The sequence below is a fragment of the Polaromonas sp. CG_23.6 genome (assembly GCF_029892315.1).
Classification (GTDB): Bacteria; Pseudomonadota; Gammaproteobacteria; order Burkholderiales; family Burkholderiaceae_C; genus Polaromonas.
The window spans coordinates 3,304,823-4,099,181 of sequence record NZ_JARXUY010000001.1 but is presented as its reverse complement, the minus strand read 5'-3'; the positions used below and the strand labels follow the sequence as shown (position 1 = coordinate 4,099,181).

731 protein-coding genes, 10 tRNA genes, 2 other RNA genes, 15 pseudogenes and 1 other annotated feature (1 of these 759 only partly in view) are annotated in these 794,359 nt (G+C 60.2%); of the genes and pseudogenes, 414 read left to right on the top strand and 344 right to left on the bottom strand.

Annotated features, from left to right (window positions below):
• Window positions 1-216: 216 nt before the first annotated feature.
• From H4V98_RS19410 to H4V98_RS19400, 3 pseudogenes are all read right to left on the bottom strand, one after another.
• Window positions 217-524: pseudogene (locus tag H4V98_RS19410) on the bottom strand (integrase core domain-containing protein); the annotation flags it as partial.
• Window positions 525-543: 19 nt separating this feature from the next.
• Window positions 544-1,443 (bottom strand): annotated as a pseudogene (locus H4V98_RS19405) (IS110 family transposase); the annotation flags it as partial.
• Window positions 1,441-2,129, bottom strand: a pseudogene (locus H4V98_RS19400) (IS3 family transposase); the annotation flags it as partial. The pseudogenes H4V98_RS19405 and H4V98_RS19400, both read right to left, overlap by 3 nt.
• Window positions 1,735-1,851, bottom strand: a sequence feature (AL1L pseudoknot). (Overlaps the previous pseudogene by 117 nt.)
• A gap of 168 nt (window positions 2,130-2,297) precedes the next feature.
• Between H4V98_RS19400 and umuD the strand changes: the two are divergent.
• The gene (gene umuD / locus H4V98_RS19395) at window positions 2,298-2,738 is read left to right on the top strand and encodes a translesion error-prone DNA polymerase V autoproteolytic subunit (RefSeq protein WP_196861847.1); all 441 of its coding nucleotides are present in this window, start codon (window positions 2,298-2,300) and stop codon (window positions 2,736-2,738) included.
• 24 nt (window positions 2,739-2,762) lie between these two features.
• The gene (locus tag H4V98_RS19390; RefSeq protein ID WP_196861848.1) at window positions 2,763-4,070 is read left to right on the top strand and encodes a Y-family DNA polymerase; all 1,308 of its coding nucleotides are present in this window, start codon (window positions 2,763-2,765) and stop codon (window positions 4,068-4,070) included.
• A gap of 116 nt (window positions 4,071-4,186) precedes the next feature.
• Here H4V98_RS19390 and H4V98_RS19385 read toward each other — a convergent pair whose 3' ends face one another.
• Window positions 4,187-4,807 carry an RcnB family protein gene (locus tag H4V98_RS19385; RefSeq protein WP_196861849.1) on the bottom strand — a complete coding sequence of 207 codons (621 nt, stop codon included), beginning with the start codon at window positions 4,805-4,807 and terminating at the stop codon, window positions 4,187-4,189.
• A 151-nt stretch (window positions 4,808-4,958) separates the two neighbouring features.
• Entirely contained in the window at window positions 4,959-6,092 is a 1,134-nt protein-coding gene (locus H4V98_RS19380) for a HAMP domain-containing sensor histidine kinase (RefSeq protein WP_348535229.1), read from the bottom strand.
• 453 nt (window positions 6,093-6,545) lie between these two features.
• Here H4V98_RS19380 and H4V98_RS19375 point away from each other — a divergent pair, with 453 nt between their 5' ends.
• Window positions 6,546-6,932 carry a response regulator gene (locus H4V98_RS19375; RefSeq protein ID WP_196861850.1) on the top strand — a complete coding sequence of 129 codons (387 nt, stop codon included), beginning with the start codon at window positions 6,546-6,548 and terminating at the stop codon, window positions 6,930-6,932.
• Window positions 6,933-7,084: 152 nt separating this feature from the next.
• Here the strand turns inward: H4V98_RS19375 and H4V98_RS19370 are convergent, their stop codons facing one another.
• From H4V98_RS19370 to H4V98_RS19330, 9 genes are all read right to left on the bottom strand, one after another.
• Complete coding sequence (locus H4V98_RS19370; protein ID WP_196861851.1) at window positions 7,085-8,101, bottom strand: hypothetical protein; 1,017 nt, start codon at window positions 8,099-8,101, stop codon at window positions 7,085-7,087.
• Window positions 8,102-8,840: 739 nt separating this feature from the next.
• Window positions 8,841-9,236, bottom strand: a complete 396-nt coding sequence (locus tag H4V98_RS19365; protein WP_196861852.1) for a RidA family protein — start codon at window positions 9,234-9,236, stop codon at window positions 8,841-8,843.
• On the bottom strand, window positions 9,233-9,676 hold the full coding sequence (locus tag H4V98_RS19360) for a thioesterase family protein (protein ID WP_196861853.1): 444 nt from the start codon (window positions 9,674-9,676) through the stop codon (window positions 9,233-9,235). Before H4V98_RS19360 ends, H4V98_RS19365 begins: the two co-directional genes overlap by 4 nt.
• Complete coding sequence (locus H4V98_RS19355; RefSeq protein WP_196861854.1) at window positions 9,673-11,325, bottom strand: AMP-binding protein; 1,653 nt, start codon at window positions 11,323-11,325, stop codon at window positions 9,673-9,675. Before H4V98_RS19355 ends, H4V98_RS19360 begins: the two co-directional genes overlap by 4 nt.
• A complete protein-coding gene (locus H4V98_RS19350) occupies window positions 11,322-12,503 on the bottom strand; it encodes an acyl-CoA dehydrogenase family protein (protein ID WP_280757836.1) in 1,182 nt (393 codons plus the stop codon). Before H4V98_RS19350 ends, H4V98_RS19355 begins: the two co-directional genes overlap by 4 nt.
• 38 nt (window positions 12,504-12,541) lie before the next feature.
• On the bottom strand, window positions 12,542-13,396 hold the full coding sequence (locus H4V98_RS19345) for an enoyl-CoA hydratase family protein (RefSeq protein ID WP_196861856.1): 855 nt from the start codon (window positions 13,394-13,396) through the stop codon (window positions 12,542-12,544).
• Window positions 13,393-13,884: a MarR family transcriptional regulator gene (locus H4V98_RS19340; RefSeq protein ID WP_196861857.1), complete on the bottom strand. Its 492-nt coding sequence runs from the start codon at window positions 13,882-13,884 to the stop codon at window positions 13,393-13,395. The genes H4V98_RS19345 and H4V98_RS19340 overlap by 4 nt, the downstream gene beginning before the upstream one ends.
• A 298-nt stretch (window positions 13,885-14,182) precedes the next feature.
• On the bottom strand, window positions 14,183-16,678 hold the full coding sequence (locus H4V98_RS19335) for a bifunctional salicylyl-CoA 5-hydroxylase/oxidoreductase (RefSeq protein WP_196861858.1): 2,496 nt from the start codon (window positions 16,676-16,678) through the stop codon (window positions 14,183-14,185).
• Between the two features lie 168 nt (window positions 16,679-16,846).
• The gene (locus H4V98_RS19330) at window positions 16,847-17,599 is read right to left on the bottom strand and encodes a 2OG-Fe dioxygenase family protein (protein ID WP_196861859.1); all 753 of its coding nucleotides are present in this window, start codon (window positions 17,597-17,599) and stop codon (window positions 16,847-16,849) included.
• Between the two features lie 150 nt (window positions 17,600-17,749).
• On the opposite strand from H4V98_RS19330, the gene H4V98_RS19325 reads away from it, so the two are divergent.
• Window positions 17,750-18,046, top strand: a complete 297-nt coding sequence (locus H4V98_RS19325; protein ID WP_196861860.1) for a DUF1840 domain-containing protein — start codon at window positions 17,750-17,752, stop codon at window positions 18,044-18,046.
• Between the two features lie 80 nt (window positions 18,047-18,126).
• On the opposite strand, the gene H4V98_RS19320 is transcribed toward H4V98_RS19325, so the two are convergent.
• The 9 genes from H4V98_RS19320 to H4V98_RS19280 all read right to left on the bottom strand — a co-directional run bounded on the left by H4V98_RS19320 (window position 18,127) and on the right by H4V98_RS19280 (window position 29,224).
• Window positions 18,127-19,080, bottom strand: coding sequence for a tripartite tricarboxylate transporter substrate binding protein (locus H4V98_RS19320; RefSeq protein WP_280757869.1), 954 nt, complete (start codon window positions 19,078-19,080; stop codon window positions 18,127-18,129).
• 198 nt (window positions 19,081-19,278) lie between these two features.
• Window positions 19,279-20,268, bottom strand: coding sequence for a tripartite tricarboxylate transporter substrate-binding protein (locus H4V98_RS19315; RefSeq protein WP_196861862.1), 990 nt, complete (start codon window positions 20,266-20,268; stop codon window positions 19,279-19,281).
• A gap of 114 nt (window positions 20,269-20,382) precedes the next feature.
• Window positions 20,383-21,633, bottom strand: a complete 1,251-nt coding sequence (locus tag H4V98_RS19310) for an AMP-binding protein (protein WP_196861863.1) — start codon at window positions 21,631-21,633, stop codon at window positions 20,383-20,385.
• A gap of 312 nt (window positions 21,634-21,945) precedes the next feature.
• On the bottom strand, window positions 21,946-22,755 hold the full coding sequence (locus H4V98_RS19305; RefSeq protein ID WP_196861864.1) for an ABC transporter ATP-binding protein: 810 nt from the start codon (window positions 22,753-22,755) through the stop codon (window positions 21,946-21,948).
• Window positions 22,756-22,878: 123 nt separating this feature from the next.
• Window positions 22,879-24,207 carry an ABC transporter substrate-binding protein gene (locus tag H4V98_RS19300; RefSeq protein ID WP_196861865.1) on the bottom strand — a complete coding sequence of 443 codons (1,329 nt, stop codon included), beginning with the start codon at window positions 24,205-24,207 and terminating at the stop codon, window positions 22,879-22,881.
• A 66-nt stretch (window positions 24,208-24,273) separates the two neighbouring features.
• The gene (locus H4V98_RS19295; RefSeq protein WP_196861866.1) at window positions 24,274-25,350 is read right to left on the bottom strand and encodes a branched-chain amino acid ABC transporter permease; all 1,077 of its coding nucleotides are present in this window, start codon (window positions 25,348-25,350) and stop codon (window positions 24,274-24,276) included.
• 26 nt (window positions 25,351-25,376) lie between these two features.
• Entirely contained in the window at window positions 25,377-26,306 is a 930-nt protein-coding gene (locus tag H4V98_RS19290; protein ID WP_196861867.1) for a branched-chain amino acid ABC transporter permease, read from the bottom strand.
• 173 nt (window positions 26,307-26,479) lie between these two features.
• Window positions 26,480-27,265, bottom strand: a complete 786-nt coding sequence (locus H4V98_RS19285; RefSeq protein ID WP_196861868.1) for an ABC transporter ATP-binding protein — start codon at window positions 27,263-27,265, stop codon at window positions 26,480-26,482.
• A 12-nt stretch (window positions 27,266-27,277) separates the two neighbouring features.
• Window positions 27,278-29,224 (bottom strand): AMP-binding protein, encoded by a 1,947-nt coding sequence (locus tag H4V98_RS19280; protein WP_196861869.1) that lies wholly within the window; start codon window positions 29,222-29,224, stop codon window positions 27,278-27,280.
• A gap of 318 nt (window positions 29,225-29,542) precedes the next feature.
• On the opposite strand from H4V98_RS19280, the gene H4V98_RS19275 reads away from it, so the two are divergent.
• The 4 genes and pseudogenes from H4V98_RS19275 to H4V98_RS19260 form a co-directional block, all read left to right on the top strand.
• Window positions 29,543-30,268 (top strand): Crp/Fnr family transcriptional regulator, encoded by a 726-nt coding sequence (locus tag H4V98_RS19275; RefSeq protein ID WP_196861870.1) that lies wholly within the window; start codon window positions 29,543-29,545, stop codon window positions 30,266-30,268.
• 367 nt (window positions 30,269-30,635) lie between these two features.
• Window positions 30,636-31,838 (top strand): PQQ-dependent sugar dehydrogenase, encoded by a 1,203-nt coding sequence (locus H4V98_RS19270; protein ID WP_196861871.1) that lies wholly within the window; start codon window positions 30,636-30,638, stop codon window positions 31,836-31,838.
• Window positions 31,828-32,418, top strand: coding sequence for a c-type cytochrome (locus tag H4V98_RS19265; RefSeq protein ID WP_231374558.1), 591 nt, complete (start codon window positions 31,828-31,830; stop codon window positions 32,416-32,418). Before H4V98_RS19270 ends, H4V98_RS19265 begins: the two co-directional genes overlap by 11 nt.
• A gap of 140 nt (window positions 32,419-32,558) precedes the next feature.
• Window positions 32,559-32,657 (top strand): annotated as a pseudogene (locus H4V98_RS19260) (DNA-binding response regulator); the annotation flags it as partial.
• A 98-nt stretch (window positions 32,658-32,755) separates the two neighbouring features.
• Here H4V98_RS19260 and H4V98_RS19255 read toward each other — a convergent pair.
• The 6 genes from H4V98_RS19255 to H4V98_RS19230 all read right to left on the bottom strand — a co-directional run bounded on the left by H4V98_RS19255 (window position 32,756) and on the right by H4V98_RS19230 (window position 38,619).
• Complete coding sequence (locus H4V98_RS19255; protein ID WP_196861873.1) at window positions 32,756-35,128, bottom strand: heavy metal translocating P-type ATPase; 2,373 nt, start codon at window positions 35,126-35,128, stop codon at window positions 32,756-32,758.
• An 83-nt stretch (window positions 35,129-35,211) separates the two neighbouring features.
• A complete protein-coding gene (locus H4V98_RS19250; protein WP_255532109.1) occupies window positions 35,212-35,658 on the bottom strand; it encodes a DUF302 domain-containing protein in 447 nt (148 codons plus the stop codon).
• An 11-nt stretch (window positions 35,659-35,669) separates the two neighbouring features.
• Window positions 35,670-36,134, bottom strand: a complete 465-nt coding sequence (locus H4V98_RS19245; RefSeq protein ID WP_231374557.1) for a hypothetical protein — start codon at window positions 36,132-36,134, stop codon at window positions 35,670-35,672.
• A 179-nt stretch (window positions 36,135-36,313) separates the two neighbouring features.
• A complete protein-coding gene (locus H4V98_RS19240) occupies window positions 36,314-36,577 on the bottom strand; it encodes a heavy-metal-associated domain-containing protein (protein ID WP_280757835.1) in 264 nt (87 codons plus the stop codon).
• Between the two features lie 271 nt (window positions 36,578-36,848).
• On the bottom strand, window positions 36,849-37,106 hold the full coding sequence (locus tag H4V98_RS19235; protein WP_196861875.1) for a hypothetical protein: 258 nt from the start codon (window positions 37,104-37,106) through the stop codon (window positions 36,849-36,851).
• A gap of 10 nt (window positions 37,107-37,116) precedes the next feature.
• On the bottom strand, window positions 37,117-38,619 hold the full coding sequence (locus tag H4V98_RS19230; RefSeq protein WP_196861876.1) for a DUF4331 domain-containing protein: 1,503 nt from the start codon (window positions 38,617-38,619) through the stop codon (window positions 37,117-37,119).
• Window positions 38,620-38,932: 313 nt separating this feature from the next.
• On the opposite strand from H4V98_RS19230, the gene H4V98_RS19225 reads away from it, so the two are divergent.
• Window positions 38,933-39,385 carry a DUF305 domain-containing protein gene (locus H4V98_RS19225; RefSeq protein ID WP_196861877.1) on the top strand — a complete coding sequence of 151 codons (453 nt, stop codon included), beginning with the start codon at window positions 38,933-38,935 and terminating at the stop codon, window positions 39,383-39,385.
• A gap of 282 nt (window positions 39,386-39,667) precedes the next feature.
• On the opposite strand, the gene H4V98_RS19220 is transcribed toward H4V98_RS19225, so the two are convergent.
• Window positions 39,668-40,228 carry a DUF2244 domain-containing protein gene (locus H4V98_RS19220; protein WP_196861878.1) on the bottom strand — a complete coding sequence of 187 codons (561 nt, stop codon included), beginning with the start codon at window positions 40,226-40,228 and terminating at the stop codon, window positions 39,668-39,670.
• A 255-nt stretch (window positions 40,229-40,483) separates the two neighbouring features.
• Here H4V98_RS19220 and H4V98_RS19215 point away from each other — a divergent pair, with 255 nt between their 5' ends.
• The gene (locus H4V98_RS19215; protein ID WP_196861879.1) at window positions 40,484-41,320 is read left to right on the top strand and encodes a pseudouridine synthase; all 837 of its coding nucleotides are present in this window, start codon (window positions 40,484-40,486) and stop codon (window positions 41,318-41,320) included.
• 56 nt (window positions 41,321-41,376) lie between these two features.
• On the opposite strand, the gene H4V98_RS19210 is transcribed toward H4V98_RS19215, so the two are convergent.
• Entirely contained in the window at window positions 41,377-41,697 is a 321-nt protein-coding gene (locus H4V98_RS19210) for a cytochrome c (protein WP_231374556.1), read from the bottom strand.
• An 87-nt stretch (window positions 41,698-41,784) separates the two neighbouring features.
• Window positions 41,785-43,062: a PQQ-dependent sugar dehydrogenase gene (locus tag H4V98_RS19205; protein ID WP_196861881.1), complete on the bottom strand. Its 1,278-nt coding sequence runs from the start codon at window positions 43,060-43,062 to the stop codon at window positions 41,785-41,787.
• Between the two features lie 28 nt (window positions 43,063-43,090).
• On the opposite strand from H4V98_RS19205, the gene H4V98_RS19200 reads away from it, so the two are divergent.
• A complete protein-coding gene (locus tag H4V98_RS19200) occupies window positions 43,091-43,477 on the top strand; it encodes a hypothetical protein (protein ID WP_196861882.1) in 387 nt (128 codons plus the stop codon).
• A 13-nt stretch (window positions 43,478-43,490) separates the two neighbouring features.
• Window positions 43,491-45,380: a molecular chaperone HtpG gene (gene htpG, locus H4V98_RS19195; RefSeq protein ID WP_196861883.1), complete on the top strand. Its 1,890-nt coding sequence runs from the start codon at window positions 43,491-43,493 to the stop codon at window positions 45,378-45,380.
• A 344-nt stretch (window positions 45,381-45,724) separates the two neighbouring features.
• Here the strand turns inward: htpG and H4V98_RS19190 are convergent, their stop codons facing one another.
• From H4V98_RS19190 to H4V98_RS19175, 4 genes are all read right to left on the bottom strand, one after another.
• Complete coding sequence (locus H4V98_RS19190; RefSeq protein WP_280757834.1) at window positions 45,725-46,240, bottom strand: hypothetical protein; 516 nt, start codon at window positions 46,238-46,240, stop codon at window positions 45,725-45,727.
• 218 nt (window positions 46,241-46,458) lie between these two features.
• On the bottom strand, window positions 46,459-47,508 hold the full coding sequence (locus H4V98_RS19185) for a serine/threonine protein kinase (RefSeq protein WP_196862192.1): 1,050 nt from the start codon (window positions 47,506-47,508) through the stop codon (window positions 46,459-46,461).
• Window positions 47,509-47,618: 110 nt separating this feature from the next.
• Window positions 47,619-48,038 (bottom strand): organic hydroperoxide resistance protein, encoded by a 420-nt coding sequence (locus tag H4V98_RS19180; protein WP_196861886.1) that lies wholly within the window; start codon window positions 48,036-48,038, stop codon window positions 47,619-47,621.
• Window positions 48,039-48,109: 71 nt separating this feature from the next.
• On the bottom strand, window positions 48,110-48,574 hold the full coding sequence (locus H4V98_RS19175) for a MarR family transcriptional regulator (protein WP_196861887.1): 465 nt from the start codon (window positions 48,572-48,574) through the stop codon (window positions 48,110-48,112).
• A gap of 119 nt (window positions 48,575-48,693) precedes the next feature.
• On the opposite strand from H4V98_RS19175, the gene H4V98_RS19170 reads away from it, so the two are divergent.
• The 4 genes from H4V98_RS19170 to H4V98_RS19155 all read left to right on the top strand — a co-directional run bounded on the left by H4V98_RS19170 (window position 48,694) and on the right by H4V98_RS19155 (window position 54,483).
• Complete coding sequence (locus H4V98_RS19170; RefSeq protein ID WP_196861888.1) at window positions 48,694-49,674, top strand: SAM-dependent methyltransferase; 981 nt, start codon at window positions 48,694-48,696, stop codon at window positions 49,672-49,674.
• A 472-nt stretch (window positions 49,675-50,146) separates the two neighbouring features.
• Window positions 50,147-51,667 carry an aldehyde dehydrogenase family protein gene (locus tag H4V98_RS19165; RefSeq protein WP_196861889.1) on the top strand — a complete coding sequence of 507 codons (1,521 nt, stop codon included), beginning with the start codon at window positions 50,147-50,149 and terminating at the stop codon, window positions 51,665-51,667.
• A 105-nt stretch (window positions 51,668-51,772) separates the two neighbouring features.
• Complete coding sequence (locus H4V98_RS19160; RefSeq protein ID WP_196861890.1) at window positions 51,773-52,162, top strand: DUF779 domain-containing protein; 390 nt, start codon at window positions 51,773-51,775, stop codon at window positions 52,160-52,162.
• Between the two features lie 284 nt (window positions 52,163-52,446).
• The gene (locus H4V98_RS19155; RefSeq protein WP_196861891.1) at window positions 52,447-54,483 is read left to right on the top strand and encodes a sigma-54-dependent Fis family transcriptional regulator; all 2,037 of its coding nucleotides are present in this window, start codon (window positions 52,447-52,449) and stop codon (window positions 54,481-54,483) included.
• A 210-nt stretch (window positions 54,484-54,693) separates the two neighbouring features.
• Here the strand turns inward: H4V98_RS19155 and H4V98_RS19150 are convergent, their stop codons facing one another.
• A complete protein-coding gene (locus H4V98_RS19150) occupies window positions 54,694-55,818 on the bottom strand; it encodes an alpha/beta fold hydrolase (protein WP_196861892.1) in 1,125 nt (374 codons plus the stop codon).
• A 90-nt stretch (window positions 55,819-55,908) separates the two neighbouring features.
• On the opposite strand from H4V98_RS19150, the gene pqqA reads away from it, so the two are divergent.
• The 5 genes from pqqA to pqqE all read left to right on the top strand — a co-directional run bounded on the left by pqqA (window position 55,909) and on the right by pqqE (window position 59,227).
• Window positions 55,909-55,983: a pyrroloquinoline quinone precursor peptide PqqA gene (gene pqqA / locus H4V98_RS19145; RefSeq protein WP_084181563.1), complete on the top strand. Its 75-nt coding sequence runs from the start codon at window positions 55,909-55,911 to the stop codon at window positions 55,981-55,983.
• A gap of 83 nt (window positions 55,984-56,066) precedes the next feature.
• A complete protein-coding gene (pqqB, locus tag H4V98_RS19140) occupies window positions 56,067-56,984 on the top strand; it encodes a pyrroloquinoline quinone biosynthesis protein PqqB (protein WP_196861893.1) in 918 nt (305 codons plus the stop codon).
• A gap of 15 nt (window positions 56,985-56,999) precedes the next feature.
• Window positions 57,000-57,776 (top strand): pyrroloquinoline-quinone synthase PqqC, encoded by a 777-nt coding sequence (gene pqqC, locus H4V98_RS19135; protein ID WP_196861894.1) that lies wholly within the window; start codon window positions 57,000-57,002, stop codon window positions 57,774-57,776.
• Between the two features lie 100 nt (window positions 57,777-57,876).
• Entirely contained in the window at window positions 57,877-58,095 is a 219-nt protein-coding gene (gene pqqD / locus H4V98_RS19130) for a pyrroloquinoline quinone biosynthesis peptide chaperone PqqD (protein WP_231374574.1), read from the top strand.
• 16 nt (window positions 58,096-58,111) lie between these two features.
• Window positions 58,112-59,227 (top strand): pyrroloquinoline quinone biosynthesis protein PqqE, encoded by a 1,116-nt coding sequence (gene pqqE / locus H4V98_RS19125; protein ID WP_196862193.1) that lies wholly within the window; start codon window positions 58,112-58,114, stop codon window positions 59,225-59,227.
• A gap of 186 nt (window positions 59,228-59,413) precedes the next feature.
• On the opposite strand, the gene H4V98_RS19120 is transcribed toward pqqE, so the two are convergent.
• From H4V98_RS19120 to H4V98_RS19110, 3 genes are read right to left on the bottom strand one after another with little or no spacing between them, the layout of a single operon-like run.
• The gene (locus H4V98_RS19120; protein WP_196861896.1) at window positions 59,414-60,289 is read right to left on the bottom strand and encodes an ABC transporter permease; all 876 of its coding nucleotides are present in this window, start codon (window positions 60,287-60,289) and stop codon (window positions 59,414-59,416) included.
• Window positions 60,271-61,491, bottom strand: a complete 1,221-nt coding sequence (locus tag H4V98_RS19115) for a branched-chain amino acid ABC transporter substrate-binding protein (RefSeq protein ID WP_196861897.1) — start codon at window positions 61,489-61,491, stop codon at window positions 60,271-60,273. The genes H4V98_RS19120 and H4V98_RS19115 overlap by 19 nt, the downstream gene beginning before the upstream one ends.
• The gene (locus H4V98_RS19110) at window positions 61,491-62,528 is read right to left on the bottom strand and encodes a PQQ-dependent catabolism-associated beta-propeller protein (protein ID WP_196861898.1); all 1,038 of its coding nucleotides are present in this window, start codon (window positions 62,526-62,528) and stop codon (window positions 61,491-61,493) included. Before H4V98_RS19110 ends, H4V98_RS19115 begins: the two co-directional genes overlap by 1 nt.
• Window positions 62,529-62,951: 423 nt before the next feature.
• Here H4V98_RS19110 and H4V98_RS19105 point away from each other — a divergent pair, with 423 nt between their 5' ends.
• From H4V98_RS19105 to H4V98_RS19070, 8 genes are all read left to right on the top strand, one after another.
• On the top strand, window positions 62,952-63,680 hold the full coding sequence (locus H4V98_RS19105) for an ATP-binding cassette domain-containing protein (RefSeq protein WP_196861899.1): 729 nt from the start codon (window positions 62,952-62,954) through the stop codon (window positions 63,678-63,680).
• Window positions 63,681-63,851: 171 nt separating this feature from the next.
• On the top strand, window positions 63,852-64,517 hold the full coding sequence (locus H4V98_RS19100) for a hypothetical protein (protein ID WP_196861900.1): 666 nt from the start codon (window positions 63,852-63,854) through the stop codon (window positions 64,515-64,517).
• Between the two features lie 646 nt (window positions 64,518-65,163).
• A complete protein-coding gene (locus H4V98_RS19095; RefSeq protein ID WP_196861901.1) occupies window positions 65,164-65,922 on the top strand; it encodes an IclR family transcriptional regulator in 759 nt (252 codons plus the stop codon).
• A gap of 51 nt (window positions 65,923-65,973) precedes the next feature.
• Window positions 65,974-66,933 (top strand): tripartite tricarboxylate transporter substrate binding protein, encoded by a 960-nt coding sequence (locus H4V98_RS19090; RefSeq protein ID WP_196861902.1) that lies wholly within the window; start codon window positions 65,974-65,976, stop codon window positions 66,931-66,933.
• A complete protein-coding gene (locus tag H4V98_RS19085; protein WP_196861903.1) occupies window positions 66,930-67,487 on the top strand; it encodes a tripartite tricarboxylate transporter TctB family protein in 558 nt (185 codons plus the stop codon). Before H4V98_RS19090 ends, H4V98_RS19085 begins: the two co-directional genes overlap by 4 nt.
• A gap of 13 nt (window positions 67,488-67,500) precedes the next feature.
• The gene (locus H4V98_RS19080) at window positions 67,501-69,018 is read left to right on the top strand and encodes a tripartite tricarboxylate transporter permease (protein WP_196861904.1); all 1,518 of its coding nucleotides are present in this window, start codon (window positions 67,501-67,503) and stop codon (window positions 69,016-69,018) included.
• 59 nt (window positions 69,019-69,077) lie between these two features.
• Window positions 69,078-70,502 (top strand): aldehyde dehydrogenase family protein, encoded by a 1,425-nt coding sequence (locus H4V98_RS19075; RefSeq protein WP_196861905.1) that lies wholly within the window; start codon window positions 69,078-69,080, stop codon window positions 70,500-70,502.
• Entirely contained in the window at window positions 70,499-72,082 is a 1,584-nt protein-coding gene (locus H4V98_RS19070; protein ID WP_196861906.1) for an AMP-binding protein, read from the top strand. The genes H4V98_RS19075 and H4V98_RS19070 overlap by 4 nt, the downstream gene beginning before the upstream one ends.
• Before the next feature lie 175 nt (window positions 72,083-72,257).
• Here the strand turns inward: H4V98_RS19070 and H4V98_RS19065 are convergent, their stop codons facing one another.
• From H4V98_RS19065 to H4V98_RS19050, 4 genes are all read right to left on the bottom strand, one after another.
• The gene (locus tag H4V98_RS19065; protein WP_196861907.1) at window positions 72,258-73,283 is read right to left on the bottom strand and encodes a chemotaxis protein CheB; all 1,026 of its coding nucleotides are present in this window, start codon (window positions 73,281-73,283) and stop codon (window positions 72,258-72,260) included.
• Window positions 73,284-73,519: 236 nt separating this feature from the next.
• Window positions 73,520-74,368, bottom strand: a complete 849-nt coding sequence (locus tag H4V98_RS19060) for an ABC transporter permease (RefSeq protein WP_196861908.1) — start codon at window positions 74,366-74,368, stop codon at window positions 73,520-73,522.
• The gene (locus H4V98_RS19055) at window positions 74,365-75,318 is read right to left on the bottom strand and encodes an ATP-binding cassette domain-containing protein (protein WP_196861909.1); all 954 of its coding nucleotides are present in this window, start codon (window positions 75,316-75,318) and stop codon (window positions 74,365-74,367) included. Before H4V98_RS19055 ends, H4V98_RS19060 begins: the two co-directional genes overlap by 4 nt.
• Window positions 75,319-75,357: 39 nt before the next feature.
• Window positions 75,358-75,963, bottom strand: coding sequence for a molybdopterin-dependent oxidoreductase (locus tag H4V98_RS19050; protein WP_196861910.1), 606 nt, complete (start codon window positions 75,961-75,963; stop codon window positions 75,358-75,360).
• 188 nt (window positions 75,964-76,151) lie between these two features.
• Between H4V98_RS19050 and purT the strand changes: the two genes are divergently transcribed.
• From purT to H4V98_RS19010, 8 genes are all read left to right on the top strand, one after another.
• Window positions 76,152-77,378 carry a formate-dependent phosphoribosylglycinamide formyltransferase gene (purT, locus tag H4V98_RS19045; RefSeq protein ID WP_196861911.1) on the top strand — a complete coding sequence of 409 codons (1,227 nt, stop codon included), beginning with the start codon at window positions 76,152-76,154 and terminating at the stop codon, window positions 77,376-77,378.
• A 47-nt stretch (window positions 77,379-77,425) separates the two neighbouring features.
• Window positions 77,426-78,508 (top strand): mechanosensitive ion channel domain-containing protein, encoded by a 1,083-nt coding sequence (locus H4V98_RS19040; RefSeq protein WP_196862194.1) that lies wholly within the window; start codon window positions 77,426-77,428, stop codon window positions 78,506-78,508.
• Window positions 78,509-78,587: 79 nt separating this feature from the next.
• Window positions 78,588-78,821 (top strand): hypothetical protein, encoded by a 234-nt coding sequence (locus tag H4V98_RS19035; RefSeq protein WP_196861912.1) that lies wholly within the window; start codon window positions 78,588-78,590, stop codon window positions 78,819-78,821.
• A gap of 441 nt (window positions 78,822-79,262) precedes the next feature.
• Window positions 79,263-79,976, top strand: coding sequence for a YebC/PmpR family DNA-binding transcriptional regulator (locus tag H4V98_RS19030; RefSeq protein ID WP_196861913.1), 714 nt, complete (start codon window positions 79,263-79,265; stop codon window positions 79,974-79,976).
• An 18-nt stretch (window positions 79,977-79,994) separates the two neighbouring features.
• Window positions 79,995-80,579, top strand: coding sequence for a D-alanyl-D-alanine dipeptidase (gene ddpX / locus H4V98_RS19025; RefSeq protein ID WP_196861914.1), 585 nt, complete (start codon window positions 79,995-79,997; stop codon window positions 80,577-80,579).
• A gap of 162 nt (window positions 80,580-80,741) precedes the next feature.
• Window positions 80,742-80,975, top strand: a complete 234-nt coding sequence (locus H4V98_RS19020; protein WP_196861915.1) for a DUF2789 domain-containing protein — start codon at window positions 80,742-80,744, stop codon at window positions 80,973-80,975.
• A 154-nt stretch (window positions 80,976-81,129) separates the two neighbouring features.
• On the top strand, window positions 81,130-81,312 hold the full coding sequence (locus H4V98_RS19015) for a hypothetical protein (RefSeq protein ID WP_196861916.1): 183 nt from the start codon (window positions 81,130-81,132) through the stop codon (window positions 81,310-81,312).
• 6 nt (window positions 81,313-81,318) lie between these two features.
• Entirely contained in the window at window positions 81,319-81,471 is a 153-nt protein-coding gene (locus H4V98_RS19010) for a hypothetical protein (protein WP_196861917.1), read from the top strand.
• On the opposite strand, the gene H4V98_RS19005 is transcribed toward H4V98_RS19010, so the two are convergent.
• Window positions 81,465-82,964 (bottom strand): AMP nucleosidase, encoded by a 1,500-nt coding sequence (locus H4V98_RS19005; protein ID WP_196861918.1) that lies wholly within the window; start codon window positions 82,962-82,964, stop codon window positions 81,465-81,467. The two genes, H4V98_RS19010 and H4V98_RS19005, sit on opposite strands and share 7 nt — an antisense overlap.
• Before the next feature lie 139 nt (window positions 82,965-83,103).
• Between H4V98_RS19005 and phnC the strand changes: the two genes are divergently transcribed.
• The 4 genes from phnC to H4V98_RS18985 are packed head-to-tail and all read left to right on the top strand — an operon-like array spanning window position 83,104 to window position 86,421.
• Window positions 83,104-83,976 (top strand): phosphonate ABC transporter ATP-binding protein, encoded by an 873-nt coding sequence (gene phnC / locus H4V98_RS19000; protein WP_196861919.1) that lies wholly within the window; start codon window positions 83,104-83,106, stop codon window positions 83,974-83,976.
• Between the two features lie 51 nt (window positions 83,977-84,027).
• On the top strand, window positions 84,028-84,999 hold the full coding sequence (gene phnD, locus H4V98_RS18995) for a phosphonate ABC transporter substrate-binding protein (protein ID WP_196861920.1): 972 nt from the start codon (window positions 84,028-84,030) through the stop codon (window positions 84,997-84,999).
• A 43-nt stretch (window positions 85,000-85,042) separates the two neighbouring features.
• Window positions 85,043-85,849 carry a phosphonate ABC transporter, permease protein PhnE gene (phnE, locus tag H4V98_RS18990; RefSeq protein WP_196861921.1) on the top strand — a complete coding sequence of 269 codons (807 nt, stop codon included), beginning with the start codon at window positions 85,043-85,045 and terminating at the stop codon, window positions 85,847-85,849.
• Between the two features lie 8 nt (window positions 85,850-85,857).
• Window positions 85,858-86,421 carry a phosphonate degradation HD-domain oxygenase gene (locus tag H4V98_RS18985; RefSeq protein ID WP_196861922.1) on the top strand — a complete coding sequence of 188 codons (564 nt, stop codon included), beginning with the start codon at window positions 85,858-85,860 and terminating at the stop codon, window positions 86,419-86,421.
• Between the two features lie 18 nt (window positions 86,422-86,439).
• On the opposite strand, the gene H4V98_RS18980 is transcribed toward H4V98_RS18985, so the two are convergent.
• The 3 genes from H4V98_RS18980 to phnF are packed head-to-tail and all read right to left on the bottom strand — an operon-like array spanning window position 86,440 to window position 88,438.
• Window positions 86,440-86,988: an AAA family ATPase gene (locus H4V98_RS18980; RefSeq protein WP_196861923.1), complete on the bottom strand. Its 549-nt coding sequence runs from the start codon at window positions 86,986-86,988 to the stop codon at window positions 86,440-86,442.
• A complete protein-coding gene (locus H4V98_RS18975) occupies window positions 86,985-87,680 on the bottom strand; it encodes a DUF1045 domain-containing protein (protein ID WP_196861924.1) in 696 nt (231 codons plus the stop codon). Before H4V98_RS18975 ends, H4V98_RS18980 begins: the two co-directional genes overlap by 4 nt.
• Complete coding sequence (phnF, locus tag H4V98_RS18970; RefSeq protein WP_280757833.1) at window positions 87,677-88,438, bottom strand: phosphonate metabolism transcriptional regulator PhnF; 762 nt, start codon at window positions 88,436-88,438, stop codon at window positions 87,677-87,679. The genes H4V98_RS18975 and phnF overlap by 4 nt, the downstream gene beginning before the upstream one ends.
• A gap of 94 nt (window positions 88,439-88,532) precedes the next feature.
• Between phnF and phnG the strand changes: the two genes are divergently transcribed.
• Genes phnG through H4V98_RS18935 form a run of 7 tightly spaced genes read left to right on the top strand, consistent with a single transcriptional unit; the run spans window position 88,533 to window position 94,459 of the window.
• Window positions 88,533-88,997 (top strand): phosphonate C-P lyase system protein PhnG, encoded by a 465-nt coding sequence (gene phnG / locus H4V98_RS18965; protein ID WP_196861925.1) that lies wholly within the window; start codon window positions 88,533-88,535, stop codon window positions 88,995-88,997.
• Window positions 88,994-89,593, top strand: coding sequence for a phosphonate C-P lyase system protein PhnH (gene phnH, locus H4V98_RS18960; protein ID WP_196861926.1), 600 nt, complete (start codon window positions 88,994-88,996; stop codon window positions 89,591-89,593). Before phnG ends, phnH begins: the two co-directional genes overlap by 4 nt.
• Before the next feature lies 1 nt (window position 89,594).
• On the top strand, window positions 89,595-90,809 hold the full coding sequence (locus H4V98_RS18955; protein ID WP_196861927.1) for a carbon-phosphorus lyase complex subunit PhnI: 1,215 nt from the start codon (window positions 89,595-89,597) through the stop codon (window positions 90,807-90,809).
• Complete coding sequence (locus tag H4V98_RS18950) at window positions 90,806-91,741, top strand: alpha-D-ribose 1-methylphosphonate 5-phosphate C-P-lyase PhnJ (RefSeq protein WP_196861928.1); 936 nt, start codon at window positions 90,806-90,808, stop codon at window positions 91,739-91,741. The genes H4V98_RS18955 and H4V98_RS18950 overlap by 4 nt, the downstream gene beginning before the upstream one ends.
• Window positions 91,738-92,577 (top strand): phosphonate C-P lyase system protein PhnK, encoded by an 840-nt coding sequence (gene phnK, locus H4V98_RS18945; RefSeq protein WP_196861929.1) that lies wholly within the window; start codon window positions 91,738-91,740, stop codon window positions 92,575-92,577. The genes H4V98_RS18950 and phnK overlap by 4 nt, the downstream gene beginning before the upstream one ends.
• Before the next feature lie 32 nt (window positions 92,578-92,609).
• Window positions 92,610-93,308, top strand: coding sequence for a phosphonate C-P lyase system protein PhnL (gene phnL / locus H4V98_RS18940; protein ID WP_196861930.1), 699 nt, complete (start codon window positions 92,610-92,612; stop codon window positions 93,306-93,308).
• Between the two features lie 17 nt (window positions 93,309-93,325).
• Entirely contained in the window at window positions 93,326-94,459 is a 1,134-nt protein-coding gene (locus H4V98_RS18935) for an alpha-D-ribose 1-methylphosphonate 5-triphosphate diphosphatase (RefSeq protein ID WP_196861931.1), read from the top strand.
• A gap of 122 nt (window positions 94,460-94,581) precedes the next feature.
• Here H4V98_RS18935 and gorA read toward each other — a convergent pair whose 3' ends face one another.
• Window positions 94,582-95,949 (bottom strand): glutathione-disulfide reductase, encoded by a 1,368-nt coding sequence (gorA, locus tag H4V98_RS18930; RefSeq protein ID WP_196861932.1) that lies wholly within the window; start codon window positions 95,947-95,949, stop codon window positions 94,582-94,584.
• Window positions 95,950-96,397: 448 nt separating this feature from the next.
• On the opposite strand from gorA, the gene H4V98_RS18925 reads away from it, so the two are divergent.
• Window positions 96,398-98,575 (top strand): TonB-dependent siderophore receptor, encoded by a 2,178-nt coding sequence (locus H4V98_RS18925; RefSeq protein WP_231376511.1) that lies wholly within the window; start codon window positions 96,398-96,400, stop codon window positions 98,573-98,575.
• Between the two features lie 8 nt (window positions 98,576-98,583).
• On the top strand, window positions 98,584-99,264 hold the full coding sequence (locus H4V98_RS18920; RefSeq protein ID WP_196861934.1) for a Fe2+-dependent dioxygenase: 681 nt from the start codon (window positions 98,584-98,586) through the stop codon (window positions 99,262-99,264).
• Window positions 99,265-99,484: 220 nt separating this feature from the next.
• Here H4V98_RS18920 and H4V98_RS18915 read toward each other — a convergent pair whose 3' ends face one another.
• Complete coding sequence (locus tag H4V98_RS18915; RefSeq protein ID WP_196861935.1) at window positions 99,485-100,333, bottom strand: phosphatase PAP2 family protein; 849 nt, start codon at window positions 100,331-100,333, stop codon at window positions 99,485-99,487.
• A 103-nt stretch (window positions 100,334-100,436) separates the two neighbouring features.
• Here H4V98_RS18915 and dbpA point away from each other — a divergent pair, with 103 nt between their 5' ends.
• Window positions 100,437-101,858, top strand: a complete 1,422-nt coding sequence (gene dbpA, locus H4V98_RS18910) for an ATP-dependent RNA helicase DbpA (protein WP_196861936.1) — start codon at window positions 100,437-100,439, stop codon at window positions 101,856-101,858.
• Between the two features lie 83 nt (window positions 101,859-101,941).
• Window positions 101,942-102,715 carry an SDR family NAD(P)-dependent oxidoreductase gene (locus H4V98_RS18905; RefSeq protein ID WP_196861937.1) on the top strand — a complete coding sequence of 258 codons (774 nt, stop codon included), beginning with the start codon at window positions 101,942-101,944 and terminating at the stop codon, window positions 102,713-102,715.
• 125 nt (window positions 102,716-102,840) lie between these two features.
• Here H4V98_RS18905 and H4V98_RS18900 read toward each other — a convergent pair whose 3' ends face one another.
• From H4V98_RS18900 to H4V98_RS18880, 5 genes are all read right to left on the bottom strand, one after another.
• Window positions 102,841-103,809 carry a branched-chain amino acid ABC transporter permease gene (locus H4V98_RS18900; RefSeq protein WP_196861938.1) on the bottom strand — a complete coding sequence of 323 codons (969 nt, stop codon included), beginning with the start codon at window positions 103,807-103,809 and terminating at the stop codon, window positions 102,841-102,843.
• Between the two features lie 145 nt (window positions 103,810-103,954).
• The gene (locus tag H4V98_RS18895; RefSeq protein ID WP_196861939.1) at window positions 103,955-104,839 is read right to left on the bottom strand and encodes a branched-chain amino acid ABC transporter permease; all 885 of its coding nucleotides are present in this window, start codon (window positions 104,837-104,839) and stop codon (window positions 103,955-103,957) included.
• A gap of 81 nt (window positions 104,840-104,920) precedes the next feature.
• On the bottom strand, window positions 104,921-106,114 hold the full coding sequence (locus tag H4V98_RS18890; RefSeq protein ID WP_196861940.1) for an ABC transporter substrate-binding protein: 1,194 nt from the start codon (window positions 106,112-106,114) through the stop codon (window positions 104,921-104,923).
• Between the two features lie 68 nt (window positions 106,115-106,182).
• Window positions 106,183-106,887: an ABC transporter ATP-binding protein gene (locus H4V98_RS18885; protein ID WP_196861941.1), complete on the bottom strand. Its 705-nt coding sequence runs from the start codon at window positions 106,885-106,887 to the stop codon at window positions 106,183-106,185.
• A 2-nt stretch (window positions 106,888-106,889) separates the two neighbouring features.
• Window positions 106,890-107,663 (bottom strand): ABC transporter ATP-binding protein, encoded by a 774-nt coding sequence (locus tag H4V98_RS18880; RefSeq protein WP_196861942.1) that lies wholly within the window; start codon window positions 107,661-107,663, stop codon window positions 106,890-106,892.
• Between the two features lie 414 nt (window positions 107,664-108,077).
• On the opposite strand from H4V98_RS18880, the gene H4V98_RS18875 reads away from it, so the two are divergent.
• Window positions 108,078-109,160 (top strand): DUF6352 family protein, encoded by a 1,083-nt coding sequence (locus H4V98_RS18875; protein ID WP_348535228.1) that lies wholly within the window; start codon window positions 108,078-108,080, stop codon window positions 109,158-109,160.
• Window positions 109,161-109,242: 82 nt separating this feature from the next.
• On the opposite strand, the gene H4V98_RS18870 is transcribed toward H4V98_RS18875, so the two are convergent.
• Window positions 109,243-110,508 carry a glycosyltransferase family 4 protein gene (locus H4V98_RS18870; RefSeq protein ID WP_196861944.1) on the bottom strand — a complete coding sequence of 422 codons (1,266 nt, stop codon included), beginning with the start codon at window positions 110,506-110,508 and terminating at the stop codon, window positions 109,243-109,245.
• A gap of 184 nt (window positions 110,509-110,692) precedes the next feature.
• On the opposite strand from H4V98_RS18870, the gene H4V98_RS18865 reads away from it, so the two are divergent.
• Both H4V98_RS18865 and H4V98_RS18860 read left to right on the top strand, forming a co-directional pair.
• A complete protein-coding gene (locus tag H4V98_RS18865) occupies window positions 110,693-111,628 on the top strand; it encodes a polysaccharide deacetylase family protein (RefSeq protein WP_280757832.1) in 936 nt (311 codons plus the stop codon).
• A gap of 139 nt (window positions 111,629-111,767) precedes the next feature.
• Window positions 111,768-111,929: a hypothetical protein gene (locus H4V98_RS18860; RefSeq protein WP_196861946.1), complete on the top strand. Its 162-nt coding sequence runs from the start codon at window positions 111,768-111,770 to the stop codon at window positions 111,927-111,929.
• Between the two features lie 126 nt (window positions 111,930-112,055).
• Here the strand turns inward: H4V98_RS18860 and icmF are convergent, their stop codons facing one another.
• The 3 genes from icmF to H4V98_RS18845 all read right to left on the bottom strand — a co-directional run bounded on the left by icmF (window position 112,056) and on the right by H4V98_RS18845 (window position 117,605).
• Entirely contained in the window at window positions 112,056-115,349 is a 3,294-nt protein-coding gene (gene icmF / locus H4V98_RS18855) for a fused isobutyryl-CoA mutase/GTPase IcmF (protein ID WP_196861947.1), read from the bottom strand.
• A gap of 119 nt (window positions 115,350-115,468) precedes the next feature.
• Window positions 115,469-116,152, bottom strand: coding sequence for a response regulator transcription factor (locus H4V98_RS18850; protein ID WP_196861948.1), 684 nt, complete (start codon window positions 116,150-116,152; stop codon window positions 115,469-115,471).
• A 13-nt stretch (window positions 116,153-116,165) separates the two neighbouring features.
• A complete protein-coding gene (locus tag H4V98_RS18845; RefSeq protein ID WP_196861949.1) occupies window positions 116,166-117,605 on the bottom strand; it encodes a cache domain-containing protein in 1,440 nt (479 codons plus the stop codon).
• On the opposite strand from H4V98_RS18845, the gene H4V98_RS18840 reads away from it, so the two are divergent.
• The 5 genes from H4V98_RS18840 to H4V98_RS18820 all read left to right on the top strand — a co-directional run bounded on the left by H4V98_RS18840 (window position 117,604) and on the right by H4V98_RS18820 (window position 122,831).
• Window positions 117,604-117,744, top strand: a complete 141-nt coding sequence (locus tag H4V98_RS18840; RefSeq protein WP_196861950.1) for a hypothetical protein — start codon at window positions 117,604-117,606, stop codon at window positions 117,742-117,744. The two genes, H4V98_RS18845 and H4V98_RS18840, sit on opposite strands and share 2 nt — an antisense overlap.
• Window positions 117,745-118,027: 283 nt before the next feature.
• Window positions 118,028-119,173: an ABC transporter substrate-binding protein gene (locus tag H4V98_RS18835; protein WP_231374571.1), complete on the top strand. Its 1,146-nt coding sequence runs from the start codon at window positions 118,028-118,030 to the stop codon at window positions 119,171-119,173.
• Between the two features lie 113 nt (window positions 119,174-119,286).
• Window positions 119,287-120,162, top strand: a complete 876-nt coding sequence (locus H4V98_RS18830; protein ID WP_196861952.1) for a branched-chain amino acid ABC transporter permease — start codon at window positions 119,287-119,289, stop codon at window positions 120,160-120,162.
• 2 nt (window positions 120,163-120,164) lie between these two features.
• Window positions 120,165-122,096, top strand: a complete 1,932-nt coding sequence (locus H4V98_RS18825) for a branched-chain amino acid ABC transporter ATP-binding protein/permease (RefSeq protein ID WP_196861953.1) — start codon at window positions 120,165-120,167, stop codon at window positions 122,094-122,096.
• A gap of 12 nt (window positions 122,097-122,108) precedes the next feature.
• Entirely contained in the window at window positions 122,109-122,831 is a 723-nt protein-coding gene (locus tag H4V98_RS18820; protein ID WP_196861954.1) for an ABC transporter ATP-binding protein, read from the top strand.
• Window positions 122,832-122,956: 125 nt separating this feature from the next.
• Here H4V98_RS18820 and H4V98_RS18815 read toward each other — a convergent pair whose 3' ends face one another.
• On the bottom strand, window positions 122,957-123,883 hold the full coding sequence (locus H4V98_RS18815) for a PPK2 family polyphosphate kinase (protein ID WP_280757831.1): 927 nt from the start codon (window positions 123,881-123,883) through the stop codon (window positions 122,957-122,959).
• 151 nt (window positions 123,884-124,034) lie between these two features.
• Between H4V98_RS18815 and H4V98_RS18810 the strand changes: the two genes are divergently transcribed.
• Entirely contained in the window at window positions 124,035-124,475 is a 441-nt protein-coding gene (locus H4V98_RS18810) for a rhodanese-like domain-containing protein (protein ID WP_196861956.1), read from the top strand.
• A 148-nt stretch (window positions 124,476-124,623) separates the two neighbouring features.
• Window positions 124,624-125,862 (top strand): alpha-hydroxyketone-type quorum-sensing autoinducer synthase, encoded by a 1,239-nt coding sequence (gene cqsA / locus H4V98_RS18805; RefSeq protein WP_196861957.1) that lies wholly within the window; start codon window positions 124,624-124,626, stop codon window positions 125,860-125,862.
• A gap of 2 nt (window positions 125,863-125,864) precedes the next feature.
• On the opposite strand, the gene H4V98_RS18800 is transcribed toward cqsA, so the two are convergent.
• Complete coding sequence (locus H4V98_RS18800; RefSeq protein ID WP_196861958.1) at window positions 125,865-126,854, bottom strand: response regulator; 990 nt, start codon at window positions 126,852-126,854, stop codon at window positions 125,865-125,867.
• Between the two features lie 47 nt (window positions 126,855-126,901).
• On the bottom strand, window positions 126,902-128,188 hold the full coding sequence (locus H4V98_RS18795; RefSeq protein WP_196861959.1) for a HAMP domain-containing sensor histidine kinase: 1,287 nt from the start codon (window positions 128,186-128,188) through the stop codon (window positions 126,902-126,904).
• An 86-nt stretch (window positions 128,189-128,274) separates the two neighbouring features.
• On the opposite strand from H4V98_RS18795, the gene H4V98_RS18790 reads away from it, so the two are divergent.
• From H4V98_RS18790 to H4V98_RS18780, 3 genes are all read left to right on the top strand, one after another.
• Window positions 128,275-128,943 carry a helix-turn-helix transcriptional regulator gene (locus H4V98_RS18790; protein WP_196861960.1) on the top strand — a complete coding sequence of 223 codons (669 nt, stop codon included), beginning with the start codon at window positions 128,275-128,277 and terminating at the stop codon, window positions 128,941-128,943.
• A gap of 85 nt (window positions 128,944-129,028) precedes the next feature.
• Window positions 129,029-129,796, top strand: a complete 768-nt coding sequence (locus tag H4V98_RS18785; protein ID WP_196861961.1) for a type III pantothenate kinase — start codon at window positions 129,029-129,031, stop codon at window positions 129,794-129,796.
• A 232-nt stretch (window positions 129,797-130,028) separates the two neighbouring features.
• Window positions 130,029-130,283, top strand: a complete 255-nt coding sequence (locus H4V98_RS18780) for an acyl-CoA-binding protein (protein WP_196861962.1) — start codon at window positions 130,029-130,031, stop codon at window positions 130,281-130,283.
• Window positions 130,284-130,384: 101 nt separating this feature from the next.
• Here the strand turns inward: H4V98_RS18780 and H4V98_RS18775 are convergent, their stop codons facing one another.
• From H4V98_RS18775 to H4V98_RS18750, 6 genes are read right to left on the bottom strand one after another with little or no spacing between them, the layout of a single operon-like run.
• Entirely contained in the window at window positions 130,385-131,359 is a 975-nt protein-coding gene (locus tag H4V98_RS18775; RefSeq protein ID WP_196861963.1) for a tripartite tricarboxylate transporter substrate binding protein, read from the bottom strand.
• Between the two features lie 30 nt (window positions 131,360-131,389).
• Window positions 131,390-131,782: a VOC family protein gene (locus H4V98_RS18770; RefSeq protein WP_196861964.1), complete on the bottom strand. Its 393-nt coding sequence runs from the start codon at window positions 131,780-131,782 to the stop codon at window positions 131,390-131,392.
• Entirely contained in the window at window positions 131,779-132,726 is a 948-nt protein-coding gene (locus H4V98_RS18765) for a hydroxymethylglutaryl-CoA lyase (RefSeq protein WP_196861965.1), read from the bottom strand. Before H4V98_RS18765 ends, H4V98_RS18770 begins: the two co-directional genes overlap by 4 nt.
• 5 nt (window positions 132,727-132,731) lie before the next feature.
• Window positions 132,732-133,967 (bottom strand): CaiB/BaiF CoA-transferase family protein, encoded by a 1,236-nt coding sequence (locus H4V98_RS18760; RefSeq protein ID WP_196861966.1) that lies wholly within the window; start codon window positions 133,965-133,967, stop codon window positions 132,732-132,734.
• A gap of 33 nt (window positions 133,968-134,000) precedes the next feature.
• Complete coding sequence (locus H4V98_RS18755; protein ID WP_196861967.1) at window positions 134,001-134,936, bottom strand: LysR family transcriptional regulator; 936 nt, start codon at window positions 134,934-134,936, stop codon at window positions 134,001-134,003.
• Window positions 134,937-134,951: 15 nt separating this feature from the next.
• Window positions 134,952-135,269 carry a polyhydroxyalkanoic acid system family protein gene (locus tag H4V98_RS18750; protein ID WP_196861968.1) on the bottom strand — a complete coding sequence of 106 codons (318 nt, stop codon included), beginning with the start codon at window positions 135,267-135,269 and terminating at the stop codon, window positions 134,952-134,954.
• A 385-nt stretch (window positions 135,270-135,654) separates the two neighbouring features.
• Between H4V98_RS18750 and H4V98_RS18745 the strand changes: the two genes are divergently transcribed.
• From H4V98_RS18745 to H4V98_RS18735, 3 genes are read left to right on the top strand one after another with little or no spacing between them, the layout of a single operon-like run.
• Window positions 135,655-135,891 (top strand): hypothetical protein, encoded by a 237-nt coding sequence (locus H4V98_RS18745; protein ID WP_196861969.1) that lies wholly within the window; start codon window positions 135,655-135,657, stop codon window positions 135,889-135,891.
• Between the two features lie 6 nt (window positions 135,892-135,897).
• Window positions 135,898-136,038: a hypothetical protein gene (locus H4V98_RS18740; RefSeq protein ID WP_231376512.1), complete on the top strand. Its 141-nt coding sequence runs from the start codon at window positions 135,898-135,900 to the stop codon at window positions 136,036-136,038.
• The gene (locus H4V98_RS18735; RefSeq protein ID WP_231376514.1) at window positions 136,035-138,857 is read left to right on the top strand and encodes a PAS domain S-box protein; all 2,823 of its coding nucleotides are present in this window, start codon (window positions 136,035-136,037) and stop codon (window positions 138,855-138,857) included. Before H4V98_RS18740 ends, H4V98_RS18735 begins: the two co-directional genes overlap by 4 nt.
• Here H4V98_RS18735 and H4V98_RS18730 read toward each other — a convergent pair.
• Together H4V98_RS18730 and H4V98_RS18725 are read right to left on the bottom strand one after the other, a co-directional pair.
• The gene (locus H4V98_RS18730; protein WP_196861971.1) at window positions 138,847-139,980 is read right to left on the bottom strand and encodes an aminopeptidase; all 1,134 of its coding nucleotides are present in this window, start codon (window positions 139,978-139,980) and stop codon (window positions 138,847-138,849) included. The two genes, H4V98_RS18735 and H4V98_RS18730, sit on opposite strands and share 11 nt — an antisense overlap.
• 14 nt (window positions 139,981-139,994) lie before the next feature.
• Window positions 139,995-142,079: a molybdopterin oxidoreductase family protein gene (locus H4V98_RS18725; protein WP_196862196.1), complete on the bottom strand. Its 2,085-nt coding sequence runs from the start codon at window positions 142,077-142,079 to the stop codon at window positions 139,995-139,997.
• Between the two features lie 169 nt (window positions 142,080-142,248).
• Here H4V98_RS18725 and H4V98_RS18720 point away from each other — a divergent pair, with 169 nt between their 5' ends.
• The 4 genes from H4V98_RS18720 (at window position 142,249) to H4V98_RS18705 (ending at window position 147,025) form a co-directional block, all read left to right on the top strand.
• Window positions 142,249-143,382 carry an ABC transporter substrate-binding protein gene (locus H4V98_RS18720; RefSeq protein WP_196861972.1) on the top strand — a complete coding sequence of 378 codons (1,134 nt, stop codon included), beginning with the start codon at window positions 142,249-142,251 and terminating at the stop codon, window positions 143,380-143,382.
• A gap of 136 nt (window positions 143,383-143,518) precedes the next feature.
• The gene (locus tag H4V98_RS18715) at window positions 143,519-144,385 is read left to right on the top strand and encodes a decaprenyl-phosphate phosphoribosyltransferase (protein WP_196861973.1); all 867 of its coding nucleotides are present in this window, start codon (window positions 143,519-143,521) and stop codon (window positions 144,383-144,385) included.
• Window positions 144,382-145,353: a lysylphosphatidylglycerol synthase transmembrane domain-containing protein gene (locus tag H4V98_RS18710; RefSeq protein WP_196861974.1), complete on the top strand. Its 972-nt coding sequence runs from the start codon at window positions 144,382-144,384 to the stop codon at window positions 145,351-145,353. Before H4V98_RS18715 ends, H4V98_RS18710 begins: the two co-directional genes overlap by 4 nt.
• A 121-nt stretch (window positions 145,354-145,474) precedes the next feature.
• The gene (locus H4V98_RS18705; protein ID WP_196861975.1) at window positions 145,475-147,025 is read left to right on the top strand and encodes a glycosyltransferase family 39 protein; all 1,551 of its coding nucleotides are present in this window, start codon (window positions 145,475-145,477) and stop codon (window positions 147,023-147,025) included.
• Between the two features lie 140 nt (window positions 147,026-147,165).
• On the opposite strand, the gene H4V98_RS18700 is transcribed toward H4V98_RS18705, so the two are convergent.
• The gene (locus tag H4V98_RS18700; RefSeq protein WP_196861976.1) at window positions 147,166-147,939 is read right to left on the bottom strand and encodes a hypothetical protein; all 774 of its coding nucleotides are present in this window, start codon (window positions 147,937-147,939) and stop codon (window positions 147,166-147,168) included.
• Between the two features lie 55 nt (window positions 147,940-147,994).
• Window positions 147,995-148,485 (bottom strand): annotated as a pseudogene (locus tag H4V98_RS18695) (TetR/AcrR family transcriptional regulator).
• Between the two features lie 102 nt (window positions 148,486-148,587).
• Here H4V98_RS18695 and H4V98_RS18690 point away from each other — a divergent pair.
• Window positions 148,588-148,761, top strand: coding sequence for a hypothetical protein (locus tag H4V98_RS18690; protein ID WP_196861977.1), 174 nt, complete (start codon window positions 148,588-148,590; stop codon window positions 148,759-148,761).
• Between the two features lie 481 nt (window positions 148,762-149,242).
• Here H4V98_RS18690 and H4V98_RS18685 read toward each other — a convergent pair whose 3' ends face one another.
• On the bottom strand, window positions 149,243-149,584 hold the full coding sequence (locus tag H4V98_RS18685; protein ID WP_196861978.1) for an H-NS histone family protein: 342 nt from the start codon (window positions 149,582-149,584) through the stop codon (window positions 149,243-149,245).
• A 494-nt stretch (window positions 149,585-150,078) separates the two neighbouring features.
• Between H4V98_RS18685 and H4V98_RS18680 the strand changes: the two genes are divergently transcribed.
• The 15 genes from H4V98_RS18680 (at window position 150,079) to argB (ending at window position 165,449) form a co-directional block, all read left to right on the top strand.
• The gene (locus H4V98_RS18680; RefSeq protein WP_280757830.1) at window positions 150,079-150,930 is read left to right on the top strand and encodes a Wzz/FepE/Etk N-terminal domain-containing protein; all 852 of its coding nucleotides are present in this window, start codon (window positions 150,079-150,081) and stop codon (window positions 150,928-150,930) included.
• Between the two features lie 97 nt (window positions 150,931-151,027).
• Window positions 151,028-152,092: a dTDP-glucose 4,6-dehydratase gene (gene rfbB, locus H4V98_RS18675; RefSeq protein WP_280757829.1), complete on the top strand. Its 1,065-nt coding sequence runs from the start codon at window positions 151,028-151,030 to the stop codon at window positions 152,090-152,092.
• Window positions 152,089-152,979 (top strand): dTDP-4-dehydrorhamnose reductase, encoded by an 891-nt coding sequence (gene rfbD, locus H4V98_RS18670; protein ID WP_280757828.1) that lies wholly within the window; start codon window positions 152,089-152,091, stop codon window positions 152,977-152,979. Before rfbB ends, rfbD begins: the two co-directional genes overlap by 4 nt.
• Before the next feature lie 25 nt (window positions 152,980-153,004).
• The gene (rfbA, locus tag H4V98_RS18665; RefSeq protein ID WP_280757827.1) at window positions 153,005-153,892 is read left to right on the top strand and encodes a glucose-1-phosphate thymidylyltransferase RfbA; all 888 of its coding nucleotides are present in this window, start codon (window positions 153,005-153,007) and stop codon (window positions 153,890-153,892) included.
• Window positions 153,893-153,990: 98 nt separating this feature from the next.
• Window positions 153,991-154,536 carry a dTDP-4-dehydrorhamnose 3,5-epimerase gene (gene rfbC / locus H4V98_RS18660; protein WP_280757826.1) on the top strand — a complete coding sequence of 182 codons (546 nt, stop codon included), beginning with the start codon at window positions 153,991-153,993 and terminating at the stop codon, window positions 154,534-154,536.
• Window positions 154,537-154,545: 9 nt separating this feature from the next.
• Window positions 154,546-155,823 carry a flippase gene (locus H4V98_RS18655; protein ID WP_280757825.1) on the top strand — a complete coding sequence of 426 codons (1,278 nt, stop codon included), beginning with the start codon at window positions 154,546-154,548 and terminating at the stop codon, window positions 155,821-155,823.
• 230 nt (window positions 155,824-156,053) lie between these two features.
• A complete protein-coding gene (locus H4V98_RS18650; RefSeq protein ID WP_280757824.1) occupies window positions 156,054-156,890 on the top strand; it encodes a hypothetical protein in 837 nt (278 codons plus the stop codon).
• Window positions 156,887-158,080: a hypothetical protein gene (locus tag H4V98_RS18645; RefSeq protein ID WP_280757823.1), complete on the top strand. Its 1,194-nt coding sequence runs from the start codon at window positions 156,887-156,889 to the stop codon at window positions 158,078-158,080. Before H4V98_RS18650 ends, H4V98_RS18645 begins: the two co-directional genes overlap by 4 nt.
• 21 nt (window positions 158,081-158,101) lie before the next feature.
• Complete coding sequence (locus H4V98_RS18640) at window positions 158,102-158,701, top strand: DapH/DapD/GlmU-related protein (RefSeq protein WP_280757822.1); 600 nt, start codon at window positions 158,102-158,104, stop codon at window positions 158,699-158,701.
• Complete coding sequence (locus H4V98_RS18635; RefSeq protein WP_280757821.1) at window positions 158,686-159,843, top strand: glycosyltransferase; 1,158 nt, start codon at window positions 158,686-158,688, stop codon at window positions 159,841-159,843. The genes H4V98_RS18640 and H4V98_RS18635 overlap by 16 nt, the downstream gene beginning before the upstream one ends.
• Window positions 159,843-160,772, top strand: a complete 930-nt coding sequence (locus H4V98_RS18630) for a glycosyltransferase (RefSeq protein ID WP_280757820.1) — start codon at window positions 159,843-159,845, stop codon at window positions 160,770-160,772. The genes H4V98_RS18635 and H4V98_RS18630 overlap by 1 nt, the downstream gene beginning before the upstream one ends.
• A gap of 5 nt (window positions 160,773-160,777) precedes the next feature.
• Window positions 160,778-161,722, top strand: a complete 945-nt coding sequence (locus H4V98_RS18625; RefSeq protein WP_280757868.1) for an SDR family oxidoreductase — start codon at window positions 160,778-160,780, stop codon at window positions 161,720-161,722.
• Window positions 161,719-162,279, top strand: a complete 561-nt coding sequence (locus tag H4V98_RS18620) for a sugar transferase (RefSeq protein WP_280757819.1) — start codon at window positions 161,719-161,721, stop codon at window positions 162,277-162,279. Before H4V98_RS18625 ends, H4V98_RS18620 begins: the two co-directional genes overlap by 4 nt.
• 134 nt (window positions 162,280-162,413) lie before the next feature.
• A complete protein-coding gene (locus tag H4V98_RS18615) occupies window positions 162,414-164,396 on the top strand; it encodes a nucleoside-diphosphate sugar epimerase/dehydratase (RefSeq protein ID WP_280757818.1) in 1,983 nt (660 codons plus the stop codon).
• A 126-nt stretch (window positions 164,397-164,522) separates the two neighbouring features.
• On the top strand, window positions 164,523-165,449 hold the full coding sequence (argB, locus tag H4V98_RS18610; protein ID WP_196861994.1) for an acetylglutamate kinase: 927 nt from the start codon (window positions 164,523-164,525) through the stop codon (window positions 165,447-165,449).
• A 149-nt stretch (window positions 165,450-165,598) separates the two neighbouring features.
• On the opposite strand, the gene H4V98_RS18605 is transcribed toward argB, so the two are convergent.
• From H4V98_RS18605 to H4V98_RS18595, 3 genes are read right to left on the bottom strand one after another with little or no spacing between them, the layout of a single operon-like run.
• Window positions 165,599-166,594: a tripartite tricarboxylate transporter substrate binding protein gene (locus tag H4V98_RS18605; RefSeq protein WP_196861995.1), complete on the bottom strand. Its 996-nt coding sequence runs from the start codon at window positions 166,592-166,594 to the stop codon at window positions 165,599-165,601.
• 44 nt (window positions 166,595-166,638) lie between these two features.
• Complete coding sequence (locus H4V98_RS18600; RefSeq protein WP_196861996.1) at window positions 166,639-167,460, bottom strand: 3-keto-5-aminohexanoate cleavage protein; 822 nt, start codon at window positions 167,458-167,460, stop codon at window positions 166,639-166,641.
• Between the two features lie 11 nt (window positions 167,461-167,471).
• On the bottom strand, window positions 167,472-168,425 hold the full coding sequence (locus H4V98_RS18595) for a 3-hydroxyacyl-CoA dehydrogenase NAD-binding domain-containing protein (RefSeq protein ID WP_280757867.1): 954 nt from the start codon (window positions 168,423-168,425) through the stop codon (window positions 167,472-167,474).
• A gap of 105 nt (window positions 168,426-168,530) precedes the next feature.
• Here H4V98_RS18595 and H4V98_RS18590 point away from each other — a divergent pair, with 105 nt between their 5' ends.
• The gene (locus H4V98_RS18590; protein ID WP_280757817.1) at window positions 168,531-169,457 is read left to right on the top strand and encodes a LysR family transcriptional regulator; all 927 of its coding nucleotides are present in this window, start codon (window positions 168,531-168,533) and stop codon (window positions 169,455-169,457) included.
• Between the two features lie 210 nt (window positions 169,458-169,667).
• Complete coding sequence (locus H4V98_RS18585; protein WP_196861998.1) at window positions 169,668-170,561, top strand: transporter substrate-binding domain-containing protein; 894 nt, start codon at window positions 169,668-169,670, stop codon at window positions 170,559-170,561.
• A gap of 88 nt (window positions 170,562-170,649) precedes the next feature.
• Here H4V98_RS18585 and H4V98_RS18580 read toward each other — a convergent pair whose 3' ends face one another.
• Entirely contained in the window at window positions 170,650-171,549 is a 900-nt protein-coding gene (locus H4V98_RS18580; protein WP_196861999.1) for a LysR family transcriptional regulator, read from the bottom strand.
• A 155-nt stretch (window positions 171,550-171,704) separates the two neighbouring features.
• Here H4V98_RS18580 and H4V98_RS18575 point away from each other — a divergent pair, with 155 nt between their 5' ends.
• The 11 genes from H4V98_RS18575 to H4V98_RS18525 all read left to right on the top strand — a co-directional run bounded on the left by H4V98_RS18575 (window position 171,705) and on the right by H4V98_RS18525 (window position 183,038).
• Window positions 171,705-173,105 (top strand): VOC family protein, encoded by a 1,401-nt coding sequence (locus H4V98_RS18575; RefSeq protein ID WP_196862000.1) that lies wholly within the window; start codon window positions 171,705-171,707, stop codon window positions 173,103-173,105.
• A gap of 26 nt (window positions 173,106-173,131) precedes the next feature.
• The gene (locus H4V98_RS18570; protein ID WP_280757816.1) at window positions 173,132-173,314 is read left to right on the top strand and encodes a hypothetical protein; all 183 of its coding nucleotides are present in this window, start codon (window positions 173,132-173,134) and stop codon (window positions 173,312-173,314) included.
• 11 nt (window positions 173,315-173,325) lie between these two features.
• Entirely contained in the window at window positions 173,326-174,528 is a 1,203-nt protein-coding gene (locus H4V98_RS18565; RefSeq protein ID WP_196862002.1) for a PLP-dependent aminotransferase family protein, read from the top strand.
• Window positions 174,529-174,751: 223 nt separating this feature from the next.
• Entirely contained in the window at window positions 174,752-175,456 is a 705-nt protein-coding gene (locus tag H4V98_RS18560; RefSeq protein ID WP_196862003.1) for a TetR/AcrR family transcriptional regulator, read from the top strand.
• 24 nt (window positions 175,457-175,480) lie between these two features.
• Window positions 175,481-177,277 (top strand): acyl-CoA dehydrogenase C-terminal domain-containing protein, encoded by a 1,797-nt coding sequence (locus tag H4V98_RS18555; RefSeq protein WP_196862004.1) that lies wholly within the window; start codon window positions 175,481-175,483, stop codon window positions 177,275-177,277.
• Between the two features lie 29 nt (window positions 177,278-177,306).
• Window positions 177,307-177,741: a DUF2147 domain-containing protein gene (locus H4V98_RS18550; RefSeq protein WP_196862005.1), complete on the top strand. Its 435-nt coding sequence runs from the start codon at window positions 177,307-177,309 to the stop codon at window positions 177,739-177,741.
• A gap of 134 nt (window positions 177,742-177,875) precedes the next feature.
• Window positions 177,876-180,290, top strand: coding sequence for a 3-hydroxyacyl-CoA dehydrogenase NAD-binding domain-containing protein (locus tag H4V98_RS18545; RefSeq protein WP_196862006.1), 2,415 nt, complete (start codon window positions 177,876-177,878; stop codon window positions 180,288-180,290).
• Window positions 180,290-180,811: a DUF4442 domain-containing protein gene (locus H4V98_RS18540; protein WP_196862007.1), complete on the top strand. Its 522-nt coding sequence runs from the start codon at window positions 180,290-180,292 to the stop codon at window positions 180,809-180,811. Before H4V98_RS18545 ends, H4V98_RS18540 begins: the two co-directional genes overlap by 1 nt.
• A 21-nt stretch (window positions 180,812-180,832) precedes the next feature.
• Window positions 180,833-182,032, top strand: a complete 1,200-nt coding sequence (locus H4V98_RS18535) for an acetyl-CoA C-acyltransferase (RefSeq protein ID WP_196862008.1) — start codon at window positions 180,833-180,835, stop codon at window positions 182,030-182,032.
• Between the two features lie 18 nt (window positions 182,033-182,050).
• Window positions 182,051-182,209, top strand: a complete 159-nt coding sequence (locus H4V98_RS18530; RefSeq protein WP_196862009.1) for a hypothetical protein — start codon at window positions 182,051-182,053, stop codon at window positions 182,207-182,209.
• Between the two features lie 52 nt (window positions 182,210-182,261).
• Window positions 182,262-183,038: an enoyl-CoA hydratase gene (locus H4V98_RS18525; RefSeq protein WP_196862010.1), complete on the top strand. Its 777-nt coding sequence runs from the start codon at window positions 182,262-182,264 to the stop codon at window positions 183,036-183,038.
• A 180-nt stretch (window positions 183,039-183,218) separates the two neighbouring features.
• On the opposite strand, the gene H4V98_RS18520 is transcribed toward H4V98_RS18525, so the two are convergent.
• Window positions 183,219-184,913, bottom strand: a complete 1,695-nt coding sequence (locus H4V98_RS18520) for an L-lactate permease (RefSeq protein WP_196862011.1) — start codon at window positions 184,911-184,913, stop codon at window positions 183,219-183,221.
• Window positions 184,914-185,453: 540 nt separating this feature from the next.
• Between H4V98_RS18520 and kdsA the strand changes: the two genes are divergently transcribed.
• The gene (kdsA, locus tag H4V98_RS18515; RefSeq protein WP_280757815.1) at window positions 185,454-186,296 is read left to right on the top strand and encodes a 3-deoxy-8-phosphooctulonate synthase; all 843 of its coding nucleotides are present in this window, start codon (window positions 185,454-185,456) and stop codon (window positions 186,294-186,296) included.
• Window positions 186,297-186,336: 40 nt separating this feature from the next.
• Here the strand turns inward: kdsA and H4V98_RS18510 are convergent, their stop codons facing one another.
• Window positions 186,337-187,767, bottom strand: a complete 1,431-nt coding sequence (locus H4V98_RS18510) for a phospholipase D-like domain-containing protein (protein WP_231374554.1) — start codon at window positions 187,765-187,767, stop codon at window positions 186,337-186,339.
• Window positions 187,768-188,006: 239 nt separating this feature from the next.
• On the opposite strand from H4V98_RS18510, the gene H4V98_RS18505 reads away from it, so the two are divergent.
• Entirely contained in the window at window positions 188,007-188,531 is a 525-nt protein-coding gene (locus H4V98_RS18505; protein ID WP_196862013.1) for a phasin family protein, read from the top strand.
• A gap of 150 nt (window positions 188,532-188,681) precedes the next feature.
• A complete protein-coding gene (locus H4V98_RS18500; protein WP_196862014.1) occupies window positions 188,682-189,173 on the top strand; it encodes a thioesterase family protein in 492 nt (163 codons plus the stop codon).
• A gap of 4 nt (window positions 189,174-189,177) precedes the next feature.
• Here the strand turns inward: H4V98_RS18500 and H4V98_RS18495 are convergent, their stop codons facing one another.
• Window positions 189,178-190,464: a multifunctional CCA addition/repair protein gene (locus tag H4V98_RS18495; protein ID WP_280757814.1), complete on the bottom strand. Its 1,287-nt coding sequence runs from the start codon at window positions 190,462-190,464 to the stop codon at window positions 189,178-189,180.
• Between the two features lie 285 nt (window positions 190,465-190,749).
• Here H4V98_RS18495 and H4V98_RS18490 point away from each other — a divergent pair, with 285 nt between their 5' ends.
• Window positions 190,750-190,980, top strand: coding sequence for a hypothetical protein (locus H4V98_RS18490; RefSeq protein WP_196862016.1), 231 nt, complete (start codon window positions 190,750-190,752; stop codon window positions 190,978-190,980).
• An 18-nt stretch (window positions 190,981-190,998) separates the two neighbouring features.
• Here H4V98_RS18490 and H4V98_RS18485 read toward each other — a convergent pair whose 3' ends face one another.
• From H4V98_RS18485 to H4V98_RS18470, 4 genes are all read right to left on the bottom strand, one after another.
• The gene (locus H4V98_RS18485) at window positions 190,999-191,682 is read right to left on the bottom strand and encodes a glutathione S-transferase family protein (RefSeq protein WP_280757813.1); all 684 of its coding nucleotides are present in this window, start codon (window positions 191,680-191,682) and stop codon (window positions 190,999-191,001) included.
• 43 nt (window positions 191,683-191,725) lie between these two features.
• Entirely contained in the window at window positions 191,726-192,682 is a 957-nt protein-coding gene (locus H4V98_RS18480) for a complex I NDUFA9 subunit family protein (protein WP_196862018.1), read from the bottom strand.
• Window positions 192,683-192,835: 153 nt separating this feature from the next.
• Entirely contained in the window at window positions 192,836-193,366 is a 531-nt protein-coding gene (locus H4V98_RS18475) for an MgtC/SapB family protein (RefSeq protein ID WP_280757812.1), read from the bottom strand.
• 87 nt (window positions 193,367-193,453) lie between these two features.
• The gene (locus H4V98_RS18470) at window positions 193,454-193,909 is read right to left on the bottom strand and encodes an acyl-CoA thioesterase (protein ID WP_280757811.1); all 456 of its coding nucleotides are present in this window, start codon (window positions 193,907-193,909) and stop codon (window positions 193,454-193,456) included.
• Window positions 193,910-193,956: 47 nt separating this feature from the next.
• Between H4V98_RS18470 and H4V98_RS18465 the strand changes: the two genes are divergently transcribed.
• The 7 genes from H4V98_RS18465 (at window position 193,957) to rnk (ending at window position 201,217) form a co-directional block, all read left to right on the top strand.
• Window positions 193,957-195,822 carry an ABC transporter ATP-binding protein/permease gene (locus tag H4V98_RS18465; protein WP_280757810.1) on the top strand — a complete coding sequence of 622 codons (1,866 nt, stop codon included), beginning with the start codon at window positions 193,957-193,959 and terminating at the stop codon, window positions 195,820-195,822.
• Window positions 195,823-195,940: 118 nt separating this feature from the next.
• Window positions 195,941-196,921 carry a LysR substrate-binding domain-containing protein gene (locus H4V98_RS18460; RefSeq protein WP_196862020.1) on the top strand — a complete coding sequence of 327 codons (981 nt, stop codon included), beginning with the start codon at window positions 195,941-195,943 and terminating at the stop codon, window positions 196,919-196,921.
• Between the two features lie 401 nt (window positions 196,922-197,322).
• The gene (locus tag H4V98_RS18455; RefSeq protein ID WP_280757809.1) at window positions 197,323-198,222 is read left to right on the top strand and encodes a transporter substrate-binding domain-containing protein; all 900 of its coding nucleotides are present in this window, start codon (window positions 197,323-197,325) and stop codon (window positions 198,220-198,222) included.
• Window positions 198,223-198,329: 107 nt separating this feature from the next.
• Window positions 198,330-199,052 (top strand): amino acid ABC transporter permease, encoded by a 723-nt coding sequence (locus tag H4V98_RS18450; protein WP_196862022.1) that lies wholly within the window; start codon window positions 198,330-198,332, stop codon window positions 199,050-199,052.
• Between the two features lies 1 nt (window position 199,053).
• Window positions 199,054-199,722 (top strand): amino acid ABC transporter permease, encoded by a 669-nt coding sequence (locus H4V98_RS18445; RefSeq protein ID WP_280757808.1) that lies wholly within the window; start codon window positions 199,054-199,056, stop codon window positions 199,720-199,722.
• Window positions 199,723-199,767: 45 nt separating this feature from the next.
• Window positions 199,768-200,505: an amino acid ABC transporter ATP-binding protein gene (locus tag H4V98_RS18440; protein ID WP_196862024.1), complete on the top strand. Its 738-nt coding sequence runs from the start codon at window positions 199,768-199,770 to the stop codon at window positions 200,503-200,505.
• A 301-nt stretch (window positions 200,506-200,806) separates the two neighbouring features.
• Window positions 200,807-201,217: a nucleoside diphosphate kinase regulator gene (gene rnk / locus H4V98_RS18435; RefSeq protein ID WP_280757807.1), complete on the top strand. Its 411-nt coding sequence runs from the start codon at window positions 200,807-200,809 to the stop codon at window positions 201,215-201,217.
• A 212-nt stretch (window positions 201,218-201,429) separates the two neighbouring features.
• On the opposite strand, the gene H4V98_RS18430 is transcribed toward rnk, so the two are convergent.
• Genes H4V98_RS18430 through H4V98_RS18420 form a run of 3 tightly spaced genes read right to left on the bottom strand, consistent with a single transcriptional unit; the run spans window position 201,430 to window position 204,319 of the window.
• The gene (locus tag H4V98_RS18430; RefSeq protein ID WP_280757806.1) at window positions 201,430-202,461 is read right to left on the bottom strand and encodes a DctP family TRAP transporter solute-binding subunit; all 1,032 of its coding nucleotides are present in this window, start codon (window positions 202,459-202,461) and stop codon (window positions 201,430-201,432) included.
• Window positions 202,462-202,496: 35 nt separating this feature from the next.
• Window positions 202,497-203,795: a TRAP transporter large permease gene (locus H4V98_RS18425; protein ID WP_280757805.1), complete on the bottom strand. Its 1,299-nt coding sequence runs from the start codon at window positions 203,793-203,795 to the stop codon at window positions 202,497-202,499.
• Window positions 203,792-204,319, bottom strand: coding sequence for a TRAP transporter small permease (locus tag H4V98_RS18420; protein WP_280757804.1), 528 nt, complete (start codon window positions 204,317-204,319; stop codon window positions 203,792-203,794). Before H4V98_RS18420 ends, H4V98_RS18425 begins: the two co-directional genes overlap by 4 nt.
• 126 nt (window positions 204,320-204,445) lie before the next feature.
• Here H4V98_RS18420 and pyrC point away from each other — a divergent pair, with 126 nt between their 5' ends.
• From pyrC to htpX, 3 genes are all read left to right on the top strand, one after another.
• Window positions 204,446-205,504, top strand: coding sequence for a dihydroorotase (gene pyrC, locus H4V98_RS18415; protein ID WP_280757803.1), 1,059 nt, complete (start codon window positions 204,446-204,448; stop codon window positions 205,502-205,504).
• A complete protein-coding gene (locus tag H4V98_RS18410; protein ID WP_196862030.1) occupies window positions 205,501-206,304 on the top strand; it encodes a DUF3025 domain-containing protein in 804 nt (267 codons plus the stop codon). Before pyrC ends, H4V98_RS18410 begins: the two co-directional genes overlap by 4 nt.
• Window positions 206,305-206,457: 153 nt before the next feature.
• The gene (gene htpX, locus H4V98_RS18405) at window positions 206,458-207,342 is read left to right on the top strand and encodes a protease HtpX (RefSeq protein ID WP_280757802.1); all 885 of its coding nucleotides are present in this window, start codon (window positions 206,458-206,460) and stop codon (window positions 207,340-207,342) included.
• 48 nt (window positions 207,343-207,390) lie between these two features.
• Here htpX and H4V98_RS18400 read toward each other — a convergent pair whose 3' ends face one another.
• On the bottom strand, window positions 207,391-208,248 hold the full coding sequence (locus tag H4V98_RS18400) for a ProQ/FINO family protein (protein ID WP_280757801.1): 858 nt from the start codon (window positions 208,246-208,248) through the stop codon (window positions 207,391-207,393).
• Between the two features lie 133 nt (window positions 208,249-208,381).
• Window positions 208,382-210,043 carry an NAD(P)/FAD-dependent oxidoreductase gene (locus H4V98_RS18395; RefSeq protein WP_196862033.1) on the bottom strand — a complete coding sequence of 554 codons (1,662 nt, stop codon included), beginning with the start codon at window positions 210,041-210,043 and terminating at the stop codon, window positions 208,382-208,384.
• Between the two features lie 45 nt (window positions 210,044-210,088).
• Between H4V98_RS18395 and H4V98_RS18390 the strand changes: the two genes are divergently transcribed.
• Entirely contained in the window at window positions 210,089-210,247 is a 159-nt protein-coding gene (locus H4V98_RS18390; RefSeq protein WP_196862034.1) for a hypothetical protein, read from the top strand.
• A 41-nt stretch (window positions 210,248-210,288) separates the two neighbouring features.
• On the opposite strand, the gene cysK is transcribed toward H4V98_RS18390, so the two are convergent.
• On the bottom strand, window positions 210,289-211,206 hold the full coding sequence (cysK, locus tag H4V98_RS18385; RefSeq protein WP_196862035.1) for a cysteine synthase A: 918 nt from the start codon (window positions 211,204-211,206) through the stop codon (window positions 210,289-210,291).
• A gap of 64 nt (window positions 211,207-211,270) precedes the next feature.
• Between cysK and rnpB the strand changes: the two genes are divergently transcribed.
• An RNA gene (gene rnpB / locus H4V98_RS18380) (RNase P RNA component class A) lies at window positions 211,271-211,598 on the top strand.
• Window positions 211,599-211,629: 31 nt separating this feature from the next.
• Here rnpB and H4V98_RS18375 read toward each other — a convergent pair.
• Window positions 211,630-212,169 carry an Rrf2 family transcriptional regulator gene (locus H4V98_RS18375; RefSeq protein ID WP_196862036.1) on the bottom strand — a complete coding sequence of 180 codons (540 nt, stop codon included), beginning with the start codon at window positions 212,167-212,169 and terminating at the stop codon, window positions 211,630-211,632.
• Window positions 212,170-212,329: 160 nt separating this feature from the next.
• On the opposite strand from H4V98_RS18375, the gene nhaR reads away from it, so the two are divergent.
• A complete protein-coding gene (gene nhaR, locus H4V98_RS18370; RefSeq protein ID WP_196862037.1) occupies window positions 212,330-213,247 on the top strand; it encodes a transcriptional activator NhaR in 918 nt (305 codons plus the stop codon).
• A 57-nt stretch (window positions 213,248-213,304) separates the two neighbouring features.
• Here nhaR and H4V98_RS18365 read toward each other — a convergent pair whose 3' ends face one another.
• The 3 genes from H4V98_RS18365 to H4V98_RS18355 form a co-directional block, all read right to left on the bottom strand.
• Window positions 213,305-214,171 (bottom strand): basic amino acid ABC transporter substrate-binding protein, encoded by an 867-nt coding sequence (locus H4V98_RS18365; RefSeq protein WP_280757800.1) that lies wholly within the window; start codon window positions 214,169-214,171, stop codon window positions 213,305-213,307.
• 123 nt (window positions 214,172-214,294) lie between these two features.
• A complete protein-coding gene (locus tag H4V98_RS18360) occupies window positions 214,295-215,929 on the bottom strand; it encodes an MBL fold metallo-hydrolase (RefSeq protein WP_280757799.1) in 1,635 nt (544 codons plus the stop codon).
• A gap of 105 nt (window positions 215,930-216,034) precedes the next feature.
• Window positions 216,035-217,201, bottom strand: a complete 1,167-nt coding sequence (locus H4V98_RS18355) for a mandelate racemase/muconate lactonizing enzyme family protein (RefSeq protein ID WP_196862040.1) — start codon at window positions 217,199-217,201, stop codon at window positions 216,035-216,037.
• 254 nt (window positions 217,202-217,455) lie between these two features.
• Here H4V98_RS18355 and H4V98_RS18350 point away from each other — a divergent pair, with 254 nt between their 5' ends.
• From H4V98_RS18350 to H4V98_RS18225, 26 genes are all read left to right on the top strand, one after another.
• Window positions 217,456-218,406, top strand: a complete 951-nt coding sequence (locus tag H4V98_RS18350; RefSeq protein ID WP_196862041.1) for a LysR substrate-binding domain-containing protein — start codon at window positions 217,456-217,458, stop codon at window positions 218,404-218,406.
• Window positions 218,407-218,506: 100 nt separating this feature from the next.
• Window positions 218,507-219,385 (top strand): diaminopimelate epimerase, encoded by an 879-nt coding sequence (gene dapF, locus H4V98_RS18345; RefSeq protein WP_196862042.1) that lies wholly within the window; start codon window positions 218,507-218,509, stop codon window positions 219,383-219,385.
• 60 nt (window positions 219,386-219,445) lie between these two features.
• Window positions 219,446-220,177, top strand: a complete 732-nt coding sequence (locus tag H4V98_RS18340; RefSeq protein ID WP_196862043.1) for a DUF484 family protein — start codon at window positions 219,446-219,448, stop codon at window positions 220,175-220,177.
• Window positions 220,174-221,202 (top strand): tyrosine recombinase XerC, encoded by a 1,029-nt coding sequence (locus H4V98_RS18335; protein ID WP_196862044.1) that lies wholly within the window; start codon window positions 220,174-220,176, stop codon window positions 221,200-221,202. Before H4V98_RS18340 ends, H4V98_RS18335 begins: the two co-directional genes overlap by 4 nt.
• A 40-nt stretch (window positions 221,203-221,242) precedes the next feature.
• Window positions 221,243-222,433 (top strand): class I SAM-dependent methyltransferase, encoded by a 1,191-nt coding sequence (locus H4V98_RS18330; RefSeq protein WP_196862045.1) that lies wholly within the window; start codon window positions 221,243-221,245, stop codon window positions 222,431-222,433.
• Window positions 222,434-222,664: 231 nt separating this feature from the next.
• Window positions 222,665-223,729, top strand: a complete 1,065-nt coding sequence (locus H4V98_RS18325; RefSeq protein ID WP_196862046.1) for a GTP-binding protein — start codon at window positions 222,665-222,667, stop codon at window positions 223,727-223,729.
• Window positions 223,730-224,074: 345 nt separating this feature from the next.
• Window positions 224,075-224,788, top strand: coding sequence for an RNA polymerase-binding protein DksA (dksA, locus tag H4V98_RS18320; protein ID WP_280757798.1), 714 nt, complete (start codon window positions 224,075-224,077; stop codon window positions 224,786-224,788).
• Window positions 224,789-224,823: 35 nt separating this feature from the next.
• Window positions 224,824-226,587 carry an STAS domain-containing protein gene (locus H4V98_RS18315; RefSeq protein ID WP_280757797.1) on the top strand — a complete coding sequence of 588 codons (1,764 nt, stop codon included), beginning with the start codon at window positions 224,824-224,826 and terminating at the stop codon, window positions 226,585-226,587.
• Window positions 226,588-226,834: 247 nt separating this feature from the next.
• Entirely contained in the window at window positions 226,835-226,978 is a 144-nt protein-coding gene (locus tag H4V98_RS18310) for a hypothetical protein (RefSeq protein WP_196862048.1), read from the top strand.
• 392 nt (window positions 226,979-227,370) lie between these two features.
• Complete coding sequence (mraZ, locus tag H4V98_RS18305; protein WP_196862049.1) at window positions 227,371-227,799, top strand: division/cell wall cluster transcriptional repressor MraZ; 429 nt, start codon at window positions 227,371-227,373, stop codon at window positions 227,797-227,799.
• Window positions 227,800-227,805: 6 nt separating this feature from the next.
• The gene (gene rsmH, locus H4V98_RS18300; RefSeq protein ID WP_196862050.1) at window positions 227,806-228,726 is read left to right on the top strand and encodes a 16S rRNA (cytosine(1402)-N(4))-methyltransferase RsmH; all 921 of its coding nucleotides are present in this window, start codon (window positions 227,806-227,808) and stop codon (window positions 228,724-228,726) included.
• A 34-nt stretch (window positions 228,727-228,760) separates the two neighbouring features.
• Window positions 228,761-229,072: a cell division protein FtsL gene (gene ftsL / locus H4V98_RS18295; protein ID WP_196862051.1), complete on the top strand. Its 312-nt coding sequence runs from the start codon at window positions 228,761-228,763 to the stop codon at window positions 229,070-229,072.
• On the top strand, window positions 229,065-230,801 hold the full coding sequence (locus H4V98_RS18290; RefSeq protein ID WP_196862052.1) for a penicillin-binding protein 2: 1,737 nt from the start codon (window positions 229,065-229,067) through the stop codon (window positions 230,799-230,801). Before ftsL ends, H4V98_RS18290 begins: the two co-directional genes overlap by 8 nt.
• Window positions 230,798-232,297, top strand: coding sequence for a UDP-N-acetylmuramoyl-L-alanyl-D-glutamate--2,6-diaminopimelate ligase (locus tag H4V98_RS18285; RefSeq protein WP_196862053.1), 1,500 nt, complete (start codon window positions 230,798-230,800; stop codon window positions 232,295-232,297). The genes H4V98_RS18290 and H4V98_RS18285 overlap by 4 nt, the downstream gene beginning before the upstream one ends.
• A complete protein-coding gene (gene murF / locus H4V98_RS18280) occupies window positions 232,294-233,694 on the top strand; it encodes a UDP-N-acetylmuramoyl-tripeptide--D-alanyl-D-alanine ligase (RefSeq protein ID WP_196862054.1) in 1,401 nt (466 codons plus the stop codon). The genes H4V98_RS18285 and murF overlap by 4 nt, the downstream gene beginning before the upstream one ends.
• Window positions 233,684-234,862, top strand: a complete 1,179-nt coding sequence (gene mraY, locus H4V98_RS18275; RefSeq protein WP_196862055.1) for a phospho-N-acetylmuramoyl-pentapeptide-transferase — start codon at window positions 233,684-233,686, stop codon at window positions 234,860-234,862. The genes murF and mraY overlap by 11 nt, the downstream gene beginning before the upstream one ends.
• Entirely contained in the window at window positions 234,859-236,370 is a 1,512-nt protein-coding gene (murD, locus tag H4V98_RS18270) for a UDP-N-acetylmuramoyl-L-alanine--D-glutamate ligase (protein WP_196862056.1), read from the top strand. The genes mraY and murD overlap by 4 nt, the downstream gene beginning before the upstream one ends.
• A gap of 8 nt (window positions 236,371-236,378) precedes the next feature.
• A complete protein-coding gene (gene ftsW, locus H4V98_RS18265; protein ID WP_231374568.1) occupies window positions 236,379-237,620 on the top strand; it encodes a putative lipid II flippase FtsW in 1,242 nt (413 codons plus the stop codon).
• Entirely contained in the window at window positions 237,617-238,699 is a 1,083-nt protein-coding gene (murG, locus tag H4V98_RS18260; RefSeq protein WP_196862058.1) for an undecaprenyldiphospho-muramoylpentapeptide beta-N-acetylglucosaminyltransferase, read from the top strand. The genes ftsW and murG overlap by 4 nt, the downstream gene beginning before the upstream one ends.
• On the top strand, window positions 238,696-240,132 hold the full coding sequence (gene murC / locus H4V98_RS18255) for a UDP-N-acetylmuramate--L-alanine ligase (RefSeq protein ID WP_196862059.1): 1,437 nt from the start codon (window positions 238,696-238,698) through the stop codon (window positions 240,130-240,132). The genes murG and murC overlap by 4 nt, the downstream gene beginning before the upstream one ends.
• On the top strand, window positions 240,129-241,106 hold the full coding sequence (locus H4V98_RS18250) for a D-alanine--D-alanine ligase (RefSeq protein ID WP_196862060.1): 978 nt from the start codon (window positions 240,129-240,131) through the stop codon (window positions 241,104-241,106). The genes murC and H4V98_RS18250 overlap by 4 nt, the downstream gene beginning before the upstream one ends.
• Window positions 241,107-241,114: 8 nt before the next feature.
• Window positions 241,115-241,906, top strand: coding sequence for a cell division protein FtsQ/DivIB (locus tag H4V98_RS18245; RefSeq protein ID WP_196862061.1), 792 nt, complete (start codon window positions 241,115-241,117; stop codon window positions 241,904-241,906).
• A gap of 4 nt (window positions 241,907-241,910) precedes the next feature.
• Window positions 241,911-243,140 (top strand): cell division protein FtsA, encoded by a 1,230-nt coding sequence (gene ftsA, locus H4V98_RS18240; RefSeq protein WP_196862062.1) that lies wholly within the window; start codon window positions 241,911-241,913, stop codon window positions 243,138-243,140.
• 142 nt (window positions 243,141-243,282) lie between these two features.
• Window positions 243,283-244,461: a cell division protein FtsZ gene (ftsZ, locus tag H4V98_RS18235; protein WP_196862063.1), complete on the top strand. Its 1,179-nt coding sequence runs from the start codon at window positions 243,283-243,285 to the stop codon at window positions 244,459-244,461.
• A gap of 151 nt (window positions 244,462-244,612) precedes the next feature.
• The gene (lpxC, locus tag H4V98_RS18230) at window positions 244,613-245,536 is read left to right on the top strand and encodes a UDP-3-O-acyl-N-acetylglucosamine deacetylase (protein WP_196862064.1); all 924 of its coding nucleotides are present in this window, start codon (window positions 244,613-244,615) and stop codon (window positions 245,534-245,536) included.
• A gap of 33 nt (window positions 245,537-245,569) precedes the next feature.
• Window positions 245,570-245,746, top strand: coding sequence for a hypothetical protein (locus H4V98_RS18225; protein WP_196862065.1), 177 nt, complete (start codon window positions 245,570-245,572; stop codon window positions 245,744-245,746).
• A gap of 4 nt (window positions 245,747-245,750) precedes the next feature.
• Here the strand turns inward: H4V98_RS18225 and ruvC are convergent, their stop codons facing one another.
• From ruvC to H4V98_RS18200, 5 genes are all read right to left on the bottom strand, one after another.
• Window positions 245,751-246,299, bottom strand: coding sequence for a crossover junction endodeoxyribonuclease RuvC (gene ruvC, locus H4V98_RS18220; RefSeq protein WP_196862066.1), 549 nt, complete (start codon window positions 246,297-246,299; stop codon window positions 245,751-245,753).
• An 82-nt stretch (window positions 246,300-246,381) separates the two neighbouring features.
• Window positions 246,382-247,131 carry a transglycosylase domain-containing protein gene (locus tag H4V98_RS18215; RefSeq protein ID WP_196862067.1) on the bottom strand — a complete coding sequence of 250 codons (750 nt, stop codon included), beginning with the start codon at window positions 247,129-247,131 and terminating at the stop codon, window positions 246,382-246,384.
• A gap of 156 nt (window positions 247,132-247,287) precedes the next feature.
• Window positions 247,288-248,175, bottom strand: coding sequence for a TonB family protein (locus tag H4V98_RS18210; protein ID WP_196862203.1), 888 nt, complete (start codon window positions 248,173-248,175; stop codon window positions 247,288-247,290).
• Window positions 248,176-248,230: 55 nt separating this feature from the next.
• Complete coding sequence (locus H4V98_RS18205; RefSeq protein WP_196862068.1) at window positions 248,231-250,312, bottom strand: RNB domain-containing ribonuclease; 2,082 nt, start codon at window positions 250,310-250,312, stop codon at window positions 248,231-248,233.
• 101 nt (window positions 250,313-250,413) lie between these two features.
• A complete protein-coding gene (locus tag H4V98_RS18200; RefSeq protein WP_196862069.1) occupies window positions 250,414-250,998 on the bottom strand; it encodes a YqiA/YcfP family alpha/beta fold hydrolase in 585 nt (194 codons plus the stop codon).
• A 189-nt stretch (window positions 250,999-251,187) separates the two neighbouring features.
• Between H4V98_RS18200 and rodA the strand changes: the two genes are divergently transcribed.
• From rodA to H4V98_RS18175, 5 genes are all read left to right on the top strand, one after another.
• A complete protein-coding gene (gene rodA / locus H4V98_RS18195) occupies window positions 251,188-252,342 on the top strand; it encodes a rod shape-determining protein RodA (protein WP_196862070.1) in 1,155 nt (384 codons plus the stop codon).
• Between the two features lie 293 nt (window positions 252,343-252,635).
• Window positions 252,636-254,162, top strand: a complete 1,527-nt coding sequence (gene tldD, locus H4V98_RS18190; RefSeq protein ID WP_231374551.1) for a metalloprotease TldD — start codon at window positions 252,636-252,638, stop codon at window positions 254,160-254,162.
• A 239-nt stretch (window positions 254,163-254,401) separates the two neighbouring features.
• Window positions 254,402-255,523, top strand: coding sequence for a 3-deoxy-7-phosphoheptulonate synthase (locus H4V98_RS18185; protein ID WP_196862071.1), 1,122 nt, complete (start codon window positions 254,402-254,404; stop codon window positions 255,521-255,523).
• 132 nt (window positions 255,524-255,655) lie between these two features.
• Window positions 255,656-255,970, top strand: a complete 315-nt coding sequence (locus H4V98_RS18180; RefSeq protein ID WP_280757796.1) for a hypothetical protein — start codon at window positions 255,656-255,658, stop codon at window positions 255,968-255,970.
• 249 nt (window positions 255,971-256,219) lie between these two features.
• Window positions 256,220-257,380 (top strand): hypothetical protein, encoded by a 1,161-nt coding sequence (locus tag H4V98_RS18175; RefSeq protein WP_280757795.1) that lies wholly within the window; start codon window positions 256,220-256,222, stop codon window positions 257,378-257,380.
• A 99-nt stretch (window positions 257,381-257,479) separates the two neighbouring features.
• Here H4V98_RS18175 and mpl read toward each other — a convergent pair whose 3' ends face one another.
• Window positions 257,480-258,904: a UDP-N-acetylmuramate:L-alanyl-gamma-D-glutamyl-meso-diaminopimelate ligase gene (gene mpl, locus H4V98_RS18170; protein WP_280757794.1), complete on the bottom strand. Its 1,425-nt coding sequence runs from the start codon at window positions 258,902-258,904 to the stop codon at window positions 257,480-257,482.
• A 232-nt stretch (window positions 258,905-259,136) separates the two neighbouring features.
• Between mpl and H4V98_RS18165 the strand changes: the two genes are divergently transcribed.
• From H4V98_RS18165 to H4V98_RS18135, 7 genes are all read left to right on the top strand, one after another.
• Window positions 259,137-259,733 (top strand): hypothetical protein, encoded by a 597-nt coding sequence (locus H4V98_RS18165; RefSeq protein ID WP_280757793.1) that lies wholly within the window; start codon window positions 259,137-259,139, stop codon window positions 259,731-259,733.
• Window positions 259,734-259,736: 3 nt separating this feature from the next.
• On the top strand, window positions 259,737-260,270 hold the full coding sequence (locus tag H4V98_RS18160; protein WP_280757792.1) for a TlpA disulfide reductase family protein: 534 nt from the start codon (window positions 259,737-259,739) through the stop codon (window positions 260,268-260,270).
• A 339-nt stretch (window positions 260,271-260,609) separates the two neighbouring features.
• On the top strand, window positions 260,610-261,065 hold the full coding sequence (gene accB, locus H4V98_RS18155; RefSeq protein ID WP_196862076.1) for an acetyl-CoA carboxylase biotin carboxyl carrier protein: 456 nt from the start codon (window positions 260,610-260,612) through the stop codon (window positions 261,063-261,065).
• A 73-nt stretch (window positions 261,066-261,138) separates the two neighbouring features.
• Window positions 261,139-262,488 carry an acetyl-CoA carboxylase biotin carboxylase subunit gene (gene accC / locus H4V98_RS18150; RefSeq protein ID WP_196862077.1) on the top strand — a complete coding sequence of 450 codons (1,350 nt, stop codon included), beginning with the start codon at window positions 261,139-261,141 and terminating at the stop codon, window positions 262,486-262,488.
• Between the two features lie 419 nt (window positions 262,489-262,907).
• Window positions 262,908-263,798, top strand: a complete 891-nt coding sequence (prmA, locus tag H4V98_RS18145) for a 50S ribosomal protein L11 methyltransferase (protein ID WP_280757866.1) — start codon at window positions 262,908-262,910, stop codon at window positions 263,796-263,798.
• Between the two features lie 66 nt (window positions 263,799-263,864).
• Window positions 263,865-265,022, top strand: a complete 1,158-nt coding sequence (locus tag H4V98_RS18140) for a zinc-ribbon and DUF3426 domain-containing protein (protein WP_280757791.1) — start codon at window positions 263,865-263,867, stop codon at window positions 265,020-265,022.
• Between the two features lie 17 nt (window positions 265,023-265,039).
• On the top strand, window positions 265,040-265,942 hold the full coding sequence (locus tag H4V98_RS18135; protein ID WP_196862080.1) for a carbohydrate kinase family protein: 903 nt from the start codon (window positions 265,040-265,042) through the stop codon (window positions 265,940-265,942).
• A 236-nt stretch (window positions 265,943-266,178) separates the two neighbouring features.
• Here H4V98_RS18135 and H4V98_RS18130 read toward each other — a convergent pair whose 3' ends face one another.
• From H4V98_RS18130 to ccsA, 8 genes are all read right to left on the bottom strand, one after another.
• Window positions 266,179-266,802, bottom strand: a complete 624-nt coding sequence (locus H4V98_RS18130) for a histone (protein WP_280757790.1) — start codon at window positions 266,800-266,802, stop codon at window positions 266,179-266,181.
• Window positions 266,803-267,008: 206 nt separating this feature from the next.
• On the bottom strand, window positions 267,009-268,175 hold the full coding sequence (locus H4V98_RS18125; RefSeq protein ID WP_196862082.1) for a ribonucleotide-diphosphate reductase subunit beta: 1,167 nt from the start codon (window positions 268,173-268,175) through the stop codon (window positions 267,009-267,011).
• 154 nt (window positions 268,176-268,329) lie between these two features.
• Window positions 268,330-271,239, bottom strand: coding sequence for a ribonucleoside-diphosphate reductase subunit alpha (locus H4V98_RS18120; RefSeq protein WP_196862083.1), 2,910 nt, complete (start codon window positions 271,237-271,239; stop codon window positions 268,330-268,332).
• 441 nt (window positions 271,240-271,680) lie between these two features.
• A complete protein-coding gene (ampD, locus tag H4V98_RS18115) occupies window positions 271,681-272,280 on the bottom strand; it encodes a 1,6-anhydro-N-acetylmuramyl-L-alanine amidase AmpD (protein WP_280757789.1) in 600 nt (199 codons plus the stop codon).
• Window positions 272,267-273,709, bottom strand: coding sequence for a sigma-54 dependent transcriptional regulator (locus H4V98_RS18110; RefSeq protein WP_280757788.1), 1,443 nt, complete (start codon window positions 273,707-273,709; stop codon window positions 272,267-272,269). The genes ampD and H4V98_RS18110 overlap by 14 nt, the downstream gene beginning before the upstream one ends.
• Window positions 273,710-273,715: 6 nt before the next feature.
• Complete coding sequence (locus H4V98_RS18105) at window positions 273,716-275,329, bottom strand: ATP-binding protein (RefSeq protein WP_280757787.1); 1,614 nt, start codon at window positions 275,327-275,329, stop codon at window positions 273,716-273,718.
• 105 nt (window positions 275,330-275,434) lie between these two features.
• Window positions 275,435-275,677: a PP0621 family protein gene (locus H4V98_RS18100; protein ID WP_280757786.1), complete on the bottom strand. Its 243-nt coding sequence runs from the start codon at window positions 275,675-275,677 to the stop codon at window positions 275,435-275,437.
• Window positions 275,674-276,474, bottom strand: coding sequence for a cytochrome c biogenesis protein CcsA (ccsA, locus tag H4V98_RS18095; RefSeq protein WP_196862087.1), 801 nt, complete (start codon window positions 276,472-276,474; stop codon window positions 275,674-275,676). The genes H4V98_RS18100 and ccsA overlap by 4 nt, the downstream gene beginning before the upstream one ends.
• A 76-nt stretch (window positions 276,475-276,550) precedes the next feature.
• On the opposite strand from ccsA, the gene ffh reads away from it, so the two are divergent.
• The 5 genes from ffh (at window position 276,551) to H4V98_RS18070 (ending at window position 281,550) form a co-directional block, all read left to right on the top strand.
• Entirely contained in the window at window positions 276,551-277,909 is a 1,359-nt protein-coding gene (ffh, locus tag H4V98_RS18090; RefSeq protein WP_280757785.1) for a signal recognition particle protein, read from the top strand.
• Window position 277,910: 1 nt separating this feature from the next.
• On the top strand, window positions 277,911-278,234 hold the full coding sequence (locus tag H4V98_RS18085; RefSeq protein WP_196862089.1) for a hypothetical protein: 324 nt from the start codon (window positions 277,911-277,913) through the stop codon (window positions 278,232-278,234).
• A gap of 224 nt (window positions 278,235-278,458) precedes the next feature.
• Entirely contained in the window at window positions 278,459-279,652 is a 1,194-nt protein-coding gene (locus H4V98_RS18080; protein ID WP_196862090.1) for a hybrid sensor histidine kinase/response regulator, read from the top strand.
• A 3-nt stretch (window positions 279,653-279,655) separates the two neighbouring features.
• Window positions 279,656-280,075, top strand: a complete 420-nt coding sequence (locus H4V98_RS18075) for a hypothetical protein (protein WP_280757784.1) — start codon at window positions 279,656-279,658, stop codon at window positions 280,073-280,075.
• Window positions 280,072-281,550, top strand: coding sequence for an ATPase domain-containing protein (locus tag H4V98_RS18070; protein WP_280757783.1), 1,479 nt, complete (start codon window positions 280,072-280,074; stop codon window positions 281,548-281,550). The genes H4V98_RS18075 and H4V98_RS18070 overlap by 4 nt, the downstream gene beginning before the upstream one ends.
• Before the next feature lie 48 nt (window positions 281,551-281,598).
• On the opposite strand, the gene H4V98_RS18065 is transcribed toward H4V98_RS18070, so the two are convergent.
• The 10 genes from H4V98_RS18065 to H4V98_RS18020 form a co-directional block, all read right to left on the bottom strand.
• A complete protein-coding gene (locus tag H4V98_RS18065; protein WP_280757782.1) occupies window positions 281,599-282,753 on the bottom strand; it encodes a HAMP domain-containing sensor histidine kinase in 1,155 nt (384 codons plus the stop codon).
• 246 nt (window positions 282,754-282,999) lie between these two features.
• Window positions 283,000-284,985 carry a glucans biosynthesis glucosyltransferase MdoH gene (gene mdoH / locus H4V98_RS18060; protein WP_280757781.1) on the bottom strand — a complete coding sequence of 662 codons (1,986 nt, stop codon included), beginning with the start codon at window positions 284,983-284,985 and terminating at the stop codon, window positions 283,000-283,002.
• Window positions 284,961-286,562, bottom strand: a complete 1,602-nt coding sequence (locus tag H4V98_RS18055; protein ID WP_280757780.1) for a glucan biosynthesis protein G — start codon at window positions 286,560-286,562, stop codon at window positions 284,961-284,963. The genes mdoH and H4V98_RS18055 overlap by 25 nt, the downstream gene beginning before the upstream one ends.
• Before the next feature lie 202 nt (window positions 286,563-286,764).
• Window positions 286,765-288,162, bottom strand: coding sequence for a sigma 54-interacting transcriptional regulator (locus H4V98_RS18050; protein ID WP_196862096.1), 1,398 nt, complete (start codon window positions 288,160-288,162; stop codon window positions 286,765-286,767).
• Window positions 288,159-288,836 (bottom strand): YlbF family regulator, encoded by a 678-nt coding sequence (locus H4V98_RS18045; RefSeq protein WP_196862097.1) that lies wholly within the window; start codon window positions 288,834-288,836, stop codon window positions 288,159-288,161. The genes H4V98_RS18050 and H4V98_RS18045 overlap by 4 nt, the downstream gene beginning before the upstream one ends.
• Window positions 288,820-290,241, bottom strand: a complete 1,422-nt coding sequence (locus tag H4V98_RS18040; protein ID WP_280757779.1) for an ATP-binding protein — start codon at window positions 290,239-290,241, stop codon at window positions 288,820-288,822. Before H4V98_RS18040 ends, H4V98_RS18045 begins: the two co-directional genes overlap by 17 nt.
• Window positions 290,242-290,271: 30 nt before the next feature.
• Entirely contained in the window at window positions 290,272-291,642 is a 1,371-nt protein-coding gene (gene miaB / locus H4V98_RS18035) for a tRNA (N6-isopentenyl adenosine(37)-C2)-methylthiotransferase MiaB (RefSeq protein WP_280757778.1), read from the bottom strand.
• A gap of 110 nt (window positions 291,643-291,752) precedes the next feature.
• A complete protein-coding gene (locus H4V98_RS18030; RefSeq protein ID WP_280757777.1) occupies window positions 291,753-292,178 on the bottom strand; it encodes a hypothetical protein in 426 nt (141 codons plus the stop codon).
• Between the two features lie 148 nt (window positions 292,179-292,326).
• Complete coding sequence (locus H4V98_RS18025) at window positions 292,327-292,962, bottom strand: UbiX family flavin prenyltransferase (protein WP_280757776.1); 636 nt, start codon at window positions 292,960-292,962, stop codon at window positions 292,327-292,329.
• A 163-nt stretch (window positions 292,963-293,125) separates the two neighbouring features.
• Entirely contained in the window at window positions 293,126-293,743 is a 618-nt protein-coding gene (locus H4V98_RS18020; RefSeq protein ID WP_196862101.1) for a hemolysin III family protein, read from the bottom strand.
• Between the two features lie 549 nt (window positions 293,744-294,292).
• Between H4V98_RS18020 and H4V98_RS18015 the strand changes: the two genes are divergently transcribed.
• The 6 genes from H4V98_RS18015 (at window position 294,293) to H4V98_RS17990 (ending at window position 298,997) form a co-directional block, all read left to right on the top strand.
• Window positions 294,293-294,922: a twin-arginine translocation signal domain-containing protein gene (locus H4V98_RS18015; RefSeq protein ID WP_196862102.1), complete on the top strand. Its 630-nt coding sequence runs from the start codon at window positions 294,293-294,295 to the stop codon at window positions 294,920-294,922.
• Window positions 294,923-294,960: 38 nt separating this feature from the next.
• Window positions 294,961-296,529, top strand: coding sequence for a GMC family oxidoreductase (locus tag H4V98_RS18010; RefSeq protein WP_196862103.1), 1,569 nt, complete (start codon window positions 294,961-294,963; stop codon window positions 296,527-296,529).
• Window positions 296,530-296,559: 30 nt separating this feature from the next.
• Window positions 296,560-296,937 carry a ribbon-helix-helix domain-containing protein gene (locus H4V98_RS18005; protein ID WP_196862104.1) on the top strand — a complete coding sequence of 126 codons (378 nt, stop codon included), beginning with the start codon at window positions 296,560-296,562 and terminating at the stop codon, window positions 296,935-296,937.
• Between the two features lie 92 nt (window positions 296,938-297,029).
• Complete coding sequence (gene gloA / locus H4V98_RS18000; RefSeq protein ID WP_196862105.1) at window positions 297,030-297,566, top strand: lactoylglutathione lyase; 537 nt, start codon at window positions 297,030-297,032, stop codon at window positions 297,564-297,566.
• A 5-nt stretch (window positions 297,567-297,571) separates the two neighbouring features.
• Window positions 297,572-297,910 (top strand): c-type cytochrome, encoded by a 339-nt coding sequence (locus H4V98_RS17995; protein ID WP_231374548.1) that lies wholly within the window; start codon window positions 297,572-297,574, stop codon window positions 297,908-297,910.
• Window positions 297,911-298,205: 295 nt separating this feature from the next.
• Entirely contained in the window at window positions 298,206-298,997 is a 792-nt protein-coding gene (locus H4V98_RS17990; RefSeq protein ID WP_196862106.1) for a hydroxyacylglutathione hydrolase, read from the top strand.
• A gap of 256 nt (window positions 298,998-299,253) precedes the next feature.
• On the opposite strand, the gene H4V98_RS17985 is transcribed toward H4V98_RS17990, so the two are convergent.
• Window positions 299,254-299,330 (bottom strand) — tRNA-Met (locus tag H4V98_RS17985).
• A gap of 38 nt (window positions 299,331-299,368) precedes the next feature.
• On the bottom strand, window positions 299,369-300,157 hold the full coding sequence (locus tag H4V98_RS17980; RefSeq protein ID WP_196862107.1) for an enoyl-CoA hydratase: 789 nt from the start codon (window positions 300,155-300,157) through the stop codon (window positions 299,369-299,371).
• 105 nt (window positions 300,158-300,262) lie between these two features.
• Between H4V98_RS17980 and H4V98_RS17975 the strand changes: the two genes are divergently transcribed.
• Window positions 300,263-301,081: an enoyl-CoA hydratase-related protein gene (locus H4V98_RS17975; protein WP_280757775.1), complete on the top strand. Its 819-nt coding sequence runs from the start codon at window positions 300,263-300,265 to the stop codon at window positions 301,079-301,081.
• Window positions 301,082-301,228: 147 nt separating this feature from the next.
• Here H4V98_RS17975 and H4V98_RS17970 read toward each other — a convergent pair whose 3' ends face one another.
• From H4V98_RS17970 to H4V98_RS17955, 4 genes are all read right to left on the bottom strand, one after another.
• Window positions 301,229-303,073: a peptidase M61 gene (locus H4V98_RS17970; RefSeq protein ID WP_280757865.1), complete on the bottom strand. Its 1,845-nt coding sequence runs from the start codon at window positions 303,071-303,073 to the stop codon at window positions 301,229-301,231.
• A gap of 94 nt (window positions 303,074-303,167) precedes the next feature.
• Window positions 303,168-303,860, bottom strand: coding sequence for a MarC family protein (locus H4V98_RS17965; protein ID WP_196862110.1), 693 nt, complete (start codon window positions 303,858-303,860; stop codon window positions 303,168-303,170).
• Between the two features lie 156 nt (window positions 303,861-304,016).
• Window positions 304,017-304,754 (bottom strand): DsbC family protein, encoded by a 738-nt coding sequence (locus H4V98_RS17960; protein ID WP_196862111.1) that lies wholly within the window; start codon window positions 304,752-304,754, stop codon window positions 304,017-304,019.
• 35 nt (window positions 304,755-304,789) lie between these two features.
• Complete coding sequence (locus H4V98_RS17955) at window positions 304,790-305,899, bottom strand: FAD-dependent monooxygenase (protein ID WP_196862112.1); 1,110 nt, start codon at window positions 305,897-305,899, stop codon at window positions 304,790-304,792.
• A gap of 124 nt (window positions 305,900-306,023) precedes the next feature.
• Here H4V98_RS17955 and H4V98_RS17950 point away from each other — a divergent pair, with 124 nt between their 5' ends.
• The 3 genes from H4V98_RS17950 to H4V98_RS17940 all read left to right on the top strand — a co-directional run bounded on the left by H4V98_RS17950 (window position 306,024) and on the right by H4V98_RS17940 (window position 309,329).
• Window positions 306,024-306,944, top strand: coding sequence for an MOSC N-terminal beta barrel domain-containing protein (locus tag H4V98_RS17950; protein WP_280757864.1), 921 nt, complete (start codon window positions 306,024-306,026; stop codon window positions 306,942-306,944).
• Window positions 306,945-307,175: 231 nt separating this feature from the next.
• The gene (gene ychF / locus H4V98_RS17945) at window positions 307,176-308,267 is read left to right on the top strand and encodes a redox-regulated ATPase YchF (RefSeq protein ID WP_196862113.1); all 1,092 of its coding nucleotides are present in this window, start codon (window positions 307,176-307,178) and stop codon (window positions 308,265-308,267) included.
• A 306-nt stretch (window positions 308,268-308,573) separates the two neighbouring features.
• A complete protein-coding gene (locus tag H4V98_RS17940; RefSeq protein WP_196862114.1) occupies window positions 308,574-309,329 on the top strand; it encodes an rRNA pseudouridine synthase in 756 nt (251 codons plus the stop codon).
• A 7-nt stretch (window positions 309,330-309,336) separates the two neighbouring features.
• Here H4V98_RS17940 and H4V98_RS17935 read toward each other — a convergent pair whose 3' ends face one another.
• Window positions 309,337-309,819 carry a YqaA family protein gene (locus H4V98_RS17935; RefSeq protein ID WP_196862115.1) on the bottom strand — a complete coding sequence of 161 codons (483 nt, stop codon included), beginning with the start codon at window positions 309,817-309,819 and terminating at the stop codon, window positions 309,337-309,339.
• 141 nt (window positions 309,820-309,960) lie between these two features.
• Here H4V98_RS17935 and dusB point away from each other — a divergent pair, with 141 nt between their 5' ends.
• From dusB to H4V98_RS17915, 4 genes are all read left to right on the top strand, one after another.
• Window positions 309,961-311,031: a tRNA dihydrouridine synthase DusB gene (dusB, locus tag H4V98_RS17930; RefSeq protein WP_196862116.1), complete on the top strand. Its 1,071-nt coding sequence runs from the start codon at window positions 309,961-309,963 to the stop codon at window positions 311,029-311,031.
• Window positions 311,028-311,264: a helix-turn-helix domain-containing protein gene (locus H4V98_RS17925; RefSeq protein WP_196862117.1), complete on the top strand. Its 237-nt coding sequence runs from the start codon at window positions 311,028-311,030 to the stop codon at window positions 311,262-311,264. The genes dusB and H4V98_RS17925 overlap by 4 nt, the downstream gene beginning before the upstream one ends.
• Window positions 311,265-311,334: 70 nt before the next feature.
• Window positions 311,335-312,933 carry a bifunctional phosphoribosylaminoimidazolecarboxamide formyltransferase/IMP cyclohydrolase gene (gene purH, locus H4V98_RS17920; RefSeq protein WP_280757774.1) on the top strand — a complete coding sequence of 533 codons (1,599 nt, stop codon included), beginning with the start codon at window positions 311,335-311,337 and terminating at the stop codon, window positions 312,931-312,933.
• 88 nt (window positions 312,934-313,021) lie between these two features.
• Window positions 313,022-313,336: a c-type cytochrome gene (locus tag H4V98_RS17915; protein ID WP_231374547.1), complete on the top strand. Its 315-nt coding sequence runs from the start codon at window positions 313,022-313,024 to the stop codon at window positions 313,334-313,336.
• Between the two features lie 22 nt (window positions 313,337-313,358).
• On the opposite strand, the gene hemL is transcribed toward H4V98_RS17915, so the two are convergent.
• Both hemL and H4V98_RS17905 read right to left on the bottom strand, forming a co-directional pair.
• On the bottom strand, window positions 313,359-314,669 hold the full coding sequence (hemL, locus tag H4V98_RS17910) for a glutamate-1-semialdehyde 2,1-aminomutase (RefSeq protein ID WP_231374546.1): 1,311 nt from the start codon (window positions 314,667-314,669) through the stop codon (window positions 313,359-313,361).
• A 7-nt stretch (window positions 314,670-314,676) separates the two neighbouring features.
• Entirely contained in the window at window positions 314,677-315,645 is a 969-nt protein-coding gene (locus tag H4V98_RS17905) for a bifunctional hydroxymethylpyrimidine kinase/phosphomethylpyrimidine kinase (RefSeq protein WP_196862121.1), read from the bottom strand.
• An 82-nt stretch (window positions 315,646-315,727) separates the two neighbouring features.
• Here H4V98_RS17905 and H4V98_RS17900 point away from each other — a divergent pair, with 82 nt between their 5' ends.
• The 6 genes from H4V98_RS17900 (at window position 315,728) to H4V98_RS17875 (ending at window position 325,451) form a co-directional block, all read left to right on the top strand.
• A complete protein-coding gene (locus H4V98_RS17900; protein ID WP_280757773.1) occupies window positions 315,728-315,901 on the top strand; it encodes a rubredoxin in 174 nt (57 codons plus the stop codon).
• Window positions 315,902-315,978: 77 nt separating this feature from the next.
• Window positions 315,979-316,377, top strand: a complete 399-nt coding sequence (locus tag H4V98_RS17895) for a response regulator (protein WP_196862122.1) — start codon at window positions 315,979-315,981, stop codon at window positions 316,375-316,377.
• A complete protein-coding gene (locus H4V98_RS17890) occupies window positions 316,377-316,742 on the top strand; it encodes a response regulator (RefSeq protein WP_196862123.1) in 366 nt (121 codons plus the stop codon). The genes H4V98_RS17895 and H4V98_RS17890 overlap by 1 nt, the downstream gene beginning before the upstream one ends.
• A 21-nt stretch (window positions 316,743-316,763) precedes the next feature.
• Entirely contained in the window at window positions 316,764-317,294 is a 531-nt protein-coding gene (locus H4V98_RS17885) for a chemotaxis protein CheW (protein WP_196862124.1), read from the top strand.
• 44 nt (window positions 317,295-317,338) lie between these two features.
• Window positions 317,339-319,609, top strand: a complete 2,271-nt coding sequence (locus H4V98_RS17880; protein ID WP_196862210.1) for a methyl-accepting chemotaxis protein — start codon at window positions 317,339-317,341, stop codon at window positions 319,607-319,609.
• A 55-nt stretch (window positions 319,610-319,664) separates the two neighbouring features.
• Window positions 319,665-325,451, top strand: a complete 5,787-nt coding sequence (locus tag H4V98_RS17875; protein ID WP_280757772.1) for an Hpt domain-containing protein — start codon at window positions 319,665-319,667, stop codon at window positions 325,449-325,451.
• A 59-nt stretch (window positions 325,452-325,510) separates the two neighbouring features.
• Here the strand turns inward: H4V98_RS17875 and H4V98_RS17870 are convergent, their stop codons facing one another.
• Window positions 325,511-326,983 carry a deoxyribodipyrimidine photo-lyase gene (locus H4V98_RS17870; protein WP_196862126.1) on the bottom strand — a complete coding sequence of 491 codons (1,473 nt, stop codon included), beginning with the start codon at window positions 326,981-326,983 and terminating at the stop codon, window positions 325,511-325,513.
• Window positions 326,984-327,112: 129 nt separating this feature from the next.
• Here H4V98_RS17870 and H4V98_RS17865 point away from each other — a divergent pair, with 129 nt between their 5' ends.
• The 6 genes from H4V98_RS17865 (at window position 327,113) to H4V98_RS17840 (ending at window position 331,951) form a co-directional block, all read left to right on the top strand.
• Window positions 327,113-327,703: a YqgE/AlgH family protein gene (locus H4V98_RS17865; RefSeq protein ID WP_196862127.1), complete on the top strand. Its 591-nt coding sequence runs from the start codon at window positions 327,113-327,115 to the stop codon at window positions 327,701-327,703.
• Window positions 327,696-328,163, top strand: coding sequence for a Holliday junction resolvase RuvX (gene ruvX / locus H4V98_RS17860; protein WP_196862128.1), 468 nt, complete (start codon window positions 327,696-327,698; stop codon window positions 328,161-328,163). The genes H4V98_RS17865 and ruvX overlap by 8 nt, the downstream gene beginning before the upstream one ends.
• Window positions 328,160-328,678, top strand: a complete 519-nt coding sequence (pyrR, locus tag H4V98_RS17855) for a bifunctional pyr operon transcriptional regulator/uracil phosphoribosyltransferase PyrR (protein ID WP_196862129.1) — start codon at window positions 328,160-328,162, stop codon at window positions 328,676-328,678. Before ruvX ends, pyrR begins: the two co-directional genes overlap by 4 nt.
• 27 nt (window positions 328,679-328,705) lie before the next feature.
• A complete protein-coding gene (locus H4V98_RS17850) occupies window positions 328,706-329,668 on the top strand; it encodes an aspartate carbamoyltransferase catalytic subunit (protein WP_196862130.1) in 963 nt (320 codons plus the stop codon).
• A 196-nt stretch (window positions 329,669-329,864) separates the two neighbouring features.
• The gene (locus H4V98_RS17845) at window positions 329,865-331,160 is read left to right on the top strand and encodes a dihydroorotase (protein ID WP_196862131.1); all 1,296 of its coding nucleotides are present in this window, start codon (window positions 329,865-329,867) and stop codon (window positions 331,158-331,160) included.
• Between the two features lie 53 nt (window positions 331,161-331,213).
• The gene (locus H4V98_RS17840) at window positions 331,214-331,951 is read left to right on the top strand and encodes a lysophospholipid acyltransferase family protein (RefSeq protein WP_196862132.1); all 738 of its coding nucleotides are present in this window, start codon (window positions 331,214-331,216) and stop codon (window positions 331,949-331,951) included.
• 50 nt (window positions 331,952-332,001) lie between these two features.
• On the opposite strand, the gene H4V98_RS17835 is transcribed toward H4V98_RS17840, so the two are convergent.
• The gene (locus tag H4V98_RS17835; RefSeq protein WP_196862133.1) at window positions 332,002-333,141 is read right to left on the bottom strand and encodes an ABC transporter ATP-binding protein; all 1,140 of its coding nucleotides are present in this window, start codon (window positions 333,139-333,141) and stop codon (window positions 332,002-332,004) included.
• Window positions 333,142-333,251: 110 nt separating this feature from the next.
• On the opposite strand from H4V98_RS17835, the gene H4V98_RS17830 reads away from it, so the two are divergent.
• The 3 genes from H4V98_RS17830 to H4V98_RS17820 all read left to right on the top strand — a co-directional run bounded on the left by H4V98_RS17830 (window position 333,252) and on the right by H4V98_RS17820 (window position 335,910).
• Window positions 333,252-334,877, top strand: coding sequence for an iron ABC transporter permease (locus H4V98_RS17830; RefSeq protein ID WP_196862134.1), 1,626 nt, complete (start codon window positions 333,252-333,254; stop codon window positions 334,875-334,877).
• A 172-nt stretch (window positions 334,878-335,049) separates the two neighbouring features.
• The gene (locus H4V98_RS17825; RefSeq protein WP_196862135.1) at window positions 335,050-335,271 is read left to right on the top strand and encodes a CsbD family protein; all 222 of its coding nucleotides are present in this window, start codon (window positions 335,050-335,052) and stop codon (window positions 335,269-335,271) included.
• 69 nt (window positions 335,272-335,340) lie between these two features.
• Window positions 335,341-335,910, top strand: a complete 570-nt coding sequence (locus H4V98_RS17820) for a hypothetical protein (protein ID WP_196862136.1) — start codon at window positions 335,341-335,343, stop codon at window positions 335,908-335,910.
• Between the two features lie 175 nt (window positions 335,911-336,085).
• On the opposite strand, the gene H4V98_RS17815 is transcribed toward H4V98_RS17820, so the two are convergent.
• Window positions 336,086-337,096 carry a Stealth CR1 domain-containing protein gene (locus H4V98_RS17815; RefSeq protein ID WP_196862137.1) on the bottom strand — a complete coding sequence of 337 codons (1,011 nt, stop codon included), beginning with the start codon at window positions 337,094-337,096 and terminating at the stop codon, window positions 336,086-336,088.
• A gap of 529 nt (window positions 337,097-337,625) precedes the next feature.
• Here H4V98_RS17815 and H4V98_RS17810 point away from each other — a divergent pair.
• On the top strand, window positions 337,626-337,904 hold the full coding sequence (locus H4V98_RS17810) for a hypothetical protein (RefSeq protein ID WP_196862138.1): 279 nt from the start codon (window positions 337,626-337,628) through the stop codon (window positions 337,902-337,904).
• A 13-nt stretch (window positions 337,905-337,917) separates the two neighbouring features.
• On the top strand, window positions 337,918-338,184 hold the full coding sequence (locus H4V98_RS17805; protein ID WP_196862139.1) for a cupin: 267 nt from the start codon (window positions 337,918-337,920) through the stop codon (window positions 338,182-338,184).
• A 45-nt stretch (window positions 338,185-338,229) separates the two neighbouring features.
• Here H4V98_RS17805 and gspF read toward each other — a convergent pair whose 3' ends face one another.
• The 11 genes from gspF to gspG form a co-directional block, all read right to left on the bottom strand.
• Window positions 338,230-339,468: a type II secretion system inner membrane protein GspF gene (gspF, locus tag H4V98_RS17800; RefSeq protein WP_196862140.1), complete on the bottom strand. Its 1,239-nt coding sequence runs from the start codon at window positions 339,466-339,468 to the stop codon at window positions 338,230-338,232.
• Between the two features lie 146 nt (window positions 339,469-339,614).
• Window positions 339,615-341,024 carry an ATPase, T2SS/T4P/T4SS family gene (locus H4V98_RS17795; protein WP_196862141.1) on the bottom strand — a complete coding sequence of 470 codons (1,410 nt, stop codon included), beginning with the start codon at window positions 341,022-341,024 and terminating at the stop codon, window positions 339,615-339,617.
• Between the two features lie 2 nt (window positions 341,025-341,026).
• Window positions 341,027-343,231, bottom strand: coding sequence for a type II secretion system secretin GspD (gene gspD / locus H4V98_RS17790; RefSeq protein ID WP_196862142.1), 2,205 nt, complete (start codon window positions 343,229-343,231; stop codon window positions 341,027-341,029).
• A gap of 6 nt (window positions 343,232-343,237) precedes the next feature.
• A complete protein-coding gene (locus H4V98_RS17785) occupies window positions 343,238-344,047 on the bottom strand; it encodes a type II secretion system protein N (RefSeq protein ID WP_196862143.1) in 810 nt (269 codons plus the stop codon).
• 7 nt (window positions 344,048-344,054) lie between these two features.
• Entirely contained in the window at window positions 344,055-344,555 is a 501-nt protein-coding gene (gene gspM / locus H4V98_RS17780; RefSeq protein WP_196862144.1) for a type II secretion system protein GspM, read from the bottom strand.
• Window positions 344,552-345,781: a type II secretion system protein GspL gene (gene gspL, locus H4V98_RS17775; RefSeq protein WP_196862145.1), complete on the bottom strand. Its 1,230-nt coding sequence runs from the start codon at window positions 345,779-345,781 to the stop codon at window positions 344,552-344,554. The genes gspM and gspL overlap by 4 nt, the downstream gene beginning before the upstream one ends.
• 38 nt (window positions 345,782-345,819) lie before the next feature.
• A complete protein-coding gene (gene gspK / locus H4V98_RS17770) occupies window positions 345,820-346,809 on the bottom strand; it encodes a type II secretion system minor pseudopilin GspK (protein ID WP_231374544.1) in 990 nt (329 codons plus the stop codon).
• Window positions 346,806-347,531 carry a prepilin-type N-terminal cleavage/methylation domain-containing protein gene (locus tag H4V98_RS17765; RefSeq protein ID WP_196862146.1) on the bottom strand — a complete coding sequence of 242 codons (726 nt, stop codon included), beginning with the start codon at window positions 347,529-347,531 and terminating at the stop codon, window positions 346,806-346,808. The genes gspK and H4V98_RS17765 overlap by 4 nt, the downstream gene beginning before the upstream one ends.
• Window positions 347,532-347,533: 2 nt before the next feature.
• Window positions 347,534-347,914, bottom strand: a complete 381-nt coding sequence (gspI, locus tag H4V98_RS17760; RefSeq protein ID WP_196862147.1) for a type II secretion system minor pseudopilin GspI — start codon at window positions 347,912-347,914, stop codon at window positions 347,534-347,536.
• Window positions 347,911-348,366, bottom strand: coding sequence for a prepilin-type N-terminal cleavage/methylation domain-containing protein (locus H4V98_RS17755; protein ID WP_196862212.1), 456 nt, complete (start codon window positions 348,364-348,366; stop codon window positions 347,911-347,913). The genes gspI and H4V98_RS17755 overlap by 4 nt, the downstream gene beginning before the upstream one ends.
• Window positions 348,367-348,523: 157 nt before the next feature.
• Window positions 348,524-348,973, bottom strand: a complete 450-nt coding sequence (gspG, locus tag H4V98_RS17750; RefSeq protein WP_196862148.1) for a type II secretion system major pseudopilin GspG — start codon at window positions 348,971-348,973, stop codon at window positions 348,524-348,526.
• A 26-nt stretch (window positions 348,974-348,999) separates the two neighbouring features.
• Between gspG and H4V98_RS17745 the strand changes: the two genes are divergently transcribed.
• The 8 genes from H4V98_RS17745 (at window position 349,000) to H4V98_RS17710 (ending at window position 355,568) form a co-directional block, all read left to right on the top strand.
• Window positions 349,000-349,452, top strand: coding sequence for a general secretion pathway protein C (locus H4V98_RS17745; RefSeq protein ID WP_196862149.1), 453 nt, complete (start codon window positions 349,000-349,002; stop codon window positions 349,450-349,452).
• Between the two features lie 211 nt (window positions 349,453-349,663).
• Window positions 349,664-351,397: a type IV-A pilus assembly ATPase PilB gene (gene pilB, locus H4V98_RS17740; RefSeq protein ID WP_196862150.1), complete on the top strand. Its 1,734-nt coding sequence runs from the start codon at window positions 349,664-349,666 to the stop codon at window positions 351,395-351,397.
• 85 nt (window positions 351,398-351,482) lie between these two features.
• Window positions 351,483-352,700 carry a type II secretion system F family protein gene (locus H4V98_RS17735; protein ID WP_196862151.1) on the top strand — a complete coding sequence of 406 codons (1,218 nt, stop codon included), beginning with the start codon at window positions 351,483-351,485 and terminating at the stop codon, window positions 352,698-352,700.
• Entirely contained in the window at window positions 352,700-353,557 is an 858-nt protein-coding gene (locus H4V98_RS17730) for an A24 family peptidase (protein ID WP_196862152.1), read from the top strand. The genes H4V98_RS17735 and H4V98_RS17730 overlap by 1 nt, the downstream gene beginning before the upstream one ends.
• A 3-nt stretch (window positions 353,558-353,560) precedes the next feature.
• Window positions 353,561-354,172, top strand: a complete 612-nt coding sequence (gene coaE, locus H4V98_RS17725) for a dephospho-CoA kinase (protein WP_196862153.1) — start codon at window positions 353,561-353,563, stop codon at window positions 354,170-354,172.
• 37 nt (window positions 354,173-354,209) lie between these two features.
• Window positions 354,210-354,965, top strand: coding sequence for a cell division protein ZapD (zapD, locus tag H4V98_RS17720; protein WP_196862154.1), 756 nt, complete (start codon window positions 354,210-354,212; stop codon window positions 354,963-354,965).
• Between the two features lie 59 nt (window positions 354,966-355,024).
• Window positions 355,025-355,231, top strand: a complete 207-nt coding sequence (locus tag H4V98_RS17715) for a DNA gyrase inhibitor YacG (protein WP_196862155.1) — start codon at window positions 355,025-355,027, stop codon at window positions 355,229-355,231.
• Between the two features lie 73 nt (window positions 355,232-355,304).
• Window positions 355,305-355,568, top strand: a complete 264-nt coding sequence (locus H4V98_RS17710; protein ID WP_196862156.1) for a hypothetical protein — start codon at window positions 355,305-355,307, stop codon at window positions 355,566-355,568.
• Between the two features lie 55 nt (window positions 355,569-355,623).
• Here H4V98_RS17710 and grxD read toward each other — a convergent pair whose 3' ends face one another.
• The 4 genes from grxD to hemA form a co-directional block, all read right to left on the bottom strand.
• Entirely contained in the window at window positions 355,624-355,953 is a 330-nt protein-coding gene (grxD, locus tag H4V98_RS17705) for a Grx4 family monothiol glutaredoxin (protein ID WP_196862157.1), read from the bottom strand.
• A gap of 155 nt (window positions 355,954-356,108) precedes the next feature.
• Window positions 356,109-356,960: a peptide chain release factor N(5)-glutamine methyltransferase gene (prmC, locus tag H4V98_RS17700; protein WP_196862158.1), complete on the bottom strand. Its 852-nt coding sequence runs from the start codon at window positions 356,958-356,960 to the stop codon at window positions 356,109-356,111.
• A gap of 103 nt (window positions 356,961-357,063) precedes the next feature.
• Window positions 357,064-358,185, bottom strand: coding sequence for a peptide chain release factor 1 (prfA, locus tag H4V98_RS17695; protein WP_196862159.1), 1,122 nt, complete (start codon window positions 358,183-358,185; stop codon window positions 357,064-357,066).
• 110 nt (window positions 358,186-358,295) lie between these two features.
• Window positions 358,296-359,579: a glutamyl-tRNA reductase gene (hemA, locus tag H4V98_RS17690; protein ID WP_196862160.1), complete on the bottom strand. Its 1,284-nt coding sequence runs from the start codon at window positions 359,577-359,579 to the stop codon at window positions 358,296-358,298.
• Window positions 359,580-359,690: 111 nt separating this feature from the next.
• Here hemA and H4V98_RS17685 point away from each other — a divergent pair, with 111 nt between their 5' ends.
• Window positions 359,691-359,981, top strand: a complete 291-nt coding sequence (locus H4V98_RS17685) for a hypothetical protein (protein WP_196862161.1) — start codon at window positions 359,691-359,693, stop codon at window positions 359,979-359,981.
• A gap of 67 nt (window positions 359,982-360,048) precedes the next feature.
• On the opposite strand, the gene ugpQ is transcribed toward H4V98_RS17685, so the two are convergent.
• The 5 genes from ugpQ to ugpB form a co-directional block, all read right to left on the bottom strand.
• Window positions 360,049-360,813, bottom strand: coding sequence for a glycerophosphodiester phosphodiesterase (gene ugpQ / locus H4V98_RS17680; protein WP_196862162.1), 765 nt, complete (start codon window positions 360,811-360,813; stop codon window positions 360,049-360,051).
• A gap of 224 nt (window positions 360,814-361,037) precedes the next feature.
• The gene (locus H4V98_RS17675; protein WP_196862163.1) at window positions 361,038-362,057 is read right to left on the bottom strand and encodes a sn-glycerol-3-phosphate import ATP-binding protein UgpC; all 1,020 of its coding nucleotides are present in this window, start codon (window positions 362,055-362,057) and stop codon (window positions 361,038-361,040) included.
• A 25-nt stretch (window positions 362,058-362,082) separates the two neighbouring features.
• Window positions 362,083-362,934, bottom strand: a complete 852-nt coding sequence (ugpE, locus tag H4V98_RS17670) for a sn-glycerol-3-phosphate ABC transporter permease UgpE (RefSeq protein WP_196862213.1) — start codon at window positions 362,932-362,934, stop codon at window positions 362,083-362,085.
• Window positions 362,935-363,120: 186 nt separating this feature from the next.
• Window positions 363,121-364,002: a sn-glycerol-3-phosphate ABC transporter permease UgpA gene (gene ugpA, locus H4V98_RS17665; RefSeq protein ID WP_196862164.1), complete on the bottom strand. Its 882-nt coding sequence runs from the start codon at window positions 364,000-364,002 to the stop codon at window positions 363,121-363,123.
• A gap of 98 nt (window positions 364,003-364,100) precedes the next feature.
• Window positions 364,101-365,414, bottom strand: coding sequence for a sn-glycerol-3-phosphate ABC transporter substrate-binding protein UgpB (ugpB, locus tag H4V98_RS17660; protein WP_196862165.1), 1,314 nt, complete (start codon window positions 365,412-365,414; stop codon window positions 364,101-364,103).
• Between the two features lie 206 nt (window positions 365,415-365,620).
• On the opposite strand from ugpB, the gene H4V98_RS17655 reads away from it, so the two are divergent.
• The 10 genes from H4V98_RS17655 (at window position 365,621) to aspS (ending at window position 377,705) form a co-directional block, all read left to right on the top strand.
• Complete coding sequence (locus H4V98_RS17655; protein ID WP_196862166.1) at window positions 365,621-369,538, top strand: FAD/FMN-binding oxidoreductase; 3,918 nt, start codon at window positions 365,621-365,623, stop codon at window positions 369,536-369,538.
• Window positions 369,535-369,963, top strand: coding sequence for an HIT family protein (locus H4V98_RS17650; protein WP_196862167.1), 429 nt, complete (start codon window positions 369,535-369,537; stop codon window positions 369,961-369,963). Before H4V98_RS17655 ends, H4V98_RS17650 begins: the two co-directional genes overlap by 4 nt.
• A 38-nt stretch (window positions 369,964-370,001) precedes the next feature.
• On the top strand, window positions 370,002-370,415 hold the full coding sequence (locus H4V98_RS17645) for a DUF971 domain-containing protein (protein ID WP_196862168.1): 414 nt from the start codon (window positions 370,002-370,004) through the stop codon (window positions 370,413-370,415).
• 115 nt (window positions 370,416-370,530) lie between these two features.
• Window positions 370,531-371,262: a bifunctional demethylmenaquinone methyltransferase/2-methoxy-6-polyprenyl-1,4-benzoquinol methylase UbiE gene (gene ubiE, locus H4V98_RS17640; RefSeq protein ID WP_196862169.1), complete on the top strand. Its 732-nt coding sequence runs from the start codon at window positions 370,531-370,533 to the stop codon at window positions 371,260-371,262.
• Window positions 371,263-371,320: 58 nt separating this feature from the next.
• Complete coding sequence (locus H4V98_RS17635; protein WP_196862170.1) at window positions 371,321-372,307, top strand: TIM44-like domain-containing protein; 987 nt, start codon at window positions 371,321-371,323, stop codon at window positions 372,305-372,307.
• Between the two features lie 88 nt (window positions 372,308-372,395).
• Complete coding sequence (locus tag H4V98_RS17630; RefSeq protein ID WP_231374543.1) at window positions 372,396-373,163, top strand: hypothetical protein; 768 nt, start codon at window positions 372,396-372,398, stop codon at window positions 373,161-373,163.
• Complete coding sequence (gene ubiB / locus H4V98_RS17625; protein ID WP_196862171.1) at window positions 373,160-374,713, top strand: ubiquinone biosynthesis regulatory protein kinase UbiB; 1,554 nt, start codon at window positions 373,160-373,162, stop codon at window positions 374,711-374,713. The genes H4V98_RS17630 and ubiB overlap by 4 nt, the downstream gene beginning before the upstream one ends.
• A 128-nt stretch (window positions 374,714-374,841) precedes the next feature.
• Complete coding sequence (locus tag H4V98_RS17620) at window positions 374,842-375,222, top strand: FmdB family zinc ribbon protein (RefSeq protein ID WP_196862172.1); 381 nt, start codon at window positions 374,842-374,844, stop codon at window positions 375,220-375,222.
• Complete coding sequence (locus tag H4V98_RS17615) at window positions 375,222-375,851, top strand: DUF502 domain-containing protein (RefSeq protein WP_196862173.1); 630 nt, start codon at window positions 375,222-375,224, stop codon at window positions 375,849-375,851. Before H4V98_RS17620 ends, H4V98_RS17615 begins: the two co-directional genes overlap by 1 nt.
• 36 nt (window positions 375,852-375,887) lie before the next feature.
• Complete coding sequence (gene aspS / locus H4V98_RS17610) at window positions 375,888-377,705, top strand: aspartate--tRNA ligase (RefSeq protein ID WP_196862174.1); 1,818 nt, start codon at window positions 375,888-375,890, stop codon at window positions 377,703-377,705.
• Window positions 377,706-377,849: 144 nt separating this feature from the next.
• On the opposite strand, the gene H4V98_RS17605 is transcribed toward aspS, so the two are convergent.
• The gene (locus H4V98_RS17605) at window positions 377,850-378,293 is read right to left on the bottom strand and encodes a universal stress protein (protein ID WP_196862175.1); all 444 of its coding nucleotides are present in this window, start codon (window positions 378,291-378,293) and stop codon (window positions 377,850-377,852) included.
• A gap of 522 nt (window positions 378,294-378,815) precedes the next feature.
• Between H4V98_RS17605 and H4V98_RS17600 the strand changes: the two genes are divergently transcribed.
• The 5 genes from H4V98_RS17600 (at window position 378,816) to greB (ending at window position 382,320) form a co-directional block, all read left to right on the top strand.
• Complete coding sequence (locus H4V98_RS17600) at window positions 378,816-379,652, top strand: sensor histidine kinase (RefSeq protein ID WP_231374542.1); 837 nt, start codon at window positions 378,816-378,818, stop codon at window positions 379,650-379,652.
• Window positions 379,649-380,293, top strand: coding sequence for a response regulator transcription factor (locus H4V98_RS17595; protein ID WP_196862177.1), 645 nt, complete (start codon window positions 379,649-379,651; stop codon window positions 380,291-380,293). Before H4V98_RS17600 ends, H4V98_RS17595 begins: the two co-directional genes overlap by 4 nt.
• A 146-nt stretch (window positions 380,294-380,439) precedes the next feature.
• Window positions 380,440-380,865 carry a response regulator gene (locus H4V98_RS17590; protein ID WP_231374541.1) on the top strand — a complete coding sequence of 142 codons (426 nt, stop codon included), beginning with the start codon at window positions 380,440-380,442 and terminating at the stop codon, window positions 380,863-380,865.
• Between the two features lie 83 nt (window positions 380,866-380,948).
• A tRNA-Arg gene (locus H4V98_RS17585) sits at window positions 380,949-381,025 on the top strand.
• Between the two features lie 722 nt (window positions 381,026-381,747).
• Window positions 381,748-382,320, top strand: a complete 573-nt coding sequence (gene greB, locus H4V98_RS17580; RefSeq protein ID WP_196862178.1) for a transcription elongation factor GreB — start codon at window positions 381,748-381,750, stop codon at window positions 382,318-382,320.
• Between the two features lie 33 nt (window positions 382,321-382,353).
• On the opposite strand, the gene H4V98_RS17575 is transcribed toward greB, so the two are convergent.
• The 4 genes from H4V98_RS17575 to H4V98_RS17560 form a co-directional block, all read right to left on the bottom strand.
• Window positions 382,354-384,591 (bottom strand): bifunctional (p)ppGpp synthetase/guanosine-3',5'-bis(diphosphate) 3'-pyrophosphohydrolase, encoded by a 2,238-nt coding sequence (locus H4V98_RS17575; RefSeq protein ID WP_196862179.1) that lies wholly within the window; start codon window positions 384,589-384,591, stop codon window positions 382,354-382,356.
• 119 nt (window positions 384,592-384,710) lie between these two features.
• Entirely contained in the window at window positions 384,711-384,914 is a 204-nt protein-coding gene (gene rpoZ, locus H4V98_RS17570) for a DNA-directed RNA polymerase subunit omega (RefSeq protein ID WP_029523754.1), read from the bottom strand.
• A 39-nt stretch (window positions 384,915-384,953) separates the two neighbouring features.
• Window positions 384,954-385,574, bottom strand: a complete 621-nt coding sequence (gmk, locus tag H4V98_RS17565; RefSeq protein ID WP_196862180.1) for a guanylate kinase — start codon at window positions 385,572-385,574, stop codon at window positions 384,954-384,956.
• Between the two features lie 53 nt (window positions 385,575-385,627).
• Window positions 385,628-386,545 carry a YicC/YloC family endoribonuclease gene (locus tag H4V98_RS17560; protein ID WP_196862181.1) on the bottom strand — a complete coding sequence of 306 codons (918 nt, stop codon included), beginning with the start codon at window positions 386,543-386,545 and terminating at the stop codon, window positions 385,628-385,630.
• A gap of 68 nt (window positions 386,546-386,613) precedes the next feature.
• Here H4V98_RS17560 and H4V98_RS17555 point away from each other — a divergent pair, with 68 nt between their 5' ends.
• The 6 genes from H4V98_RS17555 (at window position 386,614) to H4V98_RS17530 (ending at window position 391,428) form a co-directional block, all read left to right on the top strand.
• Window positions 386,614-387,621, top strand: a complete 1,008-nt coding sequence (locus H4V98_RS17555; RefSeq protein ID WP_280757771.1) for a serine/threonine-protein kinase — start codon at window positions 386,614-386,616, stop codon at window positions 387,619-387,621.
• On the top strand, window positions 387,618-388,520 hold the full coding sequence (locus H4V98_RS17550) for a protein phosphatase 2C domain-containing protein (RefSeq protein ID WP_196862183.1): 903 nt from the start codon (window positions 387,618-387,620) through the stop codon (window positions 388,518-388,520). Before H4V98_RS17555 ends, H4V98_RS17550 begins: the two co-directional genes overlap by 4 nt.
• A 235-nt stretch (window positions 388,521-388,755) precedes the next feature.
• The gene (gene rdgB / locus H4V98_RS17545) at window positions 388,756-389,364 is read left to right on the top strand and encodes an RdgB/HAM1 family non-canonical purine NTP pyrophosphatase (RefSeq protein WP_196862184.1); all 609 of its coding nucleotides are present in this window, start codon (window positions 388,756-388,758) and stop codon (window positions 389,362-389,364) included.
• An 18-nt stretch (window positions 389,365-389,382) separates the two neighbouring features.
• Window positions 389,383-390,573, top strand: a complete 1,191-nt coding sequence (hemW, locus tag H4V98_RS17540) for a radical SAM family heme chaperone HemW (protein ID WP_196862185.1) — start codon at window positions 389,383-389,385, stop codon at window positions 390,571-390,573.
• 17 nt (window positions 390,574-390,590) lie between these two features.
• Window positions 390,591-390,821, top strand: a complete 231-nt coding sequence (locus H4V98_RS17535) for a hypothetical protein (RefSeq protein WP_231374540.1) — start codon at window positions 390,591-390,593, stop codon at window positions 390,819-390,821.
• Between the two features lie 112 nt (window positions 390,822-390,933).
• Window positions 390,934-391,428 carry a hypothetical protein gene (locus H4V98_RS17530; RefSeq protein WP_196862186.1) on the top strand — a complete coding sequence of 165 codons (495 nt, stop codon included), beginning with the start codon at window positions 390,934-390,936 and terminating at the stop codon, window positions 391,426-391,428.
• A 155-nt stretch (window positions 391,429-391,583) separates the two neighbouring features.
• On the opposite strand, the gene H4V98_RS17525 is transcribed toward H4V98_RS17530, so the two are convergent.
• The 9 genes from H4V98_RS17525 to H4V98_RS17485 form a co-directional block, all read right to left on the bottom strand.
• Window positions 391,584-391,673: transfer RNA gene (locus tag H4V98_RS17525), tRNA-Ser, on the bottom strand.
• A 60-nt stretch (window positions 391,674-391,733) separates the two neighbouring features.
• Complete coding sequence (gene ureG, locus H4V98_RS17520) at window positions 391,734-392,390, bottom strand: urease accessory protein UreG (protein ID WP_196864454.1); 657 nt, start codon at window positions 392,388-392,390, stop codon at window positions 391,734-391,736.
• Between the two features lie 46 nt (window positions 392,391-392,436).
• Complete coding sequence (locus tag H4V98_RS17515) at window positions 392,437-393,087, bottom strand: urease accessory UreF family protein (RefSeq protein ID WP_196864485.1); 651 nt, start codon at window positions 393,085-393,087, stop codon at window positions 392,437-392,439.
• 64 nt (window positions 393,088-393,151) lie between these two features.
• On the bottom strand, window positions 393,152-393,781 hold the full coding sequence (gene ureE / locus H4V98_RS17510) for an urease accessory protein UreE (protein WP_196864484.1): 630 nt from the start codon (window positions 393,779-393,781) through the stop codon (window positions 393,152-393,154).
• A 59-nt stretch (window positions 393,782-393,840) separates the two neighbouring features.
• The gene (locus tag H4V98_RS17505) at window positions 393,841-394,224 is read right to left on the bottom strand and encodes a NirD/YgiW/YdeI family stress tolerance protein (RefSeq protein WP_231374842.1); all 384 of its coding nucleotides are present in this window, start codon (window positions 394,222-394,224) and stop codon (window positions 393,841-393,843) included.
• Window positions 394,225-394,337: 113 nt separating this feature from the next.
• Window positions 394,338-396,056 carry an urease subunit alpha gene (gene ureC / locus H4V98_RS17500; protein ID WP_196864453.1) on the bottom strand — a complete coding sequence of 573 codons (1,719 nt, stop codon included), beginning with the start codon at window positions 396,054-396,056 and terminating at the stop codon, window positions 394,338-394,340.
• Window positions 396,056-396,361 carry an urease subunit beta gene (locus H4V98_RS17495; RefSeq protein ID WP_196864452.1) on the bottom strand — a complete coding sequence of 102 codons (306 nt, stop codon included), beginning with the start codon at window positions 396,359-396,361 and terminating at the stop codon, window positions 396,056-396,058. Before H4V98_RS17495 ends, ureC begins: the two co-directional genes overlap by 1 nt.
• Before the next feature lie 12 nt (window positions 396,362-396,373).
• Complete coding sequence (locus H4V98_RS17490; RefSeq protein ID WP_196864451.1) at window positions 396,374-396,967, bottom strand: HupE/UreJ family protein; 594 nt, start codon at window positions 396,965-396,967, stop codon at window positions 396,374-396,376.
• Between the two features lie 115 nt (window positions 396,968-397,082).
• On the bottom strand, window positions 397,083-397,385 hold the full coding sequence (locus H4V98_RS17485; protein WP_029523770.1) for an urease subunit gamma: 303 nt from the start codon (window positions 397,383-397,385) through the stop codon (window positions 397,083-397,085).
• 301 nt (window positions 397,386-397,686) lie between these two features.
• On the opposite strand from H4V98_RS17485, the gene H4V98_RS17480 reads away from it, so the two are divergent.
• From H4V98_RS17480 to infA, 4 genes are all read left to right on the top strand, one after another.
• Window positions 397,687-401,055 carry an ATP-binding protein gene (locus H4V98_RS17480; protein WP_231374848.1) on the top strand — a complete coding sequence of 1,123 codons (3,369 nt, stop codon included), beginning with the start codon at window positions 397,687-397,689 and terminating at the stop codon, window positions 401,053-401,055.
• 5 nt (window positions 401,056-401,060) lie between these two features.
• Window positions 401,061-402,086 carry a response regulator transcription factor gene (locus H4V98_RS17475; RefSeq protein ID WP_196864481.1) on the top strand — a complete coding sequence of 342 codons (1,026 nt, stop codon included), beginning with the start codon at window positions 401,061-401,063 and terminating at the stop codon, window positions 402,084-402,086.
• A 347-nt stretch (window positions 402,087-402,433) separates the two neighbouring features.
• Window positions 402,434-402,673: a hypothetical protein gene (locus H4V98_RS17470; protein ID WP_196864450.1), complete on the top strand. Its 240-nt coding sequence runs from the start codon at window positions 402,434-402,436 to the stop codon at window positions 402,671-402,673.
• Between the two features lie 63 nt (window positions 402,674-402,736).
• Window positions 402,737-402,994 (top strand): translation initiation factor IF-1, encoded by a 258-nt coding sequence (gene infA, locus H4V98_RS17465; protein WP_026780839.1) that lies wholly within the window; start codon window positions 402,737-402,739, stop codon window positions 402,992-402,994.
• 101 nt (window positions 402,995-403,095) lie between these two features.
• Here the strand turns inward: infA and H4V98_RS17460 are convergent, their stop codons facing one another.
• Window positions 403,096-404,439 carry a dicarboxylate/amino acid:cation symporter gene (locus H4V98_RS17460; protein WP_196864449.1) on the bottom strand — a complete coding sequence of 448 codons (1,344 nt, stop codon included), beginning with the start codon at window positions 404,437-404,439 and terminating at the stop codon, window positions 403,096-403,098.
• Between the two features lie 293 nt (window positions 404,440-404,732).
• Here H4V98_RS17460 and H4V98_RS17455 point away from each other — a divergent pair, with 293 nt between their 5' ends.
• Entirely contained in the window at window positions 404,733-404,960 is a 228-nt protein-coding gene (locus H4V98_RS17455) for a hypothetical protein (RefSeq protein ID WP_196864448.1), read from the top strand.
• A 428-nt stretch (window positions 404,961-405,388) separates the two neighbouring features.
• Here the strand turns inward: H4V98_RS17455 and H4V98_RS17450 are convergent, their stop codons facing one another.
• Both H4V98_RS17450 and H4V98_RS17445 read right to left on the bottom strand, forming a co-directional pair.
• Complete coding sequence (locus H4V98_RS17450; protein ID WP_196864447.1) at window positions 405,389-407,776, bottom strand: ATP-dependent DNA helicase; 2,388 nt, start codon at window positions 407,774-407,776, stop codon at window positions 405,389-405,391.
• Window positions 407,777-407,839: 63 nt separating this feature from the next.
• Window positions 407,840-408,130 carry a hypothetical protein gene (locus H4V98_RS17445; protein WP_196864446.1) on the bottom strand — a complete coding sequence of 97 codons (291 nt, stop codon included), beginning with the start codon at window positions 408,128-408,130 and terminating at the stop codon, window positions 407,840-407,842.
• 401 nt (window positions 408,131-408,531) lie between these two features.
• Here H4V98_RS17445 and H4V98_RS17440 point away from each other — a divergent pair, with 401 nt between their 5' ends.
• Both H4V98_RS17440 and H4V98_RS17435 read left to right on the top strand, forming a co-directional pair.
• Window positions 408,532-408,924 (top strand): hypothetical protein, encoded by a 393-nt coding sequence (locus tag H4V98_RS17440; RefSeq protein WP_196864445.1) that lies wholly within the window; start codon window positions 408,532-408,534, stop codon window positions 408,922-408,924.
• Window positions 408,925-409,185: 261 nt separating this feature from the next.
• Window positions 409,186-410,277 carry an AI-2E family transporter gene (locus H4V98_RS17435; protein ID WP_231374843.1) on the top strand — a complete coding sequence of 364 codons (1,092 nt, stop codon included), beginning with the start codon at window positions 409,186-409,188 and terminating at the stop codon, window positions 410,275-410,277.
• Between the two features lie 72 nt (window positions 410,278-410,349).
• Here H4V98_RS17435 and H4V98_RS17430 read toward each other — a convergent pair whose 3' ends face one another.
• Together H4V98_RS17430 and H4V98_RS17425 are read right to left on the bottom strand one after the other, a co-directional pair.
• Window positions 410,350-411,438, bottom strand: coding sequence for an NAD(P)-dependent alcohol dehydrogenase (locus tag H4V98_RS17430; protein WP_196864444.1), 1,089 nt, complete (start codon window positions 411,436-411,438; stop codon window positions 410,350-410,352).
• A gap of 71 nt (window positions 411,439-411,509) precedes the next feature.
• Window positions 411,510-412,547, bottom strand: a complete 1,038-nt coding sequence (locus H4V98_RS17425) for an IS630 family transposase (RefSeq protein ID WP_036804692.1) — start codon at window positions 412,545-412,547, stop codon at window positions 411,510-411,512.
• Between the two features lie 346 nt (window positions 412,548-412,893).
• Here H4V98_RS17425 and H4V98_RS17420 point away from each other — a divergent pair, with 346 nt between their 5' ends.
• Window positions 412,894-413,430: a hypothetical protein gene (locus tag H4V98_RS17420; RefSeq protein ID WP_196864443.1), complete on the top strand. Its 537-nt coding sequence runs from the start codon at window positions 412,894-412,896 to the stop codon at window positions 413,428-413,430.
• A gap of 57 nt (window positions 413,431-413,487) precedes the next feature.
• Here H4V98_RS17420 and H4V98_RS17415 read toward each other — a convergent pair whose 3' ends face one another.
• A complete protein-coding gene (locus tag H4V98_RS17415) occupies window positions 413,488-413,796 on the bottom strand; it encodes an EthD family reductase (RefSeq protein WP_196864442.1) in 309 nt (102 codons plus the stop codon).
• A 310-nt stretch (window positions 413,797-414,106) separates the two neighbouring features.
• Here H4V98_RS17415 and H4V98_RS17410 point away from each other — a divergent pair, with 310 nt between their 5' ends.
• From H4V98_RS17410 to H4V98_RS17375, 8 genes are all read left to right on the top strand, one after another.
• Entirely contained in the window at window positions 414,107-414,535 is a 429-nt protein-coding gene (locus H4V98_RS17410) for an HI0074 family nucleotidyltransferase substrate-binding subunit (protein WP_196864441.1), read from the top strand.
• The gene (locus tag H4V98_RS17405) at window positions 414,532-414,861 is read left to right on the top strand and encodes a nucleotidyltransferase domain-containing protein (RefSeq protein WP_280757770.1); all 330 of its coding nucleotides are present in this window, start codon (window positions 414,532-414,534) and stop codon (window positions 414,859-414,861) included. Before H4V98_RS17410 ends, H4V98_RS17405 begins: the two co-directional genes overlap by 4 nt.
• A 222-nt stretch (window positions 414,862-415,083) precedes the next feature.
• Entirely contained in the window at window positions 415,084-416,364 is a 1,281-nt protein-coding gene (gene urtA / locus H4V98_RS17400; protein ID WP_196864439.1) for an urea ABC transporter substrate-binding protein, read from the top strand.
• A gap of 289 nt (window positions 416,365-416,653) precedes the next feature.
• Window positions 416,654-418,228: an urea ABC transporter permease subunit UrtB gene (gene urtB, locus H4V98_RS17395; RefSeq protein ID WP_196864438.1), complete on the top strand. Its 1,575-nt coding sequence runs from the start codon at window positions 416,654-416,656 to the stop codon at window positions 418,226-418,228.
• A 3-nt stretch (window positions 418,229-418,231) separates the two neighbouring features.
• Complete coding sequence (gene urtC, locus H4V98_RS17390) at window positions 418,232-419,443, top strand: urea ABC transporter permease subunit UrtC (protein ID WP_231374845.1); 1,212 nt, start codon at window positions 418,232-418,234, stop codon at window positions 419,441-419,443.
• Entirely contained in the window at window positions 419,440-420,330 is an 891-nt protein-coding gene (gene urtD, locus H4V98_RS17385; RefSeq protein ID WP_196864437.1) for an urea ABC transporter ATP-binding protein UrtD, read from the top strand. Before urtC ends, urtD begins: the two co-directional genes overlap by 4 nt.
• A gap of 711 nt (window positions 420,331-421,041) precedes the next feature.
• Window positions 421,042-421,737 carry an urea ABC transporter ATP-binding subunit UrtE gene (urtE, locus tag H4V98_RS17380; protein WP_196864436.1) on the top strand — a complete coding sequence of 232 codons (696 nt, stop codon included), beginning with the start codon at window positions 421,042-421,044 and terminating at the stop codon, window positions 421,735-421,737.
• 236 nt (window positions 421,738-421,973) lie between these two features.
• Window positions 421,974-424,544 carry a CHASE domain-containing protein gene (locus H4V98_RS17375; protein ID WP_196864435.1) on the top strand — a complete coding sequence of 857 codons (2,571 nt, stop codon included), beginning with the start codon at window positions 421,974-421,976 and terminating at the stop codon, window positions 424,542-424,544.
• Between the two features lies 1 nt (window position 424,545).
• Here H4V98_RS17375 and H4V98_RS17370 read toward each other — a convergent pair whose 3' ends face one another.
• The 4 genes from H4V98_RS17370 to cphA (H4V98_RS17355) all read right to left on the bottom strand — a co-directional run bounded on the left by H4V98_RS17370 (window position 424,546) and on the right by cphA (H4V98_RS17355) (window position 430,997).
• Window positions 424,546-424,989 (bottom strand): hypothetical protein, encoded by a 444-nt coding sequence (locus H4V98_RS17370; RefSeq protein WP_196864434.1) that lies wholly within the window; start codon window positions 424,987-424,989, stop codon window positions 424,546-424,548.
• Window positions 424,990-425,160: 171 nt separating this feature from the next.
• The gene (locus H4V98_RS17365) at window positions 425,161-425,991 is read right to left on the bottom strand and encodes an urease accessory protein UreD (protein WP_196864433.1); all 831 of its coding nucleotides are present in this window, start codon (window positions 425,989-425,991) and stop codon (window positions 425,161-425,163) included.
• Between the two features lie 180 nt (window positions 425,992-426,171).
• Window positions 426,172-428,763, bottom strand: a complete 2,592-nt coding sequence (gene cphA / locus H4V98_RS17360) for a cyanophycin synthetase (protein WP_196864432.1) — start codon at window positions 428,761-428,763, stop codon at window positions 426,172-426,174.
• A complete protein-coding gene (cphA, locus tag H4V98_RS17355; protein WP_196864431.1) occupies window positions 428,763-430,997 on the bottom strand; it encodes a cyanophycin synthetase in 2,235 nt (744 codons plus the stop codon). The genes cphA (H4V98_RS17360) and cphA (H4V98_RS17355) overlap by 1 nt, the downstream gene beginning before the upstream one ends.
• A gap of 311 nt (window positions 430,998-431,308) precedes the next feature.
• On the opposite strand from cphA (H4V98_RS17355), the gene H4V98_RS17350 reads away from it, so the two are divergent.
• Complete coding sequence (locus H4V98_RS17350) at window positions 431,309-433,705, top strand: ABC transporter ATP-binding protein (RefSeq protein ID WP_196864430.1); 2,397 nt, start codon at window positions 431,309-431,311, stop codon at window positions 433,703-433,705.
• Between the two features lie 14 nt (window positions 433,706-433,719).
• Window positions 433,720-434,202, top strand: coding sequence for a DUF1854 domain-containing protein (locus H4V98_RS17345; RefSeq protein ID WP_196864429.1), 483 nt, complete (start codon window positions 433,720-433,722; stop codon window positions 434,200-434,202).
• A gap of 92 nt (window positions 434,203-434,294) precedes the next feature.
• Here H4V98_RS17345 and H4V98_RS17340 read toward each other — a convergent pair whose 3' ends face one another.
• The 7 genes from H4V98_RS17340 to H4V98_RS17310 all read right to left on the bottom strand — a co-directional run bounded on the left by H4V98_RS17340 (window position 434,295) and on the right by H4V98_RS17310 (window position 442,884).
• A complete protein-coding gene (locus H4V98_RS17340; protein WP_196864428.1) occupies window positions 434,295-434,798 on the bottom strand; it encodes a hypothetical protein in 504 nt (167 codons plus the stop codon).
• Between the two features lie 239 nt (window positions 434,799-435,037).
• Window positions 435,038-436,714 (bottom strand): cation acetate symporter, encoded by a 1,677-nt coding sequence (locus H4V98_RS17335; RefSeq protein ID WP_196864427.1) that lies wholly within the window; start codon window positions 436,712-436,714, stop codon window positions 435,038-435,040.
• On the bottom strand, window positions 436,711-437,028 hold the full coding sequence (locus tag H4V98_RS17330; RefSeq protein ID WP_196864426.1) for a DUF485 domain-containing protein: 318 nt from the start codon (window positions 437,026-437,028) through the stop codon (window positions 436,711-436,713). Before H4V98_RS17330 ends, H4V98_RS17335 begins: the two co-directional genes overlap by 4 nt.
• 57 nt (window positions 437,029-437,085) lie before the next feature.
• The gene (locus H4V98_RS17325; protein ID WP_280757768.1) at window positions 437,086-438,867 is read right to left on the bottom strand and encodes an acyl-CoA dehydrogenase; all 1,782 of its coding nucleotides are present in this window, start codon (window positions 438,865-438,867) and stop codon (window positions 437,086-437,088) included.
• Window positions 438,868-438,904: 37 nt separating this feature from the next.
• A complete protein-coding gene (locus H4V98_RS17320) occupies window positions 438,905-439,390 on the bottom strand; it encodes a MaoC family dehydratase (protein WP_196864424.1) in 486 nt (161 codons plus the stop codon).
• Window positions 439,391-439,439: 49 nt separating this feature from the next.
• Window positions 439,440-441,125 carry an electron transfer flavoprotein-ubiquinone oxidoreductase gene (locus tag H4V98_RS17315; RefSeq protein WP_280757767.1) on the bottom strand — a complete coding sequence of 562 codons (1,686 nt, stop codon included), beginning with the start codon at window positions 441,123-441,125 and terminating at the stop codon, window positions 439,440-439,442.
• 118 nt (window positions 441,126-441,243) lie between these two features.
• Window positions 441,244-442,884 (bottom strand): acyl-CoA synthetase, encoded by a 1,641-nt coding sequence (locus tag H4V98_RS17310; RefSeq protein ID WP_196864050.1) that lies wholly within the window; start codon window positions 442,882-442,884, stop codon window positions 441,244-441,246.
• A gap of 181 nt (window positions 442,885-443,065) precedes the next feature.
• On the opposite strand from H4V98_RS17310, the gene H4V98_RS17305 reads away from it, so the two are divergent.
• Window positions 443,066-445,111 (top strand): PAS-domain containing protein, encoded by a 2,046-nt coding sequence (locus tag H4V98_RS17305; protein WP_196864051.1) that lies wholly within the window; start codon window positions 443,066-443,068, stop codon window positions 445,109-445,111.
• Window positions 445,108-445,848: a response regulator transcription factor gene (locus tag H4V98_RS17300; RefSeq protein WP_196864052.1), complete on the top strand. Its 741-nt coding sequence runs from the start codon at window positions 445,108-445,110 to the stop codon at window positions 445,846-445,848. Before H4V98_RS17305 ends, H4V98_RS17300 begins: the two co-directional genes overlap by 4 nt.
• A gap of 216 nt (window positions 445,849-446,064) precedes the next feature.
• On the opposite strand, the gene H4V98_RS17295 is transcribed toward H4V98_RS17300, so the two are convergent.
• The 4 genes from H4V98_RS17295 to H4V98_RS17280 all read right to left on the bottom strand — a co-directional run bounded on the left by H4V98_RS17295 (window position 446,065) and on the right by H4V98_RS17280 (window position 450,372).
• Window positions 446,065-447,087 (bottom strand): D-2-hydroxyacid dehydrogenase family protein, encoded by a 1,023-nt coding sequence (locus H4V98_RS17295; protein ID WP_196864053.1) that lies wholly within the window; start codon window positions 447,085-447,087, stop codon window positions 446,065-446,067.
• Window positions 447,084-448,469 carry an MmgE/PrpD family protein gene (locus H4V98_RS17290; RefSeq protein ID WP_196864054.1) on the bottom strand — a complete coding sequence of 462 codons (1,386 nt, stop codon included), beginning with the start codon at window positions 448,467-448,469 and terminating at the stop codon, window positions 447,084-447,086. The genes H4V98_RS17295 and H4V98_RS17290 overlap by 4 nt, the downstream gene beginning before the upstream one ends.
• A gap of 113 nt (window positions 448,470-448,582) precedes the next feature.
• On the bottom strand, window positions 448,583-449,554 hold the full coding sequence (locus H4V98_RS17285; RefSeq protein WP_196864055.1) for a tripartite tricarboxylate transporter substrate binding protein: 972 nt from the start codon (window positions 449,552-449,554) through the stop codon (window positions 448,583-448,585).
• Window positions 449,555-449,628: 74 nt separating this feature from the next.
• Window positions 449,629-450,372 (bottom strand): GntR family transcriptional regulator, encoded by a 744-nt coding sequence (locus H4V98_RS17280; protein WP_348535227.1) that lies wholly within the window; start codon window positions 450,370-450,372, stop codon window positions 449,629-449,631.
• A 221-nt stretch (window positions 450,373-450,593) separates the two neighbouring features.
• Between H4V98_RS17280 and H4V98_RS17275 the strand changes: the two genes are divergently transcribed.
• On the top strand, window positions 450,594-450,779 hold the full coding sequence (locus H4V98_RS17275) for a CsbD family protein (protein WP_196864057.1): 186 nt from the start codon (window positions 450,594-450,596) through the stop codon (window positions 450,777-450,779).
• A gap of 220 nt (window positions 450,780-450,999) precedes the next feature.
• Here H4V98_RS17275 and H4V98_RS17270 read toward each other — a convergent pair whose 3' ends face one another.
• From H4V98_RS17270 to H4V98_RS17235, 8 genes are all read right to left on the bottom strand, one after another.
• Window positions 451,000-452,319 carry a tryptophan--tRNA ligase gene (locus H4V98_RS17270; RefSeq protein WP_196864058.1) on the bottom strand — a complete coding sequence of 440 codons (1,320 nt, stop codon included), beginning with the start codon at window positions 452,317-452,319 and terminating at the stop codon, window positions 451,000-451,002.
• Between the two features lie 21 nt (window positions 452,320-452,340).
• On the bottom strand, window positions 452,341-453,009 hold the full coding sequence (locus H4V98_RS17265) for a site-2 protease family protein (protein ID WP_196864059.1): 669 nt from the start codon (window positions 453,007-453,009) through the stop codon (window positions 452,341-452,343).
• A 34-nt stretch (window positions 453,010-453,043) separates the two neighbouring features.
• Window positions 453,044-453,679 carry an L-threonylcarbamoyladenylate synthase gene (locus H4V98_RS17260; RefSeq protein WP_196864060.1) on the bottom strand — a complete coding sequence of 212 codons (636 nt, stop codon included), beginning with the start codon at window positions 453,677-453,679 and terminating at the stop codon, window positions 453,044-453,046.
• A gap of 10 nt (window positions 453,680-453,689) precedes the next feature.
• Window positions 453,690-454,595 (bottom strand): DMT family transporter, encoded by a 906-nt coding sequence (locus H4V98_RS17255; protein ID WP_196864061.1) that lies wholly within the window; start codon window positions 454,593-454,595, stop codon window positions 453,690-453,692.
• The gene (locus tag H4V98_RS17250) at window positions 454,592-455,455 is read right to left on the bottom strand and encodes a 3',5'-nucleoside bisphosphate phosphatase (protein ID WP_196864062.1); all 864 of its coding nucleotides are present in this window, start codon (window positions 455,453-455,455) and stop codon (window positions 454,592-454,594) included. The genes H4V98_RS17255 and H4V98_RS17250 overlap by 4 nt, the downstream gene beginning before the upstream one ends.
• A 277-nt stretch (window positions 455,456-455,732) precedes the next feature.
• Window positions 455,733-455,873, bottom strand: coding sequence for a hypothetical protein (locus H4V98_RS17245; protein WP_280757766.1), 141 nt, complete (start codon window positions 455,871-455,873; stop codon window positions 455,733-455,735).
• 51 nt (window positions 455,874-455,924) lie between these two features.
• Window positions 455,925-457,667 carry a single-stranded-DNA-specific exonuclease RecJ gene (gene recJ, locus H4V98_RS17240; RefSeq protein ID WP_196864063.1) on the bottom strand — a complete coding sequence of 581 codons (1,743 nt, stop codon included), beginning with the start codon at window positions 457,665-457,667 and terminating at the stop codon, window positions 455,925-455,927.
• Between the two features lie 40 nt (window positions 457,668-457,707).
• A complete protein-coding gene (locus H4V98_RS17235; protein ID WP_280757765.1) occupies window positions 457,708-458,721 on the bottom strand; it encodes a hypothetical protein in 1,014 nt (337 codons plus the stop codon).
• A gap of 33 nt (window positions 458,722-458,754) precedes the next feature.
• Between H4V98_RS17235 and H4V98_RS17230 the strand changes: the two genes are divergently transcribed.
• Window positions 458,755-460,011, top strand: coding sequence for a lipoprotein-releasing ABC transporter permease subunit (locus tag H4V98_RS17230; RefSeq protein WP_280757764.1), 1,257 nt, complete (start codon window positions 458,755-458,757; stop codon window positions 460,009-460,011).
• A 220-nt stretch (window positions 460,012-460,231) separates the two neighbouring features.
• Window positions 460,232-460,918, top strand: a complete 687-nt coding sequence (gene lolD, locus H4V98_RS17225) for a lipoprotein-releasing ABC transporter ATP-binding protein LolD (protein ID WP_348535236.1) — start codon at window positions 460,232-460,234, stop codon at window positions 460,916-460,918.
• Between the two features lie 92 nt (window positions 460,919-461,010).
• Here lolD and H4V98_RS17220 read toward each other — a convergent pair whose 3' ends face one another.
• Window positions 461,011-461,505: a hypothetical protein gene (locus H4V98_RS17220; protein ID WP_196864066.1), complete on the bottom strand. Its 495-nt coding sequence runs from the start codon at window positions 461,503-461,505 to the stop codon at window positions 461,011-461,013.
• 318 nt (window positions 461,506-461,823) lie between these two features.
• On the opposite strand from H4V98_RS17220, the gene H4V98_RS17215 reads away from it, so the two are divergent.
• The 6 genes from H4V98_RS17215 to H4V98_RS17190 all read left to right on the top strand — a co-directional run bounded on the left by H4V98_RS17215 (window position 461,824) and on the right by H4V98_RS17190 (window position 466,288).
• Window positions 461,824-462,099, top strand: coding sequence for a DnaJ domain-containing protein (locus H4V98_RS17215; protein ID WP_196864146.1), 276 nt, complete (start codon window positions 461,824-461,826; stop codon window positions 462,097-462,099).
• 14 nt (window positions 462,100-462,113) lie between these two features.
• Window positions 462,114-462,689 (top strand): hypothetical protein, encoded by a 576-nt coding sequence (locus tag H4V98_RS17210; protein ID WP_280757763.1) that lies wholly within the window; start codon window positions 462,114-462,116, stop codon window positions 462,687-462,689.
• A 60-nt stretch (window positions 462,690-462,749) separates the two neighbouring features.
• Complete coding sequence (locus H4V98_RS17205; RefSeq protein ID WP_196864068.1) at window positions 462,750-463,499, top strand: hypothetical protein; 750 nt, start codon at window positions 462,750-462,752, stop codon at window positions 463,497-463,499.
• A gap of 32 nt (window positions 463,500-463,531) precedes the next feature.
• Window positions 463,532-464,854: a hypothetical protein gene (locus H4V98_RS17200; RefSeq protein WP_280757762.1), complete on the top strand. Its 1,323-nt coding sequence runs from the start codon at window positions 463,532-463,534 to the stop codon at window positions 464,852-464,854.
• Between the two features lie 159 nt (window positions 464,855-465,013).
• Window positions 465,014-466,039: a patatin-like phospholipase family protein gene (locus tag H4V98_RS17195; protein WP_280757761.1), complete on the top strand. Its 1,026-nt coding sequence runs from the start codon at window positions 465,014-465,016 to the stop codon at window positions 466,037-466,039.
• Between the two features lie 60 nt (window positions 466,040-466,099).
• Window positions 466,100-466,288: a hypothetical protein gene (locus tag H4V98_RS17190; RefSeq protein ID WP_280757760.1), complete on the top strand. Its 189-nt coding sequence runs from the start codon at window positions 466,100-466,102 to the stop codon at window positions 466,286-466,288.
• Between the two features lie 94 nt (window positions 466,289-466,382).
• On the opposite strand, the gene H4V98_RS17185 is transcribed toward H4V98_RS17190, so the two are convergent.
• The 4 genes from H4V98_RS17185 to H4V98_RS17170 form a co-directional block, all read right to left on the bottom strand.
• Window positions 466,383-467,435 carry a VWA domain-containing protein gene (locus H4V98_RS17185; protein WP_280757862.1) on the bottom strand — a complete coding sequence of 351 codons (1,053 nt, stop codon included), beginning with the start codon at window positions 467,433-467,435 and terminating at the stop codon, window positions 466,383-466,385.
• Window positions 467,436-467,466: 31 nt separating this feature from the next.
• Complete coding sequence (locus H4V98_RS17180) at window positions 467,467-468,453, bottom strand: DUF58 domain-containing protein (protein ID WP_196864071.1); 987 nt, start codon at window positions 468,451-468,453, stop codon at window positions 467,467-467,469.
• A gap of 119 nt (window positions 468,454-468,572) precedes the next feature.
• Window positions 468,573-469,595, bottom strand: coding sequence for a MoxR family ATPase (locus H4V98_RS17175; RefSeq protein ID WP_280757759.1), 1,023 nt, complete (start codon window positions 469,593-469,595; stop codon window positions 468,573-468,575).
• A gap of 22 nt (window positions 469,596-469,617) precedes the next feature.
• A complete protein-coding gene (locus tag H4V98_RS17170) occupies window positions 469,618-470,577 on the bottom strand; it encodes a trypsin-like peptidase domain-containing protein (RefSeq protein WP_280757758.1) in 960 nt (319 codons plus the stop codon).
• Between the two features lie 278 nt (window positions 470,578-470,855).
• On the opposite strand from H4V98_RS17170, the gene H4V98_RS17165 reads away from it, so the two are divergent.
• The 12 genes from H4V98_RS17165 (at window position 470,856) to H4V98_RS17110 (ending at window position 483,202) form a co-directional block, all read left to right on the top strand.
• Window positions 470,856-471,704 (top strand): TatD family hydrolase, encoded by an 849-nt coding sequence (locus H4V98_RS17165; RefSeq protein ID WP_196864074.1) that lies wholly within the window; start codon window positions 470,856-470,858, stop codon window positions 471,702-471,704.
• 5 nt (window positions 471,705-471,709) lie between these two features.
• Window positions 471,710-472,318 carry a DNA-deoxyinosine glycosylase gene (locus H4V98_RS17160; RefSeq protein ID WP_196864149.1) on the top strand — a complete coding sequence of 203 codons (609 nt, stop codon included), beginning with the start codon at window positions 471,710-471,712 and terminating at the stop codon, window positions 472,316-472,318.
• Complete coding sequence (locus H4V98_RS17155; RefSeq protein WP_196864075.1) at window positions 472,315-473,376, top strand: site-specific integrase; 1,062 nt, start codon at window positions 472,315-472,317, stop codon at window positions 473,374-473,376. The genes H4V98_RS17160 and H4V98_RS17155 overlap by 4 nt, the downstream gene beginning before the upstream one ends.
• A gap of 58 nt (window positions 473,377-473,434) precedes the next feature.
• Window positions 473,435-474,199, top strand: coding sequence for a spermidine synthase (locus H4V98_RS17150; RefSeq protein WP_196864076.1), 765 nt, complete (start codon window positions 473,435-473,437; stop codon window positions 474,197-474,199).
• A gap of 42 nt (window positions 474,200-474,241) precedes the next feature.
• Complete coding sequence (locus H4V98_RS17145) at window positions 474,242-476,044, top strand: GspE/PulE family protein (RefSeq protein ID WP_196864077.1); 1,803 nt, start codon at window positions 474,242-474,244, stop codon at window positions 476,042-476,044.
• A gap of 135 nt (window positions 476,045-476,179) precedes the next feature.
• Window positions 476,180-476,668 (top strand): tripartite tricarboxylate transporter TctB family protein, encoded by a 489-nt coding sequence (locus tag H4V98_RS17140; RefSeq protein WP_196864078.1) that lies wholly within the window; start codon window positions 476,180-476,182, stop codon window positions 476,666-476,668.
• A gap of 8 nt (window positions 476,669-476,676) precedes the next feature.
• Window positions 476,677-478,188: a tripartite tricarboxylate transporter permease gene (locus H4V98_RS17135; RefSeq protein ID WP_196864079.1), complete on the top strand. Its 1,512-nt coding sequence runs from the start codon at window positions 476,677-476,679 to the stop codon at window positions 478,186-478,188.
• Window positions 478,189-478,430: 242 nt separating this feature from the next.
• Window positions 478,431-478,919, top strand: coding sequence for a tripartite tricarboxylate transporter TctB family protein (locus tag H4V98_RS17130; protein ID WP_196864080.1), 489 nt, complete (start codon window positions 478,431-478,433; stop codon window positions 478,917-478,919).
• A 12-nt stretch (window positions 478,920-478,931) separates the two neighbouring features.
• A complete protein-coding gene (locus H4V98_RS17125) occupies window positions 478,932-480,443 on the top strand; it encodes a tripartite tricarboxylate transporter permease (protein WP_196864081.1) in 1,512 nt (503 codons plus the stop codon).
• 235 nt (window positions 480,444-480,678) lie between these two features.
• On the top strand, window positions 480,679-481,611 hold the full coding sequence (locus tag H4V98_RS17120) for a DMT family transporter (protein WP_280757861.1): 933 nt from the start codon (window positions 480,679-480,681) through the stop codon (window positions 481,609-481,611).
• 77 nt (window positions 481,612-481,688) lie between these two features.
• The gene (locus H4V98_RS17115) at window positions 481,689-482,483 is read left to right on the top strand and encodes an SDR family oxidoreductase (protein ID WP_196864083.1); all 795 of its coding nucleotides are present in this window, start codon (window positions 481,689-481,691) and stop codon (window positions 482,481-482,483) included.
• A complete protein-coding gene (locus tag H4V98_RS17110) occupies window positions 482,480-483,202 on the top strand; it encodes a rhomboid family intramembrane serine protease (protein ID WP_280757757.1) in 723 nt (240 codons plus the stop codon). Before H4V98_RS17115 ends, H4V98_RS17110 begins: the two co-directional genes overlap by 4 nt.
• On the opposite strand, the gene H4V98_RS17105 is transcribed toward H4V98_RS17110, so the two are convergent.
• The 3 genes from H4V98_RS17105 to H4V98_RS17095 all read right to left on the bottom strand — a co-directional run bounded on the left by H4V98_RS17105 (window position 483,140) and on the right by H4V98_RS17095 (window position 486,903).
• Window positions 483,140-485,341, bottom strand: a complete 2,202-nt coding sequence (locus H4V98_RS17105) for a S8 family peptidase (RefSeq protein ID WP_196864085.1) — start codon at window positions 485,339-485,341, stop codon at window positions 483,140-483,142. The two genes, H4V98_RS17110 and H4V98_RS17105, sit on opposite strands and share 63 nt — an antisense overlap.
• Window positions 485,342-485,449: 108 nt before the next feature.
• Complete coding sequence (locus H4V98_RS17100; RefSeq protein ID WP_196864086.1) at window positions 485,450-485,893, bottom strand: hypothetical protein; 444 nt, start codon at window positions 485,891-485,893, stop codon at window positions 485,450-485,452.
• A 110-nt stretch (window positions 485,894-486,003) separates the two neighbouring features.
• A complete protein-coding gene (locus H4V98_RS17095; RefSeq protein ID WP_196864087.1) occupies window positions 486,004-486,903 on the bottom strand; it encodes a DMT family transporter in 900 nt (299 codons plus the stop codon).
• 139 nt (window positions 486,904-487,042) lie between these two features.
• On the opposite strand from H4V98_RS17095, the gene H4V98_RS17090 reads away from it, so the two are divergent.
• The 3 genes from H4V98_RS17090 to H4V98_RS17080 all read left to right on the top strand — a co-directional run bounded on the left by H4V98_RS17090 (window position 487,043) and on the right by H4V98_RS17080 (window position 491,051).
• A complete protein-coding gene (locus tag H4V98_RS17090; RefSeq protein ID WP_196864088.1) occupies window positions 487,043-488,038 on the top strand; it encodes a quinone oxidoreductase in 996 nt (331 codons plus the stop codon).
• Window positions 488,039-488,165: 127 nt separating this feature from the next.
• A complete protein-coding gene (locus tag H4V98_RS17085; RefSeq protein WP_280757756.1) occupies window positions 488,166-489,617 on the top strand; it encodes a DUF1800 domain-containing protein in 1,452 nt (483 codons plus the stop codon).
• An 18-nt stretch (window positions 489,618-489,635) separates the two neighbouring features.
• Complete coding sequence (locus tag H4V98_RS17080; RefSeq protein ID WP_196864090.1) at window positions 489,636-491,051, top strand: DUF1501 domain-containing protein; 1,416 nt, start codon at window positions 489,636-489,638, stop codon at window positions 491,049-491,051.
• Between the two features lie 149 nt (window positions 491,052-491,200).
• Here the strand turns inward: H4V98_RS17080 and H4V98_RS17075 are convergent, their stop codons facing one another.
• A complete protein-coding gene (locus H4V98_RS17075; RefSeq protein WP_196864091.1) occupies window positions 491,201-492,859 on the bottom strand; it encodes a Na/Pi cotransporter family protein in 1,659 nt (552 codons plus the stop codon).
• A 528-nt stretch (window positions 492,860-493,387) separates the two neighbouring features.
• On the opposite strand from H4V98_RS17075, the gene H4V98_RS17070 reads away from it, so the two are divergent.
• On the top strand, window positions 493,388-493,792 hold the full coding sequence (locus H4V98_RS17070) for an RNA-binding protein (RefSeq protein WP_196864092.1): 405 nt from the start codon (window positions 493,388-493,390) through the stop codon (window positions 493,790-493,792).
• Between the two features lie 489 nt (window positions 493,793-494,281).
• Here H4V98_RS17070 and lspA read toward each other — a convergent pair whose 3' ends face one another.
• The 3 genes from lspA to H4V98_RS17055 form a co-directional block, all read right to left on the bottom strand.
• Complete coding sequence (lspA, locus tag H4V98_RS17065; RefSeq protein WP_196864150.1) at window positions 494,282-494,746, bottom strand: signal peptidase II; 465 nt, start codon at window positions 494,744-494,746, stop codon at window positions 494,282-494,284.
• A 74-nt stretch (window positions 494,747-494,820) separates the two neighbouring features.
• The gene (gene ileS / locus H4V98_RS17060; protein ID WP_196864093.1) at window positions 494,821-497,670 is read right to left on the bottom strand and encodes an isoleucine--tRNA ligase; all 2,850 of its coding nucleotides are present in this window, start codon (window positions 497,668-497,670) and stop codon (window positions 494,821-494,823) included.
• 123 nt (window positions 497,671-497,793) lie between these two features.
• On the bottom strand, window positions 497,794-498,804 hold the full coding sequence (locus H4V98_RS17055; protein ID WP_196864094.1) for a bifunctional riboflavin kinase/FAD synthetase: 1,011 nt from the start codon (window positions 498,802-498,804) through the stop codon (window positions 497,794-497,796).
• 158 nt (window positions 498,805-498,962) lie between these two features.
• On the opposite strand from H4V98_RS17055, the gene H4V98_RS17050 reads away from it, so the two are divergent.
• The gene (locus H4V98_RS17050; protein WP_196864095.1) at window positions 498,963-499,520 is read left to right on the top strand and encodes an HNH endonuclease; all 558 of its coding nucleotides are present in this window, start codon (window positions 498,963-498,965) and stop codon (window positions 499,518-499,520) included.
• A gap of 79 nt (window positions 499,521-499,599) precedes the next feature.
• Window positions 499,600-500,544 (top strand): bestrophin family protein, encoded by a 945-nt coding sequence (locus tag H4V98_RS17045; protein WP_196864096.1) that lies wholly within the window; start codon window positions 499,600-499,602, stop codon window positions 500,542-500,544.
• Between the two features lie 66 nt (window positions 500,545-500,610).
• Here the strand turns inward: H4V98_RS17045 and H4V98_RS17040 are convergent, their stop codons facing one another.
• The 3 genes from H4V98_RS17040 to H4V98_RS17030 are packed head-to-tail and all read right to left on the bottom strand — an operon-like array spanning window position 500,611 to window position 503,650.
• Window positions 500,611-501,726, bottom strand: coding sequence for an acyl-CoA dehydrogenase family protein (locus H4V98_RS17040; protein WP_196864097.1), 1,116 nt, complete (start codon window positions 501,724-501,726; stop codon window positions 500,611-500,613).
• Between the two features lie 27 nt (window positions 501,727-501,753).
• A complete protein-coding gene (locus H4V98_RS17035; RefSeq protein ID WP_196864098.1) occupies window positions 501,754-502,935 on the bottom strand; it encodes an acyl-CoA dehydrogenase family protein in 1,182 nt (393 codons plus the stop codon).
• A 52-nt stretch (window positions 502,936-502,987) separates the two neighbouring features.
• Window positions 502,988-503,650, bottom strand: a complete 663-nt coding sequence (locus H4V98_RS17030) for a YceH family protein (RefSeq protein WP_196864099.1) — start codon at window positions 503,648-503,650, stop codon at window positions 502,988-502,990.
• An 18-nt stretch (window positions 503,651-503,668) separates the two neighbouring features.
• On the opposite strand from H4V98_RS17030, the gene purN reads away from it, so the two are divergent.
• Both purN and H4V98_RS17020 read left to right on the top strand, forming a co-directional pair.
• Window positions 503,669-504,256: a phosphoribosylglycinamide formyltransferase gene (gene purN / locus H4V98_RS17025; RefSeq protein WP_196864100.1), complete on the top strand. Its 588-nt coding sequence runs from the start codon at window positions 503,669-503,671 to the stop codon at window positions 504,254-504,256.
• Window positions 504,257-504,412: 156 nt separating this feature from the next.
• Window positions 504,413-504,967, top strand: a complete 555-nt coding sequence (locus H4V98_RS17020) for a fasciclin domain-containing protein (RefSeq protein WP_196864101.1) — start codon at window positions 504,413-504,415, stop codon at window positions 504,965-504,967.
• Between the two features lie 3 nt (window positions 504,968-504,970).
• Here H4V98_RS17020 and H4V98_RS17015 read toward each other — a convergent pair whose 3' ends face one another.
• Window positions 504,971-505,168 carry a hypothetical protein gene (locus H4V98_RS17015; protein WP_196868288.1) on the bottom strand — a complete coding sequence of 66 codons (198 nt, stop codon included), beginning with the start codon at window positions 505,166-505,168 and terminating at the stop codon, window positions 504,971-504,973.
• 20 nt (window positions 505,169-505,188) lie between these two features.
• Here H4V98_RS17015 and H4V98_RS17010 point away from each other — a divergent pair, with 20 nt between their 5' ends.
• Complete coding sequence (locus H4V98_RS17010; RefSeq protein ID WP_196864151.1) at window positions 505,189-506,553, top strand: esterase-like activity of phytase family protein; 1,365 nt, start codon at window positions 505,189-505,191, stop codon at window positions 506,551-506,553.
• 112 nt (window positions 506,554-506,665) lie between these two features.
• Here the strand turns inward: H4V98_RS17010 and H4V98_RS17005 are convergent, their stop codons facing one another.
• The 4 genes from H4V98_RS17005 to H4V98_RS16990 all read right to left on the bottom strand — a co-directional run bounded on the left by H4V98_RS17005 (window position 506,666) and on the right by H4V98_RS16990 (window position 511,491).
• A complete protein-coding gene (locus H4V98_RS17005; RefSeq protein ID WP_196864102.1) occupies window positions 506,666-507,055 on the bottom strand; it encodes a cupin domain-containing protein in 390 nt (129 codons plus the stop codon).
• A 203-nt stretch (window positions 507,056-507,258) separates the two neighbouring features.
• Complete coding sequence (locus H4V98_RS17000; protein WP_196864103.1) at window positions 507,259-508,875, bottom strand: peptide chain release factor 3; 1,617 nt, start codon at window positions 508,873-508,875, stop codon at window positions 507,259-507,261.
• Between the two features lie 142 nt (window positions 508,876-509,017).
• A complete protein-coding gene (locus H4V98_RS16995; RefSeq protein ID WP_280757755.1) occupies window positions 509,018-510,937 on the bottom strand; it encodes a hypothetical protein in 1,920 nt (639 codons plus the stop codon).
• Between the two features lie 317 nt (window positions 510,938-511,254).
• Window positions 511,255-511,491, bottom strand: a complete 237-nt coding sequence (locus H4V98_RS16990) for a DUF1653 domain-containing protein (RefSeq protein ID WP_196864105.1) — start codon at window positions 511,489-511,491, stop codon at window positions 511,255-511,257.
• A 39-nt stretch (window positions 511,492-511,530) separates the two neighbouring features.
• On the opposite strand from H4V98_RS16990, the gene H4V98_RS16985 reads away from it, so the two are divergent.
• Both H4V98_RS16985 and H4V98_RS16980 read left to right on the top strand, forming a co-directional pair.
• A complete protein-coding gene (locus H4V98_RS16985; protein ID WP_196864106.1) occupies window positions 511,531-512,784 on the top strand; it encodes an RsmB/NOP family class I SAM-dependent RNA methyltransferase in 1,254 nt (417 codons plus the stop codon).
• Between the two features lie 204 nt (window positions 512,785-512,988).
• Window positions 512,989-514,188, top strand: a complete 1,200-nt coding sequence (locus H4V98_RS16980) for a fatty acid desaturase (RefSeq protein WP_196864107.1) — start codon at window positions 512,989-512,991, stop codon at window positions 514,186-514,188.
• 316 nt (window positions 514,189-514,504) lie between these two features.
• Here H4V98_RS16980 and rpmG read toward each other — a convergent pair whose 3' ends face one another.
• The 3 genes from rpmG to trxB all read right to left on the bottom strand — a co-directional run bounded on the left by rpmG (window position 514,505) and on the right by trxB (window position 516,044).
• Window positions 514,505-514,672 (bottom strand): 50S ribosomal protein L33, encoded by a 168-nt coding sequence (gene rpmG, locus H4V98_RS16975; RefSeq protein WP_196864108.1) that lies wholly within the window; start codon window positions 514,670-514,672, stop codon window positions 514,505-514,507.
• An 11-nt stretch (window positions 514,673-514,683) separates the two neighbouring features.
• Window positions 514,684-514,917: a 50S ribosomal protein L28 gene (rpmB, locus tag H4V98_RS16970; protein ID WP_196864109.1), complete on the bottom strand. Its 234-nt coding sequence runs from the start codon at window positions 514,915-514,917 to the stop codon at window positions 514,684-514,686.
• A gap of 182 nt (window positions 514,918-515,099) precedes the next feature.
• Window positions 515,100-516,044, bottom strand: a complete 945-nt coding sequence (gene trxB, locus H4V98_RS16965; protein ID WP_196864110.1) for a thioredoxin-disulfide reductase — start codon at window positions 516,042-516,044, stop codon at window positions 515,100-515,102.
• 161 nt (window positions 516,045-516,205) lie between these two features.
• Here trxB and H4V98_RS16960 point away from each other — a divergent pair, with 161 nt between their 5' ends.
• From H4V98_RS16960 to H4V98_RS16920, 9 genes are all read left to right on the top strand, one after another.
• Window positions 516,206-516,895 (top strand): Crp/Fnr family transcriptional regulator, encoded by a 690-nt coding sequence (locus H4V98_RS16960; RefSeq protein WP_196864111.1) that lies wholly within the window; start codon window positions 516,206-516,208, stop codon window positions 516,893-516,895.
• A gap of 77 nt (window positions 516,896-516,972) precedes the next feature.
• The gene (locus H4V98_RS16955; protein WP_280757754.1) at window positions 516,973-519,420 is read left to right on the top strand and encodes a DNA translocase FtsK; all 2,448 of its coding nucleotides are present in this window, start codon (window positions 516,973-516,975) and stop codon (window positions 519,418-519,420) included.
• Between the two features lie 5 nt (window positions 519,421-519,425).
• Window positions 519,426-520,082, top strand: a complete 657-nt coding sequence (gene lolA / locus H4V98_RS16950; RefSeq protein WP_196864113.1) for an outer membrane lipoprotein chaperone LolA — start codon at window positions 519,426-519,428, stop codon at window positions 520,080-520,082.
• 70 nt (window positions 520,083-520,152) lie between these two features.
• On the top strand, window positions 520,153-521,457 hold the full coding sequence (locus tag H4V98_RS16945; RefSeq protein WP_196864114.1) for a replication-associated recombination protein A: 1,305 nt from the start codon (window positions 520,153-520,155) through the stop codon (window positions 521,455-521,457).
• A 256-nt stretch (window positions 521,458-521,713) separates the two neighbouring features.
• On the top strand, window positions 521,714-522,643 hold the full coding sequence (locus H4V98_RS16940; RefSeq protein ID WP_196864115.1) for a branched-chain amino acid ABC transporter permease: 930 nt from the start codon (window positions 521,714-521,716) through the stop codon (window positions 522,641-522,643).
• A gap of 39 nt (window positions 522,644-522,682) precedes the next feature.
• On the top strand, window positions 522,683-523,792 hold the full coding sequence (locus H4V98_RS16935; RefSeq protein ID WP_196864116.1) for an ABC transporter ATP-binding protein: 1,110 nt from the start codon (window positions 522,683-522,685) through the stop codon (window positions 523,790-523,792).
• Window positions 523,793-523,803: 11 nt separating this feature from the next.
• Window positions 523,804-524,571, top strand: a complete 768-nt coding sequence (locus H4V98_RS16930; RefSeq protein WP_196864117.1) for an ABC transporter ATP-binding protein — start codon at window positions 523,804-523,806, stop codon at window positions 524,569-524,571.
• 12 nt (window positions 524,572-524,583) lie between these two features.
• On the top strand, window positions 524,584-525,303 hold the full coding sequence (locus H4V98_RS16925) for an ABC transporter ATP-binding protein (RefSeq protein WP_196864118.1): 720 nt from the start codon (window positions 524,584-524,586) through the stop codon (window positions 525,301-525,303).
• Between the two features lie 66 nt (window positions 525,304-525,369).
• Window positions 525,370-525,627 carry a hypothetical protein gene (locus H4V98_RS16920; protein ID WP_280757753.1) on the top strand — a complete coding sequence of 86 codons (258 nt, stop codon included), beginning with the start codon at window positions 525,370-525,372 and terminating at the stop codon, window positions 525,625-525,627.
• 103 nt (window positions 525,628-525,730) lie between these two features.
• Here H4V98_RS16920 and H4V98_RS16915 read toward each other — a convergent pair whose 3' ends face one another.
• Window positions 525,731-526,759 carry a tripartite tricarboxylate transporter substrate binding protein gene (locus H4V98_RS16915; protein ID WP_280757752.1) on the bottom strand — a complete coding sequence of 343 codons (1,029 nt, stop codon included), beginning with the start codon at window positions 526,757-526,759 and terminating at the stop codon, window positions 525,731-525,733.
• A 93-nt stretch (window positions 526,760-526,852) separates the two neighbouring features.
• Complete coding sequence (locus tag H4V98_RS16910; RefSeq protein WP_280757751.1) at window positions 526,853-527,893, bottom strand: CDP-6-deoxy-delta-3,4-glucoseen reductase; 1,041 nt, start codon at window positions 527,891-527,893, stop codon at window positions 526,853-526,855.
• A gap of 72 nt (window positions 527,894-527,965) precedes the next feature.
• On the opposite strand from H4V98_RS16910, the gene H4V98_RS16905 reads away from it, so the two are divergent.
• The 3 genes from H4V98_RS16905 to H4V98_RS16895 all read left to right on the top strand — a co-directional run bounded on the left by H4V98_RS16905 (window position 527,966) and on the right by H4V98_RS16895 (window position 531,664).
• On the top strand, window positions 527,966-528,898 hold the full coding sequence (locus H4V98_RS16905) for an NAD-dependent epimerase/dehydratase family protein (RefSeq protein WP_280757750.1): 933 nt from the start codon (window positions 527,966-527,968) through the stop codon (window positions 528,896-528,898).
• A gap of 222 nt (window positions 528,899-529,120) precedes the next feature.
• A complete protein-coding gene (locus tag H4V98_RS16900) occupies window positions 529,121-530,581 on the top strand; it encodes a DEAD/DEAH box helicase (RefSeq protein ID WP_280757749.1) in 1,461 nt (486 codons plus the stop codon).
• Between the two features lie 123 nt (window positions 530,582-530,704).
• A complete protein-coding gene (locus H4V98_RS16895; RefSeq protein WP_280757748.1) occupies window positions 530,705-531,664 on the top strand; it encodes a YihY/virulence factor BrkB family protein in 960 nt (319 codons plus the stop codon).
• Window positions 531,665-531,800: 136 nt separating this feature from the next.
• On the opposite strand, the gene H4V98_RS16890 is transcribed toward H4V98_RS16895, so the two are convergent.
• Both H4V98_RS16890 and H4V98_RS16885 read right to left on the bottom strand, forming a co-directional pair.
• Complete coding sequence (locus H4V98_RS16890; RefSeq protein ID WP_280757747.1) at window positions 531,801-532,280, bottom strand: GIY-YIG nuclease family protein; 480 nt, start codon at window positions 532,278-532,280, stop codon at window positions 531,801-531,803.
• Between the two features lie 42 nt (window positions 532,281-532,322).
• Window positions 532,323-533,171 carry a symmetrical bis(5'-nucleosyl)-tetraphosphatase gene (locus tag H4V98_RS16885; protein WP_280757746.1) on the bottom strand — a complete coding sequence of 283 codons (849 nt, stop codon included), beginning with the start codon at window positions 533,169-533,171 and terminating at the stop codon, window positions 532,323-532,325.
• Between the two features lie 24 nt (window positions 533,172-533,195).
• Here H4V98_RS16885 and H4V98_RS16880 point away from each other — a divergent pair, with 24 nt between their 5' ends.
• The 24 genes from H4V98_RS16880 to H4V98_RS16765 all read left to right on the top strand — a co-directional run bounded on the left by H4V98_RS16880 (window position 533,196) and on the right by H4V98_RS16765 (window position 561,146).
• On the top strand, window positions 533,196-534,518 hold the full coding sequence (locus H4V98_RS16880; protein ID WP_280757745.1) for a hemolysin family protein: 1,323 nt from the start codon (window positions 533,196-533,198) through the stop codon (window positions 534,516-534,518).
• Between the two features lie 906 nt (window positions 534,519-535,424).
• Window positions 535,425-536,447 carry a polysaccharide biosynthesis/export family protein gene (locus H4V98_RS16875; RefSeq protein ID WP_280757744.1) on the top strand — a complete coding sequence of 341 codons (1,023 nt, stop codon included), beginning with the start codon at window positions 535,425-535,427 and terminating at the stop codon, window positions 536,445-536,447.
• Between the two features lie 15 nt (window positions 536,448-536,462).
• Window positions 536,463-536,906 carry a low molecular weight protein-tyrosine-phosphatase gene (locus H4V98_RS16870; protein ID WP_280757743.1) on the top strand — a complete coding sequence of 148 codons (444 nt, stop codon included), beginning with the start codon at window positions 536,463-536,465 and terminating at the stop codon, window positions 536,904-536,906.
• Between the two features lie 11 nt (window positions 536,907-536,917).
• A complete protein-coding gene (locus H4V98_RS16865; RefSeq protein ID WP_280757742.1) occupies window positions 536,918-539,167 on the top strand; it encodes a polysaccharide biosynthesis tyrosine autokinase in 2,250 nt (749 codons plus the stop codon).
• Between the two features lie 7 nt (window positions 539,168-539,174).
• Complete coding sequence (locus tag H4V98_RS16860; RefSeq protein WP_280757741.1) at window positions 539,175-539,312, top strand: hypothetical protein; 138 nt, start codon at window positions 539,175-539,177, stop codon at window positions 539,310-539,312.
• Between the two features lie 20 nt (window positions 539,313-539,332).
• Window positions 539,333-540,454, top strand: coding sequence for a glycosyltransferase (locus tag H4V98_RS16855; protein ID WP_280757740.1), 1,122 nt, complete (start codon window positions 539,333-539,335; stop codon window positions 540,452-540,454).
• A complete protein-coding gene (locus H4V98_RS16850) occupies window positions 540,451-541,971 on the top strand; it encodes a mannose-1-phosphate guanylyltransferase/mannose-6-phosphate isomerase (RefSeq protein ID WP_280757739.1) in 1,521 nt (506 codons plus the stop codon). Before H4V98_RS16855 ends, H4V98_RS16850 begins: the two co-directional genes overlap by 4 nt.
• Window positions 541,968-543,260, top strand: coding sequence for a Vi polysaccharide biosynthesis UDP-N-acetylglucosamine C-6 dehydrogenase TviB (gene tviB / locus H4V98_RS16845; RefSeq protein ID WP_280757738.1), 1,293 nt, complete (start codon window positions 541,968-541,970; stop codon window positions 543,258-543,260). Before H4V98_RS16850 ends, tviB begins: the two co-directional genes overlap by 4 nt.
• A gap of 245 nt (window positions 543,261-543,505) precedes the next feature.
• Window positions 543,506-544,972, top strand: coding sequence for a lipopolysaccharide biosynthesis protein (locus H4V98_RS16840; RefSeq protein WP_280757737.1), 1,467 nt, complete (start codon window positions 543,506-543,508; stop codon window positions 544,970-544,972).
• A gap of 1 nt (window position 544,973) precedes the next feature.
• Window positions 544,974-545,777: a glycosyltransferase gene (locus tag H4V98_RS16835; protein ID WP_280757736.1), complete on the top strand. Its 804-nt coding sequence runs from the start codon at window positions 544,974-544,976 to the stop codon at window positions 545,775-545,777.
• Window positions 545,778-545,958: 181 nt separating this feature from the next.
• Window positions 545,959-547,320 carry a hypothetical protein gene (locus H4V98_RS16830; protein WP_280757735.1) on the top strand — a complete coding sequence of 454 codons (1,362 nt, stop codon included), beginning with the start codon at window positions 545,959-545,961 and terminating at the stop codon, window positions 547,318-547,320.
• A 59-nt stretch (window positions 547,321-547,379) separates the two neighbouring features.
• Window positions 547,380-548,396, top strand: a complete 1,017-nt coding sequence (locus H4V98_RS16825; protein ID WP_280757734.1) for a glycosyltransferase — start codon at window positions 547,380-547,382, stop codon at window positions 548,394-548,396.
• A 478-nt stretch (window positions 548,397-548,874) separates the two neighbouring features.
• Complete coding sequence (locus tag H4V98_RS16820; protein ID WP_280757733.1) at window positions 548,875-549,627, top strand: glycosyltransferase family 4 protein; 753 nt, start codon at window positions 548,875-548,877, stop codon at window positions 549,625-549,627.
• A gap of 198 nt (window positions 549,628-549,825) precedes the next feature.
• Window positions 549,826-551,022 (top strand): glycosyltransferase, encoded by a 1,197-nt coding sequence (locus tag H4V98_RS16815; protein ID WP_280757732.1) that lies wholly within the window; start codon window positions 549,826-549,828, stop codon window positions 551,020-551,022.
• A 26-nt stretch (window positions 551,023-551,048) separates the two neighbouring features.
• On the top strand, window positions 551,049-552,092 hold the full coding sequence (locus H4V98_RS16810) for a polysaccharide biosynthesis protein (protein ID WP_280757731.1): 1,044 nt from the start codon (window positions 551,049-551,051) through the stop codon (window positions 552,090-552,092).
• 72 nt (window positions 552,093-552,164) lie between these two features.
• Window positions 552,165-552,449, top strand: coding sequence for a nucleotidyltransferase family protein (locus H4V98_RS16805; RefSeq protein ID WP_280757730.1), 285 nt, complete (start codon window positions 552,165-552,167; stop codon window positions 552,447-552,449).
• Between the two features lie 8 nt (window positions 552,450-552,457).
• Entirely contained in the window at window positions 552,458-552,805 is a 348-nt protein-coding gene (locus H4V98_RS16800) for a DUF86 domain-containing protein (RefSeq protein WP_280757729.1), read from the top strand.
• 8 nt (window positions 552,806-552,813) lie between these two features.
• Window positions 552,814-553,941, top strand: a complete 1,128-nt coding sequence (locus tag H4V98_RS16795; RefSeq protein WP_280757728.1) for a capsular polysaccharide biosynthesis protein CapF — start codon at window positions 552,814-552,816, stop codon at window positions 553,939-553,941.
• 284 nt (window positions 553,942-554,225) lie between these two features.
• Window positions 554,226-555,356 carry a UDP-N-acetylglucosamine 2-epimerase (non-hydrolyzing) gene (wecB, locus tag H4V98_RS16790; protein WP_280757727.1) on the top strand — a complete coding sequence of 377 codons (1,131 nt, stop codon included), beginning with the start codon at window positions 554,226-554,228 and terminating at the stop codon, window positions 555,354-555,356.
• 16 nt (window positions 555,357-555,372) lie between these two features.
• Window positions 555,373-556,563 (top strand): glycosyltransferase family 4 protein, encoded by a 1,191-nt coding sequence (locus H4V98_RS16785; RefSeq protein ID WP_280757726.1) that lies wholly within the window; start codon window positions 555,373-555,375, stop codon window positions 556,561-556,563.
• Window positions 556,564-556,848: 285 nt separating this feature from the next.
• On the top strand, window positions 556,849-557,430 hold the full coding sequence (locus H4V98_RS16780) for a YdcF family protein (protein WP_280757725.1): 582 nt from the start codon (window positions 556,849-556,851) through the stop codon (window positions 557,428-557,430).
• A 78-nt stretch (window positions 557,431-557,508) separates the two neighbouring features.
• Window positions 557,509-557,895 (top strand): hypothetical protein, encoded by a 387-nt coding sequence (locus H4V98_RS16775; protein ID WP_280757724.1) that lies wholly within the window; start codon window positions 557,509-557,511, stop codon window positions 557,893-557,895.
• 445 nt (window positions 557,896-558,340) lie between these two features.
• A complete protein-coding gene (locus H4V98_RS16770) occupies window positions 558,341-560,461 on the top strand; it encodes a YjbH domain-containing protein (RefSeq protein ID WP_280757723.1) in 2,121 nt (706 codons plus the stop codon).
• Window positions 560,462-560,543: 82 nt separating this feature from the next.
• Window positions 560,544-561,146 (top strand): hypothetical protein, encoded by a 603-nt coding sequence (locus tag H4V98_RS16765; protein WP_280757722.1) that lies wholly within the window; start codon window positions 560,544-560,546, stop codon window positions 561,144-561,146.
• A gap of 223 nt (window positions 561,147-561,369) precedes the next feature.
• Here the strand turns inward: H4V98_RS16765 and H4V98_RS16760 are convergent.
• Window positions 561,370-561,454 (bottom strand) — tRNA-Leu (locus tag H4V98_RS16760).
• A gap of 39 nt (window positions 561,455-561,493) precedes the next feature.
• Here H4V98_RS16760 and cysM point away from each other — a divergent pair.
• Window positions 561,494-562,396 carry a cysteine synthase CysM gene (cysM, locus tag H4V98_RS16755; protein ID WP_196864833.1) on the top strand — a complete coding sequence of 301 codons (903 nt, stop codon included), beginning with the start codon at window positions 561,494-561,496 and terminating at the stop codon, window positions 562,394-562,396.
• A 211-nt stretch (window positions 562,397-562,607) separates the two neighbouring features.
• Window positions 562,608-562,835: a sulfurtransferase TusA family protein gene (locus H4V98_RS16750; RefSeq protein WP_036805254.1), complete on the top strand. Its 228-nt coding sequence runs from the start codon at window positions 562,608-562,610 to the stop codon at window positions 562,833-562,835.
• A gap of 391 nt (window positions 562,836-563,226) precedes the next feature.
• On the opposite strand, the gene galU is transcribed toward H4V98_RS16750, so the two are convergent.
• Window positions 563,227-564,153 (bottom strand): UTP--glucose-1-phosphate uridylyltransferase GalU, encoded by a 927-nt coding sequence (galU, locus tag H4V98_RS16745; RefSeq protein ID WP_280757721.1) that lies wholly within the window; start codon window positions 564,151-564,153, stop codon window positions 563,227-563,229.
• 124 nt (window positions 564,154-564,277) lie between these two features.
• On the bottom strand, window positions 564,278-567,196 hold the full coding sequence (locus tag H4V98_RS16740; RefSeq protein WP_280757720.1) for a valine--tRNA ligase: 2,919 nt from the start codon (window positions 567,194-567,196) through the stop codon (window positions 564,278-564,280).
• A 415-nt stretch (window positions 567,197-567,611) separates the two neighbouring features.
• On the opposite strand from H4V98_RS16740, the gene H4V98_RS16735 reads away from it, so the two are divergent.
• The 9 genes from H4V98_RS16735 to galE all read left to right on the top strand — a co-directional run bounded on the left by H4V98_RS16735 (window position 567,612) and on the right by galE (window position 575,375).
• Window positions 567,612-568,391, top strand: coding sequence for a DUF2189 domain-containing protein (locus tag H4V98_RS16735; protein WP_196864830.1), 780 nt, complete (start codon window positions 567,612-567,614; stop codon window positions 568,389-568,391).
• Window positions 568,391-568,600 (top strand): DUF2788 domain-containing protein, encoded by a 210-nt coding sequence (locus H4V98_RS16730; protein WP_196864829.1) that lies wholly within the window; start codon window positions 568,391-568,393, stop codon window positions 568,598-568,600. Before H4V98_RS16735 ends, H4V98_RS16730 begins: the two co-directional genes overlap by 1 nt.
• A gap of 157 nt (window positions 568,601-568,757) precedes the next feature.
• Window positions 568,758-568,925 carry a DUF2256 domain-containing protein gene (locus H4V98_RS16725; RefSeq protein WP_196864828.1) on the top strand — a complete coding sequence of 56 codons (168 nt, stop codon included), beginning with the start codon at window positions 568,758-568,760 and terminating at the stop codon, window positions 568,923-568,925.
• 26 nt (window positions 568,926-568,951) lie between these two features.
• Complete coding sequence (locus H4V98_RS16720) at window positions 568,952-570,520, top strand: cryptochrome/photolyase family protein (RefSeq protein ID WP_196864827.1); 1,569 nt, start codon at window positions 568,952-568,954, stop codon at window positions 570,518-570,520.
• Entirely contained in the window at window positions 570,517-571,686 is a 1,170-nt protein-coding gene (locus H4V98_RS16715) for an FAD-binding domain-containing protein (RefSeq protein WP_196864826.1), read from the top strand. The genes H4V98_RS16720 and H4V98_RS16715 overlap by 4 nt, the downstream gene beginning before the upstream one ends.
• A gap of 169 nt (window positions 571,687-571,855) precedes the next feature.
• Complete coding sequence (locus H4V98_RS16710) at window positions 571,856-572,212, top strand: hypothetical protein (RefSeq protein ID WP_196864825.1); 357 nt, start codon at window positions 571,856-571,858, stop codon at window positions 572,210-572,212.
• A gap of 71 nt (window positions 572,213-572,283) precedes the next feature.
• The gene (locus H4V98_RS16705) at window positions 572,284-573,126 is read left to right on the top strand and encodes a hydratase (protein WP_196864824.1); all 843 of its coding nucleotides are present in this window, start codon (window positions 572,284-572,286) and stop codon (window positions 573,124-573,126) included.
• 120 nt (window positions 573,127-573,246) lie between these two features.
• Window positions 573,247-574,137, top strand: coding sequence for a neutral zinc metallopeptidase (locus H4V98_RS16700; protein WP_196864823.1), 891 nt, complete (start codon window positions 573,247-573,249; stop codon window positions 574,135-574,137).
• A gap of 227 nt (window positions 574,138-574,364) precedes the next feature.
• A complete protein-coding gene (gene galE / locus H4V98_RS16695) occupies window positions 574,365-575,375 on the top strand; it encodes a UDP-glucose 4-epimerase GalE (protein ID WP_196864822.1) in 1,011 nt (336 codons plus the stop codon).
• Between the two features lie 105 nt (window positions 575,376-575,480).
• Here galE and H4V98_RS16690 read toward each other — a convergent pair whose 3' ends face one another.
• The 13 genes from H4V98_RS16690 to H4V98_RS16630 all read right to left on the bottom strand — a co-directional run bounded on the left by H4V98_RS16690 (window position 575,481) and on the right by H4V98_RS16630 (window position 592,020).
• Window positions 575,481-576,380: a transglutaminase family protein gene (locus tag H4V98_RS16690; protein WP_196864821.1), complete on the bottom strand. Its 900-nt coding sequence runs from the start codon at window positions 576,378-576,380 to the stop codon at window positions 575,481-575,483.
• A gap of 154 nt (window positions 576,381-576,534) precedes the next feature.
• Window positions 576,535-577,419, bottom strand: a complete 885-nt coding sequence (locus H4V98_RS16685; RefSeq protein WP_280757719.1) for a transglutaminase family protein — start codon at window positions 577,417-577,419, stop codon at window positions 576,535-576,537.
• Between the two features lie 147 nt (window positions 577,420-577,566).
• A complete protein-coding gene (locus H4V98_RS16680) occupies window positions 577,567-578,481 on the bottom strand; it encodes an SHOCT domain-containing protein (protein WP_196864820.1) in 915 nt (304 codons plus the stop codon).
• 104 nt (window positions 578,482-578,585) lie between these two features.
• Window positions 578,586-579,548 carry a transglutaminase family protein gene (locus H4V98_RS16675; protein WP_196864819.1) on the bottom strand — a complete coding sequence of 321 codons (963 nt, stop codon included), beginning with the start codon at window positions 579,546-579,548 and terminating at the stop codon, window positions 578,586-578,588.
• Entirely contained in the window at window positions 579,545-582,106 is a 2,562-nt protein-coding gene (locus H4V98_RS16670) for a circularly permuted type 2 ATP-grasp protein (RefSeq protein ID WP_196864818.1), read from the bottom strand. Before H4V98_RS16670 ends, H4V98_RS16675 begins: the two co-directional genes overlap by 4 nt.
• An 81-nt stretch (window positions 582,107-582,187) precedes the next feature.
• A complete protein-coding gene (locus H4V98_RS16665; protein ID WP_196864817.1) occupies window positions 582,188-585,505 on the bottom strand; it encodes a transglutaminase family protein in 3,318 nt (1,105 codons plus the stop codon).
• Between the two features lie 185 nt (window positions 585,506-585,690).
• Window positions 585,691-587,028 carry an IS4 family transposase gene (locus H4V98_RS16660; protein WP_280757450.1) on the bottom strand — a complete coding sequence of 446 codons (1,338 nt, stop codon included), beginning with the start codon at window positions 587,026-587,028 and terminating at the stop codon, window positions 585,691-585,693.
• 168 nt (window positions 587,029-587,196) lie between these two features.
• Window positions 587,197-587,559, bottom strand: coding sequence for a copper-binding protein (locus H4V98_RS16655; RefSeq protein WP_196864816.1), 363 nt, complete (start codon window positions 587,557-587,559; stop codon window positions 587,197-587,199).
• A gap of 11 nt (window positions 587,560-587,570) precedes the next feature.
• Complete coding sequence (locus tag H4V98_RS16650) at window positions 587,571-588,071, bottom strand: DUF411 domain-containing protein (protein ID WP_196864815.1); 501 nt, start codon at window positions 588,069-588,071, stop codon at window positions 587,571-587,573.
• Entirely contained in the window at window positions 588,061-588,576 is a 516-nt protein-coding gene (locus H4V98_RS16645; RefSeq protein ID WP_196864814.1) for a cupredoxin family protein, read from the bottom strand. The genes H4V98_RS16650 and H4V98_RS16645 overlap by 11 nt, the downstream gene beginning before the upstream one ends.
• 193 nt (window positions 588,577-588,769) lie before the next feature.
• On the bottom strand, window positions 588,770-590,203 hold the full coding sequence (locus tag H4V98_RS16640; protein ID WP_196864813.1) for a copper oxidase: 1,434 nt from the start codon (window positions 590,201-590,203) through the stop codon (window positions 588,770-588,772).
• Between the two features lie 45 nt (window positions 590,204-590,248).
• A complete protein-coding gene (locus tag H4V98_RS16635) occupies window positions 590,249-591,670 on the bottom strand; it encodes a TolC family protein (RefSeq protein WP_196864812.1) in 1,422 nt (473 codons plus the stop codon).
• An 11-nt stretch (window positions 591,671-591,681) separates the two neighbouring features.
• Window positions 591,682-592,020, bottom strand: coding sequence for a hypothetical protein (locus H4V98_RS16630; RefSeq protein WP_280757718.1), 339 nt, complete (start codon window positions 592,018-592,020; stop codon window positions 591,682-591,684).
• Window positions 592,021-592,405: 385 nt separating this feature from the next.
• Here H4V98_RS16630 and H4V98_RS16625 point away from each other — a divergent pair, with 385 nt between their 5' ends.
• Complete coding sequence (locus H4V98_RS16625; protein ID WP_196864811.1) at window positions 592,406-592,675, top strand: hypothetical protein; 270 nt, start codon at window positions 592,406-592,408, stop codon at window positions 592,673-592,675.
• A gap of 44 nt (window positions 592,676-592,719) precedes the next feature.
• On the opposite strand, the gene H4V98_RS16620 is transcribed toward H4V98_RS16625, so the two are convergent.
• The 3 genes from H4V98_RS16620 to H4V98_RS16610 form a co-directional block, all read right to left on the bottom strand.
• A complete protein-coding gene (locus H4V98_RS16620; protein WP_196864810.1) occupies window positions 592,720-593,001 on the bottom strand; it encodes a CopK family periplasmic copper-binding protein in 282 nt (93 codons plus the stop codon).
• Between the two features lie 220 nt (window positions 593,002-593,221).
• Window positions 593,222-594,628 (bottom strand): heavy metal sensor histidine kinase, encoded by a 1,407-nt coding sequence (locus H4V98_RS16615; protein WP_231374902.1) that lies wholly within the window; start codon window positions 594,626-594,628, stop codon window positions 593,222-593,224.
• A gap of 14 nt (window positions 594,629-594,642) precedes the next feature.
• Complete coding sequence (locus H4V98_RS16610) at window positions 594,643-595,323, bottom strand: heavy metal response regulator transcription factor (protein ID WP_196864809.1); 681 nt, start codon at window positions 595,321-595,323, stop codon at window positions 594,643-594,645.
• A gap of 151 nt (window positions 595,324-595,474) precedes the next feature.
• On the opposite strand from H4V98_RS16610, the gene H4V98_RS16605 reads away from it, so the two are divergent.
• The 17 genes and pseudogenes from H4V98_RS16605 to H4V98_RS16525 all read left to right on the top strand — a co-directional run bounded on the left by H4V98_RS16605 (window position 595,475) and on the right by H4V98_RS16525 (window position 611,881).
• The gene (locus H4V98_RS16605; protein WP_196864808.1) at window positions 595,475-595,846 is read left to right on the top strand and encodes a DUF4148 domain-containing protein; all 372 of its coding nucleotides are present in this window, start codon (window positions 595,475-595,477) and stop codon (window positions 595,844-595,846) included.
• A 40-nt stretch (window positions 595,847-595,886) separates the two neighbouring features.
• The gene (locus H4V98_RS16600) at window positions 595,887-596,237 is read left to right on the top strand and encodes a copper-binding protein (protein WP_196864807.1); all 351 of its coding nucleotides are present in this window, start codon (window positions 595,887-595,889) and stop codon (window positions 596,235-596,237) included.
• A gap of 147 nt (window positions 596,238-596,384) precedes the next feature.
• Entirely contained in the window at window positions 596,385-596,540 is a 156-nt protein-coding gene (locus H4V98_RS16595; protein ID WP_196865104.1) for a hypothetical protein, read from the top strand.
• A 312-nt stretch (window positions 596,541-596,852) separates the two neighbouring features.
• Window positions 596,853-597,657: pseudogene (locus tag H4V98_RS16590) on the top strand (hypothetical protein); the annotation flags it as partial.
• 96 nt (window positions 597,658-597,753) lie between these two features.
• Window positions 597,754-598,557, top strand: a complete 804-nt coding sequence (locus tag H4V98_RS16585) for a GntR family transcriptional regulator (protein WP_196865105.1) — start codon at window positions 597,754-597,756, stop codon at window positions 598,555-598,557.
• Window positions 598,558-598,606: 49 nt separating this feature from the next.
• Complete coding sequence (locus H4V98_RS16580; protein ID WP_196865106.1) at window positions 598,607-599,809, top strand: ABC transporter substrate-binding protein; 1,203 nt, start codon at window positions 598,607-598,609, stop codon at window positions 599,807-599,809.
• A gap of 97 nt (window positions 599,810-599,906) precedes the next feature.
• A complete protein-coding gene (locus tag H4V98_RS16575; RefSeq protein ID WP_196865107.1) occupies window positions 599,907-600,779 on the top strand; it encodes a branched-chain amino acid ABC transporter permease in 873 nt (290 codons plus the stop codon).
• Complete coding sequence (locus H4V98_RS16570) at window positions 600,776-601,747, top strand: branched-chain amino acid ABC transporter permease (protein WP_196865108.1); 972 nt, start codon at window positions 600,776-600,778, stop codon at window positions 601,745-601,747. Before H4V98_RS16575 ends, H4V98_RS16570 begins: the two co-directional genes overlap by 4 nt.
• On the top strand, window positions 601,737-602,501 hold the full coding sequence (locus H4V98_RS16565; RefSeq protein ID WP_196865109.1) for an ABC transporter ATP-binding protein: 765 nt from the start codon (window positions 601,737-601,739) through the stop codon (window positions 602,499-602,501). The genes H4V98_RS16570 and H4V98_RS16565 overlap by 11 nt, the downstream gene beginning before the upstream one ends.
• On the top strand, window positions 602,498-603,232 hold the full coding sequence (locus H4V98_RS16560) for an ABC transporter ATP-binding protein (protein WP_196865110.1): 735 nt from the start codon (window positions 602,498-602,500) through the stop codon (window positions 603,230-603,232). The genes H4V98_RS16565 and H4V98_RS16560 overlap by 4 nt, the downstream gene beginning before the upstream one ends.
• A gap of 151 nt (window positions 603,233-603,383) precedes the next feature.
• On the top strand, window positions 603,384-604,661 hold the full coding sequence (locus H4V98_RS16555) for a 3-isopropylmalate dehydratase large subunit (RefSeq protein ID WP_196865111.1): 1,278 nt from the start codon (window positions 603,384-603,386) through the stop codon (window positions 604,659-604,661).
• Window positions 604,658-605,158, top strand: a complete 501-nt coding sequence (locus H4V98_RS16550; RefSeq protein ID WP_196865112.1) for a 3-isopropylmalate dehydratase — start codon at window positions 604,658-604,660, stop codon at window positions 605,156-605,158. The genes H4V98_RS16555 and H4V98_RS16550 overlap by 4 nt, the downstream gene beginning before the upstream one ends.
• A complete protein-coding gene (locus H4V98_RS16545; protein WP_231374878.1) occupies window positions 605,151-606,866 on the top strand; it encodes a hydantoinase B/oxoprolinase family protein in 1,716 nt (571 codons plus the stop codon). Before H4V98_RS16550 ends, H4V98_RS16545 begins: the two co-directional genes overlap by 8 nt.
• Window positions 606,863-608,905, top strand: coding sequence for a hydantoinase/oxoprolinase family protein (locus tag H4V98_RS16540; protein ID WP_196868292.1), 2,043 nt, complete (start codon window positions 606,863-606,865; stop codon window positions 608,903-608,905). The genes H4V98_RS16545 and H4V98_RS16540 overlap by 4 nt, the downstream gene beginning before the upstream one ends.
• Window positions 608,902-609,528: an isochorismatase family cysteine hydrolase gene (locus H4V98_RS16535; RefSeq protein ID WP_196864883.1), complete on the top strand. Its 627-nt coding sequence runs from the start codon at window positions 608,902-608,904 to the stop codon at window positions 609,526-609,528. Before H4V98_RS16540 ends, H4V98_RS16535 begins: the two co-directional genes overlap by 4 nt.
• Window positions 609,525-610,964, top strand: a complete 1,440-nt coding sequence (locus H4V98_RS16530; RefSeq protein WP_196864882.1) for an FAD-dependent oxidoreductase — start codon at window positions 609,525-609,527, stop codon at window positions 610,962-610,964. Before H4V98_RS16535 ends, H4V98_RS16530 begins: the two co-directional genes overlap by 4 nt.
• A 44-nt stretch (window positions 610,965-611,008) precedes the next feature.
• On the top strand, window positions 611,009-611,881 hold the full coding sequence (locus tag H4V98_RS16525; protein WP_196864881.1) for an isocitrate lyase/PEP mutase family protein: 873 nt from the start codon (window positions 611,009-611,011) through the stop codon (window positions 611,879-611,881).
• A 239-nt stretch (window positions 611,882-612,120) separates the two neighbouring features.
• On the opposite strand, the gene H4V98_RS16520 is transcribed toward H4V98_RS16525, so the two are convergent.
• From H4V98_RS16520 to cyoA, 8 genes are all read right to left on the bottom strand, one after another.
• Window positions 612,121-613,560 (bottom strand): NAD-dependent succinate-semialdehyde dehydrogenase, encoded by a 1,440-nt coding sequence (locus H4V98_RS16520; protein WP_280757717.1) that lies wholly within the window; start codon window positions 613,558-613,560, stop codon window positions 612,121-612,123.
• Window positions 613,561-613,889: 329 nt separating this feature from the next.
• Window positions 613,890-614,495 (bottom strand): response regulator transcription factor, encoded by a 606-nt coding sequence (locus tag H4V98_RS16515; RefSeq protein WP_196864886.1) that lies wholly within the window; start codon window positions 614,493-614,495, stop codon window positions 613,890-613,892.
• Window positions 614,485-615,867, bottom strand: a complete 1,383-nt coding sequence (locus H4V98_RS16510; RefSeq protein ID WP_196864879.1) for an ATP-binding protein — start codon at window positions 615,865-615,867, stop codon at window positions 614,485-614,487. The genes H4V98_RS16515 and H4V98_RS16510 overlap by 11 nt, the downstream gene beginning before the upstream one ends.
• A complete protein-coding gene (locus H4V98_RS16505; RefSeq protein ID WP_196864878.1) occupies window positions 615,824-616,621 on the bottom strand; it encodes an SURF1 family protein in 798 nt (265 codons plus the stop codon). Before H4V98_RS16505 ends, H4V98_RS16510 begins: the two co-directional genes overlap by 44 nt.
• Window positions 616,618-617,052, bottom strand: a complete 435-nt coding sequence (gene cyoD / locus H4V98_RS16500) for a cytochrome o ubiquinol oxidase subunit IV (protein ID WP_196864877.1) — start codon at window positions 617,050-617,052, stop codon at window positions 616,618-616,620. Before cyoD ends, H4V98_RS16505 begins: the two co-directional genes overlap by 4 nt.
• Entirely contained in the window at window positions 617,049-617,636 is a 588-nt protein-coding gene (gene cyoC / locus H4V98_RS16495) for a cytochrome o ubiquinol oxidase subunit III (RefSeq protein WP_231374881.1), read from the bottom strand. Before cyoC ends, cyoD begins: the two co-directional genes overlap by 4 nt.
• Before the next feature lie 76 nt (window positions 617,637-617,712).
• The gene (gene cyoB, locus H4V98_RS16490; RefSeq protein WP_196864875.1) at window positions 617,713-619,722 is read right to left on the bottom strand and encodes a cytochrome o ubiquinol oxidase subunit I; all 2,010 of its coding nucleotides are present in this window, start codon (window positions 619,720-619,722) and stop codon (window positions 617,713-617,715) included.
• Window positions 619,723-619,738: 16 nt separating this feature from the next.
• Window positions 619,739-620,794: a ubiquinol oxidase subunit II gene (cyoA, locus tag H4V98_RS16485; RefSeq protein WP_196864874.1), complete on the bottom strand. Its 1,056-nt coding sequence runs from the start codon at window positions 620,792-620,794 to the stop codon at window positions 619,739-619,741.
• 157 nt (window positions 620,795-620,951) lie between these two features.
• Here cyoA and H4V98_RS16480 point away from each other — a divergent pair, with 157 nt between their 5' ends.
• Entirely contained in the window at window positions 620,952-622,286 is a 1,335-nt protein-coding gene (locus tag H4V98_RS16480) for an MFS transporter (RefSeq protein WP_196864873.1), read from the top strand.
• Between the two features lie 208 nt (window positions 622,287-622,494).
• Here H4V98_RS16480 and H4V98_RS16475 read toward each other — a convergent pair whose 3' ends face one another.
• The 6 genes from H4V98_RS16475 to H4V98_RS16450 all read right to left on the bottom strand — a co-directional run bounded on the left by H4V98_RS16475 (window position 622,495) and on the right by H4V98_RS16450 (window position 627,247).
• Entirely contained in the window at window positions 622,495-622,782 is a 288-nt protein-coding gene (locus H4V98_RS16475) for a hypothetical protein (RefSeq protein ID WP_196864872.1), read from the bottom strand.
• Between the two features lie 319 nt (window positions 622,783-623,101).
• Entirely contained in the window at window positions 623,102-624,082 is a 981-nt protein-coding gene (locus H4V98_RS16470; protein WP_196864871.1) for a recombination-associated protein RdgC, read from the bottom strand.
• Window positions 624,083-624,254: 172 nt separating this feature from the next.
• Window positions 624,255-624,809 carry an NUDIX hydrolase gene (locus H4V98_RS16465; protein ID WP_196864870.1) on the bottom strand — a complete coding sequence of 185 codons (555 nt, stop codon included), beginning with the start codon at window positions 624,807-624,809 and terminating at the stop codon, window positions 624,255-624,257.
• A gap of 213 nt (window positions 624,810-625,022) precedes the next feature.
• A complete protein-coding gene (locus tag H4V98_RS16460; RefSeq protein WP_196864869.1) occupies window positions 625,023-625,718 on the bottom strand; it encodes a fumarylacetoacetate hydrolase family protein in 696 nt (231 codons plus the stop codon).
• Window positions 625,719-625,878: 160 nt separating this feature from the next.
• The gene (locus H4V98_RS16455; RefSeq protein WP_196864868.1) at window positions 625,879-626,817 is read right to left on the bottom strand and encodes a tripartite tricarboxylate transporter substrate-binding protein; all 939 of its coding nucleotides are present in this window, start codon (window positions 626,815-626,817) and stop codon (window positions 625,879-625,881) included.
• A 127-nt stretch (window positions 626,818-626,944) separates the two neighbouring features.
• Window positions 626,945-627,247, bottom strand: coding sequence for an antibiotic biosynthesis monooxygenase family protein (locus H4V98_RS16450; protein ID WP_196864867.1), 303 nt, complete (start codon window positions 627,245-627,247; stop codon window positions 626,945-626,947).
• Window positions 627,248-627,523: 276 nt separating this feature from the next.
• Here H4V98_RS16450 and maiA point away from each other — a divergent pair, with 276 nt between their 5' ends.
• The 5 genes from maiA (at window position 627,524) to phbB (ending at window position 633,236) form a co-directional block, all read left to right on the top strand.
• Window positions 627,524-628,162 carry a maleylacetoacetate isomerase gene (gene maiA, locus H4V98_RS16445; protein WP_196864866.1) on the top strand — a complete coding sequence of 213 codons (639 nt, stop codon included), beginning with the start codon at window positions 627,524-627,526 and terminating at the stop codon, window positions 628,160-628,162.
• Window positions 628,163-628,993 (top strand): peptidoglycan editing factor PgeF, encoded by an 831-nt coding sequence (pgeF, locus tag H4V98_RS16440; RefSeq protein WP_196864865.1) that lies wholly within the window; start codon window positions 628,163-628,165, stop codon window positions 628,991-628,993.
• A gap of 349 nt (window positions 628,994-629,342) precedes the next feature.
• Window positions 629,343-631,106, top strand: a complete 1,764-nt coding sequence (gene phaC / locus H4V98_RS16430; protein WP_196864864.1) for a class I poly(R)-hydroxyalkanoic acid synthase — start codon at window positions 629,343-629,345, stop codon at window positions 631,104-631,106.
• A 111-nt stretch (window positions 631,107-631,217) separates the two neighbouring features.
• A complete protein-coding gene (locus H4V98_RS16425; RefSeq protein ID WP_196864863.1) occupies window positions 631,218-632,396 on the top strand; it encodes an acetyl-CoA C-acetyltransferase in 1,179 nt (392 codons plus the stop codon).
• A 102-nt stretch (window positions 632,397-632,498) separates the two neighbouring features.
• Window positions 632,499-633,236 (top strand): acetoacetyl-CoA reductase, encoded by a 738-nt coding sequence (phbB, locus tag H4V98_RS16420; RefSeq protein ID WP_196864862.1) that lies wholly within the window; start codon window positions 632,499-632,501, stop codon window positions 633,234-633,236.
• 125 nt (window positions 633,237-633,361) lie between these two features.
• Here phbB and H4V98_RS16415 read toward each other — a convergent pair whose 3' ends face one another.
• The 13 genes from H4V98_RS16415 to gyrA form a co-directional block, all read right to left on the bottom strand.
• Window positions 633,362-633,661 carry a helix-hairpin-helix domain-containing protein gene (locus tag H4V98_RS16415; RefSeq protein ID WP_196864861.1) on the bottom strand — a complete coding sequence of 100 codons (300 nt, stop codon included), beginning with the start codon at window positions 633,659-633,661 and terminating at the stop codon, window positions 633,362-633,364.
• A gap of 136 nt (window positions 633,662-633,797) precedes the next feature.
• On the bottom strand, window positions 633,798-634,805 hold the full coding sequence (gene rfaD / locus H4V98_RS16410) for an ADP-glyceromanno-heptose 6-epimerase (RefSeq protein WP_196864860.1): 1,008 nt from the start codon (window positions 634,803-634,805) through the stop codon (window positions 633,798-633,800).
• Window positions 634,806-634,839: 34 nt separating this feature from the next.
• Complete coding sequence (gene rfaE1, locus H4V98_RS16405; RefSeq protein WP_196864859.1) at window positions 634,840-635,781, bottom strand: D-glycero-beta-D-manno-heptose-7-phosphate kinase; 942 nt, start codon at window positions 635,779-635,781, stop codon at window positions 634,840-634,842.
• 19 nt (window positions 635,782-635,800) lie between these two features.
• Complete coding sequence (gene lapB / locus H4V98_RS16400; RefSeq protein ID WP_196864858.1) at window positions 635,801-636,946, bottom strand: lipopolysaccharide assembly protein LapB; 1,146 nt, start codon at window positions 636,944-636,946, stop codon at window positions 635,801-635,803.
• A complete protein-coding gene (locus tag H4V98_RS16395) occupies window positions 636,936-637,220 on the bottom strand; it encodes a LapA family protein (RefSeq protein WP_196864857.1) in 285 nt (94 codons plus the stop codon). Before H4V98_RS16395 ends, lapB begins: the two co-directional genes overlap by 11 nt.
• 62 nt (window positions 637,221-637,282) lie before the next feature.
• Window positions 637,283-637,597, bottom strand: coding sequence for an integration host factor subunit beta (locus H4V98_RS16390; RefSeq protein WP_196864856.1), 315 nt, complete (start codon window positions 637,595-637,597; stop codon window positions 637,283-637,285).
• Between the two features lie 67 nt (window positions 637,598-637,664).
• A complete protein-coding gene (gene rpsA / locus H4V98_RS16385) occupies window positions 637,665-639,353 on the bottom strand; it encodes a 30S ribosomal protein S1 (RefSeq protein WP_196864855.1) in 1,689 nt (562 codons plus the stop codon).
• Between the two features lie 167 nt (window positions 639,354-639,520).
• Window positions 639,521-641,524 carry a bifunctional 3-phosphoshikimate 1-carboxyvinyltransferase/cytidylate kinase gene (locus H4V98_RS16380; protein ID WP_196864854.1) on the bottom strand — a complete coding sequence of 668 codons (2,004 nt, stop codon included), beginning with the start codon at window positions 641,522-641,524 and terminating at the stop codon, window positions 639,521-639,523.
• Between the two features lie 11 nt (window positions 641,525-641,535).
• Window positions 641,536-642,414, bottom strand: a complete 879-nt coding sequence (locus H4V98_RS16375; protein ID WP_196864885.1) for a prephenate dehydrogenase/arogenate dehydrogenase family protein — start codon at window positions 642,412-642,414, stop codon at window positions 641,536-641,538.
• A gap of 61 nt (window positions 642,415-642,475) precedes the next feature.
• A complete protein-coding gene (gene pheA, locus H4V98_RS16370; protein ID WP_196864853.1) occupies window positions 642,476-643,558 on the bottom strand; it encodes a prephenate dehydratase in 1,083 nt (360 codons plus the stop codon).
• A 1-nt stretch (window position 643,559) separates the two neighbouring features.
• Window positions 643,560-644,666, bottom strand: coding sequence for a 3-phosphoserine/phosphohydroxythreonine transaminase (gene serC, locus H4V98_RS16365; RefSeq protein WP_280757716.1), 1,107 nt, complete (start codon window positions 644,664-644,666; stop codon window positions 643,560-643,562).
• Window positions 644,663-645,148, bottom strand: coding sequence for a DUF2059 domain-containing protein (locus H4V98_RS16360; RefSeq protein WP_231374875.1), 486 nt, complete (start codon window positions 645,146-645,148; stop codon window positions 644,663-644,665). Before H4V98_RS16360 ends, serC begins: the two co-directional genes overlap by 4 nt.
• A gap of 86 nt (window positions 645,149-645,234) precedes the next feature.
• Entirely contained in the window at window positions 645,235-647,901 is a 2,667-nt protein-coding gene (gene gyrA, locus H4V98_RS16355; protein WP_196864850.1) for a DNA gyrase subunit A, read from the bottom strand.
• A gap of 258 nt (window positions 647,902-648,159) precedes the next feature.
• Between gyrA and ompA the strand changes: the two genes are divergently transcribed.
• From ompA to H4V98_RS16315, 8 genes and pseudogenes are all read left to right on the top strand, one after another.
• The gene (ompA, locus tag H4V98_RS16350; RefSeq protein WP_196864849.1) at window positions 648,160-648,795 is read left to right on the top strand and encodes an outer membrane protein OmpA; all 636 of its coding nucleotides are present in this window, start codon (window positions 648,160-648,162) and stop codon (window positions 648,793-648,795) included.
• Between the two features lie 68 nt (window positions 648,796-648,863).
• Window positions 648,864-649,613 carry a bifunctional 2-polyprenyl-6-hydroxyphenol methylase/3-demethylubiquinol 3-O-methyltransferase UbiG gene (gene ubiG, locus H4V98_RS16345; RefSeq protein WP_196864848.1) on the top strand — a complete coding sequence of 250 codons (750 nt, stop codon included), beginning with the start codon at window positions 648,864-648,866 and terminating at the stop codon, window positions 649,611-649,613.
• Window positions 649,610-650,275 carry an HAD-IA family hydrolase gene (locus tag H4V98_RS16340; protein ID WP_196864847.1) on the top strand — a complete coding sequence of 222 codons (666 nt, stop codon included), beginning with the start codon at window positions 649,610-649,612 and terminating at the stop codon, window positions 650,273-650,275. Before ubiG ends, H4V98_RS16340 begins: the two co-directional genes overlap by 4 nt.
• A gap of 12 nt (window positions 650,276-650,287) precedes the next feature.
• Window positions 650,288-650,674, top strand: a transfer-messenger RNA (tmRNA) gene (gene ssrA, locus H4V98_RS16335).
• Between the two features lie 150 nt (window positions 650,675-650,824).
• A pseudogene (locus H4V98_RS16330) lies at window positions 650,825-651,711 on the top strand (IS3 family transposase); the annotation flags it as partial.
• Window positions 651,712-652,005: 294 nt separating this feature from the next.
• Window positions 652,006-653,085 carry an IS110 family transposase gene (locus tag H4V98_RS16325; RefSeq protein ID WP_280757434.1) on the top strand — a complete coding sequence of 360 codons (1,080 nt, stop codon included), beginning with the start codon at window positions 652,006-652,008 and terminating at the stop codon, window positions 653,083-653,085.
• Between the two features lie 16 nt (window positions 653,086-653,101).
• A pseudogene (locus H4V98_RS16320) lies at window positions 653,102-653,395 on the top strand (integrase core domain-containing protein); the annotation flags it as partial.
• 401 nt (window positions 653,396-653,796) lie between these two features.
• Window positions 653,797-654,150 (top strand): hypothetical protein, encoded by a 354-nt coding sequence (locus tag H4V98_RS16315; RefSeq protein WP_196864605.1) that lies wholly within the window; start codon window positions 653,797-653,799, stop codon window positions 654,148-654,150.
• Window positions 654,151-654,315: 165 nt separating this feature from the next.
• On the opposite strand, the gene H4V98_RS16310 is transcribed toward H4V98_RS16315, so the two are convergent.
• From H4V98_RS16310 to H4V98_RS16270, 9 genes are all read right to left on the bottom strand, one after another.
• Window positions 654,316-654,391: transfer RNA gene (locus H4V98_RS16310), tRNA-Thr, on the bottom strand.
• 12 nt (window positions 654,392-654,403) lie between these two features.
• Window positions 654,404-655,411 carry a class 1 fructose-bisphosphatase gene (locus tag H4V98_RS16305; RefSeq protein ID WP_196864604.1) on the bottom strand — a complete coding sequence of 336 codons (1,008 nt, stop codon included), beginning with the start codon at window positions 655,409-655,411 and terminating at the stop codon, window positions 654,404-654,406.
• A 52-nt stretch (window positions 655,412-655,463) separates the two neighbouring features.
• Window positions 655,464-658,187: an aminopeptidase N gene (gene pepN / locus H4V98_RS16300; protein WP_196864603.1), complete on the bottom strand. Its 2,724-nt coding sequence runs from the start codon at window positions 658,185-658,187 to the stop codon at window positions 655,464-655,466.
• 51 nt (window positions 658,188-658,238) lie between these two features.
• A protein-coding gene (gene prfB / locus H4V98_RS16295; protein ID WP_196864602.1) for a peptide chain release factor 2 occupies window positions 658,239-659,343 on the bottom strand; the annotation gives its coding sequence in 2 pieces (ribosomal slippage) (window positions 658,239-659,261 and window positions 659,263-659,343; 1,104 coding nt in all).
• 98 nt (window positions 659,344-659,441) lie between these two features.
• Window positions 659,442-660,650 (bottom strand): hybrid sensor histidine kinase/response regulator, encoded by a 1,209-nt coding sequence (locus H4V98_RS16290; RefSeq protein WP_196864601.1) that lies wholly within the window; start codon window positions 660,648-660,650, stop codon window positions 659,442-659,444.
• The gene (locus H4V98_RS16285; protein WP_196864600.1) at window positions 660,644-661,243 is read right to left on the bottom strand and encodes a chemotaxis protein CheB; all 600 of its coding nucleotides are present in this window, start codon (window positions 661,241-661,243) and stop codon (window positions 660,644-660,646) included. The genes H4V98_RS16290 and H4V98_RS16285 overlap by 7 nt, the downstream gene beginning before the upstream one ends.
• A complete protein-coding gene (locus H4V98_RS16280; RefSeq protein ID WP_196864599.1) occupies window positions 661,243-662,142 on the bottom strand; it encodes a CheR family methyltransferase in 900 nt (299 codons plus the stop codon). The genes H4V98_RS16285 and H4V98_RS16280 overlap by 1 nt, the downstream gene beginning before the upstream one ends.
• 3 nt (window positions 662,143-662,145) lie before the next feature.
• Window positions 662,146-665,622: a response regulator gene (locus tag H4V98_RS16275; RefSeq protein WP_196864598.1), complete on the bottom strand. Its 3,477-nt coding sequence runs from the start codon at window positions 665,620-665,622 to the stop codon at window positions 662,146-662,148.
• A 175-nt stretch (window positions 665,623-665,797) separates the two neighbouring features.
• Entirely contained in the window at window positions 665,798-666,727 is a 930-nt protein-coding gene (locus H4V98_RS16270) for an alpha/beta hydrolase (protein ID WP_196864597.1), read from the bottom strand.
• A 51-nt stretch (window positions 666,728-666,778) separates the two neighbouring features.
• Here H4V98_RS16270 and H4V98_RS16265 point away from each other — a divergent pair, with 51 nt between their 5' ends.
• Window positions 666,779-668,635, top strand: a complete 1,857-nt coding sequence (locus H4V98_RS16265; protein WP_196864609.1) for an AMP-binding protein — start codon at window positions 666,779-666,781, stop codon at window positions 668,633-668,635.
• 73 nt (window positions 668,636-668,708) lie between these two features.
• Here the strand turns inward: H4V98_RS16265 and H4V98_RS16260 are convergent, their stop codons facing one another.
• On the bottom strand, window positions 668,709-669,371 hold the full coding sequence (locus tag H4V98_RS16260; RefSeq protein ID WP_196864596.1) for an OmpA family protein: 663 nt from the start codon (window positions 669,369-669,371) through the stop codon (window positions 668,709-668,711).
• A 217-nt stretch (window positions 669,372-669,588) separates the two neighbouring features.
• On the opposite strand from H4V98_RS16260, the gene H4V98_RS16255 reads away from it, so the two are divergent.
• From H4V98_RS16255 to H4V98_RS16205, 11 genes are all read left to right on the top strand, one after another.
• The gene (locus H4V98_RS16255) at window positions 669,589-670,650 is read left to right on the top strand and encodes an aldo/keto reductase (protein WP_196864595.1); all 1,062 of its coding nucleotides are present in this window, start codon (window positions 669,589-669,591) and stop codon (window positions 670,648-670,650) included.
• A gap of 36 nt (window positions 670,651-670,686) precedes the next feature.
• On the top strand, window positions 670,687-671,178 hold the full coding sequence (locus tag H4V98_RS16250) for an aminoacyl-tRNA deacylase (RefSeq protein ID WP_196864594.1): 492 nt from the start codon (window positions 670,687-670,689) through the stop codon (window positions 671,176-671,178).
• Between the two features lie 21 nt (window positions 671,179-671,199).
• Window positions 671,200-671,838: a glycerol-3-phosphate 1-O-acyltransferase PlsY gene (gene plsY / locus H4V98_RS16245; protein ID WP_196864593.1), complete on the top strand. Its 639-nt coding sequence runs from the start codon at window positions 671,200-671,202 to the stop codon at window positions 671,836-671,838.
• A gap of 272 nt (window positions 671,839-672,110) precedes the next feature.
• A complete protein-coding gene (locus H4V98_RS16240; protein ID WP_231376560.1) occupies window positions 672,111-672,755 on the top strand; it encodes a GspH/FimT family pseudopilin in 645 nt (214 codons plus the stop codon).
• 38 nt (window positions 672,756-672,793) lie between these two features.
• Window positions 672,794-673,309, top strand: coding sequence for a type IV pilus modification protein PilV (gene pilV / locus H4V98_RS16235; protein ID WP_196864592.1), 516 nt, complete (start codon window positions 672,794-672,796; stop codon window positions 673,307-673,309).
• Window positions 673,306-674,334 carry a PilW family protein gene (locus H4V98_RS16230; RefSeq protein ID WP_196864607.1) on the top strand — a complete coding sequence of 343 codons (1,029 nt, stop codon included), beginning with the start codon at window positions 673,306-673,308 and terminating at the stop codon, window positions 674,332-674,334. Before pilV ends, H4V98_RS16230 begins: the two co-directional genes overlap by 4 nt.
• Window positions 674,335-674,426: 92 nt before the next feature.
• Window positions 674,427-674,945, top strand: a complete 519-nt coding sequence (locus tag H4V98_RS16225) for a PilX N-terminal domain-containing pilus assembly protein (RefSeq protein ID WP_196864591.1) — start codon at window positions 674,427-674,429, stop codon at window positions 674,943-674,945.
• A gap of 88 nt (window positions 674,946-675,033) precedes the next feature.
• Complete coding sequence (locus tag H4V98_RS16220) at window positions 675,034-676,224, top strand: hypothetical protein (protein ID WP_196864590.1); 1,191 nt, start codon at window positions 675,034-675,036, stop codon at window positions 676,222-676,224.
• A 25-nt stretch (window positions 676,225-676,249) separates the two neighbouring features.
• A complete protein-coding gene (locus H4V98_RS16215; RefSeq protein ID WP_196864589.1) occupies window positions 676,250-676,549 on the top strand; it encodes a type IV pilin protein in 300 nt (99 codons plus the stop codon).
• Window positions 676,550-676,666: 117 nt separating this feature from the next.
• Window positions 676,667-677,905: a hypothetical protein gene (locus H4V98_RS16210; RefSeq protein WP_196864588.1), complete on the top strand. Its 1,239-nt coding sequence runs from the start codon at window positions 676,667-676,669 to the stop codon at window positions 677,903-677,905.
• Between the two features lie 31 nt (window positions 677,906-677,936).
• On the top strand, window positions 677,937-678,419 hold the full coding sequence (locus H4V98_RS16205; protein WP_196864587.1) for a type IV pilin protein: 483 nt from the start codon (window positions 677,937-677,939) through the stop codon (window positions 678,417-678,419).
• A gap of 36 nt (window positions 678,420-678,455) precedes the next feature.
• On the opposite strand, the gene H4V98_RS16200 is transcribed toward H4V98_RS16205, so the two are convergent.
• Window positions 678,456-678,947: a YajQ family cyclic di-GMP-binding protein gene (locus H4V98_RS16200; protein WP_196864586.1), complete on the bottom strand. Its 492-nt coding sequence runs from the start codon at window positions 678,945-678,947 to the stop codon at window positions 678,456-678,458.
• Between the two features lie 53 nt (window positions 678,948-679,000).
• Here H4V98_RS16200 and murB point away from each other — a divergent pair, with 53 nt between their 5' ends.
• Window positions 679,001-680,068 carry a UDP-N-acetylmuramate dehydrogenase gene (murB, locus tag H4V98_RS16195; RefSeq protein WP_196864585.1) on the top strand — a complete coding sequence of 356 codons (1,068 nt, stop codon included), beginning with the start codon at window positions 679,001-679,003 and terminating at the stop codon, window positions 680,066-680,068.
• Window positions 680,069-680,278: 210 nt separating this feature from the next.
• A complete protein-coding gene (locus tag H4V98_RS16190) occupies window positions 680,279-681,859 on the top strand; it encodes a methyl-accepting chemotaxis protein (RefSeq protein ID WP_196864584.1) in 1,581 nt (526 codons plus the stop codon).
• A 167-nt stretch (window positions 681,860-682,026) separates the two neighbouring features.
• Here H4V98_RS16190 and H4V98_RS16185 read toward each other — a convergent pair.
• Window positions 682,027-682,173, bottom strand: a pseudogene (locus H4V98_RS16185) (argininosuccinate synthase); the annotation flags it as partial.
• Here H4V98_RS16185 and H4V98_RS16180 point away from each other — a divergent pair.
• Window positions 682,156-682,709 (top strand): annotated as a pseudogene (locus H4V98_RS16180) (UDP-N-acetylenolpyruvoylglucosamine reductase); the annotation flags it as partial. The pseudogenes H4V98_RS16185 and H4V98_RS16180 overlap by 18 nt on opposite strands.
• Window positions 682,710-682,782: 73 nt before the next feature.
• Here the strand turns inward: H4V98_RS16180 and H4V98_RS16175 are convergent.
• On the bottom strand, window positions 682,783-684,096 hold the full coding sequence (locus H4V98_RS16175; protein WP_231374856.1) for an alpha/beta hydrolase: 1,314 nt from the start codon (window positions 684,094-684,096) through the stop codon (window positions 682,783-682,785).
• A 242-nt stretch (window positions 684,097-684,338) separates the two neighbouring features.
• On the opposite strand from H4V98_RS16175, the pseudogene H4V98_RS21610 reads away from it, so the two are divergent.
• Window positions 684,339-684,629 (top strand): annotated as a pseudogene (locus H4V98_RS21610) (type II toxin-antitoxin system MqsA family antitoxin); the annotation flags it as partial.
• 95 nt (window positions 684,630-684,724) lie between these two features.
• Window positions 684,725-684,790, top strand: coding sequence for a hypothetical protein (locus tag H4V98_RS21605; RefSeq protein ID WP_348535235.1), 66 nt, complete (start codon window positions 684,725-684,727; stop codon window positions 684,788-684,790).
• Window positions 684,791-684,905: 115 nt separating this feature from the next.
• Here H4V98_RS21605 and argG read toward each other — a convergent pair whose 3' ends face one another.
• Both argG and H4V98_RS16160 read right to left on the bottom strand, forming a co-directional pair.
• Window positions 684,906-686,243, bottom strand: coding sequence for an argininosuccinate synthase (gene argG / locus H4V98_RS16165; RefSeq protein ID WP_196864582.1), 1,338 nt, complete (start codon window positions 686,241-686,243; stop codon window positions 684,906-684,908).
• Between the two features lie 32 nt (window positions 686,244-686,275).
• Entirely contained in the window at window positions 686,276-686,593 is a 318-nt protein-coding gene (locus H4V98_RS16160) for a pyrimidine/purine nucleoside phosphorylase (protein WP_196864581.1), read from the bottom strand.
• A 143-nt stretch (window positions 686,594-686,736) separates the two neighbouring features.
• Here H4V98_RS16160 and H4V98_RS16155 point away from each other — a divergent pair, with 143 nt between their 5' ends.
• On the top strand, window positions 686,737-687,312 hold the full coding sequence (locus H4V98_RS16155; RefSeq protein WP_196864580.1) for a sigma-70 family RNA polymerase sigma factor: 576 nt from the start codon (window positions 686,737-686,739) through the stop codon (window positions 687,310-687,312).
• A gap of 234 nt (window positions 687,313-687,546) precedes the next feature.
• A complete protein-coding gene (locus H4V98_RS16150) occupies window positions 687,547-688,332 on the top strand; it encodes an anti-sigma factor (protein WP_196864579.1) in 786 nt (261 codons plus the stop codon).
• Window positions 688,333-688,429: 97 nt separating this feature from the next.
• On the opposite strand, the gene H4V98_RS16145 is transcribed toward H4V98_RS16150, so the two are convergent.
• Together H4V98_RS16145 and H4V98_RS16140 are read right to left on the bottom strand one after the other, a co-directional pair.
• Window positions 688,430-689,170: a hypothetical protein gene (locus H4V98_RS16145; protein ID WP_196864578.1), complete on the bottom strand. Its 741-nt coding sequence runs from the start codon at window positions 689,168-689,170 to the stop codon at window positions 688,430-688,432.
• 164 nt (window positions 689,171-689,334) lie between these two features.
• The gene (locus H4V98_RS16140) at window positions 689,335-689,679 is read right to left on the bottom strand and encodes an arsenate reductase (protein ID WP_196864577.1); all 345 of its coding nucleotides are present in this window, start codon (window positions 689,677-689,679) and stop codon (window positions 689,335-689,337) included.
• A 177-nt stretch (window positions 689,680-689,856) separates the two neighbouring features.
• Between H4V98_RS16140 and pip the strand changes: the two genes are divergently transcribed.
• The 12 genes from pip to H4V98_RS16080 all read left to right on the top strand — a co-directional run bounded on the left by pip (window position 689,857) and on the right by H4V98_RS16080 (window position 698,702).
• Window positions 689,857-690,825, top strand: coding sequence for a prolyl aminopeptidase (pip, locus tag H4V98_RS16135; protein ID WP_196864576.1), 969 nt, complete (start codon window positions 689,857-689,859; stop codon window positions 690,823-690,825).
• Window positions 690,826-690,874: 49 nt separating this feature from the next.
• Window positions 690,875-692,185 carry a bifunctional tetrahydrofolate synthase/dihydrofolate synthase gene (gene folC / locus H4V98_RS16130; RefSeq protein WP_196864575.1) on the top strand — a complete coding sequence of 437 codons (1,311 nt, stop codon included), beginning with the start codon at window positions 690,875-690,877 and terminating at the stop codon, window positions 692,183-692,185.
• A gap of 105 nt (window positions 692,186-692,290) precedes the next feature.
• Window positions 692,291-693,208, top strand: a complete 918-nt coding sequence (locus H4V98_RS16125) for an SPOR domain-containing protein (RefSeq protein ID WP_196864574.1) — start codon at window positions 692,291-692,293, stop codon at window positions 693,206-693,208.
• A 16-nt stretch (window positions 693,209-693,224) separates the two neighbouring features.
• Window positions 693,225-693,710 (top strand): CvpA family protein, encoded by a 486-nt coding sequence (locus H4V98_RS16120; protein ID WP_196864573.1) that lies wholly within the window; start codon window positions 693,225-693,227, stop codon window positions 693,708-693,710.
• A gap of 53 nt (window positions 693,711-693,763) precedes the next feature.
• Window positions 693,764-695,293: an amidophosphoribosyltransferase gene (purF, locus tag H4V98_RS16115; RefSeq protein WP_196864572.1), complete on the top strand. Its 1,530-nt coding sequence runs from the start codon at window positions 693,764-693,766 to the stop codon at window positions 695,291-695,293.
• Between the two features lies 1 nt (window position 695,294).
• Window positions 695,295-696,509, top strand: coding sequence for an O-succinylhomoserine sulfhydrylase (locus tag H4V98_RS16110; RefSeq protein ID WP_196864571.1), 1,215 nt, complete (start codon window positions 695,295-695,297; stop codon window positions 696,507-696,509).
• A complete protein-coding gene (gltX, locus tag H4V98_RS16105) occupies window positions 696,506-697,900 on the top strand; it encodes a glutamate--tRNA ligase (protein WP_196864570.1) in 1,395 nt (464 codons plus the stop codon). The genes H4V98_RS16110 and gltX overlap by 4 nt, the downstream gene beginning before the upstream one ends.
• Before the next feature lie 71 nt (window positions 697,901-697,971).
• Window positions 697,972-698,047: transfer RNA gene (locus tag H4V98_RS16100), tRNA-Ala, on the top strand.
• A gap of 68 nt (window positions 698,048-698,115) precedes the next feature.
• Window positions 698,116-698,191, top strand: a tRNA-Glu gene (locus tag H4V98_RS16095).
• 79 nt (window positions 698,192-698,270) lie between these two features.
• Window positions 698,271-698,347, top strand: a tRNA-Asp gene (locus H4V98_RS16090).
• 123 nt (window positions 698,348-698,470) lie between these two features.
• Window positions 698,471-698,546, top strand: a tRNA-Glu gene (locus tag H4V98_RS16085).
• Window positions 698,547-698,625: 79 nt separating this feature from the next.
• A tRNA-Asp gene (locus H4V98_RS16080) sits at window positions 698,626-698,702 on the top strand.
• 596 nt (window positions 698,703-699,298) lie between these two features.
• Here the strand turns inward: H4V98_RS16080 and H4V98_RS16075 are convergent.
• Complete coding sequence (locus H4V98_RS16075) at window positions 699,299-699,658, bottom strand: hypothetical protein (RefSeq protein ID WP_196864569.1); 360 nt, start codon at window positions 699,656-699,658, stop codon at window positions 699,299-699,301.
• A 127-nt stretch (window positions 699,659-699,785) separates the two neighbouring features.
• On the bottom strand, window positions 699,786-700,091 hold the full coding sequence (locus H4V98_RS16070) for a helix-turn-helix domain-containing protein (RefSeq protein WP_196868291.1): 306 nt from the start codon (window positions 700,089-700,091) through the stop codon (window positions 699,786-699,788).
• Between the two features lie 193 nt (window positions 700,092-700,284).
• On the opposite strand from H4V98_RS16070, the gene H4V98_RS16065 reads away from it, so the two are divergent.
• A complete protein-coding gene (locus tag H4V98_RS16065) occupies window positions 700,285-700,554 on the top strand; it encodes a hypothetical protein (protein ID WP_196864568.1) in 270 nt (89 codons plus the stop codon).
• A 309-nt stretch (window positions 700,555-700,863) separates the two neighbouring features.
• Window positions 700,864-703,107: a catalase/peroxidase HPI gene (katG, locus tag H4V98_RS16060; RefSeq protein WP_196864567.1), complete on the top strand. Its 2,244-nt coding sequence runs from the start codon at window positions 700,864-700,866 to the stop codon at window positions 703,105-703,107.
• Between the two features lie 193 nt (window positions 703,108-703,300).
• Here the strand turns inward: katG and H4V98_RS16055 are convergent, their stop codons facing one another.
• Window positions 703,301-703,939, bottom strand: a complete 639-nt coding sequence (locus tag H4V98_RS16055; protein ID WP_280757715.1) for a DUF6088 family protein — start codon at window positions 703,937-703,939, stop codon at window positions 703,301-703,303.
• Window positions 703,940-704,268: 329 nt separating this feature from the next.
• Window positions 704,269-704,607, bottom strand: coding sequence for a hypothetical protein (locus H4V98_RS16050; RefSeq protein WP_280757714.1), 339 nt, complete (start codon window positions 704,605-704,607; stop codon window positions 704,269-704,271).
• A gap of 9 nt (window positions 704,608-704,616) precedes the next feature.
• On the opposite strand from H4V98_RS16050, the gene H4V98_RS16045 reads away from it, so the two are divergent.
• The gene (locus H4V98_RS16045) at window positions 704,617-705,471 is read left to right on the top strand and encodes a mechanosensitive ion channel domain-containing protein (RefSeq protein ID WP_280757713.1); all 855 of its coding nucleotides are present in this window, start codon (window positions 704,617-704,619) and stop codon (window positions 705,469-705,471) included.
• 7 nt (window positions 705,472-705,478) lie between these two features.
• Here H4V98_RS16045 and H4V98_RS16040 read toward each other — a convergent pair whose 3' ends face one another.
• The 3 genes from H4V98_RS16040 to H4V98_RS16030 form a co-directional block, all read right to left on the bottom strand.
• Window positions 705,479-706,351, bottom strand: a complete 873-nt coding sequence (locus tag H4V98_RS16040; protein WP_280757712.1) for an SWIM zinc finger family protein — start codon at window positions 706,349-706,351, stop codon at window positions 705,479-705,481.
• Between the two features lie 18 nt (window positions 706,352-706,369).
• On the bottom strand, window positions 706,370-709,111 hold the full coding sequence (locus H4V98_RS16035; protein ID WP_280757711.1) for a DEAD/DEAH box helicase: 2,742 nt from the start codon (window positions 709,109-709,111) through the stop codon (window positions 706,370-706,372).
• An 82-nt stretch (window positions 709,112-709,193) separates the two neighbouring features.
• Window positions 709,194-709,616 carry a potassium channel family protein gene (locus H4V98_RS16030; protein WP_280757710.1) on the bottom strand — a complete coding sequence of 141 codons (423 nt, stop codon included), beginning with the start codon at window positions 709,614-709,616 and terminating at the stop codon, window positions 709,194-709,196.
• A gap of 81 nt (window positions 709,617-709,697) precedes the next feature.
• Here H4V98_RS16030 and H4V98_RS16025 point away from each other — a divergent pair, with 81 nt between their 5' ends.
• Window positions 709,698-710,357: a DUF1345 domain-containing protein gene (locus tag H4V98_RS16025; protein ID WP_196864562.1), complete on the top strand. Its 660-nt coding sequence runs from the start codon at window positions 709,698-709,700 to the stop codon at window positions 710,355-710,357.
• Between the two features lies 1 nt (window position 710,358).
• On the opposite strand, the gene H4V98_RS16020 is transcribed toward H4V98_RS16025, so the two are convergent.
• The 7 genes from H4V98_RS16020 to H4V98_RS15990 all read right to left on the bottom strand — a co-directional run bounded on the left by H4V98_RS16020 (window position 710,359) and on the right by H4V98_RS15990 (window position 722,187).
• The gene (locus tag H4V98_RS16020; protein WP_280757709.1) at window positions 710,359-711,288 is read right to left on the bottom strand and encodes an EamA family transporter; all 930 of its coding nucleotides are present in this window, start codon (window positions 711,286-711,288) and stop codon (window positions 710,359-710,361) included.
• A 17-nt stretch (window positions 711,289-711,305) separates the two neighbouring features.
• On the bottom strand, window positions 711,306-711,830 hold the full coding sequence (locus H4V98_RS16015) for a methylated-DNA--[protein]-cysteine S-methyltransferase (protein WP_280757708.1): 525 nt from the start codon (window positions 711,828-711,830) through the stop codon (window positions 711,306-711,308).
• 126 nt (window positions 711,831-711,956) lie between these two features.
• Window positions 711,957-713,483, bottom strand: coding sequence for a DNA-3-methyladenine glycosylase 2 family protein (locus H4V98_RS16010; protein ID WP_280757707.1), 1,527 nt, complete (start codon window positions 713,481-713,483; stop codon window positions 711,957-711,959).
• Window positions 713,484-713,566: 83 nt separating this feature from the next.
• Window positions 713,567-715,066: a 4-alpha-glucanotransferase gene (malQ, locus tag H4V98_RS16005; protein WP_280757706.1), complete on the bottom strand. Its 1,500-nt coding sequence runs from the start codon at window positions 715,064-715,066 to the stop codon at window positions 713,567-713,569.
• Between the two features lie 347 nt (window positions 715,067-715,413).
• On the bottom strand, window positions 715,414-717,534 hold the full coding sequence (gene glgX / locus H4V98_RS16000) for a glycogen debranching protein GlgX (RefSeq protein WP_280757705.1): 2,121 nt from the start codon (window positions 717,532-717,534) through the stop codon (window positions 715,414-715,416).
• Window positions 717,531-719,720, bottom strand: a complete 2,190-nt coding sequence (glgB, locus tag H4V98_RS15995; RefSeq protein WP_280757704.1) for a 1,4-alpha-glucan branching protein GlgB — start codon at window positions 719,718-719,720, stop codon at window positions 717,531-717,533. The genes glgX and glgB overlap by 4 nt, the downstream gene beginning before the upstream one ends.
• Before the next feature lie 34 nt (window positions 719,721-719,754).
• Window positions 719,755-722,187 carry a glycogen/starch/alpha-glucan phosphorylase gene (locus H4V98_RS15990; protein WP_196864555.1) on the bottom strand — a complete coding sequence of 811 codons (2,433 nt, stop codon included), beginning with the start codon at window positions 722,185-722,187 and terminating at the stop codon, window positions 719,755-719,757.
• 259 nt (window positions 722,188-722,446) lie between these two features.
• Between H4V98_RS15990 and glgC the strand changes: the two genes are divergently transcribed.
• The 5 genes from glgC to H4V98_RS15965 all read left to right on the top strand — a co-directional run bounded on the left by glgC (window position 722,447) and on the right by H4V98_RS15965 (window position 729,212).
• Entirely contained in the window at window positions 722,447-723,715 is a 1,269-nt protein-coding gene (gene glgC / locus H4V98_RS15985; protein ID WP_280757703.1) for a glucose-1-phosphate adenylyltransferase, read from the top strand.
• Entirely contained in the window at window positions 723,712-725,196 is a 1,485-nt protein-coding gene (glgA, locus tag H4V98_RS15980; protein WP_280757702.1) for a glycogen synthase GlgA, read from the top strand. The genes glgC and glgA overlap by 4 nt, the downstream gene beginning before the upstream one ends.
• Before the next feature lie 172 nt (window positions 725,197-725,368).
• Window positions 725,369-726,751 carry a phosphomannomutase/phosphoglucomutase gene (locus tag H4V98_RS15975; protein ID WP_196864552.1) on the top strand — a complete coding sequence of 461 codons (1,383 nt, stop codon included), beginning with the start codon at window positions 725,369-725,371 and terminating at the stop codon, window positions 726,749-726,751.
• Between the two features lie 38 nt (window positions 726,752-726,789).
• Window positions 726,790-727,869 carry a lipopolysaccharide heptosyltransferase I gene (gene waaC / locus H4V98_RS15970; RefSeq protein ID WP_196864551.1) on the top strand — a complete coding sequence of 360 codons (1,080 nt, stop codon included), beginning with the start codon at window positions 726,790-726,792 and terminating at the stop codon, window positions 727,867-727,869.
• Window positions 727,866-729,212, top strand: a complete 1,347-nt coding sequence (locus tag H4V98_RS15965; RefSeq protein WP_280757701.1) for a 3-deoxy-D-manno-octulosonic acid transferase — start codon at window positions 727,866-727,868, stop codon at window positions 729,210-729,212. Before waaC ends, H4V98_RS15965 begins: the two co-directional genes overlap by 4 nt.
• Window positions 729,213-729,256: 44 nt before the next feature.
• Here H4V98_RS15965 and H4V98_RS15960 read toward each other — a convergent pair whose 3' ends face one another.
• From H4V98_RS15960 to H4V98_RS15925, 8 genes are all read right to left on the bottom strand, one after another.
• The gene (locus tag H4V98_RS15960; protein WP_196864549.1) at window positions 729,257-729,553 is read right to left on the bottom strand and encodes a hypothetical protein; all 297 of its coding nucleotides are present in this window, start codon (window positions 729,551-729,553) and stop codon (window positions 729,257-729,259) included.
• Between the two features lie 62 nt (window positions 729,554-729,615).
• Window positions 729,616-729,846 (bottom strand): hypothetical protein, encoded by a 231-nt coding sequence (locus H4V98_RS15955; RefSeq protein WP_280757700.1) that lies wholly within the window; start codon window positions 729,844-729,846, stop codon window positions 729,616-729,618.
• A 256-nt stretch (window positions 729,847-730,102) separates the two neighbouring features.
• Window positions 730,103-731,248 carry an alpha-hydroxy acid oxidase gene (locus H4V98_RS15950; RefSeq protein ID WP_280757699.1) on the bottom strand — a complete coding sequence of 382 codons (1,146 nt, stop codon included), beginning with the start codon at window positions 731,246-731,248 and terminating at the stop codon, window positions 730,103-730,105.
• Between the two features lie 40 nt (window positions 731,249-731,288).
• Window positions 731,289-732,272, bottom strand: a complete 984-nt coding sequence (locus H4V98_RS15945) for a tripartite tricarboxylate transporter substrate binding protein (RefSeq protein WP_196862441.1) — start codon at window positions 732,270-732,272, stop codon at window positions 731,289-731,291.
• A gap of 54 nt (window positions 732,273-732,326) precedes the next feature.
• A complete protein-coding gene (locus H4V98_RS15940) occupies window positions 732,327-733,253 on the bottom strand; it encodes a fumarylacetoacetate hydrolase family protein (protein WP_196862440.1) in 927 nt (308 codons plus the stop codon).
• Entirely contained in the window at window positions 733,250-734,128 is an 879-nt protein-coding gene (locus H4V98_RS15935; RefSeq protein ID WP_196862439.1) for a TauD/TfdA family dioxygenase, read from the bottom strand. The genes H4V98_RS15940 and H4V98_RS15935 overlap by 4 nt, the downstream gene beginning before the upstream one ends.
• A gap of 31 nt (window positions 734,129-734,159) precedes the next feature.
• The gene (locus H4V98_RS15930; RefSeq protein WP_196862438.1) at window positions 734,160-735,314 is read right to left on the bottom strand and encodes an iron-containing alcohol dehydrogenase; all 1,155 of its coding nucleotides are present in this window, start codon (window positions 735,312-735,314) and stop codon (window positions 734,160-734,162) included.
• 35 nt (window positions 735,315-735,349) lie between these two features.
• On the bottom strand, window positions 735,350-735,805 hold the full coding sequence (locus H4V98_RS15925) for a nuclear transport factor 2 family protein (RefSeq protein WP_196862437.1): 456 nt from the start codon (window positions 735,803-735,805) through the stop codon (window positions 735,350-735,352).
• Window positions 735,806-735,962: 157 nt separating this feature from the next.
• On the opposite strand from H4V98_RS15925, the gene H4V98_RS15920 reads away from it, so the two are divergent.
• Window positions 735,963-736,913, top strand: coding sequence for a LysR family transcriptional regulator (locus tag H4V98_RS15920; protein WP_280757698.1), 951 nt, complete (start codon window positions 735,963-735,965; stop codon window positions 736,911-736,913).
• A 45-nt stretch (window positions 736,914-736,958) separates the two neighbouring features.
• On the opposite strand, the gene H4V98_RS15915 is transcribed toward H4V98_RS15920, so the two are convergent.
• From H4V98_RS15915 to H4V98_RS15880, 8 genes are all read right to left on the bottom strand, one after another.
• Window positions 736,959-738,314, bottom strand: coding sequence for a TolC family outer membrane protein (locus tag H4V98_RS15915; RefSeq protein ID WP_196862435.1), 1,356 nt, complete (start codon window positions 738,312-738,314; stop codon window positions 736,959-736,961).
• 111 nt (window positions 738,315-738,425) lie between these two features.
• Window positions 738,426-738,791 carry a rhodanese-like domain-containing protein gene (locus tag H4V98_RS15910; RefSeq protein ID WP_196862434.1) on the bottom strand — a complete coding sequence of 122 codons (366 nt, stop codon included), beginning with the start codon at window positions 738,789-738,791 and terminating at the stop codon, window positions 738,426-738,428.
• Window positions 738,792-738,820: 29 nt separating this feature from the next.
• Window positions 738,821-739,510: a protein-L-isoaspartate O-methyltransferase gene (locus H4V98_RS15905; RefSeq protein ID WP_196862433.1), complete on the bottom strand. Its 690-nt coding sequence runs from the start codon at window positions 739,508-739,510 to the stop codon at window positions 738,821-738,823.
• Between the two features lie 155 nt (window positions 739,511-739,665).
• Window positions 739,666-740,346 carry a TetR/AcrR family transcriptional regulator gene (locus tag H4V98_RS15900; RefSeq protein WP_196862432.1) on the bottom strand — a complete coding sequence of 227 codons (681 nt, stop codon included), beginning with the start codon at window positions 740,344-740,346 and terminating at the stop codon, window positions 739,666-739,668.
• 308 nt (window positions 740,347-740,654) lie between these two features.
• A complete protein-coding gene (gudD, locus tag H4V98_RS15895; protein WP_196862431.1) occupies window positions 740,655-741,989 on the bottom strand; it encodes a glucarate dehydratase in 1,335 nt (444 codons plus the stop codon).
• A 138-nt stretch (window positions 741,990-742,127) separates the two neighbouring features.
• Entirely contained in the window at window positions 742,128-744,434 is a 2,307-nt protein-coding gene (locus H4V98_RS15890; protein WP_280757697.1) for a glycoside hydrolase family 3 N-terminal domain-containing protein, read from the bottom strand.
• Window positions 744,435-744,751: 317 nt separating this feature from the next.
• The gene (locus tag H4V98_RS15885) at window positions 744,752-745,750 is read right to left on the bottom strand and encodes a LacI family DNA-binding transcriptional regulator (protein WP_280757696.1); all 999 of its coding nucleotides are present in this window, start codon (window positions 745,748-745,750) and stop codon (window positions 744,752-744,754) included.
• A gap of 314 nt (window positions 745,751-746,064) precedes the next feature.
• The gene (locus tag H4V98_RS15880) at window positions 746,065-746,493 is read right to left on the bottom strand and encodes a MauE/DoxX family redox-associated membrane protein (RefSeq protein ID WP_231374589.1); all 429 of its coding nucleotides are present in this window, start codon (window positions 746,491-746,493) and stop codon (window positions 746,065-746,067) included.
• Between the two features lie 310 nt (window positions 746,494-746,803).
• On the opposite strand from H4V98_RS15880, the gene fdhD reads away from it, so the two are divergent.
• The 3 genes from fdhD (at window position 746,804) to cax (ending at window position 751,206) form a co-directional block, all read left to right on the top strand.
• A complete protein-coding gene (gene fdhD / locus H4V98_RS15875; RefSeq protein ID WP_196862428.1) occupies window positions 746,804-747,691 on the top strand; it encodes a formate dehydrogenase accessory sulfurtransferase FdhD in 888 nt (295 codons plus the stop codon).
• Window position 747,692: 1 nt separating this feature from the next.
• Window positions 747,693-749,987: an FdhF/YdeP family oxidoreductase gene (locus H4V98_RS15870; RefSeq protein WP_280757695.1), complete on the top strand. Its 2,295-nt coding sequence runs from the start codon at window positions 747,693-747,695 to the stop codon at window positions 749,985-749,987.
• 97 nt (window positions 749,988-750,084) lie between these two features.
• Window positions 750,085-751,206: a calcium/proton exchanger gene (gene cax / locus H4V98_RS15865; protein WP_280757694.1), complete on the top strand. Its 1,122-nt coding sequence runs from the start codon at window positions 750,085-750,087 to the stop codon at window positions 751,204-751,206.
• A gap of 70 nt (window positions 751,207-751,276) precedes the next feature.
• On the opposite strand, the gene H4V98_RS15860 is transcribed toward cax, so the two are convergent.
• Window positions 751,277-752,056 carry a YdcF family protein gene (locus tag H4V98_RS15860; protein ID WP_280757693.1) on the bottom strand — a complete coding sequence of 260 codons (780 nt, stop codon included), beginning with the start codon at window positions 752,054-752,056 and terminating at the stop codon, window positions 751,277-751,279.
• 61 nt (window positions 752,057-752,117) lie between these two features.
• Window positions 752,118-753,314 carry an acyl-CoA dehydrogenase gene (locus tag H4V98_RS15855; RefSeq protein WP_196862424.1) on the bottom strand — a complete coding sequence of 399 codons (1,197 nt, stop codon included), beginning with the start codon at window positions 753,312-753,314 and terminating at the stop codon, window positions 752,118-752,120.
• 165 nt (window positions 753,315-753,479) lie between these two features.
• Here H4V98_RS15855 and H4V98_RS15850 point away from each other — a divergent pair, with 165 nt between their 5' ends.
• Window positions 753,480-754,373 (top strand): LysR family transcriptional regulator, encoded by an 894-nt coding sequence (locus tag H4V98_RS15850; protein ID WP_280757692.1) that lies wholly within the window; start codon window positions 753,480-753,482, stop codon window positions 754,371-754,373.
• A 30-nt stretch (window positions 754,374-754,403) separates the two neighbouring features.
• Window positions 754,404-754,943 carry a peptide-methionine (S)-S-oxide reductase MsrA gene (gene msrA / locus H4V98_RS15845; RefSeq protein ID WP_196862422.1) on the top strand — a complete coding sequence of 180 codons (540 nt, stop codon included), beginning with the start codon at window positions 754,404-754,406 and terminating at the stop codon, window positions 754,941-754,943.
• 405 nt (window positions 754,944-755,348) lie between these two features.
• Here msrA and H4V98_RS15840 read toward each other — a convergent pair whose 3' ends face one another.
• The 9 genes from H4V98_RS15840 to H4V98_RS15800 form a co-directional block, all read right to left on the bottom strand.
• Window positions 755,349-756,374: a succinylglutamate desuccinylase/aspartoacylase family protein gene (locus H4V98_RS15840; protein ID WP_196862421.1), complete on the bottom strand. Its 1,026-nt coding sequence runs from the start codon at window positions 756,372-756,374 to the stop codon at window positions 755,349-755,351.
• A gap of 89 nt (window positions 756,375-756,463) precedes the next feature.
• The gene (locus H4V98_RS15835; protein WP_196862420.1) at window positions 756,464-757,060 is read right to left on the bottom strand and encodes a hypothetical protein; all 597 of its coding nucleotides are present in this window, start codon (window positions 757,058-757,060) and stop codon (window positions 756,464-756,466) included.
• Window positions 757,050-757,685, bottom strand: a complete 636-nt coding sequence (locus H4V98_RS15830) for a HupE/UreJ family protein (protein ID WP_196862419.1) — start codon at window positions 757,683-757,685, stop codon at window positions 757,050-757,052. The genes H4V98_RS15835 and H4V98_RS15830 overlap by 11 nt, the downstream gene beginning before the upstream one ends.
• A 274-nt stretch (window positions 757,686-757,959) precedes the next feature.
• Entirely contained in the window at window positions 757,960-758,556 is a 597-nt protein-coding gene (gene folE / locus H4V98_RS15825) for a GTP cyclohydrolase I FolE (protein ID WP_196862418.1), read from the bottom strand.
• Window positions 758,553-759,554 (bottom strand): GTP-binding protein, encoded by a 1,002-nt coding sequence (locus H4V98_RS15820; protein WP_196862417.1) that lies wholly within the window; start codon window positions 759,552-759,554, stop codon window positions 758,553-758,555. Before H4V98_RS15820 ends, folE begins: the two co-directional genes overlap by 4 nt.
• Window positions 759,555-759,643: 89 nt before the next feature.
• On the bottom strand, window positions 759,644-760,552 hold the full coding sequence (locus H4V98_RS15815; protein WP_196862416.1) for a metal ABC transporter substrate-binding protein: 909 nt from the start codon (window positions 760,550-760,552) through the stop codon (window positions 759,644-759,646).
• 52 nt (window positions 760,553-760,604) lie between these two features.
• A complete protein-coding gene (locus H4V98_RS15810) occupies window positions 760,605-761,489 on the bottom strand; it encodes a metal ABC transporter permease (protein WP_231374588.1) in 885 nt (294 codons plus the stop codon).
• The gene (locus tag H4V98_RS15805) at window positions 761,486-762,268 is read right to left on the bottom strand and encodes a metal ABC transporter ATP-binding protein (protein ID WP_196862415.1); all 783 of its coding nucleotides are present in this window, start codon (window positions 762,266-762,268) and stop codon (window positions 761,486-761,488) included. The genes H4V98_RS15810 and H4V98_RS15805 overlap by 4 nt, the downstream gene beginning before the upstream one ends.
• Complete coding sequence (locus H4V98_RS15800) at window positions 762,262-762,420, bottom strand: hypothetical protein (RefSeq protein ID WP_196862414.1); 159 nt, start codon at window positions 762,418-762,420, stop codon at window positions 762,262-762,264. Before H4V98_RS15800 ends, H4V98_RS15805 begins: the two co-directional genes overlap by 7 nt.
• 127 nt (window positions 762,421-762,547) lie before the next feature.
• On the opposite strand from H4V98_RS15800, the gene H4V98_RS15795 reads away from it, so the two are divergent.
• The 6 genes from H4V98_RS15795 to H4V98_RS15770 all read left to right on the top strand — a co-directional run bounded on the left by H4V98_RS15795 (window position 762,548) and on the right by H4V98_RS15770 (window position 766,445).
• Entirely contained in the window at window positions 762,548-763,045 is a 498-nt protein-coding gene (locus H4V98_RS15795) for a Fur family transcriptional regulator (protein WP_196862413.1), read from the top strand.
• Between the two features lie 128 nt (window positions 763,046-763,173).
• Window positions 763,174-763,320 carry a hypothetical protein gene (locus H4V98_RS15790; RefSeq protein ID WP_196862412.1) on the top strand — a complete coding sequence of 49 codons (147 nt, stop codon included), beginning with the start codon at window positions 763,174-763,176 and terminating at the stop codon, window positions 763,318-763,320.
• A gap of 253 nt (window positions 763,321-763,573) precedes the next feature.
• Window positions 763,574-764,221, top strand: a complete 648-nt coding sequence (locus tag H4V98_RS15785) for a DUF47 domain-containing protein (protein ID WP_196862411.1) — start codon at window positions 763,574-763,576, stop codon at window positions 764,219-764,221.
• 27 nt (window positions 764,222-764,248) lie between these two features.
• Window positions 764,249-765,262, top strand: coding sequence for an inorganic phosphate transporter (locus tag H4V98_RS15780; RefSeq protein ID WP_196862410.1), 1,014 nt, complete (start codon window positions 764,249-764,251; stop codon window positions 765,260-765,262).
• Between the two features lie 106 nt (window positions 765,263-765,368).
• Window positions 765,369-765,995, top strand: coding sequence for a CDP-diacylglycerol--serine O-phosphatidyltransferase (gene pssA, locus H4V98_RS15775; protein WP_196862409.1), 627 nt, complete (start codon window positions 765,369-765,371; stop codon window positions 765,993-765,995).
• Window positions 765,996-766,208: 213 nt separating this feature from the next.
• Window positions 766,209-766,445, top strand: a complete 237-nt coding sequence (locus H4V98_RS15770) for a hypothetical protein (protein WP_196862408.1) — start codon at window positions 766,209-766,211, stop codon at window positions 766,443-766,445.
• 78 nt (window positions 766,446-766,523) lie between these two features.
• Here the strand turns inward: H4V98_RS15770 and H4V98_RS15765 are convergent.
• Both H4V98_RS15765 and H4V98_RS15760 read right to left on the bottom strand, forming a co-directional pair.
• Window positions 766,524-766,902 (bottom strand): annotated as a pseudogene (locus tag H4V98_RS15765) (ABC transporter permease); the annotation flags it as partial.
• A gap of 730 nt (window positions 766,903-767,632) precedes the next feature.
• Window positions 767,633-767,839 (bottom strand): hypothetical protein, encoded by a 207-nt coding sequence (locus H4V98_RS15760; RefSeq protein WP_196862406.1) that lies wholly within the window; start codon window positions 767,837-767,839, stop codon window positions 767,633-767,635.
• A 40-nt stretch (window positions 767,840-767,879) separates the two neighbouring features.
• Between H4V98_RS15760 and H4V98_RS15755 the strand changes: the two genes are divergently transcribed.
• Window positions 767,880-770,111 carry a YadA family autotransporter adhesin gene (locus H4V98_RS15755; RefSeq protein WP_280757691.1) on the top strand — a complete coding sequence of 744 codons (2,232 nt, stop codon included), beginning with the start codon at window positions 767,880-767,882 and terminating at the stop codon, window positions 770,109-770,111.
• 31 nt (window positions 770,112-770,142) lie between these two features.
• Window positions 770,143-770,574, top strand: a complete 432-nt coding sequence (gene bamE, locus H4V98_RS15750; RefSeq protein WP_280757690.1) for an outer membrane protein assembly factor BamE — start codon at window positions 770,143-770,145, stop codon at window positions 770,572-770,574.
• A gap of 125 nt (window positions 770,575-770,699) precedes the next feature.
• On the opposite strand, the gene H4V98_RS15745 is transcribed toward bamE, so the two are convergent.
• Window positions 770,700-773,276, bottom strand: a complete 2,577-nt coding sequence (locus tag H4V98_RS15745) for an ABC transporter permease (protein ID WP_280757689.1) — start codon at window positions 773,274-773,276, stop codon at window positions 770,700-770,702.
• Between the two features lie 178 nt (window positions 773,277-773,454).
• Between H4V98_RS15745 and H4V98_RS15740 the strand changes: the two genes are divergently transcribed.
• Window positions 773,455-773,883, top strand: a complete 429-nt coding sequence (locus H4V98_RS15740; protein WP_280757688.1) for an Hsp20/alpha crystallin family protein — start codon at window positions 773,455-773,457, stop codon at window positions 773,881-773,883.
• Between the two features lie 53 nt (window positions 773,884-773,936).
• Here H4V98_RS15740 and H4V98_RS15735 read toward each other — a convergent pair whose 3' ends face one another.
• The 5 genes and pseudogenes from H4V98_RS15735 to gdhA form a co-directional block, all read right to left on the bottom strand.
• Window positions 773,937-774,590, bottom strand: coding sequence for an ABC transporter ATP-binding protein (locus tag H4V98_RS15735; protein WP_280757687.1), 654 nt, complete (start codon window positions 774,588-774,590; stop codon window positions 773,937-773,939).
• A complete protein-coding gene (gene miaA / locus H4V98_RS15730) occupies window positions 774,581-775,615 on the bottom strand; it encodes a tRNA (adenosine(37)-N6)-dimethylallyltransferase MiaA (protein WP_280757686.1) in 1,035 nt (344 codons plus the stop codon). The genes H4V98_RS15735 and miaA overlap by 10 nt, the downstream gene beginning before the upstream one ends.
• 59 nt (window positions 775,616-775,674) lie before the next feature.
• Entirely contained in the window at window positions 775,675-776,580 is a 906-nt protein-coding gene (locus tag H4V98_RS15725; RefSeq protein ID WP_280757685.1) for an alpha/beta fold hydrolase, read from the bottom strand.
• A gap of 71 nt (window positions 776,581-776,651) precedes the next feature.
• On the bottom strand, window positions 776,652-777,023 hold the full coding sequence (locus tag H4V98_RS15720; protein WP_196862398.1) for a DUF1090 domain-containing protein: 372 nt from the start codon (window positions 777,021-777,023) through the stop codon (window positions 776,652-776,654).
• A gap of 129 nt (window positions 777,024-777,152) precedes the next feature.
• A pseudogene (gdhA, locus tag H4V98_RS15715) lies at window positions 777,153-778,496 on the bottom strand (NADP-specific glutamate dehydrogenase).
• A 194-nt stretch (window positions 778,497-778,690) separates the two neighbouring features.
• Here gdhA and H4V98_RS15710 point away from each other — a divergent pair.
• Complete coding sequence (locus tag H4V98_RS15710) at window positions 778,691-779,137, top strand: DUF3429 domain-containing protein (protein WP_280757684.1); 447 nt, start codon at window positions 778,691-778,693, stop codon at window positions 779,135-779,137.
• Between the two features lie 27 nt (window positions 779,138-779,164).
• On the opposite strand, the gene H4V98_RS15705 is transcribed toward H4V98_RS15710, so the two are convergent.
• From H4V98_RS15705 to mutL, 5 genes and pseudogenes are all read right to left on the bottom strand, one after another.
• Window positions 779,165-779,287, bottom strand: a complete 123-nt coding sequence (locus H4V98_RS15705) for a hypothetical protein (RefSeq protein WP_280757683.1) — start codon at window positions 779,285-779,287, stop codon at window positions 779,165-779,167.
• A 67-nt stretch (window positions 779,288-779,354) separates the two neighbouring features.
• A pseudogene (locus tag H4V98_RS15700) lies at window positions 779,355-779,710 on the bottom strand (transposase); the annotation flags it as partial.
• Between the two features lie 118 nt (window positions 779,711-779,828).
• Window positions 779,829-780,155: pseudogene (locus H4V98_RS15695) on the bottom strand (transposase); the annotation flags it as partial.
• A 90-nt stretch (window positions 780,156-780,245) separates the two neighbouring features.
• Window positions 780,246-781,148: a hypothetical protein gene (locus tag H4V98_RS15690; RefSeq protein ID WP_196862394.1), complete on the bottom strand. Its 903-nt coding sequence runs from the start codon at window positions 781,146-781,148 to the stop codon at window positions 780,246-780,248.
• 913 nt (window positions 781,149-782,061) lie between these two features.
• Entirely contained in the window at window positions 782,062-783,990 is a 1,929-nt protein-coding gene (gene mutL, locus H4V98_RS15685; RefSeq protein ID WP_280757682.1) for a DNA mismatch repair endonuclease MutL, read from the bottom strand.
• A gap of 270 nt (window positions 783,991-784,260) precedes the next feature.
• Here mutL and H4V98_RS15680 point away from each other — a divergent pair, with 270 nt between their 5' ends.
• Both H4V98_RS15680 and H4V98_RS15675 read left to right on the top strand, forming a co-directional pair.
• A complete protein-coding gene (locus H4V98_RS15680; RefSeq protein ID WP_196862392.1) occupies window positions 784,261-784,920 on the top strand; it encodes a DedA family protein in 660 nt (219 codons plus the stop codon).
• Between the two features lie 102 nt (window positions 784,921-785,022).
• Entirely contained in the window at window positions 785,023-785,253 is a 231-nt protein-coding gene (locus tag H4V98_RS15675; RefSeq protein ID WP_196862391.1) for a hypothetical protein, read from the top strand.
• A gap of 391 nt (window positions 785,254-785,644) precedes the next feature.
• On the opposite strand, the gene H4V98_RS15670 is transcribed toward H4V98_RS15675, so the two are convergent.
• From H4V98_RS15670 to tsaE, 3 genes are all read right to left on the bottom strand, one after another.
• A complete protein-coding gene (locus tag H4V98_RS15670) occupies window positions 785,645-785,857 on the bottom strand; it encodes a glycine zipper 2TM domain-containing protein (RefSeq protein ID WP_196862460.1) in 213 nt (70 codons plus the stop codon).
• Window positions 785,858-786,026: 169 nt separating this feature from the next.
• Entirely contained in the window at window positions 786,027-787,547 is a 1,521-nt protein-coding gene (locus tag H4V98_RS15665) for an N-acetylmuramoyl-L-alanine amidase (RefSeq protein ID WP_280757681.1), read from the bottom strand.
• A complete protein-coding gene (gene tsaE / locus H4V98_RS15660; RefSeq protein ID WP_196862389.1) occupies window positions 787,544-788,062 on the bottom strand; it encodes a tRNA (adenosine(37)-N6)-threonylcarbamoyltransferase complex ATPase subunit type 1 TsaE in 519 nt (172 codons plus the stop codon). Before tsaE ends, H4V98_RS15665 begins: the two co-directional genes overlap by 4 nt.
• Here tsaE and queG point away from each other — a divergent pair.
• A complete protein-coding gene (gene queG, locus H4V98_RS15655) occupies window positions 788,033-789,136 on the top strand; it encodes a tRNA epoxyqueuosine(34) reductase QueG (RefSeq protein WP_196862388.1) in 1,104 nt (367 codons plus the stop codon). The two genes, tsaE and queG, sit on opposite strands and share 30 nt — an antisense overlap.
• Before the next feature lie 120 nt (window positions 789,137-789,256).
• Here queG and H4V98_RS15650 read toward each other — a convergent pair whose 3' ends face one another.
• The gene (locus H4V98_RS15650; RefSeq protein ID WP_196862387.1) at window positions 789,257-790,186 is read right to left on the bottom strand and encodes an AEC family transporter; all 930 of its coding nucleotides are present in this window, start codon (window positions 790,184-790,186) and stop codon (window positions 789,257-789,259) included.
• An 87-nt stretch (window positions 790,187-790,273) separates the two neighbouring features.
• Here H4V98_RS15650 and H4V98_RS15645 point away from each other — a divergent pair, with 87 nt between their 5' ends.
• Both H4V98_RS15645 and xerD read left to right on the top strand, forming a co-directional pair.
• The gene (locus H4V98_RS15645; protein ID WP_196862386.1) at window positions 790,274-791,245 is read left to right on the top strand and encodes a tripartite tricarboxylate transporter substrate binding protein BugE; all 972 of its coding nucleotides are present in this window, start codon (window positions 790,274-790,276) and stop codon (window positions 791,243-791,245) included.
• 98 nt (window positions 791,246-791,343) lie between these two features.
• Window positions 791,344-792,246 (top strand): site-specific tyrosine recombinase XerD, encoded by a 903-nt coding sequence (xerD, locus tag H4V98_RS15640; RefSeq protein WP_196862385.1) that lies wholly within the window; start codon window positions 791,344-791,346, stop codon window positions 792,244-792,246.
• Between the two features lie 11 nt (window positions 792,247-792,257).
• On the opposite strand, the gene H4V98_RS15635 is transcribed toward xerD, so the two are convergent.
• The 3 genes from H4V98_RS15635 to H4V98_RS15625 all read right to left on the bottom strand — a co-directional run.
• Window positions 792,258-793,541 carry a cyclopropane-fatty-acyl-phospholipid synthase family protein gene (locus H4V98_RS15635; RefSeq protein WP_280757680.1) on the bottom strand — a complete coding sequence of 428 codons (1,284 nt, stop codon included), beginning with the start codon at window positions 793,539-793,541 and terminating at the stop codon, window positions 792,258-792,260.
• A 122-nt stretch (window positions 793,542-793,663) separates the two neighbouring features.
• Entirely contained in the window at window positions 793,664-793,927 is a 264-nt protein-coding gene (locus H4V98_RS15630; protein WP_196862383.1) for a hypothetical protein, read from the bottom strand.
• Between the two features lie 118 nt (window positions 793,928-794,045).
• Window positions 794,046-794,359, bottom strand: partial view of a ferritin-like domain-containing protein gene (locus H4V98_RS15625; protein WP_196862382.1) — the final stretch only. It continues 508 nt past the right edge of the window; the window shows 314 of its 822 coding nt (coding positions 509-822); its start codon lies beyond the right edge, outside the window — the gene reads right to left on this strand; it ends in the stop codon at window positions 794,046-794,048.

Sequence of the window (794,359 nt, the reverse complement as noted above, 5' to 3'; positions counted from 1 at the left end):
GCCCCTGAACCAGCCCGGTTGATCTCATGATCGACCGGGCTTTTTCTTTTGGCTTGCTTTTGTTTTCTTGGACAACGCTTGGTAAGCGATAAGCAACCGGGCAATACACCTTGAATTCAGCACCCTCACTGTAAGCAATGGAATGAACGCCGTAAGCGTCCGGGTAAACTTGCTTTTTGAATCGCCCCGGGTTTCGTGGAGGCCGGTTGGGTTAAGTCAGGTACAAATCGCAGCCTGACTGGTTAATTGCCGATAGTAATTTTCTTCAGCTTCGGCAGGGGGAATATATCCAATCGGTTCGAGCAGCCTGTGGTGGTTAAACCAGGACACCCATTCCAGGGTAGCCAGTTCCAGAGATTCCTTGGTTTTCCAAGGTGCCCGGCGGTGAATCAATTCAGCCTTGTAGAGGCCGTTGATAGTCTCCGCCAGAGCGTTGTCGTAGCTGTCCCCCGACTGCCCACAGAAGGCTCTATGCCCGCTTCGGCCAGGCGTTCGCTGTAGCGGATGGACACGTATTGCGAACCCATGACGCCCTTCTGTTTGTCAAGCGGCAATTTGAGATTGCGCAATTTCTTTTGCGCGTTGACGGATCAGGCCAAATACCTCCCGAGCAATGAAGCGTTTGAGGCAACGGATCGCCTCCAGCTTGGAGTGACCTTCAGCGACTCGGCGGGCGACATAGGCCTGCGAACGCGGATCAGTGCGAAGCCGTCCAATGGCAATGATGTGCAATGCGCTGTTCGCGGCTCGATCGCCGCCGCGATTTAGGCGATGACGCGTGACCTTGCCAGACGAGGCCGGCACCGGGCTGACGCCGCACAGCGCGGCGAAGCTCGCTTCAGAGTTGATTCGTTCAGAATTGTCGCCAGCGGTCAGCAGGAGTTGGGCAGCCGACTCCTTTCCAATCGAGTTGCACGCCAGAAGATTTGGGGCCAGCTCTTGGACGATGGCGCCGATCATCACGTCCAGGTCGGCAATCTCATCGTGCAGCTCAAGATAGCGCCGACCCAGCGACTTGAGGCCGATCCGGTAGGTAGATGCGACACGGCGATAGTCCGACAGATCGGGTCGCCAGGCGGCCAGCGTCCTGATCAGTTGCATGCGCGTCATATTTCGCAGCGGCTCGCGCAGTTCATCAGGCGCGCAGATGATCGTATTCTGAATGAGCTGCAAGGCCACCTTGCGCGCCGCGATGGCCGTCTTGCGGCAGACCTTAAGGACTCTGAGGGATTCGATCATCCCATCTCGCGTTTTGGGGGTAACGGTGCGCTTGCCGGCAAATGCGGCGTGCGCTGCATTCTCAGCGTCCAGGTCGTCGTCCTTTCCACGGCGACGGCGATCCTGTTTATCTGGCGAAGTGACCTCCAGGACTTCGATCCCGGCAGCTTGAAGATGGCGCAGCAGACCAGCGCCATAAGTGCCGGTCGATTCAACCCCCACCCGGTTGACACGATCCAGTGGTCGGGCAGCGGTCGTATCGCTAATGGTCGTGCGTACCACCTTGCCGCGCCTGGCACCTTGCAAGCCCAAGTGTTTCATCAGCCGCTCGACGGTGCAGCGCGCCACCGTGATGCGCTCTCGCCGCATTTGCTTGTAGACTTTATCGGCGCCGTAGACCCGCATGTTGGCTTGCCAGACCCGCTCGATCTCTGGCTTGAGGATGGCCTCGGTTTTGGCACGTGCACAGCGCAAATCAGGGTTGCGCTGGTGTGCCGCATGGCGCCGGTAGCCTGACGGGGCAATCTGCAAGACCTTGCAAATCGGCTCGACCCCGTGGGTATAGCGATGCTTGTCAATAAACTGTCTCAGGACTTGCATCGGCGGCCCGGCTCCGCCGATGCAAAAAAAGCACTTGCCAGCTTGAGAATCTCGTTGGCCCGGCGCAGTTCCTTGTTCTCGCGCTCCAGTTCCTTGACACGCTGCGCCTCTGCGCTAGTAAGGCCGTCGCGTACGCCGGTATCGACCTCTACGCGCTTGACCCATTCATTTAGCGTCTGCGGCACGCAGCCAATTTTGGGGGCGATGGATTCTATGGCCGCCCACAGCGAAGGGTAGTCGCTTCGGTGCTCCTGCACCATACGCACTGCGCGTTCGCGAACCTCGGGTGAAAACTTGTTTGACTTCTTCATGGCTCAATCCTCTCAGAGATTTGAGCCTCCTCAAAACCCGGGGCGATTCAGTTCAAACCCGGGGCGATTCAGTCTTCAACTTTGCGCCTGATGTTGCGCCCATCACTTTTTCAAAAGTCGAACTGCAAACAAACTGGTCAAAAACCTGCAGCGCTCTATACTGTATGCATGAACAGTATATTTTTGCTAACTCAACCGGTGCCTGTCTCCGACGCGCCGCTGTTGGCAAGGCTGCTGATCAGCCGGGTTTGTGCCGGTTTTCCATCACCCGCCGAAGACCTGGGCGCCCAGCGCATTGACCTCACGCAGGTGCTCATCACGCATCCGCAGGCAACCTTTTTATTGCGTGCCAAGGGGCATTCGATGGTGCAAGCGGGCATTTTTGACAATGACATCATGGTCGTGAACCGTGCTGTCGCACCCCGTCACAAGCATATCGTGGTGGCTGTGGTGGATGGCGAGTTCACCGTCAAGCGCTTGTACCAGCTGGGTGGACGCATCAAACTGCAGGCTGCCAATCCCACCTATCCTGACATCGTTCCGCATGACGACCAGACTCTTGAAGTCTGGGGCGTAGTCACTGCTTGCATCAAGCAATTCATTGCCTGAAAACAAGCAAAACGTGCTGTTTCCATGTACGCCCTGATCGATGGCAACAACTTTTATGTCAGCTGCGAGCGGGTGTTTCGTCCCAGCCTGGCAGGCCATCCGGTGGTCGTGCTCAGCAACAATGACGGCTGCGCCATTGCGCGGTCCAACGAAGCCAAGGCGTTGGGTATTGCCATGGGCGCGCCCTGGTTCGAAATCGAGCATATGGCCGAATCGGCGGGCCTTGTGGCTTTGTCGGCCAACTTTGCCTTGTATGGCGACATGAGTGACCGCATGATGAGCCTGGCCGCCGGACTGGGGCCTGCCCAGGAAATCTACTCGATTGACGAGTCGTTCATTGACCTTGCGGGTGTGCGAGGCTGCTTGGCAGACCGTGGCTTCAAGGTGAGGACGCGCATCCTGGACTGGATTGGCATTCCTTGCTGCGTCGGCATGGGCGCCACCAAGACACTGGCCAAGCTGGCCAACCATATTGCCAAGACCGCCGAACGCAAACCCGGCAGCTACCCGGCAGGCTTGGCCCAGGTGTGCAACCTGGCCGAACTCACGCCCGCGGCGCTCAATGAGGCGCTGGCCGCCACGGCGGCGAGCGAGGTCTGGGGTGTCGGGCGACGCATGACTGCGCAGCTCAAGGAAAACGGTGTGCATACGGCGCTGGATTTGGCCCGGCTGGACCCGGCGATGGTGCGCAGGCGCTGGTCGGTGGTGCTGGAGCGCACAGTGCGCGAGTTGCAGGGCATGGCGTGTATCGAGCTTGAGCTTGCACCGGCTCGCAAGCAGGAAATTGCCTGCACCCGTTCATTTGGGCAGCCGGTCACGGACCTGATCGACTTGAGCCAAGCCGTGACTGAATTTGCCAGCCGGGCAGCGCACAAGTTGCGCCGTCAGGGCAGTTTGTGCAATCAAGTGCTGGTCTTTGTCCGCACCAGCCCGTTTCGGCAAGCGCCCCAGTACAGCCGCTCGATCAGCATGCCGCTTCGCCGGCCCAGTGCGGATACGGGTGTGATCGTCGCGGCAGCGCTCAGGGGGCTTCGTGCCATCTACCGGCCGGGTTACCAGCTGGCCAAGGCAGGAGCCATGCTGCTGGAGTTGCAAGCCAATACGGTTCAACAGGCAGAGCTGGATCTGGACCACGGCGGTGTCCCTGAAAGAATCCAGAGAGAGCGCTTGATGACCGCAATGGACCAACTCAACCAGCGCTATGGCCGGGGCACGGTGCAGATGGCAAGTGGCACGCTGGCAGCAGACCCGAAGACCTGGGCCATGAAGCAAGAAAGGCTCACGCCGGGGTATACGACGTGCTGGGCAGACATGCCTGTGGCGAAGGCATAAATAACGGACCGGGTAAAGTTTGTCGTGGATGGCAGAAGGCATTCTCCTCTGACCGCTGCGCAGGCATTGCAACTGCGTCGTTCTTGATGTCCGCAACGCAGCGGGCTCGAATCAGATCAGCCGAGCAGGCCGATGATGATGTCCACGATCAGGTTGTTTTGCTGCTGCACCAGGACGATATCGCCACCGATTCGGGCGTAGCGATAGCCGTAGGGGGCAGGCGGCAGCAAGCGAATCACCGGTTGGGGAACGGTATAGACCATGACGCCCCTGGGCACCATCTGGCCGACTTGCCAGTTCCGGAGTTGCCCTGGAGGCATGCAGCCATTGTGTTTTTTGGCCAGTCCCGGAGGACAGTTTTTCCCATTGCCGTACGTCTGGAAATAATACTGGCGGACAACCGTGCGTTGCTGGTCATCAAAATAGCGGCCTTGCTTGATGTCTTCACGCTGGCGCTTTTCGGCGCGCTTTTCGGCCTTTTGATACTGCTTCTGGTCATCCTTGCGATCTTTGTAATATTCTTTTTCGGCGTGTTTTTGGGCTTTTTGGTATTCTTTCTGCGCGTGTTTTCCCTCGTCGTTTCCTTCATCGCCACGGTCTTTGGCAAAGCCGGGGGCAGCCGCAAGAAAAAGGGATGCCAGGGCCAGCGCGACAAGACGGCGTGGGGCGGTAGAGGGGCGGAAGTATGTCATTGTGTAGTCCATCGAGCTGGAAATAAGCTCATCAGTAAGTTTCACGCCGTTACGGACGGATAGCTGTAGGATACGCGCGCATATTGCTGCACCCGCTGGGTGCGACTTGCCCGGGCATGCGGCTAAAGGCACACCCATCCCGGAATGAAGCCCAAAGTCCTTCATCGTCCGGACAGGCTTTGCTGCCCCAACCTGCTCAGTCCAGAGAGTGGCGTGGCAGGTTGATGGTGAACGTGCATCCTGTGCCCGGCCTGTCCCGAACGCTCAGGGTGCCGCCGTCGGCCTCAATGCTTTTTCGGGCAATCGACAGGCCCAGGCCCATGCCCGTTTTGTCATCGCTGCGCTGACTGAACGGCTTGAACATCTTTTCTGTGTTTCCGGGTGGCAGGCCGCCGCAGTGGTCCTTCACGTCGATCAGGATGCGCTCGCCGACTGCGTAAGCCTCCAGCGTCACCTCGGTATGCCGGTGCGTGAACTTGAAGGCGTTGTGCAGCAGGTTCATCAGCGCGGCCAGTAGCAGGTCGTGGTTGACCTTGATGCCCAGGCGCGGGTCTACATCGGCCACGGTGAAGCGGCACCCTTGCGTGGTTGCATACAGGTCAGCGTCGCTTTTGGCGTCGGCAATGAAAGCTGCCAGCGAGAGGAGCGGCTGTTGTCCGGAAGCCTTGTTTTTAAGAGACACCTCGGCCAGGGCGTTGCTGATGAGACTGGCCATGGCCGCATGGCTGCGCCTCAACACCGCGCCTGTGGCCCCTGCCGGTGTCAGGTTGCCTATCTCCATGGCGGTGGCCGCAAGGCTGGCCGTGCCAAGCGCATTGCGCAACTCGTGCATCAAAAAGCCAAGCTGCTGGTTCTCATGGATGACGCGCTGCGCCGTGAGGGCCGCATCGCGCTGGGCGCTGAATTCGCTCACGGCGTCCGCAATGGCATTGTCCAGGCAACGGTTCAAGGTGCGGTATTCGTCAATGCTGAAAGGCGCATCCCGCTCGAAGGCCAGGTCGGTGATGGCCTGGCAGAGGTCGCCATAGTCATGCACGACCTGGTCCACGCTGTAGCCTAGGTGCAGCAATGCCTTGCCGTGCGCCGTCGCGGTCAGCCCCATCTCGGACAACCTGGAGACATCGCCGCCCGACGGGCCGGAAATTTGAAGGCTGATGCCGTCTTGATTGTCTTGCTCGGCCTTCAGTGTCCGGGTCAACTGGTCGATGAACATCGGAACGCCGTTTTTCAACTGCTGCTCGGTCGCGGCGCGTTTGGGCCTTCTGGCGACTTTTTCGATGCACCGGGCAATCAGGCTGTCGCGATTGTTGGCTAAAAACTCGTTCATCATGGTGTCAATGTTCCTTGCGTCAAGCATTTGTTTGCAATGAACGGAGTCCACTGACGTTGCGATCGCCCAATGCACAAGCGCTATCGGATCTGTGGAAACCAACGCAAATCACGCTGGATTTTCCTTGCAGCAGTGAATCTTCCTAGGCATTAACTGCTATAGAATTTATAGCTGCTGGCGCTTTCTGAACATGCGCTGCAAGCCTTTTTTATTCTGAAAACAGATGGACTGGCAAGAAAATACCTGTCAAGCCTCTCAGGTATTTCACACAAAAATTAACACATCGCAATGAAACAGTATGTGCGTTGCCGCACATAGCGGTCAACGTGCGCGCATTTGGTGCGCAGCAGACGGCTGGCCTGGCCAGGAAAAGGACGGAAAGGGCGCGCCCGCCTTAGGCGCAGGAAAGCAGGCGTCCTACATTTTCCGGCAGGACGCTGGTTACGCTTGTTCATGCAGTTGAGAATCTACATTGTTGAAGACAACCCGATCATTCTGGAGTGGCTGGCCGAAGCCCTTGAGGAATTGACCAGCACGCGTGTGATCGGCTCATCAGGAAGCGAATGCGAGGCCTGCCGCTGGCTGAGCACGCACCAGTGTTCCTGGGATGTGGTGGTGGTGGACCTGTGGCTTGCCCAGGGCAACGGGCTGGAGGTGATCAAGCGCCTTCACCCGACGCTTGCGCAGAAAGTTGTCGTGCTGACGAATTATCCGACCCCGCAAATGCGTGAACTGTGCATGTCTGCCGGTGCCAATGCATTTTTTGACAAGTCAACGGAACTCGACGAGTTCACGTCCTACGTATTTGAGGAAAGTGTCAATCATCAGGACGCACCCTGAGCCGAAAATACCTGGCGGCTCCGAATTGAAAACGTCCGCCATGCGTTTGCGAATTCCAGCCGGTGCATCTGGCCAAAGCCCTGTCTCGGACTTTGGCCTGTCGCAGTGAAGTGTGCAAGCCTGAAACCAGATTCAGGCCGGCCCCCAAGCCTTTAGCAGAAGTACTGCGACCAGTAGTAAGTACTGATGGTCGGGTTGTAGCCAGGGTTGGCGAATTTGGCCTTATACAACTTGTTGTTCGAATAGGTCACGATGCTGCCCGCCGCGTACTGCTTGCCCTGGCTCCAGCCGGCAGCGCTGCAGCTTCCCGCTATGGCGGTTTGCTGGGTTGGGGCTGGTGTTGAAGCTGAGGCCACAAAGCCGCCAGAAGACTTGAAGATGTTGTAGAACTGGAAGTCAGACTGCGCCACGCCACTGAACGATGACAGGTTGGTCGAGCCGTTGTAAGCCTGTGCGCGGTCTCTTTGAAAGGACCAGTAGGAAATCATGCCTACGCCGTTTTGCTTGGCAAAGTTGGCAACCATTTGCGCATCGTCAAGTGTGAAGCTCGAACCGTCGTCGTTCTTGCCAATCATCGGCGTGATGCCCATCATCGCGTAAAGCTGTGACTGGGTCTTGTTGCGAAAGATCGACGTCATCTGGTTGGCTGCAGCGCGGAATGTCATGAGCGACGCTTCGCCAACGCTGTTCGAGGGGACCATGGTGCGCAGGTTCGAGACGCCGAAGCTCTGCGCCATCACATTGACCATGTCGATTCGCACGCCAGCTGCAACGGTCGTGTTCAATAAATTAATGGAGTCGGGATTGAAGCCTAGCAGCCAGCCAGGCAGGGAAAAGGAAATATACAGGTCAGGATACTTCGCCTGCAGCCGCGCCAGAACACGCGCCCGGCGGGCCGTGGCGCCCACATCCTTGAGCTGAGGGCCTTCGATGTCGAAATCGAAGCGGCGGTTGTTCGAGTCGCGCATCAGGTTTTCCATCAGGCTGAACAGCTGGTCATCGTCCCTGCAGGCAACTTCGGCATACACGCCATTCGAACCGCCAAAGGAAATAAGCAAGCGTCCGCCGGACTCGACGAACTTGCGTGCGTCCGGGAGCTTGTTCGTCAGATCCGGAACCAGCGCGCAGTTGCCGTTGGTGACGGCAAAGGAAAGGATGGCACTGTTCATGCCGGCAGATTGTTTCGCATCATTCAGCGAACCGCCCCAGGAATGAAAATACGGGACTACTTCTGCAGCGCTGGCTGCCTGGCCCAGGCAAAGGACAAGGGCGCCAGTCAGGGCTTTGGTGATCGAATTGAATTTGAAACGTGAATGCATCATGTTGAGTTTTGGGCGTGAAAGGATCATTTGATCCAATGAATGAACCGAACGACTGCGGATTAAATGGAAGCCTGGCAACCACACAATGCTGAAAATTCAGCTTGGCGCCGGGCAGCGAAGCCAGGGCTTGGCACGCGTTATCAGGCGATGCTTTCCCAGGCTGCAATTCATTCGAAGGCGGCCTATAAGCCGGTGAACGAAAAGTGATCGGATTTTGTCCGTCGAGCTAATGAGGGTCAACCAGCGTGAAGTAACACACGGTTTCTAGCGAAATAACAAGTAACCACAAGACCGGGTGGCCACGTCATGAAGTGCCGCTTGTGGTAGAGAATTCGTTAAAAAGGCTTGAAAAAGGACCGTGCAAGAGGAGAAAACAGTTCTGCAGCGAATTGACAGCGCGGTCTTGGAGCTTTAAAAACACGACAGTTTTTTCAGTGATTGTGTTAACGCGCCGTGAAGCTGCGGCAACAAATTGTTGCGATTGCGTAGAAGTGAAGCGAGGCTACACAGCTTTTATTCTGTTCTTGGTCCCTTTTTTTCCATGTATTTTCTGAAAATCCAGTCTGCTTGAAGGCGGCGCCTGATTTCAGCCCGCTAACACGGCCGTGACTTCGATTTCTACCTTGGCCTGGGTTTCAATCAACGCTGCGACCTGCACGCAGGTCATGGCCGGAAAATTTCGGCCCATGACTTCGCGGTAAACCGCACCGATTTCTTTCAGCCGGGTGGAGTATTCGACCCGGTCAACGATGTACCAGGTCATGCGCACCATGTGCTCGGGACCGGCGCCGCCAGCCTTCAGGACGGCCATGATGTTTTGCAGGGTCTGCCGGGTCTGGGCGACAAAGTCATCGCTTTCAAAGTGCTGCTGCGCATTCCAGCCGATCTGGCCGCCGACAAACAGCAGGTCGCCACGCGCGAGGATGCCGTTGGCATAGCCTTTGGGTTCTGCCCATTCGGGTGGCTGAAGTCTGGTGATCATGGTGTGGATTCCGAAGGTGTCTGGAGGAAGGGCTGCAGGGCAAGGCGCAAATCGTCCGGAATGCGCACCGTCTTGCCCTGCGGAACAGTTGAATGGACGACCACGCCTTGCGCTCTTAATTTAATAGCTGGTGGTGCGCCTGGGGTATGCGTTGGCGCATGAATTTCATAGTGCATGCCAAGGCTGGCGCCACCGATGCGCGTCAGTTCCAGCGTCAGGGTGAGCACATCGCCATGGCGGCACATGCCGAGGAATTCGGTCTTCATGTCGACGATAGGCAGGCCCATCCCTTTGGCAATCAGGTCGTGCTCGGGAAAGCCGATATGCGCCAGGAAATCCTCTTGCACCTCATGCAGCAGCACATAGAACTGCGGGTAAAAAACAATGCCCGCCGGATCGCAGTGCTGAAAGCGCACGCGCTTGTGGACGGTGAACTTCATGGCTTGCGCAGCTTGAAGCGCTGCAGCTTGCCGGTTTCGGTGCGCGGCAGCTGCGCCATGAAGGCGATCTGGCGTGGGTACTTGAACGGCGCGAGCATGGCCTTGACATGCTCTTGCAGGGCCTTGGCCAAGGCAGCATCGCCTATGTAACCAGGCCTGAGCACCACGAAGGCTTTCACAACCATGCCCCGGTCGGCATCGGGAATGCCGACCACGCCGCATTCGGCCACCGCCGGATGCTTGAGCAGTGCGTCCTCGACCTCCGGGCCGGCGACGTTGTAGCCGGCGGTGATGATCAGGTCGTCGTCACGCGCCTGGTAGAAAAAGTAACCGTCCGCGTCTTGCGTGAAGGCGTCGCCGGGGAAATTCCAGCCATCCTTCACATAATTACGCTGGCGCTCGTCGTCCAGGTAGCGGCAGCCGGTCGGGCCCATCACCGCCAGCCGGCCGATATGCCCAAGCGGCACTTCTGCGCCGTTGTCATCCACCACTTTCGCGCTATAGCCGGGCACGACCTTGCCGATGGCGCCCGGACGCACGTCGCCGGGTGTCGAGGAAATGAAGATGTGAAACATCTCGGTCGCGCCGATGCCATCGATGATCTCGATGCCGGTGGCGTCCTTCCAGAGTTGGCGCGTGGCGTCCGGCAGGCTTTCGCCCGCACTCACGCACAGCCGCAGGTCCGGTACGCCATGCAGCCGGGCAAACGCGGCCATCTGGCGGTAAAACGTTGGCGCGGTGTAGCAAATGGTCGCTCCGACCTGCTGGATGAGCTGGACCATCGCCTCGGGGGTGTAGGAAATCGACGGGTAGTACACCGACGCGCCAGCCCACATTGGAAAGATCAACAGGCCGCCCAGGCCGAAGGTGAAAGCCAGCGGCGGCGAACCCATGACGATGTCGTCAGGCCGGGCCTGCAGCACATGGCGCGGCCAGGCTTCGCAAGCGGCCAGCACGTCGCGGTGGCTGTGCACTGCCGCCTTGGGGCTGCCGGTGGTGCCCGAGGTGAAGGCCATCAGGGCAATGTCGTCGCTGGCGGTCGGGCAGGGCGTGAAACAGCCGTCTTTTTGCGCCGACAGCACCGCCATCGAGCCGGGGGCGTTCATCAGGTTGAAGGGAATGATGGTCTGCAGCGTGCCGCCGCGTGACTGTGCAATCTGCAGTTCTTCCAGCAACGCGCCGTCGCACAGCGCCAGCAGGGGCTGGGCCTTGGCAATGATTTCGCCCAGTTCCTTGGCGCGCAGCAGCGGCATGCCGGCAACAGCCACTCCGCCGGCTTGCACCACGGCCAGCCAGGCCAGCGCCATGCCGATGGAATTGCCGCCGCGCAGCAGCACGCGGTTGCCGGGCTGCAGCCCAAAATCCTCGGTCAGCACCTGGGCGATACGGTTGACGCGGTCCAGGGCATCGGCATAGCTCAGCGTGATGCGGTCCGAGCGCAGCATCGGCCGGTCGCCATTGCCGTTTTGAAAAGCCCGGTTGAACAGCACCTCGACCAGGTTGGCCTGCGCCGGAATGTCGCTGTCAGGCGGATACACACGCCGGGGCCACTGGTCTGGCGGCGGCAGGCGGTCATGCACAAAGCGGTCGGTCTGTGCAGACGCGGCACTGCCTGCCGGAGCGGTCGTTGAAGGGGAGGTCGTGTTCATGATTGCAGTACCGCCTTGCCAATGATGAGTTGCTGGACTTCGGTGGCGCCTTCGTAAATGCGCAATGCACGGATGTCGCGGTACAGGCTTTCGACCTTGGTGCCGACCTTCACGCCCAGGCCGCCGTGCAGCTGCAGCGCCATGTCGATGACGCGCTGGGCATTTTCAGTCGCGGTCATCTTGGCCATCGCGGCTTCTGCCGTGACCCGCACCGGGTTGCCCCGGCGTTCGCCTTCGTCGCGCAGCCAGGCGGCGCGGTAGGTCAGCAGCGCCGCCGCATCGATCAAGGCCGCCATTTCACCGATTTTGGCCTGCGTCAATTGAAAGTCGGCGAGCGTCTGGCCGAACATCTGGCGGGTTTTGGCATGTCGCACCGCCTCAAGCAGTGCGCGCCGTGCCATGCCCAGCGCCGCACCGGCCACCGAGGCGCGAAAGATGTCCAGCGTCTGCATCGCCAGCCGGAAGCCGCCGTTGAGCAGCCCCAGTTGCGCATCGCCTTCCAGCCGGCAATCGGTGAACTTCAGCGTGGCCAGCGGGTGCGGCGACATCACGGCGATGTGCTCGCTGGCGTCCAGGCCGGGCACGCTGGCGTCGATGATGAAGGCGGTGATGCCGCGTGTGCCCGCTGCCGGGTCGGTCTTGGCAAAGGTGACGTAGAAATCGGCAATGCCGCCATTGCTGATCCAGGTCTTGCTGCCGTTGACGGCCCATCCGCCTTCGGCCTGGGCCGCGCGGGTCGTCATGGCGCCGGCGTCCGACCCGGCATCGGCTTCGCTCAGGGCAAAGGCGGCTATTTTTTCGCCGCTGGCGACCTGCGGCAGGTAAGCGGCCTGCTGCGCCGGTGTGCCGGCCAGCGTGATGGCGCCGCTGCCCAGGCCTTGCATGGCGAACGCAAAATCAGCCAGCGGCGAATGAAAGGCCAGCGTTTCGCGCAGGATGACCAGCGCGCGCGAGTCGAGCGCGGGCAACGCACCACCCCATGCGCCGTCAGCACCCGCCGGTACGCAGTAGCGCAGCCAGCCCGCATCGCCCAGCCGCTGGACCCATTCGCGGCAGGCGCGCCGGTCGTCGTGTTCATCGACCTGCTGGCCGGGAATCCAGTCGGCCAGCCGCGCACCGAGTTCGCGGTGAACGTCGTCAAAGAAAGGCAGCGCCAGGTGGGTGGTTGTGGGGGTCATGGGCAAGGTCTTTCTGCGTGGGTGTGTTTGGGGCGGGTTCAGTCGCCTTGGAACACCGGTTTTTGTTTGGCGGCAAAGGCGTCGTAGGCACGTGTGAAGTCCTGCGTCTGCATGCAGATGGCTTGTGCCTGCGCCTCGGCTTCAATCGCCTGGTCCAGCGTCATGGCCCACTCCTGGTGCAGCATGGTCTTGGTCATGGCGTGCGCAAAGGTCGGGCCGCTGGCCAGGTCGCGCGCCAGCTTGTGCGCCGCCTGCATCAACGCCTCGGGCGCATGCAGCGCATTGAAAAAGCCCCATTGCAGGCCTTCCTCAGCGCTCATGGCGCGGCCGGTGAACAGCAATTCCGACGCCCGGCCCTGGCCAATCAGGCGCGGCAGCAGCGCACAAGCGCCCATGTCCGCGCCGGCCAGACCGACGCGGGTGAACAAAAAGGCAGTGCGGGCCTGCGCTGTTCCCAGCCGCAGGTCGGACGCCAGTGCCATCATCGCGCCGGCACCGGCGCAAATGCCGTCGATGGCCGCCACGATGGGTTGCGGGCAGGCGCGCATGGCCTTGATCAGGTCGCCGGTCATGCGGGTGAATTCAAGCAGCGCGGGCATGCGCATCCTGGTCAGCGGGCCGATGATTTCATGCACATCGCCGCCCGAGCAGAAGTTGCCGCCCGCGCCGGTCAGCACGATGACCTTCACGTCGGTGGCGTGGTTCAGTGCGCGAAACAGGTCGCGCAACTCGGCATAGGACGCAAAGGTCAGCGGATTCTTGCGCTCCGGGCGATTCAGCGTCAGTGTGGCAACGCCGTCGTCGAAGGCATAGGCGAAATGCTGCGCCTGGTAGGCGCCCAGCGCATCGAATTGCGCATGCATGGGGTTGGCCGGGCCGATGTAGTGTTTCATGCAGTTTCCAGTGGGGTGTCGAGTGAGGTGTCGTGGTGGTAATGCTGCTTGACCTTGCCCAGCAGCTGGTGCAGGGCTTCGACCTCGGCAGGCGACAGGCCGTCGAAAGCGGCGACGATCCAGCCTTCATGCTGGAGCGCCATGTCGGCGAACAGGGCGCGGCCGGGCGGCGTCAGGCGCACCCGGTAAGCGCGGCGGTCGCCTTCGACCTTGATGCGTTCGACCAGCCCTTCGGCCACCAGCTGGTCGGTGATGCCGGTGACGTTGCCGCCGGTCACCATCATGCGGCGCGACAGCTCGTTCATCTTCAGCCCCTCGGGCTGGCGTTCAAGCTGCGCCATCAAGTCAAAGCGCGGCAGCGTGGTGCCGAACTGCTCGCGCAACTGGGTGCGCACCTGCTTTTCAATCAGCTGCGTCAGCGTCAGCATGCGCAGCCACAGGCGCAGGGCTTCGGGGTGTTCGCTGTGGCCGCGTGCTTCCATGTCCATCGGTTTTTTCCTGTCGGTCATTAATGCTATATATTTGATAGCTGCTTGCGCTCGGCAGGATTGCGCTGAAGCCAAATTCTTCCTGAGTTTTTAAACAGCTGCCCAGCGCCCTGCATGCGCTTCATCTTCTCTTTTGTCGTTGCGGGCTTGACCCGCAATCCACAACCCCATGACTCCAACCCATTCAGCACCCGCTTGAAAGTTCCAGGCTGCGGTCGGCTTTGCACAGGTGGATCCCGGGTCTAGCCCGGGATGGCAACGCTTCCGGGATGACAATGCTTTTCGATCTTCAAACTCCTTATTTGATAGCTGCTTGCGCAGGTCCCGTCTGCGCCAGAGCCTCTTTTTGCTTGAAAATCTCGCGGTAAAGCTGGTCCCGGCCGCTCAAATACGGCTTGGGCCAGTCCACCTGCCGGCTTTGCAGTTTGGCTGCTTCATGCAGCGTCCAGGCCGGATCGGCCAGGTGCGGGCGGGCAATGGCGCACAGGTCGGCGCGGCCGGCGGCAATGATGCTGTTGACCTGGTCGGCCTCGGAAATCGCGCCGACGGCCATTGTCTGGATGCCGACTTCGTTGCGGATGCGGTCGGCAAACGGGGTCTGGTACATGCGTCCGTAAATCGGTTTGGCCGCGCGCGTCGTCTGGCCCGACGACACGTCGATGACATCGCAACCGGCCGCCTTGAACAGCCGGGCGATCTGCACGGCATCGTCGTCGGTGTTGCCGCCGGGCGCCCAGTCGTGGGCCGAGATGCGCACGCTCATCGGCAGGTGCGCAGGCCACACCGCCCGTATCGCGCTGAACACTTCAAGCGGGTAGCGGCAGCGGTTTTCCAGGCTGCCGCCATAGTCGTCGCCGCGCTGGTTGGTCAGCGGCGTAATGAAGCTCGACAACAGGTAGCCGTGGGCGCAGTGCAGTTCCAGCCAGTCGAAACCGGCTTCGACCGCCCGCTGTGCGGACTGCACAAACTTGTCCTTCAGGCGCGCCATGTCGGCGTGCGTCATGGCCTGCGGCATCTGGTTGGTCGGACCATAGGACACGGCGCTGGCGGCCAGCAGCGGCCAGTTGCCTTCAAGCACCGGTTCATCTGGTGATTCCCAGCCCACCTGCGTCGAACCCTTGGGGCCGCTGTGGCCCAGTTGCAGGCCGATCTTCGCGCCCGTGCCTGCAGCATGGACAAAATCGGCAATCCGCTTGAAGGCAACCATTTGCGCGTCATTCCACAAGCCGGTGCAGGCCGGCGTGATGCGGCCCTCGGGCTCGGGCGACGTCATTTCAACCAGTACCAGCGCCGCCCCGCCCAGCGCCCGCGCGCCCAGATGCACCAGGTGAAAGTCCTGCGGCACGCCATCGACCGCGCTGTACATGGCCATGGGGGAGACGACGATGCGGTTTTTCAGCGTCAGACCGCGCACTGTCAGCGGCAGCAACATCGGCGGGGGCGGAGTGGCCCTAACGCTCGCCACACTTCCCCGTTCGTCCTTAGCCTTTCGAGGGCCGCCATCCGACGAAGCCTTATTTTCCAAGACGGGGCCGCGGGACTGGCTTTGCCAGACCGCAGGCGCAGCGGCCCCCTCGGGGGGCAGCGAACCACACGAAGTGGGAAGCGTGGGGGTCATTCCTGCCAGCCACTGCTCATAGTCCTGCAGCCAGGCGGCGTCGCGCACGCGCAGGTTTTCGTGGCTGATGCGCTGCGAGCGCGTCATCATTGAATAGAAGAACTGCTCGGCTTCCAGGCCGCTGTAGCGTTCGACGTTTTCAAACCATTCGGTCGAATTGCGAGCGGCGTTCTGGATTTTCAGCACCTCGATCGAGCGCAGCGCTTCGTACGCCTGCAGCGCGTCGTCAGTTTCGGGGTGCGCTGCAAAGCAGCGCGCCAGCTCGATGGCGTCTTCAAGCGCCAGCTTGGTGCCGCTGCCAATCGAAAAATGCGCGGTGTGCGCCGCGTCGCCCATCAGCACGATGGGCACACGTTTGCCGTGTAGGGTTTCATGGTGCACCCAGCGCCCGCAGACCACGCGCGGAAAGCGGATCCAGATGGCCGAGCCGCGCACATGCGTGGCGTTGTTCATCAGCGGGTGGCCATTCAGGTATTTGGCAAAAAGGCGTTCGCAAAACGCAATGCCGTCTTGCTGGCTCATCTGGTCCAGACCGTGTGCCTTCCAGACGGCTTCGGGCGTTTCGACGATGAAGGTCGAGGTGGTGGCGTCGAACTGGTAGGCATGGGCGGCAAACCAGCCGTGCTCGGTCTGCTCGAAAGCAAAGGTGAAAGCGTCAAACGTCTGCTTTGTGCCCAGCCAGACAAAGCGGCAGTTGCGCAATTCCACATCGGGCTGGAAGGTGTCGGCATAGCGGCTGCGGATGCGGCTGTTCAGGCCGTCGCAGGCAATGACCAGGTCGGCGTTGTACTGCGCCGCGATTGCCTGGTCGTCGCTCACGTCGGTCTCGAACACCAGATCAACGCCGAGCGCCAGGCAACGGTCCTGCAGGATGTTGAGCAGCCGCTTGCGGCCGATACCGCAAAAGCCGTGGCCGCCCGAGCGCACTGCGGTGCCCTTGAAGAACATCTCGACGTCGTCCCAGTGGTTGAACGCGTCACCAATCAGTTTCGCACTGTCCGGGTCGGCGGACTGCAGATTGGCCAGCGTCTGGTCTGACAGCACCACGCCCCAGCCAAAGGTGTCGAAAGGGCGGTTGCGCTCAACCACCGTGACCTGGAGGGACGGGTCTTGCCGCTTCATCAGCAGGCTGAAATACAAACCGGCGGGACCGCCGCCCAGGCAAAGGATGTGCATGCAATGCGTGCCTCGTGAATTGATCTAGCCTTAATTGTTTAAGGTTAAAGTAAATTCGTCAAGCGGGTTTACGGCAGCCCCGCGCGGGGCTTGCGGACATGCAGGAAATAAAATGGAAATGGAGATGGAAATGAAAATGGACGCCTGGCGATGCAGGCGCACGGCCTGTCAGGGCGCCTGGAAGCCCTTAGCCCGGTAGGTCAGCACCAGTGTGTCGCGCACGCCGCCCTGACGGTCCTGGCCGTCGGCCGGGAAAATCGGCGTGGTTTCGTGGATCACACGTTCGTCATCCATAAGCAGCGCCGTCAGCGGCTCCTCCATCAAAAAACGCATGCCGTGCGGGCCGTGGGCATCGAAGACGCGGGTTTCGCCACCCTTGACGCCGCGCCGCGCCACCAGCAACACGACGACAAAATCCACGCCGTCGCGGTGCGCGCCCTCGGGCGTCGGCCGGCCCACGCCCTCGGTGGTGTCGATGCGGAACTGGTGCGCTTCGATGTGCCAGCGTGGCACCGCCCTGACTTGGGCAAACAGCCGGCCCAGGCTGGCCAGCAGTTCCCGCCACGCGGGTGCTTCGGCGACGGCCGCCTCGACCGGGTCGAACCAGCGCTCGAAGCCGCCATGCAGCGCGTTGTAGTCCAGCGGCTGCCAGTGCGCCCGGTGCGGCGTTTGCGCAAGCGCGTTGCTGTCCAGGTTCTGGATAAAGCAGGCATGGCGGCGGCGCCGGTAATTGCCACCATCCTTCAGGTGCGCATCGGTTGGCAGCCGGTCCCAGGAAGTGCTCAGCGCATCCCAGCCTTGCTGCCACTGCGGCGCCTCAAGCATCAGGCTGGCATAGAAATCAGCCGGTAGCAGCAGGCTCAGCCCGTCCTGGCGAAGCGACTGGTCGGCGGGTTTTTGGACGGTGACAATATTGAACATAGCCGCTATTTTGCGCGATGACCGGCAGCCTGAAGGGCGCCCGCCTGGCAAGGCCCGCTGGCCGCTGCGTGACATGGCAGCCACCTACATACACGTGCGCAGAAGCTGCGGATAATCACACCAGTGTTTCAACCTCAGGAGGCGTATTCGATGCTGTACAGATTCAAGTCAAAAAATATGGGTGATGTGATCATGCTGGAGCCCAATGGCCGGCAGATGCTGGAAATCATCGGCAAGACGCCTGGCCCGCGCGGCATTATCCTGCCCGAGCAGATGCCTGCCGCCATCAAGGCGCTTGAAGCCGCGATCAAGCTCGAAGAGTCGGGTGACGACAAGGACGGCGATGGCGTGCCCGAAGGCGTTGGACTGCACCAGCGCGCCAAGCCCTTCATCGACATGCTGCGCTGGAACATCCAGGCAAGCCAGGAAGTGGTCTGGGGCGTTTGAGCATGCTCGGGCCGCCACTGCGGTGAATTGAAAAAGCCCCGGCAACGGGGCTTTTTCTGCGTCTGGTGGCAAGTGCCGCGTCAATCGACCTTGGCGCCTGAGGTTTTCACCACCTGCGCCCATTTCTTGTGCTCGGCATTGATGAAGTCTGTGAACTGCGCGGGCGTGTTGCCACCGGGAACGGCACCCTGCGCGAGCAGTTTTTCCTTGATGGCCGGTGTTTTCAGCGACTTGGCCGCTTCCTGCTGGATGCGGCTGATGATGTCAGGCGGTGTGCCTGCAGGCGCCAGCAGGCCGAACCAGGAACTGGCCTCGAAGCCTTTGAACGCCGGGCCGCCGGCTTCCTCGACCGTTGGCACGTCGGGCAGCGCGGGGGAGCGCTGCGCGCTGGTCACGGCCAGCGCCTTGAGCCGGCCCGACTTGATCAGCTGCATCGACGACGGCAGGTTGTCGAACATCACGTCCATGTCGCCGGATGCCAGTGACATCAGCGCCGGGCTTGAGCCGCCGTAGGGAAAGTGGATCATGTAGGTACCGCTCATGGTCTTGAACAGCTCGCCTGCCATGTGGATCGAGGTGCCATTGCCGCTCGACGCCATGTTGAGCTTTCCCGGATTGGCCTTGGCCACACGGATGAAGTCAGCGACGTTGTTGATGCCGGCTGCCTTGGCTTTTTCAGCGTTCACGACCATGACATTGGGAACGCCGGCCACCAGCGTGATGGGCGCAAAGTCCTTTTGCGGGTCAAACGTCATGCGGCTGTACAGCGACTTGTTGATGCCGTGCGTGCCGACGGTTCCCATCAGCAGCGTGTAGCCGTCGGGCGCCGCCCTGGCCACCACGTCGGCGCCAATGTTGCCGCCCGCACCGGCGCGGTTTTCCACTACAAAGGGCTGGCCAAAGGCATTCTGCAACTCGGGTGCCATGGCGCGGGCCATGATGTCGGTGGTGCCGCCCGGTGCAAACGGCACGATGATCTTGACCGGGCGGGTCGGCCATGTCGTCTGGCTCAAGACCGGGTTTGCTACGAAAATAGTAGCTACAAGTGCAGTGTATGCGAGCGCAGAGCGGCGATTTGGCTTGAAAATTGGTGTCAACAGGGTCTCCGTAAATAGTCCAGCATCCACCTTAGCGGTGACCGGCCGCAGTTTCAACAGGGTTAATCCGGGCACCAATGAAAAAGCCGCTTGGCTTTCGCCGGGCGGCTTTGCAATGCAGCGGGTCGGGAGCGATCAGTCGGCGAATTTGCCGGCGGCTTCAATCACCGGCTTGAGCTTGTTGATTTGGGACGTCACGAAGGCCTTGTGCGCAGCAGGCTCGACACGGTTGTCGGCCACCAACACGGCGCCCAGGCCTTCCTGCTTCTGGATGAAGTCAGGGTCTTTCAGCGCTTTCTTCAGCGCAGCGTTGATCTGCGCCAGCACGGCAGGCGGTGTGCCTTTGGGTGCGTACAGGCCGTGCCAGATCGTCAGGTCAAAGCCCTTCAAGCCCATTTCCTGCAGGGTCGGCAGGTCCTTGAGCACTTTGTTGTTTGTCAGGGGCTTGGTGGTCGTGACTGCATAGGCCTTGACGCGACCGGCTTCGATCTGTCCGGTGGTGTTGGTGGTCTGGTCGCACATCATGTCGACCTGGCCGCCGACCAGTGCATTCATCGCCGGCGCGGTGCCACCGAATGGAATGGTGGTCATCGGTTCCTTGGCATTGATGGCCGACTGCCACATCAGGCCGCACAGGTGCGAGGCTGATCCCAGCCCGGCATGCGCGATGTTGAGCTTGCCAGCATTGACGCGAATGTAGTTTTCCAGATCGCGGTAGGTGTTGGCCTCCATCTGGGGCTTGCCAATCAGCGTCATCGGCACTTCATTGATCATGCCGAGGTATTCGAAATCTTCCAGCGGTTTGTACTGCAGTTTGCGGTACAGGCCGGGCGCAGCCGCCATGCCGATGTGGTGCAGCAGCAGCGTGTGGCCGTCGGGCGCTGCCTTGGCAGCCTTGTTGGCGCCGATGGTACCGCCGGCACCATTGACGTTTTCCACCACGAAGTTGGCGCCGCCCCCCATTGACTTGCGCATGGCTTCGGCCAGATCACGCGCCACGCGGTCGGTCGGGCCGCCTGCGGCAAAGGGCACGACGAAGGTGATGGGCTTGCTGCCCGGAAAGGTTTGGGCGCTGACCGAGAAGAAGGCAGCTGCTGCCACAGCAAGAACTAACAGGCGTTTCATGAACGTCTCCAGGCGAATAAGTGGATAGGGTGGAACTCTTGACCAGATGAGTCTAAGAGATCATTTTGTGTCGCATATCGCGGGAACTACTTACAAGGGAATCCCCTGTGTTCGCTATTTGTAGCTGCGAGCGTCTTCAATGACCTTGCCGTCGTTGGGCAAGCTGCCGGGAACCAGCAGCTCTACCGTGCCGCGCAGTTTGGTCACGTCGCGAATGGCGTCGCTGATGCGCTGGTCCAGCCCTGCCGGTGAAGAACGGGTCTCCACCCGCAGGCACATGCTGTCGTTTGCCATTTCGCCGCTGACCACCAGCCGGGCCTTGATGACTTCGGGAAAACGCCGGGCAATCTCGGCGACTTGCGCTGGATGCACAAACATGCCGCGCACCTTGGTGGTCTGGTCGGCACGGCCCATCCAGCCCTTGATGCGGGTGTTGGTGCGACCGCTCGGGCATTGGCCCGGCAGCACCGCCGACAGGTCGCCGGTGCCAAAGCGGATCAGCGGATAGTCGGGGTTCAGCGTGGTCACGACCAGCTCGCCGACTTCGCCCTCAAGCACCGGGTCGCCGGTACCCGGACGGACAATTTCAACGATCACGCCCTCGTCAACCACCAGGCCTTCGCGCGCTTCAGTTTCATAGGCGATCAGCCCCAGGTCGGCAGTGGCGTAGCACTGGTAGCCGGCAATGCCGCGTTCGGCCAGCCAGTCGCGCAGGCTGGGTGGAAAAGCCTCGGCCGACACCAGCGCCTTGGTCACGCTGGGCAACGCGACTTTCATTTCAGCGGCTTTTTCGACAATGATTTTCAGGAAACTTGGCGTGCCGATGTAGCCCGCAGGCTTGAGTTCGGCCATGGCCTGGACCTGCTGTTCGGTCTGGCCGGTGCCGCCGGGAAACACGCTGCAGCCCAGCGCGTGCGCGCCGCTTTCCATCATGGAGCCGGCCGGTACGAAGTGGTAGCTGAAGCAGTTGTGAACCAGCTCGCCTGGCCTGAAGCCCGCCGCAAACAGTGCGCGTGCCATGCGCCAATAGTCGCGGCGCGTGCCTTCCGGCTCGTACATCGGACCGGGGCTCGAAAAGACGCGCGGCATGGCAGCGCCAAAGCCCAAGGTGCTGAAGCCGCCGAACACGTTTTCAGCACGTCTGGCCTGCTGACGCGCCAGCAGGTCGGACTTGCGCGTGACGGGCAGCGTGGCCAGCGCGGTGCGGCTGGTGATTGCAGCCGGATCGATACCCGCCAGAATTTCGGCAAACGCGGATGAAGCGCTGCGCGCATGGGCAATCTGCGCAGGCAGGGCGGCCAGCAACGCGGCTTCGCGTTCGGCTGGGGCGCGGGTTTCCAGCGCATCCATGTGGAGTGATGTCATGAAAGGTATTGGGTTAAAGGTTAAAGCACGCAGGCGGACGGTGTTAGAAGCATCTGGCGAGCCCGAACCGGATTCGGGGAGGCCCCCATTCCAAGCTTCTCCCAGCGGAGAAGGAGAAAAACCAGGTGGAAAAAGAGGTATGCATGTGCCAGCCCTCTAGGAGAAGACAGCGCAGTCCGGGAATCGACAAACGTAGGAGCGATATCGTTCTAAGCCAGCAGGGGCCGCGGGACTGGCTTCGCCAGACCGCAGGCGCAGCGGCCCCCTCGGGGGGCAGGGAGCCACACGCAGTGGGCGACCGTGGGGGCAACATCAGGCCAGCCAGCGCTTGCGGCGCTTGTAGCTTTTCACGTCCTTGAAACTTTTGCGTTCACCGCCGCCGACGCCGAGGTAGAACTCTTTCACGTCCTCGTTATTGGCCAGGTCGCTGGCAATGCCGTCCATCACCACGCGGCCCGATTCCATGATGTAGCCATAGTCGGAATACTTCAGCGCCATGTTGGTGTTCTGCTCGGCCAGCAAAAAAGTGACTTTTTCCCTGGTGTTCAGGTCTTTGACGATGTTGAACACTTCTTCCACGATCTGCGGGGCCAGGCCCATCGACGGCTCGTCAAGCAGCACCATGCTCGGGTTGGTCATGATGGCGCGGCCAATCGCGCACATCTGCTGCTCGCCGCCCGAGGTGTAGGCGGCCTGCGACGTGCGCCGCGTCTTCAGACGGGGAAAGTAGTCGTAGACCTTTTCCAGATTGGCCGCAATTTCAGCCTTGCTGGTGCGGGTATAGGCGCCGGTCAACAGGTTTTCTTCAATGGTCAGGTGGGCAAAGCAGTGCCTGCCTTCCATGACCTGCACCACGCCGCGCTGCACCAGATCGGCCGGCGACAGGTTCTCTATGCGTTCGCCGCGCAGTTCGATCGAGCCCTTGGTGACTGCGCCTCGCTCGCCTTGCAGCAGGTTGGAAATAGCGCGCAGCGTCGTGGTCTTGCCGGCGCCATTGCCGCCCAGAATGGCGACGATCTTGCCCTCGGGCACCTGCAGCGAGACGCCCTTGAGCACCAGGATCACATGGTTATAGATGACCTCGATGCCGTTGACGTTGAGAACGATTTTTTTGGGTTCCATAGGTTTCTCTTCTGTGTCTGTGCCAGGCGAGAAGCTTGCACGCAAGCTTCTCGCCTGGCGGCTCCGCAAGGAAGCCGCCAGGTCCCTGTCGCGACGTTGCTGCCGCGCCAGGGACCCATCCCGTCAGGACTGGCAGTCTGCCGGGTCGCGGCGCGTCAGCTTCTTGTCGGCCAGGTACTTGTCGGCGCCTGCCTTCACCAGAGGCTTGATGATCTGGTCATCCGACTGGTACCAGTCAGAGCTCATGGCCCATTTTTTGCCGTCCCAGGTCTGCACGCGTGCCCAAGTCGATCCCATGTGGTCGGCGCAGCTGGTGGAGATCGGGCGCATCACGCCGGCAAAGCCCAAGGCGTCAAGCCTTTTCTGGTCGAGGTTCAGGTTTTCCAGGCCCCAGCGCACCTGCTCGCCGGTCATGACCTTGCCCTTGCCGAAGCGCTCCTGCGCGCGGCGCACGGCCTCGATGCTCAGCATCTGGATGATCGCACCGCGCATGTAGAGCACCGAGCCGACTTCGTCCTTTGGACCCGTGCCCTGGCCCTTTTCATGCACCAGCTTGAGGATGTCCTGCATGACCTTGGATTCCTGGCCCGAGCCATTGAGCGCCAGCGCCTGGTAGCCCTTGGCGCCTTCGCCCACGTCACGCACATCGGGCTCTGCGCCGGCCCACCACACGCCATACAGTTTCTCGCGCGGAAAGCCGGTTGCCTGCGCTTCCTTCAGCGCGGTGGAATTCATCACGCCCCAGCCCCACAGCAGCACATAGTCAGGCTTGGCCTGGCGCACCTGCAGCCAGGCGGCCTTTTGCTCGACGCCGGGCGCCGTCACCGGCAGCAGCTGCAACTCGAAGCCGTGCATCTTGGCGCGTTCCTGCAACAGCGGAATCGGCTCCTTGCCGAACGGGCTGTCGTGGTAGACCAGCGCAATCTTTTTGCCCTTGAGCTTGTCCAGGCCACCGGCGTTTTTGCCGATGTGCTGGATCAGGATGTCGGCGGCGGTCCAGTAGCTGCCCATCAGCGGGAAGTTCCACTTGAAGGCCTGGCCGTCCTGCGCCACCGACAGGCCGTAGCCCAGCGTGACCAGCGGGATTTTGTCGGTCGGAACTTTTTCGGTCAGCGCAAAGGTGATGCCGGTGGCCTGCGGGTCGATCAGCGCCACGCCGGGCCTGTTTTTCAGGCGCTCGTAGCATTCCACGCCGCGGTCGGTGGCGTAGCCGGTTTCGCATTCTTCAAACGTCAGCTTGACGCCGTTGATGCCGCCGTCGCGCGCATTGACCATCTTGATGTAGTCCTGCTTGCCATTGGCCCAGGGCGTGCCGTTGGGCGCGTAGGGGCCGGTGCGGTAGGACAGCAGCGGGAAGAACTGCTCCTTGGCCTGCGCAAAAGCACTGGTGGACAGCGACGCCGCCCCAGCGGCGAGCACGGTCGCGGCAATCACGAGTTTCGAAAGCTTCATGGATGTCTCCTTGGAATAAAAATGTGGAAGCACGGTGAAAAAACGAGGGTCCTGCTATGAATGCAGTCAGTGGGGGAAAGGCCAGAGGCGCAGTTTCTGTTTGCCCATGGACCACAGCCGGGCCAGGCCGTGCGGCTCGACAATCAGGAACCAGACGATCAGCCCGCCAAAAATCATCAGTTCGGCATGCGACACGCCAGCGGTCGAAATATCGATGCCGAACAGTCCCATGAAGGCCGGCAAAAAGCGGTTCAGTGCAATCGGCAGCACAACGATGAATGCCGCGCCAAAGAACGCGCCCATGATTGAGCCCAGGCCGCCGATGATCACCATGAACAGGAGGCGAAACGAAATTTCGACGGAAAAGGCTGCTGGCTCCCAGGAGCCCAGGTACACAAAAGCCCATAGCGCGCCAGCCATGCCGATGATGAACGAACTGACGGCAAAGGCGCTGAGCTTGGCGTACATCGGCCGGATGCCAATAACGGAAGCGGCTACGTCCATGTCACGAATGGCCATCCATTCGCGGCCGATGGCACCGCGCACCAGGTTTTTGGCCAGCAGCGCGACGATCACCAGGATGCTCAAGCACAGCAGGTACTTGGATGCCGGACTCTGGATTGGCAGGCCGAACACCTGCAATCCGGTGACCGACACCGAGCCCGATGCCGAATCGTTGGTCAGCCACTTGATGCGCAAAAACATCCAGTCGCTGAAGAACTGCGCCGCCAGCGTGGCCACGGCAAGGTACAGGCCCTTGACGCGCAGGCTCGGCAGGCCAAACAAAATGCCAAAGGCCATGGCGCAAAACCCGCCCAATATGACCGTCGGGATCAGCGGCATGCCTGGAATGCGCACGAAAAAGTTGTAGGCGCCGTAAGCCCCGACCGCCATGAAGGCACCCGATCCCAGCGAGATCTGGCCGCAGTAGCCGACCAGGATGTTCACCCCGATCGCCGCCAGCGACATGATGACCAGCGGAATCAAAATCGAGGCGTAAAGGTAGTCGCTGGCCATCAGCGGCACGGCGACAAAGGCAAACAGCAGCACCAGGCCGATGGCAATGCGGTCCTGCGTGATCGGGAAGATCTGCTGGTCAGCCCGGTAGGTGGTCTTGAACTGGCCGTTTTCGCGGTAGAGCATGTGGGTTCCTTGTTCTTCTTGTCAGTTCAGACGCGATCGATGATCTTCTCGCCGAACAGCCCCTGCGGACGGAACAACAGGAACACCAGTGCCAGCACATAGGCGAACCAGATCTCGATGCCGCCGCCGACATACGGGCCGAGGTAGACCTCGGACAGCTTCTCGCCGACGCCGATGATCAGCCCGCCCAGAATGGCGCCCGGCACCGAGGTCAGGCCGCCCAGAATCACCACTGGCAGGGCGCGCAGTGCAATCGTCGTCAGCGAAAATTGCACGCCCAGTTTGGAGCCCCAGATCATTCCGGACACCAGCGCCACGACGCCGGCGACGCACCAGACGATGACCCAGATGCGGTTCAGCGGAATGCCGATGGACTGCGCCGCCTGGTGGTCATCGGCCACGGCGCGCAGGGCGCGGCCGGTGGTGGTTTTCTGGAAAAAGATGCTCAGCAAGATGACCATGGCAGCCGCGATGGCGGCGGCAATCACGTCTTCCTTGTTGACCAGGATGCCGCCCGGAAACACCGAGTCCAGCAGGAAGACCGGGTCTTTCGGCATGCCGATGTCGATCTTGTAGATGTTGCTGCCGAACAAGGTCTGGCCCAGGCCTTCGAGGAAATAGGCAATGCCCAGTGTGGCCATCAGCAGCGTCGCGCCTTCCTGGTTGACCAGGTGGCGCAGCACCAGCCGCTCGATCAGCCAGGCGACGACGAACATCAGCACGGCGGCAATCGCGAAGGCGATCAGGTTGGCGACGATCAGGTTGTCGATGCCGGTCCACTTCGGAATCCACTCCGAGAACCGGGCCATCGCCAGCGCCGCAAACAGCACCATCGCGCCCTGCGCAAAGTTGAACACGCCCGACGCCTTGTAGATCAGCACAAAGCCGAGCGCCACCAGCGAATACAGCATGCCGGCCATCAGGCCGCCAATCAGGGTTTCAAGAAAAAATGCCATGAAATCAAACTCCTAAAGATTCAGTGCGGAGCAGCGCAGCAAGCGTGATGGCATCCGTTTCCCACCAGCAGGGGCCGCGGGACTGGCTTTGCCAGACCGCAGGCGCAGCGGCCCCCTCGGGGGGCAGCGCAGCACACGAAGTGGCAAGCGTGGGGGCATGTATCGGGGTCATATCAATGGCTGGTGCCGAGGTAGGCGCTGATCACGTCCGGGTTGGCGCGGACTTCTTCGGGCTCGCCGTCGCCAATCTTCTTGCCGTAGTCGAGCACCACGACACGGTCGGAAATGTCCATCACCACGCCCATGTCGTGCTCGATCAGCACGATGGTGGTGCCGAATTCCTCGTTCACGTCGAGGATGAAGCGGCACATGTCCTGCTTTTCCTCGACGTTCATGCCGGCCATCGGCTCGTCCAGCAGCAGCACCTGCGGCTCCATCGCCAGCGCGCGCCCCAGATCGACGCGTTTTTGCAGACCATAGGGCAACTGGCCAACCGGCGTCTTGCGAAAAGCCTGGATTTCCAGAAAGTCGATGATGCCTTCGACATATTCACGGTGGCGTGTTTCCTCGCGCTCGGCAGGGCCGATGCGCAGCGCCTGCAGAAAGATGTTGCTTTTGATCTTCAGGTTGCGCCCGGTCATGATGTTGTCGATCACGCTCATGCCCTTGAACAGCGCCAGGTTCTGGAACGTGCGGGCCACACCCATTTCGGCCACCTGGCGCGAGGACATGTGTGAAAACTTCTGGCCGCGAAAGGTGATCGAGCCTTCCTGCGGCGTGTAGACGCCGTTGATGCAATTGAGCATCGAGCTTTTGCCGGCGCCGTTGGGGCCGATGATGGAGCGGATTTCATGCTCCTTCACATTGAAGGAAATGTCGGTCAGCGCCTTGACGCCGCCAAAACGCAGGCTGATGTTGTTGACGTCCAGGATGACGTCGCCGGTCTTCTTTTTTGTCATGGTTTTTTTTGTTCAGGCCGCAGCTTTGACCTGGGAAAAGGTTTTTGCGTCCGACAGTTGGAGCGTGGCGCTGACGCTGCCCGTGCGGCCGTCCTCGAACTTGACGACGGTCTCGATGTATTGCTCGGCCTTACCGGCATACAGCGCCTCGACCAGTACGCCGTATTTTTCGGCAATGAACCCACGCTTGACCTTGTTGGTCCGCGTCAGTTCGCCGTCGTCGGCATCGAGTTCCTTGTGCAGAATCAGGAAACGGCTGACCTGGCTTCCGGCCAGCAGCGCATCGCTGGCCAGGTCGGCATTGACCTTTTCAATGCATTCCTGCATCAGCTGGTAGACCTCGGGCTTTTGTGCCAGGTCGGTGTAGCCGGCGTAGGGCAGGTTGCGCCGCTCGGCCCAGTTGCCGACCGCATCGAAGTCGATGTTGACCATGACGCAAACGCGGTCGCGGCCGTCGCCCAGCGCCACGACTTCCTTGATGAAGGGGAAGAACTTGAGCTTGTTCTCGACGTATTTGGGCGCAAACATGGCGCCGTCGTTAGGCCCGCCCTTGATGCGGCCAACGTCCTTGACGCGGTCGATGATTTTGAGGTGGCCGTGCGCATCCAGGAAGCCGGCGTCGCTGGTGTGGTACCAGCCGTCGGCGGTCAGCACCTCGGCGGTGGCTGTCGGGTTTTTGTAGTATTCCTTGAGCAGGCCGGCCGACTTGACCATGATCTCGCCGTTGTCGGCGACTTTGATCTGGACGCCGCGAATTGGCACGCCCACAGTGTCGGCGCGCGCCTGGTTGTCGGGCTGCAGGCAGACAAATACGGCGGTTTCGGTCGAGCCGTAAAGCTGTTTGAGGTTGATGCCGATCGAGCGGTAAAAGCTGAACAGGTCGGGGCCAATGGCTTCGCCGGCGGTGTAGGCTACGCGCACCCGGTTGAAGCCCAGGGTGTTGCGCAGCGGACCATAGACCAGCACGTTGCCGATGGCGTATTTGAGCCGGTCCAGGCTGCCGACGGCTTCGCCATTCATGCGCGCCGGGCCAACGCGCCGGGCGACATTCATGCAAGCCTCGAACATCTTGCGCTTGAGTGCGCCAGCGTCTTCCATGCGGATCATCACGCTGGTCAGCAGGCCTTCAAAGACACGCGGCGGCGCAAAGTAATAGGTCGGGCCGATTTCCTTCAGGTCGATCGTCACGGTGCTGGCCGACTCGGGGCAGTTCACCACGTAGCCGCAGGCTAGCCACTGGGCGTAGCTGAAGATGTTCTGGCCAATCCAGGCGGGTGGCAAATAGGCCAGCACTTCTTCGGCATTTGTCAGCTTGTCGAATTCGGCGCCGGCGCTGGCGCGGTCAAGCAGCGTGCTGTGGGTGTGCACCACCCCTTTGGGGTTGCCGGTCGTGCCCGAGGTGAAAAACATGGCCGCCACATCGTTCGGCTGGAGCTTGGCGACTTCAGCCGCAAACCAGTTCGGGTTCTGGGCGATGAAGGCCTTGCCTGAGTCGATCAGCGCATCAAGCGAATCAAGCCCGGGCTCGTCATAAGTGCGCAGGCCGCGCGGGTCGTCATAGTAGATGTTCGAAATTTGCGGGCAGCGATCCCTGATTTCGACCAGTTTATCGACCTGCTCCTGGTCTTCGACCATGGCAAAACGCACTTCTGCGTTGTTCAGCGGAAAGACGCATTCGGCGCCGACCGCATCCTGGTACAGCGGCACCGGAACGCTGCCCAGCGACTGCACCGCCAGCATGGTGGCATACAGGCGCGGGCGGTTGGCGCCAATCACCACCATGTGTTCGCCGCGCCTGAGGCCAGCCTGGCTCAGCCCGGCGGCCAGCTGGCCGACCAGGGTGGCCAGGGCCGACCAGCTGTGCGCCTGCCAGATGCCGTATTCTTTTTCGCGCATGGCCGGTGCATCCGGGCGCTCGGCGGCATGTTTGAGCAGCAATTGGGGAAATGTGGTCTGCATCCGGTCCGTGTCTCCGTGTGGGGCCGACTGTTTAAGAAAGTCGGCTGTTGTGTATCGAATATTAGGACTGCGTTTGACGCCCTGGTGTCGTTGCAACGACAATTTACGGGTAAGTCCTAGTGGGGACAGCCCGGGGTTAGCCGCTTTTGGCCAATGAAGTTGCCGACATGCAAAGCCATGCGCATTCGGGGTTGCGGGGCAATGCGCCGCTGAGGCCACGTCGGCCGGAGGTTTTTAATTGACAATAAATCAGCATTTGGCCGACAATTTAAGGGTTTAACTTGACGCCTGCATGACATCCAGGTGTTTTCATGACCCATGTCAACTGACCTGACCCTTCACCAGCGCCGCCGAACTCCCTCGCCAGACGAGTTGCGCGGCATTCCCTGGCTGCCCTTGCTGCGTCCCGATGAACGGCTGCGCGCGGTGGCGAGCCTGCAGGTGGGCGATGCGGCCGCGGGCGATTACGTCTGCCGTGTGGGCAGGCCTGTGACCTACTGGTTTGGCGTGGTCGAAGGCTTGCTCAAGATGAGTTCGGACAATGCCCAGGGCATCACCATGACTTTTGCCGGCATGCCGCCCGGCGGCTGGTTTGGCGAAGGCACGGCGCTCAAGCGCGAGCCGTACCGCTACAACATCCAGGCGCTGCGCAAAAGCGTGGTGGCCGGCTTGCCCATTGACAGTTTTCACTGGCTGCTTGACCACTCGATCGGCTTTAACCGTTTTGTGATGAACCAGCTCAACGAGCGCCTGGGTCAGTTCATTTCAGCGCGCGAGATTGACCGCATGAGCAACCCCGACTTGCGCGTGGGGCGCAGCCTGGCCGCGCTGTTCAACCCGGTGCTTTATCCGGGCGTGGGAGAGGTGCTGCGCATCACGCAGCAAGAACTGGCTTACCTGGTCGGCCTGTCGCGCCAGCGTGTCAACGAGTCGCTGCGAACCCTGGAGGCGCAAGGCACGATTCGCGTCGAATACGGCGGTTTGCGCGTACTCGACATTGCCGCACTGCGGTCCAGCATATTTCAGGATAAAAACCAGTCCTGACGCAATATCGGCGGGCAACTACAGCTATTGAAAAAGTAGCTTTAATTTCGTTTGTTGTCGTGTTGCGAAGCAATTTTCAGAGGGCCGCGTTTGCGTTGGTTGCCGTTTCCGATGACCGCCGAAAATGCGGCGTTGGCCGGGAGCGCAACGACCCAGACAGCGCTTTCTTGCTCCGAGAAGCTGACTTTTTAATGTTCAATTCCGATGGTCAAAGTCACGTGCTTCATGACGCATCGCCAGGATGCGTACGTTGAGTTTCAAGCCGGCAATGCCGGTTTCCGGAGGTCTTGGTGCCGCCAGGCCGGTGCTATTATAAAAATGGACAACGAGCTAAACCCCAAACAAAACCGATTAACGGAGACAAAAAATGATCAAAAACTTTGCCTTGATGGGCTCACTACTCGCCTTCGGCGTTGGCCAGGCGTTCGCACAAGCTGCCCCGCCCCCGCCGATCTGGAAGCAAGGCATGACAGGCGAGATGGCCAGCTCGAAGCTCGCGCCCCATGCCGGCAAATTCACGGCCACCGCCGCGGACGACATCCCGATCCAGAAGCTCAAGCTGCCGCCCGGTTTCAAGGCAGAAGTCTGGTCGTCGGGCACACCTGGAAACCGTGCCATGGCCCGCGGCGAGAGTGGAAAAATCTACGTCGGCACGCGTGCACTTGGCCGCGTGTATGAAATCACCGACAACGGCACCGAGCGCACCAGCCGCGTGGTCGTTGACAAGCTGAACCAGCCGGCCGTCGCCATGCACAACGGTGCGCTTTATGTCATGGCCATCGACAAGGTGCTGCGTTATGACGGCATAGAAAAGAACCCCGATGTGCAGCCGGTTGACCTGACCGCCAAGTTCAATTTGCCGCCTGAACAGCACCACAACTGGAAGTACCTGCGTTTCGGCCCGGATGACAAGCTGTATGTTCCGTTTGGAGCGCCTTGCAACATCTGCGAGTTGCCTACCCAGGAGTACGCCCAGATCCGTCGCTACGATGCCGATGGCTCGAACATGGAAGTGATTGCGACCGGCGTGCGCAACACGCAAGGCTTTGACTGGCATCCTGTGACCAAGGAACTCTGGTTCACCAACCACGGTCGGGACTGGATGGGCGACGACAGCCCGCAAGACGGACTCAACCGCCTGAGCAAGGTGGGCCAGAACTTCGGTTTTCCGTACTGTCACGCCAGTGGCATTGCCGATCCCGACATCAAGAAGGACAAGCCGTGTGAGGGCGTGACGCCGTACGTGCAAGGCATGGGCGCCCACGCAGCCGCAATGGGCTTGCAGTTTTACACCGGCAACATGTTCCCGGCCGAGTACAAGAATGCAATGCTCGTTGCCCGCAAAGGCTCGTGGAACCGCACCCAGAAAAGCGGTTACGACGTGGTCATGGTTCGCACGGACGCCGATGGTAAAAATCCGAAGGTCACCCCGTTCATCACGGGTTTCCTGGACGAAAAAACCCAAGCCTTCTGGGGCCGCCCGACCTACATGCTGCAAATGCCCGATGGTTCCATGCTGCTCTCTGATGAGCAACTTGGCGCGATATACCGCATTTCGTATGCCAAGTAAGCGATCAGGCACGTTGACCATCAGCAGGGCGCTGTCAGCCGTCGCCCTGCTTTTTTACCTGGTTCCTGGCCAGGCCCAGCAACCCCCGCAACTGCCGCTGTGCATGGCCTGCCATGGCGCACAAGGCAACTCGCAGATTCCCTTGAACCCCTCGCTGGCTGGCCAGCCCAAGCTGTTTCTTGAAAACCAGATGGTGCTGATCCGGGAAGGCCTGCGCGATATTCCGCAAATGAAAGGGGTGCTGGATGGGCTGAAAGATGCAGAGCTTGTGGCGCTGGCAAGCTATTTTTCTGCGCAGACGCCGGTACGGGAACCCAAGCCTGTCAACAGCGTGACCTACCAGCGCGGTCAGGCTACCGCCCAAAAAATGTTGTGCGCAAGCTGCCACTTGCCGGACTATACCGGGCGCCAGCAGATCCCGAGACTGGCAGGGCAGCAGGAAGCGTTTTTGGTCTACTCGATGAAGCAGTTCCGCGACCACCCTGGCCTCGGACGCGACACCATCATGGCCGCGTCCCTGTATGGACTAAAAGACGACGATCTTGACGATCTGGCCCATTTCCTGGCCAATTTCAAATAGCACCCTGCCACTGGGGAATACAACCCCGTGGCTGGTGAACTGCACGTTGGTGATGTACCGCCATGGTTTGTCATGGCGGTGCAGGACCTGCTCAAAATGCGCAGTGACAAAGTTGACGGCACGGCATTCAAGCGCGAGCCCTACCGCTACAACACCTGCAGTAAAAACTGGAGCTTGACCCGGCCCAGCCGCAGTGCCTGCTGACGGAAACCGACGAGGGCTACCGGCTGGTCGCCTGAAATTCAGCAACTGCCCTGCATGCACAGACGTGGCCTTTCGAAAACTGTCGTTAACGGTTATCAGGTACGCAAAAGCCTTCCCATCCCGCCCGGTTAGATCATTCGTCCGGTTTGAGCGCCGTGATCCGCAGCCGCAGCGCATTGCTGATCACCGAGACCGAGCTCAGGCTCATGGCCACCGCAGCGACCATCGGCGACAGCAGCCAGCCGGTGAACGGGAACAGCAAGCCGGCGGCCAGCGGCACGCCCAGCAGGTTGTAGATGAAGGCAAAGCCGAGGTTTTGCTTCATGTTAGCCACCGTGGCGACCGACAGGGCCCGCGCCGTTGCGATGCCGCGCAGGTCGCCCTTGACCAGCGTGAGCTGCGCGCTGTTCATGGCCACGTCGGTGCCGGTGCCCATCGCAATACCGACGTCGGCTCTGGCCAGCGCCGGGGCGTCGTTGATGCCGTCGCCGGCCATCGCCACGATGCGGCCTTCCTTTTGCAGGCGTTCGACCAAATGCAGCTTGTCCTGCGGCTTGACCTCGCCATGCACCTCGTCGATGCCCAGGCGCTTGCCCACGGCCTGCGCGGTGGTCAGGCCATCGCCGGTGGCCATGATGATGCGCAGGCCCGACTTGCGCAGCGAAATCAAGGCTTCTTCGGTGCTGGCCTTGATTGGATCGGACACCGCCAGCAGCCCTGCCAGCTGGCCATCCACCGCCAAGTGCATGACGCTGGCGCCCGTGCTGCGCAGTTGTTCGGCCCGGTCGGCCAGGGGTGCCACGTCGATGCCGAGCTGCTGCATCAGCGTCGTGTTGCCGATGGCGAGCGACTTGCCGCCGACCACGCCCTTCACACCGATGCCCGACGCGGAATCGAAGTCCTCGGCTTTTTCCAGCGCCAGCTTGCGCTCCCGTGCCGCGTTGACGATGGCGGCCGCCAGGGGGTGCTCGCTGCCCTGGTCCAGGCTGGCGGCCAGGCGCAGCACCTCGTCTTCGCTGAAGCCATTGGCACCCAGCGCCACCTCGAAAGCCGGCTTGCCTTCGGTCAGCGTGCCGGTCTTGTCGACGATCAGCGTGTCGACCTTGCACAGGTTCTCGATGGCGGCGGCGTCCCGGAACAGCACGCCCTGCGTGGCGGCGCGGCCAGTGGCGACCATGATGGACATCGGCGTGGCCAGCCCCAGCGCACACGGGCAGGCAATGATCAGCACCGTCACCGCGGTGATCAGGCCATAGACCCAGCTCGGCTGCGGGCCGAAGAAGCCCCAGGCAAAGAAGGTCAGCAGCGCGATGCCCACAACGCCATAGACAAAATACCCGGCCACGACATCGGCCATGCGCTGCATCGGCGCCTTGGAGCGCTGCGCCTGCGCCACCATCTGGACGATCTGCGACAGCACGGTCGCCGAGCCAACATGCTCGGAACGCATCAGCAAGGCGCCGCTGGTGTTGAGCGTGGCGCCGATCAATTTGTCGCCGACCCGCTTGGTCACCGGCAACGGCTCGCCCGTCAGCATGGATTCGTCCAGTGCGCTGCTGCCTTCGAGCACTACGCCATCGACCGGCACCTTCTCGCCGGGGCGAACGCGCAGGCTGTCGCCTTCGTGCACGTCGGCCAGGGGAATGTCTTCCTCGCGGCCGTCCGGCTGCACGCGGCGCGCCGTCTTGGGCGACAGGCCAAGCAGTGACTTGATGGCTGCCGATGTCTTGGACCGCGCCTTCAATTCGAGCAGCTGGCCGAACAGTGTCAGCGAGATAATGACCACCGCCGCCTCGAAGTAGACCGCCACGCGGCCCATCGAGATGAACGAAGACGGAAAGACACCAGGCGCCAGCGTCGCGACCACGCTGTAGACGAAGGCGGCGCCCGTGCCCAGGCTGATCAGGGTCCACATGTTCGGGCTCCGGTTCACCACCGACTGCGCGCCGCGCACGAAGAACGGCCAGCCCGCCCACAGCACCACCGGCAGGGACAGAACCAGCTCGACCCAGCTTTGCGTGACCATGTCGAACCAGCCCAGCCGGTGGCCGAACATGGCCAGCGTCGTGACGATCACTGTCAGCGGCAGCGTCCACCAGAAGCGGCGGGTGAAGGACGCGAGTTCGGGGTTCTCGTCATCGTCGAGGGTGGGCATGACGGGCTCCAGCGTCATGCCGCATATCGGGCAATTGCCCGGATGGTCTTGCCGGATCTCGGGATGCATCGGACAGGTGTAAATCGTCCCTGCCGGCGCTGCCTTCGACGGTGCACTCGGTGCAGGCGGCTTGGCGGTGTAGGCCGACGGATCGGCCGAAAATTTCGATTGGCATCGGGCGCTGCAGAAGTAGTAAGGCCTGCCTTCGTGCGCCAGATGGTGCGGCGACGCCGCCGTCACGTCCATCCCGCAGACCGGGTCTTTCAGCTTGACGGCTCCTTCCGGCGCACCGTGAAGGGGATCCGTTTTTGCGGGGGCTGCGCTCGGCAATGGTGTGACAGGCATGTCCATCTAGGGTTCCTTCTGAAGGGGCGGCCACGGCCGCACAGGATGAATGGCCGATCCGGCCCGACAGGCGCAGACCGGCGCGAAGCTCAGGTGGGGACAGGAGCGGCCAACGCCGCACGCACGCGTTCAAGACGCGCCCGGACTTCAGCCGCCACCTTGGCAACCTCGGGGTCGTCGGTCATTTGCATCACCGCCACCGGGTCCATGAACCCCACCGTCTGGCCGCCGTGGGCCTCTTCCCGCACGATGACGTTGCACGGCAGGAGCAGTCCGATGTCCGGCTGGGCCGTCAGGGCACGATGTGCCAGCGGCGGGTTGCAGGCGCCCAGGATGCGGTAAGCGGGCATGTCGATATTCAGCTTGGCTTTCACCGTCGCCTGGATGTCGATGTCCGTCAGCACGCCGAATCCTTCGGCCATGAGTGCGTCGGTGACCCGCGCGATGGCCTCGGGAAAACGCATGTCCGCCAGGGTGCAATAAAAGCCGTAGGATTCACCGGGAGGGGTCGTGGCCGGAGGCCGGGGGGTGTTCATTGCGTACTCCTTCAAGGTTTGGCCGGGGCTGGCGGCATGCGGTCGGTCATCATCTGCATCATGGACTGCATCATCTGCATGTGCTTTTCCATCATCTGACGGTCCATGCCCATGCCCCCTTCCATGGCGCCTTTGCCATGCATGCCCGACATGGCGCCCATGCCACCCATGCCACCTTTTCCCATCATGCCGCCCATCATGGCCATGCTGTCCTGCATGACCTTCATGTGCTCGGCCATCAAGGCGCTGCGCTGTTCGGGCGTCATGGACTGCATCATCTTGTCGTGCATGGAATGCATGGTTTTCATCTGCTCATCCATGCGGGCCATGTGTTCACCGGAACCGCCCATGGGCATGCCCGCAGCGGGCGCGGCATGGGGAGGGGGTGCATTCCGGTCGACGGATGTCTGGGCACACCCGGCAAGGCCGAAGGTGAAGGCGGCGGCTGCAAAGGCCAGTGCGCGAAGTGACAACATGTGAAGGCTCCCGGAGTAGGTATGAAGAATGAAATCGCAGCAATGCAGGCAATACGGCCGGGTCTGTCTGACATCGAATCGACACGCCAGGCAATGGCTTGCTTGTAAACCTGAAGATTCAAGGCGTCTGTGCGGCAGCTTACACCCAGGCAGTTCAGTCAGGGCGCCGACGTCACGATTCAGCCGCAGCAGCAGCCCTTGCGTACCGGTGCGGCCGCGGGCGCCGCAGCCTGGGCTCCGTCCTGAATGGCCACGGGGGTGTAGCCCGCTTGCCGGATGACATCGCTCCATTGCCCGGCAGGGACGGTGTCGGATTCGATCTGGACGCGGTGGGCGCTGATGTCGATCTGCACGGTGGCGCCGGGGTCCCGCGCCTTCACTGCCTTCGTGATGGTGCTGGAACAATGGCCGCAGGTCATGTCCTTGACTTCAAACGTGTTCATGGGTGGGTCCTTGATGGGAACGGGTTGGAAAAGAGGTACTTTCGACCTTTCCACCGTGGGAAGGTCAAGCGACGCTCCTTGGCGACCCCCCTGGCAGTACGGGTATGCGGCAATGCACCTTGACCGTTGCCAGCATGAAAGCGCCCGGCCATGGAAGTCAATCCATGGCCGGGCTGCGTCCGGACCAGCTTGATGCGCAGGCTTCAGGCCATGGCGCCGTCGCCTCGCCGTCGCCCGATCGTGATGCCAGACAAGGCCGGTGGCAGGCTTGTCAACTGTTCAGCGCCGCAGGTTCGGTGTCTTCCGGGGACGTCACGCCGATGGACTCGATCTCCCGGGGCTCCAGTGTCTCGGACGTGCTGGCAATCAGCGCATTGACCGCAGCAATGAAGGAGCCGGATGGCCCGCCCCCGCCGCCTGCGCCACCGGTTCCACCGCCACCCACCGTCGTGCCACCGTCGCCACAGGCGCCCAGTGCCAAAGCCAGTGCCACGGCAGCGGCGCCCTTGAAAAAAAGCTGATGGTTCATCATTTTTTCCTTAGTTGTTGAAATTGCCGGGAATTGGCGTGTTGAGGTACGGGAACGCTGACTTGAACGTGGTGGCATCCTTGCGCACGCCGTCGGTCAGGGGCAGCGCGCCTGCCGGTGCATCGGCAGGCTTGCAGCCTACCTTGAGGGTGTCCCCGGCACCTGTCAATGCGCACAGCGCACCCATGGCCACCCGCAGGGACAAGTCCACCACATCGTCGCCAGGGCGCCGTCCGTTCGGAAAACCGGCCTTGTCGTTCGCTGCCACGCCCAGCGGATTTTGAGCCGCCGGGGCAACCGGGGCAATGGTGGTGTTCAGGCGCAACATTTCCGAAGCAACGACGTTTTTCGGCTGGTTCAGGCCTTCAAGGCCTTTCAGGAACACTGTGACCAGGTCGGTCCTCGGGAAGTTGGTGGGCGCCTTGGCTGCGGGAAACAAGGTTTGCACCACGGCAGGCAAGGTCGGGTTGGTGACGTAGTTGATGAACTGCGCGTCGCCCGACGGCTTGGACGCGTTGAAACGGTCTTTGTCATCCATGCCGATCACCACCTCGTTGACCAGCGGCATGCCGACGCGGGACACCTGCGCCCAGGGGCCGCCTTCCTTGGTGGCATTGTTCAGGCCTTTGGGCGAAGGATTGATCAGGCGTCCCTGCCGAACGCTGGCCGTGGTGTAGGCCCCGATGACCGGCTCGCCTGCCGTGGTCAGGCAGGAAATCGGCACTTCCAGGGCAATCGAGCTGATGTTCTTGTTTTCCAGGTCGTTTTTATTGCCGTTGACTTCAGCGCCCAGCGGATTGAGGTTGAAGAGGTCAAAAATCTTGCCAACGGCGATGTAAAACGGCTCCTTGCGCTGGCCGACGAAAACGCGCCCTGGCGCGGCGCAACCAGGAATCGCGACGTTGTAGATGTGCTTGTTGGCATAGACCTCGTAACAGGTGGCGCCGCAAAATGTCTTGTCACCGATATTGTCGACCGGCTTGTCGAATTCGGTCCCGCCGCCGGCTGCGTTTGTCAGGCTGGTCTTGGAGCCACTGCGGCGGTCGCCCCTGACCAGGTCCACGGTGTAGGTTTCACGCACATTGAGCTTCGCATCGTTGACTTCGCTCACAGTACCGGAATTGATAAGCGGAATCGGCACATCCTTGTCACCCACCTTGAGGGTGAGTTTCTTCGAGGTGTTCTTGAACCGGAACTGGAACGTCAGGTGCTCTTTTGCATCCCCCACGTTGTCAACATGAATTTCGTACAAGGCGTTTTGGTCAAACTGGTAAAAAAACGGTCCTCCTTGCGGATCCTGAAAAGGAATGTAATTGGCAATCATCGTCACGTAGTCCTGACGGCCCGCCTCGTAGCTGCGAAACATATACAGGTCAGTGCCGTCCACCTTGGGCTGGTTGGTGATGAACGGTGCTTCACGGTGGCTGGAAGCCTGCGCAGGCAAAGCGCTGGCAAGCGCGAGAGCGCTGATAACCGCAGCGGCTAAAACGTTTTTCTTGGCGAAACCGGGCATGTGTGTCTCCTGAAAAGATGGAAAAATTCCACCTTCATGGTGTTGATGCCCCTGCTCTGATTTTTGTAGGCAGTCCTTTCCAGCGCGAATAGGACAGATTGCTGATCAGCAATCAGTAATCACTGATCATTGACTGCTTCATCAAGACAAACGCGCCCATCCAGCGTGCAACGCTGGCGCAAAACATGCCCTTGGATTGCCCCTTCAACAGGTGGCTGGTCGTTCCATGCAAGCCTACAGGCGTAGCCGACTTTTGGCTACGCCTGTCTGTGCAGTGCGGTGGGAAGATGCAAACTTTCACAGGTGAAGGCAAATGAATCCCTATCGACGTTTTGTGGCGATGATCGTCGTCTCGACCCTTGTGATGTTCGGTCTGATGTACCTGAACACCTACCAGCTGGACCATGTGTTCTTCAGCGAGACGCGGGCGTACATGGCCTTGCTCATGGGCGCCACCATGGCCATCGTCATGCTGGCGTTCATGACCCACATGCTTGAAAATCGCAGCGCCAACCTGGGCATTGCGGTGGTCAGTGCCGTGGTCTTTGCCGGATCGTTGTGGCTGGTCCGAAGCCAGGCGACGGTCGATGACGTGTCGTACATGCGCGCCATGATTCCCCACCATTCAATTGCCATCATGACCAGCACGCGCGCCCGCATCTCCGACCCCAGAGTTCGCAAGCTGGCCGATGGCATTGCCCAAGCCCAGGTCCGCGAGATTGCAGAGATGAAGCAGCTCATCCGGGACATCGACGCAAGGCGCTGAGCCTGATACGTCATCTTGGGCCCCCTGTTTTCAGGGGCGGAAGATTTTTGGCAAGCACTAACCGAGACTTGAAATTTGTCAGGATTGCGCAGCGGTTCGGAATGACATCACGGTACAGGGTGAATGACCTCCGTTGGCCTGCATTCCTGTTTTCGCTTAGCGGGCGAAGATGCGAGCGTGGGCAAGTCATCGGGTTCAGGCTTGTGAACGGCCTGTGCATTATTCAAATTCAAGCAAAAAATGGCTTACCCGCAAGCCCACAAAGAACTTGCAGCTATTGATTCAGGAGCGAATCACCACGGGCTGGACCGGCGTTGGAAAATACAGCACGCGGTCCATGCCGCTGCGTCTTTCTGCCAGCGCCAGCTTCAGCTCACGCTCCACCCGGCGCTTTTCACTGGCGCCGAGTTGCGTGGCCACCTCGATCCGAAGCGGACTGCAGCACAGCCACAAGCGGTCCTTTCGGGCACCGCCGCGCTCCAGCCGGGCCCAGGCCGGGTTCATGCAGTAGTGCCGGGTGTTCAGCCCGCGCACCACCTCGATGTCCAGCTGGCCATCCGGACCGAAGCTGATCTGCTCGCCGTCTGCCGCATGCACCATATAAAAAAGGTAGAGCGTTCCGGCCACGCTGATCTCCAGCAGGCACCACAGGGGAATCATCCACACGCCGTACCAGCCGAAGGGCAGGGCAACGGCTGTGCTGAACATTGCCAGCGCAACAAAGCTCATCAAGAGCTGGCGCGGCGTCAGCGCGCAGCGCCGTTTGAGCCGCCAGCGGGGCGGGTCAACGCCGGCATCTGCCGCAGGCGGACGGTCGGCTTCTGTGGATGAAAAAGCGTTCATGGCGTGGGTCGATGAGGTGGCGGCAGCAGCTCCGGCTTCTGCGCAGGGTTTGCATTGGCGCAGCGGAACGCAAAATATACCTGCGCCGGGCAAAAAGTAAATGCGCTGTCGGTAACGGCCCCAAGTCACGCGGCTGTGCGGGTTGCCGCAGCCCGCCCCACCCAGGCCAACTGCAAAGGCAACTGGGCGAAAAACCACGTTCCCCGTGCAGACTGACAGGCCAGGGCAAGGGCCGTCCTAAAATACCGTCCAGCCATGTCCGATCAAAATTTCCCCAAACCTCCCGCTTCCGGCGCCGTGCGTGTGCGCGCCGTGCCGGCCGATGCCAATGCGCCCGCGCCAACGGTCCGCCTGAACAAACGCATGGCCGACCTGGGCCTGTGCTCTCGCCGCGAGGCCGACGACTGGATTGCCCGGGGCTGGGTGCGCGTCAACGGCGTGCCTGCGGTGATGGGCCAGCCGGTGGCGGCCACTGCGCGCATCGACGTTGCCCGCGAAGCCGAGCAGCAGCAGCGCCAGCAGGTCACCATTTTGATCAACAAGCCGGTCGGCTACGTCAGCGGCCAGGCCGAGGACGGCCACGAGCCTGCCGTTGCGCTGGTGCAGCCGGAAAACCGCTGGCGCGAATGCAACAGCCGCATGCGCTGGGGCTTTGAGCAACTGCGCGGTCTGGCGCCGGCCGGCCGGTTGGACATCGACTCGATTGGCCTGCTGGTGCTGACGCAGGACGGCCGCGTGGCGCGCCAGCTCATCGGCGAGGACTCGGAGATGGAAAAGGAATACCTGGTGCGCGTCAGCTACGGGCATGAGAACGTCAACGTGCAGGCGGCGTTTCCGGCGGAGCGGCTGGCCGCGCTGTGCCACGGGCTGAGCCTGGACGGCAAGCTGCTGCGCCCGGCGCAGGTCAGCTGGCAAAACCCCGAGCAGCTGCGCTTTGTGCTGAAAGAAGGCAAGAAGCGCCAGATTCGCCGCATGTGCGAACAGGTCGGCCTGTTTGTCACCGGCCTGAAACGCGTACGCATCGGCCGTGTCAACCTGGGCCACCTGCCGATTGGCCAGTGGCGCTACCTGGCGCCGCACGAGCAGTTCTGAGACGGGCGCTAGCTTAGGATTTATACAAGATCGGTATTTAAAACGAAACTGGCTGGCTATTTGCTGTCGCGCAGAACCATTGCCAAAGAGGCGTACCAAGCCGATAGGTCGTCAATCTCCTGATCGCTCAGGGGTTTTGCAATCACGCTCATGACCTCATGGGTGCGCTTGCCACTGCGGTAATTCTTGAGTTGCTCGGTCAGATAAATCTGGGGTTGGCCTGCCAAATTGGGCGCATTGGGCAGCGTTGCGACGCCTTGAACGCCATGGCAGACCGCGCAGGCTGCATCGGCCTTGGCTTTGCCGGCCTCGAGGTCGGCGGCTGCTGCAAGCGTCAGGGCGCAGGAGGCCCCCAGTGCAAGCAGAATCTTCAGCATTCTCATTTTTTTAATTCCTGGGTAGCCCATGAAAAGACCCGTTCAGGCTGGTTGCGCCAGCCTGAACACCGGGTCTTTGAAAGTCAGTTAGTTAGCGTAGGTTACGCGGTAAATGGCGCCCGCATAGTCATCCGAAATCAGCAGCGAGCCGTCTTTCATCGGCGCCACATCCACCGGGCGACCGCGGTAAACACCAGTTTCGCTGTCAAGCCAGCCGTCGGCGAATACCTCGGATTTGCCAGCCGAGCCATCGGCGTTGACAGGAACGAAGTTGATTAGCGCTCCAGTGGCCTTGGTGCGGTTCCATGAGCCATGGGCAGCAACGAACATGCCTCCCTGGAATTTGGCTGGAAACTGCTTGCCGTTGTAGAAGTTCATCCCCAATTGCGCCTGATGCGCTGGAAACTCGACTTGGGGAAACACCGCCTTGGCAGGCTCTTTCATGTCCTTGAGATCAAGTGCCGCTGACGAGCCGGCCACCTTGACCTTGCCGACCCAGTAAGGGTAGCCAAAGTGCTGGCCAACCGCAGTCGCGCGGTTCAGCTCGCCCGGAGGGGTTTCATCACCCATGCCATCGGTCTGGTTGTCGGTAAACCACAAGGTTTTGTCCTTGGGATTGAAGTCCATGCCGACCGAGTTGCGCACGCCCCGGGCAAACACTTCTCGCTTGGAGCCATCAAACGCGTCCATGCGAATAATGCCGCCAATGCCCAGTTTGTCGTACAGATCCACTTTGCCGGCGGGCTGCACATTGTGCGGCTGACCCAGGGTGATGTACAGCTTGCCATCGTCGCCAACCCGGCAGGTGCGGGCGCCGTGGTTGTAGGACTCTTCCTCGACCGGAATCAGATTGCCCTGGCCCACGACTTCAATCACGGCGACATCCGGGCCTTCATAGAAAAACTCGGCCGCCGGGAAGTTGAGCACGCGGTTGTGCTCCACCACCACCAGGAAACCGTCCTTGGTCCAGCACACGCCATTGGGCACCTTGAAATTGAGCGAAGGCGCAAAAGCCTTGACCTCGGTGGCCGTGCCGCTGCTGTTCCGGTCGGTCACAGCCCAGACCGTGGTTTTTCGGGTACCGACAAAGAGCATGTTGGTCGATGGCGCGACGGCCATATGGCGCGCATCGGGCACCACGGCATACAAATCGATCTTGAAGCCCGGCGGCAGCTTGATTTTTTTCAGGTTGGCGCGAATCGCATCGGCGTTCTTGCCTTCCTGGGGAACCGACGGAATGTTCAGGTCCGTGCCCGACACCTTCATTTGCTTGAGATTGGCAATATTGTCCTTTGGTGCCTGGGCCGCAGCCCCCAGCGCCAGCCCACCCGCCGCCAGCGCAAGCAACAATTTCGCAACTTTCATGAAGTCTCCTGTTTAGATGGTTTTGTCAATGCATGAAGCCACACAGCATGGCGTCTCATTAACCGCCATCATTTCCAAAAAATCAATAGCTCGATGCCTGGATGCGCTACGGTTTCGGGTAAATACCAATCGGGTAAATACCCGTCTGAAAAAGCTTGCTAAACGGCAGATAACCACCGCGCCGGACACTGCCGGTTTGAAGTTGCGCCAGAGGCGCAGCGGCTTCGCCCAGAAACATCAGCGCGATTCAGCTGCTATTGAAAAAATAGCTATAAATGCCCGCCGGTATTGCGCAATCGATATATTTTGCATAAAAACAAGTTTCCGGACACGGCCGCTGCGGCCACTGGCTGGCGCAGGGTTGAAAATAGCGGGTTGCGGGCGCATCTGTTGCGCTGTCTTTTATTCATCCTGACTGAGCCAAACCCATGCAAAAACAAACCCGTCCCTTTCAAGCCGAAGTTGCACAGCTGCTCAAGCTGGTCACGCATTCGCTGTACTCCAACCCTGAAATCTTTTTGCGCGAGCTGATTTCCAACGCCTCGGATGCCTGCGACAAGCTGCGCTTTGAATCGTTGAACGACGCCGGCCTGTACGAAAACGACAGCGAACTGAAGGTGCGCGTCAGCTTCGATGCCACCGCCAAAACCTTGAGCATCACCGACAACGGCATCGGCATGTCGCAGCAGGAGGCGATTGACCACCTCGGTACGATTGCCAAGAGCGGCACGCGCGACTTCGTGTCCAGCCTGTCGGGCGACCAGAAGGCCGATTCGCAGCTGATCGGCCAGTTCGGCGTCGGCTTTTACTCGGGCTTCATCGTCGCCGACAAGATCACCGTCGAAAGCCGCCGCGCCGGTCTGCCTGCAGCCCAAGGCGTGCGCTGGGTCAGCGACGGCACGGGCGAATTCGAGGTCGGCGAGATCGAGCGCGCCGAACGCGGCACCAGCATCACGCTGCACATGAAAGAAGACGCCAGCGAGTACCTGAACGCCTGGAAGCTGAAAAGCGTCATCAACAAGTATTCCGACCATATTTCGCTGCCCATCATGATGGAAAAAGAAGAGTGGAAGGAAGGCGAAAACGACCAGCCGGGCGAGATGGCCAAAACCGGCGAATGGGACACCGTGAACCAGGCCGCCGCGCTCTGGACGCGCGCCAAGAAAGACATCACGCCCGAGCATTACGCCGAGTTCTACAAACAGATCAGCTACGACAGCGAAGCGCCGCTGGCCTATACGCACAACCGCGTCGAAGGCGCGACCGAATACACGCAGTTGCTGTTCATCCCGGCCAAGGCGCCAATGGACATGTTTCAGCGCGACAAGGCCGCCGGCGTCAAGCTCTACGTCAAGCGCGTCTTCATCATGGATGACGCCCAGGCGCTGCTGCCCAGCTACCTGCGTTTTGTCAAAGGCGTGGTCGATTCGTCCGACCTGCCGCTGAACGTGTCGCGCGAACTGCTGCAGGAAAGCCGCGCCGTCAAAGCCATTCGCGAAGGCAACACCCGCCGCGTGCTGTCGATGGTCGAGGACCTGGCGAACAACGAGCCGGAAAAATTCACGGCCTTCTATGCCGAATTCGGCGCGGTGCTGAAGGAAGGCCTGGGCGAAGACCATGCCAACCGCGAGCGCCTGGCCAAGCTGCTGCGCTTTGCCAGCTCGACCACCGACACCACCAGCGTGAGCTTTGCCGACTACAAGGCGCGCATGAAGGACGGCCAGGACGCGATTTACTACATCACCGCCGACACGCTGGCCGCCGCCAAGAACAGCCCGCAGCTGGAAATCTTCCGCAAGAAAGGCATCGAGGTGCTGCTGATGGCCGACCGGGTCGACGAGTGGGCGCTGAATTACCTGAATGAGTTTGACGGCACGCCACTGCAGTCGGTCGCCAAGGGCGCGGTCGATCTGGGCAAGCTGCAGGACGAGGACGAGAAAAAAGCCGCCGAAGAAGCGCAAACCCAGTTCAAGCCAATTTTGGACAAGCTGAAGGAAGCGCTGAAAGACAAGGCGTCCGACGTGCGCGCCACCAGCCGCTTGGTCGATTCACCGGCGTGTCTGGTGGTGCAGGACGGCGACATGTCCACGCAACTGGCGCGCATGCTCAAGCAGGCTGGCCAGAGCGTGCCAGAAGTCAAGCCGATTCTGGAAGTCAATGCCCAGCATCCGCTGGTCAGGAAGCTCGAAGCGAGCAGCGAATCGGCCAGTTTCGACGACCTGGCCAACATCTTGTTCGACCAGGCGCTGCTGGCCGAAGGCGGCATGCCGGCGGATCCGGCGGCCTATGTGCGCCGGGTGAATGCGCTGCTGGTGTGAACGCGTCACCGCACTGAATGCACAAGGCCCCGGATCACGCCGGGGCCTTTTTTTTTGGTAACTATTCAGTACCCTGAAGCGCTTCGCATTCTCTTTTTTATTGCGGATTGAGTATGCCCCGGGCTTGATCCGGGGATCCGCAATCCATGACGCCGCCTTGGGAAAAGGCATGGATCCCGGGTCGAGCCCGGGATGACAGTAGAGCCCCGGATTAGCGCAATACCTGTCTTGCGCTTTCCCCTGAAAAGCGCGCTGAAGAATTGCCTTGTACATCATTAAAAATGCCATTGGCGCCCGTCAGTAAAACGCAAGCAGCTATTTAATTAATAGCATTATGGCCATTTTCAGGGTGCCATGAAGGCGCATTGGCAAGCCGACTTCAAGGCTGGCGCCCGCCTAGGTAGGGGAAGGGGTTGACCGGCTCGCCTTTCCACCACTGCTTTTCGGGGCCGAGCCAGAAAATGGCGAAATGCAGATGCGGCGCGTCCGTATTGGCATTGCCGGTGGCGCCAACGCAGCCGATCACGCTGCCGCGCCGTACCGCCGTACCGCCGTACCGCCTGGCACTCGGCCAGCCCGTCGGCATAGCGTTCCAGGTGTGCGTAGTAATAGGCGAGTCGCCCGCTTGGGTCGAACGGGTAGACGGTGATGCCGCCGGGCTTGCTGAGGAACAGCCTGGCGATGTGGCCGTCGTCTGCCGCCAGCACCAGCGTGCCGGTGGGCGCCAGGATGTCGATGGCCTCGTGGCCGCCTTCCCGGCCATCGCCAAAGGTGTCGCGCAACTCGCGGGGGGTAATGCCCTGCACCGGCACCAGCAGGGGGGGGGGGCGGCTCGGCAAGCGTGCCGGAGATTGCCGCACGGGCCAAAGCGTCTGCCGGCGCAGCGGCCCAGGCGCTGGCGACTTCCGCCAGGCAAAGCATCGCTGCCATGCACCAGCCCCTGGCTCGGTGGGCCGGCGGATGCTCAGGCATGGACAGGCGCATCCACAAGGCGCTCAGCCTGTGCCTGCCCAGGCGACGTCAGCGCCTGCAAGGTAGTGCCGGCTGCCACTGAAGGCGAAATCGCCGCCTCGCCGCCTCAGGCCACCAGCGGCGGCGCCTGCATCGCCTCGGTCTGTTCGACGAGCATGTCCACCTGGCCTTTCCAGTAGTCGCTCGAGCCAAACCACGGAAAATTGATTGGAAAGATCGGGTCGTGCCAGCGCTGCGCCAGCCAGGCGCTGTAATGCACCAGGCGCAGCGTGCGCAGCGGCTCGATCAGCACCAGCTCGCGCCGGTCAAATTGGCCGAATTCGTCATAACCATCGACCAGCGCGCCCAGCTGGCGCAGCTGCTGGGGCCGGTCGCCCGACAGCAGCATCCACAAGTCCTGGACCGCCGGGCCGCTCCTCGCGTCGTCCAGATCGACAAAATGCGGCCCGGCCAGCGGCATGCCTTCGGGCGTCCACAAAATGTTGCCGGGGTGGCAGTCGCCATGCAGGCGCAACTGGCGCGCCTGCGGAACGCTGTCGAACACACCTTTCGCAACCACCATGGCTTCGTCGAAGGCCTTGAGCCAGCGTGACTCCATGTCCAGCGGCAGGTAGCCGCCCGCCAGCAGGGCATCGCGCGAGTCGTTGCCAAACGTCTGCAGGTTCAGGGCAGGGCGGTGCTCGAAAGGCCGGCCCGCGCCCACCGTGTGGATGCGCGCCAGGAAGCGGCCAATCCATTCGAGCACGTCAAGGTTGTCCAGCTCGGGGCGCCGGCCGCCACGGCTGGGCGACACGCTGAAGCTGAAGTCGTTGAAGGGGTTCAACGTCGTGCCGTTCAGCAGCAAAGGGCCGACCACCGGGATTTCAGCGGTCATCAGCTCGGCGGCAAACGCATGTTCTTCCAGGATTTGCGCGTCGCTCCAGCGCTTGGGACGGTAGAACTTGACCACCACGATCTCGCCTGCCCGCTCGGCGCTGCCCACGGGGCTTTCCAGGTGCACCTGGTACACCCGGTTTTCATAGCTGGACAGCGCCATCAGGCGGCCGTCGCCGACCAATCCGACGCTGGCCAGCGCGTCCAGCACGACGTCGGGCGTCAGGTGTTCGTAAACATGGATGTCGTGGCGTGCTGCAGGCGCCTTGTTGTAATCGGTCATGCCCGATTGTGGCCCCACCGCAGGGCCTGTTTCAAGCGCCAGCGGCAGGCGCAAAAAAGCCCGCCGGTTGTCAAGCGGGCGGGCCTGGGGTGCGGCCTGGGCCTGCGCGCTTATTTCAGCGTCAGCGTCACGTCGATGTTGCCGCGTGTGGCGTTCGAGTACGGGCACACCTGGTGCGCGGCATCAATCAGGTCTTGCGCTGCGGCAGCGTCCATGCCGGGCAGGGAAATTTCCATGCGAACGGCAATGCCGTAGCCATTCGGAATCTTGCCCAGGTCCACGCTGGCGTCAATGCTGATGTCGGCGGGCAAAGTAATGTTTTTCGTGCCGGCGACGGCCTTCATCGCCCCGATGAAGCAGGCGGAATAACCGGCAGCAAACAGCTGCTCGGGGTTGGTGCCGTTGCCGGTGGTGCCGGGCGAGCTCAGGTTGACGTTCAGGCGGGCATCGCTGGATTTGGCCTGGCCGTCGCGGCCGCCGGTGGTGTTGGTCTGGGCGGTGTAAAGCACCTGGTCAAGTTTCGTGGTCATGCGTTTCCTTGGAAATGCCCCGGAATCGGGGCGGGTTGAAAAATCGGAATAGGGGGATTGAGGCTATATGCTCAGGCCCGCAATTGCTGGCGCAGGGCTTGTACCTGCCGTGTCAACGATAGCAGTTCGGATGTCGTGCAATGGGTGGCGCGCCGGATGCAGTCGGGGATGTTGGCGGCCTGCGCCTTCAGCGCACGGCCGGCAGGCGTCAGCGTGATGTGAACGCAGCGCTCGTCATCAACCGCACGCAGGCGCGACACCAGACCCGCCGATTCAAGCCGCTTGAGCAAGGGCGTGAGCGTTCCCGAATCGAGAAAAAGCCGCTCACCCAGTTCGGACACGGACAAGCCGTCGCGCTCCCACAGCACCAGCAGCGCCAGGTACTGCGGATACGTGATGCCCAGCGCCTGCAGCAGCGGCTGGTAGCGCCGCGTCATGGCGAGAGAGGTCGAATACAGCGCAAAGCACAACTGGTTGTCCAGCAGCAGCATGGCGTCGGCTTTCGCCTGTGTATCGGTCGGGGATTGATCGGACATGGGTTTTATTATTGCACACAACTTAATTACGTGCAATTTGGTTGCTGAAAACTCAAGCACGGGATCCTCCTGGGGCAGGCAAAGGCTGCAAAAACAGCACGCGGCTAAACTGGATGGCCATGCAAAAATCCAGTTCACCTACCCCCGTAAAACCCAGCGACAAATCCACCGGCAAGACTTCGCGCAAGGCCCTGGCTGCCGCCCATGCGGCAAAGCCGGTCCAGGTGATTGAAGAACTCCGGCCCGGCCAGTCAATCGAGCTGCTGCAGGAGCTGCACATCCTGACCCGTGAAGGCAAGCTCAACCAGGACACGCGGCGCAAGCTCAAGCAGGTCTATCACCTGTACCAGTTCATTGAGCCGCTGCTGAAGGAAGTGTCGGCCAACGGCCACGGCTTCACGCTGGCCGACCACGGCGCCGGCAAGTCCTATCTGGGTTTCATCCTGTACGACCTGTTCTTCAACGTGGCGCACCAGGGCGAAAAGGTCAACGGCCATGTCTACGGCATTGAAACCCGCGCCGAACTGGTGGAAAAATCGCGCGCGTTGGCGCTGCGGCTGGGTTTTGCGAACATGTCCTTTTTGAACCTGTCGGTGCAGCAAGCCACAAGCGCCGCCGACCTGCCGCCGCAGGTGGACATCGTCACCGCGCTGCATGCCTGCGACACCGCCACCGACGACGCCATCGCCTTTGGCCTGGCCAAGCAGGCGCGCCACATGGTGCTGGTGCCCTGCTGCCAGGCCGAGGTGGCCGGCGTGCTGAGAAAAACACGCGCCTTGAACCTGAACAAGAACCCGCTGGCCGAGTTGTGGCGCCATCCGCTGCACACCCGCGAATTCGGCAGCCAGATCACCAACGTGCTGCGCTGCCTGCAGCTGGAGGCCAACGGCTACCAGGTCACGGTGACCGAACTGGTTGGCTGGGAGCATTCGATGAAAAACGAACTCATTCTGGCCAGCCGCCCGGCCCTGTCGAACGGAGCCCATGCGGCAAAGACCCGCGCCGCGCAGACGCGCTTGCAGCAGGTGCTGGCCGAACTGGGCCTGGGCGAGTTGACGGCGCGCTTCGCGGTGGCGGCCGGGGACGCCGGGCCAGCGTGACAGCTGGCCGGGGCGGAATTCTGCATCAGCACGCGCAAACCAGTGCTGCCCAAAGTACCCAGTCGGTGTGGGCGACAGCCGTGCGTGAAGCGAAAGCTAAAAAAAGCAGGCGGCCGGTGAGTGTTCTGTTTTGTCACAGGTGTCTCGGAACGGAACGTTGCATGGCGCCTCAAGCCGGCGCATGTGACACAAACTGCGCAAGAGCGCTTTGGTTTTGATTCAGTGAAAGCTATTTTTGATTAAAAATGGCTCTGGCGCAATTTCAGTAGATGCAAGCAGCTATGAATTAAGGAGCAAAATTGATCCGATGGCCTGTGCGCCGTGAGGCAAGGGCTGCAAAAGGATAGCGAAATATCCGGGAAACGGGCGAGCAATGCGGGTTTTCCGTCTTCGCCCCGCTGGCACGTTCCTTGATACTGATGCAGTACCCGCAAGGAAGGCCATTTCGCCATTGACCCGAAAAAGGAGACCCATGATCTACGCAGCACCCGGCGCCCCGGACGCCCCGCACACCTACAAAGCCCGGTACGACAACTTCATCGGCGGCGAGTGGCTTGCGCCGGCCAAGGGGCAGTACTTCGACGTGATCAGCCCGGTCAATGGCAAGCCTTACACGCAGGTCGCCCGTTCCACCGCCGAAGACATCGAAAGCGCCCTTGACGCCGCCCATGCGGCCGCCGACACATGGGGCCGCACCTCTGCAGGCGAGCGCTCCAACGTGCTGCTCAAGGTGGCCGACCGCCTCGAAGCCAACCTCGAACTGCTGGCCTGGGCCGAAACCGTGGACAACGGCAAGCCGATCCGCGAAACGCTGAATGCCGACATTCCGCTGGCCATTGACCACTTTCGCTATTTCGCCGGTTGCATCCGCGCGCAGGAAGGCGGCATCAGCGAGATCGACGAGAACACCGTCGCCTACCACCTGTACGAGCCGCTGGGCGTCGTCGGCCAGATCATTCCCTGGAACTTCCCGATCCTGATGGCCGCCTGGAAACTGGCCCCGGCGCTGGCCGCCGGCAACTGCGTGGTGCTCAAGCCCGCCGAATCCACGCCCATCAGTATTTTGTTGGTGGCCGAACTGATTGCCGACCTTCTGCCCGCCGGCGTGCTCAACATCGTCAATGGCTACGGCCGCGAAGCCGGCATGCCGCTGGCCACCAGCAAGCGCATCGCCAAGATCGCCTTCACCGGCTCCACCTCGACCGGCCGCGTGATTGCGCAGGCAGCGGCCAACAACCTGATTCCGGCCACGCTGGAGCTTGGCGGCAAATCGCCCAACGTCTTTTTTGCCGATGTGATGGACAAGGACGACAGTTTCCTGGACAAGGCCATCGAAGGCCTGGTGCTGTTTGCCTTCAACCAGGGCGAGGTCTGCACCGCGCCGTCGCGTGCGCTGATCCAGGAATCGATTTACGACGCTTTCATGGAGCGCGTGCTTCAGCGCGTCGCCGCCATCAAGATGGGCAACCCGCTAGACACCGACACCATGATGGGTGCGCAGGCGTCCAAGGAGCAGCTCACCAAGATCATGTCCTACCTCGAACTGGGTCGCCAGGAGGGCGCCGAGGTGCTGATTGGCGGCGAGCAGGCCGAGCTGGGCGGCGATTACGAAGGCGGTTATTACGTCAAGCCCACGCTGTTCAAGGGCCACAACAAGATGCGCATCTTCCAGGAGGAAATCTTTGGCCCGGTGCTGGCCGTGACCACCTTCAAGGACGAGGCCGATGCGCTGGCCATTGCCAACGACACGCTCTACGGCCTGGGTGCCGGCGTGTGGAGCCGCAACGGCAATGTCGCCTACCGCATGGGCCGCGCCATCAAGGCCGGCCGCGTCTGGACCAACTGCTACCACGCCTACCCGGCGCACGCGGCGTTTGGCGGCTACAAGGAATCGGGTCTGGGCCGTGAAAACCACAAGATGATGCTGGGCCACTACCAGCAGACCAAGAACCTGCTGGTCAGCTACAGCGAGCAAAAGCTCGGGTTCTTCTGATATTTTTGACCTGTTGCTGAACGGTCGGCCCAAGGCCGCGCAGCATTCACGGGGACGGGCAACCGTCCCTTTTTGCGTTTCATGGTGTTTTAACGGGAGATCGAGATGGTTGAAAAAGTCATTGCCACCCCGGCGGCGCTCGAACTGGTCGAGCAGCTCCAGGCGAAACATGGCACCGTCATGTTCCACCAGTCCGGCGGCTGCTGCGACAACAGTGCGGCCAATTGCTACCTGCCGGGCGAGATCACGATGGGCGCAGGCGATGTCTTTCTGGGCGAGATCGGCGGTGCGCGGTTTTACATCGGCAAGTCGCAGTACGCGTCCTGGAAGCACACGCAGCTGATCATCGACGTCATTGACGGGCATGGCGGCACGTTCTCGCTCGAAGGCCCCGAGGGCAAGGCGTTTCACACGCGTTCGCGGGTCTTCACCGAAGCGGAACTGGAAGAAATCGAAAGGCAGGATGCCGCGCAATCCGGGGCACAAGCCTTGTGAATCTCTGACCTGGTTCAAGGCAAGCCAGCTTTGGCGGGATTGATGCCTTGCGTGTGCCGGTAGGTCACACATTCGCGTTTGATTGAATCGCCAGAAAAAGGCGAGAACTTCTTTGGGCTCAAGGGTTGGTGCTGTTGTGCGCCTTTGTTGTCGTGTTGCAGAATGGGGTCGTTCCAAGCATTCGTCCGCCGTAAGACGGGCCGGGCCGAATCGCAAGGCAAGGACACCAAAAGGTCTCGCGCCATATTTCGCGCAGGTCGCACACGCAATTCAAGGAGAGGAGGATGAGCATTCCGGCTACCCGCTATTCACCTTCCCGCGCAGACTCGCCAAGCGGCTACGAAACAGAAGACGAACGAAAGCGCGTGCTGATCGACGCGTCTCACCAGCGTTCGCAGTCCTTCGGTATTGCCAGTTCCGACCCCCCCGATTTTTCTCTGCCCAGCCAAATCGTCCTGACGCAGACGGTGGAAGAAAACCGTTTTTTGATGCTGCATGCCGCGCCCGCCATGGAAACGCTGTATGGGCAGATCGCCAACACCCACAGCATGGTGCTGCTGACGTCGGCCAAGGGCGTGGTGTTGCACTCGCTGGGCGACAGCGACTTTCTGGAAAAGGCCTCGCAGGTGGCGCTGACGCCCGGCGTGGACTGGTCTGAAGACAGCAAAGGCACGAATGCCATCGGCACCGCGCTGCGCGAGGAGCTGCCCGTCATGGTGCATGGCGGCGAGCACTACATGAACGCCAACAAGTTCATGAGTTGCTCGTGCGCACCCATCATGGACCCCTACGGCCAGCTGATCGGGGCGCTGGACGTGAGCGGCGACCACCGCAGCGTTCACCCGCACACGATGGCGCTGGTGCGAATGACGGCGCAAATGGTTGAAAACCACATGTTCGCCGACATCTTCCCGAAGGCTGTGCGCCTGCATTTCCACAGCCGTCCCGAATTCATCGGCACGCTGGTCGAGGGCATCGTGGTGTTTTCCCCTGAAGGGCACTTCCTGTCGGCCAACCGCAGCGCGCAGTTCCAGCTGGGCTTGTCCCACAACGCGCTGAAGGCACACACTTTTTCGTCACTGTTCGGCATTGCCATGTCGCAACTTTACGAGCTCTGCCGGGGCGGTATTCCCCGGCTGCATGCAATGTGCCTGCACAACGGCGTGACGGTGTCCTGCCGGGTCAGAATCAAGCAGGCAGTGCAGTGGTTTGGGGGTCACGACGCGAGCCATGTCGCCGCGCTAGGCCTGCCGGCCGACCCGGACATCAACCGGAACACTGCGACGCGCAAGCTGCAGTTGTCCACGCTGCGTTACCTCGACACCGGCGACCCGCAGGTGTCGGCAGTGATCCGCAAGCTCCGCATGGTGCGCGGGCGCGACATCCCGATCATGATCCTGGGAGAAACCGGCACCGGCAAGGACCTGATGGCGCAGGCCATTCATGGCGACTCCGACCGGGCTGCCAAGCCCTTTGTGTCGGTCAATTGCGCGTCCATTCCCGAAACCCTGATCGAGTCCGAACTGTTTGGCTACGAGGACGGCGCCTTCACCGGGGCGCGCAAGAAAGGCGCCATCGGCAAAATCCAGCAGGCCAACGGCGGCACCCTGTTTCTCGATGAAATCGGCGACATGCCCCGGCATTTGCAGGCACGCCTGCTGCGCGTGCTGCAGGACCGCCGCGTCAGTCCGCTCGGCGCCAGCAGGGAAGTGGACGTCGATATTGCCATCGTGTGCGCCACCAATAAAAGCCTCAAGGACATGATCGCGCGCGGCGAGTTCCGGGAAGACCTGTATTACCGGCTGAACGGTCTGGTGGTGCGCCTGCCGGCGCTGCGCGAGCGAACCGACTTTGATCTGGTCCTCAGCAAGATCATCGGCAGCCTGTGCGACAAGGGTGCGAAGGTCGGGCTGGCGGCCGACGTGCAGGCCATGTTCCGCGCCTACCACTGGCCTGGCAACTTCCGCCAGTTGCACAACCTGCTGCGCACTGCCGTGGTCATGATCGGCTGCGAGGGGCTGATCGAGCGCATTCACCTGCCCGACGACTTTCTTGAAGAACTGGCGCAACCGCCCGCCGGCCAGCCGTTGGAGAAAACGCCGGCCGCCAGCGCCGTCCCGGAGATTCGGCATGTCCCGGTGCATGAACGGCCGGTCTGCGAAGCCGCTGGTCACAGCCTGCAGGATGTCGCCTTGTCCGCCATGGCCCGGATGCTGCGCCAGCACCAGGGCAACGTGTCGGCTACTGCCAAGGCGCTCGGGGTTTCGCGCAATACCATCTACCGCAAAAAAGACCAGCTGCCGCCGGATGTCTGGAAATGATGCTGTGCCGTCGTCCTGCGCTATGGGGTGTCGGTCAGCGCGAAATTACCCCGGATTTTCTCTGGACGATTGGCTTTTATTGCTACTGAATTAATAGCTGTTGAGGAATTCAGGATAAGCGCAAAATGCCTTTTTGATACAAAAAATCATCGACTTCCTGAAGTCAAGCCCTGTGGGTCTGGCTCCGGCCGGTTTCGTGTCTTGAAAATTTCAAGGGGCCGTGCGGGGCTGGCGGACTGCCTTTGCCAGCGTGTCGCGCACACCCGGCTCGCTGGCCAGATGGCCTGCCAGCGGCCAGTGCGCTCTGGCCAGTCCGTTTCGCAGCGCTTCCTGCTGTGCCACCCAGCGGCGGGTGTTCCTGGGTGGACAGACCGCATCAAAGCGGCCATGCACCCAGTCGCTGGGAATTGCGCGCAGCGCCAGGCGGCGTACGGCGCTGTCCAGCGTGCCGGGGCGCACAAAGCCTTTGTGCCTGAGGTAATGGCCCTGAATCCGGAATTTTTTCCAGCCACTTTGGTCCGTGCGGCTGGTACGCGCCTGTTGGAGGTTGGCCAGGCTGCGCCGCTGCTGGCGTTTGATCTGCGCCCAGGCGCGGCGGTGCGCATTGGCGCGCTGTCGCGGGTCGCCCGGTGGCGCATTCTCCACACTGGCCGAGTGGACCACGCTGCGCCACAAGCCGCTCAGCGCCGAGCGCAACTCCAGCAAATTCCAGCAGCGCACAACGTTCCGTGCGGCGACACCGGGCGTTGCCGATTGCAGCATCTGCCCAAGCCGTGCAAGCACCCGCGCGTCGCCGCTGTAGGGCGCGCGCGGCCAGTAAGGGCTCTGCAACACCGCGCGGTCGCGCCTGGGATCGGGGCGGAGAAGGCCAAAAATTTCCCGGCGCGTGAGCGCAAAAGCGCCGCGCAGTACCAGCCGCGTGACCCTGTCCGGGTGCGCCTGGGCATAGCGCAAGGCCACCACGGTGCCCCACGAGCCCGCCAGCAAGGCCCAGCGTTCAATGCCCAGGTGGCGGCGCAGGGTCTCCAGGTCAGCCACCAGCTGGTCGGTGTGGTTGCCCGCCAGCCGGGCTGCCGGGCGCGACCGGCCAGCGCCGCGCTGGTCAGGCAGCACGGCGCGCTGGCGGCTGAGTTGAAAGGGTGCAAGCAAACCCGGATGGCACGAGGCGCCAGGCCCGCCATGCACCACCAGCCAGCATTCGCCGTTTGGCGCCCCGCAGTCGCGGTAAGCCATGCGCGCACCGCGACCGGTTGCCACAAAGTGGGGTGAATGCCAGCCGGTATCCGGTTTGGCCTTTACGGCTGGAGGGGTAGGGGGCGTGGTTTGATTTGGCATTGAAGTTGCATTACAGTGGGCGAGCCGGTTGCTGCCGAAAGCGGTGACAGGTTTGTAATCATCCCTTATTCCAACCACTGGAGACTCATCATGCAATGGACCGCCCCTTCTTTCACTGACCTGCGTTTCGGTTTCGAAATCACGATGTACATCGCAAACCGCTGAGCCATTTATACCGCCGGGGAACGCAAGCTTTTGCGCTCTCCGGCCGGTTTTGGCTGGTTTTCTTTTTTTCCGGAATTTGATTCATGCATTTACGCGTTCTAGGCTCGGCAGCAGGCGGCGGTTTTCCCCAGTGGAATTGCAATTGCCCCAACTGCGATGGATTCAGGCGCGGCACGTTGAATGCGCAAGCCCGCACCCAGTCGTCGATTGCCGTCAGCGCCAACGGTGAGGACTGGCTGCTGGTCAACGCCTCGCCCGATGTCCTGACCCAGATCCGCGCCCATCCCGAATTGCAGCCTGCCCGCACAGTGCGCGACAGCGGCATTGCCGCCGTGCTGCTGATGGATGCGCAGATCGACCATGTCACCGGATTGCTGATGCTGCGCGAACGCGCCAGCCCCTTGCCCCTGCTGGCTACCCCTGAAGTGCTTTCAGAGCTTGGTGAAGGCTTCCCCATCACCCGCATCCTGTCGCATTACTGCGGCATTCAGGCGCTGCCGCTGCGGCCCGACGCCAGCTTGCAAACCGTCCCCGGATTGCCTGGCCTGGCGCTGAGGCCCATCGTCCTGTCGTCCAAGCCTCCGCCTTATTCTCCGTTTCGCAATTGCCCGCGTCCGGGCGACAACATTGGCCTGGTGATTGAAAATCCTGAAAGCGGCGCGCGCGTGTTTTATGCGCCTGGCCTGGGCGAGGTCACGCCTGATCTTCTGGACCTGATGGGTAAATGCCAGATGGTGCTGGTCGATGGCACGTTCTGGACCGAAGACGAAATGCAGCGCCTGGGCTTGTCAAAAAAGAGCGCTGCCGCAATGGGCCACCTGCCGCAAAGCGGTCCCCAGGGCATGATTTCCCAGCTTGACCGACTCCCGCCGGGCGTTCGCAAAATACTCATTCATATCAACAACACCAATCCCATCCTCCAGGAAGACTCCGCCGAACGCGCCCTGCTGGCCGCGCATGGCATCGAAGTCGCCTGGGATGGCATGCAACTGGTTTTCTGACTGCCGATTTATTTCATGGAACTTGCGCAAACCCAACAGCCCGATTTGGCCGGCGACCTGGCCGCGGCCTGGACGCGGACAGAGTTCGAGGCTCGCCTGCACGCCCAGGGCGCGGGCTACCATATCCACCACCCTTTCAATGTCCGCTTGAACAGCGGCCAGTGCGCCCCTGAAGAAATACGCCACTGGGTCAGAAACCGCTTTTACTACCAGATCTGCATTCCGCGCAAGGACGCTGCTGTCCTGGCCAACATGCCCGACCGCGACCACCGCCGGCTGTGGATCGAACGCATCCTGGACCATGACGGTTATGGCGACTACACCGGTTCGGCCGCTGGCGGCATTGAGGCGTGGACGCGCCTGGGCGAAGCCGTCGGTATCCCGCGTGAAGAGCTCTGGTCGCTGCAGGGCGTCGCGCCCGCTGTGCGTTTTGCCTGCGATGCCTATGTGAATTTCGCGGCCAGTGCGCCCTGGCAGGAAGCCGTGTGCTCGTCGCTGACCGAAATGTTCGCACCGCAAATCCACAAGGACCGCCTGGCCGGCTGGCCCACGCACTATCCGTGGATCGACGCAGAGGGGCTGAATTACTTCAGAAGCCGTATTCCGCTGGCGGGCCGGGATGTGGCGCACGGGTTGCAGGTCACAATCGACCACTTCACGACCCGCCCGGCCCAGCACCGGGCGCTGGATATTTTGCAGTTCAAGCTCGACATTCTGTGGAGCATGCTCGACGCCATCGAGAAGGTCTGCCTCAATCCCAATCAACCCCACGCCACCCCCGCCAAGGACTGACATGAACGCTGGAGCCTCATCGCCTGCTTCGCCCGCTGTGCCTGGCGAACAAGCGCCGCAGACCTTGCCGGCACTGCCCAAACTGTCGCGGCTGTACCGCATGCAATACGAGAAGGTGCAGTCGGCCTGGGTGCTGCTGTATCCGGAAGGCATGGTCAAACTCAACGACAGTTCTGCCGAAATCCTGCGTCGCTGCAATGGCGAACGCAGCATTGACGCCATCGTGGCCGACCTTGAAATCCTGTTCAATGCCAAAGGCATTGCGCCGCAGGTGCGTGACCTGCTGCACGAAGGAATGCGCCGTGGCTGGATTGTCTGAAGGGATTTTGTCCGGCATGGTTAACGATGCCGTGCCGCCGCCGCTGTGGCTGCTGGCCGAGCTGACCTACCGCTGTCCGCTGCATTGCGTGTTTTGTTACAACCCGACGCAGCACGCCCGTCTGCAAGCGGAGATGAGCACTGCGCAATGGGTCGATGTGATGCGCCAGGCGCGTGCGCTGGGTGCGGCGCAGCTTGGTTTTTCAGGCGGCGAGCCATTGCTCCGGGATGACCTTGAAGAACTGGTGCAGGAAGCCCGGCAACTGGGCTTTTATACCAACCTGATCACTTCGGGTGTGGGCCTGACCGAAGCCCGCGCCCGCCGGCTGAAAGACGCCGGACTGGACCATGTGCAGCTGTCCTTCCAGGATTCGACGCGCGAACTCAACGATTTCCTGAGCCATACCAAAACCTTCGAGCTCAAGCAGCGCGTGGCGCGCCTGATCAAGCAGCACGACTGGCCCATGGTGCTCAACTGCGTGCTGCACCGGCACAACTTGCCGCATGTGGACAAGATCATCGAGATGGCGCTGGCCCTCGATGCCGAATTTCTGGAACTGGCCAACACGCAGTACTACGGCTGGGCCTGGACCAACCGCGACCACCTGATGCCGACGCACGCACAGCTGATTGAAGCCGAGGCCGTGGTGCAGCGCTACCGCGCCGAGTACGGCACGCGCTGCCGGATCCTGTTTGTCGTTCCCGATTACTTTGAAGAGCGTCCAAAGGCCTGCATGAATGGCTGGGGTTCGGTGTTCCTTGCGATCGCGCCTGATGGCGTGGCCTTGCCCTGCCACAACGCGCGCAACCTGCCGGGCCTGCAACTGCCACGCGTGCAGGATCAGCCGCTGGGCGATATCTGGGTGCGCAGCCAGGCCTTCAATGCCTACCGGGGGGAATCCTGGATGCAAGCGCCGTGCCGCGACTGCGACGAGCGGCACAAGGATTTCGGCGGCTGCCGCTGCCAGGCTTTCCAGATCACCGGCGATGCCACGCAGGCCGACCCGGTGTGCAGCAAGTCGCCGCACCATGACAAGGTCGTGCGACTGGTGCGCCAGGCACCGGCAGGGCGCGAGCAGCCCATCATCTTTCGCACCGACGCAGCGTCGCGCGCGCTGCACCCGGAAAATTGAACCGGTGGTCAGGTTCGATGGAATCTGGCTGCGGTTTTGTATGGGAAATGTGTTTAACGCACGGCGGACTCAAAAGTGAAGTGCCGCACCTGCAGGGTGTGACAGTGTTCAAAAATGAATTTACCCCTGCCGCGTACGGCGAATATCGCCCGAACGGGCAGGACGCCGCTGTGCGCCGGGTGCCGTTCAAGCCGCGCCGCGCTGCCGGATCCAGCCGCGCTGCGGGTCGTAGCCCCACCAGGCGAGGCAAAAAAAACACGCGCTTCCTGCCACCACCACTAACAAGGACAGCATGTTGACTTGCCCGTACATGGCAAAGCGCAGTGTTTCGACCACATGGGTAAACGGGTTCCACTGGGCCAGCCTGAGCATCCACCAGGCGCCCGACTCTTCAAGCCGCCACAGCGGGAACAGCGCCGGGCTGATGAAGAACATCGGGAAAATCACAAAGTTCATGGTGCCGGCAAAGTTTTCCAGCTGCTTGATGTAGACCGACAGCATCAACCCCAGTGCGGCCAGCAACGTGGCCCCGCTGACCATGGCGAGAAACAGCAGCGGCACATGCTGCCAGCTCAGCGTGACGCCAAAGGCCCGCGCGATCAGCAGGAACACCGCCATCTGCAACACCGACAGGCAGGTGCCGGCCAGCAGCTTGAACCCCAGCAGCCAGCCGCGCGGCAGTGGTGCGGTGAGCAGCAGGCGCATCACGCCCATCTCACGGTCATAAACCATGGACAGCGAGCTTTGCATGCCGTTGAACAGCGCCACCATGGCCAGCAGGCCAGGCACCATGTAGACCTGGTATTCGACATAGGTTTCGTAGGGCGGCACGATGGACACGCCGAACACGCTGTGAAAGCCCGCCGAGAACACCACGAACCACAGCAGCGGCCGCACCAGCGCGGACGCCAGCCGCGACGGTTGGCGCAGGAACTTGTTGATCTCGCGGCCAACCACAGCGCGCAGCGCGCGCGCGAGGTGTGGCAGCCGGGCCGGTGCGTCATCCGGCAAGCCGGTGGCCGCGGGACTGGCCAAGCGCGGGTTCAGGGGCTCTGTCTGCATGCCGATTCCTTTTCATCCATGCCCAGTGTGTCAAGGACTTCGGTAGGGTGCAACACCCCTTCAAGCGGCGCCACGCCGGCCACGCCGTCGCCGTGTGCCAGGAACATCGGCTGGCGCAACTGCCCGTCCCATGGCCGAAATGACAGGCGCTGCCCTTTGGCGCCATCGAGGTAGACGTTGCCGCCACGCAAGCGCTTGAGCTGCTGCGCCAGGCCGGCCTTGGGGTCGTCGGCCAGCACCGCTGCCACGGCCTTGACAGCGACCCAGGCGGCCCAGTCATGGCTCTGCATGGGTCGGCCGGTCAGCTTGTAAAAGCGTCGCGACAACGGCTGTGCACCACTGCGTTCCCCGTGCGGATGCCAGGCCAGCGCCATCAGGCCACTGCTGCCCACCACCGGGCGCGGCCATTGTGTGGCGTAGGGCAGGGTGCGCGCAAATTCCCCCACGCTGTCGGCCACGGCCACCAGCTCATGCTCGCGATCACCGGTGAGCAGGCGCGTGTTGGCCAGGTCTCGCTCGCGCGGATCGGCGCCGAGCTTGAAGGGCCGGTTCTGAATAATTTTCAGGCCGTAGCGCTGTGCCGACCGGCTCAAGGCCTGGGCCTGCAGCGCATCCTGCGGCTCGGGGCCTTGCAGCAGCAGGAGCTTGCGCCAGTTCCGCGCCACCAGGTACTGGGCCAGCGCATCGCTGCGCATCTGCGCGCTTGGCAAGGTGTGCAGCAGGTGGCCCGCGCATTGTTCGCCGCGCAGCACATCGTCTTCGAGGCTGATGTTGAAGACCATGGCGCCGCCCAGTGCGGCGGGTGCCTGCTGTACCAGCTGCTGCAGTGCGGGCGCAGGCAGGTCGGCCAGCACATGCTGCACCTTGGCGGCCTTGAGCTGCGCCAGCGCCGCCGGCAGGGCCTGCGTGTCGGCAATGGATAACCCGATCACCTTGAGGCTCAGGCCCAGCACCTCCAGTTCAATGCCGGATTCCTCTGCCGCCATGCGGGCTGCCGCCAGCGGGCGTCCGTGCGGATGTCCGGGATAAGCCTGCTCCAGGCGGTGGGGCGCATAGCGCGCATCGTCCGACTGGCTGATGACCGCCACCGTGACAGGGGTTGGTGCCGCCAGGGCCGCCACAGAGATCCCGCCCAGCAGCCCTGCAGCCGCCAGGGCCACCGCCCGCCGCCAGGCATTCCGCGGGCCTTCAGTGCAAGCCATCAGGGCTGCACCAGCACGCTGTGCGGCACGCGCCCGGCTGCCACGCTGCGCACCGCCTTGCCGGCGACGGTATCGACCAGGGTCATGTCGTCGGACAGGCCGTTGGTCACATACGCGGTCTTGCCGTCCGGGTGCACGGCCACGCCCCAGGCGCGCTTGCCGACCAAAATGGTGTTGCGCACCTGGCGACTCGCCTGGTCCACCTCGGCCACATGGTTGGCCCGTCCCAGCGTCACCCATACGGTTTTTCCGTCCGGGCTCAGCGCCATGCCCACCGGCGTGATGTCGCTGGCACGCATGCCCTTGAGCTTGAACTGCAGCGTGTGTTTGACGGTCTGGTCCTCGGTGCTCAAAATGCTGACGCTGGCGCCCAGTTCGTTGCTGACCCACAGTTCCTTGCCATTGGCGGCCAGCACAAGGCGCCGGGGGCGGTTGCCGACGCGGATATTCTTGACCACTTTTTGCTGTGCGACATCGATCAAATGAACCACGTTGGCCACCTCGGAGGTGACATAGGCATGCTTGCCATCGGGCATCAGCAGAATGCCCTCGGGCTCGACACCCGTCTTGACTTCAAACAGCTTGGCCCGGCTTTGCAGGTCATAGGCTGCCATGACACTCTCGTCCTCAATCGAGACAAAAGCGGTCTTGCCGTCGGGGCTCAGGTCGAAGATTTCAGGGCTGTCGCCCAGTGGCATGGTTTCGGTCATCTTGGCGCTGGCAAGGTCCACCCGCCCCATCTGGTTGCTGTCGCCGCAGGACACATAAATTTGCCGGTGGTCCGGGCTGAACTGCATGTGGCGCGGTCGCTTGCACACGTCGATGGCCGAGAGGCGCAGGCCCTGCGTGTCAAACACCTGGATGCGGTTGTCCTTCTCGCTGGACACATACACGCGGTTGGGCGTCGGCGCAGGCAACTGGGCCCGCGCCATCGACAAAAAGCCACTGACGGCGATGCTGGCGCCCAGCGTCAGCGTCGAGCGCAGGAAGCGGGCCGGTCGATAGCTTTTCCGGGATTCGAGAGCCGTGGGATGCATGGTTTTTCTGGCGCGTTGATGTAATGAATGAGCACGCTGCAGGACGCATCGACGCTGAAAGCAAAAGCGGGGCCAAAACAAGGGGTCTGCTTGTGGGTTCATCCTGCGTTTTTAACAGTTGTGGGTCTATTGGGTTCAAACCTGTTGACCTGTCTGATGCCATGCCTTTGTTTTTGCCTTCCCCCTCAGTCTGCTGCAGCGAACTGGATTTCGGGCATTCGTTATACGCCCCGCGGTTCGCCTGTGCGTATCGTGAAACTGCTGCAGGGTGCGTTCCTGCAAGGCGGCACTCACCCGTTACGATCAGAATCCGGACTATCTTTCAACCCGGGCCTATGCGCAGGCCCTCCTGAAAACGCTGGCGCATGAAAAGGCATTGTTGCGCCGCATGCACCTCTTGGCGGCAACGACCCTCTCAAATTCATGAATCTTCCTTTACCTGTCAACATGCCTCTGCTGCAAGCCCGCGACCTGCACAAGTCCTATGCGGGCAAGCCGGCGCTGCTGGGCGTCAGCCTGCAATTGTTTGCCGGCGAAATGGTCGCCCTGCTGGGGCCCAACGGCTCGGGGAAATCCACGCTGATGCAGCTGCTGACCGGTTTGTTCAGTCCGGACAGCGGACACATCGAGGTGCTGGGCTTCAACATGCGCACCCATGCAAGCCGCGCGCTGGCCGGGCTGGGCGTGGTGTTCCAGCAAACCGCGCTCGACCTTGACCTGTCCGTGCAGGCGAATCTGTTGTTCCACACCGACCTGCACGGCCTGCCCCGCCGCAGCGCGCGCGACAGGATTGCCGAAGCCCTGGCGGGCATGGCACTGGACGGGCAGGCTGGTGCCGTGGTGCGCAGCCTGTCGGGCGGCACTCGTCGCAAGGTCGAACTGGTGCGTGCATTGCTGCACCGGCCGCGCGTGCTGCTGATGGACGAAGCCACGGTCGGCCTGGACCCGGGCTCGCGGCAGCAGTTGCTCGCCACTGTCCGCAAGCTGGTGAGCGAGAGCCAGGTCGCCGTGCTGTGGGCCACGCACTTGATGGAAGAAATTGAAGTGGCCGACAGGCTGCTGTTCCTGCAAGGCGGCACGGTGCGTTTCGAAGGGAGCAGCGACGCCTTCAAGGCGCAGTTTGCAGACGATCCGGTGATGGGGAAATTTTGACGGGCTCTCCCGGGGCTTGACGGCGACGAGTATCTTTTTCCTTTGCCAACGCAGGACGAGAAACAGGTTAGGGGATTGCGCTCTTGAACTGAAGGCGCGCCTGCCGTAGTGTGCTGGGGCGCTTTCCTCTTCTTTACAAACCCCCTTTATCAATTCTTCAAGGGACCCATCATGCATTCACGTCTGAAATTTGCACTTCTTGCCACTTCCGTCATGCTCGTTGCCTGCGCACCCATGCCTTCGACGCCGCAAAATGCAATGAGTTTCTTTGTCACCAGCGCCAATCCGGGTCAAGGCGCCAACTTTGGCGGCCTGGCCGGTGCCGACGCCTATTGCCAGCAGCTGGCCACGGCGGCCAATGCCGGCAACAAGAACTGGCGCGCCTACCTCAGCGCCGCACCCAGCGCCTCAAGCCCGGCGGTCGATGCGCGTGACCGCATCGGCCGTGGCCCCTGGCAAAATGCCAAGGGCGTGATCGTGGCCACCAGCGTAGACAACCTGCACAGCGCCAGCAACCAGCTCACCAAGCAGACCGCGCTGACGGAAAAAGGCGAGGTCGTCAATGGCCGGGGCGATGCGGTCAACATGCACGACATCCTGACCGGCTCCACCCCGGACGGCCGACTGGCCACGGCGGCCAAGGACACCACCTGCGGCAACTGGACCCAGAGCGCAGAAGGCTCGGCCATCGTGGGCCACCATGACCGCGACGGCACCAACCCCGATCCGGTCGCTAACGTTTCGTGGAATGCATCGCACGGCACGCGCGGCTGCGGCATGGACGCGCTCAAGTCCACCGGTGGCGCAGGGCTGATGTACTGTTTTGCTGCGAATTAAAAATTTTTTGGTTTGAGTCGGCAGGTTGCCACGCATTTTTATGCGTTGCCAGCTACTGTCTCGTCAAGCGCAAGTGTCGGGTAGAGCCGCTTGCGCTTGAAGCGGCCATTCTTGGCCGTGAATTGCCAGTTGACCTTGGCCTTTAGACTGTTTGCATGGGCCTGCCGGGTGGCGATCTGGCTTCAAATGTCTTGACGCTGTCAAGTCGTCGGTCAAGACCTTGTTTTGCCGGCTTTAGCTCCCCAGCGCCATGCTCCATGGTTGCCACCAGAGCTGCGCTGGCCCTCGGGCAATCCCATAGTCAGCTTTCCTCCAGGGCTTGAACTGCGATACCTGGCGGTTCAGTGCCATCTCCAGATATTCCTGGAATTTTTTTGAGTCGCTCAATCTTGCGCTCGCTCATATGCGCAATGTCCTGCAGCCAAGATCATTCTTGTGCTGCCAAGGTAGCGCTGCAGTGTTCCATCCTCCCTTGTCAGGCGTCAGTTAATTTGTGATGAAGCACCGGGTCGCCCAGGCGTATGGCCGAGTCGATCCAGAAGATCGATTCAGGTTCCCGTGGCCACTTGCAAGGGTTATTACTTGATTGACAGTTGATGTTCATGCCTCTACATTGAATATATGAAACATCATTCCAAATAATAGAATGGATAAAACATTAATCAAAGGCGTGCACTTGCTGCAGCTTATGGTCGAGTCGGCACGGCCTTGGACTGTGTCGGGTCTGTCCAAGGCATTGGGCTTGCAAGGCAGTAACGTGCATCGCACTTTGCAGACGTGGTGCGCGTTGGGAGTTGTCGCGCAGTCGGAGAAAACGGGCGAATACCACTGCACGCTTAAGTTGTTCGAATGGGGTTGCAAGGTGGCCGGTTGCTTCGATGTGCGGCGCCTTGCCCGCGAGCATCTGCTGCAACTGGCCCATACCTCACAGGAAACGATCCACTTGTCTGTGCTGGAAGGCGCGGAAATTGTTTATCTCGACAAGATCGACAGCCCGCAACCGGTACGCGCCTATTCCGAAGTTGGCGGCCGGGCTCCAGCGCACTGTGTGGCCACGGGAAAAGCACTGCTGGCCTATGGCGACTTGCGCGCACTGGATCATCTCCCCAATCCTTTGCCGTGCCCAACTTCCAAAACGATTGGATCGCTGGAGAAGCTCAAGGCAGAGCTGGTCCGGATCCGTGCGTGCGGCTATGCCACCAACTTTGAAGAGTGGCGCGAAGGGGTGCACGGCCTGGGCGCTGTAATTTTTGATGCGAGTGGTGTGGCGGTGGCTGCCGTGGGATTGTCCGCACCTGCCAGCCGCATGGGGGACGAACGGGTCCGGCAACTGGGTCAATTGGTATGGGAAACAGCGCAAAAAATTACGCGGGCGCTTGGAGGACGCGTGCAGCAGGATTCATGAAATGTTGCGGTGGTAAGCCGCTTCCTGTAAATCAACTATTTAGGAGACAACATGAAACGACATCATTTCGCAATGGCCTTCATGGCCGGATCAGCTCTCGGGCTGACCGCCTTGCCTGCTCTGGCCCAGGACAAATACCCCAACCGTCCAATCGAACTGGTGGTGACCTTTGGTCCGGGTGGCGGTGCCGACACCATGGGCCGCAAGATGTCCCAATTGCTGGAAAAGAGCATGGGCGTTCCCGTGCCGGTTTCAAATGTAAGCGGCGCATCGGGCAATGCTGGCCTTTCCAAGCTGCTTTCGGCGCCTGCAGACGGCTACACCGCCGGCACGCTGATCGCGCTGACCGTGTCATCGTGGGCTGCAGGCTTGGGCACCTCCAAACCCAGCGACTTTGCCATTGCGGCCATCGTGCAAGACTCGCCGTCCATGTTGTTTGTGCCCAATGACAGCGTACACAAGACCTTCAAAGACTTCCTGTCCTATGCGCAAAAGAAACCAGGTGCTCTGAAGATCGCGACTTCCGGCTACGGCACCCAGGACGACATCACGCTGAAATACTTTGCCTCCAAGGGCTACAAGACAACCAACGTCCCTTTTGAGAAGCCTGCCGAGCGTTATGCGTCACCACTGGGCAGGCACACCGACGCCATTTATGAAGAGCCTGGTGACGTGGGCCCCTTTCTCAAGAGCGGAAAGATGCGCCCCCTTGTGGTGTTCAGCGACACACGCCATCCAGCGTTCCCGGAGGTGCCTACGTCCAAAGAACTGGGATTCGAGATTGGTGATCTGCCGAACTTCCGTGCCATCGCGGTCAGTGCCAAAACCCCTCCCGAGTTGCTAAAAACACTGTCTTCAGCGGTCAACGCCGCGCTGGCAACGCCTGAATGGAAGGCTGTCTGCGCAGACACCTATACCTGCGTTTCTCGCAGCTACACCCCGGCCGAAGCGCAAACCTACGTCGCAGGGTTTCAAACCAAAGTCAGCGAGTACCTGAAGGCATTCAAATGACTGTCAGCATCTGGCGGCGGCAGCTCGCCGGGCCACTGGCCTTTGTGGTGGCGGCACTCTTGCTGCGCTCGCGCGTGGTCGAGTCTCCCGAGATGGCGGCTCAGATCACGCGGGGGCTGGTAGGGCCCGCCACCTGGCCGACCCTCATGATGTGGGCCATTGCAGCATTCGGCTTGTTCTGGACGCTGCAGCGCGCGGTGACGGTCCTGCGCGCCAAGGGCTCTGTCAACGCCACAGCGCTGATCAATGCCCCCTCCCAGGATGCGCTGAAAACGCCGTTTTCGACGCTGATTGGACTGGGCGTCAGCTTCATCCTGGTGTATGGCTATTTGCTGCCTGTGATCGGGTTTGCTGCCTCCACACTGTTGTATCTCGTGTGCTGGTGCCTGTTGGGCGGCATGCGAAAACCGTTGCAGATCGGGCTGATCGGCCTGCTGGGAACCACCTTTTTGTTGTACCTGTTCGTGAAGCTGGCTTCGATGCCGCTGGATCGTGGCCAGGGTGTGATGGGTGAAGCCTCGATCGCCTTGTACCGCCTGTTGGGTATCTACTGAGGGAGCACACGCTTTGGACACTTTGATCAATTTGTTTCACGGACTGCTGGCCGCTCTGGAGCCGATGAATTTCGGCATCATGCTCATTGGCCTTGCCGTGGGCACCATCGCTGGCGCACTGCCGGGTATCTCGTTCGTCAATGCCATGGCCATGGCATTGCCCTTCACCTACGCCATGACACCCGTGAGCGCCATGGTGTTTCTTGGCGGCATCTACGCCGGAGGCGTCTTTGGCGGTTCGATCTCAGCCATCCTGATCAACATACCAGGCACACCGGCATCGTTGCCCACCTGTTGGGAAGGCTTCTCCATGACCAAACGCGGAGAGGCCTCCCGGGCGCTGATGCTGGCGCTGCTGGCGTCTGCGTTGGGGGGTATAGCCAGTGCTTTGCTGCTCACTTTTGGCGCACCTCCATTCGCCGAGATTGCACTCACATTTGACCAGCCAGAGTTCTTTGCCGCCACCTTTCTTGGCCTGATCAGCGTTATTGCGATTGCCAAAGAAGCACCGGCCGTGAGTATGGTTTCGCTGTTTTGCGGCATTTTGATTGGCACCGTTGGGGTCGATCCTTTGTACGGCATGCCGCGTCTGACTTTCGGTCTGCCTGCGCTGCAAAACGGCATTGACTTTGTGGTGGTCATGATCGGCTTGTTCGCCTTGACAGAGGTGCTGGAGATGTTGGGCAAGCGCGGTCACGGGCAAGGCGATGCCAAGAATGTGCGCATGCGCCTGCCGTCGCTCAAGGATCTCTGGGCGCTCAGGGCACCTGCCATGCGCGGAACCGCCATTGGCTGCCTGCTTGGGACGGTGCCCGGCGCGGGGGCGACGGTAGGCGCTGTAGTCGCTTATGGCATCGAAAAACAGGTTTCGCCACGCGGGCATGAGTTTGGCACGGGCGTGGAAGCCGGGCTGGTGGCGCCAGAAGCGGCCAACAGCGCGACTACCGGCGCTGCCATGATTCCCCTGCTGACGCTGGGCATCCCCGGCAGTGCCGCGACAGCCATCATGCTTGCCGCCCTGGTGTTGCACGGCATCACGCCGGGCCCGCTGTTGTTCACCACCCAAACCGACCTGGTTTACACCGTGTTTGCGAGCCTGATCCTGGCCAACCTGTTCATGATCGGTGCGGGCATGCTGGTGGCGCGCGGCTTTGCCACCTTGATGAAAGTGCCGCCCACTGTTCTGGGGGCCTTCATCGTGGTGTTGAGTGTGGTGGGTGCTTATGGTGTGCGCAACAACATCATCGACGTTTACATCTGCCTGGGATTCGGTGTGCTGGGCTACGTGATGAAGCACTTCAGCTTTCCTTCTGCGCCCTTGGTATTGGGCGTCATTCTGGGCCCGTTGGCGGAACGTTATTTCATGACTTCGATGGCCAATTACGACAACGACCCGACCATCTTCCTGACCCGTCCGATCAGCGGCAGCATCATGGCTTTTTCCCTCGTGTTCGTCATCTGGGCACTGGTGCCCGGCATTGGTGGGAAAGTACTGAAACTGTTTGCGCGACGCAACAAACTAACCGCCTGAACCCAGGACAACACAACTGCTGGCCAGGCGCGAGCCTGTCAGCCTAACCGGGAATCTCCATGCAAACAAATCAAACCTCTGACGCAACCGGACCCGTCGCCGATCAGGTGCAGCGCGCCCGCGCCGCACAGCAAGTGGCCAATCAGTACGACCAGGCGCGCATCGATGAACTGGTGGCTGCCGCCGGCTGGGCCATCATTGAACCTGCCCGCAATCAGGCGCTTGCCGAGATGGCCGTGGCTGAAACCGGTGTCGGCAATGTGGCCGACAAGGTGCGCAAAAACCACCGCAAGACGCTGGGGCTGCTGCGTGACCTGCAAGGTGCCAGATCGGTCGGCGTGATTGCCGAAGACAAGGCGCTGGGCATCGTGGAAATCGCCCGTCCTGTGGGCGTGGTGTGTGCGGTCACGCCCTCCACCAATCCGGGTGCTACCCCGGCCAACAAGATCATCAATGCGCTGAAAGGGCGCAATGCCGTCATCGTCGCCCCCTCGCCCAAGGGGCAGGGCACGGCGCAGCGACTGGTGGATTTCATCCATGCCGAGTTTGACCGCATCGGTGCGCCGCGCGATCTGGTGCAGGTGCTGCCCGCACCCATCAACAAACAAGCCACCGCCGAATTGATGGCGCTGTGCGATCTGGTAGTGGCCACCGGCTCGCAGGCGAATGTACGTGCAGCCTACAGCTGCGGCACTCCTGCTTTTGGTGTGGGTGCCGGTAATGTCGCCGGTATCGTGGATGAAACCGCCGATGTCCAGGCCGCTGCCGAGCGCATCGTGCGCTCCAAGACTTTCGACAACGCCACCAGCTGTTCGTCGGAAAACAGTCTGGTGGTGCTGGCCAGCGTGCGCGACGCGCTGCTCAAGGCGCTGAGCGATCAAGGCGCGCATTTGCTCAGCGCCGCGCAGGCGGAGCACCTGCAGCGGGTCATGTGGCCGCAGGGCAAGCTCTCGGGCGACGTCACCGGCAAGTCGGCGCAGCACATTGCAGCGCTGGCAGGCTTTGACGATCTGGCGGCCGCCAAGCCATTGGTGCTCATGGTAGACCAGGGGGCGCACGACGTGGGCGCAGATCACCCCTACTCAGGCGAAAAACTCAGCCCGGTGCTTACCCTCTACACCGTGCCCGACTTTGAAGCTGCCATGCAGATGGTGGAGCGTCTGTACGCCTGGCAAGGTGCCGGGCACTCTGTGGGGCTGCACACGAAAAACCCGGATCGGGCCTTGGCGCTCGGGCTGCGGCTGCCCGTGTCGCGCGTCATCGTCGAGCAGGCCCACTGCATCGCTGCGGGTGGCAGTTTCGACAACGGCCTGCCGTTTTCACTCTCCATGGGTTGCGGCACCTGGGGCGGCAACAACTTCTCCGACAACATGAACTACCGGCATTACCTGAACACCACACGCGTCTCCATGCCGATCCCGGAAAAAATGCCCACCGAACGCGAAATTTTCGGCAGCTATTTCGACAAGTATGGTGCCCTATGAGCACGGCAGACGCCCAGGCCTGCACAGTCTTCGTTAAGGGCAGCTTGCGCCAGCTCATCGAGCAACAAGCGCATGCCCGGCACGACGCGGTCTATGCGCAGGAAGGAGAAGGCGATGCAGCCCTTAGCTACGCTGATTTGCTGTCAAGCTGCCAAGGGGTGGCCCGGGTGCTGGCGCAGCAAGGCTTGGCAAAGGGCGACACGGTCTCGGTGGTCATGCCCAATGGACTCAACACCTTGCGCATTTTGCTGGGCGGCATGTGGTCGGGCCACTGCGTGAACCCGGTCAACCTGCTGGCCCAGCCCGAGCAGATGCGCTATGTGCTGGAGCATTCGGACTGCAAGCTGGTGATTGCCACAGCGCAATGGGCCGGGCAGGTACAGGCCTTGCTCAAGACCATCGCGCGCCCGGTGAAACTGCTGGTGACTACTGAGAGCCTCGCCAGCCTGCCTGGCGAAGAGCCGGTCAGCGGCGTATCCAGCCATGACCTTGACACGGCCAACCGTGTGCGATCCGATGATGCTGCCCTGCTCATGTACACGTCGGGCACCACCGGCTTGCCCAAGGGTGTGCTGCTCACGCATACGCAGCTCGCTTGCAATGCCGCCGCCATTGCCACCGAGCACCAGCTTGGCGCGCAAGACCGTGTACTGGCGGTGCTGCCGCTGTACCACATCAATGCATTTGTCGTCACCATGCTGGCGCCTCTTGCATCGGGCGGCAGCCTGGTGCTGGCAGACAAATTCTCGGTGGGGCGGTTTTGGCCGCAAGTGGCTCGCAACGCCTGCACCTGGATCAACCTGGTGCCGACCATGGTGTCGTATTTGCTGGAAGCCCCCGCGCCTTCGCCAGAGGTCACCGGACCGCTGCGTTTTTGCCGTTCGGCATCGGCTTCCTTGCCGCCAGAGCATTTGCAGGGTTTCGAGAAAAAGTTTGGCGTTGGCGTGATCGAAACCATGGGGCTGACGGAAACCGCAGCGCCTTCGTTCTCGAACCCGCTGCAAATTGAGTTGCGCAAGCTGGGCTCGGTGGGCAAGGCCTCGGGCTGCGAGGCGCGGGTGGTCGATGCGCAATTCCAGACGCTCGCCGACGGCGATACCGGAGAAGTGGTGATTCGCGGTGGCCAGGTGATGAGGGGCTACTACAAGAACCCGCAGGCCACCCAGGCGGCCCTCACGCCCGATGGCTGGCTGCGCACCGGCGACCTCGGGCACCGCGATGCCGATGGGTTCTTCTTCATCACGGGGCGCATCAAGGAGCTCATCATCAAAGGGGGCGAAAACATCGCGCCGCGCGAGATCGATGAGGTTTTGCTGCGTTATCCCGATGTGCTCGACGCGGCGGCTACCGGCATCCCCGACAAGCACTACGGGCAGGAAATCATGGTGTGCGTGGTGCTGCGGCCAGGCCGCCAGCCCGACGAAGTTGCCTTGCGCGCTTTCTGCGCAACCCATCTGGGCCGTTTCAAGTGCCCCAAAGTGATCCATTTTGTGGATGACCTTCCGCGTGGTCCCTCGGGCAAGGTGCAAAGGCTGAAGCTGCTGGAGTTCGTCAAGAGCTTGACCGGCGTCCATGGCTAGCCCCCCCCCATCACCCTGACCCGAAAAATTGCAGACCGCTTGGAAAGAACTGCATGAGGCAAATAATAATTTGGCCAAAAATGGTTCTGGCGCAATCTTGGTAAGCCTAAGCCGCTATGAATTAAATAGTAAATGACGTCGGCATAACTTGCGATCAGTGCAGGGCGGTGCCAAGCTAAACCCCGGGGGTGTGCCCGAAAAATTCCGGGTCCAGCACCAGTTCGCGCAGTGGCTGGAGCCGCTTTTCTGATTGATCGGCCTGCCCGCACCATTCGGCCGCCTCTTCGATTGCCCCCGACTCCTGCGCCAGCGCCTGCATCTGGCGCAGCAGCATCACGCGCTCCTCGACCGCGCGCAGCGTGGCCCACAGGCCGTTGTCGATGGCTTCGTTAACCTGGGCCAGCAGGCTCTTGAGCGAAAACGCGTGGCCGGTGTGGCAGCGAAAGCGCACGATCGGCCCTTCCTCGATCTGCACCAGCACGCCATGGCAGTCAGGGCAGGTGTATTTTGAAATCTTGCCCAGGTTCATGACCCCGGCCCTGAGCGCATTACCTTCCATGGCAATGTGGTTTTCCATTGCAAGCTGTGTGTTGGTCATGGGTATTGCCTCGGGTGCCGTGGTGCCAACCAGTTCACTAACCTTGGCGGCCAAGGCCTCAAGCGTGCCGACCAGATCAACCTGGACATGCGCCATGGCGCTTTGCGGCATGGAGGAATACATGGCTTCGTCAGGGTCCTGCACCAGCGCAAGGCCCTGGTGGTCCTTGATGGCCCAGAGCCCGGCCGTGCCGTCGTCCAGCGCGCCGCTCAGGACCACACCGATGACACGCGGGCCGAAGGCAGTGGCGGCAGAGCGAAACAGCACATCGATGGACGGCCTGAACCGGCCTTCTTTCGGGCCCCGGCTGAGCCGGATGCCCTGCGGCGTGAGCATGAGGTGGCGGTCGGCCGAGGCGACATACACCTGCCCGTTGCTGATCGCCTCGCCATCCTGCGCAATCTTCACGGCCAGCCGTGTTGACGCGCGGAGCACCCGGTCCAGCTGGCTGGCGGTGTCCGCCGGAATATGCAGGACCACCAGAAAAGCCGCTGGCAGATCGGCGGGCAGGGCATGAAAAAACCCCCGCAGTGCCTCCACCCCGCCGGCCGAGGCGCCAATGACCACGATGTCGCGTTTTGGCAAGTCTGCAGAGGAAGACATCGGTTCAGTCTACGGCAATACCGCCTGTCGCGATAGCCGGTTGAATGCGCCGTCAGTCGTGAGCGGTGCGCAAGCTGTCAGGCCGTTAGGCCGTTCAGGAAACGGCGCTGTGTGAAGGTGTGGTTTTTGCTATGCAAAAAATAGCTGCTTGTGCAAGCATCTATTGCGCAAAAGCCATTTTTTATCATTAAAAATTGCCGTGGCTTGTGTGCCCCGCTCCATCACTGCCCCAGCGGTCAATTGCGAAACCGCTTGCGCGTCAGTGCCAGCGCAATCCAGAACGCGGCGACACCATAGCCCACCAGCACTGCCAGGTGCCGCGGGCCCTGTGTCGGCCACTGGCCAAGGAACAGCGGGCGGATCAGTTCGACGGCGGCGGTCAGCGGCAGCCAGTCTGAAATTGTCCGCAGTGCGCCGGGCAGTTGGTCGCGCGGAAAAAATACGCCGCTCAGGAACATCGTCGGCGTCAGGAACAGGGAAAAGTAGTACGTGAAAAAGTCGTAGCCCTTGGCCAGCGCGTTGAAGATCAGCGCGATGCTGGCAAACACGACGCCAACCAGCCCGAGCAGCGGCAGCACCCAAATCAGCATCGGGCTGTGGCTGATGCCGAGCGCCAGCATCACCCCCAGAATCACCGCGCTGGTGAACAGCGACTTGAAGGCGGCCCACAGCATCTCGGCAAACACCACGTCGTCAAGCCGCACCGGCGCGTTCATGATGCCGTCCCAGGTGCGCTGCACATTCATGCGCGAAAACGCCGAATACAGCGCTTCGAACGACGCGGCATTCATCGCGCTCATGCAGATTGAGCCGCTCGCCAGGAACACGATGTAGGGCACGGCGCTGCCATTCAACTGCACCTGCCCGATCAGTGCGCCAATGCCATAGCCAAAGGCCACCAGTGTGATCAGCGGCTCGGCAATGTTGCCGACCAGACTGGGAATGGCCAGCTTGCGCCAGACCAGCAGGTTGCGCCGGAACACCGGCCACCAGCGCCCGCTGATCTGCGGCGGCCGCAGCAGCGATGGCTGCCGGGGCTGTGCTTGGGGCGTGTGCGGCGGTGTGGTCGTGGCGTCGGTCTTCATGCGGCCTCGCGGATCTGGCGTCCGGTGAGTTTGAGGAACAGGTCTTCAAGATTGGCCGGGCGGTGCAGTGTGCGCAGCGTGGGGTGGTCGGTCAGCGCTGCCAGCAGGCGCTTGGCGTCGGCGGTGTAGAAAAACACCGTTTCACCGCTGACCTCGACGCGCGCGGCCATGGCCCGCAGTGGCGCATGCTGTGGCAATTCGACCAGCGACAGCGCGCCCGCGCCATAGACCTCGACCACGTCGGGCTCCAGGTTGCTGGCGATCAGTTCGCGCGGCGTGCCTTCGGTCATTTTCTTGCCGTGGTCGAGCACCAGAAGGCGGTTGCACAGGCGCTCGGCCTCGTCCATGAAATGCGTCGTCAGCAAAATGGACTTGCCCTGCTGCACCAGCCGCTGCAGCCGCTCCCACATCAGGTGCCGTGCCTGCGGGTCGAGCCCGGTGGTGGGTTCGTCGAGCAGCAGCAGTTGCGGATCGTTGACCAGCGCCCGGGCCAGGCTCAGCCGGCGCTTCATGCCGCCCGAGAGTTCGCTGAGATTGGCGTCAGCCTTGTGCGTCAGCGCGGCGAATTCCAGCAGTTTCGGGATGCGTTCCCTGATCACCCAGTCCTTCAGGCCGAAATAGCGGCCGAACACCAGCAGGTTCTCGGCGCATGAAAAATCCGGGTCCAGGCTGTCGAACTGGCTGACGATGCCAAGTTGCGCCTTGATCGCCAGCGCGTCCTGGGGCATTGAAAGGCGGGTGCCCTGGCCGGGGGGGAGGTAGCGGATGCTTCCCGAGTCGGGGCTGGTCAAGCCCAGGCACATGCGGATGGTGGTGGTCTTGCCCGCGCCGTTCGGACCGATGACGCCCAGGCATTCGCCGGGCGCGATGGAAAACGACAGCTGGTCAACGACGGTGGCGCTGCCATAGCGTTTGGTCAGGTCCACGACTTCAAAGAGCTTCTCGGTCATGCGTCTATTGTGCCCATCCGGCGCGGCGCCGGCCTGCGCTCAGCCTTCCCGGACTTCAATGTGGTACATGGCCCAAGGGCAGTTGGAAAAGCGTTGCCCCAAAGGCTTGGCGGCCGTGTCGGGAAAGCGGTCGGCGTCAAAAATACTCCACAGCGGCCCCAGGCCGCCCAGCGGTATGGGTTGACCGTCCAGGTGGGTAGCGACGATGAAACGGTACTTTTCTGCCTCGGCCGCTGTAACGTGCGCCGCATAACCGTCCACGGCGCGCAGAAACAGCGCTGTTTTTTCGGTCGCCTTCACGCCGCAGGCTTTCATCACATCGACCAGCAGCGGGCCTTTCAGGGCATGGGGCTTGCCGTCGTACTCCAGCGTTGGCTGGATGCTGAAGGCGGGCAGGGCAGTGAGGGCGGCAAAATCAAATACCTGCGCTTTGTCGAAGGTGATTTTTTGCTTGGTCATCATCCGGTCCAGGGCCGGATCGAGCGGCCCCCGGTTGCCCGCGCCGATGCGCCCGGTGACCGTCAGCAGCACTGGCCCCGAAAAGGGTTTGCGACTGTCTTTCGCCAGCGCCCATGAGGGCAAGGCCAGTGTGCCAGCGGCCAAGGTGCCCGCCATGGAGAGGCCCAGAAAATCACGTTTTTCCATAGTCAATTCTTTCTGTGTTGGGTTGTGTGCAGATGTTACACAGGTAACTTGACGCCCGGGGCAGCGCGTGGCGCGCATTATCGTTTTCCGGCTGCACAACTGCAGTGAAGTACAGTAGCTGCCAGCAGCCCGGCTTGCCCATCGGGCATGTGACCAGGCCTTTTTCATTCTCTACTTTTCCTGTCCCTATGACCACTTTTGGAACCCCTTTGTCTCCCCATGCCACCAAAGTCATGCTCCTTGGCTCGGGCGAACTGGGCAAGGAAGTGCTGATCGCGCTGCAGCGCCTGGGCGTGGAAACCATCGCCGTCGACCGTTACGACAACGCGCCTGGCCAGCAGGTGGCGCACCATGCGCGCACCCTCACCATGAGCGACCCGGCGCAACTTAAAGCGCTGATCGAGCGCGAAAAACCCGACCTGGTCGTGCCCGAGATCGAGGCGATTGCCACCGCCATGCTGGAAGAGCTTGAAACCGCCGGCGTGGTGCGGGTGGTGCCCACGGCCCGCGCTGCGCGCCTGACCATGGACCGCGAGGGCATCCGCCGGCTGGCTGCCGAAACGCTGGGCTTGCCGACCAGTCCGTATGTGTTTTGCGATTCACTGGAAGAATTGCAAAGCGCTATCGACAACAAGATCGGCTATCCCTGCGTCGTCAAGCCGGTGATGAGCTCGTCGGGCAAAGGCCAGAGCAAGATTGCCCTGCCCAAAGACGTGGCACCTGCCTGGGACCATGCGATGGCCGGCGGACGGGTCAACCACGGCCGGGTAATCGTCGAAGGCTTCATCGACTTCGACTATGAAATCACGCTGCTGACTGTGCGCGCGCTGGGGGCAGACGGCAAGGTGGAAACGCATTTTTGCGAACCGATTGGCCACCTGCAGGTCAGCGGCGACTATGTCGAAAGCTGGCAGCCGCAGCCAATGCGCCCGGGTGCGCTTGAAAGCAGCCGCGCCATTGCCAAGGCCGTGACCGACAACCTGGGCGCCGGCCCTGACGGTCAGCCCGCTGGGCTGGGCGTGTTCGGCGTCGAGTTGTTCGTCAAGGGCGACGACGTCTGGTTCAGCGAAGTCAGCCCGCGCCCGCACGACACCGGCATGGTGACGCTGTGCACCCAGTGGCAAAACGAGTTCGAGCTGCATGCGCGCGCCATCCTGGGCCTGCCGGTCAGCACCGCGCTGAAAAGCCCGGGTGCCAGCGCCGTGATCTATGGCGGTGTCGATGCGGCGGGCATCGTGTTCGACGGCGTGGCCGATGCGCTGCAGGTGCCGCAAACCGACATCCGCCTGTTCGGCAAGCCTGAGAGTTTCGTCAAGCGGCGCATGGGCGTGGCACTGGCCTTCGATGACGATGTCGAGGTGGCACGCAGCCGGGCCCGGCTGGCTGCGTCGAAAGTCACGCCCCGCGTCGCCTGATGGCGGGCAGTTGGGAAGGGAATTGGCCCGTGCGATTTTCCGAGCTGATGTCCTGGACCGACGATTCGTCGTTGCACGTTTTAATAGCAGCGCTGGTTGCGGTGGTGCTGGCGCTGCTGGTGCACCGGGTCAGCGCGAGCGTGGTGCTGCGCCTGACGCGGTCCATGCCGGTGTTGAACCGGGCAGCGCAGCAATGCCGTGCGCCGGCCCAGGTGCTGCTGCCGTTGATGGCGCTGCAGGCGGTCTGGCAGGGCGCGCCCGACAACGTTCCGCTGATCGCCGGAATTCGCCATGCCAACGGTTTGTTGCTGCTTGTCACGCTGACCTGGATGGGCCTGCGCGCTGTTCGCGGCGTGGCCCAGGGCATCATCGGCCTGTACCCGCTCAATGTGGAAGACAACCTGCAGGCGCGCGGCATCCATACCCAGACCCGGATGCTGGCCCGCACCGCCATGCTCATCATCGTCGTGGCGGGGCTGGCGCTGATTTTGATGACTTTTCCGGGCGCGCGCCAGATTGGCGCGAGCCTGCTGGCATCGGCTGGCGTCTTTGGCCTGGTGGCGGGCATTGCGGCGCGGCCGATTCTCAGCAACCTGATCTCCGGGTTGCAAATTGCGCTGGCGCAGCCGTTTCGCATCGACGACGTGCTCATCATCCAGGGCGAATGGGGCCGGGTCGAGGAAATCACCGGCACCTACGTCGTGCTGAAAATCTGGGACGAGCGCCGGCTGATCATTCCGCTGCAGTGGTTCATTGAAAACCCGTTCCAGAACTGGACGCGCAACAATGCGCAGATCATCGGCACGGTGCTCCTGTGGGTCGACTACCGCATGCCCCTGGCGCCGCTGCGCGAAGCCGCCCAGCGCGCCTGCGAGGCCGCGCACGAATGGGACCAGCGGCTGTGCCTGCTGCAGGTGGTGGAGGCGGGCGAGCGCAGCATGCAGGTGCGGGTGCTGGTGACGTCGGGTAATTCCAGCCTGAACTGGGATTTGCGCTGCAAGGTGCGCGAGGCACTGGTGGACTGCATGCAGCGTGACTGGCCGGAACATTTGCCGTTGATGCGGGGTGAAATGGGGGAACGCTCCGGCGTGGCGGCCGTTGCCCGGGCTGACCAGGACCCGTTGGCTTGAGCATGCGGCCTGGCGGTTGGCGCGCCTGATTTGTCTTGATCTGGCTGGCCGGGCAACCCCGGTTCAGCCCTCCCAGGCTGTGCTGATCCAACCAAAGACCCATCCCGCGCAGGCTTCACCTGAATTCATCAACAACCAAGACATCACCCGGCTTGATGCGGGTGCAATCACGGCGACGCGCTGGCGAGACTCGGCACCCTGGGTGGCGCTGCGGGTCAGCCGACATGTGACCGATGCCGACTACCGGCTGTTGGTGAAGAAGTCCACCGCCGCTGATCGCCATCACCGGCTACGGCCAGCCGCGCGACCTTGATGCGAGTCCCAAGCCGGCTTTCACCCCCACTACCACCTGACCATGCCGGTCGATACTGGACCGCTTGCTGGGGAGCGCGTCAGGTTCGCTTGTCAGTTCACCACAGGCCGAGCTTGGCAACTGAACGGGGCGCGCTCTGGCCCGTAAAGCTGCCAATAGCATTGGTTACTTCAAAAGTAATAGCGCTTCATGCAAGCCAGCATTGCGCAAATGCCTTTTTTGGCACTGAATCCGGGTGTAACGCCGTGCGGCCATTCACGCAACGCGCCGATAGCTGCCAGCGCAGATGGCTTCAGCGCCGCCAAAAGCGCGCATGGCTGGGTGTATAACGTAATCCCCCTCGGTCACGCGCCATGCCTTTTGCTGGCGGCGCGCTCGGCCCGGGGCTACCGAACAACCCCCCGTCGGCGCAAAGCGCGACAACCTCAAGGAACACCAGTCATGGGCGCGCAATGGAAAGCAAAAGGCAAGGATCTGGCGGCAAATGCCAGGGGCCGGGTATTTGGAAAACTGTCCAAGGACATCATGATCGCGGCGCGCAGCGGTGCTGACCCGGCGTCAAACGCGCGCTTGCGCCTGGTGGTCGAGCAGGCTCGCAAGCTCTCGATGCCCAAGGAAACACTGGACCGGGCGATCAAGAAAGGCGCCGGCCTGACCGGCGAAACGGTGCATTTCGACCACGTCATCTACGAAGGCTTTGCGCCGCACCAAGTGCCGCTGATGGTTGAATGCCTGACCGACAACGTCAACCGCACCGCGTCCGAAATGCGCGTGTTGTTTCGCAAGGGCCAACTGGGCAGCGCCGGCTCGGTGGCCTGGGACTTTGACCACATGGGCATGATCGAGGCCGAGCCGCTGGCGGCTGGCGCCGACCCGGAACTCGCTGCCATCGAGGCCGGCGCGCAGGACTTGGAGCCAGGCCATGAAGACGGCACGACGCTGTTCCTGACCGACCCCGCCGACCTGGACCTGGTCAGCCGCGCGCTGCCTGCGCAGGGCTTTACCGTGCTGACCGCCAAGCTCGGCTACAAACCGAAGAACCCCGTCAATCCGGCATCCCTGAGCGCCGGCGACCTGCACGAGGTCGAGGCCTTCCTGGCCGCCATCGACGCCAACGACGACGTGCAGAACGTCTATGTCGGCCTGGCCGGCTGAGCCTGCTTTTTCATTGCCATGAATAACCCCCCCGAGCTGATCCACATCACCGAACAGAACCATGCGGTGCTGATCGACCTGATGTATGCCAGCGAGAACAACTTCACCGGCCAGGTCATCTACGACCATCCGCTGTGCTTCTTGCATCCGCAGGCCGAAGCCGGCTTGCGCCGGGCGATTGCGGCGGCCCGGGGTTTCGGCTTTCGGCTGAAAATCCTCGACGCCTTTAGGCCGCAAGAGGCGCAGGAAGCGCTGTGGGCGGTGGCGCCCAACCCGGACTACATTGCCGACCCGAAAAAGGGATCGAACCACACGCGCGGCGTCGCCATCGACCTGACGCTGGTCGGCGCAGACGGCCAGGCGCTCGACATGGGCACGCCGGTGGACACCATGCACCCGGCGTCGCACCATTTCCACGTCGACCATCCGGCGCACATCCAGGTCAACCGCATGCGGCTGCTGACGGTGATGCTGGAAGCCGGCTTTGTCCACCATCCGCGTGAATGGTGGCACTACCAGTTGCCGGATGCCAACCAGTTTGCGCTGATAGACAGCCATGACTTCATGCGCTGCCTGCACGACGGGAGCGCCAGACCGGCGTGACGTGAAGCGCGCCAAAGCCCGAAGAATTCCGCATGGCGCGGGCGACAAGGACAACGGCATGACGGGCTCGGGCTTTGCTTAAAATCCGGCTTTTGCCGCTGCGGTATCGAACCCGGTGTTGCTCCGGCATTGCGCAGTTTCACAACCACTTCAAGGAATTTCATGGACCAGCCTATTCATCAATTCAGCGATCTTTTTGCGCAACTTGGCCTGCCCAACGACGAGGCCGCCATCCAGCAGTTCATCGCCACGCATTCCCCCCTGAGAAGCGACATTGATCTGGCCGACGCGCCGTTCTGGAACCATTCGCAAGCCGCGTTCCTCAAGGAAGAAAAGCTTGAGGATGCTGATTGGGCAGAACTGGTGGACCATCTGAACCTGGCGCTTCGCGGCTGAAGTCCTGCGCCAGCGCTGAAAATTCTCTGCGCTCCCCAGCCGGTTCGCTGACCGGTTTTTTTGAAAACCATCCATTCAAAAGGATTCGTGCCAGTGACGCCAGCATCCTGGTGGTGCCTGATCCGGCGTCTGACATCATGTTGGCGGCACAGGCATGACGCAGGCGCTGCTGGTCATCAATTCGGGCTCGTCGAGCGTCAAGTTCGCCACCTACGACGTGGTCGAGCCCGAGTCGTCGCTGGCGCGCATTGCCAACGGCCGCGCGCTGGGGACGGTGGGTCACCGGGTGGTGCATGGCAGCGAAAAGTTTGTGCGACCCGTCGTGGTGACGCCGTAAATTCTGGTGCAGCTCGACGGCTTCACACCGCTTGCGCCGCTGCATCAGGCGCACAACCTGTCGGCCATCCGCGCCATTGCCAGCGTATGCCCGGAACTGCCCCAAGTCGCCTGTTTCGACACCGAGTCCCACTCTTCAAACCAAAGCAACAACTACTGAAACGCCACTTCAGAAAAACTCCGCAGCTTGCGGCTGTGCAACTGGCTGATGCCCTCGGCGCGCAGCAACTCCACCGCCCGCATGCCAATGCGCAGATGCTGGTCCACCCGGTCACGGTAGAACTGGTTCGCCATGCCCGGCAACTTGATCTCGCCGTGCAGTGGCTTGTCGCTCACGCACAAGAGCGTGCCGTAAGGCACCCGGAAACGAAAACCGTTGGCGGCAATCGTCGCGCTTTCCATGTCCAGCGCAATCGCCCGGCTCTGGCTGAAGCGGCGCTGCACCTGGTTGCCGGGCAGCAACTCCCAGTTGCGGTTGTCGGTCGAGGCCACGGTGCCGGTGCGCATGATGCGTTTGAGGTCGGCGCCTTCTGCATTCGTCACGTCTTCCACCGCCTGCTGCAATGCCTTCTGGATCTCGGCCAGCGCCGGAATCGGCACCCATAGCGGCAGCTCTTCATCCAGCACATGGTCTTCGCGCACATAGCCGTGGGCCAGCACGTAGTCGCCCAGTTGCTGGCTGGTGCGCAGGCCGGCGCAGTGGCCGAGCATGATCCAGGCGTGCGGACGCAGCACGGCGACATGGTCGGTGATGTTCTTCGCATTGGCCGGCCCGACGCCGATGTTGACCATGGTGGTGCCGGTGCGGTCGGCCCGCACCAGGTGGTAGGCCGGCATTTGCGGCAGGCGCGGTGGTGCCAAGCCCAGTTCGTCGCCGTCCTGCGCGCCCAGGCCGGTGCGCCGTGTCACCACATTGCCCGGTTCGATGAAGGCAATGTATTCGCTGGCCGGGTTGGCCATTTCGGCATGCCCCAGCCGGACGAATTCGTCAATATAGAACTGGTAATTGGTGAACAGCACGAAGTTCTGGAACCAGTGCGGCGAAGTGCCGGTGTAGTGGCGCAGGCGTTGCAGCGAATAGTCGACGCGCGCTGCGGTGAACAGCGACAGCGGCTGCGGCTGGCCGGCAAGAGGCTCGTAGGTGCCGTTGGCAATGCCGTCGTCCATGGCGGCCAGGTCGGGCAGGTCGAACACGTCGCGCATCAGCATGCGCCGGGCCGCGCTCATCGTGCCCTCGATGTGGTCGTTCTCGGCAAACGAGAAGTGGATCGGGATTGGCTGGGTGCTGGTGCCCACTTCCAGTTCGACCTCGTGGTTTTGCATCAGCAGGCGGAATTGCGCCAGGTAGTAGTCGGCGTACAGGTCGGGCCGGGTCAGGGTGGTTTCATAGTGCCCCGGTCCGGCGACAAAACCGTAGCTCAGGTGCACGATGTCGGGCGTTTCCAGGATCGCCCGGGCCACCGTCTCGGTGTGGATGCGGACGAATGGGTAGCAGGCGCGCACATGGCCGGGCAGGGTGTCGCCGTCCAGGTAGCGCTGCATCGCGCTGCGCAGGTGGCCGATTTGCTGGTCGTAGATGGCACGCACCTGCGCCAGCGCGGCGGCCGGGTCGCGGTAACGGGTGGGGGCAATGAAGGGGGGCAGGTAGGGCATGCCTCTTATTGTGCCCCGGCTCAGCGGTAGCGCGGTACGGCGGGATTCATGCCCTGCTCGGAACGGCTTATCCGGGATAGACACGAAAACGACACATTGCGACCCTAGATTCGAACATTCAAACATCTGGAGAAAGACCATGAGTGCTGCCATTCAAATCAATACGCTGAGCAAAACCTTTGCCAATGGCCGAAAAGCCTTGCAACAGATTGACCTCTGCATTGCACCCGGAGAAATGGTGGCGCTGATCGGGGCCTCCGGCTCCGGAAAATCGACCTTGCTCCGGCATATGGCGGGCCTGATGGCGGGCGATGCCCATGCCGCAGGCTCCGTCGAGATTCATGGCCGGACCGTGCAGTGCAATGGAAAGATAGCCCCTGACATCCGCTCCGTGCGCTCGGGAGTCGGGTTCATTTTTCAGCAGTTCAATCTGGTTGGCCGCTTGCCGGTGATCATCAACGTGCTCGCGGGAACGCTGCACAGGGTCCCCCTGTGGCGCAGCCTGATCCGCTGGTTCACGTCCGAGGAAAAAGCCCGGGGCATCGAAGCGCTGCGCCGGGTGGGCATCGCCGAATGCTGGGCGCAGCGTGCCTCTACCCTTTCAGGCGGACAGCAGCAGCGCGCAGCGATTGCACGGGCCATGGTGCAGGGTGCCCGGGTGGTGCTGGCCGATGAGCCAATTGCTTCGCTTGACCCGGAGTCGGCACGCAAGGTCATGGAGGTTTTGGCCCGCGTCAACCGGGAAGACCAATGCACGGTGGTGGTCTCGCTGCACCAGGTCAATGTTGCCATGAAGTACTGTGCGCGCGCCATCGCGCTGCATCAGGGAAAAGTGGTGTACGACGGCCCCTCGGTGGGCCTGACGCCTGAAGTCCTGCGAGGGCTGTATGGCGCAGAAGCCGACGACATCTTGTCGCTGGGCGACCATATTTCCAGCCTTGAGGACAAGCTCAAACCCGTTCCGCACCTGGTATGGCCTGCCGCCATGAGGCCCTTGGCACGTGTTGCCTGAGCCGCTTTTTCATCTGTTCGTCCATGTATTCAACCTAAAGAGAAAACCACCATGATTAAAAAATTACTGGCCGCACTGGCCGCCACAGCGCTGGTCAGCCTGGCAGCGGCAGGACCTGCGGCTGCACAAACGATGAAGGAATTCAATTTCGGCATCATTTCCACCGAGTCATCCCAGAACCTGAAGTCCGACTGGCAGCCAATTCTGGACGACATGGCCCAAAAGACCGGCATGAAAATCAATGCCTTTTTTGCTTCCGACTACGCCGGAATCGTTGAAGCCATGCGCTTTAACAAGGTGCAGGCTGCCTGGTTCGGCAACAAGTCCGCCATGGAAGCCGTGGATCGCGCAAGTGGCGAGGTTTTTGCGCAGATGGTCAATGCCGACGGCGCCCAGGGCTATTACTCGCACCTGATCGTGAACAAGGACAGCCCGCTCAAGTCGATCGACGACGTGCTCAAGAACGGAAAGAATTTGTCCTTTGGCAACGGCGACCCCAACTCCACATCGGGTTTTCTGGTTCCGGGGTACTACGTTTTTGCGAAGAACAAGATCGACCCCAAAACCTTTTTCAAGGTGACACGCGGCGCCAACCATGAAAGCAACGGGCTGGCAGTGGCCAACAAGCAGATCGATGTCGCCACCAACAACAGCGAAAACCTTGAAAAGATGAAGGAGCGCCTGCCCGAGAAGTTCAACGACATCCGCGTCGTCTGGACCTCGCCGCTGATTCCGCTGGACCCACTGGTGATGCGCAAGGATTTACCGCAAGCCACCAAGACAAGCGTGCGTGACTTCTTCTACAACTACGGCAAGAACAGCCAGCAGGAAAAGGACAACCTGATGAAGCTCTCCAAGCTCTCGGGCTTCAAGGCCTCAACCAACGCGCAGCTGGTTCCGATTCGCCAGCTTGAACTGTTCAAGGAAAGAAACAAGTTCGAAGCCGATGCCGGCATGACGGCGGCCGACAAGCAGGTCAAGCTCGCAGAGATTGACAAAAAGCTGACCGACCTGGGCCAGTGAGGATGTCGCTTTACCTTGATTTTTTGACTTTGGCTTTGATGACATGACCTCTCCTGCTTCCCCCTTGGTGGCTCCTTCCCTCCACACCCGATTGCCAAAAACCAGCCTGTTGGCGATGCTCGGTTGGGCCGGTGTTCTCGCGCTGCTGGCGGCTTCCTGGAAGGGCGCAGACATGCGTCCGCTGGACCTGGTGCGTGATTCCGGCAACATGGCGCAATACGCGGCGGATTTTTTCCCGCCGGACTTCGGCCAGTGGCGCTTCTATATGCAGGAAATGGTGGTGACCCTGCAGATTGCCTTGTGGGGTACGGCGCTGGCCGTGGTGTTTGCCGTTCCGCTGGGCTTGCTTTCATCGGCCAATATCGCACCAGCCTGGATTCGGCAGCCAGTCAGGCGGCTGATGGATGCGGCGCGCGCCATCAACGAAATGGTGTTTGCGATGCTCTTCATCGTGGCCGTGGGACTGGGGCCGTTTGCCGGTGTTCTGGCCTTGTTTGTGCATACCACGGGAGTGCTGGCCAAGCTTTTTTCCGAGGCTGTGGAGTCGATTGACGCTCAGCCGGTCGAAGGCATACGTGCGACCGGCGCCAATGCGCTGGAAGAAATTGTCTACGGCATCATTCCGCAGGTCTTGCCGCTGTGGATTTCATATACCTTGTACCGTTTCGAATCCAATGTCCGTTCGGCCTCTGTTGTGGGCATGGTCGGGGCTGGTGGCGTTGGCGTCATCCTGTGGGAAATCATCCGGAGCTTCCAATATGCACAAACCTGTGCAGTGATGGTCATTATTGTGGTGACGGTCACGGTGATTGACCTGGTGTCGGCCCGCATCCGCACCGCCTTGGTGTAGGGGGTGTCATGGCTTTGACGATTGAGCAGATCACGGCGTTATTTCGTGTGCAGGGTAGGGTGCAATATGGCTCGGAAGCCGTCAGTCAGCTTCAGCATGCCCTGCAATGCGCGCACCTGGCCGAGCGAGCCGGCAGCGCGCCCGCGCTGATTTCTGCAGCCTTGCTGCATGACCTTGGCCATTTGCTGGCCCCTGAACCTGTGGATAAAACGTCTGGCAAGGACGACCTGCACCAGTACGTGGCCATTCCATTTTTGCGCGGCGTGTTTTGTGCTGCCGTGATCGAGCCCATCCGCCTGCATGTGGAGGCCAAACGCTATCTTTGTCATGTGGAAAAACACTACCGGGCTGGTTTGTCATCAGCCTCCTGGCGCAGCCTGATGGTTCAGGGCGGGGCGTTTTCAAGTGCACAAGCAGCCGCTTTCATCGCCAGTCCGCATGCGAGGGAGGCGGTGGAATTGCGTCGTTGGGACGATCTGGCCAAGGACCCCGCCGCGAAGCCGCCCGACTGGACCCACTATGCGGGTATTTTGGCGTGTGCGGGCAGGGCTTTCGCCCCGCGCCCCAGCTGATCCAGACCATGCGCTTTTTCAGCGCATGGGGTCCGGGCCGGTGAGGTAATCGGCCAGCTGCTGGCCTGCCACTCCTACGCTGCTGTCGTTGGCGATCACGCATTCGGCTTTTAGGCCGTCAAACAAACTGTTACGCGCGAGCCGTTGGGCGACCGCGCTGTCGGCATCCCTGCCGCGCAGCTTCAGGCGCTCGGCCAGGTGCACGGGGTCGGCCGTGATGTGCACCACCCGAACATTGGCTGATGGCGCCAATTGATGGACATGCGCACGTGAGCCATTGACCACCACGAGGCGTCCGGCTTGCACATCGGCGGCGTAGCGCTGGGCAATGCCGTAATAAAACCCATGCGCCTTCCAGTGCCAGCTCAGCCCCCCGGTGTGCATCAGGCCAAGGAAGTCTGTTTCGTTCACCGGGTCGTGGTCTGAACCGGTTTGGGCAGGCCGCGTCACCAAGCGGCGCGAAAAAACGATGTCCCTGCGTTCCCTCATCGTCTGTTGCGCTGAGGCGATCACGCTGTCTTTGCCCACACCGGAAGGGCCGCAGATGAAAATCCATGCACCGCTCATGGCTGCAGTTTCAGGTCAATCAGTCGGAGAAACGGCGCACCCGGCGTTCGTTCAACAAACAGGCAGAGCTGATCCAGCCACAGCGGGGATTCGGCATTGAGACGGCATGTCACGGGCGTTACGGCGTCAGACACGCGCTGTGCCATGGACGGCTCCACGGGACCCGTCAGCGTCATGTGCAACCGAAAGCGCTCCATCACATGGGGGTAGCCGTAGCATGCCAACAGTTCGGCCTCCCGTGCGTCAAGTGGTTCGGCCCGGCGGCGCGCAAGCTCGGCCTGCAGCAGCGGCGCACGCAAGTCATCAAGTTCCTGCACGCAGGCTGCGGCCAGTGCAGACAGGCCTGCGGGCGGTGTGTCAGGCGTCAGGGCCATGAAGCTGTCAAGCGCTGCCAGGCGAAGCGGGCCCAAAGGCAGCGGTTTGAGCGAGTGGGCGAGCGTCTTCAGCCGCGAGACCAGTGCCTGTTCATCGTGGCCTGGCGTCAGGCGGAAAGGGGCTTTCAAGGTGGCATGAAAGCCGTAACGCCTGGGCTCCTGGGTGATGCTGGCAAGCGCCTCAGGTGAAATCCCTGCCAGCCGTGGCTGGGCCAGCGCGGTGTTGTCGTATTCGTCACGGCCCAGCCAATGTGCGCCGAATGTTCGCCAGGGCGAGTGTTTGCCGGGTGCAAAATAAACGGCATAACGCGGGCTCATGACACACCTGCCGCGCTGACGACAAGCTGAAAGCGGTCGCCGCAAAAGACCGTTTCTCCGTACTTGATGGGCTGCTTGTCCATGTCCACGTCCAGGCCTTCTACGCACAGCACCGGACGGGATACGGGTTGTTTCAGCAGGCGTGCCGTTTCGTCCGAAGGCATTTGCGTGGTGATGCGGCTTTCGGCGCGCAGATAGTCTTCAACGCCGAAGTGGCGCAGTATTTCGGTGGCTCGGGTGCCGTCGTTCAGCATGTCCAGCAACCCGTCAAATCGTTGTGCCGGGTAATAGGCCGTTGCCAGACACAGCGGCTGCTCGTTCGCCTCATCGAGTATTTCCACCATCAGCACCTGGTCGCCTTTGCCGAGTTTGAGCTCGTGCGCCACCCGCTCTGGTGCCGGCATTTTGCGTGCGGTCAGCAACTGCTGGCTGGACAACAAACCCTGCCGTTTCATGTTTTCTGTGAAGCGTGTGCGGCGCGACAACTCGTAGTCGAGCAAGGCGTGCTGAACAAAAGTGCCGCGCCCCGGTTCGATGCGAACCAGCCCTTCCAGCTGCAGCGCGGCCACCGCCTGGCGCAGTGTATGGCGGTTCACGCCAAAGCGTGCCGCCAGCTCGGTTTCGCTGGGCAGACGGCCAGTCCCGCAGAAGCTGCGGTCACGTATTTCTGTGCTGAGTTGATCGGCAATTTTCTTCCAGACGGCCACGCCGCTGCGTCGACCCGGAGTGCTGAAAAGGGGTGGGTTGGTTGTCATCATTCGGTCATGTTGTCCAGTTGAACTAGCTACTCTGCACACGCCGGATGCGTTGGCAGCAACAAACTTAACTCTAGTGACTGATTTAGACATCTGTATGACAAACCAGGCAATGAACACAAGTAACGAGCCGCGCAGACGATGGCTGGCCATACTGGCACGGGCCAGCCGGCCTGAGCTTGAGGCTGCACTGATGCCATTCGGCGACCTGCCGCCCCTTGCGCATGTCAGGGCGCCGGAGCCCGGCATGGTCATGCTGCGCGGACGTGTTGGCGGCACCGGCGACGCCTTCAATCTGGGGGAGGCCAGTGTCACGCGCTGCGCCTTGCGCGTGGGTGCCAGTGCCCTGGGGGTGGGTTATGCGCTGGGGCGTGATCGCCGCAAGGCCGAGCTGATTGCCATTTTTGATGCATGGCTCCAGGATGCCGGGCGCCATGCGCGTTTGCAGCGCGAGGTGGTAGAGCCGCTGGCAATACAGCAGGCGGCACAACGGAGTACGGCCAGCCAGGCGGCAGCCACTTCCAAGGTCGAATTTTTCACTTTTGTCCGGGGCGAAACATGAGCTACACCAATTCCATCAGCCTTGGCTTTGCCGACCCTGTGCATGACGCGCAACGGGCTTTTCGCGGGGCTCTTGACGCCTTGGCGCGTCCCGGACGGCGCTTGACGGTGGGCCAGCCCGTGAAAGGTCTTGCCCTTGGTCCGGCGATGGCGCACCTGCTGCTGGCACTGACCGACGATGACACCCCCGTGTGGTGGCAGCAGCCCGATGCCCGGACCGCAGGCTGGTTGCGCTTTCATACCGGCGCACCGCTGGCGGAAAACCCTGCCGAAGCTGCTTTTGCGGTACTGGGCGTGACCACGGCATGGCCGCCGCAGTACATGTTTGCACCGGGGTCGATGACCTCGCCCGAAGGTTCTGCCACCTTGCTGGTAGAGGTTCCTTCGCTTGATGACGGTCCTGCCCTGGAGTGGCGCGGCCCCGGCATTCGCGACATGCAGACCGTGCAGATTGCCGGCTTGCCTGAAAACTTCTGGACGCAATGGCAAGCCAGTCAGGCGTCGTTTCCGCAAGGCGTGGACATCATCTTTACCTGCGCAGACGCCGCGCTGGGTTTGCCGCGCACCACCCGTGTGCGGCGTCTGAAGGGTATTTGACATGTATGTTGCAGTCAAGGGCGGCGCGATCGCCATAGAAAATTCCTGGCGCCTGCTGGCCGAGCAGCGCCGTGGCGATGCCGCTTTGCCGGTGCTGTCGGTGGCGCAGATACGGTCGCAATTGCCGCTGGCGGTGGACCGCGTCATGACGGAAGGCTCGCTCTACGACCCTGAGCTGGCGGCGCTCGCCATCAAGCAGGCGAGCGGGGATCTGGTCGAGGCCATTTTTCTATTGCGCGCCTACCGGACCACGCTGCCGCGTTTTGGCTACAGCCTGCCGATGGACACCGCAAAAATGCAGCTGATGCGCCGTGTGTCTGCCACTTTCAAGGACGTTCCGGGAGGGCAGATTCTGGGCGCGACCTACGACTACACGCAGCGCCTGCTTGATTTTTCCCTGCTCGCCGATGAAGCGGCGGGCAGCCATGCGGACGAAGGCGGCCAAAGTGACGCTGGAAACGCCGGCCCCGGCGACCCGACTTCTTCGACCCAGACCCTGCCCGCCAGCCTGCCGAGAGTGAACGACCTGATGACGCGCGAAGGACTGCTGGAGACGCCGTACCCCACGCCAGGTGCCGAGCCCGGTGACCTGACGCGTGAGCCGCTCATGTTTCCGGCTGATCGACCGCTTCGGCTGCAGGCGCTGGCGCGCGGCGACGAAGGCTGGCTGCTGGCGCTGGGCTACTCGACGCAGCGCGGCTATGCCAATGCGCATCCGTTTGCCGGCGAAATCCGGCGCGGAAAAATCTCGGTGGAAATACTGCCCGACGAGTTGGGCTTCCCCCTTGACATCGGCGATATAGAAGTCACCGAGTGCCAGATGATCAACCAGTTTTCTGGCAGCCGTGACGTGCCGCCGCAGTTCACCCAAGGCTACGGTTTGGCCTTCGGGGGCGCCGAGCGCAAGAGCATGGCCATGGCGCTGGTGGACCGCGCGCTGCGAGCCCGTGAACTGGGCGAGCTGGCCGTGGCGCCCGCGCAGGACGAGGAATTCGTGCTGGCGCATGCCGACAGCCTGGAGGCTTCCGGCTTTGTGCAGCACCTCAAACTGCCGCACTACGTGGACTTCCAGTCGGAGCTCGAACTGGTGCGCAAATTGCGCATGGCCCATGCCCAGGAACACATCCAAGCGCCGCCGCACGACTCAAATCGCGAGCAGGCCGCGGGTGAACACGCCGGGCACAGCCCGGCACCCTTGACACAGAAAGCCGCATGATGGACGAACACTACAACTTCGGGTTTCTTGACGAGCGCACCAAAAAAATGATTCGTCGCGCCATGCTCAAGGCGGTGGCCATTCCCGGCTACCAGGTTCCCTTTGGCTCGCGCGAGATGCCCTTTGCCTACGGCTGGGGCACCGGCGGCGTACAGGTCACGGCCAGCATCATTGGGCGCGACGATGTGCTCAAGGTGATCGACCAGGGCGCTGACGACACCACCAATGCCGTCAACATCCGCCGCTTTTTTGCCCGTACCACCGGCGTGCCGACCACCGAAAAGACGAGCCATGCCAGCATCATTCAAACCCGTCACCGCATTCCCGAAACAGCCTTGACCGAGGCGCAGATCATCGTGTACCAGGTGCCCATGCCCGAGCCGCTGTTCAGGCTGGAGCCGCGCCTGAGGGAAACCATCACCCTGCATGCGCTGGCCGAATACGGACTGATGAATGTCAAGCTCTACGAAGACATCGCTCAGCTTGGCGCCATCTCGAAAACCTACGACTACCCGGTGCTGGTCAACGAGCGCTACCTCACTTCGCCCTCGCCAATCCCGAAATTCGACAATCCCAAGATGCACATGAACCCGGCCTTGCAACTGTTTGGCGCGGGGCGCGAAAAGCGCATTTACGCCATTCCACCGTACACCAGCGTGCGCAGCCTTGACTTCGAGGACCACCCGTTCGAAGTCCAGCGCTGGGACCATGCCTGCGCCCTGTGCGGGGCAGCAGACAGCTTTCTGGATGAAATGATCGTCGACGACCAGGGCAGCCGCCTGTTTGTCTGCTCGGACAGCGACTATTGCAGCGAGCGGCGTGATGCCGGTCACGTCGGGGCCCAGCAAGCGGTCCATTTGGCCGATGCCCTGGCGCAGACAGCATTCGATTCATCCGGGCAAACACCCGTCGCAGTGAAGGCGGCTGCATGAACAACGACCTTCTTTTATCCGTGCGCGGTGCCGGCAAACAGTTCATGCAGGGCAACCGCTTGCGCTGGGCCTGCCGAGACGTGAATTTCGAGCTGTATCCGGGCGAGGTGCTGGCCGTGGTCGGCGAGTCCGGCTCGGGCAAGTCCACGCTGCTGCGCCTGCTCGCTTCACGCCTGCCGTGCGACGAGGGTTCGGTGCATTACAACCTGCGTGAAGACGGACAAACCCGCATGGGCGTGCAGTCTGCGCCGCTGGGGGCGGACACTGCGGGCATGGTCGATCTGGCCGGCCTGTCCGAGGCCAGGCTGCGCTGGTTGGCGCGCACGGACTGGGGCTATGTCGAGCAGCATGCGCGCGACGGCTTGCGCATGAATGTCTCGGGCGGCGCCAATATCGGCGAGCGCATGATGGCGCTGGGCAGCCGCCACTATGGCCAGCTGCGCACCCAGGCGCTGACGTGGATGGAGCGCGTCGAGCTGGATGCAGGCCGGATCGATGACCTGCCCGACACCTACTCCGGCGGCATGCAGCAGCGCCTGCAGATTGCGCGCAACCTGGTGACCCATCCCCGGCTGGTGTTCATGGACGAGCCCACCACCGGGCTGGACGTGTCGGTCCAGGCGCGTCTGCTCGATCTGCTGCGCGAACTGGTCGACCAGCTGAATCTGGCCGCCGTGATCGTGACACATGACCTGGCCGTGGCAAGACTGCTGGCGCACCGCATGCTGGTCATGAAAGACGGGCGGGTGGTCGAGCAGGGCCTGACGGACCGCGTGCTTGACGACCCGCAACACCCGTACACCCAACTGCTGGTTTCCTCCATCCTCACCCCCTGAGGCCTGTTCTTCACACTTTTTGGCAACCCTCCATGACTGCTTTGCTTGAAGCCCATGACCTTTCAAAAACCTTCACGCTGCACGGGCGCCGCGGCATCGCGCTGCCCGTGCTGGCCGGTGTCAACCTGAGCGTGCGCGCTGGCGAATGCCTGGCGCTGAGCGGCCACTCCGGCAGCGGCAAAAGCTCGTTGCTGCGCTGCCTCTACGGCAACTACGGCGTCAGCGGCGGCCAGGTGCGCATTCGCCACGAGAACCAGTGGGTCAACCTGTCAGAGGCGGCGCCGCGCCAGGTGCTCGACGTGCGCCGACATACCCTGGGCTACGTGTCGCAGTTTTTGCGTGTGATCCCTCGGGTGTCCACGCTCGATATCGTGGCCGAGCCGCTGCAGCGGCTTGGCGTTGCAACCGACGAGGCGCGCCGGCAAGCGGCCCAGTGGCTGGAGCGCCTGAACCTGCACGAGCGCCTGTGGCACCTGCCGCCAGCGACGTTTTCAGGCGGTGAACAGCAACGCGTGAACATTGCGCACGGCCTGATTGCCAGCCACCCGGTGCTGCTGCTGGACGAACCCACCGCCTCGCTGGATGCGGACAATCGCCGCATCGTGGTGGCGCTGATCCGTGCAGCCTGCGCGCGCGGCGCTGCCGTGGTCGGCATTTTTCATGACGACGAAGTACGCCGCGCGGTCGCCAGCCGATGCTTTGACGTCGAACACACTCTCCCAATTCTTTGAACCGGACAACACAGCCCATGACGCAAAAGATCATCAAAAACGCAAAAATTGTGACAGCCACCGAGGAGTTCACCGGCTGCATGGTGCTGGAGGGCGGCATCATCCGTAGCGTCGAGCGGGGCGGCACATCGGTCGCGGGTGCTGACGACTGGGCCGGTGACTGGTTGCTGCCGGGACTGGTTGAATTGCACACCGACAACCTTGAAAAACACCTGATGCCGCGCCCCGGCGTGCTCTGGAACGCGCATTCCGCCACCGTCACGCACGATGCCCAGTGCGCGGCGGCCGGCATCACCACGGTGCTCGACTCCATCGTGATCGGCAACCTGGATGGCGCGCGCAGCCAGACCCAGCACATGGCTATCCAGGCCCTGCATGAATGCCGGGACGAAGGGCTGCTGCGGGTCGAGCACCTGCTGCATCTGCGCTGCGAGGTGTCGGCGCCCGACATCGTGGAGGTGTTTGCCCGCTACGCCGACGATGCGCTGCTTGAACTGGTCAGCGTGATGGACCACACCCCCGGCCAGCGCCAGTGGCGCGACCTGGGCAAATACCGCCATTACACCGAGCGCAATGGCAGTTACAGCGACGCCGACTACGAGGCGCTGGTGGTGGCGCTCAAAGCGCACCAGGCGCGCTACGCCATTCCCAACCGTGCCGCCATCGTTGCTGCAAGCCATGCCCGCAACAAGCCACTCGCCAGCCATGACGACACTGACGTTGAGCACGTCGAGCAGGCCGGCCGGGAACGCATTGCCATCTCGGAATTTCCCACCACGGTGGCGGCCGCCCAGGCAGCTCGCCAACTGGGCATTGCCATCGTCATGGGGGGCCCCAACCTGGTCAAGGGCGGATCGCATTCGGGCAATGTGTCGGCAGCAGAATTGGCGCAGCTTGACCTGCTTGACATCTTTTCGTCCGACTACGTCCCCGCCAGCCTGCTGCAGGCGGCCTTTTTGCTGCGCGATACCGTGGGCTGGAGCCTGCCCAAAGCCATCAACACCATCACCCGCAACCCGGCCCGCGCCATTGGCCTGACGGATCGAGGTGAACTGGCGCCCGGCCTGCGGGCTGACCTGATCCGGGTTCGGATGAGCGGCGACATGCCCATCGTGCGGGGCGCGTGGCACCGGGGTGAACGGGCGTTTTGACGCCTGCGCCGCAGCCCCGGGCGGCGGCGTGAACGTAGCAATTTTTTAGATGAAAAGTGCTTTTGGCGCAATGGTGGTGAGAGATTTAAGCTATTGAATAAATAGCAAAATTTTGCAAAGGCTTAGCGCTTGACCGCCTCTCGCATGGTCACAAACTCTTCGGCCATCGTCGGGTGGATGCCGATGGTGCTGTCAAACACCGCTTTGGTCGCACCGGCTTTCATCGCCACGGCAAAGCCCTGCACGACTTCACCGGCGTCGGGGCCGACCATGTGCAGTCCGACCACGCGGTCTGTGGCGTCTTCGACGATCAGCTTGAGCAGCGAGCGCTCGGTACTGCCGCTCAGCGTGTGCTTGAGCGCCTTGAAGTCGCTGCAGAAGACGCTGATCTTGCCGAATTTTTCGCTCGCCTCAAGTTCTGTATAGCCCACTGTGCCGATGTTCGGGTGCGTGAACACCGCAGTCGGGATAAAGTCATAACTCATGCCGCGCGGTTTTTTGCCGGCTGCCGGACCGAACAATGCATCGACCACGACCATTGCCTCGGCCAGCGCCACCGGCGTGAGCTGCACCCGTGCCGTCACGTCGCCAACGGCGTAGATGGACGGCACCGAGGTCTGGTACTGGTCGTTCACCTCGATGGCGCCGGCCTTGCCCTGCTGCACCCCAGCGGCGTCCAGGCCCAGGCCCTCGACCAGCGGCACGCGGCCGGTGGCATACAGCACCGTATCAACAGTGATGTGGCTGCCATCGAGCAAGTGCACCTGCAGGCAATTGTCGATACGCTCGATAGACACCACGTCGGTGCTGAGGCGCAGGTTCACGCCGGTTTTGACCATTTCGCCGGCAATGAAGGTGCGCACTTGTTCGTCAAAGCCGCGCAGCACCTGGTGGCCCCGGTAGAGCTGCGTGACGTCGGAACCCATGCCATTGAAGATCGAGGCAAACTCGCAGGCGATGTAGCCGCCGCCGACCACCAGCAGGCGTTGCGGGAAGGGCGACAGGTCAAACATCTCGTTGGAGCTGATGACGTGTTCGCTCCCCGGAAATTCAGGAATGCTGGGCTTGCCGCCCGTGGCAATCAGAATATTTTTGGCGCTGTAACGCTTGCCGCCGACGTCCACCGTGTGCGTATCAATTAGCGTGGCCCAGCCGTTGAGGGTCTGCACGCCTGCGCTTTTGAGCAGCTGGACATAAATGCCATTAAGGCGCGAAATCTCGCGGGCACGGTTGGACTTGAGGGTGTCCCAGTTCAGCACGGGCGCTTCGCCGACCCAGCCGAAGCCATGCGATTCCTCGAAGCTTTCAGCGAAATGGGCCGCGTAACTGTAGAGTTTTTTCGGAATGCAGCCCAGGTTGACGCAGGTGCCCCCCATGTCGGCCACTTCGGCCAGGCCGACGCGGACGCCGCGCTGCGCCGCCATGCGTGCCGCACGAACGCCGCCGCTGCCGCCGCCGATCACAAAAAGGTCAAAGTCAAAAGTCTGCATAGATGTTTCCTGTTCACGCGAATGAAGCGTGACCTTATCACTGTGCACAGCTTATTTTGCGGTGGGGGCATGTAGCGCGCCCGCTGAAATACCGACCGATGGCGAAAGAAAGAAAGACGGGCATGCCTGGGGTGTTGGAAGACGGCAACAGTGCGTTGGGCCACGGCACCTCGTTAACCGATGGCCCATGGCCGATGGGACGCGTCAGCCCTGGGCGGGTTGCCGCGTGGCGTCGCGCACGGGCCGGGGCGCCGGCTCGATGCTTGTAATGGCGAGTTTGGCTCGCCATTAACGCCCATGGCCCCTTGGGATGAGTGGCTTTTAGTGTTGATTGGCTTCTTATCCACCACAATACAAATGCAAATCGATCTCATTAATATTTAATTAACGTTTAAGCCTGATGCCATCTTCTACATCTTTCGCCCGTCGCCATTCAGCACAGCGCTCCTTGCTCTTGCACGCAATTGCCATCGCCACCACCACTCTGGCCGGCACGCACGTTGCCCATGCGCAAGGCCGTGGCGCTGCACCGAACGCAGGCGCCACGCCCACGCTGGACGAGGTTCGGGTGACCGACTTTCGCGGCCAGCAGATGGACAGCCTGAAGTACACCCGTGACCTCAAGGACACGCCGCGCATCATCAGCGTGTTGCCCAGCGACCTGCTCGAAGAGCAGAACGTCACCTCCATCAAGGACGCGTTGCGCAACATCCCCGGTATCAGCCTGCAGGCCGGCGAAGGCAACCCACCCGGCGGCGATCAACTCAAGATCCGGGGCTTCAATGCGCGCGACGACCTCAATGTCAACGGTACGCGGGACCTGGGCAACTACTTTCGCGACCCGTTCTATATTGACCAGCTGGAGGTGGTGAAAGGGCCCAACTCTGCCTTCTCGGGCCGGGGCTCGGCTGGCGGCACCGTGAATTTCGTCACCAAGAAGCCCAGCCTGGAGGCGCTCAACCGCGCCGAAGTGAGTGTGGGCACCGACAATTACTTTCGCGCCACGGCCGACCTGAACCGACCGCTGAGCGACAACAGTGCAGTACGCATCAACCTGATGACCCACCGCTCCGACAAACCGGGCCGCGATGTGGCGGAGGAAAGCCGTTACGGCCTGTACGCCGCTTACACCTGGGGTTTTAACGGGCCAACCCAGATCACCGCCGACTTTCTGCACAGTCGGCAAGACGACCTCCCGGATGCAGGCTTGCCGCTGGACCGCACTAATGTTCTGGGCAAAGGGGGAGTGGTGCCGCAGGGGCTGAACTTCAACAACTTTTATGGCCACCTCGACGACTATAAGGACGTCATGGTTAACAATTTGGGGCTGACCGTGCGGCACCGCTTCAATTCTGGCCTGGTGCTGCGCAACCAGACGCGCCTGAGCCGTGTCGGCAACGATTCAATCACCTCGTCGCCGCGCATCGTCAATGCGACTACCGCACGCGGCGATACCAAGCCGCGCGACCAGACGGACGAGGGCCTCAACAACCAGACCGACCTGTTGTTCAGCTTCGCCACCGGGGGCGTGCAGCATGATGTGGTGACCGGCGTGGAACTGGCGCAGTACAGCTACTCCAACCGTCGCCGCCTTGATACAAAAGGCCCCAGCACCTCGCTCTACAACCCTGCCCAGCGCGTGATCGGTGCCTCTGCACCGGTGTACGACGGTTCGGTCTACCGCTTTGAGACGAAAGATGTCGGTCTGTACTTGCTTGACACGCTGACGCTCTCGCCGAAATGGGAATTGAGTTTGGGCGGCCGTTGGGACCGCGTCGATGCCAAAGCCATGCGGCGCGGCTTCACCGGTGCCAATGCCGTCGCCAACACCACGCACGACCGCCAGGACGAGGTGTTCAGCTACAGCGCGGGTCTGGTTTACAAGCTCAATCCGGCAACCTCTCTTTATGCCGCCTACGGCAGCGCTTTCAACATCTCCGGCTCCTTTGACCGCAACCAGGTTCAGCTCGCCGGTGGGGGCGCCACCGAGCCCATCGTGGGTGCCAGCTTTGACACCCCGCCCGAGAAGGTGCGATCTATCGAGCTCGGGGCCAAATGGGACATTGGCTCCAACCTGGACCTCAATGCGGCGCTGTTTCGCACTGAAACCTCCGCAGGCCGGTTTCCGGCGGCGGTCGCGGGTGACGTGACAATCCCCAACGTCAAATACCACATCAATGGCTTTGAGGTCCTGGCCGCCGGCAATGTAAGCAAACGCTGGAAGCTCTACAGCGGGTACACCTATCTCCAATCCCGGGTGACGTCATCGCCCACAAACGCCTTTGCGGTGGGCCAGCAACTTGGCGGAACGCCGAAGCACTCGTTCAACGTCTTCACCACGTACGACATTGGCGACCGTTGGACACTGGGCGGTGGCCTGCAGTACGTTGCAGACCAAACCAGCGGCGTGCAGCCATCAGCCACGGGCAATTTGAAGGCAAGCATTCCTGGCTATACCGTGGCCGACCTGTACGCCACATACAAATTCACGCCCCGCACGCAGCTCCGCTTGAACCTCTACAACGCGCTGGACAGGCGCTACATCCAGCAGCTGGCTGAAGGCGGCGGGCAGGGCATTCCGGGCAACGGACGCCAGCTGATTGCCACCTTGCGACACGATTTTTGAGCGTGTCCATGCTGCTCACGTTTGACAACCTGCTGACCCGCCAAGAGGTCGCCGCCGTGCACAGCCAGCTCGCCGGTGCGCCCTGGGCCAGCGGCCTGAGCGCCGGACCGCAAGCCCTGGCGGTCAAGCACAACTTGCAACTGCCCGAAGACTTTGGCGGTTTGATGGATTTGCGCCGAACGGTCATGCGCGCCCTCAATCGGTCAGAGATGCTGCTGTCGGCGGCGCTGCCGTACAAGGTGGTGCCGCCCAACTTCAACCGCTACACGACAGAGCACAGCCACTACGGCTGGCACACCGACAGCACGCTGCGCTACCTGCCCGACGGCAGCGTGCTGCGCACGGACATTTCGGCCACGTTGTTCCTCTGCGACCCTGCCAGCTACGAGGGCGGTGAGTTGTGTATCCAAAACGCCCAAGGCGATCAGTGCGTGAAGCTGGCTGCAGGCAGCCTGGTGATCTACCCATCGGGCGCAATCCACCAGGTCACACCCATCACACGCGGCGAGCGCGTGGCCTGCTACTTTTTCATGCAGAGCGTGGTCAAGGACACTGAATGCCGACGCCAGCTCCATGAGATGGACCTGGCCCTGATCGACCTGCGCCAGCGCTGTGGCGAGACCGACCCGGCACTGGTGCGCCTGACCGGGCTTTACAACAACCTGTTGCGGCGCTGGTCGGAGTGTTAAGCCGCTGACCGGCTGAGCCGGAACGGGATTGAAGCGACGATGCCGGAGCGCGGCGTCCACCTGGTGGGCCGCGTGCTGGTTCGCCCGTGTTTGTGGACGATTCCAGCCACTGGGCGCTTGCCTTTCGCAGCGGCAAGCGCCCCTTGCGATGTTTTTGGGCCGGGCCAACAGTGGCTGACGTTAAAAGCCCCTTGCCTGTTGGGTTTGCCAGGCGTAATTGTCAAACGCGTCCGACCAAATTTCCATACCGGTGCCGCACCGTTTCCATGCTGCCAATGCACACCGCCAGCCACACGCTGCCAGACGCAAAACCCGCCAGAACGTCGCTCGCATAGTGGACCTGAATAAAAACGCGGCTGCAGCCCACGGTGAAGGCAATGGCGCTGGCCACCACCACGATCAGCAGGCTGACCGCGCGGCTGGATTGCGCTCGGGGCCAGGTACGCAGCAACACATACGCCAGCATGCCGTACACCACCACCGCACCCGAGCTGTGGCCGCTGGGAAAGCTCCAGCCACTGGCCGTGTACAGCAGGTTGTCGTGAACGGGCCGGGTGCGCGCAAAAATGCTTTTGAGCGCGGTATTGAGCAATGCGTTGCCCGCGATCGCGACTATCCAGCCCAACGCCAGCCAGCGGCGCTGTCGACTAATGAGCAGGGCTGCGACGACAGCGGCCAGCAGGCTCAGCCAGGCGGTGTCGGCCAAGTGGGTGAAAGCGGCAAAAAACTGCAGCGCCGAAGCAGGCAAGCTGCGGCCCACAGCGACTGAAAGCAGGTTATCGAGTGCGCCCATGCGCTGCGCGTGGCCTGGTTCCAACAGCTGCTCGGCCAGCACGGCGAACAGCAACGCCCCGCCCACGACCACCCCAAAACCCAGGCCCAGCCGCATCAGCAGGTAGGCGCTGGGCGACAAGCGCATGTTGTCACGCGGCACCGCGTAGCGCTGGGCAAGGCCCCAAAGGGCTGCAACTGAAAGCATCAACGCCGGTAGCACCCCCAGGAACAGGGGCAGCGCATGGGCGCCTATGCTTTCGATGAGCGGGGTATAAGCGGCGGCGTTGAAGTTCATGATGGGGGGGGGCGTGAGGCGGTCGGGCCTTGGCAAGTCTAGCAAATCAGCCTGTCGGGCGGGCCGCCAGTGGGGTGTCAGGCCAAGTCACGATAATCGTCCCATGACATCTTCCCCTACTGACTTCGCGACCCTTTCCCTGCCGGCCCATGTGCTGGCCAACCTGACCCAGCTGGGCTACACCCAGATGACCCCGATCCAGGCCGCCGCCCTGCCAGTCGCCTTGCTGGGCAAGGACCTGATTGCCCAGGCAAAAACCGGCAGCGGCAAGACCGCCGCCTTCGGCATCGCGCTGCTGGCCAACCTGAACGCGCGCCGCTTTGCCATCCAGGCGATGGTGCTGTGCCCGACGCGCGAGCTGGCCGACCAGGTCACCACCGAAATCCGCCGCCTGGCGCGCGCCGAGGAAAACATCAAGGTCGTCACGCTGTGCGGCGGGGTTGCCCTGCGCAACCAGATCGCCAGCCTGGAGCATGGCGCGCACATCGTCGTCGGCACGCCGGGCCGCATCATGGACCACCTGGCGCGCGGCCATCTGAACCTTGAAGCCATGAACACGCTGGTGCTGGATGAAGCCGACCGCATGCTCGACATGGGTTTTTTCGACGACATCGCCACTGTCGCCAAACAGTGCCCGAAAGAGCGCCAGACGCTGCTGTTTTCGGCCACCTACCCGGAAGGCATCGCCAAGATCAGCCAGCAGTTCATGAAGAATCCGCAAACCATCACGGTGCAGGCGCAGCACGAAAAAAGCAAGATCCGCCAGCGCTGGTACCAGGTCGAAGACACCGACCACGACGAGGCGCGCCTGGACGCGGTGGCGCTGGTGCTAAACCACTATCGGCCCGTCAGCACGCTGGCGTTTTGCAACACCAAGTCGCAATGCCGGGCGCTGGTGCAACTGCTGAAGGACCGGGGCTTCATCGCGCTGGCGCTGTACGGTGAGCTGGAGCAACGCGAGCGTGACCAGGTGCTGGTGCAGTTTGCCAACCGCAGCTGCTCGGTGCTGGTGGCCACCGACGTGGCCGCGCGCGGGCTGGACATTTCGCAGCTGGAAATGGTCATCAACGTCGATGTGACGCCGGACAGCGAAATCCACATCCACCGCATCGGCCGCACCGGCCGCGCCGACGAGGAAGGCTGGGCCATCAGCCTGGCGACGATGGACGAAATGGGCTCTGTCGGCAAGATCGAGCTGCTGCAAAAAACCGAATCCGACTGGCACAAGATTGAAGAACTGACGCCGACCGCCAAAGAGCCGCTGCGCCCGCCAATGGCAACGCTGCAGATCGTCGGCGGCCGCAAGGAAAAAATCCGTGCCGGCGACGTGCTTGGCGCGCTGACCGGCGAGGCCGATGGCTTCACGGTGTTCACCCGCGAACAGATTGGCAAGATCAACGTCAACGAGTTCTCGACCTATGTGGCGGTGGACCGCCGCATTGCCGCCGACGCCCTGCACAAGCTGGCCATGGGCAAGGTCAAGGGGAAAAGCGTGCGCGTTCGGCTGATGGACGACGAGGCTTGAGCCAGGCGCTGAAGATTTTAATGATCAAATAAGCCATTTGCGCATGCTGTGCATGATTTTTTAGCTATTAATAAAGGAGCAATATGACGGCTGCTGAAAATCATGATTCCACCCTTTTTCCTGCGGCTGGCACAGGCGAGTCGTCCATTGGCGCGGCGCTGGTGATCGGCGCGGCTGGCGGCCTGGGCGCGGCGCTGGTGGCTAATCTTTCCGGCACGGCTGGCGGGCCGCAACCCTGTCCGGCGGTGCTGGCACTGAGCCGCAGCAGCCTTCCGGCCATCGACTATGGCGATGAAGCCAGTTTGAAAATGGCGGCGGACTGGGTGGCAGCGCAGTGTGCTTTGCAGCAAGTGGAGCTTCGCCTGCTGGTGGTCGCCAGCGGTTTTCTGCACGGCCCGCAGGGCCAGCCCGAACGCAGTTTCAGCCAGCTGGACGCCGGCTACCTGGCCCATGTGTTCCAGGTCAACACCATTGGCCCGGCGCTGGTGATGAAGCATTTTTTGCCATTGCTTCCCAAGCAGGGCCGATGCGTGGCGGCTTTTCTGTCGGCCAAGGTTGGCAGCATCAGCGACAACGCGCTGGGCGGCTGGTATGGCTACCGCGCATCGAAGGCGGCGCTGAACCAGCTGGTCAAGACCGCGTCGATTGAGATGACCCGCCGCAACCGCCAGTCGGTCTGCGTCGCGCTGCATCCGGGCACCGTCGATACCGCGCTGAGCCAACCGTTCGCCAAGACCGGCCTGAAGGTGCGGCCAGCGGAAGAAGCCGCCGGCGATCTGCTCAGCGTGCTGAACGGCGTGACGCCCGCCGAAACCGGCAACATGCTGGACTACCAGGGCCTGATGCTGCCGTTTTGACGGAAAATATAGGCTTTTAGTGCGTTTTCGCAAGGCGGATATGCAGAAGGTGCTATCAAAAGTCTAGCAAAATAAAAAAGTGCGCAGCAAGTTGACCTGCGCGCACTTTTTCGGAAATGGCAACCTCAAGCCTGTTTTTCCGCCAGTTGTGCAGCCGCCTTGCGGCGCTCGCGGAATGCCTGCAACTCGCCGACTACGCCCTTGCGGAAGGTCAACACGCACAGCACAAAGATCACGCCGATGATGACCGTGACCCATGAACCGACCTTGTCGGCCAGCAGGTTCTGCAACGAAATCACGATGCCCGCGCCCATCACCGGGCCAAAGAAGGTGCCCACGCCGCCGAGCAGCGACATCAGGATCACCTCGCCGGACATGGACCAGTGCACGTCGGACAGCGTGGCAAAGCCCATGACCAGCGTCTTGAGCGAGCCGGCCAGGCCGGCCAGTGCCGCAGACAAGGTAAAAGCCAGCAGCTTGTAGCGGTCCACCTGGTAGCCCAGTGAAATGGCGCGGGGCTCGTTTTCCCGGATCATCTTGAGCACCTGGCCGAACGGCGAGTTGACGATGCGCGTGATGAACAGGAAGCACAACACGAAAACAGCCACCACAAAGTAGTACATGGTGTTGTCTGGCCGCAGTGAAATCATGCCGAATAATTCGCCGCGCCGCACACCCTGCAGGCCATCTTCTCCGCCCGTGAACGGCGCCTGAAGGCAAACGAAATACACCATCTGGGCAATGGCCAGCGTGATCATGGCAAAGTAAATGCCCTGCCGGCGAATCGCCACCATGCCGACCACCAGCCCAATCAGCCCGGCGCCCACGGTGCCGGCCAGAATTGCTGTTTCAGGCGTCCAGTTCTGCGACTTGACGAACCAGCCCGTGATGTAGGCCGCCGAGCCGAAAAACGCCGCATGGCCGAACGACAGCAGGCCGGTAAAGCCCAGCAGCAGATTGAACGCGCAGGCAAACAGCGCAAAGCACAGCAGCTTCATGACAAACACCGGATACAGCCCGATAAACGGCGCGACCAGCAGAAACGCCAGGAGTGCAATATAGGTGATGCGGGTAATTTTTTTCGAAGTGTTCATTGCTTGTTTCCAAAATTCAGCGCATGCGGTGCGGCGGCTTGTATTCCCAAGTTCCGGCCGCAGGACCGGCTTTGCCGGACTGCAGGCGGGGGAGCCCCCTCGGGGGGTCGCGAACCACACGAAGTGGGGAGCGTGGGGGCCATGTTCACGCTTCTTTGCCAAACAAGCCGGCCGGGCGAACCATCAGTACCAGAACCATCACGACGAAGACCACAATGTTGGAGGCTTCGGGGTAGAAAACCCGTGTCATGCCTTCGATCAGGCCGAGTGCCAGGCCGGTGATGACCGAGCCCAAGATCGAGCCCATGCCGCCGATCACCACCACCGCAAACACCACGATGATGAGGTTCGAGCCCATCAGCGGGTTGACCTGGATGATCGGGGCGGCCAGCACACCGGCCAGTGCGGCCAGTGCTGCGCCTGCGCCATAGGTCAGCATGACCATCATCGGCACGTTGATGCCGAAGGTCTGCACCAGTGCAGAATTTTCAGTCCCGGCGCGCAGATAAGCACCCAGGCGCGTGCGCTCGATGATGAACCAGGTGCCCAGGCAGACCACCAGTGACACCAGCACCACCCAGGCCCGGTAGTTCGGCAGAAACATGAACCCCAAGTTGGTCGCGCCCGACAGCAACTCGGGAACCGGATACGACTGGCCCGATGCGCCATACAGTTCGCGAAAAACGCCTTCGACAACCAGCGCCAGGCCAAAGGTCAGCAACAAGCCATACAACGGGTCGAGCTTGTACAGGTGTTTCAGGAACAGCCGCTCGATCACCACGCCGAATGCACCCACCACCAGGGGTGCCAAAAACAAGGCAAACCAGTAGTTGATGCCGAATTTGTCGAGCATGATCCAGGCGGTAAACGCGCCCAGCATGTAAAGCGCGCCGTGCGCGAAATTGACCACGCCGAGCAGGCCGAAAATGACAGCCAGTCCCAGGCTGAGCATGGCATAAAACGCGCCGTTGACCAGGCCCAGCAGCAGCTGGCCCAGGAACGCTTGATGGGGAATGCCGAAAATTTCCATGGGTGACCGTCAGTTCATACCTTGCCAAATTTAAAAAAAGCGGCTGGTCGCTTCCTGCGACCAGCCGCCCCGTGCTTCAGCTTATTTTTTGATCAGTGCGCACTTGGACTCGGCCACCGTAGTGAAGGCTTGGTCGCCCGGAACCTTGGCCACCAGCTTGTAGTAGTCCCAGGGCACGCTCGATTCCTTCGAGGACTTGACCTGGTACAGGTACATGTCGTGGATCATCCGGCCGTCGGCGCGGATCTGGCCCTTGTTGTAGAAGTCGTCGATCTTCATGCCCTTGAGCGTCGCCATGACCTTGTCGGCATCGGTCGTCCCTGCGGCCTGGACGGCCTTGAGGTAAGTTGTCGTGACCGAATAGTCGGCTGCCTGCAGGCTGGAGGGCATGCGCTTGTACTTGTCAAAGAAACGCTTGGCAAAGGCACGCGATGCATCGTCCTGGTTCCAGTACCAGCTGTCGGCCAGCTGCAGTCCTTCGGTGTTGGCCAGGCCCAGGCTGTGGATGTCATTGATGAACGCAAGCAAGCCGACCACCTTCATGGACTTGGTGATGCCGAATTCCTTCGCGGCTTTCATGGCATTGGTGAAATCGCCGCCCGCATTGGCCAGCGCCAGAACCTGTGCCTTGGACGATTGGGCCTGCAGCAAGAAGGAGGAGAAGTCAGACGCATTGAGCGGGTGACGCACTGCGCCGGCGACGGTGCCTCCGTTGGCCTTGACCACGTTGGACGCGTCGCCTTCCAGCGAATAGCCAAAGGCATAGTCGGCTGTCAGGAAGAACCAGTTTTTGGCGCCGGACTTCACCAGGGCCGTGCCCGCCACCTTGGACAGAGCTACTGTATCGTAGGCGTAGTGCACCGTGTAGGGTGAGCAGGCTTCATTGGTCAAACGCGCCGAACCGGGGCCAATTGCCATGAAAGGACGTTTCTTTTCCTCGGCGATCTTGGCCATGGCAAGGGCCGTGCCGGAGTTGGTGCCGCCAATCAGCATCGACAGGCCGTCCTTGTCGATCCATTCGCGGGCCTTGGATGAGGCAACGTCGGCCTTGTTCTGGTGGTCGGCGGTCAGCACTTCAACCGGACGGTTCAGGACCTTGCCGCCGAAATCCTGCACTGCCCACTTGACCATCTCGGCACCGGCAGGGCCGTCAATGTCGGCATACAGGCCGGACATGTCGGTGATGAAACCGATCTTGACCGGACCGGTGTTCTGTGCCGAAGCAGCAGCGGCAAATCCGAGAGTCATTGAGAGGGCAAGTAGTTTGAGTTTCATTTTTTTGTCTCCTGGATACGTGGTTGATCGGGTTGAAAGGGTTGAAAACAGGCGGGCAGGCTTGTGGCCTACACGCCCAGGTATTCCTGGAGCATGCCCATGTTCTGGGCCAGTTCGGACTGGGCAAACTGTTTGACGATCTGGCCGTGCTCCATGACATAGAAACGGTCGGCAAGCGGCGCGGCAAAGCGGAAATTCTGCTCGACCAACACGATGGTGTAGCCCTTGGCCTTGAGCGCCAGGATCATTTCAGCGAGCTTTTGAACGATCACCGGTGCCAGGCCTTCAGAAATTTCATCGAGCAGCAGCAGCCGCGCGCCGGTGCGCAAGATGCGCGCCACCGCCAGCATTTGCTGCTCGCCGCCCGACAGACGGGTGCCGGGGCTGCTGGCGCGCTCCTTCAGGTTGGGGAACATGGCGTAGATATCGTCGATGCTCATGCCCCCCGGTGCAATCGTCGGCGGCAACATCAGGTTTTCCTCGGTCGAGAGGCTGGCAAAAATGCCGCGCTCCTCGGGGCAGTAGCCCACGCCGAGCCTGGCCACCTTGTGCGGTGCGAGTTTCAGGGCTTCCTCGCCGTTGATCTTGATCGAGCCCTTGCGCGCCCCGGTCAGGCCGACGATGGCGCGCAGCGTGGTCGTGCGGCCAGCGCCGTTGCGGCCGAGCAGGGTGACGACTTCGCCCTCGTTCACTGTCAGGTTGACGCCATGCAAAATGTGCGACTCGCCATACCAGGCGTTAAGGTCTTCGATGCGCAGGAATTCTTTGCCCATGGTCAGTGTGCTCCCTGCAGTTCGGTGTCTGCGCTGCCCATGTAGGCTTCGATGACCAGCGGGTTTTTGGCCACTTCGTCATACGGGCCGTCGGCAATGATGGCGCCGCGCTGCAGCACCGTGATGCGGTCGGCAATCGACGACACCACGTTCATGTTGTGCTCGACCATCAAGATGGTGCGGCCGGCCGAAACTTTCTTGATCAGTTGCGTGACCCGGTCCACGTCTTCGTGGCCCATGCCCTGCGTGGGTTCGTCCAGCAGCATCAGCTCGGGCTCCAGCGCCAGTGTGGTTGCCAGTTCCAGCGCACGCTTGCGGCCATACGGCAGGCTGACGGTAAGCTCGTTGGCAAAGTCGCTCAAATCGACTTCAGCCAGGAGTTCCAGGGCTCGATCGTGCAGGTGGAACAACGTGCTTTCGGCTTTCCAGAAATGAAACGAAGTGCCCTCGTTGCGTTGCAGCGCAGCGCGCACGTTTTCCAGTACCGTCATGTGCGGGAACACAGCGGAAATCTGGAATGAACGGACGATGCCGCGCCGTGCGGTTTGTGCCGGCTTTTCAAAAGTGATGTCCGTGCCGTTGAAGGTGATGCTGCCGCGCGTGGGCGTCAGGAACTTGGTCAGCAAGTTGAAGAAGGTCGTCTTGCCGGCGCCATTGGGGCCAATGAGCGCATGAATGTGCCCGCGTTGAACTTTCAGGTCCACGTTGTTGACGGCAATGAATCCCTTGAATTCCTTGGTCAGGCTGCGCGTTTCAAGAATGAAATCCACTGGCAAATTGGCTCTCCGGCAGGTTGAATTGACTTCACGTTACGTCTTGAAAAAAGTCAGTTTGGTTTCGTGAAACACAGGCCTTGATCTTAGCCAGACACCACTGGTGAAAATACCGGGTTAGACCCTTAAGTAGTTTTTCGTAATGAAAAGTTAACGCCTGATGCCTTTTCCGGATGCGTCCACTGGATTGAAAGCAAAGCCTTGAATTCAGCAGATTGTTCGCCACAAAGCTTCAATGGTCATGGCCAACAGTCTGTGCCAGGCGCCGGCTTTAATGGTGGCTGAACAGCCATGGCAACCAGCCAATTGGGTGACATTTTTGAGTGAAAAGTGCAATTTCCGCATGACTGATAAGCATGGACTGCTATTAAAAAAAATTTACGGTCTTTCCGGATGGCTCTGCTGCACTGTGCGACCATGGCGACCATGCAAAACTTCTGGCCTTCCAGCGGCTTCACCCCGCTTCAGCGCAACCCTCGTGGCTGGCTGCTGCCGACCGACGACTACCTGCGGCTTTTCCTGGGCCGTCCTGAATTGGCGCTGATGCCGGAATCCTGCCCGGCCGAACGCGCTTTGCATGCGGCCCTGCTGGCATTGCCGTCGGGGCTGGTCACGCCTGCCGATCTGGAAAAGGTAGAAGACTCCGATGTCCGCGCCAGTTACCAGTTCTTCCTGCGCTTTCGCGATGGCCTGCTGGCCGCCGGCACGCTGGAAGCTTATTACCTGAGCCTGTTCGCGCGCGACGGAACAGGGGTCATCACCATTCCACCGCTGTTCATCGATTTGCTGGCGCAGGCCATCACCCACAACCTGCTGCATGAATCAAACGATGCCTACGAAGTGCGCGCTGGTGAAATGCTGTTTCGCCCCCAGCGCATCAGCACGCAGGACGGCCAGGTACTAAGCGGTGACCGCGACGTGATTGACATGTTCAGCGAAACCGGGGGGCTGGGTGACTTCGGACGCTTTCTGGCGGAGGCCAAGGCGCCTCTGGCAACCATCAGCCTGAAGGTGCTAGGCGAGGACAATGCGCCGGATTACTGGACGCAGGCCGACCGCCATGCCTTTTTGCTCGACCTCACGCATGAAGTCACGACGGACCTGAGCCATGGCCTGGTGCTGAAAATGACCCGGGCGCGCTCTGGCCTTAAGGCATTGGCCAGTGTGCTGCAAAAATGGGTTCGCCATTTCCTGGGCGTCGGCGTCACCATCCGGCCGCTACAAAAGATCGATGACGATGCCTGGCGCTGGCATCTGGGGCTGGACACTGAAGCAACGGCGCTGCTCAACGACCTGTATGAAGGCCGGGACGTGGCAGCCCAAAGGCTGAATCGGCTGGTCAGCCTGTTTCGCCTTGATTTTGTAGACCCGCAGGAGATGCGCACCGACGTGGCGGGCAAGCCGGTCTATCTGGGGCTGATGATGAATGCAGAGGGCGTGCTTCGGGTCAAGCCGCAAAACCTGCTGGTGAACCTGCCATTGCGTTCCTGGCTGCAATGAAGGCATGTGCGCCAGTTGTAACGCGCCTTGTGCCCTCAGCTTGGGCCTTGCCGGCAAGCCTTCTGAGACCGGACCAGCCATCTCAATGCGATGCGGGACGGCTGTTGAGTTCTGTATGCGCCGGCTTGTCATCAGAAACCGACGCGTCACCGTCGGCCTGCTCCTGCAAATCCTTTACCGATGGCGACGTTTCCTTCATGCAACTGGCCACCCCGAAACACTGTTGATGAACGCTGGCAATATTAGAAAAAAAACGCGACAGGCAAAAATGCTGCCTATACAGCGCACGGCCGTTTCTTGCCAGGGTTTGCTTCAGACCCGGCGTTTTTAAAACCTTCTGCATGCCGGCGGCTATGCTTGCGGGACTGGCTACTGTCACGAATACAGCGTTGATGCCATCGGTCAGCAAGGATGGAATCTCGCCTACCGCCGTCGTGACGACAGCCACGCCATGGGCAATAGCTTCCAGGATGGCCAGTGGCAGCACTTCGTCGTGCGAAGGCAATACCAGCAAGTCGGAATTCGCTAAAAGACGGCTGACCTTGCGCTGGTCGCACCAACCTTCAAACCGCACCAGATCACTGACGCCCAGCGCGCGCGCCTTGGCAAGGTAAGCGGCCACATTGCCGCCCCCCGCAATTGTGACGATCAAGCCGGATGTGTCGAGCGCCGGATGCGCCAGCGCCTGCAGCAGGTCCAGCAATCCTTTGCGATCCGACAGGTTGGCCAGGAAGAGAACGCGATGCAGCGGGCTGCCAGGCACCGCTTGCGGCACGCTGTCGGGCTCCGGCACGCCATTGATGATGGTCTGCACCCTGTCAGCCGGCACATGCAGAACATCGATGACAAAGGCCTTGGCGCCAGGACCGATCACGAGCACACCTTGCGGCAAGGAAAAAACCCAGCGTGTCAGCCAGCGAAGCACCGCTGGCAACCTGTCATAAAACCCATTCATCTGCGCATGCAGGTGCAGCACTGTTGGCACGCCCATCACTGCGCATGCCACGATCAAGGTGCCTTTGCGGAACAGGCTCATGCGGGTGGCCACGTTGACATGCACGCCTGCCAGGCGGCCCTGCAGCCGGCCTGCTGCAATCCTCATAATGGCTATCAGCAGGACCCAAAGAGAATATTGAGGGCCACTCGAACCGCGTGTGTCCAGTGCGCGCAGACGCGCCGATCCATTGGGCAAGTGCTCGGCCTGGCACTGGATCAGGTAGTCGGCCACCTTGTACATGCCGCCTCCACCGGGCGACCAGGGGCAGGCGATATAAATATAGCTTGCGTCGACTTGAGGTGTTAGTGTTGCCCTTGATTGCTGGCGTTTCGAATGGTGAGAATCCTTCATTTATTTTGGACAAGAGTGATGCAAATTGGCAGACAGTGTTGCGCAATAATGCACTAGCAACATATACGTATTTGCTAATTTTTATTCTGTTACAGGTAAAACATTTTGGAAGCCGCAAGGAGGTCAATTTGAATACTTCAAGGCGAACATGCTGAAGCAACTAATGAAACAAGGGTTGAAAGCAGTGGATGACATTGCAATAGCAGTCGACCGTGGCGCCGTTGCCCCGAATGCCCTGGTCAACGTTCTGTTTCACTCGCTGTACGAGAGCCGGGCACAGCTTGCCAGCCGCGACCTGGCACCGAACCAGCACGTGACTGTGGCGGACTTTCGTGGGTTTGTCGAAGAGATGCTTGAAAATGATTACACCGTCGTGTCGCCTGCCCAGATCGATGCCGGGCTTTTGCCGGGCCGGCGCTACCTCACGATCACGTTTGACGACGGTTACTTCAATAATATGCTGGCGCTCGATGTGCTGAACCAGTTCCGTGTTCCCGCGACTTTTTTTGTGTCCACTGACCATGTGCAACAGAACAAGGCCTTCTGGTGGGATGCCTTCAGCCGCGAGTTGACGCGCAGCGGCCTCAGTCCGGACCGGCAGAAGTCCGAGATAGAGCAACTCAAGATGCTGACCCCTGAAAAGATTGATGCCTGTCTTGTCGAGCGTTTCGGCCCGGCGGTGCTCAAGCCCAAAGGCGACATTGATCGCCCGTTCACGCCGCGTGAGCTGGGGCAGTTCGCGCTCAATCCCTGGGTCCATGTGGGTAACCACACGCGCGACCATGCCATCCTTACGAACTGTACGCCTGCCGAAATGGTTGACCAGATCACGGCGTGCCAGAACGCACTGGCCGACCTGGTGGGCTATCGACCTGTTGCCATTGCATATCCCAACGGCAACAACTCTTCTGTTGCCGTCGATGTGGCCGTGGCGGCAGGGCTGCGCGTGGGGTTCACAGTGGCGCCGCGCCCCCCCCGAGTGCCGCTGGACAGCGATTCCCGCATGCTGCTCGGGCGATTCTTTTTCCAGGGCGGGCAGGACATCCGTCGGCAATGTCGCCTGTTTGGCGCCCGATTTGTTCCCAGTCATATGCTTAAGACGATGATGCAGTCGGCATGAAGCGCGAGAGACTGCGCCTGGCGCCGCCGTTGCTGCTGGCATCAAGGTGGTCTTTGGCGAATTGACCAGGTAAATACAGGTGCCAGCGCACAGTGGCTTAAAATCAGCCGTTCAGCCCATTTTTAACCCGGAGTCTTCCATGTCCAAGAAAATCAGAGTCGAGGCCGACATCTGCGCAGCCAAGCCTGTGCCGCCAAAAGGCTACACCATCACCACTGGCAACGGCCAGAAATGCAGCCTTGAGCGCGGTGCCCACACCCGCAGCAAAAAGAACCCAGGCAAGCGTCCCCACCAGGGTTAAGCCAAGGGACTGGCCCGGGCATCTTATTGCTCGGCCAAAAAGAAACCCGGACTACCGAGGCGCGATCCGCTGCGGTTGTCCGGGTTTTTTTTTCAGCGCCGGATTCGAGGCCGGCGCTGGGGAAGATCACATATTGCGACGGTACTGGCCGCCGACTTCGAACAGCGAATTGGTGATCTGCCCGAGCGAGCAGACGCGCACCGCGTCCATCAGCACGTCAAACACGTTACTGTTCTCGATCACCGCCTGCTGCAGGCGCTTGAGCTGTGCCGGTGCTTCATGGGCGTGGCGGGTGTGGAAGTCTTCCAGGCGCTTGAGCTGGCTTTGTTTTTCCTCGTCGGTCGAGCGGGCAAGTTCGAGCTTGTCATGCACCGCGTCGCCATGCGGGTTGCGAAAGGTGTTGACGCCAATGATCGGCAGCTCGCCGGTGTGCTTGAGCATCTCGTAGTGCATGGACTCGTCCTGGATGCGGCCACGCTGGTAGCCTGTTTCCATGGCGCCCAGCACGCCGCCCCGGTCGGCGATGTTCTGGAACTCGGTCAGCACAGCTTCTTCCACCAGTTCGGTGAGTTCTTCGATGATGAAGGCACCCTGGCTCGGGTTTTCGTTCTTCGCCAGGCCCCATTCGCGGTTGATGATGAGCTGGATCGCCATCGCGCGGCGCACAGAGTCTTCGGTCGGCGTGGTGATGGCTTCGTCAAACGCGTTGGTGTGCAGCGAATTGCAGTTGTCGTAAATCGCAATCAGCGCCTGCAGCGTGGTGCGAATGTCGTTGAACTGGATTTCCTGCGCGTGCAGGCTGCGACCCGATGTCTGGATGTGGTATTTCAGTTTCTGGCTGCGTTCGTTCGCGCCGTATTTTTCCTTCATCGCCACGGCCCAGATGCGGCGCGCCACGCGTCCCATCACCGTGTATTCGGGGTCCATGCCGTTGCTGAAGAAGAATGACAGGTTGGGCGCGAAGTCGTCGATGTGCATGCCGCGCGCCAGGTAGGCTTCGACAAACGTGAAGCCGTTGCTCAGCGTAAAGGCCAGCTGGCTGATCGGGTTGGCACCGGCTTCCGCGATGTGGTAGCCGCTGATCGACACGCTGTAGAAGTTGCGCACGTTGTGGTGCACAAAGTATTCGGCGATGTCGCCCATCACCTTCAAACTGAACTCGGTGCTGAAAATGCAGGTATTCTGGCCCTGGTCTTCCTTCAGGATATCGGCCTGCACCGTGCCGCGCACGTTGGCTTGCACCCATTCGCGGATCTTGGCGATTTCGGTGTCGGTCGGGTCGCGGCCGTTGTCGGTCTTGAACTTGTCGATGTTCTGGTCAATGGCAGTGTTCATGAACATCGCCAGAATGCTGGGCGCCGGGCCGTTGATGGTCATCGACACGCTGGTGGTCGGGCTGCACAGGTCAAACCCGCCGTACAGCACCTTCATGTCGTCCAGCGTAGCGATGGACACCCCCGAGTTGCCGACCTTGCCGTAGATGTCGGGACGCGGGTCCGGGTCGTTGCCGTAGAGGGTGACCGAGTCAAACGCGGTGGACAGTCGTTTGGCGGCCATGCCGTCGCTCAGCAGCTTGAAGCGCGTGTTGGTCCGGAACGGGTCGCCTTCGCCCGCGAACATACGGGTCGGGTCTTCGCCCTCGCGCTTGAAGGCAAAAGTGCCGGCGGTGTAAGGGTAGCTGCCGGGCACGTTGTCCAGAATCAGCCATTTCAGAATCTCGCCATGGTCTTCGTAGGTCGGCAAGCAGACCTTGCGGATGGTGGTGCCGCTCAGTGACTTGCTGGTCAATTGCGTGCGGATTTCCTTGTCGCGAATTTTGACGACATATTCGTCGCCTGCATAGGCTTTCTGCATTTCAGGCCATTGGGCCAGCAGCTTTTTGGCGCTGGGCTCTTGAATCTGCTCGCGCTCCACGGCGAGGCTGATCACCGCTTCCACGGCATTCGTCTTGTCTGATTTGCTGGCGCTGAGCATGCCGGAGGTGGCACGCAGCTGCTGGATTTGCCGGGCCAGCGCGGCCTGCTCCTTGCCACGCTTTTTGTAGCCACGCACTGTGTCGGTGATCTCGGCCAGGTAGCGGGTGCGGGCGGCAGGAACCACTGGCGTCTGGTTGGTGCTGTGGCGCACATTGACCAGCGGCAACGCGCCATCGGTCAGGTTCAGACCCAGTGCGCTGAGCCGGATTTTGAGCGCCTGGTAGAGCGCTGTCACACCATCGTCGTTGAAGCGTGCGGCCATGGTGCCGAACACCGGCATCTGGTCGGCCGGCGTGGTCCAGGCTTCCTTGTTGCGTTGCACCTGCTTGGCCACGTCGCGCAGGGCGTCGAGCGCGCCCTTGCGGTCGAATTTGTTGATGGCCACGAACTCGGCAAAGTCGAGCATGTCGATTTTTTCCAGCTGGCTGGCCGCGCCGAACTCGGGCGTCATCACATACATCGGCACATCGACATGCGGCACGATGGCCGCGTCGCCCTGGCCGATGCCGGAGGTTTCCACAATGATCAGGTCAAAGCCGGCGGCCTTGCAGGCGGCAATCACGTCAGGCAACGCCTTGCTGATTTCAGAGCCGAAGTCGCGCGTGGCGAGCGAGCGCATGAACACGCGTTGACCCTGGCTCCAGGGGTTGATGGCGTTCATGCGGATGCGGTCGCCGAGCAACGCACCACCGCTTTTGCGCCGCGACGGGTCGATGCTGATCAGCGCCACGCGCAACTCGTCGCCCTGGTCGAGTCGCAGGCGGCGAATCAGCTCGTCGGTCAGACTGGATTTGCCTGCGCCGCCGGTGCCGGTAATGCCCAGAACCGGTATTTTTTTAGTAGCGGCTTGCGCCCGTACAGCTTGCACAAGCGTCTCATCTGCCTTGTTTTCTTCAAGTGCGGTGATGAGCTGGGCCAGCGCGCGCCAAGCCATCTCGTTGTGGCCTTCTATGGCTTCAACGTGGCTGGGCGCGTAGCCGCTGATGTCCTTGTCGCAACGCATCACCATTTCGCCAATCATGCCGGCCAAACCCATGCGCTGGCCGTCCTCGGGGCTGAAGATGCGCGCCACGCCATAAGCCTGGAGTTCGCGGATTTCCGGCCCGACGATGACGCCGCCGCCGCCGCCAAACACCTGGATGTGCTCGCCGCCCCGGCTTTTCAGCAAGTCCACCATGTACTTGAAATACTCGACATGTCCGCCTTGATAGGAACTGATGGCGATGCCCTGCGCGTCTTCCTGCAGTGCCGCCGTCACAACTTCGTCAACGCTGCGGTTGTGGCCCAGGTGAACCACCTCGGCGCCCATGCCCTGCAGAATGCGCCGCATGATGTTGATCGCCGCGTCATGGCCGTCGAACAGGCTGGCAGCGGTGATAAAGCGCACTTTGTTGGTGGGGCGGTAGCTGGCAAGGGCCTTGTAGTCGGCGGACAGGTCGGTCATGGAAATTGTTTCCTGTAGGGTTGCGCGCACTGGGATATGCTGGAACGCTATGTTATTACGTTTACGTAAACGTCAATCAAAAAAACATGCAAATCCTTTTAGGCTCTTGGTGCGCATCTTCAAGCTTGCTCCTGCAGGGTCTGGTCTGCCTGAAGCTTTTTCAGCGGCAGCATGTGGTCTATTGCATATTTCACCAGTTCGGCCTGGCCGGTGATGCGCAGCTTGCGGCGCAAGTTGAGCCGATGGGTTTCCACCGTGCGCACCGACATGCCGAGCTCCCGGGCAATTTGCTTGTTGGAGTAGCCGCAGGCCAGCCATGCCAGCGTAGCCGACTCCTTGGGCGTCAGGGGGCTGCCGGCGCCGCTGGGGACTGGAAAGCCTTCCAGGTAATGCTGAAGTTCAGGGCTGAAAAAGGTTTCACCCGCATGCACCGCGCGAATCGCATTGACCAGTTCCAGGGCAGGGGCGTCCTTGAGCACGTAGCCTTTTGCACCGGACTCCACGGCGCGTTTGACGTACTCGACGCTGTTGTGCATCGACAGCACCAGCACATCGATGCCAGGAAAATGCAGTTGAAACAGCGCCGCCAGCTCAATGCCACTGGCGCCGCGCATGCTGATGTCGGTGAGTACGATGTGCGGCGCATCGTCCTCGCCCAGCTCGGCAGCCAGCTCCATGGCCTCATCAACGCTGCCGGCTTCACCGACCACCCGGATATCGTCCGTGGCCTCCAGCCGCATGCGCACACCGTCGCGCACAAAAGGGTGGTCATCGACCAGAATGAGGCGGATTTTGTTCGTCATAGTACCTTGCTGTTTATCGATCAGCGCTTGCCGTGTCCAGCCACGCCTGGACTTCGGTGCCATCGTCATCGGCATAGATTTTCAGCGCGCCGCCCAGGCCTTCCATGCGTTCGCGCATGTTGCGCAGGCCTATGCCGCTGCGCTGGTCGGTTTGTATCTCCCGCAGATTGAATCCCTTGCCGTCATCCTTGATCGACAGGCTGATCTGGTGGCGATGGTAGACCAGCTTGACGCGCACATTGGCAGCGCCCGAATGCAGCTTGGCATTGGTGAGGGCTTCCTGCGAAATACGAAACAGCGAGGTGCTTTGGTTCATTGGTATGGCGCACGGCTTGCCGTGGGTTGAAAACACGATCTTCATGCTGCATTGCTCCTGCACTTCGTTGGCCAGCACCTCGATAGCCGGGCCCAACCCGAAGTCGTCGAGCAGTGCGGGGCGCAGGCCGTGGGAGATGCGGCGTACTTCGAGAAGTGCCTCGCTTAGCCGCTCCAGGCCACGTTTGAGCGGTCCCATGATCTGCAGATCGGCCAGCGTGCCTTTCGCTGCTGCCCCGGACCGCGCCACATTGCTGACATCGATGTCTTCGCTTGCCTGGTTTGCCGCCGTCAGCCGGTTTTCCAGCTGAAGCTGCGCGGTTTCCAGGAAAAATTTTGACGACACCAGTACCTGGACAATGCCGTCGTGCAATTCTCTGGCCACCCGCAAGCGTTCTTCTTCCTGCGATTGCACCACCCGCTGCGCCAGGTAGCGCAGCTTGGCCCCCGATTCCTTGTTGTCGCTGATATTGAGCGCCAGTCCGGCCATACCCATCAAGATGATGGAAATAACAGCAATTGCGTACATGCGGATTTCGGTTTCACGGATGTTGGCCTGTGCCTGCGCGTCTATGCCTTGCAAGGCCTGCTCGATGTCGTCAAGGTAAAGGCCGGTACCCAGCATCCAGTCCCAGGATTGCACCGGCTCCACGTAGCCGAGCTTGAAGGCCACCTGCTTCGATGATGGTTTTTCCCAGTAATAGCGCACGATGCCGCCGCCATTGCGGGTTGATTCGAGCAGCTTTTGAATCGGGAAGTCGCCGAAAGGATCCTTCATGCTCCACAAGTTCTGGCCCACCAGTTCGGGTTGGCGCGGATGCATCACGTTCTTGCCATTCATGTCATAGACAAAGAAGTAACCGTCTTTTCCATACTCCAGCCGGCTCAGGATGGCGATCGCCTCTGCCTGGCTTAGAGGGTTGGCAGCGTCCTTCAGCAGCGGCGCTATCGCACTTTGGGCCAGCTTGACATTGGCGCGCAGCTCGGCCTCGCGGCTGGCCAGATAGGTCGATTCAACCAGATCGCGTTCCTGCTTTGCCAGCTTGACCGTCTGGTTGTGCACCGTCAGGATCACCGAGCCCAGAGCAATGCTCATGGGCACGATCGACAGCAAAAATATCTTGAGCCGAAGCTGCATGCAAGTGTCCACAAAATACGCCACTGCCTGCGCACCGCAGCGGCTAAATCCACAAGCCCTGACTTTGTCCGGCGTTGGCCGTCATGGCCAGGCGCAACTGCGTGAAGGCCGCAGCAACCAGCCCGCCGTCAGGCCATAGCCACAGCGCTGGCGTATTTTAAGTAGTAATGCGTAGGGGAAAACAGACCTTTGCGACGGAGTAAAAAATTTAATAATCCGTCCAACAGCGCAAGCTGGTATTGGCCGCCACCCGGCACGCCATCGATAGCGCAGCGCTGTCAAGTGCCGTGGGCACTGGCCGGCAACGCACTGGCTTTATTTGTTTGTTTTTTTATTAGTATTTTCTACCTTTGATGGAGACACCCATGAGCCTGAGTTTTGCCAAATTGGCGGTTGCGACAGCTATCCTGAGTTTTACCGGCATGGCCATGGCCGCAGATCCGATCAAGATCGGTGTGACAGGTCCTTTCACCGGCGGTTCGTCGTCCATGGGCGTGAGCATGCGTGACGGTGTCCGGCTCGCGGTCGATGAAATCAACAAGTCTGGCGGCGTGATCGGTCGTCAGCTGCAGGTCGTCGAGCGCGATGACGAAGCGAAAAACGAGCGCGGTGTGCAAATTGCGCAGGAGCTGATCAATAAGGAAAAGGTTGCGGCCACCGTGGGCTACATCAACACCGGCGTGGCGTTGGCATCACAACGTTTTTTCCAGGAAGCCAAAATTCCGGTCATGAACAATGTGGCCACCGGCAGCCTGATCACGCAGCAGTTCAAGGATCAGCCTGAAAACTACATTTTTCGCAACGCGGCGCATGACAACATTCAGGCGCCGATGATCGTGGAAGAGGCCGTCACACGGCGCGGCTTTAAAAAGGTCGCCATTCTGGCCGACTCCACCAATTATGGACAGCTCGGCCGCGCCGACCTGGAGACCGCTCTCAAGGCCAAAGGCATCACCCCGGTAGCCATCGAGAAGTTCAACATCAAGGATGTGGACATGACGGCCCAGTTGCTCAAGGCCAAGGAAGCCGGCGCCGAAGCCATCCTGACCTATGGTATCGGCCCCGAACTGGCGCAGATCGCCAATGGCATGACCAAGCTCGGCTGGAAAGTACCGATGGTCGGCAGCTGGACGCTGTCGATGGCCAACTACATCGACAATGCCGGCCCCGGCGGCGAGGGCGCGCGCATGCCGCAAACCTTCATCCAGGAGCCAACCACCCCAAAGCGTCAGTCATTCATCATTAATTACCTGAAAACCTTCAACCCCAAGAACCAGCGCATCGACTCACCGGTGTCGGCAGCGCAGGGCTACGACTCCATTTACCTGCTGGCCGCCGCCATCAAGCAGGCCAATTCGACCGACGGCCCCAAGATCAAGGCAGCGCTGGAAGACCTGAAGACGCCGGTTGAAGGCGTGATCACCACCTACAACAAGCCGTTCACGGCCAAGGACCACGAAGCCATCACAGCCAACATTCCGGTGTTTGGCGAGGTCAAGGGCCAGCGCGTGGTGTATGCCTATCCTGACGATCAGAAAAAGGCATCTGAAATACGCGTCAAAAAGTAAGTCTCAAAGACTGCTGAAGCCTAAGCACCGCGCCAAGTGACGCGGTGCTTTTTTATTGTCAGCTGCCACGGTGCGTGGCCTGACCACACCGATTTTTTTGCGGAATTGAATATATGGAAATCCTGCTCCAACTCATTTACAGCGGTGTCGCGCTGGGCATGATCTATGCAGTCATTGCCTTCGGCTACCAGCTCACGTTCCAGACCTCCGACACCCTGAACTTCGGCCAGGGCGATGCGCTCATGCTGGGCGCGATGGTCGGGTTGACGCTGGTTACCATGGGTGTGAATTACTGGCTGATGCTGCCGCTGGTGATTGTTTTCGGGTTGTTGCAGGGCAGTTTGGTCGAGCGCATCGGCGTGCGCCCGGCGATCAAGATCAAGAGCGAGTTCGGCTGGATCATGTCCACCATTGCGCTCGGCATCATTTTCAAGAACGTCGCCGAAAACATCTGGGGCCGCGACGACCTGAAATTTCCATCTCCCTTGCCCGAAGCGCCGATCAAGGTGCTGGGCGCCAACGTGCTGCCGATGGAAATCCTGGTGGTGGTCGGCGCTGTGCTGATGATGCTGGCGGTCGAGTTCTTCAACCGCAAGACAATTTATGGCAAGGCGGTGGTCGCCACCTTCAACGACCGCGACGCGGCCAAGCTGATGGGCATCAACACCGGGCTGGTGATCACCTTTTCATATGCACTGTCGTCGGCGACTGCCGCATTTGCCGGCGCGCTGATTGCGCCGCTGACGCTGACCGGCGCGACCATGGGGTCGGTGCTCGGCCTCAAGGCCTTCGCTGTCGCCATCATCGGCGGGCTGACCAGCGGCATGGGCATCATCGTCGGCGGCATAATCCTGGGCGTCGCCGAAACCACCACCGGCTTTTACCTCTCCACTGGTTACAAGGACGTCCCGGGCCTGGTGCTGCTGCTGCTGGTGCTGGCGTTCAAGCCGGCCGGCCTGTTTGGCAAAAACGCGATCAAGAAAGTTTGAAGATGAACCGCAAGACACTAACAGCTGCCATTCTCGGGCTGGCCTTGCTGGCGGCCGTGCCGCTGATGACCAGCAATTCGTACTACGTCCACATGGTCGGCACGATCATGATCTACGCCATCTTGCTGTATGGCCTGGACATCGTGGTGGGCTACACCGGCCAGGTGTCGCTGGGCCATGCCGGCCTGTTCGGCGTTGGCTCGTACACCGCCGGCGTGCTGTTCATGAAACTCGGCGCACCGCTGTGGGTCATCATTCCCGCCAGCATTGCGGTCACGTCGGCCTTTGGCGCGCTGCTGGCGCTGCCCGCGCTTCGGGTGACAGGGCCCTACCTGGCAATGGTGACGCTGGCCTTTGGCACCATCATCCAGATACTGATTAACGAGATGACCTTCCTGACCGAAGGACCCCTGGGTATCACCATTCCCAAACCCTCGATATTTGGCGAAAAACTGACCGAGCATGGTTTTTACTGGCTGACCTTCGGCCTGATGGTGCTGTCGCTGGTCGTGGTCGACCGCATTCTGAAGTCGCAGCTCGGCCGCGCTTTCGAGGCACTGCGCGGCAGTCCGGTGGCGTCTGACTGCATGGGCGTGTCGGTTTACCGCTACAAGGTCTATGCATTTGTCATCAGCGCCGGATTTGCCGGCCTGGCTGGTTGCCTGTATGCGTATTCAGAGCAGTACATCTCGCCCAATACCTACAACTTCGAGCTGACGGTGCTGTTCCTGCTGGCGGTCATCATGGGCGGGCGCAAGACCCGTTCGGGCGCCTTGCTGGGCGCGGCCATCATTGTGATTCTTCCCAAGCTGCTTGATGACCTGGAACTGTTTCGCATCGTCGCGACGGCGCTGGCTACGCTGATCACCATCGGCGCAGTGGTGGGCGTGATCCGGAAGATCACCACGCCCAAGGCCATGGCGATTCCGGTGGTGGGCACCATTGCGCTGGCCGGTTTTGCCTTCTGGCTGCAGTCGATCACCGACTGGCGGCTGAGCATTTTCGGCCTGATGATTCTGTTTGTCGTGTATTACCTGCAAAACGGTATCGTCGGCTTTGTGCGTGCCCTGTTCCATGTCCGCAAGCCGGTGTCCGATGACTTGGACAAGGCGGGAGCAGACACCGGCAAGGACGCCATTTCGGTTGCCGCCAGCGCTGTCGAAAAGGGTGGCGACTTGTTGATCGCCAAGGGCGTGCTGATGCAGTTCGGCGGCCTCAAGGCCATCAACCAGGTGGATTTGCGCATCCAGCGCGGCACCATTCACGGCCTGATCGGCCCGAACGGCTCGGGCAAGAGCACCATGATGAATGTGCTGACCGGCATTTATGTGCCAACCGCTGGCAGCATCAACTTTGCCGGCCGCTCGGTGGTCGGGCGCACCTCTTCCGACATCGCGCTGTCGGGTATTGCGCGCACCTTCCAGAACGTGCAGCTGTTCGGTGAAATGACCGCGCTGCAAAACGTTCAGGTTGGCCTGCACCACACGTTTGACAGCAACATCGTCGATGTGGCGCTGCATACCCCACGCTACAAGCGCGAGGAAACCTCGGCTATCCAGCGCGGCATGGGGTTGCTGCGCTTCGTCGGCCTGGCTGATCTGGCGACCGAGGAAGCTCGCAACCTGCCCTACGGCAAGCAGCGTCTGCTGGAAATCGCCCGTGCGCTGGCGTTGGACCCGCAACTGTTGCTGCTCGACGAGCCGGCCGCCGGACTGACCGCGCCCGACATCAAGGAGCTGATCACCATCATCCGCAAGATCCGTGACCACGGCATCACCGTGATCCTGATCGAGCACCACATGGACGTGGTGATGGGCCTGTGCGACACCGTTTCGGTGCTCGACTTCGGCCAGAAAATTGCCGAAGGCAAGCCTGCCGATGTGCAGGCAGATGAAAAGGTCATCGAGGCCTACCTCGGCGGCACGGCGGCATAAGGAAACAACACCATGTTGAGTATCAAGAATCTGGAAGCCGGCTACGGCAAGGTGCAGGTCCTGCACGGAATTTCGATGGAAGTGCCCAAAGGCAAGGTGGTCACGCTGATCGGCTCCAATGGCGCTGGCAAGACCACCACCATGCGCGCCATCTCGGGCATGATCCAGCCGACCGCCGGCGAGATCAACCTGCACGGCAAGCGCATTGATGGCCTGGAGTCCTACGCCATCGCCAAGCAGGGGCTGGCGCATTCACCCGAGGGCCGGCGCGTGTTTGCCACCATGAGCGTGACCGACAACCTGATCCTTGGCGCGTTTCCGCGCCTGACCGGCAGCCGCCCCAAAGGCGATGTGGCGGGGGACCTGGAACGCGCGATGGACATGTTCCCGCGCCTGAAAGAGCGGCGTACCCAGTTGGCCGGAACGCTGTCGGGTGGCGAGCAGCAGATGCTGGCCATGGCGCGCGCCGTGATGCTGAACCCCGAGATCGTGCTGCTCGACGAGCCGTCGATGGGCCTGGCACCGATCCTGGTCGAAGAGGTGTTCCGCATCATTGCCGACCTGAAGTCGCGCGGCGTCACCATGCTGCTGGTCGAGCAGTTTGCCGCCGCCGCGCTGAAGGTGGCCGACTACGGCTATGTACTGGAAAACGGCCGCATCTCGGTGCATGGCGAGGCGTCCAAATTGCGCGACGATCCGGCAGTGAAAGCCGCCTACCTGGGCGGCGGGCATTGATGCCAGATGCTGTCTGCTATTGAAACAATAGCTGCTGATGCATGTGGGTATTGCGGAAAAGGCCTGAAACGCTTAAGAAATACGTTGTGAGAGCGCCTTGGTTGGCGCAAGCCGCTGCTTGTTTCTTAATCCACCTTGAGGCCCTTGAGCGCCGGGTCTTCGGGCGGGTAGCGCAGGTCAAGTTGTTCCAGCGCCTGGCGAACGCGCAGGGCGATCATCAGGTTGCGGTGGGTCTTTGAATCGGCCGGTACCACCATCCACGGCGCCCACGTCGTGCTGGTGGCATTGAGCAGGTCTTCATACGCCTGCTGGTAGGCCTTCCACTCTTTGCGCGCCTCCAGATCGCCCATGGCAAACTTCCAGTGTTTCGTGATGTCGTCAATCCGTTCCTGCAGCCGCGCGCCTTGTTCCTTAAAACTGATGTGCAGCATGAACTTCAGGACCACCGTGCCGTTTTCCGTGAGCATGCGCTCGAAGTCGTTGATCTGCTGGTAGCGCTGGGCAGTTTGCGAAGGCGTGATCCAGCCCTCGACCGGCGGCACCAGCACGTCTTCGTAGTGGCTGCGGTTGAAGATCATGATGTCGCCGGCGGCCGGCACCTTCTGGTGGATGCGCCACAGGTAGTCGCGGGCTCGCTCGTCTTCGCTGGGCGCTTTCCAGGCTGCCGTGTGCACGCCCAGCGGGCTCATGCGGCTGAACACGCCGCGCAGTGTGCCGTCCTTTCCCGAGGTGTCGGTGCCTTGAAGGATGACCAGCAGCTTGAAGCGCCGGTCGGCATAAAACAGGTTTTGCAGCCCGTCCAGTTCAAGTGCCAGTGCATCCACCGTTTCCTTGTCGCGTGACTTGTCATCGGATGAAAAAGGTTTGGCACCCGGGTCGAAATCGGCCAGATTGCAGCGCTTGGCTTTTTTATTTTTGTCTTTGTCGGTTTCGTCGGCCTGCGGGACTTGCCAGAGCAGCAGTTTTTCGGCAAGCGCCTTGCGTTCGTCCTTGCTGGCTGGAACATCAAGTCCATTTTTTCCGTAGGGGGCATCAGCCGTTTTCGAGTTCATCAGGACCTCCAGAAAATGAGGGGATTGCCGCTCATTCTGCGCGCCAATGTTCTTGCAGCTTGAACGAATACACTTATTTTCATGCCAGAGGCCGCGCCGTCCGCGTCGCGGGAATGGACCGGCCCCCGGCTTCAACATGACAGGAGTTTTGATGGAAACCGATTCAACAGGCACTGCTGCAGACATCAGCGTGCAGGCGGCGACTGGTTATGCCGGTGATATCGCGCCAGCGTTGGCCTGGCAATGGCAGCAAGCAGGCCAGGCTGTGCTGGTCGATGTGCGAACCGATGCCGAACGTGAATGGGTGGGTTTTGTTCCGGGTGCCGTGCCGTTGTCCTGGAAACTGTGGCCGGGCATGGCGCTGAACGCCGGTTTTGACGCGGCCTTGAAGGCGGCGGTTCCTGCGGGCACCAAGGTCGTTTTCCTGTGCCGAAGCGGGGTTCGCTCGGTGGACGCTGCCCGCCGCGCCACTGAACTGGGGCTGGAGGCTTACAACATTCTGGAAGGTTTTGAAGGCGACGCCGACGAGCAGGCGCAGCGTGGCAAGCAGGGCGGATGGCGAATGCGCGGCCTGCCGTGGATGCAAAAGTAACGCTCGGACGGAAATTTTTCAGCGACACATTGCAAGCATTTTTTAAGCGGGTACGAGTCATACGACCTGTCAGATGTAGCAGGGGTTATGGCGTGACTATTTGTGAGAAAGTTTTCAATAAGTCTGTTTTCAACAAAGGAACAGTCTTATGCAAGTACTCGATCGCACCACCCCTGTCGCTCACCGCAACCCGCCCCTTTTGCCACGGTTGCAGGAACGCTTTGAACAGAAGTTCATGGCCCACTGGCAAAGCCACTGGGGCGGCAAACCCATCCTGCATGGCAGCAACCCCGGACCCAATTCGATCCGGCTGGATGGCAACGACTACCTGGGCATTGCCGGCCATCCGGACATCGTCCGGGCGCAGATTGGCAGCCTGCAACACAGCAACGAATCCGTGATCCAGTCGGGCGTCTTTTTGCTCGACGCCCATCCGTGCCGGACGCTTGAAGCGTCACTGGCCGCCTGGGTCGGCAAGGAAGACGGTTTTATCTGCCAGTCGGGCTATTCGGCCAATGTCGGACTGTTGCAGGCAATTGCCGACGAGCAGACGCCGGTCTACCTTGACAGCCTGGCGCATACCTCGCTTTGGGAAGGCGCGCGCGCCGCACGTGCGCCAGCCCATGCATTCCGGCACAACGACCCGGAGCACCTGTCACGCATGATTGAGCGCCATGGCCCCGGTGTGGTGGTGGTCGATTCGGTGTACAGCACCACCGGCGCGCTGTGCCCGCTGGTCCGCATGGTCGAGGTGGTTGAGCAGCATGGCTGCACCCTCATGGTCGATGAGTCGCATTCGCTGGGCACCCACGGTCCGCAAGGCGCTGGCCTGTGTGCCGAACTGGGCTTGACAGACCGCGTGCATTTCATCACCGCCAGCCTGGCCAAGGCGTTTGCCGGCCGTGCCGGCTTTTTCACGATTCCTGCCGCCATGCGCTACTACGTGCTGCACAACAGCTACCCGAACATCTTCAGCTCCTGCCTGCTGCCGCACGAGATTGCCGGACTGGCGGCAACGCTGGAAGTGGTTCGGGGCTGTGACGCCGAGCGGGTGCGGCTGCATGCCAACACGCGCCGGCTGCGCGCCAGCCTGCTGGACATGGGCTATCCGATCTACCAGGGCAGCCAGCAGATCATTGCGCTGGAAACCGGCACCGAGCCAGCCACCATGGAGCTGCGCGACGAGTTGGAAGCGCACCAGATTTTCGGCGCGATCTTTTGTGCTCCCGCCACGAGCCGCAACCGCGCCATGGTGCGGCTGACGCTCAACGCCGGCCTTACCCCTGCCGAGATGGACCGCATCGAGCACACGGCGCGTACGCTGCTGCCGGTGCTCAAGCCCTGGGACTGGCCGATTGCCCGGCGCGCACGCACCGAACAGGTGTGAGGCTAATCTTGCGGCAGGTTTCTTTCACCATGGTGGTCCAAAAACCGCGTGTAGCTGGTGCCCAAACCCGGGCTGAATGCCTCGCCAAGGGCAAAGATGGCGGCGTGAAGTCGGCCGGCTTCGCCGTTCAACACGAATGCTTCGCAAGGCCCAGGCTGATGGCCGGCGCCCAGCGCCAGCTTCAATTCCAGGTCGATCAGCTTGCTGCCGCTGCGAATGTCCTGGACGACGCGTGCGTCCCATCCCTGGGACAGCGCCATCTCGGCCAGTTCGCCCAGGTTGCTCGCCGGCTCCAGCTGCAGCCAGCTGGCCTGGCCTTGGGCATTGAGCGCCAGCATGCCGAGCGGCGCGCCGATGACGACATGTTCGGTCCAGCCCTGCTGCTTCGTGAGGTCTTGCAGCGCCTGGAAAATGACCGGGTCGGCCAGCAGCGCAAGCTGGCTGGGCGACAGCGTGGCGCACCAGATCTGCTGATGGCGCTGGTCGGGCTGGTGGCGCAGTTCCTCCACGGCGCGCGTCAAGCTGGCGCGCAGGTCGGGCGTCTGTTTCGGGATGAACTGGTTGATCAGCCCCCGGTTGAATGCCGAAACCGCCAACTGCTCGTCAGCGCGGCCGGTGAGCAGGATGCGCGAGCCGGGCCAGTCCTGCAATTCGCCCAGCACGCGCAGGCCGCTCATGGCCGGCATGGCGTAGTCCACCACGGCAACCTGCACCAGCCCGAAGCGCGCAGCCCCGTCGCCCTGCCAGTAGCCCAGGATCTGCGGGATCAGCAGGGCGCCTTCGCGCCAGCGGTGAATGATTTCCTGCTGGAGCCAGGCGTCATTTTCACGCTGCGCGTTGTCTTGCTTCAACAGGTCGATACAGGCAACGGGCCGCAGGAACAATTGCACGGGCCAGTCGGCAGGCATGACCTCACCCAGCATTTCCAGGTAATCCGGGTCATCGTCGAGAAAAATAACACCGCCGGGACGGCGGTAAAGGGGGAAGGACATAGTGCTGGGCTTTATCAAGAAAATTGAAATGCAGGCAAAGTCAGCGTTCAGGCAGGTGCAAGCGGCAGGTTCAGCGTAAAGACAGCGCCTGTGGCATGACCTGACTTCACCTGGATGCTACCCCCTGCGCTGCGCAGCACCTGCTGGCAAAAAGCCAGGCCCAGGCCATGCCCGATGCTGCGGTTGCTGGAGAAAAAAGGCTTGAAAATATGCGGCAGCAAGGCCGGATCCACACCGACGCCGTCATCGGCCACGGCAATGCTGCCGCCGTCAGGCCCACAGTCGACCGTGATGCACAGTGCTCCGGCCGCGTAAGACGAATCGGCGGCGGCCAGCGAGTGCAGGGCGTTTTTCATCAGGTTCATCAGCACCTGGGAAAACTGGGCACGGGGGCCATGAAAGTTGAAGTCATGGGTGATGACCACCGTGACGCACTCGCGCTGCCGGTTGGAGGTGTAGGGATAGGCCGCCAGGGTTTCAGTGACCAGGCTGGCGGCGCCGACCACTTCGCTGTAATGCGGCAGCTGCAGCAGCTTGGCGTTGGCGATCTGGGTGTCGATCTGGTGGTTCATGGCACGCACCAATGCCTGCAGGCGCTGGCCCAGCTGCTCGAGCTTGGCCGCACGCGGGTGCGCTTGCTCACGCCGGATTTCCATCTGCAGCGCATCCCCGATCAGCGATGCCGTGGACAGCGGCGTTCGCAGCTCATGCGCCATGATGCCCATGGTGGCCAGCATGTGGGCCAGCTGGTCACGCCGCAGGTTGGCCGACGACAGGCCGAGCAGCAGCGCGCAGATCCAGCTGAAGGCGATGACCACCATATCGACGGGGTTGGCCTGAAGACCGTTTGGCATCAACCCTGCAAACAGCGCCCATGACAGCAAGGCGCCGCTGACGATGCCTGCCGTGGCAATGCGCCAGTCGGTCAGTTGGTAGTAGCACACAATGATGATGCATGTGGTTGCCAGCCAGGCGGCGCTGCCAGCGTTGCAAAAGTACATCCAGCTGAAAAAAAGCGGAATTTCGATCCACATCACCACAGTGACCAGCCACCGCGTGGCGGGCCTGGAAAAATCCTGGGTCAACCCAGGCAACAGCAGTGTGGCGGCCAGCAGGCTCATCAAACCGCGCAGCCACAGGTTTTCGTAGGGTTGCACCAGCCACCGGGACCAGATCCAGCCGAACAGCGGCTGACCCAGCACCGATGCCAGTCCCAGCAGCCGAATGCGCCACGGCGACGCATGCAAAATCGGCTCCAGCGGCTCTAGCGGCAGCAGTGTCCAGCGACTTGGCGAACGCTGTAAAAATTGTGAGGTGCGGTGAATTTTTTTCATCTGGCGTACAACCAGAGCCTGTGTGTCAGCCCATAAAATTTTCTGGCCTATTGAATCATTGTCTCTGTTCTTTCCCTTGACCACCCATGCAACCACCGGCTAATTTTGACAATATCTGTCTGGACGGCATCATGAGCGACTGGCTGTCGTGCCTGCGCGAGTTTTCGGTCGAGGCGCTGGTGGTATTGGGTCCCGACCCATTCGCCGCAGAGGAGCGCCGGCTGGTGCTGGCCTTGCATCCGCCGCGTCTGCTTGAAGCGGCGCATGCGCTGGCGGCCAGCCAGGACTTCGGCGCGCTGTGGCGGGACTCCGATGCCCCGTTGGTCGCCTGGCAGGATATTTCCCGCTCTGCCTTCGGGGACATGGGCCACTGGCGCAGGTTGTGGCTGGCGCATGGCTTTCAAAGCGTTGTGCGTATCGCTTTTCCACTGACCATGGGCCGCGCGTTTGAATGCTACCTGTTGAGCGCGCGCCAGTGGGCTGACCGCAGCGAGCCGTCGCAGCTGGTCTGGTCGGCACTGAACATCTGGCCGCTGCTCAAGCGGGCGCTGGCCCAGGCACGAAACCCCCTGAGCCCGCGCGAACTGGAGTGCCTGGAGCTGGCGTTCCAAGGCATGACGGCGCGCAAGACCGGCGAGGTGCTGAGGTGCAGCGAGCGCACCGTCAACTTTCACCTGGCCAACGCCATGGGCAAGCTCAAAGTCGAGAACAAGCTGGCAGCAGTGCAGCGCGCCTGCTGGTTCGGCCTGATCTGAACGGGCGCGGCAGGGCACCCCGTGACGGGAAAACTTCATTGATGAGGCGCTGGCCGCAGAATAAACCTGTTCATAATTCAGCCCCATGACTTTCCTAGCGCTTGATGTGGGTAACACCCGCCTGAAATGGTCCCACTACGACGCCCCGGTGGTGGGCGCCAAGCTGCTGGCCCATGGCGCGGTGTTCCTTGAAAACATTGACCGCCTGGCTGAGGAAGACTGGCAGGGGCTGGCCGAGCCTTCGGCCATCCTGGGCTGCGTGGTGGCGGGCGACGCCGTCAAGCGGCGCCTGACCGAACAGATGGAAATCTGGGACGTGCTGCCGCGCTGGGTGATTTCCAGCCCGCAGGAAGCCGGCTTGAGTAATGGCTACGACCATCCGGCGCGGCTCGGCTCCGACCGCTGGGTGGCCATGATCGGCGCACACCACCGGCTGCTGGCGCGCGGCATTCGCAAGCCCTGCCTGGTGGTGATGGTGGGCACCGCCGTCACCGTCGAAGCCATCGACGCGTCGGGCAAGTTTTTGGGCGGCATCATCCTGCCAGGCCACGGCATCATGCTGCGCGCGCTCGAATCGGGCACGGCAGGCTTGCATGTGCCGACCGGCGAGGTGCGGGATTTTCCGACCAACACCAGCGACGCGCTGACCAGCGGCGGCACCTTTGCGATTGCCGGCGCGGTCCAGCGCATGGTGGACAACGTCACGCGCCACTGCGGCGAAGCGCCCGAATGCATCATGACCGGCGGTGCCGGCTGGAAAATGGCGCCGAGCATGACCATCAATTTCGAGCTGGTCGAAAACCTGATCTTTGACGGCCTGCTGGAAATTGCTTCACGGCGCTTCAAAGCCTGATGCTATCGAATTAATAGCTATTTTTGCCCGTGGATAAAGCGCAGGAAGGTTTTTTACGCATGATCAATGTGTAAAAGACCTGTGCTGGAGCCACCCGCCTTCACGCCTCATGTCACGCCAGCGTCAGTCACCATCTGCCATTTTTTCGTGGAACTTGTCGCTAAGATAACCGGCAGTTACCCAAAGCCTTCCCTTTGGAAACTGACTGCAAAAAACCAACGGAGCATTTCCCATGTCAGACTTGAAAGCGGCTTTCGACCAAGCCATGCTGGATTCCAAAAATCTCAGCGAGCGGCCCGACAACGCCACGCTGCTGAAACTCTATGCGTTCTACAAGCAAGGCAGCACGGGCGACAACCTGGAGAAAAAGCCCGGCTTCAGCGACATGGTGGCGCGCGCCAAATGGGACGCCTGGAGCAAGCTCAAGGGCACTTCGCAAGACGCGGCAATGCAGCAGTACATCGACCAGATCAAGGAACTCGGCTGATCCGGCTGGCACCGTCATTTATCAATAGAAAAGGTCTTTTGCGCAAGCGGGACGGGAGAATCCTGCTATCGATTTGATGTTTTTTTGTGCGCCTGGCGGCTTCAGTCGGCCTTGATGTTGGCCAGCTTTATCACGCGGCTCCACATGTTGCGTTCGCTGGCGCCAAGCACGGCCAGTTCCGGGCCGTCCATGGCGATGGCCTTGGCGCCCTGGTCTTCGGCGCGTTTCCTGAAATTTTCCGATTCCACCACCTGCCGGATGGCCAGCGACAGCCGGCCCTGCAGGTCGGCGCTCAAGCTGTTCGGGCCATAGACCGCGAACCACGAGGTGGCGACCAGCGGCACGCCGGCTTCGGTAGCGGTTGGCACATTGGGCAGGGCCGCCAGGCGCGTGCGGCCGGTCACCATCAGCGCTTTGAGCTTTCCCGCGCGGATGTGCGGCAGCAGCGGTGGCGGCGTGGTGATGGTGAAGTCCACCGTGCCGGCCAGCAGATCGTTCAGCGCCGGGCCGGTGCCCCGGTAGGGAATGTGCACCATGAAGGTCTTGGTCAGGTCCTTCAGCAGCTCGGTGGTGACATGCTGCAGCGAGCCGTTGCCGCTGGACGCGTAGTTGACCTTGGCCGGGTTGGCCTTGACGTATGCCAGGAACTCGGCAAACGTGTCGGCCGGAAAATCGGCGCGCACCACCAGCAGCTGCGGCGCATCAATCAGGTGGCCGAGCGGCTTCAGGCTGGTGGCCGGGTCAAAGCCCGCGACCGGCTGGATCAGCGGCGTGATGCACTGGTAGCCCGAATACTGCACCAGCAGGCTGGTGCCATCGGCCGGCCCGCGCGCCACCAGCTGGCCGGCAATATTGCCGTTGCCGCCGCCCCGGTTGTCCACCACCACCGACGTCTGCAGGATCTTGCCCAGCGGCTCGGCCAGCATGCGCGCGGAAATGTCGGTGGTGCCGCCGGCCGCCGTGGGAACCACCAGTGTCAGCGTCTTGCCGGCGAGCTGCGCACGCACCGGGTTGAGCCAGGCGGCCGCGCCGAGGCCGGCGGCGGTGACGAGGGTTCTGCGGGAAATAAGGGTCATGTCTGTCTCCTGTTAATGGTGGGAATGCGCTCAGGCGGGCTCGGAAATCTCGATCAGGTTCAGGTCCGGGTCGCGCACATACACCGAGCGGATTTTTTGCGTCGCGCCGGTCCGCATCACCGGGCCTTCGATCACCGGCCAGCGCGCCTGCGCCAGCCGGGCGATCACGTCTGCCAGCGGAATACTCGCCAGAAAGCACAGGTCCAGCGAACCGGGCACCGGCAGATGGGCCTTGGGTTCAAACTCGCAGCCCTTGACATGCAGATTGATTTTTTGCGCGCCGAATTTGAACGCCTTGCGCACCACCGGCGGCGTTCCGCCGACAAAGGTTTCAAGCGCCATGCCCAGCACGCGGGTGTAGAAGTCCACGCAGGCCGCTTCGTCGGTGGTGGTCAGCACCAGGTGGTCAAGGTGGCTGATCATGCAAATTGCGCCCGCAGCTCGGCCACATTGGCTGGCGCCGGATGCAGGTCGGTGATGCGGCCGGCCTTGGCCACCTGGCCGGGCACGTCGTGGCCGACGATCTGTGGCATCAGGCGCGCCACGGCCAGCAGTTTGGGCAGGTTGATGCCGGTGTCGTAGCCCATGGCGTCGAGCATGTGAACCGCGTCCTCGCTGGTCACGTTGCCGCTGGCGCCGGGCGCATACGGGCAGCCGCCCAGGCCGCCCAGCGAGCCGTCCAGGCGTGTGATGCCGCCTTGCACGGCGGCCAGCACATTGGCCAGCCCCATGCCGCGCGTGTTGTGAAAATGCAGGGTCAGCTGCAAGGCCGGAAAATGCTGTTGCAGCGCCTCGGCCATGCGGCTGACCTGTGCCGGATGCGCCATGCCGGTGGTGTCGCAAATGCTCAAGCCGCGCACGCCCAAGCCGGCAAAGCGCTCGGCCCAGCGCAGCAGCTCGCGCTGCGGCACGTCGCCTTCCATCGGGCAGCCGAAGCCGCAAGACAGTGACACATTGATGGGCGTGGCGCCATCGACATCGCGAATCACCTCTGACAGCGCCGCAAGGCTTTTGTCGCGCGGCATGCGCAAATTCGCCAGGTTGTGCGTCTCGGACACCGACATCACCAGATTCAGTTCGTCGGCGCGCGACGCCAGCGCGCGTTCGGCACCGCGCAGATTCGGCACCAGCACGGTGTATTCGACGCCGGGCGTGCGGTGGATGCGGCCCATGACTTCCTCGGCATCGCGCAGCATCGGAATCGCCTTTGGCGAGGTGAACGAGGTCACCTCGATTTTGGCGTAGCCGCATTCGCCGAGCGCATCGACCAGCGCCACCTTGTCGTCGGTGGCAATGAAGCGGGGCTCGTTCTGGAAGCCGTCGCGCGTGACGACTTCATTGAAAAAAATGCGTTTGACGGGGGTCATCGGGTTCACTGGCTTGCTCCTGCAACGATGCCCTGGTCTTTCAGGGCCTTGATCTGGTCGGGCGACAGGCCCATCTCGCGCAGCACGGCGTCGGTGTCCTGGCCGATCTGCGGCGCGTTGCGGCGGTGGCTGCCCGGCGTGCGCGACAGTTTGGGCACGATGCCCGGCACGGCCAGCAGGCTGCCGTCGTCCATGCGCACTTCGTTCAGCATGCCGCGCGCCTGGTAATGCGGGTCGGCGGCGATGTCGGCCACGGTGTAGATGCGGCCTGCCGGCACGGCGACGGCGTCCAGTGCCGCCAGCACCTCGCCCACCGTGCGCTCGGCAGTCCACTGGCCGATGGCGTCGTCGATTTTTTCCACCTGGGCCACGCGGCCTGCGTTGTCGGCCAGCGACGGGTCCGTGCAGAGGTCATCGCGGCCGATGGTGTTCATCAGCCGTTTGAAAATACTATCGCCATTGCCTGCAATCAAGGCATAGCCGCCGTCCTTGCAGCGATAAGCGTTGCTTGGCGCGATGCCGGGCAAGGCGCTGCCGGCCGCGCCGCGCACCGCGCCGAACGCGCTGTATTCGGGCAGCAGGCTTTCCATGCAGTTGAACACCGCCTCATACAGCGCCACGTCGATCACCTGGCCCTGGCCCGAGCGCTGGCGCTCCTGCAGCGCCAGCAAGATGCCGATCACGCCGTGCAGCGCGGCCAGCGTGTCGCCGATGCTGACGCCGACGCGCACCGGCACGCGGCCGGGTTCGGCGGTCAGGTGGCGCAGGCCGCCCATGGCCTCGGCCACCACGCCGAATCCGGGCTTGTCGCGGTAGGGGCCGGTCTGGCCATAGCCGCTGATGCGCAGCATGATCAAGCGTGGATTGAGTTTCAGCAGCGCGTCCGGCCCCAGTCCCCAGCCTTCCATTGCGCCGGGGCGGAAGTTCTCGATCAGCACGTCTGATTCACTGGCCAGCCGGCGCACGATGTCCTGCGCCGCCGGTTGCTTGAGGTCCAGCGCCACCGAGCGTTTGTTGCGCGACTGCACCTGCCACCACACCGAGATGCCGTCCTTCAACAGCCGCCATTTGCGCAATGGGTCGCCGGTGCCGGGCGTTTCGATCTTGATGATGTCGGCGCCAAAGTCGGCCAGTGTCTTGGCGGCGAACGGGCCGGCAATCAGCTGGCCAAGTTCCAGCACCTTCAGCCCGGCCAGCGGACCCGGCACGGGAGAGGGGGTTGAGCAGTCTTGGGTAGGCATGGCGGCGAGTGTGCCGCTGCCGCCGTGCGCTGTCTATTCCTGCTTTGACGTGCAGGCGTTCGCATTTTGCGAAGGCCCAGCCAGGAAATCCACCAGCGACAAGATGCCTGCGTCAAGCTGGCCCTTTGCACAGGCCACCAGCAGGCGGCGCTGCGCCCACGGTTCGGCCAGCGGACGCCAGCTGATGTTCATGGCCTTGACGATGGGCAGGCAGGCCGCTTTTGGCAGGATGGCAATGCCCAGGCCTGACGCCACCATGTGGCACACGGCATCGAAACTGCGCACCTGCATGCGCAGCTTGAATGGCCGGTGCGCGGCCAGCGCCGACTGCTGCTGCTGCTGCAGCATTGCCGCGCCGGCGGTCAGGCTGATCCATTCCTCGTCCAGCGCGTCGGCAAAGGCCAGCGGTGTCTGGGTGCCGGCCAGCCGGTGCCCGGCGGGCAGCACCAGCACCAACTCGTCCTGGCGAAACAGCCGCGTGTCCAGCCCGGCAGTGTCTGGTCCCTCGACAAACACCGCAACGTCGGTGCGCTGTTCACGCAGCGCGGCGGCCACGGCGTCGGACACCTGCTCTTCCACGTCGATCTGCACTTGCGGGTGCAACTGGCCGTATTGCGCCAGCAAAGGTGGCAAAAACTGGCTGATGGCCGCGCTGCTGGCGCACAGGTGGATGTGGCGCGCTGTGCCCCGGCGCAGATCGGCGAGTTCGGCGCCGAGCTGGTCCATGGTCTGCAGCAGCCTCAAGCCGTGCTTGACAAAGACGCGCCCGGCGGCCGTCGGCTGCAGGCCGCGCGCATGGCGGTCAAACAGCGTGTCGCCCAGTGCCACTTCAAGTTCCCGAATGCGCCGGCTGGCCGCACCCAACGCCAGGTGCGCGCCTCGCGCTGCCGCCGTCAGGCTGCCGGTCTGGGCGCAGTCCACCGCCAGGCGGATTGACACCAGGTCAAACCGGGCAAGGTTGTAGCGCATGGCGGTCTTTGGTGATCAAGCTGCTTTTTTGCGGAGTCCTGCTTTTTTGGCAATCAGTGCATCGAGATTTTTGACAATTTCGGCTTCTATCTTTTCCTTGAAGGCCCTCAGCAAAAACCCCAGCTTTGCCGCCAGTTCAAAACTGTTTTCCGTCACGCTCAGCGTGCCGTGGACGCCGGAGCGGTTGAAACTGAGCAGGTCGCTGCTCGCTCCTTCTTCGTAGGTGCATTGCATGCCAAATTCCACTTTGGCCTTTTCGGCCCATTGGGAAGCAATCTGGCGTGCTGCATGCAGGCCCAGGTTGTGCGTGCGATCAATGTGAATGTCAGCCATGGGTTTTCCGGAATATTGATGTTCGGCGCTTGCCGCTCGTTATTGCGCAAGCGGCAAGCCGTGGACGACATCTTAAAACCGTTGCCACGCTGACACTGATTTCAGTGGCAACCAAGTTTGTGTGAAATCTTGAATATGAAAAAAATAAGTACTTCAATGCGCAAGGTGTTGGCAATAACCAGATGTGTCAATTGGCATTTTTGTGGATAATTTGGTAAGTTTGTTCGATACCGAACAGACTTGGTAATGGGTTGGCTGATAAGTTACAAAAATAACATTTGTTTCTTGAATATTGGATATTTCCAAACAGACAAATGCAGGTAAACAACTTCCGGATTTCTTTTCCGGAAGAAATACCTTGAGCTCCCAACAAAAAAATTCACCCATGTACACAAATCTGTCTGCTACTTCCGCCGCAGATTTTCTGAAGGACGCTGAAGCTGTCGTTTCTGGTGTCAATAGCAAGGTCCGCGCCAGTTGTGTCGCCTCTTGTTTTGTAAAAACCAGAAAATTCACCAAGGGGGAACCTGCGGGGCTGCCGCACAACAGGGTTCATTGCCCCGACATGCAGCGCAAAGCCTTTTCCTTCTTTGTGAACACCCCGAAAAAGGGGCTGCAATGAACTGGATTGGCGAACAAGGTGTGCGCCGCGATGGCGCAGATGGGTTTTTCCATCAGGCTGACCACGCAAACCACGGGCCAGATCACGCCCTCCAGCCCGGTTCAAGACAACGGCCCATCGACGGAGCAAACGCACCAGCCGGCATGACGCAGGCCTCCATTGCGATGGCGCCTGCCATCACTGCGTCGCTGCTGGCGGGTGTGCTGGAGTCGGCCATGGACGCCATCATCACGGTGAATGCGCAGCACGAAATCATCCTGTTCAATCCGTCGGCCGAAAAGATGTTCGGCTGGCCCCGGCAGGAAGTTCTGCAGCAGCCGCTTGAAAAGTTGATTCCAGGAAACTTTCGTCACAACCCTGTGGGTTCACCCGATCAGTTCGCGGGCACTGGCGCGGCGTACGGATACGGGGTCGGCCTGGGCACGGTCATGTATGGGCTGAGGGCCAATGGCGACGAGTTTCCGATCGAGGTCTCGATCTCGCAAGTCGATACGCCTGAAGGTATGCTTCGCACTGCAATTGTCCGGGACGTTACCGAATTGCATGCCTCGCAGACGCAATTGAGACTGCTTGAAACCAGTATTTCTCACCTGAACGATGTGGTGGTCATCACCGACGCCGAACCGCTGGGTGAGCCAGGGCCGCGCATCGTTTTTGTGAATGCCGCGTTTGAGCGCCACACCGGCTACCGACGCGAAGAAGTGATAGGGAAGACGCCGCGCCTGCTGCAGGGCCCATTGACGCAACGCAGCGAACTGGACCGTATCGGCGTTGCGCTCGGAAAGTGGCAGCCGGTCCGGGCCGAACTGATCAATTACACCAAAAGTGGAGAGGTTTTCTGGGTAGAAATTGACATCGTTCCCGTGGCCGATGCCAAGGGTCATTTCACACACTGGGTTTCGGTGCAGCGCAACGTGACCGAGCGCAAGCGGGCTGAAGAGGCGCTGGTGGACAGCGAAAGGCGCTATGCCGCGCTGTTTGCCTCTGCGCCGCTGCCGATGTGGGTGTTCGACCCCTGCGGCAGCCAGCTTTTGAAGGTCAACCAGGCGGCCATTGATGACTATGGCTATTCCGAAGCCGAGTTCATGGCGATGACGCTGTCAGACATCCAAGGTGGTACCGAGCTGATGTGCCTGCCTCAGCAGGGAGCCGAAGCAGTCCAGAAGCGCCAGGCGTCGTCCCGGCATCGGCGCAAGGACGGTTCGCAGTTTTGCGTTGATGTGGTGGCGCGGCCGATCCAGTTTGGCGGCCAGCCGGCGTGTTTTTTGGTGGCGCTGGACACCACGGCCCGGGTCAGGGCCGAAGCGAAAGTGCGCGATCAGTTGTTCACCCTGCAGCGAGCCGCCGACGCCGCCCAGGCGATCACCGTGCACCTGACGATCGACGGCATAGTGCAGGAACTGGCGGACCAGGCACGCGGTGTGATCGGCACGCACCAGGCCGCTGTCAGTCTTGCCGTTGACGGCAACTGGACCCAGGCGGTGCATGCACTGTCGCTGTCCGGCGACTATTCAGCGTACCGCAGCGAGTTGCCGCTGGCCCAGGGCAGCAGCATCTACAACCGTGGCACCAACCGCACCCGTTCAGTGCGGCTGACACAGGCCGAGGTGCAGGCGCATCCCGGCTGGTGCCAGGTCGGCAGCCCTGCAGACAGGAACCGCATGATGGGCGGCTGGCTGGCTGTTCCCCTGACCGGCCGTGATGGCCGTCATATCGGCGTTCTTCAGCTGTCTGGAAAGTACGAGGGCGATTTCACCCAGCAAGACGAGTACGTGGCGACAGAAATGGCACAGTTGTCGTGTATTGCCGTAGAGAATGCCGGCCTGATGCACGAAGTCAGCCAGCTCAACATCGGGCTGGAAAAAAAGGTTGCCGAACGCACGGCCGCGCTGGCGCGCCAAGAGGCCCTGTTCCGCGCCCTGGCAGAGCAGGCGCCGCAGATCATCTGGACCACCGACCCGAATGGCCATGTCAACTACATGAACCATGCATGGTTCGACCTGATGGGTGGCACGCTGCACGACTGGACAGGCGGAAAGTGGCTCTCCGTCCTGCACCCTGAAGACATTGCCACCCTGAAGCAAAACTGGACGCTGGCCCACGCCGGCCATCTGCCTTTTTCCGGCATCCGGCGCTGGCTGTGCCAGGACGGCAGCGTTCACACCATGGCTTACCGGGTTTCCCCGGTGCTTGACGAACACGGTGCGGTCGCCTTCTGGGTCGGCATCGATGCCGATGTGACCGAGTTCAAGCAGATCGAGGAAACCCTGCGCCGGTCCAACGACGAACTGGAAGCCTTTTCCTATTCGGTGTCGCATGATCTGCGCACGCCGCTGAGCACCATCAAAGGCTTCGGCTCGCTGCTGGCCAAGCAGTTGACGGGTGACAACAATGAAAAGGTCCAGCATTACCTGACCCGTATCCAGCAAGGTGTGACGCAAATGGGCAGCCTGATCGAGGATTTGCTGTCGTTGGCACGGGTGACGCGAACCCCCCTGAGCTACCAGCAGGTCGATCTGTCCGCCATGGCGCAGCGTATTCTGGACGAGTGGCAAGCGCGCCAGCCGGAGCGCGTGGTCATAACCCAGGTCGAAACTGCACTGCTGGCCCAAGCGGACAAACCGTTGCTGAGGGTGGTCATGGAAAACCTGTTGGGCAATGCGTGGAAATTCAGCGTCCTGCAGGCCGAGGCCCGGATCAGTGTCGGGCAGCAACTGGACGCCGCCGGTCAGCCGGTGTTCTTCGTCCGTGACAACGGCGCCGGATTTGACATGGCGCATGCTGAAAAGCTGTTCCTTCCTTTTGAGCGCCTGCATTCGTCCCCGGAATTTCCTGGATCCGGCATCGGGCTGGCTACCGTCAGCCGCATCATCGAACACCACGGTGGCCGCCTGTGGGCCGAAGCCACGCCCGGGCTGGGGGCGACGTTTTACTTCACGTTGCCGCTGCAGGCGCTCACTGCCTGAGCAGCAGATTGCCGGGTTCAGCCATCTTGGCCCAAGCGGGCAGGGGATAGGCCTTCAGACGCGCATCACGTTCGGCCCGGGGCAGCGCGGCCAGATCCCTGACGGCGCCATAGAAACGTTGCCAGTCGCGGCCTTCATGTTCAAACAAGGCTTCGAAAGCGGGCACTCCTTCGTCATACGCCGCCTGGGCGCCGAAGGACGCGTTATTGGCGCGCGCCACCCACGGGTCGTAACCGGCATAACCGTCCCACGAGGCGCGGAGTTGTGCATAGTCGGCCCTGAAATGCGCCAGTGCTATCGTTTTAAGAGCTAGTTGCGCCCGTGGGTCTTGCGCAGAAGCCTTATTTGATTCATAAATGGCGGTCAATTCCCTGCGCGTGGCTGCCGTCAGTGCACGGAACTGCCGGCGGCGACCGTCAAAGCGCTGGTACGCCTGGCGGGCTTCGTCGCTTCCCCCGCCTGCCGGCGTATCCAGCCAGTGCTGCACGCCCAGCCGCTCGACAGCCGTGGCAAACGATTCGTTGAACCCGGTGTCGCCGGGCGCGTAGACCACCTGGTGCGCCAATTCATGGAACACCAGCCGCGCCAGTTCACCGTCGGGGTAGTTGATGAAGGTACTCAGCAGCGGGTCACCGCCGGCCCAGTTCATCCAGCCCAGCGTGGAATAGGCCGGCACGCCATAGACGCTGGTTTCCAGTCCCTCGGCAGCCAGCCGGTCTGCTTCGGCACGGGCCTCGGCTTCGCTGAAATATCCCCGGTAGCCGACGCAGCCGGCCACCGGAAAACACCAGGTCTTGAGCGTCAGCGACAGCGCGGGCGCCGCCACCACGTTCCAGACGACGGCGCTGCGGTGCAGGTCGGCATAACGCTGGTAGCTCGGGTTGTCGGGCAGCCCGAGATCGGTCACGGCGAAGCGGCGGATGCGCTGCGCCAGGGCCAGCCGGTTTTTAAGCGGCGCTGGCGTCTGTTGGTCACCCAGCCAGTCGTTCACGGGACGGGCGGCATGGAGCATTGTCAGGTGGCCGTTGACCGACTGCCAGTAATAACCCAGGTTGGCGCAGCCTGTCAGGCTGACCCCTGCCAGGGCAGCCGCCAACAGCTTCTTGTGTCCTGTCCAGGCCATGCAGGGGTTTCCGTTCAATCCGCCTGAACCTGCACCAGGCAGTCGTAGAACACCGGCCCGCCCCCCAGGTCGGTCAGGCGCTGGCTGGTCAGCTGGTTGACGTTGGTGCCGCCCAGGCCCAACTTGCGCCACCAGATGCCCAGGCCAACGACCACGCCGGGCCGGGCGCGCAGCGAGACTTCGGCCTTGACGCGGTAGTCGCCGCGCGCATTGAACACCCGCACCGTGCTGCCGTTGGCAATGCCGCGTGCGGCAGCATCGTCCGGGTGCATTTCCAGCAGCGGCTCGCCTTCCATGGCGCGCAGGGTCTTGACATTGGCGAAGGTCGAATTCATGAAGTTGCGTGCCGGCGGCGAGATCATGGCCAATGGAAACTCGCTGGACGTGCCTGCTGCTTCGTAATTTGGCACATGGTCGGGCAGGCCGTCCAGACCCTGCGCGGCCAGCCGTTCGCTGAAGAACTCGCATCGGCCCGATGGCGTGGGAAAACCGCCTTCGGCAAACGGCGCGTCCGGCAGCGGCAAGGTGGCAAAGCCCTGGTCCAGCAGCGTCTGGAAAGCCACCTGGTCACCAAATGCCGCACGGCACAGCGTTTCGTCGTCGTCCAGAAAGCAGGGATCGGCATAACCCATACGCGCGGCGAGTTCGCGAAAAATCTGCGTGTTGGGCTTGCTCTCACCCTGCGGCGCAATCGCCGGGCGGTTCAGCAACACGTCGGTGTGGCCGAAGGTGGTGTGGATGTCCCAGTGCTCCAGCTGCGTTGTCGCCGGCAGGATGAAATCGGCCTGGTCGGCAGTGTCGGTCTGGAACTGCTCCAGCACGACGGTGAACAGGTCGTCCTGCGCAAAGCCGCGCACGACCTGACCGGAGTCAGGCGCGACAGCCACCGGGTTGCTGTTGTAGATGATCAACGCCTCGATCTTCGGGCCGAAGGCGGGTGAGCTGGCGCGCAGCAGATCGTCGCCGATGGTGCTCATGTTGAGCGTGCGCGGCGTGCGTCCGGCCAGCAGGTCGGGCCGTTGCAGCGCCGCCCGGTCCACCGGGAAAACGCCCGAACTGCTCATCAGCAGGCCGCCGGCCCGGTGCCGCCAGGCGCCGGTCAACGCTGGCAGGCAGGCCACGGCGCGCACCGCGTTGCCGCCGCCGCGCACCCGCTGCATGCCGTAGTTCAGGCGAATCGCCGCTGGCTGTTTTTCCACAAAGCACTGGCCATAGTCGCGCGCCAGGGAGCGAATCTGTTCGGCCGGTACGCCGCACACGCTGGCGGCGCGCTCGGGGCTCCACTGCAGCGCTCGCTCGCGCAGCGCTGGCCAGCCCAGCGTGTGGCGGGCGATGTAGTCGTGGTCCAGCCACTCATGGGTGATCAGCTCGTGCATCAGCGCCAGCGCCAGCGCTGCATCGGTTCCTGGCAGCAGGGCGATGTGCTCATGGCATTTTTCAGCCGTTTCACTCAAGCGCGGATCGATGCAGATGAGTTTTGCGCCGTTTCGCTTGGCCACTTGCGCATAGCGCCAGAAGTGCAGGTTGCTGCCAATCGAATTGCTGCCCCAGATGATGATGAGTTTTGATTCGGCAAAGAACTCCACCCGCATCCCGACCTTGCCGCCCAGCGTTTGCGTCAAGCCTTCAGTGCCGGCAGCGGCGCAGATGGTGCGGTCGAGCAGCGACGCGCCCAGCCGGTTGAAAAACCGCCCTGCCATGGCTTCGCCTTGCACCTGGCCCATGGTGCCGCAGTAGCTGTAAGGAAGAATGGCTTCCGGATTTCGCGCGGCAATGGCGCTCAATCGTTCGGCAATCTCGCCCAGGGCGGTATCCCAGCTGACCGGCTCGAACTGCCCGCTGCCTTTCGGGCCGGTGCGTCTGAGGGGCTGGAGCAGCCGTTCGGCATGGTAGGTTCGCTCGGTGTAGCGCGACACTTTGTTGCACAGCACGCCGCCGGTCTGCGGATGGTCAGGGTTGCCTTGCACGCGTGTGGCCACGCCGTTTTCCACGGTGGTCAGCAGTGAGCAGGTGTCAGGGCAGTCGTGCGGGCAGGCGCCGCGGATTTTCAACACAACAGGGGGACGGGTCTGGATTGGTGCAGCATGCAGCGTGGCCATGGGGGTTAAAAAGCTCATGCCCGAACTTTATAACCAATTGTCCTGGCGATGTGCAATTTGCACTGAACCGGCATTCGGCACCTGTTATAAATACCTCTTCGCAAGGCAGTATGAAGAAAGTTTTTGATACATTAGTTACCAATTTAATACAAATTGGAAAAATCCCGTGATGCTTACTCGCAGAAAATTTTCCATCGGCACCGGCGCAGTGCTGGTGGCAGGAGTCAACAGCGCTCGCGCCCAGTCCAATGGCAAGATCATCCTCGGGCAATCGGCGGCTTTCACCGGACCCGCTGCTCAACTGGGTATCCAGTTCAATCAGGGCGCGCAGGTGTATTTCGACCAAGTCAATGCACAGGGCGGCGTTGGTCGGCAGCAGATCGAGCTGCGCAAGCTGGACGACGGCTACGAACCCGCGCGCTGCGTTGAAAACACCAAAAAATTCATTGCCGACGATGTGTTCGCGCTGTTCGGTTACATCGGAACGCCAACCAGCCTCATGGCGCTGCCAATTGCAATCAAGGAAAAAATTCCCTTTGTCGCGCCGTTCACTGGCGCCATGGGCCTGCGCGAACCGTTCAGCCGCTATGCCTTTCATGTGCGGGCATCGTACAACGACGAAACCGAGTTGATTGTGAAACAGCTGACCACCCTGGGGCTGAAGAAAATTGCCGTTTTCTACCAGAACGATGCCTACGGCAAGGCCGGCCTGGAGGGTGTTCACCTGGCGCTGGGGCGCCTGAGCCTCAAGCCGGTGGCCCAAGCCACGGTGGAGCGCAATTCGGTCGATGTGGGACAAGCCGTCAAGACGCTGGTTGCGGCCCAGCCCGATGCGGTGGTGCAGATCGGCGCCTACAAGGCCTGCGCGGCCTTTATCCGCGAGGCCCGCAAGGCCGGCTACGGCGGCACCTTTTACAACGTGTCGTTTGTCGGCACGCAGGCACTGGCTGACGACTTGGGCAAGGACGGTGCGGGCGTGGTGGTGTCGCAGGTCGTGCCGTCGCCCTACAACCCTGCGCGTCCGATTGCGCGTGAATTCGCCGACGCGGTGAAAGCCGTGGGCAGCAAAGAGGTGCAGGCCAACTTTTCCAGCATGGAAGGCTACCTGGCCGCCAAGGTGTTCGTCGATGGCCTCAAGCGGGCCGGAGGCAAACCGACCCGCGAATCGCTGATCACTGGCCTGGAGAACATCGGCAGTCAGTCCTTTGGCGGTTTTTCGGTGTCGTTCGGGCCCGGTAACCATGTGGCGTCGCGCTTTGTCGAGCTTTCGATGCTGACCGGCGACGGCCGCGTGCGGACCTGAAGTGCCCCCTGGGTGGTGCACGAAAAGCCTGACGTGTTCAGGCTTTTTTTGGGGCCGATGATCCGCCATTGCCGATCTGGCGAGTCAGTTATGCTTGAAAGCCGATCCCGCTAGCATGCTTTTGCCTTTTCCATTGATGCCTCTTTCTTTTTCAAGCCTGTTTTCGCTCGTTCGCCTGATGCGGCCGCACCAATGGGTCAAGAACATTTTTGTACTGGCAGGACTGGTGTTCAGCCAGAGCTGGGACGTCATCACCCTGGACCTTGCGGTCTTGCGCGCCTTCGCGGCCTTTTGCTGTGCTTCAAGCATGGTGTATATCCTGAACGACTGGCATGACCGCGCCAGCGACGCCCTGCATCCGGTCAAGCGCAAGCGGCCGCTGGCCAGCGGCGCGGTGACGGCGGTTCCTGCAATGTTGCTGGCCGCCACGCTGCTGGCCGCAGGCGTTTTGCTGGCGGCCGGCAATTACACGCTTTTGCTGCTGTTGGCACTGTATGCGGTGTTGAACATGGCGTATTCATGGCGCCTGAAGCAAGTCCCGGTGGTCGACGTGGCCATCATTGCGGCCGGCTTCATGCTCCGGCTGCTGGCCGGCACGGTGGCGGTCGGGATCGCGCCTTCGCGCTGGCTGCTGCTGACCGGGATTTTCATGACGCTGTATCTCGGTTTTTGCAAGCGCAAGGCCGAAAGCTTCCACGAAGAAGCCAGCCAGAGAACGGTGATGGCAGGCTACCCGCCAGCGTTGATCGATACCTTTATCGCCACCACCATGACGGCGACGCTGACCACCTACAGCCTGTTTGCCACCAGCTCCGAGGCGCAGTTGCAGCACAGTGAGCGGCTGCTCTACACCGTGCCAGTGGTTGTTTTTGCGCTGCTGCGCTACACCTACCAGGTGCATCGCGGCCAAGGCGAAGATGTGGCGCGCGACCTGCTGCGCGACGCCTGGCTGCTGGGTGCCGGCGCGTTGTGGCTGCTGATTTTCCTGAGCCACCGGTTTTGACGGCGGACAGGCAGCGTCCCGAGTCAAGCACTTCGCCATTGCGTCCCCGGTTCAAGCTGCCAGTGAAGCAGCTGCTGCTGGTGCTGGGGCTGGTGGCCACGGTGTATGCGACGGCGCTGCTGGTGTGGGGCGAGAGCCCGCGCATGTCGCTGGCCCGCCTGTGGTCGCTGAACGGCTTGCAGGCGGCCAGTCTGTGCATGCTGAACTACGGATTGCGCGGCCTGCGCTGGCGCTTCTGGATGGCGCATTACGGACGCCACTTTGGCCTGTTGCCAGGGCTGCGGTTGTACCTGGCTGGCTATGCGTTCACGCCCACACCCGGCAATGTTGGCGAGGCTGTCAGGGGTCTGGTGCTGGCGCGTGAACCCCTGAGCGTGCGGCAAAGCCTGGCCCTCTTTGGCGCCGAACGCCTGGCCGACCTGCTGTGCCTGCTGCTGCTGTGCCTGCCTGCGGTTGCCTGGGCATGGAACCAAGGCGTGATTCAGCGGATGCCGGGTTGGGTGGCATGGCTGCTGATGGGCGGGGCAGTTGTGGCCATGCTGGCGGTGGTTGCGCTGTTTTGGCTGCGGCGGGGCGGGCTGCAGCTGCCAGGCTGGCTGCACGACGCTTGGACCTGCCTGCGCCAGCGGCCGCTGGTCTGGTTCAGCCTGACGCTGTCTGCCTGGTTTGCGCAGGGCGTGGCAGTCTGGCTGGTCTGCAGCGACATGGGCCTGTCGCTGGGGCTGGCGACGGCGACCGGTTTCTATGCCGTGGCCATGGTCGGCGGCGCTTTGTCGGCGCTGCCGGCGGGTCTGGGCGGTACCGAGGCCGTTCTGACCGGCCTGCTGGTGGCCTACGGTGCAACAGCAGGCAGCGCGCTGGGCATGACCGTCATGGTCCGGCTGCTGACGCTGTGGCTGGCCGTGGCCCTGGGTGTGCTGGCCTTGCTTTATAGTGCGGCCATCGCCCGGGACATCAGTTTTCGCTAGCTGCTTTCCGTTTCATTTTTTTCTCTTTTGACTGCGCTGCGGCTCGTCATCGCCAGCCATTTATCTGCTGCGCGCCTGCCGCCGGCCTGCAGTTTTCCCGCTGTTTATCCGACCCTTGACCATGTCCCACCACCCTGTCACTGCTTCTTCCCCGCAGGCGGTTTCCGCTACGCTGATCCGCTGGCTGCTGGTGGCCGGACTGGCGTCGCTGCTGCTGCGTTTCTGGATTGCCGCCACCTTTCCGATGTCCGGCGACGAGGCGTTTTTCTACTGGTGGGGTGTTTACCCCGACTGGGGCTACTCCGACCATCCGCCGATGGTCGGCTGGCTGATTGCGTTCATGCGCGCCACCCTGGGTGACAGCATGGTGTCGATTCGTCTGCCGGCGGTGCTGCTGCCGCTGGCGCTGGGCGCGGCGCTGTGGTGGGCGCTGGCGCCGCTGGACCGGGTGCGGGCTGCCTGGGCGGTGTTGCTGTTCTGGCTGGCGCCGCTGAACTGGCTCTACGCCATCATCACCACCGACACGCCGCTGATTTTCTGGTCCATGCTGTCGGTGGCCGCGTTGATGCGGGCCGAGCAGCGCATCCGGCTGGACCGCGCTGCCTACGGGTTGTACGGCCTGTCCGGCGTGTTCCTGGGCTGTGCTTTTTTGTCGAAGTATTTCTCGGTGGTGCTGGGGCTGACCTACCTGTTGTATTTTTTGAGGTATCGCCGTGAGCGGCTTGCGGGCCTGGCGTTGCTGGTGGCCTGTGCCTTGCCTGGCCCGGCGATCAACATTGCCTACAACATGTCGCACGGCTGGTCGAACATCATGTTCAACGTCTACAACCGCAACCAGGACGCAGCATTCGAATGGCGAAAGCCGCTGATGTATGTCGGCATGATGGTTTACCTTGCCACGCCGGTGGCCGTCTGGCTGGCCGTGAAGCACCGCCAGGCGCTCGGTGCCAGCGCCCGTTCCCACCGCCTGCTGGCCTGCCTGGTGGTCGTTCCCCTGCTGTTTTTCCTGTTGCTGTCGGCGAAAAAAGTCATTGGGCTGCACTGGGTACTGTCGTTTTACCCCTTCGGTTTTGCCTGGTTGGCGTTTGCGCTGCCGGCTGACCGCCTCAAGACCTGCGCCAAGGGCCTGGCGCTGTTTGCTGGCCTGCATGTGGTGGGGGTCGCCGGCCTGTACCTGACGACGCTGGACACCTGGCACAGCGCAAAAATTTATCCGCAAATCGTTCGCAGCGTCAAGACCGCCGAAATCCTCCAGCAGGCCGACCGCCCGGACGCGGTGCTGATGGCTGATTCGTATACCGCCGCGTCAATCTACGGTTTCGAGCGCCGCCAGTACATGCCGGTGTTCGGCGTGGGCCGGTTCCATGCGCGGCAGGACGACATGCTGGTGGATTTTTCGCTCTACCAGGGCCGCGCTGTGCGAATCCTCACGCCCGACCCGCCTGATCTGCAAGCCTTCGAGCCCTACTTTGACAGCGTTGCCGTGCAGAGTTTTATCCAGGACGGCGTGACCTTCTATGTGGTCGAAGGCAGCGGATTCAACTACCCCGCCTACCGCCAGGGGGTGCTGGGCGAGGCCTTCCGTCAGTTCTACAACATACCCGCCTGGCTGCCCATGTCCGGTTGCCCGTTCTGTGAGCGCTACTGCGGCCAGGTGCGCTGCCCGCGCTAAGGTTGCCGACCCAAACCATGGCTTGGGTCATGATCGGTAAATAATAGTAAAAAAGGTATTTTTCGCAAGCAGGACGTGTGTTGACAGCTATTAAAAAAAGAGCTGCTTGCTGAGCTTCTTTAAATCGCAGGATCTGCGTTTCAGTCCTGTAGTTCCACCCGGGCCATGTCGATGTTCAGCCGCTCCACTGCATCAAGCGCTTTGCAGGCTGCAGCCTGTTCGTAAAGCCGAGTGGCCTCTGTCATCCGCTTGTCGCCTTCGAGCATGACCATGCCGTTGGCATATTCGGTCATGGCGATGGCCGACCCGGGGTTGATCTTGAGCGCTTCCCTGAACAGTGCCATGCTTGTGTCCTTGCGCGCGCCGTAAGTCATGCTGCCGATCAGCAAACCGACCTTGTCAATGACCTCGGCATGAAAGGTGGCCAGCGCAATGTGTGCATCGGCGTGCCGGGGCGCGAGTTGCAGGGTCTGCTCCAGTGCGGTCTTGACCTTGCTGTCCAGTCCCTGCGCCAGCGCTTTTGCCACACTGATGCCTTGGCTGTAGCGCCCCAAGGCATAAGCTTGCGCATACCAGGCGTTAGGATTTTTCGGGTCTGCCGACTGCAGCGCCTCAGCCCTTTGCGCCACCTCCAGAAACAGGTCGAGCTTGGATTTTTCCTTGTTTTCCAGGTAATTGGCGTAGATGCAGGTCGCCTTGTTGGCCACCGTGATGCCGTCACCGGCGGCTTTCAGCCCAGCTGCGTTTGCCTTCTGGAATTCACCGTTGTGGAACAGCACCCAGGCCTTGAGCACCGCTGCATCCATGGGTAGCGATTCACAGTCGCCTTGGTGCAGTCGAGTCCAGCTTTGCGTCAGGCTGGCTGTGTCAAAGGCATAGGCGCCGGGGTAGGGAAAAGGGTTCCATTTGTCCATGAACTTGTCTCCTTGACTCATTTTTATGCAATCTGGTGGCCCGTGCCAGCATAGTTCAGGCTGACAGGTTTTCCGGACTTTTGCAGGTGACCTCCTGGCTTTGCAAGTGGCTTTTCTGGGCAGGCTCCAGACAGGGTATCAGCAGGCTGAGGACATGGTGCGCGCCGCGTATCCGGGCCGATTTGGCATTCTTGGGTTGCATAGCATGGCGCAGATGGCGCACATATTCAAAGCTCGGCCAGTAAGTCAACAGCTCCACCACCATACTGGTGGATGTTGCGTCGAATTCGCGGGGTTAATGGCTATTGCACCAGCATGGCTCATGGCCCCAAACATGGTTCTGACGGGACCTGCCATCACTGGCATTGATCAATTCATTGAGCGCATGCTCGCAGCGGTCTAACAGCGAATTGATCAGTTCGTGCTTGGCGGGGTATGGTAATAAAGATCGCCTGAGCTGAAGCCGAGTTTGGCGGAGATCAGGGTGGTCAAAGCATTGGATTCGCCAAACCGGTTGAACATTTCAAATGTGACCTCAGGAAACATTCAGTCGTGCTGAGAAGGCATTTTTATCACCCCGTTTCTCCAGGTTCAATTTGTTTGCAAACTCTAACTCAGCAGCATTACCGAAGTGCACAAGGAAACTGCATGCAGGGTATTAAAGAGGAGAAGAATTCGCTCAATCTGTGCAGAAGCGAAAAGGGTACAAACCAGAAGGAAGCCTTTGACAACCGTGTCCGCACGGAGCTTTTGACGAATTATTTCGTTGCCAAGCGCCAGCAGGTTGATCGGCAAGCCACTAATCAAGAAACAGTATTTTGATCTGTAGTGCAAAGTCGACTGACATAGCCAATCGCCACCAATTCAATAAGTATTGATGGCAGGTATAACCTCTACGATTTGCTTGGCAACAAGCCTGCGCTCAATTCGCCGCACTATCAAAAACAGCTAAAAACCAGTCTCATTATTACGAGTGAACCGTCTCACAAAAGTGTTTTGACAATCTAGGCATGGCAAAAATTTGAGGACGTCTAATCAGTGCAAAACTGAATTTTCGAGACAATACCGAACTTGACCTGAATGGACATTGCAAAGCAAGTGCTGCACACGCTGATATCCAGCATATACAAGTGCGCGGCGCACACTTGCCATTGCTTGCTCACTGGTCGGTTTTCGCCAAGCGCTTAGAAACGCCAAGTATCAAAAACTCCTAGAACCATCAAATATCAACGAACTAAAAGCTGCGCGTAGAGTTGGTTCTTGGATCGCTTCAAACACCAGCAGATATGGAAAAGCTGATGTATTAACTTTTGATCAAAAATTCCTGTTTGTCTTGGCCGGCCGACATTTTAGCGCTCAACCAAGCTGGCGACTTGCCGCGACCGGTCCATGTCTTTCCGCTCTCGGGGTCTTGGTATTTGGGGGCGACAACATTGCGTTTGTCTCCCGAAATCCGCTTAATAGCCCCTTTCCCCGCAAGCCCCAAATCAGAGGCGGTCAGATCATAATTTTTGATCAATTCTTTAGCTGCCGTGACAGCTTCGGCACGCTCGCCTTTTCGTTCAAAATCCTGTTGTTTCCTTAAATCGTTTAGCTTGGCTTCGAATTCATTGATTTGTTGCTGTAGCTCATTTGATTTCTGCATGAAAAGAGGTCTCCTTGAAAAGAAAGTAATGTTAATCGATTATTTAGACAAAAATTAACTGAATATCTTAGGGCTTTAAATTTTATCGAAGCGCATATTTCTTATAAATTGTTAGAAACAACTTTAGCTTTATTGCTTGGATCTGTTAGGCCTTACTAGAGATTTTGCTGCATCTAAAAAATAATTTCATCTGGACTATCACAAAAATATGCGTATGCAAGATTAAGTTTTGTAAAGTTTTGAGAGAATTTGATGCTTGCAATTTATCCAATGATTGGTGGCTATTTGCCGATATGTGTCGATATGGTGTTTTTATTTAAAAGGGCGTGACATCAGACACCAAAAAAAGTTACTGCTCTTGGTCTGCCAAGCAAATGAGCGCTATAGCTTCTGCATTTTTGGTTCCAAATCGCAAGGTTCAAGTCTGGAGCTTGCTGATTAGCAAAAAACTGTCCAAAGTAGAATGGGGAATTTGAGATCGGAGACAGGAAAAAATGCAAGATGCCCCGAAACGTGTCAGCACTGTTCAAAATGAAGTCGGTCTGTTGGATTTATTGGTTACTTTGGCTGAAAACATCAAATTGCTGGTTGTCGGTCCGTTGATTGTGGGGATATGTGCCTTGGGTGTCAGTTTTCTGCTTCCGCAAACTTTTCAAAGTGTGGCGGTTCTTCAGGCTGATCAAGCCACTGCCAGCTTGATGACCACGGCAACTGTTCTAGATCCAGTCATTGCCTCTCTTGGTTTGGCAAAAGACGTCACCGTCGAAGAAGCGCGTACCAAATTACGCGAGCAAACTAAAACGAATGTAGGGCGAGTCGATAAATTACTCACGCTGACTGTTTCTGCCCACACTGCGTCACAGGCGCAAGCAATTGGCTCTGCCTTGCTTCAGCAAACTTATGTTGAGAGTAGTCCCAAAGGCAGTGTTCGAGCACGACTCAGCATGCAACTGGAAGAAGCGAAAATTCGGCTCAAAAATGCCCAGGATGCATCAGTTGGCGTTCTAAAGCGCCTTGAATCCAATAGTTCGGGCACTACAGGCGGGATGGAATTGGCACGGGGCTATGCCGAGTTATTAAGTGCTACAGGCACAGCGCAAGGCCAAGTCAGTCTTTTGGAAGCTCAACTGGAAGGTCTAAGCAATGCGCAACTTGTGCAAGCACCAACTATGGCGCAGAAACCCAGCCAACCGAAGAAAGGGCTGATTGCCATAGGTGCTACGCTAGCGGCAGGTTTGATTTTGTTACTGTTCGTTTTTATCCGGCAAGGCTTTCTTGGCACCACACCAAGTCTGCAGAACTCCGAAAAAATCTTGCGTATTCGCAATTCTTTTGGCTTCAAATAGCTCATCGGCATCAAGTAATAAAACGATTGCAGGATTAAGTGCAAATCGATTTCTAAATTCCCGTATTTAAATAGTCCAGTAAATTTTTAGTACCCTCATGACAATTCTCATAACTGGCGGCGCAGGCTTTATCGGCGCAAACTTTGTACTGGACTGGCTAGTGCAAACGGATGAGCCCATCGTCAACCTGGACAAGTTGACCTACGCTGGCAATCTGGAAACACTGGCGAGTCTGCAAGGAGAGCCGCGCCACATTTTCGTGCAGGGCGACATTGGCGACAGCGCGTTGGTCGCCCGCCTTCTGGCTGAACACCGGCCCCGCGCCGTGCTGAATTTCGCTGCCGAAAGCCACGTAGACCGCTCCATCCACAGCCCCGAAGACTTTATCCAGACCAATATCGTCGGAACCTTCCGCCTGCTGGAAGCCGTGCGCGCCTACTGGAGCGGCCTGCAGGGCGAGGCCAAGGCAGCTTTCCGCTTCCTGCACGTCTCCACCGACGAGGTCTACGGCTCCTTGAGCGCTGCCGACCCCGCCTTCACCGAAACCCACCGCTACGAGCCCAACAGTCCGTACTCGGCCAGCAAGGCCGCCAGCGACCACCTGGTGCGTGCTTACCACCACACCTACGGCCTGCCGGTGCTGACCACCAATTGCTCAAACAACTACGGCCCGTACCACTTTCCGGAAAAGCTCATCCCGCTGATGATCGTCAACGCGCTGGCTGGCAAACCCCTGCCGGTGTATGGCGATGGCATGCAGGTGCGCGACTGGCTGTATGTGAAGGACCATTGCAGCGCCATTCGCCGCGTGCTGAAAGCCGGGCAACCGGGCGAGGTCTACAACGTCGGCGGCTGGAACGAAAAGCCCAACATCGAGATTGTCAACACCGTTTGCGCCTTGCTTGACGCGTCGCGCCCCAAGGCTGACGGCACAAGCTACAGCGCCCAGATCACCACCGTCAAGGACCGCCCCGGCCATGACCGCCGCTACGCCATCGACGCCAGCAAGATAGAGCGCGAACTGGGCTGGAAGCCCGTTGAAACGTTCGAGTCCGGCATCCGCAAAACCGTGCAGTGGTACTTGGCCAACCCGGAGTGGGTAGCCAATGTGCAAAGCGGCGCTTACCGCGACTGGGTGCAGACCCAGTACGCCAGCGCATGAAAATCCTGCTGTTTGGCAAGAACGGTCAGCTCGGCTGGGAACTTCAGCGCAGCCTGGCGCCACTGGGGGAACTCATTGCGCTGGACCGACACAGCCAGGACCTGTGTGGCGACTTGGGCAACCTGACAGGAATTGCTGACACGGTTCGCGCGCTACGCCCCGATGTAATCGTCAATGCCGCCGCCCATACGGCAGTAGACAAGGCTGAAAGCGAGCCCGAGCTGGCCCGCACAATCAACGCCCAGGCGCCTGGCGTGCTGGCACAAGAGGCGAACAAGCTGGGCGCCTGGCTGGTGCATTATTCGACCGACTACGTGTTCGATGGCAGCGGCAGCCGGCCCTGGGTAGAAACCGACCCGCCCGCACCGTTGGGCGTGTATGGCCGGACCAAGCGCGAAGGCGAGCAACTGGTGGTCGAACATTGCCGGCAGCATCTTCTGTTTCGCACCAGCTGGGTGTATGCCGCGCGCGGCGGCAACTTTGCCAAGACCATGCTGCGCCTGGCGCAAGAGCGCGAGCGCTTGACGGTGATCGACGACCAGTTCGGAAGCCCCACCGGCGCCGAGCTGATTGCCGATGTCACTGCCCACGCCATTCGGCAGGTACTGCTCCGCCCGCAGGACGCCGGGATCTACCATCTGGCCGCTCAAGGCGAAACAACCTGGAATCGCTATGCAAAACACGTGATTGCGCAGGCGCAGCGGGCGCAGAAAGCTATGAAAATAATAGCTGCTGAAGTCACCGTCGTGCCAACCAGCGCTTTTCCGACGCCAGCGCAGCGACCACTTAACTCGCGCCTCGATTGCACCCGGCTACAGACAGTTTTCGGTTTGACTCTGCCCACCTGGCAGCAGGGCGTGGACCGCATGCTGGCAGAAATCCTTTAAGACACCACAAGAAAACTACATCCTCATGACCCAACGCAAAGGCATCATCCTCGCCGGCGGCTCCGGCAGCCGGCTGCACCCGGCCACCCTCGCCATCAGCAAACAGTTGCTGCCGGTGTACGACAAGCCGATGATCTATTACCCGCTGAGCACCTTGATGCTGGCTGGCATTCGCGACGTGTTGGTCATCAGCACCCCGCAGGACACGCCGCGCTTTACGCAACTGCTGGGCGACGGCAGCCAGTGGGGGATGAATCTGCAATATGCTGTGCAGCCCAGCCCGGATGGTCTGGCACAGGCGTTCTTGATTGGCGAGCAGTTCGTCGGCAACGCCCCCAGCGCCTTGGTGCTGGGCGACAACCTGTTTTACGGCCACGACCTGGTCAACCTGCTTTCCAGCGCAGACAGCCAGGCCAGCGGTGCCACCGTATTTGCCTACCATGTGCACGACCCCGAACGCTACGGCGTCGTCGCCTTCGACAAGGCCGGCAAAGCCATCAGTATTGAAGAAAAGCCGCTCAAGCCCCAAAGCAACTTTGCCGTCACCGGCCTGTACTTCTACGACAACCAGGTGGTTGACATTGCCAAGGCCGTGAAACCCAGCGCGCGCGGCGAACTGGAAATCACCGCCGTCAACCAGGCCTACCTCGACCAGGGCTCGCTCAACGTGCAGATCATGCAGCGGGGTTACGCCTGGCTGGACACTGGCACGCACGACAGCCTGCTGGAAGCCGGCCAGTTCATCGCCACGCTGGAGCGCAGGCAAGGCCTGAAAATCGCCTGTCCCGAAGAAATCGCCTTTCGCAACGGTTTTATCACTGCAGAACAACTCGAAAAGCTGGCCCAGCCGCTGGCCAAAAACGGCTACGGCCAATATTTGCAGCGTCTATTAAGCGAGAGTGCTCCGTCATGATTCAAGGCCTGTTAACCAAGGCCCCTCGTCTGTCATCCCGGGCTTGACCCGGGATCCATGACCCTTAACCAAATCCGAACCCGCCCCGAATCCGCCCCATGCAAGTCACCCCCACAGCCATCCCCGACGTCCTCGTCATCGAACCCAAAGTGTTTGGCGACGCGCGCGGCTTCTTCTATGAAAGCTTTAACCAGAAAGCCTTCAACGAAGCTACCGGCCTGAATCTGAACTTTGTACAAGACAACCACAGCCGCAGCTGCAAGGGCGTGCTGCGCGGACTGCATTACCAAATCCAGCAACCCCAAGGCAAGCTCGTGCGCGTAGTGCGCGGGGCGGTGTTTGATGTGGCGGTGGACATCCGCAAGGCATCACCCACCTTCGGCCAGTGGGTCGGCATGGAACTGAGCGAAGAAAACCACAAACAACTCTGGATCCCCGCAGGCTTTGCGCACGGGTTCATGGTGACCAGCGAGTCGGCAGAATTTTTGTATAAGACTACCGACTACTACGCGCCCGCGCATGAGCGCTGCATTGCGTGGGATGACCCCAGTATTGCTATTGACTGGCGATTGAGACATTATGAAATTGACGTTCCTCAACTATCAGCCAAAGATCTTCAGGGTAGACGCTTGGACTTAACCTGAGGCTGCATAGTGTCGCTCAAACGCAATACCATTTGGAATCTCGTGGGAACAGGATTGCCTCTCTTGCTCGGTGCTGTAACCATTCCTTATCTACTGAAAAATATCGGTGTCGAAGCTTTTGGAATTCTTACGCTAGTTTGGGCGCTGATAGGCTACTTTAGCCTTTTTGACTTCGGTTTAGGTCGTGCCCTTACCCAGCAGGTCTCGGTAGCTAGGGGAAATCAGCAGAATTCGCATTTGCCAAGTTTGATAAAAACAGGCTTGTGGTTCACGGTAGTCACCGGGTTAGTAGGAGGCATTTTACTTGCTTTTCTGGCTAAACCGCTTGCTCTTCATTGGTTGAAAATTAGTATTGCTCTGCAACCGAATACCGTTCAGGCCTTACTTGTTGCGAGTATTGGAATTCCATTAACAACCGTTACCACCGGGTTCCGAGGTATTCTAGAAGGATTCGAAGACTTCAAGGGCGTCAATCTGTTACGTATCTGTCTGGGATCCGCAAATTTCGCTTTGCCGGCATTAAGCGTCATGTTTATCGGTACTTCGTTGGTGTGGATGGTGGCGAGTTTAATCATAGCGCGCCTGATCGTATTAGCTGCACATGCTTGGCTAGTCCACCTGAAAATGCCTGCAGGATGGATGTTCGCTAAGTTCAATAAGCAAGACATGCGGCCCCTCCTTTCGTTTGGCGCTTGGATGACCATCTCCAATATTATTAGTCCGCTAATGGTAACCGCAGACCGATTTATTATTTCAGGAGTACTTGGTGCCACTGTGGTCGCATATTACACGGTGCCTTTTGAATTGTTAATTCGTGTACTGATCGTGCCTGGCGCTTTAACTGCTGCATTATTTCCTCGGCTTGCTTCGCTCCTGACAACAAATATTCAAGAAGCTGATAGGTTGTATAAAAATAGCTTAAAAATAATTATAACAATTCTTGTTCCAACTTGCCTTATTATCGCGCTTGGATCAAAGTGGGGTATGGCGCTGTGGCTTGGACTAGATTTTGCAGAGCATTCCTGGAAAATTGTTGTAATTATGGCTATTGGATTAATTTTTAATGGAGTTGCAAGTGTGCCTTTCGCTGCTATTCAGGCAAAAGGTAGCGCTCATGCAACTGCCAAATTGCATTTACTTGAATTTGTTTTTTATGTTCCTTTGCTTTTTATTTGTCTTAAATACGCAGGGCTTATGGGTGCCGCTTTGGCTTGGACATCAAGAGTAATAGTCGATCTTTTTGCATTGCTTTATCTGGGTAAAAAAGTATTTTACTCAAGAATATAATTTATTATATTTAAATAATCAAAATAAGTACTGATAAGAAATTTTTTAAAAGATATAGTGGTCGATATAAAACTATTCGAAACTCAGTTATGGCTGCTAATTCTTTCGCCAAAATGGCTGAGTTTTTTGAATTTAGCGGAAAAACTTAGCAATCACTCGCCAAGACATAATTGTGGCGCACCAACTTGATACCTCTCTGCTAACAAAAGGCAATATTTTTTTAAGTCAATATGACTCAAATTTCTGGAAAATTTGGACTATGTTTGGTTCTATACGACCCACGCCATCTGCGTCCGTTAGTGAACCGCGTCCTGCAGTTACAGGCCAGTCTTGGTGCCGTGCTCGACGTACTGGCGCTGGTGGCATCGTCCAGCTCGTTGACGCCTGCTGCGGTGCGTGCGCTGTGCGAATCGCTGGGCCTGCGTCTGGACGATTGTCGCAAAGTTGACGACACCTACTTCGACTTCTCTTCCTATCGTGAGGCCAGTATGTACTTCTCTGAAAGAGGGCATGACGGTGTGCTGTATGTCAATGACACACTGATCCCCAAGCACGATAGCCCGCACCTGATGGCTGCGCTATGTAGCCGCATAAATATGGCCAAGGATGTTAATTTTGACTTTCCTCTGCTGATCGGCCCTTATTCTCAGAGTGAGTTTTCCTTTGGCGACGGTTCACTGGACCACTTCGTACCTACCTTCCTCTTTTACTTGAATGCGCCGGGAGTGAGGTGGTTCGTCCGTTTGCTTGCCGAAATGCCGATGATCCAGCGAGCCATTGAGCAGACCAATGCCGATTTGCTTGAGGTGGATGTACCGCTACTGCGGTTTTGCCAAGCACATGCGCTGCAGTTAAGGGGTCGCTACCTCACTGATGGCCTGGTCGACGCGCGTCTATGGCGCAAGCTGACCACGGCCTACTGCGAGCGCTTGCTTTCCGGACGGGTGCGTTCGGCCGGTGTGATCTGGTATGTGGCGGGTGGACTCGTTGGGCGCCTCCTCGTTCCAGTACAGGTGGGATGGAGCCGCGTGTTTAGTCGGCTACGGGCGCGAAAAGTGTCTAAATGATATTAAAGCGAAACGTTGGGTTTTATGCGGCAATTTTTCTGCCATCTGCGTTGTTTCTTGTGGCAAACCTGAGCTCGTTAGCCATAGGGGCAGCGCTAGCTGCTTTGCTGGCAATTGCGGCGTCGCTGCCTGTTAAAAGCGAGTTGTTAAATATTTACAAATCTGATCTGATCCTCTTGCTCCTTTGTGCTGGAATCATTATTGATCATCTCATATTCGCAGATATTGTTTTTTCAGTAAGTTTATGGAAGGCTATGACTTCCCTAGTTTTGTTATTTATTTTATTTTTTGGAGCAGTAGCTTTATCGATATCCTTCTTTGGTTCGAGTTCAAAAAATGTTAATACAGTTTGTTGGAGTGTATTTTTTTTGATGGGTTTTATATTAGTAGTATCTATTTCAAATATCTATCCGAGTAACATTTTTGGTGTTAATAAGGCTGTTTTTCCATTTTCTGAGCCGTCGCATTTTGCCCTCACATTCTTACCATTTTTAATGTTTGCGTGTGTGACCTCGAATGGCTGGCGCCGTTATGTAATCCTTTGCGCAAGCGTTATTTTGGCTTACTGGGTTCAGAATTTAACGATGATGGTCGGATGTTTTGTGGTTTTCTTGGTGTGTGTTCGTTTAATTTTTTTTCCCATTTTAATTGTTGTTATATTTGTCGCTGGCTCAGCGTTGGATTTGTCTTACTTTGGCGATCGCCTGGATTTTACTGATGAAACCACTAATCTTTCAACTTTGGTGTATTTGCAAGGATGGGAGCTTGTTAAGGAATCAATGCAGTTGACAAATTATTGGGGGTTTGGGTTTCAGCAACTAGGTCTGCAGCCAACTTCTGTTCCAACTGCAGAAGCTATTTATCGCCTTAGTGGAGGTGATTTGAACCAAAATGATGGGGGTTTTTTATTGGCAAAAGTGGTGTCAGAGTTTGGGATTTTAGGTGTGCTAATTATTGGAGGGCTTTCTTTATTTATAGGGAGGGTTGCAGTAAGATTGAGAGCTATAGCTAATGGATTGTATTCTACGCCTGCGTATACTTTTTCCTGTTGCGTGATAGTGACTTTTATGTTGGAAATATATGTTAGAGGAACAGGCTATTATTCTGGAACTATGATTTTATTTTTGATGTCGGTTCATTACTACTTCAGATATAATAAAATAAGGCGTTTAATGGATGTAATTGGATAAAAAATAGGAGTACAAATTGCCATGAGATTTAATCCGTCAAAAATAAAGACATATGGATTTTTGCAAATGCTATGGTTGATTTTTTGTCGTATCAATACCTTTATTTTTTTTAATGATTGTCGTTTGATTAGGTTGCCAATATTTTTGCGTGGGCGAGGTGCAATAATATTTGGAAAAAACTTCGTATGTGGCTATTTGGTGCGCCTTGATGCCTTTGGTAGTCGCGGGTGTATTCGTTTTGGAGAAAACGTTCAATTGAATGACTTTGTGCATATTGGTGCGCTGGAGAGTATTTCGATCGGGGATAACGTTTTGATTGGAAGCCGCGTCTTCATTAGCGATCACAATCACGGTAATTACCAAATGGAGGACGAAGCATCCGCGCCCGGAATCCCTCCCGCAGACCGCCCACTTTCATCACGGCCCGTCCGCATTGGCAATAATGTGTGGCTCGGCGAACAGGTCTGCATCCTGCCAGGCGTCACTGTTGGCGACGGTGCCATCGTAGGTGCTAACTCAGTTGTTACGCGCGACATCCCGCCGAACTCGATCTCAGCGGGCAATCCGGCACGCGTGATACGCGTGTTCGATGCAGAAACTAAAATATGGCGAAGAATATAAATCCGTTACGCATCGTTGTTTCGGCGGTCAATTTCACGGAGGGTGGGCCACTTACCGTGCTGCGTGAGTGCCTTGCATCTGCAATAGCCGCGCTACCAGCCGAATGGGAGGTGGTGGCCCTCGTTCATCGCGCTGATTTGATCCACGAACCGCGAGTCCGTCTGATATCAATTCCAAGTTCGAAGAAGTCCTGGTTTCATAGGCTGTACTGGGAATGGTTCGGGTTCAAGCGCATTTCTCGAGAAGTCAAACCTGCGCTATGGCTATCGCTGCACGACATCACGCCACGCGTATCGGTCACGCGCCAAGCTGTGTATTGCCATAACCCTTCGCCCTTTTATAGCATCGGGTTACGTGAGGCCCTAATGGAGCCAACGTTTTTCATGTTCAATCAGCTATACGCTTTTCTGTACCGCGTGTTTATCCGTCGCAACTACTGCGTTATCGTGCAGCAAGACTGGCTTCGGTCTGAGTTCATAAGGCGTATGGGGCAACTTCCGGTCGTTGTCGCTCACCCATCCATGCGGATTGACGAGCGCGCTTCCACCCCGACGCCAGGATCGACATTTGTCTTCATCTATCCCGCGCTGCCACGAGTTTTTAAAAATATCGAGACATTGTGCAAAGCTGTTCAGATACTGGCTTCTCGTGGCATTAGTGGCTTTGAGGTGCGGTTGACGCTTGATGGCAGCGAAAATCGATATTCCCGTTGGCTACTGAGCAAGTACGGAAAGACGGCGCAAGTCCGATTCATAGGCCGACAGACCAAAGATGAGATGGCTACGCAATACCGTGAGGCTTCCGCGGTGGTGTTTCCGAGTAAGCTGGAAACTTGGGGGTTGCCTATTACCGAAGCCAAAACACAACGGCGGCCGTTGCTTGTGGCCGACCTCCCATATGCGCGGGAAACCGTCGGAACCTACGACCTTGTGAGTTTCTTTCCAGCCGAATCCTCAGAAAGCCTAGCCGATCTCATGGAATCTATGGTGGCGCAAACATGGCAACCGACTGGAAATCACCATGCCAACCCTAAAGCTCCGTTTGCCGCTGACTGGGCGAGTTTGTGGGGCATTTTGATCGATGGCCTGACCTCTGTCCCGCAGAACAGCCTTGATCGAAATGACAAAGCAGGAAATATTTGATGGTGATTGAAGAAAAAAAACTGCGTATTGCGGTGTGCTTGGCCGCTTATAACGGCATGGCCTACATCGCGGAGCAAATTGAATCTATTTTCCTTCAGAGGAATGTTGATCTTCAGATATTCATCAGTGTGGATCAGTCAACAGACGGGACTGAAGATTGCCTTGCCGAATGGGCACTGTCCGAACCACGTTTGACATTGCTGCCTGTGGGTCAGCGTTTTGGTGGCGCGGGACCGAATTTTTTCCGTTTGCTGGCCGACGTGGAATTTTCAGATTTTGACTATGTCAGTCTTGCCGATCAGGACGATATATGGTTGCCCGACAAGCTGTTGCGGGCGCATCAGTTGCTTTCAACGACTAGTGCCGATGCCTATTCGAGCAATGTAATGGCATTTTGGCCCGATGGGCGCAAGCTGCTGATAGAAAAATCCCAACTCCAGGTTAAATGGGATTTCCTTTTTGAAGCTGCTGGGCCGGGCTGTACCTATGTCTTGCGCAAAGACTTGGCTTGTGCCATTCAGTCCTTGATTAGGCACCGCTGGTCTGAAGTCCGTCAGGTTGGCCTGCACGACTGGTTTGCCTATGCTTTTGCCCGTGCGAACGGTTACCGCTGGGTGATTGATGACTACGCGGGCATGCTGTACCGCCAGCACGCGAACAACCAGGTCGGCGTCAACAAAGGCTGGCGCGCTTGGCGCCACCGAGCGCGCAAGGTGCTGGGCGGCTGGGGCTTGGCGCAGTCGGCCTTAATTGCCGATCTGGTCGGTTTGGGCGACGACGCTTTCGTCAAGCGCTGGTCAGGCGGCGGAAGGGCTGGAGTGTTTTGGCTGGCTTGTCATGGCGGGCAATGCCGCCGGCGTGGGCGCGACAAGCTGCTATTTGCGCTGTCGTGCCTGGCCATGAGCCTGCTTGGCGGGCTTCGCTCGTGACGTCGCTGCATGCACTGGTCACAGGGGCCAATGGTTTTGTGGGTCGCGCCGTGTGCGCACAGGCGCTGGGGTATGGCATAACGGTGCGAGGCGCGGTACGCAGCGAGTGCGTCTTGCCCGCCGGGGTCGAGCGCCAAGTGCTGCAAGGTTTGAGTGGGCAATGCGACTGGCGGGCGGCGCTTGCTGGGATCGTTGTTGTCGTGCATACGGCTGCCCGCGTGCATGTCATGGCGGATACAGCCACAGATCCACTGCAGAAATTTCGCCGCGTCAATGTGCAAGGCACTTTGAACCTAGCCCGTCAAGCGGCTTTAGCTGGTGTGCGGCGGTTTGTGTTTATCAGCTCTGTCAAGGTTAATGGCGAAACAACGGCTCTGGGGTGTGCGTTTAAGGCCGACGATGTGCCTGCGCCACTGGATGCTTATGGAATTTCCAAAATGGAGGCAGAGCAGGGGCTGCGCGAGATTGCGTCGCGAACCGGCATGGAGGTTGTCATAATCAGACCGCCACTTGTCTACGGATCCGGTGTCAAAGCCAACTTTGCCGCCATGATGCGCTGGCTTCGACGTGGTGTGCCCCTGCCGCTGGGTGCCATTCACAATCAGCGCAGCTTGGTGGCGCTGGACAACCTGGTCGATCTGATCGTGACGTGCCTGACCCATCCGGCGGCAGCTAACCAGACCTTTTTGGTGTCCGATGGCGAAGATGTTTCAACAACGGAATTGCTGCGCCGCATGGGACAGGCCTTGGACAGTCGGGCGCGCTTGATTCCGGTGCCGGCCAGTGTATTGAAAGCAGCAGCGGCATTACTCGGCAAGCGCGACATGGCTCAGCGGCTGTGCGGCTCATTGCAGGTAGATATCCAAAAGACACGCCAGCTCTTGGGCTGGACTCCTCCCTTGACGCTGGACCAGGGGTTGAAAAAAGCGGCAGAAGGTTTTCGCCCATGAAAAGAATGTTTGACTTGCTACTTGCCTTGGCGGCTGCGGCGGTACTGGTTGTGCCTGTCTTGCTGGTGGCGCTGCTGGTGCGCCTGACTTCTCCCGGCCCCGCACTCTACTGGTCCGACCGGGTGGGACGCCACAACAAACTGTTCAAGATGCCCAAGTTTCGCAGCATGCGGGTGGGCACACCGGCGGTTGCCACGCATCTGCTGGCCGACCCGAAAGCACACCTGACGCCGATTGGCAGCTTTTTACGCAAAAGCAGTCTGGACGAACTGCCGCAGTTGTGGAGCATCCTGGCAGGGGACATGAGCTTTGTCGGCCCGCGACCTGCGCTCTTCAACCAACATGACCTGATTGACTTGCGGACCCGGCGGGGTGTGCATGAACTGGTGCCGGGTCTGACGGGCTGGGCACAAATCAATGGACGCGATGAGTTACCCATTCCTGACAAGGTCAGGCTTGATGTCGAGTATCTTCAGCAGCAGTCGCTGTGGTTTGACATGCGTATTTTGTGGCTGACCTTCATCAAGGTAATACGGCGCGATGGCGTTGCCCACTAATTGCCAGCGGGCTGAATGATAAATGTGCAAACTGATTTCCAATAGGAAACAGGGCGTGGCATGTTTCCAAAGCTGAAAGCACCTGTTCTCGTCCGCTGCTTGCTGGCCTTCCGGTTTAATTACAAAAAGATCAAATGCTATTCAATCGATTGACTGCCGCACCCTTGCTGGCATTGCCGCGCTCCGCCAAAAGGGTGTTTGTCATTGCACTTGACTTGGTGCTGACGCTGGTATCGGTATGGATCGCTTTTTACCTGCGCGTCGACCAGACCGGATTGCCAGTTGCGCAACAAGCCTACGTGTACCTCCTTGCTCCCGTGTTGGCGCTTCCTGTCTTTGTGCGTTTTGGACTGTACCGCGCCATTTTTCGCTACACCGGCATGGCGGCCTTGGCGACCACGGCCAAGGCGGTCGCGTTGTATGCATTGCTGTTTTTTGTGGCTTTGCTGTTTTTCAAATGGGATTTTGTCCCGCGTACATTGGGCCTGATTCAGCCCATGCTTCTGCTGTTGTTGGTCGGTACCAGCCGGGCGATGGCGCGGTTCTGGCTTGCCGGCTGGTCGAGCAAGGCACGTCATGCGGTTGGCCGCTTGCTGATTTACGGTGCTGGCGAGGCAGGAGTGGAAACTGCCTCTGCCTTGGCGGTGGCGCGCCAGTTCGTGCTGCTGGGCTTTGTTGACGATGACAAAAAGAAGGCGGGAAGAAGCATCAACGGCGTTGACATTATGTCGCCCGCCGAGGTGGCCGATGCAGTGGAACGCATGGGCATCACCGACATCTTGCTGGCCATGCCTTCGCTGGACCGTGCGCGGCGAAATGAAATCATTGCCAGCCTGCGCGAATTGCCGGTCCACGTCCGGACCCTGCCCGGAATGGGCGACTTGGCGTCGGGTCGGGTGGCGATTCAGGATTTTCAGGAACTCGATGTGGAAGACCTGCTGGGCCGGCCTTCGGTACCCCCCGACTCGAGCCTGCTGGCGCGCAACCTGGCCGACCAGGTGGTGCTGGTGACGGGTGCAGGCGGCAGCATTGGCAGCGAGTTGTGTCGCCAGATCTTGCAAGAAAAGCCGCGCCAGCTGGTTCTGGTCGAACTCAGTGAATTTGCCCTTTACACCATTCACCGCGAGCTGCTGGGTTTGTGCGCCGAGCATCGGCTGCAGGTCGAGGTGACACCCTTGCTCGCCAGCGTCGGAAATTTTGGCCGTCTTAAGGAAATCTTCCAGCTTTACCGGCCGGCCACGGTGTACCACGCCGCGGCCTACAAGCATGTGCCGCTGGTCGAAAGCAATCCGTCCGAAGGTGTACTGAACAACGTCTTTGGCACCCTGAACGCTGCCCGCGCGGCCATGGAAAGCGGAACGGCGCATTTCGTGCTGATTTCCACCGACAAGGCGGTTCGCCCGACCAATGTCATGGGCGCGACCAAACGCATGGCCGAACTGGTGCTTCAGGCGCTGGCGGCCAGCCCGGCGGTGCGCTTTGTGTCGCCCGACGGCAGCTACAGTCCGGACGTCCCGAACCGCACCGTGTTTGCCATGGTGCGCTTTGGCAATGTGCTGGGCAGCAGTGGCAGTGTGGTGCCGCTGTTTCGCAAGCAGTTGCGCGACGGTGGCCCGCTGACGGTCACGCATCCGGAGGTCACGCGCTATTTCATGACGATTCCCGAGGCGGCCCAGCTGGTGCTGCAAGCCGGTGCCATGGCCCAGGGCGGAGACGTGTTTGTGCTCGACATGGGCAGCCCTTTGAGAATTGTCGATCTTGCGCGGCGTATGGCGCAGCTGTCCGGTTTGAGCCTGCGCGATGCGGACAATCCCGAAGGCGATATTGAAATCAAAATTACCGGTCTTCGACCGGGCGAAAAGCTGTACGAGGAACTGTTGATTGGCGACAACCCTGAAAAAACGGCGCATCAGCGGATCATGAAGGCGCACGAGGATTTTGTTCCTTGGTCAGAGCTCGCGCCCATCCTGGTGGACATGCGCCAGGCCGCCACGCTGAACCATGCGCCGGTAATGCGCGCCATCCTGGTCAGGCTGGTGCATGGCTATCGCCCGCATGGAGACTGTGGCGCTGGCGAGTCTGCCCAAAAGACCGCTGCCCTGCCGAATGATGTCTGACACCGGTTTTCCGGCGCGGGCGCATCCACCGATTCGGGCTGGCGTCATTTTGGCGGGCAGGGCGTCTTCATTTCATCACGCCCATGCGGCACAATTTGCAGATTTAACATTTCCAGGCTTGATGACATGACCTCTCCTTTGCTTAGCGACTCATCTTCTTCCGACCCCGACCTGTCGCACATCGGCCCGCGTGACAAGGCAGAGATTCTGGCCCAGGCGCTGCCTTACATTCGCCAGTTTCATGGCAAAACCATCGTCATCAAGTACGGTGGCAACGCCATGACCGATCCCGCGCTGCAGGCCGACTTCGCAGAAGACGTGGTGCTGCTCAAGCTGGTCGGCATGAATCCGGTGGTGGTGCACGGCGGCGGACCGCAGATTGAAATGGCGCTGAACCGGCTGGGCAAGAAAGGCCATTTCATCCAGGGCATGCGCGTGACCGACGACGAAACCATGGAGGTGGTCGAATGGGTGCTGGCCGGACAGGTGCAGCAGGACATCGTCGGCCTCATCAACCAGGCGGGTGGCAAGGCGGTTGGCCTGACGGGGCGCGATGGCGGCTTGATTCGCGCAAAGAAGCTGACCATGCTGGACAAGGACGATGCCAGCAAGGAGCACGACATCGGCTTTGTCGGCGAGATCGTCAGCATCGACCCCAGCGTGGTCAAGGCGTTGCAGGACGACGCCTTCATTCCCGTGATCAGCCCGATTGGCTTTGGCGAAAACAACGAAAGCTACAACATCAACGCTGACGTCGTGGCCGGCAAGCTGGCGACAGTGCTGAAGGCTGAAAAGCTGGTGCTGCTGACCAATATTCCCGGCGTGTTGAACAAGGCCGGCGAGTTGCTCACCGACCTGACGGCGCGCGAGATCGACGCCCTGTTTGCCGATGGCACGATTTCAGGCGGCATGCTGCCCAAGATTGAGGGCGCGCTGGATGCCGCCAAAAGCGGCGTGAATGCTGTTCACATCATCGACGGCCGGGTGCCGCATGCCATGCTGCTGGAAATTTTGACCGACAAGGCTTACGGGACGATGATCCGCTCGCACTGAACCTGTCTGCTGGCTGGGTTTTTCGGCCAGCAAGGCATAAATTTTGGTTAAAAAGTGCTTTTGCGCAATGCCAGCATGCATGAGCAGCTATCAAATCAGGACTAAAGGGTCAGCCCGATGCCGCCTGGTGACCGCATGCGACTGAATGCTCAATCCAGAGTGACGCCCGAGTCCCTGACCACCTTGCCGAGTCGCACGGTTTCCGTCTTGATCAACTCGCCGAACTGGGCTGCAGTGCCGCCCACCACGGGTGTTCCCAGCGCTTCCCACTTCTTGTGGAACTCGGGCTCCTTGAAGATGGCGTTCAGCGTGCTGTTGAGCTTGTCGATGATGGGCGCGGGCGTTCCGGCGCGAACGGCAACGCCATGCCATCCGGTAAATTCGTACCCTGCCACGCCGGCTTCGGCCATGGTCGGCACATTGGGCAACAGCGGGCTGCGTTTGGCCGAGGTCACGGCCAGCGGGATGAGTTTTCCGGTCTGGATGTAAGGCAGGGAGCTGCCCAGCACATCGAACATCACGTTGACCTGGCCGCCCAGCAGATCGTTCAGCGCCGGTCCTGCGCCCCGGTAGGGAATGTGGGCGATCTTGATGTCCATCTGGGTGTTGAACATCTGCCCTGCCAGATGCTGCGGTGTGCCGTTGCCGGCCGATGCAAAACTCAAATCCGGCTTGTTGGTTTTGGCCAGTGCCACCAGTTCCTTGACCGTTTTCACGCTCAGTTTGGGATTGACCTCAAGCACCATCGGAAACGCCGAGATCTGGATCACGGGTGCCAGATCGGTCAGCGAGTTGAAGGGCATGCTGCGAAACAGGGTGGAATTGACCGCCATCGGGCCGCTGGCCGCCAGCAGCAGTGTGTAACCGTCGGCAGGCGACTGCTTGGCGACTTCGGCGCTGCCCAGGTTGCCGCCTGCGCCGCCCTTGTTGTCCACGATGACGGTGACGCCCAGCCGGGTTTGCAATTCCATGCTCAGCAGCCGGGCCATCAGGTCGGTCGGGCCGCCGGGCGGGTAGGGCACCACGAAGCGGATGTTTTTGCTGGGGTAGTTGTCCTGCGCATGGCTGGCCAGTGGCATCAGCAGGGCCAAGGCGATGCTGGCGCTGAGTTGGGCGCCAATTTTCACAAAAGCAGTGCGTTTCATGTTGTCTCCGTTGTCGTTATGGTTATGGTTGTGAATGATGCGTTTCAGGCTGCGCCAAAGCGCTGGCGTATGTCTTGCGCGCTGGCCAGCGGGCGGCCCAGGCTGAGCGCTGCCTCTGCTGCCTGCCCGACCAATGCGGCATTGTCGGGTGCGGTCTGGCCGTTTTTAAGCTGGAGGTTGTTCTCGAAACCCACCCGCACATGCCCGCCCAAGGCGGCGGCGGCTGTCACGCAGGCATGTTCGGTGGCCCCGAATGCGCACACCGCCCACGGCTCTGGCCCGGTGTGGGCATGGACAAAAGGCACCAGATCGCGCGGGCTGGACGTTTGCCCGCTGGTGTAGCGGCCCAGCACGAACAGCAAAAACCAGGGCGCCTCGGGAATCACGCCGCGCTCGCGCAGGGCTTGCCAGCGCTGCAGGTCGGCCACGTCGTAAAGAATGACCTGCGTCATGACCCGCTCGCGCGCCAGCCCTTGAAAAAATGCCGCCAGTCCGGCGTCGCCAATGTCGGGCTGGTCCAGTTCGCGCAATGAAACCGACACGGCTTCAGGGCGCAGTGCCTGCACCATGGCGATTTGTTGCGGGGCCTGGTAAACACGGGCGGCTTCGCTGGTGATTTGCAGCACCATGGCGTCGCCCACGGCGGCCTTGACCACCTGCAAGGCATTGCGGTAGCCCTCTACGTCCAGGCTGTGCCCGCCCTGCGCGTCGCGGATGTGCAGGTGGAGCATGGCGGCGCCCGCATCCAGGCAGGCCTTGGCGGTGCTGGCCAGGCTGGCGGCGGTCAGCGGAACGGCGGCATGGTCGTGGGCCTGCTTGTAGGCGCCGTTGGGCGCCACGGTGATGATGAGCGGTTCAAACGTCATAGGATGGAAGGTCAAAAGTTTTTGTCAATTTGCGGAAGTTCATTGGCCAGCAAGTCCAGCCCCTGCTGCAGCAGGCGGTCGTAACGCGCGCGTTCCGCGAGGCGGCGCGCTTCGGGCCATTCGTAAAAACCGGCACCGGTTTTCATGCCCAGCCTGCCGGCATCGACATGCGTCTGCAGCACGTTGGCAGGTACTGTGGTGCTGGAAAGACTGGGATACATGCTGGCGGCAGCGGCGCAGTGCACGTCGAGTCCGGCATGGTCACGCTGAAGCACCGGCCCTGCAGCCAGGTAGCGAAAGCCGAAGCCGAACCGTACGGCTGCGTCCACATCTTGCGGCGTGGCAATGCCTTCGTCGATCATGGCAAAGGCTTCGCGTGCCAGCGCATGCTGCAGGCGGTTGGCCAGAAAGCCGGGCTTGTCCTTGCGCACCAGCACCGGCACGCTGCCGCAGCCACGCATGAAGGCGGACAAGCTGTCGGCCAGTTCACGGTCAGAGTCCGGCCCGCACACCACTTCAACCAGCGGCACCAGGTGGGCCGGCATGAAAAAGTGCAGGCCCAGCATGCGCTGGCGCGACGCCAGCCCTTGGGCAATAGCGCTGATCGGAAAGCTCGAGCTGTTGCTGGCCAAAACCGCAGAGACCTTCGCATACGTCAACAGTTCGGCGAACAGTTGCTGCTTCATCGGCAAATTTTCCGGAATGCATTCCACCACCAGCGCCACGTCGTGCCAGGCGACAGAAGAGAGGTCGGCCACCGCCATCACCTGGTCTGCGCGGCGTTCCAGCCCAAGTGGTGCCAAGCCTTGCCGTACATGCGCCTGCAGTGCCGCGCGCTTGGCTTCGCCTGGATCAATCACCGTCACGCGGCAGCCACCGCGCGCCAGCACGATGGCCACATCGGCCCCCATGGTGCCGCCGCCGACGACCACGGCATGTACGTTTTTCGGATGGGAGGGAAGCAGGTTCAAAAGAGGTCCTTTTTGCAAAACGGGCAAGTGGGTTTTCAGTCGAGTCTAGAAGTTGGGCATTGCGCTGTCCAAACGTTTTTATGGATAAACTGATTCGCTATGCAGATCAATTGGTCAATCCGCGAACTCGATGTTTTTCTGGCCCTGGCCGCCACCCTGAGCTTTCGCCGCACCGCCGCGCAAGTCAACCTGTCGCAGTCGGCCGTTTCCGGCGTCATCACGCGGCTGGAGGACGCATTGGCGGTGCGGCTGTTCGACCGAACCACACGCCATGTGCAGCTCACGGCGACCGGACAGGTGTTTGCCGAGCAGGCGCTGCTGCTGCGCGCCCAGACAGACGAGGCGGTGCGCGCGGTGCGCAACGTGGTGGAACTGCAGTCAGGCAAAGTCACTCTGGCCGCGCTGCCTTCACTGGCGGCCACAGTGGTGCCGGCTGCCTGCGCCCGCTTCAGCGCACAGCACCCCGGCATTCAGTTCCGGATTGTGGACACGCTGTCGGGCCCGGCCTTTGACCTGGTGCGCGCTGGCCAGGTGGATTTCGCGCTCACAGCAGCCAATCCCGCCTATGCCGACCTCGACTACCAGCCGCTGGCCTCCGATGGCTTTGTCTTGCTGATCCCGCCCGGCCATGCGTTGGCGCAGGGCAACGGACCGCTGCGCTGGATCGACGTGGCCGCGCTGACGCACATTTCAATGCCGCTGCCCGCCAGCGTGCGCCAGTATGCCGACGCTGCGCTGCTGGAGCACCGCTTGCGTTTTGCGCCGACTTACGAGGTGGAACACCTGGCCACCATCACCGCCATGGTCGCCTGCGGGCTGGGGGTTGCCGCGCTGCCCGAGTTGGCGGCAGCCGTGGCGCCGCAGCCCGGCGTGGTGCGCCGCCGGCTGGTCGAGCCTGACATTTCCCGCCCGATCGGGCTGGTCACCCGGCGCTATCGCAGCCTGTCTCCTGCTGCAACAGCTTTGGTGGACATGCTGCGCGAAGAGATGGCGCGGGTGGCGCCCCGGCCCCGGACAACAAGCTGAAAACACAAACAGTCAACGCCGCTTTCGTAAAACCCGAAGTGCTTCGACATCATTCCAGATTGGCATCACCTTCTTCCATTTCATTGCTATTCAATCAAGGGGTTTTGAGGGATATTCAATCAGGTCATGGATGCGTCGCATCCATGATGACTTGCTGGGTGATGGCCAAACCTTGATCCCGATTTATTACAAAAAAATTCAGAGACGTCCATGAAGCTCAAAACCCTCGTTGCTGCAACCTTTGTTGCCTTGGCTTTGCCGGCCTTCGCGCAGAGCGTTGACACCCTGACCAAAATGAAAACCAGCGGCAAGGCCGTGCTTGGGGTGCGCGAATCTTCAGCGCCCATGGCCTTTGCACTGGGGGCCAACGAAAAGTTCGTTGGCTACCATGTCGAGCTTTGCGAACGCGTGCTGAAAGACATCATGCCGGCGGTGAAGTTTGAATACAGCGTGTTGACGGCCCAGAACACCATTCCACTGGTGCAAAACGGCACGGTTGATATTGGTTGCGGTCCCACAACCAACAACAAAACACGCCAGCAACAGGTGGCGTTTGCCTTGACCACCTATGTGAGCGAAGTTCGCATGGCGACCAAAGTGAATTCCGGCATCACGTCGTTTGACCAGCTCGGCGGCCGCACGGTTGCCGCATCGGCAGGCACCACCGCCGTGCAAATGCTGCGCAAACTGTCGCAATCCAAAAATATCGACTTCCCTGTGTTGCTGGGCAAAGACCACTTTGACAGTTTCTTGCTGATGGAGTCGGGGCGTGCCGATGCCTTTGTGCTGGACGACAACCTGCTGGCGGGCGTTATTGCCGGGAACCGCAATCCGGCGGGTTACCACATCGTGGGCGAATCATTGGGTGCCGAGCCCATAGCGCTGGTGCTGCGCAAAGACGATCCGGCCTTCAAGACGGCGGTTGATGACGCCTTGCGCAAGCTCATGAAGTCGGGCGATGTGGAAAAACTCTACAACAAGTGGTTCATGTCACCGATTCCGCCGAGCAACACCAGCCTTAATTTGCCCATGAGCAACACGCTCAAACAATTGTTGCGCGAACCCAATGACAAGCCCTTGGAGTCGTATGCCGACGGCAAGTAACTCCATTGCCTAACCAACTGCGTGCTTTGCCGGCTTGGCCTGCAGGTGCGGGTTTGATGCAGAAATGAAATGAGTTGCTGCTGTGCTGTTACGGCAACAACGCGGCGGCGCAAATCCACTGCCGGAAGGCCTGCAGCGGCGGGTAGCTGCTGCGGTTCATGGGCCAGGCCAGGTAATAACGCTCGGCGCTTTCTATGGGTTGCGCATCACAGACCGCTTCCACCAGATCTCCGCGCGCAAGTTCAGCCTCGATCAGGAAGCGTGGAAGCAGTGCAACACCCAGCCCGGAAATGGCGGCTTGTGTTGCCACTGCAAACTGATCAAACAGCATGCCACGTGCTTCACTGGCGAGGGCACCGTGGGCTTGCAACCAGCGCTGCCACGCCTCAGGACGCGACACCAGATGAAGCAATGGCGCTTGGAGCAGATCAGCTGGCGCGGCAAACCGGTACTGTTCCCGGAGTGCCCGGCTACAGGCCGGAATCACCGTTTCGCGCATCAAGAATTCAAGCTCTGCGCCAGGCCAGTGGGGCAGGCCGAAGTGAATGGCTGCGTCAACGGCTTCAAGTTCGAAATCAAAGCGCGCGAGACGCGTCGTCAGGTTCAGCGTGATGCCGGGGTGCTGTGCCAGAAAGTCGGGCAGCCGCGGCGCCAGCCAGCGCGTTCCAAAGGTTGGCAGTATGGCGAGGTTGAGCGTGCCGCCTTTGGGATTGGTGCGAAAACCCAGCGTTGCATTGGAGATGCGCAACAGCGACACACGGATTTCCTGCGCATAGGCTTGGCCGGCAAGCGTCAGCCGCACGGTCTGGCGTTCGCGCACAAACAGGCTGGAGTGCAGCAGTTCCTCCAGCGCCCGGATCTGGCGGCTGACGGCGCTTTGCGTGAGGTGGAGTTCAGCCGCAGCAGCGGTGAAACTCTGGTGGCGGGCGGCAGATTCGAAGGCCCTCAACAGCGACATCGAAGGAAGAAAACGACTTGAAAGCAGCATGCAGATCATTCTAAGCAGGAATGATTGACGACCGTAATATCGTTTGACCGTGCTTGCAGTCTTCAATAGGATTGACCATCAGCCCACGAAAGATGATTCCACTGCGGCATGCCCAAGGGTTCATGCCTTGATTTTTTAACCGAACCCACTACACCATGAGCGAATCTCAATTCGTCAGCAGCAACGATATTCGTACCCGTTTTTCGCAGGCCATGTCCCGTATGTATCGTCAGGAGGTGCCTCAATATGGCGCGCTGGTGCAACTGGTGGCTGAAGTCAATGCCCAAACCCTGGCAGCCGAGCCGGGTCTCGCCAGGCAATTAAGCGAGTCTGGGGAAATCGAACGGCTCGACGCTGAACGTCATGGCGCAATTCGACTGGGCACGCCAGCAGAACTGGCGACCATGCGTCGTCTGTTCGCTGTGATGGGGATGCAGCCCGTTGGCTACTATGACCTGTCTGTGGCCGGTGTCCCGGTTCACTCAACCGCATTCAGGCCTGTGGCAGACGCTGCGCTGATGTCCAACCCGTTTCGGGTGTTTACCTCGCTGCTGCGTCTGGAGTTAATCGCCGACGAAGCTCTGCGCATTAAAGCCGCCTCCATCCTTGAGCGCCGTCGTATCTTCACCAAAGGCGCACTGGCGCTGATCGAGCGTTTTGAACGGGCAGGCGGCCTGACGGCAAAAGAAGCTGATGAATTTGTGGCGGAGGCGCTGCAAACCTTTTGCTGGCATGCCGAAGCCACCGTCGATGGCCAGACCTACGACAAGCTGCAACAGGCGCACCGCCTGATTGCCGACGTGGTGTGCTTCAAAGGCCCCCACATCAACCACTTGACGCCGCGCACGCTTGACATCGATGCCGCTCAGGCCGCCATGCCCCGGTGCGGCATCATCGCGAAGGAATTCATTGAAGGCCCGCCGCGCCGCCGTTGCGCCATTTTGCTACGCCAGACCAGCTTCAAGGCGCTGGAAGAAAAGGTGTTGTTCCAGGGGGACGATGGCCGGCGCTCGGGCACGCACACGGCGCGGTTTGGTGAGATCGAGCATCGCGGCATCGCCCTCACGCGTGCCGGACGCCAGCGCTACGACCAGCTTCTGGCGGATGTGCGCGATGGCGCTGTTGCCAACGAAGATGCTGAAGCCTATGCCAGACGGCTGGCACTGGCCTTTGAGGCATTCCCTGACGACTACGACACGCTGCGCCGCGAAGGGCTGGGGTTTTTTCGCTATGTGCTGACAGCGCAAGGCAAAGCCGCTGTCGGGGCGGCCGATTTCGAGTCGTCGAGCCGGGAACTTGAAGATCTGATGGCCGAGGGTCTGGTGCGTGCGCAGCCCATGGTGTATGAAGATTTCTTGCCGGTCAGTGCCGCCGGAATATTCCAGTCAAACCTGGGCAGCGTCGAGCGCAAGCATTACGCCGCACAAGACGACCAAGCCGCTTTTGAAGCGGCGCTGGGTGCGGCTGTGCATGACGAAATCGAGCTTTATGCACAAGCGCAGACCCGTTCCATCGAACAGGTCCGTCGCGCATTTCAGGCGCCAGTCAGCGCATGAGCGCAACGCCGCTGGGGCAGGAGTCAATGGTGCAGCTTCAGCGCCAAGTTCATGGCATTGGCAGCCAAAACCTGCACGACACCACTCAGGCGGTGCGGGCGCTGGGTTCTGGAGTTCGACGGTTATTGAATCTTTTGGGCTTGTCCGTTGCAGCCGATTTTGGCTGCGCACCAGCGCTTGCCGACACGGGTGAACTTTCTTTTACTTGACTACCTGACGCATGCTGCCTATTCCTTTTGCTTCCAGTTTTGTCAATCCTGCCGGTTCTGCAATACGTGAACTGTTCCCGTATTTGAGCCAGCCCGGCATCATCTCGCTGGCCGGTGGCTACCCGTCGCCCAGCCTGTTTGACGCTGAAGGATTACAAGAAGCGGCGGCCAGAGCGCTGTCGGGCGGCGGCGCCCTGCAATACGGCGCCACCGAGGGAATGCCGGCGCTGCGCGAGGCGCTGGCCTTGCTCTGCCGCTCACGCGGCATGGTGTGCAGCCCATCTGATCTGATCGTCACCACCGGCTCTCAACAGGCGTTTGACCTGCTGCTGCGCATCTTCATTGAGCCCGGTGACACGGTCTGCGTCGAAACCCCGGCTTACCCCGCCGCCATCCAGGCCTTGCGTCTGGCGAATGCCAAAATCATGGCCGCCCCGGTTGACGGGCAGGGTCTTGATGTGGATGCACTTGCCGCTCGCCTGGCCCTGCTGCCCATGGCGCAACGGCCCAGGCTGGTCTATACGGTGCCCACGTTTTCCAACCCTTGCGGCACCTTGCTGCCCGCTGCGCGGCGTGAGGCCCTGGTGCGTCTGGCGCTTCAATACCATTTCCTGATCGTTGAAGACGACCCCTATGGCGAGCTGAGTTTCATCGATGACCGGCCGCCCTCACTCTACGCTGTGGGCCAGCGCATCGCCGGGGACGGCAATCCGGTGCTTTACCTGTCAAGCCTGTCAAAAACGGTGGCGCCTGCACTGCGTATTGGCTGGCTGACAGCGCCGCCCGATGTACTGCGCCGCTGTGTCGTTGCCAAACAGACGATGGACTTGTGCACGTCGCCGCTGGCACAGCAGATTGCTGCTGAATACCTGGGAGCAGGCCGGTATCCGGCTGGCGTGGAGCGCGCCCGGACAGAGTACAAGCAGCGCATGCAAGCCATGGCGGATGGGTTGCATGCCAGGCTCGGCAAAAAAATAGCATTTGTGCAGCCGCAGGGCGGCATGTTCGTTTGGCTGCGCAGCACAGTGCCCGTTAACGCAAAGCAACTGTTTGAGGCTGCCGTGCAATGCGGCGTTTTATATGTTCCGGGTGCAGCGTTCTATCCGGAAGCGCCCGACCTTGGCACGCTGCGATTGTCGTTTGCTGCTCCTGACGTGGGGCAGATCCAGGAAGGCATAGAACGGTTGGCGAGGGCTTTTGCGCAGGCAAGTTGAGGATTAAAGGCCAAAGACGACCGTGACCGCGATCACGGTTTTTCCAGACTCCCGCAATTGATATTGCCGGCGTGTTTCTTTCTGGTGCCGATATTTCCGGTAGTCAAGACAAGGGCGCACGCACCTTCCAAAGGACTGAACTCCAAAAATATGTAGGGTTAATGGTTGGCAGGAGATGAAATTGCTGCAAAATAGCACGATCGTTCTTTTATTTTCCCCCTCCATGTCTGTCACTTCAATTTCTGTCAAAAGCGTCCGCACTTCAGGGGCCACGGGCACGTCCAAAAGCGCGCAAAAAGGCCAGCAGACCAAGGCCGCCATTGTCGAGGCAGCCTTGGGGCTGGCGACGCAAATCGGCCTGGAAGGCCTGAGCATTGGCGCTCTGGCCGAGGTCATGCACATGAGCAAATCGGGCGTGTTCGCTCATTTCGGCTCGCGCGAAGAACTGCAGATTTCGGTCGTTCGTGAATACCATGTCCGGTTCGAGGAAGAGGTCTTCTTTCCGGCGCTGCACAAGCCGCGTGGCTTGCCGCGCCTGCATGCGATGTTTGACAGCTGGATGAACCGGACGTCGGTGGAGATTGATTCGGGCTGCATCTACATCAGCGGCGCCGTCGAATTCGACGACCGGCCCGGTCCGGTGCGCGACGCACTCGCCGACTCGGTGCGTATCTGGCTGGCGGCCATGCACCGCGCGGTGGTGCAGGCGACGCAAGCGGGTCATTTCCATCAGCAAACCGATGCGCATCAGGTGGTGTTCGAGGTTCATGGTCTCATCCTGGCACTGCACTATGAAGCCCGCTTCCTGAAGACACCCGGCTCCATCGCCCGGGCCAAGACCGCCTTTGCCAACATGATGGCGCGCCATGCCCGTACGGCCGTGCCCGACCCTGCTTTCCCTGGTTCTTCTTTTTCCAAACCCGCTTGACACCCCCAACGCCAAAGGATTTCCATGCCCCAGTACAACCCCCCCCTGCGCGACATGCAGTTCGTCATGCACGAAGTGCTCAAGGTCACCGACGAGCTGAAGGTATTGCCCCCGCATGCCGACATCGACGTCGACACCATCAACGCGGTGCTGGAAGAGGGCGGCAAGTTTGCCGTCGAAGTGGCGTTTCCGCTCAATATCAGTGGCGATGAGGAAGGCTGCACGCTCGACAAGACCACCCATGAAGTCACGCCGCCCAAGGGTTTCAAGCAAGCCTATGCGCAGTATGTGGAAGGCGGCTGGGCTGCGCTGAGCTGTGATCCGGAATACGGCGGCCAGGGCCTGCCGTTCGTGGTCAACCAGTGTTTTTATGAAATGCTGAACTCGGCCAACCAGGCCTGGACGATGTACCCCGGCCTGTCGCACGGCGCGTATGAAGCGTTGCATGCCCACGGCACCGACGCGCAGAAAAAGCTGTATTTGCCCAAGCTGGTCAGCGGCGAATGGACCGGCACCATGTGCCTGACCGAGCCGCATTGCGGCACCGACCTCGGCATGCTGCGCACCAAGGCCGAACCGCAGGCCGACGGCACTTTCAAGCTGACCGGCAACAAGATTTTCATCAGTGCCGGCGAGCACGACATGACGGCCAACATCCTGCACCTGGTGCTGGCCCGCCTGCCCGATGCGCCGCAGGGCAGCAAGGGCATCAGCCTGTTTATCGTGCCCAAGTTCAACGTCAATGAAGACGGCTCGCTCGGTTCGCGCAACGGCATCTGGTGCGGCGGTCTGGAGCACAAGATGGGCATTCACGGCAACGCCACCGCGCAAATCGTGATGGAAGACGCCGTGGGCACCATGGTCGGTGCACCCAACAAGGGCTTGGCCGCGATGTTCGTGATGATGAACGCCGCCCGCCTCGGCGTGGGCAACCAGTCGCTCGGCCTGACCGAAGTGGCGTACCAGAACGCGCTGGCGTATGCCAAGGACCGCATCCAGATGCGTTCGCTCTCGGGCACCAAGGCCAAAGACAAGCCGGCCGACCCGATCATCGTGCACCCCGACGTGCGCAAGATGCTGCTGACCGCCAAGGCCTATGCCGAAGGCGGCCGGGCGCTGGGCATCTACTGCACGCTGTTGCTTGACAAGGAGCTGTATCACCCGGACGAAAAAGTCCGCAAGGATTCGGGCGAAATAGTCGCGCTGCTGACCCCCATCGTGAAAGCCTTTTTGACCGACAACGGCCACATTGCCACCAATGCCTGCATGCAGGTGTTCGGCGGCCACGGCTATGTCAAGGAATGGGGCATGGAGCAACTGGTGCGCGACAACCGCATCAACATGATCTATGAAGGCACCAACACCATCCAGTCGCTTGACCTGCTGGGCCGCAAGGTGCTGGGCAACAACGGCGCGACGCTGAAGAAGTTCGGCAAGGTAATTGGCGCGCTGATTGCCGAGGAGGGCGTGAACGAGAAGATGGCCGAGTTCATCAACCCGCTGGCCTACCTGGCGGACCAGATGACCAAGTTCACCACCGAACTGGGTTTCAAGGGCTTCCAGAATCCGGATGAAGTGGGCGCGGCGGCGGTTGATTATCTGCGCGTAGCCGGGCATCTGGTGTTTGGCTACTTCTGGGCGCGTATGGCGCAAACTGCGCTGCGTGAGATTGCCGCCGGCAATGCCGATCCGTTCTACCTGGCCAAGGTGCAGACGGCGCGCTTTTATTTCGCCAAACTGTTTCCCGAGACCGCGACGCTGATGCGCACCGCGCGCAGCGGCAGCCGCTCGCTGATGGACACTGACGCGGCGCTGGCCTGATTTATCAACGTTTTAATGCTGGAGCGCATATGTACCGTGCATTGATAGCTATTGTTTTAGGAGCTGCTTTCGGGCCCGCGATGGCCCAGGGCACGCCCGTGGGCCTGTGGCGCAGTTTCGACGACAAGACAGGCGAGGCCAAGGCCGAGGTCCGCATTGCCGAGACGTCGGGGGTTTTGAGCGGGAAAATAGAAAAGCGCCTGCTCAAGACCGCCAAACCCGACGATGTCTGCACCGAATGCAGCGACGACCGCAAGGACCAGCCGCTGCTTGGCCTCGAAATCATCCGGGGCGCCAAAAAGGCCGAAGGCGCGGGCGTGTGGGAGGGGGGCAAGATTCTGGACCCTGAAAACGGAAAAAACTACACGCTCAAAATGACGCCGGTTGAGGACGGCAAAAAGCTGGATGTCCGGGGCTCGTTCGGGCCTTTCGGGCGCACCCAGACCTGGGTTCGCGTCAATTGACCCACCCCGCCTGAGGCTCATTGCGTGTAGCCTCATTCCCTTTCCAGGGGCGACATCTCTGGCCCGACAGCGCCGGCTCCACGCTGTCATTGGCTTGAAAGATGCGCTGAATCAGTAATCGACAAGGAAAAAAAATGTCCCGATTTCAAGTGAAGAAAGTCGCCGTGCTGGGCGCAGGCGTGATGGGCGCGCAAATCGCCGCCCATCTGGTCAATTGCCGGGTGCCGGTCGTGCTGTTCGACCTGCCGGCCAAGGAAGGCCCGAAAAACGGCATTGTCAGCCGCGCCATTGAGGGGCTGAAAAAGCTCAAGCCTGCGCCGCTGGGAGTCGTTGAAGACGCCAGCCTGATCCAGCAGGCGAACTACGAAGAGCACATGGATGTTCTGAAGGAATGCGACCTGATCATCGAAGCCATTGCCGAGCGCATGGACTGGAAGACCGACCTGTACGAAAGAATAGCGCCCTTCATTGCCGAAGGCGCCATCGTCGCCAGCAACACCTCGGGCCTGTCGATCACCACGCTCAGCGAAGCATTGCCTGAAGCCATCAAGCCGCGATTTTGCGGTATCCATTTTTTCAACCCGCCGCGCTATATGGCGCTGGTCGAGTTGATCAACACACCGACCACGCAACCCGCTGTGCTCGACGACCTGGAAGCCTTCGTGACGACCGCGCTGGGCAAGGGCGTGATCCGCGCGCACGACACGCCCAACTTCATCGCCAACCGCGTCGGCATCGCCGGCATACTGGCCACCATCAAGGAAGCCGAAGCCTTTGGCCTGAGCTATGACGTGGTCGATGACCTGACCGGCAAGAAGCTGGGCCGCGCCAGTTCGGGCACCTTCCGCACCGCCGACGTGGTCGGGCTGGACACGATGGCGCATGTCATCAAGACGCTGCAGGACAACCTGGGCGAAGGAAAAATTGCCGACCCGTTCGCCGCCATGTACGGCACGCCGCCGGTACTGGCCAAACTGCTTGATGCCAAAAGCCTGGGCCAGAAGACCGGCGCCGGCTTTTACAAAAAGGTCGGCCGCGACATCCTGCGGCTGGACCCGGAAAGCATGGAATACGTGCCGGGCGGCGCCAAAGCCGATGAAGTGGTCGGCCGCATGCTGAAAAAGCCGGCCGGCGAGCGCTTGGGGCTGCTGCGCCATGCCGAAGGCGCCGAGCCGCGCTTTCTCTGGGCCATTTTGCGCGACCAGTTTCATTACGCCGCCGTGCACCTCGCCAGCATTGCCGAAACCGCCCGTGACATCGACTTTGCGATGCGCTGGGGTTTCGGCGCGAAGCAGGGGCCGTTCGAGCTGTGGCAGGAAGCCGGCTGGCTGCAGGTGGCCCACTGGATCAAGGAAGACATCGACGCCGGCAAGGCGCTGGGTTCTGCGCCGCTGCCCGACTGGGTGTTCACCGGCCCGGTGGCTGACGCCGGCGGCGTGCACACGCCAGAGGGCTCCTGGAGCGCCTCCAGCCAGGCCTTCATTCCCCGGCGCAAGCTGCCAGTCTATGAGCGGCAGCTTTTCCCCGAAGCCGTGCTGGGTTCCAACGCACCCGCGTTTGAAACTGCCGGCACGACGCTGCACGAAGACGATGCGATTCGCCTGTGGACGCTCGACGCCGACCAGGGCGATGTGCTGATCGCCAGCATCAAGACCAAGATGCACGCCATCAGCCCCGACGTGGCCGAAGGCCTGGCGCTGGGCGTGGACCTGGCTGAAAAAAGCTACAAGGGCCTGGTGATCTGGTCCAACCATGCGATGTTCTCGGCTGGCGCCGACCTGCAGTCGATGCTGCCGGCCTTCATGATGGGCGGCGCGGCGATGATCGACGGCGTCGAGGCCGAACTGCAAAACGTGATGCTCAGGCTGCGCTATGCGGCCGTGCCAGTGGTGTCGGCAATTCGCGGCCTCGCTCTGGGTGGCGGCTGCGAAATGGCGGTGTATTCGGCCAAACGGGTCGCCGCGATGGAAAGCTATATCGGCCTGGTCGAAGTCGGTGTCGGCCTGGTGCCCGGCGCGGGTGGACTGGCTTATATTGCGCGCCGCGCCGCTGAAAACGCGGCCAGGTCGAGCAACAAGGACGTGCTGCCTTTCCTGACGGAAGGGTTCACCGCCGCGGCCATGGCCAGCGTCGGCACTGGCGCCATCGACAGCCGCAGGCTGGGCTATTTGCTCGACAGCGATGTCATCGTGCCGAACAAGGACGAGCTGCTGTTTGTCGCATTGAACGAAGCGCGCGCGCTCTACACCTCGGGCTACCGCCCGCCGCACAAACGCCTGTTCCCGGTGGCGGGCCGCAACGGCGTGGCGACCATCAAGGGCCAGCTCGTCAACATGCGTGACGGCAGCTTCATCAGCGCGCACGACTTTCACATTGCCAGCCTGATCGCCGGCGTGGTCTGCGGCGGCGATGTCGATGCCGGCACGCTGGTCAGCGAGGAATATTTGATGACGCTGGAGCGCCAGGCGTTTTGCGCGCTGCTGGAACATCCGAAAACGCAGGAACGCATCATGGGCATGATGAGCACCGGCAAGCCCGTGCGCAACTGATGGCTGAACTGCGCACTGTGAAGCATCCGCCAAACCGGCTGGAGCGCCAGCTGGAACGGCTTGTCGATGTGCCGTCTTTTGCCCGCATCTGGTATCAAGGCGTGGTGCTGCGCCGCGCCGTGCCTTTTGCCGGGACAGCCGGCATCGACTTTTTGCATATGAGCCGGGAACGCGTTGAAGTCGGACTGAAGAATGAGAAGAAGGTGCAGAACCATATTGGCGGCATCCATGCGTCGGCCATGAACCTGCTGGCCGAAACCGCCACCGGCATGGTGGTCGGCATGAATGTGCGCGACGACTGCATTCCGCTGGCCAAAGAGCTGAAGATGGCGTTCAAAAAGCGCGCCAGCGGAGCGATGCGTGCGATTGCCATCCTCACGGCCGAGCAGCAGGCGCTGATGCAGGCCAGCGACAAGGGCGAAGTCAATGTGCGGGTGACGGTGACCGATGAAGCGGGCGTCGAGCCTGTCGAATGTGAATTTGTGTGGGCCTGGATTCCGTCTGGTCCCCGAAAAAGCTAAAGAACCAAAGGAATTTCAATCATGGCCAAACAAGTCCAGGACGCCTACATCGTTGCCGCCACACGCACGCCCATTGGCCGTTCGCACCGGGGTTTTTTCCGCAATACCCGGCCTGACGACCTGCTCGTCAATGTCCTCAAGGCTGCGCTGGCCCAGGTGCCGACGCTGGACCCGAAAGCGATTGAAGACATCATCTGCGGCTGTGCGATACCCGAAGGCCCGCAGGGTCTGAACATCGCGCGTATCGGTGCGGTGCTGGCCGGCCTGCCGACCAGCGTGGGCGGCATCACCGTGAACCGCTTTTGCGCTTCGGGCCTGTCGGCTATCCAGATGGCGGCCGACCGCATCCGCGTGGGCGAGGCCGATGTGATGTTTGCCGCCGGCACCGAAAGCATGAGCATGGTGCCGATGTCGGGCAATTCTCCGTCGCTGTCGCCGGCCATGTTTGCCAACGACGAGAACGTCGGCATTGCCTATGGCATGGGGCTGACGGCCGAGAAAGTCGCGCAGCAGTGGAAAGTCTCGCGTGAGAAGCAGGACCAGTTTGCCTACGAGTCGCACATGAAGGCGCTCAAGGCGCAGCAGTCTGGCGAGTTCGCTGACGAAATCACCCCGGTTGAAGTGACGGACCGCACGGCTAACCTGGAAACCGGCGAAGTCATTGCCAAAAGCCGCATCGTCAGCCTGGACGAAGGCGCCCGGCCCGACACCACGCTCGAAGGCCTGGCCAAACTGAAGACGCCGTTTGCCGCACGCGGCTCGGTCACGGCGGGTAACAGCTCGCAAACGTCTGATGGCGCGGGTGCCTTGATCCTGGCCAGCGAAAAAGCCGTCAAGCAGTTCGGCCTCAAGCCGCTGGCCCGCTTTGTCAGCTACGCCGCCAAGGGCGTGCCGCCCGACATCATGGGCATCGGCCCGATTGAAGCCATTCCGGCCGCGCTGCGCTACGCCGGCTTGACGCAAAACGACATCGACTGGTTCGAACTGAACGAAGCGTTTGCCGCGCAGTCGCTGGCGGTCATCAACACGCTGGGGCTGGACCCGGCCAAGGTCAACCCGATGGGTGGCGCGATTGCGCTGGGCCATCCGCTGGGCGCCACCGGGGCGATTCGCGCTGCCACGGTGATTCATGCGCTGCACCGCCACCAGCTGAAATACGGCATGGTCACGATGTGCGTCGGCATGGGGCAGGGCGCTGCCGGTATTTTTGAGCGCGTCTGATCATTTTAAAATTGCACCGTGGCCCTTTTGGGAGGCGGAAAACACATGGCGGACCCGGCCACGGTGGCCGACGTGTTGCAAGCCCCCGGTCTGAAAGCCGGACAGCTGATGGTCCTGGCCGCCGATCAAGAGGCCAAGGACCAGCCGGGTTGTGTGCTTGAAGCCCTGAGCGCCTGAACTTTTCGCATGCTGCCAGAATCGTATTTTTTACAACCCTACAGAAAAACCCATGACCGAACTTTCCAACGACATCCTGGTTCACACCGACAGCGGCGTGATGACCATCACGCTCAACCGCCTGGCACGCAAGAACTCCATCACCGCTGCCATGTACGACATGCTGGCCGACGCGCTGGATTCGGCCAACCATGACGTGGCGGTTTGCGTCGTTGTCTTCCAGGGCCATGAAACGATTTTTTCAGCCGGTAACGACATTGGCGACTTCCTGAACACTCCGCCCGCCACATCGGACGCGCCGGTGTTTCGTTTCCTGCGCGGCCTGAGCAGCTTTCCCAAGCCCATTGTCGCCAGCGTGTGCGGTCCGGCGGTCGGCATCGGCACCACCATGCTGTTCCATTGCGACCTGGTGTATGCCGGCGACAACGCTGCGTTTTCGATGCCGTTCGTCAACCTGGGACTGTGCCCGGAAGCGGCGTCGAGCTTTCTGGCCGCGCAACTGATGGGTTATCCGCGCGCCGCCGAAGCGCTGCTGCTGGGCGAGCCCTTCATGGCCGAGACGGCACTGGACATGGGCCTGATCAACCGCATCGTGCCGCCTGCCGAGGCCAATGCGCTGGCGCAACGGCAAGCGATGAAACTGGCCACCAAGCCGATCACGTCGCTGATGGAAACCAAGCGACTGATGAAAAAGGGCAATGCCGGCATGGTCGCCGAGCGCATGGCCGAAGAGGGCGCGAGTTTTAGCCGCATGCTGCAGGAGCCTGCCGCCCGCGAGGCGTTCACCGCCTTCATGGAAAAGCGCAAGCCGGATTTTTCGGCAATCTGAGTGATTTCACGCCAAATTCTAAGTAAAAACAGCTTTTTGCGCTTATCTGGCGTGTTCTGGCAGCTATTTTATTGATAGCGTCAAAGAATCTGCAATGAATAAAAAAGCCGCTGTCAGAAACCGACAGCGGCTTTTTTTAATGTCCAACAGGTGCGCGATGCACCTGCGCAGGAATGGGAATTACATCAGCGCATCGGTAACGCCGACGACATGGATGGCAATCAGCGTCAGCAGGCCGGCCATGATCAGGTAGTAGATGGTGGGAATGATGGTCATGCGCAGCACGGCGCCTTCACGTCCCAGCAGCCCGACCGTGGCCGAAGCCGCCACCACATTGTGGATGGCGATCATGTTGCCTGCTGCGGCGCCCACGGCCTGCGCGGCCACCAGCATGGCTCCCGAGACGCCGATCAGGTGGGCGGTGTCAAACTGGAACTGCGCCAGCATCAGGTTCGACACCGTGTTCGAGCCGGCAATGAAGGCGCCCAGTGCGCCGATCGCTGGGGCGAAGAACGGATAGACATGGCCCACGCCGCTGGCCACCAGTTCGGCCATGGCCCGTGGCATGGATGGCAGGCCGCCCAGGTTGACGCCCGAGTTGATCAGGATCCGCACCATGGGAATGGTGAAGATCAGCACGAAACCGGCGCCCAGCAGCGTGCGCGACGACTCGCTGACCGCGGCCTGGAGTTCCCGGAACTTCATGCGCTGCAACACGAATGTTGCCAGCACCACCATCACCATGATTCCGCCTGGCAGGTATAAAAATTCAATGCTGCCCGACAAGCCGGTCTCGCCCAGAATATTTTTCCAGCCCAGCGCCAGGTTGTTGAGAAAGAATCCCTTCACATCCGCATTGACGCGCGACAGCACCAGCAGGCCGGCCAGCAGCAGGTAGGGCAGCCAGGCCAGGCCGACAGACATGGGCGCCTTGGCCGTCATGTCGTCCAGCTTGATCTGGATGCTGCCCATCCACTGCTCGGGCCAGTCCTTGGCATCGGCAAAATCCCAGGTCTTTTTGGGCAGCAGAAAACCTGCCTTGGCGGCGGGCACCACGATCAACAGGCCCACCAGTGCGCCAATGATGGAGGGGAACTCGGGGCCGAGAAAGACACCTGCCGCCGCATAGGGAATCACAAAGGAAAGGCCCGCAAACAGCGCAAAAGGCGCTATCGCCAAACCTTCAGTCCAGGATTTGTTGCGGCCAAAGAACCGCGTCAGCATCACGCACATCAGCAGCGGCATCGCAATGCCGATGAGGGCATGCGTGATGGCGACTTCCGACGTGATCAGCCGGTAAAACGTTTCCCAGTCCGAACCCTTGTCCAGCAGCTGCTGGGAAATGCCGGCCTTGTCCAGCCCGCCCGATACACCGACAACGATGGGCGTGCCCACCGCGCCGAATGACACGGGGGTTGACTGCACCATCATGCCCAGCATCACCGCGCCCATGGCGGGAAAGCCCAGTGCCACTAGCAACGGCGCAGCGACGGCAGCCGGCGTGCCAAACCCGGAGGCCCCTTCGATGAAGCAGCCAAACAGCCACGCCACGATGATGACCTGAACCCGGCGGTCCGGGCTGATGTTGGAAAAGCCGCCGCGTATGGCCCTGATGGCACCGGAGTGTTTCAGCGTGTTGAGCAGCAATATGGCGCCAAAGATGATCCAGAGGATGGCGCCCGTCAGTATCAAGCCCTGAAGGCTCGACGCCAGCACGCGGTTGACCGACATGTCCCATGCGGTCAGTGCAATCAGCACCGTGACCAGCAGCACCACCGGCATGGCCCGCTTGGCCGGCCAGTTCAGGCCGACCAGCAGCACGGCCGCCAGCACAAGTGGCGCAAACGCCAGAAGGGAGAGGAGGGTCTGGTTCATGCCGCAAGCCCGACAAAAAGGTAGGACTTGCCAAAAAAGGCGGGTAGCTGCTGTAGTGTCATGAAGTGTCTCCTGAGGGGTAAGGGTTAAGGGGGTCGATTTTCTCGATCTTGGAGGATTGGACAAGCGGCTTGGCTGCCAGGGCACTTCAATACGTGTCCAGACTATAGAAACAAAGCGTCACACTTAGTTTGAGTGTTGTTGGCAAGTCGATTCAAGAAACTTTGTAGGTCTTTGTGTCGGAATTTTTGGAAAGGTAAAACACAACCAAGGCAGTGCAAGGTATCGCATAGGCTGGTGGACTGCGCTGTACCGGGGGGGGCTTGATAGTCATCCAAAAAGAGTAACAAAAAATTTCTGCGCTGATGAGCGCTGCAAACTGGTTATCAACAAGTGGTGATCTGAACTGGACAGACAATAGCAATCAAGGTCTGCCGCCGAGCCTTGTCTTGGTGGAATGCTTTTGCTAGGTCCAACAGCCTCGGTTCATTGAATGATTTCAAGAAACCTTATGAAAAATTTGACTGTCTGGAGACTCACTTGATCACCATCAACAACCACATCAACGTCAGCAACGCTGGCAGCTTCGTGCTGTTCGGCGGCATCAACGTCCTTGAGTCGCGTGACCTGGCGCTGCGCTCGTGCGCGGAATATGTGCGCGTCACCCAAAAGCTGGGCATTCCCTACGTTTTCAAGGCCAGCTTTGACAAGGCCAATCGTTCGTCCATCCATTCCTACCGTGGCCCGGGACTGGAAGAAGGCTTGCGGATTTTTGAAGCGGTGAAGGCGGAATTCGGCGTTCCGCTGATCACCGATGTACACGAGACCTGGCAGGCTGCGCCTGTCGCCGAGGTGGTCGATGTGCTGCAGCTGCCCGCCTTTCTGGCGCGGCAAACCGATCTGGTGGTGGCGCTGGCCAGGACAGGACGGGTCATCAACATCAAGAAGCCGCAGTTCCTCAGCCCCGCGCAGGTGGGCAATATCGTCGAAAAGTTCAGGGAAGCCGGCAACGAGCAGCTGATTTTGTGCGACCGTGGCACCTGTTTCGGTTACGACAACCTGGTGGTGGACATGCTGGGTTTCGGCGTGATGAAAAAGGCTTGCAACGACTTGCCGATCATTTTTGATGTCACACACGCGCTCCAGCAGCGCGACCCCGGAGGCGCGGCGTCTGGCGGTCGTCGCCAGCAGGTGGCCGAACTGGCGCGCGCTGGCCTGGCGGTGGGGCTGGCAGGCCTGTTTCTGGAGGCGCATCCTGATCCTGATAACGCCCGATGCGACGGGCCGAGCGCCTTGCCGCTGGACCAATTGGAGCCTTTCCTGGCGCAGATGAAGGCGCTCGATGATCTGGTGAAGTCATTCGCGCCCTTACCGATCAAATAAGCGCACTGACCGGGAACGGATGTTCTGCGCCGCGCGACGCTCAAAGCTGAAACGCCAGCCAGCGAATCAAGCCTTCTGAAAACTCGACCATTGCACTGGGGACTTTTGCCCGGTACAGCCGGGCCATGGCGCGCTGCTGCTCGATCCAGCAGGCAAAGCGATGCACATCGGCGGGTCTGAAAAAAGCAATCATCAACTCGTAATTCAGAAACAGGCTGCGCTCATCGAGGTTGGCTGATCCGGCCAGCGCCAGTTCGGTGTCGATGACGATGGCCTTGGCATGGACCATTCCATCGACCAGCCAGACGCTGGCGCCTGCGGCCGCCATTTCGCGCAGGGCGGCCGGCCGCGCCATGTCGGCCAGCATGTGGTTGGAACGGCGCGGCATGATCAGGTCAACGGCCACACCGCGCCGGGCGGCCAGCGTCAGCGCCATCAGCAACGTGGAATCAGGCACAAAGTAAGGCGTGATCAGCAGGATGCGGCTGCGCGCCGTGAAGCAGCTGGCGATCAGCAACGAATACAGCGTGTCCTCTGCCTGGTCAGGACCGCTGGCAATCAGCTGTGCACCCGCCACGTCGAAGGTCGGCCCGGCCAGCGCGAGTGAGGGTGAGGGCCGAACCTTCTTCACTGCCTGCGTGGCAAAGTCCCAGTCCTGGTCAAAGCGCTGCTGCGCCTGGCGCGCCAGGTCGCCGCGAAAGTCAAAGCTGAGGTCGATCCAGGGCGCTCTTGGCGGCTGGCCGGCCGCGTCGCCAACAAAATATTCCGCTGCCAGGTTGCGCCCGCCGGACCACATGCGATGGCCATCTGCCACCACCATCTTGCGGTGATTGCGCAGGTTGGTGCGGCCGGGCAGCGGCGAGCGAAATGGCGAAACGAACAGCGCCACCTGCACGCCGGCTGCCGACAGCGGCTTCAAGTCGGGCCGTCCACCCAGGTACACGCCAATGCCGTCCACCAGCAGCCGCACCCGCACGCCGCGGCGCGCCTGCTGCATCAGCAGGTCGCTGACTTCACGCCCCAGGGCGTCGCGACCGATCAAAAACGTGCAGATGTCCAGCGTTTGCCTGGCCTCCAGCAGCACGCTGCGAAGTGCAGCCAGCGCTTCCTTTCCATTTTGGTGAATGGCCAGCTGCTCGTAGGCCGCAGCGGGCGGCAGGCCCATGGCAGCGGCCAGCTGCTGGAAGCGATACGCCGGCGCATTCAGTGCCGGCATATTGACCGGCAGGGCGGGCGTGTCGCGCAACAGCGGCCCGCGCGTCACCTTGCGGCTGCCGAACAACAGGTACAGCGGCAGCGCCAAATAAGGCATCAAGGCGAGCGACACCACCCAGGCGATGGCAGCTGACGGATGCCTGCGCTGGCGCCGGGTATGCGAGGCGATGACATACACCACCAGGCCCGCCAGCGTCACCAGGCCATGAACCGTCAACCCCCAATGGCTCAGGAATTCATGCAGGCGAGGCATCATGAAGCCAGCGGCTGGCAGTGCATTCGGCTGGCAACGGTTGGCATGGGTCGAAACGGGCGGGTAGGCATCGAACCACTATATCGTCAACAAGGGGTGGCCATGGTCATCAAGCCATGCCGAAAAGTGCGAGGGTTTTTACTGTTTACAACTACGAATAAAAAGTGGGCTTGCATTAAATGACATGTAATGGTGTAATTGCTGCACTGCAACATTTTTTAATCTCAACCCAAGGAGCTACCATGAACTTCAACAACGACCAGCTGATCGCCACCCAAAAATCCAACGTCGAAGCCTTTGCCGGACTGTCTGAAAAAACATTCGCCAGCTTTGAAAAGCTGATCGAGTTGAACATGGCCGCTTCGAAAGCCATGATCGGCGAGTCCATCAGCCACCTGCAAGCCCTGACCGAAGTCAAGGACGTCCAGGGTCTGATGTCCCTGCAATCGGACATGGCCAAGCCAATGGCTGAAAAAGCAGCTTCCTACAGCCGCCACCTGTACGACATCGTGTCCGGCAGCAGCGCCGATTTCACCAAGGTGTTCGAAGCGGCCAGCGCTGAATCGCAAAAGACCGTCACCGAACTGCTGGAAACCTCGCTGAAGAATGCACCAGCCGGTTCCGAAGCCGCCGTTGAAGTCATCAAGTCCGCCATGACGGCCGGCAACAATGCTGTTGAAACCGCCCAGAAAAGCGCCAAGCAGGCTGCGCAAATGGTCGAGTCCAACATGGCCTCGCTGTCCACCGCTGGTCAAAAAGCCGAGTAAGCACTGACAAAAAAACCGGGGCTTTCAACGCCCCGGCATCAAACTGCGGCACCTTCGGGTGCCGTTTTTTTTGGCACGATGGCAGTTTTTAAGGTCCGGTGCGCTGCAAAGCCCTTACGGTCCGGCAAGTGCTCGCGGACAATGCACGCCATGACCCAACATTTGACCGCTGCCGCGCCCCTGCCCGAGTTTGAAGAGGAGTTCATCACCGGACTCAAAGCCATCTTCGAAGAAAAAATTGTTTTCAACCAGATGCTCGGACTGAAGATCACCTCGCTCAAGGCCGACCGCGTCACCGCCCGCATCGACATGCGGCACGAACTCATCGGCCATCCGGCCTACAACCGTATTCATGGCGGCGTCATCAGCGCCGGACTGGACGCCATGGGCGGGCTGGCGGTGATGGTGGCGATGGGTGCCCGGCACATGAACGACACCCCGGAGCAGCGGCTGCAGCGCTTTCACAAGCTCGGCACGATTGATTTGCGCGTCGATTACCTGCGCCCCGGCATTGGTGTGCATTTCGAGTTGCGCGCCGAAGTGATGCGCCTGGGCTCGCGCGTTGCCAGCACGCGCATGGAATTTTTAGGCGCAGACGGCACGCTGCTCTCGACCGGGGCAGCGGCCTACATCGTTTCCTGAGGGCTCAGGGCGACGCCGCAAGCGCGGATGCAAAAACCAGGTGCTGGCCGACGGCCTCCACCCGCGCCCGGTGAATCCACTCGCCAATCTTCGGGCCACTCTGGCCAGCCGCCATGGCCTGGTCGGCGACCTGATCGGTTGCCACGCTCTGGGCTGCCGCCAGCGCTGCCAGCAGCCGGGGGCGCTGCGGATAGCTTGATTCCTGCAACCCCAGGCGGCCGCGCGCATCGCATTCGCAAGCCAGCAAGATGTCGGCAAAGCGTTGCGGCTTGCGAAATGCGTCGCAACGCTCCAGCAAACGCACCATGGCGGCGGGGCTGAAGTCTGCGCTGCGGTGGATGTTGCCATGCTCGCGCGCCACCACGTCGGCAATTTCGCGGCACTCCACGGGTACGCGCAGGCGCTGGCACACGCCCTTGAGCAATTTGGCGCTGCGCTCCTCGTGGCCGATGTGGCGCGGCAACACGTCGGCTGGCGTTAATCCCTTGCCCAGGTCGTGGCACAGGCAGGCAAAGCGCACCGGCAGCGGCGCGTCGAGCTGCGCGGCCATGTCCAGCACCATCAGCAGGTGAACGCCGGTGTCGATTTCCGGGTGGTATTCGGCGCGCTGCGGCACGCCCCAGAGCCGGTCCACTTCGGGCAGCAGGTGGCGCAGCGCGCCGCACTCGCGCAGCACCTCGAGCATGCGCGAGGGCGTGCGCTCCATCAGCCCGCGCGCCAGTTCCTGCCAGACGCGCTCGGGCACCAGCGCATCGACTTCGCCATCGTCCACCATGTCGCACATCATCGCCAGCGTTTCGGACGCGATGGAAAAGTCGGCAAAGCGTGCCGCAAACCGCGCCAGCCGCAAGATGCGCACCGGGTCTTCGCGAAACGCGTCGGTGACATGGCGCAATACTTTGGCCTGCAAGTCGCGCTGGCCGCCGTAGGGATCGACCAGCGCATCGAAATCAGGCTCAAAAGTACCATTGGCGCTTTGTGAGTGGGCGGGAGCAGCTATGGAATTGATAGTCAGGTCGCGTCGTGCCAGATCCTGCTCCAGCGTCACATCGGGCGCGGCATGGACGGTAAAGCCCCGGTAGCCGCGCGCGCTGTTGCGCTCGGTGCGCGCCAATGCATATTCTTCACGCGTCTGTGGATGCAAAAACACCGGAAAGTCTTTGCCAACTGGCAGGAAACCCTGCGCCGTCAGGGCTTGCGGCGTGGCGCCCACCACCACCCAGTCGTGGTCTTGTACGGGCAGGCCCAGCAATTTGTCGCGCACCGCGCCGCCGACCATGTAGATTTTCATGCAGGCAGTTTAGCGTCTGCACAAGGGCGGCCCTGCTCCGGCACGCAGTTGCCCCGTTGTCCCAAGCGCCAATTTCCTACGGCATTTGTCGAAAATCACCAGCATTGGCTGCTCTTTGCTGCGGGGATGCTATCGGTTCCCCGGGCCTCGCCATACCGTGTGGCCGGACTGCTTTTAGGTGGACACCATCGCCATGCTTTTCCCCAACCCTGAAAATCCCCGTCCCATCTTCCTGACGCACCGCCTGCCGCCTTGCCTGCCGGGCGCCGCCAGCCAGGAGTCCGCATGGACCTGCTGAACCTGGTGCAATGGCCGGCCATGCTGGTCACCGTGGTGGCGGCCTGGTATGTGGCGTCGAGCCACAAAGGCAAGCGCAACTGGGGCTTCTGGCTGTTTCTGGCCAGCAATGTGCTGTGGATCGTCTGGGGCGTTCACACCGGCGCGCCAGCACTCATCGTGTTGCAGGTCTGCCTGGCGGCGATGAACATTCGCGGGGCCATGAAAGCGCAGGCTTGATGCCCGGCGTGCGCCAGGTCAGCGTTGCAGCCGGTACGGTTCCTCGAATTCGCGAAAGTCGTTTTCTGCCAGCGCGCCGGCTGTCCAGGCCTTGACGCCGGGCATGGCGGACAAGCGTTCGATGTAGGCGGCAATGTCGTCGGGCACCGGCAGGGCGTAGGTTTTAAGCCGCATGCAGACCGGCGCGAAAAAAGCGTCGGCTATGCAGAAGTCGCCAAACAGCATGGGCCCCTCGTGTCCGGCCAGCAGTTCGCGCCACATGGCGACCAGGCGTGCCACGTCGGTGCGCACCGCAGGCTTGTCGCGCCAGATCAACGCACCGGTGTCTGCCAGGTTGGCTTCAATGTTCATCGGGCAGGCGCTGCGCAGGGCGGCAAAGCCGCTGTGCATTTCGGCGCAGATGCTGCGCGCCCGCGCCCTGGCCTGAACGGCTTGCGGCCAGAGGTTCTTTTCAGGAAAACGCTCGGCCAGGTATTCGGCAATCGCCAGCGTGTCCCACACCTTGAACCCGTCGTCGTCCAGCACCGGCACCTTGCCCACCGGGCTGACGGTGCTGATCTGCTTTCTGAAGTCCGAACCTTCGTCAAACGAATCGAAACGGACGAAGATTTCATCAAACGCAATCTCGGCCTGCGTGAGCAGCACCCAGGGCCGCATCGACCAGGACGAGTAGTTTTTGTTGCCGATGTAGAGCTTGAGCATGGGGTTTTCTGGTGAGGGCAAAGTTCGGGAGCCAGGCAACGGTTCAGAACCGGCCGGAGGTTTTGCGTTTTGCCATCAGGCCGCTGCGCAAACCCCGCGCGCCCAGGTAAGTCGGGCCAATTGCCGCCAGCGACGCCGGCGTGATGCCCAGCGCCTGCAGTCCGGGCAGTTTGCCGCTGGCGACGTTGTCGGTCTTCATGGCGTCGAGGTTGTCGCGGCTGAGCACCGGGTCGCCAGGCGCAAGCTCCATGAAAAACGCCTGCACCCGCGCCAGTGCGTTGGGCAGCCCGATCACCGGCCGGCCGTTGCCCTGGCCGATGCCGGCGTAGCGGCCGGCCAGCTGCACCAGCTGGCGCAGCGTGAACACATCGGGGCCGCAGGCTTCATACACCTGGCCGATGGTGTCAGTGTCCTGCAGGCATTGCACCACGGCGCTGGCCACGTCGCCGACCCACACCGGCTGGAAGCGCGCGTTGCTGCCGGCCAGCGGAATCACCGGAAACACCTGCTGCAGACTGGCGAAGGTGTTGAGGAACTTGTCGCCCGCACCAAAAATGACGCTGGGGCGCAGCACTGTGACGTCCAGCCCCGAACCGAGCAGGGCGGCTTCGCCGCGCGCTTTGCTGCGCTGGTACATCGATGCCGATTCGGTGGAAGCGCCCAATGCGCTGATGTGTACCAGCCGCCGCACGCCGGCGGTCTTGCAGGCGCGCACCAGGTTCAGCGGCCACTGCACATGCACCTTTTGAAATGCGTCTTCCGAGCCGTGCAGGATGGCAATCAGGTTGACCACCGCATCGTGCCCGGCCACCAGTGCTGCCAGGGCGGCCGCGTCATTGATGTCAATTTCTGCCACGTCCACCAGCGGCAGCAATTGCAGGTGCCGGGCGCTGTCGCGGCGGCGCGTGGCCACGGTCACGCGGCATTGCATCTGGTTGAGTTTTTCGCAAACCTGGGTACCGACAAAGCCGGTTCCGCCGAAGATCAGAAATTTTTTCATAGGGCCTAATTTAGCGTGTTTGCCGTGGTTTTCCCTGAAAACCTTTTCTTTTAGCGCTTCATGCCTGCAAGTGGCCGACAAACGCGGGCCGATTCGAGTGGTCCGCCTGAATAACCGCACACCACCACCGGCTGACGCTGCTTGCCGGCGGACTCAAGGCCTGTCCTGGCCGGCAGTTTCATCGACCACCAGCGCTTCGGGTTTTTCAAGCAGCCTGACCAGCCGCGGCATCAGGGCCAACACGGCCAGCGCCAGCAGCGTGCTGAGCACGGCCGTGGACTCGCGCCCCATGCCGGCGGCCACGCCTATGGCAGCGGTCAGCCAGATGCCGGCGGCCGTCGTCAGGCCCCTGACCTTGTCTTCGTTGTCGCCCTTGAGGATGGTGCCCGCGCCCAGGAAGCCGATGCCGGCGATGATGCCTTGCATGACGCGGCTGACGGCATCGTCTTCCATGCCCGACTGCTGCGACAGCAGCACGAACAGCGCGGCGCCCATGGCCACCAGCATGTGGGTGCGCACGCCAGCGGCCTTGCCCTTTTGCTCGCGCTCAATCCCCAGCAAGCCGCCCAGCAGGGCCGCCAGCGTCAGGCGAAGCAAGATGCGGGTGACCTGCGCGGCATCGGGCAGGTCGGAAAATTCAGAGGCGATGGTTTGAGCCACCTCCTGCCACGTGCCTGAACTCATGCCAACTCCTTGTCGTCAACTGTTTTATATTAAAAGTGCTTTTTGCGCTTATCTGGCGTGCATAAGATGCTATTTATTAAATAGCAATCAAGGCTTGGCGATCTTTTGAGGTTTGCCGGCGTCGTCAATCGCCACGTAGGTCAGGCTGGCTTCGGTGACCTTGTAATAACGGCCCTGCGCCCGGAAACCTTCGGCAAACACCTCGACCTGCACCGTGATCGAGGTGTTGCCGATGCGCGTCACGGTGGCAAAGAACGACAAGATGTCGCCAACCCGCACCGGCTGCTTGAAGATGAACTGGTTGACGGCCACGGTTGCCATGCGGCCATCGACATAGCGTGCCGGCAGCACCGCGCCCGCCAGGTCCACCTGCGCCATCACCCAGCCGCCAAAAATGTCGCCGTTGGCATTGCAGTCGCGCGGCATTGGAATGACCTTCAGCACCAGTTCCTTGTCGGTCGGCAACTGGCCGTGCAGGGCGCGGGTTTCCAGGTCGAGGGTGGCCGCGGTATTGGCCGGCAGGGCGCTTGATTCGAGGGACATAGGCACAATCTCTGAGGTTTGAAAAATGACTCCAATGATTGTGACTTATGCGCTCCCGAGCTTCCACTGCTGATTCCTACCCGGCGCCTGCCGTGGCGACCCCGGGCGCCATGGCCGCGCCCGCGCCTGTGCGTTCCGACTGGGCAACGCTGAAAAGGCTGTTTCCCTACCTGTGGGAATACAAGTGGCGCGCCATGGCCGCGCTGGCCTTCATGGTCGGCGCCAAGCTGGCCAACGTCGGCGTGCCGCTGCTGCTCAAAGACCTGGTCGATACCCTGAGTCTCAAGCCTGGCGACGTGCAGGCAGTGCTGGTCGTGCCGATTGCCTTGCTGCTGGCGTACGGACTGCTGCGGCTGTCGACCACGCTGTTCACCGAACTGCGCGAACTGGTGTTTGCCAAGGCCACCGAAGGCGCGGCGCGGCGCATTTCGCTCGAAGTGTTCCGGCACCTGCATGCGCTCAGCCTGCGCTTTCACCTGGAGCGGCAAACCGGCGGCATGACACGCGACATCGAGCGCGGCACACGCGGCGTGCATTCGCTGATCTCGTATTCGCTCTACAGCATCATCCCGACGCTGATCGAGGTGACGCTGGTGCTCAGCCTGCTGGCGGTCAAGTTCGATGTCTGGTTTGCCGGCATCACCCTGATTGCGCTGGTGTTCTACATCACCTTCACCGTGCTGGTGACCAACTGGCGCACGCAGTTTCGCAAGACCATGAACGAGCTGGATTCGATGGCCAGCAGCCGTGCCATGGACTCGCTCCTGAATTACGAAACCGTCAAGTATTTCAACAACGAAGAGTTCGAAGCCAGGCGCTACGACGAAAACCTGGTGCGCTACCGCGCCGCCGCCATCACCAGCCAGCGCACGCTGAGCATGCTCAACGCCGGCCAGCAGCTGATTATTGCCTTTGGCCTGGTGGCGATGCTCTGGCGCGCCACGCAGGGCGTGGTCGATGGCCGAATGACGCTGGGCGACCTGGTGATGGTCAACGCCTTCATGATCCAGCTCTACATTCCGCTGGGTTTCCTGGGCGTGATTTACCGCGAGATCAAGCAAAGCCTGACCGATCTGGAAAAGATGTTCACGCTGATGGAGCGCGAACGTGAAATTGCCGACGAGCCGGGCGCGCAGCCGCTGCATATAGAGGCCACACCGGCCGTGCGGTTTGAAAACGTCAGCTTCGCCTACAGCCCGGCGCGGCCGATTTTGCACAACGTGAGCTTTGAAATTCCGCCCGGCAAGACCGTGGCCGTGGTCGGGTCGTCAGGTGCCGGAAAGTCCACGCTGGCGCGGCTGCTGTACCGCTTTTACGACGTGCAGCAGGGCTGCATCACAATTGCCGGCCAGGACATCAAGCAGGTCACGCAGGCCAGCGTGCGCCAGGCGATCGGCATCGTGCCGCAGGACACGGTGCTGTTCAACGACACGGTCGAATACAACATCGCCTATGGCAAACCCGGCGCGACGCACGAAGAGGTCGAGCAAGCCGCCAGGGCTGCGCGCATCCACGATTTCATCGTCTCGACGCCGACGGGCTACCAGACGATGGTCGGCGAGCGCGGCCTGAAGCTGTCGGGCGGCGAAAAGCAGCGCGTGGCGATTGCCCGCACGCTGCTGAAAAACCCGCCGGTGGTGATTTTTGACGAGGCCACGTCAGCGCTGGACTCGGCCAACGAGCGCGCCATCCAGAGTGAATTGCGCACCGCCGCGCAGAACAAGACCACGCTGGTGATTGCGCACCGGCTGTCCACCGTGGTCGATGCGCATGAAATCCTGGTGATGGATGCCGGCCGCATCGTCGAGCGAGGCAGCCACACCGCCTTGCTGACAGCGAATGGCCGGTATGCCGACATGTGGGCCATGCAGCAGCAGGCCAGCGAACGAATTCTGGATGAAATCGGCGTCTAGCGCTTTAATGACGGGCATATTCAGCTATCAAAATATGATTCAATGAGCGCCGGCCCATTGTTGCTTTTGACGGTGCAATGCACGCCGCCTGCACAGTTTCCCGCCGCATAATCCGGGCATGGAAACCAAATGGCTGGAAGATTTTGTCTCGCTCGCTGAAACCCGCAGCTTCAGCCGGTCCGCGCAACTGCGGCATGTCACGCAGCCGGCTTTTTCGCGGCGCATCCAGGCGCTCGAAGCCTGGGCCGGCACTGATTTGGTGGACCGAAGCTCTTACCCGACACGGCTGACGCCGGCCGGCAAGACGCTTTACAACCAGTCGCTGGAAATGCTGCAGGGCCTGCAGTCCACCCGGGCCATGCTGCGTGGCCACACGGCGGCAGGCCAGGACTTCATCGAGTTTGCCGTGCCGCACACGCTGGCTTTCACCTTCTTTCCCGCGTGGGTCAGCAGCCTGCGCGACAAGTTCGGCCCGATCAAAAGCCGGCTGATTGCGCTCAACGTGCATGACGCAGTGCTGCGGCTGACCGAAGGCAATTGCGACCTCCTGATTTCCTACCATCATGACTCGCAGCCCATCCAGTTAAACGCCGATCGCTACGAGATGGTGCTGCTGGGTCAGGAAGTGCTGGCGCCGTTTTGTCGGGCCAATGCCGATGGCACGCCCGAATTCCGGCTTCCCGGAAACGCCGGCCAGCCCCTGCCTTACCTGGGCTATGCGCCTGGAGCGTATCTGGGACACATGGTGGAACTGGTCCTCAAGCAGTCAGGCGTCCCCATCCATCTCGACCGGGTGTACGAGACCGACATGGCCGAGGGGCTGAAAGCCATGGCGCTGGAAGGGCATGGCGTGGCATTTCTCCCCCTCAGCGCCGTGAGAAAAGAGCTTCGTTCCCGCAAACTGGTCCGTGCCGGCGCGGGCCTTGAAATGACCATGGAGGTCCGGGTCTACCGTGAACGCCCGAACGCGCGGAATGCTGCCAAACGCCACGCCCAGGATTTGTGGATTTATTTGCAGTCGCAGGCCGACAGCAAGGGCAATGCAGTTGGCCTGGGTGTCTTGACGGCGCCCGCCAAGCCATTGCCCGCAATTAGGTAACAACCCGGGGGTGTTATAAATATTTTGCATAGTTTTTCGCACAAATAGCATTTGCGGTTTCGGAACAGTAAAATTACAGTCCGTTACGCTCGATTTTTGATGCGATTCATCACCCGAGAATGGTCACACTCTTTGTCTTTTTATCAACAAGAGATTTTTTGGAGATGAGATTTTTTTCAAAGCGCCACCCGATGCGCAGTTGGGGCATCAAAAAGTGAACGGCACAAAGATTGCTTTTGAGAAAGAGATGCTTGCAAGTCCGGTTTTAAAGCTGGAAAGCAGGTATTTGCAGGCGATGCCCGGGTGGTAGGGTCATGTTGCCAGAGCGGGTAAACCTTGGCACGGCCTTGCTGTCGGCTCTATAGAATAGTTTTTCCAATTGTTTCATCACAGGAGATTTCATGAAATTCAAGACAGCCACTCTGGCGCTCGCGTTGTTCGCGTCAGGCGCAGCTTTTGCCCAGGCGACCGATACCGTCGCCAAGGCCAAGGCTTCCGGCGTTGTCACCATGGGGGTTCGCGATTCGTCAGGCGCCCTGTCCTATACCCTGGGTGATGGTAGATACGTCGGTTACCACGTCGAAATCTGCAACCGCATCATTGCCAACCTCGAAAAAGAGGTTGGCCGCAAACTTGAAGTCAAATTCCTGCCGGTCACGTCGCAGAACCGGATTCCGCTGGTGCAAAACGGCACGGTCGACATCGAATGCGGCTCCACCACCAACAATGCAACCCGCGCCAAGGATGTTTCCTTCCTGCACACTACCTTCGTCGAGGAAGTTCGTATCGCGGTGAAGGCCAATTCAGGCATTACCTCGATTGCCCAGCTCAACGGCAAGAGCGTCGCCACCACCACCGGAACCACGTCGGTGCAGACGCTGCGCAAGAACCAGCGCGCCACGGGCGTTGATTTCAAGGAAATTTATGGCAAGGACCACTCCGACAGCTTCCTGCTGCTGGAATCGGGCCGCGCTGATGCGTTTGTCATGGATGGAGCGATCCTCGCAGGCAATATTGCGACTTCCAAGAATCCGGCTGATTTCAAGATCGTGGGCGAAGTGCTCAGCGTCGAGCCGATCGCCATCATGGTTCGCAAAGACGACGTCAACCTGAAAAAGATTGGCGACAACACCATTGACGCCCTGATCAAGAACGGCGAAATCAACAAGCTCTGGGACAAGTGGTTCATGCAGCCGATTCCACCGAGAAACACCCGCGTCGGCCTCCCCGTGAGCGAAAGCACCAAAGAGGCCTGGGCCACGCCGAACGACAAGCCGATGGAAAATTACGCCACGAAGTAATACTGGACTTCAAGGTCAAAAGACCCCGCTCGTGTTCACGCTGGCGGGGTTTGTTGTTTGACCCGGGGAATTAATCAGCTGGCAAATCACAACAGGCAGGAGTCACCATGACGTGGGATTGGAAAGTTTTTTTAAATGATGACGGTGGCGGACGCACCTACCTGGAGTGGATGATGACCGCCTGGGGCTGGACCTTGTCGGTGGCCATCGCCTCCTGGGTTGTCGCCATGATCTTCGGTTCGCTGATGGGCACCTTGCGCACCCTGCCGAACAGCCCGTGGCTGGTGCGGCTGGGCAATGTCTGGGTCGAGCTGTTTCGAAACATTCCGCTGCTGGTGCAGATTTTTCTGTGGTATTTCGTCGTACCCAAGATGTTCCCCGCCATGAAGGACGTGCCCGGTTTTGTTCTGGTGGTACTGGCGCTGGGCTTCTTTACTTCGGCGCGTATTGCCGAGCAGGTGCGCGCTGGCGTTCAGGCGCTGCCGCGCGGCCAGCGATATGCCGGCATGGCGCTGGGCTTTTCGACAGTGCAGACTTATCGCTACGTGATCCTGCCGATGGCTTTTCGCATCATCATGCCGCCACTGACCAGCGAGTCGATGAACCTGCTGAAAAACTCGTCGGTGGCATTTGCCGTGTCAATTGCCGAACTCACCATGTTTGCCATGCAGGCGCAGGAAGAAACCTCGCGCGGCATTGAGATCTACATTGCCGTCACCGCGCTTTACGCGATTTCCGCTTTTGCGGTGAACCGGCTGATGGCGCTGGTCGAAAAGAAAATGCAGATACCGGGCCTGATCGTGGTCGGCGCTACCGGCGGAGGACACTGACATGTTCGGATTTGACCTGACTTTTCTGAACTGGGACATCTTGTCCAGGTTCGTCATCAACGGCTTTTTGTTCAGCGTGCAACTCACCGTGATCGCCACGCTGGGCGGCATCGTATTGGGCACGCTGCTGGCACTGATGCGCCTGTCGGGCAGCAAGTTGCTGGCGATTCCCGCCACCATCTATGTCAACGGCATGCGATCGATTCCGCTGGTCATGGTGATTCTGTGGTTCTTCCTGCTGGTGCCGACCATCATTGGCCGCCCCATTGGCGCGGAGCTTTCGGCCACCATCACCTTCATCGCCTTCGAGGCAGCGTATTTCAGCGAAATCGTGCGTGCCGGCATCCAGTCAATCTCGCGCGGCCAGGTGAATGCCGGGCGGGCGCTGGGCATGACTTACGGGCAGAACATGCGGCTGATCATCCTGCCGCAGGCCTTTCGCAACATGGTGCCGGTGCTGCTGACGCAGACCATCATCCTGTTCCAGGACACCTCGCTGGTCTATGCCATTGGTGCCTACGACCTGCTCAAGGGCTTCACCACCGCTGGCAAGATTTACGGCCGGCCTGAAGAGTCGTACCTGCTGGCTGCCGTGGTTTATTTCGTGCTGTGCTACAGCCTGTCCTGGATGGTCAAGCGGCTGAACAACCGCATTGCCATCATCCGCTAACCCCAGCTTGATACAGTAACACCCAAGAGAACATCGGAGAAAAAGATGATTGAGTTGAAGGAAGTTTCCAAATGGTACGGTGATGTGCAAGTGCTGAACAAATGCAGCACCCGCATTGAAAAAGGCGAAGTCGTCGTGGTTTGCGGGCCTTCGGGCTCGGGAAAATCGACGCTGATCAAGGTCATCAACGCCCTGGAGCCATTCCAGAAAGGCCAGATTTTTGTTGATGGCCAAGCGGTGCATGACCCGAAGACCGACCTTCCCAAGCTGCGCTCCAGGGTTGGCATGGTGTTCCAGAATTTCGAGCTTTTCCCGCACCTGAGCGTGACCGAGAACCTGACCTTGGCGCAGGTCAAGGTGCTGGGCCGCAAGCCTGACGAAGCGAAATCGCATGGCCTGAAATACCTGGACCGCGTCGGCCTGATGTTGCACAAGGACAAGTTTCCCGGTCAGTTGTCGGGCGGACAGCAGCAGCGCGTGGCCATTGCCCGGGCGTTGAGCATGGACCCGATTGCCATGCTGTTCGACGAGCCCACCTCGGCGCTTGACCCCGAAATGGTCGGCGAGGTGCTCGACTGCATGATGGGCCTGGCCACCGACGGCATGACCATGATGGTCGTCACCCACGAGATGGGTTTTGCCAAGAAGGTCGGCAGCCGCGTGATCTTCATGGACGTGGGCGGCAAGATTCTGGAAGACTGCTCAAAAGACGAGTTCTTCAGCCATCCGGAAAACCGCCAGGAACGCACCAAGGACTTTTTGAACAAGATCCTGTCGCATTGAGCCCAAAGGGGACTGGTCCTCTTTCGCTGCACAAGAGTGGATGCTAGGATGAACCTTTATGCAGCCCACGTTCACTTTCACCCTCCATGCCATCGCTCATGCGCCTGCTGCCCCCGTGGCGGTTCGCGCAGGGGCAGGGGGTTGCCCGCCGCAGTGGCCGCACCATCCTGTGACACATTGTGGTGCCCGGCGATCCATCCTCCCTTGACTTGTTTGCGCTTTTTTCTGGATCACCGGGCCTCGTTTACAGCGCTGGCTTGCCGGTAAGCCTGTTCCGGCTTTTTGATTCAGGAGTTCATTCATGGCTACTTCCCCACAGCCCCCACGCGTTCTGACCGAACTCGATCAGGTTCGTATCAGCAAGCTGCTCAACCATCCCGACATGGCGTTTGCGGCCGAGCTGGCGTCGGTGATCGACAGTGCCGAACTGGTTTCTTCCTATGACGTGCCGCCCCATCGGGTGACCATGAACTCCCGGGTGCTGATCGCCGACGAAATGCTGGGCGAGGAACGCACCCTGACACTGTGCTATCCGCCCGATACCGATTCGAACACCGGTTTTGTGTCGGTGTTGTCTCCGGTCGGTACGGCCTTGCTGGGCATGGCAAAGGGCCAGACCGCCCGCTGGAGCACACCCGGTGGCGAACCGGCCTCGGCAAAAATCCTCAAGATTGTTTTTCAACCGGAAGAAAACGGCGACTACCTGCGCTGACGCGGACAGGTTTGGACCCGCAAACGATGGGTTCATCATTAAAAAGGCATTTTGCGCTTGCTGTGTCTGCGCGAGCAGCTATAAATTCAGGAGTAAAAATCTGTCGAATGCTGTGATGGAAGGCGAGGATGATTTCGCATCAGCCAAAAATTCCCGCCGTTCGAGCAAAAAAAAGCCCCGAAAACCGGGGCTTTTGGCATTCGGCACAGCGCTTATGGCTTGCGCGCGGCAATCGATTTTTCAGCCGTATTGACCAGGTTGGCACCAATCTGGTTTTTCCACTTGTCATACACCGGGCGCGTCGCCATGACAAAGGCTTCACGTTCGGACGGGCTGAGTTGCGTCACGGTCACGCCGTTGGCGGCGATGTCCTTGAGCAGGGGCTTGTCGGCTTCGACCAGGCCCTTGCGGGCAATGGCGATTTCCTGCTTGCCGGCATCCACTGCGGCCTGCTTGACGATGGCCTGGTCGGCTGGCGTCCACGACGCCCAGATGTCCTTGTTGACGACAAAGATCAGCGGGTCGGCGACATAACCCCACATCGTGACGTATTTCTGCGCCATGGTGTGGAGCTTGGCGGCGGTATAAATGGCGATCGGGTTTTCCTGGCCATCGACTGCGCTCGTGGCGAGCGCCGGCTGGGCATCGGCCCAGCTCATCTGGGTCGGGTTTGCGCCCAGTGCCGTGAAGGTGTCCAGAAACAGCGGCGAGCCGACGACGCGGATTTTCAGGCCCTTCAGGTCTTCCGGCTTCTTGATGGCCAGCTTGGAGTTGCTGATCTCGCGGTAGCCGTTTTCGCCCCACGCCAGCGGCATCACGCCGGCCTTGTCGATGATCTTGAAAATCTCCTTGCCAACCTCGCCCTGCGTCAGCGCATCCATCGCCGCATAGTCGGGCATCAGGAAGGGCAGCGAGAACAAATTCAGTTCCTTGACCTGCGGCGACCAATTGATGGTCGAGCCAACGGCCAGGTCGATCACGCCCTGGCGAATGGCGCTGAATTCACGCGTCTGGTCGCCCTGGAGGAGTGACACCCCCGGGTACAGCTTGATGTTGATGCGGCCCTGCGTGCGTTCCTTGACCAGATTTGCCCAGATTTCACCGCCCTTGCCCCACGGATAAGCGGGCCCGAGCACCAGCGACATCTTGTATTCGGACTTGTACGCCGTTTGCGCGGGCGCGGCAACGCTGAAGGCCAGCGCGGTGGCGGCCAGTGCCAGGCCGAGAAAATTCTTGCGTTTCATGGGGAAGTCTCCTTGGGTAAAAAAAGGGGTTGAACTCAGTAGCCCAGCTTGCGCGGCAGCCACAGGGCCAGTTCAGGAAAGGCGATCACGGCAACCAGCACCAGGAACATGGACGCCAGCAGCCAGACCACCCAGCGCACGGTTTCTTCCATGCGCACATTGGCAATGCGGCACGACACCATCAGGTTGACCGCCAGCGGCGGGGTGAACTGGCCGAGTGCCACTTTCAGCGTCAGGATGACGCCGAACCACACCAGATCCCAGTGGTAAAACTGGGCAATCGGCAGCAGCAGCGGCACAAAGATCAGGAAGATCGAAATGCCGTCCAGGAACATGCCGACGGTGATCAGCATCAAAATCAAGAGCGACAAAATGCCGTATTCGCCCAGTCCCGAATTGACGATGGCGTTGGTCAGCGGATCAATCACGCCCAGCGTGTTCAGCGAATAGGCAAAAATGCCGGCCAGCGACACCACCAGCAAGATCACCGCCGACAACTCGCCCGATTCGCGCAGGATGGGAAACAGGTCGCGAACCGAGATCGTGCGGTAAACCACCATGCCGATGAATAGGCCGTAAAACACCGCCACCACCGCTGCTTCGGTCGGCGTGAACCAGCCGGCCCGCATGCCGCCCAGGATCAGCACCGGCGCAGCCAGGCCCCAGGCCGCATCCCGAAAACTGGCCCAGAAGGGCGGGCGCGGCATGCTCGCTTCCAGCGCGCCCATCTTGTGCCTGCGCGACAGCCAGACCGCCGGCACGATGAGGGCAAATCCGGCCAGAATGCCTGGAATCATGCCGGCTGCAAACAGCGCCGGCACCGAAGCGCCCGGCACCAGCACCGAGTAGATGATGAAGGCCACCGATGGCGGAATCAAAATGTCGGTGGCCGCCGCCGCGCCGACCACGCTGGCCGAGAACGCGGCAGGGTAGCCGGCTCGGTTCATGGCCGCGATCATCACGCCGCCCACGGCCGCCGCGCAGGCCGGGCCCGAGCCCGAAATTCCGCCCAGGAACATCGCCACCGCAATCGCCACCAGCGGCAGCATGCCGGGGCCGCGACCGACGATGGCGACGGCAAAATTGACCAGCCGCAGGGCGACGCCGGAGCGGTCGAAGATCGATCCGACCAGCACGAACATCGGAATCGCCAGCAGCGGGTATTTGCCCAGGCCGGCGTAAAAGTTCTGCGGCACGGCCAGCAGGCCGAACCACTGTGAGTCGCCATTGGCCAGCGCGATCGCCGTGGCGCCGGCCAGGCCGAGCGCCGCGCCAATCGGAACGCCCACCAGCATCATGGCGATGAAGGCCGCAAACAAAAGCGTGGCGATCATGCGCGGCGTCCCCGGCGGATGAACAGGCCGACGGCGCGCAGTGCAATGCCGATGGACAAAATCGGCAGCCAGATGGTGTACCACCACTGCGGAATCCCGATGCCCGGCGAGGTTTCGCCAAATCGGTAGTCGTCCCACACCAGCCGCGCGCTCAGCACGCCGATGAGCGCAAACAGCAGCGCCACCAGCACTGCGCCCAGCCGCGACAGCTTCTTGCGCCGCGCCATTGAGCCGCTTTCCGAAAAGTATTCAATACGGATATGCCGGTCCCGCGCCACGGCCGCCGAACTGCCGACCAGTGCCAGCACGATCATCAAAAACACCGAGAATTCTTCGGTCCAGGCGAACGACTGGTTGGTGAAATAGCGGGTCAGGACATTGGCAAAGGTGATCAGCGCCAGCGCGCCCATGACCAGGACGGTCAGCCAGTCTTCGATCTTGAGCGGCACACGGACCGGCTCGTCGGGGTTGTCAAGGGGTGGGGTGGCTTCAGGCGCCTGGCCAGCGTGGGGAGGGGAAGACATGAAAGGAAAGCCCGGGTTGCAAGAGTTGAAACAGCCGGGATTATCCTGCAGCCAGCCTGCATCGTAACGGTGCGGTAGCGCTTCGCGCATCGGGGATTTCCTTGAGCCGGTGCGACAATTCAGCGCATGACTTCAGCCACCCTCACATCCGCCACCCAGATCACCATCACCCGGCCCGACGACTGGCACTTGCATGTGCGCGACGGCGACGCGCTGCAGACGGTCGTGCCGCACACGGCTGCGCAGTTTGGCCGCGCCATCATCATGCCCAACCTCCGCCCGCCCGTGACCACTGCCTTGCAGGCGTTGGCGTACAAGGCGCGCATCCAGGCCGCTGTGCCGGCCAGCGTGAATTTCGAGCCGCTGATGACGCTGTACCTGACCGACAACCTGCCGCCCGACGAGATCAAGCGCGCCAAAGACGCCGGCGTGGTGGCGGCCAAGCTCTACCCGGCCGGCGCCACCACCAACAGCGATGCGGGCGTCACCGACCTGCGCAAGACCTACAAAACGCTCGAAGCCATGCAGCGCGAAGGCCTGCTGCTGCTGGTGCATGGCGAAGTCACCTCGCCCGACATCGACCTGTTCGACCGCGAAGCAGTGTTCATCGACACACAGTTGATCCCGCTGCGACGTGATTTTCCGGAGCTGAAGATCGTCTTCGAGCACATCACGACCAAGGAAGCGGCGCACTACGTGGCACAAGCCGACCGTTTTCTCGGTGCGACCATCACGGCACACCACCTGCTGTACAACCGCAACGCCATCTTCACCAGCGGCATCCGCCCGCATTACTACTGCCTGCCGGTGCTCAAGCGCGAAACCCATCGCCTTGCGCTGGTCAATGCGGCCACGTCGGGCAACACGCAATTTTTCCTCGGCACCGACAGCGCGCCACATCCGGCACACCTCAAGGAGCACGCCACGGGCTGCGCCGGTTGCTACACCGCGCATGCCGCGATGGAGTTGTACGCCGAGGCATTTGAGGCGGCCGGTGCGCTGGACAAGCTCGAAGCATTTGCCAGCTTCAACGGCGCTGACTTTTATGGCCTGCCGCGCAATCAAGGAACGATCACGCTGGCAAAAGAAAGCTGGACGCCGCCAGTGAGTTTTTCCTTTGGCGAGGCAGAACTCAAGCCGTTGCGATCAGGCGAGGCGCTGCCGTGGAAACTGCTGGCTCAATGAGCGCAGTGCCCGAAGAAAAGACTCTTTTTCCCCCTCTCACGCCTCTGTCCGAAAAAGCACTGCCTGCCATCAACTGGCATTCCGGCTGGTTCGACGGCTGGCGAGCCAGTGGTCAGGCGGTGCAGTCAAAAATCTTGTTGGGCACCACGATGGCGGAGGCCCTCAACGCACAAGGCGATGCGCCTGTGCGCTTTCTGCCGCAATCCGGATTGCCAACCGGCATGGCTTATGAGCAGTTCATTTTCGAACAAGGCAATGTGCCGACCCGCGACAACCTGCACGATTTTTTCAATGGCTTGTGCTGGATGCGCTTTCCAGCCACCAAGGCCCGGCTGAACCAACTCCAGGCCGCTGAAATCGCCGTTGCCGGGGTCAAGCCATTGCGCGGCCCGGTGCGCGATGCGTTGACGGTGTTTGATGAAAACGCCGCTTTCCTTCTGGCGCCGCCGCTGCTGTGGGAGGCGTTGAATGCGCGCGACTGGCGGCGGCTGTTCGTTGAGCTGCGGCCGCTGTGGAAAGAAGCGCAACTGGTGCTTTTCGGCCATGCGCTGCTGGAAAAACTGGTTTTTCCAAGAAAACAGGTCACAGCGCACGTCTATCAAGCGCAACCAGCTATTGATTCAGTAGCGGAACTGGACGCCTGGATGGCCGCTGATTTGAGCGCCGCCAAGCTCGCCGGCAAGCCGTTCACGCCCTTGCCGGTGCTCGGCGTGCCCGGCTGGTGGCCCGGAAATGAGGACTTTTCCTTCTATGATGACGCTTCGGTTTTTCGTCCGCCCCGCCCGGAGAAAAAATTATAAAAAGATGAATTCCGGGGCCGCTATATTCCATACGGAAAAGCTTGATTTGAGCTGAAACTCCCCCATTTTCTGTCGAGATATGCACAATCCGGGCGTGTACCCGGTGTGCTTTTTTTACCCCCCTGTTTTTATCCAACGTCTCCCGGAGAATCCATGAAACGCATCTTTCTGTTTATGTTGACCAACATTGCCGTCGTGGTCGTGTTGGGCATTGTGGCAAGTCTGCTGGGCGTGAACCGCTTCCTCACGCCCAACGGCCTGAACCTGCCCATGTTGCTCGGCTTTGCGCTGGTCATCGGCTTTGGCGGTGCGATCATTTCACTGCTGATCAGCAAACCCATCGCCAAGTGGAGCGCCGGGGTGCGCGTGATCAACGGCCCCGATGGTCCTCAAAATGCCGACGAAGCCTGGATTGTCGAAACTGTGCGCAAGCTGGCTGAAAAAGCCCAGATCGGCATGCCTGAAGTCGGCATTTTTGAAGGCGCACCGAATGCCTTTGCCACCGGCGCGTTCAAGAATTCGTCGCTGGTGGCGGTCACCACCGGTTTGCTTCAAGGCATGACCAAGGAAGAAATTGAGGCCGTGATCGCTCACGAGGTCGCTCACATCGCCAACGGAGACATGGTCACCATGGCACTGATTCAGGGTGTGATGAACACCTTTGTGGTGTTCCTGTCGCGGGTCATCGGTTACGCCGTGGACAGTTTTTTGCGCAAGGGCGACAGCAACAACTCCGGCCCCGGCATTGGGTATTACATCAGCACCATCGTGCTCGACATCGTGCTGGGCTTTGCCGCTGCCATGGTGGTGGCCTGGTTCTCGCGGCATCGCGAGTTTCGTGCCGATGCGGGCGCCGCACGGCTCATGGGACGCCGGCAGCCGATGATGAATGCGCTGGCCCGTCTGGGTGGCATGCAGCCGGGCGAACTGCCCAAGGCAGTCGAAGCCATGGGCATCACCGGCGGCATGGGCAAACTGTTTGCCACGCACCCCCCGATTGAAGAGCGCATTGCGGCACTGCAGAACGCACCGGGCTGATCCGGGGTCCTGACTGTTTTTTGAAGGCCGGCTCAATGCCGGCCTTTTTCATGGCGCCGTGTCGGCCTTCGCTGTCGATTGCTCGGGCGATGCTTCCGGCACAATTTCAGCCTCGGTTTCTGCTTCTGCTTCTGCTTCTGCTTCTGCGGCCGCTGAAACTTCCTGCGCCTTGGCAAGAGCCGCTGCCTGGTCGGCACGAGCCCATTGCACTGTGCGGCCTACCTCGTCCGGATTCATGCCGTACATGTCCGAAAACTCGGCCACTGTCTTGCCGCTGGCTTCAAACATCCTGAGCAGCGCATCACGCTTGGCGGCGTGTTCGGCCAGTTCGGCAAAGACGTCGTCGAGCAATGACGTGGATACCTCGTCCTGCTGGCGGATGCACAGCAAATAGCTTTCCCGGCTCAGGCCGGATGCGTGGATCGCCTCGATCAGTTGCGCGCGTGCATAAGGCCGCAAGTCCTGGTTTGAGCGCGCCTGGCGCCTGCGGAACACTTCCATGATGGCGTGGTGGACATGTTCCGGGGCCACTGGCTCCACTGGTTCGCCGTTCAGGTCGTGGCGCTGCAGGCCGGACGCCACGCTTTCCAGGTAGCGGGTGGAGCGCGCATGCAAGCCGAGCGCAACTTTCAGCTCGTCCCGCTTGAACATTTCAGGGTGAAGCGCCAGCAAGTCCTGGAACACGCCAAGCTTGAGCGGAAGGAACTGTCCGCCGAACATTTTTGGGTACAGGTCGAACAGCTGCCGCAGTGCCGGATGCACCTCGCGCGGCGCACGCGCTGGGGGCCTGGCTTGCGCCCTGCCGCGTCCGCCTTGCCGGCCCTGGCGTGGCGGGGACGCCGTTGTCGCGTCCTCGGGAGCAGGCGATGCATCGGTTTCTGCGGATATCGGTAGGGTTTCGGTCATGGATTGCTTTTGTCAGGTTGAGGTTTGAACGGCGCCTTGGCATCGCTTTGAAAAATGGTGCGCAGAGTGTTTTCCTGCGTTGCGGAGTGAATCCGTGAGGGCGAAGTATCCCCTATCCGGTCCATCAGGGGATTCAGGCCAGCGCCAGCCGCGCACTTTCGGCGTCTTGCAGCAGGCTGCGCGCCACCGCTTCGGCCACCTTGATGCCGTCGACACCGGCCGACAAAATGCCGCCGGCGTAACTCGCGCCTTCGCCAGCTGGGTACAGGCCGCGCACATTGAGGCTTTGCAGGTCGTCGCCCCGGCTCATCTTGATGGGTGACGAGGTGCGTGTTTCCACGCCGGTCAACACCGCGTCATGCAAATCGAACCCCTTGATCTTGCGGCCAAAGGCGGGGAAGGCTTCGCGCATGGCGTCAATCGCATAGCCGGGCAGAGCGGACGACAGGTCGCCCATCGCCACACCCGGCGTGTACGACGGCATGACACTGCCCAGGCCGGTGGACGCCCGCCCGGCCACGAAGTCGCCGACCAGCTGGCCGGGCGCCTCGTAGTTGCTGCCGCCCAGCAGAAAAGCATGCGTTTCAAGCTGGCGCTGAAGTTCAATGCCGGCCAGCGGATTGCCGGGATAGTCGCGCGGGTCGATGCCGACGACGATGCCGGCGTTGGCATTGCGCTCGTTGCGCGAATACTGGCTCATGCCGTTGGTCACGACGCGGCCAGCCTCAGACGTGGCCGCCACCACCGTGCCGCCGGGGCACATGCAAAAACTGTACACCGAACGGCCATTGCTGGCATGGTGCACCAGCTTGTATTCGGCCGCGCCCAAGGACGGGTCGCCGGCATGGCGGCCCCAACGGGCGCGGTCGATCAGGCCCTGCGGGTGCTCGACGCGAAAACCGATGGAAAAAGGTTTCGCTTCGACATACACGCCGCGCGCATGCAGCATGGCAAAGGTGTCGCGCGAACTGTGGCCCAGTGCCAGCACGACCTGGTCGGCGCGCAAGCCGTAGCTCTGGCCAGTCGCCTGGTCGAGGACCGTGAGGCCGCGAATGTGTTTGTTGTTAGAGCCGCCCTCGATCAGCACGTCGGTCACGCGCTGCTGGAAGCGGATCTCGCCGCCCAGCGCGATGATCTGCTCGCGCAGGTTTTCCACCACCTTGACCAGCTTGAAGGTGCCAATGTGCGGATGCGCTTCAAACAAAATATTGGCGGGCGCGCCGGCCTTGACAAACTCGTTCATCACCTTGCGGCCCAGATGGCGCGGATCCTTGATCTGGCTGTAGAGCTTGCCATCCGAGAACGTGCCAGCGCCGCCTTCGCCGAACTGCACATTGGATTCGGGATTCAGCACATTTTTACGCCAGAGGCCCCAGGTGTCCTTGGTGCGTTCGCGTACGGTTTTGCCGCGCTCCAGCACGATGGGCCTGAAACCCATCTGCGCCAGCACCAGCGCGGCAAACATGCCACACGGGCCAAACCCGATGACGACCGGGCGTAGCGGCAGGCTCGCCGGAGCGCTGCCGACCGGGCGGTAGGCCATGTCGGGCGTGGGAAAAATGTGCGGGTTACCGGCGTGTGTGACCAGCAATTGAGCTTCGAGCGCCGCATCGGCCAGCGTCACATCGACGATGTAGACCTGCATGATCACGGCCTTGCGTGCGTCAAAGCTGCGCTTGAAAACCGTGAAGCTCGCCAGTTCGGCAAGCGTGATGTCAAGGGTGTGAAAAATGGCCTCTTGCAGCGCGTTTTCAGCGTGCCCGAGCGGGAGTTTGATTTCAGTCAGTCGCAGCATGGTTCGTCCGGTTCGTGGCTTGTGGTTATCAAGCAGAAGGGCATCATGATAAAACGCGCCGCGCTCAGCTTTGAAGTCGGACGCACCAGCCGCCGATTGCTGGGCTCGACGTTCGCATCATTCCTGATCGATGAATCTTGCCTATTTTTATATAAAAATGGCTGCTGGCGCTTGCTGGATAAGCGCAAGCAGCTATTTTATTAATAGCAAAAAAATGCCGCGCTCTGACTGCAACAGCGCCAGCGTCAGGCCGGGAAAAAGCCTTCAACCGACAAATAACGCTCGCCGGTGTCGTAATTAAAGCCGAGCACACGGCTGCCCGCCGGCATTTCGGCCAGTTTCTGCGCAATCGCCGCCAGCGTCGCGCCGGACGAAATGCCGACCAGCATGCCTTCTTCACTGGCCGAGCGGCGCGCCATTTCGCGTGCCGGTTCGGCATCGACCTGGATCACGCCATCGAGCACGCTGACATCCAGGTTCTTCGGGATGAAACCCGCGCCAATGCCCTGGATCGGGTGCGGGGCGGGTGCGCCGCCCGAGATAACCGGCGACGCCGTGGGCTCGACAGCAAACACCTTCAACTGCGGCCAGGCCGCTTTCAGCACCCGCGCGCAGCCCGTCAGGTGGCCGCCGGTGCCGACGCCGGTGATCATGGCATCCAGCCCGTCCGGAAAATCAGCCAGGATTTCCTGCGCCGTGGCGCGCACGTGCACATCGATGTTCGCCGGGTTCTCGAACTGCTGCGGCATCCAGCTGCCAGGCGTGGCGGCGATCAGTTCCTGGGCGCGGGCAATTGCCGCTTTCATGCCGCCGGCGCGTGGCGTCAGGTCAAAGCTGGCGCCGTAGGCCAGCATCAGGCGGCGGCGCTCGACGCTCATGCTGTCGGGCATGACCAGCACCAGCTTGTAGCCCTTGACCGCCGCGACCATCGCCAGGCCGATGCCGGTGTTGCCCGAGGTCGGCTCGATGATCGTTCCGCCGGGCTGCAGCGCGCCCGACTTTTCAGCCGCCTCGACCATGGCCAGCGCGATGCGGTCCTTGATCGAGCCGCCGGGGTTGCTGCGCTCGGACTTGATCCATACATGCGCATCGGGGCCAAACAGGCGGTTGATGCGGACATGGGGCGTGTTGCCAATGGTGGCGAGGATGCTGTCGGCTTTCATGGGGGCTCCTGGTCTGTTTGGGGTGTTTTTAGCGCGTTGCGGCGCACTGCCATAATAGAGGGGTGAAGCCTGCCAGACCGCCGCTGGTGCAATTTCCGAAAGGAAGCACTGGAGGAACGTCCGGACTGCTCAGGACAGCGTAGGAGGTAATACCTCTCCACCGTGAGGTGAGGATCAGAGCAACAGAGACGAGCCGATTCAGTTCGGGTGAAACGGGCAATCTCTACGCGCAGCAACACCAAATAGGCCAGCGTTGACGTGGTTCCGCGGAGCTGGCGGGTAGGTGGCACCGAGCCGGGCAGGCGACTCCCGGCCCAGATTAATGGCGGTCACACCGGATCATCGCAATGTGATCCGGCGCACAGAATCCGGCTTATCGGCAGACTTCACACTTTATTTTCCGCACCAGACGCCGCTTGGCGCTCAGCGGCTGCCCAGCAGCGAGCGGCCCAGCGCGAACACCGAGTTGGGTGCGGTGGTGTAGACCGGCTTCGGTTTGGGCGCGCTGAAGACACCGCGCTTGGCCGGACGCGCCTCGATTTTGACGCCCTTGGCGCGCTGTTCGCTGGCGAGGTGGCGCAGGCTGATCGACTGCATGTGCTCGACCATCTTGGCATTCAGTGCCGCCCACAATTCCTGCGTCATCCACTCGCCCGAGCCTTGCTGCATTGCGAGGGTTGCGTCTGCCCTGGTTGGCTTGTCAGCATTGGCTTCGACGGCACCGATGATGTCGGCCACCGAAATGCTCTCGCTGTTGCGGCTCAACGAATAGCCGCCGCCGGGTCCACGGGTACTTTCGACCAGTCCGCTCTGGCGCAGTTTGCTGAACAGCTGCTCCAGGTAGGACACTGAAATCCGGTGCCGCATGCCGATGTCGGCCAACGAAATCGGGCCGGCGTTGCCTTGAAGGGCGATATCGATCATGGCGGTCACCGCGAAACGGCTTTTGGTGCTCAGGCGCATGGAATTTCTCCTTTAAACATCAAAAAGATGATGTGATGGACTTCACTATAGAAAGCTTTTCACTTCGTGTAAATTCGTATTTATAACCATTTCATTTCGAAAAATACGAACTGTTAAACCATTTTTAGTCATTGGCTGAACATTTCAAGGAAATCCCGGCATGAACTTCAAGCATCTGCATTATTTTTGGGTCACCGCCAAGGCCGGCGGCATCGTGCGCGCGGGCGAGCAGCTGCACACCACGCCCCAGACGCTGTCCGGACAGATCAAGCTGCTGGAATCCTGGCTCGGGCGCCAACTGTTCCGCAAGAGCGGACGCCAACTTGAGCTGACCGACGAGGGACGACTGGCGCTGGGCTATGCCGACCAGATATTCGCCCTGGGGGCTGAGATGGAAACCGCCCTGCGCCAGGCCAGCGGTGGCCAAAAAACGCTGGACTTTCGGGTCGGTGTGGCCGATTCGGTGGCCAAGTCGGTGGTCTACCACTTGCTGGAGCCTGCCTTGGCACTGAAGCAGCCGGTGCGGCTGATCTGCAGTGAAGGCAAGTTTCCGGATTTGCTCGCCCAGCTGGCGCTGCACCGCCTGGATTTGGTCATGGCCGACGAGCCGATGTCGGGCCGCGTCAGCATCAAGGCCTTCAACCACCCGCTGGGCAGCACGCCCATGAGTTTTTTCTGCACGTCAGCACTTAAAAGCACGCTCAAGGGCGATTTTCCGCAGTGCCTGAACGATGCGCCGTTGCTGATCCTCGGCGTTTCTTCATCCGTGCGCAAACAGTTCGACAGCTGGTGCACCAAGCACCAGATTCACCCGCGCGTCATTGGCGAGTTTGACGATGGCGCGCTGATGAAGGCGTTTGGCCGCGAGGGCCGCGGCGTTTTCATGTCGGCCAGCGTGCTGGAAGCCGAAACGCAGATGCAATATGGCGTGGAAGTGATTGGCCGCACCGACGAGATGGTGGAAGACTTCTTTGCCGTCACGGTTGACCGGCGAATCACCCATCCGTGCGTCGCCGCCATCACGGCAGCGGCGCGCGGGCAGTTGCTGCATGGCCTGGGCCGGCGTGGCGCCTCATGACAGCAAGCCGGGCGCATCGCACAGAGTCGATGCGCTTTCGTGCGGCTTGGTCAAGACCTATTTCGATGCGGCCACAGCCGGTGCTGGCGTCGCACCTGTTGCCGCAGGCGTCGCGCCGAAATACTGGGTGTAGATCTTGGTGTAGGTACCGTCTTCCCGTATACCGGCCAGGCCCTTGTTGATTTTTTCCAGCAATTCGGCGTTGCCTTTCTTGACCGCGATGCCGTATTGCTCGGAGGCAAAGCTGCTGTCGGCCAGGGTCTTGAATTTTGAATCAGGGTTGTTGTTCACATAGTGGACCACCACGCCGTTGTCGGCCACCACGGCATCGACGCCGCCGCTTTCCATTTCCTTCAGCGCCAGCGGCGTGGACTCAAAACGCTTGACGTTCACACTGTCCTTGCCTTGCAGCTTGGTGATGACTTCATCGCCGGTCGTGCCGTTCTGCACGCCGACCTTGAGTTTTTTCAGATCGTCGAATTTGGCGATTTTGGAGTCACTTTTGACGGCGATCAGTTGCTGCGCATCAAAGTAGGGCGTTGAAAAATCCAGCGTCTGCTGGCGCTCGGGCGTGATGGTGATGGCGGACACCAGCAAATCGCGGTCGCCCTGGGCCACCGAATTGAAGATGCCCTCCCACGGTGTATTCAGGAACTTGACCTCAATCCCGGCTTTTTGCGCGGCGGCCTTGACCACGTCGATGTCAAACCCGACGATCTCGCCTTTTTCGTTCTGTGACTCGAAAGGGGCATAGGCCGCATCGGTGCCGACGACATAGACCCGGGCCGCAGCAGCAACGGGTGGCGCTGCAGTCGCGCCAGCAGCAGGGGTTGCCGGTTCCTGCTTGCCGCAGGCTGACAGTACCAGTCCGGCCAGCAGGACGCTGGAGGTTTTTAGAAAATGTCGCGTCGTGATCGTTGGCATGGAGCGTCCCAGAAGAGTTAATTGGCAGTCGTCCGTCCACCCGAGCCCGCGGTGGCATGACTACCAAAGAAAAGTATAAGGCTCTGTCGGCAGGCAAGTGTTTCGCGGCGCTGGCTTGGTGCCTTAGTCAACGCGCCGGAGCGCCTCGATGCGGTCCACATGCGCCTGCAGCGAGCGCAGCGCGATGGGCCACAGGCGCGGGTCGGTGTCGTCATAGGCCAGCGCCACCCAGTCATCCATCGAGCCTTCAGGCAGGGCTTGCATCGCCGATGCCACCTTGGCTTCGCGCTTCAGGCGGTGCGCCCTGAGCTGGGCAATCGCCTGCGGTGCCTCACCCAGCACATGGCCGTGCGCCGGCAATATGAAGTCGATCTGGTGCGCGTCGCAGGCGTCGGTGAGCTGATCCAGCGAGTCGAGGTAGGCGTTCATCTCGCCATCGGGCGGGTTGATGATGGTCGTGCTGCCGTTCAATATGTGGTCGCCCGAAAACAGCAGGCCGTCTTCGACCAGCACCAGACACACGTGGTTGGCTGCATGGCCGGGCGTAAATATGACCTTCAAAGTGTGACTTTGCGCTTGATGGGTAAGCTTTATCAGCTCCTGATTCAATAGCGACCGGTCAGGCGCGAAACAGGCGTCGGCGCGTGCGGTGTCGGCGGAAGGCAGTCCCAGAATCGGCGGGCGGTGGGCGCACAGCGCCTGAAGCGGCCGCGCGCCCGGTGAATGGTCGGGGTGTGAATGCGTGCAGACGATCGCCTCGATGCGCCCGCCGGTCGCTTCAAACAGGCGCTGGATGTGCAAGGCATCGTTCGGCCCCGGGTCGATCACGATGTAGCCCGTGTCCGCCGTGCCGACGATGTAGCTGTTGGTGCCGGGGCCCGTCATCATGCCGGGGTTGGGCGCGGTCAGGCGCATGACGTTTTTCAGCAGCGGCACCGGGCGCTCGCATTGCCAGTCGAGCGAATGCACGCGTTGGCCGTCAGGCGATGTCAGCGCCAGTTCGCCGTAGGGCGAGTCGTGCTCCATATAGCGCGCATCCTGGCCGCCGAGCAGGCCGGCGCGGGGGCAGGAAATCCACAGTGGCTTTTCGTGCGCGCAGGCGCTCAGCACCGCCTCGACACTGGCGTACTTCGCCAGGCGCTCCAGCGTGCGCAATGTTGGAAAAATCATGAAGAACGTGCCGGCTTCATGGCGTGCCAGTGCATCGGCCGGGCGGACCCAGCTGGGCTCGAACTGCTCGGTTTCATCGGCCACCGGCGTCTGGCCTTCGGGCATGCGGGCGACCAGGAAGGGCACGTCGAAACGGCGCGGCAAATCGCGGTCGGTGACCCAGTGGGCCAGGGTGAAGACGTCCTCGCCCGCCAGCATGAGGCCGCGTTCCTTGCACTGCACTGCAAACGGCGCCATGCGGTCCATGGCGGCAATGGCTTCGGTGGCGACATGGCTACCGTCGGCATGGCGCGCCAGCAGCACGCCAAGTTCCTCGAAGCTTTCGCGGATGGCGGCAACGGCCTGGGTCAGCTGCAGGTCGGACTGGCTGGACCGGCGCGTGGACTGCGCATGCGCTGCCGCGTCGGCCGTGTCGATGCAGCCGCCCGGGAAAACGTAGGCGCCGGGCGCAAAGCTGGCCGTCATGGCGCGCCGGGTCATCAGCACTTCAATGCCTTGCGGCGTGTCGCGCAGCAGCAGCACGGTAGCGGCGGGACGCAGGGGCGCGGGGTCGCGCTGCAGGTAAAGGAGTTGAGTGGGTCGGACCATGGCGTCATTTTGCAGTGAAACTGCCTTGAGATGCGCCGGGGACGCGTAGGGCCCTTGACGCCGACACCACCGCAAAGGGCATGCCGGCAGGTCAGGGCTTGACGTTCAGGCCGTCAGCGCCTTCATTTCGGCATACAGGTCGGCTTTGCCTTCAAAGCCAATGCCGGGCAGCGGCGGCAGGGTGACGTAGCCATTTTCCACTTTCACGCCGTCGGGGAAGCCGCCATAGGGCTGGAACAGGTCGGGATAGGACTCGTTGCCGCCCAGGCCCAGGCCGGCGGCAATCGCCAGCGACATCTGGTGGCCGCCATGCGGCACGCAGCGGCTGGGCGACCAGCCGTAGGCCTTCAGCATGTCCAGCGTGCGCAAATATTCAACCAGGCCGTAGCTCAGCGCGCAGTCGAACTGCAGCCAGTCGCGGTCCTTGTGCATGCCGCCGTAGCGGATCAGGTTGCGCGCATCCTGCATCGAGAACAGGTTCTCGCCCGTGGCCATGGGGCCGGTGTAATGCTCGCCCAGCCGTGCCTGCAGCTCGTAGTCCAGCGGGTCGCCGGCTTCCTCGTACCAGAACAGCGGGTATTGCGCCATCGCCTTGCCGTAGGCCACCGCTGTCGCCAGGTCGAAGCGGCCGTTGGCGTCAACCGCGAGTTGCTGGCCGGCCTGCAGTCTGCCCAGCACCGCTTCGATGCGCTGCATGTCCTCGGCCAGCGGGGCGCCGCCGATCTTCATCTTCACCACGCTGTAGCCCCGGTCCAGGTAGCTTTGCATCTCGCCCAGCAGGCCCGCAATGCCTTTGCCAGGATGGTAGTAGCCGCCGGCCGCATAGACAAACACCTTCGGGTTGGCCATGCCATTGCCATAGCGCTGTGCCAGCAGGTCATGCAGTGGCAGCCCGGCGATCTTGGCGGTGGCGTCCCAGATCGCCATGTCAAGCGTGCCGACCGCCACCGAGCGCTCGCCGTGGCCACCCGGTTTTTCGTTGGACATCATGCAATCCCAGATCTTGTGCGGGTCGAGGTTGTCGCCTGTCTCATTCAACAAGGCTCCGGCCTGCGCTTCCAGCACGCGCGGACGAAAGCGCTCACGGATCAGCTGGCCCTGACCGTAGCGGCCGTTGGAGTTGAAGCCGTAGCCGATCACCGGCTTGCCGTCCCGCACGACGTCAGTCACAACGGCGACGAGGCTGAGCGTCATTTTCGAAAAGTCGATATAGGCGTTGCGGATGTCCGATTTGATCGGCCGGGTCGATTCGATGATGTCGATAATTTTCATGGTGTGTGGAGTTGACGAAAAAAAAGGTGGTTGGTTTGGGCGCATGTTGGTGCAGCGCCAGCGCGGTGACGGCTTTTTACTGTAGCGTGAGTGCAAAATCCTCCGGCGGAAAACGATGCCGCGATAATTTGCAGCGAGGGCAGGCGGGAGAAAGTTTCCTCTGGTTGAATTCAGGGTCCGATCATCCGCACTGCCGGGCCTCGCGTCCAATACCCGAATCGCATACAACTATTCAACCCTAAGGACGCTGAACGATGGGCCCTGTCAACCGGCCGCTGGACCTGCAATGGCTGGAGGATTTCCTGGCGCTGGTCGAAAGCGGCAATTTCTCGCGCGCTGCGCAGGCCCGTGCCATTGCCCAGCCGGCGTTCAGCCGTCACATCCGGGCGCTGGAGGAATGGGCTGGTGTCGAGCTGATCGACCGCGCCCGGCACCCGGCCGCGCCCACGCTGGCTGGCGAGGTGTTTGTGGTGACGGCGCGCGACGTGCTGCTGCGTCTGGCGCAGGCCCGCACCCGCGCCCACGAGGCGCAAGAGCAGGCCAGCCGCAGCCTGCAATTCGCCGCCACGCATGGGCTGTCGCTGGCTTTTTTCCCACGCTGGCTGCAGCGCGTCGAGCAGCAGGTGCAACTCGGCCCCATTCACATGGTGTCGGACAGTTACCAGGCCTGCGAGGTGTTGATGCTGCAGCGCCGCGTGCAGTTTTTGCTGTGCTACGGCCACGCCGCCGCCAGGACCCGGCTGCTGCCGCCCGGGTTTGAATTTGCCTGCATTGGCCAAGACCGCCTGGTGCCGGTAAGCGCGCCCGATGCCGAAGGCCAGCCGCAGCACCGCATCGATGGCGACGCCTCTGAGCCCGTGCCGGTGCTGGCTTACAGCGAGGCGTCGGGGCTGGGCCAGATCATGCGCGAGCAGTTGCCGGGCGCGTTCGATGTGCAGCGCTTCAAGCCAGTGATGACCTCACACCACGCCGTGCTGCTCAAGACCCTGGCGCTGGAAGGGCGCGGTGTGGCCTGGCTGCCGCACAGCCTGGTGAGCGACGAAATGGCCGACGGCCGCCTGGTTGGCGCGGCGGATCCTGAATGGAGCTTGCCGCTGGAAATCCGGCTTTTCCGCGCCACGGCCGCGCTGGCACCGGCTGCCGAAGCGGTCTGGGCAGAGGTAAAAAAGGCAGCTACGCAACCGCCCTCGCCAACCCGGCCTTGAGCTTTCACGCTGATCTGGGCATTGCCGGTGTGTTGGTGCAATGCCACGAAGCGGGTTTTCATGACGCTGTGATCGACAGGCCGCAGGGATAATCGTGCCCATGCGAATCCGATTTACCAAAATGCAGGGCGCGGGCAATGACTTCGTGATGCTCGACGAAACCCGGGGCTCCCTGAACCTGACCGCCGCACATTACCGCTTCCTGGCCGACCGCCACTTTGGCGTCGGCGCTGACCAGATATTGACGGTGCGGCCCTCGCCGGGCGAAAACATCGACTTTGAATACGTCATTCACAACGCCGATGGCGGCGAGGTCGAGCAATGCGGCAACGGCGCGCGCTGCTTTGTGCGCTTTGTACGCGAGCAGGGCTTGACCGAGAAAAACGCGGTCAAGGTCAAGACCTTGGGCGGCATCATCGAGCCGCGCATGCAGCCCGATGGCCGCGTCACGGTCAACATGGGCGCGCCGGTGTTTGAGCTGGCGCGCATCCCTTTCAACCCCGCCGGCTTGGCGTCCGAAACCACTGGTTCATGGCAGAAATGGCCTCTGGCGCTTGATGGGTGGGTGCAGACAGCTCCTGTTTTGATAGCGGTTGTGTCGATGGGAAATCCCCATGCGGTGCAACTGGTGGACGACGTGGACAGCGCCCCGGTCGCGCAAACAGGCCCGCTGGTCGAGCACCACCCGGCTTTTCCCAAGCGCGTGAACGCCGGCTTCATGCAGGTCGTCACGCGCAGCCAGATTCGCCTGCGCGTTTACGAGCGCGGCGCTGGCGAGACACTGGCTTGCGGCACCGGCGCCTGCGCCGCGGTGGTGGCGGGCATCCGGCTGGGCCTGCTCGACGCGCGCGTCGATGTGCTGATGCGCGGTGGCGCGCTGACGATTGAATGGACGGGCGCGCTGGATGCGCCTGTGATGATGACCGGACCGGCAACGACCGTTTTCGAAGCCGAGATCGACGTTCCCGACAGGCTGTGACCCGCCGGCATCCGTGCGGCAGGGTGACGCCGCTTTAAAAAAAATGGAGACAACACCGCCATGAATCCTGCGATGAACCTTGCCGTGCAACCCGTCACCGAAGACGATATTGCCGATTTTCTGGCCAACCAGCCTGACTTTTTTGAGCGCCATGCCGAACTGCTGGCATCGGTGCAACTGTTCAGTGGCCATGGAGACCGCGCCATCAGCCTGCAAGAGCGTCAGGCCAGCTTGCTGAGGGAAAAAATCAAGGCGCTGGAAACCCGTGTGCTTGAAATGGTCGGCCACGGCCAGGACAACCTCGTGATCGCCGGCAGGATGCAGTCCTGGACGCGCCGGCTATTGCAAACAGCGCAGGCGCGCGACCTGCCAGGCGCCATCGTCGAGGGGCTGGCCAGCGAGTTCCAGATTCCGCAGGCGGCCATCAGGCTGTGGGGCGTGGACGCTGCCCATGGCGGCGAAGATTTTGCGCAGGCGGTCAGCGACGATGTGCAGCGCTTTGCGGCTTCATTGACCACGCCGTATTGCGGCGTCAACACCGGTTTTGAAGCTGCCCGCTGGCTGCCGCATGCCGGGCAGGCGCAGTCGCTGGCGCTGATTGCGCTGCGCGCCAGCCTTGACGCGCCAATGTCCGGCCTGCTGGTGCTGGCCTCGCCCGATGCCCAGCGCTTTCACAGCGGCATGGGCACTGAATTCCTCGAACGGCTCGGCGAACTGGCCGGTGCGGCACTGTCGCGCCTGCAACTGCCGGTCGCCTTGCCGGCTGCTGAGCCGGCTGAAACTCCCGCATGACGCGATCGCCGCCTGCGCCGGTCGCGGAGCCTGAAGCGCCGGACCCGCTGGTCAGCCGCTACCTTGCGTATGTCCGGGTGGAAAAGCGGCTCGCCAGCCGCACCGTCGAGTTGTACACCGCCGACCTGCAAAAGCTGCAAGCCCAGGCGCGCAAGGCCGGCGTGGCGCTAACTGATGTGAAGCACACGCATTTGCGGCGCTGGGTCGCGCAAATGCATTCCGGTGGTCGCAGCGGGCGCGGCATTGCGCTGATCCTATCGGGCTGGCGCGGTTTTTACACCTGGCTGGGCCGTGAAGGCCTGGTGCCGGGCAACCCGGTGCAGGACGTGCGCTCGCCCAAGGTGGCCAAGCCGCTGCCCAAGGCGCTGAGCGTCGATGAAGCGGTGCAGCTGGCCTGCTTTGAAGCCGACGCCACCGGCGTTGACGCCTTCATGGAAGCGCGCGACCGGTGCATCACTGAACTGCTCTACGGCTGCGGCCTGCGCATTGGCGAGCTGGTGGGGCTCGACGCGCAGGCCAGCGGCCAGGCGCGTGGCTGGATCGACCGCGATGCCGGCGAGGCGCATGTGCTGGGCAAGGGCGAAAAGCGGCGCAGCGTGCCGGTGGGCCGCGCGGCCCTCGCGGCGCTTCAGGACTGGCTGGCCGTGCGCAACGCCTCGGCGATTCCCGCTGTTGAAGGCCGCGCGGCGCTGTTCATCAGCCAGCGCGGCACCCGCCTCACGCCGCAGCACATCCGCGTGCGCCTGAAGCAGCGCTCGCAGCAGGCCGGGCTGGCCACACCAGTGCATCCGCACATGCTGCGCCATTCCTTTGCCAGCCATGTGTTGCAGTCCAGCGGCGACCTGCGCGCGGTGCAGGAGCTGCTGGGCCACGCCAACATCACCACCACCCAGGTCTACACGCGGCTCGACTTCCAGCACCTGGCGAAAATCTACGACGCCGCGCACCCCCGGGCGATGTCCAACGGCGCAGGCGCCAAGGCAGACGCGCCGCCCGTGGCGACCGTGCCCGAACGCCCAAAGTAGCCGCGCTGGCCGGGGCGCTGGCAGACACGACAATAGCCCGATGAACATTATTCGATTGAAAGACGGCAAGGAACGCTCCCTGCTGCGCCGCCATCCCTGGATTTTTTCAGGGGCGATCGCCAGCGGCGACGGCGGGTCCGGCGAAACCGTGCGCATTGAAAGCCATGCCGGCCAGTTCCTCGGCTGGGCTGCGTTCAGCCCGACGTCGAAGATTCGCGCCCGGGTCTGGAGCTTCAACGAGGCGCAGCCCATCGACGCTTCGTTTTTCATAGCGCGCATCGACCAATCAATAAGCGCAAGAAGCCTTTTTGACATCAAAAGCGACGGCCTGCGGCTGATTCACGGCGAATCCGATGGCCTGCCAGGGCTGGTTGTGGACCGCTACGGCGACACGCTGGTCGCGCAATTTTCCAGCTGCGGCACGGAGAAATGGAAGCAAGTCATCGTTGACGCCTTGCTGGCGCAAACTGGCTTGACGCGGCTCTACGAACGCTCTGACGCCAGCGTGCGTTCGCTAGAAGGCCTGCCCGAAGCCACCGGCTGGCTCGCCGGATCGGGCGCCACTGGCATCGTCATCACCGAACACGACTGGAAACTGAGCCTGGACGTGGCCGAAGGCCACAAGACCGGCTTTTACCTCGACCAGCGCGACAGCCGCCAGAAGTTTGCCGTCTATGCGCGCCGGCTCGGGTTCAAGGACGTGCTGAACTGCTACTGCTACACCGGCGGCTTCACCGTGGCGGCGCTGGCAGGCGGCGCGCAACACGTCACGTCGATCGACTCGTCCGGCCCGGCCATAGAGCGCGCAAAAGCCAACGTCGCGTTGAACGGGTTTGACGCCAGCCGCACCACCCTGCTGGACGCCGACGTGAACGCCATGCTGCGCCAGTATGTCAAAGACGGCCGGACTTTCGACGCCATCGTGCTCGACCCGCCCAAGTTCGCGCCGACGGTCACGCACGCCGAGCGCGCCGCGCGCGCCTACAAGGACATCAACCGGCTGGCGTTGTCGATTTTGGCGCCCGGCGGCGTGCTGTTCACCTATTCCTGCTCGGGCGGCATCAGCGCCGACCTGTTCCACAAGATCGTCGCCTCGGCCGGCACCGACGCCGGCGTGGACGCCTTCATCTGCGAACGCATGGGAGGCGCGCCTGACCACCCGATGACGGTGGCGTTTCCGGAAGGCGAATACCTCAAGGGGTTGGTGCTGGTCAAACGGCCGTCAAACTAGTTTTTAATGGTCAAATCGGCCTCTGGCGCAGACTGGATAAGCGCAGGTTGCTATATAAATCAAAGTAATTGCCGATGTCTTTCCCAGCTGGCAACGCCCTGCCGGCATGCACCCGAGCCCCTCGGGGTCTTGAAGGCGGGGCTAAAGTCCTCACCTTGTCTGTTTCGCCTGGTTTCGCCTTACATAGGCCCTTGCGTATTTCTCACCTTCCCCGTTTTTTAGGTCACCACCATGAGCTTGATTCCCGTCACCATCCTCACCGGCTTTCTCGGCTCGGGCAAAACCACGCTGCTCAAGCGCATCCTGACCGAGGCCCACGGCCAGAAAATCGCCATCATCGAAAACGAGTTTGGCGAGGAAAACATCGACAACGAGATCCTGGTCAATGACACGCAGGAAAACATCATCCAGATGAATAACGGCTGCATCTGCTGCTCGATCCGCGAAGATTTGCGCGAAACACTGCAACTCCTGGCCGCCAAGAAGCGCAAGGGTCTGCTGGACTTTGACCGCGTTGTGATCGAGACCACCGGCCTAGCCGACCCTGGCCCGGTGGCGCAGACTTTTTTCATGGACGAGGAGATCGCCGAGCAGTATCTGCTCGACTCCATCCTGACGCTGGTCGATGCGAAACATGCGCAGACCCAGCTGGACGACCGTCAGGAAGCGCGCCGCCAGATCGGTTTTGCCGACCAGATATTCATCAGCAAGACTGACCTGGTAGCCGAGGATGATGTCAAGGCGCTGATGCACCGCTTGAGCCACATGAACCCGCGCGCACCGCAAAAAGCCGTTCATTTCGGCGAGGTGGCAATTGCCGACGTGTTTGACCTGCGGGGCTTCAACCTCAACGCCAAGCTCGACATCGACCCGGATTTCCTCAAGGCCGACGAGCCGCATGACCATGCCCATCATGACCATGACCATGACCATGAACATGGTGAGCATTGCGACCACCCGTCGCATGCGGCAGAGCAGGGCAGCCACCATCGCCATGACGACGACGTCAAAAGCTTCGTGTTCCGCTCGGACAAGCCTTTCAGTCCGGCCAAGCTGGAAGACTTTCTGGGCGCCGTGGTCAACATCTATGGCCCACGCATGCTGCGCTACAAAGGCGTGCTCAACATGGACGGCACCGAACGCAAGGTGATTTTCCAGGGCGTGCACCAGCTCATGGGCAGCGACTTGGGGCCGGCCTGGGCCGAGGGCGAAAAGAAAACCAGCAAGATGGTGTTTATCGGCATCGACCTGCCGAAAGATATTTTTTTCCAGGGGCTGGAGCAGTGCCTGGTCTGAGACAGACGGGTCATCTGCCAACGCATTCCCGCCTTGAAACAGCCGTGAAAACTCCCATGCTGAAAGTGTTTCAGGGGAGATTTATTTAGGATTTCTGAAGATGCTTCGGCAAGCCGCTACAATCGCGCCGACCAAAATATCCGGGAATTTGAATCCGGAAGCCAGCCCCGGGGGAACCCGCTCGCTGCAAGGGCTGAAAGCCGCCTCACAGCGGTTTCAGGGGCTGGATTGGCGCAGACACACCAGATTATCTGGCACCAGGCAGGGCTTGGCGGCCCCAGGGCTGCCCAGCCAAAGAATCGGTTCGGGACATCACCCCGGGCCGCTTCCCAGAGGAGAGACTCAGTGAATACCCCAGAAAAGAAAATCAAGACCCCGGTCAAGCCAGTGGCCAAGGATGGCAAGACGAGCAAGGCACCGCTTGCGGCTCCTGTGCGCATGGATTCCGCGCCACTGAAGCCTGGTCGCAGAAGCTCGGCCCGCACCGCGATCCAGACGCCGGCGCCATCGCCCATGCTGCCTACCTATGCGCCCGACGCAGCCAAGGCGAGCTATTCAACGATGACCGAACGCGTCATTGCGCCGCCGGTTCATGCGGTGGTTCCCAAGGATCCGCAACTGGCCAACAACTGGAAGACCACGCCGGCCAACCAGCTGACCGACCCGGAAATCAAGGCCATGCCTGATTCCGAGTACATGAATGAAACCCAGCTGGCTTTTTTCCGCCACCGCCTGTCGGTGCTGAAGCAGGAAATCCACAACAGTGCCGGCCAGACGACCGAGCACTTGCGTGAAGACGCCGCGATTGTTCCCGATCCGGCAGACCGTGCGACGATTGAAGAAGAGCATGCGCTTGAATTGCGCACCCGCGACCGGGAGCGCAAGTTGCTCAAGAAAATCGAGCAGTCGATTGCCCGCATCGATTCGGGCGACTATGGCTATTGCGACGAAACCGGTGAAGCCATCGGCGTAGGCCGGCTGATTGCCCGCCCAACGGCCAATCTGTCACTTGAAGCCCAGCAGCGACGCGAACTCAAGCAGAAAATGTTTGGAGACTGATCCGCCATTCCTGCGCAACTTTTTGATTGAACAGCATGTCCAAAGACGATTCTGCTTCCGGCTTGTTGTCCAAGCTGGTCAAGTTTGTCCGCAATCCTGCCACCAACTGGACTGAACTTGATTCCATCGACGGTGGCAAGGATGACGCCGTCACGAAGCAACTGCTCAATGAAATGATCGAGCGCAAGCGGCGCAACGATTTTGTGCGAAAGCGTGAATTCGACATGTTGCGCAAGTTGCGCAAACTAGAGGTGTCTTCAGGACCCGCGGCTGATCCGGTTGGAAGGCCCTCATTTTTCCAAAGCAGTCTCACGTTCAATGTTGATGACCGTGCGGTAACCCTGAAAAAAATCGACGACATCGAAGCGCAGATGTCCAAGCATTGGTGGACCACCAAGAGTCAGACCGCTGATGGTTCGGTTAACGAGTTGGCACCGGTGTCATTTTCGCCGGTCAAATCGCGGCTGTCCACGGTACAAGGCGCTTTGCCTGATACCTTCCAGCCGACGATTCTTGCTGGCGCGGACTCGGTTCATCCGGCCGACGAGCCTGTTCCCGCCTTCCTGCTTGACGATCTTTTGGGTAGCTTGCCTGAAAGTCCGATCCATATGAAGTTTGCGGTTGCTGACAAGTCCACTGACAGCGGTGTGTCGGGATTGCTGCCGTCGCTTGCTTCGGACCTGGAGCACGAACCCATCGTGCATGACGCCGAACTTGAAGAGTCCGCCATTTTGTTTGCCAACGGCGATGATGCGGGTGCTGAGGCCGGTTTGTTCGAAATTCTGCGGCCAGGTGCATCGCATGCCGACAATGTCTATACCTGGCTGACGCTGTTTGATTTGTACCGCGCCACAGGCGAACAGGCCAAGTTCGAAGCGGCCGTCCTTGAGTTTGCAGAGCATTTCAACCGCTCTGCACCACAGTGGTTTTCGCTACCTGAGATGGTCAAGGCGCTGGTTCAGCCAGGTGAAAAATCCGGGCATGAGAGCATGGACACAGACTGGATCTGTCCCTCTGGCTTGAGCCTGCAGTCCGTGGGCGCTCTCAATACGGCAATGGCCCGATCCTCTATGCCATGGTGCCTTGACTGGCGCTATCTCAAGACCATCGAAACTGCCGCTCTTGAGTCTTTGCTCAAGGTTTTCAGCGACTGGGCTGTCCAGCCTGTGCAACTGCGCTTTCTTGGCGAGGCGCAGTTGCAAACGGTGTTGATTGATTCCACTCCTTCAGGCGAACGGGCGACTGATACAAGGTGGTGGCTGCTGCGTATGGAAATGCTGCGCATCATTCACCGTCCGGATGATTTCGAACTCACCGCGCTTGATTTTTGTGTGACCTATGAGGTATCGCCTCCGGCATGGGAAGTTGCACGCTGTGATTACAAGTCGCTCGATGACGAAGGCGACGCCATGGGCCAGGCAACCATTATTGGTGAGCCGACCACTGAAACCAACTATTCCACATTGATGGAATTGGGGGGTGATTCGGTGCTCGATTTTTCACCGAGCAAGTCCATCCGGTTCTTGTCAGTGGACCTGTCCGGCCAGATACAGGACGATGCTGTGGGTGTTTTGGACAGGCTGGAAGCCAGTCTGACAGGGGCAGACAGAATGCAAATTTCCTGCGCCAAACTCATCCGGGTCGATTTTTCTGCAGCAGGCATGCTGCTCAACTGGGTATCTGCGCGGCGGGCTGAAAATCGATTTGTCGAGTTTTCCGAGGTTAACCGGCTGGTGGCTGCTTTTTTCAGCGTGATCGGAATTGTCGAATACGCCAAGGTCAGCGCCCGAAACGACTGATTGCATTCGGCACAGCCGAACAACACAGTTTTGCAATCCGTCATTTTCCGCAAGGTAGCATGACCTGTGTGGGTTTGACATGCGGGCAAGGCGACATGGGTTTTGCACTTGTGCTGGCTCTGTTTTAAATTGAAAATCCCTGCTTCACCTTGATGTCCAATGCCTTTGTCTCCGGTTTTTTGCTTCCTCAAGGTTTCGCATCCAAACCGGTTTTCCTTGCTTTTATTCGCAAGAATGAAGCGGGAACATGGCTGTTTATTTATTTCAAATAAAACACTTTGTGGCGTTTTCCGGTGGCTTAAAAGCTGCTGATCGTCGCCAAAATCGGCTTTTTCAAGCTAAAACCCGTTCGATGGATGTGTATCTTGAAATTAAGCCTGCAAGGCTTTAAAGCTTGGAAAAAAATCCATACGCTACGTTTTTGCTAGCTTTAAAACATGACCGATCAAGGCTTGCGGCACTGTTCAGCAAATGAATGATGCCGTCGTTTCACCTTTCCGTCAAAGATCACCTCAAAAAAGTCCAAGCAAGAAATTTTGATTTTTTTGGCTTCTTGATCAATCTTTATAGATTCCGAATATTTTAAATGTTTTACCTTAACTATCTGCGCTAAGTTATTTATACCAAATAACTTTAAATCTTTCAGAAGCTTTTCTTTAGTCCTCTAAGTTATTGATTTCATTGAAATAATTTGTGTCAAATTACAGGTTGGCAAGGGGTTCCCTGATACAGTGGGAAAATGTGCAATTCGGTGGTGAAAAGTGTCAGAGGAGGGATTGAAAAGTGTTACAAGGTGCGTCATTTCTCGCTCTCGATGCCAAAGGCCGGCTGTCCGTCCCTGCGCGCCATCGCGAGTCTCTGGGCGCAGACAACTCCGGCCGGTTCACCCTCACAAAACATCCCCATGGATGCCTCATGATTTTTCCTTTGCACGAGTGGGAAAAGTTTCGGGAACGGATTGCGTCCCTGCCCATGCAGGCGCAATGGTGGAAACGAATTTTTCTGGGCAATGCGATGGATGTTGAAATGGACGCCACCGGCCGCATCCTGGTTTCGCCTGAACTCCGCAAAGCCGCAGGAATCAGCAAGGAATCGGTACTGTTAGGTATGGGCAACCATTTTGAACTCTGGGACGCAGCGACTTATGCTGCCCAGGAAGCTGAGCAGATGAAGGGCGAGATGCCCGATGTATTTAAAGATTTTTCTTTTTGAAAGTAGATGGTGAAGGGCACATGGACACACCGCACCGTCCTGTTGAACGAAGCCATCACGGCGCTTCAGATCAACCCGGACGGTCATTACATCGACGCGACCTTTGGTCGCGGCGGACATTCGCGCCTGTTGCTGTCACAACTGTCGGCGATTGGCCGCCTGACGGCATTTGACAAGGACCTTGATGCGGTAGCCGAAGCGCAATCCATCGATGACCCGCGTTTTGCCATACGCCATCAAGGGTTCAGGCATCTGGACCAGATGCCTGAGGCCAGCATCGCAGGCGTGCTGATGGACTTGGGCGTGAGTTCCCCCCAGATCGACAATCCAGAGCGTGGTTTTTCCTTTCGCAATGAAGGACCGCTGGACATGCGCATGGATACCACGCGCGGTCAAAGCGTGGCCGAGTGGCTGCAGGATGCTTCGATTGAGTCGATGACCGAAGTCATTCGCGACTACGGCGAGGAACGTTTTGCCGGATTGGTCGCCAGAGCGATTGATCGGCACCGGCAGGCATCCGGCCCGCTTTCCACCACAGCCGAATTGGCGGATGTGGTGGCCAGTGCCGTGAAGACGCGCGAACCGGGCAAGGACCCGGCAACGCGGACTTTCCAGGCGCTGCGGATTTTTATCAATGCCGAACTGGAAGAACTGGAGCAAGCGTTGAAGGCGTCGCTCAAGGTGCTGCAGCCTGGTGGGCGCCTGGTGGTGATCAGCTTTCACTCGCTTGAAGATCGCATCGTCAAGCAATTCATGGCAGCACATTCGCGCGAGGTATATGACCGGCGCACGCCTTTTGCCGCGCCCAAGGTGATGCAACTCAAGGCGCTGGGACGCACCAAGCCCAGCGATGAGGAAGTTGCTGGCAATCCGCGCTCACGCAGCGCCGTGATGCGCGTGGCCGAGCGCACCGGAGAAGCCGCATGAACTTTGTTTACGCTGTTGGCATGAGAGACAGGCCATGGGACGTCTGAATTTCGTGCTGCTGCTGGTTGTGCTGGCCAGTGCGCTGTACCTGGTGCAAACCCAGTATGAGTCGCGCCGTCTTTATGTGGAACTTGAAAAGGCGGCGGCACAGAGCCGCAAGATTGAAACCGAAAGCGAGCGGCTGCAGGTGGAAAAACGTGCGGAAGCCACACCGCTGAAGATTGAGAAGCTGGCCAAGGACCGGCTTCAGATGCGCACTACCACGCCGGCCATTACGGAGTACATCAAGTACAAATCCGCTGCCGATGTTGCGGCCGCTGCAGGCCAAAAGGCGCAGCATGAGTAGAAAAAATGTTCTTTATACGTCCAGCCCCCTGCTGGCCAGCAAGACGCCTGTCTGGCGAAGCAAACTCATCGTTGCGCTCATCGCACTGGCGTTTGCCGGCCTTGCAGTCAGGGCGGCTTATATACAGGTGTACGCCAACGAATTTTTTCAGCGCCAAGGCCAGGTGCGGTTTGCACGGACGCTCGATCTGCCAGCCAACCGTGGACGCATCCTGGACCGCAACGGGCTGATTTTGGCGTCCAGCGTTCCGGCCTTTAGCATCTGGGCCATTCCTGAAGACGTCAAGGCCAGTCCTGAACAACTGACCGAATTGGCCCGCTTGCTGGAAATGCCGCTGGCCGATCTGAAAAAGAAGTTTAGCGACGAAGACAAGAACTTTGTCTGGGTCAAGCGTCAACTGGAACAACCCGTTTCCCGGAAAATCAGCGATCTCGGCATTCCCGGCATTTACCAGCGCAAGGAATACAAGCGCAAGTACCCCGAAGGCGAAACCATCGCCCACATCGTTGGTTTCACCAATGTGGAAGACAAGGGGCAGGAAGGTATCGAGCTGACCTTCAACCAGGCACTGTCGGGCAAGGCAGGTTCACGCCGTGTCATCAAGGACCGGCTGGGCCGCGTGGTCGAAGGCGTGGGCGAACAGATTCCGCCTGTTGACGGCAAGGACATTCAGCTCAGCGTTGACAGCAAGGTGCAGTTCTTCGCCTATCAGAAGCTGCGCGATGCGGTGATCGCGCGCAAAGCCAAGGCTGGCAGTGTCGTGGTGATTGACTCAATTACCGGTGAGGTGCTGGCGCTGGCGAATTACCCAAGCTTTGTGCCAGACAAGCGCCAGAATCTGACCGGCGAGCAATTGCGTAACCGGGCTGTGACCGACACCTTCGAGCCTGGCTCGACAATGAAGCCCATCACGGTCGCCATGGCGCTGGAGGCCGGACGCGTCAAGCCGCAGACGCTGATTGATACCGGTCCCGGCCGTTTCAGTATCGGTGGCTTCACCATCAGGGACACCCATAACTACGGCATATTGACTGTCGAGGGCGTGATCCAGAAGTCCAGCAACGTGGGCGCGCTGAAAATTGCCCAGAAAATGACACCCCACGAAATGTGGGATACGTACGTCGCCTTGGGCTACGGACAGAAGCCGCAGATCGAGTTTCCGGGTGCCGTGTCCGGTCGCCTGCGCCCCTGGAAAACCTGGCGGCCGGTAGAGCAAGCCACCATGGCTTATGGCTATGGCCTGTCGGCATCGCTGTTCCAGATGGCACATTCCTACACCTCTTTTGCCCACGACGGCCAGATCATTCCCGCCACCATGCTCAAGAAAAATGAACCAGCAGTCGGCGTCAAGGTGTTTTCTCCCGAGACAGCCCACGCCGTTCGCCGCATGCTGCAGATGGCCGCCGCACCGGGCGGAACCGGCCAGCTGGCACAGACTGTGGGCTATTCGGTGGGCGGCAAGTCGGGCACGGCGCACAAGCAGGTCGGCAAAGGCTATGCCAGCAACAAATACCGTGCCTGGTTTACCGGCATGGCGCCGATCGAGTCGCCACGCATCATCGTCGCGGTGATGATCGACGAGCCCAGTGACGGCAAATACTTTGGCGGCATTGCCGCCGCTCCGGTGTTCAGCGAAGTGGTTCAACAAACGCTGCGCATGATGGGCGTGCAGCCCGACATGAGCGTGAAACCGCAAATCATCACGCAGACCGTGGAGGAGTCGTTTTGACCACCGTCCAGCTTCGCACCCCGGAGCAGGCTGCGCGCTGGCTGCACGAGCGCGTGACCGGTACGCTGTGGGCCGACAGCCGCAAGGCGTGCAAGGGCGATGGTTTCATCGCATGGCCCGGAGCAACTACTGACGGACGGCAGTTTGTGAAGGCCGCTTTGGCTGCTGGGGCAGAAGCCTGTCTGGTCGAGAATGAGCACGTTCAGACTTACGGTTTCAATGATGATCGGGTAGCGACCTACGAGGATCTCAAGTCCGCCACTGGACTGATCGCTGCAGCCTATTTTGGCGCGCCAAGCGAGCAGCTCGAACTTGTGGCCATCACGGGAACCAACGGCAAGACCTCGACCGCCTGGTGGCTGGCGCAGGCGCTTGGTCGGTTGACGCGCCCATGCGGCTTGATCGGAACGCTGGGAATTGGCACACCCGGTGCAATGGTTTCCACCGGAATGACGACGCCAGACCCGGTGCTGCTTCAACAGCAGTTGCGCCTTTTTGCAGGCAAAGGCTTTTCAGCCTGCGTGCTGGAAGCTTCATCGATAGGTATCCAGGAGCGTCGCCTGGACGGAACGAAGATTCAGGTCGCAGTGTTCACCAATTTCACCCAAGACCATCTTGACTACCACGCATCAATGGACGCCTATTGGGCATCCAAGAAAGCGCTGTTCGACTGGCCTGGTCTGCGGGCAGCAGTCATCAATATAGACGACCACAAGGGTCTGGAGCTGGCTGGTTTTCTGGCATCAAAGCCGCTCGACTGCTGGACGGTGTCATGCGTTGGTCCTGCGCGGCTTGAGGCACAGGCGATCCGCCAAGGCCCGCAGGGTTTGAGCTTCGAGGTGGTGGAAGGCGCCGATCGTCACAGGCTTTCAACCACCATGGTGGGCTTGTACAACGTGTCAAATTTACTGGGTGTCGTGGCCACCCTGCGGGCGATGGCGGTGCCCCTGGCCGAGGCAGTAGCTTCCTGCGTGGATTTGTTGCCAGTACCCGGCCGCACTGAAACTCTGGCGATGGCCGGCCAGCCGCTGGTCGTCATCGACTATGCGCACACGCCCGATGCGCTGGAAAAAGTGCTGTTGGCGCTCAGGCCGGTGGCACAGGGCCGGGGCGGCAAGCTGTGGTGTGTTTTTGGCTGTGGTGGTGACCGTGACACCAGCAAGCGGCCCCTGATGGCAGCCGCGGCAGAAAAAATTGCTGACCAACTGGTGCTGACCAGCGACAACCCCAGAAGCGAAAACCCGCTGCGCATTATTGAACAGATGAAAAAAGGCCTGAACCAGCCGCAGGCTGCGCATGAAGAGCCGGACCGGCATGCCGCCATCGCTTATGCCGTGGTGCGAGCCCAAGTGCAGGACGTTGTATTGCTGGCCGGCAAAGGGCATGAAAACTACCAGGAAATCAACGGTGTGAAGATGGTATTTTCCGACCGCGACCAAGCGCAGGCTGCCCTGAATGCCATGGCGGCAGGGCGCCGGGCAAAGGCGGTCGCATGAAGCGCCTGGAGCAACTCGCGGCCTGGTTGCCTTTGTCCCGGCTGGTGGGCGACGGCAGTGTTGCCCCGCTGCGAATTCATACCGATACGCGAAGCCTGCGGCCGGGCGACCTGTTTGTCGCGCTCAAGGGCGAACATTTCGACGCACACGATTTTTTGCCAAAAGCCAAGGCTCAAGGCGCTGTGGCCGCCATTGCACAGCACGGCCTGGCACGGGCTGGCCTGTCCGGTATTGAAGTCGCCGACACCCGCCTGGCGCTGGGCCAGATCGGCGCTGCCTGGCGTTCGCAGTTCAGCCTGCCGCTGATTGCCGTGACGGGCAGCAACGGAAAAACCACGGTGACGCAGATGATCGCGGCGATTCTGCAGGCCTGGAAACCCGAAGAAGCATTCTCGACCGAAGGCAACCTCAACAACGATATCGGCGTTCCCCTGACATTGCTGCGCCTGCGCGCTGCGCACAAGGTCGGTGTGGTTGAACTCGGAATGAACCACGCTGGCGAAATTGCCTATCTGGCCGATCTGGTTCGGCCGACGGTGGCGCTGGTCAACAACGCCCAGCGCGAACACCTTGAATTCATGGCCACGGTGCAAGCCGTTGCCCTTGAAAATGGCGCGGTGCTGGCCTCGCTGGATGCGTCTGGCATAGCCGTTTTCCCTGCCGACGATGTTTATACCGAGCTATGGCGGCGTCTGGCGGGCGCACGCCCGGTCATGACGTTTGCGCTTGAAGGGCCGGCCGATGTGACAGGCAGTGCGAGGTGGAATGGCGACGGCTGGGACGTTGAAGCCCGTACGCCGTCGGGGCTGCTGGCGTTTGCGCTGAATGTGGCGGGCCGGCACAACGTCAAGAATGCACTGGCGGCCATCGCCTGCGCATTGGCCGCCGGCGTTCCGCCGGCTTTCATCAGCGCCGGCCTTTCGGCGTTCATGCCGGTCAAGGGGCGGTCGCGTGCCTTGTCGGTTTCGCTGCCGGGACGCACGGTGACGCTGGTTGACGACACCTATAACGCCAACCCCGATTCAATGGAGGCGGCCCTCCAGGTGCTGGCCGAGCTTCCCGGGCCGCGCTTGCTGGTCATGGGTGATATGGGCGAGGTCGGCAGCCAGGGGCCACAGTTCCACCGTGAAGCTGGCCGAAATGCCCGTGCGTTGGGAGTCGAAAAGCTTTTCACGCTGGGTGAACAGTCGCACAGCGCAGGCGTCGCTTTTGGGGACAGTCGTCATTTCACCAGCATGGCCGAACTGAGCACCGCCGTGGTGGACGAACTGCCGCACGTTGCCAGCATGCTGGTGAAAGGTTCACGGTTCATGAAGATGGAGCGCGTGGTCGAAGCGGCCATGGCCGCTGGCGCCGATTCACAAAAAGAAGACAAGAAAGCGCCTCATGTTGCTTAGCCTGGCCCAATGGCTCCAGACCCTATCGCCTGACCTGGGATTCCTGCGGGTGTTCCAGTACCTGACCCTGCGCGCTGTGATGGCCGCGCTCACCGCGCTACTCATCGGCCTGCTGGCCGGCCCGTTCGTGATTCGCCGGCTGATCACGCTCAAGATCGGCCAGCCGATCCGTGAGTACGCCATGCAGACGCACCTGAGCAAAAGCGGCACGCCGACCATGGGTGGTGTGTTGATTTTGATGGCGATCGGCATTTCCACGCTGCTGTGGTTCGATCTGTCCAACCGCTTTGTCTGGATCGTGCTGCTGGTGACCTTCGGCTTTGGCGCTATCGGCTGGGCCGATGACTGGCGCAAAGTGGTGCTCAAAGACCCGGAAGGCATGCGGTCGCGCGAAAAATATTTATGGCAATCCGTTATTGGCCTGATGGCCGCGCTCTACCTCGTGTTCAGCATCTCGGAAAGTTCCAACATGCGCGTGCTGGAACTGTTTGTCAGCTGGGTGCGGTCGGGGTTCGATGTCAGCTTGCCGCCCAACGCCGGGCTGCAACTGCCGTTCATGAAGGAAATCAGCTACCCGCTGGGCGTCTTCGGTTTTGTGATCCTGACGTACCTGGTCATTGTCGGCTCCAGCAATGCCGTGAACCTGACCGACGGCCTGGATGGGCTGGCCATCATGCCGGTGGTGATGGTTGGCTCGTCGCTGGGCGTGTTTGCTTATGTGACAGGCAGCTCGGTCTATTCCAAATACCTGCTGTTTCCCCACATCCCCGGTTCAGGCGAGTTGCTGATCTTTTGTGCCGCCATGGCAGGCGCCGGACTGGCCTTTTTGTGGTTCAACACCCATCCGGCGCAGGTCTTCATGGGCGATGTTGGGGCGCTGGCGCTGGGCGCGGCGCTGGGCACCATCGCCGTTATCGTGCGCCAGGAAATCGTGCTGGCGATCATGGGTGGAATCTTTGTGGTGGAGGCGCTGTCGGTCATGCTTCAGGTCACCTGGTTCAAGTACACCAAACGGCGTTACGGTCAGGGACGGCGTCTGTTGCAAATGGCCCCGTTGCACCATCATTTTGAAAAATGCGGCTGGAAGGAAACCCAGGTCGTTGTCCGTTTCTGGATCATCACCATGCTGCTGTGCCTGGTCGGTCTTTCAACGCTGAAACTCAGATGAGAAACCTGGCACATCAAAACATTCTGGTTCTGGGGCTGGGCGCATCCGGTCTGGCGCTGGCGCGCTGGTGCGCTCGCTGTGGTGCCCGTGTCACCGTGGCCGATACGCGTCCTGCGCCGCCGCAACTCGCCGCCTTGCAGGGCAGCATGCCAAACGCCCGCTTCATCAATGCTGCGATGGATGGCGCACTGCTGGACAGCGAAAACTTCAACCTGGTGCTGAAAAGCCCTGGCCTGTCACCCGCCTCCATTGCTGGAGTCGTGGCGGCAGCCCGTGCCCAAGGCATCCCTTGCGGCAACGAACTGAGCCTGTTCGCGCAAGCCCTGGCCGAACTGAAACAGGACAGGGGTTATGCACCTCGGGTCATCGGCATCACTGGCACCAACGGCAAGACCACCGTGACGTCCTTGACGGGGCAACTCATCGAGCGCGCCGGAAAAACGGTGGCGGTGGCCGGCAATATCGGCCCCACGCTGCTGGACACACTTATTGAAAAGCTGGAGGTGCAAGCCCGCGATGAAACCTTGACGCTGCCTGAGGTCTGGGTGCTGGAACTGTCCAGTTTTCAGCTCGACGGCGTCGCGAATTTCCAGCCTGACGCGGCAACGGTGCTGAACGTCAGCCAGGACCACCTCGACTGGCATGAAACCTTGACGGCCTATGCCGCCGCCAAGGCGAATGTCTACGGCAGCGCTGGGCTCATGCTGCTGAATCGCGATGATCCTCAGGTGATGGCGGCATTGCCCGCACCCGTCAAGGGCAGGCAAATACGCCACTACCTGACCTTTGGTGGCGACGAGCCGAGGCGGCCGGGTGACTACGGGATCCAGACGGTCAACGGCATGGCATGGCTGGTACGCGCCGCCGAGGCCGACGAAACCCTCAAGCGCCGCAAGACCGAAGATGTGGTGCTGCATATCCAGCGCCTAATGCCGCTCGAAGCGCTGCGAATTCATGGCCGGCACAACGCCGCCAATGCACTGGCTGCGCTGGGTCTGGCCGTCGCCGTGGGTTGCCCGTTGGCGCCTATGCTGCATGGCCTTCGGGAATACCGGGGCGAGCCGCACCGCGTGGAGTCGGTGGCCGTGCTGCAGGGCGTGGAATACTTTGACGACAGCAAGGCCACCAATGTCGGCGCCACGGTGGCGGCGCTGGCCGGATTGGGCGTTGATCGCAAACTGGTGTTGATTTTGGGCGGGGAAGGCAAGGGCCAGGATTTTTCGGCGTTGGCCGATCCGGTGGCGCGCTATGTCCGGACTGTGGTGCTGATTGGTCGTGATGCGCCGCTGATTCGCGCTGCACTGCAAGGCCGACAGGTCGAGTTGCTGGAGGCGGCTTCCATGGCGCAGGCGGTCAGCCTGGCTGCTGCGCAGGCACATGCCGGTGACGCGGTGCTGATGTCGCCTGCGTGTGCCAGTTTTGACATGTTTGACAATTACCAGCATCGGGCACGGGTTTTTTGCGAGGCAGTTCAGGAACTTGCCGTCGAACAGGGAGCTGTGCTGTGACTGCCAAACTGCGTCGTACCGGCTGGTTTTCAGGGGCTGGCAAGGTTGCTTCGGATGCCTTGCCAGTGCGTTTGGGCGGCCGCAGTCTTCCGGGTAAGCTCACCACCCCGGTTCGATTGGCAGGACTCGATTGGGGGCTGGTCTGGGTCACTGTGGCCTTGCTGCTGTTCGGCTTGGTGATGGTGTATTCGGCCTCGGTGGCGATGCCCGACAACCCCAAGTTTTCGCGCTATGCACACACATTTTTCCTGACGCGGCATTTGCTTTCGCTGCTGGTGGCGACGCTTGCAGCTTATCTGGCTTTCCAGATCCCCATGGCCACCTGGGAAAAATATGCGCCCTGGCTTTTCATGGGTTCGCTGTTGTTGCTGGTGCTGGTGCTGGTTCCCTTCATTGGCAAAGGGGTCAATGGCGCGCGGCGCTGGATTCCATTGGGCGTCATGAACTTCCAGCCTTCGGAGCTGGCGAAATTTGCCGTGCTGCTGTATGCCGCCAACTACATGGTGCGCAAGATGGATGTCAAGGAGCGCTTTTTTCGCGCGGTGCTGCCGATGGCTTTTGCCGTGGGCATCGTCGGCATGCTGCTGCTGGCCGAACCCGATATGGGCGCCTTCATGGTGATTTCTGTCATTGCCATGGGCATTCTTTTTCTGGGCGGCGTCAATGCGCGGATGTTTTTGGTGATTTCAGCGGTGGTCGTGGTGGCTTTCGGCATGATGGTGATGTTCAGTGAATGGCGTCGCGAGCGGATCTTTGCCTACATGGACCCGTGGAACGAAAAATACGCCTTGGGCAAGGGCTACCAGTTGTCCCACTCGCTGATTGCCTTTGGCCGGGGCGAGATCTTTGGCGTCGGCCTGGGCGGCAGCATCGAAAAACTGCACTGGCTGCCCGAAGCGCACACCGACTTTCTGATGGCTGTGATTGGCGAGGAATTCGGCCTCATCGGCGTGCTGGTGATCATCGCTTTGTTCGTGTGGATGATCCGCCGCATCATGCACATCGGCCGCCAGTCCATCGCGCTGGACCGGCTGTTTTCCGGGCTGGTGGCGCAGGGCGTTGGCATCTGGATGGGCTTTCAGACCTTCATCAACATTGGCGTGAACCTTGGCGCCTTGCCGACCAAGGGCCTGACGCTGCCGCTGATGAGCTATGGCGGCTCCGCGATTGTGATGAACCTGATTGCGCTGGCGGTCGTGCTTCGCATCGACTACGAAAACCGCGTGATGATGCGTGGAAGCCGCATATGAACCCTCAGCGCTGTGCTTTGATCATGGCCGGCGGAACCGGCGGCCATATTTTTCCCGGCCTGGCCGTGGCGGAGGCCTTGCGCGCGGGTGGCTGGCGCGTGCACTGGCTGGGCGGCAAGGGCAGCGCAGAGCGCCCCAGCATGGAAAGCCAGTTGGTACCGCCGCGTGGCTTTGCCTTTGAGTCGATTGATTTCTCGGGCGTTCGTGGCAAGGGGCTGTTAACGTTGGCCTTCCTGCCGCTGCGCCTGCTCAAGGCTTTCTGGCAAAGCGTACAGGTCATTCGCCACGTCAAGCCTGATGTAGTGGTCGGTCTGGGCGGCTACATCGCCTTTCCGGCCGGCATGATGAGCGTGCTGCTGGGCAAGCCGCTCATCCTGCACGAACAAAATTCCGTGGCCGGCCTGGTCAACAAACTGCTGGCCCGCGTCGCCGACCGCGTTTTTACTGCTTTTCCACTTGTGCTGAAAAATGCCGAATGGGTGGGCAATCCGCTTCGGCCAGCTTTTACCCTGCAGCCAGATCCGACGGTGCGCTTTGCGCAGCGAAGCGGGCCGCTCAAGGTGCTGGTGGTGGGCGGCAGTCTGGGCGCGACGGCGCTGAACGAACTTGTTCCCAAGGCGCTTGCCCTGATTCCAGCGGCGCTGCGTCCCTGCGTCACACACCAAAGCGGTGCTCGCCAGCTTGAAGCGTTGCGCGCCAATTACCTGGCTGCCGGCGTGGGTGCCGAACTCACGCCTTTCATCAACGACACGGCCCAGGCCTTTGCCGATGCGGACCTGATCATCTGCCGCGCCGGCGCCAGCACGGTGACCGAAATTGCCGCTGTCGGTGCTGCGGCGCTGTTTGTTCCCTTTCCGTCTGCCGTAGATGACCACCAGACCGCCAATGCCAAATTTCTTGTTACACAAGGCGGTGGCTGGCTGGTGCAACAACATGACCTGACCCCCGAAAAACTTGCGATAATGCTACAAAAAACAGAGCGCTTTGCGCTTGTCCAGTCTGCGCTAAAAGCCAAAAACATGCAAAAAACAGATGCCACCGCCCATCTTGTCGCCGCTTGCGAGGAACTTGCGCGATGAAGCACGCCATCAAGCACATCCATTTCATCGGCATTGGTGGGGCAGGCATGTCCGGAATTGCCGAGGTCCTGCACAACCTGGGGTATGTGATTTCCGGCTCCGACCTGTCGGACAGCAGCACGCTGCAGCGCCTGGGCGGACTCGGTATCCAGACCTTTGTCGGCCATGCTGCCGGGAACCTGGTCAATGTCGATGCCGTGGTGACCTCCACGGCAGTGCAAGCCGACAACCCGGAAGTCGTGACCGCGCGTGAAAAACACATTCCGGTCGTGCCGCGCGCAATGATGCTGGCCGAACTGATGCGCTTCAAGCAGGGCATTGCGATTGCCGGTACCCACGGCAAGACCACCACCACCAGCCTGGTGGCCTGCGTGCTGGCCGAAGGCGGACTGGACCCGACGTTCGTGATTGGTGGCAAGCTCAACAGCGCTGGTGCCAATGCCAAGCTGGGATCGGGCGACTACATCGTGGTCGAAGCCGATGAGTCGGACGCGTCTTTCCTGAACTTGCTGCCCGTGATGGCAGTGGTCACCAACATTGATGCCGACCACATGGAAACCTATGGGCACGATTTTGGCAACCTGAAAAAGGCGTTTGTCGATTTCCTGCACCGCATGCCGTTCTATGGCACAGCGGTCTTGTGCACCGACGACCCGGTGATCCGTGACATCGTGCCCCAGATGTCCTGCCCCATCACCAGCTATGGCCTGAACGACGCCGCGCAAATACGCGCCGTGAACGTGCGCGCTGTCGGCGCGCAAATGCATTTCACCGCGCAGCGCCGCAATGGTGTGCAACTGCCCGACCTGGAGGTGGTGTTGAACCTGGCCGGCCAGCACAACGTGCTCAATGCCCTGGCAGCCATTGCGATTGCAGTGGAACTCAACGTGCCCGACGCCGCTGTGCAAAATGCGCTTGCCGGCTTCACTGGCGTGGGCCGGCGCTTCCAGCGCCATGGTGACCTGCCTGCCAAAGACGGCGGCCGGTTCACGCTGATCGAGGATTACGGTCACCATCCGGTCGAGCTGGCGGCTACGTTGTCGGCGGCGCGCGGCGCTTTTCCGGGTCGGCGGCTGGTGCTGGCATTCCAGCCACACCGTTACACCCGCACCCGCGACTGTTTCGAAGATTTCGTCAGGGTCATCAGCAGCCACGCCGACGCGGTCCTGCTGGCCGAAGTCTATGCCGCTGGCGAATCGCCCATCGTGGCGGCCGACGGCCGCTCGCTGGCGCGTGCGCTGCGTGTGGCCGGCAAGGTCGAGCCGGTCTTCGTCGGCGACATTGCAGCCATGCCCCAGGCCATCCTCGATACGGCACGGGGCGGCGATGTGCTGATGTGCATGGGCGCTGGTTCTATCGGCCAGGTACCCGCCGGTGTCGTGGCCATGCTGGAGTTCCAGGAATTCAAGGTGCTGGAAGGTCAAGCCGCATGAACGCCCATCCTTCGAGCTTCGGCAAGGTCGCCGTCCTGATGGGCGGGCGCTCCGCCGAGCGTGAAATTTCGTTGATGTCGGGGCAGGGCGTGTTGCAGGCGTTGCGCTCGCAGGGTGTCGATGCCCATGCCTTCGACCCGGCCGAGCGCGACCTGGGCGACTTGAGGAAAGAGGGTTTTGCCCGCTGCTTCATCGCGCTGCATGGCCGCTTCGGCGAAGACGGCACGGTGCAGGGCGCGCTGGAACTGCTCGGCATTCCGTACACCGGCTCCGGTGTCATGGCGTCGAGCATGGCCATTGACAAGGTCATGACCAAGCGCGTGCTGCTGTCCGAAAACCTGCCCACCCCCCGCTATGTGCTGCTGCGCCGTGGTGGATACAGCGCGGCAGAGGTCAATGCGGTCGCCGACACGCTTGGCCTGCCGCTGATCGTCAAGCCGGCGCGCGAAGGCTCGTCGCTGGGCTTGACCAAGGTAACTGAGCGCGCCGATATGGCAGCCGCTGTGGCACTGGCCGAAAAAATGGATGCCGACATCCTGTGCGAGCAGTTCGTTAGTGGCGACGAGGTGACCTGTCCGGTGCTTGGCACCGGCGCGCAGGCGCGGGCGCTGCCGGTGATCCGCATCGTTGCGCCCGAGGGCAATTACGACTATCAGAACAAGTATTTCACCGACACCACGCAGTACCTGGTGCCCTGCGGCCTGCCAGACGGAGAAGAGCAAGCCATCCAGCAACTCGTGCTGCAGGCTTTTCGCACGCTGAACTGCCGGGGCTGGGCCCGTGCCGACGTGATGATCGACCAGGCGACGCGCAAGCCCTACCTGCTGGAGATCAACACCTCGCCGGGAATGACCGGGCATTCGCTGGTGCCCATGTCTGCGCGGGCAGCGGGCATTTCCTATGAGGACTTGTGCGTCCAGTTGCTTCAAACCGCAGCGCTCGACTGCCAGCCCCGGGACGGAACACTGCTGTGAGCCGCACCATGCCACTGCCAGCCGCCCTGCCACCAGACGTCAGGCTCATGAACACCGTGTCGGTGCTTCTGGGTTTGATGTTCGGCGCCATGGTGCTGGCCTTGGGCATGGCTTGGCTGGCACGCCAGCCCGCCTTCAACCTCAGCGCCATACGTGTCGGTGGCGACTTGACGCACAACAATGCCGTCACCCTGCGCGCCAATGTGGCGCCCAAACTGGTCGGCAACTTCCTGACAGTGGACCTGGAATCCACGCGCGCTGCTTTCGAATCCGTGCCCTGGGTTCGCCGGGCCGTGGTGCAGCGCGAATTCCCGAACCGCCTGAAAGTGGTCCTGATTGAGCACAAGGCCGTTGCCTACTGGGGACCCGAGGGCGATGCCAGGTTGCTCAACAACCTGGGCGAGGTGTTTGACGCCAATCCCGGCGATGTCGAAAACGAAGAATTGCCGCTGCTGATCGGCCCCAAGGGCCAAGCGCCGCAGGTGCTGCAGGCTTACCACGAAATGCTTCCGTTGTTTGAAGAGATGGATGCGGTGCTGGAGCAGTTGCAGTTGAATGATCTGGGAAGCTGGCGCGCGCAGCTTGACAGTGGCGCGGTGATCGAACTCGGCCACGGTTCGCGGGCTGAAGTCCAGGCGCGTGCCCGGCGCTTCGTCGACACCGTGACGCAGGTGTCGTCGCGCTTCGGACGCGACGTGGAGTCTGCCGACCTGCGCTATCCCACCGGCTATGCGCTCAAGCTCAGGGGCGTCACCACCGGCGAGATCGCTGACAAAGACGACAAGAAAAAGAAAAGGTAAATGAATGGCCAAAGAATATAAAGATCTGGTGGTGGGGCTGGACATCGGAACGAGCAAGATCATGGTCGTGGTGGCCGAGGTCATGCCCGGCGGCCAGCTCAAGCTGGCCGGTCTGGGCATTGCCGCCAGCCAGGGACTCAAGCGCGGCGTGGTGGTCAACATCGACGCCACCGTGCACAGCATCCAGCAGGCATTGAAAGAGGCCGAACTTATGGCCGACTGCAAGATTGGCCGGGTCTTCACCGGCATCACCGGCAGCCACATCCGCGGCATCAATTCCAGCGGCATGGTGGCCGTGAAGGACAAGGAAGTGACCCAGGCCGATGTCACCCGGGTGATTGAAACCGCCAAGGCCATCAACATCTCCACCGACCAGCGCCTGCTGCTGGTCGAGCCGCAGGAATTCGTGATCGACGGCCAGGATGTGCGCGAGCCCATCGGCATGAGCGGTCTGCGCCTGGAGGCCAAGGTCCACATCGTGACGGGCGCACAAAGCGCTGCCGAGAACATCATCAAATGCGTGCGGCGCTGCGGCCTTGACGTCGACCAGTTGATGCTCAATCCGCTGGCGTCCAGCCTGTCGGTGCTGACGCAGGACGAGCAGGAACTGGGCGTGGCCATGGTCGACATTGGCGCGGGCACCACCGACGTCGCCATCTTCACCGGCGGCGCCATACGGCACACCGCCGTGATTCCGATTGGCGGCGACCTGATCACCAGCGACATCGCCATGGCACTGCGCACGCCAACCAAGGACGCCGAGGACATCAAGGTGGAAAACGGCTGCGCCAAGCAGTTGCTTGCCGACCCCGATACCCAGGTCGAGGTGCCCGGCCTGGGCGACCGCGCCTCGCGCATGCTCAGCAAGCAAGCGCTCGCCGGCGTGATCGAGCCGCGCGTCGAGGAAATCTACCTGCTGGTCCAGCAGGCGATCCGCGAGTCAGGCTACGAGGAAGTGCTGTCCTCGGGCATTGTCATCACCGGCGGCAGCGCCATGATGCCCGGCATGATCGAGCTGGGCGAAGATATTTTCCTCAAGCCGGTACGGCGCGGTCTGCCGCGCTATTCCGGTGCTTTGTCCGACATGGTCGCCCAGACCCGTGCCGCGACCGTCATGGGGCTGCTCGAAGAAGCCCGGCTGGCGCGCATGCGCGGCTTCAAGGTGTCGCAAAAGGCCGGCAGCGTGCACAGCGCCTTTGGCCGCGTCAAAGACTGGTTTGTGGGGAATTTTTGATGACCCGTCTGTCCAGATTTTTCGGCCGTCCCTGGCGCCGAACCCATTCGGGAGGCGCTGATCCACCGGCCTGACCCGCCATGTTTCGCAAAAAATTTGACATGTATTCACCCACCTTATTTACCCCAACAGGAGGCTCCCCATGAGTATCGAAATGATTGAAATCACTGAATTTAACCAAGGCACGCAGATCAAGGTGATTGGCGTCGGCGGCGGTGGCGGCAATGCCGTCGGCCACATGATCCAGTGCGGCGTGCAGGGCGTTGAATTCATCTGCGCCAACACCGACGCGCAAGCGCTTAACCGCGGCACCGCGCACAAGAACATCCAGCTGGGCGCCAGCGGACTTGGCGCCGGCAGCAAGCCTGAAAAAGGCCGCGAAGCCGCCGAACTCGCCGTGGACGACATCCGCGATGCCATCAGCGGTGCGCACATGCTGTTCATCACCGCTGGCATGGGCGGCGGCACTGGCACGGGTGCAGCGCCCGTGATCGCCCGCGTGGCCAAAGAAATGGGCATTCTGACGGTCGGCGTCGTGACCAAGCCCTTCGACTTCGAGGGGGGCCGGCGCATGACCAATGCCGACCTCGGCCTGGCCGAGCTGGAGGCCAATGTCGATTCGCTGATTGTCGTGCTGAATGAAAAGCTGCTTGAAGTGCTGGGCGACGACGTGACGCAGGACGAAGCCTTTGCGCATGCCAACGACGTGCTGAAAAACGCTGTTGGTGGCATTGCCGAGATCATCAATGTTCCCGGCCACGTCAACGTCGACTTCGAGGATGTGCGCACCGTGATGGGCGAGCCCGGCAAGGCGATGATGGGAACGGCCCGGGCCAACGGCCCCGACCGCGCCCGCATCGCTGCCGAGCAGGCCGTGGCCTGCCCACTGCTCGAAGGCATCGACCTGTCGGGCGCCAAGGGCGTGCTGGTGCTGATTTCGGCCGCCAAGGGCTCGCTCAAGCTGAACGAGTCCAAGCTGGCCATGAACACCGTGCGCGCCTACGCTTCGCCCGATGCGCATGTCATCTACGGCACTGCCTACGACGACGAGCTGGGTGATGACATCCGCGTCACCGTGGTGGCGACCGGCCTGAGCCGCCAGGAAGTGCGCAGCAATGTTGCGCCGTTGCAGGTGCTGCGTGGTGCCGGCCAGAATGCGGGCGGCCCGCAGGGTCTGAAGCAGCCCGACTACGGCAACATGGCCGTTCCCAGCGTGTGGCGCACCAACCGCACACAGGCGGCGGCCAAAGTCGATGCGCTGGCATCTGGGGGCATGGACGACTTCGAGATTCCTGCCTTCTTGCGCCGTCAGGCAGACTGATCCTGCCTGTAACTGTACCGGCCTGCCACGGCGACAGGCCGGCACCGCATGGCCTGCTTTATGGCGTGCCATGCCTGCTGCACGCCAGCATGCCGTGTGGGCTTGACGGGCTCCGCCATGGCGCTGCGTGCCTGGCAATTTAAAATAAGACATGCTCGCTCAAAGAACCCTCAAATCACTGACCCGGGCGGTCGGCGTCGGGCTGCACAGCGGCCAGCGGGTCGAGTTGACCCTGCGGCCGGCACCACCCGACAGCGGCATCGTGTTCCGGCGTGTTGACCTGCCGCAACCGGTGGACATCGCCATCTCGCCCGAAGCCGTCACCGACACCCGGCTGGCGTCGACTATTTCCAGCGGTAGCGCCAAGGTGCTGACGGTCGAGCACCTGATGTCGGCCTGCGCCGGGCTGGGCATTGACAACCTGGTCATCGACATCACTGCCGAGGAGGTGCCGATCCTGGACGGCTCGGCGTCGTCGTTTGTATTCCTGCTGCAATCCGCCGGCATTGCCTTGCAGCCGGCGCCCAAGCGCTTCGTGCGCATCCTCAAGCCGGTCGAGGTCCGCGAAGGCGAGGGTCCAAATGTGAAATGGGCGCGGCTGAGTCCCTATGAAGGCTACAAACTGAGCTTCGAGATCGACTTTGACCACCCGGCTGTCGATTCGACCGGTCAGCGCGTCGAGTTCGACATGGGCAGCGGCGCCTACAGCCGCGACATTGCCCGCGCGCGCACCTTCGGTTTCACCAAGGATGTCGAGATGATGCGGGCCAACGGCCTGGCGCTGGGGGGTGGGCTCGACAATGCCATCGTCATGGACGACTACAAGGTTTTGAACAGCGAAGGGCTACGCTACAACGACGAATTCGTCAAGCACAAGATCCTCGACGCCATGGGTGACCTGTACTTGCTGGGCAAGCCGCTGCTGGCCGCCTACAGCGCTTTTCGCTCGGGCCATGCCATGAACAACAAGCTGCTGCGCGAGTTGCTGGCGCAGCCTGAAGCCTATGAAATCGTCACGTTTGACGACGAAAAAAGCGCACCCAAGGGTTTTGCCACCCTGGCGCGGGCCTGGTAAGGCCGTGTCGCGCGAACGGCAGGAAGCCTGATCATGGTGGTGTTCCGTTTGATGATTTTGCTGGCGCTGCTGGCTTCTGCCGTGTCATTTGTGCTGTACGCCATCACCTCACAAGTGCGGTTTCGGCGTCAGGGGCTGAACATCCTGAAATGGACCCTTGTTGCCGCTTTCGGATTTTTTGCGGTGCTTATCATGGATCGGGTCGGTTAGCCGGTCAGCGGCTGCGTCCGGCGCGGTAATGGCCGCCCATCTTGCCGCTGGCTTCACTGGCCTGCGCCAGCCGCGCCATTGCCGCACCCACATGCGCATGCGTGATGGCCAGCCCCAGGGCGTCGGCGGCATCCTTGCCCGGCAGCGACGGCAGCTTCAAGAGGCGCATGACCATTTCCTGGACTTCCGCCTTGCCGGCCTTGCCGTAGCCGGCGACGGCCTTTTTCATCTGCAGCGCGGTGTATTCGGCCACCGGCAGGTCGCTTGACACCAGCGCCGTGATGCATGCGCCGCGTGCCTGGCCCAGCAGCAGCGTGGCCTGCGGGTTGACGTTCACAAACACAATCTCGACCGACGCGGATTCGGGCTGATAGCGCTGCACCACCTCGCGAACGCCGTCGAACAGCACCTTCAGCCGGCCCGGCAAGTCCTTTTTGTCCAGGTGCGCGGTCTTGATGGTGCCGCTGGCGATGTAGCGCAGGTGCGGGCCGTCCATGTCCACCACGCCAAAGCCCGTGATCAACAAACCCGGATCGATTCCCAATATATGCATTGCTATGATTAAAGTAGCTGCTTATGCAGGCTGGTATTGCGCAAAGGCAAGAAATGACTCGTAAAATATGAAAAGCAGGCGCTCATGGCAGTTCTACCCCGCCCATGCGCGCTGCAATGGTCCGGGCGCGCGAGGCCAGGTAGCCCGAGCCGGTGTGGGTTTCAAAATACTTCGGCCGGGGCAGCATCACCGCCAGCCGGGCCGATTCGATGGCGCTCAGGCGTGCGGCCGACTTGCGGTAATAGTGCTGGGCAGCGGCTTCGGCGCCAAAAACGCCTTCGCCCCATTCGACGTTGTTCAGGTAAATCTCCAGAATGCGCTGCTTGCTCAGCAGCGCTTCGAGCATCAGCGTCAGCAGCAACTCCTGTCCCTTACGCAGCAGCGTGCGTTCGCCTGACAGGAACAGGTTCTTGGCGAGTTGCTGGGTGATGGTCGAGCCACCGACGATTTTGGGTGGCTTGGCCAGCGGTGCGTTCGACTTGCCCTGCGCTTGTCGGCTGAGGGCTTGCGCGGCACGTTCCTCAGCCTGGGCGTTTTTCTCCCAGGCCTTTTCCAGCGCGTCCATGTCGAGGCCCTCGTGAAGCACAAAACTGGCGTCTTCCGAGGCAATGATGGCGCGCTTGAGGTGGCTTGAGATTTGTTCGTACGGCACCCACTGCTGGCGCCATGCAAGCGTGCCGGTGTTGCGGGCCACATTCCACGCTTCAGAACGCTGGAAGGCGGTCGATTCCGGGTCGACAAATCGCATCAGCGCAATGCGCCCCGCAAAATACAGCTGCAGCGCCAGGCCTGCCAGCAAGGCCAGGAGCAGCAAGCGACCAAAGGCCTTCATGCCCACCATACCGGCTTGCCGGCGTGGGCAGGTGTGACTCTGCCGTCTTCCACTGGGTTGTCCGGCGCCGGGCCATGCGCTGCGCTTGCGGGATTGCGGGTCAAGGGGGTGTCTTTTTCATGCGAATATTTTTCAATGCAGGCGATGTACCCAGGCTTAGCGATCCGTCAGCTTTGTTTCCAGGCTGTCATCACGCCCGAAATTGAAGCTTGATACCACCACGATCTGGTCGGCCTTGCCGCGCATGGCTTCGCTGAACGGCTCGAAAGGCCCGCTGCCCTGCACCAGGCTTTGCGCCCAGCGGTCGAGCGTCGGGTTGCCCGAACTTTGCACCACCTCGGTCGTCAGCACCTGGCCGTCGGCATTGACCGTCATTGTCATGGTCAACTCGCCATAGAGTTTTTTCCCCGCCCGCTGCGGAAAGTTCAGCGTGCCCTTTTTCTCGATTTTCCGGCGCATGGCGTCGTAATAGACCGCATAAACCGCCTCGCGGGTCGAAGGGCTGATGTAGCGGCGGGACGGCTGTGCGCCGTCTTCATTGATGCTTTTTTCAATTTCAGCGAGCAGCTTGACCAGTTGCCGGCGCTTTTCTTCCTGCTCGGTTTGTGCACGCAGGCTGGACGGCACGCTCAAGTCGGGCGGTGGCAGCGCAGCCAGTTCATTGCGTGTCTGCAGCAGCAAATCTTTTTGCTGTTCCTTGAGCGAGCGAACCTGGCGCTGTTCATTTGCGTCTTCCTGCGCGTCGCCGTTTTTTTCCACCACCGAAGGCGGCAGCGGCGACGTTGGCCGGCCGCTGTCAAGCATGCCGCCGCCCGCCAGCGACGCTTGCGCAATGGCTTTGGCGTTCGCCTCGGGCGTGTCGCTCGACTTGGCATTGACCAGAATGACTTCAAGCGGCGTGTCCTGGAACACGCGGTTGAAGCGTTCCGGATCGACAATCCGCACGGCCAGCAGCGCAGCGTGCGCGGCCAGCGAAATACCCAGCGCCACCTGCAAAGTGCTGGGCGATCTGAATTTCCCCAGCCGTCGGTCAGGTTTCTGCATGAAGGCGCGCTGCCAGGTGCCGGTCATCGGTGGCGCGCTGGACATCTGGGCGGCTTCAGGCGGCCGCAGCGGGAGCCGGCTCGGCATCTGCTGGTGCTTCGTCCATGTCAACAGCAATCGAAATCGGTCCGGCGGCGATTTCATCTTCGCCATCTTCTGCGTCTTCGCCAGCGTCGCTGTGCTGCGCTTCGGCCGAAGCCTCGGCAACCGTGTCAAGCCGTTCAATGACCGTGCCCGCAACGTCCAGCGTGATCTCGTCAATCGCGCCGAGCCTGATGCGCACCCGGGCGCCGCGCGGCAGGCCTTGCGCACCCAGGGCGGCCAGCACCAGCGGGAGATCGTCGGCACGCACCAGGTTGTCCTTGAAGCTGGTGGCTGTCAGTTCGGTGATGCCGTTTTGCTGCAGGTATTTCAGCGTCCAGTAGCGTTCGATGCCCGACTGGAAGCCGTTGTAGGCGCTGTAGGCCGCGTCAAAGCACGAAATCACCGAGAACAAATCGGCATCCTTGGGCTTGAAGGGTGCGACCAGCGCAGCGCTGCGGCCGTGTTTGGTGACGGCAATGATCTGCCACTGGTTCACCAGGTCGGTGTAGCGGCGCAGCGGCGAGGTGCTCCAGGCATAGCTTTTCACGCCGAGGCCGGCATGCGGCAGCGCCTTGGTGCCCATGCGCACCTTCACGCCGGGCGCCATGCTGGCCTGGCTGCGGTAAATGCCCGGAACGCCATGCTCGGCCAGCCACTGGCCCCAGGTGCTGTTGGCCAGGATCATGGCCTCGGCGACGATCAAATCGAGCGGTGCGCCGCGCTGGCGCGTGCCGATGCTGACCGCCTCGTCGCCCTGCGGCTCGCCGCCTGTCGGGTTGTCGAGCTTGAAGTTGTAGTCGGGCCGGTTGAAGTTCTCGGGCTTGCCGCGAGCGATCTCACGCTGGCCTTTCAGGTGCCGTGCCAGGCGGTGCAAAAAGGTCATTTCCACGCCCCATGGCACATCGACCGGCGAGGTCAGTTGCGCCGCTTCAAAGAACGCTTCGTTGAAAACGTTGTCGAGCGCGTCGTGGCGCAGGTTGCTGACGATGGGCACTTGCTCCAGCCGGGTCACGCTGGAAGTGATGTCCAGCGTAGTTTCGTCCATCGTGATGTAGAGCGACAGGGCAGGGCAGTTGCGGCCTTCCTGCAGTGTGTAGGCCTGCACGATCTCGTCGGGCAGCATGGTCAGCTTGTAGCCCGGCATGTACACGGTGGACATGCGTGCGCGGCCCACGGCATCGATCGGGCTGCCCGGCAGCACCGCCAAGCCGGGCGCTGCAATGTGAACGCCCAGCGTGACCGTGCCGCTGCCCATACCTTGAACAGACAGCGCATCGTCGATCTCGGTGGTGCTGGAGTCGTCGATGGAAAACGCGCGCACGTCGGCCAGTGGCAGCTCGTCCTTGACAGGCGGCGCCTGCAGTTCCGCAAAGCGCGTGCCTTTGGGGAAGTTCTCGAACAAAAAGCGCTTCCAGTGGAACTGGTAGGGCGACGCAATGGCGCCGGCTTTTTGCAGCAGGTCGAGCGGCGCGGTATGCGTGGCGCGCGAGGCATCGACCACCGCCTTGTATTCGGCGCTGTTCTTGTCGGGCTTGAAGAGGATTTTGTAGAGTTGCTCGCGGATTGGCGCCGGACACTGGCCCTGGCCCAGTTCCTCTGCCCAGCTGGCGATTTGCGCGGTGATCTGCTTTTTCTTCTCGATGGCGGCCAGCGCCTGTTGCAGGATTTCGGGCGGCGCTTTTTTGAAGCGGCCCTTGCCGGCGCGGCGGAAGTAATGCGGTGCGTCATACAGGCGAAACAGGGCGGCGGCCTGCTGCTCGGCCGACGCCGGCTTGGACGCGTCGGCGCTGAAATAGTCGCGCGCCAGTTCGGCAAAGCCGAATTCCTCGTCGCTGGCAAATTCCCAGGCCAGGTCCAGGTCGATTTCTTCAACCAGGCGCTGGCCGGCGGCAATGAACTCGGCCGGTGCGGGTTTTTCAAACTTCAGCAGCGCATTTGCCGCCTTGACCTTGACGCGCTTGCCCGAGTCCAGCTCGACCTGCAGCGAGGTGTCCGCTTCCGACAAAATCCGGCCGGCCAGGAACTTGCCGGTTTCTTCAAACAATACAAACACAACGAAATCCTTTGGCCTGGGGGTGCGGGGTCACGGCCCTTGCGGGACAGCCTGCTAGTGTAATCAGGCAGCGCCTGGCCCCAAACCAACGGGTGCTGGCTTCAGGTCAGGTCCAGGAAGTTCAGGATGGCGGGCAAATGGACATCGAAGTCGCTCAGCGCATGGTCGCCGCCTTCAAGCAAGCGCAGTTGGGCGCCCGCATAGCGCACCGCCATCTCGCGCCAGTCCAGCACTTCATCGCCCTTGGCGATGAGGGCCAGGTAGTGCTGCGGGCTTTTCAGCGGCCCAGGCTGCAGCGCACGCAGTTCATCGACAAAGTGCGCTTCAAAGAAAAAATGCTCGTCGGGGTTTTGCCAAGTGGTCTGCTCGCCGATGTAGTGGGCCAAGTCACGCGCCGGATCGACTGCCGGGTTCAGCAGCACCGCCTTGCAGCCATGGCGCTCGGCCACTGTTGTCGCATAGAAGCCGCCCAGCGACGAACCGATGACCGCCATCGATGCGGCCGGCCAGTCTGCCACGCCTTTTTCGAGCATCGCCATGGCGTCCTGCGGTGAGGGCGGCAGTTGCGGGCACCACCAGTGCACCGTCGGGTAGCGGTTGGCCATCACTGCGGCCATTTTTTGGGCCTTGACCGATTGGGGCGAGGAACGAAAGCCGTGCAGGTAAAGCAGGTGGGTGATGGGCATGGATCAATGGTAAACGCCTGACTGCAGGTGCAGGATGTTGCGGTGCGGTATCTGCTGGATTTAACATAAAAGAAGCCGTTTGCGCAAGCAGGATGAGCATATTCAGCTATTATTTTTGTAGTGTTGCAGCCCCGGCGCCCATGTCCTTTGGCTTCCAGGCCGCTTGCCGGCTCACCGATAATCGCGGCCATGTCCGCCGTTTTTGACCAACCTTCCCTCTTCAAACGATCTTTGCCCCTGGTGCAGGGTTTTGACGGCCTGCTTGCCTTTGCTGTGTTCCTGCTCGCCTGCGCCGGCCTGGTGATCATGTATTCGGCGGGCTATGACCACGGCACCCGCTTTGCCGACCATGGCCGCAATATGCTGATAGCCGGTGCCATCATGTTCGTGGTGGCGCAGGTGCCACCGCAAAAGCTGATGATTTTCGCTGTGCCGCTGTACCTCCTCGGTGTGACGCTGCTGGTGGCGGTGCTGGTGTTTGGCATCACCAAGAAGGGCGCCAAGCGCTGGCTGAATGTCGGCGTGGTGATCCAGCCCAGCGAGATTTTGAAGATTGCCGTGCCGCTGATGCTGGCCTGGTGGTTCCAGAAGCGCGAAGGGCAGTTGCGCCCGCTCGACTTCGCCGTCGGCCTGGTGCTGCTGGCCGTGCCGGTGGGACTGATCATGAAGCAGCCCGACCTGGGCACCTCGCTCCTGGTGCTGGCCGCCGGCCTGGCGGTGATCTTTTTTGCCGGCCTGAGCTGGAAACTGATTGCCCCGCCCGTGCTGCTGGGCATCATCGGCATTTCGCTGATTGTCTGGTATGAGCCGCAACTGTGCGCCGATGGCATGCGCTGGCCGGTGCTGCACGATTACCAGCAGCAGCGCATCTGCACCTTGCTTGACCCGTCGCGCGACCCGTTGGGCAAGGGTTTTCACATCATTCAGGGCATGATCGCGATTGGCTCAGGCGGCATGTTCGGCAAGGGTTTCATGGCCGGCACGCAGACGCATCTGGAGTTCATCCCCGAGCGCACCACCGATTTTATTTTTGCGGCTTATTCCGAAGAGTTCGGGCTGATTGGCAACCTGCTTCTGATCGCGGGTTTCCTGTTCCTGATTTTTCGCGGTCTGGCGATTGCGATGAACGCGCCCACGCTGTTTTCACGGCTGCTGGCGGGCGCGCTGACAATGATTTTCTTCACCTACGCCTTCGTCAACATGGGCATGGTCAGCGGCATTTTGCCGGTGGTGGGCGTGCCGCTGCCGTTCATCAGCTATGGCGGCACGGCGATGGTGACGCTGGGGCTGGCGCTGGGCATGCTGATGTCGATTGCCAAGGCCAGGCGCCTGGTTCAGACGTAGCCCCCACGCTTGTCGCTTCGCGTACTGCGCTGCCCCCCGAGGGGGCCGCTACGCCTGCGGTCTGGCAAAGCCAGTCCCGCGGCCCTGGCTGATAGGGATTAGCGCTTCAACGCTTGTTGCTTTGTGCACCGCGGAGCCTCCCGAGGGGGCCGCGGCGCCTGCGGTCTGGCAAAGCCAGTCCCGCGGCCCTGGCTGGTAGGGAACGCCACTCCCTTACGCTTGTTGCTTTGCCTGCCTTCCAGCCATCATCCCTATGAACAACACTGGCGGGTCACACTGCCTACAATGATTGGATGATTTCACTCAACTCCGCCGCTTCCTCTGTTCGCCAAACCAATGTCTCCGGGCGTCCTCCGGCCCGGCCTAGCAAGGACTCCACGTCGGAGCGGTTGGCGATTGCCCAAAAACTGCTGCTGACGCCTTTCGGCCTGGACGAAGCTGCGCTGAGCCGGGCGCTGGGTGAAATCACGTCCTATGGCGTGGACGATGCAGACCTTTACTTCCAGTACACGCGCAGCGAAGGCTGGAGCTTGGAAGAGGGCATCGTCAAGACCGGTTCCTTCAACATCGACCAGGGCGTCGGTGTTCGCGCCGTGAGTGGCGAGAAAACCGCCTTTGCCTATTCCGACGACATTTCTGAAGCGTCGCTGTTAGATGCAGCGCGCACGGTGCGCAGCATTTCGGCTGCTTCCCAATCCGGCCGCGTCAAGACGCCAGCGCGCAAGGTTGCCACCAGCCGCTCGCTCTACCGCGACCTGGACCCGATTGCCACGCTGGACAGCACCGCCAAGGTCGAACTGCTGGGCAAGGTTGAAAAACTCGCCAAGGCCAAAGACCCGCGCATCGTCCAGGTGATGGCCGGGCTGGCCAGTGAATACGACGTGGTGATGGTGGCGCGCGCCGACGGCACGCTGGCCGCCGATGTGCGCCCGCTGGTGCGCCTGAGCGTGACGGTGATCGCCGAGCAAAAGGGCCGGCGCGAAGTCGGCTCGGGCGGCGGCGGCGGCCGTTTTGGCCTGGCCTATTTCGACGACACGCAAATCGGCGAGTATGTCGATGCCGCCGTGAACGCGGCGCTGACCAACCTGGAGGCGCGCCCCGCGCCGGCCGGCCAGATGACCGTGGTGCTCGGTTCGGGCTGGCCTGGCATCCTGCTGCACGAAGCCATCGGCCACGGCCTGGAAGGCGACTTCAACCGCAAGGGCTCCAGCGCGTTTTCGGGCCGTATCGGCCAGCGCGTGGCTGCCAAAGGCGTGACGGTGCTGGACGATGGCACGATTGCCGACCGTCGTGGTTCGCTCAACGTCGATGACGAGGGCAATGTCAGCCAGCGCAACGTGCTGATCGAGGACGGCATCTTGAAGGGCTACATCCAGGACTCGATGAATGCGCGCCTGATGAACGTCAAGCCCACCGGCAATGGCCGGCGCGAAAGCTACGCCCATGTGCCGATGCCGCGCATGACAAACACCTACATGCTGGGCGGCGACAAGGCGCCTGAAGAAATCATCGCCAGCATCAAGAAAGGCCTGTACGCCAGCAACTTTGCCGGTGGCCAGGTGGACATCACCTCGGGCAAGTTTGTGTTCTCGGCCAGCGAAGCATTCTGGGTTGAAAACGGCAAGATCCTCTACCCGGTCAAGGGCGCAACGATTGTCGGCAACGGCCCCGACGCGTTGACCCGCGTCACCATGATCGGTAACGACATGAAGCTCGACAGCGGCGTCGGCACCTGCGGAAAGGAAGGCCAGAGCGTGCCGGTCGGCGTCGGCCAGCCGACCTTGCGCATCGACGGCCTGACCGTGGGCGGCACCGCGTAAGCGGTATTTATTCAAGCTGTGCTACATTTAATCAGATGAATTCCGTGAAATTTTCTTTTGCTTACTTTTGGTTCTCAAGCGCCTCCGGCGGTAGAGAGACTTTCGCGTAAGCAGCAGAAAATGCAGCGAATCTCCAAAAACCGCCGGGCCCCGGCGGTTTTTTTTTTGCCCGTCCCGATTTGCCAATCCCCTGAAACAGCCCGAATCCGTTTTGAAATTTTGAAAAAAGGAAGCCCGTGATGAATGCCAACGCCAACCCCGCCAGCGCCAGCTGGTATGCGAATGTCGAAAAAACCAGCGAGACCGACGACAAACGCATCAAGGACATCACCGTGCTACCCCCTCCCGAACACCTCATCCGTTTTTTCCCGATTGCTGGCACGGCGGCCGAATCCCTGATCACCCAGACGCGCCAGAGCATCCACAACATCATTGCCGGCACCGACGACCGGTTGCTGGTGGTGATTGGCCCGTGCTCGATTCACGACCCGATGGCCGCTCTCGACTACGCCCGCCGGCTGGCCGAGCAGCGCAAGAAATACGCTGGCACGCTGGAAATCGTGATGCGCGTGTACTTCGAGAAACCGCGCACCACGGTAGGCTGGAAAGGGCTGATCAACGATCCTTACCTGGACGAAAGCTTTCGCATCGACGAAGGCCTGCGCATTGCCCGCCAGTTGCTGATCGACATCAACCGCCTGGAAGTACCGGCAGGCAGCGAATTTCTCGACGTGATTTCTCCGCAGTACATTGGCGACCTGATCTCCTGGGGCGCGATTGGCGCACGCACCACCGAAAGCCAGGTGCACCGCGAACTGGCGTCCGGCCTGTCGGCGCCGATTGGCTTCAAGAACGGCACCGACGGCAACATCCGCATCGCCACCGACGCCATCCAGGCCTCGGCGCGCGGCCACCACTTCCTGTCGGTCCACAAAAACGGCCAGGTAGCGATTGTGCAGACCAACGGCAACCAGGACTGCCACGTCATTTTGCGCGGCGGCAAGGCGCCCAACTACGACGCCGCCAGCGTGGCCGCCGCCTGCAAGGACCTTGAAGCGGCCAAACTGCCAGCGACGCTGATGGTTGATTGCAGCCATGCCAACAGCTCCAAACAGCACGAAAAGCAAATGGATGTGGCACGCGAGATTGCCGCCCAGGTTGCCGGCGGCTCACGCCAGGTGTTCGGCCTGATGGTCGAAAGCCACTTGGTGGCCGGCGCGCAAAAGTTCACCGCCGGCAAGGACAACGCCAAATCGCTCGAATACGGCCGCAGCATCACCGATGCCTGCCTGGGCTGGAACGATTCGCTGGACATGCTGGCAACTTTGTCAAACGCTGTCGAGGCGCGTCGGGCAAAATGATGCGGCACATCCGCCAGCCTGCCAATGGCCGGGCTGGCGGGCACTGGCCGGGCGCTTGCACATTTCAGTGACCGCGACAGACGCGACGCTGGAGCTGGCGCCGGATTTGTTATCACTACCAGAGGAAACCCCATGCGCAGCGAAGTCACTGTCATCTTCAAGAACCAGCCCCCAGTTCAGATTGAATTGCATGACCAACTGGAGCCCATGCCCCCCGAGGCGGCCCGCCGCTGGCTCGACGAGCAGTTCACCCAGATGGGCTGCGAGCCGCTGCGGCCCACCGGCAAGCTGCTGACCGCCGACAAGGTCGTGGTCGTCGCCGAGGCCGCCGGTCCAGCAAGGTTTGCAGACGCCGAATGGGCGCAGGCCTTTGCCTGCGCCGCCACCACGGCGCTGGGCCGGCCGATGGTGAACATCGACGTGACGGCCCTGAGCATCAGCTATTGAGTTGGGTTTAAAGCGCAAGCCGACGGACAAAATTTTGCTATTGAAAAAATAGCTGCTTATATAGTCGTGCATTGCGCAAAAACCCTAAAGTACATAAAACTAGCGGAGTGGGTACGGTTATTGCCTTGCCTGCTGCCATAGTGGCGGGATCACGTCACGCTGCCTCTCCACGGCGAGAATGCCAGCGAATTGCACGCTGTCCGATGCAGGACCGCCTTCTTCACTGGCTCCTATTGCCGACGACCATGCATGAAAAAATCCAAGACTCCCTCCAAAATCGATCTGTCAGCTGAAGCCGTGCCTGCCGAAACAGCCAGCACCGCCTTGCGCCTCGACAGCGGCAAGGGTGGGCCGCGCCTGTCCGCCGCGCAGCTGCGCTTTAACCGCCTGCTGGCAAAAATCGACAAGCTCGAAGGCCAGGTCACCGAAATCAAGACGCTGGCCGATGCCTTTCGCCCGCGTTATCACCGCACGCTGGAGCCGTTGCGCGAAGCGCACCGGGCGCTGATGCGGCGCATGGCGCTGGCACTGGACGAGCGGCTGCAGCGCAAGGGCGTGACGCCGACCCAGAAGCGCTACGGCCTGAACATCCTGTGCGAGCTGTGCGAAACGCTGGCGGCCTTTGGCGATGAGGCCATGGCCGCGCTGCACGACCAGCACAGCGCGCGCACCCTGCACCAGAAGGAAGAAGAGCAGGCCGCAATGATGCGTTCCATGATGGAGCAAGCGCTGGGCGTGCCGCTGGACATGCAGACGCAGGATGAATCGCTGGACCCGCTTGAAGCGGTGATGCGTGCCAGCCGCGAGCGCCTGCACGAAGCGATGCAGGCCGAAGAGGCGCAAAACGAGGCGGCGCAGGCCAAAAGAAAAAAGAAAAATCCCACGCCGGCCCAGCGCAAAGCCGGTCAGCAGCAGGAAGACGCCGACACGGTGCTGCGCCAGGTCTACCGCCAGTTGGCCAGCGCGCTGCACCCCGACCGCGAGCGCGACCCGGCCGAGCAACAGCGCAAAACCACCCTGATGAGCGAAGCCAATGCCGCCTATGCCAGGCAAGATTTAGTGGCTTTGTTGCACCTGCAGTTGCGCATTGCCCAGGCCGACATGCAGGGCATGCTGCAGCAACCCGAGGAACGCATCGCCGCCATGAGTTTGCTGCTCAAGCAGCAGGCTGCCGAGCTGGAAAATGAATTGTTTGCCCGGCAACGGCACCTTCAGGACGAGTTCGAGCTGACGTTCTACCAGCCGCCAACCGCCGCCATGTTGCAGCGCAAGCTGGAACAGGAGGCGAAATACATGAAGGGCGAACTGATTTTCATGGAAGAAGACATTGCGCTGGTGCAGGACGACGCCGGATTCAAGCGCTGGCTGAAAGACCAATCCAGGATGAACCGGGAGGCGGGTTATTTCTGACCGGCTGCGCATTGCGCGCTTCAGAAGTTACGCTATTTCAGATTGTTTAGCCGCTTTTCGCAAGACGGACGGACGTTGGCAGCTATGCAATAGATAGCGTCAAGGCTGCGCCAGCGCGGCCAGCAATTTCGCATGAATGCCGCCAAAGCCGCCATTGCTCATGCACAGCAAATGGTCGCCCGGCCGCGCAGCCGCCTTCACCTGCGCCAGCAGCTGCGCCAGGTTAGCCGCCACCTGAGCGCGTTCGCCCATCGGCGCCAGCGCGTGTCGCGCATCCCAGTCCAGCCCGCCGGCATGGCAGAACGCCAGGTCGGCCTGCTCCAGGCTCCAGGGCAGTTGCGCGGTCATGCTGCCGAGCTTCATGGTGTTGCTGCGTGGCTCGAAAATCGCCAGGATGCGTTCGCCGCCCTTGCCCGCGCTGTTCAACTGGCGGCGCAGGCCATCGACCGTGGTGTGAATGGCCGTCGGGTGGTGGGCGAAATCGTCATACACCGTGAGGTCGCCTCCGTCGCGATGCAGCACGCCGCGCACTTCCATTCGCCGCTTGACGTTCTGGAACGACGCCAGCGCCTCGGTGGCAAGTTCGGGCATCACGCCGACATGCTCGGCCGCCGCGATGGCTGCCAGGGCGTTCAACTGGTTGTGCATGCCGCTGATGTCCCACTGCACACGCGCCACGGCAATGCCCGACTTGCGCACCTCGAAGTCGCCAGGCTCGCCCAGCGCGCTGAAGCCGCCGTCCGCCACGCCGCCAAACGGCACCTGTTCGCTCCAGCAGCCCTGGGCCAGGACACGCTGCAGACTGGCTTCGTTGGCATTGACGACCACCCGGCCCTGCGAAGGCACAGTGCGCACCAGGTGATGAAACTGCCGCTCGATGGCCGTCAGGTCATCAAAAATATCCGCATGGTCGAATTCGAGGTTGTTCAAAATTGCGGTGCGCGGGCGGTAGTGGACAAACTTGCTGCGCTTGTCGAAAAACGCGGTGTCGTATTCATCGGCCTCGATCACAAAGGTATTGCCCGTGCCCAGCCGTGCCGACACGCCAAAGTTCAGCGGCACGCCGCCGATCAGAAATCCCGGCTGCAGGCCGGCGCATTCGAGTATCCAGGCCAGCATGGCGGTGGTCGTGGTCTTGCCATGCGTGCCGGCGACGGCCAGCACATGGCGCGGGCCGGTGACGTGGTGCGTCGGATGGTGCATCACATGGCCCGACAGCCACTGCGGCCCGCTGGTGTAGGGCTGGCCGCTGTTGAGGATGGCTTCCATCAGCGGATATTTGGGGCTGCCGTCCGGCAGGCGTGCCCGCGACACCACGTTGCCGATCACGTACACATCGGGCGCCAGCGCCATCTGGTCAGCGCCGTAGCCTTCGATCAGCTCGATCCCCAGGCCGCGCAACTGGTCGCTCATGGGTGGATAGACGCCGGTGTCGCAACCCGTCACCTTGTGCCCCGCCTCGCGCGCCAGCGCGGCCAGGCCGCCCATGAAAGTCCCGCAGATTCCCAGAATATGTATGTGCATCGCCCATATTTTAGGGAGGCTAATTCTGAGCGCTATTTTTTAAGGGAAATAAGCTTCTGGCGCAATCCGGACATGCGCAAGCAGCTCTTTATTTCATAGCGGATAAAGAATGCTGTGAACTTTGCGCGCTGACGCGGCCCCAATGTAGGCACAATTGCTTTGAATGCCTTCGGGCTGACCTTCAAATCCCTGACCCTTCGCGCTTGGCTCTGCAGGCCAGCCAACCTTTAAATTGAATACCCTCAAATCAGAAATTGCCGCCACCGCCGCCGCGCTGGTGGTCGAAGAAGGACTGGAATACGGCCCGGCCAAACGCCGCGCGCTCAAGCAGATGGCTTTGCCGGCGCGCACCGCCTTGCCCGACAACGGCGAGATGGAAGACGCCGTGCGCGAATACATCGCGCTGTTTTGCGCTGACACCCAGCCAGCCGAACTGGCTGCGCTGCGCGAGCTGGCGCTGGTGTGGATGCTGCGCATGGCGACGTTCCGGCCTTACCTGGCCGGCGCAGTCTGGCACGGCACCGCGACCCGGCTGTCCGACATCTATATCCAGCTGTTTTGCGACGATCCGAAATCGGCGGAAATCGCGCTGATCGAGCACAACGTCGATTACGAGCCGCGCACCGTGACTGGCTTTACCGGCGGCAGCGTCGAGGCGCTTTCCCTCAGCAGTCTGTGCCAGGCGCTGAATGAAAACATCGGCGTTCATTTGATGGTCTATGACCATGACGACCTGCGTGGCGCCTTGCGACCCGATGCCAAAGGCCGTACGCCGCGCGGCGACCTGGCCGCCGTGCAAAAATTGTTGTCCACTTCTTCAGGAGCTTGATTCGTGAATCGCAGAAACATGCTGTATGGCGGCGTTGCCGCTGCCGCCGCCTTGGCCGGTGCCAGCGCTGCCTGGTGGAAATTTCAGCCGCACGCGTTGAGCGGCCCCTCGGCCCAGGCCGTGAGCGATGCTTTCTGGGCTGCCAGTTTTGACACGCCCGACGGCAAGCCCTTGCCCATGAGCAGTTTTCGCGGCAAGTTGCTGATGGTCAATTTCTGGGCTACCTGGTGTCCGCCCTGCGTGGAAGAACTGCCGTTGCTGGACTTTTTCTACCAGGAAAACAAGGACAAAAACCTTCAGGTGGTCGGCTTGGCAGTGGACCAGCCCAGCGCGGTGCGCACCTGGCTGCAGACCCGTCCGCTGAATTTTCCGGTGGGCATGGCCGGTCTGGGCGGAACCGAGTTGAGCAAGTCGCTCGGCAACACATCGGGCAGCCTGCCCTTTACCGTTGTTTTCAGCCCTGCCGGCGCGCTGCTCCATCGCAAGATCGGCAAGGTGACGCCTGAAGAACTGGTGCAGTGGACGCATCTGGTCTGATGGCTGCGTGAGTCTGGGCTTCGACGTATTTGGTCTTGACTTGAAGCGCGCAAGGCGCTGGATTCGCCAGTCGGCAGGTTTTGACGGCATCGGTTTTTGTTCCAGTGTCCAAAAACTGTTGGCTTTGCCGGATACACCTTAAGGTACACTTTGGATTTTTTCGACGCCAAGGCTTATCCGGGTTGCCTGATAATTGTTATCCAATGGGTGCGGTAAACCGAAATAAAAGAAAGTAAGCGAAGGAAGAGTAAAGATCGGCCCAATGCGCCATCTTCTTCTTCATTCAAACCGCGCGTCCAGGGACCGCAAGCCAGCCTCCACCTTCGTTGGGAAGAATCTATGGATCTAAGAAAACTCAAAACCCTGATCGACCTTGTCTCAGAGTCCAATGTGTCCGAACTTGAAATCACCGAAGCCGAAGGCAAGGTGCGAATCGTCAAGTCCAGCGGGGTTCCGATGATGATGATGCAACAGCCCGCCATGAACATGGTTCCCAGCCATCAGGTTCAATCAGTCGCCCCACAGGCTCCTGCGCCCGATGCCCCGGCGACGCAAGCGGCTGGTTATGCGATCAAGTCGCCGATGGTCGGCACCTTTTACCGCTCGTCGAGTCCTGGCTCCAACGCCTTTGTAGATATTGGCAGTGTGGTCAAGGAAGGCGATACGGTTTGCATCATCGAGGCCATGAAGATCCTCAACGAGATTGAAGCCGACAAGTCGGGCACCATCACGAAAATCCTTTCTGAAAACGGCCAGGCCGTCGAATACGGCCAGCCCCTGTTCATGATTGAGTGATCGGGCCTGTTGCCCTTTATCGCCAGACCGGCTAGATCGCCGGCCCCATCGGCCAGACCAGGTACTTTGACGCATGTTTAAAAAAATACTGATCGCCAACCGCGGCGAGATCGCCCTGCGCATCCAGCGCGCCTGCCGTGAACTCGGCGTCAAGGCCGTGATGGTTTACTCCGAAGCCGACCGCGAGGCCAAATACATCAAGATGGCCGATGAAGCGGTTTGTATCGGACCGGCGCCGTCGGCACTGAGCTATCTCAACATGCCGGCAATCATTTCGGCGGCTGAAGTGACCGACGCCGAGGCGATCCATCCTGGTTATGGTTTTCTGAGCGAGAACGCCGATTTTGCCGAACGTGTCGAGAAAAGCGGCTTCAAGTTCATAGGCCCTTCGCCCGAATCGATCCGCTTGATGGGCGACAAGGTGTCTGCCAAGCAGACCATGCTGAAAGCCGGGGTGCCCTGCGTTCCGGGTTCCGAAGGCGCCTTGCCGGCTGATCCGGCTTTTATCAAGCGGGTTGCCAAGCAGATCGGCTACCCGGTCATCATCAAGGCCGCTGGCGGCGGCGGCGGACGCGGCATGCGCGTGGTGCACACCGAAGCCGCACTGCTCAATGCTGTGCAGATGACCAAGGCCGAGGCCGGCGCGGCCTTTGGCAATCCGGAGGTCTACATGGAGAAATTCCTGCAGAACCCCCGGCATATCGAGATCCAGATTCTGGCCGACCAGTACAAGAACGCGGTCTGGCTGGGCGAGCGTGACTGCTCCATGCAGCGCCGCCACCAGAAGGTCATCGAGGAAGGCCCGGCACCCGGCATTCCGCGCAAGCTGATCGAGCGCATCGGCGCGCGTTGTGTAACGGCGGTCAAGAAGTTTGGCTACCGTGGCGCGGGCACTTTCGAGTTCCTCTATGAAGATGGCGAGTTTTATTTCATCGAGATGAACACGCGTGTCCAGGTCGAGCATTCGGTCACTGAATGGATCACCGGCATCGACATCGTCAAGACGCAGATCATGGTGGCGGCTGGCGAGCGCCTGCCTTTTGTCCAGCGCGACATCCAGATCCGGGGGCATTCCATCGAATGCCGCATCAACGCCGAAGACCCGTACAAGTTCACGCCTTCGCCGGGACGCATCACCAACTGGCACCCGCCGGGTGGCCCGGGCGTGCGTGTGGATTCGCACATTTATTCCAACTATTTCGTGCCGCCCAACTACGACTCAATGATCGGCAAGATCATTGTTCACGCCGACACGCGCCAGCAGGCGCTGGCGCGCATGAGCGCTGCCCTGGGTGAAACCGTGGTGGAAGGCATCAGCACCAACATAGCCCTGCACCGCGAACTCATGGTGGACGCCAAGTTCATGGACGGCGGCACCAACATCCACTACCTTGAAGAATGGCTGTCGAAGCGCGAGAGATGAAGCCCCCACGGTCGCTCACTGCGTGTGCTTCCTGCCCCCCGAGGGGGCCGCTGCGCCTGCGGTCTGGCAAAGCCAGCCCCGCGGCCCTGGCTGGGGCGGAATGCCCTTACAGCCGTTCACTGCGTGTGTCTCCTTCTCCCCAAGCGGCCTGGTGCGCCTGCGGTCTGGCAAAGCCAGCCCCGCGGCCCTGGCTGGGGCGGAACGCCCTTACAGCCGTTCACTGCGTGTGTCTCCTTCTCCCCAAGCGGCCTGGTGCGTCTGCTGTCTGGCAAAGCCAGCCCCGCGGCCCTGGCTGGGGCGGAATGCCCTTACAGCCGTTCACTGCGTGTGTCTCCTTCTCCCCAAGCGGCCTGGTGCGTCTGCTGTCTGGCAAAGCCAGCCCAGCAGCCTTGGGTTAAGCAAACTGTTTTGGATAAATGATGTTTGAAATGATTTTGCTGGCGCCTGTGGATGAGGTGGAAAACCTCAGCGACGCGCTGGATGCCCTGGATGCGCTCAGCGTTTCGGTCGAAGACGCCGACGCCCACACGCCGGCCGAGCAGGCGCTGTTTGGCGAGCCTGGCATGCCGCCGCCCAAGGCGGGCTGGGAACGCTCGCGCATCGTGGCGCTGTTTGCCACCGAGGCACTTGCCCGCGATGCAGCAAACCTCTTGCAGATGCAGGATTTTTTTGCTGGCTGCCAGTTGGTTGCGATCCAGAACGTCCCCGAGCAGGACTGGGTGCGGCTGACGCAGTCGCAGTTCACCCCGGTCGAAATCACCTCCGAATTCTGGATCGTGCCGACCTGGCATGAGCCACCGGCGCAGGCAAAACAGGTGATCCGGCTCGACCCGGGCCTGGCCTTTGGCACCGGAACGCATCCGACGACACGTATGTGCCTGCGCTGGATTGCTGGCCAGGGCGCTGCCGGTAAATCACTGGGCCGGGTGCTTGACTACGGCTGTGGCTCCGGCATCCTGGCCATTGGTGCTGCCAAGTTTGGCGCTAAAGAAATAGATGCCGTCGACATTGACGAGGCGGCGGTGGAATCGACCCGCGCCAATGCCCAGGCCAATCACGTTCAATTGCAGACCGGTCTGCCCGACAAGGCCATGGGCGCATATCAGACAGTGCTGGCCAACATCCTGGCGACACCTTTGCGGGTGCTGGCGCCGTTACTCTGCGCGCATGTCCAGGCCGGTGGCAACCTGGTGCTGGCAGGTATTCTGGATCGTCAGGCGGATGAGTTGAAGGCCGCCTACCTGCCTTATTGCAAGCTTGAAGTCCATGATGCGCAGGAAGGCTGGATCTTGATGACGGCCCAGTTTTGAGTCTGTCGGCCTAACCCGGCCTCAGGCACGGGTTGTCTCCGGGAATTTTTCAATCTACTACGCCCGATGAGCCAGATCACCCGCTGTCCCGCCTGCGCCACGATGTTCAGGCTTGTTGCCGACCAGCTCAGGTCGGCGCAAGGCTGGGTGCGCTGCGGACAGTGCGGTGAAGTGTTTGAAGCATCGCTGCACCTGCTTGTGGGCGGTACAAGCGATACCAGCCAGATGGAGGCTCTGCCATCCACCCTGCATGGCTTGGCGAATAAACCCCCCATGCCGCCTGACAAAGTACCCCAGTTTTCGAAGGTCGATCATGTGGCTGGCTTGCCACATGAACCCGGTGCCAGTCCCGAAAGTGGTGATCCGGCCGCGCCTGGAGCTGCACGGGATGAGGATTTCGCGGGCACTGCGGCTGACGCAGCACTGATGCAGCCTGCCGGTCTAGAACATCGCGATGTTTCTGGCTGCATGCCTTTGCCTGGCGAAAAACCGTCCATGCCGGCGAGTCCGGCAGGCTCTGGAGCTGTCAATCCTCTGGCTGGAAATGAAGAGCGGCATGAACCGGCATTCAACGCCGATGGCTTCGGTTTCAAGCCCTTTGGCTCGCCACCGCATCCCGGTGGACCAGAATTCCCGCCTGCTTCAGTGCAGCAGGATTCGCAAACATTTCCCGACGTGTCTTTCGTGCGTGAAGCGCAGCGCAAGGATTTCTGGAAGTCGCCCTTGGTTCGCACCGTGCTGGGCGTGATCTGCCTGGTGCTGGTACTGGCATTGATGCTGCAATGGGTTGTCCGGCAAAAGGACCTTCTGGCTGCGCAAGCGCCGCTGCTGGCCCCCTGGCTTCAGGCCATGTGTCGTCCCCTGGGTTGCGAAGTCCTGCCATTGCGGCGCATTGAAGCGTTGGTTATAGAAAACTCCAGCTTTAGCCGGACTGGTCCCGATGCCTATAGGCTAAGCTTCACTTTCAACAATACTGGCAATGCGGAGCTTGAAATCCCGGCGCTGGAAGTCACCCTCACTGACAGCCAGGACCAAGTCGTGGTGCGCCGGGTGGTGATTCCGAGCGAGTTTGGGACCACGGCCACCACGCTCGCTGCCTACTCGAGGCTGCCTGGCACTTTGGCCCTGAAAGTCGCCGGCACTGGCGCACAAGGGTCTGCAGCTCCGGCGCAAGCCGGTTTGCTGCCGGTGGCAAGCTACCGTATCGTCGCTTTTTATCCCTGAACTGAATCGAGAACTAAATGTCTTCTGTAATTTGTGGCTCGCTGGCCTTTGACACCATCATGGGCTTCGAGGGCCGGTTTGCCGAGCAGATCCTGCCCGACCAACTGCACATTCTGAACGTGTCGTTCCTGGTGCCGGCGCTGCGCCGCGAGTTTGGCGGCTGTGCGGGCAACATCGCCTACAGCCTCAAGCAACTGGGAGGGTCGCCATTGCCCATGGCGACGGTAGGCAACGACGGCGCCGACTATCTGGCTCGCATGCAGGCGCAGGGCATCAGCACCGAGTTTGTTCGCGTGGTTGATGATCTTTACACTGCGCAGGCCATGATCATGACTGACCGCGACAACAACCAGATTACCGCGTTTCATCCTGGCGCCATGATGCAGGCCCATGTCACCCGGATCGAGGCGCGCAGCGACATCAAGCTGGGCATGATCTCCCCTGATGGCCGCGATGCCATGCTGCAGCATGCAGAACAGTTCAAGGCCGCCGGCATTCCCTTCGTTTTTGATCCGGGGCAGGGTCTGCCGATGTTCGATGGCAAGGAGCTGGCGCATTTTGTCGATTTGGCAAGCTGGGTCACGGTCAATGACTATGAAGGCCGGATGCTGTGCGACCGGACCGGCTTGTCGTGCGCCGAGTTGTCACGCCGTGTGCGCGGCCTGCTGGTGACGCTGGGCGCCGAGGGCTGCGAAGTCTGGGTCGATGGTGCTAAGACGCTGGTTCCAGCGGTCAAGGCCAGTGCGCTGGTGGACCCTACAGGCTGCGGTGACGCCTTTCGTGGCGCGCTGCTGTTTGGACTGGAACAAGACTGGCCGTTGGTCCGTTGCGCGGCGCTGGGAAACCAGATGGGTGCATCCAAGATTGCCAGCCGAGGCGGACAGAACTATTCAGTGAATTTGAATGAAATAGGTGTTTAGCGCAACAGCCATAAGCGCTCACAGCTATAAAAAATATAGCATTGAATCTGATGCTTGAACATCAGCGGGTTTGGCAGAATATTTTTTCTATAAATCTTCAACGCTACGCCAAACCGAAGCCTGCGACTGGCCTGCTGGCGAGGCTGAAGCCGCAAAGGGCATGTCGATATAAAAGAATGAATTGAAAAAGCCCGACGTTTTGCAACATCGGGCTTGAGGCACAAGACCTGAACGAATTAAGGCTTGCTGCCCTTTGGGAAAGGCCAGGAGGCTTGCGGGCTGATGGTTGTCTGAGCGGTGGGCGTGGTTACCGGCGTCTTGACTGCAGGTTTTTTCTCGGATTTCTCGATTTTTACCTCTTTTACCGCCTTTACAGCTTTTTTTGCTGCGGGCTTTTTTACGGCTTGAGCGGTTTCAGCAGGCTTGGTTTCGATCTTTTTTGCAGCGGGTTTTTTAGCTGCTGCGGCTTTAACGGCTGGCTTTTCAGTCGCCACCGCTTTGACCATTGCCGTCACAGGCAGCACTTTTTTAGCTGCTGCTGATTTTGCAGGAGACTTTGCCGGTACGGCTTCAGTTGCCTTGACCGCGGTTTTTACTGCTGCCTTTTTGGCCACTGGCTTGGGAGTCGCAGCGGGTTTTGCGGCTGGTGCGGGTGAAGCCGCAGCCTTTTTCGCTGAAACTTTTACAGCCGCTTTCTCTGGTGCCTTGGCAGGTGTTTTTGCCGTAGTCTTTTTAGCCGACGGCTTGGACGCCGCAACTGTTGTTCCCGCCGGTGCGGGCGTCGCCGCAGTTGTCACTTTTTTTGCTGCTGCTTTCGCAGGAGCGGCTTTCTTTGCCGCTGGTTTTTTCGCAGTTGCCATGGTTTTCTCCTCGATCAGTTTGCAAAAAGCACTTCGTCTGGAGTACAGACGAAACGATTCGCAGCATGGGGCCTTCGGATTGCCGAACCCCATACCGCAAACACAGGCGCAACGGTCCCTGCGCACTCTGGGGTGCTGGCTTGGACTGTTGCGAATTTAAAAATCATTATTGTGTGGGCCTTGTGCTTTTTGTCAATCGTGTGCTGTTAATCCCAGGAAAGGGCGCCGCCAGACTGATATTCGATCACACGGGTTTCAAAGAAGTTGCGTTCTTTTTTCAGGTCAATCATTTCGCTCATCCAGGGGAACGGATTTTCCTCATTGGGGAAAAGCGTTTCGAGTCCGATCTGCGTAGCACGCCGATTGGCGATGTAGCGAAGATAGCCTTTGAACATAGAGGCGTTGAGGCCCAGCACGCCGCGTGGCATGGTGTCTTCGGCATAGCGATATTCAAGTTCTACGGCCTTCATGAACAGTTCGTTGATCTCGGCCTTGAACTCAGGCGTCCAGAGGTGGGGGTTTTCCAGCTTGAGCTGGTTGATCAGGTCAATGCCAAAGTTGCAATGCATCGACTCGTCGCGAAGGATGTACTGGTACTGCTCAGCCGCGCCAGTCATCTTGTTTTGCCGGCCGAGTGCCAGAATTTGTGTGAAGCCGACATAAAAGAACAGTCCTTCCATCAGGCATGCGAACACGATCAGGGACTTGAGAAGCGTTTGGTCTGCTTCGGGTGTTCCCGTCTTGAAGGTCGGATCTGAAATCGCTTCGATGAACGGGATCAGGAACTGATCCTTGTCCTTGATGGACTGTACTTCGTTGTAGGCGTTGAATATCTCGGCTTCGTCCAAACCCAGCGACTCTGTGATGTATTGGTAGGCATGGGTATGGATGGCTTCTTCGAAGGCCTGGCGCAGCAAAAACTGGCGGCATTCGGGCGCGGTGATGTGACGGTATGTGCCCAGAACGATATTGTTGGCCGCAAGCGAATCGGCCGTGACGAAAAATCCGAGGTTGCGCATGACGAGACGACGCTCGTCATCGGTCAAGCCGTTCGGGTCTTTCCACAGTGCGATGTCGCGGGTCATGTTGACCTCCTGGGGCATCCAGTGGTTTGCACATGACGACAGGTATTTTTCCCAAGCCCATTTGTATTTGAACGGCACCAGTTGGTTAACGTCGGTCTGACCATTGATGATGCGCTTGTCCGAAGCATTGACGCGCTTGGCTTTTGCGGCAGGCGCAGGCACTTCAACCGCTGGCTGGGTTGAAGGAGCGAAAGAAGGGAGCGGGACCTCCGCTGAGCGGCCGGCTGGCAAGTCGCTCGGGTGGGGAATCTGCAAAGATGGTTTGACTTCTTCGTCCCAGGTCAACATAGGAAATTCCAATACTTGAAGATTATGAAAGCAGCGGTGAAAAATGAAAAGTGTTCATTCAAACCGCTGCAGGTTTTGTTGCGCAATTGCAGCGGCTTTTTGCGTCTTATTCAAAAAAAGAACGAAAAATTCCGGTCAGCAAACCGCAGCTTTTTTATTGACAGGCTTCGCAGCCTGGATCATCAATCGCGCAAAACTTGATGTCGGTTGCAGGCGACGCGCTCAACTGGGCTTGCGCTGCTGCGGCTGCCTTGTCAATAGCGCTCATGCTTGCCGCCTTGGACTGTGAACCCGAGGACACCGAATTCATTTTGCCAGCGGTAACAGTTGATTTTTCGACATGCGTGGCACTTTGGGTACGCAGGTAATAGGTTGTTTTCAGGCCTCGAACCCATGCCAGCTTGTAGGTTTCATCCAGCTTCTTGCCCGATGCACCCGCCATGTAGATGTTGAGCGACTGCGCCTGGTCAATCCATTTCTGGCGGCGCGATCCGGCTTCCACCAGCCACGACGTTTCAATTTCAAATGCCGTGGCGTACAAAGACTTGATGTCCTGGGGCACGCGGTCGATCGGACGCAACGAACCATCGAAATGCTTCAGGTCCACCACCATCACATCGTCCCATAGACCGAGCTTTTTCAGATCACGCACCAAGTAGTTGTTGATGACGGTAAATTCACCCGATAGATTGGACTTGACCGACAGGTTGCCAAAGCAGGGTTCGATGCAGGCATCGACACCAATGATGTTGGAAATCGTCGCGGTGGGGGCAATCGCCACGCAGTTCGAGTTGCGCATACCGTCTTTTGCGATCTTCTGGCGCAGCGCGTCCCAGTCGAGCGTGGAGGAGCGGTCCACTTCGACATAGCCGCCGCGTTCATTTGCCAGCATGTCGAGCGTGTCGAGCGGCAGGATGCCCTTGTCCCACAGCGAACCCTTGTAGCTCGCGTACTGGCCGCGTTCCCTGGCCAGTTCGGTCGAGGCCCAGTAGGCGTGGTAGCAGATCGCTTCCATCGACGTGTCGGCAAACTCAACGGCAGCCTGCGACGCGTAGGGCACGCGCAGCTCATACAGGCAGTCCTGGAAACCCATCAGCCCCAGACCGACCGGGCGATGCTGCAGATTGGAATGGCGGGCCTTTTCAACGGCGTAGTAGTTGATGTCAATCACGTTGTCCAGCATGCGCATGGCCGTGGTGATGGTTTTTTTCAGCTTGTCATGGTCGAGTGCGCCGTCTTTCAGGTGCTGGACCAGGTTGATCGAGCCTAGGTTGCAGACAGCGGTTTCTGTTTCGCTGGTATTGAGCGTGATTTCGGTGCACAAATTGGACGAATGCACGACACCGGCATGCTGCTGGGGCGAGCGGATGTTGCAGGCGTCCTTGAAGGTGATCCACGGATGACCGGTTTCAAACAGCATCGACAGCATCTTGCGCCACATGTCAGTGGCCTGCAGCTTGCGCGACGGCTTGAGTTCGCCGCGCTCGGCGCGTGCTTCGTAGGCAACGTAGGCCTTTTCAAATTCCTGACCGTACTTGTCGTGCAGGTCAGGCGTGTCGGAGGGCGAAAACAGCGTCCAGCTGCCTTTTTCCATCACGCGGCGCATGAACAGGTCGGGAATCCAGTTGGACGTGTTCATGTCGTGCGTGCGGCGGCGATCGTCGCCGGTGTTCTTGCGCAGTTCCAGGAATTCCTCGATGTCCAGGTGCCAGGTTTCCAGGTAGGCGCAGACCGCACCTTTACGCTTGCCGCCCTGGTTGACTGCCACGGCGGTGTCATTGACCACTTTCAGGAAGGGCACAACGCCTTGCGATTCGCCGTTGGTGCCCTTGATGTGGGCGCCCATGGCGCGCACGGGCGTCCAGTCGTTGCCCAGGCCGCCGGCAAACTTGGACAGCAGCGCGTTTTCCTTGATGGCGTCGTAGATGCCGCCCAGGTCGTCGGCCACGGTGGTCAGGTAGCACGACGACAGCTGCGAGCGCAGCGTTCCGGCGTTGAACAACGTCGGTGTGCTCGACATGAAGTCGAACGACGACAGTATTTCGTAGAACTCGATGGCGCGCTCTTCGCGGTTTTGCTCATTGAGTGACAAGCCCATGGCCACGCGCATGAAGAATGCTTGCGGCAACTCGATTCGCTGCTTGCGAACATGCAGAAAGTAGCGGTCAAAAAGTGTTTGCAGGCCAAGGTAGTCAAACTGCAGGTCGCGTTCGGGCTTGAGCGCTGCCCCCAGGCGGGCCAGGTCGAACTGCTGGAGCTTTTCGTCGAGCAACTCGTTCTTCACGCCCTTGGCGATAAATTCCGGGAAATAGGTGACGTATCGGCTTGCCATGGCTTCATGGCTGATTTCCTCGCCCAGGACCTCCTTGCGGATGGTGTGCAGCAGCAGGCGCGCGGTGGCATAGGTGTAGTCCGGGTCTTTTTCGATCAGCGTGCGGGCAGCCAGGATGGACGCTTTGTAAACCTCTTCAATGGGCACGCCGTCGTACAGGTTGCGCATGGTTTCCGAAACAATCGGGTCAGGCTTGACGTCGCTACCCAAGTTGGCGCACGAGGCTTCAATCAGTGCTTGCAGGTTGCGAATGTCCAGTGCCACCCTTTTCCCGCCATCTGTGACATGCAGCAGCGGCGCTGCGGGCGCCTGGTTTTGCAGTTGTTTGGCGCGTTCCTGATTGTGCTTTTCGCGGTACAGCACATAGGCGCGGGCGATTTCGTGGTGACCACCACGCATCAGGCCGAGTTCTGCCTGATCCTGCACATCCTCGATGTGGAACGTGCCGCCGCTGGGGCGCGAGCGCATCAGGGCGCGAACCACGGCCTGGGTCAGGGTATCGACCGTTTCACGCACGCTGGCCGATGCCGCGCCTTGCGTGCCATGGACCGCCAGAAAAGCCTTCATCATGGCCACGGCGATCTTGTGCGGCTCAAATGCCACGACCGAGCCGTTGCGGCGAATGATCTGGTAGTTGGCAAGTGCTCCGCCAATGGGCAACTCGGTATTCCGAGCAGAGCTGCCGACGGGATCGCTGGATGAACTAGGCACGGCGTAGGGTGCTGTTTGCATGATTTCCTCTGAATTTGTTGTGGTGAGCAAGTGATGTGCGGGATCAGTAAAGAAGAAGAAGCTTGTCGAAAATCAGTGTTTGAAAGGACTGATTTTTTCTTCAATTCCGTGTCAAGGCCAAAATGGGCCAATGGATGGTTAGGCACTATACCTAGTGTCTGAAGCCGCTGCAACCACTACAGGTAGTGTATCGCTGCTGGGTGTTGTCGATATCCAACCTGGCTTTTTTATTGTTTCTTGACAGATTCCCATTGCGTTTGTTTTTCGTAAAACAGTGTGCAGGCCTGATGAAATCAGGCTTTTCGACAGCAGGGCAAGCACTGGCGCGGCTTTGCGCCGGTTTTGGGTTGTAGACGCTTGCAAAGCCTCAGCAGGCAGGGCCTGCAAAAGAGTCGCATCGGACACGCGCAAGGACACAGAATCGCTAAAAGGAAAATATCCTCAAGCAATCTGGGGGAAATACCGATTGGGCAATGCCAGGGAATCTTGTAGCAAGCGCCAGTCAAAGCCGGACCCAGGATCAAATTTTCGCCCCGGCGCAACATGCTCATGTCCGGCGATATACGCCACCGGGTAGGCTTGAAGAAGCGCTGCGCACAGGCTGGCAAGTGTTTCGTATTGAGGCGCTTCAAAAGTGCCTCCTTCCAGTCCTTCGAGCTCAATGCCAACGGAGTCGTCATTGCATTGGTTTCGTCCCCGGTAAGCGGAGTGGCCGGCATGCCAGGCGCGGTCGTCACAGCTGACAAATTGCCAAAGTGCGCCAGTGCGGCTGATGAAAAAGTGCGCCGAGACCTCAAGTCCCCGGATGCCCTGGAAGTAGGGATGCGCGTCCCAGTCGAGCTGGTTGGTGAACAGGCGCTGCACATTGCCGTTGCCGAATTCCCCCGGCGGCAGGCTGATCGAGTGAATCACGACCAAATCAATTGACCCTCCAGCAGGACGCTGATTGACGTTCGGCGACGCCATCACCCTCGCGTGCCGATACCAGCCGTGCTGCCACAAGCTGGTGTCCGGCAACAGGCTTGCTTCAGGCAAGGTCATCGAGGGCTTCAGTCGTATCGTCGTGGCCTGGCGTGATGATTCCCAGGCGGGCAATGCGGTAGCGGATCTGGCGCAGACTCAGGCCCAGCCGGATGGCAGCCGCCGTGCGGTTGAAGCCGGTTTCCTGCAATACCTTGACCAGGATGCTTCGTTCCTGCTGGTCCAGAAAGTTCTGGAGATTTTCCGGAACGACAACCGACTGCTCGGGTGGCGTGTCAAGCTGCGTCAGATTGTCTTCACCCAAGGCAACAGCCCGGTGCAAAATATTTTCCAGTTCACGGACATTGCCATTGAGTGGCAGCGAACGCAGATGGGTGAGCATGGCAGGATTCAGCTGGGGCATGTCCAGGCTTGACTCCTGGCAGATTCTGGCCAGCAGGGCGTTGCAAAGCGCTGGCAGATCCTCCAGTCGTTCGCGCAGCGGCGGCACCATGATCTCGATCACATTGAGCCGGTAATACAGGTCTTGACGAAAACTGCCAACTTCGACCCCTGATGCCAGGTCCTTGTGGGTGGCGCTGACGATGCGCACATCGACCATGTCCTCTTGCGGCGAGCCCAGCGGTCGCACGGTGCGCTCCTGGATTGCTCTGAGCAGCTTGGACTGCATGGCCAGCGGCAGGTCGCCAATTTCGTCGAGAAACAGCGTTCCGCCCTTGGCTGCCTGAAAGTAGCCCAGCCGGTCCTGCGACGAACCGGTATAGGCACCCTTGCGTGCGCCAAAGAACTCGGCTTCGAGCAGGTTTTCGGGAATCGCACCGCAATTGACAGCCACAAAAGGGTGGGCTGCGCGGTGACTGCAACCATGCACGGCACGCGCCACCAGTTCCTTGCCTGTGCCGGATTCGCCACGGATCAGCACTGGCGCCATACTGCCGGCGACCTTCACAATACGCGATTTCACGGCTTGCATCACGGGCGATTCGCCAACCAGCTTTTGCAGGATGGCCGCCGGGTCAGCCGGTTTTCCAGGCGCTGGGGGCGCAGCGCCGGCCATCGCACTGCGGCTATCGGTCTTGGCCAGTGCCGGGTTGATGTTTCGGGTTTCCTGCACGGCTGATGCCACCACACTGCGGAACTGCTTGAGATCCACCGGTTTGGTGAGATAGTCGAAAGCACCGGCCTTCAGTGCCTCTACTGCATTTTTAGCCGAACCGTGCGCCGTGATGACCACGCAGCGTTCTGCGCGTTGCTGTTGGGCCAGTTCGCGCAGCAGTTCAAGCCCCAGCCCGTCAGGCAGGCGCATGTCTGTGATCACCGCATCAAACCGGGCGCCTTCTAGATGTTCACGAGCCTGTTGAAGCGTGCCGGCGGCTTCTACGTGGTAGCCCTGCCGAAGCAGCGTCAGCTCGTACAGTGTGCGCAAGTCGGGCTCGTCATCAATGATCAGGATGCGGGCGGGTGAGGGTGAGGGTGCTTGCGAATTCATGATTTTTTAGACAAGGACAGAAGCCATGCTCGACAGCTCGGTACGCCGGCGCTCTAAATCAGGCCGGAACATGACAAAAAACTCATTGCCCTGGACATGCTCCCGCAGCACCCGTTGGTAACCAATCTGGGCGCCATAGCGTTCGCACAGTTCGCGGCAAATATACAGGCCCAGCCCGGTGGAGCGGCTTTCGGACGAGAAAAAAGGCTCGAACAGATGCGCCTGGACGCTTTCCTCCAGCGTCTGTCCATCGCTCCAGAACGCAAGCCTGGCTTGGCCTGGTGCCACCAGCTGTGTGCTGACTTCAAGCCCCTGGGTTGCGCCACTGGTGTAGCGCAGTGCGTTATCGAGCAGGTTGAGCATCAGGCGTCGCAAATGGTCGTCGTCAAACCCGACTTCCGTATTTTCGCAGTCAGTGCAGATACGCAATTGTCCGTTAACCGCATTTTGCCGGACCCAGTCATTCGCAATGCGCATTACCGCTTCATCAAGCCGCAGACTGGTGGTTTGCGGTGCCGGAATTTCCTGCTGCGCACGCGAGATATCCAGTATTTCATCAACGATTTTTGCCAGACGCTTGGCATTTTGACCAACGATGTCGGTGAGCTGGCGCTGATCGGCCGCTTGCAGGTCTTCTTCAAGCAGTGCATTGGCCTGTGTGATGGCGGCCAGCGGATTGCGAATTTCATGCGCCACCGCCGTAGACATGCGCCCCATGGCGGCCAGCTTCTCGATACGAACGCGTGCCTCCATTTCGCGCAGGTCTTCCAGAAACATCACGCACAGGCTTTCATGTGAACCGTCCCTTGAATCAGTCAAGCGCGAACGAACCTGCAGCCGTCGGGTGCTCAGGCCTGAATGGACGAGATTGATGTTGCTTTCTTGCACCGAATGTTGCGCAAAAGTATGCTGCATCAGCTCGACCAGGGGTTGCCAGGCTGTGTGAGCTGCCAGTCTGAATGGCGCTGGGTAAGAGGTTTCCTGTGCTGCCAGCAATCGTCGTGCCGCAGGGTTGGCGGAGCGTACGAAGCCGTTGCCATCCATGACAAGGACACCTTCTGCGAGTGTGGCAACCACCAGTTCATTGACCTGTATCTGCATGCGGGCAGCCGACTGGCTTTCCCTGGTCAGTTTTTCTTCCCGCGCCAGCCGCATGGCCAGCTGGTTGGCAAGCAGTGCCACAAGAAAAAATCCGGAGCCGCTCAAGGCTGCCTGCAAAAGCGCGGCATTGACTTCACCACCGCTTGGCACAGAACGCCATGCGGCGTCGGCCAGCAACAGCAGCGTCACGCTGGCTGCCGTGCCAAAAGCCAGCACGATGGGGCCAAGCACCGAGGCCAGCAACACCGGCAGTGCAAACAACGGGGTGTAATTCAGTGCGCTTGCCTGAAAAAAGTTGAGCAGCGAAAACGCCATGACATCCACGCCGATGGTCAATACCCAGAGCGCGTCAAACGTACAGCCCTGCGGACGGGGATGCGCCCAGAAACGAACGGCGAGTGTTGCGCCGAGATAGACAATACAGATGGCCTGCGTCCAGTGGTTCAACGGCGTACCCAGTGCCTGAAGCGCTTCCTGCAAAATGACCAGTACGGATGCGATGGCAATTCGGGCGTTCATGAACACACCCCAGAGACGTCTGAAGGAGCCTGGCGCGGTTTCCGGTTTCCAGGCGCCCGCCGCGCTTTTGACTGTGTTGCGCCAGAACAGTGCTGGCCGTCTCATCTAGGCTTTGGCTTCACGGCGATGCGCCTCACTGCAGTAAAAGCCGTCACGCCCGATCAGCGCTTCCGACTTGGGCAGGTGAATATGGCAAACACCGCAGGCAACCATTTCCGTCGCTTTTTTTTCTTCTGAAGACTTGCTGGGCGCACGACCCGGCGGCGCTGCCTTTTTTTGACTCGGCCGGCCGCTGCGCCAGATCCAAAAAACCACCAGTATCAGGAGAATGACGAGCAAATACTTCATGGCCGCCTCAGGATGACTTCAAGTACAAAGCGCGAGCCGGCATAGCTGAGCAGCAACAGCCCGGCGCCCAGGTAGAGCACGCGAACGGCCTTCAGGCCGCGCCAGCCCAGCCGCGCGCGCCCAATCAGCAAGCCTGCAATGACGGCCCACGCCAGCAGCGAAAAAATTGTCTTGTGGTCCCACTTCCAGCCCAAGCCAGGGCCATACAGGGTTTCGGCAAACAGCCAGCCCACCAGCAACGTGGCTGACAGCAATACGAAGCCGGCTTCAACAAAGCGAAAGGTCAGTCGTTCCAGTGTGAGCAGGGGAACACCGGTGTCACTTTGCGCGGCCTGGCGGATGGCGCGCTCGGCCCGCACCATCAGCCAGCCATGCACGACCGCTGCCGCAAACAGGCCGTAGGAAGCGATACCCAGGGCCCAGTGCAAAGGCAGGAAAGGCGAGGCGATCACATGGTAGGAGGTACCAGGGAAAAATACCGACAGCATGACGGTGGCGCTGCCCAGTGCGGCCAGCGCCCAATGCGCCTGAAGCTGCGGAAACAGCCTGCGTTCCACCGCATACACCGTCAGCACCAACCAGACCGTCATCGACAGCGCCGGGGCAAAACCAAAGCGTGGCGGCGTGCCCAGCAGGGCTTCGACCAGTGTCAGCGCATGCAGCCCCCAGGCTGCCAGCAGGAGGGCGCGCAATGGGCTTTCACCCAGCCGGGGTGTCGCCACTGCAAGCACTGCATAGGCCACGGCCGCACCGGCTGCTGCCCCAAGACCCCATCCATTGCTGAAAGCTAAAATCATGCGCAGAGTTTAGCGCCTGGCCCGGTCTGTTCCGGCCTTTGGCTCCCCCGCAGCGCCCGTTTCAGGACACCACTTCATGGCTACAGCCCTTACCGACAAGTTATCCCGCCTCGTCAAGGAAATGCGCGGCCAGGCCCGCATCACCGAATCCAATGTCCAGGACATGCTGCGCGAAGTGCGCATGGCGCTGCTGGAGGCCGACGTGGCCCTGCCGGTGGTGCGGGACTTCATTGCCCGCGTCAAGGAAAAAGCCATGGGCCAGGAGGTGATGGGTTCGCTCTCACCCGGCCAGGCGCTGGTCGGCATCGTCAGCAAGGAACTCGCCGCCACCATGGGTGAAGGCGTCAGCGACATCAACCTGGCCGCGCAGCCACCCGCCGTCATTTTGATGGCTGGCCTGCAGGGCGCGGGCAAGACCACTACCACTGCAAAACTGGCCAAGCACCTGATTGAAAAGCGCAAGAAAAAAGTGCTGACCGTGTCAGGCGACGTGTACCGGCCAGCAGCCATCGAGCAGCTCAAAGTCGTGACCCAGCAGGCCGGCGCCGAATGGTTCCCCAGTTCGCCCGACCAGAAGCCTGCCGACATTGCCCGCGCTGCCATCGACTATGCGCGCAAGCACTACTTCGACGTGCTGTTGGTCGATACCGCCGGCCGGCTGGCGATTGACGAAATCCTGATGGCTGAGATCAAGGAATTGCACGCGATCCTCAAGCCCGTCGAAACGCTTTTCGTGGTCGATGCGATGCAGGGACAGGATGCCGTCAACACCGCCAAGGCCTTCAAGGAAGCGCTGCCGCTGACCGGCATTATCCTGACCAAGACCGATGGCGACTCACGCGGTGGCGCGGCGCTGTCGGTGCGCCAGATCACCGGCGCGCCGATCAAGTTCTCGGGCACCAGCGAAAAACTAGACGGCCTGGAAGTGTTCGACGCCGAGCGCCATGCTGGCCGCATCCTGGGTATGGGCGACATCGTCGCGCTGGTCGAGCAGATGGCCTCGGGCGTGAACATGGCCGAGGCGCAAAAGCTCGCCGCCAAGATCAAGTCCGGCGACGGCTTTGACCTGAATGACTTTTTAAGCCAGCTTCAGCAAATGAAGAACATGGGCGGCTTGAGCAGCCTGCTCGACAAGCTGCCAACGCAGATGGCGGCCAAGGCCGGCGCCATCGACATGGACAAGGCGGAAAAGGACATGAAGCGCAAGGAAGCCATCATCCTGAGCATGACGCCGCTGGAGCGCCGCAAGCCCGACCTCATCAAGGCGACGCGCAAGCGCCGCATCGCCAACGGCTCGGGCGTGCATGTTCAGGAAGTCAACCGCCTGCTGGGCGAGTTCGAGCAGATGCAGGGCATGATGAAAAAGATGAAGGGCAGCGGCATGATGAAGATGATGAAGCGCATGGGCGGCATGAAGGGCATGCCGAAGTTTTGAAATGCTGACTTTTAGATCAAAACAGGCCCTGGCGCACTCCGTATATGCGCATGATGCTATTTTTTCAATAGCATCGAGCATTTTTGGTCGTGCAGGCTGCAAAAGCGTCCCAGGTGTTCCGGAACATTCGCAACGCGCTGAAAATGTAGGACAACTGCTCTACGTTATGCCGGCTGATACTCCACACGGGAGACGCATCCTGCGGTTCACTGGCGATGAGTTCATGGGTTTTCCCTTGGAAGTTACGAAAACTCATGTTTCGTCGCGTCCAGGCGCCCAAGCTTTGAAGCAATTCACTCCTGAAACCAAAAGGGTAATGGCTTGACTTTGAAAAAATCATGACCACACTTGACCGTTCGGCGTTTCAAATAAAACTTTCTGTTTGTTGTTGCCGAAATCTGTAAGTGGTTACCCGCTGACTCCCATGAAAATCAGGTTCTACCCTGCGATCATCGGCAGATGGTTTGTTTAAGGAAAGGTCATTGATTGCAGCCACATAAAAATTCCTCCTTTCCAGAAAGCCAAGAAATCCCGCAGGAGCTGGCCAGCATGCTGCGTGAAGCCAATGAGCACTTGGTGATTGCTTCCTTGCGGGCGCAGGATTTGCAGGATCAGGCCGAAGCCTCGGTGGAGCGGCAGACAGAATTCTTGTCGATGCTGGCGCACGAATTGCGCAACCCGCTGGGGCCCATCGCACTGGCGGCCGAAATGCTCGGAAAAATTTCCACGGCCCATCCGCTGCTGCCTGACATCCAGCAAATCATTGCCCGGCAAATCGCCCACATGAAGCGGCTGCTGGAAGACTTGCTCGACGCAGCGCGTGTCAACAGCGGAAAAATCACTCTTGAAAAAGGCTTGCTGGTGCTGAGCGGCATTTTGCAAAGCGCGGCTGAAATCAGCCAGCCGCATTTCCTCAAGCTCGGCCAGCAACTGATCGTTGACCTGCCGGGCGAGCCCGTCACGCTTGATGGCGACGGAGTGCGCCTGTCGCAGGTGTTCTCCAACCTCCTGATCAATGCCAGCAAGTTTTCGCCGCGCCAGGCATCCATCACCGTGTCGGCGCGCCTGTCTGAGGCTGGCACGGTGCGCATTTGCGTGAAGGACCAGGGCATCGGCATTGATCCAAAAGTCCAGCCTTTCATTTTTGACCTGTTCACGCAGGCAAGCAACACGCTGGACCGTTCGCAAGGCGGGCTGGGCATCGGGCTGTCCATGGTGCGTACGCTGGTGCAAATGCATGGCGGCACTGTGCAGGTACGCAGTCAGGGAGTGGGTTGCGGCAGCGAGTTCATCGTTGAGCTGCCAGTGTCCGCACAAGCCATGGCCTCTGAAGCCCACCTGACCATCGATGCCCATCCGGCCCGGCCTTGCCGGATACTGGTGATTGAAGACAACCTTGATGCCAATGCAACGCTCAATAGCTGCCTGACGCTCTATGGTCATGCTGTCGATTCTGCCTACAACGGCCTGGACGGGCTTGCCATGGCAAAAGATGGTCTTTACGACATCGTGGTCTCCGATATCGGCTTGCCGACCATGAATGGCTATGAGGTGATCCGCCGAATCCGGGCGCTGCAGCTGGTGCCCAAGCCTTTCTGCGTGGCCATCACGGGCTACGACCAGCAGGGCTACCTGGTCCATGCCAAGGAAGTGGGTTTCGACCATTATTTGATCAAGCCGGTTTCCATGGAGATGCTGGAGGCGCTGATTTCAAAAAATTTCCCTTCAGACGCCATCACCTGACCCATGGAAAATACTGAACCTACGCGCAGCCAACTGATAGAAGCGGCGCTGACCACGCTTCCTGAAACGGTGGCAAACGTTACCCTGCACCTTTGGGAGCGGCTGGCGCCCCAACTGATTTCAATCATTGGCGAGGGCGGTTTCAAGCCGCTTTACACGCGCAGCCTGCGCCTGGCGTCCAGTCTGCATCCCTGGATTGCGCCAGACCTCACAAAATCTGCCATCCAGGAGCGTTTCACTCACTTGCAGGCCGTCCTTTCGCAGCAGGATGCAGCCGTGGCCCGGTTGGGCAGCCTCGCGCTGTTCACCATTTTTCTAGATGTACTCGCTTCATTGATAGGCGAGGAATTAACAACTCATCTTTTGCACTCGGCCTGGAATGACAAGACTTTCGACACATCCGCTAAGGACTTTCCAAAATGAGTAAAAGAGTAACCATACGCCAACTGCCAACAGGGGTTGCCGGACTGGATGAACTGCTGGGCGGTGGCATACCGGAATTTTCCTTCAACCTGATTGCCGGCACGCCCGGCTCGGGCAAGACCACGATGGCGCACCAGATCATGTTCTCGCTGGCCAACCCGCACCGGCGCGCGCTGTTTTTTACCGTGCTGGGCGAGCCGCCGCTCAAGATGCTGCGTTACCAGCAGCAGTTTCCCCACTTTGACATCGACAAGATCAACACGTCCATCAAGTTTGTCAACCTTTCGGGCGACCTGCTCGACGGAGAGTTTGACCGCGTGCTGGCCCGCATCGTTGAAGAGGTGGAAATCTTTTCGCCCAGCCTGGTGTTCGTGGATTCGTTCCGTTCGATGGTGCAGCCGGTCAGGGATTTCAGAGACGACAGTGCGTGGGGATTGCAACACTTCATTCAGGCGCTCGGTGTGCAGATGACCAGCTGGCAAGCTACAACTTTTCTGATCGGCGAATACCCGGCGCAGGAAGAAAATTCCAGCCCGGTATTCACCGTGGCTGACGGCATTGTCTGGATGTCCCAGCATGTCCACCGCGACGCGATGGTGCGCAAGCTGCAGGTGGTCAAAATGCGGGGTCAAGCGCAGCGGCCCGGTTTGCACACCTTTCGCATCACCGATGAGGGGGTCGAGGTGTTCCCGCGCGTCATTCTGAAGGACGACGGCAGCCAGAAAAAACAATTACCCAGCAACCAGCGCCTGACGATGGGCGTGCCGCTTCTCGACAAGATGATGGGTGGGGGCCTGCCGGTGGGTTATTCCCTGCTGGTGGTGGGACCAAGTGGCAGTGGAAAAAGCGAGCTAAGCACCGAGTTTCTGGCCGCAGGTGTGCGGCTGGGCGAGTCGGGGGTGATTGCCGCATTTGAAAAAAGCCCCAGCCAGTTGCTCGACAGCCGGCTTCAGAAGCTGATTGAAAGCGGCAAGGTGTCGGTCATTGACACGCGCGCGCTTGACCTGTCCATCGACGAAATCATGCATGACCTGGTCAGCCTGATCAAAAGAACCAAGGCCAAGCGGGTGGTGATTGATTCGCTGTCGGCGTTCGAACTGGCGCTGGCGTCAATTTTTCAAGAAAACTTTCGCGAGTCCCTGTACCGCCTGACGTCGGTGCTGACCAATATGGGCGTGACGGTCTTAATGACCGCCGAGCTCGAAGACCGCTACACCGACCTGCGCTTTTCGTCGTACAGCAATGCGTTTTTGACCGATGCTATCTTGATGCTGCGCTACGTTGAACTTGGCGGGCAGTTCAAGCGCGTGATCTCGGTCGTGAAGGTTCGAGCCAGCAACCACAGCAAAGAAATTCGTTTCTTTGACATCGCCAATGACGGTATCACGATCGGCAAGGCGCTGACAAATTACCATGGAATCTTGTCGGGCGAGCCCACCTTGCGTGATGAGTCTGACCCCAAAACGCCGGCTTGAGTTGGTGCCGGGAGCCTGCCCTGCATTGGGGCAGCGGGGTCTGCTTTCTTACGCCTTGGCCTGCGGCGCAACCGGCGCGCGCGGGAGTTCGACGGTAAATACCGTGCCGGAATGTTCGTTCGACGCCACTGAGAGGGCGCCGCCGTGCGCTGTGGTGATTTCCCGGGCAATAAAAAGCCCCAGTCCCAGGCTGCTGGACGGCGCGCCTTCCAGCAGCCCTGATTCGACCGAGAGCTGAACCAGGGGATCGAAAATTGCCTGCAGCGACGAGGCAGGAATCACCGGGCCGTGGTTGCGCACCTGCACCGTGATCGAATCGGCCTTGCCCAGAGCCGTGATGGTGACTGCGTGGGTGTCATCGCGGTACTGCGCTGCATTGTTGAGCAGGTTTGAGAAAAGCTGCTGCAAGCGGGCACTGTCCAAAGATCCCGACAAATCGCCCGATGTCTCCAACTCGAAAGGGCAGTCGGGATAGCCGGCCTGGGCGTCGTCCAGGGCCGCCTGGCAGATACCGGCCATGTTCTCGGGGCGCAGGGTAAGCGGGATTTCGCCCCCCAGTTGCGTGCGCGCGTATTCCAGCAAATCCTTGACCATGGCGCTCATGTTGGCGGCGCTCCGGGCCACGCGGGCGCCCATCTCGCGGGTGCCTTCGGTGCCATTGGCGGGCCGCATCAGGTAGCTTCCTGCCAGTTTCATCGTGAACAGCGGGCTTCGCAGGTCGTGGCCCAAAATGGCCAGGAAGGTGTCGCGCGTGCGGTCGGCGTTTTCAGAATAGGTCACCACGGATTCGGCCAGCGCCTGGTCCATGGCTTCGTTGAAACGCATCATGTCTGTCGCGCTTTCCCGCGTTCCCAGTTGCATGTGCGGCATCCACAAACGGAGTACGGTGGCGCGCAAGGCCCGGTATTCAGCGGTGAGCTGGGTCAGCGTGAAGCCGCTGGCGTGGCGCAGCGTGCCGTGAATGGCTGCCGCACTCTTTTTGTTGATGTCTTCGTCGGCCTGGCCTTTTGACTTTTCGGCCTGCTGCGCCGCCGTCTGGGGCGTGTCAAGGTCAATGACGATTTCCTGCAGGATTTCGCGGGCATGGTCACGCAGAATGTGCTGCGGCGGGGTGAGCGACGCTGGAAACAGCGTTCGGGCAAAAGCGTCCCACTCGACAAGGATCTTCTCAAGATGGGCAGTGATGAACGTTGAGAGTTTCATGGGTCATTTCGTTAACCCATCAAAGAAGGGCGGTTGATTTCCAAGCCAATATCTTTTTGATAAAAATACTCGAGACTACATCTTATCGATTCTTTTGTTTCCGATAGTTTCAGAGTTGATTCAAACCAGTCAGAAGACAAAAAAGCCTGTTTTTAAAAGAAAACAGGCTTTTACGCATATTCAGCTTGCAGGTATAGCTATGAAAAAAATAGCATTCTGCAAACTCTTCTGCTGCGTGTCCGGGGTTCAGGCAGCTTTCAGTCTTGGCTTGGCAAGCTGGCTGGCATGCAGCCAGGCGCGGCGCAACACGGCCGGCGAGCGAGTTTCCTCGGGAATCAGCAGGTAGTTCTGCGCACGCATCGCGGTGCCAACGCCGACCTTGCTGGTCAGCACCGTCATCGGAATCGACAGCAGCAGCGGCAGGCCGACCGGCAGCAGCCAGACCAGTGCACTGGCGTCGATCATCGCAATGCCGGCGGCCAGCACCAGGACCACGCTGCTCATGGGCGCAAGCTGCGCCAGCGCATGGCGCCATGGCACAGCGGCGGCTTCGCGCGGAGGCGATTTCCATTCGAGCTTGAGGCCGGTCAGCGCGATGACGACGAACAGCGAGTGCGCCAGCATGCGGATGGGGGCCTGCAACAGCGCGATCAGCGTTTCCAGCAATGCGCTGCGCAGCAGGCTGGCGGTTCCGCCATAGGCTTGCTGCTGGCCCTTGAACAATACGGCAGCAATGCCCAGGATGCGCGGCAGGAACAGCATGGACAGCGTCCAGGCCCACAGCGACAGCAGTTCGCCGGGCAGCACGTCCCAGTTGCTGACCATCGGCGACCCTGACAGCCACAGCGCCGTGCCCATGGTCATGAAGCACAGCCACAGCGGCGCCGACAGGTAGGCCATGGCGCCGGTGGCGAACATCGAGCGGTGCACCGGGTGCATGCCGGGCTCGGCAATCAGGCGCGAGTTTTGCAGGTTGCCCTGGCACCAGCGGCGGTCGCGTTGCAGCTCGGCCAGCAAATCAGGCGGCTGTTGTTCGTAGCTGCCGATCAGGTCAGCCACCAGCCAGACGTGAAAACCGGCGCGGCGCATCAGCGCGGCTTCAACGAAGTCGTGCGACATGATGCTGCCGGCCATGCCGCCCGTGCCCTTGATGCGGTCCAGTGCGCAGTGCTGCATGAAGGGTTCGATGCGGATGATGGCGTTGTGCCCCCAGTAGTGGGACTCGCCCATCTGCCAGAACTGCATGCCCAGCGTGAACAGACGACCGGTCACACGCGAGCCGAACTGCTGCGCGCGTGCATGCAGGGTGACATGGCCAATGGCCTGGGTGGCGGTCTGGATGATGCCGGCCTTGGGGTTGGCTTCCATCAGCTTGACCATGGACACCAGGCAGTCGCCGCTCATCACGCTGTCGGCGTCTAGCACCACCATGTAGCGGTAGTCCTTGCCCCAGCGGCGGCAAAAGTCAGCCACGTTGCCGGCCTTGCGGTCGGTGCGGCGCTTGCGAAGGCGGTAATAGACCTCGATCTGCGGCTGGTGTGGCTGGCTGGCAAGCTGGCCGCGCAGGTCTTCCCAGGCGGCGCGTTCGGCCTTGATGATCGCCGGGTCGTTGCTGTCGGACAGCACGAAAACGTCGAAATTTTGAACATGCGATGTCACCGCGACCGATTCGCAGGTGGCGCGCAGCCCGGCGAACACCGTGCTCACGTCCTCGTTGCAGATCGGCATGATGATGGCTGTGCGCGTGGCCTTGTCCAGCGTGTGGTGCTGCACCTTTTTGGCCGACAGGGTGTGGGCGTCGCCGAACAAGGTGACGTAAAAGCCCATCATCGCCGTCATGAAGCCGGTGACCACCCAGGCCGACAGCAGCGCAAACAAACCCAGCTGGCCGTATTGCAAAAAGGCGTTGTCATAGACCGGCTGCATGTCGGCAAACAGTGCCGTCGCCATCGCCGTGCTGACGAGCGTCAGTAGCATGAACACCGTGCGGCGGCGCTTGGCGGCATGCTGCCACGGCTCCATCGCCTCGGCAGATGCGGGTTGGTCAAGCGTCTTTCGGCCGGTCAGCCTGAGCAGTGGCAACAGCGCCGCCGTGCCCATGCTGTTCCAGAAACCGCGCCACGGACGCGGCGCCATCGAACCCCGGTGCAGTGGCGGCGCGGTGACCGCATTCGGATGACGCTCTTCACGCAGCAGGCTGCGCCGATTCAGTTGGTGATCAGGTTGGTCCATGTTTCGCTCAGGGTTTGTTGGTTGTATTGGAGAAAGGCGCGCAGCTCAATCGGCTGGACGGGTTCGGCGGCGTTGGCGGGCTTGAGGCGCTCGACCCGCACGGTCATGCGCCAGGCGCCGGTGGCCGGGTTGCGGTAGGCCAGGCTTTCGACCACGCGGGCGTTGCTGCCGGCGGTGGTGATGGCCTCGACCTTGGCATCCTGGGGCAGGGCGTCCAGCGCGGGACCGGCAAAATCAACGACAAACTGGATCTGCTGGCCCAGCGCGTCAGCGCCAAGCTTGCTGTAGCCGATGCCCCGACGCGACTGCGTCACCCAGCCGTTGGGCGGCAGCTGCTGGTTCTTGCCCTGCCAGGCGATCTGGTAGGCCAGGTCCAGCGGCTCACCGGCAGCCGGCATTTTTTCAGGCACCCAGTAGGCGGCCACGTTGTCGTGGGTTTCGTCGGGCGTGGCAAATTGCAGCAACTCGACCCGGCCGGCGCCAAAGTCGTTCAACGGCGTCACCCAGGCGCTGGGGCGCTGTTCATAGCGCGCTTCGGTGTCTTCATAGCTGCGAAAAGCCCGGTCACGCTGCATCAGGCCAAAGCCCTTGAGTTTTTGCATGCTGAACGAGGTGACCAGCGGCGACGCCGGGTTTTGCAGCGGGCGCCAAAGCCATTCGCCCCCGCCCTTGCCGTCATCGGTGGCGATCATCAGGCCGTCCGAGTCATGCACTTCGGGTCGAAAGTCGCCAGGGCGCGGCTGGTTCTCGCCAAAGAAAAACATGCTGGTCAGCGGCGCGATGCCCAGCGTGGTGACTGGCTTGTCACTGGGCCGCATGAAGATGCGGGCGCGCACTTCGGTCACGGTCTGCTCGCCGGGCTTGACATCGAAACGGTAGGCGCCGGTCATGCGCTCCGAATCCATCAGGGCATAAATCGTCAGCGGCGCGCCTTCGGCGGTGGGCTTTTCCAGCCAATAGTCGGTAAAGCGCGGAAATTCTTCCTGGCCCGGCCCGGCCGTGTCCACCGCCAGGCCGCGCGCCGACAGGCCGTACAGCTGCCCGGAGCCCAGCGCCCGAAAGTAACTGGCGCCCGAGAAAACAATCAACTCGTCTTTGTAGGTGGGCGAGTTGAGGTTGCTGAAAAAGCGCACGCCGCCATAGCCGAGGTCGCCCCAGCTTTTCGGAGCCAGGCTGGTGTTTTTGCCAAAGTTGAAGCGGGCCGGGTCGTAGGGAATGCGTTTGGTGCCCGCAGCGGTGACTTCATGGACACGAACCGAGTCGCCATGCCGGCCAACATGAAAAAAGTTGGCTTCGAAAGCCAGCTTGTCGGTGCGCCACAGCGTGCTTTCCGGCTTGAAGCGGATGTCGCGGTAGTCGTCGTATTCCATCTTGGCCAGCTCGGCTGGAACGGCAAGAGAAGCAGGTTTGAATGGTGTTTTTGCGCGCTGGCTGGCGAGTTTGGCGACATCTTCCAGACTCCATGCCATCGCCGGGCTGCTGCCCAGCGCCAGCACGGCGGCGCAGGCCACGGCTGAAAAATACACCTTCCAGCTTGGCGCGCTGGCAGGTTTAAAACGACAAAAAAAGGCTTGCATGAAGCTGATAGGGCAAACCCTGTGCCAGCTTCGAAAAATCGTCTTAAATCAATGACTTGGAAAGAAAATATGATTTTTCAGCATGAAAATCCGGAAAAAACACCCTAAAACACCGGTTTTTGTCGCCACCCAGCGACAAGTTTCAGGCCTGAATTTAAAAGTTGTTTTAAATCAAGGACTTGGCGTGTCGTCAAAAAGCGACTCACTCCGGCGACGGCTGCGAACTGTCGGACTTGAAGTGGCCTGGCGTGAGGCCGTGCTTTTGCATCAACCGGTAAAACTCGGTGCGGTTGCGGTCGGCCAGCCGGGCGGCGTCGGCTACATTGCCGTCGGTCAGCTTCAAAAGGCCGACCAGGTAGTCGCGCTCGAAGCGCTGCTTGGCCTCGGCAAAAGTCAGCACCTGGATGCTGGGTGAGCGCAGGGCGCGCTGCACCAGCGCCAGCGGCACCAGCGGTGTGCTTGACAGCGCACACACCTGTTCAACCACGTTGTAGAGCTGGCGCACGTTGCCCGGCCAGGCAGCGGTGGTCAGAGCCTTGAGTGCCTCGGGCGCAAAGCCGCTCAGGCGCTTGTGGTACTTGGCCGCCAGCGTCACCAGGAAATGGTTGGCCAGCAGCGCAATGTCCTCGCGGCGTTCCGCCAGCGGCGGCAAACTCAGCGTCACGACATTGAGCCGGTAGTACAGGTCGGCGCGAAAGTCGCCGGCTTCCATGGCGGCATCCAGGTCGCGGTGCGTGGCCGAAATGATGCGCACATCGACCGGAATCGACTGGCTGGCGCCTACCGGGCGAACTTCGCGCTCCTGCAGCACGCGCAGCAGCTTGACCTGCAGCGCGGGCGGCATGTCGCCGATCTCGTCCAGCAGCAGCGTGCCGCCGTCGGCCGCCTGGAACAATCCCTTGTGGTTGCTGACCGCATCGGTAAAAGCGCCCTTGACGTGGCCGAACAGTTCGGATTCGAGCAAGGCCTCCGGAATGGCACCGCAGTTGACCGCGATGAAAGGCTTGGCAGCGCGCTGGCTGGCCTGGTGGATGGCCTGGGCCAGCAGTTCCTTGCCGGTGCCGCTTTCGCCGCGAAGCAGCACGCTGGCATCGGTGGCGGCAACCATGTGGGCTTCGGCGAGCACCTCGGCCATTCGGCTGGAGCGGCTGATGAGCCTGCTTTGCCAAGCCTCGGCGCTGCCCTGCCGCGCCGGATGGGCCGGCGCGCTCAGGTGCAGCGCCTCGGCAATCTTGTCGAGCAGCGCCTTGCCGTCGAAGGGCTTGGTCAGGTAGGTGAAAACGCCGCGCTCGGTGGCTTCAACCGCGTCGGGAATGGTGCCGTGCGCGGTCAGCAAAATCACCGGCAGCGACGGGTGCAGGGTGCGGATGTCGTCGAACAGCGCCAGCCCGTCCTTGCCGGGAAGGCGCACGTCGCTGAGCACCAGCTGCGGCCGCTTGAGCTGGAGTTCGGTCAGCGCGGCCTCGGCCGAGGTGACGGCCGTGACGCGGTAACCGGCGGCTGTGAGCCGCATGGTGAGCAGCCGCAGCATGTCGGCGTCGTCGTCAACCACCAGCAGGTTGGCTGCCGTGGGCGAGAGTGGGGCAGTTGCAGGCGTCATGGTGCGGGCGGGGGCGTGCGGCCACGGCTGGCGGGTGCCGACGCACCCGGCGCGGGCACGCGGCTGGTCAGGCTGCGTTCAATCGCCTTGAGTGCTTCCAGCCTTTCATTGGTCTGGTCGAGCCGGCGCTGGACTTCGCGGGTTTGCTGGTTCTGTTTTTCCAGCAGGTCTTCGATGCGCCGCTGCTCGCCATAGCGGGCAGCCAGCAGGCGGGCCAGCGGATGCAGCACCTGGGCTTGGGCATCGGGGTTGGCCAGCAGCCGGGTGAGCAGTTCCTGCGCCCGTATCAGCTCCGGCGTCTGGCGCAACTGGCTGAGCACAAGGGCCAGTTGCAACTGGCTGGGCGGAAGGTAGGGGTTGCCCAGCCGTGCGATTTCCTGATTGAGTTCTGCAGAAGTCATCGAACGGGCCCGGTCTGCATAGGCCAGCATCCGGACCACGGCGTCGCGTTCCGGGGCTGGCGTGGTGTCCGCCGCAATCGGGGGCGGCGCCGCTGCGTTGCCGTTGGCTGCAGCGCTGCTGGCGGGCGTCGCCGGAGCCGGTGTTGCAAGCTGAGCGCCTTGGGGCGGCCCGACCAGCGAGCAGGCTGCCAGCAAGGCAGTTGCCAGACCAACGCCTGGCAGGCACAAGCCGATCCGGCCGAGGCGCGCAAAAAACTCAGCTCTTGTAAACATGGGGAAACTCGATTCTGAAATGGGAGCCCGCTTCCTGCGGCAGCAACTCGATGCGTCCGCCGTGTGCGGCAATGTATTCCTGCACGATCGACAGTCCGATGCCGCTGCCGCGAACGCCGCCCTCCGGCTGGCGCTCGCCCCGGTAAAAGGGCTCGAAAATCCGTTGCTGGTCCGATGGCGCGACACCGGCACCCTGGTCCTGGATGTCGATATGCACCAGGCCAGGCTGCTGGCTTAGTGAAAGATCAATAGTACCTTTGAGCGGCGAGTAGCGGATGGCATTGGACAGCAGGTTGGCGAGCGCGGTACTTATTTTTTCCGGGTCCACTTCCATTTTGAGCGGGTCGCCGCTGATGTGCACCGTCAGTTCCCGGGCGCGCCACTGCAGGCGCTGCGCATCGACCTGGTCCTCGATCAGCTGGAGCAGGTCCACCGTTTGCCGGCGCAGCTGGCGCGCCTCGAACGCCGCCGTGTTGAAGCGCAACAGGTCCTCGATCTGGCTTTGCAGCACGCCGGTGTTGTGTTTGAGGATTTGCGCGATTTCGCGCTGGTCCTGGCTCAGCGGGCCGGCCACGCCGTCCTCCAGCAGCGACACACCTTCACGCAGCGACGCCAGCGGGGTCTTGAGTTCGTGCGAGATGTGGCGCAAAAAGCGCGACTTGTCGGCATCCAGCTCGACCAGCCGAAGACGCAACCAGTTCAGCCGCTCGCCAAGCAGCGCCAGGTCGGCCGGGCCGTTGATGGCAATGACCTTGTCAAGCCGGTTTTCGCCCAGTCCAACGATGGCGTTTTCCAGCCGCTTGAGTGGCCGGGTGAACCACACGCCGAAGGCCAGCGCCATGAAGACTGCCAGCACAATCGCCCCGGTGATCTGCTGCGCCAGGTGCTGGCGGCTGGTTTCGAGCTTTTCCTGCAACGAGCGGTTGCTTTGCTGGATGGCTTGCTGCACCTGAAGGGCAATGGCGGTGTTGATGCTTTCAAGTTCGCGAAATTCCTGCGCCAGCTGGTGTTCACGGTCCAGCGCCGTGTCCAGTGGCCCGATGAGCAGCTCAAGCATGGTGTCCAGGTGCGCGCGCCAGGGGCGTTCCCGGGCGGCGGGTATCTCTTCCTGCGCCAGCCGCGCGATGATGGCGGTGGCATCGCGGGCTTCGTCGCGAAAGCGCTGCCTGAGGATGCGGTCATCCAGCACCACCGACTGCCGCGAGGCGCGCTCCATCGACACGCTGCGCTCGCGCAGCGACTGCGCGGCACCGCTCAGGTCCAGCGCACGCGCCGCATTGTCGCGGCTTTGCACCGTCAGGTCTTCGAGTGCGAACAGCGCGCGCAGCGACGCCGCGCCGAGCAGCGCGGCAACCAGCAGGAAGGCAATCACCAGCAGAGGCCGGAAGGAAAACCGCTGCAGCATGGGTTTGGACGTCAGGGGCAGATGACGCGCTCAGGCCAAAAGGGCTGCATGGTCCGCAACAGCCGGCGCTGCATGGTCTTGCGTCAGCACTTCGCCGCGCAAGGACCGCTGGCTGGTTTCGATGATTTTGACATCGACCATCTGGCCGATCAGGCGCGGCTGGCCTTTCAAAATGACGACCCGGTTGCATTCGGTACGGCCCATCAGTTCGGTCGTGTCTTTGCGCGCCGTGCCTTCGACCAGAATGCGCTGCACCGTGCCGAGCCGGCTGGCGCTGATGGCGCGCACGCTGTCGTCGAGCACGGCCTGCAAATGCTGCAGTCGACGCAGCTTGACCTCGTGCGGCGTGTCGTCGGCCAAGTTCGCCGCCGGTGTGCCGGGACGCGGGCTGAAGATGAAGCTGAACGAGGTGTCGTAGCCGACGTCGTGGACCAGCTTCATCAGTTTGTCGAAATCTTCCTCGGTCTCCCCCGGAAAGCCGACGATGAAGTCGCTGCTCATCGCCAGGTCGGGACGGATGGCGCGAAGCTTCTTGATGGTGCTCTTGTATTCCATCGCCGTGTAGCCGCGTTTCATGGCCATCAGGATACGGTCCGAGCCGTGCTGCACCGGCAAATGCAGGTGGTTCACCAGCTTGGGCAGCGTCGCGTAGGCGTCGATCAGGCGCTGGGTGAATTCGTTCGGGTGGCTGGTGATGTAGCGGATGCGTTCGATACCGGGAATCTCGGACACGTAGTCGAGCAGCGTGGCAAAGTCGGCAATTTCCGCCGTGCCGCCCATCGTTCCCCGATAGGCGTTGACGTTCTGGCCCAGCAGCGTGACTTCCTTCACGCCCTGGTCGGCCAGGCCGGCGACCTCGACCAGCACATCCTCGAACGGCCGCGAAACTTCCTCGCCGCGCGTGTAGGGCACGACGCAGTAGCTGCAGTATTTGGAGCAGCCTTCCATGATGCTGACAAAGGCGCTGGCGCCCTCGACCCGGGCTGGCGGCAGGTGGTCGAACTTTTCGATTTCCGGAAAGCTGATGTCCACTTGCGGCTTGCCGAGACGGGCGCGGCTGGCCAGGAGTTGTGGCAGGCGGTGCAGCGTTTGCGGGCCGAACACTACGTCGACATAGGGCGCGCGCTGGATGATGGCCGCGCCTTCCTGGCTGGCGACGCAGCCGCCAACGCCAATCAGCACGCCCTTGGCTTTCAGGTGCTTGACACGGCCCAGGTCGCTGAAGACTTTTTCCTGCGCTTTTTCGCGCACCGAGCAGGTGTTGAACAAAATCAGGTCGGCTTCGTCCATGTCTTGCGTTTTTTCATAGCCTTCGGCGGCGTGCAGCACGTCGCTCATCTTGTCCGAGTCGTACTCGTTCATTTGGCAGCCAAAGGTTTTGATAAAGACTTTTTTGCTCATGATAAATTGCTACTGAATTAATAGCTGCTTGCGCCCGTGGATAATGCGCAAACAGCCAATTTGATTGATAAATATGGAGTTGGACGGCTGGCAGTTCTGCGGCCAGCGCGTCAGGGCTCTGTGGCGATGGCCGGAACAGCGGCGTCGGTGCTGCTGCCCAAGCTGAACCAGGACGCCTTGGTGTTGGGGCGTTTGAGCCTGGCTTCTTCACGGTTCAAAATCCAGACCTCATGGACATTGCCGGCACTTTCGCGCAGGTAATTGACCACCACCTTTTGCTTCACCAGAGCGGCCGACATGACCAGCAGGTTGTCGGTGCCGTGAATGCGCGCGCCGGGCGACAGCCGGTCGGCCTTGCCATCCACGGTGATCACGGGTGGCGCCAGCACCACCATTTCACCGCGCAGGGCGGCAGCCGGAAATTGCCTCACGGCGACGGGTGTGGCACCCGTGGGGTCGTTGGCGCAGGCCGCCAAGAGGGCCGATGCGGCCAGAAAAGCCACGGTGACGAAAGCATGCGGTGTGCAGCGGTTCATGGTATGTGTCCAGAGGCTGTGGTTGGGGAAACCGGCCATTATCTCAGGCGCAAGGCCCGCCATGCCTTGCGCAAGGCCGTCGCTTCAGGTCCGGGTTAACCGTTCAGCAAGAAAAGTGGCGCAAACCAAAAACGTTGACGCCAGGGCGTCAGGCGGCCTCGGCCAGTTCGACGTCGCTCTCGTATTGCGACAGGGTGTGTGGCACATCCAGCAGGTCAAGCGCGCGGGCCACGCTGTCGTTGACCAAGTCGCACAGCGTTTCCGGACGCAGGTTGAACGCAGGGACCGGCGGGCAGACGATGGCGCCCATTTCCGTCACGTTGAGCATGTTGCGCAGGTGCGTCAGGTGCAGTGACGACTCCATGGTCAGCAGCACCAGGCGGCGGCGTTCCCTGAGCATCATGTCGGCCGCGCGCGTCAGCAGGTTGTCGCCCAGTCCGTGCGCCACTGCGGCCAGCGTGCGCATTGAGCACGGCGCGATCACCATGCCGCTGCAGGCCAGCGAACCGTTGCCGATGCCGGCGCCAAGGTCCTGGACGTCATGCACCCGGCCTGCCATGCCTTCGATGAAGTCGCGGTCCATGTTCAATTCGTCCTGCAGATGGTGCCAGCCGGCGCTGGAGACCACCAGGTGCGACTCGACGCCTGGCAAGTCCCGCAGGACCTGCAGCAGGCGTGCGCCGTAGACGGCCCCGCTGGCGCCTGAAATGCCGACGATGATGCGGCGCAGCGAAGGGGCAGGGGTGTAGGTGTAGGTGTGGGTATGGGTGAAAGCAGTGGTCATGGAACTGACACGGCCGCAGCGCGTGTGGGGTTGTGTTGGTGGAGCCTGGCAGTTGGTTGCATCATGGCATTAAAGAATGTTGCGCCGGCTGTTGCTCGTCGCAGGAGCGCCACGGGCCGAGCAGGGAAAAAAAACGGGCATGGCAGTCATTCGGTCCGGGTCGTCAGGCCACATAAAGCAGCACGGTGAAAAAATGGCAGATGCTGCCGCCCAGCACGAACAGGTGCCACAGCCCGTGGCCGTGGCGCACTCTGTGGTCCAAGGCATAAAACACTATGCCGAACGTGTAAAACGCACCACCCGTCGCCAGCCAGGCAAAGCCGGCAGGGCTCAAGGCGCGCCACAGCGGCATCACCGCCACCATGGCAAGCCAGCCCATGAGTATATAAATGATCAGCGACAGGATTCGTGCCCCTTTGGCCAGCCAGATTTCCTGCACGATGCCCACCAGCGCCAATCCCCAGATCACACCAAAAATCCACCAGCCCCATCTACCCCGCAGCGACACCAGCGCAAACGGCGTGTAGGTGCCGGCAATCAAGAGGTAAATCGAGCAGTGGTCGAACTTGCGCAAGACGTTCTTGGCCGGGCCGCGCACGCTGTGGTACAGCGTAGAAAACACATAAAGCGCAACCAGCATCACACCGTAAATGCTGAAGCTGACGATTTTCCAGGGGTCGCCCTCGCGGGCCGCCAGCACGACCAGCACCACCGAGCCAGCCAGCGCCAGCGCCGCGCCGACCAGGTGCGTGATGCTGTTGAAACGTTCGCCACGGTACATAAAAGGGGTTGGTTCATCTTGGCCGCTTTGCCTGCGCTTCGCCGTCGGGCATGGGGCTAGTAGAGCAAAAGGACATGCCAGGTAAGGGGATAGGGCCTAGTCTTTGGGCTGGTGACAGGCTTTCTCGCCTACCCAAGAATACTCCTATGACGCAAGCCTTTTGTGGATTGCCGCCTGACCTGGGCAAAACCAGCCAGTAAACATTTTGCCGTTTTGGACCGGATTCTCAAGCGCAGCATGGCACTGTTTTTTTAACGCCGGCATACAACTCGTATGGTGGGTCGCGTTTGAAAACTGTTGTTCAGAAAAATCCCTGCCCATGGAGCGATTACCCACTAGCTGCCGCTTTTTCATTAACAGGCTGCACATAAACAATTTTTCGACCACTGCAATGTAAATTTTTTAAAGAATGAATTTTTGTTACATAAATCCCGCTCGAGGGTTTGCCCTGTAGGTAGTCAGCTATCACCTGCTGGTGGGTTTTCGGTGAAATACTGTTGCTGTGATTCGTACAAAAAACCAGATTTCAACTACCCACAGGAGACAAACATGCGTGTCATTTCCATAGCAGCCCAGAACCCCGAGCCTGCGAGTTGCAATGAAGAAAGCGGCGTGGTTCGCAAAGTCAATCTGCCTTTGGCACGGCGTGAGTTCTTGAAGGGCTCTGGCCTTTTGTTCGGTTCACTGGTCACAGGAACCTTGCTGGCAAGTCTTGCGCCGTCCAATGCATGGGCGCTGGAACTCAAGAAATTATCCACGGCGCAAGGGCAAACACTGATGGCCATGGGCCGCGTTTTGTACCCGCATCAAAAGCTGCCAGACGCGGTGTACGCACTGCTTGCCAAAGACCTTGACGCCAAAGCGGCCAGCGACGCCAGTGTGGCCACGCTGTTGGATCAGGGGATTGCTCTGTTGAACAAGTCGGCAGGCGGTGACTTCGTCAAGGCAAGCACTGCAAAAAAGGAAGAGATCGTGCGAGGCATGGAAGGCTCGGCGTTTTTTGGCGCAGTGCGTGGCCAGTGCGTCACCTCGATATATGACAACGACATGGCCTACGCCGTGTTTGGCTACCCCGGTTCGTCCTGGGAAAAAGGCGGTTACATCACACGAGGGTTTCAAGACCTGAAGTGGCTTCCGGCGCCTTCCAAGGAAGCCAGCCCTGCGCCGTACATGGGCTGAATGCCCTACGTAAAAGAATCTACAACTAGGAGACTGACATGGCGAAATTTGATTTTTCAGACGACTCGGTTGTGCTGATCATTGGCTCAGGCGCAGGCGGCGGCACATTGGCTAACGAACTGTGCCAAAAAGGCATCAAGGTCGTGGTGCTGGAAGCGGGAGCAATGCAGTCCAACGCTACATTCATCAACGACGAATGGAAGTCCTTCAGTCAGCTGGCCTGGCTGGACAAGCGCACCACATCGGGCACCTGGCGGGTTGCCAAAGACTTTGCTGGCTTGCCTGCCTGGATTTGCAAGACGGTCGGCGGCACCACTACCCACTGGGCCGGTGCCTCCTTGCGATTGCAAGACCATGAGTTCCGTACCAAGTCGGTTTACGGCGAGGTCAAGGGGGCCAATTTGCTGGACTGGCCAATCACCCTGAAGGACCTGGAGCCGTACTACGCCAAGGCTGAATACAAAATGGGCGTGACCCGTACCAATGGCATTCCGGGCCTGCCAGGCAACAACAATTTCAAGGTCATGCACGCAGGCGCCACCAAGCTCGGTTACAAGGAAGTGCACACCGGCAACATGGCCATCAACAGCCAGCCCCGTGATGGCCGGGGTCGGTGCCTGCAACTGGGCTTTTGCTTTCAGGGTTGCAAGAGCGGTGCCAAGTGGTCCACGCTTTACACGGAAATTCCCAAAGCCGAGGCCACCGGAAATTTCGAGATCCGCCCGCAAGCGCATGTTTCGCGCATTGAACACAACACGTCCGGCAAGGTGACGGGCGTAGTGTATTTTGACAAGGACGGCAAAGAGCAGCGCCAAAAAGCGCGCATTGTCTGCGTGGCTGGAAATTCGATTGAAACCCCAAGGCTACTGCTGCTGTCGGCCTCCAATATGTTCAAGGATGGCCTGGCCAACTCGTCGGGTCAGGTGGGCCGCAATTACATGCGTCACATGACCGGATCGGTTTATGCCGCATTCAAAAATCCGGTGCACATGTACAAAGGCACTACCATGGCGGGCATTGTGCGCGACGAAGCGGGGCACAACCCCAGCCGGGGCTTTGTGGGCGGTTACGAGCTGGAAACGCTGTCGCTGGGCATTCCCTTCATGGCTGCATTCTTGAATCCGGGTGGCTGGGGTGCTGACTTTGCCTGGTGGATGGACCATTACACCAACCTGGCGGGCATGTGGCTGGTGGGCGAAGACATGCCGCGCGAAACCAACCGCGTCACACTGAACACGGACGTCAAAGACCAGTGGGGCAACTACGCGCCCAACGTGCATTTTGACGACCATGAAAACGACATCGCCATGCGCAATCACGCCTTTACGCAGGCCGAACGTATTTACCAGGCGGCAGGGTCGATCAAGTCTTTCCGCACACCGCCCTACCCGTCCACCCACAACATGGGCACCAGCCGCATGAGCGCCCGCCCGCAAGACGGCGTGGTCAACAAGTGGGGACAAACACACGATATTCCCAATTTGTTCATCAGTGACGGCAGCCAGTTCACCACTGGAGGCGCGGAAAACCCAACGCTCACCATCGTGACATTGGCCATCCGCCAGGCCGACTACATAGCGCAGCAGATGACTGAGCGTGCCATTTAACGTAAATGTTTCAATACCCGGAGTTCCACCATGTGTGAATACTTTGTCAAAGCAGACCCCATTCAATACGAGCAGCGTTCACGCACGGTTCGCATCAGAAGTGTTCTTACCAGCATAAGGCTGGAAAACATGGTTTGGGACATCCTGGCCGAAATGGCCGAAGACGAGGGATGTACGACCAATGCACTCATCGCCAAGTTCCACGACGAAATCCTTGCCCACCGGGGCGAAGTACCCAACTTTGCCTCGTTTTTACGGGTGACCAGCATGCGTTACCTGCGGCGGTGCATGCTGGCTTTAGAGCGACAGCAAGCCCAGTCCGTTGCGGCCCATACGGTAATGAGCAACACAGGCCGGTCGCCACCACTTGAAATAATCCCAAAGCCGTTGGCGGCGGTGGGCAGGTAATCACACCCTCCATCGCAGCTTGGTCGGCATCAGGCTACAGGCTTGGCGTTCGTCCGGCGCGCTGCTTATCTATTTTGAAAGAGTTGTTCCCCATGCGTTTTACTTCTGAAACTTATCCGGGTGTGAGTCTTGCCCCAGCGGATTCCACCCGCGGTTTTGTGTTCAATCACTCCATGCTGCGCGTGAAAGACCCGCAGGTCGCGCTGGACTTTTACACCCGTGTCATGGGTATGCGGGTGCTGCGCAAGCTGGATTTCACGGAAATGAAGTTTTCATTGTATTTTTTGCACTGCAGCGTGGAGGGCGAGGAAGCACCTGAAGACGCCGGCGAGCGCACCGCCTGGACTTTCAGCCAGCGTGGCATTCTTGAATTGACCCACAACTGGGGCACTGAAAACGAGCCCGATTTCAAATACCATGATGGCAACGCGCAGCCTCAGGGGTTTGGGCATATCTGTTTTTCAGTGCCCGATCTGAACGCAGCCATCGCCTGGTTTGACGAAAATAAAGTCACTTTTGTCAAACGTGCCGACCAGGGAAAAATGAAGGATGTCGCCTTTATCAAAGACCCCGATGGTTACTGGATCGAGATCGTAGAGCCCGCACGGCTTAAAGGCTTGGGGAATTGATCGCCATGCACCAATTTCACAACCAGAAGGCTTTTTCATCCGTTCCAAAGGTATTGACGCTTGCCGCAGCGTTGTTTGTCGCTGGCAACAGTTTCGCCAACCAAGCCTTGGCACAGAAGAATGATTGCCTGGGCTGTCACGCGGTCGCCGTTAAATTGGTCGGACCCGCTTTTAAGGATGTTGCCATCAAGTACGCAGGACAAAGTGATGCAGCAGAGCGACTGGCGGAAAGTATTCGCAACGGAAGTGTTGGCAAATGGGGCGACTTGTCCATGCCGGCCCATCCCAAAATTTCTGTAGCCGACACCAAAAAGCTCGTAGATTGGATATTGACAATAAAATAAATCAGACGAGAAGAAATATCTGCGCACTATAGGTTCGGCTCACTGGGCACTCTTGTTCAATGGCTAATGATATTCCCTTTTGTATCAAGCAACTGTCCAGAATACTGTGTTGTTGTCCATAGGTAGGGCTCGCTGCCCATGAGCGGTGAAGTGCCTTTTCAAAGTCAGATCAGCCAGTAATTGAGCAGGCATCGTTATGACGCCTGCGATGTGTTCAACTGGCACATTGACAGCAACACGCCCCAATATGCAGCAATCATCAAGGTGATGTTGGTAACGACTAAGAAAGACGCTCATGATTGTCGAACGCATCTGGACTGGCAATGCCTACCGCAATTTCAACTACCTGATTGCCTGTCCGGAAACGGGTGAAGCCCTTGCGATTGACCCGCTGGACCATGAAAAATGCCTTTCGATGGCCAAGGTTCGCGGCTGGCAGATCACACAGCTGCTGAACACCCACGAGCACAGCGACCACACCGGTGGCAACGCCGCCGTGGTGGCGGCCACTGGCGCCAAGGTGATTGCGCACTACAAGGCAGGCAACCGGATCAGCGGCATGGACCGTGGCGTGAAGGCGGGGGATGTGATCAAGGTGGGCAAGACGGTCGAGCTGGAGTGTCTGGACACGCCAGGGCACACCATGTGCCATATCTGCCTGTTTGCCCATACAGACCAACCTGCTTTGTTTTCGGGTGACACACTGTTCAATGCAGGGGCAGGCAACACCCACAACGGCGGCGACACCGATGCCCTTTTCGATACGTTTGTCCATCAATTGGCCCGGCTGCCTGACGACACTCGCCTGTATCCCGGGCATGACTACATTGAATCCAATCTGAAATTCACGCTCTCACGTGAACCCGACAACGCCGCAGCAGAGACGCTTTTGACCCGCGTCGCGGGCCACGACCCCGCAGCATCCGTGGTGACAACGCTTCAGGAAGAGAAGCAGCACAACACTTTTTTCCGACTGGACAACGCCAGAATCATCGGTAAATTGCGTGAGAGCTTTCCTGAATTGCCAAAGGAACCCGACGCCAAAATGGTCTTTGGTGCATTGCGGGCGCTGCGAAATCAGTGGTAACTTTCTCTGACCCTGGCCTGGGAAGCCTATTTTTCGCCCGTTAAATTTGCAGGCGATTGCAGCGTATGCAGGCTGTGCAGGCACTTTTTCTTGGCAACGCGGCGGCTTATACCAACCGATGAGTGTCAAACGAGAAGCCAGCCGCCCAGCACAATGCTGTGTAACGGCAGAAAATTCTGGACCGTGCGCTACAACTTTGTTTAATACCCAAGAAAAAAGCCGCTGATCCAAAGAATCAGCGGCTTTTTCAAGAATGTGGTGGTGATAGGTGGACTTGAACCACCGACATCAGCATTATGAATGCTGCGCTCTAACCAACTGAGCTATATCACCCGAAAAGCGAAATTATAGCCAATTTTTAAGGTAATTCTTCAGCGATGCGTGAAGACGGGCTTGCGTTTGTTGACGAAGGCATCCATGCCTTCTTTCTGGTCTTCGGTCGCAAACAGCGCATGAAACAGGCGCCGTTCGAACATCACGCCGTCGCTCAGGCCGCTTTCAAACGCGCGATTGACCGCTTCCTTGGCAGCAAAAACGCTGGGCTGGCCGAAGCCGCAAATCATCAAGGCTGCACCCAGCGCCTCGTCCATCAGTTTTTCGAGTGGCACCACGCGGCTGACCAAGCCGGCGCGCTCGGCTTCCACGGCGTCCATCATGCGGCCGGTCAGCGCCAGGTCCATGGCCTTGGCCTTGCCGATGGCGCGCGGCAGGCGCTGCGTGCCGCCGGCGCCCGGAATGATGCCCAGCTTGATTTCGGGCTGGCCGAATTTGGCGTTGTCGGCGGCGATGATGAAGTCGCACATCATCGCCAGTTCGCAGCCGCCGCCCAGCGCAAAGCCGCTGACGGCCGCAATCACCGGCTTGCGCACGCTGCGCACCTGTTCCCAGTTGCGCGTGATGTAGTCGTTGTTGTACACGTCGGCAAAGCTGTACTGCGCCATGGCGCCGATGTCGGCGCCGGCGGCAAAGGCCTTTTCGCTACCGGTCAAAATGATGCAGCCGATGCTGTCGTCGGCGTCGAAGGCCTTCAGCGCGCTGCCCAGCTCGTCCATGAGCTGGTTGTTGAGTGCATTGAGCTGCTTGGGTCGGTTCAGCGTGATGATGCCTGCCTGGCGGGCGTCCGGGCCTTGTGTAGACGTCACAATCGTTTCATAGGTCATGGTTCGGTCCTTGTAAAGCCTTTCATCATGCCATCCCCGCAGGGCCGTGAGAACCAGGCCGTCCCAAGCCTGGCGGCAATGCTAAATTCAAGACAGGAGAAAACCATGAACCATCCAGAATCCGAACCCCGTACCGAGTCCACGGTGCTGTATGCCGTCCAGGGCGCCGTGGCCGTCGTGACGCTCAACCGTCCGCAGGCGCTGAACAGTTTCAGCCGCCAGATGCACCACGACCTGTGGGCCGCGCTGGACCGGGCCGAAGCCGATCCGCTGATCCGTGCGCTGGTCATCACCGGCGCGGGCCGGGGTTTTTGCGCTGGCGCCGACCTGTCGGAGTTTGATTTCACGCCCGGCCCTAATCTGGTCGAGCGCGCCGACCCGGGGCCGCTGATCGAGCAGGCATTCAACCCGACGGCGCGCCGCCTGCTGGCGCTGCGCATGCCGACGGTGGCCGCCGTCAATGGCGTGGCGGCAGGCGCCGGCGCGTCGCTGGCCCTGACCTGCGACATGGCCGTGGCCGCGCCGACCGCCAGCTTCATCCAGGCCTTCAGCAAGATCGGGCTGGTGCCCGACGCAGGCGGCAGCTGGCTGTTGGTGCAAAAGCTGGGGCTGGCGCGCGCCATGGGGCTGGCCTTGACCGGCGACAAGCTGACGGGCATGCAGGCCAAGGAATGGGGGATGGTCTGGGACGTGGCCGACGACCCGCTGGCCGCTGCCATTACGCTGGCTCAGCGGCTGGCTTTGATGCCGACAAAAGCGCTGGTGGCGACCCGGCATTTGCTGCGCGAAGGCATCACCCGGACGCTGGACCGGCAGCTTGACGAGGAGCGCGACCAGCAGTCGGCCCTGTCGCGGACGCATGACTACATGGAGGGCGTGACGGCTTTTCTGGAAAAGCGGCCCGCGGCTTTCAGGGGCGAATAGCCAGGCGCAAGTCGCAGGGTGCGTTTGCTTTGAATGGCAAACAAATTTTAAGCATCAAATAGACCATTTGCGCAGGTCTGATATACACGAGCAGCTACTGATTCAGTAGCAAAATTCACAGAACCATCTGTACGTCGAGATGGCAAATCAGGCTGATTTGCCGCTTGGAGCCAGCCATTCATTGACCCGCGCCTCGTTCCTGACAGCCAGCCGCCAGGTCGTGGTCGCCGGCGGCAAGGTCAGTTCAAGCCGAAGCAGGCGCTTGTCGCGCGCCACCAGCGCAATGACTTTTGTGGCATGGCCGGCATACAGCAGCAGGTCATCGAGCTTGCTCAGGCGCCAGCCCGCGTTTGGTTGCGGGACCGTTTTGGCTGAAACCGGCTTGCTGATCAACTCCAGCCCCAGCCATTCGTCGCCAGCCGAAAAACCGGCTTGTTCGGCCGCGCCACCGCGCAGCACGGTCTTGACCTGGATGCTGTGGTTCTCAGCGACGCGCAGGCCCAGCCGCTGGGCCAGTTGCGCCGGTTCATCCAGTACCGCCACGCCATGCTGCTCCAGCAAGATTTTCAGCGGCAACTCGTCCCGGCCATGCACCCAGGCGGCCAGTTCGGGCGCAAAGGAACGCAGGCCCAGCGATTCCAGCACGGCGGCCACATCCAGCTCGCGCATCGGGCCGGCCTTGCAGCGCTTCCACAGCGCGCGCATCACGTCGTCGAGTGTTTTTTCATGCGTCGTGCGGCCTTCGCTGCGCAGCGTCAGGTCCAGGCAAAGGGCGACCAGCGCGCCCTTGGTGTAGTAGCTGATCGTTGCATTCGGCGTGTTCTCGTCGGCACGGTAGTACTTGACCCAGGCGTCAAAACTCGCCTCGGCCACGGACTGCACCTGCCGCCCGGGCGCTTGCGCCACCTGGTTGGCGGTGGTGGTCAGCCGCTTCAGGTAGCCGGCATTGTCCAGCAGCCCGGCGCGGCGCAGCAGCAGGTCGTCGTAATAGCTTGTGAAGCCTTCAAAGAACCACAGCAGTTCGGTGTAGTTTTCCTGGCCATACCGGTAGTGTTCAAACTCGGCCGGGCGCAGCCGCTTGACGTTCCAGGTGTGGAAATACTCGTGGCTGATGAGGCCGCACAGCGTGGCGTAGCCGTCGGAGGTCTTGGCATCGCCCTGGCGCGGCAGGTCTTTGCGGTTGCAGATCAGGGCTGTCGAGTTGCGGTGCTCCAGTCCGCCATAGCCGTCATCCACCACGTTCAGCATGAACAGGTAGTTTTGATGCAGCGGTTTGCGGTTGCCGTGCCAGAAGCGGATTTCTGCCTCGCAGATTTTTTGTGTGTCGGCCAGCAGCCGCGCGCCGTCGAAGCTGTCTGCCGCGCCTGCCACGACAAAACGGTGCGGCACCCCGCGCGCGGTAAAACTGCCGCTCCAGAATGCGCCCATTTCAACCGGGCTGTCGACCAGTTCGTTGTAGTCGGCTGCCTGGTAGCGACCGAAGCCCCGGCTGTCGATGGTTTGCGGCATCAATCCGGTAGCCAGCGACCAGCCGTCGATGGCCTTGGCGGCAGGAATTTCCATCACATGCGGCTTGGCCTCCTGGCCTTCGACTTTCAGGCAGACGCTGGTGCCGTTGAAGAAGCCGCGGCTAGCATCCAGCCAGGCGGTGCGCACCGAGTTGTCGTGCGCATACACCTGGTAGCGCAGCACCAGCGCACGGTCCGGGGCACAGGCGATCTGCCAGTTGCATTTGTCCAGTTGTTCAACGGCCAGGGGATGCAGATTGCGGCTTCCCTGGTGCGCCTGCAGATTCTGCAGGTTTTTGGAAAACTCGCGCACCAGGTAACTTCCCGGAATCCACACTGGCAGCGACACGCGCTGCAGCGCGGCGGGCCTGGCAATCGTCAGCGTGACCTGAAAAAGGTGGGCATGCAGGTCGCCAATCTCGACGCAATAGTGAAGCGCGGTCAACGCCGGGGCTGGCTTGCTGGAATTCTTGGACGTCGGGATTTTCGGGATGGGGGAGGGGGCTGGGGAGGGGGTGGGCGTCAAGGCGGGCATAGGCCTGCAAGGATAATCCAACTGGCGCCGCGCCCGTTGGGCGTCAGGTGAAGGCCTGTGGCTGGATCACGTTGCGCAACAGCTCTTCGAGGCCATCCCAGACAATCTGCACGCCCAGGCACAGCAGGATGAAGGCCGACAGGCGCAGAAAAATCACCGACCCCGCATCGCCCAGCGGCTTGAGCAGGCGCTGCGCATAGTGAAGCGCCAGGTACAGCACGATGCCAATGACAAACAGTGCCAGCACGCCGCCGCCCATGCGCGCCAGCGACAGCGCCAGCTTCTGGTCGTGCAACGACACGCCCACGGTGATGGCTGCGGCAATCGAGCCCGGGCCGCAGCTGATGGGAAAGGTCAGCGGGTAAAAAGCCTGGCGGCGAGCATGTTCGACCGTGAACGATTCGGCCAGTTCGGTACGCCTGTCGTCCCCGGCATGGCTGGCGTTGAGCAAGCGCCAGGCATTGGCGGCAACGATCAAGCCGCCGCCCACGCGCACAATCGGCAGCGAAATGCCAAACAGATCGAGCACATACGAGCCCACCAGCATTGAGCCGGCCATCAACGCAAACATGTTGCGCGCTATGCGCCTGGCCAGCAGCGCGCGGGTGCTGATCGAGGCGCCTTCGGTCAGTCCCAGGAAGATGGGCGCCGTTGCCGCCGGATTCAGGATGGGCAGCAATGCTGCCAGCACAAACAGAAAGCTTTTGCCGAACAGAATCAGTAATTCAATGACCACATGCAGCTTTCTTCGCCAGACCCTGCCAGGGCCGTGCTGATCGCGACAATTTGGCAGGCTGATTGAATATAAAAATGATAGCTATGCACGCCCGCAGAACGGGCGCGACCGTCATTATTTATTTATAAAGACCCGAATAATCATTCGGCCTGGAGTTTATTTGCCTGCGGCGCTGGCGAGCTGCTTTTCAATTTCTTGCGCGCTGATGGCGCCTGGCACACGCGTCCCATTGGCAAAAAATACCGTTGGTGTACCGGTAATCTTGTATTTCTTGCTGAAGGCCAGGTTGCGTTCCAGCGCGGACGTGTCGCAGCTGGCCTTGGCGGCGGGCTGGTCGCGCACCATCCAGTCGAGCCAGGCTTTGTTCTTGTCCTTTGAGCACCAGATGTTTTTCGACTTTTCCACCGAATCCGCGCTGAGGATGGGAATCAGAAAGGTGTGAATGGTTACATCGTCGACCTTTTGCAGGTCGCGCTCGAAGCGTTTGCAGTAACCGCAGTTGGGGTCTTCAAACACGGCGAGCTTGCGTTTTCCGTTGCCGCGTACCTGGGTAAAGGCGTCTTTCAGCGGCAAGGCATCGAAGTCGATGGCGTTGAGTTTCTCGGCGCGTTCCTCGGTCAGGTTGCGTTTGGCACGGGTGTCGATCAGGTTGCCCTGGATCAGGAAATTGCCTTCGGCATCGGTGTAGAAAATATCGGTTTCGTTGACGCGAATTTCATACAGACCGTTCATCGGCGTCTTGCTGACTTCGTCGATTTTCGACAGCGTCGGCAACCGATCGGCCAGGTTCTTGCGAATCACGGCTTCCTGCGCCAGCGCAGAGCCCAGGGTGCAGGCCAGCAGGCCGGCAAGTCCTGCCAGCCTGAGGCTGACAGTCAGTCGATGGTGTTTCATGAGGTTCCTGTTGTTCAACGAATTCTTAAGAGTAGTCACAGGCCGGCGGCCTGCCCCGTGACCCAGCGCTTGAGCAGGCTGCTGCGCGCAAAGCCTTTCATGCCCCAGTTGCGCAACGCCTGCCAGCGCTCGTCGGACTGGGCGAACAGGCCATACAGTCCGTCGGTCACTGCGCCCATGGCGGCCACATCGGCCTTGCGCGCCCGCTCGTAGCGGCGTAACAATTTTTCATCGCCGAGGGCGCGCCAATATTCGCGCTGCGCCAGCACGCCAGCCAGGCAGGCGGCGTCGGCCAGTCCCAGGTTCAGCCCCTGGCCCGACAGCGGATGCACCGTGTGCGCCGCGTCACCCGCCAGCGCCCAGCCGTTGCCAGTCCATCGGTCGGCGTTGGACAGCGCCAGTGGCCAGGTGGCCCGGTCGCTGGTCAAGATCAACTGGCCTGCCTCGGGCCCGCAAATGGCCTGCAGGGCCGCACAGAACTGTTCAGGCGGCATGTGCTCCAGCGCCTCGGCATGCTTCAGCGACGCCGACCAGACCAGCGCCACGGCGCGCCCGTCGTCACCTCCCAGCGGCAGCAGCGCCACGATGTCGCCGTTCACGAACCACTGGCGCGCAATGCCCTGGTGCGGCAGGTTGGCATCGAGCCGTGCGGCAATCGCTTTTTGCGCATAAGTCTTGACCGTCCACTGCACGCCGAATTCATCGCGGCTGGTGCTTTTCTTGCCTTCGCAAATCACCGTCAGCGCGGCTTTGGCTGGCGCAGTCACCAGTTCGATCTGCGGCTGGTAGCGCACCGCCTGGATCAGCTGCTGCTCCAGCGCCGGCACATCGACGATCCAGGCGAGTGCGTCTTGCGCGACGCTGTCGGCGGTGAAATCAATCTGGCCGCCGTCGTCGCCCCAGACCTGCATTTCACGGACCGGCGTGGCAAACGGCGCGTCAGGCCAGACCCGCAGCGCCTCCAGCACCTTGCGCGAAGCGCTGTTCAGCGCATAGGCGCGCACATCGGCAGAGGGCAATTCTTCTTCCGCTGGCTGCGGCTGGCTGACCAGCGCCACGCGCAGGCGCTCGCGCGCCAGCAACAACGCCAGGGTGCGGCCCACCACGCCGTCGCCGCGAATACAGACATCAAAAGTTTTGGACATGCCTCATTTTAGGAGTGAGTGCAGAATCAGCGCTTTGCAGGGCCAGTGTGAAGGGCAAAGCGTATGCCATTTCCCTGCTGCAGCCTTGACAACCGCAACAACTGGACAAGACGTGAACGATTCAATGAATGCTTCCGTGCTGGACACCACAGACGCTGCAGCGCCGGTTGGACCTTGCGATCTGGCCGCCCGCATTGCCGGGCTGTTTGTCTACCCGGTCAAATCCTGCGCCGGCGTGCGCGTGGAACAAGCCCTGTTGCTGGACACCGGGCTGGAATTCGACCGCGCCTGGATGGTGGTGGACGGCGACGGCAATTTCCTCACGCAGCGCGAACTCCCGCGCATGGCGCTCATCCAGCCGCAACTGAAAACTTACGAAATGGTCCTGCGCGCCCCCGGCATGCTGGCGCTGCACATCGCGCTGGACCGGGTCGAAACCCGCGCGCGGGTCACGATCTGGAACGACGACGTGGCGGCCTTCGACATGGGACCGATTGCCGCCCAGTGGTTCACCGATTTCCTGGGCATTGCCGCACGGCTGGTGCGCTTTGACCCGGACCACCTGCGCGTCAGCAATCTGGACGACACCGGCGGCACCCTGGCGCTGAACCAGTTCAGCGACGGCTATCCGCTGCTGGTCATCAGCCAGGCGTCGCTGGACCGGTTCAATGAAAAATTGACGGCCCAGGGCTTTGCTGCCGTCGGCATGGAGCGCTTTCGGCCCAACATTGTGCTCGGCGATGCGCCGGGCGAACCGCTTCTGTCGCCGCACGACGAAGACCGGCTCGACCTGATCCAAATCACCACTGCGCAAGGCTTGGTCCGGCTGAAGCCGGTCAAGCCGTGTGCGCGCTGCCCGATTCCCGGCATCGACCCGGCCACCGCCATCAGCAGCCATGCGGTGGGCGACCTGCTGCAAGGCTATCGCCAGGATGCGCGGCTCAAGGGCGCGGTGACCTTTGGCATGAACACCATCGTGCTGGCCGGCATCGAACACCTGCTCAAGGTGGGCCAGCCGGTCGGCGCGAACTACCGGTTTGATTGATTCCTGCCCGTGATCACCAGTTGGCCACCAGTCGGCCGGCGCGCGAACCTGGATTGGACGACTCATTACAATCGCCGATGTTCTTGCCGGGTAAAAACCCGGTACAAAAGCGGGCGCAAGCCTGGGGCCGTGACGGGTTGTTCCCAGCCTTGACATCTTCTGCGGGTCCACGCCGGGTCACTCCACGGCATCGCCTGGAGCCTGGCGGGTAATGATTTCTAAGGAATATTGATGAGTTTGAAGTGCGGCATCGTTGGCTTGCCCAACGTCGGAAAATCCACCCTGTTCAATGCGTTGACCAAAGCCGGCATCGCGGCGGAAAACTACCCTTTTTGCACCATCGAGCCGAATGTCGGCATCGTTGAAGTGCCTGATGCGCGCCTGGATGCGCTGTCGGCAATCGTGAATCCGCAGAAAGTCCAGCGCGCGATTGTCGAGTTCGTCGACATTGCCGGACTGGTCGCTGGCGCCAGCACGGGCGAAGGCCTGGGCAACAAGTTTTTGGCGCACATCCGCGAGACCGACGCCATCGTCAACGTGGTGCGCTGCTTTGAAGACGACAACGTGATTCACGTCTCCGGCAAGGTCGATCCGATCGACGACATCGAGGTGATCCAGACCGAGCTTTGCCTGGCCGACCTGGCCGCTGTCGAAAAAGCCTTGCACCGCGTCGGCAAACTGGCGCGTTCGGGCGACAAGGATTCGGCCAAGCTGGTTGCGATTCTGGAGAAATGCCAGACCGCGCTGAACGAAGCCAAGCCGGTGCGCACGCTGGACTTCAGCAAGGACGAGCTGCCGCTCTTGCAGCAGTTCTTCCTGATCACCGCCAAGCCCGCGATGTTTGTAGCCAACGTGGCCGAGGACGGGTTTGAAAACAACCCGTTTTTGGACCGCCTGAAGGCCTATGCCCAGTCGCAAAACGCGCCGGTGGTGGCCATCAGCGCCAAGATGGAAGCCGAAATGGCTGAGATGAGCGATGAAGACCGTCAGATGTTCCTCGAAGAACTCGGCCAGACCGAGCCGGGACTGAGCCGCCTGATTCGCGCCGCCTACACCCTGCTGGGCCTGCAGACCTATTTCACCGCCGGCGTGAAAGAGGTGCGCGCCTGGACGATTCATGTCGGCGACACCGGCCCGCAGGCCGCTGGCGTGATTCACACCGATTTTGAAAAGGGCTACATCCGTGCCCAGACCATCGCCTTTGACGACTTCATCACCTTCAAGGGCGAGCAGGGCGCCAAGGACGCGGGCAAGATGCGCGCCGAAGGCAAGGAATACGTCGTCAAGGATGGCGACGTGATGAACTTTTTGTTCAGTTCCTGAGCGGGCCGGAGCGGGCGACAAGGGAAAGAGTCCGGCGCTGCTCATTTTTTTCAGTGATTACTCAATTTTATCGAGGCTCTTCGTATCCTCTTTGGTCATTGCGGACTTGATCCGCAATCCATGGCCCCCGGGTCTGGCCCGAAATGACAGAGGCTGATGCCATTGCGATTTAATCTGAAAATCGATCTGAGTGGTTACATTTTTTAAGCCATATAAGCTGTTTGCGCAATATAAACGGGCATAAGCAGCTATTTATTTGATAGCATTAGTTTGATTTCAACCGGACACACCAGGACGCCTGCAGCCATGACCGAACCGGTACGACTCGCCAAACGCCTCGCCGACATGCTGGCTTGCTCACGCCGCGAGGCCGAGCAGTACATCGAAGGCGGCTTTGTCACGGTAGACGGCGTGGTGGTGGAAGAGCCCCAATTCCGCGTCCAGAACCAGTCCATCGTGCTGGCGCCTGACGCCAGCCTGCTGGCGCTCACGCCGGTGACGATCCTGCTGCACAAGCCGGCGGGCTATGAATCGCGTGACGCCGCCCATGCCAGCGGCGATGCCGGTGTTAAAACCGCCGCACAGTTGCTGATTGTCGGCAACCACGCACCCGCCGACCGCTCGGGCATTCGGCCGTTGAAAAAGCATTTTTCAAGCTCTGAACTCGTCACGCCGCTGGCCACGGCGGCCAGTGGCCTGGTGGTTTTTTCCGGTGACTGGCGCGTGGCCCGCAAGCTGCGCGAGGACGCCCGGGTGCTGGAGCACGAAGTGGTGGTCGAGGTCAGCGGCGACATCAAGCCTGGCGGCCTGGAACGGCTGAACCGCATCGACCATGGCTTTACCTATCAGGGCGCACTGTTGCCGCCGGCCAAGGTGAGCTGGCAAAGCGAGGCGCGGCTGCGTTTTGCGCTCAAGGGCGAGATGCCCGGCCAGATCGCCTACCTGTGCGAGAGCGTCGGGCTGCAGGTCACGGCAATGAAGCGGCTGCGCGTCGGCCGCATGCCGCTGAGCCAGCTGCCGCCGGGACAGTGGCGCTACCTGATGCCCTACGAGCGCTTTTAAACCGGGTTCAAGCGCCGATCACGCCGGGAAATGCCCAGATCAGGCTGCCGGTCATCAAAAAATAGCGCATGAATTTGCCGATGGCCATGTACGCCAGGCAGGGCCAGAACGGAAACTTCAGCCAGCCAGCCACGGCGCACAGCGGGTCGCCAACGACCGGCAGCCAGGCCAGAAGGCAGGCCTTGGGGCCAAGCTTTTCCAGCCAGCGCACGGCGCGGCCATGGTGCGATGAATGCGTGTACTTGTCGGCCACCCGGTGCGCGCCAAAACCCAGCCACCAGTCGAGCGCACCACCCAGCGTGTTGCCGGCGGTGGCGACCAGGACGGCAGGCCAGAACATTGCCGGGTTGAGCTTGACCAGCCCGAAGACCACCGGCTCCGAGCCCAGCGGCAGCAAGGTTGCCGAGATGAAAGAGACGATAAATACCGTGCTCAGCCCGAATTCAGGCAGGGCCAGCAGTTCGATCAGGTGTTGTATCCAGGTTTCCATACGGGCCTGAGTATAGGCAGGCCAGGCGCTGAAAGCCGGCGTCTGGATTTGCAAATTCCCCGCCCGGATTTCAGGTGCTGAAATTTTGGGCAGTTACAATCGTGCCTCCTTTTTCAGCAACTCCAGGCTTTCACTTCCTCCATGAACATCGGTCCCTATGCCTTGGCAAACAATGTGTTTGTAGCGCCCATGGCCGGCGTCACGGACCGGCCGTTTCGCCAGCTTTGCAAAAAGCTCGGCGCGGGTTATGCGGTCAGCGAGATGGTCACGTCGCGCCGTGATTTGTGGGACACGCTGAAAACCTCGCGCCGCGCCAACCATGACGGGGAAGCCGCCCCGATTGCGGTGCAGATTGCCGGTACCGACGCGCAGATGATGGCCGACGCTGCCGCCTACAACCTGGACCGTGGTGCGCAGATCATCGACATCAACATGGGTTGTCCAGCCAAGAAAGTCTGCAACAAATGGGCCGGATCGGCACTGATGCAGGACGAAACCCTGGCGCTGCAGATCATCGAGGCGGTGGTAGGTGCCTGCGCGCCGCATGGTGTGCCGGTCACGCTGAAGATGCGCACCGGCTGGGCGCAAACCCATAAAAATGCCTTGACGATCGCCCGCGCTGCCGAAAGCGCCGGTGTGCAGATGATCGCCGTGCACGGTCGCACCCGCGAGCAGGGCTACAAGGGCCTGGCGGAATACGACACGATCGCCGAGGTAAAGGCCGCGCTGCGCATCCCGGTAGTGGCCAATGGCGACATCAGCAGCCCTGAAAAAGCGCGCGACGTGCTTGCTTATACCGGCGCCGATGCAGTGATGGTGGGTCGCGCAGCGCAGGGCCGGCCATGGATTTTTCGTGAACTGACGCATTTCCTGGCGACCGGCAGCCACCTGGCGCCGCCGCTGGTTGCCGACGTCAAGCGCCTGCTGCTCGACCATTTGCTCGACCATTACCAGCTCTACGGTGATTACTCGGGCGTGCGCACGGCGCGCAAGCACATCGGCTGGTACGTCAGAAGCCTGCCGGGCGGCGAGGCGTTTCGCGGCCGGATGAACGGGCTGGAAGACTGCCAGGCGCAACTGGACGCGGTGAACGAATTTTTTGATGGCCTTGGCGCGGACATGGACCGCATTCCGGCGGCTTCCCATGGCCATGATTCCTCGTCAGATGAACAGATGAACAACGATAAAAACAAGGAAGAAGCTGCACTATGAGCAAAATAAATCTGGAGGAATGTGTGCGCACCAGTCTGGAAGGCTATTTCACTGACCTCGGCGGCACGGCGCCCGACCGCATGTACGACATGATGGTCCGGGTGGTTGAAAAGCCGCTGCTGGAAGTGGTCATGCAGCATGCCGAGCAAAACCAGTCGCGCGCCGCCGAATGGCTGGGGCTGAACCGCAACACGCTGCGCAAGAAGCTGGTCGAGCACAAGCTCATCAAGTAAGCCAGCGGCGCCATTCCATTTTTTTAGGTGCGGGTTTTTCCGCACTTTTGCATTTTCAACAAAGAAGCCCATGAACGTCCTGATTTCTGTTTCCGACAAAACCGGCATCCTTGAATTTGCCCAGGCGCTGCACGCGCTGGGCATCAAGCTGCTCTCGACCGGCGGCACCGCCAAGCTGCTGGCCGATGCGGGCTTGAGCGTGACCGAGGTGGCCGACCACACCGGTTTTCCGGAAATGCTCGATGGCCGCGTCAAGACGCTGCACCCGAAAGTTCACGGCGGCCTGCTGGCCCGGCGCGACCTGCCCGAGCACATGGCAGCGCTGCAAACGCACGGCATTGACACCATTGATTTGCTGGTGGTCAACCTCTACCCGTTTGAAGCCACTGTGGCCAAGCCCGGTTGCACGCTGGAGGACGCCATCGAAAACATCGACATTGGCGGCCCGGCGATGGTGCGCTCGGCGGCCAAGAACTGGAAAGATGTGGGCGTGCTGACCGACGCCTCGCAATACGCCGGCGTGCTGGCCGAACTGCAGGCCGATGGCAAGCTGCTGGATGCCACCAAGTTTGCCCTGTCGGTCGCCGCGTTCAACCGCATCAGCCAGTACGACGGCGCGATCAGCGACTACCTGACGTCGGTCACATTTATCGCCGCCAAGCTGTCGCCGGCCTATGTGCCCGAGCGCTCGCTGTTCGCCGGCCAGTCGAACAGCCAGTTCACCAAGCTGCAGGACCTGCGCTACGGCGAAAACGCGCACCAGCAGGCCGCGCTGTACCGCGACCTGCATCCGGCGCCCGGCTCGCTGGTGACGGCCAAACAGTTGCAGGGCAAGGAACTGTCGTACAACAACATCGCCGACGCCGACGCCGCCTGGGAATGCGTCAAGAGCTTTGCCGAGTCAGCCTGCGTCATCGTCAAGCATGCCAACCCCTGCGGCGTGGCCGTCGGCGTGGATGCGCTGGAAGCCTACAGCAAAGCCTTCAAAACCGACCCGACTTCGGCGTTCGGTGGCATTATTGCCCTTAACCGCACACTAGACGGGCGTGCCGCGCTACAAATTTCGAAGCAGTTCGTTGAAGTACTGATGGCCCCTGGCTTCACGCCCGAGGCGCTGGAAGTGTTCAAGACCAAGGTCAACGTGCGGATCTTGCAGATCGACCTGCCGCCCGGCGGTGCGACCGCCTGGGAGCAGGGCCGCAACCTGATCGACATCAAGCGCGTCGGCTCGGGCCTCCTGATGCAAACCGCCGACAACCACGAGCTGGCGCTGTCCGACCTGAAGGTCGTCAGCAAGCTGCAGCCCACGCCTGAGCAGTTGCAGGATTTGCTGTTCGCCTGGACCGTCGCCAAGTACGTCAAGTCCAACGCCATCGTGTTCTGCGCCGGCGGCATGACGATGGGTGTCGGTGCCGGCCAGATGAGCCGCCTGGATTCAGCCCGCATTGCCAGCATCAAGGCAGAGCATGCCGGCCTGTCGCTCAAGGGCACGGCGGTGGCCAGCGACGCTTTTTTCCCGTTCCGCGATGGACTCGATGTGGTGGTCGATGCAGGCGCGACATGCGTGATCCAGCCCGGTGGCTCGATGCGTGACCAGGAAGTGATTGATGCCGCCGACGAGCGCGGCGTGGTCATGGTGCTGAGCGGCGTGCGTCATTTCAGGCATTGAGCGTATGCAACCCGTTTTGCGCTTTGCGGGACGGTTCGGGCGGCCATGCCCCCCAGGGCTGTTGTGTCTGCGTTTGACGGCAGTTGCCTTGTTGCTGGGCAACAGCCTGACGGTTGTGGCGCAAACTTCTGCACAGCCTTTAACGCCGCCGCAGGCGCTGGCCAGCGACTACGGGTGCATGACTTGTCATGGCCTGGTGCGCAAACAGGTCGGGCCTGGGTTTGCGCAAATTTCCGCGCGTTATCAGGGCGATGCGCAGGCAGCAACCCGGCTGGCTGCCAAAATTCGCAATGGCAGTGTCGGCACCTGGGGACGCGTCGTCATGCCGCGCCAAACACGGGTGAGCGAAGCCGACGCTGTGGCACTGGCGGGTTGGGTGTTGTCGCAGCCGTCTCTGCCATAGGCAGCCTGGCTGGCTTGGTTGATTAGACTGCGGATGCCTTAAAGAAGTTGCTGGCTGCTGCGACGGTGGCTTCGATGTCCTCGGCCGTGTGTGCGGCGCTGACAAATCCGGCTTCGAAGAGTGCTGGCGCGAAGTACACCCCGCTGTCCAGCATGGCGTGAAAAAAGCGGTTGAAAGCCAGGCCGTCGGTCTTCATGACCTGCGGATAGTTTTGCGGCAGTGTGCCCAGCAGGAAAAAACCGAACATGCCGCCTTCGCTGTCGCCACAAAAAGGCACGCCGGCCTGGTGTGCTGCATCCGTCAGGCCGGTCACCAGGCTGCGCGTGCGCACCCCCAGTGCGTCGTAAAAACCCGGTTTCTGGATTTCGCGCAGCGTGGCCAGGCCGCAGGCTGTGGCAATCGGGTTGCCCGACAGCGTGCCGGCCTGGTAGACGCCGCCCAGAGGCGCCAAATGCGCCATCACCGCGCGCTTTCCGCCAAAGGCTGCCATTGGCATACCGCCACCAATCACCTTGCCCAGCGCAGTCAGATCCGGCTGGAAGCCGGGAATGCTTTGCGCATAAACGCTTTGTGCGCCGCCCAACGCAACGCGGAAACCGGTCATTACCTCATCGAAAACCAGCAGCGCATCGTATTGTGTGCAGAGTTCGCGGCAACGTTTGATGAAGGCCACGCTGGCGCGCACAAAGTTCATGTTGCCAGCAATCGGCTCGATCATCAGGCAGGCAATCTCCCGGCCATGCAGTGAAAAAGCCTCTTCGAGCTGGGCGATGTGGTTGTATTCCAGCACCAAGGTGTCCTTGACCACCTCGGCCGGAACACCCGCGCTGGTCGGGCTGCCAAAGGTTGCCAGTCCCGACCCGGCCTTGACCAGCAACGCGTCGGAGTGGCCGTGGTAGCAACCCTCGAACTTGACGATCTTGTTGCGACCGGTGGCACCACGCGCCAGCCGGATCACGCTCATTGTTGCCTCAGTGCCGGAGCTGACCAATCGCACCATTTCGATGGACGGCACCAGCTTGACGATTTCCTCGGCCATCTCGACTTCGCGTTCGGTCGGCGCGCCATACGAAAAACCGTCCAGCACGGCTTTTTGCACGGCTTCCAGCACGGCGGGATGGCCATGGCCCAAAATCATTGGCCCCCAAGAGCCAATGTAGTCAATGTAACGCTGCCCGTCGGCGTCCCAGAAGTGGGCGCCCTTCGCCCGCTGCACGAAACGCGGTGTGCCGCCCACAGCCTTGAATGCCCGTACTGGCGAGTTGACACCGCCCGGAATCAGTTTCTGGGCGCGCTCGAACAGTGCTGCACTGCGGAATGTTGTTCTGGGCATGGCGGGCTTAGTGTTTGGTTGATCCATTGGGAGGGAATTCTAGAAGTGGATTGGAAGTCAGGCCGGCATCGTCAGTGCCAGCGGCATCGGCTGTTTCGTCGTCTGGATCTTCCTCGGACTCGGCCTGCGCCCAGAACAACCGGTCCGGAATGATATGGCCCATGCCGGGGTGAAATCCGGCATCCAGGCTGTGGTCCAGGTAAGTCAGTGCTTCGGACGTGGCGGCCTGAAGGTCGTGGCCGTTGGCCAGCAGAGCGCACAGGGCCGCCGACAGCGTTTCGCCAGCCCCTTCAAAAACCGCCTCGAAGCGCTCGAACCTCTCGCTGTAGAGCACGGCTTGCGGCGTGGCGAGCACGTTGTCGATGAACTGGTCGGGCAAAGGAATGCCGGTTACCAACGTATACGGAACGCCCAGAGCGGCAGCCGCCTTGGCAATGTCGCGGGCTGTCGGATTGCGCTCGGTGGACCAGTCAGGCAGCAGCCAGCGCCAGAGCGTGCTGTGGTTCCCAATCAGCAGGGTAACTTGCGGCAGCATCAGTTCACGAAAGGCATCAAGGTAGCTGTCGATCTCACTTTCCTCCCACCAGGACAGGCTGGGCATGTAAGCCACCAGCGGTACTTCGGAGTAGTCGGAGGCAATTTCTGCAATTGTGCTGATATTCTCGGGACTGCCGACAAAACCGACCTTGATGGCCGCCACCGTCATGTCTTCCAGCACCGCACGTGCTTGCTCGGTGACTGACTCGTCGTCAAACGCCAAATGGTCGAAAATTTCTGCCGTGTCGCGCAGGTAAGTGCCCGTCACGACAGACAGCGGATGGGCGCCTGCCGAGGTGATGGCTGTAATGTCCGCCGTGAGGCCGCCTGCCCCGCTCGGGTCATTGGCATTGAACGTCATGACGCACGCTGGGGACGAATCGCTGTCCTCAATCTGGAGTTGCGGGTTTTCCAGTTCAGGTGTGTGGGGGTTTGCCATAGGCTTTGATTTTGCCTTCTGCACAAATTAGTAACGCCGTCTAGATACAATTGTTGCATTCTATTTGAAGGCAATTTAAGCTGTGACTCAATCAATGACCTGGATGTGTTTGATTTGTGGATGGATTTACGACGAGGCGCTGGGCGCGCCCGAGCATGGCGTTGCCGCAGGCACGCCATGGAGCCAGGTTCCCATGAACTGGACCTGTCCTGAATGCGGGGCACGCAAGGAAGATTTTGAAATGGTCCAGATTTAGGTTCAGGTGCCTGCTTGCTGAAAATATGACCACGGTGAATCAAACTGCTTCGGCGGCTTTATAACAGGAGTAGCACAGTGAGCATTTCTAGTTCCGGACTCAAGGTATTGGTCATCGACGACAGCAATACGATCAGGCGCAGTGCCGAAATCTTTTTGAAGCAGGGCGGCCATGAGGTGTTGCTTTCGGAAGATGGCTTTGACGCCTTGTCCAAGATCAACGACTTCCAGCCCGACCTCATTTTTTGCGACATTCTCATGCCGCGCCTGGATGGCTACCAAACCTGCGCAATTATCAAGCGCAATGCCAAATTTTCGAGCGTCCCCATCGTGATGCTGTCTTCCAAGGATGGCGTATTTGACAAGGCGCGTGGACGCATGGCGGGCTCGCAGGATTACCTGACCAAGCCCTTCACCAAAGACCAGCTGTTGCAAACCGTCCAGTCTTTGAGTTCTTCAAAACAAAGGCAAATCTAATGTCAATCAATAAAGTGCTGGTGGTGGACGACTCGAAAACCGAACTGATGTTTTTGACCGATTTGCTGGTGAAAAATGGCTTTACCGTCAGGACGGCGGAAAATGCAGAAGACGCTTTTCGGCGACTTGCCGAGGAAAAGCCGGAATTGATTCTTATGGATGTAGTCATGCCGGGACAAAACGGTTTTCAGCTGACCCGAGCCATTGCGCGTGACCCCTTGTATGCGGACATTCCCATTATGCTTTGCACTAGCAAAAACCAGGAAACCGATCGGGTCTGGGGCTTGCGTCAAGGTGCGCGTGACTACATCACCAAGCCGGTCAATGCACGCGAACTTCTGGCCAAAATCAAGTCTCTCGGCTGAACCTTGGCATAAGTCCACACCATGGCAAACAGACAAGCTCTCAAGGAGTTGCAAGCGCGTTTGGCAGAGCGATTGCAGCTTGCCAAAACTCAGGGTATCGCACCCTCCTGGCTGGCCGTCGAGGCCGCTGAAAAAAAATACCTTTTCCCGCTGGATCAGTCAGGAGAAATCTTTCCCTGGTCCGGAGTCCAGCCGGTTTCGTATACGCAGCCCTGGTTTTTGGGTGTGGCCGGTTTGCGCGGCGGTCTTTACGGTGTGGTGGATCTGGCAGGTTTTGTCGATGGCCCGGGATCGGGTAAACGAAGCGAACTTGCGCGCACCGAGTCACGTCTTGTTTCGCTCAACAGTGCCCTTGACGTCAATTGCGTCTTGCTGGTCAACAAACTGGCAGGCTTGCGCAAACAGGAAGACTTTATCGATTATTCGGCGCCAAAGCCCGATGCCGGAGTTTTTTTTGGAAACCAGTACCTCGACCGCAATGGCGCGAACTGGCAGGAAATCAACTTGCAACAGCTCGCCCAGCAAATTGATTTCTTGACAATTGCCGCTTAGTGCACCTTGGCATCCGCTTCACCCGTTTTTTTGAAGGCTTTTTTATGTCTGTTCTCGAATATATCCAGAAGCTGTTTAAAACCAAGCCAGACCAACCTGACGGCAGTGCAAGCACTTTAAGCATGACGGATGAGTCTGTTCCAGGTAGCACGAGGGCATTCGGACAAGCTGGCGCAGGCCATGCGCATGAGAGTATTTTTTCACCCAGTGTCATGTCCATGGAGGAGGACAGCGCACTGATGAGCACTGAACTTCTTAGCCTTCCCGTGCTGGGTGTGCGGCCAATTGGGGAGCACCAGAAGATACTGGTCGTGGCACTCGGGCTCTCTGTCGCCGTATTGGCTACGGTCACATTTTTGGCACTCAGCAAATCCGACCGAGTTGCACAGCAATTAGCGGCCACTGGACAGGCGCTCATGCAGTCGCAGCGACTCGCCAAATCGGCCTCGCAGGCACTGATTGGAAGCGCCACGGCCTTTCCAGATGTGCGTGAAAGCGCCGATGTTCTCAGCAAGACCGTGACCGGAATGAAGTTGGGTGATGACACTCTGCGTTTGTCAGCGGTGAGTAACGCATTGCAGCCCGAAGTGGCAAAGGTCGCGCCGCTGGTCGAGCGCGCCGGGCAAAATGCAAACATCGTGATGGGCCAAAAAGACACGTTGCTTCAAGTGGGCAAGGCCCTGCGCGCCATTAACCGGCAGTCCTCCGATCTGCTCGAAATTGCTGAAACTGTTTCTTCCCTCAAGCTTCAGCAAAACGCCGCGCCGACAGAGATTTCAGCCTCCGGCCAACTGGTGATGCTGACCCAGCGGATTGGCAAGTCTGCCAATGAGTTCCTGACCATCGAAGGCGTCAATCCCGAGGCGGTATTTCTGCTCGGCAAAGACCTGAATTCCTTTAAGGAAATTGCCCAGGGCCTGCTTGATGGCAGCCCTGAATTGCGGCTGGGCGTATCAAGGGACGCACAGACGCGCGAACGCCTGGAAGCGCTGATCGCACTATACGAAAAAACACGGGTTCAGGCAGGTGCCATTCTGGGCAATCTCCAAGGTTTGGTGTCAGCCCGTCAAGCGCAAGTTTCCATCATTGCCGACAGCGAACCCTTGCGCCGTGATCTTGAGGATTTGCAGGAAAAGCTATCTTCTCAGACAGGTCTGGGCATCGGGGCGCTGGCGACTCTGGTTGCTGCCGCTTTTGTTTCCCTGCTGTGCGCAGCGGGTCTTGCTCGCTTGCAGGTGATTGACAGCCAGAAGCGCCAGGCTGTGGCCGAAGGCCAGCGGCAGGATGCCAAGAGCCAGGAGCAGGATGCCAAGCGAGTCAACGATGCCAACCAAGCCGCTATTTTGCGCCTCATGAATGAATTGCAGAATGTGGCAGAAGGTGACCTGACCCAGGAAGCCACTGTGACCGAAGACATCACCGGCGCCATTGCCGACTCGGTCAACTACACCGTGGAGGAGTTGCGTCAGTTGGTTGGCAATGTGCAGGATACGGCGACCAGGGTAGCGCAAACGACTGCGAAGGTGGAAAACACTTCCACGGAACTGTTGGCCGCTTCTACCCAGCAGTTGCGCGAGATTCGTGAAACTGGACAGTCGGTACTTGACATGGCAACCCGGATCAACGAGGTGTCCATACAGGCTCAAGAATCATCATTGGTGGCTCGACAGTCGCTGACAGCTGCCGAGTCCGGTCTGGAGGCAGTGCAAAACGCCATTGGCGGCATGAATTCCATCCGTGACCAGATCCAGGAAACCTCCAAGCGCATCAAGCGTTTGGGCGAATCGTCCCAGGAAATTGGTGAAATCACCGAACTGATTTCAGACATTACCGAGCAGACCAACGTGTTGGCGCTCAATGCAGCTATTCAGGCGGCTTCGGCGGGCGAGGCTGGCCGGGGCTTCTCGGTGGTGGCTGAGGAGGTTCAGCGTCTGGCCGAGCGGTCCGCCGATGCAACCCGGCAGATTTCGGCGCTGGTCAAGGCGATTCAAACTGATACTCAGGATGCGGTAGCCGCCATGGAGCGCTCGACTCAGGGTGTGGTTGAAGGCGCCAAGCTTTCCGATAACGCAGGTACGGCATTGACCGAGATTGACCAAGTATCGCGTCACTTGGCCGAACTGATCGAGCAGATTTCCAATTCTGCCTCCAGGGAAGCGGCTTCGGCCAATGTAGTGGCCGATAACATCCAGCATATTTTCATCGTGACGGAGCAGACCGGGGAAGGTACCCGTTCTACAGCGCTGCAGGTGCGAGATCTTTCCCTCATGGCCGAAGAGCTTCGTCAGTCGGTGTCCCGATTCAAGATTGCGTGACGCCCTCGCCAAGCCTCTGACTGCAAACACCGATTCCTGAACCTGCCTGTTATTTATGCACTCCATGGTCACGAATTCAATTTCTACCAAACCCGATGCTGTTGTGAGTGACTTGGGCCCACTGGCTTGGGTTCTCCGCGAACTCTGCAAATCAATGGAGGCCGCAACCAAGGCGCTCAAGCGATTTGTCAAAGCGGCTGAAGCCACACGTGGTTCTGATCTTGGTGCGGCGGACACCACCCAGCTACGCGCTGCCCGCCAGCAACTCCATCAGGCGGTTGGGGTGCTGGAGGTGATTGGTCTTGTAGAGCCTGCCATGGTGGTCCGCGCCATGGAAGCCGCTGTACAAAAGTTCCTGCAGCAGCCAGAGCTGTGCAGCCAGGAGGCGATTACGAAAATTGAGTGCGCCAGCTTTGCGCTTACAGAATATCTAGAAGGCGTACTGGCCGACAAACCCTTTTCAGCTGTGTCCCTGTTTCCTCAGTACCGCAATGTTCAGGAACTTGTGCGAGCCGAGCGCATTCATCCGGCGGATTTGTGGTCTTATAACTGGCGCTGGCTTGAGCTGGAAGTGACTCCAGTAGACGCGCATGCCTATGCAGACAATGCGCGCGATACGCTTGACAAAGCTGTTCTCCAGCTGATCAAGGGCAAGGCTCCACAAGCTGCCGCCAACTTGAGGGATATGAGCCTTGGATTTGCAGCAGGGCAGACCCAGCAGCATCCGAGGATTTTTTGGCTGCTTGCGGCCGGGTTTTTTGAGGCCATTGCCCATACCCTGCTGGGCTCCGACCTCTATGTCCGGCGCGCCACTTCCCAAGTTCTTTTGCAATATGCCTCTTTGTCGCGAGGCGAGGCCGTCATCCCGGAGAGGTTGGTCCTGGATCTGCTGTTCTTTTGCTCACAGGCGGTGTCTGGCCGCCCCAGTGATACACCCGTGCTTTCGGCGGTGCACTTGACCTACGGACTGGCCCGTTACAAGCCCGTGGACTATGAACTGGTTCAGTTTGGACGTTTTGACCCGACACTGCTCGCACAGGCACGCAAGCGTATTGCTTTGGCCAAGGATGCTTGGTCCGCGCTATGCGCCGGCGAAAGTACAAAAATCAAACAGGTCGCTGACCAGTTCAACTTGGTGATTGATTCGCTGCGAAAACTTCATGCAGGCAGTGAACTGCTTGCGCAGGCCTTGTCTCAAGTGACTGAAGCAACGGCACGCGAAAAACAGGTGCCAGTTATAGCGTTGGCGATGGAGGTTGCGACTTCCATGCTCTATATTGAAGCTGTATTCGATGACCTGGACCCTTCCGATCCGCAACTGGCAATTCGGACTGCCAGTTTGGCAAGGCGGCTTCAGGGTGTCATTGATGGTGGGGGACCGCAGCCACTGGAAGGCTGGATGGAAGAGTTGTACCGCCGTGTCAGTGACAAGCAGACCATGAGTAGCGTAGTGAGCGAACTGCGCGTTGCGTTGGCCGGGATTGAAGACTCGCTCGATCTGTTCTTTCGGAATTCCCAAGACAAGGGTCCTTTGCAAGCATTACCGGGGCAGTTGGCGCAGATGCGCGGTGTGCTGTCGGTGCTGGGCCTTGACCACGCTTCCCGGGCTGTTTTGCAAATGAAGGCTACTGTCGAGCAAATGCTTGACACCGAGATCGACGATCACCAAGTGCGCGCGGCAGGAACCTTCGAGCAGCTGGGCAACAATTTGGGGGTCTTGAGTTTCCTTATCGACATGCTTAATTACCAGCCAGCATTGGTCAAAAAACTGTTTTTTTACGATGAGGAAAAAAACCAGCTGACATCCTTGATGGGACATTCGCCAAGTGCCGGTGATGCCGCTCTGAACATCGCCGTGAATAGTGAGCAGGTTTCATCCGACTTTGTCCATGCTGTGCCCAAGGACGAAGACAAGACTTTTCACTTGATGGCTGACGGGCAATTTGACGGGATGTCAGATGTGGGTGGCATGGTCGCGCCGCTGGAAAAATTTCAATCGTTGGCGTTAGAGAACGATGCCGTATTCCAGTTGCCAGCTGAACCAGTCGCATTGACCGATACTGAAGCCATTGAGATGCCATTGGCTTCAGTGGCCCTTGACACTCCAATGGGCATCGATTTCGAAGAAGATGATTTGCGTGACATCTTTCTTGAGGAAGCCAGGGAAGTCGCTGGCCATGCTGTGCTGGCAATTGCAATGCTGGAAAGCCAGCCCGAAGATCTGGAGCAACTGGCAGTATTGCGACGAGCCTTCCATACACTCAAGGGCAGCGCCCGAATGGTCGGGTTAAACGAGTTTGGTGAAGCTTCCTGGGCGATGGAGCAATTGCTCAACAGCTGGCTGGCCGACCAGAATACAGCGAACAGCGAATTCCGTGCCTTGTGCGGCGATGTCATGGCGGGTCTTGCGCGCTGGATCGAAGATATCGCGGCCAACCAAGACAGCGCGTGGTCAGCCCTTTCATTTTGCATCAGTGCTCAGACACTGCGCACGGAAAAGCGTTACCTTGCCCTGGGCTTCACGGGTCAGTCAGGTCCTGTGTTTGAAATGCCTTTCCCATACGATGTAAATGTCGCGGAAATTCCCCTTCAGGCCGTGACTGGTTTTGAGCATGATCACATGCCTGCCCAAAAAGTCGATCCAACTCCTGCCGGTATGGAAGAACTGCATTACGACAGCGTTTCCCCCAAATCCTCCGAAAGCAGTGTGGCGACTGCCGTCGCGAGTTTTGTCTATTTGCCCGTTGTTTCCGATGCAGGACACCAGTCGCAAACTGTTCCCGGTTTTTCCGCAGACGACAGCATCATCACGCAGGAAAAAGTGCATACAAGCGCGCTGCGTGCCGAGAAGGAAAGAGAAGATGATGCAATCAAGGTCATTGATGGATTGCGCATAGGCATTCCGCTTTACAACGTTTATTTAAATGAAGCTGACGAATGGTCGCGCCGCCTTGCCAGTGAACTGGCTGAATGGTCACTTGAAAAGCATCAGCCTATCAGTGCGTCGACCGTGGCGCTTGCCCATTCACTTGCAGGAAGCTCGGCAACAGTGGGCTTTCTGGCCTTGTCCGATCTGGCACGTGCACTGGAACATGCGCTTGAAAATTCGCATAATCATCACATCCATGGTGCCAACGCCTATGGTGACCTGTTCATCGAGGCCTCCGAAGACATACGCCGCTTGTTGCACCAGTTTGCAGCCGGCTTCCTGCGTCAGCCCCTGCCTGGCATTCTTGAACGATTGGCAGGGCTTGAGTTTTCTGACTCGGTTATTGAGCAAACATACGACGATGGGCGTGAAGGCTTTGATGATTTGATGCCGGTAGATGCGGCGGGCGTGCTCTTGCCCACTGATCGTTCGGTGTCTGGTCTTGACAGAACCATTAGCCAGGCCATGTATGACGATGTCCATGATGACATTGATGCCGTCGATGTGATTGACCTGGACCTTTTCCCTATTTTTGAAGAAGAATGCGGCGAACTGATGCCTCGGTTGAGTTCGGCCTTGCGTCAATGGGCACAAACACCCTCTGATGCCGCCCCTCGATCGGAAATGCTGCGCGTGCTGCACACCCTCAAAGGCAGTGCTCGCCTTGCCGGTGCGATGCGCCTCGGAGAGATGGCTCACCGAGTAGAGTCCGAACTTATCTCTATCGGCTCGCAAGCGCCTGCCACCCAGGAGTTTGAATTCCTGCTGACCCGTTTTGACGGTATGCAAAATTCATTTGAAAGCTTGCGTCGTATCAACGCTGCTTCGTCGCAGGGGATACCGACCCAGACTGAAACTGTGGCGGTCATGCCTATTGAACCAGAGCCGCAGGATATCCATGTTTTCCTGTCCGAAAATGATGCTGAGGAGAATGATGCTGAAATTTCCCCCTCCATCGACAGAATGCGTGTTGCTAACAATGCCAACGCCTCTGTCGGAGAAATTGAAATTCCCGGTCCGCAAGCCATGGTCATGCAGCCCTTGCGGCAGGCTGCCAATGCCAGCATACGGGTGCGCACCCAGCTGCTCGACCGGATGGTTAACCAGGCCGGTGAAGTCATGATCAGCCGTTCACGCCTTGAGGCAGAAGTCGGACAATTGCGCATCTCCCTGACGGATATGACAGGAAGCCTGACGCGCTTGCGGCAGCAGTTGCGGGACATTGAACTGCAGGCTGAAACCCAGATGCAGTCGCGTCTGGCGCTGGCGAAGGAAGACAAGGCAGGCTTCGACCCGCTGGAGTTCGACCGCTTTACCCGCGTGCAGGAATTGACCCGCATGATGGCCGAGTCGGTGAACGACGTCGCTACCGTGCAGCGCACTTTGCAGCGCACCATTGAAGCCACGGAAGACGACCTCGTCGCCCAGGGCCGCCAGGCACGTGAACTGCAACGCGATTTGCTGCGAACCCGGATGGTCGAGTTTGAAAGCGTTTCCGAGCGGCTGTACCGCGTGGTCCGGCAAACGTCCAAGGAAACCGGCAAGCAGGTGCGCCTGGACCTGCATGGCGGCAACCTCGAAATGGACCGGGGCATTCTGGACCGCATGATGCCTGCTTTCGAGCATCTGTTGCGCAACTGCCTGACGCACGGCATCGAAGTGCCACAAGTGCGCGCCCGGGCTGGCAAGGAAGCTGTGGGTCTGATCACCATTCAGCTTCGCCAAGAGGGCAACGATGTCTCTGTACAGTTGGGTGACGACGGCGCCGGGCTGGACTTGACTCTTATCCGTGCGCAAGGCATTAAACAAGGATTGATAACAGCCAGCCAGGATACCGATGATGAAGCCACTGCCAACCTGATATTTCTTCCTGGGTTTTCAACAGCGCAGGAAGTGACCGAACTGGCTGGACGTGGCATCGGCCTGGACGTGGTGCGCAGCGAAGTGATATCGCTCGGAGGAAGGATAAAGACCTCGACAATCGCAGGCAAAGGCACGGAATTCACCATGGTGTTGCCGCTGACCACAGCGGTGACGCAGGTGGTGATGATTCGCGCAGGGAGTATGTCGGTCGGTGTGCCCGCCAATGTGGTGGAAACCGTACGTCGCGCAACTGCCAGCGAACTCGAACAGGCTTACCGCTCCGGCATGCTTGATGCGGGCGGCGAATCTGTGCCATTTTTTTGGTCAGGCGCCTTGCTTCAGGCCTCGCATTTCAGCAGCGAGACCCAGGCCAAGACCGCGGCCGTCGTTGTTTTCAGAAGCGCCGCCCAGCGGATTGCCATGCACGTCGACGAGGTGCTGGGCAACCGCGAAGTGGTGGTGAAGAACCTTGGCCCCCAGCTGTCGGGACTGCCGGGACTGACAGGCATGTCGATGCTGCCGTCCGGAGCCGTGGTGCTTATCTACAACCCGGTGGCTCTTGCTGCTGTTTACGGCCAACAGGCACGGACATGGAGCGAAGATTATCTGGAGAAGGGCGCCGGTCATGCGACAGGCAATCTGGCACCGCTGCTGGCTGCGCCACGAACCCCGCTGATTTTGGTGGTCGATGACTCCATCACCGTGCGCCGTGTGACCCAGCGTCTGCTGCTGCGCGATGGTTACCGGGTGGCCATGGCCGCCGACGGCCTGCAGGCGCTGGAGCGTCTGCAGGAAGAAATTCCGGCCGTGGTGCTTTCAGACATCGAAATGCCGCGTATGGACGGGTTTGACCTGGCGCGTAACATTCGGGCCGATGACCGCATGAAAGGCCTGCCGATCATCATGATCACGTCGCGCATTGCGGGAAAACACAACGAATACGCTGTGGAATTGGGTGTTAACCACTATTTGGGCAAGCCTTATTCCGAAGAAGAATTGCTGCGCTTGATCCGGCAATACTGCACGGTGCCAATCGCTTTGGCAGCTTAAAAGGTCTTTTCCGCATACTGGGTATGCGTTTATTGCTATAAAAAAATAGCACTCAGGCGTCAGGCTTTTTTCACAACAGCGTAGCGGTCCAAGGTCTGCGACCGTGCTTTTGCGTGGTCGACCAACGGCATGGGGTAATTGCCGCCCAATGCCACGTCTGCGGCCATCAGTTCCACCGGAGACGCCAGCCAGGGGTTGTGCACCGCAGCTTTTGGCAGTCGGGCCAGCGCCGGCAGGTACTTGCGGATGAACTTTCCGTCCACATCGAACTTTTCGCTCTGACTGACGGGGTTGAAGATGCGGAAATACGGCTGGGCATCGCAGCCGGTGCTGGCAGCCCATTGCCAGCCGCCATTGTTCGAGGCCAGATCAAAATCGTTCAAATTTTCGGCAAAGTAACGCTCGCCCCAGCGCCAGTCGATGCCCAGGTCCTTGACCAGGAAGCTGGCTGTCACCATGCGCAGCCGGTTGTGCATGTAACCGGTCTGGTTGATCTGGGCCATGGCGGCGTCGACCAGCGGGTAGCCGGTCCGGCCTTCGCACCAGGCCACGAAAAGCGACTGCGCCTTTTCTCCCTGTTCCCATTGAATCGCGTCGTACTCGGGTTTGAAGGCACTGCCCACCACGTGCGGATAGTTGGCCAGGACCTGAGCGTAAAAGTCTCGCCAGATCAGTTCGGACAACCATGTGGCCGCGCCTTCGTTGCCTGTTTGATGCGCCATCGCGACGGACGCCAGTTTTCGGATGGAGACAGTACCGAAGCGCAAATGGACGCTGAGGTAACTGGGCCCACGGACGGCGGGAAAGTCGCGGGTTTCGCGGTACTTTTCCATTCGGCCCAGGAAGTCTTCAAGCAGCGCATTGCCGCCCTGGCTGCCCGCCGGTAGCTTGAGCGTTGAAAAATTCGTGACTTCAAAGCCCAGTTCGGCCAGCGACGGCACCTCACGGGCTTCGCTTGCAGGCAGCGGCGCCAATGCGGCGCTGTAAGCTTCAACCTGATAAGGCTTGAGGTAGAACGCATCCACCTTTTTCAGCCAGGCATTCTTGTAGGGCGTGAACACGCTGTATGGTTTACCGGCCAGTGTCAACACTTCCTGGCGTTCAAAAATGACATGGTCCTTGAAGGTGTGAAACGCCACGCCCTGACCTTCGAGCACCGCTTGCACCCGGGCGTCGCGCGCCAGGCTGTAGGGCTCGTCGTCGTGGTTGGAGAACACGGCATCGGCCGACAGTTGTTGCGCCAACGCGGGCAGGGCGGTGCTTGCCGCATCGTGCCGCACCAGCAAACTGGCGGGGGCCGCTGCTTCATTGGTGCACAGTTGCGCCAGCTGGCCATTCAGGTCCACCAGTGACTCCCTAATGAATTCCACGCGCCGGTCTGCCCTGGGCAACGCATCCAGAATGGACTTGTCAAAAACGAAGGCGCAGTACACCTGTTCACACGATTTCAGCGCATGGTAGAGCGCCGCATTGTCCTCAGTCCGCAAATCCCGCCTGAACCACATCAGTCCTGTCTTGTATTTTTTGTGCATGCGGCCAATGGTAGTGAAAACCAGCCAGATCTGCCGGCATGCCTTTTGACGGAGGAGATTGGAACGGAAGGCGGATTACTTGCCCTAGGTATGCTTCGCCTGTGGCAGGTGAACGCGTAAAATCCCCGGATGGCCACGGAACCCACCTCTTCAATCAACCTCACGCACCACTTTCTCATTGCCATGCCCGGGCTGGAGGACGAAGGCTTTGCGAAAAGCGTGATTTACATGTGCGAGCACAGCGAGCGGGGCGCACTGGGCCTGATCATCAACAAGCCCAGCGACATCAATGTCAAGGGTTTGTTCGACAAGGTCGAGCTGCCGTTGCGTCGCGAAGACCTGACGACAACGCCTGTGTTTCAGGGCGGGCCGGTGCAGACCGAGCGCGGCTTCGTCCTGCATGAGTCCATGATGCCTGGCAACGAATCGGTGTACGCCTCGACCATGTCAATTCCGGGCGGACTGGAAATGACGACCTCCAAGGATGTGCTCGAAGCCCTGTCCACTGGCGCCGGTCCACGCAAGGTGTTTGTCTCGCTCGGCTATTCGGCCTGGGGGGAGGGGCAGCTCGAATTGGAGCTGCTCGACAACAGCTGGCTGACGGTGGCCGCCGATTTAGGCCTGATCTTTGACACGCCGGTTGAGGAACGCTACGACAAGGCGCTGAAGCTGCTGGGCCTTGAAAGCTGGATGATTTCTCCTGTTGCCGGACATGGATGAACCGCAAACGCTAGCGGACCCCGATGGTTTTCAGCCACCTGAGCCACGGGCTGCCGTGCCGCATCCCGTGGCGCGCCTGCAGACCTTCCTGGCCTTCGATTTCGGGCTGAAGCGCACCGGCGTGGCTTCGGGCAACAGCCTGACCCGCACAGCGTCGCCGCAGGCCACCATTGCCGCCGAAGGCGTCGCGCGTTTCCCGCTGATCCAGGCGCGCATCAAGGAATGGCAGCCCGATGCATTGGTGGTCGGCGTGCCATTTCACCCCGATGGCGCCAGCCACGACAATACCCTGCGCGCGCGAAAGTTTGCGCGCCAGTTGCATGGCCGTTTTAACCTTCAGGTGTTCGAGGTCGATGAGCGTTACAGCACCACCGAGGCCCTGGCCGGCGGCGCAAAAGATGCCGATGCCGCGTCGGCCTGCATTATTCTGGAACAATTTTTAAGGAGCCTTCCCCCATGAGCAGTCTGGTCCTTGACGCCGAGGCGCTGTATGCCGATCTGCTGCGCGGCATGCGACAGCAGCTGGCCGCTTCGCCTCAGCCGCCACGCCTGGTGGGGGTGGCTTCGGGCGGTGCCTGGCTGGCAGAGCGCCTGAAAAAAGACCTGGGGATGAACGAAGACATTGGCATCTTGTCTTCGTCCATGCACCGCGATGACTTTTCGCAGCGTGGAATGTCTTCCAGCGGCCAGACGGTATTGCCCTTCGATGTCAATGGCGCACACCTGATCGTCGTTGATGACGTGCTATACACCGGCCGCACGATCCGCGCCGTGCTCAACGAACTGTTCGACTATGGCCGGCCCGCCAGCGTCAGGCTGATGGTGCTGGTGGACCGTGGCGGGCGTGAGTTGCCGGTGCAGGCCGACCTGGCCGTGGCACGCGTCACCCTGCCGGCTTCGCAAACACTGGAACTGGCCCGCACCGACGACGGCCGGTTCCGGTTTCGCCTCCAGGCTATTCAATCCCCCGCCTGATCTGAAAGTGCAAGAGGAACCCAACGCGTGTTGTACCGACGAAATCCCCAACTCAACAAGAACGGCGAGCTGATCCATCTGCTGTCTACCGAAGGCCTGTCCAAAGCCATCCTGACCCAGATTCTGGACACCGCCGCCAACTTCGTGTCCGTCAGCAACCGCGAGGTGAAAAAAGTCCCGCTGCTGCGCGGCAAGAGCGTGTTCAACCTGTTTTTTGAAAACTCCACCCGCACCCGCACGACGTTTGACATTGCCGCCACGCGGCTGTCAGCCGACGTGATCAACCTGGACATTGCCCGTTCGTCGGCGTCCAAGGGCGAGTCGCTGCTTGACACCATAGCCAACCTGAGCGCCATGGCAGCCGACATCTTCGTGGTGCGCCACAGCGAGTCGGGCGCGCCTTACCTGATCGCCCAGCATGTGGCGCCGCATGTGCATGTCGTGAATGCCGGCGATGGCCGCCATGCACACCCGACGCAGGGCCTGCTCGACATGTACACCATCCGACATTACAAGAAGGACTTCAGCAACCTCACGGTCGCCATCGTCGGTGACGTGCTGCATTCCCGCGTGGCGCGCTCTGACATCCACGCACTGACCACACTGGGCTGCGCTGAAGTGCGCGTGGTCGGCCCCAAGACCCTGGTGCCGTCCGACATGGCGCAGATGGGCGTTCGCGTCTGCAACACGCTGGAGGAAGGCATCAAGGACGCCGACGTGGTCATCATGCTGCGGCTGCAAAACGAGCGCATGACCGGCGCGCTGCTGCCGAGCAGCCAGGAGTTTTCGAAAAGTTTCGGCTTGACCCCTGAAAAGCTGCAACGGGCAAAACCGGACGCCATCGTGATGCATCCCGGCCCGATCAACCGGGGTGTGGAAATCGACTCGGCCGTGGTCGATGGCGCGCAAAGTGTCATCCTGCCGCAAGTCACGTTCGGCATTGCGGTGCGCATGGCCGTGATGAGCATCGTTGCAGGGAATGAATCTTGAGCCCCCACGGTCGCCCACTGCGTGTGGCTTCCTGCCCACCGAGGGGGCCGCTGCGCCTGCAGTCCGGCAAAGCCGGCCCTGCGGCCCCTGCTGGTTTGGGGAGATGTGGGCTGCTATGCATGCAGCGGTGCGGCTTCGCCAGGGTCGGCTTGTTGTCTGTACCCGCGTTTTCATTTTTCACAGCTGAAAAAATTACATGAAGCTTCTGATCAAAAACGGCCGTGTCATCGACCCGGCCACTGGCTTCGACCAGATTGGCGACTTGGCGATTGCTGCGGGGCGCATCGTCTCGCTGAACGGTGGACTGACCGATTTCACCCCGAACAAGACCCTCGACGCGACGGGTTGCATCGTTGCCCCCGGCCTGATCGACCTGTCGGCGCGGCTGGGCGAGCCTGGCCATGAGCATGAAGGCATGCTGGAAACCGAACTGGCCGCAGCGGTGGCCGGTGGCGTGACCAGCCTGGTGTGTCCGCCCGACACCGACCCGGTGCTTGATGAGCCCGGCCTGGTGGAAATGCTCAAGTTCCGTGCCGAAAAAATGCACCAGTCACGTGTCTTTCCCTTGGGCGCCCTGACCCGGGCGTTGAAAGGCGAGTCCCTGACCGAGATGGTCCAGCTGACCGAATCGGGCTGCGTGGGCTTCAGCCAGGCAGAGGTGCCGCTTGCCAACACGCAGGTGCTGATGCGCGCCTTGCAGTACGCCGCCACGTTCGGCTATTCGGTCTGGCTGCGTCCGCAGGAGGTTCATCTGGGCAGGGGCGTGGCCGCCAGCGGGGCGCTGGCCACGCGGCTGGGGCTGAGCGGCGTTCCTGTGGCTGCTGAAACGATTGCCCTGCACACGATTTTTGAACTGGTGCGCGCCACCGGGGCGCGCGTCCACCTGTGCCGCATCAGCAGCGCAGCCGGCGTGGCGCTGGTGGCCCGTGCCAAGGCCGAAGGCCTGGACGTGACCTGCGACGTCAGCATCAACAGCCTGCACCTGACCGATGTGGACATTGGCTACTTCGACAGCCGGATGCGCCTGGACCCGCCGCTGCGCCAGCAGCGCGACCGCGATGCGCTGCGCCTGGGGCTGCTTGACGGTACGGTCGATGCGTTGGTGTCAGACCACACGCCGGTCGGCGCGGATGCCAAGACCCTGCCGTTCGCCGAAGCTGAGGCCGGTGCCACCGGTCTGGAACTGCTGCTGGGGCTGGCCTGCAAATGGGGCCTGGAGAGTGATGCGGGCATGTGCCGGGCGCTGGCTGTGCTGACCAGCGAACCGGCGCGCATCCTTGGCCCTGCACTGGGCACGCTGCAAGCCAGCGCGGGCCGGCTGGTCAAGGGCGGCGTGGCCGATGTCTGTGTGTTTGATCCTGCCAGCGAGTGGACGGTCGAGCCTGCTGCCTTGCGCAGCCAAGGCAAGCACACACCGTTTTCCGGGCACGCCCTGCCAGCTGCGGTTCGCTACACCCTGGTCGGCGGGCAACTCGCTTTCGAGCGCGGCTGAGCCATGCCTGCCGGCTGTTTTCCTCTGGCCGGCAACGAATCTGCAGGCGCCTGATGCGGCGCATCCGGGCTTGCTGGCGTTTGCTGCGCGTTTTTTTGCATATCCTGGCCGGTCTGTGGATTGCCGCCGTGCGCCTGCCGCGCCTGCAGCCGGTCGCCCAAAGCGCCCAGGTTCAGGTCTGGTCCCTGGCGCTGCTGGGCCATATCGGCATTGCGCTCGAAGTTCGCGGCCAGCCGCCTGTTTTGGGTCCGGTGCTGCTGGTGGCCAACCACATTTCCTGGCTCGATATTCCGGTGATGCACGCTGCGCGGCATTGCCGCTTCGTTTCCAAGTCCGACATCAAGGACTGGCCGCTCGTCGGCACGCTGGCCACGGCGGCCGGCACGCTGTACATCGAGCGCTCTTCGCGCCGTGATGCCCTGCGCGTGGTGCAACTGATGCGCGATGCCCTGCTGACAGGCGAGGTGCTGGCGGTGTTCCCCGAAGGCACCACCGGCGATGGCTTGAGTGTGCTGCCTTTTCATGCCAACTTGCTGCAAGCCGCTGTGTCGGCCGATGCGCCAGCCCAGCCCGTGGGCCTGCGCTTCATTGACAAGGCCAGCGGCCAGCCCAGCCACGCGCCAAGCTATGTGGGGAGCGACACCTTGCTGGGTTCGATCTGGCGCACCTTGTCCGCCCCGCCAATCGTGGCTGTGGTGCATTACGGAGAACCCGAACAGGCTGCAGGGCGCGACCGGCGTGCCTGGAGCGCGCAGTTGCGCAGCAGCGTGGACGGCCTGCGTCGGGGCTGAGGCCTTGCCTGCGGGAGGGGTCTGAAAGGAGTCCCTCGGGCCTGGCTGACTTATGCTACTGAATTAATAGCAGGAAAAGCATGATTGGTATGCGCAAAAGGCATATTTTTTTGAGGATTTTCCTCTATTTCGCGTACAAAGGTCACCACGTGGTCCATTTCAGCGCGAATGCCCACCCATTCGCCGATTGCATGGTCATGGTGGCTGGGCACATGGGCCAGCAATGCTTCGCCGCTGGCCAGCTGCATGGTGTACAAAAATTCTGAACCACGAAACGACTTGCGGATGATCCGGGCTTTCACCGGCGCGTTGTCGTCGTGCACGATGTCGTCGGCGCGCAGCAGCACGTCGCATTCGCCGCCCGGGTAGCTCGACGGCAGCGGGCATTCGTCCCGCCCGACCAGGTCGCCCAACGGGGTGCGCGCCACCACGCCGCTTTCCTGGTGCATCAAGGTGGCCGGCACAAATACGCCATGGCCGATGAAGTCAGCGACGAAGCGCGTGGCCGGCCGGTGGTACAGCGCATAGGCGTCTTCCCACTGGTGCAGGTGGCCTTCATGCATCACACCAATACGGTCACCGATGGCAAAAGCCTCGAGCTGGTCGTGCGTCACAAACAGGGCAGTGGCGCCCGCCGCTTTCAGAATGCCGCGCACTTCATGCGCCAGCCGTTCGCGCAGATCGACATCGAGGTTGGAAAACGGCTCGTCCAGCAACAGCAGGCGCGGCCCTGGGGCCAGCGCCCTGGCCAGCGCCACGCGTTGCTGCTGCCCGCCTGACAACTCGTGGGGAAAGACCTTGTGGGCATGGCCCATGCCGACCAGTTCCAGCACCTCGTCAACGCGCCTGCCGCGAGCCGAAGCGCTCAGGTGGTTCAGGCCGAAGGCCACGTTGCGCGCCACGTCAAGGTGCGGAAACAGCGCGTAATCCTGGAACACCATGCCGATCTGGCGCGACTCGGGAGGCAAGTGACACTGCGGGCTGCTGACAATTTGTCCAGCCAGCCGGATGCTTCCTGCCTGGGCGCGTTCCAGCCCCGCCACGGCGCGCAGCAGCGTGGTCTTGCCGCAGCCCGATGGCCCGATCAGCACGCCGATCTCGCCGGCCTGCAAATTAAAGGACACGCCATCGACCGCCGCATGGCGGCTTTTTGCGTAATGCACACCGAGTTGGGAGACTTCGAGAAACATGGGTTGATTGTAGATGCTTACAATTCTCATTTGCAGTAACTGGCTGCAGACACCACGGCGCGAGCGGGCAAGGCAGGAGCCGGCCGGCAGCAGCCTTCCATCGGGTTTCAATGTTCCGCCGACTCTTTTTTCGCTTTGTTCCTTCCGCATTTTTGCTGCTGCTTGTAGCATTCCTGACGCTGCCGGTGCTGGCGGTGGCGCTGTCCTGGCTCGAATTCGACGCTGCAGCACGTTCCATCCTGACGCAGATGCTGCAGACGGTGCTGCCCGACTACACCTGGACGTCGCTGCTGCTTTGCCTGCTGGTCGGCACAGGCGTCGCTGTCGTTGGCATGGCCACGGCCAGTGCGGTCACGTTGTTCGAGTTTCCGGGCAGGCGCACCTTTGAATGGGCCTTGCTGCTGCCGCTGGCCATGCCCGCTTATGTGCTGGCCTATGCTTACACCGACTTTTTGCAATATGGCGGGCCGCTGCAAACCTGGCTGCGCACGACTTTCGGGCTGCAAGGGAGGCTGTTGCCAGAAGTGCGCAGCCTGGGCGGCGCGGTGCTGGTGTTCACGGTGGCGCTATACCCGTATGTCTATCTGCTGGCGCGCACTGCCCTGTCCGAACGTGCTGCGCATCTGATGGAAGCGGCGCGGCTGCTGGGTGCGCCGCTGTCACGGCGCATCCGCGAGGTCGCCCTGCCGCTGGCGCGGCCGGCGGTGGCGGCTGGCGTTGCGCTGGCGCTGATGGAAACGCTGGCGGACTTTGGCGTGTCCAGTTACTTTGGCATCCAGACCTTCACCGCCGGCATTTACAAAGCCTGGTTGTCAATGGACAACCGCATGGCGGCCGCGCAACTGGCGACCGTGCTGCTGGTGTTCGTGGCGGTGCTGCTGCGCATCGAGCACAGTGCCCAGCGGCGCATGCGCTTTGCCGCTGGCCGTGGCGCGCGCGCCGGTTCTGCGGACGCCGTGCCAGTGCCCTTGCACGGTGGACGTGCAGCGCTGGCCTGGGGTATTTGCGCCGCACCGATCGCTTTTGGCTTCGTTCTGCCGGTGTTGTTCATGCTGCGGCCGCTGGTGCTGGGCTGGGACAACCTGCTCTGGGACCAGTTTGCCCACTGGACGCTGAACAGCCTGTGGCTTGCAGGGCTCAGCGCCGTGCTGGCCACCGCATTGGCGCTGGGCTTGGCGTTTGCCGTGCGGCGCCAGCCTGACCTGCTGACCCGCAGCGCGGTGCAACTGGCCAGCCTGGGCTATGCCGTCCCGGGTGCGGTCATCGTCGTTGGGTTGCTGCTGCCGGTGGGCTGGCTGCAGGCGGCCGCGCCGCAAACCGGCGCCGGTTACTGGGTCACCGCCACCGTACTGGGTGTTGTCTGGGCCTACCTTGTGCGTTTCAGCGCGGTGGCTCTTCAAAGCATCCAGAGTGGCTATTCGCGCATTCCGGCCAGCTTTGACGACAGTGCCCGCATGCTCGGCACCACTGGCGCCGGCCTGCTGGCGCGGGTGCACTGGCCACTGCTTCAGCGCTCGGTAGCCGTGGCAGGCTTGCTGGTGTTTGTCGATGTGATGAAGGAGCTGCCCGCGACGCTGGTGCTGCGGCCCTTCAACAGCGACACTCTGGCCGTGGTGACCTACCAGCTGGCGCGCGACGAGCGCTTGGGCGAGGCGGCGCTGCCAGCGCTGGCACTGGTGCTGGTCGGACTGCTGCCAGTGGCTTTGTTGAGCCGCACCCTTCGCGCCAGAAAATAACCGGTCAAGGCCCAGCCCGGCTGTAGTCATCCGACTACCGGCTCAAAATCTGCCGGCCTACTTATTGGCAACCCGGCCTTGGATAGCATCTTCTTTCTGCAATCAGGGACGGTTGTCCTTGCGGCATTCTCCGGAAAGTCACGCAGAGCGACATCATCACGAGGAGAAAAAAATGAACCAAGATCGAGTGGAAGGTAACTGGCTTCAGTTCAAAGGCAAGGTCAAGGAGCAGTGGGGCAAGCTGACCGATGATGACCTTGATGTCATTGCCGGCAAGCGCGACCAGTTGCTGGGAAAAATCCAGGAGCGTCATGGCTTGACACACGAAGAAGCCGAAACCCAAGTCAACGACTGGCATGAACGCAACCCGACCAATTTTTTCGAGCGTTACTGAGTAGCCGCGTTTCAAGCGTCTGCTTCAAAATCTAAAAATCAACGTCCTCAATCTTTTCAAGGAATTATCATGAAAACCAAAATTTTGATGCTCAGCATGGCCATGTCGTGTGTTTTTGCTGGCAACGCCTTGGCGATGACCAAAGCTGAATACGACATGCAGAAAAAACAGGTCAGCGCTGACTACAAGGTCAACCGCGAAAAATGCGGCAGCCTGAAAGACAATGCCAAGGACATTTGCACCGCTCAGGCCAAAGGCGCACAAAAGGTTTCCGAAGCCGAACTCGAATCCCAGTACAAGCCAAGCGCCAAGCACACCCGCGATGTCGCGATGACCAAGGCCGACACGGCTTACAACATTGCCAAGGAACGGTGTGACGACTTGGCTGGTAACGCCAAGGATGTCTGCGTGAAGGATGCCAAGGCCGCGCAGGTGAAAGCCAGGGAAGAGGCGAAGGTTGCCCAGGCTTCCACCGATGCCAATGTCAACAAGAATGCCAATGTGAAGGAAACCCGCAAAGAAGCCAATTCAGAAATCCGCGAAGCCGATTACAAGGCGGCAAAAGAGCGTTGCGACAGCCTGGCGGGTAATGCCAAGGACACCTGTCAGGCTGATGCCAAGGCCAAGTTTGGCATGTGATGCGGTTTTAAGTGCGAGTCTGGACACTCCAGACCGCTGATGCTTATGCCTTGATGATCCCGGACTTGTGCAAACAATCCGGGATTTCTGATTTTCAATTTAGCTATTGTTTTGATAGCTTAAAACGTATGCAGGAAAAGCGCATAAAGCCATTTTCTTCTAAAGTAGTACTGCTTCAGGCCGCCATGCGCAGCTCGCCTTCCCATTCAAACGATGACGGGTTGGGCAGGAGCTTTTCAAGGGTTTGCGCAATTCTCAGCAGGCGCGGATCATCGGCTGCTGCTTCGTCGCAGGTGTCGTTGATGCAGAAAAATGGCAAGCTGCCAAAGTTTTGTATCAATGCGTCGAACTGCTGCGTCGCTTCGGCATCGCCCGTGTTGATGTAGAGCGGATCAAGCACCTGCTGCTCGGCGTAACCCATCTGCACCATCCAGCGTGGCGCCAGGTCCGGAACAATGGGTGGAATTTGCCAAGAGCGGAACACAGTGGAACGAACCTGGGCAAACCAGCCTTGAGCCAGGTGTTCAAGTTCGTGCATCAAGCTTTTCCGCATGGCGCGCGGCGCGTGAGAATAAACCTGGGGAAGGTGCCGGTAGTGCGGATAGCGCTTGGTAAGCCAGCGTCCGGACTTGATTGATGCGTTGACAAGCGCGGTCTCGTCCGGCTGCAGGACCTCAGGATGCACTGCTGACACGGGTTCCAGAAACACCTTTAGCCGACCTTCAAACCACCAGGCCGGATTGACCTTCTTGCCAAAAAATACGTCGTCGTTCAGATAAATGAAACGTTCGGACAGGCCGGGTATGTGGTGCAGGTAGGACTCGATATGACCCGAATCAAACACCTCCGGCGACGTGGGCGCAAGCAGATGGCGATGGTCTACCAGTGTCACCCGGCTTGACGGCCGTAACCAAGCAGGCGTTTGCCCATCAGTCACGATATACACGTGGCCATGGTCCGGGAAAAAGCGTTCAAGTGCACGCAGGTTGAACAGCAGTTCCGAATTGTCCCGGAAACGGCCAGCCACATTTCCAAAAGCGGCCAACTCTTCACCGTTTTGGCCGGCCCAGGCGGCATAGGCACGATGGCGCTTGAGCAGCCAGACAGGATCGGCACCGTTCACCCAGAGGTAAACAATATCGATCCGTCCTGGATTTTTACCTGGACCATGGGTCGAATTTTTCAATGTTTGCTTGTCCTTGTTGTTTAAGGCGTGAGTACGTTCAGCATTATTTGCAGGAGGCAAGGTGAAAGCCCGAAAAATTAAAGACAACGGCACATCACAATTGAAGAGTGGAAAACCGGGGCAATTTTTGGTCTGTCCTTCATTTAGAAAGTTTTAATAAGTAAAGATGCCCTTTGCGCTTATTTTTATTGCAAATATTGCTATTTAAAAAATAGCATTCAGACCAGTATTAATGGTTTGACCAAAAGTGGCCAAAACACGGGTTTTTTCAACGCCCTGTATTTCCACTAAAAGCAATTTCATTGAAAATCTTGATGGCGTAACATTTTAATTAAATCTGATACAAAAATATTTCTTGAAAAAGAATGGCGTTTTTTGGCTTGGGCTTAGCTGCTTTCAAAAGGCAGTTTCAAGTAAGTTTTATTGCTACGAGGTGGAAGGCGAGGCACACGCTGATGGATAGATTGGTGTCGGGCGTTGATTCGTTACAGCGTCAAGTGGCAACAAAATCCAGATCACGCGAAGATGGGTGTCAAAACAGATGGTGAAGTGGGTGCATGTCGCTTTTGTGAAAAAACAACAATTTGCAAAAAGCCGTGACCAAGTCACGGGTCCAAAAAAGTCTGCCTTACTTGCCTATAACCATCCAAAAATCGAGCCTGTCGCGAAGCGGGCCCTTGTCGGTGAGTGCCATCTGTTGTTATTTCAAGTAGTAATCAATACAGTGGGTGATTCCGCCATGCTGCTGAAAGCCAAGCACAATGAACAGCGAGCGCAGAGCGCATTAAACAGATCATCACACTCATGACAAGGCTGCAAAAATGAATCAAGAAAATTTTATGGAAATTCTTGTTCGGGAAGGATTCAAGGAAGTGGTGACCGTCACGCGGGAACCCGACGGATCTCTTGAAATGCACACGCATCCTTTCGAGGCCAAAGCGCTGATCCTCAGGGGTGAATTGCAACTGCAGGCCGGGGATGAAGACCGCTGCTACCGGGTCGGCCAGGTGTTTCATCTGCTTGCAGGTGTTCGGCATTCCGAGCAATACGGGCCTGAAGGCGTGACGTATCTGGTGGGTCGTCGATAACTGTCCGTGCATGGGCAAAGCCCTGCTTGGCCACGGCTGCCCGGTTTAGCGTGCCAGCTGGTTGAGCTGGATGATAGGCAACAGCACGGCAAGAACAATCATCATCACAACCAGGCCCATCACCACGATCAGCAGCGGCTCCAGCAAGGTTGCCAGTTGCAGTGCGCGGCGTTGCACTTCGGTGCCGAGCTGCTTGGCCGCACGGTCCAGCATCACCGGCAACTGGCCGGTCTGCTCGCCCAGGCGGGCAAACATGCTCAGCAGCCCTGGAAAACGCTTTTTATGCCCGATGGCAGACGCCAGCGTCGTGCCTTCACGAACCAGTACCAGCGCGTCCAGTGCATCGGCGCGCATGGCCCGGTTTGACAACGTGTCGGCCGCCGCCTGAAGGGCCCTGAGAATCGGCACGCCAGCGCCCGCCAGCATGGCCAGGGTACCGGCAAAGCGGGCGGCGTTGTAGCCTCGTGAAAGTTTTCCCAGAATCGGCAATGTCAGCCAGCCCGCATCGAACCTTTCTCGAAAAGCAGCACTGGTCCAGGCCAGACGGAAGGCGCCTGCCATCACGGCCAGCGCCAGGATCACCAGCCAGCCCTGGTTGCGCACGAAGCCTGCCAGGCCCAGCATGATGACGGTCAGCACTGGCAATGCCCGCTTGCTGCCGGCAAACACCTGCGCCACCTGCGGCACCACGTAGCCCAGCAAAAAGGTGACGATGGCAATCGCTACCAGCGTGACGATGGCTGGGTACAGTGCCGCGCCTACCAGCTTGGCCTTGAGCTCCTGGCTCTGCTCCAGGTCATCGGCCAGCCGCTCCAGCACCATGCCGAGATTGCCGCTGTGCTCGCCAGCGCCCACAACTGCGCAATACGTCGCTGAAAACTCGCGCGGGTGCTGAGCCAGCGCGGTGGCAAAAGGGGTGCCGCCATTGACCTCAGCGCGCAGGTTGGCGACCAGGTGGCGCTGGGGAATATTTTCGGATTCGTCGGCCAGCGCCGTCAGCGCCCGCTCCAGCGGCAAGCCCGAAGTCACCAGTCCGGCGATCTGGCGCGTCCAGATGGCAAGTGCCGTGGCATTGAAGACACGTTTGCTCCACAGCGTGGTGTTCCAGCCTGAAGTGTCGGCCGGCTGCGCACCTCTGCCTGTCGCACCGACCGACTGGACCGACAGCGGCACCAGTGCCTGCGCCCGTAGCATGCTGCGCGCCGCACGTGCCGTATCGGCCTCAATGATGCCCTTGCGGGTTGCGCCCTCGGCAGTGAGGGCTTCGAATGAATAGGCGGGCATGGAAAGTCTCGTTAAACGTTCAGCAACCCCAGCGCCCGACCGCCCCAAACCAGCCAGGGCCGCGGAAACGGCTTAGCCAGGCCGCAGGCGCAGCGGCCCTCTCGGGGGGGCAGCGCAGAGCGCGTTGTGAAAAGCGTGGGGGTCATTTAGTCGCGTGTTACGCGCATCAACTCTTCGCGCGTGGTGATGCCGGCCCGTACCAGCCGCTCGCCATCGTCACGCATCAGCATCATGCCGTTTTTAAGGCCCGCTTCGCGCAGGTCGGCTTCTGCTGCCTGGTGGTGAATCTGCGCCCGTATGGCGTCGTTGGTCGCCAGCAACTCGAACACGCCAGTGCGTCCCTGGTAGCCGGTCTGGCCGCAGGTGGCGCAGCCGGCACCCTGGCAGTGAACGCAGACCTTGCGCACCAGTCGCTGCGCCAGCACGCCGAGCAGTGACGAACTGAGCAAAAACGGCTCGATGCCCATGTCGGTCAGGCGCGTAACGGCACTTGCGGCGTCGTTGGTGTGCAGCGTAGCCAGTACCAGGTGGCCGGTAAGCGATGCCTGGATGGCGATCTGTGCGGTTTCGAAGTCGCGGATTTCGCCGATCATGATCACGTCCGGGTCCTGGCGCAGGATGGCGCGCAGTGCCTTGGCAAAGTCCAGGTCTATCTTGGCATTGACCTGCGTCTGTCCGACACCGGCCAGCTCGTACTCGATCGGGTCTTCGACCGTCATGATGTTCTGGCGCCGGGTGTCCAGCCGCTCCATGGCGGCGTACAGCGTCGTGGTCTTGCCAGAACCCGTGGGGCCGGTCACCAGAATGATGCCGTGCGGCTGAGCCACCAGGTGCTCGAAGCGACTCAGCACGTCGCCTTGCATGCCAACGGCTTCCAGGTTGAGCCGGTCCCCGCTTTTGTCGAGCAGACGCAGCACGGCGCGCTCGCCATGCGCGCTGGGCAGCGTGCTGACGCGCACGTCCACGGCACGCGTGCCGATGCGCAGCGAAATGCGGCCGTCCTGCGGCAGGCGTTTTTCGGCAATGTCGAGTTCGGCCATGATTTTCAGCCGCGAGATCAGCGCCGCGTGCAGTGCCCGGTTGGGCTGCACCACGTTGCGCAGCGAACCATCGACGCGAAAGCGCACAGCGGAGTGGCGCTCGTAGGGCTCGATGTGGATGTCACTGGCGCCATCGCGCACCGCCTGCGTCAGCAAGGCATTGAGCATGCGGATGATGGGGGCATCGTCTGATGTCTCCAGCAAGTCCTCAATGGCCGGCAGCGCCTGCATCATGCGCGACAAGTCAACATCGCTTTCGACTTCGCTGATAACAGTGGCGGCGCTCGATTCGCTCTGGGAGTAGGCAGCGCTGATGCGTTGCTGGAGCAACTCGGGGGTCTCGACGCTGATGTGCTGAACCTCGAATTTGCGCATCACTTCGCTGATGGCGCCTGCCGTTTGAGGCGTGCCCAGGCTGTGCAGCCACAGTGTCAGGTCGCCGCCGAAGTCTTCCAGCAGCAACTGCTGGCTGCGGGCAAACGCATACGGCAAAGGGTAGCGGGCGGGATGTTCCATGCCTAGCGGTCGTTGATCATCGGCAGCGGCGTCGTCTGGAACAGGGGGGCTGGCACTGGACTGGCTGGCGCCACCCCGGGCATGGGCTTGATGTCCGGCAACACAGGCGACTCATTGATTGGCACCAGGCTGCTGTTGCGGGGCTGTGTCTGCTGCTGGGTAGTGCGCATCAGGTCATAGCGGTCCATCGACAGGGCATTCGTTGAAGCGCCGTCGCGTACCACCACCGGCCGCAAAAAGACCATCAGGTTGGTTTTCTTGCGACTGCGGCTTTCAGACTTGAACAGGTTGCCAAACACCGGCACGTCACCCAGCCCGGGCACCTTCTGGTCGTTTCCCGAATATTCGTCTTGCAGCAGCCCGCCGAGCACGATGATCGCGCCGTCCTCGACCAGTACGTTCGACTCGATCGAGCGCTTGTTAGTGATGATGCCGGTGGCGGAATTGACCGAACCCGGCTGCACGCTGGAGACTTCCTGGAAGATCGACATCTTGACTGTGCCGTTTTCGCTGATCTGCGGCTTGACCCGCAAGGTCAGGCCCACGTCCTTGCGCTCGATGGTCTGGAACGGGTTGACGCTGCCGTTGCCGCCACCGCCGGTGTTGGTGAACTGGCCTGTGACAAACGGCACGTTCTGGCCAATGATGATCTTGGCCTCTTCGTTGTCCAGCGTGATGAGGTTGGGTGTTGAGAGGATATTGCCAGCGCCCGAGGTCTGCAGAAAGTTGGCCAGGAAGCCGAGAAAGTACACGCCGTTGTTGCGCGCCGCCACGCCCAGGTTGAAGCCGGTTCCAGGGGGCAGAGGGGTGCCGTTGGAAGCGCCGAGGGCCGACTGGATGATGTTTTTGCCGCTGGTGCCAAAGTTGGTGCCTAGCAGGCCAATCAGGCTGTCGCCCTTGCCGCCAAGGGGCCCTTGCCACTGAATGCCGAACTCGGCTGCCTTGTCCATGTTGACTTCGGCAATCAGGCTTTCCACGTACACCTGCGCCCGCCGGCCATCGAGCTTTTCAATCACCGCACGCAGTTGCCGGTACTGGGGTTCCGAGGCAGTGATGATCAGTGAATTGGTCGCCGGGTCAGCCTGGATCTGCCCGCCAGTCGAAGGACCTGCACTCGGCGTGATGGGGGTGGTTGCCGCACTGCTGGACTGGCCTAGATTGTTGGCCCCGCCCGACTGAGCCCCCGTATTTATGGCCGATGGATTGCCCAGAAATGGCAATGCGGGACTGGAAGAGCCGCTGCCGCCGGTTCCGCTCATTGCAGCGCGCAGGACCGAGGCCATGTTGGTGGCATCTGCATTCTTCAGGTAGACCACGTAGATGTTGCCGGCGTCGCCGTTCGGGCCGTTCAGGTTCGGCGTGTCCAGGGTCTTGAGCAGCGACTTGACCAGTTCCAGGCGCGCGCCATTGGCGGCACGGACAATCAGCGAATTGCTGCGTGGCTCGGGGAGCACGGTGGTTTTGTAGCTGGCCTCGGCCGTCGCCACGCCGCCGCTGGCACTGTTGTCGAGCAGCCGAGTCAGCAGAGGCGCGAGGTCGGTCACCGACGCATAGCGCACCGGGATCAACTCGACATTGGTGGCGTTGGACACGTCCAGCGCTGAAATGATACGGCCCAGACGGTTCAGGTTGTCGGCATAGTCGGTGATCACCAGCGAATTGTTGCCGGGGTTGACGTTAATGGTGTTGTTCGGGCTGATCAGCGGGCGCAGGATTGGCAGCAGGTTGTTGGCATTCTCAAAGCTGAGTTTGAAGATCGTCGTGGCAATCTGGCCGCCGGCGACAGGCACATTTGTCGAAACCGCGCCGCCCTGAAGCTTGGCATCGGCTTCTGGAACGATCTTGTCCAAGCCAGCAGAATTGACCACCGTGAAGCCCTGCAGGCGCAGGATGGCCAGAAACTGGGTGTAGGCCAGAGCCGGGCTGACCGGGCGTTCGGTCGTCAGCGTGATCGTGCCCTTGACGCGTGGATCAACCACCACATTGCGGCCTGTCAGCGTAGCCATGGTGCGGGCCACTGCGTCAATGTTGGCATTGACGAAGTTCAGCGTGATGGCTTCGCCGCGCCGGCCTTCGGATGCCGGTGACGCGACTTGCGGCTGCGCTTGTGAATTAGAAGGAAATATGCCTGTTCCGCAAGCTAGAAGGGCACTTCCAGCTATTGAAAATATAGCAATTTGGTGTCGTTTGAAGTTCGGATGTTTCATGCGGCATTAACCCACTTTAATGACGGCCGTTGCGCCATTGCGCCGCCCGATGATGTTCAAGAGATTCGAGAGCGCGTCGACGCTCCCGGGCGTGGCGCTGGCAGAGCCGTCAAATCGCAGCCGCTGACCTACCCACTGGCCCTGGCCCGTGAGCAGCAGGCTGCCGTCAAGGGTAATCAGTTCCAGCGTGGACGGGTTGCCGCCCGTCAGCGTGACGCGGTAGCTGCCCATGGGCTGCAGCGTGGAAAGGCGTGAGGACATCTTCAGGGCGTCAAGCTGCAGGCGGCCTGCCAACTCTAGCCTGCCCTGCATCCAGCGGGCGTTAAGACCCTGGGTGGAAGCTGCCAGCTGACCTTGCGCCTGTACCGTATTCCACGGTGTGCCGAGGCCTGAAAGCAGTGCGGCAGGCCATTGCGACTGGCTGTCGGAAAGCGTCAGCTGAACGCCACCCCAGCCAGAAGTACGGGCCTGAACTTGCCATGCCTGCTGCATGCAGCATTCGGCGTTGAGCTTAAGATCCAGGCCAGTCCAGGCCGGCCGGATGCGCCAGCTCACCTGACCCGGCAGGGCCACGGCGTCCAGGCTGCCAGCGCCACCCGATAACACGAGTTGCGCCGAACCCTGCCAGAAATTGCCGCGTGGTGCGGCCAGCATGGCATGACCACCACTGGCCTGCAGGACCAGCGTCGCCAGCCAGCGTGCCGGAGCAAACAGCACAAAGGCAATTAGTAGGCCGCCCAGCGCGCCCGCCGCTGCCCAGCGCCAGGGGGCATTGGCAAAAGCAGGGATGGCAACGTTTGGGCTGGAGTAGGACATTGTCTGGCTAGCGGGCCGGCAGGCCCATCACGAGAACGCCATTCCAGACCGGTTCGCCTGGTTTCGCGGCGCGCACCAGGCGGGCTTCAATCAGTGCCGAGCGGGCATTCAGCCGCGCCTGCGCCAACCACTCTGCCAGCGCCTCCGGACTGGCGTCCTTGACGGTAATGTTGGCGCGCTCGCCTGCCAGCACCAGTTGTGTTCCCGCGCCCAGGGTCTGCTTGGTGGCGGCGGTCAGCGCGCGCACTGCCTCGTCAAAGCCCAATGGCGGCTGCTTCTGCACAGCCTGTGCCTGCAACTGCATCGCCTGCATGGTCTGCAGCTGCGCGCCCAGCGCTTTGGACTGCGTGTCTGCGGTGCGCAGCGTGGCCAATGACGGCCCGACGCTGAACTGCCAGAGCAGCAAAGCCAGGACCATCAGGACAGCCAGCCGGATGACGGTTTTTTCACGGCCCGGCAACCGGACCCAGCGCGCTCGCAGCGGCGCCAGAGTGCTCGTCAGGCTCATGGAAAACGCTCCTCTTTCATCGTCAGGCCTTCGGCATCCATGCGCAGGCGGTAACCCTGGGCCTGCAGCCGTGCGGCGATTTCAGCCACCGCCGAAGCCGGGAGAGAAAGCCCTTTCAAGCGGAGTTCAGTTGATATGAATTCAATAGCTGCTGGTACAGGGGTGTCGGGCGCTGCAGCCTTAAAATGCCCTAATTGAGTTTCCATGTCGGCAGTCGAGGCGATACCATTGCGGCGCTGCAGGTCAGACAGCGCGCGGGCCATCTGCACCGGCGCATTGACGACCACACGCACGTCGGGAAACGTGGTTGTCAACAGGTTGCGGATGGCGGCGCGCTGGGCGGCCTGCGAAGACTGCTCTTTCCAGGCCCAGGCCTGCAGGCCCACCACGTTTGCCAGCACCAGGGCTACGCTCGCCCAGCGCGCTGCGCGCCAGCGCGGCGCCCTGAACAGCGAGGAGATCATGGCCGACAGATGCTTGCGGGTGCGCGTGCCGCGGGTGTAGAGCAGGTCGAACTGCGCTAGGTCCCAGTCCGACTGCGCTGCCGCCAGCCAACGCTCGGGCGGTGTCTGCAGACGCGCGGGACGGTTGAAGAAATGTTCTGCCAATTCGGCAACGCCAGGTTCGGCCAGCACTTCGGCGTCTTCTGGCCATGCCATCAGCGCGGCGCTGGCCACTGAAAGCGGCAGCAGTGTCACGCCCTCTGGCCCGGTGCGCATCAGTTGGGGCTGGTCGGCTGTGCCGGTGACATGCAGCGACACGACCCCATCGCCAGATGGCGGTGTAAGTTCGGGGACGATGCGAGCTACCGGCCGGCCGGCCTGCGTCAGCATGGCCAGCCAGGCATGCAGCCAGGCTTTCTCGCAGGTCGCGACCCACACGGGTTCGTCGGTGCGTGGCTTTGGCTCGATGGCGAAATGCAGATGGCTGGTCTCGTCGAGCACGCTGTCTTCCAGCAGCCCGTCGAGCACGGCCCGCAGCCGCCCCGCATTGCCATCCTGGAACAGCCCGCCTTTCAACGCCCCACGCGGCAGGGCAAGTCGGTGCCAGGACAGGCGACAGGCAGGAACCACGGCCACGATGACGGCGCTGGAAGGTGCGGGCAACAGCGCTGCAGGCGCCTGCACAACGCTGAGCACGGTGAATCCGTCATCACTCAGAACGCCCTCGCAAAGCATGGCGGCAGTCGGAAGTGTCCGGGGAAGGGTGACGAGAAGTGTTGTCATGCTTGAATTCAGGGGCCCATTGTATGGGGGCGGGCGTCTCAATGCGCTGGTGCGCCCCGGTCTCGCCATAATGTTTTCACCTCCAGGCCGTCGCGCTGAACCACTGAATGTTCCTCAACCACCGCTTGGTTAAGTCGCAGCCGCCCTTGGACCTCGAAGAAACGTGAATTGACGCTGTGCTGCGCTTCATTAAGTGGCATGGCGGTCTGGCCGAGTTGTTCGGTCACTTCGGCCAGGGTCTTGAAATGATTTGCCTGGCGCATATTCACCAGGCGCTGGGCCAGCCCCATTTCCAGTGATGGGATGCAGGCTGAGAGCACCGTGGCGCTGGCGGTGTTCAGGTTGACCGGCGTGCGCACCGGCAGCAAGGTGATGTGAGGCCGCAGTATGGCCAGGCTAGCCGGCGACAGGCCCAGCCAGACCAGCTGGTCTAGGCGCTGCGGCATCAGGGGCGCCTGCTGGGTCGATGCGTTCTCAGGATTGACATCCAGCGCGAGCCGCAGGTTTTCAACCAGTACCTGCAATTCTCCGGGGGGAAGCCCGAGCAGCTCGAACAGTTTGGCAAAGGCCTTTACAGAAGGCTCGGACACTTTGCCGGCGCTGTCCACGAGGTTGATGACGTTCAGGCGCGACTGCAAATCGGTGATCAGGCCAGACAGGAAGGTTTGCGACGCGTTGGCCTCATCGTCCGGATCGGTTTTCTTGTCGGCTGCCAAAAAGGTTGACAACCGCGCTTCTTCAAGGGGCACCGCCCAGGGTTCCGACAGGTAGTCGGCGCCACCAGATCTGGCGTCTTCACGCAGGATCAGGCGCGCCCAATCGAGCGCACCGGTCAGCAGCCAAAGTGATTGCACCCGCGCGCGTTCGGCGGCCTCGACTTCGACACTGCGCCATTGTTGCCATAACGCGCCAGCTGCCAGGCTGGCCACCAGCGCCACCGTCAGCATTGCCGTGAGAAGGGCTGCACCCGCCTGTCGTGCAACTGCTGCACTGCACCGCCGAACCGGGGACTTTACAGCCGGCATCATGATTTGGCACCCGCCAGGGAGGGGCGCACCCAGTCGCGCGTAATGACGCCGTGGAGGGCTTCGCTGCCAGGCAGCGTCAGCACCAGCCGAACGCCGTCCGGCAGTGCTTGGTCGGAGTTCACGGGTTGTGTCGGGCTGCGGATCGGTGTGGCTGGTGAGTTGGCGTTGTCGCTGGACAAAGGATTGGTCCAGGCATTGCCGCGAAAGTAAAAAATCTGCCAATTTTCCAGCGGTGTGACACGGACTTCGTCCCTTTTTTCGGCATCGCCCGGGTTTTGTGCCCACTGGGCAGCACGCTCCCAGGCGATTTGCAAGGCGCCCTTGGAAAACTGTGGCGGCGACTGCCAGCGCAGCCATTGGTCGGTGCCATTCACATTGCGCCGCGACCATGCCACTACCAACAGACCGTCACCAGGCTGAACGGTGCTGCGGCGAATAATCCGCAGTCCGCGCCCGTCCCAGTCCAGCGTCGGTGTGCGCGGCAGTTGCGCCAAGGCATCCAGGTCAGAGGACCATTGCGTGAGCCCAGCCTGCAAGGTGAGGACCGAATCGGCGCGTTGCTGGATCTGTGCCTGTGCCCGCACCATGCCGTCGAGCCCGCGCCAGCTCAGGCCCGCCATGATCGCCATCGCGGCCAGCGCCACCAGCAACTCGATCAGGGTGAAGCCGCGGGCCTGCGCAGGTCGCGACAAGCCGCGTGAAGCAGTAAGTAGCCGCGCCATGCTCAGTACCGTCCCACGATGGTCGAAAGCGCAAGTATTCGGGTTGCACGGTTGAGCACCTGCGCTTCAACCCGCAGAAAATTCGGATTGGGCGTGGGTTGCACCCACAAGCGCACTGCCAGGCTGCGGCCGGCTTGTTCGCAAGTGCTGGTGTTGTCGCCAACTGCTGGCATTTGTCGCGACAGCCGCACATTCACCAGTGCATTTTCAGCGCAAAGATGGGCCAGTAGCAGGTCCGACTGGCGTTCCGAATTGCGCATCAGCGAGCCTGTGGCGCGCACGCCAGCAGCCAGCGCGACTGCGACGATACCCAACGCGACCAGTACCTCGATCAGCGTGAAGCCGCGAGCGCCAGAACGCCGTATCCGGCTGCATAGCATCATCGGGAACCGTCCGACAGAACCGAAAACGGCCGGATGCCGTCTGTCGCCAGGATCAGGCTGCGCGAAGGGTCCGAAATGGACACCAGGCGAATTTGCTGCGGTCCGATGATCGGTTCCGGCCCAAGCACCAAGACGTTGGCGACGGCTGCGCGTACGTCCTGGCCCAGCCAGGTGGACGGAAAACTTGTGCCTTTCGCCAAACCTTCAAAAACAAAGCCTGTGGCGGTGGGTCGCCAGCGCACCGGGTTGGCGGTCATGCGCGATTGCGCCCTGGCTGAATCCAGCAAAACGGCCAGCCGCTGCGCATCGCGCTCCAGCGCCGTCCCCGACGTGTCGCGCAGCGCCAGCCCGACGCCCGCCGTCGCGATGGCCATGATCGCCACCACCATCAGCAACTCGATCAGCGTGAACCCGCGATGGCGAATCCGACGCAAAGGCGCACGGTGCGTCATGGCACCGCTTGGAAAGCGGCGAACCCACATAGCGAAGATCAGAGACGTACCCGCTCGAAACCAGCCGGAGCCGTGGAACTGGCTTTGCCAGGTCGCAGGCGCAGCGACCCCCGCGGAGGGAAGCGAACCACACGCAGTGGGGAGCGTGGGGGCTACTTCAATCCCAGCTGCCAATATCGGCATTCTTGCCCTCGCCCCCGGGTTGCCCATCGGCACCAAAAGACATCACGTCGATTTCGCCCTTGATACCAGGATTCAGATATTGGTAAGGGCGGCCCCAAGGGTCGTTGGGCAGCTTGTCCACATAAGATTTCCAGTTGAAGGGAATTGGCCCCGTCGTCGGCTTTGCCACCAGCGCCTGCAACCCTTGCTCAGCAGCAGGGTAGCGCTGGTTGTCCAATCGATAAAGCTTGAGCGCCTGCATCAGATTATTGACGTCGGTTTTGGCGGCTGTGGCGCGCGCATCATCGGCACGGTCCAGTACGTTGGGCACCACCAGCGCTGCCAAGACGCCAATGATCACCAGCACCACCATCAGCTCTATCAAGGTGAAGCCTGCGGAAATGCGTCGTCGAAGGGACGCGAATGAAGGTTGTTGTGTAGTCATATGGTTGCATCAATCATAATCCTGTCATGCAGACAGACGCCTATCGCCTATGGACCACCAGAATTGTGACATTCGCCATCTCCGCATTGGCTGCTGCTAGCGTGGTCTACTGGGGTCTGAAAGTCTGGGGTTTGTCTTCGCCAGCCGTGCTTTCATCAACACTGATTGAGCCAATACTCGCTCCCGATTCACAGACAATTGCCCGGGCATTTGGAGGCGGAATGGCCACTGCTGCCACGACGTCAACCGCAGCGCCTGCAGCCAGCCGCTATAGTTTGGTTGGCGTGTTGTCAGGACGGATCCAAGCTGGTGCTGCGCTGATTTCGATTGATGGTCAGGATGCCAAACCGGTTCGCGTGGGTACTTTGGTTGACAACGACATGGTGTTGGAATCTGTAAATGGGCGGCAGGCGGTGCTGTCTTCGAATACGGAAAATTCGACAAAAGTGGTGCTTGAAATGCCCAAGCTAACCCAGTAAGTTTTCTTTTTCCATAGGCTGGACAGGTAGTGTTCCGAATTTTCGCTAACTCAAAGCAGAAACAGTCAAGAGAACGTCCGCTGACACTGCTTTTTTAAGTTATTGAGTTTTTGTACAAAGTAGTCACAAAATGTGAAGAATATGTACATGCAAGGTTTACACCTTGTAATCATTAAGCGATGATTCTTTCTTTGATAACGCATTGAACATCATGTCTGTTACAGAGACCGTACTGAAAAATCCAGTATCCGCGACGTTGCCCGGACTTGGCAGAGCTTTGGTGTCCGCAGGAAAGCTGGGGCAAAAGGCTGCCGAGGATATTTTTTCAAAAGCGCAAGTCAGTCGAAACAGCTTTATCGCCGAGTTGACAGGATCAGGCGCTGTTTCTGCATTTGACTTGGCGCACATCATGTCGATGTCTTTTGCCGCGCCTTTGGTAGACATGGACGCTGTTGACATGCTGCATTTGCCCAAGGGCTTGCTCGATACAAAAATCTGCCGATCCTGTCGAATCGTGGTGCTGGGAAAGCGCAACAACCGGCTCATCGTTGCAACCGCAGACCCGTCTGACCAAAGTGTGGCGGAACAAATTAAATTCTCAACCCAATTGGGCGTTGACTGGATCATTGCAGAATATGACAAGCTTTCCAGGCTTGTCGACGTTTCTGGGTCCACAGCGTCAGAAGCTGTTGAAAACATCGTTGGCGCGGATTTCGAGTTTGACGATGATCTCTCGCTGCCGGCTGCTCAGGAAAACGAAGCGAGTGTTTCGGAGGTTGATGACGCGCCGATTGTCAAATTCCTGCAAAAAATGTTGATCGATGCTTTTAACATGCGTGCATCCGATCTGCACTTTGAGCCTTTTGAAAATTCTTACCGGGTTCGATTTCGCGTCGATGGCGAGCTGCGTGAAATTTCTTCTCCACCCGTAGCCATCAAGGAAAAGCTCGCCGCGCGCATCAAGGTGATTTCCAAGCTGGATATTTCCGAGAAACGAGTGCCCCAGGACGGCAAGATGAAGCTCAAGATCGGGCCCGACCGTGTGATTGACTTCCGGGTCAGCACCTTGCCCACCATGTTTGGCGAAAAAATCGTCATTCGTATTCTGGACCCCAGCAGCGCCAAACTGGGCATTGACGCATTGGGCTACGAGCCGGAGGAAAAAGAACGCTTGCTGGAAGCGATCAAGCGGCCTTACGGCATGGTGCTGGTGACGGGGCCAACGGGCTCGGGAAAAACAGTCTCGCTCTATACCTGCCTGAATATACTGAACACTGCCGGCGTGAACATTTCCACGGCTGAAGACCCTGCCGAGATTACCTTGCCCGGGGTCAACCAGGTCAGCATGAACGAAAAGGCCGGAATGACCTTTCCGGTGGCCTTGAAGGCTTTCCTGCGGCAAGATCCCGACATCATCATGGTCGGTGAAATCCGCGATGTCGAAACCGCCGACATCGCCATCAAGGCAGCGCAAACCGGCCATTTGGTGTTGTCTACGCTGCATACCAATGACGCGCCGACGACCCTGACGCGCATGCGCAACATGGGAATTGCGCCTTTCAACATCGCCTCCAGCGTGATACTTATCACTGCCCAGCGGCTGGCACGGCGCTTGTGCCCGCACTGCAAGGCGGCTATCGATATTCCGCGCAATGCCTTGCTCCAGGCTGGCTTCAAGGACCATGAGGTCGATGGCTCATGGAAGCCTTTTCATCCAGTGGGTTGCGCCAAGTGCAACAACGGCTACAAGGGCAGGCTGGGCATTTACCAGGTCATGCCCATTTCCGAAGAAATTCAGCGCATCGTCCTGCGTGACGGCAGTGCCATGGAAATCGCGGCCCAGGCTGAAGCTGAAGGCGTGCGAAGTCTGCGCCAGTCCGGATTGTACAAAGTTAAACTGGGAATGACCTCGATGGAAGAGATATTGGGCTGCACCAATGCCTAGCTTCGTGCGTGGCTTAGACACGACAAGTGCATCTGACAAGATAGACCGAACGGCTCGAAGGCCGTCCACACAAAAATAAGGCTTTATGGCAACCGCATTGTCCAAAGATATCAAGGAATTTGTTTTTGAGTGGGAAGGCAAAGACCGAGGCGGCAAACAGGTTCGTGGCGAAGTCCGTGCTGTAGGCGAAAACCAGGTCAAGGTATCGCTGCGCAGACAAGGGGTGATGGCAACCAAGATTAAAAAGCGCCGCATGCGTTCGGGCAAGGCCATCAAGCCGCGTGATATTGCAATCTTTACGCGCCAGCTCGCCACGATGATGAAGGCCGGCGTGCCACTGTTGCAGTCTTTCGACATCGTGGGTCGCGGTAATCCCAACGGCAGCGTAACCAAATTATTGAACGACGTGCGTACTGATGTTGAAACCGGAACCTCCCTGAGCAGTGCTTTCCGCAAGTACCCGATGTACTTCAATGCGCTTTACTGCAACCTTGTCGAGGCTGGCGAAGCGGCTGGTATTCTGGAGTCGCTGCTTGATCGACTGGCGGTTTACATGGAAAAAACCGAGGCCATCAAGTCAAAAATCAAGTCGGCGTTAATGTATCCGGCTTCCGTCGTGGTCGTGGCTTTCGTGGTGGTTGCCGTGATCATGATTTTTGTGATCCCTGCGTTCAAGGAAGTCTTTTCATCTTTTGGCGCCGATTTGCCAGCGCCAACGCTCATCGTAATGGCCATCAGTGAATTTTTTGTTGCCTACTGGTGGTTGATTTTTGGCGGCGTCGGCGGCGCCATATATTTTTTCCTCCAAGCCTGGAAACGCAGTGAAAAAATGCAGAAGGTCATGGACCGTCTGCTGCTGAAGCTGCCGGTATTTGGAACCTTGATCGAAAAATCCGTCATTGCTCGCTGGACGCGTACCCTGTCCACCATGTTCGCTGCCGGTGTTCCACTGGTCGAAGCGCTCGACTCGGTGGGCGGCGCATCGGGAAATTCGCTCTACGCAGACGCCACCGAGAAAATTCAGCAGGAAGTCTCGACCGGCACCAGCCTGACCGCCGCCATGACCAATGCCAACCTGTTTCCCACCATGGTGTTGCAAATGTGCGCCATTGGAGAGGAATCGGGCTCGGTAGACCACATGCTTGGCAAGGCTGCCGATTTTTACGAAGCCGAAGTTGACGAAATGGTTGCTGGCTTGTCCAGCCTGATGGAGCCCATCATCATTGTGTTTCTGGGGACCCTGATTGGCGGAATCGTGGTGTCCATGTACCTGCCGATCTTCAAATTGGGCCAGGTCGTTTGATGTTGTTGGCAACTGACATGGATCCCGGTTTCATCGCAGCGCTTGCGCTAATTCTGGGCCTGCTCATTGGTAGCTTTCTGAATGTGGTCATCTACCGGGTTCCCAAGATGATGGAGTACCAGTGGGCAGCCGAATGTGCCGAGCTGAATAGCGTTACAGCGCAGCCGGCAGAAAAGTTCAACCTGCTGACGCCGCGTTCACGCTGCTCAAGTTGCGGTCATTTGATCCGCTGGTATGAAAACATTCCCGTGCTCAGCTATGTTTTTCTTCGCGGCAAGTGTTCAACTTGCCGTGTGCCTTACGGGATTCGGTATCCACTGACAGAGGCCGTCACAGGTGGCCTGTTTTTCTTTTGTGCATGGCGCTGGGGCTGGACGATGACGGCACTGGTCTGGTGCGGATTTTCGGCCGCGCTGCTGGCGCTCGCAGTGATTGACTGGGACACAACCCTGTTGCCTGACGACATCACTTTGCCCTTGCTGTGGGCGGGACTGATAGCGGCAGCACTGCAGTGGAATCCGGCCGTTGATCTGACTTCAGCATTGTGGGGCGTGGTCGCTGGCTATCTTTCATTGTGGGGGGTGTACTGGGCCTTCAAGCTGGCCACCGGCAAGGAAGGCATGGGTTACGGCGACTTCAAGCTGTTTGCCGCGCTTGGGGCCTGGTTTGGCTGGACAGCGTTGGTGCCCATGATCCTGATGGCTTCGGTGATTGGTGCGATGGTCGGCATCGGGATGAAATATTCAAGCGGCCTGCGCGAAGGAGGCTATGTGCCCTTCGGTCCTTTTCTGGCCGGGGCTGGCTTTACCGCGATGATTTCCGGTCCCCAGTCGATTCTTCAGTTCATTGGTTTGTAAGCCATGCATCCGGGGGTCCAGCGTATAGGCCTGACAGGCGGCATCGGAAGCGGCAAAAGCACGGTGGCGCGCGTGCTGGTGGCGTGCGGCGCCGCACTGATTGATGCCGATGCAATTTCCCGGCAGTTGACCGCGTCCGGAGGGGCTGCCATCAATGTGTTGGCAAAGCAGTTCGGGCCGTACATCATCACCGAAGAGGGCGCAATGGACCGGGAGCGGATGCGCCAGCTTGCTTTCAGCGACCCCGCGATCAAAGGGCAGCTCGAAGCCATCATTCACCCGTTGGTAGGCCAGGAATCCATCCGCCAAGCCAACGCAGCTGTGCAAGCTGGCCGCCTCTGCATCATTTTCGATATCCCTTTGCTGGTCGAGTCAGGGCATTGGCGCCAGCAGCTCGACCATGTGCTGGTGGTTGACTGCACGCAAGAAACGCAAATTTCTCGTGTCATGGCCAGAAACGCCATGTCGCGTGAAATGGTGGTAAAAATCATCGCTGGCCAGGCCAGTCGTGCGCAGCGGCTGGCAGCAGCTGATGCCTGTATTTGTAACGACAACTTGTCGTTGGAAGCACTTGAGCTGCAAGTGCGTGAGCTGGCTCGCAGCTTACGGCTATGATGACAAAACATCTACTGAAGCCAGGAAAACCAGTTCCGTGATTCTTTACGAGCATCCCTTTAACGAACGTATACGTACCTACCTGAGGCTCGAGCACCTGTTTTTGCGCCTGGCTGAACTGATCAAACGGGAAAGCCCGATTGACCATCACCATGCTTTGGCAACCATTTTTGAAATCATGGATGTCGGCGCGCGGGCCGACCTGAAAACCGATGTGCTCAAGGACATCGAAAAACAGAAACATGTGCTCAACGGCTACCGTGGCAACCCGGTCATCTCCGAGAGGGTGCTTGACGACATTACCGCCGAGCTCGAAGCCTGTTTTTCCAGCATGAATGAACTTTCTGGCAAGGTTGGCCAGTCATTGACGGAAAATGAATGGTTGATGAGCATTCGCAGCCGGGTTGGTATTCCAGGTGGCACCTGCGAATTCGACTTGCCGGCCTACCACGCCTGGCAGCACCTTGGCGCCAACGTTCGCCAGCATGACCTGCAGCGCTGGGTGCTGCCGTTGGTGCCGCTGGCCGAAGCGCTTAACCTGTTGCTCAGGCTAGTGCGCGATTCGGGGGCGCCGCAAAAGGTGATGGCACCGGCAGGTCAATACCAGCAAATGCTGCCGCAGGGACGAAATTTCCAGTTGCTTCGGCTGCGGCTGCATTCGGGCGCTACCGTGATTCCTGAAATCAGCTGCAACCGCCTGATGGTGTCGGTGCGTTTCATGTCCCATGACAACGACGGTCGCCAGCAAGCCAGTACTCAGGAAACCGTGTTTGACCTGACTTTGTGCACCTGAGCCAGACCGGACTGAATGCGCAGCGCCACTTTCATCCTCACTCGAATGTTTTTCTCCCTATGAAAAAAGATCCTTCCACTGTGCGGCAGGTAACGTGCCCCGGCTGTGGCGGTCCCAGTATTTATGCGCTTAGCAACCCTTTTCGTCCCTTTTGCAGTGAGCGCTGCAAAAATATCGACATGGGGGCATGGGCAAGCGAAGATTTCCGTTTGCCCGCTGACACGCCGCCTGATGACGCCCTTTATGGTGATCCAAAGCTGCATTGAGACTTCGCCTGCCTTTCATTCAGGCAGGACAACGGGACTGAGTGCGTAAATGGGCAGAAACAGGAAGATAAAAATGAAAAATAGCGTAGTCAAGCCATTCTGGGCTGCCATGTTCATGAGCGCCATGCTGATAGTCAGCGCGCATGCCAGTGCGTCATCTACAACTTCTGGCGACAAGCCGACGACGCCCGTCAAAAAGAAGAAAAAAGCAGCTTCCAGCGGCCAGGTCCGGTTCTTGCCGGGTTCCGCTGAAATGCCGAAGGATCGAATCAGCCGCCTGAAACGTGAATGCCAAGGGCAAGTCAATGCCGGCGCCTGCGCAGGCTATACACGCTGAAGCAGAAACGAAAAACGCCCGCATCGCGGGCATTGCAGGCTGGGGCCGCTTCGCTTCAGTCTTTGGGTGCGCCCAGCATTTCCTGAAGCTCGCCGTTCTCGTACATCTCCATCATGATGTCGGAGCCGCCCACGAACTCGCCCTTGACATACAACTGGGGAATGGTCGGCCAGTTGCTGTAAGTCTTGATGCCGTTGCGGATGCCTTCGTCTTCCAGCACATTGACTGTGGCTGGCTTGCTAACGCCGCAGGCCTTGAGCACCTGGATAGCGCGGCCGGAAAAACCGCACATTGGAAACTGGGACGTGCCCTTCATGAAAAGAACCACGTCGCTTGATTTGACAATCTGCTCAATGCGTTGCTGGGTCGGGTCGTTAGAGCTCATGTTGAAATCCTTCAGTTGAAAAGGCCTTGCCAGGCCGTGAGGTCGGTAACCGGCCAAGAGACCGGAGCGTTGAATGCGTGGAGCTTGAATAAAGCCATTCCAAAAATGGATTATCGCTGCCTGCCAGATGCCGCGCACCTGTCAGGGATTGTTCGTCATGCCGGCCATTGCCCACCTGAACAGCGCTCGATGCCTGCCAGGTCGCGGCGGCTCTGTATGTGCAAAAAACCTTGCCGCCTCAGCAACTCGCGCACCTGTTCTGCTTGGTCGTAACCATGCTCCAGCAGCAACCAGCCGCTAGGCAACAGGTGGCCTGGCACCTGCTGGATGATGTGACGGATATCGTCCAGCCCGTCCGTTCCGGCGGTCAGCGCCTGCAGCGGTTCGTGCATTAGCGCGGGCAGGTGAGGGTCGGCGCTGGCAATATAAGGCGGATTGCTGGCGATCAGCTGAAAGCGCCCGTCCACTTCCTGCAGCCAGGAGCTTTGAATGAAATCCACCGCCAGACTCAGCCGCCGTGCGTTTCCACGGGCAACATTCAGCGCATCGGCGCTTGCATCAATTGCTGTGACTTGCACTTCACGGTCGATTGCCTTCAGACTGTATGCAATAGCCAGAGCAATCGCGCCGCTGCCAGTTCCCAAGTCGAGAACCTTTACTGGCCGTGTTGAGTCGGACATTTCCAGCACGGCCAACGACCACTCCACCAGCGTTTCAGTATCAGGCCGGGGCACCAGCACGCGTGGGTCGACTTGCAGCGACAGGCCAAAGAACTCCTTGCGGCCGACGATGTAGGCCAGCGGCTCGCCCTCGGCCCGGCGCAGGCTCATTGCATGAAAAAAGCTGACTACGCCTGGCGCGAGTTGCTCAGTGTCGTGCGTCACCAGCCAGGACCGCTCGCTGGCGGGCTTGCCCAATGCGTGCAGTAACAACAACTGGGCGTCCAGCCGGTCAAGCCCAAGGCGCTTGGCCAATGCCAGGGCTTGCGTGCAATTGATTGGCTCCACAGTTTTTACTTTTACTTTTAATTGCTATTTAAATAATAGCTGCTTATGCTCGTGCTTATTGCGCCAAGCAGCTATTTTCCTTAAAACCAAAAAATTTTTCTGATCAACCGCCGTTATTTGCCGTTTCCAGCTCGTTGAGTTGCTCGGCGCCGCGCGCCACCTGCAGCGCCGTGACCACGTCGTCCAGGTCGCCTTCCATGATCGTGAGCAGCTTGTACAGCGTCAGGTTGATACGGTGGTCGGTCAGCCGGCCCTGCGGAAAGTTGTAGGTGCGGATGCGGTCGCTGCGGTCGCCGCTGCCAATCAGGCCCTTGCGCTCGGCAGCGTCCTTGGCGGCCTGTGCCGAGCGGTCTTTTTCATGGATGCGCGCGGTCAGCACCTTCATCGCTTGCGCCTTGTTGCCGTGCTGGCTGCGGCCTTCCTGGCATTCGGCGACGATGCCGGTTGGAAGGTGGGTGATGCGCACCGCCGAATCGGTCTTGTTGATGTGCTGGCCGCCCGCACCGCTGGCACGGTAGGTGTCGATGCGCAAATCAGCCGGGTTGATCTGGATGGCGACGGCTTCGTCTGGCTCGGCCAGCACGGCCACGGTACAGGCGCTGGTGTGGATGCGGCCCTGGGTTTCAGTCGCCGGCACGCGCTGCACGCGGTGGCCGCCCGACTCGAAGCGCAGCTTGCCGTACACGCCCACGCCCAGAATGTCCGGCGGGCCGTCAATGCGCAGCACCACTTCCTTGTAGCCACCGAGTTCGCTGGGCGATTCGCTGATGATCTCGACCTGCCAGCGCTTGCGCTCGGCAAAGCGGGTGTACAGGCGGAACAGGTCGGCGGCAAACAGCGCCGATTCGTCGCCGCCAGCGCCGGCGCGGATTTCAACGAAGGCCGCGCGCTTGTCGTTCGGGTCTTTGGGAATCAGCATCAGCTGCAGCGCTTCGTCGATCTGGGCGATGTCGGCCTTGGCGGCGTCGATTTCTTCCTCGGCCATGGCGGCCATGTCGGGGTCGTTCCTGGCTTCGGCCAGCATCACTTCGGCACCCGCCTGATCGGCCTCGCGGCGGGTCAGGCGGTTGTACTGCTCGGCCACGACGCTGGCCTCGGCATGTTCGCGGGTCAACGTGCGAAAGCGGTCAAGGTCGCTGACCACGTCGCTGGCGGACAGCAGGGCGTCCAGTTCATGCAGGCGCAGCAGCTGGCGGTCCAGGGTGTGGCGAAGAAAAGGTTTCATGAAGGGCAGCGCCGCAAGGCGAAAAATCGGAATCGGGATGAACAAACCGGCTGGAGTTCCAGTCGAAAGGGCGCAGCCAGAACAGTGGCGACGACACGGGGAACGCAGCGCTAACGCTCTTTGCGTTGTGACGCAGGCGTGCGGCCGCGCAAAAACAGCTTGGACACGGTACGCGCCGTGGCTTCGCGGCTGCTGGCATCGCCCGCATGCAACTCGGCCATGGCGCCGTGCAACATTTTTTGCGTTAATCCCCGGCTCATCGCTTCGAGCACTTCTTCAATGGACTCGCCACGGGCCAGCAATTTTTTGGCCCGCACGATTTCGGCGGATCGCCACACATCGGCCTGCGCATTGAGCTGCTGGATCAGCGGCACACTGCCACGTTGGTCCAGCCAGTGCATGAAATTCTGCACGCCTGCGTCGATGATGACTTCGGCTTCAGCCACCGCCGCCTGACGGCTGTCGCGGCCGGTCTGCACCACATGCGCCAGGTCATCAACGGTGTAGAGGTAGACATCCGACAGCGCCTTGACTTCAGGCTCGATATCGCGCGGTACTGCCAGATCGACCATGAACATCGGCCGGTGCTTGCGCAGTTTAAGGGCGCGCTCGACGGCCCCCAGGCCGATGATGGGCAGGGTGCTGGCGGTGCAGCTGATGACGGCATCGAACTCGTGCAGGCGGCCGGGCAGGTCGGCCAGGCGCATGACCTCGGCACCAAAGCGGGTGGCGAGTTTCTCGCCGCGCTCCAGTGTGCGGTTGGCAATTGCCATGGCTTTTGGGTTTTTGGCGGCAAAGTGTGTGGCGGCCAGGTCGATCATTTCGCCGGCGCCGACAAACAGCACCTTGATGTCTTCCAAATCTTCAAACAGCTGACCCGCCAGTCGCACGGCGGCGGCCGCCATGCTGATGCTGTGGGCGCCGATCTCTGTGCTGGTCCGCACCTCTTTGGCCACAGAAAAAGAGCGCTGGAAAAGTTGGTGCAGCGTCGAGCCCATGGCTCCGGCGTCTTCGGCGGCGCGCACCGCGTCCTTCATCTGGCCGAGGATTTGCGGCTCGCCCAACACCATTGAATCAAGCCCGCTGGCCACTCGAAAGGCGTGGCGCGCGGCCTCGTCGTCCTGCAGCGTGTAGGCATGGGCGCGCAGCAGGTCGGGCGACACGCCGCCGTTGTGCGCCAGCCATTCCATGGTGCTGTCCAGGTCTTCGGTAGCGCCGGCGCAGTAGATCTCGGTACGGTTGCAGGTCGACAGCAGTGTCGCCTCCGGCTGGCGCGCCAGAGAGGCGCGCAGACCGCGCAGGGTGGGTTCTACCTGGTCGAGCGCGAAGGCGAAGCGCCCGCGCAAATCCAGCGGAGCGGTGTGATGGTTTAGCCCCAGGGCCCAGACTGACATGTGCGCATTATAAAATTGAAGTGGTCAAAAGCGAGCGCCTGGTCACAATCTCCTTTTACCCATTTCCATCAGCCGCTTCTGGCGTGTTTCCCTGAATTTCGACGGACTGCCATGACTGCTTATCTTCTTGCCGGACACCTGCTCAACCTCTTGGCACCTGCTGCGCTGATCGCCTTGCTGCTGGTGGCGTTGTCCCGTTTATTTCCTCGTTTTTTTACATCAAATAAGGCGTTTTCGCATTATCTGTGGGTGCAGGCAGCTATCAATTTTATAGTGGGATCAGCGGTGCTGGTCATTGGCTTGGTATGGCTAAGCCATGACGGCAAGATGCTGACCTATGTGCTCCTGTTGTTGGCCATGGCGACCAGCCAGTGGTGCCAGCTGGGCAGCTGGAAGCGCTAGCACCAGGCTGCCCGATACAAGTCTGTCAACCGGTTTGTTGATCCACATCAATAAACCGGAGGCTGCCTCAAGCCGGACTGAACAGATCCACCCGGTCGGTGATGATGCCGTCGGTACCCAGATCGATCAGGCGCAGGGCGGCTGCTTCGTCGTTCACGGTGTAGCTCACGGCGCGCAAACCCGCTTCATGGGTTTGCTGAACACAAGCGCCGTTCCACAAGGCGTGGTTGCACACCACGGCGACACAACCCAGCGCGACGGCGGCTTGCAGCCAGCCGTCAGGCAGCGTGTCCAGAAGCAGGCCGCGCGGCAGACCGGGCGCGGTTTCACGCGCACCCTGTAGCGCATCGTGTGAAAAAGACGTTAGCAGCGGTAAAACTCTTGCGCCTTGCCACAGGCGCAGGGCATGCGCTGCCACCACTTCACCCGTGCGGCGCTCGGTTCCCGGCGTCGGCTTGATCTCGATGTTCAGGGCATAGCCATTGGCACGGCAAAAACGGGCGACGTTTTCCAGCGTCGGCAGCGGCTCGCCGGCAAATGCGCGCGAATGCCAGCTGCCAGCGTCGAATTGTGACAATTCGGCCCAGGCATGGTCGCCTCCTGCTGGGCTGGCTTCAGCCACCTGCTTTTCAAGGGCGTTGGTCGTGCGCGCAAGCGTGGCGTCATGCATCAGGAAAGGCACGCCGTCGGCGCTGAGCTTGGCATCGCATTCAAACATGCGGTAGCCGTGCTGCGCGCCCAAGCGGAATGCGGCGAGCGTATTTTCTGGCGCCAGTTTGCCAGCGCCCCGGTGCGCGATCCAGAACGGGTAAGGCCAAAAGAAGGCCCCCACGCTCCCCACTTTGTGTGGTTCGCTGCCCCCCGAGGAGGCCGCTGCGCCTGCGGCCCGGCGAAGCCGGTTCCGCGGCCCTGGCTGGCGGGGAACCGCCTCTGCACTCCCCACTTCATGTGGTTCGTTGCCCCTGGAGGGGGCTGGTCTTGCTTCGGAGGCGCGTTCGGCGCTGAGCCCGTTGCTGTCGGGGTCAGGCACTTCTGGTGCTGTTTCTGCCTGTCCGGTCACAGGCGCTGGCCGGTGGCCGCGTCGAACCAGTGCAGCCGGTCGGGGCGGGGCGCGACATGCAGCGTGGCGCCAATCGTTGGCGCGGTTGACAGGCTTTCGTCGGTTCGCACGATCAGGAACTCGTCGCCCAGGCGGCAGTACAACAGGCGCTCGGCGCCCAGCATTTCGACGGTGTCGACCACCACTTTCCAGCCGGTGTCGCCGACCAGCAGGTGCTCGGGCCGGATTCCCAGGATTGCGCCTGGCTGGCCGCCAAAATCAGCGTTGGACACGTTCTTCAGCAGGTTCATCGGCGGCGAGCCCATGAAGCTGGCGACAAAGGTGGTCGCCGGACGGTTGTAAACCTCTTCCGGCGTGCCGAACTGCTCCATGCGGCCGGCGTTCATCACCATCATGCGCTGGGCCAGCGTCATGGCTTCAACTTGGTCGTGCGTGACGAAAAGGGACGTGATGCCGAGTTCGCGGTGCAGCTTCTGAATTTCAAGCCGGGTCTGCACGCGCAGCTTGGCGTCCAGGTTGGACAGGGGCTCGTCAAACAAAAACACCTGTGGCTGGCGCACGATCGCCCGGCCCATGGCGACGCGCTGGCGCTGGCCGCCCGACAGGGCGCGCGGCTTGCGGTCGAGCAGGTGGCCGAGTTCGAGAATCTTGGCGGCCTTGTCGACACGTGACTTGATCTCTTCCCGGGGCACCTTGGCAATCTTCAGGCCGTAGGCCATGTTGTCGAACACACTCATGTGCGGGTAGAGCGCGTAGTTCTGGAACACCATGGCAATGTCGCGCTCGGACGGCTCCAGATCGTTGACGACCTTGCCGCCGATGGAAATCTGGCCTTCGGTGACTTCTTCCAGCCCGGCGACCATGCGAAGCAGGGTGGATTTGCCGCAGCCCGACGGGCCAACGATGACGATGAATTCGTGGTCGGCAATCTCGGCGCTGACGCCGTGCAGCACCGGGACGGCGGTTTTGCCGGCGCCGTAGCGCTTGATAACGTTGTTTAGTGAAAGCGATGCCATAGCGAATGTTTGCCTGTCTTTTTGTCTATTTCTCAGTGTCAACCAGGCCCTTGACGAACCACTTTTGCATCAGCACCACGACCAGCGCAGGCGGCAGCATCGCCAAAATGGCAGTGGCCATGACCACATTCCATTCATTGGCTGCGTCGCCGCCGGCAATCATTCGCTTGATGCCGATGACCACCGGGTACATATCTTCGCTGGTGGTGGCCAGCAGCGGCCACAGGTACTGGTTCCAGCCGTAGATGAACTGGATCACGAACAGCGCAGCCATCGATGTCTTGGACAAGGGAAGCAATATGTCCCAGAAAAAACGCATTGGGCTGGCCCCGTCCATGCGGGCCGCCTCAACCAGTTCATCGGGCACGGTCATGAAAAACTGGCGGAATAAAAACGTGGCGGTGGCCGAGGCAATCAGCGGAATCGTCAGACCGGCATAACTGTTTAGCATGCCCAGGTCCGACACCACCTGGTAGGTTGGCCCGATGCGCACTTCCACCGGCAGCATCAGCGTGACAAAAATCGACCAGAAGAAGAAATTCTTGAACGGAAAGCGGAAGTACACGATGGCAAATGCAGACAGCAGGGAAATCGTGATCTTGCCAAATGTAATGACCAGTGCCGTGACAAGGCTGACCCACATCATCCGGGCCACGGGTGCAGTCGAGCCCGCACCATCGCCGCCGCCGAACAACGCGGTCTTGTAGGTTTCCCACATGTTGCTGCCCGGCCACATCGGCATCGGCGCCTGGATGATGTCCTGCGCCGTGTGGGTGGAGGCCACAAAGGCCAGGTAGAGCGGAAAAGCCACCACCACAATGCCCACGAGCATGACGAGGTGTGCAAAGATTTTCAAGAGGGCGCTTCGCTCAACCATGGCGCAAACCCCCATGGCCCGAACGGATGACACCAGACCCGCTGCGTTGTGCAGAACCACACGCCGCGAGGAGCGCGGCGGCGTTATTCAAGCAGAGGCCGTGAAACCGGCTTTGCCGGATCGCAAGCGTAGCGGCCCTTTCGCGGAGGCAGCGAGCGACACGAAGTGCGCGAACGTGGAGGAACATCAGTACTGGACCTTCTTTTCAACATAACGGAACTGGACCACGGTGAGCGCCACGACGATCACCATCAGCACCACCGACTGTGCGGCCGAGCCACCCAGGTCGCCGTTTTTGAATCCGTCGTGGTAAACCTTGTAGACCAGGATCAGGGTGTCGCGACCGGGGCCGCCCTGGGTCGAGGCGTCAATGATGGCAAAGGTGTCAAAAAACGCATAAACGATGTTGATCACCAGCAAAAAGAAGGTCGTCGGTGACAGCAGTGGAAACTGGATGGACCAAAAGCGCCTCCAGGGGCGCGCGCCGTCGATCGCGGCGGCTTCAATCAGCGACTTGGGGATCGATTGAAGTCCGGCCAGGAAAAACAGGAAGTTGTACGAAATTTGCTTCCACACCGCCGCCATGATGATCAGCGTCATGGCGTGGCTGGAATTGAGAAGGTGGTTCCAGTCGATGCCGATGCTGCTCAGTGCATACGCCACCACGCCCAGCGTGGGTGAAAACATGAAGATCCACAGCACGCCGGCCACGGCAGGCGCCACGGCGTACGGCAGGATCAGGAGGGTTTTGTAAGCCAGCGCGCCCTTGATGATGCGGTCGGCAAACACCGCCAGCACCAGCGACAAACTGATGCCCAGGATCGCCACCATGAACGAGAAGAAGGCTGTCGTCTTGAACGACTCCAGGTAAGCCTCGTCGTTGAACAGGTGCCTGAAGTTTTCCAGTCCCACCCACTCCCTGGACAGGCCAAAAGCATCCTGCAGCTGGAATGACTGCAGCAGCGCCTGTGCGGCGGGCCAGAAAAAAAAGACACTGATGACAATCAGCTGAGGTGCCAGCAGCAGCCAGGGAAGCCAGGCAGAGCGAAAAAGAACGCGTTTTTCCATATGTCTGATCAGGTCGAGGTCACCCGGGCTGCCTGCTTTTTGGCAGGCCGGGCATAAAAAGTGGTGAGTCTAGCAGCCGGCATGGGCCGGCCGGAAGATCAGGACTTGTTGGCCTTCTCGAAGCGTTCGAGTTGCTCGTTGCCGCGTTTGATGGCGGTATCCAGGGCTTCCTTGGGTTGCTTCTTGCCGCTCCAGATCTGTTCGGTTTCCTCGTCAATGATGGTACGGATCTGGTTGAAGTTGCCCAGTCGCACGCCGCGCGACTTGTCGGTGGTCTTGCGGATCATCTGGCTCACAGCAACGTCGGTACCCGGATTCTGCTTGTAAAAACCCGATTTTTCAGTCAGCTCGAACGCTGCCATGGTGATCGGCAGATAGCCGGTGCGCTTGTGGCTGGCCGACTGCACTTCAGGTCGGGACAGGTAGTTGAAGAAAGCCGCTACGCCCTTGTATTCAACTGGCTTCTTGCCAGCCATGGCCCACAGGCTGGCGCCACCGATGACGGTGTTTTGCGGCGCACCGGTCACGTCCGGGTAATACGGCAATTGGGCAATGCCATAGGCAAATTTGGCTTCCTTGCTGACCCGGGCATACAGGCCTGACGAGCCGGTCATCATCGCGCATTCGCCTGAAGGAAAGGACACGTCCGCCGCATTGGCGCGGCCCTTGTAGACAAACAGGCCCTGCTTGGACATGTTGGCCAGGTTTTCGAAGTGACGCACATGCAGTGGCGAGTTGAAGGCCAGCCGGGCAGAAGGGCCGCCAAAGCCGTTGTTCTGGGTGGCAAACAGCGTGTTGTGCCAGGTCGAGAAGCTCTCCAGCTGCGTCCAGCTCACCCAGCTTGTGGTGAACGGGCATTTATGGCCGGCGGCCTTGAGCTTGCCAGCGGCCAGAGCCACCTCGGGCCAGGTGGTCGGGGCTTTTTCCGGGTCCAGCCCAGCCGCCTTGAAAGCATCCTTGTTGTAATAAAAGATCGTCGTCGAGCTGTTGAACGGAAAGCTCAGCATCTGGCCGTTGGGCGCTGTGTAGTAACCGGCGACGGCAGGAATGTAGGCCTTGGTGTCAAACTTGGCGCCGCCCTCGGTCATGACTTCTCCGACAGGCTTGATCGCGCCTTTGGCGGCCATCATGGTGGCTGTACCCACTTCGTAGACCTGCAGGATGTGCGGCGCATTGCCGGAGCGAAAAGCCGCTGTTGCCGCCGTCATGGCCTCGTCATAGGTGCCCTTGAAGGTGGGCACGACCTTGTAATCTGTCTGGCTGGCGTTGAAGTCCTTGGCCAGGTCATTGACCCATTCGCCAAGCGGCCCGCTCATGGCATGCCACCACTGGACTTCGGTCTGGGCCTGGCTGGCCAAAGGCGCGCACAGCGCGCAAATGGCCAGTACGAGGGTGGATGAACGGTGCTTCATGAAGTCTCCTGAAGGAAAAGCGGGATTTGCGGGAATAGAAAAAGAGTCTAGTGGCGTTTTGTGACAGTGCCATTTAAACGACCCGTTGCGCGCAAGGCAAGCGGAGTTTCCATGAGGTCATTCCGGCCGGGTGCTTATAAAAGGTGCGCTGCGATAATATCGGACCAAAGCGCTGGACGTGGGTCCGAAGCCGCTGAAATTTCACGATGAACGCACCTACCACTCTTCAAGAACTGAATGTTTTCGCCGACGGCGCAAAGCACGCCGAACCCCGCATCCGCGAGATTCCCTACAACTACACGTCGTTTTCTGACCGGGAGGTGGTGATTCGCCTGCTGGGCAGCCGGGCCTGGGACTTGCTCAACCTGCTGCGCGGCGAACGCCACACGGGCCGCTCTGCGCGCATGCTGTACGAAGTGCTCGGCGACATCTGGGTGGTGCAACGCAATCCTTACCTGCAAGACGACCTGCTTGACAACCCCAAGCGCCGCAAGTTGCTGGTCGAAGCGCTGCAGCACCGGCTGGCAGAAATCGAGAAACGCCGTACGCCGCAAGCCGATAGCGAACGCGATGCCATCGTGGGTGAGTTGCTGCAAGGCGCACAGGCAGCGATTGGCCGGTTTTCGGCGTCGTTCGAGGAAGTTGCCAGCCTTCGCCAGCAAACCGAGCGCCGGCTGCGCAAGATCACGCTGAAGGACAATATCAAGTTCGACGGCCTGTCACGCGTCTCGCATGTGACTGACGCGACCGACTGGCGCGTCGAATACCCGTTTGTGGTGCTCACGCCCGACACCGAAGTCGAAATGGCCGGACTGGTCAAGGCCTGCATCGAGCTGGAGCTCACGATTGTTCCGCGTGGCGGCGGCACCGGCTACACCGGCGGCGCGATTCCGCTGACCTGGAAGTCGGCGGTCATCAACACCGAAAAGCTCGAAGCCATGACGGAAGTCGAGATGGTTTCGCTGCCCGGCCTGGACCACCCGGTGGCCACTGTCTGGACCGAAGCCGGCGTGGTGACGCAGCGCGTGGCCGACGCGGCCGAGCGCGGCGGCTTTGTGTTTGCGGTTGACCCGACCTCGGCGGAGGCGTCGTGTATTGGCGGCAACATCGCCATGAATGCCGGCGGCAAAAAGGCCGTGTTGTGGGGCACGGCGCTGGACAACCTGGCGAGCTGGCGCATGGTGACGCCTGATGCCGAGTGGCTGGAAGTGACCCGCGTGGGCCACAACCTGGGCAAGATCCACGACGCCGAGATGGCGAGTTTCGATTTGAATTACTTTGAGGCTGACGGTAAGACGCCAATTCGCACCGAGCGGCTTGATATTCCCGGCAAGACCTTTCGCAAGGAAGGCCTGGGCAAGGACGTGACCGACAAGTTCCTGAGCGGCTTGCCGGGCATCCAGAAAGAAGGCTGCGACGGCCTGATCACCAGCGCGCGCTGGATCGTGCACCGCATGCCGGCGCACACGCGCACGGTCTGCATGGAGTTCTTCGGCAACGCCAAGGACGCCGTGCCGAGCATCGTCGAGATCAAGGACTTCATGTTCGCCGAGCAAAAGCGCGGCGGTGCGATCCTGGCCGGTCTCGAGCATCTGGACGATCGCTACCTGCGCGCCGTGGGTTATGCCACCAAGTCCAAGCGCGGCGGCAACGGCAAGGGCGGTGTTACCGGCGTGCCGAAAATGGTGTTGATTGGTGACATTGCCGGGGACGACGCCGACGTGGTGGCGCGTGCCACCAGTGAAGTCGTGCGCATTGCCAATTCGCGCAGCGGCGAAGGCTTTGTGGCCATCAGCCCCGAGGCGCGCAAGAAGTTCTGGCTGGACCGCAAGAAAACAGCGGCGATTTCGCGCCACACCAATGCCTTCAAGATCAATGAAGACGTGGTGATTCCGCTGCCGCGCATGGCTGAATACACCGACGGCATCGAGCAAATCAACATCGAGTTGAGTCTGCGCAACAAGATCAAGCTGTGCGACGCACTGGACGCGTTTTTCCGCAAGGGTAGTTTGCCTTTGGGCAAGGTAGAGGACGCCAGCGAAATTCCTTCGGCAGAGCTGCTGGAAGACCGGGTCAGCCAGGCGCTGGCGCTGGTGGCCGAGGTGCGCAGTCTGTGGGCCGGCTGGCTGCAGGGCGTGGCGGTGCATTTTCCGGAACTCCAGGACCACACGCTCCGCGCCAGCTGGAAAACCCAGATTCGCGCGCCGCTGCAGGCGATTTTCAGCGGTGGCGCGTTCAAGCCGATACTTGAGGAATGCAGTGCGATTCACAAGCGCGTGCTTAAGGGCCGCGTCTGGGCCGCGCTGCACATGCACGCGGGCGACGGCAACGTGCATACCAACCTGCCTGTCAACAGCGATGACTACGAAATGCTGCAAACCGCGCATGAAGCGGTGGCGCGCATCATGGTGCTGGCGCGCTCGCTCGACGGCGTGATCTCGGGCGAGCACGGCATCGGCATCACCAAGCTCGAATTCCTGACCGACGAGGAACTGCGGCCTTTTACCGAGTACAAGGCCAGAATCGATCCGGAAGGGCGTTTCAACAAAGGCAAGCTGCTACGAAATTCAGAGCTTCTAACGCCCGGCCAGCATGCGCTAGCGGCCGATTTGACCAATGCCTACACGCCCAGCTTCGGATTGATGGGCCATGAGTCGCTGATCATGCAGCAAAGCGACATCGGCGCAATTGCCGACAGTGTGAAGGACTGCCTGCGCTGCGGCAAGTGCAAGCCGGTCTGTGCCACGCATGTGCCGCGCGCCAACCTGCTGTACAGCCCGCGCAACAAGATTCTGGCCACGTCGCTGTTGGTCGAGGCTTTTTTGTACGAAGAACAGACCCGGCGCGGCATCAGCCTGAAGCACTGGGAAGAGTTCGAGGACGTGGCCGACCATTGCACGGTGTGCCACAAGTGCCTGAATCCGTGCCCGGTCGATATTGACTTTGGCGAAGTGTCGATGAACATGCGCAACCTGCTGCGCAAGATGGGCCAGAAGTCGTTCCGGCCCGGCAATGCAGCGGCGATGTTCTTTTTGAACGCCACGAATCCGCAAACCATCAAGGTGATGCGCACGGCCATGGTCGGTGTCGGCTTCAAGGCGCAGCGCCTGGCCAGTGATGTGCTCGGCGTGCTGGCTAAAAAGCAGACGGCGCTTCCACCTTCAACCGTGGGCAAGGCCCCGGTGAAAGAGCAGATCATTCACTTCATCAACAAGAAAATGCCCGGCGGTTTGCCCAAGAAGACTGCCCGCGCCTTGCTGGACATTGAAGACAAGGACTACGTCCCGATCATCCGCAACCCCAAAGCCACCACGGCCGAAACTGAAGCGGTGTTTTACTTTCCGGGCTGCGGCTCGGAGCGCCTGTTCAGCCAGGTCGGTCTGGCGACGCAGGCCATGCTCTGGCACGCTGGCGTACAGACCGTGCTGCCGCCTGGCTACCTGTGCTGCGGCTATCCGCAGCGCGGCAGCGGCGACTTTGACAAGGCCGACAAGATGATCACCGACAACCGGGTGCTGTTCCACCGGGTGGCCACCACGCTCAACTATCTCGACATCAAGACCGTGGTGGTGAGCTGCGGCACTTGCTACGACCAGCTGCAGGGTTACCAGTTCGACAAGATATTCCCGGGCAGCCGAATCATCGACATCCACGAATACCTGCTGGAAAAAGGGATCACGCTGCCGGCCAACCAGCCCGGATTTTTGTACCACGAGCCGTGCCACAACCCGATGAAGCTGGGCGACTCGATGAAGACGGTCAAGGCGCTGATTGGCGACAACGTGCTCAAAAGCGAGCGCTGCTGCGGCGAATCCGGCACGCTGGGCGTGACCCGGCCTGACATTGCGACCCAGGTGCGCTTTCGCAAGGAAGAAGAAATCCGCAAGGGAGAAGCCGAACTGCGTGCTTCAGGGGCAGTAGCCGCGACGGGCAACGTCAAGATCCTGACCAGTTGCCCCAGCTGCCTGCAGGGGTTGAAACGCTACGGCGACGACCTGCAAAACGGCCTGCTGGAGGCCGATTACATCGTGGTCGAAATGGCGAACCAGATACTGGGCAAAAACTGGCTGCCCGACTACGTGGCCGTCGCCAACCAAGGCGGCATTGAACGGGTGCTCGTATGACGAATGCGGCATGCCCCTTGTGCGAGGGTGACGGCGGCCTGCTGGTGTTTCGCAATGAAGATTTGCGCATCATCCAGGCCAGCGAGGCTGGATTTCCGGGGTTTTACCGCGTGATCTGGAACCGCCATGTGGCCGAGTTTTCGGATCTGTCGGCCAGTGAACGACAGATTTGCATGCATGCCGTCGCAAAGGTCGAGCAAGTGCTTCGCAGCGAATTGCAGCCCGCGAAGATCAACCTGGCCGCGCTGGGCAACATGGTGCCGCATCTGCACTGGCATGTGATTGCCCGCTTTGAGGGGGACAGCCACTTTCCGGCGCCGGTCTGGGGCGCGGCACAGCGTCCGGTGGACGAAGTACAGGTGGCGGGCATCACCTCGCAGTGCCTTGACATCAACCGGCTGATTGCCGAAGCCATGGCGCTTTGAAGCGCTCTTACCCATTTATTCAGAAAGCGAGACACCCGATGGCAGGTCTTCAATCCGGGTCGCCGACCCCCACGGCGCTGACAGTTCACAGCCAATCGCGCCTTCTCGAAGTCGCTTTTTCAGACGGCGCGCAGTTCAGGATTCCTTTCGAGTTGATGCGCATCTATTCGCCATCGGCAGAAGTGCAGGGCCATGGTCCCGGGCAGGAAATCCTGCAGACCGGCAAACGCGAGGTCGATGTGGTGGCGCTGGAGCCGATTGGCAATTACGCCGTCAAGCCGGTGTTTTCCGATGGCCACGAGAGTGGGCTGTTCACCTGGGACTATCTGTACCACTTGGGCAATGACCAAAGCCAGCTCTGGGGCGACTACGAGCGCAGGCTGCAAGCCGCTGGCGTGGCGCGTGACGCGCCCATGGCTGTGGCGGGCGGGCAGGGCTGCAGCAGCCACTAACCCGGCATGGCTTGTGTGGCGCCATTGATTCTTACGAAAAATTTCCCCTCCAATGACCTGAGTCAGTACAGGGTTGTCGCTGTCAACTGGCACTTTTCCATCTAGCATTCACCTTATGACAACTACCCACTTTGGTTTTGAATCGGTAGACGAGCAGGACAAGGCGCGTCGTGTGCGAAGCGTGTTCGATTCCGTCGCCCCCAAATACGATGTGATGAACGACCTGATGTCGATGGGTCTGCACCGCGCATGGAAGGCCTACACCGTGCTGGTCGCCAATGTCAAGGAAGGCCAGCAGGTGCTCGACATTGCGGGCGGCACGGGCGATCTGGCGCTGGCGTTTGCGCCCAAGGTGGGCACCACCGGGCGCGTGGTGCATACCGACATCAATGAAGCCATGCTCAGGGAAGGGCGCAACCGACTATTGGACGCCGGCGTGTGCCTGCCAACGCTGGTGTGTGACGCTGAAGCACTTCCTTTTCCCGATGCCGGCTTTGATGTCGTCACCGTGGCCTTTGGCCTGCGCAACATGACGCACAAGGATGTGGCTCTTAAGGAAATGAGCAGGGTGCTCAAGCCCGGCGGCAAGCTGCTGGTGCTGGAGTTTTCCAAGGTGGCCAAGCCGCTTGAAAAGCTTTATGACTGGTATTCGTTCAAGGTCCTGCCCAAGATCGGCAAAGTGGTGGCCAATGACGATGCCAGCTATCAATATCTGGCCGAGTCCATCCGCATGCATCCGAGCCAGGAAGAGTTGAAAACCCTTATGAAAAATACTGGCTTTGGCCATGTGGATTATCACAACATGTCAGGCGGGATGGTGGCATTGCATGTTGGAATCAAGTGCTGACAGGTTTTGCGGCTTCTTGCCGTGATCGGGTTTTAATTGGTTTGATGAAGGAGACGACATGAAAATTTGGCAGGTCATTCTTTCCGCAGTTTTTGCGGTAACCCTTACCCTGTCTGGCGCGCCGGCGGACGCCAAGCGTATGGGCGGCGGCGGGTCCTTTGGCAAGCAGTCGTCCAACGTGACGCAGCGCCAGGCACCTGCCAACAATGCATCAACTCCGGCTGGAGGTGCAGGCGCTGCCGCAGCTGCCGCACCGAAAAAACCATGGGGCGCCATGCTTGGCGGTTTGGCTGCCGGACTAGGACTGGCTTGGTTGGCATCGTCGCTGGGGCTGGGCGGCGCTTTCGGCCAGATCATCATGTTCGCCTTGTTGGCGCTGGTGGTCATGGTGGTAATTGGCTTTGTCATGCGCCGACTCAAGGGGGGCGCGGCGAATTCGCCGGGCGCCACGCGGTCGCAGTCGCCTTTCGCCTTCCAGGGTGCTGGCAATGCGCCTGAAGCCACGACGGCCCGTAGCTACAGCCCGGCCAATGTGGGTAACGACGCGTCGGCACGTCCCTGGGAACGCAGCGCAACAGCTTTTGACAGCAATGCGGTTGCGCCTGCAGCAGGTGGCTCGATGATCGGTTCTGGCCTGACGGGTTCGCAGTCATGGGGCGTGCCTGCCGGCTTCGACGCCGAAGGCTTCCTCAAGGCCTGCAAGTCGAATTTCGTGACTCTTCAGGACGCCTGGGACCGTTCCGACATCCAGAACCTGCGGTCCATGATGACCGACGACATGCTGGAGCAGATCAAGACGCAACTGGCAGACCGCGAAACCCATACGGGCGGCACATCCAACAAGACCGAGGTGGTCATGCTCGATGCGCAGTTGTTGGGTATTGAGGAAATGAGCGACGTGTACATGGCCAGCGTCGAGTTCTCCGGCATGATCAAGGAAGACGCCTCCAGCGGCGCCAGTCCATTCCGGGAAGTCTGGAACATGACCAAGCCCCGTGTTGGCGGCAGTGGCTGGCTGGTTGCCGGTGTTCAGGCCTTGCAGTAATCGGGTTTTCAAGCAAGCAGTAATACCTTAAGGCCAAGCCAGGGACATTAGGCCTCAAGGGCTTTTTATCCTGCAAAATCGGAGACGTATGAATAACACGTCTCCTTTTTCATTTCTGAAATCCATCGCCACCCGTTTTCAGCCTCCTGCATGGGTGGTTGACGAAGGACAGCAGCGACTGGTGCTTTTTCTCAATCATGTTCTTCTGCAGGAAAAGCAGGCCCAGGAACGGCTTTTGCGTCAAAAAGGCCGTGTAGTGCATTTGCGCTGGGGTTTGTTTGCTATTGATTTAATAGTTACTCCAGCTGGTCTGGTGGACCGTGCGGCTGAATTTTCAACGCCTGACCTGATTCTGTCGGTTGCCGCTGAATCGCCTCTGGCAGCAGTGCAGTCGGTGCTGGCGGGAAAGACACCTGCCGTCAAGATCGACGGCGATGTGCAACTGGCGGCCGATATAGGCTGGCTGGCTGAAAATTTGCGTTGGGACGCAGAAGAAGACCTGTCCCGCCTGATCGGCGATGCGTCAGCCCACGCGCTGGCCGACGCCGGACGACGATTGGCTTCCGGTCTGAGGCAGTTCTTGACCAAGGGACCACTGGCATCTGCTGCGCAGTCTACAGCTACACCCCCCCAAGCCGCCGCCGCCGCCACTCCCATGCCACCGCGCAGGACTGCACCGGCAGCGCAATCGTCGCCCACATCGACGACCCGCCCCTTGCCTGCCGAGGTGGCTGCAGATTCTGCTGAGTCCACCGGACACGGTAAGTCAGCCGGTGGTTCCCTGCCTCCCGGCGACACCAGCTTGCCGCCTCAGGAAGGCGAGTCATTTCCCATACCGCCCGGGACTGCTGCATGAGCCGGATCTTTCGGGGTTTCATCATTGTCTGGACCGTGTTGCGGTTCGGGTTGGACGAACTGGTCCTGTCAAGTTTCGAGAAGCCATGGATTCGTCTACTTTCACGCATCGTGTCCTTCGGGCGCAATCTCAAAGCCCCCCGAGGGGAACGTCTTCGGCAGGCGCTTGAACAACTGGGGCCGATTTTTGTCAAGTTTGGTCAGGTGCTTTCCACCCGCCGTGACTTGCTGCCTCCTGACATTTCTGATGAATTGGCGCGACTGCAGGACCGCGTGCCACCGTTTCCTTCGGCTGTCGCCGTGGCGATCATTGAAAAAGCCTTTGGCAAACCGATTGATTCCATTTTCGAAACCTTCGAGCAGACGCCGGTCGCCAGCGCATCGATAGCGCAGGTGCACTTTGCCACGCTGCCCGGCGGACGCGAAGTGGCGGTCAAGGTGCTGCGGCCCAACATGCTTGCCGCTTTGAAAAAAGATCTGGCGCTGATGCGCATGATGGCGGGCTGGGTCGAGCGTGCGTCAAAAGACGGCAAGCGCCTCAAGCCGCGCGAGGTGGTGGCCGAGTTCGACAAGTACCTGCACGACGAACTTGATCTGCTGCGTGAGGCATCGAACGCGGCGCAATTGCGGCGCAATATGCAAAGCCTTGATCTGGTGATGATTCCCGAGATGTACTGGGACTACTGTATGCCTGATGTGATGGTGATGCAGCGCATGTACGGGGTTCCCATTGGCCAGACCCAGCGCCTGCGCGATGCCGGCGTTGACATGAAAAAACTGTCGCGCGATGGCGTCACACTGTTTTTTACCCAGGTGTTTCGCGACGGTTTCTTCCATGCCGACATGCACCCCGGCAATATCCAGGTCAGTCTGGCGCAAGAAACCTTTGGTCGCTTGATTTCCCTCGATTTCGGCATCGTTGGTACGCTGACCGAGGTGGACAAGGAATACCTGGCGCAGAACTTCAGTGCCTTTTTCCAGCGCGACTACAAGCGTGTGGCTGAACTGCATATCGAATCGGGCTGGGTTCCGCCAGCCACCCGTGTCGACGAACTGGAGTCGGCCATTCGCGCCTGCTGCGAGCCGATGTTCGACAGGCCTCTTAAGGAGCTTTCACTGGGCATCGTGCTGATGCGGCTGTTTCAGACGTCGCGCCGCTTTCAGGTAGAAATCCAGCCGCAACTGGTTCTGCTGCAAAAAACGCTGCTCAACATTGAAGGACTGGGACGCGACCTTGATCCTGACCTGGACCTCTGGAGCACAGCCAAGCCTTTCCTCGAGCGCTGGATGCTGGAGCAGGTCGGCCCTGAAAAACTCCTTGCCCAACTCAAGGCAGAAGCGCCTTTGTATGCCAAATTGCTGCCCATGTTGCCGCGTCTCATGGCGCAGTACCTGAAGGCAGGGCCGCCAACCAACTACAAGCATCTGAACGAATTGCTGGCCGAACAAAAGCGGACCAACAAGCTGCTGCAAAGCCTGATTTACGGTGGGATGGGTTTCGTTCTGGGGCTGATTTTCATGCAGATGGTCTTGCGAATCCACCTGTTTTGATGCGAAATCCCCCTGGGCGGGCAAGGCCTGCGAAGTTTGTCCGCGTGGCGGGCAAGCCCTATAATTAAAGGCTTTGTACCGTCTGGCCTTTGCTGGCGGCAACTCCCCGGAAAACGAGCTTAAGCACCATGCCTATCTACGCCTACAAATGTGAATCCTGCGGATTCGCCAAGGATGTACTGCAAAAAATGTCGGATGCTCCCTTGTCAGTATGCCCGCAATGCAACGCACCGAGCTTCAAGAAGCAACTGACTGCAGCTGGTTTTCAGCTAAAGGGCTCCGGCTGGTATGTCACGGATTTCAAGGGCGGCAACAGCGGTGCACCTGCTGCCAAATCGGCCGAGGCACAGGCCGCAGCCCCGGCAGATGCGGGCAATACTTCCTCTAATGCTGGGGCGAGTAGTGGTTCAGCAGCAAGTCCGGCCGCAACGCCATCGGCGACGGCTTCTTCCCCCGCACCTAGCACCAGCAATACCGGCAACAACGGCGCACCCAAAAAATCGTCATGATGAGCTCGATTCGCCGGTGGCTGTTGGCTGGACTTCTGGTGCTGGTGCCGCTGGCCATCACCCTGGCAGTGCTTAACTGGATTGTGGCCACGCTGGACCAGACTCTACTGATCCTGCCTGTTGCGTGGCACCCGGACAGGCTGCTGGGTTTTCATCTGCCCGGTTTTGGCGTGCTGCTGACGCTTGGAATCGTTCTGTTGATGGGCGCTATTGCCAGCAACTTCCTGGGCAGGAAACTGCTAATGGTTGGCAATGCCCTGCTGCGCCGCATTCCGATCGTCCGCTCGATATACTCCAGCGTCAAGCAGGTTTCCGACACCTTGTTTTCCGAAAACGGCAATGCCTTTCGCAAGGCCCTGCTGGTGCAATGGCCCCGTGAAGGCGTCTGGACAATCGGTTTTCTTACTGGCTCGCCAGGCGGCGATGTTGTGAACCATTTGCCTGCGGATTACGTTAGCGTCTATGTGCCGACCACACCAAATCCCACCGGCGGCTATTTCGTCATGCTCAAGAGAGCGGAATGCATTGAGTTGAAAATGAGTGTTGATGAAGCACTGACTTATGTCATCTCCATGGGTGTCGTGGTTCCGGCCACCCGTCCTGTTGCCCCACTCAATCCCCCCCTGTAAACAGCGCAACAGCGCTGATCATCCCGAGTATTTTTTATGGCTATCGCTGAAACACAAGGCGCTAAAATGCGCACCACTTATTGCGGTCTGGTGACCGAAAGCCTGTTGGACCAGACGGTCAGTCTTTGCGGCTGGGTCAATCGTCGGCGCGACCATGGCGGTGTGATTTTCATTGACCTGCGCGACCGCGAAGGCTATGTGCAGGTGGTGTGCGATCCGGACCGCGCCGACATGTTCGGCATTGCCGAAAACGTGCGCAACGAGTTTTGCGTTCAAATCAAGGGTTTGGTGCGCGCCCGACCGGAAGGCACTGCCAACGACAGCCTGAAAAGTGGCAAGGTCGAAGTGCTGTGCCATGAATTGATCGTGCTGAACCCCAGTGTTACCCCGCCTTTTCAGCTAGATGATGACAACCTGTCGGAAACCACGCGGCTGACGCATCGGGTACTTGACCTGCGCCGTCCCTACATGCAGAACAACCTGATGCTGCGCTATCGCGTGGCAATGGAAACGCGCAAGTTCCTCGATGCCAATGGATTCATCGACATTGAAACGCCGATGCTGACCAAGAGCACACCCGAGGGCGCGCGTGACTATCTGGTTCCGAGTCGCGTCAATGAGGGCCAGTTTTTTGCCCTGCCGCAAAGCCCGCAGTTATTCAAACAATTGTTGATGGTGGCCGGTTTTGACCGTTACTACCAGATCACCAAATGCTTTCGCGATGAAGACCTGCGCGCCGACCGCCAGCCGGAATTCACGCAGATCGATATCGAGACGTCGTTCATGGGCGAGCAGGAAATCCGGGATATGTTCCAGGACATGATGACCGGGCTGTTCAAGACGGTGCTGAACACCGACCTGGGCGAGTTCCCGGTCATGGCCTATGCCGAAGCCATGCACCGCTACGGTTCGGACAAGCCCGATCTGCGTATCAGCATGGAATTCACCGAACTGACCGACGTGATGGCGGATGTTGACTTCAAGGTTTTCAGTGCACCCGCCACCACAGTAGGTGGTCGCGTCGTTGCCTTGCGCGTTCCTGGTGGCGCTGAAATCAGCCGCAGCGAGATCGACGCCTATACCGAATTTGTCAAGATCTACGGTGCCAAGGGCCTGGCCTGGATCAAGGTCAACGACATCACCAAGGGTCGTGAAGGCCTGCAAAGCCCCATCGTCAAGAACATCCATGATGCGGCGGTGGCAGAAATCCTCAAGCGCACCGGCGCGCAAAACGGCGATATCCTGTTTTTCGGTGCTGATAAGTCCAAGGTGGTCAACGACAGCATCGGCGCATTGCGCTTGAAGGTTGGCCTCAGTGCCTTCGGCAAAAAAACCGGTTTGTTCACCAAGGGCTGGAAACCGCTGTGGGTGGTTGACTTTCCGATGTTTGAGTACGACGAAGACGGCAAACGCTGGAGCGCGGTGCACCATCCCTTCACGGCTCCCAAGGACGGCCATGAAGACTGGATGGACACCGACCCTGGCCGCTGCATCGCGAAGGCCTACGACATGGTGCTCAATGGCTGGGAACTGGGCGGCGGCTCGGTGCGCATTCACCGCGCCGATGTGCAGAGCAAGGTGTTCAGTGCGCTGAACATTGGCCCTGAAGAAGCGCAGTTGAAATTTGGTTTTTTGCTGGATGCCCTGCAATATGGCGCGCCACCGCACGGCGGTTTGGCCTTTGGTCTGGACCGCATCGTTACCATGATGACCGGTGCCGAGTCCATCCGCGACGTGATCGCCTTCCCGAAAACCCAGCGCGCGCAGTGCCTGCTGACCCACGCACCTAGCCCGGTCGATGAAAAGCAACTGCGCGAATTACACATTCGCCTGCGTAACCCATTGCCGCTCTGAACGCGTTCACCAGCATTAAGGCAATCAACAAAAGGGCACTCCAAGGGTGCCCTTTTTGTTTTCCGAGTTCATCTTCTGATTAGCCGGACAGCGCTTGATACAAGGCTTTTACCGAAAGCGAATTGAGGTTCTGCCAAAGTCGTCTTAGCGCAGGACCAGGACTGGTACGGTGCTGTGTGTCAGTACATGCTGAGTTTCGCTGCCCAGCAGCACCCGTTTGATGCCTTTTCGGCCATGCGACGCCATCACTACTAGGTCACACCCATGTTTTGTAGCGGCGGAAATGATGGATTCGGCGATCAGGTCAGATTGCGCCACAACCGCTTTGGCTATGACATCTTGGGCCTTGGCTTGTTCTTGTACGGCATCGACAACTGCCTGGCCCTTGTCGCTCCATTGCTTCTCGGTACGCGCAATGTCTTCAACTGAAATGGTGATGCCGCCTTCAAAATAACTTACCGGGTAGCGCGGTACGACATAAAGCGCGACCAGTTCGGCACCTATGGCTGCTGCCAGTTCAATAGCGCTGCCCACGGCGGTTTTTGAAAGATCCGAACCGTCGGTAGCGACAAGAATTCGCTTGTACATGATGACTACTCCAATTTAAATAGAAAGTTTCAGCGTAAGCGTACGCAGACTTGCTTGTCTTCATTCAAGTCAAGCGCCGTAACACCCTCAACAATCTTATACCGTGGAAAATTTCATTAAGTGCATCACGAATTTCAAGAATAAAACAAGTTTGACATACATCAAGGCAAAAACTCCCAGCTTTTTGCTATTTTATTAATAGCTGCTAGCGCTTATGCAGCCAGCGCGGCAGAAATTTTTGGTATTAAAAATAATTTATTTTCAGAAGAAATGAGTTGTATCAATTTTTTATTGCAAAAGCTAATCTGAACTGGGTAGCAAAGTCTGTAACCGCAATAACGTTTTGTAGATAACCCCTGCTATCCCACAAACTGCATTCCCATTTGCTTTAAGGTCGTCGCATGAGTAAATAAAGAGAGGTGCGTTTGCCTTTGTATTGTCAGGTGTAGCGATCAGCAATGCATTAAAAGCAGCGTACAGCCTGAAGTCATGACGGCAAGCAAAATAATTTTCGGAGTAACCATGAAAAGCCAAATGCATTTTCAGCTCGATTCAAAAAAAACTGTAAGAGTGGGCGACAAGTGGCCCGCCAGTCATCAGTTTCAGGATCAATTTCATGGACTACCACTCCTGCACAAAACGCTTCGGGTCAATATTCCTCTGATGCCAGCTGAAACCGCACAACTGTTGGAAGAACGACGTGCCTTTGCAATCGCAGCACAGGCGATCCGCGAAGAAGAAAAAGCGCGTTTGGCCCGAGAGTTACACGATGAACTCGCGCAGTCGTTGACTGCACTGAAAATGGACGCAATATGGGTTCGCGACCACGCTTCATCCGTTCCCGGGAGGGTGATCGACAAGCTGACCGAGATGGTGGAAATGCTTGACCGCACGGTGGCTGCAACGCGCAGAATGGCCGCCGACCTACGGCCGCTGATGCTCGATGATTTGGGTCTGGTGCCGGCAATTGAATGGCTTGCAAGCAGTTTCATGCAGCGCTGCGGTGTGCCCTGCACACTTTCGGTCAATGACGAACCAGCGCTTGAATTGCCTGAGCCATATGCAACGGCCGTGTTCCGGATTGTTCAGGAGTCGCTTAACAACATTGCCAAGCATGCGGCTGCCTCCCAGGTCATCGTCACGCTGGACAAGACCCTGGATACGGTACGACTGCGCGTGGAAGACGATGGCTGCGGATTTGTTTGCAAGGGTATGCGCAAGCCCCAGTCGCTTGGACTTCTGGGTCTGCGCGAGCGGGCACAACTTCTTGGTGGAAGCGTTGCCATCCGTAGTGCGCGGGGGAAAGGAACAACCGTTGAAGTAAGCATTCCCCTGCACGAGATGGGAGTTCCGCAATGATCAGAATTGTTATCGCCGATGACCATGCCGTTGTGCGAGAGGGCCTAAAACGTATTGTCACCTCAGCGGAAGACATGACCGTGGTCGGGGAAGCATCCAACGGAACGGAGGTCATGCGCCAAGTGCGGGAGTCTGATTTCGATGTCCTGGTTCTGGACTTGTCCATGCCGGGCCGAAGCGGCATGGAACTGATCAAACTGGTGCGTTGCGAAAAGCCAAAACTCCGTATTCTTGTGCTCAGCATGCACGAAGAACTGCAGTACGCCGTCCGCTCGATCAAGTCTGGTGCAAGCGGCTACCTGACCAAAGAAAGCGCGCCGACGCAACTGATGCAGGTGCTGCGAAAAATTGCCGCAGGCGGCGCCTTCATCAGTTCAGGGGTTGCCGAGCAACTGGCACTTGGCTCCATGCTGGGGTCATCCTCTGCAGCGCATGAAAGGCTGACGGACCGGGAGTTTGAGGTATTCCGTTTGATTGCCATCGGCATGTCGGTCACCGACATCGCGGGACGGCTGAACCTTTCGGCTAAAACCATTAGCACGCACAAAGCCAATCTCATGCAAAAGATGAATTTGCAAAACCAGAGTGAACTGATTCGTTACGCCATCAAGCATGGTGTGACCGAGCCGCTGGAGCCATGAATCAATTTAAAGATGTTTTTCGTTCATTAATGGTGTTGATAAAAACTATTGCCTGACGCTCGACCTGTAGGATTGGCTGAACGGTAGTGGGCGTCTATCTCTTGACGTGTCCGGAATTTTCCGATGCTGCTTTTCAGGCAACGCGTATGGCGCGCGCCGTAAAAGTACCGCAAAGTAGTGCGATGGGTTCAGAAAATGCAGCATTAAGAATTTTTATTGCAGACGATTCGCTTCTTGTACGTGAGCGCGTAGCGTCGATGCTTGGAGCCAGCGCCATGGTCATCGTCGGTCAGGCTGAAACGCCCCAGGATTCAATAGACGGCATTCTTGCCGTTTATCCTGACGTGGTAGTGCTGGACGTTCAGCTCGAAGGGGGCTCTGGCCTGCAGGTCTTGCGGGCAGTTCGTCACGCCGCGCCTGACATTGCCTTTGTGATCTTTAGCAACAATTCGGACCTTGTTTACCGGAAGTGCTATCTGGGAGCCGGTGCCGAGGACTTCCTGGACAAGACCTACCAATTCGGGGAACTCGTTAACGCAGTGTTTAACGCCGCGCAAAATGCAGAGTGTTGAGATGTTTCAGCATCAGCTGAAATTTACTTTCTTCTTAAACGCGATCAATCAGTGTCAATATCTACGCTATAATTTGAAGCTTGGCGGCTGTAGCTCAGTTGGATAGAGTACTTGGCTACGAACCAAGGGGTCGTGGGTTCAATTCCTGCCAGCCGCACCAAAAAATGAACGGGTTATGAAAGAAATTTCGTAACCCGTTTTCCTTTTTCCAGCCTCAATATCCTACAAGTTACTAAAAAGCCCTAGATTGCTACGACAGCTCACGGCTATTATTCAAAAAGACATCGGCCTCGTAAATTTTTAGCTTTGTATCGCTGGTGTTAACAGAGCTGGGGCCTTTGTTTGAACAGTCAAACGGTTTTGATGGGTGCAGTCTGTTCTGGGTGACTATCCTGTTAGCTTGAGGTCCCGCAGGGATTCCAAGTAAACCGTCATCGCATTGAGGCAGACTGCCCGAAAAAGGGCAGTCCAAGCGCAACTCATCTATGCGGTGCATGCGTTTAATGTCATCTTTACTTGCTGGTCGAGTCTTTCAGCAACGCACACTTCGACTGATTTTGAGCAACTTGGCTTGTGCATGACAGGCAGAACATAGGCGAATGGCGATCGTTTTTTGCTCAGCAATCCTGCCTTGCCGAGCGCGCCATGCAAAAAATCTTTACCCAAGATGAGCTATTTCAATAATTGGTCTGGAACTGTTCAGTTTTGCAAGACCATCTTTGTCGCAGGCATCTATTCAAACGCAGCGAATTCCGTATGTGAGTGAGAAATTTCAGTGCGCTGCTTTGTAATATTGGTGTAGCGGTAACAAAAGTTTCAGATTTTTATTCGGATTGTTTGAGCCTTTAAAAATGCCTAAGTGAATGCTATTCTGCTTACTGCATGAATAAAGCCTTCACCAAAGAAACCGATGCTGACGATGAAGATGCACTTCCCATGCCCCGTCCGCTGTCAAGCGGCAAGAACTACATCACCCCTGAGGGCTATGAGCGCCTGCGGCTGGAATTACATGATCTGATCGACAACGAGCGGCCCAAGATCGTCGATATCGTTCACTGGGCGGCAAGCAATGGCGACCGTTCAGAAAACGGCGATTACCTGTATGGCAAGAAGCGGCTTCGAGAAATAGACCGACGCATCCGCTTTTTGACGCAGCGGCTAGAAATTGCCGAAATCAGCGACCCTAGCATCCACTATGGTGATGATCAGGTATTTTTTGGTGCCTCGGTCACCTATATAGACGAACAGGGGCACGAAAGTACGGTGACTATTCTGGGTGTTGACGAAGCCGTTAGTACGGAGGGGCAGATCAGCTGGATTTCGCCAGTGGCACGTGCTTTGCTGAAAGCGCGGACGGGTGATGAAGTGACGCTGGTCACGCCCAAAGGAACGCGGTTACTGGAAGTGCTTAAAGTAAACTATCCCGAACCTGGCACAACGGCCCGGCATGCATGATTCTTTTAATTCTTTAAAACAAAAGCTCAACTTTTAGGTGCTGGCTTTGGATCGCTGCACCCGAATCACCGACGGGGCACGCTTGACATTGCGCATCGCTGAAGCCAAGTGAACGCGGTCGCGCACTGCCACGCTAAAACGCAGGTCCGTGGCACCATTTGCAGGCTCATGGCCCATGTCCACATGGGTAATATCCACCTCGGCGCTAGCGAGCGCGGCAGCCACCTTAGCAAGTACGCCCTTGCCGTTGGAGACTGTGACCATAAGAGTAGTTTCAAACGTTCTGGTGGGTTCATCTGACCAATCCACTGCAATGAAGCGTTCAATGTCGCGTAGCTGCAGTCGCTTGGCCACTACGCAGTCTTCGATGTGTACGAGCAACCCTTCACCGCGACCGAGATAGCCCACGATGGCATCGCCGGGAATCGGGCTACAGCACCGGGCGAACTGGACAGAACTTTTCTCGCTGCCATCAAGCACCAAGCCGCCTTGGGCAATGGATTCCTGCGGAATATAGCGTTCCCGGCTCATGAGCAAAGCATCAGGTTTCTCGCCTTTTTCAGCCAGAAAAGAAACGATGCGCTTGGCAATCATGCTTGCAATGCGTTTGCCCAGGCCGATGTCTGTCAGCAATTCGGCGCGCGAACGATTACCGGTAAACCGAAGTATTTTTTCCCAGATCGCATGATGTGCGTCGTCATCTTCCGAAAGACTCTGCCGGTCTATCCCCTCGGCTCGTAACGCTTGGGCGAGCATTTTTTCACCCAATTCCTGCGATTCCGTGATGGCCATGCTTTTGAGGTGATGGCGGATTTTTGAACGCGCCTTGCCGGTTCGGACAAATCCCAGCCAAGCGGGGTTTGGTGTAGAAACTGGCGCGGTGATGATTTCGATGACATCGCCGTTCAGCAATTCAGTACGCAGGGGAACCTGTTCGCCATTGACCTTGGCGGCAATCGCATGGTGGCCTACATCGCTGTGAATGGCATAGGCAAAGTCGACAATCGTGGCTCCGCGGGGCATTGCCATAATCTGGCTTTTCGGGGTAAAGACGTAGACCGCTTCGGGAAACAGATCGATCTTGACATGGTCCCAGAACTCGGCAGCGTCATGAGTTTCGTTCTGGATGTCCAAGAGCGACTGCAGCCACTTGGTTCCCAGGCGCTGCGATGTGTCGCTGTTCGGATCGGACGCCTTGTACAGCCAATGGGCCGCTACGCCGGCTTCGGCCACCACGTGCATCGCATCGGTGCGCATCTGGAACTCGATGTTGGTGCCAAACGGGCCGACCAGCGTTGTGTGCAATGACTGATAACCATTGACCTTGGGAATTGCAATGTAGTCCTTGAACTTGCCCGGCAAGGGCTTGTAGAGCTGGTGCAGGATGCCCATGGCGCTGTAGCAGGTCGTCACTTCATTCAGGATCACCCGAAACCCGTACAGATCGGTCACTTGCGCAAAAGACAGGTGTTTTTGATCCATCTTGTGGTAGATCGAATAAAGCGTTTTTTCACGCCCATAAATCCTCACGGGAATCTGTGCCGAGGCAAAAGCCGCCTCAACTTCCGACTGCACCCGCTTGATCACGTCGCGCCTGCGTCCCCGCGCGCGGGTCAGGGCCTTGGCCAAAATTGCATAACGCCATGGATGCAGGTGCTGGAACGAGCGATCCTGCAGTTCGCGATAGGTCGAATTCAAGCCCAGGCGGTAGGCGATCGGGGCATAGATGTCCAGCGTTTCACTGGCAATCCTTTTCCACTTTGTGCGGGGTGCGTCGCCAAGCGTTCGCATGTTGTGAATGCGGTCAGCCAGCTTGATCAGGATAACCCGGACATCACGCGCCATGGCCAGCAGCATCTTGCGGAAAGACTCTGCCTGGTTTTCTTCGCGGGTGTTGAATTCGAGTTTTTCCAGCTTGGTTAGTCCATCTACCAGTTCTGCCACTGGCGCACCAAAGCGCTCGATCAACTCCGATTTGCTGACATCGCAGTCTTCCATTGCATCATGGAGTAGCGCCGCCATAAGGGCCTGAGCATCGAGTTTCCATTCGGCGCATTGCTGGGCCACGGCAATCGGATGCGTGATGTAGGGCTCGCCGCTGTTTCTCAATTGTCCCAAGTGGGCTTCATCGGCAAAGCGGTAAGCCTGACGGACATTCTCTATGTCAGCCGCGTTCAGGTAATCGAGTTTGGCGGTCAGGGCCGCAAAACTTGCTGCCGCTGCATTGGCTGCGGCAGGTGTCGGCTTGTGGGGAACGGCGGTCGTCAGCATTGCGTTCATATCCCTAAATGTAACGCTACCTGAATAGAATCAAGGACAAATGGTTTTAGTAAGCTTCAAAAATGAATAAAGCACCTCGAAAGGTGCTTTATTTGATAAATTCAACAGATCTAATTTGGGACTTTTTTCAACATTTCCAGACCCACCTTGCCAGCGGCGATTTCCCGCAAGGCCGTGACACCGGGTTTGTTTTTGCTTTCGATCCTGGCAGCATGGCCTTGACTGAGCATGCGAGCGCGGTAGGTGGCAGCCAAAACCAGTTGGAAGCGGTTCGGGATTTTTTCGAGGCAGTCTTCGACGGTAATGCGGGCCATGGTGTTCTTTCAGGTGATCGTTGACTTAGGGACAGTAACTTAGGGAATGTGAAGCGCCATGAAAGTCTCGGCTCTGGCGCGTCGCTGAGCTGAATATTTCAGCCGCTGGGCGTGCACGATGGTTTTCAGGTCGAAAACTGCCCGCTCAAACAACTCATTGATTATAACGAAGTCGAATTTTTGCGCCTGTACCATTTCCAGGGCCGCATTCTGAAGCCGCAACTCGATGACTTCCGGACTGTCTTCGCCACGACGCTGCAGGCGAGAGCGCAGTTCTTCCCAGCTTGGCGGAAGAATGAAAATAAGGATCGCATTGGAAAAAATTTGCTTGATGTTGATGGCGCCCTGGAAATCGATTTCCAGAATCACGTCGGCGCCATGCGCTACCCGCTCTTCAATCGTGTGGCGCGACGTCCCATAGCGGTGGCCGTGAACATGCGCCCATTCCAGGAAAGCATCGCGCTTGACCATGCTGTCAAATTCTTCCGTCGAGAGAAAAAAGTACTCCCTGCCATGCTTTTCCTGGCCGCGCGGCGGGCGGGTTGTGTGTGATACCGCCGGCTGGATGGCTGAATCGAGTTCCATCAGGGCTTTGACCAAGCTGGATTTGCCAGCCCCGCTGGGGGCGGCAACAACAAATAGATTTCCGGGATAGTCCATACTGGGCGAGCGATGTTTGCTATTGATTTAGAGGATGTAGAAGGTCAGCGGTGTTATTCGATGTTCTGGACCTGCTCGCGAATCTGCTCGATCAGCACCTTCATGTCGACCGACACGCGTGTCATTTCCAGCGACGCTGATTTGGAGCCCAGGGTATTGGCTTCGCGGTGGAGTTCCTGAATCAGGAAGTCCAGGCGCTTGCCCAGTTCGCCGCCGCTGGCCAGAAGGCGGTCGATTTCATCTAGGTGCGATGCCAGGCGGGTAATTTCCTCGGCCACGTCAATCCGGATGGCAAACGCTGTTGCCTCGGTCAACGCCCGGTCTTGGGCGATTTCCGGCAGCACACTGCTGCTGCCCAGCGCCAGCGCTTCTTTCCAGCGATCCAGAAAGCGGGTTTTTTGCTGTTCAACCAGTTTCGGAACCATAGGCACAGCCGATTCGGCCAGCGCCCGCAATTGGGCGGTCCTGTCCAGCAGCATGAGGCTCAGGCGAGCGCCTTCGCGCTCACGTGCCGCCATCAATTCGTTTACCGCCTGTCGGGCGGTCTGCAGCAATTCTTCGCTGTAGTCGTGCGGTTTTTTATCTTCATTCGTCGCAATCCGGAGCACGTCCGCCACGCTGAGCGGTGCAGCCTGCGGCAGCCATGACTTGATGTTGTCTTCAAGCGAGCCCAGTCGCTGCAGCGTGGCGGCTGAAGGCGCGCGCAGGTTGCTGGCCGTCGTGCTTTCAAACGAGACGCGTACCTCGACCTTGCCGCGCTTGAGCTTGCCGGTGAGCAACTCGCGCAGCGCCGGCTCGGCTTGGCGCAATTCGTCGGGCAAGCGAAAAGCCAGGTCCAGGAAACGGCTGTTGACGGAACGGATTTCAATGCCGAGCCTCGAACTGCTGTCACGCGACGGTTCGGTTTCGCTGGCAGACTGCGCGGTGCTCGACTGCAGGCTTGCATAGCCCGTCATGCTGTAAACTGACATTCGCTTTTTACGCCTTCCTAAAGAGAGAAGAGACTGGGTGACCTTCCACCCGGCCCACCAAAGAATTTATGTCAAAGGTCAAGCCTTCACCCCTGCCGCCTGACACCATGATCGGAGGCTATCGCATTGAGCGAAAACTTTCGGCCGGTGGATTCGGTGTAGTTTACTTGGCTGCAGACAGCGAAGGCCAGCAGTTTGCCATCAAGGAGTACCTGCCTTCGTCTTTGGCCAGCCGCGCCGTTGGCCAGTTACTGCCGCAGGTACTCCCTGAAAAACTTTCGTTATACCGGTTAGGTCTGAAGAGCTTTTTTGAAGAAGGCCGTTCACTGGCGCAGATTTCGCACGGCTCGGTGGTCAGCGTGCTGAATTTCTTTCGCGAGAACGAAACCGTCTACATGGTCATGAATTACCTGGAAGGAGGAACCCTGCAGGATTTCATCATCACGGCGCGCGACCTTAAAAAATCCAAGGTGTTTCGCGAATCTACCATTCGTTCGCTGTTTGACGAAATTTTGCGGGGCCTGCGCATCGTGCACCAGCACAAAATGCTGCACCTCGACATCAAGCCGGCCAATATCTTTATCACTGACGACAACCGGGCGGTGATGATTGACTTTGGCGCGGCCCGAGAGGTGTTGAGCAAAGAGGGCAATTTCATCCGGCCCATGTACACGCCCGGATTTGCGGCGCCTGAAATGTACCGGCGCGATTCGTCCATGGGTCCCTGGACCGATATTTATGCGATTGGCGCTTGCATTTATGCCTGCATGCAGGGTTATCCGCCCAACGACGCTCCGCAGCGAATTGAAAAAGACAGGCTGTCATTGGCCTTGTCTCGTCTGCGCGGGATTTACTCCGACAATTTGATTGAAGTCATCCTGTGGTGCATGGCACTGGACCCACTGGCACGGCCGCAATCGGTGTTCGCCCTGCAAAAGGAGTTGAGTCGCGAAAGCGCGCGCAGTTACACCAAGTTGACGGTTGGCGAAAGGGTGCGATTGCAGTTTGACAGCGTGGTGTCCGACAACAAAAAAGCAGCTCGCAAGACCAATATTCCGGAAACCCGGATTACATGAAATTTTCGGTTTTTCAACTCAGTCGCATTGGCGGCCGTGCGGTGAATGAAGACCGTATGGGCTACTGTTACACACGAGAGTCAGGCCTGTTTGTGCTGGCTGACGGCATGGGCGGACATCCTGAAGGAGAAGTCGCCGCCCAGATTGCCCTTGACACGATTTCGGCTTTGTATCAGAAAGAAGCCAAACCCATGATCGGTAACCCGGCTGAGTTTCTTGCCAGTGCTGCGCTGGCAGCGCACCACCGCATCATTCGCCATGCGTCTCAAAAAGGCATGCTTGACACCCCGCGAACCACGCTGGTAGCAGCGGTCGTGCAGGGCGCCAGTGCAAGCTGGGTGCATTGCGGCGATTCGCGTCTCTACCTGGTTCGTGATGGAAAGTTGCTGATGCGAACCCGTGACCATTCACTTCTTGAGCAGTCGCGGGCCGGGCTGAAAGCGTTGGAACCCGTAAATCGCAACATCCTGTTCACTTGCTTGGGCTCTCCCGCCAAGCCAACTCTGGAGATTGCCGGTCCATTTGCCTTGCAGCAGGGGGACAAACTGATGCTCTGCTCAGACGGTTTATGGGACAGTCTGAACGATGCGGAAATAGTTGCGCAACTAAGTAGCCAGAGCGTTTCCATTGCAGTTCCGGCAATGGTGGAAAGTGCATTGCTGGCGGGGGGAGAGCACAGCGACAACGTCACTACCCTGGCCATGGAATGGGAAACGCCCGATGTGTTTGAGTCCATCCGGCACGACTCTGCCGAAACCGTGATGGACTGCAGTTTTGCTTCCACGCTCGATGCCGGTGGTTTGGACAGCGAATCCGACGACCTCGATGACGCCATGATCGAACGCTCGATCGCCGAAATCAATGCGGCCATCCTCCGTTCGACTTCCAGGAAAGCCTGATCGCACCGTTCAGTCGTTCAGGTCTGGTACTTGCACAGCGCTTTTTTTCCTTATTGATGCAGCCGGCGTTTTCCAGCCCGACAATTGACACTGTGCGCGCCTTCGACGAAATCACCACACGTGATCGAATCGCCTCACCAGTGCTTTTGTCGGCAGCGTGGCATCAAGGCGTCATTTACTATTAAATTAATAGCTATCAATACCCGTTGAACATGCGTAAATACCTATTTCCATCATGAAAATTGTCCTAGCCTCAAACAACCAGGGAAAACTGGCCGAACTTCAGGCCATGCTCGCGCCCCTTGGCCTTGAACTGGTCAGGCAGTCCGATCTGGCCATCCCGGAAGCCGAGGAGCCGTTTCGCACCTTTGTAGAAAATGCCCTTGCCAAGGCGCGCCATGCGTCTGCCCTCAGTGGCTTGCCAGCTCTGGCTGACGACGCCGGCCTTTGCGTGGAAGCGTTTGGCGGACAGCCCGGCGTGGACACTGCGTTTTATGCCACACAGTTCGGCTATTCCAAGGGCGACGACAACAACGTCAAGGCTTTGCTGGAGCAGATGGCACACCTGTCGCAGCCCGCAGAGCGTCGCGCCGCCCTGGTCAGCACGCTGGTCGCGGTGCGCTCTGCCGATGATCCCGAGCCGCTGGTTGCCAGCGGGCGCGTGGCCGGTGAAATTGCCCTTTCGCCCGTGGGCACCAACGGCTTTGGGTTTGACCCGGTGATGTTCCTCCCCGCGTTCGGCCAGACTTTTGCCCAATTGCCGGTGAGCGTGAAAAACGCCAACAGCCATCGTGGCAAGGCGATGCGGCAAATGATTGAATTGCTGCGTGAACGCTGGCTGTAAACCGGACTCGAAATCTTCATGACCCAAAAAGACGTTCAGCACTACATGCGCAGCGGCACCTTGCAACTCGCCGCGTTACCGCCGCTGTCGCTGTATGTGCATTTGCCTTGGTGCATCAGGAAATGCCCGTATTGCGACTTCAATTCGCACGAAGTGGCGGGCATCATGCCCGAGCAGCGCTACATCGATGCGCTGGTGGCCGATCTGGAAGCGTCGCTGCCACTCGTCTGGGGCCGCACGGTGCACAGCATCTTCATTGGCGGCGGCACGCCCAGCCTGTTTTCGCCGCAGGCCATCGACCGTCTGCTGGGCGACATCCGCGCCCGGCTTAAGCTGGCGGCCGACTGTGAAATTACGCTTGAAGCGAATCCCGGTACGTTTGAAAAAGACCGTTTCAAGGCGTTTCGCAGCGCCGGCGTGAACCGCCTGTCGGTCGGTGTGCAAAGCTTTGACGATGTTCACCTGAAGGCGCTGGGCCGCGTGCACGACCGCGCCCAAGCGATTGCGGCAGTAGAGGAAGCCGCGCAGGCCTTTGACACCTTTAACCTCGACATCATGTACGCGTTGCCCGGCCAGACGCTGGAAAACCAGGCGCAGGACATGCGGCAGGCGCTGGCCCTGGCGCCGCCGCACATCTCGATCTACCACCTGACGATCGAGCCCAACACCTACTTCGCCAAGTTTCCGCCGGTGATCCCGGAGGAAGACACGGCCTACGCCATGCTCGACCAGATCACCGAGATGACCGAAGGCGCAGGCCTGCAGCGCTATGAAGTGTCGGCTTATGCCCGGGACGGCCACCGCTGTTTTCACAACACCAACTACTGGCAATTCGGCGACTACCTCGGCATTGGCGCCGGCGCGCACAGCAAGCTCAGTTTTGCGCACCGGGTGGTTCGCCAAGTGCGTTACCGCGAGCCGAAGCTCTACATGGACAAGGCGCTGGCCGCCGATGCGGTGACTCAGGAAACAGAAGTCAGTCGTGCCGACCTGCCGTTTGAATTCATGCTCAATGCCTTGCGGCTGCGGGACGGCTTCAAGCTGCAGGATTTTGCCGACAAGACCGGCTTGCCATTCACCGCGATCCAAAAAGGGCTGGAAGAGGCCGAGCGCATGGGACTGGTTACGCGTGATTTTGTCCACGTCAAGCCGACCGAGCGCGGCTTTGATTTTCTGAACGATCTGCAATCTCTTTTTCTGGCTGATTGAGCCGGCATTCACACACCATGGAACTGGAAACTTCAAGCATCATCCTGCTGGCCATCAGCACCCTCGCGAGCTTTGGCGTGGGGCGCACCTTCATGCATTTTCGCAAGAAGAAGCAGAAAAAGGAGGTTCAGGAACGAGAGGCGCGGGCCCTGCGTGATCGGCCTGTCGAGCCGGAATCGAAAAACAAGAGCAAACGCAAGCGGCAGCTTCAGCAGATGGAAAAAGCGCAACCCGGCCAGAAGCGCTGAGGCGCCTTGAACCAAGTCAGGAAAGACCGCGTGATTTTTCGGTGGAACAGGGCTGGGCGACAAAAAGAAGTGCTACCTTCTGTGGTGCCGATATTGGCGTTTGGAGGTGAACGTGGCCAACCCAGAGATGAAAAAATACCAGGATGCGACAACAGCAGACAAGCTGGGCAAAAGCGTCCAGCAGGCACGGGAACTCCATGCACAGTTTTTCGCTCTGTTCGACCAGTTCAGGCAGGCTCTTCTCAATCTTGACATCGCTTCAGAACCGGTACCGCAGGGCGATGGAACGACCCGGTTGCGGGTCATCACACCGTTTGGTAACCTTTATGCCTCCGCTGCCTACGCATTTGATGATGGACATGCCGGCGCCGCCATGCTTTTTACCGATGAGAAGAAAGTCGATGACCGCACCGTTTCGCGAAAACTCAATGCCGTCATCCTGGGCCGGGAGGGGTTCTGGATTGACTCGGATGGCGACCGGCTGAAGACGCCTTTCACACAGATAAGCGAGCAGATTGTCTACGCGTCCGTTCACAAGGCGCTGGCCGCTAAGCTCAAAGCCGACTCTGAATACGTCTCCAGTTTTACGCGCGCATTCCTGGTCTGAGGGCAAGTCCCTTTTATGCGGATTTGGGGTAAGCAGAGCGCAGCCAACGGCCACTGATCGCTATAAAACGCCGTTTGCAGGCGTTCATTGATTAATGTTGCGATGTGAGAAATGTCACCTGATTGCCGTGAAACCTGCATGAATGCCAAGTTTCCTGGCGGAAGCGGTGAGATTCGAACTCACGGAGGACTCGCATCCTCGGCAGTTTTCAAGACTGCTGCATTCAACCGCTCTGCCACGCTTCCAAGCCCACTAGTTTAACCTCAGGCCCGGCAGGACTCGGGCTGTGACCCGAAAAATAACGTTCAGATAGCTCTAAGCATGCCTTTGCTTTCAATAAATGCCACCACTTCGGCCAGGCCGGTGTTGGTTTTCAGGTTGGTCATGACAAAAGGCTTCAAGCCCTTGGCCGTGGTGCGCATGCGGATGGTATCGGCTTCCATCACGCCCAGATCTGCGCCCACATAAGGCGCCAAGTCGGTCTTGTTGATGACGAACAGGTCGCTTTTGGTGATCCCCGGGCCGCCCTTGCGCGGAATTTTTTCGCCAGCGGCCACGTCGATCACGTAGATGGTGAGGTCGCTCAGTTCGGGGCTGAAGGTGGCGGCCAGGTTGTCGCCACCCGATTCGATGAACACCACGTCGGCATCGGGGAACTCCTCCAGCATGCGGTCGATGGCTTCCAGGTTGATCGACGCGTCTTCACGGATGGCGGTGTGAGGACAGCCGCCGGTTTCCACACCCATGATGCGTTCGGCGTCCAGCGCGCCGCTAACGGTCAGCAGGCGCTGGTCTTCCTTGGTATAGATGTCATTGGTGATGGCCACCAGGTCGTATTTGTGCTTCATGGCCTTGCACAGCATCTCCAGCAGGGTGGTCTTGCCCGAGCCGACGGGTCCGCCGATGCCCACGCGAAGCGGCGGAAGTTGCTTGGTGCGGTTGGCGATGTGGTGCAGGCGCATGGAAATACCTTGGAGGGTTGAAAAGGAACGCTTCGTCAAACGTAAATCAGGAGCGAAAGAGCCGCGAATACTGGGTTTCATGCTGGGCCGAAAGAATTGCCAGCATGGGTGAAAACGCCTGGCGTTCACTGTCTTGCAAGTGCAGGGCAGCTTCAACGGCGGCGGGAATGTCCCGGGCCAGGCGCGCCAGGATGCGCTGGCCGGCGCTCTGGCCCAGCGGCACGGACTTGAGCGCGGCCTGCATCATGTTCTCGGCCCAACCAAAGGCATACGCCAGCATGCAGTCGCGTACGCTGGCCGCCGTTTGCGACGCCGCAAGCGAAAAGGCCACCGGATAGGTTGGCTGCATGCGTGCACAGGCGTCGATGTGCGCCAAGTTGGCACCGTCATGGTTGCGCAGCCAGTCGAGCAGGGAGCGGCCCATTTGCTCGGCCTGCAGCCGCAACTCGCTGGTTTCGCGGGTTTGCAGTACCCAGTCGTTGAGCTGTTGAACGCGCGTCAGGTCTGATTTGCGCCAAGCCGTGATTGCCTCGGCCACCACGGCCAGGTCGCCGCGCGCCAGCGTCAGGTGCAGTTGGTCGTTCAGCCAGTCAGATGCTATGCTTTCCGTAGCTACTCCCGCCCTGTCAACGGCCGCTTCAAGCACTTCCGAGTAAGAAAATCCGCCCACAGGCAAGGCCGGGGAGGCCAGCCACATCAGCTGAAGCAGGCTGGCTGCTGACAGGGCCGGTGCCGTTTTCGTCGTCAACTGCGCACCTGTGTCAATGGCTGTGGGGCTTGCGCGGATGAATCTGGATGGCGACGGGCTTGATGGCCTCATGCGCATGGCCGTGATCGTGATGGCAGTCCGGTCCATGGACATGGACATGGGCTGCGGCGGGCGCGGCAATTACAGCCGGTGCGTCAGGCGAATGGCTGTGTGCGTGACTGTGGCCGCCCGTGCTGTAAGCGCCGCCTTCGGGTTCAAACGCTTCGGCTACTTCCTGCACCGTCAGGTGCATCGCCCGCAGCATGTCGGCCAGTACATGGTCGGGCTCGATTTTCAGGTGATCGGGCTGCAACTCAATCGGTACATGGCGGTTGCCCAGGTGGTAGGCGGCGCGCGTCAGGTCGAAGGGAGAGCCGTGCGCCGTACATGCCGTGATGCGCAGCACCGCCTGCGGCGCGGCAATCACCCGCACCATCGAGCCGTCTTCAACCAGCAGCACGTCGCCACCGCGCACCAGGGTGCCGCGTGGCAGGAACACGCCCAGCGTGCGGCCCAGTGAATCCAGCGCGTCAAAGCGGCTTTTCTGGCGTACATCCCAGTCAAGTTCAAGTGTGGACGCGCGCTTGAGCAGCACTGGCGCCAAGCCTGCGCCTAGCGGCAGCAGTTTGCTGGCTTTCAGCATGCGCTGGTCGGGCTTGGCAGGCTGTTCAGAAAAGGGGTTGGGTTCGGCGTGCGGGTCCATCACAGTTTGCGCAGTCTTTTGACATCGATTTCCACAGCATTCCATTTCTTTTCGACTTCTCCGAAGATTTCAACCTGGTCTTGAGGTGATACGGTCTGACCAACCCAACGGTCGCTGTCAATTTCCATGTCCACCGTGCCACTGGCATCACGAAAAACGTATTTTTCACCGCCTGTGTGCCGTTCAATTGTGCCCCGCAGGGTGACTTCAGTATCGTCTTTCAGGGTCTTGGCATGCTCTACCGTCACCACGGTCGCGGGGCCCGTGAAGCCGCCACGCGCTGGGGCGGCGTTACCCGTAAAGCCTCCGGCTGAAGATTGTGCGATGGCTGCACTTGCCAGCGCAACGCTTGCAGCAAGAATAGTTATTGGTTTCATCATCATCTGTGAGCCTTTAAAAGTTACATTCTCAGGCCTATTTCTTTCACCCATCGAAATGCTGCGTATTTTCTGCAGCTATTCCCCTTTATCGTCTTGCATTCATTGAGTTACGCAAGTTAAAACAAAAAGTAGCGCTGCGTCATCGGCAAGCTGGTCGCTGGCTCACAGGTCAGCAGTTGACCGTCGGCGCGCACCAGATAGGTCTGCGGGTCGATTTCCATTCTCGGCAGGTAGTCGTTATGCATCATGTGCTGCTTGCGAACGCCGCGAATATTTTTCACCGCGCTGAGCGTCTTGGCCAGGCCAAAGCGTTCCTTGATGCCGGCGGCCAGCCCGGCCTGCGACACAAAGGTCAGCGAGCCCTTGGCGAGGGCGCCGCCAAACGCGCCGAACATGGGTCGGTAATGCACCGGTTGCGGCGTCGGGATCGAGGCGTTCGGGTCGCCCATGGCGGCCATGGCAATGAAGCCGCCCTTGAGGATGATCGACGGCTTGATGCCGAAAAATGCCGGTTTCCAGACCACCAGGTCGGCGAACTTGCCGACATCAATCGAGCCGACCTCGTGCGAAATGCCGTGGGCGATCGCCGGGTTGATGGTGTATTTGGCGATGTAGCGCTTGACGCGGAAGTTGTCGTTGCGCTCGGTGTCCCCTGGCAGCTTGCCGCGCTGCTGCTTCATCTTGTGGGCGTTTTGCCAGGTGCGTATGATGACCTCGCCGACCCGGCCCATGGCCTGGCTGTCACTGGACATCATGCTGATGGCGCCCAGATCGTGCAGGATGTCTTCAGCGGCAATGGTTTCCTTGCGGATGCGGCTTTCGGCAAACGCCAGGTCTTCGGCAATCGAAGGGTTGAGGTGGTGGCAGACCATCAGCATGTCCACATGCTCGTCGAGCGTGTTGATGGTGTAGGGCATGGTCGGGTTGGTTGAAGACGGCAGGAAGTTCGCCTCGCCGACCACGCGCAAGATGTCCGGTGCATGGCCGCCGCCCGCGCCTTCGGTATGAAAGGCGCACAGCCCCCGGCCCTTGGTCGCGGCAATCGTGTTCTCTACAAAGCCCGATTCGTTCAGCGTGTCGCTGTGGATGGCGACCTGCACATCAAGCGCCTCGGCCACGTCCAGGCAGTTGCTGATGGCCGCTGGCGTCGTGCCCCAGTCTTCATGCAGCTTCAGACCAATCACGCCCGCGTTGACCTGTTCGTGCAGCGCAGCCGGCAGGCTGGCATTGCCCTTGCCCAGAAAGCCGATGTTCATCGGGAAGGCGTCGGCGGCCTGCAGCATGCGCTCGATGTTCCACGGGCCGGGCGTGCAGGTGGTGGCAAAGGTGCCGGTGGCCGGACCCGTGCCGCCGCCCAGCATGGTGGTGACGCCCGAGGTCAGCGCTTCCTCGATTTGCTGCGGGCAGATGAAGTGGATGTGCGAGTCAATGCCGCCAGCCGTCACCAGCATGCCTTCGCAGCTGATGATCTCGGTGCCGGGGCCGATGATGATGTCGATGCCGGGCTGAACGTCGGGATTTCCGGCCTTGCCGATGGCGGCAATGCGACCGCCTTTCAGGCCAATGTCGGCCTTGACGATGCCCCAATGGTCGAGGATGAGCGCGTTCGTCATCACTGTGTCCATCGCGCCTTCGGCATTGGTTCTTTGCGACTGCGCCATGCCGTCGCGAATGGTCTTGCCGCCGCCAAACTTGACTTCCTCGCCGTAGCTGCCGGCGCGCAAGGTGTAATCGGCTTCGACCTCGACCATCAGATCGGTGTCGGCCAGCCGCAGCCGGTCGCCCACCGTGGGACCAAATATTTCCGCGTAAGCGCGGCGTCCAATGCTTGCCATTAAAGCGCTCCCTGAATGAGGCCGCGAAAGCCGTAGATTTTTCGCTCGCCCGCAAAGTCCACCAGCTCGACGGTGCGCTGCTGGCCCGGCTCGAAGCGAACGGCCGTGCCGGAGGCGATATTGAGCCGCATGCCGCGCGCCGCATCGCGGTCAAAACCCAGCGCGCCGTTGGTTTCGGCAAAGTGGTAGTGCGAGCCGACCTGGATCGGCCGGTCGGCGGTGTTTTGCACGACCAAAGTGAGGGTGCGCCGGCCCTCGTTGAGCAGGTGGTCGGGGCCGTCGGTGAACAGTTCGCCTGGAATCATGGGGTGCTTTCTTCAGGCCAGTCGGACCAGCAGTGTCAGGCCCAGCGCCGCGACGCCGGTGCCCGCGAGGCGTGAGCCCCAGGTGCTGGGACGAAAGCTCAAGCCCAGGCCCAGACCGATGGCATGCAGCGCCAGCGTAGCCAGCAGCATGCCCGACAGCGGTGCCAAGATATTCGCAGCACCTGCCAGTTCAGTGCCATGCGCAACGCCATGAAAAATCGCAAACAGGCCGACCAGTGAAGCGGCCAGCGCAGCAGGCAGGCGTGTGCGCAGCGCCACCAGCAAACCCAGCACCAGCAGCGAAGCAGCAATCATCGGCTCGACCGCCGGAAGTGCCATGCCGGCCAGGCCCATCACTGCGCCTGCCAGCAGCATCGCCGCGAAAGCGAGCGGTCCGGACCACAACCGGCGGGCGCTCAAGGCGCTCCAGAAGCCCACGGCCAGCATCGCGGCCAAGTGGTCCAGGCCGGTGAACGGGTGCTGCAGTCCATCGGCGAAGCCAATTTCTGCGTGGGCAGCAGGATCGGTGCCCATATGGGCTGATGCGCCGGTCACCATTGCGCCAGCAGCTATTAATAAAATAGCGTGAGTCAGTTTGCGTGACATAAGGATAATTCCTGAAAAAAGTATCAAAACAGGCTATAGCGCAAGCGGGCAGGGCGCAAGCAGCTATTAAAAAAAGAGTGACTGTGCAAAGAAGCAGGCTGGGTGCGCAATCCTTTCAGACAATCGGCTGGTGCACAGTGACCAGCTTGGTACCGTCGGGAAAGGTGGCTTCGACCTGGATGTCGGGAATCAATTCGGCAATGCCGTCCATCACGTCGGCGCGGCTCAGGATGGTGCGCCCTTCGCTCATGAGTTGCGCCACGGTCTTGCCGTCGCGTGCACCTTCCATCACCGCGGCGCTGATCAGCGCCACGGCTTCGGGGTAGTTGAGCTTCAGGCCGCGCGCGCGGCGCCGCTCGGCCAGCAGGGAGGCGGTAAAAATCAGCAGTTTGTCTTTTTCGCGGGGCGTCAATTCCATGGGGCTCTTTCGGGTTCGGCTCTTCCAAAATTGCAAGATTGGTGCCACCGGCGTTCAGGACCTGCTGCCGGGGGGGGGGGGGCTGCGGCTGCGTGGCACAAAAGCTGCTGTAAGCATGGGATCTAAAATTTTTCTGCCTGTCACCCACGCCTTCATGGACACCACCACGCCCTTACCGTTGATTCAGCCGGGCACGCCCCTGGGTTTGCCGGATGAAGACCAGGGTGTCGGCCCCAAGGTGGCGGTGCAGAGCATCATCAAGGTCAGGCGCGACTACAACAGCTGGGTCGCCAGCGAAACCATGGAAGACTATGCACTGCGCTTTACACCGCAGCGCTTTCGCAAATGGTCGGAATGGCGGGTGGCCAACACCGCGTTTGGCGCCGCGTCATTTCTGATTCTGGAGGCCGTGGGAGCCACCTTGCTGGTGAAATACGGATTCACCAATGCCTTCTGGGCCATCGTGGCGACGGGGCTGATCATTTTCCTGGCGGGCCTGCCAATCAGTATTTATGCGGCGCGCTATGGCGTGGACATGGACTTGTTGACGCGTGGCGCAGGTTTCGGCTATATCGGCTCGACGCTGACATCGCTGATCTATGCCTCGTTCACCTTCATTTTCTTTGCGCTGGAAGCCGCTGTCATGGCCTATGCGCTGGAACTGGCTTTCGGGATTCCGCCCAAGTGGGGCTATCTGGTTTGTGCACTGGTGGTGATTCCGCTGGTCACGCATGGGGTTTCGACCATCAGCCGGCTGCAGGTCTGGACGCAGGGGCTGTGGCTTGTCATGCTGGTGGTGCCGTTTGCCTATGTTTTTGTGCACGCTCCCGGTGCGTTTTCTGGTGTTGTCAACTATGCAGGCGAAAAAAGTGCATCGGGCACTTTCAATCTGCATCTTTTTGGTGCGGCCTTGACCGTCGGCATTGCATTGATCACCCAGATGGGCGAGCAGGCTGACTACCTGCGCTTCATGCCGGTGCAGACGCCCGCCAACCGCTGGCGCTGGTGGGCCGGTGTGCTGATCGGCGGACCGGGCTGGGTGCTCCTGGGAGTAGTCAAGATGCTCGGCGGCGCGCTGCTGGCCTACCTGGCGATTTCCAACATGGTGCCGCTGGACCGGGCGGTGGACCCGAACCAGATGTACCTGGCGGCTTATGAATATGTGTTTCCCCACTACGGCTGGGCGGTCGGTGCGACGGCGCTGTTTGTCGTGGTGTCGCAGCTCAAGATCAATGTGACCAATGCCTACGCCGGCTCGCTGGCCTGGTCGAATTTTTTTTCGCGGCTGACGCACAGCCATCCCGGCCGGGTGGTCTGGCTGGTGTTCAACACCGCCATTGCCTTCATGCTGATGGAAATGAATGTGTTCCAGGCCCTTGGCGACGTGCTGGGGCTGTATTCAAACATTGCGATTGCCTGGGTGATGGCGGTGGTGGCCGACCTGGTCATCAACAAGCCGCTCGGCCTGTCCCCGCCAGGCATCGAGTTCAAGCGCGCCCACCTGTACGACATCAACCCGGTCGGCGTGGGCGCGATGGCGCTGGCGTCGCTGCTGTCCATCACCGCGCACCTGGGCTTGTATGGCGAACTGGCGCGCGCTTTTTCAGCCGTCATTGCCATGACCACGGCGTTTGTCGCGGCGCCGCTGATTGCCTGGGCAACGAGCGGGCGTTATTACATTGCGCGCCGTTCTGCGCCACTGGCTGCCGACGGGCCTTGCCAACGCCACGCCACCCAGCGCTGCGTGATTTGCGAGCGCAGCTACGAAGGCCCCGACATGGCGCATTGCCCGGCCTACCAGGGGCCGATCTGCTCGCTGTGCTGCACGCTGGACGCGCGTTGCGGCGACTTGTGCAAGCCCCATGCGCGCCTGTCGGTGCAGTGGTCTGCAGCCCTGCGCTGGTTGCTGCCGCGCCGCATCTGGCCGTACCTGGACACCGGCTTGAGCCACTTTTTGCTGCTGATGACGGTCATCGTGCCACTGCTCGCTGCTGTGTTTGGCTTGCTGTACCGCCAGGAAATCAGTTCGGTGGCCGAACTGGCGGCGTCCGATTCGGCCTTGCGATCAGGTTTTTTGAAGGCCTACATGGCGCTGCTGGTGATGGCCGGACTGGTTGCCTGGTGGCTGGTGCTGGCGCACAAGAGCCGGCAGGTGGCGCAGGAAGAGTCGAACCGCCAGACGCACCTCTTGATGCAGGAAATCGAGTCCCACCGGCAGACCGACGAAGCGCTGCAGCAGGCCAAGCGCGTGGCCGACCAGGCGAACCAGGCCAAGAGCCGCTACATCAGCGCCATCAGCCACGAGTTGCGCACGCCGCTGAACAGTATTCTGGGCTATGCGCAACTGATGGGCGAAGACGCCGGCATTCCGCCGCACCGCAAGCAGGCGGTCAACGTCATCAAGCGCGGCGGCGAGCATCTGCTGTCGCTGATCGAGGGCACGCTGGACATCGCCCGCATCGAGGCTGGCAAACTGACGCTCAATGTCAGGCCGATGCCATTCGCTGACTGTGTACACGAAATAGAGGGAATGTTCGAGTTGCAGGCGGCGGCCAAGGGCCTGCGCTTTGTGTTCGAAGCCGTCGGCAACCTGCCTGAACTGGTGCGCGCCGATGAGCAGCGGGTGCGGCAGGTGCTGATCAACCTGCTGGGCAATGCCATCAAGTTCACCGCCCAAGGCCAGGTCACTTTCCGGGTGCGCCATGCGCGCGAAATGGCCTACATCGACATCCAGGACACCGGCCCTGGCATGAGCGCGGCTGAACTTGACAATATTTTTGAGCCCTTTGCGCGCGGCAGCACCGCCGGCCAGAGTGTGGGCGGCGCATCGGGCGCGGGCCTGGGCCTGACGATCGCCAAAATGCTGACCGATTTGATGGGCGGCGAGATGACCGTGGTCAGCGCGCCGGGCAAGGGCTCGGTGTTTGGCATCCGGCTGTTTTTGCCGGAAGTGCACATGGCAGCGGGCAGTTTTCCGGCGACCAAAATCCGCAACGCCCGGCGTCGGCCTCAGGGCTATGAAGGCGTGCGGCGCAAGCTGCTGGTGGTCGACAACGAGGAGCCCGACCGCGAACTGCTGGTGCATCTGCTGGAGCCCATGGGCTTCGAGATGCGCACCGCTGCCAGCGGCCACGACTGCCTGGACCTGCTGGCGGCGGGCTACCGGCCCGACGTGATTTTCATGGATTTGGCCATGGCCGGCATTGATGGCTGGGAAACGCTGCGCCGCGTGCGCAAATCCGGGCATGCCGGCATTCACCTGGCAATCGTGTCGGCCAATGCTTTTGACAAGGGGCTGGACAACGATGTGGGCATACGCACGGAGGATTTCATCCTCAAGCCGGTGCGCCACACCGAACTGATCGACTGGCTGGAGAGAACCCTCGGCCTGGTCTGGTGCCATGCCGACCCGACACCAAACCCCGCCTCGATGCTTGTCATGCCCGCGCTGCGCATATTGCCGGATGCGCGCCAGCTTGCCAGCCTGCTTGAAGTGGTGCAGTTGGGCTTTTACAGGGGTATTCACAACAAGCTGGCGGACATTGAAACCCAGCAACCTGCCACCGCAGCCTTCGTCGAGGAGATGCGCGTGCTGGCGCGCCAGTTCAGGTTCGAAGCCATGGCCAGCCTGCTCACGCAAATAACAGACACACAAGGAGAAAGGCCATGAACAACATGCCTGACGCGCCGACAAGGGGAAGCTGCCTGAACGATACCCTGGACCGTGTCAACAGCGATGTGGTGCTGATCGTTGACGATGTGCCCGACAACCTGTCGGTGTTGCACGATGCGCTCGACGAGTCGGGCTACACCGTGCTGGTTGCTACCAGCGGCGAAGCCGCGCTGCAACGTGCCCGGCAGGCCCTGCCCGACATCGTGCTGCTCGACGCAATGATGCCGGGCATGGACGGGTTTGAAGTTGCCCGGCAACTCAAGGCCATGCCTGAAACGGCCCATATCCCGATCATCTTCATGACCGGCCTGACCGAAACCGAGCACCTGGTAGCGGCCCTGCAGGCCGGCGGCGTCGACTATGTCACCAAGCCAATCAAGCCCAAGGAAGTGATGGCGCGCATGGGTGTGCATCTGCAGGGCGCACGTCGGGCCCGGCAGGAAGTGCGGCAGGCCGGGCAGGCGCGCAACGCCCTGGATGCGTTCGGCTACGCCAGCATGACGGTACGGATGAATGCGAACGGGCAGGGTGACGGCAAGCTGATCTGGCAGACGCCGCTGGCGCGTGATCTGCTTATGCGCTACTACGGCACCACCGCGCCGCAAACGCCCGAGGCGGTCCTCGACTGGCTGCGCCGCCACCTGCCTGATGCCCAGCGCCAGATCGAGCCGCCGCGCCTGACGATCGAGCAGGGGCCGCGTCGCCTGACATTCCGGCTGCACCAGCAAACCGACGACAGTGACAGCGGCGGCGACTGGCTGATCGTGATGCGTGAAATTTCGGACGATGCGGTGTTGCAAGTCCTTGGCCTGAGCTTCAAGCTGACCGCCAGAGAAGCCGAGGTGCTGTATTGGGTGGTGAAAGGAAAGGTCAACCGTGACATCGGCGACATTCTGGGGTCCAGCCCTGCAACAGTGAAAAAACACCTGGAACGGGTGTACGCCAAGCTCGGCGTGGAAACCCGCACCGCCGCTGCCGGCCGCGCCATGAACCGCATCCGTCAACTGCATCCGCAATTTGAATGTTGAACGAACAAGAGCCGCTGACGGGTTGCCCGGTTATAATGGTGGGTTCGGTAACGCATCAGCGTTTTTCATCGAAGTCTTTATTACACCCGGCTTCTTTCTCAAATGCGGCGCTTCCCAGAGCCCGAATTCCCAGCGATCTGGCACTGCTTTCAAGGTTTTTCAGCTTTGATGCCCACAGCACTGTTTCATTTCCTGGCGAGCACTTCCACCAACAGTGCCCACTTATGGCTCAACCCCGCCCGGCTTCTCAATGAACTGGCGGCTAGATACCGAATACACGTTGGCTTGCTCGCAAGCTGGTTACCCTTTCCCAAAGAAGCCGGAAAAAATATCCGGCGAAGATTTTTATGAATATGAACGACACCCGAATAGAGGTAGGTAAATACCTTGTCTCGCCAGTTGCAAAAAAGCAGGGCGAAGGCCGCTTTGCGGCTTCAGTTTCCATCCGCTCCGGTCGCGGCAGCGGTACCCATGACAGGGTGCTGCGTTTCACCGGAATTTTTGACAGCGCTGCTGCTGCCGTACATTACGCTACCGAACACGCACTGGGCTGGATTCACGAAAGCTCGTCCCCTGTTTGCGCATAAAACACAGCCAGCCCGTGTGGGCTGGCGATACAAAATAATTTTTTGAAATATCAGGAGTTTTAGATGGCAAAAGAAGAATTAATCGAAATGCATGGTCTGGTTGACGAGGTGCTGCCCGACTCGCGTTTTCGCGTGACGCTGGACAACGGCCACAAGCTTGTGGCCTATACCTCGGGCAAGATGCGCAAAAACCACATTCGCATTCTGGCCGGCGACCAGGTGTCACTGGAACTGTCGCCTTACGACCTTAGCAAAGGCCGCATCACTTTCCGTCACATCGCAGGCCGTGGGCCCGGTCCTGCACCACGCCAGAATCGCTAAAGCGCAATAAAGTTTCCGCAAACTGGGGCAGCATCAATGCTGCCCCAGTTTGCCGTTGACAGACAGTGAATGTGCCCGGTCGGGCGCATTCACTGAAAATATCAAGACCCAACGGCCATGTGTTCCGTTTTTTTGTCCAGCACCATTTCAGGTTCCTGGGCTTCTTGCCATGTCTCGTTGTTCAACCCGGCTTGAAGCCGCACAACGTCAAGCTCATTGGTCCACTTCGCCACGACCAGCGTCGCCACGCCATTGCCGATCAGATTGGTGAGCGCACGCGCTTCCGACATGAAGCGGTCGATTCCCAGAATCAAGGCCAGGCCAGCCACCGGTACGGTGCCAACTGCCGACAGTGTCGCCGCCAGGACGATAAAGCCGCTTCCCGTCACACCCGCCGCGCCTTTTGAGGTCAGCAACAAGACGCCAAGCAACGTGATTTCCTGCATCAATGTCATGGGCGTGTTGGTGGCCTGCGCAATGAAAACAGCCGCCATCGTCAAATAAATCGAGGTGCCGTCCAGGTTGAACGAATAGCCGGTGGGAATCACCAAGCCCACGGTCGTCTTTTTCGCGCCCAGGTTTTCCATCTTTTCCATCATGCGCGGCAGCACTGTCTCAGACGATGAGGTGCCCAACACGATCAACAACTCTTCTTTGATGTATTTGATGAATTTCCAGATGCTGAAGCCATGCAGGCGGGCGATGGTGCCGAGAACGACAAAGATGAAAATCAGGCAGGTCAGGTAGAACGCGCCCATCAGTTTGCCCAGCGAAAACAGCGAACCGACGCCATACTTGCCAATCGTGAAGGCCATGGCACCGAAGGCACCGACAGGCGCGACCTTCATAATGAATCCCACGATGGCGAACAACACATGGGATGTTTTCTCGATCAAGTCAAACACCATCGTTCCCCGGCCGCCAAAGCGGTGCAAGGCAAAGCCAAAAAGCACAGCCAGCAGCAGCACTTGCAGGATTTCACCCTTGGCAAACGCATCGACAAATGCGGTTGGAATGACATTCATGATGAAGTCGGTCGTGCCCACCATCTTTCCGGGCGCGGTGTAAGCCGCAATGGACTTGGTATCCAGCGTCGTTGCGTCAATGTTCATGCCGACGCCCGGTTTCAAAACATTGACCAGCACCAACCCGATGATCAGCGCAAAGGTGCTGACAACCTCAAAGTACAGCAGTGCCAGTCCGCCGGTCTTGCCCACCTTCTTCATGTCTTCCATGCCGGCAATGCCCACCACCACGGTGCAAAAAATAATGGGCGCGATCATCATCTTGATCAACTTGATGAAGCCATCACCGAGCGGCTTCATGCTTTCGCCCACCGAGGGATAGAAAAAGCCCAAGGCAACGCCGGCAATGACGGCACAAATCACCTGGACGTAAAGGGAACGGTAGAGCGGCGGTTTCGAGGGGGGTGTTGAGATGGTCATACGGATAGTGCATCGGCTGATGCGGTGTTGAGAGAAAGTTCAATATAGCCAGGGTATCCTGATTGAATATTCGTGAAAACCACATACGGTGTTTTTTGACATTGAAATATGAGGCCAACGTATTTTTTCGATTTTATGACCGCCTATTTTTTGTGGATATCCGATCAAGGCTGAAAAATAAAAATACGTTGCCGTCCTACAGCGATGCGTCACCGCAAATGATTAGATGACTCACCTGTCAGTTGAGTCATCAGCGCTCACCGTGCTGTGACTCCCATACAACGAGTTTTTTCATGCCTTTAAACACGACCCCTCCTTTTCCCGGCAGCTACCTTCCCAATAAGGCGGTGACCACAGACTTGAAGACCGAATACGCCCATTTGCGCGATGAACTGGAACGTCTGCTAACCGAACCAGACAAGGACTTCCAGAGGATTGATGCTTTGGTTGACCAGCTTGAACTGGTTCAACTCGCTTTCAAGGAGCAGCACGGCATCAAGGGCAACAATCCCAATGAATGAAGTGCGACAAGAGGGAAGAATGTATGCAGATTGCGTTTAAAAAAACGCTGGATCAGGTTTTTCGGTTACGTAAAACGCTCTGCTTTTGCAAGCCTGAAAAGCTTGACGTTTGTGGGGGGAAAACCTTTTTCCATCTTTTCGGACTGGATGCATGAAGTGCCTGGTTTCAGAGGGGCTTGCAAAACTACAGAGTCTTCGGATATTTCTTACGGGTGTGTGTCTTGCATGCTGGCAAAAGTCGCAAGCGATTTCTTTTAACTTAGGGCTCTCAACCGCAAAAACCCATTTCCAAGGAGATCAACATGCCCATCATTGCCTGGTTACTCGGTGTTCCCATCACTGTCATCTTGTTGTTGATGCTCTTCGGGGTATTCTGAAAAGCTTGCTGAACATTTGTGCAGACGAAAACCCCGCTTCGGCGGGTTTTTTCATGGTGACGCGCTATCAACCGACACTTCCCTTGGCCAGATTTCGTCGATGGGATTCGCAGGGCGGATCCGCATTTGCCGAACCTCCCACCACGCAGGCAGCAGGCGTTTGACTTCCGGTCGCGCAAACCTGTCATCCATAAGAAAAATCACGCCTTGGTCTTGTGTGGTGCGTATCACCCGGCCCGCAGCTTGCACGACTTTTTGAATGCCCGGATAAAGATAGGTGTAGTCATACGCCTGACGAACGCCAAAATTTTCAGCCATCCGCAGCTTGATCTGCTCATTGACCGGATTGACCTGTGGCAGCCCCAGGGTGGCGATGAAGGCACCAATCAGCCGCTGGCCGGGCAGGTCGATGCCCTCGGCAAACGCGCCGCCCAGCACCGCAAAACCAATGCCTTTTCCCTCAGGCACAAAGCGCGCCAGGAACTCGTCGCGCGCCACTTCATCCATGCGCCGGGTCTGCATCCAGATCGGTATTTGCGAATGCAACTGCTGGAAGCGCCCCGCCAGTTTTTCCAGGTAGTCGTAACTGCTCACGAACACCAGGTAATTGCCCGGTTGTTGCTGGTATTGCCGCGCCATCAGCTGCGCGATGGGCGCCAGTGACAACTCGCGGTGCTGGTACCGGGTGGATATGTCGCCGACGACCTGCACCGCCAGTTGCTCGGCCAGGAATGGCGACGGTACATCCACCCATACCGTGTTGGCCGGCAGGCCGAGTGTGTCGGCATGGTAGTTTTGCGGGCTCAGCGTCGCAGAAAACAGTGCGGCCGACCGGGCAGCGGCAAAGCGCGGCGCCAGGAAAGGCGCGGGCACGACGTTGCGAATGGACAGCCGGCTGAATCTGGCCGCCGGGCGGTTGGCTGAAAAGGCATGCCGACCTTGTGCCGTATCCTGCGTGATGTCAAACAGGGAATGCGCACCAAAGCTTTCAGCCATGCGCGAGAAATGCAGCGCATCAAAGTAAAAGCGCTGCAGTGCGGTATCCACTCGCGTCGGATTTTCCTCCAGATCATCGCTGATGGAACTGGTGGCGTTTTGCAATGCCAAGAGGAACTTGTCCGGCAGACTGGCGCGAACCTGGTAAGCCTGATCGATCGGATGTTGCGGATCCCTGGCCAGGTCGCGCCAGACGCGGTGCAGGCGGTCAAGCGGCTTTTTCAGCGCGGGTCCGGCCGACTGCCGCACGCCGGCCAGATCGGTCTGGTCCAGCTCGGCTGAATACATCTTTCGTGCCCGATCCACCAAGTTGTGCGCCTCGTCAACCAGCACGCTGACGCACCAGCCGTTGGCCACCGTCAGGCCATGGAGCAGCGCGCTCACGTCGAAGAAATAGTTGTAGTCGCCGACCACCACATCAGACCAGCGCACCAGGTCCTGGCTCAGATAGTAGGGGCACACGCCATGCGCCAGCGCTACCGTGCGCAACGTTTCCTTGTCCAGCAGGCCGTCCGCACCGGGTTCGGCCAGCGCCGCGCTGCGTGCCGCCGGCAGGCGGTCGTAAAAACCCCGTGCCAGCGGGCATGACTCCCCATGGCAGGCCTTGTCCAAATGCTCGCAGGCCTTGTCACGCGCCACCAGCTCGATCACGCGCAAGGGCAGGGACGGTGCGCCGTGCTTGACCAGCGCCAGCGCATCGAGCGCCAGGCGGCGGCCCGGCGTCTTGGCCGCCAGAAAAAATATCTTGTCAATTTGTTGCTTGGGCGCGGCCTTGAGCAGCGGAAAAACGGTGCCGATGGTCTTGCCAATGCCTGTGGGCGCCTGCGCCATCAGGCAGCGGCTGCTGGTGGCAGAGCGGTACACCGCTTCGGCCAGTTCGCGCTGGCCGGTGCGAAATTCTGCATACGGAAAAGCCAGCGACGCCAGCGCGTCATCGCGCGCTGCTCGGTGCACCATTTCCCGCTGCGCCCAGTGCAGGAATTTTTCGCACTGCGCTTCAAAGTAAGCTTTCAGCGTCTCGGCGGTGAAGTGCTGGGTTAAAACGGTTTCCTGCTGGCTGTTGATGTCCAGATAAACCAGCGCCAGCCGCACCTCGGCCAGTTCGAGCTTCTGGCACAGCAGCCAGCCGTAAACCTTGACCTGCGCCCAATGCAGTTTGCGGTGGTTTTCAGGCATCGCGGCCAGGTCGCCGCGGAAGGTCTTGACCTCTTCCAGCTGATTTTTTTGCGCATCGTAGCCATCGGCGCGGCCCCGCACATGCAGTTCCCTGTAATCGCCCGAAAGACTCAACTCAGCCTGATAGCCTGCATGGCGGCGCGAAGCCACCAGCGCATGGCCGGCAATGCCTTCCTGGGCAGACGGTGAAGGCGTGAAACGCAAGTCCAGGTCGCCCTGCTTGGCAGTGAATTCGCACAGCGCCCGGACGGCTACGACGTAACTCAATTCACAGGCTCACTGGCAGCTTTTGCCGCCTCTTTCGGCTGCAAGCCGGTGCATGCAGGACGATCACTTGGGTTTGACGTAATTCATGGCCGCGTCAAATTCCTCGCGCGACAGGAAGCCGTCCTGGTTGGTGTCGGCCCGGTCGAAGTTTTTTGCCACGCCGCGAAAGCCCGAGGCTTCTTCCCGGCTGACCTTGCCGTCGCGGTTGCCGTCCATGAAACCGAAAGCCCTTTCCAGGTCGCTCGCCGAGTAGCGTGGTGCCGACATTTCCGCAGCCACCGCTTCGGCAGTCGCTGCAGCCGGAGCGTCGGCGTTTTGGGCCTGGACGTTCAAGGCCAGCAGTAAAGCCGCCATGCTCACGGCGAGCCTTGTGGCGCAGGCTTGCAAGGACGACCCGCTGGCACATACGGTGGGAACTGAGGAAATAGCCGGGTTTCGGTGAAACGGCAGGAGAAAAAGTACGGTGGAAAAATTCATGAGGGGTTTCGCTGACGCGAAGGAATCAAACATTGATGCCATTGGACGCCAGTTCGCCCGGCGAATCCAGCAAACTTGCAGCGTGTTTCGCAGCTTTACGCGGCGTGCATGCCAGCGCATACTACTTTGACCGGCTGGAAAGCCTGGCTGGTTTCAGACCGTCGCCATGCATGCGCCCGCGGCTGACAGCAGTGGCGTGGACTGTCCCACAGTGCGCGCTGGCCCGTCTTTCGACAATCAAGGCATCCCGACGGATTTCAAAAGCACAAGGAAACACCATGGCAACCAGCAGCATTCTGGGCGGCTCCGCCCCTGAGGAAATCATCGGAAAAGACGTTCATGCCCTTGGCCCCAGCGACAACTCCGACAGTGGAAGCGATGCGGTAGGCGCTTACGGTGACGACGAGTTGTCCAGCGACAGCGACGCTGCAGGCACTGGCGAACGCACTTCGGCAGGCAATGGTCTGGGCCTGGACCCGACTGATACGGATATCTTGCCCGACCATATCGAAGTGGCTCCTGGCGCTGCGATTGACGCTGACGGCGATGCGAATGAAGACCTCGACGACTTGAGTGAAGTCGACGAGTTGGCCGATGACAGCGCCGACCTGGACAGCGACATGGAATTTGACAAAAAAGACGCTGATGAAGATGCCAGCGACTCGCGGTGATGCGGTTGCACCCTGAAACCCCGCCTTTTCTCCGGGCAATGGTTTCAGCTTTGCGCCAAGGCCCTCTGAAGTGCACTGCTATTACGACCATATTTCCAATTGATGACCGGGCCGCACAAGCCTTTCGCTACCTGTTCTCGAGCAAGACTGTCGATGCAATCTTTTGAGCAGTCGCCTGTTTAATGCGATTTCGGCAACAGCACGGGCAATGGGTGCCGTTACCATGGGCGTTCCCGTTTTTACAACCCTTTGCGCAACCCTATGAAACTTTCAAAAATGGCCAATTCTTCCCGCCTGGAAGACCGGTCTTTCCTGCTGCTGCTGGCCGTGGTTTCGCTGGGCTTTTTCTGGGTGCTCTGGCCTTATTATGGCGCGGTGTTCTGGGGCGCAGTGCTGGCCATTTTGTTCAACACGCTGTTCATCAGCCTGCTCAGAAAGATGCCAAAAAAACGCACGCTGGCGGCCTTGCTGACGCTTTCCATCATTCTGGTTTTGGTCATACTGCCTGTCGGGTTGGTCAGCGCCATGCTGACGCAGGAAGCTGCCAGCATGTACCAGCGGGTTCAGTCCGGCGAGCTCAGTTTCAGCCGCTATTTTCAGCAAATCTACAGCGCGCTGCCTTCATGGGTGACCAGCATTCTCAACCGCTCAGGCCTTGACAATCTTGTGCTGATTCAGCAACGCGTGACCAGCAGCCTGACGCAGGGAAGCCAGTTCATCGCTACCCAGGCCGTGAGCATCGGTCAAAATGCCTTTGATTTTTTCGTCAGCTTTTTCATCATGCTGTACCTCCTGTTTTTCTTTCTGCGCGATGGCGGAGCCCTGTCGCGACGCATCAAGGAAGCGATACCGCTTGAGGCAGAGATCAAGCTGCAGTTGTTCAGTAAATTCACCACCGTCATCCGCGCTACCGTCAAGGGCAACATCGTGGTAGCCGTGGTGCAGGGCATATTGGGCGGGTTGATTCTTTGGTTCCTTGACATCCATGCACCGATTTTGTGGGGCACGCTGATGGCCTTCCTGTCGCTGCTGCCGGCAATTGGCGCGGCCATCGTCTGGATTCCGGTCGCCATCTACTTTTTGGCCACCGGTGCCATCTGGCAAGGTGTGCTCTTGATTGCATATGGTGTACTGGTAATCGGCTTGGTCGACAACATTTTGCGCCCGGTGTTGGTCGGCAAGGACACCAAGATGCCCGACTATGTGGTGCTGGTTTCAACCATTGGCGGCATGTCGTTGTTCGGACTCAACGGTTTTGTCATTGGCCCGGTGATCGGCGCCATGTTCATGGCGGCATGGGACATTTTTGTGAAGTCCCGGCATGAAAAACCTGTCGAATTGCCACCTGCCTGACCGGCTTGAAGCATTGGTTTTTTAAGCAAAAAGCCTGTTTCCGCAAGTGATGCGGAAACAGGCAGCTATCGATCAGATAGCAGGCTGAACGGGTGTCGCTTGCTGACCTGCGGACAGCGTTGCCATGTCCACTACAAAGCGGTACTTCACATCACCCTTGAGCATGCGCTCGTAGGCTGTCTCGATCTCGTCCATGCGGATCGCCTCGATGTCCGAAACCAGCCCGTGCTGCGCGCAAAAATCCAGCATTTCCTGCGTTTCCCGGATGCCGCCAATCAGCGAGCCTGCCAGGCGGCGGCGCTTCATGATCAGGTTGAACACGCCGGGCGATGGATGCGGACTGGCAGGCGCGCCGACCAGTGTCATGGTGCCGTCGAGCTTGAGCAGCACCAAAAAAGCGTCCAGGTCATGCGGCGCGGCCACCGTGTTCAAAATAAAGTCAAAACTGCCGGTATGCGCGGCCATTTCATCGGGGTTTTTCGATACCACCACCTCCTTGGCACCCAGGCGCAAGGCGTCCTCGCGCTTGTTCTCCGAGGTGGTGAACAGCACCACATGCGCGCCCATGGCAGCGGCAATCTTCACGCCCATGTGGCCCAACCCGCCCAGGCCGACAATGCCGACCTTGTGGCCCGGTCCAACCTTCCACTGACGCAGCGGTGAATAGGTGGTGATGCCGGCGCACAGCAGCGGCGCGACGGCGGCCAGGTCGGCTTCAGCGTGTGAAATGTGCAGCACGAAGGACTCGCGCACCACGATGTGGCTTGAATAGCCGCCGTAGGTGTTGGCGCCAGTGCCTTGCGCAGGGCCGTTGTAAGTGCCGGTGAAGCCGTTGTCGCAGTACTGCTCCAGGCCGTCTGCACAAGGCGTGCAATGCTGGCAGCTGTCTACCATGCATCCCACACCGACGATGTCGCCGACCTTGAACTTGCTCACCAGATCGCCAACGGCCGTGACGCGCCCGACAATTTCATGTCCGGGCACCGAGGGATAGACGGTGTTTTTCCATTCATTGCGCGCCGTGTGCAAATCGGAGTGACAGACGCCGCAGTGCAGGATGTCGAGCGCCACATCAAGCTGGCCGGGTGAGCGGCGGTCGAAGGAGAAAGGCGCAAGTGGGGTTTCGGCCGAAGTGGCAGAGTATGCGAGTGTTTGGGGCATGACGAAATCCATATCTTCAATGTTGGCAAGCCATTCATCCTAGCCTTTTATTGATCCGGCCCGATGAAGTATCAAGCGGCATAGCGAACACGCCGATCCTGGAAATAGGCGATAACTCGCTCAGGCGTGCGTTCGAGCAACGTCATGTGCTCATTGGCAGCATCGCGTAATTTGGCTTTGCTGCGCACCGGTACGCGCTTTCCCAACTCTTGCTTGAGGTCCGCGTTCAGGCGTTCCTCCGGGTTGAGTTGCGGGCTGTAGCTGGGTAAATAGAACAGTTCGATGTCCTCCTTATGTTCAGCCACCCACGCCTTGACGATTTTGCTGTGATGAACCCGCAAGTTGTCCAAAATCAAAAACACCTTTTTTTCCGCATCCTTGATCAGCGCTTGCAAGAATTCGATGAGCTTGTCCGCGTCAAACGCATCGTCAATGATCATCCAGCGGGTCTTTCCCTGGTTGGTCACCGTGGCAATCATCGAGAGCTTTTGCCGGGTGCCGCCGATGGTCCTGGCCACGGGCGTTTTCCCAGCGGGCGCAAAGCTTCTGCCGCGCACATCCGTGTTGACAAGCGCCGTCTCGTCACCCCAATGGATTTCAGCGCCCTCCTGACGGGCACGTTGCTCTATCGCCGGGTACTCCCCTTCGAGCCAGGCTTGCACCGCTTCAGGGTTTTGTTCGTAGGCGCGCTTGATAGGCTTTTGAGGAGTAAAACCCCAGCGGGCCAGGTATTTGCCAACGCTGCGCACCTGCAGCTTGACCCCGTACTCCTGCTCGATGAGTTGGCCCACGGCCGCCCGGCTCCACAGGAAGAAATCCATCTTGAGCTGCTCAGGGCGTTGGTCGATGATGCTGCGCTGAACGTTGCCTTCCTGGGCTTGGCTCAGGGTGCGCCCAAGACCCTGGCTGCGCCCTCGCAAGGCCGGTCGGATCGCCGGCCAGCCGCCCGCATCAAAGAGATCGATGCACCTGCGCACAGCCGGGTAGCTCAGACCCGTCATGGAGACAATTTGCATGATGCCTATTGCCCTTTTGTGCAGCCTCACGACTTGCTTACGCCGCTCGTGAAGCTGCTCCAGCGTCTGCTTTCTTGCATTTTCTTTTTCCATCTTTCTTCGATAGAGAAAATTCAATAAAGTTCATACTTCATTGGGCCGTATCAATAGGTGGTCTGACGCATGAGTTTTTCGCCTAAACCTGCGTAGGACCGGACTTTATTAAAACACGTCTTTTTAAGAAGCTTTTACATGTTTTTCGCTCATCAGACATGGCTTATTAGCTATTTATTTTATAGCAACTAGTCGGCAGATTTTTACAATTCTGGCCGGATTTGCCGCTGCAGTCTTTTTGAAATTCATCCTTGTTTGGGGGATATCCACCGACAGATAGTTTGGTCACGATACCTCGAGGGTGCGTAAAAGTGCAGTGAAAGAAAATTTACAAGGGGAGAAAAAAATGCTTATCTTCAGCGGTCATGAGATTGAAGGCAGAAGCGCCATGCCAGCTGACAAACAACTGTTTACAGCTGGTTCGGATCCGCTGGCACAGGCCCTCCGGAAGCTTGCGCCACAGACACAGCAAGCCGACTGGAAAGTGATGCAAATGGACTGCGACGTGGACAACACCGAAGCCATGAATGAATTGTTACAGCTGTTTCAGCAAGCGCGACCTTTACTGCTCTACCTGCATGGCTACAACAGCACGCCGGCTGCCTGTTTTGAACGTTGTGACCACCTGGAATCGCTCTACGGCCTGGAAGTGGTGCGATTTTCCTGGTCAGCTAAAAAGCACCTGCCAAACGATGGAATGCACCCTGGTTTCGATGCCCAAGCCGGGCTTGACCTGGAGCAGCAACTTGGCCGCTTGTTTGGCGCAGAAAAAAGTTTTTCATCCAGAAAACATCTCGCACTGCCTGATCCCGTCGCCTGGGATATGGACAACGTGAATTGCTCATGGTGGCTGCTGATGGCCTTGCCAGGCATGCGCCATTGAGCCTGCGCGGCGCTCCGAAACGAGCTGGGGATGTACCTGTTGCTGCGCTTGCCCAGATCAGATCAGGCGCGTTTCGCCCATCATCAGGTCTACGCCTGCACCGGCAAAATTGGCCAGATCAGCCGCTGTGGCCTGTCCTTGCGGTGACGCCATGGCGGCCTGAATGGCCGCCATGGAATCGAACTCCAGGCTGGCAACCAGATACGCGCCATGCTTGCCAGACGCGCCCATCACGTCGCCCTGCGTGACTTCATAGCTGCGCAGGCCCGGCAACAGCTTGGCCAGCACTACATGCTTGTTGAAGTAGTGTTCATCGAATGCGGCGGTGTCAATGGGTTGCTGGTAAACCGCGAAAAGCTTGGCCATGGGTTATTCCTGATTTTTTAAAAGTTGATCCGAGACCGCTTTGCGCTGCTCAGCCGTGTAATTTAGCAGCTGCGCGGGTGGGGTGGCGTGTCTATTTCAGACTGGCAGGGCTGCGGAGCGGCGCGCATGATGCGAAACTGCAGAGAAGATTTTCCAGAAAATTGTTGAAGTTTTTTTGGATCGCTCACTCTTTATCCTGTTCCCCAGGTAGCTATCTATTTTATAGCAAATGGTTGTTGCTTGATGCAGGGCATTCAAGCAGCTAACGCCTGTTGCACAATTCATTCAACATTTTTAAAAAAGTCCCGCTATGGGCCTTGACTTCACTGCCTTGCGCAGCGCCATCGGGCAGCTTGAAAAAAGCCTGGCCTATGCCTGTTCACCCGCCGCACTGGCCGATGCCGGTTTGCGTGAACAACTGCGCAACTCGGTGATCCAGTGCTTTGAATTCACCTACGAACTCAGCTGGAAAATGCTCAAGCGCTATCTGGAGTCCACTGAAGCCAGCCCGGCTGAACTGGATACTGCCAGCTTTCAAAATCTGATCCGGCTGGGAAACGAGCGCGGCTTGCTGCGTTCAGACTGGCGGCACTGGAAAACCTACCGGCAGGCGCGCACTGACAGCAGCCACACCTGCGATGCCGCCAAGGCCGAGGCCGTATTTGCAATGGCGCCCGATTTTCTGGCAGAAGCCCAGGCGCTGCTTCAAGAATTGACCCGCCGCAGCGCCCAGACGTGAAGCGTGTCATGACGACCGAAGTGCCTATCGACATTTCCCCCCGTGATTGGGTTGACGTATTGAACATCTTGCGTGAGCAAGTTCCCGGCCTGGAGGTATGGGCCTTTGGTTCTCGTGCCCGGCGCGCTGCCAAGCCGTATTCCGATCTTGACCTGGCATTGATGACCCCCCAGCCGCTGACGCTGGCGCAACTGGCCGCCATCACCGATGCCTTCGAAACCTCCAACCTGTCGATTCGCGTGGATGTGGTGGACTGGGCGGCCACCAGCGAGGCTTTTCGCCGCATCATTGAGCGAGACCGGGTGGTGGTGCAGACGGCTGCGTGAAACCGTACTGAAAGTTGCGTGGGTACATTTATAAAGCTTCATGTTTGCAGCGCTTGCAGGGCGTGCATCAACAGTCATCCCCGCCACGCCTCATACGCCACCCGGCGTATTTCCCAATGCCCCGCTTTTCCCTAAAGTCCATTCATCGCGACACAAAAGGCCCTGTTTCCCAGGCCCCGTCCCGCGAAAAGCCAACTTGTCAAACCCACCGGAGAAGCACACATGCAACGTCGATTCACCCTCAAGGCGCTCACTGCCGCCGTCGCCCTGGCTACGCTGCCTGCGCTATCGGCTCATGCGGCGGAGGACACCATCAAGGTCGGCATCCTGCACAGCCTGTCGGGCACCATGGCGATTTCCGAGACCGTGCTGAAAGACACCGTCCTGATGGCGATTGACGAGATCAATGCCAAGGGCGGCGTGCTCGGCAAGAAGCTGGAACCCGTCGTTGTCGATCCGGCCTCCAACTGGCCGCTGTTTGCTGAAAAAACCAAGCAGCTGCTCGGCCAGGACAAGGTTGCCGTCATCTTCGGCTGCTGGACCAGCGTCAGCCGCAAGTCGGTGCTGCCGGTGGTCGAGGAAATGAACGGCCTGCTGTTCTACCCGGTGCAGTACGAAGGTGAAGAGTTGAGCAAGAACGTGTTCTACACGGGTGCAGCGCCTAACCAGCAGGCCATTCCTGCCGTTGACTATTTGATGAGCAAGGCCGGCGGCGGCGCCAAGCGCTGGGTGCTGCTGGGCACCGACTATGTGTACCCGCGCACCACCAACAAGATTTTGCGCGCCTACCTCAAGAGCAAGGGCGTGGCCGACAAGGACATCGACGAGAAATACACGCCCTTCGGCCATTCGGACTACCAGACCATCGTGGCTGACGTGAAGAAGTTCTCGCAGGGTGGCAAGACGGCGGTGGTCTCGACCATCAACGGCGACTCCAACGTGCCTTTCTACAAGGAACTGGGCAATGCCGGCCTGAAGGCCAAGGACGTGCCGGTCGTCGCTTTCTCGGTCGGTGAAGAGGAACTGCGCGGCGTGGACACCAAGCCGCTGGTCGGCCACCTGGCGGCCTGGAACTACTTCATGTCGATCAAGAGCCCGGCCAACACCGAGTTCATCAACAAATGGTCTGCCTACGCCAAGGCCAAGAAGCTACCCGGCGCCGACAAGCCTTTGACCAACGACCCGATGGAAGCCACCTACATCGGCATCAACATGTGGAAGCAGGCGGTTGAAAAAGCCAAGTCCACCGACACCGACAAGGTGATTGCCGCCATGGCCGGCCAGACCTTCAACGCACCATCGGGCATTGTGTCCAAGATGGACGAGAAGAACCACCACCTGCACAAGTCGGTGTTCATCGGCGAGATCAAGGCCGACGGCCAGTTCAACGTGGTCTGGAAAACGCCTGGTCCGGTCAAGGCCAAGCCATGGAGCCCGTACATCGAAGGCAACGACAAGAAGCCTGACGAGCCGGTCAAGGGCACAAGCGTCGCCAAGAAGTAAATCCGGATTCGGGAACGGCCCCCACCCCGTCCCATCCCCGGTGGGGGAGGGAGGGAGGGATGCAGAAGTTTCCGATGTACCCATGTCATGCCGGGCTGAGCCTGCCCCTGACCTGATCCGGGGACCCGGCATCCATGAATTCGGGGCCATGGATTGCGGGTGCTGAAACCCCGGACCTGATCCGGGGCCGCAATGACAGCCATTTGAAATCGGCGTGACCGCTTTTCAATGAAGTTGCAGTCTGGGCGTGCCGCCACGGGCCGTGCCCGCCCAACCTACAGGTTTTTTCATGCGACTTCGACACCTATTCCTCATTGCTACCCTTTTCATAGCTGGTGCCGCCCATGCCTTAAGCGCAGACGAGGTAAAAGGCATCGCATTTGGCGATGTTGAAGCGCGCGTGACGGCGCTGAACAAGGCCGCAGCCGACGCAGATGAGAAAACTGTCGCTTTCATCCAGGCGCTGTCTGATGATGCCGTCAAGACGCGCGGCGACAAGGTGTTCGTCATCCAGGGCGGCAAAGCGCTGGACCCGCTCAGCGGCGCCGAAGTACCTTTGCCGCCAGATGCCGAAGACGTGATCAACCCCAATTATTTGCGCAGCGAGATGGACAACGCGCTGGCCGCGCTCAAGCTGCTGTCCAAAGACGAGGCGACGCGCGCCGCCGCCATCAAGACATTGACCGGCGAGACCGACGAGGCACGCCTGCCGCTGATCGACAAAGCCTATGCCGCAGAGACTGTTCCACAGCTCAAGGACAAGCTGGAGATGATGCGCGCCGCCATCCTGCTGGGCAGCAGTGACAAGGCCCGGCGCCTGGACGCCGCGGCCCAGCTTGCAGGCAGCAAGAACCCCATCACCAAGACCGTGCTGATCGAGCGCTTGCCGCTGGAAACCGATGCCGATGTGAAAGTCGCGCTCAAGGCGGCGCTGGCCAGGGTCGAGGCGTCGCTGGCCTGGGGCGACAGGCTGGGCGCGATGTTCAGCGGCATCAGCCTGGGCAGCATTTTGCTGCTGGTGGCGCTGGGGCTGGCGATCACCTACGGCCTGATGGGCGTCATCAACATGGCGCATGGCGAGCTGATGATGATTGGCGCCTACGCCACCTACGTGGTGCAGGGCCTGTTCCAGAAATACCTGCCCGGCGCCTTCGACTGGTATTTGCTGGCCGCCGTGCCGGTGGCGTTCCTCGCCTCGGCGCTGATGGGTGCGCTGCTGGAACGCAGCGTGATCCGCTTCCTCTATGGCCGGCCGCTGGAGACGCTGCTGGCGACCTGGGGCATCAGCCTGATGCTGCAGCAACTGGTGCGCTCGATCTTTGGCGCGCAAAACGTCGGTGTTGAAAACCCGGTCTGGATGAGCGGCGGCGTGCAGGTGCTGGGCAATTTGTCGCTGCCTTACAACCGGCTGGTGATCATTGCTTTTGCGGTAGCCGTGCTGCTCGGCGTGGCCTGGCTGATCAGCAAGACGCGGCTTGGCCTGTTCGTGCGCGGCGTGACGCAAAACCGCCCGATAGCCGCCTGCATGGGCGTGAACACCGCGCGCATCGACACCTACGCCTTTGCGCTGGGTTCCGGCATTGCCGGTCTGGCCGGTTGCGCGCTGAGCCAGGTCGGCAACGTCGGCCCGGATTTGGGGCAGGGTTATATCGTCGATGCCTTCATGGTCGTCGTGCTGGGCGGCGTCGGTCAACTCGCCGGAACGGTGTATGCCGCCATGGGCCTGGGCATTCTGAACAAATTCCTCGAAGGCTGGACCGGTGCCGTGCTGGCCAAGATCGCCGTGCTGGTGTTCATCATCATCTTCATCCAGAAGCGGCCCCAGGGCATCTTCGCCATGAAAGGCCGTTCGGCAGAGGCATAAATCATGAGCACACCATTCCCCACCATCAACGAATCCTTGCTTGCGGAGCAGGGCACCGATCTGACGCCTGAAGCGCCAGTTCAGGCCCTCCCGCCAGCGCCATCCAGCCCCGGGCGCGCCCTGCTTCCTGGCAAAGGGCCGCTGCTCACCCGTACCGGCTGGAGCGCCTTCATGGCGGCGCTGATCGCGGTCTGCGCCGTGGCGCCGGTGCTCAACCTCTGGGTACCCGAAGGCCATGCGCTGCACCTGAGCACCTATGCGGTGGCGCTGCTCGGCAAAATCATGTGCTATGCCATCGCAGCCCTCGCCATGGACCTGATCTGGGGCTACACCGGCATCCTGTCGCTCGGCCACGGTGTGTTTTTTGCGCTCGGCGGCTATGTGATGGGCATGTACCTGATGCGCCAGATTGGCGCCGACGGCAACTACAAAAGCGACCTGCCGGACTTCATGGTGTTCCTCGACTGGAAGGAATTGCCCTGGCACTGGACCTTCAGCGACAGCTTTGCCGCCACGCTGATTTTGATCGTCGCGGTGCCGGGCGTCGTCGCCTTTGTGTTTGGCTACTTCGCGTTTCGTTCGCGCATCAAGGGCGTTTACTTTTCCATCATCACGCAGGCCATGACCTTTGCCGCGATGCTTCTGTTCTTTCGCAATGAAACCGGCTTTGGCGGCAACAACGGCTTCACCGACTTCAAGCGCATCCTGGACATCCCGATTGCGACGCCGACCATGCGCATGACGCTCTTCGTCATGACCGGCCTCACGCTGCTGGGTTTCTTTTTGTTTGCCAAGTGGCTGGTCGGCAGCAAGTTCGGCCGGGTGCTGCAAGCCATTCGCGATGCGGAAACGCGGGTCATGTTCTCGGGCTACAGCCCGCTGGGCTACAAGCTGACGATCTGGGTGATTTCGGCCATTATGTGCGGCGTGGCGGGGGCGTTGTACGTGCCGCAGGTCGGCATCATCAACCCCGGCGAAATGAGCCCAGCCAATTCAATTGAAATTGCGATTTGGGCAGCGGTCGGCGGCCGCGCCAGCCTGATCGGGCCGATCGTGGGAGCGTTCATCGTCAACGGCGCCAAGAGCTGGCTGACGGTGGCGTATCCCGAGTTCTGGCTGTATTTTCTGGGCGCCCTGTTCATTGGCGTGACGCTGTTCCTGCCCAATGGGGTTGTCGGGCTGGTGAAGAAACTTCGCAATAAAGGTGAGCAATGACCCCCGATCTTCTAGAAGCGGGCGCGCGCCGGTTGCAAGCCCATGGCGCATCGCCAGCGGGGCTGAACAACACCGAGTCCGGCGGGCGCAGCGCCAGCACCGGCCGCATTGCCACGCCGGGCGAAGTCGATGTGACCCATGGCCGCATCCTGTACCTGGAAAATGTCAGCGTCAGCTTCGACGGTTTCAAGGCCATCAACCAGCTGAGCCTGGACATTGCGCCGGGCGAATTGCGCTGCATCATCGGCCCGAATGGCGCGGGCAAGACGACGATGATGGACATCATCACCGGCAAAACCCGGCCCGATGAAGGCACGGTTTTTTTTGGCAGCACGATTGATTTGCTGCGTCACAAGGAAGCCGAAATTGCCCAGCTGGGCATTGGCCGCAAGTTTCAGAAGCCCACGGTGTTCGAGCAGCTCACGGTGTTTGAAAACCTGGAGCTGGCGCTCAAGACCCACAAGGGCCGAGACCGGGAGGTGTGGTCGTCGATGTTCTTCAAGCTCGATTCGCAGCAAAGCGACCGGCTGGCTGAAATGCTGGTGACGATTCACCTGGCGGGCAGCGTGAACCGCCTGGCCGGCAATCTGAGCCACGGACAAAAGCAGTGGCTGGAAATCGGCATGCTCTTGATGCAGGACCCGAAGCTGCTGCTGCTTGATGAACCTGTCGCTGGCATGACGGACGAGGAAACGGCGCGCACGGCCGAGCTGTTTTTGACGCTCAAAGGCAAGCATTCGCTGATGGTGGTCGAGCACGACATGGGCTTTATCCGCACGATTTCGGAGATCGTCACGGTGCTGTGCGACGGGTCTGTGTTGGCGCAGGGGACGCTGGACCAGGTGCAGGCGGATGAGCGGGTGATTGAGGTTTATCTTGGGCGGTGATCTGGGCTTTGGCGGCTTTGGTGTTTGCTCGTGGCTGGGTTACCGCTGCTTGCACTTGCTGGCCGGGGGTAGCCCGGCGGCTACTCACTTTCTTTTGCTTCGCCAAAAGAAAGTAAGCAAAGAAAAGGCGACCCGACTTTCCGGGTCCCTGCGCTGCGCTGCGGGCAACCTGCGCTGCCCCGGAAAAACGGGGGTCGGCGCAAACTCGCTTCACTGCGTTGCGCTCAAACAGCGCGCCGCCCTGATCCCGTTTTTCCGGGGCATCGCAGGCCCGGACAGACGGGACAGGCGGGGAAAAAAGCCAACAGCCACCGCGCCCAGGTGCGAATTATGAATGCTACTAATTCAATAGCTGCTTGTGCAGGCGTATCAAGCGGAAACAGCACTTTCGATGAAAAAGTGACCGCATGTGACCCCGAATCCGAATCCGCTCCCGCAAGCCCCGTTCTGGCTGAGCCTGTGATGATGGGCAAAAGCGGGATCAGGGCCGCGCGCTGTTTGAGCCGCAGGCGAGTTTGCGCGGACCCCCGCTTTTGCCCCTCATCACAGGTTGCCCGAAGCGCAGCGAAGGGACCCAGGCAGCCGGGTCGCCTTTTCTTTGCTTACTTTCTTTTGGCGAAGCAAAAGAAAGTGAGTAGCCGCCGGGCTACCCCCGGCCAGCAGGTGCAAGCAAAGCCACAGCCACACCAAAATCGCCAAAAGGACAAAGTCATGCTGAAAGTCAAAAATATCAACCAATATTACGGCGGCGGCTCCCACATCCTGCGCGATGTGAGCCTCGAAGCGCACCTCGGCAAGGTCACCGTCCTGCTCGGCCGCAACGGCGTCGGCAAGACCACGCTGCTCAAATCCCTCATGGGCCTGGTGCCCATCAAGACCGGCAGCATCGAATTCAACGGCAAAGCCATCCATAAAGACACGCCTTACGAGCGCGCCAGGGCCGGCATAGGCTTCGTCCCCCAGGGGCGCGAAATCTTTGCCAGGCTCACAGTCGAGGAAAACCTGCGCATGGGCCTGGCGTACAAAAGCGCCAGCACGCCGATTCCTGCCGAACTGTTCGGGTTGTTCCCGGTGCTCAAGCAGATGCTGCACCGCCGGGGCGGCGACCTGTCGGGCGGGCAGCAGCAGCAACTCGCCATTGCTAGAGCCCTGGCCGCCAAGCCCAGGCTGCTGATTCTGGACGAGCCGACCGAAGGCATCCAGCCCAGCATCATCAAGGACATCGGCCGCGTCATCCGCATGCTGGCCGACCGGGGTGACATGGCGATTTTGCTGGTCGAGCAGTACTACGACTTTGCCGAGGAACTGGCTGACGATTACATGGTCATGGAACGCGGCGAGTTCATTGCGCGCGGGCTGGGCAAGAACATGCCCGCCGACGGCGTGCGGCAACTGGTGGCTATCTGACCGCTGTCCAGGCGACACGGCAATTGCCTGTTCCTGATGGGCGCGCTGCGCTTTGCCTGAGCTGACAGCCACAAGCCGCACGGTTTTGCCTGTCTTGCGACAGGAAAAAACTCTGGACAGCTGGGGGATACTATCGGGCTATTTCCACAGGGCGCGTCAACCACGCGCTCGATTCGATGAACGTTTTTCACTCTTACCTGTCCACTGACGAAAACAGCTCCGACGCCAATACACGTATGACGCGTCTGACCACGGCACTGGTGCTGGTCGTCGGCTTGGGCATCACTGCGGCGGTCTTGGCTTGGCAGCATCAAGACCTTCAAACACGGGCCAGGAACCTCTTTAAGCAGCAGGTTGAACGCACCGAAGTGGACGTCAAACACCACCTCAACCTGCCTTTTACCGGACTGAAAGGGGCTGCGGGCGTTTATGCCGCCAGCGTTTCGGTGGAACGGGCCGAGTTTCGTGCCTTTGTCGAGTCGAGCAATGTCAGCCTGGAATACCCTGGAATTCGCGGCTTTGGCTTTATCGAACGGGTCAACTCCAGCGCTGTGGATGCTTTTGTGGCAGCGCAAAGGCGCGATGGCAGCCCCGCGTTTACGGTGAAAAACCGGGGCACTGCGTCAGAGCTGTACGTCATCAAGTTTATGGAGCCTGCCGTGCCCAACCAGGCCGCGCTGGGACTCAATCTTGCTGACGACCCGGTCCGGATGCAGGCGATCGAGCGCGCCATCACGACCGGCGAGGCAACGCTCAGCGGGCGCATGCAGCTGGCCCAGGATGAGCGTCAGCGACCTGCCTTTGTATTTCACCTGCCGATCTACCGGGCGGGATTGCAGCTCGCCACGGTGGAGCAGCGACGAGCCGAATTGCTGGGCATTCTGGTTGCGCCTGTGGTGGTGGACGAAATAATGGCCGAGGTCGCTGCCGGAATGGGGGGGCAGACCCGCCTGGCGATCTATGACAGCATGGATGATTTGGGCGCAACGCCAGACAAGCTGTTGTTTGAACTCGGCGGAATTCCCCGCCTAGCAAAGGACGCCAGGCCAATGTTCGAGACCTCGCGCGTCGTGCTGGTCGGAGGGCGGCCGCTGACGCTGCGCATGGGCACCACGACAGCTTTTGAAGCCCGGCAGGGCAGGCTGGCGCCTTGGCTGGTAGGCATGTCAGGCAGCTTGCTGAGCGGCCTTCTGGCCTTGATCATCTGGTTGCTGGGCAGCGGCCGCGCGCGCGCCTTGGCGCTGGCGCAGCGGATGACGGCCGATCTGGCGCTTGAACGCCAGCGCCTTCACAACATTGTGGAAGGAACCAATGTGGGAACATGGGTGTGGCATGTGCAGACCGGCAAGCTTCAGATTGATGAGCGCTGGGCAGCGATGATGGGGTATGACCTGGCGCAGCTGGGCCCTCAGTACATCAGAGACTGGATCAAGCGCGTCCATCCTGACGAGGTGAAAGCGTTGATAGCGGCGCTGAAACGGCATTTTCGGGGAGAGAGCCAGTATTTTGAATGTGAACACCGGATACGCCATCGCGACGGCCGCTGGATATGGGTGCTGGCCCGGGGAAAGGTGTCAACCCGGACCTTGGCAGGCAAGCCGGAGCAGATGTCCGGAATGCATATGGATATTTCAGACCGGCAAGCCGCCCAGCTGGCGCTTCGCACCAGCGAAGAAAACTTTCGCCAGTTGTTTGAAAGCAGCCTTCACGGCATTTTGCAGGCCATGCCGAACGGCTCGATCCAGTATGCCAATCCTGCGGCGTGCAAGCTTTTCCGGCTGACGCAGGATGAGATCCGGCAGCGCGGCCGGGCGGGCTTGGTGGACCGCCATGACTCGCGTTTTCATATCCTGGTTGCGCAGGCGATGCTGTCGGGTTATGCCAGGGGCGAGGTCAACATGCACCGGGGCGATGGCTCACAGTTTGAATGTGAACTGTCGTTGAGCAATTACCTGTCGCCCGGCGGCCAGCCTTGCAGCAACCTGTTTTTGCGTGACGTGACCAAGCGCAAACGGGCCGAGGCCGAGATCAACAACCTCAATACAAAACTTGAAGACAAGGTCAGGCAGCGCACTGCCGAACTGGAAGCTGCCAACAAGGAACTGGAGGCTTTCTCATACTCCGTGGCGCACGATTTGCGGGCACCGTTGCGCTCGATCGACGGCTTTAGCCATCTGCTTGAAAAGTCCATTGCCCTCGGGACAGCCGAACGAGCCAAGCATTACCTGCACCGCATTCGCGCCGGTGTGAGGCAAATGGACGAACTGACCGATGGCCTGTTGTCGCTGGCCCACGTGTCGCGAACCAGCCTGAAAAGCGAAACCGTCAACCTGGGCGCGATGGCGGCAGCGGTGCTGCAAGCCTGCAGTGAGCGGGACAATGGCCGTGTGGTGAAAGTCAATGTGCAGTCTGGTCTGATGGCGGTGGGCGACCGTGCGTTGCTGCGTCAGGTGATGGAAAACCTGATCGGAAATGCCTGGAAATTCACGGTCAACACGGCCGGGGCGGAAATCTGGATGGGCTATTTGCCCGAAGACGGTGCAGGCATGAAAACGTTCTATGTCCGTGACAACGGGGCCGGTTTTGACATGGCCTATGCCGAAAAGCTTTTCGGTACTTTCCAGCGCCTGCATTCGCCCGGAGAATTTTCAGGCACCGGTATAGGGCTGGCAACGACACACAGGATCGTTACCCGCCACGGTGGCCGCATCTGGGCACAGGGCGCGGTGGGCGAGGGCGCTGCGTTTTTCTTCAGTCTTCCGGTTGCCGTGGTTGCCGTGGCTACCATGGTTAAAGGCGTTTCCTAGCTTACTTCGGCACGGCAGGCACCACGGTCTCGCTCCGGCGCATCACGCCGCCGCTGGCCACACTGCCATCGACTTGCGCCTGCGCTTCGACACGCGCACGGCAGTCGGCCAAGTCCCGGCTTTCCTTGAAGACATCGCAGCGCTTCATGGCGTTGGCGCTGTAGTCGCCGCCATTGTGCAGCGTGCCCGCGCGTTTTTCTGCGCTTGCATTACGCACTTCCCGGAGGCAGGCGTCCCGGTCTTGCTGGGTCGTGCCACTGTTGCAAGTGGCCAGTTCACTTTTGGCCTTGCCCGAGGCATCCAGGCCGGTGGCGTCCAGCGGCGTCACCTGTGCGTTGGCTGCAGACATGACGATCAGGGTGGTGAGTCCGAAATAGCGAGCACCCCGGCCCATGCGTTTGACGTTCGAATTCGCCATAGTAGGTAACTTGAGGGATGTGAACATGATCGGAGCTCCTGACAAAAATGAATGTCACCAGTGTGAAACCACCTGGCGTTGCACTCTGACAGGAAATGCGGCGGGCCGGATGCGTGCTATGCCGGAATCAGTTGTAGGACCTGTCTTTCAAAAAAATACACCGGCTTCTCCTTGAGCTTTGTGCCCGGTACGTATTGTCTACATGGACCAGATGCGTGGGGTGGACGCCGGCTGCTGCCAGAAGTGGCCGCGCCAGGCCTGCCAGACCTGCTTGAGCAATCCCATCGCCGGCTCAACCAGCGGCGCCAGCACCCTGACGACGACGACTTGCCCATCGGGGCTTGTGGCGCCTGCCGTGGCGCACAAGGCATGCGCTTCGATGACTTCCCGCGCCACGTCCAGCGCGGCCTGCCGGCGGTTTCGCTCCAGCTTGCTGCCGGCCACGAAGAAAATCGACGCCAGGCAGCGGTGGCCCGCCAGGCCCAGCGGACTGTTCAGCAGCAGCGTGTCGCTGGCGTTGATACGCGCGCGTTCCAGCCACACACCGGGCATTTCGATGTGCTGGCAAAAATGACCTTGCGCAAACGGCAGGTTGGCTGCGGGCAGGCCGAATGCCGTCACGTCCCAGCCGATCAGTTCGGCGCCGGGTGCGAGTTCCATCGTCAGGCGGTTTTCTGCCAGGCAGCCGCTGTAGCAGATCGCCTCCAGCGGCAGCCATTCCATGCGTGCGCCGGCCTGCAGCGACAACCGGGTGTGCTGCAGCGCGGCTTCGCCGGTGGAGCGGTAAAAACGCGTGGCGCCGGGCGTGGTGACCAGGCCGTGCGCGCCCGGACCGGCGCTGAAGGCCAGGTCCAGCGTGTCGCCGCCGACCAGTCCGCCGGGCGGGTGGACGATGACGTTGTGACAGATGCCGTCGCCCTCGGGGTACAGGCTTTGCAGGATGCGCAGCGGGCCGCTGTGGCGAAAATGGGCGACGGTTTTTTCAGCCTGTCGGCTGTAGTCGAGTGCCAGCGTTGCGTTCCATGTCATCGCCGAAGTTTAACGCGGCAGTTGACTGAAAGATTTGTAGTTTGCTATTTAATAAATAGCTGCTAACGCCCGTGCATTGTGCGCAAACGACCTATTTGACTAAAAATTGGACCGGCGGCTTGTGGCGGCGCTGGCCGTGATTCGAGGGCCGGCTTGCACCTGCTGCTGCCGGCCCGGGCTTCAGGAACGCGCCAGCAATTTGTCTTTTGCCTCGCTGATGCGCAGCGCCAAGTGGTCCAGTGCTTCCTGCACCTGGTCGACCAGGATCAGGCACAGGTCGCCCGGCTGCAGGCGGGACAGCGCCTCGTCGATGGCTGCAAACTCGCCGCGCACTTCGTCAATGCGTGACGTGCGGCTGGCGCCCTGCAAGCCGCCCCGCAGCAGCGCCATCACCTCGCCGTCGGCCCGGCCGCGCTGGGCGGCGTCTTGGTAGAGGATCACGTCGTCGAATGCGGCGCCCAGAATGACCGTCTGATCGGTGATGTCGCTGTCGCGCCGGTCGCCTGCGCCGCTGATGACCACGCTGCGACGCTGCGCCGGCATGGCATTCACAGCGGCCACCAATGCATGCATGGCGTCGGGGTTGTGGCCATAGTCGGCGATCACGGTAGCACCGGCGTAGTCCATCACGTTGAAGCGGCCCGGCGCATTGTGCGTGTCGGTGACGAAGCTGGCCAGGCCGCTTTTGATCGTGTCCCAGCTCAGGTTGACCGCCCAGGCCGCCGCCACGGCCGCCATGGCGTTCTCGACCTGAAAGCCGATGGTGCCTCCGCGCGTCACAGGAATGCCTTGCAGCGCAATGCGCTCGACGCGCGAGCCTTCGGCGGCCACCAGCATCGGGCCGTCGACAAACACCGTGCGCTTGCCCTGCGCCCGGTGCGTCGCCATCAGCGGATGGTGGCGGTCGGTGGCAAAAAAGATCACCTTGCCGGGGCAGGCCCTGGCCATCCCGGTGACGATGGCGTCGGCCGCGTTGAGCACCGCGTAACCGGTGGGCGCGACGTTCTGCACGATCACGCGCTTGAGCACCGCCAGGTCTTCCACCGTGGTGATGTAGTTCAGCCCGAGGTGGTCGCCGCTGCCGATGTTGGTGACCACGGCGACTTCGCAGCGGTCAAAGCCCAGGCCTTCGCGCAGCACGCCGCCGCGCGCGACTTCAAACACGGCAGCGTCCACGTCCGGGTGCATCAAGACGTTGCGTGCGCTTTTCGGGCCGCTGCAGTCGCCGCTGTCGGTTTGCCGGCCGTTGATGTACACGCCGTCGGTGTTGGTCATGCCGGTGCGCAGGCCATGCGCGGCCAGCAGGTGGGCAATCAGGCGCGTGGTGGTGGTCTTGCCGTTGGTGCCGGTCACCGCAATCACCGGAATGCGGCCGTTGTCGCCGGCCGGAAACAGCTCGTCGATCATGGCGGCTCCCACCGCGCGGCCCTTGCCGTAAGACGGCGAGATGTGCATGCGCAGGCCGGGTGCGGCATTGACCTCGACCACACCGCCGTTTTGCGCTTCCAGCGGCAGCAGCATGCTCTCGCACACCACATCGACGCCGCAGATGTGCAGGCCGATCATCTGCGCGGCCGCCACGGCGCGGGCGGCAACCTCGGGGTGCACTTCGTCGGTCACATCGGTGGCGGTGCCGCCGGTGCTCAGGTTGGCGTTGTTGCGCAGGATCACACGCTGGCCCTTGGCTGGGATCGATTCAGGGCTCAGGCCCTGAACATCAAGCCGGGCCACAGCGATCTCGTCAAAGCGGATCTTGGTCAGCGAGGTGGCATGGCCTTCGCCGCGGCGGGGGTCCTGGTTGACGGTATCGACCAGCGCGCGCACGGTGTTCAGGCCGTCACCGACCACCTGTGGCGGTTCGCGCCGGGCGGCGGCGACCAGCCTGTCGCCAACGACCAGCAGGCGAAAGTCGCAGCCCGGCAAAAAGCGCTCGACCATGACCTCGCCATGCTCGGCGGCGGCGCGGTAGGCGATGCCCAGGTGCTCGCGGGTTGTGACGTTGACCGTTACACCCTTGCCCTGGTTGCCATCCTGCGGCTTGAGCACCACTGGCAGGCCGATTTCCAGGGCTGCTGCCCAGGCGTCGTCCGCGTCGCGGGCCGGCCGGCCCAACGGCACGGGAACGCCAGCGGCACGCAGCAGTTTTTTGGTCAGGTCCTTGTCCTGCGCAATCGACTCAGCCACGGCGCTGGTGCTGTCGAGTTCGGCGGCCTGGATGCGGCGCTGGCGCGAACCCCAGCCAAATTGCACCATGCTGCCCTTGGTCAGGCGGCGAAAGGGAATGTCGCGAGCCAGGGCCGCATCGACAATCGCGCCGGTGCTCGGGCCCATGCGCTCGTCTTCATCCAGATCGCGCAAGCGGTCGATGGCGGCCTGCACGTCAAAAGAGCCGTCGTGCAGGGCGGCATGTACCAGTGCCTGAGCCAGCTCGAAGGCCAGGCGGCCCACCGCTTCTTCGCTGTACTCAACCACGACCTGGTAAATACCGGCTTCCAGCGTGGCAGACGTGCGGCTGAAGGTGACCGGGCAGCGGGCATAGGCTTGCAACTCGAACGCCACCGCTTCCAGCACATGAGCCAGCGAAACCGGACCGGCCGGGCCGCTGTCGCGCAGAATGCCGATGTCCGGAAACAGTGCCCGAATGCGGGACTCGAAACCCGTCAGGTTGTCGATGGAACTCTCGTCGGGGCTGCAAGTGACGATGGCCTCGAGGGCGGTGCGCCGGCTCCAGAGGTTGGGGCCGCGCAGGGCCCGGATGCGGGAAACTTCCATCAGGCGGTCTTTCCGGCAGGTAGTGGGTTGGATTCAAAAGCCTCGATGCCCGCGCCAATCAGGTTGAGCGGAATATCGAGTGCCCAGGCAGTGGCGACAGCGGCAAGCAGCGACGGCTCGGCGATGCCGCTTTTTGCATGGCGCGCGCACCAGGCACTGAGTTTGTGCAAGCCGGGCAAAAAGGACTCGGCCCCGCCGGTGGCCAGCACCACCTGGTTTTGCCGTATGTACACCGCCCGGCCATTGCTGGCGCGGTGCGCAGCGAGGGCTGCTGCCTGCGGGTCGGTGCTGTAGAAAATCACTTCGCCATCGCACAGTGACTGCATCTCCACCACGCCGGCATCGGCGGCATTGAGCACCGCTGCGCCGTCCGGGAGCACCACATCGACCTGTGAGCGAATGACCTTGACCATCTGGGCGTCGTCAAAAATATCGAATTCTGCCAGTTCGGCAGTGCCGCCCAGGTCGGTGACCACGCCAACCTGGCAGCGGTCATAGGCCAGCCCGGTGCGCAAAATGGTGTCGGCGCCGTTTTCAAACACCGCCGCTTGAACCGCCCGGTTGATCAGCAGGCGTTGGCCCGCTTCCCAGTTCGTGCTGTCAGCGCTTTCCACGCGGCGCTGGTCCAGGAACAGGCCGTCCCGGCAGGCCAGGCCGGTGTAGCGGCCCGACAGGTGCAACAGCCACGCCACCAGCCGCGCAATGTGCTGCGTGCCTTGCTGCCCGGCAATGCCGACGATGGGAATGCGGCCGTTGCTTTCCTGGATGCGGTAGCCCGGCGTTTCAACATGGCGCGCAAACAGGTGGTCGCAGATGTCGCGGCCCACGGGTCGGGGCGCGCCCTGCGCAGGCTTGAGGTGCATCAGCAGGCCGGGGCCGGCATTGACCTCGACAATCGCGCCACCCTGGCTGTGCAGCGGACGCGAGATGTCCTGCGCCACCACGTCGATGCCGGCAATGTCCAGACCCACCACGCGGGCGGCCAGGGAGACGATGTAGTCCACGTCAGGGTGAACGTCGTCGGTGCAGTCGATGGACACATTGCCGTTGCGCTGGATCAGCACCTCGCGGCCGGCTGCGGGAACGGCTTTGGGCGTCAAGCCCTGGCGTTGCAGTTCGAGCACGATGGCGCCATCGATGTCGGTGTCAATGCGACTGAGCGGAAAATCTTCACCCAGGCCGCGCCGGGGGTCGGTGTTGATCTGTTCGTCGATCAGTTGCCTGACCGTCTGTTTGCCGTCGCCGGTGATCATCGCGACTTCTCCCCGCGCGGCGGCCACCACGCGCCCGCCCACGACCAGCAGGCGGTGTTCGTGGCCGCGTACATAGCGCTCGACCATCACATCGCTGCCTTCGGGTTCGGCGATGGCAAAGGCCGCCTCGACCTGTTCGCGGGTGTTCAGGTCCAGCGACACGCCCCGGCCGTGGTTGGCGTCCGACGGCTTGACGACCACCGGCAGGCCAATGTCCTGCGCCGCATCCCAGGCTTCTTCGGCGCTGTTGACGACGGCGCCTTCTGGCACCGGCACGCCGCAGCTGGCCAGCAGGCTTTTGGTCAGGTCCTTGTCATGGGCAATGCTTTCGCCAATGGCGCTGGTCAGATCGGTCTCGGCCGTCCAGATGCGCCGCTGGCTGGCGCCATAGCCCAGTTGCACCAGGTTGCCGTCGTTCAGGCGGATGTGCGGAATGCCCCGGTCAGTCGCCGCCGCCACGATGGCTGCGGTGCTGGGGCCGAGGTAGCTGTTTTCAATCTGGTCGCGAATGGCCTGCACGGCTTGCCCGACACCGGCTGCGCCATAAGGCTCGTCATTGATGGCGGCCATCAGCAGACGGTGGCCCTCTGCCAGTGCGGTGCGGGCAACCTGTTCATTGCGTGCCCGGAACACCATGCGGTACACGCCGTGCTTCGACGTGCTGCGCGTCTGGCCAAAGCCGGTCGGCATGTCGGCCAGATTGAGCAGCTCGATCACCACATGCTCCAGCACATGGCCGGTCCAAGTGCCTTCGTTCAGGCGCTGCAGAAAGCCGCCGCGCTCGCCAACGCCGCAGTGGTGCTCCATCAGCGCTGGCAGCAGGCCCAGCAAGCGGTCATTGAAGCCGGGCAGCAGGTTGCTCGGAAAATCTTCCAGAACGCCCAGGTCCAGCCACACTTCCAGCACTGGCCGATAGGTCCAGATGTTGGGTCCGCGCAGGTAGTGGATGCGCAGCAGTTTGATATCGTCCAGTTTGCTCATGGTTGACAAATTTATTAGGGTCAACCGGCTTGGCCGGTGCGACGTTTTGATTCCGGTCCGGCGACATGCCGGCCAGGGTTGGAAGAAAAAATTGTGATGAATGGGTCAAGCCCATTGTGCCGCTTTACGAATTGGGCACTGCAGGGTCGGGGGCTGCCACCGATTTCTGGAGGTTAACCTCACAGGCCAGCCAGCCGCTTGGGCGAAAATCCAGGTTTTGGCTACCCTTGGCACTCCGCCCGTACAACTGACGGGGTGTTGGAACCGCCGCCGGCAACACGGTCATGACCGGTAAATGAATTCGAGACAACATGCAAAATCAGCACCCTGTGGAAGATTCCAGCTCCGACGCCCCGGCACTTGCAGGGCTGGCATCACAGCTGGCAACCCAAGAGAACGTTTTGTGTACCCTGCTGGTTGACCTGGACCCGTCGCTGCATTTTGCTGCCGGCGCGCTGGTCCTGACAGATCGCCGCCTGCTGTCGCGCAATGCAGCCGGCAAATGGTCCAGCCTGTTTATGCAGAACCATGACGACGAGCCCATTCAAAAGCTCGATTTGCGACACTTCGACCATGCCGGTGTTGCAACGCTGGAACTGCACAACGTCCAGGGCGAGCCTTCGCGGCGCCTGGCCATCTGGCGCTTCACCCTGGGCGCGAATCCACAAGCGCTGCGCATGGTGCGTCTGTTTGGACAGCAGCAGGCCCAGCGACAGGCCAGCGCAGCCCGGCTCAAGGCGATTGAGGCGGACCGTCCTGCGCAGGAGATTCCTCTGTGCCCCGAATGCGATACGCCGTTGCCGCCTGACACCGACGAGTGCCCGGCGTGCGCCCGCGAAGTCCACACGCCGCCCTCGACCTGGGTGTTGCTGCGGCTGTGGCGTTTTGCCCGGCCCTACCGCTGGCAGCTGCTGTCGGGTTTTTTGCTGACGCTGGCGTCGACCGCCGCCACGCTGGTGCCGCCGTATCTCACGATTCCGCTGATGGACGACATCCTGATCCCGTACCAGAACGGCCAGCAGATCGAACCCGGCAAGGTCGGGTTGATCCTGGGGGCGCTGCTGGCCGCCGCACTGCTGGGCTGGGCGCTGAACTGGGCGCGCACCTACCTGCTGGCGCTGGTGTCCGAGCGCATCGGCGCCGACCTCCGAACCGCTACGTTCGACCACTTGCTGGAGCTGTCGCTGGACTATTTTGGCGCCAAGCGCACCGGCGACCTGATGTCGCGCATCGGCTCTGAAACCGACCGCATCTGCGTGTTTTTGTCGCTGCACGCGCTGGACTTTGCCACCGACGTGCTGATGATCGGCATGACCGCCGCCATCCTTTTTTCCATCAACCCTTGGCTGGCGCTGGCGACCTTGCTGCCGCTGCCCTTTATCGGCTGGATGATCCATGTGGTGCGCGACAAGCTGCGCACCGGTTTTGAAAAGATCGACCGCGTCTGGTCGGATGTGACCAATGTACTGTCCGACACCATTCCCGGCATCCGGGTGGTCAAGGCGTTTGCCCAGGAAAAGCGCGAGGCCGAGCGCTTTCGGGTCGTCAACCAGCAGAACCTGGCGGTCAATGACCGGCTGAACAAGGTCTGGTCGCTGTTCACCCCCACGGTGTCGTTGTTGACCGAAATCGGCCTGCTGGTGGTTTGGGCCTTTGGCATCTGGCTGATGTCGAAGCAGCAGATCACCGTCGGCGTGCTGACCGCCTTCATCGCCTACATTGGCCGTTTCTATGGCCGGCTCGACTCGATGAGCCGCATCGTCTCGGTGACGCAAAAGGCGGCGGCCGGCGCCAAGCGCATCTTCGACATCCTGGACCATGTGTCCAACGTGCCGGAGCCCGCGCAGCCAGTGAAGATTGACAAACTGCAGGGCCGCATCGACATGAAGGGACTGGGCTTTCGCTACGGTAACCGGTCGGTGATTCGCGGGCTCGACCTGGAAATAAAGCCCGGCGAGATGATCGGCCTGGTCGGCCACAGCGGCTCGGGCAAAAGCACGCTGGTCAACCTGCTGTGCCGCTTTTATGACGTGACCGACGGCGGCATTCAGGTCGATGGCATTGACATCCGGCGCTTTGCCGTGGCCGACTACCGGCGCCACATCGGGCTGGTGCTGCAGGAACCTTTTCTGTTCTTCGGCACGATTGCCGAGAACATCGCCTACGGCAAGCCTGGCGCCAGCCGTGTCGAAATCGTCGCTGCCGCGCGCGCCGCGCATGCGCATGAATTCATCCTGCGGCTGCCGCAGGCCTACGACTCGCTGGTCGGCGAGCGCGGCCAGGGCTTGTCGGGCGGCGAACGCCAGCGCATCTCGATTGCGCGTGCGCTGCTGATCGACCCGCGCATCCTGATCCTCGACGAGGCCACCTCGTCGGTCGATACCGAGACCGAAAAGGAAATCCAGAAGGCGCTCGACAACCTGGTGCAGGGCCGCACGACGATTGCGATTGCGCACCGCCTTTCGACGCTGCGCAAAGCCGATCGGCTGGTGGTGATGGACCGGGGGCAGGTGGTTGAAGTTGGCCCGCACGACGAACTGATGGCCAGGCAAGGCCACTACTGGCGGCTGTACGAAGCGCAGTCGCGCCAGGTGGATGACAAGGGCGATGACAGCAGCGCGGCTGAAAGCCGCCGTGCCAGCAGTGTAGCCATTGCAATTTCCCAGCTGGAGCATACCGCCCAGCGTGCCGGCAACACCCCTTCATGAGCCAGGGACCGACCATGACCAATTTCACGTTCACCCCGCAATTCCAGCTCCACCGCGAAGCGTCAGGGCGGCTGTATTTTGTCGATGCCCAGGGCCAGACGCACACCGGCGTGGTGCCGGTGCGTGCCTTTCCGCTGGCTGCGCCTGAGGAAGGCATTTCACTGGTCAGCACGGAAGGCCATGAACTGGTCTGGATCGAGCAGCTGTCAGAGCTGCCAATCGCCGTGCGGCAGTTGCTGCACGAAGAACTCACGCTGCGCGATTTCGTGCCCGAGATCAAGCGGCTGGTGAGCGTGTCGTCGTTCGGCACCCCCAGCACCTGGACGGTGGAAACCGACCGGGGCAACACGGCCTTTGTGCTCAAGGGAGAAGAAGACATCCGCCGGCTGAAAAGTGGCGAACTGCTGATCGCCGCCAGCGAAGGCGTGCAGTACCGCATTGCCGACATGTCGGTGCTCGACAAGGCATCGCGCCGATTGCTGGAGCGGTTTTTATGATGGAATATGGCTTTTGCGCACACTGCATATATGCAATCAGCTATTGAATACGTAGCAAACCCGATGGTTTCGATGGGCTGCCTGCCAGGCCTTTACTGACGCGCGTTGTCCGGCGTGCGGATTCGGCTTTTAGGATCCCGGGCCAACTGTTCGCCAGTGACTGAAGAACTTTTTGGCCGGATTTTTTTCTTTTTTGCCGGTGACTTGCGAACCAACCGTTGTTTCGTGGACGGTTTTACCGCCATGGATGTTTCAGAAGGCGCCGCATTGGGCGAGGGCCTGACCGCGACAGACAGGCGATCCGGGTCGCTGCGCTGCGTCGTAACTTCTGGCTCGACATTGGTGTTGGGAAGGTAGGTCAGGTTGATTTGAGACCTGGCAGCCCGTCGCTCGACGTCGGTGAGCATGACTTCAAAAACCGCTATCTTTTGCTTGCGTTCGGTGATCTTGCTGCGAATTTCGCGAGACTGCGCCACCAGTGCGGCTTTGCCGGCCAAGGGGGCTGGCGTGGCAGTCTCTGCAGTTCTGGGTGACAAAGTCGGCGCGGCGCATCCGGACAAAAACAGGGCCCCCAGGATCACTGTCGTCTTCAGCATCTTCATGTCTTCCTTTGGTTGCCTTCTGCAGGCAACTATCGCTTGCCAGGCAGCAGATGGCAAGTAGTCTGCCGCTAGAGTCAACAGTAGGACGAGCTACAACAATGGATGAGATAACTTCCCGAACCGTGAAGCTTGGCCTGGGCGGTGCCTGCAAGCCGGGACGAACCGTCACCAATGTGGCGACGGCACAAAAAAAGCCCCGAACTTCGGGGCTTTTTAATTGTCTCAGGCGACTGTCAGTGGCTGACGGCACCGTCGGCGCCAAAGCCGGTCTGGGCGCGAACCCACTGGTCCGCATAGGCCAGACGCTCCTTGGCGGCGCGCGGGCTCTTGTCGGTGATGGAGAACATGTAACCCAGCAGGAAAGCCAAAGGCATGGCGAACAGGGCCGGCTGGTCGTACGGAAAAATGGCTGTTTCGTAGCCAAGCACAGTCACCCAGACGGACTTGGACAGCACCACCAGCACCACCGCAGCAATCAAGCCACCGTACCCGGCTGCCAGTGCGCCGCGCGTCGTCAGGTCTTTCCAGTACATCGACAAGAACAGCACCGGGAAATTGCCTGCCGCTGCAATGCCAAAGGCCAGCGCCGCCATGAAGGCTACGTTCTGCTTTTCAAAGGCAATGCCCAGCACCACGGCAATCAGGCCGATGCCGAAAGACGCCATTTTGGAAACCTTGATTTCCTGCGCTTCGGACACATTGCCTTTCTTGATCACGCGGGCATACAGGTCGTGCGAGATGGCCGACGCGCCGGCCAGTGCCAGGCCCGACACCACGGCCAGAATCGTCGCAAAAGCCACGGCCGCCAGGAAGCCGAGCAGCAAGTCGCCGCCCACGGCCTTGGCCAGGTGCATGGCCACCATGTTGCCGCCGCCGATGATCTTGCCGCCCACCGTGCCGCCTTCAAAGAAGTCAGGGTTGGTGCCGACGATGACGATGGAGCACAGGCCCATCAGCAAGATGACGTTGAAGAAGAAGCCGACGAATCCGGCGGCGTACAGCACCGACTTGCGCGCTTCCTTGGCGTTGTTCACGGTGAAAAAGCGCATCAGGATGTGCGGCAGTCCCGCCAGGCCGAACATCAGGCCGAGCGCCAGGGAAATGGCGTTGACCGGGTCCTGCAGCAGCTTGCCGGGGGCAAACAGCATGTCTTTCAGCTTGTGGACTTCAATGGTTTTCGCGGCCAGGGTGTTGAAGCTGAAGCCGAACTGCGAAAACGCCAGCACCGTGATGACCGTGCCGCCGAACAGCAGCAGGCAAGCCTTGATGATCTGCACCCAGGTGGTGGCGACCATGCCGCCGAAGGTCACGTACACGACCATCAGCGCGCCGACGACGATCACGGCGATGTGGTAGTCCAGGCCAAACAGCAGCTTGATCAGCTGGCCGGCGCCGACCATCTGCACGATCAGGTAAAAGCACACCACGGTGAGCGAGCCGATGGCCGCCATCGTGCGGACCTTGCCCTGGTCCAGCCGGTAGGACGTGATGTCGGCAAAGGTGAACTTGCCCAGGTTGCGCAGGCGTTCGGCCATCAGGAACAAGATGACGGGCCAGCCGACAAAAAACGCAATCATGAACAGGTAGCCGTCGTAGCCGTTGGTGAACACCAGGGCGGTCAGGCCCAGCAAGGTGGCTGCCGACATGTAGTCGCCGGCCATGGCCAGGCCATTTTGAAAGCCGGTGATGCCGCCGCCAGCGGTGTAGAAGTCCGATGCGGTCTTGGTGCGGCTGGCCGCCCAGTAGGTGATGCCCAGCGTCATGCCGACAAAGACGGCGAACATGATGATCGCCGGGACGTTGAGCGGCTGCTTTTGCGTGATTTCCACGGCACCGGCGGCTATTCCCGCACCACTGGCGCCCAGGGCCAGCAGGCCGGCGGCCAGTTTCAGAAAGATTTTTTGCATCATTTTTTTGCTTTCATGGATTCTTGCAACAGCGCTTCGGTCAGCGCGTCAAATTCCGAATTGGCACGGATCACGTAGTACGCCGTCAATGCCCAAAACAGGACGAATTCGAAAAGGCCAATCAATAGCCCGGTGGTCACAAAGCTGTCGCCCAGCCGGATCGCCAGCACCGACGGGTTGAAGGCCACCGTCAGGAACAACCCGAAAAACAGCACCAGGACGATGCCGGTGAGTGTCCAGGCCAGGCGCTCGCGCTTGCTGACCAGTTCCTTGAATTTCGGATTCGTTCGAATCCGGGCATACATTTCAGAGCTCATGCTTCATCCTCCATTTAAAAAAACAAACTTGTTAGGCTGCAGTCGCCTGCCGGGCATTCAGAACATGTCAACCGGCATGCGGTTTGTGGTCGGGCCGGACAGGCAGATGCTTTGGGCCAGGCCGGGCGCCTGTGTCAGCACCGATTCGGCGTAAAAGCGGGCGGTGACCAGCTTGGCGGTGAAAAACGCCGGGTCGCTGTCCATCTTGTCCTGGGCCACCATCAGTGCGCGCGCCATCTGCCAGCCGCACAGCACCACGCCGGCCAGTTTGAGGTAGTTCACCGCGCCGGCATACACCGTTTTCGGCTCGCTCCTGCCGTTGGCGACCATGAAGTCGATGGTCTTTTCAAGTGCCAGCCGGCCCTGGCGCAAGGCGTCAAGCATGGCGTTGCAGTCGTCATTGTCGTGCGCGGCAAGGTCTTGTTCGGTGCTGGCGATCTGGTCGCACAGGGCCTTGGCCACGGCGCCCTTGTCGCGCAGCGTCTTGCGGCCGACGAGGTCGTTGGCCTGGATGGCGGTGGTGCCTTCGTAGATCGTCAGGATGCGGGCGTCGCGCAGGTATTGGGCGGCACCCGTTTCCTCGATGTAGCCCATGCCGCCATGCACCTGCACGCCCAGGCTGGCCATGTCGATGGACATTTCGGTGCAAAAGCCCTTGATGACCGGAACCAGGTACTCGTAAATCGCCTGGTTATGTGCACGGGTGGCGGGTTCTGCGGCATGGTGCGAAGCGTCGCTGGCGGCGGCTGCCACATAGGCCAGGGCCCGCCCGCCTTCGACATGCGCGCGCATGGTCAGCAGCATGCGCTTGACATCGGGGTGGTGGATGATGGCGACCGGGCCGCTTGACCCCGCCAGGTCGCGGCTCTGTGCGCGGTCATGCGCAAAGCGCACGGCTTTTTGATACGCCCGGTCGGCCATCGCGATGCCCTGCATGCCCACGGCAAAGCGGGCGGCGTTCATCATGATGAACATGTATTCGAGGCCGCGGTTTTCCTCGCCCACCAGGTAGCCGGCAGCGCCGCCATGGTCGCCGAACTGCAGCACGGCGGTCGGGCTGGCCTTGATGCCGAGCTTGTGCTCGATGCTCACGCAATGCACGTCGTTGCGCGCGCCCAGGCTGCCGTCGTCGCCGACCATGAACTTGGGCACGACGAACAGGCTGATGCCCTTGACGCCCTCGGGCGCGCCAGGAACGCGGGCCAGCACCAGGTGGACGATGTTCCCGGTCGTGTCGTGCTCGCCGTAGGTGATGTAGATCTTGGTGCCGAACACCTTGTACGTGCCGTCTTCTTGCGGCTCGGCGCGCGAACGCACGGCGGCCAGGTCGGAGCCGGCTTGGGGCTCGGTCAGGTTCATGGTGCCGGTCCATTCGCCGCTGATGAGCCGGGCGGCAAACTTGCGCTTGAGCGCATCGCTGCCGGCCACCAGCAGCGCCTCGATGGCGCCGTCGGTCAGCATCGGGCACAGCGCGAACGACATGTTGGCCGCATGCAGCATCTCGGCGCAAGGCGTGGCGATCAGCTTCGGGAAGCCCTGGCCGCCGAATTCGGCCGGGTGGATCACGCCTTGCCAGCCGCCTTCGGCAAACTGCCTGAAGGCGTCCTTGAAGCCGGGTGTGGTGGTGACGACGCCGTCTTTCCAGCTGCTCGGCGTCTTGTCGCCTTCCCAGTTCAGCGGTGCGATGACGCTTTCGCAGAATTTGGCGGACTCTTCCAGCACTGCCTGGGCGGTGTCCAGGTCATAGTCTTCAAAGCCGGGCAGGGCGCTGACTTTGGGCAGGCCGGCGAGTTCCTGCATGGCGAACAGCATGTCTTTCAGGGGGGCTTGGTAGCTCATGGGGTACTTTCTGGTGGAAGGGTTGAACGTGTGGGGGTCAGGCGGTGGCATGAATGGCCGGGGCGGCCAGCAGGGCGGTGGCCTTGGCGGCACGCCGGACCGACGAATCAACTTTCACCAGCGCTTCGCCATCAATCACCACGACGCCCTTGACGCTGCAGGTGGTGTGCAACACCACGCGGCCCCGCTCGGCGATGACTTCGCGCACCTTGACGGTGGCATGCACGGTGTCGCCGGGCCGCACCGGCGCCAGGAACTTCAGGTGCTGGTCCATGTAGATGGCGCCCGGGCCGGGCAGGCGGTTGGCGACCGCCGCCGAGATCACGCTGGCCGACAGGAAACCGTGGGCGATGCGGCTTTTGAAGGGCGTCGTCGCCGCGTACTCTTCGTTGATGTGGATGGCGTTGCAGTCGCCCGACACGCCGGCAAACAGCACAATGTCGGCTTCGGTGATGGTCTTGGAAAAGACAGCCATCATGCCCACGCTCAGGTCTTCGATGTCGTAGCCGTTCAGGTCGTTCATGTCGGTGTCTCGTTTTGGTGATGGAAGGGTTGAAGGTTTCGAAAAGGCGTTACATGCCGCTGTAGTTCGGCCCGCCGCCGCCCTCGGGAGTGACCCAGACGATGTTTTGCGTCGGGTCCTTGATGTCGCATGTCTTGCAGTGCACGCAGTTCTGCGCGTTGATCTGCAGCCGGTCCGTGTTGTCCGGGTTTTTCACATACTCATAGACGCCGGCCGGGCAGTAACGGCTCTCGGGGCCGGCGTAGGTGGCCAGGTTGATGCTGACCGGCACGCTGGCGTCTTTCAACGTCAGGTGCGCCGGCTGGTTTTCCTCGTGGTTGGTGTTGCTGATGAACACCGAGGTCAGGCGGTCAAAGGTCAGCCGGTTGTCCGGCCTGGGGTAGACGATAGGCGGGCACTCGGCGGCCGGCTTGAGCATCGCGTAGTCCGGCTGGGTGCGGTGAATCGTCCACGGCGGGCGCTTCATGCCGATGCGCGGCAGCAGCCAGTGCTCGACGCCCGTCATCAACGCGCCCACGTACAGGCCCTTCTTGAACCACGACTTGAAGTTGCGCGACTGGTCCAGCTCTGCGGCCAGCCAGCTGCTTTCATACGCTGCCGGGTAGCTGGCGAGTTCATCGTGCTGCCGGCCCGCGGTGACGGCTTCGTAGGCCGCTTCAGCGGCCAGCATGCCGGTCTTGATCGCCGCGTGGCTGCCCTTGATGCGCGCGGCGTTCAGGTAGCCCGCCTCGCAGCCAATCAAGGCGCCGCCGGGGAACACCGTCTTGGGCAGGCTGAGTGCGCCGCCGGCGGTCAGCGCCCGCGCGCCGTAGCCGATGCGCTTGCCGCCTTCGAGGTATTTGCGGATCGCCGGGTGTGTCTTCCAGCGCTGCATTTCCTCGAACGGGCTGAGGTAGGGGTTGCTGTAGTCCAGCCCGGTGACAAAGCCCAGCGTGACCTGGTTGCCTTCGAGGTGGTACAAAAAGCCGCCGCCGTAGGTGTCGCTGGTCATCGGCCAGCCGGCGGTGTGGACCACCAGGCCCGCCTGGTGCCTGGCCGGCTCGATCTCCCACAATTCCTTCACGCCCAGCGCGTAGGCCTGCGGGTCACGGCCTTCGTCCAGCTTGAAGCGCTCGATCAGCTGGCGGCCCAGGTGGCCGCGCGCGCCTTCGGCAAACACCGTGTATTTCCCCAGCAGCTCCATGCCGAGCTGAAAGTTGTCCGTGGGCTCGCCGTCCTTGCCCAGCCCCAGGTTGCCCGTGGCCACGCCCCGGACCGAGCCGTCGTCGTTGTACAGCACTTCGCTAGCGGCAAAACCGGGAAAGATCTCCACGCCCAGCGCTTCGGCTTGCGTTGCCAGCCAGCGCGTGACGTTGCCCAGGCTGATGACATAGTTGCCCTCGTTGTGAAAGCAGTCGGGCACGAAGAACGCCGGGGTCTTGGTGGAGCCGGTCTCGCTCAGGAACAGCACCTCGTCGGCGGTGACGCCCTGCGTCAAGGGCGCGCCGAGCGCTTTCCAGTCGGGGATCAGCTCCGTCAAGGCTTTCGGGTCCATGACGGCGCCCGACAGGATGTGCGCGCCGGGCTCGGAGCCTTTTTCGAGCACGACGACCGACAGCTCCGTGCCTTTTTCGGCGGCGAGCTGCTTCAGGCGAATGGCCGCCGACAGCCCGCCCGGGCCGCCGCCGACCACGACCACGTCGTAGTCCATCGATTCTCGGGGTCCGTGCTGGGACAGGATGTCTGCTGGAATCATGATTTATAAGTAAAAAAGGTCTTTTGCGCACGCCAGTCGTGCGTAAGCAGCTATTAATTAAGTAGCAACTGTCGGTGCAATGCCGCAAGCTTCAATGCGTTACGCCAGGGCGTGCCCTTCATTCCATGGCGGACGCTGAACGCAGTTGCTTCCTGAGCACGAACTTCTGGATTTTTCCGGTCGAGGTTTTCGGCAGCGTGCCGAACAGCACCTGCTTGGGCACCTTGAAGCGCGCCAGTTGCGCGCGGCAGTGATCAATGATCTCGGCCTCGGTGACGCGGGCCCCATCGCACAGTTCGACATAGGCGCAAGGCACTTCGCCCCATTTGTCGTCGGGCTTGGCAACCACGGCAGCCACCATGACGGCCGGATGCCGGTACAGCACTTCCTCGACTTCCAGGCTGGAGATGTTTTCGCCGCCCGAGATGATCACGTCCTTGCTGCGGTCCTTGATCTTGACGTAGCCGTCGGGATGCACCACCGCCAGGTCGCCAGTGTGGAACCAGCCGCCGGCAAAGGCTTCAGCCGTGGCCTGCGGGTTCTTCAGGTAGCCCTTCATCACCAGGTTGCCCCGGAAGAAAATCTCGCCCATGGTCTGGCCGTCGGCGGGCACCGGCCGCATGGTTTCCGGGTCCAGAACGGTGATGGACTGCTGCATCGGATAGGCCACGCCCTGGCGCGCATTGAGTGCGGCGCGCTCGCCAATCGGCAATTTGTCCCAGCCGGCCTGCTTGGCGCAGACGGCGGCGGGGCCGTAGACCTCGGTCAGGCCATAGACATGGGTGATGTCGATGCCAATGCGCTCGCAGCCTTCAATGATGGCCGCTGGTGGCGCGGCGCCGGCAATCAGGCCGGCAATCGGGTGCGAAATGCCGGCGCGCAGCACCTGCGGCGCATTGATCAAAAGGCCGTAGACAATCGGCGCGCCGCACAGGTGCGTGACGCGGTGTTCGCGGACCAGCGAGAAGATCAGCGCCGGGTCAACCTTGCGCAGGCACACGCTGACGCCCGCCTGCAGCGCCAGCGTCCAGGGAAAGCACCAGCCGTTGCAGTGGAACATCGGCAGCGTCCACAAATAGACCGAATGGCGCGGCATTTCCCAGGTCACCACGTTGGACACGGCGTTCAGGTAGGCGCCCCGGTGGTGCGTGACCACGCCCTTGGGGTTGCCGGTGGTGCCGCTGGTGTAGTTCAGCGCGATGGCATTCCATTCGTCGGACGGCAGCGACCAGTCGTAGGCCGCGTCGCCGGTCTGCAAAAAGGCCTCGTAGTCCATCTCGCCCAGCAGCGTGCCGCCTTCGTGCATCGGGTCATCGACGTCGATGACCAACGGGCACGGCTGGCGCATCAGGTTGAGCGCCCGCTCGATCAAAGGCGAGAATTCGCGGTCGGTCAGCAGCACCTTGGCCTCGCCGTGGTCGAGCATGAAGGCCAGCGCTTCGGCGTCCAGCCGGGTGTTCAGGGTGTTGAGCACCGCGCCCAGCATGGGAATGCCGAAATGCGCTTCGAACATGGGCGGCGTGTTCGGCAGCATGGCCGCGACGGTGTCGCCCACGCCGACGCCGCGCAGCGCCAGCGCGCTGGCCAGGCGGCGGCAGCGCGCATAGGTTTGCGCCCAGGTGAAGCGCGTGTCGCCGTGGATCAGTGATTCGCGGTCAGGGTAGACGCGTGCCGACCGCTCCAGGAAACTGATGGGGGACAGCGCGGTGTGGTTCGCGCTGTTGCGTTCGAGTCCATGGTCATAGGCGGTCGTGGGCATGTCGGCAGTCTCCTGGTTTTGGCGCCTCGGCAGGCGTGAAGTGCGTCCTCCGTGAAGAGGTGGAGTCGATGATGGCAGCCGACTGTTGCGCAATTTCGGGGCAAATGTATCGAATGATTGCGGCCATCCGGCCAGCGCGGCAGCGCCCTAGAATGGCCCAATCCGCCGGAGCCTGCCTTTCATGCCATCACACGTTTCCCCTGACCCCCAGCCAACCCACAACCGGCACGAGTTGCTCCAGGCAGGGCTGGACCGGCTTGACCAGGGGCTGACGGTGATCGACGGCAACCTGCGCATCGTCGCCTGGAACAAAGCGTTTTTGCGCCTGCTCGATTTCCCCGAGGACATGGCGTTTGTCGGCGCCACCTTCGAGTCCTTCATGCGCTATAACGCCGAGCGCGGCGAATACGGGCCGGGCGATGTCGAGGAACTGGTGGCCGAGCGCATGCGCCTGGCGCGGCATTTCACGCCGCACTACACCGAGCGCGACCGGCCCGACGGGCAGATCCTGGCGGTGCGCGGCGAACCCCTGCCGCACAACGGCTTTGTCACGCTGTACACCGACATCACCGCCAGCCGGCGCCACGAGCAGCAGATCGCGCAGCACAACGTCGAGCTCGAACGCCGGGTGGCCGAGCGCACGCAGGAACTGCAGGCGACCAACCGGCGCCTGATCGTCGCCGACGACGCCAACCAGCGCATCACCGAGGCATTGCGCCGCAGCGAGGAAAACCTGCGCCTGATCACCGACACCGTGCCGGCGCTGATCGGCTACTTCGACCACCAGGAAATCTACCGCTATGCCAACAAGGGCTATGCCGACTGGTTCGGCACGGTCCGGGAAGGCGTGGTGGGCCATGCCATCCGCGACGTGCTGGGCGACGAGGTCTATACCGATGTGTCGCGCCACGTGCACCAGGCGCTCAAGGGCGAGCGCGTCAGCTACGAATACGCCATGCGCCGCCCCGGCGGACGGCTGGTGTATGCGCGCAGCGAACTGGTGCCCGAGTTCGACGCCGACGGCCGGGTGGCGGGCTGCTTTGTGCTGTCGGTCAACATCACCGACCTGAAGAACACCCAGGCGGCGCTGGTGCATGCGCAAAAAATGGAAGCCGTCGGGCAGCTCACCGGCGGGCTGGCGCATGACTTCAACAACCTGCTGACGGTGGTGATCGGCAACCTGGTCACGCTGCAGCAGCGCTACCCTAACGAGCCCGACATGGCCGAATACGTGTTGCCGGCGCTGAAGGCTTCGCGCCGGGGCGCCGCGCTCATCAAGCGGCTGCTGGCCTTTTCGCGCAAGCAGCCGCTGTCGCTGCGCTCGGTGAACATGGCCCACATGGTGAACGAAACATTGCTGCTGCTCAAGCGCACGCTGCCGGCGCATGTCGCCGTGACGGCCACGCCCATGAACGAGCCGGTGTTTGCCATGACTGACGCGCAGCAGCTTGAAAATGCCTTGCTCAACCTGGCATTGAATGCGCGCGACGCCATGCCCGAAGGCGGCCAACTGACGATCAAGGCCGCACGCAGGGTGCTTGGCGCCGCGCAGGCGGCCGAATTCGACGTGGTGCCGGGTTGCTACGTGGCGCTGAGCGTGTCCGATACCGGCGTTGGTATGGACGCGGCCACGCAGGCGCGCGCCTCCGAGCCTTTTTTCACCACCAAGCGTTTCGGTTCGGGCAGCGGCCTGGGGCTGTCGATGGTGTATGGCTTTGCCAAGCAGTCGGGCGGCGGCATCTGCATCCAGAGCGCGCTGGGCGAAGGCTGCGTGGTCACGCTGGTGCTGCCGTGCACCGACGACGAAATCCTCGAAGCCGAAACGCTGCCCGGCCCGCAGGCACTGGCCGGCCGGCCCGGCGCGCAGCGACCGCTGGTGCTGCTGGTCGAGGATGATCCCGACGTGCGCCGGGTGATCCGGCTGCAACTGGTCGGCCTGGGCTACCCGGTGATCGAGGCCGACCATGCGGCCGATGCCCTGCAGCTGCTGGCCAGCGTGCCGACCGTCGGCATCCTGGTGTCGGACCTGGTGATGCCCGGCGGCATGGACGGCCAGGCGCTGTGCAGCGCAGCCAGCCAGCGCGCGCCGCATGTGAAAGCCCTGCTGATCAGCGGCTATTCCGACGGCGATGCCGCACCCGTTGGCGCGCCTGGCGGTATTTTGCTGCTGAAAAAACCGTTCACCGCCACCGAACTGCAGCAGGCGTTGAACGGCCTGGGCGCATGACCGCCGGCATGTTCCGCCAGCCGGAGGGGCCGCGCTGCATCTACCTGCTCGACGACGACCCCGACATTTGCCGGCTGGTCGGCAGCACGCTGCGCGAGTTTGGCTTCGAAACGGTCGAATGCCACACCGCCGCCGAACTGCGCCGCCTGCTGCTGGTGCGGGTGCCCGACCTGTGCATTGTTGACCTGGGCCTGCCAGACGCCGACGGCATGGACGTGGTGCGCGAGCTGCAGGCGCGCCATGCCTGCGGCGTGATGGTGCTGACCGGGCGCGGCTACCTCAGCGACCGGGTCATGGGGCTGGAGCTGGGTGCCGACGACTATGTGGTCAAGCCCTTCGAGCCGCGTGAACTGGTGGCTCGCGTGCGCAGCATTTTGCGGCGCCGCGACAAGGCGCCCGGCGCCCAAACGCCAACGCCGGCGCGTTCGCACATGGCCGAGTTTGGCGGCTGGCGTTTCCGTGCCGACTCCAATTTGCTGACCTCGCCGGGCGGCGAGGAGTGGACGCTCAGCGCCGGCGAGTCACGCATGCTGCTGCAGTTTTTGCAGCGGCCCAACCGCATCCTGGACCGCGAGCAGCTGTGCGGCGACCGCGACCTGTCGCCACTCGACCGCAGCGTCGATGTGCGGGTGTCGCGGCTGCGGCGCAAACTCGAATCCGACGCCCAGCACCCGACGACCATTCGCACCGTTTACGGCGCCGGCTATTTGCTGGCGGCCGAGGTGACGTGGTTGTAGGGAGGGATGGAAGTTCGGCCCGGCTTCCATTTGGGAGCGCATTGCTGAAACGCCTTTTTTTTCCCCCTCTGTCATTGCGGGCTTGACCCGCAATGACAAAAGAGAAGGCGGCGCTTCAAGTCGAAGAAGCGAAGTCGTTAAATTTTTGCATAAAATAAGCCGTTTGCGCACGACTGGTATGCGCAAGCAGCTATTGATTAAGGAGCAAAAAAGCGCTCAGGTGGCGCTGGCGCTTTCGCCCATGACACGCACCAGCGGCTGTCCTGCCAGCCAGGCCGTCAGGCATTCGCCCACGCCCGAGGCAAAACGCGCAAACACCGGTTCGGCGACAAAGCCCAGGTGCGGCGTCAGCAGCGCGTTGGGCAACTGGCGCAGCGGCGAATCGGCCGGCAGCGGCTCGACATCGAACACGTCGAGCGCGGCAAACCCCGGCCGGCCCTGTTCAAGCGCCTTGACCAATGCCCCGGTGTCGATCAGCGCCGAGCGCGAGGTGTTGACCAGCAGGCTGTCCGGCCGCATCAAGGCCAGGTGTGGCGCGTTGAGCAGGTGGCGCGTCGCCGGGGTGGGCACCAGGTGCAGGCTGACGACCTTCGACGTCGCCAGCAGTTCTTCCAGCGGCACGGCCAGGGCGCCGTGCGCGGCGGCGCGCTCGGGCGTCATGCGCGGGCTCCAGGCGATGACCTTCATGCCCAGCGCCTGGCCTACTCTCGCCACGCGCCCGCCGATTTCGCCAAGGCCGATCAGCCCAAGTGTTTGCCCGTGCAGCACGCCAGCGAGCGGCCGTGCGGTGTCTGGCCGCCACTGGCCCTGGCGCAGCAGCGCAGTTTGGGCTTCCAGCTGGCGGGTGGCGGCCAGGATCAGCGCCCAGGTCATCTCGCAGGTGCTTTCCTTGGACGGACCCCATTCGGTATGGCTGACCGGAATGTCGCGCGCCGCCAGCGCCGCCAGGTCGAGCGTGGTGTTGCGCGTGCCGGTGAAGACCAGGTAGCGCAGCCGGGGCAGTTGGGCGAGCAGTTCAGCGTCGAACGGCGTGCGGTCGCGCACCAGCACCATGGCATCGGCGTCCTTCAGCGCCTCGACCAGCGCCGCGCCGCTAAGGGGCTGGTGGTGCAGGGTGACGTCGGCCAGCGCCTGGATCGGCGCCCAGTCCACCAGCCGCCGCAGCGCCTGCTCGGCATCGCCGACGACGACGATGCTGGGCCGCGCGCCTGGCACGGCCGGGTTCACCGGCGCGTTCATGCCTGCGGCACCGCCAGCGCGGCCAGTGCGCGAACGCCATCGGCAGCGGCCAGGTTCCAGCAGGCGCTGATCAGCTCGCGGCTGGCGGCCGCGCCCAGTACCGGGTCCGACAGGCCATGGAATTTGGCTTCCAGGTTGGCGTCGGTCATCGGGTTTTGCAGCGAGCCGATGGCATGCTCGACAAACACATGCACGCGCTGGCCGTCCTTCAGGACCGCCGTGACATCGGCACTGGCCTCGTCGATCGAGTCATCGACCGTCGCCACCACCTTGCGGCGCAGCGCCACCATGTCGGCGCGGTTGACCACCGCGTCGGAAAACTCGTCTTCTGCCGCCCGGCCAAACGTCAGGCCTGCCGCGCAGCCGTGGTAGACGCTGAACTTGGCCTGCAGGCCGTCGGCGGGTTCCTTCTTGCCGGTGAGTTCGAGCACCAGCGAATGCACTTTCAGCTCGATGCTTTCCACCTGGTCGGGCGTCACGCCCCGGCGGCCCAGCTGCACGCAGGCGTCGATGCTCGGGTGGATCACGATGCCGCAGGCAAAGGGCTTGTAGCTGTTGAAGGAGATTTCAAAGCGCTTGCCCAGTTCGTCGGTGATTTCCAGCCAGTCGTTCTTGGTGGACACCGTCTGCATCATGCCGCGCGGCGCTTCCAGCGCCCGGGGGCTGGCGGTGTAGCCCTGGGCGGCCAGCAAGGCGGACATCAGGCCGGCACGCGCGGCGGCGCCGGGGTGAAACGGCTTGGTCATGGTGCCGAACTGCTCGCGCATGCCAATCGGCTGCGAGGCGGCAATGCCCAGCGCCATGGCGGTCCTGCCGGCGTCGAGTTTGAGCAGGCGGGCGCACGCGGCGGCAGCGCCCAGCGTGCCGGTGGAGCCGGTGATGTGCCAGCCCCGGTCGTAGTGGTCCGGGTACATCGCATTGCCGACGCGGCAGGCCACGTCGATGCCCAGCACCAGCGCGTCGAGCAGCTCGCGGCCGCTGGCGCCTGTGTGCTCGCCAAGGGCCAGCAGGGCAGACGCCACCGGCCCGGCCGGATGGATGATGGTCTTGAGGTGCGTGTCGTCAAAGTCGAAGGTGTGCGAGGTGATGCCGTTGACCAGCGCGGCGCTGGCAATGTCGACCTTTTCCGCACGGCCGGGCAGCGTGGCCTGGGGCGCGGGCTGCAGGAACATGACGGCCGCGACGGCCGCGTCTGCCGCCTCGTGGCGAGCGGCGCCGACGGCGCAACCCAGCCAGTTCATGAAGGTGCGGTGCGCCTCGTGGTCCACGGCGTCGCTCCAGCCGCCCGACAGAAAGCCGGGGTGGTTGGCGACGAATTCAGCCAGGATCTGCGTGACGGGCGGGGCGTGGTGGTCGGCGGCGACCTGGGTGTTGCGGGCCATGAAGTGGTTTTTCCTGAAAAGAGATGGAGAATTATGATGTGACTAATATGCTATAAAAAACATAGCTGTTTATGCAATAGCAGCATGCGCAAAGACGCTTATTGGCTTGAAACTTAGCTGTCCAGCTCGATCTTGCGTTCCTTCGCCAGCTTGGTCCAGCGCGCGATGTCGGTCTTGATGAAGGCCGCAAATTCTTCCGGCGACATCACGATGGGCTCGATCGCCTCGACCGCCAGCTTCTCGCGCAGGTCGGGCGCCCTGAGCACGGTGGCCAGGGTTTCATTCAGTTGCTTGACGATGGGTGCCGGCATGCCCGCCGGCCCCACGACGCCGTACCACTGCTGCGCATCGAAACCCTTGAAACCCGACTCGTCCAGCGTCGGCAGGTCCTTGAACTGCGGGTGTCGTGTCAAGCCGGTGACGGCCAGCGGGCGCACCCGGCCCGAGCGGATGTGCGGAATGGCGGCAGCAAGGCCCGGAAACATCGCCTGCGTCTGCCCGCCGATCAGGTCGGTGAAGGCTGGCGCCACGCCCCGGTAGGGAATGTGCACCATGAAGGAATCGATCTGCTGCTTGAACAGCTCCATGGTCAGGTGCGTCAGCGAGCCCTGCCCGGCCGAGCCGTAGCTGACTTGGCCCGGGTGCTTCTTCACGTAGTCGATGAATTCCTTGACTGTCTTGACCGGCAGGCTGGCATTGACCACCAGCACGTTGGGCGTCGCGCCGATCATGCCGATGGCGGTGAAGTCCTTGACCGCGTCATAGGGCAGTTTGCGCGTGGCCGGGCTGGTGCCGTGCGTCGCCACATAGCCCTGCATCAGTGTGTAGCCGTCGGGTGCCGCGCGCGCCGTGGTCTGCGCGGCAATCACGCCGCCGCCGCCGCCCTGGTTGTCGACGATGAAAGGCTGCTTGAGCAGGCTGCCCCAGCGCTCGGTCAGCGTGCGCCCGACCATGTCGCTGCCGCCGCCCGCCGACACCGGAACGATATAGCGGATCGGTTTGCCCGGGTAGGGCGTCTGCGCAAAGGCCAGGCCGGGGGCATAGAGGAGTGCAGGGGCTGCCTGCAACAGGGTGCGTCGTTTCATGGTTTGTCTCCAGTGAGTGATTGACAGGTGGATGGATGCCGCTGCCGGCTTGGGGCCGGTCTTGTGGCTGCTTCTTATTCAGAAATTGATGCTGCTGGCAGGGTGGTTTGCAGCCGTGGCGGCAGGGCTGCGTCGCGCAGTCGCGCATAGGCGTCACCCACGTGGTGCGCCATCAGGGCCTCGCAGCGCAGCGGATCGCTGTCCTGAATCGCCTGTACGATCGCCACATGCTCGTGCATCGATGCCTGCATGCCCAGGTCTTGCGCGAGATTTTTCAGCCGCGACAGGTGCAGCTTTTGCACGATGCCGCGGTAGCTGTCGATCAGCTGGCCGTTGCCCGCCGACTCGACAATGGCCCAGTGAAAGTGCAGGTTTCCACCGTAGTAGCGCTGCACGTCATGCTGGCTGGCGGCCTCTTGCATGGCATGGACCGATGTGTCCAGAAAGGCTGCCAGCGCGTGGCGTTCACGGTCTGGCAAGCTGGCCGCGCAGCGCCCGGCAAAGCCGTCGAGCAGGCCGCGCATCTGATAAAGGTCGCGGATTTCAACAGCCTGCAACTGGCGCACAAAAACGCCCGAATGCTTGCGCGACACCACCAGCCCGGAACTCTCCAGCGCCCGCAAGGCCTCGCGCACCGGCACGCGCGACACCTGCAGCCGGCTGGCCACGTCGGGCTCGTTGATGCGCTGGCCGGGCACCAGTTCTCCTTTCAGAATGAGCGCCAGCATGTCGTCGCGCACCAGCTTGGACAGCGAGGTGTCGCGGACGTCAACCAGTCGGTCGGCTGGGGATTCGGTGAACCAGGGCAGCATGGGCATCCAAATTTGTATTTGTTATATCGTATACGAAAAAGAAAAGCCCATTTTTTGATGAATGCCTGAGCGGGTGCTGCAAGTCTTTGCATCACAAATCAATCGCTTTTATTCACGTCATTTTCCTGTAGGAAGTTGCCCACGTGTTTTTGCGCCAAATCCCTGTTTTCTGGATGACCACGCGCTATTAGCCTGAACACATCATCAACTTGGAAAAGGATTTCGACATGAACAAGGATCAAGTCAAGGGCGCCATGAAGGATGCTGCAGGCAAGGTGCAGTCCAAAGCGGGCGAGATGACCGGCAGCACCGAGCAGCAAGCCAAGGGAATGGCCAAGCAAGCTGAAGGCAAAACCCAGAAAAAGGTGGGCGACGCCAAGGAAGTCGTGAAAGACAAGATCGACAAGGTCTGATGCTAATCCGCACCGGCTTGCATTGACGCAGCCAGTGGCATTTTTCGGTTTCTGCTATTTGACCTGCCGCTGGTTGCTCGCGCTGATTGGCAATAAAAGCATATTCAGTGATTGAATTTTCAGGGTTAAAGCCAGAAAATTCAGAGCAATTCTTTCAAGCCACAAAAAAGGCCGGTTTTTCAACCGGCCTTTTTACCTTTGCACCAGACTGAAGCGCGCTTCAGTCTTCCGAAGCGCTGAAGAAAGCCAGCGCCGTATCGAGTTTGCCGGGACTGAGGTCTGGCGTCGCTTCAAGCATGTTTTGCAATTCAGCCAGTGCGCCTGAACCCTGTTTTTGCAAGGTGGAAATTGCAAGCGCTGCTTCCTTGGGGGCGGCAAATCCAAGGCTTTGCAAGAGCAAGCGCCCCTGCGCATCCAGCAGTTTGAAGTAGAACCTGCCGTCTTTTTCGCGGTATTGCTTGAAAGCCGGGGCAGCTGCTTTGGCTGCCTTGCTTTTGCTCGCCGCCGGGGCTGAAGAACCCAGGTTGCGCAGGCCCACGGCGCGCCGCAATTCGCCCATGAATGGCGCCGCCACCGCCCGTGCCTTTTCGGCGCCGGCTTGCAGCAGCTTTTCGATTTCCTGCGGAGTGGCGATCAGTTCCTGGTAGCGCTCGCGCATCGGCGCGACTTCCTGGTCGATACGCTCGAACAGTATCTGCTTGGCATCGCCCCAGCCCATGCCGTCGGCATAGGCCTGACGCAGACCAGCGGTTTCGCTTTCACTGGCAAACGCCTGGTAGATCTGGAACAGCGCAGAGCCTTCGGTGGCTTTGGCTTCGCCGGGCGCACGCGAATCGGTGACGATGCCGGCGATCAGCTTGCGCAAGGCGTCGCGCGGCGTGAACAGCGGAATGGTGTTGTCGTAGCTCTTGCTCATCTTGCGGCCGTCCAGGCCCGGCAGCAGGGCGACCGATTCCTCGATGGCTGCTTCGGGCAGCACCAAGTGGTCGCCATACAGGTGGTTGAAGCGCTGCGCCATGTCGCGCGCCATTTCAATGTGCTGGATCTGGTCGCGCCCGACCGGCACCTTGTGCGCCTTGAACATCAAAATGTCGGCGCCCATCAGCACGGGGTACATGAACAGGCCGGCCGTCACATCGGCATCCGGGTCATTGCCGGCAGCATCGTTCTTGTCCACCGAGGCCTTGTAGGCATGGGCGCGGTTCAGCACGCCCTTGCCGGTGACGCAGGTCAGCAGCCAGGTTAGTTCGGTGATTTCCGGGATGTCGGACTGGCGGTAGAACATCACGCGTTCCGGGTCCAGCCCGGCGGCCAGCCAGCTGGCGGCGATCTCTAACGTCGAGCGCTGGATGCGCGCCGGGTCGCCGCACTTGATCAGCGCGTGGTAGTCGGCCAGAAAATAAAAGCTCTGCACGCCGGGCAGGCGGCTGGCCGCAACCGAGGGGCGGATCGAGCCGACAAAATTGCCCAGATGCGGCGTGCCGGTGGTGGTGATGCCGGTCAGGAAACGATGAAGCGGAGCGGAAGAAGTGGAGGTCATGCGGAAAATGAAAATGAAAAATCAGCGCAGCAAAAACGCCAGTGGAGAAATCAGGAGGTTGATCAGGCCGTAGCCGAAGGTCATGAGCGGACGCAGCCAGAAGGTGCCGACAACGCCGACCAGCACCAGGCCCATGACAATGAAAAAGCCCCAGGGTTCAAGGCGCGAAACCATCTGCGCCTGCTTCCAGGGCAGCAAGCCGACCAGAATGCGGCCGCCGTCCAGCGGCGGCAGCGGGAACAAGTTGAAGGCCCACATCACCAGATTAACCAGAATGCCGGCTTGCGCCATCTTGAGGAAAAATGGTTCCTGGATGCCCATGGCCGCCAGTCCCACCAGCATCAGCGCCCAGAAAATGGCCTGCGCAAAGTTCGATGCCGGACCGGCCAGCGCCACCCAGACCATGTGGCGTTTGGGGTTGCGCAGGGCGCCAAAATTCACCGGAACCGGCTTGGCGTAGCCAAACAAAAAAGCACCCGAAGTGGCGAAGTACAGCATCAGCGGCATCAGGATCGTGCCCACCGGGTCGATGTGCTTGAGCGGGTTCAGTGTGATGCGGCCCTGCACGTAGGCCGTGTTGTCGCCAAAATGGCGCGCCGCGTAACCATGCGCGGCTTCATGGATGGTGATGGCGAACAGCACGGGAAGTGCATAAATGGCGATGGTTTGAATCAGGTTGGCAATGTCCATAGCCTGATTGTGTCAGACCCCTACTGACCCTGCCTCAGAGCCCCAGTGGTGCCAACTCGCCCCGGCCCTGCCGGATCACCACCGGGTCGCCGCCGTCGGCCATGGGCGTGAGGTCGATGACCGTGGTGGCTTCCTTGTAACAGGCGCCGGCGTCGATCACTGCGGCGAGCTCGCGCTCCAGCGGGCCGGGGATGTCCTGGGGGTCGCTGATGGATTCGGTTTCACCGCGCGGAATCAGGGTCGTGGCCAGCAAGGCGCCGCCATGCAGTTCCAGCAGCGCTTGCAGCGTCTTGTGGTCGGGAACGCGCAGGCCGATGGTCTTGCGTGACGGATGGCTCAGGCGGCGCGGCACTTCCTTGCTGGCTTCAAGTATGAAGGTGTAGGGGCCGGGAGTCGCGCCCTTGATCAGGCGAAACTGCTTGTTGTCGACCCGCGCGTAGTTGGACAGCTCGCTCAGGTCCCGGCACAGCAGCGTGAGGTGGTGTTTGTCGTCCACCCCGCGAATGCGGCGCAGGCTGTCGGCTGCCGCCTTGTCGTCCAACTGGCAGACCAGCGCATAGCTCGAATCGGTCGGCACGGCGGCGATGCCGCCGCGCTGGATCAGGGCCACCGCCTGCTTGAGCAGGCGCACCGGCGGATTGTCGGGATGCATTTCAAATAACTGTGCCATGGCAAAACTTTCAGGATTCTGTGGCTTGGATGAGGACGCGGCTTTCGCGCACGGCCAGCCATGCGCCGGTGGCGCCGCACACGGCAATCATGCCCATGCCGAGTAGCGACAGGTCATCGGGAACATGGGAAAACGCCAGCCACCCACCCAGCATGGCAAAGCCGATCTGGGCATACAAAAAAGGCGTCAGGGTAGAAACAGGTGCTCTGGCATAGGCCAGGATCATCATGTAATGGCCGACGGTGCCCATCAGTCCCATCAACGCCAAGCCGGCCCAGAGCGTCCACGAGTCCAGCGAAGTCCAGGCAAACGGCAAGGCCAGCGACGCCAGCAGCGTGCCAACCCAGCCGGTGTAGAAATGCATGGTGACCGGGTCTTCAGTGCGCGCCAGCCGGCTGGTCAGAATCTGGAACCAGGCATGGGAAATCACCAGGCCCAGTGGCAGCAGCATGGCCCAGCTGAATTGGTTTCCGCCTGGCCGGATGATGATGAGCGTGCCGACGAAGCCGCCAATCACCAGCGCCCAGCGCAGCACCGACACCCGCTCGCCCAGCGTGAGCGATGCCAGCAGCGTGATGACCAGCGGCGTGATCATGACAATTGCCGTGAACTCCCCCACCGGCATGTGTTTGAGGCTGAAAAATGCAAACATGCTCGTCGTCAGCAGCAGCACGCCACGCAGGCACTGGAATTTCGGATGCGCGGTGCGCAGCAAACTCCAGCCACGCGAAGGCAGCATGGCGACAGTGGTCGCAATGGCCTGAAAGGCGTAGCGAAACCACACCGCCATGAACACCGGCACGCTCAGCGAAATGATCTTGGTGGTGGTGTCCAGCACGGCAAAGCAGGCCACCGCTGCCACCAGAAGTGCAATCCCCGCCAGCATGTTGGGAGGTGTCCTGCTCGCGCCGCTCATGCCTGGATGCGGCCAGCCAGCAGTTCCCACACAGGCGTCAGGTCGCCAGCCAGGAAGGGCAGGGTGCCCAGGTCGGTATGGCTTTCATCGGGGCTGTGAAAGTCGCTGCCGCGCGAGGCCGCCAAGCCAAATTCCTTGGCCGTTTCGGCGTATTTGATGAATTCCTGCTTGGTATGGCTGCCGGTCACCACTTCCACCCCGCGCCCGCCATGCGCCTTGAACTCGGTGAACAGCGCATATTCGGCATTGGCTGAAAAGTTGTAGCGGCCCGGGTGCGCAATCACCGCAATGCCCTGCGCCTGTGTGATCCAGGTGACAGCATCCTTCAAGGTCGCCCACCGATGCGGCACGTAACCGGGCTTGCCCTCCGTCAGGAATTTGCGAAAGACTTCATAGGTATCCTTGCAAACGCCGGATTCCACCAGATGACGGGCAAAGTGGGTACGCGAAATCAGTTCAGGATTTCCAACGAATTTCAGTGCGCCTTCAAAAGCACCGTGAATGCCCGCCTTGGCCAGCGAGTCCGACATTTCCCGGGCGCGCTGTTCGCGGCCGTTGCGGGTGTTGTGCAGGCCTTGCCTCAGTGCGGCGTCGTCAGGATCGAAGCCCAGGCCCACAATGTGAACCGTTTCGCCGGCAAAGGTCACGGAAATCTCGGTGCCGGTCAGGTAGGCCATGCCTTGCGCCTTGGCGGCGGCGGCGGCTTTGTGCTGGCCGCCCACTTCGTCATGGTCTGTCAGCGCCCACAACTCGACGCCATTGGTTTTGGCGCGTTCTGCAAGTGCTTCGGGGGTCAAGGTGCCGTCAGACACGATCGAGTGGCAATGCAGGTCGGCGTTCAGGATATTTTGCGGTTTCACAGCCTAATTTTAGGCTTTATGAAGAGTTGGCGCCGGAGTGCCCGGTTTTCTTCCCGATGCGTTTGGAACATAACCACGGCTTGGCGAGTGTTGGCTTGACCAAAAATGGAACAGGAGTGCTGTGGAAAGCGCCGGGGTCAGGCAAAAAATCGGGATGGGCGCAGCCCGAACGGTCATTGCCGCTGGATTTTTAATAACCAACAACTTTGGCGCAAACCCGGCACGGGAAGGAAATGTTTGATGGACAAGCACCCCTGCGCATGGCTTTTCGAGCTTTTCAGCGCAGACCGAAATAAGACAGGACGACGCCAATGATGACGACAAGGCCGACGATGTAAATGATGGTGTTCATGATTTCCCCTCTGGTAGGCTGGACGCTCCGGTGCGGGCTCCTTATAAAGCCGATCATCACCCCCACGGTGATGGGCAGATGTAGGCTGCCTGACTGAAAAATCGTCGGACAAATCCTTTATGGCCTGGGCGACTGGATTTCTGCTGCCTCAATGAGAAACTGCACGCGCCGGATGCCTTTCCATTCATTGGTATCCAGCCGGAACGCCAGCGTCACACGCGCTGGCAAAGTTTCGGTGTGGCCGAACCAGATGCCGTCCACCGGCTCGCCCCGGTGCTTGAGCTTCAGCGACAAATGCTTGTCGTCCCCCACCAGCCGCTGCGACACCACCTCGACCTCTTCGCTGAAGGTCGGTGCGGCAAAGCCCTGGCCCCAGACTTCCCTGTGCAGCGTGTCGACCACGTCGGCGCTTCGGTATTCGGGCGCCAGCGGGCCGTCGGTGTCCAGCCGGCGCATCAAGGTGGCCGCGTCCAGCCATTCTCTAGCGACCTGTTGCAGCCCATGCTCGAACTGCTCGAAATGTTCCTCTGAAATCGTGCAGCCGGCGGCCATGGCATGACCCCCAAAACGCAGCAGCACGCCCGGATGGCGCTTGGCGACCAGGTCGAGTGCATCGCGCAGATGAAAACCCGGAATCGAGCGGCCCGAGCCTTTGAGCTCATGCTCCTTGCCCGGCGCCTGGCTGGCGGCGAACACAAAGGTCGGACGGTGCAGATTGTCCTTGATGCGCGAGGCGACGATGCCGACCACGCCTTCGTGAAAATCGGGGTCGAAAATGGCAATCGCCGGGGGGGGCTCCTCGTCCTCGTCGATCATCGCGTCGGCCGCCAGTTGCGCCTGTTCGCGCATGCCGGACTCGATGCTGCGGCGTTCGCGGTTGATGCCGTCGAGCATCTGCGCCAGCTCGTCGGCCCGTGCCGGGTCGTCGGTGGTCAAGCATTCAATGCCCAGCGTCATGTCGGCGAGCCGGCCGGCGGCATTGATGCGCGGGCCCAGCGCAAAGCCGAAATCGAAAGTCGTCGCCGTGGGTGCCTGGCGGCCGGCGGCCTTGAACAGGCTGGCAATGCCGGCAGGCAGCGCGCCTGCGCGGATGCGCTTCAGGCCCTGCGCCACCAGCCGGCGGTTGTTGGCGTCCAGCTTCACCACATCGGCCACCGTGCCCAGTGCCACCAGCGGCAGCAGCGTGTCGAGCTTGGGCTGATGGGCCGCGTCAAACACGCCGCGCGTGCGCAGTTCGGCCCGCAATGCCAGCAGCACGTAAAACATCACGCCGACGCCGGCGATGGACTTGCTCTCAAAAGTGCAGCCGGGCTGGTTCGGGTTGACGATCACATTGGCGTCGGGCAGGCCAATCTGCTCGTTGAACAGCGCGGGCAAATGGTGGTCGGTCACCAGCACCTGCAGGCCCAACGCCCTGGCGCGGGCCACGCCGTCGATGCTGGCAATGCCGTTGTCCACCGTCACCAGCACCTCCGCACCGGTGGCCTTCACCCGCTCGGCAATCGGCGCGGTCAGGCCGTAGCCGTCAACGATGCGGTCGGGCACCAGGTAGCTGACGTGCCGGGCACCCAGCAGTTTCAGCCCGCGCAGCGCCACGGCGCAGGCGGTGGCGCCGTCGCAGTCGTAGTCGGCGACGACGCAGATTTTCTGGCCGGCGGCCATGGCATCGGCCAGCAGCACGGCCGCTTCGTGGGTTCCCTTGAGCGACGGCGGCGGCAGCAGCCGGGCCAGTCCGTCGTCGAGTTCGTCAGGGCCGTTAACACCGCGCGCGGCATACAACTGCGCCAGCAAGGGGTGGATGCCGGCCTGCTGCAGTGCCCAGACGCTGCGCGGGGGCACGTCGCGTACCTGTATTTTCATGGTGCGGGTCTCGAATCAGTTGGATAGATGACTATGATTTTCATAGCTGCTTGAGTACGTCCAGTGGGCGCAAAGGGCTAAAAAGGCTTGACATTTTTCTCCAAAACCCGGTGCGGTGTGTCTCGAAGGTCTGGGCGCTGCTTTCGCCGCACAAGGTCAGCCGCACCGATTCGCTGCGTTGCTGCCGGGCCAGCAGCGCAGCCATGTCGCCTGCCTCCAATGCGGCCCAACCCTGCGCATAGCCAGCCCAGTCTTCCCGGAAAACCGCATTGGCCAGGCTGCGCGGCGCGCTGGCTTGGGCTTCGCCAAGGGTGTTGTTCAGCGCCTTCTCTACTGCGGGTGAAGCCGCACCAAGTTCGGCAGGCAAATCCCCGGTGCCGCTGATCCAGAACGAATTGACCGGCAACTGGCGCCGTGCCTCGCGCTCGTCATTGGACGGATGCGTGTAAAGCAGCATCTGCATCTCATTTTGCAGGCGCCTCAAGGGCGCGGCGCTTTTCGTGTCCGGCAGCCACGCGTCCACGTTGCGCGCCAGCACCCGGTCAATCGAGGCTGTCGGCAGGCCACGAAACAACTCGCCCTCGGCCAGCCAGCGCCCCGGGGCCAAATAATGCAGCGTGATGCCGTCGGTTTCAAAATAGGGTTGCATCAGCGCCAACAGGCTGCGCGATTCGTCTTCCCGCAATGCAAGCTGGGCCGGGTCTGTCAGCGTTGCATGCAGGTGGCCCATGGCCCAGTGGCACGGCGTGATCCAGGCCCAGGCCTTGTCAGCGCCGGCCTGCAACTGCTCCACGGCTTCGCTGGCAGCCCAGGGCAGCAGGCCATCGGCCGTGTCCAGCGTGGCCAGGCCCAGGGCGCGGGCCAGGGCGCGTTCATGCGGCGGCGAGAGCGATTCGGCATCGCGGGTATCGGTCTGCACCAGCTTCATGCCCTGCAACAACTGGCCCAGACGCTTGAAGCTGTCGGGCGCCAGCGATTGCAGCGTGGGCAGCCAGGCTTCGGCGCTGCAGGCAGCAAAGGGAATCAATAAATGGGGGGTCGAGTCAAGGCGCATCGGCCTATTGTCCGGGATGCCACAATCGCTGGCATGCAAATCCCCTATGAGCTGATTTTGGGCTGGCGATACACCCGCGCTGGTCGCGCCACCCGGCGAAACGGTTTTATTTCCTTCATTTCAGGCGTCTCCATGCTGGGCATTGGGCTGGGCGTGGCGGCACTGATCATTGTGCTCAGCGTGATGAACGGCTTTCAGAAAGAAGTGCGCGACCGCATGCTGGGCGTGATCTCGCACATCGAGGTGTTTGCACCCGGTGGCGGCGCGCTGGCCGATCCGCAAAAAACGCTGGCTGAGATTCGCGCCAATCCGAATGTCGTCGGCGCTGCAACATTCATAGCTGCCCAGGCCCTGCTGGCGCGCGGCGAGGACATGAAAGGCACATTGGTCCGGGGTATCGACCCGGCGCTGGAGGGGCAGGTGACCGATCTGGCGGTGGAACTGGAAAAAACCGCTTTCCCCAAGCTGGTCAGCGGCGAATTCGGCGTGGTGCTGGGCGGTGAACTGGCGCGTGCCATGGGCGTGCGCGAAGGCGACCGCGTGACACTGATCGCGCCCAGCGGCCAGGTGACGCCGGCCGGCGTCGTGCCGCGCCTGAAACAGATGACGGTGGTGGGCACGTTTGACTCCGGGCATTTTGAATACGACTCGGCGCTGGTCATGATGCACCAGGACGACGCCGCGCGGATCTTCCGGCTCGAGGGGCCGACCGGCATCCGCATCAAGCTCAAAGACCTGCACCAGGCCCGGCAAGTGGCGCTGGAGTTGTCGAAAACCCTGAGCGGCGACCTGTTGATCCGCGACTGGACGCAGCAAAACAAGACCTGGTTTGCCGCCGTCGAGCTGGAAAAACGCATGATGTTCATCATCCTGACACTGATCGTGGCGGTGGCGGCCTTCAACCTGGTCAGCACCTTGGTGATGACGGTGACCGACAAGCGCGCCGACATTGCGATTTTGCGCACGCTGGGCGCCAGCCCGAAAAGCATCATGGGCGTGTTCATGGTGCAGGGCGCGATGGTCGGCGTGATCGGCACGCTGTCCGGCCTGCTGCTGGGGCTGCTGGTGGCCTTCAATATCGATGTGATCGTGCCGGCACTGGAGCGGCTGCTGAACGCCAACTTCCTGCCCAAGGACATCTACCTGATCAGCCGCATGCCCAGCGAGCCGCAATACAGCGACATCATGCCGATCGTTGTCATTTCGTTGATCCTGGCTTTTCTGGCCACCATCTACCCGAGCTGGCGCGCCAGCCGCGTGAACCCGGCAGAGGCGCTTCGCTATGAATAAGACCCCCACGCTCCCCACTTCGTGTGGTTCGCTGCCCCCCGAGGGGGCGCTGCGCCTGCGGCCCGGCGAAGCCGGTTCCGCGGCCCCTACTGGTGGGGAGGGGATGCCGCAGAGCGTCGCTCCCATGCCCCCCGAGGGGGCCGCTGCGCCTGCGGACTGGCAAAGCCAGATCCGCGTCCCCGACTTGCAGGGGCGGGGCTTGGAACCCGAACCCGCCCAACTGCAAGGCGAAGTCGTGCTGCGCGCCATTGGCCTGACCAAGCGTTTCACCGAAGGCCGGTTGGACGTGACGGTGCTGCAGGGCGTGGACCTGCAGGTGCATCGCGGCGAGACGCTGGCCATTGTCGGCACCTCGGGTTCGGGCAAAAGCACCTTGCTGCATTTGATGGGTGGGCTCGACGCGCCGACCAGCGGGCAGGTCGAATTGAAAGGCCAGGTTTTGTCCAGTCTGTCGCCCGCCGCGCAGGGTGAGTTGCGCAACCGGCACCTGGGTTTTGTTTATCAGTTCCACCATTTGCTGCCCGAGTTCAGCGCGCTGGACAACGTTGCCATGCCGCTGTGGATTCGGCGCCTGGACCGTGCCAAAGCCTCGGAAATCGCCAGCAAAATGCTTGCCAGCGTGGGGCTGGAAGACCGGATTCACCACCGCCCTTCCGAGCTTTCAGGCGGTGAACGCCAGCGCGTGGCGATTGCCCGCGCCCTGGTGACGCAGCCTGCCTGCGTGCTGGCCGACGAGCCCACCGGCAACCTCGACCGGGCCACGGCCGACGGGGTATTCCAGCTGATGCTCAGGCTCTCCCGCGAACACGGCACGGCGTTTGTGGTGGTGACACACGACGAGGCGCTGGCGGCGCGGTGCGGGCGGCAATTGCGGCTGGTAGTGGGGAAGCTGTCGGAGGCAGGGTGAGCCCGCAAGTCTTTATGGCCGGTGCTGGGAAAAGGGCACAGCCATAAAAAAAGACAGGCCATGCCTGTCTTTTTCGAGAGTGCAAAAGCCGCTTACTTGACGGCGGCAGCTTTCACATCGGCCTTGCCTTCGGCTTTCACGGCGGTGGTGGCCGATGCCGCATTGGCCTTGTCAGCCTTGGCGTCAACCTTGACCTTGTCGGTCTTGGCGGTGGCATTGACCATGGCCTTGTCAGCTTTGGCGTCGGCCTTGGCATCGACTTTTTCGGCCTTGGCTTGTGCCGCTACCTTGTCCTTGGGATCGGCCTTGGCAACGTTGGCATGGGCTTTTGACTTGCTGTCGGTGGACTCTGCATGTGCTTTTGCCTTGACATTGCCAGATTTCACTTCGGCTTTTTCAACCTTGGCGTCGGCCTTGGCGTCCACTTTTGCTTCAGAGGCGACGGCCTTGACAGTGGCTTTGTCAGCCTTGGCTTCTGCTTTCACAACTGCGGGCGTGGCCGGCGTGACCACAGGTGCTACAGACACTTGGGCAAATGCACCCGAAACAAACAGACCGGCGATCAGGGAAGCGAGTAACTTGTTCATGGTAAGCCTTTGTTAAAAATCAATCGATGCAGCGTTTTTGTTGCATCTGGTCTGTTAACGAAGCGCATCCGGATGCAGTTGACTGGCTTTACATGGCCTTTGCAATTCAAGTGCAGGCCGGTGCTGGGGCTGGCCGGGGTCTGCTCACGGGCTTGACCTTCATGAACCGTGGGCGTCCCGCCGCATACCCGCTGGCGCCCTGCGCCTGAAGCATAATCACCGGCTTCGCGCATTGCGGTGGAACCTTCAGCCGCAAGGTCGTGGCAGCAGGCCCCGCCAGTGCGCCACTTCCCGTTCCAGGACGAAATCACCCCACGCATGACGGACCACTACACCACCCTTGGGCTCAACAGCGCTGCGACGCTGGCCGACATCAAAAAGTCGTTTCGCCAGAAGGCGTCGTACTGGCATCCGGACAAAAATGCGGCGCCGCATGCTGCAGAACGTTTTCGCGCCGTGCAGCAGGCCTACGAAGTCCTGTCCGATCACGACAGGCGCCAGGCGTACGATGACAACCGGCGGCGCAACCTGCTCGACAGTCCGCTGGAAACAGCGCAGGACATCTGGCAAAACTATTTCAATTCACTGCTCTGAAAACTAAGCGCAACATGACTATTTCCCCGTTTTTCCGCAACCTGCGCACAGCCTACCGCGCTGAAATGGACGACCTGACGTTTGACTCCGACGGGCGCGACGTACTGCGTCAGCGACTGGGCGAAAAGCGCAAGGAAATCGGTTTTCTGGTGCAAATGATGGAACTCAGCCCTGAAATGGTGGCGGTCATTTTTCACCAGGGCCTGCGCTTCACCGAGCCTGCGTTGATGGAGCACCTGCTCAGCCGTGAAGCCGATGAACTGCCCGACTGGGCCCACGTGTGCGGGGGCATCGAGCTGACGCCGTGGGCCCGCGACCTGAGTCAAATTATCCTCAAGGCGCCTGCTGGCGAATGGTTCCTGACAGTGGCGGCGGGCCTGCAGTACATGGCGGACAAGCCGGACAATTCCGATAAGGCACTCGCCGGGCAGGACACCGACGAGGACGATGACAGCGATCAGGACGACGACAGCGATGGCTTTGACGATTTCAACGACCACGAAAGCGATGAAGTCCGCGGCGACGCCCGGGAGCGCAAGGAAGCAGGCGCCAGCTGGCTTGAAGGTCAGGGCTTTGACCACAAGGACTGATTACCAGCTGTATTTCTGCATGCACCGTCAAAAAACCAAACCAAGCGACTTCAAGCCTTTATGAACCATCTCGCCCTGATTGAAAAAACCCAGCTTCTCATTGCCGCTGGCGACATCGTCGGCGCCGAATCCGCGCTGGTCGAACTGGCCGATGCCCAGGGTGATGCCGCGCTGATGGTCGTGCTCGACATGCTGCCGGCCAAGGACATCCTGGCGGTCATCCGCGAGTACGACAACTCGAAGGAATCCATCGTCAACCTGCTGGTCACTCCCGAGCAGTTTGCGCGCGCCGTGGTGATTGAAAAGCAGTACAAGGACCTGACGCGCACCCATCTGCGCGGCATGATGAACGCCATCATCTTCCGCGAAGACGCCGACCCGCTGACGTTCATCAACGCCATTGGCGACCTCGAAGGCGGCAGCGAGGCGCTGGCCGACTACTTCACCGACAAATGGGACCGCATCGAGGCCTTTGCCTTCAATGGCAGCTTTGACGCGATGAAAGACACCGGCGAGCTGATCTCGAAAGCCGACCTGCAGGCCAGAAGCTATGAACGGCCACAGGTCGAGCAGGACGAGGTGGCCGACCACGACTGGATGGAATTGGCCTGGCTGCTGCGCTACCAGAACCCGGACCTGTTCATCGAGATGCTCACCGTGTTGCGGGCCAAGGCGCGTGCCCATGACCTGGGAGCCGAGGACGACGAGTCGCTCGATGACGAAGACGACGGCAAGGTCGAGACCGGCGACACCGACCGGGGCAAGGCCACGCCGGTCGCTCGCGACTCTGACGAGGAATCGGCCATCTGACGCGCTTGCCGTCCAGACCGCACGCCTTGACCATGACGATGAACGCTTCAGATTCCTCTGCGCCCACTGCTTCCGCTGCGTCGGTTTCGCTCTACGATGCGCGGCCGTTTTTTGAAAAAGCGCTGCAGTTTGGCGTGCAAAACGGCATGCTCGACAGCCACAAACTCGACGCCATCCGTACCGATGCGCCCAAGGGCATGGTGCAGATTGCGCGCTATTTCGGCAACGAGTTCCTGCGTCCGGACATTGAAAAGGCCAGGGACCGCATCGTTAACCTGGTGAGCCTGTCCCTCGAAAGCACCAGTGGCGGCGACCTGCGGCAGGCCGCTGAGTTGCTGCGCGACCATTCCTTCATGTCGCGCTCCAAGGCCGGCTCGGACATGCTCCGCGCCCTGCTCGCGCTGCCCGAAAGCACGGGTTTTCATGCCAGTCTGGACAGCAGCCTTGATGCCGGTGGCCCGCCCAAAGGGCTGGCCGAATGGTCGCTGAAAAGCCTGGCCGATTACCAGGCCGAACTGGCCCGTCGCCAGCCTATCCAGCATGAGAAAGAAGCCGCCGTCTGGCTGGCCGGGCAACTCGGCCTGGACATCGACGCCTTGGAAGAGGCGCACACCCATGCCGAAGCGGTGATCCGCAGCGCCTTGCTGGCGCTGGCCACGCGGCACACCGAAATGCCGGACTGGGTCGAGTTTGAAAAAATGGTGGCCGACCTGCGCAAGAAATACCAAGCTGCCCGGGCGCTCACCGACGCCAAGACCCAAAAGGCCGCCAGCGCCCGTGCGCAGACGCTGTCCCTGACGATTCCGAAGGACTTGCCAGATGAATTCCGGGACGTGGTGCAGGCCGTGCGCCAGTCCGTGCTGGCCGACCTGCCACAAATTTTGGACAGCGCGCTGACCGCCCGGGCGCTGTTTGCCAATGACAGCGAACACCACCATGCGCCATTGCTCGGCCGCTATTTCTGGATTGAAGACATCGCCAGCGAGATGCATTACCACGAGCAGTCGGTCTCCCTTGCCTGGGACAAGGTGACGGGTGGCAACTGCGACGACGGCTCGCTGTTGACGCTGCTGCTGTGTGTGGCCGCCGGTGCCACGCCCAAAACCGTCCTGACTGAAAAAGCCGCTGCAGCACTGGTCCGCAAGATTCAAAAGCCAGGTGCCGAGCCGGGGTTCAGGCCCGATCTGGCCAGCCAGTACATCGTTGACCATGCGCCTGCCGAGCACCAGGACGCGTATCTGCAGTTGTGGGAGGACTTTGTCGAAGAGGCCGGCCCGACGCTGCAAAGCGATTCGACCTATGCGCGCAAGGATGCCCTGGCGTTGCTGCGGCGCGAATGCCATGTCATCGCCTGAACCGGTGTCCGCAGCGTTGCCGGGTGCTTGCCTGTCGGGATTTCAGGAAAATTCCTGACGCAGTGACTCCCGGTCTGCAATGCTATGCTGCACTGCAACATAGTCGCATGCTTTGTCTGAACCTCAGGCCTGGCGTGCAAGCACCGACAAGGACGCACTTTGCTTTTTGGAAGACGCAGCCAGCAAACCATCAACCTCGCCCTGCAGGGCGGGGGCGCACATGGCGCCTTCACCTGGGGGGTTCTCGACCAGTTGCTGGAAGACGGCCGAACCGGCTTCGAAGGTGTCAGCGGCACCAGTGCCGGCGCCATGAATGCCATCGTCCTGGCGCAGGGCCTGATGACCGGTGGCCGCGAAGGTGCGCGGGCCGCGCTGCAGGCGTTCTGGCGCCAGGTGGCGGAAAGCCTGCCGTTTGAAATTGCCACGCCGTCCAGGGACGGGCAGGATGTCAAGCTGGTGCCGGCCTTCAAGATGATGTTGCAGTTTGCCCATTACTTTTCGCCGCAACAACTCAATCCCTTCGATGTCAACCCGCTGCGCAAGATCTTGCTGGCGCAGGTGGACTTCGAGCGTCTTCGACGCGACAGCCCGGTCAAGCTCTACATTGCCGCGACCAACGCCAACTCAGGCAAGGTCCGGCTGTTCCGCTCGCCGGAAATCAGCGCGGATGCGATTCTGGCCTCTGCCTGCTTGCCGCAGATGGCGCGGTCAGTCGTGATTGAAGGCGAGCCCTACTGGGATGGCGGTTATGCGGCCAATCCGGCGGTTTTTCCGCTGGTTTACGAATGCAAGAGCACGGATATTCTGATGGTTCTGCTCACCCCCCTGAAATACCAGCGCACGCCGAACAGCGTGCAGGAAATCAAGGACCGCGTACTTGAACTGGCTTTCAATTCAACCTTTCTGCGGGAAATGCGCATGTTTGCCCATGCCCGTGACTACGCCAGCGAATCGTTTTTTCCTGTCGGAAGGATCGAAAGGCGACTGGTTCGCCTGAATTTCCATGTGATCGATGCGCCGGAACAAATGAATGCGTTCAAGACCGAAACCAAGCTTGCGGCCAACATGGAGTTTTTTGAACTGCTGAAAAATATGGGTCGCCAGCGGGCCAAGGCCTGGCTGGAAGCGAATCATGGCGACATTGGCAAGCGTTCCACCGTCGATCTGGCTGAATTGTTTTACTGAAAGTGAAGGCTATTGAAGTAGCCAATGAAAAAGCCGTCCATTTTTTAAGGAGTAGCGGTCATGAAAAATCCGTTTATGAGCATGTTTTTGAGTGGCGCCAACAAGATCGCCGGATCGGCCCGCGCCCAGGCCACGGCCGCCGTCAAGCGCGAAGCCGCCAAGAACACCCGTCAGGCGACCAAGGCCTGGACTGATGCGCTGATGCCCAAGGCTGCGGCCCCCAAAAGGAAGAAATCGGCAAAAAAGTAGGATGCTATTAAAAAAATAGCTGACTGCGCCCGCCCGTATTGCGCAAACGGCTTATTTCTCTTGAAAACGCCTGTCAAGAATGGCTTGAAGGGCGTCAGAGAATCCGGTTGAACCAGAGCAGCGACAGGCCGGCTGACAGCAAGCCCAGAAGGGCAGCGACCAAGGCCAGCAGCCCGGAAATCTCGGTTTCCTTTTTCTCCACCGTCAAGCGGGAACTGAGCGTCTGGTAGACCTTTTTCAGGTCGCCCGCCGTGCCCGCATAAAAGTATTCGGCCTGGGTGGCGCGGGCAATGCTCTTTAGGGTTTCCTCGTCGAGCCTGACGCGCATGGACCAGCCTTCAAAGCCGATGGTCTCGCCTTCGACCGTGCCGACGCCCACGGTATAGACCCGCACACCCCGGTCCGCCGCTGCCTTGGCCGCGTCGAGCGAATCGACGCCGGTGGTGCGCTGGCCGTCGGTCAGCAGGATGATGGCGGCCGAACTGTAGGAGCCGGGTGCGACGGGCGTGAATGGTTTTTTGCTGCTGGCGTCGTTCTTGCCGGCCTGGTCGAGCGACAGGCCGCGCTTGCGGTCGTTGCCGGTTTCGAGCGTTTCCAGGTCGATGCCGGCGTCGGGAAACAACTCGCCGAGCGACACGACGATGCCGTTGCCGATGGCTGTGCCGCGTTGCAGCTGGAACTTGTCAATCGCCGTCGTCAGGTCTTCACGGCTTAAGGTCGGCGGTTGCACCACGGCGGCGGTGCCGGCAAAGGCCACCACGCCGACCCGCACGCTGCGCGGCAGGTCGGCCAAAAAAGCCTTGGCGGCATTTTGCGACGCCACCAGCCGGTTGGGCTGCACGTCGGTTGCCCGCATGCTGCCCGACACATCCATCGCCAGGATGATGGTTTCGTTTTGCGACGGCAGCGTCACCACGGCGAACGGGCGCGACGATGCCACCAGCATGGCGGCCAGCGACAGCAAAAACAGCAGCGGCGGGATGTGCCGGCGAAAGCCCTGGCCCTTTCCCATGGCTTCCCGCACGATGGACAGGCTGGCATAGCGCAGCGCCATTTTTTTCTTCCGGCCCAGCAGCCAGAGATACACGGCAACCAGCAATGGAAGGGCCAGCAGCAGCCACAGGAACTGCGGCCAGAGAAAAGTCATGGGAAGTGTCATGGTGATATTTCCACGCTGTTTAGCCTGCACGCGCCAGGTGGGCCGGCAGACGGCCTGCCGCTCCAGAAGCGCCGGACAGGCGGCTGCGTTGTTTGCGCAGGTCGGTAAAACGCAGGATGGCGTCGGCGAGGTTGTCGTCGGTTGAAAGTTCCAACGTGTCAACGCCCGCATTTCCCAGCGCCTGGCGCAGGTCGGCTTCGCGCTGGGCCGCGATGCGCGCAAAGCGTTTGCGAAAGCCGGCATCGTGGGTATCAACCAGCAACTGTTCGCCGGTTTCGGCATCGACAATCGGGATCAGGCCCAGGTCGGGCAATTCGAGTTCCAGCGGGTCGAGCAGGCGCACCGCCACCACGTCATGCCGCTGGGCAAGTTGCCCCAGCGGCGCTTCCCAGCCCGCTTCGGTGATGAAATCGGACACCACGAACACGGTTGAGCGGCGGCGTACCAGGTTGGCGGCCGACGCCAGCAGTTCATGCAGGCGGGTCGGACCCGCGCTGGGCGTTTGCGGCCGCGACCGCAGGGTGTGCAGCAGGTTCAGCACATGGGGGCGGCCGCTGCGCGCCGGCAGCGTGGTATCGACGCCGGCGCCGTAGAGCATTGCACCGACACGGTTGCCATGGCGCGTCAACAAGCGCGCCAGCACGGCCACGAAGTCGGTCAGCACCTGGCGCTTGGCGATTTCACCGGAGCCGAAATCCATCGACGGGCTCAAGTCCAGCAAAAACCATGCGCTCATCTCGCGGTCTTCAGTGAACACGCGCACATGCGGCTGTTGCAGCCGCGCCGTGACGTTCCAGTCGATATGCCGCACATCGTCATGGAACTGGTATTCCCGCAGGTCCGCCAGGTCCATGCCAGTGCCGCGAAACAGCGTGCGGTAGTCACCCTGCAGCAGCCCGTCCAGCCGGCGCAATACCGTCCATTCGAGCCGGCGCAGAAGATGGTCAGCGCTTTCGGCAGGGGCTGGCGCCACCGGTGGTGGTACAGCGTGTGAAAGCCTAGGCATGGCAAATTCCCCGATTGTCCAAGCACCGGCCACGGAACCGGCTTTGCCGGGCCGCAGGCGGGGCGGCCCCCTCGGGGGGCAGCGACCCGCGAAGCGGCGGAGCGTGGGGGCTCATCACTCTAGGCCGCAAGTTTTTCATGCGCAAGCGGCTTGGCGGGTTGCGGGATTCTGGCCATGATTTTTTCCACGATCCGGTCGGCGGAAAAGCCTTCCGACAGCGCTTCGTACGACAGCACCAGGCGGTGGCGCAGCACGTCGGGGATCAGGTCGGTCATGTCTTCGGGCAATGCATAGCTGCGGCCGCGCAGCATGGCCAGGGCGCGTGCACCTTCGGTGAGGTTGATGGTGGCGCGCGGGCTGGCGCCGAAGGTGATGAAACGCGCCAGCTCATCGAGGCCATGCCTGCCCGGGTTGCGTGTAGCCGACACCAGCCGAACCGCATACTGCACCAGCGACGGATCGACATAGACGCGCCGGCACTCGGCCTGCAGCGCAGCCAGCTGCAGGGTAGTCGCCACGGCCGACACCGACACCGCCGGGCCGGTGACGCGCTGGACGATGACGAACTCTTCCTCGTCGGTGGGGTAGTCGACCACCACCTTCATCATGAAGCGGTCCACCTGCGCCTCGGGCAGCGGGTAGGTGCCTTCGGTTTCAATCGGGTTTTGCGTGGCCATGACCAGGAATGGCGCGGGCACGTGGTGCGTTATGCCGGCAATCGTCACCTGCCGCTCCTGCATCACCTCCAGCAGCGCGCTCTGTACCTTGGCCGGCGCCCGGTTGATCTCGTCGGCCAGCAGCAGGTTAGTGAACACCGGGCCCAGCGAGGTCGTGAACTCGCCGGTTTTCTGGTTGTAGATTCGCGTGCCCACCAAGTCGGCGGGCACCAGGTCGGGCGTGAACTGGATGCGCTTGAACTGGCCGTTGATGGTTTGCGCCAGCGTCTTGATCGTCAGCGTCTTGGCCAGACCGGGGACGCCTTCAACCAGCAGATGGCCTTGCGCCAGGATGGCAACCATGACGCGTTCCAAAAACCGGTCCTGCCCGACCACCACGCGCTTGACCTCGTAGAGGATCTGCTCCATGAGTTGCGCGGTGTCGTGACTGGCAGCCGCCGAATGCTCAAAATGGTTCGAATCCATGGAAAAAACCTTTCAAAACACGTCAAAAAGGAGTCATCCCGGCGGCCGAGGCGGCATTTTCAATCGGCACTGCAAAACCGATGCCAACAAAAGAGCGCTGACCGTTGGGGTTGTAGATGGCCGTGACGATGCCGATCACCTCGCCTTCCAGGGTGACCAGCGGGCCGCCCGAGTTGCCGGGATTGGCGGCGGCATCGAACTGGATCAGGTTGGTGATGACCTGTTGTCCGTCAGGCGAGCGAAAGCTGCGCTTGAGCCCCGAGATGATGCCGCTGGAGGCCGACGGACCAATGCCGAAGGGATAGCCTACGGCCACCACGCCGTCGCCCGGCGCCAGGTCGGATGTCGAGCGCAGCGTGGCAGCCATCAGGTCGTCGGGAATCTTGTGCGCCTGCAGCACCGCCAGGTCGTTCTCGGGCTGCACGCCGGTGATGCTGGCGGTGGATTCCAGTCCGTCGGCAAAGGTGAGCTTGATGGTTTGCGCGCCCTGCACCACATGCAGGTTGGTCAGGATGGTGCCCTTGTCCGTGATGACGACGCCGGTGCCCACGCTGCGGTCGGCATGTTCGTCGCCGTCCTTGTCCTTGGTTGGCTTGCCCAGCCCGGTCACGCGCACCACCGACGGAATGATGGCTTCGTAGGCTTTGACCGCCGGCGAGGGAAGCACAGTCGTTTCCAGGGTCTTCAGCACGGCGGCGTTGATGTCCTTCTGGGTCAGCTTGCGGGCGCCAGGCTGCATCGAAGAGAACAGGCTGATCGCCAGCAGCAGTGCCAGCAACCCGACCACCGACCACAGCAGGTGGATGTTGTGAAGGGACAGGTGCCGCAGGAGGCGAGTGGCAACTGATTGAGGCTGACCTGTCCGATTGTCTTCTGGCGGCGCCTGCGAAGCACCGTTTGGCGTTGCAGGCTCGTCGGTGTTTGAACCCGCCGGCGCAGGACGCTGGCGTTGGGAACTACTGTAAAGGGCAGGCCTGCGCATCCGTTCACCTGTGGGGTAATGTGGAGAAACCAGCGGGACAAGAAATGCACCGTATCATGATTTCTGCTTTGCTGCACTCACTCAAAGCCTTGCCAGGGGATTGTTGAAACAAGCGCTTTCGGTTTGTTTCAACTGGTCTCAAGAAGCACGGGTTGGCGTGGCAATGCCATACCCTGTGCGGCATTTGCTTTGAAAAAAACAGGCGCTATGCAGCTTACCTTTGTATGTCAACATGCAGGACCAAGCCAATACAGGCCCGTCCCTTCACCACTACTTTCATGACCTTCTGGATTGACACGCATTGCCATCTTGACGCCGCAGAGTTTTCCGCCGATCGGGGCGACATGCGCGCGCGCGCTGCATCCGAAGGCGTGGCGCATTGCGTGCTGCCGGCTGTGGCGGTAGGCAACTTCGAGGCGGTCCGGCAGCTGGCGCATCGCTTTTCGGACAGCTATGCGCTGGGCATCCACCCGCTGTGCGTGCCCGGCGCGCAGGAGGCCGACCTGCAGGCGCTGGATGCGGAATTGCACCTTCGCCGGGACGATCCGCGCCTGGTGGCGGTCGGCGAGATCGGGCTGGATTATTTCGAGCCGGCGCTCAAGCAAAGCCCGATGCGCGAGCGGCAGGAATTTTTCTACCGCGAGCAGCTCAAGCTGGCGCGCCAGCACGGCCTGCCGGTGATGCTGCATGTGCGGCGTTCGGCCGACAAGCTGCTCAAGCACCTGCGCGATCTCAAGCCCGGGGGCGGCTGGCGCGGCATTGGCCATGCCTTCAACGGCAGCGAGCAGCAGGCGGCTGAATTCATCAAGCTGGGGTTGAAGCTCGGTTTTGGTGGCAACGTGACGTTTGACTCGGCGCTGCAGATCCGGCGTCTGGCCAGTTGCCTGCCGCTGGAGGCGCTGGTCATGGAAACTGATTCGCCTGACATTCCGCCGCACTGGCGCTACCGCACTGCAGCGCAGCGGCAGGACGGGCAGGGCCAAGGGCGCAACGAGCCGGCCGAACTGCCACGCATTGCCGGCGTGCTGGCGCAGCTTCGCGGCTTGACGCCCGAAGCGCTGGCGCGGGCCACCACGGCCAATGCGCTGCAGGCTTTTCCCAAGCTCCAGGCATTGATGCCGTGCTGACCGGCATGGCGCCGCTGGTGTCCGGCAACACGCGGCTGTTGATTCTGGGCAGTTTTCCCGGCGTGGCCTCTTTGGCGGCGCAGCAATACTATGGCCATCCGCAAAACCGGTTCTGGGCAATTTTGCAAGCCATTTGGCCCTCTTGCGCAATGCCTACGGGTGCCAATAGCTATAAAATACGTAGCGAGTGGCTGCTGGACAGGGGTCTGGGCCTGTGGGACGTGTATGCCGCCTGCGAGCGAGAAGGCAGCCTGGACAGCCGCATCCGCCAGCCGCAGGTGAATGATTTTTCGCAGCTGCGCTGCTGGTGCCCCGACCTGCTGGCGATTGCGCACAACGGCGGCGAAAGCTTTAAACATGCGCGCCATGTCAGTGCTGCGCTGACAACCCCGGCATCCCCTGTGGCCAAGCAGGGGCCGCAGGACCGGCTTTGCCGGACTGCAGGCGCAGCAGCCCCCTCGGGGGGCAGCGCATTACACGAAGTGAAAAGCGTGGGGGTACTATTTCACCGCTTGCCATCGACCAGCCCGGCCAATGCGTCCTGGTCGTTTGAGCGCAAGCTCTCCGCCTGGCGCGAGGTTTTTGAGCAACATGGATTGACCGACAAGCAATGAGCAAACTTCCGTTTCCCCTCACCACTGAAGACGTTTTCAAGGCCTGGGCGCTGGAGCGCGCCACCCAGCGCAAGGGCGGCCTGTCGCCACGCTCGCTGGCGTCCTACCATTCACTCTGGACCGGCTGGACCGAGTATTTGACGACGCACGGCCCGCTGGCCTGGAACGAGGCCAAGTCAATCGACGTGCGTGCCTACCTTGAAGCACTGAGCCCGCGCGGGCAGGCGCGCGGCATGCTGCATGTCAGCACCGTGACGCAGCGCCGCTACTTCCGCGTGCTGAAGAAAATTTATGCCTTTGCCCAGGCCCAGGACTGGGTGGCTGACAACCCGGTGGACGCGGGCGCGTCGGTGTCGGCCACCGAGCAGATGGATTCGCTGGTGTTCCATGCGCTTGACTGGGATGCACTGCTGCAGGCCGTGGCGCCGCCCATCGACCCGCCGCCGCAGGACCAGCCCTGGCTGGAAGTGCGCGACCAGGCGATCCTGCGCCTGATGATGCAGTCGGCCCTGACGGTGGCCGAACTGGCGGGGCTGGACATCGGCGATGTACAGCATCCCCGCCTGGGTTCCAGCCATGGTGTGGCCGAACTCTGGCCCACTGAGGAAACAGCGCCCGGCGGAGAAGCACCGGCGGTGATGCTCGACCTGAGCGGTGCCCGCAAGGCGCAAGACCGGCGCATCACCTTGCCTGTAGAAGCCAGCACCGCCGTGCTGGCCTGGCTCACCGTGCGCGCCACGCTGCCGCTGCCGCAGGACGCCGGCACGCCGCTGTTTGTCTCGCGCAAGAAGGCCGGCCGGCTGACGCCGCGCGCACTGTTTCACCTGGCCAACCGGCATGTGAGCAATACCCTGGGGCCGCGCTACCCCGACACCGTGCTGGCCCATGCCGGGCCGATGACGCTGCGCAATTCATGCATCGTGCGCTGGCTGGACGCCGGCCTGCCCGACGACGACATCCTGGTCCGCGCCGGCCTGCGAGAAGCCCAGGCCTTGCTGCGCCTGCGCAAGCATGTGCATGCCGCCGACACAGCCGATTCGGACGCGCCGCTGGCATGAGGTGAAAATGGGGTTGCGCCTGTGGCGCTTGCACTAAAAAACTCCCTCGATTGCTGCCATGTCAACCAAAGAAAATCCTAATGCCCGGGTCCTGCCCGAAGTCAACTTTTCCGACTTCGGCGATGTGCGCTTTCTGCATCTGGGCACCGAATGGGTGCAGGGCTCGATGCTGAAGGACGCGCCTTATGACATCGAGCTGGAGTATGTGCAGCGCATGATGGCCGGCCTGCTGTTCCTGGACGCCGAATCGGTGGCCAAAAAGCAGGCGATGCAGCTCGGGCTGGGGTCGGCGGCGCTGACCAAGTTTTGCCACAAAAAGCTGCGCATGAAAACCACCGCCATCGAGATCAACCCGCAGGTGGTCACCGCCTGCCGGCTCTGGTTCAAGCTGCCGCGCGACGATTCAAGGCTTCGCGTTATCGAAGCCGATGCGGCTGATGAAATCAAAAAACCAGCGCACCGTGGCACGGTTGATTTACTGCATGTGGACCTGTACGACCATGAAGCGGCCGCGCCAGTACTCGACGATGCCGATTTTTATGCCAACTGCCGCGAACTGTTGACAGAAAGCGGCGTGATGACAGTCAACCTGTTTGGCCGCGATTCGAGTTACGAAGCCTCGCTGGTCAAAATGGCCGAAGCCTTTGGTCCCGAGTCGATCTGGGCCTTCCGGCCGACGCGCGAGGGCAACACCGTGGTGCTGGCCCAGTTCGAGCCGACGCGGCCGGAGCGCGAGGAGTTGCTGCAGCGCGCCGGCATCATTGAGTCGCGCTGGGACTTGCCGGCCAAAAAATGGCTGCGGCTTTTCAGGCCGGTGTTTTGACTTTCCATTTTTTTTAACAAACCCTGTGTTGAAGAGTCCTTCATGAGCGTTGCGCATCCCCAAAAACCCCCCTTGAATCCGGATTTTGGAAGGCTGCATGCCGGGCATCTGGACTGGCGCAAGCTGGTTGAATGGCTGGGTGAGGATGGCCTCATCAGCACCGCCGATGCCCAGCGCACCATCGCCCGCTGTTCTCAGGTGCAAAGCGCCCAGCATCCGGTCGTCAGGCTGGCCAGCATCGGCATGAAACGGCTCCAGGATGGCAAGCCGCTGGATGCCGAAGCCATCAGCGAGTGGCTGGCCGGGTGTGCGGGACTGAAGTATTTGCGCATCGACCCGCTCAAGGTCGATGTGGGCAAGGTGGCTGACTCCATGTCGGCGGTGTATGCCGAGCGCCACAAGGTGCTGCCGGTGCAGGTCACGCCGCAGGAGCTGGTGATTGCCACCTCTGACCCGTTCGTCACCGACTGGGTGCCCGAGGTCGAGCGCCAGTCCCGGCGCAGCGTGCGCCTGGTGGTGGCCAATCCGCTGGAAATCAGCAAGTACACGGCCGAATTCTTTGCGCTGGCCAAATCGGTCAAGGCCGCACTCAAGTCGAGCGGCGGCTCGGGTTCGGCCAGTTTCGAGCAGCTGGTCGAGCTGAACAAGAGCAACCGCCAGCTCGACGCCAATGACCAGGGCGTGGTGCAGGTGGTGGACTGGCTCTGGCAGTACGCCTTTGACCAGCGCGCCAGCGACATCCACCTGGAGCCGCGCCGCGAGCAGGGCGTGATCCGCTTTCGCATCGACGGCATCCTGCATCCGGTGTACCAGCTGCCAATGGCCGTCCACAATGCCATGACGGCGCGCATCAAATTGCTCGGCCGCATGGATGTGGTCGAAAAGCGCCGGCCGCAGGATGGCCGCATCAAGACCCGCAACCCGCGCGGGGAAGAAATCGAGATGCGCCTGTCCACGCTGCCGACGGCCTTTGGCGAAAAAATGGTGATGCGCATTTTTGACCCCGACACGACGGTCAAGAACCTCGATGCGCTGGGTTTTTCATTGCACGACGCCGAGCGCTGGGAGCAGCTGGTCAAGCGCCCCTACGGCATCGTGCTCGTGACCGGGCCGACCGGCTCGGGCAAGACCACGACGCTGTATTCGACGCTCAAGCGGCTGGCCACCGAAGAGGTCAATATCAACACGATCGAAGACCCGATCGAGATGATCGAACCCGCCTTCAACCAGACGCAGGTCCAGCCGATGCTGAACTTCGGCTTTCCCGAAGGACTGCGCTCGCTGATGCGGCAAGACCCGGACATCATCATGGTCGGCGAGATTCGCGACTTGCCCACTGCCGAAATGGCGGTGCAGGCGGCGCTCACCGGTCATCTGGTGTTCAGCACATTGCACACCAACGATGCGCCGTCGGCGGTCTCGCGGCTGATGGAACTTGGCGTGCCGAACTACCTGATCAACGCCACGCTGCTCGGCGTGCTGGCCCAGCGGCTGGTGCGCACACTGTGCAGCCAGTGCCGCCAACCTGACGAAAATGCCAAGCGTGAAACGCTGGCCGAAATGGTCAAGCCCTGGCAGATCACGGGCAGCTACCTGCCCTATAAAGCGGTGGGCTGCGTTGATTGCCGGATGACCGGGTTCCGGGGACGCATGGGGCTGTACGAGTTGCTGACCGTGACGGAAGCATTCAAGGACAAAGTTTCAAAAGAGCCCAACATCGACACCTTGCGCCGCCAGGCGATCGGTGAAGGCATGCGGCCGCTGCGTCTGGCCGGTGCACTGAAAGTCGCCGAAGGCCTGACCACCATCGAAGAAATCCTCGCGACCACGCCCTCTCTTTCCTGATCTGCCCCCATCTGCTGAAAATGGAAATCTGCTGAATTTAATATTTTTTTGTCAGCTAGGGGTAAGCCATCTGAAGTGAAAAAATTGTTGCCTGCACAATATGCAGATTCATTTTTTACACAAAGGCTACAAATAGTGCACATAAAGAGTCAACCCGATTTTTATTCGGGAGTCATGTTCATGGTCTGCGGCGTGGCATTTGCATGGGGTGCCACCAACTACACGGTGGGTAACGCCGCGCGCATGGGACCCGGGTATTTTCCCCTGATGCTGGGTGCTTTGATGGCTTTGGTGGGGGTCGTGGTTACTTTCAATGCGCTGGGTGGAGACGCCCCCGGCGAGGACAAGATCGGCGCATGGGCATGGCGCCCGCTGTTCTATGTGATTGCCGCCAACTTTGTGTTTGGCGTATTGCTGGCCGGTGTGCGCAGTCTGGATGTGCCTGCCTTCGGACTGATCGTGGCGATTTACGCTTTGACATTTATTGCCAGCATGGCGCAAGCCGGCTGGAAATTCGTGCCCACGTTCATGCTGGCCACCGCGCTGGCCATTGGCAGTTACCTGGTTTTTGTACTGGCGCTGGCGCTGCAATTTCCGGTGTGGCCTGAATTCATCACCGGATAAGGACAAAAATGGATCTGCTTGCAAATTTGTCCTTGGGTTTCAGCGTGGCATTCACGCCGATCAACCTGATCTACGCGCTGGTTGGCTGCCTGTTGGGAACACTGATCGGCGTATTGCCGGGCATTGGCCCGGCGGCGACCATCGCCATGCTGCTCCCCGCCACCTACGCGCTGCCGCCCGAGTCGGCGCTGATTGCGCTGGCCGGTATTTACTATGGCTCGCAGTATGGCGGCTCGACCACGGCCATTTTGGTGAATCTGCCTGGCGAGTCGTCGTCGGTGGTCACGGTAATTGACGGCCACCAGATGGCCAAAAAAGGACGGGCAGGGCCGGCGCTGGCAGCTGCCGGACTGGGGTCGTTTTTTGCGGGCTGCGTGGGCACCGTCATGATCGCCGCCTTTGCGCCTGCGCTGACGGAAGTGGCCTTCAAGTTTGGTCCCGCCGAATATTTTGCGCTGATGCTGCTGGGCCTGATCGGAGCGGTGGTTTTGGCCTCGGGCTCACTGCTCAAGGCCATTGGCATGATCTTGCTGGGCCTGCTGCTCGGCCTGGTGGGCACCGACGTGAACTCTGGCGTGCCACGCTTCAGCTTTGACGTTCCCGAATTGACCGACGGCATCGGCTTCGTGGCGATTGCGATGGGTATTTTTGGCTACGGTGAAATCATCAGCAATCTGGCGCAGCGCGAAACCCAGCGCGAGGTGTTTGACATCAAGGTGGCGGGCCTGTTCCCGACCAAGCAGGATTTCAAGGACATGGTGCCCGCCGTGCTGCGCGGAACAGCGCTTGGTTGTGCGCTCGGCATCTTGCCGGGTGGCGGCGCCACCTTGTCGGCTTTTGCCGCCTACACCATTGAGAAGAAAGTCAAGGGTCGTCCCGGTGAAGTGCCGTTTGGCCAGGGCAATATTCGCGGCGTTGCCGGCCCCGAAGCGGCCAACAATGCAGGTGCTCAGGCGTCTTTCATTCCGCTGCTGACCCTGGGCATTCCATCGAACGTGGTGATGGCGCTGATGGTGGGCGCCATGATGATTCACAACATCCAGCCCGGCCCGCAGGTCATGACCAGCAACCCCGAGTTGTTCTGGGGCCTGATTGCCTCGATGTGGATTGGCAACGCGATGCTTGTTATCCTGAATCTGCCACTGATCGGCATGTGGATCAAACTGCTGACCGTGCCTTACCGCTACCTGTTTCCGTCAATTGTGCTGTTTTGTTCGATTGGTGTGTATTCGACGAACAACAACACCTGGGACATCTGGGTGGTGGGGTTTTTTGGCGTGGTGGGCTATATCTTCCACAAACTGCGCGCCGAGCCGGCGCCCTTGTTGCTGGGCCTGATTCTGGGCCCCATGATGGAGGAAAACCTGCGCCGGGCGCTGCTGCTGTCGCGCGGGGACTGGAGCACTTTTGCCACCCGTCCGATTTCTGCCGGTCTGTTGGTGGCCTGCGTGTTGCTGATGCTGGTCGTGCTGGTGCCCGCAGTGAAAAGCAAGCGGGAAGAAGCTTTCGTTGAAGAGTGAAGTTGCGAGCACGCACAAGAGGCGTGCGCATTGACCTTGAAAAAGCCACCCTTGGGGTGGCTTTTTTGTGTCAGCAGGGCATGGATATTTTTTGAGCGCCAACTCCACCGCTGAATTTGGTTGCGCCGAGGTCTCTTTAGATCACTCTGTACATAAGTGAAAGCCACATTTTTTGTGCTGGTAATTGAAAGCACAATGAAAGATTGAGATGCAGGTTCAATTTTTTATAAAGGAGACAAACCGTGAATATCAAGAGTCAAAAAGACTTTTTTTCCGGTCTTATGTTTATGGGCGTCGGGGTGGCGTTTGCCTGGGGGGCCACGACATACAACGTGGGTAACGGTGCGCGCATGGGGCCAGGTTACTTCCCGCTTTACCTGGGTGTCCTGATGACGATCCTGGGCGCGGCCATCACCTTCAAGTCGCTGGTGGTTGAAACCATGGGTGGCGACAAAATTGGCAAATGGGCCTGGAAGCCGCTGTTTTTCGTGATTTTGGCCAATCTGGTGTTTGGTGCGCTGCTTGCCGGCTTGCCGTACTTTGGCATCCCAGCAATGGGCCTGATCATTGCCATTTATGCGCTGACCTTCATTGCCAGCATGGCTGAAGAAGGCTGGAAGTTCAAGGCCACGTTCATTCTGGCCACGGTGCTTGCCGTGGGCAGTTACCTTGCTTTCGTGATTGCGCTGAAATTGCAGTTTCCAGTGTGGCCCGAGTTCATCACCGGCTAAGGAGAATTAAAAATGGAACTGATTGAACACCTTTCATTGGGTTTCGGCGTGGCCTTCACGCCGATCAACCTGCTGTATTGCCTGGTAGGCTGTATTTTGGGAACGCTGATTGGCGTGCTGCCCGGCATCGGCCCGGTGGCGACCATCGCCATGCTGCTGCCGGCCACCTACGCACTGCCGCCGGTGTCTGCGCTGATCATGCTGGCCGGTATTTACTACGGCGCCCAATATGGCGGCTCGACCACGGCTATCTTGGTCAATTTACCGGGAGAATCGTCCTCGGTTGTCACCTGCATTGACGGCTACCAGATGGCCCGAAAAGGCCGTGCGGGACCGGCGCTGGCGGCTGCCGGTCTGGGTTCTTTCTTTGCAGGCTGCGTTGGTACCTTGATTCTGGCGGCCTTCGCGCCTCCATTGACCGAATTGGCCTTCAAGTTTGGCCCGGCCGAATACTTTGCACTGATGACCCTGGGCCTGATTGGTGCCGTGGTGCTGGCGTCGGGTTCGCTGCTGAAAGCCATCGCCATGATCGTGCTGGGCCTGCTGCTTGGCCTGGTCGGTACGGACGTGAATTCGGGCGTGGCGCGTTTCAGCTTTGACGTTCCGGAACTGACCGACGGCATCGGCTTCGTGGTGATCGCCATGGGCGTGTTTGGCTACGGCGAGATCATCAGCAACCTGGCCCAGCCAGAGAGTGAGCGCGAAGTGTTCACCGCTGGCGTGTCGGGGCTATGGCCGACCAAGCAGGACTTCAAGGACATGACGCCTGCCGTTTTGCGCGGCACTTTCCTGGGTTGCGCGCTGGGAATCTTGCCCGGCGGTGGCGCCTTGCTGTCGGCCTTTGCTGCTTATGCGCTGGAAAAAAAGATGAAGATGAAGCCGGGCGAAGTGCCTTTCGGCCAAGGCAACATCCGTGGTGTGGCGTCTCCCGAGTCGGCCAACAACGCCGGATCGCAGACCTCCTTCATTCCGCTGCTGACACTGGGCATTCCACCCAACGCCGTGATGGCGCTGATGGTCGGCGCCATGACCATCCACAACATCCAGCCGGGCCCGCAGGTCATGACCAGCAATCCCGAACTGTTCTGGGGCCTGATCGCCTCGATGTGGATCGGCAATGCGATGCTGGTGATTTTGAACCTGCCGCTGATCGGCATCTGGATCAAGCTGCTGACTGTTCCCTACCGCTACCTGTTCCCGGCCATCGTGCTGTTCTGCGCCATCGGCGTGTACTCGACCAACAACAACACCTGGGACGTGTGGATGGTGGGTCTGTTCGGCATCATTGGCTATATCTTTGTCAAGCTGGGGGCAGAACCCGCCCCCTTGCTGCTGGGCTTCATCCTGGGCCCAATGATGGAAGAGAACCTGCGCCGGGCATTGCTGCTGTCGCGCGGCGACTGGAGCGTGTTCGTGACCCGTCCGATTTCTGCCGGCCTCCTGGCAGTTGCGGTACTGATGCTGGTGATCGTGCTGCTTCCGGCCGTGAAGAACAAGCGCGAAGAAGCCTTCGTCGAAGAATGATGCTGGCGCCCTGACGGCCACTGCAAAAACGGCACCTTCGGGTGCCGTTTTTCATGGACGCGGCCAATTCACAGCGACAAGCCGCCGGGGACTGGCCGGCCTTCGTCAATGACGTGGAGCGCCGCCCGAATGCTAGATGCCGCCCGCCGCCCGGCCCGTGCCAAACTTGGGGACTTGCGACATGCAAAATTTTTCGGTTGCCTAGCCGTCGTGAATAACACACACCTTGAACAATATTTCTGAATCAAATAGGCCTCCAGCGCAATCAGATAAAGCTCAAGTAGCTCCCAAAAGCATAGCAACAGGGTTGCTGCTGGCGAGTTTTGGCGCGATTGCCTTCAGCGGCAAAGCGATCATCGTCAAGCTGGCTTACCGCTATGGCGTGGATGCCGTCACGCTGATCATGTTCCGCATGCTGTTTGCGCTGCCAATTTTTGCACTGATGGCCTGGTGGGCCAGCCGGGGCAAGCCGCCGCTGACCCGCAAGGACTGGCTGGGTGTGGTCTGGCTGGGCTTTACCGGCTACTACCTGGCCAGTTTCCTGGACTTTGCCGGTCTGGCCTATATCAGCGCCTCGCTGGAGCGGCTGATTCTGTACCTCAATCCGACCCTGGTCCTGCTGCTGGGCCTGGTGTTTTACCGGCGGCGCATTGCGCCGCTGCACCTCATCGGCATGGGTATCAGCTATGCCGGCGTGGCCCTGGTCTTTGGCCACGAGATCAAGTTGCAGGGCAGCGAAGCCGCCTGGGGTGCGCTGCTGGTGTTCTTCAGTGCCATCAGTTATGCGCTGTACCTGGTGTACAGCGGCGAGATGGTCAAGCGCCTGGGCTCGATGCGTCTGGTCGGCCTGGCCACCAGCGTGGCTTGTTTGTGCTGCTTGCTGCAATTCGTTTTGTTGCGCCCCATGAGCGCCGCAGTGGTGGCGCCCGAGGTGATCTGGCTGTCATTGCTGAACGCCACACTGTGTACCGCCGTGCCGGTGCTGATGGTGATGATGGCGATTGAACGCATCGGCGCCAGCCTGGCCGCCCAGACCGGCATGATCGGCCCGCTGTCCACCATACTGATGGGCGTGGTCATTTTGGGCGAGCCGTTCACCGCATGGGTAGCTGCCGGCACAGTGCTGGTGATTGCCGGGATTTTTGTCTTCACGCGGGCGGCGCGCTAGCTTTTACAGATCAACGCCAAAGGGCCAGACTTCGTATCATGGAAGTTTTTGGATCTCACGCTTTTTAAGGAATCAACATGGATTTGGGAATTGCCGGTAAATATGCGCTGGTCTGCGGCGCCAGCAAAGGCTTGGGCTTTGGCTGCGCACAAGCGCTGGTGCGCGAAGGCGTGCATGTGCTGATCGTGGCACGCGGCGCCGAAGTGCTGGAAGCGGCGGCCAATAAATTGATAGCTGACAACGCTCGGCCAGCAAGCGCTAACGTGCAATTTGTGGCTGCAGACATCACCACGGTCGAAGGCCGCGCTGCTGTATTCGCGCTGCGCAAGGAATTCGATATCGTGGTCACCAATGCCGGCGGCCCGCCAACCGGCGACTTTCGTGACTGGGACCGGGACGCCTGGATCAAGGCGGTCGATGCCAACATGCTCACTCCCATCGAGCTGATCAAGGCGACGGTCGATGGCATGGCCGCGCGCGGCTTTGGCCGCATCGTCAACATCACTTCCAGTTCAGTCAAGTCACCGATTGACATCCTGGGCCTGTCCAACGGTGCGCGCAGCGGCCTGACCGGTTTTGTCGCTGGCGTGGCCCGCACCCAACTCGCCGCGCAAGGCGTGACGATCAATAACCTGCTGCCCGGCAAGTTCGACACCGACCGCATTGCCACCACCGTGCGCGCCGCGTCCGAAAAGTCAGGCAAGAGCGTGGAAGAAATCCGCCGCACGCAGCAGGCGCAAATCCCTGCAGGCCGCTACGGCACACCCGATGAGTTCGGTGCCATCTGCGCTTTCCTGTGCAGCCAGCAGGCGGCCTATATGACAGGCCAGAACGTGCTGGCCGACGGCGGGGCGTTTCCGGGAACGTTTTGAAGTTTCGGACTGTGGCTGCCAGCGCAGCGGTAAGTCGATCTTTGGCAGGTCGGCCGACGGGCAATGCCATGGAACTGCTGGGTTTTGCTGTTTTTTTCGTGGTGGTCATGCTTGGGTTGCAGTTCTGGCCAGGGGCGTCTGAGCACTTTCGATTTTCGAGGGACAGCTTTGAGCAGGGCGCGTTCTGGCGGCTGGTCACTTCGCAATGGGTGCATTTGAGCGGCTGGCATGCCGCGGGCAATGTGTTTGCGTTGGTGGCAATCGTTTTTGCAAGCGGATCGTGGGTTCGCTGGCGGCTTCAGCTGCTGGCGTTGTGCGGTGGTTATGCCGGCGTGGCGCTTGTGGTTGCGCTTGATCCGAACTGCAGTTACTACGCCGGGGCTTCCGGGGCATTACACGGGTTACTGGCTGGCAACGCCGTGAGCATGGCGTGGACGGCCTGTCCGTTTAGCCAACCCGAGGACAGCATGATTGATGCGGCCACAGCATCTGCGACACGCTTGACCTGCATTGCTGCCCTTGCCGTGCTGGGCGTCATGGCCTTGAAACTCTGGCTGCAAATAGACAGCACACGAGAAGCGCCGCTGAACGGATGGAGCTTTCCGGTTTACCACCCGGCCCACGTGGCGGGGGCGCTAGGTGGCATGGGAATGGTGTTATTTTTTATGGCCGCCCGTGCCGTGCTGGCGACCAAAGTAAAGTCCAAACCCAGTCAGTGACAACAGGGCAAAAACATCAAGCCAACTCATCGCTCCGCCGCCGCCACTACCACTACCACTGCTGGCTTCTGCTGTTGTTGTAGTAGTAGTAACAGGTGCTTTGACAGTGATCGACACCGTTTGCGGAACCCCGCTGAAAATGCCGTCATTCGGCGTAATGGTGAACGTATAGCTCCCCGCGGGGCCGGCCTCATTCCAGGTGAACATGCCAGTGGCCGGATCCAGGCTGGTGCTCGCAGGCAGACCGCTGGCTACAAACACCACAGGATTATTTTCTGTATCAGTAGCCGCAGCGGTAAAGCTCAGGTTAGCGCCTTGCACCACAATTTGAGCTGGAATCGGAACAAGAACCGGCGCGGTGTTGGACATGAAGGTGATTTGATTCGAGGCGGTTAATCCAGCACCATCAGTGACTTTTACCTTGAACGTGTAGCTGGCCCCAGGAGCAGGAGCGACAAAGGAAGTGCTGGAGGTCGTGTCGCTGGCCAGGTTCACGGCAGGACCTGCAAGTTGCGTCCATTGGTAGCTGAAGTTCGTGTTGCCGCTGGTTCCCGCCAAGGCGTTCGCCGAGAAGCTGATGGTCGATCCCGTGGTTCGAACACCAACCAGATTGGGTGATGCGGCTACTGTGGGCGCCATCGAGTTGAGGCGGTCGATGGCGGCCTTGGCATCGACCAGGCCGGCGCCGCAGTCGGTGCGGGTCGTGCAAAACGTGCCTGCCGGATACGACCGGGCCGAGTTGGTCATTACCGAGCTCAAAGTGTCCGGTGTGATCGCGGGTTGCAGGCTCGCCAGCAAAGCCGCGATCCCTGCCACGTGTGGCGCAGCCATGCTGGTGCCCTCGTATCCCGCGTAGCTGTCGGCACCAGGAACGGTAGTTCCTGTGTTCAGAGTGGAATACACCAATGCGCCATCACCCCGTATCAAGGAGCCGAACCCACCGCCAGGGCCGCTGATGGTAGTTCCTGGGCCGATATTGCTGTAGTTGGCGTTGTCGCCCAACTTGGTATGCGCGGTCACTGCGACCACGCCAGTGCAATTGGCGGGTGAACCGATGCCAATCAAGCCTTTGTTGCCCGTGGCAGCCACCACCACGCTACCAGCTGCGCGTACAGCATTGACGGTATCTTGGAAGGTGTTACCGCAAGAACCTGTGCCACCCAGGCTGAGGTTCAGCACCTTGGCCTTGTTGGGGTTGGCCGGAATACCGGGCACACTCAGCCCTGCGGCCCACTGCATGCCAGCGGCAATGTCAGAGGAAAAACCGCCACAGGTGCCAAGCGCGCGCACTGGAAGTATTTTGGCGTTGAACGCCACGCCCGCACCCCCCATACCGTTATTGGTGACTGCCGCAATCGTGCCGGCCACATGGGTGCCGTGCCAACTGCTGTTGCTGGAAGGTGAGCCTTTTGTGCAGGCGCCGGCCAATTCCCAATCTCCGGGGTCTAAAGCGTCGCTGTCGCGACCATCGCCGTCGTTGGCCTTGGCGAGGTCACTGACGAAGTCATAACCCGGCAAAATATTCGCAACCAAATCTGCGTGTGGCCTGTAACCCGTGTCAATCACAGCCACCACTACTCCAGCGCCCGTCGAACTGTCCCAGGCGGCCGGTAGGTTGGCTCCGCCGGGGGAAATCGCCGGGGCTTGGTAGTGCCACTGTTGACCCGATTGGTAGCTCGGATCATTTGGCATGAAGGAAGGATAAACAATTTCGTCAATTTCCGCATAGGCTACTGTCGGGTCTTGCTCTATTTGTTTGGCCAGCGCAAACAGTTCCGCACGGTTCAGTTTTTGGCCAGTGACGGCAACGTGTGTTTGTGACGTTACCGACTTCAAGTAAGACAAGCCCGCCGCACCCGCATTGACTGATTTCATTGCCGCGCTGGTATCCATCGTCTCCACCTGACTGCGCGCCGCATGAAAGTCAAACACGCCTGCGCGGGTGGTGGCTCCGTCCTTGAACTTGATGATCAGGCGGTTAAATTGGCGCTCGGTTTGCAGTGGTCCGGCAAATGCCGTGGCCTGTGCCTTTTGAAAGTTTTTGCCTGGCGGTGGCAACTGGGCTGTGGCTACGGCGCTAACCGACGCGATGGACAGCGCAATGGTGGTAACGCCAAAATGTTTCGGTTTGATTTTCATTTTTGTTTCTTCAGGGAGCCAGGACGAAAAAAATGGTGCGTTTGCGTGTGGCTCGTCGCATGCTCAATGCACCGCAGATTCACTTCACTGCCGCCTGGTTGTGCAAATTCAGGAGGGTCGTGCCATGGCGTCTGCTTCGACCCGCAGTACCGACGGGATAGTTGCCAGGCTTCGCAGGACTTCAGCCTGGCTCTGGCCGTTCTGGGGCTCTACTTGATAAACATGGGTATCAAGCGACACGCTGGAGATGTACGCGATGCGTGCGTGAATATGCTGGGCAATGTCTTGTAAAAAAGCCTCGTCACTGTAAGGCACCCTTTGCCTGAATTTCACAATCACGCGCATAGGTTTTGCAATGTCTGAATCCACCGAATGAAGCAGCAAATCCTTTTGCATTGGAGGCGTTGCAAAAGCTGAATTGCTAGAACTGCATGCACTCAGTGCCACCGAAGCTAAAGAAATTGCAGCGATAGTCCCCCACATTCGAAAGTAGGAAAATCCTTTTTTCGACCGATATTTACAGCCTTCAACTTTGTAAATACATGCTTTCATATTTTTTATTATTAATTAAAAAGTTAAATTAGGAGCAATATGTAATATAAAAAAAAGGTATTTAGCCCTTCAACACAGTGCACTCAAAATCCGGGAATGCAGCGCTAACCTCAGAGCCGCGACGACACCACGATTCCGCCGACGATCATCAAAAAAGCCAGCCCATGGTAGAGGTGCGGCAACTCGCCCAGAAAGGCCGCTGACAGCAGCGCGGCGAAGAGCGGCGTGAGGTTGGTGAAAAATCCTGCAATCGCCGGCCCGACCCGCTGCATGCCCAGTCCCCAGCAGCGATAGGCCATGATGGCCGGTCCGATGGCGATATACAGCAGCGCCGCCGCCAGCGGCCAACCCCATTGAATGCGCGCGTCCACCAGCGCCCATTCACCTGCGGCGAACAAGCCTGACCAGCCCAGGCCAAACAAGACCTGTGCGATCAAAAAGGCAGCCCAGCTGCTGCGAAGCTCAGACGGCTCCATAGGCTGTGCTAGCAACCAGCTGTAAAACGCCCAGGCCAGCGTGGCCAGCAGTACATAGATGTCACCCGGCACCAGGCGCACTTCCAGCAACAACGACCACTGGCCGCGCGACAGCACCACCAGCACCCCGGCCACCGACAGCAGCGCCCCGGCTGCCTGTTGGCGCGACACGGGTTTTCCAAAAAAGACAGCGCCCACCACCAGCATCCATACCGGAATGCTGGACGCCACCAGCGTCACGTTGAGCGGTGTCGAGGTCTGCAGCGCCAGGTATTGCAGCGAGTTGTAGCAGCCGATGCCCAGCAGGCCGAGCATGGACAGGCGCTTCCATTGCGCCCACATGCTGCTCCCCGGGCGCAGCACCTGCCAGGCCAGTGGCAGCAAGATGGCGAACGCCAGCGTCCAGCGCAGGAAGTTCAGCGTCATCGGCGGAATCAGCGTATGAACCAGGCGGCCGACCACTGCGTTGCCAGCCCACAGCAGGGGCGGCAGCGTCAGCAGCAGGGCGGTGGCGGGGGTCAGGCGTTGATTCATGGTCGTGACTTTACCAATCTGCGTGGCGGTTTCTGCACAGGCGTTTGGCGCGCAGCGCCCGTCAGCGGCGGGCGGCGATTCGTGTCACCATGGCGGCTCAGCGCCTCTCTGACTCAACGACCACTCCAAGGAATACCTGATGACCGTCATGACCTCCCAAGCCGTCCGCATCGACCAGCACGGCGGCCCCGAAGAACTCAAGCTGGTGGAGGTGCAGGTGGGTGAACCAGGCCCCGGTGAGATCCGCATCCGTCACAAGGCCATCGGGCTGAACTTCATCGACGTGTACCAACGCAGTGGTCTTTATCAGTTGCCGATGCCGCTGCAGCTTGGCATGGAAGCGTCGGGCATTGTCGACGCCGTTGGCGAGGGCGTGACGCATCTGCAGCCCGGCGACCGCGCCGCCTATGCGAGCCAGCCACCGGGCAGTTACTGCGAAGTGCGCGTCATGCCGGCCAAATGCGTGTGCAAGTTGCCCGACGCGATTTCCTTCGAGACCGGCGCGGCCATGATGCTCAAGGGCCTGACTGCGCAATACCTGCTGCGCCGCACCCAGCCGCAGGGCGGGTTGACAGCGGGTGATTTTGTGCTGTTTCACGCTGCTGCCGGCGGTGTCGGCCTGATTGCCTGCCAGTGGGCCAAGGCCATGGGACTGCAACTGATCGGAACGGCCGGCTCGGATGAGAAATGCACGCTGGCAAAAGAACATGGCGCGGCGTTTGTCATCAACTATGCAAAAGAAGATTTTGTCGCCCGCGTCAAGGAAATCACCAACGGTCAAGGCGTGAAAGTGGTTTATGACTCGGTTGGCAAGGACACGTTCGACCGTTCACTCGACTGCCTGCGGCCCTTCGGACTGATGGCGAGTTTTGGCAATGCGTCCGGCCCTGTCGCGCCTTTTTCGCCCGGCATTCTTGGCCCCAAGGGGTCGCTGTATGTGACGCGCCAGACATTGTTCAGTCACATCACCACGCGCGAAAGCACGCAGGAAATGGCCGACGACCTGTTCGCGATGGTCGTCAGCGGCAAGGTGAAGATCCGCATCGACCAGCGCTTTGCACTGGCCGATGTGGCCGAGGCGCATCGGGCGCTGGAAGCGCGCAAGACGACGGGCTGCACCATCCTGACGCTATAGCTGCGTCATTTCAGTGCTTGAAGGCCGCGCTGGAAGCGGTTCAGCGCCTGCGGTAAATCTGTGTAAAGCTGTTTTTTAATGTAACGTTTACAGCTGCCCGTGCGTTAAATGCTGGCAGGAGATTTACATGCACAACCCTTTCATCGCAAGCCGCCTGGTAACAGCCACCATTGCTGCTCTGACCAGCCTGATGGCAAACGCACAAACCAGCCCCTTGCCTCTCGGTATAACCGACAGTGCACCTCCTGCCGTATGGCGCGCCACCTCGCGGCTGTGGTATGCCCCCACGCCTGACCAGACGGCAGCCATGGCACCCCGGACATGGGCATTGAGCCAGATTGATGCGGCCTATGCCGCCAGCCAGCAGGCACCGGCCATTCCGCCCGAACTGGCCCGGATCAATGCGCCTCTGGGTGACATTGCGCGTGACTTTCAGGCGGAACGCGAGTCCCGCAAAATCTTGCGGGCGCAGGCCGTGCCCGATGCTTCCGGCCAAATTCCGCTTTCACCACCGGCAGCCGATGCACCCGTGTTCAGCCGCGACATGGCGCAAAGTGCGGCCGCCTGGCGCGTCATGGCCTGCAGTGATCCAGCGCTGGAAAACCCCTTGCTGGCGCGCATGACCGAGTTCTGGTTCAACCACCTGAATGTGTTTGTTGGCAAAGGCAATGTGCGGCCGTTTGTCGGGCATTACGCAGTGAATGTCATCCGCGGCCATGCGCTGGGTCGTTTCGAGGACTTGCTGCTCGCCAGCGCCCGGCATCCGGCCATGCTGTATTACCTCGACCAGGCGCAAAGCAACAGTCGCGGCCTGAACGAAAACTATGCACGCGAGTTGATGGAATTGCACACGCTGGGCGTGGGCGGCGGCTACACGCAAAACGATGTGCATGAACTGGCGCGTATCCTGACCGGCTGGACGGTCAACCTGCGGGACGGTGAAGGTTTCCGGTTTGCCGAGCGGCTGCACGACAAGGGCGACAAGACTTTTTTGGGCCGGCCTTACACCAACCAGGGCCAGCAGGAAGGCGAGGACGCCATCCGCTTTCTGGCACGCCAACCGGCGACGGCGCAGCGGGTGTCAGAACGTCTGGCGACTTTTTTTGTGGCAGACAAGCCACCTGCCGCCTTGGTCGCGCGCTTGCGCCAAACCTTTCTGGCCAGCCAGGGCGATATGCGCGCGGTGATGCGCACCCTGGTGTCGTCGCCTGAATTCTGGGCCGCAGACAACCAGCTTTTCAAAACCCCGATGGACTTTGCCTGCTCGGCACTGACCGCCGGCGGCGGCGTGAAAGACCGGCGCGACGTGACGCAAACCCTGGGTTTTCTGGCGCAGGCCGGCCAGCCCATGCACGGCTGGCCGACCCCCGACGGTTACAAAACCGACGCCGCCACCTGGCTGGCCCCCGAAGCCCTGACGCGCCGAGCCGACTTTGCCATGGGGCTGGCTGCGCGCATTGCCGAGCCGGTGTACCTGAATGCTTTTTTGAGCCCGGCCACACAAGAGCGTATTGCCCGTGAGCCGGCAAAAATCCGCACGGGCCTGATGCTGAGCAGCCCCGACTTCATGCGCAAATAAACCAGGAACGTTCCCACCATGAACACCTCAATTTCTTCAGTAGAAGCCATGCTGCGCCGCCGCAGCCTGCTCGGTCTGGGCGCGCTGTCCGCGCTGGCACTCTCGAGTGTTTCGCACCCGGTGTGGGCGCAGCCCGCACCAAGGGGAGGAAAGTCGGTAGCTGGCGGCGGTCGGCTGGTGGTGGTTTTCCTGCGCGGCGCCTACGACGGCCTGTCGGCTTTTGTGCCTTACGCCGACGCGAACTACTACGCCATCCGTCCCAATATCGCGATTTCAGCGCCTGACGGCACGGCGCAAACGGCCCTGAGGCTCGACAACACCTTTGCACTGCATCCTGCGTTGGGCTCCCTGCTGCCCTTATGGCAACAGGGCGTGCTCGGCTTTGTGCCGGCGGCAGGCCTTCCGGTACCGAACCGGTCGCATTTTGATGCCCAGTACCAGATGGAAATTGCCAGGACAGGCAAAACCAGCAGTTCGCCGGGCTGGCTCAACACAATGGCCGAACTTGAGGGCCGGACGGGCAATGCCGTTGATGCATCCGGCAACGACAGCGCCGTGGCGATTGGTGTCGGCGAAGCCAATCCGGTCATTCTGGGCGGACCGGCTCCCGTCAAGTTGATTCCACGCGGCCAGGCCGCAGAGAAAACCGGTGTGCTGGCCAACGACAAGACGCGCCAGGCCCTGCTGGACCTGTATGGCGGCAATGACAGCCTGAGCATGGCGTTCCGGCAAGGTGCGGACAGTCGCATGCAAAGCGCAAAAGAACTGGCATCCGAAAAAGTGATGGCCGATGCAAGCCGTGATATGGCCATGCAGCCCGCCCAGCGCATGCCAGACCGCGGCCTGGACCGTGACGGCGCGCCGGCCAACCTCCAAATGCGGTCAGCGCAAATGGTTGCCGCCAGCAACGGCGCGCCTGACCCCGTCGGGTTGCAACTTGATGCGCAGCATCTGGGCACCCTGATGCGCAACGACCGCAGTCTGCGACTGGGTTTTTTATCTGCCGGCGGCTGGGACACCCATGCCAGCCAGGGCGCTGCCACCGGGCAACTGGCCAACAACCTGGGCAATCTGGCGCGTGGCATTGCGCAGCTGCGGCAGGTGTTTGCAGAACCCGGCGATGTCATCGTGGTGATGAGCGAGTTTGGTCGCACCAGCGCCGAAAACGGCACGCGCGGCACCGACCATGGTTTTGGCAATGCCTTGTGGCTGATTGGCAATAACGTGGCGGGCGGGCGCTGGCATGGCGATTGGACCGGGCTGGCCCATGGCAACCTCAATGAAGGACGCGACCTGCCGGCGCACCACGATTACCGCGCCGTGCTGGCGCAGGTGCTGCGTCGCACCTTTAACCTCGGTGATTCCCAGCTGGCGAATGTTTTGCCGAACAGCAATTGGGACCGTCGGCTGGATGGATTGCTGAAAAAGGCCTGAGTGCGGCAGCGCATCGGCCCGCACCGGGTTGGTAGCCGGTCTGATACGCAAACAAGCCCCGGAAAAGGACCTCACAAAGAAAATATTAATGAAAAAGCCTTCTTGCGCAATAGCAGCGAGCGTAAGCCGCTATTAAAAAAGAAGCAGGTTCAAGCTTTGTCCAGCAGCGCAGTTGGCCGCAGCCGGTTAGGGGCCAGCGCACCGGCCGAATCGAGGATCGGGTAGGCAATCGAGCAGATGTGCGAGTTGATGCGTTTGAGGTCGCTGATCAGGTCAATGTGCAGCGAGCTGGTTTCCTGGCTTTGCAATGTGTTGGCCGACAGCCGACCCAGATGGCTGGTGGCGTAGGCGCGCTCCAGGTCGCGAAAGCGCGCTTTTTCTTCGAGCAGCTTTTGCGCATCGCGCACGTTGCCATTCAAAAACACGCTCATGCCCAGGCGCAGGTTGTCAATCAGCCGCTCATGCAGCTCGACAATTTCGGCCATGCCGGCTTCTGAAAACTGCCGGCGCGGCTTGATCTTCTTGTCCTCGATGTCGAGCAGCACCCGCTCGATGATGTCGCCGATCTGCTCCATGTTGATAGTGAAGCTGATGATGTCGGTCCAGCGCCGGCTTTCCTCCTCGTCCAGCGCTTCGCGTGAGATTTTGGTCAGGTAGTACTTGATCGCCGAGTACAGTGCATCGACCGTGTCGTCCATCTTGCGCAACGCTTCAGCGAGTTTCAAATCGTCCTTGCGGATCACTTCCAGCATGCCACGCAACATGGTTTCCACCATGTCGGCCTGGTACAGCGCTTCCCGGGCGGCGCAGGAAATGGCCAGCGAAGGCGTGGCCAGGGCCGACGGGTCCAGATGCGGCAGCCGGTTGCCGATGCTGCTTTTTGGCGGCGTGGGCAGCAACTTTTGAACCCAGCCGGCGATGACCTGTGTCCAGCCGATGAACGCTATTCCTACCAGCAGGTTGAAGGTCAGGTGAAACATCACCACCACACTGGCCGGCTCGCCCAGATACGGCCGTGCATGACGCAGCCACAGGCCGACAAAAGGCGCGGCCATGGTCACGCCCAGCACCTTGAACATCAGGTTGCCCAGCGGCACCCGCCGCACCTCGATGGCCGAGCGCGCCGTGGTGATCACTGCCAGCAAGCCGCTGCCCAGGTTGGCGCCCAGCACCAGTCCCAATGCCACATCGCTGGCAATCACATTGGTGCTAACCAGCGTGGCCGTCAGCAAGACCACGGCCAGGCTTGAATAGGACACCACCGCCAGAAAAGCCCCTACGGTGATTTCAAGCAGCAAGTCGCTGCCCAGCGATTCCAGCAGCGCCCGCACGGCAGGTGCCTGGGTCAGCACTTGCGTGGACACGCTGACCAGTTTGAGCGCCATCAGCATCAAGCCCAGTCCGATCAGCACCCGGCCAAAACGGCCTGCATTGGTCTCAGGCCGCGATATGAAAAGTACCACCCCCACGAAAATGCACAGCGGCGACAGCCAGGACAGATCGAACGAAAACACCACCGCCATCAGGCTGGTGCCAACGTCGGCACCGAGCATCACGGCCAGCGCCAGTGGCAGCGACACAAGGCCCTGGCCGACAAAGGAGGAAACGATCAGCGACGTGGCAGTGCTCGACTGCACCAGCGCAGTCACGCCGACGCCGGACAATGCCGCTGTGAACCGGTTGCTGATGCTGCGCGCCAGTATCTGGCGCAAGTTTGCGCCAAACACGCGCAGGATACCGGTGCGCACCAGGTGCGTTCCCCATACCAACAGGGCAATTGCGGCCAATAAATTCAAAAGATGCTTCATAGACTTCAGGTTGGTCGCAGCGTTCTAGTTTCCTCCTCAAATGTGGCTTGGCACATATGGTGGATAAATTATGTTATCGCAGGCCAGCAAATGTTTCGGTGGGTGTGGCGCAATTGGGTCGGTTTGCATACGCAATGCCTGCACTCGACAAGTCGCAATGACTGACGCCGTGCATTCATGCCATAAGTGCGCTCATGGTCGTAAAAGACGCCCAAGGCACAAAATTGAAGCGTATAAATATCAACTGGGCAGCAGGGCAAAACTCTTCCTGACCATCGACAGCATTCATGTGTCGCAGGGTTATGAATGCGGTAACGCTAAAGTTTCAAACCCTGCAATGCACGCAAAGAACTTTTTGTTTGTAGGGCCTTGGGTTTCGTGACGCATAATCAGGGGGTGCGCGCAGGAAATCTACGTGCTCAGGACAGGTGATCGGTTCGTTTCGCGCGCTACGGCGGTACTTTTCGGGTGTGTTGTGCTTTCGGGACCCAATCGCTTTTGTTTTTATGTGTTTTTAAGGAGTCCCCCATGGGCAACAAACTTTACGTCGGCAACCTGCCATACACGGTTCGTGACGAAGATCTGCAACAGTCTTTTGGCGAATTTGGTTCTATCACCAGCGCCAAAGTCATGATGGAGCGCGACACCGGCCGCTCAAAAGGCTTTGGTTTCGTCGAAATGGGCAGCGATGCCGAAGCGCAAGCTGCAATCGCCGGCATGAACGGCCAGTCGCTTGGCGGCCGCAGCATCACCGTCAATGAAGCCCGTCCAATGGAGGCACGTCCTCCACGTACCGGCGGCTTCGGCGGCGGTGGCGGCGGCTACGGTGGTGGCGATCGTTCCGGCGGTGGCGGCTACGGCGGCGGCGGCGGTGATCGCTCCGGCGGTGGCGGCTACGGCGGCGGCGGCGGCGGCGGTCGCGGCGGCTACTAAGCCCTGCAACCCGCAGTCAACGGCAGCAATGCCGTTACGCAACAGCTTTCTCGGTCTTGCACTGAGCAAAGTAAAAAAGGCTCCGAAACTTAGGTTTTTGAGCCTTTTTTGTTTTGTAAAAAAAACCGTGTTACCGAAGTTGCCTTGTTAGAATTTGATGAGAAACAGGACAGGCCACCCGGATGGAAAGGTGGGCCTGAGCGCCGTGGAACTACACGCTTGAGACCATCTTCACGAAATCGCTAGAGCGAAATCAACCTGACTGGAAAAGCCAGTCAGGTTGATTTCGCTCTAAAAATTCACGCGAGCCCATGAAGCAGAAGTGCGCGGGTTGCCCAACGGCGCTGTTATCAGACGTTGCCTGTACGGCGGAAATTTCATTGGCCAGGACTTCGCGATTCGGCGCATTGACGGCGACCAGCTGTTCGCTTCAACTGTCCAGTCATCCTGCCGCCACGTACGGCAAGGTGACGCACTGAGAAATGAAGCTTATTTGGCCCGGCGCACCCTTAGCAGCTCATCAAGAATCAGACAGATGGCACCGATGGTGATGGCGCTGTCAGCTACATTGAACGCCGGAAAATGCCAGTTGCCGTAGTGGAAATCCAGAAAATCCACCACGTAACCGTGCAACGTGCGATCAATTACATTGCCAATAGCGCCGCCCAGAATACAGGCCATGGCAAACGAAAACAATTTTTGTCCCGGATGCGATTTGAGCATCCAGACAATGAACACTGCCGCCGCCACGCCGATACCGGTAAAAAACCAGCGCTGCCAGCCTGATGCGGAGGCCAGGAACGAAAAAGCTGCGCCGGTGTTGTGCACCCGAACGACGTTGAAAAAGCTGGTGATGTAGGTCGCATCGCCCAGCCGGTAGTAGCCCAGAATCAGCACCTTGGTGAACTGGTCGGCGATCAGCAAAATCAGCGCCAGGCCGAGCCACGGAAGCATGGCGGTCGTGGTGGACGTTTTCTTGAAGCTTGTCCGGCTGCCTGTTCCGGCCTTGGGCGCTATGCGGGTGGCCATTATGCGAACTTCCTGTCTTCGCCCAAGCCAAACAGATTGTTGGTGCATCGGCCGCAGATCGTCGGATGCGCCGGGTCAATGCCGACATCACTCCGGTAATGCCAGCAGCGCTCGCATTTGGTGTCAATACTGGTGCTTACGCTCGCCTGTATTTCGTCCCCAGCTATTAATTCAATAGCAGAAGTGATGAACACGAACTTCAGGTCATTGCCCAGGCTGGCCAGCAGTGCATGGTCGTCGGCGTTGACTTGCAGCGCCACATTGGCCTGCAATGATGAACCCACCTTGCCGTCGGCGCGCAGGGTCTCGATGTCCTTGTTGACCGCGTCACGCAGCTCGCGGATGCGTGACCATTTGGCCAGCAGCGTCGCATCAGGCGCAGGGAATTTGGCATAGGTTTCGATAAAGATCGATTCCGACATACCAAAAATTTTCCAGGCCTCCTCGGCTGTAAAGCTCAGGAACGGCGCCATCCAGCGCAGCATGGCATGCGTGATCTGGTGCAGCGCAGTCTGCGCACTGCGCCGGGCCAGCGACTTGGGGCCGGTCGTGTAGAGCCGGTCTTTCAGGATGTCGAGGTAGAACGATCCCAGGTCCTCGCTGCAGTAGATTTGCAGTTTGCTGACCACCGGGTGAAATTCATAGACCTCGTAATGCGCCAGGATGTCGGCTTGCAACTGCGATGCACGGCTCAGGGCGTAGCGGTCGATTTCCAGCATCTCGTCGAATGGAACAGCGTCCCGCACCGGGTCGAAGTCGCTGACGTTGGCCATTAAAAAACGCAGCGTGTTGCGGATGCGGCGGTAGGCATCCACCACGCGCGCCAAGATCTTGTCGTCAATCGCCAGGTCGCCCGAATAATCGGTCGAGGCGCACCACAGGCGGATGATCTCGGCGCCCAGCTTGCCGCTGACGGCTTGTGGCGCGACCACATTGCCTTCGCTCTTGCTCATCTTGCGGCCCTTGCCGTCTACGGTGAAACCGTGCGTCAGCAGGCCCTTGTAGGGTGCGCTGTCGTACATGGCGCAGGCGGTCAGCAGCGACGAGTGGAACCAGCCCCGGTGCTGGTCATGGCCTTCGAGGTACAAATCCGCCGGCCAGCCTGACTGCACGTTATGGCTGTGGCGCAGCACATGGTCGTGCGTCGTGCCCGAGTCAAACCACACGTCCAGAATGTCGTTGACTTTGGTGTACTGAGCGGCGTCGGCTTCGCCCAGTATGTCGACGGTGCTGACCTTGCTCCAGGCTTCCACGCCGCCGGCAGCGACCATGTCGGCCGCCTGGTCCATGATTTCCATGGTGCGCGGGTGCAGCTCGCCAGTGGCAGTGTGCAGGAAAAACGGCAACGGCACGCCCCAGTTGCGCTGGCGGCTGATGCACCAGTCGGGCCGTCCGGCAATCATGCTTTGCAGGCGCAGCTTGCCGTTTTCCGGGTAGAAGCGGGTGTCGCCGATGGCTGCCAAAGCCAGCTGGCGCAGGGTTTTCTCGGCTTTGTCACTGGCGAAAACGCCTTGCGTACCCGGCGTTTCTGCGTCCATGCGAATGAACCACTGCGCGGCGGCCCGGTAGATCACCGGCGTCTTGTGGCGCCAGCAGTGCGGGTAGCTGTGAACGATGTCGTGTGTGGCGAACAGCCGGCCATGCTCGCGCAGCTTGTCGATCACCAGCGGCGCGGCTTTCCAGATGTTCAGGCCGCCAAAGAACGGCAGTTCATCGACATAACGGCCATTGCCCTGAACCGGGTTCAGGATGTCGTCCGTGGCAATGCCGTTGGCGACGCAGGAGTTAAAGTCTTCCACGCCATAAGCCGGCGAGGAATGCACGATGCCGGTGCCGTCGTCGGCGGTGGCGTAGTCGGCCACAAAGACCGGGCTCAGACGGCGGTAGCTGTAGTTGCCGCCCTCATCGCCCACGTCATGAAACGGATGCTGGAAGTTCAACAGCGCCAGGTTCTTGCCCTGCGTCGTGGCCAGCACGATGCCGGTGAGTTGGAAACGCTCCAGGCATTTCTCGACCAGTACAGAAGCCAGCAGCAAGATACCGCGTTCGGTATCGACCAGGGAGTAGTCCAGCTCCGGGTTCAGATTCAGCGCCTGGTTCGCCGGAATGGTCCAGGCGGTGGTGGTCCAGATGACCGCAAATGCATCTTTTGCCAAGCTTTCAAGTCCAAAGGCGGCGGCAAGCTTTTCCGGCTCGGCGCATTTGAAGCCGACATCGAGCGTCTGCGATTTTTTGTCAGCGTATTCGATCTCGAACTCGGCCAACGACGAGGTGCAGTCGAAACACCAGTACACAGGTTTCAGACCGCGGTAGACAAAACCGCGTTCGATGATGCGTTTGAGCGCGCGGATCTCATTCGCCTCGTTGCCGAAATCCATCGTGCGGTAGGGGTTGTCCCATTCGCCGAGCACGCCCAGGCGCTTGAAGTCGGCCATTTGGCCGGCGATCTGCTCGGTGGCGAAGGCGCGGCTCTTGGCCTGAACTTCGTCGCGCGGCAGGCTGCGGCCATGCAGCTTTTCAATCGCGTTTTCAATCGGCAGGCCGTGGCAGTCCCAGCCCGGCACATACACGGCGTCCAGCCCCTTGAGCTGGCGCGCCTTGACGATCATGTCCTTCAGGATCTTGTTGACCGCGTGACCGATGTGGATCTGCCCGTTGGCATACGGCGGGCCATCGTGCAACACAAACTTTTCAGCACCGCAGCGCGCGGCACGCAGCTTTTTGTAAATGCCTTTGTCTTCCCATTCCTGGGTCCAGCCAGCCTCGCGCTTGGGCAGGTCGCCGCGCATAGGGAAGGACGTATCAGGCAGGTTCAAGGTGCTGCGGTAATCGGTTTTTTGGTCAGACATGGGGGTACTTTGATAGCGCTTTTAGGGGAGGGCGGCCTGAAGTGGCCCAGACGCAGGGCAGGACAGAAGGCGCGCCGTTTGCAGACAAAAAACAAAGGGCGAAGGCGGTCGCGTCGGGATCGTCTAAATTCGGTCGCGCATGGTCTGACGGGTGGTTTCGAGTTGCATCGAAATGAAGAATGCCCGTGCGTCGTCGCAGTCTTTGGTGATGCCTGTTGTCAGGCTGTCAAGACCGTCGTATTTCAATTCATCGTGCAGTTTATGTAGCAATTCCACGCGGATGATTTTACCGTACGCACCTTCCGCGCCAAGGCTGGCTGGCCAGTCGAGGCAATGCGTTTCCAGCAGCACGCGGCCACCGTTGACATCGTCTGGATTGATCGAGGGCCTGATGCCCAGATTGGCCACGCCTTGCAGGGGCTGGTTGTCCAGGCCATACACCAGTACTGCAAAAATTCCACTGGCTGCCGGTTTCCAGTGTGCAAAGCGCAGGTTGAGCGTGCGAAACCCCAGGTCGCGCCCCAGCTTGCGCCCGTGCACCACATGGCCCGAAATGCTGTAAGGCCGTCCCAGCAGGCTGCCAGCACGGGCCATGTCGCCCTGCGCCAGCGCATCGCGAACCGCCGAACTGGACACGCGCGTCTGGCTCACTTGATAGCTGTTCATTCGCGCCACATCGAACCCCAGCCGGTTGCCGGCAGCGTCGAGCATTGCATAGTCGCCGGCGCGCCTCAGGCCAAAGCGGAAGTCGTCGCCTACCAGTACATAGCGCGCGCCCAATCCCTTGAGCAGCACTTCCTCGATGAATCCTTCGGGCGGCTGGGATGCCAGCAGGGCGTTGAAAGGCAGGATCACGCACTGGTCAATGCCGCAGCGGTCGAGTTCGCCCAGCTTGTCACGCAAGGTGGCAATGCGTGCAGGCGCCAGTTCAGGCTTGCGGGCAAGGGCTGCAAAATAGTCGCGGGGGTGTGGCTCGAAGGTCACGGCGCAACTGGGAACGCCCCGGTGCCGCGCCTCGTTTTTCAGCAGGGCCAGCATGGCCTGGTGGCCCCGGTGGACGCCGTCGAAATTGCCAATGGTCAGGGCGCACTCGGATGCCAGCTGAAGATGGTGGTGGCCTCGAAAAATTTTCATGCAAGAGATTATCGTTTTTATAGCGCCACGGCCCGGCGGTTAAAGCAGCAAAGGCTGGAAATGTTGATGAAGCGGTTTTCACACCTGTTTCATCATTTCACTGTATATTGATTCATTGCCCGTATACCGTCGTGTTTCCATGTTCATGGAGGTTCGTTTTGAAGGTTCTGAAACTCTCAGCCCAGGGATTGCCCCAAGCCTGGATCAGCCTTGAACTCGCCGTGCTGCATTACGCCGCCGACGAAGTGCGCTGGGAAACGGGCGCGCGCGTCGCCACCTTCCATGGCGGGCACAACGCCATCACGGGCGAGCAGTCGATCATTCATGTCAACAGCATCATTGGCACCAAGGGTGTCCCCAACATCAACCCCTTCGACCTGGTGCCGGGGCTGACCAACAGCAAGCTGTTCATCCGTGACCGCAACGTGTGCGCCTACTGCGCCCATCATGTAGGCGAGGACGACCTGACGCGCGAGCACATCATCCCGTTGGCGCAGCGCGGCGTGGACAGCTGGATGAACGTGGTCACTGCTTGCCGCGCCTGCAACCACCGCAAGAGCAACCGCACGCCCGAGCAGGCCCACATGCCTCTGCTTTATACGCCCTATGTGCCCAGCCTGTGGGAAGACTTCATCTTGCGCAACCGCCGTATTCTGGCCGACCAGATGGAGTTCTTGATCGCACACGTTCCCAAGTCCTCGCGCCTGCTCAATTGATGCGTAACAGGTTCTGAACCAAAGCGCTTTGCGTCATGGTGCTATGGTTAAATAAGGGTTTTCCCTTCCTGACTTTTTTATGATCGTTCGTGATCGGCCTTCCGGCATCCGGCTTTTCCTTGTGGTGCGTGGCTCGATCCTGAAGCGGATCCGGTTCTCTTTGTTGGCCAACACGCTCAGTGCGGTTGTGGTGACGGTGGTGCATGGCAACTTTTTTGCACTCAAGATCACACTGACGACAATTCCGTTCACCCTGATGGCGTTGCCACTGGCCATTTTTCTGGGCTTTCGCAACTCGGCTGCCTATGACCGCTATTGGGAAGGGCGCAAATTGTGGGGCGAGCTGGTGCTGCGCTGCCGTTCGCTGTCCCGGCAGTGCCAGAGCTTTATCCAGCCGGTTTCAGACATATCTGCCCAGATGCCCGATGTGGTGGCGGCGCGCCAACGTATGGTGTATCGGACCATTGCCTTTGTGCATGCCCTGCGCCTGCAATTGCGCGACCAGAGCGATTACAGCGAAATCCGGCGATGGGTGCCCCAGGCTGAGTGGTCGCAACTTCAGACCGTATCCAACAAGCATGACCGGCTGGTTCTGGAAATGGGCAAGGAACTGGGGCAATGCCAGCGCCGGGGCTGGATCGACCCCTGCCTGGCCGTGACCCTTGACAACACCTTGTCGGCTCTGAACGCGGCGGCGGCCTCTTGCGAGCGCATCAAAAGCACGCCGATTCCTTTTTCCTACACATTGCTGCTGCACCGCACGGCTTATCTGTATTGTTTTTTGCTGCCATTCGGACTGGTTGATACGATCGGCTTCATGACACCGTTCGTCGTTGCCATCGTCGCCTACACCTTCTTTGGACTGGATGCACTGGGCGATGAGATCGAGGAGCCGTTTGGCATGGAAGCCAACGATTTGCCGCTCGATACATTGTGCCGGGCAATTGAGATCAATCTGCTCGAATCGCTGGATGAAACAGAGTTGCCAGCCCAACTGCAGCCGGTCAACTATTGCCTGACCTGACCTGACCTGACCTGACTTTGGACAACAGGGCATTTGCGCCCCATCTTCAGCCAGGCCAGAGGGTTGTCAGGCGAACACGCCCGCCGTGTCCTGCATGCGGCTGGAGACTTCACCCAGTTGGTGCAGCGTGTCACCAAAGCTCATTTCGAGCTGCGTCAGCTTCTTGAAGTAGTGGCTGACGATGTATTCGTCCGTCACACCAATACCGCCATGCAGCTGCACAGCCTGCTGGCTGACAAAACGCATCGACACGCCCAATTGGTACTTGGCCCGGGCCATCGCACGGCGGCGTTCGTCTGCTGGCGAATTGAGCTTGAGCGACGCGTAGTAACTCATGGATCGGGCCAGTTCGAGCTGCATCTTCATGTCGGCCACGCGGTGACGCAATGCCTGAAAGCTGCTGATGGTCACGCCGAACTGCTTGCGCGTGTTCATGTACTCGACCGTAACTGCCAGTGCCCGGTCCATCACGCCGACGGCTTCGGCGCAGGTGGCGGCGATACCGATGTCGATGGCGTGCGCCAGCGCTTCCAGTCCGTCCAGCGTGAGCAACGTGGCAGCCGCGTTTTCCAAGGTGAGGTCCGCGGCGCGGGCGCCGTCTTGGGTGCCATAGCCGCGCGTCGTGACGCCGGTTGCCGTGCGTTCCACCAGAAACAGCGCCATCTGGCCGTCGGCCATCGCGGGAACGATGAAGGCATCGGCCTGGTCACCGGCAGGCACTATGCTTTTTATAGCTGTCAGTGCCCATCCGCCTTGCGCAGAAGCCGCTTTTGCTTCACATTTATCGAAATGGTAGCGCGCGGCGCGCTCTTGATACGCCAGCACGACAAGGCTTTCGCCCGACGCAATTTTCGGCAACCAGGCTGCTTTGACCGCTTGCGGCGCATGAGCGGACAGCACGCCGCTGGCAATCAGGGTTTGGGCGAAGGGTTCGAGCACAATGCCGCGCCCGAGTTCTTCCATGACGACCATGCCCTCGACCGGTCCCATACCGATGCCGCCGTCGTCCTCGGCAATGTAAAGGCCAGTCAGGCCCAGGTCGGCCAGCTCGCCGTAGGCTTCTCGTGAAAAGCCGCCGGCCTTGACGATGCTGCCGCGCCGTTCAAAGTCGTAGCCCTTGCCAACCCACTTGCGCGTGGCGTCGCGCAGCGATTCCTGGTCGTCGGAGAAATCAAAATCCATGATGTTTGTCCTTTAAATCTTGTTCACTCAACCGAGCGCGAACTGCGCGACGATGTTGCGCTGCACTTCGTTGGAGCCGCCGTAGATTGTTGTCTTGCGCATGTTGAAGTAGGTCGAGGCCAGCGGCGCATCGGCCACTGCGCCGCCAGGGAAGTCGCCTTGCCAGCCGGCTTCCATGGCTTCTTCGATGAACGGCAGGCTGAACGGGCCGGCTGCCAGCATCATGAGTTCGGCATAGCGCTGCTGGATTTCGCTGCCCTTGATCTTGAGCAGGCCGGCGATGTCGAGAGAGTTCTTGCCCGACTTGTCGGCCGAGAGCACGCGCAGCACCAGCATTTCAAGCGCCACCACATCGACTTCGAGCTTGGCGATTTCGTCGCGAAAGCGCAGGTCGTCATAGACGCCTTCGGTCTTGGCGATGCGCTTGAGGCGTTCAAGTTCGCGTTTGGAGCGGTTCACGTCGGCGATATTGGTGCGCTCGTGGCCGAGCAGGTATTTGGCGTAGGTCCAGCCCTTGTTTTCCTCGCCAACCAGGTTTTCTGCCGGCACTTCGACGTTGTCGAACCAGACCTCGTTCACTTCGCACTCACCGTCAAGCAGTTTGATCGGGCGCACCGTGACGCCAGGCGACTTCATGTCGATCAGCAGAAACGAAATGCCGGTTTGCGGCTTGCCTTCACTGGACGTGCGCACCAGGCAGAAAATCCATTCGCCATACTGACCCAGTGTGGTCCAGGCTTTTTGCCCGTTGACAATGAATTTGTCGCCTTGGCGCTCAGCCTTGCATTTGAGGGATGCCAGGTCGGAGCCCGCGCCTGGCTCGCTGTAACCTTGCGACCACCAGACCTCGCCGCTGGCGATGCCGGGCAAAAAGCGCTTATGCTGCTCGGCATTGCCGAAAGCCATGATGACGGGTGCCACCATCACCGGTCCAAAAGGCACGACACGCGGCGCTCCGGCCAGCGCGCATTCTTCCTCGAACAGGTGCTTTTGCACCGCGTTCCAGCCGGGGCCGCCAAATTCCTTGGGCCAGCCGTGGCCGAGCCAGCCTTTTTTGCCCAGGATTTTGGCCCAGCGCTGCATGTCGTCACGCGACAGGCGCAGGGCATTGTGAACCTTGTGCGAAATATCGGCCGGTAAGTTGGCATTGACCCAAGCGCGAATTTCTTCGCGAAAGGTTTGTTCTTCGGGGGTAAACGCTAAATCCATGGGTGGTGTCTCCAGTTATCTGATTTTTAGCACGGACGAGCGTGCCGACCTGTCAGGCCTGTGACAGCCCGAGTTCTTTATACAGGTGCGCCACCTGGCTTTCAAGCAATTCAATACGTTGTTGCATTCGTTCGGCCTGGCCCAGGGAAACCGGCTCGGTTTCCCGGTTGACCACCTCATCGCCTGTGCCGGCTTGTGAGTAGGACATTGGCAGTGATTCGCCACACAGCAAGTGCGCCCAGCGCTGCTCGCGGATGCCGGGCGCGCGCGCCAGTTGCACGACCATCAGCGCGCCGCTGTCGTCGCCGCGCGCTTTCAGTTCGGCCAGCGCGTCTTCCACGCTGGCGATGTCGGCAAACTTGTACCAGCGCTCGCTGCTCAGCCGCAACTCGCCTGGCGTCTGCGGGCCGCGCAGCATTAACAGGCCAAGCAGCACGGCCTGGGGCTCGCTCACGCCGAAGCCGCGCTGGAAATTGTGTTCGAATCGTGGCACGCGGCTGGAACTGGCCTCGAACACCAGGCTCTGCTTTTTCAGCGTGTCGATGGCGGCCTGCGCCTGGGCTTCGGTCAGGTCCATCACCGGGTCGCGGCTGGTTTTCTGGTTGCAGCCCAACACCAGCGTGTTGAGCGACAGTGGATAGCTGTCAGGAACGGTGCGTGCTTTTTCCATCAAGGTGGCGAGCACCCGGGCTTCGGGGGGAGTAAGTGGTCTCATGGGGATAATCTTAGAACAATGAAAAACATCGTTATCCTGATTTCTGGCAGCGGCTCGAACATGGCCGCGATTGCCCGCACTGCACAAAAAGAACATTGGCCCAACACCTTGGGCGTCCGGGTTGCCGCCGTCATCAGCAACAAGCCAGACGCTGGCGGCTTGACACTCGCCCGGAGCCTGGGCATTGCCACCAATGTGGTGAATCACCGCGACTTTGCGTCGCGCGAAACCTTCGATGCAGCCTTGATGTCGCGCATCGAAGCGCATGCGCCGCAACTGGTCGTGCTGGCCGGCTTCATGCGAATCCTGACGCCCGGCTTTGTCGCCCACTATGCCGGCCGGCTGATCAACATCCATCCGTCGCTTCTGCCGGCCTTTGCCGGCCTGCACACGCATCAGCGCGCCATTGACATGGGGTGCACGCTGGCGGGCACCACCGTGCATCAAGTGACCGCCGAACTGGACCATGGCCGCATCCTGGCGCAGGCAGCAGTGCCGGTACTGCCCTTTGACACGGCCGACACGCTGGCCGCCCGCATCCTGACGCAAGAGCACCTGATCTATCCGCAGGCGGTTCGGACCTTTTTTGCGCGCAGCCAGCCTTGATCTGAAAGATTGAATAAAGTCAAGTTGTTTCATTTTGTAAATGAATGAATCCAGATCGCCCTTGGCGCCGTATTCATTACAGCAGGTCGTGAATCCATCTTGATTCCGACAGGCGAGGAAGCTCAAACCACCTCAACTTCATTTCAAGGATCTAGCATGCAAACAAAACACAAATTCGCGTCTCTTGGCCTGGCCATGGCACTGTCGTTTTCGGCTATGCCGTCATTTGCTCAGGTGATGGTAGGCGGCGCTTCGATGTTGCCGACCAAGGACATCATCGACAACGCTGTCAACTCCAAGGACCACACCACGCTCGTCGCCGCCGTCAAGGCTGCCGGTTTGGTGGAAACACTGAAAGGCCCAGGTCCGTTCACCGTGTTTGCCCCCACCAACGCCGCTTTTGACGCACTGCCAGCCGGCACGGTCGACACCCTGCTCAAGCCTGAAAACAAGGCCATGCTGTCCGGCATCCTGACTTACCACGTCGTGGCCGGCAAGATGGACGCTGCTGCACTGACCAAGGCAATTGCTGCTGGCAAGGGCAAAGCAACGCTGAAAACCGTCGCTGGCGGTAACCTGACCGCCACCGCAAAGGGCGGCAAAGTCATGGTGATGGATGAAAAAGGCGGAACTGCCACTGTAACGATTGCTGACGTGATCCAGTCCAACGGCGTGATTCACGTTGTCGACAAGGTTCTGCTGCCCAAGTAAGCATTAATCAGTTGGCGCGCCGGCCTTGTGCCGGTTGCGCCAGGTGAAGGCCCGCAGGCGGTTCATACCCTCTGCGGGCCTTTTGCGTTTTTGTGCTGCGTGTGACCTTTGAACGATGCGATCGCTGGTTGTAATCAAGCCGTCACATGGGTTGCCCAAGATCAGCTTCTTTATTTCATAGAAACGCAAGCATGTTTTCATCTGGAATTTTCCTGCCCGCACTGACGCGCCCACTGTCATTCGCCATGGCGGCGATTGCTCTGGCTTCTTCATCCCTGTATGCGCAATCCGCTGAAGGCGCTGCGACTGAATTTCCGGCTACCTTGGCCGGTCATGCCGTGATGCCTGCGGCGTCTTTCATCGCGGCGCCTCAGGATGCGCCGCCAGATCTGAAAATCAGCGGAAAATTCACCACTGGCAAGCGTGTGGAGGCCGTCGGCACGGTCGAAGGACTGTCGGCCGGGCGTCCCACCGGCATGTCTTTGCCCTTTAAAGGCCAGCCCCTGCAAGGGCACTCGGGCATCAAGACCATGCCTGACGGCAGCTTTTGGCTGTTGACGGACAACGGGTTTGGCTCTAAGGCCAATTCGCCCGATGCCATGCTTTACCTGAGCCGCTATGCCGTTGACTTCAAGGGCGGCGCAATGAAGCGGCTGGAAACCATCTTCCTGCACGATCCCGACAAGAAAGTGCCTTTTCGTATCGTTCACGAAGGCAGCAAAAAACGTTACCTGACCGGCAGCGACTTTGACACCGAAAGCTTCCAGCTGGCGGGTGGCGCCTTGTGGATTGGCGACGAATTCGGACCATTCCTGATCAAGACCGACATGAAGGGCAAGGTGCTGGCAGTGTTTGACACGCTGGTCGACGGCAAGGTGGTGCGCTCGCCCGATCACCCGGCCATGACCACGCCGGGTGCGCCCGGCGGCGCGGTGGATTTCCAGGTGCGCCGTTCCAAGGGCTTTGAAGGCATGGCCGCTTCCAAGGACGGCAGCAAGCTTTATGCTTTGCTTGAAGGCGCGCTTTGGGATGCGGGCAGCAAGAGCTATGAAAACCTGCAAGGCAAGGACTATTTGCGCGTGCTGGAGTTCGACGTGAAAAGCGGGTCGTGGACCGGGCGCCACTGGAAGTACCTGCTGGAGGCTAACAACCACGCGATTGGCGACTTTAATATGATCGACGACACGACCGGTCTGATCATCGAGCGTGACAACGGCGAAGGCACGGCCGGCAAGGCCTGTCCCGAAGGCCAGAAGCGCACCGACTGCTTTCACGACATCGCCAAGTTCAAGCGCGTCTACAAGATCGAGATGAATGAGGCCAACGTCGGCGGCCCGTTGCGAAAAATCGGCTACATCGACCTGATGGCCATCGCCGACCCCGCCAAGCTGGCGCGTAAACCGCTGAACAACGGCGTGCTGACCTTTCCTTTCTTCACGATTGAAAACGTTGATGTGGTGGACAGCACCCACATCGTGATCGGCAACGACAACAACCTGCCATTTTCCAGCAGCCGCGAGCCCAACAAAGCCGACGATAACGAACTGGTGTTGCTGGAAGTCGGCAATTTTCTGAAGGCCAACTAACGTGCAGGGGAAGAGGGCGATTGCTTGGTAGCAACCCTGCTTTTTTTTGATCGCCGGCGCTGTCGTCGCGGATGGTGGGTCGAGAAGCCTGGCGTCCGTATGGGCCAGAGGCTCAATCCACTACAGCGGCAACTTCCTCGGTATTGAAGTCAGCGGGCATCACGATTTCCAGCATTTCAATATCTTCGCTGTGGCCGACCTCGCGGTGGCGAATTTCAGGCGGCTGGTAAACGCAGGAACCGGCCTCAAGCCTGACGATGCCCTGGCCTTCGTAGTCAAACTCGATCCAGCCTTTCAGGACGTAAACCAGCTGGAATGTCGTCTGGTGCCGATGCGGCTGACTGGAGAAATCCGTGCCCGCTGCCGCGCGGATCACATGGGCATCGATGTGTCCGGCTGTCGCATGCTTGATGCCAAGATCCCGGTACTCGAAAAAAGACCTAAGCCCCCGCGCAAAGGTCGCGTCCCTGGCATGCGTTACGGTGAATCCAAGCGTTGTCATGATGCCTCCTGGTTGGTGGGCATCCAGCATAGCGCCCCTCCAGGCACCGCGTTTACCGCATTGCGCGCGTTTCCGGATTGCAACTGATCGCGAGCAACCGGTACACAGCAAGCGGTTGGCATGAAGTTGCCGTTCACCCATCCATAAGCTATTAAAATAATAGCTGTATAGGCAATCAGAACGTGCGCTAGAGGCCTAAAACACTACATTTTTGACTGGAACACCAGCCCGGCGTGCTCGCGCAGCGCATGGAACTTGATCTTCGGCCATTGCTGCTCGACGGCGCGCAGCGTGGCGCTGTGGTCCACCAGCAGCGTCGGCGCATCCACCGCGTCCAGGGCAACCCGGTGCGCGTTGGCGTCCATGAATTTTTTCAACTCGTTCGCATCGTCACACGTCACCCAGCGCGCCAGGTTGAAATTGCTTTGCAGGATGCGCGCCTTGACGCCGTACTCATGCTCCAGCCGGTGCGCCACCACCTCGAACTGCAACTGACCGACCGCGCCTAGCAGCAGCAATGAACCGGCAATCGGCCTAAATACCTGAATCGCGCCTTCTTCGCCCAGCTGTGTTAGGCCGGCGCGCAGCTGCTTGCTGCGCAGCGGGTCGGCCACTTCCACCGCGCGGAACATTTCCGGCGCAAAGAAGGGCAGGCCGGTGAACTGCAGCGCTTCGCCCTCGGTCAGCGTGTCGCCGAGTTGCAGCACGCCGTGGTTGGGAATACCGATGATGTCGCCGGCAAAAGCAGTATCTAACAACTCGCGTCGCTGGCTCATAAAGCTGACCACCGTGTTGGGCCGCAGTTCCTTGCCGCTGCGCACCACCTTGAGCTTCATGCCGCGCGTGAATTCGCCGCTGGCCACGCGCAAGAAGGCAATGCGGTCGCGGTGCGCCGGGTCCATGTTGGCCTGGATCTTGAACACCACGCCGGAAAATTTCTTTTCCTCCGGATGCACGATGCGCTGCATGGCTGTGCGTTCTGCCGGCGCGGGTGCCAGGTCCACCAGCGCATCAAGCACTTCCTGCACGCCGAAGTTGTTGATCGCCGAGCCGAAAAACATTGGCGTCTGCTGGCCGGCCAAAAACGCTTCGCGGTCGAATTCGGGCGAGGCGCCTTCAAGCAACTCCAGCTCATCCTGCGCCTGGGTGAATTCGGCGCCAAAGCGTTTGGTGGCTTCGGCATTGTCCAGGCCGGCCAGGATTTCATCGTCGCCGCCGGCCTTGTCCTCGCCGGGGCTGAAGACGCGCATGCGTTTTTCGCGCCGGTCATACACGCCGTGGAACAATTTGCCCATGCCCACCGGCCAGGTGAAGGGCACGACGGCCATGCCGAGTTCGCGCTCGATCTCGTCCATGATGTTCATCGGGTCCTGCACCTCGCGGTCCATCTTGTTGACGAAGGTCAGGATCGGCGTGCCGCGCGCGCGGCAGACCTGCAGCAGGCGGCGGGTTTGCGGCTCGACGCCGTTGGCCGCGTCAATGACCATCAGCGCTGCATCGACGGCGGTCAGCACACGGTAGGTGTCTTCAGAAAAATCCTGGTGGCCGGGCGTGTCGAGCAGGTTGATGACGCAGTCGCGGTATTCCATCTGCATGACCGAGCTGGCAACGGAAATGCCGCGCTGCTTTTCGATTTCCATCCAGTCGGACGTGGCATGGCGCGCGGCTTTTCTGGCCTTGACGCTGCCGGCGATCTGGATTGCGCCTGAGAACAGCAGCAGCTTTTCCGTCAGCGTGGTCTTGCCCGCGTCAGGGTGGGAAATGATGGCAAACGTGCGGCGGCGCTTGACTTGTTTGGCGATTTCAGTTGTTTCGGACATAACCGCTGATTATCGGCGAGCCGGCCGGCTTGCCCGGCCTTCCGCCGGCGCGTGTTCCTGATGGCGCCAAACGAAACGGGCATCGTGAAAGGAAAAAACGGCGCCGAGTCAGTCCTTTGCGCCTCTGGAAACTGCCTGCTTTTCAGCGCCCCGCATGCCGCTCCTGCGCCTTGCCGGCCTGGCGAACCTGAACCGCATGGTTGCCGCTTTGGATGGCCGTGCCTTCGGTGCTGGCATCCAGCTGGTTGTCATAGTCCAGCATGCTGGCACCCTGCGCGGCGTCAAGATGCCAGATGCGGATGCGCAGCCGGTCTGCTGCGCCGTCTGCGTTGTGGGCGCTGTTGTTGTGGCTCGCATGACCTCTGTCGTTTTTGTCATTCCCGTCGTTGCCGGGACCGTCTTTTGTGCCATCGATGAGCGTCACCCTGAATTTATAGCCACTCGCGCCATTGAGGCTGCCGCTGCCCTGGTACTGCGCGCGAGCGCCCTGGACATTGAGCCAGTCGTAGCCGCTGCTTTCAAAATGCAGCCCCGCACTAGCCAGCTGAAACCGGGTCTGGCTCCTCGGCTTTTGTCCTGTCTCCTCAGCGCGTATCCGGGTGCTGAAGGTGGCGCGTCCCGCCAGCCCGGGATACGGCCTGTAAGCCCCTGGCGGCGAAGCGATGGCGAGCCTGGCGCTGGCGAAGCTGTCGCCAGAAGGCTTGAGCAGCACCAACTTCCTGTCGGCATAGCCGAGGATGGCGCCGCCCTCCGAGATCGCTGTCGCCAAAGTCACCGTCAGCCCGGCAGGCGCTGTCGGAATGCGCGTATTGAGGTCCACCAGGCCCTCGGCTGCCGTCCAGATGAACGCATGCGGGAGCGGACTGGTTGCGCTGGTGCCGGACGTGCCGACCACCTGGCCCGAGTCATTGAGGTCAGCGGTGGCTGAAGACACGCCGCCAGCCAGTGTGCCGAGGTCAAGCATGCGGCCGGCGGTGGGTCCTGTGGGGCTCCAGAAGAAGGCATGTCCCAAGGGAGCAGCAGCGGGGTCGGTCCCGTTGGCCGTGTCGGAGTTGCCTACGACCTGTCCCAGCGCGTTGAGTGCCAAGGCGTCTGAATTCCGGCCGCCGAGCGTGCCCAGATCCTGCATGCCGGCCGCCGCGGTCCATAAAAAGGCATGGTGCCGCACTCTGTTTGGTAATCCGCGCAAGGGTCCGAACTCGATGTTGGAACTGCCTGCGACCTGGCCCTCGTCATTCAGGGCCGTAGCGCTGCTGACGTCCCCGCGCCCCAGTGTGCCGAGGTCGCGAATGCCGCTCCCAGGCGTCCACAGAAAAGCATGTGACGGCAAACCCGCTAGGGGGTTCCCGAAGGTGCTGAACGCGCCGCCGGTCACCTGGCCCAGGGCATTCACATGATTGGCTGACACAGGGAAGAAACCGGGAATCGGCAGCGTGCTCAGATCGAGCATCCCAAGCCCTTCGGTCCACACGAAGGGATGAGATGAGAACTGCCCGCTGACGACCGGTTCGATGTGTTCGGTGACGCCTGCCACCTGTCCCGCCGCATTGATGGCTCGCGCGGTGGAACTGCCGCCGGCCGGCGCCCCGAGATCGATGACGGCGGGAGTGGTGCGGCCGGCCGTAGTCCAGCGCAGGGCATGCGCGGGGCTCGTGGTGGTGTAGCCGGCGATCTGCGCCGCATCGTTGATGGCGGCCATGTAGCCCAGTCCCAGGTCCTGGATGGCTCGGCCGTTGTAGAGCAGCGCGTGTGGCCCGTCTGGGCGAAGGCTAGTGAAGGCGACCTGGCCGGAGGCGTTGATGCTTTCAAGCGGTGCCATGGCGGGATCGGCTTCGAGCATCACCACGTCGTAAGTCGCCGCGACGAAGGGCACCGGCTCGACCAACCCGTTGACCTGCATCGCGTCCACTGTATTGAGACCTGCCTGGGATGCATTGACCGCATCATCGCTGCCGCCTCCGCCTCCGCCTCCGCCTCCGCCACAGGCTGCCAGGGCCACCAGACATTGAACAAGCCCTGTTCGCCATGCGACCCTGGCGTAAGGTGTGATTGCATGCTTCATGGCGCACCTCCTTTTGCATCGTCTGCTCGGTCATCGCAGGGCTGAGAGCGCTTCAACACATGGGGGCATACACGGGTCTGTTGACCTGCCGCCCTGTCCGCAGTGGCATGGCGCAGACAAAGCTCTGAAATCTCATGATAGGCCGCTGCTCCCAGCAAGCAAGCTGTGCAGTCTGTAAGAATTGTTTTCTGTTGCGCGTACGAGCTGGCGGTGTCTGGTCCCTTAACGCACGTGCCACGGCGCCATGCGCTTTGATGACACGCCCGGCGCCTTCTTCGGCCACTGGGCGCAGCAGGCCCGAAGGGGCTGCAGGCCGGCTAATCCGGCTCGCGCAGGAAACGCGGCTGGCGAACGCCGCCGATCACCACTTCCTCTTGGAACATCGCCGCCGGCCGCACCCACAGGCCGCGCTCTCCGTACAGCGCACGGTACAGCGTCATCGGCTCCAGGGTTTCACTGTGGCGCACCGTACCGATGACTTCGTAAGGCAGGTCTTTATAGTGGCGGTAAAGTCCGGGCGGGGTTTCAATCAGCGGCGGCAAAGAATCTGGCATGGGCAATCAACAGGCAAGAGAAGCTGGGACAATAGGGGCATGCATCCTAACGCCTTACTCGACTGTTGTACCGAGCTTCTCAAGCAGGTTCTTAAATTTGACCACCCCGCCGACATGGTGGTGTCACGCTATTTCCGCGAAATGCGGCTGGGTCCGCGTGAACGTGCCACCGTGGCAGAAACCATCTATGGCGTGCTGCGCAAGAAAAACCTTTACGTCTACATGGCCCAGCACGGCTACGGCGTGCCCGAGCGGCGCCTGGCTATCCTGGGCTTTGCCGCGCCGCGCGACTTCCTGAGCGGCGCGCTGACCGACCAAGAGCAAGACTGGCTGTCGCGCTGCGACCAGGTCAAGCCGGCAGACCTGATGGAGTTGCACCGCCACAACCTGCCGCAGTGGCTGGTCGAGCCGCTCAAAGCGCAGCTGGGAGACGATTTCTGGCCGCTGGTCGAAAGCCTGAACACGCAGGCCGGGCTCGACCTGCGCGTCAACACCTTGAAGGATAAACGGGCTGATGTGCAGAAGGAGCTTGCGCGAGCAGCTATTAAAACCGTAGCAACGCCGTATTCACCCTGGGGCTTGCGCTTGACCGACAAGCCCCAGCTGGCGAATGTGGACGCCTTCAAGCGCGGTGCCATTGAAGTGCAGGACGAAGGCTCGCAGTTGCTGGCGCTGCTGGTCGATGCCAAGCGTGGCGAGATGGTGGTGGACTTTTGCGCCGGTGCCGGTGGCAAGACCCTGGCGCTGGGCGCGTCCATGCGCACCACCGGCCGTTTGTATGCGTTTGACACGTCGGCGCACCGGCTGGCCGCGCTCAAGCCGCGCCTGGCGCGCAGTGGCCTGTCGAACGTGCATCCGGTGGCGATTGCGCATGAACGCGACGACCGCATCAAGCGGCTGGCCGGCAAGATCGACCGGGTGCTGGTCGATGCGCCGTGTTCGGGCCTGGGCACGCTGCGGCGCAACCCGGACCTGAAATGGCGCCATAACCCGAAGGCGATTGAAGAGTTGACCGCCAAGCAGACCGCCATTTTGCAGAGCGCCGCGCGTCTGGTGAAGCCGGGCGGACGGCTGGTGTATGCCACCTGCAGCATCCTGCGCGAGGAAAACGAGGCCATTGCCGAGGCCTTCAGCGTTGCGAATCCTGACTTTCAGGTGCTCGAAGCCGCGCCCCTGCTGACGCACATGGGCGTCGAGCATGCCGAAAAACTCTGCCGGGGTCCGTACCTGCGGCTCTGGCCCTATCTGCACCAGACCGACGGATTTTTTGCGGCGGTCTGGCAAAAGGTCTGAAGCGGCATCCGCCTGCAAAATCTATGAGCAAGCCGAACTGGCCTTATTGCTGAAGCCGGTTTACCGATGCTGCGGCCGTTGCTTGCACGTTGAAGGGTCTTTGTAATTAAGGCCCATCAATTTATAATCGAAGGTTGTCTGGCGCCACCCTTGGAGACAAGCCCTGAATACGTGGCGGTCCTGGACTCATCCCAAAGGACTTTTATGTTTTTGTTCGATGCCGCCCTCGATTGGCTGGCAAACGGCCTGCTGGCAGCAAGCTGGTGGCAAATCGTGCTTTACGCGCTGGTGACGACCCACATCACCATTGTCAGCGTGACTTTGTACCTGCACCGTCATCAGGCGCATCGTTCGCTGGACCTGCATGCCATTCCTGCGCACTTTTTCCGCTTGTGGCTATGGCTGGCCACGGGCCAGGTCACCAAGGAATGGGTCGGCGTACATCGCAAGCACCATGCCAAATGCGAGACCATGGAAGACCCGCACAGCCCGCAGGCCCATGGCATCAAGACTGTGCTGTTCACCGGTGCCGAGTTGTACCGGGCCGAGACAAAAAACCTGGAAACCATCACCAAATACGGTCGTGGCACCCCCGATGACTGGATTGAGCGCAATCTCTACACCCGCTACAGCTGGCAAGGCGTTGGCCTGATGCTGGTCATCAACTTGGCACTGTTCGGTGTTGCCGGGCTGAGCGTGTGGGCGGTGCAGATGATGTGGATTCCCATCACGGCGGCGGGCATCATCAACGGCATTGGCCACTATTGGGGTTACCGCAATTTCGAGGCGTCCGATGCCAGTACCAATGTGTCGCCCTGGGGCATCATCATTGGCGGCGAAGAGCTGCACAACAACCACCACACCTACCCCACGTCTGCCAAGTTCTCGGTCAAGCCGTATGAGTTCGACATTGGCTGGGGCTACATCCGCGCCATGGAAATGGTCGGTCTGGCTGCTGTGAAAAAAGTGCCACCTCGGCTCAAGCTGGGCGTCGTCCAGCCTTTGGCCGACGAGCGGACGCTCGAAGCCCTGATTGTCCACCGCTATGAGGTCATGGCCGGTTATGCCCGCGAACTGCGCCGCGCCGGCGAGGTTGAAATTGCCTTGCTGAAAGCCAAAAAAGCCGATGTTTCGATGCTGAAGCTGGCCAATCGCTGGCTGCACCGCGATGAAGACAAGGTGCCGCCAGCCGTCAGGCCTCAGGTGGCGCAAGCCCGTGCGGACTATCCGGTGCTCGACAAGATGGTCACCATGCGCGAGGAGTTGCGCCAGTTGTGGCTGAGCACCTCCGCGTCGCGCGAGCAACTTGCTGCGGACCTGCAGGCCTGGTGCCATCGGGCCGAAGAAAGCGGCATTGCTGCGCTGCGCGAATTTTCGATGAAATTGCGTTCTGCCCGCGCCTGAGCTATTTCGCATAGACTTTTTTTGACCAACAGGAAAGCCGCTGGAGCGAGCCATCGCTGCAGCGGCTTTTTTGTGACCACTTGATTCATTGAATCTGTTTACCGCCTCTCGTGTCGCTGCAGATTCTTCAGCAATCCATGAACCATGAACTTCGGCGACGGATGGCAACGGGCGCCGGCAAGGCGAAGCCGCATTATCGGTATATGTTTTTATGATCAGGGGCTAAATGAATCATTTCGGGCATAAAAAAACCCGCTGTGATGACAGCGGGTTTTTTTGGCAACACCCGAAGACGTTGCACAAGCATCAAACTGAATTATTTCAGTTTCATTTCCTTGTATTCCACATGCTTGCGTGCCTTGGGATCAAATTTCATGATCAGCATTTTTTCAGGTGTGGTCTTCTTGTTCTTGTCGGTCGTGTAGAAGTGACCGGTGCCAGCTGTTGATTGCAGCTTGATTTTTTCGCGTCCGCCTTTAGCCATGGTAGTTCTCCTTAAACTTCACCGCGGGCACGAAGGTCCACCAGGACTGCATCGATGCCGTTTTTGTCAATCAAGCGCAGACCGGCTGCGGTGATGCGAAGGCGCAAGAAGCGCTTTTCGCTTTCAACCCAGATACGGCGGTACTGCAGATTGGGCATGAACCGACGCTTGGTTTTGTTGTTTGCGTGAGAAACATTGTTTCCCACCATCGGGCCTTTGCCCGTTACCTGACAGACGCGTGCCATGAGCGCACTCTCCGTAAAAAATTAGAAATAGGATGCTGAAAAACCCGATGGGCCTGTGCTGGACAGACCCTACGAATGCTCAGCTAAGCCATAAATTATAGCTTGAAAACAAAATTACCCAAAGTCTGATGGTTTGGCTGCCCGGTAAATGCGTCCGGGCGCCATGCGTTGGAAGACCGGATTTATTCGTTTTGTTCCAGAAACCGCTGGGCATCGAGTGCGGCCATGCAGCCGGTGCCGGCGCTGGTGATTGCCTGCCGGTACACGTGATCCTGAACGTCGCCTGCCGCGAACACGCCTGGAATGCTGGTCATCGTCGCCATGCCCTGCAGTCCCGTCCTGGTGATGATGTAGCCATCTTTCATCTCCAGCTGGCCGTCAAAAATGGCTGTGTTCGGATGATGGCCGATGGCTATGAAGCAGCCTTTGAGCGCAAGGTCTTGGGTGGCGCCGGTTTTGGTACTTTTCAACCGGACGCCGGTGACGCCTGACGCGTCCCCCAGCACCTCGTCCAGCGTCTGGTGCAGTTGCAGTTCAATCTTGCCGCTGGCGACTTTTTCATGCAGCTTGTCGATCAGGATGGCCTCGGCCTTGAAGGTGTCGCGGCGATGCACCAGCGTGACCTTGCTGGCAATGTTGGACAAATACAGCGCTTCCTCGACCGCCGTGTTGCCGCCGCCTATCACGCAGACTTCTTGCTCGCGATAGAAAAAGCCGTCGCAAGTGGCACACCCGGAAACGCCGCGCCCCATGAACGCGGTTTCCGATGCCAGTCCCAGGTATTTGGCTGACGCGCCGGTGGAAATGATCAGGGTGTCGCAGGTGTAGGAGCCGCTGTCGCCAGTCAGGGTGAAGGGGCGCTGGCTCAAATCGACTTGGTTAATGTGGTCGAAAATGATTTCAGTGTTGAAGCGTTCGGCATGCGCCAGGAAGCGCTGCATCAGTTCGGGCCCCTGGACGCCGTCGACATCGGCCGGCCAGTTATCCACGTCGGTAGTGGTCATCAGTTGGCCTCCCTGGGCCATGCCGGTGATAAGCATCGGTTTGAGGTTGGCACGCGCTGCGTACACGGCAGCCGTATAGCCAGCCGGGCCTGAGCCAAGAATGAGAACTCTGGAATGTTTCATGATGTAGAACCCGATGGGTAAGTGTTGGAACTCAGGTAGAGTCGGCTCGCGTATGTGTTCAGCAAGGTAAAAACTTTGACAGTATCTGTATTTAGCAAAAGCGCGGCCATTGTAAGAAATCGCCTGGCGATTGTCGGCCATGGGGTTGAAGGGGCAAACGCATGACCGCCACCATGGTGTCCCGGCTTGATCTGCTTCGCCGCGTGCCTCTTTTTTCAATGCTCACCACCAGCCAGGCGGTGTCGGTTGCCGATGCCGTGGTCAAGCGGCGTTACCGCAAGGGCGAGCTGATTGTCGAGCAGGGGCAAAAATCCTGTGCCTTGACTATTTTGCTGACCGGTCGCGCACGCGTGGTGAGCCGCGACGCGCGCGGGCGCGAGGTGATCCTGGCGACCTTGCGCCCCGGGGATTTCGTGGGCGAAATGAGCCTGATCGACCAGGCGCCGCACTCGGCGTCCGTGATCGCCGAGTTGCAGACCGATACCTTGGTGATGGACCAGCTGGCGTTCACGCGCTGCCTTCCTGACAGCGACTCGATGGCCTATGCGATGCTCAAGGGATTGGTGCATCGACTGCGCCAGGCCGATCGCAAGATTGAATCCCTGGCCCTGATGGACGTGTACGGCCGGGTGGCCGGCACGCTGCTCGATTTAGCCGCGGAGGCCCTGCCCGACGCCGACGGTGCGGCCATGATTCACGGCAGGGTATCGCGCCAGGACGTGGCGAAAATGGTTGGCGCTTCTCGCGAAATGGTCAGCCGGGTGATGAAGGACCTGGAGGAGCGCGGCTTTATTGAAACGCAGGACAACGGTTCGCTGCTGGTGAGGCCGCATCTGGATTCACTGGTCTGACCGGACGCGCTTACAGTCAGAGACTGTTCCCCGAACCCAAAGCTTCGCCCAACTGCGTTAAGCTTCAAGACCCGTTTATGACTTACTCGCTAGATACCCTGAACTCCAGAAATTCTCCTGCTGCGGGCGCGCCCGGCGGCTTTAAACGTGTAGCCCGCGAAGTTGGCCTGATCCTGGGACTGGTGGGTCTGATTCTCTGGATGGCCGCTTTGTTGAGCTACTCGCCGCAGGATGCGGCCTGGTCAACCTCCGGGAATCCGGATGCTGCCAGTGGCACTTTGGTGGCTGCCAGGAACTGGGGCGGCTTTTTGGGTGCCTGGCTGGCCGATGCCAGCTACTTCTTGCTGGGATTTTCGGTTTGGTGGGCGCTGGCCGCCAGCGCATGGGTCTGGGTGCAGTCCGTGACGCGCGGACTGCGTCGCAATTCGCTGGCACCGGAACCTATCCCGAACCGCGTCTGGTTCTGGCTCGGACTGGTGTTGCTGCTGACGGCCAGTGCCGCGCTGGAATGGTCGCGCCTGTACCGCTTCGAATTCAGGCTTCCGGGCCATGCAGGGGGCGTGATTGGTTATGTGCTGGGCAACGTGGGCGTCAAATGGCTGGGATTTGCCGGATCGGGCCTGGTCTTTATTGCGCTGGGTTTGATTGCCGTGGCCAGCGTGTTCAATTTTTCCTGGGGCCGCGTCGCCCTGCGTCTGGGTGCCAGGATTGACAGCATCATGGCCTTGCGCCGTGAAAAACGCGAACTCGCGCAGGATCTTGCCGTGGGCAAGCAAGCCGCCCGCGAGCGCGAAGAGACGCTGAGCGATGAACGCACTGGGACCGAGGCACATCACCCGGTGCCGGTCATCATCAAGCAGCCGGCGGTCGAAGTGCTAAAAAGTGAGCGTCCCGCCAAACCCAAACCAGGTGTGCCGGCAAACGCCACGCCAACCGTGGCGGCCGTCGCACCAGCCGCTGCGCCAGTCTTCCCTTTTCCCTCTGTGTCCGGGGTGACGCACGTGCCTGCCGCGCCGGCTCTGCTGGCCGCAGCACCTTCGTCGCAGATGGACTCCCACCTGCCACAGGTCAGTTTGCTCGACACCGCCTTGCTGCGACAGGAAAGCGTGGCGTCCGAAACGCTGGAAATGACCTCGCGCCTGATCGAGAAAAAGTTGAAGGACTTCGGTGTCGAGGTGCGTGTCGTCGCTGCAGCGCCCGGCCCGGTCATCACGCGCTATGAAATCGAACCGGCCACCGGCGTCAAGGGCTCGCAGGTCGTCACACTGGCCAAGGACCTGGCGCGCGCGCTGAGCCTGGTGTCGATCCGGGTGATCGAGACCATTCCCGGCAAGAACTACATGGCGCTGGAACTGCCCAACGCCAAGCGGCAGATGATCAAGCTCAGCGAAATTCTGGGCTCCAAGGTCTACCACGACGCCACCTCGCTGCTGACCATGGGCCTGGGCAAGGACATCGCCGGCCATGCGGTCGTCGCCGACCTGGCCAAAATGCCGCACTGCCTGGTGGCCGGCACCACCGGCTCGGGCAAGTCGGTGGGCATCAACGCGATGATCCTGAGCCTGCTCTTCAAAGCCGATCCACGCGACGTGCGGCTGCTGCTGATCGACCCGAAGATGCTGGAAATGAGCGTCTACGAAGGCATTCCGCACCTGCTGGCGCCGGTCGTCACCGATATGCGCCAGGCCGCCCACGGCCTGAACTGGTGCGTCGCTGAAATGGAAAAGCGCTACAAGCTGATGAGCAAGCTCGGCGTGCGCAACCTGGCCGGCTACAACGCCAAGATCGACGAGGCCAATGCCAGCGAGGAGTTCATCTACAACCCCTTCAGCCTGACGCCTGACGCGCCGGAGCCGCTGGAGCGCCTGCCTTATATCGTCGTGGTGATCGACGAGCTGGCCGACCTGATGATGGTGGTTGGCAAGAAGATTGAAGAGCTGATTGCGCGCCTGGCGCAAAAGGCCAGAGCCGCCGGCATCCACCTGATACTGGCCACGCAGCGACCCAGCGTGGACGTGATCACCGGCCTGATCAAGGCCAACATTCCGACGCGCCTGTCCTTTCAGGTAAGCAGCAAGATCGACAGTCGCACCATTTTGGACCAGATGGGCGCCGAGGCCTTGCTGGGCATGGGTGACATGCTTTACATGCCGAGTGGTACGGGCTTTCCCATCCGCGTGCATGGTGCGTTTGTGAGTGACGAAGAAGTTCACCGGGTCGTCGCCTACCTCAAGAAGCAGGGAACCCCCAACTACATCGATGGTGTGCTCGAAGGCGGCACGGTCGAAGGCGAGGGCGGCGACCTGTCGGGCGATGCGGGCGGCGAGAAAGACCCGATGTACGACCAGGCGGTGGAAGTGGTGATGAAAAACCGCAAGGCCAGCATTTCGCTGGTGCAGCGTCACCTCAAGATTGGCTACAACCGCGCCGCGCGGCTGGTCGAGGACATGGAAAATGCCGGGCTGGTCAGCGCCATGAGTGGCAGCGGCCAGCGTGAAATCCTGGTGCCCGCAAGGGCGGAGTGAACTTGATGAAACGTTTTTTTGCTACTTTTTTAATAGCTTCATATGTAGGCACAGCATGCGCAAACGGCCTGGAAAGCCTTGAAACCTTCGTCAAGACGGTGAGCAGCGGCCGCGCCGACTTCACGCAGGTCGTGACCGCGCCCGCCCGCGAGGGCCAGACCGCCCGCAGCAAGACCTCCAGCGGCACTTTCGCATTTTCCCGGCCCAACCGTTTCAAGTTTCTTTACCAAAAGCCTTTCGAGCAAAGCATCGTCGCCGACGGCCAGACCTTGTGGCTCTACGATGCCGACCTGAACCAGGTCACCGCGCGCAAGCAGTCTGCCGCGCTGGGCTCGACGCCTGCCGCGCTGATCGCCGCCGCGCCCGATCTGCGCGCGTTGCAGGCTGATTTCACGCTGGCCGCCGCACCTGAAAAGGACGGCCTGGAATGGGTCGTGGCCACGCCCAAGGCCAAAGACGGGCAGCTGCAAGCGGTGCGCGTCGGCTTTCGCGCGGGCAAGCAACCCGCAGCGCAAACGGCTGAACTTGCGGCGCTGGAAATTCTCGACAGCTTCGGCCAGCGCTCGGTGCTCACCTTCAGTCAGGTAGAGGTCAACCCCAGCCTGCCCAAAGACGCGTTCCAGTTCACTTCGCCCAAGGGCGCGGACGTGATCCGGCAGTAAACCGGCTGCCCTGCCGCGCAGGGCTGCTGGCAGCAGCGCGGCAAGGCAGCAAAAGCAAGGCGCCTCTTTCATGGCCAAGTCCCCCCCATCGACGCATCAACCCCTGGCCGAGCGGCTGCGGCCCAAGAACCTGGGCGAAGTCATCGGCCAGCAGCATTTGCTGGGCGAGGGCCTGCCGCTGCGCATCGCCTTTGAATCGGGCGAGCCGCACAGCTGCATTCTGTGGGGACCGCCCGGCGTGGGCAAGACCACCATCGCCAGGCTCATGGCCGGCAGCTTCGACGCGCATTTCATCACCATTTCCGCTGTACTCGGCGGCGTCAAGGACATCCGCGAGGCGGTCGAGCAGGCGACGATCTGGCAGGCGCAGGGCGGTCGGCGCACCATCGTGTTTGTTGACGAGGTGCACCGCTTCAACAAAAGCCAGCAAGACGCCTTTTTGCCGCATGTCGAAAGCGGCTTGTTCACCTTCATTGGCGCGACCACCGAAAACCCGTCCTTCGAGGTCAATTCGGCCCTGCTGTCGCGCGCGGTGGTGTATGTGCTCCAGCCGTTGGCGGAAACCGATCTCAAGAAAATTGTTGCCAGAGTCCTTTTGGAGCGGGCGCTGCCAGCGATAGAAAAAATAGCAGACGAAGCGGTGGACCGGCTCGTGGCTTATGCCGATGGCGACGCCCGCCGGTTGCTCAATACGCTTGAATCGCTCAGCGTCGCCGCCAAATCCGAAAAAATCACCGCCGTGACCGATGCCTGGCTGCTCAAGGTGCTGGGCGAGCGCCTGCGCCGCTACGACAAGGGCGGCGAGCAGTTCTACGACACCATCTCGGCGCTGCACAAGTCGGTGCGCGGTTCCGACCCCGACGCTGCCCTGTACTGGTTCATGCGCATGCTCGACGGCGGTGCCGAGCCGCGCTACATGGCGCGCCGCCTGATCCGCATGGCCAGCGAGGACATAGGCCTGGCCGACCCGCGCGCGCTGCGCCTGGCGCTCGATGCCGCCGAAGTCTATGAACGGCTCGGTTCGCCCGAGGGCGAACTGGCACTGGCGCAATGCGTGGTGTACCTGGCAGTCGCGCCAAAGTCGAATGCGCTTTACAAGGCTTTCAACGAGGCCAAGGCCTTCATCAAGCAAGATGGCACCCGGCCGGTGCCTATGCACCTGCGCAATGCACCAACAAAGCTCATGAAGCAGCTCGATTACGGCAAAAACTACCGCTATGCGCATGACGAGGAAGATGGCTTTGCGGCAGGCGAAAACTACTTCCCCGAAGGCATGGTCGCACCGGGCTTTTACAGGCCTGTCAACCGCGGCCTGGAGATCCGGATTGCCGATAAGCTCAATGAACTGAAGGCAAAAAACCATCAGAAAAACTGATGCCTGGAAAATCCCGCTGATGCAACATGCTTCCACCAAAATATTTCAATTCGTCTAGGGTTTACCCCGGAAAAACAGTTTGACTGGCGCGATTCTCGCTATAACCCTGTGGCTACAATTCGCCCACTAGCTCGCCACCTCCCCCGGTCATTTCACCGGAGACAGGCGGGCTTTTTGTTAACTTGCGTGTTTTCACGGTGATGCTGTGCAAGCGCGACGCCGGCAGAGTTGGCTCATTAAAATAAACGGAGCGGATATGGAAGTTTTGCTACAGCAAATCATCAACGGACTGGTCCTGGGCAGCATGTACGCCTTGATTGCCCTGGGTTACACCATGGTGTACGGCATCATCAACCTGATCAATTTTGCGCATGGCGAAGTGCTGATGGTTGGGGCGCTGACAAGCTGGACCATCATCGGCTGGATGCAGGAAGCCATGCCCGGCGCGCCGGGCTGGCTGATTCTGCTGGTCTCCCTGCTGATTGCTTTTGTGGTGTGCGGCGCGCTGAACTACACCATCGAAAAAATTGCTTACCGGCCACTGCGCAATTCGCCCCGACTGGCCCCACTGATCACTGCCATCGGCATGTCGCTGTTGCTGCAAACGCTGGCAATGATCATCTGGAAGCCCAACTACAAGCCTTATCCCACCTTGCTGCCTCCCGTGCCCTACGAGTTTGGCGGCGCCGTGATCACCGTGACCCAGATCCTGATTCTGGGTGCGACGGCGGTGACGCTGTCAATCCTGATGTGGCTGGTGCATTACACCAAGCTGGGGCGTGCCATGCGTGCCACCGCTGAAAATCCCCGCGTGGCGGCGCTGATGGGCGTGCGACCCGACACCGTGATTTCCGCCACCTTCATCATCGGTGCTGTCCTGGCCGCGCTGGCCGGTGTCATGTACGCGTCCAACTACGGCACGGTGCAGCACACCATGGGTTTTTTGCCGGGGCTGAAGGCGTTCACCGCCGCTGTGTTTGGCGGCATTGGCAACCTGGGCGGCGCGGTGCTGGGCGGCATCCTGCTGGGGCTGATCGAGGCCATTGGCGCGGGCTACATCGGTCCGCTGACCGGCGGTGTGCTGGGCAGCCAGTATTCCGATATTTTTGCCTTTATCGTGCTGATTTTTGTGCTCACGCTGCGACCGTCCGGCCTGCTGGGTGAACGTGTGGCGGACCGGGCCTGAAGGCCGGGCAATCGAGCGACCCCCACAAGGAGAAAATTCATGAATACCAAAAAAATTACGACCTTTTTGATCGTGGCACTTGGATTGCTGGTGCTGCCCTTGCTGCTGCAACAAGGCGGCCACGCCTGGGTGCGGATTGTCGACATGGCGCTGTTGTATGTGCTGCTGGCGCTCGGGCTCAACATCGTGGTCGGTTACGCCGGTCTGCTCGACCTGGGTTACGTGGCTTTCTTTGCCGTCGGCGCCTACCTGTTTGCATTGCTCGGATCGCCGCATCTGGCCGAGGCTTTTCCATGGATTGCCGCAAATTTTCCGAACGGCCTGCACCTGCCGATCTGGGCGACCATACCTATGGCTGCATTGGTGGCCGCGTTCTTCGGCATTCTGCTTGGCCTGCCAGTGCTCAAGTTGCGCGGCGACTACCTGGCCATCGTCACGCTGGGCTTTGGCGAGATCATCCGGGTGTTTTTGAACAACCTGGACCGCCCGATCAACCTGACGAACGGCCCCAAGGGCATCAACCAGATTGACTCGATCAAGTTCTTCGGCTTTGACCTGGGCCAGTCGCACAACTTTTTCGGCATTGAATTTGCCTCGGTGTCGATGTATTACTACCTGTTTCTGGCGCTGGTGATTGTCTCGGTCATCGTTTGCGACCGGCTGCAAAAGTCACGCATCGGCCGCGCCTGGATGGCCATTCGCGAGGACGAGATTGCCGCCAAGGCCATGGGCATCAACACCCGCAACATGAAGCTGCTGGCCTTTGGCATGGGCGCGACCTTCGGCGGTGTGTCGGGCTCGATGTTTGCGGCCTTCCAGGGCTTTGTCTCGCCGGAATCGTTCAGCCTGATGGAGTCGATCATGATTGTCGCCATGGTGGTGCTGGGCGGCATCGGGCACCTGCCCGGCGTCATTCTGGGGGCGCTGCTGCTGGCCGCGATGCCCGAGGTGCTGCGCCATGTGGCCGGGCCGCTGCAGGCCATGACCGACGGCCGGCTGGACTCGTCCATCCTGCGCCAACTGCTGATCGCGCTGGCCATGATCACCGTGATGCTGCTGCGCCCGCGCGGCCTGTGGCCATCGCCCGAGCACGGCAAGTCGCTGAACAAGCGCCCCGGCAAAGACCCCATCGAGTCCATCAACCCTTAAGGAGAATGGACATGAGTGAAACCATTTTGAATGTTTCTGGTGTTTCCAAGCGCTTTGGCGGCCTGCAGGCGCTGAGCGATGTCGGCATCAAGATTGAACGCGGCCAGGTGTATGGCCTGATCGGCCCGAACGGTGCCGGCAAGACGACGTTTTTCAATGTGCTGACCGGGTTGTACACGCCCGACAGCGGCACCTTCGAGCTGGCCGGCAAGCCCTACAAGCCGACGGCGGTGCACGAAGTGGCCAAGGCCGGCATTGCCCGCACCTTCCAGAACATCCGGCTGTTTGCCGACATGACGGCGCTGGAAAATGTCATGGTCGGGCGGCATGTCCGCACCCATTCCGGCCTGGTGGGCGCCATATTTCGCACGCCCGGCTTCAAGCGCGAAGAAGCGGCGATTGCCAAGCGCTCGCAGGAGTTGCTCGACTACGTGGGCATCGGCAAATATGCCGACTACAAGGCGCGCACCCTGAGCTACGGCGACCAGCGCAGGCTGGAAATCGCCCGGGCGCTGGCCACCGACCCGCAGCTGATTGCGCTCGACGAGCCCGCCGCCGGCATGAACGCCACTGAAAAAATCCAGTTGCGCGAACTGATTGACCGCATTCGCAAGGACAACCGCACGATTTTGCTGATCGAGCATGACGTGAAGCTGGTCATGGGCCTGTGCGACCGCGTGACCGTGCTCGACTACGGCAAGCAGATTGCCGAAGGCGTGCCGGCCGATGTGCAGAAAAACGAAAAAGTGATCACCGCCTATCTGGGCTCAGGTCATTAAGGAAGCAAAACCATGGCAACAAACACACTTCTGAAAATTACCGGTTTGCAGGTGGCTTACGGCGGCATCCAGGCGGTCAAGGGCATTGATTTCGAGGTCCACGACGGCGAATTGGTGACGTTGATCGGCTCCAATGGCGCCGGCAAGACCACCACCATGAAGGCGATTACCGGCGGCTTGCCGATACTGGCTGGCGACATCGAATACCTGGGAAAGAGCATCAAGGGGCGCGGCGCCTGGGACCTGGTCAAGGAAGGCCTGGCGATGGTGCCCGAGGGGCGCGGCGTGTTCGCCCGCATGACCATCACCGAAAATTTGCAGATGGGCGCCTACATCAGGAGCGACAAGGCCGGGATTGCCGACGACATCGAGAAAATGTTCGTGCTGTTCCCGCGCCTGCGCGAGCGCAAGGACCAACTGGCCGGCACGATGTCGGGCGGCGAGCAGCAGATGCTGGCGATGGGCCGGGCGCTGATGAGCCGGCCCAAGGTGTTGCTGCTGGATGAGCCGTCGATGGGCCTGTCGCCGATCATGGTGGACAAGATCTTCGAGGTGGTGCGGGACGTGTCGGCGCTTGGCATGACGGTGCTGCTGGTCGAGCAGAACGCGAGCCGGGCCTTGGGCATTGCGAACCGGGGCTATGTGATGGAGTCGGGCAACATCACGATGAATGGCGACGCCAAGTTGCTGCTGGACGATCCACGGGTGCGGGCGGCTTATCTGGGTGAGTGATTTTTGACTATTTAGGCTGTTTGCGTTTGTTCTGCTTGCGTTGGTAGCTATTGAATTCATAGTCTCTTGACTCTTTTGAGTTTTGCTGGCCGGGGGTTGCCCGGCGGCAACTCACTTTCTTTTGGCTATCGCCAAAAGAAAGTAAGCAAAGAAAAGGCGACCCGGCTGTCCGGGTCCCTGCGCTTCGCTTCGGGCAACCTGCGCTGCCCCGAAAAAACGGGGGGCGGCGCAAACTCGCTCCACTGCGTTTCGCTCAAACAGCGCGCCGCCCTGATCCCGTTTTTTCAGTTCATCACAGGCCCAGCCAGAACGGGTGGAAGATGAATACCGAAGACCGGACAACTCAACTTGCATAGTCAAGCTGCTATTTATTCAGTAGCTGCTTTCGTAGACAGGATGTGCGCAAAATCCCTTAAAGGCTCAAAAATCAGTCCACCCGCGCGCCGGACGCCTTCACCACTTTTTCGTACTTGGCACGCTCGCTTTTCATGAAGGCCTCGAACTGCTCGGGGGAACTGGCGACGGGTTCGGCCATCAGCATGCTGAACCTGGCCTTGTTTTCGGGCGCCTTCAGCGCCGCGACAAACGCCTGGTTCAGTTTGGCAACCACGTCACGGGGTGTGGCGGCGGGTGCCACCAGTCCCCACCAGGTGTCGATCTCGAAACCCTTCAGTGTTTCGGCCATGGCCGGCACCTCGGGCAAAAAGGCGCTGCGCTGCGCCGTCGTCACCGCCAGCGCTTTGAGCTTGCCGGCCTTGATGTTGCTTGATGCGGTCGCCAGGTTGTCGAAATTGAAATCGACCTGGCCGCTGAGCAGCGCCAACTGGGCCGGGTTGCCGCCGTTGTAGGGAATGTGCAGCGCAAAGATGCCGGCTTGCGACTTGAACAGCTCGCCGGCCAGGTGGCCCGCGCTGCCGTTGCCGCCGCTGGCATAGTTGAGCCTGGCCGGGTTGGCCTTGGCGTAGCGGATCAGGTCGGCCAGCGTGTTGATGTTCAAACGGCGCGCGGTGTCGGCATTCATCACCAGCACATTGGGCACGCGCACCATCTGCGTGATGGCGGCAAAGTCGCTGGCCGCGTCGTACGGCATCTTGCTGTAGAGCCAGGGGTTGATGGCATGCGTGGCGACCGCCGCGATGCCGAGGGTCAACCCGTCGGGCGCGGCCTTGGCGATTGCATCGACGCCGATGTTGCCGCCGGCACCGGGCCGGTTTTCAATGATCACCGTGCCCAGCGATGCCTTCACGCTGTCGGCCATCAGCCGCGCCGTCACGTCAATCGGGCCGCCCGATGCATACGGAACGATCAACCGGATGACCTGGCCTGAAGGCGCGGACGACTGGGCCAGGGCCGCCGGCGAAGCGACTGCCGCCAGGACGGCGCCCAGCGCCAGCGCGCCAGTGGCGAGCAGCGAGTTGCGGCGCAGGGGATAAAAGATGGAAGGTTTATTTTTCATTGAAATTTTTAATAAAAAGTGCCGCTGGCGCACGGCCAGATTGAACAGTCTGCTATTAATTTTGATTCATGCGCTGTGAACGTTTCAGTTGTTTCAGGTCTTTAGTGCCTTGTCTGCTTCGGTGGTGAACGCGTCGGCAAAGAACTCTTCCGTCGGCAGGCCCGCCAACTCGGTGAAGTCGCGCTGCGCCGACTCGACCACGATGGGCGCGCCGCAGGTATACACCTGGTGGCCCGAGAGGTCGGAAAAATCTTCCAGCACCGCTTGGTGGACAAAGCCGGTGCGGCCCCGCCAGCCGTCCTCGGGCAGCGCGTCGGACACCACCGGCACATAGCGCAGGTTCGGCATCTCGGCCACCCGGGCCTCAATCCAGTCGGTCATGTACAGGTCGATGGGGCGGCGTCCGCCCCAGTACAGCACGGCAGGACGCACGATGTGCTTGAACTGCATGTGCTCGATGATGGCCTTGAGCGGCGCAAACCCGGTGCCCGAAGCCACCATCACGATCGGCTTGGCGCTGTCTTCGCGCAGGAAAAAGCTGCCGTACGGCCCTTCAACGCGCTGGATTTCCTTTTCCTTCATGGCGGCAAACACATGGTCGGTGAACTTGCCGCCCGGCATGTGGCGGATGTGCAGTTCGATGCCGGGCGTTTCCAGCTGGGTATAGGGCGCATTGGCCATCGAGTACGCACGCCGGTCGCCGTCACGCAACAAGAACTCGACATACTGGCCGGCGTGGTACTTCATGGTGTCGCTGGCGGGCAGCTGCAGGCGAACCACCATCACGTCGGGCGTCGCGCGCACCAGGCTGGTCACGCGCACCGGCATCTTGCGGATCGGGAAAGCGCTTTCGTCGGTCACCTGGCGCGACTCCAGCACCACGTCGCTGTGCGCCACGCCGCAGCAGGTCAGGATGAAGCCGGCGGCTTCTTCTTCGGCCGACAGCGCTTTGAGCTGGTGCGCGCCGTGCGTCACCTGGCCTTCGAGCATCTTGCATTTGCACGACCCGCAGGCGCCGTCCTTGCAGCCGTAGGGCAGGCCGATGCCCTGGCGGATGGCGGCGGCCAGCAGGGGCTCGCCCTCATTGGCGCTAAAGCTGCGGCCGCTGGGCAGCACATTCACGTTGAAACTCATAGTCGGTATCCTTGGGCGTTTTGCTGCTGTCGTTGTGTCACCTGACGGGCCGTTCCCCGGCCACCCCCAATTTTGCCTTCAAACATGAATCCCCTCGGCGCGCTGCCCGCGCGTTTTCGCCGCCAGCGCGTGCTCATCATCGGCTGCGGTGATGTCGGTCTGCGCGTGGCCCGGCAACTGCCGTCCAGAATCAAGCTCATCGCACTGACGTCGTCGCCGGACCGGCTGCCGTCCTTGCGCCAAGCGGGCATCACGCCCTTGCTTGGCAACCTCGACGCGGCGGCCACGCTGCGCCGGCTGGCCGGACTGGCCACGCGGGTGGTGCACCTGGCACCGCCGCCCAACCACAACCCCAACTGGCGCGATGACCCGCGCACGCTGGCCCTGCTGCGCACGCTTCGGCTGCGCAGCCTGCCCGACGCGCTGGTGTACGGCTCGACCAGTGGCGTCTATGGCGACTGCGGCGGCGCGCTGGTGGATGAAACCTGGGGGCCAAGCCCGAACACGCCGCGCGCGCAGCGCCGGGTGCATGCCGAAGGCCAGGTGCGGCTGTTCGGCCGCGCCACCGCAACGCCGGTGCATGTCCTGCGCATTCCGGGCATCTATGCGACTGACCGCGAAGGCGGCACGCCGCGCGGCCGTCTGCTCAAGGGCACGCCGGTGCTGCGCCGTGAAGACGACGTCTACACCAGCCATATTCACGCTGACGACCTGGCCCGCGCCTGCATCGCGGCGCTGTGGCGTGGAAAACCGCAGCGCATCAGCAACGTCTGCGACGACACGCAATTGCTGATGGGTGACTATTTCGACCTGGCGGCCGACCTGTACCGCCTGCCCCGGCCGCCCCGCGTGGCGCGCAGCGCAGCCAACGAGCAGTTGCCACTCATGCTGCTGAGCTTCATGAGTGAATCACGCCGGCTGGACAACCGGCGGATGAAAAAGGAGTTGCGCCTGGCGCTGCGTTATCCAGGCGTCAGCGACGGGTTGGGTGGTTTGAAGGGTTAAAGCAGGCCGGTTGACCCCTGCCGGGCGCCAGCGCGTGGTTGACATTGGAAATATACTGATTTAGCCATATTGCGCTTTTTCCATAAGCTTCTATAGCTATAAAATAAATAGCATTTGGCATCAATTTCATTCTCTTGACTGCGCACTCGGCTGGCTGGCCGCCAAGCTTGTGAAGCGCCCCAGGAAGCCCGAAGCGCCCAAAGTGCGACAATATAAGGCTAAATGACATCATCCTTTTCGAACCTTTCGCTGGCAGAACCGCTGGCACGCGCCGTAGCCGACATGGGCTACGAAACCATGACCCCCATCCAGGAACAGGCGATTCCGGTCGTGCTGCAAGGCAAAGACGTGATGGGCGCCGCCCAGACCGGCACCGGCAAGACTGCCGCGTTCACGCTGCCCTTGCTGCAACGCATGATGAAGCACGAGAACGCCTCGACCTCGCCAGCGCGCCACCCGGTGCGGGCGCTGGTGCTGCTGCCCACGCGTGAACTCGCCGTGCAGGTGGCCGAACAGGTCAAGCTGTATGCCAAGTACACCAACCTGAACTGCGCCGTGGTGTTTGGCGGCATGGACATGAAGCCGCAGACGCTGGAACTCAAAAAAGGCGTCGAGGTGCTGGTCGCCACGCCGGGCCGCCTGCTCGACCACATCGAGGCCAAGAACACGGTGCTCAACCAGGTCGAATACGTGGTGCTGGACGAGGCCGACCGCATGCTCGACATCGGCTTTTTGCCCGACCTGCAGCGCATCCTGAGCTACCTGCCCAAGCAGCGCATCACGCTGCTGTTTTCGGCCACTTTCTCGCCCGAGATCAAGCGCCTGGCGTCCAGCTTTTTGCAAGACCCGGTGACGATCGAGGTGGCGCGTTCCAACGCCACCGCCTCCACGGTCGAGCAGCATTTTTACAGCGTCGGCGCCGACGACAAGCGCCGCGCGCTGCACCAGATCCTCAAGACACGCGGCATGAAGCAGGCGTTTGTCTTTGTCAACAGCAAGCTCGGCTGCGCCAAACTGGCGCGTTCGCTGGAGCGCGAAGGCCTGAAAACCACCGCGCTGCACGGTGACAAGAGCCAGGACGAACGGCTCAAGGCGCTTGAAGCGTTCAAAAGCGGCGAAGTGGACCTGCTGGTCTGCACCGACGTGGCCGCGCGCGGGCTGGACATCAAGGATGTGCCGGCGGTGTTCAATTTCGACGTGCCTTTCAACGCCGAAGACTACATCCACCGCATTGGCCGCACCGGCCGCGCCGGCGCTTCCGGGCTGGCCGTGAGCTTTGTCGCCAGCAGCGACCAGCGCCTGGTGACCGACATTGAAAAGCTGATCAAGACCAAGATCGAGATCGAGCCGCTGGAGTTTGAGGAAGACACGCCGCGCATCAGCGTGCAGGGCCGCATCAACGACGGCCGGCGCATGTACCGCGAAGGCGAAGAGGGCAGGGCGCCCGAGCACCGTTCGCCCAGAGAGCACACCGAGCGCCGGGAGCGACGCGAGTACACGCCGCACCGCCAGCCCGTCGTATCGCGCGATCCGTTTTTTGACCGTCCGTATGAGCCCGGCGTGGCGGCAGAGTCCCTGCCTTCGTGGGAGGCATCGTCCAAGGCCAATGCGGCGCGCAATGGCGTATCGGCCAACATCAAGCCGAAGAAGAAAGTCGCCGCGCTGTTCAAGGCTTTTTCCTGACATGCCTTTGGTGACGCATCGCGGATTGCGGTCGTGGCCAACGGCGGTGTCATCGGCCCTTGCCTACGGCGCCTGAAGCGGCTGTCCGGCGAGCAGTTTTTGTAGCGTCTGTACGCTGTTTGAATGATGGCTCTTCCTTCCTCCCGACGCCCAACACTGGCTGCTTTCGGGCATTTGTTACTTTTAAGAATCTTTCGCCCGCTGTGGCGCGCCGTCAACCAATGGGTGGATGCCGACGGCCTGCGCATGAGCGCAGCCATGTCGTTCTACGGCATCCTCAGCCTGGCCCCGCTGCTGGTGCTGCTGGTGGCGGTCATGGGCTGGTGGCTGGACCGCACCTTCATTGAAAGCAGCCTGATCACGCAGATTGCCAGTGTCATCGGTGAGCAGGGCGCAAAAGTCATCCAGCAGGCCATGACCAGCGCGCAGGAGCCGTCTGAAGGCATCACCGCGTCGCTGTTTGCCTTTGGACTGCTGCTGTCCGGCGCGACCGGCGTCTTTGCCGAGTTGCAAAATGCATTCGAGCGCCTGTGGCGCAATGGCAGCGGAAAAATGTCCAGGCCAAAGTGGTGGTATGGCGCAAGCCTGAGACTGCGCGGCGTCGCCTATATCCTGGCGCTGGGATTCCTGCTGCTGGTGTCGCTGGCCGTCTCGACGTTCACCAACCTGCTGTCGCTCTGGGCCGGAAATTACCTGCCACTGGAAAAAGTCGTCTGGATCCTGAACGAGGTGGTGTCGATTGCCTTTTGCACAGCGCTGTTCCTGGGGCTGATGCGCATGAGTTCCGGTCCCAAGCCCGCATTGCGCTTTTTGGTGATGGGGGCCATGGCCGGTGCGGTCCTGTTTCAGGTGGGCAAGTACCTGATGGCCTATTACCTGTCCACGGCGGCGGTCGTGTCGGCTTACGGCGCGGCTGGCTCGCTGGTGGTGATATTGATGTGGATTTACTTTTCGTCCGGCGTGTTGCTGCTCGCGGCCAGCATGTCACGAGCATGGGCTGACGAGGCGGCGCTGGCTGAGGAACAAAAGCCTGTATCTGACCTTCGGGCAGAAGTCATGGATTGCGGGTCGAGCCCGCACTGACAAGGACAGCGGGTCAAGTCGGTGATGGTTTGGATCGCAGCCTAAGTGCTTAAAAACGCAGTCAGTGCGGGCTCAACCCGCAATCCATGCTTTTCCCTGTCATTGCGGGCTCGACCCGCAATCCATCTCGGCAGTTTTAAAGAATCTGCGAATACAAGTCGTCCCAAACTGGGTTGTCTTTCTCGATCAGCGTAATCTTCCAGTCGCGCTTCCAGTTTTTCAGCTGCTTTTCACGCTGAATGGCGGCTTGTATGGATTCTATGGTTTCAAACCAGACCAATTGATGGATGTCATAGCGTTGCGTGAATCCATCGCAGCGCTGGGTTTTATGTTCATGGACACGTCGAACCAGGTCGTTGGTCACTCCGATGTACAGCGTGCCCCGGGGTTTGCTGGCCAGCATGTACACAAAATAGGGCATCAACAGACTCCGGGACATGGATTGCGGGTCGAGCCCGCAATGACAGGGAAAAGCATGATTGCGGGTCGAGCCCGCAATGACAGGGAAAAGCATGGATTGCGGGTCAGGCCCGTAATGACCGGGAAAAGCAGGGATTGCGGGTCGAGCCTGCAATGACAAAGAAAAACACTCTGTTGAAGAAAAATAATCTGTCATCCCGGGCTCGACCCGGGATCCATCTTGAAACTTTTAAAAAAACTATTTGCCTGGCACCTGCGCCTGCTCGCAATCCACCTGAATCAGCTCGAACGCACCGCCAATCCCCAGCTTGGCAGCCGTCAAACAGCCGCCCCAGACGCAACCGGTGTCCAACGGCAACACATGATTGCGCAGGCCGGTGTGCCGGTGGGCGTCGGCCACCAGCGTTGACCAGTGGCCGAACATGATCAGCGTGTCCTGCGTGGCCCGCCCGGACACTTCGAACCACGGCATATAGCCCTCAGGCGCACTGCCGGCGCCTTCATTGCTGCCAAACTCCATCGCCCCTTGCGCGGTGCAAAACCGCAGTCTCGTCAGCGCGTTGACGATCACCCGCAGCCGATCCGTGCCTTGCAGGCCGTCCTGCCATTCGCACGGCGTATTGCCATACATGGCGTTCAAAAAGCCTTTCAGGTCCGGTCCGCGCAAGGCGCCTTCCACTTCCGAAGCCAACGCCAGTGTTTGCGCCGAACTCCATTGCGGCAGAACGCCGGCATGCACCATCAGCCAACCGTGGTGGTGCATGGCCAGGGGGCGGTGGCGCAGCCAGTCCAACAGTTCGTGGCGGTCGCGCGCCTGCAAGATGTCGTTCACCGTGTCGTGCCGGCCTGGCGGGCGCACGCCCTGCGACAGCGCCAGCAGGTGCAGGTCGTGGTTTCCCAGCAGGCATTGCGCGGCATCGCCCAGCGCCATCAAGCTGCGCAACGTGCCGAGTGAGTCAGGCCCCCGGTTCACCAGGTCGCCCAAAAGAAACAAGGTATCGCGGCTCGGAGAAAACCCGATTTTTTCCAACAGCTGCTGAAATGGAGCATTGCAGCCCTGAAGGTCGCCGATACAGTAAAGTGCCATGGTCTTCATTTTGCCTACGGATCCATGGATTTCCTCCTTATCGTCTTCTTAACGCTGCTCAATGGCGTTTTTTCCATGTCCGAACTGGCACTGGCCTCCAGCCGAAAGGCCAGGCTGAACGCCATGGCCGAGTCCGGTGACAAAGGCTCCCGGGCCGCGCTCGACCTGCTGAGCAATCCCACGCAGTTCCTGTCGTCGGTGCAGGTTGGCATTACCTCGATTGGCATGCTCAACGGCATCATTGGAGAGGCGGCCTTCAGTGGCGGCGTCTCCGCTTGGCTTCAAACCTTTGGCGTGTCCGCGCAGGCGGCCGATATTTCGGCGACGGCAATTGTCGTGGCGGTGATCACCTACGTCACCATCGTCTTTGGTGAGCTGGTGCCCAAGCGCATTGGCCAGCTTTACCCCGAAACTGTGTCGCGTCTTGTGTCGCGCCCCATGATGTGGGTGGCCGCTGGCGCCAAGCCCTTTGTCTGGCTGTTGTCTTTCAGCACCCACGCTGTGCTCAAATTGTTGCGCGTGGACAACAGTGCTGACCGTGCCGTGACCGAAGAAGAAATCGCCGCCAGTCTGGAAGAGGGCGTCGATGCCGGCCTGATTGAGGCGCATGAGCACCAGATGGTGCAAAACGTGTTTCTTCTGGATGACCGCATGCTGACCTCGCTCATGCTGCCACGCGGCAGCATCGAATGGCTCGATGCATCCGATACGGTGGCCCAGGCGATCGACAAGGCCGGCGTGACAGGCCACTCCTGGTACCCGGTCTGCCGGGGCAGCCTGGACGATGTGGTCGGCGTGGTCAACGTTGCCAAACTGCTCGCCCTGCGCGGCCATATCCAGGCTGCAACGTCTGCCGATGCTTCAAGCTCGGTTCCCATGGTCTCAGACCGCATTGGTCCTTATGCGGTGCCGGCGGTGTTTGTTCCGGAAACGCTGTCCGGCATGGAGCTTCTGGAGCAGTTTCGCGCCCGTTCCACTCGAATCCTTCTGGTGGTCGATGAATACGGCGTGGTGCAGGGGCTGATGACGCCCATGGACATGCTGGAGGCCATCACCGGCGAGTTACAGACCGGCACCACCCGGGACGCATGGGCAACCCGGCGTGACGACGGCAGCTGGCTGATTGACGGACTCATGCCGGTTTCCGAGCTGAAAGCGCGGCTGGACATCAGGGACTTGCCAGAAGAAGACCGGGGGCGCTACAACACCGTTGCGGGCCTGTTGCAGTCGGTATCAGGTCATTTACCGACCACGGGCGAGCGCATCGCCTGTGCCGGCTGGCTGTTTGAGATCGTCGATCTCGATGGCAAGCGGATTGACAAGGTGTTGGTAACCCAACCCGGCTGATGGGATTTGGCGAGAAATTCAGGCGGGTCTGATCCAAGCGCAACCCTGTTCCGTGGGTGCATCTGTATCTGTACATCTGCACTGTCCATGGCAACGGGCTCGAATACTGAATAACAAACATCTTTGCTACATCAAAGATCTGAAAATTAAAAAAATCGTTGTTTTAGCCAGAAAAACCGCCACAAAAAAGGTCCAAAGAACTTTAAACGTATTTTTTATTACAATTTTTTACTATTGTTTATTTCGGTATTATTTGTGGCAATCGAAAATTTTTTTGCATAAAATACGCTGAATAAATAGTTCCCAGCACAGAAAGCAGGATTGGGGGTGTGGCCAAACACACCTCAAACCAAAATTCCTGTTGATTTTTAACGTTCTCATCGTTTTTAAAGCAAAAGCAGCCCAAAAATGCGATCCGTCAAAGCAAAAGTCAACTTTGGAACGTAAAAATTTGAAAGCAACGAGAAAACCTGAGTACCTTGTCGTGAGGTTATTCAATCACCTGTTTGCGGTAGGTTCGTTCCCGATTGTAAGCAGGCTGCGGTTGCGGCTCATTGAATTATTCTAAAAAGTGTTTTTTTTAGTGATTTTTTATCTTAATCACTTAAACATAAAAATATTAAAATCAAGAATAATTATCATTTTAACCAATTAATGCTCATATTTTTGAATTCCAAATCGATTTTGAATTATTCACATACCAGATGGTTTTTTGCTGTTTTGGGGCTTGCCTGGTTGGGCGGTTGTGCGTTTGCACCCGGATTGTCCATTGGCAAAGGCATAAAAGCGGCTGAATCGACAGCCAATCCTTATTCCATCACGACCAAGCGGACCTCAGGTTCAGCGTCCACCCGTGGGCTGGGCGACCCAATGGCTGCTGTTGAGGCGCCGCCAGCCGGAGCGTTGATGGCCATTACCCCCGAACTCATCAGGCAACAACGCGCGCTGCGCAAAGCTGAATTGGGCGCTGATGTCAAAGACCTGTTTGCCGACGCCAAGCCCTATGCCATTGGCCCAGGCGACGTGATCAACATCGTCGTCTGGAATCATCCTGAGCTGGTGCTGGCGCCCGCAGGCGCCACGCTGACGACCGATGCATCGGGTCTGGCCTCGGTCGGCAACGGCTACAACGTCAGCCCCGACGGTCTGATCCAGTTTCCGCTGCTCGGTACCTTCAAAATTGCCGGCCTGACAGAAAATAAGGCACGCGAGGAAATGATCCGTCGCCTGTCGAAATTCCTCAAGGATCCGCAAATCACCCTGCGCGTGCAGGCGTACCGTGCAGGCCGTGTGTATGTCGATGGCGAAGTGCGGACCCCTGGCCTGCAGGCCATCAACGACATTCCCATGACGCTGCCCGAAGCCATCAGCCGTGCGGGCGGCCTGACAGCCATTGCCGACAGGGCCACGGTGTCCGTGACGCGCAAGGGTGCCACCACGCTGATCAACATGCCGCAACTGGCCACGCTGGGCGTCAATCCGTCGAAGATCATGCTGGTGGCAGGCGATCTGGTGCGCGTGGGCAGTCGTGAAGACACCAAGGTGTATGTGCTGGGAGAAGTCACCAAGCCCACGACCTTGCCATTGCGCAATGGCCGCCTGACGCTGAATGAAGCGCTTGGCGAGGCCGGTGGCGTGAACGCTGTTTCGGGCGATCCACGTCAGATCTACGTCGTGCGCAGCCGTGATGGTGATCTGGGCGTCGTCGCTTCCGCCAATGCCGACAGCGTCGCAACCCCGACCTCACCCGAGATTTATCACCTTGACGCCAGTTCACCGACAGCCTACGCACTGGCCGAAGGCTTTGAGCTTAAATCGCGCGATGTGGTGTTTGTCGACCCGGTGCCGCTGGTGCTCTGGAACCGGGTGGTCAGCCTGATTTTGCCAAGCGCGGCCGTGGTCAGCACCACGAATTCCTCTTTCAAATGACAGCGGCTTAGTGTGATGAACAACATCCTCACCGTCTGCGTGGGCAACATCTGCCGCAGCCCTGTCGCCGAGGCCATGCTGAAAGACCGTCTGCCGGGCCGCAAGATCTGGTCGGCCGGTCTGCATGCGGTGGTGGGCCATGGCGCCGAAGCCACCGCCAGCGAAATTGCCAGGCAACACGGCCTTGACCTGTCTGCCCACCGCGCCCAGCAAGTCGCCGGCTGGATGTGCAGCCATGCCGACCTGGTGCTGGTCATGGAGGCCAGCCACCAGCAGGCGCTCGAAAAACTTTACCCCACCGCACGCGGAAAAATTCACCGTCTCGGCGAGTTTGGCCCGCCAGGCGGGTTCGACATTGCCGACCCTTACCGCCAGCCCCGCGCTGCCTTCGAAGCCGCCCATGCCGCCATCGCCCTGGGCGTGGACGAATGGGTGCGCCGTATCAAACTTGTTTCGTGATGTCTGACCGTATGAACGCTCCCCAATCTCCCGTGTCCGCCATGCCTTTGGCAGAGATGCAAGACGACGATGAAATCGACCTGCTGGGCCTGCTCGACGTGCTGCTCGATGCCCGCTGGCTGATTGCCGGCATTACCGTGCTGGTGCTGCTGCTGGGCGGTGCTTATGCCTTTTTGAGCCGTCCGGTTTATCAGGCCAACTCATTGATCCAGGTCGAAGACAGCAAGCCTGGCGCTGCCGGTGCCTTGGGTGATGCAGCCAGCCTGTTTGACATCAAGTCGCCCGCCACGGCCGAGATGGAAATTCTGCGTTCGCGGCTGGTCGTTGCCAAGTCGGTGGACGACTTGCAGCTGTATGTCAGCGCATCCCCTAAATATCTTCCCTTGGTGGGCGGCTGGATGGCACGCCGCGCCACCGGGCTGTCCGAGCCGGGTTTCATGGGCATGGGCGGCTACGTCTCGGGCAATGAATCCATTCGTCTGGGACTGCTCGAAGTGCCCGACGAACTGCAAGGCCAACTGCTGCTGTTGGTGGCAACGGAAGGCGGTTTTGAACTGCGCGACCCCGACGGCCAAGTGCTGGTGCAGGGAAAAACCGGCACGCCGGCCAGCTTTGGCGCGGGTGAAAGCAAGGGCCGTATTCTGGTGACCGAGCTCAAGGCCAAGCCAGGGGCGCACTTCAATGTGGCACGTTCCTCACGTCTTGGCGTAATCGAAGGGCTTCAAAGTAATCTGATTATTGCTGAGCAAGGCAGGCAGTCCGGCGTAATTTCCTTGCAATTGCAGGGAACTGACCCTCAAAATATAGCTAGCACTTTGAATGCTATAGGCACCAACTATGTGCGCCAGAATGTCGAGCGCAAGTCGGCGGAAGCAGAAAAATCATTGGCTTTTCTGGGCGACTTCCTGCCACAGCTCAAAAAGCAGCTGGAAGACTCCGAAGTTCGCTTCAATAAATATCGCAACCAGAACGGTACCTTTGACTTGGGCGTTGAAGGCAAAAACTACCTCGACACAGCCGTCAAATTGCAGGGCAGCCTGCTTGAGCTGCAACAAAAGCGTCGCGAGCAAAGCGCGCAGTTCACCGCCGCCCATCCGGTCATCCAGACGCTGGACGCGCAGATTGCCGCTGTCAGCAAGGAAATTGCCGACCTGACCAGCAAGGTCAAGACACTGCCCAATACCGAGCAAGACCTGTTGCGCCTGACGCGTGACGTCAGGGTCAACAGCGAGCTGTACCTCAATCTGTTGACCAGTTCGCAGCAGTTGCGCCTGGTGAAAGAGGGCAAGGTCGGCAACGTGCGTGTGGTTGATGCGCCGGTCGTGCCCGAGCGATCCATCAAGCCGCAACGCGCGCAAATCCTCGCGATCAGCGGTGTGCTTGGCCTGCTGCTGGGCATGGGACTGGCCTTTTTGCGCAACAGCCTGCGCCCCGGCATCAAGGACCCGGCCGACATCGAGTCAGCCACTGGTTTGCATGTATTTGCCACCGTGCCGCATTCGGTCGAACAGGACAAGCTTTCGAAGTTGATCAAGGGCCAGGCGCAAGGCACGCACTTGCTGGCGGTCACGCACCCTGAAGATCCGGGCGTCGAAAGCCTTCGCAGCCTGCGCACCGCGCTGCAATTTGCCATGCTGGACGCCCGCAACAACATCGTGCTGTTCACCGGTCCGACGCCCGGCATTGGCAAGTCCTTCACCAGCGCCAACTTTGCCGCCGTGATGGGCGCAGGCGGCAAACGTGTCCTGCTGATTGACGCTGATATGCGCAAGGGCCACCTGCACCAGTTTTTTGGCATGAAGCGCGGCCATGGCCTGAGCGAATTGATCACCGGCACCCGCGCGCTGGCCGATGTGGTGCACCGCGCTGTGGTGCCCAACCTGGACCTGATCACCACCGGCACCATGCCGCCCAATCCTGCCGAGCTGTTGATGTCAACAGCTACCCTGCAACTGCTGCAAGACCTGTCAGCCCAATACGACCTGGTGCTGATCGATACCCCGCCAGTACTGGCCGTGTCAGACACCCAGGTGCTGGCGCCGCATGCCGGCACCGTGTTCCTGGTCGCGCGGGCTGAAGTGACCGCGCTGGGCGAACTGCAGGAAAGCACCAAGCGCCTGGGCCAGATCGGTGTGCCGGTCAAGGGCGTGGTGTTCAACGACCTGGACACCAGCCGCCAGCGCTACGGTGGCTACGGCTACAAGTACAGCCGCTACCGCTACACCAACTACCAGTATGGCAAGACCGCCGACGGACAGTAAAAAAGCCATGCAAGACGCCCTGCCAGCGGCCTTGCCGCAACACGCGGCCATCATCATGGACGAAGCCGAGCTGCGCCCACACCTGAACATGGCGTATGCCCCTGACAGCTGCTTTGGCGCTTCAACTTCGCTGCTTGCCTGTTGATTTCCAACCGGAGATAGATCATGCAAAATTTTTTGAATCCAGATTCGCTTTCAGCACTGAGGGCGGGAAGCATTGCGCTTTTGGTGGCGTTGCTGGTCGCACTGCTGCTGGTGCGTACCCAGCGGTGGCATGGCCACTTCAGCATGGACAGCGACGAGGGTGTACAAAAGTTTCACACCAGCCCCACGCCCCGTGTTGGCGGGATTGCCATTGCCGTGGGCGTAATCGCGGGCTACGTGTTTGCCAGCGATGCTCGTCAAACCCTGTTGGGGCCGCTCATCTTGGCTGGAGTTCCTGCTTTTGCCTTTGGCCTGCTGGAAGACGTCACCAAGCGCGTCAGCGTGCGCAGCCGGCTGTTGGCCACCATGGGCTGCGGCGTGCTGGGCTGGGCCATCACGGGTTTGTCCATCACCGACGTCAACCTGCCGGGTCTGGACTGGTTGCTGGGCTTTACCGTCATCTCGGTGCTGTTCACTGCCTTTGCGGTGGGTGGCATTGCCAACGCCATCAACATCATTGACGGCTTCAATGGTTTGGCGGCAGGCACGGTCATCATCATCCTGGTGGCTTTTGGCGCGATGGCCACCGCCCTGGGCGACAACGACCTGGCCTTTGCCTGCCTGATCCTGGCGGGTGGCGTGTTTGGCTTTTTGCTGGTCAACTGGCCAATGGGCAAGATCTTTCTGGGTGACGGTGGCGCTTACTTTGTCGGCTTTGCATTGGCCTGGATTGCCGTGCTGGTTTTGGCCCGCCATGCCGAGGTGTCGGCCTGGGCGCCTTTGCTGGTGTGCGGCTATCCGATTCTGGAAGTGCTGTTCAGCATCGTGCGCCGCCGCCGCCGCCACTTGAGCCCCGGCGACCCGGACCGTTTGCATTTGCACAGCCTGGTCAAGCGCCGGCTGGCGCGTGCCTTGTTGCCCCATGCCGGCAACCTGGCTCGCAACTCCGTGACCGGCTCCATCATGTGGATTGCCGCGCTGGTGCCCGCCGCCATTGCGGTGACCTGGCCGACCCACACCGCCACGCTGGTGCTGGGCTTCGTGGTCTGCGGCCTGCTGTACACCGCCATTTACGCGCGACTGACGCAGTTTCGCTGGTTTTTTCAGCCCGTCACTTTAACTACAAAAACACGTACCGCATGATTCAACCCGTCATTCTTTGCGGCGGCTCCGGCACCCGCCTCTGGCCGCTGTCCCGCAAGGCATTCCCCAAGCAGTTTGTTCCCCTGCTAAACAACAAAAGCCTGCTGCAGCTCACGCTGGAACGCGTCGCGCAGTTGGGCGATGGGGCAACCCAGGTCATGTGTGTGGCGGCAGATGAGCACCGCTTTCTGGTCACCGAGGCCATGCAGGCGGCCAAGGTCAGCGGTACCGTCATTCTGGAACCGGCTGCGCGCAACACGGCCGCTGCAATGGCGCTGGCCGCGCTGGCGGTGAAATCCGAGCAACTGCTGCTGTTTTGCCCGGCCGACCACCACATCCCCAACGCGCAGGCCTTTGCCGCCATGGTTGAACAAGGCGTGGCCGCAGCCGGGCAGGGCGCCATCGTTACTTTTGGCGTGGTGCCCAGCTTTCCGAGCACCGCCTACGGTTATATCCAACAAGGGCAGAGCCGGCCAGACGGCAGCCACGCGGTGGCCCGCTTCATTGAAAAACCCACGGCTGACAAAGCCCAGGCCCTGATCCTGCAAGGCGACGTGCTGTGGAATGCCGGCATTTTTCTGTGCCGGGCTGATGCGTTGCTCAAGGCCCTGGGCCAGCACGCGCCCGACATTCTGGCCCACTGCCAGCAAGCCATGACCGGGGCCACGCACGACCAGGCCTTTATCCGCCCCGAACCGCAGGCCTTCAACGCCTGCCGCGCTGAAAGCATCGACTTTGCCGTGATGGAACACCACGCCGATGTGGCCGTCGTGCCTTTCTGCGGCGCCTGGAGCGACGTCGGCAGCTGGAATGCAGTGGCCGAGTTGTCCCAGCCCGACGCGGAAGGCAACCGCACCCAGGGCCAAGCCCACACCCTGCACGCCCGCAACACCTTTGTGCATGCACCGCACCGCCCCGTGGTAGCGCTGGGTACGCAAGACCTGCTGATCGTTGACACACCCGACGCCGTTCTGGTGGTGGCAGCCAGCCATGCCGAGTTGGTGAAAGACGTGGTAAATCACCTTATACAGCAAGGCGTGGCCCAGGCCAGCGCGCACCGCCATACTGCCCGCCCGTGGGGTGCATATGACAGCATTGATGCAGGCGATCGCTTTCAGGTCAAGCGCATCATCGTCAAGCCCGGTGCCCAACTGTCACTGCAGATGCACCATCACCGCGCCGAGCACTGGATCGTCGTCAAGGGCACGGCCGAGGTGACCTGTGGCGAAAAAACCTTTTTGCTGACTGAAAACCAGTCCACCTACATCCCGCTAGGCACCGTGCATCGGCTTAAGAACCCGGGAAAAACGTCGCTGGAACTGATCGAAGTACAAAGCGGCAGCTATCTGGGCGAAGACGACATCGTTCGTTTTGAAGACGTCTACGGTCGTGTCATTTCATTGACAGCAAAAGAACAAAACGGCGAACCCCCGTGTCCTGAATGGCTTGCTGGGACAAAATCTGGCGAATCGACACTGGCGTGTGCTGACCTCAACCAAATAGAGGAAGACAAATGAAGCAACAAATCGAATCTACTGCTTCCGTCCACATTGCTGTCATCGGCCTTGGCTACGTTGGCCTTCCCTTGGCTGTGGAATTCGGCAAGCAACTGCCCACGATAGGCTTTGACATAAACACCGTGCGTATTGCAGAGTTGAAAACAGGATTTGACCGCACACTGGACACAACTGCTAAAGAGCTGGTGAAGGCTGAGCATCTTCACTACACCGACAGCGCCGAAAAACTGGGCAGCTGCAATGTTTTCATCGTCACTGTGCCCACTCCGGTAGATGGTGACAAGCGGCCCGACTTCACGCCCCTGATAAAAGCCAGCCAGACTGTGGGCCGGATACTCAAGCAAGGCGATGTGGTGATTTATGAGTCCACCGTTTACCCCGGTGCAACCGAAGAAATGTGCGTACCTGAGTTGGAACGCGCGTCTAACCTGAAGTTCAACGAAGGGTTCACCGTAGGCTACAGCCCCGAGCGAATAAACCCTGGCGACAAGCAGCGCCGCCTAACCACCATACCCAAAGTCATCTCCGGTTCTACACCCGCTACCGCCGATTTTGTAGATGCGCTGTACCGCAGAATCATTACCGCAGGCACGCATAAAGCCAGCAGTATTAAGGTGGCTGAAGCCTCCAAGGTAGTTGAAAACACCCAGCGCGACGCCAACATCGCTCTGATCAATGAATTTGCCCTCATCTTCCGGCGCCTTGGCATCGACACCCATGAGGTGCTGGAAGCAGCTGGAACGAAGTGGAATTTTTTGCCATTTAAACCCGGTCTGGTGGGTGGCCACTGTATTGGCGTGGACCCGTATTACTTGATTCAGAAGGCTCAGTCTGTGGGCTACTACCCCGACATCCTGCTGGCCTGCCGCCGCATCAACGACGCCATGGGCCAGTATGTGGCAGCAGAAGTGGTCAAGCTCATGATCCGCAAGGGTCACGCTGTGGCTCAATCCCGCGTGCTGGTGTTGGGCTTCACCTTTAAAGAAAACTGCCCCGATCTGCGCAATACCCGGGTGATTGATCTGGTACGAGAACTGCAAGGTTTTAGCGCCCAGGTCGATGTGTACGACCCTTGGGCTGACTTGGCCGAGGCCAAGCATGAATATGGCATCAGCCTGTTGCCCGAAATGCCCGCACCGGACCAGTACGACGCGCTGGTGGTTGCCGTAGGCCATGACCAGTTCAAGGCGTTGGGCATTCATGGCTTGCGTCACCTGGCAAATGGAAGAGCCGTGATTTACGATATTAAAGGCATTTTTGGTAAAGAGGACGTGGATGGGCGACTGTGAGAGTTCTTATTTGAAAAAATGCCTCCAGCTCTTTTTAAACGGGCGTCAGCATATCAAATCATCCGCTAAATTAACTTTAGGGTCGTTGTTGCTTACTACACAGTAGGCGAGACTAGATTACACTGAAAAATAGCTGGTGGATCGAATAATTCAGTTGCACAGATAAAAAAATTTAGCAGAGAGTTTATGCCAATGTGTAAAGCCGATAAGTTTAAGAATTACGCCAGTCTGAGGGTGGTTAGATTGTGGAGAGCAAAGCATTGTCATTAATAAGAGAAACCGCTTGGAGTGGAATGGCTGCTGTAATGATGTCGGCCGGCCGCCTAGCGATCGCTATATTTCTCGCGCGACGCTTAGGGCCAGCCCAATTTGGTGATTTTGTTTTCATACAATGGCTGGTAGAGATTATATTTCTTCTTTGTTCATTTGGATTAACAGGGGTTGGATCAAGATTCTTCGCGGAATACCGAAGTGCTGGTTTAGGAGACTTTCAAGACTTTGTTCTTTGGTATCGTCAACGAGCCATTTTTGTTGTAATGATGGCTGCGATTGTTACTCCGACAATTGCTTATATTTTTGCAGATACGAAAAGTTTTTTTGGATTAATTTCAGTTTCTATATGGGCGATTGGAAATGCAGTTTTGGCTATAGCGACAGCGCGAGCGCAGGGGTTACAGTTTTTTAAAAGAGTGGCAATTTCGAATTTACTTTTCGTCACGAGTACTTTTTGTGGTGTTTACTTATTGCCTAAACAATATAATTCAGCAGAAGTGATGATGATGATATTTGGAATAGCCACTTTAATCTCGTCTTTGGTATGTATATTTGCAGTAGTTCCGAAATTTTCAGATGTCTTCAGCAACGTTCCTACGTTTTCGTCTTCAGCCGTTTCCAGTTACGCAACGAACGTTTGGATTTCGGCTACTATTTCTGCAATGGTTTGGTCCCGCGCTGAGATATCGGTCGTGCGCGGCATGCTAAATACTACTGACGTCGCATTGTATTCAACAGCTCTCACTTTGTCGGGTTTGGTATCGATGGCTGTAGCACTTGGAACTGGTGCATTGGGCCCAAAAATAGCACATCTATGGGGGCAAGGTCTGATACATGAAATAGTCGGGCTTAGTCGAACAGTTACTGACATCTTAATCTTTATAAGTGGCGTAGCTGCTGGTCTATTAATTATTTTTTCCGGAGAAATATTGGTAATTGCTTTTGGACCAAAGTACGATGGTGCCAGTTTGGTATTGGCAGTTCTCGGCGTTGGTGTGATGGGATTAAGTTCTGGTTGTGTGAATACTGTCATACAATATAAAACTAACGGTAAATTTTCCAGAAATGTAAATCTTTTAGGCGGTATTTTGCTCTTTTCTCTAGTAATCCCTTTAGTTTGGAAATTTGGAATTATCGGTGCCGCTGTAGGTCGCTGTGTCGCACAGTTGTTCGTTGCAACTATAACTTTTGTATATGCATTGCGTTACGTCTCTAAAAAAATAATAAACATAAAAAATATCTTCTGGATTACTTTTCTTTTTTCCTTGTTAATTTTAATATCGACATTAATAGGTAACTCAGAGATTTTGAAGAAGTTAATGCTGTATTTTCTGTTTGTATGTGGGCTATTTTGTTTTTTGAAAATTGGACCAAGTGAGTTGCGACCAATTTCTTGGTGTAAATCAAATTTTTATTATCGATTCAAGGTTTTGAAGTAATATGAATGTTACGTTATCTATAATATTTATTACATATAATCGATCGGATCTGCTGTGCCGTTCTTTGTCATCTATTAAAGATTATATTGATAATATTAATATATTTCGAGAGTATATTGTTTCTGATGATGCTAGTACCCTTGCACATCAGAAAATAATTAACAGCCTTCCTTTTGATAAGATCTTACTTGCACCACAAAATCAAGGAATTGGAGCAAATGTAAATAAAGGTATTAAAGCGTCTGAATTTGATTATGTATTTCAAATACAAGATGATTGGGAATACTTAGGTGATATATCGGTATTAAAATGTTGCTTAGAGATACTTGATAAAAATCCAAATATTGGAATTCTTCAGTTGACGCCTGTTCATTCTGATTTGCCAGCAGAACGTCATGTTTTAGGTTCGACTGAATTTAAGGTCTTTAAAAACGATGGACTGCCTTGGCTTAGAGATTGCAGTGTTAGGCCTTACTCGGATGGTCCGCACATTAAACGTAGGGAATTCATCAAAGATTTGGGGCCCTACCTCGAAAAAGTACCTATGGGGATCTGCGAAAACGATTTTAAACGGCGAGTTGCCAGACAGCAAAAATGGCAAGTTGCTCAATTGAATGCACCTTCTCTTTTTACCCACTTAGGTGGGGATGCTAGTTTAAATCCTGGCGGAAAACGTCACCCGGTCGTTAATGCGTTGCTGAAAGTGCCCCTCATTGGTAACGCGCTAGAAAAAGCAACACGGCGAACATATATTTTTCTTGACCATACTGCCGCTGTGCTTTGGTCATCGTTGCGCAGAGGTTAAATATGAGTGTTTGGGCATCCATACACGGTTTAAGAAGATGGGCTTATGCTAAAAAGCTGATTCAGATAGTAAGAATATAGTTAGATTACCTGTGTTAATAATAAAATCAAATATACCAAGTAGTTCAAGAGTATTTGGTTGGTGGCGTCCTGGGGTAATTCAGCTGTTGTTAGGTTTTTTCATGTTGGCTGTAGTCGATCATGTAAAAGCTGATGATTGGTGGGTTGTAGGTCTTTTGCTTATAATATCTGGCGCAAGTCTTTTACCTTATTTATACAGCGCTCTTAAAAGACCCATCACTATCGTACTTGCTGACCACTTGCTTGTATTGGCGGTTGCTTTTTTTGTTTATTTTATTATTGGCGCATTACTGTTGTCGCTAGGTCCGCACGATGAGGTGGAATTTGCAATGTCCTACTATAGGATAAATGCATCGAAAGCGGTGAGTGTTGCTGCTTTCAACTCTATTGGTTTTGGCTTCGCCCTTATGATAAGCCTTCTTGCGCCAAAACGAATATTCTCTCGGCTTTCGCGCTTAGCCGTTCGCGTGGGTGTACGTGTGCCGCTTGAATGGGTGATCGCACTGTTTCTCATTATAGGATTATGTTCCTATATATATGTTTGGATTTTTGATGCAAACCCACAACCTGATACCGTAATTTCTGGTTCGTGGCGCAGTTTGTCAAACCTGCTCCTCGCAGCCATTATTTTAGGTGCTGCCCATCAGGGGAGTGGTGCTAAAGTATTCCGATTTTTGTCAATATGCATTGCAATGGCACTGGCATTTAGTGGTTTGCTTTTGCTAAATAAAGGCCAGGTTATGATGCCGATACTGGCACTTTGTATGGGATATATATGGCGATTGGGTGTGCGAAGAGTTGCATTACCTAGTTTAGTGATAATTTTAACTATATTTCTAATTATTGCTAGTCCTGTTGCAACTGTTAGAAACTTATATGGTGCTAGTTCTAAGGTCGAATTTGATACTCGTATCCCTTTGCTCTGGGATGGGATTGTTAATCCGAAAAAAGATACTTTAGAAAGCGATTACTATCCCTGGGCTCGATTTTGCTACACTCCATCGCAAGCTGCTGCAATTGATTTATATGACTCAGGTAATGGTGGTACAGATATTGAGCTTATAGGTTGGGTTTTTCTTCCGAGATTTTTATTTCCAAATAAGCCGGTGATAACTGCGACGGGACAAGAATTTAACTATAAATTAACCGGTAGTATGAACTCGTCTACAGGGCAAGGCGTTTTTGTTAATGGTTATTATAATCTTGGATTTATTGGTGTAGTTTTTAGTGGGTTGGGGGTTGGTTTTATTTTAACGTATACATCATTATTTGCGGCGTTTGTTTTTAAAAGTAGAGCCTTAATATGGTTACCCTTTGCTTTGTTGGGTAGTTATATGGCATTTCGTATTGATGGATTTTTTATCGGAGACTTTTTAGGACCATTTTCTTTATTGCTATATGGATTAATTGGTATCATGATAATTTCAAAAATATTAAATCAGTCAAAGCGCAAAATACTATGATAATCCTATTTGTTGGTGAGACTTGGAAGGGCTCTTCTGCGAGATCACTTTGTGAATCATTGACTAAAATTCCTGATCTGATAGTGGATGAGATTGGTGAAGATAATTACCTTCCTCGATATTGCTCACTATTTCTTCGTATTCTAAATAGATTAATAAAACCTCAGCAAATATTAGAGTTGCAACGTCAAATATTTATCAAAGCTTGCGCTCTCAAGCCTAATGTTTTGATGGTTTATAAGGGTAATGGCGTATCTGCTGAGACCGTTAATTTCGCTAAACAGGCAGGTATTTTTACAGTTAATATATTTCCTGATTATTCGCCGCATGCTTATGGGAGTCGCCTACAGGCCGCGATGGGTGAATATGACTTGGTTGTCTCAACCAAGCCCTTTCACCCTGCAGGTTGGGGTCCTATATATGGGTACAGTAATCCGTGTGTGTGTGTACCTCACGGTTACGACCCTGCCGTTCATTATTGGTCTGAGCCTCCGGACGAACAGGACTTCGATGTGGTGATGGCTGCAAGCTGGCGGCCACAGTATGAAACGTTAATAAAGGCTTTTTGTGAAGAGATGAGGGGCCAACAAGTGCGCGTTGGGTTGGCCGGCTCAGGGTGGGAGGCACGCCGTGGAGAATTTCCTGCTGACTGGGAGTTTGCTGGGCCACTTTACGGTCGCGCTTATGGTGAGTGGCTACGTCGTGGCAAGATTGTCATTGCGCCAGTACATAGCGAAGTTATGATCAACGACGTTCAACAGCCAGGCGATCAAGACACTACGCGTACATACGAGTTGGCATCCTCAGGATGCTTTTTCCTACATCGTCGAACACCGTTTGCTCAAACGCTTTATGACGAGGAAACGGAGGTGCCTATGTGGGACTCTCCGCAGGAACTTGCCGATTTGGTAAAGCGGTTTCTTCCACTGGGTGAGCAACGTCAAATCATGGCTGCTGCGGCGCATCGACGTGCGGTACCGGCATATTCCGTGCCAACGCGCGCTGCAGAGGTGGTCGAGCATGTTCGGGCTGGCTTATTCGCACATCGCGATAAATTTATAGACAAAACTGTATGAGGCTATCGAAATGAAGCCATGCATCGGCTTGGTGGTGCCCTCGCTGGAAGTGGGTGGGGGAGTTCCTGCAGTTGCTAAGTTTGTGCTCGATGTGGCGCTGAGGGAGGGTCGTTATCGTGTGCAGCTTATATCTCTTGCGACATCCTCCGTGGATAGTTGTAGCACGCGAGTGGCGGACCCTCGAACATGGCTGCGTGGCGTTTCAACGCGCGGCGGGGAGTGGCACGAAATGCCGTTGCGACATGTGGGCGTAAATTGGACAGATTTCGAGTTTCAACGATATAAGCCACGGAAAGCACTCGTCGCAGCAGTGGCTGATTGTGATCTGTTACAAGTGGTCAGCGGGGCGCCAGCTTGGGCTAATGCCGTTGTCGGACTAGGTAAGCCGGTTGCTTTGCAGGTGGCAACGCTCGTGCGCGTGGAACGCCGGCGCCGGGATGCAAGTCCGCGAACTTTAGGGGGTTGGTGGCGAAAAGCCATGACTAAAGTGACGGCACGTATAGATGACAGGGCCTTGCAAAGCGTAGATGCCATCCAGGTAGAAAATCCTTGGATGTTCGACTATGCGCGGCAGCTAAATCAAGGTCGCATCGTTGACCTGCGGTATGCACCGCCAGGAGTCGATGCCGAAGTATTTCATCCTTTGTTCCTGCGCGATATTGCTACTGACCCTTATATATTATGCGTAGCTCGGTTTAGCGATCCGCGCAAAAACATTGGACTACTGCTGGAAGCTTATGCACGGTTACCGCTGTCGTTGATTGGGCGAGTAAGGTTGGTGTTGGCGGGCTCTTCTGGGCCAACAGAGGGGTTTTGGCTGCGTGCTGATGAGTTGGGCCTGCGTGATCGCATCTCTTATATTTATAGACCTGACCAGCAAGCCTTAGTTAGTTTGTATCAACGGGCTGCGGTATTCGCTTTGCCATCAGACGAGGAAGGATTGGGCGTTGTGCTGCTGGAATCAATGGCATGTGGTGTGCCTGTGGTTGCCACGCGTTGTGGAGGGCCTGACGGAATTATTGCCGAGGGCAAGGACGGATTTCTTGTTCCGCTGGATGACCCGGCCGCGATGGGTGATCGGTTAATAACCTTATGTACAGATCAGCAACTTAATCACAGTATGGGGCTGCAGGCGCGTAGGACTGTTCTAAATCGTTACGCTGAAGAAATAGCAGGGCAAGCGTTTGTTGATGTATGGGATAGGCTTCTGCATAAGTCTGGAAAAGGCTGATATGTGGGCAACTTCATTTTGTTGCTGGTGCAGTACGTCGTTGCATTTCATGTGTATTTTCTCAAACCCGTATTGCGGCGGATGCGCCGAAACTGCATTGCGGTCACCGATTACCATTCTTATAACAGTTAAGAGAGATTTGGCATGTGCATATGAATGCAGAACTGGGTCCACCTTATCTCGTCGATCTTTAATTAAATGAAACCAATCATCCTGACCTTTACCGCCTTCTACTTACCTGGCTACCGTGGCGGAGGCCCAATCCGAACTATTGCCAATATGGTGGAGCGTTTAGGTGATGATTTTGACTTTCGCATCGTCACGACAGATCGGGACTTGGGTGACAATAATGCATATCCCAATGTGAAGGTAGATGCTTGGAATACCCTTGGAAATGGCAGTGTTTTTTATGCCAGTAACGCCATGCGTTCGTTTTTAGGGTTGGCGAAACTCATGCGAGAAACGCCCCACGATCTGTTGTATCTAAATAGTTTTTTTGATCCCCGCTTCACACTTTGGCCTGTGTTCTTGCGATTGCTTGGACTTGCGCCCAAGCGGCCCTTAATCTTAGCGCCACGCGGAGAATTTTCTGCAGGAGCATTGAATATCAAGTCGTGGAAGAAAAAACCTTTCGTTCAGTTCGCACGCATTTGTAACTTGTTTTCTAATGTTACCTGGCATGCTTCCACTGCTGAAGAAGCGACAAATATCCGAAGAATTTTCCCCCAGAAGGATGGACGCGTGCACATAGCATGCAACATTGCGGTGGCGGGTGATTTGTTGCAAAACGCAGATAGTGCGCTTCCTGATTTTGAAACAAAAGAAAGGGGGTCTTTAGATTGGACTTTGCGGATGTGCTTTCTCTCGCGCATAGCGGCCATGAAGAACCTGGATTACGCGCTAGAAGTACTTGCACACGTAAAGTCGACCATTGACTTCAAAATTTATGGGCCTAAAGAAGATCCAGTTTACTGGCACAGGTGTCATATATTAATTGAACGCTTGCCTTCAAATATCAAAGTCAGTTACTGCGGCTGCGTTGATCATGATGATGTAAAGAAAATTATTGGCGCCAATGATATTTTTTTTGTGCCTTCACGTGGTGAAAACTTTGGACACGTTTTTATGGAATCTTTGTCGGTAGGTGTACCCATTTTGGTGAGTGACCAAACCCCGTGGCGTAATTTGGAAAGTAAAGGTCTTGGTTGGGATATTCCACTTAATCGACCGGAAAGGTTTGCGGATGCGATTGAAAAAGCGTATCAACTCAGTAGTAAAGATTGGCTGAGAATGAAAGTGAATTGCATCGATTTCGCTCGCAAAAAAGCAGATGACCCTATGGCCGTCGAGCTTAATCGTAAACTTTTTTTGAATGTATTGGCCTTAGCGCACTAATTTGCACGTATTAAATTAAGTGGTTTATGTTTTCGAATAATGTTCTTCTAATCACCGGTGGTACTGGCTCCTTTGGTAATGCTGTCCTCAAGCGATTCCTTGATACCAACATTGCTGAAATCCGCATCTTCAGCCGAGACGAGAAAAAGCAGGATGACATGCGCAAGCGCTACAACCATCCCAAGCTCAAGTTCTACATTGGCGATGTGCGGGATTCCCGAAGCGTGGCTTCGGCCATGCGCGGGGTTGACTATGTGTTTCACGCGGCAGCGCTCAAGCAAGTGCCTTCATGTGAATTTCACCCCATGGAGGCGGTCCGCACCAATGTGTTGGGGACTGAGAACGTGCTGGAAGCCGCCATTGCAGCCGGTGTGCAGCGTGTGGTCTGCCTGAGTACTGACAAGGCGGTGTACCCCATCAATGCCATGGGCATCAGCAAGGCGATGATGGAAAAGGTCATGGTCGCATCCAGCCGCAACCTGGAAGGCACCAACACTGTGATTTGCGGCACGCGCTATGGCAACGTGATGGCGTCGCGCGGTTCGGTGATTCCGCTGTTTGTTGAACAGGTGCTCTCTAGCAAGCCCATCACGGTGACAGACCCGGCCATGACGCGCTTCATGATGACGCTGGCTGATGCGGTGGACTTGGTTCTGTATGCGTTTGAGCATGGCAACAATGGCGATATTTTTGTGCAAAAGTCTCCGGCGGCCACGGTAGAGGTGCTAACGCAGGCCATCTTGGCGCTGATGGGCAAGCCCGACCACGAGGTGCGCAGCATTGGCACCCGCCATGGCGAAAAGCTGTATGAGGCGCTGCTGAGCCGTGAAGAAATGGCCTGTGCTGAAGACTGTGGCGATTACTTTCGCGTACCGCCCGATGGCCGCGATTTGAACTACGCCAAGTTTGTGGAACAAGGTGAAGAACGCCTGACGCAAAGCTCGCACGGTGAAACCTATGACTCACATAACACCACCCGGCTGGATGTGGAAGGCATGAAGGCGCTGCTGCTCAAGCTCGACTTTATGCAGCGCATTGCGCGCGGCGAACACGTGGTGGCAGAGGAATAAACCGTCTGGTGTTGCAACTGTCATTTACCCGGCTCAAAATTGAAGCGTATCCATGCAACCATGAAAGCGTCTATGCACCCACTCATTGAATCCCATCGCGCGCAATTGCGCGATTTGGCAAGCCGTTACGGGCTAAGTTCGATTCGGGTTTTTGGTTCAATGGCACGAGATGATGCCAGCAACCTGAGTGACGTCGATTTCTTGGTTGAAGGGTCAGGCCCTCTGTCAGGCTTTTCGCTAGGTGCCTTGCTGATGGATGCGCAAGATTTGCTGGGCCGCAAGGTCGATATCGTGACGGTCAATTCATTACACCCCCTGATGCGTGACCGCGTTTTGCGCGAATCATTGCCGATCTGACGCACCCCATGCAGCCCGGTCCAGACGCCGATTTGGTGTATCTCAGCCACATGATCGAATGCATTAACCGTGTATTCGAGTATTGCGAGGGTGGCGAGTCGAGTTTCAGGCAGTCTTGTTTGATCCAGGATGCAGTGATTCGCAATCTGCAGACGATGGCGGAGTCCAGCCAGCGCTTGAGCGAATCCACAAAAGCCATTGCACCCGATGTGCCGTGGCGTGCCATTTCAGGGTTTCGCAACATCATTGTTCATGATTATCTTGGTGTCGATCTTGATATGGTGTGGCAGGTTGTTTCATCTGATTTGCCGTTGTTGCAGGCCGCATTATTGAAAATTAATGCGAACCCAATTTAAGTTCACTGATGAAAATTTTGATTACCGGCGCCAACGGTTTTATTGGCAAAAACCTTCAACTGCACCTTGCCGAGCGCAAAGATGCCGAGGTGGTTTGCTTTACCTGCAACCATGACGTGGCGGAACTGCCCCAGTTACTGCAAGGGGTGGACTTTGTATTTCACCTGGCAGGCGTTAACCGCCCGCAAGACCCGCAAGAGTTCACCACGGGCAATGCCGATTTAACGCAGGCGCTGTGCGGGGCGGTTTGCGATGTGGCTGCTGCCACGGGCAAGAAGGTGCCCATCATTTGCACCTCGTCCACCCAAGCGGGGCGGGGCAACCCGTATGGCCAGAGCAAGCTGGCGGCTGAACAGGCACTTCACACAGCCACCCTTACCCACGGCATTCCGGTTCACCTCTTCAGACTGCCCAATGTGTTCGGCAAATGGTGCAAGCCCAACTACAACTCGGCCGTGGCCACGTTTTGCCACAATATTGCGCGTGGCCTGCCGATTCAGGTCAACGACCCGGCCGCACCGGTCACGCTGGTGTTTGTGGACGATGTGATTGAACGCTTTGTGCAGTTGATGGACGGCGCTGACGCAGCCGTGGATACCGACGGCTTTGCCACCGTGGCGCCGCAATACACCACCACCGTGGGTGAACTGGCTCGGCTAATTCAGGTTTTCAAGGACAGCCGCGACACGCTTATGACCGAGCGCGTGGGTACCGGGCTGGTGCGGGCGCTTTATTCAACGTATGTCAGCTACCTGCCGGTGGAACTGTTTGCCTACACCGTGCCGCAGCATGCCGACCCGCGCGGCGTGTTTGTGGAAATGCTCAAGACGCCTGACGCGGGGCAGTTTTCTTACTTCACGGCGCACCCTGGCATTACCCGGGGTGGTCACTACCACCACAGCAAGACCGAGAAGTTCCTGGTAATCAAGGGGCATGCACGATTCAAGTTCCGCCACATGCAGACCGGCCAGGCGCATGAGCTGCTCACCAGCGGCGAAAAGGCGGAGATCGTGGAAACTGTGCCCGGCTGGACGCACGACATTACCAATATCGGCTCTGAAGAGATGGTGGTGATGCTGTGGGCCAATGAGGTGTTTGACCGGGCGCGCCCGGATACTTTTGCCTGCCCGGTCTAAATTGTTTCAACCCGGATTTTTGACATGTCTGTCATTCAAGCGAAGTCGCGAATCCGGTGTCGTCATGCAGAACACTCCATCTGATCGTGCAACTACTCATGTGTCATCCCGGACTTGATCCAGGATCCATCGTTGCCAAGTCACCATCGTTTGAAAAATGGCGTTGACTGGACATCACAACTGTTCTGGATTGCGGGTCAAACCCGCAATGACAGAAAAAAATCCGAGTAGCTACTTAATCGTTATGAATCCCCGCTTGCGCAGGAAAAAAATCAAGTGATCCCATGAAAAAACTAAAAGTGATGACCGTAGTCGGTACCCGGCCCGAAATTATTCGCCTTTCGCGTGTGCTGGCGCGGCTTGACGAGCATTGCGAGCATGTGCTGGTGCATACCGGCCAGAACTACGACTACGAACTGAACCAGATCTTTTTTGATGATCTGGGCATTCGCAAGCCCGACCATTTTCTGAATGCAGCGGGCGGCAGCGCGGCGGAAACCATTGGCAAGATCATCATTGCGGTCGATGGCGTGCTGGCCACGGTACAGCCCGAGGCCATGCTGGTGCTGGGCGACACCAACAGCTGCATGGCGGTGCTGCCGGCCAAGCGGCGCAAGGTGCCGGTGTTTCACATGGAAGCCGGCAACCGCTGCTTTGACCAGCGTGTGCCCGAGGAAATCAACCGCCGCATCGTGGACCACACGGCAGACATCAACCTGACCTACAGCAGCATTGCCCGCGAATACCTGCTGCGCGAAGGCTTGCCGCCAGACATGGTAATCAAGACCGGCAGCCCGATGTGCGAGGTGCTGACGCATTACCGCCCGCGCATCGATGCGTCGGATGTGCTGCAGCGCCTTGGCTTGCAGGAAGGGCAGTATTTTGTGGTCAGCGCCCACCGGGAAGAAAACATCGACTCGGACGTGAACTTTGACAAGCTGGTGCAGGTGCTGAACACGGTGGCCGAGCAGTACGGCCTGCCGGTAATCGTTTCTACCCACCCGCGCACGCAAAAGCGCGTAGATGCGATGAAGGTCAAGTTTCACGCCAACGTGCAGTTGCTCAAGCCGCTCGGTTTTCATGACTACGTGAAGCTGCAGTTGTCGGCACGCGCTTCGTTGTCAGACAGTGGCACCATCAACGAGGAATCGTCGATCCTGAACTTTCCGGCGCTGAACCTGCGCGAGGCGCACGAGCGCCCCGAGGGCATGGAAGAAGCCGCCGTGATGATGGTGGGGCTGGAGGTGGAGCGCGTGCTTCAGGGCCTGGCGATCTTGGCCAGCCAGCCGCGCGGTGACGAACGCAGCCTGCGCCAGGTCGCCGACTACAGCATGCCCAATGTGTCTGACAAGGTGCTGCGCATCATCCACAGCTACACCGATTACGTGAACCGCGTGGTGTGGAAGAAATACTGAGCGGCGGGCGATTTAGATGCGTATTGCCTTAATTGCTGATGTGTTTCCGCCGCTGCGGTCTTCCGGTGCCATTCAACTCAGGGACTTGTCGCATGAACTGGTCAGGCAGGGGCATCACCTGACGGTGATGATTCCGGCCTCGGATATTGACTCGCCCTGGCTGCTTGAAAAGCTGGGCGGTGTCGAGGTGTTGCGACTCAAAGCGCCCCGCACCAAGGACATGAGTTACGCCCGCCGCACGGTGGGCGAGTTTTTAATGCCCTTTGCCATGCGGCGCAACCTGCGCAAAAGCCCGTTGGCTGACGTTCGCTGGGACGGCGTGATCTGGTATGCGCCGACGATCTTTTTGGGTCCAATCGTTAACACTCTCAAAAAGGCCAGCGGCTGCCCAAGCTACCTGATCATTCGCGATATTTTTCCGGAATGGGCGGTGGATATGGGGCTGTTGGGCCGGGGCTTGCCTTACCGGTTTTTGAAGGCGGTTGAGGCTTACCAGTATTCAGTTGCCGATGTCATTGGGGTGCAAACACCGGCCAATTTGCCTTACTTCAGCCGGGCCGGCTTAAAGCCGGAACAACGCGTGGAAGTGCTGCAGAACTGGCTGGCCCATGCGCCCAACACCGGTTGCAGTATTTCGGTGGCCAACGGCCCCCTTGCCGGGCGCACCGTCTTTGTGTATGCCGGCAATATGGGCGTGGCGCAGGGCATGGGCATTTTGATCGATCTGGCTGAGCGCTTGCGCGGCCGCAACGACATTGGTTTTCTATTCGTTGGCCGGGGCAGCGATGCCAAATTGCTGCGCGAAGAGGCCAGCCGGCGAAAGTTGGGCAATGTGGTTTTTCATGACGAAATAGCCCCCGAAGAAATTCCGGGCTTGTACGCGCAATGCCATGCCGGCATTGTGGCGCTCGACCCGCGTCACAAAACCCACAACATTCCAGGCAAGTTCCTAACCTATATGCAAGCCGGCTTGCCGGTGCTGGCAAGCATCAACCCTGGCAACGACCTGATCCAGATCATTGATGGTGAGCGGGTAGGGCGGGTGTGTACGGATCAGTCAGTGGACAGCCTGGAGCGTTTGGTGGTTCGCCTGGTGGATGAAATCAGGGCCGATACCGAAATGCCGGCGCGATGCAAAGCCCTGTCTGCCAGGCTTTTTGCGCCTGAGGCTGTGGTGAGGCAGATTACGGCGGCCTTGGCGCGGTGATATGGGGTTGCGTTTGCAAGATAGTGCGATTTATGCAGATTGCTATTTAATTTATAGCTGGTAGTGCCCGCTGATATTGCGGTAAAGCCTGATTTGATCATGAATTTAATCCAGTTCCTTTCTGACTCCGCCCTTGTTTTACCTTTTCAAAATTTTTTCCATCTTCACGCAGCCACTCATTTGGGCGGCTGTGTTGTTTGGACTGTCGGTCTTTCTTTGGTGGGGTCGCGGCATCGGGTGGCTGCCCGATGCTTGCTGCTGGCGGCGTTGGGCTGGACGGCGTTGGTGGGTTGGTTGCAACTGCCCGAAGCGCTGCTGCGCGAGCTGGAAAACCGCCATCCGGCACCCGTGGAAGTGGCCGCCGGGCAGTTGCAGGCTTATACCGGTGTGGTGGTGCTGGGCGAATCACCGGAACGCCTGAAAGCGTCGGTAACGCTGCTGCGCCAGCACCCGCACCTGCGGCTGCTTTTTACTGGAGGTGATGGCAAGTGGTGGGCCAGCGGCCCCACTGAAGCAGACCAGGCCGAGGCGTTTTACAAGCGCATGGGCGTGCCGGCTGATCGCCTGCCGTACGAGCGAACCTCGCGCACCACTTATGAAAACGCCGTGTTGGGCGCGGTCGTGCCGGGCGTTGACGTTGCACAGCCTTGGTTGCTGCTGACGTCGGCCCGTCACATGCCCCGGGCGCTGGCGGTTTTTAGGGCCGCAGGCTGGCATATGGCGCCGTATCCGGTGGATTACCGCCGCGTGGGGTTTTCGCGTTGGTCAGACTATTCGCTAGCGCGCGGTGCTGTGCGCTGGCAGCTGGTGCTGCATGAGGCGATGGGGCTGGCGGCCTTTGCTGCGGTGGGCTTGGCGGATTTTTGACGGTTTGGGCCCACAGGCCACCGCAAAAATATGCTGGTATCACGAACTGCCGAACGGTCGTGTCCTGGCATGAATACCTTGACCATCAAAATACCGCCGCAGCTTGAGCAAGAAATTGCGCTGGCCAGTGAGCGCGAGCGCCTCAGCATGGCGGCGCTGGTACGACGCGCCTTGGTGGCTTACATCAGCCAGCGCAATGCGGCTGTGCCTGGCTTGTCGGCGCTGGAGCAGGCCAGTGATCTGGTGGGTGTCGTCAAGGTGGCCATGTCGCTGGCCGATGAAGTGACTGCAGTCCGCGCGCTGTTAGAGCGCTGCGACAACGTGCCCGCGTCTTTGGCCGATGCGTGCCTGGTTCGCATGTCGGAACTTTATGAACCGTGCCGGGTGATAACGCTCGACTGTGATTTCCACACCTATCGCCGCCATGGTCGAAAGGTGATCCCGGTCTTGACACCGCGCCCCTGAGGCGGTCAGCTTGGCCACAGGCGTCACCTCCGAGTTAATCGGGGCTAACCGGAGCTAGTCGCTCATGGTCAAGGCAGTGGGCTGGGAATTGGGTCAACTGACACGACTTGTGACACGGCTACGGGCCGGTTCACGGGTTTTCATTGACGCGGGTGAACAATATGGCCGGCAAAATGGGTAACTGTTTGAGGGTATGGGAATTTTTTCCTGCATGAGTAAACCGCCCCTGAAGGCCGGGTTCGGCGGCATTTCCAGACACTGATAAATTGCGTTTTTAAAAGGAAAAACCAAGAAAAACCTGAAAACTTTTTCTTTGGCAAATTCATTTGGATTTCATTTTTTTATGGTTTGAATTAAATATTACACTTAAGGTGCGGAACTTTAATTTTTTTTGCTTTGCAGTCCGCTACCGGAACGGTGGCCATTCATCTAGAACAGGATCACCATGGATTTGAGGACAGGCATCCGGCAGCGCATCCACCAGGCGTCAATGGCCCTAGTGGGGCTGGTCATGCTGCCTACCGCCGCGCTGGCCCAGGGGCTGGGTGTGGCGAGTGTGGGCGCTACCGGCGGGCTGACGATTCCGTCGGCTTATGTGCTTGAGCAAGGTGACATGGCGCTGAGCCTGGGCAACTACCAGGACCCAAAGCTGGGCTCGTTCAACCGCAGGCAAAACTATTCCCTGGGCTTTGGCCTTTTGCCGGGTGTTGAACTTTTCGGACGTTTTACCGAATACACCAGCCGGCAGGCCGCATCCCCCGGGGCGCCTAATTTCAGGGGAATTAGCGACATCTCTGCCAACATCAAATGGCAGTTGCCGATTGATCTGCAGGGCGTGCCCAAGCTGGCTGTGGGTGTGACTGACATTAGCGGGGGCGCGGCGTTTTTCAAGTCTAAATACGCGGTGGCTAGCGACGAGGTCGGCCCGCTGCGCTGGTCGCTGGGCTATGCTCAGAGCAATCCACCGTTGGGAGGCACGGTCGGTGCCAAAGTGCTTGATGGCGTGTTTGGCGGGGCCGAGCTCAAGCTGGGCAGCAGCCGCGCCACGCTGCTGGCCGAAACCGACGGCACGCAGCAGCACGCCGGCTTGCGTTATTATTCTGAATCATTGCCTTCGCTGGGTGACGCGCAACTGGTGGGCACGCTTCAGCGCTCGTTTGGCGCCACTACCCTGGCCGGGCATTTTGCCAATGCCACCAGTGTCAATGTGTCGCTGGTCGTGCCGCTGGGCACGGCCGACAAGGCCCGCCAGACCCGAACGGACGCCGCTGCCCGGCCGTTGCCTGCCCTGGATCAGGCGGTGGCAGGTGCCATGGTGGCCACGGCGCAGGACCGGCTCGATGGCCTGGCGCGGGCCTTGCGCGCCACTGGCCTGGACCGGGTCCGCGTTGGCATGCTGGGCAACGAGTTGGTGGTGGAGTATGAAAACTACCGCTATTTGCACAATGAGGCCGATGCCCTTGGCATCGTGCTGGGGCTGGCAGCCGAAGCCGCGCCAACGGGAACCACTCGCATCAATGCACTGACCCGCAAGGCAGGACTGGAGGTGCTTGAAACATCGGTCGATGTGGCAGCGTACCGCAGCTTCCTTCGGGATGGCGATGCGGCGCGTGTGAAGAACACACTGGGCTTTGGCCTGTTGCCCGGCTATGACGACACTGCGGTGCAATGGGCTGCAGGCGAGGCCGGGGCTGGTCGACGCCAGACCCGGCTGCGCGTGGAAGTCAAGCCACTGCTCAATTACACGTTGGGTACCGAATTTGACGCTTTTGATTATTCGCTGGCCGCAAATGTGCGCAGCACGGCGAGTCTGTGGAAGGGGGCGCAGGTTTATGCCGACGTGGTGCAGCGCATCGCCAACAGTTCCAATATTGATCCGGGACGTGTGTTTGCCAGTTCTCGACAACGCAACGGCTTGAAAACACTGGCGCTTCAACAGTCGTTCTGGCTGGCCCCGCGCCTGTTTGCCAGTGTGGGCGCCGGAAAGTTTGACCATGACGGCTTGGGCGCAGAGGGCGAATCCATCCTGTTTCTGCCTTGGAATGCCGACACGGTTCACTTCAAGGGCAGTTACCTGCGGCGCCCGGACGATGCGCTGTCGCGCACAACAGAAGCCTATGCAGGGTCGTACCGCTTGCGCTTCAGCCCTGAAACTTGGATCGAGGCCGGTTACGAGCAGTACACCGACCGTTCCACCGGGCCGTCGGTGGTGTTGACGCGCTGGTTTGGCGATGCGGCGGTACAGCTGTTCGCTCGCAAGGGGGGCAACAACACCTTCGTGGGCCTGGAGTTGAACCTGCCGCTCACCCCGCGCCAAGGCATGGGGGCCGGACCTGTGCAGCTGACCGGCACCCCGCGTTATGCGCAGTCGATCCGCACGCGCCTGACGAATGGCGGCAACACCGGCAATTTTGTGGACAACGGCGCCGTGCGATCAGTGAACCTGAATTACAAGCCTGAGGTGGAAATGCTCAATTCGGGCCGTATCGCCCCGGCTGACATTACGGGCCAAATCCAGCGTCTGCGCGAGTCTTTCTATCTTTATGCACGAGACCAGATTGATTGAGTTTTCAAGGAGAGGACAGACCTTCCCGGTCTGTTCTTGTGTGTGTGCCTGTGCCGATATTGGTACTTTTTAAGGATTTTTTATGAATTTCAACAAGTTTTCCCTGGCCTGCCTGGTTTTGAGTGGCAGCGCCTTGCTGGTCGCCTGTGGCGGCAGCAGCAGCGGGTCGCTTTCACCGGCACCTATTGCCTCCACCAACACGTCGGCCGCCATCAATCCGCAATCGGGCGCGGCAGTGGTGAGCGGTGTGCTGGACAAGAGCTTTGGATTCAGCTCGGGTGTTCCTTCTTTTGGCACCACATCGGCCACATCCCTGAAGCTTTCGGGCACGGGCGCAGCGCCGTCGTTCGCCATCAGCTCGGCTGAAGGTTCGGCCACTGGTGCCATGACCTACGGTTCATGCATTTTCACAGTGGGCCAGTCCAGCTACCCCGCCACCTCTCCTCTGGCATCGGGCAAATCGGTCACGGTCAGCCCGTGCAGCCTGACGGTGGCCACCATTGGCCTCAAGGGTGACGGCATTGCCACTCCCGCAAACGTGACCTTTCAACTGGGCACGGTCAATTCCAGCCCTGTTTCCGTGTCGGTGTCGATCAGCGCAACAGGCGTCGTGACGGTGAGCGGCTTCACCATCGGTACTGTCACCGTGGTTGCTGCCACTGGTGCTACTGGCGCTGGCAGTTAAGGCAACGGGCTCTGCCCGGTTTGAGAAAATCCCCGCCTGGAGCGGGGATTTTTTTTGCAGTTGCCCAGGCTTCAGGAACGCACGGCTTTCTGTGTATTCCGAAACAAGGCTATCGCCCGGCCGTATTTTTATGCTGGCAATCCGTCTCAGCCAACAAAAAACCCGCTATGCCTATGCGGCATGCGGGTTATGAAGGGTTCTGATACGGTCTGATTCTACTGAATGGTGCCCGGGGCCGGAATCGAACCGGCACGCCTTTCGGCGGGGGATTTTGAGTCCCCTGCGTCTACCAATTTCACCACCCGGGCAGTAAAACCAAAGAACGAAATTATGGCACAGTGTGGCCTATGAAATTTCAAACGATTGAAGACGCCATCGGAAAAACACCGCTGGTCGCACTGCAGCGAATTGCAGCTGCCGAAAACACGGTACGCGGCAATATTGTTCTGGGCAAGCTCGAGGGCAACAACCCTGCCGGGTCTGTCAAGGACCGGCCCGCATTGGCCATGATCCAGGGCGCCGAGGCGCGGGGCGAGATCCAGGCCGGCGACACGCTGATTGAGGCCACCTCGGGCAACACCGGCATTGCGCTGGCCATGGCCGCCGCCATCAAGGGCTACCGCATGGTCCTGATCATGCCGGAGGACCTGAGCATCGAGCGCGCGCAGACCATGAAGGCATTTGGTGCCGAGTTGATCCTGACACCGAAAAGCGGCGGCATTGAATACTCGCGCGATCTGGCCGAACGGATGCAGCAAGAAGGCAAGGGACGGGTGCTGGACCAGTTTTCAAGTCCCGACAACCCGCGCGTGCATTACGAAACCACCGGCCCTGAAATCTGGAACGACACGGCCGGCACGGTGACGCACTTTGTCAGCGCCATGGGCACCACCGGCACCATCACCGGCGTGTCGCGCTACCTGAAGGAAAGAAATCCGGCGATCCGGATCATTGGCGCGCAGCCAAGCGAAGGTTCGCGCATTCCGGGCATTCGCAAGTGGCCCGAAGCCTACATGCCGAAGATCTACGACCCGCGCCATGTCGATGAGCTGGTCTTGGTCAGCCAACTCGATGCAGAAGACATGTGCCGGCGTATGGCGCGCGAGGAAGGCATCTTTGCCGGCATCTCGGCAGCTGGCGCCTGCTGGGTGGCGCAGGACATCGCCAAAAGGGTTGAGGACGCGGTGATCGTGTTCATTGTGTGCGACAGAGGCGACCGCTACTTGTCCACCGGTGTGTTTCCTGCGTGATGAATTTGTAATTCCGGTTCTACGTCCATCCCGCTCCTAATCTGTCATCCCGGGATCCATGTCTTCTTCCCAGCACAGACATTGGACATGGGGTCATGGGGTCATGGGTTGCGGGTCAGGCCCGCAATGACAGAAGGAGAAACGACAAGCGGGCCTTAGGCTGAATCCTTGCTTTTCTATTGCCTAAAATAACGGCAATCCAAGGAAAACCATGAATATTGACAAAGAACTCGACACCCGCGGCCTGAACTGTCCGCTGCCCATCCTGAAGGCCAAGAAAGCGCTGGTTGACATGGCTAGCGGCCAGTTGCTGCGGGTGGTGTCCACCGATGCCGGATCGGCCAGGGATTTTCAGGCATTTGCCAAGCAGACCGGCAACGACCTGGTGGACCAGCAAACCGTGGGCAACGAATACATCCACGTGCTCAAGCGCCGTTGATGGCGGGCTGCCTGAACAACGCCTGGCAATCGCGCGTCGGCTCGTGGCTTTTCTGGTAAACCGGAGCCAGGCATTGCCCCCGCTCCGTTGAACCCGTTCTCTGTGTCATCCCCTTCCTGTGCCATCCCCTTCCTCCCTGTCGTCCCCTCCCTCTCTGTCATCCCGGGCTCGACCCGGGATCCATCCCTTTTCCCCAGCGACCGGGGGCCTGGATTGCCCCGGATCAAGTCCGGGGCAGGCTCATCAAGCCCGCAATGACAAAAGAGAATGTGAAGAGCAATCAAGATAGCTCGGAAATTAAATTTACAGCATAAAAAAAGCCTCTGGCGCAGACTGCATCTGTACCAGAAGCTATTAATTCAGTAGCAGTGCCCGTCAAACGGGCCACACTTTAGCGCTCCAGGTTTTCAGCCCGGCGTTCCTTGCCTGACCAGCCAATCTGCAAATGGTCCAGGTAGTTCCTGAAATACGCGCCGACTTCTGGGTGCTGCAAGGCAAGCTCCACCGTGGCTTCCAGGAACCCTTCCTTGCTGCCGCAGTCGTAGCGTTTGCCCTGGTACTGGAACGCGTAGACACTTTCGTGCTGCATTAGCCCGGCAATGCCGTCAGTGAGCTGGATTTCACCGCCAGCGCCTTGGGGCTGGTGGCGCAGCAGCTCGAAAACGGCCGGCGTGAGGATGTAGCGGCCCGCTACGGCCATGCGTGAAGGGGCTGCCTCGGGGGCTGGTTTTTCGACCATGTGGCTGACCTTCATCAGGTGCTCGCCAACCATTTCACCGGCCACGATACCGTAGCGCCGGGTCTGTTCGGCAGGCACTTCCTGCACTGCCAGAATCGATTGCTGAAGCTCCTGAAACTGCTCGGCCATCTGTGCCATCACCGACATTCCGCCTTGGGGGCCGACCATCAAGTCGTCCGCCAGCAGAACCGCAAACGGCTCGTTGCCAACCAGATGCTCGGCGCACAGCACGGCGTGGCCCAGGCCCAGCGAGCGCGGCTGTCGGACAAAGGAAACCGTCATGTCGTCGGGCTGGACCGAACGCACCAGAGACAGCAATTCGTGTTTTTCGGCCTTTTCCAGTTCGGTTTCCAGCTCGTACGCGGTGTCGAAATGGTCCTCGATGGCGCGCTTGTTGCGGCCCGTCACAAAAATCATGTCCCGGATACCGGCTGAGTAGGCTTCTTCTACCGCGTACTGAATCAGCGGCTTGTCCACGATGGGCAGCATTTCCTTGGGGCTGGCCTTGGTGGCGGGTAAAAAACGGGTTCCGAGGCCGGCGACTGGAAATACTGCTTTTTTCAGAGTGGATTTTTGCATTGACGTTTCTTGAAAAATTAAGGACCGATTGTCGGGCTTTGAAGGCTTGGCCGGTGTCAGACTATGTCCCGAATTACCCTTCGTCAACTCTGTAAACACTGCAGCAATGTAATGCGGTATCGAATTATTTGAGCCTTGCCAGTTGCTCGCGAATCTTCTCCAGCGTGCTGGTGAACTCTGTCAGCCGTCTGCGTTCTGTTTCCAGCACGGCGGGCGGCACCTTGGCGACAAAGGTTTCATTGGCCAGCTTGGCCTGCACCTTCAGCAGCTCGCCTTCAAGCCGCGCGGCTTCCTTGGCCAGGCGCACTTTTTCAGCGGCCACATCCACTTCCATGTAGAGGCAGACGCGCGCATCGCCGACCACCGCCACAGGGGCGGCTTCGGCAGCAGCGACCCATTCGGCCTCCGTGCCGAACAGCTTGACCTCGCTGAGCTTGGCCAGCGACCTGAGCACGGGCGCCACGGCGTTGATGAAGGCGTCATCCCCCACTACCAGCAGCGGCAGTCGCGTGGCCGGTGACACCTTCATTTCGCCGCGCAGGTTGCGGCAGGCATCGACCAGCGTTTTCAGCCTGGCGACGTGTGCTTCGGCCAGCAGGTCGATTTTTTCAGGCTGGCTTTGCGGGTAGGGCGCCTGGCCGATGAATGGACCGGCCTTGCCCGCCACAGGCGCGACCTTTTGCCAGAGTTCCTCGGTGATGAACGGAATCAAGGGGTGCGCCAGCCGCAGGATGCCTTCCAGCGTGCGGATCAGCGTGCGGCGCGTGGCGCGTTTTTGCGCGTCGCTGCCTTGCTGGATCTGCACCTTGGCAATTTCGAGGTACCAGTCGCAGAACTCGTCCCAGATGAACTGGTAGATATGGCCGGCGACATTGTCCAGGCGGTAGTCGGCAAAGCCCTTGGCCACGTCCGCTTCGACGCGCTGCATGGTGGAGGCGATCCAGCGGTCGGCCTGCGAGAAATCAAGGTAGTTTTCCATCGCGCCGCCGGGCGCGCATTGTTCCTTGCTGTGTTCATTGAGGCCGCAGTCCTGGCCTTCGCAGTTCATCAGCGTGAAGCGCGTGGCGTTCCAGAGCTTGTTGCAAAAGTTGCGGTAGCCTTCGCAGCGTTTGCTGTCAAAGTTGATGGAGCGGCCCAGGCTGGCGAGCGAAGCGAACGTGAAGCGCAGTGCATCGGCGCCGTAACCCGGAATGCCGGCCGGGAATTCCTTCTCGGTGTTCTTGCGCACCTGCGGCGCCGTTTCGGGCTTGCGCAGGCCCTGCGAGCGCTTGTCCAGCAGCGGGGCGAGTTCGATGCCGTCGATCAGGTCGACCGGGTCGAGCACGTTGCCTTCGGACTTGCTCATCTTTTTGCCCTGTGCGTCCTTGACCAGACCGTGGATGTACACGTGGTGGAACGGCACCTGGCCGGTGAAGTGCGTGGTCATCATGATCATCCGGGCGACCCAGAAAAAGATGATGTCGTAGCCGGTGACCAGTACGCTGGACGGCAAGAACAGGTCCAGCTCTTTGGTCTTTTCAGGCCAGCCCAGCGACGAGAAGGGCACCAGCGCCGAGGAATACCAGGTGTCGAGCACGTCTTCGTCGCGGCGAAGCGTTTTGCCGGGGGCCTGTTTCTGCGCGTCTTCTTCATTTGTGGCGACATAGACCTTGCCGTCTTCGTCGTACCAGGCCGGAATCTGGTGGCCCCACCAGAGCTGGCGCGAGATGCACCAGTCCTGGATGTTGCCCATCCACTGGTTGTAGGTGTTGACCCACTGCTCGGGCACGAACTTGACCGCGCCGCTCTCGACCGCGTCAATCGCTTTCTGGGCGATGGATTTGCCGGTCGGGTCTTGCGGGCTGACCTTGTTCACGGCGACAAACCACTGGTCGGTCAGCATCGGCTCGATGATCTGGCTGGTGCGGGTGCAGCGCGGCACCATCAGCTTGTGTTTTTTGACTTCGACCAGAAAACCCTGCGCTTCCAGGTCGGCCACGACAGCCTTGCGGGCGACGAAGCGGTCCATGCCGCGGTATTTCTCGGGTGCGTTGTCGTTGATGGCGGCATCCAGTGTCAACACGCAAATGATGGGCAACTGGTGGCGCTGGCCGACCGCGTAGTCGTTGGCGTCATGCGCGGGCGTGACCTTGACCACGCCGGTGCCGAATTCTTTATCGACGTAGTCGTCGGCAATCACCGGGATGGTGCGTTCGCACAGTGGCAGGGTGACCTGCTGGCCGATCAGGTGAACATAGCGTTCGTCTTCGGGATGCACCATGACGGCCACGTCGCCCAGCATGGTTTCGGGGCGCGTCGTGGCCACGGTGATGGAGCCCGAGCCGTCGGCCAGCGGGTAGCGGATGTGCCACATGAATCCGTCTTCTTCCTCGCTCTCGACTTCCAGGTCGGACACGGCGGATTTCAGCACCGGGTCCCAGTTGACGAGACGCTTGCCCCGGTAGATCAGGCCCTGCTCGTACAGCTGCACGAAGGTCGAGGTGACGACCCTGGACATTTTCGGGTCCATGGTGAAGTACTCGTGCTTCCACGACACCGAATCGCCCATGCGGCGCATCTGGCGCGTGATGGTCGAGCCGGACTCTTCCTTCCACTCCCAGACCTTGCTGACAAAGTTCTTGCGCGCCTCGGCAGGGCTGGTGCCCATGTCGTGGCGCGTCTTGCCCGATTCGGACTGCAATTTGCGCTCGACGACGATTTGCGTCGCGATGCCCGCGTGGTCGGTGCCCGGCACCCACAGCGTGTTGTCGCCCTTCATGCGGTGGTAGCGCGTCAGCGAATCCATGATAGTCTGGTTGAACGCATGGCCCATATGCAGCGTGCCGGTCACATTCGGTGGCGGCAGCTGGATGGCAAACGAAGGCTTGGCGGCGTCCAGCGTTGGTTCGTACTGTCCGCTTTGCTCCCACAGCGGACCCCAGTGCTTTTCAATGTCGGCAGGCTCGAAGGACTTGGCCAGGCTGTCCAGCCCCGGCGTGGGGGGGAACACCTTGACAGCGTCGGTGGCAAGGGCGGTCGGGGCAGGGGGGGCAGCTTGGGTCATGGGGCTATGAGAAACGGCATTGCAGGGATGCCGCCTGGGGTTAGAAGGAACTGAGGTGATTTTATTCGACGGTGATGACGGGGTGGCGGGCCTTGAGTACGGGGCATTACTTTCCTGGCGGCAAGCATGCAGTGCGCTTTTCAGGTTGAACGTCATGACAGGCGTCCGTGTCATTCAGCACTGCTTCAGTCATCATGGCATCCTTGCTTGTTTCGTCCGGGGCTGGACCCAGGAACTGTGGCTTTGGCCAAGCGCGATTTTTCAGCCATGTCGCTAGCCAATCCAGGCACTGCCCAAAGATTTGCAGTTAAGCTTTTACTCCACCGTGTCTCCATCCAATCTACCTCCCCTCCCACCCCTTGCGCCGCGTATCCGCCGCGGTGCCCTGGCCCTGCCCGGCATCCGGAGCATCGGCATGGCCCATCCCCTGAGCTGGCTGGTGCGTGGCGCACGGGACCTGAGGCGCGGCGGCTGGCTCAGCCTGCTGCACGGTCTGGTGCCTGCCGCGTTCGGTGGCCTGCTGGTGCTGTTGGCGCGCGACCGTTTCTGGCTGCTGGCCGGTGCCTTTTCGGGTTTTCTGGTGGTGGCGCCGGTGCTGGCCACCAGCCTGTACGCCATCAGCCGGGCGATTGAACGGCGCGAGCCGGTCAACCTGCGGCTTGTCGTCAACACCTGGACGCGCTGGCAGTATTCGCGCCATGCGGCCAAGGGCGGCTACTGGAGCATGGTGCGCTTTGGCATGCTGCTGGCCTTGGCCGGCACCGGCTGGGTGGTGACGTCGGCCGCGCTGATCACCCTGCTGGCGCCGGAACCTGTCAGTACGCCACTGGATTTCCTGCGCCATGTGGTGCTGGCGCCGGGCGGCCATGTTTTTGAGCTTTGGCTGACCTTGGGCGGGCTGATGGCGGCCCCGATCTTTGCGTCCAGCGTGATTGCCATGCCGCTGCTGCTCGACCGCCGGGTCGATGTGCTGCAGGCGGTGCTGGCCAGCTGGCAGACGGTGCTGACCAATCCGGTGCCGCTGGCCTTGTGGGCAGCGCTGATCATGCTGCTGACGCTGATGGGCTTGGGCACGCTGCTGCTGGGGCTGGTCGTGGTGCTGCCACTGCTGGGCCATGCCAGCTGGCATGCCTACCGCGACCTGGTTGATGCCAGTGCGTTGCCCGAGCGCGTGCCGCCCGAGGGCGCCGCCTGATGTTCGGCTTTTCGGAAGAGCAGGTGGCCGCCTTTGGCCTGTCGTTCGGCGTGGGCGCGTTCATGCTCTACATGCTGTTCATCATCGGTCAGCTGGCGTGGTCGTCCAAGGCCGGAAAGTTTGGCACCTTTGTGATTTTTCTGGGCCTGGCTTTCGGCATGGTGGGCTTTGTCGCCAAGTACTTCATCCAGTGGATATTGGAAAAGTAAAACCCCAGCCCTGTCTGCCGAGGTTGAGTTTTTGAATGAAAAACCAGTCTTGCGCAATACCAGTATGCGCTGACAGCTATTAAATAAATAGCTATGCAATAGCCCTTGAAAATCACGCTGGCCGAGTCAAGTGGTCCGGTCTTGACACAATCGGCTCATGAAAAATGACTTCAAGGGCAACAAGCAGGCGCTGCCCCATAAGCTGTGTGCCGTTTGCGGCCGCACCATGACCTGGCGCAAGGCCTGGGCGAAAAACTGGGCCGAGGTGCTTTACTGCTCGGACGCCTGCCGCGCCAGGAAAAAGCCTGGCGGTGCTGCAGCATGACCGGCGCATTTGCTGCAGCAGCGGCAATGCCTCTTGCGCCGCCGGGGCGTTTGCGTCATCTGGTCATTGTGCTGGGCGACCAGCTGGACGCGCAGTCATCGGCGTTTGACGGTTTTGATGCCGAACACGACGTCGTGTGGATGGCCGAAGTGGACGAGGAGTCCACCCACGTCTGGTCGGCCCGGCAGCGCATTGCCCTGTTTTTGAGCGCCATGCGCCACTTTGCCGAATCGCTGCGCGCGCGGGGCTGGACGGTTCATTACAAACGGCTGGACGACAGCGCCAACTGCGGCACGCTGGCGGCCCAACTGCAAACCGACATCGACTCGCTGGCGCCCCGCGCGCTGGTCATGGCCGCGCCGGGCGACTGGCGCGTGCTGCAGGCGATGCGCGCTGCGGCAACAGCCTCCGGCAAGCCGCTGGACCTGCGCGATGACCGGCATTTCTTCAGCACCGTGCGCGACTTTGCCGCACATGCCCACGGCCGCAAGCAGTTGCGGCTGGAATACTGGTACCGCGAACTGCGTACCAAAAATGGCATTTTGATGGAAGGCTGCAAGCCGGTGGGTGGGCAGTGGAATTTTGATGCAGACAACCGCCAGTCCTTTGGCGCGGCCGGGCCGGGCGTGCTGCCGCCGCGCAGCTTTTTTGCGCCCGATGCCATCACGCAGGACGTCATGGCGCTGGTCAACTCGCGTTTTTCGAGCCATCCCGGCACGCTGGACAGCTTTGGCTGGCCGGTCACCCGGGCGCAGGCGCTGCAGGCGCTCGATAGCTTCATTGCCCAGCGGCTGCCGCTGTTTGGCCAGTTTGAAGACGCCATGTGGCATGGCGAAGCCTGGCTTTACCACTCACACCTCTCGTCGTCGATGAACCTCAAGCTGCTGGGCGCGCGCGAAGTGGTGGCGGCAGCCGAAGCAGCCTACCGGGCTGGAAATGCGCCGCTGGCGGCCGTGGAAGGCTTTGTCCGGCAAATCCTCGGTTGGCGCGAATTCGTGCGCGGCATCTACTGGACGCAAATGCCCGATTACGCCGCCTGCAACGAACTGGACGCGCAGCAGCCGCTGCCGCATTTTTACTGGACCGGCCAGACCGACATGGCCTGCCTGCGCGATGCCCTCACGCAAACCCTGACGCACGGCTATTCGCACCACATCCAGCGCCTGATGGTCACCGGGCTGTATGCGCTGCTGCTCGGCGTCAGGCCGCAGGCGGTGCACGAGTGGTACCTGGCGGTGTATGTCGATGCGGTCGAATGGGTGGAAATGCCCAATGTGCTGGGCATGAGCCAGTTTGCCGACGGCGGGCTGATGGCCAGCAAGCCCTATGCCGCCACCGGCAAGTACATCCAGCGCATGAGCAACCACTGCAAGGGCTGCCGCTTCGATCCGGCCGAGGCCACGGGCGACAAGGCCTGCCCGTTCACCACGCTGTACTGGGATTTTTTGATTCGCCACGAACCCCGGCTGGCAAAAAACCCGCGCATGGCGCTGCAGGTGAAAAACATCGCCCGGCTGACCCCGGAAAAACGCGGCCTGATACTTCAGCAGGCGCAGCTGCACCAAACGCTGGTCAGCCAGCCGCTAGCGCCATGACGCCATTTGTCTTTGAGCCCACCTTGCAGGCCGCCCATGCGCGCATCCAGGCCGTTCGCCCGCAGGACTATGCCCGCACGCGCAATGCCCTGGACGGCGCCGTCACGCGGCTCTCGCCCTACCTGACGCATGGTTTTGTCTCGCTGGCCGAGGTGCATGCGCGCGTGGATGCGGTGTATCCGCTCGATGACCAGCACAAGTTTGTCTTTGAGCTGGGCTGGCGCGCGTATTTTCAGCATGTCTGGCGCCATGTCGGTTTGGGCATTCACCAGTCGCTGCATGATGGGCTGCTGCCGGACGCGGCTTATGCGCAAGCAATGCCGGACGACATCGTGCAGGGTAGGTGCGGCGTGCCCGCCATCGACTGCGCGGTGCGCGAACTCTATGCCACCGGCTACCTGCACAACCATGCGCGCATGTGGCTGGCCAGCTATGTGGTGCATCTGCGAAAGGTCCACTGGCATGTCGGCGCCGAATGGCTGTATTCGCATTTGCTCGACGGCGACCTGGCCAGCAACCACCTGAGCTGGCAATGGGTGGCCGGCACCGGCAGCAGCAAGCCGTATGTGTTCAATGCCGACAACGTGCAGCGTTTTGCCCCGGCCGCCTGGCACAGCCCGGGCAGTGTCATTGACACCTCTTATGAAGCGCTCGACAGCATTGCCCGCAGTGCAAAACCGGCTGTTTTTGGACGCACTGGCGTCGCCGGCATCCACCCGCCCGAGCTGTTCAGCCTGCCGCCACGGCCTGACGATTTTGCGCCGGTCGATGCGCAGGCGGTGCAGGACCGGGATGTCTGGCTGGTGCATCCGTGGGCCTTGGGCGCATTGCCTGCCGACCTGCCTGCAGGCACGCTGGCGCTGGGCATTGCCGTGGCCGAGTTTCACCAGCAGCACCCCTGGACGGCGCAGCGCTGGGAGTTTGTCATGCGCCGCATGCACCAGCTGGCGCCGCTGTGCTGGCATGCCCCCGCGCAGACCCTGGGCACGGCGCTGCGCGCTGCGCGTTCGGTGCATGTACTGGCCGATCCCCACTTGCGGGAGCCGGGCAAGCCGTGGTTGCCCGCTTCAGTCCAGCAGCATGCTGCGCCGCGCCTGTTCGCGCCGGTAGACGAACTCTGCGGCAGCTTTTCAAAGTGGCGCGGCCGAACCCGTCTGCATCGCTGAAGACAGCCCAATGCCTGCTGTGAACGTTGATGGCAAATCCGGTCGTTTGTCGCTACAGTTTTGAGGAAACCGTTTTTATCCTACGTGGTGACGCGAAAAAGGCGGGATTTTCCGGAAAGCTCGACCAGTAGCATTGGCGCATTGTTTAAACAAATAGCGGAGCCGGGACATGATTGCAGACCGAGTCACAAAAGTTGACAAGCCGCCTTTTGCTGCCTGGCTGGTGGTTGTCGCATGCATGGTTTTTGTATTTTTGCTGGCCGCGCTGTTTCAGGTCGTGGGAGGGCAGGTTGAACAGGCTGGCGTTCGCCAGGCGCAGTACAACGCAGCGAAAGTCGCCATTTCAGGCTGCGCGGCCAGCTACTCGGGCGTGGTGCGCAGGCAATGCATCGAACAGGTGAATGCAGGCTTCATGCCTTATTCGGCCTATACCCCCCAGATCGACACCGAGACCGGGTCGCAGGCTGGCTTGCCGGCCATGCGCGCTGAACAAGGCTTTCAGCAGGCCGCTTTTTCCAAGCCTTGACTCATGCCGCATGCGCCACAATTCGCAGCCGCAGACCCTGCGCATTACCTGATGTTCGTGAAACCCAAACCATGACCGATTTAAAAACTTTTTCCGACCTGGCCGGGTGTGCAGAGGATGCTCGCCTGAAGGCGCTTGCACTGGACTGGCCCGCCACCGTTCCTCTTGATCTGCCGCAGGCCTATGCGGCCGCCCTGGACGTGCGCACTGCGCGAATTCGACATGGCGACGTACCTGCGGGTTACAAAGTGGGTTTTACCAACCGCAACATCTGGCCAAAGTACCAGGTTGATGCGCCCATCTGGGGAACGGTCTGGCAAGGCAGCGTGAAGCAGGCGCCCTCCGATTCCACCAATACGCCGGTGCTGTCCCTGGACGGCTTGTGCGAGCCACGCATCGAGCCCGAAATTGTGTTTTGCCTGCGCCAGGCGCCGCCACCCGACTGCTCGGCAGACGAGCTGGTGGCGTCGCTCGACTGGGTGGCGCATGGTTTTGAAATTGTGCACACGCATTTCGCCGGCTGGAAGTTCACCGCCGCCCAGGCCGTGGCCGATGCCGGCCTGCATGGCCGGCTGCTGGTTGGAACGCGCATTGCGGTCCCGGCGGAAACGCCCACGGTCGATCTGGTTCAGGCGCTGGCTGGTTTACAGGTTCGCCTGTACAGCGACGGCGCGCTGAAAGACGAAGGCCGGGGCGTCAATGTGCTCGATGGCCCGGTGCAGGCGCTGCTGCACTTCGTGCGTGAATTGCGCGCCACGCCGGGTGCACCTGAATTGAAAGCCGGCGACCTGGTGACCACCGGCACGCTCACCGATGCCCATCCGGTGGCGCCGGGACAAACCTGGCACACGCAGATCGAGTCGTCGGGTCCGGTGGGCGGCGCGCTTGCGGGGCTGAAGGTTCGTTTTGAGTAACTTTGCATCGGTAGCACTGCATGCCTCATGAAACCGAGCCAGCCATCCTGAGTGTTTTGACACAGTCGGGCGGTTGGATGTCTGCATCGGCCTGTTGACCACTTTCTACCCGGAGGCACCATGAAATGGGAAGGCAATCGAGAATCTGACAACGTCGAGGACCGGCGCAGCGATGGTGGCGGCGGATTTGGCGGCGGTGGCGGCCTGCTGGGCGGGCGCAGCATCGGCATTGGCACCATCGTCGTGGCGCTGGTCGGCGGCTGGATATTCGGCATCAACCCCCTGACCCTGCTGAGCATGTTCAGCGGTGGGGGAGCACCCACCGCGCAGGTGCAGCAGCAAGGCCCCGCGCAGCGGCCGCCTGCGGACGACCGCATGGCCGCCTTCGTGTCCACCGTGCTGGCCGACACCGAAGACGTGTGGAAAGAGGTGTTTGCCAAGGGCGGCGGCACCTACCAGGAACCCCGCCTGGTGCTGTTTCGTGGCGCCACGCAAACTGCTTGTGGTCAGGGGCAGGCGGCCATGGGGCCTTTTTACTGTCCCGGCGACCAGAAGGTCTACATTGACCTGGGATTTTACGAAACCCTGAAAAACAAGCTGGGTGCGCCTGGCGACTTTGCGCAGGCGTATGTGATCGCCCATGAGGTCGGCCACCATGTGCAGAACCTGCTGGGCATCAGCGAAAAAATGGAGCAGATGCGCAGCCGCGTCAGCAAGGTCGAATACAACGCGCTCAGCGTGCGCCTGGAACTGCAGGCCGACTGCTTTGCCGGCGTCTGGGCCAACCACGCCCAAAGCGCCCGGCAGATTCTGGAGCAGGGCGATGTCGCAGAAGCCATGAATGCCGCCGCCCAGATTGGCGACGATGCCCTGCAGCGCTCCAGCCGCGGCGCCGTGGTGCCTGAAAGCTTTACCCATGGCACCAGTGCCCAGCGCCAGCGGTGGTTCGACACCGGCCTGAAGAACGGCAGCGTCAAGGCCTGCGACACCTTTGGCGCCCGCAACCTGTAGGTTGACTTCGAGGCAAGTCCGCCAAGCTGTTTTTCCCTGGTTTGGCCAGCGTTTGAAAAACTCCTGAATTCATAGCAGCTTGTGCTTACAGGTATTGCGCAAACGGGCGATTTGATCATAATCTGGCAAAATACAAGCGTGGTCCCTTATTCCTGGCTGGCTGGCCCGCCATGAGCATCAGAGCCGAACCGTCCAGCTGCCCACCCATTCAATAGGCCCACCTCTCCATGAACATTCTCCTGACCGGCGGTGCCGGCTATATCGGCAGCCACACCTGCGTCGCATTGATCGAGGCGGGCTTCACCCCTGTCATCCTGGACAACTTTTCCAACAGCCATCCGGCTGTACTGGAACGCCTAAAACAGATCACCGGCCAGACCGTGGCTTGTGAAACAGGCGATGTGCTCGACACGCCCTGGGTCGGCGACATGCTGGCGCGCCACAACATTGCCGCGGTGCTGCACTTTGCGGGCGACAAGGCGGTCGGCGAAAGCGTAGCCCAGCCGCTCAAGTACTACCGCAACAACATTGGCGGCGCAGTCAGTCTGCTGGAGGCGATGCAGGCTTCAAGCTGCCGGACGCTGGTGTTTTCAAGCAGCGCCACGGTCTATGGCGATCCGGTATCAGTGCCCATCACCGAAAGTTTTCCGCGCAGCCACACCAACCCCTACGGCCACACCAAGCTCGTGATCGAGGACATTTTGTCGGCGGTGCAGGCGTCCGACCCGTCCTGGCAGCTTGGCGTGCTGCGCTACTTCAACCCGGTGGGCGCGCACACCAGTGGCCTGATTGGCGAAGACCCGAGCGGCATTCCCAACAACCTGATGCCGTTCGTCACGCAGGTGGCGATTGGCAAGCGGCCTTTCCTGAACGTGTACGGCAGCGACTACGCCACGCCCGACGGCACCGGCGTGCGCGACTATATCCATGTGCAGGACCTGGCCGAAGGGCATGTGGCTGCGCTCAAGGCCTTGCTGGCAATCCAAAAAAGCTTCACCGTCAACCTGGGAACGGGCCGTGGCAACAGCGTGCTGGAAGTGGTCAGCGCGTTTGAAAAGGCCAGCGGCCGCCCCGTCAACTACCAGATTGCCCCGCGCCGGCCAGGCGATGTGGCGCAGTGTTATGCGGACCCGGCGCTGGCACACCAGTTGCTAGGGTGGACCGCCCGCCGCACCCTGGCCGACATGTGCCTGGATGCCTGGCGCTGGCAGAGCGGCAACCCGGAAGGCTATAAATAAGGAAAAATAGGCCTTTTGCGCACGGCTATATTTAGTTTATAGCTATTAAATACATAGCAATAAACAGACTTTATCAAACCTTGTATCGCAATTGCGCTCGGTTGTTTATCCTGCAAGCGCAGCGTTGCGATTTAAAAGCAGCACATCCGGGCTCATCGACACCATGTGCGCGGGGCCGAAAATGGTGGCAAATGCCACGTCTTTCGCATCGCGGCCATGGGCCAGGCGAACGATCTGGTCCAGCGGCGACATCGCGGTCGGGTCAAACATCACCCAGCGCCCACCCAGGTAAGCCTCAAAAACCGCATGAAAGTCCGGTGGTGGCTCGTCAAACGTGGCATAGCCGCTGACCAGCCGGGCTGGAATGTTCAATGCCCTGCAAAAAGTCACCGCCAGGTGCGCAAAGTCCCGGCAGACACCGGCCCGTTGCATGAAGACTTCGCGCGCTGTCGTGGTGGCATTGGTCGAGCCGATGCGGTATTCAATATTGCCGCGCACCCATTCGCAAATGGCCTGAACGCGTGCGTAGCCCGGGGGCATCTGGCCAAACAGCTGGCCGGCATTCATCCCCAGCAGGTCGGATTCGCAGTAACGGGTGGGCGTCAGGTAATGCAGCACGTCGTCGGGAATCTCGTGCACTGGCAATTCATGCGCATTGACATCGGCAGGCTCGATCAAGCGATCGACCAAGGCGTGGTAGACCACCCTCAGCGGGCCGGGCTGGGCCTGAAAGCGCAAGAAACGGTTGCCCGATTGCGCGTCGCAATAGGTCCTGAAATGCGTGGGCGGGTCAATCTGCAAATTTTCGTGGACCAGTGTCTGGCCCATGCCGTTGGCCGCATGAATCAAAAATACAAACTCGGAAGGCCCATCGACAGCATAGTCCAGCGTCGAATCAATTTGCAGCCGGTTGGTGTTGAAAGGCTGCATCGTGGGCGCGGCGGGGGCCAGACTGGCTTGCGGCAACAAGGCAGCGCTGGGGTCGTTCATCAAGGTATCGTTCATCGGAGTTCCTGCGGGCGATAGGAGACATTCAGCCATGGCTGAAGGTGTTTTATGAAGCCTATGAATTAAACCAGCCCTGACTCGACAGATACATCGGCAGGCCGGAAATGGTGCTGTAGGACGAAGCCCGCCGTTACAGGCCGTTAGACCCCGTTCAGCCTCGCTTGCGCACCTGAACGGTGACATCCATGCCCAGGAAGTCGCCCGGTGAGCCGTCCCAGGATCCATGCAGGGGCTTCGCCAGGCTGGCATGGCGGGCCACGCCCACCGGGATGAGATCGGTCCCGCCGATCAGGTTGTTGGTCGGATCGAACGGAATCCAGCCAGCGTCGGGCAGGTAGATCTGCACCCAGGCATGGGTGGAGCCGTTGCCGTGACTCTGCTGGTCTGCGGTGTCCAGCCACGGCGTGTACAGATAACCTGAAACGAAACGTGCCGCATAGCCGAGCCGTCGCACCGCCTCGATCATCAGGGTTGCAAAGTCCCGGCAGGCGCCACTTTCCAGCCGAAGTGTTTCATACGGCGTCTGGACCCCGGGGTTCAGGCGCACGTGGTAGGTCATGGAGTTACGGATGAATTCCGTCATTTCCACCAGCAGCTCGCGGGTACCGGTGGCTTCGTCAGGCTGGATGAACTGGTTAGCCCAGTCTTGCAGAATGCCGTTGGGGTCGTCGTAGTAGGGTGCGAGGTAGTGGCGCAGCACCATGCGTTCTTCTTCTCCATATGCCAGCGGAAACTGCCGGGCGCGCGAGCTCATGGGAAAGTTGACAGCGCGGGTGCCGGTGTGTTCGACCGACGACATGCACACCACCTTCAATTCATTCGCCGGACTCTGCGGCTGGATCTTGGCGATGGAATTGGAATAAGCGTCCTGAAACATGCGGATGTCCACTGGCGCAGGCGTGACCTGCAGGTCTGTGGCCAGTACCCGCAGGTCGTGGCTGTCGCGCGGGCGAAACTGCACCCAGTGCTCGCCCAGCATGACCTGCTGGGCATACCGGTAATGGGTAGTGTGGGTGATGTCGAAGATGGCGGACACGTGGGCGATCGGCAGTTGAGGAGTGCAAAGAATCTGCTTTTTGCCAGAACTGTGCAATCAGTGGTCGGCAGGCAAGCCTGTCGGATGCCTCCTACTCGCCTTGACCGGCGTGCGCGGTGCCCGCTGAGCTGAGCTGAGCCGGCGGGTCTACAGGCGTGCCAGCAATTCGGTTTTCTTGGTGTTGAAGTCTTCGTCGCTGATGATGGCGCGGCTTCGCAGGTCGGCAAGCTTCTCGATCATCAGGAAAATGTCCGCATCGCCTGTCGCTGGATTGCCGGGACGGTCTTGCAATTGCGGCTGAAGCCGGACCGGGGCTGGCGATTCAGAGGCGGGGAGGTTTCCTGGCACGAATTCAGGCGTGGCTGAATACGCTGGGTTGAAGCCATTGGCGTGTTGCTGCACGCCATTGACCGACACGACCGGCAGGCGGCTCACATCCACCTGACCGTACTGACTCGAAAAGGTGACGGAGCCGCCATAAGACTGCTGCTGTGAAAAGCCGCCAAGTTGGTGATCCTGCGTGTCATAGACGGTGACGCTGCCATTCACTTCGATGGCCAGGCGGCGCGCCTGCGCAAAGTAGGCATAGCGCACGCCGTTCTGGGCGCCGGTGCTGTTGGGCCAGCGCAGGTCGGACGGCCACCAGTCGGGGGACATGCCTGGAGCCGGCGCAGCAAACAGGCTGGCTGTAGGGTTCATGGGTCCATTGGCGTCCTGGTAGGGGCCGCCGGCATGGCTGGTTTGCTGCTGGTCACCCTGGTTTTGCGACTGGAAGCTGCCGGTCCTGAGCAGTTCAGGCTGGCTGGCCACCAGCCTGGAAAGTTCGCAGCACAGGGCATCGACGCGGCTTTTGAGCTGGCCATTGAACATGTCGGACACCATGGTCATGCCGCCGCTCATCCACTGGCCAGAGCCGCTGAATTCGGGATGGTTGAACTGCGCCATGCTGCCGTTGCCGTTGATGACCGATACGAGCATGCTGGCGACCGCCTCAGGGCTGAATCCGTGGCGCTGGGCGATGTCGTTCACGGCCTGCTGGCCGCTGTTGGAAAGTTGTTTCATGAAAATAGCCCAATTGGGTGAAATGGAAAAACATGATGCGCCGGCACGGGGGGCCGGATTCCAACGGTTGACACGACCTGCCGGCAAGCAGCATCCATCGCCGCTCAAGCCGGAAAACCTGCCGGCACCTGATTGCCCGAACCCGACAGGCCGTTCAGCGGCAGCGGTGTGACGGTCACCCGCACCTCAAGCTCCTGCTCGCCGCCGCCCAGCACCACGCCGCGCATCGGTGTGACATCGCTGAAATCGCGGCCCCAGCCCAGGGTGATGTGCTCGTGCTGCACCAGGCAGCGGTTGGTCGGGTCAAAATCCACCCAACCCAGGTCGGGGCAAAAAACCGACACCCAGGCATGCGACGCATCGGCACCGATCATGCGTGGCTGGCCGGCCGGCGGGTGCGTCAGGATGTAGCCGCTCATGTAGCGCGCAGGCAGGCCCAAGCTGCGCAGGCAGCCAATCATCAACTGGGCAAAATCCTGGCAAACGCCCCGGCGGCCGCGCAGCACCTCGTCGAGTGGCGTGGAAATGTCGGTGGCGTCCGCGTCGAAATCGAACTCGTCAAAAATTCGCTGGGTCAGGTCGAGCGCGGCATCAAGTTGCGCCCGGCCCGGCGTGAAGCTGATGCGCGCAAACGCTTCCAGCTCAAGGCTGCAGCTCACATGCGGCGAAGCATACAGATAGCGGTAGGCGTCAGCCAGGGCCGTCTCCATGCCCTGCTGCAGCCGGTCGCGCAGGCTTTCCCACGAAGCGCTTTTCTGGATGCTGTCCAGATCGGGACGCTGCATCAGTGCGACCGTTGATTCGGCATGCACCAGCAGGCTCTGGTGCGCTGCGGTGATGGTGATCTGGCGGGTCTGGTTGCCAAAATAATCCATCCCGTCCACGCCATCGTTTTCTGTTGGCGTCACCCACAGCGCATGCGACTCGATTTGCTGGTAGGAGAAAGACCTCGGCGTCATGTGCAGGTATTGCTGGGACAGCGTGACTGTGCTTGCGTAGTTCACCTGGGTTTCGTGAACAACGTGATAACGGGCGCGCACGGCAGGGCTCACGGGCAAGGAATTCATGCTGTGTGCGTCCTCGTTGGGTGGCTGCCGGTGTAGCTGAAGAATTGAACGCTGACCTGTTGCGACATTTGCGCGCTTGCCACCTTAATACGACGGAGCAGGTCAATCAGGTGCGCATTGCCGCAATACAGGTCTGTGTCGGGCGCCAGCGACACCAACTCGTTCCTCAACAGCGTGAGTTCCTGTTCCCCACACGAGCCGTAGGTCAGCGATATTTTCGTCAGGCTCTTGAGGACGCCTTCGAGCTGGAAAAGGATCGAACGGGTGTTGCTTTCGTCCAGTAACAGCAAATCCAGCACCGGCAGCCATTCGGGCTGTGCGCGGTAGCGGGCGCGGTAGATGATGATGCAGTCGGACAGTTCCAGCAGCCAGTCCAGGTTGCCATTGGCTTGCATGCCAAGCGCATGTTGCAGCGTCACCGCCTGAAACTGCAGGCGTTCCAGACGCCGTCCCAGGGACATGAAACGCCAGCCCAGGTCGCGGCTCATGCCGTCAAGGGCAAAGCCGGACATGGTCATCAGCGCGGTGGTGGCGTCGTCAAGAATGGTCATCGCCTCCGACTGGGACAGCCGGACGCCAGCACCAGACACGCTTTGCACCATCTGGTTGAAGGCGCGCCAGTTGTCAACGGAAAAGCGTTCACGCAACTGGCCGGCACTCTGGAAGAGCTGCTGCTGCTGCCTGGCCAGCCCCGGAACGTCGGGCGACGCCACTGCCAGCATCAGTGCGGCCTCAATCTTGGTGTCGCTCAAAAAGGATGCCGTCTTGCCGGCCTGTGTCTGGTTCTGAGTTTGACTTTGAACTGGCGTGTTTTCTGTGGACTCGATCAGGCCGAACCAGGTGCACAGCGCCACCACGGTCGGCCATTCGTCGCCGTGATTGGTCGGTCCCACACTGAACAGGAAATTCAGTGCAACCCGAAGCAGTCGGGCGGTGTTGTCACAACGCTCGGCATTGCGGCCGAACCAGAATAGATTTTCTGCCACGCGGCTGGAAATATGCGTGTCGTCGCGAACCAGGTCCTGGTGCGTGATGGTGCGTTTGCGCAGACTGGGCACCTCGACATGCTGGCTGGCCTGTATCCAGGTGTCCTTGCTGCCGCCGCCACGCTGCATGGTGATGATGCGCGCATCCCTGCCTGTTGCCACGCGGGTCAGTCCCCCGGGCATCACGACATAGCCATTCGGCGTGGCGCACGCATACACCCGAAGGCCGATGGCGCGGGCGCTCAAGCTGCCGGGCGCATCGGGATTCAGTACCGGCGCCTGGGACAGCCGCACCAGTTCCTGCGCCACGTAGTTCTTGGGGTTGGCGCGCAGCTTATGGATGAAGGCTGCGCGCGCCTCTCCCTTCAGGTCTTTGCCGAAGACGGGAAATTCCCGGAGCTGGGGAAAGCTCGGCTTGATGATGAGCTGGTCAAGCCGGTTGATCACCACTTCCAGCGCAGCCGGTTCGCCGCACCACCAAGTGGCAACGGAGGGCATCTTGAGTGGCTCACCCAGCAGACGCTTGCACAGCAAGGGCAGAAAGCCGAGCAGCGCACCCGACTCCAGCAGGCTCGATCCCAGGCTGTTGGCGATGAGCACATTGCCGCGCCGGGCGGCGTCGGTCAATCCGGCCACACCCAGCGCAGAATCGGCGCGAAGCTCAAGCGGGTCGCAGTAGTCATCGTCAACCCGGCGCATCACCACATGCACACGCTGCAGGCCGGACAGGGTCTTGTGCCAGACGATGCCGTCCCGCACCGTCAGGTCGCTGCCCTCAACCAGTGGCAACCCCAGATAACGTGCCAGGTAGGCTTGCTCATAATAGGTTTCGTTGTACGGCCCGGGTGTCAGCAGAACGATCAGCGGCGCTTCACTTTCGCGCAGCGGTATGCCATGGCCATTGGCGGCGCACTGGCGCCCCCAGGTGGCCAGGCTGTCGCGCAGGGTGTCAAAAAAGCCCGCCAGGTGCTGGACGTTCAAGTCGCGCAGCAGGTCAGGAAAGGTCCGCGAGATGACCGACCGGTTTTCCAGCGCATACCCGGCGCCCGAGGGTGCCTGTGTCCGGTCGGCCACGGCCCACCAGCCGCCGTTGGGCGCCCGAGCCAGGTCGATGGCATAAAAGTGCAGGGCGACGCCGTCCTTGTGCTGCATGCCATGGCATGGCCGCAGGAAGCCCGCATGTCCATGAATCAGCGCTGGCGGCAACAGCCTTTCTGCCAGCATTTTTTGCTCGCCATAGACATCGATCAGCAGCCGGTTCATCAGCGTGGCGCGCTGGATCACCGCGGCTTCGATGCCTGCCCACTCGCCATGCGGCAGGATCATCGGCAGGACATTCAGGTCCCAGGGGCGTTGCACACCTTTGTCGTCGGTATAGACGTTATAAGTGACCCCATTTTCACGCACCTGTCGCTGTACCGACTCGGTGCGCTTGCGCATGACATCAGGCGCTTCATGTGCCATGCTGTCCAGAAAGGTGCGCCAGTGTGCGCGTGGCTGGCCAGAGCCCTCCAGCATTTCATCAAAACTATCTGGCGCAGCCGGATAACCGGCAAGCAGTTGATTCAACATCGGATCGGGTTATTTCTCTTGCAAAAACGCGGATGGCCCAGAAGCGAGACATCCGCGTTGGGTGACCGTGCAAGGACACAGTCAATAAGGCTGCCACCGCAAGTCGAGCGTCATGGGAAAGCCTGGGTTCAACTCTTCTTTATACACGTTCATGGGTCCAGGTGTATGACCATGCGACCAAAAGCGCGCAAACCGGCGTGCCTCGGCCGCATTGGCATTGATCGGCGAATGCTCCTCGCTGCGTCCGCCCGGATGCACGACGTGGTAGGTGCAGCCGCCAATGGCGCGGCCGCTCCAGGTGTCCACCAGGTCAAAGGTCAGCGGCGCCTGCACACCGATGGTCGGGTGCAGGGCGGACCACGGGCTCCAGGCGCGAAAACGCACGCCCGCCACATACTCACCTGGAACGCCGGTCGGATGCAGCGGCAGCATGCGCCCGTTGCAGGCGATCACATGGCGCCCGTCGGTCAGTCCGCGTACCCGCAATTGCATGCGCTCGACTGACGAATCAACATAGCGCGCCGTGCCGCCGCCGGTCATTTCCTCGCCCAGCACATTCCACGGCTCGATGGCCTGGCGCAGCTCCATCTCCACGCCCTCATACACCACGGTACCAAAGCGGGGAAACCGGAATTCGATGAACGGGTCGAACCAATGCTCTTCGAAGGCGTAGCCCGAGGCACGCAAATCCTTGACGACGTCGCGGATGTCCTGCGCCACGAAATGCGGCAGCATCCAGCGGTCATGCAGCGCAGTGCCCCAGTGAACCAGTTTGGCCTGGTAGGGCTGGCGCCAGAAACGCGCTACCAGCGCGCGCAGCAGCAGCATCTGCAACAGACTCATTCGCTCATGCGGCGGCATTTCAAAAGCGCGGAATTCGACCAGTCCAAGCCGGCCGGTCGGGCCGTCAGGGGAGTACAGCTTGTCGATGGAAAATTCCGAGCGATGGGTATTGCCGGTCAGGTCGACCAGCAGGTTGCGCAGCAGCCGGTCCACCATCCAGGGTTTGTCGCCCGGCTGCATCGTGGGCAGCACCTTGTCCATCTGCTGGAAGGCAATTGCCAGTTCATACAGATTGTCGTCGCGTGCTTCATCAACGCGCGGCGCCTGGCTGGTCGGCCCGATGAAGGTGCCCGAGAACAGGTACGACAGCGCCGGATGGTTCTGCCAGTAGGTGATCAGGCTTTTCAGCAGGTCGGGCCGGCGCAACATCGGGCTGTCTTCGGCGGTCGCGCCCCCTAACGTGGCGTGGTTGCCGCCGCCGGTGCCGGTGTGGCGGCCATCGACCATGAACTTTTCAGTGCCCAGGCGCGTCAGCCGGGCCTCTTCGTACAGCGTGGTCATGTTGTAGACCAGCTCGTTCCAACTGGCCGCCGGGTGGATGTTTACCTCGATAACACCCGGATCGGGCGTGACGCTGAGCAGCTTGATGCGCGGGTCGCGCGGCGGCGGATAGCCTTCGATCCACAGCTTGAGCTTGAGCTTGGCCGCCGTGTTCTCGACCGACGTGACCAGCGCCAGGTAGTCCTCGATGCGTTTGACCGGCGGCATGAAGACATGCAGCCGGCCACCCCGCACCTGCACGCACAGCGCGGTGTGGATGACTTCGCGTGGCTCTGGCTGCTCGTCGGCAAGCACAGGCTTCTTCACCTTGGCCGTTCCCCGTTTTTCCTTTCGGCCGGCATCGAGTGGTGTCTGCGGTGCAAAAGGATCGACGTCGAATTCAGGCTCTTTTTCGTCGGGCTGCACCCAGGGCAGTGCATTCAGCGGCAGGCGCAGCCCCAGGGGCGAGTCGCCCTCGGTCAGGTAAAGATGCTCGCGCTTGAGCGGCCAGGGTGACGTGCGCCAGGCGGTTCCCAGTGCAATGCTTGGGTCCAGGTCCCTGGGTTTGAGCGGCAGCACATAGCCCACGACCTGGCCCAGTCCGTCTTCCAGCAGGCGCGCCAGGCGTCGCCGCTGCTCGGGCGCTTTCAGGTCAGCCTGCAGTGGGTCCAGGTTGACCGGCAGGCCTTGCTCCAGCCGCGCTTGCTGCAACACATCTTCATAAGCGGGAATCTGGCTGTGGGCCGGCAAACCCAGCGCCTTGACCAACTCGGTGCTGAAAAGCTCGGCCTCTTCGCTGCCATAGCCGTCGGCTCGGGCCTCGTCCGAAAACAGCGTCGGATCAAGCCACATCGGCTGGCCGTCAATGCGCCAGTAAATGTTCAGGGCCCAGCGCGGCAGTGGCTCGCCCGGGTACCATTTTCCCTGGCCGTAATGCAGCATGCCGCCAGGCGCAAAGTGATTTTTCAGGCGATGCATGAGCTGGCCGGCCAGTTCACGCTTCTTGTCGCCATGCGCCAAGGTGTTCCATTCGGCGCCGTCCATGTCGTCAATGGACACAAAAGTCGGCTCACCGCCCTGCGTCAGGCGCACATCCTGGCGCTTCAGGTCGGCATCAACCTGCTGGCCGAGCTGGTTGATTTTTTGCCAATCTTCTTCGGTGTACGGCTTGGTGACGCGCGGGTCTTCATGAATGCGCGTGATCGTCATTTCATGGAAGAACGTCACCTCGGCCTTGTCGGTAAAGCCGGTCACCGGCGCTGCCGATGACGGCATGGCCGTGCAGGCCAGCGGAATATGGCCTTCGCTGGCCAGCATGCCCGATGTCGGGTCCAGCCCGATCCAGCCGGCGCCGGGAACATACACCTCGGTCCACGCATGCAGGTCGGTGAAATCGACTTCGGTTCCGCTCGGGCCATCCAGCGAGGCCTGGTCGGCGCGCAGCTGGATCAGGTAACCCGACACGAACCGTGCAGCCAAACCCATCTCGCGCATGATCTGCACCAGCAGCCACCCGCTGTCGCGGCAGGAGCCCGAGCGTTTTTGCAGCGTTTCTTCAGGGGTCTGAACGCCCGGCTCCATCCGCAGCAAGTAGGCAATGTCGCCCTGCAGGCGTTGGTTCACCGCCACCAGGAAGTCGTTGGTCGCCAGGTTTTTCTTCAGCAGGTCGCGCCGCGCCGCCGCCACCCAGGCCACCAGCAACTCACCGGGCTTGTCGATCTTCAGGTAGGGGCTGAGTTCGGCGGCCAGTTGAACCGGATAACTGAACGGGAAAAATTCAGCATATTTTTCGACGAAAAAATCAAACGGATTGATGACGGTCATGTCCGCCACCAAATCGACCGTGAATTCGAGCTTGTCTGATTTTTCAGGGAACACGTAGCGGCCGATGTAATTGCCGTACGGGTCTTGCTGCCAGTTGATGAAGTGGTCTTCCGGCGTGACGGTCAACGAATACGAAAGAATCGGGGTGCGCGCATGGGGCGCTGGCCGCAGGCGCACCTCATGTGGTGACAGTGCGACCAGGCGATCGTAGTGGTAGCTGGTTTTGTGGTGCAGCGCAACACGGATGGCCATGAGAGGGTGCCTTTCGATGAATAAGCGAAAACGCGGACGGGGCCGCATGACGGAAAACTGAAAAACTGTACCGGACGCACAATTCATGCCCGGATTTACAGGTTATAGCAGTGATAGCCGAAGGTTTGACGCTGATTATCGAATGCACCCGCATTGACTAACGGGCCAGGGTTAAAGCCATTTCGTTATACACAAGTCCCCTGAGCCTGAAGCTCGCGTGAGAACCTGATGCCGGCGGCAAAGTCCAGAATGCGCTGCATGCCCAACCAGATGGTTTTCACGCCCGGCTCACCATCACCCGTGCGCGCTAGAAAGCCACCGAGTCTGGCAACCAAGCGCACCACCTCGTTGAGCGTGGGCGGCTTGCTTGGCAGCTTCTGCTTGTTCAGGATGTAGGCTGCTTTCCACTCATCGGGCTCGAACATCAACTGGGCATCCAGGTCCGGGCAACTTCGCCCCAGCCGCATCAGCCGGGCGATACGCCAGGCCACCACCATGTACAGCACCAGCGCGCGCTCAATCTTCTCGATGCTTCCCAGTTGCAGCGCCTCGATGCGGCAGCCGTTCTTCAGGACATGAAAGAACATCTCGATTTCCCAGCGGGCCCGGTACCAGTCAATCATGCGCGCGGCCTGCTCCAGGCTCTGCACCGGTAGATTGGTCAGCAGCCGCCACTCGACAGGCTTGTCGCCTGCGGCAGGCTGCATTTCCTTGGCCACGATGCAACTGGCCTGCACAAAGTGGCCTTTGCCATCGGGCAGTTCGAGCATTTGCGCCCACACCTGCTGGACCACTTCACGGGCGCGCTGGCCCTTGCGCGAGGCCATTACAAAGCGTATTTCGCCCAGAGGCTCGCTTTGTAACACAGAGATCCAGAGTTTGTCGCCGCTGGACATGGTGCGGTTGTGTTGGGAGCGCAGCAGCCAGTCCACAGGCGTGCCCAGCGCGCACGCGCGCCGCATCAACTCCATGATGTCGGCCTCGCGGTCAGCCAGGTACACCAACCGGGTGCCGGACAACTCGGCGGCCATTTCGGCCAGCCGCTCGTAACCTTCCACCCAGCGCACACTCTCCTTGATGCCGGGGCGGCTGCCGTCCTTGTTTTTGGGTTCGCGTGCCCACATCCACGCGTCGAGCACGCCCAGCGGTTCGCGCGAAGTCGACACGGCGTAGGTCGGATGCGCGTACATGCCGCGCTGCGCTTCATAGCTCAGCGGCCCCAGGCCGCTGGCCTCCTGCCCGTTGAAGTCCAGCTCGGTCGTGTCCTGAATGCACAGCACCACCTCGTGCCCGGCCATGCGCGTCTTGGCGCAGTCCGTGTGCGCGCCCAAAATCGCACGCCAATCGACTTCCTCGTTGCCGAAGAACCGGTACGCCGCCATGGTGTCGGCCCAGTCCCCGCAGGCTTGCGGCACGCTCGCCATGGGCTGGGCGCTCAAGCGCTCCACCAGCCGGATGGCCCGCTTGTTGCGCCGCTCATCGCCCAAGTCTATCGTCTCAAATTCAGTGCCTGCCCAGCCCATCGTTTTCCTTCAAATCTTTCTTGAGGAGAATTTTGCCGGAGTTGTGTATAACGAAATGGGTTAAAGCGCATAGCCCGTCCTTGCCCCTGGCCATTGGTCGAGGGACCCATCAGGCTGCTGAAGGCCGACCCATCATGGCCTGGATTGGATAGATGAAGCGATGAATGGCTATTTGGCGGGCTGCATGTCCGTCACCACGAGCGCACCACCGGATTTTTCAGCCTTGAAGCGAACCTTGTCGCCGACCTTCGCTTTTTCCAGCAGGGCCGCGTCCTTGACCTGAAACACCATGGTCATTCCAGGCATGTCCAGGTTCTTGATCTCACCGTGCTTGAGGGTGATTTTCTTGTTGTCCATGTCCACTTTTCGGATTTCGCCTTCAGCCATCTCGGCTGAAGCGGCCATGGGCATTTCTTTTTTCGCATCGTCCTTGATCATGGGTGCGCTGCCATGCGAGCTTGCATAGGCCGCTGAAGCGCTGGCCAGGACGGCGGTCAGGATCAGCACAGATTTGAGGGATTTTGAGTTCATGGTGTTTTCTTTCAGGATTTAACAGAAGATCGGGAAGGGTAGGATTGGTAAATGCGCGAACTGCCATCGTTCAACACCAGCAGCACGTCGTAGGCATCCCGGGTGTTGCCCATTTCCATACCCGGTGAGCCCATCGGCATGCCGGGCACGGCCAGGCCAAGCGCCTTGGGTTGCTCGCGCAGCAAGCGGCGCAGTTCTTTCGCCGGAACATGGCCCTCCACCACATAGTTGCCCAGACGCGCAGTGTGGCAAGAAGCAAATTTGGCATCCAAGCCAAATTGTTGACGAAAGGGCGCCGTGTCTTCGACGTCATGGGTTGTCATTTCAAAGCCGCTCTTGCGCAGATGCGCCACCCATTCATGGCAGCAGCCACAGCTTGGCGTTTTCCAGACGCTGATGGGGCTGGCGCTGCTGGCTGCCAGCGCACCCAAAGGCTGCACGACGACGGCAGGGCCCAGCAGTGCCAACGGCAGCTTCAATGCGAAGCGACGAGAAACGGAATTAATGTGCATGCTCGCCATGGCTCTGACCTTTGGCTTTCACGTTGGCGCCTGCCACATTGACCACCCCCTTCATGCCGGCGTCAAAGTGGCCAGGCTGCAGGCAGGCAAAGTCCACCTTGCCAGCCTTGGTGAAATGCCAGATGATTTCGCCGCTCTTGCCGGGCGCGACCGTCACCATGTTTTCGTCGGCATGCTCCATTTCGGGGTTTTTCTTCATCACCTCATAGTGTTCCTTGAGTTCCTTTTGGGTTCCCAGCACCATTTCGTGCTTGACCTGGCCGGAATTCTTGGCAACAAAGCGGATGGTTTCACCCTGCTTGACGGCGATTTTTGAGGTGTGAAAGCGCATGTCGTCGGTCATGTCGACGTTGACGGTGCGTGTCACGTTGGCGGCAACGCCGGGTTTGCCGATCTCCTCGACGCTGCCGTGGCCCCCGGCGTGGTTGCCTGCGGCCATTGCCGTCATGGCCAAAAAGATGCCGGGGATGGCGATCAGTAGGTTGCGTGATTTCATGAAATACCTTTCAAGCGTGGGAATGGAAAAAAATGTAGTGGTCGGGCCAGCGCCAGTTTGCAAGCAGACGACAGGCCTGAAAATTTGTTAAAAAAAGGCTGTAGCGCAGGTGTATATTGTGCTGACAGCTACTATTTTGATAGTAATTCGGTTTTGCACAAGATGCCTTCTTCGATGGATGGAATGCTGATCGTCAATGATTCATACCGCCCATACCGCCCATACCGCGCATCACGGGCTTGCGAACCTGAACTTCAACTTCTTTCATCGGCATGTTCTGCGCTTTCATGGTCTGGCCGCCCTCGGCGGCAAAGCGCGCCGGATTCGGCAGTGCGCCGGTCCATTCATACGCCACACTGCCGGCCGGATGCTTGTACCAGCCCGGGTCTTTGTAGTCGCCGGCTTTTTGGCCCTTGCGCACCTTGACAATGCTGAACATGCCGCCCATCTCGACCGAGCCGAAGGGGCCCGCGCCGGTCATCATCCGTTCGGTGTTGTCCGGCAAAGGCATTTCCATCTCGGCCATGTCGGCCATGCCGCGCTCGCCCATCACCATATAGTCGGGAATGACGTTGGTGATGTCTTTTACGACTTTGCGATGGTCCACGCCAATCAGCGTCGGCACGTCGTGGCCCATCGCGTTCATGGTGTGGTGGCTCTTGTGGCAATGAAAGGCCCAGTCGCCTTCTTCGTTGGCCACAAACTCGATCTGGCGCATCTGCCCCACCGCCACATCGGCGGTGACTTCGGGCCAGCGGCTTGCCTTGGGCGTCGGTCCGCCGTCGGTGCCAGTCACGGTAAATTCATGCCCGTGAATGTGTATCGGGTGGTTCGTCATGGTCAGGTTGCCCATGCGGATGCGCACTTTGTCGTTCTTGGCCACCACCAGCGGATCGATGCCCGGAAAGATCCGGCTGTTCCAACTCCACAGGTTGAAGTCGAGCATCGTCATGATCTTGGGCGTGTAGGCGCCCGGGTCAATGTCGTAGGCGTTGAGCAGGAACACGAAGTCGCGATCCACCTCGTCGATCAAGGGATGCGCGGCCTTGGGGTGCGTGATCCAGAAACCCATCATGCCCATCGCCATCTGCGTCATCTCGTCGGCATGTGGGTGGTACATGAAGGTACCCGGGCGGCGCGCCACAAACTCGTAAACGAAGGTCTTGCCAACCGGAATGGCCTTTTGGTTCAAGCCCGTCACGCCATCCATGCCGTTGGGCAGGCGCTGGCCGTGCCAGTGCACGCTGGTGTGCTCGGGCAGCTTGTTGGTGACAAAGATGCGCACCCGGTCGCCCTCGACCACTTCAATCGTGGGCCCGGGCGACTGGCCGTTGTAGCCCCACAGGTGCGCCTTGAAGCCGGGCGACATCTCGCGCACCACGGGCTCGGCCACCAGGTGGAATTCCTTTATGCCTGCGTTCATGCGCCAGGGCAGTGTCCAGCCATTCAGGGTGACCACCGGGTTGTAGGGGCGGCCCGTATTGGGCACCAGCGGCGCCATGGTGTCGGGCGTGGTCTGGAACACCGGCTCTGGCAATGCGGCCATGGCCACCCGGCTCACCGCAGCAGCGGCCACCGCCGTGGTGATGGCGCCTGCACCGGTCAAAAAATTTCGTCTGTTGTTCATAAGAGTTTTGTTCAATATGTTTCGTGAATCTGGGCGTGACCGGTTTCAGTGACCGGCTGCGTTGCCGCCGCTACCGCCGGCCATTGGCGCGGCCATGGCCGATGCCGTCGGCTTGCCGGTCATGGACGCGGCGAGTGCGGCGTCAGCCAGCCAGAACTGCTGGTAGGCATTGAGGGCGGCGGTGATGCTGGCGATCTGGTCACGGTTGTCGGCCAGTAATTCGAACACCCCGATCAGCATGCCGTTGTAGCGCAGGATGTTTTCTTCAGCCATGACTTGGCGCAGCGGTACGATTTCATCGCGGTAGTGGCGCGCCACGTCGTAGGCGGTGCGGTAGGCTGAATAGCTTTCGCGCAACTGCGACGACGCACCGCGAACCGTGCTTTCGTAGCGGTTGGCTGCGGCCAGCGACTGGGCGTTCATGGCATCGCGCTTGGCCGTGCCCCAGTCAAAGATCGGCAGACGAATGTCCAGCTCGAAGCCTTTGCGCGGTGTGCTGGTGCCTGCTGCGTTGTCGAACACGGTGTCGCGGCGCACCCCAAGCTCTACGTCTACCAGACTGGTGATGAGGTTCAAGCCTTGCGACTTGCCGGCCATCTCGAGCTGGTTGCGTGCGATCTTCACATCCAGGCGCTGATCGGGAGCGTTGGCATTGACCACCGCCGCTTGCACCGGCGCCTTGGGCAAGTCAGGCAGGCGCTCGGGCAGCTTGAGTTGCCCGACCTGTGCCTCTGTCAAACCCAGTTGCCGGATCAAGTCTTCCCTGGCCGCGGTGCTGGCTTGCTGGCTGGACGCCAGCTGGGCCGCACTGTCGGCATAAAAGCTTTGATGGCGCGCGCGCTGCAGTTTGGTGAAATTGCCCACCTGCCGCATGCGCCGCGCCAGTTCGGCACTGGCTTTCGCACTCAGGTTGACCTGGTGTGCATAGGCCAAGGACTGCTGCGCGGCCACGGCGCGCACCCATGCCTGGCGTACCTGGGTGACCTGCTCGACCACATTGGCGCTGAGCTGTACCCTGGCTTGCGCCATCTGACCCTCTGAAATCTCCAGGCGGCGCGGCAGCGTCAGCAAGTCCAGCAGGCCAAACGACAGCAACCGGCCGAGCTCGAGTTCGTCCGCAAAGCGGATGCGCTCGAACGAGAAGACCGGGTTGGCAATGCGGCCGGTCTGATTGGCTTGGGCCATGTCGGACCAGCTTTGGGCAAGCAGGGTTTGCACTGCCGGGCTGTTGGCCAGCGCCAGCTGCACGGCCTCGTCCATGCCCAGGGGATTGGCCAGCAACTCGCTGCTCAGCCTGGCCCTGGCTCGGGCTTGCTGCTCGGTGCGGCTGAGTTCGAGCTTGCCTTGGGTGAATGTGCTTGTGGTGTCGTTCGTGTCCCGCACGGCCTGGTCCATGTTGACCGATGCGCAGCCCGCCAGCACCAGGCTGGCCGTAGCCAGTGCGGTCAATCGAAAAATTCTTTTCATGGGGGTTCCTGTCACGGTTTGGCTGGCATGGCGCCGGAATTGAGCTTGTCGGCGCCTTCTGGCGCTTGCGGTTGGCTGGCTTCCCTGGCGTAGGCACGCCAACCGCCAATGCGCGCGGTGGCGTCATTGGCCTCTTTCCAGTTGACCATTTTTTCTTCGGTGTAGCGCTGGTAGCCCTCCAGCGCCGATCGGTAAGCTGGCAGGGCGGTTTGTTCTGGAGCTGCTGGCGCCTCAAGGGTTGCTGGCGAAGCTGCAGACGCAGACGCTTGCGCGCTGGCCTGGGTGGCCCACAAGGACACCACCAATAAGCCCACGGCAGCGGGCAGGCCTGAATAGAAACGAATAGTCACAAAAATCTCCTGAAATACAAGCGGGGCGATGGGAAAAATCGCGGTTGTCCGGGCATCGCATGCGATGCAAAGGCCATAAGGGGCCATGCCGGCAGCAAGTACAGGCCCAATACGGGCCTGGAAATCAGGAAATCGGTGGTCTTTGTCCCCGTGCCGCTTGGGCACTGGTGAATTGGGCAACTTCCGCGCGAGGCAGTGCGCCCAGGTTGGGTGCCGTAGTAGCACTGAAAGCAGGCGCAGGAGTCAGCGCCAGCGTATGGCAGACCTGACAGGCGCTGCAGGATTCGCAGTGCGTGTCTGCTGCGTGGGGGTCTCCTTGCGAGGCATGGCCGGGACAATCAGCTGCAGCCAAAGCTGCCTTGGCTGCCCATGTATCGGAAACAATGTGAGCTGGTTCACCCACTGCATGGACATGCCCTGCGGTTGCTTTGGCAGCGCCTTGCTGCTGCATCTGGACTTGCGCCACCACCATTTCAGTCGCCATGGCTTCGCTCACCCAGCCGCGCAGCGGCAGCAAGGCAATCAAGAGAGCGATAAACAGGTGGCGCATGATCAGTTCAGAGGTAAAAATTTTTCAATAGTTTATTTTTGCACAGCAATGCTGCTGGCGATGGTAAGCGAAATGCCCTCTTGCTCTGAACCGCTCGGGCCATGATCGATTTCAGCGGCGTGTGTGACAAAGTACAGACACTGTCAGGCTTAAGGCTTCATGTGGGCGCGCTGGCCATTGGACAGCCTGGCGACCTCATCGCCCTTCATGGTCATGGACTGTCCATCTGCGGTTTGCATCGGCTGGCCGGATTTCATCCGGTAGGGCCGGCCGAACTTGTTTTCCATCGCCATCTTGCCGTCCTTGAATACATGCACGGTCGAGCCGTCTTTGAGCTTGACGGACTTTTCGATACCCTCCCGATCGATGGCAAAGGCAGAGACACTCAACAAGACCAGACTGAATCCAACGACAGCTTTGAAAGCAGGCATGATAAAAATCCTTTTCGGCTCGTATTCAGATAGCCCTTAAAATTTTTTGAAGGGCTCTGTGATGCCACTTTTATGGCTCACTGGCAGCAATGTAAGGTGTTCAGGCCAACTGCAGGCTGACCGGAACATTACGAATTTGTTAGATTCCATCGGGTCCGCAATACGCAAAAATTCTGGGTCGATCTGCTTTCTCAGGCGCAGCAGCAGGCCGTGAGGCATGTCACTGCACAACGATTTTTTGGGGAAATGACAGCGTGAACGTAGTCTTGCCGTCCAGCCCACTTTGTGCGCTCACCTGTCCCCCATGGGCAGACATGATGGAGCGCACGATCGCCAGGCCAAGTCCCGTGCCGCCGTCCAGGCGAGCCCTGGCCGAGTCCACCCGGTAAAAACGCTCGAAAATGTGGGGCAAATGGTCCGGGGCAATGCCGTCACCTGCATTGACAACACTTACCGAAACCCGATCATTGTCAATAGCGATCAACAAATCCACCTGGGAATTGTCTTGAGCATGGCGAATGGCGTTGGACACCAGGTTGCTCAAGGCGCGCTGGATCAACCACCGGTCGCCCACAATCGTTGCAGCGCCGGATACCTCCAGTGTCAAACCGCGCTCCTCGGCGAGCAGCGACAAATACTCGACAACCTGCCGTGCCTCGCGGGCGAGATCGACCGGCTCACGGTTGAGAATATCTCCGTTGTGCTCGGCGCTGGCGATGAAAAGCATGTCGGCGATCAAGCGTGTCAAGCGTTCTAGCTCTTCAACATTGCCTTCCAGAACTTCTCGCAGCTCCGCTTCTGTACGGGTTTTGGACAAACCCACTTGCGTTCTTCCCATCAGCGTGGCCACAGGCGTGCGCATTTCATGGGCCAACTCGCCGGAGAACGCCTGCAGCCGTTGGTAGCCGTCATCGATTCGCCCCAGCATGCTGTTGAACGCTTGGGCAAGCTCATAGAGTTCTGTGGGCAACCCAGACGATGACACCCGCTGGCTGAGCGACTGGGTGCCCACGGAGGCGGCCAGTCGATGGAACCGGCGCAGGGGTGACAAACTGGTGCGCGCGATAAGCCAGGCGCCAAGCCCCACCAGGAGCAGAAGCACCGGTAATGCAATCAATGTGGTGCGTATAAATCCACTGAGCAGCTTGCGGTCATGGAGCCGGTCCAAGGAAAGGTAGTAACGCACCGCTTTGCCATTGGCTACCCAACCGGTACCCCGAGCCGCAATGAACTGGGCGCCACTGGCGCTGCTCCAGCTGCAAATAAGCGAATCGGTGGGCGCTTTGACATCGAGCGCCACCACGGACTGCTGTGCGGTAGAAGAAAAGTTCATAACCGGTTGCCCTGTGGTGGGGTCACTCAAGGCCAGGTGCAGGTCATCATGACCAATCAAGAGATCGCCAAAGCGGTGCTGATTTTGCGCTATGGCTTCAGGCGAAGGCATTTCCGACAGCACGTGCAGCAGCAAATCGCGCTTTCCCTTGATCTCTTGGGCAGCGCGGGCGTCGAGTTGCTGCGACAGGGCATAAAACCCGGTGACGATGGCCCCGCCGGTCAGGATGAGGCCAAACAACGCGCTGGCCATGGCGATCCACATGGCCAGTGAGTTTCGAGACCACCAAACCATGCTTGGCCTTCGCATCATGGCCCGGTGCGGCGTTCGAGCACATAGCCCACGCCGCGCACCGTGTGGATCAGTTTGTCGTCAAAAGGGTCGTCGATCTTGGCGCGCAGCCGCCGGATTGCCACTTCAACCACATTGGTGTCCGAATCGAAATGGATGTCCCACACCAGCGAGGCGATCTGGGTTCTGGACAGCACCTCACCCGCCTTCTGGGCCAGCAGGGTGAGCAGGGCAAACTCTTTGGCAGACAGGTCGATGCGCTGGCCTGCCCGGGTTGCCCGGTGACGCACCGGATCGATTTCAAGATCGGCCGTGCGCAACACGGGGTCCTTCAGGGCAGGCTGGCCGCGTTTGAGCAGGGCGCGCACCCGGGCCAGCAGTTCAGGGAACTGAAAAGGCTTGAGCAGGTAATCGTCAGCGCCCAAGTCAAACCCGCGCACCTTGTCATCGGTGTTGCCCCGGGCTGTGAGCATCAAAACGGGCACTTGCCGGGTGGTGCGCAGCGCCGACAGGACGGCAAACCCGTCAATGCCGGGCAGCATGATGTCCAAAATCACCAATGCATGATCGCCATTGACCGCCGCGTGCAGGCCGTCCGTTCCGTTATGGGCCACTTCCACGGCGTAGCCGCTTTCCGCCAAGCCTTGACGCAAATAATCGGCCGCTCTGGGCTCGTCTTCAATCACCAAAATCTTCAAAATCGCTCCCCGTCATGCATAACGTATTTGTAATCTGCCGGTCAGCCCGGTGTTGCCCCCCGGCTTCTACATTTAAACCCGTGATGCAGCAGTTGCATCCAGGTTGCTCCCAGGCTTGGGACAACTCCGTTGATATTAAAGGAGCTTGATCATGTCCATTCGTAAAACCATTGTTGCTCTGGCCCTGGTGGCCGCTGCCGTTCCTGCCGCTTTTGCCAACAGCCACACCGGCTGGGCAGGCAACGAGCGCGGCGTTAGCCTCATTGAGGCCAATACCAGCACCAGCACCAAAACCCGCGCCGAGGTCGTGCAAGAGTTGCAGGCCTTCCGTAACAATCCTGTCACTTCCGATGGCAGCAAGCTTGTCGATAACGAGCGGCGTGTTTCGCTCCCGCGGCACAGTTATGCGTTTCAAGGAGGCGCTCTTGTTCATACCGACACCATTGCGCACAACACTGCCAAGCCGAGCGTGGTGTTGACAGACGCCGAAAAACGCCGCAACCGTGAACTGTACCGCCGGTAAACATCTGGTCGTTCATTGATCGACCACACTTAGGAGTTTCATGAAGACAGAAATAAATGCTTTGCTGATGGCTGCAGCCCTGTTTGCGGGCAGTTCAGGGGTCGCAATGGCTGCCTCTGACGTGCAGACTTCAACCTTGAGTGAAACTGCAATGCCTGCCGTTTCCGCAAAGTTGACATCTGGAGAAGTGCGCAAGATCGACACCGAGCAGGGCAAGCTCACCATCAAGCACGAGGCAATTGAAAACCTTCAGATGCCTGGCATGACAATGGTCTTCAAGGCAACAGATCCTGCGATGCTTGAAAAAATGCAGGTCGGAGACAAAATCAAGTTTGCGGCTGAAAAATCCAATGGCGCTCTGGTTATAACGGCTATTGAAGCGGCCATGTAGCCCTTGCTCGTCACGATTGATGGACCATACGGGCACCAGCGTCAGAAGGGTAAACGCCTGCCCAAAAGGTCCCAGCTATGCTAGGTGCATTGTTCAGTTTCGTGATGTAAGACTTTTCGAATTTTTAATAGCATTGGAAAAATAATTATGCAAAACATGATGGACGCCATGGCAGGTGGCCCAATGATGTGGGTCATGGGGCTCTTGTGCCTGTTGCTTTTTGTGGTGCTGGCACTTGCAGCAATTTCGTTGGTTAAATACCTGTTTTTCAGCGGCAGGCACACCAGCAAAGACAGGGTTTAAAAATTTGCGACCCGCTACGCCAGTTGAAAATGCCTCGATGCGGCTTTCTTTAAACTAGTGGGTCAGCCATGTCATGGATGGCTTGGCCGTGGATTGGCGTCGTCGCGTTGCCAGACCCGCTCGATCTTCAGGCTCAGTAAGAAGCGTTCCATCACCGAGTTGACGCTCCCGGCAGTTGCCTTTCGGCTCAGCCCGCCATGCCACGCCTTGTCACCAGCGACTGATGCGCATTACTCGCGTATTGGTCGGATTCAACCAGTCGTCGCAACACCTTTAACCAAGGAGGTGTTTATGGGGCGACCTGCAGGTTGGATGCAGAATTTAACGGGCCGAGGAGCGATGCGCTCTCCGGGTGCAAAGACATTGGGCTGCTCCATGCCCGAGACGCCGGTGTGCGGGTGAAAAGCTGGCCGTATCGGGCGAAGCCCGTCAACGGTTTAGCGGGAGCTCACACGCAACGCGGTAATTCGTAGCGGCCAGCTCGAATATCGACCCTCGATCGCGCAATGAAGGCAGAACTGGTGGTCAAAAGACCCAAGCCTGCCAAATTGGTAACCAACCCCAAGCTGCACCGCTATGTCCAGGACCGCTTGGCCGGGAAAGTCCATGACACTGATGGCCATGAGATTGCCGGTCCTCGGCAGGCACCGTTCAAGGGCCGCAACAAGCCCCATCGCAGTGACCGTAAATGGGGCAATGGCTGGCGCCCGAGCAGATTGCCAAGCGCCTGCAGGTCTGGTTTCCGGATGACCAATCCCTGCGCATCTCTCACGAAGCCATCTACCAGGCCCTCTATATCCAGGGACGAGGTGCGCTCAAGCACGAGCTGGTGAGCTGTTTTCGTACCGGGAGTGCGCTGGGTGTGCTGCGGGCCAGGGCCCAAGCCAAAGCGTGGGCGCCCGTCAGCGCGGCGGAGATGATCTCCAGCCGCCCCGCCGAGGCCGAGGATCGCACTGTGCCCGGGCATTGGGAGGGTGATTTGATCATCGGCCTGAACCGGTCTGCGATTGGAGCGCTGGCTTAGCGGTCAAGCCGATTCACCCTGTTCGCCCACCTGCCTCGCGAGAAAGACTATGGGCTGACTCCCCGCACGAAGAACGGTCCCGCGCTTGCCGGCTCTGCGGGACCCTCCACCTAGGACTAACCCTTGAGCAGGGATTTTTCTTTAAATGTCTTATTGACAGGACATTAGAACTGTTTTTATGATGATCTCATGCGCTCAACAAATCTGCCTCTGCCGAAGTACCACCAGATTTATCTGGTGCTGCGTGAGCAGTTAGAAGAGGGTCGATTTGATGCCGGCCTGCCTGGTGAGCTGACACTGATGCAGCAATTTTCCGTTGCTCGTGTGACGGTGCGGCGTGCTCTGGAATTGCTGCAGAGCGAAGGCATGATTTCACGCGAGCCGGGCCGTGGAACCCGTCCAGTGCGGCCGCAGCCCGACGTTCGAAGCGGCTCCGCCAGAGACGGGAAAGCCAGTCGTGCGCACCTGACAGGCCTTTTGGAAAATCTGGTGAGCATGGGGCTTCGGACTTCGGTAAAGGTGCTGGATGTCGAGACCGTTGCCGCTTCTCCTGCGGTGGCGGCAGCCTTGCTGATTGGTGCGGGGGATGCGGTACAAAAAGCGGTTCGCGTGCGCAGTACCCGCGAGGGGCCCTTGTCCCACATCACCACTTATATTCCCGGCGATATTGCACGACAGTTCGGCAAGCGAGAACTTGCCCTGAAGCCTATCTTGCTGCTGCTGGAGGAGTCGGGTGTGAGGGTGGGCCGTGCTCACCAGACCATCTCTGCCAAGCTGGCCGATGCGGTGATCGCAAAACACCTGGATGTTGCGGTGGGTTCTGCCTTGCTGGCAGTGCGGCGTCTTATCTACGACGACCAGGAACGTCCGGTGCAGTGGCTCCATGGCTTGTATCGCCCGGATCGCTATGAGTACCAGATGCAGCTGTCACGCGTGGGCAGCATTGATGCCAAGGTGTGGGTCAGCAAAGAGCTGTCTGCCCAGTTTCACTGAAGATTTCTACGTTTTTGCACTCTCTAAAACCATAGCCAGGAGATAGTCCATGACCACCCGTCGCCATTTCATGTCCCAGTCCGCAGTTGCGGCTTCGGCCCTTGCCTTTCCTCTTGTGGGCGGTGCTCAGCCCAACACCATTAAGGTCGGGGTCCTGCATCCTGTGACCGGTGCATTGGCGTATTCAGGCCAGCAATGCCGTGAAGGCGCGTTGATGGCCATCGAAGACATCAACAAGGCGGGTGGCATCAAGTCGCTGGGTGGCGCAAAGATCGAGGCGCTCCTGGGTGATGCCCAGTCGCAACCGCAGGCCGGGGCGGCCGAAGTGGAAAAAATGAATGAGGCGGGCGTGTCTGCTGTGGTGGGCGCGTTTGCCTCGGCCATTTGCCTGGCTACCACGCAGACGGCCGCCAAGTACAACCTGCCGCATGTGGTGGACGTGGGAGTGGCTGACCAGATCGTGGAGCGGGGCTTGAAAAATACCTTTCGTTTTGCGCCCGGCTATAAAAAGGTGGCGGAAACAGCCATTTCCAATCTGCACGTGCTCAACACTGCAGCAGGCAAGCCGGCCAAGACGGTCATGATCATTCATGAAGAGTCGCTGTTTGGCAGTGGCACGGCGCAGCTGCTGGCGCGTGAGTTGCCAGGCTTTGGCTACGAGGTCAAGGAAATCGTCAAACACGCCAACCCGACACGCGACTTCAACAACATTGTGCTGCGCATGAAAGCTGTCAATCCAGACATTGTCATTCCTGCCAATTACTACAACGAGTACGCGCTCCTGGTGCGTACCATGCAGCAGCAAAAAATCACGCCCAAGGCCATCTATTCCGTTCTGGGCGGTGCGGCATCGAGTTACAAGTTCCTCAAGGAGTTTCCGGAAGCCGCCAACGGCATCATTGACTGCAACCACTGGTTCAATCCCAAGGACCCCAAGGCGCAAGCGCTGAAGAAGCGCGTGGAGGCCAAGGGCCTGTTCTTCAGCTATGAACTTTTCCTGACCTACACCGCCATGTGGTTGCTGGCCGATGCGCTGGAGCGTGCCAAGTCCACCGACCGCGCCGCCATCATTGATTCGCTGGAAAAGAGCACCTTCGCAAACCACTTCATGCCTTATGGGCCCACGAAGTTTGTCAATGGCCAAAACCAGGGGGCACAGCCGCTCATGGTGCAGGTGCTCGACAAGGACATCAAGGTCATCATCCCGCGCGAATACCGCCAAGCTGATCCCCTCTTTCCGCTGAAAGCCTGACACCACCCAATTTCGGTTCCCCAGGCAGCAGCCGCCAAAGCATCCAGGAATGGGTTGCATCGGCTGGAACCTTGCCTGAAATCCGGACAAACTATTCATGTTCGAGTTCAGCATCCTCTTTCCCTCCATCCTGAACGGCCTGACGACCGGCGCGGTCTATGCCTTGATCGCGCTCGGCCTTACGCTGATTTATGGCGTGCTGCACATCATCAACTTTGCGCATGGTGCCTCGTTGATGCTGGCGATGTATGCGGTCTATCTGCTCAAGCAGCACCTGGGCATCGATCCCTATCTGGCGCTGCCCATTGTGGTGCCGGGCATGTTCGCATTGGGATACGCCCTTCAGCGCCTGGTCATCAACCGTGCCAGCCATGGCAAGGACGAGAACATTCTGCTGGTCACGCTGGGTATTTCCATCGTGATGGAAAACCTGGCTTTGCTCTTTTTCAAGTCCGACACCCGCACCATCGACACCGCCTACACACTGAGCACGGTGGCGATAGGCCCAGCCATGATCGCGCTGCCCAAGCTTGTGGCGTTTGCGGGGGCGCTGGTGGTTTCAGGGATATTGCTCTGGATTGTGAACAGGACAGACCTGGGCCGCGCCATTCGGGCCGTGGCGCGTGAAAAGCACGGCGCCAAGCTCATGGGCATCAATGTGGATCATGTATATGCCATGAGCTTTGGCATCGGCTTGGCATGCCTGGGCGCTGCTGCATGTTTCCTGCTGCCTGCTTATTACGTGAATCCACAGGTGGGTGGCGGCTTTGTGCTGGTGGCTTTCACCATTGTGGTGCTGGGCGGAATGGGCAGCTTTACCGGTGCACTGGTGGGCGGTTTGCTGGTTGGGGTGGTCGAGTCACTGGGCGGCTTGTATCTTGGCGAATCGCTGGGGCAGATTGGCATCTTTGTCATCTTCATCACCGTGTTGCTGTTTCGCCCGCAAGGTCTTTTTGGAGCCAGGTCGTGAAGCAGCTCTTAACCATTTTCTTGTTTGCAGCAGTCGTTACGGCTGTGACCGTATTTTCTGACTCGGGCGTTCTGCTCAACTTTGTGATGATGGCGCTCTACGCCGCATTGCTGGCGCAGGCCTGGAATATTCTGGGCGGTTTCGGCGGGCAGTTTTCGTTCGGCCATGCGCTCTTTTTTGGCACAGGGGCCTACATCCAGGTGATTGCGCAGGTCCAGGGCGGCATCAATCCCTGGGTGGCGTTGCCGCTGGCAGTGGCTGGCAGTGCGCTGGTGGGCCTGTTCGTGGGCGGGCTGTCATTCCGGTACGGTCTCAAGGGTTCCTATTTCGCGCTCGTAACGCTGGCATTTGCCGAGGTGTTTCGCATCCTGGCGCTGTCAGTGCCATTCACAGGCGCAGGCGTGGGCCTGATGCTGCCGCTGAATGAGTCGTTCACCAACATGCAGTTTGGTTCGCGAAAAGGGTATGTGTTCTTGATACTGTCGCTTGTGACGCTGGCGCTTGTGGTCAGCTGGTGGCTGCGCAACTCGCGCTTTGGCGCATGGTTGCAGGCCGTGCGTGACAACGAAGACGCCGCACGCGCCATCGGCGTGAACCCGTTCAACGTGAAGATGGGGGCGATTGCGCTCTCTGGCGGTTTCATGGGCGCAGCCGGGGCGTTTTATGTGCAGGTGTTTCAGTACATCGACCCCGCCATTGGCTACGGCTCCATGACATCGGTTGAAGCCCTGGTGGCGGCCATTGTGGGTGGCATTGGCACGGTGTGGGGCCCGGTGCTGGGGGCCGTGGTGCTGCATGTACTGGCGGATGTGACACGCAATCTCTTTGGACAGTTGCCCGGCATCAGCCTGGTGATTTACGGCACGGTGCTGGTGCTGATCGTGATGTTCCTGCCGCGCGGTATTGCCGGCATCGGGCAATCGGTGGTGGCATTGTGGAAGCGCTCGGGGGGCCGCCATGGCGAATGATTTGTTGTTGCTGCAAGATTTGGGCAAGTCGTTTGGTGGCCTCAAGGCCGTGCAGGGCGTCAGTCTGGCGGTGCCCGATGGTTCGCTCACCGCATTGATTGGCCCCAATGGCGCCGGCAAGACCACGCTGTTTGCCCTGATGTCGGGTTTTATCCGGCCTGACACCGGCACTGTGCGCTTTGCCGGTCAAGACATTACCGGCCAGACGCCGCATTTGAATGCCCGGCTGGGCATGACGCGCACCTTCCAGATTGTTCAGCCTTTTGCGGCCCAGACCGTGCGCGAGAACATTGCCGTGGGTGCGCACTTGAAAGAGCCCAACCGCCGTGCTGCATTGGCGTTGGCTGCCGATGTTGCAGCCCGGGTGGGGCTGGCGTCTCAGCTTGACAAGCCGGCAGGCGACCTCACGGTGGCAGGGCGCAAGCGGCTGGAACTGGCCCGCGCGCTGGCCACACAGCCGCGCCTGCTGCTGCTGGACGAAGTGCTGGCCGGCCTGAATCCGCAGGAGATTGCCGAGATGATTCCGGTGGTGCGCGGCATTGCCGATGGTGGTGTGACGGTGCTCATGATCGAGCATGTCATGCAGGCCGTGATGAACCTGGCCCAATACGTCTGGGTGCTGGCTCAGGGTCAGCTGATTGCCCAGGGAAGTCCGGCACATGTCACGGCCGACGAAAAGGTGATTGAAGCCTATCTGGGCCATGGAACAGCTGCCCGCTTGCGCGCTGCAGCCAACAAGAAGGTGGCAGCATGACTATCCAACCATCAGTCACTTCGGCCCCCTTGCTGACTATCGAAGGGCTGCGAGGTGGCTATGGCCGCGTGGAGGTGTTGCGCGGTGTCGATTTGCATGTCAACCCTGGTGAAACCGTGGCGCTGCTGGGCAGCAACGGCGCCGGCAAATCCACCCTGAACAATGTCATGTGCGGCATCTACCGGGCGTGGGCCGGCAAGGTACTGTTTGACGGTTCCGACCTGAGCGGCGCGCACTACACCGACGTCGTCAAGGCCGGTTTGATCCAGGTTCCTGAAGGCCGCAAGATTTTTCCCAATCTGAGTGTGACCGAAAACCTCGCGTTAGGCAGTTTTGTTCGTGCCCGGGAGCGCCGCTCAGAAAACATCGACAAGGTATTCACGACTTTTCCCCGACTCAAGGAACGGGAAGGTCAACTGGCTGGAACCATGAGCGGCGGTGAGCAGCAAATGCTGGCGATTGGCCGTGGCCTGATGGCCGAGCCGCGCCTGTTGATTCTGGATGAGCCATCTCTGGGCCTCTCGCCCCTGCTGGTCGAGGAGCTCTTCAGCTTGATTGAGCAGTTGAGCGCCACTGGCCTGGCAGTGCTGCTGGTCGAGCAGAACGTGGGACAGTCGCTTGAAGTGGCCGATCGCGCTTATGTGATGGAAAACGGCGGCATCCGCTTTTCGGGCACCTCCGACGAGCTGCTGGGCAGCGATGAATTACGCCAAGCTTATCTGGGCTTGTAGGGCATGGCACACGCCCGGGACGACTTGGAGACCACTGCATGTGCATGATTCAACAACACCAAATTTTGATCTCATTGGCCGCGGGGTCCCGTACGTTGCCGAGTGCGCTGGCTCTGGTGTGGGCTGGTAAATCTTCTGGAGTCCAGCCCGAATGAGCCTGCACCCTAGCACCCTGGCGCAAAAGCTGGTGGCGCGCGCAAGCGGCCGTCCCAGCGTGATACCCGGCGAAATCGTCAATTGCCGGGTCGGCCTGGCAATGTTTCACGACTCGTCCGGCCCCCGGCGACTCAAACCCATGCTCGATGAATTGGGTGCCAGCATCTGGGACAAGTCGAAGGTGGTTCTGGTGATGGACCACTACCTGCCGGAACGCGATGAAGAATCGCGCCGCATCGTGCGCATTGCCCGCGACTGGGCGCGCGAGCAGGACCTGCCGCATGTGTACGACGGCCAGGGCATCTGCCACGTGGTGGTGCCGCAGCACGGGCACATCCGCCCCGGCATGTTCTGCGTGGGTGGCGATTCGCATTCGCCGACGGGCGGTGCGTTTGGCGCCTACATGTTCGGTATTGGCAGCACCGAGATGCTGGGCGTGATGGTGACCGGCGAAATCTGGCTGCGGGTGCCGCACACCTTGCTGATGCACTGGAACGGGCGACTGGCCGCGGGCGTGACCGCCAAGGACATGATGCTGCACATGGTGGGGCGCTTTGGCATGAATGGCGGCCAGTACCAGGCGGTGGAGTTTTCCGGCCCCGCCGTGAAGGCCCTTTCCATGCAAGAGCGCATGACCTTGTCGAACATGAGCGCCGAACTGGGGTCGCAAGTCGGGTTGATTGCGCCTGACGCCACCACGCGCGAATGGCTGCTGGCCACTGGCGTTCCAGCAGAGGCCCTGCAGGAGCTGGACGCCTGGCAGACTGACGACGGGGCTCCGCTCACACGTTACGACTTCGATGCCGACACCTTGACGCCGCAGGTGGCAGCACCCCACAGCCCCGCCAACGCGGGCCCGGTTGCCAAACACGCAGGCACGGCCATTGACGTGGCCTACATCGGTGCCTGCACCGGCGCCAAACTCGACGACTTGCGGGCTGCTGCCACTGTGCTGCGCGGCCGCCGGGTGGCGCCCGGCGTGCGCCTGATGGTGGCCCCGGCCAGCCAGCAAGACCAGACCGCCGCGCGAGACGAAGGTGTGCTGCAGGTGCTGCAGGACGCCGGGGCTGAACTGTTCCCCACCACCTGTGGCGCTTGCGCCGGTTATGGGGATACGGTGGGGGACAACACCACGGTGATCTCCAGCACAGCGCGCAACTTCAAGGGCCGTATGGGCTCGGCCAGCGCGCAGGTCTACCTTGCATCGCCCTACACCGTGGCGGCATCGGCCCTGCGCGGCTTCATCACCGATCCCCGCGAGGTACTGCCATGAGCGCGTTGCACAAAGTCTGGAAGCTTGGACCTGACATTGACACCGACGTGCTGGCACCCGGCCACGCCATGAAGTACGGCATGGACGTGATTGCACGCCACTGTCTCGAATCGGTGCGGCCCGATTTCGTGGCCAGCGTGCAAAAAGGCGACGTGATTGTCGCGGGTCCCAACTTCGGCATTGGCTCGTCGCGCGAACAGGCGGCGGCCGTGCTGGTGCGACTGGGCGTGGCGGCGGTGATTGCGCCCTCATTCAGCGGTCTTTATTTTCGCAACGCCTTCAACCTGGGCCTGCTGCTGCTGACCTGCCCGCAGGCCGGGACCTTGGCCGAAGGCGACCAGGTCACGCTCGACTGGCAGGCGCCAGCGGTGATTTCCCCGTCCGGCACCACGCTCGCGTGTGAGCCGATTCCCCCGTTTTTAATGGACATGGTGCGCAGCGGCGGTTTGCTGAACCAGCTGCGCAAGCGTTTTGGCAAGGAGGCTATTGATGGCTGAACAACAAGTGGCGGCACAACCGATATCTGCGCCAGCGATGGACCCTGTCACGCTGGCCGTCCTGCGTGGCAGACTGGAGCAGGTCGCCGACGAGATGGATGCGACGCTCTACCGCAGCGCGTTCAACCCCATCATTGCCGAGGCGCACGACGCCTGCCACGGCCTGTACGACGCTGAGAGCGGTGACACACTGGTGCAAGGCAAGTCTGGATTGCCTGTATTTGTAGGCGCCATGGCCTTTGCTGTGCGCGCGGCCAAGCGCGTCGCCACCGAGCGCGGCGGCATCGTCGACGGCGACACCTGGCTGTTCAACGACCCCTACGAAGGCGGCACCCACGCCAACGACTTCAAGCTGGTGCGGCCGTTCTTTCGCCACGGCAAGCTGTATTGCTTTCTGGCATCGGCCGCCCATTGGCACGATGTGGGCGGCAACGTGCCCGGCAACTACAACCCGGCGGCCACCGAATGCTGGCAAGAGGCGGTGCAAATTCCGCCCGTGCGCATCGTGCGCGCTGGGGTGTTTGATGACGATGTGCTGGCCATCCTCAAGGCCAACACCCGCCTGCCCGACAGCCTCTGGGGCGACCTCAATGGCCAGCTGGCCGCGCTGGACCTGGGCATGCGCCGCCTGAACGACGTGCTCGACCAATACGGCGATGCCGTGGTGAAGCAGGCGATGGGCGAATTGCGCACCCGCGCAGTGAAGCTCATGCAGTCGCATATTTCGGCACTGCCTGACGGCTGCTACAGCTTCAGCGACATGCTGGACAACGACGGCGTCAAGGACGAGGCGCTGACCATTGCGCTGGACATGACGGTCAAGGGCGAGCGCCTGACGCTGGATTTTTCACGCAGCTCGCCGCAATGCGCGGGCCCGGTAAACATCTCGCGCGCCACGGCCATTGCGGCTTGCTACGTGGCGCTCAAGCACTTGTTCCCTGATGTGCCCGCCAATGCGGGCGTGCTCGATGCGGTGGACTTCGTGCTGCCTGACGGCCTCGTCATCAGCGCCGCCCGTCCGCGTCCGGTGGGGGGCTACACCGAAACCATCCTGCGCATGATCGACGTGATCTTCAGCGCTACCGCACTGGCCGACCCCAAGCGCGCCATGGCCCAGGCCTACGGCACGATCAACGCCTTGTCGATTGCCGGGCACCGCACCGACGAAGCCCGCAAGGGCCAGCGCTGGGTGATGTTCAGCTTCTTCGGTGGCGGCCATGGTGGGCATTCGGATGGCGACGGCATGAGCCATGGCAACGCGCCCATCTCGACCGCCACTATCCCGCCGCTGGAAATTCTGGAAGCGGCCTACCCGGTGCGCTTCACCCAATGGGCGCTGCGCCCCGACTCGGGTGGCGACGGCCAGCACCGGGGCGGGTTGGGCGCCATCTACGAGATCGAGCTGCTCGAGCAGGACGCCGAGGTCTTCATCTTTGGCGAGCGCGGCAAGTCGGCGCCTAAAGGCATTTCGGGCGGTGGCGCAGGCGCCATGAACGTCTTTAGCTATGAAAATAATAGTGAGTGGATGCAGCCACCGATGCGCTCCAAGATGATCGGCATTCGCCTGAAGCACGGCGAGCGCGTGCGACTTGAAACCCCGGGCGGTGGCGGCTATGGCGCGCCCGGTACTCGGGCGGCATCGGCAAGAGACAAAGACCTGGCGCTGGGCTATGTAACCGCCTGCGCCGCACTGAAAGACAAACCATGAGCGGCAAGGCTTCCTACATCGTGGGCGTGGACGTGGGCGGCACGTTCACCGACCTGTTTGTGCTTAACGAAGCGGATGGCAGCGCACGCATCGTCAAGGTGCCTTCCACCCGGGGGGAGGAATCGCGCGGCTTCATGAACGGCGTGGCGAAGGTGACTAAGTCCGCTTCGGAAATTGCCACCGTTGTGCACGGCACCACCGTGGGCACCAATGCGCTGCTGGAGCGCAAGGTGGCCCGCACCGGCATCATCACCACGCGCGGCTTTCGCGATGTGCTGGAGATGCGCCGCCGCGACCGCCCGCAAACCTGGGGCCTGCGCGGCAGCTTCGAGCCCATCGTGCCGCGCCATCTGCGACTGGAGGTGGACGAGCGCGTGCTGGCCGATGGCACCGTGCACACGCCGGTCGATCTGGACCAGGTCAAGGCCCAGGCGCAGGCCTTGCTGGACGCCGGCTGCGAAGCGGTGTGCGTGTTCTTCATCAACACCTATGCAAACCCGGCCAACGAACAGGGCGCCGTGGCGGCCGTGCGCAGTCTCTGGCCCAACCCGCATGTGACGGCCGCCAGTGAAGTGCTGCCCGAGATTCGCGAGTTCGAGCGCTGCTCCACCGCCACGCTCAACGCCGCGCTCCAGCCGGTGGTGGGCAGCTACCTGGCGCGGCTGGAAAGCGACCTGCGCGCGCAGGGCTTTGCGGGCGAACTCCTTATTGTGCAGAGCAATGGCGGCGTGATGTCACGCCAGACCGCCTGCGACGTGCCGGTGCGCACCGCGCTGTCAGGCCCGGCAGCGGGCGTGATTGCCTGCGCAGCCATAGCGCGCGCGGCCGGTTTTCCGAACGCCATCACCGGCGACATGGGCGGCACCTCGTTTGACGTGTCGCTGGTGGCCAATGGCGAGGCCGCGCTGGCGGCGCAAACATCGATCGAGTTTGGCATGGTGGTGCGCTCGCCCATGATCCAGATCGAGACGATTGGCGCGGGTGGCGGCTCCATTGCCTCTGTGGATGCCAGCGGCATGCTGCAGGTCGGCCCCGAGTCGGCGGGCAGCATCCCCGGCCCGGCATGCTACGGACGCGGCAATACTCGCCCTACAGTGACCGATGCCAATGTGCTGCTGGGCCGCATTGCGGCCGACCGTCCGCTGGGCGGTGGCCTGCTGGCCGCCATGGACACCCAAAAGGCACAAGACGCCATTGCCACCCATGTGGCCGAGCCGCTGGGGCTCGAAGTGATGGCCGCCGCCGAAGCGATTCTGACGGTGGCCAATGCCAAGATGGCGGGTGCTGTGCGCGTGGTGTCGATCGAGCGCGGGCACGACCCGCGTCAGTTTGCCTACATGCCGTTTGGCGGCGGCGGCGGGCTGCATGTGTGCGCCATGATGCGTGAAGTGGGCGTGGGCACTGGCATCGTGCCACGCTATCCCGGTGTCACGTCGGCCTTGGGCTGTGTGATGGCCGACATGCGCCACGACGCGGTACAAACACTGAACAAGACCCTGGCTGAACTGGACGTGACCGATCTGCGCGAACGTGTCGCCACGCTGGCCGCCAATTGCCAGGAGCGTCTGGATTCCGCCGGTGTGAAGTTTGTCAGCGTGCAGGAAATCATCGCGCTTGACATGCTGTATGCCGGCCAGACCCACACCGTGCAGGTGCCGGTGCCCCCCGATGCGCTGAACCATGAAGGCATTCGCGCCGCGTTCGAGACCGCCTACCGCGCCGCTTTTGGCCGGGTGCTAGACGGCATTGCCGTGCGGGTGATGAACCTGCGCTATGCCCGTGTCGGGGTGCGCCCCAAGTTTGACCTCACGGTGCTGGCCCCGCAGACCACCGAGCAAAAACCGTCGCTCGGTGTGCAGCGCGTGTTCCATGCCGGCCAGTGGTGGGACGCGGCCCGCCATGCGCGCCTGGACCTGCCTGTCGGCGCCTGCATCGAAGGCCCGGCGATTCTGGAGCAGCCCGACACCACCGTGTGGCTGGAGCCGGGCTTCAGCGCCACGGTCGATACGCTGGGCAACCTGCTGGTGCGTGCGCTGTGAGCGCGGTCGCCGCCTTCGATCCGCGTCACACGGCGCTGGTCATCATCGACCTGCAAAACGACTTTCTGGCAGCTGACGGCGCCTATGCGCGTGGCGGTGCGGTGAGCGCTGCCGCCCAGGCCCTGCCGCCGCGCGTGGCAGCGGTGGCCCAAGCCCTCAAGGCCGCCGGCGGCATGGTGGTGGGCAGCCAGTTCACCCTGTGGCCCGATGCGCAGGGCGAACCCATGGTGTCGCCCCACCTCAAAAGCCTGCGCCCGTTTTTGCAGCGCGGTGACTTTGCCCCTGGCAGCGTCGGCCAGTGCCATGTGCCCGAGATTGCGCCATGGGTGGACGTGTCGGTTTGCAAGGTGGCGTATTCGGCATTCTTCAACACCCAGCTCGACTGGGTGCTGCGCCGCGCAGGCATCACTACCGTGGCGGTGTGCGGCATCGTGACCAATGGCGGCGTGGCCAGCACGGTGCGTGATGCCCACATGCGCGACTACCGCACGCTGGTGCTGGCCGACGGCTGCGCGGCCTTTCGTACGCAAGTGCATGACACCTCGCTGGCCGACATGGCCACGGTGGCGCAAGTGCTCAGTTGCGCCGACTTTTCCGCCGAGCTGGCGGCCGCTGGCGCATGACCGCGCCGCGCATTTGCCGGGCCGGGCAGATGCCCGGCACCACAGCCCAGAATGCGCATGTGCCGGTCGTGGTGGTTGGCGGCGGCGCCTGCGGCCTGACTGCTGCACTGATGCTGCACGACGCCGGCGTGGATTGCGCCGTGCTGGAGCGTGATGCCACGCCCACGGGCTCTACCGCACTGTCTTCTGGCTTTATCCCTGCGCCCGGCACGCAGGCGCAGCGCGCGGCAGGCATCGAAGACAGCCCGGCCCGCTTTGCCGCTGACATCACCGCCAAGGCAAAGGGCAGGGCGGCGCCGCAGCTGGTGGCGGCGTATGCGCAGGCCATCGGCCCGGCACTCGATGCACTGCAAGTGCGCCACGGCCTGCAATGGCAGGTGCTCGACGGCTTTTTGTACCCCGGCCACAGCGCGCTGCGCATGCACGCCACGCTAGATAAAACCGGCGCGGGCCTGATGGGCCGCCTGGCCAACGCCTTGGCGGCCGCCGAGGTGCCGCTGGTGCTGAACGCTACCGTGCGCGAACTGTGGGTGAATGCCCAGCAGCGCGTGATTGGCGTGGGCTACGAACAACCGGGTGGCGCGATGCAATACCTCTCGTGCGACGCCGTCATCCTCGCCTGCAATGGCTTTGGCGGCAACGCGGCCATGGTGCAGGCGCTGCTGCCCGAGATGCGCGATGCGCTGTTTGCCGGTCACGCCGGCAACGACGGCAGCGCCATTGCCTGGGGCAAGGCACTGGGCGCCCGCTTGGCGGATCTGGGCGGCTACCAGGGCCATGGCTCTTGGGCCATCCCGCAAGGAGCCCTGATCTCCTGGGCGCTGATGATGGAAGGCGGTATTCAGCTGAACGGGCTGGGCGAGCGCTTTCACGACGAAACACAGGGCTATTCGGAAGCCTCGGTGCATGTGCTGGCCCAACCCGGCGGCGTGGCCTGGAACGTGTTTGACGAGCCGCTCCTCGCGCTGGCGCGCAGTTTCCCCGACTTTGTGGCCGCTGAAGCCGCGGGCGCGCTCAAGCGCTGCGACAGCCTGCAGGCACTGGCAGCGGTCATCGGGTGCGAAGAATCAAAATTGATAGCTATCTTTCTATACACGGCGGGCGGAGAGGGCCAAATAGATGCTGTAAAACGTACATTCAGCCGTCCCTTGCAGGCGCCTTTTTACGCGGTGAAGGTCACCGGTGCACTGTTCCACACCCAGGGCGGGCTCGACATTGACGCCCGGTGCCGCGTGCTGGACACGCAGGGCCAGCCGTTTCCCAACCTGCTGGCTGCGGGCGGCGCGGCGCGCGGTGTATCGGGCGACGCCGTCTGGGGCTATCTCTCGGGCAACGGGCTGCTCAGCGCCATCGCGGGCGGTTACATTGCCGCGCACACGGCGGCCCAACGCATCGCGCATGGGGGCGATTTTTCTTCATCTGCATCTTTGCCCTGAGGCTGTTTCCAAAGCACAGGACAGGGCATTCCTATTTCATGGCCATGAACACCACCTCCGAATTTGCCCAACGCCTGACTACCCCGCAAATTATTCTGGCTCCCGGCGTATACGACGCCCTGAGCGCCCTCGTGGCCGAGCAGGCCGGGTTTGAGGCGCTGTACCTGTCCGGCGCCTCCATTGCCTACACACGCCTGGGCCGCTCCGATGTGGGCCTGACCACTTACAGCGAGGTAGAAGACACCCTGGCGCGCATCACCGAGCGCGTGCGCACCCCCGTCATCGTCGATGCCGACACCGGCTTTGGCAACGCGCTCAACACCCAGCGAACGGTGCGCGGCTTCGAGCGCGCGGGCGCGGCCATGGTGCAGATCGAGGACCAGGGCTTTCCCAAGCGCTGCGGTCACCTCGACGGAAAAACCGTAGTGCCCGTGGCCGAGATGTGCGGCAAGCTCAGGGCTGCCGTGGATGCACGCCACAGCGCCAACACCCTGATCCTGGCCCGCACCGACGCGCTGGCTGTCGAGGGGATCGATGCCGCGTTTGACCGCGCCGAGGCCTACCTGGCCTGCGGGGTCGACGCGCTGTTCATCGAAGCCCTGCGCACCCCCGAGCAGATGGATGCTGCATGCCAGCGCTTTGCCCACCGCATCCCGCTGCTGGCCAACATGGTCGAGGGTGGTAAAACCCCGGTGCAAAGCGCGCAAGAACTGCACCAGCGAGGTTTTCGCATTGCCATTTTTCCGGGCGGCACGGCCCGCGCAGTGGCGCACACCTTGCAGGCCTACTACGCCAGCCTGCACACCCACCAGACCACCTCGCCGTTCAAGGAGAAGATGTTGGACTTTGATGGCCTGAACGCCCTGATCGGCACACCTGAATTGATGAAGCAGGGCAGGCGCTACGAGTCGGCCTGAAAACGGCAGTTGCGTACGCCCTTCCTTTGCATTGATTGCAACGCAGGCACGGCATGACGCAGGAAATGGGTTGGACGTTCCTGCCTGGATTCACATTGACCACTCAAAGCCAGCAGGAACGCCCCGTATGAAGGTTGGGGTATTAAGGGTTGACTTGGCCAAACAGGGTCTTCAACTCAAGGGCAGTGCGCGCCATGCCGAGTCGACCCTCAGCATGAGCGGCATCGCGACAGGCAAACTCAGACGTTCATCACCGCCACCGAGCGCACGTTGAGGTAGGCCTCCAGCGCTTCGGGTCCGCCTTCGGAGCCGTAGCCGGAGTCCTTGATGCCGCCGAAGGGCATTTCGGCCGACGGCATGGCGGGCATGTTGATCCACAGCATGCCGACTTCGACGTGGCGCGCCAGCAGATCAGCGTTCTTTAGCGAGCGCGTGAACGCATAGCCGGCCAGGCCGAAGGGCAGGCGGTTCGCCTCTGCAATCGCTTCATCGAGCGTATTGAAACGCTGGATGGCGGCCACCGGGCCGAAAGGTTCATCGTTGAGTATCCTGGCACCCTGCGGCACGTCGGCCAGCACGGTGGGCTGCCAGAAATTACCCGACTCGCCAATGCGCATGCCACCGGCCAGCAGCGTGGCGCCACGCTCGACTGCATCCTGGGTGAACTCGGCCATCGCGGTGATTCGGCGTGCGTTGGCCAGCGGCCCCATCTGGGTGCCTTCGCTCAAGCCGTCGCCGACGCTCAATCCCTTGGCGTGCGCAACCATGGCGTCAGCGAACGCCTTGGCAATGCTTTCGTGCACCAGAAAACGCGTGGGTGAAATGCACACCTGACCAGCATTGCGGAACTTGGCGCCGCCGGCGGTCTTGACCGCCAGCGCCACGTCCGCGTCCTCGGCCACGATCGCGGGCGCATGGCCACCGAGCTCCATGGTGCAGCGCTTCATGTGCTGCCCGGCCATGGCGGCCAGTTGCTTGCCCACCGGCGTGGAGCCGGTGAACGTGATCTTGCGTATCACCGGGTGCGCAATCAGATAGCTTGAAATCTCGGCTGGATTGCCGTAAACCAGGCCCAGCACGCCGGGTGGAAGGCCGGCGTCGGCAAACGCACGGATCAGCGCTGCCGGCGCGGCCGGGGTTTCCTCGGCCGCCTTGACCAGAACAGAGCAGCCGGCCGCCAATGCCGGGCCAATCTTGCGCACCACCTGGTTGATCGGAAAATTCCACGGCGTGAAAGCAGCAACCGGTCCGACCGGGTCTTTCAGCACCATCTGGCGCATGGCAAGGCTGGTGCGCGAGGGCACGATGCGTCCGTAGACGCGAAAGCCTTCTTCGGCAAACCACTCGATCAAATCAGCCGCCGCCATGGCCTCGCCTTTTGCCTCGATCAGCGGCTTGCCCTGCTCCAGGGTCAGCACCTGCGCGATCTCGCCCGCGCGCTCGCGCATCAGGCCTGCAGCCTTGCGCATGATCTTGCTGCGCTCGGCAGGCATCATGTCGCGCCAGGTCTCGAAGCCTTTTTGCGCCGCTTGCAGCGCCTGGTCCAGCTCGGCCTTGCCAGCATGCGCCACGCAGCCTATCTCTTGGCCCGTGGCCGGGTTGAGAACGGCCAGCGTGCGGCCGTCGCTCGCGTCCAGCCAGGCGCCGTTGATAAAAAGCTGGGTATCGGGATAGGTCATGGGATGTCTCTTTTGCCAGGTGTTGTTGTCAATGTCAGCTATTGTCGCGTCCATAAGCATGGGCGAGCCAGGCAACGCCAGAGAAATAGACTTTGGCCGTTAATTCCCGGAACGTTTCAATTTGCCATGTAACTGGAGTCATTTCCAGGTTTTAAATTGAAAAAAATTGTAGCTTTTTACAGCCGTTTATTTATAGCGGCAACTTCAAGGCTGTTAAATCAGTCGTGTCGGCACTTATAAAAAGACAGTGATTTTTTGCCGCCACCTATCGGCGATAGTAATTAACCCATACAAGAAATAAAAGTGTAATTATGGAAGCCTTTTACACTTTATTTCACAAACTGCTTGTCCAGCTTGCGGGCTAAAGTCCGCCGGTGCATACCTAGGCGGCGGGCAGTTTCCGAGATGTTGAAGCCGGTTTCAGCCAACGTTTCATGGATGCGCTCCCACTCCAGCGTTTTAATCGACGTAGGGCGGTTGGTTAGCTCGACCTCGACATTGCCTGAAGCGCGGGTGAAGGCTGCTTCGATGTCATCCGTGTTCGATGGCTTGGCCAAATAGTGACAGGCACCGAGCTTGATGGCTTCGACCGCCGTGGCAATACTGGCAAAGCCTGTCAGCACAACTATGAGCATTTCCGCATCATGGGCATGCAGAGTTTGCACACAGGCTAACCCTGATGCTTCGCCATTAAGTTTGAGATCCACCACCGCAAACTCGGGGCTGTTGGTGACAAGTAGTGTTTTGACTTCGTCGTGGCTGCTAGCGTGTTGCACGGCGTATCCCCTGCGTTCAAACGAGCGGCTCAAGGTACGTGCGAAGGCAGCATCGTCTTCGACAATCAGCAGTGATGGGTTGTCCTCTGCCAACGGAAGCTGTGCCAGTATTTGTACCGGTAAAGTGGCAGGAACAGCGTCAGGAATTTTATCTGTCATCACGATCTTCATTGGTGGTGCTGTTCAACACCATGGCGGTCAACGGCAGTCTGATGGTGACACAGGCACCGCCTTCCCGGGAATTGGTCGCAGTGACCACACCACCCAAAGTGCGCGCCACATTGACCACCAAAAATAAACCCAGCCCACCACCGGGCCGACCTTTACTGGAGTTGTAGGGTTTGCCAAAATGCGCCAGCGTTGCGGGCGCAAAGCCTGGGCCCCGGTCAGTGCAACGCAGTACCAAGTCGCCGGCTTCATTGGAAACCATCAAGTGAAGCCACTGGCTGGAGGATTCCAGAGCGTTATCAAGCACATTGAAAATCATCTGCTTGACAGCCGAGTCAGACACAACGGGCATGTCGTGTCCAAACTGGTTGTCGTAATGCAGCGCCGCGCGCACGCGGGTGTGTCGCCACTCTTCGACCAAACCGTCCATGAAGGTGGTGATGGTCGTAGCCGCCGAGGACTCACCACGTGTCTCGCCCGCCGACAGCAAAATGCCGCTAACAATGGCTTTGCAACGCTTGAGTTGGGTTTCCATCTCGATGACCTCTTGCAACAGTTCGGCGTTCGTTGTGAAAGCGGGCATACGGCGCCAGTCACCCAGGATGACGGCCAGCGTAGCCAGCGGCGTGCCCAGCTCATGCGCTGCGCCGCTGGCGAGCAGTCCCATGCGCACGATGTGCTCTTCTTCCGCCGCGCGTTGGCGCAAGCCAGCCAGACGAGCGTCCTGCTCGCGAAGGTTTTTACCGATGCGTGTGATGAAGATCACCAGTAGCACGGCGTTCAACACAAAACAAATCAACGTACCCTGAATGTACAAACCTGGCAAGCCGTACGCATGGTCCGGAGGCAGGGCCAGCGGTTGGGCAAATCCGGCGAGCGCCACAAAGCAAGTGGCGGTAATGACAAACAGGCTCCAGACAAACGAAGGTTTTAGAAGCACAGCGCCTAGCGTGACCTGCAGCAGATACAAAAACACAAAGGGATTGCTGGCCCCGCCGCTTAAATAAAGCTGAGCGGTGAGAACCGCTACGTCTACCAGCAGCGACACAAACAGTTCGCGGTCACTGATTTCGCGGCGCGTGCGCCAGCGCAGCAGGCTGACGATGTTGAACGCCAGCAAGATGGCCAGCGCAGCCAGCATCATCCGTGTTGGCAGTGGAATTCCAAGCCCGTAAAACGCGAACTCGATGGTGACGACCTGTCCAATGACAGCGATCCAGCGCAACTGGATCAGCAGCAGCATGTTCTTGCGGCCAGTGACGTCGCTCAGGTTATCTGACAACCGCCCTTCGGTACCCGTGTTGGCGATGCTGCGAGCATCAGGGCGCTTGGTCTGCCGCGTTGGCGTTGCGAGGGTGGTCATGATGCCTTGCATTTTGCAGCGCCAAGCCAATGGCTGCACCCGCGACCATCAATGCCAGTGCATACCAGGTCAGTGCGTAGACCAGATGGCTGTTGTGAAAGGCAATCACGGTCAGCCCGCCGACAGGAAAAGCTGGTTCAGAAGGGGTAACTGCAGAGGCTGCATCGGCATCCACAAAATACGGTGCCACCCGGCGCAGGCCACGCGACTGGGCAATGGCCGCAACATCGCGCGAAAACCAGCGCTCGGCGACAGGGTCGTTTGAGCGCAAGAATCCGCCCCCCGGCTCTGTCAGCCGGAGCAGGCCCGTCACCGTGACATTGTTGGCGTCGGCGCCAGGGGCCGCAATGTCAGGCAGCGCGGGAGTCCACTGCGGCGGCACAAAGCCGCGATTGACCAGCACCACGCTGCCGTCTGCCAACTGCAATGGCGAAAGAAGCCAGAAACCGCTGCCGATATTTGTGACGGCTTGAACGCGAACGTCGCGGCCCACAATAAAGCGACCCGTGAGCTGCACATGGCGATATTCGTCGTTGGCTGCGTTCACCCGAGGCCAATCTGGCGAGGCGGGCGCGTTGGCTGCAGTGGCCGACACCCGCTGGTTCACGCGCTCAATCAGATCAAGCTTCCATGCGCGGCGCTGGACCTGCCAGGTGCCCAACGAAACGAACCCGATGAAGAGCACCAGCGCAATCAGCGCCCAGCTCAATTGCAGCATCCGTCGCTTGACGCCTGGCTGCCGGGTCGTCGTCATGGCATGTTTTTCATCTCTTGCATGGTGTGCGGCATCATGTTGGTGTTCAGGTGGTACATCACCCAGATTGACCCGCTGAGCATGATGACCAGAAGCACTACGGTGAATGCCAGAGCCAGCAACGACCAGCCGCCTTCTGAGCTTGTGTTCATGTGCAGGAAATAAACCATGTGCACCACAATTTGTACCGCTGCAATGGCCAGAATGACCAGCCCGGTGATGTTCGAGTTGGGCAGTACTTTGCCCATCACGAGCCAGAACGGGATGGCCGTCAGTATGACTGCCAGCACAAAGCCGGTCATATAGCCCTTAAAGGTGCTGTGACTGGCCCCGCCGTGGTCGTCATCGTGATCTTGATCTTGATCGTGACCATGGTCCGTGTGGCCGGTGGGGTTCAAGTCCAGCGTGTTGGTGTGTTGCGCAGAGGTCATGGCAGTGATCCCATCAGATAAACAAAAGTGAAGACAGCAATCCAGACCACGTCCAGAAAGTGCCAGAACATCGACAGACACATCAGGCGACGGCGGTTATCCGCGACTAAGCCGCCCCGGTGCACCTGCACCATGAGGACGACCAGCCACACGAGACCGAAGGCGACGTGCAAACCGTGCGTGCCCACCAGCGTGAAAAAGGCAGACAAAAACGCGCTGCGTTGCGGTACCGCGCCCTCTTGAATCAAATGCGCAAACTCGTACATTTCCAGCCCGATGAAGGCGCAACCCAGCAGGCCCGTCACCGCCAGCCAAGCCAGCACGGGTTTGACGCGGCGCCGCTGCATCTCCAGCATGGCAAAGCCGAAGGTGATGGACGACAGCAGCAGCATGGAAGTGTTGAGCGCAACCAGCGACAAATCGAACAGCTCGACACCTGACGGCCCCGCCGCGTAGCTGCGGCCGACCACGGCATAAACCGCAAAAAGCACTGCAAAAATCAGGCAGTCGCTCATCAGGTACAGCCAAAAGCCCAACAGCGTGCCGTTTTGGGGGTGATGTTCCTTTGGCAGATAGAACTGCATGCTGTCGGACGTTTTGGCGCTGGCGTCATTGCCGCCAAGGGCGGCATGGGTCACAGGAAGAGTTGTTGCTGTCATATCAATTGGCCACTAAACGGTTGAGTTCCTGGGTGCGAAGCCCCTCGATGTGGACGACCTCGTCCACAGCGATGTGGTAATCGCGTTTGTAGTTAAAGGTATGCGCGATGGAGACCGCAATCACTGCCGCAAACAACAGTGCTGCCAGCGCCCACATATGCCAGATCAGCGCAAACCCCATGGCAGTGGCAAGGCCTGCAATCACGATGCCGGCTGCGGTATTTTTGGGCATGTGAATCGGAATGAAACCGCTCACGGGCCGCTGGTAGCCGCGCTTTTTCATGTCAGACCATGCGTCGTTGTCATGCACCACGGGGGTGAACGCAAAGTTGTAGGCGGGTGGGGGCGACGAAGTGGACCACTCCAGCGTCCGACCATCCCAGGGGTCACCGGTGTGGTCGCGCAAGGATTCACGCTTGCGAAAGCTGACAAAGAACTGCACAAAGGTTGACATGATGCCAATGGCAATCAGCGCCGCGCCAAAACCGGCAATGATGAACCAGATTTGCAGCGAAGGGTCGTCAAAGCGGCTCATGCGGCGGGTCACCCCCATCAGCCCCAGCACGTATAACGGCATGAAGGCGAAGTAAAAACCGGTGAACCAGAACCAGAACGACATCTTGCCCCAGAAGGCATCGAGCTTGTAGCCAAAAGCCTTCGGAAACCAGTAGTTGATGCCCGCCATGGCACCAAACACCACCGCGCCAATGATCACGTTGTGAAAGTGAGCGACCAGAAACAGGCTGTTGTGCAGCACGAAGTCGGCGGGTGGCACGGCCAGCAGCACACCCGTCATGCCGCCGATGGTGAAGGTGACCATGAAGCCGATCGACCACAGCATGGGCACGTCAAAGCGGATGCGACCCCGGTACATGGTGAACAGCCAGTTGAAGATTTTCGCCCCGGTGGGAATCGAGATGATCATGGTGGTGATGCCAAAGAAGGCGTTCACACTGGCCCCCGAGCCCATCGTGAAGAAGTGATGCAACCACACCACGTACGACAGAATCGTGATCACCAAGGTAGCGTAAACCATGGAGGTGTAGCCAAAAATACGCTTGCCGCTGAAGGTGGCCACGACTTCCGAGAACACGCCGAACACGGGCAGCACCAGGATGTAAACCTCGGGGTGGCCCCAGATCCAGATCAGGTTCACGTACATCATGGCATTGCCGCCGAGGTCGTTGGTGAAGAAAGCAGTGCCAATGTAGCGGTCCATTGACAACAGGCCCAACACGGCTGTCAACACGGGGAACGACGCGACAATCAAAATGTTTGTGCACAGCGCTGTCCATGTGAAGATAGGCATCTTCATCATGCCCATGCCAGGCGCGCGCATCTTGACGATAGTGACCAATAAATTAATGCCTGACAAAAGCGTGCCCACGCCTGCCAACTGCAGCGCCCAAATGTAATAGTCAACACCCACGCCGGGGCTGAACTGAATGCCTGACAAGGGCGGGTAAGCGAGCCAACCGGTTTGACCAAACTCACCGATGAACAATGACATCATGACCAAAATAGCACCGCTGGCGGTCATCCAGAAACTGAAATTGTTCAGGAACGGAAAGGCCACGTCGCGAGCGCCAATTTGCAGCGGCACGACAAAGTTCATCAGTCCAGTGATCAGCGGCATGGCCACGAAAAAGATCATGATCACGCCGTGTACGGTGAACAACTGGTCGTAATGGTGAGGCGGCAAAAAGCCTTCAGAGCCATTGAAGGCCATGGCCTGCTGCGCCCGCATCATCAGTGCATCAGTGAATCCGCGCAGCAGCATGATCAGACCCAGCACGCAGTACATGATGCCGATTTTCTTGTGGTCAATGCTGGTGAGCCAGTCATGCCACAGTGTTCCCCACACTTTGAAATGCGTCAGTGCCGCCACAAGCCCGAGACCACCCAGTGCCACCCCGATAAAGGTCGCCAGGATGATGGGGTCATGGTAGGGCAGGGACTCCCAGGTAAGGCGTCCGAAAATGAACTTCGTAAGGTCGAATGTTTCAGTCATGAGATAGATGCTGCAGTTAATTCACAACGGGATAGTCGGTGCTGAGGTCGCGTACGCTGCACATGGCGGCAACGTACTTTTTGCCTGGGTCGCTGATTAATGCGGTAGCTGAGGTGCTGGAGGCCAGGTTGAACGTGCCGGGCTTGCCCATGCCGCCGCTTGCGTCAATGGCCATCATGTCTTCCATGCACATTTTGTTGGCTTCCACGCAGCGGTTGACGATGGCCTTGTACAGGCCAGGATCAATCGAGGCGTAGCGCTGTACAGGGTCGCGCTCGCTGGGTTTTTCCAGCACAAGGTATTCGGCACGGGTCAACTGTTTGCCGCTGGCCTTGTTGGTGGCCACCCATTTATCAAAATCAGCAGTGGTCAAGCCATGGAATTTAAAGCGCATGCCATTGAATCCATGGCCACTGTAGTTGGCCGAGAAACCATCGAACTCTCCCGGCTTGTTGATAACGGCACTGAGCTTGGTTTGCATGCCGGGCATGGCGTAGATTTGCCCCGCCAATGCAGGAATGAAAAATGAATTCATGATGGACGACGCAGTAATCTTGAACTGGATCGGACGGTCAATTGGCGCCGCCATTTCGTTAACCAACGCGATGCCCTGCTCGGGGTAGATGAACAGCCACTTCCAATCCAGCGCAACCACCTCAACCACCAGCGGTTTAACGTTCTCAGGCACGGGCCGGTTGGCGTCAATGCGGCCCAGCGGACGGTAAGGGTCCAGGGTGTGGGTGCTGATCCAAGTGATGGCACCCAACGCAATGATGATCAGTAGCGGTGCTGCCCAGATCACCAATTCAAGTTGGGTAGAGTGGTCCCAGTCAGGCCGATAGTCAGCCTGGGTGTTTGCCTTGCGATAACGCCAGGCGAATAGCAAAGTGAGCACAATCACCGGCACGATGATGAGCAGCATTAACCCCGTAGAAACGAGGATCAGGTTACGCTGCTGAATGGCAATATCCCCGGAGGGATTCATGACCACCCAGTTGCAGCCTGATAGCAAGGCTACAGCTGTGATCGGCAGCAGCCGAAGCCACTTTAGGGAATTCTTAATGGTTAACATGCCACACTTAATGAAGATTTTGTTAGGGTGAGAGGAGAATTTACGCCTGAATACTCGTCTTCACCATTGGACGTTTTGTCCTATGTCAATATTTACGCTTTTATGAGAACCTCTTCACTGTTGAACAATACAGATTCCGACTGAAACACGAGCCCGCATGACGCCCAACATCAACACCCAAGACATCGCTGCACCGGGCACTGCCCATGACCCAAGGGAGGCCGTTGCCAACGAACACACGATTGCGCCCAGTGAAATAGCGGTCGGCGTCATTTTGGGTCGCGCCTCCGAATACTTCGATTTTTTTGTCTACGGCATCGCGTCCGTACTGGTGTTCCCTGCCGTGTTTTTTCCGTTTACTGATGGACTACAGGGCACTTTATGGGCGTTCGTGATTTTTTCGTTCGCCTTTTTCGGTCGCCCTATCGGCACTCTGGTATTCATGGCCATCGAAAAGCGGTATGGACGCGGCGTCAAACTCACCGCAGCTTTGTTTTTGCTTGGCGTTTCCACCGCCGGCATTGCCTTTTTGCCCAGTTACGCCTCAATTGGTTTCACGGCTATCGTGCTGCTGTCGGTCCTGCGCTTTGCACAGGGTATTGCCTTGGGCGGTTCGTGGGACGGCCTGTCTTCATTGCTGGCAATGAGCGCCCCCAAGGAACGCCGGGGTTGGTGGGCCATGATTCCGCAATTGGGCGCGCCCTTGGGATTCATGATCGCTGCGGCACTGTTCTGGTACTTGAGTTCCCAGTTGTCGGCGGCTGACTTCCTCGATTGGGGCTGGCGTTATCCTTTTTATGTGGCGTTTGCCATCAACGTGGTGGCTTTGTTTGCGCGTCTGCGTCTGGTGGTCACGCACGAATACGAAAAGTTGCTCAAAGACAATTCATTGGCGCCCAGCAATGTCGGCGAATTGATCAAGGCCAGAGGCAGCAACCTGTTTATCGGCGCGTTTGCTTCACTGGCAACTTACGCTTTGTTCCACTTGGTGACCGTTTTCCCTTTGTCTTGGATAAAGCTTTATTCCAACCAGTCGGTCAATGATGTGTTGCTGGTACAAATTGTTGGCGGCGCTATTGCCTTGGTCGGCGTGGTGGCGTCGGGGCTTATTGCCGACCGCTTTGGTCGCCGGAACACCTTGGGTTCACTGGCCATCATGATCGGCTTGTTCAGTTTTGCAGCACCTATGCTGTTGGGCAGCGACGTGTTCGGCGAAGACCTGTTCATTCTGGTCGGATTTGCGCTGCTGGGCTTGTCTTATGGACAAGCGGCCGGGGCAGTAACTTCCAACTTTGAACCCAAATTTCGGTATACCGGTGCGGCATTGACATCTGATTTGGCTTGGTTGATTGGAGCAGCCTTTGCACCCCTTGTGGCTTTGGGCTTGTCAGCGCAATTCGGTCTTGGCTTCATGGGCGTGTATTTATTCTCGGGCGCTGCCTGTACGCTGGCGGCTTTGCGGATCAACAGCGCGCGTGAGTTGCGCGGTTGATCACAACGTCAAAGGCTGCAAATTGTTCAAGCACAGGCGCGGCGCGGCGCCTAATACGAGCAGATCTGCTTCAGGCCTATGGCAGCATCGCAGTGGCCCGTTCCGACCTTGCACAATTACTTTCTTGGTACAGCACTTATAGGCCGCACTCAAGCCTGGATTGCATTACCCACAAGCAAGCCAACCTATGTGTCTATGGTGTAAATCCTCATCGAGTAACCCGGCTCGGATAAACCACGACAGATTCTGTCTTTGGGCGCTCGATTTCATCGAATGAATCTTCTGGTGGCTGGCGAAGTATTGGGGCTCGAAGCTGCTGCGAGTTTTTAATTTCTTCCTCAATTCTGGCAATTCTTTCCGAATACATTTTTGCCAGTGCCGCATGGTGTTCTGCTGCTGCCTGATGTTCCACCCAGGCCAGATTCGCTTCTTCAAGGTACTCGAGTGACCTGCGAATATGCGTTTTAGTGCGTGGTCCGAAAAAACGGAATCTCATGACATCCTCCTGTCGAGGTGCGACGAAGCGGTTTTAAAACACAATTCCAGTCTGGAAATTATTTGTCCAGACTGTCGAACCATGAATAACTGCCTGTTCAGGATTTGTCAATCAGACGGGTCTGATTTGCATGGTTATATGCCAAGGGTATTACGCCCCAAGTGCTTGCCGCAATTTGTCGGTAGTGGTCTCAGGCAAGCAGTGCTTTTTGGATGTCAGCATCACAAAGTAATCAAGCAAATATGGGTCGAAAACCATAACGCACAGGCTTGAACAATCACAGGGTTGCCTTGGGTCGGTCAAGCCGTTTTGATGAAATCTATGCCGCTGTGAGCAGGGTTTTGGGTGTTTTTGCTGCGGGTGGTGCCTCTCCATCCATGGACAACTCGCCGCCCAGTGCTTCAAGCAGGTCAGGAATCAGGGCCGACAACTCGCCTGTAACGATCGCGGCGTCGGTGTCAAAGCCATCATCGTCCTTGCCGTTTTCCTGCACTCCGTCAAGCACCACGTCGAGCAGCTTGACTTTCTTGACTTGGGCCATGTCGGTCAGCACGAACGACACCCGCTCGTTCCAAGTCATGGCCAGCTGCGTGGGCACTTTGCCCGACGCAATGTGCTCGGCCACTTCGTCGATTTCCAGCGTGTGGCGTGAATAGCGGACTGTTGACTTCTGGTCGTCAGGCATTTTGAGTTCGCAGTCGCGGTCGACGGTGAAACCGACGGGCGCTTCGCGGCTTGCCAGCCAATGCGCCATGGCTGCACCCGCCGCCATCGCGGTCTGCACCGGCTTGGCCATCAGGCCGGGGCGTGACCCGGGAATTTCGCTCAACGCTTCGATCAGCTGGCTGACCACCTTGTCGGCACCGGCCAGGCTGGCAGAATCAACGACGAGGAACTTGTTGTCCGGGTCGATCCATAACGTCGTCGATGACCGCTTGGTGAAGGCGCGCGGCAACAGGGCCTGCATGGCTTCTTCCTTGAACTCTTTCTTGATCTTGGCGCTGGCGCGCTCGCGGCCGGTTTCCTGCTTGTATTTTTCAACGCGTTCCTCCACCTCGGCTTTGACGGCAGAGGCGGGTACCGGGCGGCGCTCAATGCTCAGCCGCAAAATGACCTGCGTGCCCACGGTTTCGACCATTACGGCGCTTTTGTTGCCACGCGGCGGCACCCAGCCGACCGATTCGGGCTGCGTTGCGCCACAGGGCATGAATTGGGCGGTCTGAAGCACCTCTTCCAGCGCTTCAAGCGGTGGCAGGACAAAATCGGTGGCAATGCGAAAAAAGGAAGCGGATTTGAACATGGGATTTCAGTATCGGAAGATTCTGGTGAAAAGGGGGCCAAAAGGCATTGCCAACGGCGAGAGCCGAAGCTAAAAAGCGGTCATCAGTGAGTGCGAAAGCAAAGCCTGAAATTTTAAGCCCGGGCTGCTTGGCTGAATGTGAACAGTTTGGGATAAAACCCCGCCTGGAAGGTCAGGAAACATCCCGCACATGAATGCCGAAACTGCCCTTGCGCCGGTCGTTAAAGTAGCATTCCAGCGTCTCTTTGACGGTTCTAAATGCAATCTCGTCCCACGGGATTTCAGACTCGGTGAACAACCTGGCTTCAATGGTTTCGTGGCCGGGATTGAAGTCGGTGCTCAAGAGCCGGGCTCGGTAATAAAAATGGACCTGGCCCACGCGGGCCACATTCATGACGCTGAAGAGGTCCTGCATCTCATACTGCGCGCCCGCTTCTTCGTCGGTCTCGCGGGCGGCACCTTCTGCCGTGGTCTCGTCCATTTCCATGAAGCCGGCCGGCAGGGTCCATTTGCCCCAGCGTGGCTCGATATTGCGTTTGCACAGCAGCACCTGCCCGCCGTCCTCGCCCCACACCGGCACCGTGCCGACGACGTTCAGGGGATTTTCATAGTGAACGGTGTTGCAGGCCGGGCAGACGCCTCGCTGCTTGGTGTCGCCGTCATCAGGCAAGCGATAAACCACGGCGGTGCCACAGACGCGGCAGTGTTTCAGAGGGGGGCGGTGCATCAAATGAGTGTAGCGGCTTTGGCGTTTGTTTTGGATTTACGGCAGCCTTCAGGGCTTTGACCTGCTTCAAAAAACATAGCTGAGAACGCAAGCTGATAAAGCGCAAGCAGCATGAATAGTCTTGAGAATTCAGTCTTGTCGCACGGGTTTGAAGAGTTTGCCTGACACCTGAGGGTTGCCATTGCAGCCGCATCCGGCAACAGGCTTTGTCGCTCAGGAAAGCTTGATGCTCAACGGCTCCAGGCCTGCGACGCCGCCCGTCAGGGTGTCGCCTTTCACCACAGCCGCCACGCCTTCGGGGGTGCCGGTATAGATCAGGTCGCCGGGCTGCAGTTCCCAGGCGGCTGAAAGGTGCTCGATCGATTCGGCAATCGACCAGATGAGCTTGGACACATGGCTTCGCTGCCGGTCCTGGCCGTTCACCTGAAGATGGATTTCAGCATGCTCCACATCGCCGGCCTGGGCTGCAGGCGTGATCGGGCCGATGGGCGCGGAATGCTCGAACGCCTTGCCGATGCACCAGGGACGCCCCTGTTTCTTCATCTCGTTTTGCAGGTCGCGGCGCGTCATGTCCAGGCCCACCGCATAGCCAAAAATGTGATCCTGCGCATCGGCTGCCAGGATGTTCTTGCCGCCTTTTCCAATGGCCACCACCAGTTCGATTTCATGGTGCAGGTTGTGCGTCAGGCTGGGGTAGGGGACGCTGGCCTGGGTGCCGGCGTCCACCGCAACGATGGCATCTGCGGGCTTCAGAAAAAAGAACGGAGGCTCGCGTCCGGTAAACCCCATTTCCTTGGCATGTTCTTCATAGTTGCGGCCGACGCAATAAATACGGTGGACTGGAAAGCGATCTTCCGTGCCCACGACAGGCACTGAAACGATGGCGGGTGGAGTGACGACAAAACCCATGGCGAAAATTCCTTGACAAATCTGCGCCCGGACCTACGGCCGGGCGTTTGGGAAAATGAGAAACAAACAGGCGGTGCTGGCAACAGGCCCGCTGCGCAGTGTGACACGGTGGGCGCAATCAAAAAAGTTCCACTGCTAACCCTCCGTCGATGGCCTGGCGCTATTCAAGCCTGATACCGCGCGTCTGGATGATATTGCCCAGAATGGCAGTTTCGTCCTTGAGCCGGCTGCGCAGACCGTCAGGCGACGTTCCGACGGCTTGCCAGCCTTGCGCAAAGAGCTTTTGCCGCGTGTCGGCATCGCGCATGATGCGCGGCACCTCTTGGGCCAGCCTTGCCTGCGCGGCGCTGGACAGGCGGGCCGGCCCGATCAGTGCGGTCCAGACTTCCAGGTTGACATTTTTCAAGCCAGCCTCGGTCAGTGGCGGCACGTCAGGTGCGAGCAGGCTGCGACCGCCTGTCAGGCCAATCGCCCGGAGCTTGCCTGAGCGGATGTGCGGCAGGGCGATGCCGGGCGGTATCAGCGCCATCTGGATCTGACCGCCCAGCATCGCCGTGACCACCTGCGGATTGCCCGAATATGGAATATGCACCGGCATCAAGCCGCTCGAGCGCTGCTTGACCAGTTCCATGCCCAAATGGCCGACCGATCCGTTGCCGACAGACCCGTAGTTCCACTGATTGCCCGCTTGGTGCGCCGCCGTGAAGAATTCGGCTCCGCCCGGAAGGCTGGCTGGCGCGACCAGCATCAGCGGCGCGGTGGTGAGCAGCGAGATGGGCGCAAAGTCTTTGGCCGGGTCGTAGGGCAGCATGGCATAAAGCTGCTTGGCGGAGGTCAGGTTGCCGTTGATGACGACGCCCAGCGTGTGGTCGTCAGTGGCCTTGGCGACCAGGTCTGCGGCAATATTGCCCGACGCACCTACCCGGTTTTCGATAATGACCGGCTGGCCCAAGGCCCGAGACAAAGGCTCGGCCAGCGTTCGGGCCGACATGTCGGGGGTTGATCCTCCGGGAAAGCCCACCAGAATGCGGACCGGCCGGGTTGGCCAAGCTGATGCGGTCCCCGCTTTTTTATCGGTGTTTTGCGCTGTTGCGCTCATGGATGCGGCGCATGCAACTATTAAAAAAGTAGTACGCACGGCATGCGTCGAACAAACGCGGCCAAGCCGTTTGAACCGGCTGGGTATCAGGTCAGGAAGCTTCATTATTTTTTAACGCAGTCATTCATCAGACGGATTCCATTGCCAGATTGAAGTGTTCCACCGTGGGGGGGCTGGCAAAGAAAGGTCCGACAATCGCCCGCCAGTCGGCAAACGCAGCCGACTCGCGAAAATCGACGGTGTGGTTTTCCAGAGTTGCCCAGCGGATTTGCAGCAGGTAGCGCTCGGGGCTTTCAATGCCCTTGAATACCTGGTAGCCCTGAAATCCCTTGGCATGGGCAATCACGGTATGAACGCCACGCGCGATGGCCTCGTCAAAGGCGGTCTGCTGGCCGGGGTGGATACGGATATCGGCAAGTTCAAGAATCATCAAAGCTCCAGTGAATGTTGTGATCGCAAAGGTCTAACTCTAGCGGCAAATTTCATCCAACAGGGCCCTGCGTGTCTTTATTCAGCGCGCTTACGTTGAAGCCAATTGAAAAATCGGTTGTGAGCGATGCCATTTTTTGAAAGGGGGATGATTTGTGTCGGCTTTGGTGGTTTCTGCAAACCCGGCCTGACTGAATTCATATTCACGTGATTTATCGAGTCGCCTCCCGCACGGTCCAAAAAGCAACAAGCACTGTCCCGGTTTATGCTTTCATCCATGAAGCTGCACAACTATTTCCGTTCTTCTGCGTCGTTCCGGGTCCGTATCGCGCTGGAACTCAAGGGTCTAGCGTACGACTATGTGGCGGTCCAGCTGACCAAAGACGAGCACCTCAAAGCGCCGTACGCGTCGCTTTCTGCCGACCGCCTGGTGCCGCTGCTGGAAGTGGAGGGTGAAAAGCTGTCGCAGTCGATGGCCATCATCGAATACCTCGATGAAATGCATCCAAAGCCTGCACTTCTGCCGGCCGACGCTCGGGGCCGCGCCAGGGTGCGGGCGCTGGCGCAGACAATTGCCTGCGAGATTCATCCGCTCAATAACCTGCGTGTGCTCAGGTATTTGGCGCGCGAGCTGCGTGTCAAGGACGAAGAAAAATCCCAGTGGTATCGCCATTGGTGCCGCGAAGGGCTGGACGCCTTCGAGCGGCAACTGGCCGGCTTGCCCGCCTCGGTCTATTGCCATGGCGAAACTCCCACACTGGCCGACTGCTGCCTGGTGCCGCAAATTTACAATGCCTTGCGTTTTGAGGTGAGCATAGAGGGCTTGCCGCGCACCATGGCCGCCTACCATGCGTGCATGGCGCTACCCGCTTTCCAGAAGGCCCAACCGTCATCCTGTCCTGACAGTCAGGCCTAGATGTCTGGCCGTTTTCACCCTGACTGGCTGGTCCCCGACTGGCCCGCACCGGCTGGCATCAAGGCGGTGTTCACCAGCCGCGCCGGTGGCGTTTCAACCGTGCCGTTCGACACCATGAACCTGGGCAGCCATGTGGGTGACCTGCCTGTATCGGTGGACGCCAACCGCCAGCTGCTGAAGCGTGCCACAGGCGTTGAGCATGCTGTCTTGCTTGATCAGGTGCATGGCAACCGGGTGGAACTGCTGGACCCGACCACGCCGAACGGCCAGCTTGCCGATGCCTGCATGACGCTGCATCGCCAGCTGGCCTGCACCGTCATGGTGGCCGATTGTCTGCCGGTGCTGCTGGCATCACTGGACGGCACCCGGGTTGCTGCCGCCCATGCCGGCTGGCGGGGGTTGGCCGGCAGCGGTGATGCCGCAGGGCAGGGCGTCATCGAGTCGGTTTATGCGTCTTTTAGTGCTCCTGCGCAATACCAGACTGCACAAGATGCTACAAAAATAATAGCTTGGCTGGGGCCGTGCATAGGGCCTGCGGCGTTTGAGGTGGGCGAAGAGGTGCGGGCCGCCTTTACCGCGCGGCAGCCGCAAGCCGCGCATTGCTTTACCGCCATCGCGTCCGGTAAATACCTGGCCGATCTGCCAGCCCTGGCCCGCCTTCGGCTGCAGGCACTGGGTGTCACGCAGGTATATGGAAACGACGGCAGTGCGCCTTGGTGCACCGTTGGCAATCCCTCAAGGTTCTTTTCCCACAGGCGCGATGCCGGCATCCCGGGGAACGGCTTCGGTACCACCGGGCGCATGGCTGCCTGCATCTGGCTCGACGGCTGAAGCACTTGTTTGATCGACTCCCTGGCGGGTAGACGCCAGATGATGTGCCCGTGCCTCGGCCTCGCGTTTTTTAATGGCCTTGTTGCGCTTGGGCGCGCCCATCAGGTAAACCACCAATAGCACAGGTCCTATGCCATAGAGTAAAAGGGTGACCAATGCGCCCAGGACGGTGCCATTGCTGCTGGCGGCTTCGGCTGCGCTCATCATCAACACGACATACATCCACGCGATTACAACCAAATACATAGTGAATTCATTCTTTCGTGTCAGGATCTAAAAAGTAATTGATAGGATACTGGCTGCAACTAATTGGCGTTTGCCAGCACACTGCATCACCGAGGAGACATTGATGAATTCTGAACTCAACTGGACAATGACGACCCAACAAATGCAGGAGACCCTTGGAGAAGGTATCAAGCAGGCGATGTCGTCCTTCGGAACCGGGACTGCCCCCGGCTTTCCAGCCATGGACTTGTCGGTGTTTAAGTCGCTCGCACCGTCCCAGCCCTCCATCACGTTCGAGCCCTCCAAGCTGCTTGAGCTTCAGCAGCAGTACATCGCCGGCGCATCGGCTCTCTGGAACATGGGCCTGAGTGCAGGGGACGAAACAGCCAAACCAGCCGACCGGCGTTTCTCGGATCCCGCCTGGCAGGCCAGTCCGGTGTCAAAATTCCTTGCCTCTGCTTATCAGCTCAATGCCACGACCCTCATGGGTCTGGCCGAAGCCGCCGAAAGCGATGCCAAGACCAAGTCGCGACTGCGTTTTGCGGTCGAGCAGTGGATGGCGGCTTCAGCTCCCAGCAACTTTCTGGCGCTGAATGCCGAAGCGCAGAAAAAAGCCATTGACACCAAGGGCGAAAGCATCGCAAAGGGAATAGCGAACATGCTTCACGACCTGAAGCAGGGCCATGTGTCGATGACCGATGAAAGCATCTTCGAAGTCGGGAAAAACGTCGCCACCACTGAGGGTGCCGTTGTATTCGAAAACGAGTATTTCCAATTGCTCGAATACAAGCCGCTGACAGACAAGGTCTATGAAAAACCCTTCCTGATGGTTCCGCCTTGCATCAACAAGTTCTATATCCTGGACCTGCAGCCTGAAAACTCCCTGATCCGCTATGCCACGGCGCAAGGTCACCGGACCTTCGTGATGAGCTGGCGCAACCCGGACCAGTCCATGGCGGGCAAAACCTGGGATGACTACATCGAGAACGCACCCATCAAGGCTATTGAAGTGGTGAAGGAAATCACCGGTGCCGACACCATCAATGCCCTGGGTTTCTGTGTTGGCGGCACCATTTTGAGCACGGCGCTGGCGGTGTTGGCAGCCCGTGGCGACAAACCGGTGGAAAGCGTCACGCTGCTGACGTCGTTGCTGGACTTCAGCGACACCGGTATCCTGGATATCTTCATTGACGAAACGTCGGTCAAGTACCGTGAAGCCGAAATGGGCAAGGGCGGCCTGCTCAAGGGCAAAGACCTCGCTTCCACTTTCAGCTTCCTGCGCCCGAATGACCTGGTCTGGAATTATGTGGTCGGCAACTACCTCAAGGGCGAAACTCCGCCGCCGTTTGACCTGCTCTACTGGAACAGCGATTCCACCAACCTGCCAGGACCGTTCTATGCCTGGTATTTGCGCAATACGTATTTTGAAAACAACCTGATCAAGCCCGGGAAAATGGTGGTTTGCGGCGAAAAGGTCGATCTCGGCAAGCTAGACATGCCGTTTTATCTTTATGGCTCGCGTGAAGACCATATCGTGCCGATTGGCGGCGCCTATGCGTCAACCCAGGTTTTGCCAGGCAAAAAGCGCTTTGTCATGGGCGCATCCGGCCACATTGCGGGCGTGATCAATCCGCCCGCCAAAAAGAAGCGCAGTTACTGGACCAACGACCAATTGACGTCCAGCCGCACGGCGGGCGACAAATACCCGGCTTCGCAGGTTGACTGGCAAAAAAATGCCACCGAGCATGCTGGCAGCTGGTGGACGGACTGGTCCGACTGGCTGCAGAGCCACGCCGGCAAGCAGATTGCGGCGCCGAAGACTTATGGCAGCCGCAAATTCAAAGCCATTGAACCTGCGCCCGGCCGCTACGTCAAGGTCAAGGCCTGATTCAGCCAAAAACCGTATTTCAGGCTTTCCAAGCCTGGCAGGTTTTATCTATTTCAAATGGTTTAGTTCAACAGCACCCAGGTGCATCCCTGGTTTTATAAAGGAGACAACATGGAAGATATCGTTATCGTGTCAGCAGGCCGGACCGCCGTCGGAAAATTCGGCGGCTCGCTGGCGAAAATACCGGCCACCCAACTGGGCGCTGCCGTGATCAAGGCCGTACTGGAGCGCTCGGGCTTGAATGCTGAACAGATTGGCGAAGTCATCATGGGCCAAGTGCTTGCTGCAGGCGCAGGCCAGAACCCGGCACGCCAGTCCGTGCTCAAGGCCGGATTTCCCCAGGGCATTCCAGGCCTGACCATCAACGCCGTCTGTGGTTCCGGCCTGAAATCGGTCATGCTGGCGGCCCAGGCCGTGGCAACCGGCGACAGCGAAATCGTGATTGCCGGCGGCCAGGAAAACATGAGCGCCTCGCCGCATGTCCTGAACGGTTCACGCGACGGTCAGCGCATGGGCGACTGGAAACTGGTCGATACGATGATCGTCGACGGCTTGTGGGACGTGTACAACCAGTACCACATGGGTATCACCGCAGAAAACGTTGCCAAGAAGTACAACATCAGCCGGGAAGCCCAGGACGCGCTGGCGCTGGCCAGCCAGACCAAGGCGGCTGCAGCCCAGGATGCGGGAAAGTTCAAGGACGAAATCATCCCCGTTTCGATTCCCCAGAAAAAGGGTGATCCGGTGGTTTTTTCGTCCGACGAGTTTCTCAACCGCAAGACCAGCGCCGAAGGGTTGGCAGGCTTGCGCCCGGCCTTTGACAAGGCGGGCGGCGTGACTGCGGGCAATGCCTCGGGTCTGAACGACGGCGCTGCGGCGGTCATGGTCATGACGGCGAAAAAGGCTGCAGCCCTGGGCCTGACGCCATTGGCCCGCATTGCCAGCTATGCCACGGCCGGCCTGGACCCTGCCTACATGGGCATGGGGCCCGTGCCTGCCTCAACCAAGGCCCTGCAGCGCGCAGGCTGGAACGTGCAGGATCTGGACCTGCTGGAAATCAACGAGGCGTTTGCCGCCCAGGCTTGTGCTGTGAACCAGGAAATGGGCTGGGACACCAGCAAGGTGAATGTCAATGGTGGCGCGATCGCCATTGGTCACCCGATTGGCGCGTCCGGCTGCCGCATTCTGGTCACGTTGCTGCACGAGATGGTGCGGCGCGATGCCAAAAAAGGCATTGCCAGCCTGTGTATCGGCGGAGGCATGGGGGTTGCCCTCACACTGGAACGCTGAAAATCAGGTAAAACAGTGCTTCGCGCTTACCAGCAGGGCGTAAGCAGCTATTAGAGTAATAGCAAGAGTTTTTAACAAATCCAACGATCCCAGGAGAAGACAATGAGCAACAAAGTAGCGTATGTAACCGGTGGCATGGGTGGTATCGGAACCGCCATTTGCCAGCGACTCGCCAAGGATGGGTATACCGTGATTGCCGGTTGCGGCCCCACGCGAGACTTCACCAAATGGATCGACGAACAAAAAGCATTGGGTTATTCATTCCACGCTTCAGTCGGTAACGTGGGGGATTGGGATTCCACAGTGGCCGCGTTCGACAAGGTCAAGGCAGAGCATGGTCCGGTCAGCGTGCTTGTGAACAATGCAGGCATCACCCGCGATGGGCAGTTCCGCAAGATGAGCAAGGCCGACTGGGATGCCGTGATCTCGACAAACCTTGACAGCATGTTCAACGTGACCAAGCAAGTCATCGAAGGGATGGTTGAGGCCGGGTTTGGCCGTGTCATCAACATTTCGTCGGTCAATGGCCAGAAGGGCCAGTTTGGCCAGGTGAACTATTCCACCGCCAAAGCCGGCTTGCATGGCTTCACCATGGCACTGGCCCAGGAAGTAGCGTCCAAAGGCGTCACCGTCAACACGGTTAGCCCGGGCTATATCGGCACCGACATGGTCAAGGCGATCCGCCCTGAAGTGCTTGAGAAAATCGTGGCCGGCGTGCCTGCCAAGCGGCTCGGACAACCGGAAGAAATCGCATCCATCATTGCCTGGATTGCATCAGACGAAGGTGGTTACGCCACGGGCGCTGATTTCTCGTTGAATGGTGGCTTGCACATGGGTTGATGGCTTGAAGGCCCTGGCTTTCAAATGAAAAAACCCGCTTTCGAGCGGGTTTTTTCATGGGGGACCGAACTTGGTTTTTGATGGAACTCATGTGTTCTAAATCCATTTCAAGTGGAAACAAGGAACTATTTTTTGACAGTCTTTGCATCAGCCGTGTCGCCTTCGTAAGTTGCGCCTCCCACTGTCATGCCTTCGGCAGAAAACTTCGCTGCAGTTTTGCTGCCCACGCCCTTGATGCGCCCCCTGAAGTCTTCCCAGTTTTTAAACTGGGATTTGCTTCGCTCGGCAACAATCAACCGGCTGGTAGCCGGCCCAACACCCTTGATTCCGTCGAGTTCCGCTTCGCTGGCCTGGTTAACATCAACCGCGGCAAAAGCTGTTGCCAGGGGAAGCGCCATGAAGAAAATCAGGAATTGTTTCAGCATTGGAAACCCTCGAACTGAAAGCGCAGGCTTAGGCATTGAGGCATGAAAATCAAGCAATTTCAATGCAGTAAGGTCTGTGATGTGGACATGATTCGGAAAATTTCCTGACCGAATAATTCTGAGATTTAAAAAGCTGCTATTTTTTACCATTGCCTAGCCACTGCATATAAGCAGCAACCCCGGTTTGCACGTCAGCGAACACATGTTCGCACCCTGCCGCGCGCAATGCGCTCAAATCGGCCTGCGTATAACTCTGGTACTTGCCGACGAGTGCCTCGGGGAAACCAATGTAATCGATCATGCCCCCGCGCACGGCCTCTTCAAGACTCAATGGATCCGCATTCTGGGCTTGGCGCAAGGTGTTGACGACGGCAGTCGCGACATCATTGAAGGGTTGGGCGCGGCCTGTCCCGAGATTGAAAATGCCGGAATGTTGAGGATGATCGAAAAACCAGAGATTCACGTCCACGACATCGTCAATGAAGACAAAATCGCGCATTTGCCCACCCGGTCCGTAGCCGCCGTAGTCGCCAAACAGTTTGACTTTGCCCTCCGCCTGGAACTGGTTGTACTGGTGAAAAGCCACGCTGGCCATCCGGCCTTTGTGTTGCTCGCGTGGGCCATAGACATTGAAATAGCGAAAACCTGCAACCTGCGTTTGCGCATTTTCAAAAGTGTTGCCGAGCTCGCGTCGAAGATGCTGGTCAAACAGCAGCTTGGAGTAGCCGTAGACATTCAGCGGTTGCTCAAATTCCGGAGACTCGCTAAAGGTATCCGAGCCGCCATACGTGGCAGCTGACGAGGCATACAGCAAACGGGTGTTCTGGCTCTGGCAGGCGCGAAACAGCTCGCACGACAGCGTGTAGTTGTTGGCCATCATGTATTTGCCGTCGAGTTCCATGGTGTCGCTGCAAGCGCCCTCATGAAACACTGCCTCGATGTGTCCGAAGGCACCTTCAGCAAACTGGCTGTAAAAATCGTCAGAATCAATATAGTCAGCAATTTTCAGGTCGGCAAGGTTGCGGAATTTGTCACCCTGCGTCAGGTCATCCACTGCAATGATGTCATCAATACCGCGGGTATTCAGTCCCTTGACCAGATTGCTGCCTATGAAACCGGCAGCGCCGGTGACTACGATTTTCATGAAATTTCCTAGGATGTTCAGGGAGCCGCAGCGCTCAGCTAACGGCAAAAAGCTCGCTGTGATTAACAGTCGCCGTGCCGAATTTCCCCACCACGATGCCTGCAGCACGGTTGGCAATGGGTACGGCGTCACGCAGGCTCAGGCCAGCCGCTGTCATGGTGGCCAGCGTGGCAATCACGGTATCCCCGGCACCGGTGACGTCAAACACTTCTCGGGCCACCGTGGGGACATGCAGTTCGCCCTGCGCATCAAACAGGGTCATGCCTTCCTCACTGCGGGTGACTAGCAAGGCCTGAAGGTTTAGCGCCGAACGCAAATTCTGGGTCTTGGTACGCAATTCGGTTTCACTGCTCCAAGGACCAATGACCTGTTCCAGTTCCGCGCGGTTGGGCGTGATGATGCTGGCATTTCTGTAACGTTCGAAATCCGAACCTTTGGGGTCTACCAACACCACCTTGCCGGCAGCCCGCGCCTGGGAAATCATGGACACGATATGTGCGAGTCCGCCTTTGCCGTAATCAGAAAATAAAACTGCTTGATGCTCAGGGAAAATGGTTTTAAAGGTGGTTGACTGGGATGCCAGCACTTCATGTTCAGGTGTGTTTTCAAAGTCGAGCCGCAGCAATTGCTGCTGACGCCCGATCACGCGTAATTTAACGGTGGTTTTAAGATTTGCATCACGTCCGAAGTAGGGCGTGATGCCGGTTTTCGCCACCAGGTCTTCCAAGGTATGACTTGCTTCGTCTTCGCCCACTACCGTTAACAGGGAAGCCTGCGCCCCCAATGTCACGATGTTGTAGGCTACGTTAGCGGCTGCGCCAATCCGTTCTTCAGTTCGAGTCACGCGCACGACAGGCACGGGCGCTTCGGGCGATATGCGGTCTACAGCACCGTACCAGTAGCGATCCAGCATGGCATCACCCACCACCAGGACACGAGCCGATGCAATTTTTTCAGGGGTAATGGTCGGGTTCATTTTTATGAGATCAACAGCTTTATAACTCTTCAATGCGGCGCACAGGGTAGCTGTCCCAAGCCTGACAGCCGGGGCAATGCCAGAAATGCTGGGTGGCTTCAAAGCCGCAGGCGGCGCAACGGTAGCGCATCAAGGGTTTGGTAGCCTGGTCCATCGCCCGCTGCACCAGCGTGTGGTGATGTTCGTCTTCAAGTTTTTCTCCTGCAATCCACTTGCTGGCCGCCACCAGGGAAATTTCACTCTCCATGTGAGCGACATACCATTTCCGGGCGGACAAGGAGTCTTTTTCAAGCTTGACAATAGCCTCGATCACGTCAATTGACGGAGCTTGGGCATAGCTGGATTCAAGCAGCGCCAGGGCGGTTTGATGCTGACTGATGCTTTGCGCCACGTTGGCCAGCAGGTTCGCAGCCAGTGGCAAGACCTGCGGGGCGACTATGGTGAGCGAGCGCAGTGTCTGAAACGCCTCATGTCCCTGGCCTAGCTGACTCTGGAGCTTGGCCAGGTCAATCAATGGCCTGGCAGCAGCAGGCGCCATGGCAACAGCCTGCAAGAGCAGACCAAGCGCCACGCCGGTATCGCCCGTGGCGATGGACGCATTCGCCTGCTCGCACAAATAATGCGATTGACGCGTACTGAAACTGCCTTGGGTGGAATTTCCAAGCCGGGCAGCAATTTCAGTGGCGTTGGCCCAGTCACGCGAACGCTCGTAGATCGACAGCAGCGCAAGCCGGGCTTCCTCTTCAAACGGTGTGCCTTCCAGCTTGCGAAGTGCCGCCTCGGCACGGTCAAGCAGGCCGGCTTTCAGGAAATCCAGCGCCAGTGCATGCTGGGCGCGCTCGCGTTCGGGCTGGGTCAAGTCGCCACGCGACATCAGATGCTCATGAACCCGAACGGCGCGCTCATATTCGCCGCGGCGTCGAAACAGGTTGCCCAAGGCGAAATGCAATTCGGACGTGTCGGGGTCGTTCTGAACGGCTTCAATGAATGCGTCTATGGCCTGGTCCTGCTGCTCGTTGAGCAGAAAGTTCAGTCCCTTGAAATAGGCCTTGGGTGCCTGACGGTTCTCGATGCGCAGTTGCCTCAGGTCTAACCGGGATGCGAGCCAGCCCAGCGTGAAGGCAATCGGAAATCCGAGCAAAACCCAGGTAAAGTCAAATTCCATGTTGAATCGGGACGGGGTTGTTGTGAGTTTCAGTAGGCAACGCAACCGACGCAGGAGGCAAACCAGCTTTGCCTTTTTTCCACCAGCGCGGCATCATTACAAGAATACCCATTGAAAGACCGCAGGCAAAGGTGGCCAGCACCACGAGCACCAAGGGCGCTTGCCACAAGGTGCCGAAAAAGAAATGCACTGCAACCGTTTGCTGGTTGTTCAGCGCAAAAGCAAAAAGCGTAAAAAAAATGGCTGCCTTGAGCAGCCACATCAGGTATTTCACTGGCAATCCCCGGAGTGGTCTGGCAATTGTAGCCAGCCGATCGAGCGAGAAAGCGCCAAGAATCAACTTGGCGGCGGAACCTTCAGCAATTCTTCCGTTCGGGCATCGACCGATTCACGCAAGGCCTTGCCAGGTTTGAAGTGCGTCACCCGTTTTTCGGGAATTGCCACACTTTCTCCGGATCGAGGATTGCGTCCCATGCGGGGAGGGCGCCGGTTGATGGAAAAACTGCCAAAACCCCTGATTTCAATCCGGTTGCCACGCACCAAGGTGTCAGCCATCGCATCAAGAAGTGTCTTGGTGGCCAGTTCGGCATCACGGTGCGTCAGCTGGCTGAATCGGGCTGCCAGTTCTTCGACTAAATCGCTTCGGGTCATCCGGAATTATCTGGTTGGGACAGAGCACATGGGCGGCAAGCCGCGTCATGTGGACTGTCCCGCAAGATTACTTGGACTCGCTGTTGTCCAGCTTGGCGCGCAGCAGGGCGCCCAGGCTGGTCAGGCCGGCGCTTTCGCGCGACGACTGCTGGCTCAGGGAAGCCATGGCTTCTTGCTGGTCGGCGTTGTCCTTGGCCTTGACCGACAGCTGGATGTTGCGGGTCTTGCGATCCACGTTCACCACAACTGCAGACACTTCGTCGCCTTCTTTCAGCACATTGCGCGCATCTTCAACGCGGTCACGGCTGATTTCGCTGGCGCGCAGGTAGCCAATGATGTCTTCGCCCAGATCGATTTCTGCGCCCTTGGCATCAACGGTCTTGACCTTGCCGGTCACGATCGCGCCCTTGTCGTTGATCGACACGAAGGTGGTGAACGGGTCGGAATCAAGTTGCTTGATGCCCAGGGAGATACGCTCGCGGTCCACATCGACAGCCAGCACGATGGCTTCGACTTCCTGGCCCTTTTTGTAGTTGCGAACAGCGGCTTCGCCGGGCTCGTTCCACGAGAGGTCAGACAGGTGCACCAAGCCGTCGATGCCGGCAGCAAGGCCCACGAATACACCGAAGTCGGTGATCGACTTGATCGGGCCCTTGACGCGGTCGCCGCGCTTGGTTTCCACGGCGAATTCTTGCCATGGGTTGGCCTTGCACTGCTTCATGCCCAAGCTGATACGGCGCTTGTCTTCGTCGATTTCCAGAACCATGACTTCGACTTCGTCGCCCAAGGCAACAAGCTTGCTTGGCGCGACGTTCTTGTTCGTCCAGTCCATCTCTGACACGTGGACCAAGCCTTCGATGCCTGGCTCGAGTTCGACAAATGCGCCGTAGTCGGCAATGTTGGTGATCTTGCCGAACAGGCGAGTGCTTTGCGGGTAGCGGCGGTTCACGCCCATCCATGGGTCGTCGCCCATTTGCTTCAGACCCAGGGACACGCGGTTTTTCTCGGTGTCAAACTTCAGGATCTTGGCAACGATTTCCTGTCCAGCTGTCACCACTTCGCTCGGGTGACGCACGCGGCGCCATGCCATGTCGGTGATGTGCAGCAAGCCGTCAATGCCGCCCAGGTCAACGAACGCACCGTATTCGGTGATGTTCTTAACGATGCCCTTGACAGCAGAACCTTCTTTCAGGGTTTCCATCAGCTTGGCGCGTTCTTCGCCCATGCTGGCTTCGACCACGGCTCGGCGTGACAGCACGACGTTGTTGCGTTTGCGGTCGAGCTTGATGACCTTGAATTCCATGGTCTTGTTCTCATACGGAGACAAGTCCTTGATAGGGCGGGTATCGATCAGCGAGCCAGGCAGGAAGGCGCGGATGCCGTTGACCAGAACAGTCAGGCCGCCCTTGACTTTGCCGCTGGTCTGGCCAGTGACGAATTCGCCGGATTCCAGAGCTTTTTCCAGGCTCATCCACGATGCCAGGCGTTTGGCCTTGTCGCGCGAGAGCAGGGTGTCGCCGTAGCCGTTTTCGACGGAGTCGATGGCAACTGACACAAAGTCGCCGACCTGGACTTCAACTTCGCCCTGGTCGTTCTTGAATTCTTCGAGAGGAATGTAAGCCTCTGACTTGAGGCCAGCGTTCACAACCACGTGGTTGTGATCGATGCGCACTACTTCAGCGGTGATGACTTCACCAGCACGCATTTCAGAGCGTTCGAGTGATTCGTTAAACAGGTCGGCAAAAGATTCAGACATGAATTTCCTAATCCACACAACAGGTTTCCAACAGCGAAATTGCTATTGTTTTTATGACTGCTTGCGGCGGTTTGGTGAGGTTTCGCGGTCAAACGACAGGTTGGACCGCAGGTTGCTTTAGATTTTCCTGCGAACCCTTGCTGCCCATGAAGGGTGTGCGTCGAGGGTTAGAAGGGCCGGGTGCCTTGCCACCAGTCCATGACCAAGTCCAGCGATTGTTCAATCGTCAGGTCGGAATTGTCCAGCAGCAGGGCATTATCAGCAGGTCTTAGCGGTGCGGCTTTGCGGGACATATCCCGTTGGTCGCGCGCTTCCAAATCCTGCTGAATGGCGGCGATTGTAATCGTGTTTCCTTTTGAAATCAATTGCTTGTACCGCCGTTCGGCGCGATGCAAGGCGCTGGCAGTCAGGTAAATCTTTAACGGTGCCTTGGGGAACACGACCGTGCCCATGTCTCTGCCGTCAGCCACCAGGCCGGGCAGTTGCCGGAAACTGCGCTGCAAGTCCAGCAGGGCATCTCGAACCTGCGGATAGGCAGAAACCCGGGAAGCGGCCATGCCGGCGACTTCGGTACGAATTTCTTCTGAAACGTCTTCCTCGGCATCACCGTTGGTCAGAAAAATGCGGTCGCCCTTGAACCGCACCGGCAAGGCGCGGGCGATTTGCGCAATTGCGTCGCCGTCATCGAGTGACAGGCCGGCACGCAATGCTGCGAAAGCGCTCAGGCGGTACAGCGCGCCAGAATCCAGGTAGTGATAGCCCAAGTGATGCGCTGTCAGCGCTGCCAGCGTTCCTTTTCCGGAGGCTGTGGGTCCGTCCAGGCAAATCACGGGAATCTGGTCGTCTTGCGCTTCAGTGACCGAGAACAGTGTTTCAAAGTAGTCTGGAAAAGTCTTGGCAACGCACTTGGGGTCCAGAATCCGGACCGGCAGTTTGGCTGGGTTGAAGGCCGCGAGTGAAAAACACATGGCGATTCGGTGATCGTCGTAGGTATGAATCACCGCAGGATTCCAGGCGCCGGCCTTCCCGGGCGGGGTGATTTTCAAATAATCTGCACCTTCTTCAATGGTGGCGCCAAGCTTTTGCAATTCGCAGGCCATGGCGGCGATGCGGTCGGTTTCTTTGACGCGCCAGCTGCCAATGTTGCGTAAAACCGTAGTTCCTTCAGCATACAGTGCCATCACTGCAAGCGTCATGGCGGCGTCCGGCATATGGTTGCAGTCCATATCCACTGACTTGAGCGGCCATGCACCACGCGACACGTGCAGCGAATTGGCTGTGCTGTCGATTCGGGCGCCCATCACACGCGCCGCCTCGATAAACCGTATATCGCCTTGAATGGAATCGGCGCCTACTCCCAAGATTTTTAAGCCATTTTGACCATTTTCGCTTGCTGCTATTGCACCAAGTGCTATGAAATAACTAGCGGATGAGGCGTCAGCTTCTACATGGATCTCACCGGGCGACTGGTAAACGCTACCGGCCGGAATCGTGAAACGCTGCCAGCCTTCGCGCTTGACCTGAATGCCGAAGCGTTTGAGCAGGTTGAGCGTGATCTCGATGTAAGGCCTCGAAATCAATTCCCCCGTAACTTCGATGCAGATGGCTTGCCTGGCCACCAGCGGCAAGGCCATCAAAAGCGCGGTGAGAAACTGGCTGGAAACGTCTCCCCGAACGCGAATCGTCTGGTCGAGCTTCAATACCCCTTGACTTAGCCTCAAAGGGGGAAAACCCTCGTTCCCCACGTACTCGATGACGCATCCCAGTTGCCTGAGGGCATCGACCAAATCGCCAATAGGCCGTTCGTGCATGCGCGGCACACCCGACAGCTCAAACTCGCCACCGAGCAGCGCCAGTGCGGCTGTCAGTGGACGCATGGCCGTGCCCGCATTGCCCATGAACAGCACGGCTTTGCGCTCGATAAGCTGGCCGCCAAGTCCGCCGATCACAGCGCTCTGGCCGTGTTGCACTACGGTGCAGCCCAGTTGCTTGAGCGCCGTGAGCATCACAGCGGTATCGTCAGAAGCGAGCAAATCATGAACTGTGGTCTGGCCGCGACTCAATGCGGCCAGCAGCAGGACGCGGTTGGAAATGCTTTTGGAGCCAGGCAGGTGAACTTCGCCAGCGGCACACGCCAGCGGCGGAAGATCGAGAAACTCGGTGTCGTACATGAAACAGTGCTTTACTTGGGAACGTTGTGCGAGGAAATACGCCAGTTGGCGCGCGTTTCACTGGCTTGGCCGATAAGCGATTCGAGTGCTTCTGCGTTGCCGCTTGAAATCAGCTGTTCAAGCGATTGCAGGGATTGCTGGAAAATTCTGGACTGTACGAGCAGCTCTTCACGGTTAGCCAGCAGGATGTCGCGCCACATTTCCGGGGCGCTGGCGGCGATGCGGGTGAAGTCACGAAAACCCGGTCCCGCAAGCGCCATGTAGTCTTGGCCATTTGGTTGAGAGGTGATGCCATTGATCATGGCAAAAGCGATCAGGTGCGGAAGGTGGCTGACCGCTGCATATGCTGCGTCGTGAGCTTCGGGTGACATGCGCAGCACCTGGCAACCCAAGGCGGTCCAGACTTCCGTTGCCTTTTGCACTTGTGCACTCGAGCTTTGTTCAATCGGCGTGAGGATGACCTGCTTGCCTGCATAGAGGGACACGTCCGCATGTTCGACTCCGGAGACTTCCTTGCCGGTGATTGGATGGCAGGGAACAAAGGAACCAATCTGCTCACCTAATGCGCGGCGCGCTGCATCCACCACGTCGCGCTTGGTTGAGCCGACATCCATCACCAGGGTAGTGGGTTCAATAAGATGGCGAATGTCCTTGAAAGTGGCTTCCGTGGCCGACACGGGGATGGCCAGCAAGACGATATCTGCACCTGCCACCGCCATAGGCGCTGACGGCGCTTGCACGTCGATCACGCCCATCTGGCGCGCCCGTTCGGTGGTTGTGGGGGATTTGCTATAGCCAACAATGCGCTTGACCAGACCGGCACGTTTGAGCGCCAGCGCGAAGGAACTGCCCATCAGGCCGCAGCCGATGAGGCCTAGTTGCTCGAACATGCCGGGACCCTGATAAGGGGGTGAAAGCATTGCGCGGATCGGCTTTTCTTTAAATTTCGCATCAGTCGGTGACGGGGTAAGTGCCCAGGATTTTGTAAAACGCGCAAAGCTGCTGTAAGTCAGCCAGCGCTGCTTTCACATGCGCCTGGGATCTATGCCCCTGCAGGTCAATATAAAAATAGTATTCCCACTGACCCGAGCGGGCGGGCCGAGATTCAAAGCGTGTCATGGAAACGCCATGGGTTTTCAAAGGCACCAGGATGTCATGCACAGCGCCCGGCTGGTTGGGCACTGAAACGACCAGACTGGTGCAGTCTTTGCCCGATGGGGGTGGGGTCGGAAGCGTCTGCGGCAAACAAACCACCGCAAAACGGGTGCGGTTGAAGGCGTCGTCCTGAATGGCATGTGCTGCCGTGTGCAGTGAAAACTGCGTGGCGGCGCGGGCGCTGGCAATGCCAGCCCAGGCAGGATGGGTGGTGGCCAGGCGCGCGCCTTCGGCATTGCTGGAAGCGGCACGGCGTTCTGCATGGGGCAAATGGGTGGTCAGCCATCCCTGGCATTGGGCCAGGGCCTGCGGGTGGGCAAAGACAACTTCAATACCTTCCAGGGAGTCTGAAAGGCGCAGCAGGTTGTGCCGCACCATCAGACTGATTTCTCCTACGATGTGCAGCGGCGAGTTCAGCAGCAGGTCAAGCGAGCGCGACACGACGCCCTCGGTAGAGTTTTCAACCGGAACCACACCATATTCAGCCGTGCCTGCCGTGGCAGCCCTAAACACCTCATCAAAACTGGTGCAGGGAACGTGTTCAATGCTGGAGCCGAAAAATTGCACGGCTGCTTCTTCACTGAAGGTTCCAACAGGCCCCAGGTAGGCCACCCGCACCGGTGACTCAAGCGCCAGGCAGGCCGACATGATTTCCCGCCAAACGGCGGCAACATGCTCATTTTTAAGCGGACCCTGGTTGGTCTGCTGGATCTTTTCGATGACCTGTGCAACCCGGTCAGGCCTGAAAAAAGGGGTCCCTTCGCGCTTTTTGACTTCTCCGACCTGTTCCGCAACCAGTGCGCGTTGGTTCAGAAGGGTCAGCAGTTGTTTGTCGAGTGCGTCGATCTGGACGCGCAAATCAGCAAGGTTTGCAGTCATGTCAGGCGTGTTTTTGTTCGAATTCTTGGAGATAATTCACCAGTGCCTGAACACCTGCCAATGGCATGGCGTTATAGATACTCGCGCGCATGCCGCCTACGGATTTATGGCCTTTCAGTTGCAGCAGGTCACGTGCTTTTGCACCCGCCAGAAAGGCATCATTGCGTGACTCGTCGCGCAAAAAGAACGGCACGTTCATCCTCGAGCGACAGTCCTTGCTGACCTTGTTGAAGTACAGCTGGGAACTGTCAATGGCGTCATACAGCAGTTGCGCCTTGGCCGCATTGTGCTTTTCAATGGCTTTGATGCCCGTTGCCTTGCCTTCCCTTTGCTGTTTCAGCCACTGAAAGGTCAATCCTGCAATATAGATCGCATAGGTTGGCGGGGTGTTGTACATCGACTCGTTGTCCGCCACAGTCTTGTAATTAAAGGCACTTGGACAAACAGAAAGGGCATGGCCCAACAAGTCTTCGCGCACCACCACCAAGGTCACGCCGGCAGGTCCCAGATTCTTTTGCGCGCCGCCAAAAGCGAGGCCAACCCTGGACCAGTCAACGGGCCGAGAGGCCACATGCGATGAAAAATCAATCACCAAAGGTGCGTCGCTTCCCAGTGCCCTCAGATCTGGCAACTCCTGAAACTCGACCCCATGGATGGTTTCGTTGGTGCAGATGTGCACATAACTGGCATCGCGGCGCAACTGCCAGGTATCCAGCGGCGGCAGGCTGGTAAAGGCGCGGCTTTCCGTTGTGGCAGAAACCTGGACATCGCAATATTTGCGCGCTTCCTTTTGTGACTTGTCGCTCCAGCTACCCGTAACAACAAAATCAGCTGAACCACCGCGCGACAGGTTCAACGGGACGATGGCGTTTTCTGCCAGTCCCCCGCCCTGCATGAAAAGTATTTTGAAATTTTTGGGAACAACCATCAGTTCGCGGAAATCTGCTTCAGCGTTTTCGTAAATCGAAATGAATTCCTTGCCTCGATGACTCATTTCCATCACGCTCATGCCGCTGCCATGCCAGTCGAGCATCTCGGCGGCTGCCTGCTTCAACACAGCTTCTGGCAAATTGGCAGGGCCCGCCGAGAAGTTGAAGGGCCGCGTCATTTCTTGGCAGGCGGGCTGGCCTTGGGTGCTGCGGCAGGTCCACCGACAATTTTCAGCGCTGCTGCATCAAATTGCTTGGCCCGAGCCAGCACATCTGACCGTGAGGCATCAACAAGTTTCTGAACGAACATATTCCCAAGCTCAGGTGAACTGGCCTGATATTTCCTGATGGCGGGTGATTCGAAGAAGGTGGCGATCTGCTGCAGTTCCTCTAGCGTAAAACGCTCGGCATAGGCAGGCACCAGAACATCGGTGCTGACTTTGCTGACCTGCTTGGAAATAAGCTGGTTGGCATCGTCAGAATACTTCTTGAGTTCGGCATTCAGTGCTTCCGACGCTTTTTGCTGGTTGGCCTTGGTCACATTCGTTTCCAGCCGGGGCCCCCAGCTGGCGATCAGTTCCTGCGTAGTACTGCCTGCCAGTTGGGCGATCAGACGGTCAAGTTCCGGCCCTTGCTGAAGCTTAACGACCTTGGCTGCCAATTCGGTCTTGGCATCAATGGTTTGAGCATGCAGGCCCGTGCCAAGGGCAAGGCTTGCAAACGCCAGCGTAGTGATAAGTTTTTTCATCAGTTTTGTTCCGGGTTGACGGCATCGCTGCCTGCGTCGTTTTCAGTATCGGTATCAAGGTTTTCGTCTGTCTCTTCCAGCGCCGCATCATTTTCGACAATGCGCTGGAGGCCGCTGAGTTGGGAGCCTTCATCCAAGCCTATCAGCGTAACACCCTGGGTTGCGCGTCCCATTTCACGAATCTCGCTGACGCGGGTGCGCACCAATACACCCCTGTCGGTGATCAGCATGATTTCATCGTCTGCGTGAACCAGTGTTGCAGCAACGACCCTGCCGTTGCGTTCGCTTTGCTGAATGGCAATCATGCCCTTGGTGCCGCGGCCATGACGGGTGTATTCGGTAATGGAGGTGCGCTTGCCAAAACCGTTTTGGGTGGCTGTCAGCACACTTTGTTCGCCATCCTCTGCAACCAGCATGGCAATGACCCGCTGACCCTCTTCCAGATTCATTCCCCGGACACCTCGTGCATTGCGGCCCATCGGGCGGACATCATTTTCATCAAATCGAACCGCTTTGCCGCCGTCGCTGAACAGCATCACGTCGTGCTTTCCATCTGTCAGGGCAGCGCCGATCAAATAGTCACCTTCGTCCAGCGCCACTGCAATGATGCCGCCCTTGCGCGGGTTGCTGAAGTCATCCAACGGCGTTTTTTTGACCGTTCCCATGGATGTGGACATAAAAACATACTGGTCAGCAGGAAAGCTGCGTTTTTCCCCTGTCAGTGCCAGCACGACGGTAATTTTTTCACCTTCCTGTAGCGGGAACATGTTGACAATCGGCCGGCCACGCGAGCCGCGCGATCCCGCTGGTACTTCCCATACCTTTAGCCAGTAAAGCCGGCCCCTGTCTGAAAAGCAAAGGATGTAATCATGGGTATTGGCAATGAACAACTGGTCAACCCAGTCGTCTTCCTTGGTTGCGGTGGCCAGTTTTCCACGACCGCCACGCTTTTGGGCCCGGTATTCCGAGAGGGGCTGACTCTTGATATAGCCCGTATGCGACAGTGTGACCACCATGTCTGTCGGGGTGATCAGGTCTTCTGTGCTCAGGTCAAACGAACTGTGCTCGATATGGCTGCGCCGCGCGCCTAGCTTGGTCTGACCAAATTCCAGCTTGATGGCGCCCAGTTCTTCGCCAATGATGGTGGAAACCCGCTCCGGCCTGGCCAGGATATCGAGCAGGTCGTCAATCTCGGCCATGACCTCCTTGTATTCAGCAACTATCTTGTCTTGCTCCAGACCCGTCAGTCGCTGAAGCCGCATCTGCAGAATTTCCTGCGTTTGGGTTTCTGACAGACGGTAGAGACCGTCACTCCCCATGCCAAATGACTCTTCAAGTCCGTCAGGACGGTAATCGTCTGCATTGACGATCCCGCCATCGATCCGCGCACGAGTCAGCATTTCACGTACCAAGCTGCTGTCCCAAGTCCGGGTCATCAGTTCTGCTTTCGCCACGGGCGGCGTCGGCGCATTGCGAATGATGGCAATGAACTCGTCGATATTGGCCAGTGCGATGGCCAAGCCTTCCAGTACGTGACCACGGTCGCGTGCCTTGCGCAGTGTGAACACGGTACGGCGTGTCACGACTTCGCGGCGGTGTGAGATGAAGACCTGAATCAGGTCTTTCAGGTTGCACAGTTTGGGTTGGCCATTTATCAATGCCACCATGTTGATGCCGAAAGTATCCTGCAACTGCGTTTGCTTGTACAAATTGTTCAGAACCACTTCAGGCACTTCGCCGCGCTTGAGATCAATGACCAGACGCATCCCAGACTTGTCGCTTTCGTCCTGGATGTGGCTGATTCCCTCAATTTTCTTCTCGTGAACCAATTCGGCCATGCGCTCCTGGAGCGTCTTTTTATTGACCTGATAAGGCAGTTCATCGACGATGATGGACTGACGCTGCCCTTTGTCAATGTCTTCGAAGTGGCATTTCGCACGCATCACAACTCTGCCACGCCCTGTGCGGTAGCCATCCTTGACGCCATTGATGCCATAAATGATTCCGCCGGTTGGGAAGTCCGGTGCAGGAATGATTTCCATCAGCTCATCAATGGACGCTTGCGGATGTTTTAGCAAATGAAGGCAAGCGTCCACCACTTCATTCAGGTTGTGCGGCGGAATATTGGTTGCCATGCCCACGGCAATGCCTCCGGAGCCATTGACCAACAGATTGGGCAGGCGTGTCGGCATGACCAGGGGTTCCTGCTCGCTGCCGTCATAGTTAGGGCCGAAATCAACCGTTTCCTTGTCCAGATCAGCCAGTAGTTCGTGTGCGATCTTGGACAGCCGGATTTCCGTGTAACGCATCGCGGCAGCGCTGTCGCCGTCGACCGAGCCGAAATTGCCTTGTCCATCCACCAACAAATGGCGCAGTGAAAAGTCCTGAGCCATGCGGACAATGGTGTCATAAACCGACTGATCACCGTGTGGGTGGTACTTGCCAATGACGTCGCCAACAATGCGAGCGGACTTCTTGTACGGCCGGTTCCAGTCATTGTTCAACTCATGCATGGCGAACAGCACGCGCCGGTGTACTGGTTTGAGTCCATCACGAGCGTCAGGCAGTGCCCGACCCACGATAACGCTCATCGCATAGTCGAGGTAGCTTCTTCGCATTTCCTCTTCTAGACTGATGGGCAGGGTTTCTTTTGCGAACTGTGTCATTAAAGGCCTGGTTTATGAAGTGTCGAGATTAGAAAGAAAAGTACTTTGATTTTAAGGCGCCAGTTTAAAACGGCTGGTTTGTGGCAGGTCTGCAACATATTTAGAAGAAACGCGGTTCTGTGTCAGACGAAGGCTACAGCGGGCTTGAAGGCCAGAATGTGTGTGGCACAATCAATCCAACTCCTCAGGTGATGGTCACTTGGGGCGTGTAATCTTAATAATCGCAGCAAGTCTGCGGCTTTTCTCTAGAGGAGAATCATGAACAAACTCAACAAAGTGGCAATGTTGTTTGCTTCCGCAGCGCTTGTTACCGCCGCTGGTGCGCAAACAATCGACAACTGGAAAAACGGCAACAACGAATTGGTCTGGAAAAACGGCACCAACGAACTGTGCTGGCGTGACAACTTCTGGACCCCAGCAACTGCTGCTCCAGGTTGCGATGGTGCTATTGTTCCTGTCGTAGCGCCTGCCCCTGTGGTTGTTGCTCCTCCTGTAGCTGCTCCTGCTGCTGTTGTTCCTGTCGCTCCGCCTGCTGCTACCAAGGTCACATACGCTGCCGATGCTTTCTTTGACTTTGACAAGTCGGTGATCAAGCCTGCAGGCAAGGAAAAGCTGGATGATCTGATCGGCAAGATCAAGGACATCAACCTTGAAGTCATCATTGCTGTCGGTCATACCGACTCTGTTGGCAGCGACTCATACAACCAGAAACTGTCGGTTCGCCGCTCAGAAGCTGTCAAAGCTTATCTGGTGTCCAAGGGAATTGAGAAGAACCGCGTTTACACCGAAGGTAAAGGCGAGAAGCAGCCCGTGGCTGACAACAAAACCGCTGAAGGCCGCGCAAAGAATCGTCGCGTAGAAATCGAAGTCGTTGGTACCCGCGCAAACAAATAATCCTTTTTGGATCACCTAAAAAACCGCGCGTCAGCGCGGTTTTTTTATGTCTCAACGATAATGGTTCAATGCCTATAACCAAAAATTTCGATCCAGCCGAATTGGCTAAATTTTCAGACCTTGCCCACCGCTGGTGGGACAAAGAAAGTGAGTTTCGTCCACTACACGAAATCAATCCTTTGAGGCTTGACTGGATTGCAAGTCTTGTTCCTTTGAATGGTCTGCGTGTATTAGATGTGGGTTGCGGTGGCGGGATTCTGGCAGATTCAATGGCACGCAAAGGCGCCAGTGTGCTTGGAATTGACTTGGCAAGCAAGGCATTGAAAGTAGCTCAACTTCACGCGCTTGAGGCTCAGACCCACGGCGTCGAGTACCGAGAAGTCAGTGCCGAAGCACTTGCGGCAGAGCAGCCAGGCACTTTCGATGTAGTCACCTGCATGGAAATGCTTGAGCATGTACCTGATCCAGCAGCAGTAGTAAAAGCCTGTGCAGCTTTGGTCAAACCGACTGGTTACGTGTTTTTTTCGACCATTAATCGAAATGCCAAAGCCTTTCTCTTTGCAATAGTCGGCGCAGAATACGTGCTTAATATGCTGCCTCGTGGCACGCATGAATATTCGAAGTTAATCAAGCCCAGCGATCTTGCCCGCTATTATCGTGCCGCTGATCTTGATTTCGTGCAGACTAAAGGCCTTGAATACAACCCATTGACGCGCCGTTATTGGTTGAGCGCCAATACCAGTGTTAATTATCTTGTGGCTACGCAAAAACCTCAGCATGAATTAAGTCATGCTGAAGGCAAGCGGACAGTGTCATGATAAACAACATAAATGCAATATTGTTTGATTTGGACGGTACGCTGATCGATAGCGCTCCGGACTTGGGTGCAGCAGCTGACAAAATGCGTACCGATAGATCCTTGGAGTCCCTTCCTCTATCGCTGTACCGCCCAATGGCAGGTGCTGGCGCTAGAGGAATGATCGCCATAGCTTTTGGATTGACTCCTCAAGATTCAGCATTCGAGGCTTTGAAAGAAGAGTTCTTGTCGAACTATGAAGTTCGACTGGTAAAAAATACTTATGCATTTGATGGAGTAGCCGAACTGATCGATCAGATTTGTAATTCTGGATTTAAATGGGGTGTAGTTACCAATAAGGCAGCCCGATTTACACTTCCATTGACTGGGGCAATGTCACTTTTCACGACAGCTCAGACAATCATCAGTGGTGATACAACTCCTCATTCAAAGCCGCATCCCGCCCCCTTGCTAGAAGCGGCACGCCAACTTTCCTTGCCCCCTAACCGTTGCGTTTACGTCGGTGATGATAAGCGCGACATCATCGCAGGGCGCGCGGCTGGCATGCCGACAGTAGCTGCTGCTTATGGTTATTTGGGAAACGTAAGCGATACGGAAAGCTGGAATGCTGATTACACGATCACCAAGCCTTTAGAACTTTTAAATTTATTAAAAATGATTTAAGATAGGAAACTTGGGGCTGCATTGGTTTCGACGTGGGTTCGGACGCGGCGTGGTGCATGTCGAGCTGAGTGTGCTCGTAAAACTGATTCAAAAAAACTAACTGCAAACGACGAACGTTTCGCACTCGCAGCTTAATTGCTTGTGAGCTTTACAACAGCAGGCCGATGGGCTGGGCAAGGGGCATTTAGCGCAAGTTAAAGATTCCAGGCTGTAAAGATAATTTTATCGGCTGGCTCTGGGTTGGGTACCTTAACTTGGAGCGAGAAAATAGGGTGCTGGCGTCTTGTATAGCATGCGACTGTGCGATACAGGTGGCAAGACTCAAATCAGACCGCTAAACATGTAGATCTGCCCGAACAAGGCTTGCGGACGGGGGTTCAAATCCCCCCAGCTCCACCATATATCAAATCCAATCGGTCTTCCGGTTGGATTTTTTTTTCGTGTGCCTGCGTGCCTACGGGGGTTCAAGAGGGTTCTTGCGGACTTTGATCTTGCCCCTGAAAAACCCATCCCTTGCCGAGTGGTTCAATCCAAGCAAGGAAAACGCAAATGACGAAAACCTCAAGGGCGCGCTACACGCTCGAATTCAAACAAGAAGCAGTCCGGGTGGTGGAGGTCGGCCAAAGAATCTCGGCGGTGGCGCGCACGCTGGGCATTGTCGATCAGACGCTGTTTAACTGGGTCAAGGCCCATCGGCATGGCAAACTCACGGGATCGGACAGCAAAGCGCCTGTAAGTGCTGAGAAAATGGAAATCAGCCGGCTCAGGGCCGAGCTGGCGCGCGTGAAGATGGAGCGCGATATCCTGGGAAAAGCGACGGCGTACTTCGTAAGAGGGTTGATTTGAAGTACGCCTTTATTCAGCAACGCCGGCATTCCTGGCCGGTTTCGGTGCAGTGCCGCGTATTGCAGGTCAGCGCGGCTGGCTACCACGCGCACCTGGTGCGCCGTGCCAGCGGTGCGCCGAGGCGCCACCTGAGCGACGAGGCGCTGCTGGTGCATATCAAGGCCCTGAACGCCGAGACACGTGCTGCTTACGGCGGGCCGCGCATCTGGCGTGAGTTGGTGGCACGCGGTGTGTCAATGGGCAAAGAGCGGGTGCAAAATCTCATGCAGTTGCACGGCATTCGCGCCAAAGGCAAACGGCGCTTCAAAGTCACCACCGACAGCAATCACAAGTTACCAATCTCGCCAAACCTGCTGAACCGCGAGTTCAGCGTGGCCGAACCCGACAAAGTCGGGGTCGGCGACATCACATATATCGCGACCGATGAGGGCTGGCTGTTTCTGGCCGTGGTGATTGACCTGTTCAGCCGCCAGGTGGTGGGCTGGTCACTGCGCGAGGACATGACGTCGAACATCGTCATCGACGCGCTGCGCATGGCCTGGTTCAAGCGCCACCCGGGCAAGCACGCCGGGGTGCTGTTTCATAGTGACAGTAAGAATATCAGTGCCAGTTGTTCCTGGGCGGTCTGACTCACACAGCGATAGACCAACTGGGGTTGGTGCTGCGAATTGCGCCTGGGTGGCTTGACCCCCACTCTGACTGACCGCCTGTGTCTTTCCCCGGACCTGTCGGCCGCCCAGGAGCATCTTGCAGCGGGGCTTTGCCTCGCTGATGCGTGTCACCCAAGAAGGGCCTGACGGTTTTGTCTCCTTACTGTCCTGTTCCCAGGCATTCGGTCGTGGCCAAGCTGTTTTTTTTGTCTTGTTCAAGCCTGGAGGTTAACCATGGAAGAAAAGTCAAACACTGGCAGGCGCGTGGTCGGCGGGGTCGATACCCACAAGGACCTTCATGTCGCGTCTGTTGTTGATGAGCGTGACCAGGTCCTCGGGACGCAGAGTTTCGCCACCACGCGGCAAGGCTATCGGCAGATGGTGCAATGGATGAGCTCATTGGGCGATGTCTTGCGGGTGGGGGTTGAATCGACCGGCACTTATGGCGCTGGTCTGCTGCGCCATCTTCAAGCTGCCGGGATCGAAGTCCTGGAGGTCACTTCGCCAGATAAACAGGATCGCCGTCGCCGTGGAAAGGACGACGACCTGGACGCTGAGAATGCAGCGCACGCCGCATTTGCCGGCAAGCGCACCGTTACCCCCAAAACGCGAGATGGGATGATCGAATCCCTCAGAGTCCTTAAGGTCTGCCGCAAGACGGCCATCGCGGCGCGCAAGGTGGCCTTGCAGCTCATTCAGAATACGATCATCTGCGCGCCTGATGAACTGCGCGAGCCGCTGCGAAATATGACGCGCATGCAACTGATCAGGACGCTGGCCGCCTGGCGACCCGATCTGTCGGACTATCGCCGTGTCGCATCTACCTACCGGATCGGCCTCAAGTCGCTGGGTCGGCGCTATCTTGAGCTGCACGATGAGATTGCCGACCTGGACGTGATGATCGGCGCCATCGTCCAAGAGCTGGCCCCAAATCTTCTGGCGTGCAACTCGATTGGAAAGGAGTCGGCTGCCCAACTCCTGCTGACCGCTGGCGACAATTCTGAACGAATCAACTCTGAAGCGAGCTTCGCCGCGCTGTGCGGCGTCAGCCCGGTGCCGGCCTCGTCTGGCAAGGTCACGCGTCATCGCCTAAATCGCGGCGGCGATCGAGCCGCGAACAGCGCATTGCACATCATTGCCATTGGACGGCTTCGCACTGATCCGCGTTCGCAGGCCTATGTCGCCCGCCGAGTCGCTGAAGGTCACTCCAAGCTGGAGGCGATCCGTTGCCTCAAACGCTTCATTGCTCGGGAGGTATTTGGCCTGATCCGTCAACGCGCAAAAGAAATTGCGCAATCTCAAATTGCCGCTTGACAAACAGAAGGGCGTCAGGGGCAGCCAGTACGCCAGCGGCGCCTTCAGGGACGCGCTCAAAGAGTACGGCATCACAAGTTCCATGAGCCGGCGTGGCAGCTGTTGGGATAATGCCTGCAGCGAAACGCTGATCGGCTCGCTGCGGGTCGAGCGCTTGCACGGGCAACGCTTCGTGACCCGGCGCCAAGCCAAGGATGAAACTATCGCGTGGCTGCTCTGGTACAACAAAGTCCGGCTTCATTCAACGCTGGCATATGTCAGCCCGATGCAATTCGAAAGCGAATGGCTTGCCAGGCAAGCCAACTCATGAGCTCGGTTATGGGATACGGAATCCAGGGGCAAGGTCAGACCCAGGCCAGTAAAACAATGTGGGAGGTGCCCGCAAAGGTGCAGTAAGGCCCGCAGGCTGTCGCAACAAACCGCACCTGAGAAAATAGCCGGCCTGAAACGCAAAACCTGCTGCAATGGCGATTGGCGCTGATGAACACTACTCGTGCACCGATGCGGTTACACGTTGATGCTGCCCGCACCTTGATGCCCTACCTTCACGCAAGGCCTAGCTGATGCAAGCGCCAGCAGATTGCGCATGACAAGATTCACTAACGGTAAGTTGGCTTAAACATCCAAAAACTTAGAACGTGAGCTAACCTGATGGAAGTCTTGTTACAATTTGAATTGTAAACACTATTATTGTTTCAATATGGAAATCGAATGATTGCTTCTAGCTTCAAATTTTTTGCGTTGGGTCTTGCCTTAATCATTGTTGGATGTGCGACACGGCCAGAAAGCATATCTGCGTCTTTCGTCTCCCATGAAAAATACATGGGTCAGACTTGCTCGCAACTTACCGATAGCATGGCAGACGCTCGGACAAAGTTAACGGATTATTCAAAGCAACAAGACAACAAAGCCAACCTTGATGCGGCAACTGTCTTTTTGGTTTTAATCCCTGCCAGCAAGTTGTCAGGCGACCATGCAGGCGATGTAGCCAAATACAAGGGTGAGGTTGAAGCTATAGAAACAGCGCAAATCAAAAGCAACTGCAAAAAAGTAACAATGAAATGACTGCACAAAATACGTTTGCAAAGTAGCGAAGAACCCGCCGCGAGCGGGTTTTCCTTCGTCTGGTGCAGGACTCAATTTCTGGAATCGTCTTACATCCACTCTTACATACCCGCCAAAGAAAAAGGGTTCATTGCTATTTTCATAGCAATGAACCCTTATCTAATTTGGTGCCGGAGAGATGAATCGAACACCCGACCTTCTCATTACGAATGAGCTGCTCTACCGACTGAGCTACACCGGCTTTAGCCTCTGATTATAGCCCGGAGTGGTAGCCGGTAACCCGTTCTACTTCATTTTTAGAGCCCAGGATCACGCTAATACGTTCGTGCAGTTTGGTTGGCTTGATGTCGAGAATGCGCTGCTTGCCGTTCGTGGCAGCGCCGCCTGCCTGCTCAATGAGCCAGCTCATTGGGTTGGCTTCGTACATCAGGCGCAGCTTGCCGGCTTTTTCCGGTTCGCGCTTGTCCCACGGGTATAAAAATACGCCGCCCCTGCACAGGATGCGGTGCACGTCGGCGACCATGGAGGCAATCCAGCGCATGTTGAAGTCTTTGCCGCGCGGGCCTTCCTTGCCTTGCAAACATTCGTCGATGTAGCGTTTGACCGGCTCGTCCCAGTGCCGCATGTTGCTCATGTTAATGGCGAATTCCTGCGTATTTTCAGGAATCTTCACGTTTTCCTCGGTCAGCAGGAACGAGCCCTGTTCGCGGTCCAGCGTGAACATGGCGACGCCGTCGCCCACAGTCAGCACCAAGGTGGTCTGTGGACCATAGACGCAATAACCGGCCGCCACCTGGCTCGAGCCGGCCTGCAGGAAATCGCTTTCCTCAACACCATGGTTGCCCTCGGCCTTTTTCAGCACACTGAAAATGGTGCCGATACTGACATTGACATCGATATTGCTGGAGCCGTCGAGCGGGTCAAACATCAGCAGGTATTCACCCTGCGGGTAGCGGTTGGGCACGACGTAGATGCTGTCCATTTCTTCCGAGGCCATGGCGGCCAGGTGACCGCCCCATTCGTTCGCCTCGATCAGCACTTCGTTGGCGATGATGTCTAGCTTTTTCTGAATCTCGCCCTGTACGTTTTCACTGCCTGCCGTGCCCATCACGTCGCCCAGTGCACCTTTGTTGACGGCCTGGCTGATGCCTTTACAGGCGCGGGCCACCACTTCGATTAGCAGGCGCAACTCAGGCGGAATGTGTCCGTCGAGGCGCTGCTGCTCGACCAGGTAGCGGGTGAGGGAAATGTTTTTGGGCATCAGGAACTCCGTTGACAGGGTAGGGGGTTGGGTCATTGCATCGCACGCCGGCTCAATGGCCCAAGGCGCGTGTGACCACTTCGTGCGTGTCCTTGCTCAGGTCGGTGCGGGCGGCAACTCGGGCAATCGCCTGCTGTGCCTGGCTGCGGTAGGGTTCGGCCAGCTTGCTCCAGCGGTCCAGCGCGCGAGCCAGCCGGGCGGCGACCTGCGGGTTGATGGCGTCGAGTTCGATGACGCGTTCGCACCAGAAGGTGTAGCCGGCGCCGTCAAGCCGGTGAAAACCAGCCGGGTTGCCCTGACAGAAGGTGCTGACCACGCTGCGCACGCGGTTCGGGTTTTTCAGGCTGAAGTCAGCATGCTTCATGAGTTGCCTGACGGCCGGAAGGATATTGCCGCCATGGTCGGGCGCGCCAGTCTGCAGGCTGAACCATTTGTCGATGACCAGTGGCTCGCCCCTGAACATGGCATGGAACAGGGCCAGTGCCTGGGCCGCCAGCGCATGGCTGCTTGACACCAAAGCCGCCAGCGCGTTGAAGCGGTCGGTCATGTTGCCGGCGTCCTTGAAGCGCTGCAGCGTCTTGCCCGGCCAAACGGTGTCGCCACTTTCCCGCGCGGCCAGGCACAGGTGCGTCAATGCCATGCCGGCCAACGCGCGCCGGCCGCTCGACACCGGGTCGGGCGTGTAGGCACCGGTGTCGTGGTTCGCTTCGTATGCCGCTTCCCAGTCGGCTTGCAGTGCAGTGGCTAGCTGCTGGCGCATGGCTTCGCGCACGGCATGGATGTGCTGCGGATCAACCACGTCGATTTGCTCGGCCAGGTAGGTTTCCGACGGCAGCGTCAGCACCAGGTCCTTGAAGGCTGAATCGAGCGATGGATGGCGCAATACCTTGCGCATGGCGTCAAGATAAGCATCATTTAGCACGTTTGCGCATGATGCGCCTGTACTTATCGCTATGGATTTAATAGCGATAACGGCTTGGTTGACAGCCAGGCGCTGGCCGGCTTCCCAGCGGTTGAAAGGGTCGCTGTCATGCGCCAGCAGGTGCAGCAGCTGGGCGTCGGTGTAGGCAAATTCCAGCACCACCGGTGCGGTGAAGCCGCGCAGGATAGACGGCACCGGTTCGGCGTCGATGTTGACGAAGGTGAAGCTTTCGTGCTCCTGCGTCAGCACAACGGTGCGCGTGCCTTTAGCCGGAACGCTTTCGCCGTCCAGTTGCAGCGGCACATCCTGGCCGTCCGCGCCGAGAAGGCCCAGGCTGACCGGAATCACGAACGGTTCCTTGGCCGGCTGGCCTGGCGTGGGCGCACAACTTTGCGCCAGCGTGAGCGTGTAACTGCGCGCGGCGGCGTCGTACACGCCTTGCGCTTGCAGCCGTGGCGTTCCGGCCTGGGCGTACCAGCGCTTGAACTGCGGCAGCAGCCGCGCCAGATCGGATTCCGGGTTGGCGTCGGCAATCGACTGCGCAAAATCGTCGCAGGTCACCGCCTGGCCGTCGTGGCGCCCGAAATACAGCGTCATGCCCCTGGCGAAGCCCTCACGACCGACCAACGTCTGCATCATGCGGACGACTTCGGCGCCTTTTTCGTAGATGGTGACGGTGTAGAAGTTGCTGATCTCGATGTAGCTGTCAGGCCGCACCGGGTGCGCCATTGGGCCGGCGTCTTCGGGGAACTGGGCGGTGCGCAGCACCCGAACGTCCTCGATGCGCTTGACGGCGCGGGCCGAAGGTGCGGCGCACAAGTCCTGCGAGAACTCCTGGTCGCGAAACACCGTCAGGCCTTCTTTCAGGCTGAGCTGGAACCAGTCGCGGCAGGTGATGCGGTTGCCGGTCCAGTTGTGAAAATATTCGTGGCCGACGACGCTTTCGATGTTCGAGAAATCAACGTCGGTGGCGGTGGCCTGGTTCGCCAGCACGTACTTGGTGTTGAAGATGTTCAGGCCCTTGTTTTCCATCGCGCCCATGTTGAAGTCGCTGGTGGCAACGATCATGAAGCGCTCCAGGTCAAGCTTCAAGCCAAAGCGCGCTTCGTCCCAGGCGACCGAATGCATCAGCGACACCATGGCGTGCTCGGTCTTGTCCAGGTCGCCTGGCCGCACATAGACCTGCAGCAAATGGTCCTTGCCGGCGCGCGTGGTGATGCGCTGCTCGCGCGCCACCAATTGACCGGCCACCAAGGCAAACAGGTAACTGGGCTTGCGGTGCGGATCGACCCATTTGGCGAAATGCCGCTCGCCGTTCGGGCCGTTGTCGAGCGGCCCGTGCGCCACCAGGTTGCCGTTGGACAGCAGCACCGGGTATTTCGCCTTGTCGGCCCGCAGCGTGACGGTGTAGCTCGCCATCACGTCCGGGCGGTCGAGAAAATAGGTGATGCGCCGGAAACCCTCGGCTTCGCACTGCGTGAAGAACGAGTCGTTGCTGACGTACAGGCCCATCAGCTTGGTGTTTTTGGACGGGCAGGTGGTGGTGAAGATTTCCAGCTCGAACGCGTCGGGCAGGTCGCATAGCACCAGCTGGCCGCCTTCCATCTTGAACGACGTTCCCTGGCCATTGACCTGAACCCGCGACAGGTTGAGTTCCTCGCCGTCCAGCCGCAGCGGCTGCGCAGGCACCTCGGGGTTGCGGCGCAGCGTCATCTTGTTGAGTACGCGCGTTTTGACCGGGTCCAGGTCAAAGCACAGATCGACCGTGTCGATCCAGTAGGCCGGCGCGCGGTAGTCGGCGCGGTTGATGACCACGGCGGCGCCGGGTCCTGTTCCGTCAAGCATTTGCAGCATGGGGGGTTCCTCAAAAATCCAGAAATTCAAAACGGGCGGCCGAAACTGCCATCAGACGCCTTGCTTCAGCGACGCCTCGATAAACTGATCCAGGTCGCCGTCAAGCACCTTTTGCGTCGCCGAGGTTTCGTAGTTGGTACGCAAGTCCTTGATGCGGCTGTTGTCCAGCACATAGCTGCGGATCTGGTGGCCCCAGCCCACGTCGGTCTTGGTGTCCTCGAGCTTTTGCTGCGCTTCCTGCTGCTTGCGCAACTCGAAGTCATACAGCCGCGAGCGCAGGCGCTTCCAGGCGACATCGCGGTTGCCGTGTTGCGAGCGGCCTTCTTGGCACTGCACAACGATGCCGGTCGGGATGTGCGTGAGGCGCACGGCCGAATCGGTCTTGTTGATATGCTGGCCGCCGGCGCCGCTGGCGCGGTAGGTGTCGGTGCGAACGTCTGCCGGGTTGATGTCGATCTCGATTGAATCGTCAATCTCGGGATAGACAAACACCGACGCAAACGACGTGTGGCGTCCGCCCGACGAGTCGAACGGCGACTTGCGCACCAGCCGGTGCACGCCGGTTTCGGTGCGCAGCAGGCCAAAGGCATACTCGCCCTCGATCTTGATGGTCGCGCCCTTGATGCCGGCGGTGTCGCCTGCGGACTCGTCTTCGATCGTGGTCTTGAACCCCTTGCGCTCGGCGTACTTCAGGTACTGGCGCAGCAGCATGCTGGCCCAGTCGCAGGCTTCGGTGCCACCGGCGCCGGACTGGATGTCGAGAAAACAATTGAGCGGATCGGCCGGGTTGTTGAACATCCGGCGGAATTCCATCTTCTCGACTTCTATGGCCACCTTGGCGGCTTCGCCCTCAATGGCACGCATGCCGGTTTCGTCGTTGTCGTCCTTCGACATTTCGAACAGCTCGGTGTTGTCGGAAAGTTCCTGCTCCAGCCGGTCCAGGATCAGCACCACGTCTTCGAGCGATTTTTTCTCACGGCCGAGTTCCTGCGCGCGCTTCGGGTTGTCCCAGACTTTGGGGTCTTCAAGTGCGGCGTTGACTTCGTTCAGTTTTCGGGCTTTGGCAGGGTAGTCAAAGATACCCCCTGAGTTCAGTCACCCGATTGCTCAGGTCCTCGATCTGGTTGGAAATGGTGTTGATGTGTTCTGCGTCCATGGGGAAAAGTCCTGTCGTTGTCTGAATTCAATCGGCCATTTTCTCATGCTCCCTGGCCATGCGCCGCGTGACCGCTCGAGCACCTGCGCGGGGGCAGTTCACGGGCGCGCGGTGGCAGGCACGGTCAGCGGCAGCATGACGCTGAACAGCGAGCCTTCGCCTTCCTGGCTTTTCACGTTGATGGTTCCGCCGTGCGCTTGCACCAGTTGCCGGGTGATGTACAGCCCCAGTCCCAGGCCGCTCGTGCTGTCGTCCTGACCCACTGCCCGCTCGAACGGGTCAAAAATGCGCTGCTGGTCCTGAACGGGTATTCCCTTTCCCTGGTCGCGAACCTGGATGGCCACGCTGCCTCCCAGCAGCACCACGCTGACTTCCACCGGCTTGCCGTTGCCATAGCGCAGCGCATTCGTCAGCAGGTTGGTCACCACCTGCTCAATCCTGAATTCATCCCAGCAACCGGTCACCGGCTGGTCGGCATGCAAGGTAATGGCGCTGCCTGCGGCCTGTGCCTGAAGGTTCAGGTTGCCCACCACGCGGCCCAACATGGCTTGCAGGTCGAACAGGGCGGGGCGAATCGACAGGTGGTTGCTGCGGATGCGCGTGACATCGAGCATGTCGTCGATCAGGCGCACCATGCTCTGCACCTGGCGCTGGTCGCGCGTGACCATTTTTTCAAGGTAGGCAGCATCAAAAACGGCAATCTTGCCGCGGTCCAGCAGCATTTTTCGCATCTGGACATCCATGAAGAGCGTGTTCAGCGGCGTTCGCAGTTCATGCGCCACCACGGACATGAATTCGTCACGCAGCTTCAAGGCTTTTTCCAGCGCCATCTGCGTGGTCTGCAGGTTCGCCAGCAGGGCTTCCTGCTCTTGCCGGCTTTTTTCAAGCGCCAGCACCTGGCGCCGGGTTTCCAGGCGCTGCCGGTACATCAGGGCAAATACATTCACTTTGGACTGGACCGCCTGCACATCGAGCGGCTTGTACAAAAAGTCCACCGCGCCGCTTTCGTAGCCCTTGAAGGCGAAGTTCGACTCCTTGCCAGCCGCCGTGACAAAAACGATCGGGATGTGGCGCGTTTTTTCGGTGCCGCGCATCAGTTCGGCCAGCTCAAATCCGTTCATGCCCGGCATTTGCACATCCAGGATGGCCAGCGCAAATTCATGGCTCAAGAGCAAAGCCAGCGCTTCCTCGCCGCTGGACGCCTGAAAAATCGTCCGGCCTTCCAGGCGGATGACGGCCTCAAGCGCCAGCAGGTTGTCGGGCAGGTCGTCAACGATCAGGACGTTGACGTTGTTGTCGTTCAGCATGAATTCTTTCCCATTTCCAGCAGCAGGCTGTGGATGCTTTTCAAATCAAGAATCAGATCGGGCTGGCGCAGGCGGATGGCCGCTTCAGGCATCGCCGGCATGCGCGCTTCAGCAGGGTCTTGCACCACGCTCAGGCCCCCTTGTCGGCCAATTTTATCCAGCCCCCGGGCACCGTCCGAATTGGCGCCGGTCAGCAAGATTCCGGCGAGACCCGGGCCGTAGGCGTCGGCGGCCGATTCCATCAGCACATCGATCGAGGGGCGCGAAAAATGCACATGCCCCTCGCAGCTCAGGGACAGCGAATGGTCAGTTTCGACCAGCAGATGGTAGCCCGATGGCGCAAAGTAAAGCGTCCCCGGCGTCAAGGTTTCCTTGTCCGCTGCTTCCCGCGCCTGCAGGGAGCTGCGCCGCCCGAAAATTTCTGCCAGCTGGCTGTGACGGCTTTCGGGCAGGTGCAACACCACCACGAGCGGCAAACCAAAACTGGCTGGCAGTCCGGGCAGTATCTCCATCAGCGCATCAACGCCGCCGGCCGAAGCACCGATCACCACCGCCTTGATGCGCAGCAATTTCGCCTGAATGATCTCGTTCATCACGCCAGCCCCGGCCGCTTGCGAAAAATCCGCTCGGCGCGTGCCAGTGGCTCGAAGCGGGTGGCATAGCTGGAAAAATCAATGCTTTCCTTTCTGCCCAGGCCCAGGAAACCGCGATGTCCCAGCGATTCGTGAAACAGTCCAAAGGCGCGGTCCTGCAATTTTTTGTTGAAATAGATCAGTACGTTGCGGCACAGCACCAGCTGGGTTTCCGAAAACACGCTGTCCGTGGCCAGGCTGTGGTCGGCAAAGACGATATTGGCTGCCAGCGACTTGTCGAAAATGGCGGCTGCGTAGGCCGCGGTGTAATAGTCGGCAAAGGCCTGCTTGCCGCCGGACTGCTGGTAGTTAGCGGTAAAGCCGCGGATGCTGCTCAGTGCAAAGATGCCTTGCCGCGCCTTGTCCAAAGACGCAGGATTGATGTCGGTGGCATAGATCAGCGAACGCTCCAGCAAGCCTTCTTCCCGCAGCAAAATGGCCAGCGAATACACCTCTTCCCCGGTGCTGCATCCGGCAATCCACACCTTGATGGACGCGTAGGTGCGCAGGTGCGGCACCACTTGCTGGCGCAAAGCCAGAAAAAAAGACGGATCGCGAAACATTTCACTGACCGGTATGGTCAGGTACTGGAGCACCTGCTGGAACACCCCGGGGTCGTGCACCACCCGGGACTGCAGTTCGGGAATACTCGGGCAGGCCAGTTGCGTCAGTGCATAGAGCACGCGGCGTTTTTGCGAGGCGGCGGAATAGTCGCGGAAGTCGTAGCTGTACTTCAAATAAATCGCCTCCGTCAGGCGTTTGAGCTCGAGGTCGGTCGTGGTGACCTGAAATGCATTGCCGGCTTCGGCCGCCTCGGCGATCGCTGCGGGTGGTGCTGCCAGGCTAATTTTTTTGGACATGGCTCAAATCCGCCCACCCGCAGGCATCCACACCCTGAGAAGGGAAAACAGCCGGTCCAGGTCGATAGGTTTGGCCAGGTAGTCGTTGGCGCCGGCTGCGAGGCACTGTTCCTGGTCGTCCTTCATGGCTTTGGCGGTCACCGCGATGATGGGCAGCTTTTGCAGGCGTGGATTCTGGCGGATGCGGCGCATGGCTTCAAGTCCGTCCATGCCCGGCATCATGATGTCCATCAACACCAGCTCGATGTCCCGGACTTCTTCGAGTCGTTCCAGCGCTTCAAAGCCGTTGCGGCCAATGTCGACGCAAAAGCCCCTTTGCTCCAGCGCACTGGTCAGCGAAAAAATGTTGCGCACGTCGTCGTCGACCAGCAGGATTTTGCGGCCCTCGAACACCTCGTCGCGGCTGCGGGCGGTTTTCAGAAGTTGCTGCTGTTCGGCGGACAGGCTGGACTCGACCTTGTGCAGAAACAGTGTGACTTCATCGAGCAGGCGCTCGGGGGAATGCGCCCCCTTGATGATGATGGAGCGCGAGTATTTCAGCAGGTCGGCCTCTTCGGCGCGGCTCAGGCTGCGGCCGGTGTAGACGATAACCGGCGGAAACGAGCAGATATCGTCCGACGACATGCGCCTGAGCAGTTCATTGCCCTGCATGTCGGGCAGCTTGAGGTCCACGATCATGCAGTCGAAGATGGTGCTGGCCAGCAGCGCCAGCGCCTCGGCGCCGGTCCGCACGGCGGTGATGTTGACTTCGTCGTCGGCAATCAGCCGCATCACGCTTTCACGCTGCAGTTCATCGTCTTCCACCAGCAGCACGCGCTTGAGCTTTTGCGTCAGCTTGTTTTCCAGGGTGGTGAAAACCTCTTTGAGCTGTTCGCGGCTCGACGGCTTGACGGCATAACCCACCGCGCCCAGCAGCAGGGCGGCTTCGCGGTGGTCCTGCCCGGACACCACATGCACCGGAATATGGCGTGTTTTCGGATTTTCCTTGAAGCGCTGCAGCACCGACAGGCCCGAGCGGTCCGGCAGTCCCATGTCCAGCAGTACCGCATCGGGCAGGAACTCTTCGGCCAGCAAGAACCCGTCTTCACCGCTGTGCGCCACCAGGCAGTTGAAACCCAGTTCGTGCGCCAGATCGTACAAAATGCGGGCGAAGACCGCGTCGTCCTCAATCACCAGCACCACCCGGCCCTTGCCGTGCATCAAACGGTCATCGGCAAAAGCGGGCAACGCAGGCGGCGATGGGAGAGGTGGCGTTGACTGGGCCGGCGCCTGGCCAGCGGACTGAACGACAGGCTGAGCGGGGATTGGCGGCTGGTCAGGCGAATCGACAAGCGGCGCGGGCAGGGTGGCCGGCAGGTGCAGCGTGAAGGTGCTGCCTTGGCCGGAAACGCTTTGCACGGAAATCGAGCCGCCCAGCAGCAGGCTCAGGTCGCGTGAGATCGACAACCCCAGCCCGGTGCCACCGTAACGCCGGCTGGTGGTGCCGTCGGCTTGGCGGAAGGCTTCGAAAATAATGTCCTGCTGCTCCTGGCGGATGCCAATGCCCGAATCCTGCACCGCCAGCGCAATGCCGCCGGCGGCTTCGGGCGCCACCAGCAAACGCACAGCGCCGCTTTCGGTGAACTTGAGCGCATTCGACAGCAGGTTCTTTAAAATCTGCTCGACCCGCTGTCGGTCGGTCAGCAGGGCTGCCGGCGTGCCCGGTGCAATCTGCACTTCAAATATGAGGTTTTTCTGCCGGGCGAGCGGCTCGAAGCTGGTCTTGAGTGCATCGACCAGGGTGGCCAGCGTGACTTGTTCCGGCACCAGTTCGAGCTTGCCGGCTTCTACCTTGGAGATGTCCAGAATGTCATTGATCAGGTTCAACAGGTCGTTGCCCGCCGAATGGATCGACTGGGCAAACCGCACCTGCTCGTCGGTCAGGTTGCCTTTCGGATTTTCGGACAGCAGACGCGCGAGAATCAGCGAGCTGTTCAGCGGCGTGCGCAACTCATGCGACATGTTGGCCAGAAACTCGGACTTGTAGCGGCTGGCGCGCGTCAGTTCCTCGGCGCGCGCTTCCAGGTCGGCCTGCGCCTGGCGCAGCGCGGCATTTTTGTGGTCCAGTGACATGGCCTGCTCGGCCAGTTGCTCGTTGGTCTGCTCCAGTTCGGCCTGCTGGTTTTCCAGCGTCGCCTGCGACTGCAGCAGAATTTGCGACTGCTCCTGCAACTCTTCGTTTGCCGTGCGCAATTCTTCCTGCTGCACCTGCAGCTCTTCATTGAGCTGCTGCGTTTCGACCAGCGCATCCTGCAGGCGCTGGCGGTAGACCGCACCATGCAGCGCAGTGCCAACGGTGTGGGCCACCAGCCCCACCAGTTCCATGTCGCGCGGCTGCAGTTTTCGCAAAAAGGCCAGCTCGACCACGCCCGTCACCTGCGCATCGTGGTGCAGCGGCACCACGAGCACATGGCGCGGCGTGGCCTGCCCAAGTCCAGACGAAATTTTCAGGTAGTCGGGCGGTACATCGTCCAGCCGGATCATGCGATTTTCCAGCGCCGCCTGGCCCACCAGACCCTGCGTGCCGTAGAAAGTCTGCTCAATGGCCTCGCTTGCCGGGGTAAAGCCGTGGGCGGCCACGCGCCTGAGCGCGCCATCGCTGCCCTGGCTGTAAAGCGCAGCCACCGGGGCATCCAGGTAATGCGTCAGAAATGCCAGCGCGCTGCGTCCCAGCCGCGCCATGTCCGGCTGGCCCAGCATCTGTTCGGCCAGTCGCGTCTGGCCGCTGCGCAACCAAGCCTGCTGCTGGAGCTGGACGGCATGATCGGCCTGCTGCTTGAGCACTTCGTTGTAATTGACCGACAGGTCCAGCAGTTCGCGCCGTCCCCGAAACGCCAGCAGGCCGCTGACCCCCAGCGTGAACAGCAGGTAAGCCAGCACGCTCCAGATCGTGGTGCTGCGCGCCGCTTCATTGCGCTCCATCAGCAGCCGCTGTTCCCGGGTGATGAAGCCCGCCAGTTCTTGCCGAATCTCCTCTTTCAGGCGTTTGCCACGGCTGGTGCGCGCCAGGGCCACATAGTCCAGATTGCTGCGGCGCAGGGCAATCGCCTCCTTGGCAAACTCGTTCCATTGCTGCTGCAGGCCGATGATGTGCTGCAGTCGGGTCACCTGGAGCGGGTCGTCGCTGACCATGGCGGACAGTGACGCGACCTCGCTGTCAAAGCCGGAAATTGCCAACTCGTAGGGCTGCAGGAAGGATTCGTCGCCGGCCACCAGATAGCCGCGCATGCTTGATTCCATTTCCGAGTTCAGCCGAGCCACCTGGTTGGCGTTGCCAATGACCCGCTCGGAATGTTCCACCCCGTTCAAGACGGACAGCAGGTAGGCGATCAAGACCAGGAAAAGCACGGCGCTCAGGGCGCCGAGCCCCAGCGGAAAGCTGATGTTGCGGGACAGGATGCGGCGAAAGCTGTCCTGGCTGACGGGTTGGGAAGGATTCATGAACATCAGGCTTGGTGCCCGTGGGTGCAAAGCGTCAAGTTTGCCCTATGGCGCGGTCGTTTCAGGGCGAAACGGAGTCTTCTCAGCCAAAAAAGCCTTTTGCGCATGACTGGCGGGCGTGAATAGCTATTATTTAAGTAGCATGATGCGGTTGGCCCACGCAGCCTGCCTGGCCTCAGGCCAGGAAGGCTTCGATCAGCCCGGCCAGCACCTCGGGCTGGTCGTGGTGCAGCATGTGGCCCGCGTCTTCGACCACGGCCACCCGAGCGTCGGGCACGTGCTTGAGCCGTTCGTGGTATTCGCCGAGTGAATACTTGCCCTTCCACCACTGTGCCATCGAGTCACTTGACGCCTCGACCGCCAGCACCGGCGCGCTGATGCGCTGGTAGATCTCCTGCGCTTCATCGACCCGGTAGAGCTGTGCGCTCGGCACCTTGTGCGCCGGATTGCCCAGAATCCGCCATTGGCCCGATGCATCGGGCCGTGCCCAGTGGCTGGCGAGCCACAGTGCCTTGTCCTGGGTCAGCCGGGGGTTGGTCTTCATCAGGCGCTGCGCGACGCCGCCGACATCGTCATAGCTTTTCAGCGCCAGTTCGCCGCGCTGCACGCTTTTAACCCCGTCCATCCATTGCGCCAGCCGCCCGGCCGCCTGGCTGGGCCGGCTGGCCGGCAGGCCGAATCCTTCCAGGTTGACCAGCCGGCGAATACGCTCCGGCCGTACGCCGGCATACAGCATGGCCACATTGCCGCCCATGCTGTGGCCCACCAGGTCCACCGCCTGGCCGGGCGCGTAATGGTCGAGCAAACCGTCCAGGTCGGCCAGGTAGTCGGCAAACCAGTAGCTGTCGGCCTGCCAGCCGGAAGGGGAGAGGCCGGTCAGGCCAAAGCCGCGCCAGTCGGGCGCGATGATGGTGCGGCCAGCCGCAAAAGTATTGGAGAAGGCATCGACCATGAACTGGTAGGACGCCGCCACGTCCATCCAGCCATGCACTAAAAACAGCGGCGGTAGCGCCGGGGCTTGCCCGCGGCTCCACGTCAGCACATGGTGGTCGAGTCCGCGCATAGGGACAAACTCGCTGCGAAATAGTCGGTTTTCTTTGTACATTGGAGGCACATCATAAGGAGACACGCTTTGAACATCAGTCAAGACAGCGACATGCCCGGACACCAACCGGCGCAGGACCTGCCCGACCACTATGCGCAACTGCACGGCGGCTTTCGCTGGCAGGTGGATGAATTCTTCAACATCGCCGAGGTCTGTTGCAGCCGATGGGCGCGGGTTGAAAACGCCCCGCCAGATGCTACGCAAAGAATAGCTGTGCTTGCTCACCAGACAAGCGCAAAAGCCGTTTTTCATACTTATTTCGAGCTGAAGCAGGCGGCCGATGCGCTCAGCCATGGGCTGGCCGCGCTGGGCGTGCAGCGTGGCGACCGTGTTGCCATCGTGATGCCGCAGCGCTTCGAGACGGCCGTGGCCTATATGGCCGTGTTCCAGCTTGGCGCCGTCGCGATGCCGCTGTCGATGCTGTTCGGGCCTGAAGCGCTGGCCTTCCGGCTGCAGGACAGCGCGGCGGTGCTGGCGATTTGCGATGAAACCTCGATTGACAGCATGAAGGCCATCCGGGCCGAATGCCCGTCGCTGCGCACGCTGATGGCTGCCGGTGGCGCGGCGGGGCAGGGCGATGTGGACTACGCGCCGAGCCTGCAAGCGCAGCAGGGCGAATTCACCGCAGTCCACACCCGCGCTGACGACGCCGCCATCCTCATCTACACCAGCGGCACGACCGGCCAGCCCAAGGGCGCGCTGCTGGCGCACCGGGCTCTGATTGGCAACCTGCCCGGTTTCGTTTGCAGCCAGAACGGGTTTGGCTTTGACGGCATTGGCAATCAAGCATCTGATGCGGTGTTCTGGAGCCCGGCCGACTGGGCCTGGACCGGCGGGCTGATGGATGCACTGCTGCCGACGCTGTATTTCGGCCGGCCGATTGTGGCGTTCAACGGCCGCTTCAGCCCTGAACTTGCCTTCAGCCTGATGGCCGAACATGGTGTGACGCACAGTTTTTTGTTTCCAACCGCGCTGAAAGCCATGATGAAGGCCTTTGCGCGACCGCGCGAGCAGTTCACGCTGCGCTTGCAAGGCCTGATGAGCGCCGGCGAAGCGGTGGGTGACGCGGTGTTTGACTACTGCCGCGAGCAACTTGGCGTGACGGTCAACGAGATGTTCGGCCAGACCGAGATCAATTACGTGGTCGGCAACTGCCATGACGCGGCCGGTTCGCTGAATGTGCTGCCGACACAGGGCTTCGTGCCGCTTCAGCGCAGCCAGTCGGCAAAATTGTTTCCCGTGTTGGCGGCGCTGGGCGGGCGCGCCGGCTGGCCGGCCCGGCCGGGCAGCATGGGCAAGGCCTATCCGGGCCATCAGGTCAAGGTGATAGACGACGACGGCCAGGAGTGCCCGGTCGGCGTGCCGGGCGATGTGGCGGTCAACCGCTTTGACATCCACGGCGATGCGGACCCGATCTTTTTCCTGGGTTACTGGAAGAACGAAGCCGCCACGCGCGCCAAGTTCACCGGTGACTGGTGCCGCACCGGCGATCTGGCGCGGGTTGACGCCGACGGCTACCTTTGGTACGAAGGCCGGGCCGACGATGTGTTCAAGGCCGCCGGCTACCGCATCGGCCCCGGCGAAATTGAGAACTGTCTGGTCAAGCATCCAGCCGTGGCCAACGCCGCCGTGGTGCCCAAGCCCGACAGCGAGCGCGGTGCGGTGGTCAAGGCCTACGTCGTTCTTGCTCCTGATTCAATAGCTGCTCGGGCAGATGCAGCGGGCGCCATTGCCGAATTTGATCAAAAATTGGTGGCGGAACTGCAGGCCCATGTCAAAAACATGCTGGCGCCCTATGAATACCCGAAGGAAATCGAATTCATCGACGCGCTGCCAATGACCACCACCGGCAAGGTGCAGCGCCGCGTGCTGCGCTTGCAAGAGGAAGCGCGCTTCAAAAAGACTTGAGCGGCCTGCCATTTCCAGACGTGAAAAAAGCGCCCTGAGGCGCTTTTTTTTGAGTCAACCCGCCAGCCGGGGATTAACGTTGAGCCGGCTCGGCCACGTAGATCTCGACGCGACGGTTCCGGGCGCGGCCCTGCTCGCTGCTGTTGTCGGCAATGGCTTCACGCGAACCACGGCCATCGGTGGCAATACGCTGTGCGGCCACGCCACGGCCCACCAGGTAGTCACGCGCTGCGTTGGCGCGGTCAAACGACAGCGGGTTGTTGATGGCGTCAGAACCGGTGCTGTCGGTGTGGCCGATGATGGACACCGTGGTGATCTGGTTCTGGTTCAGGCTGGTCGCAAAATTTGTCAGCACCGGGGCAAAGTTGGACTTGATGGCCGAGCGGCCCACGTCAAACGACACGTCGCTTGGAATGTCCAGCTTCAGTCGGTTGTCCTGCGTCTGGCTCACGCCAATGCCGGTGCCGGCTGTCGCGCGTTCCATGGCGACTTTCTGGTCCTGCATTTTCTTGGACCAGATGTAGCCGCCACCCGCGCCGACTGCGCCGCCCAGCGCGGCGCCCTGCACCGCACCCCTGGAGCCGCCCGTGGCCGCGCCCAGCAATGCGCCCAGGCCGGCGCCGATACCCGCACCCTGTGCGGTGCCACGCTGGGTTTCACTCATGTTTGCGCAACCTGACAAGACCGCCAGGGACAGGGCTGCACAGGTAACGGTGGTGGTAAATGCTTTTCTCATGAAGGACTCCTCAAAAAATGAATGTTGCCTGATTAGAACAGCGCATCGAAACGTCAGAAGATCAATGCTAGACGTTTCAAGTGTATGAAAATGTCAGACAAATGCCCAGGTGCAGGTGCGTTGAAGCCACTTTTACTGCATTTAAACTAGCACTTTTCGGCTATTACCGCAAAGGCTGCCTGCTTTTTCAAACCGTTTACTCCAACCCATCTTTTTCATGAATAAAGTTCAACTCGGCGCAAGCGATTTGCAGGTCTCACCGGTCTGCCTGGGAACCATGACGTTTGGCGAACAGGTCGATGAAGCCACGTCCCACACTATTTTGGACCGTTCATTGGCGCGCGGCATCAATTTCCTGGACACCGCTGAAATGTATGCGGTGCCGGCGCGCGCTGAAACCTTTGGCGCCACCGAAACCATCATTGGCAACTGGCTGGCCCGGCATCCGGGCGTGCGCCGGCAACTGGTGCTGGCCACCAAGGTTGCCGGACCTTCGCGCAACATGCCCTGGATTCGCGAAGGCAAGGGCATGACGGCCGATGACATCACCGCGTCCTGCCATGCCAGTTTGAAGCGCTTGCAGACCGATGTGATCGACCTTTACCAGATCCACTGGCCCGAGCGCCATGTGCCGGGCCTTGGTGTGCCGTATTACCAACCGGCCCAGGAACGCAGCGCGACCACGCTGCATGAACAGCTTGATGCGCTGGGCCGGTTGGTGGCGCAAGGCAAGGTGCGCCATATTGGCCTGTCGAACGAATCGCCTTACGGCGTGCACGAGTTTGTCCGCCTGGCCGAGCAGCACAATCTGCCGCGCGTGGCCACGGTGCAAAACCCGTATTGTCTGGTCAACCGCACCGTGGAAAATGGTCTGGACGAAACCATGCACCGCCTTGGCGTGTCGCTGCTGGCGTATTCGCCGCTGGCTTTCGGCCTGTTGACCGGCAAGTACGACACGTCCGGAACCGAGGGCGCCAATGCGCCGCCAAACGCCCGCATCGCCCGGTATGAATCGGTGCGCAAGCAACGCTGGGGCCGTCCCGAATCGCTGGCCGCGGCGCGCCGCTACAACCAATTGGCGCGTGACAACGGCCTGAGCCCCACGCAACTGGCGCTGGCGTTTTGCTACACCAAGTGGCAGGTGGCCAGCACCATCATCGGGGTAACCTCGGTGGCGCAGCTTGATGAGGACCTGGATGCGCACGGCACGACGCTGAGTGCCGAAGTGCTGGCGGAAATCGACCGGATTCGCTGGGAAATACGGGACCCGGCACTGTAAACACCGTGTCTGTTCTGACTGCTGCTTAGACAAATCATGGCTAAAAAAGACCACGTCTGCGAGACACCGGCCACGCAATGGCTCAAAGCCAGCAATGTGGCGTTCACCGAGCATCCCTACGAATACCTGGCGCATGGCGGTGCGCAGCACAGCGCGCAGGTGCTGGGGTTTGACCCATTCACTGTGGTCAAGACACTGGTCATGCAGGACCAGGACGCCAAGCCCCTGCTGGTGCTGATGCACGGCAACCGCAAGGTCTCGACCAAGACCCTGGCACGCCAGATCGGTGCCAAGTCGGTCGAACCCTGCAAGCCCGAAGTCGCCAATCGCCACAGCGGCTACCTGGTGGGCGGCACCTCGCCTTTCGGTACACGCAAAACCATGCCGATTTACATCGAGGAAAGCATTCTGGGGCTGCCTGAAATCGCCATCAACGGCGGGCGGCGCGGCTATCTGGTGCGCATCGATCCACAAGTCTGCGTCACGCTGCTCGGTGCCAAACCGGTGCAATGCGCACTGGCTGAATAACAAATACAAGGAGACCTGACTTTGAACCACGCCTACTTTATCGGTGCGACGGTACTGGCCTATCTGCTCGGCTCGCTGTCGTTTGCCGTCATCGTCAGCCGCCTGTCCGGCCTGAATGACCCGCGCAGCTATGGCAGCAAAAACCCCGGTGCGACCAACGTGCTGCGTTCGGGCAACAAGGCGGCGGCGGTGGCCACGCTGCTGCTCGACGGCATGAAAGGCTGGCTGCCGGTGATGCTGGTCAAGTGGTTCGGCGCCGATTACGGTCTGGGCGACGGTACCGTGGCGGCGGTGGCGCTGGCGGCGTTCATCGGCCATTTGTACCCGGTGTTTTTCCAGTTCAAGGGCGGCAAGGGCGTGGCCACGGCGGCCGGCATTCTGCTGGGCGTCAACTGGGTGCTGGGTTTAGCCACGTTGGCCACTTTTGCCATCGTGGTGTTTTTCTCGCGCTATGTGTCGCTGGCCTCCATCGCCGCCGCCGTATTTGCGCCATTTTTCTACCTTCTGGGCGACCGGGCTGCCTGGAATGTCGACACCACCATCGTGCTGGCGCTGGTAGGAATTGGGGCGCTGCTGGTGTATCGCCACAAGCAAAACATCAGCAAGCTGATAAAGGGAACTGAGTCGCGGCTGGGAGCCTCTAAGCGCTCAGAAAAATAGCGGAAATTTGAATAAATTCAGCATCATCGATTTCAACGCTTTTAGATGTTCTGATTTGATAAAAATCATTAATGCTCAAATAAATATATTTTTTACAAATAAAACATATTTATTCAAAATTATCAAAATTTACTCATTTTTATGAGTTAATACGTAAGGTAAAAAAATTAACTTTATGTGTCGCCGCTGCTGATGCCGCGCGTATGAAAAGGCTTTAAGGACTGGCAACGATCCGATAAGGCATTTCCAGCCGTTGTCAACAAAGGATCACATTGAATGCCAGCCCACTCAGACCCCGGATTCCACGACATAAACGCCTAGGCGCACAGTCGTCGACCCAAGCCGGTCAGGTATCCCGGGGCTTTACCCTGCTGGAGTTGATGGTGGTCCTGGCTATCGTCGCCGTCCTCACTACGCTGGCGGTTCCCTCGTTCACCCGGCTGGTCCAGTCGAACACGATGTCCAGCAACGTCAACACGTTCATGGCCGACCTGCGCTATGCGCGCAGTGAGGCTACGCGGCGTGGTGGTGGCGTCGTGATGTGCCGAAGCGATGCACCCGAGGCCGTTCATCCCGTGTGCGACACCACTTCCGGGCCGGGTGGACATGGGTGGATCAGTGGCTGGATTGTTTACCTTGACGCCAACAATGACGGTGTCATTGACGCTGGCGACCTGCTGCGCATACAGTCGCCCATTGCCAAGATGGACTCCATCACCGAAAACGGCGGCGACGCATCAAGTATCTTTCGCTTCACGGCCACCGGACGCCTTTTCAATGTGGCTTCGGCCACGTCGCTGCAGTTTGGCGGCAGCGCCTATGCCCCTGATGTGCAGCGTGTCTTGTGTGTCAACCCCGGCGGGCGCGCCCGGATTGCCGGCAACGGGGCGGCGTCTTGCGGCGCCGACAGCGGATGAAGCCCGTCCGTTGTCGCCGCCAGCGTCAAGGCGGAGCTTTGCTAATCGAGGTGTTGGTCGCCATGCTGCTGCTGTCGTTTGGCATGCTGGCACTTGGGGCCATGCTGTCTTTTTCGGTGCAAATGCCCAAGCTGTCGGGTTATCGTTCGGCCGCCGTCAACTTGGCAAGCAGTCATATCGACCGCATGCGCGCCAACCCGGGTGCATTTGACCGTTATAAAACGCCCCTGCATGAAACAGCCTGGTCGTTCGAAAAAATCGAGTCCATAGACTGCCAATACCCCAACTGCAACGAAGCCACTTTGGCTGCCATGGACGACGCCGCCACCCGGCAAGCAGTCCGCAATGCGCTGCCTGCCGGCGACCTGCTTGTCACGTGCGGCGACACCACACCGTGCAATAAAGACTCGCATGGCAATTTGTGGATCGTCTGGCAGGACGCTTCCACGCATGAAAATCTTGACACCTCATCCTGGGACAACTGTCCGGCCGAGGCCACGAAGATTTATACCCAGCCCAAGCCGCGCTGTCTGTATGTGAGCTTCAAGCTATGAAAAGCCATCGCCATCTACACGCCTCGCGTTACCGCAAGGGCTTTTCGCTGATCGAGCTGATGCTTGCCATGGCCATCGGCCTGGTGATTGCCGCGGCGTCCTTTTCGGTCTATCTGGCGGCTTCGGGAACCAGCCGGATGGCCGAAGCGCAAGGCCGCATGAATGAAGACGCGCAGGCGGCGCTGAGCATTTTGACCCAGCAATTGCGCATGGCAGGAAGCAACCCCAATCAATCAGACCGCATCAATGATGCCAGTCGCCGCAACCCTGTTTATGGCGCCACCAGCTATCCAACCGGTGCCTACACCATGAGCAATTTCATCCTTCGTGGCTGTGACGGAAAGTTCAAGCCTACCGCAGGGTCAGGGCCTGAACGTCTTGACAACTTGGTCTGTGACGACCAGGTTGCCGAGCCCGATTCCCTTGCGGTCAGTTATGAAGCGGATCGCTTCAACACCATTCCCACGGCCTTGGGCGACCTTCCAAGCGACTGCCTTGGAAGCAGATTGAGCACGATCGTTGCGACGCTCCCGGCGCCTGGGGTTACGGTTCCCAAGGACTTTTCCTACGCCGTGGCAGTCAACCGGTTTTATGTGGATGTTTCCACCGCCCAAGTGCCCAGCCTGTACTGCAAGGGCAGCGGTCTCAATGACGACGGCAGCGCCAGCACGCCAAAACCGCTGGTCGAGAACATCGAGGATATTCAGCTCAGTTACGGCGCAGTAAAGGCTTCGACGGCCGCCGCTGATGTGGCGTCGGCTGTGATGGCCGGCTACTTGACGGCTCATGAAGTGGTGACCCAGGTCAACATGGCCGCATTGGCCAATGACGCCGAGCGCTGGGCCAAGGTCGTCACGGTTCGAATTTGCATCCTGGCACGCAGCGAAACAGCGGTTGTGTCCGACGCCGCGTCGGCACGCTACCTGAAGTGCGACGGGACGCTCGAAACCAACCCGCCAGACCTTCGGTTGCGGCGCGCTTACTTCGCCACAGTGGTCTTGAGGAACCGGCGGTCTCCATCATGACTGGCACGCGCTTTTTCAGTGCGAATGCTTGCCGTACAGCGAAAAAAAGGCATGCTCCAACGTCTGGATTCCCACGGCGCCAGGAAGGCGTGGTGCTGGTCATTGCCCTGATCCTGCTGGTGCTGATGTCGCTGCTGGCCGTGAGCAGCGTGCGAAATGCCGGTTCATCGGAAAGCGTCGCGGGCAACGTGCGAACCACCGAGCTGGCCACCCAGGCCGCTGACATAGCCTTGCGGCATTGCGAGGCTTCGGTTTTGATGCTTAAGGGCGGAACTGCCTACACCACCACTTTTGCGAATGTGAATATCCTGGCGGCCCAGGACCCGCCAAAGTGGAAGGACATGTCGCACGAGACCGGCTGGGACAGCAGTGCGAGCACGGCCTATCCCTTGTTACTGGCGTCAGTCAACCCGCCTGGCATGACCTATGACACCTACCAGCGTCCCCCTGAATGCATGGTCGAGAAACAGGCTGCCGTGACGACAGGCACATCGACTTTTTATGTCGTCACTGCACGCGGATTTGGCCCTGAAGTGGCGAAAGCCGATGCCGCGCGCAGTCGTCCGGCGGGCAGCGAGGTCTGGCTGCAGTCACATATTGAAATTCAATAGCCAAAATAAATGCTGCATGACTGATATTCACGCAGTGCCGGCATACCCACATCGTTACTTGCCATTAAGGGCAGACAGGAAGTTCATCATGATCAAGCACTTGAAGGCTTTTGAGTCCCTCACGGCCCACGAGGACTTGGCGGGACATTTCGGCGCTGGTTTACAGCGATCCACAGGACGGTTCAAGGATTGCTGGCTCAGGGTTGCCCGAGTGCGTTCATGGATGTCGGTGTTGGCGCTGCCTTTGTTGTTGCTGGCCGGGCTGCCTGCACAGGCAGCGAATTACACCTTTCCGGACGGTAAATTGCCTTCAAGTTGCACTGCGCAGCTTTTCAAGCCCAGCAGCTTCACCTGCCGGACGCTCACGCTTGGAGAAGGCGACACGATCAGCATTTCATCGCCCGTCACCATCATGGTGCTTGGCGCGCTCACGACAAGCGCTTCCAGCCGCATCAACGCAACGGGCTCATCCAACCTGACTCTGGTGGTTATTGGGGTAACGACCTTGGGCAAGGGCACACTAGTCAAGGCAGACCTGAGCAGCCCGCTTGGTGCGATCACCCTCGGGGAAGACAGCAGCTTCACCGGCACGATCGAGACCAGCATTGGTGCCATCAATGTGGAGAAAGGCAGCACCATCACAGGGTCAATCACCACGACTGCGGGAGCCGTGACCACATCCCCAGGCAGCTTGGTGAAAGGCGATATTGTCACCCAGGCAGGCGTCATCATGATTGGGGGGGAGGTAGACGGAAAGATTAACAGCCTGGGCAGCAGCCTGGCAGGCGCCGTGACGGTCAATGACGGCGGAGTCATCAACGGTTCCGTTGTGACTGGCGTCGGTGCCGTGCTGGTGGGGAGCAACTCAAGCATCAGCGGCTCCATTGTTACTGCCGCCGGTAGCGTCACGGTGGGGGTTGGTTCGAGTACAGGCGGCATCGCCACGAACGGCGGTGCCATCCTGGTAGGCCCTGACAGTAACGTGAGCGGCTCGCTGTGCAGTGGCACGGCAGGTGCCATTACTGTAGGGAACCGCACCACAGTCTCTGGTAATGTCACGAGCAAAAATATCGGTGTCGTCACCATTGGGGCCAATGCTCAGGTGGCCGGGGCAGTAACCGTTGTAAAGCACGGGGTCAAACTTATCTTTGATGGTGCGGTTGTTGGCGTATCTGAAAACAGCTCTCAATGTGCCGACGATGTTGTCGTCACGCCCCCAGTCCCAGATCCAAGCATCCAATCCCGCGAATGGCGCCAGATTTACATGCGCAAGCCTTAACTAAGCCGCTACAGGAAAAAACCGAGTGACCTCCAAATCCTCTCCCCGGGTCTCCGGCTTCACGTTGATTGAACTCATGGTCACCGTCCCCTTCGTCGCCGTGCTGGCCGCGATTGCCCTGCCTTCCTACGCAAGCTATGTTGCCCGGGCGAGGCGGGCCGATGCCAGAGGCCAACTGGTTCATGCAGCGCAGTTCATGCAGCGCTTTTATGCGGCCAATGACAGTTTCTCGAAGGATCGCGCTGGAAACGACGTAATCAACCAGGTTCCGGCAAGCCTGAAGCAGTCACCCTCGGACAGTCGTCCGGTGGGCCGCGAGGTCTGACTGCAGTCGCACATTGAAATTCAATAGCCACAAAAAATGCTGCATGACTGATATTCACGCAGTGCCGGCATGCCCTCCATCGTCACTTGCAATCAAGGGCAGACAGGAAGTTCCATCATGATCAAGCACTTGAAGGCTTTTGAGTTCCTCACAGCGCGCGAGGGGTTGGCGGCAGATTGCGACGCTGGTTTGCAGCGATTCACCGGAGGGTTCAAGGACCGCTCGTTCAGGATCGCCCAAGTGCGTTCATGGCTGCCGGTGTTGGCGCTGCCTTTGCTGCTGCTGGTCGGGCTGCCTGCACAGGCGGCGGACTATACCTTTCAGGGCGGTAACCTGCCTTCGGGCTGTACCGGTGGCAACGGCAGCTTCACCTGCGTGTCGCTCACGCTGAATGCAGGCGACACGCTCAGCATTTCATCGCCCACCACCATCACGGTCATTGGTGCGCTTACGGCTGGCGCTTCCAGCCGCATCAACGCAACTGGCTCATCCAGCTTGAACCTGGCGGTCAATGGGTTGACAACCCTGGGCGCCGACACCGTGGTGAAGGCCAACCTGAGCAGTACCGCTGGTGTCATCACCATCGGCGCACGCAGCAGCGTTACCGGCACGATCAAGACCGACAATGCCGCTATCAACGTGGGATTAGGCAGTACTGTCACAGGGTCGATCACTGCCACCATGGCGGGTGCCATTACCCTCGGGGCTAACACAGTGGTCAACGGCAACATATCCACTACTGCGGGCGTTGTCACCATTGGAGCCGACGCAGTGGTTAACGGCAATATCTCTACGGTTGTAGGGGCTGTGACCACGGGTGCGGGCAGCACAGTGACAGGCAGTGTGGTGACCCAGGTAGGGGCCATCACGATTGCAGGAAACGTGGGCGGAAAAATCAATAGCCTGGACACCAGCCTGGCGGGCGCTGTGACGGTCAGTGCCGGAGGAAGCATCAGCGGCTCGATCATCACTGGCGCCGGTGCCGTCACCATCGGGGCGGGTTCAAGTGCAGGCGGCATTGCCGCAAACACCGGTGCCATCACCGTGGGTGCCGACAGCAATGTGACCGGCTCGCTGTGCAGTGGATTGGCAGGCGCTATTACCGTCGGCGCTCGCGCCAAGGTCTCGGGCAATGTCACAAGTAAAACCGCCGGTGCCATCACCATCGGAGCCATGGCTCAGGTGGCCGGAGCAGTGACCGTCGTGAAGGCCGGGGCCAAAGTGATTGGCGCGGGTGCCGTTGTTGGCGTCTCTGAAAACAGCTCCCAATGTGCCGACGATGTCGTTGTCGTCACCCCCCCAGTTTCAGTTCCAGGCATCAAATCCCGTGAATGGCGCCAGATTTTCATGCACTAGCCTGAACAAAGCCGCTACAGGAAAAAACCAAATGACCTCCAAATCCTTTTCCCGGGTCCGTGGCTTCACGTTGATTGAACTCATGATCACCGCCGCCATCGTCGCCGTGCTGGCCGCGATTGCCCTGCCTTCCTACGCAAGCTACGTTGCCCGGGCGAGACGGGCTGACGCCAGAGGCCAATTGGTCCAGGCAGCGCAGTTCATGCAGCGCTTTTATGCGGCCAACGACAGTTTCTCGAAGGATCGGGCTGGCAACGACGTGATCAACCAGGTTCCGGCAAGCCTGAAGCAGTCACCTTCTGACAGCACCAAAATTTATGATCTTGTCATCCCCATGGGCGCTGCGCCATTGACGAGTCCCGTGGGTTTTACCCTTCACATGGAGCCCGTTGCCGACGGCGTCATGGCCAGGGACATTTGCGGTACCTTCACGCTGACCTCGACCGGCGTGCGTGGCGTTCTGGTGAGCGGTGTCGTGGGCACTGAAGCTTTGCGCGACACCTGCTGGAAGTGATGCGTTTGCCCCGGGGCCATGCAACTGTCCGGAGATTTAATCCCGAAAGTTGTCAAAACTCAGCGGCAAGTCCTTGATCTCGGCGCGAATCAGGGCCATGGCCGCCTGCAGGTCGTCGCGCTTGGCACCGGTGATGCGCACCTTGCCTTCCTGAATTGCCGCCTGCACCTTCATCTTGTTGCCCTTGATGAGCTGCTGGATTTTCTTGGCCTCTTCAGTCTCGATGCCGTCGCGCACTTTGGTGACCTGCTTGACCTTGTCGCCGCCGATTTTTTCGACCTTGCCGATGTCCAGGAAGCGTACGTCGACGCCGGACTTGGTCAGCTTGTTGCGCAAGATGTCGTGGATCTGCTCGATCTGGAAATCGCCATCGCCGATCAGGATGATTTCCTTGTCTTTTTCCTTCAGCTCGACCGAGGCCGCCGTGCCCTTGAAGTCAAACCGGGTGCCGATTTCCTTGGCGGTGTTTTCAACGGAATTTTTGACCTTGACCAGGTCGGTTTCAAGAACAGTGTCGAATGAAGGCATGGTGTGGATTTCCTGGAAAAAAAGAGGTGCCGCATGGGTGAGACAATCCCGGAATGTTAGTCGAGAAAAACATTCCCCTCCAGTCTTGCAACACCTTCGGCATCGTCGCCAAGGCGCTTCATCTTGTTCGCCTGGGCAGCGAAGCCGACATTCAAGCCGTGCTGCAAGACCCGGCCTTGCAGGCTGCTCCCAAATTCGTACTGGGTGGCGGCAGCAACATCGTGCTGACCGGCGACGTCAAGCCATTGGTGCTCAAAGTCGAGATCATGGGCAAGCGCCTGGCCCGTGAAACGCCCAAGGCCTGGATCATTGAGGCCGGCGCCGGCGAAGACTGGCACGAACTGGTCACCTGGACGCTGCAAAACGGCTTTCCCGGCCTGGAAAACCTGGCGCTGATTCCCGGCACCGTCGGTGCCTCGCCGGTGCAGAACATCGGCGCTTATGGTGTCGAGTTGCAAGACCGCTTCGACTCGCTTGATGCCGTCGATCTGACAACCGGCCAGAGCTTCACCCTGAACGCTGCGCAATGCGCATTTGGCTACCGCGATTCGGTCTTCAAGCACGCCAGCAAGCCCGGCGAAGCGTCGGGTGCGCAAGCCCTGGGATTGAAAAACAAGGCGCTGATCACCCGTGTGCGCTTTTTGCTGCCGAAAGCCTGGAAACCCGTGCTCGGCTATGCAGATATAGAGAAAAAGAGGCTCCAGCGCAATGTGGACGTGCCTGATGCGCTACAAATTTATGAGTGGGTTTGTGAGATTCGCCGCGCCAAGCTGCCTGACTGGAAAGTCATTGGCAACGCCGGCAGCTTCTTCAAGAATCCGACGGTGTCGCCCGAACAATGTGAAGACATCATCCAGCGGGATCCGAAAATCGTGCATTACCAACTGGCCGATGGTTCTGTCAAGCTCGCCGCCGGCTGGCTGATTGACGCCTGCGGCTGGAAAGGCAAGTCCATTGGCAATGCCGGTGTGTACGAGAAGCAGGCGCTGGTGCTGATCAACCGGGGAGGCAACGCCAACCCGGTGACCGGTGGGGAGGTGATGACGCTGGCCAAGGCGATTCAGACCAGCGTCTACGAGCGCTTTGGCATTCTGCTCGAGCCGGAGCCGGTGGTGGTGTGAACCGGATGTGACGCGCCGGCCGCGCTGGCATTGATGGAACGCTTCAGGCCGCTGCTCACCGGCGAAGAAACTGCGACTATTCAATTCGCAAAAAAGTGCGCTTTTTGCGGTCCACTTCACGCATATCAATTTGTTCTGCCCTTGGTATGGTTCGGATGCTGGGAAACTCCCGCGTCTTGAGACGAAAAGTGCTGGCAGGAGATAAAAAAAATGAAGTTTGAAAATCTTAACGTCCGTACCCGTCTGGGCATCGGGTTCGGCGCCATGCTGTTCCTGATGGCTTGCCTGATCGTGGTGGGGGTTACATGCCTGGCCGGTGCCACAGCGCTTAACCGGCAAATTGTCGGCTCCGACTGGGTGAAAGCCCAAGCGGCAGCAGCTGTCGAAACGGCGGCCCTGGCCAGTGGACGAAGCGGCATGGCGTTGTTTTTTGCGGCAGGCAAGGCGCAGACTGACGCCATTTCTCAGCAGATTGAAGCCAGCCGGCAATCCATGGCCTCTGCGCTTGACACCTTGGCGCAACAGGCGTCCACCGACGAAGAAAAGGCCCTGCTGGCAAGCCTGGAAAGCGCGCGTGTTGTGCATGCTGCGGCTTTTGGCAAGGTGGCCAAGCAGCTGGAAAGCGGCGACCGCGAAGGCGCCTCCCTTTCCCTGGTCGGTGAGGCCTTGCCCGCGCTGAAGCGACTTCAGCAGGAGGCTCAAGCGCTGGGCATCTTGCAGGCCCGGTCTGTCCAAGCCCATGGCGAAACGGCTGAACGAGACATCGGTTCAGCGCTTTACTGGATGTTTGGGCTGGGTCTGGTCGCGCTTTTGATCGGCAGCACCATGGTTTACCGGCTGGGGCGCTCCATTGCGGACGCGCTGAATGAGGCCATTCATATTGCAGAAACGGTCGCTTCTGGCGATCTCAGCCAGGAATTCGACAGCCAGCGTGGCGGGGACTTTGGCCGATTGCTGACGATCCTGGGCGGCATGGAAGACATGCTGACCGACCTGGTCACCCGCATCAAGCGCTCGACAGATTCGATCGGTGCCGTGTCGCAGGAGATTGCGCAGGCCAATGCGGAACTGTCGCAGCGCACGGCAGGCCAGGCCGCCTCGCTGGAGGAGACCGTTTCAAGCATGGAAGAGCTGACCTCCACGGTCAAGCTGAATGCCGCGCATGCACGATCCGCCAGCGGTTTGGCGAGCGGCGCTTCCGACATTGCCGAGCATGGCGGCAAGGTGGTGGCGCAGGTCGTCCAGACCATGGCCTTGATCAGCAACAGTTCAAAAAAGATCGTGGACATCATTGGGGTGATCGAGGGCATTGCCTTCCAGACCAATATCCTGGCGCTGAATGCCGCTGTCGAAGCCGCGCGTGCAGGCGAGCAGGGACGAGGCTTTGCCGTGGTGGCCGGAGAAGTCCGCAGCCTTGCCCAGCGCAGCGCGCAAGCCGCCAGGGAAATCAAGACGCTGATCGGGGACTCGGTGACGCATGTCGACAAGGGCTCGCAACTGGTTGTGGACGCGGGTCGAACCATGCAGGACATCGTGCAGGCCGTCAAACGTGTGAGCAGTTTGCTGGAACAAATCTCGACCGCCTCTGTAGAGCAAAGCATGGGCATTGAGCATGTGAACCAGGCCATGCTGCAGATGGACAAGGCCACCCAGCAAAACGCCGTGATGGTGGAGCAGGCCACCGGCACCGCAGAGACGTTGATCGAAGAGGCCAGGCAACTGCAGTCGGCCGTTGGCGAGTTCAGGCTGGAGTCCGCGCCGGCCCATGCACCTTTGTTGCGCATGGCGTAACCGGATCTACAGCGGACTTGGCTGTGCGGGGCCTGGGATCTGTGTGTTGCCGGGCTCCGGGGCCGCGCAAAAAATTTTACGGTCTGGTGGGCCACTGCCAGCCGAATTTCTGGCACGCGGCGTGTGACCCAACAAACCCGGAAGCTGGCCTGATCAACTGCTGTTGATCACGCGTTCTTGTCGCCTGACAACTTCAGCAAATTCCCGTCCGTGCCATGCGACAGCACGCCGCTCTTGGCGTAAATGCCCAGCTTGGCGCGCGTGTCCACGATGTCCAGGTTGCGCACGGTCAGCTGGCCTATGGGGTCGGGTGGCAGGACCGCTTCGACTTGCTGGGCGCCATTGACCTGACGACCGGCCAGTCCTTCACGCTCAATGCGGCGCAGTACGCATTTGGCTACCGCGACCCGGTGTGCAAGCACTACAGCACTGCCCGCAGTTCTGGCGCCCAGGGTTTCGGCCTGGCCGACAAGGCGCTGATCATCCGGGTGCCGTTTGCGCTGCCCAGGCCTGGTAGCCGGTGTTGGCCGAGCAGTGCGAAGACATCATTCAGCGCGAGCCCAGGATTGTTCAGTGCCGCCTGGCCGATGGCTCGGTCAAGCCTGCAGCGGGCTGGCTGATTGCCGCCAGCGGCTGGAAAGGCAACACCGTGGAAATGCCAGCGTGTATGACAAGCAGGCGCTGGTGCTGGTCAACTGGGGCGGCAATGCCAACCGGGTGACCGGTGGGGTAGGTGATCACGCTGGCCAAGGCGATCCAGACCAGTGTGTATGAGCGCTTTAGCCAGCGGCTGGAACCTGAATCCGTGGTGGTGCAAGTAACGCGCAGCTGCAGTTGCCTTTATTCGTAACCAGACTTTCCCCTGCAGCAAGCCTGACGACTTGCTGCAGGGGAATTCAAATGACCGGTCTAGCGCCCGCTGCTTACTGGCATTTCGGGTAATTGGCTTGAAAGCCTGCCCGTACTGCTGGCGGGGTGTAGTCTTCAGTGCTGGGTGTGTTGTTGGTGAAAGTACAGCCGTAGGTTGGGGCTGCCACGGTGGCAGCGGTCACCACGTCGTCGCCAGCCGGTTTGGGACCGCCAGCTTCCCACAGCACCATTGCATCAAACGCAGAAGTGGCCTCGGCTGCAGTGAACGCGCAGTGGCCGACATCCCGGATGGCGCGCTGTACAAGCCATTTGTCGCTGCCTTTGGCTTTGGCGCGCTCGTTGAATATTTGCTCCATCTTGAACGGTACGAACAGGTCGCCCAGCGTGTGCAGCGTCACCACCGGCACATTGAAGTCGGCACTCGTTGCCGGAATCCAGCGCAAGCCGTCGCGCCGCAGCCGGTTGGCCTCAGCCGTGGGCTTGATCTTGAAGATACTGGCGTTGAACGCATTGTCTGCGGCGGTGGTGGCCGTGCTTGAAGCATCGATCTTGTAGGTAAACGCAGTCGTGTCCAGGACGTTTTGCGTCAGGATGCCGTTGATGGTTCCGTCTCCCCCGAGCGAGGCCCAGATGTTGTTCTGGTTGCTGGCATTGGACCAGCCCTCGGCATAAAACGGCCGTGCCCCGCCGCTCAGGTTCATCATCACATTTTTCAGCTTGTCACCCTGGGCATTGGTCTGGGTCGGGTAGCTGCTCCACAGTGCGGCCCGGATGGTGGGCGTGAGGGATTCAAAGTTGGCGACCGGAAAGCTGGTGATCGGAACGCCTGCCAACTGCTGGGCAACCACCTGGTAGCCCGCAAAATAGTTGAACAGTTCGGTATCGCCGAGCACGCCGCACATTGGCACAGCGCCGGCATACTTCACCTTGTTGATGGCAGTTGCCTGCGCTTCGGCGTCGATCGCCGCAGCCGTGATATGCCCGCCCATCGAGATGCCGGTGATAAATATCTTGGTCGGCGCGGCAAGCACGCGGTTGTTGGCAGACGCTATGGAAGAAAAATTCAGTGCCAGTGCGTTGGTGTCTTCAACGCCGGCACGAACGTCGTAGTAGTTTTTTGAATAACTCGACGCTGCCCAGGCATAGCCTTTTTCAAGCAGATAACGCCGCATGATCGGTGTGTCCACCGTCAGGCTCGGTCCGGTTCCCCGATAGCCATGCGCCCACATGACCAGCTTGCCGTTCCAGCCTGTCTTGGGAACTTCAATACGGTAGGCCGCGCCCTTGAGCACGCCGGTCCAGCGGTCAGTCTCCACCGTGGTGTTGACAAGCGCAGCAAACGTCGCTTCAGCCGCAGGCGTGAACATGCGCGAATCCTGAGCTCGAAGCTCTTCCGGTACCTGTACGTTGTCTCCCCCGCCACACGCAGCAAGCGAAGCCAGGGCCAGCGCAACTGCTAAAGGTTTGAACGGGCGCATACAAGAATAATTTTTCATGGGTGTTTCCGGTTATCACCGCATTTGCGGCTTTTTTACTCCGGATGACAGCTTAAAGGTCAGTGCTTTTGGCCTTATGTCGCCTACAAGACAATATTTACCCCGTACAAACCATGAGGTCATTTGCCGAGAAATCCGGTATTGCTGCCCACCGTGGAATAACAAGCAACCACGGCTGGAAATTAATTTTGCACATGAAACTGGTGGACCTGCGACACGCCCATGTCCAAAAGTGCGAAACCACCCCTATTCCAGCAGTCGCCGGTGGGTTTTTCCGTGCCTGCGGCGAGGTGATCCTGTACCGGAAACTTTGCACTCGTCAGAGCGAGTTGATGGGGCTGTTTCAACGCCAGGCCAATGCCGCCTATGTCGATCGCGCCTATATCGTCAACGTGCGCCAGAATCTGGACCTGAATCAACGTCAGGCACCTGATATTTTTGGCGAAGCCGTGAACGCTTTTTACGCTGCGAAAACGGCAATACCAAGCCACCGCTGGCCTTGGTCAAATTGCCCAGGCTGCTTGATCGCCATCCTGAATTGCCGAATGAAATCAGGACAGCTTGAAAGTGATTTCTCTTCACTGAACAGCAGAAGAAGTGGTTCCAGGAGGCACCAATATCACTACAAATTCAATAGCAAACAGCGCCCGTCCTACAAGCGCCACCTGCTAAAAAAACCGTTATTCGCTCTTGCTGCCCGTCAGGTTCAGCAAATCCCCGCCCGTCCCCAGCGACAGCACGCCGCTCTTGGCGTAAATGCCCAGCTTGGCGCGGGTGTCGACGATGTCCAGATTGCGCATCGTCAGTTGGCCAATGCGGTCCAGCGGTGTGAACGCGCCTTCGACCTTTTCCATGCTCAGACGCTCGGGCTGGTAGGTCAGGTTGGCTGAGTCGGTGTTCAAAATCGAATAGTCGTTGCCCCGGCGCAGCTCGATGGTCACTTCGCCTGTGATGGCGCTGGCGACCCAGCGCTGGGCAGTTTCGCGCAGCATGATGGCCTGCGAGTCGAACCAGCGGCCCTGGTACAAGAGGCGGCCGAGGCGGCGTCCGCTGTCGCGGTACTGCTCGATCGTGTCTTCGTTGTGGATGCCGGTGACCAGGCGCTCGTAGGCGATGAACAGCAGCGCCAGGCCGGGGGCTTCGTAAATGCCTCGGCTCTTGGCTTCGATGATGCGGTTTTCGATCTGGTCGCTCATGCCCAGGCCGTGGCGGCCACCGATGCGGTTGGCTTCCAGGATCAGTTCGACCAGGTCGGTATATTCGACGCCGTTCAGGGCGACTGGACGGCCCTCTTCAAAGCGCACGCTGACTTCCTCGCGCTTGACTTCGACGTCGTCCTTCCAGAACGCCACGCCCATGATCGGGTTGACGATCTTCATGCCGCTGGAGAGGAATTCCAGATCTTTGGCCTCGTGCGTGGCGCCCAGCATGTTGGAGTCGGTCGAATAGGCTTTTTCCGACGACATCTTGTAGCCGAAGCCAGCCTCGGTCATGAAGGCCGACATTTCGGCGCGACCGCCCAGCTCGTCGATGAACAACTGGTCAAGCCACGGCTTGTAGATTTTCAGTGACGGGTTGGTCAGCAGGCCGTAGCGGTAAAAACGCTCGATGTCGTTACCCTTGTAGGTGCTGCCGTCGCCCCAGATGTTGACGTCGTCTTCCTTCATGGCGGCGACCAGCATGGTACCGGTCACGGCGCGGCCCAGCGGCGTGGTGTTGAAGTAGGTGACGCCGGCAGTGGTGATGTGGAAGGCACCCGCCTGCAGCGCGGCCAGGCCTTCGGCGGCCAGTTGTTTGCGGCAGTCGATCAGCCGGGCTTTTTCAGCGCCGTACTGCATCGCCTTGCGCGGGATGTCTTCGTAGTCGGGCTCGTCGGGCTGGCCCAGGTTGGCGGTATAGGCATAGGGAATCGCGCCCTTGAGCTTCATCCAGTGCAGTGCGGCGCTGGTGTCGAGTCCGCCGGAAAAGGCAATGCCGACTTTTTGGCCGGCAGGAAGGTTTTGGAGAATGGTGGCCATGGAGTGTTCCTGGTTGCTGCGTGATTCGGTGTTCAGGCGTAGTGGCAGATGTAGTGGTAGGCCTGCTCGACGCGAATGTCGAACTTGGAGTTGCCGGGCACGCTGAAGGATTCGCCGATGGATGACTTTACCCACGCGTCGCTGCCGGCCAGCTTGTATTCGCAGGCGCCGCCGACGCATTCCATGGTTTCGGGGGCGCCCGTGCCGAAGGTGAGGGTGGAAGGCAGCACCACGCCCACCGATTTTTGGGTACCGTCAGCCAGCGTGAAGCCGTGGCTCACGCATTTGCCGTCGAAGTACACATTGGCTTGGGTAGTGATGCTGACGTTGTCGATTTTTTCGGTAGTCATGAAGATGTGGTGCGGGTGTAAACGCTGCGCAGGGCAGGCGGGCGGATCAGGCCCGGATTTTAGGTCAGCCCGCAGACGGGTCCGACACCACGTGAATCCAATGGCCTCTCGGCGGCGTATGAATAGTGTGGACAATGCCGTTCATGAAACCAGAAAGCCCGGATACCCAATTGATAGCACTCCTTGACCGTGTGGCACTCGCCGATGAGTCGGCGCTCAAAGAGTTGTATGCCCTGACCTCTTCCAAGCTCTATGGCGTGGCCGTTCGCGTGGTGACGAACCGCGAATGGGCCGAAGACGTGTTGCAGGAGGCCTTCCTGAACATCTGGAAGATCGCGGGAACCTACAAGGCGTCGCTGTCGCCCCCCATGGCCTGGATGGGCTTGCTGGTGCGCAGCCGGGGGCTGGACTTTCTGCGCCGCCGGGCCTCCGACCGGGCCGACCGGATGCAGGAACTGGACGATGTGATTTCAGACACGGTGGCTGGCGATTCGCCTAACCCGATGGACACCACCCAGGCCAGCGAGCAGGCCTGGGCCTTGCACCAGTGCCTGGGGCAGCTGGAGAACAAGCAGCGTGAAGTGGTCAGCCTGGCTTACCTGCGCGACTTGAGCCATAGCGAATTGGCCGAGCAGCTCAAGCTGCCGCTGGGAACGGTGAAAACCTGGATTCGCCGGGGGCTGGAGCAATTGCGCGGCTGCATGGGAAGGTTTGCATGAATGTTGCCCCCACGCTCCCCACTGCGTGTGGTTCGCTGCCCCCCGAGGGGGCCGCTGCGCCTGCGGCCTGGCAAAGCCAGTTCCGCGGCCCCTGCTGGAGTGGGCGTACCCCCACGCTCCCCACTGCGTGTGGTTCGCTGCGCCTGCGGCCTGGCATAGCCAGTTCTGCGGACCTGACTGGTTTAAAGCGCCTTTGGCTGCCGGTTGGGCGCCTTCATTTTTTGAAACAGTTTCATGAATATTCATAAAAACCCATCCCTGATGGAACAATTGGCCGCCAGCTATGCGCTGGGCACTTTGCGCGGCGGTGCGCGGCGCCGTTTTGAAACCCTGGCACGGGACAACGCAACCCTGCGGGCGGCTGCGCTGATCTGGCAAAGCCGTTTGGTGTCGGTCGTGGAACTGCAGCCCGAAGTGGCGCCCAGCCAAGTGGTCTGGAAACGGATTGAAAACTTTATCCAGGCAGAAAAACAAGCCCAGACCATGCAGGCGGCCCGAAGTGCCCCTGCCGTGTCCGCGACTGCCGGAGGCGGCTGGTGGTCCAGTCTGGGCTTGTGGCGCGGCGCTACCGCAGCCGGTGCCTTTGCGACCCTGTTGGCCGTGGTGACTGGCGTGAATTTCACCAAGCAGTTGAACGGTCAGGTGCAGGAACTCAGCGCCAAACTTTCAGCCACCTCGGCCATTGAATACGTCGCCGTGCTGGCAGACGACAAGGCGAATGCCTCGATTCTGGTGACGTTTGACCCCAAAACCCAGAAATTGATGCTCAAGCGGGTGGGTGATTTCCGCGAACAGGCTGACAAGTCACTTGAACTGTGGGCCTTGCCCCCGGGTGCGGCACCCAAGTCCCTGGGTGTGATGAGCGGCGACGCGGTGATGAAATTGACCGCTGCCAACAGCGACATCCGCCAGTCGCCGGTCTTGGCGATCACGCTGGAGCCAAAGGGCGGTGTGTCGCCCGGATCAGGGCCTACCGGTCCTGTCCTCTTCAAGGGCGCATTGATCAAAACGCCTGAATAGGTGAAACCTGGCCGGCTCAGGGCCTGCAACGCAGGGTGGAAAATAACAAAAAGGGACGCTCACTGGAGCGTCCCTTTTTGTTTTCAGTATGAAGGATTCAGCGCCAGTGGCCTCGATGCCCGCCGCCAAAGCCACGGCTGTAGCCAAAGTTGAGCGACAGGCCGATGGGCGGGTAATACGGCGCGTAGTAGGGACGGGGGGCGTAATAGGCCGGGTAGCCAGAGTAATACACCGGCGCGGTGACCACCGGCTGCACATAAACCGGCTGAGGTTGCACGTAAACCTGCTGCACCTGCACCGGCGGGGAATAGCTTGGCTGCGGCGACTGGAAAGGTTGCGGTGCGGCTTCAATGGCGCCGACCGGCGTGACATTCAGCCGCACATGCAAGCCCGGATCGTTGGGCATTTGCGCGGTGTATTGCGTGCCCTGGTATTCGTACACCACGTTGAAGTAACTGGCGCGGTTCTCATAAAACGTCTGCGTGCTGCACTGCTGCACGTTTTGCAATTGGTTGTTCGGGCCCTCAATGCGGTCACCGAGGAGGGCGCCACCCACCAGGCCGATCATGGTGGCCGCTGCCCGGCCGCCGCCGTTGCCGATGGCATTGCCCGCCGCGCCGCCAGCGATGGCGCCCATCAGCGCGCCCGCACCAGAAGTGGGTCGCTGTACCAAGACGGCCTCGTTGTTGCACACCTGGCGCGGCACGGCCACTTGCTGGACCACCGGGGTGCTGGAAATCACTCGCGCCAAAATGTCCATGGCCGATGCGGGCGCCGACGCCAGTGCGGCTGTCGCCACCACTGAACCCATGCAGGTTTTGATGAAGATGTTTTTCATAGCCAGGCCTCTTTGTCCAACTTGCCAATCGCGCGCGCGTTGTGAAACTGCTGTGTTTTCAATTTTCCAGAAACTCCGATTTTAATGAATATGACCTGTTTCAAGGCACAAAGTTCGGTCGCTGTTCTGTAAAGCTGGTGACCATCGAGCGAGACCCGACCGGCTCAAACCCGCCCGGACCAGTCGGCTGCATCAAAGCCGACCGTGATGTCTGGACCCCAGTCCATCACCGGCCGCTTGATCACGCTCGGGTTGGCGCGCATTACGGCCTGGGCGCTGGCCGCATCGACCACGGTGGCCTGCGTCGCCGCGTCAAGCTTGCGCCAGGTCGTGCCCTTGCGGTTGAGCAGCTTTTCCCAGCCAGCAGCGTTTACCCACCGCGTCAGTTGATCCGGGGGAACGCCCTGATTTTTGAAGTCATGAAAGCTGTGGTCCTGGCCGTGTTCCGCAAGCCAGGTGCGGGCCTTTTTGACGGTGTCGCAGTTTGGAATGCCGTAGAGAATGGTCATTTTGTCATTTTCAGGTTTTTTATAAGGAAGTAGTATGCTTTGCGCAATACCCACGGGCTTAAGCAGCTATTGATTGTGTAGCATTCGGACCGCAGGCTGCGTGCTGGAATAATGCATGAATTCGCCGACGCCTTGACGCCGTGCCTTCGTTGCCTGACCTGTTTTGAGGAATACCGCATGATTTCTTCTGCACCCGCCATTGCTGCGCCTGCGCTTTACCCGCCGATCGAGCCGTTTCGCACCGGCACGCTCGACACCGGCGACGGCCATTCGATCTATTGGGAACTGTGTGGCAATCCGCAAGGCAAGCCGGCGGTGTTCTTGCATGGCGGACCGGGTTCGGGTTGCTCGCCAGACCACCGGCGGCTGTTTGACCCCGCGCGCTACTGCGTGCTGCTGTTTGACCAGCGTGGCTGCGGCCGTTCCACGCCGCATGCGTCGCTGGACAACAACACGACCTGGCACCTGGTCGCCGACATCGAACGGCTGCGCAGCCTGATTGGCGTGGAGCGCTGGCTGGTGTTTGGCGGCTCCTGGGGTTCGTCGCTGGCGCTGGCCTATGCGCAGACGCATCCGGCGCAGGTGTCCGAACTGATCGTGCGCGGCATATTTACATTGCGCCGCGCCGAGTTGCACTGGTATTACCAGGAAGGCGCGTCCTGGCTGTTTCCCGACCTGTGGGAGGATTTCCTGGCACCGATCCCGCCAGCCGAGCGTGGCGACCTGATGGCGGCCTACCGCCGGCGGCTGGTCGGCAGCGACCGGGCCGCGCAACTGGCCTGCGCGCGCGCTTGGAGCCTGTGGGAAGGGCAGACCATCACGCTGCTGCCAGACCCGACGGGCGAGGCCAGGCACGGTGGCGACGACTTTGCGCTGGCGTTCGCGCGCATCGAAAACCATTATTTCGTGCATGGCGGCTGGCTGGAAGAGGGCCAGCTGATCCGCGATGCAGGCAGGCTCGCCGGCATTCCAGGTGTCATCGTGCAGGGCCGCTACGACATGGCCTGCCCGACCAAAACCGCCTGGGACCTGCACCGCGCCTGGCCCGAGGCTGAATTCCACCTGATTGCCGACGCCGGCCATGCCTTCGACGAGCCCGGCATCCTGGCGCAACTGCTGGCCGCGACTGACCGCTTTGCCCGCTGAAGCACTTCCGGACACGGGTCTTGCGCCTTGCGCGACAATGCAAATCTCTATGCAAAATCTCACCACTTTGGACGACTGGCTGGCGCATTGCGAGCGCCTGCACCCCACAAGCATCGACATGGGCCTGGACCGCGTCCGGACCGTGGCAGAACGCATGGGGCTGAAGTTTGACTGCCCGGTCATCACCGTGGCGGGTACCAACGGCAAGGGCTCGACCTGCGCCATGCTGGAAGCCATCCTCATGGAGGCAGGCTACAAGACCGGCGTCTACAACTCACCGCATCTGGTGCATTTCGAGGAGCGTTGCCGGGTGCGGGGCGACATCGTCAGTGCTACTGATTTAATAGCTAACTTCGCTTTTGTGGAAAGCGCAAGATGCCAAAATGGCAATGAAATATCGCTGACCTACTTTGAATTCACCACCCTGGCCATCCTGCAGCTGCTGGCCAATGCGAAGCTCGACGTGGTGATCCTGGAAGTGGGCCTGGGCGGCCGGCTCGACGCCGTCAACATCCTGGACGCCGACTGCGCCGTCATCACCAGCATCGACCTGGACCACATGGAATTGCTCGGATCGACGCGGGAAGCCATCGGCTTCGAGAAAGCCGGCATCATGCGCGCCGGCCGGCCGGTCGTTGTCAGCGACCCGGTGCCGCCGCAAAGCGTGCTCGACCATGCTGCCGCCCTGGGCGCCGATTTATGGCGCTTTGGCCACGACTTCAATTTTTCCGGCGACAAGCTCCAGTGGAGCTGGGCCGGACGCGGCCGCCGCTATGCCGGTATGGCTTATCCAGCGCTGCGCGGTGCCAACCAGCTGGTCAATGCCTCGGGTGTGCTGGCGGCGCTGACCGCCTTGCGCGACCGTCTGCCGGTCACCGCGCAGTCGGTACGCAATGGCCTGTCGCTGGTCGAATTGCCGGGAAGATTCCAGATCATTCCCGGCCAGCCGACGCTGGTGCTCGACGTGGCGCACAACCCGCATTCGGTGGCCGCGCTGACCGAAAACCTCGACGCCATGGGGTTTTATCCGTGCACGCATGCCGTATTTGGCGCCATGGCCGACAAGGACGTCGGCCCCATGCTGGCGCGCATCAGCCCGCTTATCGATAAATGGTATTTTACCGACCTGCCGACGCCGCGGGCTGCCTCAGGCGAAGCGCTGCGCCTTGCCTGGCAGGCCGGCAACACCCGTCCGGACGTGACAGCCGCTGCTTACAAAAGCCCTGATTTGGCATTGCAAGCAGTTGTCAAGGCGGCAAACCCGACTGATAGAATTGTGGTTTTTGGCTCGTTTTACACCGTGGGCGGAATCCTAAAGAACGGCGTGCCGCGACTTTCGGCGCCGCATTTGTCGGCCTGAGGCCGAATAAACCGGCTTAACCGGCTTAACCGGCTCAGCCGCCTGCGTCAGAACCGCAAACGGTTTGCAACCCCTACCTGGCCTTCAACGGACTCTCAACACACCATGGCGTTTTTCAAGTTCCGTCGGGGCGACACCAGTCCAACCCCTCCTGTCGGTTCAGCCACCCAGGCGCTTAGCGTCGAAGTGCTGCGCAAGCGTGCCAAGCACCGGCTGATCGGTGCATCGGTGCTGGTACTGCTGGGCGTTATCGGCTTTCCAATGCTGTTTGAAACCCAGCCACGTCCGGTGGCTGTCGATATTCCGATTGAAATTCCAGGGAAAAATAACGTCAAGCCGCTGGTGGTTCCCGTGCCTGCGCCTGCAGTGGCCACCGCGCCGGCTCCAGCCAAGACGACTTCGTCTGCAGCGCAAACGGTGACGGCGGCCACGAGCTTGTCACCTACCGAAGAAATTTATCCATCAGAACCGGCTGTACCGCTTGCCGAGCCTGCTTCTCCAGCTATTAAAAAAGAAGTGAAGCCAGAACCCCGGCAGGAGGCAATAGTTGAAGCCAGGCCGGAGGTCAGGTCACGCCCTGAACCCAAACCTGAACCCAAGCCCGTCGAAAAAGTGGAAGCCCAGCCAGCGGTCAAGCCCGAACCTGTGCCTGCCAAGCCGGCTCCTTTGAGCAATGACGGCGCGCGGGCGTTGGCGTTGCTCAACGCCAGGCCTGCTGTACAACCCCCCAAGGTGGAAGCACCGACCAAGCCGGCGACTGTCGAAGAAAACAAGGCCGCTGCCGCCGAAACCAAGGGCCGCATGGTGGTGCAGGTGGGTGCTTTTGCCGATGCCGCCAAGGCCGAGGAAACACGCCGCAAGCTGGAAAAAGCCGGCCTCAACACCTACACCCAAGTGGTCGACACCAAGGAGGGCAAGCGTGTCCGCGTTCGCGTCGGGCCGTTTGCCAACAAGGCGGAGGCTGAAAAGGCGGTGAACAAGATCAGGGCGCTTGATTTGCCGGTTGCCGTCCTGAGTTTCTAGTCTAGCGGGCCGCACTGTGATGCCGCTTGACTGGATTTTGGCAGGGGTTTTGTTTTTTTCACTGTTGCTGGGCGCCTGGCGCGGCCTGGTTTATGAAGTGTTGTCGGTGCTGGGCTGGGCCGCTTCGTTTTATGTGGCGCAATGGTTTGCGCCGCAGGTGGCTCTGCTGCTTCCCTGGCAGTCGGTCACCGAGCCGGTGCGTTATGCAGCGGCTTTCGTGCTGGTGTTCATCGCCGCGCTGTTTGCCGCCGGTTTGCTGGCCGCCTTGTTGAAGCGGCTGGTGGACGCCATCGGCTTGCGGCCTGTGGACCGCACGCTGGGTGCGGCGTTCGGCATCCTGCGCGGCATGATTTTGCTGCTGGCCGCCACTGTTGTCATCGACATGACGGCGCTCAAGTCGAGCGACTGGTGGCAGGAGTCCATCGGCGCGCAAACGCTGACGGCGACTCTTGTCAGCCTGAAGCCATTGTTGCCGGAGCCGTTTGCCAGGTATCTGGGTTGATTTTTTTGTTTTGTCTTTACGTTGAGAAATCGACACACCATGAGTAAAAAACCATGTGCGGAATAGTTGGAATCGTCAGCAAGGCGCCGGTCAATCAGCTGATCTACGACGGACTGTTGCTGCTGCAGCACCGGGGCCAGGATGCCGCCGGCATCGTCACCCAGCAGGGACGCAAGTTCTACATGCACAAGGCCAAGGGCATGGTAAGGGACGTGTTCCGTACCCGCAACATGCGGGCGCTGCCAGGCAATGTGGGGCTGGGCCAGGTGCGCTATCCAACGGCGGGCAATGCCTTCAGCGAAGACGAAGCGCAGCCCTTTTATGTGAATGCGCCGTTTGGCCTGGTCTTGTCGCACAACGGCAACCTGACCAACGCAGCCGAGCTCAAGGCCGAGCTGTTCAACACCGACCACCGCCACATCAACACCGACAGCGACTCCGAAGTACTGCTCAATGTGCTGGCGCATGAGCTGGAAAAAACCACCCGTGGCCTGCCGCTGACGCCGGCCGACGTATTTGCCGCCGTGCGCGGTGTGCACAAGCGCATCAAGGGCTCGTATGCGGTGGTGGCGCTGATTGCCGGCCATGGCCTGCTGGCATTTCGCGACCCGTTCGGCATTCGCCCGCTGTGCATCGGTCATGGCCAGAACGAAGACGGCAAGACCGTCATGGTGGCCAGCGAATCGGTGGCGCTGGAAGGTACCGCGCACCAGTTCGAGCGCGACATTGCGCCCGGCGAAGCCGTGTACGTGGACCTGGACGGCAAGGTGCATGCCGAACAGTGCGCCGAAAATTCGCAACTCAAGCCGTGCATTTTCGAGTTTGTGTATTTGGCGCGCCCGGACTCGGTGCTTGACGGCATTTCGGTTTATCAGGCGCGCCTGAATCTGGGCGAGACGCTGGCCAAGCGTGTGATTTCCACAGTGCCGCCGAACGAGATCGACGTGATCATCCCGATTCCCGAGTCCAGCCGCCCCAGTGCCACGCAACTTGCGCACCTTCTGGGCATTCCCTACCGCGAAGGGTTCGTCAAGAACCGCTACGTCGGCCGCACCTTCATCATGCCGGGGCAGGGCGTTCGCAAGAAATCGGTGCGCCAGAAGCTCAACGTGATCGCCAGCGAATTCAAGGGCCGCAACGTGCTGCTGGTCGATGACTCCATCGTTCGCGGCACCACCAGCCGTGAAATCGTGCAGATGGCACGCGATGCCGGCGCGCGCAAGGTGTACCTGGCCAGCGCCGCGCCGCCGGTGCGTTTCCCGAACGTCTATGGCATCGACATGCCGACGCCGGGCGAGCTGGTCGCACATGACCGCACCATCGAGGAAATCCGCCAGGTGATTGGCTGCGACGCCCTGATTTACCAGGATGTCGAAGGCATGAAGCGCGCCATCTGCTCGTTGAATCCGGAACTCGACGGCTTTGATGCGTCCTGCTTCGACGGCGTGTACGTCACCGGCGACGTGACAGCCGAGACCATTGCCGCTATGAATGCGGGGCGCGGCGACACCGCCGAAAAAATTGGCGAAGACGGCGACGTCGATGTCTCGCGTCTGGCGCTGCCCAATCCGCAGGAAGCTTGAAATGACCCAACGACCACTGCCCGAAAACCTGCACCCTGACACGCTGGCCGTGCGTGTCGGCGTCGAACGCAGCCAGTATGGCGAGAATTCCGAAGCGCTGTACCTGACCAGCGGCTTTGTGCAGCCCGATGCTGAAACCTCGGCACGCCGCTTTGCCGGCACCGAGGAAGGCTTTACCTACGCCCGCACGTCGAATCCAACCGTGGCTGCCTTTGAGCAGCGGCTGGCCGCGCTGGAAGGCACCGAAGCGGCCATTGCCGCATCCAGCGGCATGGGTGCCATTTTGATGATGGGCATGGGGCTGCTCCGGGCCGGGGACCATGTGGTGTGTTCGCAGTCGGTGTTCGGCTCGACGCTGAACCTGTTCGGCAAGGAATTCGCCAAGTTCGGCGTTGAAACCACGTTTGTCTCGCAGACCGACATTGGGCAATGGCAGGCAGCCATGCGCCCGAACACCAAACTGCTGTTTGCCGAAACCCCGACCAATCCGCTGACCGAAGTCTGCGACATCCGGGCGCTGGCCGACGTGGCGCATGCGGGTGGCGCGTTGCTGGCGGTGGACAACTGCTTTTGCTCGCCCGCGCTGCAGCGGCCCGCCGAAATGGGCGCCGACCTGATCATCCATTCGGGCACCAAGTACCTTGACGGCCAGGGCCGCGTCATGGCGGGTGCGATCTGCGGACCGTCGAAGCTGATCGTCGATGTGTTTGGCCCGATCGTGCGCACCGCCGGCATGGTGCTGGCGCCGTTCAATGCGTGGGTTGTGCTGAAAGGCATGGAAACGCTGCGCATCCGCATGCAGGCGCAAAGTGCCACGGCGCTGGCGATGGCGCAATGGCTGGAAACGCACCCGGCGGTGACGCGCGTACATTACCCGGGCCTGGTTTCGCACCCCCAGCACGAACTGGCCATGCGCCAGCAGGGTGGGCTGGGCGGCGCGGTGCTGTCCTTTGACGTGCGCGGCGGCGACCCGGAAACGGCGCGCGCCAATGCTTTTCACGTCATCAACAGCACGCAGGTGGTGAGCATTGCCACCAACCTGGGCGACACCAAGTCCATCATCACCCACCCCGGCACCACCTCCCATGGCCGGCTCACCGAAGCGCAGCGCCAGGCCGCCGGCATCAAGCAAAGCCTGATCCGCTTTGCGGCGGGACTTGAATACATTGACGACCTGAAAGCCGACCTCTCGCGCGGCCTGGACACTCTGGCATGACATCCAAAACAAGAACCCGCTTCGCCCCTTCGCCCACCGGCTTCATCCACCTGGGCAACATCCGCTCAGCCCTGTACCCGTGGGCCTTCGCCCGTGCCACCGGTGGCGATTTCATCCTGCGCATTGAAGACACCGACGTGGAGCGTTCCAGCCAGGCGGCTGTCGATGTGATCATCGAAGGCATGCGCTGGCTGGGCCTGGACTACGACGAAGGCCCGTTTTACCAGATGCAGCGCATGGACCGCTACAAGGCGGTGCTGGCCGAGATGGTGGTTGCAGGCCATGTCTACCCGTGCTACATGAGCATGGGCGAGCTGGACGCGCTGCGCGAAGCACAAATGGCGGCGAAAGAAAAACCCCGCTACGACGGCACCTGGCGGCCCGAGCCTGGCAAGACGCTGCCGTCCATTCCCGAAGGCGTGCAGCCCGTGTTGCGCTTCAAGAATCCGCAGGGCGGCGCGGTGGTCTGGGACGACAAGGTCAAGGGCCGCATCGAAATCAGCAATGACGAACTCGACGACCTGGTGATTGCCCGGCCCGACGGAACGCCGACCTACAACTTCTGCGTCGTCGTCGATGACATGGATATGGCCATCACCCATGTGATTCGCGGCGACGACCATGTCAACAACACGCCGCGCCAGATCAACATCTTGCGCGCACTTGGCCGGGACGTGCCGGTTTATGCCCATCTGCCGACCGTGTTGAACGAGCAGGGCGAGAAGATGAGCAAGCGCAGCGGCGCCAAGCCGGTGACGCAATATGCCGCCGAGGGTTATTTGCCAGACGCGATGGTGAACTACCTGGCGCGCCTGGGCTGGAGCCATGGCGACGACGAGATTTTCAGCCGTGAGCAATTTTTGCAGTGGTTCAGCCTCGACCACCTTGGCAAGAGCGCCGCGCAGTTCGACGAGGCCAAGCTGCGCTGGGTCAATGCCCAGCACCTCAAGGCCATGGCCGATGAAACACTGGCGGGGCTGGTAGCGCCTTTCCTGGCGCTTGACGGTGTAACGGGTCTGGATGCAGTATGGCTGGCGCGCGGCTGCGCGCTGTTCAAGGACCGATGCAGCACGCTGGTCGAACTGGCCGCGTGGCTCAAACTGCTCATCACCGGCGGGCAGGCGAGCGCCGAAGACGTCGGCAAGCATGTCACCGACGCCGTGCGGCCTGCGCTGGCCAAGCTGTCCGATGCGTTGGCGGTTTGCGAATGGAACAAGGCGGCGGTTGCCGCAGTCATCAAGCAGGTGCTGCTGGACACCGGCCTGAAAATGCCGCAACTGGCCATGCCCGTGCGCGTCCTGCTTTTGGGAACGCCGCAAACACCATCACTTGATGCAGTTGTCGAACTCATGGTTCGAGAAAAAGTCATCGCCAAATTGAATTTAGTTTGAAATTTTTTAAAAGCCTGATTTTTGTCGATATAATTTGAGGCTCGACAGGTTACTGAGAAATTGGTGACTAAGGGGGTATAGCTCAGCTGGGAGAGCGCTTGCATGGCATGCAAGAGGTCATCGGTTCGATCCCGTTTACCTCCACCAACTGTCTGAGAATTTTTGAAGTTTTTTTGCAAGCCTTAAAAAGCCTGCGCCGGAAGTCACCAGGTTAAGACCCCATCGTCTAGAGGCCTAGGACACTACCCTTTCACGGTAGGTACCGGGGTTCGAATCCCCGTAGGGTCGCCAAATTTCCTTGCCGCAAGGCAAAGAGAAGAAGCACAAGTTGTTAAGCACTTGGCTCGCAAGAGCAAACGCTTTTCTACCAGGAGTGGTAGTTCAGTTGGTTAGAATACCGGCCTGTCACGCCGGGGGTCGCGGGTTCGAGTCCCGTCCGCTCCGCCAGATTGAAGCCCTTGCAATTCTATGAATTACGAGGGCTTTCCTCTTAAATCCGTTTTGTGATTTAAAAGATTGTCGAGATTTTTGCAGGCCTTGAAAAGCCTGCGCCGGAAGTCACCAGGTTAAGACCCCATCGTCTAGAGGCCTAGGACACTACCCTTTCACGGTAGGTACCGGGGTTCGAATCCCCGTAGGGTCGCCAAATTTCCTTGTCGTAAGGCAAAGAGAACAAGCACAAGTTGTTAAGCACTTGGCTCGCAAGAGCAAACGCTTTTCTACCAGGAGTGGTAGTTCAGTTGGTTAGAATACCGGCCTGTCACGCCGGGGGTCGCGGGTTCGAGTCCCGTCCGCTCCGCCAAACCTTCAAAAGGCTCGAGTAATCGGGCCTTTTGTCTTTTAGGCTGCTTTCGAGGTGAGGCCATTGCAGTGGACCATTCAAGGACCACCACAATGCGTATTCCTGCCGACATCCGTCGCTTTCGCCACGGTATTTATTATTTCCATGTCGTTATTTCCAGATCCCTGCCCCCGCGATGGAGTGAACGGCCCGAGATCAAAATGTCGCTCAAAACCCGGGATCAGCTCTAAGCATTGGTTCGTGCTGGTCTTTAATTAGCGAAGTTCCCTACGGTATTGCGAAGCCGGGCGCCTCGTACCTCGCGCCTCGCGCTTCTTCCATACGAAGGCTACTGGGTTCTGGTTGTAGCCCTTGAGGCAGGCGCTAATGTGCGCCACCAACCCAAAATCACTGGCGAAGCTGGCTCTCTTGAGGGACTTGCGGATGAGTAGGGCAAGCCAGCTTTCGACCTGGTTGAGCTAACTTGCCGAAGTCGGGATGTAGTGAAATTTCTCGCTCGGGTGCCGGGCCAGCCAATTCATCGCACTTCTTGTAGGTCAACAAGTTGTCCAATTCGACGTGCAGGAGCCTAGTTCGTAACTGTAGAGGCCACGACCTCAATCCATGAAGCTCATAAAAACTTTGCGCGTCTTCTTTTTGTTCGCCCGGCCAATCACCTTGCCAGTCGCGACTTCCAAAGCCGCAAAGAGGGTGATAGTGCGGTTGCACTTATTGGTGCCCTTGTCACCTTGAACCACCTTGTTACCAGCTGGAAAAAAGCCCGCAGGACGTGTGATAGTCTGGATTGAAGGCTTCTCATCCACACTGAAGATGATGGCGTTTTCCGGTGCAGACAGATAAAGTCCCATCACATCTGCCGCCTTGGCGGAAAAGTCGGGATATTGGTTGACACACCAAGAACGCCTGCGCGACAGACCGATGCCTTCGGCACGCAGAGTTTCCCAGACATGCCACATGGCCATCCCCAACGTGCTCGCCAGCAGGCAGCCGTCCCAGTGGCCAAATCCTCATGAGGGCACCAGTTCGAGTGGGGCCAGGATACGCTTGCGCAGTTCCGGGTCGTGCATGCGCGGCGCTCCCCAGCTAGGCCGGCCCTGCAGGCCCGCCACGCCAGCGGTCAAAAAAACCACAGTGCCACGGAGACAAAGTGTCTTTATTGAGTTTCATTTGCTTTGCCGTATCTTCAACCCCGACTCCGTCAATGCCTAGCAACACAATGCGAGCTCGTTCTTTCAGGCGCGCTTCAATCTTTTTGCCTCGGGCCAGAGAGGTCAACATCTCGCGTTGCTCGGGGGTGCAGGGCAAAGCAGACAAAACCCGGGGCATGATGGTTCTCCACTGAAAAACCAGGGAAGATCCAAATTGAGGCGGAAATTCTTCCTCAATCAAGCACTAGGGTTTTCAGTGATGGGTAACCGGAATTTCTTATTGAAAATAAGCATATTGGAATGTTGCCAATGTGGTTCGGAGCTTGGCCGAAGACATGTCTCAATGCTTATCCGGGGCATTAAAGGGACAGATGACATGGCGCTCTTTACGGAACATGCGCCTTCCAATAAAACTTTTAACAAGGAGAAGGACCATGCTTCGCTGCAAAATCGGTGATCTGGCTTACATCATTAAAGGAACAAATGTGGGAAGGCTGGTGGATATCCTCCCCTCACCCTCTCCCCATGGGTATGGATGGTGGGCTGTTCGAGTGGTGGGTCCGGCGGTGCCGGCATCCTATGACAGCGGTATTAAAAACACCAGCACGGGAAGTGTTGAAGACTACCGACTGCGGCCTATCCGCGACAACAACGGGAAAGATGAAATGCTGGCCCTCACGGGCAGGCTTTCCGCTGGCGGCTGATGGTTAGTTGACGATGCTTGCGACTTGTACTCACACCAATTGGGGTTGCCTGAACGAGTCCTAGAGTTCAAACTGACGGGTGCTCGCTTTTTTATTCACGTGGCCCCAAAGAATAAGAGGGTTTGGTCAGCAATTTTGCCTGTCGACCGGTTGATCCTGCCGCGCTCCGTCTGTAGGCGCATGGCTTCCAGACCGAGGAGCTTTAGACTGCTATCGCCGTCATTGAGAAAATTTCCCGCATGCGAGCATTTGTTCGAACAGAATATTTCGGATATGGTTTCCATCGCAATGCATAAAAGGAGCTTTGATATGAGTAACGAAAATGCCCAGGCCAAATGCCCATTCAGCGCAGCTGCTGCAGTTGGTACAACCAACCGTGATTGGTGGCCCAACCGGTTACCGCTGGAACTGCTGCATCAACACTCAGCAAAGTCGGACCCGATGGGACAGGACTTCGACTACGCCCAGGCATTTAACAGCCTGGATCTGGCGGCAGTAAAGACCGATCTCGCTGCGTTGATGACGGATTCCCAGGAATGGTGGCCGGCGGACTTCGGACATTACGGAGGATTGTTCGTCCGCATGGCATGGCACAGCGCAGGCACTTACCGGATAGGCGATGGCCGGGGGGGGGCGGGGCGCGGTCAACAGCGTTTTGCGCCGCTGAACAGCTGGCCGGACAATGTGAGTCTGGACAAGGCTCGACGCCTGCTTTGGCCAATCAAGCAGAAATACGGCGAGAAAATTTCTTGGGCCGACCTGATCATCCTCACGGGCAACGTGGCACTGGAAACCATGGGTTTCAAAACGTTCGGCTTTGCAGGCGGTCGCCAGGACGTATGGGAGCCGGATCAGGATGTGTACTGGGGTCGCGAGACGAAATGGCTCGGCGGCGACGTGCGTTATTTAAAAGGATCGCCCGGAGTTGAAGAAGGTCATGGCGTTCTGGTCAAGGACGACGACAGCGAAGTGACCCACACGCGCGACCTCGAAAACCCGCTCGCCGCGGTTCAGATGGGTTTGATCTATGTCAACCCTGAAGGTCCGGACGGCAAACCCGACCCGCTTGCCGCCGCCATTGACATACGCGAGACATTCGCCCGTATGGCCATGAACGACGAAGAAACTGTGGCGCTGATCGCCGGCGGTCACAGTTTCGGCAAGACCCACGGTGCCGCACCTTCGGAGCATGTAGGCAATGAGCCCGAGGCGGCTGGCGTGGAGGCCCAAGGCTTCGGCTGGACCAATAGCTTTGGCAGCGGCAAGGGCCGCGACACCATTACCAGCGGGCTGGAAGTAACATGGACCAGCACTCCGACGAAGTGGAGCAACAACTACTTTGAAAACCTGTTCGGCTTTGAATGGGAACTGACCAAGAGCCCGGCTGGCGCGCAGCAGTGGGTGGCCAAGAACGCTCCCGACATTATCCCGGACGCGCATGACCCCTCCAAGCGTCACCGTCCGACAATGCTGACCACAGATCTTTCGCTGCGAATGGATCCGGCGTACGAAAAAATCTCCCGGCGCTTCCATGAAAATCCCGACGAGCTCGCCAATGCCTTCGCACGTGCCTGGTTCAAGCTCACCCACCGCGATATGGGGCCGCGTGCTCGCTATCTTGGCCCCGAGGTGCCGGCTGAGGTGCTCATCTGGCAGGACCCAATCCCGGAAGTCAACCACGCCCTGGTGGATCAGCAGGATGTGGCATCCCTGAAGAAAAAGGTACTTGCATCGGGACTGACAGTGGCCGAACTTGTTTCGACCGCCTGGGCGTCAGCGTCCACGTTCAGGGGCTCCGATAAGCGGGGCGGTGCAAACGGTGCCCGAGTCCGGCTTTCGCCGCAGAAGGACTGGGCTGTCAATCAGCCAGAGCAACTGGCCAAGGTGCTGCAGATATTGCAGGGGATTTGCAAGGAGTTCAATGCTCAGTCCGGTGGCAAGAAGCTTTCAATGGCTGATCTGATCGTTCTGGCAGGCAGCGCAGCGGTGGAGCAGGCAGCTCAGAACGCAGGGTATGAAGTCATTGTTCCTTTCGCGCCGGGGCGCATGGACGCGTCGCAAGAGCAGACCGACGTGCATTCCTTTGCGCCACTCGAACCAATCGCTGATGGCTTCCGCAACTACCAAAAGACCCGCTACAGCGTGCCTGCAGAAGCTCTGCTGCTCGATAGGGCACAGCTGTTGACACTGACGGCTCCGGAGATGACCGTGCTCGTCGGTGGACTTCGGGTGCTTGGAGCGAATGTGGGCCAGACCCTGGATGGCGTTTTCACCAGCAAGTCGGGCACGCTGAGCAACGATTACTTTGTCAATCTGCTCGACATGGGCACTCAATGGAAGTCACTTTCAGAGGCAGGGGACCAGTTCGAAGGGGTGGACCGCAAGACCGGCCAACGTCGTTGGACCGCCACGCGGGTCGATCTTATTTTTGGTTCGAACGCGCAGTTGCGAGCGATAGCCGAGGTTTATGGCAGTGCGACTGCGCAAAAGAAGTTTGTCAGTGACTTCGTGACTGCCTGGACCAAGGTGATGAATCTCGACCTTTTTAACTAAAAAGGTGCTGTCCATTTACCACCATCGCAAGTCTCAGTCCAAGCGGGTTGTCTGGCTTTGCGAGGTGCTCGGCTTGCTTTATTCCACGCGGGATCGGGTTTTATGAGGGATTTCTTTGTATGGTCTATCTGCTTGTGGGAGCTCTGACGCTCCAGCGCAGAAAACGCGCCGCACAGCACACGACTCGGATCCATCAGCTGCTTGATGAGCGCATCTGACAGGTTCGCAAGAGGATACGCATCAGGGGCCCGTGCCAAGAACGTAGACTTGGCCGGTCATGGCGCCTGGCCCGCGCGCGAAGCGATTGCGACCAAGATTGCGACGTTGTCACAACAGATGGACAAGTCATTGAAGTGTGATCAGGGTACGGTGATGGCCCAGACACGATGAGCTTCCTCGCCGATGGCGCGCCATCCATGATTGGCAGGACAGCATGGGTGGATTCCAGGGCTTTCCATTCAATTGGCTTAAGACAACGGTGCAGTACGGCTAGCGTTTTGCTGTCATGCATAGGCCCCAGCCTTGCCAAGGCACGAACTGCGACACAGGCCTGATCCATGTCCAAAGCAAGCGTCAATCGGGGGGCATGCTTGACCATGATTTTGGAGCAACCGAGTGTGAATTTGCGGGTGCGCCCTGAGGTCAGGTAGACCTCACAGATCGGGAACTGCTGGTTCAGGCCCAGTGCGTTCGCCGCATTGGCGCCATGTGGCGCAACGATATTGCCGCTTTGGCTTGCAAGGGCCTCAACCACTTTTTCCAGGGCGGTAGAGCGCGTGCCAAAACGGTTGGAGGTGGGGGCGATATAAGCACTACGGACTACCCTTGGCACCTTTTTCCTCCTTGGCCAGCCGCGAAAAAACCTGATCGACCGCAGCCCATGAACCTAAGTGTAAGAACTCTTTGGGCGAAACCAGGCCTCCCTCGGGAAGGGCTAAGCTATTGCTGTGGGCGAAGGGAGACTACCGTCGGTGCGGTAGCCGGCACCAAAATCAACAGCGTTTCCTGCGCGTTGGATGATGAACACCCATTCACACCCATTCACACCCATTCACACCCATTTTTGGCGGTATCCGGCGCATGCCCACAAATGGTCGTACAGGCCCAATAAAACGCCCATCAACACCCATTTCTGAGGCTGCGTGGTCACGGGTACGAATTTCAAACAGAAACTTGAATCCGCGCTACAGTAGCGGCTCGCTTGCCCATTGGAATGAGCCATTCTTGAAGAATGGCCTTGCAGTGTGAATCGACCGCAAAGCCGTATGAACACTTGGTTTGCATAGAGATTGACCAATCTCCTGTCCGCTCCGCCAGCATCCAAGGGTTTGCCACCATGAAAATAGCGGCAACCCTTTTTTTATCCAAAAATTGGAACTGGCCCTTACCACAGGGCTCAATTGGCAGCCACCTCCCTGTCACCCGGTATTTATTGATGCCGGGCTTTCGCTGGCCTCTTGCACAAGCAATCTCGAGCCATGATTCTTTTTGAAAGTACAAAAAACACCCATGCCCGACCAATTTACAAACAACCTTGAACGCCTGACAGACTATTTGTTGACGTACGGAATGAACGTGCTGGGGGCGATTGCCACGTTGATTGCGGGTTACATCGTGGCAGGCTGGCTCAGCCGCATGGTCAACGGTGCCGTCAAAAAAATAGACAAGATAGATCCGGTTTTTCACCAGTTGCCGGGAAAAATTGTCCGCGTCGCGGTGCTTATTTTTACGCTGATTGCCGTATTGAACCGCTTCGGCGTCGAGACCACCAGCCTGATTGCCCTGCTGGGTGCGGCCGGCCTGGCCATCGGGCTGGCCTTGCAGGGAACGCTGAGCAATGTGGCTGCAGGCGTCATGATTTTGTTTTTTCGTCCGTTCAATATTGGCGATGCTGTCCAGCTTGACGGCAAGGTTTATATCATTGACGCGCCAGGATTCTTTATCTGCAAGGCGCATCTGCCGGACGGCCCTATTGTTTTTATTCCAAACTCGAAAATCTGGGGCCAAACCATCGTCAATCTGTCGGTCACGGACAAAGACATCCGCCGCATTGACGAGTCCTACGGCATTGCCTATGGCGACAACATTGACACTGCGCTGGCCATCCTGAATCAGATAGCGCGAGAGGAGTCACGCATCCTGCAGGACCCGGCCCCGCTGATCAAGGTCGACAGCCTGGGCGACAATTCGGTCAACATCCTGTTCCGTGTCTGGACCTCACGTACCGACTGGTGGGGCACCAAGCTCGACCTCATCCAGCGCTGCAAGGAAAAACTGGAGCAGGGCGGCTGCTCGATCCCCTTTCCGCAGCGCGAAATCCACGTTATCCAGGAGGCGGCCAAGGTCGAGGACCTTCGCCCTTAAGCGAAAGTCAGTCGTTTGCCTTCTTTGTTTTCACGGGTGGCGCTCGCTTTGCTTTTGGTGTGCTCGCCGTTGACTTTCCCTGCTTCGTAACAGACTTGGCTGTTACTTTTGCCGATTTTTTTGCCGCTGCCTTGAGCGTTGCAGGCTTGGCTGGCAGCGCCGGCTCTGCCATTTCGATACCAAACACATTCCCCAGCAGCGCGTCGTCAAGCACCTTGCCCGGCGCCATGCGCTTGGCTGAAGGCTTTAGTCCCCCCTCTGCTTGCTGGACCAGGTCCTTGGCATCGACCCGGCGCAGGCTGAAAAGCATCTCGGGTTGTTGGTCCAACCGGGTCCCTATACCGTACAGCACGGCAGCGACATGTTTGCACATGAATGCGTAATCCGGACAGTCGCAGTCAAATGTGATCTCTTCGGGTGAGGGGAAAAGTCCGGTTCCTGGTTTGCAGATGCGCTCCATCACCGCACCTGACAGCTTGCCTTGCAGCAACTCGACCAGTGAATCAATCGAACCCGAACAATCGGTGCAGATGGTTTTCCACTGCTTTTCAGGCACGGCCGTCACGCTGACAGACACTTTGTAAAGGCTCGAACCCATCACCTGCGCGCGTGCCTCGCCGGGCGTGACCTGCAGGTCAATCACCGAACCGTTGCGCACATAGCTGCTGCCGCGCTGCAGGCGGTTGGTGTAATCGCTGTAGTTGGCCAGGTTGTCGCACCAGGCCTTGCCCCAGAAAGTCTTGGCGAGGACGCCACGAAAAGGCATGATCGGCGTCAAGACAGCGCCGGCTTTTTTCGCCTTGCCAGCAGCTTTCTCGGCTTTTACCCGCCGTTCGGCGACCGATACATAAGCGGGCCACCCGTAGTTGTCGTCACGCATTATTTCTCCTTCCTGACTTCAGTTTTCTTTGGCAGCGTGAATATCCAGCTTGACCAAGTCCAGCAGTTCGCGGTCGCTCATCTCCGTCAGCAACAGTTCAGCGCCGCCCTCCAGCACATCTTGAACCAGTTGCTGCTTGGATTCAATCAACTGGTCGATGCGGTCTTCCACCGTGCCCTGGCACACAAACTTGTGCACCAGCACGTTGCGCTGCTGGCCGATGCGAAAGGCGCGGTCGGTGGCCTGGTTTTCGACAGCCGGATTCCACCAGCGGTCAAAGTGAATCACATGCGACGCTGCCGTCAGGTTCAGGCCTGCACCGCCGGCCTTGAGCGACAGCACGAAAAACGGCGTCTGCTCGTCTTCCTGAAAGCGCCTGACCAGTTCGCGGCGTTTGGCCACCGGCGTAGCGCCATGCAGCACCAGGCCTTCGCGGCCAAAAATGCTGCCAAGAAACGCCGCCAGCGGCTCGGTGGTTTCGCGGAACTGGGTAAAAACCAGCACTTTTTCCTGTTTGGCGGCAATCACCTCGGCGAGTTCTTTCAATCGGGCGAACTTGCCGCTGTCGGGCGCTTTCCAGGCGCCGTCGCCCAGCCATTGCGAAGGGTGATTGCAGATCTGCTTGAAGCGCATCAAGAAGGACAGCACGACACCCTTGCGGCCAATGCCTTCGGCGTCTTCGAGCGCATTGGCCAGGTCTTGCACCGACTGCTGGTAGAGCGCCGCCTGCAGCGGACTCAGCAGGCACCAGGCCTTGACTTCGGTCTTGTCGGGCAGGTCGCTGATCACCTGCTTGTCTGTTTTCAGGCGGCGCAGGATGTACGGCTGCACCAGCGCGCGCAAGGGGCCGAAATGTTCGGCGGCGGCCAGCCGCTTGGTGAACTTGGCAAACACCTTGTCCGTGCCCAGCAGGCCGGGGTGGGTGAAGTCAAAAATCGACCACAGGTCGGACAGGCGGTTTTCCACCGGCGTTCCTGTCAGGGCGATACGCGACTGCGCCTTGATTTTTTTGACCTGCCGCGTCTGCCGGGTGCCCGGGTTCTTGATCGCCTGCGCTTCATCGATCACGAACAGCCGCCAGTCAAAACCCTGCAGCAGCGGCTGGCGCAGCAGTGAGCCGTAGCTGGTGATGACCAGGTCTGCACCGGCCAGCCGCGCTGCATCCAGCGCCTTGAAATCGGCGGGTGGCATGGCTGACGGATGGGCCACCAGCACGCGCAGGTTCGGGGCGAAGCGCCCGGCTTCGGCTGCCCAGTTGGCCAGCAGCGAGGCCGGTGCCACCAGCAGACTGGGCTGGTGGGCAGAAGCGGTGGCGCTGGCGCTGCCTTCGCGCTTGAGCACCAGCAGCAGCGCGAGCACCTGAATCGTCTTGCCCAGTCCCATGTCGTCGGCCAGGCAAGCGCCCAGTCCGAGCCGGGTCAGCAGGTACAGCCAGCGCACGCCGGCCTGCTGATAGGGCCGCAATGTGGTCTTGAGCTCCGGCCCCGGATCGATTTGCGCCAGGCCCTCGGGCTTGCGCAGCCCGGCCAGGGTGTCGGCCAGCCACGGGCCGGCGGCCAGTTCGGACCAGTCGGCGTCCAGCGGCTCGCCGCTTTCGTCAAGCGAAGCGCCGGCCAGCAGCCGCATGGCCGGGGCAAAGGACAGGCCGTTCTCGGCGGCGGCTTCAATCGCTTTAAAGCGCTCCAGCAGGCGGCCGATGGCCTTGCGATCGACTTCGACCCAGCGACCACGAATGAACTGCAGGCCATCTCCGCGCTGGAGCAGCGCCTCAATTTCAGTGTCGTTCAGGTTTTCGCCGTCAAGGCAGACATGCATGCTGAAGTCCAGCAGCGCATTCTGGCCCAGCAGCGATGGCGCTCGCGTGCCGACACTGACCTTGACCACCGGGCGCAACGGTTTGCCGGCTTTCCAGACCTTCGGCGTTCGCACGATGATGCCGGCGGCTTCCAGTTTCGCAAGGTCGGACAGGAAACGAAAGGCATCCAGCGCGGTCCAGCGCAGCGGGTGGTAGATGTCGCCGGTCTCGACCATTTCGCGCAGCCAGCCACAGTGTTCGGCCGCACGCTTCACCGGCAGCAGCAGCGACAGCAGTTGCGCCCGGCTCTTGCTGTCAGAAAATTCTGCCAGCGCTTGCGACAGGGGCTGGTGCTGCGCCGTTCCATGTGCCGACAGGCGCGCGGTGTAGGTAGCCAGAAAGGCGAACGGCGCGTCCGGATCCTTGCGGTTTTCCGCCAGGTTGAAATGCACGCGGCCGACCAGGTTCCAGGCCGGATGGCGCGATTTCAGAAAGGCCTGCAGCGGCAACCCGGCCGCTGCCAGTTCCAGCTTCAGGGCGCCATCCATTGCTTTCCACAACACCGCCAGCCCTTGGGCTGTCACATACTCGGCCCCTGTCATGGGCGGCAGGTCGGCGATCAGCGCGTCAAATTCTGCGGACTCGGGCATGGAAAGTTCGATCTTGCCGTCCTCGGGCACGGCGCACAGGGCGGTGACATAAAGCGTTGCCACGGCGCGCCACCAGGCCCAGGCTGGCGGCAGGGCTTGGCCGACATGCTTTGTTCCCAGCAGCAGCAGTCCATGCCCGCTGCCCAGCGCAAAAGCCTCCTGCAGTTCCTGGCTGACGTGCGGCGCCAGTGGCGGCGCATCGTCCTGCGGCGTGGCCAGCAGGTGGCCACGGGGCGTCAGCTTAGGCGCCAGCTTGTGCAGGCTGTCGAGGTGATGCACGTTGTCCAGCGTGTCGGGAGCGTTCAGGGCGTCCATTGTTCAATCGGTTGAATCGCCCATCGGGGTGGCATGGGACTGGGGGAGCTCGCTAATTTCGCGGGCTGTCGGCTTGATTCCATCAGGACCGGCCGGATTTTTCGCGCTGGATGTCAAGGCGCAGCGACTGCACTTCCTCGCGCAGTTGCCTGATCTCGTGCATCAGCTGGTGCTCAATGTGAAGTTCTTCGCCTTCCTCGACATCCTTCTCCACGAAGATGGCCGCCAGCGAGGCGGTGGCCAGTGACAGCACTGCCAGCCCCAGCAGCACCACGATGACGGCGAACATGCGCGACGCATGCGTGCTGGGCACCACATCGCCATAACCCACCGTGGCTGCCGTGGTGAACGCCAGCCACAAACCTTCGGCCATGGTGTGCACACCGGGGTCAAGCAGCCAGAAGCCAAAGCCGCCCAACAGCAGGATCACTGCGCACAGGACCAGCGAATAAAAAACTCCCTGTCGGGCGATATGGACTTTTCTGGGGTGCTTCTTGAACGACATGGGCGGTCTGGTTATGGCGAATGGGAAGGCGAATGGAAATATCGATTATTGTCCGCACCCGCCGGGCTGCACAATGGCGCCATGCGTCATTCTCTTTCCGAAACCACCGGGCCGCAGCGGCTGCTGTATGGCCTGCTTGCGGGCCTGGCAAGCGCTGGCCTGCCGCTGCCGCTGGTCTGGCAGTTTCGCGGACTGCTGGGCTGGAGCGTCGGCGTGGCGGTGTACCTGGCGCTGGCCTGGTGGCTGTGCGAGCGCTTCGACGCCCAAAAAACCCGCGAGCGCGCGCAGGCGCAGGACGAACCCAGCGTGGTGCTGTTTTTGCTGATGCTGCTGGCCACGATGGCTTGCGTGGCCGCCATCGTGGTCATGATGCAGCAGGGCAAAGCATTCTCCGGAACAACGCGTGCGCTTCATCTCGCGCTGTCAGTGGTCGCGCTGATCACGTCCTGGCTGTTTATCCAGACGATTTTTGCGTTTCGCTATGCCCATCGTTATTACCAGGAGGAAAAGCTGAAAGAGCCCGATGGACCGGGCCTGGCGTTTCCGGGCGGGCAGGACCCGGATTATTTTGACTTTTTGTACTACGCCCACGTGGTCGGCATGACGTCGCAGGTCTCTGACGTGCAGGTCACCTCGCGAGAGATGCGCCGGCTCACGTTGGTGCACAGTGTGCTGTCGTTCGGCTTCAACATGCTGGTGCTGGCGCTCAGCATCAACGTGGTGGCCGGCGTGTTGCAATAACTCAGGGCAGCATGGCGCGCCGGCGTCCTGGCCGAAGCAGTCCGGTGGACAGTGCCGTGCCGCAAACAATGACCGCAGCGCAGCCCAGCATCCACGGCGTGATTGACTCGCCCAGAAACAGCACGCCGTAGAACACCGCAAACACCGGCACCACAAACGTCACCGACAGCGCGCGCGCCGGACCGGCGTTTTCAATCAGCCTGAAAAACAGGATGTAGGCGATGCTGGTGCAGACCACGCCGACGGCCAGCAGCGCCAGCCAGGCCGACGCACCCGGCATGCGCGCCGGCCACAGCCACCAAGCCGGCAGGGACAAGCCCAATGTGGCACCGATCTGGCTGCCGGCGGCCGTCACCAGTGGCGGAAAACCGGAAAGATAACGTTTGGTGTAGCTGGCCGAAATGCCGTAGCAAACACAAGCGAGCAGGCACGCCAGCACGGCCCAGACTGGCGCCACGCCCGAAGCGTTCGGCTTGAAGCTGGCCTGGTCCCACGCCAGCAGCGCGACGCCGGAAAAGCCGATGACCAGCCCCGCGAAGCGCCAGGCGGTAGGTTTGTCCTTGAGCCAGAGCCAGGCAATCAGCGCGCCGAACATCGGCACGGTGGCATTCAGGATCGAGGCCAGTCCGGTGCTGATGGACAGCAGCGCAAACGAAAAGCAGGCAAACGGAATACCCGAATTGAGGATGCCGATGAAAAAAACCCGTTTCCAGTTCTTCTGCAGCACGGGCAGCAAGCCACGCAGCCACACCAGCGGCAGCAAAAACAGCGCCGCAATCGTCACCCGCACAGCGGCGGTTGGCAGCGGTCCAAACTCGACCGCACCCATCCGCATGAACAAAAATGACGAGCCCCAGATAGCCGCCAGCAGCACGAAGTCAGTGGTCCAGCTTTTGGGGCTGGCTGCCGCAACACAGTTGGCAGCCCCCATCGCGGGCGACCGCGCGTTCAAAGAAGGCTCTCGGCCAATGCGCCTTCAAGCCGGAGCAGGGCGGTCTTGCGGTCCAGTCCGCCGGCGTAGCCGGTCAGTGCGCCGCTGCTGCCCGTCACCCGGTGGCAGGGCACGATGATGCTGATGGGGTTGCGCCCGATGGCGCCACCCACGGCCCGCACCGCCGCCGGTTTGCCGATGCGCCGGCTGATTTCTGCGTAACTGGTGACCTCGCCCTGGGGAATATCGAGCAGCGCCTGCCACACCGATTGCTGGAACGCCGTGCCACAGCCCAGGTCCAGCGGCAGGTCAAACCGGCTGCGCTGGCCGGAGAAATATTCGCCGAGTTGCTGGCGGGCCTGCTGCAAAACCGGATGGCTGGCGTCATCTTGCCAAGCCGTCGGGCCTGTGAGTTCAGGCGGCAGAAAGCGCTGGTTTTCCGCAAACCACAGCCCGGCCAGCCCTTTGCCGGTGGCGGCGATGACGACAGGCCCGAGCGGGCTGGCAACGGTGGTTTGAACAGGGGAGGTGTCAAATTTCATGATGGTCTCTTTAGCGTGTGGCTTGTTGGCTTTCGCGCGGATGGGCAGGATAACTGCAAAAATTTATGATTTTTACAGGCTTTGCGCATGCTGAGTATGCGTTTTAAGCTATTTTTTTAATAGCATTCATGGTATTTCCAATGAAGGCAGCTTGTCTGGCGCAGCGGCCAGCAAGCCGCTCCAGGCGCGTATGACGGCGTAGCTGCGCCACGGTTTCCACGCCAGCGATGCCTTTTCAGCTTCCCGGGCCGGCGACTTGAGTGTCTGCACACCGAGCATTTTATGCAGCGCCACGTCGCCGGCCGGAAACGCATCGGGCCAGCACAGGGCGCGCATGGCGATGTATTGCGCCGTCCAGTCGCCAATGCCGGGCAGCGCCTTGAGTTGGGCGATTGTTGCGTTGACATCGGCGCCACCATGCAGATGCAGCCGCTTTTCGGCGACCCCCTGCGCAATGCCGTTAATGGCCGCCTGGCGCTGCCTGACGATGCCCAATAGTCCGAGCGCATCACTGCTGGCAACGGCCAGTACGGCGGGCGCGGGAAACAGCCGGGTCAGCTGCGGCCACGGCGTTTCAATCGGCTCGCCGAATCGGTCCACCAGCCGCTGCGCCAGCGTTCGCGCCGCCGCGACGGTGATCTGCTGGCCCAGCACCGCCCGCACGGCCAGCTCGTAGCCATCGAGCGCGCCGGGAACCCGCAGCCCGTCGCCCTCCGGAAAGCTGGCGTGCAGCACGCTGTTGATGGCGGCCGGGTCGGCGTCCAGGTCAAACAGCGCGCGGACCCGGCGAATCACCAGCGGCAGCACCTCGCGCAGCGAATCGCTCACCTGCAAGACCAGCTGGTTGTGCGGCTCGTCAAAACGGGCGAGCAGCCAGCCCGCATGTGTTTTTCCGCTAGATTCGATGGCTAATGTCCTTCCTGTGCTTGTCTGGTGGTTGTCAGTAGCTATGAATTCGATAGCGTTTATGCGGTGTGTTTCAATAAACTTCAGCATGGAGGCCACGTCGTAAGGCGGGCGGTAACCCAGGCGAACGGTGATGCCTTCATGCTGTGGGCTCTCTTGCTGCCGGCGCATCTCGCTTGGGTTGAGCCGGTAGTGCTGCATGAACGCGGCGTTGAAACGGCGCACGCTGGCAAAGCCGCTGGCCAGCGCCACCTGCGTCACGGGCATGTCGGTATCGGCCAGCAACTGCTTAGCTGTCAGCAGGCGCCGGGTTTGCAAATACTGCAACGGCGACACGCCGAACTGCGCCTCGAAGATGCGCCGCACATGGCGGCTGCTCACGCCCAGACGCGCGGCCAGCTTTTCAACGGAGACGGCTTCATCGGTCCAGCTGTCGGGCTCATCTAACAGCCGGGCCGCCTGATGCGCCAGGATGTAAGACGCATCCTGGATCGACCAAGCCACCGAATGCGGCGCCAGTTCGGGCCGGCAGCGAAGGCAGGGCCGGAAACCGGCGCTTTCGGCCTGCGCCGCATGGCTGAAAAAGCGGCAGTTCTGGCGCAGCGGTGTCTTGACGCTGCACACCGGCCGGCAGTAGATGCCGGTGGATAGCACGCCGGTGAAGAAGCGGCCGTCGAAACGCGCGTCCCTCGCCTTCAGCGCGATATAGCAATCGTCGTCGGCCAGCAGGGAATTTTTCGTCGTCATGCGGCAATGATACGGCGCATGCGGCAGGCTGACTGGCCGTTTCCGGACTTGTTAAATTGCGGCTTGACCGATTGGCCCGCCCGTCACTCGCGCCGGTAGAGGCTGCCAAACCGGGCCAGTTGTTCGGCGTGCGCAGGCTGCACTTGTGCCCAGCTGAAACGCCATTCCCAATGGCTTTCGCCCTGGCCCGGCAGGTTCATGCGGTGGTCGCTGCCCAGGCCCAGCACGTCCTGCATCGGGTGGATCGCCGTGTCGGCCACGCTGGCGCTGGCAGCGCGGATCAATTGCCAGTGGATGTCGTGGCCGTCACCGGTGCCCAGGTAGTCCAGCACCTGCTGGCGCATCGCGGGCGAGGCCTCGGCCCACCAGCCCTGCGTGGTATTGTTGTCGTGCGTGCCGGTGTAGACCACGGTGTTGCTGTCGTAGTTGTGCGGCAGGTAGGCATTGGTGTTGTCGCCGTCTTCGCTGAACGCAAACTGCAAAATCCGCATGCCGGGCAGGCTGAATTCATGCCGCAAGGCGTCCACGTCGGGGGTGATTTGCCCCAGGTCTTCGGCAATGATGGGCAATTCGCCCAGTGCTGCTTCGATGGCATGGAACAGCGCCGCACCGGGGCCGGGCAGCCAGCGTCCGCGGATGGCGTTGGGCTCGCTGGCCGGGATTTCCCAATAGCCGGCAAAGCCCCGGAAATGGTCAATGCGCACGATGTCCACCAGCTCGAAAATGCGCCGTACGCGTTCTGTCCACCAGGCGTAGCCTTCGGCCGCATGGGCGCTCCAGCGGTACAGCGGGTTGCCCCAGCGCTGGCCGGTGATGCTGAAATAGTCCGGTGGCACGCCGGCGATGACGGTGGCGCGGCCGTCGGCATCCAGCTCGAACAATTCCTGGCGCGCCCAGACTTCGGCGCTCTGGTAGGCGATGAAGATGGGTGCGTCGCCGACGATCTTCACGCCGCGCTCGTTGGCATGGGCGCGCAGTTTTTTCCATTGCCGGTAAAAGCACCACTGGCTGAATTTCCAGAAGGCAATGCGTTCGGCATGCGCGCTGCTGGCTTCCTGCAGGGCCTGCGGCGCGCGCTGGGCAAGCGGCGCCGGCCAGTCGCTCCAGTCGCGCCCGTTGTGGAGTTCATCCAGCGTCATGAACAGCGCGTAGTCTTCCAGCCAGCCGGCGTGGTGCAGGCAAAAATCGGCGAAGTCCGCCTGGTCGGCTGCGCTGATGTGTTGCGCAAAGCGGGCGGCGGCTTTTTGCAGCCGCGCCATGCGCCACGGCACGACGGCGCCAAAGTCAACGCGGGCTTCGCTGAATGCGGCGTCCGGCTGCAGGTCGGCATCAATCAGCCAGCCATGCTGGTGCAGCTCGGCCAAGTCGATCAGCAGCAGGTTGCCGGCAAAGGCCGAACTGCTCATGTAAGGCGAGTTGCCGGGGCCGATGCCGCCCAGCGGCAAAATTTGCCAGAGCCTTTGCCTGGCCGTGACCAGCCAGTCGACAAAGTGATAAGCGCCCGGTCCCAGGTCGCCGCAACCATGCGGGCCGGGCAAGGAAGTGGGGTGGAGCAACACGCCGCTGGAACGGGGAAAGGTCATGGGTTGTCCATTCAAAAATGCAGAAGGCTTTTGTCGTTCGCCGTGGCCAGGAAGTAGCTTTCAAAGTAACTGCTCAGCTTCCTCGAAGCTCTCCGTCATCTCTTTTGTCATTGCGGACAGAGCCTGTCCCGGACTTGATCCGGGAATCCGCAATCCATGACCCCGCTGGGGAGAAGTCATGGTTCCCGGGTGCTGAAACCCCGGGCTTGATCCGGGGCCAGGATGACAGAGGCTGATGTCATTGCGCTTTCAGAGTATGCGTAAGCAGCTATGAATTAAATAGCAAAAAAAGGCATCCAGTCTGCGGCTTGCCTGTTTGTCATGGTGAAAGTGAAAGAAAATTTTTTCTAGAACTGCACTTCGGTGCCCGCGACAACCAGCAGCATCAGGCTGTGCGCCGCCAGCTTCAAGGGCGCCTCGCCCTGGCCCTGCCAGCGGGTCACGCCGCTTGGATCGGCGGTGTCCAGCACCGCCTGCCAGACGCCGGCGGGCAGCAGGAACTCGTGGTCTTCGGCCTCCGGGTTGACCAGCAGCAGCAGCGGGGCGACTGCCTTGCCCGGCTGGCCGATCAGGCAGCCGAGCACGCGCTGGCTGTTGTCGCCCCAATCCTGGTCCTGCAAGCCCTCGCCGCTGCTGTTCAACCAGTGCAGGTCGTGCAGGCCGAGCGTGTCGCTCAGTCCGCTGTACCAGTGGTTGCCCAAGGGCAGCAACTGGCGGCGCAGCGACAGCACCCAGGCGGTGAAGTTGATCAGCGTGTCGTCGGCTTTTGTCCAGTCGATCCAGGTGATCTCGTTGTCCTGGCAATACGGGTTGTTGTTGCCGTGCTGGCTGTGGCCGAGTTCGTCGCCGGCGCAGAGCATGGGCGTGCCCTGGGCCAGCAGCGTGGTGGCCAGCAGTGCGCGCCGCATGCGGCCGCGCAACTCGTTGATGGGCGCATCGTCGGTCGGGCCTTCGGCGCCGCAGTTGTTGCTCAGGTTGTTGCCGTGGCCGTCGCGGTTGTCCTCGCCATTGGCCTCGTTGTGGCGCTCGTTGTGGCTGACCAAATCCGCCAGGGTGAAACCGTCGTGCGACACCAGGTAGTTCACCGAGGTGGCCGGGGGCCGTCCGCTGCCCTGGTACAGATCCGCCGAGCCGCACAGCCGCCGGGCGAAGTCGCCGAGCGAGGTGGCATGCTCGCCGGACTGCAGCCAGAAGCTGCGCATGCCGTCGCGGAAATGGTCGTTCCACTCCAGCCAGCCTTTGGCAAAACCGCCGACCTGGTAGCCGCCCGGGCCGATGTCCCATGGCTCGGCGATCATCTTGACGCGCGACAGCACCGGGTCTTGCGCCACGGCGGTGAAAAACGCGCCTTCGCGCTCGAAGCCTTCGCTGCCCCGGCCCAGCACCGGTGCCAGGTCGAAGCGAAAACCATCGACATGCATCTCGCTGACCCAGTAGCGCAGGCTGTCCATCACCAGCTGCAGCACCCGGGGCTGGCGGATGTCCAGCGTGTTGCCGCAGCCGCTGTGGTTCTCGAAGCCGACCGGCGGCTCCGGGCTGAGGCGGTAGTAGCTGGCATTGTCCAGGCCGCGAAAGCTGATGGACGGGCCGCCGCCGTCGGCCTCGGCGCTGTGGTTGTAGACCACGTCCAGAATGACTTCCAGGCCCTCGGCATGCAGCGCCTTGACCATGGTCCGGAATTCATCGCGCGGGTTGACGCCGTCCTGCTGCGACGCCAGCCGCACGCTGGGCGCAAAGAAGGCCAGCGTGTTGTAACCCCAGTAATTGCTCAGGCCCATGCCGGCCAGCCGCTCTTCGTCCAGCGCGTAATGCACCGGCAGCAGGCTGACGCTGGTGATGCCCAGGCGCTTGAGGTGCGCCAGCGACGCCGGATCGGCCAGGCCGGCATAACTGCCGCGCAGCGCTTCGGGCACCGCCGGGTTGCGTTTGGAAAAACCCTTGACGTGGGCTTCGTAGAGCACCGTGTCCCGCAGCGGCACACCCGGCGGCTGGTCGCCTGACCAGTCGAAACTGTCCACTTGCACCACCCGCGCCTTCAGCGCACCGGCGGCGTTGTCGCGGCTGTCCATCTCGGGCGGTTGTTCCGGTGGTGTGTCCGGCGGACTCGGGTGGACATAGGGAAAGTTTTCGTCGCGCCACTCGAAGGTGCCGACGACTTCGCGGGCATAGGGGTCGAGCAGCAGCTTGTTTGGATTGAAAAAGTGGCCGTGCTCGGGCTGCCAGTCGCCTTGTGCCCGCAGGCCATAAATCAGGCCGGGTGCGGCGTTCGGCAGGTAGCCGTGCCAGATATCGTCCGTGTGGCCAGGCAGGCATTCGCAGCGCGTCTGCAGCGTTCCGGCATCGTCGAACAGGCACAGCTCGATGGCTGAAGCATGGGCTGAAAAAACGGCAAAATTCACGCCCTGGCCGTCCCAGCTGGCGCCCAGTGGCCAGGGTTTTCCGATCAGAAGTGGGTCCGTCGTCCTCATGCCGTCCACTCCAGAAAAACCGTTGCCAGCGGTGGCAGCGTCAGCACGATGGACTGCGCGTGGCCGTGCCAGCTGAAGGGCTCGGTGCTGGCCATGCCCAGCGGCGTGCCCGCATTGCTGCCACCGTAATGCGCCGAGTCGGTATTGAGCCGCTCTCGGTAGTCGCCGGGCTGCGGCACGCCAATGCGGTAGGACGTTTGCACGGCCGGTGTGAAATTGCAGATCACCACGTTGAAAGTCCCTGGGTTGTTGCTGCGCCGGATGAAGCTGAGCACCGAATGCGCGGCATCCTGGTGGTCTATCCATTCAAAACCAGCGGGTGTGAAGTCCAGCGCATGCAGCGCCGGGGTGGTTGTATAAAGCTGGTTCAGGTCGCGCACCAGCCGCTGCACGCCGGCATGTTGCGGCTTGTCCAGAAGGTGCCAGTCCAGGCTCTGGTCGTGGTTCCATTCGCGCACCTGCGCAAACTCGCAGCCCATGAACAGCAGCTTCTTGCCGGGGTGGCCGAACATGAAGCCCAGGTAGGCGCGCAGGTTGGCGAATTGCTGCCAGTCGTCGCCGGGCATCTTGTCCAGCAGCGAGCCTTTGCCATGCACCACTTCGTCATGCGAAATGGGCAGCACGAAGTTTTCGCTGAAGGCGTAGCTCAGGCCGAAGGTCATTTCGCCCTGATGGTGCTGGCGATGCACCGGGTCGCGCGCCATGTACTGCAGCGTGTCGTGCATCCAGCCCATGTTCCATTTGTAGTGAAAGCCCAGCCCGCCCTCAGAGGTGGGACGCGACACGCCGGGAAACGAGGTTGACTCTTCGGCCATGGTGACGGCTTGCGGCCGCTCGGTGCCAATCACTTCATTCATGCGTTTCAGAAAGGCGATGGTTTCCAGGTTTTCGCGGCCACCGTGAATGTTGGGAATCCATTCGCCCGCTTTTCGGCTGTAGTCTCGGTAGAGCATCGACGCCACCGCATCGACACGCAGGCCGTCAATGCCAAAACGCTCCAGCCAGTACAGCGCATTGCCGATCAGGAAGTTGCGCACTTCGGTGCGGCCCAGGTTGTAGATCAGCGTGTTCCAGTCGTTGTGGAAGCCTTCGCGCGGGTCGGCGTATTCATACAGCGGCGTGCCGTCAAAATTGCCCAGGCCATGCGCATCGGTCGGAAAGTGCGCCGGCACCCAGTCGAGCAGCACGCCAATGCCCGCCGCATGGCAGCAGGCAATGAAGCGCACCAGTCCGTCGGCATCGCCAAAACGTGCGGTCGGCGCATACAGGCCGACGGGCTGGTAGCCCCAGGAGCCGTCAAACGGATGTTCGCTGACCGGCATCAGCTCCAGGTGGGTAAAACCCATGTCTGCTGCGTAAGGGACGAGTTGCGCCGCCAGTTCGTCCCAGGTCAGCCAGCGCGGCAAGCCACTTGCCGGGTCGTCGATGCGCCGCCAGGAACCGAGGTGGACTTCATAAATGCTCAGGGGTGCCTCCAGCGAATTGGCTTGCTGGCGCGCACTGGATGCCGGCTGGCGGGCGGGCATGCCGGCCACGATGCTGGCGGTGGCGGGCCGCAGTTCGGCCTGGCGCGCATACGGGTCGGCGCGGGCTGGCAGCACCTGGCCATCGGCGGCGAGAATTTCGAACTTGTAGCGCGCGCCTGTTGTTACGCCGGGTAGGAAGATTTCCCAGACGCCGCACTCGCGCCGCAGCCGCATCGGGTGGCGCCGACCGTCCCAGAGGTTGAAGTCGCCCACCACGCTGACGCGGGCGGCATTGGGCGCCCACACCGCAAAACTGGTGCCGTCCACGCCGTCCCGGCTGCACGGGTTAGCGCCCAGGATTTCATAGGGCCGAAGGTGCGTGCCTTCGCTGAGCAGCCACACGTCCATTTCGCCGAGCACCGGCCCGAATCGGTACGGGTCTTCCAGCACGGCGGTCTGGTAGTTGTCCCACTGCACCTGCAGGCAGTAAGCCTCCGGGGCCGGCAGCGCCAGCAGGCCTTCAAAAAATCCGTCGGGGTGGTGCCGCTCCAGTGTGCCGACCGGGTGGCCCGAATCGGCATCGAGCACTTCCACCCGCCGGGCGCCTGGCAAAAAAGCGCGGACCGACACGCCGCCGTCGTCCGCATGCGGCCCCAGTACCGAGAACGGGTCGCCGTGGCGGGCGCTGCAAATCAGTTCGACATCTTCGGGCTTCAGCATGGCACGTGTCCTCGGGTGCGGTCAATAAGCGCGCTCAGTGCGCGGCGGGCTCGATGTTCCAGATCTGGCGGGCATATTCCCGAATCGTCCGGTCGGACGAAAAAACGCCCATGCCCGCCACGTTGGCAATCGCCTTTTCGCACCAGGGTCCCGGCCGGCGGAACAACGCATCGACCCGCAACTGCGTGGCAACGTAAGACTCGTAATCGGCCAGCAGCAGGTAATGGTCGCCGCCCCACAGCAGTGAATCGACCAGCGCGCGGTAACGGCCCGGTTCCTCCGTGCTGAACTGGCCGCCGGCAATTGCGTCCAGCACATTTTTCAGCGCCGGCAGGCTTTCGTAGTAGCGCATCGGCTGGTAGCCGGTTTGCCGCAGCGCATGCACCTCGGGCGTCTTCAGGCCGAAGATGAAGATGTTGTCGTCGCCGACGTTCTGGCGAATCTCGATATTCGCCCCGTCATCGGTGCCAATGGTCAAGGCGCCGTTCAACGCCAGCTTCATGTTGCCGGTACCCGAGGCTTCGGTGCCGGCTGTTGATATTTGCTCTGACAGATCAGCGCCGGGCATGATGACCTCGGCCACGGACACGCCGTAGTTGGGAATGAACACCAGTTTGAGCTTGTCTGCAATGCGCGGGTCGTGGTTGATGACGTTGCCGACGTCGTGGATCAGCTGGATGATGGACTTGGCCGTGTGGTAGCTCGACGCCGCCTTGCCGGCAAAGATCACCGTGCGCGGCACCCAGTCGCCTTCAGGATTCGCCAGAATCGCCTGGTAGCGCGTGACGACGTGCAGCACATTGAGCAATTGGCGCTTGTACTCGTGGATGCGCTTGACCTGCACGTCGAACAGGCTGTCGGGGCTGACGACAATGCCCGTCGTCTTATCGATGTAAGCCGCCAGCCGCGCCTTGTTGGCGCGCTTGATAGCCATGAATTTCCCCTGAAAGTCAGCGTCGCTGCGGTATTCACCGAGCCGCTTGAGTTCCTCCAGGTCCAGCCGCCAGCGGTTGCCCAGTGTGCTGTCGAGCAGCCCCGACAGGCCGGGGTTGGCCTGCGCCAGCCAGCGCCGGGGCGTGACGCCGTTGGTCATGTTGGTGAAGCGTTCCGGCCACAGGTCGGCAAAGTCGGCAAAGATGGTCTGCACCAGTAAATCCGAATGCAGCGCTGACACGCCGTTCACCTTGTGGCTGCCCACCACCGACAGGTGCGCCATGCGCACGCGCCGCTCGCCATGCTCGTCGATCAGCGACAGCCGTGACAAAAATGCGTTGTCGCCGGGGCGGTGGCGCGCCGCCATTTCCAGGAATTCCTTGTTGATGCGAAAGATGATTTCCAGGTGGCGCGGCAGCACATGCTGGATCAAGGCGACCGGCCAGGTTTCCAGTGCCTCAGGCATCAGGGTGTGGTTGGTGTACGAGAACGTCTTGCCGCACAGCGCCCAGGCCTGGCTCCACGGCATGCCGTGCTCGTCGCACAGCAGCCGCATCAACTCGGCCACGCCGATGGCCGGGTGGGTGTCGTTCAGGTGAATGGCGACCTGGTCGGCCAGGTTGTCCAGCGTCGGGTGTTCGTCTAAATGACGCTTCACCAGGTCCTGGATCGACGCAGCGACAAAGAAATACTCTTGTTTCAAACGCAACTCTCGTCCGGCCGGCGTGCTGTCGTTGGGGTAAAGCACCCAGGAGATGTTCTCGAATTCGTTCTTGGCTGTCGCCGCCCGGGCATAGTCGCCGGTGTTGAAGGCATTCAGGTCAATATGCGCTGGCGCCACGGCTTTCCACAAGCGCAGGGTGCTGACCAGCGGCGTGCCATGGCCGGGCACCACCATGTCGTAGGCCTTGGCGGCGACTTCGCCGGCGTGGCGCCAGACCGGGGTGCCGTCCACATGCTCGACCCAGCCGCCGAAGCGAACCGGGTAGCTGATGCCGGCCCGCGGAAACTCCCACGGCGTGCCGTCCTGCAGCCAGGGATCGGGGTATTCGACCTGCGCGCCGTCCTGGATTTCCTGCGCGAACATGCCGTATTCATAGCGGATGCCGTAGCCGAAAGAGGGCAGGCCTAGCGTCGCCATCGAGTCAAGAAAACACGCCGCCAGCCGGCCCAGGCCGCCATTGCCCAATGCCGCATCGGCCTCGCGGTCCGCCACATCTTCCAGGCTTTGCGCATGCTGCGTCAAGCCCTGGGCCGCGCCGCTGGTCAGGCTGAGCGCGGCCAGCGCATTCGACAGGGTGCGGCCCATCAGGAATTCCATCGACAGGTACACCACCCGTCGCGCCTTGGCGGCGCGTTGCAGCGCCTGGGTTTCAACCCAGCGCTGTGACAGTTGTTCGCGCGCCACCTGGGCGACAGCCTGCATCAGGTCGGTGGGCGTGGCGTCTTCCGAGGCCACGCCGACGGTGCACAACAAATGCGTTTCGATTTGTGCGGCCAGGGCATGTTTGGCAATGGGAAAGCTTGAATTCACGGCGTTGATCTTTCAGGTGCGGCAGACCGGGGCGACTATCAGCAAGGAGCGCGCCATCTGCCAGTTTTTTGTTGATTCTCGCATGTGAAAAAGACTGTAGGACCGACTTTGAAACGGGCGATAGCCACACTGTCAGTGGCTGTTGACCGGCGGTACATTTGGCGCTTGATTCCCTGTTTTATGCCCCGCAAAGCCCTTGCCTGCGCGGTTTGCGGTATTAAGATGGTGGCGCCCTTCATCACTCCCACCGCTGGAAACAATGAAACCTAACGAACTTGCCCAAAGCCTTGATTTGCCAAAACGCGCGGTTGCCCTGGTGCTCGCTGGCGGCCGCGGCAGCCGGCTGATGAACCTGACCGACAGCCGGGCCAAGCCGGCGGTGTATTTCGGCGGCAAGTTCCGAATCGTCGACTTTGCGCTGTCGAATTGCCTCAATTCGGGCATACGGCGCATTGGCGTTATTACCCAATACAAGTCGCACAGCCTGTTGCGTCATTTGCAACGCGGTTGGGCCTTTTTGAAAACCGAAATGAACGAGTTCGTCGATCTGCTGCCGGCCCAGCAGCGCAGCGGCGACGAAAGCTGGTACCGGGGAACGGCCGACGCCGTGTACCAGAACCATGACATTCTGGAGAGCTACGGCGCCGACTACATCGTGGTGCTGGCCGGCGACCATATCTACAAGATGAACTACGCGCTGATGCTGGCCGACCATGTGGCCAAGGGCCGCGACTGCACCGTGGGCTGCATCGCCGTGCCGCGCATGGAGGCCACCGCTTTTGGCGTGATGGCGGTGGATGAAAACAGCATGGTGACCGAATTCCTTGAAAAACCGGCCGACCCGCCGTCAATGCCGGGCCGTCCCGACATGGCGCTGGCCAGCATGGGCATCTATATCTTCAACGCCGAGTACCTCTACAAGGAACTGGCGCGTGACATCAATGACCCCGACTCAACGCACGACTTTGGCAAGGACATTATTCCGCGCGCCGTGAAAAATGGTGAAGTGGCAGCGCACCCGTTTGCGCTGAGTTGTGTGCCTTCCAGCGATGTGGCCGAGCCCTACTGGCGCGATGTCGGCACCATCGACGCCTATTGGGAGGCCAATATCGACCTGACGGCGACCGACCCGGACCTCAATCTGTACGACCAGCACTGGCCGATCTGGACATACCAGGCGCAATTGCCGCCGGCCAAGTTCGTGCACAACCAGGAAGACCGGCGCGGCATGGCGATTGAGTCAACCGTGTCCGGCGGCTGCATCGTGTCGGGCTATGTGTTCCGCTCGGTGCTGTTTTCCAGCGTGCGCGTGCATTCCCATGCCCAGGTGAACTGGGCTGTGCTCTTGCCTGGCGTTCAGGTCGGGCGGGGCGCCAGCCTGAACCGCGTGGTGGTGGACCGGGGCTGCACCATTCCCGATGGCATGGTGATCGGCGAAGACGCCGAACTCGACGGCCAGCGCTTTCACCGCAGCCCGAACGGCATCACGCTGGTCACCCGGATCATGCTGGAGAAGATCGGCGCATGAAGGTCCTGCACGCTGCTGCCGAAATTTTTCCGCTGGTCAAGACCGGTGGCCTGGCCGATGTGGTCGGCGCGCTGCCTGAAGCCCTGATCGATGTCGGAGCCGATGTCCGGCTGGTGCTGCCGGGCCTGCCCGACATTCTGAAAGGCGTCAAAGGCCAGCAGGTGGTGTGCGAACTGGGGGCGATTTTCGGCGCCGGTCGCGTCACGTTGCGCCTGGGCCGGCTGGCGCACAACGGCGTTGCCGCCTATGTGATTGACGCGCCCTACCTGTACCAGCGGCCGGGCAACCCCTACCTGGCACCTGACGGCACTGAGTGGCCTGACAACCTGCAGCGCTTTGGCCTGCTTGGCTGGGTGGCGGCGCACTTGGCTGCCGGCGAGCTGGACCCCGGCTGGACGCCCGATGTGCTGCACGCCCACGACTGGCATGCCGCCATGGCTTGCGCCTATGTTGCCTGCCACCCGGCCACCCGGGCAGCCACGGTCTTCACGGTTCACAACCTGGCTTATCAGGGCCTGTTTGACGAACGCGACTTTCACCTGCTGGGCCTGCCGTCGCGCCTGATGGTGCCGGTCGGGCTCGAATTCCATGGCCAGCTGTCCTTCATGAAAGCCGGGCTGAAATATGCCCGCCACATCACCACGGTCAGCCCGACCTATGCGCAGGAAATTGCCACCGATGCCTTTGGCTGCGGCCTGGACGGCGTGATTCGCGCCCGTGGCGCGGACGTGTCCGGTATCCTGAACGGTGTTGATGGCAACGTCTGGAATCCGGCCACCGACCCGTTGACCGCCGCGCCGTATTCACCCAACAAGCTTCAAGGCAAGGCGCTGTGCAAGGCGGCCCTGCAGCAGGAACTGGGCTTGAACGTTGATGCCAGCGCGCCGCTGTTTGCCGTCGTCAGCCGGCTGACATCGCAAAAAGGGCTGGATTTGCTGCTCGACGCCTTGCCCGCGCTGCTCGATTTTCCGGCGGTGGGCGGCCCCCAGCTGGCCGTCGAAGGCAATGGCGACCCGGCGCTGGAAGCGGCCTTTGCCCAGGCGGCGGCCATGCATCCGGGGCGAGTAGCCGTGCGGCTGGTGTATGACGAGGCGCTGGCGCACCGCATGATGGCGGGTGCTGACGCCATGCTCGTGCCGTCCCGCTTCGAGCCTTGCGGCCTGACCCAGCTTTACGCGCTGCGCTATGGCACGGTGCCGGTGGTGCGGCAAGTCGGCGGCCTGGCCGACACCGTGGTCGGCGCCACGCAGGACACGCTGCAAAGCGGCCTGGCCACCGGTTTCAGTTTCGGCCCGGCCACGCCCGTTGCCCTGGCGCAGGCGCTGCAGCAGGCGGTCGCTGCTTACGGCCAGCCTGCGCTGTGGCGCCAGATGATGCGGCGCGGCATGGCGCAGAATTTTTCATGGGAAACCGCCGCCGCGCAGTACATGGCGCTGTACCAAGGCACACTGGCAGCGTCTGCCACCGGGGCGCGTGTATAAATAAGGCCTGTAACGTGTGTAGCGTCCGTGTGGCCCGCCGCCTGCGGTTTACTTATGGCGCCAGCCGCTGTATAAAATTTCCCGGTATTGTTTTTCCTTTTCCTTTTCCTTTTTCTGTACTCCGGCCCTGTAGCGCCATCACCCTCAACAACATTTTAAAAAGAACCCCACCATGCAAGTAGCCGCTTCGATTTTCAAGGCCTATGACATCCGGGGCGTCGTGCCCGCCACGGTGACCGAGGACGTTGCCGAGGGCATCGGCAAGGCTTTTGGCAGCATCGCGCTGGCGCAGGGTGAGTCCAAAGTAGCCGTGGGCCGCGACGGCCGGCTCAGCGGCCCGTCGCTCAGCGCCGCGCTGATGCGCGGCCTGCAGGCGGTCGGCATCGAAGTGATCGATGTCGGCATGGTAACCACGCCGATGCTGTACTTCGCCGCCAACACGCTGTGCAACTCCGGCATTCAGGTCACCGGCAGCCACAACCCCAAGGACTACAACGGCTTCAAGATGGTCATGGCCGGTCGCGCCATCTACGGCGACGATATCCAGGCAATCCGCGCCATGATGGACGGAGAAACCTGGTCGCTCAAGGACGGCGGCACGCGGCGTACCGAGGACGTGACGCAGGCTTACCAGGCGCGCATCGTGTCCGACATCAAGCTGGCGCGGCCGATGAAGATCGTCGTCGATTGCGGCAACGGCATTGCCGGCGCGACGGCGCCCGATATTTTCCGCGCCATCGGCTGCGAAGTGACCGAGCTGTTCAGCGAGGTCGATGGGAACTTTCCCAACCACCATCCCGACCCCAGCAAGCCCGAGAACCTGCAGGACCTGATCAAGGCGCTGCAGGCCGGCGACGCCGAACTCGGACTGGCCTTCGACGGCGACGGCGACCGCCTGGGCATCGTTACCAAGGACGGCCAGAACATCTACCCCGACCGCCAGATGATGCTGTTTGCCCGTGACGTGCTGAGCCGCGTGCCGGGCGGCACGATTGTCTATGACGTGAAATGCTCGCAGCGCCTGGCGCCCGAGATTGAAGCGGCCGGCGGCGTGCCGTTGATGTACAAGACCGGCCATTCCCTGATCAAGGCCAAGATGAAGGAAGTCGATTCCCCGCTTGGCGGCGAGATGAGCGGCCACATCTTCTTCAAGGAACGCTGGTACGGTTTCGACGACGGCACCTACGCCGGCTGCCGGCTGCTCGAAATCGTCAGCCAGGCGCTTGACGCCGGGGAGCTGCTCAACAGCCTGCCGACCAGCTTCAGCACGCCCGAGTTGAACGTGCCGTGCGCCGAAGGCGAGCAGCACACGGCCGTGACCGCGCTCATCAAGGCCGCGCATTTCGACGCGCCCGCCAAGGTCAACACCATTGACGGCGTGCGCGTGGACTGGCCGGACGGCTTTGGCCTGATTCGCGCCTCCAACACCACGCCGGTGCTGGTCTTGCGCTTCGAGGGGCAGACGCAGGCGGCGCTTGACCGCATCCAGGCCGACATGCTGGTGCTGCTGCGCAGCGTCAAGCCCGATGCGGTGTTTGCCGCGCCGGCGCATTGAACAAAGAAGTGCACAGCGCAATACAGGGCGCGGGGAGCGTGGGGGTTCGAATCCTTCTTGTCAAGCTGTCTTCTCTCGGCGATGTGGTGCATGCCCTGCCGGTGGTGCAGGACATTCTCGCGGCCCTGCCGGGCGCGCACATCGACTGGGTGGTTGAAAAATCGTTTGCGCCTGTGCTGGCGCTGCACCCCGGCGTGCGGCGCGTCATTCCGTGCGAAATCCGGCGCTGGCGCAAGTCGCCGCTGTCCGCCGTCACGCGCCAGCAGTGGAACGCCTTCAAGGCCGACCTGCGCCAGACAGGCTACGACGCGGTCATTGACCTGCAGGGCCTGACCAAATCTGCTCTTGTGGCGCGGCTGGCGCGGCTGGCGCCTGGCGGCAAGCGTTTCGCGCTGGCCAACCAGACCGATGGTTCCGGCTATGAAGCCCCGACGCGCTGGGTGGCCGACGTGGCGATACACATCCAGCCGCACATCCACGCCGTGCAGCGCTCGCGCGAGCTGGTGGCCCGGGCGCTGGGCTATTGCCTTACGCCCCGCCCGGACTACGGACTAAAAAGGCCTCTTGCGCAAACAGGACTTGACCATTTGGCTACTGAAAAAGTAGCAAACAGGGTGGCTTTCGTGCATGGCACATCGCGTGCCGACAAGGAGTGGCCGCTGGGCCACTGGACGGCACTGGGCCAGCGCCTGAATGCCGCCGGTTATCAGATTGCGCTGCCCCATGGCAATGAAAAAGAAAAGCTTAAAAGCCAGGCGATTGCCCGGTCGTTGAATGATGGCGCGCCTGGCCAGGCGGTCGTCTGGCCGCTGCTGGCGCTTGACGCGCTGACGCACGAACTGGCCCAGTGCGCCGGCGTCATTGGCGTGGACAGCGGCGTCAGCCACATCGCCGTGGCGCTCGACCTGCCGCATGTGCAGCTCTACAACTTTGACACCGCCTGGCGTACGGGGCCTGACGCGGCCAGCGCCCGACAGGTCAGCGTTTACGCCGCGCCCCAGCCCAGCGTGGACGCGGTCTGGCAGGCCTGGCTGGGCTGCCTGGCAACCGTGCAGGGCGTACCCGGCCAGGCGTCCGAATCCCTGGAATCGTCCATGCGCGGGGCCGACGGCGCATGAGCAGATGGGCGCGCGCGCTGTATTCGGTGTTCACGACGCTCGTCCAGCCGCTGCTGCGGCGCAAGCTGGCGCGGCGCGGTCGGCAGGAGCCCGGCTACCTTGAAGCGGTCGATGAACGCTTTGGCCACTATGCCCAGCCGGCTGAAGCCGTGTCCGAACTGGTCTGGGTGCATGCTGTGTCGCTGGGCGAAACCCGCACCGCCGCCATGCTGCTCAAGGCGCTGCGCAAGCAGTATCCGGCGCTGCGGCTGCTGCTGACGCATGGCACCGCCACCGGCCGCGAGGAGGGGCGGGCGCTGCTTAAATCCATAGGCCAGCCCGGCGACGTGCAGGTCTGGCAGCCGTGGGACAGCCCGGCTGCGGTGGCGCGTTTTTTCAGCCACTTCAAGCCGCGCCTGGGCCTGCTGATGGAAACCGAAATCTGGCCCAACACCGTGGCCGGATCCAAACAACGCGGCATGCCGCTGGTGCTGGTCAATGGCCGGCTGTCGGCCAAGTCGCTGAAGCAGGCGCTGCGTTTGTCGGCCTTGTCGCTGCCCGCCTATGGTGCGCTGTCGGCCGTGTACGCGCAAACCGAAGGCGACGCCGGGCGTTTTCACCAGCTGGGCGCGCCGGTCGCCGGCGTGTTCGGCAATCTGAAGTTCGACGCGACGCCAGACGCCGCCCAGCTGGAAAAAGGGCGGGCCTGGCGCCAGTCGCTGGCGCAGCCGGTGCTGATGTTCGCCAGCTCGCGTGAAGGCGAGGAAGACGAGTTTTTCAAGCAAATAAAGGCGTTTGCGCATATCCCACAAGCGCAGGTAGCTATGAATTCAGTAGCAATTCCGTTGGACTGCAGATTCAAGACCCTGGTCGTGCCACGCCATCCCCAGCGGTTTGACGACGTGGCCGCGCTGGCAGCGCTGCACGGCCTGCGCGTGTCGCGCCGCTCGCAATGGACCGGCAGCCCGGCCGACAGCGCCGAGGCAATGAACGCCGATGTCTGGCTTGGCGACTCGCTGGGCGAAATGGCGCTGTACTACGGCCTGGCCGACGCGGCCCTGCTGGGCGGCAGCTTTGCGCCGCTGGGCGGGCAGAACCTGATCGAAGCCGCCGCCTGCGGCTGCCCGGTCGTGATGGGGCCGCACACCTTCAATTTCACCGAAGCAGCCGAACTCGCCGAGGCCGAAGGCGCTGCGCTGCGCGTGGCCGACATGGCTGAAGGCGTGCAGGCCGGCCTGGGGCTGGCTGAGGATCCGGCTGCGCTGGCGAAAGCGGTCGCAGCCGGATTGGCCTTTTCTGCCAGGAACCGGGGGGCGACAGCGCGGACGGTGCAGGCGTTGCGCGAATACCTGCAGCCAGGGTGAACAGATAAAAAAACCAGCCCACCGGGCGCATGGCAGCGCCTGCCTTAAACCACCGTCATGACGACCAGCCACAGTGCAGAAGTCCAGGCCATGGCCCGGCTGCATCGGGGGGTGCGCCACAAGGACACGACCAAAAAAGCGTTGTAAGGCAGCGGGGCGAAATGCACCGCCGCCGCAATTGCCAGGTGAACGCCCTGCGCTGCCAGCATCAGCGCGGCAAAGCCGGTCAGCAGGTTGATGATGCTGCCGACGACCACAATGTCGTGCCAGTACAGCACCGCCAGTGCGGTTTCGCCGCGCCACCGGCGGCCTATAAAGCCGCAGCCGTTCGCTTGATTCACGAAAAAAGCGGTGAAAAAAAATACATGCCTGCCATGACCCGGGTCAACACCACGCCATCGCCTCAAGCCGCCACGATGTCAAGCGTTGACTCCAGGGGCGCACTGGCAAGGCGGTTGGCCAGCACCTTGTCAAGGGTCTTGCCATCCATGACCACAATCTTGAACTTCCATTCCTGGCACTGCAGCCCGCCAGCCGCTGCGCCAGCGGCGGGGCGAGGGCTGCCTCGATGACGATGCCGCTGAGCAAGATGAAGGCGAAAAGCATGGCTATTTCCATAAGGGGCAAAAAACAAGCCGGGACAGTTGAACACCGCAATAGTTTACAGACCGAGACAGGCGCCGGCTCTAAAGGCCTTGGCAAGTTTCTGGCGACTGGGGGGCCAGCGGCCGAGCCGCAAAGATCGGGTTTTGTTGGTGTCCGTCTGGATCAGGAAACGAACCAGCCATGGCTACCGGCAGGCTGTCAGATCAGACCAGACCAAGCCAGGACAAACAGAAGGCGTAGCGGCGATGCTACGGGCAGCCATAGGCATTGAAAGAAAATTGAAATCAGAACATGAAGGACGCATTCGCATCCCCCGTCGAACGCACACCACACAGCTGCATGGTCCGGACCAGTTCGTCCTTCAAGATAGCCAGTGCGCGGCTGGCGCCAGGCTCTCCCGCCGCCGATGCCCCGTAGAGTGTGGCGCGTCCCAGCATGACGCCCTGGGCGCCCATGGCCAGGGCCTTGAAAATATCGCTGCCGCGCCGCACGCCGCCGTCGAGCAGCACCGGAATGCGGCCATCGATGGCCTTGACGACGCCCGGCAATGCATCGAATGTGGCCACTGCGCCATCAAGCTGACGGCCGCCGTGATTGGACACCACCACCGCGTCGCAGCCCATCGCCGCCACGCGCAAGGCGTCGTCGGGGCTGAGAATGCCTTTGACAATGAGCTTGCGGGGCCAGCCATCGCGGATTTTCTGCAGGCCCTCCCAATTGAAGGACGGGTCGTAGTTGCGGCCCACCGACGAGGCAATCGCCGTGGCGTTGGTCGCCTTGCTCTCCAGGCCGATCAGGTTTTCCATCACCGGCATGCCGAAACGAACGATGTCCGACAACCATCCGGGGTGCCTGGCAAAGTCCAGCAGGTTCTTGGGCGTGAAGCGAAACGGAACCGAAAAATCGTTGCGAAAGTCCCGTTCCCGCTTGCCGCCGACCGGCAGGTCAACGGTGATCACCAGTGCTTCGTAATCCGCAGCCTGCGCCCGGTCGATGAGCGTTTGAAGAAAAGGCTTGTTGCGCAGGATGTAGGCCTGAAACCACAGCCGTCCCGGGGCGGCGTTGGCGATCTGCTCAATCGATGCGGTGGCCGTGCTCGACAGGGTGTACGGAATACCGGCCGCCGCCGCCGCCCGGGCAATGGCAATGTCGCCGCCGCGCCAGCCGAAGCCGACAGCGCCGGTCGGGGCAATCGCCATCGGCAATTGGGCCCGCTGGCCCAGAATGTCCGTGCTCGTATCGATCGTCGAAACATCGGTCAGCACCTTTGGCATCAAGCGAACGCGCTGGTACGCTGCCCGGTTGTCGCGCAAGGTGATCTCATCCTCGGCCCCGCCATCGAAAAAATCGAAAATGGCCTTGGGCAACCTTCGTTGCGCGGCACGCCGCAGGTCTTCGATCGAATAGGCTTTGGAAACATTCAGGGGCACAGGAGGGTCCAGGTTGAAAGCGGAGGAATGGCTGTCGGCTTCAGTTGACATCGGCCTTGATGGCGGCGGCCTTGATCACATGGTCCCAACGGTCGTAGTCGCGCTTGAGGTAGGCGGCGAACTCGGCTGGCGAATCGCCCACGATGACAGCGCCCAGCTTTTCCAGCTGCGCCTTCACCTCGGGTTTGGCCAGTGCCTTCACCATGGCGTCATTCAGGCGGTTCACCACGGCGGGGGGCGTTTTGGCAGGGGCCAGCATGCCGACCCACGGCGCTGTCGCTTCAAAGCCGGGAAAACCGACTTCCGACATCGTCGGCGCATCGGGGAACTGGGCGAGCCTTTTCGCGGTACCCACCGCCAGGATTTTGATGCGCTTGGCCGCTACGTTGTCGGCCAGGCCGATCACCGGATAAAACATGAAATCAACCCTGCCGGCCATCACTTCGAGCAGCGCCGGGCCATTGCCTTTATAGGGAACATGCAGCATTTTTGCTTTGGCCAGCGTCCCCAGAAGCTCGCCGGCAAGGTGTCCGGAGCCGCCGTTGCCCGACGAGGCGAAACTCACCGCTTCCGGTTTGCTCTGCGCTGTCTTGAGCAGCTCGGCCATGGACTTGACGGGCGAGTCATACGCCTGCACCGCCACCAGCGGCAGCGTCGCGGCATTGGAAATGGGCGTGAAATCGGTTCTGGGGTTGTAGCCGGCCTGCTCGCCAAGCAAAATCGGGTTGACGTTCAGCCCAAGCGATGAGAACAGCAGCGTGTAGCCATCCGGGGCGGCGTTTTTCACTTCCCGGGTTGCGATCATCGAGCTGGCGCCTGCCTTGTTGTCAATGAAGATGGTCTGGCCCAACAGGATCGACATGTCTTTGGCCAGCACCCGCGCGATGATGTCGGTGGGCCCCCCTGCAGCAAACCCGACCACCAGACGAATCGGCTTGGTGGGGAACTCGGCGGTTTGCGCGTAGACAAGCGTTGTGCTGGCGCAGGCAACGGCTGCAATGAGTGTGAGGAACGATTTTTTCATGAGATGTCTCCGTTTTTTTAGGGATGGGTGCATGCCGAAAGGGCACTGCTCTCTTTAGCTGATCAGGTGTTCCATGGCACCGATCCGGGTCACTTCAAACCGCAGGCGGTCGCCCGGCTGCAGGTAAACCGGCGGCTGCCTGAAGGCGCCAATGCCGGCGGGCGTTCCTGTGGTGATGACGTCGCCAGGCTCCAGCGTCATGAACCCGGAAACGTAGGCAATCAGGGTGGCCACTGGAAACAGCATGTCGGCGGTATGCCCGTGCTGCATCCGGGCGCCGTTCAGCCAGCACGACACGTCAAGCGTCTGCGGATCAGGGACTTCATCGCGCGTCACCAGCCACGGGCCCATCGGCGCAAAACCGTCCATGCTTTTGGCGAACGTCGTCTGCGCCTGGGAAACGTCGAACTGGAATTCGCGCGCGCTCAGGTCGTTCAAGATGGTGTAGCCCGCCACCAGCGCCAGCGCTTGCGCTTGCGGCACGTCCTTGCCATAAGCGCCCATCACGACAGCCAGCTCGGCTTCGAAATCCATTTTTTTGACACCGGCAGGCCGCTGCACCGATGCACCGGGGGCCGCCACCGAGGACGGAACCTTGAAGATGATGCGCGGCGACTCGAACGGGGCCACCCCGGTTTCCTTCGCATGGTCCGCGTAGTTGCGCCCCACCCCGATGATTTTTCCGGGCCGTGGCACGGGGGCAAAAAGTTGCACGCCCTGCAGCATGTCGTACCGGGTGCCCGGGGTTGCCAGCGCAGCATGCACATGCGCGTTCAGCGCCTCGATCGCGTCCGCGCCCGACTGCAGCCAGCGCATGATGCCGCCGCTGGCCGCCTCCACACCGGCGGCTGCAAGGCGTTGCTGCGCGAGGGCGCAGACCGGCCGAGCGGCCGTCCAGGCGGTGATGTCCAGCACCTGTTCACCGGCCACCACGCCGGTCAGCACCGGGCCAGAATCCTTGCGGTAGGTGATGATTTTCACGGTGCGGCTTGTTCAAAATACCGGTTCGCCATGACCTGGCAGCGCTTGATGTAGCGGTGCTCGTCGGGCCGGTAATCGGCCACCGCGTTGTGCAGCGTGCCCATGTTGTCCCACATCAGCACGTCGCCCACGCTCCAGCGGTGGCGGTACTGGTACTTGGACTGCAACTGGTGTTCAAACAGAAACGCCAGGATGCGGTCACTTTCTTCTTGCGGCAGTTCATTGATGCGCATCGAATAGCCCGGATTGGCGTACAGCACTTTTTCCCCGGTGATGGGGTGTGTCATGAAAACCGGGTGCGTGACCGGCGGCTTGGCTTTGCGTTGCGCGTCGGTCAGCGCGGGCCGGCTGCTGCCTTTTTCACGGCGCATTTTGTCCCAGAACTTGGCAAAATCGTGGGTGATGGTCATGCCCGCCAGACGGGTCTTTAGTTCCCCGGGCAGGCCGTCGTAGGCGGCGTGCATGTTGCAAAACTCGGTGTTGCCCAGCGGTTCGCCATCCCGGTGGGGAATTTCGATGCCGTACAAAACGTTTGTGAAAGCAATCATGCTGCTGTAGGACATGTCGGTGTGCCAGTCTTGGCCGGCATCGCTCAGCCCCAGTGGTTTTCCGTTTTCCACCATATTGGAAAGAATCATGACCTCCGGCAGGCCGGGCTCCTGGTACAGGTTGGCCACGTTGACCTCCAGGCGGCCGAACCGCTCGGAAAAATTCTTGAGTTGCAAGGAGGTCAGGTTCTGCCCGGGATAGCTCAGAACGCCAAACTTTCCAAGCGCCTGTTCCAGTTGCTTGAATGCTTCATCGGACAGGGGTTTCGACAAATCGAGGTCTTCAACACGGGCGCCCAGGGACTGCCCACTTGCTACTAATTTCATCGTCATATCTCCGTTGATTAGGGGTTTTAAACTACCAGGCCGCCATCAGGATGGATTCGATTTCTGCCGGCTCCGAGACCGGGCGCGGGTTGTAGGCCAGACCGCGTTCATGCATGGTTTTTTGTGCTGCCGCCTTCAGCCCTTCGCGGGCGATGCCCAGATCTCTTAACCGCGATGGAACGCCCGTGCTCTGCTGGACACCGCGAATCCAGTTGACGAAGGCTGCGGCCCCATCGTCCTGCGTGTCGCCGGCAATGCCCAGCCGCTGGGCTGCCTGCGCCAGTTCTCCGGCAGCGAATGACGCGTTGAACTGCACCGCATGCGGCAAGATGACCGAATTGACCGCTCCGTGGGCCACGCCAAAGGTGGCGCCCAACACATGGCATATGGCGTGATGAAGGCAGCTGCGGGCGCTTGCCAGCACCATGCCGGAAATGTGGGCGGCCAGCAGCAGTTCTGCCCGTGCGTCCACCGCGTCCGGTGCGCGCGCCACATGGCCCAGGGACTGGTCAAACAGTGCGATGCCGTCCAGCGCCAGGATCGAGGTGATCGGGGAACGGTTCCTGGAGTACAGGCCTTCGATGCAATGGGCCAGGCCATTCATGCCGGTCGACAGCATGACCGACGCGGGCGTGGCCAGGTTGGCCAGCGGGTCGAGCAAAACCACTCGGCTGGCCAGCTGGGCATCCCAGAACAGCAGCTTCGTGCCTTGCGCTGTCCGAATACCAAGCGAGGGCGTCGCTTCGGCGCCAGAAGCGGTCATGGGAATGGAAACAATCGGTACTTTCAAGCGCACCAGGTCGGGCGTTACGACCCTGTCTGGCGGCAGGAAACGCGAAGCGTGCTGCGCCAGCGGCTCGCCTTCTGCCATGACCAGCGCCACCGCCTTGGCAGTGTCCGACACGCTGCCGCCCCCGATGGCCACCAGCGCATCAACGTGGTGGTCTTGCGCCATCCGGGCAATCCGGGACACCGTCGATACGGAGGAGTGAGGCGGAATGTCACCGGACTCGAAACATTCAAACTCGCTAAGTGATTCGCGGATGCCGGCGTACAAGGGGCTGGACGCCATGCGGTTGCTCGACAGCAGCAACGGGCGCTTGCAGCCGAGCCTGGCCAGTTCCGGGCCCAGTTCGAGCAGGGCGCCCGGCCTGGACACCACCCGCGTGCGCAGTGACTGGTGCATGAAGCTCGTCTGCATGGCTTGCGGCTGCCCGCCTGTCATGGCTGGACATCGGCTGACACCGCATCGCTGACAAACTCAAATTGCGCCGTGAATGTCATGGACTCAATTTTCCAGCCGCCATTAATCTGTCGCAGGGCTGCGCGCACCACCGACAGGCGCAGCGGGCGGCTGATGTCCACCGGCCCGGTGTGCAGCGCACCGTCATCGAAGCGGTAAGCCACCATGTAAGCCACCAGATGGACCAGGTCCGCCGATTGCGATTCGATGAATCCGTTGCTGATCACATGGCGGATGCGCTGCGTCGCCGACCGTTTCGACATTGCCTGCATGATCGCCAGGGGTCCGACCAGAAGCTCTCCCTGGCGGTGCAGGGTGCCGCCGGGCGTGAACAGCGCAACCAGCTCCTCGTACCTTGATTCGTCGAGAAAATAAAACAGCTGATGCGTCACCTGCAGGCATCCCGGCAGCGCTGTCGCGGTGTCAACGGTCATTCGTATGTCTTTCTTTTGGGATCGGGGGAATTTTTCTTGAGACGGCCTGCGCGCAGGCTCAACAGAAAGTTGTGCGGATTCTAGGGAATGCTGCCTACTCGACATAGACTCCAAAACGGAATATATTGTTCTCGAATTAGAAACAGTAAGGCACTCCATGGACAGATTGAGGGCGATTGAAATATTCACGGAAGTCGCTAGGGGACGAAGCTTCACTGCTGCGGCCGTGCGCTTGGGCATGGCCAAGGGAAACGTCACCAAACACGTGAAATGGCTGGAGGACAGCCTGGGCGCCCAGCTGCTCACCCGCACAACCAAGAGCGTGAGCCTGACCGGGGCGGGACTTTCCCTGATGGAAACCGGGCAGGATTTGCTCGACCGGTTCGACATGGTGAAGACAGCCGTTCGCGGCGCAGTGAGCGCACCCAAAGGCACGATACGGGTTGGCACGCCGCCGTCGTTTGGCGCGGCGCACCTGGTGCCGCTGGTGACGGCTTTTTCAGCCAAAAACCCGGACATCCAGTTTGCCATGCACCTGGACGACGGCAGGGTGGACATTGTGGGGGAGGGGCTGGACCTGTCCTTGCGCATCGCCCCTTCACTCAAAGACACCAGTCTGATTGCCCAGAAACTGGGAAGCGTTCCGCAGTTACTGGTGGCTTCCCCGTCCTACCTGGCGGCAAAGGGCGTGCCTGTGACGCCGGAGGGGTTGTCACAGCATGATTGCCTCGTCAACGCCTTGAAGTCGCCGACGAATTTCTGGACCTTGACCGGTCCGGGCGGGAAAAAGTCGGTGCGTGTTGCGGGCTCAATGCGTTCGAATTTCGGCGAACCGCTGCGACACGCCGCGCTGCTCGGCCAGGGCATTTCGATGCACCCCAATTACATGGTGGCACGGGACATTCGTGAGAATTTGCTCAGGATCGTGCTGCCGGCGTATCAGCCCACTCAACTCGATATTTACGCGGTGTACCCGAGCCGGCGCAACATGCCGGGTCGGGTGCGGCTGTTCTTGGAGTTCCTGAGGGAGCGTTTTCAGAACACGGCTGAATGGCAAACCGAGGTGGCTGGGAACACCGCATCTGTTTTGGTGTCTCCGCATGTTTGACCCTTGCGCCGGGAATGCACAAGGACAGGCAGTTTCCAAAAGGAGTCAGCGCGCCAGCAGCCCATTGACCTGCTGCAAGTCATCCGGCGTCAGCGTGCCGCTGGCTTGGCGCAGCCGCAGCCCGCCGAGCAGCACGTTGTAGCGCGCCTGCGCCAGGTCGCGCTTGGTCTGGAACAGCTGGCTTTGCGCGTTGAGCACGTCGATGTTGATGCGCACGCCGACTTGGTAACCGAGTTTGTTGGCATCAAGCGCGCTCTGGCTGGACAGCTCGGCCGCTTCCAGCGCGCGGACCTGGCCCTGGCCCGATTGCACGCCGAAATAGGCGGTGCGCACGTTTTGCGACACGCTGCGGCGCGTGCCTTCGAGGTCGCTCAGCGCCTTGTCGCGCAGTGCCAGCGTTTCGAGGATGCGGTTTTGCGTCGAGAAACCGGCGAACAGCGGCACATTGAGCAACACGCCGACACTGCCGGTGTTGACGCGCGATGAAATGCCGGCTTGCGCGGTATTCGACGGGTTTTTGGTGACGTTGTAGCTGGCGGTGGCGTCCAGCGTGGGCTTGTGGCCGGCTTCGGATTTTTTCACTTCAAGGTCGGCAATCTCAACATTGCTGCGGGCTTGGCGAATGGCAGGGCTGACGGCTTCTGACTGGCTGACCCAGGTGCTGACTTCAGCCGTTGCCACGTCAGGAAGATTGACCGGAATGGCCAGCGGCCGGGGCTGCGATTCGGTGATGCCGACCAGCTGGTCGAGCGCGATCTTGCGTACGCGCAGGTCGTTTTCGGCGGCGATTTCCTGGGCCCGCACCAGGTCAAAGCGCGCCTGGGCTTCGCGGGTGTCGGTGATGGTCGAGGTGCCGACTTCAAAATTGCGCTTGGCAAAGGCCAGCTGCTCGTTCACCGCTTCCTTTTGTGCGCGCACAAAGGCCAGCGTGTCTTGCGATGCCAGCACGTCAAAATAAGCCTGGCTGGTGCGAATGATCAGGTCTTGCGACGCGGCTTCCACTTGGGCGCGCGCCAGGTCAACCTGCCGCAAACCCTGCTCGTAAGTGGCCCAGTTGCCCGGCCGGTACAAGGGCTGGCTGGCGCTCAGCGTGGCGTTCCGGGTGTTGAAACTGGTGCCGCTGCCCGCCGCGAAGGTGGTGCTGTCAAGGTTGACGCGCGAGGCGCCCGCCGACAGGCCGGCGGTTGGCAGGATGCCGGCCCGGGCCTGGTCGGCTCGCGCCAGGTTGGCGTCGTATTGCAGCTTGGCCGACTGGTAGGTGGTGTCAAAGGCGCGTGCTGATTCGTACAACTCGACCAGGCTCTGCGCCTGCGCCAGCGGCGTCAGGCTTGCCAGCGCAAATGCGACCGAAACAGGCAGCATCGACCGGCGGGGTGCCGACAATTGGGTGAGCAGGGTCATAAAAATCTTGCCGAGGTTGAATGAATCAATGATTAAAACACCGCGAGGACAACGCGCAGAAGTCGGCTGCCCCGGTTCACGGCTTTGCGCCACAGCCGGTTGCCAAGCAGGCTAATAACGCGGAACCGACGAATCGACCTGCTGCGTCCAGGCGTCGATGCCGCCGTGCAGGTTGACCACTTCGGAAAAACCGCCTTGCGCCAGGTAGTTCGCCACCTGCTGGCTGCGCATGCCGTGGTGGCACAGACAGGCAATGGGATGCTCGGTGCCGAGCATGTCCTTCAGTTCGGCCAGGCGGCTTGGCACCTCGCGCATGGGCAGGGCCATCAGGCTGAAGCCGTCTTCCCGGACCGAAGCGGTTTGCACTTCCCAGGGTTCGCGCACATCCAGCACCACCGGCAGGACGGTTGGCGCCAAATCGGCAGCGACACGGTCGCGCCAGGCGGCAAAGTCGGAGGGATTGAGTTGGAAAATCATGTGGCGGGCCTTGCGGTGGGTTCAGGAGGTCAGAAAGTGAATTTGGACGGCTCGGTGAAATTGAGCAGCCGGGGCGCGACCGTGTCCCATGCTTGCGCGGTGCGAAACGATTCCTTGCTGACGCGGGTGATGAGCGTGGCGCGCATCATCGGCTCGTAGCCGACGATGGCGCTCAACCGGCCGCCGACCTTCAGCAGGTCAAGCAGCGACGGCGGCACCTCAGCCACCGAGCCGCTGAGCACGATCACGTCGAACGGGCCGTTCAGCGGTCCGTTGTCGGACACCGCCTCGGCCAGGTTGGCCGCGCCGTCAGCCAGGCGAACCTCGGCGTTGTAGATGCCGGCCTTTTGCAGGTTGCGGCGTGCGGTTTCGGCCAGCGCAGGCTCGATTTCCAGCGTGATGACCTGCTGGGCACGGTGCGCGAGCAGCGCGGTCATATAGCCGGAACCGGTGCCGATTTCCAGCACTTTTTCATGTTTTTGAACGGACAGGTCCTGCAGCAGCCGGGCTTCAACCTTGGGCGCGAGCATGCACTGGCCGGGGTTGTGCTGCGGCGGCAGCGGGATTTCCATGTCGACAAAGGCCAGCGCCTTGCAGGCCGGCGGCACAAAGTCCTCGCGCCGGACCAGTGCGAGCAGGGCCAGGACCTGGCTGTCCAGCACCTCCCAGGGACGGATTTGCTGCTCGATCATGTTGAAGCGGGCTTGTTCGTAGTTCATGGCAATTTGGTTGTGAGGCGGCGGGATTGAATAGAAGAGGTAATGCAGCGCAGCCGTTGATTTTAGACGGCGTGCGCTGCATAAACCTGACGCGGATTCGGTGCAGGGCGCATGCCCGCCAGGGACGGATTGCCTTGGAAGCTGCACTTCATGGTTCAGGCCTGCGGTGCGTCCGGACGCGCACCCTCTGGCGCGGCGCGCATGCCGTCCAGCAAAATACCCAGCTGCGTGGCGATGTATTTTTGCGGATCAAGCGGGCAATGGTTGGGTAGGCAGACGCCCATCGAATGCTGCGACAGGATCATGAAGACCATCGGCGCGACCACGCTGTACACCGCGTAGTCCAGGTCCATGCTGCGAAATTCGCCCCGGTCGATGCCGCGCTGCAGGATGCGGCGGATCAATGAATGGCCGGGCTGGATGACTTCCTGCTGATAAAAAACGGCAATGTCCGGAAAGTTGGCGGCCTCGCAAATCATCAGCTTGGTCAGGCCCGACGCTTTTGTGGCACCGACCCGTTCCCACCAGCTGTTCATACAGTAGGCCAGCATGTCGCGGCTACTTCCCCTGAAGACTTCAAAGTCGCTTCGCCACTCGACCAGACGACCTGAAATGCTTTCGCGCACCACCGCCTTGAACAGCTCGTCCTTGCTGGGAAAGTAAAGAAACAGCGTGCCTTTGGACACGCCGGCACGCGCCGCGACTTCTTCCACCCGGGTGGCGGCAAAGCCTTTTTCAACGAACAGATCGAGCGCGGCGTTGAGCAATTCACCGGGCCGGGCCTCTTTGCGGCGCTCGCGTTTGGCGCCCGGGGTGGGGGAGGTTTCGGTGGACAAGGAAATGATTTCTATATTACTGACTAATGGGTTAGTAATATAACTTTTTGCCTTTGCAACGTCAACCGCAAGGCCCGCATTGGTGAACGACGGGACAACCCGGAAAAGAGTCCATGGCGCAAGGCGACCACCTGCGCTTATGGCTGAAACGCAGTTGTTTTATTCCGCTATGACAGTTTAAGTATAAAAAATGCTGTTTGCGCACGTGAAGTCTGCGCAAGTAGCTATGAATAATGTAGCAATTAATCGCTGATTGTCTCCTGCGCCGCGAGCGGGAGACGGGTCGATCTGGCTGCAAGCGCACCGGCTTATCGGTCGAAAGCCGGCCGTTTCGGGTTGAAGGCCCAGTTCGGAATCAGGCTCTGCATCGCAGCCGCGTCGTCGCGCGAACCCAGGCCGTGCTGCTTGTACAACTGATGGGCTTTCTCGACCTCGGCCATGTCCAGCTCGACGCCCAGGCCGGGCTTCTTGGGGACCTCGACAAGGCCGCCAACGATCTGCAGCGGCTCCCTGGTCAGGCCCTGGCCGTCCTGCCAGATCCAGTGCGTGTCGATCGCCGTGACGCGGCCCGGTGCGGCGGCGGCGACATGGGTGAACATCGCCAGCGACACGTCGAAATGGTTGTTCGAGTGCGAGCCCCAGGTCAGCCCCCAGTCGCGGCAGGTCTGGGCTACGCGCACCGAGCCAGCCATGGTCCAGAAGTGCGGGTCGGCCAGCGGAATGTCCACCGACTGCAGCGACAGCGCATGCGTCAGCTGGCGCCAGTCGGTGGCAACCATGTTGGTCGCTGTGGGCAGGCCGGTGGCGCGGCGGAATTCGGCCATCACCTCGCGGCCTGAGAAACCGTCTTCGGCGCCGCACGGGTCTTCGGCGTAGGCGACGACGTTTTTCATGTCCTTCATCAGCCGAATCGCGTCTTTCAGCAGCCAGCCGCCGTTCGGGTCGAGCGTGACCCGCGCTTGGGGGAAGCGCTCGTGCAGCGCCGTGACGGCCTCGATTTCTTCCTCGCCGCGCAGCACACCGCCCTTGAGCTTGAAGTCATTGAAGCCGTAGCGCGCATGGGCAGCTTCGGCCTGGCGCACGATGGCCTCGGACGTCAGGGCCGTTTCATGGCGAACACGCGACCAGTCGTTGTCGGCGTCAGGCTCGCTGTTGTAGGCCAGACCGGTCCGGCTGCGGTCGCCGACATAAAACAGGTACCCAAGCATCTCGACCGCTTCGCGCTGCTGGCCTTCGCCGAGCAGCGCGGCCACCGGCACGCCAAGGTGCTGGCCCAGCAGGTCGAGCAGCGCCGACTCGACGGCTGTCACGGCGTGGATGGTGGTGCGCAAATCAAAGGTCTGCAGCCCGCGCCCGCCGCTGTCGCGGTCGGCAAACTGCTGATGCATTTGCTGCAGCAGGCTGAGATGGCTGCCAATCGGCTGGCCGACGACCAGCGCCTTGGCGTCTTCCAGCGTCTGGCGGATTTTTTCGCCGCCCGGCACTTCACCCACGCCGGTGCGCCCGGCGTTGTCGGTGAGGATCAAAATGTTGCGCGTGAAGTACGGGCCGTGTGCACCGCTCAGGTTGAGCAGCATGGAGTCGCGGCCGGCGACAGGGATCACTTGCAGGTCGGTGATCAAGGGGGTGGAGTGGGTTGGCATGGGTGGGTGTTTCAAAGGTTGGGAAAGGCGCCAGCAGGGAAGCGCCGCAGCCGGCCTGCTACCCAGTGGGCGGCAGGCCGGCTAACGTTCAATCAAGGCTGATTATTTCCGCTTCGGCGTAACAGACGGAGTATCCGCTCAATATGTCAGGCCAAAGCCGAACTTGTACAGCGTGTCCTTTTCGGGATAGCCCGGAACGTCGGGCTGGTTGTCGACAATGGCTTTCGAGTTGTTGGCGAGGGCAAACGGCAGCTTGCCTTGCGGCTTGAAGGCCGCGCCCGTGGCCAGAACCTTACCGCTCAGCACATCGAGCAGCGCGGTGTTGCTTATCCCGAAGCCGGCCACGATGGCGCCCGCACTCTTCAGGCCGCTGGCATCGTCAAGCACATACGGCTGGCGGAAGTAGATGTTAAGAACCACTTTTTTCGGATCGCCCACTTCCTGCATGACCTTCTTGATGTCGGCCAGCGACGGCGAGATTTGCCATGACTGCGCAGAGGCCATTTCGCCGAATGACATCATGCCGTTCTCCCACGGGAAGGCGCCGCCGAATCCCAAGCCGTTGTCCAGGCAGGCCTTGGTGGAATCCTCGACCGAGTAGTCTGCCTTGGCGACGCAGCGGTCTTCGGAACCCCAGGACTTGCCGGTGGCCGGGTTGATGCGGCCGCCGGTCGCAGGGTCATCGCTTTTATAGGTGCTGGTGTACTTGGTCGTGGTGCCCGGCACTAGTTTATTGTTGGACACTTCGACCCGGATCACGGCGTAGTCGCTGCCGGCGGCGCTGGGACGTCCCACGACGTCGCCATTGACGTCCGTCACGGTGACGCCGCTGGCATTCTTGTTGGCCTCGCCATCGATCACGGTGTAGCCGTACTTCTGGACATCGGCTTTGGCCAGGCCCATGGTGTAGACCTTGGCGCCAGCTTTGAGCGGAAGAGTCTTGCCGCCGGCCGCCAGGTCCTGGTTCTGTAGCAAGGCGACGGACTTGCGCTGAATGTCCATGCCAACCGCAAGATTCGCGGCGCTGCCGATGATGCCGCCGGCCTTGCTGGCGTCAACATAGGGGTTTTCAAACAAACCCAGCTGGAACTGCTCTTTCAGCAAGCGCTTGGCCGCTTCGTTAACCCGGGCTTCAGTGACCAGACCTGACTTCACCAAATCCAGTATGGTCTGATTGGTATGAAACCCGGACAAGGTTTCCGTGCCACCATTCAATGCTGCGGCGACGCGTTCTGAAACTGTTTTCTTTTCCAAACCCCAGGCACGGTCGTTGATGATGCCGGTGTCGGAATTTACATAGCCCTTGAAGCCGAGTTTGCCGCGCAGCAGGTCGGTGACGATTTGCTTTGAAAAAGCCATGCCGGTCTGGTCGTAGGTGACGCCTTCATAGGTCACTTTGATCGGCACGCCGTAGTACGGCATGACGGCCGAGACGCCGGCTTCCATGGCTGCCATGAAGGGCTTGAGGTGATAACCGAAATTGCCGCCTGGATACACTTGGTTCTTGCCGTGCGCATAGTGCGGATCGAAGCCGCCTTCCTGCGGGCCTCCGCCAGGGAAATGCTTCATGGTCAGCGCCACTGCAGAATTAGGATTCACCGAGCTGCCATCCTTGACGGTGGGGCCTTGCAGGGTTTGCACCAGCGTCTTCATGATGCTGGCGTTCAGGTCGGCATCTTCCGTGAAGGTTTCCTGCACGCGGTACCAGCGCGGCTCGGTCGAGAGGTCGGCCATGTAGCCGTACATGCCGCGCAGGCCGATGGACTTCCACTCGTCGCCCATGACGGTGGCGAAGTTCTTGATCTGGGACATGTCGCCCGCGCCCAGAGAAGCCGAGGCCAGGCCCGCCTCTTTCGGGAATTCGGTGAAGGCGCCGGCGGCCTCGCTGATGCCAAAGCGCGGGTCTTTTTCATAATGGTTGCGCGCATTGGACTTGAACACCGCCGGGATGCCCAGGCGCGTGGACTCGCTCATGGCCTGGACGGCGTTGGTGAAATTGGCCGCCTGTTCGGGCGTGACCTGTCCGGAGGTCGGCGTGGCGCTCACCACGCTGCGAAAGACAAAGCGGCTCATTTTCTGCGTATTGATGTAGTCGTCCGCCGTTGCCGAAACAGCGCCGCCTGCCGCCGGGCCGAGCGTGTCGATCAGCATCATGCCGGTCTTTTCTTCCAGCGACATCTTCGCGACCAGGTCGTCCACCCGCTGGTCAACCGCCAGCCGCCAGTCTTCATACGGGTCGAGCTTGCCGTTGGCGTTCAGATCCTTGAACTGCTTGCCTTCGACGGTGATGAGCAATTTTTTCTGCGCCGAGATCACCGGCTGAGCAATTTCTACCGGGCCGCTGTCGCCGCCGCCGCAGGCCGTCGCGACCAGGCCGGCCACAAGCACGTTTGCCGCAAGCGCGACCGGCCGGGGAGAAAAAGAAAAGGGGGCGTGAATTTTCATAGCTGTCTCTTTTAAAAGGAGTGAAAAACGGGTTCTCAATGCTTGTTATCGATAACATTGATGACTAAGAATATCAGCCGATTACAGGTCGCCCGCTAGTGAATACCCTGAAATCCCCCTAAAAAATCGAGTTTAAATCGATGAAAAGGTAAAATTGGCAACGATGAGCTGCGAAATTGGCATGATTTTGACGAAAAAACCACTCATGGAGGCAAGCAGCCGATCGATACACAATCTGATATCGGTAACACTTGAAGGTTTTTCGGTTTGCGGCCTGGGTTGTCCGCAAGGCCGGGGCCTTGCGCCAGGCGCTCGCTTCAGGCGCTGGCGCGTTGGATGATTTCGAAGCCGATATCGACAATCGGCGCACTGACGCTTCGGCCTTCGGCGCGATCGACGATGTACTGGGCGGCGGTGCGGCCCATGCGCGTGCCGTCGATGCGCACCGTAGTCAGGGCCGGCTGCAGGCTGGCGGCCAGGTCCAAGTCGCCAAAGCCCACCACGCCCAATTGCCCTGGCACGGCCAGAGCCCGGGTTTGCGCCTCGATCAGCACACCCAAGGCCAGCATGTCGGAACTGCAGAACACTGCGTCGGTTTGCGGGTGCGCGTCCAGAACGGCAGCCAGACCGGAGCGGCCTGAGCCCAGCGTGGTCGGCGCTGGCACGAAGTGCGTGGGTGCCTCGTCCAGGCCCAGTGTTCGGCTCATGCGCTGGAAGCCTTCGATGCGCCGCCGCGCCCGATCGTCGCTGGCGCTAATCAGCGCCGGATGCCGGTAGCCCCGGCGGTGCAGGAAATGGCAGACCGACTGGCCAATTTCTTCATGCGAAAAGCCGACCAGCATGTCGATTGGCGTGGGCGTCAGGTCCCAGGTTTCGACCACCGGAATCCCGGACGCCAGCAACTGGCGCCGTCCTTCGGGGGAATGCATGATGCCGGTCAGCACGATGCCATCGGGCCGGCGGCGGATGATGGCATCGAGCAACGCATCTTCGCGCGATGAGTCGTAGCCGCTCTGGCCGATCATCAGCTGGTAGCCCTGCGCGTCGAGCGCCTCGTCAAGCGCGCGGATGGTCTCCTGGAACACCGGCCCGACCAGCGTCGGCAGCACGGTCGCCACCAGTTTGGCCTTGGACGAGCGCAGGCCGCGCGCCATGCCGTTGGGCACGTAGCCGGTGCGCGTGACGACTTCGCGCACGCGCGCCAGCACGTCCGGCGAAACTTTTTCAGGGTGGTTGAGCGTGCGCGAAACGGTCATGGCCGATACGCCAGCGAGCCGCGCAACATCGTGGACCGTGAAGCCCTGTGACTTTTTCATGGAGGAAGGGAGTAAGGGGGCACGCGCCGGAATAGCCATCGTTGATGATAGCGGCTGCTACGGTGCGGAAGGCGGCTTTCAACGGGCCGCGTGAAGCACATCGGGCGCAGGCGTTGCAACGACGCTGATGCGTTGAACACGGGCACCGAGCGGGACCATGAATCACATCAGCATCGCAGCGACCACCAGCACCGGAACCAGAACCAAAAGCCGGAGCAGGCAGGGTCCGCAGCTTGAACAAACAATAGCTGCTCGTGCCCGCCGTACCTGCGTTACAGCCTGATTTGATTTAAAAAACAAGCCTGAATTCGCGATCAAAGCCAGGAGGGCGGCACCCAAAAAGAAGCCGGTGGCACAGGTCTTGACCCAATCCAGGCAATCAATGCGAGCAACGCCGCCTGCAAGGGCAGCCGCAAGACCAGCGCCCAATAGGGAACAGAGGGGAAAAGCGCCGGCTGCTGCAGCATGTAGACATGTGCTGGCGTCACTGCCAGCGTCAGGGCGAACAGTCCCCAGGCCGCAAGGCGACGGGTCGGCTGCCATAGCAGGCCGACAGCGCCCAGCAGTTCGGCCACGCCGCTGGCCAGCACGGCGCCGCGCGGCCAGGGAATATAGGGCGGCACGATACGCATTTCGGCTTCGGTGAAAACGAAATGGCCGATGCCACCTATGAAAAACCATAGAAAAACAAATCCTAACGCCATGCGCATGGCTGGATTGAGCGTACTGGGAGGTCGGTGCATGGGTTGGTTTATGCCTTGATGTCTTGCCAGGCGCAAGCCTCTTTGAAGTGAAATTTGGATCTTCTCACGCACTGATGCGCTTCGCCGCTGGCTTCTGACAAAACAAGCTGGCACGTTCCTACAGTCCCTTTTGCCCGCATGACCAAAATGGTCTCTATGCAGTCGTATTCAAACCGTGTTTATCTTCAGCGCAGGGTGTCCAAATATGCGTGAGGATGCCGATTTGCTGGTAACGCTGCCTGACCCGGAACAACGCGAACAAAAGCGATCACTATTCGAGACGCTACCGGCTCAACCCAGCAAGAGTTTTATGGTGCCAGACACTTGCCCGGACAAACAAATTTGTCCGGGGACGCAACAGCTTTCAGTCAGCGGCTTTCGCGACGGCACCTGGTTTGAAGCCGATGACTGGATTGCCGATGAAGTGCCGGTGGCGCTGGAGTTCAATGGCATCTCGCATGCGGTGATGCTGGCAACGCCTCTGGATCTTGAGGAGTTCGCGCTCGGATTTTCGCTGAGCGAGGGCATCATCGATGCGCCAGCCGAGCTGTATTCGGTGGACCAAGTGTTGTCCGATCTGGGCATCACCCTGAAACTTCACGTGGCCAGCGCTGCCTTTGCGCGCCTCAAGTCTCGCCGTCGCTCGCTGGCAGGGCGCACGGGCTGCGGCCTGTGCGGAACCGAAAGCTTAAATCACGTCGCGCGCGATCTGCCTGTGCTGCCGGACACACCGGCCATTGGCCGCTTGGCAGTCGCGCGGGCGATGTCCGGCATCGCGGCCCTGCAATCCTTGCAGCAAGCCACCGGCGCCGTGCATGCTGCGGCGTGGTGTTCACCGCAAGGTGAGGTGGTGTGCCTGCGGGAGGATGTGGGACGGCACAACGCGCTTGACAAGCTGATCGGTACGCTGGCTTTGAACAAGGTTAACGCGGCCACCGGTTTTGTCTGCGTCACCAGCCGCGCCAGTTTCGAGATGGTGCAAAAAGCAGCATCGGCAGGTGTGCCCTTGCTCGCGGCCGTCTCGGCGCCGACGGCGCTGGCGATCCGGACAGCCCAGCGCCTTCGCATGACATTGGTGGGTTTTGCCCGCCGGCAGGACCTGGTGGTCTACAGCCACCAAGAGCGGCTTGAGATGGCGGCTGCGTCCGCTGTTTTATCTATGTTGAATCAACCAAAACGTCATAACACTGCAGGTTGAAATGACCCATAACCCGTCAAGCGTATCCAAAAAAGAAGCACCTCCTGCAGGCGGCTGGGGCTCGCTCAAAGGCATGACCAGTGTCTTGTTTCGGGAGCGCCCCAGCCCGGCGGTTCTTGAAACTCTGGCCCATCAAAACAAGGCCGGAGGGCACATGTGCACCTCGTGCGCCTGGGGGAAACCGGCCCATCCGCATGTGTTCGAGTTTTGCGAGAACGGGGCCAAGGCCACGATCTGGGACCTGACCATCGACCGCTGCACGCCTGGTTTTTTCGCAAAGCACAGTCTTACCGAACTGCGGGGCTGGAGTGACTATGACCTGGAAATGCAGGGGCGGCTGACTGAGCCGCTTCGCTACGATGCGGCCACTGACAAATACCTTGCCTGCAGTTGGCAGGAAGCGTTTGACGGCATCGGCCAGCAACTCAAGGCACTCAATCCCAAGTCGGTGGTTTTTTACACCTCCGGAAAAGCGTCTCTTGAAACCTCCTACCTGTTTGGGCTGTTTGGACGCTTTTATGGGCACAACAACTTTCCTGACAGCTCCAACATGTGCCACGAGACAACCTCGGTCGGACTCAAGAAAGTGATTGGCTCGGCAGTCGGTACCTGCGTGCTGGAAGATTTTGACCATTGCGACGCCATCTTTTATTTTGGCCAGAACCCGGGCTCCAACAGCCCGCGCTTTTTGCATCCGCTGCAGGAAGCCGTCAAGCGGGCCTGCAAGATCATCACCTTCAACCCGGTTCGCGAAGCCGGCCTGGTGGAATTCACTGATCCGCAAAGTCCGGTGGAAATGCTGACCGGGCACAGCACCGGCCTTTCGCATATGTACCTGCAGGTTCGTCCGGGCGGCGACATTGCGGCGCTGATGGGCCTGTGCAAGCACGTGCTGGAGGTAGACGACAGCCGGCAGGCGGCAGGCCAGCCGGGCGTGCTCGACCGCGAATTCATCGCGCAACACACCGACGGTCTGGAAACGTTCGCGGCTTCGGCCCGGGCCGCCGACTGGGTGGAAATTGAAGCCGTGTCGGGTCTGGCCCGCGCCGACCTGGAGAAGGCCGCCGAGGTTTACATCGCCGCCGAGCGGGTCATCGGCGTGTACGGCATGGGCCTGACGCAGCATGTCCATGGTTCGCAGTGCATTGGCCTGTTTGTCAACCTGCTGCTGCTGCGGGGAAATATCGGCCGTCAGGGTGCGGGCATGTCGCCGGTGCGCGGCCATTCCAACGTGCAGGGCCAGCGCACAGTGGGTATTTCCGAAAAGCCGGAACTGGTGCCACTGGACAAGCTGGCCCGGATGTTCGATTTCGAACCACCGCGCGACAAAGGCTTGACGACGGTTGACGCATGCGAAGGCATTCTTGATGGCTCGGTGCGCGGTTTTGTGAGTCTGGGCGGAAATTTTGTCCGTGCCATTCCGGAGCGTGACGCCATGGAAAAAGCCTGGAGCGCCATGGCGTTGACAGTCAATATCGCCACCAAGCTCAACCGCAGCCACTTGGTGCATGGCCGCTCCGCCTACCTTTTGCCCTGTCTGGCGCGGCCCGAGGAAGACGTTCAGGCCAGCGGCCCCCAGTCGGTGTCGATTGAAGACACCTTCAGCCACATCTATGGCTCGGTTGGCAAGCGCACACCAGCGGGCCCTCATCTTTTGTCCGAACTGGCAATCGTCGCCGCAATGGCAAAAGCGACTTTGCCGGTGCATCCGAAATGGCAGTGGGACGACTGGGTGGGTGACTACAGCATGGTGCGCGACCTGATCGAGGAAACGTACCCTGAGGAGTTTCGTGATTTCAATGGGCGCATGTTCGACAAAGGCGGCTTTTACCGTGGCAACAAGGCGCGCGAACGCATCTGGGAAACCGACAGCGGCAAGGCCGAATTCACTGATCCGACCGTTATGTCGGCGCTGGGTGTGGGCGATGCACCGGGCCGCTATCACCTCATCACGATGCGCTCCAACGACCAGTTCAACACTACCATCTACGGATTCAGCGACCGGCTGCGCGGACTGGAGGGTTCGCGCTCCATCCTGCTGATCAACCCCCGCGACATGTCGCGGGCCGGCCTGAAGGAGGGCGACATCGTCAGCCTGTTTAGCGACGCCGGCGACGAGGTGCACCGCGAGGTTCCGGGTCTGAGGGTCACGTCGTTCAACCTGCCCGACGGGTGCGTAGGGGGCTATTACCCCGAGATGAATGTCCTGATCCCGCTGTGGTATCACGACCAGGCGTCCAAAACCCCGGCGTCCAAAGGCGTGCCGGTGCGTATTCAGGCCGCGGTTCAGGGCTAGCAGAAGCGGTCCCCATGGCGGTTAAAAAAATAGCGCAGATCGCCTTGGCAGAGTGGTCTGTTCCAGAGGGCAAGGTTTTGCATTGGCCTGCACCACCATGAACCTGCGCGCACATGCTTTACCGCTGGGTCTTTTGTTGCTCGTGCCGTTGGCACCCGCGATCCACTATCTCTTGGCCACCAGCCCGGTCTGGACTTTTCTTGCCGGTGCTGTGGGCATTGGCGTCCTGGCTGACTGGGCACGCCGCGCGACCGAACAACTCGCCGCAAAAACAAACGCCGCCATTGGCGGACTTTTGAACGTCAGCTTTGGCAGCATCGCGGAAATTGTTTTGGCCTTCTTCGTGCTCGCCAGCGGAAACATTGAAGTGGTGCGAGCCCAGATTGCCGGCTCGATCATCGGCACCAGCCTGCTCGGTCTGGGGCTGGCCATCGTGGTCGGCAGCATTGGCCGTCCACGGCAGTTGTTCAACCGCGACCAGGCCGGCCAGATGTCCAGCCTTCTGGTGCTGGTCGTGATTGCGCTGTTGCTGCCGGCGGTGTTCGACCTCGCAAGCCGCCACCTTGCGCCTGGCACAAACCAGGCGGTCAGCGACGAGCATCTGAGCCTGGGCGTGTCGGTCGTATTGATCCTGCTGTATGCCGCCAACCTGGTTTACACACTCATCACGCACCGAAACGTTTTCTCGCCTGAAAGGGAAATACGCAATGACAGCCCAGCGGGCAGCGAGAACGAAAAAGCGGCCGAGTGGACGGTGAAGATGGCCGTGGGCGTGCTGGTCGCGGCAACTGTTTTTATCGCCATGGAGGCGCATCTGGTGTCCGGGGCGCTTGAAGACACTGCCAAGGTTCTTGGCTTGTCGCCGGTTTTTGTCGGCGTGATCGTGCTGGCCGTCATTGGCACAGCCTCGGATCTGTTCGCTGCTTCCTGGTTTGCCCGTCAGGGAAAAATGGGGCTGGCGCTCAACATTTGCGTGGGCTCGGCCATTCAGGTTGCGCTTGTCGTGGCGCCTTTGCTGGTCATCGGCTCCTGGTTCATGGGTAAACCCATGAACCTCGTCTTTGACAACCCGATGGCCTTGTTTGCCATTGCCAGCGCCGTCTTGATCGTCAACAACATTGCACGCGACGGAGAAACCACCTGGTTTGAAGGCATTCTTCTCATCGGCGTGTATTTGCTGCTTGCGCTGGCTTTTCTGTTTTTACCGGTCATTGCCTGATCGGTCGGGTTCCCATTCCATGAACATAGGCGTGATGAAGGGTGAATGCGCATGGCATTTCCCTTCGACATCATATTGGCGTGAAGCGTCCAACCGCCCGGCCCAGGCATTCGCGCAACACCTGCCGTGAAGCCAGCAGCCCTTGCGCAGACGGCAGCCATTGCAGCAGCGGGCTTTCGATGGGCCGCGTGAAACCCATCGGCGCGGGAGTCACGACAAAGCCTGCGCGTTGAAAAGCCGCCACCGAGCGCGGCATGTGCCAGGCATCGGTCACCAGTGCAATGCGCTGCACGCCTTCGCGCATCAGCACCGGCGCGAGCAGGCGCGCGTTGCCGTCGGTGTCGCGCGACACGGCTTCGCTCCAGCGCAGCGCAAGGCCAAACTCCTGCTGCGCCACGCGCGCGGACACTTCCGCTTCCGACGCCGTCGGCATGCCGTCCGCAGCCCAGCCGATGCCGCCGCTGAAGGCCAGCGGCAGGCCCGACTGGCGTGCGAGCCAGATGCCGTAGCGCAGCCGGGCAGCGGAAACAGCGGATGGTTGGGATGCGCCGCCGTATTCGGGCGCGTCAGGCAGCACGCCGCCGCCAAGGATGACGACAGCCTGAACCTGATTTGCCTTGATTTGCGCGGCGCTAACCGGCTCAAACTGCGGCAGCGCATGGCGCGCCAGCCACACCGCCGTGCCGTGGCAACTAAGCAGCCAGAGCGCCGCGAGTGACAGTGTGATGAGCACCAGACCACTGCGTTTTCGGCGCCATGCCAGCACCACGCCGAGCAGCGCCAGCAGCAGCGGCGCCAATGGCGGCATTGCCAAGCTGGTCAGCAGAGGCTTGAATAAACCCAGGTCCATCAAATGCTATAAAATTAATAGCTGCTTATGCATGATGGACAGGCGCTGGAGGCATGAATGATCAATAAAAAGCCTGCAGGCCGGTTTGCGCACGGCCCAAAATCAGCGCATGCACGTCATGCGTGCCTTCGTAGGTGTTGACGGTTTCCAGGTTGATCATGTGGCGGATGACGTGGTATTCGTCATGGATGCCGTTGCCGCCGTGCATGTCGCGTGCCATGCGGGCAATGTCCAGCGCCTTGCCGCACGAGTTGCGCTTGATCAGCGAGATCATCTCGGGCACGGCCCGGTCTTCGTCCATCAGGCGGCCCACGCGCAGGCAGGCTTGCAGGCCAAGCGCAATTTCAGTTTGCATGTCGGCGAGTTTTTTCTGGATGAGCTGGGTTTGCGCCAGCGGGCGGCCAAACTGGATGCGGTCCAGCGTGTATTGGCGGGCACGGTGCCAGCAGTCTTCCGCCGCGCCCAAGGCGCCCCAGGCAATGCCGTAGCGCGCCTTGTTCAGGCAACCGAACGGACCCTTCAGGCCGCTGACGTTGGGCAGCAGGTTTTCTTCCGGAACAAACACGCCGTCCATCACGATCTCGCCGGTGATGCTGGCGCGCAGGCTCATCTTGCCTTCGATCTTGGGGGCGGTGAGGCCCTTCATGCCTTTTTCCAGCACGAAGCCGCGAATGCTTTCCTGGCCGCCGACCTTGCCATCGGGGTCTTCGAGCTTGGCCCAGACCACGAACACGTCAGCGATCGGGCTGTTGGTGATCCACATCTTGGCGCCGTTCATGATGAACCCGCCATCGACCGGTTTGGCACGCGACAGCATGCTGGCCGGGTCGGAGCCGTGGTTCGGCTCGGTCAGGCCGAAGCAGCCGACCCATTCGCCGGTCGCCAGCTTGGGCAGGTATTTTTGCTTTTGCGCTTCATTGCCGTAGGCGTTGATCGGGTGCATGACCAGCGAAGACTGCACGCTGATGGCGCTGCGGTAGCCGCTGTCAACGCGCTCGACCTCGCGCGCCACCAGACCGTAGCTGACATAGTTCAGGCCGGCGCAGCCGTAGCCTTCGATGGTCGAGCCCAGGAAACCCATGGCGCCCGCTTCCGTCATGATCTCGCGGTCGAACTTTTCATGGCGCGCGGCCATCAGCACGCGGGTCTGCAGTCTTTCCTGGCAGAAGGTGTGGGCCGCCTCCTGCACCGCACGTTCGTCCTCGGTCAGCTGATCGTTCAAAAAAAGCGGGTCTTCCCAGTTGAATTTGGTTTTCATGGTGCAGTCCTTGCGGTTCGGTGGGGCAGGTGGATGGGGGGCGTGTGCAAAGTGTAGGGGAAACATTTTTTGCCTGCCTGACACTTGCATTTAGCTTGATTGTTAGCCCATCATGAATACTTGTCCAATATCAATTAGCAATGCAACGATATATTATTTGTATCCATGGAATTCCGACACCTTCGCTATTTTCTGACTCTGGCCGAAGAACTGCACTTCGGCCGGGCGGCGCGCCGGTTGTCGATTTCGCAGCCGCCGCTGTCTCTGAACATCCAGCAGCTTGAAGCGTCGGTAGGTGCGCGGCTCTTCACCCGCAACAGCAAACAGGTCACGCTCACCGCCGCCGGGCTGGCCTTCGTGCCCGCCGCACAGGCGCTCTTGGACCAGGCGGCGCAGGCGTCCCGCCATGCACGGGACGTGGCGCAGGGCATGGCCGGCAGCCTGGCCATTGGCTTTTCAGGCACCATGCTGTACAGCGGCCTGCCTGGCATCCTGGAGCGTTTTCAGGCGCAGTATCCGTTTTTGCGGCTGATGCTGAAGGAGCTCAGTTCAAGCGAGCAGCTGACCGAACTGGCGCATGACCGGCTCGACATCGGTTTTGTCCACACCACCCGCGTGCCACCCGAGCTGTCGCAGATCCTGGTGTCCAGCCAGGCGCTGGTTGGCTGCCTGCCGGCCGGTCACCGCTTGGCGCGGCAGGCCTCGCTGTCGCTCAAGGCGCTGCAGGGCGAGCCCTTTGCCGTGGTGTCGCGCGCGGTGTCGCCCGACTACCACGAGCGCATCCTGGGCATCTGCACCGACGCAGGTTTTCACCCCGAGATCCGTTACGAGTTGCGCCATTGGCTGAGCGTGGTGTCGTTGGTGTCGCAGGGCATGGGTGCGGCGCTCGTGCCGGCGGCGCTTAGCCGTTCGGCCATGGCGGGCACGGTTTTTATTCCGCTGGACTGCGCCACCACCCCCTACGACACCCATTGCCTGTGGAAAACCGCCCGCGACAATCCCGCACTGGCCTTATTCGTTCAAGCCGTGCGCGATGCAAGCACGCGGCCAAGCGGCTAAAGTGGTTGGTCAAAAAAGGAAATCTTACTCATGAGCCAATCACAAACCATCACCCTGGGGGGCGGCTGCTTCTGGTGCACCGAGGCGGTCTACGTCAAGGTGCGCGGCGTTACCGACGTCGAGTCGGGCTACAGCAACGGCCAGGCGGCCCGGCCCAGCTATGAAGCGGTCTGCACCGGCCGCACCGGCTGCAACGAGGTCGTCAAGCTGACGTATGACCCGGCTGACATCACGCTGCGCGAAATTCTTGAAATCTTCTTTGTCATCCATGACCCGACCAGCCTGAACCGTCAGGGCAATGACGCGGGCACGCAGTACCGCAGCGGTATTTACTACGAAACGCCCGAACAAAAAGAGGTGATCGACGACTTCATCCGTGAAGCCGGGCAGGACAAGACCTTTGGCAAGTCCATCGTGACGGAAGTGCTGCCGCTGGCCGATTACTGGCCGGCCGAGGACTATCACCAGGACTATTTCGAGAACAACCCGAACCAGGGGTATTGCGCGTTTGTCGTGGGGCCGAAGGTCGAGAAATTCCGGAAGACGTTTGCTTCGCGGGTTAAGGGATAAGGGCTGAGGCTGGGCATTGCCGATCGTCCAAAAACCGGCTGTTGCGTGTTGATGGCTTGATAATCTTGTCGTGGTTTTGCTGGCCGGTCTCGCCCGGTGGGCGACTTGCTTTCTTTGCTTCGCCAAAGAAAGTAAGCAAAGAAAGGCGACCCGGCTGTCCAGGTCCCTGCGCTTCGCTTCGGGCAACCTGCGCTGTCCGGTAAAAGCGGGGGTCCGCGCAAACTCGCTGCGCTCAAACAGCGCGCGGCCCTTGTCCCGTTTTTCCCGGTCATCACAGGCCCACCCAGAACGGGGTGGGGAAGGGCTGCGGGGACTAAATTCGGAGTCTAAAGTGCCTTTTGCGCATATCACGTATGCATAAATAGCTACAAAATAAGTAGCATATAGCGTGCAATTCTGCTGGTTTCAAGCCCGTTTTTGTGCAAAGTAAAACCATTCCTGGCCGACTTCAGCGCGGGGGTTGGGAAAGACCACGAAGCCATCTTGCGGTGCTTTCACTGGCATGCCGCTTTGCCGCCTGCCAATCACCTCGCCGGCGCTGACGGCATCAAAACTGCGCCACTCCCGGATGAAGGTGTCGTTCGCATCTTCGCGGTCGGTCACGTCCACCAGCCTTAATATTTCGCGGTCTGCCGGTTCGGCGACCAGCGGCAGCGGCGACAGGCCCAGCAGCGCCAGCGTCTGCAAAATGGCATGGCGTGCCACCCCCACGGCTTGCGGGTCATCGTGCTGGCCGCATTCCAGGGTGACGCCGTAGCCACCGCGTGCGCGCATGTATTCGGTGGTGCCCACGCCGTAGTTGGGATTGGTCACCAGGGTTTGCGCGCGGCGGCTGGCATCGGTGGCCGGCGCTGCGGCGCGGCGCTGCACGCCGCGTGCATAGGTTTCCAGCCAGCCTTCGACGATGCGGTGCGGCCCGGTGTGCAGGGCCAGCTGCATTTCCTCGGCGGCGTGGGCAAACGGTTCCAGCTGGCCCCGGTTGTCGGACGGGCCGATCATCACGAAGGGTGCGCCGCCGGTGTGAAAGGAGTGCAGGTCGAGCAGCACGTCGTGCGAATCCAGCAGCGGGCACAGCACATTGGCAATGCGGTCCTCGAAATCCTGCGGAATCGCGCTGGGCGCCATGTTGCGGTTGAGGTTTCGCTCGCCGGTGCGTTGCTTGAGCTGATAGGCCAGCGGATTGGTGACGGGCACAAAGGTGACGGTGCCGCGTTCGATGGCGCGTTCGCCTCGGGTGAATTCCTCGATCAGCGCTGTGATGGCCTGCGCGCCGCAGACTTCGTTGCCATGCACGGCGCCCAGCACCAGCAGCCGGGGGCCAGGCGCCAAGCCGTGGAATGTCAGCGAAAGAAGGTGCGCCGGACGCTGTACGGGGTGTGTGGGCAATGGCAGCGCAATTGCCGGGTTTTGTTCGTGCGGTGTCTGGTTCATGTGCCTAGCCTCAAGTGATCCTGGGTGTGTATTTTGACCGCTGGCCCGCATGCACCCAGTTTTTTGTGGATGTTTGAAGCGACGCCGCTTCAGGTGTTTTTGGCTACTAGCGCCAGTGCACCCAGCAACAACGCAATCGCCGCAACCCAGGAGCCCAGCACCCGCCGGGCGAGAGGAATCAGCGTCTGGAAGCGACCGCTGCGGTTCAGGTTGTCCGATACCGCCAGCAGCCAGAAAGCGCAGACCATCACCGTGACCGCCATGCCGGTCAGCTCCTGCCAGCGCGGCTGCTCAAGGTCCGCCGCAGACCCTGCGGCCAGCCCGGCCAGCAGCGCCAGCAGCAAGGAAAACGCCGCCGAGGGGCGCCAACCGGCGACCGCGCTGAGACCGATGACCACCACCGCTGCCGGCGCCACCACGGCAGGAATATGCGCTGAAAACGCGGTTGCCACAACCGCTGATGCGGCAGCCAGCGCGGCAGCCAGCACCGACAAGGGCTCGCGAATGCCGAAAAGGACCAGCGCCAGGCCAATCAGGGCAGCCAGCGACAGCGGCGACGTGAAAAGATGTGCACTTGCCGTCCAGATGGAGGTGTCGGCGCCAAAGTTCCCATGCGCCCACGCGCTGGCAGAGCCTGCAAGCGCCGCTCCCGCCAGCAAGACGCTGACAAAGGGTTTACGCAACACCGGGCATGCCTGCCAGAATCCACACGCCCATGGCTGCGATCAGGCCGCCGCCGGCGCGCAAGGCCTGCTCGCCACGCGGCAGCGCCTTCACCAGGCCGATGGCAATGCCCGCCAGGTGCAACAGCCCGGTCGAGATGACAAAACCGGCGGCAAAAGCAGCCGGTGCAGCGGTCTCGGGCAATTCCATGCCGTGCGCGTAACCATGAAATACGCCAAACACGGCCACGATGGCCACGGCGATGGCCACAGGGGCGCGCCACGCGGCGGCAATCGACAAACCCAGCACGACCACTGAAGCCGCGATGCCGATTTCGACGTAAGGCAGGGGCACCTGGGCAATGCCCATCACGCCGCCGACCACCATCAGCATGGGAAACGCCACCGGCAAGGCCCAGACCAGCGGCCGGCCCAGGGTGGCGCCCCAGATGCCGACGGCGACCATGGCGAGCAGATGGTCAAGACCGGACAGCGGGTGCATGAAGCCCGAGATAAAACCGCCCGCCACGCCTTCGCCCGAATGCGCATTCGCCGCTGCTGCAAAGCACAGCATTAAAAGCCCGGCTGCATGCTGCTTGCGCAGCCAGGGGCGCGGGGAGACGGTCACTGGGTTCGCGTTTTGAATCATCGGGATATTCCTGAAGTGAGGGGGGGTGCCCGCAACAATGCTGGCAGCTGGACAGAAGGGGGGCCACTTGTTCCAAGGCAAAGCATAAGTGAACAGGTGCCTGAACACTACGCAGCCACGCGCCGGATGGATTCACCTTGAGCCGCGCACCCCTGCGGCCAGCGTCGCCAGTTCGCGTGTCAGCAATTCCTGCCGTGACGATGGCCCGTCAGCCGTCAGCCGTCAGCCGTCAGCCGTCAGCCGTCAGCCGTCAAATTCAAAGTTGGCATCAGAGCTAAAAAGCGCCTGACGGGGCTGGCTGACCCATGGCCGCCAAGGCCTCCCGGCGCAGATGGGCATCGGTGCGAAACACGCCCAACAGGCGCTGGGTGACGGTGGTGGAACCCGGTTTGTACACACCGCGCGTGGTCATGCACATGTGTTCTGCCTCAATCATCACGGCCACGCCGCGGGGCTGAAGCACATCGGCAAGGGTCTGGGCTATCTGGCTGGTCAGCCGTTCCTGGATTTGCAGGCGGCGCGCATATATATCCACCACCCGGGCCAGCTTGCTCAGGCCCACGACGCGCTTGTCGGGCAGGTAGGCAATATGGGCCCACCCGATGATGGGCACCAGGTGGTGCTCGCAGTGCGACTCCAGCCGGATATTGCGTACCACCACCATGTCGTCATAGTCGCCAGCCTCTTCAAAAGTGGCGGCCAGGGTGGCGACCGGGTCTGCGCCGTAGCCCGAGAAAAATTCACCATAGGCGCGCGCCACGCGGCGCGGCGTGTCAATCAGGCCTTCGCGTCCGGGGTCATCGCCGGCCCAGCGCAACAGGGTTCGCACGGCGGCTTCGACCTCTGCCAGTTCGGGGCGCGGGGCGGTCATGCCAAGACCTGGGGTTGAGCAACCTCGGCGCATTGGGCCAAACCTTTTTCAAGGACTTGGCGCGGCAGGTCACGGCCAATGAACACCATTTTGGAAGTGCGCACCTCGCCCTCTCGCCACGGCGCGCCGAGTTCGGCGCCCATCAGCATGTGAACACCCTGAAACACGATGCGGCGGTCTTCACCGAGCGCACTGAGCACGCCCTTGTAACGCATCATTTGGGTGCCATGCGCCTGGACCATGCTGCCCAGAAAGTCTTCCAGTCTTGCCATGTCCAGCGGCCGGTCTTCGCGAAAAACAAACGATGTCACATCGTCGTCATGCTGGTGCTCCACATCGGTCAGAAAGTCGGGTTCGATCTCCAAAATAGCGTTCAGGTTAAAGCCCCGGATGTCGAGCAAATCATCAATGGCGGCCACACCATGGCGCGATTCTGAAATTTTGGCGCGTGGATTCATGCGAACCAGGCGCTGACGCAGCGACTGCAGGCTGGCATCGTCCACCAGGTCAGTTTTGCTGAGCAGTATCCGGTCGGCAAAGCCCACCTGTTCTTGCGCCTCGTGGTGTTCGTCGAGTTGCGCGGGCGCGTGTTTGGCGTCCACCAGCGTCACGATGGCATCCAGCAGGAAGCGCTGAACGACGGCCTCGTCCACAAAGAAGGTCTGCGCCACCGGCGCGGGATCGGCCAGGCCTGTGGTCTCGATCACCACGCGGTCAAAGTGCAGGCTGCCTGCCGCCCTTTTTGCCGCCAGCTCGCCCAGAATGCGCACCAGGTCGCCGCGCACGGTGCAGCAGATGCAGCCGTTGTTCATCTCGATGATCTGTTCATCCCGGTCCTGCACCAGCAGTTCGTTGTCAATGCCGGCTTCGCCAAACTCGTTTTCAATCACGGCAATGCGGTGGCCGTGGTCGGCCTTGAGGATGTGGTTGAGCAGCGTGGTTTTGCCGCTGCCCAGAAAACCGGTGAGGATAGTGACGGGAAGGCGGGTGTCTCGCATGGCGTTGATCCTTGACGTGTTCAGGGTGTTTCAGGCCACCAGCGCTTATGGAGCATGCGCTGGCAGCTATGGTTTTAACAGTTGCAGACTCAGTTCAGCTTCATGCCGGCGGCCAGCTGCGTCACGTTGTGGCGCATCAGCTGGAGGTAGCTGCCGGCAGGGCCTTGCGGCGTTGACAGGGCGTCCACAAACAGGGTCGGTCCGACCGTCACGCCTGCATCCTTGCTGAGCTGGGCCAGCAGCTTGGGCGCGCTCATGTTTTCGATAAACACGGCCTTGATCTTTTCACGCTGAATCTGCTGGATGAGCCGGGCCACATCTTTGGCGCTCGGTTCCATTTCGGTGGACATGCCTTGTGGCGCGAGAAACTTGATCTGGTAATGCGCGCCGAAGTAGCCAAACGCATCGTGCGAGGTGATCACCTGGCGCTTGGCCGGCGGCAGGGCCGCGAACTGTGACTTGGCCCAGGCGTCCAGCGTCTGCAGCTCTTTCACATAGGCGTCGCTGTTGGCCTGGTAAACGCTGGCGCCTGTCGGGTCCACCTTGGTCAGCGCGGCGGTGATGTTGCGCACATACAGCACCACGTTGCCCGGGTCTTGCCAGGCGTGCGGATCGGTTTCTGCGTGCTGATGGCCTTTTTCGGCCTGCAGCTGGCGCGGTTTGACACCCTGCGAGGCCACCACGGACTGGCCCTGGTAGCCAGCGGATTTGACGATTTTTTGCGCCCACGGCTCAAAACCCAGGCCGTTGGTCACCAGCAGTCTGGTTTGTGCGATGGCCTTGACATCGGCCGGCCTGGGCTCAAACACGTGGGCGTCTTCATCGGGTCCAACCAGGGTGGTGACGCTGACGCGCTCGCCGCCCACCACGCGCACCAGGTCGCCCAGGATGCTGAAGCTGGCAATGACGGGCAATTTGTCAGCCGCGAAGCTGGCGCCGGACAGCAGGGCGGCGCTGGCAATACCCGCCAGCAGAAGTTTGCGAAATACAGGGTTCATGGATGCGCCTTTGGAAAGAGGTGAAAGAAATGATGAAAAAAACCGGATTCGTTCAGGCCACCCGATGCGTCGTTGTCCACAGGCGCGGCAGCCAGCCACCAGGAGCGAACAGCAGCGACGCAAGGTAAAGCGCGCCGGCGCAGGCAATGATGGTCGGCCCCGAGGGCGTATCGAAGTGGTAGGAGAGCAGCAGCCCTGACGCGCTGGCCAGCATGGCCTGTACGCTGGCATTGACCAGTTGCGCCGGCAGCGTGTCGTGCCAGAGCCGGCTGGACACGGCGGGCAGCATCATCAGCCCGACCGCCATCAAGGTGCCGAGGGTCTGAAAACCGGCCACCAAATTGATGACCACCAGCATCAAAAAGCCTTGCTGCCAGAGCCAGCCGCGCCGGCCGGCCGCGCCCAGAAACACCGGGTCGAAACTTTCCAGCACCAGCCCGCGGTACATCGCGGCCAGCAGCAGCACGCTGACGCTGGCCACGCCGGCCACCATCAGCAGGCCCTGGCTGTCCACGCCCAGCGCACTGCCAAACAGGATGTGCAGCAGGTCCAGCTGGGAGCCGTGGCCCGAGATCAGCATCACGCCCAGCGCCAGCGCCACCAGGTAGATTGCGGCCAGGCTGGCGTCTTCCTTCAGGGCAGTGAAACGTGTGACCAGTCCGGCCAGTGCCGCCACCAGCATGCCGGCCACGACGCCGCCCAGGGCCATGGCGGTGAGCGACAAACCGCTCAGCATGAAACCAATGGCCACGCCCGGCAGCACCGCATGACTGAGCGCATCGCCCAGCAGGCTCATGCGCCGCAGCGTTAAAAACACCCCCAGCGGCGCGGCACTGAGCGACAGCGCCAGCGTGGCGACGAGCGCGCGGCGCATGAAGGCAAATTCGGCAAACGGGGCAAAGGCCGTGTCCCACAGCCAGGCGGCAAGCGCCATCATGCAGTGGCCTTTTGCGCGGCCAGCGCGTCGATGTCGCACAGCCCGGCGGCCTCGTCCCAGTGCTCGGCCATGGCGCGGGCGCTGCGCAAATTGGGCTCGGTCAGCACCTCGCTGGTGGCGCCCCAGCCCACCAGTTCGCGGGCCAGCAGCAAGGTAGACGGAAAGTGCTGGCGCACCAGCGCATCGTCGTGCAGCACGGCAATCACGGTGCGGCCTTGTTGATGCCACTGGTGCACCAGCACCAGCAGGGCGGCGGTGGTTTTGGCATCAATGGCGTTGAAGGGCTCGTCCAGCAGGATCAACTCGGCGTCTTGCGCCAGCATGCGGGCAAACATCACCCGCTGCATCTGGCCGCTTGAGAGGCTGCCAATGGTACGGCGCTCAAAGCCTTCCAGCCCCACGGCTTGCAGTGCCGCATCGACCTTGCCCTGCATGGCCTGCGTGACGGCGCCCCATGCCCCGGCGCTTGACCAGCAGCCCAGCAGCACGCAGTCGCGCACATCGATGGGAAAGCTGCGGTCGATTTCAGCCACCTGCGGCAGGTAGGCGATGCACTTGCGCGCCAGCGTCACCGTCAGCGCGCCGCCCGACCGGCCGCCTTCGATGGGCAGCAGGCCGACGATGCTTTTGAGCAGCGTGCTTTTGCCCGAGCCGTTGGGGCCGACCACGGCCGTCAGTGAGCCGGGCGCAAAGCTGCCGCTGATGTGGTGCAGTGCCGGGTGCTGGCGGTAGCTCACCGTGAGGTTGTCCAGCGCCACCACGGGGCGGGTGCTCACCACGGGGCCACTTCCAGTTGCGCCCAGGCCACCGCCAGCCAGAGCAGCGCCACGACGGGCAGCACCGCCAGCACGCGCAGCCAGGCTGGCCAGGCCAGCACGCTGGGCAGGAGGGTACGGGCCGTGCGGGCTGCAAAAAAGGATTGCGATTTCATGTTGTTCCGGAAAAATATTGGCCAATAGCCGGTTGCTGTAATAATGCAACCTGATTGCGATAGCGGAAGAGTGTAACGCAACTGAATTGCATTAAAAGCGAAAATGAAAGCGATTAAAAAGCAACTTATGGCATCCATCCAGCCCTCCGAATCAATCGCCCTAGACCCCATCGATGCGCTGCTGTCGGCCCACGGACTAAGGCGAACGGCAGCGGCGCGGCGGGTGCTGGGCTGGCTGCTGGCGCATGCCAACACCAGCTACACCCACGCGCAGCTGCAAACGGCGCTGAGCGGCGAAGGCCCGCTGGCGCTGGACCGCGTCACGCTGTACCGGCTGATCGACCGGCTGACGCAGGTCGGTCTGCTGCTGTGCCGAGTCGATGCGAGCAGGGTGCGCCGCTACCAGGCAATGCCGGCCAGTGTGCAGGCAATGCCGCACTTTGAATGCCAGAGCTGCCACCGTGACAGCCCGCTGGAGGGCGCGCTGATGGGCAACGCCGACGATCTGGAACGGGCTGCGCAATCCGCGCTGGCTGCCCTGAAGGCGCTGGGCTACCAAGGCCTGAGCATGGACTTTGCCGTGCGCGGCGTCTGCGTTGACTGCGCCACCGCCCCGGCGCCCTGATTCAGCGCAAACGCCAGCGTGTGGGATTTTTCATAACAGCATGTTTTTCTATAAAAAAAGTCATTCGCACAGACTCAGCATGCACAAGCAGCTATGAATAAAGTAGTGAAAGCGGCTGTGCGGCTTGCGTGAGTGAATCAAAAGTCTGCGTGATTTCCTTCTGTCATGGCCGCGATGAATTGGCTGTTGTTGTTGTCGCTGTTGTGGCGGTTTCGACCGCCCTGGCGCTGATCAGCCTGACGCTGGTGCTGAAGCTGGTCGGACCTGGGGCTTGAGGACTTGCCTCAAGGATGGATCGGGTTTCTGGCCGCTTGGGTCGGCGAAGTTCAAGGCGTGTGCTGCGCTGTCCCCCCGAGGCCTGGCGCAGTCCCGCACTGGCGCCGACCTGCGAACAGACGATCATTTATCAGGGTTATCCATCAGTGAAAAGTTGGCCTGGCCGTCAACTGGATGGCAAAGTCATCGCGGTTAAACTCCCGGCTGTCACAAATCCGTCATATTTCGGACTTGATTTTTTGAGGATATCCCATGCTGTTCAGCAAGTTTTTGCCGCGAGAAGGCAATTTTTTCGAGATGTTCGACCAGCATGCCAACCGGATAGTTGAAGCCGCCCATGCTTTTTCCAAGATGGTGGCCAACTACAGCGATGTGGAAAAACGCAACCTGCACCACCGCGAGGTCGATGAGGCCGAACGCGCCGCCGACCGCATCACGCATGAAGTCAGCCGTGTCTTGCACAAGACCTTCATCACCCCGATCGACCGGGACCAGATCCACCAGCTGATCAACACGATGGACGACGTGGCCGACCTGATCCAGGATTCGGCTGAAACCATGGCGCTGTACGACGTGCGCCACATGACCGACGACATCATCCGGCTGACCGACCTGAGCGTCAAATGCTGTGAACGCCTGAAGGACGCCGTTGCCCTGATCGGCAAGGTCCGCGATGCCGCCACCGCCGAAGCCGCGCTCAAGACCTGCGCAGAAATCGACAAGCTCGAATCCGACGCCGACCATGTGATGCGCTCGGCCATGAGCCGGCTGTTTCGCGAGGAGCCCGATGTGCGCGAACTCATCAAGCTCAAGGCGGTGTACGAACTGCTGGAAACCATCACCGACCGGTGCGAAGACGCGGCCAACCTGATCGAGGGCATCGTCCTCGAAAACTCCTGATTCACGGCGACTGAACCCGACCTTCTCATGCAAACTGCACAGACCGCTCTCTGGGTCGTGGCCCTGCTTGTCTTCATGGCCATCGCCTTTGACTTCATGAACGGCTTTCACGACGCTGCCAATTCCATCGCCACGGTGGTGTCCACCGGCGTTCTCAAGCCCGGCCATGCGGTCATGTTTGCCGCCGCTTTCAACCTGCTGGCGCTGTTCGTCTTTCACCTGAGCGTGGCCGCCACGGTCGGCAAGGGGATTGTCGAGATTGGCGTGGTGGACACGCACGTCGTTTTTGGCGCGCTCATGGGTGCCATCACCTGGAACCTGGTGACCTGGTATTTCGGCATTCCCAGCAGCTCGTCGCATGCGCTGATTGGCGGCATTGTGGGCGCGGTGATGGCCAAAGCCGGCACGGGTGCGCTGATTTCGGGCGGCCTGATCAAGACGGTGGCGTTCATCTTCATTTCGCCGCTGCTGGGCTTTTTGCTCGGCTCGCTGATGATGGTGGCCGTGTCCTGGATTTGCCTGCGCGCCGCGCCGTCCAAGGTGGACCGCTGGTTTCGCCGGCTCCAGCTGGTTTCGGCGGGCGCCTACAGCCTGGGCCACGGCGGCAACGACGCGCAAAAGACCATCGGCATCATCTGGATGCTGTTGATTGCCACCGGCTACACCTCGGCTGCCGACGCGATGCCGCCGACCTGGACCATCGTGGTCTGCTATACGGCGATTGCCGCCGGCACCATGTTCGGCGGCTGGCGCATCGTCAAGACCATGGGCCAGAAAATCACCAAGCTCAAGCCGGTGGGCGGGTTTTGCGCTGAGACTGGCGGCGCCATCACGCTGTTCCTGGCGACCATGCTCGGCATTCCGGTTTCAACCACGCACACCATCACCGGCGCCATCGTCGGCGTTGGCTCGACGCGGCGCGCCTCGGCTGTGCGCTGGGGCGTGGCCGGCAGCATTGTCTGGGCCTGGGTCCTGACGATTCCGGCCTCGGCCTGCGTGGCTGCCATCGCCTACTGGGTCAGCCTGCTGATTTTTGAATGAAACCGGTGGCCGGCCGGGGCCGGAGCGTATGAAAACGCCTTGTTCATCAATGCATCCGTCCTGATGGACGATTTCATTTTTAGAAAACTCAGGTACGCTTTCCCTCATGAACCTGCCAAAAATAAACAAGCCTTTCGCCATGATCCGGGAATTCCACCTGGCTGACTGGTTCACGCTGGCCAATGCCATCTGCGGCATCGGAGCCTTGTTTTCCATGATGAGCTACCTGCAGATGAACGACGTCAGGCACGTTTACTTTGCCTGCTGGCTGGTCGTCGCCGCGCTAATTTTCGACGTGCTGGACGGGCGCATTGCCCGCTGGCGCCAGAAAACCTCGGCCATGGGCCGCGAACTCGACTCGCTGGCCGACATCATTTCCTTCGGCGTTGCCCCGGCCGTGATTGCCTACGGCTGCGGCATGCAGGGGCTCTACGACCGCATCATCCTGGCCGGTTTCGTGGCATGCGGCGTGTCCCGGCTGGCGCGTTACAACGTCACCGCCGAGTCGCTGACGGGCGACGGCGGCAAGGTGAAATATTTTGAGGGAACGCCCATTCCGACCTCGCTGGTGCTGGTCATGGTGATGCTGGTCGCCGCCTGGCAAGGCGCGCTGCAGGACTCGCTGTGGTTCGGAAAAATGATGTTCGGCGGCTTCACGCTGCATCCGCTGGTGCTGCTGTTCGCGCTGTCGGGATCGCTGATGGTCAGCCGGATCCGCTTTCCCAAGCTTTGACTCCCGGCCCCAGGCGCTTTTGTCCGCCTGAATGAGCCCATTTCTGCGCCCAACCCCGTGCTGCTTATTCGTTGCTGAAGCGTTTTTACCTGACAGCCAGCTCGTAAAGCAATGCGCAATATTCGTGGGCATGGCCAGAAAAAAGCGTGCTGAATTGGCTGCAACTTGCTACTATTTGTGGTCAACATTTTTTGACACTGACTGGAGACTCTCATGAAACGCATCATTGCCGCTATGGCCCTGGCAAGCTCATCACTGGTTTTTGCCAACAGCTGCCCCACGCACATGAAAGAGATTGACGCCAAGCTTTCAAGCAACCCTGCGGTCGCAGCCGCTGACATGGCAAAGGTCAAAAAGCTTCGCGCTGACGGGGAAACCTTCCACAAGGCGGGCAAGCATGCCGAATCCGAAAAGGCCCTGGGAGAGGCCAAGAAACTTCTCGGCATCTGAATTTCCAGACCGGCACTGACGACTGACCGGCCTGGAGGGGCGCCAGCCGGTCAGGCCGGAATCACCATTTCCCTTTACTGCCAGCACCAGGGCAGCGCACAGCACCAAGGGCCACCACGGTACTTGCAAGACCCTTGTCGAGTGAACGCTTTGCGGCTTCACTACGAACGCCAACACGGTCGACACCACCAGGCCAATTGTCAGCCCGGCCAGCGCGCCAATCACTTTCCAAGTCGCGCCTTCCCGGTCAACTCGCTCAAGATCAGCCAGCGGCTCAGGCCCAATTGGACAGCAGGCCAAACTCCTTGCGCCGCGCCAGCACCTGCGCACTGAAGCTGGCCGCCACGCCGAACAGGCCAATGGCAATCGCCACGCCCTGCAGCCAGTAGGTCACGGCAAAACTGCGGTCAAAAATCTTCAGCGACGTGGTGCGGATCTGGCTAACCGACGCCATTTGCGGCAGCATACCGCCGCTGTTTGGCTGCCAATCGGTCAAGCTGTGGAGATGGTGATGCAGGTAATAGAGCTGCTGGATTTTCCAGCAAAACCTACCTCCATTAAAGACTTCACCATCGGCACAAGCCAAAGCCATCGGTTGAGCCCGCCAAGGTTATAAAAACAATGACAGCATCACGGTTAGCCAGCAACTGGTGTGCCCTGCTCTGACGCGCGACCGCAACACCTTGATCACACGCTAAAAAATCGGTAGCCAGTGGAGGTTTTTAAAAACTTTTCAAGTCGACAACCATCGGGTCAAGTCACCGCTGCAAACACTCGGAACCCAGTGCACGTATCTTTTTGGTGTGATTCGCACCGTGTTCAGACTCGGCCCTCTGAGCATCAAAAACTAGCCCTACCTTGCTCCAAATTTCAGATTTTGCAAAGCAAATATAAAAGTATGTGAGCCAAACTTCCGTAATTTATGAAATTTTTTAAAAACAAAATGAATCATTAAAAACATATTAATCAATTCATTTTCAAATTTATCAATTCATGTTACTGTTCGGAAACATAAATATTGTTTGTTTCTGGATTGAAAAAATGACCTGTTTTACGGGGTCACTCCAACGTCCCGGTTCTCCATATCGCCTGAGCAAGTGCTTCACTAAAGATTGATTAAAAAATTCCGTACTTTTCGTAACGTTATATAGGGTTTGCCCTAAAAAGGAGCATCTGATGAATCGGTCCTACAAATCAATCGGGAATGAATCACTGGGTGCTTGGCTTGCTGCCTTTGAACACTCCAACTTGCGGGGCAGGAAATCAAAAAGCCTGCGCGGACTGATGGCTTGCTCGGTCGTTGCGCTGGCATCTTTTGGACCCATGCAGGCGGCGCAGGCGGCAGGGTTGATCAGCCCTTGTACCGGGGCAAGCTTGCCGAAAAGTGCCGTCATCAATATCCTCAATCCGCTTTTAAATCCACTGGCAACAGCTGTGGATACCTTGACTTTGGGTACGCTTGGATTGAGCAGTATTTATGGCAACCTGGCTGTCGGAAACCCGATTTCCCTGAATGTCCTGGACACGGACGGCAATGTTTTGTCAGCCAATCAGGATTGCAACGTGGTGGGCAATGAATATTCCCTCACCAATCCGGCCGGTGTTGCCATTGGCGGCAACAAAATCACAGGGCTGGGAACGGATGGCGGCACAGCCGCGGTGGCCAGCGAATTGACTGCCGTGGCTCTTGGCAATGGCGCGAACACGGCGACGGGTGCCACCAATGCGGTGGCACTTGGCGAAAATGCCTCTGTGCTTGCCGCCGCGTCCAACTCGGTGGCGCTTGGTGCCAACTCGGTCGCCAATGCGCCCAACACGGTTTCGGTGGGACAGGTCGGCGCCGAGCGCAGGATCGTGAACGTGGAGGCGGGTGTTGCCACCACCGATGCCGCCAATGTCGGGCAGGTCAATGCCATCAGCGCAGTAGCTGGCAACTCGGTGCAGTACGACAACGCAGGCAAGACCAGCGTGACGCTGGGTGGCGCCGGCGCGGTGGCGCCAGTGGCGCTGGGCAATGTGGCTGCAGCCGCGCTGACCAACACCAGCACTGATGCGGTCAATGGTGCGCAGCTGTTTGCCACCAATACCAGTGTGACCAACCTGGACGGGCGCGTGACCACCAATGCGACCAACATCGCTGGCAACACCACGGCCATCACCAACCTGACTGACAACATCACGCAAGGAAAAATTGGCCTGGTGCAACAGGCCGCACCCGGCGCCAACCTGACCATTGGCAGCAGCACCGACGGCGCGGCCATTGATGTGCAGGGAACAGCTGGCCCCCGCCAGATCATCAACGTGGCGGCGGGCGTCAACGCCACCGATGCGGCGAATGTCGGGCAAGTCAATGCCGTCGGCGCGGTGGCAGGCAACTCTGTGCAGTACGACAACGCAGGCAAGACCAGCGTGACACTGGGCGGCGCCAGCGCGCTCGCGCCAGTGGCGCTCGTCAATGTGGCCGCTGGCGCGCTGACAGGCACCAGCACGGACGCGGTCAACGGCGCGCAGCTGTCTGCGACGAATGCCAACGTGACTACCAACACGACGGCCATCAGCAACCTTGATGGCCGTGTGACCACCAACACCGCGAATATCGCAGGCAATACCACCGCCATCAATAATCTGGACAACAAAGTCACCACTATTTCCGGCGACACCAGCACTCAATACACCATGGCAAACGGCAAGGGCATCCGTTACGCGCGCACCAACGAAACAGGCTTGTCTGCAACCGACGCCTACGCCCAGGCGGCCGGTGCGACGGCGGTGGGCTACAACGCCATGGCATCGGCTGAAAATGCCATTGCCGTCGGACATGATGCGCTGGCAAGCGCATCCGATGCGGTCGCCATTGGCCGTGGCGCGGTCGCCAGGGACGGCAAGGCCGTGTCCATCGGCGCGTTAAACACCGCTTCCGGCAACGGCGCGGTCGCCATTGGCGACCCCAATGTGGCCACCGGCGCCGGCGCTGTCGCCATCGGCAAGGACAACACGGCATCGTGCCAGGGCGCAGTTGCCAGCGGCAATGCCAACGTCGCCACAGGCGCCGGGTCGGTCGCCATCGGTGACACCAGCAAGGCCACCGGCCAGGCATCGATTGCCCTGGGCAGCAACGCCGTGGCCAGCGGTGCGTCGTCGGCCGCACTCGGCCAAGCCAGCCAGGCGAGCGCGGCCAACAGCGTGTCGCTGGGCGCTGACGCCATTGCCGTACGAGGCGCTCAGACGGGCTATGCGGCAACCGCCTTGGGCACACCGCAGAATTCTGCCGGTGAAGTTTCTGCGGGACGTGCCGGGAGTGAACGCCAGGTGACCAATGTTGCCCCTGGCAGTGCAGGCACAGACGCGGTGAATGTCAACCAGCTCAACGGCGCCTTGGGAGGCGTCGGCAGTTACCTCAACAATGTGAACAGGCGCATTGACGATGTGGAAAACAAAGCCGACGCGGGCACGGCCGGCGCCATGGCCATGGCCGGCATGCCCCAGGCATACACCCCGGGAAAAAGTATGGTGGCGGCAGGTGCGGCAACCTATCAGGGCCAGACGTCGATTGCGATTGGCGTTTCCCGGCTGTCTGACAACGGCACCTGGGTCTTGAAGGTCAACGGCTCTGCCAACTCACGCGGCAAGGTGGGCATGGCGGTCGGTGCGGGTTATCAGTGGTGAGCAAGAGAACAACCGTGAAGAAGCGCAAAAAATGATTAAAAGATTCGATCTTGCCAAGGTGGCGGTTGCCGCCGTCACGCTGCTGGCCTTGCAGGGGTGCGTTTCCCAACCCGTGAGCCAAGGCCTGACCGATGACGGGCAGGCCACCGAAATCATCTTTCCCGACATCCAGAAAGACGCCACCCTGAAGGAAGGCACCTTTGTAAACCGGACCAACCTGCGCCAGATAGCGCCCGACATGACCAAGAACCAGGTTCACAACCTGCTGGGGGTGCCGCATTTCAGGGAAGGTATGGGAGAAAGTGTCCGCGAATGGGATTACATCTTCAATTTTCGCAATGCTGCCGATTCGGCTTACAGCACATGCCAGTACAAGGTGCTGTTTGACAAGGATCTGAAAACCCGCAATTTCTACTGGCTGCCCGCCTCTTGCGCTGCGGCGCTGAACTCACCGGTCAACTAAAGGAAAGCGCGCTTCTGCGCATAGAGTCGAAACGTTTTAAAGCGGATGCGCGGCAGTTTGCCAGCTGGTGCAGGTTCACGCAAGGTACGGCGAAGGGCGTTTTTCAGGCAGGCCGACGGGTATTTTTACCAATCTTCCTTCACCGCCAGCACCGCATCCCGGCCCGCCGCTGCCCGACCGGCCAGCCAGGCGGTCAGCGTGCCCGCCGCCACCACCGCGGCGCACAGCAACAAAAGCCGCGCCCACGGCACCTGCAAGTCCATGGTCCAGTGAAAGCTTTGCGGGTTCACCACAAACACCAGCACGGTGGACACCGCCAGGCCGAGCGCCAAGCCCGCAAAGGCGCCAATCACCGTCCAGGCCGCGCCTTCGCCGGCCACCACGGTCAGGATTTGCCGCCGTGTCAAGCCCAGGTGAACCAGCAGGCCAAATTCCTTGCGCCGCGCCAGCACCTGCGCACTGAAGCTGGCCGCCACGCCGAACAGGCCAATGGCAATCGCCACGCCCTGCAGCCAGTAGGTCACGGCAAAACTGCGGTCAAAAATCTTCAGCGACGTGGTGCGGATCTGGCTGACCGACGCCATTTCCAGCAGCGCGCCGCCGCCCGGCGACTGGGCATCGGCCAGCTGGCGAATGGCCTGTTGCACGTCGGCATCGGGTACGTTGCCGTTCAACCACAGCGCCACGTCGTTGACGCGCCGGTCGCCGCTCAGGCGCTCGAAGTCGCGCTGGGGCATGGCAATCGCGCCAAACTGGCGGGCATAGTCGCGCCACACGCCGGCCACGTAGAATTTTTGATTTGCTATTGAATTAATAGCTGCTTGCGCCCGTCCCGATTGCGCCAGAGCACTAAAAGACTGTGAAAGTGGCAAAAATACGGTGCCTGGCCGGGCGCCATACAGGTCAACCATCGCCTCGCTGACATAAATGCCGATCTGTCCGTCCGGCACCGGCAGCGCCGCGCCGACCATCGGCAGCGAGGTGGCCGGGTCGTCGATGGGCCGGGAAATCAGCGTGACGGCGGGTTTGCCGGCGTCCAGCAGCAAGGGCGTCGAGCGCAGCGTGCTGACGCGCGCCACGCCGGCCAGACTGCCCAGCGACTCGACGAACCCGGGCGAAAAATAAGCCGCATCGCTGGCCGAGGTGCTCAGCGTGGTGCGCACATACAGGTCGGCCGGCAGCACCACGTCGAGCCAGTGCGTGACGGAGTCGCGAAAGCTGGCCACCATCACCGTCAGTGCCACCGCCAGGCTGAGCGACGCCACCACGCCGCTGACGGCAACCGCCGCGCTTTCGCGCACCCGGCGCGCGCGCTCCACCGCCAGCAGCGGCAGCAAGCGGTGCGCCACCCAGGGGCTGAGCCGGTCGTACAGCAGCGTGATCAGCCAGGGCAGCGCCGTGATGCCGCCGACCAGCAACAGCCCGACTGAAAAATAAGCCGCCAGCGGAATGCCGAATACCGGCGGCAGCAGCGCCAGCAGGCCGCCTGCCGCCAGCAAAAGAAGGCTCAGCCAGTGGCTGGAGCCGCCACCGGGCGCCACGCCCAGTCCCTTCAATGTTTGCGCCGGCGGCAGCTTTTGCGCGGCGCGTGCCGGCCACCAGCCGCCTACGCCCGCCGCCACCACGCCAAGCGCGCCGTAGGTCAGCGCCGCGCCGCTGCTCCACTGCAGCGCCGGTGCGACGCCAGAAAAGTAGCCGCCGCCCAGGTCGCCGCCCAGCAGCCGCAGGGCCAGCGCTGCCAGCCCGGTGCCCAGCGCAATGCCGGCCACACTGCCCACCACGCCCAGCGCCAGCGATTCGATCAGCACAATTTGCAGGCGCTCGCGTCCGCTCAGGCCCAGCACGCCGAGCAGCGCAAACTGCTGCGCCCGCTTGGCCACGCTGAGCGACAGCACCGAAAAAACCAGAAAGGCGCCGGTAAACAGCGCCACCAGCGCCAGCACCGTGAGGTTGACGCGGTAGGCGCGCGACAGGTTGCTGACCCGTTCGGCGTCATCGCCCGGCGCGCTGGCCGTAATACCGGGCGGCAGCTGCAGCGACTCGGCAAAGCTGCGCATGTCCGTGCCGGTTTTGAGCCGCACGTCAATGCGCGACAGCTGGCCAGCCCGGCCGAACAGGTCTTGCGCTGCACCGATGTCCATCACCGCCAGCGGCCCGCCCCCCGCGTTGACGCTGCCGGCGACCAGCACACTGCGCAGCTGAAGGCCGTCTTGCAGTTGCAGCCGGTCGCTGGCAAAGACCTGGCGCGCCGCCGGATTGAGGAACACCGTGGCCGGTAAAAACAGCGCCAGCCGCTCTGCATCTTCAAACGGCACCGGCATCAGCGCCGGGGCAATGGACGCCACGGCCAGGGCATCGACGCCGATGATGCGCAGTGCTTGCCGCCGCGTGGAGTCGCTTTTGGCATCCAGCCCGTAGCTGGTGATTTCCAGCACCGGACTGGCCATGGCCACTTGTGGATGGTTGGCGACACGCGCGTAAAGGCTTTCGTCAAAGCTGCCTTGCACCGCCCGCAATTCCAGGTCGGGCTGGCCATTGACCGCCCGCACCGCCTGCGAGAACTCGCTGAGCGCCGAATTGTTGATGAGGTGAACCGAAAACGCCAGCGCCACGCCCAGCATCACGGCCAGGACGGCAGCGGCATTGCGCCACGGGTGGTGGCGAAGTTCTTGCCAGGAAAAAGTTTGGAGGAGGGCGCGCATGTCCGTCTATTGTGCCCACCGTCACGCGGGGCCGGCCCGGGGAGCGGGGAAAAGGTCTGTTGCTGGAATCAAGCTCATAAATTTACTTATCAGGATCTTGTTTTTGGGCGAAGCGCTCCCATCATCAAAACGTGGATAAAGCCACACGATTCACTGTCAACCATTCAAGGAGGTTCACATGAGTTCACTGATCACCCGCGGCAGTCTGTTTGATGATTTTTTCAGGGACATGACGCCGGGCCTTTACTTCAAGCCCCTGCATGGCGACCCACTGCCCTCGCCCAGTCAGATCAAGCTCGAAGTCAAGGAAACCGACCAGGGCTACACCGTGCAGGCAGAGGTGCCTGGCGTGGCCAAGGATGAGATCCAGGTGTCCATCGATGGCAGTGTTGTCACGCTGAGCGCCGAGGTCAAGCAGTCCGACAGCCAGACCAGCCAAGAAAAGGTGTTGCGCAGCGAACGCTATTACGGCGCGGTGTCGCGCAGTTTTCAGTTGCCAGCCGACATTGACCAAGACGCTGCCAAGGCCAAATACGACAACGGCGTGCTGACACTGACGCTGCCCAAGAAGAAATCAGGTGCCACGCAGCGGCTGACGATTGAGTAATCCGCCGTCTCTGCTGACGCGTAAAGACGCCGGCTTTTTTCAGCTGCTTGAGGTCAGGCGCGGGCCTGCATGCCCTGTGCCGTAAGGTGCAGCACCCGGTCGGCGCGCGCGGCGGCAGCGACTGAATGCGTCACCAGCACCATGGACGCGCCCTGTTCGCGGGTTTGCGCCACCAGCGCATCCATCACCTTGGCGGCGGTGGTCGGGTCGAGGTTGCCGGTGGGCTCGTCGGCCAGCAGCAATCCGGGGCGGTGGACCAGCGCCCGTGCAATCGCCACGCGCTGCAGTTGCCCGCCGCTCAGTTGCTGCGGCAGGCGCTGTCCCAGGCCTTTTAACCCGACGGCTTCAAGCAGCGCCTCGACGCGTGCGTCGTCAGGCTCGTCCAGCAGCAGCAGCGGCAGGGCGACGTTTTGCGCCACGTCCAGGTGCGGCAGCACATGAAAGGCCTGGAACACAAAGCCGACCTGGCGGCGGCGCAGCAGGGCGCGCTGGTCATCGTTTAGGGTGCCCAGGTCAGCGCCGTTCAGCACGACCGTGCCTTCGTCCCAGCTGTCCAGCCCCGCCATGCAGTTAAGCAGCGTCGATTTGCCCACGCCCGACTCTCCGACGATGGCGACGAATTCACCCGGCGCCACGTCGAGCGAGACGTTGCTGAAGACGGCGGCATCGCCGTAGTGCTTGCCCAGCTGGCTGATTTTCAGGCGCATGAAAAGTTGTTCCTGTGTACCTTGACGCGTTCCAACACCTCTTGCAGCGCCGTTGGGTCGTCGCAAGCCACCACTTCGCGCTGCGGCATGGAGCGCAGCCAGGTGATCTGCCGCTTGGCCAGCTGGCGCGTGGCAAAAATGCCCTTGTCGCGCAAGGCGTTGAAGTCTTCTTCGGAAAAATTGTCGCCCAGCCCGTCGGCTTCCAGCGCATCCAGCGCTTCCCACGCCTGGCGGTAACCGACGCAGCGCATGGACGGCAAGTCAGGCATTAAATCTCCCCGGGCGCGCAAGGCCTTGACTTCATCGATGAAGCCAGCGGCCAGCATGGCGTCAAAGCGTTGGGCAATGCGCTGGTGCAGCCAGGCACGGTCTGCTGGTTCAAGGGAAATAAGGGTGTTTGCGCATACTGTGCGGACGCTGTCAGCTATGTTTTTGCTAGCGTTTCGCTGGTGGAAAAACGACAGTGGCTGGCCGGTCAGCCGGAACACTTCCAGCGCCCGCGAAATGCGTTGCGAATCATGCGGCGCCAGGCGCGCGGCGGTGACCGGATCGACCTGTGCCAGTTGCTGGTGCAGTGCCGGCCAGCCCTGGGCGCTGGCTTCAAGCAGCAATGCCGCGCGCACCGCCGGGTCGGCCTTGGGCATGTCGTCGAGGCCGTCAAACAGCGCCTTGAAATACAGCATGGTGCCGCCCACCAGCAGCGGCAGCTTGCCGCGTGCGCTGATGTCTTCGATCAGCCGCTGCGCGTCCTGCACGAATTCAGCCGCGCTGTAAGCCTGCAGCGGATCGCGAATGTCGATCAGGTGATGCGGCACGGCGGCCAGTTCGTGGGCAGCAGGCTTGGCAGTGCCGATGTCCATGCCCCGGTAAACCAGGGCTGAATCGACGCTGATGATCTCGACCGGGTACTGCCGGGCAATGGCCAGCGCGGCAGCGGTTTTGCCTGATGCCGTGGGGCCGGCCAGGCCAATGCAAAAGGTGCGGGAATATGGCGCGCTGCGCGCCGGTACAAAAGAATCAGGCATGCGCTTGAGGCTACCAGAAAGCCCTGCCAGCGCAGGCGCCCCGGTGTCCGGTTTGGGGCTTAGGGCCGCAGCAGCTGGGGCGACACCAAAGGCACGACTGCGCGTGTGGGGCTGGCGCCAAACAGCGTGGCCAGCGCCACGCGGTACTGTTCCTGCCCCAGGGTGTTGGTGCTGTGGTGCGAGCCACCCTTGACCAGCACAAAAGCCTTGGGCTCGGGTGCCGCGTCATACAGCTTGCGCCCCAGCGCCGGCAGGATCAGCGTGTCGTTCGCGCCATGCACCACCAGCAGCGGCGCGCCCAGGTGGGCAACTTTTTCCAGCGAATCGAAAGGCTGGGTGATCAGGGCGCGCAGTGGCAGCCAGCCCCATTTCATGGTGCTGAGCACATCGGCAATCGAGGTGAATGTGCCTTCGACAATCGTGCCGGCCTCGTCATTGACCTTGGCAGCCAGTTCGATCGCGACCGCGCCGCCCAGCGAATGGCCGAAGATGTAGCGCGGCTGCTGCGGGTGCCGGGCGCCCAGCCAGTCCCAGGCGGCGCGTGCATCCTCGTAGGCCATGTTTTCCGACGGCAGGTCGGGCGAGCTTTTGCCAAAACCCCGGTAGTCAATCGCCAGCACCGAAAACCCCAGTTCCTGCATGCGGCGGATGCGCGGTGCCGAGCCTTCGACATTCCAGCGCGCGCCGTGCAGGAACAGCAGCACTGGTGCCTTGGCACCGTTCCAGGCGGCGTGCCCCGGGTCGGCGGGCAGCCACAGGCCGTGCAGCTTGACGGGGTTGCCGGTGGCTTTCGAGTCAAACTTGATCCAGACATCCTGCATGTCCCGCGCCAGCTCGGCGCTGCCGCCCCAGCTGCTGTCACTGGGCTGGAAGATCCAGCCGCGTTGCTTCTGGTCCAGTGCCGTGCCGCCTGCAAGCAGTGCAAAGGCGAACAGCAGAAAAAAAAGGATGGGCCAGCGTTTCATCACTTTATAGAGCGAGCCGCGCTGTAAAAGTTCTCGCGTGCAAGTCTCTACTGGCTGTGGGCTGCCGCCGACTAAGGCAAGAGCGGCCTTTGCACTTGGGTCAAATCGTTGTGCGCCTTGTCCAGGCTGGCCTGTTGAATGGCAATTTTGCGGGTATCTCCTTTAGCCTGCGCCTTGGCCAGCTTTTGCTCGCGCTCTGCAATTTTTTTTGTGGCTCTTTTGATATCGCTTTCACGATCGGCCGCCAGTGAGGCGTCAGTGCAGTGGGACTGCGTGGCGCGCAAGGCCCTTTGCATGCCGGCGATCTGGTGTTGCCTGCCCTGTGCCTGCGCTTGGCCCACCTCGAATTCGATGCGTGTGAGTTTGGCGGCGCAGGCAGGCTCTGCGGCCAGCATTGGGGTGGCAGCAAGGACCAGCAGGCTGGCAATAAAAAGTTGTTTCATGGATTTTTCTGCAAAAGAATGCAAATGGATGCCAGTTGGCAAATAGACGTGCGGGGCAGTGCAATGCACACAGGCATAAAAAAAGGGGCTGTAATGCCCCTTTGGTTTGACTGTCTTCGATGAGTCAGTTTACACCACGCCTTGCGCCAGCATCGCATCGGCCACCTTGACAAAGCCCGCCACGTTGGCGCCATCGACATAGCTGACTGTTCCGTCTTCGCGGCGGCCGTGCTGCAGGCAGGCGCTGTGAATGTCCTGCATGATCTGCAGCAGCCGCGCGTCCACCTCGTCGCGCGACCACGACAGGCGCATGGCGTTTTGGCTCATTTACAGCCCTGACGTCGCCACGCCGCCGGCATTGCTTGCCTTGCCCGGCGCGTAGAGCACGCCGTTGCTTTCAAACACCCGCACAGCGTCCAGCGTCGAAGGCATGTTCGCGCCTTCTGCCACGCAGAGCAGGCCGTTTTTCACCAGCAATTTGGCGTCGTCGATGTCCAGCTCGTTTTGCGTGGCGCAGGGCAGGGCGACATCGACCGGCACATGCCACGGGCGAACGCCCGCGTGGAAGGCCGCGCCGGTACGCTCGGCGTAGTCGTTGACGCGGCCGTACAGATGGTTCTTGACTTCCATCAGTTCGGCCAGTTTTTCGGTGGTGAAACCGTCTTCGTCGACGATGGTGCCGCTGGAGTCCGACACGGTGATGACCTTGGCGCCCAACGCCATGGCTTTTTCCACTGCGTACTGCGCCACGTTGCCCGAGCCCGACACGCTGACACGCAAGCCGTCCATCGAGCGGCCTTGTTGTTTCAGCATTTCCTGCGCGAAATAAACCGTGCCGTAACCGGTGGCTTCCGGGCGGATCAGCGAGCCGCCAAAGCTCAGGCCCTTGCCCGTGAACACGCAGTCCGAGCGGTTGCTGAGTTTTTTGTACATGCCGGCGATGTAGCCGATTTCTCGTCCGCCCACGCCCATGTCGCCGGCCGGCACGTCGGTGTCGCTGCCGATGTAGCGGAACAACTCGCTGGCAAACGCCTGGCAAAAGCGCATGACTTCCAGCGGGCTCTTGCCCTTGGGGTCAAAGTCCGAGCCGCCCTTGCCGCCGCCCATGGGCAGCGTGGTCAGCGCGTTCTTGAGGGTTTGCTCGAAGGCGAGGAATTTCAGGATCGACAAATTCACCGAAGGATGAAAACGCAGTCCGCCCTTGTAGGGACCGATGGCCGAACTGTGCTGGATGCGGTAGCCGCGGTTGACGCGCACTTGGCCCCGGTCATCAATCCATGAGACGCGGAACATGATGGTGCGCTCCGGCTCGATCAGGCGGTCGAGCAGGCCGTGTTCGGCGTATTTGGGGTGTTTTTCAACATAAGGCCACAGGCTTTCCAGCACTTCGGTCGTAGCCTGCAGAAATTCCGGCTGGCCTGGATTGCAGCCGGCGACATGGCTTAAAAAGCTGTCCAGGGTTTGGTATCTCATCTGTTTTATTCCTTATTTTGGTGCATTGACAATGCGGAAATAACATTCTGCCGGGTAAGCGCCTTGTTTTTCGCTTCTGGCCACACCGACAGATACGAATTGCACCAAACTAAGGCTTTCAATGTCGGCAGAAAACAGGCCAATCTTTGCGCCTATGACGGGTGCTTCACAAATGCCACCTCTAAACTTCAGCCATGATGACCAACGATTTTTCAACCCCTTCCGCCTTTGCCCGCATCCTGGGGCTGGCGGGCCTGCTGCCTTTTCTGGCCGGTGCGGTGGCGCTGGCCGCACTGGATACACCCAGTTTGAAGGCTTGGGCGGGAACGGCGTTGGTAGCCTACGGTGCGTTAATTGCCACGTTTCTCGGTGGCATTCATTGGGGGCTGGCAATGCAGGGTGTTCAATCCGTGAACCTGCGGTTGGGCTGGGGCGTTACGCCCAGCCTGCTGGCCTGGATGGCAGTCATGCTGCCGCCTACCATCGGCCTGCCATGGCTGGCCGCGTTGCTGGTGATCTGCTATGCGGTAGATCGAAGGCTGTATGCCAGCGCAGGATTGTCAGTCTGGCTGGGGCTGCGACTGCAACTCACCTGCGTTGCTACGCTCAGTTGTCTGGTTGGCGCCTGGGCGGCGCGTTGAATCGCTTGTCGCCGGGTCGCCGGGCTTTCAGCGCCCGCGTAAAAACAGTCCGTCCAGTTCCTTGATGCTGACCTGCCGCCAGGTCGGCTGGCCGTGGTTGCACTGGTCGGAGCGGTCAGTGGCTTCCATCTGGTGCAGCAGGGCGTTCATTTGAAAGCAACCGGGCAATACACCTTGAATTTAGCAACCTCATTGTGGCATAGAGGGGGGCCTGAGCAGGCTCCCAGCGGTGGGGCAGCAGTTGTGCAATCAGGCTGTTCTTGTGGGTGGGCAACCGGCTGAGCACATTCTTGAGGTAGGCGTACGGGTCATGTCCGCTCAGCCGGGCGCTCTGGATCAGGCTCATGATGGCAGCGGCGCGCCGGCCCGCCCGCAGCAATCCAGCGAACAGCCAGTTTGAGTGCCTACGGCCACAGGTCGGAGCTGGTTTTCCATCCAGTTGTTGTCGATCGGCAATTGCCAGTCATCCAGGAAACGCATGAGCGCGCCCCAGCGCCTAAAGCTGTAATCGAGTGCCTTGGCCGTGGCTGAGCCGTCCGCGATTTGGCTACGCTGGAGCACCATCCATTGGTAGCGGCTCGATCACCCGCTCCTGTGCGTCATAAGCCTTGTCAGCGATGACTGTCGCGCCTGGCGTGCCCATGAGCAGCACGTCTGCGCCCCATCGCCTCGCATTGCTCAGGCACCTTTTTTTGGCCCCCGCGCTGTGCTGGCGGGCCCTGACGATGGTCGAGTCGATCAAAACGTATTCATTGTCTGCATCTTGGGGTAAAGCTTCAAAAATGCATTGCCATACGCCAGTGCGACTCCAGCGCGAGTGGCGCAAGTGCACGAGCCGAAAGTCGCCAAAGCGCTCGAGCAGATCGTACTACGGGATGCCGGCGCGGCTGCGGTACAGCACAGCCTCAACGAACAGCCGATTGTCCCGGGCAGTCAGACCTACGGTTTCCTCGCGTCCTGGCAGCAAATTCTTGATGCGTTTCCATTGATCATCTCGATGTGCATATCTTTTGGTCATGCCTGTCAAAATAGGGCGAGCAACCGGCTATTCAAGAGCATTGGATTTACTGGCAATTGATGGCAAGCCCTAAAGTCAGGCAGCATTTATTTATTCCGACTTGTTGGCGCAGCAACTGTCAAACATGGTTTTTGCCCGTTTAGCGATCAGCGCTACGTATTCTGGCGACTCACCCTGCAGCAAATTACTTTTGTCAAATTGAGCGGGTATCGATCTGTCTTGTTGACTTATCAGCATGTATGTCAAAAAATCGTCTTTATTTGCTGGGGCGAATGAAGTGCCGATGGATATTCTGGCCATTTGTAATACAGCGCGGGCGTTACCGGACGCAGCAAGCTCTTTCAGGGTGCTGATGACGCCATTTTGTTCGGCTGTGTTGGGTGCCCGGGGCTGGTATTCTTTGTCGAGTTCGTTAAAGTACGCCGCGTTGCGGTTTTCGATTAAATCGATCTTTTGTTCCACGATGTCAATTCGAGCGTCTGCAACGTTCTGTTTAGCTGCCAATTCCAGCAGCATAGGGGCCATATCGAGCTGCGCGGGAGTCAATCCGCTGCAATTCTGACGACGGTGCTGCGCAACGCTGATAAATTGTCGACCTTGTGAATCGTTGTTATTGCTGTCATTGTCATCTGTGGAGTCGTCTGGGTTAGCTGGCGCACACGAAGTCAAACGCTTACTCAGTTCATACGATAATTTGCTATCGCCTGCTCGTGCTTGTAAGAGTAGCTGGTCAAATTGAGTTATTAATTCCAGGCTATTTAGGCTGTTAATTTCATTTTTGAGTTTTTCAGGGATAGGCTGCTGCGTCACTATTTTCACTTCCAGACTTTGCTCGGTCGGTAGTGTTTTTAAATCATTAAATGAATTACTATCTAAAATGGCTTGCGGTTTTGTGTTCTGGTTTGAATCAACGAATTCACTAGCAACTGACCAAAGCAATAAAACAGAGCATGTGGCGATGATAAACTTAGAAGCACTTTCAATATGTTTCATTTTTCAATATGCTTATTAATAAATTATAAATATTTTAAGATGCAGGATAAGTGCTTTTAACTGCGGTATATTTTTGATGGCAGCCTGTTGATATATTTTTTCGAGAGTTACGAATAATATTCCTCTGCATCTTTCTTTGTTAGCTTAGCTTCTTCAGCCAAAAAGCTATACGTAACAATACGTACATTCAGGTTTTTGCGTTGCCTAGAGTTTATTCTCATACATCCTAAGCTTTTCCTGCGATGAGTATCGCGGTGAACTAGATCGAAGTCATTTTTTTCTGTGTACACCCAATCTTTCAGGCTTGGCTAATGGGCAGCGAAAAAAGTGCTGCTTGGAGAAAACGTGTAACTTAGAATCCGCATATAAATAATGGCTTGGGCGTTCTTGCCAGTTGAACCTCAGCAGTTTTTATTTGAGAAATCTCGTACAACGCTTATCTATTGCTTTAAAACAAAATTATGCTAAGTCCGCATAACTCTTCCTCAAGACGCACCAGCCGGTTGGTCTTTCAATAAAGGTGAAGCGGATCAGTTTTAGTGTCAGTACCTTCTATATTTCCAACAAGGAAATGCGCAAGGGCGTTTATCTCTATGAGATGGGTGTCTTGGTGCCCCGGGCGGAGCTGGTCGGGCTGATCCAGTCGCATCCGCCCTCTGGCAAAATTTTCACGCCTCCTCTAGCGTGGAAACCTGCTACAAGTCCATTTCATGCAGCAATGGTTCCCTCTTTCGGACTCCACTGTCAATCAGGCTTTGCACAGCCCGCTGCTTTGTCGTGAGTTTCCGCGGCTCTATCCGGCCGCCCCCCTGAGAGCACCAGTTTGAGAGTTGGCGGCTTGCGCAAAGAAAAATGATTTGGCTCTGTGCAGCTCGGGCGTAATGCGCTTATTAACGCAGGTTGTTTCTTTGTACTAGCGCCCGCGCAAGAACAGCGCGTCCAGGTTTTTGATGCTGACCTGCCGCCACGTCGGCCGGCCGTGGTTGCACTGGTCGGAGCGGTCAGTGGCTTCCATCTGGCGCAGCAGGGCGTTCATTTCTTCAATCGTCAGGTACCGGTTGGCGCGCACCGCGCCGTGGCAGGCCATGGTGCCCAGCAGTTCGTGGTGCGCCCGCTCGACCACGGTGCTGGCTTCCATCTGCGCCAGTTCGGCGAGCACGCTTCTTGCCAGTTCCACTGCATCGCCGGTTGCCAGGCTTGTCGGCACCGCCCGTACCGCCAGCGTTTTGGGTGAAAACGGCGTGATTTCCAGACCCAGCAGGGCCAGTGTGTCGCTGCAGGCCTCGGCGGTCGCCACTTCATGCGGCGTGGCGGCAAACGTTGCCGGAATCAGCAAGGGCTGGCTGGCGATGCGCGAGGCTTCAAACTGGCTTTTCAGCCGTTCATAGACGATGCGCTCGTGGGCCGCATGCATGTCAACAACGATCAGGCCCTGGCTGTTTTCGGCCAGGATGTAAATGCCCCGCAACTGCGCTAAAGCGCGGCCCAGCGGCCAGTCGCCGTGGGGCAGGGCGACCTCTTGCGGCGGACTGGATGGCTGGGGTTCGGGCGTGGCAGCGAAGGAGCTGTTGAGTGGACGGTCACGCGCAGCGGGTGTGAGCGTGCCGGGCGGCACCGGCCACAGCGCTTCGAAGTCCGAAACGCGATTTCCGTCGTTTGCTCCGAATTTAATAGCTGGCTGCGCCCATCCCTGTTGCGCAAAAGCCTGTTTTGGATTCAAACTGAAATTCAGCGAGGGTTGGGGGGTGGCCTCGGCGGGCGTGGCGTTTGCGCTGGCTACGCCGGCGCGGGGCGCAGCCAAGGCGTCCTGCACGCCATGGCGCATTGCCTGGTGCACTTCACGGCTGTCGCGAAAACGCACCTCTATCTTGGTCGGGTGGACGTTCACATCGACCCGCGCCGGGTCGATCTCGACATACAGCGCATACACCGGCTGGCGGTGGCCGTGCAGTACGTCCTCGTAGGCGCTGCGGGCGGCATGCGCCAGCACCTTGTCGCGCACAAAACGGCCGTTGACATAGGCAAACTGCTGGTCGGCGCGTGAGCGGGCGGCGTCTGGAATGCCAGCCCGACCCCAAACGCGCACCGCTGGCTGGCCATTGGCCCGCAGCGCGCTGCTTTCGTAATGCACTGTCACCGACTGCCGGGCGAATTCGGCGCCCAGCACATCGGCCAGGCGCTGGGTGTGGGCTTCAAAACCGTCGGTGCCCTTTGGCCCTACGCAGGCGCGCCATTGCTCGACCAGTTTGCCTTCGTGCCAGATCGCAAAGCCGACATCGGGCCGCACCAGGGCATGGCGGCGTACGGCTTCAATACAGTGCGCCAGCTCGGTGGCGTCGGTTTTCAGGAACTTGCGCCGCGCCGGCGTGGCATAGAACAACTCGCGCACCTCGACGCTGGTGCCGAGCGCACGTGGCGCTGGCTTGAGTTCGCCAGTGCGGCCGTCAAGCTGCCAGGCGTGTTCGGTGTCCGGCGTGCGCGAGATCAGGCTCATGTCGGCAATCGAATTGATCGCCGCCAGCGCCTCGCCCCGAAAACCCATGGTCCCGACGGCTTCCAGGTCTTGTAGCGACGCGATCTTGCTGGTGGCATGGCGGCGCAGCGCCACAGGCAGTTCTTCCCGGGCAATGCCCAGGCCGTCGTCTTCCACCAGAATCAGCCGCACGCCACCCGCAGACAGGCGCACCGTGACCTGCGTCGCTCCGGCGTCCAGCGCGTTGTCGAGCAGTTCGCGCACCACCGAAGCCGGTCGTTCCACCACCTCGCCAGCGGCGATCTGGCTGATCAGTTCATCGGGAAGGTCACGGATGGGTCGGCGCGCGGCCAGGTCTTTAAGCGTCATGAAGCGCCAATTCTAGGCGCAGCCCAAGCTTGCATGGCCGTTCTGCCGAGGCTGAGGCCCTTAGGCGGTGTCTCGTGGAACCCTCGTCAAGAAGCGTACATAAGAGGAACATGAACGCCAACCAATGCAAACAAGTCTGATCAAAAAGCTAAATCCCTGAAGCTGTTTTTCAGAATGTCGCGCTAGTTTGTGTAGGACGGCTCTGGCCTGCGCCGCATGGCAATGTGGGCATCGAGAAAAACGGCTTGCTGACCTGTCAAAATCCTGCCCATGGAACTAGCTGCCTTTCTCATCGATTTCATCCTGCATGTCGACAAGCATCTCGAAACCTTCGTGGCCAGCTATGGCCTGTGGGTTTATGCGCTGCTTTTCCTGATCATTTTTGTCGAGACCGGCGTGGTCGTGATGCCGTTCTTGCCCGGCGATTCACTGCTGTTTGTGGTGGGCGCAATGTGCGGCGTCGGCCTGATGAGCTATCCGCTGGCCGTGGGCCTGTTGTTTGTCGCGGCGGTGCTGGGCGACCAGTGCAATTATTCGATTGGCCGGTACATCGGGCCCAAGGTGTTCCAATGGGAAGACTCGCGCTTTTTCAACAAGAGGGCGTTCAACCAGGCGCATGCGTTTTACGAGCGCTATGGCGGCGTGACCATCATCGCGGCGCGCTTCATGCCATTTTTACGCACCTTCGCGCCCTTTGTTGCCGGTATTTCGCACATGAGCCGCGGCAAGTTCTCACTGTTCAACGTCGTCGGCGCGGCCTTGTGGGTCGGCGGCATCGTCACGGCTGGCTATGCCTTTGGCAACGTGCCTTTTGTCAAGACGCACCTGGACAAGATCATCTGGGCCATGATTCTGGTGCCTGGCCTGTTCGTGCTCTTCGGTGCCTGGCGGGCACGGCGCCAGGCTGGCCGCGCGCCGGTGCAGTCTTGAGCACTGCGCGACTTTCCAGTCACCACTGGTATTGGCAGGCAGCAGACAATTCATCGCTTCGCACGCTGTTCACGGACGTTCGCGCTGCTGGCCGAAGACATCATGGCGGTGCGGACTACAGTGCTGATCTCGGTTCCGCGCATCCATGAGCGGGAGTTCGGCAAATTGCAGGAATCGCTGGCTGGCTCGGCCTTGAAGTTGCGCCTTTTCCAGGCCGCGCAGGCCGTCGGCTGGCGGCGTTTTTGCAAGGTGCAACAGGTGACGCTGGCCGACGGCAAAGGCAGCGCCTGGCCGCTTCGCTGGGGCTGGATGCCCAAGCCGACGCCAGCCTGAACCTGCCAGCCGTCCGCCGTGCGGCGCTGGACCGTGTGGCCACCCAGACACGGGACTTTGCGCTACGCCACACCCCGCGCAATCTTCCTGACGAGAGCGCCCTGGACGCTGGAAAATGCTTTGATGACGCTTACTCTTAAGCGCAAGCGAAAAAACCTGACGGCGCACCATGCCACCGAGATGGAGTCGATGTGCCCCCCTGAAAGGGGACACGGAAAGGCAGGCAGATAAACCTTTTTGGAATTACCCGTGCTTGCGGAGAAGCTTGAGCAAAAAAAGACGACTCACTGACATAGATCAGGAATCGTCTTTTTTGCTCGAGTCGCTTGGACTGCAAGCTGTTTTTGCAGCGTTACCCGAACGGGTCAGCGCTGTACTGGATTCGAAAGTCTTATTTGCGCTTGCCGACCTCATTGCCGATCAACGCACCGGCAGCCGCGCCGCCAACGGTTCCGAGAGTGCCGCCAAAGACGGCATTTCCGGCTACACCGCCCAAGACTGCGCCTGCGCCCGTGCCGATTTGTGCATTGGTGGGGTTGGTTCCACAGCCAGTCAGGGCAATCAGGGAGACGGCAGCGGCTGAGATTAAGATTTTCTTGATCATGGTTTTCACCTTTTATATTTGGATTCAGGCTGATTCACCGGGTTTTTTCGCATCGTCACATCCCGGCGCAGCCTGTGCATTGAGTTTATTCCATGCATCCAAGCCGAACTGTAGGAAGAAGCCGCCGGCCCGTGTCGTATGTAAGGTCTTCAAGCAAGTCAGCCTGTTTTTACAGGGCGCGGTTGCGCGCCAGCGGAGGATTCTTGGCAAAGTAGCGTGAAATGCCCCTCATAAGCGCATCGGCCAGCTCGATCTGGTAACTTTCGCTGCGCAACCGGACTTCTTCGGCCGGGTTGCTGATGAAAGCAGTCTCGACCAGGACACTTGGAATATCAGGCGCCTTCAGTACGGCGAAGCTGGCCTGCTCGACCCGGGGCTTGTGCAGCTTGCCGACGTTGCCGATCTCGCCCAGCATGGCGCTGCCCAGCTTCATGCTGTCGTTGATCTGCGCTGTTGTGCTCATGTCGAACATGGCCCGCATCACCTGTGCATCCTTGGCCTTGACATTGATGCCGCCCACCAGGTCGGCCGAGTTTTCCTTGTTGGCAATCCAGCGCGCTGCGCTGCTTGAGGCGCCTTTTTCGCTCAGTGCAAAGACGCTGGCGCCCTGCGGTGTTTCGGTAAAAAAAGCGTCGGCATGCAGGCTGATGAACAAGTCGGCCTTCACGCTGCGCGCCTTTTGTACACGGACATGCAAGGGCACGAAAAAATCAGCATCGCGCGTCAGGTAGGCGCGCATGTTGGGCTGCTGGTTGATGCGGTCGCGCAGGCGGTGCGCAATTTGCAGCACCACGTCTTTCTCACGCGTGCCGCCCGGGCCAATGGCGCCGGGGTCTTCGCCGCCATGACCGGGGTCGAGGGCGACGATGACCAGGCGGTCGGTCTTGTTTTCAAAATCGGGCGCGGTGTCACCCCTTGAAAAAGGTGTGGCGTCGGCCTGTGGCCTGATGGCGGGCGGCTCCACGGACGCGACCACCGGGGGCCTGACGGGGGCCGCCGGCCGCACGGCGTTGCCTGCAACACTGGTTGTCGGCGCGGCAGGCGCTGCTACGGAAGGCGCGGAGGCGGCCTTGCCCGATTGCTGCGCCATCAGATTGCCCAGCGGGTCGTTGGCCTGTGCGGCAGCCTTGCCCGGTGGAGTCAGTGGCGCGGTGTTGACAGGTGCGGCAGCCACGGAGGCGGCTGGCGCGGCTGGCTTGACCGGGTCAGACAGACGTTCGGCGATCAGCGCTTCGAGCGGGTCCACCGGCTGCGCCGGGTACAGGTCCAGCACCAGCCGGTGCTGGTAGGCGGCTACGGGTGCCAGGCTGAAGACCTGCGGAAGTATCTGTTTTTTAAGGTCCATGACCAGCCGCACCACGCCGGGCGCATTCTGGCCAACGCGAATGCCCGAGATGTTCGGGTCGTCTGACTTGACCTTGGCGACCAGCTCGCGCAGCGCCGGAATCAGGTCGATGCCTTCAATGTCCACCGCCAGCCTGGGTGGCTCGTCAATGAAGAACTGGCGTGCCTTGATCTCGGTGTCGGACTCGATGGTCAGGCGGGTGTAGTCTTTCGACGGCCAGACGCGCACTGCGACGATCGAGGCGCCCCGGGCGATGTGCTGGGTGCCCAGCAACAGCACGATGCCACCCATTTGCAGCGCATGGCGGCGACTCGGACCTGCGGAGAATTTTTTCTTGTTGTTCATGCGAGTAACTCCGCCCCCGTGGGGGTATGGGCCGTCAGGGTAATGCGCCGCGATTCGTCGGGCTGCATCTCGATGGCAATCACCAGGTCGGGCCGGGGCAAATGATTTCCGGCCTTTTCCGGCCACTCGACCAGCTTGAGCCCGGGACTGGCGAATGTCTCCCGGAACCCGGCTTCTTCCCACTCATGGGGGTCATTGAAACGGTAAAAGTCAAAATGCCAGATTGACAATTCCAGATTGTGGCCCGAGTCAAGGCTTGATGCCTTCAATGTGTAAGGTTCTACAACCGCATAAGTGGGGCTTTTGATGCGCCCCTGCACGCCCAGACTGACGAGCAGGTGACGCACAAACGTCGTCTTGCCGGCACCCAGGTCGCCGTGCAGTTCAATCAGCGCCTGGCGAATTGCCGGCTTGGCGGCCAGCGCCTGAGCAAGGGATTGCGTTGCCGCCTCGTCTGGCCAGGTGATGTTTTTTACAATCAGCGGATGCCGACCTGCAATCAGTGGAACAGTCATCAATTCGTTTCTCAAATTCAAACCTGGGGGCGCGAGCTTGGATTTTCGCAAATCGGCATTGCGGATGTTGACTTGTCGTCAGCCGAAGCCGGATTATCGGCCTGGCTGGCTGCCGGATTTCATGGCAGCATGCATTACATGGCATCCCATGGCCTTAAAAGAGCGCGTCCTGCCGAATTGGTTCCGGGAACAGTCAGTGTAATCACTGCGCGAATGGACTACTTGCCAGCTGCCACCCCGCGCCAGCCCGGCCAATGGCAGGCGATGGAACTCAACCGGCTGCAGCGGCCGGGCGAAGGCATTGTCTCGGTCTATGCGCGGGGACGCGACTACCACAAGGTATTGCGCAGCCGGCTGCAAAAGCTGGCCGAGCGCATCGGCGAGCAGATGGGCCCTTTTGGCCACCGCGCCTTCACCGACTCGGCGCCGGTGCTCGAAGCCGAACTGGCGTCGCGCAGCGGCCAGGGATGGCGCGGCAAGCACACGCTGCTGCTGAACCGCGAAGCGGGCTCAATGTTTTTTCTCGGAGAAATCTATGTCGACATTGCCCTGCCGCCCAGCGCGCCGGTTACGTCCCATTGCGGCAGCTGCCAGGCGTGCATCGACATCTGCCCTACGCAGGCCATCATTGCGCCCGGCAAGCTCGATGCGCGGCGTTGCATTTCTTACCTGACCATAGAACACGCCGGCCCGATTCCGTTGGAACTTCGCCACTTGGTGGGCAACCGCATCTACGGCTGCGACGACTGCCAGCTGGCGTGCCCCTGGAACAAGTTTGCCCAGCGCAGCAGCTTGAGCGATTTCGACGAACGCCAGGGCTTGACAGGGCAGCAGCTCGTCACGCTGTTCGGCTGGAGCGAAGACGCTTTCCTGCGCCTGACCGAAGGCAGTCCGATTCGCCGCATCGGGCATGAACGCTGGCTGCGCAACATCGCGCTGGCGATGGGCAATGCTTTGAGGGGTGGCAGGGTCAGTTCGGCGGACCAGGCCAGCCTGCGCACCAGCCTGCAGGGCCGCGCCGATCACCCGAGCGACGTGGTGCGCGAGCAGGTGGCCTGGGCGTTGGGCCAATGAGTCTGCTGAAACGCCGAATAATGATAGAAAATGACGTTAGCGCAAATCAGGTATTTGTTTCTAGCTATTAAATTAATAGCGGCGAGTGTGTCTCACCCGCTAAGCTCAGTTCAGCTCAGTTCAGTTCAGCAAGCCCAGCGCGAACGGCAAGCTTGCCACACCCAGCAGCGTGGACAGCGTGACAAGGCCGGCGATGTAGCCGCCGTTGTAGCCCATGCGCGCCGCCAGCACATACGCGCTGGACGCGGTCGGCAGGCCGGAAAACGCCAGCAAAATGGTGCTTTGCACAGTGTCCAGGCCAAATGCCCGGGCCAGTCCCAGCGCCACCAGTGGCATCAGGCAATGCCTGATCGACAGCACTGCCACCGACAGGGTTTTGGCCTGTGACAGGTGGCCCAACTGCATGCCGGCGCCTGCCGTCATCAGGCCCAGCACAATGGCCGAGGCACCGAGGCGCGACAGCGTCGGCACCGACCAGTCAGGCAGGCTGAAACCCAGCAGATTTGCCGCCAGGCCCGCGGCCGTGGCCAGGATCAGCGGATTGCGTACCAGTTCACGCAAAAAGCCGCTCCCCGAATGGCGCGCCATTGGCCACACCGCCGCCATGTTGAGCAAGGGCACGCTCACGCCGATCAGTACGGCAATGAGCTGCAGCCCATGGCTGCCCGCCAGACGCTCGGCCAGTGCCAGGCCGATGAAGGAGTTAAAGCGAAAAGCCACCTGGGCGCTGGCGGCATGCTCGCGGAGGTCGATATGCTGGCGCAATCCGGGTATGTAAGGCAGGCTATAGACCAGAACAACGCCGGCCAGCCCCAGCGCCAAGCCAGCGCCAATCAGGTTGGATGTCGCCGCCAGGTCCAGCGGGCTTTTCACTATGGACTGAAACAGCAGCAGCGGAAACAAAAAATAATAAACCAGGCTTTCCACCGGACCCCATACCGTGCGATCAAGCGGCGTGTGGCGGCACAGCAGGTAACCGCACAAGATGAGTGAAAAGTCGGGCAGAAGCAGTTGGGCGTAAATCACCGGGCGAAGAATAACCGCAATCATGGGGTTTGCCCTTATGTGTATTCCACAGGTGCCTGCGCCCACGGCAGCGTTTACGATGCAGCACTGTCTTCTTCCAAGGAACTGATCATGAAACGTCGCTGTCTGCTGGCTTTTTCTGCACTTGCCCTGAGCGCTGCCTCGGGCGCCGTGCTGGCCCAGGGTTATCCGAGCAAGGTCATCAAGCTGCAGATTCCGTTCGCGCCTGGCGGCACGACCGACATCATCGGCCGGGTCATGGCCGAGCCATTGGGCAAGGCGCTGGGCCAAGTGGTGATAGTTGAAAACAAGTCCGGCGGCGGCGGCGTGATCGGTGCCACCGAAACTGCGCGTGCAGTGCCCGACGGCTATTCGCTGGGCATTGCCACGGTGTCCACCACCGCCGCCAACCCAGCCATCAACCCGAAAATCCCCTACAACCCGCTGACCGACTTCACGCCGATCATCAACATTGCCGCCACGCCCAACATCATTGCTGTGCATCCGAGCTTTCCGGCGCGCAACTACAAGGAATTCATTGCCGAGCTGAAGAAAAATCCGGGCAAATACTCGTTTGCCTCGTCCGGCACCGGCTCGATTGCCCACCTGCAGATGGAGCTCTACAAAAACCTGAGCGGCACCTTCATCACGCACATTCCCTACCGCGGCTCGGGTCCGGCACTCAATGACACGGTGGCAGGCCAGGTGCTGATCATTTTTGACAACCTGCCTTCAACCTTGCCGTTTGCCCTGCAAAAGCGGCTGATTCCCATCGTCGTGGCCGCGCCGCAGCGGCTGGCGGCCCTGCCGGATGTGCCGACCTTCAAGGAAGTCGGGCTGGAGCCGGTCAACCGCATGGCGTATTACGGCATCATCGGCCCCAAGGACCTGCCCAAAGAGGTCGTGGACAAGGTCAACGCCGGCGTGAAAAAGGCGCTCGAAGACCCGGCAGTCCGCAAGCGCATCGAGGACACCGGTTCGCTGATCGTGGCCAACACGCCCGAGCAGTTCGCCGCCCAGATCAAGGCCGAGTACGACGTGTATAAAAAAGTGGTCGAAACCTCGAACCTCAAGCTGGAATAAATCGCTTTGGCCGCCGAAACAAGCGGCTGCCTCACTGCTTGGCTGCCGACTCACGCTGTCGCGCAAGCCAGATTTCCTTTTTTTACGATCTCCACACCATGCACCCGCAAAGCCAGTCGGCTATCGACACGTTCATCGACGCCTTGTGGCTGGAGGACGGCCTGTCCCGCAATACCCTGGCGGCCTACCGGCGCGACCTGTCGCTGTATGCCGTCTGGCTCAACAGCGACGAGCAGCAGCACCGAGCGCTTGACAATTCGGATGAAGACGCTGTCAAGGCCTACTTTGCGTTCCGCCATGCGGTGACCAAGGCCACCTCGGCGAACCGCTGCCTGACGGTCTTCAAGCGCTACTTTCGCTGGGCGCTGCGTGAAAACCTGGTGGCGGTTGATCCCACGCTCAAGCTGGCGTCGGCCAAGCAGGCGCTGCGCGTTCCCAAGGTGATGTCCGAGCCGCAAGTCGAAGCACTGCTGTCAGCGCCCGACGATGACACGCCGCTCGGGTTGCGCGACCGTGCCATGCTGGAAACGATGTACGCCAGCGGCCTGCGCGTCAGTGAACTGGTCGGGCTCAAGACGTTTCATGTTGGCCTGAACGAAGGCGTGTTGCGCGTTCTGGGCAAGGGCAGCACCGAACGGTTGGTGCCGTTTGGCCAGGTGGCTCGCGAATGGATTGTTCGCTACATCGCCGAAGCGCGGCCTGCCATTTTGGGTGGCCAGCAGACCGATGACCTGTTTGTGACCAGCCACGGCCACGGCATGAGCCGGGTGATGTTCTGGAAGCTGGTGAAAAAATATGCACAACTGGCCGGCATCCATTCGCCGCTGTCGCCGCATACGTTGCGCCATGCCTTCGCCACGCATTTGCTGAACCACGGCGCCGACTTGCGCGCGGTGCAGATGCTGCTCGGCCATGCCGACATTTCCACCACCACGATCTACACCCATGTGGCGCGCGAGCGCCTGAAGGCGATTCATGCGGAGCATCATCCGCGCGGCTGAACGGCACAGGCTCAGTCGCAAGCCGGGTACATGAATTCACGGTTGAAGGGATAGGCCGACTTCGCACCCCGGATGGACTCGCCCCGAAACGGCGCTGCCGGCCGCGTCGCCAGCACCTGGTGCAGCGCAATGCAGCCTTGCTCGAAGCTCATGGCGCTGCCTGCCAGGTAGAGCCGGTAGGCGCGCAGTATCTTTTCAGCGCGTTCGGGCGGGCTGCCGGCTGCCAGCGCCTGACGCGCGTCGTCCAGGCGCGCTTCCAGCGCATCCGACCAGTCCCACAGCGTGCGGCCGTAATGGGGCCGCAGGTTTTCGGTGTCAACCATTTCCAGGCCTGAATTCGCCAGGTGGCCGAGCACTGCGCTGACATGCATCAGCTCGCCGCCCGGAAAAATGTATTTCTCAATGAAGTCGCCCATGCCCGCGCCTATTTGCCGGTGCTGCAGGTCGCCTGCGGTGATGCCATGGTTCAGCACCAGCCCGCCCGGTACCAGCAAGTGCATGATCTTGTCAAAGTAAGCGTCCATGTTGGCCTGGCCGACATGCTCAAACATGCCGACCGACGATATCTTGTCGAAGGGCTGCGTTTCGGGAAGGTCGCGGTAGTCGCGAAGTTCGATGCGCACTCGGCCTTCCAGGCCCTTGTCGGCGATTCGCTGGCGCACATGCCGGTGCTGGTTTTCCGACAGCGTGATGCCGGTTGCCTCGACGCCGTGATGCTCGGCAGCCCACAGCAGCAGGGCGCCCCAGCCCGCGCCGATGTCCAGCAGGCGCTCGCCGGGCCTGAGCATCAGCTTGCGGCAGATGTGTTCCAGCTTGGCTTCCTGCGCCTGTGCCAGGGTCATGCCGCTTTCGCGGTAATAGGCGCAGGAATAAACCCGGCGCGGGTCCAGCCACAGCCCATAGAAAGCATCTGAAACATCGTAATGGAACTGTATCTGCGCCGAATCCCGGGCGCGTGTATGGGTCGATGCAGAGTGTGCTCGGGTCATCAGGCGGGACCACCAGCGGGTGTCGCTTTGCAACGGACTGCCGGGCAGCAGCTTGAGCATGACGCCCATCACATCGCGCATGGAGCCCTCGAACTGCAGCTTGCCCTCGACATACTCTTCAGCCAGCGCGCCGATCTGCCCCGCCCTGAGACGCGCAATGCTTGACCATCGGGACAGCAACAGCCTGACCGGCGCGTCCACTGCCCCCAACTGCTGGCCCTGCGGCAAGCGCACGGCCATCTCTTCGGGCAGGCCGGCAAGAGCCGCAAGCGAGGACAAAGGACCGGATGCCAGGAACTGGGACATGAGCAACTCCTCGGGGTTGCAAAAAGTCTAGCGCGCGCCCAAGCAGGCTGCCATCACCTGAAATGCACAGGCTGCGGCTTGCGGACGCCTTCCTGCGCGTGCTTACCTGCCGAAGCAGTGCCTCAGTCGGTCAGCAGGTCGCGCATTTCATGCGCAAAGCAGCGTGACGAATTTTTCCACCGGGCCACGTCAGCGCGCAACTGCTGTATCTGGTTTTCGAGGGACTGGATGCGTTGCTGCTCGGCGCTTGTCTGGTCAAGGGTCAGCGGCCAGCTTGACAAGTCTGACTGCAACGGCGCCGCCATGCGACGCACACTGGGCCCGCTGACTTCATCGGGTTCAAAAAACCTGATTTTTGCCTTTTGGATCAGTTGCTTCATCATCATTGCGAGTCTCCCGTTTTCATTCGTCCCGTGGTTTTGCGCCGTACATTTCAAATGTATCGCGCTCCAGTCGAGCTGTGCAAAAAGCCGGTTAAGCCGTTTGGACTATGGTTGTGCACCTTCAGGCGCTGGCGTTCAACGCGTCCAGTTCAGCTTCGCTGAAACCGGCTTGACGCCTGGCCTGCAGGTTCAGCGGCCCTTTCAGGCGGGGCGCGCCGTATTGCGTTGCCAGCAGCGCATAGGTGGCCAGCGGCTCCAGTCCGCGCTGGGCGCACAGGGTGCGGTACCAGTGGTTGCCGATGGCGACGTGGCCAATTTCATCGCGCAGAATGACGTCCAGGATGCTAACTGCGCGCAGGGCCTGCGGCGTGCCGACCTTGCGCAGTTTGGCCTGCATCGGCGGCGTGGCGTCCAGCCCGCGCGCTTCCAGCGTGC

Bases quoted from the DNA above. Each gene is read 5' to 3' on its own strand.
- H4V98_RS17155 (WP_196864075.1), top strand. From the start codon at position 472,315: ATGAGCAAACTTCCGTTTCCCCTCACCACTGAAGACGTTTTCAAGGCC.
- H4V98_RS16390 (WP_196864856.1), bottom strand. From the start codon at position 637,597: ATGACCCGAAGCGATTTAGTCGAAGAACTGGCAGCCCGATTCAGCCAG.
- H4V98_RS18140 (WP_280757791.1), top strand. From the start codon at position 263,865: ATGAGCCAGATCACCCGCTGTCCCGCCTGCGCCACGATGTTCAGGCTT.
- gorA (WP_196861932.1), bottom strand. From the start codon at position 95,949: ATGCAGACTTTTGACTTTGACCTTTTTGTGATCGGCGGCGGCAGCGGC.
- gmk (WP_196862180.1), bottom strand. From the start codon at position 385,574: ATGGACTATCCCGGAAATCTATTTGTTGTTGCCGCCCCCAGCGGGGCT.
- folE (WP_196862418.1), bottom strand. From the start codon at position 758,556: ATGACCGCCCCGCGCCCCGAACTGGCAGAGGTCGAAGCCGCCGTGCGA.
- H4V98_RS17300 (WP_196864052.1), top strand. From the start codon at position 445,108: ATGACCGCCGGCATGTTCCGCCAGCCGGAGGGGCCGCGCTGCATCTAC.
- H4V98_RS17170 (WP_280757758.1), bottom strand. From the start codon at position 470,577: ATGCGCAGGCCTGCCCTTTACAGTAGTTCCCAACGCCAGCGTCCTGCG.
- H4V98_RS16930 (WP_196864117.1), top strand. From the start codon at position 523,804: ATGAGTGAAACCATTTTGAATGTTTCTGGTGTTTCCAAGCGCTTTGGC.
- H4V98_RS16830 (WP_280757735.1), top strand. From the start codon at position 545,959: ATGTTGGCTGTAGTCGATCATGTAAAAGCTGATGATTGGTGGGTTGTA.
- H4V98_RS17575 (WP_196862179.1), bottom strand. From the start codon at position 384,591: ATGCTGACGACCGCCGTTCCCCACAAGCCGACACCTGCCGCAGCCAAT.
- H4V98_RS15810 (WP_231374588.1), bottom strand. From the start codon at position 761,489: ATGATGGCGCTTGCCGCCTGGCTGTGGGACACGGCCTTTGCCCCGTTT.
- H4V98_RS18875 (WP_348535228.1), top strand. From the start codon at position 108,078: ATGGCGACCATGCAAAACTTCTGGCCTTCCAGCGGCTTCACCCCGCTT.
- H4V98_RS19365 (WP_196861852.1), bottom strand. From the start codon at position 9,236: ATGATCACCAGACTTCAGCCACCCGAATGGGCAGAACCCAAAGGCTAT.
- H4V98_RS16990 (WP_196864105.1), bottom strand. From the start codon at position 511,491: ATGCCAGATTCTTTGCCGCCGCTGATTGAAACCCCGCCCGGACTTTAC.
- malQ (WP_280757706.1), bottom strand. From the start codon at position 715,066: ATGACCTTTCCCCGTTCCAGCGGCGTGTTGCTCCACCCCACTTCCTTG.
- H4V98_RS16810 (WP_280757731.1), top strand. From the start codon at position 551,049: ATGTTTTCGAATAATGTTCTTCTAATCACCGGTGGTACTGGCTCCTTT.
- gspG (WP_196862148.1), bottom strand. From the start codon at position 348,973: ATGACTACACAACAACCTTCATTCGCGTCCCTTCGACGACGCATTTCC.
- H4V98_RS18750 (WP_196861968.1), bottom strand. From the start codon at position 135,269: ATGGCTGACATTCACATTGATCGCACGCACAACCTGGGCCTGCATGCA.
- H4V98_RS18920 (WP_196861934.1), top strand. From the start codon at position 98,584: ATGCTGCTCACGTTTGACAACCTGCTGACCCGCCAAGAGGTCGCCGCC.
- purT (WP_196861911.1), top strand. From the start codon at position 76,152: ATGACCACTTTTGGAACCCCTTTGTCTCCCCATGCCACCAAAGTCATG.
- H4V98_RS16210 (WP_196864588.1), top strand. From the start codon at position 676,667: ATGATCAAGCACTTGAAGGCTTTTGAGTTCCTCACAGCGCGCGAGGGG.
- tsaE (WP_196862389.1), bottom strand. From the start codon at position 788,062: ATGACTGTTCCACTGATTGCAGGTCGGCATCCGCTGATTGTAAAAAAC.
- H4V98_RS17080 (WP_196864090.1), top strand. From the start codon at position 489,636: ATGAACACCTCAATTTCTTCAGTAGAAGCCATGCTGCGCCGCCGCAGC.
- H4V98_RS17430 (WP_196864444.1), bottom strand. From the start codon at position 411,438: ATGCCCCAAACACTCGCATACTCTGCCACTTCGGCCGAAACCCCACTT.
- H4V98_RS16415 (WP_196864861.1), bottom strand. From the start codon at position 633,661: ATGCTGAAACAATTCCTGATTTTCTTCATGGCGCTTCCCCTGGCAACA.
- queG (WP_196862388.1), top strand. From the start codon at position 788,033: ATGCCGACCTGCAATCAGTGGAACAGTCATCAATTCGTTTCTCAAATT.
- H4V98_RS18485 (WP_280757813.1), bottom strand. From the start codon at position 191,682: ATGCTCAAGCTCTACATCGGCAACAAAAACTACTCGTCCTGGTCGATG.
- H4V98_RS18780 (WP_196861962.1), top strand. From the start codon at position 130,029: ATGTCAGACTTGAAAGCGGCTTTCGACCAAGCCATGCTGGATTCCAAA.
- msrA (WP_196862422.1), top strand. From the start codon at position 754,404: ATGAGCCAATCACAAACCATCACCCTGGGGGGCGGCTGCTTCTGGTGC.
- H4V98_RS16550 (WP_196865112.1), top strand. From the start codon at position 604,658: ATGAGCGCGTTGCACAAAGTCTGGAAGCTTGGACCTGACATTGACACC.
- H4V98_RS18025 (WP_280757776.1), bottom strand. From the start codon at position 292,962: ATGACCACTGCTTTCACCCATACCCACACCTACACCTACACCCCTGCC.
- H4V98_RS17295 (WP_196864053.1), bottom strand. From the start codon at position 447,087: ATGAACGCGCCGGTGAACCCGGCCGTGCCAGGCGCGCGGCCCAGCATC.
- H4V98_RS16545 (WP_231374878.1), top strand. From the start codon at position 605,151: ATGGCTGAACAACAAGTGGCGGCACAACCGATATCTGCGCCAGCGATG.
- H4V98_RS16140 (WP_196864577.1), bottom strand. From the start codon at position 689,679: ATGACCATTCTCTACGGCATTCCAAACTGCGACACCGTCAAAAAGGCC.
- H4V98_RS18840 (WP_196861950.1), top strand. From the start codon at position 117,604: ATGCAAGTGTCCACAAAATACGCCACTGCCTGCGCACCGCAGCGGCTA.
- H4V98_RS17650 (WP_196862167.1), top strand. From the start codon at position 369,535: ATGACGAATGCGGCATGCCCCTTGTGCGAGGGTGACGGCGGCCTGCTG.
- ftsL (WP_196862051.1), top strand. From the start codon at position 228,761: ATGGGACGTCTGAATTTCGTGCTGCTGCTGGTTGTGCTGGCCAGTGCG.
- H4V98_RS18975 (WP_196861924.1), bottom strand. From the start codon at position 87,680: ATGAGCCCGCGTTATGCCGTTTATTTTGCACCCGGCAAACACTCGCCC.
- H4V98_RS18055 (WP_280757780.1), bottom strand. From the start codon at position 286,562: ATGCAAGCCTTTTTTTGTCGTTTTAAACCTGCCAGCGCGCCAAGCTGG.
- accC (WP_196862077.1), top strand. From the start codon at position 261,139: ATGTTTAAAAAAATACTGATCGCCAACCGCGGCGAGATCGCCCTGCGC.
- glgX (WP_280757705.1), bottom strand. From the start codon at position 717,534: ATGAGGACGACGGACCCACTTCTGATCGGAAAACCCTGGCCACTGGGC.
- H4V98_RS19075 (WP_196861905.1), top strand. From the start codon at position 69,078: ATGCAAACAAATCAAACCTCTGACGCAACCGGACCCGTCGCCGATCAG.
- H4V98_RS18030 (WP_280757777.1), bottom strand. From the start codon at position 292,178: ATGAACCGCTGCACACCGCATGCTTTCGTCACCGTGGCTTTTCTGGCC.
- H4V98_RS18715 (WP_196861973.1), top strand. From the start codon at position 143,519: ATGCCTCTTTCTTTTTCAAGCCTGTTTTCGCTCGTTCGCCTGATGCGG.
- H4V98_RS19220 (WP_196861878.1), bottom strand. From the start codon at position 40,228: ATGAACGCTTTTTCATCCACAGAAGCCGACCGTCCGCCTGCGGCAGAT.
- H4V98_RS16020 (WP_280757709.1), bottom strand. From the start codon at position 711,288: ATGGGGGCTGCCAACTGTGTTGCGGCAGCCAGCCCCAAAAGCTGGACC.
- gspF (WP_196862140.1), bottom strand. From the start codon at position 339,468: ATGCCCGCCTATTCATTCGAAGCCCTCACTGCCGAGGGCGCAACCCGC.
- H4V98_RS16915 (WP_280757752.1), bottom strand. From the start codon at position 526,759: ATGAAAAATAAACCTTCCATCTTTTATCCCCTGCGCCGCAACTCGCTG.
- hemW (WP_196862185.1), top strand. From the start codon at position 389,383: ATGACCCAAAAAGACGTTCAGCACTACATGCGCAGCGGCACCTTGCAA.
- H4V98_RS18125 (WP_196862082.1), bottom strand. From the start codon at position 268,175: ATGTTGACCTGGGACGAAGAAGTCAAACCATCTTTGCAGATTCCCCAC.
- H4V98_RS17595 (WP_196862177.1), top strand. From the start codon at position 379,649: ATGATCAGAATTGTTATCGCCGATGACCATGCCGTTGTGCGAGAGGGC.
- H4V98_RS17000 (WP_196864103.1), bottom strand. From the start codon at position 508,875: ATGTCCGAAACAACTGAAATCGCCAAACAAGTCAAGCGCCGCCGCACG.
- urtD (WP_196864437.1), top strand. From the start codon at position 419,440: ATGACCCCCGATCTTCTAGAAGCGGGCGCGCGCCGGTTGCAAGCCCAT.
- H4V98_RS17420 (WP_196864443.1), top strand. From the start codon at position 412,894: ATGCTTATCTTCAGCGGTCATGAGATTGAAGGCAGAAGCGCCATGCCA.
- H4V98_RS16270 (WP_196864597.1), bottom strand. From the start codon at position 666,727: ATGTACAAAGAAAACCGACTATTTCGCAGCGAGTTTGTCCCTATGCGC.
- H4V98_RS16770 (WP_280757723.1), top strand. From the start codon at position 558,341: ATGGATTTGAGGACAGGCATCCGGCAGCGCATCCACCAGGCGTCAATG.
- H4V98_RS16275 (WP_196864598.1), bottom strand. From the start codon at position 665,622: ATGAATCCTTCCCAACCCGTCAGCCAGGACAGCTTTCGCCGCATCCTG.
- H4V98_RS19040 (WP_196862194.1), top strand. From the start codon at position 77,426: ATGTCCTGGACCGACGATTCGTCGTTGCACGTTTTAATAGCAGCGCTG.
- H4V98_RS16325 (WP_280757434.1), top strand. From the start codon at position 652,006: ATGGAAGAAAAGTCAAACACTGGCAGGCGCGTGGTCGGCGGGGTCGAT.
- H4V98_RS18600 (WP_196861996.1), bottom strand. From the start codon at position 167,460: ATGACGTTTGAACCGCTCATCATCACCGTGGCGCCCAACGGCGCCTAC.
- H4V98_RS18355 (WP_196862040.1), bottom strand. From the start codon at position 217,201: ATGAAAATTATCGACATCATCGAATCGACCCGGCCGATCAAATCGGAC.
- rpmB (WP_196864109.1), bottom strand. From the start codon at position 514,917: ATGGCACGCGTCTGTCAGGTAACGGGCAAAGGCCCGATGGTGGGAAAC.
- H4V98_RS17150 (WP_196864076.1), top strand. From the start codon at position 473,435: ATGTCAACCAAAGAAAATCCTAATGCCCGGGTCCTGCCCGAAGTCAAC.
- gloA (WP_196862105.1), top strand. From the start codon at position 297,030: ATGCGTTTTACTTCTGAAACTTATCCGGGTGTGAGTCTTGCCCCAGCG.
- H4V98_RS18480 (WP_196862018.1), bottom strand. From the start codon at position 192,682: ATGAAAAAATTTCTGATCTTCGGCGGAACCGGCTTTGTCGGTACCCAG.
- H4V98_RS15885 (WP_280757696.1), bottom strand. From the start codon at position 745,750: ATGAAAAAGTCACAGGGCTTCACGGTCCACGATGTTGCGCGGCTCGCT.
- H4V98_RS18915 (WP_196861935.1), bottom strand. From the start codon at position 100,333: ATGAACTTCAACGCCGCCGCTTATACCCCGCTCATCGAAAGCATAGGC.
- H4V98_RS18065 (WP_280757782.1), bottom strand. From the start codon at position 282,753: ATGAAACTCTCAACGTTCATCACTGCCCATCTTGAGAAGATCCTTGTC.
- ureG (WP_196864454.1), bottom strand. From the start codon at position 392,390: ATGCGCCTGCACCACATCGCCAACCGCACCAAGCAACTTCCGCCGCTT.
- rfaD (WP_196864860.1), bottom strand. From the start codon at position 634,805: ATGAAAATCGTAGTCACCGGCGCTGCCGGTTTCATAGGCAGCAATCTG.
- H4V98_RS17180 (WP_196864071.1), bottom strand. From the start codon at position 468,453: ATGCCTAGGCTTTCACACGCTGTACCACCACCGGTGGCGCCAGCCCCT.
- cyoC (WP_231374881.1), bottom strand. From the start codon at position 617,636: ATGCAGTTCTATCTGCCAAAGGAACATCACCCCCAAAACGGCACGCTG.
- H4V98_RS18460 (WP_196862020.1), top strand. From the start codon at position 195,941: ATGGAAACCAAATGGCTGGAAGATTTTGTCTCGCTCGCTGAAACCCGC.
- ftsA (WP_196862062.1), top strand. From the start codon at position 241,911: ATGGCCAAAGAATATAAAGATCTGGTGGTGGGGCTGGACATCGGAACG.
- ddpX (WP_196861914.1), top strand. From the start codon at position 79,995: ATGAATAACCCCCCCGAGCTGATCCACATCACCGAACAGAACCATGCG.
- H4V98_RS17200 (WP_280757762.1), top strand. From the start codon at position 463,532: ATGACGATGAACGCTTCAGATTCCTCTGCGCCCACTGCTTCCGCTGCG.
- H4V98_RS18850 (WP_196861948.1), bottom strand. From the start codon at position 116,152: ATGACGAACAAAATCCGCCTCATTCTGGTCGATGACCACCCTTTTGTG.
- H4V98_RS19155 (WP_196861891.1), top strand. From the start codon at position 52,447: ATGAGCATTCCGGCTACCCGCTATTCACCTTCCCGCGCAGACTCGCCA.
- H4V98_RS16650 (WP_196864815.1), bottom strand. From the start codon at position 588,071: ATGCACATTAATTCCGTTTCTCGTCGCTTCGCATTGAAGCTGCCGTTG.
- H4V98_RS17265 (WP_196864059.1), bottom strand. From the start codon at position 453,009: ATGGACATTGCCAACCTGATTCAAACCATCGCCATTTATGCACTTCCC.
- H4V98_RS17075 (WP_196864091.1), bottom strand. From the start codon at position 492,859: ATGAAGCATCTTTTGAATTTATTGGCCGCAATTGCCCTGTTGGTATGG.
- H4V98_RS18810 (WP_196861956.1), top strand. From the start codon at position 124,035: ATGGAAACCGATTCAACAGGCACTGCTGCAGACATCAGCGTGCAGGCG.
- H4V98_RS17350 (WP_196864430.1), top strand. From the start codon at position 431,309: ATGCAAAATCAGCACCCTGTGGAAGATTCCAGCTCCGACGCCCCGGCA.
- H4V98_RS16925 (WP_196864118.1), top strand. From the start codon at position 524,584: ATGGCAACAAACACACTTCTGAAAATTACCGGTTTGCAGGTGGCTTAC.
- H4V98_RS15800 (WP_196862414.1), bottom strand. From the start codon at position 762,420: ATGAAATCGCAATCCTTTTTTGCAGCCCGCACGGCCCGTACCCTCCTG.
- H4V98_RS17055 (WP_196864094.1), bottom strand. From the start codon at position 498,804: ATGAAAATTTTTCGAGGCCACCACCATCTTCAGCTGGCATCCGAGTGC.
- H4V98_RS17655 (WP_196862166.1), top strand. From the start codon at position 365,621: ATGAACGCACCTACCACTCTTCAAGAACTGAATGTTTTCGCCGACGGC.
- H4V98_RS18580 (WP_196861999.1), bottom strand. From the start codon at position 171,549: ATGCTGCTTTCAAGTCGTTTTCTTCCTTCGATGTCGCTGTTGAGGGCC.
- H4V98_RS19100 (WP_196861900.1), top strand. From the start codon at position 63,852: ATGCATTCACGTCTGAAATTTGCACTTCTTGCCACTTCCGTCATGCTC.
- H4V98_RS16575 (WP_196865107.1), top strand. From the start codon at position 599,907: ATGTTCGAGTTCAGCATCCTCTTTCCCTCCATCCTGAACGGCCTGACG.
- H4V98_RS19180 (WP_196861886.1), bottom strand. From the start codon at position 48,038: ATGACCACGAAACTTGACCAGGTGCTTTACACCGCCCAGACCAACACC.
- H4V98_RS19160 (WP_196861890.1), top strand. From the start codon at position 51,773: ATGGTTGAAAAAGTCATTGCCACCCCGGCGGCGCTCGAACTGGTCGAG.
- H4V98_RS18815 (WP_280757831.1), bottom strand. From the start codon at position 123,883: ATGAACTCGAAAACGGCTGATGCCCCCTACGGAAAAAATGGACTTGAT.
- H4V98_RS16035 (WP_280757711.1), bottom strand. From the start codon at position 709,111: ATGGACGCCCTGAACGCTCCCGACACGCTGGACAACGTGCATCACCTC.
- H4V98_RS19255 (WP_196861873.1), bottom strand. From the start codon at position 35,128: ATGGACATGCCTGTCACACCATTGCCGAGCGCAGCCCCCGCAAAAACG.
- prfA (WP_196862159.1), bottom strand. From the start codon at position 358,185: ATGAAACCTTTTCTTCGCCACACCCTGGACCGCCAGCTGCTGCGCCTG.
- rpmG (WP_196864108.1), bottom strand. From the start codon at position 514,672: ATGGCTAAAGGCGGACGCGAAAAAATCAAGCTGCAATCAACAGCTGGC.
- ccsA (WP_196862087.1), bottom strand. From the start codon at position 276,474: ATGATTTTAGCTTTCAGCAATGGATGGGGTCTTGGGGCAGCAGCCGGT.
- icmF (WP_196861947.1), bottom strand. From the start codon at position 115,349: ATGACCGACCTGTCCGCCGACTACAAGGCCCTTGCCAGCTACCGCCCC.
- dbpA (WP_196861936.1), top strand. From the start codon at position 100,437: ATGACATCTTCCCCTACTGACTTCGCGACCCTTTCCCTGCCGGCCCAT.
- H4V98_RS17070 (WP_196864092.1), top strand. From the start codon at position 493,388: ATGGGCAACAAACTTTACGTCGGCAACCTGCCATACACGGTTCGTGAC.
- H4V98_RS17685 (WP_196862161.1), top strand. From the start codon at position 359,691: ATGACTGCTTATCTTCTTGCCGGACACCTGCTCAACCTCTTGGCACCT.
- H4V98_RS18705 (WP_196861975.1), top strand. From the start codon at position 145,475: ATGTCCCACCACCCTGTCACTGCTTCTTCCCCGCAGGCGGTTTCCGCT.
- H4V98_RS15770 (WP_196862408.1), top strand. From the start codon at position 766,209: ATGAAACGCATCATTGCCGCTATGGCCCTGGCAAGCTCATCACTGGTT.
- H4V98_RS15930 (WP_196862438.1), bottom strand. From the start codon at position 735,314: ATGCACCAGTCACTGCGCACGCGGGTGGTGTCCAGGCCGGGCGCCCTG.
- pqqC (WP_196861894.1), top strand. From the start codon at position 57,000: ATGGAACTTGCGCAAACCCAACAGCCCGATTTGGCCGGCGACCTGGCC.
- H4V98_RS18590 (WP_280757817.1), top strand. From the start codon at position 168,531: ATGCAGATCAATTGGTCAATCCGCGAACTCGATGTTTTTCTGGCCCTG.
- H4V98_RS17165 (WP_196864074.1), top strand. From the start codon at position 470,856: ATGACCTTCTGGATTGACACGCATTGCCATCTTGACGCCGCAGAGTTT.
- H4V98_RS16750 (WP_036805254.1), top strand. From the start codon at position 562,608: ATGAATATTGACAAAGAACTCGACACCCGCGGCCTGAACTGTCCGCTG.
- H4V98_RS16045 (WP_280757713.1), top strand. From the start codon at position 704,617: ATGCCCGACCAATTTACAAACAACCTTGAACGCCTGACAGACTATTTG.
- tldD (WP_231374551.1), top strand. From the start codon at position 252,636: ATGATTTCACTCAACTCCGCCGCTTCCTCTGTTCGCCAAACCAATGTC.
- H4V98_RS19060 (WP_196861908.1), bottom strand. From the start codon at position 74,368: ATGAAGACCGACGCCACGACCACACCGCCGCACACGCCCCAAGCACAG.
- H4V98_RS18135 (WP_196862080.1), top strand. From the start codon at position 265,040: ATGTCTTCTGTAATTTGTGGCTCGCTGGCCTTTGACACCATCATGGGC.
- H4V98_RS18045 (WP_196862097.1), bottom strand. From the start codon at position 288,836: ATGTTTACAAGAGCTGAGTTTTTTGCGCGCCTCGGCCGGATCGGCTTG.
- H4V98_RS16455 (WP_196864868.1), bottom strand. From the start codon at position 626,817: ATGAGCGCAACAGCGCAAAACACCGATAAAAAAGCGGGGACCGCATCA.
- H4V98_RS19360 (WP_196861853.1), bottom strand. From the start codon at position 9,676: ATGAAGTTCACCGTCCACAAGCGCGTGCGCTTTCAGCACTGCGATCCG.
- H4V98_RS16125 (WP_196864574.1), top strand. From the start codon at position 692,291: ATGGCGTTTTTCAAGTTCCGTCGGGGCGACACCAGTCCAACCCCTCCT.
- H4V98_RS18340 (WP_196862043.1), top strand. From the start codon at position 219,446: ATGAATCCTGCGATGAACCTTGCCGTGCAACCCGTCACCGAAGACGAT.
- murF (WP_196862054.1), top strand. From the start codon at position 232,294: ATGAAGCGCCTGGAGCAACTCGCGGCCTGGTTGCCTTTGTCCCGGCTG.
- H4V98_RS19345 (WP_196861856.1), bottom strand. From the start codon at position 13,396: ATGAAACACTACATCGGCCCGGCCAACCCCATGCATGCGCAATTCGAT.
- H4V98_RS17975 (WP_280757775.1), top strand. From the start codon at position 300,263: ATGAACCATCCAGAATCCGAACCCCGTACCGAGTCCACGGTGCTGTAT.
- H4V98_RS16560 (WP_196865110.1), top strand. From the start codon at position 602,498: ATGACTATCCAACCATCAGTCACTTCGGCCCCCTTGCTGACTATCGAA.
- H4V98_RS17375 (WP_196864435.1), top strand. From the start codon at position 421,974: ATGACGCGTCTGACCACGGCACTGGTGCTGGTCGTCGGCTTGGGCATC.
- H4V98_RS17980 (WP_196862107.1), bottom strand. From the start codon at position 300,157: ATGACCTATGAAACGATTGTGACGTCTACACAAGGCCCGGACGCCCGC.
- H4V98_RS17040 (WP_196864097.1), bottom strand. From the start codon at position 501,726: ATGGATTTTGATTTCTCCGACGACCAGGAATCGCTGCGCGACGCCACG.
- H4V98_RS16265 (WP_196864609.1), top strand. From the start codon at position 666,779: ATGCCCGGACACCAACCGGCGCAGGACCTGCCCGACCACTATGCGCAA.
- H4V98_RS18545 (WP_196862006.1), top strand. From the start codon at position 177,876: ATGTCCCGATTTCAAGTGAAGAAAGTCGCCGTGCTGGGCGCAGGCGTG.
- H4V98_RS15665 (WP_280757681.1), bottom strand. From the start codon at position 787,547: ATGAACAACAAGAAAAAATTCTCCGCAGGTCCGAGTCGCCGCCATGCG.
- H4V98_RS17935 (WP_196862115.1), bottom strand. From the start codon at position 309,819: ATGGAAACCTGGATACAACACCTGATCGAACTGCTGGCCCTGCCTGAA.
- bamE (WP_280757690.1), top strand. From the start codon at position 770,143: ATGATTAAAAGATTCGATCTTGCCAAGGTGGCGGTTGCCGCCGTCACG.
- H4V98_RS18085 (WP_196862089.1), top strand. From the start codon at position 277,911: ATGCTGACTTTTAGATCAAAACAGGCCCTGGCGCACTCCGTATATGCG.
- hemA (WP_196862160.1), bottom strand. From the start codon at position 359,579: ATGTCAGTCTGGGCCCTGGGGCTAAACCATCACACCGCTCCGCTGGAT.
- rnk (WP_280757807.1), top strand. From the start codon at position 200,807: ATGGCTACTTCCCCACAGCCCCCACGCGTTCTGACCGAACTCGATCAG.
- H4V98_RS15720 (WP_196862398.1), bottom strand. From the start codon at position 777,023: ATGAAACAACTTTTTATTGCCAGCCTGCTGGTCCTTGCTGCCACCCCA.
- serC (WP_280757716.1), bottom strand. From the start codon at position 644,666: ATGACGCGGCCCTTCAACTTCTCGGCGGGCCCTGCCAATTTGCCAGAA.
- H4V98_RS17925 (WP_196862117.1), top strand. From the start codon at position 311,028: ATGAGCAAAATAAATCTGGAGGAATGTGTGCGCACCAGTCTGGAAGGC.
- H4V98_RS16530 (WP_196864882.1), top strand. From the start codon at position 609,525: ATGACCGCGCCGCGCATTTGCCGGGCCGGGCAGATGCCCGGCACCACA.
- H4V98_RS16835 (WP_280757736.1), top strand. From the start codon at position 544,974: ATGAATGTTACGTTATCTATAATATTTATTACATATAATCGATCGGAT.
- H4V98_RS17045 (WP_196864096.1), top strand. From the start codon at position 499,600: ATGATCGTTCGTGATCGGCCTTCCGGCATCCGGCTTTTCCTTGTGGTG.
- H4V98_RS17830 (WP_196862134.1), top strand. From the start codon at position 333,252: ATGTTCCGCCGACTCTTTTTTCGCTTTGTTCCTTCCGCATTTTTGCTG.
- H4V98_RS18070 (WP_280757783.1), top strand. From the start codon at position 280,072: ATGAGTAAAAGAGTAACCATACGCCAACTGCCAACAGGGGTTGCCGGA.
- gspI (WP_196862147.1), bottom strand. From the start codon at position 347,914: ATGATGCTATGCAGCCGGATACGGCGTTCTGGCGCTCGCGGCTTCACG.
- H4V98_RS18015 (WP_196862102.1), top strand. From the start codon at position 294,293: ATGCGTGTCATTTCCATAGCAGCCCAGAACCCCGAGCCTGCGAGTTGC.
- ychF (WP_196862113.1), top strand. From the start codon at position 307,176: ATGAGTTTGAAGTGCGGCATCGTTGGCTTGCCCAACGTCGGAAAATCC.
- lpxC (WP_196862064.1), top strand. From the start codon at position 244,613: ATGCTCGCTCAAAGAACCCTCAAATCACTGACCCGGGCGGTCGGCGTC.
- H4V98_RS15870 (WP_280757695.1), top strand. From the start codon at position 747,693: ATGACCCATAACCCGTCAAGCGTATCCAAAAAAGAAGCACCTCCTGCA.
- H4V98_RS15850 (WP_280757692.1), top strand. From the start codon at position 753,480: ATGGAATTCCGACACCTTCGCTATTTTCTGACTCTGGCCGAAGAACTG.
- H4V98_RS18890 (WP_196861940.1), bottom strand. From the start codon at position 106,114: ATGAAACTCAAACTACTTGCCCTCTCAATGACTCTCGGATTTGCCGCT.
- urtC (WP_231374845.1), top strand. From the start codon at position 418,232: ATGAGCACACCATTCCCCACCATCAACGAATCCTTGCTTGCGGAGCAG.
- gyrA (WP_196864850.1), bottom strand. From the start codon at position 647,901: ATGACACAGTTCGCAAAAGAAACCCTGCCCATCAGTCTAGAAGAGGAA.
- H4V98_RS18785 (WP_196861961.1), top strand. From the start codon at position 129,029: ATGACTTTCCTAGCGCTTGATGTGGGTAACACCCGCCTGAAATGGTCC.
- H4V98_RS18935 (WP_196861931.1), top strand. From the start codon at position 93,326: ATGACGCAAAAGATCATCAAAAACGCAAAAATTGTGACAGCCACCGAG.
- purF (WP_196864572.1), top strand. From the start codon at position 693,764: ATGTGCGGAATAGTTGGAATCGTCAGCAAGGCGCCGGTCAATCAGCTG.
- H4V98_RS17125 (WP_196864081.1), top strand. From the start codon at position 478,932: ATGGAACTGATTGAACACCTTTCATTGGGTTTCGGCGTGGCCTTCACG.
- H4V98_RS18350 (WP_196862041.1), top strand. From the start codon at position 217,456: ATGGGCCCTGTCAACCGGCCGCTGGACCTGCAATGGCTGGAGGATTTC.
- pgeF (WP_196864865.1), top strand. From the start codon at position 628,163: ATGTCTGGCCGTTTTCACCCTGACTGGCTGGTCCCCGACTGGCCCGCA.
- H4V98_RS16795 (WP_280757728.1), top strand. From the start codon at position 552,814: ATGAAAATTTTGATTACCGGCGCCAACGGTTTTATTGGCAAAAACCTT.
- H4V98_RS17960 (WP_196862111.1), bottom strand. From the start codon at position 304,754: ATGAAACACCATCGACTGACTGTCAGCCTCAGGCTGGCAGGACTTGCC.
- glgC (WP_280757703.1), top strand. From the start codon at position 722,447: ATGAAACCTAACGAACTTGCCCAAAGCCTTGATTTGCCAAAACGCGCG.
- H4V98_RS16605 (WP_196864808.1), top strand. From the start codon at position 595,475: ATGTCCATTCGTAAAACCATTGTTGCTCTGGCCCTGGTGGCCGCTGCC.
- ampD (WP_280757789.1), bottom strand. From the start codon at position 272,280: ATGACCTTGCCTGAAGCAAGCCTGTTGCCGGACACCAGCTTGTGGCAG.
- H4V98_RS17675 (WP_196862163.1), bottom strand. From the start codon at position 362,057: ATGGCATCGCTTTCACTAAACAACGTTATCAAGCGCTACGGCGCCGGC.
- H4V98_RS18450 (WP_196862022.1), top strand. From the start codon at position 198,330: ATGACGTGGGATTGGAAAGTTTTTTTAAATGATGACGGTGGCGGACGC.
- H4V98_RS18440 (WP_196862024.1), top strand. From the start codon at position 199,768: ATGATTGAGTTGAAGGAAGTTTCCAAATGGTACGGTGATGTGCAAGTG.
- H4V98_RS16850 (WP_280757739.1), top strand. From the start codon at position 540,451: ATGATTCAACCCGTCATTCTTTGCGGCGGCTCCGGCACCCGCCTCTGG.
- H4V98_RS18120 (WP_196862083.1), bottom strand. From the start codon at position 271,239: ATGCAAACAGCACCCTACGCCGTGCCTAGTTCATCCAGCGATCCCGTC.
- H4V98_RS16145 (WP_196864578.1), bottom strand. From the start codon at position 689,170: ATGAAAAACATCTTCATCAAAACCTGCATGGGTTCAGTGGTGGCGACA.
- H4V98_RS15860 (WP_280757693.1), bottom strand. From the start codon at position 752,056: ATGGACCTGGGTTTATTCAAGCCTCTGCTGACCAGCTTGGCAATGCCG.
- H4V98_RS18720 (WP_196861972.1), top strand. From the start codon at position 142,249: ATGCTTACTCGCAGAAAATTTTCCATCGGCACCGGCGCAGTGCTGGTG.
- H4V98_RS16645 (WP_196864814.1), bottom strand. From the start codon at position 588,576: ATGAAATCACGCAACCTACTGATCGCCATCCCCGGCATCTTTTTGGCC.
- H4V98_RS19055 (WP_196861909.1), bottom strand. From the start codon at position 75,318: ATGACCGAGAAGCTCTTTGAAGTCGTGGACCTGACCAAACGCTATGGC.
- H4V98_RS19165 (WP_196861889.1), top strand. From the start codon at position 50,147: ATGATCTACGCAGCACCCGGCGCCCCGGACGCCCCGCACACCTACAAA.
- H4V98_RS18565 (WP_196862002.1), top strand. From the start codon at position 173,326: ATGCTGCCTATTCCTTTTGCTTCCAGTTTTGTCAATCCTGCCGGTTCT.
- H4V98_RS16600 (WP_196864807.1), top strand. From the start codon at position 595,887: ATGAAGACAGAAATAAATGCTTTGCTGATGGCTGCAGCCCTGTTTGCG.
- murD (WP_196862056.1), top strand. From the start codon at position 234,859: ATGAGAAACCTGGCACATCAAAACATTCTGGTTCTGGGGCTGGGCGCA.
- H4V98_RS18505 (WP_196862013.1), top strand. From the start codon at position 188,007: ATGAACTTCAACAACGACCAGCTGATCGCCACCCAAAAATCCAACGTC.
- phnE (WP_196861921.1), top strand. From the start codon at position 85,043: ATGACCTCTCCTGCTTCCCCCTTGGTGGCTCCTTCCCTCCACACCCGA.
- H4V98_RS18010 (WP_196862103.1), top strand. From the start codon at position 294,961: ATGGCGAAATTTGATTTTTCAGACGACTCGGTTGTGCTGATCATTGGC.
- H4V98_RS19095 (WP_196861901.1), top strand. From the start codon at position 65,164: ATGGATAAAACATTAATCAAAGGCGTGCACTTGCTGCAGCTTATGGTC.
- H4V98_RS16805 (WP_280757730.1), top strand. From the start codon at position 552,165: ATGCACCCACTCATTGAATCCCATCGCGCGCAATTGCGCGATTTGGCA.
- H4V98_RS18820 (WP_196861954.1), top strand. From the start codon at position 122,109: ATGTTGAGTATCAAGAATCTGGAAGCCGGCTACGGCAAGGTGCAGGTC.
- H4V98_RS18800 (WP_196861958.1), bottom strand. From the start codon at position 126,854: ATGTCCTTCCCCCTTTACCGCCGTCCCGGCGGTGTTATTTTTCTCGAC.
- H4V98_RS17210 (WP_280757763.1), top strand. From the start codon at position 462,114: ATGACTATTTCCCCGTTTTTCCGCAACCTGCGCACAGCCTACCGCGCT.
- H4V98_RS16065 (WP_196864568.1), top strand. From the start codon at position 700,285: ATGCTTCGCTGCAAAATCGGTGATCTGGCTTACATCATTAAAGGAACA.
- H4V98_RS18410 (WP_196862030.1), top strand. From the start codon at position 205,501: ATGAGCGCAGTGCCCGAAGAAAAGACTCTTTTTCCCCCTCTCACGCCT.
- H4V98_RS16290 (WP_196864601.1), bottom strand. From the start codon at position 660,650: ATGCTGAACGACAACAACGTCAACGTCCTGATCGTTGACGACCTGCCC.
- tviB (WP_280757738.1), top strand. From the start codon at position 541,968: ATGAAGCAACAAATCGAATCTACTGCTTCCGTCCACATTGCTGTCATC.
- H4V98_RS17215 (WP_196864146.1), top strand. From the start codon at position 461,824: ATGACGGACCACTACACCACCCTTGGGCTCAACAGCGCTGCGACGCTG.
- H4V98_RS18950 (WP_196861928.1), top strand. From the start codon at position 90,806: ATGATGGACGAACACTACAACTTCGGGTTTCTTGACGAGCGCACCAAA.
- H4V98_RS18105 (WP_280757787.1), bottom strand. From the start codon at position 275,329: ATGAACGCCCGAATTGCCATCGCATCCGTACTGGTCATTTTGCAGGAA.
- H4V98_RS18870 (WP_196861944.1), bottom strand. From the start codon at position 110,508: ATGAAGGATTCTCACCATTCGAAACGCCAGCAATCAAGGGCAACACTA.
- glgA (WP_280757702.1), top strand. From the start codon at position 723,712: ATGAAGGTCCTGCACGCTGCTGCCGAAATTTTTCCGCTGGTCAAGACC.
- H4V98_RS16460 (WP_196864869.1), bottom strand. From the start codon at position 625,718: ATGGGTTTTGTCGTCACTCCACCCGCCATCGTTTCAGTGCCTGTCGTG.
- H4V98_RS17445 (WP_196864446.1), bottom strand. From the start codon at position 408,130: ATGGCGGCTTTACTGCTGGCCTTGAACGTCCAGGCCCAAAACGCCGAC.
- purH (WP_280757774.1), top strand. From the start codon at position 311,335: ATGAACGTCCTGATTTCTGTTTCCGACAAAACCGGCATCCTTGAATTT.
- H4V98_RS18570 (WP_280757816.1), top strand. From the start codon at position 173,132: ATGGTGCAGCTTCAGCGCCAAGTTCATGGCATTGGCAGCCAAAACCTG.
- H4V98_RS17315 (WP_280757767.1), bottom strand. From the start codon at position 441,125: ATGATTCCAGCAGACATCCTGTCCCAGCACGGACCCCGAGAATCGATG.
- H4V98_RS17515 (WP_196864485.1), bottom strand. From the start codon at position 393,087: ATGTGGCTGGCCTCCCCGGCCTTGCCTGTGGGCGGATTTTCTTACTCG.
- H4V98_RS17635 (WP_196862170.1), top strand. From the start codon at position 371,321: ATGAAAATTTGGCAGGTCATTCTTTCCGCAGTTTTTGCGGTAACCCTT.
- H4V98_RS18185 (WP_196862071.1), top strand. From the start codon at position 254,402: ATGAATGCCAACGCCAACCCCGCCAGCGCCAGCTGGTATGCGAATGTC.
- H4V98_RS18225 (WP_196862065.1), top strand. From the start codon at position 245,570: ATGGTGGTGTTCCGTTTGATGATTTTGCTGGCGCTGCTGGCTTCTGCC.
- H4V98_RS17645 (WP_196862168.1), top strand. From the start codon at position 370,002: ATGGCAGGTCTTCAATCCGGGTCGCCGACCCCCACGGCGCTGACAGTT.
- H4V98_RS18100 (WP_280757786.1), bottom strand. From the start codon at position 275,677: ATGAAGTATTTGCTCGTCATTCTCCTGATACTGGTGGTTTTTTGGATC.
- H4V98_RS17715 (WP_196862155.1), top strand. From the start codon at position 355,025: ATGAAAAAAGATCCTTCCACTGTGCGGCAGGTAACGTGCCCCGGCTGT.
- H4V98_RS19350 (WP_280757836.1), bottom strand. From the start codon at position 12,503: ATGACCCCCACAACCACCCACCTGGCGCTGCCTTTCTTTGACGACGTT.
- H4V98_RS18495 (WP_280757814.1), bottom strand. From the start codon at position 190,464: ATGAAAATCTACATGGTCGGCGGCGCGGTGCGCGACAAATTGCTGGGC.
- murG (WP_196862058.1), top strand. From the start codon at position 237,617: ATGAACCCTCAGCGCTGTGCTTTGATCATGGCCGGCGGAACCGGCGGC.
- H4V98_RS16910 (WP_280757751.1), bottom strand. From the start codon at position 527,893: ATGAGTTTCAACGTGAATGTGCTGCCCAGCGGCCGCAGCTTTAGCGCC.
- H4V98_RS19200 (WP_196861882.1), top strand. From the start codon at position 43,091: ATGCATGAAGCCACACAGCATGGCGTCTCATTAACCGCCATCATTTCC.
- H4V98_RS17885 (WP_196862124.1), top strand. From the start codon at position 316,764: ATGGCAAACAGACAAGCTCTCAAGGAGTTGCAAGCGCGTTTGGCAGAG.
- H4V98_RS19205 (WP_196861881.1), bottom strand. From the start codon at position 43,062: ATGAAAGTTGCGAAATTGTTGCTTGCGCTGGCGGCGGGTGGGCTGGCG.
- H4V98_RS17230 (WP_280757764.1), top strand. From the start codon at position 458,755: ATGCAAATCCCCTATGAGCTGATTTTGGGCTGGCGATACACCCGCGCT.
- nhaR (WP_196862037.1), top strand. From the start codon at position 212,330: ATGAACTTCAAGCATCTGCATTATTTTTGGGTCACCGCCAAGGCCGGC.
- H4V98_RS15935 (WP_196862439.1), bottom strand. From the start codon at position 734,128: ATGAAATTAGTAGCAAGTGGGCAGTCCCTGGGCGCCCGTGTTGAAGAC.
- H4V98_RS16730 (WP_196864829.1), top strand. From the start codon at position 568,391: ATGTTCGGCTTTTCGGAAGAGCAGGTGGCCGCCTTTGGCCTGTCGTTC.
- pip (WP_196864576.1), top strand. From the start codon at position 689,857: ATGATTTCTTCTGCACCCGCCATTGCTGCGCCTGCGCTTTACCCGCCG.
- H4V98_RS18605 (WP_196861995.1), bottom strand. From the start codon at position 166,594: ATGAAACGCACTGCTTTTGTGAAAATTGGCGCCCAACTCAGCGCCAGC.
- grxD (WP_196862157.1), bottom strand. From the start codon at position 355,953: ATGAGCTCTAACGACCCGACCCAGCAACGCATTGAGCAGATTGTCAAA.
- H4V98_RS19020 (WP_196861915.1), top strand. From the start codon at position 80,742: ATGGACCAGCCTATTCATCAATTCAGCGATCTTTTTGCGCAACTTGGC.
- H4V98_RS17440 (WP_196864445.1), top strand. From the start codon at position 408,532: ATGGCAACCAGCAGCATTCTGGGCGGCTCCGCCCCTGAGGAAATCATC.
- H4V98_RS19050 (WP_196861910.1), bottom strand. From the start codon at position 75,963: ATGGAAAAACGTGATTTTCTGGGCCTCTCCATGGCGGGCACCTTGGCC.
- H4V98_RS18555 (WP_196862004.1), top strand. From the start codon at position 175,481: ATGCCCCAGTACAACCCCCCCCTGCGCGACATGCAGTTCGTCATGCAC.
- H4V98_RS15795 (WP_196862413.1), top strand. From the start codon at position 762,548: ATGGCATCCATCCAGCCCTCCGAATCAATCGCCCTAGACCCCATCGAT.
- H4V98_RS17605 (WP_196862175.1), bottom strand. From the start codon at position 378,293: ATGTACAAGCGAATTCTTGTCGCTACCGACGGTTCGGATCTTTCAAAA.
- H4V98_RS18765 (WP_196861965.1), bottom strand. From the start codon at position 132,726: ATGACCCCCGTCAAACGCATTTTTTTCAATGAAGTCGTCACGCGCGAC.
- H4V98_RS18775 (WP_196861963.1), bottom strand. From the start codon at position 131,359: ATGACCCTTATTTCCCGCAGAACCCTCGTCACCGCCGCCGGCCTCGGC.
- H4V98_RS16820 (WP_280757733.1), top strand. From the start codon at position 548,875: ATGACTAAAGTGACGGCACGTATAGATGACAGGGCCTTGCAAAGCGTA.
- gspL (WP_196862145.1), bottom strand. From the start codon at position 345,781: ATGACAACACTTCTCGTCACCCTTCCCCGGACACTTCCGACTGCCGCC.
- H4V98_RS17290 (WP_196864054.1), bottom strand. From the start codon at position 448,469: ATGGCCCGCAACACCCAGGTCGCCGCCGACCACCACGCCCCGCCCGTC.
- H4V98_RS18620 (WP_280757819.1), top strand. From the start codon at position 161,719: ATGAAAAGAATGTTTGACTTGCTACTTGCCTTGGCGGCTGCGGCGGTA.
- coaE (WP_196862153.1), top strand. From the start codon at position 353,561: ATGCATCCGGGGGTCCAGCGTATAGGCCTGACAGGCGGCATCGGAAGC.
- pyrR (WP_196862129.1), top strand. From the start codon at position 328,160: ATGAGCAGTCTGGTCCTTGACGCCGAGGCGCTGTATGCCGATCTGCTG.
- H4V98_RS16860 (WP_280757741.1), top strand. From the start codon at position 539,175: ATGCAAGACGCCCTGCCAGCGGCCTTGCCGCAACACGCGGCCATCATC.
- H4V98_RS16680 (WP_196864820.1), bottom strand. From the start codon at position 578,481: ATGAAACAACTTTCCAACAGCGGCCAGCAGGCCGTGAACGACATCGCC.
- H4V98_RS16305 (WP_196864604.1), bottom strand. From the start codon at position 655,411: ATGCCCAAAAACATTTCCCTCACCCGCTACCTGGTCGAGCAGCAGCGC.
- H4V98_RS16815 (WP_280757732.1), top strand. From the start codon at position 549,826: ATGAAACCAATCATCCTGACCTTTACCGCCTTCTACTTACCTGGCTAC.
- H4V98_RS18525 (WP_196862010.1), top strand. From the start codon at position 182,262: ATGACCGAACTTTCCAACGACATCCTGGTTCACACCGACAGCGGCGTG.
- H4V98_RS15785 (WP_196862411.1), top strand. From the start codon at position 763,574: ATGCTGTTCAGCAAGTTTTTGCCGCGAGAAGGCAATTTTTTCGAGATG.
- pheA (WP_196864853.1), bottom strand. From the start codon at position 643,558: ATGACTGCAAACCTTGCTGATTTGCGCGTCCAGATCGACGCACTCGAC.
- H4V98_RS15680 (WP_196862392.1), top strand. From the start codon at position 784,261: ATGGAACTAGCTGCCTTTCTCATCGATTTCATCCTGCATGTCGACAAG.
- aspS (WP_196862174.1), top strand. From the start codon at position 375,888: ATGGCTATCGCTGAAACACAAGGCGCTAAAATGCGCACCACTTATTGC.
- H4V98_RS17305 (WP_196864051.1), top strand. From the start codon at position 443,066: ATGCCATCACACGTTTCCCCTGACCCCCAGCCAACCCACAACCGGCAC.
- H4V98_RS17095 (WP_196864087.1), bottom strand. From the start codon at position 486,903: ATGAATCAACGCCTGACCCCCGCCACCGCCCTGCTGCTGACGCTGCCG.
- H4V98_RS16895 (WP_280757748.1), top strand. From the start codon at position 530,705: ATGATGGCTCTTCCTTCCTCCCGACGCCCAACACTGGCTGCTTTCGGG.
- H4V98_RS16690 (WP_196864821.1), bottom strand. From the start codon at position 576,380: ATGAACGATACCTTGATGAACGACCCCAGCGCTGCCTTGTTGCCGCAA.
- ubiB (WP_196862171.1), top strand. From the start codon at position 373,160: ATGAGCCGGATCTTTCGGGGTTTCATCATTGTCTGGACCGTGTTGCGG.
- H4V98_RS19105 (WP_196861899.1), top strand. From the start codon at position 62,952: ATGAATCTTCCTTTACCTGTCAACATGCCTCTGCTGCAAGCCCGCGAC.
- H4V98_RS18130 (WP_280757790.1), bottom strand. From the start codon at position 266,802: ATGGCAACTGCGAAAAAACCAGCGGCAAAGAAAGCCGCTCCTGCGAAA.
- H4V98_RS15745 (WP_280757689.1), bottom strand. From the start codon at position 773,276: ATGCGCGCCCTCCTCCAAACTTTTTCCTGGCAAGAACTTCGCCACCAC.
- H4V98_RS17205 (WP_196864068.1), top strand. From the start codon at position 462,750: ATGAACCATCTCGCCCTGATTGAAAAAACCCAGCTTCTCATTGCCGCT.
- H4V98_RS18835 (WP_231374571.1), top strand. From the start codon at position 118,028: ATGGCCATGGCCGCAGATCCGATCAAGATCGGTGTGACAGGTCCTTTC.
- H4V98_RS16995 (WP_280757755.1), bottom strand. From the start codon at position 510,937: ATGAAGCATGCAATCACACCTTACGCCAGGGTCGCATGGCGAACAGGG.
- gspM (WP_196862144.1), bottom strand. From the start codon at position 344,555: ATGAGCCTGACGAGCACTCTGGCGCCGCTGCGAGCGCGCTGGGTCCGG.
- H4V98_RS18540 (WP_196862007.1), top strand. From the start codon at position 180,290: ATGGCTGAACTGCGCACTGTGAAGCATCCGCCAAACCGGCTGGAGCGC.
- H4V98_RS15630 (WP_196862383.1), bottom strand. From the start codon at position 793,927: ATGATGATGAAGCAACTGATCCAAAAGGCAAAAATCAGGTTTTTTGAA.
- H4V98_RS16665 (WP_196864817.1), bottom strand. From the start codon at position 585,505: ATGGCCATCCGTGTTGCGCTGCACCACAAAACCAGCTACCACTACGAT.
- H4V98_RS18400 (WP_280757801.1), bottom strand. From the start codon at position 208,248: ATGACCGAAACCCTACCGATATCCGCAGAAACCGATGCATCGCCTGCT.
- ugpA (WP_196862164.1), bottom strand. From the start codon at position 364,002: ATGGAAAAACGCGTTCTTTTTCGCTCTGCCTGGCTTCCCTGGCTGCTG.
- H4V98_RS18490 (WP_196862016.1), top strand. From the start codon at position 190,750: ATGGACCTGCTGAACCTGGTGCAATGGCCGGCCATGCTGGTCACCGTG.
- H4V98_RS17185 (WP_280757862.1), bottom strand. From the start codon at position 467,435: ATGACTTTTCTCTGGCCGCAGTTCCTGTGGCTGCTGCTGGCCCTTCCA.
- H4V98_RS18885 (WP_196861941.1), bottom strand. From the start codon at position 106,887: ATGGGCAAAGAATTCCTGCGCATCGAAGACCTTAACGCCTGGTATGGC.
- H4V98_RS16520 (WP_280757717.1), bottom strand. From the start codon at position 613,560: ATGACCTATCCCGATACCCAGCTTTTTATCAACGGCGCCTGGCTGGAC.
- pilB (WP_196862150.1), top strand. From the start codon at position 349,664: ATGTCTGTTACAGAGACCGTACTGAAAAATCCAGTATCCGCGACGTTG.
- H4V98_RS17235 (WP_280757765.1), bottom strand. From the start codon at position 458,721: ATGCGCCTTGACTCGACCCCCCATTTATTGATTCCCTTTGCTGCCTGC.
- H4V98_RS16585 (WP_196865105.1), top strand. From the start codon at position 597,754: ATGCGCTCAACAAATCTGCCTCTGCCGAAGTACCACCAGATTTATCTG.
- H4V98_RS15965 (WP_280757701.1), top strand. From the start codon at position 727,866: ATGAGCAGATGGGCGCGCGCGCTGTATTCGGTGTTCACGACGCTCGTC.
- H4V98_RS17805 (WP_196862139.1), top strand. From the start codon at position 337,918: ATGAATCAAGAAAATTTTATGGAAATTCTTGTTCGGGAAGGATTCAAG.
- H4V98_RS16725 (WP_196864828.1), top strand. From the start codon at position 568,758: ATGAAAAATGACTTCAAGGGCAACAAGCAGGCGCTGCCCCATAAGCTG.
- H4V98_RS19225 (WP_196861877.1), top strand. From the start codon at position 38,933: ATGAATCCCTATCGACGTTTTGTGGCGATGATCGTCGTCTCGACCCTT.
- miaB (WP_280757778.1), bottom strand. From the start codon at position 291,642: ATGAGCAAAAAAGTCTTTATCAAAACCTTTGGCTGCCAAATGAACGAG.
- H4V98_RS16150 (WP_196864579.1), top strand. From the start codon at position 687,547: ATGAATATTCATAAAAACCCATCCCTGATGGAACAATTGGCCGCCAGC.
- ubiG (WP_196864848.1), top strand. From the start codon at position 648,864: ATGCCTATAACCAAAAATTTCGATCCAGCCGAATTGGCTAAATTTTCA.
- H4V98_RS19240 (WP_280757835.1), bottom strand. From the start codon at position 36,577: ATGAACACGTTTGAAGTCAAGGACATGACCTGCGGCCATTGTTCCAGC.
- H4V98_RS16890 (WP_280757747.1), bottom strand. From the start codon at position 532,280: ATGACAGATTATTTTTCTTCAACAGAGTGTTTTTCTTTGTCATTGCAG.
- H4V98_RS17630 (WP_231374543.1), top strand. From the start codon at position 372,396: ATGAATAACACGTCTCCTTTTTCATTTCTGAAATCCATCGCCACCCGT.
- gspK (WP_231374544.1), bottom strand. From the start codon at position 346,809: ATGATGCCGGCTGTAAAGTCCCCGGTTCGGCGGTGCAGTGCAGCAGTT.
- H4V98_RS18425 (WP_280757805.1), bottom strand. From the start codon at position 203,795: ATGATCGCCACGCTTTTGTTTGCGGCCTTCATCGCCATGATGCTGGTG.
- H4V98_RS17955 (WP_196862112.1), bottom strand. From the start codon at position 305,899: ATGTCCAAAACTTTTGATGTCTGTATTCGCGGCGACGGCGTGGTGGGC.
- H4V98_RS15675 (WP_196862391.1), top strand. From the start codon at position 785,023: ATGGCGGTGCGGACTACAGTGCTGATCTCGGTTCCGCGCATCCATGAG.
- H4V98_RS17340 (WP_196864428.1), bottom strand. From the start codon at position 434,798: ATGCTGAAGACGACAGTGATCCTGGGGGCCCTGTTTTTGTCCGGATGC.
- H4V98_RS18905 (WP_196861937.1), top strand. From the start codon at position 101,942: ATGACGGCTGCTGAAAATCATGATTCCACCCTTTTTCCTGCGGCTGGC.
- H4V98_RS18390 (WP_196862034.1), top strand. From the start codon at position 210,089: ATGATAAAACGCGCCGCGCTCAGCTTTGAAGTCGGACGCACCAGCCGC.
- H4V98_RS16875 (WP_280757744.1), top strand. From the start codon at position 535,425: ATGGCCATTACCCCCGAACTCATCAGGCAACAACGCGCGCTGCGCAAA.
- H4V98_RS16475 (WP_196864872.1), bottom strand. From the start codon at position 622,782: ATGAGATTCCGTTTTTTCGGACCACGCACTAAAACGCATATTCGCAGG.
- phnF (WP_280757833.1), bottom strand. From the start codon at position 88,438: ATGATGACAACCAACCCACCCCTTTTCAGCACTCCGGGTCGACGCAGC.
- H4V98_RS15830 (WP_196862419.1), bottom strand. From the start codon at position 757,685: ATGATTCAAAACGCGAACCCAGTGACCGTCTCCCCGCGCCCCTGGCTG.
- H4V98_RS19090 (WP_196861902.1), top strand. From the start codon at position 65,974: ATGAAACGACATCATTTCGCAATGGCCTTCATGGCCGGATCAGCTCTC.
- H4V98_RS17730 (WP_196862152.1), top strand. From the start codon at position 352,700: ATGTTGTTGGCAACTGACATGGATCCCGGTTTCATCGCAGCGCTTGCG.
- H4V98_RS18760 (WP_196861966.1), bottom strand. From the start codon at position 133,967: ATGCCTACCCAAGACTGCTCAACCCCCTCTCCCGTGCCGGGTCCGCTG.
- ffh (WP_280757785.1), top strand. From the start codon at position 276,551: ATGGCTACAGCCCTTACCGACAAGTTATCCCGCCTCGTCAAGGAAATG.
- H4V98_RS18790 (WP_196861960.1), top strand. From the start codon at position 128,275: ATGCAACCACCGGCTAATTTTGACAATATCTGTCTGGACGGCATCATG.
- H4V98_RS19120 (WP_196861896.1), bottom strand. From the start codon at position 60,289: ATGCAGACAGAGCCCCTGAACCCGCGCTTGGCCAGTCCCGCGGCCACC.
- H4V98_RS18315 (WP_280757797.1), top strand. From the start codon at position 224,824: ATGTCCAAAGACGATTCTGCTTCCGGCTTGTTGTCCAAGCTGGTCAAG.
- H4V98_RS17560 (WP_196862181.1), bottom strand. From the start codon at position 386,545: ATGTCAGTTTACAGCATGACGGGCTATGCAAGCCTGCAGTCGAGCACC.
- H4V98_RS18080 (WP_196862090.1), top strand. From the start codon at position 278,459: ATGCTGCGTGAAGCCAATGAGCACTTGGTGATTGCTTCCTTGCGGGCG.
- H4V98_RS17330 (WP_196864426.1), bottom strand. From the start codon at position 437,028: ATGAGCTCTGAAATGTATGCCCGGATTCGAACGAATCCGAAATTCAAG.
- H4V98_RS18005 (WP_196862104.1), top strand. From the start codon at position 296,560: ATGTGTGAATACTTTGTCAAAGCAGACCCCATTCAATACGAGCAGCGT.
- H4V98_RS18310 (WP_196862048.1), top strand. From the start codon at position 226,835: ATGGCTGTTTATTTATTTCAAATAAAACACTTTGTGGCGTTTTCCGGT.
- H4V98_RS18475 (WP_280757812.1), bottom strand. From the start codon at position 193,366: ATGAGTTCAGGCACGTGGCAGGAGGTGGCTCAAACCATCGCCTCTGAA.
- H4V98_RS17175 (WP_280757759.1), bottom strand. From the start codon at position 469,595: ATGGATTCGAACCATTTTGAGCATTCGGCGGCTGCCAGTCACGACACC.
- H4V98_RS17765 (WP_196862146.1), bottom strand. From the start codon at position 347,531: ATGGCGCGGCTACTTACTGCTTCACGCGGCTTGTCGCGACCTGCGCAG.
- H4V98_RS17600 (WP_231374542.1), top strand. From the start codon at position 378,816: ATGAAAAGCCAAATGCATTTTCAGCTCGATTCAAAAAAAACTGTAAGA.
- mutL (WP_280757682.1), bottom strand. From the start codon at position 783,990: ATGACGCTTAAAGACCTGGCCGCGCGCCGACCCATCCGTGACCTTCCC.
- H4V98_RS17145 (WP_196864077.1), top strand. From the start codon at position 474,242: ATGAGCGTTGCGCATCCCCAAAAACCCCCCTTGAATCCGGATTTTGGA.
- cysM (WP_196864833.1), top strand. From the start codon at position 561,494: ATGAAATTTCAAACGATTGAAGACGCCATCGGAAAAACACCGCTGGTC.
- H4V98_RS18445 (WP_280757808.1), top strand. From the start codon at position 199,054: ATGTTCGGATTTGACCTGACTTTTCTGAACTGGGACATCTTGTCCAGG.
- H4V98_RS18420 (WP_280757804.1), bottom strand. From the start codon at position 204,319: ATGTCTTCCCCTCCCCACGCTGGCCAGGCGCCTGAAGCCACCCCACCC.
- H4V98_RS16900 (WP_280757749.1), top strand. From the start codon at position 529,121: ATGACATCATCCTTTTCGAACCTTTCGCTGGCAGAACCGCTGGCACGC.
- H4V98_RS17345 (WP_196864429.1), top strand. From the start codon at position 433,720: ATGACCAATTTCACGTTCACCCCGCAATTCCAGCTCCACCGCGAAGCG.
- H4V98_RS19310 (WP_196861863.1), bottom strand. From the start codon at position 21,633: ATGACATCACTCCACATGGATGCGCTGGAAACCCGCGCCCCAGCCGAA.
- H4V98_RS19110 (WP_196861898.1), bottom strand. From the start codon at position 62,528: ATGCATCCCACGGCTCTCGAATCCCGGAAAAGCTATCGACCGGCCCGC.
- hemL (WP_231374546.1), bottom strand. From the start codon at position 314,669: ATGCCCAGAACAACATTCCGCAGTGCAGCACTGTTCGAGCGCGCCCAG.
- H4V98_RS18290 (WP_196862052.1), top strand. From the start codon at position 229,065: ATGAGTAGAAAAAATGTTCTTTATACGTCCAGCCCCCTGCTGGCCAGC.
- H4V98_RS19175 (WP_196861887.1), bottom strand. From the start codon at position 48,574: ATGTCCGATCAATCCCCGACCGATACACAGGCGAAAGCCGACGCCATG.
- H4V98_RS17490 (WP_196864451.1), bottom strand. From the start codon at position 396,967: ATGTCACGCAAACTGACTCACGCTATTTTATTAATAGCTGCTGGCGCA.
- H4V98_RS17865 (WP_196862127.1), top strand. From the start codon at position 327,113: ATGGCCACGGAACCCACCTCTTCAATCAACCTCACGCACCACTTTCTC.
- H4V98_RS17550 (WP_196862183.1), top strand. From the start codon at position 387,618: ATGAAATTTTCGGTTTTTCAACTCAGTCGCATTGGCGGCCGTGCGGTG.
- H4V98_RS17320 (WP_196864424.1), bottom strand. From the start codon at position 439,390: ATGAACGACCTGAACGGCTACGACATCGAAGACCTGAGCGTGGGCATG.
- phnL (WP_196861930.1), top strand. From the start codon at position 92,610: ATGACTGCTTTGCTTGAAGCCCATGACCTTTCAAAAACCTTCACGCTG.
- H4V98_RS16480 (WP_196864873.1), top strand. From the start codon at position 620,952: ATGACGCCCAACATCAACACCCAAGACATCGCTGCACCGGGCACTGCC.
- cysK (WP_196862035.1), bottom strand. From the start codon at position 211,206: ATGAAAGCCGACAGCATCCTCGCCACCATTGGCAACACGCCCCATGTC.
- H4V98_RS17270 (WP_196864058.1), bottom strand. From the start codon at position 452,319: ATGACCTCCACTTCTTCCGCTCCGCTTCATCGTTTCCTGACCGGCATC.
- lapB (WP_196864858.1), bottom strand. From the start codon at position 636,946: ATGGAATTTGACTTTACCTGGGTTTTGCTCGGATTTCCGATTGCCTTC.
- phnC (WP_196861919.1), top strand. From the start codon at position 83,104: ATGAGTGCTGCCATTCAAATCAATACGCTGAGCAAAACCTTTGCCAAT.
- phnK (WP_196861929.1), top strand. From the start codon at position 91,738: ATGAACAACGACCTTCTTTTATCCGTGCGCGGTGCCGGCAAACAGTTC.
- pqqB (WP_196861893.1), top strand. From the start codon at position 56,067: ATGCATTTACGCGTTCTAGGCTCGGCAGCAGGCGGCGGTTTTCCCCAG.
- H4V98_RS16470 (WP_196864871.1), bottom strand. From the start codon at position 624,082: ATGTTCAAATCCGCTTCCTTTTTTCGCATTGCCACCGATTTTGTCCTG.
- H4V98_RS16705 (WP_196864824.1), top strand. From the start codon at position 572,284: ATGACCGATTTAAAAACTTTTTCCGACCTGGCCGGGTGTGCAGAGGAT.
- H4V98_RS16800 (WP_280757729.1), top strand. From the start codon at position 552,458: ATGCAGCCCGGTCCAGACGCCGATTTGGTGTATCTCAGCCACATGATC.
- H4V98_RS17410 (WP_196864441.1), top strand. From the start codon at position 414,107: ATGGGCCTTGACTTCACTGCCTTGCGCAGCGCCATCGGGCAGCTTGAA.
- H4V98_RS16255 (WP_196864595.1), top strand. From the start codon at position 669,589: ATGAATAAAGTTCAACTCGGCGCAAGCGATTTGCAGGTCTCACCGGTC.
- H4V98_RS16525 (WP_196864881.1), top strand. From the start codon at position 611,009: ATGAACACCACCTCCGAATTTGCCCAACGCCTGACTACCCCGCAAATT.
- H4V98_RS19230 (WP_196861876.1), bottom strand. From the start codon at position 38,619: ATGCCCGGTTTCGCCAAGAAAAACGTTTTAGCCGCTGCGGTTATCAGC.
- H4V98_RS16230 (WP_196864607.1), top strand. From the start codon at position 673,306: ATGAAAAGCCATCGCCATCTACACGCCTCGCGTTACCGCAAGGGCTTT.
- H4V98_RS17995 (WP_231374548.1), top strand. From the start codon at position 297,572: ATGCACCAATTTCACAACCAGAAGGCTTTTTCATCCGTTCCAAAGGTA.
- H4V98_RS18430 (WP_280757806.1), bottom strand. From the start codon at position 202,461: ATGAAACGCAAGAATTTTCTCGGCCTGGCACTGGCCGCCACCGCGCTG.
- H4V98_RS18175 (WP_280757795.1), top strand. From the start codon at position 256,220: ATGAAAAAATCCAAGACTCCCTCCAAAATCGATCTGTCAGCTGAAGCC.
- H4V98_RS16855 (WP_280757740.1), top strand. From the start codon at position 539,333: ATGCAAAATTTTTTGAATCCAGATTCGCTTTCAGCACTGAGGGCGGGA.
- H4V98_RS17890 (WP_196862123.1), top strand. From the start codon at position 316,377: ATGTCAATCAATAAAGTGCTGGTGGTGGACGACTCGAAAACCGAACTG.
- H4V98_RS18245 (WP_196862061.1), top strand. From the start codon at position 241,115: ATGCCACTGCCAGCCGCCCTGCCACCAGACGTCAGGCTCATGAACACC.
- H4V98_RS16375 (WP_196864885.1), bottom strand. From the start codon at position 642,414: ATGTTCGAGCAACTAGGCCTCATCGGCTGCGGCCTGATGGGCAGTTCC.
- H4V98_RS16675 (WP_196864819.1), bottom strand. From the start codon at position 579,548: ATGAATTCCTTGCCCGTGAGCCCTGCCGTGCGCGCCCGTTATCACGTT.
- H4V98_RS16425 (WP_196864863.1), top strand. From the start codon at position 631,218: ATGGAAGATATCGTTATCGTGTCAGCAGGCCGGACCGCCGTCGGAAAA.
- rodA (WP_196862070.1), top strand. From the start codon at position 251,188: ATGTCCGCCGTTTTTGACCAACCTTCCCTCTTCAAACGATCTTTGCCC.
- H4V98_RS16030 (WP_280757710.1), bottom strand. From the start codon at position 709,616: ATGTCGTTCAAGAAGCACCCCAGAAAAGTCCATATCGCCCGACAGGGA.
- H4V98_RS17480 (WP_231374848.1), top strand. From the start codon at position 397,687: ATGGAAGACTATGCACTGCGCTTTACACCGCAGCGCTTTCGCAAATGG.
- H4V98_RS19015 (WP_196861916.1), top strand. From the start codon at position 81,130: ATGACGCAGGCGCTGCTGGTCATCAATTCGGGCTCGTCGAGCGTCAAG.
- H4V98_RS16315 (WP_196864605.1), top strand. From the start codon at position 653,797: ATGATTGCTTCTAGCTTCAAATTTTTTGCGTTGGGTCTTGCCTTAATC.
- H4V98_RS17470 (WP_196864450.1), top strand. From the start codon at position 402,434: ATGAATATGAACGACACCCGAATAGAGGTAGGTAAATACCTTGTCTCG.
- maiA (WP_196864866.1), top strand. From the start codon at position 627,524: ATGAAGCTGCACAACTATTTCCGTTCTTCTGCGTCGTTCCGGGTCCGT.
- H4V98_RS17535 (WP_231374540.1), top strand. From the start codon at position 390,591: ATGGAACTGGAAACTTCAAGCATCATCCTGCTGGCCATCAGCACCCTC.
- H4V98_RS17115 (WP_196864083.1), top strand. From the start codon at position 481,689: ATGGATTTGGGAATTGCCGGTAAATATGCGCTGGTCTGCGGCGCCAGC.
- H4V98_RS15735 (WP_280757687.1), bottom strand. From the start codon at position 774,590: ATGCGCCTGAAAATCAGCCAGCTGGGCAAGCACTACGGCGATGCCGCC.
- pqqD (WP_231374574.1), top strand. From the start codon at position 57,877: ATGCAATACGAGAAGGTGCAGTCGGCCTGGGTGCTGCTGTATCCGGAA.
- H4V98_RS18745 (WP_196861969.1), top strand. From the start codon at position 135,655: ATGTACACAAATCTGTCTGCTACTTCCGCCGCAGATTTTCTGAAGGAC.
- cphA (WP_196864432.1), bottom strand. From the start codon at position 428,763: ATGGAAGTTTCCCGCATCCGGGCCCTGCGCGGCCCCAACCTCTGGAGC.
- H4V98_RS16985 (WP_196864106.1), top strand. From the start codon at position 511,531: ATGCATCCTAACGCCTTACTCGACTGTTGTACCGAGCTTCTCAAGCAG.
- H4V98_RS18520 (WP_196862011.1), bottom strand. From the start codon at position 184,913: ATGAACCAGACCCTCCTCTCCCTTCTGGCGTTTGCGCCACTTGTGCTG.
- galE (WP_196864822.1), top strand. From the start codon at position 574,365: ATGAACATTCTCCTGACCGGCGGTGCCGGCTATATCGGCAGCCACACC.
- H4V98_RS16565 (WP_196865109.1), top strand. From the start codon at position 601,737: ATGGCGAATGATTTGTTGTTGCTGCAAGATTTGGGCAAGTCGTTTGGT.
- H4V98_RS17620 (WP_196862172.1), top strand. From the start codon at position 374,842: ATGCCTATCTACGCCTACAAATGTGAATCCTGCGGATTCGCCAAGGAT.
- H4V98_RS16880 (WP_280757745.1), top strand. From the start codon at position 533,196: ATGGATTTCCTCCTTATCGTCTTCTTAACGCTGCTCAATGGCGTTTTT.
- murB (WP_196864585.1), top strand. From the start codon at position 679,001: ATGTTAGTCGAGAAAAACATTCCCCTCCAGTCTTGCAACACCTTCGGC.
- H4V98_RS16720 (WP_196864827.1), top strand. From the start codon at position 568,952: ATGCCTCTTGCGCCGCCGGGGCGTTTGCGTCATCTGGTCATTGTGCTG.
- H4V98_RS19280 (WP_196861869.1), bottom strand. From the start codon at position 29,224: ATGCAGACCACATTTCCCCAATTGCTGCTCAAACATGCCGCCGAGCGC.
- H4V98_RS17090 (WP_196864088.1), top strand. From the start codon at position 487,043: ATGACCGTCATGACCTCCCAAGCCGTCCGCATCGACCAGCACGGCGGC.
- H4V98_RS18535 (WP_196862008.1), top strand. From the start codon at position 180,833: ATGGCCAAACAAGTCCAGGACGCCTACATCGTTGCCGCCACACGCACG.
- H4V98_RS18550 (WP_196862005.1), top strand. From the start codon at position 177,307: ATGTACCGTGCATTGATAGCTATTGTTTTAGGAGCTGCTTTCGGGCCC.
- H4V98_RS18360 (WP_280757799.1), bottom strand. From the start codon at position 215,929: ATGGTCCGACCCACTCAACTCCTTTACCTGCAGCGCGACCCCGCGCCC.
- H4V98_RS17710 (WP_196862156.1), top strand. From the start codon at position 355,305: ATGAAAAATAGCGTAGTCAAGCCATTCTGGGCTGCCATGTTCATGAGC.
- H4V98_RS18325 (WP_196862046.1), top strand. From the start codon at position 222,665: ATGAGCTTGATTCCCGTCACCATCCTCACCGGCTTTCTCGGCTCGGGC.
- H4V98_RS16700 (WP_196864823.1), top strand. From the start codon at position 573,247: ATGAAATGGGAAGGCAATCGAGAATCTGACAACGTCGAGGACCGGCGC.
- H4V98_RS17005 (WP_196864102.1), bottom strand. From the start codon at position 507,055: ATGACAACGCTTGGATTCACCGTAACGCATGCCAGGGACGCGACCTTT.
- H4V98_RS18955 (WP_196861927.1), top strand. From the start codon at position 89,595: ATGTATGTTGCAGTCAAGGGCGGCGCGATCGCCATAGAAAATTCCTGG.
- H4V98_RS17415 (WP_196864442.1), bottom strand. From the start codon at position 413,796: ATGGCCAAGCTTTTCGCGGTTTACCAGCAACCCATTGACACCGCCGCA.
- H4V98_RS15855 (WP_196862424.1), bottom strand. From the start codon at position 753,314: ATGAAAACCAAATTCAACTGGGAAGACCCGCTTTTTTTGAACGATCAG.
- H4V98_RS17105 (WP_196864085.1), bottom strand. From the start codon at position 485,341: ATGAAAATCAAACCGAAACATTTTGGCGTTACCACCATTGCGCTGTCC.
- H4V98_RS16620 (WP_196864810.1), bottom strand. From the start codon at position 593,001: ATGCCTGCTTTCAAAGCTGTCGTTGGATTCAGTCTGGTCTTGTTGAGT.
- H4V98_RS19245 (WP_231374557.1), bottom strand. From the start codon at position 36,134: ATGTTGTCACTTCGCGCACTGGCCTTTGCAGCCGCCGCCTTCACCTTC.
- cyoB (WP_196864875.1), bottom strand. From the start codon at position 619,722: ATGACTGAAACATTCGACCTTACGAAGTTCATTTTCGGACGCCTTACC.
- H4V98_RS18375 (WP_196862036.1), bottom strand. From the start codon at position 212,169: ATGCGCCTGAGCACCAAAAGCCGTTTCGCGGTGACCGCCATGATCGAT.
- H4V98_RS17825 (WP_196862135.1), top strand. From the start codon at position 335,050: ATGAACCAAGATCGAGTGGAAGGTAACTGGCTTCAGTTCAAAGGCAAG.
- H4V98_RS17905 (WP_196862121.1), bottom strand. From the start codon at position 315,645: ATGGCAAACCCCCACACACCTGAACTGGAAAACCCGCAACTCCAGATT.
- galU (WP_280757721.1), bottom strand. From the start codon at position 564,153: ATGCAAAAATCCACTCTGAAAAAAGCAGTATTTCCAGTCGCCGGCCTC.
- H4V98_RS18770 (WP_196861964.1), bottom strand. From the start codon at position 131,782: ATGATCAGCCACCTTGACCACCTGGTGCTGACCACCACCGACGAAGCG.
- rdgB (WP_196862184.1), top strand. From the start codon at position 388,756: ATGAAAATTGTCCTAGCCTCAAACAACCAGGGAAAACTGGCCGAACTT.
- rsmH (WP_196862050.1), top strand. From the start codon at position 227,806: ATGGTGAAGGGCACATGGACACACCGCACCGTCCTGTTGAACGAAGCC.
- H4V98_RS16940 (WP_196864115.1), top strand. From the start codon at position 521,714: ATGGAAGTTTTGCTACAGCAAATCATCAACGGACTGGTCCTGGGCAGC.
- H4V98_RS16635 (WP_196864812.1), bottom strand. From the start codon at position 591,670: ATGAAAAGAATTTTTCGATTGACCGCACTGGCTACGGCCAGCCTGGTG.
- H4V98_RS18075 (WP_280757784.1), top strand. From the start codon at position 279,656: ATGGAAAATACTGAACCTACGCGCAGCCAACTGATAGAAGCGGCGCTG.
- phnG (WP_196861925.1), top strand. From the start codon at position 88,533: ATGACAAACCAGGCAATGAACACAAGTAACGAGCCGCGCAGACGATGG.
- cax (WP_280757694.1), top strand. From the start codon at position 750,085: ATGAACCTGCGCGCACATGCTTTACCGCTGGGTCTTTTGTTGCTCGTG.
- H4V98_RS15690 (WP_196862394.1), bottom strand. From the start codon at position 781,148: ATGAAACATATTGAAAGTGCTTCTAAGTTTATCATCGCCACATGCTCT.
- accB (WP_196862076.1), top strand. From the start codon at position 260,610: ATGGATCTAAGAAAACTCAAAACCCTGATCGACCTTGTCTCAGAGTCC.
- H4V98_RS17325 (WP_280757768.1), bottom strand. From the start codon at position 438,867: ATGAGCTACCAAGCCCCCCTGAAAGACATGCTGTTCGCCATGCAGGAA.
- htpG (WP_196861883.1), top strand. From the start codon at position 43,491: ATGCAAAAACAAACCCGTCCCTTTCAAGCCGAAGTTGCACAGCTGCTC.
- H4V98_RS16580 (WP_196865106.1), top strand. From the start codon at position 598,607: ATGACCACCCGTCGCCATTTCATGTCCCAGTCCGCAGTTGCGGCTTCG.
- H4V98_RS16555 (WP_196865111.1), top strand. From the start codon at position 603,384: ATGAGCCTGCACCCTAGCACCCTGGCGCAAAAGCTGGTGGCGCGCGCA.
- H4V98_RS19325 (WP_196861860.1), top strand. From the start codon at position 17,750: ATGCTGTACAGATTCAAGTCAAAAAATATGGGTGATGTGATCATGCTG.
- H4V98_RS17335 (WP_196864427.1), bottom strand. From the start codon at position 436,714: ATGATGCAAAAAATCTTTCTGAAACTGGCCGCCGGCCTGCTGGCCCTG.
- miaA (WP_280757686.1), bottom strand. From the start codon at position 775,615: ATGCCTGATTCTTTTGTACCGGCGCGCAGCGCGCCATATTCCCGCACC.
- H4V98_RS19315 (WP_196861862.1), bottom strand. From the start codon at position 20,268: ATGAAACGCCTGTTAGTTCTTGCTGTGGCAGCAGCTGCCTTCTTCTCG.
- H4V98_RS18895 (WP_196861939.1), bottom strand. From the start codon at position 104,839: ATGGAAATTTTCGGCATTCCCCATCAAGCGTTCCTGGGCCAGCTGCTG.
- H4V98_RS17745 (WP_196862149.1), top strand. From the start codon at position 349,000: ATGCAGACAGACGCCTATCGCCTATGGACCACCAGAATTGTGACATTC.
- H4V98_RS15645 (WP_196862386.1), top strand. From the start codon at position 790,274: ATGAAACGTCGCTGTCTGCTGGCTTTTTCTGCACTTGCCCTGAGCGCT.
- H4V98_RS17285 (WP_196864055.1), bottom strand. From the start codon at position 449,554: ATGAAACGACGCACCCTGTTGCAGGCAGCCCCTGCACTCCTCTATGCC.
- ompA (WP_196864849.1), top strand. From the start codon at position 648,160: ATGAACAAACTCAACAAAGTGGCAATGTTGTTTGCTTCCGCAGCGCTT.
- rfbD (WP_280757828.1), top strand. From the start codon at position 152,089: ATGAAAATCCTGCTGTTTGGCAAGAACGGTCAGCTCGGCTGGGAACTT.
- H4V98_RS18830 (WP_196861952.1), top strand. From the start codon at position 119,287: ATGGAAATCCTGCTCCAACTCATTTACAGCGGTGTCGCGCTGGGCATG.
- H4V98_RS19215 (WP_196861879.1), top strand. From the start codon at position 40,484: ATGTCCGATCAAAATTTCCCCAAACCTCCCGCTTCCGGCGCCGTGCGT.
- H4V98_RS17820 (WP_196862136.1), top strand. From the start codon at position 335,341: ATGAAAACCAAAATTTTGATGCTCAGCATGGCCATGTCGTGTGTTTTT.
- pepN (WP_196864603.1), bottom strand. From the start codon at position 658,187: ATGCTGCAAATGCTTGACGGAACAGGACCCGGCGCCGCCGTGGTCATC.
- H4V98_RS18330 (WP_196862045.1), top strand. From the start codon at position 221,243: ATGAACATTATTCGATTGAAAGACGGCAAGGAACGCTCCCTGCTGCGC.
- H4V98_RS19390 (WP_196861848.1), top strand. From the start codon at position 2,763: ATGTACGCCCTGATCGATGGCAACAACTTTTATGTCAGCTGCGAGCGG.
- H4V98_RS18050 (WP_196862096.1), bottom strand. From the start codon at position 288,162: ATGACGCCTGCAACTGCCCCACTCTCGCCCACGGCAGCCAACCTGCTG.
- rpsA (WP_196864855.1), bottom strand. From the start codon at position 639,353: ATGTCTGAATCTTTTGCCGACCTGTTTAACGAATCACTCGAACGCTCT.
- H4V98_RS15910 (WP_196862434.1), bottom strand. From the start codon at position 738,791: ATGATTTTCCAACTCAATCCCTCCGACTTTGCCGCCTGGCGCGACCGT.
- H4V98_RS18825 (WP_196861953.1), top strand. From the start codon at position 120,165: ATGAACCGCAAGACACTAACAGCTGCCATTCTCGGGCTGGCCTTGCTG.
- H4V98_RS19335 (WP_196861858.1), bottom strand. From the start codon at position 16,678: ATGCACATCCTTTGCCTGGGCGGCGGTCCCGCCGGTTTGTATTTCAGC.
- H4V98_RS19295 (WP_196861866.1), bottom strand. From the start codon at position 25,350: ATGCTCTACCGCGAAAACGGCCAGTTCAAGACCACCTACCGGGCTGAC.
- ruvC (WP_196862066.1), bottom strand. From the start codon at position 246,299: ATGCATATATTGGGAATCGATCCGGGTTTGTTGATCACGGGCTTTGGC.
- H4V98_RS15650 (WP_196862387.1), bottom strand. From the start codon at position 790,186: ATGATTGCGGTTATTCTTCGCCCGGTGATTTACGCCCAACTGCTTCTG.
- mpl (WP_280757794.1), bottom strand. From the start codon at position 258,904: ATGCACATACATATTCTGGGAATCTGCGGGACTTTCATGGGCGGCCTG.
- rpoZ (WP_029523754.1), bottom strand. From the start codon at position 384,914: ATGGCCCGCATTACCGTCGAAGACTGCCTCGAAAAAATCCCGAACCGC.
- mdoH (WP_280757781.1), bottom strand. From the start codon at position 284,985: ATGGACCAACCTGATCACCAACTGAATCGGCGCAGCCTGCTGCGTGAA.
- mraY (WP_196862055.1), top strand. From the start codon at position 233,684: ATGTTGCTTAGCCTGGCCCAATGGCTCCAGACCCTATCGCCTGACCTG.
- infA (WP_026780839.1), top strand. From the start codon at position 402,737: ATGGCAAAAGAAGAATTAATCGAAATGCATGGTCTGGTTGACGAGGTG.
- H4V98_RS17845 (WP_196862131.1), top strand. From the start codon at position 329,865: ATGAAGCTTCTGATCAAAAACGGCCGTGTCATCGACCCGGCCACTGGC.
- H4V98_RS18730 (WP_196861971.1), bottom strand. From the start codon at position 139,980: ATGGCCTGGACAGGACACAAGAAGCTGTTGGCGGCTGCCCTGGCAGGG.
- H4V98_RS16655 (WP_196864816.1), bottom strand. From the start codon at position 587,559: ATGAACTCAAAATCCCTCAAATCTGTGCTGATCCTGACCGCCGTCCTG.
- ruvX (WP_196862128.1), top strand. From the start codon at position 327,696: ATGGATGAACCGCAAACGCTAGCGGACCCCGATGGTTTTCAGCCACCT.
- H4V98_RS15815 (WP_196862416.1), bottom strand. From the start codon at position 760,552: ATGAACCCTGTATTTCGCAAACTTCTGCTGGCGGGTATTGCCAGCGCC.
- H4V98_RS17785 (WP_196862143.1), bottom strand. From the start codon at position 344,047: ATGTCCTACTCCAGCCCAAACGTTGCCATCCCTGCTTTTGCCAATGCC.
- H4V98_RS15820 (WP_196862417.1), bottom strand. From the start codon at position 759,554: ATGCGAGACACCCGCCTTCCCGTCACTATCCTCACCGGTTTTCTGGGC.
- H4V98_RS17870 (WP_196862126.1), bottom strand. From the start codon at position 326,983: ATGCACAAAAAATACAAGACAGGACTGATGTGGTTCAGGCGGGATTTG.
- H4V98_RS16980 (WP_196864107.1), top strand. From the start codon at position 512,989: ATGTTTTTGTTCGATGCCGCCCTCGATTGGCTGGCAAACGGCCTGCTG.
- H4V98_RS16595 (WP_196865104.1), top strand. From the start codon at position 596,385: ATGCAAAACATGATGGACGCCATGGCAGGTGGCCCAATGATGTGGGTC.
- H4V98_RS17365 (WP_196864433.1), bottom strand. From the start codon at position 425,991: ATGACATGGAACGCAACGCTGGCACTCGACTACAGCCGACAGGCTGAA.
- H4V98_RS16155 (WP_196864580.1), top strand. From the start codon at position 686,737: ATGAAACCAGAAAGCCCGGATACCCAATTGATAGCACTCCTTGACCGT.
- H4V98_RS19005 (WP_196861918.1), bottom strand. From the start codon at position 82,964: ATGCCCTACCTGCCCCCCTTCATTGCCCCCACCCGTTACCGCGACCCG.
- H4V98_RS16075 (WP_196864569.1), bottom strand. From the start codon at position 699,658: ATGTGGCATGTCTGGGAAACTCTGCGTGCCGAAGGCATCGGTCTGTCG.
- H4V98_RS17370 (WP_196864434.1), bottom strand. From the start codon at position 424,989: ATGTTCACATCCCTCAAGTTACCTACTATGGCGAATTCGAACGTCAAA.
- H4V98_RS19275 (WP_196861870.1), top strand. From the start codon at position 29,543: ATGTCAACTGACCTGACCCTTCACCAGCGCCGCCGAACTCCCTCGCCA.
- H4V98_RS17015 (WP_196868288.1), bottom strand. From the start codon at position 505,168: ATGAAAACATGCTTGCGTTTCTATGAAATAAAGAAGCTGATCTTGGGC.
- H4V98_RS17035 (WP_196864098.1), bottom strand. From the start codon at position 502,935: ATGGATTTAGCGTTTACCCCCGAAGAACAAACCTTTCGCGAAGAAATT.
- htpX (WP_280757802.1), top strand. From the start codon at position 206,458: ATGAAACGCATCTTTCTGTTTATGTTGACCAACATTGCCGTCGTGGTC.
- phnD (WP_196861920.1), top strand. From the start codon at position 84,028: ATGATTAAAAAATTACTGGCCGCACTGGCCGCCACAGCGCTGGTCAGC.
- H4V98_RS17275 (WP_196864057.1), top strand. From the start codon at position 450,594: ATGAACAAGGATCAAGTCAAGGGCGCCATGAAGGATGCTGCAGGCAAG.
- rfbB (WP_280757829.1), top strand. From the start codon at position 151,028: ATGACAATTCTCATAACTGGCGGCGCAGGCTTTATCGGCGCAAACTTT.
- cphA (WP_196864431.1), bottom strand. From the start codon at position 430,997: ATGAGCAAACTGGACGATATCAAACTGCTGCGCATCCACTACCTGCGC.
- H4V98_RS18725 (WP_196862196.1), bottom strand. From the start codon at position 142,079: ATGGCCACGCTGCATGCTGCACCAATCCAGACCCGTCCCCCTGTTGTG.
- H4V98_RS16540 (WP_196868292.1), top strand. From the start codon at position 606,863: ATGAGCGGCAAGGCTTCCTACATCGTGGGCGTGGACGTGGGCGGCACG.
- H4V98_RS15905 (WP_196862433.1), bottom strand. From the start codon at position 739,510: ATGAACTACGAACAAGCCCGCTTCAACATGATCGAGCAGCAAATCCGT.
- H4V98_RS17590 (WP_231374541.1), top strand. From the start codon at position 380,440: ATGGCGCGCGCCGTAAAAGTACCGCAAAGTAGTGCGATGGGTTCAGAA.
- H4V98_RS19070 (WP_196861906.1), top strand. From the start codon at position 70,499: ATGAGCACGGCAGACGCCCAGGCCTGCACAGTCTTCGTTAAGGGCAGC.
- H4V98_RS16740 (WP_280757720.1), bottom strand. From the start codon at position 567,196: ATGACCCAAGCTGCCCCCCCTGCCCCGACCGCCCTTGCCACCGACGCT.
- greB (WP_196862178.1), top strand. From the start codon at position 381,748: ATGAATAAAGCCTTCACCAAAGAAACCGATGCTGACGATGAAGATGCA.
- H4V98_RS15725 (WP_280757685.1), bottom strand. From the start codon at position 776,580: ATGAAACGCTGGCCCATCCTTTTTTTTCTGCTGTTCGCCTTTGCACTG.
- H4V98_RS19270 (WP_196861871.1), top strand. From the start codon at position 30,636: ATGATCAAAAACTTTGCCTTGATGGGCTCACTACTCGCCTTCGGCGTT.
- H4V98_RS18690 (WP_196861977.1), top strand. From the start codon at position 148,588: ATGCAGGGTATTAAAGAGGAGAAGAATTCGCTCAATCTGTGCAGAAGC.
- H4V98_RS18020 (WP_196862101.1), bottom strand. From the start codon at position 293,743: ATGTACCGTGGCGAACGTTTCAACAGCATCACGCACCTGGTCGGCGCG.
- H4V98_RS18575 (WP_196862000.1), top strand. From the start codon at position 171,705: ATGAGCGAATCTCAATTCGTCAGCAGCAACGATATTCGTACCCGTTTT.
- gltX (WP_196864570.1), top strand. From the start codon at position 696,506: ATGACATCCAAAACAAGAACCCGCTTCGCCCCTTCGCCCACCGGCTTC.
- H4V98_RS19300 (WP_196861865.1), bottom strand. From the start codon at position 24,207: ATGAAGCTTTCGAAACTCGTGATTGCCGCGACCGTGCTCGCCGCTGGG.
- lolA (WP_196864113.1), top strand. From the start codon at position 519,426: ATGAAACGTTTTTTTGCTACTTTTTTAATAGCTTCATATGTAGGCACA.
- H4V98_RS17755 (WP_196862212.1), bottom strand. From the start codon at position 348,366: ATGACGCACCGTGCGCCTTTGCGTCGGATTCGCCATCGCGGGTTCACG.
- H4V98_RS18210 (WP_196862203.1), bottom strand. From the start codon at position 248,175: ATGCAGAAACCTGACCGACGGCTGGGGAAATTCAGATCGCCCAGCACT.
- H4V98_RS18685 (WP_196861978.1), bottom strand. From the start codon at position 149,584: ATGCAGAAATCAAATGAGCTACAGCAACAAATCAATGAATTCGAAGCC.
- H4V98_RS18755 (WP_196861967.1), bottom strand. From the start codon at position 134,936: ATGCGCTACAACCTTGCCCGGTTTGACCTGGTGTCAATCCGCCTGGCG.
- H4V98_RS17835 (WP_196862133.1), bottom strand. From the start codon at position 333,141: ATGTTTCTCGAAGTCTCCCAACTCGGTGTGCATTACGCAAAAAGCCGC.
- phaC (WP_196864864.1), top strand. From the start codon at position 629,343: ATGAATTCTGAACTCAACTGGACAATGACGACCCAACAAATGCAGGAG.
- H4V98_RS16015 (WP_280757708.1), bottom strand. From the start codon at position 711,830: ATGAAATTTGACACCTCCCCTGTTCAAACCACCGTTGCCAGCCCGCTC.
- katG (WP_196864567.1), top strand. From the start codon at position 700,864: ATGAGTAACGAAAATGCCCAGGCCAAATGCCCATTCAGCGCAGCTGCT.
- H4V98_RS15880 (WP_231374589.1), bottom strand. From the start codon at position 746,493: ATGCACCGACCTCCCAGTACGCTCAATCCAGCCATGCGCATGGCGTTA.
- H4V98_RS16220 (WP_196864590.1), top strand. From the start codon at position 675,034: ATGATCAAGCACTTGAAGGCTTTTGAGTCCCTCACGGCCCACGAGGAC.
- H4V98_RS17950 (WP_280757864.1), top strand. From the start codon at position 306,024: ATGAATGCTTCCGTGCTGGACACCACAGACGCTGCAGCGCCGGTTGGA.
- cyoD (WP_196864877.1), bottom strand. From the start codon at position 617,052: ATGACCTCTGCGCAACACACCAACACGCTGGACTTGAACCCCACCGGC.
- H4V98_RS17555 (WP_280757771.1), top strand. From the start codon at position 386,614: ATGTCAAAGGTCAAGCCTTCACCCCTGCCGCCTGACACCATGATCGGA.
- H4V98_RS16380 (WP_196864854.1), bottom strand. From the start codon at position 641,524: ATGTACGACACCGAGTTTCTCGATCTTCCGCCGCTGGCGTGTGCCGCT.
- trxB (WP_196864110.1), bottom strand. From the start codon at position 516,044: ATGAAACATTCCAGAGTTCTCATTCTTGGCTCAGGCCCGGCTGGCTAT.
- H4V98_RS19265 (WP_231374558.1), top strand. From the start codon at position 31,828: ATGCCAAGTAAGCGATCAGGCACGTTGACCATCAGCAGGGCGCTGTCA.
- H4V98_RS17280 (WP_348535227.1), bottom strand. From the start codon at position 450,372: ATGCCCATGCTGCCCTGGTTCACCGAATCCCCAGCCGACCGACTGGTT.
- dapF (WP_196862042.1), top strand. From the start codon at position 218,507: ATGCGAATCCGATTTACCAAAATGCAGGGCGCGGGCAATGACTTCGTG.
- H4V98_RS18465 (WP_280757810.1), top strand. From the start codon at position 193,957: ATGCGCTCCCGAGCTTCCACTGCTGATTCCTACCCGGCGCCTGCCGTG.
- H4V98_RS18455 (WP_280757809.1), top strand. From the start codon at position 197,323: ATGAAATTCAAGACAGCCACTCTGGCGCTCGCGTTGTTCGCGTCAGGC.
- pssA (WP_196862409.1), top strand. From the start codon at position 765,369: ATGAACCTGCCAAAAATAAACAAGCCTTTCGCCATGATCCGGGAATTC.
- H4V98_RS19235 (WP_196861875.1), bottom strand. From the start codon at position 37,106: ATGAACCATCAGCTTTTTTTCAAGGGCGCCGCTGCCGTGGCACTGGCT.
- H4V98_RS17190 (WP_280757760.1), top strand. From the start codon at position 466,100: ATGAAAAATCCGTTTATGAGCATGTTTTTGAGTGGCGCCAACAAGATC.
- H4V98_RS18615 (WP_280757818.1), top strand. From the start codon at position 162,414: ATGCTATTCAATCGATTGACTGCCGCACCCTTGCTGGCATTGCCGCGC.
- H4V98_RS19355 (WP_196861854.1), bottom strand. From the start codon at position 11,325: ATGAACACGACCTCCCCTTCAACGACCGCTCCGGCAGGCAGTGCCGCG.
- H4V98_RS16190 (WP_196864584.1), top strand. From the start codon at position 680,279: ATGAAGTTTGAAAATCTTAACGTCCGTACCCGTCTGGGCATCGGGTTC.
- H4V98_RS16250 (WP_196864594.1), top strand. From the start codon at position 670,687: ATGGCTAAAAAAGACCACGTCTGCGAGACACCGGCCACGCAATGGCTC.
- H4V98_RS16945 (WP_196864114.1), top strand. From the start codon at position 520,153: ATGGCCAAGTCCCCCCCATCGACGCATCAACCCCTGGCCGAGCGGCTG.
- argG (WP_196864582.1), bottom strand. From the start codon at position 686,243: ATGGCCACCATTCTCCAAAACCTTCCTGCCGGCCAAAAAGTCGGCATT.
- H4V98_RS17840 (WP_196862132.1), top strand. From the start codon at position 331,214: ATGCGGCGCATCCGGGCTTGCTGGCGTTTGCTGCGCGTTTTTTTGCAT.
- folC (WP_196864575.1), top strand. From the start codon at position 690,875: ATGCAAAATCTCACCACTTTGGACGACTGGCTGGCGCATTGCGAGCGC.
- H4V98_RS18985 (WP_196861922.1), top strand. From the start codon at position 85,858: ATGGCTTTGACGATTGAGCAGATCACGGCGTTATTTCGTGTGCAGGGT.
- H4V98_RS19250 (WP_255532109.1), bottom strand. From the start codon at position 35,658: ATGAACACCCCCCGGCCTCCGGCCACGACCCCTCCCGGTGAATCCTAC.
- H4V98_RS17875 (WP_280757772.1), top strand. From the start codon at position 319,665: ATGCACTCCATGGTCACGAATTCAATTTCTACCAAACCCGATGCTGTT.
- ileS (WP_196864093.1), bottom strand. From the start codon at position 497,670: ATGTCTGACCAAAAAACCGATTACCGCAGCACCTTGAACCTGCCTGAT.
- H4V98_RS18700 (WP_196861976.1), bottom strand. From the start codon at position 147,939: ATGGACAAATGGAACCCTTTTCCCTACCCCGGCGCCTATGCCTTTGAC.
- H4V98_RS19380 (WP_348535229.1), bottom strand. From the start codon at position 6,092: ATGATGAACGAGTTTTTAGCCAACAATCGCGACAGCCTGATTGCCCGG.
- H4V98_RS15915 (WP_196862435.1), bottom strand. From the start codon at position 738,314: ATGACCCTGCTCACCCAATTGTCGGCACCCCGCCGGTCGATGCTGCCT.
- H4V98_RS17455 (WP_196864448.1), top strand. From the start codon at position 404,733: ATGCCTTTAAACACGACCCCTCCTTTTCCCGGCAGCTACCTTCCCAAT.
- H4V98_RS16765 (WP_280757722.1), top strand. From the start codon at position 560,544: ATGAATTTCAACAAGTTTTCCCTGGCCTGCCTGGTTTTGAGTGGCAGC.
- urtA (WP_196864439.1), top strand. From the start codon at position 415,084: ATGCAACGTCGATTCACCCTCAAGGCGCTCACTGCCGCCGTCGCCCTG.
- H4V98_RS19285 (WP_196861868.1), bottom strand. From the start codon at position 27,265: ATGACAAAAAAGAAGACCGGCGACGTCATCCTGGACGTCAACAACATC.
- H4V98_RS16710 (WP_196864825.1), top strand. From the start codon at position 571,856: ATGATTGCAGACCGAGTCACAAAAGTTGACAAGCCGCCTTTTGCTGCC.
- prmA (WP_280757866.1), top strand. From the start codon at position 262,908: ATGTTTGAAATGATTTTGCTGGCGCCTGTGGATGAGGTGGAAAACCTC.
- H4V98_RS16205 (WP_196864587.1), top strand. From the start codon at position 677,937: ATGACCTCCAAATCCTTTTCCCGGGTCCGTGGCTTCACGTTGATTGAA.
- argB (WP_196861994.1), top strand. From the start codon at position 164,523: ATGACCTCTCCTTTGCTTAGCGACTCATCTTCTTCCGACCCCGACCTG.
- ftsZ (WP_196862063.1), top strand. From the start codon at position 243,283: ATGAGTATCGAAATGATTGAAATCACTGAATTTAACCAAGGCACGCAG.
- H4V98_RS16465 (WP_196864870.1), bottom strand. From the start codon at position 624,809: ATGCACCGCCCCCCTCTGAAACACTGCCGCGTCTGTGGCACCGCCGTG.
- H4V98_RS19030 (WP_196861913.1), top strand. From the start codon at position 79,263: ATGGGCGCGCAATGGAAAGCAAAAGGCAAGGATCTGGCGGCAAATGCC.
- H4V98_RS17460 (WP_196864449.1), bottom strand. From the start codon at position 404,439: ATGACCATCTCAACACCCCCCTCGAAACCGCCGCTCTACCGTTCCCTT.
- umuD (WP_196861847.1), top strand. From the start codon at position 2,298: ATGAACAGTATATTTTTGCTAACTCAACCGGTGCCTGTCTCCGACGCG.
- H4V98_RS19170 (WP_196861888.1), top strand. From the start codon at position 48,694: ATGCAAAAATCCAGTTCACCTACCCCCGTAAAACCCAGCGACAAATCC.
- H4V98_RS16040 (WP_280757712.1), bottom strand. From the start codon at position 706,351: ATGCGTGACGACAACTACGGGTGGCCCGCTTATGTATCGGTCGCCGAA.
- H4V98_RS15925 (WP_196862437.1), bottom strand. From the start codon at position 735,805: ATGACCGTTGACACCGCGACAGCGCTGCCGGGATGCCTGCAGGTGACG.
- recJ (WP_196864063.1), bottom strand. From the start codon at position 457,667: ATGAAAATACAGGTACGCGACGTGCCCCCGCGCAGCGTCTGGGCACTG.
- H4V98_RS17880 (WP_196862210.1), top strand. From the start codon at position 317,339: ATGTCTGTTCTCGAATATATCCAGAAGCTGTTTAAAACCAAGCCAGAC.
- ubiE (WP_196862169.1), top strand. From the start codon at position 370,531: ATGACAACTACCCACTTTGGTTTTGAATCGGTAGACGAGCAGGACAAG.
- H4V98_RS16735 (WP_196864830.1), top strand. From the start codon at position 567,612: ATGGCCCATCCCCTGAGCTGGCTGGTGCGTGGCGCACGGGACCTGAGG.
- H4V98_RS16025 (WP_196864562.1), top strand. From the start codon at position 709,698: ATGCGTCATTCTCTTTCCGAAACCACCGGGCCGCAGCGGCTGCTGTAT.
- H4V98_RS16175 (WP_231374856.1), bottom strand. From the start codon at position 684,096: ATGTTCACGCCTGCGGCTGAAGCGACGTTTGCTGCGCTTGTCAACACC.
- H4V98_RS17505 (WP_231374842.1), bottom strand. From the start codon at position 394,224: ATGATGATGAAACCAATAACTATTCTTGCTGCAAGCGTTGCGCTGGCA.
- gspD (WP_196862142.1), bottom strand. From the start codon at position 343,231: ATGAAACATCCGAACTTCAAACGACACCAAATTGCTATATTTTCAATA.
- urtE (WP_196864436.1), top strand. From the start codon at position 421,042: ATGCTGAAAGTCAAAAATATCAACCAATATTACGGCGGCGGCTCCCAC.
- H4V98_RS16515 (WP_196864886.1), bottom strand. From the start codon at position 614,495: ATGACAGATAAAATTCCTGACGCTGTTCCTGCCACTTTACCGGTACAA.
- H4V98_RS15740 (WP_280757688.1), top strand. From the start codon at position 773,455: ATGAGTTCACTGATCACCCGCGGCAGTCTGTTTGATGATTTTTTCAGG.
- H4V98_RS17220 (WP_196864066.1), bottom strand. From the start codon at position 461,505: ATGAACAAGTTACTCGCTTCCCTGATCGCCGGTCTGTTTGTTTCGGGT.
- H4V98_RS17495 (WP_196864452.1), bottom strand. From the start codon at position 396,361: ATGATTCCAGGCGAACTGTTCACCGACGGCCCCGACCACCTGCTCAAC.
- H4V98_RS18900 (WP_196861938.1), bottom strand. From the start codon at position 103,809: ATGAACACTTCGAAAAAAATTACCCGCATCACCTATATTGCACTCCTG.
- H4V98_RS15705 (WP_280757683.1), bottom strand. From the start codon at position 779,287: ATGAACGCCCTGCTGCACCAGATGGAAGCCACTGACCGCTCCGACCAG.
- H4V98_RS17100 (WP_196864086.1), bottom strand. From the start codon at position 485,893: ATGAAAGCATGTATTTACAAAGTTGAAGGCTGTAAATATCGGTCGAAA.
- H4V98_RS18500 (WP_196862014.1), top strand. From the start codon at position 188,682: ATGACCCAACATTTGACCGCTGCCGCGCCCCTGCCCGAGTTTGAAGAG.
- H4V98_RS16340 (WP_196864847.1), top strand. From the start codon at position 649,610: ATGATAAACAACATAAATGCAATATTGTTTGATTTGGACGGTACGCTG.
- H4V98_RS16110 (WP_196864571.1), top strand. From the start codon at position 695,295: ATGACCCAACGACCACTGCCCGAAAACCTGCACCCTGACACGCTGGCC.
- H4V98_RS19290 (WP_196861867.1), bottom strand. From the start codon at position 26,306: ATGGCATTTTTTCTTGAAACCCTGATTGGCGGCCTGATGGCCGGCATG.
- pyrC (WP_280757803.1), top strand. From the start codon at position 204,446: ATGACTTCAGCCACCCTCACATCCGCCACCCAGATCACCATCACCCGG.
- H4V98_RS19375 (WP_196861850.1), top strand. From the start codon at position 6,546: ATGCAGTTGAGAATCTACATTGTTGAAGACAACCCGATCATTCTGGAG.
- H4V98_RS17135 (WP_196864079.1), top strand. From the start codon at position 476,677: ATGGATCTGCTTGCAAATTTGTCCTTGGGTTTCAGCGTGGCATTCACG.
- H4V98_RS16450 (WP_196864867.1), bottom strand. From the start codon at position 627,247: ATGATTCTTGAACTTGCCGATATCCGTATCCACCCCGGCCAGCAGACC.
- H4V98_RS17255 (WP_196864061.1), bottom strand. From the start codon at position 454,595: ATGAGCGGCGCGAGCAGGACACCTCCCAACATGCTGGCGGGGATTGCA.
- H4V98_RS16660 (WP_280757450.1), bottom strand. From the start codon at position 587,028: ATGGGCTGGGCAGGCACTGAATTTGAGACGATAGACTTGGGCGATGAG.
- H4V98_RS17030 (WP_196864099.1), bottom strand. From the start codon at position 503,650: ATGAGACCACTTACTCCCCCCGAAGCCCGGGTGCTCGCCACCTTGATG.
- phbB (WP_196864862.1), top strand. From the start codon at position 632,499: ATGAGCAACAAAGTAGCGTATGTAACCGGTGGCATGGGTGGTATCGGA.
- H4V98_RS19150 (WP_196861892.1), bottom strand. From the start codon at position 55,818: ATGCCAAATCAAACCACGCCCCCTACCCCTCCAGCCGTAAAGGCCAAA.
- H4V98_RS16935 (WP_196864116.1), top strand. From the start codon at position 522,683: ATGAATACCAAAAAAATTACGACCTTTTTGATCGTGGCACTTGGATTG.
- H4V98_RS15840 (WP_196862421.1), bottom strand. From the start codon at position 756,374: ATGAACCAGACACCGCACGAACAAAACCCGGCAATTGCGCTGCCATTG.
- H4V98_RS17735 (WP_196862151.1), top strand. From the start codon at position 351,483: ATGGCAACCGCATTGTCCAAAGATATCAAGGAATTTGTTTTTGAGTGG.
- H4V98_RS19065 (WP_196861907.1), bottom strand. From the start codon at position 73,283: ATGTCTTCCTCTGCAGACTTGCCAAAACGCGACATCGTGGTCATTGGC.
- H4V98_RS17475 (WP_196864481.1), top strand. From the start codon at position 401,061: ATGCCTGACGCGCCGACAAGGGGAAGCTGCCTGAACGATACCCTGGAC.
- H4V98_RS18180 (WP_280757796.1), top strand. From the start codon at position 255,656: ATGCGCAGCGAAGTCACTGTCATCTTCAAGAACCAGCCCCCAGTTCAG.
- H4V98_RS18640 (WP_280757822.1), top strand. From the start codon at position 158,102: ATGAGATTTAATCCGTCAAAAATAAAGACATATGGATTTTTGCAAATG.
- H4V98_RS17990 (WP_196862106.1), top strand. From the start codon at position 298,206: ATGATTGTCGAACGCATCTGGACTGGCAATGCCTACCGCAATTTCAAC.
- H4V98_RS16615 (WP_231374902.1), bottom strand. From the start codon at position 594,628: ATGGTTTGGTGGTCTCGAAACTCACTGGCCATGTGGATCGCCATGGCC.
- H4V98_RS18215 (WP_196862067.1), bottom strand. From the start codon at position 247,131: ATGAAGGCCTTTGGTCGCTTGCTGCTCCTGGCCTTGCTGGCAGGCCTG.
- H4V98_RS18980 (WP_196861923.1), bottom strand. From the start codon at position 86,988: ATGAGCGGTGCATGGATTTTCATCTGCGGCCCTTCCGGTGTGGGCAAA.
- H4V98_RS19305 (WP_196861864.1), bottom strand. From the start codon at position 22,755: ATGGAACCCAAAAAAATCGTTCTCAACGTCAACGGCATCGAGGTCATC.
- H4V98_RS19370 (WP_196861851.1), bottom strand. From the start codon at position 8,101: ATGAACAGTGCCATCCTTTCCTTTGCCGTCACCAACGGCAACTGCGCG.
- H4V98_RS19085 (WP_196861903.1), top strand. From the start codon at position 66,930: ATGACTGTCAGCATCTGGCGGCGGCAGCTCGCCGGGCCACTGGCCTTT.
- dusB (WP_196862116.1), top strand. From the start codon at position 309,961: ATGAACATCGGTCCCTATGCCTTGGCAAACAATGTGTTTGTAGCGCCC.
- H4V98_RS16640 (WP_196864813.1), bottom strand. From the start codon at position 590,203: ATGAACAACAGACGAAATTTTTTGACCGGTGCAGGCGCCATCACCACG.
- H4V98_RS17615 (WP_196862173.1), top strand. From the start codon at position 375,222: ATGAGCTCGATTCGCCGGTGGCTGTTGGCTGGACTTCTGGTGCTGGTG.
- H4V98_RS19340 (WP_196861857.1), bottom strand. From the start codon at position 13,884: ATGGACATGGAAGCACGCGGCCACAGCGAACACCCCGAAGCCCTGCGC.
- H4V98_RS16785 (WP_280757726.1), top strand. From the start codon at position 555,373: ATGCGTATTGCCTTAATTGCTGATGTGTTTCCGCCGCTGCGGTCTTCC.
- H4V98_RS16280 (WP_196864599.1), bottom strand. From the start codon at position 662,142: ATGTCCAAAAAAATTAGCCTGGCAGCACCACCCGCAGCGATCGCCGAG.
- H4V98_RS15975 (WP_196864552.1), top strand. From the start codon at position 725,369: ATGCAAGTAGCCGCTTCGATTTTCAAGGCCTATGACATCCGGGGCGTC.
- H4V98_RS18040 (WP_280757779.1), bottom strand. From the start codon at position 290,241: ATGCTGCAGCGGTTTTCCTTCCGGCCTCTGCTGGTGATTGCCTTCCTG.
- H4V98_RS15920 (WP_280757698.1), top strand. From the start codon at position 735,963: ATGGACAGATTGAGGGCGATTGAAATATTCACGGAAGTCGCTAGGGGA.
- H4V98_RS16010 (WP_280757707.1), bottom strand. From the start codon at position 713,483: ATGACGACGAAAAATTCCCTGCTGGCCGACGACGATTGCTATATCGCG.
- H4V98_RS16955 (WP_280757754.1), top strand. From the start codon at position 516,973: ATGACTTACTCGCTAGATACCCTGAACTCCAGAAATTCTCCTGCTGCG.
- ugpE (WP_196862213.1), bottom strand. From the start codon at position 362,934: ATGGTTGAGCGAAGCGCCCTCTTGAAAATCTTTGCACACCTCGTCATG.
- wecB (WP_280757727.1), top strand. From the start codon at position 554,226: ATGAAAAAACTAAAAGTGATGACCGTAGTCGGTACCCGGCCCGAAATT.
- H4V98_RS18560 (WP_196862003.1), top strand. From the start codon at position 174,752: ATGTCTGTCACTTCAATTTCTGTCAAAAGCGTCCGCACTTCAGGGGCC.
- H4V98_RS18680 (WP_280757830.1), top strand. From the start codon at position 150,079: ATGCAAGATGCCCCGAAACGTGTCAGCACTGTTCAAAATGAAGTCGGT.
- H4V98_RS16505 (WP_196864878.1), bottom strand. From the start codon at position 616,621: ATGACGACGACCCGGCAGCCAGGCGTCAAGCGACGGATGCTGCAATTG.
- H4V98_RS18860 (WP_196861946.1), top strand. From the start codon at position 111,768: ATGTCCAAGAAAATCAGAGTCGAGGCCGACATCTGCGCAGCCAAGCCT.
- H4V98_RS15760 (WP_196862406.1), bottom strand. From the start codon at position 767,839: ATGACGGCACTTTTCGGCAAGCTTGCCCCGGTACAAGGGCTGATCAAC.
- fdhD (WP_196862428.1), top strand. From the start codon at position 746,804: ATGGTGCCAGACACTTGCCCGGACAAACAAATTTGTCCGGGGACGCAA.
- H4V98_RS15780 (WP_196862410.1), top strand. From the start codon at position 764,249: ATGCAAACTGCACAGACCGCTCTCTGGGTCGTGGCCCTGCTTGTCTTC.
- cyoA (WP_196864874.1), bottom strand. From the start codon at position 620,794: ATGTTAACCATTAAGAATTCCCTAAAGTGGCTTCGGCTGCTGCCGATC.
- rfbA (WP_280757827.1), top strand. From the start codon at position 153,005: ATGACCCAACGCAAAGGCATCATCCTCGCCGGCGGCTCCGGCAGCCGG.
- phnH (WP_196861926.1), top strand. From the start codon at position 88,994: ATGAGCTACACCAATTCCATCAGCCTTGGCTTTGCCGACCCTGTGCAT.
- pqqE (WP_196862193.1), top strand. From the start codon at position 58,112: ATGGTTAACGATGCCGTGCCGCCGCCGCTGTGGCTGCTGGCCGAGCTG.
- urtB (WP_196864438.1), top strand. From the start codon at position 416,654: ATGCGACTTCGACACCTATTCCTCATTGCTACCCTTTTCATAGCTGGT.
- H4V98_RS18335 (WP_196862044.1), top strand. From the start codon at position 220,174: ATGACGCGATCGCCGCCTGCGCCGGTCGCGGAGCCTGAAGCGCCGGAC.
- H4V98_RS17485 (WP_029523770.1), bottom strand. From the start codon at position 397,385: ATGGAATTGACGCCCCGCGAAAAAGACAAACTGCTGATTTTTACCGCC.
- H4V98_RS17795 (WP_196862141.1), bottom strand. From the start codon at position 341,024: ATGGAACATCCCGCCCGCTACCCTTTGCCGTATGCGTTTGCCCGCAGC.
- H4V98_RS16670 (WP_196864818.1), bottom strand. From the start codon at position 582,106: ATGTTGAATCAACTGCTTGCCGGTTATCCGGCTGCGCCAGATAGTTTT.
- murC (WP_196862059.1), top strand. From the start codon at position 238,696: ATGAAGCACGCCATCAAGCACATCCATTTCATCGGCATTGGTGGGGCA.
- H4V98_RS18250 (WP_196862060.1), top strand. From the start codon at position 240,129: ATGAACGCCCATCCTTCGAGCTTCGGCAAGGTCGCCGTCCTGATGGGC.
- H4V98_RS18200 (WP_196862069.1), bottom strand. From the start codon at position 250,998: ATGCCCATCACCCACCTGCTTTACCTGCACGGCTTTCGTTCCTCGCCC.
- H4V98_RS17020 (WP_196864101.1), top strand. From the start codon at position 504,413: ATGCAAACAAAACACAAATTCGCGTCTCTTGGCCTGGCCATGGCACTG.
- H4V98_RS18395 (WP_196862033.1), bottom strand. From the start codon at position 210,043: ATGCTGCGACTGACTGAAATCAAACTCCCGCTCGGGCACGCTGAAAAC.
- H4V98_RS16200 (WP_196864586.1), bottom strand. From the start codon at position 678,947: ATGCCTTCATTCGACACTGTTCTTGAAACCGACCTGGTCAAGGTCAAA.
- H4V98_RS19115 (WP_196861897.1), bottom strand. From the start codon at position 61,491: ATGGCTTGCACTGAAGGCCCGCGGAATGCCTGGCGGCGGGCGGTGGCC.
- H4V98_RS15890 (WP_280757697.1), bottom strand. From the start codon at position 744,434: ATGAAAATTCACGCCCCCTTTTCTTTTTCTCCCCGGCCGGTCGCGCTT.
- H4V98_RS16715 (WP_196864826.1), top strand. From the start codon at position 570,517: ATGACGCCATTTGTCTTTGAGCCCACCTTGCAGGCCGCCCATGCGCGC.
- H4V98_RS19210 (WP_231374556.1), bottom strand. From the start codon at position 41,697: ATGCTGAAGATTCTGCTTGCACTGGGGGCCTCCTGCGCCCTGACGCTT.
- rfbC (WP_280757826.1), top strand. From the start codon at position 153,991: ATGCAAGTCACCCCCACAGCCATCCCCGACGTCCTCGTCATCGAACCC.
- H4V98_RS18585 (WP_196861998.1), top strand. From the start codon at position 169,668: ATGAAGCTCAAAACCCTCGTTGCTGCAACCTTTGTTGCCTTGGCTTTG.
- H4V98_RS18635 (WP_280757821.1), top strand. From the start codon at position 158,686: ATGGCGAAGAATATAAATCCGTTACGCATCGTTGTTTCGGCGGTCAAT.
- H4V98_RS16260 (WP_196864596.1), bottom strand. From the start codon at position 669,371: ATGAGAAAAGCATTTACCACCACCGTTACCTGTGCAGCCCTGTCCCTG.
- rfaE1 (WP_196864859.1), bottom strand. From the start codon at position 635,781: ATGAACCCGACCATTACCCCTGAAAAAATTGCATCGGCTCGTGTCCTG.
- H4V98_RS15670 (WP_196862460.1), bottom strand. From the start codon at position 785,857: ATGATCAAGAAAATCTTAATCTCAGCCGCTGCCGTCTCCCTGATTGCC.
- H4V98_RS15945 (WP_196862441.1), bottom strand. From the start codon at position 732,272: ATGAAAAAATCGTTCCTCACACTCATTGCAGCCGTTGCCTGCGCCAGC.
- ureE (WP_196864484.1), bottom strand. From the start codon at position 393,781: ATGCTGAAAGCCAGCAAACTGCTGCCGCTAGGCGCAGGCTTGGCGCCA.
- H4V98_RS18845 (WP_196861949.1), bottom strand. From the start codon at position 117,605: ATGCAGCTTCGGCTCAAGATATTTTTGCTGTCGATCGTGCCCATGAGC.
- lspA (WP_196864150.1), bottom strand. From the start codon at position 494,746: ATGCTTCCGTGGCTCGGCCTGGCGCTGATTTTGCTGATCGCCGACCAG.
- H4V98_RS17260 (WP_196864060.1), bottom strand. From the start codon at position 453,679: ATGGCACAGTTATTTGAAATGCATCCCGACAATCCGCCGGTGCGCCTG.
- H4V98_RS17085 (WP_280757756.1), top strand. From the start codon at position 488,166: ATGCACAACCCTTTCATCGCAAGCCGCCTGGTAACAGCCACCATTGCT.
- H4V98_RS18365 (WP_280757800.1), bottom strand. From the start codon at position 214,171: ATGCCAACGATCACGACGCGACATTTTCTAAAAACCTCCAGCGTCCTG.
- H4V98_RS18470 (WP_280757811.1), bottom strand. From the start codon at position 193,909: ATGTCCCTCGAATCAAGCGCCCTGCCGGCCAATACCGCGGCCACCCTC.
- H4V98_RS18650 (WP_280757824.1), top strand. From the start codon at position 156,054: ATGACTCAAATTTCTGGAAAATTTGGACTATGTTTGGTTCTATACGAC.
- H4V98_RS17160 (WP_196864149.1), top strand. From the start codon at position 471,710: ATGGCGCCGCTGGTGTCCGGCAACACGCGGCTGTTGATTCTGGGCAGT.
- H4V98_RS18510 (WP_231374554.1), bottom strand. From the start codon at position 187,767: ATGATGCCTCGCCTGCATGAATTCCTGAGCCATTGGGGGTTGACGGTT.
- H4V98_RS16870 (WP_280757743.1), top strand. From the start codon at position 536,463: ATGAACAACATCCTCACCGTCTGCGTGGGCAACATCTGCCGCAGCCCT.
- H4V98_RS18795 (WP_196861959.1), bottom strand. From the start codon at position 128,188: ATGAAAAAAATTCACCGCACCTCACAATTTTTACAGCGTTCGCCAAGT.
- H4V98_RS17310 (WP_196864050.1), bottom strand. From the start codon at position 442,884: ATGCCCACGACCGCCTATGACCATGGACTCGAACGCAACAGCGCGAAC.
- H4V98_RS18110 (WP_280757788.1), bottom strand. From the start codon at position 273,709: ATGAATTCGCAAGCACCCTCACCCTCACCCGCCCGCATCCTGATCATT.
- H4V98_RS19185 (WP_196862192.1), bottom strand. From the start codon at position 47,508: ATGACCGATTACAACAAGGCGCCTGCAGCACGCCACGACATCCATGTT.
- H4V98_RS16960 (WP_196864111.1), top strand. From the start codon at position 516,206: ATGACCGCCACCATGGTGTCCCGGCTTGATCTGCTTCGCCGCGTGCCT.
- H4V98_RS17425 (WP_036804692.1), bottom strand. From the start codon at position 412,547: ATGGAAAAAGAAAATGCAAGAAAGCAGACGCTGGAGCAGCTTCACGAG.
- purN (WP_196864100.1), top strand. From the start codon at position 503,669: ATGAAAAACATCGTTATCCTGATTTCTGGCAGCGGCTCGAACATGGCC.
- H4V98_RS17435 (WP_231374843.1), top strand. From the start codon at position 409,186: ATGAAACTTTCAAAAATGGCCAATTCTTCCCGCCTGGAAGACCGGTCT.
- H4V98_RS16510 (WP_196864879.1), bottom strand. From the start codon at position 615,867: ATGACCACCCTCGCAACGCCAACGCGGCAGACCAAGCGCCCTGATGCT.
- gudD (WP_196862431.1), bottom strand. From the start codon at position 741,989: ATGCCAACCCACTCCACCCCCTTGATCACCGACCTGCAAGTGATCCCT.
- H4V98_RS19330 (WP_196861859.1), bottom strand. From the start codon at position 17,599: ATGTTCAATATTGTCACCGTCCAAAAACCCGCCGACCAGTCGCTTCGC.
- H4V98_RS17940 (WP_196862114.1), top strand. From the start codon at position 308,574: ATGACCGAACCGGTACGACTCGCCAAACGCCTCGCCGACATGCTGGCT.
- H4V98_RS16160 (WP_196864581.1), bottom strand. From the start codon at position 686,593: ATGACTACCGAAAAAATCGACAACGTCAGCATCACTACCCAAGCCAAT.
- ugpB (WP_196862165.1), bottom strand. From the start codon at position 365,414: ATGAAGCACCGTTCATCCACCCTCGTACTGGCCATTTGCGCGCTGTGC.
- H4V98_RS15710 (WP_280757684.1), top strand. From the start codon at position 778,691: ATGATGACCAACGATTTTTCAACCCCTTCCGCCTTTGCCCGCATCCTG.
- cqsA (WP_196861957.1), top strand. From the start codon at position 124,624: ATGCAAGTACTCGATCGCACCACCCCTGTCGCTCACCGCAACCCGCCC.
- H4V98_RS15635 (WP_280757680.1), bottom strand. From the start codon at position 793,541: ATGTCCCAGTTCCTGGCATCCGGTCCTTTGTCCTCGCTTGCGGCTCTT.
- ureC (WP_196864453.1), bottom strand. From the start codon at position 396,056: ATGGCAAGCATTGGACGCCGCGCTTACGCGGAAATATTTGGTCCCACG.
- H4V98_RS18735 (WP_231376514.1), top strand. From the start codon at position 136,035: ATGACGCAGGCCTCCATTGCGATGGCGCCTGCCATCACTGCGTCGCTG.
- glgB (WP_280757704.1), bottom strand. From the start codon at position 719,720: ATGCTGAAGCCCGAAGATGTCGAACTGATTTGCAGCGCCCGCCACGGC.
- H4V98_RS18645 (WP_280757823.1), top strand. From the start codon at position 156,887: ATGATATTAAAGCGAAACGTTGGGTTTTATGCGGCAATTTTTCTGCCA.
- H4V98_RS16865 (WP_280757742.1), top strand. From the start codon at position 536,918: ATGAACGCTCCCCAATCTCCCGTGTCCGCCATGCCTTTGGCAGAGATG.
- H4V98_RS18630 (WP_280757820.1), top strand. From the start codon at position 159,843: ATGGTGATTGAAGAAAAAAAACTGCGTATTGCGGTGTGCTTGGCCGCT.
- H4V98_RS16885 (WP_280757746.1), bottom strand. From the start codon at position 533,171: ATGGCACTTTACTGTATCGGCGACCTTCAGGGCTGCAATGCTCCATTT.
- xerD (WP_196862385.1), top strand. From the start codon at position 791,344: ATGCACCCGCAAAGCCAGTCGGCTATCGACACGTTCATCGACGCCTTG.
- H4V98_RS16285 (WP_196864600.1), bottom strand. From the start codon at position 661,243: ATGAACGAGATCATTCAGGCGAAATTGCTGCGCATCAAGGCGGTGGTG.